We start from the raw sequence: 801919 nt of genomic DNA on the forward strand, positions 1-801919 counted from the left end.
GCCCACCGCGTCGTACTGCCACGCGGTGGTGTCCGCGCTGGATGACGTCAGACGGTGCGTGGTGTCGTACGCGTACGTCGTGGTCCCCGCGGGCAGCCCGGTGTTGGCCGATCGGGTCTGCGACGTGCGGTTGCCGGCCTTGTCATACCCATACCCCCACGCCGCGTTCGTGGTCGAGCCCGTGCGTTCGGTGGCGTTGGTGAGCCGACCGAGCGAGTCGTAGGAGTACGACGTGACCGCGCCGGCCGGGACGCCGACCTCCTTGGTCGAGGTGCGGGTCTGGACCGCGAGGCGGTCAGCGGACGGCCCGGACGCGCCGGCCTTGGTGAAGGAGTAACCGACCTCCGCCACGACGGCACCGGCCGCGTTCGTGGCACGGATCAGGGTGGGCCGCCCGGACCGGTCGTACGTCGTGGCGACCTTCGCCCCGCCGGGGAAGGTCCGGGAGGTCTGGTTCCCGTTGTTGTCGTACCCGAACGCGATGCATCCGCTGGACGGCGCCGGCGTGCCCGAGCCACACGTGCCACCGGGCTCGATGACGTGCGTGAGCTGGTTGGCCGCGTCCCACCGGTACGTCGTGGTGCCGTTCGCGTCGGTGTACGTCTCGACGTTGCCGACCTTGTCGTACGCGTAGCTCTGGTCCGCACCGTACGGCCCGACCTGCTTGATCAGCCGCCCGAGCGTGTCGTACGTGAAGTCCTTCGCGCCACCGGCCAGGTCCAGGATCTTCGTCGGCAGGCCCATCTCGTTGTGCTGGGTGGTGACCGACGCGGCACCGGGGTACGTGGCCTCGATGATGTCGTCACGCACGTTGTACCGGTAGGCGACGGTCTGATTGTTCCCGTCCCTCGCGGTCGCGATCCGCCCCGCGGCGTCGTGGGTGAAGACCGTGGCCCCCAGCGGGGCGGGCGGCGTGATCGACACCAGGTTCCCAGCGACGTCGTAGGCGTACCTGGTGACACCGCCCAGCGCGTTCTTCGTCGAGCAGACCTGCCCGGCGAAGCCACCGCACACCGACCGGCTCGAGTTCTCGTAGGTGCGCTCCTCCGCAGCGGCTCCACCACTGGCGCTCGTGTCGACGACCTTCGTGAGGTTCCCCGCGGCGTCGTAGTCGAATTGCTTGCCGTTGCCCGCGTCGTCCTTCGTGCACTTCGGCAGGTACGGGTTGCCCGATCCGGCACCCGGGCATGCCGTGCCCTGCGCGTACGTCGCCGACGCGGCCGCGCCCGTGGGGTAGGAGATGCCCGTCGCGTTGTAGAGCTGGTCGTAGGAGTACGTCGTGACGTTGCCCGGGGTGGACCCCGAGCCCAGAGCGTCGGTGGTGGTCGCCACGTCGCTGTTAGGCGACCACGTCTGAGAACGGGTGCGCCCCAGAGCGTCCTTCGCCGACGTGACGCGCCCCTGGGAGTCGTACGTGAACGTCGCAGCGTTCCCACGCCCGTCGGTGACCTTGGTCGTGCCGGCCGAGTACGTGTAGGTGCGCTTGGCGATCGCCGTGTCCGGCGACGTCGCCTTGGCCTGCACGATCGACGCCACGCGGCGGGAGGTGTCGTACGTGAACGTCACCCGCTGGCGCGAGGCGGCACCGTCAGGGCCCGGGACCTCGATCGTGGCCAGGCGCCCGACCGAGTCGTAGGTGTAGTTCTCGACCGTGCCGTCGGGGTTCGTGACGGTCGTGAGGTTCCCCGAGCCGTCGCGACCGTAGGTGGTGCGCCGCCCGGCGGAGTCGGTGACGGCTGTGATCGTCGTGGACGTCGGGTTGAGCCACTCGACGTGCAGCGCGCGGCCGCTGACGTTCGCGACGCGGTTCACTTGCCCGCTGTGTACTCGTAGGTGTTCCCGATGCTGTTGCGGTCCACGTGGGAGGTCAGGTAACCGCCGGCGGCGAAGGTCAGCGTCTCGCCGGACTGGTTGTACTTCAGGACGTACCGCTTCTGCTCAGAGGCGCCGTCCTCGGTCAGGGTCGCGTTGAACCCAGCCTGCGGGCTCCACGTCGAGCCGGACTTGGTGAACTTCACCGAGAAGCCGTTCGACCCGCGGTACGTCGCGGTCGCACCCGAGACCTGCAGGCCGGAGTCCACGTGGCTCAGCGACGAGGACCACCCGCCGCCGAGCGAGCCGGTCGCCGTGGACAGCCCGTTGTAGAACCGGTCGCTGCGCAACGCGGGCCCCACACCGTTCATCAGGGAGTCCGACGCGGTCAGCAGCAGGTTGCCGTTCGCGACGTTGACGCGCGCCACGATGTCCAACGAGATCTCGGTCTCGTCGAAGCCGAACCAGGGGAGCGCTCCCAGCCCGGGTGCACCGGCGGCCGTTCCGGCCGGAGCCTTCTGGATGGTCGACGAGCGGTCCTGCTGACGCGGCTTCTGGCCCGCCGCTCTCGGCTCATCGGTAGGGGCGACCCAGCCGCTCGTGGGTGCGCCGGGTTCGCCGGCGGGAGCGTCGTCGGTCGTCTCCGGCGGCGTCCAGACGGTGTTCCAGGGGGCCGCGTCCTCGGATGCGGAAGGTGAGGCGCCCGCGGGCGCTGCAGCGGCGTGGGGAGCCGCCGACAAGATGACAGCGATCGAGGCGATCGAGGCGATCGAGGCGCGCGTGTGCGAAGTTCCCATGTGCTGCCCTTCACTGGGAGGAATGGACGAAGACGCCCGGAATGAGAGTGGCAGTGGGTGATATCTCGCGCACGTCGAGAGCCGGTGACTTCTGGCGGGACGCCGTGCGGCGCGTGCCGGGGGTGGGGCGTACCGCAGCGTTCTGCTGGCCGCGCCCTGGCGCGCCGCGGTGACGGGGCATCGACATCCGGGTCGCTCAGGTCGAGGCGGGGCGCAGCAGCCCGCAGGGGCCCGCTCCGACCACCACCCCGAAGCCCATGTGGCTCGGCAATGGCGCTGCGCCCGCTGCTGGGCGGCTACGTGCGGTAGGCGTCGCGGCGATGAGCGATCGTCAGCACGGTCACGGTGACCACACGCGCGTTGATCGTGTAGATGACGCGGTACTCACCACGTCGTGCCGACCACTTGCCCTCGAGCTCGTTCCGTAGGGGCTTGCCGACGCGGAACGGCGCCTCCGCCAGAGGACCAGAGAGGAACTCGATCACCGCCGCGGCCACCGCCGGAGGCAACCCGCCGGCCAGGGCGCGCCGCGCCGGAGGAGCGAGCTGGACCTCGTACCTCACGCGTTCGCAGCGCGGGCCCGCAAGACGTCTGCCAGCGGGGTGACGTCACCGCGGGCGACTGCGGCGTCAGCCTCTCGGACCTCGGCCATGACTGCGGCGTCCGACAGGACGGCGATCGTCTCCTCAAGGGACGCGAGGTCGTCGGGCGACATCAGGACCGCCGCCGGCTCGCCGTTGCGGGTGATGGTCACGCGCTCGTGCGTGTCGTGGACGGAGTCGACGAAGCGAGACAGGTGTGCCTTGACGTTCGCCAACGATGTCGTCGTCATGACCCGAATCATAGTCATGAGGGTTCCGAGTGGGAAGGGGGCAGGGAGGCGCCGGTCGAAGGCGCCCGCCGAACCGACCCCTCCGAGCGAACCCCCTACGCGGGATCGGCCAGCAGCGCTGGAAGGGTCCCGAGCGCGTCGCGGGCACTCAGTCCGATGCCGCGCAGCCGCGCGTACGCCGTTGCTGTCGCGGTGCCCTGGTCGCCGAGCCACGTGTCGTTGGCGGCCAGCAGGTGAGCGGTGTCGATGGTGGTGTGCGAGCGTCCCAGCGGACCGCTGGCCGGCATCGCGTGAACCTCGTCCGTGCCCGAGGGCACCATGACGATCGCGAACGGCCCCACGTGAACCAGCGGCGCGGCGCATGTCGTCTCGCGGGTCGGCGGCCAGCTCGTCGAGCTCGGCCAGGCAGCGGGTGGCGCGCTCGGGGTCCCATTCGTGGAGCAGGCGCGCGACCAGGGGACGCCCGGCCAGCACGCTGTGGGTGCGCGCACCCTCAGCTCGTCGAGGGGCGAGCACCTCGAGCAACTGACGCGCGATGGGCCCGGCGAGCCGGTCCGGTCCGCCCAGTGCTGCGTCGAGGTAGGACGTCAGTGGCTGACCGGGGTCCGGCGCCGGGACGCACCGCACGGCGCCGCCGACGTGCACCGCCAGTGCGCCGTCGAACGTGGTGTGCATGAACCGGTCCCGCAGCGGATCGTCGTCCGGGGCCGGGCCGTCGTTGGCGGTGGCGACTGCGTCGCGCAAAGCCCGGTCGGCAGCGGCGCGATCGGGGCAATCCACCGACGACTACGCCCGGCACGTCGACATTTTGACGGCATGGGGAGCACCGCACGGGCTGAGCGCGTCCGAGGTCGAGGAGCGCATCTTCGGACTCATCCCGCCACGACGACGCCGGACGCCGCGCCCTCGCACACCGCAGTGACCACGCGGCTCGACGACAGGGGCGACATGGTTGAGATCCGCGAGTGGACGCTCCAGGGTTTGCGCGACGCGGGCCTGGCGGGGTTCGCGCCATTTGCTCGGCTGCCCGATGCGCACGTGCCGACACACCTTGGTGTGTATGTCGTCGTTTGGGACTCGTCGGAGCCCGCCGTGTTCCTCGAGTCGAGCGTGGCGGGATGGTTCAAGGCCAAGAACCCGTCGGTCGAGCTCAACCGCCTGACTGACGCGTGGGTGGCCAGCGCGATCGTGCTCTACATCGGCAAGGCCGGCGGCGGGTCGAAGGGGGCGCGAGGGTTGCGGAAGCGGCTCGACGAGTACCGACGCCATGGCGTGGGGCAACCCGTCGGGCACTGGGGCGGTCGCTACATCTGGCAGCTAGCCGATGCCGACGATCTGCTGGTCGCGTGGTTGCCCACCCCGCAGACGGATCCGGAGGACGTCGAAGCCGCACTGCTGACTCAGTTCGCGGCGCACTACGGACGCCGCCCCTTCGCGAACCGCAAGATGGGCCGTGCGACGCGTCCGTGATCGCGTCCGATCCAGCTCGCGGCAGCGTCCACGCGGGATCGCGCGTTCTTGCAGTTCAGCGCGTTGCGGTGTGAGCGTTGAGACCGAAGTCGTGTGACTGCATGTCCCCGCGGGCTCCCGGACGCGCAGGTCAAGGCAGTTGTGTCACGATCCCGCTCGATCGAAGGGCCCCGACCGCATCGACCTGCGGATCCGGGGCCCTTCGTCGTTCCCTACCCGCCATCTGCTCCCCACCTTCGCTCTCGGCGGCCGCCTCGGAAGCCGTCTGCTGGATCGGCTGATCGATGACGATGCGGGCGTCCGGGGCGACGTGGATCCGCTGCGCGTGAATCGGGTCGACCTGGATGCCGCCGCCCCGATGCTCACGGTGACGGGACCGGTCGTGCGGGCCGACGGCGTGCCGATCCGCCCGTCGAAGCCCGAGTCGGACTCGTCGCGGCGCACGATCACGTCGCCGTACAGCGCTACGCACCCGGATCCGCCCGTCGTGTCACAGGACCGATGCGGCGAGGGGTTGCCGGACACCTGATGAAGGGTGACCCTCGTCACATCGGGCGTCTCGAGCCGGCCTCGCACGGACCAGCGAGGCCCGTCGTCCTCGAGATCACCGCAGCTCCGCGACGCTCCCTCCCCGTACCGGAAGGCACCTCGTTCCACCAGCGAAAGGAACGACCTGTGGACGCGCTCACCGTCCTGCGACCCGGTCATGAAGCGACTCGTCGACAACGCTAGGAACCCGCCGTGCTCACCGTTCACGCAGCGCGGTCCTCACGGCAGCACTCGGGTCGCCGCACCCACCGTCACCCGTTCACGGCCGCCGCTCCCACGATGCTCCTGCGTCGACGGCAGCCGACGCAGCGCTCGACCTGCCTGGCGGTGCCACCCACCGTGGACGGCCCCGATCACCCGGCGCAGCGGCAACACGGTGGGTGGGCGCCTCCACCGAGGATGTCACCGGGGTCGACCTGAGTGCCGCAGGAGCGGTCCGGGCGACCCCACCCCCTGCGTCACCAGCGCCGGCCTCACGCACCTCTCGGGCCTCGCGACGCTCACGATCCCGTGAAGACGGACCGGTGGTCCTTCGGCCACCGCTGGACCCCATGCTTCCCGCTCGATACCGCGCCGTTCCGGGACCGGTCCTCGCCGGTCACGTCGTCGGAGCCGAAAGGGGGTCAGGCTTCACGGCACTCCAGCGCCTGTGGGGTGCCACGTCACGCGGCGACCTCGACGTCGCCAGAAGCACTCACTCATGTGGAGTCTTGATGCACACCAACCTCATCCCCAGCCAGCCGGTCGATGATGCGCGTGTCCCGCTGCGGCGCCGCGTGCTCGCTGCGTTCGCCACCCTGGTCCTGGCCGGAACTGCTGGCACCGTGGCTGCTGCACCGGCGAGTGCGACGGGCGACGCGCCGGCCACCGCCGAGGCCGCCCTGACCCTGGTCACATGCAGCGGCCAGGAGAGCACGACCTACAGCCCCGGCATCACGAACACCGCTGCGCTGGTCACCATCACCACGTCCGCGACGTACGGCCCCTGCTTGCACGTCAACGGCCTGCAGATCGCGACCTGGTCGGGTTCGTCCTACAGCCAGGGCCAGACCGTGGCCGGGTGCACCGAGCTCGAACTGCCCGAGGACGAGACCAGCACGAGCGTCATCCAGTGGTCCAACGGCCAGACCAGCACCTGGGAATACACCGCGATCACGCAGAACGTGGCCGGGAACTTCGTCATCGTCGGCGTCGGCGAGATCACCGACGGCCTGTACGAGGGAGCGATCGCCCAACGCGAACTCGTCCTGCCCGGCCTCGTCGAAGCGCTCCAGGCCTGCGCCACTCCCACAGGACTGACAGGAGTATCCGGACTCTTCACGTTCACCGTCACCGCGATCTAGTGGGTCAGCGCCTGCCGAGCTGACGACGTCCCGTGCCCGCGTGGTCAGAGACAGGATCAACGAGGCAGGCCGCGTCCACGGGCTACGACCCGAGCCCACCGCAACCGCCGGTCGAAGGGCCCCGCATCCGCAGCACCCCGCGGATACGGGGCCCTTCGTCGTCCCCGGCTCCGGGCGGATCCGTCACCCCTTTCGCGAGTTGTCCGACCCACCCGCGAGCGGCTGCTGAAACGGTTCTCTCCCTGTCTGCGCGGCCCGCCGGTCCGTACGTTCGGTCGGACCATCCAGGTCCGATCCGCTCCCGGTCGAGGTGACCCCACCATGAGTTCACACGCTCTTCCCCGTGCCCCCCGATCAGCCGCCGCGCGGCTGCTCCTGGCCGCCCTGACGGTGCTCGGGCTGACCGTCGCGCTGCTCACCGCCCTGCCCGCACCGTCCGCCCAGGCGCACGGGTGGATCTCCGACCCGCCCAGCCGGCAGGACCTCTGCTACACCGGCGCGGTGAAGGACTGCGGTCCGGTCCAGTACGAGCCGTGGAGCGTGGAGGCCCGGAAGGGCTCGATGCTGTGCTCCGGCGGCGGCCGCTTCACCGAGCTCGACAACGAGTCGCGAGCGTGGCCGCGTCAGGCGCTGAAGACCAACCAGACGTTCACCTGGGACATCGTCGCGAACCACTCCACGTCGACGTGGGAGTACTTCGTCGACGGCCGTCTGCACACCACGATCAACGACAACGGCGCGCTGCCGCCCAAGCGGTTCACGCACCAGATCAACAACCTGCCCGAGGGCAACCACAAGATCTTCGTCCGGTGGAACATCGCCGACACGGTGAACGCGTTCTACCAGTGCATCGACGCGTACATCACGCCGGGCGGTAACCCGGCGCCGCAGCCCACCGCGACGACGCCGGCACCGCAGCCGACGTCGACGACCCCGGCACCGCAGCCGGGCACCGGCTCCTGCACCGCCACGGTGCGGGCGGCCAACTCCTGGGGCAACGGCTTCCAGGGTGAGGTCACGGTGAAGGCGGGCAGCGCGGCGATCAAGGGCTGGAAGGTCACCGTGAACGGCGCCACGATCACGCAGGCCTGGAGCTCCACGCTCAGCGGCACCAACACGCTCGCCAACGCGGGCTGGAACGGCAGCCTCGGAGCCGGCGCCTCGACGACCGCGGGCTTCATCGCCAGCGGGAGCGCCAGCGGCCTGAGCGCCACCTGCACGGCCAGCTGACCGGTACCACCCGCGCTGCGGCAGCCCGGACCCGACCAGGGTCCGGGCTGTCGGCGTGCCGGGGGCGCCCGGGACTCAGGGAGCCGGCGCCGTCGACTCCCGGACCGTGAGCGCCGTGACGAGCTGGACCTGGCGGGACGCCGGCTCGACGCCGTCGGCCATGGCGAGCACGGTCTCGACGGCCATCCGTCCCATGCCGGCGAGCGGCTGGTGGACGGACGTCAGGCCGGGGGTGGTCCAGACCGCCTGCGGGGTGTCGTCGAAGCCGACGACGCTGAGGCGCTCCGGCACGGGGACGCCGGCCTCGCGCGCGGCGGCGAGGACGCCGACGGCGATCTCGTCGTCGCCGCACACCACGCCGGTGGGCGGGTCGTCGAGGCGCAGCAGCGAGCGCCCGTGCGCACGCCCGGCCTCGAGGGAGAACGGGCCCTCGCGCACGAGCCGGCGGTCCACGGGCAGGCCCGCGGAGGCCAGGGCGGCGCTGTACCCGTGGAACCGCTCGGTCGACGCGGTGGAGGTCTCCGGTCCGCCGACCCACGCGATGCGCCGGTGGCCGAGGTCGAGCAGGTGCTGGGTGGCGGTGCGGCCGCCCGCCCAGTTGGTGGAGCCGATGCTGACGACGCCGGTGTGGCGGACGTCGACCGGGTCGACCATGACGAACGGCAGGCCCGCCTGGGCGGCGGCCCCGAGCATCGCGTTCGGCTCGCCGAGGGTGAGGCCGATGACGCCGACGACCCCCGCTGCCTGCTGCTCGGCAACCCAGTCCCGGGCCACGGTGGTGGTGCTGCGCACCCGGCGGTCGGGCGCCAGGCGCAGGAGGAGGTCGGTGCCGGCCGCGGTGGCGCCCGCGAGGACGCCCTGCAGCACGCTCGCGATGTAGGGGGAGTCGAGCCCGTCGAAGACGGCGGCGAGCGCGCGCCGGTGCGGCTCCGCGCCGTCGGTGCTGGGGCGGTAGCCGAGCTCCGCGACGGCGTCGAGCACGCGCCGGCGGGTGTCCTCGGCGACGTCGCTGCGGTGGTTGAGCGCCTTCGACACCGTGGCCTTCGAGACGCCCGCGCGCGCGGCGACGTGCGACAGCGTCACGCGCCCCGACGGTCTGCCGACCATGTGCCCTCCTGACCTCGAAACGGTTTCGAGGATAGGAGGTGGCAAACTGCATGGCAATACGCGTCGCGCCGAGGAAGCCTGCGTTGACGCACCACGGCGCGCTGGCTAACGTCGCTCGCGCATCAACGGGATGCGAAACGGTTTCGACGATGAGGTCCGATGCCCGACAGCTCTCCTGCCCCGCAGCCCCTGCGCGTGGACGGTCGCGTGCCCGACGAGCGGCCGCTCCGCCACGTCTGGAACGCCTGCCTCGGCGCCGGGCGCGCCAACGAGGCGCTGCGCGCCGACTGGCAGGCGCACTTCCGCGAGGCCGTGGACGTGCTGGGCGCGCGCACCGTCCGGTTCCACGGCCTCTTCCACGACGACATGTTCGTGTACCGGGCGACGTACGGCGGCGGCTTCGGGCCCGACGAGGTGCTGGCCGAGCCCGTGCTCACGTTCTCCTACGTCGACAAGGTCATGGACTTCGTCCTCGACGCCGGCGCCCGGCCGTTCGTCGAGCTCGGGTTCATGCCGCGCGCGCTCGCGACGCAGACCGAGACGCTCTTCTGGTGGAAGGCGCACTGCAGCCCGCCCACGGACATGGCCGCGTGGGCGGACCTGGTGCGCGGGACCGTGCAGCACTGGGTCGACCGCTACGGCCTCGACGAGGTGCGGCAGTGGCGCTTCGAGGTGTGGAACGAGCCGAACCTCGTGCCGCACTTCTGGACCGGCACGCGCACCCAGTACTTCGAGCTGTACGAGGCGACGGCTCGCGCCGTGAGGTCGGTCGACGAGCGTCTGCTCGTCGGCGGCCCGTCCACCAGCGTCTTCGTCCCCGACGACCGCTACGCCGGCGAGGTCGAGGACCCGACCCGCACCCACGCCACCGCCGCCGCCGAGGACGTCGACGCGCTGGACTGGCGGCCCGTCTGGGTCGAGGAGTTCATCGCCTGGTGCGCGGAGCACGAGGTGCCCGTCGACTTCCTCACCACGCACCTGTACCCGACCGACTTCGCGTTCGGCGCGAACGGCGAGGTGCGGCACATCCGCCGGCACGTCGACGCCACGTCGGACGACCTGATGCGGATGCAGGAGATCATCGCGGCGAGCCCCTACCCGGACGCCGAGCTGCACATCACCGAGTGGTCGACGTCGCCCTCGAGCCGCGACCGCATGCACGACACGCTGTTCGCGGCCACGTACGTCACGCGCGCGTTCCTGCGCTGCGCCGACCTGACCGACTCGCTCGCGTACTGGACGTTCACCGACGTCTTCGAGGAGGGCGGCGCCGGGCTCGGGCCCTTCCACGGCGGGTTCGGCCTGGTCAACGAGCAGGGGCTGCACAAGCCGACGTTCCACGCGTTCGCGATGCTCGCGCGCCTGGGCGACCGGGTCCTGCTCGACACCGGGCACGGTGTGGTCACGCAGGACAGCGCGACCGGCGCGGTGTCCGCGGTGTTCTTCAACTACCCCGCGGACATGGGGCGGCGCCCGGTCGGGTCGGCCGACTCGTACGCCGAGACGCGCGCACTCGCGCAGGTGGGCCCGGCGCGGCGCGTGCGGCACGTCGTCGAGGGCCTGCCGCCCGGCGCGCGCTTCGCGGTCGAGCGGGTCGACTGGGAGCACGGCAACGTCGCGGAGGCGTGGCACGCGATGGGGGAGCCGCTCAACCTCACGCGGGAGCAGACCGCCCGCCTGCGCGAGGTCGCGGACGACCTGTGGCGCACGGAGCTGGTGGTCGACGCGGACGGCGTGCTGGAGATCGACCTGGACCTGCCGCCGTGGGCGGTGGTGTCGGTGGCCCCGGCGGCGTGAGGCGTCGGGCCGCGCGGTCCGCGACAGGGGCGTGCTCATGGTGGTCGCGTTCCACCCGTGAGGCTCGTCCCGCTGTCGCCGTGGCACGCCGGGGCACGCCGGGGCGCGGCGCCGGCGCTGCCGCAGGGCGTCGCGGTCCAGCTCGAGGTGGCCTCGCACGCCCACGCCGACGACGCGGTCACCCCGCGCGTCCGGGCGTGACGGGGCGTCCGCCGGGCTGAGGTCGCCGGGTGCGTCCGCCGGGCGTGGGGCGGGGGAGGATGTCGCGGTGCCGGCCGCCGCGCCGGCGGACCGGTGGGAGGAGACGGCGTGCCGTCGTACCGCGTGACGTCGACGGTCGGGCTGCTGCGCCCGGGGACCGCACCGCAGGACGTGCTGCCTGAGGCGGTCGCCGTGGCGCGGGCGATGACGACGGTCGAGGCGCACGACGTCGGGGTGGTGCGGGGCGCGGCACGCGTCACCGTCCGTTTCGAGGCCGCCGGCGACGGCGAGGCGCGGCGCATCGCGTGGGCCGTGCTCAGCCGCCTCGACGAGCTCGCGGAGACGTCCGACGGCCACCTGACCCGCCGGTACGGCAACCGCTGGCTCCCGCCCCGCCGCCGCCCGGCGGACTGACGGGGCCGGCAGCACGCAGGCGAGACCGGCGCCCCGCCGCCCACCGGGCCCGCCGCCCCGTCGTCCCCCCGGGGCGGTCGAACCCGGAGTTGCCGGTGCCGGCAGGCTCGTCGGCGCGGGGAAGTCCCGGTTCGTCGGGCGGACCTGCGACCCCGGTGGTCCGGTGGACCGGTCTCCGGTGGCCGGAGGGCGGGCCGCGTGGCAGTGCCGGGGTGTCGCGAGGGACCGGGTCCGGCAGGCTGGGGGCCGTGGTCAGCCTGAACGAGGTGGTCGACGACCTGTACGGCGGGTCGCTCGCGGACTTCGTCGCGCGCCGGGACGCCGCCGTCCGCCAGGCGCGCGCCGCGAAGGACCGCGACCTGGCGCGCGAGATCGCGGCGCTGCGCAAGCCGACCCTCGCCGCGTGGGCCGTCAACCTGCTGGTGCGGGACGACCCGGGCCTCGCCGAGCAGATCCGCGCCGTCGGGGAGGGGCTGCAGGAGGCGGAGCGGACGCTCGACGGGCCGGCGCTGCGCGAGCTGACGACGCAGCGGCGCAAGCTCGTCGCCGGACTCGTGCACCGGGCCCGCCGGATCGCGGCGGCCGCCGGGCAGAAGGTGTCCGAGGCGGCGGCCCAGGAGGTCGACCGCACGCTCAACGCCGCCCTGCTCGACCCGCGGGTGGCGGAGGCGGTCACCAGCGGCACGCTCACGCACGGGCAGGAGTACGTCGGTTTCGGCTCGGCGGACGCGGACGACGAGGCCCCGGACGCGCAGGCTCGGGACGCGGAGGCCCCGGACGCGGTCGTGACGCCGTTCCCGGTGGGCGGCCGGGCGGGGCGGGACCGGGCGCGGCGGTCCGCGGGCGGGGGCACGGGCTCGGGCGACGACAGCGGGACGGACGACGGTGCCGGCGGCCGGCGCGGCGCGAGGGGTGACGACGACGGCGCCGGGGGCGACGGCGACGCGGGAGGTGGCGGCTCCCGCCGCGGCTCCCGTGCCGGGGGGACGACCACGCGCGCGAGCGGGGGACGCGCCCGGTCGGCGGCGCACGACGACGGGGGCGCCGGGCGCTCCACCCGCGGACGCGGTGCGTCACGGCGGGCCTCCGGGGACGACGACGAGGCGGCCCGGGCCGCCGAGGCCGAGCGGGCCGCCGAGGAGGAGCGGGCGCGAGCGGAGGCCGCCGAGCGGGAGCGGCGGGCCGCGCAGGAGCGCGCCCGGCGGGAGCGGGAGCGGCTGCGTCGCCGGCACGAGCAGGCCGTGGCGGTGCGCGAGGAGGCGGAGGCGGAGCTCGCGCGCGTGCAGCAGCGCCACGACGACGCGTCCCGGGCGGAGCACGACGCCGCGAGCGCGCTCGAGGAGGCCGAGGAGGCGTCCGCCGAGGCGTACCGGACCGAGGAGGAGCTGGTCCGGCAGCTCGCGGAGGTGCGGCGACGGCTCGCCGAGGCCCGCTCGGCGCTGCCCCGCGCCGACGAGGCGGTCATGGCGGCGCGGACGGCCGCCCACGAGCGCGAGAAGGCCCTGCGGGCGGTGCACCGGGAGCTCGAGCGTGCGCGCGGCGCGGCCGAGCGGGCGCACGCCGTCGAGGAGGACGCCGCCGACGCCCTCGCCTCGGCCCCCGACTGATCTGCCGTCCGACGGGTGGACGTGCGCCGTCGCGACCCGCGCATCCGTCGGGTCGGGGACCCCGGAGGGGCGACGGACGCGCGGGTCGACGCCGGGGCGTCCCGAGGGGTGGGATCCCGCCGGCCGATCGTGCCTGCCGCCGTGCCTACCGCCGCCGTGCCCACTGCCGCCGTGCCCGCCGCCCCCCGGGTCCCTCGTCCCGCCTCGTCGACCCTCGCCCCGCCATGATGGCTCCGTGCCCACCGGACCCGACGACGCCGAGCTCGAGCTCATCCGACGCTCCGGCGCGGTGCTGCGCGTCGGGCGGCTGAGCCTGTCGGCCGGCACCGGCTCGTACCGCGTCAAGGCGTCGATGGCGCGGGTGGCACGGGCGCTCGGCGTCGACCGGCACCAGGCGCACGTGACGCTCACCGAGATCACCACGACGTCGCACCAGGGCCGCTCGTTCCGCACCGAGGTCACCGAGGTGCGCAGCGTCGGCGTGAACACCGACCGCCTGAACGAGCTCGAGCGGCTGGGGCAGCGCCTGGAGGCGCACGCTCCCGTCGCCGTCGAGGAGGTCGAGGCCGAGGTCGAGCGCATCGTCACGAAGCCGCCGCTCTACCCGACCTGGCTGAACGCGCTCTGGGCGGCCGTCGCGTGCGCGGCGTTCGCGTTCCTCAACGACGGCGGACCGGTCGAGGTCGTCGGGGCGTTCCTCGGCGCCGGGCTGGGCCAGGGGCTGCGCCGCACGATGCTGCACCGCGGCTACAAACAGTTCGGCGTCACGATGCTCGCGGCGGCGCTCGCGGCGACGGGCTACCTCGGCTTCGTCGCGCTGCTCGAGGCGGCGGGCGTCGCCGGCGGTGCGCACGAGTCGGGGTACGTGGCGGCCGCGCTGTTCCTCGTGCCGGGGTTCCCGCTCGTCACGGGCGCGCTGGACCTCGCGCGGCTGGACCTGTCCGCGGGGGTGGCGCGGCTGACGTGGGCGTTGATGATCTTCGTGTCCGCCGCGTTCGCGGTGTGGGCCGTGTCGATCGTCGTCGGGCTGAGCCCGGACCCGCCGGACGCCGTCGCGCTCGACCCCGCCGCGCACCAGGGGCTGCGGCTGGTGGCGTCGTTCGTCGGCGTGCTCGGGTTCGCGCTGATGTTCAACAGCCCGTGGTCGATGGCCCTCGTCGCCGCCGGCGTCGCCGCGGTGCCGAACGTGCTGCGGATCGGCGCGGTCGAGCAGCTCGGCTGGCCGCCGCAGGCCGCCGCGGCCGTCGCCGCGTTCCTCGTCGGGCTGCTCGCCGCGTGGGCGGCGCCGCGGCTGAACATCCCGCGGGTCACCGTGTACGTGCCCGCCGTGACGATCATGGTCCCCGGCGTCGGTGCGTACCGGGCGGTGTACCACCTGAGCAACGGCGAGGTGACGCAGGCCCTGGAGCACGGGGTCCCCGCGGCGCTCGTCGTCACGGCGCTCGCGGTGGGCCTCGCCGTCGCGCGCATGGTGACGGACCGCGAGTGGGGCTTCGAGCACTGAGGCGGCGCGGCCCCCGCGGGACGGTCGGCGCGCGGGCGCTTTGGCGCCGGGACGAGCGCCGGGTAGCCTGTGCTCGTCTTGGAGACGTCGCATAGCCAGGTCTAGTGCGCGGCCCTGCTAAGGCCGTGAAGGGGTCAACCCTTCCGTGGGTTCAAATCCCACCGTCTCCGCCGTCCCGGTCCCGCACCGGACGAGAGCCCGGACCGCCACGGTCCGGGCTCTCGTGCTTTCGGGGACGAGCGCGCCCGGGAGGGGGACGGGGCGTGACGTCCGTCGCACCCTGCCCCGAACCGGCGGATCCGGTTTGGGGCCAGCGGCCCGGACCTGTAATGTTCTCTGCGGCCCGCAAGGGCCACGCGCCCGTAGCTCAACGGATAGAGCATCTGACTACGGATCAGAAGGTTGGGGGTTCGAGTCCCTCCGGGCGCGCAGGACGCGAGGCGCGGCACCCACCGGGTGCCGCGCCTCTCGCATGTCCGGCCCCGCGGCGGCGCCCGCGGCGAGCGCACCGCCGGTCCGACGAGCGCGCCCGTCGTGTCCGGTGCGCTCGTCCGGTGTCCGGTGCGCTCGTCCGGTGTCCGCCGCGCTCGCCGGGTGGTGCACGGCGCGCTGCTCCGTTCGGGGCACGTGGGGCCCGTCCGGACCGTCTCCGTTTGCCGTCCGTGCACCGGCGGCCGACGCTGAGGGGGACCGGGCCCCGCCCGGCACGAGGCGCAGCAGGGGGGCAGGTGACGACGACCGAGCCGACCCCGGCGGTCCCGCGGCCCCCGGTGCCGGTCCCCGTACGGGTGGCGTTCGCCGCCGGGGCCGTCGCGCTCGTGCTCGCCGCCGTGACCGTGTCGGTCCGCGGGGACGACGGACGGCCGGTCGTCGTCGCGGTGCACCTGGCGGTCGAGGTGCTCGCGGCGCTGCTCGTGCTGACCCGCGCCGCGACGGTGCGCACCGAGCGACGGGCGTGGGCGCTCATGGCCGCGGCGCTGCTGCTGCACCCGGCGGGGGAGGTCGCCGCGGACCTCGGCGCGGACGCCCCCACCGAGGGGGTCGCCGCGCTGGCCGCGGTCGCGCTGCCCATCGGGTACTACGCGCTCGCGGTCGCCTCCGTGGTCGTGGTGGTCTCGACGCGGCTGGTGGTGCGGCGGCCCGTCGTGTGGCTGGACACGGCGATCGCGGCGTGCGGGCTGTTCGCGGTCGGGGCGCTCGTGCTCGTGCCCAGCGCGGAGGGCAGGGCGACGCCGTGGCTGGCGCTCGTGCACCTGGTGGGGCCGCTGCTCGTGCTGTCCGCGTACGTCGGCGCCCTCATCGCGCTCGCGGCCTGGCCCTCGCGGTCGTGGTGGACGCTCGTCGCCGGGTTCGCGCTCGTCGCGACGTCGTCGATCCTCGGGCCGTCGGAGCAGACCGAGGCGCCGCCGGGCGACCCCGCGGCCCTGCTCGCCGCGGGCGGCCTGCTCGTCGTCGCCGGCGGCGTGTGGCTGTCGTGGCCGCCCGCCGCCGGCACGGTGCGCCGCCTGCCGCGGCTCGGGGTGCCGATGGTCTTCCTCGTCGCCGCCCTCGGCGTCGACGCGCTGACGCTGGTCGTGCCGGTGCCGACGCTCGCCGCGGCGGCCGCGACCGCCACGCTCGCGGCCGGGACCGGGCGGCTCGTCCTGGCGCTGCGTGCGGCCGAGCGGCTGGGCCGCAAGGAGCGGGCGCTGAACCGGGAGCTGGTCCGGGCGCACGAGGCGTCCATGGCGGCGTCCGCGGAGAAGAGCGCGTTCGTGGCGAACATGAGCCACGAGATCCGCACGCCCATGAACGCGGTGATCGGCATGACGGACCTGCTGCTCGCGACCGACCTGGACGCCGAGCAGCGCGAGTACGCGGACACGGTGCGCCGCTCGGGCAACCTGCTGCTCGACCTCATCAACAACGTCCTCGACCTGTCGAAGATCGAGTCGGGCAACCTCGTGCTCGAGGACCACCCGTTCGACCTGACGGCCGCCGTGGACGACTCGGTGAGCCTCCTCGCGCACCAGGCCGAGACGCAGGAGGTCGCGCTCGTCGTCGACGTCGACCCGGCGTGCCCGGCGTGGGTGCGCGGTGACGTGACGCGGCTGCGGCAGGTGCTGGTGAACCTGGTCGGCAACGCGGTGAAGTTCACGCAGGCCGGGGACGTGCTCGTGCGGGTGGCGCCCGACGCCGCGCGGCCCGGTGCCCTGCGGTTCGCGGTCGTGGACGAGGGCATCGGCATCCCCGCCGACCGCATGGACCGGTTGTTCCGCACGTTCAGCCAGGTGGACGCCTCCACGACCCGCCGGTACGGCGGGACGGGGCTGGGGCTGGCGATCAGCCACGCGGTCGTCGCGCGGATGGGCGGGGAGCTGACCGCCGAGTCGCAGGTGGGACGCGGCTCGACGTTCGCGTTCTCGGTCGTGCTGCCCGAGGTGCCCGCGCCGACGCCCGCCGCCCCCGGTGCGGCCGCCCTGCGGGGGCGGCGTGCGCTGGTCGTGGAGGACGACGACACGAACCGGCGGATCCTGGTGGCGCAGCTCGGGCGCTGGGGCGTCACGTGCGACACGTACCGCGCGGCGGAGGACCTGCTGGACGCGCTCGGCACCACGGCGGCGCCCGACCTCGTGGTGCTCGACATGCGGCTGCCCGGTGCGAGCGGCGCCGACGCGGCCGCGCGGCTGCGCGCGCACCCCGGGTGGGCGCAGGTGCCCCTCGTGCTGCTCAGCAGCCTGGGCGAGGTGCTCGCGGCGCGCGAGCGGGCACCGTTCGCCGCGGTGCTCACCAAGCCGGTGCGGGCCGCCGAGCTGCGTCGCGTCGTGACGCGCGCACTCACGGGCGCCCCGACCGCCCCGGTGCCCGCACCGGCGTCGTCCCCGGCCGCCGGGCCCGCGCCGGACTCCCTGCGCCTGCGCGTGCTCGTCGCCGAGGACGACCCGGTGAACCGGCGGATGGCGCAGCGCCTGCTCGCACGGCTGGGGCACGAGGTCGAGACGGCGGCGGACGGTGCGCAGGCGGTGGCCCTGACCGAGCAGGAGCGTTTCGACGCGGTGCTCATGGACATCCACATGCCGGTGCTCGACGGGCTCGACGCGGCCCGCGCGATCCGGGCGCGGGGCGCGGACGCGCACCAGCCGGTCATCCTCGCGCTCACGGCGAGCTCGACGGTGCAGGACCAGCGGGCGAGCGCGGCGGCGGGCATGGACGGGTTCCTCGGCAAGCCGTTCCGCTCGCAGGACCTGCAGGACGCGCTCCTGCGGGCCGTGCGCGGCGGCGGTGCCGGGCCGGACCGCGCGGTCGCGCCGGTGCGGCCCGCGGAGGCGCGTCCCGCGGTCGACGCGCGCCTGCTCGCGCTGGCTCGCGAGGTCGACGCGGGCTCGGACGAGCCGCTGCTGGCGACGTTCCTCGGCGAGTGCGAGCGGGGCGCCGCTGCGCTCGGCGAGGCGGCGCGCGCGGGCGACGCGGCCCAGGTGGCGTCGGTGGCGCACCGCTGGCTCGGCGGCTGCAGCGCGGTGGGCGCCCTGCGCCTCGTGGACCTGCTGCGGTCGGTCGAGCGGGCGGCGCGCGACGGCCGGGTGCCGGACGAGGACGTGCTGGCGGCGGTGGGCACCGAGGCGCGCGCGGTGGTGGCGGCGGTGCGCGCCGGCTGACGGTCGCGCGGCCGGGCCGGGCGGCTCAGCCCGCTGGTTCCGCGTCCGCCCCCGGCCGGGGGACGACCTCCAGCCGGTGCCAGCCCCACCACAGCGCGAGCACGGTCGCCGCGGAGCCGGCGGCGGCGATGCTCTGCAGCGCGAGGAACGCCACCCAGTCGGACTCCGCGGACCGGTCGAGCAGGGCCGGCGCGGCCGCGAGCAGGAAGGCCCCGAGCCCGCCGGACACGACGAGCACCGCCGCGAGCGGCACGGCGACGAGGACGACCCGAGCGCGGCGCGCGGGCCCGTCGACGGTGCGCACGAGGCCGCGCCGGTGCAGCCACAGCGCCGCGAGCGACGCGACCACGAGCGTGACGCCCGCGGCGCCGAGCGTGTCGCTCAGCCGGTGCCACTTCGCGGCCAGCGTGTAGCCGGCGATCCCGACGGCCCACGGCGCGACGACGAGCAGCACGACGCCCCGGGCGCGCCACGTCGCGACGAGCAGGGCCGCCGCGAGGACGGTGAGCGCGATCGTCGTGTGCCCGCTCGGGAAGCTGTTGCCGGTGTAGTCGGCAGACGCCTCGACGAGCGCCGGCCGGGGCAGGACGTACCGCTTGAGGCCCTGGGTGACCACCTGCCCGGCGACGACGGTGCCGACCGCGGCCGCCGCGAGCGGCCACGACCGGCGCAGCAGCCCGACGAGCGCGACCACCGCGCACGCGACGCCGAGGCTCACGAGCGTGATGGTGTGCAGGCCGTCGTCCGCCTCGGCGACGCTGCGGGCGTCGAGCTGGTCGGCCCCGCGCAGCGCGGCGTTCTCGAGCGCCTGCCCGGTCGTCGTGAGCACGAGGCCGGCGTACGACGCGACGAGCACCGCGAGGCCGGCGACCGCGAGGAGGCGCCAGCGCGCGGCCGGGTCGCGGCCGGGCGCGTGCGTGGGCCGGGCGGGCGCGGGGGCGAGGGGCTCGCTCACGCGTCCATCGTGGCCGCGCCCGTCGACGGCGGCACGCCGGCGGTCGTCGTCGCGACCAGGCCGGCCACGCAGCGCGGGGCGTCAGTCCGGGTCGTCGGCGCGGCGGCGCTCGAGCAGCAGCACGTCCCGCCACGTCCCGGCGCGCGGGCCGTGGGACATGCGCCCGAGCCGCTCGCGGCGCCCGACGACACGGAAGCCGGCGCCCGTGTGCAGGGCGAGGCTCGCGGCGTTCTCGGGGAAGACGCCGGCCTGCACGGTCCACACGCCGCCCCGGTCGGTCGAGTCGAGCAGCGCCGCCAGCAGCGACCGCCCGACGCCGCGTCCGTGCGCGTCGGGGTGCACGTACACGGACACCTCCACCACGCCGGCGTACACGGCGCGCTCGGACGTGGGAGCGACGGCCACCCACCCGAGGACGCGTCCGTCGTCGTCGAGCGCGACGAACCGGTGCTCGGGCAGCTTGGCCGCGTCGAACCGGTCCCAGTCCGGCGGCTCGGGCTCGAGCGTGGCCTCGCCGGTCGCGATGCCGAGCGCGTACACCTCGCGCACGCCGGGCCAGTGCTCGGCGGTCAGGGGGACGACGCGGACGTCCGGCGCGGGACGCCCGGGGGTGGGGGCGGTCACCCGCGCCATGCTGCCGCAGGTCCGGCGCGGAGGCCCGGCCTGGCCGTCAGTACACGTTTCGCTGTACCGTCACGCCGTGGAGACCGTGACGCTCACGCACACCGCCGCGCTCGCGCGGCTCGGGCACGCGCTGTCGGACGAGACCCGCGCACGCGTCCTGCTCGTGCTGCGCGAGGCGCCGGCCTACCCGTCGGACCTCGCCGAGGCGCTCGGCGTCTCGCGCCAGGCCATGTCGAACCACCTCGCGTGCCTGCGCGGCTGCGGGCTCGTCGAGGCCGTCCCCGACGGCCGGCGCACCTGGTACCGGCTCGCCGACCCGCTCCTCGCGCCCGCGCTCGGCGACCTGCTGCGCCTCGTCCTGGCCGTCGACCCGGCCTGCTGCTCCGGTGAGGGGTGCACCTGCGCATGACCACGCTGCCCCTGCCGCGCCCGTCCCTGCCCGCCGCCCGGCGCGCCGTCCTCGAGCGGCGCGTGCGCCTCGTCGTGGCGGCGACCATCACCTGGAACGTCGTCGAGGCGGTCGTCGCGATCACCGCGGGCCGCGCCGCGTCGTCGAGCGCGTTGATCGGCTTCGGCCTCGACTCGGTCGTCGAGGTGCTGTCCGCCGCGGCCGTCGCGTGGCAGTTCGCCGCGCCGGACCCCGAGCGGCGCGAGCGGGCCGCCATGCGCCTCATCGCCGTGTCGTTCTGGGGCCTGGCGGTGCTCGTCGGCGTCGACGCGCTGCGGTCGCTGCTCGGCGGCGGCGAGGCCGACGCGTCCCCGGTGGGCATCGTGCTCGCGGCGCTGAGCCTGGCGGTGATGCCGTTCCTGTCGTGGTCCGAGCGGCGCACCGGCCGCGAGCTCGGTTCGGCCTCCGCGGTCGCCGACTCCCGTCAGACGCTGCTGTGCGCGTGGCTGTCCGCGGTCCTGCTGGTCGGCCTGGTGCTCAGCGCCGGCCCGGGGTGGACGTGGGCCGACCCGCTGGCCGCCCTCGTCATCGCCGCCGTCGCCGTCCGGGAGGGCGTCGAGGCGTGGCGCGGGGACGCGTGCTGCGCCCCCGCGGGGCTGCGCCGGGAGGCGGCGGCCGGCCCGGCGCAGGGATGCGCCGACGGCTGCTGCGGCGGCTGATCCCGCCGGACGGACGCACCACGGGCGGCGGCGCGGACCTGCACCGCCGCCCGTCGACGTCCGGGTCCGCGCGTCAGACCCGGACGACGACCTTGCCGCGCACGTGCCCGCCCGCGCTCGCCTCGTGCGCGGCGGCGGCGTCCGCGAGGTCGAACACCTCCGCCACGTCGACGCGCAGCTGCCCGGCGTCCGCGAGCGCGCTCAGCGCGTCCAGGTCGGCGGTGCTGGGCCGGACCCACACGTAGTGCCCGCCCAGCTCGTCCCGCGCCGCGGCGTCGACGATCGACGCGACCGTGCCGCCCTCGGCGAGGACGGCGCGCGTGGTCGGCACCAGGTCGTCGGAGCCGTAGTCGAGGACGACGTCCACGCCCTGCGGGGCGAGCGCACGCACGCGGTCGGCGAGGCCGTCGCCGTAGACGACCGGCTCCGCACCGAGCGAGCGCAGGTGGTCGTGGTTCCGCTCCGACGCGGTCCCGATGACCCGGGCGCCCCGCGCGGCCGCGATCTGGACCGCGAACTGCCCGACCCCGCCGGCCGCCGCGTGCACGAGCACGGTCTGCCCCGCGCGCACGCCCGCGCGCTCGATGCTCTGGTACGCCGTCAGGCCCGCCAGCGGCACCGCGGCCGCCTCCTCGAACGACAGCGACGCCGGCTTGCGGGCCAGCGTGCGCACGGGGGCGGCGACCAGCTCGGCGAACGTGCCGCCCTGCACCCAGTCCTTGCGCACGTACCCGTAGACCTCGTCGCCGACCTGCAGCTCGGGGGTGTCGAGGCCGACCCGCTCGACGACGCCGGCGACGTCCCAGCCGGGCACGACGGGGAACGTCACGTCCATGACCTGGTCGAGGTACCCGGCGCGCAGCTTCCAGTCCACCGGGTTGACCGACGCGGCGCGCACGCGCACGAGCACGCTGTCGGGCCCGACCTTGGGGGTGGGCTGCTCGGTGAGCTCGAGGACGTCGGGGCCGCCGTAGCGGGAGTAGGTGATGGCTCGCATACCGGTGGCAACCGCGGCCCGGCGTACCCTCTTCCCGCCCGCGGGACGGGGGGACGGGCAACCCCGCGGGCGTGCCCCTCAGCCCGTCCTCAGGTCCCGTCCCGCAGCGTGGGACCCCATGAGCGTCACCGACCCGGTGCGCCGGTGGCGCGCCCGCGCCGGCACGGCGCTGTTCCTGCGCGTCGCCGGCCCGCACGGGGAGCGCAGCCGGCACCGCATCCACCACCGTCCCGGCCCGCGGTGGTTCGCGCCCGACGCCGCGATCCGGGAGGTGCACGGCGACGCGTCGATGTTCGTCGGCGGCCTGCGCTCGCTGCTGCTGCAGTCGCTGCACCCCGCCGCGATGGCCGCCGTGGCCGACCACTCCGGCTACCGCGCGGACCCCTGGGGGCGGCTGTCGCGCACCAGCACGTTCCTCGCCGTCACGGTGTTCGGCACGGCCGACGACGCGCAGGCGGCCGTCGACGCGGTCCGGTCGATCCACGCGCGCATCCGCGGCGTCACCGACGACGGCACGCCGTACGCCGCCGACGACCCCGACCTGCTGCGCTGGGTGCACGTCGCCGAGATCGAGTCGTTCCTCGACGCGCACCGCCGCTACGGGGTGCGACCGCTGACGCCCGCGCGCGCCGACGAGTACGTCGCGCAGGCCGCGCGCGTCGGCCGGGCCCTCGGCGCCGTCGACCTGCCCGAGACCGTCGCCGGCCTCGAGGCCGCCCTCGAGGGGTACCGGCCGGTGCTGCGCGCCACGCCGGCCGCGCTCGACGCCGCGCACTTCCTGCTGCGCGAGCCGCCCGTGCCGCCGGTGCTGCGGGTCGGGTACGGCGCGCTCGCCGGCGCCGCCGTCGCGAGCCTGCCGGCGTGGGCGGTCGACGGGCTCGGGCTGCGCCCCGTGCGCGGGGTCCGCGAGGGCGCCGCGCACTGGGCGGGCCGGCAGGCGACGCGCACCGTGCGCTGGCTGCTGGCGGGCCAGCAGACGGCCTCGGGGCAGGCCGCCGGGACCGCCGCCTGACGCTGCCGGGCACCCGTCCAGGGCGGCACGCCGACACCCCCCTGCTCGCCGCGCGCGGACGGCCCGCGCCGCCTAACGTGAGTGCGCGCGTGAGACCACACGCACCACACCCCTGAGGAGTCCCGTGAGCGAGCAGCGCACAGACGGCCCAGCCGACGTGGACGGCGGTCTGCGGACGTCCCGGCCGCCGGAGGGGTTCGAGCCGGTCCGCACGTGGACCCTCGACTCCACCTCGGAGCTGTCCCGCCTGCGGCACGAGGTGTCCCAGGCGACGGGCGGGGTCGCGGACGCGCTCGACCCGGTGGGCGAGCGGATGGTCCTCATCGCGAGCGAGCTGGCGACCAACGCGCTCGTGCACGGCATCCCGCCGACGGTGGTGACGCTGCTGCGGCGCGACCACCAGCTCCTGCTGGACGTGGCCGACCACGGGCTGGGGACGACCCCGGAGATCGCGGAGCAGCGGGGCGTCGGCATGGGCGGGTTCGGCCTGCAGATCGCCCGCCGCCTCTCGCAGGACGTCGGCTGGTACGCGGACGAGGAGACCAAGCACGTGTGGGCTCTGCTCGACGTGCAGGCCCCCTGACACCCGGCGGCGGACACACGACGGCGGCGCGGACCCGGTGGGTCCGCGCCGCCGTCGCGTGCGGGTGCGGTGCGTGGCCGGTCAGGCCACCGCCACCGGCGTGCGTGCCGCCAGCCACCCGGCCAGCCGGTCGGGCCGGTCGGTGATGATCGCGTCGACGCCCAGGGCGACCGCGGCCGCCCAGTGCTCCGGCTCGTCGAGCGTCCAGACCATGACCTGCAGGCCGGCCGCGTGCAGCCGGTCCACCAGGCCCGGGTCGGCCGCCACGAGGCCGCCGTACGGGTTGCACGTCATGACGCCGAGCTCGGCGCACAGGTCGAGCAGGTCGTCGCGGACCTCGAACACCAGCAGGCCGCGGCGCAGGCCCGGCGCCGCGTCGCGCAGCGCCGCGACCGTCTCCGGCCAGAAGCTCTGCACGACCACGCGGTCGGCGAGACCGGCGGCGAGCACCGGCTCGGTGACCGCCCGGACCTCGTCGACGGTCCACGCCCCCTTGACCTCGAGCAGCAGGTCGATGCCGGGCCGGCGCAGCAGCAGGTCGACGACCTCGGCGAACGTCGGCACGCGCTGCCCCGCGTACGCGGGCGCGAACCACGCGCCCGCGTCGAGGGACCGCACGCGGGCCAGCTCGGTCGCGCCCACGGCGCCCGTGCCGTCCGTCGTCGCGTCGAGCGTGTCGTCGTGGATGACGACGACCTGCCCGTCGGCCGTGCGCTGCACGTCGATCTCGATGGACCCGGCACCCGCCCGCCACGCCGCCTCGAACGCCGCGAGGGTGTTCTGCGGCGCGACGGACGAGTTGCCGCGGTGCGCGACGACGAGCGTCACAGGTAGGGCTCCACGTTCTCGCGGTACGCGGTCTCGATCTTCGGGGTGATCGCCTCGAAGGCCTCCGCCGGGTCGGTGCCGCGCAGGACGATCTGCTCGATGCCCTCGGTGAGGATCGCGTCGGCGCCGGGCACGAACACGCGGATCCAGTCCTGCGAGCGTGCCTTGTCGGCGAGCTGGTCCACCGCGGTGCGGAACTGCGGCGCCTGCTCGTAGACGGCCTCCATCGTGTCGGACTCGACCGCGGACGTGCGGACCGGCATGTAGCCGGTGTTCTGCGAGAAGTACGCCGTCTGGTCGGTGCCGGTGAGGAAGTCGAGGAACATCGCGGCCGCGAGCTGCTGCTCGGGCGTCCGCGAGGACGGGATGGCCAGGCCGGTGCCGCCCGTGGGGGTGCCGCCGCCGTCGGGGCCGTCGGGCAGGTACGCCGTGCCGACCTCGAACGTCGCCGCGTCGAGGATGCCCTTGAGCGAGCCCGTCGAGCCGATCGTCGCCGCGACCGTGCCGGAGGAGAAGTCGACCGTCGCGTCCTCGGAGACCGTCGCGAGCGGCGCGTCGCCGTGGAACAGGCCGCGCAGGAACTCGCCCGCCTCGAGCGCCTCCGGCGTGTCGAGCGTCGTCTCCCACTCGTCGGAGTACTGGCCGCCGTGGCCCCAGATCATGTTCTCGAACCACCAGGCGGCCCACGAGGTGCCGAGCGACATGCCGAGCGGCGCCGAGTCGGCGGGCAGCTGCGGCTGGAGCTGACCCGTCCAGGAGGCGAACTCCTCCCACGTCTCCGGGCCGCGGTCGGGCAGGCCGGCGGCCGCCCACATGTCCTTGTTGTAGTAGAAGAGCGGCGTCGAGCGGGCGTACGGCGCGGCCCAGTGCTGCCCGTCGTACTCGTAGTCGCCGTACAGCGCCGGGACGAAGTCGTCGGTGTCGGAGCCCAGGTGCTCGAACACGTCGTCCAGCGGCATGATCTGGTCGTTCAGGTGGTAGCGGAACCACCACACGTCGGAGGCGATGACGAGGTCGGGCAGCTCGTCCGTCTGCGAGGCGGCCTGGAAGCGCTGGGCGACCTCGTCGTAGTTGGCGCCCGCCGTGACGAGGTTGACCGAGATCTCCGGGTGCTCGGCCTCGAAGCGTTCGATGAGCTCCTCCTCGACCGCCTTCGAGGCGCCGGGGTGGTTGCTCCACCAGGTGATCTCGGACGCGGGCTCGACCTGCGACCAGTCGACGTCCGCCGCGGCCTCGCCGGACGCGGACGGGTCGTCACCCGCGACGCTGGGGGCCGTGCAGGCGGTGAGGGCCAGGGCGCCGACGGCGGCGAGCGCGCCGAGGGCGAGGGTGGACGGACGACGGTTCCGCGCGGTGCGGTGGAACACGGGGTCTCCTCGGGGGGGTGTGCAGCAGGGGTGCTGAGCGCGGGCCGGACGGCGCGCGCGGGGGACCGGACCGGGTGGTCCGGTGGCGGGGGGTGGGTGCCGGGCGCGGTGCGCGCGGCGAGCGGGGTCAGCCGGTGACGGCGCCCGTGGTGAGGCCGGCGACGAGCCGGCGCTGCAGGAGCAGGAAGACGAGCAGCACGGGGAGCGTCACGACGACCGTGGCGGCCAGCAGCACGCCCCAGTTCGACATGCCGTCGACGTTCTGCAGGAGCGTGAGGCCCACGGGGAGCGTCATCTTGTCGGGCTTGTCGACGACGAGGAACGGCCACAGGTAGTCGTTCCACTCGGTGACCACGGCGACGAGGCCGACGGCCGCGACGGTGGGCAGCGACATCGGCACGACGAACCGCCACAGCCGCCGCCAGTGCCCGGCGCCGTCGAGCTGCGCCGCCTCGAGCACCGACGCGGGCAGCGTGAGGAAGTGCTGGCGGAACAGGAACGTGCCGAACGCGCTGGCCAGGCCGGGCACGAGGATGCCCTGGTACGTGTTGAGCCAGCCGAGGCTCGCGACGAACGTGTAGTTGGGGATGATCGTGATCTGCGGCGGGATCATCAGCGCCGCGATGACGACGAGGAACACCGTCCGCCGGAACGGCACGTCGAGGAAGACGAGCGCGTACGCGCAGCACAGGCCGAGGACGACCTTGAGCCCGGCGCCCGCGACGGTCAGGCCGACGCTGTTCGCGAACAGGGTGCCGAGGGGGATCGTGTCGGCGGCCTGCGCGTAGTTGGCGAGGTCGAACCGCTCCGGCAGCCACTGCAGCGGCACCTGGTACAGCTCGTCGGGCCGCTTGAGGCTGGCCAGCGCCATCCACAGCAGCGGCATGCCGAGCACGACGGCCGCGACGACCATCGCCAGGACGCCACCGCCGTCGAGCAGCAGGGCCTTCGGTGAGCGGCCGCGGCGGGCGGCGGGAGCGGGCGGTGCGGCCGGCGGCGGGCCGGCCGGCGCCGGGGCGGCCGGGCGAGGGGGCGTCTGGACGCTCATGCGTAGTGGACCTTCTGCTCGACGTAGCGCAGCTGGACCGCGGTGACCGCGAGCAGGAGGAGGAACAGGATCGTCGCGCCGGCGGACGCGTACCCGGCCCGGCCGTTGACGAAGCCCTCCTGGTAGATCTGGTACATCAGCGTCGTCGTGCTGCCGAGGGGCCCGCCCTGCGTCATCGCCTTGATGATGTCGAAGGACTGCAGCGAGGCCAGCAGCATCGTGACGAGCAGGAAGAACGTGGTCGGCGCGAGCAGCGGCAGCACGATCGAGCGCAGCGTGCGGGCGGGCGTGGCGCCGTCGAGCGCGGCCGCGTCCCTGAGGTCCTGCGGCACGGCCTGCAGGCCGGCCAGGTAGATGAGCGCGACGTACCCGAGGTTCTTCCACAGGTAGACGACGACCACCATGACGAGCGGCCACGGCGGGCTCGTGTACCACTGGGGCGACGTCGCGCCGAACCACCCGAGCACGGTCGACATCAGGCCGTAGCGGGGGTCGAAGATGAACAGCCAGAGGATGCCGACCGCGTAGCCGGACAGCACGTACGGCGCGAACGCGACCGTGCGGGCCAGGCCGCGGCCGGGCAGGCGCCGGTTCAGCAGGAGCGCGAGGCCGAGGCCCAGCGCGAGCGCGCCGCCGACCGTCGCGAGCGTGAAGACCGCGGTCGTGGTGAGGACGCGGATCGTGGAGTCGGCGGTGAACCACTCGACGTAGTTGCCGAGGCCGACGAACCGCGCGACCGGGGAGCCGAGGTTCCACTGCATCGTGGACAGGTAGAAGCTCTCGACGAGCGGGCGGTACACGAACAGGACGAGCAGCACCACGTTGGGGCCGGCCAGCAGCGCGAACCACCCGAGCGCGCGGCGGCGACGGGCGGCGCCGGCACGGCGGACGGTCGGTGCGGGCGGGCGGGGTCCGGCGGGGTCCGGTCCGGTGCGGTCGGCCCCGGGCGGGGCGAGCACGGCAGCCATGGGTCTCCAGGCACGAGGGGGCGGTGCGACGCCCGCGCGGCCCGCGGCGGCGCGACGGCCGGCGGTGCCCGCGGGGGCGGCGGGGGGCGGCGTCCCGGGTGGGGCGCCGGGCCCGACCTCGGCCGGACCGCGGACCACGCTAGGCAGCGCGGATACCGCAAAACGGACGCGACCGCGACCGTTGCGGGCGCGTTGGGGGAACGTTCACGCAGGTCAGCGGGCGTTCCATCGTGCGACGCCCGCGCGCGGGCCAGCGTTCACCGCGCGGTCCCGCCTCGTTCCCGCGGCGCGCGGCAGCGCGGCTCATCCGGGAGGAGGACACGCTCCGTCCGCTTCCCGGAGGAGCGTGGGAGCACGGCACAGGGCCGGTGACGGAGGGAGCAGCCATGCTGCACGGAGTCGCGACCATCTCGATCTACGCCGAGGACCACGCGGCGGCGTCCGCCTGGTACACGCAGGTGCTGGGGCTCGAGCCGTACTACCGGGTGCCCGGGTACCACGAGTGGCGCGTCGGCGACCTCGAGCACGAGCTCGGGCTGATCGACGCCGCCTACGCGCCCCCGCACGCGCTGGGCGACCCCGGCGGTGCCGTCGTGCTGTGGCACGTGGACGACCTCGAGGCCGCGCACGAGCGGCTCCTCGCCCTCGGCGCCACGGCGCGCGAGCCGGTCACCGAGCGGGGCGAGGGCTTCCGCACCGCCGTCGTCGTCGACCCCTTCGGCAACCTGCTGGGGATCATGCAGAACCCGCACTACGTCGAGGTCGTGGGACGCCGGCCCGTCGGCGACGGGGCCTGAGGCACCTGCGGCCTCGCCGTGCGGGCCCGCAGGTCCCCGACGAGCATGGGGACGACCCTGGCGGGCGGCGCCGTCGCGCCGCCCGCCCGCACCGAGCGGGAGGAGATGCGCGTGAGCGAGGAACCGGGCAACCAGACGCCGGACACGCCCGACGTCAGCGAGACGGAGCTGCGCGGGAAGAGCGTCGACGAGCTGCGCGAGCTCGCGAAGGAGCACGAGGTCTCCGGCAGCTCCGGCATGAAGAAGGACGAGCTCGTGCAGGCGCTCGCCGAGACGCTGCAGGGCCTGGCCTCGGGTGAGGGCGGCGGTGCCGGCGGCGGGGGCGAGGACGCGGACGACGTCGGCCCCGGCCCGGACGGCGGGCACGTGCGCACGGGTCCGGACACGTCGAGGTCCCTGAAGTACTCGCAGGAGGTCACGTCGCCCGACGACGAGCCCGAGCGCGCCGGCCGCAGCCTCGTGACGACGAGCCACGAGGTCATCAAGCAGTGGGCCGAGGACCGCGGCGGGCGCCCGGCGACGGTCGAGGGCACCGAGCACGACGACCACCTCGGCGTGCTGCGGCTCGACTTCGGCGACCAGGACGACCGGCTCACGCCCGTGACGTGGGACGAGTGGTTCGAGACGTTCGACGCGCGGCGCCTGAACTTCATCTACCAGGAGGAGCGCAAGGACGGGAAGCAGAGCAACTTCTTCCGGCTGGAGAGCCCGGACCGCGAGGACGGCTGACGCCCGCGCGCGCCGGCCGCGACCGTCAGCGGTCGGCGCGCGCCCGGTCGTTCGGTGCGTCCGCGTCCAGCACGACGTCGAACGCGTCGACGTCCCGCTGCTCGACCGTCGTCGGCGCCTCCAGGTGCACGGCACCGCTCGGCAGCAGCCCCGCGCCGCCGAACCGCTCCATGACGCGCCACTGGACGGCGACGTCCTCGCCCGCGTGGTCGGCGGGCAGCCGGTCCCAGAACCCGAACCCGCCCACGTCGAGCAGCGCCGTGCGCCGGTACAGCACGCACGCCCCCACCCACGCGACCTTGTAGGGCAGCCAGCCGCCCTCGGGCACGCCGACCTCGGCGGCGAGGTGCACGAGGTTCGCCGCGTTGTGCAGCGTCCACCGGTCGAAGCCCGGCTCGCCGCGGCGCACCCGCTCGGGGCGCACGCCGTCGCGCCACGGCTCGAACGGGCTGCGCTCGTGCGGGCGGTCGTCGTCGAGGTAGCTCAGGCCCTGCACGGCCGCACCGACGAACCCGCAGCCGAGCGTGGTCAGGGCGTCGTGCAGCCGCGCGAGCATCCCCGGCTCGAGCCAGACGTCGTCGTCGAGGAACAGCACGGCGTCCGCCCGCGCCTGGTCGAGCAGGAACTGCCGGTGCTCCGCGAGGCCGCGCCGCGGCAGGTGACGCAGCACCTCCACCGGGCGGCCCTGCGCGCGCAGCACCCGGACCATCGCCTGCACCGCGGGGTCGTCCGTGCCGGGCTCGCCGGGGGACTGGTCGCTGACGACGACCCGGAAGTCGGGACCGTCCTGCGCCGCGAGCCCGGCGAGCGTGACGGCGAGCACGCTGGCGCGCCCGGACGTGGGGACGAGCACGTCGACCGCCGGGGCGGGCGGCTCGGCCGGCAGCGGCCGCGCCCAGTCCCCGGACCAGCGGCGCGTCACGACGCGCCCGCGCCGCGCTCGGCCGGCTGCGGCGCCTCCCAGCGGATGCGCTCGACCATCGCGGTCGTCGAGTGGTGCGCGACGTAGTCGAGCATCGCCAGCTCGCCGCCGTACGCGCGCACGGCCTCCGCCTCGGCGAGCATCTCGGGCGTGTAGTCCCCGCCCTTGGCGTAGACGTCGGGGCGGATCCGCTCGATGAGCGGGATGGGGGTGTCGGTGCCGAAGACCGTCACGTAGTCGACGCACGCCAGCGCGCCGATGACGGCCGCACGGTCCTCGGCGCCGTTGATCGGCCGCTCGGGGCCCTTGAGCCGGCGGACGCTGTCGTCGTCGTTGAGCGCCACGACGAGCACGTCCCCGAGCTGCTTGGCCTGCTCCAGGTAGGTGGTGTGCCCGCGGTGCAGCACGTCGAAGCAGCCGTTGGTGAACACGATGCGGCGCCCGGCGCGGCGGTCGGCGTCGAGGCGCGCGAGCAGCTCGTCGGGCGGCAGGACGGGCCCCGACCGCGGGCGGCCGGTGCGGGCGGCGAGGCGCTCGACGAGGTCCGCGACCCCGCACACCGACGTGCCGAACTGCTGCACGACGACGTCCGCGGCCGCCTGCGCGACCTCCTGGCACACCGGCAGCGGCAGGCCCGCGGCACGGGCGACCGTGAGCGCGGCGACGAACGTGTCACCCGCGCCCGACGCCTGCTTCTCCGTCGCGGGCTCGGCGACCGTGCGGTGCGGCTCCTCGCCGGGTGCGACGAGCACGGTGCCGGCGGCGTCGAGGGTGACGACCGCCGCCGCCGCGCCGGACGCGGCGAGGACCGCGTCGCGCTGCGCGAGCACGGCTGCCGCCCGGTCGCCGCCGCGGGCGGCCAGGTGCGGCACGTCGAGGAGGGCCGCGACCTCGGCGGCGTTGGGCGTCACGAGGTCGGGCCGCAGGTCCGCCCAGCGCCGCAGGTCGTGCGCGTCGACGACCGTGAGGGCCGGACGTGCCGCGGGGGACAGGACGGCGTCGCGGACCGGGCCCTCGAGCATGCCGACGCCGTAGTCGCAGACGACGAGCGCCCGCCCGTCACCCGGTCCGGGCGTCGCTCGCCGCACCGCCGCCGCGACGTCCTCGAGGACCGGGGCGGGGTACGGCTCGGACTGCTGCTCGTCCACCCGGACGAGCACCTGGTCGGCCGCGAGGATGCGGTTCTTCGCCGTCGTGCGCACCCGCCCGCTGACCACGACGCCGCCGGTGTCGACACCTGCGTCGGCGAGCAGGTCGAGCAGCCGGCGCCCATCCGCGTCGTCGCCGACGAGTCCGACGAGCCGCACCCGCGCGCCGAGCGCCGCGAGGTTCGCGGCCGTGTTCGCGGCACCGCCCGGCACGTAGCACCGCTCGGCGACGTCGACGACGGGCGCCGGGGCCTCCCGCGTGACGCGGTCGACCGTGCCGGTCCACCACCCGTCGAGCACGAGGTCGCCGACGACGGTGACCTCGGGCGCGGCACCGCGCAGGCGCGTCAGCAGGTCAGCGGTCACGACGGACATGCAGGCCCTCCCGGTGGGGTCGACGGTGGTGCCAGAGAAGCACGCGAACCGGGCACCTGCTCGTCGAGCGCTCCTCCGATTGCCGCACCCCGGCCCGGGCACTAGGAAGGCAGCGGACCTCGCAGCGTCGCAGGCCCTCGTCCCCGACCGACCGAAGGAGCCCCGCCCGTGGTCCTGCCGAGCCCGTCCGCCCCGCTGCCCGCCGTCGGCCCCCTCGGCGAGCGGTTCGCCGACGTGCGGCGCATCGCGGTGCTGCGCGGCGGCGGCCTGGGCGACCTGCTCTTCGCGATGCCGGCGGTCGAGGCCCTCGCGCACGCGTACCCGGACGCCGAGATCACGCTGCTCGGCAGCCCGATGCACGCCGCGCTGCTCACCGGGCGGCCCGGGCCGGTGCACGACGTCGAGGTGCTGCCCGTCGCCCCCGGCGTGCGGGAGGCGCGTGGCCAGGAGGAGGACCCCGCCGCGACCGAGGACTTCGTGCGGCGCATGCGGGACCGCCGGTTCGACCTCGCCGTCCAGGTGCACGGGGGCGGGCGCAACTCCAACCCGTTCCTGCTGCGGCTCGGCGCCCGGCACACCGTCGGCACCCGCACCCCGGACGCCGTCCCGCTCGAGCGGTCGCTGCCGTACGTGTACTACCAGCACGAGATGCTGCGGGCCCTGGAGGTCGTCGGCCTGACCGGCGCCCCGGCGGTCGTGCTCGAGCCCCGCCTGGCCGTGACCGACGAGGAGCGCGACCGGGCCCGGCGGCACGTCGGCGGCGGTGACCGGCTCGTCGTCGTCCACCCCGGTGCCACCGACCCGCGCCGGCGCTGGCCCGCCGAGCGCTTCGGGGACGTCGCCGCCGCCGTCGCGGCCGACGGCGCACAGGTGCTCGTCGTCGGGGACGCGACGGACGTGGAGAACGCCGGCGTGGTCGTCGCGCGGGCGCAGGCCGGGCTCCCGCCCGCGGCGCGCGGACGCGTCGCGTCGCTCGCGGACCGTCTCGACCTGGGCGAGCTCGCGGGGCTGCTGAGCCTCGCGGACGTCGTCGTCGCCAACGACTCCGGCCCGCGCCACCTCGCCCGCGCGGTCGGCGCGCCGACGGTCGGCATCTTCTGGTTCGGCAACGCGGTCAACGCCGGCCCGCTGGGGCGCTCGCAGGACCGCATGCAGATGTCCTGGACGTCGCACTGCCCCGAGTGCGGCATCGACTGCACGCAGGTCGGCTGGACCGCGCCGCGGTGCGAGCACGACCCGTCGTTCGTCGCCGGCGTCGAGGTCGCCCCCGTGCTCGAGGACGTCCGCGAGCTGCTGGGCACCGCCGCGCACGAGGCGGTCGCGTGAGCCTCGTCCGCCGCTTCGGCCCCCGCCCCGACGCGCCCGAGCTGCTCGCGCTGCGCGCGCTCAAGCTCGGCGACCTGCTCGTCGCCGTCCCGGCCGTCCGCGCGCTGCGGCGCGCCCACCCGGAGCACGAGCTCGTCCTCGCCGTGCCCGAGTGGCTCGAGCCCGTGGTCGCGCTCGTCGGGGGCGTCGACGTGCTGCTGCCCACGCGCGGTCTCGACGACCCGCTGCCGGTCGAGCCGGGACGCGTCGACGTCGCGGTCAACCTGCACGGCAGCGGTCCCGAGAGCCGCGGGCTGATCGCGCGGCTGGGGGCCCGGCGCGAGATCGTCCACCACGTCGACGGCTGGGAGGGCGGCACGCCGTGGGTGCACGGCATCCTCGAGCGGGAGCGGTGGACGCGGCTGCTCGCCGACCACGCCATCCCCGCCGACCCGGACGACGTCGGGCTGCTCGTGCCCCCGGTCGAGCCCGTCGCGCGGGGCGCCGCCGTCGTGCACGTCGGGGCCTTCTACGGGTCCCGGCAGTGGCCCGTGGACCGGTTCGCGCGGGTCGCGCGGGCGCTCGCCGACGAGGGGCGCGCGGTGCTGCTGACCGGCAGCGCCGCCGAGCGGGCGCGTGCGCTCGAGGTCGCGGCGGGCGCGGGGCTGCCGGAGGCGGCGGTCGTCGCGGGCGAGCTGGGGCTGACGGAGTTCGCGGCGCTCGTCGCCGCGGCGTCGCTCGTCGTCTCCGCGGACACCGGCGCGGCGCACCTGGCGTCGGCGTACGGGATCCCGTCCGTCGTGCTGTTCGGCCCCGCACCGCCGGAGGAGTGGGGCCCGCCCCCCGGCCCGCACGTCGTGCTCACCGACGCCTCCGTCCGCCGCGGCGAGACCTTCGCCGCCGACCCCGACCCGGCGCTGCTGGCCGTCACGGTCGAGGACGTGCTCGCGGCGGTCCGGTCGCTCGACGGCGTCGCGCCGCGTCGGCCGGCGGTGGACCTCGCACCGGCCGCGCCCGCCGCCGTGCCGGCCCCGTGACGCAGCCCGCCGCGGGGGGTGGGCGCGGTCCGGTCCGGCTGCTGGTCGTCCGCCACGGCCCCACCGCCTGGAACCTCGAGTCCCGGTACACGAGCCGCACCGACCTGCCGCTGCACGCGTCGGCGGCCGGCGCGCTCGCACCGGTGCGGGAGCGGCTGCGCGGCGCGGGCGTCGCGCGCGTCCTGGTGAGCCCGCTCCGCCGCGCCCGGGAGACGGTCGACCTGCTGGTGGCCGGCACCGACGCCGCGGCCCTGCCCGTCGAGGTGCGCGACGACCTGCGCGAGGTCGACTTCGGCGACTTCGAGGGCCGCACGAAGGACGACCTGCGCACCGGCGACCTCGCGGGCCCGTTCGCGGCCTGGTTCACGCCCCAGCACGACCTGGTCGCCGCCCCGGGCGGGGAGACGTGGGCGTCGGCGCAGGAACGCGCCCGCCGCGTGCTGGGCGACGTGCTGGCGGACGGCCGCACCGCGCTGGCCGTCTCGCACGGGTACCTGCTCAAGGTCCTCGTCGTCACGGCCGTGCCGGAGGTCCCGCTCACGATGGTCCGCGGCGGGCACCTGCCCAACGGCGGCGTGACCGAGCTCGTGCACGACGGCGAGGCCTGGCACCTGCGCTCGGCGGGCTGGACGGCGGCCGCCTGACCCGTCGTGACCGTCGTCACCGCACGGCGGCGGAACACCTCCCCGGCGCACCCGGTTGAGACGGGTGCCGCCCCGGTTCATGACCCCGGGCTCCAACATCAGCCGCTACGAGCGGCCACGCGCCGTGAGGCGTCTGTCGGGGCGGTCGCGGCGGGCCGGTGGGTGATCCCACCGGCCCGTCGTCGTCCCGGACCCTGTCGTCCCGGGCTCCGTCGTCCCGGCCCTCGTCGTCCCGGGTCCCGCACCGCCGGCGGGCCTAGGGTCGGGAGCATGTGGACGTTCGCGACGGCGGGACGGGTCGTGGCCGGCGCGGGGGCGTCGGAGGGTGTCGCCGACCTGGTCGCCGGGCTCGGGCGGCGCGTGCTGGTCGTGGCCGGCGGGCACGCGGACGTGGACGCGCTCGCGGGCGGCGACGAGGTGACCGTCTGGCGGCACCGCGGCGAGCCGACGGTCGAGGACGTGCGCGCCGGCGTGGCCCGTGCCCGCGAGGTGCGGCCCGACGTCGTGGTGGGCTGGGGCGGCGGGTCCGTCGTCGACACCGCGAAGGCCGTCGCGGCGCTGTGCCGGGGCGACGGCGACGTGCTCGACCACCTCGAGGTCGTCGGCGCCGGGCGCCCCCTGCCCGCGGACGCGCCGCCCGTCGTCGCGGTGCCCACCACGGCGGGGACGGGCGCCGAGGTCACCGCCAACGCACCCGTCCGCGTCCGGGAGCACGGCGTCAAGGCGAGCCTGCGCGGGCGCACGCTGCAGCCGGCCGTCGCGGTCGTCGACCCCGTCCTGACGCTGGGCTGCCCACCGGACGTCACCGCCTCCTCCGGCGCCGACGCGCTGACCCAGTGCCTCGAGGCGTTCACGACGCCGCGCGCGACGCCGCTGACCGACCCGCTCGCGCGCGAGGGCCTGCGCCGGGCCGCGCGGAGCCTCGTGCGGGCGCACTCGCACGGCGACGACCTCGACGCCCGCACGGACATGAGCGTCGCGGCGCTGCTGTCCGGCATGGCGCTGGCCAACGCCGGGCTCGGGGCGGTGCACGGGCTCGCGGCGGCACTCGGCGGGCGGCTGGGCGCGCCGCACGGCGAGGTCTGCGCGGCCGTGCTGGCCGCCACCACGGAGGCCAACGTGCGCGCCCTGCGCCGCACCGACCCCGACGGTGCCGGGCTGCGCCGCTACGCCGAGGCGGCGGCGGTGCTCACCGGCCGGGCGTCGGCGCGGCCCGAGGACGCCGTGGCGTGGCTCCGCGACGCGGCCGCGGCGCTCGGCCTGCGGGGTCTGACCGCGCTGGGCCTCGCCGGGGCCGACGTGCCGGAGGCGGCGCGTGCGGCGCTCGCGGCGTCGAGCACGCGCGCGAACCCGGTCGCCCTGGAGCAGGGCGAGCTGGAGGACGTGCTCCGCGCGTCGGCCTGACGTCTCCCCGGGCCGGTCGGTCCGGGTGTCGGTGGGCGGGTGCAGCATGGGACGGACCGGGACGAACCAGGGCGCCGCGCTCGCCGACCCGACGAGTCGCGGCGACGGCGCGGGTCCGTACCGCCGTGGCGCGCGGGCGGGGTCCGGGCGCGGGGACGGGCGACGAGGCACGGAGGGCACGCATGACGACGGCGACGATCACGGCCCGCGGGCTGGTGAAGCGGTACGGGCAGGTCGAGGCCCTGCGGGGGCTCGACCTGGAGGTGCCGCAGGGCACGGTGCTGGCGCTGCTCGGCCCGAACGGGGCGGGCAAGACGACGGCCGTCCGCATCCTGACGACCCTGCTGCGCCCCGACGGCGGCTCGGCGAGCGTCGCGGGGGCGGACGTCCTGCACGCCCCCGAGGAGGTGCGCCGGCGCATCGGCCTGTCCGGGCAGTCGGCCGCGGTCGACGAGAACCTCACGGGCGCGGAGAACCTCGAGATGATCGGCCGGCTCTACGGCTTCCGGCGCCGCCGGGCGGTCGACCGGGCGCGCGAGCTGCTCGCGGGGTTCGACCTCGCCGACGCCGGGGACCGCCCCGCCAAGACGTACTCGGGCGGCATGCACCGCCGCCTCGACCTCGCGTGCGCGCTGGTCGCGGAGCCGCCCGTCGTGGTGCTCGACGAGCCGACGACCGGGCTCGACCCGCGCAGCCGCCTGCAGATGTGGGAGGTGATCCAGGGGCTCGTCCGCGCGGGCACGACGCTGCTGCTGACGACGCAGTACCTGGAGGAGGCCGACCGCCTCGCGGACGACATCGTCGTCATCGACCACGGCCGCGCCATCGCGCAGGGCACGGCCGACCAGCTCAAGGCGCAGGTCGGCGGCGAGCGCATCGAGCTCGTCATCGCCGACGCCGCCGACCGGCCGGCCGCGCGCGCCGCCCTGGCCGCCGTCGCCGCCGGCGACGAGGTCCACCACGGCAGCACCGAGCGGTCCCTGTCCGTCGCGGTGCGGGAGGGGGCGCGCTCGCTGCGCGTCGTGCTCGACCGGCTGGAGGCGGACGGCGTCGCCGTGCTCGACGTCGGCCTGCGCCGGCCCACGCTCGACGACGTGTTCCTCACGCTGACCGGCCGCACCGCGGAGGAGGAGGCCGAGCCCGCGGGCGGCACCGCCTCCCGCGACGGCCGCGGCCGTCACGCGCAGGAGCGCGACGCCGTCCCCGCCCGTCCCGACGTCACCCCGGAGGTGACCCGATGAGCACCCTGACCCGCACCGTCGCGGACACGCAGGTCGTCGCCAAGCGCAACCTGATCAAGATCGTGCGCGTCCCCGAGATCCTCGTCGCGGTCCTCATCTCGCCGATCATGTTCGTCCTGCTGTTCGCGTACGTGTTCGGCGGGGCGATCGACCCGGGGGAGGGCGTGTCCTACCGGGAGTTCCTCATCCCCGGGATCTTCGCCCAGACGGTCGTGTTCGGGGCGACCTTCACCGGTGCCGGCATCGCTGAGGACATGCAGAAGGGGATCATCGACCGGTTCCGCTCGCTGCCGATGTCGCAGTCGGCCGTGCTGGCGGGTCGCACGCTGTCGGACGTCGTCTACAACGTGCTGTCGCTCGCGATCATGGCGCTGACCGGGCTGGTCGTCGGGTGGCGCGTGCGCGGGTCCCTGCTGGACGCGGCGGCCGCGTTCGCGCTGCTGCTCGTGTTCGCCTACGCGGTCAGCTGGATCATGGCGCTGGTGGGTGTGCTCGTGCCCAGCGTGGAGGTCATCAACAACGCGTCGTTCATCGTCATCATGCCGCTGACGTTCGTCTCGAACGCGTTCGTGCCGCTGGAGTCGTTCCCGTCGGCGCTGCGCGTGTTCGTGGAGTGGAACCCGGTGTCGACGCTGACGCAGGCGTGCCGCGAGCTGTTCGGCAACACGAACCCGGCGGCGGCGGCGTCCGACGCGTGGTCCATGCAGAACCCGGCCCTCTACACGCTGATCTGCGTCGCGCTGATCCTCGTGGTGTTCGCACCGCTCGCGATCGCGCGCTACCGGCAGACCTCGCGCTGACGGATGCCGGTGCGGCGTCGGGCGGGGTCAGTCCTGCACCCCTCCGACGGCGTCCACCACGAGCTGGGCGGCGCGGCGGATCTCGTCCACCTGTGCCGGCGTCACGCCCAGCCGCTCGACCATCGTCGCCGGGATGTGCTCGGCGCGGTCGCGCAGCGCCCGGCCGGCGTCGGTGAGCTCGATCGCAAGCGTGCGCTCGTCACCCGCCGCGCGCGAGCGCACGACGAGGCCCATCGCCGCGAGCCGCTTGACGATGGGGGAGGTCGTGGCCGGCTCGAGGTGCAGCAGGTCGGCGAGGGCCCGCAGGGACAGCGGGCCGTGCTGCCAGAGCGCGAGCATCGCGAGGTACTGCGGGTGCGTCAGCCCGAGCGGCTCGAGCAGCGGCCGGTAGAACGCGACGAGCGAGCGGGCGGCGGCCGACAGCGTCAGGCAGACCTGGGCCTCGACGGCCAGGGGGTCCGTGGTGGGGGTGCTCGTCACGACCCGATCCTAGCGCCCTCGTTCGTGCGCATATGATGAGGGCACTCACGATTCGGGAGGGGGCGGCATGGCGCGGGGACGACGCTTCGACATGACCGACTGGCTCGCGCGCTACCTGCTCGGGCCCGCGTCGGTCGCGCACCCGCGCCGCGCGGGCCGCAGCGCGACGGAGGAGGAGCGCCGCCGTGACAGCGCGCTGCGCGACGAGTTCGTCCGCGTGCGCGACGCGAGCGGCCGCGTCTACCTGGTCGACCGGGCCACCGCGGAGGCGACCGGCGCGACGCCGGTGGACGACGCCGGCCGCGGCTGAGCGCGCTCCTCGTCCCTCGGGGCAGGCACCGGGCTCAGCCGAGGAGGGCGGAGGCGAGCGCGACGCCGACGGCCGCCGCGGCCACGCAGACCACGAGCATCCCGGCCGCGTGCGCGGCCGCGACCCGGAGCCGGCCGTCCTGCGCGAGCCGGACCGTGTCGACCGCGGCCGTCGAGAACGTGGTGAAGCCGCCGCAGAACCCCGTGCCCGCCACCAGGAGCGCGTCCGGCCCGAGCACCCCGGCGGCGTGGGCGCCGACGAGCAGGCCGAGCAGCAGCGACCCGGTCACGTTGACCAGCACCGTCCCCCAGGGGAAGGCGTCCCCGGTGCGCGCACGCACCAGCCCGTCGACGACGAACCGGGCGGCGGCGCCGAGGCCGCCGGCCAGCGCGAGGAGCAGGACCGTCACGGTGCGGCCTCCGGGGCGTCCGCGGCGTCCCGGTCGCGCGGGGACCGCCCCCCGGTGCGCCCGCCGCCGACCACCACCCCAGCCAGTGCCGCGAGCACGCCCGCCACGACGCTCACGACGCCGTACGCGACGCCGAGCAGCGGCTCACCGCCCGCGGCGAGCCGCTGCACCTCCACCGCGAGCGCGCTGTACGTCGTGTAGCCGCCCAGCACGCCGGTGCCGAGCGCGAGCCGCGCGGCCCGCACGCGCGGGGTCTCGGTCCGACGCCCCAGCACGCCGAGCAGCAGGCCGAGCGCCGCGGCCCCGGTGAGGTTCTCGACCGTGGTCGCGAGGGGCCAGGCGGTCCCGGCGCCGACCGCCGCGGTGACGCCGGACCGGGCCAGCGTGCCCAGGGCCCCGCCCGCCGCGACGAGCGCCACGGCTCCCGGCCGCAGGTGCACGGGGCGGGGCGAGGCTCCCCGCTCCGTCCGCGCGCGCACATGACAACCCTCTCATCCGCCTGTCACGAGGGCCCCACGCGCGCCCGGTCGGATGGCTGCCATGACGACGACCGACCGTGTGCTCCTCGGCCCCGCCGCCGGCGACGTGCTGGCCGCGGTGCTCGAGCCCGCGGGCCTGCGCGTGGAGCGGTGGCAGCGCGACACGGTGCACGCCCGTCCCGGTGCCGAGACGAGCGTGGGCTACGCCGTGACGACCCGTGCGGTCGCCGCGCCGGCGGCGCCCCCGGTGCACCACCACCTCGTCGTCACGACGGCCGACGTCGCCGGCCCCGGGGTGGCGCACGTGCGGGTCGGCGACGAACCGCTCGCGGTGTGGGCCCACCCGGACGACCCGGCGCTGCCGGCGCTGCGCACCGCGAGCACGCCGGAGCTGCTCGCGGGCACGCTCGCCGCCGCGGGTGACGCGACACGCGTCACGTCGCTGCGCACGGTCGCGTACCGGCCGCTGCGGCGCGCGGTGCTCGCCGCGCGCACGGACGCCGGGGACCGCTGGGCGAAGGTGGTGCGGGCCGACCGGTCCGCGGGCCTGGTCGAGCGCCTGCGCCTGCTGCGCGCGGCGGACGTGCCGGTGCCGGCCACGGTCGCGCACGCGCCGGGGCTCGTCGTGCTCGGCCCGGCCGCCGGACGTCCGCTCGCCGACCGCCTCCTGGCCGCCGACGCCCCGGACCCCGGCGTCGTGCTCGAGCTCCTCGGCCGCCTCGGCACCGTCCCGGCCGACGCGCTGCCGCCGCGCCCGCCCTGGAGCGCGCGGCTCGACGCGTACGTCGCCGCCCTCGTCGACGACGCGCCGGACCTCGCGGAGGTCGTCCGCTGGACGGCCGCGCGGGTGCACGCGGTGGTGGCCGGCAGCGACCCCGGCCCGGCGACCGTCACCCACGGCGACCTGCACCCCGCCAACCTGTGGTGGGACGACGCGACGGGCGCGGGCCTCGTCGACGTCGACACCGTCGGGCCCGGCCTGCTGGTGGACGACCTCGCGTGCCTGCTCGCGCACACGACCGTCCTGCCGACCCTCGACCCCGGGTACCGCGCGGTGCCCGGCTGGCGCGACGCGCTGCTGCGCGAGGCCGACCGGGTTGTCGACCCGGACGGCCTGCGGGCGCGCGCCGCCGCCGTCCTGCTCTCGCTGGCCGCGAGCCGGCCGGCGGAGCACCTGGTCCGTGCGTGGGCGCTGCTCGCGCGGGACCTCGTCCCCCGCCCCGTCCGGGGCGTCCCGGTGCCGGCCACCGGCACCACCGAGAGGAGAGCATCGTGAACAGGAAGACCGCCGTCTGGCTCGTGTCCGGCGCCATCGGGATCGGCGGCGTGGCCGTCGCGTCCGCCGCCGCGGCCTCCGGGGGCGACGACACGTCGCTGCCCGGTGTGACGATCACGCCGTCGGGTGCTCCGACGGGTGCGGCGGTGGCCGGCTCGGCCGCGACGCCGTCCCCGGCACCCGTGGCGCCCTCGCCGAGCACGCCTGCGCCCGCCGCCCCGGAGCCGGCGCCGCCGGCCCCGGCCGTCGCACCGCCCGCCGACCCGACCAACGTCGTGCCGGGCAGCCAGGTCACCACGGTGACGGCGGTCAGCGCACCGTCGCCGCAGACGCCGCCCACGCCGGACAGCCCCGCGAGCGCGGCCAGCCCCGCGAGCCCGGCCAGCCCGGCCAGCCCCGTCAGCCCGCACACGCCGCCGAGCCCGGCCAGCGCGCCGTCGGCGCCCTCCGCCGGCTGACCGACCCGGACCGCACGCGCGCCGCCCGACCCCCCGCGGGCGGCGCGCGTGCCCGGCGTCAGACCCGGGCGTCCTGGTCGGCGGGCGTCCCGGCGTCCGCGTCGGCCTCCGCCATCGCCCGCCGTCCGGACGGCAGCCCGACGGCCACGGCCACGACCAGCAGCAGCGCCACGCCCGCCGCGACGAGCAGCGACTCGACGCTGTAGCGGTCGGCGAGCGGCCCGAACACCGACATGCCGAGCGGCATCGCGACGGCCATGACGATGCCGACGAAGCCGAACACCCGGCCCTGCCGCTCGGGCTCGACCTTCTCCTGCAGCACGGTCATGGTCGGCGTCGAGAAGAACGGGACGCCGAGGCCGATGAGGAACATGAAGGCGAAGAACACCCAGAGGTTCGTCGAGACGCCGAGGCCGATGTTGAACAGCGCGAACAGCACGGTCACGCCGACGACCATCGCGATGCGGTTACGCAGCCCGCCCCAGGCGGCCACGACGATGCCGCCGAGCATCATGCCGACGCTGAACGCGAGCTCGTTCACGGTCAGCTTCCACACCTCGTCGCCGAACGTGCGCACGACCATGAGCGGGGTGAGGAACGACGGCGCGACGATGAGCACGAACACGACGCCCCACAGCAGCAGGACCCACCGCACGAAGGCGTGCGTCGCGACGTACCGGACGCCGCCGACGAGGTCCGCGACGTAGCCCCGGACGCCCGCGACCTGGTCGGTGCGCACCAGCCGCTGGACGGGCACGAGGGCGAGCAGGGCGATGCCGATCAGCGCGGTCACGACGTCGACGAAGAAGATCGTCTCGATCGACGCGGACGCGTACAGCCCGGCGGCCACGGCCGGGGCGACGAGCATCATGGCGGACTGGATCGTCTGGTTGATGCCGTTGACGCGCATGAGCTTCTCGGTCGGCACCACCTGCGGCAGCAGCGACGACACGGCCGGCGTCTGGATGCCCGCGCCCGCGGACCGGATGGCCGCGACGAGGTAGAGCAGCCACAGCTCGTCGTAGCCCGACAGCATGAGCAGGGCCAGCACGAGGGTGCTCGCGGCGATGGTCGCGTCGGCGCCGATGATGAGCTTCTTGCGGTCGTGCCGGTCGGCCCAGACGCCGCCGAACACCGAGACGACGGCCTGCGGCAGGAACCCGAAGACGGCGTACAGCGCCATGACGGCGCCGGACCGCGTCTCGAGCGTGAGGTGCCACATGATCGCGTACTGCACGAGCATCGAGCCGAACAGCGACGACGTCTGACCGGCGAGGAACACGCTGACGTCGCGGCGCCACCGCGGCCGCTCGGCTTCCGTCAGCGGGGCGTCGGCGAGTGCGACGTCCGGGTCGTGCGGGCCGCTCGGCGCGGCGTCGGGCCCGGGGGAGCCCTGCGTCGACGGGTCCGGCTCGGGCGAGGTGGGGGCAGACATGGCGGGTCCTCCGCGGGGTACGAGGGCTGTCGGTGGTGCAGACCGTCGCCGCGCGCCAACTCATCGGGGTCGCGGGTGTCGGACCCACCCTCGCGGCGCCGGGCGGCCGGTGTCACGGGCATTGCGGTGCGCGGGGCGCGCGGGCGGTGGGCCGATCGGGTGGCCGACTCATGTGCCGGCCGGGGACGACCGACGAGCGCAGCAGGACCCGGAGGAGGGGGACCGTGCCGCGACCACTGCCCGTCGACCGCGCCGCGTACCTGCGGCTGCGCTGGCGCGCGCGCGCCACGAGCGCGCTGGCGGTCCTGCTGGCCCTCCCGCTGGCCGCGAACCTCGTCGTGGCCGCGCGGTCGGACGACGAGCTGCTGCACAAGTCCGGCGCCTGGTGGTTCTTCCAGCTGGGGCTCTACCTCGTGGTGGCGGTGTGGGTGGTCACGCGCGCGTGGCTGCGCAGCCTGGCGGCTCGTCCACGGACGCAGCAGCTCGACGAGCTCGGCCGCGCGCAGGCGACCGGCGCGCAGAGCGGGGTGCCCGAGCTCGACGAGCCCTCCGGCGCGCACGTCGGCCTCGCGGGCGCGGTGGAGCCGCCGCGGCGGTGGTGACCGCGCCCGCTCAGCGCGCGGGCAGCCGGTAGCCCATGCCGCGGACGGTCTCGACGCGGGCGGCGCCGACCTTGCCGCGCAGGTAGCGCACGTACACGTCGACGACGTTGGACGACGGGTCGAAGTCGTAGCCCCACACCTGGGACAGCAGCTGCTCGCGGCTGAGCACCTGTCCGGGGTGGCGCAGGAACGCCTCGAGCAGGCCGAACTCGCGGGCGGACAGGTCCACCTCGCGGTCGCCGACGCCGGCCCGACGCGTCTTCAGGTCGAGCGACAGGTCGCCGGCGCGCAGCACCGTCGGCTCGTCGGCGGGGTCGGTGCGCAGCCGCACGCGGATGCGCGCGAGCAGCTCCTCGAACGTGAACGGCTTGGCCATGTAGTCGTCGGCGCCCTCGTCGAGCCCCGCCACGACGTCCCGGACCGTCGACCGCGCGGTGAGGATGATCACCGGCATGCGGCTGCCGTGCTCGCGCAGGCGGCGCAGCACGGCGAGGCCGTCGCCGCCCTTGAGGCCGAGGTCGAGCACGAGCAGGTCGAACTCGCCGCTCGCCGCGAGGTCGAGTGCCTCGCGTGCGGTCGCGACGGTGGTGCTGCCGTACCCGGCGGCCTTGAGGCCCTTCGCGACGAAGCGGGCGATGCGGGTCTCGTCCTCGGCCACGAGGATCTGGGTCACGACGCGCCTCCTGCGGTGGGTGCGGGGACGGGGGCGGGCTCGGGGGGCGGGCCGGCCAGCGGTACCCGGACCGTGAAGGTCGAGCCGCGGCCGGGTGCGGAGACGACGTCGACGTCGCCGCCGTGGGCGTGCGCGATGGCCGCGACGATGGCGAGGCCGAGGCCGGCGCCGGGTCGTTCGTCGTCCTCGTCGGCGCGGGCGAACCGCTCGAACACGCGGTCCAGGTCCTCAGGAGCGATGCCGACGCCCTCGTCGGTCACCCACAGCTCGAGCCGGTCGCCGACGACGCGGGACCCGAGCAGGACCGTCGAGCCCTCGTCGGAGAACTTCACCGCGTTCGCCGCGAGCTGCAGCCACGCCTGCGTCAGGCGCTGCGCGTCGACCAGCGCGGTGCCCTCGGCGCGCGCCTCCACGCCCCAGCGGCGCGGGCCGAGCGGACGGACGTTGCCGGTGACGGTGTCCGTCAGCGCGCCGACGTCGTGCGGCGCGAACCGCACGAAGTCGGGGCTGCCGACGGTGGCGAGCGTGAGCAGGTCGTCCATGAGCCGGCCCATCCGGTCGAGCTCGTCGAGCACGAGCTCGCGCGTCTCCGCCGCGTCCGCCGGGTCCGCGGTGTCCATGAGCTCGACGTGCCCCCGCACGACCGTGAGCGGGGTGCGCAGCTCGTGGCCGACGTCGTCCAGCAGCGCCCGCTGCGCGCCGACGGCGGTCTGGATGCGGTCGAGCATCGCGTTGAAGGCGCGGGTCAGCTCCGCCACGTCGTCGTTGCCGCGGACGGGCAGGCGGGCCGACAGGTCGGTGTCCGTGATGCTGCGCGCCGTGCGGCCCAGCAGCCGCACGGGCCGCAGCAGCCGCCCGGCCACGACCCAGCCGACGACCGCGACGAGCGCGGCCGCGACGGTGGCGACCGCGGCGTAGGTGCGGAAGATGCCGACGAACGCGTCCCGCTCGGCGGTGCGGTCGTAGGCCAGGACGAGCACGGTCGTGCCGTCGCCGGCCGCGTCGGGCACGTCGGCGGTGCGGACGGGGATCACGGCGGCCCGCCAGTCGGTGACCGCGGTCCGGACGCTGACCAGGCGCGCACCCGTGCGCAGCGCGGGGTCGGCCAGCCGCGCGACGAGCTCGGGGTCCTCCTCGGGGCGCAGCGCGACGGAGTCCGCGGCGACGACCGTCACGGCGCCGTCCTCGAGCGCGAGCATGCCCTCGGTGCGTGCGGGCACCGTGCGCGACATCGCCGTGAGGACGAGCTCGTGGGCGGACGCGAACGGGCCGCCGGTCTGGGGGTCGACGCCGTCGGCCGCGAGCAGGCGCACCTGCTCCGCCCCGCGGCGCAGGTCGTCGTCGATGCGCGTGTCGACCCGCGCGCCGGCGAGCAGCGCCGCGACCCAGCCCGACACCGCGAGGGCCGCGACCGTGGCGGCGAGGACCGCGGCGAGCACCCGCACGCGCACGGTGACGACGCGACGCTCGGGCTCGGCGGGCGGCCGGGGCTCGACGGGTGCGGCGGGGGTGTCGTCGACGGGGGGCGGCGGGACGGCCTGCGGGTCGCGCCGCGGCACCAGGGCGGGCGGCCGCCGCTCGGTCGCGTCAGTCATCGTCGCCGCCGTCGTCGCTGTCGCCGTCCCCGGCGTCGTCGCCGTCGTCGTCCCCGTCGTCGTCCGCGTCGCCGTCGTCGTCCCCGTCGTCGTCCGCGGGCGCCGGCTGCGGGGGAGCGGGGGCGACCGCGGTGGGGGCGGGGGCGGGCGGTGCGGGCGTGGCCTGGTCCGTGGGCGGCGCGGCGGGCTGCGTCGCCGCGGGGCCGGTCGCTGCGGGGCCGGTCGGTGCCGGGTCGGTCGGTGCCGGGCCGGGCGCCGGGGGCGTCCCGGGCACGGGCGTCGCGGTCATGACGACCACGTCGCCGAGGCCGACGTCCCCGCGCGGTGCGGCCGCGGCGCGCGAGACGAGCCATGCCGCGAGCAGGAGCACGACGACGCCGACGAGCGCGCCCGCGCCGCGTCGGCCCATCCCCGTCCCTCCCTCGTCCCCGGCCCGCGCCCGCGGTCCGGCCGGCACGAGGATGCCGGGGCCGGATGAGACGCGGATGAGAGTCTCGTCCACGACCGGGCCCGGGGGGCTCCGTAGGCCGGACGGCCTGGCCCATCCGCCCCACGCCGTCTAGCGTTGCGCAAGTGACTGAGAACCGTGTCAACGGCACCGTGCACGTGACGGCCCCCCAGCACTCCGTGGAGGGGTTCGTGCAGGCGTTCCTGCGCGAGCTCCACTTCGGCCAGGGGGTGACCGTCGCCCGCTCCAACGTCAACGACCAGTACCTCGCGCTCGCGCGGACGGTCCGCCAGTACCTCATGGCGCGCTGGATGGAGACCGTGCGCGGCCAGTTCGAGGCGCAGTCGAAGGCGGTCGCGTACCTGTCGGCGGAGTACCTGCTCGGGCGGCAGCTCGACAACGCGCTCATCTCGACCGACATGGCGGAGATCGTCGACGAGGGTCTCGCCTCGCTCGGCATCGACCTCGCCACGCTGCGCGAGCAGGAGGTCGAGCCCGGCCTCGGCAACGGCGGCCTCGGCCGGCTCGCGGCGTGCTTCGTGGACTCGCTCGCGACGATGAGCGTCCCCTGCATCGGCTACGGCATCCGCTACGAGTACGGCATCTTCCGCCAGACGTTCGTCGACGGCTGGCAGGTGGAGCAGCCCGACACGTGGCTCGAGCTCGGCGCGCCGTGGGAGTTCCCGCACCCGGAGCACGCGGTCACCGTGCACTTCGGCGGGTCGACCGAGACGTACACGGACGAGGACGGCGTCGAGCGCACGCGCTGGAACCCGGCGTGGGACGTGCTGGGCGTGCCGTACAACTACATGGTCCCCGGCTACCAGAACGGCCGGGTCAACACGCTGCGCCTGTGGAGCGCGCGCGCGACCAAGGCGTTCGACCTGCAGATCTTCAACTCCGGCGACTACGCCGAGGCGGTGCGCGCGCAGACGTTCGCCGAGAACATCTCCAAGGTCCTGTACCCCGAGGACTCGACGCCGCAGGGCAAGGAGCTGCGCCTGCAGCAGCAGTACTTCTTCGTCGCCTGCTCGATCCGGGACTTCGTCGACAACGTCCTGCCCGACGGGTTCGACCTGCGCCGGCTGCCCGAGCGCATCGTGTTCCAGCTCAACGACACGCACCCCGTGATCGCCGTGCCGGAGCTCATGCGCATCCTCGTCGACGAGAAGAAGCTCGCGTGGGACGAGGCCTGGGCCATCACGCAGCAGTGCTTCGCGTACACGTGCCACACGCTGCTGCCCGAGGCGCTCGAGGTGTGGTCCGTCGACCTGCTCGGCCGGCTGCTGCCGCGCCACCTCGAGATCATCTACCGGATCAACGAGGAGTTCCTCGCGCAGGTCCGCGAGCGGTTCCCGAACGACGAGCCCCGCCTGCGCCGCATGTCGATCATCGCCGAGCACCCCCAGCGGTCGGTCCGCATGGCGTACCTCGCCACCATCGCCGGCGCGAAGGTCAACGGCGTCGCCGAGCTGCACTCGCAGCTGCTGCGCGACAACGTCCTGCCGGACTTCAACGAGCTCTGGCCCGACAAGTTCACGAACGTGACCAACGGCGTCACGCCGCGCCGCTTCATCCGCCTCGCCAACCCCGCGCTGTCCGACCTCGTCACCGAGGCCATCGGCCCCGGCTGGCTCACGGACCTCGAGCGCCTGCGCGAGATGGAGCCGCTCGCGGACGACCCCGAGTTCCGGGCCCGGTTCCGCGCGGTCAAGGCCGCGAACAAGGAGCGCCTGGCCGACGTGCTCGCCCGCCGCGACGGCATCGAGCTGCGGACCGACGCGATGCTCGACGTCATGGTCAAGCGCCTGCACGAGTACAAGCGCCAGACCCTCAAGCTGCTGCACATCGTGTCCCTCTACGAGCGGATCACGACCGGCGAGCTCGACCCCGCGGCGATGCAGCCGCGCGTCTTCGCGTTCGGCGCCAAGGCCGCGCCGGGCTACACGATGGCGAAGCAGATCATCGGGCTCATCAACCACGTCGGGTCCACCGTCAACGCGGACCCGCGCGTGCAGGGCGCGCTGACGGTCGTCTTCCCGCCGAACTACAACGTGACGCTCGCCGAGAAGCTCATCCCCGCCGCCGACCTGTCCGAGCAGATCTCGCTCGCCGGCAAGGAGGCGTCCGGCACCGGCAACATGAAGTTCGCGCTCAACGGCGCCCTGACGATCGGTACGGACGACGGCGCGAACGTCGAGATCCGCCGGCTCGTGGGCGACGACAACTTCTTCCTCTTCGGGCTCACCGAGCCCCAGGTGGAGGAGGTCCAGGCGGCCGGGTACCAGCCGTCGCGGTACTACGAGGAGAACCCGACGCTGCGCCGCGCGATCGACCTCATCGCGTCGGGCGCGTTCGCGGACGGCGACCCGCAGTGCTTCGCGCCGGTGGTGTCGAACCTGCTGACGGAGGACCGCTTCCTCGTCCTCGCGGACTTCGCGTCGTACCTCGAGGCGCAGGACCGCGTCGACGCCGCCTACCGGGACCCGGAGGCGTGGACGCGCTCGGCGATCCTCAACGTCGCGCGCTCCGGCTTCTTCTCGTCCGACCGCTCGATGTGGGACTACATCGACCGCATCTGGCACACGCAGCCGCTCGTCGCGCGCTGACGGCACACGCACGGGCCCCCGCCGACCTCTCGGTCGGCGGGGGCCCGTCGTCGTCGGGAGCCGTGCCCGTCAGCCGCGCAGCGCCAGCACCGACTCGTGCAGGCGGTCGGCCGTGGTCCGCAGCTCGTCGGCCGCGCCGCGGATCGTGGCGATGCTGCCCAGCGACCGGCGCTGGGCCTCCTCCACGACGCCGACGCCCTGCTCGATGTCGCGCCCCTCGGTGGCCGCCTCGGCGACGGCCGCCGCCATGGACGCCGTCGTCACGGACTGCTCCTCGACCGCGCCCGCGATGGTCGTCTGGTGGTCCTCGACGCGGCGCACGGCGTCCCCGATGCGCGCGATCTCGTCGACCGCCCGCCCCACGGCGTCCTGGATCGCCTCGACCTGGCCCGCGATCTCGCCCGTGGCCCGCGCCGTCTCCTGCGCCAGCTCCTTGACCTCGCCGGCGACGACCGCGAAGCCGCGGCCCGACTCGCCGGCCCGCGCGGCCTCGATCGTCGCGTTGAGCGCCAGCAGGTTCGTCTGCTCGGCGATGCCGCTGATCACCTTCACGACCGAGCCGATGCGCGCCGAGGACGCGCCCAGCTCCTCGACCGTCCGCGCGGTCCGGTCCGCCACCTGCACGGCCTCCCGCACCACGGCCGACACCTCGGTCGCGTTGCGCGAGATCTCCCCGATGGACGCGTCCATCTGGTGCGCCCCCGCCGCGACCGCGTCGATGCGGTCGGCGGCCTGCCGGGCGCTGGACACGACCTGCCGCGTCTGGGCGGCCGAGTCCTGCACGTCCTCCGAGAGCGACTCGCTCGACCCCAGCAGGGTGCTCACGGCCCCGGTGACGGCCTCCGCGGAGGCGCTGACCTCGCTCGTCGCCGCCGCGGTGCGGTCGAGCGTCGCGTTGAGGGCGGCCGCCAGCCGGTCGAGCTCGGTGCGGCCGCTGCCCGTGTCGAGCCGCGCGTGCAGGTCGCCCGACGCGAGCGCGTCCGTCGCGCGGCGCAGCGGACGCGTGATGGACCGGGACACGGCCAGGCCGAGGACGGTGAGCAGCACGAGCGCGGGGAGCGCGACGAGCACGATCGGCACCGTGTCCGCGACCGCCGCCGCGCGCACGTCGTCCACGTAGATGCCGGAGCCGACGACCCAGCCCCACGGCTCGTACCCGGCGACGTACGACACCTTGGGCTGCGGCTCCTCCATCCCGGGCTTCGGCCACTGGTAGCGGACCGTGCCGGCGCCGTCGGCCTCGACCACCTCGACCATCCGCACGAACAGGCGCAGCCCGTCGGGGTCCTCGTGCTCCGTCAGGTCCTGGCCGTCCAGCTCGGGCTTGAACGGGTGCATGAGCATCGTCGGGTGCATGTCGTTGACCCAGAAGTACTCCTCGCCCGCGTACCGCATGCCGCCGAGGGCCTCGAGCGCGTGCGCCTGCGCCTGCTCGGTGGTGAGGTCGCCGCGCGACGCGAGGGTGCCGTAGTGCTCCACGACCCCCAGGGCGGACTCGACGACGTGCTGGGTCGCGGTCGTGCGTTCGGCGGTGATGCGTCTCTCGACGCCGGCCACCGCCACGACGGTCAGGAGCGCGAGCGCCAGCGCGGTCAGCACGACGAGGGCGATCATCCGCAGACGGATGGGTAGGGCCTTGAGGCGCAGCACGGGATCCTCCATTGGGTCGGCGTGCGGGTCCGTGCCCTCCGGTCGGCTGCGGACGCCCGGTCCTGAGAGGTCCGCGGCCGCCGACGGCCGCCGACGGGGCGTCGTCACCCGGTCGGGCGTGCCGGTCGCGTCCGTGCGTGGTGACGGTCAGCGCGCGCGACGTCCACGGCCGCGGGCGGGACGCGCGTCGCGGGCGCCGGGGCGCGGCGTCCGCGGGGACGCGCCCCGGCCGGCGACCGCCGGCGCGGGCGGCGCCGGCGGTGCGGCGACGTCGCCGCGCGAGCTGCCCGCCGTGCGGCCGCGCACGATGCCGACGAGCTCCTGCACGAGCGGGTGCTCGGCGTCCCGGTGCCACACGAGCGCGACACGCGACCCCGGCACCTCCGGCACGTCCCGGACGGCGAACCGCTTGTCGCCGTGCTCGCGCGCGAGCGCGTGGGGGAGGACGACGACGCCCGCGCCGGACGCGACGAGGTCGAGCGCCGTGGGCGTGTCCGGCACCTCCGTGACCTCGTCCGCGGCGACGGCGGCCTCCGCCCCGAGCACGTCGTCGCCCGGGACGAGCAGCGGCTCCGCGCGCAGGTCGTCGAGGTCGACGGCCTCGACGACCGTGAAGAGGTGCTCACGCGGCACGACGACGACCGCGCGGTCCTCCCACAGCGGCACGACCGCCCACCCGTCGCGCGTGCTCGGCGCCGGCGAGGGCAGGCCGGGCGGCGGCAGGTCGGGCGGCGCGCCGGCGGGGGCCGGGTCCGGGGGCAGCCGCAGCACCGCCGCGTCCACCTCCCCGGCGAGCACCGCGGCGGCCGCGCCGGCGGGTGCCGCGCGCACGACGTCGAGCGGCTCGTCGGGCACCCGCTCCGCCCACACGCGCACCCAGCGGTCCGGCGAGACCCCGGGCACGAGGAGCAGCCTCATCGCACGCGCCGCACGACGAGGTCGGTGACCTCGTGGCCGAGGTCGAGGCCGCGCTGCTCGAAGCGCGTGACGGGGCGGTGCGCCGGGCGCGGCACCACGCCGCCCTCGAGCGCCGGGTCGGCGGCGAGGACCTCCGCCGCCTGCGCGGCGTAGTCCGCCCAGTCGGTCGCGACGTGGAACGTGCCGCCGACGCGGAGCCGGTCGCGCACCAGGTCGACGTGCACCGGCTGGACCAGCCGGCGCTTGTGGTGCCGCGCCTTGGGCCACGGGTCGGGGAAGAACGCGTGCACCGCGTCGAGCGAGCCGGGGGCGACGGACGCGCGCAGCAGGCGCAGCGCGTCGCCGTGCGCGACGCGCACGTTCGTCAGCCCCTCCCGCTCCACCAGGACCAGCAGCGCGGCGACGCCCGGCAGGTGCGCCTCGACGGCGAGCCAGTCGCGGTCCGGGTCGGCGGCGGCCATCGCGGCCGTGGCGTCCCCCATGCCGGAGCCGATCTCGAGCACGAGCGGCGCGGTGCGCCCGAACAGCGCGGCGGTGTCGAGCAGGCCGTCGGCGGTCCGCGGCGGCGCCGCCCGCTCGTCGTCGACGGAGAAGCCCCAGCGGGGGAACAGCCGGTCGAGCGCGTCCGTGCGGTCGCGGCCGAGCGCGGCGCGGCGCGGGTGGAACGTGCGCAGGGGCTCGTGCGCCCGCGACGCGCGGTGCGTGAACACGTCCTCCGCCTGGCGCACGGTCACCAGGCTACGCGGCGCCGCGGCGGAGCCCGCCGCCGCGGGTGTCAGGCGACGACCTCCGGCGGCGCCTGCTCGAGCAGCGCGACGACCTCGCCGGCGGGTCCCTGCGCCAGCACGAGCCGGCCGTACGGGGTGTCCTCCGGGCCGCTGACGACGGTGCCGCCGACCTCCGGCACGCGCCGCGCGGCGTCCTCGGCGTCCGTCACCGCGACGTACCAGGTCCACGCCGCCGGCACGTCCGCGCCGACGCCGGCGCCGTAGCCGCCCACGCCGACGGCCGGGGTCCCGCCGACGGCGAGCGAGGTGTACGTGAAGTCCGGGGCGCTCATGTCGGTCGCCTCGTACCCGAACAGGTCGACGTAGAAGCGCCGCGACAGGTCCGGCTGCTGCGACATCTGCTCGGCCCACACGAACGCGCCCGGCACGTCGGTGACGTCCCAGCCCGTGTGCGTGCCGGACTGCCACAGCCCGAACACCGCCCCGGCGGGGTCCGCCAGCACCGCGATGTCGCCGAGGCCGAGCACCGTCATCGGCCCCGCGAGCAGCTGCGCGCCGGCGGCGACCGCGTGCCCCGTCGCGAGCGTGACGTCCTCGACCCCGAGGTAGACGCACCAGGCGGCGGGGGCGTCCGCCGCGGCGCCGTCCGCCGGCAGCAGGCCCGCGACGCGGCGCCCGTCGACCGACGCCGTCACGTACCCGCCCGTCTCCGGGCGTCCCTGCGTGAACTCCCACCCGAGCAGCCCGCCGTAGAACCGCTGCGCCGCGGCGAGGTCGGGCACCGTGATGTCGGCCCACGCCGGCACGCCCTCCGGCCAGGGGCTGTCGTTCACCGTCATGACCAGTGCCGCCTCTCGTCCACGCGCCCGTCCCTCGCCGGGCCGGGCCGCGGGACAGCCAACCATCTCGGACGCCCGTCCGCATCCGGCCCCCCGCCGGGCAGACGTGCCCTCGGCGTCCCCGGGGCGCGCCCTCCGGGCCGCTGTGCTAGTCCGGGACCATGACCGCCACGCCCGAGCCGGGCCCCGCCACCGCGACCGGCGCCGCACCCGCCGCGCGGCTCGGCCCCGACGCGTGGGAGGGGCTGGCCGGCGACGACGGGTCCGGCGGCGGGGAGTCGCTGCTCACCGTCGTCCTCGCCCTCGTCGCGAACGTCCTCATCGCCGTCGCGAAGTCGGTCGCCGCCGTCGTCACGGGCGCGGCGTCCATGCTGGCCGAGGCCGCGCACTCGTGGGCCGACGCGGGCAACGAGGTCCTGCTGCTCGTCGCGCACCGGCGCGGCGAGCGCCCCGCCGACCCGTCCCACCCGCTGGGGTACGGGCGGGAGGTCTACGTGTGGTCGATGTTCGCCGCGATCGGCCTGTTCGGCGTCGGGGCCGGGGTGTCGGTGACGCACGGGATCCAGGAGCTCGTGCACCCCGAGCCGGCGGGGTCGTTCGTCGTCGCGTACGTCGTGCTCGGCATCGCGTTCGTGCTCGAGGGCGTGTCGTTCCTGCAGGCGTGGCGGCAGTCGCGCGGGGACGCCCGCCGCCGGCACCGCGGCCTGGTCGAGCAGGTGCTCGCGACGTCGGACCCGACGGTGCGGGCCGTGTTCTTCGAGGACGCCGCCGCGCTGATCGGCATCCTCATCGCCGCCGGCGGCATCGCGGCGCACGAGGTCACCGGCTCCGCCGTGCCCGACGCCGTCGGCTCGATCCTCGTCGGGCTGCTGCTGGCGGTCGTCGCGGTCGTGCTCATCACGCGCAACCTGCGGTTCCTCGTGGGGGAGGCGGTGGACCCGGGCCTGCGGGACGCCGCCCTGCGCCGTCTGCTGGCGATGCCGGAGGTCGCCCGGGTGACCAGCCTGCGGATCGAGTTCGTCGGGGCGCGGCGGGTGTTCCTCGTGGGTGCCGTGGACCTCGTGGGCAACCCCGACGAGGACGCGGCGTCGCACCGGCTGGCGCTGGTGGAGCGACGGGTGCGCGACATCCCGGGGGTGGTCGGTGCCGTGCTGTCGCTGTCCGAGCCGGAGGAGCAGGAGCTGCTGCCGGCGGACGGCTGACCCCGCTCAGCCGGCCCCGAGGCGCGCGTCGAGGAACCGCAGCACCTCCTCGAGGTACCGCTCGCGGGCCGGCGCCGGCGACAGCGCGAGGTCGTGCGCACCCCCGGGCACCTGGACGAACGTGACGTCGGGGCCGAGCAGCGGCGCCCGGGCGGCGATCTGTGCGGGGTCCAGCACCGAGTCGGTCGTCAGCAGGGCCTCGTGCCAGCGGTCGTCGGGGCCGGCGGCGTCGGAGGCGAGGACGAGCACCGGGCAGTCGACGGCCAGGCCGCGCGCGACGCGCGCGTGCCCGCGGCGCACGGTCCGCGCGAACCCGGCGCGTGCCTCGAACGTGTGCGGCTTCCAGGCCACGTCGTAGTCCCACTCGCCGCCCGTCGCCGCGTGCAGCGCCTCGCCGTAGTGCCGGGCCGTGCGCGACACCACGAGGCGCGGCGCCACCCGGCCGACCACGTCGATCGCCCGCGTCAGCACGGTGCGCTCGAACGCGTTCCCGCGCAGCTCGAGCCACGGGGAGTTGAGGACGAGCGCGTCGACGAGACCACGGCCGCGGCGGGCGTCCGCCCACAGCGCCGCCGTGAGCCCGCCCGTCGAGTGCGCCATCACGACGAGCCGCTCGTGCGAGGCGCGCAGCAGGCGCACCGCCGTGTCGATCTCCTCGTCGTACGTCGCGAGGTCCGTGATCTCGTTGGCGGGGCGGCCGGGCCGGATCGAGCGGCCGTAGTCGCGCAGGTCGAGGGCCCACAGGTCGTAGCCGGCGCGTGCGAGCCCGTCCGCGACGTGCGGGTGGAAGAAGTAGTCGACGAACCCGTGCAGGTACAGCACCGCGGTGCGCGGGCGCGGCGGTGCGAGGTCGGCGGACGGCGGGGTGGCGGGGGCGCCGGCGGGAGCCGCGGCGTCGTCCGGGCGTCGGTGGACGAGCGTCGCGACGGGGTCGGGCGCGCCGCGGCGCGACAGGGCGTCGGGGCGCAGCGGCAGCGTGCGCGCGACCCATCCGGGTCCCAGCACGTCGTCGGTCTCGGCAGGCCCCACGGCGTCGTCCGTCACGGCCGTGATGCTGCCACGCCCGCGTCGTCCCGCCCGCGACCCACCGCCGCCCGCGCCGCGCGACCACCCCCACCCCCGCCGAGTGCGGTGGATGCGCGTCGAGCGCGGTGGACTCGACTACCGCACTCGTGCCGCATCCACCGCGCTCGACGCGGTCGGGCGGGGTGGGGCGGGGCGGGTCAGGCGACCGAGGGGACCGGGGTCGGCTGCGTCATGGGGCGTGCGGCGACGTGACCCTGGCCGGCGACGTCGAGCGCGAGCTGCGTGATGCTGGCGGTGCCGTCGGGCTCGACCTCGACCGTCGACACCGACGCGTTCGGCAGCGGCACGAGGCCCACCGGGTCGACGGTCGCGAGGTACGCGCCGAGCGCGAGCCCGTGGCCGACGACGAGGACGTCCCCCTCGGGGTGCTCGGCGGCGATGCGCGCGAACACGGCGCGCGTGCGGCCCATGAAGTCGGCCGCGTGCTCCCCGCCCGGCAGGCCGGGGTGCGTGCCGGCGAGCACGTCGGTGACGAGGTCGGACCACGCGACGACGCCGTCGAGCGTCGACTCGGGCTTCTGCTCGTAGACGCCGAAGTGGTACTCGCGCAGGTCGGGGTCGGTGCGCAGCGGCACGTCGGGGTGGTGCCGCAGCAGCTCGACGGCCGTCGTCACGGCGCGCCCGGACGGCGACGCCCAGGCGGCGGTGAACGGCACGTCCGCGAGGTGCTGCGCGGTCACGCGCACGCCCTCGCGCCCGGGCCGGGTCAGGGGCGAGTCGCAGCGTCCCTGCAGGATGCGCCGCGCGTTGAAGTGGGTCCGCCCGTGCCGGACGAGCGTCAGCGTGAGGGTCATCGGTGCCCTTCCTCTCCGTGGTGTCACGGCGACGCTAGGCAGGGCGGGTGTCGTCCGGGCGACGCCGGCACGACGGTCCGATGACGGGTGGACGTCGTCGGCCGCGGCACCTCAGGGCGCGGGTGTGCAGAGGCGCAGGCGGTTGCCGAACGGGTCGAGCACCTCCGCGGTCGGGCCGCCGGGCGCGTCGAGGTCGACCGCCGGGCGCTGCCGCCCACCGGTCCGCTCCCGCACCTGCGCGACGAGCGCGGCGACGTCCGCGACGGGGACCCACAGGACCGCGCCGTAGCCGCCGTCGCCGGGGTGCTCGGACAGGTGCAGGCGCAGGTCGCCGCGCGTCACCTGCGCGTACACCGGCAGCCCCGGCTCGAACCGGTGCTCCCAGTCGAGCCGGCAGCCGAGCACGTCGAGGTAGAACGCGTACGCCGTCGGGGCGTCGGCCACGCGGAGGACGGGGACGGCCGGGCCGACGCCCGCGGGCCCCCCGGGCGGCGGCACGGCCCCGGTCGCGGCCACCGGCCCGGCGGCGGCGAGCGCGTTCCAGTCGCGCAGCCCGTACGCGTGCGCGACGAGCTCGAGCGCGCGGGAGTGGGTGACGGCCAGGCCGTCCGCGGCGAGGTCGGCGCGCAGCGCGCGCGCCATGGCCTTGGCCCGGTCGGGCGTGGGGAGCGGGTGCGTGGTCACGGTTGCCTCCGTCGACGGGACGCCCGACCGGTGCTCGCGTTGCCGGTGCCGTCCCGTCGTTCGTCGACGCGCCGTGGCAGGTGCTCCTCGCGGCACGTTCACCGTCCCCGTCGGGGTGCGAGCGGCGGGCCGTGCCCGGCCCTGCACCCAACGCTAGACCGCGCGCCGACGAGAGCCCAGCCCGAGCAGCGCACCGAAGTTGAGCGGAATAGACTCAAGTCTGCGATCCGTTGAGGACGTCAGGAGAATCGACGACGTGCGGGCGGTCCCGCACAGGGAGGTCACGTGGACGCGAAGTTCACCACGCGGTCGCAGGAGGCACTCGGCGACGCGATCCAGCAGGCGAGCGCGGCCGGCAACCCGCAGCTCGAGCCGGCGCACGTCCTCAACGCGCTGCTGCAGCAGGAGGGCGGTGTCGCGAACGGGCTGCTCGACGCCGTCGGCGCCGACCGCACCGCGCTCGGCCGCGCCGTGCGCGGCATCCTCGTCAACCTGCCGTCGTCCAGCGGCTCGACCGTGGCACAGCCGACCGCGTCGCGGCAGACGGCCGCCGCGCTCGAGGCCGCGAACGCGGAGGCGCGCAGCCTGGGCGACGACTACGTCTCGACCGAGCACCTGCTCATCGGCCTGGCCGCCGGGCAGTCCGGCGTCGCCGACGCGCTGCGTGCCGCCGGGGCGTCGCGCGACGCGCTCGTCGCGGCCCTGCCGTCCGTGCGCGGCAGCGCCCGGGTCACCACGCCGAACCCCGAGGGCACGTACAAGGCGCTCGAGCAGTACGGCGTCGACCTGACGCAGCGGGCACGCGAGGGCAGGCTCGACCCGGTCATCGGCCGCGACGCGGAGATCCGCCGCGTCATCCAGGTGCTGTCGCGGCGCACCAAGAACAACCCTGTGCTCATCGGCGAGCCGGGCGTCGGCAAGACGGCCGTCGTCGAGGGGCTCGCGCAGCGGATCGTCGCCGGCGACGTGCCGGAGTCGCTGCGCGACAAGACGCTCGTCTCGCTCGACCTCGCGTCGATGGTCGCGGGCGCCAAGTACCGCGGCGAGTTCGAGGAGCGCCTCAAGGCCGTGCTCGCCGAGATCACGGCGTCCGAGGGGCAGGTCGTCACGTTCATCGACGAGCTGCACACGGTCGTCGGCGCGGGCGCCGGCGGCGAGGGCGCCATGGACGCGGGCAACATGCTCAAGCCCATGCTCGCCCGCGGCGAGCTGCGCCTGGTCGGTGCGACGACGCTCGACGAGTACCGCGAGCGCATCGAGAAGGACCCGGCGCTCGAGCGGCGGTTCCAGCAGGTGTTCGTCGGCGAGCCGTCCGTGGAGGACACCGTCGCGATCCTGCGTGGGCTGCGCGAGCGGTACGCGGCGCACCACCGTGTCGAGATCTCCGACGGCGCGATCGTCGCCGCGGCGACGCTGTCGGACCGGTACATCACCGGCCGCCAGCTGCCCGACAAGGCGATCGACCTGATCGACGAGGCCGCCTCGCGCCTGCGCATGGAGCTCGACTCGTCCCCGGTGGAGATCGACGAGCTGCAGCGCGCCGTCACGCGCCTGGAGATGGAGGAGCAGTTCCTCGCCACGGCCGACGACCCGGCGTCGCAGGACCGCCTCGCACGGCTGCGCGCCGACCTGGCGGACCGCCGCGAGGAGCTCGCCGCGCTCAACGCGCGCTGGGAGAAGGAGAAGGGCGGCCGCAACCGGGTCGGCGACCTGCGGGTGCGCCTCGACCAGCTGCGCGCCGACGCCGACCGCGCCCAGCGCGAGGGCGACCTCGCCACGGCCGGCCGCCTGCTCTACGGCGAGATCCCCACCGTCGAGAAGGAGATCGCCGCGGCGGAGGCGTCGGAGGCGGAGGAGACCGCCGAGGCGCCGATGATCGCGGAGAAGGTCGGCCCGGACGAGGTCGCGGAGGTCGTCGCGGCGTGGACCGGCATCCCCGCCGGCCGGCTGCTCGAGGGGGAGACCCAGAAGCTGCTGCGCATGGAGGAGGTGATCGGCGAGCGCCTGATCGGCCAGCAGGCCGCGGTCGCCGCCGTGTCCGACGCGGTGCGCCGTGCGCGGGCCGGCGTCTCCGACCCGGACCGCCCGACCGGCTCGTTCCTGTTCCTCGGCCCCACCGGCGTCGGCAAGACCGAGCTCGCGAAGGCGCTCGCGGACTTCCTGTTCGACGACGAGCGCGCCATGGTCCGCATCGACATGAGCGAGTACGGCGAGAAGCACTCCGTCGCCCGGCTCGTCGGCGCGCCCCCGGGGTACGTCGGCTACGAGGAGGGCGGCCAGCTCACCGAGGCCGTGCGGCGCCGGCCGTACTCGGTCGTGCTGCTCGACGAGGTCGAGAAGGCGCACCCCGAGGTGTTCGACGTGCTGCTGCAGGTGCTGGACGACGGCCGCCTGACCGACGGGCAGGGCCGCACGGTCGACTTCCGCAACGTCATCCTCGTGCTGACGTCGAACCTGGGGTCGCAGTTCCTGGTCGACCCGCTGCTCGACCAGCCGGCCAAGCGGGACGCCGTCATGGGCGCGGTGCGCGAGGCGTTCAAGCCGGAGTTCCTCAACCGGCTCGACGACGTCGTCATCTTCGACCCGCTGAGCCTGGAGCAGATCGGCTCGATCGTCGACCTGCAGGTCGGGCTGCTGGCCCGCCGCCTGGCCGACCGTCGCCTCACGCTCGACGTCACGCCGGGCGCCCGCGAGTGGCTGGCGATCGAGGGCTACGACCCGGCGTACGGCGCGCGGCCGCTGCGCCGGCTCGTGCAGAAGGAGATCGGCGACCGGCTGGCGCGTGCGCTGCTCGGGGGGGAGATCCACGACGGCGACACGGTCCACGTCGACCTCGGCGACGGCGGCCTGACGCTCAAGGCCACCCGCTGACACCGGGCCGGGCCCCGCTCGCCGCGCGCGCGGGGCCCGGCCTCGGCAGCCTGGGGGCATGGCGACGACGGACGACGTGGAGCGGCCGGGCGCGCAGCACTGGGTGCCCGAGGGCGGCGACGTGGACGCGCTGCGGGACGCCGCACCGGCGTGCCGCGGCTGCGAGCTGTGGGCGCCGGCGACGCAGGTCGTGTTCTCCGAGGGGCCCGCGGACGCGGCCGTGATGCTCGTCGGCGAGCAGCCCGGGGACAAGGAGGACCTGGCGGGGGAGCCGTTCGTCGGACCCGCCGGGCGCGTGCTGCACGAGGCGCTCGCCGCCGCGGGGCTGGACCCCGAGCAGGTGTACGTGACGAACGCGGTCAAGCACTTCCGGTTCGAGCAGCGCGGCAAGCGGCGCCTCCACCGGACGCCGCTGGTCACGCACCTGCGCGCGTGCGTGCCGTGGCTCGAGGCCGAGCTCGCGGCCGTGCGGCCCCGCGTCGTCGTGGCGCTCGGGGCGACGGCCGCGCGCGGTGTCCTCGGCCGCACCGTCGCCGTCGGCAAGGAGCGCGGGCAGGTCCTCGACGCCGGGGGGCGCGCCGTCGTCGTCACCGCCCACCCGTCCTCGGTGCTGCGGCTGCGTGAGCGGATCGAGCGGGAGGCCGCCACGGCGGCGATCGTCGACGACCTGCGCGTCGCGGCGCACGTCGTCGCCACCGGCTGAGCGCGTCCGCGGGGCCACGCCGTCGACAGCGCCCTCCCGATCCGGGGGAGATCCCACGGGCGGACGCCCGGGGCTGCATGGCAGCATCGTCGCGATGTCTCCCCACGCCGCCCTCGCCGCCGTCCCGCCCCCCGTGCTCGCCGCGTCCGGCGGTGCCGAGCTGACCGGCCTGGCCGGCTGGGTGGTGAGCGTGATCGAGTCGATGGGGCCGCTGGGCGTCGGGCTGCTCGTCGCGCTGGAGAACCTGTTCCCGCCGATCCCGTCCGAGGTGATCCTCCCGGTCGCGGGCTACGTCGCGTCCCAGGGCGACATGCCGCTCGGGTGGGCGGTCGCCGCGGCCGTCATCGGTGCGGTCGTCGGTGCCTGGGTGCTCTACGGGCTCGGGTACTGGGTGGGCCGCGACCGCATCCGGCGCTGGATGCAGAAGATCCCGCTCATGGAGGCGTCCGACCTCGACAAGGCGGAGGGCTGGTTCGAGCGGCACGGCGGTGCGGCCGTGCTGATCGGCCGGTGCGTGCCGGTCGTGCGCAGCCTCATCTCGATCCCGGCGGGTGTCGAGCGCATGCCGTTCTGGAAGTTCACGCTGTTCACGCTGCTGGGGTCGACGGTGTGGAACGGTGGCCTCGTGCTCGCGGGCTTCCTGCTCGGCGAGCAGTGGGAGGACGTGGGCCGGTACAGCGACTGGCTCAACTACGCGGTGTACGCGGCGATCGTCCTCGTCGTCGGCAAGTTCGTCTGGGACCGCACCGGCGTCCGCGGCGAGCGCCGCCGGCAGGCCGGTGAGGGGCACCTCTGACGTACCGGGTCCGTCAGCCCTCCGGCGGCACGGCGAGGCACAGACCCTCGCGGTCGCCGTCGCGCCAGCCCTCCTCCGTCGGGGCCCACGTCACGACACGCACCCCGGCGGCCGTCTCCTCGTCGCTGAGCGTGCAGGACCGCGCGACGCGGGCGTGCGCACCCTCCTGACCGGGCCACACCGCGTCCTGCGCGAACGCGTACTGCCCGATGACCTGCGCGGCGTGCTCGTCCGCGCACGGCACCACCCGGACGCGCTCGACCGGCCCGTCCGGCGGCAGCTCGGCCAGGCAGGAGCCGGTGACGAGCTGGACCGCCCAGGCCTCGACCGGCGCGGTCACGTCGGCGGGCAGCGGCTGCTCCCGGGCGGTCCGCACCCGGTCGGCGACGAGCACCCCCCCGCCGGCGACCACGGCCGCGGCGACGACGGCCGCCCCGACGACGAGCGGCACGCGGCTGCGCCGTCGCGGTGCGACGTCCCAGCCGTCCGCGTAGTACGTGGGCGGGTTCGGGTCCTCGATCGGGCCGTCGAGGTCGTCCGGGCGGTCGGCGGCCACGTGCCTCAGTCCGCGATCTCGAGGACCACGGGCACGTGGTCCGACGGCTGCTTGCCCTTGCGCTCGTCCCGCACGAACGTCACGTCGGTGACCCGGGCCGCGAGCGCCGGGGTGGTGATCGCGTGGTCGATCCGCATGCCCTCGTTCCGGGGGAAGCGCAGCTGCTGGTAGTCCCAGTACGTGTACGTGTGCTCGGCGGGCACGTGCGTGCGCGTCACCTCGGTCCACCCGGCCTCGGCGAACGCGCGGAAGGCGTCGCGCTCGGCCGGCGTCACGTGCGTGCGGCCGGCGAAGCGCTCGATGTCCCACACGTCGGTGTCGAGCGGGGCGATGTTCCAGTCGCCCACGAGCGCGGTCTGCGCGGCCGGGTCGTCGACGAGCCACTTCTGCGCCGCGTCGCGCAGGGCCGCGAGCCACTCGAGCTTGTACGTGTAGTGCGGGTCGCCGATCTCGCGGCCGTTCGGCACGTACAGGCTCCACACCCGCACCCCGCCGCAGGTCGCGCCGAGCGCGCGCGCCTCGATGACGGGCGGGTCGCCCCACGCGGGCTGCCCGGGGAACCCGGTCTCGACGTCGGCGATCCCCACGCGGGACACGATGGCCACGCCGTTCCACTGCGAGTACCCGTGCGTGACGACCTCGTACCCGAGGGCCTCGAACGGCTCCCGTGGGAACGCCTCGTCCTTGACCTTCGTCTCCTGCAGCGCGAGCACGTCGACGCCCGACCGCTCGAGGAAGGCCACGGCCCGCTCGCACCGCGCCCGCACCGAGTTGATGTTCCAGGAAGCCACCCGCACGGGACGGAACGCTACCGGCGCCGGGTGACAGCCCCGGCGCCGGCAGCGGTCGCCCGGCCGCTGCCGGCGCGAGCCGTCAGGGACGGCGCCAGTCGTCCGACGTCATGTGCGAGCCCGCCATCGGGCCCATCCGCAGCATCCCGCCGTCGACCGGCCAGGACGCCCCGGTGACGTACCCCGCCTCGGGCCCGCACAGGAAGCGCACGACGGCGGCGATCTCGCGCGCGTCACCCGGACGCGCCACGGGGATGCCGGGCCGGTGCTTGCCCTCCAGGGGCGTCTCGTCCTCCTGGCCGGTCATGGGGGTCGCGATCTCGCCGGGCGCGACGGCGTTGACGGTGATGCCGTGCTCGGCGAGCTCGAGCGCCGCGACCTGCACGAGCAGCCCGAGGCCGCCCTTGGCGGCGCAGTACGCGCCGGACCCGACGCGCGGCGCGTGCTCGTGCACGCTCGTGATCGCGACGACCCGTCCGCCGGTGCCCTGCTCGACCATGTGCCGCGCCGCGGCCTGCAGGCAGACGAACGCGCCGTCGAGGTCGACCGACAGCACGTGCCGCCAGTCCTCGAACGTCGTGTCCAGCAGCAGCGTCGACGTGCCCGTGCCCGCGTTGAGCACCGCCGCGTCGATCCCGCCCATCGCCCGGATCGCCTCGTCCACGACGGGCGCGGCGGCCTGCGGGTCGCCGAGGTCGAGGTGCACCACGTGCGCCTGCGCGCCGGCGGCCTCGACCTCCTGCGCGGTCGCGCGCGCCCCGTCCTCGTCCTCGTGCCACGTGATCGTCACGTGCTCGGCGCCGTCGGCGAGGGCGACCGCGGTGGCCTTGCCGATGCCCGAGTCCGAGCCGGTGACGAGGACGCGCCGCGGGCGCCCGCCCTCGGTCGCGTCGGGCTGCGCGCTCACGCGTCACCGACCGACTGGTCCGGCGCCATCTCGGGGTCGTCGCCCTGCTGGTCGCGCCGGCCGCCGCCCTCGGGCGGGATCGGGGCGCCCGAGCGGTCGAACGTCGTGTCGTCGCCCTTGGGGCCCTGCGGGTCCTCCGCCGCGCCGTCGGTGTCGTCCAGCTCGGCGGCCAGCGTCGAGCCCGGTCCGGCCCCCTCGGTCTCCGCCGGGTCCTGCTCCGTCGCGCCCGTCCCCGTCACGTCCCTGCTCATGCCGCTCCTTCTCGTCCGTGCCGTCCTGGTGCCACCGCGGCCCGGGCGGGGCGGGCGTCGCGCCCGGCCCCGCCCGGCCGGCTCACTGGTCGCCGATCTTCTTGTCCGCGGCCGACTGCGCCTTGTCGAGCTGCTCGTCGTGCTTGCCGCCGGTCGCCGACGACGCGGCGTCGGAGCCCTTCTCGAGCGCGGCGTCGCTCGCCTGCTCGCCCTTCTCGCCCTGCATCGCGTCGGACGCCTTGCCCTTGAGGTCGTCGATGCCCATGCGTGTCACCCCTCGTGGTTCGTCGGTCGGTGCCGTTCCATGCTGCGGCCCTCCCGCCGGGGCCGCACCCGCACCCGGCATCCGCGTCGGCCGTGCCGGTGCGCACGCCTCAGCCCTCGCCCCGGTCGAGCGCCGCGAGCCGGTCGGGGTGCTGCTCGTGGGCGAGGACGAGGGCGGCGAGCCCGGGGTCCTCGGGGAGCCGGGGGTCGCGGACGTACCGCAGGGGTTCCGCGGCGATGGCCGCGGCCTGCACCCGCATCGCCTGGTCCCGCGTCACGACCTCGCGTGCCCGCTCGAGCGCGGGCGCGAGCACGAACGACGTGAGGTCCTGCTCCTGCAGCGCCGCCGCCTTCCGCAGCAGCGCGAGCCCGTCCTCGGTCAGCCGCATGTGCAGCCGCGCCGTGCGCAGCGGGATCACCTCGCCCCAGACCATGGGCGCGCACGCTACGAGCCCCGTGTGGCCACCCGCTCGGGCCCTCCACAGCGGCGCCCGCGAGCCGTCCACAGAGATGCCGCGAGCCGTCCGCAGCGGCGGGTGGGCGAGGGGAGCGCGGAGGTCGCCGCCGCGGCGTGCCGGCGCCCCGGGGGGACGTCGTCTCGCGCAGCGTGCGCACGGTGTGCGTACGGGGTGCGTACGCGTGCGGACGAGGTACCTCCTCTGCTGCGACGACACCAGCGGCGGGTGGGCGAGGGGAGCGCGGAGGTCGTCGCCGCGGCGCGCCGGCGCCCCGAGGGGACGTCCTCTCGAGGTCGTGCGCACGGTGTGCGTACGGGTGCGGGAGAGGTACCTCTCCCGCCGGGACGACCGCGCGTCGCGCCGCGGGCGCACCGGAGGCCCGGCAGGGGGATCGGCGTCCCTGCCGGGCCGGTCCGGTGGCGCACGGGGTCACGGGGCCCGTCGCGGCTCCACGGAGCGGGTGGTGAGCGTGAGGCCGCCGCGCTCGCCGCGGTCGCTGGTGTGCACGGCCGAGACCGCGAGCGGCACGTCCGAGATCACGTCCAGGGTGGCGACCAGCAGCCCGTCGACCCGGCCGACGACCTCCCGCAGGGCGCAGCAGTCGTCCATCGTCGCCTGGTGGGGGCCCAGCTCGATCCGGGCGAAGAGGCGGCCGTCCTGGACGTCGGGCTCGCGCCCGATCACCTCCCCCTCGACCACGAGCAGGGCGAGGTGCTTCTCGATCGTGGCCGTGCAGGTGGTCGGGTTGGTGATCGTCACGGTGGTCGCGTACCGGCCGGGCACGACCGGGTGGCAGTCCTCCCGGTCCTCCTTCTCGACGCCGCACAGCATCTCGACGACGTAGTGGTACCGGCAGGGCGGGACGGTCACGCGGACGCTCTTCGCCGCGACCACGACGCCGTCGGCGACCACGTCGAGCGTGCCGGTGAACACCTGCTCGCGCTCGAGGCACGCCCGCACGCCGAGCCACGTCACCTCGAACTGCAGGACGTGCTCCTCGTCTCCCGGCAGCGGGCCGTACGCCGGCGGCGTGATCGACTCGACGAACACCGCCGCGTCCCCGGTGGGGACGAGCGAGACGGAACCGGTCGACGCGACGGCCGCGGCGACGAGGTCGCCGAGCGTGGTCGCGATCGTGTCGGTGTCGATGCCGCTGGTGTGCGTGCCGCCGGTGGCCGCCGTGATGCGGGTCGCCTGCCCCGGCGTGCCCCCCGCCGCGCAGGTGCCGTAGTCGGAGGACCCGAGCGTCGGGTCGCCGTCGAGCGCGTCCGGGGCGCCGGACATCGTGCTGACGGCGACGACCGTGATGCCGGCAGCCTGCAGCGCGGCCGTGACGGACGCCTCGGTGACCGCCGACGGCAGCCCGGAGAGCTCGGGGCAGATCGGGTCGTGCCCGGGGGCGTCGCCGAACCACACGACGATGCGCCGGCTGTCGGCCCGCCACCCGATGCCCGGGTCGACCGCGAGCCGGTCGAGCGCGAAGAGCTGTCCCTCGGGCAGGTCGAAGCCCTCGTCCGCAGCCCACGCCGCGATCGCGGTGTCCGCGTCGGCGTGCACGGTCGTCGGCGCGAGCTGGTGCGCGAACGCGTAGGAGCTGAACCCCGCGCCCACGGGGAAGTCGCGGTAGTTGCCGATGCCCCACGCGACGTCGAACCCCGCGAGGCCGGGGTGGTTGAGGATGCCGCTCGCGCCGGCCTGCACGGCGGCGAGGATGCCGGCCATGCTGCCCGTGGTGTCGGCGAGCAGGTACACGTCCGCCTTCGGCGTCGCGCCCGTGGGCGGGATCGTGACCGTGACGGTCTCGACGGCGCGCTGACAGCGGTCGAGCCGCCAGTCGTTGGTACGGGGCTCGATGCGCACGGGCTCGCGCCGCACGTCCGGGCGGATGTGCCCGGGCGTCAGGTCCGGCACGAAGAGGCGTCGCCCGGCGAGCCGCTCGACCTCCTCGACGGGCCGGATGTCGCCGGCGTCGGTGAAGGTCAGCCGGCGCACCACGTTCGGTGCGCCGGGGGCGGCTGCGTCGACGACCCGGACGGCCTCCCCGGAGGGCAGGCGCGCCTCGGTCGCGGCGAGGAGGGTGACGTCGGTGCTGCCGAGGTCGGCGGCGAGGCGCGCACGCACCTCGTCGGGGACGCGGTCGGTCGGGAACGGCTGTGGCATGGCGGTGCCCCTGGTGCTCGTGTCGGGAGGTGCCGATCCGCCCGGTCCGTCCAGGTACCTCTGGTGGTGAGGGGCGTGCGCGTCACGCGGTGATACACCGCCGCCCGGGCACGGCGAGGGCCGGGCGCCTCCCCGCACCCGGCCCTCGCCACCCGGTGGTCGCGGCGTCCCCTCTCGACGCCGCGCTCACCCGTCCTCAGCGCACGTCGTCGTCGACCCAGTCGAACGTGCGGGTGACCGCCTTCTTCCAGAGGCGGTACTGGCGGTCGCGCTCGTCGACGTCCATGGACGGCTCCCAGCGCTTGTCCTCGGCCCAGTTGTCCACGACGTCCTGCTCGCCGGACCAGAAGCCCACGGCGATGCCCGCGGCGTACGCGGCGCCGAGCGCGGTCGTCTCGGCGACCTGGGGCCGGATCACCGGCACGCCGAGGATGTCCGCCTGGAACTGCATGAGCGCGTCGTTCGCGACCATGCCGCCGTCGACCTTGAGCTCGGTGAGGTCGACGCCGGAGTCGGCGTTCATGGCGTCCAGCACCTCGCGCGTCTGGAAGGCCGTCGCCTCCAGGGCGGCGCGGGCGATGTGCCCCTTGTTCACGTACCGCGTCAGGCCGACCAGCGCACCGCGTGCGTCGGAGCGCCAGTACGGCGCGAACAGGCCCGAGAACGCCGGCACGAAGTACGCGCCGCCGTTGTCCTCGACCGTCGAGGCGAGCCGCTCGATCTCCGGCGCGGACGAGATGATGCCCAGGTTGTCGCGCAGCCACTGCACGAGCGACCCCGTCACGGCGATCGACCCCTCGAGCGCGTACACCGCGTCCCGGTCGCCGATCTTGTACGCGACGGTGGTCAGCAGGCCGTTCTTGCTCGGCACCGGCTGCGTGCCGGTGTTGATGAGCATGAAGTTGCCGGTGCCGTACGTGTTCTTCGCGTTGCCGACGTCGAAGCACGCCTGGCCGAACGTCGCGGCCTGCTGGTCGCCGAGGATGCCCGCGATCGGCACGCCCGGCACCATGCCGCCCTGGCGACCGGTCCCGTACACCTCGGACGACGAGCGGATCTCCGGCAGCATCGAGACGGGGATCCCCATCTCGGCGGCGATCTCCTCGTTCCAGGTGAGCGAGTCGACGTTCATGAGCATCGTGCGCGACGCGTTCGTCACGTCCGTGACGTGCACGCCGCCGTCGGTGCCGCCCGTCATGTTCCACAGCAGCCACGCGTCGGTGTTGCCGAACGCGAGTCGGCCCGCCTCCGCCTTCTCGCGAGCGCCCTCGACGTTGTCGAGGATCCAGCGGATCTTCGGGCCGGAGAAGTACGTGGCCAGCGGCAGGCCGACGCGGTCCTTGTACCGCTCGGCACCCCCGCCGAGCGCGGCCAGCTCGTCGCAGATCTTCTGCGTGCGGGTGTCCTGCCAGACGATCGCGTTGTGCACCGGCTCGCCGGTCTCGCGGTCCCACACGACCGCGGTCTCGCGCTGGTTCGTGATGCCCACCGCGGCGATGTCGCGGTAGGTGAGGTTCGCGCGGGTGAGCGCGAGGGCGACGACCTCGCGCGTGTTCGTCCAGATCTCCGCCGCGTCGTGCTCGACCCACCCGGCCCTCGGGAAGATCTGCTCGTGCTCCTTCTGGCCGCTCGAGACGATCTGGCCGGAGTGGTCGAAGACGATGGCGCGCGTGCTCGTCGTGCCCTGGTCGATCGCGATGACGTACTGCTCGGACATGCGGGGTCCCTCCTGAGGGGCGTCGTCGGGGAGTCGGTGGGCGGGCTGCGTCAGCCGATGTAGGCCTGCGCGAGCAGGCCGGCGAGGACGCCACCGACCAGGGGGCCGGCGACCGGCACCCACGCGTAGGACCAGTCGCTGCTGCCCTTGCCGCGGATCGGCAGCACGGCGTGCGCGATGCGCGGGCCGAGGTCACGGGCCGGGTTGATGGCGTAGCCCGTGGGGCCGCCGAGGCTGGCGCCGATGCCGACCACGAGGAGCGCCACGGCCAGCGGGCCGAGCTCGGACGGCGTGCTGCCGAACGCCAGGACGATGAACACGAGCACGAACGTGCCGAGGACCTCGGTGACGAAGTTCCACGAGTACGACCGCAGCTCGGGGCCGGTGGAGAACACGCCCAGCTTCACCGCCGGGTCCGCGTCCATGTCGAAGTGCTTCTTGTACGCGAGGAAGGCGAGCGTGGCGCCGAGGAACGCGCCGATCAGCTGCGCCACGACGTACAGCAGGGCGTTCCCGGCGTTCGCCTCGACCCCCGGCGCGAACTCGTCGGCCCCGCTGGTCCACAGGCCGACCGTCACCGCCGGGTTCAGGTGGGCGCCCGACTTGAACGCCGCGAAGACGCCCGCGAACACCGCGAGGCCCCACCCGAAGTTGATCAGCAGCCAGCCCCCGCCGAAGCCCTTCGTGCGCGGCAGGATCACGTTCGCGACCACACCGGCACCGAGCAGGAGGAGCATCCCCGTCCCGATGATCTCGGAGACGAACGCCTCCGCCATCGTGTACTCGACTGTCTCCACTGGCAGACCTCTCTCTGTGACGTCGTTGTCGCGTGCGGGTCACGCCCTGCGGCGTGGCCCGGGCCGTGCGTGCGGCGGTGCCGCGGGTGGTGCTGGTGCCCGCCTGCCGGGGGACGGGCGGTGCCCGCTCCCCGGCAGCGGGACGTCAGGTGCCGTATGGCGCGGCGGTGCCCCGTCCGGACGGGGAGCCCGGCTTCGTGCCCGGGTCGACCTCGCCGCCGACCGGCAGGAGCGGCGTGATGTCCTCCGCGGCGAGCCGCACGCGCTCGGCGGACTCGTCGTCCGCCTCGGCGGCGGCAGCGTCCTCCGCCGCCGCGCGCGCCCGGTACGCCGCGATCTCGCGCTCGCGGGTCGCGTCGTCCCAGCCGAGGACGGGACCGATGAGGTCGGCGATCTCCTCCAGCGCGCCGACACCCTTGTCCGCCTGCTCGTAGTTGAGCCGTGTGCGGTGCATGAGCACGTCGTCGAGGTGCAGCGCGCCCTCGTGCGTGACCGCGTACAGGACCTCCGCACCGATGTACGCCGGGGCGTTGCGCAGCGGCTCCGCCAGCTCGGGACGCTCGTCGATCATGTCGGTGAGCTCGTGCAGCAGGGACCCGTACCGGTGCAGCAGGTGGTCCATGCGCGGGCGGTCCCAGCCGTAGCGGGCGGCGATCGCGCGCGCCTGGCGCTGCACGACGCGCAGCCCCTCCGCGCCGACGAGCGGCACGTCGTCCGTGATCGACGGCAGCGTCGTGGCGCGCGAGCCGATCGCGAAGTCGACGGCGTCCTTCGCCATGACCCGGTAGGTGGTGAGCTTGCCGCCCGCGATGACGGTCAGGCCGGGGGTGGGGGACGCGACGGTGTGCTCGCGCGACACCTTCGCCGACGACGTGCCCTCCTTCGTCCCCGGCTGCAGCAGCGGACGCAGGCCGGCCCACGTGCCGATGACGTCCTCGCGCGAGATCGGCCGCGCGAGCACCTGGTTGGCGTGCTCGATCACGTAGTCGATGTCGGCGCTCGTCGCGACGGGGTGCGTGAGGTCCTGCTCGTACGGGGTGTCCGTCGTGCCGATCACCCAGTAGCGGGACCACGGGATGATGAACAGGACCGACTTCTCGGTCTGCAGGATCAGCCCCGTGTTGCCCTCGATGCGCTTGCGCGGCACCACGATGTGGATGCCCTTCGACGCGAGCACGCGCAGGCCGCCCTCGGTCTCGGCGAGGGCCTCGGTCTTCTCCGTCCACACGCCGGTGGCGTTGATGACGTTGCGCGCCCGGACGTCGAAGTGCTCGCCCGTCTCCAGGTCGACCAGCTCGGCGCCCGTGACCGCGCCGCCGCTGGTGGTGTGCAGGCGCACGAGCTGGGTGCGCGAGGCGGCGTGCGCCCCGTACGAGACGGCCGTGCGCACCAGCGTCTCGACCAGGCGCGCGTCGTCGACGCTCGCGTCCCAGTACCGGACCGCGCCGACCGCGGCGTCGTGCCGCAGGTCGGGGAACAGGCGCTCCATGCCCTTGCGCGTCAGGTGCCGGTGGATCGGCATCGCGCGGCGGCGTCCTCCCGAGACGGACGCGAGGGTGTCGTACAGCGCGACGCCCGCGCCCACGTACGCCCGCTCCCAGACGCGGTTCTCCAGCGGGTACAGGAAGCTCACGGGCTTCACGAGGTGCGGGGCCAGGCGCGTGATGAGCAGGTCGCGCTCGGTCAGCGCCTCGCGCACGAGGTGGAAGTCCAGCATCTGCAGGTAGCGCAGGCCGCCGTGGACGAGCTTGCTCGAGCGGCTCGACGTGCCGCTCGCCCAGTCCTGGGCCTCCACGATGCCCGTGGACAGGCCGCGCGTGACCGCGTCGAGCGCGATGCCCGCACCGGTCACGCCGCCGCCGATCACCAGCACGTCGAGCTCGCCGTCCCGCTCGTCGGTGCGCCGCAGCGCGTCGAGGGCGTCCTGCCGTGCCTGCACCGTCAGGGGTGCGGTTCTCATGTGCGGGTCCTCCCCGGAGCCGTCGCGCGGCGTCGGTCGTTCGTCGGCTCCCAGCGCGAGCGGCCCCCTCGCTCGCCGGTTTCGTCGCGGCTATCGTCATCACGTCCAGAACGGACGCGCAACCGGACTGCACGAACGTGCAGCGGTTGACCCGCACATGACGCACGCAGGGGGCGGTGCTGGATGTACGTGGAGCGGGAGCAGGACGTGCTGCGCGCAGCGTCGATGTACTACCTGCAGGACCTCAAGATGGAGGTCATCGCCCGGCACCTGGGCACGTCCCGGTCGACCGTGTCGCGGCTCATCAAGCGCGCCCGCGAGACCGGGCTGGTGGAGATCACGCTGCGCCCCGCGAGCACCCGTGCACCGGGGCTCGGCCGGTCGATCGCGTCGACGTTCGGCATCGAGACGTACGTCGTCCCCGTGCCGGACTCCGCCGGGACGGTCGAGCGCCTCGACCAGGTCGCGATGACGGCCGCCCGCCTGCTCGCGTCGTGGTTCGACTCGGACATGGTCATGGGCGTCGCCTGGGGCACGACCATCGCGGCCGTGTCCCGCTACCTCGCGCCCAAGCCCACGCGCGGGTCGGCGGTCGTGCAGCTCAACGGCGCGGCGAACATGCGCACGTCCGGCGTCGAGTACGCGAGCGACCTCATCTCCTCCTTCGGGTCCGCGTTCGGCGCGGCCGTCCACCACTTCTCCGTGCCCGCGTTCTTCGACTACCCCGACACCAAGGCCGCCATGTGGCGCGAGCGCTCCGTGCGCCGGGTGCTCGACATGCAACGACGTGCGGACATCGCCGTCTTCTCCGCCGGCGCCGTCGCCGGCGCGGTGCCGTCCCACGTGTACTCCGCCGGGTACCTCGACGACTCCGACGTGCGGCTCCTGCACGACGAGGGCGTCGTCGGCGACGTCTGCACCGTGTTCCTGCGCGCCGACGGGTCCTGGCAGGACGTCTCCCTGAACGAACGTGCGACCGGCCCCAGCCCGGACGAGCTGCAGCGCATCCCGCGGCGCGTGTGCGTCGTCGCGGGGGACAACAAGGTGGCCCCGCTGCTCGCGGCGCTGCGCGCGAGGGTCGTGACCGACCTCGTCGTCGACGAGGTCACCGCCACGGCGCTCGTCGACGCGGTCACGGCCCGGCACGGCGGGCGCGCCCGGCGCGGCTGACCCGCCGCGTGGACGCGCGCGCGGACGGGGCCGCACGCGTGCGTAGGTTGGGTGCGTGAGCACCCCCGAGGTCGTCGTCCGGCCCGCGCTGCCCGCGGACGTGCGGGCCATCCGCGCGCTGGTCGAGCCCTACGCGGCGCAGCGGATCCTCCTCGCCAAGGAGTGGGTCGGCTACTACGAGTCCGTGCAGGAGTTCGTCGTGGCCGAGGCCGGCGACGAGGTCGTCGGCTGCGGTGCGTTGCACGTCATGTGGGAGGACCTCGCGGAGATCCGCACCCTCGCGGTGGACGAGCGCTGGCGCGGCCGCGCGGTCGGCCACGCGCTGCTCGACACGCTCGTGGACCGCGCTCGGGGGCTCGGCCTGCGGCGCGTGTTCTGCCTGACGTTCGAGGTCGACTTCTTCCGCCGGCACGGGTTCCGCGCCATCGACGGGACGCCCGTCGCGCAGGAGGTCTACGCCGAGCTGCTGCGCTCGCACGACGACGGCGTCGCCGAGTTCCTCGACCTCGCGCGCGTGAAGCCGAACACCCTGGGCAACACCCGCATGCTGCTCGACCTGGAGCCGGGCGCCGGGTGAGGCGGCCGCCGCCCCGCCGCGGTCAGTGCGGCAGGCGGTACGTCGGCGGGTCGTCCACCGACGCCGGCTCCACCCGGACCACGAGCCCGTCCGCGACCAGCGCGTCGAGGCAGCGCGCGAGCTGGGGTGCGTCGGGCCACACCGCGTCGACCGCGCTCGCGCGCGCGGGACCGAGCGCCTCGCGCAGCAGCGCCATGACGCGCCCGCGCACCTGGCGGTCGGTGCCCGCGAAACCCTGCGTCCGGCGACGGTGCGCGTGCACGTCGTCCGGCCGCCCGACGGCCACCCACCGGCACACGTCGCGCACGGGGCACGCGTCGCAGCGCGGCGAGCGGGCCGTGCAGACCAGGGCACCGAGCTCCATCGACGCCGCCGCCCAGCGCGCGGCCGTCGCGTCGTCGTCCGGGACGTAGGACGCCGCGATCCGGGTCTCGGCCACCGTCTGCGTGGGCGCCGGCAGCGCCTCACCCGCCACCGTGCGGGCCAGCACCCGACGCACGTTGGTGTCGAGGACGACCGACCGCCGCCCGAACGCGAAGGCCAGCACGGCCGCCGCCGTGTACGCGCCGACCCCCGGCAGCGCGCGCAGCAGCGCCTCGTCCGCGGGCAGCTCCCCGTCGTGGCGCTCGACGACCGCGCGGGCGCACTCCTGCAGCCGCAGCGCCCGCCGGGGGTACCCGAGCCGGTCCCACGCCCGCAGCACGTCGCCCGTCGGTGCCGCCGCCAGCTCGGCGGGGCCGGGCCAGCGCGCCATCCAGGCGCGCCACGCCGGCTCCACGCGCACGACCGGCGTCTGCTGCAGCATCACCTCGCTCACCAGGACGCCCCACGGCGTGCGGTCCGGCGCCCGCCACGGCAGGTCGCGCGCGTGCCGGTCGAACCACGCGAGCACCGGTGCGCGCAGGTCCTCGGGGGCGGGGGCGGGGGCGTGCACGCGGCCATGCTCCGGCACGGCGCCGCGCCGCCCCAAACCGCGCCCGCGGACCGCGCCGCGCGCCGCCCGACGGGGCGCGGGCCGACCCGCCGACACGTCCGGGCGACACGGGCGCGTCGGGCGGGCGTCACCCGTCCGGCCTCGTACCGTGGGGGCGAGGCGCGGCGACCCGCGGCCGGACCGCACGGAGGACCACCCATGACCGACCGGAACGTCCCTCGACGCCTGCCCGCCCGCGTCTACTGGGTGCGCAGGTTCGTCGTCCTGGGGCTGCCGCTGCTGCTGGTCGTGCTGCTCGTGTGGTGGCTCACCGGCCGGGGCGGCGACGACGCCCGCGCCGCCGCGCCGTCCGCGTCGCCGACGGCCGGTCAGGAGGCGCCCGCGGCCGCGCCGACGACCCCCGCGGCGCAGGCGGCCGACGGGCTGCCGCCCGAGTGCGCGCCCGAGCAGCTCGGTCTCGCCGTCTCCCCCGGCGGCGAGACGTTCACCGACGGCGCGGAGCCGACCTTCGAGGTGAGCATCGAGAACACCGGCACCGAGCCGTGCCTGGTCGACGCCGGCGACGCGAGCCGGGAGGTCCTGGTCACGTCCGGCTCCGACCGGGTCTGGTCGAGCCGCGACTGCCTGCCGGCGGAGGTGCCGGAGCGCACGCTGCTGCTGGCCGGCGGCCAGGCGGACGTCACGCAGCTCGCCTGGCCGCGCGTGCGGTCCGCCGAGGGCTGCCCCGACGGTCTGCCGGCGCCCGGGGACGGGACCTACTCCGCGACGGTCACGGTCGGCGGTGCGACGTCCCCGGCGGCCGTGTTCGGCCTCGGCTGAGCGTCAGACGTAGCGCTCGAGGATGCTCGACTCCGCGAGCCGGGACAGGCCCTCGCGGATCGAGCGGGCTCGCTGCTCGCCGACGCCGTCCACGGCCATGAGGTCCTCGATCGTCGCCGCGAGGAGCTTCTGCAGGCCGCCGAAGTGCGCGACGAGCCGGTCGACCACGGGCGCGGGGAGCCGCGGCACCTTCGACAGCAGGCGGTGACCGCGCGGGCCGACGGCGGCGTCGAGCGCCTCGCCGCCGCCGGGCAGGCCGAGCACGCGGCCGATCTGCGCGATGTCGATCAGGTCGGTCGAGCCGAGCTCCGCGAGCTCGTCGAGGACCGACTCCACCGAGCGCCGGCTGGTGTCGACGTAGTCGCGGATGACCAGCTCGCGCTCGGTGCCCACCCCGCCGACCAGCTCGTCGAGCTGGAGCGTCAGCAGGCGGCCGTCGCTGCCGAGCTCGACGACGTACCCGGCGATCTCGTCCGCGATGCGGCGCACCATCTCGAGACGCTGGACGACGGCGGACACGTCGCGGACCGTGACGAGGTCCTCGATCTCGAGGGCCGAGAGGGTGCCGCTCACCTCGTCGAGGCGAGCCTTGTACCGCTCGAGCGTCGCGAGGGCCTGGTTCGCGCGCGACAGGATCGCGGTGGAGTCCTCGAGCACGTGCCGGGAGCTACCCACCCAGAGGGCGATGATGTGCATCGACGCCGACACGGAGATGACCGGCAGGCCGGTCTGCTTCGCGACGCGCTCGGCCGTGCGGTGCCGGGTCCCGGACTCGCTGGTCTCGATGCCCGGGTCGGGCAGCAGCTGGACGGCGGCGCGCACGATGCGCCCGCGCTCGGGGTCGATGACGACGGCGCCGTCCATCTTGGCGAGCTCGCGCAGCCGCGTGGCGGAGAACTCGACGTCGAGCACGAAGCCGCCCGAGCAGAGCTGCTCGACCGTCTGGTCCATGCCGAGGACGATCAGTGCGCCGGTCCGCCCGCGCAGGATGCGCTCGAGACCGTCGCGCAGCTCCGAGCCCGGGGCGACGGCGGCGAGCGTGGACCGGAGCAGGTCCTCCTGCGGGGTCTGGTGGGGCACGGCGGAATCGTATCGGGGGCGCGGCGCGAGGGCTCGGACGGCGCTCACGCGTCGCGTGCCGGGGCGTCGCCGTCGGTCGGCGCGAGACCCGCGAGGACGGCCGCGGCGAGGTCCGCGACCTCGAGGACGCGCAGCCCCTCGGGCACCGCCACCTCGCCCAGCGTGCCGAGCGGCACGACCGCCCGCGCGCAGCCGAGCCGTGCCGCCTCGGCGAGCCGGCGGCCCACGCCCGACACGGGGCGGATCTCGCCCGCGAGCCCGACCTCGCCGACCGCCACCAGTCCGGGGTGCACCGGGACGTTCTCGCGGGCGCTGACGGCGGCCAGCGCGAGCGCCAGGTCGGCGGCGGGCTCGACCACGCGCGCCCCGCCCACCGTCGACAGGTACACGTCCTGGTCCGCGAGCCGCGCGCCGAGCCGGCGCTGCAGGACCGCGAGGACCATCGCGAGCCGGCTGCCGTCGACCCCGCTCGTCGTCCGGCGCGGGTTGGGCACGACGCTCGGGGCGACGAGTGCCTGCACCTCCGCCGCCAGGGGGCGGCGTCCCTCGAGCGTGACGGTCAGGCACGTACCCGGCACGTCGGTCGCCAGCCGGGACGTGAACAGCCCCGACGGGTCGGCGAGGCCGACGATCCCGTGCTCGGACAGGTCGAAGCAGCCGACCTCGTCGGTGGGTCCGAACCGGTTCTTCGTCGCCCGCAGCAGGCGCAGGCGCGCGTGCCGGTCGCCCTCGAACTGGCAGACCACGTCCACCAGGTGCTCCAAGGTGCGCGGACCCGCGACGGAGCCGTCCTTGGTCACGTGGCCGACGAGCACGACGGGCATGCCGCGGGACTTCGCCGCCGCGATGAGCGCGCCCGTCACCTCGCGCACCTGAGCCACCCCGCCCGCGGTGCCCTCGACCTGCGCCGACGCCACCGTCTGCACCGAGTCGAGCACGAGCAGCTCGGGGTCGACCTGCTCGACGTGCCCGAGGACCGTGGCGAGGTCGGTCTCGTCGGCGAGCAGCAGGTGGGGGTCGAGCGCGCGGATGCGGCCCGCACGCAGCCGCACCTGCGCCGCCGACTCCTCACCCGTGACGTACAGGACGCGCCGGCCGCTGCGGGCCGTGCGGGCGGCGACGTCGAGCAGCAGCGTCGACTTGCCCACGCCCGGCTCGCCCGCGAGCAGCACGACGGCCCCCGGCACGAGCCCGCCGCCGAGGACGCGGTCGAGCTCGGCCACGCCGGTCGGCCGGGCCGCGGCCGCCTCGACGTCGATCTCGTGGATCGGGCGCGCGGGGTTGCGGGCGGGCGACACCGCGACGGTGCGGGGAGCGCCGCCGCCCGGGCCCACGTCCTCCGCGACCGTGCCCCAGGCCTGGCACTCGCCGCAGCGGCCCACCCACTTGGACGTGCCCCAGCCGCACTCCGAGCAGCGGAAGGCGGGTCGGGCGTCGGCGGCGCGGTCGGCGCGTCGGGTGGTCGCGGGGCTCACCGGAGGCACGCTACGGCGCGCCACCGACACCCGGTCGCCGGTGACCGGCGCCCCCGGAGCGCCCCGCCGCTCACGGGCCCCTGCCCGGGCGCGGCCGGGTGCGTCGGTAGGCTGCCGGGGGCTCGGCGCGCGCCGGGCAGCGACACGAGGGGGAGCCCGCCCGATGAGCGACACCGGACGTCCCGGACCGACCGGCCCCGGGGACCAGCCGAGCCGGCCGGCCTGGGCGCAGCACGCGCCGTCGTCGCCCGCGGAGCCGCCCGCGGACGGGCCGTCCGACCGCCGCCGCCCCCGGTGGCTCCTGCCCGTGGCGGTCGGCGTGGCGGTGCTCGTCGTGGCGGGTGTCGTGACGGGCGTGCTCCTCTCGCGCGACGGCGAGCGGACCCCGGCGGCCACCGCGTCCACGGTCCTGCTGCCGTCCCCGACGCCCACCGTGGCACCGTCGCCGCGCGCCGCGACGACGGCGTTCGCGTCCGCCCTGCCGGCGTCGGTGCTGCAGTACGCGCTGGCCACCTCCGAGGAGGACGCCGAGGCGGTCGGGGCCGGTGCGCTCGAGGCGTGGACGGAGACCTACACCGACGGCGGCGACGGCACCCTGACGGTGCGCGCCGCACAGTTCGAGACCCCGGAGGAGGCGGCCGCGTACGCCGCGTCCCTCGTCGGTGCGCTGCCCACCGCGGCACCGAGCCCGTCCGCCACGTCGCAGGACGGGCCCGCGCTGCCCGCCACCGGCGAGGTGCAGGCCGACGGCGCCGCCGTCGGGTCCTACACGATCGCGGACGCGGGCGACGGCACCGGTGTCGCGGTGTGGCAGAACGGCACGGCCGTGCTGCGGCTGACGGCACCCGTGGGGGACGTCGCCGACGCGTACGCCGCCTTCCCGCTCTGACGTCCCCCGGGGACGGCACGCCCCGCCGGGGCAGGATGGGCGCGTGCGCCTCCTCCTCGTCCGGCACGGCCAGACGTCCTCGAACGTCGGGCACCACCTCGACACCGCCGAGCCCGGCGCGGACCTGACGCCCCTCGGCCGCCGCCAGGCCGAGGCGCTCGTGCCGGCGCTGGCCGGCCGCGGGGTCGACGCCCTGTACGCCTCGACGCTCGTGCGCACGCAGCAGACCGCGGCGCCGCTGGCCGCCGCGCTGGGCCTCGACGTGCGCGTGCGCGCCGGGCTGCGCGAGGTCGCCGCGGGCGAGCTCGAGATGGCCTCGGACCACGCCTCCGTCATGGCCTACCTCCGGGCGGTCCTGCGGTGGGGGACCGGCGACCTCGCCGCCCGCGTGCCGGGCGGCGAGGACGGCACGCAGGCGCTCGGCCGCTTCGACGAGGTCGTCGAGGAGGTGGCGGCGGCGGGCGAGACCGTCGTGGTCGTCAGCCACGGCGCGATCATCCGCGCGTGGGTCGCCGCCCGCTGCCCGGACGTCGGCCCCGAGGCCGCGGCCACCAACGAGCTGTCCAACACGGGCGCGGTGACGCTCGACGGCGGACCCGGCCGGTGGCGGCTGGAGGAGTGGCACACGGGGGCGCTCGGCGGCGTGGACGACCTCGCGGACGACGGCGCGGCCGCGGACACCGTGCCGCCCGCCGCCGTGCGGGGGCCGCGCGCCCGCTGACCGCCGGGCCGGCACGGCCCGGACGCGAGGACGACGTGCGCGGCCCGGGCGGTCCGTGTGAGGAGTCGGGGCGGTGCGTGCACGTGCACCCGGTCGTCGCCCGGACGGGCGCACGCGTGTCCTACGGTGTGCTCCGTGCACGAGCGCCCGTCCGTCCCGCCCGGCCGGGCTGCGGCGCCCGCCGCGGCCCCCGCCACCCACCGGCCCCGCAGGCGCGCCACCGTCGCCCTCTGGTCCGCCGTCGTGGCGGTCGCGTCCGCGCTCGCGGTGGGGGTGCTGGCGCGCCTCTTCGTCGAGACCTGGGCGGGGCAGCGCGTCGAGGACGCCGCCCTCGACGGGGCACGGTTCGGGCAGGGACGGCTGTGGACCGTCGCCGAGCCGGTGCTCGACGTCGTGTCCGTCGGGTTCGTCGCGGCCGTGCTGCTCGCCGCGGTGCTCATCGCCGTCGTGCGGCGGCGCTGGTCGCTGGCGGTGCAGGTCGCGGTGCTGGTCGGGGGCGCGAACCTCACGACCCAGGCGGTCAAGCGGCTGATGGACCGCCCCGACCTCGGCGTGGGCGCCGACTACGGCAACACGCTGCCGAGCGGGCACACCACCGTGGCGGCGTCGGTCTCGGCCGCGCTGCTGCTCGTCGTCCCGCCGCGGGCCCGCCCGGCGGTGGCCGTGGTCGGCGCCGCGTACACCGCGGCCACGGGCGTCTCGACGCTCGTCGGGCAGTGGCACCGCCCCTCGGACGTGGTGGCGGCGGCGTTCGTCGTGCTCGCGTGGGCCGCGGTCGTGTGCGGTGCGATGGCGCTGGCCCCGGCGCCGTCGACGACGACCGCCGCGCTGGCGCGGGTCGAGGGCGGCGACCGCTGGTGGCGGCGCACCCGCGGGACGGCCGTGACGCTCGTCGTGGTCGCGGTCGGTACGGGCACGTTCGCCGCGGTGCTGCTCGGACGGACCTGGGCGGGGCGCGGCGGCGTGCCCAGCGGGCGTGCCGAGCTCGCCGCGTACGCGGGCGGCGTGACGGCCGTCGTCGCCGCGTCGTGCCTGACCTTCGCGGCGATGCTCGTCCTGCGGCACGCCGCGGGGTCGCGGGACGAGACGGCCGCCGCACGCGCTTGACGCAGGCACGTAGAGTCCCCGGGGTAACCCACCCCCTCCACCCCTCTCGCCCCACCCGTACGGCACGGAAGGCCGGTCAGATGTCAGCAGGGCGCAAGCTCGTCATCGTCGAGTCACCCGCGAAGGCACGCACCATCGCCGGGTACCTCGGCGAGGGCTACGACGTCGAGGCGTCCGTCGGCCACATCCGCGACCTGCCGCAGCCGTCGGAGCTGCCGGCGGAGATGAAGAAGGGCCCGTACGGGAAGTTCGCGGTCGACGTGGAGCACGGGTTCCAGCCGTACTACGTCGTCGACGCGGACAAGAAGAAGAAGGTCGCCGAGCTCAAGAAGCTCCTCAAGGAGTCCGACGAGCTCTACCTCGCCACCGACGAGGACCGCGAGGGGGAGGCCATCGCCTGGCACCTGCTCGCGGAGCTCAAGCCCAAGGTGCCGGTCAAGCGGATGGTCTTCCACGAGATCACGCGCGAGGCGATCACGCGGGCCCTGCAGAACACGCGCGAGCTCGACGAGCGGCTCGTCGACGCGCAGGAGACGCGGCGCATCCTCGACCGGCTGTACGGCTACGAGGTCAGCCCGGTGCTGTGGCGCAAGGTCCGCCAGGGGCTGTCGGCGGGGCGCGTGCAGTCCGTCGCCACCCGGCTCGTCGTCGAGCGCGAGCGCGAGCGCATGGCGTTCGTCGCCGCCGACTACTGGGACGTCGTCGGGACGTTCGCCGTGCAGGACGCCGGGGAGCCCCGGTTCAGCGCCCGCCTCACCGGCGTGGGCGGGCAGCGGGTGGCCAGCGGGCGCGACTTCGACGACCGCGGGCAGCTGCGCACGCGGGACGCCGTCGCGCTCGACGAGGAGCGGGCGCACGCGCTCGTCGCCGGGCTCGCCGACGCGGACTTCACCGTCCGCTCGCTCGAGACCAAGCCGTACACGCGCCGCCCGGCCGCCCCGTTCACCACGTCGACGCTCCAGCAGGAGGCGTCCCGCAAGCTGCGGATGAGCTCGCGGCAGACGATGCGCACGGCGCAGTCGCTGTACGAGAACGGCTACATCACCTACATGCGGACCGACTCGCCGACGCTGTCGACGCAGGCGGTGGACGCCGCGCGCCGGCAGGCCGCCGAGCTGTACGGCGCCGAGTACGTGCCGGACGCGCCGCGCGTGTACGCCTCGAAGGCCAAGGGCGCGCAGGAGGCGCACGAGGCCATCCGCCCCGCCGGCGACCACTTCCGCACGCCGGCGCAGGTCGCGAAGCAGCTCTCGGGCGACCAGTTCCGCCTGTACGAGCTGATCTGGAAGCGCACGGTCGCGTCGCAGATGGCGGACGCGCGCGGACAGACCGCGTCGGTGCGCCTCGCGGCGACCGCCGCGCCGGCCGGCGCCGAGCCGGTCGAGACCCTGTTCTCCGCGTCCGGCACGGTCATCACGTTCCGCGGGTTCCTCGCCGCGTACGAGGAGGGGCGCGACGTCGGCCGCTACGACGACGCCGAGGCGTCCGAGGACGGCGCACGCCCCGAGAAGGACGCCCGCCTGCCGCGCATGGCGGAGGGCGACCCGCTGACCGCGAGCGACCTCGCCGCCGACGGGCACCGCACGTCCCCGCCGCCGCGCTACACCGAGGCGTCGCTGGTCAAGGCGCTCGAGGAGCGCGGGATCGGCCGGCCGTCGACGTACGCCGCGACGATCGGCGTCATCCAGGACCGCGGGTACGTGACGAACCGTGGCCAGGCGCTCGTGCCGTCGTGGCTCGCGTTCGCCGTGACGCGGCTGCTCGAGGAGAACTTCGACCGGCTCGTGGACTACTCGTTCACCGCCGAGATGGAGGAGGACCTCGACGCGATCGCCGCCGGGCAGAAGGACCGCGTCGACTGGTTGACGGAGTTCTACTTCGGCGACCGGTCGGACTCCCCGGAGCGCGGCGGCCTGCGCGGCATCCTGGAGAACCTCGGCGACATCGACGCGCGCGACGTCAACTCGATCGACATCGGCGACGGCGTCGTCCTGCGCGTGGGGCGCTACGGCCCGTACCTCGAGGTGCCCGGTGACGGCCCCGACGACGAGCCGCGCCGCGCGTCCGTCCCCGACGACCTCGCGCCCGACGAGCTCACGCCGGCCAAGGCGCGCGAGCTGCTGGAGACGCAGCCGGACGGCGACCAGGTGCTCGGCACGGACCCGTCCACCGGCACGCAGATCGTGGCGCGCAACGGCCGCTACGGCCCGTACGTCACCGAGGTGCTGCCGGAGCCCGAGCTCGACCCGAACCTGTCCGCGGCCGCCCGCAAGAAGGCGCTCGCCGCGCAGCCGAAGCCGCGGACGGCGTCGCTGTTCAAGTCGATGTCGCTGGCCACGGTGACGCTCGAGGACGCGCTGAGGCTCATGTCGCTGCCGCGCGTGGTCGGCGTCGACCCGGAGTCGGGCGCGGAGATCACCGCCCAGAACGGGCGGTACGGGCCGTACCTGAAGAAGGGCACCGACTCGCGGACCCTCGCGTCGGAGGAGCAGCTCTTCACGGTCACGCTCGAGGAGGCGCTCGCGATCTACGCGCAGCCCAAGCGTGGCCGCGGGCAGACCGCCACGCCGCCCCTGCGCGAGCTGGGCACCGACCCGACGAGCGGCAAGCCGATCGTCGTCAAGGACGGCCGCTTCGGCGCGTACGTCACCGACGGCGAGACGAACCGCACCCTGCCCAAGGACGTGACGCCCGAGTCGATCACGCCCGAGCAGGCCGTCGAGCTGCTCGCGGAGAAGCGGGCGGCCGGCCCCGCGAAGAAGCGCACCACCGCCCGCAAGACCACCACGACGCGCAAGAAGGCGGCGACGAAGGGCTGACGCCGCCCGCTCCGCACCCGCCGACGGGCGGGCACCGCACGCCGGTGCCCGCCCGTCCGCGTCTCCGGGTCGGTCGGGGGGATCTGCCGGACCGGCGCAGGCCCGCCGACCCCGTCCGGTCCCGAGCGGTGGGACGACGCGGGGCCGAGGCGCGTGTCCCGCACGTCCGGGCGCCCGGTGGGCGCACGAACGCGCGGGTGGTCGTGCGTCCGGGCCGGGTCAGCCCTCGTGCGCGACCAGGCCGGGTCAGCCCTCGTACGCGACCGCGACGTCGAGCACCCACGTCACGCCGAAGCGGTCGACGAGCATCCCGTACAGCGGCGCCCAGCCGGCCGGGCCGAGGTTCTGCACGACGGTCGCGCCGTCCGCGAGCGCGTTCCAGTACCGGGTGATCTCCTCCGCGTCGCTGCCGCGGACGGACACGAAGAACGGGTTGGCGCCCCGCTCGTAGGGCAGGCGGCCCGGCACGTCGTACGCCATGACGTGGAAGCCGTCGGGGGAGACGACCTGCCCCCACATGACCTGGTCGGCCTCGGCCGGGTCCTGGGCGGCGTGCGCGTCGGCGTAGGTGACGACGGTGACGTCGCCGCCGAACACGTCGCGGTACAGCGCGAGGGCGGCGCGGGCGTCGCCGCGGAAGTTGAGGTGCGTGGTCGTGGTGACGGACATGGGTCTCTCCTCGGGTCGGACGGCCGTGGCCGTCGGTGTCGCGACGACCGTAGGAAGGATCGGTGCCAGTTCCTGACCGCGATGACGGGCACACTCGGCGCATGGCCGTCACGAGCTCGCGGACCCTGCGCCTGCTGTCGCTGCTCCAGCAGCGCCGGCACTGGTCGGGCACCGACCTCGCCGACCGGCTGGGCGTCTCCCTGCGCACGCTGCGCCGCGACGTCGAGCGGCTGCGCGAGCTCGGCTACCCGGTGGACGCGCAGCCCGGCGTCGCCGGCGGGTACGCGCTCGCCCCGGGCGCCGCGCTGCCGCCGCTCGTCCTCGACGACGAGGAGGCGGTCGCGCTCGCCGTCGGGCTGGGCGCCGCGGCGTCGACCGGGGTGGCGGGCCTCGCCGAGCCGTCGGTGCGGGCGCTCGCCAAGGTGGTGCCTGTCATGCCGGCACGCCTGCGCCGGCGGGTCGACGCGCTCCGGGCCGTGACGGTGCCCGGGACGTGGGGCGCGGGCGGCGGTGGCGCCGGTGCGGCGGCCGACGTGCTCACGGCCGTCGCCCTCGCCTGCCGCGACGGCGAGCGCCTCGCGTTCACCTACACCGCTGCGGACGGCGTCCGCACGGACCGCACCGTGGACCCCTACCGGCTGGTGCCGCTCGGCTCCGCCTGGTACCTCGTCGCCTGGGACCCGGACCGCGCCGACTGGCGCGTGTTCCGCCTCGACCGCGCGGACGCCCCGCGCGGGACCGGACGCCCGTTCGCGCCGCGGCCCCTGCCGGCCGACGACGTCGCCGCGTGGGTGCGCGAGCGCGTCAGCGGCGGGCCGCAGCGGTGGCGCGTCGAGGCCGTCGTCGAGGCGTCCGCCGCCCAGGCGCGCCGGCGCGTCCCGTGGTGGCTGTCGGTCGAGGACGAGCCGGGCGGGCGCTGCCGCGTCCGACTCGACGTCGACGACCTGCTGTGGGCGGCGACCGCGCTCGGCCTGGTCGGCGCGCGGTTCACGGTCGTCTCGCCGCCGGAGCTCGTGGCGACGCTCGAGGAGGTGGCCGGCCGGTTCGCGGCGGCGGGACGCGCCGGTGCGGCGGCGGCGCCCGACCCGGCGTGACGCAGGCGCGGGAGGACGAGACGCGGGGGAGCGCCCGCTGGCGCGGCCGTCAGGGTGCCGCCGGACGCCAGAGCGGCTCACCGCCGCGGTCGCGCCCCATCTCCCAGCGTCGTCCCGGCGTCGCGGCCGGCTCGACGTCCGTCAGCCAGTACGTCCGGTCCGGGTCCCACCCGGCCAGCACGGTCGCGAGGTCGTCGTCCACGGGCACGGCCCGGCCGGCGGTCGTGAGGTACCCCGCCACCGTGACGTGCACCGCGTCCGCCTCCTGCGCGACGCGCGACCAGTCCGGCAGGCACCAGCGCCCGTCGCGGCCGGTCACGCGGAACCAGTCGTGACGGCGCCCGGCCGTGACCTCGAGCGGGTGGCGCCGGCACAGGTCGGCCCACGCGTCGGGGCCGTCGACCTCCAGCACGCGCGCCCCCGTCGGCACCACCACCCGGCGCACGTGCGCCTCCTCCCACCCCGCCCCGTCCTCGACGCACCACAGGCCGAGCGGGCCGTCCGCGCCGAGCGCCCGCGTCGTCGTCGTGAGCCGCGCGAACGCGGGGACCGACCACCACGAGCCGGTGTGCGGGGCGCGGACGTCGGACGGTCGGTCCCCGCGGGCGCGCTCCTCGTCGGCGACCTCGTCCGCACGCCACCGCGCCAGCCAGGCGGCCGCGTCGCCCTCGACCGGCGGCGCCGGCGACGCGTGCGGGAGGTCGACCACCCACTGGTCGTCCCGCGGAGCCGGCGACGACCACCACGCCGTCGCCGGGTCCGTGACCAGCTGCGCCGCGACCCGACGCAGCGCGTCGCGCACCGGCGGCGTCGCCGCGAGGACGTCCTCGCCGTCCGGCTCCTGCCAGTACCGGGCGTGGTCGACCGCGTGGACGAGCGCGAGGAGCAGCGTGCGCGCGTCGAGCCCGGTGAGCGGGACCTCGTCGAGGAGCGCGGCGACCGCGGCGGGCGACGGGTGCGGCAGCTCGGCCTCGTCCACCCGGCCGGCCGACCACATCCGGACGAGCGAGCGGCCGGCGCCTGGGTCGAGGTGGTAGCCGGCGTGGAACAGGGCGTCGCGCAGGGGCTGCGCGTCGTGCCCGGGGTCGAGCTCGGCGGCGGCCCGCGCGACCGCCAGGCACAGCCGACGCCCGCGCGGGCCGGCGAGCAGCGCGTCGGGGTCGAGGTCCATCCCGCCACCCTAGGGATGCCGCCGACGACGGGTGCCGGCCGGGTCCCCCTCGTCCCGGGTGCCGGCGCCTACCCTGGCCGCGTGCCGCTGCCCGCCCCGTACCGTCTGGTCGAGGGGCCGCCCGACGTCGCGTCCTACCTCGACCTGCGCCGCCTCTCGGGCCTGACGCCCCGCACCCCCGAGCAGGCCGCCGCCGCGCTGCCCGGCGGGTGGGCGGCCGTGCACGTGGTGGACGGCGGGGGCCGTCCCGTCGGCATGGGCCGCGTGATCGGCGACGGCGGCTGGTACTTCCACGTCGTCGACATGGCGGTCCTGCCCGAGCACCAGCGCCGCGGCCTGGGCGACGCGGTCCTCACATGGCTGCTCGACCGCATCCGCACGTCGGCCCCGCCGGGGGCGTACATCACGCTCCTCGCCGACGAGCCGGGCCGCCGCCTCTACACCCGCCACGGCTTCGTGGAGACGGCCCCGACGACGATCGGCATGTGGCTCCCGCCTCCGACGCCCTGACGCCGGCCCTCGCCCAAGGCCGCCCCGCCGGCGGCAGGCGCCCGCCCGGTGCCTGGACGACCGACACCTCCGGCCGTCACGTCCCGTACCCCGAGATGCGCACGCGGCGAGCCGCGCGACGGTGCGACCTCACGGCCGGCAGGCCCCACGAAGGCGCGGCGCGTCACCTGGGCGTCCCGCGCTGTGGGACCAGGAGTGGGACCAGGAGATGTTCCCGGAGGTGCCGTGGGTGACGGGGCGGCCAGCGGGTGACGGGGTCGGCCGGCGGGTCGGTCAGCGAGCCGTCCCCGGCCCCGCCGGGCCGCACCTGTGTCCCGAGATCCGGCACGTTCCGGTTCGCGCCGGCACGCCGCCGCGGTGCGATGCGCTCGTGCCCGCTCCCGCTCCGTTGCCCCCGACGCTCCTGCGGCTCGCGCGCACCCAGGAGTGGCTCCTCTCCGCCGGGCAGTGCGACGCGGCGGGCGTGGGTGCCGGTCGACGGGCCGCGCTGCGACGGGCGGGGGCGCTCGCGGTCTCCGTGCGCGGGGTCGACCAGGTGCTCCGGCTCGCCGACGGTGCACCGGTGCCGGTCGCCGGAGGCGACGAGACGGCCGCGCGGCGGCGACGCACGGCCTGGTCCGCCCTGCTCGCGGCCGGTGTCGAGCGCGCTGTCGCGACAGGCTGCTGCGCGCTCGCGCTGCACGGGGTCGACGGCCTGCCGGTCGACGTCGTCAGGGAGGTGGCCACGCTCCCCGGCGCGTCGCACCGGCTGCGCGGGGGCACCCGTGTGCGCACGCTCGCCGCGTCCGAGCGCGCACGGGTCGGGACCGTCGGCGCCGCGCGCGTGGTCGACCCCGTCACCGCACTCGCGCAGGCGGTGCCGGAGCTGACGCGCGAGCACGCCGTGGCGGTCCTCGACTCGGCGCTGCAGCGCGGGCTCGTGCGCGAGGACGAGCTCGCGGACGTCCGGGCGGTGGTGCGTGGACGACGGGGCGCCGCACGCAGCGCGTCGTGGTGGGACCTCGTCGACGGACGCGCCCAGTCGCCGCTGGAGACGTGGGCGCGGCTCCAGTGCCGGGACGCGGGCGTGCCGCCGCACGACCTCCAGGTCGCCGTGCGCGACGCGACCGGACGGACGATCGCGCGGGGCGACCTCGGGTGGTCGCTGCCGGACGGGCGGCTCCTCGTGCTCGAGGTCGACGGCGCCGGACCGCACAGCGCGCCGCGAGCGCTCTTCCGGGACCGGGAGCGGCAGAACGCCGTGGTCGCGACAGGCGCCCTGGTGCTGCGGGTCGCGGCACGCGAGGTGCACGCCGGGGCGGTCCCCTCCCTGGTGGTGCCCCACCTCGGCGCGGCGCCCGCCATGCGGGACGGCGCCGGCACGAGACGCAGGTCCGTGCGGCCCGCGGCGCGTCACCCGCACCGGACGGGCGGTTCGTGAGGCGCCCGTACCGGCATGCGGACGCGCCCCACCGCGCCGTCACCGACGTGCGGCGTCACCCGGACGTGCGTCCGTGCGGGCCGCTAGGTTGGCGCCATGGCTCGTACCGAGGACCCTCGTTCCGCACCGTCGATCCGCTGGGGCATCCTCGGCGCCGGCAACATCGCCTCGACGTTCGTCCACTCCGTCCGGGAGTTCACTCGCGCACAGGTCGTGGCCGTCGGGTCGCGGCACCGCGACCGGGCGGAGCGGTTCGCCACGGCGCACGGCGTGCCGACGACGCACGTCGGCTACCGGGAGCTCGTCGAGGACCGGCAGGTCGACGCGGTGTACGTCGCGACCCCGCACTCCGAGCACCGCGAGCACGCGCTGCTCGCGATCAGGGCCGGCAAGCACGTGCTCGTCGAGAAGTCCTTCACGCGCAACGCCGCCGAGGCGGAGGAGGTCTTCGCCGCGGCGGAGGCCGCCGGGGTGTTCGTCATGGAGGCGATGTGGACGCGCTTCCTCCCGCACGTCGCCGCGCTGCACCAGGTGATCGAGGCCGGCGAGATCGGCGACATCGTCAACATCCGCGCCGACCACGGGCAGTACTTCCCGTTCGACGCGAGCAGCCGGCTGTACGCGCCCGAGCTCGCCGGCGGCGCGCTGCTCGACCTCGGCGTCTACCCGGTGTCGTGGGCGCACGACTTCCTGGGCGTGCCGACGGGGGTGCACGCGTTCGGGCAGCTCACGTCGACCGGCGTCGACGGCCAGATCTCGATGGTGCTCGAGTACGGCGACCAGGTGCAGGCGACGCTGCACACCACGATGTGGTCGAAGACGCCGACGACCTCGTCGATCTCCGGGACGGAGGGGTACATCCGCGTCGCGGGCAGCTTCTACGGGCCGACGCAGTTCCGCGTCGCGCGGCGTGACGGGCGCGAGTGGACGTTCGAGCAGCCGTACGCGCGCGGGCTGCAGTACGAGGCCGCCGAGGTCGCCCGGCGGGTCGCCGCCGGGGACACCGAGAGCCCGCGGATGTCGTGGCAGGGCACGCTCGAGGTGATGCGGACGATGGACGAGGTCCGCCGCCAGATCGGCGTCGTCTACCCGGGCGAGGACACGGCCTGACCCGTCGGCGGCACGTCACCACGCCCCGGCGCCCCCACGGGTGCCGGGGCGTACGTGCGCCCCGGGGCGACGGACGGGAGTGTCCGGGGCGGGCGCTAGCCTGACGCGGTGACCCAGCAGCCCGTCCCCGGCGCACCCGTCGGGGTGTTCGTCTCGTTCGAGGGCGGCGACGGCGCCGGCAAGTCCACGCAGGTCGCGCTGCTCGGGCACCACCTCGCCGAGCTCGGCCGCGAGGTCGTCGTGACGCGCGAGCCGGGCGGCACCCCGCTGGGCCGTGAGCTGCGCCAGGCGATCCTGCACGGCGAGGACCTCGACCCGCGCACCGAGGCACTCCTGTACGCGGCCGACCGCGCGCACCACGTGGCGAGCCTCGTCCGTCCGGCCCTGGAGCGGGGGGCGGTCGTCCTCACCGACCGGTACCTCGACTCGTCGGTGGCGTACCAGGGCACGGGGCGCGGTCTCGGTGCGGCGGAGGTCGAGGAGCTCTCCCTCTGGGCGACGTACGGGCTGCTGCCGCACGTCACGGTGCTGCTGGACCTCGACCCGGCCGTCGGGCTCGCGCGCCTGACGGGCGACCCGGACCGACTCGAGTCCGCCGGCGACGCGTTCCACCGCCGCACGCGGCAGGCCTTCCTCGACCGCGCCGCGGCCGACCCCGGTCGCTGGCTCGTGCTCGACGCGACGCAGCCGGCGGACGTCGTCGCCGCGGCGGTGCGCGAGCGGGTGGTCCCGCTGGTCGAGGGCACGGTCCCGGAGCGCCCGGCGGCGGTGGCGCCGGCCGCCGGGGGAGGGGCGGGCGCGTGAGCGTCTGGGACGACCTGGTCGGGCAGGAGCCCGCGGTCGCAGTGCTGCGCCACGCCGTCGAGGACCCGTCGGCGATGACCCACGCGTGGCTGCTCACCGGCCCGCCGGGGTCGGGGCGGTCCAACGCGGCGCGCGCGTTCGCGGCCGCGCTGCAGTGCGAGGCCGGCGGGTGCGGCACGTGCCACGCGTGCACGACGGTGATGGGGGGCACGCACCCCGACGTGACGCTCGTCGCCACCGAGGGCGTCTTCATCCGCGTCGACACCACCCGGCCCCTCGTGGAGCTCGCGCAGCGGGCGCCGTCGCAGGGCCGCTGGCGCGTGATCGTCGTCGAGGACGCGGACCGGTTCAACGAGCAGAGCGCGAACGTGCTGCTCAAGGCGGTCGAGGAGCCGCCGGAGCGGACGGTGTGGCTGCTGTGCGCACCCGGTCCGGAGGACGTGCTCGTCACGATCCGCAGCCGCAGCCGGTCCGTCGCGCTGCGCGTGCCCCCGGTCGAGGCGGTCGCGGAGCTGCTCGTCCGGCGGGACGGCGTCGACCACCGCACCGCGGTCGTGGCCGCGCGCGCCGCCCAGAGCCACGTCGGGATCGCGCGACGCCTGGCCCGCGACCCGCAGGCGCGCGAGCGGCGAGCCGCCGTGCTCGGCATCGCGACCCGCGTGCGCGGCGTCGGGGACGCGGTGCTGGCCGCCGGCGAGCTCGTCGAGACGGCGCAGGCCGACGCCAAGGCCGCGACCGAGGAGCGGGACGCCGCCGAGAAGAACGCGCTGCTGCGCTCGCTCGGCGCCGAGGGGGCGACGACCGTCCCGCCCGCGCTGCGCGGACAGCTCAAGGCGCTCGAGGAGGAGCAGAAGCGGCGGGCGACGCGCGCGCAGCGTGACGTGCTCGACCGCGCCATGGTGGACCTGCTGTCGCTGTACCGCGACGTGCTCGTGGTGCAGCTCGGCGCGGGGGTCGACCTCGTCAACGTCGAGCAGGAGGACGCCGTCCGCACGCTCGCGGCCGGCTCGACGCCCGAGCAGACGCTGCGGCGCATGGACGCCGTCGGGCAGGCGCGCACGCGCCTGGCGGGCAACGTCGCGCCGCTGCTGGCGGTCGAGGCGATGGCGATCGCGCTGCGCCCGCAGGGCTGACCGCCGCCCCACGGACGGGCGGCGGACGTCCCGTGACGACCGCGCGGGGGGCTCGTGCGGACGGGCGACCGCACGGGCGAGGGCGTCCGTGGTGCGGGATACCGTAGGCGCCATGCCGACGCCCTCCTCGCTGCGCCGGTCCGCCCTCGTCGTCCTGGTCGCCCTCGTGCTGGCCGCGTGCACGCCGGCGCCGCGGCACCAGGCCACCGCCCCCACGTCCGGCGCCGCCTCGGCGAGCGAGGGCGTCGACCCCGCGCTCGCCCCGTTCTACGAGCAGCAGCTCGAGTGGAAGGTGTGCGGGTCGCAGCAGTGCGCGGAGGCGACGGCGCCGCTGGACTGGTCGCAGCCGGAGGGCGAGACGATCACGCTGGCGCTGCGCCGCGTCCCGGCCACGGGTGACCACGTCGGGTCGCTGCTGCTCAACCCGGGCGGGCCGGGCCACTCGGCGATCGACTTCCTGCCGAGCTTCCAGCAGCTCGTGAGCGCGCAGGTGCGGGCCGCGTACGACCTGGTGGCGTTCGACCCGCGCGGCGTGGGCGCGTCGTCCCCCGTCACGTGCGTCGAGCCGGCCGAGCTCGACGCCCTCACCGCGTGGGTGCCCGACTTCGGCACGGACGAGGGCATCGCGGAGGCGGTGCGGCGCAACGCCGAGTTCGGGCGGGCGTGCCTGGAGCGGACGGGGCCGCTGCTCGGTCACGTCGACACCGTGAGCGCGGCCCGCGACATGGACGTCCTGCGCGCGGTGCTGGGCGACGACGCCCTGACGTACCTCGGCTACTCCTACGGCACCGACCTCGGCGCGACGTACGCGGCGCTGTTCCCGCAGCGGGTGGGCCGGCTCGTGCTCGACGGCGCGCTCGACCCGACCCTCGACTCCGGGGAGGTCGCCGCCGGGCAGGCGGCCGGTTTCGAGAGCGCGCTGCGGGCGTACGTCGCGGACTGCCAGGCGGCCTCCGGGTGCCCGTTGCGCGGCGACGTCGACGACGGCCTGGCGCAGATCTCCGAGCTGTTCGACAAGATCCGCGCCAACCCGATGCGCACGCAGACGGACCGCGAGCTGACCGTCTCGCTCGCCTTCAGCGGCGTGGCGACGCCGCTGTACGCGCAGCAGTCGTGGCCGGTGCTGACGCAGGCGCTGACGTCGGCGTTCGCGGGCGACGGCACGGCGCTGCTGCAGCTGGCCGACCAGTACTACAACCGTCAGCCCGACGGCACGTACGCCACCAACCAGAACGAGGCGTTCACCGCGATCCTCTGCCTCGACGACCGCGCACCCGCCGAGCCCGAGGCGATGCGCGCGGAGGCGGAGCAGATCGCCGCGGTGGCGCCGACGGTGGGCGAGTTCTTCTCCTACGGCGGGGCGGCCTGCGCCGACTGGCCGGTCCCCGAGGTCGGCGCGCTCGACTCGTACGCCGCCGAGGGTGCCGCCCCGATCCTCGTCGTGGGGACGACGAACGACCCGGCGACGCCGTACGCGTGGTCGCAGGCGCTGGCGGACCTGCTGTCGTCCGGCGTGCTGCTCACCTACGAGGGCGAGGGGCACACCGCGTACGGCCGGGCGGGGTCGTGCGTGCAGGAGACGGTCGACGCGTACCTGCTCACGGGTGCGGTCCCCGAGGAGGGCGCGCGCTGCTGAGCCGGGCCCGGGCCGGCGACCGTGGTCCGCGCCACCCCGCACGGAGTTGGGAGTCGGGCGGGGGGCCGGGTACAGTGGGCGCGCTCGCCGTTGCGGTGCGGCCCTCGGGCCCGTCGTCACGTCGGCGCCGCCTTAGCTCAGTCGGCAGAGCGTCTCACTCGTAATGAGAAGGTCTGGGGTTCGATTCCCCAAGGCGGCTCGCGCACGAAGGCCCCGCACCGGATCACCGGGCGGGGCCTTCGCCGTCCCGTGGACGACGCGCGCCCGCCGGCGCCGTCAGCCGCCGGTCAGCACCACCAGCTGCCGGGTCGCGCGGGTCATGGCGACGTACCGGTCGACCGCGCCCTGCACCCCGCCGCCCCACGACGCCGGGTCGACGAGGACCACCAGGTCGAACTCGAGCCCCTTGACGAGCTCCGGCGGCAGCGAGCGCACCCGCCCGTCCGGCCCCGCGTACCCCGGCGCGCCGACGACGCACGCCGTCCCCTCGGCGTGCTCGGCGAGCCAGCCGGCGACGACGGCGTCGAGCTCCGCGACCGGCCCGTGGACGACCGGCGGGCCGCTGCGCACCGACGTCGGCACCGTGACGTCGGGCAGCACCGCGCGCACCTCCCGCTCGGCCTCGGCCATCACCGGTGCGGGCGTGCGGTAGCCGACGGTGAGCGTCGCGACGCGGACGCGGTCCAGGCCGACGCGCGCGAGCCGCTCCTGCCAGGTGCCGGTGAACCCGTGCCGCGCCTGCGCGCGGTCGCCGACGACGGTGAGGCTGCGCGACGGGCAGCGGGCCAGCAGCATCAGCCACTCGGCGTCGGTGAGCTCCTGCGCCTCGTCCACGACGACGTGCGCGAAGGGCCCGGCGAGCGGGTCGGGGTCCGCGGCGCTCCCGCGCGCCCCCGTGAGCAGCGCCGACTCGAGGTCCGCGCCGCGCAGCATCGACATGACCTGCATCTCGGTGCCGTCGCTCGCGACGAGGTCCGCGACGACGTCCGCGCGGCGTGCGCGTTCCGCCTCGACGGCCGCCGCCTCCCGGCGCGCACGCCGGGACGCCTCCGGGTCGCCGAGGCGGTGACGGGCCGCGTCGAGCAGCGGCAGGTCCGACACCGTCCAGGCGCGCGGGTCGGGGCGCTGCAGCAGCCGCACCTGCTCGGGCGTCAGCCACGGGGCGCACAGGCGCAGGTACGCGGGGACCGACCAGAGGTCGGCGACGAGGTCGGTGGCGTCGAGGAGGGGCCACGAGGACCCGAGCGTGCGCAGCAGGTCCCGGTCCCGGCCCAGCGCGCGCCGCAGCGGGGCGGCGGGCACGTCGTCGCCGTCGGCGTACCGGTCGACGAGGGCGTCCAGCAGGGCGTCGAGGACCTGGTCGCGCGCCTCGTTGTGCGGCGTCCCGGGCTCGACGGCGTCGAACGCCTCCGCCCAGTCGGCCGCTCCGACGGGGACGTCGGCCCACGGCGTCCCGACGAGGAGCCGCGTCGTCGGGGGACGCTCGGAGAACCGGACGGCCGGCTCGACCGCCCGCACCATCTCCGCCGACGCCTTGAGCGCCGCGACCTGCGGGTCCGGCTCCTCGACCGCCGTCGTGCCCTCCGGCACGAGGTCCCGCAGGGTGCAGGTGCGGACGCCCTCCTCACCGAGGCTCGGCAGCACGTCGGCGACGTACGCGAGGTACGGCTCGTGCGGCCCGACGACGAGCACGCCGCCGCGGCGGTGCCCCAGGCGGGGGTCGGAGTGCAGCAGGTAGGCGGTGCGGTGCAGCGCCACGACGGTCTTGCCGGTGCCCGGTCCGCCGTCCACCACGAGCGCGCCGTCGGACCCGGCCCGGACGATCGCGTCCTGGTCGGCCTGCAGCGTCCCGAGGACGTCGCGCATGCGCGGGGAGCGGGCGGCGGCGAGCTCGGCGAGGAACGCGGACTGGTCGTCCAGCGCGGCGTGCCCCTCGAGCCCCTCGGGCGTGAACACCTCGTCCCAGTAGTCGCGCACGCGCCCGCCCGCCCACCGGTAGCGGCGCCGGCTGACCAGCCCCATGGGTTCGGCGTGCGTCGCCCCGAAGAACGGCTCGGCGGCGGCGGACCGCCAGTCCACGAGCAGCCGCCGGCCCTCGCGGTCCGTCAGCCCGAGCCGACCCACGTACACCGGCGCGGACCCGTCCGCGGGGACCATGCGGCCGAGGCAGAGGTCCGCCCCGAAGCGGCGCAGCGTGCGCAGCCGGGCGCCCAGCCGGCGCACCTCCTGGTCGCGCTCGACCGCCTGCCCACCGGGGCCGGCGGGGGCGCGGCGCGCGGCGGCGAGGCGGTCGGACAGGTCCGCGACCGACTGCGCGACCGCGTCGGCCACGGCGGCGAGGTGCTCCTCGTCCTGCGCGACGAGGGCCGGGCCGGCCTTGGGGGCCAGCCGGTCGGGAAGAGCGAAGACGCTGGTCAGGGGGTGCATGGCGGCGCTCCGATCGGGTCGAGGCCGGCCATCCTCGACCACGGCGGGGGCCTTGCCGCAAGACCCCCGCTGCGCTATACGTTGAGAGTGGCGAGGAGACGTGGTCTCCTCGCCGTCGTCGTCCCCGGGGCCGTGCGCCCGCGAGCGGCGTCACCCCCCGACGTACGCCAGCGACTCCGCGACGAACCCGCGCCAGACCTCCGGGTCGTCCGACGCGATCCGCACCCACTCGCGCATGGGCGGCCGGGCCTCGGGGAAGGACAGCCCCGCACCGGACGCGACGAGCGCCGCCACCCGCTCCCGCGGGAGCTTCACCACGAGGTGGTCGGACGGCGTCATGGCCACGATCCGGCCGTGCACGCGCAGCGTCGCCGTGCCGAAGTGCCGCCGCCCGGCCTCGGGCAGGACGACGCCCGGCACGTCGGCGAACGCGGCCGCCACCGCGTGCAGGCGCGCCTCGGCGGCGGAGCGCTCGCGCTCGGGCACCGCGGGCCCCGCCGGCGTCAGGAGGGGTTGGCGCCGCCCGGCAGGGGCAGGTCGTCCGGGTCCGGCGCGTCCGGGACGGCGGGCGGCGGGTCGTCGCTCGGCAGCGGCTGCTCCTCGCGCGGGTCGTCCGGCTGGGCGTCGTCGCCGGGCACGTCGGTGAACTGCGGCTCGTCGGGCACGGCACCCGGGTCGGGGATGGGGCTGCTCATGGTGCACCTCCACGTCGCGACGGCCGCTCGGGACGGGCGGCGGACGAGGACACGCTAGGGCGCGGCGCGCGCCGGCGCGCGCGGGACCTCGGGCGGGCGGGGGACCGGTGGCGTCAGAGCACCGGTGCGGACTGCCCCACGACCTCCGGCCCGCCGACCTCGCGCCCGCCGTCCGCGTCGTGGGCGAACGCGTGCGCGACGCGCATGCCGGGCACACCGGCGGCGGAGGCGTCCACGACGACCCGCGGGTAGGGCCGAACGTCGTCCGCGGGCGACGTCCACCCGACCGCGGCGGCGGCCAGGCGGCAGCGGCGTGCGTGCTCCCGCGCGTCGGCCACGCCCTCGCTGCCGTGGGCGAAGGACGTCACACGGAACCCGTCGTCGTCCTGCACCAGGACGAACGGCGCCACGCCGCGCGGGTCCGCGAGCGCCTGCTCGAGCGCGTGCTCCAGCGCCCGCAGGGCGAGGTCCTGCACGCGCGGGCTCGGCCGGTGCGGCAGGTCCTCCGGCGTGAGCGTCGAGGCCGGCGGCACCGTCGGGGTGGACGCCGTGACGACGTCCGCCTCGGGCGGGACCGCGTCCGGCCGGTCGGCTGCGGGAGGGGACGCCTCCGACCGGTCGGACGTGGTGAGAGGCGCGTCGGTCGGGGGGACGAGGTCCTCCCAGGGCGCCGACGCGGGCGCGGCGGGGGCGGGCGACCCCGCGTCGGCCGCGGTGCGGCGTCCCCGGCTGGGCAGCGCGGCACCGTGCGCGGTCGGCAGCTGCACGGGCTCCCACCCGGACGGGGTGGCCGCGCGGGCTGCGTGGCGTCCCGGGTGCGGCGTGGCGTCGGGGGCCTGCGACGGGCCGGCGGGCGCGGGCAACGCGGGGGCGGGCGTCGTCAGGTGGGCGGTCGCGCGCCGCACGTAGTCGACCGTCCACACGGGCGTGCGCAGCCGGCACCGGGCGTGCGCGTCCAGCACCGTCAGCACCGGCATGTGCACGCGTCCGCCGGCGACGACGCCGGGCGTCGCGCCGTCGGGGCCGGGGCACATCATCCAGACCGCGCCCGGCACGGCGTGCACCAGCAGGTCGCCGACCGCGATCCCGATCGCCGCCGTGACGCCCGCGGGTGCGGGCGCGTCGGCGGGGTGGGTGCCGAGGAGGCGGGCCCAGCGGGCGTCCAGCGCGCCGGCGTCGTGCACGTCGACGCCGTCGTCCTGCAGCCACAGCCGCAGGCGGTCGAGGTGGGCGGCCTCGGCAGGCAGGAGCGGGCGGGCGAGGACGGGGCCGGCACCCGGAGGGGCAGCCGGTGCGGTCCCCGCCGGGAGGGTCGGCGAGGCGGTCTGCATGCCCGGAGCATCGGCGCGTGCACGCCGCCTCTTGAGCCACGGATGTGTGACGGAGGTGTGACAGGACGGCGGGGGTGGCGGTTACCGTGGTGGGCGCCGACCGCGCTCGGCCCCGCCCCTCGCCCGTCCGCTCCCGGAGGTCGACATCCGCCGCGTCGCCGTCGCCGTCGTGACCGCCGCCTCGCTCGCCCTGGGCACCGCGGCGGGTGGCTGGGCGTGGACCGCCGACCGGCGCGCGGACGCCCGGGCGGAGCGCGCGGCCGCCGAGGAGCGGGTCGCCGCGGTGGTGGACGCCGCCGATACGGACCGGGCGGCCGCGGCCGCCGCGCAGGCCGCGCTCACCGCCGTCGGCACGTCGGCCGTCCTCACCGGCCCCCGTGCGGCGCTCGACGGCGCGCTGGCGCAGGCGCGGGCGACGCTCGCGGAGTCGGCCGAGCGCGTCGCCGACGACGCCGTGCGCCAGGCGCTCGCGGCGACGCTCGAGGCGGCGGAGGCCGAGGCACCGGCCGCGTCCGCGGTGCGCCTGCGGGCGCTGGCCGCCGACGTCGCCGCCGCGGAGCACGGCGTGCGCGAGGCCGTCGCCGCGCGGGACGCCGCCGAGGCCGAGGCCGGCCGGGCAGCCGCCGCAGCGGCAGCGGCAACCGCGCCCCGCCGGCCCTCGACGTCCGCTCCGGCACCGTCCGCGGACCGCTCGTGCGCCACGACGTACTCGGGCCCGGCGTTCTACACCTCCCCGCCGACCGAGGGCGGCGACGGGAGCAACGGGCGGCTGCCCGCCTCGGCGCTGACCGCCGTGTCGTGGGCGCGGGACTCCCGCGGCACCCCGTTCTACCTGCGGCACGACGCGGCCGCGGCCCTGGAGCGGCTCAACGCGGCGTTCCGTGCGGCGCTCGGGCACGACCTCGCGCTCGACCTGACCTACCGGGACTACGACACGCAGGTCGCGATGCGCGCGGCGCTGGGCTCGGTGGCCGCGACGCCGGGCACCTCGTCGCACGGCACCGGCCTCGCCGTCGACGTCCCCGAGCTGCCGTGCGAGTACGGCTGGGACAGCGCCGCCCGGGCGTGGCTCGTCGAGCACGGCCCGTCGTACGGGTGGGTCTCCCCGGCGTGGGCGCGGCAGGACGGGTCGAACCCCGAGTACTGGCACTACGAGTACCGCGGCTGAGCCGTCCAGCGCGGTGGTGCAGGTGGCGATCAGGCGCTCACGGCGGTGAAGCCCTCTCAGCAGGAGGAGAGCTCGTCCTGGAAGTACCGAGAGTGAGTCCGCTTGATCGTCGCCAGCGAATCGCTCACGAGCGAGACCACCTCAACATCCGGATCCGCACTGCCTTCAATACGGAGTCGGCGCTCGAAAGCCTCGCGATATCCACCAGGACCCGCGTACTCCTCCACCTTCCGCTCGCCGGTGCGGCGGTTGTACGCGATCACGAAGGCGGTCATGGTCGAGCACCGTACGCCGCCGAGCGCCAAGAAGCGAGGTCGGACTCGATCTGCCGAAGGTTCTGCAAGACAGTGCCTTCATGCTCCGGGATGGTGGAGAGGTCAGCCTCGACGTCGGCGGAGAGCGCAGAGCGAGGCGCGCCCGCGGCGTCGAGTTGCGAGTTCCGGAGATCCGCCGCGACCTGCTTCGCTGCTTCCAGCTGGGCGATGCTCGTGAGTGACAGCTCCTGCACCGTATGCATGAGTGCACGACCGTCGGCCGTTTGCGGCTCCGCCCCGTACCGGATCTCGCGGCCGAGAACGTCCGCCAGTCGCTCGTAGACGTTGGCCCAAGCGCCTTGTAGATGCGTCCGGACCTGAACTTCAGCTCGGCCCTGCGGCAGTCGGAGCCACACGTGGACCGCCCGGTACCCGGCGTGCTGACCGTCGCGCAGGTCGCGGATGGCCTCGAGACCGTGATCGAAGGCCGCGGCGAGAGCCTGCGCCACCACGTCCTGCTCCTCGAGCGTCATCTCACACTCGAACCGAACACCCGCGATGTCCTGGATGTTGCCCAGCGGCGTGCCCGGGTCCCTGCGGAGCTTGTCTCGCAGAGTCGCCACGGTCTTCGCGCGGCTGGTGATCTCAGGCGCGGAACGGTCGGGCACGAGGCTGGTCCAGTCGAGGCTGCGGATTGACTCCTGCGTTCTCGTGGCGAGCTCGTTGTAGTGGCTCATGACCTCGGCGTAGCTCGGACCACCAGAGGGCGCACTCACTCCCTCGCGGATGGCACGGCCGAGCCGCCGTAGTTGGCCGGCGGTCCATGGCATCGCCCGAAGATGCCCGACCGGTGGTTCGTCCTGAAGGCCCACGTGCCGGACGCTATCGCCCGCCAACGACATCAGCGCAAGGCGCGTGCGGAGGAGACGCGCCGGGCGGCGTCACTAGCGCCGGGGGGAGGGGGGACCAGTGCGGCCGCGTGCGGGCCGGTCGACGACACCACCACCCTCTCTGAGAAGGCGGTGCATGCAGGCGGCGATTGGGTCAGCGCGGGCGGTCGCGGTCCTTGCTCGGCTGCACGCGCTTCGGCTCACCGGGCATCTTCGGGTACTCCGGCGGGTACGGCAGGTCGCCGTGGCCCTCGTCGCGCTCCTGCCGGTCGGCGAGCTCGAGCAGCGAGTCGAGCCGGTACCGCGGGGACGCGTGCGCGACGAGCGGCGCGAACAGGTCGCCCGCCTCCGCGAACCGCTGCGGCATCGTCAGCACGTCGAAGTCGTCGGGGTGCACGTCCCCGATCTCGTCCCAGCGCAGCGGCGCGGACACGGTCGCGCGGACGTTCGAGCGGATCGAGTACGCGGAGGCGATGGTGCGGTCGCGGGCCATCTGGTTGTAGTCGACGAAGATCTTCTGCCCCCGCTCCTCCTTCCACCACTTCATCGTCACCTCGTCGGGCAGGCGCCGTTCGAGCTCGCGGCCGAACGCGATCGTGGCGCGGCGGGCGTCCGTGAACGACCACTCGGGCTCGATCGGCACGAAGACGTGGATGCCGCGGCCGCCCGACGTCTTCGGCACGCCCTCCAGGCCGTGCTCGGCGAGGAGCTCGCGCACGTGCGGCGCGACGCGTGCGGCGTCGTCGAAGTCCGTGCCCGGCTGCGGGTCGAGGTCGATGCGCACCTGGTCGGGCCGGTCGACGTCGTCGCGGACGACCGGCCACGGGTGGAAGGTCAGCGTGCCCATGTTCGCCGCCCACGCGACGACCGCGAGCTCGGTGGGCGCGACCTCGTCGGCCGTGCGCCCGCTGGGGAAGGCGATGCGCGCCGTCTCGACGTAGTCCGGCGCACCCTGCGGCACCCGCTTCTGGTAGAACGCGTCGCCGCTGTTGTCCTGCCGCGTCGACATGCGGGCGCCCTCGAAGACGCCCTTCGGCCACCGCTCCAGCGTCGTCGGGCGGTGCAGCAGCGCGCCGAGGATGCCGTCGCCGACGGCGACGAAGTACTGCACGACGTCGAGCTTCGTCAGCCCGCGCGCCGGGAAGACCACCCGGTCCGGGCTCGTCACGCGGACGGTCCGCCCGTCCACCTCCAGCTCGACCGCGGGTGCCTTCTGTGCCATGGGTCACACCGTAGGGCCGGACGCCGACATCAGCGACGTCGCGGCAGGTCGCAGCCCTGCGGCCGGCCTCACGGCACCGCCGTGAGCAGGCCCCGGCGGTGCGCGACGGCGACCGCCTCGGCGCGGCCGGACGCCCCGAGCTTGGCCAGCAGGTTCGACACGTGCACCGACACGGTCTTGCCCGAGATGAACAGCCGCTCGCCGATCTGCCGGTTCGACAGCCCCTGCGCGACGAGCGCCAGCACCTCCGCCTCCCGTGCGGTCAGCACGTCGGTCGTGGGGGCGCGCACGCCGTCGACGTCGAGCCGGCCGCGGCGCACGAGGTCGCGGACGGCCGAGGCCAGCGGCACCGCCCCCATCCGCTCCGCCTCCGCGAGCGCGACCGACGCCTGCTCCGACGCGCCCGCGCGGTCGCCCGCGGCCAGCAGCGCCTCCGCCCAGCGCCACCGCGACCGCGCCTGCTCGTACACGTGCCCGTACCCGAACTCCTCGACCGCGACCGCCCACGCGTCGGGGTCCGCCCTGCCGTGCGCGCGTGCGTGCTCGGCGCGCACCCGGGCCAGCCACGCCCGCCCCTCGGGCCCGATGCCGCCCGAGCGCGGCCGGCGCCCCTGCGCCGTGCGCTCGGCCCGCTCGAGCCGCGCGTCCGCGTCGGCGAGCAGCGCGGTCACGTCGCCGCCGGTGAGCCGGAGGGTCGCGGCCTCGTCCGCGACGGCGGCGAGTGCGAGCGCCATCATCCGGATCCCGCCCGTGTACATCTCGGGCCACACCGAGCGCATGTGCGCGTCGACGCGGTCGAGCAGCGCCCGCGCCTCGGCCGGCCGGCCCTGCCACGTCAGCGCGTCCACCGCGTTCCCGCCCGCGAGCAGCGCGACGAGCGCGTCGCGGTCCCACCACGGCTCCAGCGCCGCGGCCCACGCCACCGTCCCGTCGTCACCGCGCGCGACCGCCGCCCACAGCTGCGCCGCCCCGACGAGCGCGGCGGCGAGCCCCGGCACGTCGCCGCCGCCCGCCGGGGTGGCCGCCGGCGGTGCGAGGTCCCCGCGCGCGAAGCGCACCGTCGCGTCGAGCGCGTGCAGCTCCATGCCGTGCGGCGCCCACGTCATGCCGAGCGCGCGGGCCCGCGCGACCCCCTCGGCGGACGCCGCCGCGGCGGCCTCCAGGTCGCCCACGTCGTAGTGCGCCGAGGCGAGGTTGTAGCGGATGCGCAGCTCCGTGGCCCGGTCCGCGGCGGCGACGGCCCGTTCCAGCGCCTCCGTCAGCAGACCGGTGGAGTGCGCGTGGTCGAGCCGTTCCGCGACCGCGAGGGTCGCCAGCGCGTCCGACTCGGCGGCCGCGTCGTCCACCGCGCGCGCGACCTCGACCGCGCGGGCGGCGAGCTGCTCCGCCTCGTCCTCCCGGCCGGCGTTCACCGCGGCGCGCGCGTACGTCGCCAGCGCCCACGCCCGCGCCGGCGTGGGCGTGTCCGGCAGCTCCGCCACCGCCCGCGTCGCCTCCGCGAGGGCCGCGGGCACGTCGTCCACCCCGAGCAGGTGCCGGGCCAGCGCGGTGCGCACGACCGGCACCTCGTCCGGCGGCGTGCCCGGGTCGTCCAGCGCGGACCGGGCGAGCTGCACGGCACGGTCCGCCGCGCCCGCCCGGCTCGCCGCGCCGGCGGCCCGCAGCAGCACGCCCACGTGGCGCTCGGGCAGCCGCGCGGCCTCCTCGGGGACCGCCTCCCACAGCCGCAGGACGACCTCGAAGTGGCGCAGCTCCTCCGTCGGGGCGAGCACGCGGTGCGCCTGCACGGCGGCGTCCCACGACGCGCGCAGCGCCACCGGCAGGTCGGGTGCGCGGACCGCGTGCGCGGCCCGCTGCGCCGCCGTCCCCAGCTGCGGGTCGGCGTCGAGCGCCCGCAGGTAGGCGCGGTGCACGCCGCTGAGCTCGCCCGGCAGCAGGTCCGTGTAGACCGCCTCGGCCAGCAGCGCGTGCCGGAACGCGATGCGCCCGTCCTCGACGACGAGCACGTGCTGCGCGACCGCCTCCCGCAGCGCACGGTCCACGGCGCCGGGCTCGCGCAGGACCGGGTCGTCGTCGGCGCGCGCCGCGGCCCGCAGCAGCGGCTCGTCCACCCGCCGCCCGGCCGCCGACGCGAGCTGCACGAGCCGAAGCGGCGCCGCCTCGAGCTGCTCGACGCGGGTGCGCAGCACGTCGCCGAGCGACCACGGCAGCTCGTCGCCGTCCGCGCCCGCCTCCAGCAGCTCCTCCGTGAAGTACGCGTTGCCCTCGGCGCGCTCGCGGACGCGGCGCAGCAGCGGGTCGGGCAGGGGCGCGCCCGCGACCGCCGCGGTGAACAGGCGCAGCTCGTCCTCCGTGAACGGCTCGAGCGGCAGGTGCTCGGTGCGCGGGTGCCGCGCGAGCTCGGCCGCGACCGACCGCCACGGGTGGCGCCGGTGCAGGTCGTCCGTGCGGTACGTCGCGACGACGAGCAGGTGCTGGTTGGTCAGCCGCGAGACGAGGAAGCGCAGCAGGTCACGGCTCGACGCGTCGGCCCAGTGCAGGTCCTCCAGCACGAGCAGCAGCGGGTGCGCGGGCGTCGCGCAGGCGGCGAGCGCCTCCGCGACGCCCTCGAAGAGCTGGAGACGGTCCGCCACGCCGTCGCCGGACGCCCCGCCGGCCCCGGTGCCGGCGAGCCGTCCCAGCGCCGGCCGGGCCGCGACGACCGCCCCCACGGCGTCCGGGTCGAGCGCGTGCAGCGCGCCCAGGGCCTCCGCGAACGGCAGGTACGGCAGCCCGATCTCGCCGAGGTCCACGCAGTGTCCGAGGGCGACCCGGGCGCCGCCGGCCTCGGCCCGCGCCGCGACCTCGCGCACCAGCCGGGTCTTGCCGACGCCGGCGTCCGCTCCCAGCAGCACGAGCGCGGGCGCCCCGGCGCGCGCACGGTCCAGGGCCTCGGTCAGGCGGGCGACCTGGTCCGCGCGCGCGACGAACGGGGTGCTCATCGGGCCACGTGCCATGCCCCCGATCCTGGCAGCACCCACCGACGCCGTGCGGCACGGTCGGCGCCGCGTCGGACGGCGGCGCGCCGGGCACGGCGCACCCCCGTGCCGCCGGCCGGCCGGCCGGAGAACGCCTCGCGCACGCGCTCGCGCCGGTAGGCGAGCTCGGCGTCGAGCGCCGGTCCCCACGTCATGCTGTTCATGTCGCACTCCTTCGTCGTCCCCCGCGGGCCGTGCGGCCACGGCACCGACGGTGCTCGTGAGGCGCACGGCACCGCATCGGGCGGTCGACCGGTCCGCGGGCGCGGGGTGAGGGGCAGGCGGGTCTGAGGCGGCCGGTGCGGCGTCTGAGGTACCTCAGGACCGGGAGGTCGGACGGGACCGGGCCCGTCGGGCGACCCCGACGGGGACGACGGTCGGTTCGGGGTCGGGTCCGGGTCCGTCCCGGAGGCGGCGCGGCGCGCCGCGCGCCAGGCTCGGGTGACGGGTGCGGACGGTCCGCACCGGGACGGAGGACCTCGATGGACGGGATCCGCGGCGCGTTCGCACGCGCCGGGCTGGTGCGGCCCTACGCCGGACGGCTGCTCGCGGGGGTCTGCGCGGGCGTGGCGGCGCGGGCCGGTGTCGACGCCTGGCTGGTGCGCCTCGTGCTCCTGCTGCTGCTCGTGCTGCCCGGCAGCCCGTTCCTCATCTACGCCGTGCTGTGGATCTGCATGCCGGCGCAGGGCTGGGTGCCGCCGGCCCGGACCACGACCTGACCTGCGGCGGCACCGGTGGCGGCGACGGGCTCGGCGCCGGGAACGGTGCCGGACGCGTGTGCCGGACGGGTGTCCGGCACGCGGGCCGACCGGCGCGACGGCCGTCTCTCGGGCACCCTGGGGGGCGTGGGTGACGTCCGGGACCTCCGCAGCGGCCGGCGCCGTGGTGCGCCGCCACCCCTCCTCGACGACGAGCTGGTCGTGATCGCCGAGCGCAGCGCCTCCCGTCAGGCGCGGCACTGGGTGATGCGGTCGGTCGCCGGGGTGGGCGTCGGCGGCGCGGCGAACCAGGTCATCGAGCTGCTCGCGGGCGAGCTCGTCTCGAACGCCGTCGTGCACGGCCCCGCGGGCGAGCCGGTGCACGTCGCCGTGCGCGTCGACGGCCCGCTCGTGCGCGTGGCGGTGACCGACCGCGGCGGCGGCACGCCGCGCGTGCGCCACCCGGAGCCGACGGCCCCGAGCGGTCGCGGCATGGCGCTGGTCGAGGCGCTGTCGACGGCGTGGGGCTCCGCGCGCCAGCCCGACGGCGGCACCACGGTCTGGTTCGAGGTCGACACCGACGCCTGACGTCCCCGGGCCTCCGCCCGGGCCCCCGCGCTGCCCGTTGTGCGCACATGGCGCAGGAGGGATACGTTCGTCCAGGATTTCAGGGCGGACGGACCCCGGCGCGCCACCTGCGGGGCGCCGTGGGCCGGCGGACGGAGGGGACCGATGACGGACAGCGGCGGCGACGTGGCGACGCGCGAGACCACGACGACCGGGGCGCTGCCCCACATCGTCGCCGAGGTGCGCGAGGACGGCACCGGGGAGATCTCGGTCGACGGGGTGCTCGAGCGCATCGCCGCCGCCGACCTCGCGGAGGCGGGCGCGCAGATGACGTCGCGCATCGCGGCCCTCGCGCAGGAGGCGGGACGGGCCCTGCCCGTCGAGGTGCGCGACCCCGACGGGCTGTGGGCGCTGCTCATCCACCCCGACGGGCGCGTCGACGAGGCGCCGGAGAGCGACGCGGACGAGGCGGCGCCGCTCAGCGGTGCGGTGCCCGCCGTCGACGGCGCGCCGGCCGCCCCGGCGCCGGTGCCCGCCCCCGGCACGCCGGCCCCCGTGCCGGCGTCCGCGACGACGGCCGCAACGGACGCCCCGACGACCACCGCGACCGCCGAGCCCGCGGCTCCCGCGACCCGCCGGGGCGGACCGGCGACGGGCGCCACGCCCGCGGTCGGCACGCGCCGCGGCGGCCCGGCGACCGGGTCGACGCCCGCCGTGGGCGGCGCCTCGCTGCCCACGCTGGACGACCTCCTCGCCGCGCGGCACCCCGCGCACAGCGGCCCGGCCGAGCAGGGCTGGCAGCGCACGGTGCGCAGGCTGACGTTCGGTGCGGTCGCGCCCGCGCCGGGACGCGCCGAGCGCCTGCGCCGCTCCCAGGTCGAGGCGGTGCGCCGCACGTTCGACGGCCCTCGCACGGTGGTCGTGGTCAACCCGAAGGGCGGCGCCCACAAGACCACCGCCACGATGCTGCTCGCCGCCACGTTCGGCCTGCACCGCGGCGGGTACACCCTCGCGTGGGACAACAACGAGACGCGCGGCACCCTCGGCTGGCGGTCCTCGCACGCCGACCACACCCGCACGGCCGTCGACCTGCTGCACGCGCTGCCCGACCTGACCGGCCGCGGCACGCTGCGGATCGGCGACCTGGACTCGTACGTGCGCACCCAGCAGGACGAGCAGTTCGACGTGCTCGCGTCCGACGAGAACGCCGCCTCGGTGTCGAGCGTGGACGCGCAGTCGTTCCGCTCGCTGCACTCGGTGCTCGCGCAGTTCTACCGCGTGCTCGTCGTCGACACGGGCAACAACATGCGCGCCTCCAACTGGCGTGCCGCGGTCGACACGGCCGACCAGCTCGTCGTCGTCTCCACGCTCCGTGAGGACACGGCGCAGTCGGCCGCGTGGGCGCTGGACGCGCTGCGGGCGACCGGTCACGAGGAGCTCGTGCGGCAGGCGGTGACGATCCTGTCGTTCCCCGAGCCGAAGGTCGACAAGGACCTGCGCCAGCGCCTGCGGTCCCACTTCGGGGCGCTCACGCGCGCCGTGGTCGAGGTGCCGCACGACCGCGCGCTCGTCGCGGGCGGCCCGATCCGGCACTCGGCGCTGCGTCCCTCGACGCGGGACGCCTGGCTGCGGGCGACCGCCGTGGTGGCCGACGGGCTCTGACGCGCCCGGCCGGCGGGACGTCGGCGGGTCCGTGCAAGATCGGCGGACCCTGCGACACCAGGGGGTGAGGGCGTCGCGCGCACGCGTGCCGTCCGCCGTCCGCGCCGACCAGACCCGCCGGGAGCCGCAGTGCCGTCGCACCCTCCGCACCTCGACGTCGTCGCCGACGGGCCGGGCCGTGGCGCCGGGCCCGCCGCCGGGCCCGCCGCCGGCGTGCCCGCTCCCGCGCACGACGCCGCCTGGTACGAGGCGCTCGTGCGCGAGCACGCCACGGCCGTGCACCGCTACGTGGCGCGGCGCGCCGGTGGCGGCGAGGCGGAGGACCTGACCGCGGACGTCCTGACCGTCGCGTGGCGGCGGCGGGACGACGTGCCGGACGGCGCCGAGCTGCCGTGGCTGTACCGGACGGCGGCGTTCGTCGTGGCGAACCACCGGCGCAAGGGACGTCCCGTGCCCGTCGCGGACGTCCCCGACACCCCCGACGCGGACGACCCGGCCCTGCTCGCGGTCCGCGACGAGACCGTGCGCACCGTGCTCGCCGGGCTGTCGCCGCGGGACCGGGAGGTCCTGCTCCTGCACGCCTGGGAGGGGCTGACCGGCGAGGCGCTCGCGACGGTGCTGGGCACGGGGCGCGGCGGTGCCGACGCCGCCCTGTCCCGCGCCCGCTCGCGGCTGCGCGCCGCCTTCGCCGCCGTCGACGCCTGACGGACCCGCCGCCCGCTGCAAGTCCTGCGGGCACGACGACACAGACGGGGCAGGAGAGCGTCGCCGGCCGGTCGGCCGCGACCGCCGCACCGTCCCGAGGAGGACACCATGGACGACCCCCGCGACCCCCGGCACGACGCGGCCACGGGCGACCCGACCGGCGACCCGCGCCGTGCGGCCGACCCCGCTGCCGACCCCGCTGCCGGCACCGCACCCGACGCCGGCACGCGCGACGACGGCCCCGCCGCGGCGGAGGACGCCGCCGTGGCCCGGGTGCGCGCGGCCGACCCCGCCGCCGATGCCGCGCCCGACCTGCCCCGCCTGACGGCGCGCCTGTCGGACGCGACGGGCGTCCCGCTCGCGGCCGGGTCCGGCACGCCCGCGACCGGGACCGACGAGCTCGCCGCCGCCCGCGACCGGCGCCGCCGCCCGGCGCGCTGGCTGCAGGTCGCGGCCGTCGGGACGGGCGCGCTGCTGCTCGGCGGGGGCGGCTACGCCCTCGGCGCGACGGCGTCGGACGACCCGGCCGCGCCGGCGATCGCGCTGCAGCAGGCGGACGCCCTCACGGAGGCCGGGACGCCGGCGGTCGGGGCCGCGACGGACGCGCGCAGCATGATCGCGCCCGGCTTCGGCGGGCGGACGACGTTCTCCGGCGAGGGGCTGCCGACGGAGGCGGGCGAGGCGCGCGCGTGGGCGTACGACGCGACGGCGGTCGCGACCGCCGACGCAGCCCGCCGCGTCGCGGAGGCGTTCGGGGTGTCCGGCGAGCCGCGCGCGGAGTGGGGGCAGTGGGTGGTCGGCCCCAACGACGGGACGGCCCCGACCGTGACCGTGTCCGGCGACGGCCTGGGGAACGTCTGGTTCCACGACCCGACGCGCGACCCCGGGATGTGCGGCGCAGCCCCGGACGCCGGCACGTCGGACGGCACCACGTCGGACGGCTCCGCGGCCGTCGGCACGCCCGAGCCGGCCGTCGAGCCGGGCCTCGCGCCGTCGGTGCCCGCCCCGGCGGCGCCCGAGGCGGCCGCGCCCGAGCCGGCGGATCCCAGCGTGTGCGACGCCGGGTCGACGCCGACCGGGGACGCGGCCGTCGCGGCGGCCCGGGCGCTCGTCGAGCGGGTCGGTGTGGACGTCTCCGGCTACGAGCTCACGGTCCTGGAGGACTCGGGGCTGCCCGGGCTCGTGCAGGTGCAGGCCGCGCAGGTCGTCGACGGCACGCAGACCGGTGCGGCGTGGTCGGTCGGGCTCGTGGGCGACGGCGTGCAGTCGGCGTCGGGGCCGCTCGCGTCCCTCGTCGAGCTCGGCACGTACGACGTGGTCAGCGCGGCGGAGGCGGTGGACCGGCTCAACGACACGCGGTTCGGCGCGTCCTTCGGCGGCGTGATGCCCCTGGCGCGCGCGGCCGGCGCCGCCGAGAGCGCCGTCGGGATCATGCCCGTCGAGCCCGAGCGCACCGAGCCGACCGTCCCGCCGGTCCCGGCGCCCGGCTCGCCCATCGCCTGGCCGGTGCAGCGCGTGACGCTCGTCGACGCCCGCCTCGGCGTCACGCTGCTGACCGCGCCCGACGGCGCCGCGGTGCTCGTGCCGGCGTGGGAGCTCACCGACGCCGACGACCAGACCTGGAGCGTCGTCGCGGTGGCCGAGGAGCAGCTGGACCTGAGCCCGGTCGGCTGACCGGGCACGGCCGGCCGCCGCAGCCGCGGCGGCCACCCGGGGGCGGGGGAGGGCCCGCACCCGGTCCGGGCCGGCCGGCGTCGGAGGGGCGCCGGCCGGCCCGCTCACACGCCGCGGCGCCCCGCGGGCGGCGCCGTCGGTGGGCCTCGATAGCCTTCGCCCCATGCCCGCCGGACGACTGCTGCTCCTCGACACCGCGTCGCTGTACTTCCGTGCGTACTTCGGCGTGCCCGACTCGGTGAAGGCGCCCGACGGCACCCCGGTCAACGCCGTCCGCGGTCTGCTCGACATGATCGCGCGCCTGGTCACGGACCGGCGGCCCACCCGCCTCGTCGCGTGCTGGGACGACGACTGGCGTCCCGCGTTCCGCGTCGAGGCCATCCCCTCCTACAAGGCGCACCGGGTCGCGCAGGAGGTGCCGGGCACGACCGGCGTCGAGGAGGTGCCGGACACCCTCTCGCCGCAGGTGCCGGTGATCGTCGAGGTGCTCGCCGCGCTCGGCGTCCCGCGGCTCGGCGCGCCGGGGTTCGAGGCGGACGACGTCATCGGCACGCTCGTCGCGCGGGAGACGGCCCGGCCCGCGGGTGAGCGGGACGCCGTGGACGTCGTGACGGGCGACCGCGACCTGTTCCAGCTCGTCGACGACGAGGTCCCGGTCCGCGTGCTGTACACGGTCAAGGGCATCAAGGACCTGCTCGTCGTCGACCAGGCCCAGCTGCGCGAGCGGTACGGCGTGGCCACCGGCCGCGCGTACGCGGACATGGCGACCCTGCGCGGCGACACGAGCGACGGCCTGCCCGGCGTCGCCGGCATCGGGGAGAAGACGGCCGCCGCGCTCGTCCACCGGTACGGCACGCTCGAGGCCGTCCTCGCCGCCCGGGACGCCGGTGACCCCGGGCTGACGGCCACGCAGCGGCGCCGCCTCACCGAGGCGGCCGACTACCTGGCGGTCGCGCCCCGGGTCGTGCGCGTCGCCGCCGACGCGCCTGTCGCCGCCGTCGACGACCGCCTGCCGGCGACGCCCGCCGACCCCGACGCGCTCGTGGAGCTCGCGCAGCGGTGGGGCCTGGCGTCGAGCGTCCGGCGCGTCGTGGACGCGCTCGCGGCCGCGCACTGACGCCCGGCGCCGCCCGGGCCGGGTGCGCCCGGGACGGGGTCAGCCCGCGGCGGGCAGCGCGCTGCGCACCGTCTGGACGAGCCGCTCCACCTGCTCGGCGAACCAGCCGGGCCGGGCGTCCTCCCAGTACTGCGCGACCGACGCCAGCGGGTAGACGAGCACCTCGGGCTGCCCGTGCGCGAGGACGATCTCGGTGCCGAACCGGTCGCTCACGGCGGCCCAGCGCATCGCGGGCGCACGGGCCACGACGAGGTCGCCGAGGGCGACGCCGAACGCGTCGGCGAGCGGGCGGTGGTCCGGGCGCTCGGCGGCCTGCGCCCACTGGGTGCGCACCCGGTCGAACAGCGCCGCGACGGCCGCCCCGTCCGTGGGGTCGTCGCACAGGTCGGCCACGAGGGCGCGCTGCTGCGCGAGCCAGATGCGCTCGGCCGGGTTGAGCTCGTCGACGGTGTGGCCGAGGTCGGCGGGTGCCGGACCGTCGTGCGGCTCCGCAGCGGTGCCCGGCTCCGGGCCGTCGCCCGGCTCCGCAGCGGCGCCCGGCTCCGGCCCGTCGCCCGGCTCCGCCTGCTCGGGGGCGGCGTCCCGGGGGGCGAGGTTGGCCGGGACGAGCGGCACGAGCGGCTCGTCGTCCGCCGCCGCGGACGTGTCCCGCGGGCCACCGGGACGGGCGGGCCACACGGGGGTGAGGACGAGGTCGTCCTCGTCGTCCGGCAGGTCGGCGTCGTCGTGCTCCGGCTCCTCGGCGGCCAGGGGCGTCTCGGCGGGGCCGTGCGGCGTCGGCAGCACGGGGCCCTGCGGCGGCGTCCGTCGGTCGAAGAGGCCCATGACGTCCCATCGGCGCGGGCGGGAGGTCCCTTGACGCACCGGGGGCCGGTGTCGCCCGGACGGACGTCCGTGGCGGCACCGGCCCCCGGTGGGGTCGTGCGGTCCTCAGCGCACGCGGACCACCTGCGCGGCCGCACCCGGCAGGTAGCCGTCGTCGCCGCCGTAGACCACGGTGACGACGTTGGTGTGCCGCAGGGCCGGCAGCGTGACCGTGGCGGTCCCGTCCGTCAGCGGCACGACGCCGAGCAGCCGCAGCCCGAGCAGTACCCGGACCGAGCCGGTGCCGGCGGGGGCGCCCTCCTGCGTGCCGCCGACGGTGACGGTCACCTCCGGCTTGCTGCCGCGCGGCACGTCCCACGTGTCGGCCGAGAGCGTCACGCGGGGTGCCGCGCGCGTCACCCGGAGCTCGGCGCGACCCTGCGACGCGGTGACGTCCGCGCTGCCGGCGTACACCGCGACGAGGCGGTGGCGACCGGCGGCGAGGTCCCGCGGCAGCTCGACCGTGGCCGTGCCGACGAGGCCCTCGACGGCGAGCTCACCGCTGGCGAGCACCTCGTCGCCCTCGCGGATCTCGACCGTGCCGGACGGCGCCCAGCTCCGGCCGGTCACGGTGACCGTCGCGGTGACGGGCGACCCGTACCGCACCGAGGTGGGCGACAGCGTGAGCGTCGTGGCCGAGGCGGACGCCCCGATCTCGACCTCCACGACGTCCGAGGTCGAGCCCTCGTACGCGCCGCCGGCGGGGACGAACTCGGCCCGCAGGGCGTGCGTGCCGGCCGCGAGCGCCGTCGTCGTGAGCGTCGCCGTGCCGTCCACGACCTCGGCCTCGCCGAGCACCGTCTCGCCGTCGAGGAACCGGACGGTGCCGGTCGCCTCGGCGGGCTCGACGGACGCGGTGAGCACCGTCTCCTCGCCGGCCGCCTCCGCGGCCTCGACGTCGAGCGTCGTCGTCGTCGCGACCGGTGCGGGCACCGTCACGTCGACGAGCTGCGCCCGGTCGCCGGGGGCGTTGAGGTGGTGCAGCGCGAGGATCCGGGCGTCGTCGGCGCCGGGGCCCTTGTGCACGTCGACCGTCGCGCCGTCGAACGCCGCGGAGACGAACTCCGCGCCGATGTTCGACTCGAACCACAGCGGCGGGTCGTACGGGTCGACCGTGAACGGACCGACCTGGTCGACCACGCCGTCCGCGGGGAACGCGTACGAGCTGTACATCGCGGCCCACACGCCGACCTGCGTGCCCGGCTCCACCCCGAGGGCCGCGAGCGGCACGGGGACGGTGAGGACGTTGTTGTCGAACGCCCCGGCCTCGACCTCGCCCGCGAACGGGAAGGCGAGCTCCGGCCCGGCGAGCAGGTCGCCGCTGGCGAGGTCGTACGTCTCGACGACCGTGTAGTCCGCGTCGGCGATCTTCGACACGATGCTCACGACGTCGGGCTCGGCGTCGCCGTCGGTGTCGACGAGCACGCGGGGCTGCAGCGCGTGGCCGACCACGGCCCAGTCCGCGTCCGTCGCGATGCCGACGCCGAGGTAGCCGTCGGCGGTCGGGTCGCCCCCGTCGGCCTCGACGGCCGGGGCGGTCGACGCCCAGCCCACGTGCCGGATGTCACCGGCGGCGAGCGTGGACGGCGAGGTCTCCGCGCCCGCGGGCAGCGCCTCCAGGCGGGGGCTGTCCGCGGCGTGCACGAGCGGCGTCACCAGGCCGTACCAGCCGTCGGCGACGACGTCGCGACCGCTGAGCACGAGCTCGGCCGTCTCGGCGCCCGCGTCGGCGAACTGCACCGGCGCGGCCTCGAGGTCCGTCGTGGGCCGCGGCGCGGCCTGGACGGGCAGACGCCACTCCTGGTCGCCCGACGTGAGCACGAGGCGGCCGGACACCTGCGAGACGAACTCGCGCGCGAGGCCCTCGACCTGCTCGACCTCCTGCGTCGGGTCGATCTCCCGCGCCAGCGTCGCGGGGTCGGCGGTGAACGTCAGGGTGACGATCCCCGTGCCGCCCGCGGGCACGCGCAGCGACGCGGGGCTCGCGGTGATGCGCGCCTCGCCCGACGTGGTGCTCTCGGTGACCTGCGTCGCGTACGTGCGGGCCGTGCTGCCCAGGTTCTGCACGGTGACGGCCTTGCGGACCGTCACCGGCTCGGCGGCCAGGTGCACGACGCCGAAGCTCACCGACGTCTGCTGCGGGCGCTCCGCGTTGTACAGGAGCGTGTCGTTGGTGACCGCCGACAGGGCGTCGACCCGGCCGGAGCCGACGCGGGCGGGGCCGTAGGCGAGGTCGCCGCCGGGCTCGACCGTCACGTCGTGCGTCGCGGTGTTCATGATCCCGGCCTTGACCTGCGCGGCCGACCAGCCCGGGCGGGCCTCCTTCACGAGCGCGGCGATGCCGGCCACGTGCGGCGCCGCCATGGACGTGCCGTTGCTCGTCGCGCCGCCGTTGCCGGAGCCGACGCCGGCGGACACGATCTGCTGGCCCGGCGCGGCGACGTCGGGCTTGGCCCAGCCGAGCGAGCCGTGGGCGCCGCGCGAGGACGACGCGCTGAGGGTGTCGGCGCCGACGTCCTGCCGCGCGGACAGGGCCATCGAGGGGCCGATGCGCGCGACGAGGGTGCCCGCCTCGATCTCCGGCAGGAGGGCGTCCGTCGTGGGCGCGGTCATCTGGAAGCCGGGGATCGCGGCGTTGCCGGCGATGCCCGCGGGGAAGATGCGCTCCTCGGTGGGCAGCAGGACGCCGACCGCACCGGCGGCCGCGGCGTTGTTGAAGCGGGCGCCGGAGCCGCACGCGCGGGTGGCGTCGTCGTCGTTCCACCACAGGTACGCGATCTTCCCCGCGACCGCGGCGGCCTGCTCGGGCGTGAACGGCGTGCAGCCCTCGAAGGTGTCGCCGAGGTGCACGACGGGCGCCGTGACGTCCTCACCCGTGTAGTTCACCGAGTTCTGACCGGCGTGCCGGCCGACGAGCGCCGGGTCGGACGCCTCGACGACCTCCATGGCGTCGAACGCGAGGTCCTTGCCGATCGACCAGGCGACCGTCAGGCCGGCGGGGCCGTTGCCGGGGGAGCCGCCGATGTCCTCGACGTCGCCCTCGTTGCCCGCGGACAGCACGACGACCGTGCCGAGCGCCGTCAGCTCGGCGACCTGGAGCGACTCCGGGTCGTCCGCGGGCGCACCCGCGGCACCGAGCGAGAGGTTGAGCACGTCGAGACGGTCGGAGAAGTCGCCGTCGCCGTTCGGGTCGGCCGCGTGGTCGAACGCGAGCGGGGTGAGGTTGGTCGAGCCGGCGACGTCGCCGAAGACCTTGAGCGCGTAGAGCTGCGCGGCGGGCGCGGTGCCGGGGCCGACCGGCCAGTCGGCGACCGACTCGAGGGCGCTGTAGTCGCCGCGGAACGTGGTGCCGTCGGGCGTCACGCCGTAGCCGGCGGCCGTGCCGGCGACGTGCGTGCCGTGCCCGTGCACGTCGATGGGGTTCTCGTCGGGGACCGGCACCAGCTCGGCGCCCTCGCCGCCGGCGTTGTAGATCTCGCCCGCGAAGTCGATGCCGCCGAGGAACTTCTCGGGGTCGTAGGAGCCCTCCGGGATCGGGCCCGAGCCGTCGACGCCGTACGCGGCCTCGTACGCCTCGACCGTGCCGGGGCCGCCGAAGTCGGCGTGGGTGTAGTCGATGCCGGTGTCGACGATGCCGACGGTCACGTCGGTGCCGAGCACGCCCGTGTCCTGCCACGTCGCGAGGGCCCGGGTGAACTCGACCTGCGCGGCGTTGTCCAGCGTGCGCTCGGCGACGAGGCGGACGGACACGACGTCGGGCCGGTCGGCCAGCGTGCGCAGCTGCGCGGCGTCGCCGACGACGAGCGCGCCGGAGACCAGGTTCGTGAGGGTGGCGATGCGGGTCGGCTCGGCGGCGAGCGTGCGGGCCTCGCCCGCCTCGGCCGGCACGACCTCGGACGCCTTGGCCTCGGTCGCCTCGGCGGCGGCGAGGACCTCGGCCGGGGCGCCGCCCTCCTGGGCGACCTCCACGCCGGCGGGGGTGTCGAGCTCGACGAACGCCGTGACGGTGCCCTCCGCGGCGGCGAGCGCGGTGCCGACGCCGTCCTCCACGTCCGAGCCGGAGGGCGGGACGGGGACGGCGGGGTCGGTGACGAGCAGGCCGGACAGCTCGTCCGGCGGTGGGGCGGCGCTGGCCGCCGGGGCGAGCAGCGCGGTGGTGAGGACGACGGACGCGGCAGCGATGCCGGCGAGTGCGCGACGTGGCATGGGCTCATCCCGGGTGTCGGATGGTGCTGGGCACGGCGGACGCGGAGGACGGGCGTCCCCGCGTCATCACCCGGTATGGCCCCTGTCACAGATCCCCCCGGGCACGTGCACGCTACTCACCGGTAGGCGATTCGTCACCCCTCTGTCGGAATCCACGGTGCGTCCGGGTCCGTCGGGTCCGCCGGGTTCCGCAGCGACCTGACCGCGGCGCGCCTCAGCGCAGCGGGACGAACGTGTACGAACCGTGCGTCGACACCTCGGGCGGCCCGTCCGGGCGCCGGCGGACGCGGTGCATGGTGTGCCGCACGGGCACCACGAGGACGCCCCCGGGCGCCAGCTGCTCGACCAGGGCGTCGGGGAGCCGGGACGCGGCGGCCGAGACGAGGACGCGGTCCCAGCCGCCGGGCCGGGGCCGGCCGAGCGTGCCCGGTGCCGCCGGCTCGAGGCGCGCCCACGGCATGCCGGCCGCGGCGACGTTGTCCGCACCCCACACGGCGACCGCCGGCTCGAGCTCGAGCCCGAGCACCTCGCCCGTGGGGCCCACGAGGCGCGCGAGGAGGGCGGTCGTCCACCCGGACCCGGCGCCGACGTCGAGCACGTGCGCGCCGACGGGGACGTCGAGCAGGCGCAGCATCGCGGCCACCGTGCTCGGCTGGGACCCGGTCGAGCCGTGCCCGAGCGGCAGCGCGCGGTCCTCGCGGGCGTGCCGCCGCTGGTCGGGTGGCAGGAAGGCGGCGCGGTCGAGCGAGCGCAGGGCCTCGGTGACGGCGTCCGGCGCGTGCGCCGGCGCGGGCCGGCCGTCGTCGTCCGGCCCCGGGGCGGCACGCGGCGTCCGGTGCGCCATCCCGGCAGCGTACGTCCGCGGTCCGCGGGCGGCGCGCCGGGGGTCGGTCAGGGGGTGGGCGGCGCGTCCGGGTGCGGCCACGTGGCCTTCGGGGACACGACCGGGACCTGGCCGGTGAGCGTCGGGGGACCGGCCGCGTGCCGGCCCCTGCGCACCACGGGGACCTGACCGGTCGCGGAGGCCACCGGGACCACCGGGATCTGCCCGGTCGCCGCGGCGACGGGCGCGACGACCGGGATCTGACCCGTGACGGCCGCGACGGGCGCGACGACGGGGACCTGGCCCGTCACGGCGGCGACCGCGGCGACCGCCGCGGTCCGTGCGGCGGGCTCGACGACGGGGATCTGACCGGTCATGGGGCCGGTGCGGGGCACGTCGGCGGCCGCAGGGGCGGCGCTGAACCGGGGCTTGCGTCCGGGGCGGCGGCGGAACCGGCGCTCCTCGACCCCTTCCAGCGTGGTGGCGCGCCACACGGCGCCGCCGTTGAGGCGGCCGTCGGGCGGGGGCAGCCACGGCACCTTGCGCGAGAGCCACACGCGGATCGTCGCGTGCTCGACGTCGAGGCGCCGCGCGAGCCGGGCGATGTCGTAGAGGTCGTCGAGGCCGCCGCCGTCGCCGTGCGGGGTCGACGACGCGCGGTCCGGGCTCGGGGCCGGGGGAGTCGACGGCGCGTCCAGGTCGGGCACGGGAGGAAGCGTAGTGCCCCGTGCCCGGCGCCCGTGTGACGGTCGCGTAACAGGATGTGCACACGATCTTTTCACCCGATGTGGGCTCAAGGTCCTAGGACAGCCGTCCGACTCACCTAACGTGTTGCGCGTGAGTGACAGATTGCCGAGCCGTCGGCGTCGGTCGGGCGGCAGGCATGTCGCTCCGCGCCGTCAGCCGACCCCCCTCCGCCTCCCGACCCGGTGGAGCACCCCCCTCCCCGCCCGCCTCGCGCAGGGCGCGGTCGCCGTGGGCCTCGTGCTGAGCACGGGCGCCGTCGTGGTGACCGCGACCGCCGAGGAGCCCCCCGCGCGCCAGCTCGCCGGCGCCCAGGACGAGCCCGAGGCCCAGCCCGCCGAGGACCGCGCCGCCCTCGCCCGGACCGAGCAGCTGCGGTCCGAGGCCGTCGAGGTCGCGTCCGACGCGATCGAGCAGGCCTCCGCCGTGCGTGCCGAGGCCGAGCAGGCCGCCGTGGCGCCCGAGGTCCTCGCCGAGCTCGACGCCGCCACGGCCGAGCTGCAGGCCGCGATCACCCAGGTCGACGTCGCGCCGCTGACGCCCACGGACGCGCTGCCCGACCGTGAGCGCGCCGCGTCGCGCTCGTCGGTCGACCGCGAGGAGAGCGCGCTGGCGGACGAGGACGGCGGGAGCGCGGCCACGCCGTCGCCCGGGTCGTCGTCGGCCCCGTCGGCCGACCCGAGCGCGCTGCCGACCGACCCCGAGGCCGCCGACGCGACCCCGACCGCCGAGCCCGAGGGTCCCGAGGCCGCCGAGGCCGCCGAGGCCGCCGACGGCGAGACGACCACCGTCCCCGACTCCGGCGACCCGGCGACCGCACCGCTGCGCGAGGCGCTCGACCGCGTGACCCGCGCCGCCGACGCCGCCCGTGCGTCCGCGGACCAGAAGCGCGCGGAGGCCGCCGCCGCGGCGGCCGCCGCCCAGGCCGCCGCTGACGAGGCCGCACGCGTCGAGGCCGAGAAGGCCGCGCAGCGCGCCGCCTGGAAGGCGTCCCTCCAGGGGTTCGCGAACGGCCGCGTGCCCGACTCCGCGCTGTGCGGCGTCGGCTTCGACTCCTCCGTCCGCCTGCGCTGCGACGCCGCCGAGGCCCTCGAGGCCCTCGACGCCGCGTTCACGGCGCGCTTCGGGCACCACCTCGACGTCACCGACTCGTACCGCTCCTACGCGGCGCAGGTGGCGTGCCGCGCGAACAAGGGCTCGCTGTGCGCCCGGCCCGGCACCTCGAACCACGGCATGGGGATCGCGGTGGACGTCGCCGGCGACGTGCAGTCGTTCGGTACCGCCGAGCACCAGTGGATGCGCGAGAACGCCCCGGCCTACGACTGGACGCTGCCCGAGTGGGCGCGCGCCGGTGGCAGCAAGCCGGAGCCGTGGCACTGGGAGTACGTGGGCTGAGCAGGGAGGTCGTCGCGCGCCGGTCCTACGATCGCACCTATGAGCGCGACCTCCCCGCCCGGCCGGGACGAGCCGCTGGTCGGGCGGGCGGGCGAGCTCGACGACCTCGACGCGCTGCTCGCCGGGGCGACGAGCGGCGAGGGCGTCACCGTCCTGCTCGAGGGGGAGCCGGGCGTGGGTCGCACCCGCCTGGTCGAGGCGCTGCAGCGGACCGCCGACCTGCTCGGCCTGGAGGTCCGCACCGGACGGGCGGTCGGCCCGTCCGCGCCGCCGTACGCGCTGCTCGGTGACGCCCTGCTGGGGCCCGCGCACGGACGCGGCGCCGGCGCCGGCGACGCCCACGGGCCGGTCGTCGCCGAGCTCGCCGACCTGCTCGGGCTGCTCCCGCCCGACCGCGCGGACGCCGCCGCCCGGTACGCCCGCGCCGACGAGCTGTTCGCGGCCCTCGTGCGCCGCAACGGGGAGCACGGACCGTGGGTGCTCGTGCTCGAGGACCTGCACCTCGCGGACGCGTGCTCGCTGCGGCTGCTCGCGGAGCTCGCCGGCGAGGGCACCCTGCCGCACGCGCTCACGGTGATGACCACGCGCGCGGTGCCGCACCGCCCGGAGCTGGGCGCGCTCGTGGCCGCCTGGACCCGCGCCGGCGCCCGCTACCTCGAGCTGCGCCCGCTCGGCAGCGCCGCGACCGTCGAGCTCGCGCAGTCCCTGCTCGGTGCCCGCGTGGGGCCGCGGCTGCGCGGCGTGCTCGCCACGACCGGCGGCAACCCGCGCCTCGTCGTCGAGGTCGTGCGGACCGCGCAGGCGTGCGGCGTGCTCGAGCAGCGCGAGGGCGTGATCGAGGCGGTCGGGACCGGGTGGCTCGACGACCTCGACCAGGTGGGGCGCGCCCACGTGGAGCACCTCGGGCCGGACGTGCTGGCCCTGCTCGGCCGGGCGTCGGTGCTCGGCTCGTCCTTCGTCGTCGGGGACCTGGCCGCGCTCGCGGGCGAGCCCGTCACCGACTGCTGGCGGACGCTGCGCCACGGGCTCGCGGCGGGGGTGGTGCACGCGCGCGGCGACCGGCTCGTCTTCCGCCACGACCTGGTGCGTGCGGCGCTGTACGCGGGCCTGGAGCAGGAGGAGCGCCGCGCCCTGCACGCGCGTGCCGCGTGGGCCCTGCGCGAGGCGGGCGCCCCGTCGCACGTCGTGTCCGCGCACCTCGAACGGGCTCGCTGACCCCTCGCGCGGCCGGCCGCCGGCTCCTAGGTTGGGTGGCGGGGCGCGCGCCGCGCGTCCCGCGGCGCCGGCCGCAGGGCGGGCGCCCCGCACACCCCGGTACACCGAGGAGTCCCATGCCCACGCGCACCGCACGCACCGCCTGGAACGGATCCCTGCAGGAGGGCAGCGGCCAGGTCGAGCTGTCCAGCTCCCGCGTCGGCACGTACGACGTGTCGTTCCCGAAGCGGGCCGCGGACGAGGCCGGCGGCACGACGAGCCCCGAGGAGCTCATCGCCGCGGCGCACTCGTCCTGCTTCGCGATGCAGCTCTCGGCGCTGCTCGGCGAGAAGGGCCACACGCCGGAGTCGCTCGAGGTGACGGCCGACGTCACGCTCGAGCCCGACCCGGCCGGCGGCTTCCACATCTCCGGCATCGCGCTGAAGGTCCGCGGCGAGGTGCCCGGCATCGACGAGGCCGGGTTCCGCGAGGCCGCCGACGGCGCCAAGGTCGGCTGCCCCGTGAGCAAGGCGCTGACCGGCACGACCATCACGCTGGACGCGCAGCTGGAGTCCTGAGGCCCGCCCGCGGTGGGGGCCTGCGCCGGACGCCCGACGCAGGTCCCCACCGCGGGGTGGGACACTGCCCCCCGTGGCTGTGACGACCGAGAGGCCCGGTGCGGACGTCCGGGACGTGGTGCACGCGCTGACGGGCGTCGTCCGCGGGGTGGTGGACGACAGCACGCGCCGGCGCGCCGAGTACTCCACCGACGCGTCGAACTACCGGGTCGTCCCGCGGGTCGTGGTGTTCCCCCGGGACACCGACGACGTGCTCGCGACCCTGCACGTCGCGCGGGAGACCGGCACGCCCGTGACGTCGCGCGGCGGCGGCACGTCCGTGGCCGGGAACGCCGTCGGGACGGGGATCGTCCTCGACTTCTCCCGGCACGTGAACCGCGTGCTGGAGATCGACCCCGAGGCCCGCACGGCGCGCGTCGAGCCGGGCGTCGTCATGTCGGCTCTGCAGCTCGCGGCCGCACCGCACGGCCTGCGCTTCGGCCCCGACCCGTCGACGCAGGCGCGCGCCACGCTCGGCGGGATGATCGGCAACAACGCGTGCGGCCCCCGCGCGGTGGCGTTCGGGCGGACCGCGGACAACGTGGTCGACCTCGACGTCGTCGACGGCACGGGCCGGCGCTTCACCGCGCGCTCCGGCGCCGGCGCCCTGGACGTCGTGCCGGGGCTGGACGGCCTGGTGCGCGGCGGCCTGGACGTCATCCGCACCGAGCTCGGCCGGTTCACGCGGCAGGTGTCGGGGTACTCGCTCGAGCACCTGCTGCCGGAGAACGGCACCGACCTGGCCAAGGCGCTGGTCGGCACCGAGGGCACGCTCGTCACGCTGCTCGGCGCGACCGTGCGGCTCGTGCCGGTGCCGTCCGCGCCCGTGCTCGTCGTGCTCGGCTACCCGGACATGCCGTCGGCCGCCGACGCCGTCCCCGCGCTGCTCGCCCACCGGCCGCTCGCCGTGGAGGGCATGGACGCCCGGCTCGTCGACGTCGTGCGGCGGGTCCGGGGCGCGGCGGCCGTGCCCGACCTGCCGCCGGGTGCCGGCTGGATGATGGTCGAGGTCGGCGGCGAGACCCTCGACGAGGCGATGGCGACCGCCCGCGCGCTCGCGGCCGACGCGGGCACCGACGCGGTCGGCATCTTCCCGCCCGGGCCGCAGGCCGCGGCGATGTGGCGGATCCGCGAGGACGGCGCCGGCCTCGGCGGGCGCACGCCGTCGGGGGAGCAGGCGTGGCCGGGCTTCGAGGACTCCGCGGTGCCGCCGGAGCGGCTCGGGGCGTACCTGCGCGAGCTCGAGGCCCTCATGGCCTCCCACCGGGTGGACGGGCTCGCGTACGGGCACTTCGGCGACGGGTGCGTGCACCTGCGCATCGACATGCCGCTGGTGGAGTCCGGGCAGCCGCTGCGCGCGTTCATGGAGGACGCGGCGGCGCTGGTCGCCGCGCACGGCGGCTCGCTGTCGGGCGAGCACGGCGACGGCCGCGCCCGCTCCGAGCTGCTGCCGGTCATGTACTCCGAGCGCGCGATCGGCCTGTTCGGCGCCGTCAAGGACCTGTTCGACCCGCGCGACCTGCTCAACCCGGGCGTGCTCGTGCGCCCGAACGCCCTCGACGCGGACCTGCGCCGCCCGTCCGCCCGCCCGCTGCTCGCGGGCTCCGGCGGGTTCTCCTTCGCGCACGACGGCGGCGACATGACGACGGCCGTGCACCGCTGCGTCGGCGTCGGCAAGTGCCGCGCGGACAACCGGGCGGCCGGCGGCTTCATGTGCCCGTCGTACCTGGCCACCAAGGACGAGCGGGACTCGACGCGCGGCCGCGCGCGCGTGCTGCAGGAGATGGCGAACGGCACGCTCGTGACGAAGGGCTGGTCGTCGCCCGAGGTGCACGACGTCCTCGACCTGTGCCTGTCCTGCAAGGCGTGCTCGTCCGACTGCCCCGCGGGCGTCGACATGGCGCAGTACAAGTCGGAGGTCCTGCACCGCACGTACCGCGGCAGGCTGCGGCCGGTGAACCACTACGCGCTGGGCTGGCTGCCCCGGTGGACGCGGCTGGTCACCGGGCTGCCGGGGCTCGCGTCGCTCGCGAACGCCGTGCTGCGCGTGCGGCCCCTCGCGAAGGCCGTGCTCGCGGCGGGCGGCATGGACACGCGCCGGAAGATGGTGACGTTCGCGTCCGTGCCGTTCCGCGCGTGGTCGCGGACGGCCGGCGCCCGGTCCGGCGACGTGCGCGTGGTGGGGTCGGCGGCGGCCGAGGGCCTGCCGACGGTGCCCGAGGGTGCGTCGGAGGGCGGGCGGCGTCCGCCCGTCGTGCTGTGGACCGACTCGTTCAGCGACACCCTCGCGCCGTCCGTCCCGCACGCGGCCGTGCGCGTCCTGCGGGACGCCGGCTACGAGGTGCTGGTCCCGGACCACGACGCGTGCTGCGGCCTCACGTGGATCAGCACCGGGCAGCTCGACGGCGCGCGCAAGCGCCTGTCGCACCTGCTGGAGGTGCTGGGCCCGTTCGCCGTCAACGGCGTGCCGATCGTCGGCCTGGAGCCGTCCTGCACGGCGGTCCTGCGCAGCGACCTGCTCGACCTGCTCCCCGACGACCCGCGCGCGAAGGCCGTCGCCCGCGAGACGCGCACGCTCGCGGAGCTGCTCATGGCCCCCGCGCCCGTGGGACCGGGGGACCGCTGGACGCTGCCGGACCTGTCCGACGTCACGGCCGTCGTCCAGCCGCACTGCCACCACCACTCCGTCATGACGTACACCGCGGACCGCCGCCTGCTCACGCAGGCGGGCGCGCAGTTCTCGGCGCTGGCCGGCTGCTGCGGGCTCGCGGGCAACTTCGGCATGGAGAAGGGGCACTACGACGTGTCGGTCGCGGTGGCGGAGGCGTCGCTGCTGCCGGCGCTGCGGGACGCGCAGCCGGGCGACGTGTTCCTCGCCGACGGCTACTCGTGCCGCACGCAGGCCGACCACCTCGCGGGCGTGCAGGGCGTGCACCTCGCCGAGCTGCTGGCGGCGCACCTGCCGGAGCGGTCGGCGACGGCCTGACCGTGCGGCTCAGCCGCCGAGGCCCTGCGCCGCCATCCACGCGGGGTCCGGCTCGACGGGCTGGACGAGCTCGACCACCAGCCCGTCCGGGCCGGCCGCCTGGAACCGGCGCTGCCCCCAGGGCTCGGTGACGAGCTCCTTGAGCACGGTGACGCCCGCGGCGGTCATGCGCGCGTGCTGCCCGTCGACGTCCGTCACGACCAGCGCGAGCATGGCCCCGCCGACCCCGGCGGCCGGTGCCGGCCAGGTCGCGTGGTCGCCGCGGACGAAGTCGACGCGGACCTCCTCGCGGTCCGGGTGCTGCGTGCTGACGTACCAGCCGAGGTCGACCAGCGTGCGGAAGCCGAGGTGCTCGGCCAGCCAGGCGCCGGCGGCGGTCGGGTCCGTGGCGGCGTAGGCGACGCCGATCTGCTGCACGTGCACGTGTCCTCCTGGGGCCGGGGCTGCGGGCGGGGGCGAGTCTGCCGCAACCCGGCGGCTCGGGGCGGCGGACGGGTGCCGCGGGGTCAGTCGCCGCCGGCGACCCGGTCGAGCACCTGGGCGACCACGCGGCCGTCGAGGGCGGCGTCGCCGGAGCCGAGCAGCGCGTGGAGGAACAGCCCGTCGCCGACGAGCTGCACGAGCCGGGAGAGCACCGGGTCGTCGATCGTCCGGCGCAGGCCCGCGGCCCAGCCGTCCAGGTAGGCCGCCATGCGCTCCTGGGCGGGCGGGTACGTGCCGAGCAGCCGCAGCGCCGCGAGCATCGTGCGCTCCTCGGGCCCCTCGGCGGTCTGCGAGCCGTCGAGGAACCAGCGCGCGGCGCGGACGGGGTCCGTCGGGGTGGCGGCGTCGGCGGCGGCGGCCCCCGCGGTGAGGCGGTCGAGCAGCCCGGCGAACAGGTCGTCCTTGGAGCGGAAGTGGTAGAGCAGCCCGCCCTTGGAGACGCCCGCGCGCTGGGCGACGACGTCGAGCGTCGCGCCCGCCGGGCCGCCCTCGAGCAGCACGTCCTGCAGCGCGTCGAGGATGCGGTCGCGCGTCGAGGCCATGCGGGGAGCGTAGTGCGGTCCGTCACGGTGCACCGTCCGGACGGTCGGTGCTACTGTACCGGCTGGACGGTATAGCCACGTGGCGCGCTCAGCGCTGCCGCGTCCGGTACGGGGCAGGGACCCGCACCGCGCGCCCGTCCCCCGGGGCCCCGCCCGGTCACGCGGGAGACCACGACAGGAACCACCGTGCCCACGCACACGACCGCACCCACGCCCCGGGCCGCCGCGACGACACCCCGCGCCGGCGCCCGCGAGTGGCTCGCCCTCGCCGTCCTCATGCTCCCCGTGCTGCTGGTGAGCATCGACACGACGGTGCTCTCGTTCGCGCTGCCGCAGATCTCGCTCGCGCTCACGCCGTCCGCCGACCAGCTCCTGTGGATCGTCGACGTCTACCCGCTCATGCTCGCCGGCCTGCTCGTCACCATGGGTACCCTCGGCGACCGCGTCGGGCGCCGGCGCCTGCTGCTGATCGGCTCCGCCGGCTTCGGGCTCGTCAGCCTGCTCGCCGCCTGGTCGAGCGACGCGACCCACCTCGTCGCCGCCCGCGCGCTGCTCGGCGTCTTCGGCGCGACCCTCATGCCCTCGACCCTGTCGCTGCTGCGCAACGTCTTCCTCGACGACGCCCAGCGGCGCCTGGCCATCGCGATCTGGGCGTCCGGGTTCGCGGGCGGCTCCGTGCTGGGCCCCGTGGTCGGCGGCTGGCTGCTCGAGCACTTCTGGTGGGGCTCGATCTTCCTGCTCAACGTGCCGGTGCTGCTCGTGCTGCTCGTCGTGGCGCCGTTCGTCCTGCCGGAGTCGCGCAACCCCTCCGCGGCCCGCCTCGACGTGCCGAGCGTCGTGCTCGCCACCGTCGGCATGCTGCCGCTCGTCTACGGCATCAAGACCACCGCCGGCCACGGCGTCGGCGCCCTCGGGCTCGGCGCGCTCGCGGTCGGGGCCGCGCTCGTCACCGTGTTCGTGCGCCGGCAGGTGCGCCTGGCGGACCCGCTGCTCGACGTCGCGCTGTTCCGGCGGCCGGTGTTCGCCGCGTCGGTCGGTGCCAACTTCACGGCGTCGTTCGCGCTCGCCGGGCTCGTGCTCGTCGTCTCGCAGGTGCTGCAGCTCGTCGTCGGGCTGTCGCCGCGCGAGGCCGGGACGGCGCTGCTGCCGGGGGCGGTCGCGTCGATCGTGTCGGGGCTCGTCGCCGTGCGGCTCGCGCGCGTGGCGCCGCGCTGGGCGCTCGTGCCCGGCGGGATGCTGCTCGCCGTCGCGGGCTACGCGCTCGGGGCCGTGGTGGCGCAGGACGTCGGCACGGGCGGGATCGTCGCGGTCTTCTGCCTGGTCGGCGCGGGCGTCGGCCTCGCCGAGACGCTGACCAACGACGCGATCCTCGCCTCCGTGCCGCCCGAGCGCGCCGGTGCCGCGTCCGGCATCTCCGAGACGTCGTACGAGCTCGGCGCGTCGCTCGGGGTCGCCGTGCTGGGATCGGTGCTGAACGCCGTGTACCGCGCGGACCTCGTCCTGCCCGCGGCGGTGGCGGGCCCCGACGCGGACGCCGCGCGCCAGACGCTCGGCGGCGCGGTCGCCGTCGCCGACGCCCTGCCCGGACCGGTCGGTGCGCAGGTGCGCACGGTCGCCGAGGCCGCGTTCACGCACGGCGTCGCCGTGACGTCCGCCGTGGCGGCCGTCGCGCTCGCCCTCGTCGGCCTCGCGGTCGGCGCCGTCCTGCGCCGCGCGGGCCTGGGCCGCACCCTCGACACCTGACCCCCACCCCCCGCCCCTTGCCGTCGACCGCGGTAGATACGGCACGAGCGCGGGTGTGACGACTACCGCGCTCGTCGCGCATCTACCGCGCTCGACGGGAGGGGGCGGGCGTGCGCCGGGCGCCGCGGTGGGGGCGGGCCGGCAGGCATGGCGGGGCCGGCTGGGTGGATGTCGGCACGGGGGCGCGTCAGGGTGGGGGCATGCTCGTCGCCTTCTCCGTCGCCCCGCTCGGTGCGGGCGAGTCCGTGTCCGAGGCCGTCGCCGACGCGCTGCGCGTCGTGCGGGCCTCCGGTCTGCCGCACCGCACCGACGCCATGTTCACCACGCTCGAGGGGGAGTGGGACGAGGTGATGGACGTCGTGAAGCGCGCGACCGAGGCGGTCGGGCGCCACGGCGACCGGGTGAGCCTCGTGCTCAAGGCCGACATCCGTCCGGGGCGCACCGGGGAGCTGCAGGCCAAGGTCGACCGCGTCGAGGCCCTGCTCGCGGACGACTGACGGGTCCGCCGCGACACCTGCCCGCCGGGCGACCGACGTCACCTCTCCGAGGGGTCCCGACGGGCTGACGCGGCGTGTCCCGGCATGGGACAGTGGGGGCCCGCGAGGCGCGCGCGGATGACGCGCGCCCACGGCGACGGTGCACGGCCCCGGCGCGGGCGCGTGCCCAGAAGGGGCCCGGACGCGACATGCCGATCTTCGAGCTCGACGAGGGGCGCCCCCGCCTCGTCCAGCCGATGCAGCCGCTCGCCGGGTCGTTCGCGCAGGAGGTCGGCGCGCTCGTCACGCACCACCTCGCCGCGATCGCCGGGGAGCCCCTGTTCGTCGTCCGGTCGCGCGCCGGTGCGGCCGACCGCGGCGACCTGCCCGAGCTGCTCGCGCTCGACGCCGCGGGCCGGCCGGTCGTCGTCGAGGTCGCGCAGGTGCTCGACGACGACGCGATCGTCGCCGCCCTGCGCCGCGGCGGCGCCGCCGGCCGCATGACGACGTCGGACCTCGCCCGCGCCTACCACGCCGACCCCGGCCGGTTCGCCGTGGACTTCGCGGCGTTCCGCGAGCACGTGCCGGTCGGTGCGCAGACGAACCGGCGGGACGGCGTCCGGCTGCTGCTGCTCTGCTCGGAGGTCGCCGCGGAGGCGGCGGACACGCTCGCCTTCCTGCGGGGGCCCGCCCGGCAGGTCGAGGTGCTGCAGGTCGGTGTCGTGCGCGGGGACGAGCGCCGCCTGCTCGACGTCTCCCCGCTCGCGCTGCACGAGGGCTCGCGCCGCTCGGTCGAGCCGACCGCGCTGCGCCTCGTCCGGTCGAGCGAGGGCTACACGTCCGTCGCCTACGAGGACCAGCAGCGCGGGCCCGGCGGCCCCGTGCGCAAGGCCCCGCCGACGGGCGAGCTGCGTGCCGTCACGCCGCCCGTGCGGCCGGAGCCGCCCGCCCCGGTGCCCATCGGACGCCGCGGCTCCGTCACCGAGCCGACGCCGTTGCCGTTCCGCACGGCGGGCCCGACGCCGGAGACCCCGACGCCGCGCAGCGACGAGCCCTACGACGGCCGCGGCCGCCCGGACCGGGAAGGCGGCGACCACGCCACGCGGGCCGACGCCCCGACGCTCACGCCGGTCGCCGGTCTGCGTCGCGCCGTCCCCGCGGGGACCTCGGCCGACGAGGACGCCACCGCCGACACCGCGCCGACACCGGTGGTCCGGGCCGCCGCGACGGGTACGCCGGACCGTCCCGCCCCCGCCCGCGAGGGGTGGCCCTACCCGCAGCTCGCGACGCTCGCCAAGCGCCGGCGCGCCGTGACGACGCTCGTGTGGGTGCGCGAGCGTCGCGGTCAGCGGTTCACGGCGCTGCTCATGCCCGACGGCATGATCGAGCTGCCCGACGGGACGCGCGTGGCGTCCCCGGACGAGGCGGCGACGCTCGCCGCGGGCGTGGAGGCCGTGGACGGGTGGCGCGCGTGGCGGCTCGGTGACGGCGGGCCGACGCTCGCGGAGGCCGCGGGCGCGCTCTGACGGCCCCGGCGGCGAGCGGTGCCGTCAGCCCCACCCGTACGCGGTCAACCAGCGGGTGACCTCGGCGTAGAACCGCTCGCGCGCGGGCCGCGCCGACAGGGTCAGGTCGTGCATGCCGCCGGGGACGCGCACGAGCGTGCTGACGGGGCCGAGGTGGATCGTGCGCCGGGCGATCGCCTCGGTGTCGAGGACGATGTCCGCCGAGCGCATGTCGTCGGTCCAGCGCGGGCTGATGAGGGTGCGCGAGGACAGGGCCGTGAGCACCGGGACGTCGATGCCGAGGCCGCGCGCGACGGTCGCGTGCCCCGCGATGACGGCCCGCAGCCACCCGGCGCGCACGGGGAACGACGGCGTGGGGCGCCACCGCTCGTCGACGGTCCACTCGCCGCCCGTCGCGGCCGCGATCGTGCGCGCGTAGTACCCGGGGTCGATGTTGGGCAGCGGTGCGCGCGGCTGGAAGCGCGCGATCTGGTGGATCGCCGGCGCGCTGACGTGCCGGACGATCGCGGACCCCTGCAGCTCGAGCCACGGGCTGTTGAGCACGAGGCCGCTGACGCGGCCGCGGTGCCGGGCGGCCCACAGCGACAGCGTGAGCCCGCCCGTGGAGTGGCCCATGAGCAGGATCCGCGCGACCGGCCCGAGCTCGGCGCGCAGCCGGTCGAGCGCGAGGCCGATCTCCTCGTCGTACGTGCGCAGGTCGTCCACGTACCCGGGGGTCTGGTGGGGGCGCAGCGAGCGTCCGTACTTGCGCAGGTCGAGGGCGTAGAAGGCGGCACCGAGACCGTGCCAGTACTGCGCGAGGGGCGTCTGGAAGAAGTAGTCCGACCATCCGTGCACGTACAGCACGGCGCGCGCGGGTCGCAGCGCCGGGTCGGGGCGGTAGCGCACGAGCGTCGCGACGCACTCGCCCTCGTCGTCGTCCGCGAGCGGCAGCAGGCGCGCCTCGAAGCCCTCGCCCAGCAGGTCCGGACCCCACGCGTCGGCGCGCAGGCCGTCGGACGTCCACGCGGGTGGTGCGGTCGCGGCGGGGACGTCGGGGGCGGCGGGCGTGACGACCGGCGACGACGGGCCGCCGGGCGTCCCGCTGCCCGTCGTCGGCTGCACGTGCCCTCCTCCCCGCCCGGCGGTGGCGCCGGTCAGACCTCCAGGACGATCTTGCCGAACTGCTCCCCGCGCCACATCCGGCCGAGCGCGTCACCGGCCCGCGCGAGCGGGAACGTGGAGTCGACGAGCGGGCGCACGCCCGTGCGGGCGAGGAACGCGAGCACCTGCGCGAGCTCGTCGCGCGTGCCCATCGTCGCGCCGACCACGCTGATCTCCTGGAAGAAGACCCGCGTGAGCGACGCGGGCGCGGGGTCGCCGGAGGTGAGGCCCGCGACGACGACCCGCCCGCCGGGCTTCACGGAGCGGACCGAGTGCTCCCACGTCGCGCGCCCCACGCTGTCGAGCACCACGTCGACGCGCCCGACCCGCGCCCCCGGCTCGACGGCGGCGGCGGCGCCGAGCGCGAGCGCCCGCTCCCGACGCCCGGGGTCCCGCCCGGTCACGACCATCTCGAGCCCGGCCGCCGCACCGAGCTGGACGGCGGCCACCGCGAGCCCGCCGCCCGCGCCCTGCACGAGCACGCGCTGCCCGGGCACGGCCGCGCCGGAGCGGAACAGCATCCGGTAGGCGGTCAGGTACGCGGTCGGCACGCACGCGGCCTCGACCCAGCCGAGCTCGGCGGGCTTCGGGACGAGGTTCCACGCGGGCACCGCCACCCGCTCCGCGAGCGTGCCCGGGTAGCGCTCCGACAGCAGCGAGCGGGGCTCGTCGGCGGCCACGCCGCGACCGTCGGGCCCGCCGACGACCGCGTGCACGACGACTTCCCGCCCGTCCGGCGTCACGCCCGCCGCGTCGGTGCCGAGCACCATCGGCAGCCGGTCCGCGCCGAGCCCGACGCCCCGCAGCGACCACAGGTCGTGGTGGTTGAGCGACGCGGCGCGCACCTCGACGGTCGTCCACCCGGCCGGCGGGTCGGTCACGACCTCGGGCTCGGGGGCGTCGCCGACCTCGAGCCCCGACAGGGGGTCGTCGGTGGAGAAGGACGTGACGCGCGCGCTCAGCATGCGGCTCACGCTAGCCGGGTGCGGTGCGGGACCGTCCGGTCACAGCAGCGGCAGCATCCGCCCGAGGTCCGGCACCGCGTCGGACGTGTAGCGCGGGTGCAGGGCGTCGGCGAGGACGTCGACGTCGTACGGCACGCGCCCGGCGGCCAGCCGCACCCACGTGCGCGCGTCGGCGACCTCGAGGTCCCAGCCGCCGCGCGCGACGACGATCGCGAGCAGCTCGTCGGCGACGAGGCGCAGGGCGCCGGGGTGCACCGGGTCCGGCACGGTGTCGGTGCCGTGCGCGCGCCGCACGGACAGCAGCAGGTCGTCGGCGTGGACGACGAGCTCGACGACCCGCGAGACGACCATGGTCGAGAGCCGGACGGGTCCGCGGCGGGCCTGCACGACCGGGTCGCCGGGGCCGAGCTCGTCCAGCCGCGCGAACGCGGCCCGCGCGCTGCGGTCGACGGCGCCGACCGGGTCGGCGGCCTGCTCCGCCGCGAGGCGGCGGGTCGTCTCCGCGATCTCGGCCGCGCCCGCGGCGTACGAGCCCAGGTACTCGCGCAGGGACAGGGGGGCCGCGTCCGCCGGCGCCGGCGTGCAGACCGTCAGGGCCTCCAGCGCCCGGCCCAGGTGCGCCCACAGCTCGCCGACCGTCCAGCCGTCCAGCACGGACGGCGCCGCGGCGAGCTCGGCGTCCCCGACCTGGTCGACCCAGCGGCGCAGCGCGTCCCACTGCTCGTGCAGGGCCGCCCGCGCGGCGGTGACGTCGGCTCCGGTGCGCATCGGCCCATCGTGCCGCGTGCGCGCGCCGCCCGGCATCACCCGGGCGTGCGGCTCGTCAGCGCCGCGCGCCCTCGCGCAGGAAGTCCGTGACCAGCGCGCCCACCTGGTCCTCCTCGATGAGGAAGCCGTCGTGCCCGTACGGCGAGCGCACGTACCGCACGGGGCCCGCGCCGGGCACGCCCGCAGCGATGCGCTCGGACTGCGCGGGGGTGAACAGGCGGTCGGAGTCGACCGCGACGACGAGGCCACGCGCCGTGACCTGCGCGAGCGCTGCCTCCACGCCGCCGCGGTCGCGCCCGAGGTCGTGGGTGATCATCGACCGCGTCAGCGTGACGTACGTGTTCGCGTCGAACCGCCGGGCCAGCTTGTCGCCGTGGTGGTCCAGGTACGACTGCACGGCGAAGCGGCCGCCCTCGAGCGGGTCCTCCGCGCCCTGCGGGATGCGACCGAACCGCTCGTCGAGCTCCGCCGCGGACCGGTAGGTCTGGTGCGCGATCTGCCGGGCGATGCCGAGGCCCACGTGGGGCCCGTCGCCGTCGGCGGCGTCGTAGTAGTCGCCGTCGCGGTACCGCGGGTCGGCGAGGATCGCACCGAGCTGGGTGTGGAAGCCCGCGATCTGGTCGCCGCCCGTCTGCGCGCACGTCGCGATGGCCGCGAACGCCTCGACGCGGTCGGGCGCCGACGCCGCCCACTCGAGGACGCGCAGCCCGCCCATGGACGCCCCGATGACGAGCGCCCACTGGTCGATGCCGAGCAGGTCCGCGAGGCGCACCTCCGCGGCGACCTGGTCGCGGACGGTCAGCAGCGGGAAGCGGCTGCCCCAGGGGCGGCCGTCCGGCGCCGTCGACGCGGGACCCGTGGACCCCTGGCACCCGCCGAGCACGTTCGGGGCGACGACGAACCAGCGGTCGGTGTCGATCGGTGCGCCGGGCCCGACCATCGACTGCCACCAGCCGGCGGTCGGGTGCCCGTCGCCGGCGGGGCCGGTCACGTGCGAGTCGCCCGTGAGCGCGTGCAGGACGAGCACCGCGTTGCCGCCGTCCTCGTCGAGCTCGCCCCACGTCTCGTACGCGAGCCGGACGGCGGGCAGCCGCCCGCCCGACTCGAGGGCGAACGGTCCGAGGTCGGCGAACTGCCGGCGCCCGACGGGGTCGCCGTCGCGCCACGCCGCGCTCGCGGGCACCGGGCCGTGGTCGGGCCGCTGGTGGCGCGTGCCGAGGGTCGCGCCGCGGCGGGTGCGCCGCCCGACGGCGGGGACGTCGCCCGCCCCCGCGCCCGGCATCGCGCGTCCCCGCACGACCCGTCCGTCGGACGTGTCGTGGGGCGCGGGGGTGCCGGGGCGGGGGTGGGGCGTCGTCATGCGGCGGGGCTCCTCGGTGGGTGACGGCTCAGGCGCCCTTGGCGGCCCGGAAGCCGGCGTCCAGGTCGGCCAGGATGTCGTCGACGTGCTCGATGCCGACGGCGAGGCGCACGAGGCCCGGCGTCACGCCGGACAGCTCCTGCTCCTGCGGCGTCAGCTGGCTGTGCGTGGTCGACGCCGGGTGGATGACGAGCGAGCGGACGTCGCCGATGTTCGCGACGTTCGAGTGCAGCTCGAGCGCCGAGACGAACGCCTGCCCGGCCTCCGACCCGCCCTCGAGCTCGAACGCGAGCACCGCGCCGGCACCCCGGGGAGCGTACTTCAGCTGGTTCGCGTGCCACGGGCTCGACTCCAGCCCGGCGTAGTGCACGCGCACGACGTCGTCGCGGGCCTCGAGCCACTCGGCGACCTTCTGCGCGTTGGCGACGTGCCGCTCGAGCCGCAGCGACAGCGTCTCGATGCCCTGCGCGATGAGGAACGCGTTGAAGGGGCTGATCGCCGCGCCGAGGTCGCGCAGCAGCTGCACGCGCGCCTTGAGGATGTAGGAGAGGTTCACGCCGAAGGCGCCGCCGACACCGAGGTCCCGCGCGAACACGAGCCCGTGGTACGAGGGGTCGGGCTGGTTGAAGTTCGGGAACCGCTCGGGGTGCTGGGCGTAGTCGAAGGTGCCGCCGTCGACGATCGCGCCGCCGATCGCGGTGCCGTGCCCGCCGAGGTACTTGGTCGCCGAGTGCACGACGACGTCGGCGCCCCACTGCAGCGGGTTGACGAGGTACGGCGTCGCGACCGTGTTGTCGACCACGAGCGGGACCCCGACCTCGTGCGCGACGCCCGCCACCGACTCGATGTCGAGGACGTCGGACTTCGGGTTCGGGATCGTCTCGGCGAAGAACAGCTTCGTGTTCGGGCGGACCGCGTCGCGCCACGCCTGGGGGTCGTGCGGGTCGGAGACGAACGTCGTCTCGATGCCCAGCTTCGGCAGCGTGTAGTGCAGGAGGTTGTACGTGCCGCCGTACAGGGACGGGCTCGCGACGACGTGGTCGCCGGCCTCGGCGACGTTGAGGATCGCCAACGTCTCCGCCGCCTGCCCCGACGCGACGAGCAGCGCGCCGACGCCGCCCTCGAGGTCCGCGATGCGGTTCTCGACGACCTCCTGCGTGGGGTTGCCGATGCGCGTGTAGATCGGGCCGAGCTCGGCGAGCGCGAACCGGTCCGCGGCCTGCTTGGCGGAGTCGAAGACGAAGGACGTCGTCTGGTAGATCGGCAGGGCGCGGGCGCCGGTGGCGGCGTCGGCGGTCTGGCCCGCGTGGATCTGGCGGGTCTCGAAGCTCCAGCTCTCGTTGCTCATGTCGTGCTCCTGGGGGCGGCGCCGGCGGTGCGGCGGGGGGGCGGGGGACACCCGAGGAGCGCGCTGCCGTCGCCCGCCCCGCGGGGGGTGTGGTGCGCACGGGACGAGCCGGGGCTCGGCGGCGGCCGCGAGGGGCGACCGGCCGCGGGTACGGCCGAGCGTGCGCGGTCAGCGACACATTCGGCGGGACATGTGACCGAGAGTACGTGCGCCGTCCCGAGCATCGGTACGCGCGTCTCACCCACCGAGACACGTCGGTCCGTGCGCCCCGTGGGCGGTCGGCGCCGGCGGCGCGCGCCGTCCGGACCTCACCTTCGCCTGCGGGGCTGTCGATGCGGTCGGGAGGCGCGCCGGCGCGCTCGGTGCGCGGCGCCGCGGCGGCAGTGGCGGGAGGAGGAGTCGTGAGCCCGACGGGGTCTCCGAGCCCCGTCACCCGGTCGGCCCAGAAGGTCTGTCCGGGTTCGTCCCGAACGACATCGATGTGACTTCTGGGACCTGTGTGACAGGTGTTCATTCCTGGGAACGACGCAGGTAGCGTCGCCGACGTGCGTGACGAGCAGCAGCGGGCGACGACCCGCGCCGACCGGCCGGCGGGCCCCCGTGACGGTGCCCTCCCGACCTCCGGCGACCCCCGTGCGACGGGGGCGCGGCGACGCACCTCCGCCTGGGTGCGGCACCGCCGCCTGCTCGCCGTGGCGCCGGTCGGCCTGCTGACCCTCGGGCTCGTCGCGCCGCCGGCCGGGGCCGCCCCGAGCGACCGCGACGTGCGCGACGCACGCGCGGCCGTCGGGCAGGCGCAGCGCTCGGTCGCGCAGATGGAGGTGCGGCTCGCCGAGCTCGCCGCCTCCGCCGACGCCGCCGAGGTCGCCGTCCAGGGCGCCGGCGAGGACTACGCCCAGGCGCTCGCGGACGCGGACGCCGCCGAGGCCCGCGCGCAGGAGGCCGCCGCGCGGTCCGAGGAGGCCGGGGCGCAGGCCGAGGAGGCGCGGCAGCGGCTCGTCGCGGTCGCCCGGCAGCTGGCCCGCTCGGGCGGCTCGGTCGAGGCGCTCGAGGCCGTGCTGTCCGCGGACGGCTTCCAGGACGTCGCGCGCCGCTCGACCGCCCTCAACCGCGCGACCGGCAAGGCCGACGAGGCCGTCCAGGAGTTCCGGGCCGCCCTGCTGGTCGCCGAGACGATGCAGAAGCGGTCGACGCAGGCGGCCGCCGAGGCCGAGACCGCGGCGGCCGACGCCGAGGACGCGCTCGCGGCGGCCGAGGACGCGCAGTCGGACGCGGACGCCTCCCTCGCGGCCGGCCAGGCCGAGCGTGAGAGCCTGATCGCCGCCCTCGCGGCCGCCCGCCAGACGAGCGCCGAGGTGGAGCGCGCGCGCCAGGACGCCCTGGACGCCGAGCGCCGTGCCCGTGCCGAGGCGGCCGCTCAGGCCGAGCGGCTGCGCCCGGTGACGGCACCCTCGGCACCGGCGGGCGGCGCCCCGGCCCCGTCGCGCCCGGCGCCCGCGAACCCGGCTCCGGCGAACCCGGCTCCGGCGAACCCGGCACCCGCGAACCCGGCACCGGCGAACCCGGCTCCGGCGAACCCGGCTCCGGCCAACCCGGCGCCCGCCCCCGCCCCCGCCCCCGCGCCGGCGCCCGCCCCGGCACCGGCCCCCGCGCCCGCCCCGGCCCCGGCCCCGGCGCCCGCCCCGAGTGCTCCCTACGGCCTCGGCACCGGCACCTCCCGCGGCTCGGCCGCGGCCGGCGCGGCGGCGGTCGCGTGGGCGCAGAGCAAGATCGGCCTGCCCTACGTCTGGGGCGGCACGGGCCCGAACGGGTACGACTGCTCGGGCCTGACGTCGGGCGCGTGGCGCTCCGCGGGCGTGAACCTCAACCGCACGTCACGGGACCAGTACAAGCAGGTCCTGAAGATCTCGTACGACCAGCTGCGTCCGGGCGACCTGGTGTTCTGGGGCAGGAACCCCAACAACCCCGACTCGATCACCCACGTCGCGATCTACGCCGGCAACGGGCAGATCGTCGAGGCGTCGAAGCCGGGCGTGCCGCTGCGCCAGGTGCCGATGCGCTGGTCGGGCACGATGCCGTTCGCCGGCCGCCCCTGACGGGACGCCGCCCGAGGCTCGTCCCCGCCGGCCTGCCCGGACCCCGGGACGGTGCGTCGACGAGCCGCGCGTCCGTGCCCGCCCGAGCGCCGCAGGGCGCACCGACCCGCGGTCGGTCCGCCCGCACGTCCACCTGCCGGTCGCGCGCACGCGCCCGGACGCGACGACGCCCGGCACCCCTCCTGCGAGGGGGCCGGGCGTCGTGCCGCGACGGGGCGGGGCGTCAGTGGCCGGTGTCGTACCCCGTGTCGATGGCGCGCTGGCGCGACCGCTCGATCTCGGCCTCCGCCTCGGCGCGCCCCACCCAGTGGGCGCCCTCGACGGACTTGCCCGGCTCGAGGTCCTTGTAGACCTCGAAGAAGTGCTGGATCTCCAGACGGTGGAAGTCGGAGACGTCGTCGATGTCCTGCCGCCAGGCGGCGCGCTGGTCGCCCGTCGGGACGCACAGCACCTTGTCGTCACCGCCGGCCTCGTCCCGCATGCGGAACATGCCGAGCGCGCGGCAGCGGATCAGGCAGCCGGGGAACGTGGGCTCCTCCAGCAGGACGAGCGCGTCGAGCGGGTCGCCGTCCTCACCGAGCGTGCCCTCGATGAAGCCGTAGTCGTCGGGGTACCGCGTCGAGGTGAAGAGCATGCGGTCCAGGCGGATGCGCCCGGTCGCGTGGTCCACCTCGTACTTGTTGCGCTGCCCCTTGGGGATCTCGATCGTGACGTCGAACTCCACTGTGCTTCCTCCACGCGTCCCCACCCGCCGGCCCTCGGTGCGGACTCAGGTGACCTTGGGCGCGTCGTCTCCCCGGGCGCCGTTGTCTCGGACAGTAGTGTGGCGCACCGGCGGGGCGGTACCGGAAGCCCGCAGGAGCAGGACGGGTGACGATGACCACAGCGGCGCGCGCGGCGGGCACCGCCGTGCTGGTCCTCGTTCTCGGCGCGGGGGCGTACGCGACCGCCGACGCCTACGACGTCGTCCCCGGCCTCGTGACGCTGGCCCCGCCCGTGCCGGACCCGTCGCCGTTCCCCACCGCGCCCGGCGCGACCGAGCCCACGCCCGTCGCCCGTGCGCTCGCCGACCTCGACCCGCAGGTGCCGCTGCCGTCGTCGGCGGCCGTGCAGGCGCTCGTCGACGGTCTCGTCGCCGACCCGCGGCTGGGCCCCTCGGTGGGCGTCGTCGTCGCGGACCAGCTGACGGGTGACGTCCTGGCGGCCCACCAGCCCGACGCGGGCCGCGTGCCGGCCTCCACGGCGAAGCTGCTCACCGGCGTCGCCGCGCTGTCCCGGCTGGACCCCGAGGCGACGCTGGCGACGCGCGTGGTCGCGCTCGAGGGCGACCGGATCGCGCTGGTCGGCGGCGGGGACGTGCTGCTCGCCGCGGGGGAGGGCGACCCCGACGCGGTGCTCGGGCACGCCGGCATGGCCGACCTCGCGCGGGCCACGGCGAGCGCCCTCACGCTGCGTGGGACGACGACGGTGGAGCTCGTCGTCGACGACTCGCTGTTCAGCGGACCCACCGAGCACCCCGTCTGGGACCCCGACTACGTCGACATGGGCTTCACGGCGCCGATCACCGCGCTCGCGGTGGACCTCGCGAAGCTGCGCCCCGGCGAGTACCCGCCGCGCGCGGCGGACCCGTCGCTCGCCGCGGCGGAGATCTTCGCGCAGCGCCTGGCCGAGGCGGGCGTGACGGTGCAGGGGCGGCCGTCGCGCGCCGGCTCGCCGGTCGAGGGGACCGAGCTCGCGCGCGTCGAGTCGGCCACGGTCGCGGACGTCACGCACTACTTCCTCGACACGTCCGACAACACCGTCACCGAGGTGGTGGCCCGTCTCGTGGCGGTCGACGCCGGCCTGCCCGGCAGCTTCGAGGGTGGGACGCAGGCCGTGCTGCGCGCCGTCGCCTCGCTGGGCGTCGACGTGTCCGGCGCGCGCCTGGTCGACGCGTCGGGCCTGGCGACGACGTCGTCGCTGTCGCCCGCGCTGCTCGTCGACCTCGTCCGCCTCACGACGGACCCCGCCCACCCCGCCCTGCGCGACGTCGCCACCGGCATGCCGGTCGCGGGCCTCACCGGCACGCTGCACGACCGGTTCACCGGCTCGCCGGCGCGCGGCCTGGTCCGGGCGAAGACGGGCAGCCTCCCGGCGGTGACGTCGCTGGCCGGCACGGTCCTCGACGCCCAGGGCCGCCAGCTCGCGTTCGTCGTGATGGCGGACCAGACCCCGCCCGGCGGCCAGTGGGCGCCGCGGCAGGCCGTGGACGGCTTCGTCACCGCGCTCGCCGCCTGCGGCTGCCGCTGACGTCGCCCGGGGCCGGTCCGGACCCCGTCGCCCACCCCGCCGGACCGCCGCGGGGTTACCGTGACCCGATGGACCCCGCCACCGCCGGACCCGTCGACTGGCACGCGGCCGCCCGCGTCGCCGGACGCCTCGCGGCCCCCGGGCCCGTCGCCGGCCGGGACGAGCTCACCGCGCTGGTCGCCGAGCTGCGCACCTCGGCGGCGGTCGCCGCACGGCACGTCGTGGACGCGACGGGGATGGTGCCCGCGGACGGGCGCACCGCCGACGCGCTGGCCCGCGTGCACGTGGTCGACCGGCCACGCTGGGCGCAGGCCAACGCCGAGATGTTCTCGGTCATGGCGGCACCGCTCGCGACGCGCAGCGACGGCACGCCGGTCGAGGTCCCGGACGCCGCGCGCCTGGCCGCGGCCGCGCAGGCGGGCGGCGTGCTCGCGCTGCTGGCGGGCAAGGTCCTGGGGCAGTTCGACCCGTTCACGGCGGACGCCGGGCAGCCCGGGCGGCTGCTGCTGGTGGCCCCGAACGTGCTGCAGGTCGAGCGGGCGCTCGGCGTCGACCCGCACGACTTCCGGCTCTGGGTCTCGCTGCACGAGCAGACGCACGCGCTGCAGTTCGCCGCGGCGCCGTGGCTCGCCGCGCACCTGCGGGAGCGGTCCGCGGAGCTGCTGTCCGACCTCGCCGACCTCGCGCCGCGGCCCGACGGGCGTCGCGACCGCGACGCACGGCCCGCCGGCCCGCGCCTGGAGGACCTGCTGTCCGCGCTCGTGCGGTCCCTCACGGGCCCCGAGGGGTCGGGCGGGGTGCTGCAGGTCCTGACGCCGCGGCAGCGCGTCGTGTTCGACGAGGTCAGCGCCGTCATGGCGCTGCTCGAGGGGCACGCCGACGTCATGATGGACGAGGTCGGGCCGCGGGTCGTGCCGACCGTGCGGGCGATCCGCCGCGCGTTCGAGCGCCGCCGCGACCAGGCGGCGCGCGCCGGCGGCCTCGAGCGGGCCCTGCGCCGGCTGCTGGGCCTCGACCTCAAGCTCGCGCAGTACCGCGACGGTGCGGCGTTCGTGCGCGCGGTGCGCAGCGCGGTGGGCCCGGAGGGGTTCAACGCGGTCTGGTCGGGCGCGGCGGCGCTGCCCACGCCCGCGGAGGTCGCGGACCCGGCCGCCTGGGTCCGCCGCGTGCACGGGTGAGCGGTCCGCACCCCGCCGTCGCCGCGGTGCGGACGGCCGTGCGGCGCGCGCTCGCGGACGTCCCGGCCGGGGCCGTCGTGCTCGTCGCGTGCTCGGGCGGTGCCGACTCCCTCGCGCTCGCCGCGGGCCTCGCGCACGAGGCCGGGCGCCGGGCGCGCACCGGTGCCGGGCTCGCGGCCGGCGCCGTCGTGGTGGACCACGGCCTGCAGGAGGGCTCCGACGCGTTGGCGGCCGCTGCGGCCGGCACCTGCCGGGAGCTCGGCCTCGACCCCGTGCACGTCGTGCGTGCGCACGTGACCGGTCCGGGCGGGCCGGAGGCTGCGGCGCGCGACGCACGGTACGCGGCGCTGCGGGAGGTCGCCGCGGGCACGGGCGCGGCGGCGGTGCTGCTGGGCCACACCCTCGACGACCAGGCCGAGGGCGTCCTGCTGGCGCTCGCGCGCGGGTCGGGGGAGCGCGCGCTCGCGGGCATGCGGCCGGTGCGCGGCGTGCTGCGCCGCCCGCTGCTCGGCCTGCGCCGGACCGACACGGAGGCCGCGTGCGCCGCCCAGGGCCTCACGCCCTGGCACGACCCGACCAACGGGCGGGATCCCGGCGCGACGGCCGCCGCGCCCGACCTGCCCCTGCGCAGCCGCGTGCGCCGCGACGTGCTGCCGCTGCTCGAGGAGGTCCTCGGCCCCGGCGTCGCGGCGTCGCTGGCACGCACGGCGGACGCCCTCGCGGAGTCGGCCGACGCGCTGGACGGGCTCGCGGCGGACCTGCTGGCGGACGCCCTGGTCCCGGACGCCCTGGTCCCGGACGCCCTGCTCCCGGACGGGCACGACGCCGTCGTCCTGGACGTCGCGGTGCTGGCGGGCGCCCCGACGGCGGTCCGCCGCCGCGCCCTGCACGCCGCCGCCGTCCGCGCCGGCGTGCCGGCGGGCTCCCTCGCGCGGACCCACGTGCTGGCCGTCGACGCGCTCGTCACGGACTGGCGCGGGCAGGGCGACGCGCACCTGCCCGGCGGGCGGGTCGGCCGCCGCTCGTGTGGCAGGCTCTACCTCGGCCGGCCGGGTGCCACGGCGCCCGGGGCGGCGGCACGCGCGCGGCCGCGTGACGACGACCAGCACGACGGGTGGGAGTGGGACGTGGACGCGGCGGACATGGGCGACGACCTCGAGCGGGTGCTGCTGAGCGAGGAGCAGCTGCACACGCGGCTGGACGAGATGGCCGCGCAGATCGACGCGGACTACGCGGGCCGCGAGGTGCTGCTCGTCGGCGTCCTCAAGGGCGCGGTCATGGTCATGGCGGACCTCGCGCGGCGCCTGCACGTGCCGATGGCGATGGACTGGATGGCGGTGTCGTCCTACGGCTCGGGCACCAAGTCGTCCGGCGTCGTGCGGATCCTCAAGGACCTCGACACGGACCTGACCGGCCGCCACGTGCTCATCGTCGAGGACATCATCGACTCGGGCCTGACGCTGAGCTGGCTGCTGTCCAACCTGCGCTCGCGCGGGCCGGCCTCGGTCGAGATCGCGACGATGCTGCGCAAGCCCGACGCCGCCAAGGTCGAGGTGCCGGTGCGCTACGTCGGCTTCGACATCGCGAACGAGTTCGTCGTGGGCTACGGCCTGGACTACGCCGAGCGGTACCGGAACCTGCCGTTCGTGGGCACGCTCGCGCCCCACGTCTACGGCGACTGAGAGGGCCGGCCGCGGCCGGCCCGGACGGGGTGTGCCCTGGGCGAACACCCAGGGAACGTCCAGCGCCGCCGTGTAACGTCGGGGCCCGGTGTCCCTGCGAGCGGAGGATGAGGGGCCAGCGCCCCGATCGCCCATGAACCTCAAGCGTCTCGTCCGCGGCCCCCTCCTGTGGGTCGCACTGGCCGTCGTCCTCACGGTGGTCGCCTTCAGCATGCTGCGCGTGCCCACCGTCCAGCAGGTCGACACGTCCACGGGCCTCGAGCTGCTCGAGGACGGCAAGGTCGAGCAGGTCCTCATCACCGAGGGCACGCAGCGGGTCGACCTGACCCTCACCGAGGCGTACCAGCCGGACGAGGAGACGGACCTCGGCACGCAGGTCTTCTTCTTCTACGTCACCCCCCAGGGCGAGCAGGTCGTCGACGCGGTCACCGCGGCCGACCCCGCCGAGGGCTTCACGTCGAAGGTCCCGCAGCCGTCCTGGTGGGGCAGCCTGCTCGGCATCCTCCTGCCGTTCGTCATCATCCTGGGCCTGTTCTGGTTCCTGATGTCGAACATGCAGGGCGGCGGCTCGCGCGTCATGAGCTTCGGCAAGTCCCGCGCCAAGCTCGTGAGCAAGGAGTCGCCCAAGGTGACGTTCGCGGACGTCGCGGGCGTCGACGAGGCGGTCGAGGAGCTCCAGGAGATCAAGGAGTTCCTCGCGGAGCCGGCCAAGTTCCAGGCCGTCGGCGCGAAGATCCCCAAGGGCGTCCTGCTCTACGGCCCGCCCGGGACCGGCAAGACGCTGCTCGCGCGCGCCGTCGCGGGCGAGGCGGGCGTGCCGTTCTACTCGATCTCCGGCTCGGACTTCGTCGAGATGTTCGTCGGCGTCGGCGCGAGCCGCGTGCGCGACCTGTTCCAGCAGGCCAAGGAGAACTCGCCGGCGATCATCTTCGTCGACGAGATCGACGCGGTCGGCCGCCACCGCGGCGCCGGGCTCGGCGGCGGGCACGACGAGCGCGAGCAGACGCTCAACCAGATGCTCGTCGAGATGGACGGCTTCGACGTCAAGACGAACGTCATCCTCATCGCCGCCACGAACCGCCCCGACATCCTCGACCCGGCGCTGCTGCGCCCCGGCCGCTTCGACCGCCAGGTCGCGGTGGAGCCGCCGGACCTCAAGGGCCGCGAGCACATCCTCAAGGTGCACGCGCAGGGCAAGCCGATGGCGCCGGGCGTCGACCTCGCGGTCGTCGCGCGCCGCACGCCCGGCTTCAGCGGCGCCGACCTCGCGAACGTCCTCAACGAGGCCGCGCTGCTCACCGCACGCCGCAGCGCCCAGGTCATCGACGACGCCGCGCTGGACGAGGCGATCGACCGCGTCATCGCCGGCCCGCAGAAGCGGACGCGCGTGATGAACGTCAAGGAGCTCAAGATCACCGCGTACCACGAGGGCGGGCACGCCCTGGTGGCGGCCGCGATGCGGTACACCGACCCGGTGACGAAGGTGACGATCCTGCCGCGCGGGCGCGCCCTCGGCTACACGATGGTCATGCCGATGGAGGACAAGTACTCCACGACCCGCAACGAGCTGCTCGACCAGCTCGCCTACGCCATGGGCGGCCGGGTCGCCGAGGAGCTCGTGTTCCACGACCCCACGACGGGTGCGAGCAACGACATCGAGAAGGCCACGCAGACGGCACGCAAGATGGTCACGCAGTACGGCATGAGCTCGCGCATCGGCGCGATCAAGCTGGGCCAGGAGTCGAGCGAGATGTTCCTCGGCCGCGACGTCGGCCACCAGCGCGACTACTCCGAGGACGTGGCCGCCGCGATCGACCTCGAGGTGCGCCAGCTCATCGAGCGGGCCCACGACGAGGCGCGCGAGGTCCTCGTGGAGTACCGCGACGTGCTCGACCACCTCGTGCTCGAGCTGCTCGAGAAGGAGACGCTCAACGGCGACCAGCTGGCGGAGATCTTCGCGCCCGTCACGAAGCGTCCGCCCCGCGAGGTGTGGATCTCCGGCGACGACCGGTCCGTCAGCGAGCGCGGCCCCGTCATGACGCCGGCCGAGAAGGCGGCGCAGAACGGTCACCCGGTCGTCCCGCAGGACGAGGCCGCCGCGGCGAGCGACGAGCGCCCGCCGACCGCCGTCGTCGAGGTGCCGCCGGGGCAGACGCCGGACACGGGCGGGCAGCACTGACGTGACCGGGCGGACGGAGGCCGACGTGACCGCGCAGGACGTGACCGGGCAGGACGTGACGGGGCAGGACGGGAGCCGGCGCGACGGGTCCGGCCAGGACCCCGACTCGGTGATCGTGCCGATCGGCGCGACGGGTCGTGGCGCCGGACTGGCGGTGGGGACGTTCGACGAGGCGCGCGCGGAGCGCGCCGTGCGCGAGCTGCTGCTCGCCGTCGGCGAGGACCCGGACCGCGAGGGCCTGCGCGAGACGCCGGGGCGCGTCGCGCGCGCCTACCGGGAGATCTTCGCGGGCCTGTACCAGGAGCCGCGGGACGTCCTGACGACGACCTTCGACCTCGGCCACGAGGAGATGGTCCTCGTGCGCGACATCGAGGTGTACTCGACCTGCGAGCACCACCTGGTGCCGTTCCACGGGGTCGCGCACGTCGGCTACATCCCCGGCGAGGACGGCCGCATCACGGGGCTGTCCAAGCTGGCGCGGCTCGTCGACGTGTACGCCCGGCGCCCCCAGGTGCAGGAGCGCCTGACGTCGCAGGTCGCGGACGCCCTGGTCGACGTGCTGCAGCCGCGGGGCGTCCTCGTGGTCGTCGAGTGCGAGCACCTGTGCATGTCGATGCGCGGCGTCCGCAAGCCGGGGTCCCGGACCGTGACGTCCGCCGTGCGGGGGCAGATGCGCGACGTCGCGACGCGCGCCGAGGCGATGAGCCTCGTCGCCGGGCGCTGAGCGCGGGCGGGGTGCCCGTGACGGCGCAGGAGCGGCTGAGCGCGCTGCCGGAGGCGCTGCGGGCCCCCGCGCGCACGCTCGTCATGGGCGTCGTCAACGTCACGCCCGACTCGTTCTCCGACGGCGGCCGCTGGTTCGACCCCGACGCGGCGGTCGCGCACGGCCTCGAGCTCGCCGCCCAGGGGGCGGACCTGCTCGACGTGGGCGGCGAGTCGACCCGGCCCGGCGCCGCCCGCGTCCCCGTCGACGAGGAGCTCGCGCGCGTGCTGCCCGTGGTGCGTCGCCTGGCCGCCGAGGGGGCGGCCGTGAGCGTCGACACCACGCGCGCCTCGGTGGCGCAGGCCGCGGTCGAGGCGGGCGCGGTGCTGGTCAACGACGTCTCCGGCGGCATGGCCGACCCCGAGATGCCGGCGGTCGTCGCAGGCACGGGGGCCGCGTACGTCGCGATGCACTGGCGCGGGCACGCCGACGTCATGGACGCCCACGACCTGTACGACGACGTGGTCGCGGACGTGCGCCGCGAGCTGGCGGAGCGCGTCGACGCGCTGCGCGCGGCCGGGGTGCGCGACGAGCAGGTGGTGCTCGACCCGGGCCTCGGCTTCGCGAAGACCGGCACCAGCAACTGGCCGCTGCTCGCGCACCTGCCGGCGCTCGTGGCCGACGGCTTCCCCGTGCTCGTCGGCGCGAGCCGCAAGCGGTTCCTCGGCCACCTGCTGGCCGACCGCGACGGCCGGCCGGCACCGCCGGCCGCGCGCGACCACGCGACCGCTGCCGTGACCGCCCTCGCGGCGGCCGCCGGCGTGTGGGCGGTCCGCGTGCACGAGGTGGCGGCGTCGGCGGACGCCGTGCGGGTCGCCGCCGCGTGGCGGGCGGCCCGGGGCGTCACGGACGACGGGGCGGACGACAGGGCGGACGACGACGGGGTCGGCACGCGGCGGGAGGGGCGCGCGACGGGGCGCGTCGGGCATGCTGCGGTGCGGACGCCCGGACCGGAGGGAGTGCGGTGAGCGCGCAGGACGACGTGCAGGACGGCGAGGGCCGTCGGCTCGACCAGATCAGGCTCGAGGGGATCCGGGCGACCGGGTACCACGGGGTCTTCGCGCACGAGCGCCGCGAGGGGCAGACGTTCGTCGCCGACGTCGTCGTGCACCTCGACACGCGTCGCGCCGCGGCCACCGACGACCTCGCGCACACGGTGAACTACGGCGTGCTCGCCGAGCACGTCGCGGCGGTGCTCGCCGGCGACCCGGCGGACCTCGTCGAGACGGTGGCCGAGCGCATCGCGGCGACGGTGCTGGCCCAGCCGCACGTGCAGGCGGTCGACGTGGCGGTGCACAAGCCGCAGGCGCCGATCACCGTCCCCTTCGGCGACGTCGTCGTGACGATCCGCCGGGACCGCACGAAGCTGCCCGCGGCGGAGCCGTACCGCCCGGGCTCCGGCGAGGCGCGCCGGCCCGATCCCGCGCCCCGTCCGGTGGCGCGCCCGGAGACCGCCCCGCTGCCCGTGACCCCCGCGCCCGGCGTCGCGGTGACCGCGGAGGCGGCGCACCTGCCCCACGACCCCGCCGAGCTGCCCGCGGAGCTGCCCGCGCCCGACCTCGGGCCGGACGGCAGCGCCCCGCTCGTGGTCGGGCCCGCCCCCACGGGCGCCGTCCCGACGGGCGTGCTCCCGGCCGTGGCGGCCGGCGCCGCGTCCGGCGGCGACGCCCCCTCCGGTGCGCACGCCCTCGGCCCCGGGCCCGACCTGCGCTACCACGCGCCCCGTCACGAGCCCGACCACGCCGGGGCCGGCGAGGGCGGCGTGGCCGGTGACCCGTTCGGCGGCGAGCGGACCCAGCTCATGCCGCCCGTGCGGGACGACGACGTCGTGGAGGGCGAGGTGCTCACCGACGAGCTGGACCGCGCGCCCGACGCGCCCGTCCAGACGGTCCTCGCGCTCGGCGCGAACCTCGGGCCGGCGCAGGAGACCCTGCGCCAGGCGGTCGCGGACCTCGCGGGGGTCGCCGGTCTGGAGGTGCTCGCCGTGTCCCCGCTCGCGCGGACCGCGTCGGTGGGCGGGCCGGAGCAGCCCGACTACCTCAACGCGGTGGTCGTCGCCCGCACGACCCTCGCCCCCCGCGCGCTGCTGCGCGAGGTGCACGCGATCGAGCAGCGCCACGGCCGCGAGCGGCTCGAGCACTGGGGGCCGCGGACCCTCGACATCGACATCGTCGTCCACGGCACCACGCTCGCCGTGACCGACGACCTCGAGCTGCCGCACCCGCGGGCGCACGAGCGCGCGTTCGTGCTGGAGCCGTGGGCGCAGGTGGACCCCGAGGCCGTCCTGCCCGGTCTCGGCGGGGGGCCGGTCGCCCAGCTCGCGGCCACGGCGCCGGACCGGGACGGCGTGCGCTGGATGGCGCTCGACTGGCTCACCGCGCCGGTGCCCGCCGCGAGCCCCGAGCCCGCACCGGCCGAGCCGATGACGCCGGAGCGCGGGTACGGCGACGGGCGCGGGCACGAGGACGCGCACCCGCAGACGCACCGGTCCGGGCCGTTCGACCCGGTCGGCTCCGTGGACCCGTCGGCACCGCCCGAGGGCCCGCGTCCGTTCCTCCCCGTCACGGGCACCACGCCGGCCGCGCCGCCGCCCGCACCCGGTGCGTGGGCGGGCGAGGCGCACGGGGACGCGCAGCGGCCGTGACCGCGACCCGTCGGCGCACCCTCGTCCTGCTCGCGGCCGCGGCCACGGCGGTCACCTGGTCGATCATGCGCGTGACCGTCGGACGCGGCGCCTCGCAGCCCCCGGAGGTGCCGTGGCTCGTCGTCGCGGTCGAGCTCGTCATCGCCGGCGTCGTGCTCGCCCTCGGGTGGGCGGTGCGGCAGTACCAGCAGGGCAAGCGGCCCACGCTGAACCCGCTGCGCGCCGCCCGCACGGCCGTGCTCGCGAAGGCCTCCTGCTACACCGGCGCCCTCCTCGTCGGCTGGTACGGCGGTCAGGCGCTGTCGCTGCTGACCGACAGCGACGTCCCGGGCAACCCGGCGCGCGCCGCCGCGGCGGGGCTGGCGGCGCTCGGCGCGCTCGTGCTCGCCGTCGTGGGGCTCGTGGTGGAGCACTTCTGCCGCATCCCGCCGCCGGACGCCGAGGCGGAGGGCCGGCGCGAGCCGGACGTCGACCCGACCGCGGGCTGAGGGCCGTCGGCCCGGCGAACCGTCCTCGCGACGGAGCCGCGCCGGTGCCGCCGGTGCCAGGATGAGGGCATGACCACCGACAGCCCGGGGCACGCGCCCGCGCCCACCGCCGGTCCGTTCGACCCGGCCGACGTCGCGTGGACGCCCGTCTCGTCGCGCCTGGCCACCGTGCGCCTGCTCATGATCGCGCTCTGGGGCGGCGGGCTCGTCGTCGTCACCGCCGTGGTCGCCGCGCTCGTGGGCTACGCCTGGCTCTGGGGCGTGCCGGCGGTGCTCGCCGCGCTGTTCCTGTGGGGTGCGCTGCTGGTGCGCCGGCAGGTGCGGGCGCTCGCGTACGCCGAGCGCGCCGACGACCTGCTCATCCGCCGCGGCATCCTGTTCCGCGAGCTGGTCGTGGTGCCCTACGGGCGCATGCAGTACGTCGACGTCAGCGCCGGCCCCGTGCAGCGGCGGTTCGGCATCGCGACGGTGCAGCTGCACACCGCCGCCCCGGGCACGGACGCGACGATCCCGGGCCTGCCGCCGCAGGAGGCCGCACGGCTGCGCGACCGCCTGGCCTCGCGCGGCGAGGCACGGCTGGCGGGGCTGTGAGCGATCCGGTCCGTCCCGTGCCCGAGCAGGCGCCGGAGGACGCGTACGACTGGCGGCGCATGCACCCGGTGACGCCGGCGCTGCGCGGCTGGAAGGTGCTCGCGGCGGTCGTCGCGGCCATCGGCTTCCAGCTGAGCGACGACGTCGGCAGCCTCGTGGAGCGGTTCGGGCCGGGCCGCGCGTGGCTGGTGCTGCTGGGCCTGCTCGCGCTGGTCGCGCTGGTCGGGTTCGCGTACTCGGCACTCGCGTGGCGCGTCACGCGGTACGCGGTGACGGACGAGGCGGTGCACCTGCGCCAGGGGCTCCTCTTCCGCCAGCAGCGCCAGGCGCGGCTGGACCGGCTGCAGGCCGTCGACGTCGTGCAGCCGCTGCTCGCGCGGCTGTTCGGCCTGGCCCAGCTGAACCTGGAGGTCGCCGGCGGGACGGGGTCCGCCGTGCAGCTCGCGTTCCTGCGGGAGGCGGACGCGGAGGCGCTGCGCGCGCAGATCCTCGCGCTCGCGGCGGGGCTGCGCCCGGGTGCGCCGTCGCCGGCGACCGGCGAGGACGCGGTCCCCGGCGGGCCGGCGGGCGAGGGTGCGCCGTCGTCCGCCGACGCCGTGGCACCGGGCCTGCCCGCGGACGCGGCCCTCGCCGGTCAGCCCGCCCCGGCAGGTGCCGCCGGCGGCACCCGCCCGGCGGTCCCCGCGTTCGAGGCCGCCCCCGAGCAGGTGGTGTACGAGCTGCCGATGCCGCGGCTCGTGCGCTCGATCGTCCGGTCGACGGCGCCGTGGGTGTTCCTCGCGGCGGTGGTCGGCGCGCTCGTCGCGGTCGTGGTCACCCGCGAGGTCGGGCCGCTGTTCCTCGTCGGGCCCGGCGCCCTCGGCGTCGGCGGGTACGTGTGGGGCCGGCTCAACGGCGCGGCGACGTTCCGTGCGGCGACGTCCCCGGACGGGATCCGGCTGCGGCACGGCCTGACGGAGAAGCGGACGCAGACCGTGCCGCCGGGCCGTGTGCAGGCGGTGCGGCTGACGCAGGGCCCGCTGTGGCGGGGCCCGGACTGGTGGCGCGTGGAGATGAACGTCGCCGGGTACGGCCCCGAGGCGTCGAACGCGTCGGTGCTGCACCCCGTCGCGACGCGTCAGGAGGCGGCGGTCGCGCTGTGGCTCGTGCTGCCCGACCTCGGCACGGACGACCCGCTGGGCGCGCTCGACGCGGCGTGCCGGGGCACGGTCGACGACGGCGGCTTCACACCGGCGCCGCGGCGGGCGCGCTGGCTCGACCCGCTGGGCTGGCGGCGGCACGGCGTCCTCGTGACGCGGACGGCGCTGCTCATGCGCTCCGGGCGGTGGTGGCGCACCGTGGTGGTCGTGCCGCACGAGCGCACCCAGAGCCTCGCGGTGACGCAGGGGCCGGTGCAGCGGCGGCTGGCGCTCGCGACGTTCGTCGCGCACTCCACCCCCGGCCCCGTCTCCCCGCAGGTGGCGCACCTCGACGCCGCCGTGGCCGGCGCCCTGCTGGGCGAGCAGTCGGAGCGGGCGCGGCACGCGCGAGCCGTCGCCGGGCCCGAGCTGTGGATGCGCGCGGCGGAGGCACCGCACGCGCCGGCGTCGATCGGCTCGGCCGCGGGCGCACCGGGCGCCGGCACGCCGACCGCCGGGCCCGAGCTCGGCACGTCGCCCACCGCCGCGGGGACCGGCACGACGTCGCCCTCCGCCCCGGGGGACGCCCCGTGAGCGCCGACCCCGCCGCCCGCCCGGGCCGCCTCGGGGTCGGCGTCGTCGGCGCCGGCCGCGTGGGTGCCGTGCTCGGCAGCGCGCTCGCGGGCGCCGGGCACCCGGTGGTGGCGGTGAGCGCGGTGTCGCAGGAGTCGCGCGAGCGTGCCGCGGCCCTGCTGCCGGGCGTCCCCGTGGTCGACGTGCCCGAGGTGGTGCGCCGCGCCGAGCTCGTGCTGCTGGCCGTCCCGGACGACGCCCTGCCGGGGCTCGTCCGGGGGCTGGCGGAGACCGGCGGCTGGCAGCCCGGCCAGATCGTCGTGCACACGTCGGGACGGTTCGGCGTCGACGTGCTCGCGCCCGCGCGTGCCGCCGGCGTCATCCCGCTCGCGCTGCACCCGGCCATGACGTTCACGGGCACGTCGCTGGACCTGGCGCGCCTCGCAGGCTGTGCCTTCGCGGTGACGGCGCCGGCGCCGGTGCTGCCGATCGGCCAGGCGCTCGTGGTGGAGATCGGCGGGGAGCCCGTGGTGCTGCCCGAGGAGGCGCGCGGCCTGTACCACGCGGGTCTCGCGCACGCCGCGAACCACCTCGTCGTGCTCGTCGCGCAGGCGTCCGAGGCGCTGCGTGCGGCCGGGGTGCCGGAGCCGGGACGGGTCCTGCGGCCGCTGCTGGACGCCGCGCTCGACGGCGCCCTGCGCGCGGAGGACGCGTCGGGCCCGGACGGGCCGGGCGCGATCGCGGCCCTCACCGGGCCCGTGCGGCGCGGCGACGCCGGCACGGTCGGCGAGCACGCTGTGACGCTGGCCGCACTGGGCACCCGCACGGGCGCGGTGGACGTGCCGAACGGGTACGGTGCCCTGGCCCGCGCGGCGACGTCGCGGGCGCTCGCGGCCGGGCTGCTCGGTGCGGCCGACGCCCAGCGCGTCCTCGACGCGCTGACGGGCATCAACCCGGGCACCGGCGCGTTGGACACATCGGACGGCCCGGGGCCGGCCCCGGGGCCCGACGGGCAGGACGACGGCGGCACGGCGCCGCAGGAGGACGCATGACGACCAGTCCCGTGCTGGTGCAGGACCGCGCGGCGCTCGACGCCGCGCTCGACGCGCAGGACGAGGCGGCCCTCGAGTCCGCCGACGCCGCCGACTCCGGGCGGCCGTACCTGCGCGCGGTCGTGATGACGATGGGCGCGCTGCACGAGGGCCACCTCGAGCTGGTCCGCCGTGCGCGCGAGCTCGCCGACGCCGTGGTCGTGACGATCTTCGTCAACCCGCTGCAGTTCGGGCCGGCGGAGGACCTCGACCGCTACCCGCGCGACCTCGAGGGCGACCTGCGCCTGCTGACGGGGCCGGGGCTGCTGGGCGAGGGCGACGTCGTGTTCGCCCCGACGCCCGACGTCGTGTACCCCGACGGGGACCCGGTGGTGCGCGTCTGCGCGGGACGCATCGGGGACGTGCTCGAGGGCGCATCGCGGCCGGGGCACCTCGACGGGGTCCTCACGGTGGTGCTCAAGCTCCTGCACCTGACGCGTCCCGACGCCGCGGTGTTCGGCCAGAAGGACGCCCAGCAGCTCGCGGCCGTGCGCCGCATGGTGCGCGACCTCGACGTCCCGGTCGAGGTCGTCGCGCACCCGACGGTCCGGGAGGACGACGGGCTGGCGCGCTCGAGCCGCAACGCCTACCTGTCGGCCGACGAGCGCGCCCGGGCGCTCGCGCTGTCGGCCGCGCTGCGCGCCGGTGCCGCGGCGGCGGACGCGGGGGAGGGCGCCGAGGCCGTGCGGGCGGCGGCCCGGCGCGTGCTGGACGACGCGCTGACGGACGGGGACGCGGTGGACTACGTCGCCCTCGTCGACCCCGCGACGTTCGCCGACGCCGACACCACCACGACCGACGCGCTGCTGCTGCTCGCCGCGCGCATCGGCGCCACCCGCCTCATCGACAACGCGCCCGTCACCCTGCGGGCCGACGCCACGACCCCCGCCGCGGCCCACGAGGTGCACGGCGACCGCACGGCCGGAGGTGCCGCGTGACCACGCTCCAGCGCACGATGATGACCGGCAAGATCCACCGCGCCACCGTGACCGCGGCGGACCTGCACTACGTCGGCTCGATCACCGTGGACGCCGACCTGCTCGCGGCGGCGGACGTGCTGCCGGGTCAGCAGGTCGACGTCGTCGACGTGACGAACGGGTCGCGGCTGACGACGTACGCGATCGCGGGCGAGCCCGGGTCGGGGCAGGTCTGCGTCAACGGCGCGGCCGCGCACCTGGTGCACCCGGGGGACGTCGTCATCGTCATCGCGTACGGGACGATGTCGGACGCCGAGGCGCGCACCTACGCTCCGCACGTCGTGCTCGTCGACGCCGAGAACCGCATGGTCGCCCTCGACGACGACCCCGGTCAGGTGCCGAGCGAGTGGACCGCCGAGGCGGGCCTGGTGCCGAGCGGGCTGCCGCTGGCCGAGGGACGCGCCGCGGTCGCCGCCGGTCCCCACGCGCCGGCCGCCCTCGGGGCGCCGGCGCAGGTGCCCTCGCCGCACGCGCCCGCGCAGCCGGGCAGCGGCGCCACCACCCCCCGGTGACGCGGCTCGCGACCCGCCTGGCGGCGCCGGCCCCGGGCTGGACCGTCCACGCCGACGCGGTGGTGGTCGGCTCGGGCATCGCGGGGCTGACCGCGGCCCTGGAGCTGCGCGCCCGGGTGGGTCGCGTGCTGCTGGTGACGAAGGACGTGCTCTCGTCGGGGTCGACGGTGTGGGCGCAGGGCGGCATCGCGGCCGCGCTGGACCCCGCGGACTCCCCGGCCGCGCACCTGCAGGACACGCTCGTCGCCGGGGCGGGCCTGTGCGACCCGCGGGCCGTGGAGATGCTGGTGACGGAGGGGCCGGCGCGGGTGCGCGAGCTCGTCGCGCGCGGCGCGGTGTTCGACACGGGCCCCGACGGCACGCTGAGCCTCACCCGCGAGGGCGGGCACCTCGCGGACCGCATCGCGCACGCGGGCGGCGACGCGACGGGCGCGGAGATCTCGCGGGCGCTCGTCGCGCAGATCGAGGCCGTGCGCGACGACCCGGGCATCGAGGTGGTCGAGCACGCGCTCGTGCTCGACGTGCTCACGGGGGAACCCGGCCCCGACGGCGCCCCGGGGCCGGTGCGGGGCGTGACGCTGCACGTGATCGGCGAGGGGTCGCGCGACGGCGTCGGGGCAGCGCTGGCGCCCGCGGTCGTCCTGGCCACCGGGGGCATCGGGCAGGTGTACCGCTCGTCGACGAACCCGGCGCTCGCGACGGGTGACGGCATCGCGGCGGCGCTGCGCGCGGGGGCGCGGCTGGGCGACCTCGAGTTCGTGCAGTTCCACCCGACGGTGCTGTGGCTCGGCTCGGGGGTGAAGGGGCAGCTGACGCTCGTCTCGGAGGCGGTGCGGGGCGAGGGCGCGTACCTGCTGGACACGGACGGCGTGCGGTTCATGCCCGACGTGCACCCGCTCGCCGAGCTCGCGCCGCGCGACGTCGTCGCCCACGCGATCGTGCGGCGCACCGCGGCGACCGGGGCCGACCACGTGTGGCTGGACGCGCGGCACCTGGGGGCGGACTTCCTGCGGCGCCGCTTCCCGACGATCCACGCGCGGCTGCTCGACCACGGCATCGACCTCACGACGGACCTCGTGCCCGTCGCGCCCGCCCAGCACTACCACTCGGGCGGCGTGGTCACGGACCTCGACGGACGGGCGTCGGTGCCCGGGCTGTACGCGGTCGGCGAGGTCGCGTGCACGGGCGTGCACGGGGCGAACCGGCTGGCGTCGAACTCGCTGCTGGAGGGCCTGGTCTTCGCGCACCGGGCGGCGCGCGACGTGGCCGCCCGCCTGGAGGGCGGCTTCCTCACCCCGGGCGACCCCGTGGAGCGGCCGGGGGAGGCCGCCCTCGTGGCGGCGGCCGCGCGCTCGCGCGTGCAGCGGGCGGCGACGGACGGCCCGGGCGTGCTGCGCTCGGGGGAGGGGCTGCGCCGTGCCGCGCAGACCCTGGCGGCGGTACCCACGGACGCGCACCTGCGGCACGACGACGGCCGCGCCCTGGCGGCCCCGCAGACCGCGGAGTGGGAGACGACGAACGTCCACCAGGTGGCGACGGTGCTCACCCGGGCGGCGCTGGCGCGCGAGGAGTCGCGCGGCGGGCACGCACGGACGGACTTCCCCCGCACGAGGGACGCGTGGCGGGGCCGCGTCGAGCTGGCGCTCGACGGGGACGGCTCCGTGCGCGTGTCGGGGCCCTCCGGCGCCTGATCCGACCGAAACTTTCCGGTCTCAGTTTCGCATCGCCGTTCGGGCGAACCTTCCCTCGGACACTGGTCCGACTTCATCATCGTCCCGTAGTTTCCAGCAGCACTGCCATCTTTTCGCGCAAGGGAGCGTCGATGCATCGGATGCGGAGGACCCGTAGGGTCCTCGAAACTATCGAGATGGGAGCGGCGGTGATCGGGCAGCAGCCCCCGTCGCGGAGGAAGAGGACGTACCGACCGGGGACCGCGAGCCGCTGGGCCGCCGTCCGCACGACCCTGGCCAGCCGCGACGGCCGGCGGGGAGCCGTCGCCACGGCCGCCGTGGGCGCGCTCGTCGCGGGCGTCGTCGCGCCCCTCATGGCGACGGCCGCCCCGGGCGACGTCGTCGTGGTGGCGGAGGACTTCCAGTCCGCCACGCCGGCCGCCCCGCAGGGCGTGCTCGTGCAGAGCGGCAACCCGACCCTCGCGCAGGTGACCGAGGGGACGAACCACGTCCTCGGCGTCACCGACCGCGCGAACAGCTACGACTCCGTGTCGACGGCCACCGGCCTGTTCGAGGCCGGCGTGCAGTACACGCTCACCGCCAAGGTCAAGCTCGTGCAGCCGGTCGCGTCCGCGTCCGCGCGGCTCGTCGCCTTCGACGGCGCGAACGCCTACGACTGGGTCGGCAACACCGCGGTGGACGCCGCCGGGTGGACGACGATCACCGGGACGCACACGTTCCCGGCCACGATCGTCCCCTCGGCCGCGAAGGTCACCGTCGAGGTCTCCGCCGGCAGCGCGTTCCCGAGCTTCCTCCTCGACGACCTGAGCATCACGAAGCCGGGCCCGACGGGTCCGCAGGCTGTCCTGAGCAGCGACTTCGAGCAGGGCACGAGCCCGTGGGAGGCGCGCGGCGCCGCGGTCCTCACGCAGTCGGACGACGCGCGCACGGGCTCGTCGAGCCTGTCCGTGACCGGCCGAACCGCCGGCTGGCACGGTCCCGCGGTCGACGTCTCGGGACTCATGGTCTCGGGCGACTACACCGTCTCCGCGTGGGTCAAGCTCCCCGCGGGCGCGACCGGCACCCAGGAGATCAACCTGGGCGTGAACCAGCCGGGCGCCGAGAACGAGTACCCGTGGCTCGGCAGCCGCGTCGCGGTGGGCGCCGACACGTGGGTCGAGCTCACCGGCACGTACACGGTCGACCCGGCGACCCCGCCGGCCCTCCTGTACGTCGAGTCGGCGGACGCGACCACGCCGTTCCTCGTCGACGACGTCGTCGTCACCGGCACGCCGGCCACGGGTGGCCCGACGGACCCGTCCGTCGTGCCCGGTGGCGCGGTGAACCCGACGACCACGCCCGTCACGGCGGCGCGCGGCACCGGTGACGTCGCGGCGCTGACGTTCGACGACGGCCCGAACCCGGGCGAGACCGAGGAGCTCCTCGACTACCTGCAGGAGAACGGCGTCACGGCGACGTTCTGCGTCATCGGCCAGAACGTGCAGGCCGCCGGCGGTGCTGCGCTGGTCCGGCGGATGGTCGCCGAGGGGCACACCCTCTGCAACCACTCGACGAGCTACGAGTCGATGCAGTCCCTCACGGTCGAGCAGGCCGAGGAGCGGATGGCCGAGAACCTGCGGATCATCCGCGAGGCGGCCGGCGACCCGAACCTGCCGGTGCCGTACTTCCGGGCGCCGAACGGCCAGTGGGGCAGCACGCCCGCCGCGGCCGTCAGCCTCGGCATGCAGCCGCTCGGGCTCGGCAACATGATCAACGACTGGGACGAGACGCAGCCCTCGGTCGACACGCTGGTCACCAACCTGCGCAACGCGATCGAGCCGGGCGCGGTCGTGCTCGTGCACGACGGCGGCGGCGACCGCGCCAACGGCGTCGCCGCCGTGAAGCAGGTCGTCACCGAGCACCTCGCGGACGGCTGGAGCTTCACGCTGCCGCAGGGCGGTGCCCCGGAGCAGCCGACCGGAGCCTCGATCGTCGCCGACTTCGAGGACGGGACCACGCAGGGCTGGGGTCCGCGTGACGACGGCCAGGGCCCCCCGACCGTCGAGGTCGTGTCCCCGGGTCGTGACAGCGACCACGCGCTGCGCGTGAGCGACCGCGTCTCGCAGGGCCAGGGTGCCCAGATCCCCGTCGCGGGCGTGCTCGTGCCGGGCAAGGGCTACGACCTGAGCGCGTGGATCAAGTTCGACTCCGCCCCGGGCGACATGACGCTCAGCGTGCACACCCGCACGGGCGAGACGGACGGGTACAGCAACCTCGTCCAGCTCACGGGCCTGTCGACCGGCTGGACGCACGTCACCGGCAAGTTCTCGCTCCCGACGGGGGCGCAGGAGATCTACTTCGAGACCCGGTGGGCGAACGGCGAGGCGGGCAACACCTCGACGTTCCTGCTCGACGACATCGCGATCACGCCGACGCCCGAGGGGACGGTGCAGGACCTGCCGCCGCTCAAGGGCACGGTGGACTTCCCGCTCGGCGTCGCCATCGACAGCCGTGAGACGTCGGGTGCGCCCGGCCGGCTCACCGAGCTGCACTTCGGGCAGGTCTCCGCCGAGAACCACATGAAGCCCGAGGCCTGGTACACGGGGAGGACCTTCACCCCGCACCCCGAGGCGGACGCGATCATGCGGTTCGCGCAGGAGAACGACCTGCGCGTGTACGGGCACGTGCTGACGTGGCACAGCCAGACCCCGGCCTGGTTCTTCCAGGACGAGGAGGGCAAGCCGCTGCCGGCGACGAACGAGGGCAAGCAGGTCCTGCGCGACCGCCTGCGCACGCACATCCACGCCGTCGCGGAGTACCTGCACGACGAGTACGGGGACTTCGGCTCCGACAGCAACCCGCTCGTCGCGTGGGACGTCGTCAACGAGGTCATCTCGGACGGCGCCGAGTTCGAGGACGGCATGCGCCGCTCGGAGTGGTACCGGATCCTCGGGGAGGAGTTCGTCGACCTCTCCTTCCGGTACGCGGACGAGTACTTCAACGGTGAGTTCGCGGCGCCGGGCACCGACCGCCCGGTCACCCTGTTCATCAACGACTACAACACCGAGCAGGCCGGCAAGCAGCAGCGGTACTACGACCTGGTCGAGCGCCTGATCGACCGCGACGTGCCGATCGACGGCGTGGGCCACCAGTTCCACGTCAGCCTCGCGATGCCGGTGTCGGCGCTCGAGGGCGCGATCGTCAAGTTCTCCGACCTCGGCCTCACGCAGGCCGTGACGGAGCTCGACGTGACGACGGGCACGCCGGAGAGCGAGGCCAAGTTCATCGAGCAGGGCTACTACTACCGGGACGCGTTCCGCGCCTTCCGGGAGCACGCCGACCAGCTGTACTCGGTGACGGTCTGGGGTCTGACGGACGGGCGCAGCTGGCGCGACTCGTCCGGCGGTCCGCTCCTGTTCGACGACGACCTGACGGCCAAGCCCGCCTACTACGGCGCCGCCGACGCCGAGCTGCCGGCGCGTCTGCGCACGGCGGACGTGTTCGCGGGTGACGTGCCGCTCGACGAGGACGCCACGTCCTCGCCGCAGTGGGACCGCCTGCCGCTGCACGAGGTGGACGACGTGGCCGCGTTCCAGCTGCGCTGGGCGCCGGACCACCTGACGGCCTACGTGACCGTCGCGGACACCACCGAGCAGGGCACCGACGCGCTGACGTTCGTCGTCGGCGACGAGGAGCACACGTTCGGACGGGACGGCGCGGGCGACGTCGACGGCGTCGTCACCGAGTCGGAGGGCGGCTGGACGGCCGTCGTCCACCTGCCGGTCGCCGGTGCGGAGGAGGGGGACACCCTCGACTTCGACCTGCAGGTGACGGACGGGTCGAGCACGGCGGGCTGGAACACGCCCGGCGCCCTCGGCACCCTCTCGCTCGTCGAGGCGCTGTCGTACGTCGAGGTCGTCGAGGCCGCTGCCACGCCGTCCGTCGACGGCCAGGTGGACGACCTGTGGGAGGCCGCGAACGTCGTGACCACCGAGAAGCAGGTCCAGGGCACGGGCGGCGCCGTCGCCGAGGTGCGCACGCTGTGGCGCGGCAGCGTCCTGTACGTGCTCGCCGAGGTGGCTGACCCGGTCGTGGACGTCTCGGGCTCCGACCCGTGGGTGCAGGACTCGGTGGAGATCTACGTCGACGCCGGGAACTACAAGAACTCGTCCTACCGCTACGACGACACGCAGATCCGCATCAGCGCGGACAACGTGGTGTCGTTCGGCACCGGCGACGTCCCCTTCCAGCAGGCGCGTCTCGTCTCCGCGACGGAGCGCACCGAGGGGGGCTACCGCGTCGAGGCGGCGATCAGCCTGCTCGAGGAGGGCGGCCTGGGGACGTTCCACGGCCTGGACTTCCAGGTCAACGACGCCGCCGACGGCTCGCGCAGCTCGATCCGCAACTGGGCGGACCCGACGGGTGCGGGCTACCAGACGCCGGCCCGCTGGGGTGTCGGGCAGCTGGTGGCGGCGCCGGAGGAGCCGGAGCCGACGCCGACCCCGACGCCGACGCCGACCGTGACGCCCACGCCGGCCGCCGTGACCCTCGAGTGGGGCTGGGGCGCGGAGTGCGTCGCCGGCGAGCCGGTCGGGTTCGTCGCCTGGGAGGAGCCGCTGCCCGAGGGCATCGAGTCCGTCGAGCTGCGCAGCAACGGCGCGGGGGACCTGTACGGCAACGGCGAGGACCTCCCGCTGGGCGAGTACTACCTGGGGATCGTCGTCGCCGAGGGCTACGTCCTCGGCAACGAGGAGGCCGTGGGCGGCACCGGCGGGAGCTACGCCATCGAGGTGACCGTCGAGACGTCGGAGGAGTGCACGGGGGCGACCCCGACGCCGACGCCGACGGGTGAGCCCACGACGTCGCCGAGCCCCACGACGTCGCCGAGCCCGACGGTCCCGTCCGACGGCAAGCCGACCATCACGCTCGGTGCGCAGCAGGTGCGTGCCGGCGGGCAGGTCGACGTCAAGCTCGCCGGGTTCGAGGCGGGCCAGAAGGTGACCGTCTCCCTCGGTGCCGGCGCGACCGCTCGCCAGGGTGCGGCGCTCGCCGCTCCCGCGGGGAGCACCGCGCTCGGCACGGTGACGGTCGCGGCCGACGGCACGGCGACCCTGCGGGTCACGGTGCCGGCGAGCACGACGCCGGGCGTGTACGTCCTGCAGGCCTCGGACGGCGGCACGGTGCTCGCGAGCACCGGGCTGACGGTCCTGGCCGCGCAGGCGGCGGCCGGTGGCGGCCTGGCGGTCACGGGCACGGGCATCGGGATCGGCGTCCTCGCCGTCCTGGTGCTGGCGGCGGGCGTCGCGCTCGTCGTCGCCCGCAAGCGGGGCCTGCTCACGCGGCCCTGACGACGTGACCCGGTCGCGGCGCCTGCCGCGGCCGGGTCCGACGTCACCGACCTCCCCGGAGGTCGATGGCGACGAGCCCCACGGGCCGGTCCCCCCCGGCGGCCCGTGGGGCTTCGTCGTGCCCGGGCGCGGCGCGACGGGCACGGACGGTCGCGGGCCGGCCGTCTCGTCCGCGCTAGCGTGACGCCCCGTGACGACGCCCACGGATCCCCGACTGCCCGGCGACCCGGGCCCCGACGCCGCCGCGGTCGCCCGGGTGGTCGCGGCCGCGCTCGACGAGGACCTCGGCACGGCGCCCGGGCGTGACGTCACGACGCAGGCCACCGTCGGGGCGGGGACGACCGGCACGGCCGACCTCGCGGCACGCGCCGAGGGCGTCGTCGCAGGCCTGGTCGTCGTCCCCGAGGTCCTCGCCCAGGTCGCCGAGCGGCTCGGTCTGCCCACCCCCGCCGCGCGGTGGGTCGTGCCCGACGGCGCGCCGGCTCGCGCGGGGGACGTCGTCGCGCGGCTCGAGGGCCCGGTCCAGGTGCTCCTCGTCGCCGAGCGCACGCTGCTCAACCTCGTCAGCCGCGCGTCCGGCGTCGCGACGCACACCCGCCGCTGGGCCGACGCGCTCGAGGGCACCGGCGCCCAGGTGCTGGACACGCGCAAGACGACGCCCGGGCTGCGCGCGCTCGAGAAGTACGCGGTGCGGTGCGGCGGGGGCACGAACAAGCGCATGGGCCTGCACGACGTCGCGATGGTGAAGGACAACCACGTCGTCGCGGCCGGTTCGGTCGCCGCCGCCGTGGCGGCCGTGCGCGCGGCCTTCCCCGACGTGCCCGTGCAGGTCGAGGTCGACCGCCCGGAGCAGGCCGACGAGGCGCTCGACGCGGGGGCCGACTTCCTGCTGCTCGACAACATGGACGACGCGACCCTGCGTGCCACCGTGACCCGCGTGCGGGCCCGCGAGGGGGAGACGGGGCACGTGGACCTCGAGGCGACCGGCAACCTGACCCTCGACCGTGCGCGGGCCGTCGCACGGACCGGCGTCGACTTCCTCTCCGTCGGGGCGCTCACGCACTCCTCGCCGATCCTCGACCTGGCGCTCGACCTGCACGCCGAGGGCTGAGCCCGCGAGGTGGACGTGGTGGGCGGCACGTCCCCGGCAGCGGGGTGGCCTCCGCGGCGCCCGTAGGATCGGAGGGTGACCGACACGCCCGCGACGACCCCCGCCGCCGACGACGTCCCCGAGCAGATCCAGGTGCGCCGGGCCAAGCGCGAGCGCCTGCTCGCCGCGGGCGTCGCGCCGTACCCGGTGGGCGTGCCGCGCACGACCACGATCGCCGACGTCCGCGCCGCGCACCCCGACCTGGAGCCGGGTGCGGAGACCGACGACGTCGTGGGCGTGGCCGGCCGCGTGGTGTTCCTGCGCGTCACCGGCCGCCTGGCGTTCGCGACCCTGCAGGACGGTGCCGGCAACCGGCTGCAGGCGATGCTGAGCGAGAAGGAGGTCGGCGCCGAGGCGCTCACGTCGTTCAAGTCGGACGTCGACCTCGGCGACCACGTGTTCGTCCACGGGCGCGTGATCGCGTCCCGCCGGGGCGAGCTCAGCGTGATGGCCGACGAGTGGCGCATGGCCGCCAAGGCGATCCGCCCGCTGCCGAACCTCTACGAGGGCGCCGACCTGTCGGAGGAGGCGCGGGTCCGGCAGCGCTACGTCGACCTCATCGTGCGCCCGGGTGCGCGGGACATGGTCCGCCTGCGCGCGGCGGTCGTGCGTTCCCTGCGGGAGAACTTCTGGCGGCGCGGTTATCTCGAGGTGGAGACCCCGATGCTGCAGGTGCGCCCCGAGGGCGCGGCGGCGCGGCAGTTCGAGACGCACATGAACGCCTTCGACATCGACCTGTACCTGCGGATCGCGCCCGAGCTCTTCCTCAAGCGGGCCGCCGTCGGGGGCGTCGAGAAGGTCTTCGAGATCAACCGGAACTTCCGCAACGAGGGCGTCGACGCGACGCATTCCCCCGAGTTCGCGATGCTCGAGGCGTACGAGGCCTACGGCGACTACGACACGATGGCGGCGCTCACGCAGGACCTCGTGCAGACGGCCGCGCGCGACGCGCTCGGCACGACCGTCGTGACCCTCGCCGACGGTTCCGAGTACGACCTCGGCGGCGAGTGGACGTCGCTGACGATGTACGGGTCGCTGTCCGAGGCGCTCGGCGAGGAGATCACCCACGACACCTCCGAGGAGCACCTGCTGGCGCTGCTGGAGAAGGCCGAGATCGAGCTGGCACCGGCGCAGCGCAACCACGGCAAGATGGTCGAGGAGCTGTGGGAGCACCACGTCGGCTCGACACTGTGGGCGCCGACGTTCGTGCGCGACTTCCCCGTGGAGACGTCCCCGCTGACGCGTGACCACCGCACCGAGCGCGGCCTGGTCGAGAAGTGGGACCTGTACGTGCGCGGCATGGAGCTGGCGACGGCGTACTCCGAGCTCGTGGACCCGGTGGTCCAGCGGCAGCGCTTCGAGGCGCAGGCGCTGCTGGCGGCCCGCGGCGACGACGAGGCGATGCGCATCGACGAGGACTTCCTCGCCGCGATGGAGCACGCGATGCCGCCGTCGGGCGGCATGGGGATGGGCGTCGACCGGCTGCTCATCGCCATGACCGGTCAGGGCATCCGTGACACGATCCTTTTCCCGCTCGTGAAGCCGCAGGGCTGACGCTGTCATTGCGCCGGAGGTAGCCGTGGACAACTGGGGTGGCGTTCTCGCCGCATTGCTGCCGTCGGTCGGCGTCGGCGTGATCTTCTGGTTCTCGATCCGCGCGATCGTGAACGCGGACCGGCGCGAACGGCAGGAGCTCGCGCGCCTGGAGGCGCAGGCACCGGGCGCGGCGCCCGAGCGCGCAGGGGATTCCTGAGCCAATTTCTGCGACCGTTTGACGTGCCGGAATGTGCGGTGCGACGCTGTGCCCGTCAGCACGTCGAACAATTGCCTCGGGAGATCTCCATGGCGCAGAAGGTCCAGGTCCTGCTCGTCGACGACGTCGACGGCGGCACCGCCGACGAGACCGTCACGTTCGGTCTCGACGGTGTGACGTACGAGATCGACCTGACGGCCGAGAACGCCGCGAAGCTCCGCGACGCCCTGGCCCCGTGGGTCGGTCACGGCCGCCGCGTCGGCGGTCGCTCCTCCTCCGGCCGCTCCTCCTCGGGGCGCTCCTCCTCGGGCTCGTCGTCGTCGCGCAGCGCGCGCGCCAACGAGGCGCAGGAGATCCGCGAGTGGGCGAAGGAGAACGGCTACCAGGTGTCCGAGCGCGGGCGCATCTCCGCGGAGGTGCGCCAGGCGTACGACGCCGCGCACTGAGCGCGTCGCCACGCACGACGAGGGCCCGGCACCGTACGGTGCCGGGCCCTCGTGCGTCCGCGGGGATCAGGCCGGGCGGTCGACCGTCAGCTCGCGGGCCGCGGCGTACTGCGCGCGCACGTGCGGCTCGGCCGGTGCGCTGACGACCTCGGCGTCCGAGGCGGCCGACCACGCCGGCGGGGTGTCGGAGCCGGACAGCACCCAGGCCGCCTGGCGCGCGGCACCGTCGGCGACGTACTCGCCCGGCGTAGGCACCTGGACGTCCACCCCCATGATCGACGGGATGATCCTCCGCACGGCCTCGGACTGCGCACCGCCCCCGATGAGGAACACACGCTCGACCGGCACGCCCACGGCGCGCATCGCGTCGATGCCGTCGGCGAGCGAGCAGAGCATGCCCTCGACCGCAGCCCGCGCGACGTGTGCCGGTGTGGTGTTGGCCATGCGCATGCCGTGCAGCGCCCCGGTGGACAGCGGCTTGTTGGGGGTGCGCTCGCCCTCCAGGTACGGGATGTGCACGAGGCCGTCGGCGCCCGCGGGAGCCGAGAGCGCGAGCCGCGACAGGCCCGGGTGGTCGACACCGAGCATCCGGCAGGCGGTGTCGAGCACGCGCGACGCGTTGAGCGTCACCGCGAGCGGCAGGTACGAGCCGGTCGCGTCGGCGAAGCCCGTGACCAGGCCGGTGCCGTCGGCGATCGGCGCGGACGAGATCGCCGACACCACGCCCGACGTCCCGAGGGACACCGCGACGTCGCCGGGCAGCAGGCCCAGCGCGAGGGCGGCCGCGGCGTTGTCGCCGGCACCCGGGCCGAGGACGGGCTTCAGCGCGAACCCGGGCGCCACGGGACCGGCCTCGTTCGCCCCGAGCACGCGCGGCAGGCGTGGGACGCTGCCGAGCGCGCGCTCCAGCAGGTCGGTGCGGTAGTCCTCGGTGAACGGCGACCAGTAACCCGTGCCGGACGCGTCCGAGCGGTCCGTGACCAGCCCGTCGAAGCCGACCCCGGCCATGCCGCCGGCGAGCTTCCACGTCAGCCAGTCGTGGGGGAGGGCCACCGCGGCGACGCGCGCGGCGTTCTCCGGCTCGTTGTCGCGCAGCCAGCGCAGCTTGGTGACGGTCAGCGACGCGACGGGCACGGACCCGATCGCGTCGGCCCACGCCTGCGCCCCGGCGGCGGCGTCGCCCTCGCCGAGCTCGGCGATGAGGTCGACCGCTGCCTGCGCGGAGCGCGTGTCGTTCCACAGCAGCGCCTCGCGGATCACCTCGCCGTCGGCGTCGAGCACCACCATGCCGTGCTGCTGCCCGCCGACGCTGATCGCGGCGACGTCGTCGAGCCCGCCCGCGTCCGCGATGGCCTCCTGCAGCGCGTCCCACCAGTGGTGGGGGTGGACCTCGGTGCCGTCCGGGTGCTTGGCGCGGCCCTGCCGCACCAGCTCACCGGTCTCCGCGTCGCGGATCACCACCTTGCACGACTGCGTGGACGAGTCCACACCTGCCACGAGCGTCATCGCCTGTGCTCCCTTGCCGACGTGCCCGGCTCTGCCCGGGCGCTGGGTGTCCGAGGGGTGGGTCCCCGGCCGCTCGGACGTCGGTCCCCGGGGACGGCCGACGCCCGGGGAGCGCGAGGCTCCCCGGGCGTCGGGTGGTGCTGAGGTCAGCCGCGGGCGCCGAGCGCGTGCTCGAGCGCGAGCTGGTTGAGGCGCACGAAGCCGAAGCCGTGCGCGCCCACCTCGTCGGCGTCGAAGTCCTCGAACGCCGAGCGGTCGTTGAGCAGGTCGGCGATGGTCTCGCCCTCGGCGAGCGTCGGCTCGGCGAGCGAGAGGACGCCGGCGGCCTCGAGGGCCTCCTGGACCTCGGGGTCGGCGCGGAACGCCTGCGCGCGCTCCTTGAGCAGGATGTACGTCGACATGTTCGCCGCCGCCGAGTCCCACACGCCCTGGAAGTCCTCGGTGCGCGAGGGCTTGTAGTCGAAGTGGATCGGGCCGGTGTACTTCGGGCCGCCGCTCGGGAAGCCGTTCTCGAGCAGGTCCACCGTGGCGAACGCCGAGAACAGGTCGCCGTGGCCGAAGACGAGGTCCTGGTCGTACTTGATGGACCGCTGGCCGTTGAGGTCGATGTGGAAGAGCTTGCCCTGCCACAGCGCCTGCGCGATGCCGGTGGTGAAGTTCAGGCCGGCCATCTGCTCGTGCCCGACCTCGGGGTTCAGGCCGACGATGTCGCCGTTCTCCAGCGTCGAGATGAGGGCGATCGCGTGGCCGATCGTCGGCAGGAGGATGTCGCCGCGGGGCTCGTTCGGCTTCGGCTCGAGCGCGATGCGCAGGCCGTAGCCCTTCTCCTTGATGTACGCGGCGACGGTGTCGATGCCCTCGGCGTAGCGGTCGTGCGCGGCCTTGAGGTCCTTGGCCGAGTCGTACTCGGCGCCCTCGCGGCCACCCCACATGACGAACGTGTCGGCGCCGAGGTCGGCGGCGAGGTCGACGTTGCGCAGGACCTTGCGCAGGCCGAAGCGGCGCACGCGGCGGTCGTTCGACGTGAACGCGCCGTCCTTGAACACCGGGTGGCTGAACGTGTTGGTCGTGACCATCTCGACCGTGATGCCGGTCTCGGCCAGGGCGCCCTTGAAGCGCTCGAGGATCTTGTCGCGCTCGGAGGCCGAGGAGCCGAAGGGCACCACGTCGTCGTCGTGGAACGTCACGTGCGCGGCGCCGAGCTCGGCGAGCTTGTGCACGGACTCGACCGGGTCGAGCCACGGGCGGGTGTTCGAGCCGAACTGGTCCTGGGCGTTCCAGCCCACGGTCCAGAGGCCGAACGAGAACCTGTCTTCGGGGGTGGGCTTGCGCACCATGGCTAATCTCTCCACGTCGAGGGGTGGGTGCCGGGCGACCGCCCGGCGGATTTGTTCTCGCGATGAATTTATCCACGGATCTCGGCTAGGGTCAACCCATGGCCGAGGCTCCCGAGGACGTGCGCGGCGCGGTGCCGGCGCGTGCGTCCGGCGCGACCGCCGACGACCACGACGCCTCCCCGCGCACCCGCCACGGCCGCGCCGCCGAGCGCGTGCCCGACCCGGTGCGGGCGCGGCGCCAGGAGCACCTGCGCGAGCACAACCTGTCGGTGACCCTGGCCCACGTCGTCGACGCCACCTCCCCACCGTCGCGCGCCCAGATCGCCGCGTCCACCGGGCTGGCCCGCGGCACGGTCACGGGCCTGGTCGACGTGCTCATCGAGGCGGGTCTCGTGCGCGAGCTCGACCCCGTCGCCGCCGCGCGCGCCGGGCGCCCCGCGGTGCCGCTGGCGCCCGCACCCGGGCGGATCGCCGGCGTGGGCATGGAGGTCAACGTCGACTACCTCGGCGTGCGCGCCGTCGACCTCGCCGGCGGCGTCCTCGCCGAGTGCGTCGAGCAGGTCGACCTGCGCGGCGCCGACCCCGGCGACGTCCTCGACCGGCTCGCCGCGCTCGCCGGACCCCTGCTCGCCGGCCTGCAGGCCGACGGCGTCCGCGTGGCGGGCACCGCGCTGGCGCTGCCCGGCCTGGTCGACCGCGTCACCGGGCCGCTGCGCGTCGCGCCGAACCTCGGCTGGCGGGACGTCGACGTCGTCGCCCGGCTCGCCGCCGACCCCGTCCTCGCGGCCTTCCCGCCACGCGTCGCGAACGAGGCCAACCTGGCCGCCCGGGCCGAGGCGCACGCGCGTCGCGGTGCGGAGGCGCCGTCGTTCCTGTACGTGTCGGGCGAGGTCGGCGTCGGTGGCGCGCTCGTGCTCGACGGCGAGATCTTCCTCGGCCGGCACGGCTGGAGCGGCGAGATCGGGCACGTGGTCGTCGACGGCTCCGCGCCCGACGGGCCCGGCACGCTCGAGCGCCTCGCCGGCCAGGACGCGATCGCGGCGGCCGCGGGCCTCCCGGCCGGCAGCCGGTTCGCCGACCTGCTCGCCGCCGTCGAGGCGGACGACGCCGCCGCGGTGGCCGCGGTGCGGGCGGCCGCGCGCTGGCTCGGCCTGGCCGTCGCCACGGTCGCGAACGTCGTGGACGTCGGTGCCGTGGTGCTCGGCGGCACGTTCGGGCAGCTGTACCGGCACGTCGAGGAGCCCGTGCGCGAGGCCCTCGACGCGCACGTCATCTTCGCCCCGTGGTCGACGCTCGACGTCTCGCGCGCCCGCGCGGGGGAGTACCCGGCGATGACGGGCGGCGCCCTGGCCGTCCTGCGCCAGGTCGTGGCGGAGCCCTCCGTCTGGCTCACCCCCACCCCCTGACCCCCGCCGGCCCCGCACGCCCCGCCCCCGCCCCCGCCCCACGTCCCCACCCGCCCCGCCCGCCTCCCCTCGCCGAGTTCGGCAGCTCTGCTCGAGTTCGGCAGTCGCAGGTCACGAGCTCGGCACCGAAGTGCCGAAGTCGGCAGCGGAGTGCCGAGCTCGGCACCGGGGCGGCGGAGTCGGCGGTGGGCGGGACGCGGGGAGCGGGGAGGCGGTCGCGTCCGTAGGGTCGTCGCCGTGGACGACCTGACGACGCAGCCCGCACCCGCCACCGACGCCGAGACGCTCGCCCACGGCCCCGTGCCGCTGTGGGTCGGCACCTACCCGCACGCCGGCATCGGCACCGAGGCCGGTCTCGGGGAGGGGATCTGGCGCGTCGACCTCGACCCCGCGACGGGCGCGCTCGGCGAGCCGCGCCTGGTGGTCGAGACGCCGGCGCCGTCGTTCGTCGTCGCGCACCCGTCCGGTGCGGTGGTCCACGCGGTCGCCGAGGACGCCCCCGGCACGGTCACGGCGTTCGCCGTGCAGGAGGACGGCGGCCTCGCGCCTACGGTCACCGTGCCCGTCGGCGGCACCCACCCGTGCCACCTGCTGCTCGCCGACGACGTCCTGCACGTCGCGTGCTACACCGACGGCGTCCTCGCCGTGCTGCCGCTCGCACCCGACGGCACGTACGCCACCGAGGTGCTCGAGACCGGCACCCCGGCGCAGGTGTTCCGGCACGAGGGGTCCGGGCCGGTGACCGACCGGCAGGAGGGGCCGCACGCGCACTTCGTCGCCGTGACGCCCGACCGCCGGCACGTCCTCGTGGCCGACCTCGGCACCGACGAGCTGCGGCGCTACGCCCGCGCCGCCGACGGCACCCTGACGGCCGACGGCGTCGCCGCGTCCCTCCCGCCCGGCACCGGCCCCCGGCACCTCGCGTTCGCCCCGGACGCGCGGCACCTGTACGTCGTGGGCGAGCTCGACGCGGCCGTGCACGTGCTGGCCTGGGACGCCGCCGCGGCGACCGGCGCTCCCGTCGCCGCGGTCCCCGCGGTCGACGCCGCGCTCGCGGGCGGCGCGGCGCCGTCGCCCTCGCACGTGCTGCTCGAGGGGGACCGCCTCGTGCTCGGCGTGCGTGGCGCCGACGTCCTCACGGCGTACCCCGTGGCGGCGGACGGCTCGCTGGGCGCGGGGGCCTCCGCCCGGCTGCGCGGCAGGACGCCGCGGCACCACGAGGTCGTCGCCGACTGGACGGTCGTCGCGCTGCAGGAGTCGCACGCGGTCGTCGTCGTCGACCACGACGGCACGGAGGTCGGCCGCGCGAGCATCCCGTCGCCCGCGTGCGTGGCGCGCGTGCGCTGAGGCCGCGGCCGACCCGGCCCGGACGGCCCGCGGCGTGCACCCCTGGTGCGCCGGGCGACAATGGAGCACGTGACGGTCGAGCGAGCACCCCGGGTGGCCATGCTCTCGGTGCACACGTCGCCGCTCGACCAGCCCGGGACGGGCGACGCGGGCGGCATGAACGTGTACGTGCTGGAGCTCTCGCGCGCGCTCGCGGCCCGCGGCGCCCGCGTCGAGATCTTCACGCGCGCCACGTCGTCGGACCTGCCCGAGACGGTGGTGCTGGACGGCAGCACGGCGGACGGCCGCACCCTCGCGGGGGCCGAGGCGCGCGACGTCCTGCTCGCGCCGGACGTGCCGGCGGGCGTCGTCCCGCCCGTCCTGGTGCACCACGTGCCCGCGGGCCCGTTCGAGGCGCTGGACAAGAACGACCTGCCCGGCGTGCTGTGCGGCATGGCGGCCGGCGTGCTGCGGTCCGAGGCCGCCCGCCGGCCCGGCTGGTACGACGTGGTCCACTCCCACTACTGGCTGTCCGGGCAGGTCGGGGCGCTCGCGGCGCAGCGGTGGGAGGTGCCGCTCGTGCACACCGCGCACACGCTCGCGCGCGTGAAGAACGCGAGCCTCGGCCCCGGCGACTCCCCGGAGCCGACCGTGCGGGTCGTGGGGGAGGAGCAGGTCGTCGCCGAGGCGGACGCACTCGTGGCGTCCACCGGCGTCGAGGCGCGCGAGCTGGTCGACCTGTACGGCGCGGACCCGCAGCGCGTGCACGTCGTCGAGCCGGGCGTCGACCTGGACCGGTTCGCGCCCGCACCGCCCGGCGGGCGCGAGGCCGCACGGCGAGCCCTCGGCCTGCCGACCGACCGGCAGGTCGTGCTGTTCGCCGGGCGCGTGCAGCCGCTCAAGGCCCCCGACGTGCTCGTCCGTGCGCTCGGCGTCCTCAAGGCGTCGGGCCGGCCCGTCCCGCTGCTCGTCGTGCTCGGCGGGCCCAGCGGGCGGCCGACGGCGGTGCGCGAGCTGCTCGCGCTCGCGGCCACGGTGGGCGTCGCGGACGACGTCGTGGTGCGCCCCCCGGCGCCGCGCGACGAGCTCGCACGCTGGTACCACGCGGCCGACGTCGTCGCGATGCCCTCCCGCTCGGAGTCGTTCGGCCTCGTCGCCGCCGAGGCCCAGGCGAGCGGCGTCCCCGTGCTGGCGGCGGCGGTCGGGGGCCTGCGCACGGTCGTCGACGACGGCGTGTCGGGCCGCCTGGTACGCGGCCACGACCCGGCGCGCTGGGCGGACGTCGTCGCCGACGCGCTCGCGGACGACGCGCGGCGCGCCGCGTGGGCCGGTGCGGCCCGTGGCGTGGCCGAGCGGTTCGGCTGGGACGCCGCGGCGGACCAGCTGCTCAAGGTCTACTCGGTCGCCGCCGAGCAGCGCGGCTGAGCAGCCGGCCCGCCGCGCCCGTCAGGGGGCGCCCGCCCCGACCGCGAGCGCCGCGCGCAGCTCGGCCCGCGCCCGCTGGTAGCGGCTGCGCACGGTCGACGCGGGGACACCGGTCAGCTCGGCGGCCTCCGCCAGGGTGAACCCGTCCCAGTGCACGAGCCGCACCAGCTCCGCCAGGTCGGGGGCGAGCCGGGCGACGGCGTCCCGCACGTCCGCGCCCGCGTCGGCCGCGGGTGCCGTCGCCCCGCCGGCGGCGAGCGCCTCGCGCACCCGGTCCGCGAGCCGGCGCCGGCGCACCTCGCCGCGGTGGTGGTTGAGCAGGGTTCTCCGCGCGACGCCGAACAGCCACATCCGCGCCCGCTCGGGCTCGACCGGCAGGTCGTCGACGCGCCGCCACGCCGCGACCATCGCGTCGCGAGCAGGTCGGCGGCGTCGGCCGGGCCGACGCGCCGCGTCAGGTAGGCGAGCAGGTCGCCGCAGGACGCGTCGAGCGCGACCGTCAACCGCTCGTCCGGCGTGGGGCGGCGCCTCACCACTGCGCGCCCGGGCAGGAGATCTGGCCGCTGCGCTCCATCTGGACCTGCTCGAGGTCGAAACCCTGCCGGACCAGCTCGGCGTCGATCGCCTCGCCGACGGCACGGCCCACGGCCATCGAGTAGTGCAGGTCGGCGTTCCAGTGCGGGGTGCCGTAGTGGCCCGGCACCTCCTGGCCGTCCGCGTCGAGCGCCACGACGTCCAGGTCCGCCTTCATCCGCGCGTACACGCCCTCGACGTCCGCGACCGCCAGCACGTCGACGCTCGCCAGCCACTCCTGCGCGGCCCGCGTCGCGGCCGCGTCCTGCGCGACGAAGTTCCCGATCCGCTCCTCGCAGACCGCGCCGCTGGGCAGCGTGTAGGTGTAGGTCGCGGCCGGGGTGCGCGCCCACGGCGACCAGAGGTCCGACGTGGCGGCGGCCGCGCCGGCGCCCCCGGCGAGCAGCACGGCGGCCGCGGTGACGGCGGCGGCGCGGGGGACCCGGCGCACGGCCACGGAGGGGCGGGCGACGCGTCGGGCGTCCCGCGCCATCGTCGCGAGCTCGCCGCGCAGCCGGTCGGACGACGGCGGGACGGCGGGGGCCGATGCGTCGAGGAGGTCGTCGAGCGCGTCGCGCCCGTGGTCGAGGGACATGTCCACTCCTGGGTCGTGGGGAGCCTGCACCCCGTACGTGTCCGGCAGGTGGCCGGACGTCCACGGTCCGCGACCACCCGACCGCGGGACGGACGTCCCTGCGCCCCGCCTGCGACGCTGCGGCAGGATGGGACGCATGACCTACACCCTCGTGCTGCTCCGCCACGGCGAGAGCGAGTGGAACGCGAAGAACCTCTTCACCGGCTGGGTCGACGTCCCGCTGTCGGAGAAGGGCGTCGAGGAGGCCAAGCGCGGCGGCACGCTGCTGACGGACGCCGGCGTGCTGCCGGACGTCGTGCACACGTCGCTGCTGCGCCGTGCGATCACGACGGCGAACTACGCGCTCGACGCGGCCGACCGCCTGTGGATCCCGGTCAAGCGCTCGTGGCGCCTGAACGAGCGCCACTACGGCGCGCTGCAGGGCAAGAACAAGAAGCAGACGCTGGAGGAGTACGGCGAGGAGCAGTTCATGCTCTGGCGCCGCTCGTACGACGTCCCGCCGCCGGAGATCGAGCTGGGCAGCGAGTTCTCGCAGGACCAGGACCCGCGCTACGCCGGCGAGCCGATCCCGCGCACCGAGGCCCTCGCGCAGGTGCTGGTCCGCGCGCTGCCGTACTGGGAGTCCGAGATCGTGCCGGACCTGAAGGCGCGCAAGACGGTCCTCGTCGCGGCGCACGGCAACTCGATCCGCGCGCTGGTCAAGCACCTGGACGACGTCGACGAGCAGACGATCGCCGGCATCAACATCCCCACCGGCATCCCGCTGCTGTACGAGCTCGACGAGGAGACGCTGAAGCCCACGGTCGCGGGCGGCACGTACCTCGACCCGGAGGCCGCCAAGGCCGCGATCGCCGCGGTCGCGAACCAGGGCCGCTGACCAGGCTCGCACGACGGAGCCGCCGGCACCCCGGGGTGCCGGCGGCTCCGCCACGGCCCCCCCGGGCAGGTGCCCGGCCCCGAGCGCAACGTGGTGCACGTGTGCGGCCGTCCGGGCGAGCGCCACGTTGCGTTCACGAGCTGGACCAGCGGCGACACGACGAGGCGCCCGCCCCCTCCCCGGGACGGGCGCCTCGCGTGCGAGCCGGGGTCGCCGGCTCGGTGGTCGTCGGCGCGCCGGAGGTGTCCGGGCCGACGAGGAAGGGTGCCGGCTCAGGCCGGACGGAGCGCTGCGGGGTCCTGCACGTGCGCGGTGTCCCCGGTGACGAGGTAGACGACGCGACGGGCGACGGAGACGGCGTGGTCGCCGAACCGCTCGTAGTAGCGGCCGAGCAGCGTGACGTCGATCGTCTCCTGCACGTCGTACGACCACGAGCCGGAGAGCATCGCCGTGAAGGTGTCCGTGTGCAGCTGGTCGAGCAGGTCGTCGTCCTGCTCGATGCTCTCGGCGAGCGCCATGTCACGCGTCTCGAGCAGCGTCGTCGTGCGGCGGGCGACGCGCACGGCGGCGTCCTGCATCTGCGTGAACACGGCGGTGCACTCGTCCGGCACGGCGACGCGCGGGTAGCGCGCACGGGCGACCTGGGCGACGTGCCGGGCGAGGTCGCCCATGCGCTCCAGGGACGCGCTCATGCGCAGCGCCGAGACGACGACCCGCAGGTCGGTGGCGACGGGCTGCTGCTGCGCGAGCAGCCGGACGCAGCGGTCGTCCAGGTCCCGCTCGAGCGCGTCGATCGCGAGGTCGTCGGCGATGACGGACTCCGCGAGCCGCAGGTCGGCCGTCAGCAGGGCGACCCCCGCGTTGCTCACGGCCTGCTCGACCCGGCCGCTCATGGCCACCAGGTCCTCGCCGAGCTGCTTGAGCTCGGCCTCGAAGATGTCCCGCATGTGCTCCCTCTCTGCGCGCAGGTGCGCGGTGCGGCCCACACCGTCGCACGGCCCGGTGAACGTCTGCCACCGCAGAGGTGAACAGCCGGAGGCCGTCGGGCGTCCGCGGTCGGGCGTGGCCGGATCGTCCCCGGGCGTCGGCCTACTGTGGGCGCGTGGAGTGGATGGACGGCCTCGCGCCGCTGGTGGCCGGGGCGCTGGGGGTGCTCGTCGGCGCGTTCGCCGTGGGTGCGTTTCGCTGGAGCGAGCGTGTGCAGCACTCCGTGCCGCCGCAACCGGAGCCGGAGCTCGACGACGGCCTGGTCCGCACGCTCGCGGTGCTCCGGTCGGCCGCGATCGTGCTCGACCCGGGGGACCACGTCGTGCGGGCGAGCCCGCCGGCGCACGCCCTGGGGCTGGTGCGGGAGGGGCGCCTGGTGCACGCCGCGATGCGGGACCTCGTCGCGGCGGTGCGCCGCGACGGCGTGATCCGTGACGAGGAGGTCGACGTGCCGCGCGGGCCCGTGGGCCCGGGGCGCCTGCTCGTGCAGGTCCGCGTCGCGCAGGTGACGCCGGAGCACGTGGTGCTGCTCGCGGAGGACCTGACGCAGGCGCGTCGTCTGGAGGCGATCCGCCGGGACTTCGTCGTCAACGTCTCGCACGAGCTGAAGACCCCGATCGGCGCGCTGTCGCTGCTGGCCGAGACGGTGCAGGACGCGGCGGACGACCCCGACGCGGTGCGCCGGTTCGCGGGCCGGATGCAGGCGGAGGCGCAGCGCCTGTCCGCGCTCGTGCACGAGATCATCGAGCTCTCCCGCCTGCAGGCGACCGGTGCGCTCGAGGAGCTCGCGCCGGTGCGCGTCGACGACGTCGTGGCCGAGGCGCTGGACCGGGCCCGCACGGGCGCGGACGCCAAGCACGTGCGGCTGTCCGCCGGCGGTGCGAGCGGGGTCCTGGTCTTCGGCGACCACAACCTGCTCGTCACCGCGGTCCGCAACCTGCTGGACAACGCCGTCGCGTACTCGCCGGAGGGCACGCACGTGGGCGTCGGCGTCGAGCGCCGCGGCGAGCTCGTCGAGATCGCGGTGGTCGACGAGGGGATCGGCATCGACCCCGCCGACCAGGAGCGCGTGTTCGAGCGGTTCTACCGTGTCGACCCCGCGCGCTCGCGCGACACCGGCGGCACCGGCCTCGGCCTGTCGATCGTCAAGCACGTCGCGGCGGACCACGGCGGGGACGTCTCCGTCTGGTCCCAGCCCGGCCGCGGCTCCACGTTCACCCTGCGCCTGCCGGTCGCGGACGACCGCGCCGGCGAGGCGACCCCTGTCCCCACCCCGCCGGCCGTGCCGGCGACCCCGCCGGACGGCACGCCCGCCCGGCCGACGCCCAGGAGCACCCCGTGACCCGCATCCTGCTCGTGGAGGACGAGGAGTCCTACCGCGACCCCCTCGCCTACCAGCTGACCCGCGAGGGCTACGACGTCGTCACCGCCGCCACCGGCCCCGCCGCGCTCGAGCGCTTCGCCGAGGGCGGGGCCGACCTCGTGCTGCTCGACCTCATGCTGCCGGGGCTGCCCGGCACCGAGGTGTGCCGCCGGCTGCGGCTGGAGTCCGACGTGCCGGTGATCATGCTGACCGCGAAGGACGACGAGATCGACAAGGTCGTGGGCCTCGAGCTCGGCGCCGACGACTACGTGACGAAGCCGTACTCGTCGCGCGAGCTGCTCGCCCGCATCCGCGCCGTCCTGCGCCGCCGCGAGACGGCGCGTCCCGCCGTGGACGGGGAGGAGGGCGGCGACGACGGCGTGCTCGAGCTCGCCGGGGTCCGCATGGACGTCGACCGGCACACGGTGCACGTGGACGGGACGCTCGTGCCGTTCCCGCTCAAGGAGTTCGAGCTGCTCGAGCTGCTGCTGCGCAACCCCGGCCGCGTCCTCACGCGCGGTCAGCTCATCGACCGGGTGTGGGGGTCGGACTACGTCGGCGACACCAAGACCCTCGACGTCCACGTCAAGCGCATCCGCGCCAAGATCGAGCCCGACCCGTCCGCGCCGACGCTGCTGACGACCGTGCGCGGCCTGGGCTACAAGCTGTCGGACACGCCGGACGAGTGAGCAGCGCGCCGGCGCCCGCGCCGGCCGGGCCGGGCGCCGGCGTGGCCCGCGTCACGGTGACGCCCGTCCGGTACGTGACCCGCGTCTCGTGCGCATCCTGGACGGTCGTTCGGTCGACCAGCGTTCATCCGGGGTTCACCGAGCACCGCCGTCTCGGTCACCTCGCGTCCCTACCGTCGGCATCGGCCGCGCACCGACCGGTGCGCGCGGATCGACAGGATGGGTCACAGTGAAGCTCTCCCCTCGCAACCGTCTCGGTGCCGTCGCCCTCACCGGCGCTCTGGCGCTGACCCTGGCCGCGTGCAGCTCCGGTGGCAACGCCGAGGAGCCCGCGGGCACCGCGGGTTCCGGTGACGAGGCTCCCGCCGAGCTGAGCGGTTCGCTCGCCGGCGCCGGGGCGTCGTCCCAGGAGAAGGCCGTCGCCGGCTGGATCGCCGGCTTCAACGAGCAGTACCCCGACGTCTCCGTCAGCTACGACGCGGTGGGCTCCGGCGGTGGCCGTGAGCAGTTCCTCGCCGGTGCCGTGCAGTTCGCGGGCTCGGACGCCGCGCTGAAGGAGGAGGAGCTCACGCAGGCCGAGGAGCGCTGCGTCGGCGGCGAGGCCGTCGAGCTCCCGCTCTACATCTCGCCGATCGCCGTCGTCTACAACCTCCCCGACGTCGACGCCGAGAACATCAACATGTCGGCGGCCACGATCGCCAAGGTCTTCAACCGCGAGATCACGACGTGGAACGACCCGGCGATCGCCGCGGAGAACCCCGACGTCGAGCTGCCCGCGATCGACATCATCCCGGTCAACCGCTCGGACGAGTCCGGCACGACCGAGAACTTCACCGAGTACCTCGCCGCCGCGTCCGAGGGCGCGTGGCCGCACGAGCCGAGCGGCGACTGGCCGATCTCGGGCGGGCAGTCCGGCCAGGGCACGCAGGGCGTCATCGACACGGTGACGGGTGCCGAGGGTGCGATCGGCTACGCCGACGCCTCCCGCGCCGGTGACCTCGGCACGGTCGCGCTGAAGGTCGGCGAGGAGTACGTGCCGTTCTCCGCCGAGGCCGCCGCGAAGGTCGTCGACGCGTCGCCGCGCGCCGAGGGCGCCACGGAGAACCGCCTCGTGGTCGAGCTCGACCGCACCACGACCGAGGCCGGCGCCTACCCGCTGGTCCTCATCTCGTACCACATCGCCTGCTCGGTGTACGAGGACCAGGCCGACGCCGACAACGTGAAGGCCTACCTCTCCTACGTCGCCAGCGAGGCGGGCCAGGAGCGCGCCGCCGACCCGAGCGTCGCCGGTGCCGCCCCGATCTCGGAGGACCTGCGCGCCGAGGTCCAGACCGCGATCGACAGCATCACCGCGGGCTGACACGAGCCCCACGCATGACCACGACGGTCGGGAGCCGCCCCGGGACGCACGGTCCCGGGGCGGCTCCCGCCCTGCGTGCCGAGGCGGCCGGCGCCTGACGCCGGAGCCCCTCGCCCCACCCTCCCCACCCTCCCCACCCACCGGAGAACCCGTGGCTCTCACCACCACTCCCCGCCGGTCCGGGACCTCCCCCGACGGCGAGCAGGTCGACGCCGGCGCGGCCGTCCGCGCGGCGTCGACCGGGCGCGTCGGCAGCCGTGTCTTCGCCGGCCTGTCGACCGGCGCCGGCGTCCTGATCCTCCTGACGCTCGCCGCCGTCGCGGTCTTCCTGGTCATCCGGGCCTGGCCGGCGCTCACGGCGTCGTCCGAGGAGCTCGGCGACATCTCGTGGTTCAACGGCGACTCCGTCGCCGAGTACGTCGGGCCCCTGATCTTCGGCACGCTGCTCGCCTCGGTGCTGGCCCTGCTCATAGCCGTGCCGGTCTCGGTCGGCATCGCGCTGTTCATCTCGCACTACGCACCCCGCCGGCTCGCGCAGAGCCTGGGCTACCTGATCGACCTGCTGGCGGCGATCCCGTCGGTGGTCTACGGCCTGTGGGGCGCGCTGTGGCTGCTCGGTGTCGTCGACCCGTTCTTCGAGTGGCTCTCCGGCGCGCTCGGGTTCATCCCGCTGTTCGCGGACTACCAGGCGCCGGCCAAGAACATCCTGTCGGCCTCGATCGTGCTGGCCGTGATGATCCTGCCGATCATCACGGCGGTCTCGCGCGAGGTCTTCCTCCAGACGCCGCGCCTGCACGAGGAGGCCTCGCTGGCCCTCGGCGCCACCCGCTGGGAGATGGTCCGCCAGGCCGTCCTGCCGTTCGGGCGCTCGGGCGTCATCAGCGCCTCGATGCTCGGTCTCGGCCGCGCGCTCGGTGAGACGATGGCGGTGCTCATGGTCATCTCGCCCGGGTTCCTCTACTCGTTCCACCTGCTCCAGCCGGGGCAGCACCAGACCATCGCCGCGAACATCGCCTCGAAGTTCCCCGAGGCGAGCGGGCTGTCGGTGAGCGCGCTCATCGCGACGGGCCTCGCGCTGTTCGTCATCACGTTCGCGGTCAACTTCGTCGCGCGCTGGATCATCGCGCGCCGCGCCGAGTTCTCGGGAGCCAACTGATGGCCGTCGACACCGCTCCGGCCCCCGCCACCTCCCTCGTCGACCCGGCCCAGGGCCGGCTGCCGCGCTGGGCCACGTGGGCGTTCCTCGCGGGCGGCGTGGTCGCCGCGTTCCTCCTGCTGCTGGTCCTCGGCAACCCCACGGTCGCCGGCGTCGTCGGGCTGGGTGCGGTCCTCTACGCGGTCGGGGCCACGGTCGCGTCGTTCGTCGTCGAGGGCCGCCGCCGCGCGGTGGACCGCCTCGCCACGACGCTCGTGACCGGCGCGTTCCTGCTCGCGCTCATCCCGCTGGTCTCGCTCGTGCTGCTCGTCGTCACGCGCGGCATGACGTCGTTCAGCTGGACGTTCCTCACCACGGACATGGTGGGGATCTTCGGCGACATGACCGAGGGCGGCATCGCGCACGCGATCGTCGGGACGCTGCTCATCACGTTCGCGGCGGCGGTCATCTCGGTGCCGATCGGCCTGCTCACGGCGATCTACCTCGTCGAGTACGGGCGCGGCCCGCTGGCGCGCGCGATCACCTTCCTCGTGGACGTCATGACGGGCATCCCGTCGATCGTCGCCGGCCTGTTCGGCTTCGCGGTGTTCACGCTCGCCCTCGGGCCGGCGTTCCGCGCGGGCATCATGGGCGCCGTCGCGCTGTCGCTGCTCATGACGCCCGTCGTCATCCGCTCGGTCGAGGAGATGCTGCGACTCGTCCCGAACGAGCTGCGCGAGGCGTCGTACGCGCTCGGCGTGCCGAAGTGGCTGACGATCGTCAAGGTCGTGCTCCGCACCGCCGCTGCCGGCATCGTCACGGGCGTCATGCTCGCCGTGGCCCGCATCATCGGCGAGACCGCGCCCCTGCTCCTGACCGTCGGCCTCGTCACGCAGATGAACACGAGCCTGTTCGAGGGCCGCATGGCCACGCTGCCGGTCTTCGCGTTCCGCCAGTACGAGCAGGGCGGGACCGGCATCGACCGTGCCTGGGCCGCGGCGCTCACGCTCATCCTCATCGTCATGCTGCTCAACCTGCTCGCGCGGCTGATCAGCCGCTGGTTCGCCCCCAAGGGCGCCCGCTGACCCGCCGGCCCTCCCCGGACCACGAAAGGACCCTCCCCATGTCCAAGCGGATCGACGTCTCGGACCTCGACGTCTACTACGGCGACTTCCTCGCGGTCGAGGGCGTCACGATGGCCATCGAGGCCCGCCAGGCGACCGCGCTCATCGGCCCGTCGGGCTGCGGCAAGTCGACGTTCCTGCGCACGCTCAACCGCATGCACGAGGTCATCCCGGGTGCGCGCGTCACCGGCAAGGCGCTCATGGACGGCCAGGACCTCTACGGGTCGGACGTCGACCCCGTGACGGTCCGCCGCCAGATCGGCATGGTCTTCCAGCGCCCGAACCCGTTCCCGACGATGTCGATCGCCGACAACGTCCTCGCGGGCGTCCGGCTGAACAACCGCCGCATGTCGAAGGGCGAGCAGCAGGATCTCGTCGAGCAGTCGCTGCGCGGCGCGAACCTGTGGAACGAGGTCAAGGACCGCCTCGAGCGCCCCGGGTCGAGCCTGTCGGGCGGTCAGCAGCAGCGCCTCTGCATCGCGCGCGCCATCGCGGTCAAGCCGCAGGTGCTCCTCATGGACGAGCCCTGCTCCGCGCTCGACCCGATCTCCACGCTCGCGATCGAGGACCTCATCGCCGAGCTGAAGAGCGACTACACGATCGTCATCGTCACCCACAACATGCAGCAGGCGGCGCGCGTCTCGGACAGGACGGCGTTCTTCAACATCGCCGGCACCGGCAAGCCCGGCAAGCTCATCGAGATGGACGACACCGCCACCATGTTCTCCTCGCCGCGCGAGCAGGCGACCGAGGACTACATCTCCGGCCGCTTCGGCTGACCGGCGCCGCGCGCCGCCCGCAGGAGGCTCGCGGGCGGCCGCACGGTCCGCAGGACGCACGAGGGGCGCCCGCCGTACGGCGGGCGCCCCTCGTCGTGCGCTCGGTGCGCGGGGGGTCAGCCCTCGTCGCCGGTGCCCTCGGTCTGCTCGGGGCCCTGGGCGCCCTCGCCCTCGGGGTCGGAGTCCTGGCCCTGCTCGGGCTCGGAGGCCTCCTGGGTCTGCCCGGGCGTGGGCAGCCCGGTGGGGGTGGCCGACGGGGTGGGGGTCTGCCCGACCGCCTCGAGCAGCGGCGCGTACTCGGCGAGCGTCCCGTCCATGACGGGCACCTGCACCTCGGCGCTGCCGCCCGCGGGGGTGGAGACGGTGAGCGTGGTCAGCCCGCCGGGGATGGCCGAGACCTGGGCGACCGGGACCTCGACGGTCTGGTAGCGCCCAGGGGCCCCTGCCGCGCCCATGAGCACCGTGCCCGAGCTCGGGACGTCGACGTTCACGGCCTGCGCGCCCTCGACGGCGAGCGTGACGCTCGTGTCCTCGCCGGAGTTGTTGGCGAGCGCGCCGACCAGGATGCCCGGGCCGCCCTCCTCCTCGGCGAGGACGAGCAGGTTGAGCGCGCGCACCTCGTCGACGGTGATCGCGACGCCGTCGGACGGCGGGTAGTCGTCGATCGTCGTGATCTGGTTCGTGGCGGAGCAGCCGGCGAGCGCGGCGGCGGACGCGAGCGCGAGGGCGGCGGCGGCCGTCCGGCGGGCCGTGCGGACGGCACGAGGGCGAGGCGTGGTCACGGTGTCTCCTGCTCGACTGTCGCGCCCGAGGCGTCCGGCGGGTCGCCGGGCTGCCGGCGACCCGCCGCGCACGGGCGCGGGGGACTCGTGGCCAGCCTACCGGGGGTGCAGGAGGCGGCGAGCCCAGCCCGCGCGGACCGCACCGCTGGTCGCCCACGCGACGTCCGCCGGACGCCGGCCGGTCGCCTGCACGCCTCTGACCTGCGGTTTCATGATCCGGACGGGCGCCCGACGCCGGGTTCGGGGGGAAATGGGCGTGATACCATACACGTCTGCGAAAGGGGACACCGGCAGATGACTTTCACTGTTGGGGAGACCGTCGTCTACCCGCACCACGGTGCAGCCAAGATCGAAGAGATCAAGACCCGCACGATCCGCGGCGAGGACAAGATCTACCTCAAGCTCAAGGTCGCGCACGGTGACCTCACCATCGAGGTGCCCGCCGAGAACGTCGACCTGGTCGGCGTCCGCGACGTGGTCGGCCAGGAGGGCCTCGACCGCGTGTTCGAGGTGCTGCGCGCCCCGTACACGGAGGAGCCCACCAACTGGTCCCGCCGGTACAAGGCGAACCTCGAGAAGCTCCAGTCCGGCGACGTCATCAAGGTCGCGGAGGTCGTCCGCGACCTCTCGCGTCGTGACGCCGACCGCGGCCTGTCGGCCGGCGAGAAGCGCATGCTCGCCAAGGCCCGGCAGATCCTCGTCTCGGAGCTCGCGCTCGCCGAGCACACCGAGGAGGAGAAGGCCGAGGCCATCCTGGACGAGGTCCTGGCGTCCTGAGGACGCTGCGGGAGGTCCGGGTGCGCGTGTCGCACCCGGACCTCCTGCTGTCCGCACGACGCACGGACCGCACCGCATGACCGTCGCCGCCGTCCTCACCGCCGCCGGCAGCGGCTCCCGCCTTGGGCACGTGCTGCCCAAGGCGCTCGTCCCGGTCGCGGGCGCGCCCCTGGTCGCGCACGCCGCCCGCGCGCTGCTCGACGCCCGCGCCGCCGACGGCGCCCGCGTCAGGGCACTCGTCGTGACGGCCCCGGCCGAGCACCTCGCGGCCGTCGCCGACGCGCTCGCCCACCTGGCCCCCGCGGACGTGCCCGTCACGGTCGTCCCCGGCGGCGCCACCCGGCAGGCGTCCGTCGCCGCCGGCCTCGCCGCGCTGCCGGCCGACGTGGACGTCGTGCTCGTGCACGACGCGGCCCGTGCGTTCGCGCCGCCGGAGCTCGTCGCCCGCGTGGTCGACGCCGTCCGCGCCGGCCACGACGCGGTCGTGCCCGGGCTGGCCGTGGTCGACACCGTCAAGCGCGTCGCGTCGTGGGACGCGACCGGCGGGCCGGTCCTCGACACCCCGCCGCGCGACGTCCTGCGCGCCGTGCAGACGCCGCAGGGCTTCGCGCGGGACGTGCTCCTGCGCGCCCACGCGGCCGGTGCCGGGCGCGCCGGTGACGAGCGGACCGCGGCCTCGGACGACGCGGGGCTGGTCGAGGCGGACGGCGGCCGGGTCTGGGTGGTGCCGGGCGACGAGCGCGCCGCGAAGATCACCACCGTGCGCGACGTCGTGCTCGCCGAGGCGCTGCACGCGGCGCCCGTCCCCGGAGGTGCCCCGTGAACCTGCGCACCGGCATCGGCGTGGACGTCCACGCCTTCGACCCCGACCCCGCTCCCGACGCGGTCCTGCACCTCGCGGGCCTGGAGTGGCCGGGGGAGACCCCGCTCGCGGGCCACTCCGACGCCGACGTGGCGGCGCACGCGGCGGCCGACGCCCTGCTGTCCGCCGCCGGGCTGGGCGACCTGGGTGCGCAGTTCGGCACGAGCGACCCCCGCTGGGCGGGCGCCTCGGGCGCCGCGATCCTCGCGGAGACCGCCCGCCGGGTCCGCCGCGCGGGGTTCACCATCGGCAACGTCGCGGTCCAGGTGATCGGCAACCGCCCCAAGCTCGGCCCGCGGCGCGTGGAGGCGCAGGCGGTGCTGTCCATGGCCTGCGGGGCGTCCGTCACGGTGACCGCGACGACGACGGACGGGCTGGGGCTCACGGGGCGTGGCGAGGGCGTCGCGGCGATCGCGACCGCGCTGGTCACCGCGCCGGAGGGCTGACCTCCACCCGACCGGGCACCTCGCCGCCGGTGGCGCGTTGCGCCGCCACGCTGCCCAGCAGGACGCCGCCGACCACGAGCGTCCCGAGCAGCAGCTCGACCGGCTCGGTCGGCTCGCCGAGGACGAGCCACGACGACCCGATGCCGACGACGGGCACGAGCATCGAGAACGGCGCCACCACGCTCGACGGGTGGTGCGACATGAGCCAGGTCCACACGCCGGAGCCCACGAGGGTCGCGACCAGGACCGTGAACAGCAGCCCGCCGACCGCGGCGAGCCCGGTCGGCGTCGTCAGGCCGGTGAGCGACGCCCGGATCCGTCCGGGGCCCTCGAGCGCGAACGCCAGGCCCAGCATCGGCAGCGGCGGCACGACGGACATCCACAACATCAGCCGGAACGGCGAGTCCGGCCGCGCCTGCCGGTTGCACAGGTTGCCGAACGCCCAGCCCAGCCCGCCGCACAGCGTCAGCACCACCGGCAGCAGGGTGGCGCCGCCCTCGAGCCCGGCGCGGTGCACCGCGATACCGCCGAGCCCGGCGACCGCGACCGCGACGCCGAGCGCCTGGCGGGCCGTGAGGCGCTCGCGCAGGAGCACGGCCGCGAGCAGGACCGTGAACGGGGCCGAGGACTGGAGCACGAGGGACGCCAGCCCGGTGGGCATGCCGGTGTCCATCGCGAGGTAGAGGAAGACGAACTGCAGGACGCCGAACCCGAGGCCGTAGCCCACGAGCCACCGCCAGGCGACCTGCGGACGCGGCACGAGGACCAGGGTCGGCACGGCGATGAGCGTCCAGCGCAGCGCGACGAGGAAGAACGGCGGGAACTGCTCGAGCGAGAGGTGGATCGCCGGGAAGTTCAGGCCCCACGTGACGGCGACGAGCACGGCGAGCAGACGGTGGCGCAGGGGCACCGGACGAGTGTCCTCCGCCCCGGGCGGTGCCCACCAGCAGGACGGGCCGGGAGCCCGCCCGGCGCGGTCGGGCAGGAGCCGCCAGCCGGACGGACGTCGCGATCCGGGCGAATCGCCGGTACCGTTCCGCGGCGTGACGAGCCCCACCACCGACGAGCGCGACGGCGCGCCGGCTGCGGGCACCCACGCCCCGCCCACGGCCCTGCCGCGTCGCACCCCGGCCCTGCCGGTCCGGCAGCGCAACCGCGTCCCGCTCGAGACGCTCGAGGCGGCCTTCACGGGTCTGCAGCAGGTGGACGAGCGCGCGAAGCCCGCCGCACCCCTGGCGCCACCGCCCGACGTCGTGCTGCCCTGGCTGGAGCGCTGACCGTCCCGGCTCCGACGGCGGGGTGCCGCGTCAGTGCACGGGCTCGTGGTCGCCCGTCGCCTGCGCCGCGTCGGTGACGAGCACGAGCTTGCCGCCGGCGTGCCCGGCGCGGGACCGCTCGTGCGCACGAGCGGCGTCCTCGAGCGCGTAGGCGCCCGTGACGAGCACGTCGAGGGTGCCGTCAGCGGCGAGCGCCGTCAGCTGGCTGCGCGCCGCCTCCCGCACGTCCGTGCCCGGCTCGGCGCCGGGACCGTGCCCCAGCGCGCGGACGCCGAGCCCCGGCGCCCGGTCGAGGGCGACGAGCGTCGCGACCCGCCGCCGGTCGGGGACGAGGCCGACGGACACGTCCAGCGCCTCCGGCGTGCCGACGGCGTCGATCGCGGCGACGACCTTGCCCAGTCCCGCCGCGGCCGCCTCGACGCGCTCGCGCAGCCCGGGGCCGTGGGCGACGGGGACGGCACCCAGGCGTGCGAGGCAGCTGTGCCACGCCGGCGACGCGGTGGCCACGACGTGCGCACCGCGCAGCACCGCGAGCTGGACCGCCATCCGTCCGACCCCGCCGGACGCCCCGTGCACGAGCACGACCTCGTCGGCGTCCACCTCCGTGGCGACGACGGCGTGCAGCGCCGCGGCGCCGGCCGACAGCAGCCCGGCCGCGGCCGTGACGGCGAGCGAGGCGGGTCGGCGCACGAGCACCTCCTGGCGCACGGTGACCAGGTCGGCGTAGCCGCCGCGCACCGGCCACGCCACCACCTCGTCGCCGGGCGAGAACCAGCGCACCCCGGACCCGACGGCCCGGACGACCCCGGCCACCTCGAGCCCGAGCGGGACCGGCGGCCGGGCGCCGGAGCCGGGCGCGTAGCTCTTCCAGTCCCACGGGTTGACGCCCGCGGCGGCGACCTCGACCACGACCTCGCCGGGCCCGGGCGCTGGGATCTGCCGCGCCACCACGCGCAGCACCTCCGGCCCCCCGAGCGACGCGGCCACGACTGCACGACCAGAGAACGTCACGACCGACAGCCTGACGCGCCCGTCCCGCACCACCAAGCGGCGCGTCATCACCCGTTCGTAGGAACGTCATCGATCCGTCACCCGGTCGAGGGGTCCCGGCCACCGCGGCTGTGACTGGTGGCCGGGGAGGGGTCGTCCGTGGGACGGGCCGCGCGACGACGCTCGGGGTGCCCGCAGGTGCGCCCGCGGGTCGCGCGGCGCGGAGGCCGCCGGCACCGGTCCCGGCGAGCCGGGCGGCGCCGGTCGCCCCGTCGTCGTGCCGTTCTGCGCGCAGCGCCGGCCCGCAGGTGGGACCCTCGACCCGGGGGTCACGCCGGCCCCGTCGCGGCCGCAGCACCGGACGGGTGGCGTCCTGACGGGTGGTCCTGACCGGCCGTCCAGGACAAGTGCGTGAAATGCTTGACTATCGTCACGCGGATCGATGAGATGGTCCGCAGGGCGTACAGCGGGGCCGGGGGGGTCGCCGCACGCCGCCGCGAGGAGGAACCATGAACCGACTGCCCGTCGCCGAGCGCCGCGAGCAGCTCATCGAGGCCGCGCTGACCGTCGCGAGCCGCGACGGCGTCGACGGCACGACCGTCCGTGCGGTCGCCGCCGAGGCCGGCGTGTCCCTCGGTGTCGTCCACTACTGCTTCCGTGACAAGGACGAGCTCCTGCGTGCGATGGCGCACGCCATCACGGAGCGCAACACGGCCCGCGCCATGGCGGAGATGCCGGACCAGGCGCCGGTGCTCGACCTCATCCTCGGCGTCCTCGACGGCCTCTGGGCCAACATCCTCGCGACGCGGGGCCCGCAGCTCCTGACGTACGAGCTGACGACGACGTCGCTGCGCCACCCGGAGCTGCGCCAGGTCGGCGTCGACCAGTACGTCAACAGCTGGGCCGCGGCGGAGCACTTCCTCGAGGAGGTCGAGCGCGTCGGCGGCGTCACGTGGCTCGTGCCGCGTCACCTCGTGGCCCGCTCGATCATCGCCGCCATCGACGGCTTCTCGCTGGCCTGGCTCGTCGACGGCGACGCCCAGGCGGGGTACGAGGGGCTGCGCCTGTTCGCCGAGCACCTCGCGCGGCTGGCCTCGCCGACGCCGCGGCTCGAGGCGGTCGTCGACGACCCGAGCGTCGACGAGCCGGCCGACGCGACCGCCGACGGCCTCGAGGGCGCCGGTGACGCGGAGGAGACCCACCACGGCGAGACCGCCTCGGCGGACGTGCACCGGCTGGCGGCCCAGACCGCCCCGAACCTCACCGCCCTGGCCTGAGACGTGCCGGGCGTCGGCGACCCTCAGGGGGCGGGTCGCCGGCGCCCGGCACGGCGGCCGGGGCGCGTCCGCCCCGGTAGCCTGGGCCGGTGACCCTGCGGCTGTTCGACAGCGGCACCCAGACGGTGCGCGACTTCGTCCCCCTCGTCGAGGGTGAGGTCGGCGTCTACCTGTGCGGTGCCACCGTGCAGGCGCCCCCGCACGTCGGTCACGTCCGGTCCGGCGTCGCGTTCGACGTGCTGGTCCGCTGGCTGCGGCGCTCCGGCGCCCGCGTCACGCTGGTCCGCAACGTCACCGACATCGACGACAAGATCCTCGCGAAGGCCGCCGACGCCGGTGAGCCCTGGTGGGCGTGGGCGCTGACGAACGAGCGCGCCTTCACCGCCGCGTACGACGCGCTGGGCGTGCTCCCGCCCGCGTACGAGCCGCGCGCGACCGGGCACGTCCCCGCGATGCTCGAGCTCATGGCGCGCCTCGTGGAGCGCGGCCACGCCTACGTCGCGGGACCGGGGGACGTCTACTTCGACGTGCGCTCCTGGCCCGCCTACGGGGAGCTGACCAACCAGCGCCTCGAGGACATGGTGGACTCCCCGGACGAGGGCCGTGCCGGGGGCAAGCGCGACCCGCACGACTTCGCGCTGTGGAAGGCCGCCAAGGCGGGGGAGCCGGTGACGGCGTCGTGGGACACCCCCTACGGGCGCGGCCGCCCGGGATGGCACCTCGAGTGCTCGGCCATGGCCCACCGGTACCTCGGTGAGACGTTCGACATCCACGGCGGCGGGCTGGACCTGCGGTTCCCGCACCACGAGAACGAGCAGGCGCAGTCGCACGCCGCGGGGTACGGCTTCGCGCGGTACTGGCTGCACAACGGCTGGGTCACCCAGGGCGGCGCCAAGATGAGCAAGTCGCTCGGCAACGGGCTGCTCGTCTCGGCGGTGCTCGAGAAGGTCCGCCCCGTCGTCGTGCGGTACGCGCTGACGGTCGTGCACTACCGCTCCATGCTCGAGTGGACCGACGAGACGCTCCGCGAGGCCGAGGCGACCTGGGACCGGCTCGCCGGCTTCGTCGAGCGCGCGAGCGAGCGGGTCGGGGCGGTGCCGGCGGAGGCCGTCGCGACCGCCGACCTGCCCGAGGAGTTCGTCGCCGCGATGGACGACGACCTGAACGTGCCCCGCGCCATGGCGGTGGTGCACGAGTGGCTGCGCGACGGCAACTCCGCGCTCGCGGCGGGCGACCTCGACGAGGCGACGCGCTCGCTCGTGGGGCTCCGTGCGATGCTGGACGTCCTGGGGCTCGACCCGGGCAGCCCGCAGTGGGCGTCCCACGGGGACGACGACCGCCTCGCGCGCGCGCTCGACGCGCTCGTGACCGCGCAGCTCGAGGCCCGTGCCCAGGCGCGGGCGGCCCGCGACTTCGCGGCCGCCGACGCGATCCGCGACCGCCTCACGGCGGCGGGGGTCGTGGTCGAGGACTCGCCGACCGGCGCCCGCTGGTCGCTGCGTCCGAACGCCTGACCCCGCCCGGCGCGCCCCACGGGGCGCCCCACCCACCCGTTCCCGCCACGACACACCCGGAGGGCTTCCATGGCCGGCAACTCCTCGCGCCGCGGCGCGACCCGCAAGGCGGGATCCAAGAAGGGCGCCACCGTCGGCAGCGGCGGCCAGCGGCGCCGCGCGCTCGAGGGCAAGGGCCCCACGCCCAAGGCCGAGGACCGCGTCTACCACCCGGCGCACAAGCGCAAGGTCGCCGCCGAGAAGCGAACGACCACGTCCGGACGGCCCACCGCCGGTGCGTCCCGCAGCGCGGCCGGCACCCGCGGCGGCCGGACGAGCTCCACGCACGAGATGGTCGCGGGCCGCAACTCCGTCCTCGAGGCCCTGCGCGCCGGCATCCCGGTGACGACGGTCTACCTGGCGTCGCGGCTCGAGGCGGACGACCGCACGCGCGAGATCGTCGCGACCGCCGCCGAGGCGGGCTACCCGCTCCTCGAGGTGGGCCGGGCGGAGCTGGACCGGCTCACCGACGGCGCCGTGCACCAGGGCGTCGCGCTCCAGGTGCCGCCGTACGCGTACGCGGAGCCCGACGACCTGCTGGACGCCGCCGACGTCGCGGGTGCCGCGCCTCTGGTCGTGGCGCTCGACGGCGTGACGGACCCGCGCAACCTCGGCGCGGTGCTGCGCTCGGCCGGGGCGTTCGGCGCGCACGGGGTGCTCGTGCCCGAGCGGCGGTCGGCGGGGGTGACCGCCGCCGCGTGGAAGGTCTCCGCCGGGGCGGCGGCGCGGGTGCCCGTGGCGCGGGCCACCAACCTCACGCGCGCGCTGCAGGCGTACCGGCAGGCGGGGCTGTTCGTCGTCGGGCTCGACGCCGGCGGCGACGTCCCGCTCGGCGAGCTGCCGTACGCGAACGACCCGCTCGTGCTCGTCGTCGGCTCCGAGGGCAAGGGGCTGTCCCGCCTCGTGCGCGAGCAGTGCGACGCGATCGCGTCGATCCCGATCGCGTCCGCCGTGGAGTCGCTCAACGCGGGCGTGGCGGCCGGCATCGCCCTGTACGAGGTGGCGCGGCAGCGCACCGCCTGACGCGTCCGGCGCCGGGCCCGTCCGCGGGCGTCAGCCGATGAGCTGGTCGAGGTCGTCGCCGCCACCGCGCGGCGCGTCCCCCGCGTCGGCGTCGCGCAGGTCCTCCACGCGGGTGCCCAGCACGGCCTGCTCGTCGGGCCGGCTGGGCAGGATGTTCTTGACGTAGCTCTTCACGACCTCGCTCATCGGCACGTCGCGGTGCTGCTGCTGCGACAGGTACCACCGGTGGTCGAGCAGCTCGTGGTACACCTGCGCCGGCTCGAGCTTCGTGCGCAGGTCGCGGGGCACGCTGCGCACGGCGGGCTCGAAGACGTCCGTCAGCCAGTCGTGCGCCACGAAGGACTCGTCCTCGGCCTGCCGGTCCGTCGCGGCCCGGAACTCGTCGAGGTCGTTGAGCAGGCGCCGGGCCTGGTTCTCCTGCACGTCCAGGCCCGTCAGGCGCATGAGGCGGCGCGAGTGGTGGCCCGCGTCGACGACCTTCGGCTGGATCCGCACGGTGGTGCCGTCGACGTCCGTGGTGATGTCGAGCTCGCCCACGTCGAAGCCGAGGTCGTTGAGCCGGTCGATGCGGGCCTGCACGCGCCAGCGCTCGCCGTAGCCGAACGACTCGACCTCCGTGAGCGCCTTCCACAGCTCCTGGTACCGCTCCGCGAGGGCGTCGCCGATGGCGACCGCGTCGGCGTCCTCGTCGAGGAACTCCCCGGCCTGCAGGTCCATGAGCTCGCCGATGATGTTGACCCGCGCGACCTCGAGGTCGTAGCTGCGCTGGCCCACCGACAGCCGGTCGTGCAGGTCGCCCGTCTCGGCGTCGACGAGGTACGCCGCGAACGTCTCGGCGTCGCGGCGGAAGAGGGTGTTCGACAGCGACACGTCGCCCCAGTAGAAGCCCGCGAGGTGCAGGCGGACCATGAGCACCGCGAGCGCGTCGATGAGGCGGGTCGCGGTGTCCGGCCGCAGGGACTGGCTGAACAGCGCGCGGTACGGCAGCGAGAACGACAGGTGCTGCGTGATGAGCACCGCCTCGAGCGGCTCCCCGTCGGGGGCACGGCGGCCGGTGATGACGCCCACCGGCTCGACGCTCGGCACGTCGAGCTTGCGCAGCTGGCGCAGCAGCTCGTACTCGCGGTGCGCGACGGTCTCGCCGATCTCCTTGATCGCGATCACCCGGCCGGACAGCCGCGCGAACCGCACGACGTGCCGCGAGATGCCGCGGGGGAGCGCGGCGAGGTGCTCGGTCGGCCACTCCTCGAGCGGGATGTGCCACGGCAGGTCGAGCAGCGCCGGGTCCGGGCTCGTCGCGGTGATCTGCAGACGCTGGGCCGTACCGGTCATGCGTCGATCCTCTCAGGTCGCGGCAGACACGACGAGGCGGGCCCGGTCAGGGACCGGACCCGCCTCGTCGTGGTGGTGCGTGGTGCGTCAGGCGGAGAGGCGCTCGCCCGAGCCCGCGTGGAACAGGTGCTGCTCGTTCGGGCGGATCCGCACGTAGATCGACTCGCCCTTGGCCGGCACCTGGCGGGGGTCGACGCGCACGATGACCTGCGCGTCGCCGGCGCCCGAGTGGACCTGGCTCGCCTGGCCGAACTCGTCCGTGAGCGAGCCGTAGACGAAGGCGTCCGAGCCGAGCTCCTCGACGATGTTGACGACCACCGGGAACGCGTCCGGCGTGCCGTTCGGCACGACGTCGAGCGACTCGGGGCGGAAGCCGACCGTGATGTGGCCCTTGTCGTCGTCCGCGATGCGGCCGATGACGTCGCGCGGGAGCGCGAGGCGCGACTGGCCGACCGACGCGGCGCCGTCGAGCACCGGGAAGGTCCCGATGTTCATGGCGGGCGAGCCGATGAAGCCGGCGACGAAGACGTTGGCGGGCGTGTCGTACATCTCCCGCGGCGTGCCGACCTGCTGCAGGATGCCGTCCTTGAGGACCGCGATGCGGTCACCCATCGTCAGGGCCTCGGTCTGGTCGTGCGTGACGTAGACCGTCGTGACGCCGAGACGGCGCTGCAGCGACGCGATCTGCGTACGCGTCTGGACGCGGAGCTTGGCGTCGAGGTTCGACAGCGGCTCGTCCATGAGGAAGACCTGCGGCTGGCGCACGATCGCGCGGCCCATGGCGACACGCTGACGCTGACCGCCGGAGAGCGCCTTCGGCTTGCGGTCGAGGTACTGCGTGAGGTCGAGGATCTTGGCGGCCTCCTCGACGCGGGTGCGGATCTCCGCCTTCGGGGTGCCGGCGATCTTGAGCGCGAAGCCCATGTTGTCGGCGACCGTCATGTGCGGGTACAGCGCGTAGTTCTGGAACACCATCGCGATGTCCCGGTCCTTCGGCTGGACGTCGGTGACGTCGCGGTCGCCGATGAGGATGCGGCCGGCGTTGACGTCCTCCAGGCCGGCGAGCATGCGCAGCGAGGTCGACTTGCCGCAGCCCGAGGGGCCGACGAGGACGAGGAACTCGCCGTCCTCGATGTGGAGGTTGAGCGCGTCCACCGCGGGACGCTCGGTGCCCGGGTAGATCCGGGTCGCGTTGTCGAAAGTGACCGTGGCCATGAGCCGTCATTTCCCTTCACCGGCAGGTACGTGCCGGACGATCCGTCGTGAAGAGTGTCAACGCGTGGTCCCAGGTGGCACCCCGCTGAGCTCGGTGTCTCCGCTGACACAGGTCGGGGGTGGTCGGGACGACCCCCCTCGGCCGGCGCCAGTATGGCATACGCCACGTCCGGGCTGTCCGGGTCGTCCGGACCTGGCGGAGGCCGCCCCCCGGACGCACGCCGGCGCCCACCCGTCCGGTGGACGCGCCGCCCGCGCTGGTCAGCGCGTCGCGCGCTCGACCGCGGCGAGCACCGCGACGACGTCCTCCGGGCCCGGGACCCGGTAGCGCGCGGCCGTCGCCCCGGCGCCGACCTTGACCGTGAGGTCGTCCGCGTCGAGCGCGGCGAAGGCGTGCTCGTCGGTCACGTCGTCGCCGCCGTAGAGCACCACGGGTGCGCCGATCTCGTGCCGCAGCGCCTGCAGCGCGCTGCCCTTGTCGGCCGGCAGCACCGTCAGCTCGACGACGTCCTTGCCGTGCAGCGTGCCGGTGCCCAGCTCGGCGCCGAGCGCGAGGGCCTCCTGCTCGGCGGCGGCCGCGACGTCGCGCTCCGCGAGCCGCGTGTGCACCACGACCGCGGTCGGCTTCGTCTCCACCCACACGCCGTCGCGGCCGCGGGCGACGGCCGCGGCCCGCGCCCCGAGCGCCGCCAGCCGGTCCGCCTGCTCGGCGGTGAGCTCCACGACGTCGCGGTCCAGCCCGTGCGGCGTCACGCGGGCGCGCTCCGCGCCGTGGCTGCCCACCAGGTAGGTGCCCGGCGGCACCTCGGCCAGCGCGTGCAGGTCCGCCATCGCCCGGCCGGACACCAGGGCGAGGGCGACGCCCGGCCGGCCGGCCAGCGCGGCGAGCACCTCGACCCCGGCCGGGAGGATCGCCGACGTCATCGGGTCGTCGACGAGCGGGGCGAGCGTGCCGTCGAAGTCGAGCGCGAGCAGCAGCGGGCGCCGCGCCGGGTCGGCGAGGACGGCCCCGAGGCGCCCGGTGAGCGCGTCGGCGTCCTGCGGGCCGGTCGCGGACCCGGTCGTGGTCGTCGGCTCAGGCATCACGGTCCGCCTCGTCGTAGGGGTCGCCGTGGCGCTGCGCGTCCTGGTACTGCGGGGCGGGGCCGGGCGCCGTGGCCCCACCGCCGTCCTGGTCCCGGTCGCGCGGCTCGACGCGTCCGGCGGCGTCGCGGACCGGCACCGCGGTCAGCGCGGAGAGGAACTGCTGGGACCACGCTGCGACGTCGTGGCCGAGCACGCGGCGGCGCAGGCGGCGCATGCGCTTGCGGGACTCGCGGGGCTCCATGTGCACGGCGTACGTGATCGCGTCCTTCATGCCCGCGATGTCGTGCGGGTTCACCAGCACGGCGCCCACCAGCTCGTCCGCCGCACCCGTGAACTCGCTGAGCACGAGGGCGCCCCGGTCGTCGGAGCGTGCGGCCACGTACTCCTTGGCGACGAGGTTCATGCCGTCGCGCAGCGCGGTGACGAGCATGACGTCGGCGGCCAGGTAGAGCGCCGCCATCTCCTCCATCGGGAAGGACTGGTGCAGGTACTGCACCGGCGCGTGGCCCACCGTGCCGTGGTCGCCGTTGATGCGGCCCACGAGCAGCTCGACCTCGTCGCGCAGCTGCTGGTACGCGCCGACGTTCTCCCGGCTCGGGCTGGCGACCTGGACGAGCACGGTGTCGCTCGCCGACAGGCGGCCGTCCTCGAGCAGCTCGCCGTACGCCTTGATGCGGTGCCGGATGCCCTTGGTGTAGTCGAGCCGGTCGACGCCGAGGAGCAGGTGCTGCGGGTCGCCGAGCTCGGCGCGGATCTCCTTCGCGCGCGCCTGCACCTCGGGGGTGCGGGCGAGCGCGTCGAACGCGGCCGAGTCGATCGAGATCGGGAACGCCGCGGCGCGCACGTGCCGCTGCTGCGGCGTCCCCTCGGCGGTGGTCACGACCTGCCCGCGCGTCGTCAGGTCCGTCAGGCGCCGCACGACGCGCACGAAGTTCGACGCGTCGCCCGCGCGCTGGAAGCCGACGAGGTCCGCGCCGAGCAGGCCCTCGACCACCTGCTTGCGCCACGGCAGCTGGGCGAAGATCTCGAGCGGGGGGAACGGGATGTGGTGGAAGTACCCGATCCGCAGGTCCGGCCGCAGCTCGCGCAGGTACGCCGGCACGAGCTGGAGCTGGTAGTCGTGCACCCACACCGTGCCGCCGCGCGCGGCCTGACCGGCCGCCGCCTCCGCGAACCGCCGGTTCACCCGCTGGTAGGCGTCCCACCACTGCCGGTGGAACGTCGGCGGCGCGATGACGTCGTGGTACAGCGGCCACAGCGTGTCGTTCGCGAAGCCCTCGTAGTAGCGCTCGACATCCGTCTCGGACAGCGCGACCGGCACCAGGAGCGTGCCGTCGACGACGAACGGGTCGAGCTCGAGGCCGGGGGAGCCGCCCCAGCCGACCCACGCCCCCTCGTCGCCGGCGCCCGTCATGACGGGCGCGAGCGCCGTCACGAGACCGCCGGGGGACCGCGTCCAGGTGGGCTCGCCGGACTCGTCCAGGGTGACGTCGACCGGCAGGCGGTTGGCCACGACGACCAGGTCGTAGCCGTCCTCGGGCACGTCGGAGGGCACGCGCATCAACTCCTCGGGATCGGTGCCGACCCTAGCCGTGCACGGGGTCCCCCGCCCGGGCTGCGGCGCGCGTGTGGCGTCCCCCACGTGCGGGGACGCTCCCGCTAGCGTGCGGCAGATGGAGCGGATCGGCCTGACGCCGGGGTCGGAGATCGGCGGGTACACCGTCGTCGCCCCCCTCGGGTCCGGGGGCATGGGCACGGTGTACCGGGCGGTCGACGGCGGCGGCACCGCCGTCGCCCTCAAGCTGCTGCACCCGCACGTCGGCGCCGACGCGGCCGTGCGCGCCCGGCTGCTGCGCGAGGTCGCCGCGCTGCAGCGGCTGCGGCACCCGTCGGTGGCCGCGGTGCTCGACGCCGAGGCGGACTCCACCGAGGCGTTCATCGTCACCGAGCTCGTCCCCGGCGCGACCCTGACCGAGCGCGTGCGCGCCGACGGCCCGCTCGACGCCGACGAGCTGCTCGCGCTCGCGGAGGGGCTGCGCTCCGCACTCGCGGCGGTCCACGCGGCGGGCGTCGTGCACCGCGACCTCAAGCCGTCGAACGTGCTGCTCACCGACGACGGACCCGTCCTGATCGACTTCGGGCTCGCGCAGGGCCTGGACGACGACGCCACCCTGACGACCGCTGGCTTCGTGCTCGGCACCCCCGGCTACCTCGCACCCGAGCTGCTCGACGGCGGGGAGCCCGGCCCGGCGACGGACCTGTGGGGCTGGGCGGCGCTGCTCGCGTACGCCGCGACCGGGCGCGACCCCTTCGGCTCCCGGCCGGTCGAGGCGGTGCTCGCACGTGCCCGGTCGGGCGAGGTGGACCTGGCCGGCGTCGGCCCGCTCACGGCGGAGGCGGTCTCCGCCGCGCTGCGGCCCGTGCCCGCCGAGCGGCTCGCGCCCGAGGACGTCGTCGCCGCGCTGCGGGTCGTGGCCGACGAGGGCGAGCTCCCGGCCGGGTCGGACGCGGCGGCGGTGCTGGCGGCGCTCGCGGGCGGTGCGGCCGCCGTCGGCGCGGACAACCGGGACGACGACGGCGAGGACGACGACGGCGAGGGTGACGCGCCGGACGGCGAGGACGCCGACGACGTCGCGACCGCGCTGGTCGGGCGCGACGACGTGGCGACGACGGCGGTGCCCGCGGACGCGCCGGACGTCGTCCCCACGACGGCCCTCGCGGCGGGCGGCGCCGACGCGGCCGCGACGACCGTCCTGCCCGCCGGCCCGGTCACGCAGGACGACGACCTCGACACGGACGGGCCCGACGGCGACGGGCCGGACGACGACGGGCCCGACGCCGACCTCGACGACGGACGCGCCGACGACCCGGACGGGCCGGACGCGGCGGCGACGACGGTCCTGCCCGCCCGCACGGCCGGCACGACCGCCGTCGGCCCGCCCGTGCCGCCCGTGCACGACGGCCGCACCGTCGCCGTGCCGCTCGGCGCGGGCCGCGACGACCGCACCGCGGTCCTCACCGCGGACCGCTCGGGAGACGAGGACGGCGGGCACGACGACGGCGGGCACGACGACGGGTGGGACGACGGCGGGGACGGGTGGTCGGACCGGCCCGACGACGGCGACGGGGTCGGCTGGCTGGAGGACGACCTCGAGCGGTCGGAGGGCCCGGCCGCCGAGGGGTCCGGGTACGTGCGCCCGCCCGCACGCCGGCGGTGGGGGACGCTGCTCGCGCTCGCGCTCCTCGTCGGCCTCGCCGGGGCGCTCCGCCCCGCGGTGACCCTCGCGGTGGTGCTGGTGCTCCTGGTGCTGGTCCGGACCGTCGGGTCGGCCGTGGAGTCGATGCACGGACGGCGGGAGCGCGCCGGGGTGCGCCGCTCGGACGTGCCGCTCGCGCTCGTCGCGTCGCCGTGGCACCTGCTGCGCGCGGTCCTCGGGCTCCTGCCGTCGGTCCTGGTCGCCGCGAGCGTCGCGGTGATCGTCGCCGGGGTGGCGTGGTGGCTGCTCGCGTCCGGCCGGTGGGTGCTCGGCGACGTGGTCGCCGGCGAGCCGCCCGGCGGGCCGGAGGGCGCGGCCGCCGTGGGGACGCTCGTCCTGCTCGTCGTCCTCGTCCTGTGGTTCGGACCGCTCTCCCGCCTGACCCGCACCGGTGCGCGGCGCGTCCTCGCGGGCGTGGCGCCCGGCTGGGTCGGGGCCCTCGTCGTCGTCGTGCTCGCGCTCGTCGCCGCCGCCGTCCTCGCGCACCAGGTCCTGCAGGGCGCCGACATCGGGTGGGCCCCGCTGCCCGTGCCACGCGTCCCCGGGCCCTGAGCGCACCGGCGCACCCCGCCGCCGCAGGAAGGGGCGGAGGGCCCTCGGCACGGGCGCCCGCAGCGCCTACCCTGGGCGCGTGCGAGCGCGTCGTGGACCCGGGCTGCGGCACGCGCGCGCCCGCGCCGTGACGCTCGCCGGCGCCCTGCTGGCCGTCACGCCGCTGCTCGTCGCCGCGCAGGGGCGCGTCCTGGTGCACCGGTGCGTCCCCGCGGACGGGCCGGCCGCCGCCCTCGGCCTGCGCCTCGAGGTGCTCGCCTCGGCCGCCCACTGCCCGCAGGGCGCCTACGCGCTCGGGGACACCGCGCAGGGCGCCGTGCTGCTGCTCACGGTGACCGTGCCCGTGCTCGTGGCCCACGTGCTGCTCGCGGCCGCCGGTCTGGGCCTCGGCGTCGTCCTGCGCCGCGCCGGCAGTGTCGTCCGGGCGCTCGCCGCGGCCGCCGTCGTCCGCCGGCCCACCGCGGCCGTCCAGCCAGCCGTCCCGCAGGTCCGCCTCACCGCCCCCGTCCTGCCCGTGCTCGTGCGGCACGACCGGGGCCTCGTGCTCGTCCGTCCGCGCCGGGGGCCGCCCGTGGCGTGCTGACCGGTCCGCCGGTCGCGCGTCCGCACGTCCCGCCGGCAGCGCCGGCACCCGCAGACCAGGAGCACCCATGCCCACCAACGACCCTCGTCCCACCAAGGCGGCGCGGCGCGAGGACGCCCGCGCCAAGGCGCAGGCCATGCGCCAGGAGCAGGAGCGCCGCGCCAAGCGCAACCGCCTGCTCGCCATCGGCGGCCTGCTCGCCGCCGTCGCGGTCCTCGCCGTCGTGATCGTCGCGATCGTGCGCCAGGGCGCCGAGCGAGCCGAGGCGTACGGCACCGTGCAGTACGGCGGCGGCGAGGAGACGGTCGTCGCGCCGACGCTCGACGACGTCGAGGCCCCGTCCACCGCCGCCGGCGGCGGCATCCCCGTCAGCGCGGCCGGCGTCGGCGAGACCGGCGAGGACGACACCACCGTCGAGGTCTACTTCGACTTCATGTGCCCCTACTGCGGCCAGTTCGACGAGGCCAACGCCGCGGACCTCGAGGCGCTCTCCGCCGAGGAGGGCATCACCGTCGTCTACAAGCCGATCTCGTTCCTCGACGGGACCTCGCAGGGCACGTTCTTCTCGACCCGCGCCGCCAACGCGCTCGCGGTCGTCGCCGACCAGTCGCCGGAGCACGTCGCGGACTTCATCACGGCGATGTACGACAACCAGCCGGAGGAGGGCTCCTCGGGCCTGACCGACGCGGAGATCGGCGAGATCGCCGAGGGCGTCGGCGTCCCGGCGGACGTCGTCGAGCAGTTCACCGCGACCGTCGACGGCACGTACGAGATCGCCACGGACGACGGCAACGAGGAGCGCGACGGCACGTGGCGCACCTTCTCGCCGTGGGTCGTCGCCGCGACCGAGCAGGCGAACACCGACCTCGGCGGCATCAGCACGCCGTCGGTCCGCATCAACGGGCAGAAGTGGCCCGCGAGCCAGAACGAGCAGGGGCTGCTCTACCAGCCGGGCCCGCTGGCCGAGGCCGTGCGCGCCGCGGCCGCCGAGCAGGGCTGACCCGCGCGGCGTCCCGCGGGCGCCCGTCCCCACGGGGGCGGGCGCCCGCGGAGCGCCGGGTGCCGGCCGGTAGGCTGGCGCCACTCGCCTCCTTAGCTCAGCTGGCCAGAGCAGCTGTCTTGTAAACAGCAGGTCGTCGGTTCGAATCCGACAGGGGGCTCCACCACGCGCCGTCCCGGTGGACGGCCCACGGCGGCGGGTGCAGCCCGGTGCGGCGAGACTGGCCCGGATGTCCCACGACGACGCCCGGCCCACCGCGCGCGGCGGGTTCCTGTCCCGCACCGCGGTGCTCGGCGTGTACCTGCCCGCGCTCGTGTTCGAGCTCGGCATCGGCGCGGTCGTGCCGGTCGTGGCGGTGCGCGCCGTCGAGCTCGGTGCGGACCTCGCGACCGCGGGCGTGCTCGCGGCGCTCCTGGGCGTCGGGCAGCTGCTCGCCGACCTGCCCGCCGGCGCCCTCGCCGCCCGCATCGGCGACCGCGCGGCGATGCTCGTGGCGTCGGCCGTGTCCGTCGTCGCGCTCGTCGGGTGCGCGCTGGCCGACCGGGTCGCGCTGCTCGCCGTCGGCGTGCTCGCGCTCGGCGCCGCGAACGCCGTGTTCCTGCTCGCGCGGCAGTCGTACGTCACGGGCATCACGCCCGTCCTCTACCGCGCCCGCGCCCTCTCCACGCTCGGCGGCGTCGGCCGGATCGGCGTGTTCCTCGGCCCGTTCCTCGGCGCCGCGGTCGTGCACCTGACCGCCACGCCCGCGGCGTTCTGGCTCGCGGTGGCGACCACCGCGCTCGCGGTGGTCGTGCTCGTCGCCGTGCCGGACGTCGAGGGCCCGGAGCGCGTGCGCGGGGCGCGGGCCTCGGTGCTCGCCGTCGCGCGCGACCACCGCCACGTGCTGGTGACGCTCGGCGGCGCGGTGCTGCTCGTGGGCGCCGTGCGCGGCGCCCGTCAGCAGGTGGTGCCGCTGTGGGGCGAGCACCTGGGCCTGGCCCCGGCGACGACCAGCCTGCTCTTCGGCGTCGCCGGCGCGCTCGACGTGCTGCTGTTCTACCCCGCCGGCCGGGTCATGGACCGGCGGGGGAGGCTGGCCGTCGCGGTCCCGTCGATGCTGCTCATGGCGGCCGCGATGCTCGTGCTCCCGACCACGACGACGGCCGCCGGCCTCGCGGCGGTCGCCATGCTGCTGGGCGCGGGCAACGGCGTGAGCTCCGGCCTGCTCATGACCCTCGGGTCGGACGTCGCGCCGCCCGACCGGCGGTCGGCGTTCCTCGGCGTGTGGCGCCTGCTGCAGGACTCCGGCGTGGCGGCCGGCCCGCTCGTCGTGTCCGCCGGCGCCGCGCTCGGCAGCCTCGCGGCGGGCGTGCTGGCGACGGGTGCGATCGGCGTCGCGGCGGCCGGCGCGCTCGCGCGCACCGTGCCGCGCTGGTCGGTGCACGCGTCGCGGCGGACGCGCGTGGCGGCCGGGCTGCGCCCGGACGGGCGCCCCGCCGCTCCCGACGGCAGCGCGCCGGGGCCCTGAGCGGCGCGGCGGGCCTCAGAGCGCCGGGCCGGTCTCCTCGAGCAGCCGCAGGGCCGCGCTCACGCGCGGGTTGCGGGCCGGGTCCGTGTCGATGCCCAGCGTCGCGTAGACCGCGTACACGTGGTTCTGCACCGACTTCTCGGTGATGCCGAGCCGTTCGGCGATCCCGGCGTTCGACAGCCCCTGCGCGAGCAGCCGCAGCACCGCGAACTGCCGCTTGGTCAGCCGTGCCACCGACGAGCCGAGGCGCGGCGTCATCTGCTCGAGCAGGGCCGGGTCGAGCACGGTGCGTCCCGCCGCGGCGGCACGCACCGCGTCCAGGAGGCCCGCCTCGTCGGTCATGCTCGTCTTCGACAGGTACCCCCACCCGTGCGCCACGTCCTGCGGCAGGTCCAGGAGCAGGTCCATCGCGTCGTGCGCGGACAGCAGCAGCACGCCGAGGTCGGGCTGCTCGCGCCGCAGCTGCACGCCGAGGGCGATGCCGTTGCCGTCCGGCAGGTCGATGTCCATGACGACGACGTCGACGACCCCGGGCCGCAGGACGCGGCGGGCCTCGCCCGTCGACTCGAGCGTCGCGACGACCTCCAGGTCGTCCGCCACCTCGAGCGTGCGGCGCAGCATGGCGCGGAAGAGCGGCTGGTCCTCCACGACGGCGACGCGGAGCCGGCGGTCGTCGGGTGCTGTCATCGCGGCCAGTATGGTCGTCGCGCGCCCATCGTGCGCGCGGGCACGGCGGGGGTCGGGAGCGGGATGACGGGCGGGACCGGGGGCACGTCCCCCGCGGCGAGGCGCAGCGACGCCGCCGCCGACCGGCGTGTGCTGGTCGGCGTGTCGGCGCTGGTGGCCCTCGGGTACGGGGTCGGAGCCTCCCTGCAGAGCGCGTACATCTACGCCCAGCTCGTGCCCGCGTGGGCGCACGTGGACCTCGTCCAGCGGCTCGCGGCCAACGCGGTGGCCGTCGCGACGCTCGCCCTGGCGCTCGCGGTGCTGCAGGTGCACGCCGCCCGGGGCGCGTGGGGCGTGGGGCGCCGCGTGGTGCTCGCCGCCGCGCTCACCGCGGCCGCCCGCGTGGCCGCGCAGCTCGTCGCCGGCGTGTACGCGCGCGACGACGTCGCCTCCCAGCAGGCCGAGCTGCTGGGCGGGTTCGTCGCCACCCTGGTGTCCGCCGGCATCGGGGCGTGGGCCATGCTCTGGCTGCGCGGCGCGCGCGCCCGCACCCGGGCGGCGGAACGGGCGGCCGTCGCGGTCGAGCTCGCGGTGCGCGCGCTCGAGAACGAGGAGATCCGCGTCCGGCGCCAGGTCGCCGAGGGCCTGCACGGCACGCTCCAGCAGCGCCTGGTCCTCGTCGAGACGCGCGTCGCCGAGCTGCTGCGCCGCCGGCCCGGCTGCGAGGAGGCCGCCGACGACCTCGCGTGGGTGCGCGACCAGCTCGCGGAGGCGCGTGACGCGGACGTGCGCCGCATGAGCCGGCTGCTGTACCCCGACCGGCTGGAGCTGGGCCTGGTCCCCGCGGTCCGTGCCCTGCTGAGCCGCCTGCCCGCGACGATCGCCACCAGCCTGCGGGCGAGCGCCGCGGTGCGCGAGCGCGACGACCCGACGCGGGAGGACCTCGTCGTCTCCGACCGCCTGCTGGCGCTGCGGGTCGTCGAGGAGGCGGTGACGAACGCGCTGAAGAACGGGCCGCCGCGCCGCGTCGACGTCGTGCTCGACCTCGTCGACGACGTGCTCCTCATCGAGGTGGTGAACGACGGGGACCTGTACGCGCCCCGGCGCGTCGACCCCGCCTCCGGCACGTCCCGGCTCGCGGAGCGCCTGGCGGTCGTGGGCGGGCGGCTGGCGGTGGGCCCCGGGCCCACCACGGGTGCGCGTGTGGAGGCCCGGCTGCCCCTGGCACCTGCGGAGGACGGACGGCGGACCGCCCCGACACCCGGGTGACCTGCGTCTCATGGGCCGTCACGGGCGGCTGTCACAAGGAGCCGAGACAGCGTGTCCGGTTCCTCCGGACCAGTCCGGGACGTCTGCTCCCGTTCAGGTGAAAGACACCGCTCGACGTGCAGGGGTGGGTGCGGCCACCTAGACGTACGTCCAGGAAGCACGGGCGGCCGCCTACGGTCACCCGAGCACCCCCTCAGCCCACCCGTCCAGGAGTCGCCATGTCCAGCAGCCGTTCGTCCCGCACCCGCAAGGTCCTCGCCGTCTCGCTCGCCGTCGTCGGCGTGGCCGGCCTGTCCCTCGCCTCCGCGTCGCAGCTCTCCTTCAGCTCGCCCCAGCCGCAGATGCAGGCGGGCGTCCAGGTCGCCGGCGCGTGCCAGACCGCTCCGCTCACCGTCGCGTTCGCCGACCCGACCCTCTCGGAGGGGAAGTTCCGCTCGAGCACGGTCACGGTCAGCGGCTTCGACGCCACGTGCAACGGCGAGTCGGTCAAGGTCGCCCTCCTCGACGCCTCCGGCGCCCAGATCGGCACCACGCACACCGTCGCGACGCTCGCCAACGGCGGGCCCGTCACCGCGCCGATCGCCGGCGACGCGCAGGCCATCGCCTCCGTGGCCGTCACCATCTACTGACGCACCGACCCGATCGGTGACCCCGCAGCAGCACACCGCACCCGACGCCCCTCGCGGGCGTCGGGTGCTGCGTGCTGCCGGGAACGCGGTCGTGTACGCGCTGGCCCTCGTGGCCGGCGTCCTGCTGTGGCCGACCAGCCTCGGCGGCTGCACGAGCCTGACCGTGGTCTCGGGTCACTCGATGGAGCCCACCTACTACACGGGCGACCTCGTGCTCTCCCGCTGCGGCACGCCGCAGGTGGGGGACGTCGTCGTCTACACCCCCGAGGGCTACGGGGACGCGCGCATCATCCACCGCGTCGTCGGGCGCGACGCCGACGGCCTCGTCGTCCAGGGCGACAACAACCCCGAGGTCGACCCGTTCGTGCCGACCGACGAGGACGTCGTGGGGATCGCCCGGGTGCACGTGCCCGCGGTGGGGCGCGTCGGGCTGCTGGTCACGAACCCGTGGGTCTGGGTCAGCCTCGTCGTCGTCGGCCTCGGCATCCTGCTCTGGCCCGGCCGCGCGGAGGAGGACGAGGAGCAGGACAGGGACGCCGACGAGGACGCCGACCCGGACGAGGACGCCGACCCGGACGAGGACCGGGCCGCGGGCCAGGACGCGGAGCAGGACGCCGACCGGGCGGACGCCGGCACCCGCGGCCCCGCCGGCGCGCGGGCGGCGACGAGCGGCGCGGCCGGGTCGCAGCCGTGACCGGCGGGCCCGTGCGTCCCGCCGTGGCGCGTGCCCGTGCGGCCGTGGTCACGGTGCTCGTGGCCGTCACGGCGCTCCTGGCGGGCGTGGGCGGCGCGAGCGCCGCGACGCTGCCGATCGCGCCGGTGACCCGCGTGTGGGCGACCACGTCCACCGGCTGCGCGACCGGCACCGCCGTCGTCACGCCCGCCGCCCGCACGGACGCGAGCAGCGTCGCCGTGAGCGGTCTCGACGTGTCCCGCTGCCCCGGCACCGCACGGCTCGAGGTCTGGGTCGTCACCAGCACCGGCGCCACGCGCACGCTCGTCGGCACCGTCGCCGGACGTGCGAGCGTGCCCGCGAACCCCCCGGTCACGGTCGCACCCGGGACGGCGGTGTCGGTGCGCGTCGCCGGCTGGGTGCGGCCCGCGACCCTCGCCGTCCTCGCCGCGCCCGGTGACGACGCCGTCGTCGAGGCCGCACAGGGCATCGTCATCACCGACCGCCGCTGGACGATCGGCGACGACGACCGGCAGGCGTGCGTGGCGGTGACGGTGCGCGCGACGTCCGCCCAGCCCGTCGAGTGGCGCCTCGAGGTGATGCAGCAGGCGGCGCCCTGGTACGGGGACACCGTCGCCGAGCACTACGTGCTGGAGGGCGACGGCGAGACCGCGCAGATGCTGCGCGACACCCCGACGCGGGGACGGCTGCAGATCGCGGGCCGGCTGCGGGACTGGGGCGACTTCCGGTACCTGTCCACTGCGGCGGGCGACCCGTACCCCACCGAGCGGACCCTGACGCTCTGCAACCGCCAGCTGCCGCTGCAGCCGGACGTCCGCTCCGCGTACTCGGTCACGGTGACGCAGACCCGCTGGGACGCGCCGCCGAGCACGTGGAGCGGCCAGGTGGACGTCTGCTACGCCGTCCTGGTGCGCGGCAACGGGACCAGCCCCTTCAACGTCGGCTGGACCGCGAGCGTCGACCTGGCGGCCGCCCTGGCGCACGTCCGCTCGTACCCCGGGGGCACGGCGCGCGTGAGCGTCTCCCTCTCGGACAGCCAGCGCACCGTCACGACGTCGGGCTCGGTCGTCACGATGCGCAACGGCACGTACGGCGCGCTGAAGGGCACCGAGAGCCTCGAGATGGCGGCCTGCGTCTCGCGCTGGTGAGCGCCCCTGCTGCGCCCGGGTGAACCGCGCGGCGACCTCTCAGGACCGCGGCCGGCCTGCCGACATGGGCCCGCCGGCGCCGCCGTCAGCCCGCTGCTCCGCCCGGGTGGAAGGCGCCGCCCGGGCCCTCGCGGCGTGGCCCCCCGCCCCCGCCGGACGTAGCGTGACGCCATCGCGCAAGGACGCGCGAGCACCCTCCCACGGACGGGAGGGCGCACCCACCCACGGACGGGAGGGGCTGTGGTCGCACGCCACGTCCTCGTACGGCCGACCCCGCGCAGGATGCGCTGGGCGGCAGCCCTCGGCGCGCTCGGCGCCGCCGGGCTCTGGTCCTCCGCGCAGGCGGCGGACCACCTGCCGGCCGCGGACCAGGCGGTGTGCACGGCGGCCGACGTCGTGTGGGGGTACGAGGTCGCCCTCGGCGACGACGGCAGCGGGTTCGGCGTCAGCGGGGTGCGCTTCGAGCAGGTGCCCGCCGACTGCGACGGGGTCCGGGCCGTCGTCACGTACGTCGACGCGCGCGGCGACCTCGTCCACCGGTCCGCCGTCGGGCTGGGCGCCGGCACGGTGCACGTGCTGCCCGACGACGTGCCGGGGCCGGTGGCGGCGGCGCGCTGGGTCCTCGCCCCGGGCTGAGCCGGCGCGGCGGGGCCGCTCAGACGAGCGGCGTCGGGTCCGGCCGCTTCGGCCGCAGCCGGTCGCCCGACGACCGCCCCTGCAGCCGCCGGCGCGCCCACGGGTACGCGTGCTCGCGCAGCCAGCGGGCGTCCGCGAGCACCCGGTCCCGCCGGGGCGCGGGCGGCAGCGGGGCCAGCGGGTCGTCCCAGTCGTCCCGCTCGGGGGGCAGGCCGAGCGCGACGAGCGCCGCCTGCGCCACCCGCGTGTGGCCGTCGGTGGTGAGGTGGATCCGGTCCTCGGCCCACATCCGCCAGTCGGCGAGGCTGCGCATGCCCCACAGGTCGAGCACGTACGCGCCGTGCCGCCGCGCGATCGACCACACGTGGGTGTTGTAGACGGCGACCCGCGCCCGCGTCGCCCGCACGAGCGGGCTGTCCCGCACGTCGAACCCGGTGCCGAGCAGGACGTCGGCACCGGTGGCGCGCACGCGCACGACCGTGCGCTCGAGCTCGTCCGCGAGCCCGTCCACGTCGACCGACGGCCGCAGCATGTCGTTGCCGCCGCCGATCACGCTGACCAGGTCCGGCTCGAGCGCGAGGGCGGCCGGCACCTGGTCCCGCAGGATCGGGCGCAGGAGGCGGCCGCGGACGGCGAGGTTCGCGTACTCCAGCGGCGCGAGGCCCGCGGCCGTGCGCCGCAGCGACAGGTGCGACGCGAGCTGGTCGGCCCAGCCGCGCTGGGGTGCGTCGCGGCCGTCCGGGTCGTCCCACAGCCCCTCGGAGAAGGAGTCGCCGACGGCGACGTAGCGGGTCCAGCGGGGTGCGGTCGTGGTCTCGTCGGGCCGGTCGGTGACGCTCACGCGTCCACTATGCCCGCTCCCGCCGACAGGTCCGCACCGGCCTCAGGGGAGCGTCCAGTCGACCGGCTCGGCCCCCTGCGCGACGAGCAGCTCGTTCACGCGGGAGAACGGGCGCGAGCCGAAGAAGCCGCGGCTCGCGGACAGCGGGCTGGGGTGCGGGCTCGCGACGACCGGCACGTCGCCGAGCGCGGGACGCAGCTGCTGGGCGTCGCGGCCCCAGAGCACGGCGACGAGCGGGCCGCCGCGCTCCACGAGGGCCGCGATGGCCCGGTCGGTCAGCTGCTCCCAGCCCTTGCCGCGGTGCGAGGCGGGCGCGCCGGGCCGCACCGTCAGCACGCGGTTGAGCAGCATGACGCCCTGGTCGGCCCACGGCGTCAGGTCGCCCGTCGACGGGGGCGGGGTGCCGACGTCGGCCACCAGCTCGGTGAAGACGTTGGCGAGCGAGCGGGGGAGCGGGCGCACGTCCGGCTGGACCGAGAACGACAGACCCATCGGGTGGCCCGGGGTCGGGTAGGGGTCCTGGCCGACGACGAGCACGCGCACGTCGGCCAGCGGGCGGCGGAACGCGTGCAGCACGGCGTCGCCGGCCGGCAGGTACCCGCGCCCCGCGGCGACCTCGGCGCGCAGGAACTCGCCCGCTGCGCGCAGCGCGGGCTCCGCGGGCGCGAGCGCGCGCGCCCAGTCGGGTGCGACGAGCCGGTCGAGGGGTGCGGGGACCACGGCGGGGAAGGCTACCGGCGTCCCGCCGGGGGTGGTACGTCGCCGCGCGGCGAATGACACCCGTGTGGTTCGGCCCGTAGCATGGCCGGGCCGTCCGCGAGGGCGGCGCACGTGCCGGCGTCCCCGGCGCGTGGGCGAGGCACCCGACGGACCGGAGGCACCAATGGACGCCACGGCGAGCAGCGCGACCGCGACCCTCGACGAGACCCGTCCGGCCGACCCCCGTCCCGCCGACGGCGCGGCGCTCTCCGAGCGGGACCAGGCGGTGCTGGCGTTCGAGCGCCAGTGGTGGAAGTACGCCGGCGCCAAGGAGCAGGCGATCCGCGAGCTGTTCGACATGTCGGCCACGCGGTACTACCAGCTGCTCAACGCGCTGATCGACGACCCGGCCGCGCTCGCGCACGACCCGATGCTCGTCAAGCGCCTGCGCCGGATGCGGTCCTCGCGCCAGCGCGCCCGCACCGCCCGCCGCCTCGGCGCCGACGGCTGAGCGAGCCCCGGCCCTCGCGGGGCGCGCACGGACACCGGCACGGTGCCCGTGCGGCGGTCCCCGGTGCGCACCGGCGCACCGGTTAGCCTTGCCGCCGTGAGCAAGGCGGACTACCCCTACCCGGACGACGAGTTCGACGTCGTGCCGCCCGACGGCCCCCGCGGCGTGCACCGCGCCCCGCGCTCGGCCTGGAGCCGCTGGTGGCCGTTCCTCGTCGTCCTGCTGGTGGTGCCGGTGCTCGCGTACGGCGTCGTGTCGTACCTGTCCCGGACCGGCGACCTGCCGGTCGTCGGCGGCGGCAGCGCCCCGGCGGCGGAGGAGGAGACCCCCGCGCCCGAGGACCCCGCCGCCTCGGCGCCCCCGGCCGAGGGCGAGGGCGGGGCGGAGCCCGAGGCGAGCGCGCCGGCCCCCGAGGTGCCCGCCCCGTCGCCCGTCCTGTCGACCCCGGTCGAGGTGCTCAACGGCGCCCGCGTCCCCGGGCTCGCGGGGCGCGTCGCCGACGGCCTGCGCGCGGCGGGCTTCACGTCCGTCACGCCCGACAACGCGACGGACGAGCTGCCGGACGAGTCGACCGTCTACATCGCGTCCGAGGACCAGCGCGCCACCGCGGACCTCGTGGCGTCCACGACGGGGGTCCCGACGATCGCGGTCGACCCGGCGAGGGCGGGCGCGGGCATCGTCGTCCTGCTCGTCTCCGACCCCGAGGGCTGACCGCACGACGGCCTCGGCGGCCGGGCGAACCCCCTGGTCGCGCGCACAGGGCGCCACTAGGCTCCACGCACCGGGGCGACGGCGGAGCGTCCCGGCCCACGGAGGGCGAGGAGCACGGCATGGCGCAGGGCACGGTCAAGTGGTTCAACGCGGAGAAGGGGTACGGCTTCATCACGCCGGACGGCGGCGGCCAGGACCTCTTCGTCCACTACAGCGCGATCCAGAGCTCGGGGTACCGCTCCCTCGAGGAGGGGCAGGCGGTGGACTTCGAGGTCGGCCAGGGCACCAAGGGCCCGCAGGCCGAGCAGGTCCGCCCCCTCTGACGCACCGCGGGCCCTGCGCCCGCACCGAGCACCGCGGGTGCCCCGCCCGCACCGAACGGCCCGGTCGCGCACGCGCGCGACCGGGCCGTCGTCGTCCACGGGCGGGGTCGGTGCTGCTTGCACTCGCAGGGGTCGAGTGCTAACCATTGACTTAGCACTCTCCGGTGGAGAGTGACAGCAGCACCACGGCCGTCAGGTGAGGGCGATCGCGCGCGCGACAGGAGCGTGCGCGGTCGTCCGTCCGTCGCGGGCACCGACCGGCCGACCCACGAACCGGAAGAAGGATCACAGCCCCATGGCCAAGATCATCGCCTTCAACGAGGAGGCCCGGCGGAGCATGGAGCGCGGGCTCAACACCCTCGCCGACACCGTCAAGGTCACCCTCGGCCCGAAGGGCCGCAACGTCGTGCTCGACAAGAAGTGGGGCGCGCCGACGATCACCAACGACGGCGTCTCCATCGCCAAGGAGATCGAGCTCGAGGACCCGTACGAGAAGATCGGTGCGGAGCTCGTCAAGGAGGTCGCCAAGAAGACGGACGACGTCGCCGGTGACGGCACCACGACGGCCACCGTCCTCGCCCAGGCGCTCGTCCGGGAGGGTCTGCGCAACGTCGCCGCCGGCGCCAACCCGATCGCCCTGAAGAAGGGCATCGAGAAGGCCGTCGAGGCGGTCACGGCGCAGCTGCTCAACCAGGCCAAGGAGATCGAGACCAAGGAGGAGATCGCCGCCACGGCCGCCATCTCCGCCGCGGACACCCAGATCGGCGAGCTCATCGCCGAGGCCCTCGACAAGGTGGGCAAGGAGGGTGTCATCACCGTCGAGGAGTCCTCGGGCCTCGGCCTCGAGCTCGAGCTCACCGAGGGCATGCGCTTCGACAAGGGCTACCTGTCGGCGTACTTCGTGACGGACCCGGAGCGCCAGGAGGCGGTCCTCGAGGACGCGTACGTCCTGCTCGTCGAGTCGAAGATCTCGAACGTCAAGGACCTGCTGCCGCTGCTGGAGAAGGTCATCCAGGCCGGCAAGCCGCTCTTCATCGTCGCCGAGGACGTCGAGGGCGAGGCCCTGGCCACGCTCGTCGTCAACAAGATCCGCGGCACGTTCAAGTCCGTCGCCGTCAAGGCCCCGGGCTTCGGCGACCGCCGCAAGGCGATGCTGCAGGACATGGCGGTCCTCACGGGCGGTCAGGTCGTCTCCGAGACCGTCGGCCTCAAGCTCGACACCGTGGGCCTCGAGGTCCTCGGCCAGGCGCGCAAGGTCGTCGTCACCAAGGACGAGACCACGATCGTCGAGGGTGCGGGCGACGCGGCGCAGATCCAGGGCCGCGTGAACCAGATCCGCGCCGAGATCGAGAACTCGGACTCGGACTACGACCGCGAGAAGCTGCAGGAGCGCCTCGCCAAGCTCGCGGGCGGCGTCGCCGTCATCAAGGCGGGTGCGGCGACCGAGGTCGAGCTCAAGGAGCGCAAGCACCGCATCGAGGACGCCGTGCGCAACGCGAAGGCGGCCGTCGAGGAGGGCATCGTCGCCGGTGGTGGCGTCGCGCTCATCCAGGCCGGCAAGCTCGCGTTCGAGAAGCTCGAGCTCGAGGGCGACGAGGCGACGGGTGCGCAGATCGTGAAGGTCGCGATCGAGGCCCCGCTCAAGCAGATCGCGATCAACGCCGGTCTCGAGGGCGGCGTCGTGGCGGAGAAGGTGCGCAACCTCCCCTCCGGCCAGGGCCTCAACGCCGCGACCGGCGAGTACGAGGACCTGCTCGCCGCGGGCGTCAACGACCCGGTCAAGGTGACCCGCTCGGCGCTGCAGAACGCCGCGTCGATCGCCGGTCTGTTCCTCACCACCGAGGCCGTCGTGGCCGACAAGCCGGAGAAGGCCCCCGCGGCCCCGGCCGGTGGCGGCGAGGACTTCGGCGGCGGCTTCTGAGCCTGAGCCGGTCCACGACCGACTGAACGGCCCGAGGGCCGGTCACCCCCACGGGGTGGCCGGCCCTCGGCATGTCCCGCGCGCCGGACGTGCGGGTGCGGGACGGGGACGTCGGGTGCGGGTCAGCGCGGTGCGGCCGGCGGGTCCCACGGGTTCGCCGGCGGCTGCGCCTCGGCCGCGCCGGGCGCCGAGGGGATCTCCGGCGACGGGGTGGCGGACTGCTGCTCGCCGGCGGGGGCGCCGTACGCGGGGGCGCCGTAGGCGGGCGCGTCCTGCACGGGGACGCCGTACGCCGGTGCGGCGCCGACGGGCGCGCCGTACGCGGGGGCCGCCGGGGTGGGGGCGCCGTACGCGGGGGCGCCGTAGCCGGTGACGGGAGCGGCCGCGCCGTACCCGGCGGCACCGTACGCGTACGGGTCGCTGCCGCCGGGCGCGAGGCCCGCGCGCGCCTCGAGCTCGCGCACGCGACGCTCGATCGGCCACTCCGTGAAGGCGAACATGATGAGGAAGACGAGGTTCGCGACCGGCACCAGGACGAGCAGGCCGTGCCAGAGCGTCCAGCCGGCCTTCCGGGCGACGCGCATGTAGAGGTACACGCCGAACGCGATCGCGGCGAGGTAGAGCAGGCCCAGGAAGATCATCCCGACGACGGCGCCGGTGGCGGCGCCGGAGTCGTAGGAGTCGTACGAGGCGAGGAGCACAGGGGCCTCCGGAGGCAGAGCGGGGACGGTGCGGCCGCCGCTCAGGCGGCCGCGGCGAGGTTACTGGCCAGCGCGAGTGCGCGCGGCACCGCGTCCAGGTAGGCGTGGGCGACCTCGTACTCGTCGAGACCGGTCGCGCGCACGCCGTCCGCGTCGTTCGCCTCGTGCGCGAGCACTGCGGCGAGCACCGGGCCGTAGCGTCCGGTGCGGTGCAGGAGGGCGTCCGCGACGTCCGACGACACGCCCGTGTCCGCCACGACGTTGGCCGCCGGCACCCGCAGGTAGGACGACACCGCGGACAGCAGGCCGACCGTGTACCCGACGTCGTCGCCGGCGAGCCCGCCGCACGCGGACGCGCGGGTGAGCAGGTACCACAGCGCCTCCATCGAGGCCGGCGTCGCGCCGACGAGGGACGCCGTGGCCAGCGCGCCGAGGTGGCGCGGACCCAGCAGGACGACGGCCTGGCGCACCGAGTCGACCTTGTTGCGCACGCCCATCGCGGAGGAGTTGACCAGGTGCAGCACCCGCACGGTGAGCACCGGGTCGGTCTGGACGACCCGGATCACCTCCCGCTGGTCGACCGCGTCCTCCGACAGCAGCCGGAGCAGCTCGAGGCACTGGATCTCGCTGACGCCCCACGCGCGGTCGGCCGCGGTCGGGCCGTTGTTGAGCACCAGGGGGCCCTGCAGCAGCTCCGCGCCGACGTCGAGGGCGACCTGGACCCGCTCGCGCGTCGTCGCGCGCTCGGCGATGACGACGGTCCCGGACTGCACGGCACGCGCCACGAGGTCGGCGAGCACCGCCGGGTCGGCGGCGGCGTCGACCTTGACGAGCTGGACGTGCGGCAGCAGCGCGTCCTGCTCGGGCGAGGCGGTGTAGTCGGCGAGGGCCACCCGCACGTCGGCCTCGGCGAGGGCGCCGAGGCGCGCGCGCACGTCCGCCTCGGCCACGAGCGTGGGCGGGAGCTCCAGCGTCAGGCCGTGCGGGGCGCCGAGGAACGGCGTCGGGTCGGCGAGGAGGCGGCGGGTCGCGCGCACCACGAGCGGGCGCGTCCCGGCGACGAGGTCGGGGTCGATGAGGGAGTAGGCGGCGTCGACCAGGTGCTCGGCCGACGCCTCGGGCAGCGGCACGCCGTCCGGCCCCAGGACGCGTCCCCGCACGGCGTAGGCGAACACGCTGCGGTCGGGGTGCACGATCGGCTGGCGGTGGATGCTCGCCCCGGCACGCGCGGTCGAGGTCGTCTCCGGCACAAAGTCCTCCCCAGGTGTGGTTCCGCCACCCCATCGGCCGCGGCGCCGCGTACCTGAGTGCTAGCACCCACCCGCGCGCGGACGGGTGCCGGCGCGGACGGTCAGCCGAGCGGTGCGCGCAGGGGGAGGTCGGCGTCGAGGACGACCTGACGGGCCCAGCCGCGGTGCGGCTCGACGACGACCGGCGCCAGCAGGTTCACCGAGTGGTGGGTGCGGTCGTCGTCGGCGGGGTGGACCACGGCGAGGAGCACGGGGTGGGCGCCGTCGGCCTGCGGGTCGAGCGTCCGCACGACGTCGTCGTCCAGCGCCGGGTCGTAGTCCGCGAAGAAGACGTGCGGCGCGACGACGAACAGCCGGACGGGACGCGGGCCCTGCGGCGTGCTGCGCAGCGCGAACAGCACGCCCTCGTCGTCGAGGGCCTCGAGCGCGAACTCCGAGTGGCCCGGCAGGCCGGGGAGCTCGGCGACGAGCCGGAGCGTGGACGGGACGTCGCGCGGCCCGTCGGGGGTGCTGACCGCGACGCGGGAGACGACGGCGGTCATCGCAGGAAGTCCAGGAGCGTGGGCTGCAGGACCTTCGCGGTGGCGGCGAGGGCGCCCTGGTAGGCCACCTCCTGCGCCTGCAGGTCGAGCACGGCCTGCGCGAGGTCCACGTCCTCGATCGCGGAGAGCTGGCTCGCGAGCGTGACCTTCTCGTCCGCGAGGCCGGCGGTCGCGCTCTTCACCTGGTTGTGCCGGGCGCCGACCGACGCGACCTCGCGGAGCATGGCCGACATGCGGGCGTCGATCCCGTCGATGCCGGCGGAGAGGTCGCCGCCGGCCCGGATCGTCGCCGCCAGGTCGTCGAGGAGCGCGAACGCCGAGCCGGCGCCGGTGCCGAACACGGCGGCCCCGTCGGAGTCCACGCGGACGGCCGTCTCGGGCCCGACCTGACGCGTGACCGCCGCGCCGGTCGCACCGCCGTGCGCGTACGCCGGGGCGGGGCCGAAGGCGGGGCCGGACGCCGTCCCGGCGAAGACGGACCGGCCGGCGTACTGCGTGTTCGCCTGCCCGCGCAGCTGCACGCCGAGCGCCTCCATCTCCGCCGCGAGGGCCTCGCGGGACTCGGCGCCCATCGCGCCCGAGCCGGCGCGCACCGCGAGGTCGCGGGCCTTGCGGACGATCGCGAGGGACTCCTGCAGCGCGCTGTCGACCGTGGTGAGCCACGCGTCGCCGTCGGTCGCGTTGCGCTGGTGCTGCACGTTGGCCCGCTGGTCCGCCCGCAGGCGCAGCAGGTCGGCGGCGCCCGCGGGGTCGTCGGAGGGGACCGTGATCTTGGTGCCCGCCGACATGCGGGCCTGGAGCTCCGCGCTGCGCTGGAGGTTCGCCTGCAGGTTCGCGAGGGTCGAGCGCTGGACGGTCTGGTGGGTGACGCGGCCGATGGTCATCGTCGTCACCGCCCCACGACGCCGGTGCGGTTGATCAGGGTGTCGAGCATCTCGTCGATCGCGGTGAGCACGCGGGCCGCGCCCTCGTACGCACGCTGGTACGCGAGCATGTTCACGGTCTCCTCGTCGACGTCGACGCTCGCGTTCGCGAGCTGCTGCTGCTCGGCCGTGGTGAGCGCGACGGCGGCCACCTGGGCCCGGGACGTCGCGCTGGCGGTGCGCACCCCGATGTCGGTGACGGTCCGGCGCCACAGGGCGTCCGGCCCGGCGGCGTCCGCCCCCAGCCGCGCGATCGCCGCGGCCACCGAGCCGTCGTAGGCACCGAGGTCCGGGCCGGCGGCGGCGATCTCGGCGACGTCCGTCACGGCGACGCGCAGCCCGAGCGCGAGGGGCTGCCCCGGCTCGAAGCGGAAGAAATCCCCGCCCGGGTCCCCGTCGCGGGTGCGTCCCGTGCGGTGCAGCTCGTTGACCTGGTCCGCGATCGTGCGGGCCAGCTCGTCGTAGCCGGCCGCGGCCTCGGTGAGCAGGCCGCCGTTGCCGCCGGCGGGCGGGGCCAGGACGGTCAGCAGGCCCGCGACGCGCCCGTCGGCGAGCCCGACGGGCTGGTCCGGCTTGGCGGCCCAGACGACCGACACCGGCTGCCCGCTCGTGGCGGCCGAGAACGCGCTCGCGCCGCGGACCTCGAGCGCGGCGACCTTGTCGCCGCGCACGAGGGCGTTGCCGCCGACGAACAGGTCGACCTGGCCGTCCTCGCGCACGCGGGCCGTGGCGCCGACCAGGCCCGCGAGCTCGGTGACGAGCTGGTCGCGCTGGTCGGCGAGCTCGTGCGCCTGGGCGCCGGAGTTCGTGATGGCGAGGATGCGCTCGTTGAGGTCGGCGACCTGGGCGGCGGCGACGTTGGTGCGCTCGACCTGCGCGGTCACCTCGGTGCGCGCCTGCTCCCACTGCGTGCCGGCGGCGGAGTACAGCGTGTGCAGGCGGTCCGTGACGGCGACGGCCCGCTCGAGCAGCACGGCGCGGGCGGCGTCCTGGTCGCTGGAGTTCGCGACGTCGGACCAGCCGGCCCACAGGTCGGACAGCTGCGCGGCGAGGGCCGTCTTGGCGGGTTCGCCGATGCCCTTCTCCAGCCGTGCGTGCGCGTCCGCGACCACGTCGAGGCGGCCCGCCCCGGCGGCCGCGGTGCGCACGCGGTTGTCGAGGAAGACGTCCCCGAGGCGCTGGACGCCCGACGCGGTGGTGCCCAGGCCGATCCCGTCCGACGTCGAGAACATCGACGGGACCGTGGAGGCGGGCAGCGACGACAGCACGGCGCGCTGGCGTGTGTAGCCGACGGTGTTGGCGTTCGCGACGTTGTTGGCGGAGACGTCGAGGGCGACGCGCTGCGCGATCAGCGAGCTGAGCGCGGTGCCGAGGCCGGAGAAGGTGCTCATGCGTGCGGGGTCCCTCAGATCGACCGGTCGAGGAGCTGGGCGGAACGGGCCTCGCTGGCGCGCTGGCCCTGGCCGTCGTACGTGTCGACGGTGTCCTGCAGGGACAGCAGGGTCTCCTGCGCGGCCCGGTGCGAGACGGCGAGCAGCTCGCGGTTGCCGTCGGCGAGGGCGGAGATCTCGGACGTGAGCCCGGCGAAGGCGTCGCGGTGCGCGCGCATGATCTCGTCCCACGGGGTGGGGGCGCTCTCGGCGAGCATCGCGAGGCTGGCGCCGGGCTCGAGACCGAGCTCCGCGGCGGCGGCGTCCACCTCGACGGCGCGGCCGACCTCGGCCGTGCGGATCTCGTCGAGCACGGACTCCACCTCGCGGGTCGCGTGGCCGAGCCAGCGCGTGCGGCCGGCGGTGAGGACGAGCTGCTCCTCCTCCAGCTTGAAGAGCAGGAGCTCGAGCAGGTGCCGCTCGCGCCAGAGCACCTCCGAGAGGCGCTCGAGGGCGGGGCTGCGCGTCACAGTGTCACCTCCGTGCCGGATCGGTCCGCCGTGTCCGGCGTCCGCACGCCCTATCGGCCGCGGTGCGTCGCACGTGATGCGTCTGGGGGGACTTTTCGTGCGGGGTGCCGGCGTGGGCCTGTGCGCCCTCGCCGGACGGTCCCCGACCGGCCGCTGCGCCTGCGGATCGTCCGTGCACCCGTGGTCCTGAGTGTGATCTGCGTCACAACGCCGCCCGGCGGACGGGGTCCGCTCGTCACCAACCGACGCATCGGTCCGGTTTGCCGCCGCCCGAGGTGTGGCGGTCGGACCGGTTCGAATCGTTTCGGTCCCATTCCGCTGTGGTCGCGTTCCCACTTCAAGGTCGCCGTCCAGGTGACCGACGCGGCCTGTGTGAGCGCGAACACGATCGACGAGCTGGTCCGGGAGCACCTGCCGCTCGTCGGCTACAACGTCAACGAGATGCTGCACCGCGTGCCGCCCAGCGTGTCGCGCGACGAGCTGACCTCGGCGGGGTCGCTCGCACTGGTGCTGGCGGCGAGGGCCTACGACCCGTCGACCAACGTGCCGTTCGCCCGGTACGCGTCCCTGCGCATCAAGGGCGCGCTGATCGACGAGCTGCGGTCCATGGACTGGGCGAGCCGGGGCGCCCGCCGGCGCGGCCGCGAGCTCGCGACCGCCGTCGAGCAGCTGCGCAGCGCGCTCGGCCGCACGCCGACGCGTGAGGAGACGGCCGCCGCCATGGGCGTCGACGTCGCCGCCGTCGACGCGGCCCGGGCCGACGCCGAGCGCCGTGTGCTGTCGCTCGACCTGCCCGAGGGCAACGTCGCCGACACCGTGCGCGACGAGTCCGACGGCCCCGAGGACGCCCTGCTCGCCGCCGAGCGCGTGCACTGGCTGCGCGCCGCGGTCGCCGAGCTGCCGGACCGGCTGCGCGCCGTCGTCGTCGGCCTCTACCTCGAGGACCGCAGCGTCGCCGAGGTCGCCGCCGACCTCGGCGTCACCCAGTCCCGCGTCAGCCAGCTGCGCACCGAGGCGCTCGCGCTCATGCGCGACGGCCTCAACACCGCGTTCGAGCCGGGCCTCGTCGCGGCCGCGGAGCGCCCGCAGGGCGTGGCCGCCCGCCGCCGGCAGGGCTACTTCGCCGCCATCGCCGCGCGGGCCGCCCTCGCGCCGGCCGTCCGCATCGACACCCGCGTCGACGTGGTGCCCACCCAGCGCGAGCCCCTCGGGCAGAAGACCGACCTGGTCGGCTGACGGCACCACCGGCCGCACCACCCGCCGCACCCCCCGCAGCACCACCCGCCAAGTCCGCCGCCTCCGCGCCGAGTCCGCCGCCTGCACGCGTCGGACCCGGCACCGGAGCGGCGGACTCGGCGTCGTTCGTTCGTGCGTGGGCGCGTCCCGGCGGGCGGGGGAGGGGCGGGCCGCGACCGGGAGCAGGGCGGCCGAGGAAAAAGTTCTGCGGAGTCCTCAGGCCGGCCGCCGACGGGTCGATGGGGGTGACGTGCCCACGGATGGGCTGTCCTGACCCGACTCAAGGAGGAAGAGAACCATGGGTCTCTCGATCAACACCAACCTCGCGGCGATGAACTCGTACCGCAACCTCTCGGCGACGCAGGGCGACCTGTCGTCCTCGCTCGAGAAGCTGTCGTCGGGTCTGCGGATCAACCGTGCGGCCGACGACGCGGCCGGTCTGGCCATCTCCGAGGGCCTGCGCGCCCAGATCGGTGGCACCAAGCAGGCCGTCCGCAACGCCCAGGACGGCATCTCCGTCGTCCAGACGGCGGAGGGTGCGCTCACCGAGACGCACTCGATCCTGCAGCGCATGCGCACGCTCGCGGTGCAGGCGTCGAACGACGGCGGTCTGTCCACGGACGCCAAGAGCAACATCCAGGACGAGATGGACCAGCTCAAGACGGAGCTGACCCGTATCGCCGACACCACGCAGTTCAACGGCGCCAAGCTGCTGGACGGCAACTACAACGGCACGTTCCAGGTCGGCGCGAACAACTCGTCCTCGGACCAGATCGCCGTCAACCTGGTGCGGCCCAACGGCATGAGCGCTCAGGGTCTGAACGTCGACGGTGTCGACGTCACCGCCGCAGCGAGCAACGCCACGACTGCGGACCTCACCACGGCCGCCGCCGCCGGCGAGGCGGCCGTGCTGACGGTCGGCACCGGCGACTTCACGGACGCCAACACGACGGACCTCTCCGCGAAGTACGCGGGTCTGAACGGCACGATCTCGATCGGCTCCAAGTCGCTCGACCTCGCGTCCGTGGACTTCTCGGCGGCGACCGACGAGGACAGCAGCGTGGCGGCGATCCAGGCGAAGGCGGACGAGGTGTTCGGCGCCGGCGCGGTGACGGTCGCCGCCTCGACGACGGGCCTCACGTTCACCGGTGCGACGCCGGGTGCGACGGCAAGCGCCACGGAGGCTGCCGCTACGGAGCCCAAGTTCACGCAGGCGTCGGGTGCGAACGAGGCGATCGACCTCATCAACACGGCCATCACGACGGTGTCGTCGGTCCGCTCGGAGCTCGGTGCCGTGCAGAACCGGTTCGACCACACCATCAACAACCTCAACGTCGCGGTGGAGAACCTGTCCGCGTCGGAGAGCCGCATCCGTGACACGGACATGGCCGAGGAGATGGTGTCGTTCACGCGGGCGCAGATCCTGTCGCAGGCGGGCACGGCGATGCTCGCGCAGGCGAAGTCGCTTCCGCAGTCCGTCCTGCAGCTCCTGCAGTGACGTCCCCGGTCACCGTGAGGTGACCGGTACGAAAGCAGCACCGACCGGCGGTGGGCGGCCCCCGCCCACCGCCGGTCGTCGTAGCGGGCCGGGAGCACCGGCCGGCCGGCACGGGACACGGAGGACCACCAGCGATGGCAGCGATCGACGGCCTCGTCAGCGGCATCAAGACCGCCGAGCTGATCGACAGCCTCCTGTACCTCGAGGCGGGCAACCAGCGGCAGCTCGCGACGAAGAAGGCGACCGCGCAGCAGCTCGCGACGGCGCTGCAGTCGCTCACCACGAAGGTCTCCTCGCTGGCCGAGTCGGCGACGACGGCCTCGAAGCCGGAGTCGTGGCGGGCCGTCACGGCGAAGGTGGACCAGCCGGGCGCGGCCACCGGCGCCGCGCCGGCCGCGACCGCCGTCGCGGGGGCGACCGCCACGGCGGGCACCCTGACCTTCCGCGTCGGGGCGGTCGCGCAGTCCCAGGCCTCTCTCGTCACCCTGCCCGCTGGGGACGCCTACGCCGGCGAGAAGCCGACGTTCACGCTGACCCGCGACGGCGAGACCACGACGGTCACCGCCAAGAGCGCCGCGGTCCCGGACCTCGTCGACGCGTTCAACGCGTCCGGCACCGGCGTGCGCGCCACCGCCGTCAAGGTCGCCGTGCTCGACGCGGAGGGCAAGCCGACGGGCGAGAGCACGTACCGGCTGCAGCTGACAGGCACGGAGACGGGCGGGGACAACGCCTTCACCCTGTCCTACCGAGGGGCGGACGGTGACGTCGCCGTCGGTCTGCAGACGATCCGCGCGGCGCAGGACGCGCGCGTCACGCTGTTCCCGGGCTCGGGCGCCGAGCAGGTGCTCACCTCGTCCTCCAACACGTTCGAGGGCGTCATGACGGGCGTGGACCTGACGGTCACCGCCGTCACCGCTGCGGACGCGCAGCCGCTCACCCTCACGGTCGCGCGCGACGAGGCCGCGGTGAAGAAGCTCGCGTCCGGGCTCGTCGCGAACCTCAACACGGTGCTGTCCGAGATCTCGTCGCGCAGCAAGCCGAGCACGACCACCGAGGCGGACGGCCGAACGGTCGTCAGCGGCGGCCTCTTCGCCGGCGACACCCGCATCCGCCTCCTGCAGCAGCAGGTGCTCTCCGAGGCGTCGATGCCGGTGGGCGGCGTCGCCCCGGCTGACGTGGGCATCGTGATCTCCCGTAACGGGGACTTCACGTTCGACGACGCGGTGTTCACCGCCGCGCTCGCCAAGGACCCCGACCAGGTGCAGAAGGTTGTGGCCGGTGTCGCCGAGCGGCTGGCGAAGACCGCGACGCTCGCGTCGCGCAGCGGCGACGGCACCCTCACGCTCGCCGTCGAGGCGCAGCAGTCCACCGTGCGCGACCTCGGCGACCGGATCTCCGACTGGGACGACCGGCTCGCGATGCGGCGCACGTCGCTCGAGCGCACGTACGCCGCGCTGGAGACCACCCTGTCGCGGCTCTCGTCGCAGTCGAGCTACCTCGCCAGCCAGATCGCCGCGCTGAACGCGCAGCCGACGAAGTAAGCAGGAGGCCTCATGTACGACGCCCGCAGCCGCTACGTCGCGGCCTCGGTCGAGACCGCGAGCCCGGCACGCCTGCTGACGATGCTGTGCGACCGGCTGCTGCTCGACGTGCAGCGTGCCGCGCACGCGCTCGGCGCGGGGCAGCGCCCGCAGGCCACGCAGCACCTCGCGCACGCGCAGGAGATCGTCGCCGAGCTCATCGCGAGCCTCGACGTGGACGCGTGGGAGGGCGGGCCGCGCCTGCTGTCGATCTACACGTGGCTGCACGGCGAGCTGCTGTCGGCGGCGGCGTCGGGCGACGCCGAGCGCGTCGACGCGTGCGCGCGCGTGGTCGAGCCGCTCGCGCGGACCTGGCACGAGGCGGCGGACGCCGTCGCGCGCACGGCCGCACCCGCCGTCCCGGCCCCGGTCGCCGCATACGCCGCCACCGCCGCCCCCGGCGCGGGCCTGCTCGGGGTCGGCTGAGATGACCCCGGCACCCCCGGTCGGCGGTGCCGACGAGGCCGGCGCCTGGGACGGGCGCTGGGAGCAGGCGCTGCGCGAGCTCGAGCTCGACGTCGCCGCCGCCGAGCGGCTGCTCGCGGCGGCGCACCTGCCCGACGTCGACGAGGTCACCGCGCGCCGGTGGCGTCCGCCGGCCGGTCTCGGGCCGCTGCCCGCACCCCTGCGCGAGCGCGCGCAGGCACTGCTCGACCACCAGCTCGACCTCGCCCGCCGCGCCGCCGAGGCGATGACGCTCGCGCGGCGCCAGCTCGCCGCGGCGGACGCGCTGCGCACCCGCCCGGCCGCCGTGCCGGTCTTCGTCGACACGCAGGCCTGAGACGCGCTCCGGGACGATCAGGACGTCCTGACCAGCACGTACGGCCGACCGGGTGAAGGTCGGGTCGAACCGCATCGACGTCTCACACGCCCGCCCGCGCGGCCGATGGGGCAGGCGCAAGCACGGATGCTGCACACAGCCAGGCCACGGATAGGCCGACCCCGCACTCGTCGTCGTCGGTGAGGTGGCCCCCGCATGGGCATGTTCGACTCCGTGAGCTCCGTGGCGCTCTCCAGCGCCCTGGACGGGCTCGCGCTGCGCCAGCGCGTCATCGCGGACAACGTCGCGAACCTGCAGACCCCCGGGTACCAGGCGAAGCGCGTCGCGTTCGAGGGGGCGCTCGCCGCCGCGGTGCGCCGCGGCGAGGGCGCGGCCGAGGCGACGGTCTCCCGCTCGCTCGAGCCGACCCGCGAGGACGGCAACAACGTCAACCTCGACGCGGAGACGCTGCTGCACGTCGACACGCAGCTGCGCTACCAGCTCGCCACGCAGGCGATGTCCGGCACGTTCTCGTCCGTCCGCACCGCGATGAGGACGAGCTGATGACGATCTTCGGCGCCATCGGCATCGCGAGCACCGGGCTCACCGTCCACCGCAAGTGGCTCGACGCGGTCAGCGACAACATCGCGAACGTCAGCACCGTGCGCGGCACCGACGAGGAGGCGTTCCGCGCCCGCTACGTCGTCGCGCAGGAGATGGCCGAGGGCGGCGTGCAGGTCGCCGGGGTCGTGCTCGGCGACGCCGAGGGCCGCGTGGTGCACGACCCCGACCACCCCCTCGCCGACGCGCAGGGCTACGTGCGCATGCCCGACGTCGACATGTCCTCCCAGATGACGCAGCTCGTCATGGCGCAGCGTGGCTACCAGGCGAACGCCGCCGTGGTGGACCGCGCGAAGGCGTCGTACGAGGCCGCCCTGCAGATCGGACGCAGCTGATGGTCACCTCCGTCGCCCCCGTCACCGGTGTCGCCGGCGTGCTGCCGGCCGCCGTCCCCGCCGCCCCGACGGCCCCCGACCCGGCCGCCGGCGCCGCGTTCGCGGGCGTGCTCGGCTCCGTCGAGCAGCTCCAGCAGATGCAGTCGACGTCGCAGCAGCTCGCCGTCCGCGCCGTCACCGGCGACCTCGACGACGTGCACGACTACACCGTCGCCTCCGCCCAGGCCTCCCTCGCGCTCGAGCTCACCGCCGCCGTGCGCAACAAGGCCGTCGAGGCGTTCACCGAGATCATGAGGATGCAGGTCTGATGCCCGCCCAGGTGCAGGACGCGTTCGGCCGCCTGGCGGCCGCCGTCAAGCAGTTCTCCCTCGCGCAGCGCACGCTCGCGCTCATCGGCCTCGCCGTGCTCGTGCTCGGCGCGGTCGCGCTGTCGAGCTGGATGTCGCGGCCGACCCTCGCGCCGCTGTTCTCCGGCCTGTCCGGGGCCGACGCGAGCGCGGTCGTCGACCAGCTCGCGTCCGCGGGCGTCGAGTACCAGCTCGCCGACGGGGGCAGCACCGTCATGGTGCCGCGCGACCAGGTGTACGAGCAGCGCGTCGCGATGGCCGCCGCGGGCCTGCCGTCCGACGCGGACGGCGCCGGCTACTCGCTGCTCGACGCGATGCCGATGACCGCGTCGGAGTTCCAGCAGGAGAAGACGTACCAGCGCGCGCTGGAGGGGGAGCTCGCGAAGACCGTCGCGGCGATCGACGGCGTCGAGGCCGCCACGGTGCGCCTGGCCATCCCCGAGGAGACCGTGTTCGTCGCGGAGCGCGCGAACCCGACCGCGTCGGTGTTCGTCCGCAGCCGCACCGGCACGAGCCTCGCCGGCGAGCAGGTGCAGGCGATCGTCCACCTGGTGTCCGCGGGCGTCGACGGCATGGAGCCGACGGACGTCGCGGTCGTCGACGCGGACGGCCGCGTGCTGTCCGCCGTGGGGGAGGGCGCCGCGTCCGGCGGGCTCGCCGACTCGCGCACCGCCGAGCACGAGGCGCGCGTGCAGGCCGCCGTGCAGGCGCTGCTCGACCCGCTCGTCGGCCCGGGCAACGCCACGGTCAGCGTCAACGCCGAGCTCGACCTGTCGCAGACCGAGCGGACGACCGAGGAGTTCTCGGCCACGCCGGAGACGCCGCCGCTGGGCAGCTCCACGAGGACCGAGGAGTACACGGGCACCGGTGGCGCCGCGACGGGCGTGCTCGGCCCCGACAACATCGCCGTCCCGCAGGGCGCCGACGGCGCCGGCACGTACTCGACGACGAGCGAGGACGTGACGAACGCGGTGAACAAGAGCACCGAGGTCGTCCGCCAGTCCCCGGGCTCGCTGCAGCGCCAGTCCGTGTCGGTCATGGTCGACGAGGCCGCCGCCGGCGCCGTGAACATGGCCGACCTGAGCGCGGCCGTCGCCGCGGCCGCCGGCATCGACGAGGAGCGCGGCGACACGCTGTCGGTCCAGCGGATGCCGTTCGACACGACGTCCGCGGAGGCCGCCCAGGAGGCGCTCGCCGCCGCGGACGCGCGCGCCGAGCAGGAGGCGCAGTCGCGGCTGGTCCGGGACCTCGCGATCGCCGGCACCGTGCTGCTCGCCCTCGTCGTCCTCGTCGTCGTCCTCGCCCGCCGCGGGCGCCGGGCCCGGCGCGAGGCGCTCGACCTCGGCCAGATCGACGCCGCGACGACCGCCGTGCTGCCGCCGATCGGCATCGACCCCGACGCGCTGCCCGTGCTGCCGCCGCCGCCGCCCGCCCCGGTGGTGCCGCCGCCGGTCGAGCGCAAGCGCGCCGAGATCGCCGCCCTCGCCGACGAGCAGCCCGACCAGGTCGCCGACCTGCTGCGCGGCTGGCTCGCGACCCCGAGCGGGCGCCGGTGATGCTCACCGGGCGGCAGAAGGCCGCCCTCCTGCTGCTGCAGCTCGGCCGCGAGCGGGCCGCGCGCGTCATGGCGCAGCTCGACGTGCAGGAGATGGAGGACCTGACCGCCGAGATCCTGCGGCTCGAGCGCGTCGACCAGAAGCTGGCCGACGAGGTGCTCGAGGAGTTCTACGACGCCAGCGAGATGGGCCCGGGCCTCGGCGGGGGCGTCGGGTACGCGCAGCACCTGCTCGAGGCGACCCTCGGGCGCGAGCAGGCCGAGACGATGATCGAGCGCCTGCAGACGTCGCTGGCGGGGCACTCCTTCGAGTTCCTGCAGCAGGCCGACGCCCGTCAGGTCGCCTCGCTGCTGGACGGCGAGCACCCGCAGACCGTCGCGCTCGTGCTGGCGCACCTGCGCCCCGAGCACGCCTCCGCGATCCTCGCGGGCCTGCCCACCGACGTGCGCGGCGACGTCGCGCACCGCATCGCCCTCATGGAGCGGGCGTCCCCGGACGTCGTGACGGTCGTCGCGGAGTCGCTGCAGCGCAAGGCGTCGACCGTCCTCGCGCCGCGCGAGCTCGCCGCGATCGGCGGCGTCAAGCCGCTCGTCGAGATCATCAACCGCGCCGACCCCACGACCGAGAAGTCGATCCTCGAGGGGCTGTCCGAGCGGGACGAGTCCCTCGCCGAGGCCGTGCGCGCCCTCATGTTCACGTTCGGCGACGTCGTGCTGCTCGAGGACCGCGCCGTGCAGCTCGTGCTGCGCCAGGTCGAGTCGGCGGCGCTGTCGCAGGCGCTCAAGGGCGCCAGCGCCGAGGTCCGGGACAAGATCCTGCGGAACATGTCCGACCGGGCGCGCGAGAACCTCGTCGAGGAGATGGAGATGCTCGGCCCCGTCCGCCTGTCGCAGGTGGAGGAGGCCCGCGCCGAGATCGTCCAGGTGATCCGCGGCCTCGAGGAGAGCGGGCAGATCGTCGTCCGCCGCGACGGGGAGGACGAGCTCGTTGCCTGACCTCTCCTTCGTGCCGGCACCGCGCCCGGCCCCCGCCACGGTGCCGGCCGCGACGGCCGCGCCCCGGCCCGTCGTCGCGACCGCCGCCCCGGCGCGGGCCGTCACGTTCGTGCCGCTCGGCGGGGCCCGGACGGCCGAGGCCGCCGAGCGCGGCGCCGGGTACGCCGCGGGCTACGCCGCCGGGTACGCCGCGGGCGCACGGCGCGCCGCGGAGGAGGCGGCCCACGAGGCGGACCGGCAGCGGACCCTCGCCGCCGCCGAGCGCGAGGCGCGCGCCGCCGAGCACGAGCGGGCCGCGCAGGTGCTGGAGCGGGCGGCGCAGGCCATGCACGCGGTGCGCGCGCCGGTCCTCGAGAGCGCGCTGGACGCCGTGCGCGCCGGGGCGCTCGAGCTGGCCGTCGCCCTGCTCGGGCACGAGCTCGCGGACCCGAGCGCCGCCGCCCGTGCCGCCCTGACCCGCGTCCTGGGTGCGTCCGACCTGCCCGACGAGGTCGTCGTCCGGCTGCACCCGCGCGACCTGGACGCTCTTGCAACGGACGACCGCGCGACGCTGCCGCCCGGGCTGCGGCTCGTCGCCGACCCCGGCCTCGCGCCGGGCGACGCCGTCGCGGAGCACGCCGACGGCGAGCTCGACGCCCGCGTGACCTCCGCCGTGGAGCGGGTCCGCACGGCGCTGGGGGCGGCGTGACCGCCGCCGTGCTGCACCGCGCCCCCGCGGACGCGCCCTGGGACGCCGCCCTGCGCGCGGCGCGCCCCGAGGCCGTCGGCCGGGTGCGCGCCGTCGTCGGGCTGTCCGTCGAGACGGTCGGCACCGGTTCCGCCGTCGGGGACCTCGTCTCCATCGGCGACGGGCCGGACCCGCTCGTGGCGGAGGTCGTCGCGACCGCCGGCGGCTCCGCGCGCTGCATGCCGCTCGGTGCGACGACCGGCCTGCAGGCCGGGATGCCCGTGCGCGGGCACGGCACCGGGCTGCGCGTGCCCGTGGGCAGGGGCCTGCTCGGCCGCGTCCTGGACGGCCTCGGCCGACCGATCGACGGTAGCGGGCCGCTCGCGGCCGACGCGTGGGTGCCGCTCGACGGCGCCGCGCCGCACCCGCTCGACCGGGCGCGCGTCGACACCCCGCTCGAGCTGGGCGTGCGCGTGCTCGACACGCTCGTCACCGCCGGCCGCGGCCAGCGACTCGGCCTGTTCGCCGGGTCGGGCGTCGGGAAGTCCAGCCTCCTGTCGATGATCGCGCGCGGCACGGAGGCCGAGGTCTCCGTGATCGCCCTCGTCGGGGAGCGCGGGCGCGAGGTGCGCGAGTTCCTCGAGGACGACCTGGGGCCCGAGGGGCTCGCACGGTCCGTCGTGGTCGTCGCGACCTCCGACCAGCCGCCGCTCGTGCGGCTGCGCTCGGCGTTCGTCGCCACCCGCATCGCCGAGCACCTGCGCGACGGCGGTGCGCACGCGGTGCTCATGATGGACTCGCTCACCCGCGTGGCCATGGCGCAGCGCGAGATCGGCCTGTCCGTGGGCGAGCCGCCCGCGACGCGCGGCTACCCGCCCAGCACGTTCGCCCTGCTGGCGCAGCTGCTTGAGCGCGCGGGCACGGGCCCGACCGGGTCGGTGACCGGCCTGTACACCGTCCTCGTCGACGGCGACGACCACAACGAGCCGGTCGCGGACGCGGCACGGTCGATCCTCGACGGGCACGTGGTGCTCGACCGCCGCCTCGCCGTCGCGGGGCACTTCCCGTCGGTCGACGCGCTCGGCTCGGTGAGCCGGGTCGCGTCCCGCGTGACGAGCCTGCAGCAGCGCGCCGACGCGACGCGCCTGCGCGCGGTCATGGCGGCGCGGCGGCAGGCGCAGGACCTGCTGGACGTGGGCGCGTACGTGGCGGGCTCGAACCCGCTCGTCGACACGGCCGTGGCGCACGCCGGGGCGGTCGACGCCTTCCTGCGGCAGGGCATGGACGAGAGCGCGCCGGCCGCGCAGTCGTGGCAGCGGCTGCGCGCGCTCGTCGCATCGATGGGGGAGTCATGAGCCGACGGTTCCCGCTGGGCGGCCTGCTGCGGGTGCGCGGCATGGCCGAGGACCGCGCCGCGGGGGACCTCGCGGCGGCGCGCCGCGAGCAGCTCGCGGCGCAGGAGCGGGCGCGCGCGACGGCGGAGATGCTCGGCACCACCGACCTGCCCGGCGCGCACGACGTCCTCACGTGGCAGGCGACCGTCGCCGGCCGCCTCGCGCTGCAGGCGCTGCTGGTCGAGCGCACCGAGCAGGTGCGCGTGGCGCAGCAGCACGTCGAGGCGCGTCAGGACGAGTGGTCCCGCGCCCGCACGGCGACGCGCACGGTGGAGAAGCTGCGCGACGCGCACGCCGCCCAGGTGCGCACCGAGGACGAGCGCGCCGAGCAGCGCGTGCTGGACGAGGTCGCCGGGCGCCCCCGCGCCGCCGGGACCTCGGCCGGGGGCGTGGCCGGGACCGGGCACGAGGAGGAGAGCCGATGACCACCGCCACGGTGACCGCCGTCGCACCCGCGCCGCGCCCGCCCGCGCCCGCGGCGGGCGCCGGCGCGCGCACGACCGGACGCGCGTTCGAGGACGCGCTCGCCGCGGCCGGGGCGGACCGCCCCGAGCCGGCGACCGCACGGGCCGACCGCTCGCACGCGGACCGCTCGCACGCCGACCGGGCCCGCGCCGACCGGTCTGACCGGCCCCGGACCGACGAGCCCGTGCGCGACGCCCGCACCGGGTCCGCGCCCGGGCAGCCGGGCGACGCGCCGGCCGGTGCGGCCGCGGAGGCCGCGGCCGCACCCGACGGCACGGCCGCACCCGACGCCACGGCGGCGCCGGACGGCACGGCGGTCCCCGGCAGCCCGTCGGACGGCGCGACGCCCGACGGCGTGGTCGGCCCGGGCGCGGCCGTGCCCGCGGAGCTCCTCGCCCTGCTCGTCCCGGCGGCGCCGACGGCACCGGGCGCACCCGGCGAGGCCGCGGCTCCGGTGGCGGCGCCTCCCACGGCCGCCGTCGCCGCCGGCGCTGCCGCACCCGTGGCCGCGACGCCCGCCGTCGCCCCGTCCGTGGCGCCGGTGCCGGCCGCGGCCCCCGGGGGCACGGCCACCGGTCCCGCCCCGGACGCCGCCGCGTCCGCCCCCACGGCCGTGCCGGCGCCCGCACCCGCCGGCGCCGCGGCACCGGCGGCGCCCGCCGGGCCGACCAGGCCCGCGCTCGGCGACGCCCCCGTCGCCACCCCCGCCACGCCGGCGGAGCCCGCCGTGCTCGGCGCCGCCGCCGAGCACGCCGCCGGCCCCACCCGCCCCGAGGCGGGCGGCGCCACAGCCCCGGCCGCGCCCGCCGCGGGCGCGCCGACGGCGTCCGCGCCGCACTCGGCACCGGCAGGCGCGGTGCCCGCGCCGACCGCGCCCGCCGCACCCGCCGCGCCCGCGCCCGCACCGGCCGCGGACCCGCGGCCCGGCGGCGCCCCCGAGCCGCCGACCGTCGCCGAGCAGCTCGGCGCACGCGTGCGCAGCCTCGGGGCCGGCCGGCACGTGCTGTCGGTCGCGCTGGACCCCGAGCACCTCGGCGCCGCGCGCGTCGTCGCCCACATCGCGGGCGACACCGTCCGGGTGGACCTGGCCGGTGCGACCGAGGTGACGCGGGAGGCGCTGCGCGCGAGCCTCGCCGAGCTGCGCCGCGACCTGCAGCAGGCGGGGCTCCAGGTCGACGTCGGCCTGTCCGGCGACGACCGGCAGCAGGCCTCGGGCCGTCCCGACGCGCGCGGCGAGCAGGGCGCCGCCCCGGCCGCCGGTGCGCGCTCCGGCGCCGCCGCCCCCGCCACGTCCCCGTCCGCTCCCGCCGTGCCCACGCACGACGGCACCCTCGACCTCGTCGTCTGACCGGAGGCCCCATGAGCATCGACGTGTCCTACCTGACGGGCCCCCGCACGCCCGACCCGTCGGCCGCCGGCGCCACGGCGTCCAACGGCGAGCTCGACAAGCAGGCGTTCCTCGAGCTGCTCGTCACGCAGCTGCGCTACCAGGACCCGAGCAGCCCCATGGACGCCTCCGCCCTCATGGCGCAGACGACCCAGCTCACCACCATGGAGCGGCTCGTCGAGCTGTCGGACACGCAGCGCGAGGCCTTCGCGCTGCAGATGCGCCAGACGGCGGCGGGGCTCGTCGGCCAGGACGTGACCTGGACGGAGGGCGACGTGACCCGATCCGGCCGCGTCGAGTCCGTGTCCTACGCCGGCACCGTCCCGACCGTCCGCGTCGGGGACGTCGACGTCCCGCTCGACGCGGTCTCCGCCGTCACCGCCCCGACCGCCCCCGCCGCGCCCGGCACCCCCGCCGCACCGCCCGCGGCGCCCACGACCTCCGCCTGACGCGGACCACCCCGAAGGGAACCGACCATGCTCCGCTCGCTCTTCTCCGGCATCAGCGGTCTGCGCAGCCACCAGACCATGCTCGACGTCACGGGCAACAACATCGCGAACGTCAACACGACGGGCTTCAAGTCCTCGCAGATCCAGTTCCAGGACACCCTCAGCCAGGTCGTGCAGAACGCCGGCGGCGCCCAGCCGGGGACCGGTGGCACGAACCCCGCGCAGGTCGGCCTCGGCGTGCGGGTCGCCGGCATCACGACGAGCTTCACGCAGGGCGCGTCGCAGCTCACGGGCCGCAGCACCGACATGATGATCCAGGGCGACGGGTTCTTCGTCGTGCGCAAGGGCGCCGAGCAGTTCTACACGCGCGCCGGCTCGTTCGACTTCGACGCGACGGGCCAGATGGTCCTGCCCGGCGAGGGTGCGCTCGTGCAGGGCTGGGCGGCCGTCAACGGCGTCGTCGACACGAACGGACCGCTCACGGACCTGCGCGTGCCTGCGGGCGCGATCATGGACGCGGTCGCGTCGACCACGGCGACGTACTCCGGCAACCTGGACGCGTCGGCCGCGGACGGCACCGCGCTCACCCGGGCGATCACGGTGTACGACGCCACGGGCGTCGAGCGCGAGCTCGAGCTCACGTTCACGAAGTCGGCGGCGGGCTGGTCCGTCTCGGCGACGGACGGCACGGCGACCGTCGCCGACCAGGCCATGACGTTCGACGCGGCGGGCGCCCTGACCACGCCGACCACGCTCACGGTCGGCGGCGTCGCGGTCGACATCTCGACGATCACGGGCTTCGCCGGCCTGGAGAACGTGACCGCCAAGTCGCAGGACGGGCAGGCCGCGGGCGTGCTGCAGTCGTTCGCGCTGAACCCCGACGGCACGATCGTCGGCTCGTTCTCCAACTCGCTCAAGCAGGTCGTCGGGCGCATCGCGCTCGGGGCGTTCACGAACCCCGCGGGCCTGGAGAAGGCCGGGGGCTCGCTGTTCCGCACGACCGTCAACTCCGGCGAGCCGCAGCTCGGCGCCGCGGGCCAGGGCGGGCGCGGCACGCTCGCCGGCGGCGCGCTCGAGATGTCGAACGTCGACCTGTCGAGCGAGTTCACCAGCCTGATCGTCGCGCAGCGCGGCTTCCAGGCGAACTCGCGCGTCATCACGACGTCGGACGAGCTGCTGCAGGAGCTCGTCAACCTCAAGCGGTGAGTCCCGTGGAGGGCGTCGCCGCGCTCGCCGCGCGGGTCGCCGAGATCCGTCAGGTCGTCGAGGGGCGCGCGGCGTCGCGCCCCTCGACGGCGGACCCCTCGGCCGGGTTCGCCGCGGTGCTCGCGGCCGAGCTCGGCGCGTCGGGCGGGTCCGGCGTCGCCGCCTCCCTGGGTCCGGTGCTGGGCACCCTCGCGTCGTCGTCGTCGGCGTCGGCGGGCGCCGGCGTGCCGGCCGTCGGGGCCGCGGCCGCGGCGGCGCCGGCCGTCGCCGGGCCGGACCTCGCGCCGTCGTCGGTGCGTCGCGTCAACGGCGACCCGCTGCCCGCCGCGCTCGCGTCGTACCAGAACGGCCGCGTGCCCGAGGCCGCGCTCAGCCCCGTCGGGACGGGCGGCCACCGCCTGTTCGCGCCGGCGGCGCAGGCGCTGACCTCGCTGATCGACGCCGCCGCGAGCGACGGCGTGACGATCGGCATCACCGACACGTACCGCACGTACGACACGCAGGTGGACCTCGTGCGGCGCAAGGGCCTGTACTCGCAGGGCGGCCTGGCCGCCACGCCCGGCACGTCGGACCACGGCTGGGGCCTGGCTGCCGACCTGCGGCTCGACGACCGGGCGCTCGCGTGGATGCGCACGAACGCCGGCCGCTTCGGGTTCGCCGAGGACACGCCGCGCGAGCCGTGGCACTGGGCGTACCAGACGTGACGGGGGCTCCGGCGCGCAGGCCGCGCGCCGGAGTCCTCACACCCCACGGCGACCGGCCGATGGGAGGGGCGGTGACGACCCACGGACGGGTCGGCCGACGGCCGCCGCGGCGGCCGCAGCAGCTTGGTGACCAGGGACGGGATGCACCGTGATCGTCGTGACGCGCCTGACCGGAGCGCAGTTCGGGGTGAACCCCGACCTGATCCAGCGGGTCGAGTGCGCCCCCGACACGATCCTCACGCTCGTCGACGGCACCAAGTTCATCGTCCGCGAGTCGCTGGACGAGGTCATCGCCCTGGTCCACGAGCACCGTGCCTCGCTGCTGGCGCGCTCCCGGGAGCTCGAGGCGCGCGGACCGCTCGGCGCGGTCCCCGACCAGCCCGACGAGCCCGACGAGCACGAGGACGAGCGCACCGTGTCCCCGCCCGTGCCCCTGCGTCCGAGGAGGCGCTGATGGACCCCGCCGGCCTCATCGGCCTCGTCGTCGCCTTCGGCGCCATCTTCGGGGCGCTGCTCCTCGAGGGCGCCGACCCGATGTCGATCTTCCTGCCCGCGCCGCTGCTGCTCGTCTGGGTGGGCACGCTCGGCGTCGGGCTCGCCGGGCACACCATGAAGGACGCCCTGGGCGCGTTCGCGGCCGTGCCGCGCGCGCTGCGCAGCAAGGCGCCGGAGCCCGACGCGACGGTCGACGTGGTCGTCCAGCTCGCCGAGCGCGCGCGCCGGGAGGGCCTGCTCGCGCTCGAGGACGCGGCGCGCGAGATCGAGGACCCCTTCCTGCGGGACGGCCTGCGGTCGGCCATCGACGGCACCGACCCCGAGGACCTGCGCCTCATGCTCGAGGACCGGATCGCGAGCAAGCGGGCGACCGAGCGCACGCACGCCAAGTACTTCCAGGACATGGGCGGGTACGCGCCGACGGTCGGCATCATCGGCACCGTCATCAGCCTCGTGCACGTGCTGGAGAACCTGTCGGACCCGGCGAGCCTGGGGCACTCGATCGCCGCGGCGTTCGTCGCGACGCTGTGGGGCATCCTGTCCGCGAACGTCGTGTGGCTGCCGATCGGCAACCGCATCCGCCGCATCTCCGACCTCGAGTGCCAGCAGATGGAGGTCACCCTCGAGGGCCTGCTCGCCGTGCAGGCCGGGGCCAACCCGCGCCTGGTCGGGCAGCGCCTGCGCTCGCTCGTGCCGGAGCAGCAGGGCCGCAAGGGCAAGGAGAAGGACAAGGACAAGGCGGCCGCATGAGCGCGGCGACCCGCGCGCACCGTCCGGGCGGCCGGCGCACCCGGCACGTCGAGGAGGAGCACGTCAACCACGAGCGCTGGCTGGTCTCCTACTCGGACATGATCACCGTGCTCATGGCGCTGTTCATCGTGCTGTTCGCCATCAGCCAGGTCGACCAGGAGAAGTACGTCGCGCTGCGCGCGTCCCTCGCCGCGGGCTTCGGTGAGCAGAGCATGCAGGAGTCGGTGCTCACGGGCAGCGACGGCGTGCTGGACGGGCTGAGCGCCTCGGGCACGCAGCAGGCCGACCCGTCCGGCACCGCGGGGATCGTCGACGCCGACGCGGGCCTCGGCGACCAGGCCGCGCAGCCCGTGCCGGCGCAGCAGGCGTCGGTGGACCCGGAGGTGCTCGCGGCCGCGCAGGCCGAGGCCGAGCACCTGCAGGAGATCGCCGCGCACATCCGCGCGGCCCTCGCCGGGCGGGGCCTGGACCGCGTCGTCCAGATGCGGGTCGACGAGCGCGGGCTCGTGCTCGGCCTCGTCGCCGACGACGTGTTCTTCGCGCCCGCGTCGGCCGAGCTCACGCCCACCGCGCGCAGCGTGCTCGACGCGGCCGGGCCGACGCTCGTGGCGATCCAGGAGGCGGTCCGCGTCGAGGGGCACGCGAACGTGCTGCCCGTCGGCGGCCGGTACGCGACGAACTGGGAGCTGTCCGCGGACCGCGCGACCCAGGTGCTGCGGCACCTGGTCGAGGCCGACGGGATGCCGCCCACGCGCATCGAGGCCGTCGGCTTCGGCGACGCCCGCCCGCTCGTGCAGGGCATGGACGAGGCCGCGCTCGCGGCGAACCGGCGCGTCGACCTGGTCGTGCTGTCCGGCGCGCCGGAGCAGGTCCGCGCGCTGCTGCCGGCGGTGACCGCGCCGTGAGCCACCCGACCGTGAGCCACCCGACCGTGACCGACCCGACCGTGACCGACCCGACCCCGGGGGAGGAGTGACCATGTCACCCGTCGAGCAGCGAGTCGTGTCCTCGCAGAAGATCGGCGCCCGCCCGCAGCGGCCCATCGGCGCGTCCGCGCCGCCGCCGCCCGCGGAGGAGCCGAAGCCGACCGGCAGGCGCAAGCGCCTGCTGCTGGTGCTCGGCGTCGTCGTCGTGCTGCTGGTCGCCGCCGCGGCCGTGTGGTTCCTCGTCCTGCGTCCGCAGGGCGGCGAGGCGGCGCACGCCCCCGAGCCCGCGCCCGAGCGGGGCGAGGTCGTGCAGGTCGAGCCCGTGAGCCTCAACCTCGCCGACGGCCACTACCTGCGCATCGGGCTGGGTCTGCAGCTGACCGCGGACGCGCACGGCGCGCCCGACCCGTCCCGCGCCGTCGACGCCGCGATCGCCCTGTACTCGGGCCGCAGCGTCGCCGAGGTGCAGGACCCCGCGACCCGCGACGCGCTCAAGGCCGAGCTCGCCGCCACCCTCGCCGACGTGTACGAGGGCGAGGTGATGGACGTCTACCTGACGAGCTACGTCACGCAGTGACGTGACCTGCCGGGCGCCACGGACGGCGCCCCCGTCGCTCCCTGCGCCGCCGCCCCGCGTCGGCCGCGCGACCGCACCCAGGACGGGTCGGGGGAGATTCACCCGCGCGGGATGGCTCACATCGCCCGGGCGGCGGTCGATGGGCCGGACGTGACAGCCGCCCCGACGACACCCGCGCGCGCCGTCGTGCCCGCGCGCCGCCGGTCCCGCACGACCGATCCGGTGCCGTACGACTTCCGCCGCCCCCTCACGCTCTCCCGCGAGCACGCGCGCCACCTCGAGATGGCGTTCCAGCGGTTCGCCCGCCTGTGGGGCACGCAGCTCACCGCGCGGCTGCGTGCGCTGTCCCAGGTGACGTTCGAGGACCTCGCCCTCATGCCGTACGACGAGTACGTCGGCGGCCTGCCCACCCCGACCGGGCTGTTCCTGTGCACGGTCGAGGCGCCGCGCGGCACCGCGCTGCTGCAGGTCCCCGTGCCCGGCACGCTCGTGTGGGTCGACTACCTGTTCGGCGGCACCGGCCGCGGCGACGACCGCGAGGACCGCGAGCTCACCGAGATCGAGACGACCGTCGTGCGCGAGGTCCTCGACCACGCGCTCGGCGACCTCGGCTACGCGTTCGCGGCGATCATGCCGCTCGCGCTGTCCGTGCGGTCCGTGCAGTACAACCCCCAGTTCGTGCAGGCGGTCGCCGCCTCCGACGCCGTGCTCGTCGCGACGTTCGGCCTGCGGGTCGGGGACCGCCTCGACACGGCGACGCTCATGCTCCCGGCCGACCCGCTCATGAACGCGCTGCGCGCCCCCGACCAGGGGCCGTCGGGCGACGACGGCGCCGCGGCCGCCGCCCGCACGGCGCGCGCCGACCTCGAGCGGGCGACGCTCGAGGTGCCGGTCGACGTCGTGGTCCGCTGCACGCCCCGCACCGTCCACCCGCGCGACGTCGTCGGCCTCGCCGTCGGCGACGTGCTGCCCCTGTCCCACCCCGCCGGCAGCCCGCTCGAGGTCGTGGTGGAGGACGTCGTCCTCGCGCACGCCGCGGCCGGCAGCCACGGGGCCCGGCTCGCCTGCCAGGTCGTCAGCGTCGAGGAGAACTTCGCATGAACCCCACCGCCACCGCCGGCGCCGCCGCGGCCCGCGCCGCCGCGGCCGCCGCCTCCCTGGTCCCGGCCCCCGTCCCGCTCACCGCGGTGCCGGCGGCCGACGCCCCGCCCGCCGACGCCCCCGCGGTCGTCGCGCCAGTCGTCGGCCAGCGCGGCGGCGAGGTCGTCGTCGTGCTCGGGCCCGCGGTCGTGCAGGCCCTCGCCGAGGGCGCCGTCGCCGGCGCGAGCCTCGACCCCGCCGAGGCGCTGCGGCCCGCGCTCGCCGCGGCCGCGGCCGAGCTCGGCGACGGCGTGCTGGGCGCGGCGCGCTCGGCCACCGCCGGCGACGCCGTCGCGGGCGACGCGCACGTGTTCGCCCTGCAGGGCGACGGCGCCACCCTCGCCTGGTGCGCCGTGCGGGTGCGCGCCGAGGAGCCCGCGCCCCGGGCGGCGGTGCCGACGCAGCGCGGCGCGCACCTGCGCGTCCTCTACGACGTCGAGATGACCCTCACCGCGGAGCTGGGCCGCACGAAGCTGCCGCTCAAGCAGGTCCTCGACCTCACGCCCGGTGCCGTGCTCGAGCTCGACCGCACCGCCGGCAGCCCGGCGGACATCGTCGTGAACGGCCGGCTCATCGCGCGCGGCGAGGTCGTCGTCGTGGACGAGGACTACGGCGTGCGCGTCACGGAGATCGTCGCAGGGTCGGACCCGGCCTGATGGACGAGCTGCTGGTCGCCGGCCGGGTCCTCGTCTCGCTCGCGGTCGTCGCGGGCCTGATCTGGTACCTGGCGCGGCGGTTCGGCGGCGCCGGCCGGCCGGCCGGGGACGACCGCGAGCCGCACGTGCGCGTCGTGGACCGCCAGGCGCTCGGCCGCAACGCCGGCGTCGCGGTCGTCGCCGTGGGCAGCCGCCGCCTGCTCGTCGGGTTCGGCGAGCAGCAGGTCACGATGCTCACCGAGCTCGGCCCGGTGCACGACCAGCCGGCACCGGTGGTGCCGTCCCCGCGCACGGCGTCCGCGCTCGAGCCCGCGGCCGGGACCTCGGCCGCCGGCACGCTCGCGGGGTCCGTCCTCTCGCCGGCCACGTGGCGCGCCACGGTGCGCGCCCTGCAGGACCGCACGGTGCGCCGATGACGACGGCCGTCCCGCACGCGGCGGGCGCGGGTGCCCGCGCGGCACGGCGTGCCATCCTCGTCCTGCTCGTCGCTGCCGTCCTCGCGCTGGTGGCGCTCGCGGGTGCGGGCGGGGCGCACGCGGCCGTCGGCCCGACGCCGCCCGCGCCGCCCGTCGACCCCGCCGCGCCGGCGGCCCCGGGCCTCGGCGACAGCGTGACGGTCGGGATCAACGGCATCAACGGCACCCCGAGCAGCTCGATCGTCGTCCTGCTCGGCATCACGCTGCTGTCGGTCGCCCCGTCGCTGCTGCTGCTCACGACGAGCTTCACGAAGATCCTCGTCGTCCTGTCGCTGACGCGGAACGCGCTCGGCCTGCAGGGCGTGCCGCCCAACCAGGTGCTCGCCGGGCTCGCGCTGTTCCTCTCGCTGTTCGTCATGGCGCCCGTGCTCGCGGGCGTCAACGACGCCGGCGTGCAGCCCTACCTCGACGGGCAGCTCACGTTCACGCAGGCCGTGGACGCCGGGTGGGCGCCGCTGCGGGAGTTCATGCTCGCGCACACGCGCGAGGAGGACATCGCGCTGCTCACCCGCGCCGCCGACGCGCCCAACCCCGGCACGCCGCAGGACGTGTCGTTCCAGGTGCTCGCGCCGGCGTTCCTCCTCTCGGAGCTGCGGGCCGCGTTCATCATGGGCTTCGTCATCTTCGTGCCGTTCCTCGTCATCGACCTCGTGGTGTCCGCGGCGCTGATGTCGATGGGCATGATGATGCTGCCGCCCGTCATGGTGTCGCTGCCGTTCAAGCTCCTGCTGTTCGTCCTCGTCGACGGCTGGGGCCTGGTCGTCACCTCGCTCGTCGGCTCGTACACCGGGGCCGGCTGATGGACACCAACGCCGTCCTCGACATCGCCCTGGACGCCCTCGTCCTGTCGGCCAAGCTCTCCGCGCCCGTCCTGGTCACGGCGCTCGTCGTCGGGTTCGCCGTGTCCCTCGTGCAGTCGGTCACGCAGATCCAGGAGGTCACGCTCTCCTTCGTGCCGAAGGCGCTCGCGGCGGCGGTCGCGCTGCTCGTGTGCGGGCACTGGATGATCACCGAGCTCGTGTCCTTCACCCACGAGCTGTTCGCCCGCATCCCGGGGCTCGTGGGCGGCTGACGTGGACCCCGTGGCCGTGACCCTGCCGATGCCCGCCGTCGTGACGACGCTGCTCGTCGCCGTGCGGATGATCGCGTTCCTCGTGGTCGCGCCGCCGTTCGCGCAGCGCGGCGTGCCGGGTCCGGTCAAGGTGGCGCTCGGCACGGGGCTCGCGCTCGCGGTCGCCCCCGGGCTGGAGCCGGCCGAGCCGGCGAGCACGGCGGCGTTCGTCGGCGCGCTGGTGCTGCAGGCGCTCGTCGGCGCCGGCACGGGCTTCCTGGTCTACCTGCTGTTCTCGGCCGTGCAGGCCGCCGGCGGGCTGGTCGACATGTTCGGCGGGTTCCAGCTCGCCGCGGGCTTCGACCCGATGAGCATGACGAACGGCGCGCAGTTCAGCCGGCTGTACCAGCTGCTCGCGGTCGTGCTGCTGTTCGCCTCGGACGGGTACCAGCTCGTCGTCGGCGGTCTCGTGCGCACGTTCGACGCGCTGCCGCTGGGCGTCGGCGTCGACCTCGCGCGGCTCGGCGACGCCGCCGCGACCGGCCTGACCGACATGTTCGTCGCCGCGCTGCAGATCGCCGGTCCGCTGCTCGTCGTGCTGTTCCTCGCCGACGTGGGTCTGGGCCTGCTCACGCGCGTGTCGCCCGCGCTCAACGCGTTCGCGCTCGGCTTCCCGCTGAAGATCCTGCTCACGCTCGTGCTCGCCGGGTTCGCGCTGCTCGCGCTGCCGGCCATCGTCCGCGCCCTCGCGGGCGAGGTGCCCACGCTCGTGCCGAGGGCGCTGCGGTGAGCGGCGGCGGGGAGCGCACCGAGAAGGCGACGCCGCAGCGGCTCAAGGACGTGCGCCGCAAGGGGCAGCTCGGCCGCTCCCAGGACCTGTCCGCGTGGCTCGCGCTGGCGGTGGCCGCCGCGATGCTGCCCGGTGTGCTCGTGCGCGGCCGGGACGCCGCGCTCGACCAGATGATGCACGTCAGCACCGCCGCACGGACCGCCGACGTGCAGCTCGCCGTGGAGGTCCTGCGCGACGCCCTCGTGAGCATCGGCACGACCCTCGCGCCGCTGCTCGCGACGCTCGTGCTCGTCACCGTGGTCGTCGCGGCCGCCCAGGGCGGCATCCACCCCCGCCGTCTCACGCCGAAGTTCGACCACCTCAAGCCGAAGGCCGCCGTCCAGCGGCTCGTCGGTGCGCAGGCGTGGTGGCAGGGCGCGAAGACGCTGCTCAAGACGCTCGCGGTGGCGGGCGTGCTCGTCCTCGGGGTGCAGCAGCTCGTGCCCACGCTCATGGCGTCGGGCCGGCTGCCGCTGTCCGCACTGCTCGACACCGCGGGCACGGGCACGTCGGCGCTGCTCACGGGCGGCATCGCCGCCGGCGTGGTGCTCGCGCTCGCGGACGTCGCGGTCGTGGTCAGGCGCAACCGCAAGGCGACGCGGATGACGAAGCAGGAGGTCAAGGAGGAGAACAAGCGCACCGAGGGCGACCCGCTCGTCAAGGGCGCCATCCGCGCGCGGCAGGCCCGCATGAGCCGCAACCGGATGATGGCCGAGGTCGGCGGCGCCGACGTCGTGCTCGTCAACCCCACGCACGTGGCCGTCGCGCTGCGCTACGAGCCCGGTGCGGGTGCTCCCCGTGTCGTCGCCAAGGGCGCCGGCGCCGTCGCCGCCCGCATCCGCGAGCTCGCCGGCGAGCACCGCGTCCCCGTCGTCGAGGACGTGCCGCTCGCCCGCGCGCTGCACGCGGCCTGCGACGTCGGCACCGAGATCCCCGAGCAGCTGTTCACCGCCGTCGCGCGCGTGCTCGCGTTCGTCATGGCGCTGCGCCGCCGCGGCGCCGCCGCCGGCCGGCACCGCCTTCCCACCGGGTCGGCCCTGCCGCCCGGGACCCCCGTCCCCACCCGACGCGACCGCGTCCGCTCCGCCCGAGCGAGGAGAGACCCGTGAAGAACCGACCGATCGCGCAGATGGCGGTGCCCGCCGGCGTCGTCGGCATCGTGCTGCTGCTCGTCGTGCCGCTGCCCGCCCCGCTGCTGGACGTCCTCATCGTCGTCAACATCACCGCGTCGCTCGTCATCCTGCTCACGAGCATGTACGTGAGGCGGCCGCTGGACTTCTCCGTCTTCCCCTCGCTCATCCTCGTGTTCACGCTGTTCCGGCTCGGGCTCAACGTCGCCAGCACCCGGCTGGTGCTGAGCGACGGGTTCGCGGGCGACGTCATCGACGCGTTCGGCCACTTCGTCGTGGGCGGCTCGCTCGTCATCGGCCTGGTGATCTTCCTGATCCTCGTGGTCATCCAGTTCGTCGTGATCACGAACGGCGCGGGCCGCGTCGCCGAGGTCGGCGCCCGGTTCACCCTCGACGCGATGCCCGGCAAGCAGATGGCCATCGACGCCGACCTCAACTCGGGGCTGATCGACGAGGACGAGGCACGGCAGCGGCGCGCCGACATCGCGGCCGAGGCCGACTTCTACGGTGCGATGGACGGCGGCTCGAAGTTCGTCAAGGGCGACGCCATCGCGGGCATCATCATCACGGTCATCAACCTGGTCGGCGGGTTCGTGATCGGCATGGTGCAGATGGGCATGAGCGCCGGCGAGTCGATCGAGCGGTTCAGCCTGCTGACCATCGGCGACGGCCTGGTCACGCAGATCCCCGCGCTGCTGCTGGCGGTGTCCACCGGCATCGTCGTCACGCGCGCGACCGCCGAGGGCGACATGGGCACCGTCGCCTCGAAGCAGCTCCTGCAGTCGCGCAACGCCCTGATGATCGCCGGCGCCGCGGCCGTCGCGCTCGCGCTGCTGCCGGGCATGCCGAAGCCGCCGTTCCTGGTGGTCGGCGCCGGTCTGCTGCTGCTCGGCCAGCGCGTCGGCGCGCGGGAGAAGGCGGACGACCTGGCGGCGCGCGTCGAGGCCGACCAGGCGCAGGTCGTCGCGGCGCCGTCGCCCGACAGCCCCGAGCAGCTCATCGAGCAGATGCGGGTGCACACCCTCGAGATCCTGCTGGCACCGGACCTGGTCGACCTCGTCGGCACGGGCCCGGAGCAGGACCTGCTGGCGCGCGTGCGCGGGCTGCGGCGCAAGGTCGCGCTCGACCTGGGCATCGTCGTGCCGCCCGTGCGCACGCGCGACAGCGTCGACCTGCCGCCCGCGACGTACGTCGTGCGGATCGCCGGCGTGGAGGTCGGGCGGGGGCAGGCGCCCGCGGGGCGCGTCCTCGCCCTCGGCGACGACCTCGCCGCGCTGCCCGGCACGGCCGTGCAGGAGCCGGTGTTCGGGCTGCCCGGCAAGTGGGTGCCGGCCGAGCTGCGGCACGCCGCCGAGATGACCGGCGCCACCGTCGTGGACCGCGTCTCGGTCCTCATCACGCACCTCGGGTCCCTCATCTCCTCGCACGCCGCGCGCCTGCTGGGCCGCGAGGACGTGCGCGTGCTCACCGAGGGCGTCAAGCAGGTCAACCCGTCGGTGGTCGAGGAGCTCGTGCCGTCGCTGCTGTCGCTGGGCGAGGTGCAGCGCGTGCTCCAGGGCCTGTTGACCGAGCAGGTGCCGATCCGCGACCTCGGCCGCATCTACGAGGCGCTGACCCTGCGCGCCCGTGTCTCGACCGACCCCGAGGGGCTCGTCGAGGCCGCCCGGGCGGCGCTCGGCCCGGCATTGGCCGCGCCGTACGTGCAGGACGGCGTGCTGCGCGTCGTCACGCTCGACCCCGTGCTCGAGCACCGGCTCGCCGAGAACCTGCGCCCCGGCGACCAGGGCAGCCAGCTGCTCGTCGAGCCGCAGCGCCTCGACGCGATCCTGGGCCAGCTGCGCGTCGCGGTCGGGCGTGCCGAGGCCGACGGGCGCGGCGTCGTGCTCGCGTGCGCACCCGCCATCCGGCCCGCGCTGCGCCGGCTCGTGGCGCTGGGGGACCCGCGCCTGCCCGTGCTGTCGTACACCGAGGTCACGGCCGCCGGTGCCCAGGTCGACACGGCCGGGGTGGTGAGCGGTGACCACGCGATTGCTGCTTGAGGGGGACGACCTCGCCGAGCTCATGACGCACGTGCGCACGCAGTTCGGGCCCGGGGCGCGGATCGTGCAGGCCGAGCGGGTGCGGACCGGCGGCCTCGCGGGCTTCTTCGCCAAGGAGCGCTACGAGCTGACGGTCGACGTGCCGGACGAGCCCGACCAGCCCGTGCGCCGCTTCGCGCACCGGCCGCCGGTCCCCGCGGCCCCCGCCGCCGGGCTGGAGGCGCTGCTCGACGCCGCCGACCGCGCCGAGGCGGGCCCCGAGGCGGAGCCGGCCGCGGCGCAGGCCGAGGGCGCGGTCGCGCGCGCGTCGGAGGAGGGGCGCGTGTCGACGGCGTCCGCCGACTTCGCCAGCGTCCTCGAGCAGGTCCGCGCCGGTGTGGGCATCCCGCCCGCGGACGTCGAGGTGCCGGCCCCCGCCCCGTCGCGGCCCGCTCCCGCACCCGCGGCGCCCGTCGCCACCCCGGCGCCGGGGTCGGCGGTGCTGCGCGGCGAGCTCGCGCGGCTCGGCGTCCCGGCCGCCGTCCTCGACGCCGGCCCGGTGACCCTGACCGCGGTGCTCGGGCGCATCCCCGTCCCGCCGCCCCCGCCGCGCGGTGCCGGGGACGTCCTCGTCGTGGCCGGTGCAGGCGACGACGCCGCGGCCGTCGCCCGCACGCTCGTCGCGCGCTGGCGGCTGGCCGACGACGCGCTCGTCGCGGTGGAGCCGGGGCGCGGCGCGCTGCCGGCGCGGCTGACGGGGCCGCGCCCCGCGGGTGCCGCGTCCCGCGACGGCGGCCCCACGGTCGTGGCGCTGCGCGTCGGGCCCGAGGCGCACGACCGCGCGGTGGCCGCGGGCGTGCTCGCGCGCGTCCGGGCCGACCAGGTCTGGGCCGTCGTCGACGCCCGGACGAAGCCGGCGGACGCCGCCGCCTGGGTCGCCGCGGTCGGCGCCGAGCGGCCCGTGGACGCGCTCGCGGTGCTGGGCCTGCTCGACACGACCGGCCCCGGGACGGTGCTCGAGCTCGAGCGCCCGGTCGCCTGGATCGACGGTCTGCCGGCGTCGCGCCTGGTCTGGGCGGCGGCGCTGGGGCAGGAGCTCGACGCGGCGCTCGGCTGACCGGGCGGGGCGGGGTCGGCGCGCGCGGCGCGGGCGCGGCCGCCGCGGGACGGCGGGGTAGTGTCGCCACATGCTCGTGCTGACCCGCCGCGCCGGTGAGCGCCTCGTCATCGGTGACGACGTCGTCATCACCGTCATCGAGGTGCGCAGCGACGGCGTGCGGCTCGGCATCGAGGCGCCGCGCCACGTGCGCGTGCACCGGGCGGAGGTGCTCGCCGCCGTCGGCGAGGCGAACGCGCGTGCGGCCACGGCGGACGCCGCCACCGAGGAGTCGCTGCGCGGCCTCGTCCCGCCCCGCGGCACCCGCCGTCCCCCGGAGCCGGAGCCCCCGACCGAGCCCGGCGACGTCCCGCCCCCGGCCGACCCCCCGGCCCGCTGACGCCCCCGCCCGCGCCGCGGCACCGTCCGGGGCGCGCCCGCACCGGACGCTGAGCCCGGGCACCACGCCCGGCCGCCCGACGCCCCGGACGCCGCCCGCCGACGCACCCGCTCCGGCCCGCCGGGCCGCCCCGGGCCGCCCCGGCCCCGATCCGGATGCCGAGTTCGCCAGCTCGGTGTCGAGTTCGCCATTCCTACCTGGCGAACTCGACCCGAGCTGGCGAACTCGAGCTGAACCGGCGAACTCGACCCGGACTCGGCGTACTCCAGCCCGACGGGCGAGCTCGAGCGGAACCGGCGAGCTCGAGCGGAACCGGGGAGCTCGGCGAGCCACGTGGGCCGACGGCGCGCCGCCCGCGCGGCACCCCCTCGGCCACCGCCCCGCCCCGGCCGGCTCCGACCCGGATGTCGAGTTCGCCAACTCGGTGTCGAGTTCGCCATTCCTACCTGGCGAACTCGACCCGAACTGGCGAACTCGACCCGAACTGGCGAACTCGACCCGAACTGGCGAACTTGACCCGAACTGGCGAACTCGACGCGAACTGGCGAACTCGACCCGAACTGGCGACTCGACCCGAACTGGCGAACTCGAGCTGAACCGGCGAATTCGAGCCGAACTGGCGGACTCGAGCGGGTGGGAGCGGGCGGGACCGTACCGGGGCGCCGCGCGCTCGGACGCGGGTCGCGCGTGACGACGGTCTCAGTGCCGCCGGCGGGCCACGTACCCCTCAGGTCGGCACGGGCCCGGCCGATGGGCCCTCCGTGCGGGGCGCGGCTGCCCCGCCGCCTGGGAGGGGTGCATGGACGAGTTCGACGAGATCGTCCGCGAGTTCCTGGTCGAGAGCCTCGAGAACCTCGACCAGCTGGACCGCGATCTCGTGGCGCTCGAGGAGCAGCCCGGGTCGCGGCCGCTGCTCAGCAGCGTCTTCCGGACGATCCACACGATCAAGGGCACGAGCGGCTTCCTCGCGTTCGGCAAGCTCGAGCGCCTGACGCACGTGGGGGAGAACCTCCTCGTCGAGCTGCGCGACGGCAAGCGGTCGATGGACCAGCGCACGACCGACGCGCTGCTGGCGATGGTCGATCGCGTCCGGGTCCTGCTGGCCGCCGTCGAGAACGACGGCAGCGAGCAGGACGTGGCGATCGACGACGTGGTCGCGGTCGTCGAGGGGGTGCTCGCCGACGCGCCGGCGCCGGCGGCCGTCGCCGCGGCTGCGCCCGCCGCACCCGCACCCGCCGCGCCCGCCGCGTCCGCGCCCGCTGCGCCCGCCGCACCCGCACCCGCCTCCGAGGCCGCGGTGCCGGCCCCGGCCGCGCCCGCGCCGGCGTCCCCGGCTCCCGCCGTCGACCCCGCCTCCGGCGGCGCCGCGGTGCTGCCCGCACCGCACGAGCCGCCGCAGGCCGAGCGCACCGCGCCGGCCGAGCCGCGCCCCGCACCCGCGGGCGACGAGCCCGCCCACCGGGCCGCCGTCGGCGACTCGGCGATCCGCGTCGACGTGGCCCTGCTCGACGTGCTCGTGCGCCAGGTCGGCGAGCTCGTGCTGGCCCGCAACCGCATCAGCCGGCTCGCCGCCGCGGCCGACGACCCGGACCTCGTGCGCTCGGCGCAGCGTCTCGACGTCATCGCCGGGGAGCTGCAGGAGGGCGTCATGCGCACCCGCATGCAGCCCATCGAGCACCTGTGGTCGAAGATGCCGCGCGTCGTGCGCGACCTGGCCGCGGCGTGCGGGCGCGAGGTCGCGCTCGACCTCTCCGGCGGCGAGACGGAGCTGGACCGCAGCCTCCTGGAGGCCGTGCGCGACCCGCTCACCCACCTCGTGCGCAACGCCGTCGACCACGGCATCGAGCCGCCCGACGTGCGCGTCGCGGCCGGCAAGCCGCCGAAGGGGCGGCTCGCGCTGCGCGCCCTGCACGCCGGCGGGCAGGTCGTCATCGAGGTCAGCGACGACGGACGCGGGATCGACGCGGCCGCGGTCGCGGCCAAGGCCGTCGAGCGCGGGCTACGCACCCCCGAGCAGGTCGCGGCGGCGTCCACCGGCGAGCTGCTCAACCTGCTCTTCCTGCCGGGGTTCTCCACCGCCGCGAGCGTGACCAACGTGTCGGGCCGCGGTGTCGGCATGGACGTCGTGCGGACCAAGATCGAGGCCGTCGGCGGCACGGTGGACGTCGAGACGACCCCGGGTGCCGGCACCGTGTGGCGCCTGCGCATGCCGCTGACCCTCGCGATCATCCCCGCGCTGACGGTCGAGTGCGCCGGGCGCGTGTACGCGCTGCCGCAGACCAACGTCCTCGAGCTCGTGGCCGCCGACGGGCGGTCGGGCACCTCGGCGGTCGAGCACGTGCACGGCGCGCCGGTGCTCCGGCTGCGGGACCGGCTGCTGCCGCTCGTCCTGCTCGGCACCGCGCTCGGCGTGTCCGACGCGACGCAGCCCCCGCCGGGCTCGGTCGTGATCGCGGTGCAGGTCGACCGCTACCACTTCGGTGTCGTCGTCGACCGCGTGCTGACCACCGAGGAGATCGTCGTCGAGTCGCTGTCCGCGCGGCTCAAGGCCGCGGGCGCGTACTCGGGCGCGACGGTGCTGGGCGACGGGACGCTCGCGCTCATCCTCGACCTGCAGTCCCTCGCCCGCCGCAGCATCGTCGGCGAGGCCGAGCAGGTCGTCGAGGACGTGCCGGAGGACGTGGCCGTGGCGGACCCGGACGAGGAGGTGCTCGTCGTCTCCGTCGACGACCGCCGCCTGTGCCTGCCGTCGGCCCTGGTGACGCGGCTGGAGCCCGTGCACCTCGAGCAGGTGGAGCGGGTCGGCGGGCGGGACGTCCTGCGCTACCGCGGCGAGATCCTGCCGCTGACCCGGGTCGACCGGCTCGTCGGCGCCGGCCCCGGCGGGGACGAGCAGATCGTCGTCGTCGTCGCGCGGGGCGCCCGTGCGGTCGGCCTCGTGGTGCACGCGGTCCTCGACTTCGACCGCGACCACGCCGCGGACCACTCGCCGGTCGCGGACGTGGGCCTGCTCGGCTCGACGGTCGTGGGCGGCCGCGTGACCGAGCGCCTCGACTGGGAGGCCGCCGTGCGCGCCGCCGACCCGACGTTCCTCGACGACGAGACCGAGACCTCCGACGAGCTCCTGGGGGCCGTGCGATGAGCAGGCTGGTGACGTTCACCCTCGACGACGCCCGGTATGGCGTGGACGTGCTGCGCGTGCGCGAGGTCCTGCGCACACCCCTCGGCCCCCCGGTGCCGCTCGCACCCGAGGACGTCGTCGGGCTGCTCGGCCTGCGCGGCCGGGTCGTGCCGGTCGTCGACCCGCGGGTGCCGCTCGGCCTGCCCGCGCGCCCGCACGCCGCCGAGGGTCCGGACGCGGCGGACGCGACGCTCGTCGTCGTGCACGTGCACGACGAGGACGTCGCGCTCGTCGTCGACGCCCTCGGGGACGTCGTCGAGGTCGACGAGGACACGTTCGCCCCCGCGCCCGAGACGCTCGACGCCGCCGTGCGCGCGCTCGTGCCGGGCGCCCACGTGCTGCCCGACGGGCTCCTCAACGTGCTCGACCTCGACGCGACGGTGGCGGCCTGACGTGGCCGCGCCGACGACTCAGAACCCGGGGACCCCGGCCGATCGGTCGGAGCAGCCGGGCCCGACCGACCCCACCGACCTCCCGCTGTCCTCCAAGGAGCCCGCGATGAGCAGCACCACCCCTTCAGCGTTGAAGCGGCGTCTGCGCCTTCCCCGGGTGCCGCTGCCCCGGCTGCGCCTGCCCCGGCGCCTGCCGCGGTTCGGCGCCTCGGTGCTGACGAAGATCCTCGGTCTCGTCGCACTCATGGCCGTCCTGACCGGTTCTGCCGGTGCGTACGCGGTGGTCAGCCTCCAGGACGTCGCGGACCGCAGCGCGCAGATCGTCGCGATGCAGGAGGAGACGCTCGCCGGCCTGGAGAACGTGCGCTACCAGCAGCTCCACGCCCAGCTGGTCATCGCCCAGCTCGCCGCCACGCGCTCGCCCGAGATGAAGCAGCGCTGGCTCGACGAGCTGGCCGCGACCGACGCGGCGCTCGCCGAGCAGGTCGACGCGCTCGACTCCTCGGAGATCGGCTCGTGGGCGAGCTGGCAGGCGTTCTGGGGCGGGTTCAACCGGTGGCAGGACCAGCGCGACACCCTCCTCGTCCCCCCGGCGACGTCGGGCGACAGCGCGGCGTACGACCGCATGGTCCGCGACGTCAGCGAGCCGCTGGTGGCGACGTTCACCGAGTACCTGGACACCACCCGCGCGGAGCTCGACCAGCACATGAAGACGACGGCCGGCGAGGCGGCCGCGGCCGCGGACGCGGCCTCCCGGCGGGTGATCATCAGCTTCCTGGTCGCGATCGTCGGCGGCGTCGGTCTGTCCGTCCTCATGGCCCGGCGCATCCGCGCCGGCGTCGTCAAGGTCCGCCGGTCGCTCGAGGCCATGGCGGAGGGCGACTTCACGGTCCCCGCCCAGGTCCGGTCCCGCGACGAGCTCGGCACCATGGCCGCCGCGCTGGGCCAGGCGCAGCAGTCGGTCCGCACCACCCTGACCGGCGTGGCCGAGGCCGCCCAGACGGTCGCGTCGGCCGCCGAGGAGCTCTCGGCCGCCTCGAGCCAGGTCGCATCGGGGTCGGAGGAGACCAGCGCGCAGGCCGGCGTCGTCGCCGCCGCGGCGGAGCAGGTGTCGCGCAACGTGCAGGCCGTCGCGGCCGGCGCCGAGCAGATGGGCGCCTCCATCCGTGAGATCGCCCAGAACGCGTCGGAGGCGGCGCGGGTCGCGCACGCCGCGACGTCCGCCGCGCAGAGCGCGAACGACACGGTGACGCGTCTCGGCTCGTCGAGCGCCGAGATCGGCAACGTCGTCAAGCTCATCACGAGCATCGCGGAGCAGACGAACCTGCTGGCGCTCAACGCGACCATCGAGGCCGCACGCGCCGGGGACGCCGGCCGCGGGTTCGCGGTCGTCGCCGGCGAGGTCAAGGAGCTCGCGCAGGAGACGGCGCGCGCGACGGAGGACATCGCCCGCCGGGTCGAGGCCATCCAGCAGGACACGACCGGCGCCGTCGCGGCGATCGGCGAGATCGGCTCGGTCATCGCCTCGATCAACGACTACCAGCTGACGATCGCCTCCGCGGTCGAGGAGCAGACGGCCACCACGAACGAGATGTCGCGCGGCGTGGTCGAGGCCGCGACCGGCTCGGGCGAGATCGCCGAGAACATCACGGGCGTCGCGACGTCGGCCCAGTCGTCCTCGCAGGTGGTGGGGCAGATGACGAGCTCGGTCTCCGAGCTCGCCCGGATGTCCGACGAGCTGCGCCGGCGCGTCGCCGCCTTCACGTACTGACGCAGGCAGAGGACGGACGGGACAGGGACGTGGCACGGACACGTGTGCTGGTGGTCGACGACTCGGTCGTCGTCCGTCGCCTCGTCACCGAGGTGCTCTCGCGCGACCCGCGCATCGACGTGGTGGGCGTGGCGGCGAACGGCCGGATCGCGCTGACGAAGGTCGAGCAGCTCGCGCCGGACCTCGTGACCATGGACGTCGAGATGCCGGAGATGGACGGCATCTCGGCGGTCCGCGCGATGCGCGCCGCCGGGCACCGCCAGCCGGTGATCATGTTCTCCACGCTCACCGAGCGCGGGGCCGAGGCCACGCTGGACGCGCTGCAGGCCGGCGCCACGGACTACGTGACGAAGCCGGGCAGCACGGCCAGCATGGCCGACGCGCTGGCGGAGGTGGCGGCGCAGCTCATCCCGCGGATCCTGGCGCTCGCGCCGCCGCGCGCGGCCGCGCCGGCCGCCGCGCCCGCTCCCGCTCCCGCCCCCGCGCCGGCGGCCCCGGCGGCGCCCGTCCGTCCCGGTCGCGACGCGGCGCCGACGGCGCGCGCCTCGGCCGTCGAGCTGCGCCCCGCGGGCCCGGCGCTGCCGGTCCGGCTGGTGGCGGTCGGCTCCTCCACGGGCGGGCCCGAGGCGCTGTCGCGGCTCGTCGGAGCGCTGCCCGTGCTGCCGGTGCCGCTCGTCGTGGTGCAGCACATGCCGCCGGTGTTCACGCGCCAGCTCGCCGCACGCCTGGACCGGCTCGGGCCGGTCCGCGTGCACGAGGCCGAGCAGGACCAGCCGCTGGAACCGGGGCACGCGTACATCGCGCCCGGCGACCGGCACCTGACCGTGCGGTACGTCGCGGGTGCGCTGGTGGCGCACCTCGACGACGGGCCGCCCGTCAACTACTGCCGCCCCGCGGTGGACGTGCTGCTGCGCTCGGCGGTGGACGCCGTGCGCGGCGAGCTGCTCGCCGTCGTGCTCACGGGCATGGGCGCCGACGGGCGCGCGGGCGCCGAGGCGGTCGTCCAGGCCGGCGGCACGGTACTCGTCCAGGACGAGCCGACGAGCGTCGTCTGGGGCATGCCCGGCGCGGTCGCCACGGCCGGCTGGGCCCATGCGGTGCTGCCGCTCGGCGATATCGCCGACGTGGTGACCGGCACCGTCACGCAGGCGCGTCGAGCGCCGGTCGGGAGGATCTCGTGAGCATCGCACGGCACACGTTCGCCTACGTGGCGGAGCACGTGCGCCGCACCAGCGCCATCCAGCTGGACGACGGCAAGGAGTACCTCGTCGAGAGCAGGCTGATGCCGCTCGCGCGGGAGGCGGGGCTGCCGGACGTCGACGCGTACGTGGCGCGCCTGCGCGCCGAGCCGGGGTCGGCCGCGCACGACGACGTCGTCGAGGCCCTGACGACGAACGAGACCTCGTGGTTCCGCGACGTCGCGCCGTTCGAGGCGCTGCGCCGGCACATCCTGCCCGAGATCGCCGAGCGGGCCGGGGCCAGGCGCGCACCGCGGATCTGGTCCGCGGCGTGCTCGACCGGCCAGGAGCCCTGGTCGATCGCGATGGTGCTCGAGGAGACGCTGGGGCCGGACGTGCGCGCCGAGGTGCTCGCCACGGACCTGTCGACCCAGGTGCTGGAGCGGGCCCGTACGGGCGAGTACTCGCAGCTCGAGGTCAACCGGGGCCTCCCCGCGGCGATGCTGGTGCGGCACCTGGAGCGGCACGGCATGCACTGGCGCGTCGGCGACGCGCTGCGCCGCACCGTCACGTTCCGCCGGCACAACCTGCTGGACACCCCGCCCTCGGGCGGCTTCGACGTGGTGTTCCTGCGCAACGTGCTCATCTACTTCGACCTGCCCACCCGGCACGCCGTGCTGGAGCACGTGCGCACGGCGCTGCGTCCCGACGGCTGGCTCGTGCTCGGGTCCGCCGAGACGACGAGCGGCGTGCACGACGGGTTCGAGCGCGTGCAGGTGGGCTCGACCGTGGCGTTCCGCGCGACGGCCGCGACCCGCCCCGGTCCGCTCGTGCCGCCGCCCCCCGCGGGCAGGTCGGCGCCGCTGGCCGCCGTCCCGCACCCGGCCGCACCCGCCCTCGCGGAGACGCTCTCGCTGCTCCGCGACGCCGCCCCCACGCCGACCCCGACCCGAGGAGCTGGGCTGACATGAGAGCACTGGTCGTCGACGACTCGCGCACGATGCGCGTCATCGTGGCCCGGGCCCTGCGCACGCTGGGGTTCGAGACGGACGACGCCGAGCACGGCCAGGCCGCCCTGGACAAGCTCGCCGCGACCGGTCCGGTCGACCTCGTGTGCGTGGACTGGAACATGCCCGTCATGGACGGGCTGGAGTTCGTGACCGCGGTCCGCAAGGACCGTTCCCTGCGGGGCATGACGATCATGATGGTCACCACCGAGAGCGAGCAGTCGCAGATCGTGCGGGCCCTGGCAGCGGGCGCGCACGAGTACCTCATCAAGCCGTTCACCGTCGACGCGATCCGCGACAAGCTCGAGCTGCTCGGCCTCGTCGCGGCGGGGGAGCCCGTATGAGCCAGGTCATCGCAGGCGAGGACGTGTACGCCATCGCCCAGGACATCTTCGCGTCCATGGTGGACGGCGACGTCGGCACGATCGTGCCGTGGGAGGGGCCGCCGCCGGGCTGGCAGGAGCCGGTCACGGCGTGGGTCGACCTCCAGGGCGACTGGGCCGGGCGCGCGTCGCTGACCACGGAGACGAGCACCGCGCACGCGCTCGCCCGCGCCCTGCTGGGCTTCGGCGAGGACGAGCCGGTCGAGCGCGCCGACCTGGTCGACGCGTTCGGCGAGGTCGTCAACGTCGTGGGCGGCAACGTGAAGTCGCTGCTCGAGACGACGGGTAGCCTCGGACTGCCGCAGGTCGCGGACGTCGACCCGGGTCTCCCGGGCGGCCTCGTGCTCTCGGAGATGGTCCTGGCCTGGCACGGGCGGGCCCTGGAGCTCGTCGTGCGGGCTGTGCTGTGACGGCGGTGGTACCCGTGAGGACCACCAGGGGAGCGTCAGGGGCGGCTGCGCCGAGCCGCCCGGACAGGAGGAGGGACCGATGATCCGCGTGCTCGTCGCGGACGACAGCCGCGTCATGCGCCAGATCGTCATCCGCACGCTGCGCCAGGCCGGCTACGACTGGGAGGTCCGCGAGGCGGCCGACGGGGCGCAGGCCCTCGAGGCCGTGCGTGCGGACGAGCCCGACGTGGTGCTGTCGGACTGGAACATGCCGGAGATGAACGGGATCGACCTGCTGCGCAGCCTGCGCGCGGAGGGGTTCTCGACACCGTTCGGCTTCGTCACGTCCGAGGGGTCGGACGAGATGCGGGCGCTGGCGGAGCGGGAGGGCGCGCTGTTCCTCATCGTGAAGCCGTTCACCGCGGAGACGTTCCGCGACGCGATCGAGCCGGTCCTGGCATGACCATGACCCCGGAGACGCCCCTGCCGAGCGCGAAGGACGTGCGCGACCTGCTGGAGAACCTCCTGGGCCGCGAGGTCGTCGTCTCCACCGGCGGCGACATGGTCGACCCGTCGGCCCCCGGCGGCGCCCTCGTGGGGCTGTTCGTGGACCGGCTGCTGAACCTGCGGGCGATGATCCTCATGGACCTGTCCCTGGCGGCCTACGTGGGCGCGGCGATCGGCCTCGTGCCGCGTCCCGCGGCCGACGACGCCGCGGCGGGCGGCCTGTCGCCCGTCCTGGAGGAGAACGCGCGCGAGGTGCTCAACGTGGCCTCGTCGCTGCTCAACGGCGCCGACGTGCCGCACGTGCGGCTGGACTCGGTGTACGCACCGGGCGAGCCGCTGCCCGCCGACGTCGTGCCGTGGGTCAAGGCGTACGTGCGCCGCACGGACCTGCGCGTCGAGGTGACGGGGTACGGCCGCGGGGGCTGGTCGCTGCTCGTCCTGTGACGCCGTGACGGTCGAGGGGCCCGCCGCGCACGTGCGCGACGGGCCCCTCGCCGTTCCCGGCGGTCCTCAGACCCGCACGGGCACCTGCTTGTAGGACGCCAGGAAGTTGCCGATCCGCTCGACGGCGACCGCGAGCTCGCGCGCCTCGGGGAGGGTCACGATGCGCAGGTGGTCGGGCGTCGGCCAGTTGAAGCCCGTGCCCTGCACCAGCAGGATCTGCTCGCTGACGAGCAGGTCGTAGACGAGCTGCGCGTCGTCGTGGATCTCGTGCACCTCGGGGTCCAGGCGCGGGAACAGGTACAGCGCGCCGTCGGGGCGCACGCAGTCGACGCCGGGGATCTTGTTCAGCCCCTCCCAGGCGACCTGCCGCTGCTCGTGCAGCCGCCCGCCGGGCGCGATGAGCGCCTCGATGGACTGCACGCCGCCGAGCGCGGCCTGGATGGCGTGCTGCGCGGGCACGTTCGGGCACAGGCGCGTCGACGCGAGCAGCGTCATGCCCTCGAGGAAGCCCTTGGCGTGCGCCTGCGGGCCGGTCACGACGACCCAGCCGGAGCGGAAGCCGGCGACGCGGTACGTCTTCGACAGGCCGTTGAACGTCAGGCACAGCAGGTCGGGCGCGACGGACGCCAGCGGGACGTGCTGCGCGCCGTCGAACAGGATGCGGTCGTAGATCTCGTCGGCGAGCAGCAGCAGGCTGTGCTCGCGCGCCACGTCGGCGATCTGCTCGAGCACCTCGCGGCTGTACACCGCGCCGGTGGGGTTGTTCGGGTTGATGACGACGATGGCCTTCGTGCGCGGGGTGATGCGCGCGCGGATGTCCTCGACGTCCGGCTGCCAGCCGGTCGACTCGTCGCAGCGGTAGTGCACCGGCTTGCCGTCGGACAGGCTCGTCATGGCCGTCCACAGCGGGTAGTCGGGGGAGGGGATGAGCACCTCGTCGCCCTCGTCGAGCAGGGCCTGCAGCGTCATCGTGATGAGCTCGGAGACGCCGTTGCCCAGGTAGACGTCGTCGACGTCGAAGGCCGGGAACCCGGGCACGGTCTCGTAGCGCGTGACGATCGCGCGCCGGGCGGACAGGATGCCCCGGGACTCGCTGTACCCGTGCGCGTGCGGGACCGCGGCGATGACGTCGGCGACGATCTGGTGCGGCGCGGCGAACCCGAACGCCGCCGGGTTGCCGGTGTTGAGCTTGAGGACGCGCCGGCCCTCGGCCTCCATGCGTGCTGCCTCGTCCAGTGCCTTGCCGCGGATCTCGTAGAGGACGTCCTTGAGCTTGGCGGACTGGTCGAGGGGTCGCAGAGACATGGCGCGAGCGTAGTCGGCGACCCCGGCCGGGCCCGCGCCCATTTGCGCGCCGCGCGCCGGGTGAGGCGGCGAAACGGGTTGTTCACACCGCGGGTGGCCCAGGCGAAACACGGCGTCCCTAGCGTCCTCAGCCATGGGCGCAGGGCTGTATACGCCGCGGGACACAACGCGGTGCGACGCGGAGCCCCGCCGACCCGAGCACGTCAGGACCTCCCGCTCGTCCCGTCGAAAGGCACCTGCGTTGACCACTCATCCCCTCCCCGTCCGGGCGTCCCGGGGGCGCGCGCTCGCGCTGTCCGCCGGCGTCCTCGCCACCGCGCTCGCCCTGTCCGCCTGCGGCGCCCGCGCCGGCGCCGAGGCCGGCGCCCCGTCCTCCTCCGGAGGCGAGTCCTGCGTCGACACCTCCGGCGACACGATCAAGATCGGCTTCCTCAACTCGCTGTCCGGCACGATGGCCATCTCCGAGCAGACCGTGCGCGACTCGCTCGACCTCGCCGCGGAGGAGATCAACGCGGCCGGCGGCGTGCTCGGCAAGCAGCTCGAGGTCGTCGGCGAGGACGGCGCGTCCGAGCCCACCGTGTTCGCGGAGAAGGCCGAGAAGCTCATCTCGTCCGACTGCGTCGCCGCCGTCTTCGGCGGCTGGACCTCGTCGTCGCGCAAGGCGATGCTGCCCGTCTTCGAGGGCCACGACGCGCTGCTGTTCTACCCCGTGCAGTACGAGGGCCTCGAGGCGTCGCCGAACGTCTTCTACACGGGCGCGACCACGAACCAGCAGATCATCCCCGGCATGGACTACCTGAAGGAGCAGGGGAAGACGAAGGTCTTCCTCGTCGGCTCCGACTACGTCTTCCCGCGGACGGCGAACAAGATCATCAACGCCTACGCCGAGGCGAACGGCATCGAGGTCGTCGGCGAGGAGTACGCGCCCCTCGGGCACACCGACTTCTCGACGATCGTCAACAAGCTCAAGGCCTCGGGCGCCGACGCGGTGTTCAACACCCTGAACGGCGACTCCAACGTCGCGTTCTTCAAGGAGTACAAGAACGTCGGCCTGACCCCCGAGGCGGCGCCCGTGGTGTCCGTCTCGGTCGCCGAGGAGGAGGTCGGCGGCATCGGCGTCGAGAACGTCGCGGGCCAGCTGACCGCCTGGAACTACTACCAGACCGTCGACTCCCCGGCGAACGCCGAGTTCGTCGCCGCCTTCCAGGCGAAGTACGGCGCCGACCGCCCGACGTCCGACCCGATGGAGGCGGCGTACACGTCCCTCTACCTGTGGAAGGGCATGGTCGAGAAGGCCGAGTCCTTCGACGTCGCGGCGATCCAGGAGGCCGCGGACGGCGTCTCGTTCGACGCCCCCGAGGGCACCGTCACCGTGAACGGCGACAACCACCACATCGCGAAGACCGCGTACGTCGGCGAGATCCGCGAGGACGGCCTCATCTACCCGGTGTGGCAGTCGGACGGCCCGATCGAGCCGGACCCGTTCCTCGAGGGCTACGACTGGGCCGAGGGCCTGTCCTGACCCCACCCGCGCGCGCCGCGCGTCGCTGACGCGGCGGCCCGGCCGGCCCCTCGGTCGGCCGGGCCGCCCCCCCGGCGGCGGCGGCGCGTCCCACCCACGACGGAAGGCGGCCCCGGATGGACGCCCTGCTCCCTCAGCTGTTCGCGGGTCTGAGCCTCGGCTCGGTCCTGCTGCTCGCGGCGCTCGGCCTGGCCCTGACGTTCGGGCAGATGGGCGTCATCAACATGGCGCACGGCGAGTTCATGATGGCCGGCGCGTACACCGCGTTCGTCGTGCAGCAGCTGCTGCCCGACGCGGGCGTCTCGCTGCTCGTCTCGCTGCCGCTCGGCTTCCTCGTGGGCGGGCTGCTCGGCCTGCTGCTCGAGGTCACGCTCATCTCCCGCATGTACCGGCGCCCCCTGGACACCCTGCTCGTGACGTTCGGCGTCTCGCTCGTGCTGCAGCAGGCCGCCCGCGACGTGTTCGGCGCGCCGAACGTCGACGTGCGCGCGCCGGCGTGGTTGTCCGGCGCGGTGCCGCTGCTCGGCATGGACGTGCCGCGGACCCGGCTGTTCATCCTCGCGCTGGCCGTCGCCGCGGTCCTGGCCCTGTCGATGGTGCTCAAGGTGACGCCGCTGGGCCGGCGCATCCGCGCCACCGTGCAGAACCGGGACCTCGCCGAGACGTCCGGGGTGTCCACCCGGGCGACGGACCGGCTCACGTTCTTCGTCGGCTCCGGCATCGCCGGGGTCGCCGGCGTGGCGCTGACGCTGCTCGGGTCGATCGGTCCGACGCTCGGCACCGCGTACGTCGTGGACGCGTTCCTCGTCGTGGTCGTCGGCGGCATCGGCCAGCTCAAGGGCGCCGTGCTCGCGGCGGTCGGCCTCGGCATCCTGCAGGCCGGCTTCGAGTACTCGACGACCGCGAGCCTCGCGAAGGTGCTGCTGTTCGTCGTCATCGTCGCGTTCCTGCAGCTGCGGCCGCAGGGGCTCGTCTCCGTCCGCACGCGGAGCCTCGCATGAGCGCGGCACGGCCGGGGTCGGCGCGGACCGCCGTGGCCCGCCCCGACTGGTGGCGGCGCGAGGGCGTGCGCCTGTGGGGCGGCATCGCGCTCGCGGTGGTGCTGCTCGTCGGCGTCGCGCCCGCGGTGCTCTCAGACTTCCGGCTCAACCTGCTCGCCAAGTTCCTGTGCCTCGCGATGGTGGCGGTCGGCATCGGTCTGGCGTGGGGACGCGGCGGGATGCTCGTGCTCGGGCAGGGCGTGTTCTTCGGCCTCGGCGGCTACCTCATGGCGATGCACATGAAGCTGTCGGACGCCGGGCCCGGCGGCGTGCCGGACTTCATGCTCCTGTACGGCGACGGCGTCGTGCCCGGGTGGTGGGAGCCGCTGCGCTCGCCCGTGGTGACGGTGCTGGCGATCCTGCTGCTGCCCGCCGGCCTGGCCGCCGTGCTCGGGCTCGCCGTGTTCCGCCGGCGCGTGCGCGGGGCGTACTTCGCGATCCTGTCGCAGGCGCTCGCGGCCGCGTTCGCGATCCTGCTCGTCGGGCAGCAGAAGGTCACCGGCGGGACGAACGGGCTCAACGGCTTCCGGTCGTTCTTCGGGTACGACCTCGCCGACCCGGTGAACAAGCGGATGCTCTACTACATCGCCGCCGGCGTGCTCGTCGTCATGGTGGTGGTCGTGCGGCTGCTCATGCGCTCGCGCTACGGCGAGCTGCTGGTCGCGGTGCGCGACCAGGAGAACCGCGTGCGGTTCCTCGGCTACGACCCGGCGGTCGTCAAGGTCGTCGCGTACGCCGTGGCCGCCGCGTTCGCGGCGGTCGGGGGCGCGCTGTTCGCACCCGTCGCCGGGATCATCTCGCCGGCCGACGTCGGCGTGGTGCCGTCGATCGCGCTGCTGGTCGGCGTGGCCATCGGCGGGCGCGCCACCCTGCTGGGGCCCGTGCTCGGGTCCATCGCGGTGTCGTGGGCCGAGACCAGCCTGTCGGAGCAGTTCCCCTCGTTCTGGACCTACTTCCAGGGGGCCCTGTTCATCGGCGTCGTCGCGTTCCTGCCGAACGGGCTCGCGAGCCTCGGCGGGGCGCTGCGCCGGCGCCGGGCGCGCGGGTCCGCGGTCCCCGAGGTGGGGCCGGCGTCCGACGTGCGACCCGCCGCGGGCAGCGCGGGTGGTGTCCCGGCGGACCCGCCGGCCGGCGCACCGGACGTCACGACCGACACCGTCGACACCGCCGGGAGGCACGCATGAGCGACACGACACCGGCGGTCGAGGCCGGGCGGCTCGACACCGAGGCGCTCGAGCAGGTGCTCGCCGCACCGGCCGCCCGGTTCCGGCACGACTACCTCGAGGTGCGCGGCCTGCGGGTGGAGTTCGACGGGTTCGTCGCGGTCGACGGGGTCGACCTCACGGTCACGCAGGGCGACCTGCGGTTCCTCATCGGCCCCAACGGCGCCGGCAAGACCACGGTCGTCGACGCCCTCACCGGGCTCGTCGCGGCCGCCGGGTCGGCGCAGTTCGGGGGCGTCGACCTGCTCGGGCGGCCGTCGCACCGCATCGCCCGGTCCGGGGTGGGGCGCACGTTCCAGACCGCGAGCGTGTTCGACGAGCTGACCGTGCTGCAGAACCTCGACATCGCGGCGGGCGCCCGGCGCGGTCCGCTGACGCTGCTGCGGCGCCGGCGGTCGGTGCCGCCCGAGGTCGAGGCGGCCCTCGAGACCGTGGGCCTGGCGCACGTGCGCGACCTGCCCGCGGGCGTCCTCGCGCACGGGCAGAAGCAGTGGCTGGAGATCGGGATGCTGCTGGTGCAGGACGCGCGCCTGCTGCTGCTCGACGAGCCGGTCGCCGGCATGAGCCAGGCCGAGCGCGAGGAGACCGGCCTGCTGCTGCAGCGCATCGGCGAGCAGCGGACCGTCGTGGTCGTCGAGCACGACATGGAGTTCCTGCGGGCGTTCGCGTCGTCGGTGACCGTGCTGCACCAGGGGAAGGTCCTCGCCGAGGGGACGGTCGCGCAGGTGCAGGCGGACCCGCGGGTCGTCGAGGTGTACCTGGGCACGGGCGCGCACGGGCGCGGGTCGCGGACCGCGGCCACGAGCACGGAGGTGGAGTGATGCTGCAACTGTGCGGGGTGCACGTCGGGTACGGGCGCACCGAGGTCGTGCACGGCGTCGACGTCGAGGTGCCGGCGGGGCAGGTCGTCGCCGTGCTCGGGCACAACGGCGCGGGCAAGACGACGCTGCTGCGCGCCGCAGTCGGGCTGCTGCCCGTGCGGTCGGGCGCCGTGCTGGTCGACGGGGACGACGTCACGCGCGCGCGGCCGCACCAGCGGGTCCGCCGTGGGCTGGCGTACGTGCCGCAGGGGCAGCAGTCGTTCGGGCAGCTGACGGCGCGCGAGAACCTGCAGCTCGTCGCCGACGCCGCCGGGTCGGGTGCGGCGCGCCGCGTCGACGAGGCGCTCGACCTGTTCCCCGCGCTGCGGGAGGTGCTGGGCCGGCGCGCGGGCCTGCTCTCGGGCGGGCAGCGCCAGCAGCTCGCGATCGCCCGGGCGCTGGTCACCGGGCCGCGCGTCATGGTGCTCGACGAGCCGACCGAGGGCATCCAGCCGTCGGTCGTCGCCGAGATCGAGGACGCCGTCGTGCAGCTCGCCGCCGCCGGCCTGGGCGTGCTGCTGGTCGAGCAGCACGTGGGCTTCGCGCTGGCGGCGGCCGCCCGGTACCACGTCCTGGAGTCGGGGCGCGTGACGGCCAGCGGTGCGGGCGGCGCCGAGCAGCAGGACGTCGTCCGCGCGGCGATGGCCCTGTGACGGGCGTGGTGCTGCCGGCACCGGGGGACGTCGGTGCAGGTCTAGGCTCCCCGGGTATGGGGACGGGGACGGGCGGGTCGCTGCGGGAGGCGGTCTACCACCGGCTGCGCGACGAGATCCTCAACGGCCGCGTCTCCCCGCGCGAGCGGCTCACGGAGCCGAAGCTGTCCAAGGCGTTCGAGGTGTCCCGCACCCCGGTGCGCGAGGCGCTGTCGCGGCTGCTGTCCGACGGCCTCGTCGAGCGCACCGACTTCGGGTACGCCGTCGTCGTGCCGTCCCTGGAGACGCTGCGCAACCTCTACGAGCTGCGCATCACCCTCGAGCTCCGCGGCATCGCGCGTGCGGTCGAGAACCCGCAGGTGAAGCACGACGCGGGCATGCTGCGCGCCGAGCTCGCGCGGTGGGAGGAGATGCGCGACGACGTCCCGGAGCCCGACCCGAGCTTCGTCGTCGTCGACGAGGGCTTCCACCAGGTGCTCTCCCGCGCGTCGGGCAACGCCCAGCTCACCGACGCCCTCGTCACCGTGAACCAGAAGATCCGTGCCGTGCGCATGCACGACTTCGTCGAGGACGAGCGCATCACGGCCACGATCGACGAGCACCTGGAGATCCTGCGGCTCGTGCTCGCCGACCGGCTGCCCGAGGCGCTCACGGCGCTGCACAAGCACGTGGGGGAGTCGCTCGAGGTCGTCATGGAGCGGGCGTCGGCGGCGATGGCGCGCATGGCGCTCGCGGGCTGAGGGGCGCCCGCCGCACCTCTCATCCGCGCCCCGGCGGTCAGACCGTCGGATCGGGCGTCGGTGGTGACCAGAACGACGGTCTCGTCGTCATACGGGGGCATGCGGCGGTGCCGCCCCACGGGGACGTCGGCCGTAACGCAGCGTTCACGGCGGGACGCTCGGGGCGAAACACCACCCTCCTACGGTCCCGGATACCGGGGTGTATACAGCCCCGGTCGACCTCCGGCCCCGCGCCGGACCGACCCGAGGGGCCGCCGTGTTCGACACCCTGCTCGTGGCCAACCGCGGCGAGATCGCCGTCCGGATCCTGCGCACCGCGTCCGCGCTGGGCCTGCGCACCGTCGCCGTCTTCTCCGACGCCGACGCCGCCGCCCCGCACGTCCGCCTCGCCGACGAGGCCGTCCGCCTCGGCCCGGCGCCCGCCGCGGAGTCGTACCTGCGCGCCGACGCGGTGCTGGAGGCGGCCCTCGCGACGGGGGCCGGAGCGATCCACCCCGGTTACGGGTTCCTCTCCGAGAACGCGGCGTTCGCGGCGGCCGTCGAGGCGGCCGGGCTCGCCTTCGTCGGTCCGACGCCCGCGCACCTGGAGGTGTTCGGCGACAAGCACCGCGCCCGGGAGGCCGCCCGGGCGGCGGGTGTCCCGCTCATCGCGGGCAGCGGCCTGCTCGACGACGTCGACGCGGCCCTCGCCGCCGCCGAGGCCGTCGGCTACCCGGTCATGCTCAAGGCCGTCGGTGGGGGCGGCGGCATCGGCATGCAGGCGTGCGACGGGCCGGACGAGCTGCGCGAGGCGTACGCGCGCGTGCAGCGGCTCGCGGAGGCGAGCTTCGGGTCCGGCGGGGTGTTCCTCGAGCGGTTCGTGCGGCGCGCCCGCCACCTCGAGGTGCAGGTGTTCGGCGACGGCGCCGGGCGGGTCGTGAGCCTGGGGGACCGGGACTGCTCGTTGCAGCGCCGCAACCAGAAGGTCGTCGAGGAGGCGCCGGCGCCCGGGCTGCCGGACGAGGTCCGCGCCGCGCTCGGGACGTCCGCCCGCGCCCTCACCGCGTCGGTCGCGTACCGGTCGGCCGGCACGGTCGAGTACGTGTACGACGTCGACCGCCAGGAGGTCTCCTTCCTCGAGGTCAACACGCGCCTGCAGGTCGAGCACCCGGTGACGGAGGAGATCACGGGCGTCGACCTCGTCGGCTGGATGCTGCGGCTCGCGCGCGGCGACGCCGACCTGCGCGACGAGCTCGCCGCCCTGCCCGACGACGGCCCCGCCCGCCGCGGCCACGCCGTCGAGGCCCGGGTCTATGCGGAGGACCCGCGCCGCGGCTACCGCCCCAGCGCCGGCCTGCTCACCGACGTCGTCTACCCGGAGGGCGCCCGCGTCGACGCGTGGGCGGAGACCGGCCAGGAGGTGACGAGCCACTACGACCCGATGCTGGCCAAGGTGATCGTGCACGCGGACGACCGCGGCGCGGCGCTCGCGGCGGCCGCGGACGCGCTCGCGGGCACGTCCGTCTCGGGCATCTCCACCAACCTGCCGCTCCTGCGGGCGGCCGTCGCGGACGAGGCGTTCGTCGCCGCCGCCCACACCACGGGCACGCTCGCGCACGTCACCGACGACGAGCCGTGGGTCGAGGTGCTGCGTCCCGGGGTCATGACGACCGTGCAGGACTGGCCCGGCCGGCTCGGGCACTGGGACGTCGGCATCAGCCCGTCCGGCCCGATGGACGACCTGTCGTTCCGGCTCGGCAACGTCGCGCTCGGCAACCCCGAGGGCGCGCCGGGCCTGGAGTGCACGCTGCAGGGGCCGCGGCTGCGGTTCAGCCACGCGGCGGTCGTGTGCGTCACGGGGGCCGACGCGCCCGTGACGGTGGACGGCGTGGGCGTGCCGCAGTGGGAGCCGGTCGAGGTGCCCGCGGGGGCCGTGCTCGACGTCGGCGCCCCGACGGGGACCGGCCTGCGCACGTACGTGCTGCTGCGCGGCGGGCTGGACGTGCCCGAGTACCTGGGCTCGGCGTCGACGTTCTCGCTCGGCGGCTTCGGCGGGTACACCGGGCGGGCGCTCGCCACCGGCGACGTGCTCGTCCCGGCGCCCGTGCCCGCCGACGCCCCCGCCGCCACCGCCGTGCCGGAGGAGGCACGGCCGCAGCTCGTCCACGCGTGGGAGCTCGCCGTCCAGGAGGGGCCCCAGCCGGCGCCGACGTACTTCACGCACGACGACATGCGGATGCTCTACGACGCCACGTGGCAGGTGCAGACGCACGCGAACCGTACGGGGATCCGGCTGAGCGGCCCGAAGCCGCGGTGGGCCCGCCCCGACGGCGGCGAGGCCGGCCTGCACCCGTCCAACCTGCACGACAACCCGTACTCGGTCGGCGCGCTCAACGTCTCCGGCGACACCCCGATCCTGCTCGGTCCCGACGGGCCGTCGCTCGGCGGGTTCGCCTGCCCGGTGACCGTGGTCGCGGGGCACCGCTGGAAGATGGGCCAGATCCGCCCGGGCGACACCGTGCGGCTCGTCCCGGTGCCCGAGGCGACGGCGGACGCCCTGCGCACCTCGACGGTCCGGCGCGCGTCGGCGTCCGTGCCCGCCGACCTGGCGACCGGCCCCGACGGCGACGACGGCGTCCTCGCGCGCGTCGCCGGCGACCCGACCGACCCGCTCGGCCGCCCCGACGTCGTGTACCTGCGCGGCGCCGACGACAACGTGCTCGTCGAGTACGGCCCGATGGTGCTCGACCTCGGCCTGCGGATGCGGGTGCACGCGCTCGGCGAGGCGCTGCGGGCGCGGGCGCTGCCCGGCGTCGTCGACATCACGCCCGGCGTGCGCTCCCTGCACGTGCACGTCGACCCCGCGCTGCTGACCGTCCGCGCCCTCGTCGACGTGCTCGTCGCGCTCGAGGCCGACCTGCCCGCGACCGCCGACCTCGAGGTCCCGTCGCGGCGCATCCACCTGCCGTTCTCGTTCGACGACCCGGTCGTCGCCGAGGCGATCGCGCGCTACACCGTCGGCGTGCGTCCGGAGGCGCCCTGGCTGCCGTCGAACGTCGAGTTCGTGCGGCGCGTCAACGGGCTCGGCTCCGGCGAGGACGTGCTGCGGACCATGACGGAGGCGGAGTACCTCGTCCTCGGGCTCGGCGACGTCTACCTCGGCGCGCCGCTCGCCGTGCCGCTCGACCCGCGGCACCGGCTCATGACGACGAAGTACAACCCGGCGCGGACCTGGACGGCCGCCGACACCGTCGGCCTGGGCGGGCAGTACCTGTGCGTGTACGGGATGGACTCGCCCGGCGGGTACCAGCTGGTCGGGCGGACCGTGCCCATCTGGTCGGGGCACCGCCAGCACGGCGTGTTCGAGCCCGGGACGCCGTGGCTGCTGCGGTTCTTCGACCGGATCGTCTGGCACCCCGTCGGCGCGGAGGAGCTCGCGGAGCAGCGCGTCGCGTTCGCCGCCGGGCGGCTCGAGGTGCAGGTCGAGCACGGCACGTTCTCCTACCGCGAGCACCTCGCGCTGCTCACCGAGCACGCCGACGACATCGCCGCCTTCCGCGCGCACCAGGCCGCCGCGTTCGCCACCGAGCGCGACGCGTGGGCCGCCGCGGGCGAGCTCGACGCGGCTCCCGAGGAGGAGGCGCCGGCCGCCGCGCACGGGTCCGTCGCCGCCGAGGTGGAGCTGCTCGACGGGCACGTGCTCGTCGAGGCGCCGATGGTGGGGTCCGTCTGGCGGGTGGAGGCCGCGGCCGGGGCGGACGTGCGCGCGGGCGACCTGCTCGTCGCGCTGGAGGCCATGAAGCTGGAGCTGGCGGTGCCCTCGCCGTCCGACGGGAGGGTGGTGCGGGTGCTCGTGGAACCGGGGCAGCACGTGGGGCCGGGCGCGCCGCTCGCGGTGCTGGCGGTGGACGCGTGAGCGCCGCGACGTCCGGGACGCGCGTCGTCGAGGCGGGACCCGCGGGCGAGGACCGCGCGCCGGAGGGCCGCGCGCCGGAGGGCCGCGCGCCGGAGGGCCGCGCGCAGGCGCGGGTGCGCGCGGCGTACGCCCGCATGCGGGAGGTCGACCGGCCGGAGGTGTGGATCGCCGTCGTGCCCGAGGCCGACGCGCTCGCGGCGGCCGCCGCCGTCGACGCGCGCGTCGCCGCGGGGGAGGAGCTGCCGCTGGCCGGGCTCGCGCTCGCGGTCAAGGACAACGTGGACGTCGCGGGCCTGCCCACGACCGCCGGGTGCCCGTCCTACGCGACGCACCCCGCCGGGCGCCCCGGACCGGCCGCGCGCACCGCACCGGCCGTGCGGGCGCTGGTCGACGCGGGCGCGGTCGTGCTCGGCAAGACGAACCTCGACCAGTTCGCGACAGGGCTCGTCGGCACCCGCAGCCCGTACGGCGCCGTCCGGCACGCGACCCTGCCCGAGCGCGTGTCCGGCGGGTCGTCCTCCGGGTCGGCGGTGGCCGTCGCGCTCGGCGTCGCCGACATCGGGATCGGCACCGACACGGCCGGGTCCGGACGCGTGCCCGCGGCGTTCCACGGGCTCGTCGGCATCAAGACGAGCGTGGGGCTCGTGCCGACCGGCGGGGTCGTGCCCGCGTGCGCGTCCTACGACGTCGTCACGACCTTCACCCGGGACCTCGCGACGGGCGCGCTCGCGACGCGGCTCATGGTGGAGGCCGGCGCCGGCGCGGCGGCCCGGCGGACGTGGCCCGTCGACGTGCCCGTCGCGCTGCGCGACGAGCCCCTCGTGGCCGTGCCGCGCGCGCAGGACCTGGTGCCGCTCTCGCCGGGCTGGCGGGCTGCCTTCGCCGCCGCCGTCGAGCGGGTGCGGGCCGTCGGCGCACGGACCGTCGAGGTGGACGTCTCCGGCATGCTCGAGGCGGCGCGGCTGCTGTACGACGGGGCGATCGTCGCCGAGCGGTACGCCGCCGTGGGGGAGTTCCTCGCGACGGGCCCGGCGGACGCGGACCCCATCGTCGCGTCGATCGTCCTGGCCGGGGGCGCGGTCCCCGCGGCGGACTACGTGCGCGACCGTCTGCGTCTCGACGCCGCCCGGGCCGACGCCGCCCGCACCCTGGAGGGCGTCGACCTGCTCCTGCTGCCGACGACCACGGAGCACCCGACGATCGCGGACGTGCAGGCGGACCCCGTCGCCATCAACCGGCGGCTCGGCACGTACACGAACTTCGTCAACCTGCTCGACCTCGCGGCCGTCGCGGTCCCGGCGGGCGAGGCGGACGGGGGGCCGTTCGGCGTCACCGTGATCGCCCGCGGCGGCGAGGACCAGCTCGCGCTCGACCTCGCGGCACGCCTGCTCGCGGACGAGGACGGCGCCGCGGACGTGCCGGGGTACGCGCCGCTGGTGGTCGGCGGCACCGTCGAGCTGCTCGTGGTCGGGGCGCACCTGCGCGGGCAGCCGCTGCAGGGGCAGCTCGCCGACCTGGGCGCCCGCTTCGACCGGGCCGTCACGACGTCCGACGCCTACCGGCTGGTCGCGCTGCCCACCGCGCCGCGCAAGCCGGGGCTCGTACGGGTCGGCGCCGGGGGCGGTGCGCCGATCGCGGGCGAGGTGTGGCGGCTGTCGCCCGGGGCGCTCGGGACGTTCCTCGCCGACCTGCCCGCCCCGATGACGCTGGGCCGGGTGGAGCTCGCCGACGGCACGTGGGTCGTCGGGTTCGGGTGCACCGCCGAGGCCGGGGCGTCCGGGGCGGACGTCACCGACACCGGGGGATGGCTCGCGGCCCTCGCCGCCGGCCGCTAGGGGCCGCGCCCGGCACGAGGACCTCGAACCGGGACTTCTCCGCGGGACGGGAAGCGCCGGCGCGGAGAAGTCCGGGTTCGTCGTCCGGAGCGGGCCGGGCGGGGCCGCCGCGGGCTGGGGCGGTCGGAGTCAGGGGCCGTCGGGGGAGGGAGCGTGGGGGGAGGGAGCGTCGGGCCGGCGGTCGCGTCCGGGGACGCGCAGGCCGGAGGCCCGCAGCCGCCGGACGAGCTCGCGCGTGCCGACCGGGACCGCGCCGAGGCCGACGAGCTCGTCCCAGCGCTCGGCGGGCACGTCGTAGTGGTCGCGGTCGAAGGCCCGCCGCGGGATGCCGGCGCGGGCCGCGAACGCGTGCAGCTCGTCGTAGGACGCGTCGCTGACCAGGTGGCCCCAGACCGTGCCGTGCCGGGGCCACAGCGGCGGGTCGAGGAGGACGGTCACCGGGTGAGCGTACGTCCGCGCGGACGCGGCGCCTCCTGCGAGCCGACCACAGCCCGCCGTCCGCGCCCTGTCGTCCTCGGCCGCCCGCCCGGTGCCTCCGGGCGGGCGGGGCCGGCGCCTAGCGTCGGCGCGTCCGTCGTCCACGGGCCGTCCGACGGGCGGCCGCGACGGGCGCGGAGGAGGTCCCATGAGCAGGTACGAGGTCGACGCCGCCCACCTCGACGGGTCGGCGGCGGCGGTGCTCGCCCGTGCGGCGACGATCCAGGCGGAGGTCGCGGGCATGCAGCGGCAGCTCGCCGAGCTGCAGGCGTCGTGGCGGGGCGGCGCGGCGGGAGCGTTCTCGGCGCTCGTCGCCGAGTGGACCGGGACGCAGGCGCGGGTGGAGCAGTCCCTCGCGCAGATCGCGACCGCGATGCAGTCGGCCGCCCGCACCTACGCCGACGCGGAGGCGCACGCCGCCCGCCTGTTCGGGCACTGAGCCCGTGGCCGACAGCCCGGGGTCGCCTGGTCCTGAGCGGCGCCGGGTGCGTCAGCGCGACCCGGTGCCCTCAGGGCGAGGCGGGTGCCTCCTCGCGGTGCCGGGGGAGGGCTCGGTGGGTGCGGTGCGGGGTGCGTCAGAGCGGGCGCGAGGCCGCTCGCGGGGCGTCGACGACGGGCGGGGTCCCCGGACCCCGCCCGGCCGGACCGGTCGGGCCGGCCCCGCCGGAGCCACCGGAGCCGCCGGAGCCGCCGGCGCCACCGCCGTCCGGGGCGCCTGGCGGGGCGTCCCCGCCCGTGGCCTCCTCGAGCCGGCTCAGCTCCTTCTCGAGCCGCTGCAGCTCGGCCGACACGTTCTGCCGGGCCGGCTCCTCCCACGGCTGGGCGAGAGGGCTGACGAACAGCGACGGGCGCGCGAGCAGCTTGCGCAGGATGCGGGCACGCGCCCGCAGGTAGTCCTCGAGCGGCAGGTGCGCGTACTCGGCGCGCACGTCCTTGAGGTACGCCTTGTACCGCTGGGGCTCCGTCGCGAGCATCGCCAGGTCGGCGTCGCACAGCACCGCGCAGTCGATGTCCTGGCGGTCGGGCGCGTGCCGCACCAGCGCCGAGACGAGGTCGGCGATCCGCTGGACGCGCCGCTCGGGGACGCCCAGCGCCGTCAGCTGCTCGCGGGCCAGCCGGGCGCTCGCGGCCTCGTCCTCGCCGCCCTTGTTGGCGTACGCCTTGCGCTCGGCGGAGTCGAACACGGCCCCGTGGTACCAGGCCGCGAGGCGCACCAGGTCGGGCTCGTGCGCCTCCTCGTCGAGCTCGTCCACCCGGGCGAGCACGTCCACGAGGTGCCGCACGTTGTGGAAGTGGCGCTCGGGGCGGGACCAGCGGTCGAGGAGGTCCTCGCCGGTACGCCGGATCTCCTCGGGGGACGCGGTGCCCCCGGCTCCGACGACGCTGCGGGAGAAGGCCGGCAGGAGCCAGCCCGGTGCGTCATGGACGCCCATGGATCATGCCTCACGACGGTGACGTAGGACGGGCCATCGTAGCCACGTCCGGCGCGGGGAGCGCACCCGCGGTCCCGCTGGTCGGACGTCCGACCACGTCCGCGGACGCAGCCGCCGTGCCGCCCGTCGGCCCGTCGACGGGCAGGACGACGCGGACCGTCGTCCCGCCGCCCGGGGTCTGCGTCAGACGGACGCGTCCCTCGTGCGACGTGACGATCGCGGCCACGATCGCCATGCCGAGCCCCGACCCGCCGGACTCGCGCGTCCGCGACGCGTCGACGCGGTAGAAGCGCTCGAAGACCCGCGCGGCGTGCTCCGGGGCGATGCCGGGGCCGTGGTCGCGGACCTCGAGCACCGCCGTCCCCGGCGCCTCGCCGTCCGGCCCGCCGGGCCCGACCCGCACCTCCACGGGGGTGCCCGCCGGCGTGTGCTGCACCGCGTTCCCGACGAGGTTCGCGAGGACCTGCCGCAGGCGTGCCTCGTCACCCTGCACCACGACGGGCCCGGGGCTGCCGCCCGTCTCGAGGCGGGCCGGCCGGTCCGGGTCGAGCGCGCGCAGGTCGCTCACGGCGTCCGCGGCGAGCACGGTCAGGTCGACCGGCCCGAGGCGGCCCGGCCGGCCCTCGTCCAGCCGCGCGAGCGCGAGCAGGTCCTCGACGAGCGAGCCCATGCGCGTCGCGGAGCCCTCGATGCGCCGCATCGTGTCGCCCACCTGCTCCGGGGTCGTCGTCGCGCCCATCCGGTACAGCTCGGCGTAGCCCCGGATGGTCGCGAGCGGGGTCCGCAGCTCGTGGGACGCGTCCGCGACGAACCGGCGCATCCGCGCCTCGGACGCCGTGCGCGCGTCGAACGCCTCCTCGATCTGCGCGAGCATCCCGTTCAGCGCGGCGGCGAGCCGCCCGACCTCGGTCGTCGTCGACGCGGTCGGCACGCGCCGCGACAGCTCGCCGGCGGCGATCGCCGCGGCGGTGTCCTCGATCTCGTCCAGCGGGCGCAGCGAGCGCCGCACCGCCCACGTGCCAGTCACCGCGCCCAGCAGGACGATCGCGATCCCGCTGAGCAGCAGGATGCGCGAGAGCGAGACGACCGCGCGGTCCAGGTCGCGCTGGGGGAGCGCCACCGTGAGGTACCCGCTGCCGTCCTCCAGCGGGAAGGTCACGGCGCGCCACCGCGAGGCCGCGCGGGACGACCCGACGGTGTACGGCTCCCCGGCGCGGGCGGCGGCCTGCCGGACGGTGAGGTCGGGGATGTGCGGGCGCCCGTACTCCGCGAGGGTCGGCGCACGGCCGATGAGCGGCACCTCGACCGCGCCGATCCGGGCCTGCACGTAGTAGTCCGACGGCCCGACGTCCCCGAGGCCGGGCATGCCGGACAGCGCGTCCACCGTCTGCTGCGCCAGCCGGCGGCCCTCGTCCTGGAGCTTCGCGTCGGCCTGCAGCACGAGGGTGCGGCGCAGCAGGGTCGTGCTCGCCGCCCCCGCGAGCACGAGCCCCGCGCCGAGCAGCACGACGATGATCGCGACGAGGCGCCGCACGAGCGGCACGGTCGCCCAGGCCGCCCGCATCCGCGTGAGCACACCCGGCCGGGGTTCCCCGGCCCCGGCCGCGTCCGCCTGCGCCACCGGCACCGGCGTGGTCCCGGGATGCGTCACGCCGGCCCGCGCAGCAGGTACCCCACGCCCCGCCGGGTGTGGATCAGCGGCGGGAGCCGCTCCCCGTCGGGGCCCGTGAGCTGGTCGATCTTGCGGCGCAGGTAGGAGATGTACGACTCGACGATGTTCGCGTCGCCGCCCCAGTCGTACTGCCAGACGTGGTCGAGGATCTGCGTCTTGGACAGCACCCGGTTCGGGTTGAGCATGAGGTAGCGCAGCAGCTTGAACTCGGTGGGGGACAGCTCCACCAGGTGCCCGCCGCGGCGGACCTCGTGCGTGTCCTCGTCGAGCTCGAGGTCGGCGTACCGCAGGACGGAGGAGTCGAGCGCCTCGTCGGGCGTCGTGCGGCGCAGGATCGCCCGGATCCGCGCGACGACCTCCTCGAGGCTGAACGGCTTGGTCACGTAGTCGTCGCCGCCGACCGTCAGGCCCTGCACCTTGTCCGCGGTGTCGTCGCGGGCGGTGAGGAACAGCACGGGCACGTGCTGCCCCTTCTCGCGCAGGCGGCGCGTGACCGTGAACCCGTCCATGTCGGGGAGCATGACGTCGAGCACGACGAGGTCCGGGTCGGTGTCGCGCGCGAGGCGCAGCGCCGATCCGCCGTCGGCCGCCGCGTGCACCTCGAAGCCGGCGAACCGCAGCGAGGTGGCCAGCAGCTCGCGGATGTTCGGCTCGTCGTCGACGACGAGGAGGCGGGCCTCGGTCCCGCCCGTCGGGGTGCTCATGTGACCAGTCTCGCGCCGCGCGCTGGGAGGCGCCTGGGAGCAGGGCCGGTCGGAGGCAACCGAATCTGGGAGTTCGCTGGACGCCGGGACGCGGGGGAAGGGACGAGACGGGAGGATCCGGGCGCCGCCCTGATCGTGATGGACATGTGACCTGCCCTTTCGGTCGTGCGCCGCCACGGGGCTACCGTGGGAGCGTGACCGCATACACCACCGACCGCGTGCTCGCCACCGGCGGTCCCGCGGAGGGCCGTGACCTCGGCCTCAGCGGCGCGCGCCGGCCGCGCGTGACCGTCGTCCAGAGCTCCCCCGACGTGACGCTCGACCGGTTCGCCGACTGGCTGACCGACGTCGACGTCCACCTCGTCCGTGCCGACCTCGGCGAGCCCGTCCCCGGCCCGACGGACGTCGGTGACGGCCTCGTCGTCCTCGGCGGGCACATGACCGCCCACGACGACGACCGTGCCCCGTGGCTGCCGGCGCTGCGCGCGCTGCTCGCCGTCGTGAGCGCGACGGACGTCCCCGCCCTCGGCATCTGCCTCGGCGCGCAGCTGCTCGCCGTCGCACGCGGCGGCCAGGTCCAGGTCGCCGCCCCGCCCGGGCGCGAGGCCGGTGTGGTGGACGTGCGCTGGCGCCCCGAGGCGGAGCAGGACGCGCTCCTGTCTGGCCTCGCGCTCGCCGCCGGTCCCGCCCGCACGACCCCGCAGCCGAGCATGCACGCCGACGCGGTGGTCGACCTGCCCCGCGGCGCCGTCTGGCTCGCCTCGTCGTCGGTCTACCCGTTCCAGGCGTTCCGCATCGGCTCGGCGTGGGGCGTGCAGTTCCACCCCGAGGCGAGCCGCGCGACCCTGCAGGCGTGGGCCGACGCCCACGAGGACGTCGACACCGACGCCGTCCTCGCGCAGGTCGACGCACGTGCGGGCGAGGTCGAGAGCGCCGGCCGTGCGCTGGCCGGCGCCTTCGCCGGCGTCGTCCGCGCCCGCGCGGCGGTGCGCGTCCCCGTCTGACGGGTCCCCCCGTCGGACGACGGGCCCCGGACACGCGACGAGCGTGCGACCCGGCAGGGTCGCACGCTCGTCGGCGTCGGTGGGGTCAGCGCTCGATCTCGGGCGTCACCTGCGTGCCCTCGAGCTGACGCGGCGCCGAGCCCTGCTTGAGGGCCATGAGCCGCGCCTCGATCTCCAGCTGCTCACCGGCCGACTCGAGCTCGGCGAACTGCGAGTCCAGCGACGACGCGGCGATCTCGGCCTGGCCGAGGGCCATCGCCTCCTCGCGGCGCACCTTCTCCTCGAAGCGCGCGAGCTCGCTCGTCGGGTCGAGGACGTTGATCGAGCCGATGGCCTGCTGGACCTGCTGCTGCGCCTGCGCCGACTTCTGCCGGGCGACGAGCGTGTCGCGGCGCTGCTTGAGCTGACCGAGCTTGTCCTTCATCTGCGCGAGGCCGGACTTGAGCTTCTCGACCGTCTCGCGCTGCGAGGCGATGATCGGCTCGGCGTCGCGGACCTCCTGCTCGGCGGTGATCTGCTTGCTGATCGCGACCTTGGCGAGGTTGTCGAAGCGGTCCGCCCTGACGGTGTCGCCCTGGGCGCGGGCCTGGTCGGCGGCCGAGGAGGCGGCGAGCGCCTTCTGGCCCCACTCGCGCGCGGCCCGCACGTCCTCGTTGTAGTCCTGCTCGGCCAGGCGCAGGTTGCCGATCGTCTGCGCGATCGCCTTCTCGGCGTCGGCGATCGAGTTCGTGTAGTCCCGCACCAGCTGGTCGAGCATCTTCTGCGGGTCCTCGGCCTGGTCGATCAGGGCGTTGATGTTCGCCCGCGCCAGCTGCGTGATCCGCCCGAAGATGGACTGCTTCTCCGTCATCGTCCCGTGCCTCTCGTTCGTACCGGAAAACCGTCTGGCCAGACGTCGCAGCGGCATCAGAACCCGCCGTCGAAGCCGCCGTCGCCGAACCCGCCGCCGTCGAAGCCCCCGCCGTCGCCACCCCAGCCGCCACCGCCGCCGAAGCCGCCGCCGCCGCGCAGGATCGAGTCGAGCAGGATGCCGCCGAGGACCATGCCGCCGACGCCGGACACCATGTCGCCGGCCCCGCGGCGGCCGTAGCCGCGACCGCCGTACCCGCCGGGGCCGTAGCCGCCGCCGTACCCGGCCATCTGCTCGGCGTTCTCGACGTCGAGCTGGGCGAGGCGCTGTGCCTCGGCGACGAGCTGCTCGCCCTGCTGGGCCGTGGCGAGCGCGGCCTCGGGGTCGGTCGCGCGCTGGTCGAGCGCGCGCATGCGCAGGCGGTCCGCCTCGGCCAGGCGCGTGCGCGCCTGCGGGCCGACGGCGCCGCGCCGCGTGCTGACGTAGTCCGCCGTCGCGCGGACCGCGGAGTCGAGCCGCCCGAGGACGTCGTCGAGGAGCGCCTGCGCCCGCCGCGCCCGCTCGGCGTGCTCGCGCATCGGCGCGAGCGCCTCGTCGATCGCGGCCTCGGCCGCGGTGATGCGTCGCAGCGCGGCGATCGGGTCGCCCTGCCCCGAGCGGGCCGCCGACGCGACCGCGACGGCCTCGCGGGCCTCGATCGCCCGGGGCTCCACCTGCGGGTTGCCGCGTGCGAGGCGTGCCGCGTCCGACAGGTCGCTCGTGATGGACGCGACCGCCGCGTCGAGGCGGGCGCCGACGGCGGCGAGGTCCTCGCCCGCGCTGTCCACCGCGTCGAGCAGGCGACGGGCCTGGCCGAGCGCCTCCTCGGCGGCGCGCGCGTACCCCACGGCGGTGCTGCGGTCCCCGGCGGAGACGAGGCCGCGGCCCTGCGCGACGGCGTTCGCGACCTCCTCGAGCAGCCGCTCGGCCTGGTCCGGGTTGCCGGACACCGACGCGAGCGCGCTGGCGGGGTAGCGGGCGGACAGCGCCGACAGCGCCGTGCGGGCGGGCTCCACGCGTCCGCGCAGGGTGGCCGCCTCGCGCTCGTGCGCGTCGAGGGCGTCGTCGACGCGCTCCTCGATGGCGCGCATGCGGTCGAACGCCTCCTTCTGCTCGTCCAGGCGCTGCCCGATCTCGCGGCACAGGCGCAGGATCGCGGCCGAGGTCGAGCGGACCTGCTCCTCGGTGTCCGGGACGTCGTCGTCGAGCGTCTGGCGCAGTCGGAACGCCTCGGTGAGCCGCTGCTTGCCCTCGGCGAGCACGGTCTCGAACTCGCGCGTCGCCTCGGGGCCGAACTGCGCCTGCGCGAACCCGAGCTCCTCGTCCGAGGACCGGAGCGCGTCGTCGAGGCGCACGAGGGCCTGGGCGGAGCGGCGGTCCAGCTCGGGCGTGGGCACCTGGTGGAACTCGTCCGCGCTGCCCGCGACCCGGGTGGCACCGGCCGTGTCGGGCAGCGGGGCGCCCGCCGGCTTCCGGTTGCGCCGCGCGAAGGTGGTGAGCAGGAAGATCCCGCCGATGATCACGAGCCCGACGAGCAGTGCGGTCATGAAGCCTCCTCCGCCGCCGCCGGACGAGCCGGCCGGGGCTGCAGTGTCGCCCGTGGCGGCGGCCTGGACGCCCTCGGCGGCACCGATCGCGGCACCGGCCCAGTCGCCGGCACCCAGCTGGTCGCGCACCTGGTCGAACACGCCCTGCAGCTCGGCCTGCGTGAGGTCGCCCGTGGCCTCCGGCGCCAGCGCGACGCGCTGGGTCTCCGTCGCGACGGCCAGCACGAGGTCCTGCGCTCCGAGCGTGCTCTCGCTCGCCGTCGCGCGCGCCCAGTCCTGGCCCTGCTCCGGGCTGGTGAACTCGGGCACGTACACGACGTAGAGCCGGTAGCTCGTCTCCGCCGCCAGCTCGTCGAGCGCGGCCTGGACGCGGCCCTCCTCAGCGGCCGAGAGGACGTCGGAGACGTCGGTGACGTCGCTGGTGAGCGACGGCGGCGGCACGGCCGCGGCAGCACCCGCCCCGGCCACGAGCAGGGTCGCGCCCAGCGCGAACCCCGCCCCCACGGTCACGACCCGACCTCGCAGCGCACGCACCTGTCGATCCTTTCTCACGCCTGCACCCCTCGCAACGGACCGCGCACCCCCGGGGTTCCGTCCGTGCCGCACGGGTGACGTGCGGTGCCGCTCAGGCGCGTGCGCCGTCCAGGCCCGGGGCGCCCAGCCCCGCGCCGCCCAGCCCCGCGCGGTACAGGTCCCGCAGCACGCCGACCTCGCCGCCGTGGTGCATCGTCTCGCGGTGGAGGTGCAGGGCGAGCGCGGCGAGGGGCTGGTCGGCGAAGTCCGCGCCGCGCGGCCCGAGCGGGCGGGCGAGCGCGTCGTCGTCGCAGGCGGCGAGCCCGTCGTGCCACGCCCGGTACGACCGCTCCAGCAGGGCGACCGCCTCGTCCGCGGTCGCGGGCAGCGAGGCGGGGCGCAGTCGGGGGTCGAACATGTCCGCGCCCTCGGGCGGGGAGCCGAAGAACGCGGCGGCGCGCGTGCCGAGGACGTCCACCGCGATGTGCGCGAGCCGCCACGCGAGCGTCGTCACGGGCGGGGGCTCGGGCGGGCGGCGGTCGAGCCCGTCCGCCTGCCATGTGCCGTCGTCCGAGGGACGGACGGACCAGCAGCCGGCGACCGGCTCCCAGAGGTACTCCTCGTCCGTGAGCCCCTGCACGCGGGGCCAGAGGCTCGTCTCCCAGTAGAAGGTGAGCTGGTCGGTCAGCAGCGGTCCCCAGTGCATGCGTCCGTCCCCTCGTCGCGGCGGTGCCGGCGCGACACCCGCGCGCCCGGGCCCTGTCTACCGGGACCCACCGACACGACCTACGGCGCACGCCGGACGGGCGAGCAGCAGGGTCCGCCGGGAGCGCCGGGGCAGGTGCCGCACCGCCCGGCGCCCGGCGTCACCAGCCGCGCAGACGCTCCGGGGTGATGCGCAGGACGACCGAGTAGTCGGCGTGGAAGTCCTCCGCCGTCACGCCGAGCCGCCCGTACCCGCCGGCGTACTTCGCGTCGTAGGCGGCGCGCACGTCCGCGGGCAGGGGCCCGTCCTCGACGACCGCGGTCCCGGTCAGGACCTGCACGTCGTCACCCCCGGCGTCCGTGTCGAAGGCCAGGGCCACGGCGGGGTGCGCGCGCACGTTGCGCAGCTTCGCCTGGCGGGGCCGGCTCACCACGTACGCCTCGGTCCCGGTCCACCAGAACCACACCGGCGTCGGCTGCGGCACGCCCGCCGGGTCGACCGTGGTCAGCCACACCACCTGCTCGTCGGCGAGCCGCTGCGCAGCGCGTCGCCCCAGGTGCGTCGTCGGGTCCAGGAGGGTCATGCCGGCGCAACCCCGGCGTCGGCGCGCGCATTCCGTGCCGGCTGCAGGGTGCGGAGCATGGTGTCGGAGCCGCCGTTGCGCCCGACCACCACGAAGCCGTGCCGCTCGTACAGCGCCCGGGCCGCCGCGTTGCCGTCCTCGACGCTCAGGCTCACGGCCCGCCACCCGGCGTCCCGGGCCCGGTCCAGCAGCCCGGCCAGCAGCGCGGACCCGACGCCGCGTCCTCGCGCCCCGGGCAGCACCGCCAACCCCAGCTCCGGGACGTCGTCCGCCACGTAGCCGTACCCGGGCTCGTCCGCCGGCAGGGCCCGCGCCCAGACCCCGCCCAGCGCCTGCCCGTCCTCGACCGCCACGAGCCCCAGGTCCCCGGGGCGCCCCCAGCCGCCGACGTAGCGGACCGTGTGCGGGTCACGCAGGACGTCGTTCCGCGTGAACCGGGCCTCGCCCGTCCAGTTGAACGCCTCCAGCAGCAGGTCGACGAGGAGGTCGGCGTCGTCGGGGGTCGCGTCACGCAGGTGCACGGCAGGACGGTGCCACGCCGCGCCGGCGGGTGACGAGCCGATTCCGGACGGCCGGCGCCAGGCGTGGACGCGACGAACCCGGACCTCTCCGCTGCACGAGGGGGCGGGGGGCGGAGAAGTCCGGGTTCGTGGGGAGGGGGTGGGCGGCGCTCCGTGCCGGGCGGGTGCGCCGGCGCGCCCCCACCCTCTACTTCGCTACGCCCAGGTCCTCGTTCCTGTGGTCGGACCTGGGCGGCGCTCCGTGCCGGGCGGGTGCGCCGGCGCGCCCCCACCCTCTACTTCGCTACGCCCAGGTCCTCCGCGTCGACGATGGTGTAGGCGTAGCCCTGCTCCGCCAGGAAGCGCTGGCGGTGCGCCGCGAACTCCTGGTCGACCGTGTCGCGCGCGACCACCGTGTAGAAGTGCGCCGTCTTGCCCGACGCCTTCGGGCGCATGATGCGGCCCAGGCGCTGCGCCTCCTCCTGGCGGGAGCCGAACGAGCCGGACACCTGGATCGCCACCGACGCCTCGGGCAGGTCGATGGAGAAGTTCGCGACCTTCGAGACGACGAGCTTGGTGATCTCGCCCGAGCGGAACGCGTCGAACAGGCGCTGCCGCTCCTTCACGGGCGTCTCGCCCGTGATGACGTCGGCGCCGATGTGCTCGGCGATCTCGTGCAGCTGGTCGAGGTACTGGCCGATGACGAGGGTCGGCTCACCGGCGTGCTTCGCGACGACCTGGTCGACGACGCGCTGCTTGCCGTCGGCCGTCGCCGCCAGGCGGTACCGCTCCTCCGGCTCGGCCGTCGCGTAGAGCATCCGCTCGTGGTCGGGCAGCGTCAGGCGCACCTCGACGCACTCGGCGGGCGCGATGTAGCCCTGCGCCTCGATGTCCTTCCACGGCGCGTCGAACCGCTTGGGGCCGATGAGCGAGAAGACCTCGTCCTCGCGGCCGTCCTCACGCACGAGCGTCGCGGTCAGGCCGAGCCGGCGGCGGGCCTGCAGGTCCGCCGTCATGCGGAAGATCGGCGCGGGCAGCAGGTGCACCTCGTCGTAGACGACCAGGCCCCAGTCGCGTGCGTCGAGCAGCTCGAGGTGCGTGTAGACGCCCTTCCGCTTCGTCGTCAGCACCTGGTAGGTCGCGATCGTGACCGGGCGGATCTCCTTGCGCGTGCCGGAGTACTCGCCGATCTCGTCCTCGGTCAGCGACGTGCGCTTCACGAGCTCGTCGCGCCACTGCCGGGCGCTGACGGTGTTGGTGACGAGGATGAGCGTGGTCGTCGAGCTCTTCGCCATCGCCCCGGCACCCACGAGCGTCTTGCCGGCGCCGCAGGGCAGGACGACGACGCCCGAGCCGCCGTGCCAGAAGTTCTCGACCGCCTGGTTCTGGTACGGGCGCAGCGACCACCCGTCCTCGGCGAGCGCGATGGGGTGCGCCTCGCCGTCGACGTACCCCGCGAGGTCCTCCGCGGGCCAGCCCAGCTTGAGCAGCACCTGCTTGAGGTGCCCGCGCTCGGAGGCGTGGACGACGACGTCGGTCTCGTCGATGCGTGCGCCCAGCAGCCCCGCGGTCTTCTTGGACCGCATGACCTCGACGAGCACCGCCGGGTCGAGCGCGTGCAGGACCAGGCCGTGCACCGGGTGCTGCACGAGCTGCAGCCGCCCGTACCGGGCCATCGTCTCCGCGACGTCGACGAGCAGCGCGTGCGGGACCGGGTAGCGGCTGTACTCGAGCAGCGTGTCGACGACCTGCTCGGCGTCGTGCCCGGCGGCGCGCGCGTTCCACAGGCCCAGCGGCGTCAGGCGGTAGGTGTGCACGTGCTCCGGCGCGCGCTCGAGCTCGGCGAACGGGGCGATGGCGCGGCGGCAGGCGTCCGCGAGGTCGTGGTCGACCTCGAGCAGGAGCGTCTTGTCGCTCTGGACGATGAGCGGGCCGTCGGGCACGCGGTTCTCCTCCGTGTCGGGGCGCCGCCCGGGACGGGGCGACGGGTGGTGCGGGTCAGTCGGGCGCGTCGGCGGGGACGACGGACGCGATGCGGTGCACCGCGACGGTCAGCTCGGCCTCGCGCCGCGGGTCGAGCGCGCGCAGACGGCCGCCCTCGACGCGCAGCGGCCGCACGAGCCGCCGCTCCGACCGTCCGTCGGGGCCCACGAGCTCGACCCACACGAGCGTGCGGGCCTGTGCGGCCTCGCGCAGGAGCAGCAACGCGTCCGCGGGGTCGGATGTTCCGCCGTCGCGCGTCGCGGGGGACGGGCCCGGCGTGGTCCGCACGCCCGTCGTGGGGGCGCGGCCCGCACCGGACCGGCCCGCGCGCGCCCGCTCCGCCACGGCGGCGGCGCGAGCGCCGAGGTCCTCGCGCGGGTCGTCGGGCGCGTCGTCCGCCGCCGCGACGGCGACCGCGCTCGCGTCGGCACGCCGCAGCACGTCGACGACCCGGGCGGCGCGCGCCCGCACGTCGGGCTGGTGGACGGGGCCGCCGTCCGCCGCCCGTCGGCGTGCGCGCACGGCGGCGCGCCCCCGGACCCGGCGTGCCGGGGTGAGCGCGTGCACGACGGCGCCGCGCGCGTCCTCCGCGACCGGGGCGAGGCCGCGGGCACGCAGCACCTCGAGCAGCTCGGCGGTGCTCGCGTCGGCGACCAGGACGGTCGGCGCGAGGGCGCGCAGCCCGAGGTCGGCGAGCCGCGGGTCCTCCGCGAGGCCCGCGAGCAGCGCCGGGTCGTCCGAGCGCACGTACGCCGACGCGGCACCGGCCCGCAGCAGCCCGTGCCGGCGGGCGACGTCGCGGACCAGGTACTCCAGCGGCTGCGGGACCCGCCCCCGGGACGCCGCGCCGAGCCGCGCGAGCAGGTCGTCCGCGGACGCACCCGCGTCCAGGGCGCGCCGCACGGTGTCGGCGGTGAACCGCACCGTCATCGCGCCTCCGCGCGACTCCACGCGCGCCGCCGTCTCCAGCAGCTCCTCCAGCTCGGGGCTCGGCCGCCCGGGCACGACCCCGGTGAGGTCGCCCTGGAGCAGCACCTCGTCGACCGCGGGCGGCAGGTCCGCGGCCAGGGCCGCCGCCGGGTCGGGGGCGTGCGCGGCGTCACCGGCGTCGAGCGCGGCGTCCTCGATCAGCAGCGCGCGCCCCGCGGACGACAGGGCGCCGGCACCGAGCACGCCGAGCAGCCCGGCCTCGCGCAGCACCGCGTCGACCGTGGCCCGCGGGGGCACGGACCGGGGCGTGCGCCAGCGCAGCAGGGCGTGCACCGCGTCCGCGTCCGGGGCCGCGCCCGGGTGCAGACCGGCGAGGACGTCCAGCACCGAGCGGCGCAGCCGCGGCACCCACGGACGTGCGAGCTCGGGGTCGAGGGCCGCGCGCAGCGTGCCCCGCTCGTCCCGCTCGCCGACGAGCCACGGCGTGCGCGCCGACAGCAGCCACGAGCGCGCCAGCCGCGCCCACCGGTGCGGCACGTCCTCGCCGTCCCACACGTCCGCCTCGACCGTTGGCACGAACGACGGGCTCTCCTCGCCGTCGTCGGCGAGCAGCCCCGCCGACGCCGCCGTCTCGACGAGCCACGCCGCCTCGGCCTCGTCCACGTCGAGCGCCTGCGCCGTGCGCCGCAGGTCCCGCGACCCCAGGCCGCCGGCACGCAGCACGCCCGGCGGCGTCTGCTCCCACAGGTGCAGGAGCTGGCGGACGAGGCGCACGGTGCGCTCGGCGGCGCCCGTGGACTCGGCGGCGACGAGCGCGTCGGGCCGCACCGGCGCGGACGTCAGGCCCGGCGCCAGCGCGGGGGCGCGGTGCGTGCGTCCCTCCCGCAGGCGCAGGGCGACGTCGCGCGGCAGCACGACGTGCCGGTCGTCGCCGCGCACCAGCAGGCCGTGGCCGACGAGCCAGTCGACGGCCTGCCCCGCCGGGCCGCCGGCGGGCGCGCGTCCCACGGGCGGGCCCCACAGCAGCGCGTCGACCACCTGCGCGGCACCGGCCGGTGCGTCGGCGAGCACCGCACGCGGGTCGGCGGGCGCCTCGACGCGTCGGCGGTCCCCGCCGGACGTGGCCGGTGCGAGGCCCGCGAGCGTCGCGCCCAGGGCGTCGGCCAGACCCGGCGCCGCGTGCAGGCCGTCGTCGTCGGGCCACAGCAGGGCGAGGTCCACGGCGGCGGCGACGGCCGCGCCGACCGCGGCGTCCGCGGCACCCGCCTCCGGGGCGGCGGCGTCCGCGTCCGCGGGGCCGTCCGCGTCTGCGCCGACCGCCCGCACGACGTCCGCGACCGACGGCGCCGGCGCGGCCGGGTCCTCGGTGAGCACGACGACGGCCTCGACGACCTGCAGGACCAGCGCGTCCACGCCGGCGAGCGCGCGGTCCAGGCTGGAGCGGCTCGTCGCCCGCGCCGCCAGCGACGCGAGCGTCGCGGGGGAGGGCGTGGCCAGGTCGGGACGGCGCGTGAGCAGCGCGACGAGGTCGTCGTCGCTGCGTGCGCGCAGGTACCCGGAGAACGAGGCCATCTGCACCACGATACGGCGGACGCGCGCGGCGCCGGCGGCCGGGCCGGTCGGCCGGGCGGGGCGGGCGCCCGGCGGCGCCCGCCCCGCCCGACCACCTCAGCCGACGCGCGCCCGGTCCCTCCGGGGTGCGCCGAGGGTCGACAGCCAGACCTCCTCGATGCGCGGGTACACCGCGTCCGCCCGGTACGTCGACGCGAACCGGGCCCGGGCGTTCACGACGAGCTCCTGCCGCGCGTGCGCGTCCCCGGTGACCCGGCGCAGCGCGGCGGCCAGCGCGCCGACGTCACCGGGCGGGACGACGACGCCGCAGCCGTCGCCCAGCACGGCGGAGACCCCGCCGACGTCGGTCGCCACGACGCACGCGTCGCGCGCCATCGCCTCGAGCACGAACATCGGCATCGCCTCGTCGCGCGACGGCAGCACCGCCACCGACGCCGCCTCGAGCAGCGCCAGGAGGTCCGCGTGGTCGAGGGCGCCGAGGACGCGCGTCGCCGGCGTCGTCGGGTCGACCAGGTGCCCGTCGAGGACGGGCCCCGCGACCAGCAGCTGCCAGCCGGGCGGCGGGCCCGCGCGCCGCCACGCCTCCTGCAGCACGTCGACGCCCTTGCGGTGGGTGACGGCACCCCCGAAGACGACCGTCCGCGTCTTGGCCTCCGGCGTGCCGGCCGGCACGGCGTTCGGCACGAGCGAGACACGCGCGGGCCCCACGTGCCGCACCGCGACGCGCGAGGACTGCGCCGAGAGCGTCACGACGTGGTCCGCGTCGCGCAGCACGGACCCCACCAGCCGCGGGTGCGCCTCGGCGAACGCGACGAAGCCCGACCCGTGCAGGTGCGCCACGACGGGCAGCCCCCGCCGGTGCGCGTACCGCAGCACCGCGCCCTCCCGCACGAAGCTGCCCCGCCCGGACAGGTGCACCACGACGACGTGCGCCCCCGGCGACGCTGCGAGCCGGCGCACGGCCCGCAGCGCCCGCACCAGCCCGCGCGCCGCCGCGACGTGGTCCCCCGGGTCGCCGCGCGAGGTGATGACGGCGACGTCGCAGCGCTCGAACGGCCACGCGAGGTAGGCGTTGACCACCTGCGTCATGCCGCCCGGGACGTCGCCGCTGCGCCCGACGTGGTGGACGACCGGCCGCCTAGCCAACGCTGACCCTGTCGGGCACGAGCGACGGCCGGCCGCCGAGCACGCGGACGACGTCGGCCTGCACGCCGCGCAGGCGCTCGCGTGCGTGCAGCAGCGCGTCGAGGGCGGTGCTGCGCTGCGCGGACACGTGCCGGAGGGCCGCGACGAGCTCGTCCGCGGTCCGGCCGTCGGCGCGCACGGTCACGTCGTGCACCCCGATCGTGTCGAGGTGGCGCGCGGCCTTGTCCGAGGCGTCGAGCTGGAACGGCACGGGCGCGGCCCCCTCCGTGAGCGCGGCGATGAGCACGTGCAGCCGGTCGCTCAGCACGACGCGCGCGCCGCGGTACACCGCGCGCAGCCGCTCCTCCTGCACGTCGTGGCCCACGTCCGCCGGCCAGTCGAGCAGCTCGGCGCCGAGATCGGCCGCGAGCCGCTGCGACCGCTCGCCGTCGACCCGGACCTGCGTGACGACGTGGATGCGCAGGCCCTCGGCCGCGGCGTAGCGCGCGACCGCGTCGAGCGCGGCGGGCGGCGGGTACGGCCGCGGCACCGGGCCGACGTCGGTGCGCAGCGACAGCACGAGCACGTCGCGGTCGGTCCCGTCGTCCCGCGCCGCGCGCAGCGTCGCGTCGTCCGAGCCCTCGGCGACGCCGAGGTCGGGCGCGGCCGGCCCGCCGCCGAGGTAGGCGGCCGTGCGCTCGTCGCGCCAGCGCGTGTAGGTGGTCAGCGCGACCGACGGCCGCACGAGCAGGCGCGGCAGCGGCGCGAAGCCGCGCGCACCCGCGCCGACCCGCACGACGGCGCCCCCGCGTGCCCGCACGAGCGCGACCGCCGGGAGCATCGCCACGTGCTCCTTGGTGCCGACGAGCGTCAGCTGGATCTCGCCCGGCTTGAACACCGACGCGGCACGGCCGGCCGCCGCGGCGCGCAGGAGCGCGGCGTACCAGCGGCCGAACGAGCGGTAGACGACGTCGTCGGGCTGCAGGTCCAGCCCCTCGTCGTACCCGGCGGGCGACGCGCCCACGTAGACGTGCAGGCGGCCCGCCTGACGGGCCCAGCGCAGCAGCGGACGGCGCAGCAGCACGTCGCCGACGTTCTCGTACTGTCCACGCGCGACGGCGAAGACGTCCAGCGGTCGGGTCATACGAGTCCTCCGGAGGTCGGGGTTCGGGGCGGGACGGGGCGGTCGGTGGTGGTGCGGTCCCCGGCCCCGCCGGGCGACCTGCAGCGGCTGGCCGTCGACGGGCTCGTGCCCGGTGGTGCGGGTCGTGCGGTCGCGGACATGCCCATCCCCCTTCGACAGCGGTCGTGCGACGGGCCCGGGTCCCGGGCGGGTCAGGACACCCAGACGAGGCCCCCCACGGACGCCCCGGCGACGTCGAGCGCGTGCAGCGCGGCCTGCAGGTCCTCCCGGCGGGCGCGTCCGCGGCCCACGAGCACCACCACCTCGTCGCAGGCCGCCGCGAGCACCGCCGCGTCGACGCCCGCCGACGCCCGGCCCGCGGCGACCACGACGAGCTCGCCGAGCCGGCGCACGTCCTCGAGGGCCTTCTCGGCCTGCCGCGACGCGACGAGGTCCCCGGGGTCGCCCTCGACGGTCCCGGCGGTGACCACGCGCAGCGACGGGACCGGTCCCGGGCGCGCGGTCTCCGTGACGCTGACCGACCCGGCGAGCGCGTCCGCGAGGCCCGGTCCGCGCACGTCGGCCTCCGCGGCCAGCCGCGGACGCCCCAGCTCGCCCTCGACCAGCACGGTGTCGCGGCCCGCGCCGGCGCACGAGCGCGCGAGCGCCGCGGCGACCAGCAGGACCGGCTCGGGGCCGCACGCGAGCAGCGCGACGGACGTGGCCGGGCGCCCCGCCGCGCGGCTGAGCAGCGCGGTGCGCAGCGCCGCGACGTCCGGGCCGCCGCCGGTGAGCGCGGCGGCGACCCCGCGGCCGCCCCCGTGATCGCGCGCCGGGGCGTGGACGTGCGCGAGGACCGGGGCGGGCGTGACGTCGGCCAGGTCCTCGGCGTCGTCGAGCCGGGTGTCCGAGCGCATCCGGAGGGTGACGAGCAGGCCGGCGAGGAAGAGGCCGGCCACGAACGCCACCGCCAGGTTCAGCAGCAGGTTCGGCGAGCTGGGGCGCTCCGGCACGACGGCCGGCGCGACCTCCGCCACGGCGAGCGTCGCGACGGGCGACTCGGGGTCGGTCGGGTCGGCGGCGATGCTCTCGTCCGCGGCGCGCAGCGCGAGCTGGGCCACCAGCGCCTGCGCCACCTGCGCGGCGACCTGCGGGTCGTCCGCGGCCACCTCGACGTCCAGGAAGGCGGCGGACGCGGTCGCCGTGACCTGCTCGGCCAGGTCCTCGGCGGTGGTGTCGAGGCCCAGCTGGTCGATCACGGGCTGCACGACGACCGGTGCGGTGACCAGCTCGGCGTCCTGCTCGACGCGCGCCGCGGCGAGCGACCCCGCCTGCACGCTGTCCGCCACCGACCCGAGGCCCGTGACGGAGTACAGCGCGCGGACGGTGCTCGTGTAGGTGGGTGGCAGGAGCTGGGTGACGCCCCAGCCGGTGGCGAGGGCCAGCAGCACGACGAGGCCGGCCACCAGGCCGTGGCGCCGCAGGGTCCGGGCGGCGGTGTCCAGGTGCATCGGTTCTCCTTCCCCCGCGCGCCGGGTGGCGGCAGGTGGGTCGGCACGGGTGGGTGGCGCGCGCGTCGGGGCGCGGCTCAGGGCGGGAGCGGTGGTGCGGGGTCTCCGGCACCCCGCTGCCAGGCGAGGCCCTCGACGTGCCGGCCGGTGTCGAGCAGGCGCGCGAGCGGGGAGGCGCACGTGAGGCGGACGTGGTGCTCGGGGACGGCGCGCGCGCCCGCGGGGCCGCGCCAGAGCAGCACCTCGACCGGGGCGCGGGCGACGCCGAGCACCAGCCGGACGGCGCCGCTCGCGGAGGCGCGGGCCGTGCGCCGGGCGGGGGCGGAGACGACGCCGGCGGTGTCGCGGACGGCGACCCAGTACGTGTACGTCGCGCCGCGGCGCAGGCTGCCGCGTCCCGCCGCGCCGTCCGCCGCGCCGGCGTGCTGCAGGTCCGGAGCGGCGGGCGGGTCGCCGCCGCCCTCCTCGCCGGCGGTCGGCTGCAGGTGCCACCCGCCGCTGCGGCGGCTCACGGCGAAGCTCGGCGGGACGACGCCCGCGAGGTCGGCGACGGCGTCGGCCACCTCGCCCCGGGCCGTCATCCGGGGACCGGCGGTCGGCACCCACACGCCGGGGTCGGCGGTGTCGACGGTGACGGCCCGCACGTCGCGTGCGTGGATCTCGGTCATCGGGTTGGCGCCGGCGACGTGCAGCAGCGGCCCGTGCGGGACGTCCGCGTCGCGCCCGTCGTGCAGGTGCACCTCGACGCACGCGTCGAGGTGGACGCGCGAGCCCGCGGGGCCGTCCGGCGGGTCGTCCACCACGATGCTCGGGACGTCCGCGTCGTGCGCCGAGTAGAAGGCCGTCTGCCGGAACGTCACCTGCGACTGCCGGACCACGGCGCTCGTCCGGTCTCCGAGCTGCCCCTCCTGGTGGCCGGCGAGGACGACCACGTTGCTGCACGAGTCCAGCTCGAGCAGGCCCGTGACGTTCGCCTCGACCACGGCGCCGCGGCAGCGGGACAGGCGCGCGGTGTGCAGGCCGGAGTCCGCCTTGCACCCGCTGAGGACGAGCCCGTCACCGGGGCTGACCTGCTCGACGAGCGCGCCCGTCCGTGGTCCGTCGCCGTGGCGCGCGTGGCAGCCCTGCAGCCGGGTGGCGTCGCTGTAGTCGTGCCAGGAGACGAGGGTGCGCGCGCGCACCATCGTCAGGGCGGTCAGCTCCGTGCCCGACCGGTTCGCGAAGACGAGGCCGACCGTGCCGTCGACGCCGTCGAACGTGCCGTCCCGCACCGCGACGGCCTGGAGGGCGCCGACGCGGGCACCGGTCGCGCGGGTCTCCTCCGAGACGGTGACACGCCCGGATGCCGGGTCCCACGCGGTGCGGCGGGTGTTCGACCACAGGACCCACCGCACCTGCGGGTCGCGGTGGAACGCGTCCGTGCCCGGCAGGTGCGGACCGGCCAGGAGGGTGCCGCCCGCGAGGTCGAGCACGACGCGCCCGTGCGGGTCGCCGCCGTCGACGAAGACGGGCGTGTCCACGAGGTACGTGCCCGGCCCGGGGAAGCGGACGTGGCCGCCGGCGTCGACGAGCTGCTGCAGCAGCGGACCGTTGTCGGTGACGCCGTCCCCGACGAGCGGTGCGGCGCCGGGCGGGGGCGTGGTGGCGGGGCCCGCGGACGGGGCCGACGCGCGCGGCGCCGCGCCGGTCGGCCCGGGCGGGCGCAGGCGGTCGGTGCAGCCGGCGACGAGGGTCCCGACGGCCGCGAGCCCGCCGCCGAGCACGGCCCGCCGGCCGACCCCGCCGGCCCGCCGCTCGTCGACGCGGTCCGCGGTCACGGCCGCCCCCTGCGTCCGGCGCCACCGGGAGCCACGGCGGTGCGTGGCGCGTCCGCGTCGTCCCGGGTCCACCGGGAGACCGGTGCGGGTGCGGGCCGACGCGCCGCCCGCGCCGCCCGCATGCTCGCGACGACGCCCGGGGCCAGGAAGACCAGCGCGTACGACGGGGGCGACGTGAACGCCGACGCCCCCACCGAGTCGAGCAGCACCAGGACGAGGCAGCAGACGCCGCTGATGCGCAGCCACCGGGTCAGCGCCGACTCGTCCGGGCCGACCCGCACGAGCAGCACGCGCAGCGCGAGCAGCACCCCGGCCGCGTAGCAGACCGTGCCCAGCCACCCCGTCTCGCCGAGCAGCGCCGGCCACTGCGTGTCGTTGAGGTAGGCGCCCCAGCCCTCGACGCGCCCGAGGCCCCACACGTACTCGAAGCCCAGCGCGAGGTACTCCGGGCTGTAGTACTCGGCCGCGGTCGCGCTCCCGTACCGCCCGAACCCCGCGCCGAGGGGGAAGTCCCGCTCGGCCAGCACGAGCCCGCCGGCCGTCAGCAGCGACCGCGCCGACTGCCCCTCGCCGTAGTACAGGGAGAGGTCAGCGACGACGAACGCGTACGCGACGGGACCGGCCAGCAGCAGCAGGGCCGGCAGCGCGAGCAGGCCGAGACGGACCAGCGGCCGCGGTCCGGTGCGCAGCAGCAGGGCGCTGGTGACGACGACCAGGCCGACGAACGACTTCACGCGGAACGTGAGCAGCGACAGCCCGGACAGCGCCGCCGCCAGCGCGTACCCGCGCAGGGACGCGCGGACCACGAGCTGGTAGGCGAGCACGGACGCCGCGAGGATCACCGCGAGGCGCCCGTAGGCGGCGGGCTGCCGGAACGGGCCGAGCAGTGCCGGGAAGGGCCCGTGCATCTCCGGCGACCCGCCCGCCACCAGGGCCGTCCACGGGCCCGGCACGGCCAGGTTGACCAGGCCCAGCGCGACCAGCACGACCGCACCGACCGCACCCGCGCGCACGAGCACCGCCAGCTCGCGGTCCGACCAGTGCAGCTGCGCCGCCGTGTGCCCGAGCAGGACCGCCTTGAGCAGCAGCAGCATCCCCTGCAGCCACACCGGCCCGGGCACGTCGTGCAGGTACGAGCTCACGACCCCGGCCGCGGCGAACCCCGCGAACCACCACGTGCCCGGGAAGCGGACCAGGGAGCCCTCGCGCACCAGGCGCCGGACGGTCACGACGGCCGCGCCCACGACCACCATCGCCTCGTCCAGCCCGCCCAGGCCGCCGCCCAGCACCTGCAGCTGCGGCGCGAGCACCGCCCCGACGACCGTGGCGAGGATGCCCGTGCGGGGCGCGCGCCAGAACAGCACGACGAGCGCGCCGAGGCCGACCGCCGCCCCCGCCGCGAGCGGCGCGAGCACCGCGCCCGCCGTCACGACGACCACGGCGAGCGCCGTGGCCGGGACGGCGAGCGCCGGGTGCAGGCGCGTGCGGGGGAGCGGCGGCGCGACCGCGGCGGTGCTCATCCCGCCCGCCGCGACGGGTGCGCCTCGATGACGCGCGCCTGGGACAGCGCCGTGTCCAGGCCGCTCGGGGAGGGGTAGCCCGGCCTGCTCGCGACGTACGCGAGCAGGGTCGCCGGACGGCGGTGGGAGCTCGCGGCGAAGTAGGTCACGTCCAGGCCGTACGCGTCCGCCGAGCGGTAGAACTGCTCGAACACGAGGTTCCACCCGCGCCCCGACGCCTCCGACTGCACGCCGCCCCGGCCGCCCGACGGCCACCCCACCTCGCCGACGACGCAGCGCACGCGCCACCGCCGGCACCAGTCGCCGAAGCGCTGCAGGTCCTCCAGCACGGCGTGGTTGCCCGCGAACGGGTCGAACGTGGCGTCGGTCGGGCCGAGGTAGAAGTGCTGGGAGTACATGACCTTGCCGAGGTGGTCCCGCACCCACGGCCCGTCGGGCGCGATGTCCGCGAGGCGTCCCCGCGCGCCCAGCATGCGCTGCACCCACACCGTCTGCTCGGCACCCTGCGCGCGGATCGCCTGCGTCGCGACCTGCGTGTACCGCTTGTACACCTCGACGCCCAGCCGCAGCTCGGTCTCGTTGAACAGGTCGTAGGCCAGCACCCGCTCGTCGCGCGCGAAGCGGCGGGCGATCGTCCCCCAGACCCGGCGGACGTCGTCCTCGGTGATGCCCGACCCGCACGTCAGCGACCCGGGCGTTGCCTGCCAGTCCGGGTAGCTGCACGCGTTGTGCAGGTCGATCACCGTGCGGATCCCCGCGCGCGCGGCCCGCGCCACCTGCGTCTCGACGACGTCCAGGTACTCCTGCGAGACGGGCCGGTCGAGGCCCGCCCGCGGCCCGCCCCGCGACGGGACCGGCTGCAGCTGACCCCACGCCACCGGCAGCCGGACGACGTCCACGCCGCGGCCCGCCAGGAAGTCGTAGCTGCGCTGGCTCTCGCCGACCGCCCCCGGCCCGCGGGACCCGCCGAAGATCAGGCTGTACACGTTGACGCCGCGCAGGTACCGGTGGCCGTCCAGGTAGGACCCGTCGCCCCACCGCTGCTCGCCCGTGGCGCGGCGCTGGGCCGGCACGTTGCCGCTCGACGGGTCGGCCGCGCTCGCGGGCACCGCGAGCGGGCCGACGAGCGCGAGGACCGCCGCGAGCACCACCAGCGCCCGGCGCCCGCGTGCCCGGGCGTCGCGCACGCCCGTCGTCCGCCCGCTCACCGCGCGACCTCCTGCGGCGCCCGGTGGGCGGGAGCGGCACCGGCGGCCGCGTGCAGCGCGTCGGCGAGCCGCTCGAGGCGCTCGCGGGCCGTCACCACCGCGCGCATCACCTGCGGGCGCCGCGCCAGCACGGCGGCCAGGCTGGCGCTCACCTCCTGCGCGCCGGAGAGGTCCCGGGGGACGCACGTGCCGGCGATCCCCGCCCCCTCGAGGGTGCGCGCGACCTTGTCCGGGGTCGCGTCGGGGTGCGGCGCGCCCGTCAGCCCGACGGGCAGCGCCCCCTCCGTCGCGCCGATGACCACGGCGTGCAGCCGGTCCGCCAGCACGAAGCGCGACCGGCGGTACACGGCCCGCAGCCGCTCCTCCTGGGTGGGGTGGTCGTCCCCGGTGAAGGTCACGCACTCGGCGCCCAGGCGAGCGGCGAGCACCTCGGCCCCGTCGTTGTCGCGCGCGACGGGCACGACGACCACCGGCTGCAGCCCGAGGGCGTCCGCGACCGCGCGCAGCCGGCCGGCCCACGCGTCGTCCGGCGGCCGGTGCCCACGCCCGGCGCCGTCGTGCCGCAGCGCGACCGCGAGGAGCGGCCGCTCGTCCACGTCGTCCGTGAGCAGCGCCGCCGAGGGGGCACCGAGCGCGAACGCCCAGTCCGGTGCGACCGTGCCGACGCCCATGAGGTCGCGGCTGTACACGTCCCGCCACGTCACGACGCCGCAGGTGCGCAGGACGGACGCGATCGGCCCGCGCCAGCCCCCGGGTTCGCGCACCCCGACCCCGGTGTGCACCGCGGTGCCGCCGCGCAGGCGGTTCGCCAGCAGCAGCGGCGCGAGCCGCAGGTGGCGGCGCCCGTACGGGCCGGTCAGGCGGGTCTCGCCGCTGTCGAACGCGTACACCGCGCCCCGCAGCAGGGCCGAGGCGACCGTGCGGTGCCACGTGCGGGGGTCGCGGTGCAGCACGTCGTCGTCGTGGGGCGCGAGCCCGCGCACGTACCCGTCGGGCTTGTCCCCGACGAGGACGTGCAGGCGCCCGAGCGGCCTGAGCACGTCCAGGTACGCGCGACGCAGCACCGTGTCGCCGACGTTGTCGTGCTGGCCGGCGAGCGACGCGAGCACCTCCATCGCGGACCCCTCCCTGTCGTCCGTCCGGCGGGGGTCGCCGGTCCGGGGTCGTGCGTCCGTGCGGGTCATCGCTCCGCCAGCGCGAGCAGCGCGCGGTGCGCGGGCAGCGAGCAGCGGGCCGTCAGGGCCAGCGCGAGGCGGCGGGCGTCGCCGCGCGCCGCGAGCAGCCGCAGCTGCCGGGGGCCGAGCTCGCGGCGCAGGGCGCGCAGGCGCGCCTCCTGGCCGTCCGGCTGCGAGCGCACGAGGTCCTTGACGGCGGACAGCGTGATGTAGCGGCACCGGAAGTAGTCGTGGTCGGGATCACCGGGGCCGATGCCGCGGGTCCGCGCGGCCGCCGACACCGCCGCGCCGACCACGTCCAGGGACTCCGCCCGGCTGCGCGGCGTCGTGACGACCGAGCCCGGACGGATCCGGTACTCGTACACGAGCTCGGGGACGCACACGGCGCTGCGGGCGCGGGCGAGGGCGCCGGCGACGAGGGCCAGGTCGGAGTGGACGCGCGCCGGCACGAACGGTCCCGGGGCGAGGACCTCGCGGCGGAACAGCTTGTTCCACAGGTGCCCCGTGATCTCGCCGCGCAGCAGCGCGCGCAGCGGCGCGTCGCCGTCGAGCCGACCCGGCGCGGGTACCGGCACCGGGCGCCGCGTCCCCCCGGTGCGGACGACGTCGGCCCGGCCGACCACCACGTCGGCGCCCGCGGAGCGGGCCGCGGCCAGGAGGGTCGCGGCGGCGTCGGGCGGGACGACGTCGTCGGCGTCGACGAGCCACAGGTGCTCCCCGCGCGCGGCGGCGACGGCCGCCGCGCGGGCCTGCGACACGCCGCGGTTCTCCCCGAGCTCGAGGACGCGCACGCGCGGGTCCCGGGCGGCGACGGCACGGCAGGCGGCGGCGGTGCCGTCGGTCGACCCGTCGTCCACCACGACGACCTCCAGGTCGTCGAGGGTCTGCCCGGTCAGGCGCTCCAGCGTCGCGGTGACGAACGCCTCGGCCTGGTAGACGGGCAGGACCACGGACACGGCGGTCATCCGGCGGCCCCCGCGGTCGGCGCGGCGGGCGTCGCGGCCGTCCCGACCACTGCCAGGTGCGTGTCGAGGAACTCGAGGACGGTCCGCCACACGGCGTCGTCGAGCAGCTCGGCACCGTGGGCCTCGCCCTCGACCGTCACGAGCTCGTGCGGCACCCCCGCCGCGGCGAGGGCGTCGGCCATCGCCTGCGCGTGGCCCACGGGGATCATCTCCGCCGTCCCGTTGACCAGCAGCGCGGGGCTGGCGGCGGGGGCCACCGCGAGGGCCGGCGACGCCGGGGCGCCGGTCGCGCACGTCTCCGGCGCGTCGCAGCCGAGGTAGGCCAGCGCCGACTCGACCTCCGTGGCGGCCGGCGTCCCCAGGGCCAGCCCGTCGGCGGTCAGCAGCGTCGCCGCGGACAGCGCGACGACCGCGCGCACCCCGGTCTCGGTCGCGGGCCGGGCGGCGGCCGTGAGGGCGAGGGTGGCACCGGCCGACGTCCCCAGGAGGGCGACGCGGTCCGGGTCGACGCCCAGCGACTCCTGCTGCTCGGGCGCGCGCAGCCACGCGACCGCCGTCCGCACGTCGTCGACGGGAGCGGGGTAGGTGCTCTCCGGGGCCAGGCGGTAGCTGATCGTCAGCGCCGCCACGCCGTGGTCCTGCAGCCGGCGCGCCATCGCGACCATGCCGCCGGTGTCCTTCGCGCCGCCGACGAACCCGCCCCCGTGCACCAGCACGACCGCGGGCACCGGCTCGCCCCGGCGCATCGGCAGGTACGCGTCGAGGGTGAGCCGCGCGCCGTCGGGCGCGGCGTAGGGCAGGTCGCGGCGGATCGCCGGCGGCTGCACGCTCGACTCGATGGTCCGCGGCGGTGCTGCGGGCTCGTCGGCGCCGCACCCGGCGAGGGTCAGCAGGACGGCCGCCGCGAGGGCGCCCGTGGCGGCGTGCACCGTCCGGTGCGCGGGGCGAGAGGTCATGGCATCTCCCGGAGGGGCCCGGAGGCGGGGCGGGTGCTGACGCGGCCGGCGGCGTCCGGGGGTGCGACGGGGGCCGGATCCGCGGACGCGTCGGGCGGGTCGGACGTGCCGGGCACGGCCGTGGCGGCGGAGACGGTCGTGGCGGCGACCACCGGGGACGCGAGCCGATCGGGCGGCGTCGACCCGGCGGGCGCCGCAGGCAGGGGACCGGCGACGTCGGGCGCGAGCGGGTCGGCGACCGCCGCCCGGGTGCGGACGAGCGCGAGCGGCGGCTGGAACAGCCGCCAGCCCGCGGGGACCACCCGCGCGACGGGCAGCGCCACGGCGAGCGCGGCGGCCGCGACGAGCAGGACCACCGGCAGCCCCCGCGGCGGCACCGCGCGCAGCGCGTCCACCTGGCGCACCGCGATCGTCAGCAGGGCGACGGGGTACAGGTGCAGGAGGTACAGCGGGAGGCTCTGCCGGCCGAGGGCTGCGAGCCAGCGCGTCCCCGGCCGGGGACCCACGACGGCCGCGAGCCGCAGCACCGCCAGCACCACGACCAGCTGCCCGGCGAGCACGGCGCCCGGTACCCGGCGCAGCAGCGGCAGGGCGGCGAGCGCCACCATGACGACCACCGCGAGCGCAGCCCACGCGACGGCACGCCGGGGCGTCGCACGCTCGACCAGCCGCTGCACGAGCGGGCCGGCGTGCACGCCGACCGCGAACGCGAACGCGTACTCCAGCGTCCGGTCGATGCTCTCGGCACCGGTCGAGACGAGGCCCGACGCGACCAGCCCGCTCACCACGCCGGTCCCCACCAGGTACGCGCGGGGCCGGCGGCGGAACAGCCACGTCACGGCCGTGACGACGGCCGTGGCCCAGAGGAACCAGTAGACGCTCGTGGGCACGAGCGGCGCGAGCAGCAGGAGCGTCCAGTCGCGCCCGGAGTCGGGCGGCCCGTCGGTGCGCACGCCCGGCAGCGCCGAGAAGAACGCGAACCGCACGAGCGACCAGACGACGTACAGGTACAGGAACGGCAGGACCCGCCGGCGCCACACGAGCGCCCACGGCGACGTGCGCAGCCGGCGCTGCAGCAGCCCGGCGAGCAGGAAGAACGCGGGCATCGGGTAGAGCTCGAGCGCGGCCCGCGCGCGGCCCAGCGGCTCCGCGACCCCCTCCGCCTCGAGGAACAGCTGTGCGTGGTAGGCGACGACCATGACGATCGCCACCCCCTTGGCGAGGTCGATCCACGCCCGGCGCGTCGTGGTCCGCGGCCCGGTCCGCGCGGTCGGCTCAGCGGAGGCCACGGGCCTTCTCCGACATCCACGCCTCCCACCAGCGGCGGAAGTAGAGGGGCACCTCGTCGGCGACGAACCGGGGGGTCGTGTGGCCGAGGGTGTGGGTGCGGCGCGTCACCTCCGCGGCCGTCGGCCGGGCCCGCTCGTAGAACGGGATGGCGTGCACGGCCGCCGGCGTGACGAGGTCGAGGGTCGTGGTGTGGACGATCCGGATCCGGTCGCCCGCCCACGCGCTGCTCGGGTGCCGCGCCGGGTTGGTGCGGTCGACCGCCGCCGTCGAGTACCCGTAGGCGGGCCCGATCTCGGTGCGCCCGCCCAGCTCGTACGCCCGGCGCACGTCCCAGAGCGCGTTGACGAAGTACAGGCCCACGATGTCGGGCAGCAGCTTCGCGCCGAGGACCTCGGCCGCCAGCGCGCCCCCGCCGGACGTCGCCCGCAGGAAGTTGGCGCCGACCTTGCACAGCGACGAGACGTACTCCCAGCCGTCCGCCTGCACCCGCATGGCGTACGGCCCGGCGTACCCGTTCCCGCCCGCGTCCTGGCAGATGCAGACGACGCCGCGGTCGACGAGCTGGCGCATCTCGTACCCGAACCCGTTGAGCAGGGCCTCGTGGCTCGAGCCGGAGCCGTGGTAGAACCACGCGACCCCGACCGCGGTGCGCGACCCGGGGACGACCGAGCGGGGGACGGCGATCCAGGCGCGGTCGCCGCGGATGTCCACCTCCACGGCGTCGTACACGGTGCCCCGGGCGGTCACCTGCCCCTGCAGGCGGCGGACCTCGCCGGGCAGCCGGGGCAGCGGGGCGCCCGCGGCGGGCGGGGCGGCCGCCAGGCCGGCGGCGCCGAGGGCGACCGTGGCCGAGGCGGCGAGGAACCCGCGCCGGCTCACGCCGGACCGGCTCGGGCGGGACGTGCGGGTGGCGTCGTCCATCGGTGCTCCTGCGGTCGGGCCGGGCAGCGGCGGCACCGGCGGCCTGCTGCATGCGGGGCGGGTGGGGTTCACGGGGCTGCCCTGACGTCGGCGGAGGCGTCGGCGGAGGGGTGGGCGGCACGCGCGGCCGACGGGTCGGCGGGGCGCGCGGGCGGGCGCGCACGCAGGTACCGGGGGAGTCCCGCGACGGTGCGCAGGTCGCGGCGGTAGGCGGGTACGACGAGTGCGGCGACCGCGAGCGCCAGCACGAGCGCGACCGCGCCGAGCAGCAGCGCGTCCCAGGTGGCTCCCGGTCCGAGCCCACGGGTCGCCGCCCAGCTCACGCCCAGCGCCCAGCCGTGCACGAGCACCGTGCGCGCGCCGTTGCGCAGGATCGCGCCGACGGGCGCGTCGCTGACGCGGCGCAGCCACCACAGGTTCGCGGGCCACTGGAGCAGCACGCCCAGCGACCACCCCCAGGCGACGCCGTACAGGCCCCACTGCGATCCCACCAGGACGCACAGCACCTGCACGGGCGCCGTGACGAGCTGGAGCCGCAGGTGCTCACGGGTCAGGCCGAGCGAGAGGTAGACCCAGTAGCAGGCGTAGCCGGCCATGACGAAGAACCCGCCGAGGGTCAGCACCTGGAAGATCCCGGCCGTCTGCGCCCAGCGCGGGCCGAGGGCGACGAGCACGAGGGCGGGCGCCTGCGCGGCGGCGAACGCGAGCAGCGTCGTGACGAGGTCGAGCATCGCGGTCTGCCCGGTGAGCAGGAACTGCCGGTACCGCACGGGCTGGTCCTGCAGGCGGGCGAGCACGGGCAGGGCGACGCGCGTCATCGGGGCGTTCACCTGGTGCAGCGGCAGCACGAGCAGCTGGTAGGCGCGGTTGTACAGGCCGAGCGGGCCGGCGCCGAGCGTCGAGCCGATGACGACGGTGTCGACGTGGTTGCCCACGTAGCCGAGCATCTGCCCGCCCACGAGGTTCGCGCCGAACCGCACGAACGGGCGCACCGACTCCCCGCGCACCCAGCGGCCCGGCAGCCACCGGGCGACGGCGAGCAGCAGCACGAGCTGGGCGACCAGCTGCACGAGCTGCTGCGCGACGAGCGCGGTGTACCCGGCGCCGCCGAGCGCGAGCAGGACCGCCGTGACGAGCCCGGTGACCTGCCCGGCGACCTCGACGCCGGTCAGCGCGGCGAAGCGCAGCGTGCGGTTGAGGTCCGCCTTGTACTGCGCCATGAGCCCGTTGAGGACGAACGTGAGCGAGAGCCACGCCGCGACGCCCTGCAGCCGCGGGTCCCCGTAGAAGCCGCCCACGAGCGGCGACGCGGCGAGCACGAGGACGCCCAGCGCGGCGCCGATGCCGCTGCTGAGCCAGAACAGGTTGGTGCGCTGCCCGGTCGTCAGGTCCGGGGTGCGGACGGCGGCGTTCGTGAGCCCGAAGTCGCGCACCACGTCGGCCACCCCGGTGAACGCCACGACCATCGCCAGGAGGCCGTAGTCCTCCGGCTCGAGCAGCCGCGCGAGGACGACGACGCCCGTGAGCAGGACGACGGCCCGCGTGCCCTGCCCGAGCAGCGTGACGGCGGCGCCGCGGGACGCCGACCTGCCGAGACCCACGGGGGCCGTCACGGGCGTCCTCGTCCGACGAGCGCGAGCGCGGCGCGGTACGCGGCGTCGTGCGCGGCGCCCACCGCGGCGCTGTCGCGGGCGGAGAGGTCCGGCGGGGCGTGCCGCGGGACGGCACGGGCCGCCGCGAGGCCCTCGCGCAGGGCCCGCTCGTCGAACGGGCCCTCGTACTGGAGCACCCAGCCGGGCCCGACCTCGGCGGCGATCGCGGCGTTGGTGGGTGACGCCGGCACCAGGCACGGGCGGTCGAGCGAGAGGGCGGCGAGGAGGATCCCCGAGTTGGTCATCTCCCGGTACGGCAGGACCACCAGCTCGGCCGACGTCACGTGCTGCACGAACGTCGCGTCGGGCACGAACCGCAGGTCGAGCGTGACCCGGTCGTCCTCGGCGGCGGCCGCGACCAGGCGCGGCGCGAGGTCCGCGGTCGGTCGCCCGGCGACCGTCAGGCGCAGGTCGGGGTCGGGCAGCGAACGGAACGCGGTGAGCAGCGCCTCCGCGCCCTTGTAGGGGCGCAGCAGCCCGACGGTGACGAGGTGCCCGCGCCGGGCCGCCGCGCGCCGGTGGTGCGCGAACACGTCGCGGTAGTGCCCGAGGGGCACGGGCACGGCGGGGGCGTCGCCCGGGGCGCGGGTGGCGGGGTTGAGCAGGACGTACAGCGTCGTCGCGGCGTCGACGGCCGCCAGCGCCCGTGCCTCGGCGGACGTGCCGTTCTCGTGGGGTGCGGGGTTGTGCAGCGTGCGCACGACGGGCGTCCGGGTGCGGCGGACGCGGGCGAGCAGGGCGCGCAGCGCGACGTGCCGCGCGGCGCGGCGCCACCGGGACCGGCTGCGCACGAGCTGCTCGGGCCAGTGCACGTGCAGGACGTCGTAGCGCCCGAGCAGCGCCTCGCGCCAGGAGAACGTCGCGACGTCCACGTCGCCGCCCGCGCCCGCGAGCATCTGGTCGACGTACCGCGTCGTCCCGTCCGGCGGCGCCAGGCAGTGCAGGACCCGCAGCCGGCTGCCGTCGCGCGCGCTCGCCGGCGCCGCCGTCGCCGACGCACGTGCTTCCCCCATGCCTGCCCCCCGGGGTCGGACGGCTCCCCTGCGTGTCGTGCCGCGGGGCCCGCGGCGGACGTGCCGCACCGTCGTTGCCTCGTCGAGCATAGGGCCCGGAATGTCCGTTACTGCACCCTTTGCGTGAACAGGATGTTGCGGGCCGTGTGCGAGGGTGGACGTGCGACGAGGGAGGGGACGACGTGGACGAGGCGACGGCACGAGCGCTGCGGGCCCAGGCGCAGGAGCAGCTGGCGGAGGTCGCGCGGCTGCGGCACGCGCTGCACCGCACCCCCGAGACCGGGCTCGACCTGCCGGCCACCCAGCGCCTCGTGCTCGACGCGCTCGACGGCCTGGGCCTCGAGGTGCACGCGGGCCGCGGGCTGTCGTCGGTCACGGCGGTGCTGCGCGGCGCCCGCCCGGGGCCGGCCGTGCTGCTGCGCGGCGACATGGACGCGCTGCCCGTGGCGGAGGAGACCGGCGAGGAGTTCGCGTCGCAGGTCCCCGGGGTCATGCACGCGTGCGGCCACGACATGCACGTCGCCGGCCTGGTCGGCGCCGCCCGGCTGCTGGCCGCGCGCCGGGACGAGATCGCGGGCTCGGTCGTCCTCATGTTCCAGCCGGGCGAGGAGGGCTGGCACGGCGCGCGCCTCATGATCGAGGAGGGCGTGCTGGAGGCCGCCGGCACCCGCGTCGTCGCCGCGTACGGGCTGCACGTGGTGTCGTCCCTGCTGCCGAGCGGCGTGGTGTCCGGGCGTGCGGGCACGATGATGGCCGCGTCCGACAACGTCCGGATCACGGTGCACGGCCGCGGGGGGCACGCGTCCAAGCCGCACCTCGCGCAGGACCCGGTGCCCGTCGCCGCCGAGATCACGCTCGCGCTGAACGCGATGGTCACGCGCCAGTTCGACGTCTTCGACCCCGTCGTCGTCACCGTCGGCCACATCCTCGCCGGCAACCGCAGCAACGTGATCCCCGACGACGCGTACCTCGAGGCGACGGTCCGCACGTTCAGCGCCGCCACGCACGCCGCCGCCCCCGAGCGGATCGCCCGCCTCGCCGAGCACGTCGCCGCCGCCCACGGGCTGTCGGCGACGGTCGACTACGAGCGCGGGTACCCCGTCACGAGCAACGACCCGCTGGAGGTCGCGCGGGTCGAGCGGGTGACCCGCACGGTCCTGGGGGACGCCGCCTGGGAGCCCGCGGCCGAGCCGGTGCCCGGGGCGGAGGACTTCAGCTACGTGCTGCAGGAGGTGCCGGGCGCGTTCGTGTTCCTCGGCGCCACCCCGCCCGGCGACGACCCGCAGACGGCCCCGTACAACCACTCGCCGCGCGCGCGGTACGCCGACGCGGCGCTCGTCGAGGGGTCCGCGCTGCTCGCGGCGCTCGCGCTCGACCGGCTCGCGCAGGGCTGACGCGGGCACCCGCCCCGCCGGTGCCGTGCCGGCCGGTCGTCAGGACGACGCGTGCCGCACGCACGTCGTCGCGGTCGGGCGGGCCGCCAGGCGCGCCGCGGCGAGCGGCTCCCCACCGACCGCGCACGTCCCGTACGTGCCGGCGTCGAGCCGGGCGAGCGCCGCGTCGACGTCCGCGAGGCGGCGCCGGGCGTCCGCGGCGAGCGCCTCGAGCTGGGCGCGCTCGAACGCGATGGTCGCGCCCTCGGGGTCGTGCTCGTCGTCGACGTTGGCACCGCGGGCGGCGTCCACGACGTCCGTGCGGGCGTCGCCCAGCCCGACGAGCCGCTCCGCCGCCTCGGCCCGCAGCGCGTGCAGGCGCGCACGCGTCTCCTCGATGCGGTCGGCCGTCCACGCGCCCGCGCCGTCGTCCCCGCCGTGCCCCGGTACGGCCCCGCGGTCGCTCGTCTCCACGCCCGTCAGTCCAGCACCTGCCACCGACGCCCGTGCGGCGTGGGCGGACGCGGCACGAAAGCGCGTGCGCGGCCCGGTAACCTGGACGTCGCGTCCGCCGTCCGTGGACGCACGCGTCTTTTCCGAGGAGTCCACGGTGCCTACCGGCAAGGTCAAGTGGTTCGACACCGAGCGTGGCTTCGGCTTCATCGCCGGCGACGACGGTGGCGAGGTGTTCCTGCACGCCTCCGCGCTGCCCGCGGGCGTCACCGCGCCCAAGCCGGGCACGCGCGTCGACTACGGCGTGGCCGACGGCCGCCGCGGTCCGCAGGCGCTGTCCGTCACCGTGCTCGACCCGGTGCCGTCGGTGGTGAAGGCCAAGCGCGCGCCCGCCGACGAGATGGCCGTCGTCGTCGAGGACCTCATCAAGGTGCTCGACAAGGTGGGCAACGACCTGCGCCGAGGCCGCTACCCCGAGGGTGCCCGCGCGGCCCAGTACGCCACGATGCTGCGCGCCGTCGCGGACAAGCTCGAGGCCTGACGTGCCTGCTGCCAAGGACGCCGTCCTCGAGCGCGCGGTCGACCTCGCGCGCGCCGTCGCGGTCGAGATCGCGGAGGAGCCCGAGCACGTCGGCGAGCACCTCGGCGTGGTGCACGAGGCGGAGCGGCTCGTCTCGCACCGGTTCGCGTGCACGGCCCGCGGCTACCGCGGCTGGGCGTGGACGGTCACGGTCGCGCGCGTGCCGCGCGGCCGCACCGCGACGGTGTGCGAGGCCGAGCTGCTGCCGGGCGAGGACGCGATCCTCCCGAAGCCGTGGGTGCCGTGGTCGGAGCGGCTGCGCCCGGGGGACATCGGCCCCGGGGACGTCCTGCCGTTCCGCCCGGACGACCCGCGCCTCGAACCGGGCTGGACGCCGACGGGCGACCCGGAGCTCGATGAGGTCGCGATCGACGAGCTCGCGCTCGCGCGCGTGCGGGTGCTGTCCCCGCAGGGCCGCGACGAGGCCGCGGAGCGCTGGTACCGCGGGTCGCACGGGCCGACGAGCGCTGGTGCCCTCGCGGCCAGCGCGGCGTGCGCGTCGTGCGGGTTCCTCGTGCCGCTGCAGGGGTCGCTGGGCACGGTGTTCGGCGTGTGTGCCAACGCGTGGTCGCCCGACGACGGCAAGGTCGTCAGCCTCGACCACGGGTGCGGTGCGCACTCGGAGACCGACGCCGAGCAGGGCCCCACGGAGTGGCCCGCGGCCGACCCGCTGATCGACGAGATGCGGCTGGAGGTCGTCGAGCGTGCGCCGCAGGCGCCGGCCCCGGTGGTCGTCGAGGCGACGGACCCGGAGGCGGCGGAGGCCCCGGAGTTGGCGGAGCCCGCCGTGCCGGCCGTGAGCGCGGACGGCGGCGACGCCGTCACCGGTGAGAACGAGCCCGCCCCGGCGGCCGACGTGCCGGTGACCGAGGACGCGCCGTCGGACGAGGACGCGGCGCTGCCGCTGACGGGCGAGGCGCCGGCGGAGGGCGACGGCGACGCCGGGCAGGACGCGTCGCCGGCGGACGGCGGCGACACCGCCCGGTGACCGCGGACGTCTTCGGCACCGCCGCGCTGCGCGGTGCGGTGCTGGAGGCGTGGCGGGCGTCCCCGGCGCGGCTGCGCGAGGACGCCAACACGGAGGAGGACCACGCCCGCGGCTACTACCGCGACCGCGTCGTGGTGGAGCTCGCGCAGAACGCCGCGGACGCGGCGGTGCGTGCGGGTGTCCCCGGACGGCTGCTGCTGCGGCTCGGCCGTGACGACGCGGGCGCGGGGAGCCTGGTCGCCGCGAACACGGGTGCGCCGCTCGACGCCGCGGGCGTCGCGTCGCTCGCGTCGATGCGGGCGTCGGCCAAGCGCGACGCCGCACCGACGACGGTCGGCCGGTTCGGCGTCGGCTTCGCCGCGGTCCGCGCCGTCGCCGACGAGGTGGTGGTGGCGTCGACGAGCGGTGCCGTGCGGTTCTCGCTGACCGCGACCCGTGCGGTCCTCGACGAGGCCGCGGCGGCCGAGGCGGCGCACGGGCGGCCCGAGCTCGGGGGCGAGGTCGGCCGGCGCGAGGGCTCCCTGCCCGCGCTGCGGCTGCCGTGGGACGCGCCGGACCGCCCGCCGGCGGGCTACGACACGGCGGTCCTGCTCACCCTGCGCGACGACGCCGCGGTGGACGCGGTCCGTGCGCAGCTCGCGGACGTCGGGGACGCGCTGCTGCTCGCGCTGCCGGGGCTCGTCGAGGTCGTCGTCGAGGACGACGACGCCCCGCCGCGGCGCGTCGCGGACGTCGCGTCCCGCTGGCACGTGGGCAGGGCGGAGGGCGAGCTGCCGCTGGCGCTGCTCGCCGACCGTCCGGTCGAGGAGCGGACGGCCCGCCGCTGGCGCGTGACGTGGGCGGTGCCCCGCGACGGCGCCGACGTCCGCCCGCCCGGCGTCGTGCACGCCCCGACGCCGACGGACGAGCCCCTGTCGCTGGCCGCGCTGCTCGTCGCGACCCTCCCGCTCGACCCGTCGCGCCGGCACGTCGCCTCGGGGCCGCTCACGGACGCCGTCCTCGACCACGCCGCCGAGGCCTGGGCCGCGCTGCTCGCCGACCTCGCCGCCGGCGGCCGCGACGTCCTCCCGCTGGTGCCCGCCGGCCTGCCGCACGGCGGCGTCGACGGGGCGCTGCGCGAGCGCGCGACCGCGGCCCTGGCCCGCACGCCCCTGCTGCGGGCGGCCGCGGGCGACGCGCTCGTCGCACCGGCCTGCGCGACCCTCGTCCGCGACCTCGCCGAGCCCGCCGCCGTCGAGGCGCTGGGCGCGGTGCTGACCGGGCTCGTGCACGTCCCGCCGGCGGGACGGGCGGCGGCGCGGGTGCTCGGCGTGGAGGAGCGGACCCTCGCCGAGGTCGTCGACGGCCTGCCGGCCGGCGGCGACCTCGACTGGGCGGCGCTGTACGACGCGCTCGAGCCCGCGGCCGCGGACGCCCGCGTGCGCGAGTCGCTGGCCGCCCTGCCCGTGCCGCTGGCCGACGGGCGCACGGTGCGCGGTGCGCGCGGGACCGTGGTGCTCGGCCCGGACCTCGCGGACGCGCTCGCGCCCGCCACGCTCGCCGTCCTGCGGGCCGGGGGGCTGCGCGTCGTCGACCCGGGTGCTGCCCGTCCGCTGCTCGTGCGCCTGGGCGCCGGTCAGCCGGACGCCGCGGCGCTGCTCGCGCACCCGGCCGTGCGGGCGGCCGTCCTCGCCCAGGCGGACGACGACGACCTCGAGCACGCCCGCGCGGTGACGGAGGCGGTGCTCGACCTCGTCGCGACGCTGCCCGCGGTGCGCGACGCGGACGGTCCCGTCGGTCCGGACGCCGTCGGCCACGCCGCGGCCGCGTGGCTCGGCCTGCTGACGCTCACGGCCGCGGACGGCGAGCCGTCGCCCGCGCACGGCCTCGTGCTGCCGGGCTCGGCGGCAGCCGGGCTCCTGGACGACCGCGTGCTGGTGCCCGTCGCGGTGGCCGAGGTCGACCGGTGGGGGTCAGCGGTGCTGACCGCGGTCGGCGTGCGCGCGGACCTCGTGGTGACGCGCGTGCCGGACGTCGTCACGGGCGTGCTCGGCGACGACGACCCGGACGAGCCCGCCGCGCTGGCCGCGGCGTCCCTCGACGGCTGGACCGAGTACGTCGACCACCTCGCCGACGCCGCCGGGGCCGGCCTCTACGTGGGGGACGTCGACGCGGTGGCCGACCTCGACGCGGTCGCCGAGGACGCCTGGCCCGAGGTCCTCGAGCACGTGGCGTCGCGCCCGCCCCTGCGCGCGGCCCTGCTCACGCCGGTGCGCGCCGAGGGGTCGTCCCTCCCGCTGCCGTCGTACGGCGCGTGGTGGCTGCGCACGCGGGTGGAGCCGGCGCTGCCGCCGGTGTTCGCGCTGCCGGGCTCGCACGCGCCCGCGGGGCTGCTGCCGCCCGTGCCGGCCGCCTACGCGCACCTCGACCGCGACGTGCTGCGGGCCCTCGGCGGCGTCGGCGCGCTCGCCGAGCTGGGCCCGGCCGACTGGGACGAGGTGCTCGACCGGCTCGGCGCCCCCGGCGCGCGCGTGCCGCCGGCGGTCGCGGGGGCGGTGTGGCGCGCATGGGCGTCGGCGGACGTGCCGGGCACGCTCGCACCCGACGTCGTGGTGGCGCTCGCCGGCCCGGCCGACGCGGTGGTCGCGGAGGCGTCCGCGGCGGTCGTGGCCGACTCCCCGGCGTGGTGGCAGCGCCGGGACCTGGGCGGCGTCGTGCCCGTGCCGCCCGGCGCCGTCGACCCCGCGCTCGTCGCCGAGCGGCTCGATCTGCCGCGCGCGTCCGAGCTCGCGGCCGGGACCGTCGACGGCACGGGCGAGAGCGAGCCGGTGCCCGCCGAGGCGGCCGAGCTCCTGCCCGGTGCGCCGGCGACGTGGGAGCGGCACGACGACCTGCGCGTCGACGGCGCGCCCGTGGAGTGGTGGGTCGAGGGGACGGGCACCGAGGCGCGCGTGCACGCCGTGCACCTGGCCGGGCTCGCGGCGGGCCTCGCCGCGGCCGCCGGGGCCTGGTACCTGCGGGCGTCGGTCGAGGCGCTGCTGACGGACCCGGGCCGGGCGGACGCGGCGCTCGACGTGCTGCTGGGCTGACCTCGCGGCCCCGGCGGACCTCCCGCCGTCGGCGGACCTCCCCGCCGAGCGGATCCCCGCACGCTCGTTAGGGTGCGAGACGGTGCGACGGCGCACCGTCGCAGGGGGGAGATCGACATGGCCGGACGTGGGCAGCGCGGTGCGGGAGGCGGCGCCGAGGCGGTGCTGGAGCAGGACCCGGACCTGCCCCCGGTGGCGCTCGACGCGGCGGCCGTCGAGGCCGAGCACCGCCGGTGGACGCCGCTGCGGATCGCGGTGTGGGCGGCGGTCGCGCTGCTCGGGGGCGTCGCGTGGGTCGTCATCGCCGTCGTGCGCGGCGAGACCGTGAACGCGATCTGGTTCGTGTTCGCCGCGGTGTGCACGTACCTCATCGCGTACCGCTTCTACTCGCGGTACATCGAGAAGCACGTGCTGCGCCCGGACGACCGGCGGGCCACGCCGGCCGAGTACGACGCGGACGGCAAGGACTTCGTCACGACCGACCGGCGGGTGCTGTTCGGCCACCACTTCGCGGCCATCGCCGGTGCGGGCCCGCTGGTGGGGCCGGTGCTCGCGGCCCAGATGGGCTACCTGCCCGGGACGATCTGGATCATCGTGGGCGTCGTCCTCGCGGGCGCGGTCCAGGACTACCTGGTGCTGTTCTTCTCCATGCGCCGCGGCGGCCGCTCGCTGGGGCAGATGGCGCGCGACGAGCTCGGCGTGGTCGGCGGCACGGCGGCGCTGCTCGCGACGCTCGTCATCATGGTGATCATCGTCGCGATCCTCGCGCTGGTCGTCGTCAACGCCCTGGCGGAAAGCCCGTGGGGCGTGTTCTCCGTCGCGATGACCATCCCGATCGCGCTGTTCATGGGCGTCTACCTGCGGTTCCTGCGGCCCGGGAAGGTCGCCGAGGTCTCGGTCATCGGCTTCGTGCTGCTGCTGGCGGCCATCGTCGGCGGCGGCGTCATCGCCGAGACGTCGTGGGGCGCCGAGATCTTCACGCTCGACCGGACCACGATCGCGTGGGGCATCGTCGTCTACGGCTTCGTCGCCGCCGTCCTGCCGGTCTGGCTGCTCCTCGCCCCGCGCGACTACCTCTCGACGTTCATGAAGATCGGCACGATCGTCATGCTGGCCGTCGCGATCGTCGTCGTCCGCCCCGTGCTCGAGGTGCCGGCGATCAGCGAGTTCGCGGGCACCGGGACGGGGCCCGTCGTCGCCGGGTCGCTGTTCCCGTTCCTGTTCGTCACGATCGCGTGCGGTGCGCTGTCCGGGTTCCACGCGCTCATCGCGTCCGGCACGACGCCGAAGCTCGTCGAGAAGGAGCGGCAGACCCGCCTCATCGGCTACGGCGGCATGCTCATGGAGTCGTTCGTCGCGATCATGGCGCTCGTCGCCGCGCTGTCGATCGACCGCGGCATCTACTTCGCGATGAACTCCTCGGCGGCCGCGACGGGCGGCACGGTCGAGGGTGCGGTCGCGTTCGTCAACGGGCTCGGGCTCACGGGCGTGGACCTCACGCCGGAGATGCTCACGCAGACCGCGGAGGACGTCGGCGAGGAGACGATCGTGTCCCGCACGGGAGGCGCCCCGACGCTGTCCGTGGGGCTCGCGCACATCATGCAGCAGGTGGTCGGCGGCTCCGGGATGATGGCGTTCTGGTACCACTTCGCGATCATGTTCGAGGCGCTGTTCATCCTCACCGCCGTCGACGCCGGCACCCGTGTCGCGCGGTTCATGCTGCAGGACAGCATCGGCAACGTGGTCCCGCGCTTCCGCGACACCTCGTGGCGCCTGGGGGCGTGGATCGCGACCGGGGTGATGGTCGGCGCGTGGGGCGCCGTCCTGCTCATGGGCGTCACCGACCCCCTCGGCGGCATCAACACGCTGTTCCCGCTGTTCGGCATCGCGAACCAGCTGCTCGCCGCGATCGCGCTCGCGGTCTGCATGGCGATCGTCGCCAAGCAGGGCGCGGCCCGGTACCTGTGGGTGGTGCTGCTGCCGCTCGGGTTCGCCGCGGCGGTGACGATCACGGCGTCGTTCCAGAAGATCTTCTCGCCCGTCCCCGCCGTCGGGTACTTCGCGCAGCACCGTGCGTTCCGCGACGCGCTGGACGCGGGGGAGACGAGCTTCGGCACGGCGACGAGCGTGGAGGCGATGCAGGCGGTCGTGCGCAACACGATGATCCAGGGTGTGCTGTCGGTCGTGTTCGTGACCCTCGCGATCGTCGTGATCCTCACCGCCGCCTGGGCCACGTACCGCTCGCTGCGGTCCGGCGGGGCGCCCAGCGCGGAGCTACCGCCGACGCCGTCCCGGATCTTCGCTCCCGCCGGGTTCCTGCCGACGCCGCCCGAGAAGGAGCTCGAGGCCGCGTGGCGCGCCTACGAGGCCGAGCACCCGCGCCCGCGTCCGCACGTCCGGAGCCACGGATGAGCGGGGCGACGCGGCGGCGCGGGCTCGGCTGGTTCCTGCGGGCCCTGCTGCGCGAGGACGCCTACGAGCGGTACCTCGAGCACGAGGCGGCGCACGGGCGCCGGCCCGGCGACCCGGGCGTGCTGTCCGAGCGCGCGTTCTGGCGCGACCGCACGGACCGTCAGGACCGTGAGCCCCAGGGGCGGTGCTGCTGACGCGGGTGACCGGACGCCCGAACTGCCCCGGTTGACCCCGAAAGGTCACGGTCGGGTAACGTCCTCGCCGTGCCCGAGTCGCCGAAGGTCCGTCGACGCGATGTCCGCCGCTGGCAGCAGCGGCGTCGTCGGCAGGGCCGGTGGGCCCGCCGGCTCGCACCCTTCGGCGTCGTGGCCGTGACGGCCGGGCTGGTCGTCGCCGTCGCGCCGGGGGCGCAGGCCCCCGCCGACGTCGTGACGGCCGCCGTCGACGTCGTCGACCGCGACCGCGGGACCGCGTCCCGCAGCGCGGTGCGCGAGGAGGCGACGCCCACTGCAGCGCCGACCGCGTCCGCGACGGCCGTGCCGACCCCGACCGCGCCCGCGCCGGTGCCCGCGGAGCCGACGGTCACCCCCGAGCCGGCCGCCGCGCCCCCGGCGGCGCCGTCCGCCGCTCCCTCCGCCGCGCCCGCGCCCGCCCCTGCCCCTGCGGCCCAGACGCCACCGCAGCAGGACCTCGCCGCGGCGCCGCAGGCTGCGGCCGCACCGGCACCGGCCGACGCCCTCGCCGCGCGGATCGTCGAGCTCACCAACGCCGAGCGCCGCGCCGCCGGGCTGGGTGACCTCGCCGTGTCGGCGTGCGCCGCCGAGCAGGCGCTGGCCCGCACGGCCGTGCTCGTCGCCGAGGGGCGGTTCGAGCACGACCCGCTGCAGCCGATCCTCGCGGCCTGCCGCGCGGGGACCGTCGGGGAGAACCTGTCGGTCGGCTACCCGACGGCCGAGGCCGCCGTGACCGGGTGGATGAACTCGTCCGGCCACCGGGCCAACATCCTGCGCACGTCCTACCGGCAGATCGGCGTGGGCTGCACGTCCGGCCCGCGCGGGTGGCTGTGCGCGCAGGTGTTCCTGGGCTGACGTGCCGTGCGGGCCGCCGCCGGTGTCAGGCGCGGTCGGTGTCAGGCCCGAGCGTCGCGCCGGACCCGTCGGCGGCGAGCCGCCCGTGACGCCGCGCCCACTCGACGCCGGCGACGCCGACGAGCGCCCCCGCGGCGCAGACCCAGACGGCGTCCGTCGTCGCGACGCCCACCCGCCACAGGCCCGTCGTGACGAGCAGGGCGATCACCCAGGCGGCGGTGCCGGTGGCCATGACCCGACCGAGGTCGACGTCCAGCGGCGGGGGCGGCGTGCGCTGGGGGTGCAGGAGGACGTCGAGGAGGGAGCGCACGGGCCGATGCTAGTGCGCGCCGGTCAGCGCGAGGCGGCGGTCAGGGCGTCGGCGAGTGCGTCCACGGCCGGTGCGAGGGCGCCGAACGACTTCCGGTAGACGGCGTCCGACTGCCCGATCGGGTCGACCACGTCGTCGTCCCCGGGGCCCGCGAGGTGCCGGACGCCCGCCGCGAGCGCGGGCAGCGCGCGCACCCGCTCACCGGGCGTGGCACCAGCGGCGGCGAGCGCGGCGGGGTCGACGTGCCGCAGCAACCGCTGCAGCTCGAGGAGGGTGAAGGTGCGCCGCACCACGGCCGGTGCCTGCTCCACCACGGCCGATCGGTGCGCCCGCGTGAGCGTCAGCACCAGGTCGACGTCCCGCAGCACCGCCGGCGTCAGCTGCCGCGCCGCGAACCCCTCGGCGTCCGCGCCGGCACCCGTGATCAGCGGCACCATCGGCGAGCTCACGGGAGCCCCGACGACGGCTCGCGTACCGGCGGACTCGACCACGACGTCGGTTTCCGCCAGCCGCCGGCGCAGCAGCCGCTCGACCGCGGGGGAGCGGCAGATGTTGCCGGTGCACACCGTCAGGACGCGGGCGGGGTCGGGGGGAGTGGTCACGAGGGTCATCCTGCCGCCGGACACGTCCGGCTTGCCTGTCGCGCGCCGGTGCGGGGCCGCACCCCGGATGCGCCCGCACGTGTGGACATCCGGCGAGGGTCCGCTGCAAGTCGGACATGTCCCGCGGCGACCGGCCCGGGGCGGCCTATCCTCGGCAACCGTGCCCGCCCACGCCTCCGCCTCTCAGCGTTCCCGCTCGCGCCGCGCGCTCGTGATCGTCCTCGTCCTCGTCCTCGCACTCGCCGGTGCCGCCGTTGCCGCGACCTGGGGCGTCCAGCGGTGGCTCGCCGGGCAGGTGGAGCACATCGGCGACCCGTTCGCCTCGATCACCGAGCGTCCGCAGCCGGCCGCGTCCGCCGCCCCCGGTGCGCAGGACGACACGCTCGGCGGGGCGATGAACATCCTCGTGCTCGGCTCGGACTCGCGGATCTCCGCGGGCGACCCGAACCAGTGGGAGCAGGGCGCGCAGCGCACCGACACGATCATGCTCGTCCACCTGCCGGCGGCCCGGGACGCGGCGTACGTCATGTCGTTCCCCCGCGACTCGTGGGTCGACGTCCCGGGGTACGGGGAGCAGAAGATCAACGCCGCGTTCTCCTACGGCGGGCCGGCGCTGCTCATCCAGACCATCGAGCAGCTGACGCAGGTGCGCGTCGACCACTTCGTCGTCACGGACTTCGAGTCGTTCGTGCGGATCACCGACGCCCTCGGCGGGGTGCGCATGACCCTCACGCAGGACCTGGCGGTAGGGGGCACCGTGGTGCCGGCCGGCAAGCAGCAGCTGCTGACCGGCGAGCAGGCCCTGCGGTTCGTCCGCGAGCGCAAGACGCTGGCGCGCGGCGACTTCGACCGCGTGCAGCGGCAGCAGGCGTGGATGCGCGCCATCGTGGCGAAGATGCGCAACGACGGCACGCTGCACAACCCGGTGACGTCGGCCCGCTTCCTCGACGTGGTGAGCCGTTCGGTGGCGACGGACGACGGGCTGGACCAGGCCGTGATGCGGGACCTGCAGGACCGCGCGAAGGACCTGGGGTCCACGGACCTGACGTTCTTCACGGTGCCGTTCGAGGGCACGGGACGCAGCCCGGACGGCGCGCAGAGCATCGTGGTGCTGGACCGCGCGGCGCTCGACCCGCTGATGGCGGCGGTCGCGTCCGACACCCTCGGCCCCTACCTGGAGGCGAACCAGGGCTCGCTCGACGTGCTGCCGCCGGTGGTCGAGTGAGGCTGCGCCGCGTGGCTGCCGCGCTCGTCGCCGTCGCCGCGCTGGTCGGGTGCACGACAGGGCCGGCCCCGGCGCCGACGCCGGGCGTGACCACCGTCGCGTCGTCGGTCGCCGCGGAGAGGACGGCCGCGCCGACCCCGACCCCGAGCCCCACGGCGCAGGACCCGTTCCCCGCGGGACCGGTCAACGTGCTGCTCGTCGGCACGGACTCGCGCGACCCGGCCGACCTGACGGGCAACGCCGACGCGATCCTGCTCGTCCACGTGCCCGCCGACCGTGCCTCGGCGTACCTCGTCTCGTTCACGCGGGACATGTGGGTGCCGATCCCCGAGCTCGGCGAGGGCAAGATCAACGCGGCGTTCGCGCGCGGCGGGACGCAGACGCTCGTCGACACGGTGTCGGGCCTGCTCGGCGGGGCGCCGGTCGACTACGTCGTGCAGTCGAACTTCGCGGGGTTCATCGCGCTGACGCGCGCGCTGGGCGGGTTCGAGGTCGACAACAAGCACCACTCGACCGTGACGGTGCAGAGCACGGGCCGCGTCGTCGACTTCCCCGCGGGGCGGATCACGCTCAGCGGCACGGACGGGCTCATCTACGTGCGCGAGCGCAAGCGGCTGCCGTTGGGCGACCTCGACCGCACGGAGCGCCAGCGCGCGGCGCTCGTCGGGATGATGGACAAGGTGGCGGAGATCTCCGAGGACCCCGTGGCGCTGGCCCAGCTGCTGCCGCACGTCGTGGGCAACGTGAAGATCACGGGTGACCTCGACGCCGCGGACGTCGCCGCGCTCGTGCCGTTGGTGCGCACGCTCGAGCGGGAGGACGTGGTCGGGCTCATGGCGCCGATCACGGGGTTCGGCAGCCGTGGCGGGGCGTCGGTCAACGTGGTCGACGAGGCGCGGATGGCCGAGCTCGGGGCGGCGGTGCGGGCGGACGACCTGGCGGGGTACGTCGCGCGGCACGGCACCGACTACGCACCGTGAGGGATTCCACCCGCACGATTTCGGACAGTTGTCCGGATTTGCCTGTCCATCAGGTCCTCCGGCCCTCATCGCAGCCGATCACGGCCGTTACAGTCCTGGCAGACCTTGCTGATGCGATTCGGCGTCTGCTGCTCCCGGCCCGGGGGTGCGACGCCGGCGAGGGGACAGGACGGCGTGGACGTCGACGCGTGGCGCAGGGCCTTCTGGCACCTGCGACACGGTGGACCCCGCGGACTGCGCCGCCATCTGAGACGCACCCGCGCGCACGGCGGTGCGGCCGCCGGCGTCCGGGCCGCCGCGACGCGTGACGGCCGCCTGACGTTCCCGGCGTGGCCCGTCCCGGAGGCGCCGCTGCGCCGCGCGGGCCTGCGCGTGGCCGTCGTCCTCGACGACTTCTCCCGGCTCGCCCTCGCCTACGAGTGGCAGCAGGTCGAGGTGACCCCGGCGGACTGGCGCCGCCGGCTCGAGGCCGAGCCGGTGGACCTGCTGTTCGTCGAGTCGGCGTGGGCCGGCAACGGCGGGGCGTGGCGGTACCACCTGACGGGCACGAACGGGCCCCGCCGCGAGCTCGTGGACCTCGTCACGTGGTGCCACGAGCACGGCGTCCCGACGGTGTTCTGGAACAAGGAGGACCCCGTCCACCACGCCGACTTCCTCGACACGGCGCGCCTGTTCGACCACGTCTGGACGAGCGACGTCGACATGGTCGACCGGTACCGCGAGGCGCTCGGGCACGACCGCGTCGGTGTCCTGCCGTTCGCGGCGCAGCCCGCGCTGCACAGCCCCGTGCGCCGCGGCCCGGGCACCGCCGAGCGGGACGTCGCGTTCGCCGGCATGTGGTTCTCGCACCGCCACCCGGAGCGCCGCGCGCAGCTCGAGATGCTGCTCGGCGCGGCGCTGCGCGCGTCCGACCGGATGTCGGCGGGCCTGGAGATCTTCTCCCGTCAGCTCGGCGGGGACGAGCGCTACCAGTTCCCGGCGCCGTTCGACGCGCGCGTCGTCGGGTCGCTCGACTACCCCGCGATGCTCAGCGCCTACCGGGCGTACAAGGTGTTCCTCAACGTCAACACCGTCGTCACGTCGCCCAGCATGTGCGCGCGCCGCATCTTCGAGATCACCGCCTCCGGCACGCCCGTGGTGAGCACCCCGAGCCCCGCGATCGACGCGCTGTTCCCCCGCGACGAGGTGGTGCAGGTCGCCGAGCCCGCGGAGGCGGAGGTGACCCTGCGCGCGCTGGTGCGCAACGGCGAGCTGCGCGACCGCATGGTGCACCGCGCGCAGCGGCGCATCTGGGCGGGGCACACGTACGCGCACCGCGTGGACGAGGTGCTGCGCGGCGCCGGGCTGCGGTCATACGCGGTCACGGGGCAGCGGCCGGCCGTCACCGCGCTCGTGTCGTCGAACCGGCCGGGGCAGCTCGACCACGTCCTGGCGACGCTCGGGGCGCAGGAGGGCGTCGACGTGCAGCTCGCGTTCCTGGCGCACGGCTGGGACGCGGACGCCGACGCCCTGCGGGGCGCCGCCGCCGACCTCGGGCTCCGCGACGTCGTCGTGCTCCACGCCGACGCCGACGTCCCGCTGGGGGAGTGCCTCAACCGGCTCGTCACGGCTGCCGATGCCCCCGTGGTGGCCAAGATCGACGACGACGACGTCTACGGCCCGCGCTACCTGGCCGACCAGGTGCACGCCCTCGGGTACAGCGGCGCCGGCGTCGTCGGCAAGCAGGCCCACTACGTGCAGCTGCGCGGCGCCGGTGTGCTGGCGCTGCGGTTCGGCGAGCGCGAGCACCGCTTCACCGACTTCGTCATGGGACCGACGATCGTCGCCCGCCGCGAGGTCGCCCTGGCCGTGCCCTTCCCGGCCGTCGGCCGGGGCGAGGACACGGGCTTCCTGGCCGGCGTGGTCGACGCCGGCACGTCCGTCTACGCGGCGGACCGGTTCAACTTCGTCCAGGTGCGCAGCGGCGACGCTGCCGCGCACACCTGGGCGGTCAGCGACGCCGAGATCCTGGCCGGCGCCGACGTTCAGGTGGTCGGGCACGGGCTCGACCACGCGATGGTGTGAGGACGAGACGCATGACTCCGACGATGAGCGGCCCGAGCCCGGTGGTCGCCGTGATCGGGCTGGGCTACATCGGCCTGCCGACGGCGGCGATCCTGGCGACCCACGGGGCCGAGGTGATCGGCGTGGACGTCAACCCGGGCACGGTCGACGCGGTGAACCGCGGGGAGGTGCCGTTCGTCGAGCCCGACCTCGAGATCTCGGTCGCCGGCGCGGTCTCGCAGGGGCGTCTGCGCGCCGAGACGAAGACGCCGCCGGCGGACGTCTACGTCGTCGCCGTGCCGACGCCGTTCGCCGACGACTACGCCGCGGACCTCTCGTACATCGAGGCGGCCGCGGACGGAATCGCCCCGCAGCTGCGCGGCGGCGAGCTCGTCATCCTCGAGTCGACGTCCCCGCCCGGGGCGACGAAGCACATGGCCGACCGGATACTCGCCGACCGGCCCGACCTGTCGCTCGACGGCTCGGGCGGGCGGCCGGTGGTGCACTTCGCGCACTGCCCCGAGCGGGTGCTGCCGGGGCGGGTCATGGTGGAGCTCGTGACCAACGACCGGATCGTCGGCGGGCTGACCCGGGTGGCGGCCGAGAAGGCGCGGGACCTCTACGCGACCTTCTGCCAGGGCAAGATCATCCTTTCCGACGCCGTCACCGCCGAGCTGGCGAAGCTCGTCGAGAACTCCTACCGCGACGTCAACATCGCCTTCGCGAACGAGCTCTCGGTCATCTGCGAGAAGCTCGGCGTGGACGTGTGGGAGCTCATCGACCTCGCCAACCACCACCCCCGCGTGAACATCCTGCAGCCGGGTCCCGGGGTGGGCGGCCACTGCATCGCGGTGGACCCGTGGTTCATCGTGTCGTCGGCGCCGGAGGAGGCGCGGCTGATCCGGACCGCGCGCGAGGTGAACGACGCGAAGCCGGAGGTCGTCATCGAGCGCGTCGTCCAGAAGGCCGGGCGCTTCCGCTCGCCGCGCATCGCGGCGCTGGGTCTGGCGTTCAAGCCCGACATCGACGACCTGCGGGAGTCGCCGGCACGGCGGATCGTGGCCGAGCTCGCGGATCGGCTGCCCGAGGCGCAGATCGACGTGGTCGAGCCGCACATCGAGGAGCTGCCGCGTGAGCTCGCGGCCCGTGACCGGATCGGGCTGGCGAAGCTGGAGGAGGCGGTGGACGTCGCCGACATCGTCCTGCTGCTCGTGGACCACACCCAGTTCAAGGACGCGGACCAGCAGACGCTCGGCCTGGCCGAGAAGGTGGTGATCGACACGCGTGGCGTCTGGCGTGGCTAGCCGGGCCCCGCGGCCGGCAGGAGACTGGACGCTGCCGTCGCCGCGTCCCCTTTCCTGGCCGGTCGCCCTGGCGCGACTCGCGAGGACGGACGACCGCCGTCCCCGTGTCGTGGGTGCGGACACCTTCACCGAGCACCCCGAGACCTCCGCCGCTGCCGTCATGAGCGAGGGGTGGCGCCATGCGGAGTTCCCGCCGGTCGACCTCGCGCTGCCCATCGACTGGGACACGGCGGCCACGGACAACCGCAGCTGGGGCTTCCACCTGCACACCTGGTCGTTCCTTGACCCGGTGGTCCGCGAGTGGACGGTCCGCGGCCGAGACGACCTGCTGGGGTGGTGTCTCGACCGCGCGGTGTCGTGGCTCGCTGCGCACGTCGACGGACACGCACCCCGGACGGATCGCGCTCCCATGGCGTGGTACGACATGGCGCTGTCCCTCCGAGCGCCACGGCTCGTGTGGCTGCTGCGGGAGACGCTGTCCCGCGACCCCGACGACGAGCGCCTGGAGGTCCTCTACCGCGGGGTGCTCGCGCACCAGAAGGCGCTCGGCGCGGGGGAGGCGTTCAACCCGCGCAACAACCACGGCTTCTACACGGCGGTGGGGCAGATCACCCTCGCCCGCGAGGTGCGGCCGCTTCCCGGCATGGCTGCGCTGGAGCGCCAGGGCCGTCAGCGGCTCGCCGAGGTTGCGGCGACGCAGTTCCTCGACGACGGCGGCCACTCGGAGCACTCCCCGGAGTACCACCGCATGCTGGTCCGCGACTTCCGGCGCGCCGAGCGCTCGGGGTTGGTCACGGACCCGACGCTACGTGCGCGCCTGGCGCGCTCGGACGCGCTCCTCTCGTGGATGGTGCAGCCGAACGGTCATCTCGTGCAGTTCGGAGACACCTCCGCGGTGGAGGTGGACCCGTCCGAGCTGGCCGACGTCGGAGACCGGGTCTCGGCTGCCGGCGGCTCCTCGGACGGGCCGGTGGCAGCCGCCTTCCCCACGAGCGGCTACGCGTTCGCGCGTACGGGCGCGCCCGGACGTGGCGGCGCTTACGTCGCCCTCATGGCGGCCTTCCACTCCCGAGCCCACAAGCACGCGGACGATGCGGTGCTGGTCTGGCACGACCGCGGGCACGAGTGGCTCGTGGACGCCGGCCGCTACGGGTACGCGGACCTGCTGCCGGCCGACTCACCGCTGCGTCTGCACGGGTTCTACTACGGCACACCCGAACGTCAGTACGTCGAGTCCACGCGTGCCCACACGACGGTCGAGTGCGACGGTCAGGATCACGGACGGCGCGACCGCAAGCCGTACGGGGCGGGCGGCGTCGGCTGCCAGGTGGTGGACGGCCATGCGCGGCTCGAGGCCACCGTGGACCACGGCGGCTGGAGGCACCGCCGTGTCGTGGTCACCCGTCCCGGCGAGTGGCTGCTCCTCGTCGACGACGTCGACGCCACGGACGGCGACGAGCACGTGTTCCGGTCCTGGCTCACGATGCCGGGCGAGCTGGTCGTCCGCACGGCTCCGAACTCCGGGACGGTACGGGCCGTGCACCCGGCCACCCAGGAACGTGTGTGGATCCGCTCGTTCGCCGACGACAGCCCGATCACCCCCGTGTCGGCGCAGACCGAGCCGCAGCTGCAGGGATGGCGCTCACGCCGCGATCGTGAACTCACACCGGCGTGGTCGCTCGGCCGCCGGACCCGGCCCACACGTCGGCACACGTTCGTCGTCCTGCTGCAGCTCGGTCCGGAGCCTCCGCGCCTTGTGCCGGACCACCCGTTCCAGGAGACGGGCCGATCGCGCGGCACGTCCCGTCCGAGCAGTCCGGCCCCGTGACGTTCCCCGAGCGCGCCCCGGACAGCGAGGAGAGGCGGGCAGCGGTGCTGTCGCACGCGGTCCGGCACGTCCCGCACTACCGCGACCTCCTCGGCCCGACCTCGTCGCAGGGTCTGCCGCGCTGGGACCTCGTGCCACTCCTCACCCGGGAGGGGGTGGACTCCGAGGGGGCACGTCTCGTCGCTGACGGGGTGGACGAGACGTCGCTCCGGGCCGTCCGCACAGGCGGGACGACGGGCCGGCCGGCGACGTTCCTCCGTGACCCGGACGACGGGCGGAGGGAGCTCGCGCACGTCCGGGACGCGTGGCGGCCGTTCGGGGTGGCCGTCGACGATCCCGTGGCCGTGTTCGTGGCCCGACCGGTGGGCGCGGAGGGTGAGCTCCACGTCGCTCCTTCGACCGGAGACCTGTGGCTGGGCGGCGTGCGGCTGTCGGACGACGTGCTCCGACGGCACCACGAGCGGCTCGTGGCCCACAGGCCGGCACTGCTGCGTGGGTACCCGTCGGCGCTGGCGCTCCTCGCCGATCTCATGCTGCGCGAAGGGCGTCCCGCTCCGCCGGGTCTGCGCGCCACAGGGAGCTCCTCGGAAGTGCTCCTTCCCCACCAGCGCGAGGCTCTCCGCGCGGCGTTCGGCGTGCCGCACGCGAACCTCTACGGTCAGACGGAGCATGTGGCACTCGCGTGCACGTGCCCGGCGGAGGACGGCCTCCACGTGGACGAGACGTACGGCTACGTCGAGCTCGTCGACGACGACGGCGACGTCATCACCGAGCCCGACGTCGTCGGTGAGATCGTCGGCACGGGCCTGGGGAATCTGGCGGCGCCGCTGCTGCGCTACCGCACCGGTGATCGTGGGCGGTGGGCGCCCGGCGCGTGCGCGTGCGGCCGCGCGGGTCCGCGACTCGACCGCGTCGAGGGGCGGGTGCGAGACGTCGTCATCGACGCGGAGGGGACGTCCCGGCTCTTCGGCCCGTGGTTCTACGAGAAGCTGGCCGCCCTGTCGGGCGTGCGGGCCTTCCAGTTCGTCCAGCGACGTCCGGGCGAGCTGGACGTCGACGTCGTGCTCGTGCCGGCGGCGGTGGTCGAGGTGACCGACGTCGAGAGCGCGGTGTCGCACCTCGCCGGGTTCACGACTCGTGTCCGCCGCGTCTCCGACGTCGCCCGCACGTCGGTCGGCAAGGCGCCGATCCTGGTCAGCCGACCTACGGCGGTGTGACCCGGCGCGCCTCGGCGATCGCCTCGGCGGCACGACGGGACTCCTGTGCGAGACGGCGCACGTACTCGTCGAACGCGTAACCGAACAGGACCCGGTGGACGGCCGTCTCCACGGCCTTGCCCGCTGTCCCCTCGTCGACTGCACGGTCGACGTCGTCGACGAGGGCGGGCGTGACGTCGGGCGACTCCTCCGCCGCCTCCGCCAGGCGGGCACGCATGACCGGCCAGTCAGGTTCCTCCCAGGCGCGGGGCCGGGCGAGGCGTTGCTGTCCGGTCGGCTTGTAGAAGGGGATCCCGGCCCAGGACGGCATCGCGGCGGCGATGAACCGGCTGTGGAGGCTGCCGTCGGGTGTGGGGGCTCCGACGGAGTGCGCCCCGCGCGGGAGGAGGGAGGGCGCGAAGAGCGGGCAGATCACCGCCCCGGTGGCGAAGGTGTTCACCCAGTGCGGCATCCGATCCCGGAGGTACACCAGGTCCAGGACGCCGCCTGCTGTGGTGACGCCGGCGCTCGCCGCCTCCTCGGTGACGCCGCTGAGCAGGGCGACCGTGAGCTCCTGCGCGTCCCGAGTGGTCCGGGGCGACGCGGCGACGAGGCTCTGCAGCCGCTCGGCTGCACGGGCCGCCGGGGCGGCGAGCATGCGCTCCCGCCATGCGCCCGTCCAGAGGGCCCCACCGGACAGGACCTCCCCGCCCAGCCCGTTGAACGACGCGCGAGCAGACGGGCGGAAGCCGGTGAACGGCCGCGCACCGTAGGCGGCGCTCGCCAGGTACCGGCCCTCCCAGGCGGCATGCTGCGACACCAGTGCGAGCCACCTGTCGTCCGTCGCCTGCGCCGGCCGCTTCTCGGTGACGACGTGCGTGACCGCGAAGGGCAGCGCCGACACTAGGCGCCGGGCCGTCTCGACCTCGCCGTGGTCGCTGTTGACGGTCCTGACCGTGCGCACCGCGCCGCTGGACACCCCCACGGCCGCGATGAGGCGGGAGTCCTTCCCTCCGCTGAGGTCGGCCCGTGGCGCCTCCGGCCAACGGAGGGCGGAAGCCATGACGGTCCGCATGTCCGCGACCACGGACTCGTCGGGGGGCAAGGGAACGCCGCGGACGTCGTGCAGCCACTCGGTGAAGCGGGCGCGCTCGTCGACCCGGATGCCCGCGTCGTCGACCGTGGCGCGGACGTGCGTCCCGCCTCGCAGGTGCCGGCCGACACCGACCTGGGTGGAGCCCCCGGGTGCCCAGCCGATCGTCGCCATCCCCGCCCACGCCTGAGGGTTCCGGCGAGGTCGCTCTCCCATGAACACGTGGGCGAGCCCCATCCGGGTTGACCACACGTCACCGTCCGGCATCGAGAAGTGGAAGAGCCGCACGAGGCCGAGGAGGTCGTTCCGCAGCTCGACCGAACGCGGGCGCCAGCGCGCGACGGCAAAGGGCGGCGCGACACGCGCCACGTCGAGCCCGCCGTCGAGAACCGCGTCCGCGAGCGCTCCCTCGTCCGCGTAGGTGACGCCGGCCGGCACGCTGGGGACGTGCACCCAGGCCACCGCGTCGGCCGCGCGCTGGACGTCGCTGCGCCACTCGACGGCGGTGCCAGGCGTCCGCCAGGTGACGAGGCCGCTGGTCGTGTCGCCCGCCGTGAGGGCCCGCTCGGACAGCCCGATCCGGGCCATGTGCGCGTCCGCGTGCTCGAGGCGCTGATGCGTGACGTGCGATGGCTCGGGCCGCCGCAGGACGTAGGCCAGCAGGCCTAGGGAGCTCGACACAGGTCGCCTCCCATCACGCCGGTGGCCGCTTCACCGGCTGCTGCCGAGCATGTCGATGCACTCGCGCCAGAGTCGTTCGTACTCGGCCGGCTTCGGCCCGACGTGGCCCGGCCCCGAGTCGATGACCACGGACCGCACCTCCACCGACCCGCGCTGCTCGTGCAGCTCGCGCAGGAACGGGTCACGGTGTCGCTCGACGTGCACGCGATCGCCCGAGTTCTGCACGTAGAAGAGTCGAAACGACGCGCCCGTCGCCCGGACGCGGTCGAGGACGGAGGTCCGCTCGCGGGGAGCCGACCCCGTCCCGAAGACGGCGTCGAGCGCCGGACGTACGAGGCGGGGGAAGTACCCGTCGAGGTCCGTCTGCGGGTTGACGGCGAACACGGTCGAGCCCTCGAGCATGGAGGCGACGTGCATCGCCGCGAACCCGCCCCCGGAACCGCCGGCGACCACGATGTCACGCGCGCCGCAGCCCTCGGCGACTGCGCGCACCCACTCTGCGATGACGACGGGGAGGTCGAGCGGCTTCGTCCCGAGGTACCACCCGAGACGCAGCCCGCGGTCGAGGTCGAGCGTCGGGTCGCCGATCGCAAGCACGGGCCCTCCGAAGGCCGCGTGGGTACGGACCCGTTCGAACCGGGGGAGCGTCGTCTTCGCCCGGTCCAGCGCCCCGTGCAGGAGGACGGTCAGCACCGGGGAAGTCCCCGGGGAGTAGAGGGTCGGCAGCGTGAGAGCACCGAGGTCGAGCGTCACGACCGTGGGCTCCTGCGGGGGCAGGAACGTGCGGGGGACCCCCGCGAACGAGCACAGCGGCACGTCGCGCACACGAGGGGCGTCGTCGCCGGACCAGGCGATCAACGGCACGCGGCCCGACTGCTCGTCCTCCGGGGCCGCCGCCGTGAGGTCGGCGATCGCCGCCCGGAGGCCGAGGTCGCGATCCTGGGTCAAGAACGGGCCGAAGCGACCGCGCAGCTCCTCGGCGGCGTGCAGCCGCACCGAGGGGTCAGCCGTCGCTGACCAGGCTGCAGCCTTGGCGCCGGCCACCGCCGGCCACACCTCGGAGCCCTGCGGCCCGGAGCCGGGGGTGCCGAGCACCTCGTCCCCGGCGGCATGTCCCTCGTCGGTGGCCACCCCGTGCTGCTGTCGTGCGGGCGGCGCCGTCACCACGCCGTTCACGCCCAGGTCGAGGCGGAGGCCCTCCGGTGAGTCGAGCCCGGTCCCGTCGAGGCCGCTGACGGTCGTCGACGAGAGCGCGGGCGGCACGAGGACCGCGGCGAACGTCATGCGTCGACCACGCCGCGACACCGATGCCTGCGTCGCCGGCTCGGCCTTGCCCCACCCGGTGGCCTTCCAGCCCTCGTGCGGCTCCGTCTGGCCTCGCACGAGCCGGACGTCGCCGCCCGCCAGCATGTGCATGCGAGTGGACCCGTGCGGGGACGTCAGCGCGAGGCGGTCCTCGCCCTCCAGCGTCACATCGACGTCGGGGGCAAAGAGCCAGCGCTGCTGAGCTTCGATCTCGCCGTCGGCCTCGACGTGGTCCACGACGACGAGCGCCTCGGTGCGCCGGTCGAAGGTGACACTGCGGCGGAGCACGACCCCCGCGTAGCCGCGGTCCTCGAACACGAAGTGGTCGGTGCCGCTCGTCGTCGCTCGAGCGACCAGCTCCACGACGCAGGACCGGTCGTGACGTCGCCCGGGAACGTGAACGACGTTGTGCGACGCACGCTTCAGCACCAGGTCCCGGACCGGGTGCTCGCCGTAGATGTACTTGCCCGGGTCCACGACCCATGGCCGCCCGCCGGCGAAGTATGTGAGGGAACCACCGTCCGCGTGGCCGTGCACGCGGCGGCCCGACCCGAAGGAGATCGAGTAGAACGTCTCCTCGACCAACCTGCGATCCGTCTCGCCCCAGCCGCTGCGTCCGAAGACGTAGCCGCGGTCGAACACGGCGACGAGGTCGGCCGGCGGCTCGCCGTCCGCGCCGTCGGAGGCGACGTACTTCGTCGCCGGGTGGTCCAGGCTGCGCGGCCTGCCTCCGTCTCCGTCACCGATGCTCTCGTACTCACCGTCGGGGCGCGTGGCGTGCGCGAGCGCCAGCGGCGCAGCCGCCACGCGCTCGGCGTGCGGCAGCGGCGGCTCGCCCTCCAGCTCGAGCCGGCGGAGGGCCCGTGACCACCAGCGGTAGTTGAGGTCGTGGTACGCGGGACTGCCCTCGGCGTTCACGCCCTGCTCGTCGTAGCTCTCGTCGAGCAGCGCCTGCAGCCGGCTACGTCCGAGTGCCACCCACCGGTCCCGCCGCAGCGCCGTCCCGATGACGAACAGGGCTTCGTGCTGGTGCAGGGCGTGGTTGGCGCGACCGAGGTGCTGGTCGTCCTCGAGCCACTCGCCGTGCTGCTCGAGCGCCCGGAGCACCCAGCCCGCGTCGTCCACGATCAGGAGACCGGCGACGAGGACGAACCCGCGGACCGCCTCCACCATGTCCGACCATGCCCAGACGGAGCGCGACGCCCCCGGCGGGTTGTGCTCCACCCAGGACCGTGCGTGCTCGACCCACAGCGCGCGGGCCCCCTCGTCGCCGGCGAGCGCCACCCGTCGCGCCGGCTCGAGCCACCGCAGCATGTGGAGCTGCGCCGCCCAGTTCCGGTTGCTGAACGGGTCCTCCGTCCACGTCATCTCGGTCGGCAGCTGCCACTGCGCGTGAGGATGCAGCTGGATACGGCGATCGGCGAGCAGTTCCACTGCGCGGGCGTCTGTCGCGCGATGCTCGAAGTGCGGCCCGAAGGACTGGCGGGCGGCGACGGCACGGGCGTGCTCCAGCGCCGACGAGGACGTCGAATCAGGCACCGATGCCCTCCAGTCGGCCGTACAGCGCCGCGTAGGCCCGGGCGTTGGCCGCCCACGATCGTTCCCCACGGACCCACGTGGCACCGGCGCGTGACAGCGCGGCACGCCGGTGTGGGTCGTCGACCAACTGCTGCAGCACGTCCGCGAGGGCGTCGGGGTCGCCTGCAGGGAAGAGAGCGGCTGCGCCGCTGTCCTCCGCGATCTCCTGGAGGGCCTCGACGTCGGAGAGGACGACGACGCGGCCGGTCGCGAAGGCTTCGAACGGCTTGAGCGGCGTCACCAGGCGACAGACGTCGGCCGGGCGCCGGGGGACCGCGAAGATGTCGATCACGCTGTAGTACCGGAGGACGTCGGCGTGCGGGACGCGTCCCGTGAAGGACACGTTCTCGAGACCGAGGGCGCCTGCCCGCTCCTGGAGGTGCCCGAGGACGGGGCCGTCGCCCACGACGAGCAGCCACGTGGGCGATCCGTTCCTGGCGAGGCGCGCGAAGGCGTCGAGGAGGACCTCGATGCCTTCGTACTCGACCACGGAGGTGACGCAACCGACGACGACCGCGTTCCCGGGGATGCCGAGCTGTTCGGCCAGTGCGTCGTCACGCTCGGGGACGGCGAAGCGCTCGCCGTCCACGGCGTTGGGCACGATGGTGAGGCGCTCCGGGGGCAGACCGGCGGCGACGATGCGCCGCGACATGACGCGCGCCAGCGTCACGACGTGGTCAGCAGCGGCGCGTGCGTCGGCCTCGCGCTCGCGGCGCCACTCGTACGCCTCAGGAGTGCCGTAGCGCGCGAACAGCGCAGCCGTGTCCGTCCAGCCGTACTTGTCCGCGGTCCGCGACAGCCAGGACTCCTCCCAGAAGCCGCGCGCCTCGTAGACGACCGGGATGCCGGTCACGTCGCCGACGGCGCGAGCGATCAGCGCGTTGAAGAAGTCCGAGTGCGCGTGGAGGACCGTCGGCCGCACCTGCCGGGCGACTTCGAGCAGAGCCTCGGCGTTGGACTGCAGCCACGCGGCGTGCCCCACCTCGAAGATCGAGTCGCCGACCGGGCGGTGGTAGGTCACGCCGTCGGCCTCGTCGACCTGGCCCACGGGTGACGTCGTTGCGGTGATGCCGAGCTGCACGTACACGTGCGGTTCGAGGCCCGCCGCGACCTGCGCCCGGCCCGTGCTGTGCGTGCGGAGCGTGTACCCGGACTGCGTGGTGGGCACCGCGCGCCCGACGACGTGGAGGACGCGACGAGGAACGGGCAGGACCTCGACGGGGACGGCGAGCGACGGGACGAACGTGCCTTCCATCACCGCCTTCTCGCTGTCACGCAGGACGAGCGTGCGCTGGTCGCGGGGATCACCGTGCTCCGCGGCGGCGGCGAAGTAGTCGTGTGCGCGTCGGAGGTAGCCACGGTCTCGGAGTCCGCGGGCGAGGGTGCGCAGATCGCGGAGGGGAAGGTGGACGAGGGCTTCGTGGATCGAGACGAGACGGTCGGCCTCGAGGACGTGACCGTCCGCGAGCAGCCGCTGGACGGCGCTCACCACGTCGGGGCGGGTGAGCACCGCGGGCCTCAGGGTGGACCCGCCCGGGTGCTGGGCACGCAGCTCGGCGTCGAGGAGGGCGACGGTGGTGGCCACCTGCTGCAGCGACCTCCTGTCGACGTCGCTGTCGACCTTCTGCACGACCTCGGCCACGTGGTCGTGCAGCTCCCGCACCTCCGTCGCGAGAGCTGCGAAGCGGCTGTCGGCCTCCCGCCAGCGGCGCTCGCCGACGGCCACGCGGGCGCGGAGGCTGCGCAGTGCCAGCACAGCGCAGGCGAGTGCCACCAGGGCGGCCAGCGTCGCGATCGCAGCGAGGGCGTCGAGTTTCCCTGTGGCCAGGCCGGTGACGGCGGCGGCGAGACCGACGGCGAGGGCGCCGACGCACGCGAGCTGCAAGTTCCTCGAGCTCATGGTGTCCCTACTTCTCGGAGCTGTGGGCCGGCGGCGGTGCGACGTCGTCGAGCAGCGTGGCGATGGCGTCGTAGGTGCGGCCGGTGTAGTGGAATGGAGCAGGGCCCCAGCGGTGCCCCGCGGCGGCGAGGACGTCCTCGTGTGCGGGAGCGGCGACCCGGATGCCGGCGTCCCGAGCGGCCGCGTGGTAGCGCTGGAACGCGGCGTTGCCCTCCGCCGGCCCGACACCGAAGCTGCGCGCCACCGCGGTGCCGTCGTCGGACACCTCCGCCCACGGGACGGCGAGCAGCACGGTCCGACCGAGGAGGTCCAGGTCGCGAAGGGTGTCCCGGAAACGGCCGAGGGCTCGGCACCAGAGGGCGAAGTGCTCGTCGGTACCGAAAGGCACGTGCCGCTGCCCTTCGAGCAGCTTCTCGATCCCCGACGCCACCAGCTCGACGGAGCGCGTGGCGACCCGCCCGTCCGGCCAGATCAGCACACCGAGACGCTCGTCCGTGAGGTCCCAGACGAGCAGGTCGATCTCCGCCGCGTGAGCTTCCAGCAGCGACGGGAGGTCGCCCTCGGCGTCTCCCTCCACCATGCGGCGCTGGAACGGTGAGCTCAGGGCGTCGGTGCACGGGACGACTGCAGCACCTGCGTAGGCGCTGATGAGCGACTGTCGCGCCACGTAGCGGGAGAGCACGTACCGGCCGGACGGCGAGGCGTGCTCGAACGTGTCCCGGGACACGCAGCTGCCGTAGACGAAGACGCGCCTCGGCACGCCGGCGGCGGTCCGCACCCCGTCCGTCATCCCGCGAACTCCTCCGCCCGTGGGCCGCGCCCGAGCAGGTGCCCGATCGCGCGCAGCGCCCGCCGCGCTGCCTGCCCGTCGCCGTACGGGTTCACCGCGTTCGCCATGGCGGCGTACGCCTCACCGTCCTCGAGCAACCTCGCGACCTCCGCCACGATGCGGTCCTCGTCGGTCCCGATCAGCTTCACCGTCCCGGCCTCGACAGCCTCAGGCCGCTCCGTCGTGTCCCGCATGACGAGGACGGGCTTCCCGAGCGACGGCGCCTCCTCCTGCACACCACCGGAGTCGGTGAGCAGCAGCGTGGCCGCGGCCATCAGGCGCGCGAACTCACCGTAGGCGAGCGGCTCGGTGACGAGGACGTTCCCGACACCTTCGAGTGCCGGCAGCACGGCCTCGCGGACGACGGGGTTGCGGTGGATCGGCAGGACGACCGTGACGTCAGGGAAGCGCTGCGCGATCGTCGCGAGCGCCCGCCCGACGCCGACCATCGCGTCGCCCCAGTTCTCGCGGCGGTGCGTCGTCACGAGCAGGATGCGTCGACCGGAGCCGACGAGCTCCTCGAGCGCCGGGTCGCCGAAGGTGACGGCCTTCGCGACGGTCTGGTGCAGCGCGTCGATCACCGTGTTCCCCGTGACGACGACGTCCTCCTCCGGCACCCCCTCGCGCAGGAGGTTTTGCCGGCTCCTCCGGGTCGGCGCCAGGTGCAGCGCCGCGATCTGCGACGTGAGCTTCCGGTTCGCCTCCTCCGGGAACGGGGAGTACAGGTCGCCGGAGCGCAGCCCGGCCTCGAGGTGCACGACCGGGATCTTCCGGTAGAACGCGGCGAGCGCGGCGGCCGTCGAGGTCGTCGTGTCGCCCTGCACCACGACGGCCGCAGGGTTCTCCTTCTCGAGGATCGGATCCAGGCCCTCGAGCACGCGGCTGAAGATCTGCGCGAGCGTCTGCCCGTGGCTCATGATGTCGAGGTCGTGGTCCGGCGTGATCCCGAAGAGCTCGTTGACCTGGTCGAGCATCTCGCGGTGCTGGCCGGTGACCACGACGACGCCGTCCAGCTGGTCGCTGGCCTCGATCGCCTGGATGACCGGGGCGCACTTGATCGCCTCCGGGCGGGTGCCGTAGGCGGTCATGATGCGGGGTCGCACGGGTCTGTCTCCTGGTGTCAGTCGCGGCGGGCGTGCCGCGGCGGTGCGGACGGGTCGTACAGGTCGGTGACGCGGACGGCAGTGTCGTGCCCCTCGCCGAAGGCGTCCTCGAGCAGGCCGGCGGCCTTCTCGGTCTCGCCCTTGGCGACGTTCCACGCCCACCAGCGGTACTTCTGGGCGACGTCGTACGCGCCGCCGTCCATCACGAGGCGGCCCTTGTGGAGCCAGATGGCCCGGGTGCAGGTCTCCTCGATCGTCTTGGCGGCGTGCGAGACGAGGAACGTGCAGCCGGCGTTCTCGCGCAGCTGGCTCATCCGCTCCTCGGACCGCTCGCGGAAGGCGGCGTCACCGGTGGCGAGCGCCTCGTCGATGAGCAGGATTTGCGGGTTCGCCGCAGCAGCGATGGCGAACTTCAGTCGCGCACCCATGCCGGACGAGTACGTCTTCATCGGCTGGTGGATCGCGGGCCCGAGCCCCGAGAGCTCGACGATCTCCTTGTACGACGCGCTCACCTGCTCGGGGGTCATACCCATCGCCAAGCACCCGAGACGCACGTTCTGCTGCCCGGTCAGCTCGGGGAGCATGGCCGCGTTCACGCCGAGCAGCACGGGCGTGGTCCGTGCCAGCACCGTCCCCCGGGCGGGCCGCTCAAGGCCGGCGATGATCCGCAGGAGCGTGCTCTTCCCGGACCCGTTGAGCCCGACCACGCCGACGGCCTCACCGGACCGCGCCACGAGCGAGATGCCGGCGAGTGCGCGGTTCAGCACCGTGGGCTGTCGCCCGATCACGCGGTTGAGGACACGGACCGGCCGCGGCACCTCGGCGTTGGCGGCGGCGTCCGTGGACGGTGTCCGGTACCGCACGTGCACGTCGTCAACCGCCACCTGGACGGACGTCACCGCCGCGTAGCCGGTGACGGCGCGCACGGCCTCCGCGGGGCTAGACGGAGCCATAGCTCTCCTCCCCGCGCCAGAAGAAGACGGTGCCGAGCACGAGCAGGCCGACGGACCACGAGGTGAGGATCGCCCACGACTCCCACGTGGGGGTCTGGCCGTAGAGCATGCAGTCGCGGACCATGTCGAGCACCCGGAACATCGGGTTGAGCTCGACCACCTGCAGCAGCGTCGGGTGGTCGATGAACCGGTCGAACGAGAAGAACACGGCCGACCCGTACAGCCAGAACCGCATGAGCACGCCCACGACCTGTGCGAGGTCGGGTACACGGGCGGTCGCACGGGCGGCGATGAGCGTCAGGCCGAGGTTCAGGGCGAGCTGCAGCGCGAGCACGACCGGGACGAGCAGCCAGCGCCAGCTCAGGAGCTCGGCGGGGGGCGTCCACGTGTCCTCTGCAGCCGGCCGGGTGAGCAGCACGAGCACGACGAGCAGGACGAGCGTGGGGACGAACGCGAGCGTCTGGCGCGCCACCGTCGCGAGCGGGAGGGACGCGCGGGGGAACGAGAACGACCGGACCAAGGAGCGCCCCGCGATGAGAGAGCGGGCCCCAGCGGACACCGTCGAGGAGGTGAGGCGGAAGAGGAAGACACCGATGAGCAGGTACCCGATGAAGTTGTCGATCCCTCTGCTCGACCGCAGCAGCAGCCCGAAGATGACCAGGTAGACCGCAGCGTCCAGCAGCGGCGACAGCACCAGCCACGCCCGGCCGAGCAGCGTGCCGCTGTTGCTCGTCGCCACCCTCGCCCGCGCGTCGGCGACGATGAAGTGGCGGCGGTCCCACAGCAGCCGCAGGTACTCGCGGAGCGGGGGACGGCTCGCGACGGGTCGCAGGACGGTGCCGTCGACGGGCTCGACGTGCAGCGGGCGCCGGCCCTCGCGCACCAGCAGGGGCCGTGTGAACACGGGACGCGGCTCGTCGGCGGGGGTCGGCTGGGCTGCGGCGGGCGTCGTGCCGGTTGGCGTCGTGTCCCCGCTCATGCCGCGAGCCCGTCGTACAGCCGCCGGTACGCAGCCCCGGCCGCGGCCCACGTGCGCGTCGCCGCGAACTCCCGGCCGGCGGCGCCGAGCCGCTCGCCCAGCGCGCGGTCCTCGACCAGCCGCCCGATCGCGTCCGCGAGTGCCTCGGCGTCGTCCGGCGCGGCCAGCAGGCCCGCACCCGGCTCGTCGACGATCTCGGCGAGGGCCGGCAGGTCGCTCGCGACGACGGGGCGGCCCAGCGCCATCGCCTGCATGGGCTTGAGCGGCACGACGGTGCGGGTCACGGCGGTGTCCCGCCGGGGGACGACGAAGGCGTCGAGGGCCAGGTGCCAACCGGTGGCGGCGTCGGGGGACACCCGGCCCGGCAGCACCACGTGAGCCTGGAGACCGAGCTCGGCGACGCGCCGGGCGATCGCAGGACGCGCGGTGCCGTCGCCGACGACGGCGCAGCGCACGTCCGTGCCGCGTCGGCGCAGGTGCGCCACCGCCTCGACCAACGTCTCGATCCCTTCGTAGTCGACCAGGCTGCTCACCGTGCCGACCCAGAAGCCCTCCCCGGGCAGGCCCACCCGTGCTCGGGCCTCGGTCGAGGATACGTGGACGTCGAGCAGCCCCTGCGGGACCGCGTTGGGGACCACTGTGATCCGCGCGGGGTCGACGCCGCGTGCCACGAGCTCGCGGCGCACGGTCTCGCCGAGCGTCACGACGTGGTCCGCGGCAGCGGCGAGCTCGCTCTCGCGGGCCCGCAGCATCGCGTGCCGCCGGCTGGCACGGGCCGCTTCCCGCGCCTGCGGCGTGGGGAAGGACGCGGCCCACGTGTCCTCCAGGACGCCGCGCACCTCGTACACCCAGGGCAGCCCGTGCTCCTCGGCAAGGGTCCGCGTCACCAGGGCGTTCGTCCACGCGGTCGTGGTGTGCAGCACGCTCGGGCGAACCGCGCGCAGCAGGGGTCGTGCGAGGTCGACGTGCTGCTCCAGGCGGGCCAGGGGCGTGCGTGCGGCGGCCCACGGCAGCAGCCGGTGGTAGGGGATGCCGTCGACGACGTCGACGTCGCGGCCCGTCACGCGCCCGACCGTGACGGGGTAGCCGAGGCGCGTCGCGGCCGTGACGCCGATGCCCGCGGCCGCCTGCGCGCGGAGCACCTCGTGGCTGCGCAGCGTGTAGCCGCTGGAGGTGTGCGGCAGGGAGTTCGTCAGCAGGTGCAGGGCGACGGGCCCGTCCCCCGCACCCCGTCCCGGCACGCGGGTGGCGGCCCGCCGCACCGCCAGCGTCGTCCCGGTCGTCATCGCGGCACGCTCGGACACCAGGCGCCGCCCCAGGGAGGTGCCCGCGGCCAGGTGCACGGCGGCGTCGACGTCGCCGGACCGCCACGCCGCGCGGGCGCGGGTCACGGCCGCGGCACCGGGGGGCAGCGGGACGTCGAGCTCGGCCGCGACCTCGCCCAGCAGGCGACGCACAGGGGGAGAGGTCGTGCGGGACGACGCCTCGCGGACCGCCTCACGCGCCTCGTCCCGGTGCCCGCGCAACCATGCGGCGAGCGCCCGCCGAGCGGCACCGCGCGCACCGGTGGCGCCGCGTGCCAGCAGCACGGCCACGGCGAGCGTGACGCGACGTGGTGCGCGCCGGCTCGCCTGCACCAGCAGGAGCGCCGGGTCCTCGACCGCCATCGCCGCCGCCGTCGTGACGCCCAGCGTCAGGTGCCGCAGCAGGACGAGCGGCCGGGCCGCCGTCACGTGCGCACCTGCGCGAGCAGCTCGAGGTACGCGGTCGCGAGCCGGTCGTGGTCGGCGTTCTGCTCCACCCAGAGGCGCCCGGCACGCCCGACGTCGAGGCGGGCCCGCTCGGCGGCGAGAGCGCACCACAGGTCGGCCAGCGCGAGGGGCGACTGCGGCACGACGACGTCCCCCGCGCCCGACTCCTCGACGACGCGGGCGGCCTCGCCGGCGAGCGAGGCCGAGACGTGCCGCCCCACCGCGAACAGCTCGTACATCTTCGACGGGATCGTCCACTCGAACGGCCCCCAGTCGCGCAGGGACACCAGCGTCGTGTCCGCCCACGCGTAGTGCGTCAGGACCTCGTCCGCCGGAACCCGCGCGAGGACGTCCACGGGCGCGTCGAGCTCTCGCGCGAGCGCGCTGAGGTGGTCGACGTCGGCACCCGAGCCGACCAGGCGCAGCCGCATCTGCACACCGCGCCGCCGTACCAGGTCCGCCGCCTGGACCGCCGTCTCCAGCCCCTGGCTGCGCCCCATGGTTCCGAGGTACAGGACCCGCAGCTCGCCCGGGCCGCGTCCGGGAGGCGGGAGCAGGGGGAGGTCGGGCACGTGGGCGCCGTTGCGGACGACGGCGACGCGGGGCACGCCCCGCGCGGACAGCACGTCCGCGAACGAGACGGTCGTCGTGACCACGGCGGCGGCTCGGCGCTGCAGCAAGGTCAGCGACTCGTGGGTGACGGTCGTGGCACGTGCGCGCAGACCGCGGCCCTGACCGGGGCCCCACATGCCGCTGGACGCGATGAGGTCGGGCCACGCGTCACGCATCTCGACCACGGCGGGGCGACGCAGCAGACGCCCGAGCAGCATGCCCGCGGGGATGCTCGGGAGACCGGGGGCGGTCGCGACCACGACGTCGGGACGGTCCTGGCTGCCGCTCAGGAGCGACAGGGCGCGACGCACGGAGTCGGAGGCGGCCACGAGCTGGTCGGACGTGCGGCTCAGCAGCGAGTGGTCGTGCTCCCGGAAGCGCACCCGCACGACGGTCTCCCCGTACGCGCCGCGGGACACGGTGCCCGGCCGGACGCCGTCGTGCGCGGTGTCGAGACGGCCGGCCGGGTAGTGCGGGGGAGGGGTGAGGACGGTGACGCGGTGCCCTGCGTCCATGAACCGCTGCACGAACGCCGACCACCGGCGCTGCGGTGCGCCGGTCTCGGGAACGTAGTGATGGGTCAGCAGAACTATGTGCATGAGCACGCCCTGCTGTCCGGTTTTCGCTGCATTGCGCCGTTCTGGATCGCGTCGTGTGGCGTTCTCCTTTCGACCATAGCCTTTGACCGTCCGCGGGCCGACATCGTGACCGGCCCCCGGACGAGTGATCCTCGAAGGTCTGCGGTATAAGTGCGCCGGCGCCGGGGTGCGTGCCGCCACGGCGGAGGGCCGGGGCGGTGCCTGCGTAGACTCGCGGCGCGGCAAGGGGGCGAGCGCGGGGGCGTGGGGCGAGTGACCGGCATCGAGAGCGCGTTTGTGGGGCAGCGGCCGGCGGGCGACCCGCACGCGAGGAGGCTGCCGTCGCGCAGGCCCCGTCGTCGGCTCGTCGTGATCGCCGTCCTCGCGCTCGTCGTGCTCCTGGCCGTCTGGGCGGCCTGGGTCGCCGCCGACGGACTGCGCGCCCGGTCCCGGCTCCAGACGGCGGCCGACTCGGTCCAGCACCTGCAGGAGCAGGTGCTCGCCGGGGACCGTGCGGCGGCCGACGCCACGCTCACCGCCCTGCAGGAGCACGCCGCTGCCGCCCACGACCTCACGCACGGCCCCCACTGGTCGGCGGCGCGCAGGCTGCCGTGGGCGGGTGCGCACGTGTCGGCGGTGCAGACCGTCTCCGACGTGGTCGACTCCCTTGCGTCGGACGCCCTGCCGGGGCTGATGGACGCCGCCGCCCTCGTCGACCCGGCCCGCCTCGCGCCGGTCGACGGCCGCGTCGACCTCGCGCCGCTGCAGGCCGCCGGTCCGGGCGTCGCGGCCGCCGACCGTGCCGTGCAGGACGCCCTCCGCCGGGTCGACGCGATCGACACCTCCTCGCTGGTGGAGCCCGTCGCGCGCCCCGTCGAGGACCTCACCGGGCAGGTGCGGGACGTCGCGATGACGACGGCGACGGCCGCGCGGGCCGTCGACCTGCTGCCCGCGATGCTCGGCGCGCAGTCCCCACGGCACTACCTGCTCCTCGTCCAGAACAACGCGGAGCCGCGCGCCCTCGGCGGTATCCCGGGCGCCGTGATCCTGCTGCGGGCCGACGCCGGCGCGGTCGAGCTCGTCGAGCTGCGGAACGCGTCGGGCGTCCTGGCGGAGCTGCCCGAACCGGCGCTGCCGCTGACGGATGTCGAGCGCTCCCTGTTCGGCCGGCAGCTCGGCATCTACATGGCGGACGTGACCTTCACGCCCGACTACCCGCGGGCGGCGAGCATCGCGCAGGCGATCTGGGAGCAGCGGGTCGGCGGCGAGATCGACGGCGTCGTGTCCATCGACACCGCGGCGCTCGCCGCCGTGCTCGGCGCGGTCGGGCCGGTGGACCTGCCGCCGGGGACGGTCTCGGACGCGGTCGGCGGGCGCCTCACGGCCGAGAACGCCGTCGAGGTGCTGAACAACACCGTGTACCGGCTCGTGGAGGACACGCGCGAGCAGGACGCGTTCTTCGCCGCGACCGGGGGTGCCGTCTTCGGCGCGGTGATGAGCGGCCAGGGCGACGCCGTCACGGCGATCAGGGCGCTGTCGGACGCTGCGGACGACGGGACGGTGATGGTCTGGTCCGCCCGTCCCGAGGAGCAGGACCGGCTCGCCGGCACGGTGCTGAGCGGAGAGCTGCGGGGGGCGCACGGCGACCGCCCGGTGGTCGGCCTGTACGTCAACGACGGCACCGGCTCGAAGATCGGCTACTACCTGCGCGCCGCCGTGGACGTCACACCGGGCGCGTGCGCAGCGGACGGCACGCGCCTGGTGGAGGTCGCCGTGACCATGACCTCCACAGCGCCCCCGGACGTCGTCGCCATGCCCCGCTACATCAGCGGCGGGCGGGTGCTCGAACCAGGGAGGATGCGGTTCAACCTGCTGGCCTACGCGCCGTGGGAGGGGTACGTGGAGGACGCGGTGGACGGCTCGGGCAGGCGCGGCGGGTCCTCCCAGGTGCACGACGACCTGTTCGTGCTCGCCCGCACGATCGAGCTCGCGCCAGGTGAGTCGACAACGGTCACCTACAGCTTCCGCACCGGTCCCGGCCAGACCGGAGCGCCCCTCGTCCGCGTCACGCCGCTGGTCGATCGTCACGTCGATTTGGGCGAAGGGTGGCGTTGCTCCTGAGCGTGCGTATCCTGTAAAGCGTTCGATCGGTCTAGGGCTGAATGGTCAGCCCGCAGGGGGGCTCTTGTGAACCGTCGATTTCTCGCGTCATTCGCCGCTGCCGCGGCGCTCGTCCTCACACCGGCCGTGGCGCACGCCTACGTCGCGCCGGGGGTCGAGTTCAGTGTCAGTGACCAGACGCCCGCACCCGGGCAGACCTTCCAGGTCGTCTTCGAGGGCGCAACCGTCGGTGAGGCGTACACGCTGACGATCACGTCCGACCCCGCGTCGATCCCGAGCACCGACATCGAGATCGCAGGCACGGCGTCGCTGACGCGGACGGCCACCAGCGACACCGTGGCGTTCGCCGTGACGCTGCGCTCGCCCGGGACGTTCCGGCTCGCCCTGACGGATGCCGACGGCGCACTCGTGGCCGACTCGACCGTGACGGTGCCCACCGGCGCCGGCGGCGGTGCGGGCACGGGCACGTCGGGCTCGGGCGGTGCGCTCGCGGTGACGGGCACGGAGGCCCTCACCATCGGGCTCGGCGCCGCCGGTGTGATCGTGCTCGGGGCGGGCGCGGTGGTCCTGAACAACCGGCGCAGGAAGCACGCGGACGCCTGACGGCGGACCGGCTGGGTGGAGGCCAGGGAGCCAGATTCCCGGCCTCCACCTGCCGCGCGGGCTCGTGCCCGCGCGCCGTGCTGCCCAGGGGTGGGGGACGTTGACGCAGAGCGCGCGCAGGGTGGCCGCCTCCGAGCGGCTCGGTCTCGTCGGTCTCTTCGCCGTGTACATCGCGTTGCTCGCGGGCAGGTTCGACCTCGCCCGCCTGTCCGACGCGCTCCCCAGCTTCGACCTGAGGATCGTCGCCGTCGCGGTGTGCGGGTACCTCTGGTGCCTGTGGTCCGCCGCCGAACGGCGGTACGGGTGGCACGCCCGTGTCGGAGCGGGTCCGCTCGCGGCCGCCTTCGGGGCCTGGACGGTCTGGATGGCGCTCTCCGCGGCGTGGGCGCCACCTGACGCGCGCGCGGACGAGCACCTAGTCGACCTGGTGCTGATGGCGGCGCTCGTGGCGATGGCGTGGTCCTTCTACTCGCGGCTCCCGGCGCGGCACCGCACCACCCCGTGGTGGTGGTTCTACTGGACCGGCCTCGTCTACGTGCTCGCGGCGTTCGCGCAAGGGCCGGACAGCCTCGGCAGGTACTCGGCGCTCGGGGGCGGACCGAACGTGTTCGTCCGCGTGGTGATGCTCGCCGTGATCGCTGCGCTCTTCCTCGCAGCCCACCGGGGAGCGCGCTGGACGCTGGCGGCCGTGCCGGTCCTGGTCGCCGCGGGCGTGCTCTCCGGCTCCCGGGGCGGCCTCCTGGCGTTCGCCGTCGTCATCCTGCTCGCCGCGGTCCCGCTCCTGCGTCGGATGCCTCGACTGGTGCGTCGGCTGACCGTCGTCCTCGCGCTCGGCGTCGCCGCGCTCGTCCTGCGCATGCTCCTGAGCGAGCGCTTCCGCGCCGTCTACGACCGGTTCGTCGTCCAGACCCTCCAGGAGGGGTACTCGTCAGGACGGGACCGGATCGGTGGCGACGCGTACGCGCTGTTCCTCGACAGCCCCGTCATCGGGGTGGGGCTCGACGGGTACTACGGCCTGGCAGGTCGGTTGTACGGAGGGGAGTACCCGCACAACCTGGTGCTGGCGGTCGGAGCCGAGGCGGGGATGATCGGTCTCGTCGCGCTGCTCGCGGCACTGGTGCTGGGGGCCGCGACGGTCGTACGTCGAGGCACCGACCGCGTGGCCCTGTTCCTCGGGCTCGGCGCGGCCTACTTCTTCGTCGCCGGGATGTTCTCGGGGGACTACTACGACTCGCGGTTCTTCTGGGTCCTCCTCGGCTGGGCTGCCGTCGAGGCGCGTCTCTCGCGCCGCGGCTCGCCGGGCCTCGGGTCGCCGGGCCTCGAGTCACCTCGGCCCGACCGCGACGCCCGCGCGGCGGAAGGGCCGCCGGTGCCGCTTCCCACCGGTCACTCCCGGACGGCGGCCTCCACCGCGGCGAGGGCACGCGCGGCGACGACGTCGCGGCTGTAGGTCGTCGCCCCGAGCTTGCGCGCTCGTTCGCCGCAGGCGACGCGCTCCGCCTCGGGCAGGCGCAGCCACTCGTCGAGCATCGCGGCAGCCTGCTCCGCGTCCCGCGCGGGCAGCACCAGCCCGGTGCCCTCGGCCCGGATCACGTCCGCCTGCCACCCGCCGTGGTTGATCGCGATCGGCCGACCGGCGGCCATCGAGTCGAAGAACTTGTTCGCGCTGTTGCTCTCGAGGACGGGCACCGGGATCCAGAACGACGTGCAGAGCGTCGCCGCGCTGAGCACGCTCGGCAGCTCGTTCTTCGGCACGGGGTCGAAGAAGTGGACGACGGTGCCCAGCACGCCGAGGTCGCGGGCGCGGTCCTCGGCCTCGGGGCGCTCGGACCCGGTCCCGTAGACCGCGACGACCGCATCGGAGCCGCGTCGCTGGAGTGCCGCGGCGATCTCCACGAGGTACGTGACGCCGTTGACACGTCCCAGGGTCCCGCAGTAGACGATCAGCGGGCGCGAGCCGACCCACGGGTTCGCCGCCCGGAACTGCTCACCGGCCGAGGTCGGGACGTCGAACCGGGCGACGTCCGACGCGTTCGTGGCGACCACGACCTTCTCGGGCGGCGTGCCGGACGCGACGATCGCCGTGGCCATGTCCGGTGAGAGCGCGATGACCCGTGCCGCGCGACGGTACGCGACACGCTCGAGCAGGAGGGCGGCCCCGCGCAGGACCGGGTTCCTCAGGTAGCCGAGCGCGATCGGCACGGCGGGCCACAGGTCCCGGACCTCGAAGACCATGGGCGTCCGCCGCAGCGCCGTGGCGTAGATGCCGGGGACGGCGGCCGTCAGGGGAGTGCTCGACGCGAGGACGACGTCACCGCGCAGCCGCCGCGCGACGACGCTCGCGCGGGCCGCGTACGTGAGGAAGGCGCGGACCCGCTGCCGGGGGGACATCGTCTGGTGGTACGCCACGGGGATGCGGTGGACGAGGACGCCGTCGAGGTCCTCGGTCTCGACGGCCCGCGAGCCACCGGCGGGGTCGCGCCGGGTCGTCACGACGTGCACCTCGTGCCCGGCCTCGCGCCAGCGCCGGGACGTCTCGTAGGGCCGGTTGCCGCCGGAGGCGTCCGGGGTGTTGAAGTACTGCTGGACGTAGACGATCCTCACGTTCCCGTCTCCACTCTCTTCAGCTCCGGCCCGGCGTGCCGCGTCTGCCGCAGTGCCACCGCACCGGCGGCGAGGCACGCCGAGTACCCGACGAGCGAACCGACGGCCGCGCCCATCGCACCCCACCCGGGGATGAGGACGACGTACAGGACGACCGAGACGGCCATGCCCGCCAGCTCCACGGCCGACACCCTCCCGGCCTCGCCCCGAGCCACCAGCAGGCCCTGCTGGACGCGCGTCGCCGCGTAGACGACCGTCGCGGCCCCCAGCGGCAGCAGGAGCGCGCGCGAGGGGTGGTAGGCCTCCGGCAGGAGGTAGGTGACCGCGGCGTAGGTGACGCCGGCCAGCACGGCCGACAGCCCGAGGGCGAGGGCGGCGGCGGTCGCGACGAGCCGCAGGGTCCCGCGGGTCCGGGCGGGCTGGTCCCGCCAGCGCCGCAGCGACGCGTCGACCCACTGCTTCACGGGCCAGCCGGCGATCTCCGTCGCGGTGGCGACGACGACGTACAGGCCGAGCTCGGACGCCGACGCCAGCGCGGGCAGCAGGAGGCGGTCGGACCGCAGCATCGCGGTGTTGCCGAAGGACGCCGGCACGAGCCGCAGCCCTTGCCGGCGGACGGCCGTGAGAGCGGCCCGGTCCGGCGTGGTGCCGGCGCGGCGCCCGCCGGTGCGCAGGACGACGAGCGCGACCATGCTGAGCAGCGCGTAGACCGCGATCCACACGTTCGGGTCCGCGACCTCGAGGACGAGGAGGACGGCGCCGGCGGCGAGGAGGGCGAGCTGCGAGACGACGGCCGTGGCGGCGAACGGGCGGAACGCGCCGCTCGCGATGTAGGCGGTGCGCACAGCGCGCACGTGCGTGTTGCCGAACGCGTACACGCTCGCGAGCAGGACCGTCGTCGCCAGGCCCGTCCGCCCGCCCAGGTACAACACCACGGCCGCGGCGACGGCCAGTCCCGTGAACCAGTACCCGGGGCGCAGCAGCGACGTCAGCTCGCGCGCGACGACCGGGAACGGCGCGGCACGGCGTGCGACGTACGGCGCCTCGATGCCGAGCAGCGCTGCGGTCGTCGCGATGTACGACACCTGCAGCGCGAGCGCCAGGACGCCGCGTCCGTCGGGGTCCATGACGCGTGCGGCCATGAGGTTGATGCCGAACGCCGCAGCGGCGGCCACGACCTGCGCCACGAGCAGGCCGCTGGTGCGGCTGGTCAGGACGGTGCGGGCGGTGCGGACGGGGCCGCGGTCCGGCGCCGCACCGGGTACCGCGCCCGGCAGGGCGCGCGCGCTGCCCTCGGAGGGTGGGGACGAGGTCACGGGACGCGCTCCTCGACGCGGGCCAGGGTGACCTCCTCGTACTTCGACGCCGTGACGCCGACGCGCCCCTCCAGGTGCGCGGCGGGGTCGCGGGCCCCGGTGACCTCGGCCACGAGGTATGCGGGCACGTCGACGCCGGCGAGATGGCTGAACGGGTAGCCGCCGCCGAAACGAGGGTTGACGTCGATGAGGTGCTGGCGGCCGGAGGCGTCGACGAGCACATCGAGGTCGACGATCCCACGCGGCGAGACCAGCCGGCCGACGGCCGCCGCGACCCCGGCGAACGGGGCCGGGTCGACCGTGACCGCCTGGTCGGTCTCGCCCGAGCGCATCCGCAGCTTGCGCCGCGCGGAGACGCCGCTGGGCGTCCCCGTGGGCGACCCGCGGACGCTGAACACCGCGTCGACGCCGTACTCGGTGCCGTCCACGTGCTGCTGCACCACGACCCAGTCCTCGGCGGGTCCGGGCGCCGCGCCGCCCGGACGTGGTGCGGTCGCGGCGGACCGCTCGACGGCGGCGTGCACGGCCGTGCCCGGCACGACCGCGAGCCCGGACGAGCCGCTGCCGAGGCGGTGCTTGACGACGACCCGCTCGTGCCGTGCGACCAGAGCGGCGACCCCGGCCCGGTCGGACGCGAGGACGGTCGGCGTGCGGTACTCGGGCGGCACGGCGCACGCCAGCGCCCACTTGTCGCCCGCGAGCGCCTGGCCCGCGGCGTCGAGGGACAGCACGGCGGCGCCCGTCCGCCGCAGCCGGTCGGCGAGGCCGCCCGCCAGCATCTCCAGCTCGTAGTCGTTCAGCGACAGCACGAGGTCCGGGCGCAGGTCGGCGACGACGGCGGCGAGCGCGTCGGCATAAGCCGGGTCGGTGAACCGGGGGACGATGCGGAAGTGGTCGGCGAAGCGTCCGGTCGCGCAGGACGGGTCGGCGTCGAGCACCACGACGTCGCCGTCGAGGCCGAGCGTCGCGAACGCCTCCCGGAACCACCGCACCAGGTAGACCCGCCGTCCGGCCGAGCAGAGCATCACCCGCACCCTGCGCTCAGCGCCCATGCGTGACCACACCGTCCCTCTCGTCGACGCCCCGGGTCATGGCGAGCTTGCCGGGCGGGGGGTCGGCGTCCTCGTCGACCTGGAACCCCGCCGACCGGTACAGCCGGAGCGCCGCCTCGTTGTCGGTCCTCACCTCGAGGTCGAGCGCGCGCAGGCCGAGGTCGTGCGCCCGGTCCACGAGCGTGGCGAGGCTGCGGCGGCCGTGACCGCGCCCGTGCACGGCGGGGTTGACGTAGAGGTAGAGCGACGCGCGGCCCGCGCCGTCGAAGGTGAACCCGCACATCGCCACCGGCAGACCCGCCCGGTCGTGGTGCACCCAGTCGAGGCGGCTCCCGTCGTGCCGGACGCGCTCGAACCACGCGACGGTGTCGGGCAGGTTCGCCTCGAACGCGATGCTGACGCCCGCGCGGACGGCGGGGTCGTTCAGCCACGCGACGCGCGTCGGCAGGTCCGACGCCGCGAGCGGGCGCTCGATCACCCCGTGCCGGTTCGCCGGGCCGTGGAAGGCGCCCATGGTGGCGTGGCCCTCGTGCGCGATGCCGTCGCGGCGCAGGACCGCACCGACGGTGCGCAGCAGGATCCGGGCGTCCAGGGCGGCGGACCGCCGGTCGACGTACGCGACGTCGAGGTCGAGGCGCTCGTCCCAGCCGAGGGCGTTGCGCCCGCACACCTGTGCCAGGCCCGTCACCCCAGGGCGGACCTCGTGGCGACGCGCCTGGTGGGGGGAGTACCGCGGCAGGTACTCGCTGCGGAGCGGGCGCGGGCCGACGATGCTCATGTCGCCGCGCAGCACGTTCCACAGCGTCGGCAGCTCGTCGAGGCTCGTGGCGCGGAGCCTGCGCCCGAACGGCGTCATGCGCTGCTCGTTGGTGACGAGCCCCCGCGCGGGGTCGACGTCGAGCATCGTGCGCATCTTCACGAGGGTGAACGGGCGTCCGTGCAGACCCGGTCGCACCTGGCGGAACAGCACGGGCCGCCCCAGGCGGCGGCGGACCGCGACGGCGACCGCGACCTGCACGGGCAGGGTCAGGACCAGGGCGGCGGAGGCGAGGACGACGTCGAGGGCCCGCTTGACGCGGTCGTAGGGACGCGCTGCGGGGGGTGTCGGCGTCAACGGGTTCCCTCCTGCAGCGCGGCGGGCAGCGCGGCGGCCACGCGCGCCACCTCCTCGTCGGTCAGGCCGGAGCCGCTCGGCAGCGCCAGCCCGGTGCGGAAGAGGCGATCGGCGCGGCCGGTGAGCCACCGGCGGCACGACGCGAACACCGGTTGCAGATGCATCGGCTTCCACAGGTGGCGCGCCTCGATCCCCTGCCCGTCCAGGTGGGCGACGACCGCGTCGACATCGAGCGCGTGCGGCGGCGTCGCGGTCACGCACGTCAGCCAGGCGTTGTCCTCCTCGTCGCCGCGGCCGTGGCCGCGGCCCAGCAGCTGCACGTCCGCACGTCCGTCGATCACGGCGGCGTACCGCTCCCGGATCGTGCGCCGGCGGGCGATCATCTCGTCGAGCCGGCTCAGCTGGGCGCGCCCCAGCGCGGCGAGGATGTTCGAGAGGCGGTAGTTGTACCCGATCTCCGTGTGCTCGTAGTGCGCGACGGGCCGACGGGCCTGCGTCGACAGGTACCGGGCCCGCTCCACGAGGGTCGCGTCGTCGCTGAGCAGCATCCCCCCGCCCGACGTCGTCATGATCTTGTTGCCGTTGAAGGACAGCGCGGCGGCGCGGCCGAAGGCGCCCGCGGCCCGGCCGCGGTACGTGGCACCGAGCGCCTCGGCGGCGTCCTCGACCAGGGGGACGGCGCGCTCGGCGAGGGCGTCGACGAGCGCGTCGTACTCCGCGCAGCGGCCGAACAGGTCGACCGTCATCGCCGCGGCGACGTCGACCCCCTCCGCCCGCAGCGCGTCGACGGCCTCGAGCAGCAGCGCCGGCTCCACGTTGCCGTCCGGGCCTGCGTCGACGAACACCGGTTCCGCGCCGGTGTACGTCACCGCGTTGGCGGACGCCGCGAACGTCATGGTGGGGACCACGACGACCCTGCCCGGACCGGCGCCGAGCTCGAGCAGCGCCAGGTGCAGGGCCGCGGTCCCCGAGGACAGCGCGACCGCGTGCGCCACCCCCACGCGCCGCGCCACCTCCTGCTCGAACGCGTCGACGTCGGGCCCCACGGGCGCGACCCACCCGGATCGCAGGGCCTCGAGGACGTACTTCTCCTCGAGCTCGGTCACGTCCGCCTTCGACAGGTGGATGCGCGCCATCAGACCTCCACCGTCGCCGGGGCCTCCGCGTGCTCACGCATCCAGCCCTTCGCCCGCTCGGCGTCGGTGAACTGCTGGGAACGCACCTGCGCGGGGTGGAGTGCCGGGGCGTCGACCGAGGTCACGAGCGGGTTGCGGGTCCTGCGCCGCCCCTCCTGCGGGGAGAACAGCTCCTCGCCGAGCTTCTCCCCGGGGCGCAGCCCGCTGTACCGCAGCTCGACGTCGCGCCGCCCGGAGAGCCGGATGAGCGTGCGCGCCACGTCGGCGATACGCACCTGCTCGCCCATGTCGAGCACCATGACCTCGCCGTCCCCGCCGATGCTCGCGGCCTCGAGCACCAGCTGGCACGCCTCGGGGATGAGCATGAAGTACCGCTTGACCTCGGGGTCGGTCACGGTGATGGGGCCGCCGGCCGCGATCTGCGCGCGGAAGACGTGCAGCACCGACCCCCGCGAGCCGAGCACGTTGCCGAACCGCACCGAGACGTACCGGCCCGGGTGCGTCGCCGCGAAGGAGGCGGTGAGCCGCTCGGTGACCCGCTTGCTGCAGCCGAGCACGGACGTGGGACGCGCGGCCTTGTCCGTCGAGATGTTGACGAAGGTCCGCACCCCCGCCGCGGCGGCCGCCTCGAGCACGTTCAACGTGCCGAGCACGTTGCTCTTCCACGCCTCGAGCGGGAAGGACTCGAGCAGGGGCAGGTGCTTTAGCGCGGCGGCGTGGAACACGATGTCCGGGCGTGCGGCGGCGAACACCTCGGTCAGGGCGGCGGGGTCCCGGATGTCGGCGAGGAGCACGTCGTCGCTGTCGAGCAGCCCCTGGCCGGTCAGGCTGATCTGGGTCTCCTGCAGCGCGGACTCGTCGCGGTCGAGCAGGTACAGCTTGCCCGGCCCGAACCGTGCGATCTGCCGGCACAGCTCCGAGCCGATCGACCCGCCGGCGCCCGTCACCAGCACCCGGCGACCGGCGATCTGAGCCGCGACCGCGGTCGTGTCCATGCTGATCGCCCGCCGCCCGAGCAGGTCCTTCAGGTCCAGGTCGCGCAGGTCGCTCGTGCTGACGCGCCCGTCGATGATGTCCGCGAGCGGCGGCAGGGTCAGCACGTCGAGCCCGGCGTCGGCCGCGGTCTGCGACAGCTCGCGGATGAGCGCCGCGTCCGCACGCGGGATGGCGATGACGAGCGCGGTCGCCCCGGTCTCGCGCGCCACCACGACGATCGCCGACCGGTCGCCCCGCACCCGCAGGCCCTCGACGGGCAGCCGGAGCTTGTGCCTGTCGTCGTCGAGGAGGGCGACCGGGTAGTAGGTGCTCTCCTCGTCCTGCAGCATCTCGTGCACCAGGCGTCGGCCGGCGTCGCCGGCGCCGAACACGACGACCCGTCGCTGCGCGTCCTGCGGCCGGCGCCGGCTGCGCATGCTGCGGACCACGAACCTCGCCGCGAACATCGCTGCGAGTGCCAGCGCGCCGGCGATCGCCGGCACGCTGCGCGGCACGACGAGCGGCTGCGCGAGCAGCGCCCACGCCAGGAGGGACGTCGTCACCAGCGCCACGGTGCGCGCGATGTCCGCGGACTCCTCGAAGGACCCCCGCACGTGCCCGACGGCGTACGGGCCGACGAGCGCGCCGACCACGACGTGCATGACGACCGCGGTCACCGCGAACGCGAGGACGCGCGGGCCGAACCACCCGAGGTCGAAGTCGAAGCGGAGCCAGGTGGCCAGGTGCACCGCGGTGAACCACGTCGCACCGTCCGCGGCGGCCCAGGACCACCGGCTCCTCTGGTATCTGCGATGTGCTGCTGCCTGTTCCATGTCTCCCCCTGCATGGACGGTGCGGCACGACGGCGAGCGTGTCCCCGTCAGCCGCCCGGGTCGGTCGGCCTCACTCCCGGGGCGGCCCCGGCCAGCGTCCGGCCGTCACGGTGCGTTGGACGTCGACACCCTCGTCGCGGTCCTGCGCCGAGCCCGCGGGCGTGGTCTGCGTCCGCCTCGGGCGCTCGGGGCGCCGACGGGCGGCGCGGGCGTGCGCGACGGGCGGCCGCGACGCCTTCCCGGCCGGGCCTGACCGGCTCTGGCGGCTCGGTTCGGCCGTCGTGGACGTGTAGTCGTAGTAGCTGTACGCATCGCCCTGCCGCCGCTCGAGCCGGTTGAGGACGATGCCGAGGATCCGTGCACCGACGGTGCCGAGCGCGCCGAGGGACTCCTGGAGCTGCTGGCGGTGCAGCCGGTCGGCGCCCACGACGACGAGGGCCCCGCTCGTCAGTCGCGCGAGGATCGCGGCGTCGGTCACGGGGAGCAGCGGGGGCGTGTCGATCAGGACCACGTCGTAGGCGGCGGCGAGGTCGGTGAGCAGCCGTGCCATGGCCGGCGACCCGAGCAGCTCGCTCGGGTTGGGGGGGACCTGACCCGAGGGGATCACGTGGAGCGTGCCCTCGCCCCACGGCTGCACGACGTCCTCGAGGGAGGCGCGCCCGATGAGCACGGTGGTGAGGCCGGCGGAGCCCTCGAGCCCCATGTACCGCGCGACGGAGGGGCGGCGCAGGTCGGCGTCGACCAGTGCGACCCGCGAGCCGGCGTCCGCGAGCGTGATCGCCAGGTTGATGGACGTGGTGGACTTGCCCTCCCCGGGCACCGCCGAGGTGACGACGAAGGTCTGCGGACCACCGGACACGTCGAGGAACTGCAGGTTCGTGCGCAACCGGCGGAACGACTCCGCGCGCTGCCCGTGCGGGTTCGACTGCACGATGAGCGGGTGCTCGACGGCGTCGTCGTCGACCGAGATGGTGGCGATGACCGACGCCTCGGTCACGGCGTGGACGTCCTCCTCGGTGCGCACTCGGGTGTCGAGCAGCTCACGCAGGACGGCGACCCCGAAGCCGAGGGCGAGCCCGACGAGGAGGCCGAGCGCCAGGTTCCGCGTCGCGTCCGGCGACGCCGGGGACGTGGGGGGCGCTGCGACGCGGACCGTGCTGATCTGCACGGGCGAGACCCCGCCCTCGGGGCGTTCGAGCTCGCTGACCTGGGTCGCCAGGCTCTCGGCGACCGAGTTCGCGACCGCGCTCGCGACCGTGGGGTCGGGGTCGGTCACCCGGATGTCGAGCAACGAGCTCTCCACGGGCGAGGAGGCGGACACCGACCGGGCGAGCGTGTCGGGCGTCGTGGCGAGCTCGAGGTGCTCGATCACCGGGACGAGGACCCGGGGGGTGGTGGCGAGCTCCGCGTAGGAGCTCACCTGGCGCTGCGTGAAGTTGCTGCCCTGCAGGAGGTCGGTGGTGGTCCCCGCGCTGCGCACCGAGATGTAGACCTGGGCGTGCGCCCGGTACATCGGGGTGGACACCAGCGTGACCGCGACGGCGGCGGCGAGGACGACGGCGGCGACGAGCAGGATGGAGACCCACCGCTTGCGGACGATCGACAGGTAGTCCTGGAACTCCACAGCGCTGTGCCCCCCGGCTAGCCCCCTGGCGGACCGTCGTCGTCCGCCGCGCCGTCATGCTCTCACGCCTCCGGGCGATCCGTCCTTCTGAGACCCTCGAGGGATGGTTCGACCGATCTGCCCGCACGTGCTGCACGCGCTCGCGCTGCTCGCGCTGCTCGTGCTGCTCGCCGCGTGCGGGTCGACGCCGGGGCCACGGACGTCGCCGACGCCGACCACGTCGAGCGCCGCGGCGGCCGACCCGCTCGTCTACGCGGCGGCACTCGTCGCGAGCACGAACGAGGCCCGCGACGTCGAGGGCCTGCCCGCGCTGGCCGTCTCGGAGTGCGCCGAGCGCGCCGCCGCGGACCGGGCGCAAGCCCTGGTGGGGGAGCAGGAGCTCGAGCACGCACCCCTGGACGGCGTCCTCCGCGACTGCGCGCCGTCGGCCAAGGCGGCCGAGAACCTGAGCCGCGCGACGGCTCCCGCCGCGGACGTCGTCGACGCGTGGCTCGGCTCGCCCGGCCACCGGGACAACCTGCTGGACCCGGACCTCAGAGAGGTGGGCGTCGCCTGCGTCGAGGACGCCGGTCGGCTGCTGTGCGCGCAGGTGTTCCTCGGCCCCTGACCCGGTCCCCGCACCCGGGTCGCGGACGCGGCACCCGCCGGAAACACGCCTCTGCCACACTGCGCCCCATGGCGACCACTCCCCCCGAGGAGAAGCCGGTCGAGTCCACCGCAGCCCCCCGCAACGCGGTCGACCGCTTCTTCAAGATCTCCGAGCGCGGCTCGACGATCGGCACCGAGGTCCGCGGCGGCCTCGTCACGTTCTTCACGATGAGCTACATCATCGTGCTCAACCCCCTCATCCTCGGCTTCGTCCCCGACGGCACCGGCCAGTTCCTGGGCGGCGGCACGGGTGACGGCAGCAACCTCCCGCTCATCGCGGCGGCGACCGCGCTCGTCGCGGGCGTGCTGTCGATCCTCATGGGCCTCGTGGCGAACTTCCCGCTGGCGCTGGCCGCGGGGCTCGGCCTGAACGCCGTCGTGGCGTTCACGATCGCGTCGCTGGAGGACGTGTCCTGGGCGGACGCCATGGGCATCGTCGTCCTCGAGGGCCTGATCATCCTCGTGCTGGTGCTCACCGGGTTCCGCACGGCCGTGTTCCGCGCGGTCCCGCGCGAGCTGAAGACCGCGATCGGCGTCGGCATCGGACTGTTCATCGCGCTCATCGGCTTCGTCAACGCGGGCTTCGTGCGCCAGGGCGGCGGCACGCCGCTCGAGCTCGGCATCGGCGGCTCGCTCGCCGGCTGGCCGTCGCTCGTCTTCGTCGTCGGGCTCGTCCTGGCGATCGTGCTCATGGTCCGGCGGGTGCGCGGCGGCCTGCTCATCGCGGTGGTCGCGACGACGGTCGTGGCGGTCGTCGTCGAGGCGATCGCGAGCGTCGGCGGCTCCGGCGAGGAGAACCCGACGGGCTGGCACCAGAACGTCCCGGCGCTGCCGGACGCGGTGGCGTCCGTGCCGGACCTGTCGCTGCTGGGCCAGTTCTCGCTGTTCGGCGCGGTCGGCAAGATCGGCCTGCTGGCGGTCGCGCTGCTCGTCTTCGCGATCCTGCTCGCCGACTTCTTCGACACGATGGGCACGATGGTCGCGGTCGGCTCGGAGGCGGGCCTGCTCGACGAGTCGGGCAACCCGCCGCGCAGCAAGCAGATCCTGATGGTCGACTCGCTCGGCGCCGTCGCCGGTGGCATGGGGTCGGTGTCCTCCAACACCGCCTACGTCGAGTCGACGTCCGGTGTGGCGGAGGGAGCCCGGACGGGCCTCGCGTCGGTGGTCACCGGCGTCGCGTTCCTGCTCTCGACGTTCCTGTCGCCGCTCGTCGCGATGGTCCCGTCCGAGGCGGCGGCGCCCGTCCTGGTCGTCGTCGGGTTCCTCATGGTCACGCAGGTCGCGGGCCTGGACTGGAAGTCGCCGGAGATCGCGATCCCGGCATTCCTCACGCTCGCGCTCATGCCGTTCACCTACTCGATCACGGTGGGCATCGGCGCCGGCTTCATCGCGTTCGTCGTCATCAAGATCGCGGTCGGCAAGGTCCGCCAGGTCCACCCGCTCATGTGGGTGGCCGCGGCTGCCTTCGTCCTGTACTTCGTCCTGGGGCCGATCCAGGACGCGGTGATCCCCGGCGCCGGCGGCTGACCGCCGGCGTCCTCAGCCCGCCGCACGGCCCGGGTCCGCGCTCGCGGGCCCGGGCCGTGCGCGTCGGACCCGGGCGAGCCACCAGGCGAGGGCCGCGAGCCCGACCGCCGCACCGAGGGTGTTCATGACGACGTCCTGCACGGTGGGGTAGCGGTCCGGCAGCACGCGCTGCACCGTCTCGATCGTCACGGTCGTGGCGAGCGCCGGCAGGACGACCGCCCACCACCGCCGCGGGCCGACCAACAGGCCCACCAGGACGCCGAACGGCACGAACATCACGACGTTCGCGACGGCCTCGACGACCTCGAACGACAGCGGCACGCCCCGCTCGGCCAGCCACGCGAGCACGGTCCGCACGACGCCCAGCGACCCGTCGTGCGAGCGCCCCGGTGTCAGGGTCACGGCCGCGACCGCCGCCAGGTAGACGACGAGCGCGAGGACGACGGCGCGGCGCGGCGGGGCCGAGGGTGCGGGGGAGGGCACCGGCCCAGCATGCCGGGTGGGTGCGGGGGTTCCGCGCACGGGACGTGTCGCACCCGGGCAGGTCGCCGCTAGAGTCGCCGCGGACCCCAACCCCGACGGCAGGCGGAGCTCTCGTGCGCATCTCGGTGATCGGCTGCGGCTACCTCGGCGCGGTGCACGCCGCCAGCATGGCGTCGCTCGGCCACGACGTCGTCGGCATCGACGTCGACGCGAACAAGGTGGCGCGCCTCGCGGCCGGCCAGGCGCCCTTCTACGAGCCGGGCCTGCCCGAGCTGCTCACGGAGGTGGGCGCCACCGGCCGCCTGCGGTTCAGCACCGACATGGCGGACGCCGCCGGGGCGCAGGTGCACTTCGTCTGCGTGGGGACGCCCCAGAAGCAGGGGGAGTTCCGCGCCGACCTGTCCTACGTCGACGCGGCCGTGGACGCCCTGCTGCCGCACCTCGCGCCGGGCGACGTCGTGGCCGGCAAGTCGACCGTGCCCGTCGGCACGGCGGAGGAGCTCGCGGCCCGGCTGGAGCCGACGGGCGCGACCCTCGTGTGGAACCCCGAATTCCTGCGCGAGGGGTTCGCGGTGCAGGACACGCTGCACCCGGACCGGCTCGTCTACGGCCTGCCGACCGACGAGGACGGGGTCCCGACGGCCGAGGGGGAGGCCGCCCGCGCACTGCTCGACGAGGTGTACGCGACGCCGCTGGGGGAGGGCACCCCGCTGGTCGCCACGGACTACGCGACGGCCCAGCTCGTGAAGGTCGCGGCCAACTCCTTCCTGGCCACGAAGATCTCGTTCATCAACGCGATGGCCGAGCTGTGCGAGGCCACCGGTGCGGACGTCACGCGCCTCGCCGACGCGATCGGCTACGACGCCCGCATCGGCCGCCGCTTCCTCAACGCGGGCCTGGGCTTCGGCGGCGGCTGCCTGCCGAAGGACATCCGGGCGTTCATGGCCCGCGCGGGCGAGCTCGGCGTGGACCAGGCGCTGTCCTTCCTGCGGGAGGTCGACTCCATCAACATGCGCCGCCGCGTGCGCATGGTCGACCTGGCGCGCGAGGTGTGCGCCGGCTCGATCGTCGGTCGGCGCGTGGCGGTCCTCGGTGCGGCCTTCAAGCCGGACAGCGACGACGTGCGCGACTCGCCGGCGCTCTCGGTCGCGGCGCAGATGCAGCTGCAGGGCGCCCACGTCACTGTGACGGACCCGCAGGCGGTGGAGAACGCACGCGCGAAGTGGCCGGACCTGAAGTTCGCCGCCAGCGCGCTGGAGGCGGCGCAGGGTGCGGACGTCGTGCTGCTCGCCACCGAGTGGGCCGAGTACCGGGAGCTCGACCCGGCCGAGCTCGGCGCGGTGGTCGCGCGGCGGGCGGTCGTCGACGGGCGCAACGTCCTCGACCCGCGCACCTGGCGCGCAGCCGGCTGGACGTACCGGGCCCTCGGCCGCCCCTGACCCCGACCGCTCCCCGGAGCACGTGCAGGAGCGCGCTCCGCCCCGGTCGTGAACGCAGGTAATGAGGTAGAGTAATGACCTGTGACCACGACCTCCGACGCCCCCGCCGTCGCCGCCGACCTCGCGCTGGCCGCTGAGCTGCGTGTCTCGCTCGGCCGCGCGACCCGGCGCATCAAGGGGGAGCGCGGGGACGCGGGCCTGTCGGACCCGCAGTTCAACGTGCTGGCGATCCTGCTGCGCGAGGGCCCCATGTCGCCGGGCGCGCTCGCCGACCTCGAGCGGATCCAGCCGCCGTCGATGACCCGCACCGTCAACTGCCTCGTCGAGCGCGGGCTGGTCCGCAAGGACGAGCACCCGACCGACGGCCGCCAGGTCGTCGTGACCCTCACCGAGGCGGGGGAGGCCGAGGTCGCCGAGACGCGCCGCCGCCGCGACGCGTGGCTGTCCGCCCGGCTCGCCGGCCTCACCGCCGACGAGCGCACCACCCTCGTCCAGGCCGCCGAGCTCCTCCGGAGGATCGCCGCCTCGTGAGCGCCACCTTCTCGTCCCTCACGTTCCGCAACTACCGGCTGTGGTTCGCCGGCGCGCTCGTCGCCAACGTCGGCACGTGGATGCAGCGCGTCGCCCAGGACTGGCTCGTCCTCACGCAGCTGACCGAGGACTCCGGCGTCGCGGTCGGCATCACCACCGCGCTGCAGTTCGCGCCCACCCTGGTGCTGTCGGCGTGGGCGGGGCTGCTCGCCGACCGGTTCGACCGGCGCAAGCTGCTCGTGCTCACGCAGGTCGCGCAGGGTCTGCTCGCCGCAGGCCTGGGCGTGCTGGTGCTCGGCGGGCACGCGGAGCTCTGGCACGTCTACGTCTTCGCGGGCCTGCTCGGGTGCGTCACCGCGATCGACGGGCCCGTGCGGCAGACGTTCGTCGCCGAGCTCGTGCCGGCGGGCCGGCTGTCCAACGCGGTCGGGCTCAACAGCGCGTCGTTCAACGCGGCCCGCCTGATCGGCCCCGGCGTGGCCGGCCTGCTCATCGCCGCCATCGGGACGGGCTGGGTGTTCGTGCTCAACGCCGTCACGTTCGCCGCGACGATCGTGTCCCTGGTGCTCATGCGCCGCGCCGACCTGTACCCGATGCCGCACGCGAAGCGCGCCAAGGGGCAGATCCGCGAGGGCGTCGCCTACGTCCGCAACCGCACCGACATCGTCGTCATCATGGTCGTCGTCGGCGTGGTCTCCACGTTCGGGCTGAACTTCCAGCTCACCAGCGCGCTCATGGCCCGGCTGGAGTTCGGCCGGGGTGCGCAGGAGTACGGCATCCTCGGGTCCGTCCTCGCGATCGGCTCGCTCACGGGCGCCCTGCTCGCGGCCCGCCGCGACCGCCCGCGGGTGCGCCTCGTGATCGGCGCGGCCTTCGCGTTCGGCGTGACGACGGGCGTCATGGCCCTGATGCCGACGTACCTGACGTTCGCGCTCGCCTGCATCCCCGTCGGCCTGGCGTCGCTGACGATGATGACCGCGGCGAACTCCGCGATCCAGATGAGCACCGACCCCGCGATGCGCGGGCGGGTCATGGCGCTCTACATGATGGTCTTCCTCGGCGCGACGCCCGTCGGCTCGCCCATCGTCGGCTGGATCGGGGAGACCTTCGGCGCCCGGTGGTCCATCGGCGTCGGCTCCATCAGCGCGCTGGTCGTGTCGGTGGGTGCTGCCTGGTGGGCCCGCCGGCACTGGAACGTGCGCGTCCGGTACCACGTGACGAGCCGCCCCCACGTCGAGGTCGTGCACCTGGGCCTGCCGGGGGAGCCGGCGACGGCCGCGGGGGAGCGGCGGGCGGGCACGGCGCCCGCGCGCGTCGGTGCGCAGGAGGTCGCCGACCAGCAGCACGCCGCCTGACGCCCCCCGCGGGCGGTGCCTGCCGGGTGACCGCCCGGGTGAACCTGGCGCCGGCGTGCCCGCCCGGATCGTCCGGGATGTCAGCATCGTCCCGTGGAGCACCCGGGTCCGTCGGAGACCGGCACCGGCACCGTCGCGCCGGTCCTGACCGAGCCCGGCGCGAGCGGGCCGGCCGCCCTGCCGGCCGCAGCCGCAGCGCCCCGGCGCCGGCGTCGCACCGTGCTCCGCGTCGTGCTCGCCGTCCTCGTCCTGCTCCTCCTCGCCGCCGGCTGGGTCACGCTCCGTGCGGCGCAGGCGGGCCTGGCCCTGCGGGACGCGGCGGCCGGGCTCGAGGTGGTCGACATCGACCTCGAGGACCCCGGGACCGCTGCGGACGACCTCGCCGCCCTGCGCACGCACACCTCGCGGGCCCGTGCCGCGGCCGCCGACCCGGTGTGGCGGGCGGCCGAGGTGGTCCCCGTGGCGGGGGAGCAGCTCACCGCGGTCCGGGTCGTCGCCACGGTCGCGGACGACGTCGCGCGGGACGCGCTGCCCGCGGTCCGCGACGTGAGCGCCCTCCTCGACGGCGGGCTGCGCCGCGCCGACGGTCGGGTCGACGTCGACGCCGTCGAGCGCGCCGCCGGGTCCCTGGCGACGGCGGCGGCCACGACCTCCACGGCGCACGACCGGCTCGCGGCGCTCGACCCGGACCGCCTCGTCGGACGCCTGGCCGACGCCGTCCGGGACGCGCAGGGCGTCGCCTCGCGCGCCGACGCGTCGCTCGGTCCCGCCGCGCGGGGAGCCGCGCTGCTGCCGGAGCTCCTCGGCGCGGACGGTCCGCGCACGTACCTCGTCCTGGCGCTGAACTCGGCGGAGCTGCGGGCCCCGGGCGGCATCGTCGGGGCGATCACGGCGGTGTGGGCCGAGGACGGCGCGCTGACCGTGGTCGGGCAGCGCAGCACGGTCGAGCTGGGCGTGCTGGACTCGCCGGTCCTGCCGCTGACGGCGGAGGAGCTCGCGACCCACACCGACCGCCTCGGGCGCTGGCTGCAGAACGCCTCGCTCACGCCGCACTTCCCCCGCACCGCCGAGCTCGTCGCCGCCCGCTGGCAGCGCGACGTGGGCGGCCCGGTCGACGGCGTCGTGGCGACCGACCCGCTCGCCATCGCGCGGGTCGTCGACGTCGTCGGCCCGGTGCCGGGCCCTGACGGCGGTGCGCTCACGGGCGGGGCGCTCGTGCACACGCTGCTGCGGGACGTGCCGCTGACGCACCCGGACGAGGAGTCGGACGCGCTGTTCGCCGCGGTGGCGGCGTCCGTCGTGTCCGCGGTCGGCCAGGGCGAGGGCGCGACGCCCGAGCTGGTCCGCGCGCTCGTGCGCGCGGTCGACGAGCGGCGGCTGCGGGTCTGGTCCGCGCACGTGGACGAGCAGGAGGTGGTGGCCGGCTCGGTCGTGGGCGCCGCCTTCCTCGGCCCTGGCGCCGCCGGGGACCCCGGGCTGTTCCTCGACGACGCGAGCCAGAGCAAGCTCGGGCTGGACCTGAGGACCGCCGTCGACTTCCGGGACGCGCGCTGCGACGGGCCCGCGCCGCGCGTGACGGCTGTCCTGACCCTGGACTACCGGCCGCCGGCCGACGTCGCGACGTTCCCGGTCTCGGTGCTCGGGGCCCGGGGCCTCAGCGGGCCGCCGGGCACGTTGGCGACGGTCGTGTCCGCGTGGGCCCGGGTGGGCGACCCGGCGGCCACCGTGCGGCGGGACGGCGCGGTCGTCGGCGGGACGAGCACGACCGTCGCCGGTCGGCAGGTGCAGCAGGTCACGTCCGTCCTCCTCCCGGGCGGCCGGCAGGAGGTCGCGGTCGACCTCCCCTTGCGCGACGGGGCCGTGACGCTCTGGACCACGCCGACGGTGACGTCCCCGGGGGTCGCGTCCTTCCGCTGCCCCTGACCCGTCGGGCGCCGAGCCGGCGGGCGTGGGCACCGAGGACCGGGAGCAGGCCGGGTGAAAAGGGGCAGAACGGGTGGAATCACCCGTCCGACGACTGGTCGCGAAGCCGCCGTAAGACGACGATGAGCCCGAAATGTCCGTATCGATGCGGGGAGCAGCCATGCGCCAGACACTCCGGGCCGTGGGAGCCGCGGCCCTCCTCCTCGCGTCGGTCGGACTCGCCCCCGCCGTCGCGTCCGCCACGCCGGCGCCCACGCCCACCGACGACTGCGAGCGCGAGGTCGACGTCTACGGTGCGCCGCTGCCCTGCGAGCTGGTCGTCGACGTCCTCACCCCGATCTGCGACAACGACGTGCCGCGCCTGCGGTACGCGATCGGCGTCGTCGGCAGCAGCGGCTCGACGGTCGACATCACGTGGGTCGACCCGGCGGGCGACGACGTCGTGTACACCGACCAGCCGCTGAGCGGCACGGTGCCGTGGCCGGGCGCGGTCGTCGGACCCGCGGGGCAGGCCCTCGACTGGCCGGGCTGGCGGCTGGAGGGCGGCCGGTGGGTCGAGGGCGACGAGTTCGACTGGGTGCGGCCGGACGTGACGGTCCGCTTCGACGTGAACCCGTCGGCGACCGTGTCCGTCGCCTACCCGCCCTCGTCCCCGCAGTGCGTGACCTCGCCGCCCCGCTCCGAGGTGCTCGCGGCACCCGCGGAGCCCGGTGGGCGGGCCGAGGTGCTCGCCGTCACGGGTGCGCAGGTGGGCCTGCTGGCCGCGGGGGCGGTCGGTCTCGTCGGCCTCGGTGCGGGCGCCGTCGTGCTGCGCCGGCGCCGCGAGGGCTGACGCCACGACGCCCGCCACGGCACCTCGCCGGGCGGGCGTCGTCGTGCGGGCTCAGCCCAGCTGCTCGACGACGTGGTCGACGCAGGCCGTGAGCGCCCGCACGTCGTCGGGCTCGACCGCGGGGAACATGCCCACCCGCAGCTGGTTGCGGCCGAGCTTGCGGTACGGCTCGACGTCCACGACGCCGTGCCGGCGCAGCACGGACGCGACGGCGCCGGCGTCGACCCCGGCGGCGAGGTCGACCGTGCCGACGACCGGCGAGCGCAGGGCCGGGTCGGCCACGAACGGGGTCGCCCACTCGCGCTCCTGCGCCCACGCGTAGAGGTGCCCCGACGACTCGGCGGTGCGCGCGGCCGCCCAGGCGAGGCCGCCCTGGGCGAGCAGCCACTCGACCTGCTCGGCGAGCAGCACGAGCGTGGCGATCGCCGGGGTGTTCAGCGTCTGGTCGGCGCGGGAGTTCGTGACGGCGGCGGTGAAGGACAGGAACTCCGGCACCCAGCGGCCCGAGCCCTCGACGGCGGCGGCCCGCTCCACCGCGTCCGGCGACGCGAGCGCGAGCCACAGGCCGCCGTCGGCGGCGAAGGACTTCTGCGGGGCGAAGTAGTAGACGTCGGTCTCGGCGACGTCGACCGCGACGCCGCCGGCGGCGGAGGTGCCGTCCACCACGACGAGCGCGCCGGCCTCCCGCGAGCCCGGCACGCGGCGCACGGGGGCGACGACGCCGGTCGACGTCTCGTTGTGCGGCCACGCGTACACGTCGGCGCCCTCGACGAGGTCGGGGACGACCGCGTCCCCGGGCTCGGCCGTGACGACGTGCGGGTCGGCGAGGAACGGTGCGCGCGCCGTCGCCGCGGCGAACTTGGCCCCGAACTCCCCGAACCGCGCGTGCGCGGCGCGCTCGCGCACGAGGCAGAGCGTCGCGACGTCCCAGAACGCGGTGGAGCCGCCGTTGCCGAGGACGACCTCGTACCCCTCGGGGGCGCCGAACAGCTCCGTGAGCCCGGCGCGCACGCGGCCCACGAGCGCACGCACCGGGGCCTGCCGGTGCGACGTGCCGAGCAGGGACCGGCCGGCGGCGGCGAGCGCGTCGACCTGTGCCGGGCGGACCTTGGAGGGGCCGCACCCGAAGCGGCCGTCGCGGGGCAGCAGGTCGGCGGGGATCGTGACGGCGGGGACCGGGGCGTCGGGCACGCGCCGAGGATAACGACGGCGCCGCCACGCCCGTCGGCGCCGTCCGCGACGCGCTCGACCGCGCGGAGGCCGGCGGTCGGGGCCCGCCCGTGGCGTCCGGCCGGACGACTACCCTGGGACCGGCACGCGGCGGGCGGACCTGCCGCGCGGAGCGACGTGGGAGGCCGAGCGGTGAGCGACCTGATCGACACGACGGAGATGTACCTCAAGACGATCTACGAGCTCACCGAGGAAGGCATCACCCCCCTGCGCGCGCGGATCGCGGAGCGCCTGGGCCACTCGGGGCCGACCGTGTCGCAGACCGTCGCGCGCATGGAGCGGGACGGGCTCGTCGTCGTCACGGGGGACCGGCACCTCGAGCTCACCGAGCCCGGCCTGCAGAAGGCCGTCCGCGTGATGCGCAAGCACCGGCTGGCCGAGCGCCTCCTCACCGACGTGATCGGGCTGGACTGGCCGCACGTGCACGAGGAGGCGTGCCGCTGGGAGCACGTCATGAGCGAGCGCGTCGAGAAGCGCCTGGCCGCGCTCCTCGACCACCCGCACTTCGACCCCTACGGCAACCCGATCCCGGGCCTGGACGAGATCGGCGAGGAGCGGGCACCGGTGCGCTTCCTCGACGGCGTCGTGCCGCTCACGGCGGCGAACGGCGCGGCGGCGGACGCCACGGCGGTCGTCGCGCGGATCGCGGAGCCGCTGCAGGTCGACGTCGAGCTGCTCGAGCGGCTCGCGGAGGCGGGCGTGCGCCCGGGCGCCGAGGTCGCCGTGGAGCGCGCCGGCGGCGTCGTGACCGTCGGCGCCCCGGGGTCCGCGACGGTCGTGGACCTGCCGCCGGAGATCGCCCGGCACATCTTCGTCGGCGTCGCCTGACCCCGCCCGGCCGGTGCCGCGGCCGCCCGCGAGGCGGTCACGGACGTCCCCCGCGCGGGTGAACTCGCACACACCCCGCCGCACCCGGAGCGCTCCCACGTCGCGCTCCGCGGTGCGGCGCTGCACGTCAGGGCGGGTGTCCCGGTGCGGCACCCGGGTGACCCCCGGACGGACGTCCATGACCGTTCCGAGATCGTCGTGACCGGAGCGTGACAATCGCCGGAGCGGCATGTACGTTCGTCCTGCTTCTCGGAACCCTCCTCCGTGGAAGCCCTCGCGCGGAACGCCGAACCCTGCCGCCGCTCGAGGTTCCGTACGACTCGCCGGCAGGGGCGGGGGACCCAATCGTGGGTACCGGAGACGGTGCCCTTGGGGTGAAGCCGGGCGGACGGTCCGACGGCTCGCGTGAGCGAGCAGGTCGGGACGGACGACCGGCCGGGTGTTCTCCCACCCGAACCCGACAGCTCACCTCGTAGGCGACAGGAGAGGCACACGTTGTCCGAGAGCACCATCCGGGCGCGCCACCGCGCCGCGCGTCGTCCGTCGACGCCGCTGACCGAGCTCGCGAGCGCCGCCTCCGAGCAGATGGGGACCGTCGGCCGTCGTTCCGCCGTCGTCGCCGCGTCCTCCGGCCTCATGGTCTCCATGCTGGCCCTTCCCTCCAGCGCTGCCCCCGGTGAGTCCGGCGGCGCGCTCGCCGCGGTCGACACCGCGGCCCTGACGGCCTCCGCGCGAGCCGTCCTCAACACGTCGCCGGTCGTCTCGGCCCCGGCCGAGGCCGTCTTCACGGTCGACGCGCCGGCGGTCACCGCCGTCAAGCCGACCCCGCCGCCGCCGCCCGCCCGGGAGCCGGAGCCGACGCGCTCCCGCGCCGCGTCGCGGACCGCGGAGCGTGCCGCCGCCTCGACCGAGGCCGCGGCACCGCAGGCGGCGAACAACCCGGTCCCGCAGAGCGTGTCGGGCAACGCGGTCCTCGAGGTCGCCGCCCGCTACGTCGGCGTCCCGTACGTCTCCGGCGGCAGCACGCCGGACGGCTTCGACTGCTCGGGCTTCACGTCGTACGTGTACGCCCAGCTCGGCATCAACCTGCCGCGCACCTCGTCGGCCCAGCGCAACGCGGGCACGGTCGTCTCGCGGGCGGACGCCCAGCCGGGCGACCTCATCTGGAGCCCCGGCCATATCGGCATCTACGCCGGCGGCGACATGATGATCGACGCCCCTCGCCCGGGCAAGACGGTGCAGTTCCGCTCCATCTGGCAGAGCTCGCCGACGTTCATCCGGATCGGCTGACCGGACACGCCGTGACACGAGGCCCCGACGACCACCGCGGTCGTCGGGGCCTCGTCGCGTCCGGCGCAAAGTGCGTGCGCGTACCCTGGTCCCGCATCGACGCTGTTCCTTCTCGCCGGACCGGCAGCCAGCCGGTCCGACCACCGAGGTCAGGAGTGCACGTGCTGACGACCGTCCCCGCGCAGGGCCCCGCCACCGGCCCTGCTCCCGCTCCCGCGCCGACACGCACGCTGCTGCTCAACGCGAGCGGTGAACCGCTCTGCGTCGTGACGATGCACCGCGCCGTCGTGCTCGTCATGACGGGCAAGGCGACCGTCCTCGAGTCCGAGGGCCGCGTCCTGCACTCGGCCCGCGAGCAGATCCCGCTGCCCGTGGTTCTGGTGCTCACCCGCTACGTGCACGTGCCGTCGCGCCGGCCCGTGCCCCCGACGCGTCGCAGCGTGCTGCAGCGCGACGACCACCGGTGCGCCTACTGCGGTGGCGGGGCCGACACGGTCGACCACGTCCACCCGCGCTCCCGGGGCGGCCGCCACGAGTGGACGAACGTCGTCGCGGCCTGCGCCCGGTGCAACCACCGCAAGGCGGACCGCACGCTCGCGGAGCTCGGGTGGGAGCTGCCGTCCCGGCCGCGGGCCCCGCGGTGGTCCTTCACCGTGGGGGGCGCGGCGGCCCGGACGGAGCCGGCCTGGTCCCGCTACCTCGTCGCCTGACCGGGCGTCGACCGGGACGTTCGTCGCCCCGCCGAGGGTCATGGTTGTGCCACGATAGCTTCAGGAAAGCACCTGAGCAGGGTCGCGACGGCGCGGCGGGCAGCACGCGGAGGACGGTATGACGCGCGAGCACGGGATCCTCGTCGGGGTGGACGGCTCGGTCGCGAGCCTGCACGCCCTCGACTGGGCGACGCACGAGGCCCGCACCCGCGGGTGCGGCCTGCGGCTGGTCGTCGCGTACGCGCTGCCCTCGTTCACCGCCGCGAGCCTGGACGGCGGCTACGCGGCGCTCGACGACGACACGATCCGGGCCGGCGCCCAGTCGGTGCTGGACGAGGCGATGCTCCAGGTCGAGCGCGCGGGCGTGCCGGCCGAGGGGCGTGTCGTGACCGGCGACGCCGCGGCGGTGCTCGTGGACGCGTCGCGGTCCGTCGAGCTCGCCGTGGTCGGCACGCGTGGGCGCGGCGGGTTCGCCGACCGCCTCCTGGGCACGGTGTCGTCGGCGCTGCCGGCGCACTCGTGGTGCCCGACGGTCGTCGTCCCGCTGCGCGACGCCGAGGGCCACCCGGTCGACTCCGACCCGCCGCCCGTGCATCCGGTGCGCCGGATCGTCGTCGGCGTCGACGGGTCGCCGTCGGCGGAGGCGGCCCTGCGGCTCGCGATCCACGAGGCGAAGGTCTGGGAGGCGGAGCTCATCGCGGTGTCGGGCGTCCCCGTGCACGCGATGACGGGCGTGCTCGCGTGGCTGCCGTCCGCGGTGGACCACGAGCAGGTGCTCCGGGACGTCGCCGAGGGGCTGGACGTCGTGGTCGACCGGGCGCTCGGCGGGCGCTCCGACGTCCAGGTGAAGCGGCACGTGCTGGACGGCACGGGCGCGGAGCTGCTGACGGAGTTCTCCGCGGCGACGGACCTCATCGTCGTGGGGTCGCGCGGGCGGGGCGGCTTCGCCGGTCTGCTGCTCGGCTCCACCAGCCAGGCCGTGCTGCACCACACCCGCTGCCCGGTCATGGTCGTGACGGCGCGGGGCGCGGAGGACCTGGGGATCTGACGGGCCTCGCCCGGCCTCTCAGGAGGCGCCGGGTGTCTCCGGCACGTCAGGGCGGCGCACGAGGGCGGAGAGCACGACGGTCGAGCGGGTGCGCGACACGAACGGCTCGGCGGCGAGACGCTCCACGACCTGCTCGAGGTGGCGCATGTCCCGGGCCCGCACCTGCAGCACGAGGTCGACGTCGCCCGTGACCGTGCTCGCCGCCACGACCTCCGGGTAGTCCTCGACGGCGGTGCGCATCGTCGCCGGGCTGGTCGAGCCGTGGCAGAACAGCTCGACGAAGGCCTCGGTGTGCCAGCCGAGGGCCGCCGGGTCGAGCCGCACGGTGAACCCGCGGATCACGCCGCGCTCGCGCAGCCGGTCGACGCGACGCTTCACCGCCGGTGCGGACAGCGCGACCTGCGCGCCGAGCTCCGCGTAGGTGGCGCGGGCGTCCTGCGCGAGCGCCCGCAGGATCGCGGTGTCGAGGTCGTCGAGACGGTCGGCGTGCACCGGCCCATCCTCCCGCGTCCGGACCAGGCGTCCTGCACGCGCGTGCAGGACCAATGACCACATGTTCCACCGATTGCGACACATGGGCTCAGGTCGGACGCTGCCCGTGCCGATGAGGTCGTGACCACGCGACCTCGCCAGGGGGGAACACGCATGAGCGGACGGCAGGACTCCGGCGCACGCCCGGGGGTCGCAGGACCGACGAGCGCCACGACCGGGGCACCGCTGCTGCCCACCCAGCCCGGACCGGTCGTGTCCGCGCCGACGCCGGTGGTGCCGACCCAGGCCGGACGGGCCGCGCCCGCCCCGGCGCCGGTCGCCACCCCACCCGTCGCGCGGCCGCACGTCGCGCCGACCCGCACCGGCGGGCTCGACCACGTCCCGCAGCAGCGCCCCGGGGGCGGGGCGCCGCGGCCCGAGCGGGCACGGCGGGCCACCGCGCTCGTCGCCGCCGCCGCGGTGCTCGCCACCGCCGGCACGGTCTGGGCCGCCGAGCAGGACCATCGCGCCCGCGCCGGCGCCGAGGCGGCCGCGCACGCCCGCGTCGCAGCTGCGGTCGACGCCGCAGCGGTCGACGCCGGGGCACCGCGCGGGGAGACCGCGCTGGCCGGTGCCGCCGTCGCGACGGCCCAGCGGGCGGCCGCGGCCGCCGCGGCACGTGCCGCGGTGGACCGAGGCGCTGCCACGCTCGCCGCCTCGGCGCAGGCGGGCGACGGGCCCCGGGGCGCCCTGCAGCAGGCCGTCCAGGCGACGTCGACGGCGCTGGAGGCGCCCGCCGTCTCCCTCACGACCCTGCGCACGACGGCCGCCGCGGTCGCCGCACCCGAGAAGGCCGTCGTGGACGCGCAGGCCGCGTGGCAGGCCGCCGAGGACGCGCGCATCGCCGCCGAGCGTGCGGCCGCCGAGCAGGCCGCGGCCGCCGCCGCCGCGCGCACGGCCGCGCGGAGCGGTCCGCGTGCCACGGCCCCGCGCTCCGGCGCCGCACGTGCCGTGGCCCCGCGCGGCGCGACGTCGACCAGGGCGCAGGCACCCGCGGCGGCCGCGCCGGCGCCCGCCGGTCTGCCCGTCGCGGGCTCGGAGGCCGGGGCGGGCGACGTCGGCGCGGCGCTCAACGCGCACCGCGCCGCGAACGGCCTCGGCGCGCTGAGCATCGCGCGGTCCGGGTCGCGCGTGGAGCACGCGATGCAGATGGCCGCGTCCGACAGCATCTGGCACTCCGGCACCCGGGCGGGCTCGCCGAAGGCGCGACCCGAGATCGTCGGACGGGTGTCGCCCGCGAGCGCCAGCCGGATGATCGCGGCGTACGCGGCGTCGGGCAGCCACAACGCGCAGATGCTGGGCAGCTACTCGACCGCGTACATCGGCGTGGTGCTGCACGACGGGTGGATGTACACGTCGATCACGTTCGGCTGAGGCGCGGCCGTCAGGCGCCCCTCAGGGCCGCCGCGAGCGCGTCGAGGGCCTGGTCGAGGTCCGCGGCGTCGATCGTCAGCGGCGGCGCCAGGCGCACGGTCGCGCCGTGCGTGTCCTTCGCCAGGACGCCGCGGGCGAGCAGCCGCTCGCACAGCTCGCGTCCCGTGACCGGGCCGCCGGGCACCCCGACGGCGACGTCGAGGCCCGCCCACAGCCCGATCGTGCGCACGCCGTGCAGCAGGCCGTCGTCCATGAGCGCGGCGAGGCGGTCGCCGAGGTGCTCGCCGAGCGTGCGCGCGCGGGCCTGCAGGGTGCCGGGCGTCAGCAGGTCGACGACGGCGAGGCCGACCGCGCACGCCAGCGGGTTGCCGCCGAACGTCGAGCCGTGCGTCCCGGCGGTCAGCACCTCGAGCACGTCCGCGCGGCCGACGACGGCCGACACGGGCACCACGCCGCCGCCGAGCGCCTTCCCGAGCGTGACGAGGTCGGGGCGCACGTCCCACCGCTCGCACGCGAGGGTCGACCCGCAGCGGCCCAGCCCGGACTGGATCTCGTCGGCGACGAGCAGCACGCCGGTCTCGTCGCAGAGCCGGCGCACCGCGGGCAGGTAGTCGTCGGGCGGGACGACGACGCCCTGCTCGCCCTGCACGGGCTCCAGCAGGACGGCGACCGTCGTCTCGTCGACGGCGCGGGCGAGCGCGTCGGCGTCGCCGTACGGCACCGTGACGAAGCCGGGCGTGTAGGGGCCGAAGCCGCGGCGCGCGTCGGGGTCGGTGGAGAACGAGACGATGGTCGTCGTCCGCCCGTGGAAGTTGCCGTCCGCGACGACGATCGTCGCGCGGTCCGCCGGCACCCCGCGCACCTCGTAGCCCCACTTGCGGGACGCCTTGACCGCCGTCTCGACGGCCTCGGCGCCCGTGTTCATCGGCAGCACGAGGTGCGAGCGGCCGGCGAGCAGCGGCCCGACCAGGGCGGCGAGGGCCTGCGCGAACGGCTCGAGCAGCTCGTGGTCGAACGCCCGGGAGGTCAGCGTCAGCCGGTCCAGCTGGGTGTGCGCGGCCGCGACGAGCGCCGGGTGCCGGTGCCCGAAGTTCAGCGCCGAGTACGCCGAGAGCAGGTCGAGGTACCGCCGCCCGGCGGTGTCGGTGACCCACGCCCCCTCACCCGTCGCCAGCGTGACCGGCAGCGGGTGGTAGTTGGGGGCGAGGGCCGACACCGTGCCGGCGGCGGTGCTGCTCATCGCCGCAGCTCGAGGGTGCAGCACTTCGCCCCGCCGCCGCCCTTGAGCAGCTCGGTCGTCTCGACCGGGATCGGGGTGTACCCGCGCTCGCGCAGCGCACCGGCGAGGTGCGTGGCGGCCGGCGCGACGATCACGTTCTCGCCGTCGGAGACGGCGTTGAGGCCGAGGGCGGCTGCGTCCTCGGCGGTCGCCAGGACGGCGTCGGGGAAGAGGTGCTCGAGCACGGCGCGCGAGCCGGGCGAGAACGCCGGCGGGTAGTACGCGATCTGCGGGTCCCGCGGGTCGGACGAGAGCACGGCCAGCGCGGTGTCGAGGTGGTAGTAGTGCGGGTCGACGAGCTCGAGGGAGATCACGGGCCGCCCGACGAGCTCCTGCAGCTCGGCGTGCGCGGCGCGGGAGGTGCGGAAGCCGGTGCCGGCGAGGATGTGGTCGCCGACGACGAGCATGTCGCCCTCGCCCTCGTTGACCTGCTCGGCGGTGTGCGTGACCCAGCCGCGGTCGGCGAACCACTTCTGGTACGCGGGGCCCTCGGGCTGCCGCTCGGCGTACCGGAAGCGCGCCGAGTAGACGACGCCGTCGACGACGGTCGCCCCGTTCGCGGCGTAGACCATGTCGGGCAGGCCGGGCAGCGGGTCGATCGTCTCGACCGTGTGCCCCAGGTCGAGGTAGGTGTCGCGCAGGCGGCGCCACTGGGCGACCGCCAGGTCCGCGTCGGTGTGCCGCGTCTTGTCCATCCACGGGTTGATCTCGTACGAGACCGTGTAGTGGGTGGGCTCGCACATGAGGTAGTGGCGGGCGGTGCGGCCGGGCGCGTGCGCGGTCATCGGGCTCCTCGTGGGTCCTGGCGGAGGCGCGCGCGGGTGGGCGCGCCGGTGCTTCGAGGGTACGAGGGCGCGGACCGTGCCTCGTGCAGCGCCGGTTGCGCGTCAGGGCGCGATCCGTTGCGTCGGACGGCGCGGGAGCAGCGATCTGTTGCGCCGAGACGTGCGCGTGACGTGGGCGACACGCCACCGACACGGTGCCCGTGCCGGTGGTCAGCCCTCGAGCTCGCGGGCGGCCCGCCGCAGCACGACGCGCAGCATGACGTCGAACCCGGGTGCGGTCAGCCGCGAGGTCAGGGCCCCGGGCAGCGGCCCGGCGAGCGTCACGTGCTCGCGGAAGGTGGCGCGGCAGCGGCCCCCGCCGAGGGGCTCGACGACGATCGTCGCGGTGCCCAGCAGCACCGGCCCGTCCTTGCGGAACACCGCGACGCCGGGGGCGGCGTGCGGGTCGTCCCCGGTGGGCGGGTCGTACGCCGTGATCCGCATCCGGTCGACCAGGCCCGGGGCGCCGAAGCGGGCGAGCGGCCCCGAGACCGCCTCGACGCGCGTGCCGACCGTCGGCGCGCCGTCCGTGCGCACCCGCGTCTGCGGCACCCACCGTCCGTGGTTGCGCGCGTCGGTGAGGGCCGCGAAGACCAGGCGCGCGGGGGCGTCGACCGTCCGCGTGACGCTCGCGCCGGCGATCCCGTCGGGCGCGGCGGGGCCGGCGGGTCGGGCCGTGGGCGTCGTCATGCACCGATCCTCCACCGGGGTACGGTCGGGGGCATGCGGACGCGGGTGCTGGGTAGGACGGGACGTGAGGTCGGGGTCGTCGGGCTGGGCTGCTGGCAGCTCGGCGGCGACTGGGGGACGGTCGGCGACGACACGGCGCTGGAGGTGCTGGACGCCGCCGTCGGTGCGGGCGTGACGTTCCTCGACACGGCCGACGTCTACGGCGACGGGCGCTCGGAGAAGGTCATCGGCCGGTTCCTCGCCGAGCGGCCGGAGGTCGCGCAGCGCGTGACGGTCGCGACGAAGATGGGCCGCCGCGCGAACCCGCACGAGGCCGACGCGTACACGGCCGACGCGTTCCGGGCGTGGACCGACCGCAGCCGCGAGAACCTCGGCGTCGACACGCTCGACCTCGTGCAGCTGCACTGCCCGCCGACCGCGGTCTACTCCCGCGACGACGTGTACGACGCGCTCGACGCCCTCGTGGACGAGGGCCGCGTCGCGGCGTACGGCGTCTCGGTCGAGACGGTCGACGAGGCGCTCACCGCGATCGCCCGCCCGAACGTCGCGACGGTGCAGATCATCCTCAACGTGTTCCGCCGCAAGCCGCTCGAGCAGGTGCTGCCCGCGGCCGCCGAGGCGGGCGTCGGCATCATCGCGCGCGTCCCGCTCGCCTCCGGCCTGCTGAGCGGCAAGTACGACGCGAGCACGCAGTTCGCCGCCGACGACCACCGCAGCTACAACCGCCACGGCGAGGCGTTCGACGTCGGCGAGACGTTCTCCGGCGTGCCCTACGAGGTCGGGGTCGAGGCCGCGCGCGAGGTCGCGCGGCACACGCCGCAGGGCGCGACGACGGCCCAGCTCGCGCTGCGCTGGATCGTCGACCAGCCCGGCGTCTCCGTCGTCATCCCCGGTGCGCGGACGCCGGACCAGGCCCGCGCCAACGCCGCGGCCGAGCAGCTCTCCCCGCTGGACGACGCGACGCTCGACGCGCTGCGCGCCGTCTACGACGAGCGCATCCGGGAGCACGTGCACGGCCGCTGGTGACCTCGCAGGTCCCGCGACGACGAACGGGCCCTGGTGCCGGGTGGGGAGACCCGCTCGGCGCCAGGGCCCGTTCGCGTACCCGGCCGGGGTCAGCGGCGCCCGCGGGGCAGGGCCGGCGGGCGGCTGTAGAGGGAGCGCGGCTCGACGTCGCGGGCCGTGCCCTCGACGACCTGCGGGAACCGCTCCGGCGGGGGACCGAACGCGAGGCGGGCGCCCTCGACGACCGTCCGGCCCATCGCGCGGCCGCCGGCGACGCCGATCGCGGCGCCGATGCCGTAGGGGGCCAGGCGCCCCAGGGCGAGGCCCGCGATCCGGGCGGTCTGCTTCTGCAGCAGCTTGCGGGTCAGGGCGCTGTTGACCTTCTTCACCGACGAGCGCGGCATCCGCGTGAGCAGCAGGCGGCCCAGCCGCATGGCGGAGACGTCGGCGGCGCTCTCGACGGCCTTCGCCCCCTCCTCGCCGAGGACGCTCGTCAGCAGCAGCGCCTTGCGGCGGTCGGTGTCCTCGACGTCGATGCCGTGCACGGACGCCACGGCGAGGGAGAACGCGGCCGACGCGGCGAAGAACGTCGCGACGTCGCTGACGGTCAGGGCCGTCGCGACGCCGGTGCCGACGACCGGCGCGGCGGCCGCGGCGCCCACGGCACCGCCCGCGCCGGCCACGACCAGCAGGTACTCCTTCTCCAGCAGCTCGACGATCCGCTCCGGGCTGGCCTGCGGGTTGCGCCGGCGCAGGCTCTCCACGTGCGCGTGGATCGTCGCCGACGGGATCGTGACGGCCTTCTCGAGCGCCGTCTGCACGAGGTTCAGGCCGGGCATCAGCGGGGCCCGACCACGTCGAGGGTCGTCGTCGCGCCGGCGTGCAGCGTGCGCCCGACCGTGCAGTGCTGGTCGACCGCGCGGTGCACCACGGTGAGCAGGCGCTCGCGGGCGGCCGGGTCGAGGGAGGACAGGTCCACCTCGAGCTCCTCCGTCAGGTGCGGGTAGCGGTCCTGGTCGGGGTCCGACGGCCCGCCGACGCGGATCGTCACGCGCACGTCGTCGCCGAGGCGGCGGGCGAGCGCGGCGTCGCTGGACAGGCCGGTGCACGCCCCGAGGGCGATCTTCAGCAGCTCGCCCGGGGTGAACGAGCCCTCGTCGCCGACGGAGCCGACGAGCACCTCGGCGCCGCGGGAGCTGCGCCCGACGTACCGGCGCGTGCCGGTGCGCTCGAGCCACAGCTTCGTGTCGCCCGCGTTGGCCATCGGGTCGGCGGGGTCGGTGGAGGCGGTCGCCGTCGCGGGAGCGCCGAAGGTCGTGCCCTCGGCGGCCGGTGCCGGGTCGCCCGCCAGGTCGCGTGCGTCCTGCTCGGTCGTCATGCGGCCGATCCTCGCACGCGGCGCCCACGGTCGCCCGGGCGTCACGCGCCCGTCAGCCGAGGGCGAAGAAGACGAGGGCGATGCCGAAACCCATGAGGCCGATGAGCGTCTCGAGCACCGTCCACGTCTTGAGGGTCGTACGCACGTCCATACCGAAGAACCGGCCGACGAGCCAGAACCCGGAGTCGTTGACGTGGGAGGTCATCACGGACCCGGCGGCGACGGCGAGGACGATCGCGGCGAGCTGGACGCCGCTGTAGTCGCCCGCGGCCACGGCGGGCTGGATGAGGCCCGCCGTGGTGATGAGCGCGACGGTCGCCGAGCCCTGCGCGATGCGCAGGATCGTGGCGATGAGGAACCCGGCGACGATGACCGGCAGCCCGAGGTCGCCGAGGGCGTCCTCGAGCGCCCCGCCGATGCCCGACGCCCGCAGCACGGCGCCGAACATGCCGCCCGCACCGGTGATGAGGATGACCGAGGCCACCGGGCCGAGGGCCGACTCGAGGAGCCGCTCGATCGCCGTCTTGTCCCGGCCGCGGCGACGGCCCATGACGTAGGCCGCGACGAGGACGGCGATGAGCAGCGCGACGGGGGTCGCTCCGATCGCGCGGGCGACGGCGACCCACGGGGCGTCCTCGACGACGCCGGCCGTGGTCAGCAGGTCGAGGCCGGTGTTGACGAAGATGAGCAGCAGCGGCAGCAGCAGCACGCCGAGCACCGTGCCGAACGACGGCGGGTTCGTGGGCTCGTCCTCGTCGGACGTCCGCCCGAGCAGCTCGGGCACGGGCAGCACCCACCGGCGGCCCGCCCACACGCCGTACAGGTAGGACGTCACGTACCAGGTGGGGATCGCGACCACGAGCCCGAGCAGCACCACGAGGCCGGGGTTCGCCCCGAGCAGCTCCGACGCCGCCACGGGCCCCGGGTGCGGCGGGACGAAGACGTGCATGACCGAGAACGCGCCCGCCGTCGGCAGCCCGTAGGTCAGCACCGACCCGCCGAGCCGCCGCGCGACCGCGAAGACGATCGGCAGCATGACCACGAGGCCCGCGTCGAAGAAGATCGGGAACCCGAACAGCAGCGACGCGACACCCAGCGCGAACGGGGCGCGGTCCTCCCCGAACCGCCGCACCAGCGTGTCCGCCATGACGCGCGCGCCGCCGGACGTCTCGACCATCCGCCCGAGCATCGCGCCGAGCCCGACGAGCAGGGCGACCGACCCGAGCGTCGTGCCGAACCCCGTCGTCAGCACGTCGACCACGGACCCCGCGGGGACGCCGGTCGCGAACGCCGTGAGCAGCGAGACGAGGATCAGCGCGAGGAACGCGTGCAGCCGCAGCCGGATGATCAGGAACAGCAGCAGGGCGATGGCGGCGGCGGCGATGCCGAGCAGCGGCCCGGCCCCGAGCGTCTGCTCCCAGTCCTCCGGTGGCACGGGTCCTCCTGCGGGTCGGGCGGTCGCGGCGGTCCGCGGCCGCGGTCAGTCGACGGTCAGCCGGTCCTCGGTGGTGAGGCCGAGGGCGCGCAGGGTGCGGTCGGCGACCACGGCCGGGGGGACGTCGACGACGACCGTGACGCCCTGCTCCTCCTCGGCGAGGGGCTCGAGCGTCGCGAGCTGCGACGGCAGCAGGGTCGACGGCATGAAGTGCCCGGACCGGTGCGCCATGCGCCGCTCGAGGAGCTCCGGCGGGGCCGTGAGGTGGACGAACCGCACGCGGCCCTCGGCGGAGCGCAGCACGTCCCGGTACACCCGCTTGAGCGCCGAGCAGGTGACGATCGAGCTCTGCTCCGCGTGCGTCTGAGAGGTCAGCCAGTCGCGGATCGCGTCGAGCCACGGCCACCGGTCCTCGTCGGTCAGCGGCGTGCCGGCCGTCATCTTCGCGATGTTGGCGGGCGGGTGGAACTCGTCCGCCTCGGCGTAGGGCCACCCCAGCCGCTGCCGCAGCAGCGTCGCGAGGGTCGTCTTGCCGGAGCCCGCCACGCCCATCACCACGAGGTGCTGCACGGGCCTGCGCCCCGCGTCCCGGACCTCCGCGTCGTCCTCCACGCGGCCCACCCTGCCGGAGGTGTGCCGGTCAGGCGACTGGACGGGCGACCAGGGCGACGCCCCGCGGCCCTCCGGCCTCGGGGTGCTCCTGCCACCGCCAGCCGGCGTCGGCGAGAGCGGCGTGCAGGGCGGGGCGCACGCGTGCGTCCACGGGGTCCGGCGTCTCGAGCACGAGCACGAGCGCGCCCCCGGGACGCAGGTGCCCGCCGACCGCCGCGAGGGCGTCCGCCGTCGCGCCGGTCCAGAACGCGTTGACGTTCACCGCGACCACGACGTCGGCGGGCGGGAGGTCGGCCTGACCGGGCAGGTCGGTGAGGTCGCCCGTGCGGACGCCCCAGGCGCCGTCCGGGTGGTGCTCCGCGAGCCACGTGGTGAGCGCGGCGGTGGCGCGGGGTGAGCGGTCGAGGGCCTCGTAGCGGCGGACGCGCCCGGCGAGCAGCGGGGCGAGGCCGCGCGGGCCGCTGCCGAGCTCGAGCACGGAGCCGTCGGTGAGGCCGGTGACCAGGAGGGCCGCGGCGCTGTGCCGGTCCACGGCACCTCCTCGTGCAGGACCTGACGAACGCCGGACGTGTCCCCGCTCACCATACCGCCCGCGGGGAACATCCCATGACCGGCCGGCGTTGGAACGGTCGTTATGAGGAAGCGATACGAGGATCTCGAGACCGACGACGGCCGGGTCGTCCGCTACTTCCGGCACTCGAACGGCGGCGGCATGGTCGCCAAGGGCGCCCGCGTGGCCGACGACGCGTACGTCGCTGACGGCACGTGGGTGGACCCGGGCGCCCAGGTGGAGCCCGGCGCGCACATCGGCCGGCACTGCTGGGTGGAGCCCGGCGCGGTCGTCGCCGCGCACGCCCACCTCGCGACGTCCGTCCACGTGGGGCGTGACGCGGTCGTGGGCCGCGCCGCCCGCATCGGATCGCGCGCCGCGGTCGGTGCCCGCGCCCGGCTGGAGGACGGCGTCGTCGTCGCCCCGGAGGCGCACGTCGACGAGGGCGCCGAGGTGCACCGCCGCGGCTACCCGCCGCACGTCCTCGCGGCCTGACCCGCAGCCCGTACCCCGCACTCCCGGACGCCCCGGCGGTTCACCCGTCGGGGCGTCCTGCCGTCCCCGGGCGACCGGCAGGATGGCTCCCATGCGCAGCGAGATCTTCGACCAGTCCAACCTCGAGGTGCCGGGCACCAGCCGCTTCGTCCTGCAGAACCGCAAGATGCTCAAGGTGACCCTCGGGGAGCCGGTCATCGCGGCGAAGGGCGTCATGGTCGCGTACCAGGGCGCCGTGCAGTTCCAGCACAAGGGCTCCGACTCCCTCGCGAAGTTCGTCAAGCGGGCCATCAGCAGCGACGACCAGGCGCTCATGACCGTGCACGGGCAGGGTGACGTGTTCTTCGCCCGCTACGCGCACGACGTGTTCATCCTCGAGCTCGAGGGCGACGCGATCAGCATCGGCGGCAGCAACGTCCTCGCGTTCGACGCGAACCTGCAGTGGGACCTGCACCGCACGCGCGGCGCCGGGATGATGACCGGCGGCCTGTTCAGCACGCTCATCCACGGGCACGGGTCCGTCGCGCTGACGTCCGACGGCACGCCCGTCATCCTCGACTGCTCGCAGCAGCCGACGTACGTCGACCCGAACGCGGCCGTGTGCTGGTCGGCGAACCTCTCGCCCGAGATCGTGTCGAGCATGAACGTGTCCTCGCTGCTGCGCGGCGGGACGGGCGAGGCGTTCCAGTACAAGTTCCACGGGCCGGGCTTCGTCATCGTGCAGCCGTCCGAGGGGTTCCCGGTCGTGGCGCAGGGCTGACGTCCGGGCGCGCGTCGTCCGGCGCGGCTTCCCGCGGTGCGGGGGGAGGCGCCACGGCGCGCGCCGTCGGACTTCCCCGTCGGACTTCCCCGTCGGAGGGCGACGACGATGGCTCGGGGTCGGGCGTCCCGCCGCGTCGAGCGCCCGTGACCGACGCCGTCCGCGAGGGAGGGGTACGTCTTCCTGGTGCGTACGCACCGTGTACGCACGGTGTGCGCACGCTGGCGAGAAGGACCTCGTCTCCCTGGCGGCACGCGGACTGCGTCCGTGCGCCGGCCGCCGCGGGAGACGACCCGAGGGGCCCGCGCATGGTGCGCGGGCCCCTCGGTCGTACTGGACGTGCGGGTCGTACCGGACGTTCGGGTCGTACCGGTGTGCGTGTCAGCGGGTGCCGGCCACCGCCTGGCCCGCCAGCGCCAGCGCGGTCGCGAGGTCGACCTCGTCCGCGGCGGACGAGGCCAGCTCGACCGTGCGGGGCAGCAGCGGACGGCCCAGCGCGCGGTAGTCCCAGCCGGCGGAGCGGTACGCGTCGGCGTCGAGGGCGTGCCGGCCGTCGACGACCCGGCGGTGCGACACGAGCCAGCCCATCATCTCGGGGTCGGCGGTGCGGAACTGCGCCCACTCGGTCAGCAGCACGACGACGTCCGCGCGGTGCACGGCCGCGGGCAGGCTCTCCGCGTACGTGAGCTCGGGGTAGGTGCGGCGCGCGTTGTCCATCGCCTCGGGGTCGTACACCTGCACGATCGCACCCTCCTCGTGCAGCATCCGCGCCACGTCGAGCGCCGGGGCGTCGCGGATGTCGTCCGAGTTGGGCTTGAACGCGGCGCCGAGGGCGGCCACGCGGACGCCCGTGAGGGAGCCGCCCGCGAGCTCGCGCACGAGGTCGACCGTGCGCGTGCGCCGGCGCGTGTTGATCGCGTCGACCTCGTGCAGGAACGACACCGCCTGCCCGACGCCGAGCTCAGCCGCCCGGGCGGCGAAGGCGCGGATGTCCTTGGGCAGGCAGCCGCCGCCGAATCCGAGGCCCGGCTTGAGGAACCGGCCGCCGATGCGGTCGTCGAACGACAGCGCCTTCGCGAGCAGGTTCACGTCGGCGCCCGTCGCCTCGCAGACCTCCGCCATCGCGTTGATGTAGGAGATCTTCGTCGCGAGGAACGAGTTGGCGGCGACCTTGACGAGCTCGGCGGTGGCGAGGTCGCACTCGACGAGCGGCGTGCCGCGGTTGAGCACGGGGCGGAAGGCCTCGGCGAGCTGCGCGGACGCCCACGCCGACGACGTGCCGAACACGAGACGGTCCGGCGTCAGCGTGTCCTGCACGGCGTAGCCCTCGCGCAGGAACTCGGGGTTCCACGCGAGGTCGACGTCCGTGCCGGCCGGTGCCGTCGCGTGCAGCCGCTCGGTGAGGGCCTGCGCGGTGCCGATCTGCACCGTCGACTTGCCGACCACGAGCGCGCGGCGGGTCAGGTGCGGGGCGAGCGCGTCGACGGCCGCGTACACGTACGACAGGTCCGCGGCCAGGGAGTCCTTGCGCTGCGGGGTGCCGACGCACACGAAGTGCACGTCGCCGAACGCACCCGCCTCGGCGTAGTCGGTCGTGAACCGCAGCCGGCCGCTCGCGAGCGCCTCGACCAGCAGCTCCTGAAGGCCGGGCTCGAAGAACGGCACCTCGCCGGCGGCCAGGCGCGCGATCTTCGCCGTGTCCACGTCGACGCCCAGGACGTCGAACCCGAGGGCGGCCATGCACACGGCGTGCGTCGCGCCGAGGTAGCCGGTGCCGATGACGGTCATGCGGGGACGCGTCACGACGGGGTGACCGTCGACGTGCGTCGGGGTCTCGTGCGGCGTCTCGTTCATGGGGTCCTCCAGGGTGTGCTCGGCCCGCCCACGGCGGTGCGCGGGCCGGGCGGGTGGGGGTGGGGGAGAGGTGCGGCGGTGAGGTGCGGGGTCAGGAGCAGCCGTCGGGGGCGACGCCGCCGACGTCGGTGAGCAGGGCGTTGGAGCAGTCGACGACGTTGTCGCGGGCGGGACGCGGTGCGACGAGGAAGCCGTCGGGGGCGTCGAGCTCGCCCTGGTTGCGGCGGAACACGTTGTCCGTGCCCCAGCCGTCGAGGATCTCGTGCGTCTGGAAGCCGTCGAGGCTGCTGTGCCGGCCGGCGTTGTCCTCCACCGTCCAGGCGCGGCCCTTGACGTCGACCCAGGAGTCGGCGTCGCCCTCGAGGCCGCTGCCGTCGAACTGGTTGCGTGCGACCAGCCCGTCCTGGGTGCCCTCCTTGACGTCGACCGCCTCGCTGGTCGTCGCCCAGAACGCGTTCCCGACGACACGGTTGCGGTCGCTCGCGTCGGGCTGGCAGTCGGTGATGTCGCAGAAGTTGGACTCGGCGGTGCCCACGTAGACGCCCTCGCCGAACTTCGGCTTGCGCAGCCCGGTGTCGCTGACCGCGTTGCCCGTGACGAGGTTGTCGGTGCTGACGCGGCGCAGGTGGATCGCCTCGTCGCCGATGTGGTGCACGCGCAGGCGGGAGATCGTCGTGCCGACCGTGCCGTCGGCCATCAGGCCCTTCTGCGCGTTGCGGATCGTGAACCCGTCGACGTGCCAGTGCTGCGCGCCGTCGAGGTGCAGGGCGTAGCCGCCCTTGATGCCGTCGCCGTCCAGGACGGCCCCGCGGCCGCCGCACAGCGCGATCGGCTGCTGCGGCGTGCCGGAGGTGCGGGCCACGAACTCGCCGACGTACACGCCGTCGGCCAGGCCGACGACGTCGCCGGGGGCGGCGTCGTCCAGCGCGGACTGCAGCTCGTCGGCGGTCGTGACCGTGACGGTCGGCGCCGGGCACGTGGGCGCCTCGGCTGCCGGCTCGCTCATCCAGTCCGGCCGCGGGGTCGCGCCCGCCGCCGCGCCGTCGTCGTCCTCGTCCTCGTCGTCCTCGTCACCGGAGGCGACGGGCGGCGGGGAGGGGACGACCGGGGGAGGCGTGCGGGTGTTCGTCGGCGTCGGGGCGGGGTCGCCCGGGGACGCCGGCACGCACGCGGCGAGCAGGGCCAGCGCGAGGACGAGCAGTCCGGCGCGGACGCGGTCAGTGCGACGCACCGTGCACCTCCCCGGTCCGGCGCTGGCGCGCCTCGTGCGGCGGCAGCGGCGCGTCGTTCGCCGGCCGGCCGACGATCTCCGCCATGCGGGCCTGCGCCGCGTACGGGTGCCGGCGCTCGCGGGGACGGCCGAGCCCGCGCAGCGCCGTGACCAGCACCAGCAGCCCGAGCAGCACCCACATGACCGTCAGCGGCTGGGCGGCGTTGCGCACCACGGTCCAGAACGGCTTCGTGCTCGTCCAGCCGTCGGTGTCGTTGTCCGCGACCTCGGCGCCGGTCGCGCGCTTGACGTCGACGGCGCTCGGCCCGCGGCCCGCCAGGTCGTTCTCCCGCACGACGGCACCCTCGGTGGCGCCGACCAGCGTGACGCCGTGCAGCGTCATGCCGGACATCGTGTTGCGCCGCACGTCCGCGACGGAGTCACGCAGGTACACGCCGTTCGGGCCGTCCTCCACGACGTTGCCGCTCACCGTGGCCGACAGGACGCCGTCGCGCAGGGCGATCGCGTGCCGAGCGTTGCCGCGCAGGCGGTTGCCGACGATCGCGATCTCGGAGGCGGGATCGCGCACGACGATGCCCATGTCGTTGCCGGAGACGTCGTTCGCCGTCAGGCTCACGTTCCGGCCGCCGACCACCTCGATGCCGTGGCCGCCGTTGTCGGACGCCGTGCTGTTGGCGACCGAGTTGTTGCCGTAGTCGCCGACGGGGGAGCCGGTCGCGCTGGGGCCGTCCGCGAGGGACTCGCCGCGCAGCTCGATGCCGTCGTCGGCGTTCCCGGTCGACTCGACCTCGCTGAGCACGATGCCCGTCGTCGCGCGGGACAGCACGATCCCGTCGCCGCCGTTGTCGCTGACGACCGTCGCGCTGATCGCCGCGTTCGCCACGAAGCGGTGCAGCACGAGGCCGTCGACGAGGCTGCCGCTGACGACGGAGTCGGTGATGTCGACGCCGTTCGCGCTCGACAGGAACAGCCCGAAGGCGTTGCCCTCGAACGTCACGTCGTCGACGCTCGCGGCCACGTAGCTGAACGTCGGGTCGTCGAGGTCGACCTCGGGCAGCGGCAGGTCGCCCGCGGGCAGGACGCCGTCCACGGTGCCACCGGCCGGCGGGGCTGCCGGGTCCGGGACGGTGCCGGCCGCCTGCTGCTGGCCGCGCATCGCGTCCACGTTGTCCCGTAGCTCGCGGCCGAACGACTCGAGCGCCCCGCCGGTGGGCCGGTCCGTGCCGGTCAGCGCGACGCCGCCCGTGCGTCCGCTCCAGAACCCGAGGTCGCGGAACTGCGTGCCGCGCAGGTCGACCTGGCCGCCGATGGACCGCACGTACGCGCGCCCGTCGTCGGTGAGCACGTCCGCGGCGCCGGCCGCGCGGTCCCAGCTCGTCACGACCACCGGGTCGGTGCTGGTGCCGCGGGTGACGAGCTTGCCGCCGTAGTTGACGATCGACACGAACCGCTCGGCGTCGCTCGCGAGCCGCAGCGTCAGGCCGCCCGGTGCGGTGAGGGCGAGCGTGGCGCCCGGCTGCACGACGACGTTCTCGGTGAGCAGGAACGCGCCGTCGGGCTGCCGCACGAACGTCTGCGGTGCGAGCTTCAGCAGGTCCGTCACGGTGTAGTCGGCCTCGCGCTTGGTCAGCACGAGCGTGTACGTCGAGCCGTTCGTGAGCCGGTACGGCGTCGTCATGTCGAGCTGGCGCCAGCGGACCATCGAGCTGACCGTGCGCACCTCGTCCAGCCGGTCGTCCTCGTCCGCCACGAGGACGGCCTCGGTCGTCGGGTCGCCGGGGTAGGGGCGGCCGCCGGCGGAGGCGTCGGCGTCCTCGGCGTCGACGCGCTCACCCGTCTCGGCGTCGTCCTCCGCGGTGCGGGTGGTGGTGTCGGTGCCGGTGCTGGTGCTGGTGCTGGTGGCCGAGGGCGTGGGGGCGGTGGCTGCGGGGGCGGTGGCGGCGGTGGCGTCGGGCGCCGTGCTCCTCGGCGTCGCTCGGGCCGTGGGTTCGGCCCGGACGGAGCCGAGGAGCGTCGCGAGGACCTCCGCGAGCGCGGCCACGGGGTTGTCGGGGGAGTCGGACGAGGTGGTCCCGCCCTGCCCGGCGGCGGACGCGGGCGTCGCGGCGAGGGTCGTCGCGAGGACGACGGCGAGCGTGCAGGCGGCCACGCGGCGGCGCCGGCGGCGGACGAGCGCGCGGCTCACGCGGTCACCTCCGCGGCACGGGCGGTCGCGCCGACGGGCACGAGTGCGGGGGCGGCGGCAGGGGCGCGGACGGGGGCGGGTGCCGCGGCGGCGGTCGTCCGGTCCGTCAGCGTGCCGGCGGTCTGGCCGTCGCCGCCCACCTGGTCGGCGTGCCGGGTCAGCCAGCCCTGCTTGTTCATCGTGACGAACGCGTAGAGCTTGATCGGCAGCGCGATGAAGATGACGACGAGCGTGACCAGCGGCAGCAGCACGATGTCCTTCGGGTGCCGGCGCAGGTACGACAGGCCGCGGATGCCGCGCCCCAGCAGCAGCCACACGACGACGGCGGCGACGCTGCCGGCGTTCGGCTCGAGCCGGGAGAACGCCAGGTACCCGAGGGTGATGCCCATGGTCACCGGCGTCAGCAGGATCTGCAGGACGGTGATCTTGGTGACGAACGGGACCCGCCACAGCCAGCCCTTGTAGGCGGCGGTGAGGTAGCAGCGGTAGGAGTTGCGGCTCCAGCGCACGCGCTGCTTGACGAAGGCCCGGAACGACGCGGGGAACATCGACAGCGCGCGGGCCGACGACTGGTGCACCGTCTTGTAGCCGGACCCCAGGACCAGCCAGGTCAGGCGCCCGTCGTCGCCGGCGATGCACCGCCGGCCGAGGAAGAACTCGTCCTCCAGGTTGGGCAGCACCGGCAGCACGGCGGAGTGCCGGTACGCGGCGGTGCGGCCGGACACGCACGCGACGGCACCGGCCCGGCCCATCGCCGGGACGTAGTCGTAGTAGCGCAGGCTCACGAGCCAGTCGGCGACGCGGCGCCACACGCTCGAGGTGCGGTCGTACACGTTCTGCTGCGTGCTGACCGCGCCGACGTCGGGGTCGGCGAACGGCATCTGCACGGCCTCGAGCAGGCCCGGCTGCCAGGTGGTGTCGGAGTCGGTGAGCACGAGCACCTCGCCGCGGGCGTGCCGGATGCCCTCGCCGAGGGCGGACCGCTTGCCGGCGTGGCGGAAGAGGATCGGCCGGATCACCGGGTCACCGAGCGCCTCGATGCGCTCGTACGCCTCGGTGTCCGCGAGGTCGAGGACGACGATGATCTCCGTCGGGTCCTGCGACCGCCACGACTCCAGGCAGCTCATGAGGATGTCCGGGTCCTCGTGGAACGAGGGCACGACCACCGACGTCGTGGCCCGGAAGTCCGACGTGATCGGCCGGGCCATCCGCGACAGCACCACGCGGTACAGCCACAGCCCCCAGACGACGATGCCGGCCAGCGCGAGGGGGAACAGGTCGCGCAGGTTCTCGAGGGTGAGGGCGCTGGTGTCGAGGGCGGGCAGGAAGGACGCGGCGGCCGAGGGCATCGGGTCTCCTGACGTGATGAGGGGGCGGAGTCTCCGTTGACCTGGCGAGGCCGAAGGTAGGCCGGTGCGGCAGACCGCGTGAATAGCCCGAACGAGGCCGAACCGGACAGGCGTCCGACTCCCGGGTGAACCGTCGCGACCTGCGCGTCGGTGGTCGTCGGGGCTGTGACTGCGTCCGTGCGGGTGAGCGGCGCCCGCGTCGGCGCAGGTGACAGGACCGGGGGTGGCGGTGCCGGGCCGAGCGACGGTGCGCACTCAGGCAGAGCCGGTCATATAGGACATAGCACCCCGCTGCCGCACGGGTGTGTCCAGCATGTGAGCAGCCGGAGGCGGTCGGCGGGGGCCGAACCCCCTCGGGCGCGGGCTGGTCAGCCCAGGGGCCGGACGTGCTCCGCGAGCCGCGTGCGCGCCCTGCCGTCCGCGATCTCCGCCCGCGCCGCCGGGTTCTGCGCGTAGTGCAGGAGCGTGCCGGCCAGGAACCGGACGTCCACGTCGACGGCCGGTGCGGGCACGTCCAGGTGTGGACCGCGCGGAGCGGGGGCGAAGAGGAGGCGCGGCCGGCGTCGCCAGCCCAGCGTGCTGCCGGGCCGGCCGACGAGACGCAGGGACGTCCACGAGCCGGTCTCCACCAGGGTCGCGCCGACGACGTCGTCCCAGGCGAGCACGCCATCGCCGTCCCACCCGTGCAGCTCGACCGCCTGGGGGGTCAGGACGAGCCGGGCGCGGCGGCGCAGGCGCAGCAGGCTGTCCGGCAGCAGCAGCGCCAGCAGCAGTGCGAGACCGCCGGTGAACCAAGCGCCGGCTCCGGCGTCGCCGTCCGCCGCCTGCAGCACGGTGGCGGCGGCGAGCAGGACGACGAGCCCGGCGACGGTGAACGCCGGCACGGCGATGATCGTGCGCGCCCACGCGAGCTCGACGGCGGGGCGGCCGTCGTCCGTGGTCGTCGTCGTGACGCGGGCGCCGTCCAGGCGAGGGCGGCGCAGGTACATGCGGTGGAAGCCGACGGCACCCGCGGCGACCCAGTGGACGCCGGCGGCCGCGGCGACGAGCGAGACGGCCGTCGACCAGGTCCCCGGCTGCGTGAGCATCCCCAGCGACACCACCGTGAGCGCGGAGCCCAGGAGCGCGTTCCCGACGACGACGAACCACAGGAAGCCGCGCCCCATGCCCCGCCTCGGCGCGTCAGAAGAGGGCATCCCACGCGTCCTTCACCGTGCCGCCGACCGCCCCCGCGGCGTCGCCGATCATCTCGCCGGCGTCGCCGACGGTGCTCGTCATCTCGTCCCAGCCGTCCGCGATGGCGTTGCCGACGTCGCCGAGGGAGTCCACGCCGTTCTCCCACATCGAGTCGACGGCGCCCGACGTGATGAGCCCGACCGTCGTCCCGACGACCGTGCCGACGACGGCGCCCGCGACGGTCCCGACGACGGGGACGGGCACGAAGGACCCGACGATCGCGCCGGTCGCCGCGCCGGCACCGGCGCCCGCCAACAGGGATGCGGCGAAGCCCGCCCCGTTCGACACCGCGGCCTGCGCGGGGGACTCGCCGTCCTGGATGTCGTCGTAGATGCCGTACCCCGTGGCCGCGACGCCGAGCACGAGCAGGCCGCGGCCGAGCGCGACCGGGACCTTCGCGTTCGCGGCCGCGCGTGCGGCGTCGTCGGCCAGCGCGGTTTCGGCGCGCATGCGGTCGTAGAGGTCGTACCAGTGCGACGGGGTGGTGACCACGCGGCCGTCGGGGGCGAGCTCGGACACGTGCCGGGCCAGCGAGGCGGCCTCGGCGGCGTGCATCTGCGCACCGGCGGAGGCGAACCGCGACACGGCGGTGATCGCGCCGACCTCGGCGCCGGCGGCGAGCAGGTCGCGGGTCAGCCCGACGAGGTTCCCGGAGTTGCCGGTCCACGTGCGGGACGCGTCGTCGAGGGCGGTGCGCCAGCGGCTGCGCGCGCCCTCGACGATGTCGACGACCTCGTCCCAGGTCCGGATCTTCGCGACGGCGAGGGCGTGCGCCTGCATCGCCCGTCCATGCGCCTGCGCCTGCTCGGGGGTGGCGCCGGCCGGCAGGTCCGCGACGGGCTGCGCCGCCGGGGGCGAGTGCACGACCGTGCCGTCCACCTGCAGTCCGCCGCCGCGGGCGACGCCGAGGGCGCGGTCCATCTCCGCCTGCTCGGCCTCGAGCGCGGCAGCGAGGGTGTCGAGGCTGCGGGCGGTGTCGGAGACCGTCGTGCCGAGCTGCGTGGTGCGCGTCGAGAGCGTCGCGATCCGACCCTGCGCCGCCTCGGAGGCGGTGCCGTCCCAGCCCTCCGCGGCCCGGTCGCGCTGGCTGCGGCTGGTGTCGGCCGCCTGCGTCGCTGCGGGGACGAGCGTCCCCCAGAGCCAGGACGACACCGCGCGGATCGACGCCGGCTCGCCCTCGATGCGGGCGTCGACCGTGCTCATCCGAGCTCCCCGACGATCGCCGCCAGCCGCTCGTCCGCGCCGGAGTCGGTCGCCGCCAGCGTCTGCTCGCACTCCGCGACGCGCTCGCCGAGCAGGTCGGCCTCGTAGGCCAGGTAGGCGACCGTGCCCGAAACGGTGGTGAGGATGCCGGCCAGCAGGGGAGCGGCGTCGCCCGTCCCGGTCGACGCCGGGATGGACCGGCACGCGCCGTCGAGGTCCTCCCCGGCCGCCCGCAGCGCCGACGCGATGCCGTGCAGCGCCGTGAAGTCCGCGCCGATGCTCATGCCGACGCCACCGTCCGGTGCTCCTCCGGCACGAGCATGTCGAGCAGCACCAGGTCGAACGGCCGGACGTCGTAGAGCTTCTGCAGCTCCGACGTGGGCAGCGTGAACCACGGCTGGTCGGGACCGGCGCCCGCGTGCAGGCGGTCGAGCGCCGAGTAGACGAGCAGGGCCGTGCGGCCGTCGCGCGTCGTGCGGTACTCGACCTCGAGGTCGGCAGGGTCGGCGACCTCGCGCACGCAGGGGATGTACAGGATCGGCGGGTAGTCCGCCGGGAGCGGTCGCGTCACGTCTCTCCTCGGGCCGGGCGGGGCTGCGGAGCGGCGGCACGCCGGCGCGATGCGTCGGCGGACCGCGGTGCGATCGGGACATTACCGCCGGGCGGGGACAGGAGAGCGGCGAGCGCCCGCGCCCCGCAGCCGCGGTCTCCGCCGCGCCTCGCGGCAGGCGGTCTTAGCCGCGCCGCGCAGCAGGCGGTCTCAGCCGCGCCGCGACAGGAGGTCCTCGACCTGCCGGTGCGTCGGAGCACGTCCCACACCACGGTGCGCGCGGGGGCGTCCGCCCCGTCGGAACGCAGGCGTACCCAGCCCACGGCGCGACCGCCCTCGTCGACGCCGGTCGCGCCGCTCGCCACGACGTCCGACCAGCCTCCGGGAGCGCCGAGCGCGACGGGAACGCCCAGCACCCACGCGACCGCCTGGGTGCGTCCCGCGCGTCGCTCGGCCCCGACGACGATCCCCAGGTCGTTCACCGCAGCCGCGGCGCTGGGTCCGCCGGAGGTCGTCAGGAGCCGGGTGACGCGGCGCCGGTCGACGGTCGCCGCGTCGGCGGTGAACAGCTCGTCCCCGCGCCACAGGTTGCCGACGGCGAGCCCTTTCTCGTTCAGGTCGGCCAGCCAGCCGGGATTCGCGCCGAGGTGCCGCAGGTCGGTGCCTCCGAACCACACGGCCCCGACGTGCGTGCCGGCGGAGACGTCCGGGATGTGGATCCCGCCGCGCACGTCCCCGCGGTCGTTGACCTGGTCAGCGGTGGTGTCGGCGAACCCGGGCGGCGTGGGGAGGTCGGTGACGACGCCGTTCCGCCAGACCCAGCCCGTGTTGTCGGGACCGCCCGCGCGGTGCGTCAGCCCGACGACGTGACCCCGCTCGTTGACGTCCCACGCCACCGCGTCGAAGCCGCCGGGTGCGAGGTCGTGCACGCGGCCGTCCCGCCACACGACGGCCGTGTAGCCCCCGGACCCCGGTGCCGGCGCCAGCAGCGTGGTCGCGCCGACGGCGGCGCCGCGGTCGTCCAGGGCGGTCACGCTGCCCGACCCCGTCTCGAGGGGCAGCGCCGCGACCGACCCGTCGGCGTTCCACAGCTGGGGGAAGGGGCCGCCGTCGTCGGTCCACGCGTGGACGACGACCTGGCCGGGCCCGTTGACCGCCACCGCCTCCGTGCGGGTCCCGGGGCCGCCGGGGAAGTGCGTCACGACCCTGCCGTCCCACCGGTAGGCGACGAGGCCCGGTCCGGTCCCCGCGACCACCCCCGACCTCGCGATCACCGGGGCGTAGCCGCGCTCGCCGGCGGCGCCGACGTCGGTCGCCCGGACCGCCGGCAGGCGGCGCAGCAGCGCGCGCACCTGGTCGCGGACCTGCACCGGGCCGACGACGGGCAGCGCGCCCGGTGGCAGGTCCGGCACCGGTGCGGCCGCGACCGCCGCCCCCGGGGTCAGGAGCGCCACCGCCAGGGTCGCGACGGCGAGCCCGCGGACCCGTGCGCTGGGCATGGTCGTCTCTCGCACCGTCATCGTCCGCCCCCTGCGTCGACCCGTGAGCCCTGCTGGCTGCGGGTCGCGCGCTACGCCGGAGGGGGAGCGTGCGACCAGGTCCGCCTCCTCCGGGCCGCGTACCGGCCGAGGCCAAGGATGGGCGGGCGGGGCGGTGGGCGCCGGACCGGTAGGCTGGTCGGGCGTCGCCGGGGCAGCCCGGCGCCTCGCGCCTGTAGCTCAGGGGATAGAGCACCGCTCTCCTAAAGCGGGTGTCGGCAGTTCGAATCTGCCCAGGCGCACGCGGCGAGCCCGTCGGGCACCGGTCGACGGGCCGGCCCTGGGGCCGCGCGGCTCGCCCGCATCCGGGACGCGCAACCTCCGTGCCCGGCCCGTCGCGTCACGCGTCCGGCCCGTCGGGACCGGTCGGGCGCCGAACCTCGTGCACGTCCGCGTAGCGGCCCGTTCGACGCACCCGGCGCAGGGAGGCCACGACCCGGCGCGCCGTCGCCGCGACGACGACGGCGTTCACCCCGGCGCGGACCCCGTCCCAGGCGCCGGAGCTGACGAGCGACCACACGGCGAACCGCCGGAGGTTGTCCGCGAGCCCGGCACCCGGGTCGTACGAGAGCGCGGTGCCCTCGCCGACGAGGAACGGCCACGACCACAGGTTCATGACCACGCCGTAGGCGAGGCACGCGACGACGGTGAGCGCGACGAGGGAGGCGACCTCGGCGGCGCTCGGCGGCCCGGTGCTGGACCGGCGACGCCTGCCGAGGACGCCGGCGGCCGTCCCGACCCACCCGGCGGCGAGCGCCTGGAACGGCAGCCACGGGCCGACCCCTCCCGTGAGCAGGGCGGACACGAGGAGCGTCACCACGCCGAGGACGAAGCCCGTCGACGCCCCGAGGGCGTACCCGCCGACGAGGAGCACCGCGAACACGAGCTCGACGCCGCCGATGCCGGGGCTCACGAGCCGGAGCACGCACCCGCTGGCGGCGAGCGTCCCGACGAGCGCGGCAGTCCGTGCGTCCAGCCCGCCGTCGCCGTCGTCGGCCACGGCGAGGACCACGACGACGGCCAGGAGGGCGACGGTCCCGACGGCCCAGGGGGTCGCCGTGCCGCCGCGCCCGCCGGCGGTGAGCAGCGGCCAGCACAGGGCTCCTGCACCGACCGCGGAGGTGCCGGCCAGGACGGCGGCGCGGGTGCGTCCGCCGGGCGCGGGACCGGTCACGACCGCGACCTCGCGGCGTCCGAGAGGCGGAGCCACGTGGGGTCGACGCGCGTCACCTGCGGTGCGGACGCCGGGTTGCCGGTGAGCACCGTGCGAGCCGGACCGTCGGCCACGACCTCCCCGCGGGCCAGGACGACGGTGCGGTCGGCGACCTCGGCGGCGAGGTCGAGGTCGTGCGTCGCCACGAGGACCGTCCGACCGTCGCGCCGGGCCGCGCTGCGGAGGGTCTCGACGAGTGCGTCGCGGGCCGCCGGGTCGAGGCCGTGGCTCGGCTCGTCGAGGAGCAGCACCGGGGGGTCGGGGGCGAGCTGCACGGCGAGCGCGAGCGCGAGGCGTTCGCCCTGCGACAGGTCGTGCGGGTGTGCGCCGCGGTCGACCCCCGGGACGAGCGTGTCGAGCACGTGCGCGGCGCGGCCCGGGTGGGACCCGGGTGCCCGGTCGGCGGCGAGCAGCTCCGCTGCGACGGTGTCCCGCGCGAGGAGGACGTCGACCGCGTGGGGGACGAGCCCGACGAGGCGTCGGACGTCGGCGGCGCGCATGCGGTGCGGGTCGCGCCCCTGCACCGCGACGGTCCCGCGCGCGCGTGCCCGGCCGCCGAGCAGCGTCCACAGCAGGGTCGACTTCCCCGAGCCGTTGCGGCCGATCAGGGCGACGGTCTCGCCGGCCTCGACGTCGAGGTCGACCCCGGCCAGCGCGGTGCGGTGCTCGTAGCGGACGACGAGGCCGCGGGCGTGCAGGGCCGTGCGCCGGGCGGGCGTGGTGGTCGTGCGGCGTGGGGGCGGGGCACCGGGCTGGTTGCGCGGCCCGGCCGGCCGGACGTGCCGTAGCGGGTCGGCGGCGTGCAGGTCGCGGGCCTCGCGGACGGTCAGGGGGGTCGTCCCCCAGCCGCGGACGGCGGCGACCCGCGCGACGGCGGGGGCGTGCGGAGCGCGGCTCAGGGCGGACCGGGGGACGTCCGCTCGCACCCGGCCGTCCTCGACGGTCCAGACGACGTCGGCCGAGGCGGCGATCCGGTCGGTGCGGTGCTCGGCGACGACGACGGTGAGGCCCAGGTCGTGCACGAGTCGCCCGAGGGCTGCGGTCACCGCGTCGGCGCCGACGGGGTCGAGCGCCGACGTCGGCTCGTCGAGGACCAGCAGCCGGGAGCCGACGGCGAGCGCGGCGGCGATCGCGACACGTTGCTGCTGCCCCGCGGAGAGGGTCGTGCAGGCGCGGTCGCGGAGGTCCTCGATCCCCATCAGGTCGAGCGTCTCCTCGACGCGGCGGCGGAGGGCCGCGACGGGCACCGCGCGCTGCTCGAGCCCGAACGCGACCTCGGCCTCGACGGTGCGGGCGACGAACGTGCGGTCGGCGCTCGCGGGCACGTACGCGACCGTGCGGGCGAGCTCCCGCAGCGGCCTGTCCGCGACCGGTTCGCCGTGCACCCGCACGTCGCCGTGCACCACCCACTCGCCCGCCCGGGGCACGAGGCCGTTGAGGAGCCTCAGCAGTGTGCTCTTCCCGGCCCCGGTGCGGCCGACGACGAGCGCGAGGCGGCCGGCGGGCAGGTCGAGCGTGACGTCCGACAGCACGTCCCGGCCGACGTGGGTGGCCGTGACGTCCGTGAGCTGCACGGCGGGCGTGGTCACGGGCGGCCGCCGCCGCGGCCGACGCGTGCGAGCCGCGGCCGGGGGGCGGCGATCCAGGCGGCCGCGGCGGGCAGGGCGGCCACGACCGTCGACGACGCGGACGCGCCACCGAGCGCGACGAGCACCGGGGCCCACCCGGCCACGACGACCGACCAGGAGGCGAGCGCCCACGGTGCGGTCCGCAGCCGGGTCGTGGGCGCGGTGGGCAGGACCCGGGCGGCAGCGACCAGCGCGCCGACCGTGAGCACGACGAGCAGGAGCAGCGGGAGGGGCGGGGCCAGAGGGCCGAGCGGGCCGGGTCGCAGCGCGACGACGAGAGCGGCGCCGAGGGCGACGACGACGCCCAGGAGGAGGACTGCGTGCAGGACGCGGCGTGACGTCGTCGGGGGTCGGTCGCCCCGCGCGCCGTAGCCGCGCAGCTCGAGCGCGTCCGCCAGGTGGGCCGACGCCGCGATCGCCCGCGCGACCACGGGCACCACGGCGAGGGCGAGCGAGCCCTGCGCACGCAGCCGCCGCGCGTCCCGCGCGTCGCGCGCGACGTCGGCCAGCCGGTCGACGGTGGACACCGCCACGCCGAGCACCGTCGCCACCGGGGCGAGGGGCCGCGGGGCGTGGCGCAGCAGGTCGACGGGGTCCGCGAGGGCGGCGGCGGCGCCGGTGAGCAGCACGAGGACCGCGAGCGGCAGCGCGCCGACGAGGGTCGTCCCGATCGCGGTCGCGGAGACCGGGCCGAGCAGCACGAGCGAGCCCAGGTGCCACGTGGGCAGGTGCAGGACGACGGGACCGTCGAGGGGCAGCGGCAGGACGACACGCAGGACGACGCGCAGGGCGACGACGAGCGCGGCGAGCACGAGGTAGGGGCGCAGCCGACGGCCCTCGGGTGCGCGGCAGGCGACCGCGACGAGCACGGCGGCCGCGGCCACGACCAGCCGGGCCGGCGCGGGCACCGCCGAGGCCAACGTCGCGGCGCCGGCCGCCCACGTCCACCACGCGACGGGGTGCACCTCGCGGGTGGGCGCCGCGCGCGTCCGGCGACGGGTGAGCGGGACGAGCGCGGCGGTCGTGAGCAGCAGGCCGGCCGCGACCGCGGCGGCGGGCCACCCGTCCCCGTGGTCGCCGAGGGACGACCCCGCGGGCGGTCCACCAGAAGGATCGGCCGCGCCGCCGGCGGTTGCGGCCGCGCCGCCGGCGGTTGCGGGCGCGCGGCGCGGCGGGACGTCGCCGGCGCCGAAGCGGAGCCCCAGGGCGTCGCCCGCCGCGAGGTGGAGGTCACCCACGCCGTGCGTGGCGTAGGCCCAGCCCGCGCCGGCCGTCGACGTCCACAGGCTCCAGTAGGCGCGGGCGTCGGGCGTGCGGGCGCAGGTCTCCCGGAACATGCGTCCGCCGGGCAGGGGGACGTCCTCGTCGCGCGCCGGCCGTCCGTCGACCCGGCACACGAAGGCGGTGCCCCACGCGGCGGTGCCCTCGACGGCGTGCCCGGCCGCGCGGAGCACGGACAGCGCGTCGCCGGGCGGCACGCACGCGCTCGTCACCGGTCCGCTGGCGAGGACCCCCGTGTCGACGACCACCGTCACCTGGTCGCAGGAGGGGTCGCTGCCGGGCGCGGGCGCGGCCGCCGGCGCGGCGGCCAGCAGCAGCGCGAGCGCCGTGACGATCATGGGTCGGGTGGCTGCTCAGTCGAGCAGCCCGGCGAGCCCCGACCCGGCGAGGGCGAGTGCGGCCTGGGCGGTCGCGCGGGCGTCGGGGACCCCGGCGACCAGCACGGCACCGGCGGGCTGGTCCGTGGCCGTCGAGGAGAGGACCCAGGCGCGCGCGCCGGGGTCGTCCGCGTCGACGTCGGTCAGCGCGGCGGCGGCGACGGCCGTGGCGTTGACGCTCGGTGCGGCCGGCGTGCCGGCGACCCAGTAGGTGCCGTCGTCGTCCGTCTCGCGCGTGTCCCGCAGCCATGCGGTCGCCGCGGAGACGACGTCGGCGTGCTCCTCGGACCCGGCGGCGGAGACGGCCGACAGGGCGAACGCGGTCGCGTCGGGGTCGGACGTGCAGTCGGCCGCGTCGGGGTCGAGGCGGAACCCGCCGTCGTCGCACTGCTGCCCGAGCAGGTAGCGGACGGCCTCCTCGGGTGCCCCGTCGTCCCGTGCGGTCGCGAGTGCCAGCACGCCCCACGACTGCGACACGGTCTGCGAGAAGTCCTCCCCGCCGCGGTCGGAGAACCGGCCGTCGGGAGACTGCGTCGACTCCAGCTCGGCGACCAGGTCGCGGCCGGCGACGGAGCGCGGGTCGATCCCCGCGGCGGACAGGGTGGCGGCGAGCTTGGCGGTCGCGCCGGCGTAGACCGTGCCGACCCCGTCACCGGTGTAGCCGGCGACCGCGTCGGGCTCGGCGAGGCGGGCGGCGACCTCGCCCGCCCGCTCGTCGCCGGTGGCCAGCAGCGCGAGCACGGTGTCGGCCGTGAGGCCGTAGTCGGGGAACGACGTCCCGTCGAACGTGCTCTCCATGACCCCCGACGCAGCCAGCTGCGTGACCAGCCAGGTCGCACCGTCGGCGGCGACCTCCCGGGCCTCTGCCGCGTCGGCGGACGGTGCCGCGAGCACGGCCTGCGCGGTACCCGTGTCGCCGGTTCGGGTGGTGCATCCGGTGACGGCGACGGAGAGGACGGCGAGGCAGGCCAGAGCGGTCGCTCCTGGGCGGAATCGGGGCATAGCGGGGCAGTGTAACGAGCGCCCCCGGTTCATCAACTCCCTGACCTGCACGGATGCCCGAAGGGTGGACGGCGGTGGTCGGCGGCGAGGCCCGTCGCTAGCCTGCCACGCTGTGGACAAAACGGTCATGGATGACAAAGCGACGGTCACGGACGATGTCGACCGTCGCCGCGTCGCCGTGCTCGGGCCGGGCGGGATCGGGGGCCTCGTGGGTGGTCTCCTGGCGCGCGCCGGGCACGACGTCGTCCTCCTCGCCGGCGAGCGCACGGTCGGTGAGCTGCGGGCCGGGGGGCTGCACGTCAGCAGCGCGCTGCACGGCGAGGTGAGGGTCCACGTCGACGCCGACACCGAGCTGCGCACGCCGGTGGACACGTGCTTCGTGACCGTCAAGCAGACGGCGCTCGGCGAGGCGTTGGACCGGGTGCCGCCGGCGGGCGTCGAGGGACTCGTCGTCCCGCTGCTCAACGGCGTCGAGCACCTGGACCTGCTGAGGCGGCGCTTCGGACCGGCGGTGACGGCGGCCGGGGTCGTCCGCGCGGAGTCGACCCGGGTGGCCCCGGGGCGCATCGTCCACGGCAGCCGGTTCGTCGAGATCGACCTCGCGAGCGGGACCGCGGACCGCACCCGCCTCGACGACACCGCGCGGATGCTCGAGGCGGCCGGCATCGCCGCGACGGTCCGCGACGACGAGACGTCGCTCCTGTGGTCGAAGCTCGCCGTCCTCGCCCCGTTCGCACTCTTGACGACGCACCTCGACGTGCCGATCGGCGAGGTCCGCGAGGCCCACCGGGACGCGCTCGTGCAGCTCGTCTCCGAGGCCGCCGCGGTCTCCGTCGCGAGCGGCGGGCCCGACACCTCGTCGTCCGCGCTCCGCTTCTACGACACGTTCCCCGCCACCGCGCGCTCGTCGATGCAGCGCGATGCCGCGGCCGGGCGACCGCTGGAGATCGACGCCATCGGCGGTGCGGTCCTGCGGGCGGCCGACCGGCACGGGGTCGACGTACCCGCCACCCGACGTCTGGTGGCAGCGCTCTCCTGACGCTTTGACGCCGACACCGCCCGCCCCCGAGCACGAGGACACGACGATGCCGACCACCACTGTGCCGACCGACCGCATCCGCTTCCACTGGTGCTCGCCGCTCGACAGCGGCCAGCAGCGCGCGACCGGCGCCTACCCCGTCGGCGGGCTCGACTTCGACGGGATCGTCGACTTCGCGCAGGAGGCGGACCGGCTGGGCGTCGACTCCCTGCTCATGGGCATGAGCTACCACATGCCCGACCCGCTGCCCATGATCGGTGCCCTCGTGCGCGAGACGCGGGACGTCCGGTTCATCCTCGCGTACCGCCCGGGGCTCCTGTCGCCGACGCTGTTCGCCCAGGTCGTCAACACCGTCTCGTGGATGTCGGACGGCCGGATCTCGCTGAACATCGTCGCCGGCATCTCCCCGGTTGAGCAGGCGTACTACGGCGACTTCCTCGCCCACGACGCGCGGTACGCGCGCAGCGACGAGTTCCTGCACGTCCTGCACCGACTGTGGTCACAGGACGGGCCGGTGTCCTTCGAGGGCGAGCACTACCGGATCGAGGACGCCCAGCTCGGCCTCACCTACAAGGGCGGCGGGCGGCCGCGCATCTACATCAGCGGCGCGTCCGGCGTCGCGCAGCGCACCGCCCTCGAGCACGGCGACTGCTGGCTGCGGTACGGGGACACGCCGGAGGGCATCGCCGCCGCGGCCGCCCCGGTGGTCGAGGGCGGCGGAAGCGTCGGCGTCCGCATGCACGTCATGGCGCGCGAGACGCGCGAGGAGGCGCTCACCGCGCTCGCGGAGACGATGCGCGACCCGGACGAGGACCACCGCGAGTTCATCGCACGGTTCGTCGCGTCCTCCGACTCCGAGGCGGTGAGGTCCTCGTTCCGCCTCGCGGAGGGGTCGACCGACGGCTGGCTGTCCCCGCAGCTCTACTCCGGGGCGGTCGCCTACCGCGGTGGGCCGGCGCTGTGCCTCGTCGGCAGCTACGACGAGGTCGCGGAGTACCTGGTCCGCTACCGGGACGCCGGGGTGAGCGAGTTCATCTTCTCGGGCTGGCCGACGCGCGACGAGATGACGCGCTTCTACACGCACGTCCTCCCGCGGGTGCGGGTCCTCGAGCAGGTCGTCGCGTCGTGACCGAGGTCGACGGGCGTGACGCGCGCCGCCCCCTGTTCGCGGGCGGGATCCTGCTCGGTCTCGTGGCCGAGCAGATCGTGCTGTTCGCGGTGCCGCTGCTGATCTTCCAGCACACCGGGCAGGTCGCCATGCTCGGCCTCGCGTTCGCCCTCGAGTGGATCCCGGCCCTCGTCGCCTACCCGTTCGCGGGGCTGGTCGCCGACCGGGACGGCGGCGGGCGGCTGTTCCGCGTGGTCAACGGCGCCCGGGGCGCGGTGCTCGCGCTCGCGGTCGTCGTCTGCGTGGTGCAGCCCGAGTGGACGACCGGCACCCTCATCACCTGCGGCGCGCTGCTGTCCTTCTTCGTGGCGCCCGTGAAGATGTCGATCGAGAAGATGGTGCCGCTGCTGGCGAAGGGCGACCGGGTGGCGCCGACGCAGGCGCTCGTGCAGAACATGGAGCTCCTCGCCATGGCCGTCGGCCCGGCGGTCGCGATCGCCGCGGCGCTGCTGCTGTCGAAGGTCGTGCTGCTGACGATCGCGGCAGCGGCGTTCGCCGCGGCGGCGCTGTGCTGGCTCGGGCTGCCGCGGGGCATGCGGGTCGAGGGGCGGATCAGCGGGAGCGACGTCGTCGCCGACCTCTCCACGGGCTGGCGGCTGCTCGTGGCGAACCGTCCCGTCCTGCTGCTCGGCGCGCTGAACTTCACGATCAACCTCGTCGTCGCGACGCTCATGGCGGCGAACGTCGCGCTCGTGACCGGGGTGTTCGGCGCGCCGGAGGCGGCCTTCGGCCTCCTCAACGTCGTCGTCGGCCTCGTCGGCCTCGTCAACCTGTGGGCGTCGCCGCGCCTGCTGCGCCGGACCGGGGTCGAGACCCTGGGCGTGGGCGGCTTCGCGCTGCTGTGCGTCGCGCTCGTCGTCGCGGGCCTCGCGCCGTCGTACGCGGTCTACGCGCCGGCGTACGTCCTCGCGCTGGTCGGCGTCACGCTCTACAACATCTTCAACCGGACGCGTCGCCTGCAGGTCATCCCCGAGGAGCACCTCGGCAAGGTCATGGGCCCGTTCTACCTCGTCAACCTGCTGTCGTTCCCGCTCGCGGGCGTGCTCGTCGCGGGCCTGGGGGACGTCGGCGGGCCGCGCCGGCTGGTCCTCGGTCTGACCGCGGTCCTGTGCGTCGTCGGCTCGCTGCTCCTCGTGCTGACGATGCGCGCGTTCCGTGCGGCCCTCGCCGCGCGGGCGGACCAGGAGCTCGTGGAGGTGGTCCCGTGAGCGACTTCCGGGCCGTGCTGTGCACGGTCGAGTCGGACTCCCACATGTGGAACCTCGTGTACCTCCAGCTCCTGCTCGAGGAGAACGGCGGCGACGTCGTCAACCTCGGCGCCTGCACGCCGGTCCGCGACGTCGTCGAGAAGGTGCGGTCCGGCCGGCCGGACCTCCTCGTGCTGTCGAGCGTCAACGGGCACGGCGCGCACGGCGCGAGGGTGCTCCGCGCCGCGCTGCAGGCCGCCAGCGGCGCTGCCGTCCCGAGCGTGGCGGGCGGGAAGCTCACCACGGCGGAGTCGGACAACGACCGCGTGCGGCGCGAGCTCCTCGCGGCGGGGTGGACCGACGTCTTCACCGGCGACGACGCCGTCCCGCGCTTCGTCAGGTTCCTCGACGCCGGCAAGGCCCGCGGGTTCGACCGGTGGCACGCCCCCGAGGCGGTCGTCGCGCCCTGGGACGACGTCCCGCTCGTCGGCACGGAGGTGCGCTGATGCACGTCGTCATCGTCAACCGGTGGCCGCGCTTTTCCGACGGGGTGCGCTGGGACAACGAGCTGACCCGGTACGAGGAGTTCGTCGACCACCGGCGCCACACGGTGAGCTACGTCGTCGACGGACCCGGTGCGCAGGGCGTCCTCGCGCCGCCCGAGCTGGTCGCGCACCAGGTCCACGTCGCGGACGTGAACGACGTGGAGGCCCTGCGCGCTGCGGTGGCCGAGATCGTCCGCGCGGTCGGTCCCGTCGACCAGCTCGTCGCGATGTCCGAGTTCACGCTCGAGGTCGCGGCGCGCGTGCGGGAGGACCTCGGCATCCCCGGCCCCACGGTCGCGGACGTCGCCCCGTACCGGGACAAGGTCAGGATGAAGGAGATCCTCGACGAGGCGGGCGTGCGCGTCCCCCGCTTCAGCACGTGCCCCGGCGTCGACACCGTCCTCGCGTTCGCCGCGGACGTCGGGTACCCCGTGATCGTCAAGCCCGTCGACGGCGCGGCGAGCATCGGCGTGCACCGGGTCGACGACGAGAGCGCGCTGCGTGCGCTCCTGCCGGGCGTCGACCTCGGCCGGTACGAGGTCGAGGAGTTCGTGACCGGGACCATCCACCACGTCGACGGCTACGTCGACGTGGCGGGCGACGTGCCGTTCCAGGTGGTGTCCCGGTACGTCAACGACTGCCTGGCGTTCGGCGGCGGGGCACCCCTCGGGTCGGTCGTGGTGCAGCGCTCGGTGCTGCGCGACCGGATCGAGGACTTCACGCGGGACGTGGTCCGCCACCTGGGGATGCACGCGACGCCGTTCCACCTCGAGCTGTTCGTCCGACCCGACAGCGAGCTCGTGTTCCTCGAGATCGGCGGCCGGGTCGGCGGGAGCGAGGTCCCGCACCTCCTCAACCGCCTCTTCGGCGTCAACCTCTTCGAGATCTGGCTCCGGACGCTCACGGGCGAGCCGGTGGACGTCCCCGTTAAGGACCACGACGGGTCGGGCGGCTGGCTCGTGGTGCCTAAGCCCGACGCGACGGTGCGGGTCGAGCGCGTGTCCTCGATGGCGGCACGCGTGCCCATCGTGTGGCGGGAGCTGCTGCCGCAGCCGGGCGACGTGCTCGAGCCCGGCGGCGCCTACGACGCACTGCACAGCGGGAGGTTCATCCTCCTGGACGACGAGGAGGCCACGGTGGAGGCGGGGATCCGTCAGATCGTCGCGGAGTTCGAGCTCGAGGCGAGCCCCGCATGACGCGCGACCAGAGGCTGCTGGACGCGGTCCTCGCGTACCTCACGGACGTCGAGCGAGCCGGCGTCGTCGCGGTCGGCGACACCATCGTCGAGCGCTGCGGAGGGGTCGAGCGGCTGGCCGGACGCACGGTGATGGTGGCGTACGGCGGCGGCAAGGACAGCTCGTACGTCGTGGCGTTCGTCCGCGCCGTCCAGCTCTCCCTCGCGCTCCGGCACGGGCGCACGTTCGTCCTGCGGGTGGCGAACATGCGCCACGCGGGCGTGCCGCACGCGGTCATGGAGAACATCGACCGCGTCTACCGGGCGCTCGACATGCTCGACGACCCGCGCTGCCAGCTGCTGACCGTCGACCACACGCAGGTCCGGCGGTTCCACGTGGACCTCCCGCTGCCGGAGCGGCTGGTCGAGATCAACCGTGTCGACGTGCTCATGAACGGGCACCGGGCGCAGGGCGACGGCCGGCCGACGTTCTGCAACAGCTGCAACCTCGCGGTCGCCGACTTCTACGGCCGCGCGGCCTGGTGGGAGGGTGGGGTCGACGTCGTCATGACGGGCGACTCCCGGCGCGAGCAGATGCTCTACGCGGCGTGGATCTTCCGGCTCGCGCGAGACAGCGGCGTCGACGTGGGGGAGCTGCGGGCGCAGGGGTTCCAGGGCGTCCTCCGGGCGCTGCGCGGCATCGGGGACGTGTACTTCCGCGAGCTCTTCGGCCCCGACGCGGACGCGCTCGCGGAGCGGGAGGTCGCCATCGGGGACCGGACCGCCCAGCCGGAGTTCGTCTCGATCTACGACCTCGTGAGCTACCGCGTCGACGACCACTGGGACCTCGTCGTGGACTTCCTCGGCTTCCGGTTCGACGACCTCGCGTTCAGCTTCACGGAGTCGGACTGCGCGAACCCCACGCTGATGGCGCACCTGCGCGGGCTGCGTGCCGAGCACGTAGAGTCGCGCACCTATGAGGCGGGCGTCGGGGAGTACCTCGAGTTCGCCGAGTCGATGATGCACAAGAAGGAGATGCCGCAGCGGCTCGTCGACCTGGCGCTCGAGCGCTACGGCTCGCCGCAGAGGATCCGCGAGCGGCGGCGGATCGCGGACCGGTACGCCGAGACCGCGTTCGGGCTCGACGAGGACGCGCTCGTCGCGATGGTGTTCTCGCCGTTCACCGACCAGGGTCGGCGCCTCGACGCGTTCCTCCGCGCCCGTCATCCCGAGCGTGTCGCGGACGCGACGACGCTGCGGCAGGTGCTGGCGGGCGAGCGCGACGACCCCGAGCACGTGGCGTGGCTGGAGCGGGTGTCGGGGCTGGGCCTCGACCGGCTGCGCACGCTCTACGGCAGCGCCCTCGCGGACTTCGCGGCCGACGGCTCGATGCTGTCCCGGGTACGGTCCGGCGACCCGCACAAGGGCCGCGTCACGACGGTCGACCCGGCCACGGGCGGACCCGTGCTCGAGCTCATCTCGGGACGCTGATGCCCGGGCACCTCGACACGTTCGTCGCCGCGCAGCGCGACGCGGGACGCCTCGTCGTGCAGCCACGAATGGGCTTCGGGCCGGTCGCGACCATGCGGGACGGTCTCGAGCGCGTCGCCGCGCTCGACGTGCCCGTGGTCGGCACGCTCACGCTCGACAGTTACACGCGCGTCGGCGACCACGTCACGCCCCTGGAGCGGCTCGCCGCCGGCGAGGAGGTCAACGGCTACCCGCTGGTCTCGCACCCCCCGGACGCGACCCGCGAGCTCCTGGCCGGGCTGCTCGGTCCCGAGTTCCCCGTGCAGGTGCGGCACGGCACGGCGTTGCCCCAGGCGGTCATCCGGCGGTCCGTCGCGGTCGGGCTCGACGCGACCGAGGGCGGGCCCGTGTCGTACTGCCTGCCGTACTCGCGGCTGCCCCTCGCGGTCGCGGTCGACGCGTGGGCGGAGAGCTGCCGGGTCCTCGCGGGCGAGTCGGAGCACGGTCACGTCGAGTCGTTCGGCGGCTGCCTCCTCGGCCAGCTCTGCCCGCCGTCGCTGCTCGTGGCCGTCGCGGTCCTCGAGGCGCTCTTCTTCCGCCAGCACGGCGTGCGGCACGTCTCGCTCAGCTACGCCCAGGGCACGCTCGCCGAGCAGGACCGCGGCGCGATCCGGGCGCTGCGCCTGCTCGCCGCGGAGCACCTGGCCGACATGACGTGGCACGTCGTCCTGTACACGTACATGGGGATGTTCCCCCGGACGCCCCGGGGCGCGACGGCCCTCATCGCGGACTCCGCGCGGCTCGCCCGCCACGCGGGGTGCGAGCGGCTCATCGTGAAGACCGTCTCGGAGGCGTGGCAGATCCCGAGCGTGCAGGAGAACGTCGGCGCGCTGCTGCTCGCGTCGGACGCGGCGCAGGGCAGCGACCTGCTCGCGGCAGACGACGACCCCGACGCCCGCGGCTTCCAGGACGAGGTGCTCGCCGAGGCCCGTCTGCTCGTGGACACGGTCCTCGACCTGGACGCGGACGTCGGGCGTGCGCTCGTGCGCGCGTTCGAGCGAGGCCTGCTCGACATCCCGTTCTGCCTGCACGCGGACAACCGCGGCGCCACGCGCTGCGCGATCGACGACCGCGGGGCGCTCGTGTGGTCGCAGCTCGGGATGCTGCCGATCGGCGGGGCGCGATCCCGGTCGGCGGGTCCCGAGCTCCGGTCGGACCAGCTCTTCGCGATGCTCGACCACGTCGCGTCGCGCTACGACTCCCTGCAACCCGCCACACCGAGGAGGGGTGCGCCCCGATGAGCACCACCAGCGACCTGACCCGTCCCGCGACCGTGGTGGTCGACGCGTTCTCGACGGGTGCGACCCTGGCCCGACGCGCGGCGCGCCACCACCGGGTCGTGCACGTGCGCTCGCGCGCGGGCCTGCCGGCGACGTTCGCGGCGAGCCTGCCGACGGAGGTGCTCGCCGAGGACCACGACTACACGGCCGACGCCGAGCAGGTCGTCCGGCGGCTGCGGGACGTCGCGCCCGTCGCCGTGGTGTGCGCGAGCGAGTTCGGCGTGGAGGCCGCCGACGACCTGGCGGACCGGCTGGGGCTGCGCGGCAACGACCCGGCACTCTCCCGGGCCCGCCGCGACAAGGGCGCGATGATGGACGTCCTGGCGGCGGCGGGGGTCCGCACCGCGCGCCAGCTGCGCAGCGACGACCCCGAGCGGGCCGCGGCGTGGCAGGACGCGCAGGGGCTGGGCCGCGTCGTCGTGAAGCCGGTCGACAGCGCGGGCTCGGACGACGTGTACGTCTGCACGACCGCGCAGGAGGTGCGCGCGGCGGTCGCGCGGACGCTCGGCAAGACGAACATCATGCTGCGCGCCAACACCAGCGTGCTGGTGCAGGAGTTCCTCGACGGGCGCGAGCTGGTCGTCAACACGGTGAGCCGCGACGGCCGGCACTGGGTCACGGACGCGTGGGCCAGCACCAAGACCGCTGTGCCGGGCGGGCGCACCGTGTACGCGTACGAGGACCTGCTGCCGGGCGACGACGAGCTGCTGGTCGGGTCGGTCGTCCCGTACGTCGAGTCGGTGCTCGACGGGCTGGGTATCCGCAACGGTCCCGCCCACACCGAGCTCGTCGTGACGTCCGACGGACCCGTCCTCCTGGAGACGGGGGCCAGGATCTCGGGGCTCGCGAACCCTGCCGCGCTCGACCTGTGCACGGGCGCGAACCAGGTCGACCTCACGCTCGACTGCTTCCTCGGCGACGGCGCGGCGCTCCACGGGCGGGCGACCGCGTACCGGGCCGTCCGCGCCGCACGGTGCGTGAACCTCGTGGCGCGCCGGGCGGTGCCGCTGCCGGCGGCCCGGTTCGAGGAGGCGCTGCGAGGGCTGCCCGCGTTCGAGAGCGTGCGCTGGCGCGTCGCGGACGGGTCGACCCTGCGCCCAACGGAGGACCTGAACTCCTCCCCCGGCGTGGTGTTCCTCGTGCACGAGGACCCGCAGGAGGTCCAGCGGTCGTACGACGCGCTGGTCCGGCTCGAGGACGAGCTCCTGTGACGGCACGTGCCGACGCCCACGCCGACTCCCCGGAGGGACGAATGCCGATCAGCGCCGAGCGCTTCCGCGAGATCTTCGGGTCGTTCCCCACGGCCGTCTCGGTCGTCACGACGCTCGACGCGGACGGTCAGCCGCGCGGCCTCACGAGCAACACGGTGTGCGCGGTCTCCGTCGACCCGCCGATGCTGCTGGTCGCGGTCGACAAGTCGTCGAACACCCTGCCCGCGATGCGTGCGTCGGCGGGCTTCGTGGTGAACGTCCTGGCGGGCGGCAACGCGGAGGTGTCGCGGATCTTCGCGCGCAAGAGCGCGGACAAGTTCGCGGACCTGGAGTGGCGCGCGTCGGAGGTCGCGGCGGGTGCGCCGATCCTCGTGGACCACGCGGTCGCCGTGGCGGAGTGCAGCACGGAGCGGGCCGTCGAGGCGGGCGACCACTGGCTGTTCCTGGGACGGGTCGACGAGGGCGCGACGTACCCGCGGCCGCCGCTGCTGCACCGGCGCGGCGTGTACGGGGAGTGGCCGCTGGTGGCGGAGGCCACGTCGTGACGGACGACCAGACGCTCCTGATGGTGGGTGTCGGCCGCATGGGCCGCCCGTACGTCGACGCCGCTCGCCGGCTCGGCGTCCGCGTGCACGCGGTCGAGGCGGCGGAGCGGGCGGCGCTGGTCGAACCGCTCGTCGACGGCGTGACGCTCGTCGAGGGCGGCGCCGACGAGGCGTGGGCGCGTGCGGCGTGGGCCGCGGCCGCGGGGGAGCGGCCGGCGGGGGTCGTCGCGTTCAGCGAGGTCCACGTGCTGGCCGCCGCGCTGCTGCAGGACGCCCTGGCGCTGCCGGGCCCGTCGCTGCACGCCGCGACGCTGTCGCGCAACAAGGCGCTGCAGCGCGGCCGGTTCGCGGCGGTCGGCGTCCCGCAGCCCGACTTCGCGGTCGTCGACGACCCGGCGCGCCTGCGGGACTGGGCGCGCCCCCGTCTTCCCGTCGTGCTCAAGTCGCTGTCGTCCGCGGGCAGCGCGGGGGTCGAGCTCATGGCGACGGTGGACGACCTGGACGACGCGCTCGCGCGGCGCGCCGGGGAGGGGCGGTTCGTCGTCGAGGACCGGCTCGAGGGGCCGGAGCTGAGCTGGGAGGCGGTCGTCGTCGACGGCGCGGTCGTCGTGGAGAACGTGACCGCCAAGGACACCACCGGCGCACCGCACTTCGTGGAGACCGCGCACCGGACCGGGATCGTCCTCGACCCGCCGACCGCGGGGCAGGTGGGCGCCCTCGCGCGCGGCGTGCTGGACGGTCTCGGCATGGTGACGGGACTCGTCCACCTCGAGCTCTGCCTGACGCGGTCGGGCCCGGCGGTCATCGAGGTCGCCGTGCGCACGCCGGGCGACTTCATCATGGACCTCCTGGGGCTGACCTACGGCACCGACTGGTTCGAGCTGGTCGTGCGGGCCGCGCTCGGCCGACCGCTCCCGCCGGTCCCGGTGGCGCCCGCCGCGTACGCCGCGAGCTGGTTCGCGACCCCGGAGGGGCGCGTTATCGCGGTAGACGGGGTCGAGGCCGTCGGCGCGCAGCCGCACGTCGTCGAGGTGGAGATCACCTGCCGGCCCGGGGACGTGGTCGGCCCGGTCAGGTCGTCCGGCGACCGCAGCGGGCACGTCGTGGTGTGCGCGCCGACGCCGCAGGAGCGCGACGCGGCGCTGGCCCTCGTGCGGGACACCCTCGTGATCCGGACCGAGCAGGCGTGACGGCGGGCGAGCGGGGCCTCGTCCGCCTCACCCGCATCCGTACCGGCACGGGGGACGACGGCAGCACGCAGCTCAGCGGGGGTGCGCGCGTGGCGAAGTCGGACGCGCGCGTCGAGCTCCTGGGCGTGCTCGACGAGCTCAACGCCACGACCGGGGTCGCGCGCACGCTCGTGCCGGCGACCGACACGGACCTCGACGCGTGGCTCCTGTCGGTGCAGCACGACCTGTTCGACCTCGGCGCGGACGTCAGCCACCCCGACGTCGTCGGGCCCCGTGGCACGGTCGGCGACCCCCAGCTGGAGTGGCTCGACGACGTGCGGGAGCACGTCAACGCGACGCTCCCGACGCTGACGTCGTTCGTGCTGCCGGGGGGCACGGCGCTGGCGGCCCAGCTCCACGTGTGCCGGACGGTGTGCCGTCGTGCGGAGCGCCGCGTCGCCGCGCTCGTGCCGGGCCCGTCGGCGCCGCTCGCCTACCTGAACCGGCTCTCCGACCTCTTCTTCGTCCTCGCCCGCCGGTCCGCCGCGAGCGAGGAGGTGACGTGGACGCCGACCCGCCGGCGGCCCGCGCCGGCTCCCGGACCGGTCCCCGACGGACCGCCGACCGCCGACCCGACCTGAACCAGCAGGACCGTTCCGCCGAGAGGACCGACCTTGTCGACCGCCACCGCCCCCACGCCGCTGCCGTCCCCGCGGGAGCACCTGACCTCGGACCGCACGCGTGCGGCCCTGCGGCTGCAGGGCCACTTCCTGGCCGCCGCGCGTGAGCACCTCGTCTCCGAGGGGTTCGTCGAGCTGCTGCCGACGACGATCGGCCCGGTGACAGACCCGGGAGCCCGGGGCGCCAAGCAGGTCGACATCGACTACTACGGGCACCGGTACAAGCTCATGACGAGCGGCATCCTCTACAAGCAGGCGTCGCTGCTGACGTTCGACCGGTTGTTCCACGTCGCGCCGAACGTGCGGCTGGAGCCTCCGGAGACGGCGGTCACGCACCGCCACCTCGCCGAGTTCCACCAGCTCGACGTCGAGATCGCGGGCGGCTCGCGCGAGGACGCCCTGGGTGTCGCGGAGCGGCTCACGCAGCACTGCGTCCGCCGCGTGCTCGACGTCGCGGCGGACGACCTCGCGGCCCTCGGGCGGGACGTCGAGGAGCTCCGCTCGGTGCTCGCAGGCCCGTTCGACCGGCGCACGCACGCGGACGTCGTCGCGGACCTGCGCGCGTCCGGGCACGACCACCCGGACTCCACCGAGATCGCCTGGGACGCGGAGGAGCGGATCTCCGCCGCGGCCGCGCGGCCGTTCTTCGTCGTCGACTACCCGAAGGGCTCGCGCGGCTTCTACGACCGGGAGAGCGCGTCGTCACCCGGGGTCCTGCGCAACTTCGACCTGATCTTCCCCGGCGGCTTCGGGGAGATGATGAGCGGCAGCGAGCGGGAGTCGGACTACCGCACGCTCGTCACCCGCATCCGGGAGACCGGAGAGAACCCGGCGAAGTACGACTGGTACCTCCAGCTCGCCCGCGAGGGCCTGCCCGCCAGCGCGGGCTTCGGACTCGGGGTCGAGCGCTTCACGCGCTTCCTCGGCGGCCTGGACGCGGCGTGGCAGGCGGCGTCGTACTTCAAGCTGCCCGGTGAGCCGCGCCCGTGAGCGTCCTCACGGCGCCCGGCTTTCCCGAGGAGCTCGTGCGGGAGCGTGCGCGGAGCGGCGCGGCGGCGGCGTTCCCGGACCCCGCGGGCTACGGCGCGTCGCTGCTCGGGCACCAGGCGGCACCCGACGGGGACCCGCTCGACGCGGCTCGTCTCGTGCCGCCGGTGTTCGTCCCGGACCGTCTCGAGAAGCTGTACGACCTGGGCCGGGAGCCCACGATGGACGACGTCGAGCTCGTGACGGACGTGGGGGGACTGCGGTCTCCCGTGCCGTTCTACGTGTCCGCGTTCGGGTCGACGGCGGCCGCCCGCGACCTCGGCCACCAGGTCGCACGGCAGGCGGGCCGGGGCGGCGTCCCCATGGTCATCGGCGAGAACGTCCTGGCGTCGACCGGGTCGGGCCGGCTGGACTCGGACCGGTTCGGCGCCCTCCTGCACCGCGTCGCCGCGTACGCGGACGTGGTGCCCGACGGCCGGGGCGGGGTCGTGGTGCAGCAGAGCACCGAGGACGCCGACGGCGAGGTCTGGAACCTCGTCTACACCGACCCGTCGGTGCAGCCGCTGCTCGCGACGGGTCGGCTGGCCTTCGAGCTGAAGGTGGGGCAGGGCGCGAAGCCGGGGCTCGGCGGCATGACGCTCGTCTCGCGTGCCGACGCCGGAGCGCTGGCGGACCGGTACCTGCTGGCGGACGTGCACGGACCGTCGTCGGACGTCGTGCTGCGCAGCAGCAGCCCGGGGACCTTCACGGCGGAGATCCTGCGCCAGCAGGTCCGTCTCATGCGGAACAACTACCCGCGCTGCCGCGTCTGGGTGAAGCTCTCGCCCGCGCGGGACGTCGCGTCGGCGGCAGCGGTCGCCTGGGAGGCCGGCGCCGACGCGGTGACGGTGGACGGGGCCGAGGCGGGCACGGGGTGGGCACCGGGCGTCTTCCTCGCCCGCGCGGGTCTGCCGCTGGGGGAGTGTCTCGCGCGCCTGCGCCCCGGTGTCGACGACTGCCTGCTCGCGTCCGGGCGGATCTGGGAGGGGGCTCGGGCCGTGACGTGCCTGGCGCTCGGCGCGCGGGCGCTCGGGCTGGGCCGCGCCGCCCTGCTCGCGGTGGACGAGGACCCGGAGCTCGGGCTGACGCGGCTGCTGGAGTGCCTCGCGCTCGAGGTCCGGATGCTCACGAGCGCGCTCGGTCGCTACCGGGCGTCGGACCTCGCGCCCGAGGACGTCTGGCACCCGGCCGGTCTGCTCGGCAGCGGGTAGGCGGCGGGCGCGGGAGGGCGCACCGGGACCGAGCGCACCAGCCACCGCGGCGGACGCCGGGCGCGACGGGGTCGCCCGACTCCCCGTCGCGCAGGGTGCGTCACCAGCCCTGAGGTGGCGCCCCCCGGCCGGCAGCCGCTCGTCCGCTCGGCCCGCAGACCCGTCTGCGGGAACGCGGGCCCCTTCCCTCCCGTTGCCTCGGAAGGCGCCGCCGTCCTGGTAGGTGCACGATCGAGCCGACGAGGCGCAGCCCGACGCGCGCCGTGAGAGGGGTGGGTGTGAAGGGCAACGCGACGTCGGTTCACCGCAACGCGGCACTGCTGTCCTTGGCGACGACGGTGGCGGAGCGCGTGACGACGTCCGCGGACATCGACCGTCGCCTCGCGCCCGTGCTGGACCGCCTGCGGCTGCCCACCGGCCTGCTCCAGCGGGTCGCCGGTGTGCACGAGCGCCGCAACTGGGCCGAGGGCCAGAGCTTCGACGCCGCCGCGGTCGCGGCGGGGGAGAAGGCGCTCGCCGAGGCGGGCGTCAACCCGGGCGACGTCGGCATGCTGATCAACACCTCGGTCACGCGCAAGCACCTCGAGCCGTCGGTGGCGGTGCGGCTGCACCACGGCATGGGCCTGCCGCCGTCGGCGGTGAACTTCGACCTCGCGAACGCCTGCCTCGGGTTCGTCAACGGGATGACGCTCGCGGCGCAGCTCATCGACGCGGGGCAGATCCGCTACGCCGTCGTCGTCGACGGCGAGGACGCCGACGAGATCCAGGACATCACGATCGACCGGCTCAACCAGCCAGGGGTGACGCGCAGGGACTTCATGCGCGAGTTCCCGAGCCTCACCCTCGGCTCCGGCGCCGTGGCCGCGGTGATCGGGCCGGCCGACGCCCACCCCGAGGGCCACCGGATCCTGGGCGGGGTGACGCGCGCGGCGACGCAGTTCAACGAGCTGTGCGTGGGCAGCGTGAACGGGATGTTCACCGACGCGAAGGCACTGCTCAAGGGCGGGCTCGACCTGGTCATGGCCGCCTGGAAGGAGGCGAGGAAGGACTGGAGCTGGTCGGCGATGGACCGCTACGTCCTCCACCAGGTCTCCGACGTCCACACGGACGCGATCGTGAAGGCCGCGGGCCTCGACCGCAGCCGCGTGCCGCTCACCTACCCGCGGTACGGCAACGTGGGCCCAGCCTCGATCCCCATGACCCTCGCGGAGGAGGCGCGGCACCTCGCGCCCGGCGACCGCGTGCTGCTCATGGGTGTGGGATCCGGCATCAACACGGCGATGACGGAGATCGCCTGGTGATCGGCGCGCTGCCGGCCGCAGCCGGGGCGACCGCACCCGCCTCGCTGCCGCCGCGGGGTCTCGACGGCCTCGACCCGTCCTTCTCGCGCCTCGTCACGGCGGGCCCCGACAGCCGCACGTGGCACCTGCTGGACAACGCCGACCACCTCGCCCGGCTCGGCGTCGAGCCGGTCGGCACCCTGCTGTGCGTGCACGGCAACCCCACGTGGTCCTACCTGTGGCGTCGCCTGCTCTCGGCGGCGACCGACCGGGCCGCGGCCGGGGGGCAGGCGTGGCGCGTCGTGGCCGTCGACCAGCTCGAGATGGGCTTCTCCGAGCGCACCGGGTCGCGGCGCGGGCTGCCGCAGCGGGTCGCGGACCTGGACGACCTCACGACCGCGCTCGGCCTTACCGGCCCCGTCGTCACGGTCGGGCACGACTGGGGCGGCGTCATCAGCCTCGGCTGGGCCGTCGACCACCCGAACCTGCTCGCGGGCGTCGTCCTGCTCAACACCGCCGTGCACCAGCCGGCGCACCTGCGGGTGCCGGCGCCGCTGCGGCTCGCGCTGCGCCCGGAGGTCCTGGGTGCGGCCACCGTCGCGACGCCGGCCTTCCTGGAGACGACGCTCGCGCTCGCCCGCCCGCGCCTGCCCCGGCCGGTCCGCGACGCCTACCGCGCCCCGTACCGGGGGGCCGAGCGCCGCGGGGGGATCGGCGCCTTCGTCGCGGACATCCCCGTGACGTCAGCGCACCCCAGCGCCGCCGAGCTCGACCGCGTCGCCGCGGGGGTGCGCGGGCTGGACGTCCCGGCGCTGCTGCTGTGGGGCCCGAGCGACCCCGTCTTCGGCGACCAGTACCTGGACGACCTCGTCGACCGCCTGCCGCGCGCCGACGTGCACCGGTTCGAGGGGGCCGGGCACCTCATCGCCGAGGACGTCGACTACGCGACCGCCGCGCTCGACTGGCTCGCCGGCGCCACGGCCGGCCCCGGCGCCACGACCGCCTCCGTCACCCAGCCAGCCGACGTCCCGACTGTGGACCCCTCGGCAGTCACGCCCGCGCCGCCCTACGAGCCCCTGTGGCACCACCTCGACGGGCAGCGGGACAGCACGCAGACGGCCCTGGTCGAGATGGCACCGACGGGCGGCGCGGGACCGCGCGTCGTCACCTGGTCGCTGCTCGCCCGGCGCGTCCGCGAGCTGGCCGCCGGTCTGACCGCCGTCGGCGTGCGGCCCGGGGACCGCGTCTCCCTGCTCGTCCCGCCCGGTGCGGACCTGACGGCCGTCCTGTACGCCTGCCTGCGCATCGGCGCCGTCGTCGTGGTGGCCGACGCCGGCCTGGGCGTGAAGGGCCTGACCCGGGCCGTCCGCGGCGCCCGGCCCGACCACGTCGTCGGAGAGCTGCGCGGGCTCACGGCCGCCCGCGCCCTCGGCTGGCCCGGCCAGCGGATCTCCACCGCGCCGCTGCCGCCCGCCGTCGCCCGCGCGCTCCGCGTCGACCACGCCCTCGTCGACCTCGTGGACGCCGGCCGTGGCCTCGACCTCCCCGCCGAGCCGAGCCCCGACGCGACCGCCGCGGTGCTGTTCACCTCCGGCTCCACCGGCCCGGCCAAGGGCGTCGTCTACACCCACCGCCAGCTCGCCGCCGTGGCCAACGCGTTGCGCGGGCAGTACGACCTCGGCCCCGGCACCGGTCTCGTCGCGGGCTTCGCGCCCTTCGCGCTGCTCGCGCCGGCGCTGGGCGCGCGTTCGGTCACGCCGGACATGGACGTCACCTCCCCGCGCACGCTCACCGCCCCGGCCGTGGCGGCCGCGGCCGCGGCGGTGGACGCGACGGTCCTCTTCCTGTCCCCGGCGGCGCTGGCGAACGTCGTCGCGACGGCCGACGACCTGACCCCCGCGGACCACGCCGCGCTCGCCCGCGTCCGGACGTTCCTGTCCGCGGGCGCCCCGGTGCCCGGGCACCTGCTCGCCGCCGCGGGCCGGCTCATGCCGAACGCGGAGCCGCACACGCCGTACGGCATGACGGAGGGGCTGCTCATGACGGACGCCACCCTCGCGAGCATCCGCGAGGCGACCGCCGCCCGGCCTCACGGCGACCCGGGCGGGGTCTGCGTGGGCCGCCCCACCGCGACCACGCAGGTGCGCATCAGCCCGCTCGACGACGACGGCGCCGCGACCGGCGAGCCGACGACCGAACCGGGCCGGACGGGCGAGATCCTCGTCAGCGCCCCGCACCTCAAGGACGGCTACTTCCGCCTGCACCTGACGGACCGCGCGGCGGCCCGGGACGTCCCCGGCGAGCGCTGGCACCGTACGGGCGACGTCGGCCACCTGGACGGCGAGGGCCGGCTGTGGGTCGAGGGGCGCCTCGCGCACGTCGTCACCACGGCCGACGGCGTCGTCACCCCCGTCGGCCTCGAGCAGCGCGTCGAGCGGGTCCCGGCCGTGGAGCGTGCGGGCGTCGTGGGGATCGGGCCCCGGGGGACGCAGCTGCTCGTGGCCGTGGTCGAGACCCGGCCGCGGACCCGTCGTCCCGGTCTGGCGCCGGCGGACCTGACCGACGCCGTCCGGGCCGCGGCGGCCGCGCCGCTCGCCGCGGTCCTCGTCGTGCCCGACCTGCCCACGGACGTGCGGCACAACTCGAAGATCGACCGCACCCGGCTCGCTCGCTGGGCCGAGCACGTGCTGTCCGGCGGACGGGTGCGCCGACCGTGAGGGTCCTGGTCACGGGCGCGAGCGGGCTCCTCGGCCGCGCGGTCGCCGCGCGCGTGCGCGACGCGGGCCACGAGGTGCGCACGTTCCAGCGCCGCCCGAGCGGTGTGCCGGGCGTCGAGGACGTGCGGGGCTCGGTGACGTCGGGGGACGACGTCGCGCGGGCGGTCGCCGGGGTCGACGGCGTCGTCCACCTCGCCGCGAAGGTCTCGCTCGCGGGTGACCCGGCCGACTTCCAGCGGGTCAACGTGCACGGGACCGAGCGGCTCCTGGGTGCCGCCGCGCCTGCGGGTGCGACTCGGTTCGTGCAGGTGTCCTCGCCGTCCGTCGCGCACAGCGGTCGCTCGATCGTCGGTGACGACGCCCGGCCGGCGGATCCTGACCACGCTCGCGGCGACTACGCCCGGACGAAGGCGCGGGCGGAGCTCGCGGCCCTCGCCGCGGACGGCGACGCCATGCGCGTCGTCGCCGTGCGCCCGCACCTGGTGTGGGGCCCGGGCGACACCCAGCTCGTCGCCCGCATCGTCGCGCGGGCCCGGGCGGGCCGCCTGCCGCTGCTCGACGGCGGCCGGGCGCTCATCGACACCACCTACGTCGACAACGCGGCCGCCGCGATCGCCGCGGCCCTCGAGCGGGCCGACGACGACGCGGTGCACGGCAACGCCTACGTCGTGACCAACGGCGAGCCCCGCCCGGTGGCCGAGATGCTCGCGGGGATCTGCGCCGCCGCCGGGGTGCCGGCCCCGCGCTGGAGCGTCCCCGCCGGGCTGGCGCGCGCCGCCGGCGGCGCGGTGGAGGCGGTGTGGCGGGTGCGTCCGGGGCAGGACGAGCCGCCGATGACGCGCTTCCTCGCCGAGCAGCTCTCGACCGCCCACTGGTTCGACCAGCGGCGCACGCGCACCGACCTGCGGTGGCGCCCCGAGGTGACGATCGACGAGGGGCTCGCGCGGCTGCGGGCCGCTGCGGCACGCGGTCGCTGAGGCCCCGCCCGCTCGCGTCGTCGTCGCGTAAGTCGCAGGCGCCGACGTCGCGGGCCTCGTGCGCCCAACTACGGCAGCAGGTCCAGGTACTTCCTGCGGGCGGGCATCGCGTGGATGACGAGCTCGTCACCGTTCTCGAGGACGAGCACGACCGTCTCGAGCAGGCGCGCTCGGGTGTCGAAGCCGAGCCGGAGCTCGCGGAAGGGCGGGCCGTCGTCGTCCAGGGGCTCGATCCACAGGGACCACTCGGCGGCCTGGATCGCGTCCTCCTCCGCCACGCCGTGCTTGAGGGCGCTCCGGTGGACCCTCACGCCGCGAAGTGGGCGAGCGCCGCCCGGATCGCCTCCGAGCGGGTCAGGTCCTGCCTCTGCGCGGCCGCGTCGAGGGCCGCGAGCTCCTCGGCTGTCAGCCGGACCGCCACGACCTGCATGGGCTCCGCGCCGCGGCCGGGCCGTCCGCGCCCCCGGCGCTTCAGGGCGTCGACGTCGTACCCCGCCTCCGCCTCGTCGGCCCACTGCTGGATCTGCTCGTCGCTCACCATGCGAATATCGTAAGACAAAAATGCGGCGCGCGGGTGGGCGGGCGCGTTCGCATGGACACTCCTGCGTTGCGGCAGGGTGGCTCCGCCACCCGCGCGGTGGTGGAGTGGGCAGGGTCGGCACCCGCGCCCACCCAGGAGGACTCCCATGCAGTACCGCACCCTCGGCTGCAGCGGCACCGTCGTCTCCGCGCAGACGCTCGGCACGATGACGTTCGGCGCGGAGGCGGACGAGGAGACCTCGCACGCGATCCTCACGCGGTTCGTCGAGGCGGGCGGCACCCTCGTCGACACCGCCGACGTGTACAGCGCCGGGGTCTCCGAGGAGATCATCGGCCGCTGGCTGGCGCAGCACCCGACGGAGGCGCGTCAGGTCGTCCTCGCGACCAAGGGCCGGTTCCCGATGGGGGAGGGCCCCAACGACCTGGGCCTCTCGCGCCGCCACCTGCGCGACGCCCTCGACGCGTCCTTGCGCCGCCTCGGCGTCGAGCACATCGACCTCTACCAGGTGCACGCATGGGACGCCCTCACCCCGGTCGAGGAGACCCTCCGGTTCCTCGACGACGCCGTCACCGCGGGCAAGATCGGCTACTACGGCTTCTCCAACTACCTCGGCTGGCAGCTGACCAAGGCGGTCCACGTCGCCCGCGCCCACGGGTGGGCCGCGCCCGTCACCCTGCAGCCGCAGTACAACCTGCTCGTCCGCGACATCGAGCACGAGGTCGTGCCCGCCGCGCTCGACGCGGGGATGGGGCTGCTGCCGTGGTCGCCGCTCGCCGGAGGCTGGCTCACCGGCAAGTACCAGCGCGACGTCGACCCCACGGGTGCGACGCGCCTCGGCGAGAACCCGCAGCGCGGTATGGAGGCGTGGGAGGCCCGCAACGCCGACGAGCGGACGTGGCGGGTGATCGACGCCGTCCGCGAGGTCGCCGACGGGCACGACGTCTCGATGTCGCAGGTCGCGCTCGCGTGGTTGGCGCAGCAGCCGGCGGTGACCTCGGTGATCCTCGGCGCGCGCACCGTCGAGCAGCTCGACGACAACCTCGGCGCGGCGGACCTCCGCCTCGACCCCGGGGCGGTCGCACGGCTCACCGACGCCAGCGCGCCGCGCGTCGACGACTACCCGTACGGCACGGCGGGTGTGCAGCAGCGGCACCGGTCGATCACCGGCGGACGCTGAGCGCAGCCGGACCGAGAGTTGCGGCTGCAGCGCCGCAACTCGTCCCCGTCCGGAACACCCCTCCTTCTTGACGTCCCCCCGCCCCCTACCTACGTTGTGACCCACGTCGCAAAGCGGCGTTCACGGCAAACCAGACGCCTCTCCATCGTTGAAGGGGCATCAGCAGGGGTGGGAGTCCGCGCGCCCTCGTCCGCCGGCGTCGGCGGCACGAGCGCCCGGCACGAGCATGCACAGGGACGTCGGCCGCATGGGCGCTCGTCGCCGCCGCGCCGACTTTCGGAGCAGCAGTCGAGAGGAACCGAACATGAGATGGCGTGCCACACGACGAGGTGACGGTGCACCAGGGACGACGCTGCTGGACCGCAGGCGCCGGGTCGCCGGCCGGGTAGCGGCGGGCACGGCGGTCGCGCTCGCGGCGGTCGGCTTCGCGTCGCCGGCCCAGGCGGCCGTCGACGAGACGTACGACGTCGAGATCACCGTCGCCGGCAAGGGGACCGTCACCGGCGAGGGCAGCTACGAGCCCGGGGAGACGGTGCAGCTGACGGCGACGCCGGCGGCGTCCCACGTCTGGGGCGGGTGGACCTCGGACGAGCTCGACTGGATCGGCGCCCGGGTCGGCTCGTTCACGATGCCCGAGAGCGACGTCGTCCTCGAGACGACGTTCCGCAAGCAGATCCCGTCGCTCAAGAGCGTCTACCGCGACTACTTCGACGTCGGGAACATCTGGTCCGGCCCGCAGACGTACGCGCCCGGGTCGCCCAACTCCGCCACGGTCGACCGGCACTACAACGTGATGACGGCCGAGAACGCGATGAAGCCGGACCAGCTGCTGCCGAACGACAACATCGACCCGGTGACGGGCGCGTTCACGTTCAACTTCGCGCAGGCCGACGCCTTCGTCGACGAGACGCTCGCCCGCGGCATGGACGTGCACGGGCACGTGCTGGTCTGGCACGGGCAGTCCCCGCCGCGCATCAACAGCGGGCCGACCGGCGGCACGCGCGAGCAGGCCCGGGCCAACATGGAGCGGTACATCCGCGAGGTGCTGACGCACTTCCAGGGCCGCGCCGTCTCCTGGGACGTCGTGAACGAGGCGTTCGTCGACGGGCTCGGCGAGTTCGACCCCGCGACGCAGGACTGGCGCGACTTCCTGCGCGGCGGCCCGAACGGTGGTGCGTCGAACTGGTACAGCGCCTACGCGAACGGCGCCGACACGGCGGCGGGCGAGCACCCGTCCGACTTCCTCTACGACGCGTTCGTCCTCGCCCGCACCTACGACCCGCAGACGCGGCTGGAGTACAACGACTTCAACGTCTTCCAGTCCGAGGGCAAGGCGCAGGCGATCATCGCGATGGCGACCGACCTCAACGAGCGCTACGCCGCCGAGCACCCGGAGGACCCGCGCCCGCTGGTCGAGGCGATCGGCATGCAGTCGCACAACTACATCAACCAGACGCCGGCCTTCGCCTGCTCCGACCGCACGCGCCTGCGCCAGCTCGTGGACGACGCGGCGGCGGAGTGGCAGCCGGGCGCCTGCTCGAACGAGGCGTCGGTGGAGCGGTCCATCCAGCTCATCATCGAGGCGGGCTTCGACGTCAGCATCAGCGAGCTGGACCTGCAGGTGTGGGAGGCGTGGAACGGTCAGCCCGAGGGTGACGACCGGTCGCAGTACCGCGACCTCACCGACCCGTCGGTCAAGGACCGCATCTCCCGCGGGGAGTTCGACTACTGGGTCGGCAAGATCGAGAACCGGGCGGAGCTGGAGGCGATCCAGGCCCAGCGGTTCGCGGAGTACTTCGCGGTCTACAAGAAGTACTCGACCGACATCACCCGCGTGACGTTCTGGGGTCTGACCGACCAGCTCAGCTGGCGGTCCACGCACAACCCGCTGATCTTCAACAGCGACTTCTCGGAGAAGCTCGGCGCGGTCGCCGTCGCCGACCCGGAGCGCTGGCTCGGGCTGCGCAAGCAGGTGGTCGACACCTCGAAGCTCGAGGCCGCCGTCGCGCAGGTCAAGCAGCTGGACCTGCGGGGCGTCAACTACACCGGCGTCACCCTCGCCAAGGTGAAGGCCGCCCTGGCCCGCGTCACCGCCGTCCTGCGGGCCGGCGGCCCGCAGGCCACCGTGAACGCCGCGACCGCGGCGCTCCTGGACGCGGTCGCCGCGCTCGAGCGGAGGTAGCGGGGGCCGACAGCGACGAGGGGCCGGGGAGATCGAGCGATCTCCCCGGCCCCTGGTCGTCCGCCGCGGCGACCGGCGGCCGCGGAAGGGGTGCGGCCGCCGGTCCGTGTCAGACCTGGTCGCGCGGCGCCGGCGGTGCGGCCGGCACACCGGCGGCCGGCGCAGGAGCGGCCGGGATGGCGGCGGCCGGTGCCGCAGCAGCGGGGATCCCGGCCGCCGGTGCCGCAGCAGCCGGCGCCGCGTCGGCCGGGGCAGGGTCGGCCGGTGCGGCATCCGCCGGCGCGTCGGCGGCCCGGGCCGCGGCGAAGGCGGACCGGAGCACCGCGAACGACCCGAGCGCGCCGAAGCCCAGGGCCCAGCCGAAGTCGGGCAGGTACTCGGGCAGCGCCTCGGGCAGGACCTCCGAGAAGACGGGCCAGAAGTCGGGGTGGGTCAGCGTGCCCCACGCGCCGAGCCCGCTGCCGTCGCTGAAGGCGACGACCGCGTCGTAGACGATCCCGGCGAAGAACGCGAGGGCGAGCGTCACCGCCGTGGTGAGGAGCACCACCGCCGCGCCTGCCCGGCTGATGCGCCCGGCGCCCCACACGTACAGGCGCAGGGCGAGGAACGCGACGAGCGCGGCGACGATCGAGGCGATGAACCCGAAGCCCCAGAGCACGACCCAGGCGACGACGCCGACGGGGAGCGTGAGGAGGGCGGCGAGCGTCCCGCGCGCGACGTTCTCCCGGTCGGGGGATGCGGGCACGGCGAGGCCGGAGGGGGTCTCAGACATGGGGGCTCCTGGCTGGTGGCCCGGGACAGCCCCGGGCGAGACCGGGGGAGCGTAGCGATCAGCGGGGTGCCGGCGAGGGGCTTCTCCCGCGCGACCACGAGGTTCACCCGTCCCGCCGCCGGCCGCGCCCGCCGTGGCCGGCGGGGTCCGCGGGCTACTCAGCGGTAGGCTGCACGTCAGCAGGTGATGGAGCAGGCCGGACCGTGCCCCCCGTGGTGTGCGCCCGACGTCCGGCCGCGTGGCACCACCGGCTCGGCACAGGCCTGCGCGTGACGCAGAGGGCGAGGCTGCGACGGCTTCGCACGTCGGCGCGCGCCTCGGAGCGCGTCCGCCTCCGAGGAGCGGGGCGCGCCCCGGGCGACCGGACCTGGCCGACGTGGGCACGGCGTGCTGCACCCACGCGCGAGGCGCGGGGGTGCGAAGGAGGAGATGTGGCAGGAGCTGGGCAACGGCGGTCCGGTCGTGCGCGCCCGGCCGGAGGCCCACGCGGGGGTCGCGCCGACGAGCGACGCCGCAGCAGGCACCCGGACGAGGAGGGGATCATCCCCGTCCTCGCCGGCATCACCCGCGAGGTCGAGAACGCCGTCGGCCGTGCGCCCACGCGCGCCGCCGTGCGGACGAAGTTCCAGGTCGCCGCGCTGCTCGTGCGCGAGGAGCGGGCACGCGTGATGGCCGACGGCGACCTGAGCCAGGCCAAGCGCTCCGAGCAGCTCAAGCGCCTCGAGGGGTTGGCGACGCTGCTCGCGCGGATCGCCGCGCGCGACACCTCCCTGCTCGCGCTGCTCTCCGAGGACGCCCGCGTCTCCGACGCCGCGCGCGCCTACCGGGCGACCGTGCTGCGCGCCGCCGGGCTGGAGGCGCCGGAGGAGCCCGAGCCGACCCCGCCGCCCGCGCCCGTGCCCGGAGCCGAGAAGCGCGTCGTGCCCCGCTCGGCGATCGCGCGGCAGATGGCCAACCCGTTCCTCGCCCCCGACTTCGAGGCGGCCGCCGAGCGCCTGGCCCGGCCCCGCCGGCTGGCGGGCTGGGAGCTGCTCGAGCCGCTCTTCCGGTCGTTCGAGGACGCGAGCCCTGGCGCACCGGCGTGCATGCCGCTGCCCGAGCCGCGCGCGGTGCCGACCCCCCGCGGCCGCGAGCTCATGCGGCACCAGGCGCAGGTCGTCGCCGCCGCGGCCCGCGGCCACCGCACGTTCCTGCTGGCCGACGAGCCCGGCCTGGGCAAGACGGCCCAGGCGCTGCTCGCCGCCCAGGCCGCCGACGCCTTCCCCCTGCTGGTCGTCGTGCCCAACGTCGTGAAGACGAACTGGGCGCACGAGGTGGGGCTGTGGACGCCGCTGCGCCGGGCCACGGTCGTGCACGGCGACGGCGACCAGGTCGACGCGTTCGCGGACGTCGTCATCGTGAACTACGAGATCCTCGACCGGCACGTGGGCTGGCTGGGCGACCTCGGGTTCCGCGGGATGGTGGTCGACGAGGCGCACTTCATCAAGAACAAGACGTCCCAGCGCTCCCAGCACGTGCTCGCGCTGTCGGAGCGGATCCGCGAGCGCACCGCCCGGCCGCTGCTCATGGCGCTGACGGGCACCCCGCTCATCAACGACATCGAGGACTTCCGGGCGATCTGGCAGTACCTCGGCTGGATCGACGACGAGAAGCCGCTCGGCCGGCTGATGACGGCGCTGGAGGAGACCGGCCTGACGCCGGCCGACCGCGGGTTCTCCGCCGCGGCCCGCGCCGCGGTCGTCGACATGGGGATCGTGCGCCGCCGCAAGGTCGACGTGGTCGCCGACATCCCCGCCCGCCGGGTCGCGGACCTGCCCGTCGAGCTCGACGGCGCGGTCGGCCGCTCCATCCGAGCCGCGGAGGAGGTGCTCGCCCGCCGGCTCGTCGGCCGGTACCGGGCCGCCCTGGAGGCGCGCGGCGACGCCGCCGTCGTGGACGGCGTCGACCTGGAGCTCGCCCGTCGCGTCGCGGCCGCCGAGCTCAAGGACTCCAGCGACAAGGCCGGCGGCGAGAACGTCTTCACGATGGTCCGCCGCATCGGCCAGGCGAAGGCCGGGCTGGCGGCGGACTACGCCGCCCAGCTGGCGCGCAACGTCGGCAAGGTCGTCTTCTTCGCCAAGCACGTCGACGTCATGGACACCGCGGAGCAGACGTTCGCGGACCGCGGGATCGGGTACGCGTCGATCCGCGGCGACCAGACCCCGCGGGTGCGGGAGAAGAACATCACGGCGTTCACCGAGGACCCGGACGTGCAGGTCGTCGTCTGCTCGCTGACCGCCGCCGGCGTGGGCCTGAACCTGCAGGTGGCGTCCAACCTCGTGCTGGCCGAGCTGTCCTGGACCGACGCCGAGCAGACCCAGGCCATCGACCGCATCCACCGCATCGGCCAGTCCGAGCCCGTCACCGCGTGGCGCGTCATCGCGGCGCAGACCATCGACGCGAAGATCGCCGAGCTCATCGACAGCAAGGCGGGGCTCGCGGCGCGGGCGCTGGACGGGGCCGCGGTCGAGGACGGCGAGGCGTCGACGGACGTGCAGCTGGACGCGCTCGTCTCGCTGCTCACCGACGCGCTCGCCGCGGAGCGCACCGCGTGACGGCGGTGCTGCCCCCGGGGCACCCGTTCGTCGTCACGGGCGCGCGCGTGCACGAGACACCCGGGACGGTCGTGGACCGCGAGCTGGTCGTCGCCGACGGGGTCTTCCTGCCGGACCGCCCCGACGGCGACGTCGAGGTGGTCGCCGCGCCGGGTGCGCACGCCGTCCCGCTCGTGGTCGACAGCGCGGTGGCGCAGCGCCCGCCCGCCGAGCGCGGGGTGTACGACCTCGTGCCCGGCAACGTCGCGACCTTCGCGCTGGTGCGTCGCCGGGTGAGCGAGTCGCAGATCCGGACCATGCTCGTCGTCGACCCGGCGGACCTCGTCGCCGTGCACGTCCGCGGGCACGCCGAGGTGCTCGACGGCCGACCGACGCGCCCCGCCGGGGAGGACCTCGCCGAGGCGGCCGCCCGGGACGCGTGGCTGGGCGCGTGGGAGGACCCGGGGCGCGACGTCGTCCAGCACCTGCGGCCGGACGGCCGCTACTCCGAGACCCGCAGCGGGCGCGTCGACGCCTACACCGGTCGCTTCTGGGTCCGGGACGGGCGGATCACCTACCTGGACGACACGGGGTTCTGGGCGTTCGGGGAGCTGCTCGGCCGGACGCTGCACCACGCCGGCATGGTGATGACGAGGACCGGCGCGTAGCCGTCGTCGGCGGAAGAACCGGCGGGCCGACGACGCTGCACCTGTCGTGACCGACCGACCGCACCTGTCCCTGCTCGACCGGTCGCGCACGCGCGTCGGGGAGGACGACGCCGCCGCCCTGCGGGGCACCGTCGCCCGCGCGACCCGTGCGGAGGGGCTCGGCTACGCGCGGTTCTGGGTGGCCGAGCACCACGGGGTGCCGGGCGTCGCCGGGGCGGCGCCGGCCGTGCTGCTGGCCGCCGTGGCCGGGGCGACGACGACGATCCGGCTCGGCTCCGCCGGCGTCATGCTGCCGCACCACCAGCCGCTCGTGGTCGCCGAGCAGTTCACGACGCTGTCCGCCTTCGCCCCCGGGCGGGTCGACCTGGGGCTGGGGCGCTCACCCGGTTTCACCGCGCCGGTGCGACGCGCCCTGCGCCAGGTCGACCGCGACTTCGCCGCCGACCTCGCCGAGCTGCGCGCCTACCTGGAGGGGACGGCGGAGATCACCCTGCGGCCGCAGCCGGTGGCGCGCGTGCCGATGTACGTCCTCGCGACGGGCAGCGGGCTGCAGGTCGCGGCCGAGCTCGGCCTGCCGGTGATCGTCGGCGGACCGGTCCTCGGCGTGGCGGGCGACCCGGAACCGGGGCTGGCGGCGCTCGCCGGGTACCGGCGCTCCTTCCGGCCGTCGGCGCAGCAGGCGGAGCCGTGGGTGGCCATCAGCCTCGACGTCCTGGTCGCCGACACCGACGCCGAGGCGGCCGACCTGCTGCTGCCGGAGGCGTGGGCGATGGCACGGAGCCGGACGACGGGCGAGTTCCCGCCGCTGGAGCCGGTCGCGGCGGTCCGCGCCGCCCGGCGCACCCCGCGTCAGCAGGAGTACCTCGAGCAGACCGCGGCGGCGGCGGTCGCGGGCTCGCCCGCCCGGGTGGGGTCGCGGCTCGCCGAGCTGCTCGAGCGCACCGGGGCCGCCGAGCTCGTGGCCGCGGGCAGCACGTACGACCGGGCGGCCCTCGCCGCCTCGGACGCCGCGCTGGCCGGGCTGTTCCGGTAGCGCCAGGACGACGGCGGGCGGCTGCGCCGGGTCCGTGGTGGGCTGGGGCAGTGCCTCGTGTCGCAGTCGTCGGTGCCGGGATCATCGGCCTGTCCACCGCCTTCGCGCTGCAGCGCCGCGGCGCCGACGTGACCCTCGTGGAGTCGGGGCCGCCGGGCGGCGGGCAGTCCGCCGGTCAGGGGCGGATCTTCCGGCACGCGCACGCCGACCCGCGGCTCGTCGCGCAGGTCGTCCGCAGCCGTGCCCTGTGGCGCGAGTGGGAGGACGAGCTCGGCGTCGAGCTCGTCGCGCCCGACGGCGCCGTGGCGATCGGCGACGGCGTCGAGACCAAGCTGGAGACCCTCGCCGGGTTCCCGGACGCCCCCGCGCGGCCCCTGTCCGCCGCCGAGCTGCACGAGCGGCTGCCCGTCCTGGCCGGCTACGACGGCCCCGCGATGCTCGACGTGCACGGCGGCGCCATCCGCACCCGCGCCGCGGTCGAGGCCCTGACCAGTCGCCTCGCGGACGTGCTGGTCGCCGACCACGTCCTCGCCGTCCGCCGCCGCGACGACGGCGCGGTCGAGGTCCGCACGGGCACCGGCGCGCACGCGTACGACCACGTCGTGCTGGCCGCGGGACGCGGCACGGCCGCCCTCGCCGCCGGCCTCGGCCTCGACCTGCCGGTCGAGCTCGGCGCCCACGTCCGCGTCACGTTCGAGCGTGCCGACGGCGGCACGGGGCCGCTGCCCACGTTCCAGGACGGCAGCGGGCAGTTCGGCGAGACGGGCGTCTACGCGTCCCCGTACCCGGGCTCGCGCCGCTACGGCGTCGGGCTCGCGGGGCACACACCCGCGGCGCCCGGCGGCGCCGTCGAGGACCCCGAGGAGCTCGCGGCCCTGGCCGAGCGCACCGTCGCCTACGTCGCGCGGGCGCTGCCGGGACTCCGCCCCGAGCCCGTCGGCCACGTGCACTGCTGGGTCACCGCGCTGCCCTGGGGCGAGGACGGGGTCGGGATCTGGGGCGAGGACGGCGTGACGGCCGTCGCCGGGCACAACCTGTTCAAGCAGGCCCCGGTGCTGGGCGAGGCCCTGGCGACGGCGGCCCTGTCGGGGTCGGTGCCCGCCGACTGGCACCACGACGCCCGGCTCGGGCGCGAGGGCTGAGCGGGGCGCGACGACGAGCGCACAGGCCCGAGCGGCCGTACCGTCGTCCCGGACGCCGAACAAGGAGGAAGACATGGGATTCCTGGGCAAGGCGATGAAGAGCGGGATCGCGCTGAAGGCCGCGCAGATCGCGAAGCGCGAGATGGCGAAGCCGGAGAACCAGCGCAAGGCCAAGGATCTGCTGAGCCGTGTGACGCACCGCGGTGGCCCCGCCGGGCGGACCGGGCGTCCCTGAGCCGTCCCGCCGACCTGGCCGCTCCGCCACCGCGTGGCGGAGCGGCCGCTGCCACGCACCGATCTGCCAGGGTTGACCCGTGCTGCCCGAGCCCGTCCGACGCCGCGTCGACGCGATGTGGGACCGGATCTGGGCCAGCGGCGTCAGCAACCCCCTGACCGCGGTCGAGTACGTCAGCACCGTCCTGCTGCTGCGCCGGCTCGCCGAGACGCACCCGGCCGCCTCCGAGTGGGCGGAGGTCCGCGAGCACGTCGCCGCCGGATCCGCCGGCGCCGTCGCGCGCACGATGGTGCGGGTGCAGTCGGCCTTCGGGATCGGTGCGAGCCCCGAGGCGTCGGCCGCGTCGACGTGGTCGGACCTGGCCACGCTCGACCACGTGCTGCGCGAGGTCGCGGCGCTGGAGATCGGCGACCGCAACCACGACATCCTCGGGGACGTGTTCGAGCACGTGCTGAACCACCTCAGCACGGCCGGCCGGTTCGGCCAGTTCCGCACGCCCCGCCACGTCATCCAGCTCCTCGTCGCCGCGGTGGACCCGCAGCCGGGCGAGGTCGTGCTCGACCCGGCGGCCGGCACGGCGGGGTTCCTCATCGCCGCGCACGAGCACCGGCGCGGGGCCGCCGGCGCCTACGTCGGCCACGAGGTCGACGCGACGGTCGCCCGCGTCGCCCGCACCAACCTGCTGCTGCACGGGATCGGGTCCGGGCAGGTCCACCACGGCGACAGCCTCGCCGTCACGACCCGCGACGCCGACGTCGTCCTGGCGAACCCGCCGTTCGCGGGCACCGTCGCGCCCGAGCGGGTGCGCGAGTACGAGAGCGGGACGACGCGGACCGAGCTGCTGTTCCTCGAGCTGACGATGCGCCGCCTGGTGCCCGGCGGCCGCGCCGGTGTCGTCGTCCCCACGAACGTCCTCACCGCCACCGGCCACGCCCCGACGTGGATCCGCTCGCGCCTGCTGGAGTCGAACCGCCTGCGGGCCGTCGTCGAGCTGCCCGCGGGCGTGTTCCGGCCCTACACGGACGTGCGGACCGCGCTGCTGCTGTGGAGCAACGACGCCCCGGCTGACGACGTCCTGCTCGTGCGGGTCGACGCGGACGGGTACACGCTCGACGACAAGCGGCGCCCCACGGACCGGGACGACCTGCCCGGCGCCCTCGCGCTCATCCGGGGCGACGGCTCGTCCGTCCCGCACGCGCGCGTCCCCGCGGACGAGCTGCGCCGGTCCGGCTACAACCTCAGCCCCAGCCGCTACATCCCGCTCGACGCCCCGGCGGCCCCGACCGCACCGGGCGGGCCGACCGGGGCCGACCTGCTGCTGCGGGCCCGCGCGGCGACGGCCGCCCTGGAGGCCGAGATCGACGCGTTCGCGAGGCTGCTGCGGTGACGTGGGACCTGCCGGCGGGGTGGCGGTGGACGCCCCTGCGCGAGCTGCTGCTGCCGGTGCGCACCCAGCTGCCGCCCGAGCGCATCGACGCCGACACCCTCTACCTCGGCCTCGAGCACGTCCAGGCCGGGACGGGGGAGTACACCGGGACGCGCGCCGGCGACGCCCACCTGCGCTCGCCCAAGCTCGCGTTCGAGGCCGGTGACGTCCTCTACGGCAAGCTGCGGCCCAACCTGCGCAAGTGCGTCGTCGCCCGCTCGGCCGGCGTCTGCAGCATCGACCTGGTGCCGCTGCGTCCGGTCGAGCCCGACGCGGCCCACCTGCTCGCGCTCCAGATGCGCAGCGACCCGTTCACGGCCGACGTCCTGCGGCTCGTCGGCGGCGTGAACCTGCCGCGCGTCACCGTGCGGGACCTGCTGACCCTCGCGCTGCCCGTCCCGCCCGCCGCGGACCGGGACCGCGTCCACGCCGTCGCGCAGGCGGCCACGACGCTGCGCCGCCGGTACCGCGAGGTCGAGCAGACCGTGCTCGACCTGGAGGGGTACGCCGCGGAGGTCGTCCTCGGGCTGCGGTGAGGGCGGGCAGGCAGAGCCGGGGCTCGCCGCGTTCCCCGCGGGAGGCCGTCAGCGGGCGCCGCCGAGCGGGGCCCGGCGGCGCCGTGACGCGAGGACGAGCAGCGCGCCCGTGGCGGCGACACCCGCCCCGGCCGCGAGCAGCCCGCCGCCCCGCGCGCCGGTGAGCGCGAGGGCCAGGCCCACGACGGCGTCCTGCACGCCCTGCGTACCGGGCGTGCCCGCGGTGCCGCCCGCCGGCGCGACGGGGTCGCTCGCGCCACCGCTCCCGCCCGCGCCGCCACCCGCGCCGGCTCCTGCGCCGCCGCCCTGCCCACCACCGTCGCCCTGCCCACCGCCGTCGCCCTGCCCACCGCCGTCACCGCCGCCATCCCCACCGGGGCCGGCCGGCAACGTCACGACCGCGCTCGCGGTCCCCACGGCGGTGGACGACCGCTGCAGCAGGACGAACAGCTGCTCCTGCGGCGCGCCGGCCGCGCGCGGCGCGAGCGGCACCTCCACCGTGGCGGTCGTCTGCCCGGCCGCGAACGTCACGGTCCCGGACGCGCGCGTGTAGTCCTCGCCCGCGCGCGCCGTGCCGTCGGCGGTCGTCCAGTCGACGGTCGCCGTGCCCGCGTCGCGCGTGCGGGTCACGGTGACGCGGGCCGACGCCGGCGTCAGCACCACGTCGCCGGTGCTGACGGTGCCGGTGTCGACCACCTCGAGCCGCGACGACGTGCTGGACCCGGCGACGCCCGCGTCCGCGGCGGGCGTGTACGTCGCGGTGACGGTACGCGTGCCGGCGACGGCGGCCGGCAGCGTGAGGCGGGCGCGGCCGCTCGCGTCCACGGGGGCCGTGTCCACCACGACGCCGTCCACCGCCACACCGACCGTCCCGGGCGTCGGTGCGGTGAGCACGGGGGTGCGGACCGTGACGGTCACCGGGACGGGGGCGCCCGCCGTGGCCGCCTCCGGCAGCACGAGCGACGTCGTCGACACGGTGCCGCACGCGGGGTGGCTGAACAGGGCGCCGCCGTCGGTGCCGTTGAGCACCCAGTGCCCGACCGGGCTGTCGTACCGCGCCAGCAGGACGGCCTCGTGCCGGCCGGGCAGGAACACGCGCGGCTGGCCGCGGTCCCTCCGCCCCAGGGCGAGGAAGTTGTCGCTCCCGGCGGGGATCGTCACGGGGACGGACAGGCTGTTCTCGTACCCGTACGCGACGATGAGCTCGCCGCCGACCATGGGGTCCTCGGGACCCGGCACCCAGTGCACGCACGTCACGAAGGGGACGACGGTGCCGAACGGGAGGTCGTCGGCGACCGCGGCCGCGGCCGGACCGGTCGGCAGCGCCGCGGCGAGCAGGAGGGCCGCGGCGAGGGAGGCGGGGGTTCGGCGCACGCGCGCACGCTAGCGGCGGGGACGCGGTGGGGGACCCCTGCCGGTGCCCCGGATGCCGGACATGCGGCGGTGCGTCCGGATGGGCGAACGGGTGAACTGCGGGCGCGCGTCAGGCGCCGGCCGACGCGCGCGGCGGCGCGGTGCTGCCCCGGACGACGAGCCGCGTCGGGACGGCCCGTCCGCGCGGCACGTCCCGCCCGGCGACGAGGTCGACGACGAGCTGCCCGGCGGCCTCGCCCTGCTCCCGCACGGGCTGGGCGACGGTCGTCAGGTCGAGCAGTGCGGCCAGGGGGTGGTCGTCGATGCCGATGACGGAGACGTCCTGCGGCACGCGCAGGCCGGCCCGCCGGAGGGTCGCGAGCGCCCCGGCCGCGACCTCGTCCGAGTGCGCGTACACGGCGGTCGGCGGCTCGCGGAGCCCGAGCAGGCGGGACATCGCGTCGGCGCCGTGCTGCTCGCCCCACGGCACCGTGACGACGAGCTCGGGGACCGGTGCGACCCCGGCCTCGGCGAGCGCCTCGTGGTAGCCGGTGGTGCGGCCCATGCCGTCCCGCCACTCCGCCGACTCCGGGTCCACCGCCTCGATCATCGCGATGCGGCGGTGCCCCAGGAACAGCAGGTGGTCCACGGCCTGCCGGGCGGCCGCGTGGTCGTCGATGCAGACGTGGGGGAAGGCCGCCACCTGCCCGCCGGCGGCGACGATGCCGACGCCCATCATGGCCAGCCGGGCCTGCTCGTGCTCCGAGACCGGGAACGCCAGCACGACGACCGCGTCGACCTTGCGCCGGGCGGGCAGCCGCTCGAAGAAGTCGTGCCGGTCGCGGCGCGTGGGCACGTGGTACAGCAGGACGTCGAGGCCGGCGCGACGCAGCCGCGCCTCGAGCCCCTCGAGCAGCGCGCCGAAGAACCAGCGGGACAGGTGCGGCACGACGACGGCGACCCGGCCGGTGGTCCGCGAGGCCAGCCCCGACGCCTCGGGGGACGCCACGTAGTGGTGCTCGCGTGCCACTGCCAGGACCCGGGCGCGGGTCGCCTCGGCCACCTCCGGGCGGGAGTTGAGCGCGCGGGAGGCGGTGGCGGGGGAGACGCCGGCGAGGCGGGCGACGTCGGCGAGGCTCAGGTGCGCGTCGGCCACCGGTCGACTGTAGCCGGAAGCGCTTGCGACCAGCAGGCCCGGACGGGTGCTCCACGGCGTGCGCTTGACAGCGGAGTCGGGCGGCGGGAGGGTGAATCGTCCGGAAACGCTTCCGGCTCGAGGTGGACCGATCCGGGTGACGACGTCGTCATCCGCACAGCGCGCACGTCGCGCGACCCCGACGTCCGGCGCCCGCAGGCGCAGCCGTCGGCCCTGCCGACCACCCGAGGAGACGACGTGCCCTCCCTCCCGCCCCCGGCCGCGCCCGGCCTCACGCGCCGGTCCTTCCTGCAGGGCCTCGGGGTCGCCGGTGCGACGCTCGCCCTCTCGTCCTGCGCCGGCCGGTCCGGGTCCGGCCCCACCGAGATCACGTTCTTCCAGTCGAAGCCCGAGGTCATCGGCTACTTCGACCAGCTCATCGAGCAGTTCCACTCCGAGCAGTCGGCGGTCCGCGTCCGGCACGACGCGACGTCGAACCTCGCGGGCTCCTTCGTGCGGGAGTCGCCGCCGGACCTCGGCTGCCTCAACTACAACTTCGAGATCTCCCGCTACGTCGAGCGGGGCGTCCTCAGCGACCTCGGCGACATGCCGGAGGCCGGTCGCGTCCTCGAGGACCTGCAGCCGCTCATCGACGTGACCGCGACGTACCCGGGCCGGACGAGCGTCATCCCGTACTCCCTCATGGCGGCGGCCGTGCTCTACAACCGGGAGATCTTCGCGCAGCAGGGCGTGCAGCCGCCGACGACGTGGTCGGAGTTCGTCACCCTGTGCGAGACGCTCACCGCGGCCGGCGTCACCCCGATCTACAGCACGTTCCGCGACCCGTGGACCATCGCGCAGGGGCACTTCGACTACTCCGTCGGCGGCCTGCTCGACACCACCGAGTTCTTCACCGAGCTCAAGGAGCAGGGCGACGACGTGGGGCCGGGGTCGCCGGTCGCGTTCCAGAAGCAGTTCGTCGAGCCCGTCGAGCGCATGACGCAGCTCGTCGGCTGGTCGAACCGCGACGCGGCCAGCCGCGGCTACGGGGACGGCAACCTGGCGTTCGCGAACGGCGAGGCCGCCATGTACCTGCAGGGGCCGTGGGCCCTGACGGAGATCGCGAAGACCAACCCGGAGCTGGACGTCGGCGCGTTCCCGCTGCCCATGACCGAGGACCCGGACGACCGCAAGGTGCGGGTCAACATCGACCTCGCCCTGTGGATCCCCGAGGGCTCGCGCAAGAAGGAGGCCGCGCGCGAGTTCCTCGCGTTCCTCATGCGCCCCGACGTCATCGACGCGTACAACGCGCAGGCGCTCGGCTTCGGCGTGACCGAGGAGGCGGCGCCGGTGACGAACTCGACCCTCGTGGAGCTGAAGGAGTACTACGACCGCGCCGCGTTCTACCTCGGCGCGTCCCAGCTCATCCCGCAGTCGATCCCGCTGCAGAACTACGCGCAGTCGATCGCGACCGGCGCCGACCCGCTGCCGGTGCTGCGCACGCTCGACGCGGACTGGTCACGCCTCGCCTTCCGCTCGTCCGTCCCCGAGTGACCGCCGGCAGACCGGAGACCGCACATGGCCACGACCACCGCCCCGTCCACCGGCGCCCGGACGCGCGGCGGCGCCCCGCCCCCGCGCGAGCGGACCGGCCGGCGCCGTGCGGGCGCGACGTTCTACCTGTTCCTCGTCCCGTCGCTCGTGCTGTTCACGCTCGCGATCACCGTCCCGGCGGTCATGGGCATCACCCTGAGCTTCACCGACTCGGTCGGGTTCGGGGAGTTCCGGTTCATCGGGCTGACCAACTACATCGCGATGGTGTCGGACCCGGCGATCCTCAGCTCGTACGGGTTCACGATCGGCTTCGCGCTCGTCACAGTGCTCGTCGTGAATGCAGTGGCGTTCCTGCTGGCCGTGGGCCTGACGTCGCGGATCCGCGCGAAGGTCGCGCTGCGCACCGTGTTCGTCCTGCCGATGGTGATCTCCGGGATCATCATCGCGTACGTCTTCCAGTTCCTGTTCTCCAACTCCCTGCCGCAGCTGGGGGAGTGGACGGGCGTCGGCTGGCTGTCGCAGAGCCTGCTCGCGAACGAGGACCTGGCCTGGCTGACGATCGTCTTCGTCACGGCGTGGCAGGCGATCCCGTCGGCGCTGCTCATCTACATCGCGGGCATCCTGTCGATCCCCGGGGAGGTCTACGAGGCCGCGGCGATGGACGGCGCCTCGTCGTGGCGGCGCCTGGTGTCGATCACGCTGCCGCTCGTCGCGGGCTACGTCGTCATCAACGTGATCATCGGCTTCAAGAACTTCCTCAACGCCTACGACATCATCGTCGGCCTGACCAACGGCGGTCCGGGCACCGCGACGCGCAGCGTCGCCATGACGATCTTCTCCGGCTTCACCGGCGGCGACTACGCCTACCAGATGGCCAACGCGACGGTCTTCTTCCTCATCGCCGTCGTCCTCGCCCTGCTCCAGCTGCGCGTCACGCGCGGGAAGGCGTCGGTCTCATGACCCAGCAGACGTATCTCACCACCGGACCGGCGCAGGTGCCGGTGCGCCGCCGCCGGCGGCTGGTGTGGCAGGGCAAGGAGGAGCACCCGAACCGGCCCGGGACCGTCGTGCTGCTGGTCTGCACGGTCGCGGTGCTGCTGCCGCTGTACGCGACGGTCACGATGGCGTTCAAGACGACCGCGCAGTCGGTGAACGGGCAGGTGTTCTCGCTGCCGTCGCCGCTCAGCGTCGAGGGGTTCGTCGAGGCGTGGCGCCTGACGAACTTCCCGCGCGGCTTCGCGATCTCCGTGTTCGTCACCGCGGTCACCGTCGTGGGCACCGTCGCGCTGGCCTCGATGGCCGCGTACGCGATCGCGCGCAACTGGGACCGGCGGTTCTTCCGCGCGTCGTTCTTCTACCTGCTCGCGGCGATGTTCCTGCCGTTCCCGGTGCTCGCGCTCTCCCAGGTGAAGCTCACGGGGATGGTGAACCTCGACAACCCCGTCGGGGTCGCGCTGCTGCACGTGATGTTCCAGCTGTCGTTCAGCGTGCTGCTGTTCACGGCGTTCGTGCGCGGGCTGCCCGAGGAGCTCGAGGAGAGCGCGAAGCTGGAGGGTGCGTCGACGTGGACGGTGTTCCGGCGCATCGTCTTCCCGATGATGGCGCCCATGGCGGCGACGGTCGCGATCTTCGCGTTCCTGGCCTCGTGGAACGACTTCATGATGCCGTCGCTCATCACCGCCGACTCGACGATGCAGACCCTGCCGGTGCTGCAGAGCGTGTTCCAGACGCAGTTCAGCAGCAACTACAACGTCGCGTTCGCGTCGTACCTCATGGCCATGGCGCCGGCGATCGTGGTGTACCTGTTCACGCAGCGCTGGGTGATGGCGGGCGTGACGCAGGGCGCGATCAAGTAGCCGGCGACGGACCGGCGGGGGGCCGACGTGCGACCGGGGCCGGAGGGCGTCCCGTGGTGGCGGGACGCCGTGATCTACCAGGTGTACCCGAAGTCGTTCGCGGACTCCGACGGCGACGGCGTGGGCGACCTGCCGGGCATCGTCGCGCGCCTGGACCACCTGGCGTGGCTCGGGGTGGACGCGGTGTGGCTGTCGCCGTTCTACCCGTCGCCGCAGGCGGACGGCGGGTACGACGTCGCCGACTACTGCGGCGTCGACCCGGCGCTCGGCACGCTCGCGGACCTCGACGAGCTGCTGACCCGCGCGCACGGGCTCGGGCTGCGGGTCCTCGTCGACCTGGTGCCGAACCACACGAGCGACGAGCACCCGTGGTTCCGGGCGGCGCTCGCGGCGCCGACGGGCAGCGCGGAGCGGGGCCTGTACCTGTTCCGCCCGGGGAGCGGACCGGGCGGGCAGGACCCGCCGAACAACTGGCAGTCGATCTTCGGCGGACCGGCGTGGAGCCGGGTGGACGCGCTGACGGGCCGGGTCGAGGACGGCGGGCAGTGGTACCTGCACACGTTCGACGCGCGCCAGCCCGACCTGGACTGGGAGAGCCCCCTGGTGCGCGAGCGGTTCGAGGACGTGCTGCGGTTCTGGCTGGAGCGCGGAGTCGACGGGTTCCGCGTCGACGTCGCCCACGGCCTCGTCAAGGCGGAGGGCCTGCCGGACTGGGACGGCGGCGCCACCGCCATGGTCATGGGCGGCAGCGCGCACGCGCCGGGCTCGGACGTCGTCGACCTCGGGCCGATGTTCGACCAGGACGGCGTGCACGACATCTACCGCTCGTGGAACCGGCTGCTGGCGACCTACCCCGGCGACCGCGCGATGGTCGGCGAGGCGTGCGTGGAGCCGGCGGAGCGCGCCGCCCGGTACGTGCGCCCGGACGAGATGCAGCAGGCGTTCAACTTCCCGTTCCTGCAGTGCCGCTGGGACGCCGAGGCGCTGCGGCGGGTCGTCACGGTGTCGCTCGAGGCGGACGGGGCGGTCGGCGCGCCCACCACGTGGGTGCTGTCGAACCACGACGTGGTGCGGCACGCGTCCCTGCTCGGCTGGGTCGACACCGGGCGGTCGCCCAACGGCATCGGCGCGGACGACCCGCAGCCGGACGCGGCCCTCGGCCTGCGGCGGGCGCGCGCGGCGGCGCTGCTCCTGCTGGCCCTGCCGGGGTCGGCGTACCTGTACCAGGGGGAGGAGCTCGGCCTGCCCGAGCACACGACCCTCCCGGACGACGTGCGCCAGGACCCGATGTGGTTCCGGTCCGGCGGCACCGAACGGGGGCGGGACGGCTGCCGCGTCCCACTGCCGTGGCAGGCGGACCGCCCGGGGTTCGGCTTCGGGCCGACGGGCCGCACGTGGCTGCCGCAGCCCCCGGAGTGGGCCGCGCTCGCGGCCGACGTGCAGCGCGACGACCCGGGCTCGGTGCTCTGGCTGTACCGGGACGCGATCGGGCGGCGGCGCTCGCGGGGGCTCGGGAGCGGGTGGCTCGAGTGGGTGCGGGTCGACGACGCGGACCCGTCCGGCGTGCTGGCGTTCCGCAACCGCGACGTGCTCGTCGTCGTCAACGTCGGGGACGCGCCGGTCGCCGTGCCGGACGGCCGGCGGGTGCTGCTGCACAGCGACCCGGCGGGCGCCGCCGCGGGCGTCGTCGGCGCGGACAGCGCGGCGTGGGTGGACATGGCCTGAGCCACGGGCTGTGGCCCACGTCACCAGGGGACGAATCGGGGCACGGTCTCCCGGCGCCGGATTCGCCCGGTTACCGTGTGGGCGCGAGTCGACGCTCGGCGGGGGGCAACCCTGGGCGCGACGAGTCGGTGCACGCGCGGACCGCGCCACCGATCCTCCTCACGGAACCCAGGGAAGAACCGCATGTCCATGCCTTCCGGCGTGCGACCGCGCCGTCGCGCCGTCGCCTCCCTCATTGCTCTCGTCGCCGTCGTCGCGACGGCCCTGACCGGTCTCGTCACCGCCTCCGGCGCGCAGGCGGCGGCCGCGTGCCGCGCCTCGTACACCGTCACGGCGCAGTGGCCGGGCGCCTTCGTGGCGAACGTCGCCGTGACGAACACCGGCGACCCCGTCCGCGCGTGGACGCTGGGCTGGACCGCGGCCGCGGGCCAGCGGGTCTCGCGCGCGTTCGTCGGTGTCGTCACCCAGGAGGGCACGCGCGTCACCGTCAGGAACGCTCCCGACAACGGCGCGCTGGGCACCGGCCGCACCGTGCTCGTGCCCGTGAGCGGGACCTGGACCGGCAGCAACCCGCTGCCGACGGCGATCACGCTCAACGGCACGACCTGCGCGACCACGGCGACACCCGCGCCGACGTCGCCCGCCGTCCCGGCACCGTCCCCGGCGCCGACCCGGCCGGCCCCGGCCCCGACCACGCCGGCCCCCACCCGGCCCGCCCCGGCCCCGACCACGCCGGCCCCGGCGCCCACCACGCCGGCCCCGGCGCCCACGACGCCGGCTCCCGGCGCCCTGCCCCCGGCGACGCCGCCGGCCGCACCGGGGTGGGGCACGTCGCTGCCGCCGGCCGGTGCGACGCTCAGCCACGCCTACCGGATGCTGCAGACGGTGTCGGCCTCGGGCTACGACCCGCGCGCGGGGGAGTGCTCGGTGGAGGTGCACGCCCGGTACTGGACCTACGGGCCGGACGGGAAGGTGTACCCGACCTGGCACCCGGCGCGCGACGCGAGCGGCTGCTCGTTCGGGCACGAGCACGGCGACGACCCGCGCACGTCGGTCCTGTTCCGCGAGACCGGCTGGCCCGCCTTCGCCTACACCAGCGAGGTCCTCGCCCAGACGGCGACGTCCTCGCACCGGCACGAGGACCACGTGGGGCACAAGGTCTTCGCCGCCGACGACGTGGCCGTGATCGAGGGCGACACCGGCATCGCGGTCGACGCGCCGTCCGGCGCGACGGTCGGCACGTGCGACGTCCTGATGAAGTTCCACCAGGGCACGCACTCGCCGGACGCCTTCACGAACAACCTGCACGAGCTGCTGCTCGCCGCCGACTGCACGCAGGGCGGGCGGACGTCGCAGGTGCGGTACAGCGCGCTGATCCCGCTGGGTCGTCCCGGCGGTTTCGGCAGCACCGACTGCCCGGGCCCGCTCGGCGGGACGTTCACCCAGGTCGGCACGGCCACGCCCGCCGACTCGCCGTCGGACACGCGCTCGCTGGGCCGGCTCCTCGCGGACGCCTCCTGCGTCGACGCGATCCTGGGCGGCGCGGCGTTCGACGCGTTCGACCTGCACGAGTTCTGGTTCTCCGACGTGCGGCTGACGACGCCGCAGGTGACCTTCCGGCTCGCCCCGCTGTTCTACGTGCTCAACCCGAGCCGGTACCACGACGCGAGCAGGCCGAACCGCCTGGCCCGCACGGTCGACGCCTGCTACCGGGGTGTGCCGGGGGCGTTCTGCGACATGGCACGCCGTACCAGCGAGCGGACGGGCGCGCAGGTGGCGTGGGACGACGTCGCGTCGCCCTTCAAGGGCACCATCCGCCAGATGCGGCCGGGCACGTTCTCGCTGACGACGTCCGGGGCCACGACCGTCTACACGGACGCCCTGGGCGGCAAGGCGTCGACCACCCCGTTCACCGGGTCGATCGCGCAGCGCTTCGCCGGCGGCACGTCCTCGTCGATGTACGTGCGCGGCGCCACCCGTGACCACGGGTCGAACCCGGCCGACGGGGTGCACGCGCCGAACTGACCGGTGCCGGGCCCGTTCGCGCCGGGGCCCCTCACCGGGGCCCTGGCGCCGCCGTCGTCCGCTAGCGTCGGCGCCCGACCGGCCACGACGAGGAGGCACCCGTGCCCGAGGACGACACCGCCGCCGCCCGGCGGGCGCAGGCCCGCCGCCGGTGGGCCGAGCGCTGGTTCTCGCCCGGCGGCCTGGTCACGGCCGTGGGCCTCGGCAACCTCGTCGCGGCGCTGAACTGGAACGCGATCGCGAAGGGCCGCGCGGACGTCGCCGAGGCCTTCGCGCAGGCCTCGGTCGTCTCCGACCGGTACACGATCTGGGGCCTCGCCCTGCTCGTCGTGGGGCAGACGATGGTCACGCGCCGGGCGCTGCGGGACCCGGCGGCCTGAGCGCGATCCGCGGCGTCTGCTGCTCCGGCGCGCCGCCGCGGGGACGGACGTTCTCCTGCGCGCGTACGCACGGTGTACGCACGGGCGTGCGTACGGACAGGAGCCCCTCCCCATCCCTGCGGCCCGCGCTCCGACGCCGTCGACACGAGCAGGCGGGCGCGCCTACCGTCGACGGCGACGACCACCGCGGACGACAGCCGGAGGTGCGCATGGGCGAGCGAGAGACGGGGGTCGACGACCCCGGCCCCTTCTTCCACGGCACGAAGGCGGACCTGCGGGTCGGCGACCTGCTCGAGCCGGGCCGGCGGTCGAACTTCGGCACCGGCCGCACCGCCAACCACGTCTACCTGACCGCGACCCTCGACGCCGCCACGTGGGGCGCCGAGCTGGCAACGGGGGAGGGACGCGGCCGTATCTACGTGGTCGAGCCGACCGGCCCGATCGAGGACGACCCGAACCTCACGAACACGCGCTTCGAGGGCAACCCCACGCGGTCGTACCGGACGCGCGAGCCCGTGCGCGTCGTCGGCGAGGTCGAGGACTGGCAGCCGCACCCGCCCGAGGTGCTGCAGCACATGCGCGACCACCTGGCCGAGCTGGACCGCCAGGGCGTGGAAGCGATCGACGACTGACGCGGGCGCCGTGCCGGCGCTGGCAGACTGCCGCCGTGACGACCACGGTGCGGTCCGCGTACGTCGAGGGGGCCGACGTCGCCGTCGCCCTGGTCACGGGCGACGCCGTCGCGGACGCCTGGGCGACACCGTCCGTCCTCGCGGGGATGAGCGTCGGCGAGCTGGCCGCGCACCTCGCGCGCAGCGTGCTGCAGGTCGAGTGGTACCTCGACGGTCCGCTGACCCCGGACGCACCGCTCGTCAGCGCGACCGGATACTACGGCGACCTCGCCGGCACGACGGAACCGGCGTCCGAGCTCAACACGGGGGTGCGCGAGCGGAGCGCGCAGACGGCCGCGCAGGGGTCCGCCGGCCTGGCGGACGCGGTCACCGAGGCTGCCGGGCGCCTGCGGGAGCGGCTGCCCCGGGAGCCCGCCGACCGGCGCCTGACCGTCGGCCACCGCGGCTACACCCTCCTGCTCGACGAGTACCTGCGCACCCGCTGCGTCGAGCTCGCCGTCCACACCGAGGACCTCGCGCTGAGCGTCGGCAGCGACGTCCGCGCACCGACGTCGACGACGGCCCTCGCGGTGGACGTCCTGGTCGGCGCCGCCCGCCACCGCCACGGTGACGGGGAGGTCCTGCACGCCCTGTCCCGCCGCGAGCGCGACACCACGGACGCCCTCCGCGTCCTCTGACCCCCTCGGCCGCCAGCAGCCCCCGGGGTCGAGACCGGCACCTCGGTGCCGAGTCCGACGGCTACGAGGCACGATGTCGGCGCAGAAGTCGCGAAGTCGGCGCGGCGGTGCCGGGACGGTCAGGCGGGCGGGTCGTCCAGGAGGTCGCGGAGCCAGCCCGCGCCGCGGGTTCCCGCGCCGAGGGCCTCGACGCGGCGGCGCAGCTCGCGGTCGGAGGTGACGACGAGGACGTCGGCGCCCACGGCCGCGACGACGTCCACGATCGTGCTGTCGCCGTCGCGCTCGGCGCGGACCACCTCGACACCCGGCCACGTGCCCTCGACGTCGACGGCCCGGCCCTCCAGCACGACGACGACCCGACGCCCCCGCAGCTCCGCGTGACCGAGGGCGGCGGCGACGCCGTCGAGCAGGCGTCGCGCCGCACCCGCGCGGTCCTTCCACCACCCGTCGGGCCGCGCACCCACGACGTTCGCGGCGTCCACGACGAGCGTGCGCGCCGGGTGGGCGGGGCCCGTCGAGGGGAAGGGGCGGGGGTGCTCGGCGGTCACCGGTCCAGCGAACCACCACGACCGGCCGCCGGACGGCCTGGCACGCCCCGCGCCGAGCGCGCACGATGGACGCGTGCTGACCCGGGTGCGGACATGCGTGGCGGTCGCGGCGGCGGTGTGCGTCGCGGCGCTGCCGACGGCGTGCGCGCAGCCGGCGCCGGAGCCGGAGCCGGTCGTCGTCGAGGAGTCCGTCGCGGTGCCGAAGGCCGTCGCGCCCGCGCCGCCCGGACCTGCGCCCGTCGACCTCGCCGCGCTCCCGACGATCGACCCCGTGACCGTCGTCCCCGGGCTGCCCGGCACGGACGGCCTGGAGCAGCGGCGCAACGACGACCCCGCGCTCGGCACGTGGCAGACCGCCACGGTCGTGCGGGACACCGCGGGCTACGACGCGGTCGACGGCCGCCCGGTCGGGACCGTGCCCGCGGTGACCCTCGACGTGCCGACGGTGCTGCCGGTGCTCGACCAGCGCGGTGGCTGGCTGCGCGTGCTCGTCGCGAGCCGCGGCGCCCTGCCGAGCCAGGACCCGGCGCAGGTCAACGGCCGCACGGCGTGGATCCGCGCGGAGGACACCGCACCGTCCGGCACCGACTGGCGGCTGCACCTCGACCTCGCCGCCCGCACGCTGACCATCGAGCAGGGCGAGGCGGCGCAGACGGTGCCGGTGATCGCGGTCGGTGCCCCGGACAGCCCGACCCCGCCGGTGTCGCAGTTCGTCGTCGGGTCGCAGTGGGAGCAGCCCGGCACGTACACGCCGCGCGTCCTGCTGCTGTCGAGCCAGAGCGAGACGATCGACGCGTACGACCGGAACACGGGCACGTCGGCCACCGCGATCCACACGACGCCGTTCGCCCGGACCGGCGCGATCTCCAACGGCTGCATCCGCGTGAGCGACGAGGTCCTCGACCTGCTCTGGGACAAGGTCCCGGCGGGCACGATGCTCACCGTCTCCTGACCTCCGGAGGCAGCCCCCGCGTCAGTCCCCGGACCCCGTCCGCCCCCGCGCCGCCGCGATGGCGTCCGCCGCGCGGATCAGCCCGAGGTGGCTGAACGCCTGCGGGAAGTTGCCGATGAGACGCCCCGCCTCCGGGTCGTACTCCTCGCTGAGCAGGCCGAGGTCGTTCGCGTAGCCGGTGAGCTGGTCCATGAGCGCCTCGGCCTCCTCGAGCCGGCCGCTCATCGCGTACTGCTCGACGAGCCAGAAGCAGCAGATGAGGAACGGGTGCTCCTCGCCCTCGAGCCCGTCCATGCCCGTGTCGGTGCGGTAGCGGTGCAGCAGGCCGTGGTCGTCGCGCAGGTCCTTCTCGATGCGGGCGACGGTGGAGAGCATGCGCGGGTCGTCGTAGGCGAGGTAGCCGGTGTGCGGCAGCTGCAGCAGGGACGCGTCGACCTCGGTGTTGTCGTAGGCCTGCGTGAAGCTGTCGATCGCGCGGTTGAAGCCGCGGGTGTCGATCTCCTCGCGGAGGCGGTCGCGCAGCTCCCGCCAGCGCTCGACCGGCCCGTCCAGCCCGTGCTCCTCGACGGCCCGCACGCCGCGGTCGAACGCGGCCCACATCATCGCCCGGCCGTGCGTGAAGTAGTGCAGGTCGCCGCGCATCTCCCAGATGCCGTGGTCCTCGCGGTCGAAGTTCACCTCGCAGTACCGCAGCAGGCTCTTCTGCAGGCCCCACGAGTACTGGTCCTCCTCGACGCCGGCGTCGCGCAGCATCGCGAGGGCGATCATCACCTCGCCGACCACGTCGGCCTGGTACTGGTCCGCGGCCCCGTTGCCGATCCGCACGGGCCGGGAGTCCTCGTAGCCCGCGAGGTGGTCGAGCTCCTTCTCGTCGAGCTCCCGCTCCCCGCCGATGCCGTACATGATCTTGATGTCGTCGGCGTCGCCCGCGACGGCCCGCAGCAGCCAGTCCCGCCACAGCCGCGCGCCGCGGGTCAGCCCGTGCGCGATCGCGACCTCGATGGTGAGCGCCGCGTCCCGCAGCCACACGAACCGGTAGTCCCAGTTGCGCTCACCGCCCAGGCCCTCCGGCAGGGACGCCGTGGGCGCGGCGACGATGCCGCCGGTCCGCTCGTGCGTGAGGGCCCGCAGGACGAGCAGCGAGCGCAGCACGATCGGGTCGTGGTCGGTGTGCACGGTGAGCCGCGACGACCACTCGGCCCAGTACTCCAGCGTCTCCGCGAGCGCCCGGTCGGCGTCGATCCGGTCGGGCAGGTCGTCCCAGGACGGGAACCACGCGAGGTCCCAGTCCAGCACGTCGCCCTTCTCGAGCCGGAACGTGCCGGTCAGCCGCGGGGCGCGCGCACCGCCCTCGCCGTCCTGGTCGGCGCGGAACGCCCCCGGCTGCTCGGCGGCGTCGTGCCCCTCGTCCTCCTCGTCGTCGTCCGTCCCCGCCCAGGTCAGCAGGGGCCCGGTGACGAGCACGCCGTCGGGGCCGGCGAGCGAGAGCAGCGCGGGGGCGCCGTCGTGCTCGACCACGCGCACCCAGGGCGTCGCGCGCGCGTAGTCGAACCGCAGACGCAGGTCGTGCTCCACCTCCACCGTGCCGTCGAGGCACTCGACGCGCCGCACGAGGTCGTCGCGCTCACCGCGGGGCGGCAGGAAGTCCGTGACGCGGACCGTGCCGGTCGGGGTGCGCCACGTCGTCTCGAGCACGAACGTCTGCGGCAGGTACCGCCGCTCGACGACCTCACCGTCGACCGCCGACAGCTTCCACCGTCCGTCGTCCGGGTCGCCGAGGATCGCGCAGAACACCGCCGCGGAGTCGAACCGGGGCAGGCACAGCCAGTCGATGCTCCCGTCCCGGGAGACCAGGGGACCGGTGCGCAGGTCGGACAGCAGGGCGTAGTCCTCGAGGTGGGTGCTCACCTCGTCCTTTGTACGTGCTGGACGTGCGGTCCGCAGCCGGGCCTCGGGCCGCTCCGGGCACCCGCCTCACGACGCGGACACGTGAGCGAGGCCACGGGGTGGCGTCCGCCGGCCACGCTGCGGCCGGTGCCGCCAGGTTCCGGTGCAGGTCCGTGGCCTGCGGCCGTCGCGTCACCGCACGACCCGGCGCTCGCCCTGCCATGCCGTCGGCATGCCCCCGCCCGCCTCGACGGGCGGCTCGGCAGACGTCCGGCTAGCCTGGATCGCGGAGTGCCGGGAAGACGGGTCGGCGACGTAGCCGACCGACCCCTGGAGCCACCACCATGCCTCGCCGCCGCTGCGGCGCGCCCTCGGCGCGCCGCCTCCGCCTCCGTCTGCCCGCGATCCCGTCCCCGCGGTCGTGAGCCTGCTGCTCGCGGTCGGGCTGAGCTGGGCGCTGGTCGCCCTCGGCCCGCTGCTGACCCGTGCCCTCGGCCGTCGCGCCGGCTACGCCTGCGCCGCCGTCCTGCTCGGCGTCGCCGGCGTGGTGACGGCCGCGTGGATGACGGGCGGCGAGACCCGGGTCGACGTGCCCTGGATGCCCGCGCTCGACGTCGGGCTGCGGCTGCGCCTCGACGGGCTCGGGTTCCTGTTCGCCCTGGTCGTGCTCGTGGTCGGCGCCCTCGTGATGGTCTACTCCGCGGCGTACGTGCGTGCCCCGCGGCCCACCGCGTTCTACGTCCTCATGACGGCGTTCGCGGCGGCGATGCTCACGCTCGTCCTCGCCGACGACCTGGTCGTGCTGTTCGTCGCCTGGGAGCTGACGACCGTCTGCTCCTACCTGCTGATCCTGCGCTCCGGGCCGGACGCCGGTCCGCCCGCCACCCGCACGTTCCTCGTCACGGCGGCCGGCGGGCTCGCGCTCCTCGGCGCGGTCGTGACCGTCGCGGTGCGCACCGGGACGACCGACCTCACCGCCGCCCTCGCCGACCCGGCGTGGCAGCAGGACCCGGTGTTCGCGGGGGCCGTGGCGTCGCTCGTCGCGTTCGCGGCGATGACGAAGTCGGCGCAGCTCCCCTTCCACGCGTGGCTGCCGGACGCCATGGTCGCGCCCGCGCCCGTCAGCGCGTACCTGCACGCCGCGGCGATGGTGAAGGCGGGCATCTACCTGCTGCTGCTGTTCGCGCCCGCGGCGTCCGCGTCGCCCGTGTGGCCGGCCGTGCTCATCACCGTGGGGCTCGCGACGTGCGTCATGGGGGCCCTGTTCGCGCTGCAGCGCACGGACCTCAAGGAGCTGCTGGCGTACTCGACGGTGAGCCAGCTCGGCCTGCTCGTCGCGGTGATCGGCGTCGGGACGCCCACCGCGATGCTCGCGGCCGTCGTGCACGTCGTCGCGCACGCGCTGTTCAAGTCCGCCGCGTTCATGTCCGTCGGGCTGATCGAGAAGCGCACCGGGACGCGCGACCTGCGCGAGCTGCGCGGGCTCGCCCGCTCGATGCCGTGGGACGCCGCGCTGCTCGCGATCGCGGTGGTCAGCATGGCGGGGGTCGCGCCGACGCTCGGGTTCGTCAGCAAGGAGACGGTGCTCGAGGCGTTCTTCTCCGCCCCCGACGCGGGCCCGCTGGGTCTGCTCGCGGCGGGCGCCGTCGTGCTCGGCGCGGTGCTCACGGCCGCGTACAGCGCGCGGATGGTCGTCGGGACCCTGCCCGGCCCGCGCTGCGACGTGGCCGACCCGCGCCCCACCGCGCCCATGTCGGTCGCGGTCGGTGCCGCCGCACTCGGCGGGCTCGGCGCCGGGCTCGCGGTCGCGTCGGTCGGCGCCCTCACCGCGCCGGCCGTCTCCGTGGCGGCGGGCGTGGACGTCGACGACGTCGGCTACCTGAGCCTGTGGCACGGCGTGAACCCCGCGCTGCTCGCGTCGCTCCTGGCCGTGGCCGCGGGCCTGACGCTCGTGCTGTGGCGGCGCGGCCCCGTCGACTCGCTGCTCGTCGGCCGCCGCCTGCTGCCCGTCGCGGGCACCGAGGTCGTGCAGCGCGCGCACGACGGCGTCATCCGCCTCGGCCGGCGGGTCGGCGACCTCACGCGCAGCGACGCCCCGGCCCGGCACCTCGCCGTGCCGGTCGTGCTGCTCGGCGGGGGCGCGGTGGTGGCCGGCGCGCTGTGGCGCGGGCTGCCCGAGGGCACCGCACCCGGGCCGTTCGACGTCGGGCTGCTCGTGGTCGTCGTCGCGGGGATCGTCGCCGTGGCGCGGGCCAGGTCGCGGCTGACCGCCGTCGTGGCGGTCGGGGTCGTCGGCTTCGGCGTCGTCCTGTGGTTCTTCGTGCTGGGGGCGTCGGACGTGGCGCTCACGCAGCTGCTCGTCGAGATCCTCACCGTCGTGGTGCTGGTGTTCGTGCTGCGCCGGATGTCGCGGCGGCTGCCGCGGGTGCGCCGTCGCCGGGCCGTGGGGACCGCGGCCGCGGCCGTCGCCGCGGGTGTGGCCGCCACGCTCGGGACGCTCGTCTTCACGGGTCACCGGCCGCCGTCGGAGGTCGGCGACTTCTTCCTGCGGGAGGCCGAGGAGCTCACGGGCGGCACCAACGTGGTCAACACGATCCTGGTGGACTTCCGCGCGCTCGACACGCTCGGCGAGCTCGTGGTGCTCGCGGTCGCCGCCGCGGCGATCGCGGCCCTGCTCGACGCCCGGCGGGCCGTCGACGTGCCGCAGGTGCCCGAACCGCGGACCGTCGTCGCCGACCCCGGGCGCAACGCGGTCTTCCTGCAGGCGCTCGACCGGCTGCTGGTCCCGGTGATGCTCGGCGCCTCGCTGTACGCGCTGCTGCGCGGGCACACCGCGCCCGGTGGCGGGTTCATCGCGGCCCTCATTGGCGCGTGCGCGCTCGTGCTCGCCTACCTCGCCGCACCGACCGACGACGTGCCGCGCGTCGAGCGGCCGTACCTGGCGATCGCCGGGGCGGGCGTCGTGGTCGCGGTCGTCACCGGGCTGCTCGGCTTCGTCGACGGGGCGTTCCTGCGGCCCCTGCACGCGTACGTGCTCGGCGTGCACCTGACCAGCGCCCTCGTCTTCGACGTCGGCGTCTACCTCGCGGTGCTCGGTGTCATCCTCGCCGCCGTCAACCGGCTGGGCCTGTCGCCCGCCGGCGACGACCGGCGCGACGCCGACCCGCGCGACCAGAGGGCCGACCTCGACCGGGAGGAGGTGCGCGTCCCGTGACGCTCGCGCTCACCGTCGGCGCCCTCACCGCCGGCGCCGTCCACCTGCTGCTGCAGCGGGACCTGCTGCGCGTCGTGCTCGGCGCCGTGCTGCTCAGCCACGCCGTCAACCTGCTGCTGTTCGCCTCCGGCGGCGTCCTGCGCCGCGACGAGCCGCTCGGCGCCGACCTCGACCCGGCGACCACCGCCGACCCCCTGCCCCAGGCGTTCGTGCTGACGGCCATCGTCATCGCGTTCGCCATCACCATCTACCTGCTCGTGCTCGCGGTCACCGGCCGGCGCCAGGACGTCGACGGGTCCGACGACGACGGGCGCGAGGAGGCCGCATGACCCCCGACGCGCTCCCCCTGCTCGTGGCGGTGCCGCTCGTGGCCGCCGGCGTCGCGCTGCTGCCCGTGCGCGGCGGCACCGGCGCCCGCGCGCTGCTGATGACGCTGCTCACGGCGAACCTCGCGGCGGCCGTCGCGCTGGTCGCCGCCACCCGCGACAGCTCCGTGCTCGTGCACCAGGTCGGCGGCTGGGACGCCGGCATCGCGATCCCGCTCGCCGCGGACGCGCTGTCCGCGCTCGTCATGACCGTCGCCGCCCTGCTGACGCTCGCGTGCTCGGCGTTCGCGCTGGCGTCGGGCACCGGACGGCTGCGGCTCTTCCCGCCGTTCGTGCTCGTGCTCACCGCGGGGGTCAACGGTGCGCTGCTCACCGCGGACCTGTTCAACCTCTTCGTGTTCATCGAGGTCATGCTGCTGCCGTCGTACGGGCTGCTCGTGCTCGCGCGGGAGCGGCGCGGCACGGACGCGTCCGTACGGGGCTCACGCCTGTACGTGGTGTTCAACCTCGTCGTGTCGACCGTCCTCCTGGCCGGCGTCGCGCTCACCTACGGGGTCACCGGCACGGTGAACCTCGCCGCGCTCGCGGGCGCCGCGACGGACGACCCGGTCGTCGCCGCCGCCGTCGGCATGTGCCTGGTCGCGCTCGCGATGAAGGCCGCCGTCGTCCCGGTGCACGGCTGGCTCGCCCGCGCGTACCCGTCGACGTCGCCCGCCGTCACCGCCCTGTTCTCCGGCCTGCACACCAAGGTCGCCATCTACGCGATCTACCGCGTCTACGCCGTCGTCTTCGAGGGCGACCAGCGGTACCTGTGGATCGGGCTCCTCGTGTTCAGCGCGACGATGGTCGTCGGCGTGCTGGGCGCCGCGGGGGAGCAGCGGATGCGCTCCGTGCTCGCGTTCCACATGGTCAGCCAGATCGGCTACATCCTGCTCGGCGTCGCGCTGTTCACCCCGGCCGGGCTGACCGCCGGAATCTTCTACCTGCTGCACCACATGGTCGTGAAGGCGTCGCTGTTCCTGTCGACCGGGGCGATCGAGACCCGGTACGGCACCGACGTCCTCGACGACCTCAGACCGCGCGTCCGCCGGGAGCCGGTGCTCGCCGCGGCGTTCGGGGTGGCGGCGCTGTCGCTCGCCGGGCTGCCGCCGTTCTCCGGGTTCGTCGCGAAGCTCTCGCTCGTCATGGCCGCGCTCGACGCCGGGCAGGTCGCCGTGGTCGTCGCCGCGCTGGCGGTCAGCCTGGTGACGCTGCTGTCGATGCTCAAGCTGGTCAACGCGGTGTTCGCGCCGCCGCTGGTGTCCGGGGCTGCCGCGCCGGTGCCGGTGCGGGCGGACGACCGACCCGCGGGCGACGGGACAGCGGGCGGCGCGGCGCGCGGTACGGCGCGCGGCGACGGCGGGGACGGCAGCGGGGGCGGCGTCGGCGTCGCGACCCGGACCGCCACCGCGCGGACGTCCGAGGTCACGTGGACGCGCCGGTCCCGCGCCGCGCTGGCCGCACCCGCCGTCGCGCTCGCGGCGGTCACGGTCGTGCTGGGCCTCGGTGCGCAGGGTCTGCTGGACCTGGCCGGGGTCGCGGCCGACGGCCTGCTCGACACCACGACGTACGTGACGGCGGTGACGGGCCGATGACCCGCGTCCTGCTCCTGCCGCTGCGCGCCCTGGCCTTCGTGCTGTGGTTCACCGGCGCGATCGTGCGGTCGTCCGGTGCGGTGCTGGCCGACATCGCGACACCGGCGCCGCGGGGTGCGCCGCGCGTCGTGCGCCTGCCCCTCGGCGCCGGCGGGGACGCGCACCTCGTGGCGCTCAGCGTCTGCATCACGCTCACGCCGGGGACGCTCGTGCTCGGCGTCGTCCCCGACGGCGACGAGGGCCGTGCGCTGCTCGTGCACTCGCTCTACCACCCGGACGCCGAGACCGCGCTGGCCGACCTGCGGGACACCTCGCGCCGGCTGCGCGCCGTCGTACGACCGGAGGGACGACCGTGATCGCCGTCGACATCGCCATCGTGGGCTGCGCCGTGGCGCTGCTCGTGTCCGCGTACCAGGTTGCGCGCGGGCCGGAGCCCGCCGACCGCGTCGTCGCCGCCGACCTGCTGACGTTCAGCCTGGTTGCGCTGGTCGCGCTGGTCGGCACGCGCCTCGGCCGGGTCGGCACCTTCGACGTGGTCATCGTCGCCACGCTCGTGGCGTTCCTCGCGGCGGTGTCGCTGAGCCGCGCCCTGACGGGAGGACGCCGATGAGCGCCGTGTGGAGCGTGCTCGGCCAGGTGCTCGTCCTGGCCGGCGCCGCGATCTTCCTGCTGGCGGCCGTGGGCCTGCGCCGCTTCGCCGACGCGTACGGCCGGACCTCGGCCGTCGCCACGGCCGCGGCGCTGGGCGTCGCGTTCGTCACCGTCGGCGCCGGGCTGCTCGACCCGCGGCCCGCCGACGTCGTCAAGGTCGTCCTCGCCGTCGTGCTGCAGCTGCTCACGTCGGCGGTGGGCGCCATCGCCATCGCCCGCGCGGCGGTGAACTCCGGCCACGCGTTCAGCGACGAGACCGACGTCGCCGAGCTCGCCACCCCCCACGAGGAGGACTGACATGTTCATGCGCGCCCCCGCCGCACCCCCCGGTCCCCGCTGGCAGCGGCACGGCGGCACCGTGCTCGCCGCGGCGGCCGCCACCATGGCCCTCGTCGCGTTCGCGATGCGCCAGCTCGTGCACCCGCTCGGCGACGAGGACGTCGCAGGGGCCTCGCTGCCTCTCGACGTCGCCGGACCCGTGACCGTCGTCGTGCGCTGACCCGGCGCCACCGGGTCACCCGTCCGGGCCACGGGTGTCCCCCCGGACGGGTGACGCCGGGGACGCGCCCTCCGCGGTGAGGCCCTGCCCGGCGACCCGCGGGTGAGGGTGGGCGCCGGCGAGGGGAGCGTGGGGTGGGCGAGGGCGGGGAGGTCTCGACCGACGGGCTGCTGCGATGGTTCGAGCAGGTGCTCGGCCCCGGGGGCGGGCGCGTCGGGCGCGAGGAGCTCGCGACCCTGCTCGCCCCGCTCGGCTGGGACGTCGACTTCCCGCAGGAGGCCGCCACGACCGGCGACGTGCGCGTCGTCGGGGGAGAGCGCCTCGTGGTCGTCCGCTACGACGGCTCCCCGTTCGCCGTCCGCCGCCGGCCGCACCACCGGCTGCCGGAGGGGCTCGTCGTGGTCGAGCTCGTGCACCGGGGCGACGGCGTCCTGCGCGGTGCCGGCGTGGTCCGCGAGGTCGGCCCCGGCGACGCGGTGCTGCACGCGTCCGGGGGGCGGCACGCGCTCGAGTGGCGCTCGCCCTCGACGCGGACGTACGTGGTGCTCGTGTCGCGGCTGCTGGCCCGGGGCGACGTCGTCCTGCGCCTCGAGGACCTGCACCGCCGGCGCGACCCCCTGGTGCCGGCGGTCGAGCGGCTGGTCGACGTCCTGCTCGGCGAGCAGCGCCTGCCCTCGGTCACGGCGCTCGCGGTCGCGCAGGCGGTGCACGGCCTGCTGTCGGCGACGGTCGCGCAGGCGGTCGACCGTGAGCCGGCCCCCGCCGACGCCGTGCCGCTCGAGCGCGTCCGCGAGGTGCTGCTGCGCCGGTACACGGACCCGACGCTGGATGCCGGCGCCGTCGCGCGGGAGCTGCGCGTCAGCCGCCGCTACCTGTTCACCCTGTTCGACGGCTCACCCGAGACGTTCGCGTCCATGCTGCGCACCATCCGGCTCGACCACGCGGCGGAGGTGCTCGGTGCGGACGGGGCGGGCGTCACGGTGCGCCGGGTCGCGCGGGAGTCCGGCTTCGCGGGGCCGGCCCAGCTCTCCCGCGCGTTCCGGGAGCGGTTCGGGGTGACGCCCACGGAGTTCCGGCGGGCGACGACGGGGGCGCGCACACCGGCCGCGTCCTGACCGGGACGATCCGGACGACCTGGACGCGCGTCCAGCGATGCGTGACGGTGGGTGCGCGACGACGTGACGCTGCGTGCACCCTCACCCGGGGCCGCGTGGTGCCGAAGGGGACAGTGAGCCGTCCCCACCACCCCACCGGAAGGTGCCCTCGTGCCTGCCGTCCCCGCGCGCGTGCCCGTGCGCCGTCCCGCCCGCCGTCGCGGCGCCCGCCGTGGCTGGTCCGCCGCTCTCGCCGCCGTGCTCGTCGGGGCGCTGGCGCTGCCGCTGGCCACGGCCCCGGCCGCCGCGGCGGAGCCGGAGTTCCTCGCCCTCACCAAGACGGTGAGCCGCTCCGAGCTCGCCCCGGGGGACGAGTACACCTACCGCGTCCAGGTCACCTGCTCGGAGGAGTCCTGCCTCGACGCGGTCCTGGTCGACACGCTGGGCGAGCTCGCGGGGCACACGCTCCGGGACGTCACCTTCCGCACGTCGGACCCCGCCCTCACGTACGAGCCGACGTGGACGTCGGACGGCAGGTCCGGGTCCGACGCGCCGGCGCGCGTCGCCGCCGACACGGCGCTGTCGGTCCGGTTCACCCAGGCCACGACGAGCCCGGCGGGCACGGGGATGCAGTCGGGCCAGACGTTCACGGTCGCGATGACGCTCGTCGTGCCGACCGACCTGCCGCCCGGCACCGACGTCACGCTCGACAACGTCGCCACGGTCGACGCGACCAACTCCGCGCCCGCGGACGGCACGGCGACCGTCCACGTGACGGTGCCGGTGGTGGTGGACGTCGCCCCGACGAAGTCGTGGACGCCGTCGCCGCAGGCGTTCTCGCCGGGCGCGCCCTCGACGATCCGGGTGACCGCCCGCAACACCTCCAACGTGCCGGTGGACCGGCTGGTGCTGCAGGACCCGCAGGACGCCCCCGAGGGCGCCACCGCCCTGGCCGCGGGGAACCCGTTCAGCGTCGTCGACCTCACCGGGCTGTCGGCGGTGTCGGTGCCCGCGCAGTGCACCGACGTGAGCGTCGACGCGTACGTGCGGCGCGACGGCGCGTGGACCTGGGTGCCGGGCACCGGCGGGCTCGCCCTGCCGGCCGGCGTCGACCCGGCGGACGTCGCGGGCGTCCGCGTGACCTGCGCCGGGGACGACGTGCCGGTCGGCGCGGAGCTCGCGCTCGACCTCGCCGTCGCGCAGCGCGCCGAGCACCGCGAGACCGGTGCCGACCTGTCGCTCGCGAGCCGCACGACCGAGAACGTCGTCGCCGCGACGGTGCTCGAGCGCGACGGCGCCGCACCGGTGACCCGCACCGCGCGGGCCGCGCAGCGGGTGGACCCCGCGCGCCTGGGCACCGAGGTGGCGAAGACCTTCACGCCGGCGCGCGTCTCGGCGGGGGAGAGCAGCACCCTGACGCTGACCGCGGCGAACACGTCGGACGTCGCGGTGCGCGAGCTGCGCGTGCGCGACCTCGACTTCTTCGGCACGGACGTCCGCCTGACCGGCTTCGCCGGGGCCCCGGCGTGGCCGACGGGCGCGACGGCCGCGTCGGTCGTCTACCACCTGGCCGGGGGCGGGACGGCCGAGGTCCCGTTCGGCGAGGGCGAGGTGCCCGCGCCGCCGTCGGGCGGCACGGCGACCGGTCTGGAGATCGTCTTCACCGGCGCGATCGAGCCGGGCGGGGACCTCGCGCGGGCCGACCTCGTGGTGCAGACCGACGAGCGCACCGACGGCGCCACGCGGGAGCACGACAACGCGGCGACGGCGGTCGTGACCGCACCCAACGGCGCGACCGCGCAGGACGGGGCGGACGCACGCCTGACCGTCGTGCCCGCGGCCATCGACGTCACGCTCGTCAAGACCGTGCGGCCCGGCTCCGCGGTGCGGCCCGGGGACCGCGTGGTCGCCGAGCTGCACGGCACCATGGCCGTCTCGTCCTCCTACGTCACCGCCGAGCGGCTCGACCTGACCGACGCCTGGGACGGTGCGGCGTCCGGGTTCTGGAACGCGTTCGACCTGACCGGCGTGGCCCCCACGCAGGTGCCGTCCGGCACCGCGGTCGAGGTCCGGGCGCAGACGGCCGTCGGCACGTGGCACACGGTGCGCACGGAGGCGGCGCGCGCCGAGTCGTGGCTGCTCGCGCTCGACGCGTCGGAGCTGGCCGCCGGGCTGCCGGGCGGCGTCGCGCTCACCGACGTCACCGGCATCGCGTTCGACCTGACCAGCGCGGACGGGTTCGCGGCGAACACCGCGGTCACCCCGTACGTCGTCACCCAGGCGCGCGCGACCCTGCGGACCGGCGGGGCGCTCCCCGCGGGCACGACCACGGTGACCAACGCCGCGGTCGCGCAGGCGGCCGGCACCACCGCGGGCGGCACGGCCGTGGACGACGACGCCGACGCCGGCGACGACGCCGCGGTGCAGCCGGCCCCCGACGGCGACGGCAGCGTGCACGCCGGCAAGCGCTGGTCCGCGGTCACGGTCGCGGCGCAGTCCGGCCAGCAGCGGACGACGACGCTCACGTGGCGCACCGCGGCGGGCTTCGCGGAGGTCGCTGTGAGCGACCCGGCCGACGTCGCCCCCGTCGAGGCGACCACGGCCGACGCGTTCGACCTCGTCCGCATCGCGCCGGTCGCCTACGCGTCCGGCCCGTTCACGAACGGCTGGTACCTGCGCTACGACACCGTGACGGACGTGCAGCTGCTGCTGCCCGGCGCCGGCGGCCCCGAGTGGGCCTCCGTGCCGGCGCCGGCGGGCGGCTGGATGTCGGCCTCCGGGTTCGTCGGCCACACGCTGACGGCCGACCAGCGGCGTGACGCCCTGGGCGCGCGCCTGGTGCTCGCGGAGGACACGGCCGCGCGCACCGCGGCCGCGCAGCCGGGCCCGGCGCTCGACCCGTACGCCCCCGCACCCGGCAGCGGCGTCGCGGCGGCGTCCACCGACCGCTCCTTCGGGCTGGTCTGGCAGGTCCGTGAGGTGCGGCGTTCTGCGACCCAGTGGGTGACCGGCCGGGCGACCTACAACACCGCCGACGCGGGCGTGGTCCGCAACACCGTGCGCGTGGACGGGCGGCGCCCGGACGACACCGTCGCCTCCGTGACGGCGCACGACGACATCCGCATCACGGACGCCACGCCGCTCGTGCGGCTGGAGAAGCAGGTGGCCCCGGGGGGCGACGTGCACGTGCCCCGCGCGGGGACGGTCGCGCCGCAGGACATGCCCACCCGGACGTTCACCGTCACGGCGTGGAACGACTCGGTCGCGCGGGCGTCGTACGTGCGGGTGACCGACCCGGCCTGCTCCGACGTCGACGTGCAGGGCAACCCGTGCGCGCTCGACGACCCGACGGCCGACCCGTTCGTCGCCGGCGTGGACTGGCTCGCGCCGGGCGGCACGGCCTCGGTGTTCGACCGGTTCGACCTGGTCGACGTCCGCTTCACCGCGACGCGTCCCGGTGAGGTCGACCTCGCCGCCTCGACCGCGTGGGTGCTGCGACGCGACGGCGGTGCCTACCGCAGCGAGCGCACGACCGCGGCCGCGCTGCTCGCCGCCCCCGCGGCCGAGCTCGCGGACGTCGTGGGCGTGAGCGTGACGTTCCAGGGCACCGACCCGGCGACGACGGGCGGCACGCTCACGCAGGGCAACCGCCTGTCCCTCGTGCTCGACACGCGCCTGCGCACCCACCTGCGCAGCACCGGCGAGCCGCAGACGCTGCGGGCCGGCCAGCGGGTCGAGGCGGAGAACACCGCCTACGCGCAGTCCTACGACCCGGTGCTCGACCCGGACGGCACGGTGCTGGCCGCGGCCACGGCGCGCGCGGTCGCGCCGCTGACCGGCGGCGAGATCAACGTCGCCTCGTCGAAGTCCGTCAGCCCGGCGACGGTCGCGGCGCCCGCGCGCGGTGCACCGGTGACGGTGACGCTCGGTGCGGACCAGGGGACCGCGCCGCGCAGCACCCTGGCACCGGCCGAGGTGCGGCTGCGCGACGACGCGACGACGTCGCCGCAGTTCTGGGACGAGTTCGACCTCCTCGGTCTGCGCTCGGTGACGCTGCCGGCCGGCGCGGACCGCGTCCGGGTCGACGCGTACGGGCCGTTCGGTGCGGACGGCGCCCTGGCGTGGGTCGAGGGGACGGCGACCACCGCCGACGCCCTGGCCCTGCCGGTGCCCGCCGAGCGCACCGGCGACGTGCAGGGGCTGCTGTTCACGTTCCACCGTGCCGACGGCGGGTTCTTCTCCTCCGTCGTGCCCGCGCCGGGCTGGGCCGCCCAGGCGGTCTTCGACGTCCGCCTGCGGGACGCCACGCGCGGCACCGGCGAGCCGATCACGCTCGACGGCGCGGACCGGGCGGTCGAGAACACGGTGGTCGCGCAGAGCGACCGGCTGGACGGCGACGCGTCGGAGCAGCGCGCCAGCGCCGCTCTGGTGCGCCTGTCGGAGGGCACGCACCGGATCGGCGTCACCAAGCTCGCGAACGGCGGCGACCGCGTCGTCGACGTGGGCACCGCCGTGCCGTGGGACCTGTCGTTCGAGAACACGGGCACCGGCTACCTCACCGTGACGGAGCTGCGGGACACCCTGCCGTCGTCGCTCGTCTGGACGGGCGAGACCGCGCCGGTGGTGACGACGACCCCCGGTGGCCTGCTCGGGACCGACGTGCGGGTCGAGCGTGACGGCGCGGACGTGGTCCTCACGTGGCCGCAGGACGCGCGGACGATGGCGCCGGGCGAGCGGGTGACCGTGCGGCTCCTGCTCGAGCTGCAGCCGGGCCTGACGGAGTCCGACCGTGCGGTCAACACCATGACCGTCCGCACGGCCGAGACCCTCGAGGCGTGCAGCCCGCTAGACGCCGCCCGCCCGGTCACGGGCGCGTGGGCCGCCGACGCGACGACCTGCGGAGCGCAGGACCACGTGTCCCCGCGCGGCGGCCCGAACCTGTTCACCGTCAAGGGCGTGCGGGGTGCCGGCGACGGCGCCGCGACGGCCGGCGGTGCCGAGTGCGAGCCGCTGCTCGACGCGACCGGCGGCGCCTACTACCGCACCCCGTGCATCGCGCGGTCGGTGGCCGGCGGCGTCGACGACTGGGTCCTGCGCGTGGTCAACGGCGGGACGACGAGCGTCGACGAGCTGACGGTGTTCGACCAGCTGTCGGCGCCGGACGACACGATGATCGTGTCCGGCAGCCGCCGCGGGTCGACGCACCGCCCGCAGGTCGTCGCGGGTTCCCTGCGCGTGTCGGCGCCGTCCGGTGCGACGGTCGTCACCGAGGTCACGACGACCGCGCAGCCGTGCGTCGCGACCTGGGGCGGGCTGACGACGCTGGCCGTCTGCGAGCAGAACGGCGAGGAGTGGCAGGCGGCGTCCGACGCGACCGACTGGTCGGCCGTGACGGGCCTGCGCGTGCGCGTCGACCTGCGCACGTCCGCCGCCGGTGCGCTGCGCAGCGGCGAGCACGTCGACGTCACGTTCTCGACCCGCAACGTCCTCGCGACGGCCGACGCCCCCGACGGGGTGCCGGTGACCGGGGCGGACGAGGTCGTGGCGGTCAACCAGTTCGGCGTGAAGTACCGGGACACGGGTGCGAGCACGTGGAAGAAGATCGCCCCGGCGACGGTGGGCGTGCGCGTGCCGACGGGCCCGCTCGAGGTCCGCAAGGTCGTCGACGGCCCCGCCGCCGGCTACGCGCCCGACGCGTTCACGGCGACCCTCGCGTGCACCTTCGACGGCGCCCCGCTCGACCTGGGCGCGGCCGCGGCCGTGACGCTCGACGCCGCCGGCGGGTTCGCGGCACGCGTCGACGGCGTCCCGGTCGGCGCGGAGTGCCAGGTGACGGAGGACGGTGCGCCCGGCTCCTTCGGCGAGACGGAGCGGGACGGCGTCGCGCGCGTCGTCGTCGCCGCCCCGGCCGCCGCGGACGGCACCGTGCCGGCGGGTCAGGTCGCGACGCTGACGAACACCTACCGGTACAGCGGCCTGAGCGTCAGCAAGGTCGTGGACACGGAGGCCACCGCCGGCGACCTCGGCCCGTTCACGTTCGCCCTGACCTGCACGGCCGCCGGCACCGGCGCGCCGGTCGCGCTCGACGGCGCCGCGGAGGAGCTGACGTTCGCGCTGCGCGGCGGCGAGACGTTCACGACGCCCGACGGCGTGGTCCCGGCCGGTGCGACGTGCGTGCTGCGGGAGACCGACGGCGGCGGCGCCGACCGTGTCGTCCTCGTCGGCGACGGCGTGCGGCCCACGGGCGACGGCGAGGCCGAGGTGCTCGTCGGCGCCGACCCCGCCGCGGTGGTGGTGACCAACGGCTTCGACGCCGGCGTGCTCGAGGTCCGCAAGGACGTCGACGGCGCCGGGGCGGGCACGTGGGGCACCGGACCGTTCGGGTTCACCGCGGTGTGCACGTACGCCGGGGGCACGGTGCTGGACGAGGAGTTCACGCTCGCCGCGGGCGGGGTGCGGACCTTCGGCACCTTCCCGGTCGGCACGACCTGCCGGGTCGAGGAGGCGGCGACCGCGGGGGCGACGAGCACGACGCTGGCACCCGCCGACGGCGCCGTGGCGATCGCCGCGCCGCAGGCCGGCGAGGTCGTGTCGACGGCCGTGGTGACGGCGACGAACACGTTCGACCTCACGTCCGTCGCGGTGACGAAGCGGGTCGACGGCGACGCGGCGGCCGCGGCCCTCGCGGGACCGTTCACCGTGGAGCTCGCGTGCACCTGGCCCCGCGACGGCGAGGACGTCGAGCTCGAGGTGCCGGGTGGTGCCGTGCGCGAGCTGCGCGCCGGGGCGACGACCACGTACGCCGGGCTGCCCGTCGGCGCGGACTGCGTGCTCGCCGAGACCGCCACCGGCGGCGCGGCCCGCACGGCGATGACGGTCCGCGTCGGCGACGCGGACGACGTCGTGACGAGCGGGGTGCGGGCACCGGTCGTCGGGCTGTCCTCGACGACCGAGCCGGGCGAGGCCGCGGTCGAGGTGGTCAACACCTTCGACCCGCTGCCGGCGGTCGCCGTCGACGGCGCGGGTGCCGGGACCGGGACCGGCGCCGCGCTCGCGGTCACCGGCGCCGACGTCGCCCGGGCCGCCGGGCTCGTCGCGCTGCTGCTCGCCGTGGGCGCCGGCCTCGTGCTGGCGGTCCGGAGGCGCCGGGCCTGACGCCGCCCGACCCACGCGGGGCCCTGCCGGGGACGGCGGGGCCCCGCTGGCGTGCGGGGGTGATCGCGAGTGCTCGCGGCCTCCGCGGCTGCCGTGACGCGCGCGGCGCCCGGCACGGCCGTACCGTCGCGTCGGAACAGCCGCCCAGCCGACGAGGGAGCCGCCATGACCACCCTCGACGCGGGCGAGGCCCGGCGCCGGCTGCGCGCCGTCGAGGACGGGACGACGCCCGACGCGGCGCTCGCGCTGTTCGACGCCCTGCCCCCGGTCGCCGTCGAGGACCTGCTCGGCCGGTGGCGGGGGACCGGCGTGCCGACGGGCCACCCGTTCGACGGCCTGCTGGAGGCGCTCGGCTGGTACGGCAAGCGCATGGTGACGCCTGACGTCGTGCACCCGCTGGTGTTCCGCGGCGCGGCCGGGCGGCTCGTCGCGATCACGCCGACGTGGCTGCCGCTGCGGGCGGCGCTGCGCGTCGCGCCGGTCGTCCCGCGCGCGCTCGCGGGCCCGGCCTTCGCGCTGGTCCGGCCCCTCGTCGCGACGTCGCGGCCGCAGGCGCGGCTGCGCCAGGTGACGTACCGCGGGGTGCCGTCCGCGGCGATGGTCTACGACCGGCTGCCGATCGTCGACGCCTTCCGGCGCGTGGACGACGACACCGTGCTCGGCGTCATGGACATGCGGTGGCAGCCGCAGCCGTACGTGTTCGTGCTGCGGCGGAACCGGTCCGCCACGGCTGCCCCACTCGATGGTGCGCTAAGCGACGCCGCGGGGCCAAGGAGCGGTAATCCGCCGTCAGAACGTCCGTAGCCGGTGCAGGTCGCTGTCTACTTGCACACACGTAGACACTCGCCATGCTGACAGCGGCATCATTCAGCCGGATCGTATCGCGAGGCGGAGAGCCGCCGACGAAGGTACAGTTCCTCGTCGAGCCGAAGAATGACGTCGATTAGAGGTTGTTCCAGGAGTAGGTGCTCGTCGAGCGCCGCTTCCAACGCGGAGTCGTCAGCCAGTTCAGTGAGGATCGCCAGGGCGCCAGCTCTCACGCGCGCGTCTGGCGACGGCAACTGTGACTTAGCAAAGGAGATGGCGTCACATGGCTGCGCCAAGACGAGGGACGCGGCGAATGACCCGGACGTCTTCGTGAGAATGGGCAGACCGAGTATGCGCGCCGCTATGGCGGAGATCGCCGTTTCGCCCCGTACCGTCCTTGCTCGATCGTCTTCCACCAGGTTGCGCATCTCGTCAACGCCGCCAACTCGTGCAAGTATGTCGAATGCGAGGCTTGTTGCCTTCGAGTAGGGATGGGAGTCGGCCACGATCCGGAGCGCGAGGGCTGCGTCGGCACTTTCCGCGTCTGGGAGGAGGGTCGACAGAGCCGCTTCTCGGAAGCGCTCGCGGTACAGATCAATTATCCCGCGATCTTCAGCATCCTCGCGGGTCGCATATCGACTTCGCGCGACGCTTTCCTCAACGAGCGTCTCGAAGTTCTCGGCGAGGTCGCTCCGGGCGCGATCAACTCCGCCCTCAAGGCGGAGTAGTGCCATGTATGCAGCGAGACCACCGTCATGGTCAAATAGGTCAACCATCGCGTCAAGGACTGCCGCCCCGTGTCGTAGGGACAGCTGGGTCGACGTGATTTGGTCCTCCTCGTCAGGGTCCAATTCTCCAACGCGGCGAAATGCGGATCGCAACGCGGCTTCATCGATCACGTGTTGGCGGCGATGAAGCGCAGCCACGGCCCGCTTCTTAACGAGGGCGTTCTCGTCCTGCAACAATGCAAGCAACGTGGTGGTAGTCGGAGCGTCGGCTTTGGCCTTCCGCCCCAGCGCCGCTGCGGCCACAGCGCGAACTTCGGGAAGGGGGCTCGCCATCAATGTAGCCACGAGATCATCGTCTATAGCAGGACCAGGCCGCTCGAGGGCGGCGATTAGGGGCGCCGAAGGGAGGGATGAATCGTCAATGAACAGACGTATGGCCACTTCTAGGTCGCCGGCAACGTGACGTCGCATGATCTCTGCGGCAACCGAGCGGCCCGCTCTGCGCCCAAGTGCCGATCCCTGCGCGTGCAGCTTTTCGAGTTGGTTAATGTTGGCTCGCTCGAGTGCGCCAACGACTTCGGCCGGCAGGCGCCCGGGATCATCAACGCCAGCAAGCGCTGTCTTCAGTGCCTCGTCGTCGATCTCTTCGCCAGTCAATTGCGACAGCTTCAAAATCATACGCGCGCCGTTGGCTCGAAGCCGAACTTCGGCGCTCGACGACGTGCCAGCTGCGAACGCCCGCTGCAGTTCGGCGGCATCGAACGAGCGCAACCAGTACCATGCCGGTGCCCGCACGCCGTAAAGAACTGAGCGTAGAAGCATCCGCATCTCTGGATGCGTCGGGCTTATGGCTCGTCGCATTTTGTACATCATTACCGCTTGGGGTGCCGATATACTTGGTGCCATGCCGTACTCTGCCAATAGTGCGCTTTGGAACAGCGCCAAACGAGCTATGGAGGTGCGTCCCTGTTCGGGTGGCGAGTACGTCGAGCTGAGGTTGCGCGCCTGGGCGGCCCAGAACTGCAGGGCACTGGCCAACTCGGCGGTGGCTGCGCCTGAAATGACATGAGGTGGAATGTCGAGCGCCGTCGTCAGACTAGTCTCGTCGCCGACGTGTGCATATGCGGCGTCTCGGACGCCCGCGTCCGCCTGTCGGAATGCGAACCGCATGAGGTATTCCGTGAGTAGCGCCTGCAGTTGTTCAGCGTCGTCGAATTCCTTGTATAGCAGTTCGCGCTGTGCTGTGACGGACTTCCGAAAGTCCAGGACGCGCTGTAGTTGCGGCCCTGCGTCCACCGCTTCGTCTCGGGGTAGCTTCTTGAACAAGAGCCAGATCTCGGGGTTGCCGCTGGTGGTGCGATTGCGAGCCGAGGCGCGAGCAAACTCCTCCTCAAACCCTGATGAGTATTCTCCCGTCTCGGTGCCCCATCGCTTATAGAGCATGCCAATGAATAGGCTGCACCGATCTACGTCATCATTGATGAGCGCCTGGGGTCGAGCTGCGCCGGGAAGGGTGTCCTCCCATCCCAACAGCTCGAATTGAATCCGGAGAGCTTGGCTCATTGCACGGTTTACCGCCGCGATGATGTCGCGCAGCGCCTTCCGCTCGGCCGGCAGGTCGCTTGGCGAGGCCATGAATACGTATAGGATTCGTCGGCTTTCGCCAAGCTCACTCGTATGCACGGATTGCCCCGAATCGCGGTCGTCGTCTGACTGTCGATGGAGGCTAGCGCACGCGATCCGCCATGGTGGATCTTCTGACGAGAGTTTCAACCGCAGTGCCCTATGCGGCCCGGAGGTATGCGGGACGCCTGCAAGGGCGCTGAGAGCACGCGGACAGTAGCCGACGGGTGGCGTACTGATCGTTCCGAATCGGTATCAGCTGGCCCCGCACTACGGAGCACAGGGCATCGGGCGAGTGCGGGCCGTCGCTGCTACGGTCGCCTCAGGCGACCGATGTCCCGGATGTCGGTCTTCGTGACGACGCGAGGGGGCCGACGTGTCGACGTCGGAACGCAGAGCACACGGCGCCGGAGCCGGCCGAACCAACGCGAGCGTGCCCACGGGCGCGACGGCGGCGACGCCACCCACCACGACGACGACGGCCCCGCCGGGCGCCACCCGCATGCTCGTCCTCGCGACGGTCGGGTTCCTCGTCAACTTCTGGGCGTGGGCGCTCATCAGCCCGCTGGGCTCTGCCTACCGTGACCGGCTCGACCTGACGGGGTTCCAGCAGTCGGTGCTCGTGGCCGTGCCGGTCATCGTCGGCTCGCTCGGTCGCATCCCGGTCGGTGCCCTGACGGACCGCATCGGCGCCCGCGTCATGTTCCCCGTCGTCAGCCTGCTCACGGTGCTGCCCGTGCTGTTCATCGGGCTCGTCGCGGAGTCGTTCGCGTCCCTCATCGTCGGCGGGTTCTTCCTCGGCCTCGGCGGCACGACGTTCGCGATCGGCGTGCCGCTGGTCAACGCCTGGTACCCGCCGGCCCGGCGCGGCACCGCGCTGGGGCTGTTCGGCATCGGCATGGGCGGCACGGCGATCTCGGCGTTCACGACCGTGCGCCTCACCGACAACCTGGGCGCGGAGGCGCCGTTCCTCATCGTCGCCGGGGTCCTCGTCCTCTACGCGGCCGTCGCGGCGGCTCTGCTCCGGGACGCCCCGGACCGCACCCTCCCGCAGGGCTCCTTCCTCGCCCGCACCTGGGCGACGGCGAAGCTGCCCGCGACGGGCCAGCTCTCGTTCCTCTACGCGGTCGGCTTCGGCGGGTTCGTCGCGTTCAGCGTCTACCTGCCGACCTACCTGGGCAACGCGTTCGACCTCAGCCCCGAGGACGCGGCCTTCCGCACCGCCGGCTTCGTGGTCCTCGCGGTCGCGATGCGGCCCGTCGGTGGCGCGCTGTCCGACCGCATCGGGCCGATCCCGGTGCTGGTCGCCTCGTTCGTCGGCATCGCGGTCCTGGCCGCGCTCGCGGCGCTCGAGCTGCCGCTCATGCCGATCGGCACGATCGCGTTCCTCGGGCTCGCGGCCCTGCTCGGTGCGTCGTCCGGCGCCACGTTCGCCGTGGTCGGTCGGTTGGCACCGCCCGAGAAGGTCGGCGCCGTCACCGGGCTCGTCGGCGCCGCCGGCGGGCTCGGCGGGTTCGTCCCGCCCCTCGTCATGGGCGCGTTCTACGACCGGCTCGGCGACTACTCGCTCGGCCTCGCGCTGCTCGCCGTCGTCTCGCTCGGCGCGGCGCTGTTCACCCGCGGGCCCGTCGCCCGTTCCGCCCGGGCCGACGCCCAGGGCGAGCCCCACCGCACCTGAACGGCACCGCCGGCCCGAACGCAGCGCCCCCACGCGACGAGAGGCAGCCCCCGTGACGACCCAGGACTCCCGCCCCGGCCTCGACGGCCCCGCCTCCGACGCGATCCTCCGGCTGGGCCGCCACCTGCGCCGCGGCGAGGTCAGCGAGGACCTGCGCACGCTGCACCAGAGCGGCGGCCGCGACGCCGACACCTTCTACCGGGACCGCTGGAGCCACGACAAGGTCGTCCGCTCGACGCACGGCGTGAACTGCACGGGCTCCTGCTCGTGGAAGGTGTACGTCAAGGACGGCATCATCACGTGGGAGGCGCAGCAGACCGACTACCCGTCGGTCGGCCCGGACCGCCCCGAGTACGAGCCGCGCGGCTGCCCCCGCGGCGCCGCGTTCAGCTGGTACACGTACTCGCCGACCCGCGTCCGCTACCCCTACGTGCGCGGCGTGCTGCTGGAGATGTTCCGCGCCGCGAAGGCCCGGCACGGCGGCGACCCGGTCGCGGCGTGGGCGAGCCTCGTCGACGACCCGGAGGTCGCGCGCCGCTACAAGAGCGTGCGCGGCAAGGGCGGGCTGGTGCGGGCGACGTGGGACGAGGCGGTCGAGATCGTCGCGGCCGCGCAGGTCCACACGATCCGGACGTACGGGCCCGACCGCATCGCCGGCTTCTCACCGATCCCCGCGATGTCGATCGTGTCGCACGGCGTCGGCGCCCGGTACCACGCCCTGATCGGCGCCCCGATGCTGTCGTTCTACGACTGGTACGCGGACCTGCCCGTCGCGAGCCCGCAAGTGTTCGGGGACCAGACGGACGTGCCGGAGTCCGGCGACTGGTGGGACGCCGCCTACCTGATCATGTGGGGCTCGAACCTCCCCGTGACGCGCACGCCGGACGCGCACTGGATGGCCGAGGCGCGCTACCGCGGGCAGAAGGTCGTCGCCGTCGCGCCGGACTACGCGGACAACGTGAAGTTCGCCGACGAGTGGCTCGCGGTCGCACCCGGCACGGACGGGGCGCTCGCGATGGCGATGGGGCACGTCCTGCTGAAGGAGTTCTACGTCGACCGGCGGCCGAAGTACTTCGGCGAGTACGCCGCCCGCTACACCGACCTGCCGTTCCTCGTCCGCCTCGACCCGACGGACGACGGCGCGTACGCGCCCGGCAAGTTCCTCACCGCCGAGGACCTGCCCGGCGCGGAGGCGCGCAGCGAGAACGCCGCCTTCAAGACGGTGCTCGTCGACGCGGAGACCGGCGCGCCTACCGTGCCGAACGGCTCCCTCGGCTTCCGCTACGGCGACGCCGGCGAGGGCCGCTGGAACCTCGACCTCGGCAGCGTGCGCCCCGCCCTGAGCCTGGCGGACGAGGGCGGCGGCGCGACCGAGGCGGTCGAGGTCGCCCTGCCGCGCTTCGACTCCCCGGACGGTGCGGCCGGCACCGTGGTCCGCGGCGTCCCCGCCCGCCGGGTCGGCGGCCACCTCGTCACCACGGTCCTCGACCTCATGCTCGCCCAGTACGGCGTCGCCCGCCCCGGGCTGCCGGGCACCTGGCCCACCGGCTACGACGACGCCTCCCAGCCGTGCACGCCGGCGTGGCAGGAGCAGTTCACGGGCGTCCCGGCCGCCAAGGCCGAGCGCATCGGCCGCGAGCTCGCGCAGACCGCGGAGGAGTCCCGCGGCCGCGTCATGATCCTCATGGGCGCCGGGACCAACCACTGGTTCCACTCCGACACGATCTACCGCGCGTTCCTCGCCCTCACGACGCTCACCGGCTGCCAGGGCGTCAACGGCGGCGGCTGGGCGCACTACGTGGGCCAGGAGAAGGTGCGCCCGGTGACGGGTCAGCAGATGTACGCGACGGCCAGCGACTGGGCGCGGCCCGCGCGCACGATGATCCAGACCGCCTACTGGTACCTGCACACCGACCAGTTCCGGTATGACCCGTTCTCCGCGGACACCCTCTCGGCCGGCCGCACCGGCAGCGGCCAGCTCACCGGCAAGTCCACCGCGGACGTCGTCGCGCAGTCCGCGCGCTCGGGCTGGATGCCGTCGTACCCGACGTTCGACCGCAACCCCCTGGACCTGGCCGACGACGCCGCGGCCGCCGGCGAGGCCCCGGGAGAGCACGTCGTCCGCCGGCTGCAGGACGGCACCCTGCGCTTCGCCGCCGAGGACCCCGACGCCCCCGAGAGCTTCCCGCGCGTGCTCACGGTCTGGCGGGCCAACCTGCTCGGCTCGTCCGGGAAGGGCAACGAGTACTTCCTGCACCACCTGCTCGGTGCGGACTCCAACCTGCGCGCCACCGAGGCGCCGCCCGAGCACCGGCCGCGGGACGTCGTCTGGCGGGACGAGGCACCGACGGGGAAGCTCGACCTGCTCGTCAGCCTCGACTTCCGCATGACGAGCACGACCGTCTACTCGGACGTCGTCCTGCCGGCCGCCACCTGGTACGAGAAGCACGACCTCAACACGACGGACATGCACCCGTTCGTCAACTCGTTCAGCCCGGCGATCGCGCCGCCGTGGCAGACCCGCACCGACTTCGACATCTTCCACACGCTCGCCCGCACGTTCAGCCGGCTCGCGGAGACGCACCTCGGCAGGCGCACGGACGTCGTCGCGGTGCCGCTCCTGCACGACACCCCCGACGAGCTCGCGATCCCGCACGGGAGGGTCCGGGACTGGAAGGCGGGGGAGTGCGACCCCGTCCCCGGGAAGACCATGCCGAAGATCGTCACGGTCGAGCGCGACTACCCGGCGGTGGCGGCCCAGCTCGCGACGCTCGGGCCCGTCCCGGACACGGCCGGCCTGACGACCAAGGGCGTGACGTTCGACGTCGGCCCCGAGATCGAGTTCCTGCGCCGACGCAACGGCGTCGCGCGCGTCCCCGCCGGCCGGCCCGGCGCCGCCGCCGACGGGCGCCCGCGCCTCGACCGCGACGTGCACGTGTGCGAGGCGATCCTCACGCTGTCCGGCACGACGAACGGGCGCCTCGCGGTGCAGGGGTTCCGGAAGGCCGAGCGGCGCACCGGCACGCGCATGGCCGACCTCGCGGCGGAGCACGAGGGCAAGCGCGTCACGTTCGCGGACACGCAGGCGGCGCCCGTGCCCGTCCTGACCTCGCCCGAGTGGTCCGGCACGGAGGCGCACGGGCGCCGGTACTCGCCGTTCACCGTCAACGTGGAGCGGCTCAAGCCCTGGCACACGCTCAGCGGTCGCCAGCAGTTCTACCTGGACCACGACTGGATGACGGAGATCGGCGAAGGGCTGCCGGTCTTCCGCCCACCGCTGGACATGCAGTCCCTGTTCGGCGAGAACGCGCTCGGCACGACCGACGAGGACGGCGTCGGCCTCGGCGTCACGGTCCGGTACCTGACGCCGCACAACAAGTGGTCGATCCACTCCGAGTACCAGGACAACCTGTTCATGCTGTCGCTGTCCCGCGGCGGGCCCGTCATCTGGATGAGCGACCGCGACGCGGAGCGCATCGGCGTCGCCGACAACGACTGGGTCGAGGCGGTCAACCGCAACGGCGTCGTCGTGGCCCGCGCGATCGTCTCGCACCGCATGCCCGCCGGGACGGTCTACATGCACCACGCGCAGGACCGGCTCATCGACGTGCCGCGCACCCGCACCACCGGCCGGCGCGGCGGCATCCACAACTCGCTGACGCGGCTGCTCATGAAGCCCACCCACCTCGTCGGCGGGTACGCCCAGCTCACCTACGCCTTCAACTACCTCGGCCCCACGGGCAACCAGCGGGACGAGGTCACGGTCGTGCGGCGCCGGACGCAGGAGGTCGAGTACTGATGCGGGTCACGACGCACCGGACGACGACGGGCGGAGGGGGAGCGCGATGAAGGTCATGGCCCAGATGGCGATGGTCATGAACCTCGACAAGTGCATCGGGTGCCACACCTGCTCGGTGACGTGCAAGCAGGCGTGGACGAACCGCACGGGCACCGAGTACGTCTGGTTCAACAACGTCGAGACCCGGCCCGGGCAGGGCTACCCGCGCACGTACGAGGACCAGTCGCGCTGGGAGGGCGGCTGGACGCTCAACAAGCGCGGGCGCCTGCAGCTCAAGGCCGGCGGGCGGCTGAAGAACCTCTTGACGATCTTCGCGAGCCCGAAGCAGCCGTCGATCGACCAGTACTACGAGCCGTGGACGTACGACTACGAGAACCTCACGGACGCCCCGCTGCAGGAGCACACCCCGGTCGTCCGGCCGAAGTCGCTGCTCACCGGGCAGGACATGAAGGTCTCGTGGAGCGCGAACTGGGACGACGACCTCGGGGGCGGCCCGCAGCTCCTGCGCGACGACCCGGTGCTCGCGCAGGTGTCGGACAAGGTGAAGCTCGAGTTCGAGCAGACCTTCATGTTCTACCTGCCGCGCATCTGCGAGCACTGCCTCAACCCGTCGTGCGCGGCGTCCTGCCCGTCGGGGGCCATCTACAAGCGGTCGGAGGACGGCATCGTCCTCGTCGACCAGGACGCGTGCCGCGGCTGGCGCAAGTGCGTCACGGGCTGCCCGTACAAGAAGGTCTACTTCAACCACCGCACGGGCAAGGCCGAGAAGTGCACGTTCTGCTTCCCGCGGGTCGAGGTCGGCCTGCCGACGGTCTGCTCGGAGACGTGCGTCGGCCGGCTGCGGTACATCGGCCTCGTCCTCTACGACGCCGACCGGGTCCTCGAGGCGGCCAGCGAGCCGGACGAGACGAAGCTGCTGGCCGCGCAGCGCAGCGTCCTGCTCGACCCGCACGACCCTGCCGTGCAGCGCGAGGCCGAGCGTGCCGGCATCCCGCGCGACTGGGTCGAGGCCGCGCAGCGCTCGCCGGTGTGGCACCTCATCAGCCGGTACGAGATCGCGCTGCCGCTGCACCCGGAGTACCGGACGATGCCGATGGTCTGGTACATCCCGCCGCTGTCGCCCGTGGTCGACGTGGTCGCGGAGACGGGGGAGGACGCGGAGCGCGCGGACAACCTGTTCGCGGCGATCGAGCACCTGCGCATCCCCGTCGAGTACCTGGCGGGCCTGTTCACGGCCGGCGACACGGCACCCGTCACCGGCGTGCTGAAGCGGCTCGCGGCGATGCGCTCCTACATGCGGGACATCAACCTGGGCCGCGACGCGGACGCGTCGATCCCCGAGTCGGTGGGCATGGACCCCGACGAGATGTACGCGATGTACCGGCTGCTGGCGCTGGCCAAGTACGACGAGCGGTACGTCATCCCGTCCGCGCACGCCGAGCAGGCGCACGCCCTGGAGGAGCTGGCCACGGAGTGCGCGCTGGACTACGACGGCGGACCGGGGATGGGCGGGTCGGGCCCGTTCGGCGAGGGGTCGGGGGGTGCGTACCTCAACGACCCGATCGCGGTCGAGAACTTCCACATGCTCAAGCAGCGCCAGACGACCGACACCGTCGCCGACCCGGCGAGCCGCAAGGCGCGCGTGAACCTCCTGAACTGGGACGGCAAGTCGACGCCCGACGGCCTGTTCCCGCCGCGGCCCGGCCCCGACGGGGCGGACCTGCGCGAGCCGGCGTCCGACGACTCCGCCGCGGTCGTGCAGCCCCGACCGGCCGGCGGGCAGCCCGGGGGACCGGCGGGGGCCGGGACCGCCGGGGGGCCGCTCGAGCCGGGCGTCGTGCCGGGGGAGCCCGGCTCGCGTTCCCCCGGCGACCCGTCCCGCGGCGGCGACGAGGGCCCCGCGGACGGCTCCGGCACCGGGGGAGGTGCACGGTGAGGCTGTTCGCGCGCTCCCGGCCGCCGAGCACTGCCACCGGCCGCGAGACCGCGGTCGTGCACCGGATCGCGTCCCTGCTGCTGGAGTACCCGTCCGACGACCTCGTCGCGATGCTGCCCGTGCTGCGGGCCGCCGCGGGCGAGGTCGCGGGTCCGCCGCGCGAGCCGCTGGACCGCCTGCTCGACCACGTCGCGGCCACCCCGCTGCCCGCGTTGCAGGCCGACTACGTCGCCACGTTCGACCTGCGCCGCCGCTGCTCGCCGTACCTGACGTACTACGCGCACGGCGACACGCGGAAGCGCGGCGCCGCCCTGGTCGAGTTCAAGGAGGCCTACCGGGCCGCCGGCATGGAGCACGTCGGCGAGGAGCTGCCCGACCACGTGGCCGTCGTCCTGGAGTTCGCGTCCACCGAGGGGCTGGCGCAGGAGGCGGGCCTGCGCCTGCTGCTGGACCACCGCGCCGGGCTCGAGCTGTTGCGCATGGCGCTGCGCGACGGCGGCTCCCCGTGGGCCGACGCGCTCGCGGCCGTCTGCGCGACCCTGCCGCCGCTCGGCGACGACGAGGCCACCGCGGTCGCGCGCCTCGCCGCCGCGGGCCCGCCCGGCGAGGACGTCGGCCTCGAGCCGTTCGGCCCGCCCACCACCATGGAGGCCGCCCAGCCGGCCGGACCCGTCTTCCTGCCGACCCCGGGAGTCCGCCGATGACCAGCACCCTCGACGTCGTGCTGTGGGTGGTCGTGCCGTACGTGTGCCTGGCGGTCTTCGTGCTCGGGCACGTGTGGCGGTACCGGTACGACAAGTTCGGCTGGACCACCCGCTCGTCGCAGCTCTACGAGTCCCGCCTGCTGCGCTGGGCCAGCCCGATGTTCCACTTCGGGATCCTGTTCGTGTTCCTCGGCCACGTCATGGGACTCGGCATCCCCAAGTCGTGGACGCGGGCCGTCGGCATGAGCGACGAGCTCTACCACTTCCTCGCGATCTCGATCGGGACGGTCGCCGGGGTGTGCACCGTGGTCGGCATGGCGCTGCTGATCTGGCGGCGGCGGACCGTCGGGCCCGTGTTCAGCGCGACGACCCGCATGGACAAGGTGATGTACCTGGTCCTCGCGGTCGTGATCGCCCTCGGCATGTGGAACACCATCGCCGGGTCGATCCTCAACCTCGGCGGCCACTACGACTACCGCGACGGCGTCTCGGTCTGGTTCCGCGGCATCTTCCGGTTCGACCTGCACCCCGAGCTCATGGCCGAGGCACCGATCGGGTTCCAGCTGCACGGCATGTCGGCGATGCTGCTGTTCGCGCTGTGGCCGTTCACGCGGCTCGTCCACGTGTTCAGCGCGCCCGTCGGGTACCTGTGGCGCCCGTACGTCGTCTACCGCTCCCAGGGCCCGAACCGCCTGGGCACCCGCGCCGACCGCCGCGGCTGGGAGCGCGTGGGCGCGGGCGACCGCCCGGGCGACCGCTGACGGTCCGAACGCCCGCCCGCGGGCGACCGTCGCGCCGCCCTCGCGCACCCGCCCCTCGCCGAGTTCGCCACCCCGGTGCGAGTTCGCCAGGCCGCCCTGACGAACTCGCGCCGGACTGGCGAACTCGTGACGCGGGGAGGGCGGGGACGAGGGTGGTCCGTCAGATGTCGCCCGTCAGGAGGCCTTCGACGAAGGCGGACTTGCGGGCCTCGTAGTCGGCGTCGGCGCCGGTCGTCTTCATCGCGTTGTACGCCGCCAGGAGGCGGGGGTCGGCGCGCAGGAGCTCCCACGTGCGCGTGAAGCGGACGTCGTGCTCGGAGCCCACGGGGGTGACCGCCAGGCCGGCCGGCAGGGGCGCGTCGACGGCGAACGTCGCGAGCGTGTCGCAACAGATCTCCGGGTGGACGACCGCGTGGTCCTCGCGGAGCAGGGCGACGGTCGCCGCGAACTCGTCCGGCGGGACGCGCAGGTGCAGGTCGACGTCGCCGCGCGTCAGCGCGCCGGGCACGCTCGACCCGCCGGTCCAGACGAGCTCGCCCGGGACGCCGCGGGCGCGCAGGGCGGCACGCTCGGCCTCGACCACCGCGACCGCGGCGTCGCGGATCTCCTCGGCCGGCCGCAGCGGCGGTGGTGACCCGGCGGACGGGTCCGCCGGGTCACCACCGAGGTCCTGCGGGGTCACCCCGCGTCGAACCGCCCCTCCTCGTCGGGGTCCTCGGCCGCGGTGCCGACGCCCTCCTGGTTCACGTCGGCCTCGTTCGGGCCGGTGCCGGTGGCGACCGGCGTCGCGTCGTCCTCGGGGCCGTGGGGCGTGCTCTCGTCGTCCGGGCGGGGGCCGGGGCTCTGGCTCATGACGCTCCCTCCGTCGGGCCGCGCCGGTGGACGCGGGTGCGCCGGCACCGGTCGTCGGCGTCGTGTCGAGCCTTCCCCCGGCCAGGACCGGCCGCAACCGGACCCTGCCCCACGCGCCGCGGCGTCAGGGCGCGGTCAGGCGACGGTCGCGGCCACGCGCCCGGACGGCGCGGCCACCGGCTCCGGCGCCTGCGCCGGCGACCGGAAGCCGCGCAGCAGCAGGTACCCGGCCAGGCTCATCTCCCACACGAACACGGGCAGCGCCCCGAGCCCCGCGACCGGCGAGACCTGCGAGTACGCGCCGAACAGCACGGCGGTCGAGGACGCGAGCACCAGCGGGCCGCCCACCAGCCCGACGACGGGGATCCAGCCGGCGACGAGCCCGGACCGGCGCACGAGCCAGGCGAGCAGCGTGGTGTTGACGCCGATGATGAGGCCCGGACCGACGAGGAACGTCGCGTCGTGGACGGCGACGAGCCCACGCGCGACGGTGACGAGCGCGTCCGGGTCGCCGCCGCTCGTCGCGTGCACCTGCCGCAGGGTCACGACGGCGAGCACCGCGACGACGCCGACGAGGATGACGAGCGCCTCGGCCAGCCGCCCGAGCGCGTAGCCGAGCGCGGTCGCGCGGCCGTACCGCGACATCACGGGGTAGAGGGCGACTCCCGTGCCGACGACGCTCGCCGCGAGCAGGACCTCGAGAGCCACGCCGGTGAGCACGGCTGCGTCGGCGCCCGCACCGAGGACGTACTCCGGGTCGGCGAGGGCGGGCTGGTAGAGCGCGAGGGCGACGACAGCGGTCACCGCGGCGACGACGAAGAACACGCCGACGAGGGCGGCGGTCCGACGGGTGGGGTGCATGAGGGTCCTCCCAGACGTGGTGTACGGCGTACACCTCCTGTCGTCGAACGCTAGGTGTACGGTGTACACCTGTCAAGATCGTCACCCGATGGACGCGGAGGTGGCATGGCCCGGCAGGTCGACGAGCGGCGGCGCGAGCCCCTGACCGCAGCGCGCGTGCTGCAGGCCGCCGTCGCGCTGGCGGACGCGCAGGGCCTCGCGGCCGTGAGCATGCGCAACGTCGCGAAGGAGCTCGGCGTCGTCCCCATGGCCCTCTACAAGCACGTCGCCGACAAGGAGCGGCTCGTCGACGGCATGGTCGACCTCGTCATCGGGGAGTTCGAGGAGCCCGCGCCCGGCCTCGACTGGCAGGAGGCCGTCCGCCGCCGCGTGCTCTCGGCCCGGCGGGCCGTCCTGCGCCACCCGTGGGCGCGGCAGGCCGTCGAGACCCGCACCCGGCGGACCCCCGCGGTGCTCGGCTACATGGACGCGCTCGCGGGCACCTTCCTCGCCGGCGGCCTCTCGCCCGACCTCGTGCACCACGTCATGCACGCGCTGGGCAACCGCATCTGGGGCTTCAGCCCGGAGATGTTCGACGAGACGCCCCCGGCCGACGCGCCCGCACCGACGCCGGAGGAGCAGGCCGCGCTCGGCGCCGAGTTCGCCCGCCGCTTCCCGCACGTCCTGCAGATCGCGACCGCCGCCACGCGCGGCGACCTGTCGGGCGTCGGCCAGGGCTGCGACGAGGACTTCGAGTTCGTGTTCGCGCTCGACCTGCTGCTCGACGGCGCCGCGCGCCTGCACCGCGCCGGGTGGGTGTCGGTCGGTCGTCCGACCGGGGACGGACAGGACGTACCGGACGTCGCGGACGCGGGGTAGCGTCGAGGAGTCGACCGGGTGGGGGTCGTGGTCGACGTCCGTGGGGAGGTCCGCAATGTCCAGCGACGGACGCGTCAGCATCGAGGCGACGCGTGCGGTGGTCGAGGAGTACCTGGCGAGCGAGCGCCGCGGCGAGACGGCGGCGGTGGCCCCGGACGTGGTCTTCCGGTTCATGGCGACGGGCGAGGAGCACCGCGGCCCGGAGGCGGTGCAGGTGATGCTCCGGTACTTCTACCGGGAGGCATTCGAGGCCCGGACCGACCGCCGGCGCCTCGTCGTGGGCGAGGGCACCGCCGTGTTCGAGGGCGTGTTCGTCGGCCGGCACACGGGGGAGTTCGCGGGCGTGCCGGCGACGGGCCGGGACGTGCGGGTGCCGCTGGCGGTCGTGTACGACGTCGACGACGGTGCGATCGTGGAGGCGCGCCTCTACTTCGAGGTCCCGGCGTTCCTGACGCAGGTGGGGACCGCGGCATGACTGCCGGCCCGCACGGTGCGACGACGAGGAGGGGCATGGACGCCGACGACGTCATGACGTGGGTGCGGGAGTACGAGCGGGCGTGGCGCGAGCAGGACGTCGCGGCCGTCGAGCGCCTCTTCACCGAGGACGCCCTGTACCTGCGCGGCGCCTACGACGACGGCCTGCGCGGGCGCGGGGCGATCGAGGACTTCTGGCTGGACCCGACCCCGTTCACCATGACGGCCGAGCCGGTCGCGGTCGACCCGCCCACCGCGGTGCTGCGCGCCGAGGTCCACTACCTCGGCGAGGAGCCCCACGAGTTCCGGGACCTGTGGGTCGTGCGCTTCGCGCCGGACGGGCGGGCCGAGCACTTCGAGGAGTGGGCGCACTGGCCCGGCCTGGAGTACGCGGGCCCGGGCGGCGACTGAGCCGTCTGGCTGCGACGGCCCGCACGGTCGTGCCGCCGGGGCCGGCCGGCCCGGCCGCCGGGCGTGCCTACCCTGAGGGACCGCGCCCCGCCCGGACGCGGGCGGGAGGGAGAGGCCGTGGCGATCGCCGACACCGTCCGGCGCGTCGCCGGCGCCGACCGGCCGTGGCGGTCCCTCGACGTCGAGACGGCGCTGCGCGTCGTCGTCGCCAACGCCGTGCCCCTCGCGGTGGTCGTGGCGAGCGGGTGGACGCGCTTCGCCGCGTTCGCGATGTTCGCCGCGCTCACCGCGATCTACGGCCGCGCGGAGCCCTACCGCAGCCGCGTCGTCACGGTGAGCGTCGTGGCCGCGCTCATGGCCGGTGCGATGGCCGCCGGCACGGCGCTGCACGTCGCCGACGCGTCCGTGCCGGTCGCCGCCGCCGGGCTGGTGGTCGTCCTCGTCGCCGGGACGTGCGCCGTCACGTGGCTGCAGGGCATCCCGCCGCAGCCGGTCTTCCCCGTCTTCGCCTACCTCACGTGCGTGCAGGTGCCCGTCGCGCCGGGCGAGCTGCCGGTCGTCGCGGCCGTCGCGCTGGGCAGCCTCGCGTGGGCGTGGTCGGTCAGCGTCGTCGGGTACCCCGTCCGCGCGGCCCTGGGCGGACGGGCGCCGTGGCTGTTCGCGGAGCTGCGCCGCCGTCCCGAGCGCGACGCGGCCGTGCTGCGTGGCCCGGCGCTGTGGCGGCTCGTCCTGCTCGTCGTCGGCGGGGCGCTGACCGCCGGTGCCCTGGCCCTCGCGCTCGGGCTGCCGCACCCGGCCTGGGCCGTCGTCGCCGTGGTGGCGACCCTGCCCGCGTACGGGCGCCCGCACGACCCGGGGCGCGCCGTGCGGCGCGTCGTCGGCACGGTGGCGGGCGCCCTCCTCACCGGCCTGCTGCTCGCGGCCGACCCGCCGGTCGGCGTCGTCGTCGCCGTGGTCGTGGTGTGCGCCGCCGCGGCCGAGATCGCCATGCCCCGGGACTACGCGCTCGGCCTGACGTTCGTCACGCCCGTCGCGCTGCTCGCCGTGCACCTGAGCACCCCGTCCGACCCGGCGGCGCTCGCGGTCGACCGGGTCGTCGAGACCCTGCTCGGCGCGGCTGTCACGCTCGCGCTGCTCGCGGCCCTGCGCCGGCGCCGTCGGCGCGCTGCCGCCGACCGGTCCTGACAGCGCGCCGCCGCACCCGGGTCCCGCGGTCAGGCCCCGTCGGCGGGGATCGGCGTCGCGCCGCCGGTCACGGCGATCCCGCCCTCCTCCGGCACGTCGACGACGAGCACGCTCGGCCGCCCGACGTGCCGGCCCTGGAGGACGCGCACGCGCGCCGGCGGTGCGACGAGCCCGAGCGCGCGCAGGTACGCGCCCGTCGCGGCCGCCGCCGACCCGGTCGCCGGGTCCTCGGTGACGCTGCCCACCGGGAACAGGTTCCGCGCCTCGTACTCGTCGCCGCCGCGCCGGTGCAGCACGGTGACCGTGCCCGCCCAGCCCTCCCGGTCCATGAGCGCGCGCACCGCGGCGGGGTCGAAGCCGAACGCGTCGAACGTCGCGGCGTCCCGCAGCACCACGACGGGGTGCACGTTGCCCGCGTAGGCGGCGCGCGGCGGGTGGGTCGGGTCCAGGTGGTCGCCGGTCAGCCCCAGGAGGTCGAGGAGCTCGTCCAGCACGTCCGGGGCGAGGTCGTCCACGCGCGGCTCGACGCTGCGGAACGTCGCCGTGAGCGCCCCGTCCACGTCCCGCGTCGTGAGGTGCACGGGGCCGACCGCGGTGCGCAGCACCAGGTCGCCCGGGCCCCGCCGGGCCGCGAGGGCCACGGCCGTCGCGACGGTCGCGTGGCCGCAGAACGGCACCTCCGCGACGGGGGAGAAGTACCGCACGGTCAGCGTGGCCGGGTCGGTGACGAACGCCGTCTCCGAGTACCCGACCTCCGCGGCCACGGCGCGCATGCGCCCGTCGGACCAGCCGCGCGCGTCGAGCACGACGCCCGCGGGGTTGCCGCCGCCGGGCTCCGCGGCGAACGCCGCCCACCGCTGCACGTCGTCCGTGGTCATGACGGCACCCTACGGACGGGCGGCGCCGACGTGCCCCGCGGGCCCCGATCAGCCGAGGGAGCCGCCCTCGAGGACGGACGCGTCGCCCGCGTACGGTCGCAGCGTGGCGGGTGCCGGGAAGGGCAGCGTCCACGTGCGCAGCTCCGCCGTGACGTCGCCGAAGTCGTCGCGCTTGACCACGACCCGCTCGGGGCTGACCTCGACGAGGCGGACGCGGGTCGTCCGGCCGTCCTCGAGCTCGAGCTCCCACAGGTCGGCGAGCCAGTGCAGCCCCCGCTCCTCGAGCGCGGCCTCGGCGACGTCCCAGTCGACGGCGCCGGTCACCGGCCGGCCCAGGCGGTCGATCGCGACGAAGCCGTCGCCCTCGGGGCGCAGCCAGCCGACGAGCTCGCGGTCGCCGGCGCGACGGTGGTCGATCCAGTCCTCGGGGCGCATGCGGCCGAGGGTAGGCAGCGCGGTCGGCGTGCGGCACGCTCTTTGCCGACGGGTGCCGGGGGGTGCCGGCGCAGCGCCCGCGTCGTGGGACGGCGCGTCCCACCCGCGCGATCAGGTCGGACGTCCAGTCATGGGACGACGGGCGGGGGTGCTGGCACCTCCGCGGATGTCGCACCTGGCCCGAATGCCCGGTCTGTCTGCGGGGTCGTGACTCACAGTGCTCCCGGTCCCCCTTCCGTGTCGCCGGTCGCGTGCCTATCGTGAGAGCCGTGCACCCTGTCAGTGAGAGGCTCCGTGACGCGCGCGAGCGGTCCGGGCTGAGCCAGGCCGACCTCGCGCGGGCCGCCATGATGCACCCCAGCTACGTGTCGCACCTCGAGCGCGGCATCCGGGGGCCCGGTCCGGCTGCGCTCGAGCGGCTCGCCGCCGCGCTCGGCATCACCGTGACCTACCTCGAGCAGGGGGAGCGGTCGCCGGCGTACCAGGCGTCGGAGGGTGCGGTCGTCCGTGCACGCCAGCTGGTGCGCTCGGGGCGTCCCGCCGCGGCCGCCGCCGAGCTGGCCGCCGTGGACCTCGACGCGCTCGACGTCGACCAGGCCGGTCGCGTGCTGCTCGCGCACGCCGAGGCGCTCGACCGCGCCGGCGAGCTGGAGGAGGCCTGCCGGCTGCTCGCGGACGCGGCGCGGCGCTTCACCGAGGGGCACCGGCCGCTGCGCGCCGCGCACGCGGCCGCGCGTCTCGTCATGGCGCTCACCGAGGCCGGCGACGTGGTGGAGGCGGTGCGCGCGGGTGAGCACCACCTCGCGGCGCTCGCGGCGGCGGCGGGCGGCAGCGACCAGCTCCTGCGCCTGGAGTCGACGCTGGTCTGGGCCTACGTCGCGCGCGGCGACATCACCTACGCGCTCGTGCGGGGCAAGGACCTGCTCGCCCGTGCCCTGCGCGAGGGGTCGGCGCGGGCCGTGTCGGGCGTGCACTGGAACCTCGCGTTCGTCGAGGACGCGCACGGCAACGGCGAGGCGGCCCTCGCGCACCTGCGGTCGGCGCTGGCGGTGGTCGGCGGCGAGGAGGCCGACAACGACGTGCCGCTGCTGCGCCTCGACCTCGCGCAGCTGCTGATCGAGGTGACGCCCCCGCGGCCGAAGGAGGCGCTGGCCGAGCTCGACGCCGCGCGTCTCGCGCTGGAGATCAGCGAGTCGCAGGTCGACCTCGCACGTGCCGCGACCGTGCGGTCGCGGGCCCAGCTGCTCCTCGGGCAGCCGCGCTCCGCGCTGACGTCCGGGCTCAAGGCCGTCGAGCTCATCGGCCCGCGTCGGCGCCGTGACGGCGCCGCCGCCCACGAGGCGCTCGGTGACGCGCTCCTCGCGCTGGGCGAGCGTGCCGCGGCGCTCAAGGCGTACCGCGAGGCGGCGTCCCGGCTGGAGACCATGCCGGCCGGACGGCCCGCCGCCGCCGCGTGGCGGCGCCTGGCCGACCGCCTGCGCGCCGCCGGCGACAGCACGGAGGCGGTCGTGGAGACCTACGGCCGCGCGCTGGCCGTGCTGGGTGTGCGCACGACGCTGCGGCGGCCCTCCGCGCACTGACCGGGGGAGGTCCGACGGACGGCGGTCCCGGCTGACGGTCGCGCACGACGGTCTGCGACACGCCCGGGTGACGGCTTTTCACGGCGTGTCTACCCCGATGTTCGGGGAGTCATTGCCTTCACGACACGGGGCCGGGAACATCGGCGCTGTGCCGGACGGGCCGGCACGTTGACCGGAGGTGTCCCACCATGAAGAAGAAGATCATCGTCGCCGCCGTCGTCGCGCTCACGACCGTCACGGGCATCACGGGCGCCGCGATCGTGCAGGCCGACCCCGCGTCCGCGTCGCCCTGCTGCAAGTACTGACGGTCCTCGCCCGCCGCGCCCGGGCGTCGCCCGCACCTCTCCCGGCCGGAGCACCGGCCGGGTCGGGGCGTCGCCGGCCCCCGCCGGGCGCGGCCGGGGATCACCCGTGCGGATCGGCCGCCCCCCGGGCCGCCTCCTCGATCCGCGCCCGGTACGCGGCCCACTCCTCGGAGGAGCGGCCCGGCAGGTTCGGGTCACCCACGCGCTGACCGGCCAGCCCGTCCAGCCCCTCGCGCAGCACGTCCGCGTGGCCGGCGTGCCGCGCCACCTCGGCGAGCAGGTGCACGAGCACCTGGTGCAGCGTCACGTCCTGGTCGCCCGGGCCCCACCAGGGCACGACGCCGGCCGCGTCGAGCGGCAGCGCGGCGACCGTCGCGTCGGCGTGCTCCGCCGAGTGCGCCCACAGGTCCAGGACGTCGGCACGCGTCTCACCCGGGCCCACCCACAGGTCGGCGTCCGGCTCGGCGCCGGGCGCGTCCCAGGGCAGCGGCTCGCGCGGGCTCGGGCGGCCGAACACCGCGCCCAGGTACCCGAGCTGCACCGACGCCACGTGCTTGACCAGGCCGAGCAGATTCGTGCCGGTCGGCGTCAGCGGACGCCGCACGTCGTGGTCGCCCAGGCCGTCGAGCTTGCCCACCAGGTCCTCGCGGCTGCGTCGCAGGTACCGGTGCAGCGTCTCCTTGTCGTCCACGGCACCGAGTCTGCTCCCGACCACCGACGGGCGCCCCGGCGTGTGCACGTGGCACCGCGGTGGTAAGCAGACAGGGGTCGAGGGCAGGCACGGGTGCGCGGGGCGTGACCCGACGGGACGACCGGCAGGGGGTGGCATGGGGAAGGACGAGGACGCACAGGTCTCCGGCCCGGAGGCCGCCGTCGACTACCGGGCCGTGTTCGCCTCGCTCAGCTCCCCGAAGCTCGTCCTGTCGCCCGACCTCGTCGTCCTCGACGCGAACGACGCCTTCCTCGCGTCCGTGCGGCGGCCCGCGTCCGCCGTCCTGGGACGCCACGTGCTCGAGGCGTTCCCGGCGCGCCCCGACCGCGAGGAGGGCAGCGCCGCGGAGATCGAGTCGCTGCAGCGCGTGGCACGCACCGGGCGTCTCGAGGTCCTGGGTCCCCACCGCTACGACGTCCTCGAGCACGGGGGCGGCGACCGGTGGGAGGAGCGCTGGTGGATCGTCACGAACGTCCCCGTGCTGGACTCCGCCGGCCACGTGACGCACCTGGTGCAGCGCGCCGAGGACGTCACCGACATCGTCGCCGTCGCCCAGGGGCCGGCCCCCTGCCCGGCGGTGCCGGTCGTCGAGGAGGTGCCGGCGGTCGTCGAGCACGCCATGGCGGTGAGCTCGTCGCTCGAGCGGTTCGGCGCGGCCTTCGAGCGTGAGCGCGCCGCCGCCATCGAGCTGCAGGACTCGCTCCTCACCCCGCCGCCGCAGGTGCCGGGCCTGACCATCGGCGTGCGCTACCGCCCCGCGGCCCGCGAGGTCCGGGTGGGGGGCGACTGGTACGACGCCTTCCGCACGCCGGACGGTGCCACCGTGGTCGTCGTCGGTGACGTCACGGGGCACGACATCAGCGCGGCCGCGCACATGGGACAGCTGCGGGGGACGCTGCGCGCGGTCGCCTACGCGCAGGACGCGGGCCCGGGCCCCGCGCTCGACCTCGCCGACCGCACGGCGCTCGGCCTGCACCTCGACGCGACGGGCACCGTCCTGGTCGCCCGCCTCGGCGAGCCCGACGGCACGGGCGCCCGCGCCGTGACGTGGTCCTCCGCGGGGCACCCGCCCCCGCTCCTGCGCCGGGCGGACGGCACGACGGCCCTGCTCGAGGGGCGCACCGGCGCGCTGCTCGGCTTCGGGTTCGGCGCACCGCGCCCGGAGCACACGACGACGCTGCATCCCGGCGACGTGCTGCTGCTCTACACCGACGGTCTCGTCGAGCGGCGCGGCGTCCGGCTGCGCGAGAGCCTGACGGCGCTCGCGGCGACGGTCGCGCAGCTGCCGGCCGGCGGCGCCGACGAGCTGCTCGACGGCGTGCTGTCGGCGCTCGTGCCGCACGGCGCCGACGACGACGTCGCGATCCTCGCCGTGTGCGTGCAGGACCCGGCGGGCCGCTGAGGCGGCGCCGGTGGGGCAGGCGCGGCGGGCGGGGAGCCCCGCTGCGCGGGCCGGTGCGCCGGGTCAGGTGCCGAGCGTGCCCCGCACCACCGAGTCGCCCGAGTGCGCCGGGTCGCCGTCGAGCGGCTCGGCGGACACGTCCACCACGGGGAACTCGTCGACGTCGAGGTCGTCGGGCAGCGGGAACCGGCCCGAGGTGCCCGTCAGCGGGCCGAGGCTGACCAGCCCGGACACGTCCGGCCGCAGCAGCCACACCTCGCGGTACCCGTCCGTGCGGGCCTCGGCCTCCTCGACGTCGACGACGAGCACGCGCGTGCCGTCCGCGGTCGTCTCCAGCGCGGCGGAACCCTCCGCGTCCCAGCCCGGCAGCGCGTCCAGCGTCGCGCGCGCGACGACGGTCGCGTCCGGCGTGCGCCCGGTGACCCACCAGGTGCCCAGGCCGCCGACGAGCAGACCGGCCGCGGCGGCGCCCGCCACCCACGCCCAGCGGCGGCGCGGCCGCAGCGGGACGACGGGGGCGACACGGGCGTCGGTGGAGACAGTGGCGTCGGGCCGGGCGGCGGCCGGCGCGGTGGGCGCGGCGTCCGCGGGGCCGTCGGCGAGGGCGACCGGGGCCGGGTCGAGCCCGAGCTCGTCCGCCACCCGATCCCACACGTGCGCCGCCGGTGCCACGAGAGGGCCGTCGGCCTGCGCGGCGCGCGCCACCGCGACCAGCTCGCGCAGGTGGGTCAGCTCGTGCGCGCAGCGGTCGCACGAGGCGACGTGGGCGCGCTCGTCGGCGGAGCCGGCCTCCTCGCCCAGGGCGAGGAGGGCCAGCACGTCGTCGTCCACGTGCGCGTCACTCGGCGGTACCGACACCCTCCACCTCCCATCGGGTCCGCAGCCGGGCGAGGCTGCGCCGGACGTGACTCTTCACGGTGCCCAGCGGCAGGTCCAGGCGCCGCGCGATCTGCTCGTGGGTGAGGTCGTCGTAGAACGCGAGGCGCAGGATGGTGCGCTGCGGGTCGCCGAGGCGGTCGAGCTCGTCGCGCACGACCACCCGGTCGACGACGCGCTCGTCGTGACCGGGTGCGGCGGTCGCGCCCGCGGCCACCGCCGACGTCTCCGCGGCCACCTCGAGCCGGCCGTCGCGCGCGCGCCGCGCGTGCGCGTCCGCCACCGCGTGCTTCGTGATGCCGAGCAGCCAGGCGGGGAGCCGCGAGCGGGACGGGTCGAACCGGTGCCGGCTGCGCCACGCGTCGACGAACACCTGCTGCGTGACGTCCTCCGCCTCCGCGACCGTGCCGAGCGAGCGGAGCGCCACGGTGTGGACGAGGGTGGCCCAGCGGCGGTACGCCTCACGGACGGCGGTCTCGTCGCCCGCGGCGAAGGCCTGCCCGAGGGCTGCGACCCCGTCGTCGTCGACCGCGTCCGGGCCGGCCGGCTGCGCCGACCGACCGGACGGGGGTGGGACCACCACCACGGACGACTCCTCACCCGCCGCCCGGTCCCGCACGCGCTGCAGCACGGTCAGCCGCCCAGGGGCAGGGCGGTCACGACGACGTTGTCCGCATAGTGTCCGACCTCCCGGTCGAACGCACCTCCGCAGGTCACGAGGACCAGCCGGGGAGCGCCTGCGCGGTCGAACCACTCCCCGACGGGCGCGGTGTCCTTGGGGACGCGGACGACGTCCCGCACGCGGTACTCGTGGGTGGTGCCGTCGGCGGTGGTGACGACGACGGCGGCGCCCGGCGCGAGGTCCCGCAGCCGGGCGAAGGGCCCGACGCCGGTGGTCCGCGAGTCGACGTGGGCGGCGATCAGGGTGGAGCCGGCCGGTGCGGCCGGTGCCGGCCCGAACTCGTACCAGGCGGCGACGTCCGCACCGTCGGGCAGCTCCATGTCGCCGGCGGGGGCGACACCGGCGGGTTCGACCGGCATGTCGACGGCCAGGTCGGGCACCTGCACGCGGACCGGCGGGAGGACCGGGGCGGCGGTGCGGGCGCCGAGCGAGGCGTCCTGGACGGGGACGTCGACCACCGCGCCGGTCGAGGACGGAGCCGGGGCGGCTGCCGTCGCCGGCGCGGCTGCCGTCCCGGGAGCGGTGGCGGCGTCGGTCGGCGTGGGGACCTGCGGCGCGTCGCTGCTGCACGCCGTCAGGCCGACGAGGACCGCGGCGACCGCCACCGCGCGGGCCGCGGCACGGGGTGCTCCCGGGCGCGGGCCGGCCGGCCGCCGGGGACCGGCCGCGGCCCGGGGACGGGCGGCTCGTGCCGCCGTCCCGCCCCGGGCCGCGGTGCCCTGCGCCCGGGACCGCCCGGTCAGCGGTCGCCCTTCGCGCTCGCGACGGCGGTGCGGCGCGTCAGCGCGAGAGCACCGGCGCCGAGCAGCGCGAGCGCACCGGCGCCGAGCAGCGCGAGCGCACCGGCGGCGAGCAGCCACGGCTGCGTGGCGTCGTCCGCGACGAGACCGGCCTGGCCGGCCTGGACGCCGGACGGGGAGCTGTGCAGGCCCTCGACGACCTGCGTCGCGAGCGCGAGCGTCGCCGGCTGAGCGGTCGCGCTGCCCCAGGCGTAGACGATCGTGTGGGCGCCCTCGGCGACCGTGACGTCGGCGGGGCCGAGCAGCGCCGGCTCGGTCGTCCCGGTGGCGACGACGCTGGCGGAGACGGTCCCGGCGGGCAGGTCGAGCGTCTGCTCGGCAGGGTTCGTCAGGTTCGACACGACGGCCTGGCCGCCGGCGAGGACGTCGACGCCGGGCGCGGCGGCGACGTGCCGGACGGTGAGCCGGCCCTGGCCCGCGGCGGTGGGCGTCGTGTCGTTGGTGAACAGCGTGGCCGTCGGGTTGCCGGACGCGTCGAGGTGCGCGACGGCCGTGTAGTTGCCGCCGGCCTCGAGCGCCAGGTCGACGGGGCCGACCGCGGTCGCGCTCGCGTCGGCGGCGTCAGCGGCGGTGATGGCGACCGTGTACGTGCCGGCGGGCAGGTCGAGCGGACCGGCGAGGGTGCTCGGGGCGAAGTCGTCGAGCGTGCGCTCGCCGTTCACCCACACGTCGACGGTGAGGTCCGGGACGCCGTGCAGCACCGAGAGCTGCGCGCCGTCGGCGCCGGCGGCGTGGGCCGGTACGGCGGCGAGGGTCAGTGCGGCGGCGGCGAACGATCCGGCTGCCACGGCGAGGGGTCGAGCGCGCATGGTGTCCTCCAGGGTCGGCCCGCGGGGTGCGGGCGGTGTCGTGCTGACACCCCTACTTCCGACCGGGGGGACCTCCTGGATGCATGCAGACGCATCGATTTCTCGGGGGTCAGCGACGGCGGCGCCGGAGCACCTCGCGCACGGGCGGCACGACCGTCCCTGCCGCCGCCATGTCGGCGCGCGCTCGCCGCCGGTTGCGCAGCACGCCGACGACCCCGACCACCCACGGCAGGGCCAGCACCGCGAACGCGAGGCGGTACGCGTCCAGGGTGTACGTGACGGCACCGGGCGGGGACGCGAGCTGCAGCACCACGCCCACCGCGAGGATGCCGACGATCGACGAGGTGAAGCCGCCCGTGTTCACGAAGCCGGTCGCGGTCCCCAGCCGGTCCGCGGCCGTGAACGTGCGCGCGAAGTCGATCCCGACCAGGGACACGGGCCCGCCGGCGCCGATCACGACGACGAACACGACCAGCTGCCAGAACGGGCGCGGGGTGTCGGGCACGAGCAGCCACACCCAGGCGACGAGGGTCGTGACGGCGGACGCGAGCACCGACCAGCTGCGGCGCAGCGGGTGCCGTGCGGTCCACCGGCCCACGAGCGGCCCCGCGACCATCGCCGAGACGGTGAGCGCGCTCAGCAGCGCGCTCGCCTCCGCGGGGGAGCGGCCCTGCGCGGTGACGAAGAACGGGACGCCCCACAGCAGTGCGACGACGTTGGCGCTGAACGGCGTGACGAAGTGCGACCAGAAGCCGAGCCGGGTACCCGCCGGGCGTGCGGCGTCCCGGACGGCGTGCACGAAGCGCGTCCGCACGGCCCGGGCGACCACGGTGGCGTGCGTCGGCGCCGGCGAGCGCACCCCCGCCCACGCGAGCACCGCGACGACCGCACCCGCCGCCGCGAGCGCCCCGAACGTCGCGCCCCAGCCGGTCGTGTGCAGGACGAACGCGACGGCGACGGCGGACACGATCTGGCCGGCCTGCCCGATCATCCCGGTGATCTGCACGAGGACCGGCACGCGCCGCGGCGGGAACCACTCGGCGACCAGGCGGCAGGCGCTGATGAAGATCCCCGCGTCCCCGGCGCCGACGAGCACGCGGGCGACGATGGCGGTCGGCACGTCGTCCGCCCAGGCCAGCAGCCCCTGGCCGACCGCCATGACCAGCGAGCCGCCGGCGATCAGCGTGCGCGCGCCGAAGCGGTCGAGCAGCTGCCCGGCGGGGATCTGCAGCGCGGCGTACACGCCGAGCTGGACGACGGAGAACGAGGCGAGGCCCGTGGCCGACAGGCCGAACCGCTCGATGGCGTCGACGCCTGCGACGCCGAGGGCGGTGCGGTGCACGACGGCCGCGAGGTAGGCCAGGACCGCCGCCGCCCACACGAGGGCCGCCCCGCGCCTGCCCGTCATCACGTCCGCCCTCCCCGGGCCCGCGGTACGCCGGCCCGGTCCAGGGTAGGCGCACGGGGACGGCGGGACCGTCCCCGGCCACCGCCGGCCCGCTCCTGGACGGTCGCCCGGTTTTCACCCGCACGGACGGCCTGGACGTTTGACCAACGTCCGCGGATGAGCAACACTCGTACTCGACGGTGCGCATCGCCTGCCCCCTGCGCGGTGCGCACCGTCTCTCAATCTCCCGCCACCGGCGGTCACGAGAGCGGGACGGGTCACCCGTCCCGCTCTCGTCGTGTCGGGGCCGTGTCGGGGCAGGTCAGAGGGCGTTCGGGGGTCGTCCTCGGGGCCGTCGGGTCGTCGCGGGGCCGATGATCACGCGGCACATCGCCTCCGCGCCGCTCGGCGTGGCCGCCCGGGGGATCGCCGTCGCCCGGTCTACCGTTCCAGGGTGACCGTCCCCGCCCGCACCCCCGCCCAGGGACCGACCCCGGCCGGTCCGCCCGAGCCGGCCGCCCCGGCCGGCGCCCCGGGTCAGGACCCCGCGACCGCCGACGCCGAGCGCCCCGACGCGGCGCCGGTGGCCCTCGTCGAGCCGCCGTCGCCCGCCGAGGTGCTCGAGGGCGCCGTCGCCACCTGGCGCGGCGCGCTCGTGGAGGCCGCGGGCGCGTCGACGCTCGCGGACGTCGACCAGCTCGGCGAGGCCGCGCTCGACCTGTCCGCGGCGCACCCGTCGGGCATGGCACAGCTCTTCGCCGGCCGGGCGACCCGCCTGTCGAACCTCGTGCGCGAGGCCGGTGCGCTGTCCGCCGCCCGCCGGCGTGCCCGCGCCGTCAGCGCCCGGGCCGCGACCTACACGCAGCGGTACGGCATCGCGCCGACGTCGCTCGCGATCGGCGTCGCGACGTGGACGGACCGGTCCTCGGCGGACCTCGCCTCCGACGACGTCGGTGCGCTGGCGCACGTCACGCGGCGCAACCCCGAGGCACGGGCCGGGCGTGCCGACAGCGCAGGCGAGGCGGTGCGCACCGTGCGCGCCCCCGTGCTGCTGCGGCCGGTCACGCTGCACGCGCGCGGCTCGGGGGAGGGCGACTACGAGCTCGCGCTCGAGCCGTCCCTCGACGTCAACCCGGTCCTGGCGCGTGCGCTGCGCCGGCACGGCGCGCTGCTCGACCCGGCGGCGGTCGCCCGGGGCACGTTCACCGCCGCCGGCTTCGACCCGCGCGGTGCCCTGCAGCGGCTGGCGTCGCTCGGCGAGGCCGTCCTCGAGGACTTCTCCCTGGTCGACAAGGTCGTGGTCGGCACGTTCGTCCACCCCGGGCAGGTGCTCGTGGACGACCTCGACCAGCTCGCCGGCACGCTCGACCGGCACGAGGTCGTCCGCGCCCTGGCCGGCCTCGACGACGCGCGGGACGCGCTCGCCGTCACCCTGCCCGAGCCCGTGCGCGGCGACCGCGACCCGGCGGTCGAGCGCGGCGTCGGCGACCTGGACCCCGCGCAGCAGCACGTCCTCGACGTCGTCGCCTCGGGCGTGCACGTGTTCGTCGACGCCCCGACGGGCGCCGACGTCACCGGCACGCTCGCGGCGCTCGTCGCCGACGCCGCGGCCGAGGGCCGGACGGTGCTCTACGTCCCCGGCCACCGCCGTGCCGCGACCGCGCTCGTCGCCCGGCTCGAGGACCTCGGCCTCGGGGAGCTCGTGCTCGACGTCGAGCCGCACGCCGGGTGGCGCACCGCCGTGGGCCGCCGCCTGCTCGGCGCGATGACGACCGAGCCGCCCACCGTCGACACGACCGCCGTGCAGACGCTGCGGACGCGGCTGCTCGAGCACCGCGAGCGCCTGCGCGCCTACGTCGACGCGCTGCACGCCCCGCGCGAGCCGTGGGCCGTGTCCGCCTACGACGCCCTGCAGGAGCTCGCGCGCCTGACGTCCGCGCGCCCGACGCCGCGCACGACCGTCCGCCTCGCGCCGGACGTCGCCCGCGCCCTCGACGCCGAGCGGCGGCCCCGCCTCGCGCGGGACCTCGTGCGCGCCGGCGAGCTCGGCGCGTTCACGCTGCGTCCCCAGGACACGCCCTGGTTCGGCGCGGACCTGCGCACGTCCGCCGACGCGCAGGTCGTGCGGCGCCGGCTCGACCGCCTGCTGGACGTGTCACTGCCGGTCCTCGTCGACCGGGTCGCCCAGGTCGCGGCCGAGACGGGCCTGACGCCCGCGACGACCCTCGACGGCTGGAGCGAGCAGCTGCGCATGCTCGACGGCGTGCGCGCGTCCCTCGACGTGTTCCAGCCGCTGGTCTTCGAGCGCACCGCGGCGGACCTCGTCGCGGCGACGGCGACGAAGGAGTGGCGCGAGCAGCACGACGTGCCCATGGGCTTCTGGCTGCGCCGGCGGCTGCGCAAGCAGGCGAAGGACATGCTGCGCCCGGGGCGTCCGGTCGCGGACCTGCACGCCGCGCTGCTCGAGGTGCAGGCACGCCGCGAGGTGTGGCAGGCGCACTGCCCGGCCGGCGGGTGGCCGCGCCTGCCCGACGCGCTCGAGGTCATCGAGGACGAGCACCGCGCCGTGCGCGAGGACGTCGAGGCGCTCGCGGCCGTGCTCGCGGGCACGCCCGGCGGTGGCGCGCTCGCGTCCACCCCGTTCACCGAGCTGCGGGAGCGCCTCGGCCGGCTGCGGGACACCGCGGACGCGCTGGACACCCTGCCGGAGCGCACGCAGCTGCTGCACGCGCTGCGTGCGGCCGGGCTCGGCGCGCTCGTCGACGACCTCACCGAGCGCCGTGCCGACCCCGCGCTGGCGCCCGCCGAGCTGGACCTGGCCTGGTGGAGCACCGTGTTCGAGCAGGTGCTCGCCGCCGACCCGGCGCTCGCCGGGTACGACGGCACCGCCCTCGGAGCCCTGTCCGCGACGTACGCCGACCTCGACCGCGCGCACGTGGCCAGCCGGACGGCGCCGGTGCTCGCGTCCGCGCTCGCCCGCGTCGCGGCCGCCCTGCGCCAGCACCGGGACCAGGCCGAGGGCCTGTTCGCCGAGCTCGTCGAGGAGCGGCTCACGTCCGTGCGCGAGACGGTGGCGCGCTACCCCGACGTCGCGCGCCGGCTGCGTCCGGTCGTCGTCGCCGGTCCGATGCTCGTCTCGCAGGTCCTGCCGGCGTCGCGCACCGTGGACCTCGTGGTCGTCGACGCCGCGGCCCACCTGCCCGTCGAGGCCGCGCTCCCGGCGATCGCGCGCGGCCGGCAGGTCGTCGTCGTCGGCGACGCGCGCTGCGCCTCGGGCTCGGCGGTCCGCGAGCTGGCCGACGTCCTGCCGTCCGTCGCCCTGCACGCGGACGCGTCCCGCCGCGACCCGTACCTCACGGCGTTCCTCGCCGGGCACGGGTACGCCGACGTCCTGGTCCCGACGCCGCTGCCCACCTCGCAGCCGCTCGTGCACCTCGACGTCGTGGACGGCACGGGCATGCCCGACCCGACCAGCGGCACGGTCGACTCGACGCGCGCCGAGGTGGACCGGGTCCTCGAGCTCGTCGTCGAGCACGTGCTGCGGCACCCGGACGAGTCGCTCGCCGTCGTCACGGTCACGCCCCGCCACGCGGACGCGGTGCGCGAGGTCGTGCTCGCCGAGGTGCGGGACAACCCGGCGCTGGCGTCGTTCTTCGACGCGGGCCGGCCCGAGCCGTTCGTCGTCGTCGACGTCGCGAACGTCGCCGGCCTGCGCCGCGAGGCGGTGATCCTGTCGCTCGGCCTCGGGCGCACGCCGCACCGGCGGGTGCTGCACTCGTTCGGCCCGGTGAGCCGCACCGGCGGCGACGCCCTCCTGCTCGACGCCCTCGGCTCGACCCGGCACCGGCTGACGGTGGTCTCGTGCTTCGGCGTGGACGACCTCGACCCGGAGCGGCTGCGCGGCGCGGGGCCCCAGCTGCTGGCCGACCTGCTGCGGTTCGCCGCCGAGCGCGGCGCCGCCGACGGCACCGGAGCCGACCCGCAGCGCGAGCGCCCGACCGGCGGGTCCGACCCGGACCGGCTCGTGCTCGACCTCGCCGAGCGGCTGTGGCAGCACGGGCTCCTGGTGGACGTCGACCACGGCGTGCCCGGCGGCGCGCGGATCCCGCTCGTCGTCGGCCACCCGGACCTGCCCGACGAGATGCTCGTCGCGGTCCTCACCGACGACGACGACTACGTGCGCGAGCCCAGCGTGCGGGTGCGCGACCGCCTCGTGGCGGACCGGCTCGCCCGGCTCGGGTGGTCTGTGGTGCGCGTGTGGTCGGCCGCCGCGTTCCTCGACCCGCAGGCCGAGGTCGACCGGATCCGGCGGGCCGTGCACGCGCGGCTCGTCCAGCGGCGGCCCGAGGCCGCCACGCCGCCGTCCCGTCCGGTGCCGGTGGTCGTCCCGGACGCGCCCGAGGAGGACGACGTCGAGGCGCCCGTGCGTCCGTACGTCACCGCTCGTCCCGCGACCGGCGCGACGCCGGCGGTGCGTCCCGCGACGGGTGCGGTGCCGGTGGTGCGTCCCGCGACGGGTGCGGTGCCGGTGGTGCGTCCCGCGACGGGTGCGACGCCGGTGGTGCGTCCCGCGACGGGTGCGACCGCGGCCGTGCGGCCCGTCACCGGCGCGACGCCGGTCGTGCGGACGCCCACGGGCGTCCAGCCGGCCGTCGCGCCCCGCGCGGAGGCCGCACGGACGGCGACGGGGGCGACGCCCCGCGTGGCGCCCGCGGTGCCGCCCACCGAGGGCCCGGTGACGACGACCGGCGAGCAGCTCGTGCTCGCGGTGCGCACGCAGCCGCGTCCCGACGTGCGGCCCGGCCTGCCGATCGGCGCGTACAGCGACGACCAGCTCGACGACCTGGTCCGCTGGCTCCGCTCCGACGGTCAGGAGCGGACGCGGGACGCGCTGGCCGACGCGCTCCGCGCGGAGCTCGGCATCACCCGGCGCAGCCACCGCGTCGACACCGTCGTGCGGGCGGCCGTCGCGCGCGCGTTCGCCTGAGGGCGGGTCCGCGCGCGACGATCACGGGATGAGCACCGAGGGGGAGCCGACCGCGCGAGCGCGGCGGCCGAGGCGTGCCGTGCGGCCGTCGGGCACGGTGGGCACCGACGAGTCCGTGCTCCGCTCGGCGTTCCCCGCGGCGCCGAAGTCGGGCGACGCCGCCCGGCCCGGCCCGGCGACCGGAACGCAGGACGAGGCCTCGCCGGCGTCGTCCACGAGCGGTGCACCGCGGCCGGCCCCGGCCGGTACCGAGCCGCCGGACCCGTGGAGCGCGACCCGGTCCGCCGACGACAGCGACCGCGGCTGGGGCCGGGAGGAGCCGTCGTCCGACGACGAGCGCCTGCGGCGGGAGCGCCCGCCGCACTGGTGACGGGCGGGCAGGCCGGCGTCAGGCCGGGCCGCTGCCGGGCGGGAAGCGCGGCGGCATGCCGGGACCGGTGCCGCCGTCGGGAAGCGGGCCGGAGGGCGCCCCGGGCTCACCCGGTGCGGCCGGTCCGCCCCCACCACCGGTGCCCGCCGTGCCGGGCGTCGCGTCGTTCGCCACCGCGGGCGTGAGGCGCTGCGCGAGCAGGTCGCGGATCTCCTGCAGCAGCAGGACGTCCTCGCTCGGCGCCTGCGGCTCCTCCTCCTGCCCGCGCTTGCGCCGGGCGGCGAGCGCGTTGAGGGGCAGGACGATGAGGAAGTAGATCGCCGCCGCCGTGAGCAGGAACTGCAGGAGCGCCTCGAGGATCACCCCGACCTGGATCGGTTCCGCACCGCGGCGCCAGGAGTAGGGGCCGACGTCCCACACGTTCGCGAGGTTCGGCTTGCCGAAGATCCACCCGATGAGCGGGCTGATGAGTGCCGCCTGGAGTGCGCCGACGACCGAGGTGAACGCGGCGCCGACGACCACGCCGACCGCCAGCTCGACCGCGTTGCCGCGCGAGACGAAGTCCTTGAAGCCCTGGAGGACCTTCGCCATGCCCTTCACCTGGCTGCTGCTGCCCACCGTGCGCAGCCGCTCCCCGGCGCCGCGCAGCCCGTCCCGCATGTTCTCCGTCATCCGTGCCCCCGCTCGTCCACGCGCTGGTGCTCCCGACGCCGCGATCATGGCACTACCACCGCGACGAGCCGCGCGGAGGCCGACGCCTCCGCGATCCGGACGGCCTCGTCCGGCGCCACCGCGACGAGCACCGGGAGGGGGTCCTCCGCGCCGGACCCGCCGAGCAGACCGCCGTCGCGCCCGGCGGGAGCCGGCGCGGGCAGGACGAGCGCGCGCCGGGCCACCGTCTGGCCGGGCCCTCCCTCGGGACGCGCCGCGACGAGGTCGACGTGCGCGCCGGGGGCGAGCAGGGCGGCGACGCCCGGGTCGTCGAGGCGCACCGCGGCCACGACCGTGCCGTCCGGGCCCGTCGGCGTCCCGGTGCCGAGCAGCGACGGCGTCAGCACCTGGCGGGCCGGCAGGTCCACCACCGGTGCGGCCCCGGCGACCTCGTCGGACGCGGTGAGCGCGTCGGCGGGCACGGCGTCGGGGTGCAGGCGCGCGACGACGACGTCGTCGACGGCGAGCGGGGCGCCGGCGGCGGCGTCCGCGGCGAGCACCAGCACGGGCACGGTCGGCGGGGGCGCAGGCCGGAGGGCGTGCACGACGGCGCCCGCCGCGAGCCCGAGGCACGCCGCGGCCAGCGCGAACCGCCACCGCCACAGCGCGCCCCGCAGCCGCAGCGCCGCGGGGGCGCGCACCGGGGTCAGCGGAGCGGGCCGCGGGTCCGTGCCGGGCACGTCGAGGGGGAGCACCCGAGGGACGCTAGGAGTCTTCGTGCCCCCGTCCCCGGCCGGGGGAGGAGACCGTGGACGACCCGGGCGCCTCGCGGCCCTGGGGTCGGCTCGCGGCGGACGAGCCGGGACGTCAGGCGGAGGCGGCCTTCGTCGTGGAGGACGAGCCGCCCGACGCGCTCGAGGACGACGTCGACGACGACGAGGAGCCCGACGACGAGGAGCCCGACGAGGAGGAGCCCGACGAGGACGACGTGGACCCCGACGACTTCGCGCCCGTGGTCGACGACGTCGAGCCGCCGGAGCGCGCGTCGGTCCGGTAGAAGCCGGAGCCCTTGAACACGACCCCGACCGCCGAGAACACCTTGCGCAGGCGGCCCTCGCACTCGGGGCACACGGTCAGGGCGTCGTCGGAGAAGGACTGCTGGACCTCGAAGGCGTGCTCGCAGGCGGTGCACCGGTAGGCGTAGGTGGGCACTGGCCGACTCCCGTGGAACTCGTGCGCCGGGCGTCGCCCGGCGGGTGGCGTGGTGGACCCGGGCGGGCCGCCCGCGTGCCGGCGCGGACGCGGGGGCGACGCGCGGCCCGTGGGCGCCGAGCGTCGCGCGCTGGCACTCTCGGGGTCCGAGTGCCAACTGTACCGCCCGCGTCAAGCGACCGCGGCGTACTACCGTGCGGACCGTGCCCCGCCCCCACCGCCTGCGTACCGCCCTCGTCGTCGTCGCCTCCGTCGTGGTGGTGGCGCTCCTGGCCACGGTGCTCGCGGGCGTCGTCGTCCTGCGCCGTCCGCTGCCGGAGGTGTCGGGGACCCAGACGGTCCCGGGCCTGGCGGACGAGGTGCGCGTCACGCGCGACGCGCGGGGCGTCCCGACGATCGTCGCCGGCACGGCCGCCGACCTGTTCGCCGCCCAGGGGTACGTGTCCGCGCAGGACCGGTTCTTCGAGATGGACTACCGCCGGCACGTCGCGTCGGGCCGGCTGTCCGAGCTCGTCGGCGAGGAGGAGGACGCGCTCGCCGCGGACAAGGTCGTGCGCACCCTCGGCTGGCGCCGCGTCGCGGAGCAGGAGTGGCAGCAGCTGCCGGCGCAGGCGCGCGACTGGCTCGAGGCGTACGCCGGCGGCGTCAACGCGTGGCTAGAGGGACGCGACACCGCGGAGATGGCCATGGAGTACACGGTGCTGGGCCGGCGCGTGCCCGTGGAGCGGCCCGAGCCGTGGGACCCGGTCGACTCGCTCGTCTGGCTGAAGGCCATGGCCTGGGACCTGCGCGCGAACTACGACGCGGAGCTGAACCGCGCGCTCACGTACGCCTCGGTGGGCGACGTGGCGCGCGTCGAGCAGCTCTTCCCGGCCTACCCGCAGGACCGCAACCTGCCGGTCCTCGACGCCGCCGCGGTCGCGCCCCGCGCCGCCGCACCCGTGGCGGCGGACGTGGACCTCACGGCGGTGCTCGCCGAGCCCGACCTCCAGGTGGCCCTCGCCGCGGCCGACCGGGCGCTGGCCGCCGTGCCCCACCTGGTGGGGGAGGGCGACGGCGTGGGCTCCAACTCCTGGGTCGTCTCCGGTCAGCACACCGCCTCCGGCAAGCCGCTGCTCGCGAACGACCCGCACCTCGGCATCTCCGCGCCCGGCATCTGGTCCCAGGTCGGCCTGCGCTGCGCGGACGTCGACGACGACTGCCCCTTCGACGTCACCGGCTTCGCGCTCGCCGGCGTGCCGGGCGTCGTGATCGGCCACAACGACCGCCTCGCGTGGGGCCTGACGAACCTCGGCGCCGACGTCACGGACTTCTTCCTGGAGCGGGTCCAGGGCGACCAGGTGCTCGTCGACGGGGAGCGGGTGCCGCTCGAGGTGCGGACCGAGACGATCGAGGTCGCCGGCGGCGACGACGTCGAGATCGAGGTGCGCACCACGCGGCACGGCCCGATCGTCTCCGACGTCCTCGACGTGGCGGCCGCGTCCCGGACGCCCGTGCCCGAGGGCGCGCCGGGCGTCCGGTTCGAGGTGGCGCTCGCGTGGACCGCGCTGCAGCCCGGCCGCACGGTGGAGGCGATCCTGGCCATGATGACGGCCGAGGACGCGGACGACGTGGCCGGCGCCGCCGCCCTGTTCGACGTGCCGTCGCAGAACATCGTGTTCGCGACCACGGACGGGCACATCGGCTACCAGGCGCCCGGCCGGATCCCCGTGCGCGCGGCGGTGCCCGCCGGGCCGGTGCCCGCCGACGGCACCTGGCCGCGACCGGGCTGGGACTCGCGCTACGACTGGCAGGGCTGGGTCGACCCGGCCCAGATGCCACGCGTCCTCGACCCGGCGGCGGGCTTCGTCGTGGCGGCCAACCAGGCCGTGGCACCGGCGGGCCTGGGGCCGTTCCTCGCGGTGGACACCGACTACGGGTACCGGGCCCAGCGCATCCGCGACCTGCTCGCCGGCGAGATCGAGGCCGGCCGGCCGGTCGACGCGGCCACGACCGCGCGGATGCAGACCGACCAGCGCAACCCCTACGCCGACGTGCTGGTGCCGGCGCTGCTCGAGGTCGACGTCGACGAGCCGTTCGTCGCCGAGGGGCAGGACCTGCTGCGCCGGTGGGACCACGACCAGTCCGCCGACTCGGCGGCCGCCGCCTACCTCGCGGCCGTGTGGTCCGACCTGCTGCGGCTCACGTTCGCCGACGACCTGCCCGAGGGGCACGGGCCGTCGGGCGACTCGCGGTGGCTCGAGGTCGTCCGCACGATCCTGGCCGACCCCACGTCGCCCTGGTGGGACGACCGCTCGACGCCCGGCGTCGTCGAGGGCCGCGACGAGATCCTGTCGCGCGCGCTCAGCGAGGCCCGGTACGGGCTCACCGCCCAGCTCGGCAGCCGCACCGAGGACTGGGCGTGGGGGCGTCTGCACGTCGCCGCACCCCGGCACCCCGTGCTGGGCGGCGAGGGCGTGCCGGCCGTCGTGCGCGGCCTCGTCAACCCGTCCCCGCGGGCCGTGGGCGGCGGGTCCGCGATCGTGGACGCGACGAGCTGGGACGCGTCGTCCGGGTCGTTCGCGGTGCGCAACGCGCCGTCCATGCGCATGGTCGTCGACCTCGGGGACCTGGACTCCTCCACGTGGGTGAACCTCACGGGCACGTCCGGTCACCCGGGCAGCGTCCACTACGACGACCAGCTCGACGCGTGGGCCCGCGGGGACCAGTTCCCGTGGCCGTTCTCGGCGGCCGCGGTCGAGGCCGACGCGGTCGACCGGCTCACGCTGGTCCCCGGCGAGGACTGACGCGGGGGACCGGTCAGCCGGCGTCGGGCTCCACGCGCCACCAGCGCTCGGGCGTGGCGACCGCCGTGACCGGGCGGTCGTGCGGCTCGCGCGGCAGCGGCTCGGTCATCACCTCGTCCGCGTGCACGAGCGCGACGACGGGCACGCCCGGCCGCACGTGCGCGAGCACCCGGTCGTACCAGCCGCCGCCCTGCCCCAGCCGGGTGCCGGTCGCGTCCACCGCGAGCGCGGGCACCAGCACGACGTCCGCCGCGGCGAGCGCGTCGCCGCCGAGACCGGGGCCGCCCGGCTCGGGGGGACGTCCGGGCGCGCGCTCCCGCAGGTCCTCCCGGCCCGCGTACTCCGCCCAGTCCCGCTGCAGGCCGGCGCCGAGCACCGGCAGCAGGAGACGCACCCCGCGCGCCGCGAGGGCCTCGACCACCGGGCCCGTGCCCGGCTCGGTCGGCCGGGACGCGTAGACGCTGACGCAGCGGGCGTCGGCGACCTCGGGGATGGTCAGCACGACCTCCGCGAGACGGGCGGCGGCCTCCTCGCACAGCCGCGGCGAGCGCCGGCCGCGTTGTGCCCTCATCCGGCGCCGCAGCGCGTCCTTGGTCTCGGCCGCCGACGGGCGGCGCACCGCTGGCCGGTCCTCGGCGCGGCGGCCGCTGCCGGCCCTGCCGTCGTGACCCGGGCCCGGTGCAGGGCTGTGCCAGGACGGCTGGGCGACGGCGCTCATGCCCCCAGTGTGGCGCAGCGAGGGCCGTCCGCGCCGCTGCCCGCCGGTGTGGCGTCGCCCCGGTGCCGCGTCGGCGTGCCGGCGACGGGTCCCCGCCGCCGGTCGGCGGACCACCCGCCAGCAGGCAGAATGCCCGCATGAGATCGGTGCAGGACCACCTCGCGGCCGTCCTCGCGGCGGTCGGTCCGGTCGCCCCGCTGGACGTCCTGCTGCACGACGCGACGGGCTGCGTCCTCGCCGCCGACGTCGTGGCGCCCGTGGACGTGCCGGCGGTGCCCGTGGCCGCACGCGACGGGTACGCGGTGGCCGCCCACGACACGCTGGACGGTGCGGGCCACGTGCGCGACCTGCCCGTCGTCGACGACGTGCACGCGGGGTCGCCCGCCGGGCTGCGGCACGTGACCGGGACGGCCGTGCGGGTGGCGTCGGGCGGGCCGCTGCCGATCGGCGCGGACGCGGTCGTGCCGGTCGAGGAGACGGACCGGGGCACCGCGCGCGTCGCGCTGCAGCGCCCGGCCGTCCCCGGTCAGCACCTGCGACCGGCGGGGGCCGACGTCCGGGCCGGCGAGGTCGTCCTCACGGCGGGGACGCGGCTGGGGGCGCGGCAGGTGGCGCTCGCGGCGGCGATGGGCCGGGGGCGCCTGCCCGTGCACCCGACGCCCCGCGTCGTGCTGCTGTCCGTCGGTGACGAGCTGATCGAGCCGACCGCGCAGGCGCGTCCCGGCACCGTGTTCGAGGCCGACGGGCACGCGCTCGAGGCGGCGGTGCGGGACGCGGGCGCGTCGGCGGTGCGCGTCGGCGTGGTGCCGGACGAGCGGGCGGCCCTGCGCGAGGCGCTCGAGGACCAGCTGGTGCGCGCGGACCTGGTGGTGCTGACGGGCGGGCTGTCGGAGCTGGCGCACGACACCGTCAAGGACGTCCTGGCGCCGCTGGGCACGGTCCGCCTCGACCAGGTCGCCATGACCCCCGGCCTGCGGCACGGCTTCGGCACGGTCGGTCGGGGGCTCGGCTCGCACGACGACGAGCGCGGCGTGCCCGTGTTCGCGCTGCAGGGGCACCCGGTCGCGGCGCAGGTGTCGTTCGAGGTGTTCGTCCGCCCGGCGCTGCGCGCGATGGCGGGCCACCCCGAGCTGTTCCGGCCGTCGGTGGCGGCCGCCGCGACGCAGGGCTGGGCGTCCCCGCCCGGCCTGCGGCAGTTCGTGCCGGCGTCGGTGCTCGGGTCCCCCGAGGAGGGCTACCGGGTGACGCCGCTGGGCGACCCGGCGGCGCCGTCCACGACCGCGCTGGCGCAGGCGAACGCGCTGGCCGTGGTGGGGGAGACGGACATGGCCGTGCGGGCCGGGCAGGTCGTCCACTGCCTGGTGCTGGAGGGGTGAGGTGGAGCGCAGCGGACGGTGCGGGACCGCGGAGCGTCGCGTGCCGGGAGCGGAGCGGAACCTCGCCCGGACCGACGGACTGGAGGGGTGATGGCGCTCGGGTGGCCCGTCGAGCTGGTCGACGGTGACGTGCGGCTGCGCCCCTTGCGCCGCCGCGACGCGGACGCGTGGATGGCGCTGCGCGCGGCGAACGCGGGGTGGCTGGAGCCGTGGGACGCCACGAGCCCGGAGCCGGTGCGGGGGCCGCGGCCGACGTTCGGCCAGTTCGTCCGGGCCCTGGCCGCGCAGGCGCGGGACGGGTCGGCGCTGCCGTTCGCGGTCGACCTGGGCGACGAGCTCGTGGGGCAGCTGACGGTGTCGTCGATCCAGTACGGGTCGCTGCGCTCGGCGTCGATCGGGTACTGGGTGTCGCAGCACGTGGCGGGCCGGGGGGTGATCCCGACGGGGGTGGCGCTCGCCACCGACCACTGCTTCGGCGTGCTGGGGCTGCACCGCGTGGAGATCAACATCCGCCCGGAGAACCGTCCGTCCCTGCGGGTCGTGGAGAAGCTCGGCTTCCGGGACGAGGGGGTGCGCGAGCGCTACCTGCACATCCAGGGGAAGTGGTGCGACCACCGCTCGTTCGCGCTGACGGTCGAGGACGTGCCGGAGGGGCTGGTCGCGCGCTGGCACGCGCGTCGGGGGCGCGTCTGACCGGGTCCCGGGACGTGAGGGCGGGCGACCGGCACGGCCTACCACGCCCGTGACCACCGGTTCGGGCGTGTCGTCGCGCGACACGCCGCTCCCCTCCGGCGGTGAGGGGGGCTGCGCCCCTACCGTCGATCCGTGAACGGACTCGCAGGCCTCGTGGCGCTCGCGCTCGTCGGCCTGTGGGTGGCGTATCTGGTGCCGCACCACCTGCGGCACCGTCAGCGGTTGCTGGAGGCGCGTGCGGACGACCGGTTCTCGGCCGGGCTGCGCGTGGTCGCGGTGGCGCGGGGTGCGGGCCGGACGGTGCGTCCGGCGGCTCCCGCGGCGTCGGGGCCGAGCACGACGGCGCTGCTGACGCCGGGGACGGGTGTGCCGGCGGTCGGCGCCGGCACGGCGACAGGAGGCACGACCGTGGACCGACCGCACGCCACACCCGAGCGCATCTCGGCCGAGGCGGCGCGCCGCCTCGCGCAGGCCCGTGCCGCGCGCGCCGCGGCGACGGCTCGCCGTGGTGCCGCCGCGCGCCGCCGTGGTGTGCTGGCGGCGGTGCTGCTGGTCGCGTCGGTCGTGGGCTGGGGCCTCGCCGCCGCGGCCCCGGCCGTGACCTGGGTCGCCGGAGCGGTCCCGACGGCGCTGCTCGTCACGGTGACGGTGCTGGGGCGTCGCGCCGTGGTCGCGGGCCACCGCGCGGACGAGGACTGGGCGGCGACCATCGAGCGGGAGGAGCGGCTGGCGGCGCGTCCGCGGACCGGTGCCACCCACGTGGTCCGTCCGTCGTCCGCCCCCGTGCCGGTGGTGCGCCCCGCCGCGGCTCCTGCGGACGTCCCGGTGCCGCTGGTGACGGGGCACGCCGTGCGCCCGTCGGACGCGCACACGGAGGTCTTCGAGCGCATCGTCGCGGACGCGGGCGAGACGGCGGGCCCGGCCCGGCACGCCACGGGGGCGACCCCTGTGGTGCGGCGGTCGGCCCTGACCGCACCGACGGCGGCGGTGCCCGACGCCGTGGGCACCACCCCGGCGGACGAGGACGGCGAGGCGTGGTCGCCGGTGCCGGTGCCCCGCCCGACCTACACGATGAAGGCCCCGGCGCCGCGTCGCAGCCCGGCTCCGCTGTCCCAGGAGGACGTCGAGGCGTCGACGGCCCGCCGCCCCGCGGACCGTCCCGCGGAGGAGGCGCCCGACGCCGCGGAGGACGCCCCTGCCGTGCAGGAGCCTGCGGCGACGCTCGAGCCGGCGCCGGAGACGACGGGCAGCATCGACCTCAACGCGGTCCTGGCCCGCCGGCGCGCAGCCGGGCAGTGACCGTCGCGCCCGGGGCGTCCCGGGCGCTCGTGGCGGCATCAGCGCCGGTCAGCGCGTCGCGAGGGTCGTGAGCGCCGCCACACGAGGCCGGTTTCCACGTGGGGCCGCAGGGGTGCTAACGTGTTCCTCGCTCGCGGGGCTGTGGCGCAGTTGGTAGCGCGTCTCGTTCGCAATGAGAAGGTCAGGGGTTCGAATCCCCTCAGCTCCACCGCACGACGAAGGGCCCCTCCGACGGAGGGGCCCTTCGTCGTTCCCGGCCGTCGTCCTCGCCCGGCCGTCGTCCTCGCCCGGCCGCCGTCTCGCCCTGGCGCCGTCCTCGCCCTGGCCGCCGTCGTCCCTGCCCTCGTGTCGTCGCCCCGCCCGGGTGGCCCGGTGCACGGACGACGACGGGCCCCTCCCGCAGGAGGGGCCCGTCGTACGGCGCGGCCGGCAGGTGCCGGCGCAGCGGGTCAGCGGCGGTTCTTGCCGGCCCAGCCCGCGTACAGGCTCACGAAGATGGCGGCGAGGCCGATCTGGAACACGAGCTCGATCCAGTCGATGCCGTCCGTCGTCTCGACACCGACCATCTGCGCGATCCACGTGCCGAGGAGCGCGGCGATGATGCCGATGACGATCGTGGCGAGGATCGAGATGCGCTGCTTGCCCCGGACGACGAGGCGACCGAGCGCCCCGATGATCGCGCCGATGACGATCGCGGTGATGATGCCGCTGATACCCATGCACACTCCTCGGGTTGAGTCAAGGGTCTGTTTCCGTGACGTGAGAAAACTAGGGCAGTTCTCGCCGCGGCGCGCGTCGAGCGATCCGGGGCCCGTGCCGGGCCGGTCCTCGGGACCCGTTCCCGGCGCCGCCGGCACCGGTTCCCGCCGGGCGGGAGCGGTCGGGCGGTAGGTTGCCCGTGCCGTGACCGAACCCGCGAAGGAGCGCCCCGTGTCCGACGTCATCGCCGTGGTGCCGCAGCCCCTCGTGGTCGAGCCGGCCGACCTCGCCCCGTACGTGGTCGGCCCCGCCACCGTGGTGGTCGTGCCCGGCGCCGACGCCGACGACCCGGCGCTGCCGGCCGCCGTGCTCGTCGCCGACCTCCTGGGGCGTGCGGCGGGGCACGCGGTGCAGGTGCGGTTCGAGGACCCGGGCGTGCCCGGGGCCGTGCGCGTGCGGCTGGCCGACGGCGAGCAGGCGGGACTGCCCGCGGGGGACGAGGCCTACCGCGTGCTCGTCGGCCCCGACGAGGTCCTCCTCGAGGCGCGCTGCGCCGAGGGGCTCGTCCACGCGGTCGTCACGCTGCGCCAGCTGCTGCGCGAGCTCCCCGACGGGCGCTTCGAGGTCCCCGCCGTGCGGATCGAGGACGCCCCCCGCTACGCCTGGCGCGGCCTGACCCTGGACGTGGCGCGGCACTTCGTGTCCGTGCCCGACCTCAAGGTCGTGATCGGGCTGCTCGCGCACTACAAGCTCAACGTGCTGCACCTGCACCTCACGGACGACCAGGCGTGGCGCCTGGACGTGCCCTCCCGGCCGGAGCTCGTGCGCCGGTCGAGCGCCCGGTCCGTCGACGGCGACCCGGGCGGGCACTACTCGGCGGCGGACTGGGAGGACCTGCTGGCGTTCGCGCACGCGCGGGGCATCCGGGTCGTGCCGGAGATCGACGTGCCGGGCCACGTGAACGCCGCGCAGCACGCCTACGGGGAGCTCACGCCCACCGGGGAGCCCGCCGAGGAGTACCTGGGCATCGGCGTGGGGTTCTCCCGGCTGCACGCCGACCTGCCGGCCACGCGTCCCTTCCTCGAGGACGTGTTCGCCGACGTGGCGCGGATGACGCCGGGCGAGCACGTGCACGTCGGCGGGGACGAGGTCCTCACGATGGAGCCGGAGGAGTACGCACGCCTCGTCCGCACGGCCCTGGAGGCCGTCACGGCCCACGGCAAGACCCCCGTGGGGTGGCAGGAGCTGGCGCACGTGCCGGACCTGCCCCCGGGCACCGTCGTGCAGTTCTGGGACGACCGGGTGGAGCCGGAGCCGTTCGTCGCCGCCGCGCGGGCCGGCGCCCGGTTCGTGCTGTCGCCGGCGTCGCGCGTGTACCTCGACATGAAGTACGACGCGGACTCGCCGCTCGGGCTCGAGTGGGCGGGGCACGTCGACCTCGCGGACGCGTACTGCTGGGAGCCGGAGGACGTGCTGCCCGGCCTGCCGCCCGGTGCGGTCCTCGGCGTCGAGGCGGCGCTGTGGACGGAGACGCTGCGCACGCTGGACGACCTGACGACGATGCTGCTGCCGCGTCTGGCCGCCGTCGCGGAGGTCGCGTGGAGCGCACCCGGGCCCCGGGACCTGGACGACCTGACGCGCCGCCTGACCGCGCACGGAGACTTCTGGGACCGCCTCGGGCTGGCCTGGTACCGCTCGCCGCAGGGACGCTGGGGCGAGCGGGTCGGCTGACCCCGGGCGGACCCGCTCAGATCCAGGTGGGCAGCCACATCCTGATGTGCCACTGCTGCCAGGGGACCACCCAGCCGGCCCACACCGGGTAGAAGAACACCCCGGCCGCCACGACGAGCCCGACGAACACGCCGACCCCGACGATCGTGCGGCGGCGGCCCCGGCGGTCGCGCTCGGTGTCGTCGGGGCTCACGGGCCCCACGAGCAGCCCCAGGACGTACACGAGCGTGAGCACGACCCACGGCACGAACGCGACGGAGTAGAACGCGAAGATCGTGCGGTGCGCGTACGCGAACCACGGCACCCAGCCGGCGACGATGCCGGACAGGACGGCGCCGGCGCGCCAGTCGCGGTAGCGCACGAGCCAGAACAGCGCGACGAGGACCGCGGCCGCGCCGGCCCACCAGATGATCGGGTTGCCGACCGCGAGGATGGCCTGCGAGCACGAGTCGGCCCCGCACGCCGCCTGCGCCTGCTCGCCCGTGAGCCCCGAGATCTCCGTCGGGTAGTAGTACGACGTGGGCCGCCACTGCACGATCCAGCCGATGGGGTGCGCGGCGTACGAGTGCGGCGTCTCCAGGCCGTTGTGGAACCGCCACATGTCCTCGTGGTACTGCCACCAGGACCGCAGCGCCGGCGGCAGCCACGCGACGCCCTGGCCGGGGTTCTGCTCGGCCCAGTGCCGGTTCCAGGCGCTGTCGGAGGCGAACCACGACGCCCACGACGCGACGTAGGTGAGCGCGGCCGAGCCGACGAGCACGACGAACGCGAGCAGGCCGTCCTTCACCGCGCCGGCGAGGTGCCACGCGCGCACGCCGACGCCGCGGCGCGCGGCCATGTCCCACAGGACGGTCATCACGCCGAACACGGCGAGGAAGTACATGCCCGACCACTTGGTGCCGATCGCCAGGCCGAGCAGCACGCCCGCGGCCAGCCGCCACCAGCGGAAGCCCAGCCCGGGGCCCCAGCGCAGCGTACCGCCGGCGTCCAGCACGGCGGCGGCGCGGTCGGCGAGGCGGCGGCGCGCCTGCTCGCGGTCCAGCACGAGCGCGCCGAACGCCGCGAGCGCGAAGAACATGAGGAACGGGTCGAGCAGGCTGATCCGCGAGTGCACGATCGCCTGCCCGTCGAAGGCCAGGAACAGGCCCGCGACCGTGCCGAGCGCCGTGGACGCGAAGATCCGCCGGCCGATGCGCGCGACCATGAGCACGGCGAGCGTGCCGACGACCGCCGCGGCCAGCCGCCACGCGAACGAGCTCTCGACCCCGCCGCCCAGCTGCATGCCGAGCGCGATCATCCACTTGCCGACGAGCGGGTGGACGACGTACTCCGGGTCGGTGCCGAGCAGGCTCGTGTCCCCGGCCTCGAACGCCGGGTTCGCGTTCTCGCCCCACGCGGCCTCGTAGCCGCGGGCGAGCAGCGAGTACCCCTGCTTGACGTAGTAGGTCTCGTCGAAGACGAGCGCGTGCGGGCGCGCCAGGTCCCAGAACCGCAGGAAGCCGGCGAGGACGGTGACGGCGAGCGCCCACAGCCACCCGTGCAGCCGGGCGCGCGGGGTCGCGTCGAGCGCGAGCGCCTCGTCGCCCAGCAGGCGCCGCAGGAGCACCGTGCGGCGCGGCTCGGCCGGCTCGTCGTCGGGGCCCGCCTCGTCGTCGGGGCCGTACGGGGAGCGCCCGTCGCCGGGGTCCTCGCCCGCGTCGTCGTCCGGGTAGCGCGGACCCGGCTCGTCGTCGACGACCGTCGCCGCGCGCGGGGCGGTCTCGTCCGGGGGGAGCGGTCCCGCGCCGCCGGGCACGGGCGTGCCCGGCGCGTCGTCGCGCTCGGCGTCGTCTCCGGTGGGCGGCACGCGGTCATCGTAGAGGTCTGCCGCCGATCGTGTGACGCCCGTCACCGGCACGTGGTCACGCGGCCCGGGTGCGAGGCTGGGGCCGTGAGCACCGACCACACCACGGGCCTGCTGGTCCTCGCCGCGACCCCCATCGGCGACGCGGAGGACGCGTCCGCGCGGCTGCGGCGCCTGCTGGCGGAGGCCGACGTCGTGGCGGCCGAGGACACCCGCCGCACGCGCGCGCTGGCCGCCCGGCTCGACGTGACGATCGGCGGCCGGCTCGTCAGCCACCACGAGCACAACGAGGGCGAGCGCGTCGCCGAGCTGCTCGACGTCGTCGCGGGCGGGGGCACCGTGCTCGTCGTCAGCGACGCCGGGATGCCCGCGGTGTCCGACCCCGGGTTCCGCGCGGTGCAGGCCGCCGTCGCGGCCGGCCTGCCCGTGACGGTCGCGCCGGGGCCGAGCGCGGTGCTCACGGCGCTCGCGCTGTCGGGGCTGCCGACCGACCGGTTCTGCTTCGAGGGCTTCCTGCCGCGGCGACCGGGGGAGCGCGCCCGGGCCCTGGCCGCGCTCGCGGCCGAGCGGCGCACCCTCGTGCTGTTCGAGGCGCCGCACCGGGTGCCCGAGACGCTCGACGCGATGGTCGAGGCGTTCGGCGCCGACCGCCCCGGCGCCGTCTGCCGGGAGCTCACGAAGACGTACGAGGAGGTGCGCCGAGGGCCGCTCGCCGACCTCGCGGCGTGGGCGCACGCGGGCGACGTGCGCGGCGAGGTCGTCCTCGTGGTCGGCGGTGCACCCGCGACCGGGCCGGCCGACGTCGCGGACCTCGTGCCCGAGGTGCTCGCACGCGTCGACTCCGGCGAGCGGCTCAAGCAGGCCGTCGCCGAGGTGGCGGAGGCGACCGGCGTGGTGAAGCGCGACCTCTACGCGGCGGCGCTGGCGGCGCGCACGCGCTGACCCCGGGCGCGCACGCGCTGACCCCGAGCGCGCACGCGCCCGCGGCTCAGAGCGCGGAGGACGCCACCAGCTCCGCGCCCGCCTCGCGCATCGCGGCACGTGCGGCCTCGCCCTGCTCGGGCGTCACCGGCACCGTGAGGTCCGTCAGCACGCGCGCCCCGAGCCCGAACCCGAGGGCGTCGAGGGTCGTGGCGCACACGCAGTGCGACTCGGCGATGCCGACGACGTCGACGTCCGTGACGCCGGCGTCCCGCAGGATCGCGCCGAGCGCGCGGCCGTCGTGGTCGTGACCCTCGAAGCCGGAGTACGCGGCGGCGTACTCGCCCTTCTTGACGCTGACGTCCGGGCGCAGGTCGGCCAGCGCGGGGTGCAGCTCGGCCTCGGGCGTGCCCACCACGGCGTGCGGGGGCCACGTGTCGACGTAGTCCGGGGTGGCGGAGAAGTGCTCGCCCGGGTCGACGTGCCAGTCCTGCGTGGTGACGACGAGGTCGTACCGGTCGCGGTGCGCGGCCGCGTACGCGGCGATCCGCTCGGCCACGGCGTCGCCGCCCTCGACGGCGAGCGCGCCGCCCTCGCAGAAGGTCGGCTGCACGTCCACCACCAGCAGGGCGCGCCGGCCCTGCGTCCGCTGCTCGGTCATGCGTCCATTCTCGGCACCCGGGGCCGCCGCGTCCCGCGCTCACCGCGTGTGCCCGGACACACCGGCGTTGCGCGGGCGTCGCGGTGCGCGGACGCTGGGACGGGCCGCGGCGGCACGGGACGAGGAGGTCGCGATGAGCGCAGGGACGGCAGGGACGCGGCCGGGGGGCGGCCGCGCGCGGGCCACGGGCGTGCTGGTGGCGGCCGCGGTCCTGCTCGCCGGCTGCACCCCCGACGACGCGGCGCCGACCGCCGCGGCGACGTCCACCACCGCCCCGAGCCCGTCGGCCACGGCGTCGGCGAGCCCGGGACCGACCGCGGCGCCGACCCCGACCTCGCCCGTGCGGGACGTCCCGAGCGTCGCCGTGACCTCGGTCGAGGAGGTGGCGACGGGGCTCGACGCGCCCTGGGGGCTGGCGTTCCTGCCGGACGCGCGCGCGGTCGTGACGCTGCGCGACCGCGCCCGCCTCGTGGTGCTCGGCACGGACGGCACGGCCACCGAGGTCACGGGCCCCGGGGCGGACGAGGTCGCCGCGACGACCGTGCCGCGCGGCGAGGGCGGCCTGCTCGGGGTGGCCGTCGTGCCCGGTGCCGTGCCCGGCGGCCCGGCCGACCTCGTCCTGTACCTCACCGCGGCGCGGGACAACCGCGTGCTGCGCGCGACGCTCGACGGCACGACGCTCGGGCCCACGCGGGTGGTCCTCGAGGGCATCCCCAAGGGGAGCAACCACAACGGCGGCCGTCTCGCCTTCGGCCCGGACGGCGCGCTGTACGTCACCACCGGCGACACGTACGAGACCGGCCTCGCGCCCGACCCCGCGAGCCTCGGCGGCAAGGTCCTGCGCGTCACCGCCGACGGGGCGCCGGCGCCGGGGAACCCCGACCCCTCCTCGCCCGTGTGGACGCGGGGGCACCGCAACGTGCAGGGCGTCGGCTGGGCCCCGGACGGGCGGGCGTTCGCCGCCGAGTTCGGGCAGGACACGTGGGACGAGCTGAACGTCCTGCACGCCGGTGCGGACTACGGGTGGCCCGCCGTCGAGGGCACCGGCGGCGCCCGGTCCGGGTTCGTGGACCCCGTCGCGCAGTGGTCGACCGACGAGGCGTCGCCCAGCGGGCTGGCCGTCACCGACGAGGGCGTGTACCTCGCCGGCCTGCGCGGGCGGACGCTGTGGCGAGTCCCGCTGCGGCCGGTCCCGCCCGGGGCGATGGACGACCCGGCGCAGGACGCGGCGGGCGTCGGCACCCCGCAGCCGCTGCTCGCAGGCGAGCACGGACGCCTGCGGGCGGTCGAGGTCGCCCCCGACGGCTCCCTCTGGGTCGTCACGAACAACACCGACGGGCGCGGGGACCCGCGTCCCGGCGACGACCGGGTGCTGCGCGTGCGGGTCCGCTGACCGGCGTGCCGGCGGTGCGCCGACCACGCCCCGCGTGTCCGTGGCGTCCGGTTCGCCCCGTATCGGTACTGTGTGCGCCGATCACGCGGACGTCAGAGGGAGCGGTCATGCCGGCGAGGGCCAAGAGCATCCTCATGTGGGTCGTCGTCATCTTCCTCGTGTACGCGGTGGTGACGAACCCGGACCGGGCGGCGGACGTCGTCCGGTCGGTCTGGGACTTCCTCTGGGGCGCGGTCCAGGGCTTCGGGGAGTTCTTCAGCAACCTCGCGGAGTAGCGACGCGTGACGGCACGGCTGCGGGGGAGGTGACGGCGTGGGTGCGGACCGCGCGACGCGGATCGTCCTGTCGCACCGGCTGCTGCGCCGGTACGTCCTGCCCGGCGAGCGGGTGGTGCTCGCGACGCGCCGGCACTGGGCGAAGCTCCTCGAGCCGGCCCTCACCGCGCTCGCGGTCCTCGTGGCCGTCGCCTGGCTGACGGCACGGCTGGAGCCGGCGCTGGGCGAGGCCGCGCTGTGGCTGTGGTGGCTGTGGCTCGCGGCGCTCGCGCGGCTGGGCTGGCTCGTGCTGGTGTGGCGGGTCGAGTGGTTCGTCGCCACGGACAAGCGGATGCTCCTGCTCACCGGCCTGGTGACGCACCAGATCGGGATGATGCCGCTGATGAAGGTCACGGACATGCGCTACTCGCGGTCCGTGCTGGGGCAGCTGCTCGGCTACGGGCAGTTCCTGCTCGAGTCGGCGGGGCAGGACCAGGCCCTGCGCAGCATCGACTGGGTCGCGCGTCCCGACGCGACGTACCGCGACCTGTGCGCGCTCATCTTCACGCCGGTCGACGGGTCCGGGGACGTCGACGACGCGCCCGCCCGCGGGCTGCCCCGGCCGCGCCCGCCCGCCGTCCCGCCGTCCCGGTGGCCGGCGCGCACCCCGGCGGGCGGCACCCGCGCGGGGGAGGTGGACACGCAGCCGATCGGCCTGACGGCGCCGCCGTCGCCGGTGGTGCACGCGCCCGCACCCGACCCCCGCCCGGGCGCGGCCGTCCTGCCGCCCACGCTCGCCGAGGCGGCCGCGTCGCCGCTCGCGGTCGAGGCGGAGGCGATCGCCGGCGAGGACGCGCTCCGGCGCGCGGAGGAGGACGCGCAGGACCGCTCGTGGGACGTCTCCGAGCCGACCGCGACGTTCGTGCGGCTCGAGCCGGGAACCCGGACGGCGCCGTCCCCGCCCGCCCGGCCGGCACGTCCGGCCGCCGGAAAGGGCGCGGGGGAGGACGACGGCCCCGCCTAGGATCGGCGCATGTCCCGCATCCTGTCGGCCGTCGCGTGGCCCTACGCCAACGGCCCCCGTCACATCGGTCATGTCGCCGGGTTCGGCGTCCCCTCGGACGTGTTCAGCCGGTACATGCGCATGGCGGGGCACGACGTGCTCATGGTGTCGGGCACGGACGAGCACGGGACGCCGATCCTCGTGCAGGCCGACAAGGAGGGCGTGAGCGCGCAGGAGCTCGCCGACCGCTACAACCGCGTCATCGTCGAGGACCTCACGCAGCTCGGCCTGTCGTACGACCTGTTCACGCGCACCACGACGCGCAACCACTACGCCGTCGTGCAGGAGATGTTCCGCACGGTCCACAAGAACGGCTACATGGTCGAGCAGCGGACGATGGGCGCGGTCAGCCCGTCGACGGGCCGCACCCTGCCCGACCGGTACATCGAGGGCACGTGCCCGATCTGCGGGTACGACGGCGCGCGCGGCGACCAGTGCGACAACTGCGGCAACCAGCTCGACGCGATCGAGCTGAAGAACCCGCGCAGCCGCATCAACGGCGAGACGCCGAAGTTCGTCGAGTCGGAGCACTTCTTCCTCGACCTGCCGGCGTTCGTCGACGCGCTCGGCGACTGGCTGCGCACGCGCACCAACTGGCGGCCGAACGTCCTGAAGTTCTCGCTCAACCTGCTCGACGACGTGCGTCCGCGCGCCATGACGCGCGACATCGACTGGGGCATCCCGGTGCCGCTGCCGGGCTGGGAGGAGAACAACGCCAAGCGCCTGTACGTGTGGTTCGACGCGGTCATCGGCTACCTGTCGGCGTCGATCGAGTGGGCCCGCCGCAGCGGGGACCCGGACGCGTGGCGGCAGTGGTGGAACGACCCGTCGGCCCTGTCGTACTACTTCATGGGCAAGGACAACATCACGTTCCACAGCCAGATCTGGCCGGCGGAGCTGCTCGGCTACGACGGCAAGGGCGCGCGCGGCGGCGAGCCGGGCGCGTACGGCTCGCTCAACCTGCCCACCGAGGTGGTCTCGAGCGAGTTCCTCAACGTCGAGGGCAAGCAGTTCTCGTCGTCGCGCGGCGTCGTCATCTACGTGCGCGACATGCTCGCCCGCTACCAGCCGGACGCGCTGCGCTACTACATCTCCGTCGCCGGCCCGGAGACCCAGGACGTCGACTTCACGTGGCAGGAGTTCAAGCGCCGCACGAACGACGAGCTCGTCGCGGGCTGGGGCAACCTGGTCAACCGCACGGCGAGCATGGTGCACAAGAACTTCGGCGCGATCCCGACGCCCGGCCCGCGGCAGCCGGTCGACGAGGCGCTGCTCGCCGAGGTCACGACCGCGTTCGGCCGCGTGGGCGAGCTCGTCGGGACGCACCGCCAGCGGGCGGCGCTCGGCGAGGCGATGCGCGTCGTCGGCGAGGCCAACCGGTACGTCTCCGAGACCGAGCCGTGGAAGCTCAAGGAGGACCCGGAGCGTCTCGCGACCGTGCTGCACACGACGACGCAGGCCGTGAGCGACCTCAACACGCTGCTCGCGCCGTTCCTGCCGTTCGCCGCGCAGCAGGTGCACGAGACGCTCGGCGGCACGGGCACGTTCTCGCCGTCGCCGCGCATCGACGAGGTCACGGACCTGGACGACGAGTCCCGGCACTACCCGGTCATCACGGGCGACTACCGCCTGGGCGAGACCGTCGCCGCCTGGGAGCCGCGCGCGGTCGTGCCCGGCACGCCGATCGGGAAGCCGACGCCGGTGTTCACCAAGCTCGACGACGCGATCGTCGAGGAGGAGCTCGACCGCCTGCGCCAGGGCTGATGGGCCGCAAGCAGCGGGAGCGCGGCTGGCCGCCCGTTCCCGAGGCCCTGCCGCTGCCGGTCGTCGACGACCACACCCACCTGGAGTCCGTCGTCGACTGGCGGGCCGACGGCTGGGACCCCGCGGACCCCGACGTGCACCCCGACCTGGCCGCGCACCTGCAGCGCGCGGCGCAGGTCGGGGTGACGCGGATGGTGCAGGTCGGCTGCGACCTGGACGCGCTCGCCTGGACGGACGCGGTGGTGCGCGCGCACGGCGCCCTGCTCGGCGCCGTCGCGATCCACCCCAACGAGGCCGTCCTGCACGCGGGCGTCCGCGAGGTGGCGCCCGACGGGCTCGACCCGGACCCGCAGCCGCGCCACGACGTCCCGCTGGACGACGCGCTCGCCCGGGTGGCGGAGGTGGCCCGGGGCAACCCGCGCGTGCGGGCGGTCGGCGAGACGGGTCTCGACTTCTTCCGGGCCGGGGACGCCGGGCGCGCGGTGCAGCGGGAGGCGTTCCGCGCGCACGTGGCCCTCGCCAAGGAGCTCGGCCTCGCGCTGCAGATCCACGACCGCGACGCGCACGAGGACGTCGTCGACGTGCTGCTGCGCGACGGCGCACCGGAGCGCACCGTCTTCCACTGCTTCTCCGGCGACGCCGCCCTGGCGGAGCTCGCCGCACGGCACGGCTGGTTCTGCTCGTTCGCCGGCCCCGTCTCCTTCCCTGCCAACGAGGACCTGCGCGCCGCGCTGCGCGTGCTGCCGCCGGGTCTCGTGCTCGTCGAGACGGACGCGCCGTACCTCACCGTCCACCCGTACCGGGGCCGCCCGAACGCCCCGTACCTGCTGCCCGGCACGGTCCGGACGGTGGCCGAGGTGACCGGGCGGACGCTCGCGGACGTGTGCGCGCAGGTGTCGGCGACGGCGGAGCAGGTGTACGGGACCTGGTGACGCCCGGCCCCGCCCGCGCCCGTGCGCGAGCGGTGCCACCCGTCCGGCGGGGGACCGGCCGGTGGTCCTCGGGTCACGGATCGGTTACGGTCGTGCGCGGCGTCGTGACGGACGGCCGTCAAGGTGCCCGGCGGTGCTGTCGATGACACGGCACCACCGACCGCGCAGGACCCGCACCTCGCACCGCCCGACGAGCACGACCCGACCACGCACGACCCAGGGCACGCGACCCTCCCGCCGACCCCGAAGGACACCGTGACCGGTCCCGACCGCTCCCGCCGCCGCGGCACGACGTCGCGCCGGCTGCCGCGCCTCGCCGCGCAGGCGGGCGTGCTCGCGCTCGTCGTCGGCGGGACGACGGCGTTCGCCGCGCTGCACAAGGACGTGACGGTCGACGTCGACGGGCAGGAGGTCTCCGTCCAGGCGTTCGGCCGGACGGTCGGCGACGTGCTCGCCGCCGCGGAGATCGAGGTGGGCGACGGCGACCTCGTCGCGCCCTCGCTGGACGCCCCGGTCGGGCGCAGCGGGCAGGTCGTGGTGCGGCACGGGCGTGAGATCGACGTCGAGGTCGACGGCGAGCAGCGCAGCGTGTGGACGACCGCGCTGACGGTCGGCGAGGCCGTGGACAACCTCGGGCTGCGCGACGGCGTGCGGCTGTCCGCGTCCCGGTCCGCGGAGGTGGGCCGCGACGTGCTGCGCGTGTCGACCCAGAAGACCGTCCACCTCGTGGTCGACGGCCAGGTCATCGACGGTGTGAGCAGCGGCGCCACCGTGCGCGACGCGCTGCGCGACATCGGGCTGGTCCTCGAGGAGGGCGACCACGTCTCGGTGCCGCTCGACGCCGCCGCCGTCGACGGTCTCGTCGTCCTCGTGACGCGTGCGGCGAGCTCGGACGAGACCGTGACCGAGACGGTGCCGTTCGCCGTGCGGGAGGTCGAGGACCCGTCGCTCGTCACGGGGACGCGGAAGGTCGAGACCGCCGGCCGCGCGGGCCAGCGCGTGACCACGTACGCGCTGGACGTGGTGGGCGGGGCCGTGGTCGGCCGGACGCCGGTCGCGTCCGTCGTGACGGTGCCGCCCGTCGACCAGGTGATCCGCATCGGCACGGCGCCGCTCCCCGACCCCTCCGAGGTCGCGGTCGAGCCCGGCACCGCGCAGGCGATCGCGAAGGAGATGGTCGCGCAGCGCGGCTGGGGCGACGACCAGTTCGCGTGCCTGCTCAAGCTGTGGCAGAAGGAGAGCGGTTGGCGCGTGGACGCGGACAACCCGACGTCGAGCGCGTACGGCATCCCGCAGGCGCTGCCCGGCTCCAAGATGGCCAGCGCGGGTGCCGACTGGCGCACCAACCCGGCCACGCAGATCACCTGGGGCCTGGGCTACATCGCCGGCCGCTACGGGACCCCGTGCTCGGCGTGGGCGCACTCGCAGGCGAAGAACTGGTACTGAGCCTTTGCGTCACGCGAGCGTGACGTCCGCCTCAGAGGGTTGGCACCGGGGTCACGATTCCGTTACGGTCGCGTGTCGCGTTTGACCGGCGGGGCCCTCGCGGGCCGGGCCGCCGGCGCGACGAGCGGCCGCACCTGCGGTCGCTGACGGCCGGATCGGGGATCCGGGCCGGTGGGGCCGTGGCCCGCCCGTGCAGCACGAGACGCACGGGCGCGCGCGCCCACCGGGCGCCGAGGCGCACCGCTCCCCGTGCCCGGGCACCACGACGGCTGGAGCACCGTGCAGTTCTCGACCCGCTTCCTCGGTCCGAACCCCCGTACCGCGGGCGACCCCGCAGCCCCCGCGGACGCCCCCACCACCGACCCCGGACCGGAGCAGGGTCCGACGGCACGCGCCGCGGCGACCGCGCCGACGCCCGCCGTCACCGACGGGCCGGAGCCCGTCCTGCCCGACGCCGCGGCACCGGCCCCGCGCCGCCGCCGCTGGCTCGCCGTCACGGGCGCCGCCGCCGCGCTGGTCCTCGGCGCCGGCACCGCCGGCTACGCCCACGCGCACAAGAGCGTCGTGCTCGACGTCGACGGCGAGACCCGCGAGGTCTCCACGTTCGCCGGCTCGGTCGAGGGCCTGCTCGAGGACGAGGGCGTCGCCGTCGGCACGCGCGACACCGTCTCCGCCTCGGGCGCGCTGACCGACGGCCTCGAGGTCGTCGTGCGGCACGCGACCGCCGTCACCGTCACGCTCGACGGCGAGCAGCAGGTCGTGTGGACGACCGCGCTCTCGGCCGAGGAGGCGCTCGAGACCCTCGCCACCCGCGCCGGCACGGTCGCGCTCGTCGCGTCCCGCTCGTCGGCGGCCGGCCGTCCCGAGCTGCCGCTCGACCTCGCCCTGCGCGGCCCGGCCGAGGTGCACGTCGACGGCACCGTGCTCACCGTGCCGGACGCCGACGCCTCCGTCGCCGACGTGCTCGGCGAGCTCGGGGTGACGCTCCAGCCGCTCGACCGCGTGCAGGTGGTGCGCGGCCAGGACGGCCGCGTGGACGTGCTCGTCCAGCGCGTCGTCGTGCAGGACGTCGCCACGACGCACGAGGTGCCCTTCACCTCCCGCACGCAGGAGGACGCGTCGCTCTACACCGGCGAGCGCACCGTCGCCCAGGCCGGTGCGCCGGGCGTGCGCACGGTCGTCGACCGGGTCACCACGGTGGACGGCGTCGAGGAGACCCGCGTCCCCGTCTCCGACGAGGTCACGCAGGCCCCGGTCGAGGAGGTCGTCTCCGTCGGGACGAAGGCGCGCCCCGCGCCCAAGCCCGCCGCGCGCCCCGCGTCCCCCGCCGCCCCGGCGGCCGGCGGCACGCCCGGGCCGATCGCGGCCGGCGGCAGCGCGGACTCGCTGAACTGGGCCGCGCTGGCCCGCTGCGAGTCGGGCGGCCGTGTCGACGCCGTGTCGTCGACGGGCAAGTACCACGGCCTGTACCAGTTCTCGGTCGCCACCTGGCAGTCCGTGGGCGGCGCCGGTCTGCCCTCGCAGGCCTCGGCGGACGAGCAGACCGCGCGCGCCAAGATGCTCTACAACCGCTCGGGTGCCGGGCAGTGGCCGCACTGCGGCAAGAACCTGTTCAGCTGACCCCGCAGCGCCTCACGGCCCCGTCCCCTTCCCGGGGGGCGGGGCCGTGGTGCGTCCGACCGGGCCCGCCGTGGCGGCTCCGCGCCGCCGCCGCGGACGGCGGCGCCCACCGCGGTCGTTAGGCTCGGTCCCGTGCCAGCCGACGTCGCGCTCCTCGGGCCCGCCGAGATCCGGGCCCTCGCCGAGCGCGCCGGCGTGCGCCCGACGAAGACCCTCGGGCAGAACTTCGTGCTCGACGCCGGCACGGTGCGCAAGATCGTGCGGCAGGCCGACGTGCGCCCGGGGGAGCGGGTCGTCGAGGTCGGGCCCGGGCTCGGCTCGCTGACGCTGGGGCTGCTCGAGGCGGGCGCGGACGTCGTCGCGGTCGAGATCGACCCCGTGCTGGCGGCCCTGCTGCCGTCCACCGTCGCGGCCCACGTGCCGGGGCTGACGGTCGGGCCCGTGCGCGACGACGGCACGGTCCGGGAGGTCCGGCTGACCGACGCCGACGGCCGGGACCGGCTCACCGTGCTCACGGCGGACGCCCTGGACGTCACGTCCCTGCCGGCCCCCGCGCCGACGGCGCTGGTCGCGAACCTGCCCTACAACGTCTCGGTCCCGGTGCTGCTCACGTTCCTCGAGCGGTTCGACGCCCTCGAGCGCGGCCTCGTGATGGTCCAGGCCGAGGTCGCGGACCGGCTGGCGGCACCGCCCGGCAGCCGCACCTACGGCGTGCCGTCGGTCAAGGCGGCCTGGTACGCGGCGGCGCGACGCACGGCGACGGTGGGCCGTGCGGTGTTCTGGCCCGTGCCCAACGTCGACTCGGCGCTCGTCCGCCTCGACCGGCGCGAGCCGCCGACGACGACGGTCGAGCGCGCCGAGGTCTTCGCCGTCGTCGACGCCGCCTTCGCCCAGCGGCGCAAGATGCTGCGTTCCGCGCTGGCCGGGATCGCGGGGTCCTCCGCGGCCGCCGAGCAGGTGCTGCGCGCCGCCGGCGTGGACCCCCAGGCGCGCGGCGAGCAGCTGGACGTCGCGGCGTTCGCCCGGGTGGCCGAGGCCCTGTCCGCCGAGCGGCCGGTCGCGGGGCGACCTGGCACAGTGGGACCGTGACGGTGAGCGGCGTGGACGACCTGCCCGAGCGTGCCGTGCGGGTCCGCGCGCCCGGGAAGGTGAACCTCTCGCTGCGCGTCGGACCCGTCGGCCCCGACGGCTACCACCCCGTCTCGACGGTGTTCCAGGCGGTGTCCCTGTACGAGGAGGTCGTCGCCCGGCCCGCCGAGGAGTTCCGCGTGAGCGCGGAGGGGGCGCAGGCGGGTGCCGTCCCGACGGACGAGTCGAACCTCGCCCTGCGGGCGGCGCGGGCCGTGGCCGCGCACGCGGGCGTCGAGGACGCGGCGCACCTGCACCTCGTCAAGGGCGTCCCCGTCGCGGGGGGCATGGCCGGCGGCTCCGCGGACGCCGCCGCCGCGCTGCTCGCGTGCGACCAGCTCTGGGGCACGGGCCTGTCCCGGGACGAGCTCGTCGCGATCGCGGCGGAGCTCGGCTCCGACGTGCCGTTCGCGCTGGTGGGGCACACCGCCGTCGGCACGGGGCGCGGGCACCTGCTCACGCCGGCGCTGAGCCGCGGCGAGTTCCACTGGGCCTTCGCGGTGCAGGACCGCGGGCTGCCGACCGCCCAGGTGTACCGGGAGTTCGACGAGCTGCGGGGGCCGGACGTCGCGCCGCTGACCGACGCGGAGGACGTGCCGCTCATGCAGGCGCTGCTCGCGGGCGACGCGGTCGCTCTGGGCGCCGCGCTGCACAACGACCTCGAGCCGGCCGCCCTGGAGATCGACCCGGGCCTCGCGGAGCCGCTGGCCGTGGCGACGGACGCCGGCGCGCTCGGTGTCGTCGTCTCCGGCTCCGGCCCGACCGTGGCGGCGCTGGCCCGCAGCCGCCAGCACGCACTGGCGATCGCCGCGGCGCTCACCGCGTCGGGTGTCGCGGACCGCGTGCTCACGGCGTCCGGCCCGGTGCCGGGCGCGCGCGTCGTCGGGGCGGGTGACTGACGGGTGGCCCTGGTCCCCTCCGGCGCGCGGGTGCCGGGCACGCCGACGCACGCCGTCGCGACCGCCCAGGACCCGGACGCCCCCGGCTGGCACCGCCGCCCGCCGACGGACGACGAGCTGCGCTGGGACGTCCTGCTGGGCGTGGCGCTGTTCGTCGGCGCCATCCTCAGCTCGGTCATGTGGCGCGTCACGGGTCTCGTGCCCGACCCCGCCGCCGGCTGGCTGTCGGTGCTGCTGCTCGCGCTGCAGACGCTGCCCCTGACGGTCCGCCGCCGCTGGCCCAGCGCGGTCGCGGTCGCGGTGGGCGCGGCGTTCATCGTCGGGCAGTACCTCCTGGTCCCGGAGCAGCTGTTCAGCAACATCGCCCTGTTCATGGCGCTGTACACGGTCGGGGCCTGGGAGGCGTCGCGCGCGCGGGCCTTCTGGGTGCGTGCGGTCGTGGTGGTCGCGATGTTCACGTGGCTGCTCGTGTCGATCTTCCTGGCCGCGACGGACCCCGAGGAGGACCTGGGGCTCGACCGGGCCGGCGCCTTCTCCCCGTTCGTCGCGTACATGCTCATCCAGCTGCTGACGAACGTCCTGTACTTCGCCGGGTCGTGGTGGTTCGGCGAGCACGCCTGGGTCTCGGCGCGGGAGCGTGAGCGCACCGCGTGGCGCACGCGGCTGCTGCAGGCCGAGCGGGTGCGTGCGGAGGCCCAGGCGGTCGCCCTGGAGCGGCTGCGCATCGCGCGGGAGCTGCACGACGCCGTCGCCCACCACGTGTCCCTCATGGGCGTGCAGGCCGCGGCGGCCCGCACGGTGCTCGGCACGGACCCGGCGCGCGCGGCCGCGGCCCTCGGGCACGTCGAGGAGTCCGCGCGCGAGGCCGTCGTCGAGCTGCAGGGCCTGCTCGGCACCCTCCGCGAGGGGGCGGCGGCGGCGCCGGGCTCCCTGCCCGCCGGCGAGCGCGAGGAGGCGCTCGCGTCCCTCGACGTCGCGCGCCTGCCGCAGCTCGTCGAGGCGGCCCGGCAGGGCGGTCTCGACGTGGGGTACCAGGAGGTCGGCGAGCCGGCGCGGCTGGCGCCGCTGACGTCGCTGAACCTCTACCGGATCGCGCAGGAGGCGCTGACGAACGCGCGCAAGCACGCGGGGCCCGGGGCGCGCGTCGACGTGCGGCTGCGCTGGCTGCCGGGCGAGGTCGAGCTCGAGGTGTCCGACGACGGCGGCGCGGGCCGGCGCGCGGGCGTGGTGCCCTCGACCGGCATGGGCCTGGTGGGCATGCGCGAGCGGGTCGCGTCGGACGGCGGGACGTTCGAGGCCGGGCGTCTGCGCCGCGGCGGGTTCCTCGTGCGGGCGCGCGTGCCGGTGCCGGCGGGCCGCACGGGCGGCCCCGAGGACGGCGGCGCCGCGCGGGCCGTGACCGGGGCGAGCGAGGGCACGACGACCGGCACGACGACCGGCACGACGACCGGCACGACGACCGGCACGACGACCGGCACGAGGACCGGCACGACGACGACGGGAGCGGTGACGGCGGATGGGTGAGCGGGTGCGGGTCGTGCTCGTGGACGACCAGGCGCTGCTGCGCGCGGGCATCGGGACGATCCTGTCGGCGCACCCCGACCTCGAGGTGGTCGGCGAGGCCAGCACCGGCACCGAGGCGCTGGAGGTGGTGCGCGCGACCCGTCCGGACGTCGTCTGCATGGACGTGCAGATGCCGGACATGGACGGGCTCGAGGCGACGCGGCGGATCGTCGCCGACCCGGACGTGCACGCGGCCGTCGTGGTCCTCACGACGTTCAACCGCGAGGACTACCTGCTCGAGGCGCTGCAGGCCGGGGCCGTGGGCTACCTGCTGAAGACGTCCCGGCCCGAGCAGCTGCACGAGGCCGTGCTCAGCGCGGCCGCGGGGGAGGGGCTGCTCGCGCCGGAGGTCACCCGCGCCGTCATCGCCCGCGCGGTCGAGACGCGCCGCGCCGCGCCCGCCGCCACGTCCGCCCCGCGCGTGCCGCTCACGGAGCGCGAGGCGGAGGTGCTCGTCCTCGTCGCGCGCGGCCTGAACAACGACGAGATCGCCGCCGAGCTCGTGGTCAGCCGCGCGACGGTGAAGACCCACGTGTCCAACGTGCTCGCCAAGCTGGGCCTGCGCGACCGCGTGCAGGCGGTCGTGTACGCGCACGAGCACGGCCTCATGGGCTGACGCGGTCGCGAGCGCCGGGCGCCGGCGTCTCGGTCGCGCGGCCGACCGCCCCGCCCCGGGCCGCGCCGCCTCCGTCCCGGGGACGAGCCGCAGGATCGGCCGCCCGCCCGAGGTGGCGGCACCCCCCGCCCGCCTAGGTTCGTCACCAGGTGGTCCGGCACGGCGCCGGACCGGGCGAGGAGGGACGACCATGCTCGAGCTGCAGGGCGTCAGCAGGTCCTTCGGGGACCGGCGCGTGCTCGACGACGTGAGCTTCACGGTCGGTCAGGGCCGGCTCACGGGGTTCGTGGGCGGCAACGGCGCAGGCAAGACGACGACGATGCGCATCATCCTCGGCGTCCTGGCGCCGCACGCGGGGACCGTCACGCTGGACGGGCGGCCGCTGGACGGCGCCCGCCGCGCCCGCTTCGGCTACATGCCGGAGGAGCGCGGTCTGTACCCGAAGATGAAGCTCGCCGAGCAGCTGACGTACCTGGCGCGGCTGCACGGCTTCGACAAGGGCGCCGCGGCGGACCGCGCCCACGACCTCATCGACCGCCTCGGGCTGACCGAGCGGGCGGGCGACCCGGTCGAGAGCCTGTCGCTGGGCAACCAGCAGCGCGCCCAGGTGGCGGCGGCGCTCGTGCACCAGCCGGAGGTGCTCGTGCTGGACGAGCCGTTCAGCGGGCTCGACCCGATGGCGGTCGAGGTCGTGCAGAGCGTGCTCGCCGAGCGGGCCGCGCAGGGCGTGCCGGTGCTGTTCTCCTCGCACCAGCTCGACGTCGTCGAGCGGCTGTGCGACGACCTCGTCATCATCGCGGGCGGCCGGATCCGCGCCGCGGGGTCCCGCGAGGAGCTGCGCCGGGCGCACGCGACCGAGCGGCACGAGATCGTCGTCGCCGGCGACATGGGCTGGCTGCGGGACGAGCCGGGCGCGCGCGTCGACGAGCTCGCCGCCGGCTCGGCGGTGTTCGAGGCCGACGAGGCGACCGCGCAGCGCGTGCTGCGCGAGGCCCTGGCCCGGGGGCCGGTGCAGTCGTTCGCGCCGCTGCGCCCCTCCCTCGCGGAGATCTTCCGCGAGGTCATCACGGACGAGGAGCCGGCCGACGCCGCCGGCCGCACGCAGGAGCTGGAGGCAGCCCGATGAGCACCACCACGTCGCACCGCGCCCCGCAGGCGCCGTCCCTCGGGCGCGCGACCCTGCTGGTCGCCGAGCGCGAGATCACCTCGCAGGTGCGCTCGAAGTCGTTCCTCATCTCCACCGCCGTGCTGCTGGTCGCGATCCTCGCGGGGATCGTCATCAGCGGCCTCATGAGCCAGCGCGAGCCGGGCACCACGCCGGTCGCCGTGGTCGCGTCGGTCGCGGACAGCGTCTCCGGGTCCGACCTGCTCGAGGTCACCGAGGTGGCCGACCGCGAGGCCGCGGAGGAGGCCGTGCGGTCCGGCGACGTGGACGCCGCCGTCGTGCCCGGCGGCGAGCCGCTCGGGGTGCAGGTGCTCGCGATGGACGCCGCGCCGGACGCGGTCGTGGGCGCACTCACGGTCGCACCCGAGGTCGAGCTGCTCGACCCGGCCCCGGCCGACGGCGGGCTGCGCTACCTGATCACGTTCGCGTTCGGCCTGGTGTTCATGACGTCCGTGATCGGGTCGGGGTCGATGATCGCCCAGAACACGGTCACCGAGAAGCAGTCCCGCATCGTCGAGATCCTGCTGTCGGCCGTGCCGGCGCGGGCGCTGCTCGGGGGCAAGATCCTCGGCAACTCGGCGGTCGCGCTGGGGCAGACGGCCGCGATCGCGGCGGTCGCCGTGCTGGGGCTCGTCGTCACCGGCCAGGACGACGTGCTCACGCTGATCGGGATGCCGCTGGCGTGGTTCGTGGTGTTCTTCGCGATCGGCTTCGTGCTGCTGGCGGGCATCTTCGCCGCGAGCGCCTCGCTCGTCTCCCGGGTCGAGGACACGGGCTCGGTCCTGCAGCCGGCGATCTGGCTGACGATGGTGCCGTACTTCCTCGTCGTCTTCTTCAACGACAACGAGCTGGTGCTGCGGATCATGTCGTACGTGCCGTTCACGGCCCCGGTGGGCATGCCGGTGCGCCTGTTCCTCAACGAGGCGTCCTGGTGGGAGCCGCTGGTGGCGCTCGTGGTCCTCGTCGCGGCGACGCTGGCGATCACGGCGCTCGCGGCACGGGTCTACGAGCGGTCGGTGCTGCGGATGGGCGGCCGCGTCGCGGTGCGCGAGGCCCTGGCGCGGTCGGCGGACGCCTGACCTCTTGACGTCCCGGTCCGGCCGGACCAATACTTAAGCAATCGCCTAAGTATTGGTCCGGCCGGTCGTCGTCCGGGCCCCGACCCGGAGGAACCCCCATGACCGGTACGACCCCGACCCAGGCCCGCTCCGTCGCCCACTCGACGTTCGTCATCGAGCGCACGTTCGACGCGCCCGTCGCGCGCGTGTGGCAGGCGTTCGCCGACCCGGAGCAGAAGCACGCGTGGTTCGGCACGAGCGACGACTGGACGACCACCGAGGACACCGACGACTTCCGCGTGGGCGGCACGGCCGTGAGCGAGGGGGAGTTCCACGGCGGGCCCGTCAGCCGCTACGTCGCCACCTACACCGACGTCGTCGAGCACGAGCGGTTCGTCCTCACCTACGACATGTGGCTCGACGGTGCGCACATCTCCACCTCGGTGGCGACCTACGAGCTCGCGGCCGACGGGGACCGCACCCACCTGCGCTACACCGAGCAGGGCGTCCACCTCGACGGGCACGACAGCGCCGAGCAGCGCGAGGAGGGGACGCGGGGCATCTTCGACGCCCTGGCGGTGCACCTGGGAGGATGAGCCCGACATGGCTCACCTGCTCGGCGCGGACAGCGTCCACCTCACCCTCGGCACCCGCACCCTCCTCGACGGCGTCAGCCTCGGCGTCGACGACGGCCAGCGCATCGGCGTCGTCGGCCCCAACGGCGCCGGCAAGTCGACGCTGCTGCGCGTCCTCGCCGGCCGGCAGTCGCCGGACGACGGGCGCGTCACCCGTGCGGGCGGGACGCGCGTCGCCCTGCTCGACCAGCGCGACGACCTCGGCTCGGGCACGGTCCTCGAGGCCGTGCACGGCACCGCGGACGCGCACGAGTGGGCGTCGGACGCGCGCATCCGCTCGGTGCACGCCGGTTTGCTGGCCGACGTCGACCTGGGCGCCGACCTGGCGACGCTGTCCGGCGGGCAGCGTCGCCGGGTGGCGCTCGCCGCGCTGCTCGTCCGCGACGACGAGGTGCTGGTCCTCGACGAGCCGACCAACCACCTCGACGTCGAGGGCGTCGCGTGGCTCGCCCGGCACCTGAGCGAGCGGTACGCCGGGAGCTCGGGCGCGCTGGTCGTCGTCACGCACGACCGCTGGTTCCTCGACGCGGTCTGCACCCGCACGTGGGAGGTCCACGACGGCGTGGTCGACCAGTACGAGGGCGGGTACGCCGCCTACGTCCTGGCCCGTGCCGAGCGGGCGCAGCAGGCCGCGACGGCGGAGACGAAGCGGCAGAACCTGCTGCGCAAGGAGCTGGCGTGGCTGCGCCGCGGCGCACCCGCCCGTACGTCCAAGCCGCGGTTCCGGCTCGACGCGGCCGCCGCGCTCATCGCCGACGAGCCGCCGCCGCGCGACTCGCTCGAGCTGGCCCGCACCGCGACCGCACGGCTCGGCAAGGACGTGCTCGACCTCGAGGACGTCACGTACGCGCTCCCCGACGGCCGCGTCCTGCTCGACCGCGTGACGTGGCGCCTCGGGCCGGGGGACCGGTACGGCGTCGTCGGCGTCAACGGCGCCGGCAAGTCGACGCTCCTGCGCCTGCTCACGGGACGCGCCGAGCCGACGTCGGGGCGCGTGAAGCGCGGCAAGACCGTGAAGGTCGCCGAGCTGCGGCAGGACGTCGAGGACCTCGACGAGGTCGCCGACCTGCGCGTGACCGAGGCGGTCGAGCGTGAGCGGCGCACCACCGTGGTCGGCGGCAAGGAGCTCACCGCGGCCCAGCTGGTCGAGCGGCTCGGGTTCACGCGCGAGCGGGCCCGCACGCCCGTGCGCGACCTGTCCGGCGGCGAGCGGCGGCGGCTGCAGCTGCTGCGCCTGCTGGTCGGCGAGCCGAACGTGCTCCTGCTCGACGAGCCGACGAACGACCTCGACACCGACACGCTCGCCGCCGTCGAGGACCTGCTCGACGGGTGGCCCGGCACGCTCGTCGTCGTCTCGCACGACCGGTACCTGCTCGAGCGTGTCTGCGACCGGCAGGTGGCGCTGCTCGGGGACGGCCAGGTGCGCGACCTGCCCGGCGGCGTCGAGGAGTACCTGGAGCGGCGCGCGGCGGCGCTCGCGGGTGCCGGCGCGCCGTCGCTCGGGGCACCGGCGGCTGCTCCGGCGCCGGACGGCGCGTCCGCGGCGGGACCGTCCGCGGCCGACGTGCGCGCGGCCCGCAAGGAGGTCACCCGCATCGAGCGACGGCTCGAGCGCATCGCCGCGCTCGAGGCCGACCTGCACGACCGCATGGCCGCGCAGGCGACCGACCACCAGGCCGTCCTGGCGCTGGACGCCGAGCTGCGGGCGCTCGCCGCCGAGCGCGAGGAGCTCGAGGCGGCGTGGCTGGAGGCCGCCGAGGTCGTGGGGTGAGCCCCGTGGGCACGGGGCGCGAGGACGAGGGTGGGCCGGGGGCCGACCTGGACCGCGTCTTCCAGGCGCTGTCCGACGGTACGCGCCGGGCCCTCGTCGAGCGGCTCGCCCAGGGCCCGGCGTCGGTGAGCACCCTCGCCGAGCCGCTGCCCATGTCGCTGCCGGCGGTCACGCAGCACCTCGGGGTGCTCGAGCAGGCGGGGATCGTCACCTCGGCCAAGCTCGGGCGGGTGCGCACCTACCAGCTCGTGCCGGACGCCGTGCGCCCCGCGCTGACCTGGCTCGACCGGCACCGGCTGCCCGCGGAGCAGCGGCTCGACCGGCTCGCGGCACTGGTCCGGCAGCCACCGGCCTGACGCGCCGGCCGGTCAGGCCCGCCGCAGGGCGCCGACCGCGACGGTGTGCGCGACCGCCATCGTCGACAGCAGCGCCGCGACGACGAGCAGCGGGCCGGTCCAGCCGCCCGTCGCGTCGTGCACGGCACCGAGGGCGCTCGGGGTCACGGCGGCCACGGAGTAGCCCACGGTCTGCACCGTCGCCGACATGCGCCGCGCGGCCGCCGGCGACCCGGCCACGGTCGCCACGACCGTGAACACCACGACGAAGTTCGCCGCCTGCGCGAGGCCCGCCAGCGTCGACCACACGGCCCAGCCGCCCGGCGCGAGCAGCAGGCCGAGCGGCAGGGCCAGCCAGCACGCCGCGATCGTCACGACGACCGCACGGGGCGCGAGCCGCTCCCGGGCCAGCAGCGGCGGGACGACGACGCTGCCCACCACGCCGAGCACCTGGAACACCGCGGCACCGGCGCCCGCACCGGCGCGGGTCAGCCCCGCCTCGTCGTGCAGCACGGACGGCAGCCAGGCGGTGGTCCCCATGTACGCGGCCGACTGCCCGGCGAACGCGACGACGAGCAGCCACGTCACGGGCCGGCGCAGCACCGACGGCACGGCGGGGGCGACGGGCGGGCCCGGCACCGGGGCCGACGCGTCCGGCACGGCCTCGTCCGCGACGGGGACCGGCCGCGCCGCGACCCCACCGGACGCGCGCGCGTGCACCCGCGCCCACACGGCGAGCGCCACCACCACGAGCAGTCCCCACGACGTGAGGGCCCAGCGCCAGCCGACGAGGTCCGCGAGCGGCGCGGTGCCGAGGGTCGTCAGCGCAGCGCCGCCGTTCATCACGGCCGAGTACAGGCCCATCACCCGCGGCACGCGGGTCGGGAAGTCACGTCCGATGACGAGCGGCACGCCGACGTTGCAGACCGTGATCGCGGCGCCCAGCACGGCGGTGCCGACGAACGCGCCGGGCGTCCCGCCGAACGAGCGCAGGAGCGTCCCGGCGAGGATCGCGAGCAGCGCCGCGGCGAGCATCCGGGTCGTGCCGGCGCGGGCCAGCGCGACCGCGGCCAGCGGCGTCACGGCCGCGAAGCACAGCACCGGCACGCCGGTGAGCAACCCGGCCGCCGCCGGGGTCAGCGCCAGGTCGGCGCTGATCCGGTCGACCACGGGCGCGAGCGCGGTGATGGGCCCGCGCATGTTGAGCGCGACCAGCAGCAGCGCGGCGAGCACCGCCCCGCCGGCGGCGTGGCGCGCGCGGGAGGTCACGAGCGGTCGAAGAGCGTGAGCACGTCCCGCAGCAGGTCCGCCAGCCGGTCCCGGTCGGCCTCGGGGAGGTCGCCGATGAGGGCGCGCTCGACGTCGAGCAGGTCGGCGAACGCCTCGTCGACGCGGCGCAGCCCCGCCGGCGTGAGCTGCACCAGCACCCCGCGGCGGTCGTCGGGGGAGGGCTGGCGCTCGACGAGGCCCTGCTCGGCCAGCCGGTCGATGCGGTTCGTCATGGTCCCGCTCGTCACGAGCGTCTGCGTGAGCAGCGCGCCGGGGGACAGGCGGTAGGGGGCGCCGGCGCGGCGCAGCGCCGCGAGCACGTCGAACTCCCACGTCTCGAGGCCGTGCCGCGCGAACGCGCCGCGGCGGGCCAGGTCGAGGTGGCGCGCGAGCCGGCTGACGCGCGAGAGCACCGTGAGGGGTCGCACGTCGAGGTCGGGCCGCTCCCGCTCCCACGCGAGCACGATGCGGTCGACCTCGTCCTGGGGCGCGCGGCCAAGGTCGGTCTCGGCCATGGTCGAAGGGTAGTCGCCGCCGCGACGTCCCCGTGCCGTCCGACGGGTGACCGCGCCGGGCGCGTCAGGGACGCGCCGCCCCCTGGCCCTCGGGGGCCTTCGTGAGGGACGGCCGCCGCTCCAGCCCGGACAGCCCGTTCCAGGCGAGGTTGACCAGGTGCGCCGCGACCTCCGCCTTCTTGGGGCTGCGGGCGTCGAGCCACCACTGACCCGTCAGGGCGACCATGCCGACGAGCATCTGGGCGTAGATCGGTGCGGTGCGCCGGTCGAGCCCCTGCTTGGTGAACTGGTCGGCGAGCAGGTGCTCGACCTGCGTGGCCACGTCGCCGATGAGGCTCGAGAACGTGCCCGTCGCCTGCGCCACGGGGGAGTCGCGCACGAGGATGCGGAACCCGTCCTCCGACGTCTCGATGTACGACAGCAGCGCGAGGGTGGTCCGCTCCACGAGGACCTTCGGGTGCCCGCCGCCCTCCAGGGCGCCGGTGAGCGCGCTGGTCAGCGCCTGGATCTCCCGGTCGACGACGACCGCGTAGACGCCCTCCTTGCCCCCGAAGTGCTCGTACACGACCGGCTTGGACACCGCCGCACGCGCCGCGATCTCCTCGACGCTCGTGTTGTCGAAGCCCTTCTCGGCGAACAGCCGGCGGGAGACGTCGAGCAGCTGGGCCCGGCGCTGCACCCCCGTCATCCGCGAGCGGGGGGCGCGCTTGCTCTCCGAGGCCATGGCGCCATTGTGCCGTGCGGCCCTGGCAGACTGGGCGGCTGGTCCGCCCTGGTGTAACGGCAGCACGCAGGCCTTTGGAGCCTTGCGGTCCAGGTTCGAATCCTGGGGGCGGAGCCCGCGCCAGCGCGCTCCGCGGGCCGCCGGGCCGCCGGACCGACGGGGGTGCGGGAGGGACGATGACGTTCTGGATCTGCGCGACGTGCGGCGTGGAGCACGCGGACCGGCCCGACGTGTGCGCGATCTGCGCGGACGAGCGGCAGTGGGTGCCGGCCGACGGCCAGCGCTGGACGACGCTCGACGAGCTCGCCGCGCCGGGGACGCGGGTCGACGTGCACGAGCTGGAGCCCGGCCTGCTCGGCCTGACCACGGCGCCCGCCGTGGGCATCGGCCAGGAGGCGAAGGCGCTGCGCACCCCGGACGGGGTCGTGCTGTGGGACCCGCCCGCGTTCCTCGACGACGCGGCGGTCGCGGCGGTGCGGGCGCTCGGGCCCGCCGTGGCGGTGGTCGCGAGCCACCCGCACATGTACGGCGTGCAGGTGGAGTGGAGCCGCGCGCTCGGGGACGCTCCCGTGCTCGTCGCCGAGAAGGACGCGCACTGGGTCGCGCGCCCCGACCCGGCCGTGACGACGTGGGCGGGCGAGCGCGCGCTGCTGCCCGGGGTGGTGGTGAGCCAGCCGGGCGGGCACTTCCCCGGCAGCGCGGTGCTGCACTGGGCGGCGGGCGCCGGCGGGCGCGGCGTGCTGCTCAGCGGCGACACGGTCTTCGCCAACCCCGACCGGACGAGCGTGAGCTTCATGCGCAGCTACCCCAACCGGATCCCGCTGTCGGGCGCGGTCGCGCAGCGCGTCGCCGAGCACGTCGCCCGGCGCCCCTTCGACCGGCTCTACGACAACTTCGCGGGCGGCGTCGTGCCCCGCGACGCGCTCGACGCCGTGCGCCGCTCGGCCGCGCGGCACGCCGCCTGGACCCGCGGCGACCACGACGACCTGACCTGACGGGGAGCCACCCCCCGGTGCGACCGCCCACGGGTCCGGCCGCGCCCGCCGTCAGGCGTCCCCGGGGCAGCCGCACACCTCGTCGCCGCGGCAGGCCGGTGCGTGGCGGCGCGGCCCGGGCGGCCCGGCCGCGGCCCGCGCCGCCGCCACGGCGAGCGCGACCGCGAGGGCGGCGGCCGTGACCGCGGCGGCGAGGGCGAGGAGCGTGAGCATGACCACAGGCTCGGGCTGCCGACCGTCACCGCGGGAGTGGCAGAGGTGCCAACGCGCGTACGGATCCTGCCGTCGTCCCCGGTGTCGTCGCAGCGTGCGGGCACGCGCGGGTGCGCCCGCCCGGCCGTGCGGGTGCCGGCAGGAGGGCCGGCCGGCACGCGACCGTCCCGCCGGAGCGTCCCGTGCGCGGCGGTAGAGTCCCAGTGACGCACGACGACCCGGCCCGTTCCCGGGCACGACGCGAGGAGCACCCACTGGTGGACGTCCCCCGCCCCGCAGCCGTCATCGTCCTCGCAGCGGGTGAGGGCACACGGATGCGCTCGGCAACACCGAAGGTCCTGCACACGCTCGCCGGCCGGTCGATGGTGGGCCACGCGCTCGCCACCGCCCGGGCCCTGCAGCCCGAGCGGGTCGCCGTGGTGGTCCGGCACGAGCGCGAGCGGGTCGCCGCGCACGTGCTCGAGCTCGACCCCGACGCGCTGCTCGTCGACCAGGACGACGTGCCGGGCACCGGCCGCGCCGTGCAGGTCGCGATGACAGCGCTCGACGCCGCCGCGCAGGCGGCCGTGGCGCAGGTCGCGGGGGAGTCGGTCGACGCCGACGGCGGCTCGGCCGCGCACTCGGTGCTCGACGGCGCGGTCGTCGTCGTCGCCGGCGACGTGCCCCTGCTCGACGCGGGCACGCTGACCGAGCTGCTCGCCGCGCACACCGCGGACGGCAACGCGGTCACGGTGCTCACCACGGAGGTCGCCGAGCCCACCGGCTACGGGCGCATCCTGCGCCAGCCCGGCACGGGCGACGTGCTCGGGATCGTCGAGGAGAAGGACGCCGACGACGAGCAGCGCGCGATCACCGAGATCAACACCTCGGTGTACGTGTTCGACGCGGCGGTCCTGCGCGCCGCGCTCGCCCGCCTGGGCCGCGACAACGCCCAGGGGGAGGTGTACCTGACCGACGTGCTCGCGATCGCGCGCGGCGACGGCGGGCACGTCCGCGCGCTGCGCACCGACGACGCCATGAGCGTCGAGGGCGTGAACGACCGCGTGCAGCTCGCGGTGCTGCGCGCCGAGCTCAACCGCCGCCTGCTGGACGACTGGATGCGCGCGGGCGTCACCGTGGTGGACCCCGCGACGACGTGGGTCGACGTCGACGTCGAGCTCGAGCGGGACGTCACCCTGCTGCCGAACACGCAGCTGCACGGCGCGACCCGCGTCGGCGAGGGCGCGACGGTCGGCCCCGACACCACGCTCACCGACGTCGAGGTCGGCGCGGGCGCGACGGTCGTGCGCACGCACGGCTCGCTCTCCGTCATCGGCGAGGGCGCGACGGTCGGCCCGTTCGCCTACCTGCGCCCCGGCACCGACCTCGGCGCCCAGGGCAAGATCGGGACGTTCGTCGAGACGAAGAACGCCCAGATCGGCACCGGCTCGAAGATCCCGCACCTGTCCTACGTGGGCGACGCGACGATCGGGGAGCACTCCAACATCGGCGCCGCGTCCGTCACCGTGAACTACGACGGCGTGAACAAGCACCGCACGGTCATCGGCTCCCACGCGCGCACCGGGTCCGACAACATGTTCGTCGCCCCGGTCGTCGTCGGTGACGGCGCCTACACCGGTGCGGGGACCGTCGTGCGTCGGGACGTGCCGCCGGGTGCGCTGGCGGTCAGCGCGGGGTCGCAGCGCAACATCGAGGGGTGGGTCGTGCGCTCGCGCGCGGGCACCCCGGCCGCCGAGGCGGCCGCGCGCGCCCGCGGCACGCAGGACATCGGCGGGCTCTCGCCGCAGGCCCGCGCCGAGCGCGAGCGCGCCGCCGCGGCGGGCGTGCGGCTGACCCCGCCGCCGGACCTGCCGGGGCAGCCCGCCCGGCTGGCGGACCCCGACGACGAGGGCACCACGACGACCGAGGGAACCACGCGATGACCGGCATCACCTCCAGCGACGGCGAGAAGCGCCTGGTCCTCGCCTCGGGGCGCGCGCACCCCGAGCTCGCGCAGGACGTCGCCGAGCACCTCGGCGTCGAGCTCCTGCCGACCACGGCGTACGACTTCGCCAACGGCGAGATCTACGTGCGGTTCGGGGAGTCCGTGCGCGGCGCGGACGCGTTCGTCCTGCAGTCGCACTGCTCGCCGATCAACCAGTGGGTCATGGAGCAGCTGCTCATGGTCGACGCCCTCAAGCGGGCCTCGGCCAAGACGATCACGGTCATCGCGCCGTTCTACGGCTACTCCCGCCAGGACAAGAAGCACCGCGGACGCGAGCCGATCTCGGCCCGCCTCATGGCCGACCTGTTCCTCACCGCGGGTGCCGACCGGATCATGAGCGTCGACCTGCACGCCGCGCAGACGCAGGGCTTCTTCGACGGCCCCGTCGACCACCTGTGGGCGCAGCCGATCCTGGTGGAGTACGTCCGCACGCGCGTCGACACCTCCAACGTCACCGTGGTCTCGCCCGACGCCGGCCGCATCCGGGTCGCGGAGCAGTGGGCCGCGAAGCTCGGCGGCGGCCCGCTCGCGTTCGTGCACAAGACCCGCGACGTGCGCAGCCCGAACAAGGCTGTGTCCAACCGCGTCGTCGGCGACGTCGAGGGTCGTTCGTGCGTCATCGTCGACGACCTCATCGACACCGCCGGCACGATCGCCGGTGCGGTGCGCGTGGTGCTCGAGGCCGGTGCGAAGGACGTCATCGTCGCGGCCACGCACGGCGTGCTGTCCGACCCGGCCGTCACGCGCCTGCAGGAGTGCGGTGCGCGCGAGGTCGTCATCACGGACACGCTGCCCATCGCGGAGGAGAGCCGCTTCCCGCAGCTGACGGTCCTGTCGATCGCACCGCTGCTCGCGCGGGCGATCCGCGAGGTCTTCGACGACGGCTCGGTGACCTCGCTGTTCGACGGCAACGCCTGACGCCCGCTCGTCCGGACGCCCCGGCACCGGCGGTCCCCGCGACCGTCCGGTGCCGGGGCGTCCTGCGTCCGGCCGGTCCGGGCGTCCGGGTGGTCCCGGGCGCCCCTGTCCCGCGCACCCGGTGCGGCCGGGTAGACTCCTCAGGTTGCCTCGGCGAGGGACGACGGACGGTCGACCGGAAGCACCACCTCCGGCACGGCCCCCGGCTCCGTGATCGACTGGGTGGACCCGCCTCCGCGTGCCCGTCCTGCGTCCCGCGTCGAGGCCACCGGGCCCCGTGCCCGATCCCGGTCGGCCCCGCCGGCCCCAGTCCGTCCGCCCGCACACATCGCGCGCCCGCCCTCCCCGGTGTGGTGCGCCCCGCCACGCAACGAGGAGTCGCAGTGTCCGACGTCAAGCTCGCCGCCACCGCCCGCACGGAGTTCGGCAAGGGCGCCGCCCGCCGCCTGCGCCGCGCGCACCAGATCCCCGCCGTCCTGTACGGGCACGGCACGCAGCCGGTGCACGTCGCCCTGCCGGGCCACGAGACCATGCTCGCGCTCAAGCACACGAACGCCCTGTTCGAGATCGACCTCGACGGCGAGACGACGCTCGCGATCGTCAAGGACGTCCAGCGCGACGTCGTCCGCCAGGTCATCGAGCACGTCGACCTGCTGGTCGTCCGCCGCGGCGAGATGGTCTCGGTCGACGTCCCGGTCGTGGTGACCGGTGAGTCCGCCCCGGGCACCATCCACGTCGTGGAGACCCAGACGCTGTCGCTCGAGGCCGACGCCACGAAGCTGCCGTCGTCCGTCGAGGTCACGATCGACGGTCTCGCCGCCGGCTCGTCCGTCACGGCCGGGCAGGTCGTCCTGCCCGAGGGCTCCACGCTGATGAGCGACGCCGAGCAGGTCGTCGTCGCGATCTCCTCGCCGCAGGCCACGGCCGACGACCTGGCCGCCGACGCCGCCGCCGCGGACCTCGCCGCGGTGCAGTCCGCCGCGTCGGCCTCCGAGGGCTGAGACCCCCGCACCGTCCGCCCGACGCCCGGTACCGTCCGACGGTGCCGGGCGTCGGCGCGTCCGCACCCCGCCGCACCCCACGGAGGACACCCCCATGACCGACGGACCCTGGCTCGTCGTCGGCCTCGGCAACCCCGGTGACCGGTACGCCGGCAACCGTCACAACGTCGGCCAGATGGTGCTCGACGAGCTCGCGCGGCGCGTCGGTGCGTCGTTCGGGGCGGGGAGGTCGGGCGGCCTGCTGTCGCGGCGGCCGCAGGCCGCCGTCGCGGAGGCGCGCCTCGGCGTGCTGCCGGGCGGCGCCCCGGGTCCGCGCGTCGTGCTCGCCAAGCCGACGACGTACATGAACACGTCGGGCGGCCCGGTGTCGGCGCTCGTCAGGTACTACGACGTGCCGCTCGAGCGCGTCGTCCTGGTGCACGACGAGCTCGACATCCCGTTCGCCGACGTACGCCTCAAGCGCGGCGGCGGCGAGGGCGGGCACAACGGCCTGCGGGACACCACGAAGGCGCTGGGCACGAAGGACTACCTCCGGGTGCGCGTCGGCGTCGGGCGCCCGCCGGGCCGCATGGACCCGGCCGACTTCGTGCTGCGCGACTTCGCGAAGACGGAGCTGAAGGACCTGCCGTGGCTCGTGGACCGCGCGGCGGACGCGGTCGAGGCCGTCGTGCTCGAGGGGCTGGAGCCCGCGCAGCAACGTTTTCACACCAAGGGCTGACAGCCGGGTGACCGTCAGCCGAAGCCTGCCCGCGGACCGGGTGAAAACGGACATCTAGGACTATCGACCCACCAGAACCGGCACATAACCTCCGAACCGGACGATTCGTACGTTTCGGTGGTGGGGGCCATGTCGATCCTGGAAGACCCGTCGGGGGATGCCGCAGTCTTCGTCGACCGGCGGAGGCCGTCCGGCGGCCCCCGGATCTCCTGGGCGTCGGCCACCCCGTACGTCGAGCACCCGCGCGAGCCGCTCGCGGCGCTCGACGCGGACAACTGGGCCACGGCGAGCGCCGGCTACGCGCGACGGGTCGCGCTGGGGGACCTGCTCGTCGCCGCCGTGGTGGTGCCGGTGCTCGTGGTGGTGTGCGCCCCCTACGTGCGCGGGGAGCCCTGGTGGGCCCTGGTGGCCGTCGCGGCGTTCCTCGCCCTGGTCGCGCTGTTCCGCGGGTACGACCGGCGCTCGCTGGGCTCCGGCGCCGTGGAGTACCAGGCCGTGCTCCGGGCCGGCGTCGGCTCGGCCGCGGCCGTGGCCATCGGCGGCGTGGCGCTGGGCGAGCTCCTGCCGCGCGGGCTCGTCGCGGCGACCGTCCTGACCCTGACCGCCGGGTCCCTCGTCGCACGGCACGTGCAGCGGCGCCGGCTGCACCGTCGCCGGACGTACGGGGCCGCGATGGCGCGCACGGTCGTGGTCGGCGACGCCGCGTCGGTGCACCACGTCATCGCGGACCTGCGCGGTGCGCCCCACCACGGCTACCGCGTCGTGGGGGTGTGCCTGCCCTCGATCCAGGACGTGCCTCCGCAGGACGGCGCACCGACCCTGGGGGCGCTCGCCGACATTCCGCAGGTCGCCTTCGACCACCGGGTCGACGTCGTCATCGTCACGGGCTCCGAGCTGTCGGGCGAGGCGCTGCGCCGCCTCTCGTGGGCGCTCGGTCGGATGGGCGTGGACCTCGTCGTGGCCCCCGGTCTGGTCGAGGTCCTCGGCCCGCGCATCCAGCTGCGGCCGACCGCGGGCCTGTCGCTGCTCTCGGTGGAGACGCAGGCGCCCCGCCGTCGCATGCTCGCGAAGTCCGCGCTGGACCGGGCTCTCGGTGCGCTGCTCCTGCTCGGCGCCCTGCCGGTCGTCCTGGCCGCCGCGCTCGCCGTGCGGCTCAGCAGCCCCGGCCCCGCGTTCTTCCGCCAGGAGCGGATCGGGGTCGACGGCCGCGCCTTCACGCTGTGGAAGCTGCGCAGCATGTACGTCGACGCGGAGGCGCGGCGGGCCGCGCTGCTGGGCAGCAGCGACCGCGACGGGCTGATGTTCAAGATGCACCGCGACCCGCGCATCACCCCGGTGGGCCGGCTGCTGCGCCGCTACTCGGTGGACGAGCTCCCGCAGCTGTGGAACGTGGTGCGCGGTGACATGTCGCTCGTGGGGCCGCGGCCGCCGCTGCCCTCGGAGGTCGCCGAGTACGAGGACGCGGTCTTCCGCCGCCTGCGGGTGCGGCCCGGGCTGACCGGCCTGTGGCAGGTCAGCGGCCGCGCGGACCTGTCGTGGGAGGAGTCGGTGCGGCTCGACCTGCGCTACGTCGACAACTGGTCCGTCGCCATGGACCTGCTCATCCTGTGGAAGACGGGGCGGGCCGTGTTCGGCGGGTCCGGGGCGTACTAGCGCCGGTCCCGGCCGCGCGGCCTCAGCCCTCGTCGCGGGGCCGCAGGGTGCCGTCCGTCTCCACGTACTCCGCCCCGGTGGCCGGGCACCGCCACACCCCCTCGGTGCCGGTGGCCTCGAGCGGCTCGCCCGCGTGCCCGACCCAGCGGATGCGACGGGCCGGCACGCCGGCGACGAGCGCGAAGTCCGGCACGTCCGCGATGACGACCGACCCGGCCGCGACGAGCGCCCAGCGGCCGACCGTCACGGGCGCGACGCAGACGGCGCGCGCGCCCACGGACGCCCCGGTGCGGACCGTGACGCCGACGGCGTGCCAGTCGTCGGCCGACTTCAGGGCGCCCTCGGGGGTCACCGCCCGCGGGTAGTGGTCGTTGGTGAACACGACGGCCGGGCCCACGAAGACGCCGTCCTCGAGCACCGCGGGCTCGTAGACGAGCGCGTGGTTCTGGATCTTGCAGCGGTCGCCCACGACGGTGCCGGGGCCGATGTACGCGCCGCGCCCGACGATGCAGTCGCGCCCCACGACGGCGTCCTCGCGCACCTGCGCGAGGTGCCACACGCGGGTGCCCGCGCCGAGGGTCGCGCGCGCGTCGACGTCGGCCGTCGGGGCGACCGTGGCGGGTGTGGTGGGCACGTCCGTCTCCTTCTGCCGGGGAACGATCGTGCCAGACGCGACCCGCCGGCGTCCCCGGTGTCACGAGGGGTGAAGCCGCCCGGTCAGCAGGGTGATATCTGCATGCATCTGCATCGAACGTCCAAGTTGCCCCATATCGTCCCGTATCAGCACGCCCCCCGCACAACCTTCCCTGACGACCGCGCACGGAGCGCGGGACCAGGAGCTCGACGGCTGGAGCAGCCCCCATGTCCCTGCGCCCCTTCCCCCGGCGGGTCGCCGCACTGCTCGCGACGGCGCTGGTCGGCTCGTCCCTCGCGGTCGCGGGCGCCGCCTCGCCCGCGTCCGCCGCGGACCCCTGCGGCACGGGCGGCAACCCGGTCGCGTGCGAGAACGCCAAGCCGGGCACCCCGCCGACGGTGTGGGACATCCAGGGCGCGGGGTCGGACGCCATCCAGGGTTTCGCGACGGACATGTCCGTGAACGTCGGCGGTCGGATCGACTTCAAGATCGACACCGAGGCGGCCGCGTACACCGTGGACGTCTACCGCACCGGCTGGTACGGCGGCCTCGGCGCCCGCAAGGTCGCGTCCGTCGAGCCCTCGGCGCCCCTGCCCCAGCACCAGCCCGAGTGCATGCCCGACGCGACGACGGGGCTCTACGACTGCGGCGCCTGGGCGGTCTCCGCGAGCTGGACGGTCCCCACGACCGCCGTCTCGGGGGTGTACGTCGCGCGGCTCACCATCCCCGCGACGGGGCAGGCGAGCCACATCACCTTCGTGGTGCGGGACGACGCGAGCCGCTCGGAGGTCCTGTTCCAGACCTCGGACACCACCTGGCAGGCGTACAACTCCTACGGGGGCTCGAGCTTCTACCGCGGCGTCCCCGCCGGGCGCGCGTACAAGCTCAGCTACAACCGTCCGTTCGCCACCCGCGCCGGGATCACCGCGCGGGACTTCTACTTCGGCGCCGAGTACCCGATGGTGCGCTTCCTCGAGCGCAACGGGTACGACGTGTCCTACATCGCCGGCGTGGACGCCGACCGGCGGGGCGACCTCATCCGCAACCACGAGGTCTTCCTGTCGGTGGGGCACGACGAGTACTGGTCGGGGGCGCAGCGCGCGAACGTGCTCGCGGCCCGCGACGCCGGCGTCCACCTCGCGTTCTTCAGCGGCAACGAGATGTACTGGCGCACCCGCTGGGAGCCGAGCGCCGCCGGCCCGCCGACGGACCACCGGACGCTCGTCAGCTACAAGGAGACGTGGGCGAACGCCAAGATCGACCCGGCCGCGGAGTGGACGGGCACGTGGCGCGACCCGCGCCTCGCGAGCACCGCCGCGGGAGCCGGGATCCCGGAGAACGCCCTGACCGGCACGATGTACATGTCCAACTTCTCGGACCTGCCCGTCACGGTCTCCGCCGCGGAGGGCCGCTACCGGCTCTGGCGTCACACCTCGCTCGCGTCCCTGGCGAGCGGCACGTCGGCGGAGCTGGCGCCGCACACCGTCGGCTACGAGTCCAACGAGGACGTCGACAACGGGTTCCGGCCGGCCGGGCTCGTGCGGCTCTCGACCACGACCGGGGCGGTGCCCGAGTACCTGCGGGACTTCGGCAACGTCGTGAGCCCGGGCACGACCACGCACCACGTGACGCTGTACCGCGCGGCGAGCGGCGCACTCGTGTTCTCGGCGGGGTCGGTCCAGTGGTCGTGGGGCCTGGACCAGGAGCACGACGGCGACGGCGCCCCCGCCGACCCGCGCATGCAGCAGGCGACGGTGAACCTCCTCGCCGACATGGGCGTGCAGCCCGCGACGCTCATGCCGGGGCTCGTCGCCGCGACCGCCTCGACGGACCGGACGGCGCCGACCGTGAGCATCACGTCGCCGACCGCGGGCGCCGCCCTGGCGAACGGCACGACCCTCGCGGTGTCCGGCACGGCGTCCGACGTGGGCGGCCGCGTCGCGGGCGTCGAGGTCTCGCTGGACGGCGGCGCGACGTGGCACCCGGCGACGGGCACGACGTCCTGGTCGTACTCGGGCGTGCTGCCGGGCTCCGGGGCGAGCCGGGTCCTGGCCCGCGCGACCGACGACTCCGCGAACACCGGTGCGCCGGCGGCGCGCTCGGTGACGGTCTCCTGCCCCTGCACGGTCTTCGGGACGCGGGTGCCCGCGACGCCGGCGGCGACGGACGGGGGCGCGTACGAGCTCGGCCTGCGCTTCACGCCGACCGTCTCCGGGTACGTCACCGGTGTGCGGTTCTACAAGGGCGCGGGCAACACCGGCACCCACACGGGCACCCTGTGGTCCGCGACGGGCACGCCGCTGGCCTCGGCCGTGTTCGGGTCGGAGACGGCGAGCGGCTGGCAGACCACGACGTTCACGTCCGCCGTGCCCGTCACGGCCGGGACGACGTACGTCGTGTCGTACACGGCGCCGAACGGCCACTACGCGACGGAGGCCGACGCGTTCTGGTACCGCGGCGTCACGGCACCGCCGCTGTCGGTGCCCGGCGGGTACGGCACCCCTCCGCCGGGCGTGCACGGCGCCCCCGGACGCTTCCCCACGTCGTCGTGGAAGTCGTCGCACTACTTCGTGGACCCGGTGTTCTCCCTCACGGACACCACGCCGCTCACCGCCGCGCCCGTCTCCCCGGTCGCGGGCGCGTCCAGCGTCCCGGTGGGGGCGACCGTGCGGGCGGTGCTGTCGAAGGCGGCGTCGAACGTGTCCCTGTCGCTCGCGACGGACACGGGTGCGGCGGTCGCCGGCACGTCCTCGTACGACGCCGCCACGCGGACCGTGACGTTCACCCCCGGCCAGCCCCTGGCGCCGTCCGCCACGTACCGCGCCCGCGTCACGGCCACCGCGCTGACCGGCACGACGTCCTGGACCTTCCGCACCGCCGCACCCGCCCAGGTGCCCGGCGCGCGGACGGTGTCGCTGTACGACGACGCGGACCAGCCGACGCTGCTGCAGGACGCCGACACGGTGCCCGTCACGCTCGGCGTCCGCTTCGCGAGCAGCGTCGCGGGCACGGTCACGGGCGTGCGGTTCTACAAGGGGCCGAACAACACCGGTCCGCACGTCGGGGCCCTGTGGGCGGTCGGCGGGACCAGCCCGCTCGCGCAGGGGACGTTCGTCGACGAGTCGGCCACCGGGTGGCAGACGCTGACGTTCGCGTCGCCGGTGCGCATCGCGAAGGACACCGAGTACGTCGCGTCGTACCGCACGACCGTCGGGCGCTACTCGGCCCGCGTGAACGAGTTCGCCGGCGCGGGCGTGCAGCGCACGCCGCTGCGGACGGCGGCGAACAGCGGCCAGTTCTCGTACGCGGACGGGTACCCGTCGTCGCGGAGCTCGACGAGCTACATGGTCGACGTCGTGCTCGTGCGGGACCCGATGCCGCTCACGGTCGTGTCCACGACGCCCGCCGCGAACGACCCCGGCTCGTCGGCCGTCGCGCCGGTGACGCTCACCGCGAGCACCCCGCTCGCCGAGGGGTCCCTGGCGCTGGCCGCCGGCGCGACCGCCACGCCGGGGACGAGCGCCGTGTCGCCCGACGGGCGGACCCTCACCTTCACCCCGTCCGCACCCCTGGACCCGCAGACGGCGTACACGGCGACCGCCTCGGGGCTGCGGTCCACCGAGGGGTCGACCCTCGCCACCACCACGTGGTCGTTCACGACGGCGGGCCCCAGCGGCTGCCCGTGCACCCTCTTCGGCGGCAGGACCCCCGCGACCGCGGCGTCGGCCGACGCCGACCCGGTGGAGGTCGGCGTGTCGTTCACGCCGACCGAGCCGGGGCTCGTCACGGGCGTGCGGTTCTACAAGGGGTCCGGGAACGGCGGCACGCACACCGGCACGCTCTGGAGCGCGACAGGTGCCGTGCTGCGCACGGTGACGTTCGACCAGGAGTCCGCGAGCGGCTGGCAGACGGCGCTGTTCGCGCGGCCCGTCGAGGTCGTGCCGGGCACGACGTACGTCGTCTCCTACCTCGCGCCGCAGGGGCACTACTCCGTGACGACGGGCGACTTCACGGCCGACCGGACCGTCGGACCCCTCATGACGCCCGCCGCGGGCAACGGCCGCTTCCGCTACGGCGGCGGCTTCCCCACCAGCACGTGGGGCCAGGCGAACTACTTCGTCGACGTCGTGTTCACCCCCGCCCCGCCGAGCCCGCCGGTCGTCACGGCGCAGACGCCGGACGGCAGCGTCCGGGACGCGTCCCTGTCGTCCACGGTGCGCGCCACGCTGTCGAAGGCGCCCGCGGCGGGCACGCCGACGATCGCGGTGACGAGCCCGAACGGGCCCGTCGCCGGGACGAGCACGTGGGACCCGGCCTCGCTGACCGTGACGTTCGCGCCGACCGGCCCGCTGCCGCCGGGGCTCGACCTCACCGCGACGACCACCGTGGACGGCACGGCGGTCGAGTCCGGGACCTGGACGTTCCGCACGACGTCGGCCGCGCAGCTGTGGTCGGACCGCGAGACGCCGGCGCACCCGGCGTGGAACGACACGGCGGACGTGCAGGTGGGCGTGCGGTTCACCCCGGACCGGCCGGGGACCGTCACTGCGGTGCGGTTCTACAAGGGAGCTGCGAACACGGGCGCCCACACGGTCATGCTGTGGGACCAGGACCGGGCGCTGCTCGCGCAGGCGCCGTCGACGGCGGAGACGGCGGGCGGCTGGCAGACGGTGCCGCTGCCGGCGCCCGTGCCGGTGGTCGCCGGACGCACCTACACGGCGTCGTACCGCTCGACGACGGGCCGGTACGCCATGACCTCGGGCGCGCTCGCGGGCGCCCGGTCGAACGGCCCGCTGACCACCGCGGTGCCCGGCGGGGCGTACGTGTACGGGACGGGGTTCCCGGCCGGGTCGTCGACGACGTCCTACGGCGTCGACCTGGTGTTCGAGCCGGCCGGGTAGCGGCCGCGCCCCTTGCGCCCAGCACCCGCTGTTCACCCGGCCGCGGGGGTGAAAATGTCCGGAATCGGCGGACATGCACCGTCTGACCGGAAACACTGGCAGCCGACCGAGGAGGGCGGGGCATGAGCGAACAGCTGCGGGCGGCCGTGATCGGGGCCGGGTACTGGGGGCCGAACCTGGCGCGGAACTTCCGCACCAGCCCGGACTGGGACCTGGTGGCAGTGTGCGACCTGGACGAGGACCGGGCGCGGAAGGTGGTCGGTCCGCGCTCGACGGTGGACGTGACGACGGACGTGCACGCGCTGCTGGCGCGCGACGACGTCGACGCGGTCGCGATCGCGACGCCGGCCCGCACGCACGCGCCGCTCGTGCTCGCGGCGCTCGAGGCCGGCAAGCACGTGGTCGTCGAGAAGCCGATCGCCGACCGGGGCACCGCGGCCCGCGAGATGGTGCGCCGGGCGGCCGAGCTCGACCGCGTCCTCATGGTCGACCACACCTTCTGCTACACCGCGCCGGTGCTGAAGATGCGCGAGCTCGTCGCGGACGGCGCGCTGGGCGACGTGCACTTCGTCGACTCGGTGCGCATCAACCTGGGCCTCGTCCAGCCGGACGTCGACGTGTTCTGGGACCTCGCGCCGCACGACCTGTCGATCCTCGACTTCGTGCTCCCGGGCGGTCTGGTGCCCACCGCGGTCGCCGCGCAGGGGGCCGACCCGCTCGGGGCCGGGCAGGCCTGCGTCGGGTACCTCACGCTGCCGCTGCCGGACGGCGCGATCGCCCACGTGCACGTCAACTGGCTCAGCCCGACGAAGATCCGCCGGATGGTCATCGGCGGCAGCAAGCGGACGCTCGTGTGGGACGACCTGTCCCCGCAGCAGCGGCTCACCGTGTACGACCGGGGCGTCGACCTGGGCCAGTCGCTGTCCGACAAGACGCAGGCCAACGTCTCCTACCGGCTCGGCGACGCGTGGGCGCCCGCCCTGCCCGAGCGCGAGGCGCTCGGCGTCATGGTCGCCGAGCTCGCCGCCGCGATCCGCGAGGGCCGCGCCCCGCGCACCGACGGACACGCGGGGCTGCGCGTGCTCGACGTGCTGGAGTCCGCCTCGCTCAGCCTCGCCGACGGCGGCCGGCTGACGCCGGTGCGCACCGACGCCGCCACCCCCGCCGAGACCCCGCTGGAGACCGTCGCATGACCACGCTCACCGGAGCCCGCGCCCTCGTCACCGGCGGCGCCGGCACCATCGGCTCCACGATCGTCGACCAGCTCCTCGACGCGGGCGCGGCGCACGTGGTGGTCCTCGACAACCTCGTGCGGGGGCGGCGCGAGAACCTCGCCGGCGCGCTCGCCACCGGCCGGGTCGAGCTCGTCGAGGGCGACCTGCGCGACCGCGACCTCGTGCACGACGTGACCCGGGGGCAGGACCTGGTCTTCCACCAGGCCGCCATCCGCATCACGCAGTGCGCGGAGGAGCCGCGGCTCGCCCTCGAGGTGCTCGTCGACGGCACGTTCACGGTCCTCGAGGCCGCGGCCGAGCACAAGGTGGACAAGGTCGTCGCGGCGTCGAGCGCGTCCGTGTACGGCCTCGCGGAGCAGTTCCCGACGGGGGAGCGGCACCACCACCACAACAACGACACGTTCTACGGCGCGGCCAAGTCGTTCAACGAGGGCATGGCCCGCAGCTTCCGCGCCATGTACGGCCTGGACTACGTGCTGCTGCGCTACTTCAACGTGTACGGGCCGCGGATGGACGTGCACGGGCTGTACACCGAGGTGCTCGTGCGCTGGATGGAGCGCATCGCGGACGGGCTGCCGCCGCTGATCTTCGGCGACGGCCGCCAGACCATGGACTTCGTCGTGACCCGTGACATCGCGCGCGCCAACCTGCTCGCCGCGAGCAGCGACGTCGTCGACGGGGTCTACAACATCGCCAGCGGCACCGAGACGAGCCTGCTGGAGCTCGCGCACGCGCTGCTGCGGGCCATGGACTCCGACCTCGAGGTCGAGCACGGCCCCGAGCGCGCGGTCAACGGCGTCTCCCGCCGGCTCGCCGACACCACGGCGGCGCGCGTCGACCTGGGATTCGAGGCCGAGGTGCCGCTCGAGGACGGGCTGCGCGAGCTGGTGGCCTGGTGGCGTCCGCTGCGCGAGGAGATCGCCGCCGGACGCGCCCTGAGCCGGGCGGGGGCCGCGTCGTGAGCCGCATCAACGTCATGCAGCCCTGGTTCGGCCCGGAGGAGGTCGCGGCGGTCACGGCCGTGATCGAGTCGGGCTGGGTCGCGCAGGGTCCGCGGGTCGCCGAGTTCGAGGACGCGTTCGCCGCGGCGATGCAGGTCGACCACGCGGTCGCGACCTCGTCGTGCACCACGGCGCTGCACCTCGCGCTCGTCGTCGCGGGCGTGCAGGCCGGCGACGACGTCGTCGTCCCGTCGTTCTCGTTCGTCGCCACCGCCAACGCACCGACGTACGTCGGTGCCCGGCCGGTGTTCGCGGACGTCGACGCGGTCACCGGCAACCTCACGGCGGAGACCGTCGAGGCGGCGCTCACCGAGCGCACGCGGGCCGTCGTGCTCGTCGACCAGGGCGGGGTGCCGGCCGACCTCGACGCGATCCGGGCCGTCACCGACCCCCGCGGGGTCGTGGTGGTCGAGGACGCCGCGTGCGGCGCCGGCTCGACCTACCGCGGCCGGCCCGTCGGCGTGGGCGCGGACGTCGCCGCGTGGTCGTTCCACCCGCGCAAGGTCCTCACGACCGGCGAGGGCGGCATGCTCACCACGCCGCACGCGGCGTGGGCGGACCGGGCCCGCCGGCTGCGCGAGCACGCCATGAGCGTGTCCGCAGCCGCACGGCACGCGAGCGTCCTGGCGCCCGCCGAGGAGTACCTCGAGGTCGGGTTCAACTACCGGATGACGGACCTGCAGGCCGCCGTCGGGCTCGTGCAGCTCGGGCGGCTGCCGGCGGTCGTCGCGCGCAGGCGGGAGATCGCCGCCGCCTACTCCAAGCAGGTCGAGGAGATCCCCGGCCTGCGGGCGGTCGCCGACCCGGCGTGGGGGACGACGAACGTCCAGTCGTACTGGGTCGAGGTGGACGAGGAGTACCCGCTCGACCGGGACGGGCTGCTCGCGCACCTCGCGGCCGCGGACGTCTCCGCGCGGCGGGGCATCATGGCGGCGCACCGCCAGCCCGCCCACCGCGCGGTGCCGCACGTCCCGCTGCCCGTGACCGAGAGGCTCACGGACCGCACGCTGATCCTGCCCGTGTTCCACGCGCTGTCCGACTCGGAGCAGGCGCGCGTGGTCGACGCGCTGAGGTCGGCCGGACGATGAGCGCGCCCGCCCCGCTGCTCCTCCTCGCCGCGAGCGGGCTCGCGCGCGAGGTCCTCGCGCTGCTGCGCACGCACCCCACCCACGACGTCGTGGGCCTCCTCGACGACGACCCGGCGCTGCACGGCACCCGCATCGACGGCGTCCCCGTCCTCGGGCCGACCGACGCCGTCGTGGACCACCCGCGCCCCGACGTGCTCGTCTGCGCGGGTCGCGGCGCGGCGCGCGAGCGGATCGTCGAGAAGCTCGACGCGGCGGGCGTCTCCCCGCTGCGGCACGCGACCGTCGTGCACCCGTCCGTCGAGGTCCCGGAGCGGTGCGAGGTCGGCCAGGGGTCGGTCGTGCTCGCCGGCACCGTGCTGACCGCCGACGTGACGGTCGGCGCGCACGTCGTCGTCATGCCGCACGTCACGCTCACGCACGACTGCGTCGTGCAGGACTTCGCCACGCTCTGCGCCGGCGTCACGCTCGGCGGCTCCGTCGTCGTGGGACGCGGCGCGTACGTGGGCATGAGCGCGTCCGTGCGCGAGCACGTGCGCGTCGGCGCGGCCGCGACGCTCGGCATGGGCGCCGTGCTGCTGCGCGACCAGCCGGACGGCAGCACGTGGGCCGGCGTCCCGGCCCGGCCCCTCGACGTCCCGGCGTCCGCCGTACCGGCCGGGGAGCACCCGGTCACCACCGACCGAGGAGCAGCCGCACGATGACGATCCCGTTCGTGGACCTCGCCTCCCAGCAGGCCGAGATCGCCGACGAGGTGCGCACGGGCCTCGACGAGGTGTTCGCCACCACGGCCTTCGTCGGCGGACCCGCCGTCGCGCGGTTCGAGGCCGCCTACGCCGCCTACAGCCAGGTCACGCACTGCGTCGGCGTCGCCAACGGCACCGACGCGCTCGAGCTCGCGCTGCGCGCGGCCGGCGTCGGCCCGGGCGGTGACGTGGTGCTGCCCGCCAACACCTTCGTCGCGACCGCCGAGGCGGTCTCGCGCATCGGTGCCGTCCCCGTGCCGGTGGACGTCGACCCCGTGCACCTGCTCGTCGACCCGGACGCGGTGCGCGCCGCCGTCGGGCCGCGCACCGAGGCGATCGTGCCGGTGCACCTGTTCGGTCAGGTCGCACCCGTCGAGGACGTCGCCAAGACCGCCGCCGACGCCGGGGTCCCCATGGTGGAGGACGCGGCGCAGGCGCAGGGCGCGCGCCGGTTCGGCCGCGTCGCGGGTTCGTTCGGGCTCGCCGCCGGCACGAGCTTCTACCCGGGCAAGAACCTCGGCGCGGCCGGCGACGCGGGCGCCGTCACGACGTCCGACGCGGACGTCGCCCGGACCGTCCGGCTGCTGGCCGCGCACGGGTCGGAGCGCAAGTACGTGCACGAGGTCGTCGGCATGAACTCGCGCCTCGACACGGTCCAGGCGGTCGTCCTCGAGGCGAAGCTGCGTCGGCTGGAGCGGTGGAACGACGCCCGCCGGGCCGCCGCCGCGCGGTACTCGGAGCTGCTGGCCGACGTCGAGGGCGTCGTCGCCCCGAGGACCCGCGAGGGCAACGAGGACGTGTGGCACCTGTACGTGGTCCAGGTCGACGAGCGCGACCGGGTGCTGGCCGGGCTCACCGCGGCCGGGATCGGCACCGGCATCCACTACCCGACACCGGTGCACCTCACCGAGGCCTACGCGGACCTCGGTCTGGGCCGGGGCGCGTTCCCGGTCGCCGAGGCGGCCGCCGACCGCATCCTGTCCCTGCCCATGCACCCGCACCTGTCCGCCGCGCAGCAGGAGCGGGTGGTGGAGGTCCTCCGGCGGGCGGTGCGATGACCCGGCGCCGCCGCGCCCTCGTCCAGCTCAACAGCCTCGGCCTGGGCGGGACGCAGCTCAACGCGGTGCAGCTCGCCGAGGCGCTGGTCCCGCGCGGCTGGGACAGCCTGCTCGTCGGCCCCCGCGACACGCTCGGCGAGGGACCCACGATCCTCGACGTCGCGGCCGAGCGCGGCGTGCCCGTCGAGGTCCACGACCGCCCCGAGACGGTGGTCTCCGGTGCGCGCGCCCTCGGCCGCACCGCGCGCCGCTGGGGTGCCGACCTCGTGCACGTCTACGGCTCGTGGGCCGAGCGCCCGGCCTACTGGGGACCCTGCCTGCTGGGCCGGCGCCCGCTCGTGCTCACCGTGTACGAGATGGAGGTGGACCCGCGCACGCACCGCTGGTGCCCGCTCGTGGTGGGCACCGGCTACCTCCGGGACGACCTGCGCGACCGGCCCGGCGGGGCGGTGCTGCTCAGCCCGCCGGTCGACCTCGTGCGCGACGACCGCGCGGCGGTGGACGCCGCGCCGTTCCTCGCGTCGGCGGGGCTGACGGGGGACGAGCTGCGCGTCGTCGTCGTCTCGCGGCTGGACGAGGACATGAAGGCCCTCAGCGTCGAGACCGCGATCCGCGGCGTCGCCCGGCTGGACCGCGACGACGTCGTGCTCGTCGTCGTGGGGGGCGGTGACGCCGAGCCGCGGCTGCGTGCGCTCGCGGACGCGACGAACGACGCGCTCGGCCGGCGGGCCGTCGTCCTCACCGGCGCCCTCGCCGACCCGCGGCCGGCGTACGCGTGCGCCGACGTCGTGCTCGGCATGGGCGGGTCCGCCGCGCGCGGCCTCGCGTTCGGCGCGCCCCTCGTGGTGCTCGGCGAGTTCGGCTGGAGCCGCACGTTCGACCTGCCGGACGCCGACCTGCTGTTCCGCAACAGCTTCTGGAGCGACGAGCGGGTCGACGACGGGGCAGGCCTGCTCGCCACGCAGCTGGCACCGCTGCTCGACGACGCCGACCGCCGCGCCCGGCTGGGCCGGTTCGGTCGCGAGTTCGCCGAGCGCGGCTACGGCCTGGAGGCCGTCGCGGACCGGCTCGCCGACCTGTACGCCGGGGCGGCCGGCCGGTACGGCGCGCGCCGGTGGGCCGGCGACCTGCCGCTGGAGTGGGCGGCGCTGCGCAAGCGCCCGCCGTTCGACTCCGCGCCCCGGCACCCGTCCACGGGCGACGGCAGGCGGGCGATCTCCGCGCCCGCCCCGGTCCCGGCCGGGGCCGCCGCCGAGCCGGTCGGCCCGAGGAGCACGGGATGACCGACGCCACCGCCGGCCTCGGCAGCCGCGTGCGCCGCGGTGCGCTGTGGTCCGCGGGCAGCACGATCCTCATGCGCCTGGCCAACGTCGCCCTCATGGCGGTCGTGGCCCGCATCGTCGTCCCCGAGCACGTCGGCGTGTTCGCGCTCGCGATGGCCGCCCACGCGTTCGTGGCGAGCGCGGCCGAGCTGGGCGTCGCGTCCGCGGTGGCCCGGTCCGACCTCGACCCGGAGCGCATCGCCCCCACGGTCGCGACGATCTCGATCGTCGCGAGCACCGCCCTCGCCGGCCTCATGGCGCTGTTCGCCGAGCCGCTCGCGGTCGCGCTCGGCTCGCCGGACGTGGCGGGGCCCCTGCGCATCCTGTCGCTGGCCGTCGCACTCGTCGGGCCCTTCGCCGTGCCCGGCGCACAGCTGCAGCGCGAGTTCCGCCAGTCGCGCGTGTTCCTCGCGAACGTCGTGTCGTTCGTCCCGAGCAGCGCCGTGCTGGTCGTCCTGGCACTGCACGGCGACGGGGCCGAGGCGTTCGCGTGGTCGCGCGTCGTCGGGCAGCTCGCGGCCGGGCTCGTCGTGGTCGCGAGCGTCTCGCGGCTCTACCGGCCCGGCTTCGCGCTCCGCGAGGTCCGCGGGCTGCTCGTGTTCGGTCTGCCGCTCGCCGCCGCGAACCTGCTCAGCCAGGTCGTCGTCAACGTCGACTACGTGCTGCTGGGGCGGACCCTGGACGTCGCCGCGGTCGGCGTCTACATGCTCGCCTTCAACGTCGCGAGCTGGGCGACCGCCGCGATCGGCTCGATGCTCAACGGCGTCGTGCTGCCCGCGTTCTCCCGCGCGCGGCAGGACCCGGAGCGCCTGCCCGGTGCGGTGGCCCGGGCGACCCGCGCCGTCACGACCGTCGCGCTCCTCGTGTGCGCGATGACGTCGGCGCTGGCCGGCCCGCTCGTCCAGGTGCTGTACGGCGGGCAGTGGTCGCAGGCCGCCCCCGTGCTCGCCGTCCTGTCGCTCTACGGGGCCGTCTCGGTGGTCTGCCTGCTGTTCGCGAACGTCACCATCGCCATGGGCCGCACGGGCTCGCTCCTCGGCGTCCAGGCGGCCGCCCTCGTGGCGCTCGTGCCCGCGATGGTCGCCGGCATCGCGTGGGCCGGGATCGTGGGTGCGGGGCTCGCGCACGTGGTGGTCGCCGCCGTCGTCACGCTGCCCGTGTACCTGCGCACCGTGCGCCGGACGACCGGCACGAGCCTGCGCCGGCTGGGCGGCGCCGTCCTGCCGCCGGTGGTCGCGGCGGTGCTCGCGTGGGGTGCCGCGCACCTGGCGGCGGGCGTCCCGGCGCACGACGTCGTCCGCCTGCTCCTCGGCGGGTGCGCCGGTGCGGCGGTCTACGGGGTCCTCATGGCGCGGGACCTGCTCGACGCGGTCGGCGCGCACCGGCTGCCCGCCACGCTCGGCACCGCGCTGGACCGGACGGAGCCGCTGCGCCGCTGGCTCGTCGGGCGACCGGCGGCGGCACCGGCCGTGCCGGACCCCGCCCCGACGGTCCCCGACCTCGCCGCGACCGCTCCCGCCCCGACCGTGCCCGACCCCGCCCCGACCGTGCCCGACCCCGCTCCGCGCCCGCAGGAGACACCCCTCGCGGCCGCGGCCGTCCACCCGGAGGTGAGCCGGTGACCGGCGCCCGCCCGCGCGTCGGCGTGCTGTACCCCGCCGCCGACCCGCTGTCCCGCGACAACTGGTCCGGCAGCCCCGCCGGCATCGCCTCGGGCCTGGAGTCGCAGGGCGTCGACGTGGTCCCGGTCGGCACCCGCACCGCCGGCGCGGTGCCGCGGGCACGTGCCGCGTGGGCGCGCGTCCGGTCGGGCACCGACGTCGTCGGCGCACGCTCGGCCGCCCGCGTGGCCGCCCGCACCGCGCTGCTGCGGGACGCGCTCCGCCGGGCCGGGCGGCTCGACGGCCTGGTCGCGATGGGCACCGAGCTCTACGCGCTGTCCGCCGTCCGCCACGGAGCCCCCACCGTCACCTACGACGACGCGACGCTCCAGCAGCAGTGGCGCAACGCCGACTCGGACGTCCGCGGGCTGGGCCTGCCCGCCGATGTCGTCACGGACTGGTTCGGGGTGCAGGCGGCGTCGAGCCGCGCGGCGGACGCCTGCTGCGTGAGCACCGGCTGGGCGGCGCGCTCGTTCGTCGACGACCTGGGGGTCGCCACCGAGCGGGTCCGCGTGGTCGGCATGGGCCACCGCCCGCGGGCCGCCGTCGCCATCGGCCGGGACTGGGCCGCGCCCCGCTTCCTCTTCGTCGGCGTCGACTGGCGACGCAAGAACGGGGCCGCGGTCGTCCGGGCCTTCCGCGAGGTGCGTGCGGCGCACCCCGCGGCGCGGCTCGACGTCGTGGGGGAGCACGGCCCCCTCGACGAGCCGGGGGTGGTGGGCCACGGCCTGCTGCCCCGCAGCGACGCGTCCGCGCAGGCCCGGCTGGACGGGCTGTTCGCGCGCGCCACGGCGTTCGTCCTCCCGAGCCGCTACGACCCCTCGCCGATCGCGTACCTCGAGGCCGCGTCGGTGCGGCTGCCCGTGGTCGCCACCACCGAGGGCGGGGCCGGCGAGCTCCTGGGCCCCGCCGCCCTGACGGTGCACCCGGACGACGACCGTGCGCTGGTCGCGGCGATGCTGCGCCTCACCGACCCCGCGACCGCGCGGCGGCTCGGTGCCGAGGCCGCACGCCGCGCCGCCGACGCCTCGTGGCACGCGGTGGCGGGGCGTCTGCTCGCGGCGCTCGAGGAGTCGGGCCGCCGCCCGCTCGCAGGGACGGGGTCGGCGCCCCGCGCCTGAGCAGGCGGTCAGCCCACGCGGGCGAGCAGCGGGTCGAACGCCGCCTGCAGGTCCTCGCGCAGCCCGGCCTCGTGGTAGCGGCCGAGCACCCGCTCCGAGGCCGCGGCGCCGCGGCGGCGACGTTCGGCCTCCGGCCACGCGACCGCCTCCAGCACGCCCGCGGCGAACTCGCGCAGCGAGCGCACCGGCGTGGACGACGCGGGGTCGAAGAACTCGTCGCCTCCCCCGCCGGTGTAGCCGACGACGTAGCACCCGCTCGCCATCGCCTCGGCCGGGGGCAGCCCGAACCCGTCGCGCTCGGAGAAGCTGAGGAACAGGTCCGAGCCGCGCATGATCTCCGCGACCTCCTGCTCGCTGCGGCCCGCGATCGGCAGGATCTCCCGGTCGACGCCGCGGGCCCGCAGGATGTGCAGGAGCTGGTGCCGCTCCGCCACGCGGTTGCGGTCGACGAACGCGATGCGCCGCGCCCTCGGCCCGTCGCCCGGGTGGAAGACGGCGGCGTCGACCACGGGCCGGCACCGCCGCACGGGCAGGTCCGGGAAGGCCAGGTGCAGCAGGTCGACGCTGTCCTGCGACACGGCCATGAGCATCTCGAGCCGGCCCAGCGCGGCGTACGGCGCACCCGGCTCGGCGTCCAGCGGGATGCCGTCGAACGTGTGGTACGCGCCCTGGTTGAACACGACCGTGCGCAGGTCCGCGGGGAGCGTGTGCAGCCCGGGGCCGTAGTACTCGGGGACGACGAGCACGTCGTCGGGGCCGAGCACGACCTCGTCCGGGTAGGTCACGGGTGTGTCGTTCTCGAACCACGTGCAGCGGAACCCGGGCCGGGCGTGCAGCACCGACGCGTCGACGCCGAGCGCGCGCAGCACGTCGACGTGCCGGTACAGCACGCGGACGCCGCCGCTCGGTGCGCCGAGGTGCGGTGCGAGGTACAGGACGCGCGGCTCGTGCCGCCCGGGCCCCGTGCGCAGCGCCGGCGGCTGCCGGTCGCGCCTGTCGACCTCCTCCGACCGTCGCCGCAGGCTGCGGCGCACGCTCGTGCCGATCCGCTCGGTCAGTGCCGTCATGGGCGGTGCACCTCCGCGAGGACGGGCGGCGGTGCGCCCGTGGGTGGGGAGCCGTCGTCGCGACGGGCGTGCCGGCGCAGGGCTGCGATGCAGCCGACGGCGAAGAACAGGACTCCCGCGACCTGCGGGAACCCGAAGGCGTCGAACGTCGCGCACGCCACCGCGGCCGACGCGACGGCCGCCATGAGGGCGCGCGCGCCGCTGCGGTCGTAGGGGTCGGGCAACCTGCGGCTGAGCCGGCCCGACTGGACGAGCGAGGTGACGACGACGACGAGGAAGGCGAGCGCGCCCACGACCCCGGTCTCGATCAGCAGGCCCAGCCACTGGTTGTCGATGATCCGGTACGTGGGCAGGAACGTGGAGAAGCCACGGCCGAACACCGGCCGCTGCTCGATGAACTCCACCGCCAGGTCGTAGCTGTCCGTGCGGGACAGGGCGCTGTTGTCCGCCGTGATCCCGGTGAACAGCCGGAGCATCGTGCCGAGCATCCCGGGGACGGCGACGTACACGGCGCACAGCCCCACGGCGACGACCACCAGGCTCCACACCCGCTGCCGGGCCGTCCACACCGGGAACAGCACGGCGAGCACGACGGCCAGCCCGAGGAACGCGGAGCGGGACATCGTCAGCGGCAGCGCCGCCGCGATCGCCAGCACCGGGAACCACCGGACCACGCGCGAGCGGCGGACGTCGTGGAACGCGAAGTGCAGGGCGAGCGGGAGGACCATCGTGAGCAGCACGCCGTACTCGATCGGGTGCGCCGAGGTGCCGGGCGCGCGCGCGAAGCCGTTGCGGGCCTGGACCCCCGACAGGTCGGTGCGGGACGTGAGGCCCGGGATGGAGATCTGGTCGACGAACGAGATGTGCGTGGCGAACTGCACGACGCCGAGCACGCCCGCCGCCGCGGTGCACACCACGAGGAACCGGAGGAGGCCGTACAGGTTCTTGCGGGACACGAGCCCGTCGCCCGTGAGCAGGACGAGGCCCCACCAGGACACCACGAGGATCAGCCCGCGGTCGGCACCGCTGACCTCCACGCCCTCGATGGGCCGTCGCACCGCGGCGAGGTAGCTGCACAGCATCGCGAGGACGAAGACCGACATCGCGGTGCGCGTCGGCTGGGCGGGGGTCAGCGTGGCGTGGGTCCGGTCGAGCTGGGCCGCGAACCACCACACCGCCGCGAGCACGCCGAGCACCTGGGCGGGTGTCCCGGCTGCGCCGAGGGGCGCGAACTGGAGCGTCGACGGGATGAGGACGAGTGCGCCGACCCACACGTACAGCAGCACGCCGGCGTGCAGGGGGCGGTGCTCGACGACGGTCCCGGCGACCTGCGTCATGGCTCGCGGTGGCGGGGCGGGACGAGCACGAGGTCGGGCTCCGTCGCGGACGCGGGCGTCGGCACGTGCGGCTCGGCGGGGGCGGTCCCTGCCTCACGCCGTGCCCGCGGGGCGGGCGTCACGACGGGCTCCGGCGGTGCGTCCCCGGCCTGGTCCTCCACCCGGTCCGCGGAGGCGTCCTGCTCGTGCGCCTCGACCTCGGCCTGCTCCTGCGCCTGGTGGTCCGCGGGTGCGTCCTGCCCGGGGGCCCCGGCCTGCGCCCGGGCCCGGACCTGCTCGCTCTCCTGCGCGGCCCGCCGGCGCTCCCGGCGCCGCACGAGCACGCCGTCGAGCGCCTTGGTGCCGAAGAGCGTCACGCCCAGGCCGGCCACCAGGGCCACGACCACCGCCCGCAGCTGGGACTTGGCGGAGACCTGCGCCGTGGCGTCCTGCGTCACGACGGACAGCGTCAGCCGCGCGTCGGCCGGCACGTCGACGCGCGTCTGCATGTCGGCGAACGTCCGGGGCATGGTGTCGAGGACCGTGCCGAGCAGGGCGATCGCCGCGTCGGGGTCGGGGTCGCTGGCCTCGACGAGCAGCAGGGGGCCGCTCGAGTCGAAGTCACGGGAGACGACGAAGGTCGACGTGCCGCCGGGGGGAGCGAGCGACTCGTGGACGGAGCCGTTGTTCATGGCCGTCGCCAGCACGTCCGCGGCCGGCGAGAGCCCACCCAGCGCGAGGTACGGGTTGCCGCCGGTGTCGACCGTGTTCGGCGGCGGGAGCACCAGGACGGACGCGTTCGCGAGCCGCTCGGCGGGCACCATCGTGAACGCCGTCCAGGCCAGTGCGGCCGTGCTGACGAGGCCCAGCAGGACGGCCCACCACCGACGCCGCAGGCCGTGCAGCAGGTCAGGCAGGTACACGTCTCACCCCGTCCCGTTTCGCCCGATGGGCACCTGGATGTCCCTATTGCCCCGAGCATAGGCTGCGGTCCGCGGGCCGGACTTCGGCGCGTTGGGTGAATGTGGGGGTGGAGTCGTGACGGTGTGGGACGTGCTCGTCACGGTGCGCCGGCACTGGTTCGTGTCCGGCCTGTGCCTCGTCCTCGCGGCCGGAGGCGTGCTCCTGGCGGGGGAGCGCCAGGAGTCGTGGAACGGCAACGTCACCGTGCTCCTGCTCGCCCCCGAGGGCACCCGGGGCAACGTCCTGGCCGGCTCGACGTCCTCGCTCGTCGCGACCACGGGCGTCGTGGTGCGCGCGGTGACCGGCCCGCACGACGAGCCGCAGACGGTCTCGGGCGACCTGACGCTCACGAGCATCGGCCACGTGGCGGCGTGGCGGGTGCAGCAGCCGAGCTCGGGGTCGCAGTGGGAGCGGTCGTACGACACCGCGGAGGTGGATGTGCGCTCGTCGGGCCCCACCCTGGCGGAGGCGCAGGCGCAGATGGTCGCGGCGCTGGACCGGGTGCACGCCGAGCTGACGCGGATCCAGGACCTCGAGCAGGTGGACCCGTCCCAGCGGATCCGCACCGAGCTGAGCCCGTCCGAGCCCGTCTACCTCCTGCAGTCCGGGTCGCGGCCGCGGGCGATGGCGGCGGCCGCGGTGCTCGGGGTGCTGGGCGTCGTGGGCGCGGCGTTCATGGCCGAGGCGTTCGCCGCGCGCCGCAGGGCGCGGCTCGACCGGCGGGCGCTCGCGCTCGTCGCCTGAGCCGTGACGGGCGGCGTCCGCCGGACGCCGCCCGCGGTCAGCGGAACCAGGCCGTGCGCACCGCGCCGGCGCGGGTCAGCTCGTCCACCCGCACGGCGCGCAGGCCGGCCGCGTGGAGCCCGGTGAGCACGTCGCGGGTCATCGCCGCCCGGTCGAACGAGGTCACGACCGCGGTGCCGTCGGGTCCGGGCTCCAGCCGCTCGTGCAGCAGGAGGATCCCGCCGTCGGCCAGCCGCGCGAGGCCGAGGGACGCCACGTCCGCGCTCGGGCGCTCCTCCCAGTCGGCGGCGTCCGCGGACCACACGACGACGTCGAGGCCCGCGCGTCGCGCGGCGAGCAGGCTCGACGGCGACTGGGCGCCGTAGGGCGGGCGGTAGAGGCGGACGGGGGTGCCGGCGACCGCCTCGAGGCGGTGCCGCGCCTCGCGGAGCGTGCGCACCGCGGTCGCGTGCGGCAGGCGCGGCAGCGGGGTGTGGTCGAGGCCGTGCAGCGCGATCTCGTGGCCGGCGTCCCGGATCCGCGCGACGAGGTCCGGGTGCTGCTCGGCCTGGGGCACGAGCAGGAAGTAGGTGCAGCGCGCACCCGCCTCCTCCAGGACCTGCAGGATCGCCGGCGTGGTGACGGGGTCGGGGCCGTCGTCGAACGTCACGGCGACCTGCCCGGACGGGCGCCCGCCGCGCACCGAGCCGAACGCCGGGGCCAGCAGGGCGTCCGCCGTGCGACGCAGCGCGCGGCGGGTCCGGGGGCCGGCGGAGCGGCGCAGGCGGGTCGCCGGGGACGCGGTCACCGGTCTCCCCGGCCGCGCGGAGCGGCGGTCTTCTCGGGCATCGGGGAGAAACTAGTACCTGAGCATCCGCCCGATCTGCCCTAGCATGACCGGCGATCGGGTGAATTCGGCCGCACGGTCGAGACGCCGTACCGCTGAGGTGCCGAGGACCCCCCGGGGGCCGTGCGGCGCCCCGAGCAGGGGGTTGGCTCACATGGTCCGAACGTCCTCGCGTGCCCGACGCGCGCTGCGGTTGCTGGGGCTGACGACGCTCGTCGTCGCCGTCGTGGGGGTGGACGCCGGCGCGGCGCACGAGCGCGGCGTCCCCACCGTGTCGTCGCACGCGGTCCGCACGTACGACACCCCCGTCGACCGGCTGGCGGCCGGTGCCGTGCGGGTCGGGGCGGGGTCGACCGTCCTGCTGCTCGTCGCGGCGGACGGGCCGTCCGGTGCCCGCCAGACCGTCCGCGCCGTGGAGGGCTGCGGCAGCGGCTGGCGGCTCGTGCGCCGCGCGAACGCCAGCAGCGGGACGTCCGAGGTCTGGGCCGCCGAGGGCGGCGCCCGGCGCTCCTGCACGCCCGTCGCGGTGCTGGGGCACGGCCCCCACGTGGGGCTGGCCGCGGCGTACGTCGTGCCGGACGGTCGCGTCCGGTCGGCGGCCGACGCGTCGGGGCGCCGGGGTGCGCCCGCGGTGGCGGTCCCGGTCGGCGCGCGCTCGCTCGTCCTGGGCGTGGGCAACGACTGGGCGCGCGCCGAGTCGCGGCGGCTGCTCGCCGGGCAGCGCAAGCTCGCCGAGCTCGAGGCGTCCACCGACGACACGCTGTGGGTCCAGGGCGCGCGCGCCGCGCGGGCCGGCACGCTCCGGTTCGGCACGTCGTCCCCCCGCGGAGGGCTGTGGAACCTGGTCGCGGTCGAGGTGGTGGGCCCCGGTGCGGGTGTCGCTCCCACGCCGACGCCGAGCGTCGGCACGCCCACGTCGCGCCCGTCGGCGACGCGCACGGCGCGGCCCGTCGTCACGGCGACGCCCACCGTGACGGCCACCCCGACGCCGGCGGCCACGCCCACCGCGACGCCGACGGCGACGCCCTCCCCGAGCGCGACCGCGGCGCCCCCGCCGCCCGCCCCGGTCCCGCCGGCGGGCGGGGGCGGGACGACCCCGCCGGTGCCGGCCCCCGCAGGGCGGCCCGGCCCGGCGACGACCGGCGTCCCCGACGGCGTGGTCCTGCAGCCCTCCGGCCCGATCGTCGCGAGCACGCCCGGCCAGGTGATCAGCGGCCTCGACATCGCCGGACCGGTCGTCGTGCGCGCACCCGACGTCGTCATCACGAACTGCCGGATCCGCGGCGACGGCACCGGCACGGGCGTGATGACGTCGGGCGGCAGCGTGACGATCAGCGACAGCGAGATCTCCGGGTTCGAGAACGGCATCGGGTTCGACCGGTGGACCGCGCGCCGCGTCGACGTCCACTCGATGACCGGGGACGGCGTGAAGCTCGGCTCGGACGTGCTGCTCGAGGACAGCTGGATCCACGACCTGACGCCCGGGAAGGACGCGCACGCCGACGGCGGGCAGATGCAGGACGGCGTGCGCGACCTGGTGGTGCGCGACAACGTCATCGACGTGTCGGGCGCCCGGACCAACGCCGCGCTGTTCCTCGCGCCGGACTTCGGGCCGAGCACCGAGGGGCCCGTCACGGTGCAGGGCAACCTGCTCGACGGCGGCGGCTACACGCTGTTCGCCGTCGACGGCGGCGACGGCCGCTACGTCGTCGGGAACATCACGGTCACGGATAACGTCTTCGGCCGCCGCGCGGAGTACGGCGCCGCCCGGGTGAACGTGCCCGTCACGTGGCAGCGCAACGTCTGGGAGGGGACGTCCTCGCCCGTCACCCCCTGAGCAGGATTTCGCCCGCTCGGACGCGTCCGGGGCGCGGAACCCGCCCCTAAGGTGACAGACGTGGCAGAACGGGGCGGAACGGACACCCTGCGTGCCGTGGTACCCGCGAGCAGGTCCGCGACGCTGCGGCTGGGGTTCGCGTGCCACTGGACCAGCCCGCGCGAGTCGACCTGGTCGGGCACGCCGTGGCAGCTGCGCCGGCACCTGGACCCGCTGGCGGACGTCGTCGACGTCGGCAGCGAGCTCCCGGCCGCGCTGCGGACCCCGCTGCGCCTGGCGTACGCACGGCGGGGGGCGGGCCGCTGGACGTCGGTGTGGCGGCACGGCACGCTCACGCGCGCCGCCGTCGCCCGCGACGTGGACCGCCGCACGCGCCGCGCGGCGCCCGACGTCGTGCTGCAGATCCAGGACCTGGGCGGCACCGCCGCGCCGGCGATGGTCCTGCAGGACCTCAGCTACGCGCTGCTGCTCGACCGCTACGGACGCGACGGGGTCCCGCACTTCCGCGCCCTCGGCCGGCGCCGCATCGAGTCGCTGCGGCGCGCGCAGGACCGCGTCTACGCCCGGGCCGCGGTGCTGCTGCCCATGAGCCGGTGGCTCGCGGACGACCTCGTCGCGCACGGCGTGCCGGCGCACCGGGTGCGGGTGGTGCACCCGGGCGTGAACGCCGCCGTGCCGGCGGGCACGCCGGTGCCGCCGCGTCGTCGCGGGCGCGTGCGACGGCTGCTGCTGCTCGGGCGGGACTTCGACACGAAGGGCGGCGACCAGGTGGTCCGTGCCCTGGCCGTGCTGCGTCGCGAGCTCGGTGCCACGGTCACCCTGACCGTGGCGGGCCCCGAGCGCTGGCCGATGCGCGGGGACGTGCCGGACGGCGTGGAGTTTCTCGGGCCGGTGAGCCGTGCGCGGGCGGGCGAGCTCATGGACACGCACGACCTGTTCGTCATGCCGTCGCGCCTGGAGGGCTTCGGGATCGTGTTCGCCGAGGCGCTGAGCCGCGGGCTGCCGTGCATCGGCCGGGACGCGTGCGCCATGCCGGAGATCCTCGACCGCGCCTCCGGCGGGCTGCTCGTGCGCTCCGAGGCGCCCGACGAGCTCGCGGCCCTGGTCGTCGAGGCGCTCGCGGACGACGCCCTGTACGAGGCCTGCGCCGCCCGGGCCGACGCGCGCCGTGCGCACTTCTCGTGGGACAGGGCCGCGCGCGACGTGCTCGCGGCCGCCGGGACCGTCGTGGACGGAGGACGACCGTGAGCGCACCTCGGGTGCTCGTCATCGTGCAGAACCTGCCGGTGCCGCTGGACCGGCGCGTGTGGCTGGAGTGCCGCGCGCTCGTGGCCGCCGGGTACCGCGTCAGCGTCATCTGCCCCCGCGGCCCGGGCGACCCGGCGCGGGAGGTCGTGGAGGACGTCGCGCTGTACAAGTACCGGCCGGCGCCGGAGGCGCGCGGCCTGCTGGGGTTCGTCGTCGAGTTCGTGTACTCGTGGGTGCGCACCGCGCTGCTGTCCCTGGTGGTGCGCCGCGAGCGCGGGTTCGACGTCATCCAGGCCTGCAACCCGCCGGACACGTACTGGGCGCTGGCGCTGCTGTGGCGGCTGCGGGGCGTCCGCTTCGTCTTCGACCACCACGACCTCAACCCCGAGCTGTACCTGTCCCGGTTCGGCGAGCCGTCCGGGCCGGGCGGCCGGGCGCAGCTCGGCGGGCTGCGGTGGCTCGAGCGGCGCACGTTCCGCGCCGCGCACCGCGTCATCTCCACGAACGAGTCGTACCGGAGCGTCGCGCTGACCCGCGGCGGGGTGCCGCGCGAGCGCACGAGCGTCGTCCGCTCCGGACCGGACACGCGCGTCATGCGCCCGGTGGCCGGTACCGGCGACCTGGCGCGCGGCGGGCACCTGCTCGTCTACCTGGGGATCATGGGCCCGCAGGACGACGTCGACGTCGTGCTGCACGTCGTCGACGAGCTCGTGCACCGGCGCGGCCGCGACGACGTGCGTGCGGCGCTGCTCGGCTTCGGCGACTGCCTCGAGGAGCTGCGCGCGCTGTCGACCCGCCTGGGTCTCGACGACGTCGTGGAGTTCACCGGCCGCGCGGGCAAGGAGACGATCGCCGACTACCTGTCGGCCGCGAGCGCCGGCCTCTCCCCGGACCGCAAGACGCCGCTCAACGACCGGTCGACCATGAACAAGACCATGGAGTACATGGCGTACGCGCTGCCCACGGTCACGTTCGACCTCGACGAGACGCGGGTGAGCGCGGGGGACTGCGCGCTGTACGTGCCCTCGGGCGACGTCGGGGCGTTCGCGGACGCGGTCGAGCGGCTGCTCGACGACCCGGAGCTGCGCACGGACATGTCCCTGCGTGCCCGGCGGCGCGTGGTGCGCGAGCTCGACTGGCAGCCCCAGGCGCGGACGTACGTCGCGACGTTCGACGACCTGCTCGGCCGCGACTCGGGGCCCGGGCCGTTCGTCGACGCCGCCGCGGCGCTGCCCGGCGGGCGGGTCGCGGTGGGCGACGACGAGCTCGAGGACCTGGTCCGGGCACGGGGCACGCTCGCCGCGGTGGTGGAGCCGTGAGCGCGCGGACGGCCCCGCGGGGGACGGTGCTGGTCCCCGCGCACGACGAGGAGGCGGTGATCGGCCGGTGCCTGCGGGTGCTGCTGGCCGACGCCGAGCGCGGCGAGCTCGCGGTGCTGGTCGTCTCGAACGGCTCCACGGACGCGACGGCGGCGCGCGCGCGGGCCGCGGGACCCGACGTGCGGGTGCTCGAGCTGGACGTCGCCTCGAAGCCCGCGGCCCTGCGGGCGGGCCTGGCGGCCGCCGCACCGGGCCCGGTGGTCGTCATCGACGCCGACATCGAGGTGCCGACCGCGACGGTGCGCGCGCTGCTCGACGCGCTCGCCGACGACGCGCCCGACGGACGCGACGACGACGCGCCCGCGGGTGCGGACGTGCTGATCGCCGCGGCCCGGCCCCGGTTCGAGACCGCGCGCTCCTCGTGGGCCGTGCGCCGCTACTACGCGGTCTGGACCGCGCTGCCCTACGCGCGCGGGTTCACGGTCGGCGGCTCGGGCGTGTTCGCGCTGAGCGCCCGCGGGCGGGCCGTGCTGGGCGAGATCCCCGACGTGACGAACGACGACGGCTGGGTGCGCCGGGCGGTCCCCGCGTCGGGGCGGCGCGTCGTGGAGGCGGACTTCACCGTCCACCCCACGCGGACGGTGGGCGCGCTCGTCGCGCGCCGCGCCCGGGTCGTGAACGGGAACCGGGAGCTCGACGCCGACCTGGGCCCCGACACCGAGAGCACGGGCCTCGCCGCGGTCCTCGCGGGTGTGCGGCGGCGTGACTACGGGACGCTCGACGTGCTGGTGTTCCTCGCGGTCACGGCGCGCGCCCGGGCCGTCGCCTGGTGGCGGCGGCGCCGGGGCGACACGCGCTGGTCCACCGACCACGGCTCGCGGGCCGTGACGGCATGAGGACGCACGTGGGGCCGCGCCGCTCGGCGGGTGCGCCGTGACGGTGCCGCAGGTGGCGGTCGTCGTCGTCACGTACAACGCGGCCGAGTGGGTCGACCGGTGCCTGCGGGCGCTGCTCGAGGACGCCCGCCCGCGCACGCCGTTCGAGGTCGTGGTGCTGGACAACGCGTCCGACGCGCCGACGCGCGAGGTCCTCGCGCGGTGGGCGGACCGCGTCCGGCTCCATCTGGGCAGCGAGAACATCGGCTTCGGACGGGGCTGCAACGCCGCGGTCGCGATGACGGACGCCGAGCGCGTGGTGCTGCTCAACCCGGACGCGGTGGTCCGGGAGGGGTGCATCGACGCCCTGGTCGAGGCGCTCGACGCGTACCCGCAGGCCGGGCTGGTCGGCGGCCGCACGCTGCGTCCCGACGGCTCGGTCGACCCCAGCAGCTGCTGGGGCCGGCCGACGCTGTGGAGCTGGTTCTGCTTCGCGACCGGCCTGTCGACGGCGTTCCGGCGCTCGCGGGTGCTGGACCCCGAGTCGCTGGGCCGCTGGGACCGGGGGACGGCGCAGGAGGTCGACATCGTCACGGGGTGCCTGCTGGCGTTCGAGCGCACGACCTGGGACAAGCTCGGCGGGTTCGACGAGCGCTTCTTCATGTACGCCGAGGACGCCGACCTGTCGCTGCGCGCGGCCGAGCTCGGGCTGCGGCCTCGGATCACACCCGACGCCGTCGCGGTGCACGCGGTGGGCGCGTCGTCCGCGCGGGCGCACAAGCTGCGGCTGCTCATGACGGGCAAGGCGACGTTGGCGCGGCTGCACTGGGCGCCGTGGCGGGCCCGCACGGGCGTCGCGATGCTCCTCGCCGGTGCGGCGGTGCGCGGCCTGGGGGAGCGGGCACTGGGCCGGACCCCGAGCTGGGGCACGCTCGTGTCGGACCGCTCGTGGACGCGGGGCTGGCCCGCCTGACGACGGGTGCCGGCGTGCGTGGGATCGCTCACTCCCGCGCAGCCGACCCGGTGTCGACACGGCGTCGCCGCCGTGAAGGTCCTGTGCTGTGACGAAGGACGCCCGGTCGTGGGAGCGCACCCGCTGACCTGAGTCAACACTCCGTCCGTCCGCTTTTGCCCCCGCGCGGCCCGCGTGACGACGCCGGATTTCGTGCCTAGCGTCGTAAACGACCGAAGTGATGCCCCAGGCATCCATCTCCGGGCGGTCGCCCGGTGGGCGGCGCCGACGTGCGCTGCGTCCCGCCGCGGCGGGCAGCGGGTCGTCCCGCGCCGGGAACCGCACGGACCGGCGACCAGGGACGGTCGTCCGGCGGGTCGCCACAGGGGAACACATCGCAGGGCAACCCCGGGACCCGGGGTGCGACGGGCGAGGGCCACCACCCTCCTCGAGGTGCACGACGCCTCATCAGCCGGTCGCTCCGCCCGAACGGACAGGCACCAAGGCGCGCGATCCCGCACGCCTGCTACAGGCGCGCGACCGCGCGCCGGAACGACGGAGAACCACGTGAGCACCACCACCACCACCATGCGCCGCCGCGGCCTCGCGGCCCTGGCGCTCGGTGTCAGCGCGAGTGTCGCCCTCGGCTTCACCGCCGGGCCGGCCGCCGCCGCCAGCACCGAGACGATCTTCGGAACCGGCACGCCCAGCGGCGTGAAGGCCGCGACGAACGACACGGCCGCCGTCGAGCTCGGCACCGCGTTCACCGCGAAGGCGACCGGCGACGTCACCGGCGTCCGGTTCTGGAAGACCGCGGGCAACACCGGCACGCACACCGCCTCGCTGTGGACGGCCGACGGCAAGCGCCTCGCGCGGGCCACCTTCACCAACGAGACCGCGACCGGCTGGCAGACCGTGAAGTTCGCGACGCCGGTCGACGTGACCTCGGGCAGCAGCTACGTCGTCTCGTACCACGCGCCGCAGGGCCGGTACGCGTACACGGAGAACTACACCGGCAAGTCCCTGTCGTCCTCGATGCTCCTGCCGACGAGCAACGCCGGCCGGTTCGTCTACGGCTCCGGCGGGTTCCCCAAGCAGAGCTTCAAGTCGACGAACTACTGGGTCGACGCCGTCTTCACGGCGGACGCCCCCGCCGCCGTCGCCCCCACCCAGCCGGCCCCGCCGGCCCCCGCGCCGAGCACGGCGCGTCCGGGTGCGAGCAACACCGGTGTCCCCGCCGGCACGACGCTCAAGGCGTCCGGCGCCCTGACGATCACCACGCCGAACACCGTGATCGACGGCTACGACATCTCGGGCAAGGTCGTCGTCGCGGCGTCGAACGTCACGATCAAGAACTCCCGCATCCACGGCAACGGCACGGGTGACGGCATCAGCGTCCGGTCGGGCAACGTCGTGATCCAGGACAGCGAGATCTACAACTTCGAGAACGCCATCGGCTACTCGAACTACGCCGCGTACCGCGTGAACGTGCACTCCACCACGGGTGACGGCGTCAAGCTCGGGTCCAACACCACGCTGCAGGACAGCTGGATCCACGACCTCACGCCCGGCCCGGGCGCGCACGCCGACGGCGGCCAGGTGCAGGACGGCATCCGCAACCTCGTGGTGCGCAACAACACGATCGACGTCTCCTCGACCACGAAGGCCAACGCGGCGCTGTTCATCGCGCCGGACTTCGGCCCCACCACGGACGGGCCCGTCCTCGTCGAGGGCAACTACCTCAACGGCGGCGGCTTCACGGTGTTCGTCGTCGACGGCAACAACGGCCAGTACGTCATCCGGAACATCACCTTCCGGAACAACACGTTCGGCCGCACCGCGCAGTACGGCCAGGCCCGGGTCAACGTCCCGGTGACCTGGACGGGCAACGTCTTCGCGGACAACGGGGCTGCCGTCCGCTACTGACGCCACCCCGCGCTCACGCGCCCACCCCCGCGACCCCGGCTGCCACGAGCGGCCGGGGTCGCGGCCGTCGCGGCGCGGCGCGGGTCAGCGCACGACCGACGGCGACCACGCGCCGGGCACCAGCAGCCGGGGCACGGCGTCGGGGGTCGTGCCCGTGGCCCACACGTCGGTGACGCCGGGCTCGCCCGCCCGGGCGAGCCCGTACAGGAGGGTGGCGTCGTCGAGCCACTCGGCCTGGTCGTCGACGCCCCGCGTGCCGGGCAGCAGCGTCTCGGTGCCCGAGGCCAGGTCGCGCACGGCGAGCGCCCAGACGGACTGCCCCTGCGCGGTGCCCACGACCTTCTTGTAGGCGACCCGGGTGCCGTCGGGCGAGAGCGCGGGGCACTCGGCGTCCTCCTGCACCGACTCCATCGCGCGTGCCGCGAGGGAGCCCCGCACGAGCCACGTCCTGCCGGCGGACTGCGACGCCGCGGTCGCGTAGAACACGTCGTCGTCGACGAACGTCACGCCCCACAGGTTGCGGTCCACCGCCGTGAACGGCTGCCCGTCGACCTCGAGCGCGAAGCCCTCGATGTTGCCGACGGCGGTCCCGTCGGCGTGGTGCACGTCGGTCTGGGTGGAGAAGCCCACGGCCGTGTACGAGTGGCCGGTCACGAACGCGGTGGTCGCGACGAGGCGCCCGTCGTCCGACAGCCGGGTGCGGCTCGGGATGCCCGGCAGCGGCCACGTCCGCTCGACCTGCCAGGTGCGGGCGTCCAGCAGCAGGGTCTCGAAGGACGTGACGACGCCGCGCACGGTGCGCAGGCAGGACGCGGTGCCGGCGGCCACGTCCACGCGGTCGCACGCGACGTCCGTGAACGCGCGGGGCCCGTCGGGGGCGTCGAGCGGGACGGCGGCGACGAGGCCGTACGTGCTGCCGGGCAGCGTGCTGCGGAACACCAGGTGCGGGGCGTCGAGCACGTCGCCGAGCGCGGTCGCGGGCACCGACGGCGCCGCGGCGACGGCGGCCTCCCGGCTCCGCCACGCGGTCACGGCGTAGGCACTCACGCCGACGGCCACGACGAGGGCCACGACGGCGAGCGCGACGACCCGGGGTGCCGGCCGCCTCACGCGTCCGCTCCCGCCGTCGCGTCCTCGGACGCGGGAGCGGCGTCGAGGGACCGGACGAGCACCCAGCAGACCGGCAGCGCGGCCGCGAGCAGCGCGGCGACGACCAGGATCGCGGGGCCGCGACCCGCGGTGTACCAGAGGACCCCGAACGCCGCCGACGCGACCATCCGCGCGACGGCCTGCACCGTCTGCGCCGTGCCGATCGCGGCGCCGCGCACGTCCGCGGACGCGATGCGCCCGACGACCGCGGCGAGCACGCCGTCGGTGGCGGCGTAGAACGCGCCGAGCAGGAGCAGCGCGGCGACGGTCGTCGCGGTCGACGCCCACGCCAGGCCGGCGCACACGTAGGCCGCGACCAGGGCGAGGTGGCCCCACACGAACACGCGGGCCCTGCCCCACCGGTCGGCGAGCCGTCCCACCGGGACCGCGAGCGACATGTACGCGACGTTCGTGCCGACGTAGAGCAGCGGGAACCACTGGGCGGCGAACCCGTCGCGCGCCTGCAGGGACAGGTAGACGAACCCGTCGCCGACCGTCAGCAGCGCGAGCACGCCGGCCGCCAGCAGCACGCGCCGCATCCGGGGCGCCACCACCAGGGACCAGCGGAAGGGGCGCCCGGCGGGCTGGAGGCCGGTGACGTCGCACGTGCAGCCCTTGCACTTCGGCAGCGCGCGCTCGCCCCGGCTGCGGTGGCGCGCCAGCCAGGCGGCGCGGCGGGGACGCAGGTCCGGCACGAGCAGGACGAGCGTGGCCAGGCCGAGCACCGCGGCGCCGAACGACACGACGAACACGGTCGAGTACCCGTCGGGGATCGCCCACAGGACGACGAACGCGAGCAGGGGACCCAGGGCGGCGCCCACGGTGTCGAGCGCGCGGTGCACCCCGAAGGACCGCCCGAGCGTCCGCGGGTCGGACGCCGCGGCGATCATCGCGTCCCGCGGCGCCGTGCGGATGCCCTTGCCCACGCGGTCGACGGCCACCGCCGCCGTCACGCCCGCGAACCCGCCCGCGGCGAGGAGCCCCGCGCGGCTGAGCGCGGACAGGCCGTACCCGGTGGTCGCGACCCACTTCGGGTGGTCCCCGCGGTCGGCGGCCCACCCGCCGAGCACCCGCACGAGCGCGGTCGCGCCCTGCATGAGCCCGTCGAGGACCCCGTACGCGAGGGTCGACAGCCCCAGCGCCGTCGTCACGTACAGCGGCAGGATCGCCGCCACCGACTCCGACGAGATGTCGGTGAGCATGCTGACGACGCCGAGCGTGACGACGACCGACGAGACCTTGGCCGGCCGCGCCGGGCGCCGGCCGGCGCCGGACGACGCACCGGGCGCGGGCCTCGATGCCGCCGGGCGGTCCCGCAGGGAGAGGTACACGCGCGTCACCCGGCCGTCGTCAGCGTGCCGGCGAGGGTGAGCTCGGTGCCGCCGCCGGTCCGGGGGCGGACGGTCAGCACGAGACCGTCCGGTCCGCGGGTGAACGCGGTCGCGGTGCTGCCGGGCGTCGCGGGCGCCGGGGACACGGCGAAGCCGGCGGCGGCGAGCTCCTGGACGTACGCGTCCTGGACCGCGGCCGGCTCGGCGTCGCCGCTGGCCTCGAGGCCGACCTGCAGGCGCTGCCCGTCGGGGGAGACCGAGCTGGACACGACGCGCACGCCGTCGGGCACCGGGACGACCTGGACGGGGAACCCGCCCACGAGCCGCTCGCCGCGCGCCGCGTCGGCCGGCGGCAGGGCGCCGGTCAGGGAGGGGCCGGGGACGACGGCCGCCGGGTGCGCCGTCTCGTCCGGCGGCGCGACGGGTGCGAGCTCGCTCGGGGTGTCCCCGCTGGAGCCGGTGACGTCGCCCGCGCCGGCGTCGTCCGGCCCCGCGCCGCCGTCGCCACCGCCGCCGGCCGTGCCCGTCCCGGTCCCGGCGCCGCCGCCGTCCGCGGACCCGGTCGCGCCGGCCGTCCCCGCCGGGGTGGGCGAGGTCGTGGTCGCGCCCGTCGTGTCGGTGGCGTCGCCCCCCGTGCAGCCCGCGAGTCCGAGGAGCACGGCGAGCCCGAGGGCCGGCAGCGCGGAGCGGGCTCGGGGGCGGGCGGGGCGGGGGCGGTCCATGGAGCACCTTCGGGGCGTGCGGTCCGGGCGAGCCGCCGCAAAAGGGACATCTCGACCGCGCAGACGTTACCCAGCGCGGTCGGCCGCGCGGTCGCCCCCGTCGGCTTTTCACCCCGCGCAGGCGGGTGGAATCCCCCGGTCAGGGGAGCGCGAGCGCGTCGACCACGTGCGCGGCGATCTCGAGCGAGGCGGTCGCCGCGGGGGACGGCGCGTTGAGCACGTGCACCTGCCGGGCCGTGCGCTGCACGAGGAAGTCGTCGACGAGGCGGCCGTCGCGCTCGACCGCCTGGGCGCGCACGCCCGCGGGGGACGGCCGCAGGTCGCCCTCCTGGATCTGCGGCACGAGCTGCGCGAGGCTGCGCGCGAACGCGCGGCGGGACAGCGAGCGCACGACCTCCTGGAACCCGGGCGCGACGTTGCGCGCGCCCATCCGCCACAGCCCGGGCCAGGCGAGCGCGTCGACCACGTCGCGCGGCGAGACGTCCCGCCGGCGGTACCCCTCGCGGGCGAGCGCGAGGACGGCGTTGGGGCCCGCGTGGACGCCGCCCGTGAGCATGCGCGTCAGGTGCACGCCCAGGAACGGGAACCGCGGGTCCGGCACCGGGTAGACGAGGCCGCGCACGAGCGCCGCGGCGCGCGGGCCGAGCTCGTGGTACTCCCCGCGGAACGGCACGATCCTCGCCCGGGGGACGACCCCGCACGCGCGGGCGACCCGGTCGGCGTGCAGCCCGGCGCACGCGACGAGCCGGTCGGCGCGCAGCTCGCGCTCGCCGCCGGGCCCCGCGAGCCGCACGTGCACCGCCTCGGGCGACTCGCTCGCCCCGACCACCTGCGTGCCCAGGGCGAGCTCGCCCCCGTGCTCCCGGACGTCGCCGGCCAGGGCGCGGCACACCCCCACGTAGTCGACGATCCCGGTCGTCCGGACCCAGAGCGCGTCCACCGCGGCGACGTGGGGCTCGTGCTCGCGCGCGCCGGCGGCGCCGACGAGGTCGGCCGGCACGCCGTTGGCGGCGGCCCGCTCCGCGAGCCGGTGCAGCCCCGGCACCTGGTCCGGCGAGGTCGCCACGACGAGCTTGCCGGTGACCTCCACCGCGACGCCGCGCTCCCGCGCGAACGCCGTCATGCTGCGGGCGCCCGCGACCGCCATGCGCGCCTTGAGGCTGCCGGGCGCGTAGTAGAGGCCCGAGTGCACGACGCCGGAGTTGCGGCCGGTCTGGTGCCGCGCCGGCTCGTCCTCCTTCTCCAGCACCGTGACCCGGTGCCCCTGGGCCCCGAGACGGGCGGCCACGGCCAGCCCGACGATGCCGGCTCCCACCACGACGACGTGCGGCACCCGCGGCCTCCCCGCTCGCCCCGCCGTCGCCGGCGGGCGTCCCGACGCCCCGGACCAGGGGGTCGAGGCGTCACGGTAGCGCCCCTGCACCCGCCCGGTGCCCGGCGGTTCGGGCGAATTCGTCCCGTGGCGGACGCGGCGTCCCGCGGACGCCGCCCCGCCGGGCCGTGTCGGTGGCGGCTCGTAGACTGGTGGGGCACCCCGGGTCCCAGTGGATCCGGGGCGTTCGTGCTGTCCCCGGCCCCGTGCTGTCCCCGGCCTCGTGCCGTCCCGGCCTCGCGCCGGCCGGCCGACGACCGCCTGCCCCGCCACCCCCGTCACCGCACCTGCGAAGGACCCATGGACCTGACCGGACTGCTCCCCGCCCTGCTCGCCGACCCCGCCGCCGCCGAGGCCGTCGCGTCCGTGCGCGCCCGCGGCGAGCTCGACGTCGTCGGCCCCGCGGGCGTCCGCCCGCCGCTGCTCGCCGCGCTCGCCGGTGCGCGCGCCACGGGGGCCGCGGGGGAGGGGCCCGCCGGCCGGCCGCTCGTCGTCGTCACCGCGACGGGCCGCGACGCCGACGAGCTCGCGGCCGCGCTGCGCTGCTACCTCCCCGACGACGACGTGGCGGTGCTGCCGAGCTGGGAGACGCTGCCGCACGAGCGGCTGAGCCCGCGCTCGGACACCGTGGCCCGCCGCCTCGCCGTGTTCCGCCGCCTCGCGCACCCGGACCCCGAGCCCGGGCCGACGGGACCGGTGCGGGTGCTCGTCATGCCCGTGCGCGCACTGCTGCAGCCCGTGGTCGACGGGCTCGGCGAGCTCGTGCCGGTGGAGATCCGCCCCGGCCAGCAGGTGGACCTCGACGACGTCGCACGCCGCCTGGTCGACGCGGCCTACACCCGCGTCGACATGGTCGAGCGGCGCGGCGAGTTCGCGGTGCGCGGCGGCATCCTCGACGTGTTCCCGCCGACGGAGGACCACCCCCTGCGCGTGGAGCTGTGGGGCGAGGACGTCGAGGAGATCCGCTGGTTCTCCGTGGCCGACCAGCGGAGCCTCGAGATCGCGGACCACGGCGTGTGGGCGCCGCCGTGCCGCGAGATCCTGCTGACCGACGCGGTCCGCGAGCGGGCCGCGGCGCTCGCCGAGCGGCTGCCCGGCGCGGTCGACATGCTCGACCGGCTCGCGCAGGGCATCGCCGTCGAGGGCATGGAGTCCCTCGCCCCCGTCCTGGTCGACCGCATGGTCCCCGTGGTCGACCTCGTGCCTGACGAGTCCCTGCTGGTCGTCGTCGACCCCGAGCGCGTGCGCCGGCGCGCGCACGACCTGGTCGCCACCACCGAGGAGTTCCTCGCGGCGGCGTGGACCTCCGCCGCCGCTGGGGCGCAGGTGCCCCTCGACCTGTCGGCGGCCTCGTTCGCGTCCTTCGCGGACGTGCGCGCCCGCAGCCAGGTGCGCGGGCTCGGCTGGTGGACGCTCAGCGGCTTCACCCTCGACGCGGGCGCCGCGGACGCCGGCACCGTGCCGGACGACGGGCTCGGGCACGCGGACGGCGTGCGCACGCTCGTCGTCGCGGCGCGCGACGTCGAGCGGTACCGCGGCGAGGTCGAGCGCGCCGTCGCGGACGTGCGCCGCCTGCAGCAGCAGGGGTGGCGGCTGCTGCTCGCCACCGAGGGCCACGGGCCGGCGCAGCGCATGGTCGAGCAGCTGCGCGCCTCGGAGGTGCCGGCGCGCCTCGTCGGCACGGTCGACGACGAGCCCGAGGGCGGGGTCGTGCTCGTCACCCCGGCGCCGGTCGGCCCGGGGTTCGTGCACGAGGACCTGCACCTGGCCGTCTTCAGCGAGGCCGACCTCACCGGGCGGGCCGGGTCGAGCACGCGGGACATGCGGCGCATGCCGAGCCGGCGCCGCAACGTCGTCGACCCGCTGCAGCTGCGCCCGGGCGACTTCGTCGTGCACGAGCAGCACGGCGTCGGGCGGTTCGTCGAGCTCGTGCAGCGCACGGTCGGCACGGGCGCGAACGCAGCGACCCGCGAGTACATGGTGGTCGAGTACGCGTCCAGCAAGCGCGGGCAGCCGGGCGACCGCCTGTTCGTCCCGACGGACCAGCTGGACCAGGTGACGAAGTACGTGGGCGGCGAGGCGCCGACGCTCAACCGCATGGGCGGGGGCGACTGGGCCAAGACGAAGAGCCGCGCCCGCAAGGCGGTCAAGGAGATCGCGGCGGAGCTCATCCGCCTGTACTCGGCGCGCATGGCGACGCCCGGGCACGCGTTCGGCCCGGACACCCCCTGGCAGCGCGAGCTCGAGGACGCGTTCGCCTACGTCGAGACGCCGGACCAGCTCGCCACGATCGACGAGGTCAAGCAGGACATGGAGAAGCCGATCCCCATGGACCGGCTGGTCTGCGGCGACGTCGGCTACGGCAAGACGGAGATCGCGGTGCGTGCCGCGTTCAAGGCCGTGCAGGACGGCAAGCAGGTGGCCGTCCTGGTGCCGACGACGCTGCTCGTGCAGCAGCACCTCGACACGTTCGCCGAGCGGTACTCGGCGTTCCCCGTGACCGTGAAGGCGCTCTCCCGGTTCCAGACGCCGAAGGAGAGCAAGGAGATCCTGGAGGGGCTGGCCGACGGGTCGGTCGACGTGGTCATCGGCACCCACCGCCTCATCACGGGCGGCGTGCGGTTCAAGGACCTCGGCCTGGTCATCATCGACGAGGAGCAGCGGTTCGGCGTCGAGCACAAGGAGACGCTCAAGGCGCTGCGCACCAACGTCGACGTGCTCGCGATGAGCGCGACGCCCATCCCGCGCACGCTCGAGATGGCCGTCACGGGCATCCGCGAGATGTCGACGCTCGCCACGCCGCCGGAGGAGCGCCACCCGGTGCTCACGTTCGTCGGGCCGTACGAGGAGAAGCAGATCGGCGCCGCGATCCGCCGTGAGCTGCTGCGCGAGGGCCAGGTCTTCTACGTGCACAACAAGGTGGAGACGATCGAGCGCACGGCGCAGCGGCTCAGCGAGCTGGTGCCGGAGGCGCGGGTCGGGGTGGCGCACGGCAAGATGAACGAGCACCAGCTCGAGCGCGTGATCATGGACTTCTGGGAGAAGAAGTTCGACGTCCTCGTCTGCACGACGATCGTGGAGACGGGCCTGGACATCTCCAACGCCAACACGCTGATCCTCGAGCGGGCCGACCGGCTGGGGCTCTCGCAGCTGCACCAGCTGCGCGGGCGCGTCGGGCGTGGCCGCGAGCGCGCGTACGCGTACTTCCTGTACCCGCCGGAGGTGCCGCTCACCGAGACGGCGCACGACCGCCTCCAGACGATCGCCGCGCACACCGACCTCGGGGCCGGCATGGCCGTGGCCATGAAGGACCTGGAGATCCGCGGTGCGGGCAACCTGCTCGGCGGCGAGCAGTCCGGGCACATCGAGGGCGTCGGCTTCGACCTGTACGTGCGGATGGTCGGCGAGGCGGTCGCGAGCTACCGCGGCGACCAGCCGGAGGAGCTGCCGGACGTCACCATCGAGCTGCCGGTCGACGCGCACATCCCGCACGACTACGTGGCCCACGAGCGGCTGCGCCTCGAGGCGTACCGCAAGATCGCGACGGCGGCGGACGAGTCGGCGCTCGCCGAGGTCCACGCCGAGCTCGCGGACCGGTACGGCGCCGTCCCCGCGGCCGTGGAGAACCTGTTCGACGTCGCGCGGTTCCGTCTGCACGCGCGCGGCTCCGGCCTGTCGGACATCACGGCCCAGGGCCGGTTCGTGCGCTTCGCGCCCGTGGAGCTGCCGGAGTCGGCGCAGCTGCGGCTCAAGCGGCTGTACCCGGGGGCGGTGCTCAAGCCGGCCGTGCGGACCGTGCTGGTGCCGTTCCCGACGACCGCGCGGATCGGCGGCAAGCCGCTGCACGGCAAGGAGCTGCTCGCCTGGGCACGGCAGTTCGTGGACGCGGTCGTGCGCGGCGACGTCTCGGTCGCCGCGCAGGTCGGCACGCGCTGAGAGGCTGTGCCGCGGAGGCGACCCGGGGCGGGCCGATGAGTTCGGAGGCCCGCCCGGGTCCGACTCCCTGACCACGCACCGCCGGCGCTGCACCGCGCCGCCGCCGACCTCGGGAGCAACCCCATGGCCTCTGTCGTCTCCACCCTCTTCGTCTCCCTCGACGGCGTCGCGGAGATCGACCCCGACTGGCACTTCCCGTACTTCGACGAGCACATGGGTGCCGCGGTGGACGAGGACTACGAGGGCGCCGACGTGCTGCTGCTCGGGCGCACCACGTACGAGAGCTTCGCGGGGGCGTGGCCGCAGCGGGAGGCCGAGGGCGGCGAGGACGCGCCCTTCGCGGCGCGCCTCGGCGACACCCGCAAGCTCGTCGCCACGCACGGCGACCAGGACCTGGGCTGGCGCAACGTGGAGCGTGTCGAGGGCGACCTCGTCGAGGCCGTCCGCGCGCTGCGCGCCGACGACGGCGTGCACAAGGTGCTCGTGCCCGGCTCGCTGTCGGTGGTCCGCCAGCTCCTGGCGGGCGGGGTCCTCGACGAGCTGCGCCTGCTCGTCCACCCGGTGCTGGCGCAGAAGGGCGAGAAGCTCTTCACGGACGAGGGACCGGTCGTCCCGCTGACGCTGCTCCGCTCGGACGCGTACCCCACCGGCGTGGTCCGGCTCGTGTACGCCGCCGCCGACCGCGCCCCGGCGGCCGCGGGCGATGACGACGTGACGGCGCACGTGCCCGGCGCGTGACGGGCGGGCGCACCCGCCCGGAGGACGGCGGCCCCGTCCGCGCCCCCTACGATGGCCGCGGTCGAGGGACGACTTCCGACGACGGGAGGCTCTGGTGACGGTGCGACGAGGCACGCGGACGGGACGACGGGCGCACGCCCGCACGACGGCGGCGCTGGCCGCGGCCCTGACGGTCACGGGTGTGCTGGGGGCGTGCTCGGCGCAGCCCGGCGCGGCGGCGGTCGTGGACGGGGAGGCGATCGCCACGGACGTGCTGGCCTCCGCGCAGGAGGACCTGCGGCCCCTGTTCCCGGGCGCGACGACGCAGGACGTCCTGACGATCCTGGTCACCGAGCCGATCCTCACGCAGGTCGCGGCCGAGCGGGGTCTGGGCGTCAGCGACGAGCAGGCCCGCGCCTTCCTGGATCGCGCCGCGGAGCAGCAGCTCGGCGAGGGGGCCGCCGACCTGCGGTTCGGCGACGGTGCCGTCGCGGTGGCGCGGTACTCGCTCGCGGTCGAGGCGCTGCAGGGCGCGCCGGACGCGCAGGCCGCGGCGGACGAGTACCGGCAGCGCGTGGCCGAGGCCGACGTCGAGGTCAACCCCCGCTTCGGCACGTTCGAGGAGGCCGTGGTGACGCCCCCGGCACGGCCGTCCTGGGTGGTGCCCGAGGGCGGCCGCGCCGCAGGCGGCGGTCAGGACGGGCCGGGCGAGGGCTCCACCCCCGCGCCGACGCCGACCGCGCGATGAGCCCGTCCGGGCGGCGGGCGGCGGGCACGCCCACGGCACCCGAGCACGTCGCCCCGGAGGAGCGCGCCGCTGCGGCGTTCGGGCGGCTCGTCGCGGTGATGGACCGGCTCCGCTCACCGGGCGGGTGCCGGTGGGACGCCGAGCAGACGCACGCGAGCCTCGTGCCGTACGCGCTGGAGGAGGTCCACGAGCTCGCGGAGGCCGTGGACGCAGGCGACCGGGAGGGGCTGCGCGAGGAGCTCGGCGACGTGCTGCTCCAGGTCGTGTTCCACGCCCGCGTGGCGCAGGACGACGCGCAGGACCCGTTCGACGTCGCGGAGGTCGCGGACCGGCTCGTCGCGAAGCTCGTCCGGCGCCACCCGCACGTGTTCCGAGAGGACGGGCCCGGCACGGACGGGTCCGGCGAGGACGGGCCGCGCACGGACGGGCCCGGTGGCGACGCGCCGGGGGCCGACGGACCCGGCGCCGCCGACCTGCACCGGCGCTGGGACGACGCGAAGCGCGCCGAGAAGCCGGCCCGGGCGTCGGCGCTCGACGGGGTGCCGGCGTCGCTCGGGTCGCTCGCGCGGACGCAGAAGGTGGCCGGCAAGGCGGTGCGGGCGGGTCTGCTCGACCTCGAGGCCCCGGCGCCGGACGACCGGGCGGACCTGACCGCGCCGGCGCCGGCGTCGGCGGAGGACCTCGCGTCCGCACCCCGGGCCGCCGCCGTGGACGGGATCGGTGACGACGCCGTCGCAGCCACCGGGCGACCCGCGGACGACGAGCCCCTGGACCCCGCCGACACCCCCGACGTCGAGGCGGCCGTCAGCGCCGTGACCGGCGGCGTGCCTGACGTCGAGGCCGCCGTCGGCGCCGTGGTCGGCGCGGCCCCCGACCCGGACGAGCGCGACTCGGCCCTGGGTGCGCGGCTGCTCGCGCTCGTGCTGGAGGCCGAGCGCGAGGGCGTGGACGCGGAGGGCGCACTGCGCCGTGCCGCCGCCGCGTGGGAGGTCGGCCTCCGTGCGGCAGAGCGCGGCGACACCGGCGCGGGCCCGACGCCCTGGAGGTAGGCCGGCCGGGACCGAGGTCCGGGGTCACGGCACGCGCCCGCGGCCACGATGAGCACGCCGGGCGGCCGCCCGGACGACGCGAGCACGAGGAGCTGGCATGAGGATCGGCGTCCCCCGCGAGCACCGGCCGGGGGAGCGGCTCGTCGCCGCGACGCCCCGCACCGTCGGCGCGCTGCGCGACCTGGGGTACGACGTGGTCGTCGAGCGCGGCGCCGGGGAGGGGGCCACGTTCGGCGACGACGCCTACGCCGCCGCCGGCGCCCGGGTCGCCGACGCGCGCGAGGTCTGGGCCGCCGACGTCGTCACGGCCGTGCACGCGCCGCGCGAGCAGGACCTCGAGGCCATGCGGCCCGGCGGGACGCTCGTCGCGATGATGCAGCCGTACCAGGACCCCGGCGTCGCGGACCGCCTCGCGTCCCGCGGGCTGACGGGCCTCGCGCTGGACGCCGTGCCGCGCATCTCGCGCGCCCAGGCGCTCGACGTGCTCTCGACGCTGTCCAACGTCGCCGGGTACCGGGCCGTGATCGAGGCCGCCGAGGCGTACGGCGGCATGTTCGCCGGGCAGGTCACCGCGGCGGGCAAGACGCCCCCGGCCCGCGTGTTCGTCATCGGCGCCGGTGTCGCCGGGCTCGCGGCCGTCGGCACGGCCGTCAGCCTGGGAGCCGAGGTCCGCGCGTTCGACGTCCGGCCCGAGGCGGCCGAGCAGATCGAGTCGATGGGCGCGCGGGTGGTGCGGGCCGACGGCGCCGCGCAGGAGGTCTCGGCCGACGGGTACGCGCGCGAGCTCACCGCCGACCAGGAGCGGCTGACCGCGGCGATGTACGCCGAGCAGACGGCCTGGGCGGACGTCGTCGTGACCACCGCGCTCGTGCGGGGCCGCGCGCCGCGGACGGTCACGGCGCAGATGGTCGCCGCGATGCGCCCCGGGTCGGTGGTCGTGGACCTCGCCGCGTCCGGCGGGGGCAACTGCGAGCTGACCGTGCCCGGCGAGCGCGTCGTCACCCCCGGCGGCGTCGTCGTGCTCGGCTGGACCGACCTGCCGAGCCGCATGCCGCAGCACACGTCGCAGCTGTTCGGCACGAACGTCGTCCACCTGATGGCGCTGCTCACCCCCGGCCGGGACGGCGTGCCCGTGCTCGACCTGGAGGACCCGGTGCAGCGCGGCCTCACCGTCGCGCACGACGGGGCGGTGCTGTGGCCGCCGCCGCCCGTCGCGGTGTCCGCGCCGGCGCCGGCCCCGGCCGCGGCGCCCGTCGGGACGCCCGAGCAGGCGGCCGCCCGCGCCGCCGCGGTGGCGTCCGACGCGCGGCGCCGGTCGCAGCGGCGCAGCGTCCTGTACGCGCTCGGCGCGGTGCTCGCTACGCTCGCGCTCACCCTCGCGCCCGCGTCGTTCGTCGGGCACGCCACCGTGTTCGCGCTCGCGGTCGTCGTCGGCTACTACGTCATCTCGCACGTCAGCCACGCGCTGCACACGCCGCTCATGGCCACCACGAACGCGATCAGCGGGATCATCCTCGTCGGCGCGCTGCTGCAGATCGGCGACGACTCGTGGGTCGTGACGGGCCTGGCGTTCGTGGCGGCGACGGTGGCGGCGATCAACATCTTCGGCGGCTTCCTGGTGGCGAACCGCATGATCACCATGTTCCGCAAGGAGGCCTGACGCCGTGCTGACGTCCCTGGCGCAGGCCGTGTACCTGGTCGCCGCGCTCCTGTTCGTCCTGTCCCTCGCCGGGCTGAGCACCCAGGAGACGGCCCGCCGCGGCAACCTGGCGGGCATGGCCGGCATGGGCCTGGCCCTGCTCGCGACCGTGCTGCTGGCCGCCGACGTGTCCGAGCGCCCCGTCCCGGTCACTCTCCTGCTCATCGCGATGGCGCTCGCGATCGGCGCGGTCGTCGGCACGTGGCGCGCGCGGCACGTCGAGATGACGCAGATGCCGGAGATGATCGCGATCCTGCACTCGTTCGTCGGGCTCGCGGCGGTGCTCGTCGGCTACAACTCCTTCCTGACCGGGGAGCCGGACGCCGTGCACCTGGTCGAGGTGTTCCTCGGCGTGCTCATCGGCGCGGTGACGTTCACGGGCTCGGTCGTCGCGTACCTCAAGCTCTCCGGCCGGATCCGGTCGGCGCCGCTGGCACTGCCCGGGCGCAACCTGCTCAACCTCGCGGCCCTCGTGGTCTGCGCGGGTCTCCTCGCGTGGTTCCTCGCCGCGCCGTCCGTGCTGCCGCTCGCCCTCATGACCGTGGTGGCCCTCGCGCTCGGCTGGCACCTCGTCGCGGCGATCGGCGGCGGCGACATGCCCGTCGTCGTCTCGATGTTGAACTCGTACTCGGGCTGGGCGGCCGCCGCAGCCGGCTTCATGCTCGGCAACGACCTGCTCATCGTCGTCGGCGCCCTCGTGGGCTCGTCCGGCGCGATCCTGTCCTACCTCATGTGCCGCGCGATGAACCGGTCGTTCGTCTCCGTGATCCTCGGCGGGTACGGCACCGAGGGCGGGACGACGCCGGCGGCCGGTGCGGGCGAGCAGGGCGAGCACCGCGAGACGACCGCCGCCGAGGTCGCCGAGATGCTGCGCACCGCCCGGTCGGTCGTCATCACCCCGGGCTACGGCATGGCCGTGGCCAAGGCCCAGTACCCCGTCGCGGAGCTGACGTCCCGCCTGCGGGCGCAGGGCGTCGACGTGCGGTTCGCGGTGCACCCGGTCGCGGGGCGCCTGCCGGGCCACATGAACGTCCTGCTCGCCGAGGCCAAGGTGCCGTACGACATCGTCCTCGAGATGGACGAGATCGACGACGACCTGGCCGCCACCGACGTGGTCCTCGTCATCGGCGCCAACGACACGGTCAACCCCGCCGCGCTCGACGACCCGTCCTCGCCGATCGCCGGCATGCCGGTCCTCGAGGTCTGGAAGGCGAAGCAGGTCGTCGTGTTCAAGCGGTCGATGGCCACCGGGTACGCGGGCGTGCAGAACCCGCTGTTCTTCGGGGAGAACACGGTGATGCTCTTCGGCGACGCGAAGGACCAGGTGGAGCGCATCCTGGCGGCGGTCCCGGTCGGCTGAGCCGGGAGGCCCGCGAGGGCGGAAACGGTTCACCCCTGGGCGCACCCCTGCGCGCGCGCCTAGCGTCCGCGGCATGCCGCACGTCACCGCCGCCGCACGCGCCCGCACCCTCGTCGCCGCCGTGCTCGCCGTCGCGGGCGTCGCGGCGCTCGTCCTCGTCGCGCCGCTCGCGCAGCCGTCCGGCGCGCTGTCTCCGGCGGTCGTGCTGAGCAGCGACTTCGAGTCGGGCCTCGACGGGTGGGGGGCGCGCGGTGCGGCGAGCGTGACGCGCACCGCCGAGCACGGACCCCGCGGCACGCACAGCCTGCTCGTCACCGGGCGCACGGACCCCTGGGACGGCGCCGCCGTCGACGTGACCGACGCGTTCGAGCCCGGCACCTCGTACACGATCGGCCTCTGGCTGCGCCTGCCGGCCGGGGCGCCGGCGGCGGACCTGCGGGTGTCCGTCCAGCGCGACACCGGCGGCACGTCGTCGTACGACACGGTCACCACCGTCGCCGGGGTGACGGGCGACGCGTGGACGCAGGTGCTCGGCACCTACGTGCCGGGGGAGTTCGACACCGCGTCCCTGTACGTCGAGTCGACGTCCTCGCCGACCGACCTGCTGGTCGACGACGTCCTCGTCAGCGGGGTCCGCCACACGCCCGACCTGTCGCTGCCGTCGGTCGCGGACGCGCTCGCGGACGACTTCCCGTTCGGCATCGCGGTCGAGCCGGTCGACCTGCTGGGCGGCCGCGGGGACCTGCTCGCGCACCACGCGGCCCAGATCACCCCGGGCAACCAGCTCAAGCCCGACGCGGTGCAGCCCACCGAGGGCACCTTCACGTTCGACGCCGCCGACCGGCTGCTCGACTGGGCCGTGGCGCACGACGTGCGCGTGCACGGCCACACCCTGCTGTGGCACCAGCAGACGCCCGCGTGGTTCTTCCAGGGGCCCGACGGCACGCCCCTGACCACCTCCGCGGACGCCCAGGCCCTGCTCCGGGAGCGGCTGCGCACCCACGTCGAGGCCGTCGCCGACCACCTGCGGGACCGCTACGGCGAGTTCGGCACCCCCGGCAACCCGGTGCTCGCGTTCGACGTGGTCAACGAGGTGGTCGACGAGACGCAGCCCGACGGGATGCGGCGCAGCGAGTGGTACCGCGTGCTCGGGCCGTCGTACGTGGCCGACGCCTTCCGGTACGCGCGGGACGCGTTCGGGCCGGAGGTGCAGCTCTTCGTCAACGACTACAACACCGAGTACCCCGACAAGCGGGCGCCGTACCTGCGGCTCGTCACCGACCTGCTCGCGCAGGGCGTGCCCGTCGACGGGGTCGGTCACCAGCTGCACGTCGAGGTCGGACGGTCGATCGCCATGGCGGAGGCGACGATCACCGCGTTCGAGCCGCTGGGCGTGCGCCAGGCCGTCACGGAGCTCGACGTCTCGACGTACCGGCACGCCGGCGAGTCGTGGGCGACGCCGCCCGCGGACCGCCTGCTCGAGCAGGGGTACTACTACCGCGACCTGCTGGCGATGCTGCGCCGGCACGCGGCGGCGCTGGAGTCGGTCACGGTGTGGGGGCTCGAGGACAGCCGGACGTGGCTGCGGGCGGGGGCGGCCCCGCTGCTGTTCGACGGCGCGCTCCAGGCCAAGCCGGCGTACTGGGGGCTCGTCGACCCGTCGCGGATCGGGTCGACGCCGACCCCCACGCCGACCGCGCCGACCCCGACGCCCACCTCCACGACCCCGATCCCGCCGCCGCCCAGCCCGACCGTGACGACACCGCCGCCGCTGCCGCAGTTCGCCGCGTGCCGGGTCGCCTGGCGGACGCACAGCTGGCCGACCGGGTACACGGCCCTGCTCCGGGTCACCGTGACCGGCGGCTCGGTGGACGGCTGGACGCTGCGCTTCGCGACGCCGCGCAGCGACCAGCGGCTCGTGCAGGGGTGGAGCGCCACCTGGTGGCAGACGGGCATGGAGATCTCCGCGCAGGACGCCGGCTGGAACGCGCGCATCCCGTCCGGCGGCTCCGTCGACATCGGCTTCAACGGCAGCCACCAGGGCGAGGTGGGCCGCCCGACGGCCTTCGTGCTCAACGGCAGGGTGTGCGAGCAGGCCTGACGGGTCCGGACGCCGGGAACGCGGGTCCCGCGCAGGCCGTCAGGCGGGGCGGGACCCGACGACGACGGTCGCGTCGAGGTCCTCGTCGCGCAGCACGCGGACGTCCCAGCCGCGCGGGAAGGCCCCGGCCGTCACCGGTGCCTGGTGCTCGCCGGTCTCCACGGCGACGTGCCCGCCGGGTCGCACCCACGCGTCGGCGCCCGCGAGGAGCCGGCGCTGGACGTCGACGCCGTCGGCCCCGCCGTCGACCGCGGCCCGCGGCTCGTGCGCACGCGACTCGACGGGCATCGTCGCGACCGCGCGGGTCGGCACGTACGGCGCGTTCGCGACCAGCACGTCGACCCCGCCGCGCAGGTCCGCCGGCAGGGCGTCGAACAGGTCGCCGGCGGTGGCCGTCCCACGCCCCGTCAGGTTCACGGCCGCCCAGCGCACGGCGGCGGGGTCGACGTCCGCGGCGTGCACGCGCGCCCCGGGGACGTCCTGCGCGACGACCGCCGCGACCGCGGCGACGCCGCAGCACAGCTCGACCACCACGGGGGCCGGGCCCGACGCGCGTGCGAGCCCCACCGCCGTGCGGGCCAGCAGCTCGGTGCGCCGGCGCGGGACGAACACGCCCGGGCCCACGGCCACCCGGCGCCCGGAGAACGCGACCCAGCCGAGCACGGTCTCCAGCGGCTCGCCGGCGACGCGGCGGGCGGTGAGCACGTCGAGGTCCCCGCCCTCGGCGGCCGCCGCGCGCAGCAGGTCCGCCTCCTCCTCGGCGAACACGCAGCCCGCCGCCCGCAGGCGCGCGACGAGCGGGTCCGGACCGGGTGCCGTGCCGCGGCCGGCGGAGGAGGTCATCCCCGGATCGTCCCACCGCGCGTCCGCGCTGGTCACGGGGGCGCCGTCCGCCAGCCGAAGGTCCCCCGGGCACGGCCGCGGGTGCCCACTAGGCTGAGGTCGCATACCCACCCGTCTGTCGAAGGAGCACCCATGGCCAGCATCGAGGCCGTCGGCGCCCGCGAGATCCTGGACTCGCGCGGCAACCCCACTGTCGAGGTCGAGGTCGCCCTCGACGACGGCACCCTCGCCCGTGCGGCCGTCCCCTCGGGCGCCTCCACCGGCGCGTTCGAGGCCGTCGAGCGCCGCGACTCCGACAACCCCCGCTACGGCGGCAAGGGTGTCGAGGGCGCGGTCAACGCGGTGATCGACGACATCGCCCCGGAGCTCATCGGCTTCGAGGCCTCCGAGCAGCGCCTGGTCGACCAGGCCCTCATCGACCTCGACGGCACGCCCAACAAGGGCAAGCTCGGCGCGAACGCGATCCTCGGCGTCTCGCTCGCCGTGGCGAAGGCCGCGGCCGACTCGGCCGAGCTGCCGCTGTTCCGCTACGTCGGCGGCCCCAACGCGCACGTGCTGCCCGTGCCGATGATGAACATCCTCAACGGCGGGTCGCACGCGGACTCGAACGTCGACATCCAGGAGTTCATGGTCGCCCCGATCGGCGCCACGACGTTCCGCGAGGCGCTGCGCACCGGCACCGAGGTGTACCACTCCCTCAAGTCCGTGCTGAAGGGCAAGGGCCTGGCGACGGGCCTCGGCGACGAGGGCGGCTTCGCCCCCAACCTGGGCTCGAACCGCGAGGCGCTCGACCTCATCCTCGTCGCGATCGAGAAGGCCGGCTTCGTGCCCGGCCAGGACGTCGCGCTCGCGCTCGACGTCGCGTCGACCGAGTTCTTCAAGGACGGCGCGTACCAGTTCGAGGGCGCCGCGAAGACGCCCGCCGAGATGATCGCGTTCTACGAGCAGCTCGTCGCGGACTACCCGCTGGTCTCGATCGAGGACCCGCTGTCCGAGGACGAGTGGGACTCGTGGGCCGAGCTCGTCGGCAAGGTCGGCGACAAGGTGCAGATCGTCGGCGACGACCTGTTCGTCACCAACCCGGAGCGCCTCGCCAAGGGCATCGCGCTCAAGGCCGCGAACTCGCTGCTCGTCAAGCTCAACCAGATCGGCACGCTCACCGAGACGCTCGACGCGGTGACGCTGGCGCAGCGCTCCGGCTTCACCACGATGACCTCGCACCGCTCCGGCGAGACCGAGGACACGACGATCGCGGACCTGTCCGTCGCGACGAACGCCGGCCAGATCAAGACCGGTGCGCCCGCCCGCGGCGAGCGCATCAACAAGTACAACCAGCTCCTGCGCATCGAGGAGGAGCTGGACGACGCCGGTGTCTACGCCGGTCGCAGCGCCTTCCCGCGCTTCCAGGCCTGACGTCCCGCGACGCAGCCCGCACCGACGCCCGGTCCGCCCTCGTGGCGGGCCGGGCGTCGGCGTCCGCGGACCGTCCCGGACGTAAAGGTTCCGTGCACAGGCGCCGGCGCCGGGCGCGGCGTCCGCGCGGAAGCCGGGCCCCGGCGGCACAATCGGGCCCATGCCCGCGCCCCGTCGTCCCGTCGTGCCCGGTGGGCCCGGTGGGCCCGGACGCCGGCCCGCGCGCGAGCAGACGCCGTCCGGCCCGGTCCCGCACACCGGCCGCGGCACCGGTGCGGCGCGCCCCGCGTCGCCCGGGCGCACCGGCGCACCGCGCACCGGCCGGCCGGCCGCACCGCGGTCCGGTCCCGTGCCGAAGGTCGCCCCCCTCCCGGGCGCGTCGAGCCGCCCCGGCGGCAACCGTCCCGCGGGCCGCCCCGCAGGCGGGCCCGGTCCGGGCTCCCGACCGGGGACGCCGCCGCGCGGCACCCCGCGGGCGGCGCGCTCCCAGGTGCCGGTCCCGCGCATGTTCACCGTGCGGACCATGGTGTTCTCCCTGGTCGTGCTGCTCGCGTTCGTGCTCGTGTACCCGACGCTCAGCTCGTTCCTGCACCAGCGCGCGGAGGTGGAGGCGCTGCGCGAGGAGCACGCCGCCGCGCTCGAGCACAACGAGGACCTCGAGGCCGAGCTGCGGCGCTGGGACGACGACGCGTACGTGATGGCGCAGGCGCGCGAGCGGCTGTCGTTCGTCATGCCGGGGGAGACGGCGTACCGCGTCGTCGACCCCGAGGCGGCGCCGGCGGCGCCCGACCCCGAGCCCGGGTCGCCGGCCACGGTCGAGGGCTCGACCCGGCCCTGGTACAGCACCGTGTGGGAGTCCGTGCAGCAGGCCGGCGGCACGCAGGTGCCGGCCGCGCGGGACGAGGCCGACCCGGCGCCGACGTCCACCGCGCCGCCCGCGCCCACGACCCCCGCGCCCTGAGGCGCGCGCCGCGCACCACGGACGCTCGGTGCCGTCGCGGCATCGGCGACAATGGACGGTCCCCGCACCACCGCGACGACAGGAACGCCCCGTGCCCGCTGACTCGCCGATCCCGGACCCCACCGCGCACCGCGACACGCCCGGCCCGTCCGCCGGTCCCGCGGGCGGCGCCTCCGCGCGGGTGGCCGCGGACGTCACGGACCGGGACGTCCAGGTCCTCACCGAGCAGCTCGGCCGTCCGCCGCGGGGCGTCGTCGGCATCGCCGCGCGGTGCGTGTGCGGACGCCCCCTCGTGGTGCGGACCGCGCCCCGCCTGGACGACGGCACGCCGTTCCCGACCACCTACTACCTGACCAGCCCGCAGGCCGTCGCGGCGGTGAGCACGGTCGAGGCCGGCGGGTACATGAAGGAGCTGACGGCGCGTTTGGCGGAGGACGAGGAGCTCGCGGCGGGCCACCGCCGCGCGCACGAGGCGTACCTCGCGGACCGGGAGGCCATCGCGCACGTCCCGGAGATCGCGGGCATCTCCGCGGGCGGCATGCCGCACCGGGTGAAGTGCCTGCACGTGCTCGTCGCGCACGCGCTCGCCGCCGGGCCGGGCGTGAACCCGGTGGGCGACGAGGTGCTCGCGCTCGTCGCCGACCGGTGGCGTCCGGACCGCTGCACCTGCTGAGCCGGCGTCGTCGCGGGCGCGCACCGGCCGCCGCGCCCGGCACGACCGCGCCCGGACGGGATGACACGATGTGCCGGTGACGCGTGTGGCTGCCATCGACTGCGGGACCAACTCCATCCGTCTGCTCGTCGCGGACGTCGACCCCGGGGCCGGCACGCTGGTCGACCTGGAGCGCAGCAACGAGGTCGTGCGCCTGGGCCAGGGCGTCGACCGCACGGGGCGGCTCGCGCCCGAGGCCCTGGCCCGCACGCTCGACGCGGCACGTCGGTACCACGACGTGTGCACCGACCTCGGGGTGGAGGCGATCCGGTTCGTCGCGACGTCTGCCACGCGCGACGCCGAGAACCGCGCGGACTTCGTCACCGGGGTGCGCGACGCCCTGGGCGTCGAGCCCGAGGTCGTCGGCGGCGACGAGGAGGCGCGGCTGTCGTTCCGCGGGGCGACGGGCGTGCTCGCGAGCCGGTTCGACGGCCCGTTCCTGGTCGTCGACCTGGGCGGCGGCTCCACCGAGCTCGTGCTCGGCACGGACGCGCCCGAGGCGGCCCTGTCCATGGACGTCGGGTCGGTGCGCATGACCGAGCGCCACCTGCACACCGACCCGCCGACGCAGGACGAGGTCGCCGCCGCCACGGCGGACGTGCGCGCCGCGCTCGACGCGGCGGCCGCGGTCGTGCCGCTGGGCCGCACCGTGACGCTCGTGGGGCTGGCCGGCTCGATCACGACGATCACCGCGCACGCGCTGCGCCTGCCGGCGTACCAGCGCGAGCACATCGACGGCTCGCGGCTGCCGGTCGACGACGTCCTGGCCGCGTGCGAGGACCTGCTGCACCGCACCCGCGCGCAGCGCTCGGAGCTCCCGTACCTGCACCCGGGACGCGTCGACGTGATCGGCGCGGGCGCCCTGGTGTGGCGCGAGGTCGTCCGGCGCGTCCGGGACGAGGTCGAGGCGGCCGGCGGTGCCCTCAGGCACGTCGTGACGTCGGAGCACGACATCCTCGACGGCATCGCCTGGAGCGTCGCCGAGCGCTGACCGCCCGACCGGGCGCGCCACCCCGGCTCGGCCTCCCGCCCGGGCCGGACGCCCCGAGCGGCGCGTCACCCGCGCCGAGTTCGCCACTCGGGCTCGAGTTCGCCACGCGCGCCTGGCGATCTCGAGGCGGACTGGCGAACTCGGCGGGTGGTCCTGCGAGGGGCCGCGGGCGGCCGGCGCGGGAGCGGACGGGTGCTGCCTGCTGGACGGTAGTGTGGATCACGCAGTAGTGTGCGGTGCGCGGGCGCTGGAGGGGCGCCCGCACCACACGTCCCGCGCGAGCGGGGGAGCGGAGGTCGCGTGGACACCACGCAGCTGCTCAAGGGCGTCCTCGACGTGGCCGTGCTGGCCGTCGTCGCCGAGGAGGACGGGTACGGCTACGACGTCGTGCGCCGGCTCCGCGCCGCCGGCATCGAGGAGGTCGGCGACGCGTCGGTCTACGGGACGCTCCGGCGCCTCTACGCGTCGGGCGCCCTGACGTCGTACGTCGTGCCGAGCGACGAGGGGCCGCACCGCAAGTACTACGGCATCAACGCGCAGGGGCGGGCGCTGCTCGACGCGCAGCGCAAGGACTGGGACGAGTTCGCGGGCACGATGTCGCGCCTGCTGGGGACGGAGGCAGGACGATGAGCGTGCTGGACGCCGGTGTCGCGCGGGACGTCGCCGACTACGCCGCCCGGGTGCGGGCCGCCCTCGCGGACCTCGAGCCGGACCAGGTGGACGACCTGACCGACGGGCTCGAGGCCAACCTCGCGGACGCCCTCGCCGACGACGGGCGGGCGCACCACGGCGGGCTCGTCGAGGAGTTCGGCACGCCGGAGGCCTACGCGGCCGAGCTCCGTGCCGCCGGCGGCATCGCCCCCGCGCGTCCCCGGCACCCGCTCCGGGACGCGCTCGCCGGCCGCTGGCGCGAGGCGCTCGCGATCGACGACGCCGTGCTGGCGGCGCTGCGCGCCAAGCGTGGGTGGCGGCCCGTCGAGGACCTGCTCGTCTCCGTGCGCCCGGCGTGGTGGGTGCTGCGCGGGTGGGCGGTCGCGCAGGTCCTCCTGCGGGTCACGGACCTCGAGCCCGCGACACCGTGGTGGCTGCCCCGGTCGCTGCCGGGCTGGCTGCTGCTGGGTGCCGCCGTCGTGGCCAGCGTCCAGTGGGGACGTGGCCGGTGGGTCGCGCGCGGCGCGTGGCACGGCGTGGTGTCGCTGCTGAGCGCCGGGGCCGCCCTGGCCGCGGTCGTGCTCCTGGTGTGGCTGCCCACCCAGCAGCGGGAGCGCGACGGGTGGATGCAGGACCTCCGCGCGGCGAGCCCGGCGGACGGCGTCGTCGTGGACGGCGAGTACGCGACCAACCTGTTCGTGTACGACGCGGACGGCCGCCCGCTCGAGGGCGCGCAGGTCGTCGACCAGGACGGACGGCCCGTCGTGACGGAGCCGTTCGCCGGCGACCTGGCGTCCCAGGGCACCGTGTGGCTCGACGAGGTCCCGGCCGACGCCTACCGCGTCGGCAGCCCGGGCGTCGACGGGAAGCCCCGGTGGAACGCCTACCCGCTGTGGACGGTCCCGATCGGCGCCGTGCAGGACGACCTGGGGCACGGGACGCTGCGCGTGCGTCCGGGGAGCGAGGACGAGCTCCTGCCCGCGGCCTGGCCGTTCGAGCAGGTGCCGGCCGTGCAGCCGTGGGGCGCGGAGGCGAGCGGACCGGGGGGCGCCACCCCGACCCCGACGGCCGCGCCGGACGCGACCCCCGGGGCCACGTCGACGCCACCCGCCGCCGGTTCGCCGGACGCGACGCCGCCGGACGCGACGCCGCCGGACACGACGCAGCCGGACGCGACGCAGCCCGGCGACGACGCACCGGGCGGCGCGGCGGGCTGACCCGCGCCGCCGGTCCGGCCGCGCGCGGCACCGGCGGGTGGCTCCGCGTCCGGGGGCGGGAGCGCGGGAACCGGATGCGGGACGCCGTCGTTTGCCTAGCCTGGAAGTCCCCGTCCCCCCATGACCCGGAAAGGCCATGACCGCCGACACCTGGGCCGACATCGGCCTCGTCCTGCTGTTCATCCTCGTCGGCGGCGTGTTCGCCGGCACCGAGCTCGCCCTGGTCTCGCTGCGGGAGTCGCAGCTCGTCCAGCTCGAGAAGCAGTCGGCGCGCGGGGCGCGCGTCGCCTCCGTGGCGCGCAACCCGAACCGCTTCCTCGCGGCCGTGCAGATCGGCGTCACCGTGGCCGGGTTCTTCTCGGCCGCGTTCGGCGCCTCGACGCTCGCGCCGTCGGCCGCGCCCCTGTTCGAGGCCCTCGGCCTGAACCGGGGGACCGCCGAGGGCGTCGCGCTCGTCGTCCTCACGCTCGTCATCGCGTACCTGTCGCTCGTGCTCGGCGAGCTGGTGCCCAAGCGCATCGCGATGCAGCAGAGCCAGCGCGTCGCGCTCGCGGTGGCGCCGCCCCTCGACAAGTTCGCCGTGGCGATGACCCCGGTGATCTGGCTGCTGTCGAAGAGCACCGACGGCGTCGTGCGCCTGTTCGGCCTCGACCCGAAGGCGACCGGTGAGCAGATCACCGACGAGGAGCTGCGCGACCTGGTCCGCAGCCACCCCGACCTGCCGGAGGACGAGCGCCGGCTCATCGACGACGTCTTCTCCGCCGGTGACCGCTCGCTCGTCGAGGCCATGCGCCCGCGCGGCGACGTGCAGTTCCTCGCCGCGGACGCACCGATCGCGCAGGCCGCGCGCACGGTCGGCGACCTGCCGTACTCGCGCTACCCGGTGACGGGCGAGGACTTCGACGACATCGTCGGCTTCGTGCACGTGCGCGACCTGCTGGCGCCCGTGGCGCGCGCGGTGCGCGAGGCGGACGAGGACCCGGACGCCCACGGGCGCGCCGGTGTCGTCGAGGCGATCGTCGAGGTGGCGGCGACGACCGTGCGGGACGTCACCCGCCCGATCCTGTCGCTGCCCGGCACGAACGCGGTGCTGCCGACCCTGTCGCTCATGCGCCGCACGGGCTCGCACATCGCCGTCGTCGTCGACGAGTACGGCGGCACCGACGGCATCGTCACGCTCGAGGACCTGCTCGAGGAGCTGGTCGGCGAGATCGTCGACGAGTACGACCTGGTGCCCGCCACCGTGGTGGGCAGCGAGGCCGTCGACGCGGGCCTGACGCTCGAGGAGTTCGCCTCCCGGACGGGCGTCACGCTGCCCGAGGGGCCCTACGAGACCGTCGCCGGGTTCGTGCTGGCCGCGCTCGGGCGCATCCCCGACGCCGGTGCCGCCGTGGACGTCCCCGCGGTCGACGTCGGCGAGCACCGCGAGGACGCCGCCCCGTCCGCGCCGGTCCGGCTCGTCGTCGTCGAGGTGGACCGCCGGCGCATCACGCAGGTGCGCGTCGAGCGGCTGGCCGAGGCGCAGGACGCGCCGGACCGCGGGGGGGACGACGACGCGCCGGCCGCGGCCGACGAGGCCGGCGGGAGGGCAGAGCAGGTCCTGCCCGAGGCCGCGGTCGCCCGCTCCGAGGCGGACGGACGCGGCGCGGCCGGCTGACGACCTCACGCCCGGGGCCCGGCCGGTGTGCGCACCGTCACCGGGCTCCGGGCACGCGCGTGCCCGTGACCGGCCCTACCGTTAGCCCTATGGCTCAGACGTCCACTCCTGCGGTCGGCGCGGCGTCCGCGTCCGGCAAGCTGATGCCGGCGCCCGAGGGCAAGCCGCGCAAGGTCCCGCGCGTCGTCGTCCTCGGTGGCGGCACGGTCGGCCTGTACTCCGCCCGCCGGCTGCGCAAGCGCCTGGGCAAGCGGGACGCGGCGATCGTCGTCGTCGACCCGCGCCCGTACATGACGTACGCGCCGTTCCTCCCCGAGGCGGCCGCCGGCTCGATCGACCCGCGCAACGTCGTCGCCCCGCACCGCCGGGCCCTCAAGGGCATCGACGTGCTGCAGGGTCACGTCACGCAGATCGAGCACGCCAACCGCCGGGTGCAGATCACCCCGGTCGAGGGCGAGCCGTACTGGGTCACCTACGACCACCTCGTCGTCGGCCTCGGGTCGGTCGCCCGCACGCTGCCCATCCCGGGCCTGGCGGAGCAGGGCATCGGCTTCAAGAACGTCGAGGAGGCCATCGCGCTGCGCAACCACGTGCTGGGCCGCATCGACGTCGCCTCGAGCACGTGGGACCCCGAGCTGCGCAAGAAGATGCTGACGTTCGTCTTCGTCGGCGGCGGCTTCGCGGGCATCGAGGCGCTGGCCGAGATCGAGGACATGGCCCGCTACGCGGTCCAGCACTACCGGCAGATCGAGCAGGAGGAGCTGCGCTTCGTCCTGGTCGAGGGCAGCCCGCGCATCCTCCCCGAGGTGAGCGAGGAGCTCGGCGGCTACACCCTCGAGCAGCTGCGCAAGCGCAACATCGAGATCTTCCTGTCGACGTTCCTCAACTCCTGCGTCGACGGGCACATCGTGCTGTCGAACGGCACCGAGTTCGACGCCGAGACGGTCGTGTGGACCGCGGGCGTCAAGGCGAACCCGGTGCTCAAGGACTCGGACCTGCCGCTGGACAGGATGGGCCGCGTCATCGCGAACGAGTACCTGCAGGTCACGGACGAGAACGGCACGGTCGTCGCCGACGCGTACGCCGCGGGTGACTGCGCCGCCGTCCCGGACCTGTTCAACCCGGGCAAGACCTGCCCGCCGAACGCCCAGCACGCGCTGCGCCAGGGCAACCACATCGGCGACAACCTCGCCGTCGTGCTCCGCTCGGGCCAGCCGACGCCGTACAAGCACAAGAACGTGGGCGCGGTCGCCTCGCTCGGCATGTACAAGGGCGTGGCGCAGATGTTCGGCCGGATCAAGGTCCGCGGCTTCCTCGCGTGGGTCCTGCACCGCACGTACCACGTGTTCGCGATGCCGACCGTGAACCGCAAGATCCGCATCATGGCGGGCTGGACCGGCGCCCTGCTGCTGCGTCGCGAGGTCGTCGCGCTCGGCTCGCTGCACGACCCGCGCGCGGAGTTCCGCGCCGCGGCGGTGCCGCCGAAGCCGAAGGTCGAGCAGACGTCGCAGGAGACGGCGCCGACGGACGGCGCGAAGCCCACCGAGTCGCTGCCGCCCTACAAGGCGGAGGAGGGCTCGCCGGCCGCGAAGGCCGACGCGCACGCCGAGAAGAAGTGACGCCGGCGCCCCGCCGGGCGTGACGACGGCCCCGTGACCCGCTGCGGTCACGGGGCCGTCGTGCGTCAGCGTCCCGGCGGGGCGCCGACGTCGCCTGGCACGATGGCGTCCGCGCCCCCGTAGCCCAACCGGCAGAGGCAACCGGCTTAAACCCGGTCCAGTCCGGGTTCGAACCCCGGCGGGGGCACCGCTACATGTCGCAGTCGCAGACGAGGTTGTACTCGACCACCTGCTCGCCGTCCTCCGGGCGCGCCCACGCCTCGGCTTCGGTGCGGGAGGCGAAGCGCCGCCCGGCCAGGCGACCGGTGGGCAGCAGCACCCCGACCTCGACGTGCTCGCGCGGGTCGTCGGCGTCCGCGGCGGGTGCCGCGGCGCCTGCGGTGGGCGTCATGGGGACCTCCGGTGCGGCGGCGCGTGCTCCCTCGACGCTACGCCGCGGCGCCGGATCCGTCAGGCCGGGTCGCGCGGCTGCGGCGTGCCCTCGGGCGACTCGGTCGCCTGCTCGCGCGCCCGCAGCTGGGCCTCCCAGTCCCGGAGCATCTGCTCGTGCAGCGCGTCGGAGCGTCGCTCCTCGGCGCGGCGGCGCTCCTCCTCGGCGGCGTCCTCGCCGAATCGGCGGGGGCGCTCGTGCTCGGGGAAGCCTGCCGTCGCGGTGGACGGCCACGGCACGGCCCGCCGCGGGGTCTGCGGACGGCCGGCGACCAGCCACGCGACCCCGCCGGCGATCGGCAGGAAGACGATGAGGACGATCCACCAGCCCTTGGACAGGTTCCGCACGCGGTCCCCGTCGGACTGGACGCAGTCGATCAGGCAGTAGACGAGCAGGGCGAGCTCGACGACGAACGGCAGGAAGCGCAGCACGAGGTCCCCTCCGACGGGCACGGGTGCGGGCGTGGCGACGGGGGGACGGTAGCGCCGAGCGGGTGGTCCCCGTGGGCGTTCCGCACGGCCGTCCCGCCCTGCGTCACCCGGACGGCCCCGCCCGGCCGCTGCGGCCGGGGTGGTGCGCATCACGGTGGACGAGGTTATGAGGTTAGGCGTGCCTTTGTTAGGTTCGCCTCTGTGGCCGGGGCGCGCACCGGGCACGGCCTCGTCCCACCCACCCCAGGAGACCCACGTGTCCACCCGCCTGCGCGGCGCGGCCCTCGCCGCCGCCGCCGCCCTCGCCCTCGGCGCGTGCGCCGGGACGGCCGGCGCCAGCGACGACGCCGACGCCACCCCCGCGACGGACGCCCCCACGACCGTCACGGTCAGCCACGCCCAGGGCGAGACGGAGGTGCCGTTCCAGCCGGAGACCGTCGTGACGTTCGACCTCGCGTCGCTCTCGACGCTCGACGCCCTCGGCGTCGAGGTGGCCGGCCTGCCCAAGCAGAACCTGCCGGGCGACCTCGCCTCCTACGCGAGCGACGAGTACACCGACGTCGGAACCCTGTTCGAGCCCGACTACGAGGTCGTCAACGGGCTCGAGCCGGACCTCATCATCGTCGCCGGCCGCTCGTCCGAGGCGCTGCCGGAGCTCGACAAGATCGCGCCGACGATCGACCTGTCCAACGACTGGGCCGACTTCCACGGGTCCGTCGTCGCCAACAGCGAGGTGCTCGGCGAGATCTTCGGCCTCGAGGACGAGGTCGCGCAGATGGCCGCCGACCTCGACGCGTCGATCGAGGAGGTGCGCGCCGCCGCGGCGGACGCCGGCACGGGCCTCATCCTGCTCACGGCGGGGGGCAAGGCCACCGCGTACGGACCGGGGTCGCGCTTCGGCTTCCTGCACGACACGCTGGGCGTCGTGCCCGCCGTCGAGGACGTCGAGGCCGCCACGCACGGCGAGGCCGTCTCGTTCGAGTTCGTCGCCGAGGCCGCTCCCGAGTGGCTGTTCGTCCTCGACCGCGACGCGGCGGTCGGCGAGGAGTCGCAGGCCGCGGAGCAGGTGCTCGACAACCCGCTCGTGCACGGCACCCCCGCGTGGCAGCAGGACCACGTCGTCCACCTCGACGGCGCGGCCTGGTACGTCGTCAACGGCGGCCTGCCGACGCTGCAGGGCATGACCGACGAGATCGCGGCCGCCCTCGGCGTGCAGTGACCGCGACCACCCCCGCGACGCGGCCCGTCCCCGGTGCACCCGCCGGGGGCGGGCCGCGGCGTGCCGTCGCCCCGGCACCGGTCGCGGCGCCGGCACCCCGTCGGGGGCGGTGGGTGCTCGTCGCGGCCGCGTGGCTGCTGCCGGCGCTCGCGGTCGTGAGCCTCTTCGTCGGGGTCGCGGACGTCCGGCCCGTCGACCTGCTGCGCCTCGACCCCGACGCGTGGGGACTCGTGGCCGTGAGCCGCGGGCCACGCACGGCGGCGCTGCTGCTGGCGGGTGCGTCGACGGCCGTCGTCGGGACGATCATGCAGATGCTCGCGCGCAACCGGTTCGCCGAGCCCTCGACGACCGGCACCGTGGAGTTCGCCCTCCTGGGCCTGCTCGTCGTCACGATCGCCGCCCCCGCGCTGCCCGTGGCGGCGAAGATCGTCGCCGCGACCGCCTTCGCGCTGGCCGGCACGGCGCTGTTCCTCGCGGTGCTGCGCCGCGTGCCGCTGCGCTCCCCGCTCGTGGTGCCGCTCGTCGGCATCGTGCTGGGCGGGGTCGTCTCCGCCGTCGCCACCTTCATCGCCTACCGCACCGACCTGCTGCAGGCGCTCGGCGCGTGGTCGACGGGCGACTTCTCGGGCGTCCTCGCCGGCCGCTACGAGACGCTGTGGGTCGCCGGTGCGCTGGCCGTCGTCGCGTACGTCGCCGCCGACCGGTTCACGGTCGCGGGCCTCGGCGAGGCCTTCACGACCAACCTCGGCCTGGACCACCGCCGCACCATGGTGCTCGGGCTGGTGCTCGTCTCGGTCGTGTCCGCCGTCGTGGTCGTCACCGTCGGCGTCGTGCCGTTCCTCGGGCTCGTCGTGCCGAACGTCGTGAGCCTGCTGCGCGGCGACGACGTGCGCCGCACGCTGCCGTGGGTCGCGACGCTCGGCGCCGCGCTCGTGCTCGCGTGCGACCTGCTCGGGCGCCTCGTGCGGTACCCGTACGAGGTGCCGGTGGGCGTCGTCGTCGGCGTCGTCGGGTCGGTGCTGTTCCTCTGGCTGCTGCTGCGGCGCGACACCGGGGCCGGTCGTGTCGGCTGACCTCGCCGCGCGCGCCGGCACCGCGCTCCCCGCGGCCGACCGCCGCCGGGCGCGCCCGGGCCTCGCCCTGACCGTCCTCGCCGCGCTCGTCGTCGTCGCGGCCGCCGCGTTCCTCACGGTCGGCGCCACCGGGTCGTGGTCGTTCGTCCTGCCGTTCCGGGCGACGAAGCTCGCGGGCCTGGCCGTGGTCGGGACCGCGGTCGCGGTCGCGACCGTGCTCTTCCAGACCGTCACCGCGAACCGGATCCTCACGCCGTCGCTGCTGGGCATGGACGCGATGTTCACCCTCGTGCAGACGGTGCTCGTGTTCGTGCTCGGCGGCGCGGCGCTGGCCGCGCTGCCGGCGACCGGCATGTTCCTCGGCCAGGTCGTCGTCATGGTCGGGTGCGCCGTCGTTCTGTTCGGGTGGCTGTTCGGGGGGCAGCGGCGCTCGCTGCACCTGCTGCTGCTCGTCGGCGTCGTGCTCGGCACGCTGCTGCGCAGCGCGTCCGGGATGCTGCAGCGGATCATGGACCCGAACGAGTTCGCGGTCCTCACCAACCGGCTGTTCGCGTCGTTCAACGCGATCGACGACACGCTGCTCGGCATCACGGCCGCGCTCGTCGCCGCGGGGTGCGCGTTCGCGTGGCACCGCCGGCACGTGCTCGACGTGCTCGCCCTCGGGCGCGAGTGCGCGACGGGCCTCGGCGTGCCGTACCGGCGCGCGGTGCTGGAGGTGCTCGTGGTCGTGGCCGTCCTCGTCTCCGCGTCGACCGCGCTCGTGGGGCCCGTGACGTTCCTCGGCCTGCTCGTCGCGAACGTCGCGTACGTCGTGCTCGGCACGCACCAGCACCGCTGGGTGCTGCCGGGCGCGGCGCTGGTCTCGACGCTCTTCCTCGTCGCCGGGCAGGTCGTGCTCGAGCACGCGCTCGGCTTCGACACGAGCCTCGGCGTCGTCATCGAGCTCGTCGGCGGGGTGCTGTTCCTCGTCCTGCTCGTCCGCGGGGCCGCGCGGTGACCGCGTCCGTCCCCCCGTCCGTCCGTCCGAAGGAGCACCCGTGATCGAGGTCCGCGGCGTCACGAAGCGCTACGGCGCCACCACGGTCGTCGACGACGTCTCGCTCGACGTGCCGGACGGCGGGCTGGTCGCCCTCATCGGCCCGAACGGCGCCGGCAAGTCCACGCTGCTGTCGATCATGTCCCGGCTGCTGCCCGCCGACGCCGGCACGGTCCTCGTCGACGGCATGGACGTGACGACGACGCGCAGCGACGTGCTCGCCCGGCGGCTGGCGATCCTGCGGCAGGACGCGCACGTCGGCTCGCGGCTGACGGTCCGGGACCTCGTGACGTTCGGGCGCTACCCCCACAGCAAGGGCCGGTACACCGTCGAGGACCGTGCGCACGTCGAGCGGGCGCTCGACTTCCTCGACCTGCAGCCGTTCGCGGACCGGTTCCTCGACGAGCTGTCGGGCGGGCAGCGCCAGCGCGCGTTCGTCGCGATGGTGCTGTGCCAGGACACCGACCACGTGCTGCTCGACGAGCCGCTGAACAACCTCGACCTGCGGCACGCGGTGGGCATGATGCGCCTGCTGCGCCGCGCGACCGACGAGCTCGGCAAGACGGTCGTCGTCGTGCTGCACGACATCAACGTCGCGTCGTGCTGGTCCGACCGGATCGTCGCGATGAAGGACGGGCGGGTCGCGCACGACGGGCCGCCGGCCGAGGTCGTGCGGCCCGAGGTGCTGTCCGACGTCTACGACCTCGACGTCGCGGTGCACGAGCTGGACGGGCAGCTCATCGGCACGTACTACCGCTGACCGGGGTCAGTCGAGACCCGCCGCGGCCTCCGCGGCCTCGATCTGGGCGGCCCACTCGCGCTTGGCCGCGCGCCAGCCCTCGTCGTCCGCCCCGAGGCGCCAGTAGCCCGAGATGGACAGGTCGCCGCGCGCGACCCGGCGCTCGGCGCGCAGGTAGGCCCGCAGCTCCTTCACCGCACCGGCCTCGCCGTGCACGAACGCGCACACCCGCTCGGTCGGCCAGGTCCACGCGCGCACGGCGTCGACCAGGGCCACGCCGGGCACGCCCGTGCCCGTGTGCACCCAGCGCACCTCGACCCCGGCGGGGGCGTCGAGCGTGATCTCCTCGTCCGCGTCGTGCACCTCGAGGACCGCGAGCCCGACGGCGTCGCGCGGCAGCCGCTCGAGCGCGACGGCGACCGCCGGCAGCGCGCTCGCGTCGCCCACGAGCAGGTGGGACGCCGCGGTCGGGTCGGGCGACCACGCGCCACCGGGGCCGAGCACGAGCACCTCGTCGCCGGGCTGCGCAGCCACCGCCCAGGGACCGGCGAGGCCCTCGTCGCCGTGCACGACGAAGTCCAGGGTCAGCTCGTGCGTCGCGGGGTCGTAGGCGCGCACGGTGTAGGCACGCAGGCGCACCTCCTCGCCGGGCGGGAGGGACGCCTTCAGCGCCTCGCCGTCGATGCGGCCGTCGGGCCCGAGGGGACGCGGTCCGGGCGGGGCGAAGCCGAGCTTGACGTACGAGTCGGCGTGCTCCGGGGTGTCGAACGGCGCCATGCCGGGACCGCCGAGGACGACCCGCGCCAGGCGGGGCGTGAGCCGCTCGGTGCGCACCACCTGCGCCAGCACGGGTGCGGGGCGCCGGCGGGGCGCCGTGGGGGAGGTCTGGGGCGTGGTGGTCGGGGCACTGGAGGACGTCACATAGGTGAGCCTAACCTCCGTCGTGAGGGGAACCCACGGCTGTCCGTCGCTCCCGGCAGCGCCCGTGCGACGATGGCGACGCAGGTCACACCCGCAGTCCGGGAACCTGTTGCCGCAGGCACACGTTCCGCGATCGACCACCCCGTCCCAGCCCGGACCGGCGCGCGTGCCGGCCGCCCACGGAGGACCCATGTCCCGGCTCGCCCGGCTGTCGCTCGCCAACCGGTCCGTCGTCGCGCTGATCACCGTGGCGATCGCGGTGTTCGGCTGGATCAGCCTCGGCTCCCTGAAGTCCGAGCTCATCCCGTCGCTGCAGATCCCCACGGCCGTCGTCGTCGCGGTCGACCCCGGCTCGTCGCCGCAGCTCGTCGAGCAGCAGCTCACCGAGCCGATCGAGCAGGCGATCTCGGCCGTCGACGACGTGGAGTCGGTGACGTCGACGTCCGCGACCTCGGTGTCGACGACGACCGTCGAGCTCACCTACGGCATCGACGTCGAGGGTGCGGCGGGCGACGTCCAGCGGGCCGTCGACCGCATCCGCTCGCAGCTGCCCGAGGGTGTCGAGCCGACCGTCATCACCGGCTCGATCGAGGACCTCCCGGTCGTCCAGCTCGCCGTCGCCGGCACGCCCGACGACGTGGCCGACGGTGAGGACCCGCAGGCCGCGCTCGCCCGCGTGGTCGAGGAGACCGTCGTGCCCCGCCTCGAGCAGGTCGAGGGCGTGCGCGACGTGACCCTCTCGGGCGTCGCCGACGAGGCCGTCACCGTCACGCTCGACCTGCCCGCGCTCACCGCCGCCGGCCTGTCGCCCACCGCGGTGCAGTCCGTGCTGGAGGACAACGGGGTGGTCCTGCCCACCGGCACCGTCGAGGACGGGGACCTGACGCTGTCGGTGCAGGCGGGCTCCGAGATCACGTCGGTGGAGGACCTCGAGGGGCTGCCCCTGCTCGGCTCGGCCACCGGTGCGCCGGTCGCGCTCGGCGACGTCGCCGACGTCGTCGTCGCCCCCGTCCCGGCCACGTCCTTCTCGCGCCTGGACGGCGAGCCGGCGCTCGCCGTCGCCCTGACGAAGACGCCCGCGGGCAACACCGTCGACGTGTCGCACGGCGCGCAGGAGGCGGTCGACGAGCTGCGCGCGCAGCTCGGCGACGGCGTCGACGTCGAGGTCGTGTTCGACCAGGCCCCGTTCATCGAGGAGTCGATCGAGGGCCTCGCCACCGAGGGCGGCCTGGGCCTCGTGTTCGCGGTCGTCGTGATCCTGCTGTTCCTGCGCTCGCTGCGCTCGACGCTCGTCTCGGCGATCTCGATCCCGCTGTCCCTGCTCGTCACGTTCATCGGGCTGCGGGTCGGCGGGTACTCCCTCAACATCCTCACGCTGGGCGCGATGACCATCGCGATCGGGCGCGTCGTGGACGACTCGATCGTCGTCATCGAGAACATCAAGCGGCACCTGTCGTACGGCGAACCCAAGCGCGAGGCGATCACGACGGCCGTGCGGGAGGTGGCGGCCGCCATCACCGCAGCCACCGTGGCGACCGCGGCGGTGTTCCTGCCGATCGCGCTGGTCGGCGGCATGGTCGGCGAGCTGTTCCGGCCGTTCGCCGTGACGACCGCGGTGGCGCTCGCGGCGTCGCTGCTCGTGTCGCTGACGATCGTCCCCGTCCTGGCCTACTGGTTCGTGCGCGCCGACGGCGCGGACGCCGCGCAGGCGGAGCAGCAGCGCCACGCGGCCGAGGAGAAGGAGCGGCGCGGCCTGCTGCAGCGCGGCTACCTCGCGACGCTGCGCGGCTCGCTCGCGCACCCGGTGCTGACGGTCCTCGCCGCGGTCGCGGTGCTCGCCGGCACGGTCGGCCTGTCGACCCGCCTGGAGACGAACTTCCTCGGGGACGCCGGCCAGGACACGCTCACCGTGACGGAGACGTTCCCCGCGGGCACGTCGCTGGACGCGCAGGACGCCGCGGCCCGCGAGACCGAGGACGCGCTGCTCGGCGTCGACGGCGTCGAGACCGTGCAGACCACGGTCGGGTCCGCGGGCGGGCTGGAGTCGGCGTTCGGCGGCGGGTCCACCCCGCGCGCCACGTACGCGCTCACGCTCGCGCCCGACGGCGACAACGCCGCCGTCGAGGCGGACGTGCGCGACGCGGTCGGCGGCCTGACGGACGGCACCCACGGGGACGTCGTCGTGGCGGGCGCCGACGCGGCCTTCGGCTCCTCCACGGTGGACGTCGTCGTGCAGGCGGACGACACCGACGAGCTCGCGGACCTGGCGTCGCGCGTCCAGGAGGCCGTCGAGGGGGTCGAGGGCACGACCGACGTGACGAACAACCTCTCCGCGGCCCAGCCGACGGTGCAGGTGACGGTGGACCGCGAGGCGGCCGCCGCGGCGGGCCTCACCGAGACGGCGGTCGTCGGCACGGTGGCCGGGCTGCTCAGCCCGCAGCCCGTGGGCACGGTCGACCTCGGCAACGGCCCGCTCGACGTGACGGTCGTCGCGACCGCCGCCCCCGGCACCGTGGACGAGCTCGAGCAGCTCGTGCTGCCGACGCCCGCGGGCGTCGTCCCGCTCACCGCGGTCGCGAGCGTCGAGACGGTCGAGGTGCCGGTGTCCGTCACCCGCATCGACGGGCGTCGTGCGGCGACCGTCTCCGCGACGCCCGAGGGGCAGGACCTGGGCGCCCTCACCGAGCGCCTGCGCACCGCGCTCGAGGACGTCGACGTGCCTGCCGGCGCGAGCGTGGAGGTCGGCGGCGTCGCGGCCGACCAGGAGGAGGCGTTCGCCGACCTCGGGCTCGCGCTGCTCGTGGCGATCGCGATCGTCTACGTCGTCATGGTCGCGACGTTCCGGTCGCTGCTGCAGCCGGTGATCCTCATGGTGTCGGTGCCGTTCGCGGCGACGGGCGCGCTGATCGGCCTGCTGCTCACGGGCACGCCGCTCGGCGTCCCGGCGCTCATCGGCGTGCTCATGCTGGTCGGCATCGTCGTGACGAACGCGATCGTCCTCATCGACCTCGTGAACCAGTACCGGGAGCGGGGCCGGGACCTCGACGACGCGGTCATGGAGGGCTCGCGCAAGCGTCTGCGGCCGATCGTCATGACCGCGGCGGCGACGATCTTCGCGCTGCTGCCGATGTCGCTCGGGCTCACCGGTGGCGGCGTGTTCATCTCGCGCCCGCTGGCGATCGTCGTCATCGGCGGCCTGTTCACCTCGACGCTGCTCACGCTCGTGCTCGTGCCGGTGCTCTACACGCTCGTGGTCCGGGCGCAGGACCGGGGGCGCGACCGCCGGCAGGAGCGGGCGCGCCGGCGCGCGGCGGCGAAGGGTGCGCCGCACCCGGCGAAGCACGCGGCCTGACCCGGCACGACGACGGCGCGCCGCCACCCCCCTCCGGGGTGACGGCGCGCCGTCGTGCTGCACCGGGTGCCGGCCCCTCCGGCCGGCACCGCGGGGTCAGGCGTCGCGCGTGCGCAGCCGCACGGCCGCGGCGACGAGGAGGACGGCGACCCAGCCGAGCAGGATGCCGTAGCCGCCCCAGGGGCCGGGCTGGAACGCGACGGGCATGAACTCGCCCATCTGCTCGAGCTGCTCCGGCGTGGAGGCGATCGCCGCACCCGCGGTCGCGGGCAGCAGCGGGCGGACGTACTCCAGCGGCTCCCACGGGATGAGGTTGAGCGCGTTCTCGATGACGAGGACGAGCCCGATGACGAGCGAGACCGTCGCCGCGGTGTTGCGCAGCAGCGCGCCCACGGCGAGGGCGAACAGCGCCAGCGCCGTGACGTAGAGCGGGCCGCCGAGGACGATGCGGGGCACGTCCGGCGCGTTCCAGTCCGGTGCGAGCGCCGGCACGATCGCGCCGCCGAGCAGCAGCGACAGCCCCGTGGCCACCGTCGTGACGACGAACGTGACCGCGGCGACCACGACCACCTTCGCCGCGAGGACGGGCAGCCGCGTCGGCACCGCCGTGAGCGTCGAGCGCAGCGAGCCGGTCGCGTACTCGCCGGTGACGGTCAGGGCCGCGAGGACGACGAACGCGAGCGGGCCGATGATCAGGCCGGGCTGCAGCAGCGACGACACGAGCGCGGCGGACCCGTCGGCCTGGCCCTCGAGCTGCTCGGGGAACTCCTTCACCGAGATCGCGCCGATCGCCGCGAAGCCGACGAGGAGCACCACCGCCAGCCCGAGCGTCCAGTACGTCGAGCGCAGGCTCCAGAGCTTGATCCACTCGGCGCGCACGACGCGGGGGAACGTGACGCGGGCGCCGTCGAGGGTGCTGCGCGGGCGGCGGGCGCCGTCGGCGGGTGCCGGGGCGGTCGTCGTGGCGGTCATCGGGCCACCTCCGTGGCGGTCAGGTCGGTCGGGCTGCCCTGGCCGTCGCCGCCGGAGCGGTACTCGACGACGTCGGCGGTCAGGCTCATGTACGCCTCCTCGAGCGACCCCGACACCGGGGTCAGCTCGTGCAGGACGAGGCGCGCCGCGGCGGCGATCTCGCCGACGGCGGCGGCGTTGGGGCCGTGGACCTCCAGCAGGCCCGGCTCGGGCGCCTCGACGACGACGTCCGGACCGGCCAGGAGGGCCGCCAGCTCCGTGGCGTGCGGCGACCGCACGCGCACCGTGGTGCGGGTCGCGCGGCCGATGACGTCCTGCACGGGGCCCTGCTCGACGATGCGGCCGCGGCCGATCACGAGCAGGTGGTCGGCGGTGACGGCCATCTCGCTCATGAGGTGGGAGGACAGGAAGACGGTGCGGCCCTCGCCGGCCAGGTGCTTCACCAGCGTGCGGACCCACGCGACGCCCTCGGGGTCGAGCCCGTTGACCGGCTCGTCGAGGATCAGGGTGTGCGGGTCGCCGAGCAGCGCGGCGGCGATGCCGAGGCGCTGGCCCATGCCGAGCGAGAAGCCCTTGACGCGCTTGTTCGCGACGGACCCGAGGCCGGCGAGCTCGATGACCTCGTTCACGCGCTTGGTGCCGATGCCGTGCGTCGCGGCGAGCGTGCGCAGGTGCTGGCGCGCGGTGCGGCCCGGGTGGACGGCCTTGGCGTCGAGGAGCGCCCCGACCTCCGTCAGCGGGGCGTGCATGCGGTCGTACCGCGTGCCGGAGACGGTGACGGAGCCGTGGCTGGGGCGGTCCAGGCCGACGACCATGCGCATCGTCGTGGACTTGCCGGCGCCGTTGGGCCCGAGGAAGCCGGTGACGGCGCCCGGACGGACGGTGAAGGAGATGTCGTCGACGGCGGTGGTGCGGCCGTAGCGCTTCGTGAGTGACTGCGCCTCGATCATGGCGCGTGGCTCCCGGGGTAGGCGGTGTGCGGACACCACGACGCTAGGGGCGCACCGGTGGCCGCCGGCACCGTCCGGGGGACCATCCCCGGCCCCGCCGTCTCATCCCCGAGGACGAGCGTCCGTCAGGGTGGGACCAGGGCGGGAACGCGCGGCGGCCCGGCCGCGTTGAGTACGTTGTCGACAAGCATCCCCCGGCCGGTCACGACCAGGAGCACCCATGGCGAACCCCGTCTTCAACAACAGTCCCGTCTTCACGGACCCGCGCCAGCAGCGCCGCGGCGGCCGTCCCGCCCCGCAGGCGCCGACGTTCGGCGCCCCCGTCGCCGACGCCGCCTCGCTCGAGGCGATGTACGACGCACCGGCCGCGACCACGCGCGACACGGGCCGTCTCACCTACGACGACGTCATCGTCAAGACCGGCGGGCTCCTCGCGCTCCTCGTGGCGGTCGCGGCCGTCACGTGGTTCGTCGCCCCCGGCCTGTACATCGTCGGCGCGATCGTCGGCCTCGTCCTCGGTCTGGTCAACGCCTTCAAGCGCAACCCCAGCCCGGCCCTGATCATCGCCTACACGGTCGCCGAGGGCGTCTTCCTGGGTGGCATCAGCTACGTCTTCCAGAACATGCTCGTCCCGGCGGGCAACGGCGAGCTCGTCTCGGCCCAGCCGATCGTGCTGCAGGCCGTCCTCGCGACCGTCGCCACGTTCGCGGCATCGCTGTGGCTGTACCGCTCGGGCCGCGTGCGCGTGACCGCGAAGTCGATGCGCTTCCTGCTCATCGCGATGATCGGCTACGCGCTGTTCTCGCTCGTGAACGTCGTCCTGATGTTCGTGATGCCGAGCAGCGAGATGTTCGGGCCGCTGCGGGGTGGCTGGATCGGCGTCCTCGTCGGCCTCTTCGCCGTCGGCCTCGCGGCGTTCAGCCTCATCGTCGACTTCGACGCCATCAAGCGCGGTGTCGAGCAGGGCGCCCCGCGCAGCTTCGCGTGGACCGCGGCGTTCGGCCTCATCGTCACGCTGGTCTGGCTGTACCTGGAGTTCCTGCGGCTGTTCGCGATCTTCAGCAGCAACGACTGACGCGGCGGCTCCGCGCCGCCCCACCTCACGACGCCCCGTCGGCCGCCCGGCCGGCGGGGCGTCGCCGTGCCGGGGGACGGCACGGGTGCACGGCCGGCGGGTGGGACCATGGTGGGGTGAAGTACGCGCAGCACATCTCCGAGCTCGTCGGCGGCACCCCGCTCGTGCGCCTGGCGTCCGTGACCGAGGGCCTGGCCGCCACCGTCCTGGCGAAGGTGGAGTACCTCAACCCCGGCGGGTCCGTGAAGGACCGCATCGCCCTGCGCATGGTCGAGGCCGCCGAGGAGGCCGGGCTGCTGCAGCCCGGCGGGACGATCGTCGAGCCGACGTCCGGCAACACCGGTGTGGGGCTCGCCCTGGTCGCGCAGCGCAAGGGCTACCGCTGCGTGTTCGTCTGCCCGGACAAGGTCAGCCAGGACAAGCGCGACGTGCTGCGCGCGTACGGCGCCGAGGTCGTGGTCACGCCGACCGCGGTGCCGCCGGAGCACCCGGACTCGTACTACTCCGTGTCCGACCGCATCGCGCGCGAGACGCCCGGTGCCTGGAAGCCGGACCAGTACTCCAACCCGAACGGGCCCGCCAGCCACTACGCCACGACGGGCCCGGAGATCTGGGCCGACACCGAGGGTCGCATCACCCACTTCGTCACGGGTGTCGGCACGGGCGGCACGATCACGGGCACCGGCCGCTACCTGCACGACGTGTCGGCGGACCGCCCCGAGGCGGACGGCGGCCGGGTCGTCGTGGTCGGGGCCGACCCGGCCGGGTCCGTGTACTCCGGCGGCGACGGGCGGCCCTACCTGGTGGAGGGTGTCGGCGAGGACTTCTGGCCCCGCGCGTACGACCCGTCCGTGCCGGACGAGATCGTGCCCGTCTCCGACGCCGACTCGTTCGCGATGACGCGGCGGCTGGCGCGCGAGGAGGGGCTTCTGGTCGGCGGCTCGTGCGGCATGGCGGTCGAGGCGACGCTGCGCCACGCCCGCGCGCTGCAGGAGCGCGACCCCGAGGCCGCGGCGCGCGCCGTCTACGTCGTGCTGCTGCCGGACGGCGGACGCGGCTACCTGTCGAAGATCTTCAACGACTCGTGGATGCGCTCGTACGGGTTCCTCGCCTCCGAGGAGGGGGCCACCGTGGCGGACGTGCTGCGGACGAAGGACGGCGGGCTGCCGGCGCTCGTGCACACCCACCCGAACGAGACCGTGCGCGACGCGATCGAGATCCTGCGGGAGTACGGGGTGTCGCAGATGCCCGTCGTCGGCGCCGAGCCGCCCGTGATGATCGGCGAGGTGCAGGGCGCGGTGAGCGAGCGCGCGCTGCTCGACGCGGTGTTCTCGGGCGCCGCGTCGCTCGCGGACCGCGTCGACCGGCACATGGAGGCCGCACTGCCCATCGTCGGGTCGGGGGAGTCCGTCGACGCTGCCCGTGCCTCGCTCGAGAAGGCGGACGCGCTCATGGTGGTCGACGACGGCAAGCCGGTCGGCGTGCTCACGCGGCACGACCTGCTGGGGTTCCTGGCGCGCTGACGCCCTGCGCGGCGTGCCGCGGCGGGACCCGGGGGGCTCCTCGCGGTCGTCCGCACGGCGTGCGTACGCCGTGCGTACGGTCGCGGGGGACGTCCCGGCCGTGCGCCGACACGCGGCGCGGCCGGCCACCGGCAGGTCGGCGATCGGCGGTTACGATCGCGCGCGGCCGGCCGTTCCCGCCGGCCGACCCCTCCGCCGGGCCGCGCGCGTGCGCCGTGCCCGGCGGCCGTGCGTGGAGGACCGACGATGGCGTTGTTCGACCTGCCCCTGCCCGAGCTCGAGCGGTACGCGCCCGAGCTCGACGTGCCCGCCGACCTCGACGAGTTCTGGGCGACGACGCTCGCGGAGGCGCGCACGCACGACCTCGACGTGCGGCGCACGGCCGTCGACGCGGGGCTGCGGCTCGTGGACGTCGAGGACCTGGAGTTCTCGGGGTTCGGCGGCCACCGGGTGCGGGCGTGGGTGACGCGGCCGGCGGGGTCGGCGGCCGGCGGGTCCGCGCTGCCCGCCGTCGTGGAGTTCCTCGGCTACGGCGGCGGACGGGGCCGGCCGCAGGAGCGCCTGGCGTGGGCGGCCGCCGGCTACGTGCACGTGCTCATGGACACGCGCGGCCAGGGGGCGTCGTGGGGGACCGGCGGGCAGACCGCCGACCCCGTCGGCAGCGGCGCCGCCGTCCCCGGGTTCATGACGCGGGGCATCCTCGACCCGGCCGAGCACTACTACCGGCGGCTGATCACGGACGGCGTGCGGGCCGTCGAGGCCACGCGCGCGCTGCCCGGGGTGGACGCCGCGCGCGTCGCCGTGGCGGGCATCAGCCAGGGCGGCGGGCTCGCGCTCGCGGTCGGCGGGCTGGTCGAGGGCCTGGCCGCGGTGATGCCCGACGTACCGTTTCTGTGCCACTTCCCGCGCGCCCTCGCGATCACCGACCGCGACCCCTACGGCGAGGTCGTGCGGTACCTGGCGGTGCACCGGGACCACGAGGAGCAGGTGCTGCGCACGCTGTCGTACGTGGACGCGGTGCACCTCGCGCGCCGGGCGACCGCGCCGACGTTCTTCTCCGTCGCGCTCCGGGACATGACGTGCCCGCCGTCCACGGTGTACGCCGCGTACCACCACTACGGCACCCTCGGTGGGGCCGAGCCGGCCAAGCACATCGAGGTGTACGCGTACAACGACCACGAGGGCGGGCAGGCCGTGCAGGTGGAGAAGCAGCTGCACTGGCTGGCGGACCTGCTGGGCTGAGCCGGGTCCCATCCGGCGGTGCCCGGCCCGCGCCGGTCCCGCGGGCAGGGCAGGATGGACGGGCACTGTCACCCCACGAAGGAGAGCACGACATGGCCGCAGCACTGCCCGAGGTCTCGGGCTCCTACGGCACCAAGCCCACGCTCACGTTCCCGGACGCGGCCGCGCCGGCGGAGCTCGAGGTCGTGGTGCTCAGCCGCGGCGACGGCGAGCTCGTCGAGGCCGGTCAGGACATCGAGGTGCACTACCTCGGCCAGTCGTGGCAGGGCGGTGTCTTCGACAACTCCTACGACCGCGGCTCGTCGATCAGCTTCCCGATCGGCGTCGGCGCCGTCATCGCCGGCTGGGACGAGGGTCTCGTCGGCCAGCAGGTCGGCTCGCGCGTCCTGCTGTCGATCCCGTCGCACCTCGGCTACGGCGACCGCGGCGTCCCGCAGGCCGGTATCAAGGGCGGCGACACCCTGGTGTTCGTCGTCGACATCGTCGGGGTCTCCTGACCCGATGAGTCCGCGCCGCGCCGCCGGTCGACCCGAGGAGGGCGCCGGCGGCGCGGTCGCGAGGACCGCGGGACGACGGCGTCCCGGGACGGAGGAGCAGATGGGCGGCACGGACGTCGTGGACCCGGCCTGGTGGGCGCAGCACTCGCCGTACAGCGACCCGCGGGAGCACGCGGACCTGCTCGCGGGGCTGTGCACCCGGCCGCAGGACGTGCACGCGGCGGCGACCGGCCTCATCGCGCACTACCGCGCGGACGCCGAGACGCTCGACCCGGCGCGCCTGCCGACGATCGACCTGCGCTGGCTCGACCGCATCCTCACGGCCGGCCTGGAGGCGTCGCCGGCGCCGCTGCCGGGACGGCCGCACGCGGACCGCATCGCCGGCTGCTGCCGCGACCACACGCTGTTCGCGGTCGGGCTGCTGCGGGAGCACGCCGTGCCGGCGCGGTCCCGCATCGGCTTCGCGCGCTACTTCGAGCCCGGCTTCGGCGTCGACCACGTCGTCGTCGAGCGCTGGGACGGGCAGCGCTGGGTGCGCAGCGACCCGGAGCTCGGCGCGGACTTCGGCGCCGCCCCCGCGGCGGGGGAGCCCTTCGACCCGTTCGACATGCCGACCGGCCTCGACAGCCCGTTCCCGACGGCGGCCGAGCTGTGGGCCGCGCACCGCCGCGACGGCCTCGACCTGGCCGACTACGGCGTCCTCGGCGTGCCGGAGCTGCGCGGTCGCGACCTCGTGCGGCACTACGTGCTCCTCGAGGTCGCGCACCGCCGCCGCGACGAGGTGCTGCTGTGGGACCTCTGGGGCGTCGCGCTCGACGGGACGACGGGCGAGGAGGCCGACCGTCTCGCCGACGAGGTCGCCGACCTGCTGCTGCGCGCCGACGCCGGCGAGCCCGGCGCCGAGGAGGCGCTCGCCCGCCGCTACGCCGAGGACCCGCGGCTGCACCCCGGCACGCGCGTGCGCACCCTCTCGCCGCTCGGCCGGGAGGGCTGGACGGACCTGGCGGCGCGCAGCACGACCTGGGACGGCTGACCGGCGTCGACGGCGCCGGGCCGTGGCAGGCTGGCCGCGTGCGACCGTTCCGTCACCGCCCGCCCGTGCCGGCGTACGTGGGCGAGGGGTTCGTCGCCGCCGAGGCGCCCGCGCTGCAGCGGTCGTTCCGGGCGGCGCTGCACGCCGCCGAGCGTGCGGCCCGGGAGCCCGTGCCCGCCGAGGTCGAGGTGTCCCGGGGAGCCGGTGACCGGGTCGTGCTGGCGTGGCGCAACGTGCTGGTCGGGTTCGTCCCGGAGTCGCACCGGGCGCTGCTCGCCGCGCAGGTGGACGCCGCCCGGCCGGCCGCACTCATGGCCGAGGGGGTCGTGCACCGCTCGGACGATCTGTGGCGGCTGTGGGTGGGGCCGGCTCCGGAGGACGGCTTCCCGCCGCCGGAGCCGGGGCTGGACACCCTGCCGGCGCCGGAGAACACGATCCTCGGCATCCGTCTGCCCCGCCCCGACGGCCCCTGACGCGACGGGCTGCCGGGCGGGGCCGGGGACCTGCCCCGCCCGCCGCGGCGAACCCGGAGCTCGTCAGGAGTCGGCGCCTCCCGTGCTGACGAGGTCCGGGGTGGCCGGAGCAGGGGTGGCGCCGGCGAGTGCGTGCTCCGCCGCCGCGAGCGCGTGGACCCGCGCCGAGTCGATGAGCGGCACCGCACCGCCCGCGGCCGGCAGCGCCAGCTCGAGCTCGGTGCAGGCGAGCACGACCGCGTCCGCACCGGCCGCCCGGAGCCCCTCGACGACGGCCAGCAGCCGGGCGCGGGACTCCTCGCGCACCTCGCCCTGGGTGAGCTCGTCGAAGATGATCCGGTCCACCTCCTCCTGCTCGGCGGCGGAGGGGACGAGCGCACCGATGCCGTGCCGCGCGAGGCGGTCGGCGTAGAAGGTCTCGGCCATGACCCAGCGGGTGCCCATCACGCCGAGCGTGCGGTGGCCGGCGGCCGTCGCGACGTCCGCCACCGCGTCGGCGATGTGCAGCAGCGGGACGCCGATCGCGGCCTCCACGGCGGGCGCGACCTTGTGCATGAGGTTGGTCGCGATGAGGACGGCGTCCGCGCCGGCCGCCTCCAGGCGCCGCCCGGCGGCCGCGAGCAGCTCGCCGGCGCCGTCCCAGTCGTCGGCGAGCTGCAGCTCGCGGACCGCGGCGAAGTCGAGGGACTCCAGCAGCACGTGCGCGCTGTGGTGCCCGCCGAGCCGCTCCTGCACGGTGGTGTTGAGCACGCGGTAGTACTCCGCGGTCGAGTACCAGCTCATGCCGCCGATGATCCCGAGAGTGCGCATGTCGGGACACTACGGGCGCAACCTGGACGACGGCTGGACGGCGTGCGGACGGTCAGCGGCGGACGTTCAGCGCAGGCCCACCCGCCGCAGGAAGTCGTTCGCGAACCGCCCCTCGGGGTCGCGCCGCTCGAGCAGCGCGCGGGCGTCGTCCCACCGCGGGTACAGGTCCTGCCACGTGCGGCCCGCGCCCGGCCCGGAGAAGAGCTTGCCCCAGTGCGGGCGGGCGCCGAACGGCGCGAGCGCCTCCTCGATGACGGGCAGCGCGGCGTCGACCTGCTCGCGCAGCGGCTTCCACGTGAAGTGCAGGCCGACCCGGTCGCCGCCGTGCGCGGTGGACAGCCACAGGTCGTCCCCGGCGATGGACCGGACCTCGCTGATGAGCAGCAGCGGCGAGACGAGGTCATGCAGACCGCGCAGGGCCTCGACCGCCGCGACGGCGTGCTCTCGTGGGACGAGCCACTCGGACTGCAGCTCGGCGCCGGCGCTGGGCGTGAACTCCAGGCGGAAGTGGGGCAGGCGCTCGTGCCAGGGGCCCGGGACGCCGCCCTGCTGCGTGCACGCGGCCGGGTCCTGCCCGGGGACGGGGTGCATCGGGCCGGGGGCCGGCCGTGCACCGGCGATTTCCGGGCCGAGCGTGCCCGCGTCGACGCGGTGCTTGCGCCACACCTGGCCGACGGCGTCCCCCGTCCAGTCGGTGAAGAGGCTGACCGACCACGCCGAGCCCATGATCTCGTCGAACCGGTCGAGCGCCTGCGACCACGGCAGGTCGGTCCACACCTCCTGCGCGACCTCGAACGTCGGCTCGACCGCGAGCGTCACCCGCGTGACGACGCCGAGCCCGCCGAGCGCGACGACGGACCCGGGCAGCTCCGGGTCGTCGGGCCCGAGCGTGCGGACCGTGCCGTCCGCGCCGACGAGCTCGAGCCCGCGCACGGCCGCCGAGAGGTTCGGCGCGTGGTCCCCGGACCCGTGCGTCGCGGTCGCGACCGTGCCGGCGACCGCGATGTGCGGCAGCGAGGCCATGGTGTGCAGGGCCCAGCCGTGGGCGTGGAGGTGCCGGGCCAGCTCGCCGTAGCGGACGCCGGCACCGACGGTGACGGTGCGCGCGTCGGCGTCCACCGTCGTGGGGACGTCGAGGCGGTCCAGGACGACGAGCGTGCCGGGGGAGTCCGCGAGGTCGTGGAACGAGTGCCGCGAGCCCAGGGCGCGCACGTGCCGCGCGCCCGCGACGACCGCGGCCACCTCCTCGACCGTCGTCGGGCGCACGACGGGCCCGCCGCGGAACGTGTGGCTGCCGGCCCAGGTGGTCAGGGTGTCGGTCATGCTCGAGCCTCCTCGCTCGTCGGGTGGTCGGTGGGCGCGCGGCGAGGGGTCAGCCGGCGCGCGCAGGGGCGGTGACGAAGATGTCGAACAGCTCGGGCGTGTGGGCGTGCACGAGCACCATGAACACCACGGCGTCGAACAGCAGGTGGACGACCAGGACGTACGTCAGCGACTTCGTCAGCGAGAACGTGAACCCCTGGATGAGGGCGAACGGGATCGTCAGCAGCGGGCCCCACTCGCGGTAGCCGAGCTCCCAGAGGAACGAGACGAACACGACCGCCTGGAGCACGTTCGCCGCCCACAGCGGGAAGTGCCGCCGCAGCAGCGCGAACACGGTGCAGACGAAGAACAGCTCGTCCCACGTGCCGACCGCGTTCACGCCGACGAACAGGCGTGCGACCTCCTGCCCCTCTACGACCGTGGGCCAGTTGCGGTACGCGCCGGAGGACAGGAAGTAGTACGGAAGCAGCAGGTAGCCCGCCGCCTGCACCCCGATGAGGTACGCCCACTGCGTGCGCGTCCAGCGCCGTCCCGTCCGCCACGGGAAGCGGATGACGTCGTCGCCGAGCACGTGCCGCGAGAGCACGTAGGGGATGACGACGGCCAGCCCCAGCGCGATCGTGAACCGCAGCATGCTCGCGTCGGACAGGTCCGCGCCGAGCGGGATCGTGCTGACGATGCCCATGCCCGTGCCGATGAGGAGCAGGTCGCGGCCGAGCACGCGGTCGGCCGCCCAGGCGACGACGATCCCGACGACGAGCGGCAGGTACGCCAGCGGGCGCACGTGCAGCGCGAACAGCAGCACGGCCGACCCGCACACGAGCGCGGCGCCCACCCAGCGCCACACGGCCGGGAGGGACGCGTCGGGGCGCGCGGGCAGGACGTCGGCGGTGGCGGTCACGGGCACACGATGCCAGGCGCGGACGGGTGACGCCCTCGGGCACGCGCCGCGACCGGTGTCCGTCCGGTCGCCTACGCTGACCGACGTGTCCGAGCCCGACGACGCCCTCGCGGCCGCACCGCACCTGCGCCGGTTCCACGAGCTGCACCCGGAGGTCCCGCTCGTGGTGCTGCCGCCGGAGCCGACCGGTCCCCCCGGGCCGCCCGTGCCCGACCACGTGCTGGCGGACGAGCGCGACGCCACCGACGAGACGCTGGCGTCGCTGCTGACGGCCGTGGGTCCGGCGGCCGCGGCGGCCCACGTGCGGACGCTGTGGCGCTCGGGCCGGGTCGACGACACCGTCGTCCCCGTCGCGGAGGCGAGCGTCCCCCTGGGGACGGGCACGGCCGGGGCGGTGGCCGGGCCGCTGACCGAGGCGCTCGAGCGCGGGGGGTGGCGGCTGCGGTCCGGGCGCTCCGGTGCCGCACGGTTCCTCGACGCGGAGCGCGCCGAGCGGCACGTGCGGGTGGTCACGGTGGAGGGCCGGGTGGTCGTCACGGCACGCGGGCGTGAGCTGCCCGTGGCGACGGCGACGCAGCACCGGCTCATGGGCGTGCAGGCGGAGGGAGAGGCGTGAGCGACCGGTACGAGGTGCAGCCGTACGTGCTGTCGCGCTCCGCGCAGGAGTGGCGCGACCAGGCCGCGCGGGTGCGCACCGCCGCCGACCGCCTCGCGGACGCTCCCACCGGGGGCTTCGGGCCGCGCGTCGCGTCCGCGGCGGCGTCGTGGACGGCCACCTGGGGCGGCACGGTCCGCTCGGTGGCGACGACGGGCGACACGATCGCCGAGGAGCTCCTCGCGGCCGCCATGTCCTACGGCGCCGCCGACCTCGACGCGCAGCAGCGGTTCGACACGTGGCTGGACGGTGCGCCGTGACGACGATCATGGTGCCGCCGACGTGCGACGCGATCCCGCCCGTCGAGGGCGACCCGGCGGGCGTGCGGACGTTCGTCGACGACCTGCTCGCCTCCGCGGTCAACGTCGACGACCTCGACACCTTCGCGCGCGACTCCGCCCGGCTCGACGGCTGGTCCGGCGCCGCCGCCGACGCGTACGGGCGGTACGTGCGGGACACGGCCGCCGACGCCGACGCGATCTCCGCGGCCGTGCGACGCGTGGCGCGGGCGGGCGAGGACCACGCGGAGGCGCTCACGGAGCTGCGCCGGCGCCGGGACCTGCTCGACGAGGACCGTACGGGTTACCACGCGGCCCGGTCCGACCTGCTGGCGGACATCCGCGCCACCACCGACGCGGACCCCGCCGCCGTGCGCGAGCTCGAGGACCGTGCCGCCGCGCTGACCTCCCGGCTGCAGACGCTCGTGGAGGACGTCGACCGGCTGGTCCGGGACGTCACGGCCGCGGAGCAGGCGATGCTCGACGCGCTCACCTCCTTCTCAACGCTCGGGCAGGCGCGCGCCGCCGTGACCGGGGGCACCGACCTGGCCGACGCGGCGCTCGCGAGGCCCGGGTCGCCGTCGTCGGGCGGCTCCCCGGCGGAGGTGGCCGCGTGGTGGGACGGGCTCAGCGAGGACGAACAGCTCGCCGTGCTGGCTGCCCACCCCGAGGTCGTGGGCAACGCCGACGGCATCCCGGCGGTCATCCGGGACCGGGCGAACCGGCTGCTGCTCGAGACCGACCTGTCCGCGCTGGAGCTGCGCGAGGAGCGGGGCGAGATCCTGCCCGCGGAGGACCGGGAGGCGCTGGAGAACGGCCGCGCCGCCCGTGCCGCGCTCGCGCAGGGCGCCCAGGAGGTCGACCCCGTCACGCGCGAGCCCCTCGTGCCGCTGCTGCACCTGTACGACCCGCGCGCGTTCGGCGGCGACGGCCGCGTGGCGATCGCGTTCGGCGACCCGGACACGGCCGACCACGTGTCGGTCATGGTCCCCGGCCTGACGAGCCGGGGGACGGCCGCGGAGACCAACGCGGAGGCGGCGTTCCACATCTACGAGTCGGCCCGGTACTCGGACCCGCACTCGTCCGTGGCGTCGATCATGTGGATCGGCTACGACGCGCCGAGCGACTGGGACTCGCTGACGGTCGCCCGGGAGGACCGCGCGATCGCCGGCGGCGAGCGGCTGGCGCAGTACGTCGAGGGCCTGCGCGCGTCCCGCGAGGGCAGCCCGGCGCACCTGACGGTCGTCGGCCACTCCTACGGCTCGACGACCACGGCGCACGCGGCGAGCGACCACGGCCTGGCCGCGGACGACATCGTCCTCGTCGGCAGCCCGGGCGCGGGCGGCGAGGTCGACCACGCGTCCGACCTCGGCGTCGGCGCCGACCACGTGTGGGCCGGCAACAACAGCCGCGACCCCGTCGCGATGCTCGCCGACAACGGCTGGGTGGGTGGCGGGACCCTGTTCGGCGCGGGCATGGGCAACGACGTCGGCGAGGACGACTTCGGCGCGAACCGGTTCCAGGCGGAGTCGACCAGCCGTGGCGAGGGGCTGGACCCGTTCGCCGACCACACCAAGTACTTCGACCGGAACACCGAGTCGCTGTTCAACATCGGGCAGATCGTGGTGGGGGACTACGACGAGGTGCTGCGGGCCGAGCACACCTACGACCCGTGGTGGTGGGACCCGGTGGACCCGGAGCGTCACCGCACGCCCACCGAGATCCGGCGCCGGGAGGAGTGGTGAGGCGCGCGCTCACCGTTCTGCTCCTCGCCGCGGGCGTTCTCGCGGTCACCGGGTGCGGGGGCCGCGGTGCCTCCGGTCAGGACGTCGAGCGGACGCGCGCCGAGGTGCGCGACGCGGCGGAGCAGGAGCTGCCGGCGCTCGTCGAGGAGCTGGGCGGTGGCGTCGTGCGCGCCGACGGCCGGTACGACCTCGAGGGCCTCAAGGACGACGTCCGGCTGGTGTACCGCGTGGAGGCGCAGCTGCTCGTCGACCGGGGCAGGTCCGCCGACGTCACCGGCGCCCTCGAGGGGCTGGGCTACACGATCACGCAGGACGCCGCCGGCACGGTGGTGGGCGAGCGCGACGACCTGCGCTACCTCGTGGCGACGTCGGACGACGGCGACCTGCGCGTGACGCTCGAGGGGCCGCAGCTGCGAATCCCGGAGGAGGACCGCCCGGCGAGCCGCCCGCACGAGCAGCTCGACCTGCCCGCGTCGGTCATGGTCCCGGCACCCGAGCGCCCGCGGCAGGGCCGGTCGGACGGCACGGGCGACGGCTGACGCGCCGCGTCAGCCGGCCAGCGAGCGCACGGTGTCGATGGTGTCCGCCTCGGACGCCGGCTTGTCGTCGCGGTAGCGCAGCACGCGCGCGAACCGCAGCGCGAGCCCGCCGGGGTAGCGGGTCGAGCGCTGCAGGCCGTCGAACGCGATCTCGACCACCTGCTCGGGCCGCACGACGACGCCCCAGGGCTCGCGCCGCTCGGTGAGCGCGGTGAAGCGCTCGGTCTGCCACGCGAGCATCTCGTCGGTCATGCCCTTGAACGTCTTGCCGAGCATGACGAACCCGCCGTCCGGGTCGCGCGCGCCGAGGTGGATGTTCGACAGGGTCCCCTGCCGCCGTCCTGACCCCCACTCGACGGCGAGCACCACGAGGTCGAGGGTGTGCCGCGGCTTCACCTTGACCCACGCGGCCCCGCGCCGGCCCGCCTCGTAGGGCGCGTCGGACGCCTTGACGACCACGCCCTCCTGCCCGTCCGCGACGACCGCCCGGAAGTGCTCGGTCGCGACGGCGGGGTCGCTCGTGACGACCCGGCGCACGACGTGCGGGGCGGCGACCTGGTCGAGCACGGCGAGCCGCTCGCGCAGGGGTGCGTCGAGCAGGTCGCGGCCGTCGACGTGCAGCAGGTCGAAGAAGAACGGGGCGAGGGCGGCCGACGACGCGAGCTCGGCGTCGCGGGTGGCGCTGCGGGACGCGGTCTCCTGGAACGGGCGCGGCCGGCCCCGCTCGTCCAGGGTGAGCGCCTCGCCGTCGAGGACGAGCCGCTGCGCGGGGAGCAGGCGCACGGCGTCGACGATCTCCGGCACCCGGCTGGTGATGTCGTCGAGCGAGCGCGTGTACACGCGGACCTCGTCGCCGTCCCGGTGCACCTGGATGCGGATGCCGTCGAGCTTGGTGTCGACGACGACCTCCCCGGCGGGCCCGTCGGCGTCGCCGGTCCGCTCCGCGAGGCCCGCCAGGGCGGCCGGGACGTCCGGAGCGGACTGCGCGAGCATCGGCCGTACGGGCCGGCCCACCGTCAGCGCGAACGCGTCGAGCGCGGCCACGGCGTCCTCCGGCGTCGCGGCGCCCAGCGCGGCCACCGCGACGGCCTCGGTCTCGCCCGCCAGCATGGCGGCCCGCCGCACACTCGCCGCCGGCACCCCCGCGGCCTCGGCGACCGCGTCGAGCAGCAGCGCGTCCAGCGCGCCCTGCCGCAGCTCGCCGGTGACGAGCCCGCGCAGCAGCCGCTGCTCGTCCGCGGTGGCGGCGGCGAACAGGTCGGTGGCCGCGGCGGTCCGGCGCCCGGCCGAACCGGTCCCGGACATCTCCGCCATCGCGGCGAACGCGGCGTCCACGTCGGTGACGGTCAGCGACGGCTCGTCCGCGGGCGCCGGCAGGGACCCGAGCGAGCGCCATCCCAGCCCCGTCCGCCGCTGCCGCAGCTCCCCGCCGAGGTACCGCGACACGATCGCCACGTCCTCCGGCCCGTCGGCGGCCGCCCGCCGCAGCACGTCCACGAGCAGCGCCCGCTTGGCCAGGCGCGAGCGCGTCGCGGCGACGGCGGTGGACGCGGCGGCGACGTCGACGAGCAGCATGCGCCTCATCCTGTCCGCGCCCACCGACACCCGCACGGGGACGGCCTCCACGCACGAGACCGGGGGATCAGGGCACTGTGCGCCCCCGTCCGACGGTCTCGTGGGCGCGGACGGCCTCAGGCCGACGGCACCGGGCAGGCGACGCCCGTCGAGTGCACGGGGCAGTAGCCGTTCGGGTTCTTCTGCAGGTACTGCTGGTGGTACGCCTCGGCGTAGTAGAACGGGCCGGCCTCCTCGACGGGGCGGATCTCCGTCGTGATGTCGCCGTAGCCGTTCGCCTTCAGGCGCGGGCCGTACTCGGCGGCGGTGGCGCGGGCGGCCTCGCCCTGCTCGGGCGTCGTGAAGAAGACGGCGGACCGGTACTGGGTGCCGACGTCGTTGCCCTGGCGGAAGCCCTGGGTGGGGTCGTGCTCCTCCCAGAAGTGCCGCAGCAGGTCGACGTCGGACAGGACCGTGGGGTCGTACGCGACCATCACCGTCTCGGTGTGCCCGGTGCGCGCGGTACAGGTCTCCTCGTACGTCGGGTAGGGGGTGTACCCGCCCATGTAGCCGACGGCGGTGGTGACGACGCCCGGCAGCTGCCACGCCTCCTTCTCCGCGCCCCAGAAGCACCCGGACGCCAGGTACAGCACGCGGGTGCCCTCGGGCCAGGGGCCCTGCAGCGGCGTGCCGAGCACGGTGTGCGTCTCGGGGATCGCGTACGCGTACCCGTCGCGGCCCTTCAGCGCCTTGTCCGGCTCGACCATCTGCGTGCGCAGGGACGAGCCGAGCAGCGTCTCGAACAACGAGGCCATGACCTGATCTCCTTCTTCCGGGGTACGCCTGCCACAACCGGTCCGTGCTGCCGCGTGTTCCCCGCCGGGACCCCGGCACGGCCTAGCCTGGGACCGTGACGAGCCACCCCTTCGCCGAGCCCCACGACTGGTCCACCACCGGCTTCTCGACCCGCGCCATCCACGCGGGGCAGGACCCGGAGGCACGCACGGGCGCCGTCGTGCCGCCCATCCACCAGGTGTCGACGTACAAGCAGGACGGCGTCGGGGGCCTGCGCGAGGGCTACGAGTACTCACGCTCCGGCAACCCGACGCGGCACGCGCTCGAGGAGGCCCTCGCGGCCGCCGAGGGCGGCGCCGCCGCGTTCGCGTTCGCGTCGGGCCTCGCCGCCGAGGACGCTCTCCTGCGCTCCGTCCTGCGGCCCGGCGACCACCTCGTGATCGGCAACGACGCGTACGGCGGCACGTACCGGCTGATCGCCCGCGTGCTCGGGCCCTGGGGGATCGACCACACGCCCGTCGACATGCTCGACCCGGACGCGGTGCTCGCGGCGATCCAGCCGGGCCGGACGAAGGCGATCTGGGCGGAGACGCCGACGAACCCGCTGCTCGGCATCGCCGACGTCGAGGCGATCGCGGTGCACGCGCGCTCCGCCGGCGCCGTGCTGGTCGTCGACAACACCTTCGCGACGCCCTACCTGCAGAACCCGATCGCTCTGGGCGCGGACGCCGTCGTCCACTCGACGACCAAGTACATCGGCGGGCACTCCGACGTGGTCGGCGGCGCGGTCGTCGTCGCGGACGGCGCGCAGCTGCCCGCCGGCATGGAGGGGCCGACCGGTACGACCGCCCTGCGCGACGCGGTGGGCTTCCTGCAGAACGCGTCCGGGGCCGTCGCCGGGCCGTTCGACGCGTGGCTCACGCTGCGCGGCCTCAAGACGCTCGGGGTGCGGATGGACCGCCACCAGGCCAACGCCGAGCGCGTCGCGCGCTTCCTGCTCGACCACCCGGGCGTCACGCACGTGCTGTACCCGGGCCTGCCCGACCACGCCGGCCACGAGGTCGCGGCGCGGCAGATGAGCGGCTTCGGCGGCATGGTCGCGTTCCGCACCGGCGACGCCGAGAAGGCGGTCGCGGTGTGCGCGCACACGCGTGTGTTCACGCTCGCGGAGTCGCTCGGCGGCGTGGAGTCGCTCATCGAGCACCCGGCACGCATGACGCACGCCTCGGTGGCGGCCACGGCGCTGGAGGTCCCGGACGACCTCGTGCGCCTGTCGGTCGGCATCGAGGACGTCGAGGACCTGCTCGCCGATCTCGCGCAGGCGCTGGAGGCGGCCGGCCTGGGCCGGGGCCCGGCGTGACGGACGAGCACGCGCCGGCCGCGCCGACGACCGTCGTCGTCGAGGACCGCCCGGCGCACCCGGTGCCCCCGTCGGTTCAGGCCGCGGCGGCGTGGTCGTGGCGGCTGCTGCTCATCGCGGCGGCCGTGGCCGTCGGCGTCTGGCTGCTCGGGGTCAGCAAGGTCATCGTCGTGCCCGTCGCGGTGGCACTGCTGCTCACGGTGCTGCTGGCGCCGTTCGTGACGTTCCTGCAGCGCCGGGTCCGCCTGCCGCGGGCGCTCGCGGCGACGGTGGCGCTCGCGCTGATGCTCGGCGTCGTCGGCGGCCTGCTCACGCTCGCCGGGCGCTCGATCGTCAGCGGCATCGCCGCGCTCGCGGACCAGGCGGCGGAGGGCGTCGACACGCTGCTCGTGTGGCTGTCGGACGGACCCCTCGGCCTGGACCAGGCGCAGCTCGACGGCTACGTCGACCAGGTCCAGGAGACGGTCGTCGGCAGCGGCCAGCAGATCGCCACCGGGGCGCTCTCGGTCACGGTGACCGTCGGGCACGTCCTCGCCGGGACGCTCGTCGCCCTGTTCTGCACCCTGTTCTTCCTCATCGACGGCCGGCGCATCTGGGCCTGGGTCGTCGGCCTGCTGCCGCGCGGGTCGCGCGAGCGCGTGCACCAGGCCGGGCGTCGGGGCTGGGTGACGCTCGGCGCGTACACGCGCACCCAGATCCTCGTGGCCGCGGTCGACGCGGTCGGCATCGGTCTGGGCGCGGTGCTGCTGCAGCTGCCGCTCGCCGTGCCGCTCGCGGTGCTCGTCTTCTTCGGCTCGTTCATCCCGTTCGTGGGGGCGATCCTCACGGGCACGATCGCGGTGCTCGTCGCGCTCGTGTCGCAGGGCTGGGTGTCCGCGCTGATCATGCTCGTGATCGTGCTGGCCGTGCAGCAGCTCGAGGGGCACGTGCTGCAGCCGTTCCTCATGGGGCACGCGGTGTCGCTGCACCCGGTCGCGGTGCTGCTCGTCGTCGCGACGGGGTCGTTCGCCGCCGGGATCGTCGGGGCGCTGTTCGCGGTGCCCGTCGCGGCCGTGCTCAACACGGTCGTGCTGTACCTGCACGGGCACGACAAGTTCCCCCAGCTCGGCACGGGCGACCACGTGACCATCCGGCCACGGGCGCACCCCGTGCTCGACCGCGTCCTCGCGGCGGCGGCCGAGGCGGAGTCCGCCGCGCGCGCCGAGCGGGCCGGCGACACGGGCACCACCCCGGCCGACCCGCGGACCGCTGCGACGACCGGCCGGGACGCGCCGTGATCGGTGCGGCCGACGTCCGGGCGGCCGCCGCGCTGCTCGCCGACGTGGCCGAGCGCACCCCCGTCCAGCGCAGCCGCGCCCTGTCCGACCTGGTCGGGGTGGACGTCTGGCTGAAGTGCGAGAACCTGCAGCGCGCCGGCTCGTTCAAGATCCGCGGGGCCTACGTGCGGATGGCGCGCCTCTCCGACGCCGAGAAGGCCCGCGGTGTCGTGGCGGCGAGCGCCGGCAACCACGCCCAGGGCGTGGCGCTGGCGGCACGCCTGCTCGGCCTGCACGCGGTCGTCTTCATGCCCGTCGACGCGGCGCTGCCGAAGGTCGCCGCGACCCGGGGCTACGGCGCGGACGTCGAGCTCGTCGGCACCTCCGTCGACGAGGCGCTCGTCGCCGCGAAGGAGCACGCGGACCGCACCGGCGCGGTGCTCATCCACCCGTTCGACCACCCGGACGTCGACGCGGGGCAGGGCACCGTCGCGCTCGAGGTGCTCGAGCAGGTGCCGGACGCCGGCACCCTGGTCGTGCCGGTGGGCGGCGGGGGGCTGGCGGCGGGCATGGCGGCGGCGCTGGAGGACCGGCCCGACGTGACCGTGCTCGGCGTGCAGGCCGCCGGTGCCGCGGCGTACCCGGCGTCGCTCGCCGCGGGCCGGCCGGTGCGCGCGCCGGAGCTGCGCACCATGGCGGACGGCATCGCCGTCGGCACGCCCGGCGCGGTGCCGTTCGAGGTCCTCGCGCACCACCGGGTGCCCGTGCGCACGGTCTCCGAGGAGGACCTGTCGCGCGCGCTGCTGCTCGTCGCGGAGCGCGCGAAGCTCGTGGTCGAGCCGTCCGGTGCGGCGGCGGTCGCGGCGCTCATGGCCGACCCGGCCGGGATCGACCACCGGGGGCGGCCGGTCGTGTGCGTCCTGTCCGGCGGCAACATCGACCCGCTGGTGCTGCTGCGCGTGGTGCGGCACGGGCTCGCGTCCGCGGGCCGGTACCTGCACGTGCACGCGCGCGTGGAGGACACGCCGGGCGCGCTCGCCGGCCTGCTGCACGACGTGGCGGCGCGCGGCGGCAACGTCATGCACGTCGCGCACACGCGCACCGGCGGGGACCTCGCGCTGAGCGAGGTCGCCGTCGACCTGCAGATCGAGACGAAGGGCCCCGAGCACTGCGGCGAGCTGCTCGCCGGCCTGCGCGGGGCCGGCTACCGCCTCGGCGACGGCTGACGGCCGCGGTCCCGGGACGCCGACGGCGCCGCACCCCGCGGGGTGGCGGCGCCGTCGTGCGTGCGCGCGGTGGGCGTCAGCCCGTGAACGGGCGCGCGGCCGTGATCTCGACCGGGATCTGCCGGCCGTTGGGCGCCTCGTACGTCGTCGCGTCCCCGACCTTGCGGCCGTAGATGGCCGCGCCGAGCGGCGAGGTGGGGGAGAAGACGTCGATGTCGGCCGTGCCCGCGATCTCGCGCGAGCCGAGCAGGAACGTCATCTCGTCCCCGGCGACGACGGCCGTCACGACCATGCCGGCCTCGACGACGCCGTCGTCCGGCGGCGTGCCGATCTGCACGTTGCGGAGCTTCTCCTTGAGCTCGCGGATGCGGGCCTCCTGCTTGGCCTGCTCCTCGCGCGCGGCGTGGTAGCCGCCGTTCTCCTTGAGGTCGCCCTCGTCACGGGCCGCGGCGATGCGGTCCGCGATCTCCTTGCGCCCCACCGTCTCGAGCTGCTCCAGCTCGGCCTTGAGACGGTCGTAGGCCTCCTGCGTCAGCCACGTGGCCGCAGTCGTGTCGGTCACGATCGCTCCTTCCCTTGCCTCGGGTCCACCGCCTCGCGGCGGCGGGTCGTGCCCACCCCCCGGCGCGCACGGGTGCGGCGCGGTGCGTGCGGGACGGGGGTTGTCGCCGTCTCAGCGCGGTCGCGTCGACCTGTCGTACGACGCCGGACCGGGGCGGCGTAAACGACGATTGTAGCCCGGAGCACCCGGGGAGGGTGGACGCGCAACCGGGTTCCACCCGCACGCGCCGGACGCGCAGGTCAGGGCAGCGGGCTGCAGGAGTCGACGACCCCGCTGACGCCCTCCTCGACCGTGGACACCGTCACCGTCACCCGTCGCGTGCGCTCGTCGGCGGGCGGGACCTCGACGTCGAGGACCCCCACCTGCGCGTACGACTGCGAGAGCACCTCCACGCGGCACGTCGCCCCGGCGCCGGGGTCGGTCGTCACGTCGAACGTCACGTCGGTCGACGCCGGCCCGTCGACGCGGAAGCCGATCGTCTTCCACTGGACCGGGTCGCGCAGCACGCCGCTGCCGATCCACCCGAGCACGAGCATCGCCACGACGACGAGCGCCGCCAGGCCCCACCGCTGCAACCGGCGGGCGGCGTCGGTGGGCTCCGGTCCGTAGCGCCCGACGGGCGTGCGGGGGGCCGGTGCGACCACGGGACCTCCTGGGGCGTGGGTTCGTCGTGCGGGGCGGCGGGCGTGCGTAGGGGATCATTGTCCCTCGTCCGACGACCTGTGACGGGAGGCCCTGGGTGAGCACGGAGCGGCTTCGGCTCATGGCGGTGCACGCGCACCCCGACGACGAGTCCAGCAAGGGTGCCGCGACGACCGCGCGGTACGCGGCCGAGGGGGTCGACGTCCTCGTCGTGACCTGCACCGGCGGCGAGCGCGGCGACGTGCTCAACCCGCACTACGGGCCGGCGCCCGCGGGGCTCGAGGAGATGCGCGCGGTGCGGCGCGAGGAGATGGCGACCGCCGCGGCGGCGCTCGGGGTGCGCCAGCACTGGCTCGGCTTCGTCGACTCCGGGCTGCCCGAGGGCGACCCGCTGCCCCCGCTGCCCGACGGGTGCTTCGCGCTCACGCCGCTCGAGGAGGCGTCCGCGCCGCTCGTCGAGCTGGTCCGCGAGTTCCGCCCGCACGTCATGACGACGTACGACCCGACGGGCGGGTACCCGCACCCCGACCACATCATGTGCCACCGGGTCTCCGCGGAGGCGTTCGCCGCCGCGGGCGACCCCGAGCGGTACCGGGGCCGCGGCGAGCCCTGGGCGCCGCTGAAGCTCTACTACAACCACGGCTTCTCGCTGGAGCGGATGCGCACGATGCACGACGCGATCGTCGCCGCGGGCGGGGAGTCGCCGTTCAGCGACTGGATCGACTCCCGGCAGGCCCGCGAGGTGCCCGAGCGGCCGGTGACGACGCGCGTCGAGTGCGCGGACTGGTTCCCGCAGCGGGACGCGGCCCTGCGCGCGCACGCCACGCAGATCGACCCGGAGGGCTGGTTCTTCGCGGTCCCGCGCGAGGTCGAGCTCGCGCACTGGCGCACCGAGGAGTTCGAGCTCGCGGAGTCGCGCGTGCCGACGACCCTGCCCGAGGACGACCTGTTCGCGGGGATCCGCGGGACGGAGGCGGCGCGGTGAGCGCGGTGCACGGGGTGCTGCTGGCCGCGGTCGTGCACGCCGAGCGGCTGCCCGGCCCGACCATCGAGTCGCCCGAGGAGGGCTCGCCCGGCTTCCTCGGCTTCGTCGTCACGTTCCTGCTGGCCGCGGCGGTGATCGCGCTCGCGGTCTCGTTCAGCCGGCGGATGCGCCGCGCCGACCACCGGGCGCGGCTGCGCGCCCAGGAGGAGGGCGGCCCGGCCGCCGACCCCGGTCCCGCACCGGTCACGGCCGAGGAGGCGGTGGCGCAGGCCGAGCTCGACGCGCGCACGGAGGCGGGCCGTCCGGCGGGGACCCCCGACGCCAGCGGGACCGACGCGAGCGGGACCGGCGCGAGCGGGACCGCAGGTGCCGGGGCCGAGGGCACCCGCCCCGGCGGCTCGACGCCCGGGACCGACCCGCACGGCGACGTCCCGCCCGCCGACGGCCGCCGTCCGTGACGGACGCCCCCGCCGCGCCCGTGCGCCCCGCGGTGCGCGTGACCGTCGCGCAGCTGCAGGTCGGCACGGACCGTGCGGCCAACGTCGAGGTCGCCCGCGACGCGGTGCGCGAGGCGGCGCGCGTGCGCGCGGACGTCGTGGTGCTGCCCGAGTACGCGTCCGCCTTCGACCCGCGCGGCGTCGGCCCCGACCTCGCCGAGCCGCTCGACGGGCCGTTCGTGACCGCGGTGCGGGAGGAGGCCGCGCGGGCCGGCGTCGCCGTGCTCGCGGGCACCACGCTGCCGGGGGAGGAGGACGACGCCGCGCGCCGGGTGGTGAACGCGGTCGTCGGCGTCGGCGCGGACGGCTCGCTGGTGGGCGTGTACCGCAAGGTGCACCTGTACGACGCGTTCGGGCAGCGCGAGTCCGACCGCTTCGTCGCCGGGCCCGCCGACGCCCCGCCGCTCGTCCTCGACGTGGCCGGGCTGCGGCTCGGCGTGATGACCTGCTACGACCTGCGGTTCCCCGAGTCGGCCCGACGCCTGGTCGACGCGGGGGCCGACGTGCTCGTCGTGCCCGCGGCGTGGGCGCCGGGGCCGCTGAAGGCGATGCACTGGCGGACGCTCGCGGTGGCGCGGGCGATCGAGAACACCGCCGCGGTGGTCGCGGTCGGGCAGGCCGGCCGGGGCGTCGTGGGGCGCTCGCTGGTCGTCGGCCCGGACGGCGTGGTCGGGCTCGAGCTCGACGAGACGCCGCAGGTGCGCACGGTGGACCTGGACGCGGCGGCCCTGACGGCCGTCCGCGAGCGCAACCCGTCGCTGGCGAACCGCCGCTACACGGTGGTCCCGCGCCCCTGACGGGCACCCTCACCGCCGACCGCGCCGGTCGTCGGGCGAGCGCGCCCCTCGTCCCCGGTGCGCTCGCCCGGTACGAGGCGCGCTCGGTGCCGGACGAGCGGGCGGGGTCAGGCGGCCGCGTGGGCGGCGATCCACACCGCGGCGTAGTGGCAGCCGTACCCGACGACGGTGAGGGCGTGGAAGATCTCGTGGAACCCGAACCAGCGGGGGCTGGGGTTCGGGCGCTTGAGGCCGTAGACGACCGCGCCGAGCGTGTACGCCAGGCCGCCGCCGGCGACGAGCCACACGATCGTGGGTCCGCCGGACTGCCAGAACTGGGGCAGGAAGCCGACGGCCACCCACCCGAGCGCCACGTAGATCGGCACGTAGAGCCAGCGCGGGGCGTTGAGCCAGAAGACCCGGGCCAGCAGGCCCAGCAGCGCGCCGACCCAGACCACGGTGAGCAGCACGCGGGCGGTCGACGCCGGCAGCAGCAGCACCGCGAGCGGCGTGTACGTGCCGGCGATGATGAGGAAGATGTTCGTGTGGTCGAGGCGCCGCAGCACGCCGGCCACCCGCGGCGACCACCGGCCGCGGTGGTAGACGGCGCTGGTGCCGAACAGCAGGACGGCGGAGACGCCGAAGACCGCGGTGGACCACCGGGCGGCGGTCGTGGGGGACACGACGACCAGCACGGCCGAGGCCACGAGCACGAGCGGCGCGACGCCGGCGTGGATCCAGCCCCGCAGCCGCGGCTTGACCTGCTCGACGACGGAGCCGACGGCCTCGCCGACGCTGTCCACCGCGTCGCCGACCGCGTCCCCGACGGCGTCCGCCGCGCGCTCGATACCGCCGCCCGTGCCGGGACGCGGCGCCTCGTCGCGTCGTGCGGGGGTGCTGCTCATGCGTCCGTTCCGCCTTCGTCCGTCGGTAACCTACGAGGCCGTAGGTTACGTGCCCGTAAGGAGGGTGTCGACGCGACGGAGGTCCCGGTACGGCCCGCGGCGCGCCGCCCGGCGAGTACCGTGAGCGCGTCCACCCCCTCGTCCCTCGGAGGATCCGCGTGCGCCTGCCGCACCCGCTCTACGGACTCTACGAGCGTCGTCTCGCCGCGTCCCTGCCGGCCGCGCAGATGCCGCGGCACATCGGGGTCATCCTCGACGGCAACCGCCGCTGGGCGCGCAGCAGCGGGGTCTCCTCGGCTCACGGGCACCGGCGCGGTGCGGACAAGATCAGCGACCTGCTGAGCTGGAGCGAGGACGTCGGGGTCGAGGTCGTGACCCTGTGGCTGCTCTCCACCGACAACCTCGCGCGGGACCCGCAGGAGCTCGACCCGCTGCTCGCGGTCATCGAGGACGTGGTGGGTGAGCTCGCGGCGGAGCGGCGCTGGCGCATCCAGCCCGTCGGCGCGCTCGAGATGCTGCCGGAGCGCACGGCCGCGGCGCTGCGCGCGGCCCAGGGCGCGACGGCCGACGTCGAGGGGCTGCACGTCAACGCGGCCGTCGGGTACGGGGGGCGTCGCGAGATCGCCGACGCGGTCCGCTCGTTCCTGCGCGAGCACGCCCGCGCCGGCACCGACATGGAGGAGCTCGCGGAGGCGTTCGACGTCGACCACATCGCCGAGCACCTGTACACCAAGGGGCAGCCGGACCCGGACCTCGTCATCCGCACGTCGGGGGAGCAGCGTCTCGGCGGCTTCCTGCTGTGGCAGAGCGCGCACTCGGAGTTCTACTTCTGCGAGGCCTACTGGCCGGACTTCCGGCGGGTCGACTTCCTGCGCGCCCTGCGGTCCTACGCGCAGCGCGAGCGCCGCCTCGGCCGCTGACGCCGGTGCCCGTCGGCCGCACGGCGACCGGCGGATGAACATCGCGTGACGGCACGTGCGTGTCGCGCGTCACATGCGCGGGGGGCCTCCTGCGCGGGGTTACGTTCCTGCCCGAGGACGACGCCCGTCGTCCCGGGAGGCCAGCCCATGGAGCCAGTGCTCCGGGAGGAGGGCCGGACCCGGCCCTCGGCCGGCCGACCCCGTCCCGTCGCCGACTGCCGGACGCGGTACGCCCCGCGCTCGCGCACGAGGCGCCCGGCCAGGCGCTGACGCGCCGGAGGGAGCCTGCCGTGGACCACACCTCGCAGCACGACCTGGGGCACGACCGCACACCGCGGCCGGACACGCTCCCCGACGGCACCGCTCCCGCCGACGGCCGCCTCACGTACGTCCTCGACACGTCCGTGCTGCTCTCGGACCCCCGCGCGATCCGCCGGTTCGCCGAGCACGACGTCGTCCTGCCCGTCGTCGTCATCACCGAGCTCGAGGCCAAGCGGCACCACGCCGAGCTCGGCTACTTCGCGCGGACCGCCCTGCGCCTGCTCGACGACCTGCGCGTGCGGCACGGGCGCCTCGACGCGCCGGTGCCGGTCAGCGACGAGGGCGGGACGCTGCGCGTCGAGCTCAACCACGTCGACGACCGGGTGCTGCCGGCGGGCTTCCGGCTCGGCGACAACGACACGCGGATCCTGTCGGTGGCGGCGAACCTCGCCAAGGAGGGCCACGACGTCACGGTCGTCTCGAAGGACCTGCCGATGCGCATCAAGGCGTCGTCCGTCGGGCTGCGCGCCGAGGAGTACCGCGCGCAGCTGGCCGTCGACTCCGGCTGGACGGGCATGGACACCCTGGACCTGACCGAGCAGCAGATGGCGGCGCTGTGGGAGCACGAGTCGCTGCCGCTCGCCGACGTCGCCGCCCCGGCATCCGCGCTCGCGGGCTCCCCGCAGGACCTGCCGTGCCACACCGGCCTGGTGCTGCACAGCCCGCGCGGCTCGGCGCTCGGGCGCGTGACCGCGGACAAGCACGTGCAGGTCGTGCGCGGCGACCAGGACGTGTTCGGCGTCCACGGTCGCTCCGCCGAGCAGCGGATCGCGATCGACCTGCTGCTCGACGAGTCGGTCGGGATCGTGTCGCTCGGCGGGCGCGCGGGGACCGGCAAGTCGGCGCTCGCGCTGTGCGCCGGGCTCGAGGCGGTGCTCGAGCGGCGTCAGCACCGCAAGGTGATGGTCTTCCGGCCGCTGTACGCGGTGGGCGGGCAGGACCTCGGCTACCTGCCGGGCAGCGAGGCCGAGAAGATGAACCCGTGGGCGCAGGCGGTGTTCGACACCCTCGGCGCGCTCGTGAGCAAGGAGGTCGTGGAGGAGGTCCTCGACCGCGACCTGCTCGAGGTCCTGCCGCTCACGCACATCCGCGGCCGGTCGCTGCACGACGCGTTCGTCATCGTCGACGAGGCCCAGTCGCTCGAGCGGAACGTGCTGCTCACGGTGCTGTCCCGGATCGGGCAGTCCTCGCGGGTGGTGCTCACGCACGACGTCGCGCAGCGCGACAACCTCCGCGTGGGCCGGCACGACGGCGTCGCGGCGGTCATCGAGGCGCTCAAGGGGCACCCGCTGTTCGCCCACGTGACGCTCACCCGGTCGGAGCGCTCGCCCGTCGCGGCCCTCGTCACCGAGCTGTTCGAGGGCATCGAGGCCTGACGCGGCGCCGGCGAGAGGCACGAGGGCCGTCCACCCGACGGGGTGGGCGGCCCTCGCCGCGCGTCCCGCCGCCGGCACCGGCACGATGCGGGTCAGCGGGGAGGGGACGGCCCCCTGGCCTCGCCCTCCCCGGACGGTCGAACTATGGTTTTCGGTATGCCGAACTTCCGTCGCCGGGCGGCTGCCGCACCCGCCCTGGTCGCCGTCCTCGCGGTCCTCGCCGCGTGCGTGCCGGCGCGCGCGGGCGGCGAGGACGACGGGCGCCCGCTGGTCCTCACGACGTTCACCGTCCTCGCCGACATCGCGCGCAACGTCGGGGGCGAGCACGTGCGCGTGGAGTCCCTCACCAAGCCCGGCGTCGAGGTGCACGGCTACGAGCCGACCCCCGGCGACCTGCGCCGCGCCGCCGGCGCCGACCTCGTCCTCGACAACGGCCTGAACCTCGAGGCGTGGTTCGCGCAGTTCGTGCAGGACGCCGACGTGCCGCACGTCGTCGCGACCGAGGGCGTCGAGGTCGTCGACATCGCCGACGACGCCTACGCCGGCAAGCCGAACCCGCACGCGTGGATGAGCCCCGCCAACGTCGAGCTCTACGTCGACAACATCGTCGACGCCTTCGTCGACCTCGTGCCCGAGCACGCGGACGACGTGCGGGCGAACGCGCAGGCGTACCGCGCGCAGCTGCGTGCGGTGCAGGCCGAGCTCGTCGACGGGCTGGCCGCCGTGCCGCAGCGGCAGCGCGCGCTGGTCACGTGCGAGGGGGCCTTCTCCTACCTCGCCCGCGACGCCGGCCTGACGGAGCGGTACGTGTGGCCGGTCAACGCCGAGCAGCAGGCCACGCCGCAGCGGATCGCGTCCGTCGTCGAGTTCGTCCGCGAGCGCGACGTGCCCGCGGTCTTCTGCGAGTCGACCGTCTCGGACGACGCCATGCAGCAGGTCGTCGACGCCACCGGGGCCCGCTTCGGAGGGGTGCTCTACGTGGACTCGCTGTCCGAGGAGGACGGTCCCGTGCCGACGTACCTCGACCTGATCCGGCACGACGTGCGCACGATCGTGGACGGCCTGACCGGCGGTGCGTCGTGACGCCCGCGCTGGAGGTCGAGCACGTCACGGTCCGCTACGGCGACGTGCTCGCGCTCGACGACGTCTCGCTGCGCCTCGCGCCGGGGCGCGTGTGCGGCCTCGTCGGCGTCAACGGTGCCGGCAAGTCGACGCTGCTCCAGGCGGTGACCGGCACGGTCCGGCCCGGCGCCGGGCGCGTCCGCGTGCTGGGGGACGACCCGGCCCGGGCGCGGCGGCGCGGCGCGATCGCGTACGTGCCGCAGCAGGAGGCCGTGGACGTCACGTTCCCGGTCAGCGTGCGCGACGTCGTCGCGATGGGCCGGTACGGGCGCCTCGGACCGACGCGCCGGCTGCGCGCCGCGGACCACGCCGCGGTCGACGCCGCACTCGAGCGGGTCGGGCTCACCGCGCTCGCCGACCGCCAGGTGGGGAGGTTGTCCGGCGGGCAGCGGCGCCGCGCGTTCGTCGCGCGCGGGATCGCGCAGGAGGCGGACCTGCTGCTGCTCGACGAGCCGTTCGCGGGCGTCGACAAGGGGTCCGAGGCGACGGTCGTGCGGCTGCTGCGCGAGCTCGCCGCCGACGGGCGGACCGTCCTGGTCTCCACGCACGACCTGCACGCGCTGCCGGACCTCGCGGACGAGGCGGTGCTGCTGCGCCGGTCCGTCGTCTTCCACGGGCCGGTCCCCGAGGCGCTGCGGCCCGAGACGCTCGCGGGGGCCCTCGGGCTCGCGACGGGGACCGTCGCGAGCCGGACGGGCGCGGCGGGGGAGGGAGCGGCCGCATGAGCCCGCTCGACCTGCTGCTGGAGCCGCTCGGCTACGAGTTCATGGTCCGCGCGCTGGCGACGACGGTCCTCGCGGCCGTCGTGTGCGCGCTGCTGTCCTGCTGGCTCGTCCTCGTCGGCTGGTCACTCATGGGCGACGCGGTCTCCCACGCCGTGCTGCCCGGGGTCGTGCTGGCCTACGTCGTCGGGGCGCCGTTCGCGGTGGGGGCGCTCGTGTTCGGGCTGCTCGCCGTGGTCCTCGTCGGGGCCGTGCGCGGGGGCGGTCGGGTCAAGGAGGACGCCGCCATCGGCATCGTGTTCACGACCCTGTTCGCCCTCGGGCTCGTCCTCGTGTCGGTGACGCCGAGCGACACGGACCTGAACCACATCGTCTTCGGCAACGTGCTCGGCGTCTCCACCTCCGACCTCGTCCAGGTCGCGGTGCTCGCCGCCGTCGCGGCCGCCACCCTGCTGCTCAAGCGGCGCGACCTCGTGCTGTTCGCGTTCGACCCCACGCACGCGCACGCGATCGGCCTGTCGCCCCGGCGGCTCGGCGCGCTGCTGCTGGGCGTGCTCGCGGTGACGGCGGTCGTCGCGCTGCAGGTGGTCGGCGTCGTGCTCGTCGTGGCGATGCTCGTCATCCCGGGTGCCACCGCGTGCCTGCTCACCGACCGGTTCGGGCGGATGCTCGTGCTCGCGCCCGTGCTGTCCGCGACGTCCGCGGTCGTCGGCCTGTACCTCAGCTACTGGTACGACCTGGCCTCCGGGGGCATGGTCGTGCTGGTGCAGGGCGTCGTGTTCGGCGTCGTCCACCTGCTCGCGCCGCACGGCGTGCTCGGGCGCCGGCGGGCGGGCCGGGCGGCGGCGGTGGCGGACGAGGCGACCACCGCGCGCCCGGAGGCCGCCCCGGTCGTCTGAGCGCCCCCGGTCACCCGTCGACCGGCCGGCCGCCGTCAGCCCTCGACCGGCCGGCGCCGTCAGCCGTCGACCAGCCGCCCGTCCGCCAGCCGCACCACCCGGTCGGCGAGCGCGACCATCACCGGGTCGTGCGTCGAGACGATCGCCGTCATGCCCTCCGCCTCCACGACGGCGCGGATCAGCGCCATGACGGCCCGGCCCGTCTCGGAGTCGAGCTGGCCGGTGGGCTCGTCGGCGATGAGCAGGCGGGGGGAGTTCGCGAGCGCCCGGGCCAGCGCGACCCGCTGCTGCTGACCGCCCGACAGCTGCCCCGGACGCTGCCGCGCGTGCGGGCCGAGGCCGACGAGGTCGAGCAGCAGCGCGACGCGGGCCTCCCGCTCGGCGACGGGCGTGCGCCGCATCCGCAGCGGCACGCCCACGTTCTCGGCCGCCGTGAGGACGGGCACGAGCCCGAACGTCTGGAAGACGAACGAGACGACGTCGCGGCGCAGCGCGACGAGGCAGCGCTCGTCGAGGGACGACACCTCGCGTCCCGCGACGACCACGCGGCCCTCGTCGGGGCGGTCCAGCCCGCCGATCGCGTTGAGCAGGGTCGTCTTGCCCGACCCGGACCGTCCCACGACCGCGACGAGCTCGCCGGGCCGCACCTCGAGGGACACGTCCTGCAGTGCGTGCACGCGGGCCCGGCCCGTCCCGTAGCTGCGGTGCACGTGCTCGACGCGCACGAGCGGCTCGGCGGCCTGGGGGCGCCCCGGCGTGGCGGCGGCGGTGGTGGCGGTCATCGGACGTCCTCCGGTCCCGCGTCGCGCGGACGGTCGGGGTGGATCTCGACGTGCGCGCGCTCGAGCGCCAGGCGCACGCGCCCCACGAGCTCGAGCGTCTCGCGGTACTCGCGCGGCAGCTGCACGCGCCCGGCGCGGTCCAGCACCGCGAACTCCTCGGCGACCGTGTGCTCGCTGCCGTCGTCGCGCGTGGCGGTGCGGCGCAGCACCTCGGTGCTCGTGCGGCCGTCGCGGATCTCGACCGTGCGCTGCACGTGCTCGCTGACGCCCGGGTCGTGCGTCACCACGACCACCGTCGTGCCGAGCTCCCGGTTGACCGAGCGCAGCGCGCCGAGCACGTCGGCCGACGTCGCCGTGTCGAGCTCGCCCGTCGGTTCGTCGGCGAACAGCACCTGCGGGGAGTTCGCGAGGGCCGTGGCGATCGCCACCCGCTGCTGCTCCCCGCCGGACATCTGCGTCGGCCGGCGGTCCGCGCAGTAGCCGACACCCAGCACGTCGAGCAGGCCGGCCGCGTCCGCGCGGCGCGCGCGCCCGGGCCGCCCCGCGAGTGCCATCGGCAGCGCGACGTTCTCGGCGGCCGTCAGGTACGGCACGAGGTTGCGGGCCGTCTGCTGCCACACGAACCCGACCATCGAGCGGCGGTACTGCACGCGCTCGCGGGCGGTCATGGTCATGAGGTCCCACGGGCCGACGCGTACGCGCCCGGCCGTCGGCACGTCCAGCCCGGACAGCACCGACAGCAGCGTCGACTTCCCGGAGCCGGACGCGCCGACCACCGCGACGAGCTCGCCGGCCTCGACGAGCAGGTCCAGGCCCTGCAGCGCCTGCACCTCGATGCCCTCGGCCTGGTAGATGCGCACGAGCGACTCGCACACGATGAGCGCGGTGCGGCCGAACTCCTCCGGGCGGGCGCGGGCCCGCTCCTCGAGCGCCGACAGGGTCGCCGTCGCCGTCGTGCCGTCCTGCACGCTCAGCTCGTCCACCGGGTCCATGCCGGCTCCCTCCTCGTGGTCCGCGTCATCGTCGTCCCTGCCTCACCGCTCGCCCACCCGCAGCACCTCGCCCAGCCGGTCGCGCCGACGCACCGCCTGCTCGACGGCGACCGCGACGACCAGGGCCACGAGCAGGGCACCGCCCGCCACGGCGACCGACCACAGGGCGGGAACCGTGCGCGCGGCCGGACCGCCCGTCAGCGACTCCAGCCCGAGGGTGTCGGTGACGAGCAACGGCACCACCAGGCCGATCGCGGTACCGCCCAGGAACCCGCCGAGCACCAGGGGTGCGAGCTCGCCCAGCGTCGCGGCGCGGGCCGCGCCGGCGTCGAGGCCCAGGGTGCGCAGGGTCGAGAGCGTGCGCCCCCGCTCGCGCGCCGTGGCCACGACGACGAGCACCAGCGCGAGCACCAGGAGAGCGACGAGCACGACGATGCCGAGCGCCTGCAGCCCCAGCAGGGCCCCCGTCAGGGGCTCGGCGGACCAGGCCCGCCACCACCCGTCGCGCGTGGTGACCGTGACGCCCGACCACGTCGGTGCCGCGAGGCCCAGCGCGGCGACGGCCTCCGCCGCTCCCGGCCCGGCCACCCACGCGCGGTCCGTGGCGGGCAGCTCCACGCCGGTGGCCGCGAGCGTGCTGCGGTCGAGCACGACGACGCCGTCGTCGGTCTCGCCGACGGGGACGGCCGCGCGCGCGTCGAGCGGCGGCGCGCCCGCGTCGGCCGACAACGTGGTCGTCCCGCGCACGTCGAGGACGACCCTCTCGCGCAGGTACGACACGTCCGGAGGTCCCGTGACGCCGTTCTCCGCGAGACGGTCGAGCAGCTGCGCGCTCACCAGGGCCGGCACCTGCCCGTCGGCCGCCTCCTCCTGCGCGAGGCCCGCAAGCCCCGCGTCGACCGGCAGCCCCCGTGCGGTGCGCGCGGCGGCGAGCTCGGCGGTGTCCACGACCAGCAGCGTGACCGACAGGCCCGTGCCCTCGCCGAAGCGGCGGTCGGTGAGCTGGCTGCCCGCCGCCACGGCGGCGACCCCGTCGGCCCCGCGCAGCGCGGCGAGCGCCTCGCGCCCGACCGGACGGTCGAGCGCGCCGTCGAGCCGGGCGTCGGCACCGACCAGCCGGTCGGCCGCCTCCACCTGCCCCGTGCGCACCGACTGCGCGAGCGTCCCGGAGAGCACCACGAGCGCGACGGCGACGGTGACCGTGAGCAGCGGGACGACGGCCGTCGCGGCCCCCTGCGCGCGCGCCGCGGCGAGCGGAGCCGCGATCCCGCGCGAGCGCGCCGCCAGCCGGCCGGCGACCCGCACGAGCGCGGGCGCGACCCGGACCACCACGAGGGACGCGGCGGCGGCGACGAGCACCGGCGCGGCCGCGAGCAGCGGGTCGACCTCGCCCGCGGCGACGGGGACCAGCCCCCGCGTGCGCACCGACGTGAGCGCCGCGACGGCGAGGACGACCACGAGGGCCTCGCCGGCGAGCCGCCGGGCGCCGCGCTGCGCGGCGAGGCGTGCGCGCTCGCGGCGGTCGGCGGGCACCCGGCGTCCCGCCCACGCCGCGCTCGCGGCGCGCGCGGCGAGCACGGGCGGCGCCAGCGCGGCGGCGACCGCCACCGCGACGGCGACGGCCGTCGTGCCGCGGTACGCCCCGAGCGCCCAGTCCACCGCGCCGTACGCGACGCCACCGACGGCGAGCGCGACGGGGACGGTCTCGACGAGCGCGCGCAGGACGACCGACGCGAGCGACGCGCCGCGTGCCCGCTCCGCGGCGAGGAAGGCGCGCCGCCGCTCGACCAGCAGCCCGGCGGCCAGCACGAGGCAGAGCGCGCCGGTGGCGGCGACGCCCACGACGACCAGCGACGCCTGCGCCCGCGCGGCCACGAGGCGCGTCTCGAACGCGTCGACCACGGCCGGCAGGTCGCTCGCGAGCCCGCCGCTCGTGGCGGCGAGCGCGACGACGTCCCGGCGCATCGCCCGCGCGTCCTGGAGCGTCAGGTCGGCGGTCCGCACCTGCGCGCGGACCGCCGCCTGCAGCACGGCGGTCGGGATGACGCGCTGCAGGTCGGGGGCGTTGTCCGGCGGCACGAACAGGCCGTGGACCTCGCCCCGGTCGACGCGCGTACCGCTGGCGGCGACCGGGGAGACGAGCCAGGGCGCCTCGCGCCACAGGACCGAGCCCGGGTCGACCGGCTCGTACAGCCCGGTCACCACGTACTGCGCCTCGCCGCCGACGTCGTTGGTGCCGCGGCTGATGACGAGCGGGCCGGCGTCGAGCGTCACGCCCAGCCGCTGCGCTGACTCCGCCGCCATGCCCACCTCGACGCGGGGCACGAGGTCCGGCTGCGTGGGCCCGGCCTGCTCGGTGTCGGGGACGGGCCGGGGCTCCTGCCCCGCGACCCACCGCACGGCGTCCTGCGGCCGGTCGCCGTCGCCGACGGTGGCGACGACGCCCACGCGGGCGGCGAACGTGCCGGAGGGGAGGCGCGCGGTGAAGGCGCTCGACCGCACGGTGAGCACGGGCACGCCGATGCGGTCGCCGAAGGAGTCCATGAGGAACTCCGCGGACTCCTGCACCACCGATCCCGCGCCCAGGCTCATGCCGGTGGTGGGCAGGGTCGGGACGGCCACCACGTCCGCCGTGGTGCCCGCGTTCTCGACGGCACCGCGCACGCCGAGGTCGCCCGCGCGCTCGACGAGCCGGGGGAGCGCGAGCGCGAGCACGAGCGTGCCGAGCAGCAGCACGGCGGACCCCACGAGCAGGGCGCGGTCCTGCGCGGCGCGGCGCCGGGTGACCAGGGAGGCACCGGCGGTCGTCGCGCGCGCGGAGGTGCGCAGGGCGGTCGATGCGGTCACCGGTCGTCCCCCAGTCGCAGGAGGGCCCCGGACGCGCGCCGGACGAGGAGCCCGGCGACGACGCCCACGGCGAGGCAGGCGCCCACCGCGAGGGCCGCGGTGAGCAGGAGCTGGCCGCCCCAGGGCCAGGCGACCCCCGGTGCGGGCACGGGGCGCAGCCCCTCGCCCGAGACGGTGAGCACGGGGGCGACGGCGTGCGCGAGCCCGAGTCCGATCGCGACGCCGGCGAGGGCGCCGACGGCCACGAGGAGCGCGTGCTCGCCGAGCAGCCCGCGCACGAGCGAGCCGCGGTCCGACCCGAGCGCCTGGAGGCGGGCCAGCTCGAGGCGGCGCGAGCGCACCGCGACGCTGGCGCTCGCGCCCAGGCCGACGACGACGAGCAGCCCGGCGCCCAGGCCCACGAGCGAGAGCGCGACGGGCACGCTGACCCGCAGCGGCCCGCGCGTCGCGGTGACGCGCTCGTCCGCCCGCACCGTGACGTCCCCCAGGGCCTCGGTGCGCAGGTCGGCGGCGAGCGCGCGTGCCGTCGCGTCGTCGGGCGGCGCGAACCACCAGCCGTCGAGCAGCGTCTGCGGCGAGCCGGCGTCGACCAGCAGACGGGTGAGCGCGTCGGAGTCGACGAGCATGCCCGGCCCGCGCGGGGTGCCCGGCAGGTAGGGGACGACCGCCTGCACGCGGGCGACGGCGTCCAGGCCGCCGACGGTGACCAGCACGCGGTCGTCGGGCCCGACGAGGGCCTCCTCGGCGAGGTCCGCCGTGAGCACGGCGCGCAGCTCGTCCTCGCCCTCCCACGCCGCGATCGTCGTGTGCCCGCCGATCGTCGGCTCCGACAGCGCGATCGGGTCCATGTCCGCCGACACGGTGACGTCGGTGCCGGACACGGCGACGTCGGCCGGGTACGGGACCGCCCCGCTGAACGCCGCGCCCGGCCACGCGGCGAGCTCGGCCAGCGCCAGCGGCGTCGAGGGGGCGCTGTCGTCGAAGGAGAGCGCGTTCGCGGAGCGGTCGACGGCGCGTGCCGACGCGAGGGTGATCGACGTGCGGCTCGTCCCCTCGCCGCGTTCCTCCGCCGCCGCCCAGTCGGCCGGCAGCTCGGCGAGCCGCAGGCGCGCGGACACGCCCACCACCGTCACCGGGAGCGCGAGCTCGGGGACGCGGAACCACGCGCTGCCGGGCTCGGCGAGCGAGGGCACGTGCGAGCTGATCCACGTGCGGACGCCCTGGGCGTCCTGGACCACGAGGGACAGGCCGACCTCACCCGGCGCCGGGTACTGCTGCTCGACGCGCACCTCGGCGGCGACCCACTCGGTGTCGCCCGGGAGCGTGACACCCGGCCGCGCCTCGGAGGGGGCGAGCGGCGCCACCACCTGCGACCACGGCACGTCCGCGCGCCCGCGCAGGACGTCGGGGCGGGTCGTGTCGACCGCGAGCAGGCGCGTGTCCTGCACGGAGGAGCGCGTGAAGTCGTCGATGGCCAGGCCGATGCTCGCGGTGCGGTCGACGACGGGCACCGCGAGCACGTCGGGGTGCGCCGCCAGCACCGCGTCGGTCCGCCGTGCTCCGGGCAGGCCGTCGCCCTCGAGCCCGTCCAGGCGGACGTCGGTGCCGACCGCGAGGTCGGCCTGCTCCTGCTGGGACGCACGCCAGGTGGCGAGGAAGGACTGGGAGAACGTCGCGGAGGCGACGGCCAGGACGAGCACGAGGACCGCGCCGGTCGCCGCGGCCGGCCGCCGCGCCACCTGCCACGCCGCGAGCGGCGCCACGAGGGACCGGCTGCGTCCGGCCAGCGCGTCGGCCGCGCGACCCACCACGGGCACCAGGCGCAGGGCGAGGACGGCGGCGCCGAGCGCGACGAGCGCCGGGGCCCCCGCCAGGACGGGGTCGACGGTCGCGGCGGCCGACGGCACCGCGAACGGCGCGCCGTACGTGAGCAGCTGCCAGAGCGCGACGCCGGCCAGGGCGACGAGCGCGAGGTCGGCGCCGGCCCGCACGAGGCCGGCGTGCGCGGAGGGCGCGGACGAGCCGGCCGCATGCCACTGCGGGACGACGAGGGAGACGGCGAGGACGGCCCCGACGAGCGCGCACGTGGCCACGAGCAGGACGGGGGCGCCCTCGGGCGCGTCGAAGCCCGCCGATCCGAGCAGCTCGCCGCCGACGAGGAGCCCGTACAGCGCCCGGGACGCCCAGGGGGCGACGAGCGTCACCGCCACGAGCAGCCCCACGGCCTCGAGGACCGCCAGCGAGCGCAGCTGCCGAGGGGCCGCGCCGCGGGCGGCGAGCAGCTCGCCCTCGGCGGCGCGCCGCTCACCGAGCAGGCGGGCGGCCAGGAGCATGACCGTCGTCGCGAGGACCGTGAGCAGCAGGCCGACGACGACGACGCCGGCGCGCGTGACCGCGAGCTCGCGCCACGCGGCGTCGATCGTCCGGTCGACGCGTGTGCGCACGGCGCCGCGGGCCTCGGTCGGGCGCAGGTCGGCGGCGAGCGCGACCTGCATGTCGGGTACGGCGGCGCGCAGCGCGGTCACGGCGCCCCGGGGCGCGTCGACCAGCCGGGGCACGACGACGAGCTCCATGGACTCCACCGAGCCGCGCGCCGCGAGCGCCGCCGGGTCGACCAGGACCGGCCCCCACGCGTCGGTGGTGGACATGCCGGCGGACCCGGGCACCGGGAACGCGGGGTCGTGCCCACGGCCGTCGAGCCGGTCCCGGTCCCACGTGCCGCGCGGGCCCTCGAGCTCGTGGACGCCGACGACGACCCACTCGTCGCGGCTCTCGCCGCGCTCCAGGCCGACCGGTACGACGGTGCCCACCTGCCACCCGTACTCCTGCGCGGCGAGGGCGGGGACGGCGACGAGCAGGCGCCCGTCGCCGTCGCGGACGGCGTCGGGCCAGGCCCCGGCCACGAGCCGCGCGTTCTCGTCGAGGCCGGGGTACGCCGCGGTGTAGGCGAGCGGGACAGCACCGGTCGGGGTGCGGCCGGGGAGCCGCACGAGCGGTCCGCTGCGCCACACCTCCTCGTCGCCGGGGATCCCGCTCAGCGTCTCCTCGACGACGTCGCGCGCGATCCCGAGCGCGACCTCGGGGTCCTCGTCGTTCGGACGCACGGTGGCCAGGAAGCGGACGGACTCGTCGTCGGCGCGGTGCAGCGCCTCGTCGAGCGCGTCGTTCTGCGTGCCGTCGAGCAGCAGGGCGAACGTGCCGAGCAGCGTCGTGGCGGTGAGCGCGACGACCGCGACGGTCGCGAGGACCGCGCCCTGGTCGCGGACGCGTCGCGTGAGGACCCGCCACCGCCAGCCCATCGGCACCTCCCCGTCCCGCCCCGCGACGTCGCGGGTGCCTGCCGAGACGCCAGGCTAGGGAAGCGGCCCTAGCGCTGGGACCGCTTCCACGTCACGGAACGGAAACGTTTCGTACCCGGCGGTAACGGGCAGCCCGGGGGTGGTGAGGCGTCCGAGCCGTCGCCGTCCTCCTCAGTCCCGCCCGGTCCGGGCCGATGGGCCGTCGACGCCACCGACGGCCGGGGGCGTCCCCGGACGTCGACGCCACCGACCCGGGAGCTCTCGTGACCTCGCCCGCCGCCACCGGCGCCCCTCGCACGTCCACCGCCGCAGCGGTCCCCACCCCGCGGCCGCCCGCCGACGCGCCCGCCCCGCGCGGCACCCGTCCCGCGGCCGGCGCACCCGCGCACCGGGGGCGCGTCCCCGGGCTGCGCGCCCGTCTCGTGGTCGCCGGCGGCGGTGCCGTCGTGGCGACCGCGCTCGTCCTGTCCGTCGTCGGCGGGGCCCTCACGTCGGACCTCGCCGACCGCGCCGCCGACGAGGTCGCCGGGCTCGTCGGCACCTCCCTCACGGAGTCGGCCGACCACGCGGTCACCCTGGTCGGCACGCAGGTCGACACGGTGGGCGCGCACGTGCTGGCCCAGCTGCGCGTCGCCGAGCAGCTCGTCGAGCAGCGCGGGGGCGTGGGGTTCGGCGAGCCCGTCGCGTGGACGGCGACGGACCAGGTCACCTCCGACCGCCGGGACGTCGTGCTGCCGGCGCTCCAGGTCGGCGGGGAGTGGCTCGGCCAGAACCGCGACACGGCCGTGCCCACACCCGTGGTGGACGAGGTCGCGGCCCTGCTCGGCGGTGCCGTGACCGTCTTCCAGCGCGTCGACGAGGAGGGCGACATGCTGCGTGTCGCCACCACCGTCCCCACCGCCGACGGGAGCAGGGCCGTGGGCACCTCCATCCCCGCGGTCGGCGCGGACGGCGTCCCGACGCCCGTCGTCGAGGCCCTGCTCGCCGGCGAGACCTACAGCGGCGTCGCGACCGTCGTCGGCGTCCCGTACGTGTCGGCCTACTCGCCGCTCGTCGTGGACGGCCGCGTCGTCGGTGCGCTGTTCGTCGGGGTCCCGCAGGCCGACGTCGACGCACCCCTGCGGGCGTCGCTCGCCGAGGCGCGGGTGGGGGAGGGCGGCGGGCTGACCGTGCTCGCGGCGGACGGCTCCACCGTGGTGCCCGCCGCACCCGTCCTGGGCGACGCCGACGCGGCGGAGGTGGTCGCGCAGGGCGCCGAGCTCGCGGAGGGCGACCACGCGGTGCGGACCCTGCAGGTCGGCGGCGCGCCCGCCCGGGCGGTCGTGACCCGGGCGCCGGCCTGGGGCTGGACGGTCGTGGCGTGGGCGCCGGAGTCGGAGGTCGGCGCGGTGGCCGCGGAGCTGCGCGCGGGGTCCCGCACGCTCGTGACGACGCTGCTGCTCGTCGGGCTCGGCGTGGCGGTGCTCGCGGTGGCCGCGGTCGCCCTCTACACCAGCCGTCTCGTGGGACGGGTCCTGCGCCTGACCCGCGCGCTCGAGCGGGTCGCCGCCCGCGACCTGGGCGTGCAGGTGCGGGCCGAGGGCCGGGACGAGATCGGCGCCATGGGCGCCGCCCTCGCCGTGGCGGTCGAGGGCATGCGGGGCGCCGTGGCACGCATGCGCGACGGCGCCGCCGACGTGCGCGGCACCGCGGACCGGCTGACGGGGTCCAGCGCGGCGCTCGCCGCGGCCGCCCGCGAGTCCGCCACCGGCGCCGCCGGCGTCTCCGAGAGCGCCGGCGCGGTGTCGGCCGAGGTCACCGCCGTGACCGCGGCGACGACGGAGATGCAGGCGACGATCGCGTCGGTGGCGCGCGACGTCTCCTCCGTCCGGCAGCAGACCGGCGACACCGTCGCCCTCACGGGCGAGGCCGCGCTCGCGGCGCAGCGCCTCGCGGCGTCCTCGTCGCAGATCAAGGACGTGGTGGCCGCGGTGTCGGCGATCGCGGGGCAGACGCACCTGCTGGCGCTCAACGCGACGATCGAGGCCGCGCGCGCCGGGGAGGCGGGGCGCGGCTTCGCCGTCGTCGCCGGCGAGGTGAAGGGCCTGGCGGAGCAGACCTCCACCGCGCTCGGCACGATCGCGCCCGTGCTGACGGCCGTCGAGCGGGACGCCGGGGACGTGGGCGGCGCCGTCGGGCGCATCGCCGAGGCGATCCGGGCCGTCGACGACCACCAGTCCTCGATCGCCGCGGCGGTCGAGGAGCAGGCGGTGACGACGGCCGAGATCGAGCGCAACATGGTCGGCGCCGCCGGGGGGACGCAGGACATCGCCGCCGCGATGCAGCAGGTGGCCGACGAGGCGGCGCGCTCGCGGACCGAGGCCGACGAGGTGCACGACGCGGTCGGCGGCCTCACGCGCGTCGCGGCCGTCCTGCGCGAGGAGGTCGAGCGCTTCCGGCTCGACGGGACGACGGCGGCCTGAGCCCGGCCCGCGACGACGAGGGCGGCCCGCCCGGTCGGACCGGGCGGGCCGCCGTGGCGGGTGGGGTCAGGCCTGCGGCGGACGCGTCATCGACAGCACGTCGAGCGCCGAGTCGAGCTGCTCGAGGGTGATCTCCTCGCGCTCGACGTGACCCAGGTCGATCGTCGCCTGCCGGATCGTGACGCCGTTCTTCACGGCGTGCTTGGCGATCGCGGCGGCCGCCTCGTAGCCGATCACGCGGTTGAGCGGGGTGACGATCGACGGGGACGACTCCGCCAGCGCGCGGGCGCGCTCGACGTTGGCCGTCAGCCCGGCGACGGTGCGGTCCGCGAGCACGCGCGAGGCGTTCGCGAGCAGGCGCACGGACTCCAGCACGGCCGACGCGATGACCGGGATCTGCACGTTCAGCTCGAACGAGCCGCTGGCGCCGGCCCACGCGACCGTCGCGTCGTTGCCGACGACGCGCGAGCACACCATGAGCACCGCCTCGGGCACGACCGGGTTCACCTTGCCCGGCATGATCGAGGAGCCCGGCTGCAGGTCGGGGATCGCGAGCTCGCCGAGGCCGGTGTTCGGGCCCGAGCCCATCCAGCGCAGGTCGTTGCAGATCTTCGTCAGGCTCACCGCGATGGTGCGCAGCGCGCCCGACAGCTCGACGAGGCCGTCGCGCGAGCTCTGCGCCTCGAAGTGGTCCCGCGCCTCGGTGAGCGGCAGGTCCGTGTCCTCGACGAGCAGCGCGATGACCCGCTGCGGGAAGCCGGCGGGCGTGTTGATGCCCGTGCCGACGGCCGTGCCGCCGAGCGGGACCTCGGCGGCCCGGGGGAGCGCGGCCTGCAGCCGCTCGACCCCGTAGCGCACCGCCGCCGCGTACCCGCCGAACTCCTGGCCGAGCGTCACCGGGGTCGCGTCCATGAGGTGCGTGCGCCCGGCCTTGACGACCTCGGCCCACGCCGTCGCCTTCTCCTCCAGCGCGCGGGCGAGGTGCTCCAGCGCCGGCACCAGGTCGCGCACGACGCCCGCGGTGGCGGCCACGTGCACCGACGTCGGGAACACGTCGTTGGACGACTGCGAGGCGTTCACGTGGTCGTTGGGGTGCACGTCGCTGCCGAGGCGCCGCGTCGCGAGCGTCGCGATGACCTCGTTCGTGTTCATGTTCGAGCTCGTGCCCGAGCCCGTCTGGTAGACGTCCACGGGGAAGTGCGCGTCGTGGACGCCGCTCGCGACCTCGTCGGCGGCCGCCACGATCGCGTCGGCGACGTCCCTCGGCAGGACGCCCAGCTCGGCGTTCGCGCGGGCCGCGGCCTTCTTGATGCGCGCGAGCGCCTCGATGTGGCCGCGCTCCAGCGTGCTGCCGGAGATGGGGAAGTTCTCGACCGCGCGCTGCGTCTGCGCCCGGTAGAGCGCCTGGGCGGGCACGCGCACCTCGCCCATCGTGTCGTGCTCGATGCGGAACTCCGGCTGGGCGGAGGGAGGGGTCGCGGCAGCGGGGGAGGCGGTGGCGGCGGCCGACCCCTCCGGGCCGGCCGCGACGTCGGGTCCGGTGCTGGAAGTCATGGCCCGCATCCTCCCACTGGTGGACACGGACGCGCTCCGGTGGCGGGACCGCCGCGGTGGTAGTCGGATGGGGTCCGACCCACCCCCGCGGAAGGGAGGCAGCGACGGTGCGACGACGAGCAGCGCTGCTCGCCACGGTCGCCCTCGTGGCGCCGCTGGCGGCGTGCGCGAGCGCCGAGGCGGGACCGCCGACGCTCACCTGGTACATCAACCCGGACTCCGGCGGGCAGGCGCGCATCGCGCAGCAGTGCACCGAGGAGTCGGGCGGCGACTACCGCATCGAGACGGCCCTGCTCCCGCGCGACGCCCCCGGGCAGCGCGAGCAGCTCGTGCGCCGCCTCGCCGCCAACGACGCGTCGATCGACATCATGAGCCTCGACCCGCCGTACATCCCGGAGTTCGCGAACGCCGGCTTCCTCGCGCCGATCCCGCAGGACGTGCAGCAGGCCGTGACGCAGGACGTGGCCGAGGGTGCGATCGCCGGCGCGACGTTCCGCGACGAGCTCGTGACGGTGCCGTTCTGGGCGAACACGCAGCTGCTCTGGTACCGCAAGTCGGTCGCGGAGGCCGCGGGCCTCGACATGACGCAGCCCGTCACCTGGGACCAGCTCGTCGAGGCGGCGGCCGGCCAGGGCAAGACCGTCGCGGTGCAGGGCGTGCGCGCCGAGTCGCTCATGGTGTGGGTGAACGCGCTGGTCGAGTCCGCGGGCGGCCACGTCCTCGAGGACTCCGAGGCCGACGAGGGCGAGGACGTCACGCCCGACCTCGACTCCGACGCCGGCAGGCGCGCGGCGGAGGTCGTCCGCACCCTCGCCGACGCGGACGTGGGCGGCCCGCAGCTCGCGAACGCGAACGAGGACATCAACGCGAGCATGTTCGAGAACGACGACTCCGCGGGGTTCATGGTCAACTGGCCGTTCGTCTGGCCGCGCGCGAACGCCGCGGTCGAGGCCGGCACGCTCGACCCGTCCGTCGTCGAGGACTACGGCTGGGCCCTGTACCCGCAGGTGGACGAGGGCCAGGAGTCGCGGCCCCCGTACGGCGGGATCAACCTCGGCGTCGGGGCGTTCAGCGAGCACGTCGACCTCGCCTTCGAGGCCGTGCAGTGCATCGTCGACCCCGCCAGGCAGGCGGAGTACTTCGTGACGGACGGCAACCCGCCGTCCAGCCTGGTCGCGTTCGACGACCCGGAGGTCCAGGAGGCCTTCCCCATGGCGGACGTCATCCGCGAGTCGCTGCAGAACGCGGCGCCCCGCCCGCAGACGCAGTTCTACAACGAGGTCTCCTCCAGCGTGCAGCGCACGTGGCACCCGCCGCGCGGCGTCGGCCCGGACACGAGCCCGCGTGAGGCGGACGAGCTCATCGCGGCCGTCCTGAGCGGGGAGGCCCTGCTGTGAGCAGCGTCGCCGGGGCACCCCCGGCCCTCGCCGAGGACGACCGCCCGCGCGGCCGGTCCGCCCGCAGCGGCGCGCCGCGGCGCTCCGACCGGGCCCGGCAGGAGGCGCGCCTGGGCATGCTGCTGTGCGCGCCGGCCGTGCTCGTGCTCGTCGCGGTCGTCGGGTACCCGATCCTGCAGGCCGTGTGGGACTCGCTGTTCAGCTACCGCCTGACGAACCCCGACGCGCGCGAGTTCAACGGCCTCGCCAACTACGCGCTGATCCTCACGGACCCGATCTGGTGGCAGGCGCTCGGCGTGACCGTGCTCATCACGGCGATCACCGTCGCGATCGAGCTCGTCCTCGGGTTCGGGCTCGCGCTGGTCATGAACCACGCGCTGAAGACCCTCCGGCCCGCGCTGCGCACGGCGATCCTCATCCCGTACGCGATCATCACGGTCGTCTCGGCGTTCGCGTTCCTCTACATGTTCGACCTGACGAGCGGGTTCGTGAACAGCTGGCTGCCGTTCGTCGCCGACGGCAAGGACTGGTTCGCGACGTTCGGCTCCGCGGTGAGCGTCATCATCCTGTCGGAGATCTGGAAGACGACGCCGTTCATCTCGCTGCTGCTGCTGTCGGGCCTGGCGCAGGTGCCGGGCGACCTGGCGGAGGCGGCGAAGGTCGACGGCGCGACCGCGTGGCAGCGGCTGTGGCGCGTGACGATCCCGAACATGAAGGCCGCGATCATGGTCGCGCTGCTGTTCCGCACGCTCGACGCGTTCCGCATCTTCGACAACATCTTCATCATGACGAACGGTGCGGCGGGCACCGAGTCGGTCGCGTTCCTCGCGTACCGGCAGACGATCCAGCGGCTCGAGATCGGCGTCGGGTCGGCGGTGTCCGTGCTGCTGACGATCCTCGTCGCCCTCATCGCCCTGCTGTTCGTCAAGGGGTTCAAGGTCAATCTCGCCGCGTCGACGAGGGGTGGGCGATGAGCACCGCGCGCACGAAGGTCTGGTGGTGGGTCGGGGGCCTGCTCATCATCCTGTACTGCCTGTTCCCGGTGGCCTGGATCCTCTCGCTGAGCCTCAAGGCCCCGTCCGACCTGGACAACGGCTCGTTCCTGCCGACGCAGGTCACGTGGCAGAACTACCAGCTCATCCTCACCGGGCAGGCGTCGGACCTGTTCCTGCCGGCGCTGCGCAACTCCGTGGGCATCTGCCTGATCGCGACGCTGATCGCGGTGGTGCTCGCGGCGCTGACGGCGTACGCGATCGCGCGGCTCGACTTCCCCGGCAAGGCGTTCGTGCTCGGCCTGTCGCTCGCGGTGTCGATGTTCCCGGTGATCTCGATCGTCACGCCGCTGTTCAACATCTGGCGCTCGATCGGGCTGTACGACACGTGGGCCGGACTGGTCATCCCGTACCTGTCGATCACGCTGCCGCTGTCGATCTGGACGCTGACCGCGTTCTTCCGGGAGATCCCGTGGGAGATGGAGCAGGCCGCGCAGGTCGACGGCGCGACGACGTGGCAGGCGTTCCGCAAGGTCATCGTGCCGCTGGCCGGGCCGGGCGTGGCGACGACCGCGATCATCGCGTTCTTCCTCGCGTGGAACGACTTCGTCTACGGCATCTCGCTCACGTCGACCGAGGCTGCGCGGCCCGTGCCCGCGGCCCTGGCGTTCTTCACCGGTGCCTCGCAGTTCGAGGAGCCGACCGGCGCGACGTCCGCCGCCGCCGTCATCGTCACCATCCCCGTCGTCGTCCTCGTGCTGCTGTTCCAGCGCCAGATCGTCGCCGGGCTGACCCAGGGCGCGGTCAAGGGCTGACGCCCGCCGCCCGTCACGCGTAAGGAGTGCGCAGATGGCCGCGATCACGCTGAGCCACGTGGTGAAGAGGTACGGCGACGGGTACCCCGCCGTCAACGACGTCAGCCTGGACATCAAGGACGGGGAGTTCGTCATCCTCGTCGGCCCGTCCGGGTGCGGGAAGTCGACGCTGCTGCGGATGGTGGTGGGCCTGGAGGACATCTCCGACGGGGAGATCGTCATCGACGGGGACGTGGTGAACGACAAGGCGCCGCGCGACCGGCGCCTGGCGATGGTGTTCCAGAACTACGCGCTGTACCCGCACCTGACGGTGTTCGAGAACATCGCGTTCCCGCTGCGGCTGGAGAAGGGCAAGTTCTCCGACGAGGAGATCCGCACCCGCGTGGAGAAGGCCGCGGACACCCTGGAGCTGCGCGAGCACCTCGACCGCAAGCCGGCGAACCTGTCCGGCGGGCAGCGCCAGCGCGTCGCGATGGGCCGCGCGATCGTGCGCGACGCGCGCGCGTTCCTGTTCGACGAGCCGCTGTCGAACCTCGACGCGAAGCTGCGCGGGCAGATGCGCACGGAGATCTCGCGCATGCAGCGCCGCCTCGGCACCACGACGATCTACGTGACGCACGACCAGACCGAGGCGCTCACCCTCGGCGACCGGGTCGCGGTGCTGAAGAAGGGCGTGCTGCAGCAGGCCGCGAGCCCGCGCGCGCTGTACGAGCAGCCCGTCAACCTGTTCGTCGCGGGCTTCATCGGCTCCCCGCCGATGAACTTCCTGCCCGGCGAGGTCACGGGCGACGTGCTGCGGCTGCCGCTGGCGGACGTGCCGCTGTCCGCCGACCTGCGGGCCCGCATCGGCGACCGGTCGCTCGTCATCGTCGGCCTGCGCCCGGAGCACCTCGAGGACGCCGACACCCTCGACGACGACACCCGCGCGAGGGGCGTCACGTTCGAGGCCGACGTCGACGTCGTCGAGTGGCTCGGCGCGGAGCTGTACGCGTACGTGCCGTTCGAGACCCGGGCCGAGGTGGCCGGCACGCTCGACGAGCTCGACCGCGACCTGGACGGCGAGGGCATGCGCACGCAGCTCGTCGCGGCGCTCGGCGCCGAGAGCCACGTGCGCGACGGCGACGTCGCGGAGCTGTGGTTCGACCCGGGCCGGCTCATGGTCTTCGACCCGGAGACGGGGGAGAACCTCACCTACGACGCGGACGCGGCGCGCGCCGCCGACGAGGAGAGCGAGACGGAGCGGCGGCGGGCCGTCGAGCGGGCGCACGCCCGCGAGACCCGGCGCGCGCAGCGGAGCACCCCGGCGGCCTGACGGGCGTAGCGGGCGGACCGGCCCTGCCGACCGCCGCGCGGACGCGTCACGGGGCCTCGCCGGCGGTCGGGCGGGGGGTGGGCCCTCCTGGGGGCTGTACGCACGCCGTGCGCACGCCTGTACGTGCGGCTGTACGCAGGGCTCTGTACGCACGCCGTGCGTACCGCCGCGGACGAGGTGCCCCGCCGCCCTGTCCGGCGCGCGGCGCACGGGCGGGCCGGCGACGGGCCGTGCGGGGCCCGTCGGGCGCCACCCGCGTCGGGCGCCACCCGCGCGATCACCTGGCCGCGCGGGTGCGCGTTGCGGACCATGGGGGCATGCACCCGTCCACCCCTGAACCGGTCTGCGACGCCGCGCGCTTCCTCGTCCGCGGGCGCTTCGTCACCACGCCGCGGCGCTCGCGCGACCGCGACGCGCTGGTCGAGCACGTCGCGGCGACGCTCGTGGCGCCGGGCGAGGAGCTCGACGAGGCCGAGCTCATGGCCCGCCTCGTGCCCGTCGCCGACGACCCCGTGCGCCTGCGGCGCGAGCTCGTCGAGGCGGGCCTCGTCGGCCGGCGCGCCGACGGCTCCCGCTACTGGCGGGAGCGGCTGACCGCGCACGACGACGAGCCGGGCGTGCGGAGGCGACCGACGACCTGACGCGCCGAGGGCGCCGCACCGGTCGCGGTGCGGCGCCCTCGGGCGGGGAGGTCAGGCGTCGACGGCCCGCGCCGGCTCGACGCCGATGTCGCCGATGACGTGCGCGAGCTTCGCCCGCCCGTCCGCCAGCGTGTACTCGACCGCGACGATGGCGCACCGGCCCTCCGCCACCGCGTCGGCGAGCGAGACCGAGTAGCCGTGCAGCTGCTTCGCGGTGTGCAGCACGTGCTCGTGCCCGAGCTCCGCAGCGTCGAACGTCCCGCCCGCCCGGCCGTGCTGCGACAGCCCGATGATCGACGGGATGACGCGGTCGACGACGGCCTGCACGAAGCCGGCCGGCACCTTCCCGCCGTTCAGCGCCTCCGACGCCGCCGCGACCGCACCGCAGCGGTCGTGCGCCAGCACCACGACGAGCGGCGCGCCGAGCACCTCGACGCCGTACTCGATCGACCCGATGACCGTCGTGTCGAGCACGTGACCCGCGGTGCGCACGACGAACAGGTCGCCGAGGCCCTGGTCGAAGATGATCTCGGCGGCCACGCGGCTGTCCGAGCAGCCGAAGACCACCGCGAACGGGTGCTGCTCCGCGCTGATCTCCGCGCGCCGGTCGATGCCCTGCGAGGGGTGCTCCATGCGGTCCTCGACGAAGCGCGTGTTGCCCGTGGCGAGGGCGGACCACGCCTCGGCGGGCGTCAGCGGCTGGGTGGTGGTGCTCATGCGGGACCTCCGTCGGGGGCGTCGGCGAGGACCGCGGCGAGCACCGACGGGTCGTCGAGCTCGGCCGCGGTGGGCGGGTTCGCGCCGTGGCGCGAGACGGTGAGGGCGGCGATGCGCACGCACCGCGCGAGGACGTGCTCGGCGGTCGCGGCGTCGATCTCGTGCAGCGCGTCGCGCCGGTCGGCGCCCAGCAGGCCCGCGGACCACAGGCCGTCGACGAGGCCCGCCATGAACGAGTCGCCGGCACCGACCGTGTCGGCCACGCGCACGCGCGGGGCGGGCACGTGCAGGCGTGCACCGGCGTCGGTGCACGCGAACGCGCCCTCGCCGCCGTGCGTCACGACGACGAGCGCGGGACCGCTGCGGGCCCAGTCCTCCGCGACCTCGGCGGGCGCCACCCCGGGCAGCAGCCAGGCGAGGTCCTCGTCGCTGACCTTCACCACGTCCGCGGTGCGCACGAGCCGCTCGACGAGGGGCCGCACGTCCTCGGGGCGCCCCATGAGCGCCGGGCGCAGGTTCGGGTCGTACGTGAGCGTCGAGGTGGTGCGGCGACGCTCGAGCAGGTCGGCGACCCGCGGCCCGCCGGGCTGCAGCACCGCGGCGATCGAGCCCGTGTGGACCACGAGCGGCGCGCCGGCGCCCTCGTCCCAGGACGCCGGCAGGTCCCACTCCAGGTCGAAGTCGTACGTCGCGACGCCCTGGGGGTCGAGCCGCGCGGTCGCCACCGACGTGCGGGCCGGTGCGCGGTCGCCCGTGAGCACGCGGACGCCGGAGGCCTCCAGGTGGGTGCGCACGAGGTCGCCGTGGGCGTCGGGCCCCAGCCACGTCAGCAGGTCCGCCCCCCGCCCGAGCCGCGCGAGGCCCACCGCGACGTTCGCCGGGCTGCCGCCCGCGATCTCCTCGCGGCTGCCGTCGGGCCGCTCGACGACGTCGACCAGCGCCTCGCCGACGACGAGCGCCCGCGCGGGGCCCGCGCCGCCGCCGCCGCCCGTCACGACGCGTCCCCGTCCTCGGCGGAGTCCCGTCCCTGGCCGCGGGCGGCCGCGAGGCGCTCGCGCGCCCCGTCGAGCCACTCCTGGCAGCGCGCCGCGAGCGCCTCGCCGCGCTCCCACAGCGCGAGCGACTCCTCGAGCGTCGCCGCGCCCGTCTCGAGCCGGTCGACGACGGTCACGAGCTCGTCGCGCGCCTGCTCGTAGGTCAGCGTCGCGGGGTCGGGAGCGGCCGCGGGGGAGCCCCCGCCGGCGGCCGCAGGGTCGGTCGGGCGTGCCACGGGGCACAGTCAACCAGCAGGGCCCGACGGGGGCGCGGGGGCGTCCGGAGGGCGGGAGCCCGTCCGCCCCCGGACGGCGGTCGGAGGACGTGGGCCTCGTCAGGCCGGCGCGGTCGCCGAGCCGCCGTCGTCGGCCGTCGCGCCGATCTCGCCCTCGGCGAGCCGCACGCGCAGCGCGTCCCCCGGCGCGACGTCGTCGGGCCGGCGCACCACCGCGCCGTCGGCGCGCTGCACGACGGCGTACCCGCGCTCGAGCGTGGCGGCCGGGGACAGGGCCCGCACCTGCGCGGCCAGGCGCCCGACCTCCCCGCCCGCCCGGGCGAGCGAGGCGTCGAGGAGGGTGCGGCCCCGGTCGACCGCGCGGTGCAGCCGCACCTCGTGCGGCTCGACGAGCGTCCACGGCTGCGCGAGCACCGGACGGGACCGCAGCTGCGCGAGGTGGTGCTCCTCGCGCGCCAGCCGGTGCTGCAGGGCGGCGTGGGCCCGCGCCCGCGCCTGGACGAGCCGGGCCCGCTCCTCGGTGACGTCGGGCACGACCCGCTTCGCGGCGTCCGTGGGCGTGGACGCGCGCAGGTCCGCGACGAGGTCGAGCAGCGGGGAGTCCATGTGGTGGCCGATCGCGCTGACGAGCGGCGTCCGGCAGGCGGCGGCCGCCCGCACGAGCGTCTCGTTGCTGAACGGCAGCAGGTCCTCGAACGAGCCGCCCCCGCGCGCGACCACGACGACGTCCACGCGCGGGTCGGCGTCGAGCTCCGCGATGGCCGCGGTCACCTCGGGCACGGCCGACGGGCCCTGCACGGTGACGCGCCGGACCTCGAACTGCACGGCGGGCCAGCGGGCGCGGGCGTTCGAGACCACGTCGTGCTCGGCGTCGCCCTGCTGCGCGCAGACGAGCCCGATCACCCCGGGCAGGAACGGCAGGGGCCGCTTGCGCGACGCGTCGAACAGGCCCTCGGCTGCCAGCACGCCCTTGAGGTGCTCGATGCGCGCGAGCAGCTCGCCCAGCCCGACGAGGCGCACCCGGTCGGCCGAGAACCCGAGCGAGCCCTTCTTCGGCTGGAACTGCGGCTTGGCGTGCACGACGACGTGGGCGCCGTCGTGGAACCGGTCGCCCAGCGACATCGCGGCGACGGCGGGCAGCGTGACGGACAGGGACATGTCGAGGTCGGTGTCGCGCAGCGTGAGGAACAGCAGCGAGTTCCAGCGGCGCAGGTTGAGCACCTGCCCCTCGACCCAGACGGCCGGCATGCGCGCGACGTACTCGGCGACCTTGGGTGCGAGGTGGCGGACCGGCCACGGCCGCTCGGGCGTCGTCTCGGCCGCCTTCAGCGGCAGCGGCAGCCGCTCGGGGACGGGCACCCCGTCGCCGGTCGCGGGCCCGTCGCCCACGGCGCTGCCCCGCATGCTCTCCACGTCCACCCCACCAGCCTGCCGCACGGCACCGACGCGCCCGCGCACGGCCGCCCCCGGCCCGCACAGGATCACCACGTGGCGCTTACCACGCGCCCGGGGGTGCGCCTCCCGCGCCACCTAGACTGGACACGTGACCTCTCCCGCGACCGACCGGACCGACGTGCGCCGGCGCGTGCTCCTCGCCGCGCCCCGTGGCTACTGCGCCGGTGTCGACCGCGCGGTCGTCGCCGTCGAGAAGGCCCTCGACCACTACGGCGCCCCCGTGTACGTCCGCAAGGAGATCGTGCACAACAAGCACGTCGTCGAGACGCTCGCCGCGCGCGGTGCCGTCTTCGTCGACGAGACGGACCAGGTGCCCGAGGGCGCCCGCGTCGTCTTCTCCGCGCACGGCGTCTCGCCGGCGGTCCGCGAGTCCGCCGCCGCCCGCAACCTGCTGACCATCGACGCCACCTGCCCCCTCGTGACGAAGGTGCACAAGGAGGCCGTGCGGTTCGCGGCCGACGACTACGACATCCTGCTCATCGGCCACGACGGCCACGAGGAGGTCGAGGGCACGCAGGGCGAGGCGCCCGAGCACATCCAGGTCGTCAACTCCCCGGACGCGGTCGACGACGTCGTGGTGCGCGACCCCGAGCGGGTCGTCTGGATCTCGCAGACCACGCTGTCCGTCGACGAGACGATGGAGACGGTCCGCCGCCTGCGCGAGCGCTTCCCGCACCTGCAGGACCCGCCGAGCGACGACATCTGCTACGCCACGCAGAACCGCCAGGTCGCGGTGAAGAAGCTCGCGCCGGACTGCGACGTCGTGCTCACGGTCGGGTCGGCCAACTCCTCGAACTCGGTCCGCCTCGTCGAGGTCGCGCTCGACGCCGGTGCGCGCTCGTCGTACCGGATCGACGGCGCCGCCGAGATCGACCCGGCCTGGTTCGAGGGTGCCGCGACCGTCGGCGTCACGTCCGGTGCCTCGGTGCCCGAGGTCCTGGTCGACCAGGTCCTCGCCCGCCTCGCGGAGCTGGGCTACGGCGAGGTGGAGGAGGTCCGCACCGCGACCGAGGACCTCATGTTCTCGCTGCCGCGCGAGCTGCGCGCCGACCTCAAGGCCGCCGGCAACGGCGACCCGCGCCCGCGTCGCGAGGGCCGGCGCGCGCTCGACGTCCAGCCCGTCTGACCGCGGGCCGCCGCCGGGGGCACGCCGTCACCGGGTGCCGCTGCGCGCCCCGTCGTCGGCCGGGGCCACCGCCACGCCGTGCGCCCCGTGCTCCTCGAGCACGACCGCCTGCGCCGTCGAGAACGCCACGAGCTCCGGCGCGCTGACCGTCGCCAGCCGCGGGTCGGCCGGCGGCGGCGTCGGCAGGTCGCCGTCCACCACGTGCAGGTCGGCGAACCGGCGGGCGCTGACCAGCACCCGGGTCTCCAGCGACGCGACGGTCTGGTTGTAGGCGCCGGCCGCCGAGTCGATCGCGCGGCCCAGCCGGGTCAGGTGGCCGCCGAGCGTCGCGAGCCGCCCGTGCAGCTCCTTGCCGAGCGTGAGCACCTGCTGCGCGTTCGCGGCCAGCGCGTCCTGCTTCCACGCGTACGCGACGGTGCGCAGCAGCGCGAGCAGCGTGGTCGGCGTCGCCAGCACCACGTTGCTCTCGAACGCGTACTCGACCAGGCCGGGGTCCTGCTCGACGGCCGCGTGCAGGAACGACTCCGCCGGCACGAACATCACGACGAACTCGGGCGCCGGGGCGAACTGGTCCCAGTACCGCTTCGCTGCGAGGGCGTCGACGTGCGCCCGCACGTGCCGGGCGTGCGCCGCCATGCGCTCCGCCCGCACGCGCTCGTCCGTGGCCTCGGCCGCCTCGAGGAACCCGAGGAACGCGACCTTCGCGTCGACGACGACGTTCTTGCCGCCCGCGAGCCGCACCACCATGTCCGGGCGCAGCACGCCGTCGTCGGTGCGCACCGAGGCCTGCTCGACGAAGTCGACGTGCGCGAGCATCCCGGCCGCCTCGACCACCCGCCGCAGCTGCACCTCGCCCCAGCGCCCGCGCACGTGCGACGACCGCAGCGCCGTCACGAGCTGGGCGGTCTGCCCGCGCAGCTGCTCCGACGCCTCCCGCATCGCGCGGACCTGCTCACCCAGCGCGGCGTCGCCCGCGGCACGGGCACGCTGCGCCGTCGCGAGCTCCGCACGCACCTGCTCGAGCGTGCGCGCGATCGGCTCGACCATCGTCCGCACGGACTCCTCGCGGCGCGCGAGCTCGGACGCGCTCGTCTGGTGCTCCGCCGCCATCCGCTGGTGGGCGAGGGCGAGGAACTGCTCGCTCGTGGCGCCGAGCGCGTCGGCCGCGAGCGCGCGGAACCGCTCGTCGTCGCCCTCGCCGCGGGCCTCGAGCACCGACCGTGCGCGCGCCGCGTCCAGCTCCGCCGCCCGCACGCGCCGCTCGGCCGCCCGCGCGGCCCGCGCGCCCCCGGCGACCCACGCGGCGGCCCCGCCGAGCAGCGCGCCGAGGAGGACGCCGCCGAGCAGCGTGAGGACGAGCGTCGCGACCGACATCTGCACCATGGCACGCAGCGTGCCAGGGCCCACCGACACCGCCGGGCGACCCCCGCGGGACCGCCCGGCCGCGGCGGGCGGTCCCGCCCGGCGTCACCACCTGCACCTATGCTGGCGCGATGGTCTCCGAGCACCCGCCGAGCCCGTCCCCCCACCCGTCGTCCGGCCCGCCCGCCGCGGCCGGCGTCCCGGGCCGGGTCCCCGCCGCGTCCCCGGCGCCGGCCGCCGGGCCCGCGCCGGCGCTCGAGCTGCGCGGCCTGTGGCGGCGCTTCGGCGACAAGATCGCGGTCGCCGGCGTCGACCTGACGATCCCCGCCGGCTCGTTCTACGGGCTCGTCGGCCCCAACGGCGCGGGCAAGACCACGACCCTCTCGATGGCGACCGGGCTCCTGCGCCCCGACCACGGCACGGTGCTCGTGCAGGGCGTCGACCTGTGGGCCCACCCCGACGTCGTCAAGCGCGGCCTGGGCGTGCTGCCCGACGGCGTGCGCCTGTTCGACCGCCTCACGGGTGCGCAGCTCATCACGTACGCCGGGCTGCTGCAGGGCCTGGACCGGCCCACGGTCGAGGCGCGCACGCGCGACCTGCTCGCCGCCATGGACCTCACCGCCGACGCGAGCACGCTCGTCGTCGACTACTCCGCGGGCATGACGAAGAAGGTGGCGCTCGCGTGCGCGCTCGTCCACGCGCCGCGCCTGCTCGTGCTGGACGAGCCGTTCGAGGCGGTCGACCCGGTCTCCGCCGCGAACATCCGTGAGATCCTCGCGCGCTACGTCGCCGGCGGGGGCACGGTCGTCGTCTCCTCGCACGTCATGGACCTGGTCCAGCGCATGTGCGACCACGTCGCGGTCATCGCGGGCGGGCACGTCCTGGCCGCGGGCACGGTGGACGAGGTCCGTGCCGGCCGGTCCCTGGAGGAGAGGTTCGTCGAGCTCGTCGGCGGTCGCGTGACGGGGGAGGGGCTGGAGTGGTTGGGCACCTCGTCCGTCTGAAGCTCACGCTGCTGCGCAACGGCCTGCGGCGCAGCGTCTGGCAGGTGCTCGGCCTCGTCGTCGCGGCGCTGTACGGCCTGGGCGTGCTCGTGCTCGCCGGGGCGGGTCTGGTCGCGCTGTCCCTGCAGGACGCCGCGCTGCGGGAGACGGTCCTGGTGCTGCTCGGCTCGGCCCTCGTGCTCGGCTGGTGGGTCGTCCCGCTGGTCGCGTTCGGCGTGGACGCGACCCTCGACCCCCGCCGCTTCGTCACGTTCGGGGTGCCGCGCCGCGACCTGCTCGTCGGGCTGACGCTGGCGGGGCTGGTCGGCGTGCCGGGCGTCGTCACGGCGCTGCTGGCCGTCGGCACCGCCGCGGTGTGGTGGCGCGAGCCGCTCGCCGCCCTCGCCGGCCTGGTGGGCGGGCTGCTGGCGCTCGCGGCCTGCGTCGTCGGTGCGCGCGCGAGCACCGCGGCCCTCGCGGGCGTGATCGGTCGACGCCGGGTGCGGGAGGTCGTCGCGGTCCTCGCGGTGCTGCTGCTGGCGATGACCGGCCCGATCATCAGCGGGCTGACCGACGGGGTCGCCGCGCTCGGCACCGGCGGGCTCGGCCGCGTCGTGGACGCGCTCGCGTGGACGCCGCTCGGCGCGGGCTGGGCGGTCGCGCCGGCGGTCGTGGCGGGCGACGCCGGCGCGGCCGTGCTGCGCCTGCTGGTCGCCCTCGCGACGGTCGCGCTCGCCTACCTCGTGTGGGACCGCGCGCTGACGCGCACGCTCGTGCAGCCCGCGTCCGCGTCGCACGAGGTCAAGGCGCGCGGGCTGGGCTGGTTCGCCCGCTTCCCCGCCACGCAGTCCGGCGCGATCGCGGCCCGTGCGGCGACGTACTGGGTGCGCGACCCGCGGTACGCCATGGCGGTCGCCATCGTGCCGGTGCTCCCGCTCGTCATGGTCGTGTCGGGCGCCGGCGACCTCGTCCTGGTCGCCGGCCCGCTGACCGGCATGCTCGTCGGCTGGAGCGTCTCGGCCGACGTGGCCTACGACGGGACCGCGTTCTGGACGCACGTCGCGGCGCCCCTGCGCGGCGTCGTGGACCGCTGCGGCCGCGTGGTCGTCGCGGGGGCGCTGGGCGCCCTCGCGACGGTCGTCGTCACGGTCGCGACGGCCGCGTGGGCGGACGCCCTCGCGCACCTGCCCGCCCTGCTCGGCGCGGGCCTCGGCCTGCTGCTCACGGCGCTCGGTGCGGCGTCGGTCGTCTCGGCCATGGTCGTGTACCCGGTGCAGCAGCCGGGGGACAACCCGTTCTCGACCAAGCAGGGCACGAGCGCCGTCGCGTTCACCTCGCAGCTCGTCGGCGGCACGGCGGTGTTCGTGCTGACCCTGCCCGCGACCGTGCTCGCGGTGCTCGCGGTCGTGCAGGGGTCGGCGGCGTTCGGCTGGGCCGCGCTCGTGGTCGGCGTGCTGCTCGGCGCCGCGCTGCTCGTCGCCGGCGTCGTGCTGGGCGGGCGCCTGCTCGACCGTGGTGCGCCGGAGCTGCTGGCGCGGATGCGCTCGTTCCCCTGACCGCGCCCCTCGGCGCCCGTGGGGGCCGCTGCACGCGGTCGTGACGGTCGGTCACGGCCCGTGCCGTGCAATTCATGGACGATCGTCCAGACGCCCGGCTGCACATTGCCCGGGTGATGTTCCGGCGCGCGAGTCACAGAAGAATGAGAAGGCCATTGACTCCACGTCACCGGCCCCCCTACGCTCTGGAATTGTCCGAAAAAGGACATAGGTGCTGTCGCCGTGCAGCGGCGGTCCCGCTCTTCTCCACCAGACCGTGATCTGACGCGCGTCCCGTCCGGGACGCGCGCCGACGACGAGGGGGTACTGGCGTGCAGCAGGTGTGGGACCTGGAGGCCTAGGCCCGTCCGGAGACATCGCCCGCTCCCCGGGCCGCCGCTGCGGCCGCGGGGCGCGGTGGGGGCCGTGCGACGACGTCGTCGTCCGATCGGCGCGAGCCGTCCGCCGCATGACATTCACGTGGACGTCAGGAATTGCGGTCACGCCGCCCTGAAATGACCCACGAGCCCGGCGTCGACGTGCTATTGGCACGACGGTGCCGTCCCTTCCGTGCCGACGTGCGGCGCCTGGCGTCGTCATGTCCGGCCGAGCCGTGCGAGGAGGTGAGACCGATGGAGAAGACCCACGACGAGGAGCTGCGCTCGGGCGCGACGCTCGCCTGCAACGACCACTGCATGTGCACGTGACCTGACCGCGTGCGACGCGGTCGCCGGGACCTCGCACAGGCGCGGGGACCGGTGGGGACGGCCGAGAGGGGGTGACGACGGTGGAGAAGACGAACGAGGAGGAGCTGCGCTCGGGCGCGACGCTCGCCTGCGAGAACAACTGCATGTGCACCTGACCGGCCCGGTCCCGGCGCCGGCAGGGCGCGGCGCCGGGACCGGTCCCGACCGCACGCCGTGCGCCCGTCCACGCCCCACGACGACCGTCGCCCCGGGCCCCCCAGGACCCGCCTGCCGAGAGGCCGCCATGTCGCAGCTACCCCTGTTCACGATCTTCGACCTGCCCCCGCGGCTCGACCTGTACGCGGCGCTGCGCCGGTGCGGCCCGCAGCGCGCCTGGGAGCTGATGCAGGAGCTGGCGGAGCACGACCGGCCCCGCTACGAGGCCGGGCTGGGCCCCGGCCAGGACGTCGAGTCCCTCGCGGCCCGTGCGCGGTCCGGCATGCGGTCGACGCCCGCCCTCGCGGGGCGCGACCTCGAGCAGGACGCGACGGCGTTCGCGCGCTACGGCCCCCGGCTGCAGCTGGAGTGCACCTACCTCGCGCTGTGGCTGGGCCGCCGCGAGGACCTCGACACCGTCGTCGAGGTCGTCGGGGCCGAGCACCTGCGGGACGCGCTCGCGGTCGGACGCGGCGTGCTCGCGCTGCCGTTCCACGTCGGGCCCTCGTACGCGGTGTCCCCGGTCCTGGCCCACCACGTGGCGACGACGGCGCTCTACAACCGCATGAACTTCGACGAGCTGGCGGCCGCCTTCTTCCCCGACCTGCCCATCGAGGCCCACCGCCTCGGCGACGGCGCCGCGTTCCGGCGCGCCGTCACGGCGCTGCGCGCGGGCCGGGCGTTCTCGATGTTCCCCGAGCTGGACCCGCGCGGGGTCGACCGGCACCACGAGCGCGTGCCGTTCCTCGGCACCACGGTCCTCGCGCCCCTGGGGCCCGCACTCCTGAGCCGGTCGACGGGGGCGCCGATGCTCCCGCTGGACCTGCGGCGCACGGGGGACGGCACGTTCCGGCTGACCTTCCACCCGCCGGTCGAGGCGCCGCGCGACGCGCAGGAGGACCTGCCGGCCGTGCGCGCGGTCTGGTCCGCGCTCGAGGACGTGCTGCTGGCCGGCGTCGTCGGCGAGTGGGAGATCTGGTTCGAGTTCGACGCGCTGCTGCCCGCCGCGCCGGTGCCCGCGTGAGCGGCACGGCGCCCGTCGTCGCCACGCAGCTGCGGCGGGAGTACCGGGACGGGGGAGGGGCCACCGTCGAGGCGCTGCGGGGCGTCGACCTGGAGGTCGCCGCCGGCGAGTCGCTCGCCGTGATGGGGCCGTCCGGTTCGGGCAAGTCGACGCTGCTGCACCTGCTCGGCGCTCTCGACACGCCGACGAGCGGGTCCGTGCGGCTGGCGGGCGAGGACGTCGCCGCGCTCTCGGCCGAGCAGCGCGCGGCCCTGCGGCGCCGGTACGTCGGCCTCGTCTTCCAGACGTTCGAGCTGGTCCCGTCGATGACGGTGCTGGAGAACGTCGCGCTGCGGGACGTCGTGGGCGGGCGCCCCGCCCGCGGGTGGCAGCCGGACGCCGTGGAGCTCCTCGAGCTGCTCGACCTCGGCGCCCTGGCGGAGCGGCGGCCGCACGAGCTCTCGGGCGGTCAGCAGCAGCGGGTCGCGGTCGCGCGTGCCGTGTACGGGAAGCCGCCCGTCGTGCTCGCGGACGAGCCGACGGGCAACCTCGACCAGGAGAACGGCGCGACCGTGCTGGACCTCCTGCTGTCCGCCGTCGAGGAGATCGCCGGGGCCTGCCTGGTGGTCGTCACGCACGACGCCGCGGTGGCGGCGCGCTGCGGGCGGGTGGTGGCGCTGCGCGACGGCCGGGTCGTCGACGAGCTGCGCACGCACGGTGCCCGTGCGGACATGGCGGCGGAGGGCGGTGACCCCGGTGCGGAGCGAGTTCGTCGATGGCTGGCGGCGCGTCCGTGACGACCGGCGGCGGCACCTCGCCGCCGCGGTCGCCCTGACGCTCGGCGTCGCGCTGCTCTTCGGCACCCTCGTGGCCGCCCGCTCGATCGGTGCGCAGCTGGCGGCCCAGGCGCAGTCCCTCGGCGGGCTGGGCGACGTGGGCGTCGTGCCCGAGCTCGCCGGGACCACGATGGACGAGGGCGCCGCGACCGGGCTCGCGGTGCTCGACGACGTCCGGCTGGCGGTGCCGACGTTCAGCTCGCGCACGTCCGTCCGGGGTGCCGGGCAGGACGAGGCCGAGCGGCTCGTCGTCACCGGCTACCCCGTCGAGCTGGGCGGGCAGCTCCCGCGCCTGCGCGTGGACGGCCGGCTGCCGGGGGACGGCGGCGCGGAGGTCGCCGTCCCGGACGACGTCGCGCAGCGGCTCGGCGTGACCACGGGCGACACCGTCGAGCTCGCGGGGGCACGGGGGGTCCACACCTTCACGGTCGTCGGCGTGCTCGCCGGCGGCGAGCTGGGTGCGCTCGCGGTCGACAACGTGTTCGTCGACCTGCCCCGCGCCCAGGAGCTGTTCGCCGAGCCGGGCCGGCTGACCCGCGTCGACCTGCTGCTGAGCGGGGGCACCGACCCCGGGCGCTGGGCGGTGCGGCACGCGGAGCACCTGCCCGAGGGCACGCAGGTGCAGGACACCGCCGCCCTGGCCACCGCGGCCGCGCCCCTGCTCGCGACCCTCACCGCCGTCCTGGTGGGTGTGTCGGTCGCGACGCTCGTGGTCGCGTCCCTGCTGGCCTCGTCCGCCTTCGGCACCGTCCTGCTGGCGCGGCGGCCCGCGTTCGCGGTGCTGCGCGCGACGGGCGCCCCGCGGGGGTGGCTCGCCCGCTCGGTCGTGGCCGAGGTGCTCGTCGTCGCGGTGCCCTGCGTCGTGCTCGGCCTCGCGCTGGGGCTCCTCACCGGCCGGGCGCTGGAGGGGTTCCTGGCGTCCGCGGGCAACCTGCCCGCCGGGCCCGGCGGCGTGCCGGCGTGGGCGGTGCCGCTGACCGCGGCGGTCGGGGTCGTCGCCGCCCTGCTCGGCGCCGTCCGGCCCGCCCGCAGCGCCGTGGCGGTGGACCCGGTCCGGACGCTGCGCGGGGAGCCGGGGACGTCGGCGCGCCGCGCGCCGGGGCGGGTGCGGCGGGTCGCCGGTGCGGCCCTGGTCCTGGCCGCGCTCGCGCTCGCGGTGCTGCCCGTCCGGCCCGCCGGCCTCGCGCTCGTGGGGGCGCTCGGGGCCGTCACGGCGGCGCACCTGCTCGCGCCGGACGCGCTGCGCCTCCTCGCCGGCCGGGTCGCCGGCTCGTGGGCCACCCGCCTCGCGCGGGGACGCGCGCTCGACGGGGCCCTCGGCGGGGTGGCCGCGACGTGCGCCGCCGTGGTGGCCCTCGGGGTCGCGTGCACGGTGGCCGTGGGCTCGGTGGGCGCCGCGACGGTGCGGCAGATCGGCGTGCAGTTCGGGGCCGACGTGCAGGTCGTGCTCCCCGTCCCGGTGACGGACGACGAGCTGACGCGGCGGGTCGCCGCGGTGCCCGGCGCGGGGACGGTCGCCGGGACGGCCACCGCCGACGCACTGGTCCGGGCGGGGACCGGCGAGGCCCGGGTGACGGTGCTCGCGGTCGAGCCGGAGCAGTACTTCCAGGTCGCGGACCTGCCCTGGTCCGAGGGGGAGCCGGACCGGGCGCGCGCGGCGCTGGCCGCGGGAGGCGCGGTCGTGCTCCCCGTCGCCCTCGCGCGGGAGCTCGGCGCCCGGGTCGGCGAGCCGGTCACGGTGGAGCGCGAGGGCGCCCGCGTGCAGCTCGTCACGGCGGGGACCTACGCGTCGCTGTCGACGGGTCTGCAGGTCGTCGTCGACCGCCGGGCCGCCGCGGCGCTCGGCGTGGAGGGGACCCGCCAGTGGTTCGTGCGCGCGTCGCCGGGCTCGGACGTGCGCGCGCTGCGGGACGCGGTGGCGTCCGAGGTCGCCGACGTGCCGGGCGCGGTGGTCCTCACCGCCGCCGACATGCGCGCCCGCGCCCAGCGCGAGCTCGCGACCTACTCCGCCGCGGTCCTGGCGGTGGTCGTGCTCATGCTCGTGCTCGGTGCCGTCGGCTCCGCGGGCGTGCTGAACGTGGCGGTGCTGGCCCGCTCCCGCGAGCTGGCGGTGCTGCGGGCCACCGGTGCCGGCGCACGGGACCTGCGGTCGTCGGTGCTGCGGGAGGCGGTCCTCGTCGCCGGGTCCGCGGTCGTCCTCGCCGTCCCCGTCGGGCTGCTCGCCGGCGTGCTGCTCACCGACGCCGTCGGCGCGATGCTGCGCACGTCCGTGACCCCGCGGCCGACGGTGTGGCCGCTCGTCGTGGTCGTCGCGCTGACGTTCGTGGCGATGGCGGCCGCGGCCGTCGGCCCCGCGCGACGGGCCGCGCGGGTCGACCCCGTCGTCGCGATGAGGGCCTCGTGACGGCCGTCGCGGGGCCTGGGGCGCGCCCGCAGGTCCGCGACTCCGTCGTCGTGCTCACCGACGGCCGGCGCGTGCAGTTCCGCTGCCTCATGGAGCTGCGGGTCAAGGAGTTCACCGTGCCGCCGTTCGTGGTCGACCTCATCCCGCGGCTGGACGGCACGCGCACCGTGCCGGAGCTCGCCGCGGAGCTCGCGGGCTCGGACGGGTTCACGCCCGGGCGGCTCGACGACGTCCTGCGCACGCTCCGCGACGAGGGCCTGCTGCGGCGCGCCGAGGTCGGCGCGGGCGACGACCGCCACGAGCGGCAGCGGCGCTTCCTCGCCGAGCTCATCGACGTGCACGACGAGCTGCCGACCTCGGCGGCGCAGCTGCAGGCCCGTCTGACCGGGGGCACGGTCGCCGTCGTGGGCGTCGGCGGCGCCGGCTCCTGGCTGCTGCACTCGCTGGCGCTCGCGGGCGTCGGCCGCCTCGTGCTCGTCGACCCGGACCGGGTGGAGGTGACGAACCTCAACCGGCAGATGCTCTACGGGGACGGCGACGTCGGCGCCGCGAAGGTGGACGCCGCGGCGGCCGCGCTGCGCCGGGTCGCACCGGGCGTCGAGGTCGTGGGGCACCCGGTGCACGTGGAGCGGCCGGGCGACCTGGCACCGCTCGTCGAGGGCGCCGACCTCCTGGTCTGCTGCGCGGACCGGCCCAGCGTCAGCCTCGCGTCCGACCTCGTCGCGACCGTCGCCCACGCCACCGGCACGCCGCACGTCGTGGGCGGCGCGTACGGGGCCAACCTGGGCGTGCCGGGCACGAGCGTCATCCCCGGCCGGACGGTGTGCTGGGCGTGCGTGCGCCAGGCGACGGCGGACGACCACGGCACGCGCGCGCTGCGTCCGCTCAAGGGCCGCGGCGCGGGGTCGGGCAGCATCGGCGCCGTCACCGCCTTCGTCGCCGCGGTCATGGCGTGGGAGTCCTTGCGCCTGCTCCTGGGCGTGCCGCCGGCGCTCGCCGACCAGGTGCGCGAGCTCGACGTCATGACGCTGGAGTGGCGCGTCCGCCCCGTGCAGGGGCGTCCGGGGTGCGCGACGTGCGCCGGCCCCGGCCGGCTGCGGGAGCCGTCGTGAGCGCCGGGCCGGGGGCGCGGCGCGACCTGCTGCGCCGGCTGCGGGCGCCCCGGGCGGCGCTGGGCCTGGCGGCGCTCGCCGGGCTCGGTGCGGCCGCGGCGACCCTCACGCAGCCGGTCCTCGTGCGGCACGTCGTCTCGGGCGTCGAGGCGGGGGAGCCCGTCGGCACCTGGGTGGGTGCGCTGGTGGCCGCGCTGCTGGCGGCCGGCCTGCTGGCCGGTGCGCAGCTGTGGGGGGTGCACCGCGCCGTCGAGCAGGTCGTGCTCGGGCTGCGGCGCGAGCTCGCGGCCGGGGTCCTGCACGCCCGCGTGGACGCCCTCGCGTCGACCCGGACCGGCGACGTCGTCTCCCGGATGACCGCGGACACCGCGGCCGTCCGGACCTCGCTCGCGCAGTGCGCGTCGGCGGTGCTCGGCGCGGCGCCGCTGCTGGTCGGGGCACTGGCCGCGATGTTCGTCGTCGACGTGCCGCTGGCGCTGGTCACGGTGGCGGTCGTCGCGCTGGCGGCCGTGGCCGTGCTGCTGCTGGTGGGCAGGGTCGAGCGGGCGAGCGCCGAGCTGAGGACGGCCTCGGGCCGCCTGTCGGAGGCGTTCGAGCGCAGCGTGCGCGGGCTGCGCACGATCCGCGTCAGCAACGCGACCGACCGGGAGACGGCGGCCGTCGGGCGGAGGGCGGAGGAGGCGGCCTCGGCCGGGCTGGCGCTCGCCCGGGCCGTGGTGGTCATCTCCCCGGTGTCGACCGTGACGGTGCACCTGGCCGTCCTCACGGTCCTGGGCGTCGGGGGCGTACGGGTCGCGGTGGGCGGGCTGCCGGTCGGTCGCCTCGTGGAGTTCGCGCTCTTCGCCTTCCTCATGGTCGTGCCGCTCAACCAGTGCTTCGCCGCCGCCGGGGCGTTCGCGGAGGCCGCCGGCGCGGTCGGCCGGGTCCGGTCGGCGGCCGCGCTGCCGGCCGAGCCGCGGCTGCCCGTGGGGCGGGAGGGGACGCCGCCGGTGGTGGCCCCCGGTCCGGGACCGGTCGGCGTGGAGCTCGAGGGCGTGTCGTACGCGTACCCGGTCGAGGACGGCCCGCCGCGCGCCGCGCTCGACGGGCTGGGCCTCGCGGTGGCCGCCGGCACCCGCCTGGCGGTGGTCGGCCCCAGCGGTGCGGGCAAGTCGACGCTGCTCGGCCTGCTCGCCCGGCTGCACGAGCCGACGGCCGGCCGCATCCTGCTCGACGGCCACGACGTGCGCGACCTGCCCGTCGACCGGCTGCGGGGCCTGCTCGGCTACGTCGAGCAGGACGCACCGGTCCTGAGCGGCACGCTGCGCGAGAACCTCACGCTCGCCGCGCCGGGCGCCGACGACGAGCGCTGCCGGCGGGTGCTCGACGCGGTCGGCCTGGCGGACGTCGTGGAGCGCGCGGGCGGGCTCGACGCCGACGCGGGCGAGGCCGGCCGCGCCCTGTCCGGCGGGGAGCGGCAGCGGCTCGCCCTGGCCCGGTCGCTCGTCGCGCAGCCGCGGCTGCTGCTCCTGGACGAGGCGACGTCCAGCCTGGACGGCGAGAGCGAGCGGCGGGTCCTGGACGCCGTGCGCGCGGTGGCGCGCACCTGCACGGTCGTCGTGGTGGCGCACCGGCTGTCGACCGTCCTCGACTGCGACGAGATCGTCCTCGTCGACCGCGGCCGGGTCGTGGACCGCGGCACGCACGACGAGCTGGTCGCACGTCAGCCGCTGTACCGCCGCATGGTCGCGGGCCAGCTCGTCGCGGAGCCGGTGCCGTGACGCGCCGGACGGTGCTGCTCGCACCCGAGACGTTCAACCTCGCGGAGACGACGCGCGCGATCCAGGTCGCCCGTGCCCTGGGCGACCGGCACCGGTGCGTGGTGGCCGGGTACAGCGAGCGCTACGCCGGCCTCGTGCGCGACGCCGGGCTGGAGTACCGCGCCCTGCAGCCGCGGCTGACGGACCGCCAGGCCGACCAGCTGCTGCGGGTCGACCAGATGCGCGGCGTCCGGCACCCGTTCGACGTGCCGACGGTGCGCGCCCGCGTCGCGTCCGAGGTCGCGCTGATCCGGGAGCTCGACGCCGCGGCCGTCGTCATCGGGATGACGCTCACGCAGCTCGTGTCCGCCCGTGCGGCCGGGGTGCCGCTCGTGCACGTCAAGCCCTGGGCGTTCAGCGTCCCGCACCTCGCGCGCCTGCGGCACGTGCCGCTGTCCGGCGGGACGACGCCGGCGGGCCGGGCGCTGGACCGGGCGGCCGCGCGCGTCACCCGTGCCGTCGCGCCGCACGTCACGGCGAGGCCGCGCGCCTTCGACGTGGTCGCACGGGAGCACGGCGTGCGCCTGCCACGGCCGACGGTGCACGCGCTCGAGGCCGACCTGAACCTCCTGACGTCGATGACCGGGTTCGTCGAGGACGTCCCGCTGCCCCCGGGGTACGCGCACGTCGGCCCGGTGTTCGCGCGGCTGGGCGGCGCGCTGCCGGACGCGGTGCGGTCCGCGGTCGAGGCCTCGACGCGGCCCGTCGTCTACCTCGGGCTCGGCAGCTCCGCCGACCGGCGCCTCGTCGTGCGTGCCGTGCGCGCCCTCGCCGCGATGCCGGTGACCGTCGTCGCGCCGGTCGGGCACTACCTGGACGCGCCGACCCGTGCGCGGCTCGCGGCCGAGCTGGGGCCGCACGTGCTGCTGACCGACCTGCTGCCCACGCACGAGGTGCTGCCGCTCGTCGACGCCGCCGTGCTGCACGGCGGCGAGGGCACGGTCCAGGCGGCGGTCGTGCAGGGCGTGCCGTTCGTCGGCATCGGGCTGCAGATGGAGCAGCGCTGGAACGTCGACGAGTGCGTGCGGCACGGTGCGGCGCTGGCCGCCCGGCCCCGCGACGTCGGCACGCCCCGCCTGCGGGCGCGCGTGGCCGCCGTGGTGCGCGACCCGGCCCTGCGGGCGGGCGCGCGACGGCTGCAGGGCCTGCTGCACGGCGTCGACGGCGCGACCCGCGCCGCCGACGAGATCCATCGCCTCGTCACCTCGGGGCGACCACGAGGAGAGGAGAGCACGTGCACGCCTTGAGCACGGACATCCGCCGGACCGTCGCCCAGATCGCGTCCTACGACCTCGACGAGATCGAGGACGGGCACCGTCTCGCCGACGACCTCGGCTTCGACTCGATCATGCTGATGGACCTGTTCGCGACCCTCGCGCGCACCTACCCGGGCGTGCGCGCGATCGACCCGTCGTGGGCGACGCGCCGCGACCTGACGTTCGGGCTGCTCGAGCTCGAGCTGCGCACCCTGCTCGGCGCCCTGCCGGCGCCGCCGGCCCCCCGCCTCCGCCTGGACGGCACCCCCGAGGTCACGCAGTTCCACGACATGCTCGCCGAGCAGCCCGCGCTGCCCTACTTCGCGCCGCGCGACGCCGTCGCCGCGCGCGTGCTGCGCCGGGACGGCACCGAGCTGGTGACGTTCTCGCTCTACAACTACCTCGCGACGAACGGGCACCCGCGCGTCACGGCGGCCGTCCGCGCGGCGGTCGAGCGGTACGGCACGTCCGTCTCCGCGAGCCGGCTCATCGGCGGGGAGGTGCCGCTGCACGCCGAGCTCGAGCGGGCCGTGGCGCGGTTCGTCGGCGCCGAGGACGCCCTCGTCCTCGTCGGCGGCCACGCGACCAACGTCAGCGTGCTGGGGCACGTGGCCGGGGCCGACGACCTCGTCCTGCACGACGCGCTGGCCCACAACAGCCTCGTCCAGGGCGCGCTGCTCTCGGGCGCACGGCGCAAGCCGTTCCCGCACAACGACGCCGCCGCGCTGGACCGGGAGCTGCAGCGGGTGCGGGGCCGGTTCCGCCACGTCGTCGTCGCGGTCGAGGGCGCGTACAGCATGGACGGGGACCTGTGCCCGCTGCCCGAGCTGCTCGACGTGGTCGAGCGGCACGACGCCTTCCTCCTCGTCGACGAGGCCCACTCCGTGGGCACCGTCGGACCGGGCGGGCGGGGCGTGTGCGCGCACTTCGGTGTCGACCCGGCCCGGGTCGACCTCCTCATGGGGACGCTGAGCAAGGCGTTCAACAGCTGCGGCGGCTACCTGGCGGGCAGCCGGCGGCTCGTGGAGTACCTGCGCTACACCCTGCCGGGCTTCGTGTTCAGCGTCGGCATGACCCCGCAGAACGCCGCCGCCGCGCTGGAGTCGATCCGGCTGCTGGAGGAACGACCGGAGATGGTCGACGAGCTGACGGCCGTGGCCGACCGGCTGCGCGCGGGGGTGCGTGCGCTCGGGCTGGACGCGGGGCGCAGCGACGCCACGCCGATCGTGCCGGTGATCGCGGGCGACTCCGCGACCGCCCTCGCGTGGTCCGTCGCTCTCGCCGACCGCGGCGTCGACGTCGCGCCGATCCTGTACCCCGCGGTGCCGGACGAGCTGGCACGGCTGCGGTTCTTCGTGTCCCGCGCGCACACCGACCACGACGTGGCGCACGCGCTGGCCGCGCTCGCCGAGGTGGCGGTGCCGCGATGAGGTACGCGCAGATCCAGCGGCGCCGCGCGCAGGCGGCGCCGCCGTCCGGCCGGCCCGCGTCGGTACGCCTGCTCGTGCGGGCCGCGCACGCGCTCGGCACCCGCAGCACGCCGCTGCTCGCGCTGTCGGTGCTCGACGCCCTGCCGGGGTACGTGCGCCACGTCGTGCTCGGGCTGGTCGACCGGCACTTCCCCGACGGCGACCTGTCCCCGCGGCCGGGCGCCGACCTGCCGACGCACCACGACTTCGTGTCCCTGGCCCGTGCCGTCGACGTGGTGAGGGACGGGCCCGCGGGGCCGGCGCTGGACGCCGCCTACCGGCGCGGGGCCGGCGGCACGTCGCCCCTGCGCCGCCGTGCGGCGGCCGACCACGCGCGCGTCCGCGACCTGGTGGAGCGCGCGCGGACGGGGGCCGGCGGGCGGGGCCTGCGCCGCGACGACGTCCGCTACCTGCTGGTCCTGGCCGGGTACGTCGCCGAGCTCGAGCGGATGTCCTTCACCGGCCGCGTGGCCCCGTCGTTCCCGGCGGACTTCTACTCGGACCTCGGCGCGCTGGCGTTCGACCTGTACACGCGGCGCCCGTTCGAGCGGCTCCTGCGCCGCCTGCAGCCGCGCACCCTCCTCGACGTGGGCTGCGGCGAGGGCCGGCACCTGGGTGCGGCTGCCCGCGCCCTGCCCGGGCTGCGCCGGGCGGTGGGCGTCGAGCGGCAGCCGCACGTCGCGGAGTCGGCGCGGCGGCGCGTGGCCGCCCACCCCGGGGTCGAGGTCGTGGAGGGGACCTTCGGGGACGAGCCCGTCGTCGAGACCTTCGACGTCGCGCTGTCCAGCTTCATGGTCTTCTACCTGACGGCCGAGCAGCGGGCGCGCCTGTACGCGCGGGTGCGCGACTCCCTCAACCCCGGCGGCACGTTCGTCCTCGGGCAGTACTTCCCGGACGTCGAGCACATGCAGGAGGTCCTCGTGCGGGACCGGTCGCCGCTGCCGGGGCTCCAGCTCGCCCTGTGCGCGGTCGGCAACGTCCTCGTCCGCGCGGAGGCGCTCCTCAACCGGACGCTGTCGGACTTCGCCTCGGTCGCCTACTGGCAGGAGACGGTGGACGAGCTCGCGGCGGCGGGTCTCGTGGTCGACGAGGTCCTGCCCGCCGACTCGATGTACTACTCCTGGTTCGTCCTGGCCCGCCGCGCCGAGGACGTGCGCGGCACTGCGGCCCCCGTGCTCGAGGAGGTGACCGCGTGATCGTCGCGCAGGACCTGGTGAAGACGTACGCGACCGGCGGTGCGGGCGGCACGCCCGTCCTGCACGGCGTGGACCTGCACGTCCGGCAGGGGTCGTTCTGCACGATCCTCGGCCCGTCGGGCTCCGGGAAGTCCACGCTGCTGTCGTGCCTGTCGGGGCTCGAGCCCGTGGACGCCGGCTCGGTGCGGGTCGGCGGCCGCGACGTGCACGGCATGTCGCGCCGCGAGCGGGACGCGTTCCGCCGCGACGGCATCGGGTTCGTCTTCCAGGACCACAACCTCATCGGCGACCTGACGCTGCTGGAGAACATCGGCCTGGACCGCGCGGTCCGCACCGAGGTCGAGCAGACGGCGCACGCGTGGGGGATCGGGCACGTGCTGCACCACTTCCCCGCGCACTGCTCCGGCGGGCAGCGGCAGAAGGCCGCGATCCTGCGCGCGCTCAACAAGCGGTCCGACGTCCTGTTCTGCGACGAGCCCACGGGCGCGCTCGACGCCGCGTCCGGGCGGGACGTGCTCACGGTGCTGCAGGACCTGAGCCGGACCGCGGGCGTGACGGTCGTGATGATCACGCACAACGAGAAGGTGACCGCGATCAGCGACCACGTCGTGCGCCTGCGCGACGGGCGGGTCACGCACGAGACGCGCCCGGTCCCGGCCGACGCGCGCGAGGTCGACTGGTGAGCGCCCCGCTGCGCCGGCACCTCGCACGCCGGGTGCTGCGCCGGGCCCGCCGGTCCTGGGCGGACCTGCTCACCATCGGGCTCGTCGTCGTGGCCGGCTTCGGCCTGGCCAACACGTTCGTGGTGGCGTCCTCGAGCGTCCTGGCGGGTCTGCACGCCTTCGCGGAGGACCACCGGCAGGAGGCGGGGCAGTTCCAGCTCGGTCCCCGTGCCGACGGACGGGACGGGCTGCTCGCGCAGGACGGCGTCGAGCTCGTCCGCAGCGTGGACCTGGGCGGGGTCGCGGAGGCGTCGGTCCGGGTCTTCCCGCCGCGGGCGGAGGTGAACACCTACCAGGTCGTCGCGGGCCGCGACCTGCGCGACGGTGACGACCTGCTGCTCGACGCCCGGTTCGCCGACCACCACGGGCTGGTGCCGGGGGAGCGGGTCCGGCTCGGCGACGACGAGTACCACCTGGCCGGTCTCGCCACGGCGCCCGACTACATGACGACCAAGAGCAGCGAGCTGGAGCTGCAGCCGAACCCCGACCGGTTCGGCATCGGCTTCGTCCCGGCGCCGACGTTCGACGACCGGTACGCGGCCCGGGCGTCGGAGTACGTGGCGGTGCACGACGCGGCGACGTTCGACCGCCTCGTCACCGACCTCGACCCCGTGATGGTGCGCGACGCCGCGAACAACTCGCGCATCCAGCAGGTGCTGGGGGACTCGGAGGCGCCGCGCGACCTGGCGGTGCTGATCTTCGCCGTGTTCACCGCGGTCGTCGTCGCGCTGCTCGCGGTCTACCACTTCGAGACGCGGCGGTCGGAGGCGGCGGCGCGGGCGACCTTCGACCGCCTGGGGCTCGGGAGCGCGACCGCGCCGCACTACCGCGTGGAGACCGCCGTGACGCTGGTCCTGGCGTGGGCCGTCGCGACCGCCGTCTGCGCGGTGGCGGCCCGTCCGGTCATGGGGATCAACGGTGCGCTCTACAACTACCCGCGGATCGAGCTGGACGGCGCCGTGCTCTGGTCCCTCAGCCTCGGCACCCTCGTGCTGCTCCTGCTGGCGGACCTGGTGGTGCAGCGTCTCGTGGCCCGCCCGCCCGTCCGGTCGGCGCGGCGCCGGGCCCTCGTCCGCGCGCCGCGCCCGTCGACCCTGGGGCTGCGGGCCGTGCGCGACGTCGGCCTGCGGCTGCGTGTGGTCACGGCCGCGCGCGCCCCGCGCGAGCCCCTCTCCCTCCTCGTGCTCGTCGCCGTCGTCGCGCTGTTCGTCAACTTCGCGCTGCTCCTGAAGACGTCGGTCGACGAGTGGGTGGCGTCCCTCGCGGACGACACGCCCTACTCCCGCATGTACCTGGCGGCCGCCGGGCCACCGGCCCGCGACCGGCCCGACGACGAGCCCGCGCTCATGTCGACGCTGTACGACGCCGAGGGGGTCGCGCAGGTCGTGCTGACCGTCGCACCCGGGTCGCGCATGTTCCCGGTGGGGGAGGACGGGGCCACCGTCACACGCGCGTTCGCGGAGAAGTACGACGTCGCCGCGGGCGACACCGTGCGGCTCGCGGACGCCACCGGCACCCGGGCCTTCCGCTTCGAGGTCGCGGCCGTCGCCGGCAGCCGGACGTCCGCGATGGTGTACGACGTCGACCCCGACCTCGCCCCGCCGACGACCGCCGACGGCGGCGCGGCGGCGGCGCTGCCGGTCCTGTTCACGGCCGGCGCGCACCCCGACCTGGAGGACGTGGTGCCGACCGTGAGCCGGGAGGCCGTCGTGTCGTCGGGGGCGCAGATCGTGCGCATCATCGACGCCCAGGTCTCGCTCCTCGTGGGGATCGCGCTCGCGATGCTCGTGCTGCTGCTGTGGTCGGTGTACCGCTTCACGCACGCGACGCGCGCGGACATGGTGCGCGTCCTGCGCCAGAACGGCATCGGCGCGGCGGGCGTCAACCGGGCGCTGTTCGGCTTCACGGTGCCCGCCGTGGTGCTCCTCGTCGCCCTGGCCTACCTGGGTGCGCGGGTCATGGTGCGGGAGTTCTTCGACCGGATCATGGCGACGTTCACGTCGTACGTGCCGGCCAGCGCCGCCCCGGTGCCGCTGCTGGTGACGACCGCGGTGGTGCTCGCGACGTTCGCCGTCGTGGCCTGGCGCTCGCGCACCCGGGTGGCCCGCGCATGAGCCGGCGACGGGTCGTCGTCACGGGCATGGGCGTCGTGAGCCCGCTCGCGGTCGGTGCGGACGCGTTCTGGGCGGCCCTGCTCGCCGGCCGGACGTCGTTCACGCCGTCGGCGGTCGAGGGCGTCAGCCTCGTCTCGGTCGTGCCGCCGGGGTGGGACGACGGGTGGCCCCCACGGGTGCGCCGCTACACGGACCGGTGCACGCGAATGGCCCTGCGCGCCGCCCAGGAGGCGCTGGCGCAGGCGGACGTGGACCCGGGCCGGCTCGCGGACGCGGGCGTGTACGTCGGGAGCTCGATCGCGGGCGTCGGGACGCTGTCGGAGGAGTTCAGCGAGTCGGCCGTGCACGGCCTGCGCCGGATGACCCCGCTCGTGGTGCCCAAGGCCCTGATGAACATGATCGCGGCGAACCTCTCGATCCACGTCGGCGCCCGCGGGGAGGCGCTCACGTACGCCTCCGCGTGCGCCTCCGGCACGGTCGCGATCGGCGAGGCGTACCGGCGCGTGCGGGACGGGGACGTCGACGTCGCGCTCGCGGGCGGGGCGGAGGCGTGCGTCGTCGACCAGGTGCTGGAGCCGTTCCGGCAGCTGGGGGCCATGACGTCGTCGGACGACCCGGGTGCGGCGTCCGTCCCGTTCTCGCGGCACCGGTCCGGCTTCGTCATGGCCGAGGGCGCCGCGATGTGCGTGCTGGAGGACCGCGACGCGGCACTCGCCCGGGGTGCGCGGGTGCTGGGCGAGGTGCGGGGCTACCACGGCACGTCCGACGCCCGCTCGCTGCTGGCGCCCGACGTGGACGGCATGCGGCGGGCGATGCAGGGTCTGCTCGCGCGGGCGGACCTCGACCCGCAGGACGTCGGGTACGTGAACGCGCACGGCACGTCCACCCCGCTCAACGACGCGCTCGAGGGGCAGGCCATCGGCAGCGTGCTGCCGCACCGGCCGCTCGTGTCGTCGACGAAGTCGGCGTACGGCCACCCGTTCGGTGCGGCGGGCGCGTTCGAGGTGGTCGCGTGCCTGCTGGCGCTGCGCGACCGGGTGGCGCCCGCGACCGTGAACGTCCTGCCCGAGCACGTCGACCCCGAGATCGACCTCAACCTCGTGCTCGAGGGGCCGGCGCCGTTCACGGCACCGTTCGCGGTGTCGAACTCGTTCGCGTTCGGGGGGCACAACGCCTCCATCGCGCTGGCACGCTGACGCAGGAGGCGGTGCCCGTGCGGTGCCTGCCGCGGAGCGCGTCGTCGCGGGGCGCGCGGGGCCGCCGTCGACGTGCGCCGGCCCCGCGTAGAGTGGAACCCCGTGGCGCTCACCATCGGCATCGTCGGACTGCCCAACGTCGGCAAGTCCACCCTCTTCAACGCGCTGACGCGCGCGCAGGTCCTCGCGGCGAACTACCCGTTCGCGACGATCGAGCCGAACGTGGGCGTCGTCCCGCTGCCGGACCCGCGCCTGGACCGGCTCGCGGAGATCTTCGGCTCGGAGCGGGTCCTGCCCGCGACCGTGTCCTTCGTCGACATCGCCGGCATCGTGCGCGGCGCGAGCGAGGGCGAGGGCCTGGGCAACAAGTTCCTCGCCAACATCCGGGAGGCGGACGCGATCTGCGTCGTGACGCGCGCGTTCGCCGACCCGGACGTCGTGCACGTCGACGGCCGCGTCTCGCCGAAGGACGACATCGAGACGATCCACACCGAGCTCGTCCTCGCGGACCTGCAGACGCTCGAGAAGGCCGTGCCGCGCCTGGAGAAGGAGGTGCGGGCGAAGAAGGCCGACGCCGCCGAGCTCGCCGCGGCGCAGAAGGCGCTCGCCCTCCTCGAGCAGGGCACGACCCTGTTCCAGGGCGCGGCGGCCGCAGGCCTCGACCTGGCGGACCTCGCGTCCTTCCAGCTGATGACGACGAAGCCCTTCATCTACGTCTTCAACACCGACGACGAGGGCCTGGCGGACACCGCGATGCAGGCGGACCTGCGCGCGCACGTCGCCCCCGCCGACGCCGTGTTCCTCGACGCGAAGTTCGAGTCCGAGCTCGTCGAGCTCGAGCCCGACGAGGCGCGCGAGATGCTCGAGGCGAACGGCCAGGAGGAGGCGGGCCTCGACCAGCTCGCCCGGGTCGGCTTCCACACCCTCGGCCTGCAGACGTACCTGACCGCGGGGCCGAAGGAGTCGCGCGCCTGGACGATCCGCCGGGGCTGGACGGCCCCGCAGGCCGCGGGCGTGATCCACACCGACTTCCAGAAGGGCTTCATCAAGGCGGAGGTCGTCTCGTTCGACGACCTCGTCGAGGCGGGCTCGGTCGCGGCGGCGCGCGCGGCGGGCAAGGCCCGCATCGAGGGCAAGGACTACGTCATGGCCGATGGCGACGTCGTGGAGTTCCGTTTCAACGTCTGACGTCACCCTGCGTTACCGCAGCGTTGCGTCTCAGTTTCTGAGACGTACTGCCCAGTATCGAATCCGTAACGATCGATTCACCTCGGGTGGCCTGTCCCATATGTCGGGATTTGCCGATGTACTCTCGCCTGCATCCATCGTGGATGTCCGGTCATGAGTGTGCCTCTCGGCAGCGCCCGGACGCCATGCCCGTCAGGAGGAACATTGAGGACGACACGCAGGTCAACGACCGTCGTGGCGCTCGCCGCGACGGCACTCGTGCTCGCCGCGTGCACGAGCCCCGAGGCGGACGGTCCGGCCGCCAGCCCTTCGGAGTCGCAGGGCGGCGAGGCCAGCACGACCGCCAAGGAGGACCTCGGGATCACCGAGACCGCCGAGGGTGAGATCTTCTACTCGATCGGCCAGGACGAGTGGACCGGGTACAACGCGTTCACCGCGGACACCTACTCGACGTACAACTCGGCCGTGAGCGACCGCCTGAACCCGGGCGGCTTCTTCTACTTCGGCACCGACGGCACGATCTACCCGAACGAGGAGTTCGGCACCGCCGAGGTCGTCTCCGGGCTCGAGGGTGACGACCCGCTCGTCATCGAGTACACGGTGAACGACGGCGTCGAGTGGTCGGACGGCAACCCGATCGACTACGCCGACTTCCTCTTCGAGTGGGTGTCGCAGAACCCGGCGTGGCTCTCCCCGGACCCCGAGAACCCGGTGTTCAACCACGTCTCGGGCACGGACTACACGCAGACCAACGTCCCCACCGGCCCGCAGGGCGAGAGCGGCGACCTCTCCTTCACGGTCGAGTACGCCGAGAAGTACCCGGACTGGAAGCTCATCACCGGCGCCTACCTGCTGCCCGCGCACGTCGTCGCGGAGCAGATCGGCATCACCGAGGAGGAGCTCGTCGAGGCGATCAAGAACGAGGACGTCGCGACGATCACCCGCGCCGCCGAGTTCTGGAACAACTGGCTCTCCCCGACGCCGGGCGAGCTCCCCGACCCGGCCATCGCGCCGTCGGGCGGCCCGTACCAGCTCATGGAGGGCGGCTGGACCGCCGGCCAGTCGATCACGCTCGAGGCGAACCCGAACTACTGGGGCACGCCGCCCGCGACCGACCGGATCACGATCCGCTTCCTCGCGGCCGACGCGCACCTGCAGGCGCTCGCCAACGGTGACCTCAACGTCATCGAGCCGCAGGCGACGGTCGACACGATCAGCCAGCTCGAGGGCCTGGGCGACCAGGTCGAGGTCCAGACGGGCCAGTCGCTGACGTGGGAGCACCTCGACTACAACTTCAACAACGGGGTCTTCTCCGACGCGGAGGGCGGCCTGGCCGCTCGCGAGGCGTTCGCGCTCTGCGTCCCGCGCCAGCAGATCGTCGACACGCTGATCAAGCCGGTCAACGAGACGGCGACCGTCATGAACGCGCGTGAGGTCTTCCCCTTCCAGGACGACTACGACGAGGTCGTCGAGGCCTCGTACGACGGCCGCTACGACGAGGTCGACATCGACGCCGCCAAGGCGAAGCTCGAGGAGGCCGGCGTGACCGCGCCCGTCACGGTCCGCATCGGCTACTCGGCGCCCAACCCCCGTCGTACGGAGGAGGTCGCCCTGATCAAGGCCAGCTGCGACCAGGCCGGCTTCGACATCCAGGACGTGGGCTCGGCGGACTTCTTCTCCAACGCGCTCCCGAACGGTGACTACGAGGTCGCGCTCTACGCCTGGGCCGGCTCGGGCCAGATCGCCTCGGGTCAGAACATCTACTCGACGAACTACCCGCAGAACTACGGCGGGTACTCGAACCCGGCGGTCGACGAGGCGTGGAGCACGCTCGCCGCGTCGCTCGACCCCGAGGTGCACCTCGAGCAGACGAAGATCATCGAGAAGGAGCTGTGGGACACGCTGTACGGCATCCCGCTCTTCGCTCACCCCGGTGTCGTCGCTCACACGACGGACGTCCAGAACGTCCGCTTCACCGCGACGCAGAACGGCGCTCTCTGGAACGCCGAGCAGTGGCAGCTCGCCGAGTGAGCTGACCCGCCGCTGACGACGCCGCCGGCCTGAGCCCGGCGTGCGCGGCACGCACGGTGGGGCAGGGGTCCGCCCCCTGCCCCACCGTGCTCGCGTGGGCGCGTACAGTGCGTCATCGATCCGTGGGCCCGGGTCCGCCGGGGCGCCGCTCGGCGCCCGGCGGACGACCCCCGAACCGGGCGATATGAAGGGTTCGAAGCGTTGACCAGATTCATACTGCGCCGCCTGGGCATCTCCGCCCTGGTGCTGCTCGGCGGCTCGGTGCTCATGTTCGTGCTCACGATCAACTCGGGCGACCCGCTCCAGGACCTGCGTGAGTCGAACGACCCCAACCGCGACAACCTGATCGCCCAGCGGATCACGACCATGGGTCTCGACCTGCCGTGGTACCAGCGGTACTGGCAGTGGCTCAGCGGGGCCGCGGGCTGCCTGGTCGGGCGCTGCGACCTCGGCACCAACCGCGCGGGCGTCGACGTGATGAGCATGCTCGAGAACGCCGCCAGCGCGACGCTGCGCCTGGTGGTCCTGGCGACGCTGCTCGCGATCGTCGCGGGTGTCGCCTTCGGCATCCTCACCGCGATCCGGCAGTACTCCGGCTTCGACTACGTCATCACCTTCTTCGCCTTCCTCTTCTTCTCGCTCCCCGTGTTCTGGGCGGCCGTGCTGCTCAAGGAGTACGGCGCCATCCGGTTCAACGACTGGATCGCGGACCCCTCGGTGAGCCTGCTGACGACGCTGCTCATCGCGCTCGTCGTGGGAGTCGTGCTCCAGGGCGCGCTCGGCGGGGACACGCGTCGCCGGCTCATGACCGCCGGCGGAGGCGCCGTCTTCGTCTTCGCGGCCATCACCTACTTCGACGCCGTGGACTGGTGGCGCCGCCCGGCGCTCGGCCTGCCGGTCGTCGCGCTCGTCAGCATCGGCGCGGGCGCGCTGATGGTGGCGCTCACCAGCGGGTTCGGGAACCGTCGCGTCGTGAACGCCGTCGGGGCGACGGTGGGCCTCGGCCTCGTGGCCTACGTCGCGCTCGGCGGCGTCCTGGCGGACCCGTCCTGGCCGATCCTGCTCGGGCTCTACGCCGCGTCCGTCGCGGTCGCCCTCGCGTGCGGGTGGTTCCTCGGCGGCTTCTCGCGGCGCACCGCGATGTGGGCCTCGTTCGTGACCGCCACCGTCATGGCGGGCGCGGTCGTCCTGGACAAGGCGCTCAGCGCGTGGTCCGGCTACCTCGGGCTCCAGCCGCGCCCGATCTCCACGATCGGCTCGCAGACGCCCAACTTCGTCGGCACGTTCTGGCAGGACTTCCTCGACAAGGGGACGCAGCTCATCCTGCCGACCGTCGTCCTCACGCTGATCTCCCTCGCGTCGTACACCCGCTACACGCGCGCGTCGATGCTCGAGGTGCTCGAGCAGGACTACGTGCGCACGGCGCGGGCCAAGGGCCTGAGCGAGCGCGAGGTCATCACGCGCCACGCGTTCCGCAACGCGCTCATCCCGCTGACCACGATCGTCGCGTTCGACTTCGCCGGCCTCATCGGCGGTGCGGTCATCACCGAGGCGGTCTTCGGCTGGAAGGGCATGGGGGAGCTGTTCCGGACCGGTCTGAACCAGGTCGACCCGGGCCCCGTCATGGCGTTCTTCCTCGTCACCGGCGTCGCGGCCGTGGTCATGAACATGCTGGCCGACATCAGCTACGCCTTCCTCGACCCGCGGATCCGGCGGTGAGCCCCGTGACCAGCGCGGCCCACCCCGTCCCCACCGCGACCGGAGCGCACCATGAGTGAGCGGAACACACCCGAGGCCATCGTCCCCCTCCCGACCGGCCAGCAGGCCGACCCCGGCAACCAGCAGCCGACGAGCCGGGTGGAGGACGACCTCCAGGGCGCCACCACCGACAAGTCGTACTCGCAGGGCCAGCTCGCGCTGCGCCGGTTCCTCCGGCACCGCGCGGCGATGATCTCCCTCGGGATCCTGCTGTTCATCACGGTGCTCGCGTTCACGTCCATCGGGGTCGGTCCGATCCCCGGCTGGTGGAAGTTCAGCTACACGCAGCCGGTCGAGGTCATCAACGGCGGACGGCCCACGCTCTCGCTGTGGCCGTTCCGCATCGGCGAGCACCCCTTCGGACAGGACACGATCGGGCGCGACTGGTTCGCCCTCGTCATGCGCGGGACGCAGCGCTCGCTCATCATCGCGTTCGTCGTCGGGATCGTCTCCACGCTCATCGGCACGGCGGTCGGCGCGCTCGCCGGCTACTACCGCGGCTGGGTCGAGGCGCTCCTCATGCGCATGACCGACCTGCTCATCGTCATCCCGCTGCTCGCACTCGCCGCCGCGCTGGGCCAGATCTCCGGCGGCCGCAACATCGTGGTGCTGGCGCTCGTCCTGGGGCTGGTGACCTGGACCGGGCTGGCGCGCCTCGTGCGCGGCGAGATCCTCTCGCTGCGCGAGCGTGAGTTCGTCGCCGCGGCCCGCGCCGTCGGCACCTCGCCCGCGCGCATCATCGTCAAGCACATCCTGCCGAACACGCTCGGCACGATCATCGTCGCGGCGACGCTCTCGATCGCCTCGGCGATCCTGCTCGAGACCTCGCTGTCCTACCTGGGCTTCGGCGTGAAGCCGCCGGACACCTCGCTGGGCCTCCTGATCTCGGACTACCAGAACGCCTTCACGTCGCGGCCGTGGCTGTTCTGGTGGCCCGGCCTCTTCATCCTCGGCATCGCCCTCACCGTGAACTTCATCGGCGACGGCCTCCGCGACGCGTTCGACCCGCGCCAGAACAGGAAGAAGGACTGATGACGGTCACCCCCAGCGTCGGCAGCACGCCGATCGACGGCCGCGTCCTGAGCTTCGACGACCTCGACGTGCGGTTCACCACCGAGTTCGGGTCGGTCCACGCGGTCAAGGGCATCTCGCTCGAGGTGCGCCCCGGCGAGGTCGTCGCCCTCGTCGGCGAGTCGGGCTCCGGCAAGTCGGTCACGTCGATGACGGCGCTCGGCCTCCTGCCGAAGAACGCCCGCGTGGGCGGGTCGGTGGAGGTCGCCGGCAAGTCGGTCGGGTCGCTCGACCGCCGCGAGCTGCGGCGGCTGCGCGGCAACGACGTCGCGATGGTCTTCCAGGAGCCGATGACCGCGCTCAACCCGGTGCTGACGATCGGGCTCCAGATGAGCGAGGCGCTCGAGCTGCACGGCATCGCGTACGGGCAGGCCGCGCTGGAGCGCGCGGTCGAGCTGCTGCGGATGGTGGGCATCCCCGAGCCGGAGCGACGGGTCAAGCAGTACCCGCACGAGCTCTCGGGCGGTCAGCGGCAGCGCGTCGTCATCGCGCTCGCCATCAGCTGCAACCCGAAGGTGATCATCGCCGACGAGCCGACGACGGCCCTCGACGTCACCGTGCAGGCGGAGATCCTCGACCTCCTGCGGTCGCTCAAGGACCAGCTCGACACCGGCATCCTGCTCATCACCCACAACATGGGCGTCGTGGCGGACATGGCCGACCGCGTGGCCGTCATGTACAAGGGCGAGATCGTCGAGCGGGGCACCGTCGACGACGTGCTCAACCGGCCGCAGCACGCGTACACGCGGCGGCTCCTCGGAGCCGTGCCCCACCTCGGTCGCGGCCCGGGCCAGTTCGGCACGGCGCGCGGTGCCGCGGAGTCCGTCGACCTCACGGGCGTGCCCGCGCTCGAGGTCAAGAACGTCGTCATCGAGTACCACCGCATCGGCAAGCCGCCGTTCCGGGCCGTCGACGACGTGACGTTCGACGTCAAGCAGGGCGAGGTCGTCGGGCTCGTCGGGGAGTCGGGCTCGGGCAAGTCGACCCTCGGCCGGGCGGCGCTCGGCCTCATCCCGGCGACGAGCGGCGAGGTCACGCTGTTCGGCGAGCGCTTCACGGGGATGAAGGCGAAGGACGCGAAGCGCCTGCGCCGCCGCATCGGCGTCATCTTCCAGGACCCGGCCGCGTCCCTGAACCCGCGCCTGCCGATCGGCGACGTCATCAGCGAGCCGATGATCGTGCACGGCGTGGGCGACCGCCGCTCGCGGCAGAAGACGGTGTACGAGCTGCTCGACGCGGTGCACCTGCCGCGCAGCGTCTTCAACCGCTACCCGCACGAGCTCTCGGGCGGTCAGCGGCAGCGCGTCTCCGTGGCCCGGGCGCTGACGCTCGAGCCGGAGCTGCTCGTGGCCGACGAGCCGACGTCGGCGCTGGACGTGTCCGTCCAGGCCAGCGTGCTCGCGATGTTCACCGAGCTGCAGGAGCGGTACCGGTTCGCGTGCCTGTTCGTCTCGCACGACCTCGCGGTCGTCGACCTGCTGGCGCACCGCGTGGTCGTGCTCCGGGACGGCCGGATCGTCGAGCAGGGTGAGCGCGAGGAGGTGCTCCAGCGCCCGCGCGAGGAGTACACGCAGCGTCTGCTCGCCGCGGCGCCCGTGCCCGAGCCGGGGGAGCAGCGCCGTCGGCGCGAGGAGCGGCACCGCCTGCTCCAGAGCTTCGGCGACGAGGTCACGGCGCTGCAGGTGGACCCGGAGCGCCAGCACGGCGCGCTCGACGACAGCACCCGCGAGTAACCGGCCCACGGAGGTAGGGCGTGCGTCCGGTCGGCCTGCTCCGGGCCCGGGCGCGGTCGCGCGCCGGCGTCCTCGGTGTGCTCGCGCTGCTCGTCGCGACCGTCGCCGGGGTCGGGGGCGTCGTCGTGGTCGCCGCGGGGACGTCCGCGGTGGCCACGGCGCGGGAGCTGCTCGCGTCCGCGCCGGACGGCGACGCCGCTCTCGTCGTGCGCACCCGTCTCGGCGCCGACCCCGAGCACCAGCAGGCGGCGCTCGAGCGGGCGCTCCGGGACCGCTTCGGCGCCGTGCCGCTCGCGGTCGGCCGCTCGCTGGCGAGCCCTCCGCTCCGCGGCGCGGACGACGCGGCCGGCCGGGTGGTCCTGCGCACGGCCGCGGCGGACGCCGGTGACGCCCTCCCGGTCGTGCCCGGCCCGGGCGAGGCGGTCGTCGCCGACGACGTCGCGGCCGCGCTCGGCGTCGCCGCGGGTGACGTGCTCGCGCTGGAGGACGGTGACCTCACGGTCGTGACGACGCCGGGGGACGCGGTCGACGCCGCGGCGCCGGCCGGCACGGGAGCGCCCGGGGCCGGGTCGGACGTGCGGGGCCCGCTGGTCGTGGCCGAGGAGACGCTGCTCGACCTCGTCGACGCCCCGTTCGTCGAGTGGACGGTCCGTCCGGTCGTCGCCGCGGCCGGGGTCGACGACCTCCGCCGGCTGGCCGACGCGGGTGCGGCGCTGGAGCCGGTGCTGGCACGGGCGGACGGTCTCGCCGTCCGCGGCCTCACCGTGGAAGGCGACCTGCCGGCGACGGCCGCGCGCGCGGCGCAGGCCGCGACGACCGTCCGGACCGCCGGCCTCGTGCCCGTGCTGCTCCTCGCCGTCGTCGCGGCGGTCGCGGTCGGGCAGGTCGTGCGGCTCGTCGTCCGGGTCCGCGGCGGCGAGGTCGGCGTCCTCCTCGGACGCGGCGCCGACCCGGCGCGTCTCGTGCGGTGGGCGGCGGCGGAGGCGGCGGCCGTCGCGGGGGCGGGAGCGGTGGTCGGCGGCGTCTCCGCGGTCCTCGTGGCCGGGGGAGGGCGTCCCGACCCGGCCCACGTGCCCGCGGTCGCCGCGACCGCACTCGTGACGGCGGCGCTCGCCGTCGCGGTGACCGGCGCGACGACGGCGCGCCAGGTCCTGTCCTCCGCCCGTGTCGACGGTGACGCCCGCCGGGCGCGGCTGCGGGGCGTGGCCACCGTCGCGTCGGTCCTCGGTGCGCCGCTCGTCGCGGCCCTGACGTCGTGGCGGCTGCTGCGTGCCGACGGCGTGCGCGGGGACGCGTCCTCCGCGGACCTGCTCGCCGTGGCGGCGCCGGCGGCGGTGCTCGTCGCGCTCGCCCTCGTCGGCCTCGTCCTGCTCGTGCCGCTGTCCCGGGCCGGCGAGCTCGTGACGGCCCGCCGCCCTCCGCTCGTGCCCGCCTACGTGGCGCGGCAGGTCGCCCGCCGTCAGGGCCAGCACGCGGCGGCGGCCGTCCTCCTCGTGCTCGCCGTCGGCACGGTGTCCGTCGCGGCGGCGTACGCGGCGTCGGTCGCCCGGCACCGGGGCGACCTCGCCGCCCTCGAGGCCGGCTCGGACGTGCGCGTCGCCCTGGGGAGCGAGGCCGGCGCGCGCGGCCGGGACGCGGCCGCGGTGCCGTCGGCGCCGTACGCCGGGGTGGCGGACGTCGCCGCCGCCGCGTCCGTGCTCCGCGACCGCGCGACGATCGCGGACGGGCAGGTCGCCGTGACCGCGCTGCCCGTGTCCCGGGCGGACGCCGTCGTCCGCGCACCCGTCGACCTCGGGCCGCACGTCGAGGCCCTCACCGGAGCCGTCGACGGTGCGGGCTCCGGCACGCGTCCGGCGCTGCCCGCAGGTGCGACCGCGCTCGAGGTCGAGGTGCGGGTCGCCCTCGATGCCGGACCCGGCGCAGCGGTCGGCCCCTCCGCCGTCCCTGTCGACGTCGCCGCCTGGCTCGCCGACCCGGACGGCGGCCTCACCCGCCTCGACCTCGGCGCGGTGGCGCCCGGGGGGTCCGGCACGGCGCCCGCCGTCCTGCGCGCCGACCTGCCGGGTGCGGGGCCCTACCGGCTCGCGGCCCTCGACGTCGGCGCCCGCGCCGCGGGCGGGACGCTCGAGGCGGAGGCGGTGCGGCTCGCCGCCGCCGCGCCGGGGGGTGCCGTCGACGTGCCGCTCCCCACGACGGCGTGGCAGGTCGCCCCGGCCGCGGGCACGGGGGTCGAGGACGCCGAGGGCGTGGGCGCGGTGGGCGTGCGCGCCGTGCTGGGCGCAGCGCCCGACGGCGGCCCGGCGCCGGCGTCCGTCCGGCTCCTCCCGCCCGCGTCCGACGGCGTGCCGGCCGTCGTGACCCCCGCCCTCGCCGAGCGTGCCGACCTCGCGCCGGGCGACCGGGTGCGCGCGGCGCTCGCCGGACCGGAGGTGGTGCTCCGGGTGGTCGGGGTCGTCGACGCGGTGCCCGGCGTCCTCGACGCCGAGGCCGTGCTGGTCGACCTCGACGCCCTCGGCCAGGGCCTGCTGCACGACCGGAGCACCCCGGTGCTGCCGGACGAGGTGTGGCTCGCCGTCGACGAGGGCGCACCGGCGACCGCGGTCGCGGAGGCCGCGGCGGCGCTCGCCGGGCCGGGCGCCGCGGCCACGACGGCGACGACGACCGGGGCCGACGCCGGTGCGCCCGTCGTCGACGCGTTCTGGACGACCGCGGGTGCGGCCGTCGCGCTCGCGCTCACCGGTGTCGCCGCGGTCGCGGTGGCGCTCGTGCGGGCGCGCCGCCGCGAGGTCGTCGTGCTCCGGGCGGTCGGGCAGACCCCGGCGGCGCAGGCGCGGGCACGGGCCGCGGAGCACCTGGCGGTCGCGCTGCCGGCGGTCGCGGTGGGGGCGCTGGCGGGCGCAGCGACCTCGCTGGCCCTGGTGCCACCGCTCGTGCGGTCGACCGTGCTCGCCCCGGGCCCCCTGCCGGTGCGGCTCGCCGCCGACACGTCGGGGGCCGCGGTGCTGGTCCTCGTGCTCCTGCTCGGCCTCACGGCGGTCGCCGTGGGGGCCGCGCTGCGGGTCCGGGGGCAGGCGCTCGACCACGAGCACCGCGAGGAGGTCGCGTGAACGCCGTGCAGCTCGTGCGCCGCACCGCCGCCGCGCACGCGTCCGTGCCGCTCGCGCTCGCGGTGCTCGTCGTCCTCGTCAGCCTCGCCGCGACCGCGGCGCCCAGGCTGCTCGGGGACGTCGGGGACCGGCAGGTCAGCCACGAGGTCGCCCGGGCGGGTCCGCTCGACCGGGACGTCGTCGCCGTCGTGCCGGGGCGCTGGCCCCGCCTGCCCGCGCCCGCCGACGACGCGCCGGGGGCCGCCGGGCTCCCGGCCGACGCCGTCGCGGTGCACGGCGGCAACCTCGCGTTCCTCGAGCGCGTGCGTGCCGAGCAGCCCGAGCCGCTGCGCTCGGTCCTCGGCGACCCGCACCTCACCGTCGAGACGGGGGCGGTCCGCATCGCCGCGGTCCCGGGCGGTGCGGTCGGCTCGCCGGAGGTCACGCTCAAGGTCGACCCGCTGCTCGGCGAGCACGTCGAGCTCGTCGCGGGGGAGTGGCCCGCCGCGCCCACGGTCGTCCAGCCGTTCGACGACCTCACGGACGAGCAGTACCGCGACCTCACCGTCGAGGAGGTCGCGGAGCGTCGTGCCCGCGCCGACGCCGCGACGGGGGCGTTCGAGGTGGCGCTCGCCGAGGCGGCGGCGGAGGCGCTCGAGTGGCCGGTCGGCACCGAGCGCGCCGTGCCGGGGACGGGTGTGCCGCTGCGGCTCACGGGGACGTTCCGGCCGCGGGACCCCGACGAGTCCTTCTGGGCCCACAACCCGCACAGCGCGAGCGCGCACGTCGTCGACGACCTCAACCTCGGCACCTCGGCGGTCGCCTCCGCCTACCTCAGCCCGGCGTGGGACGGCACGTTCCCCGTCGGCTTCCCGGTCGGCACGGTGAGCACGCGCGCCTGGTTCCCCGTCGCGCCCGACGCCGTCGCCGGTGACCAGGTCCACACCGTGCTCGCCCAGACCCGCGGCCTCGTCGCGGCCGACGTGCCGTGGGGCGAGGGCACCGGCGCGACGCTCGCCCCGTCCACCGGGCTCCCGGACGTGCTCGAGCAGGTGCGCGCGCAGCAGCGGACCACCGCGACCGTCCTCGCCATCGTCGCGGCGGGGCCGGTGGGCGTCGTGGTCGCGGTCTTCTGGCTCGGCGCCCGGCTCGTGGCGTCCCGGCGGCGCGCGGCGCTCGGCCTCGTGGCGAGCCGCGGCGGCGCCGCGGGGCAGCTGCGCGCCGCGCTCGCGCTCGAGGGGCTGGTGCTCGGCCTGCCGGCGGCCGCGGTGGGCGCGCTCCTCGCGGTGCGGCTCGTTCCCGGCGGCCCGCTCGCACCGGCGGACCTCGTCGTGCCGGTGCTCGTCGGGCTCGTGCCCGCCGCGGCCCTCGCGGCCGCCCCGCTGCCCGGGGGCCTGCTCGAGCGGCGCGCCGACGTCGGCCGCAGCCGCGGGCGGGGGCGTCTGCTGGCCGAGTGCGGGGTCCTGGCCCTCACCGTCGTCGGGGTCGCGCTGCTCGCGCGGCGGGACCCGGCCGCCGGCACGTCCGCGGGCGTCGACCCCCTCGTCGCCGCGGTGCCGCTGCTCCTCGCCCTCTCGGCCTGCGTGCTCGTCCTGCGGGTCTACCCGTGGCCGCTGCGGGCCGTGGAGCGGGTGCTGCGCCGGCGCCGGGACCTCCCGCTCTTCCTCGGGGCCGCCCGCGCCGTGCGGGAGCCGGCCGGCGGCCTGGTGCCCGCCGCCGCCCTCGTCGTGGGCGTGGGCGTCGCGGTCTTCTCGGCCGTGCTCACGAGCACCCTCGCGCACGCCGTCGAGTCCACCGCGTGGCGGTCCCTGGGCGCCGACATCCGGATCAGCGGGCCGCTCGTCGGGCCCGACCTCGTCGAGCGGGTCGCGGCCGCCGACGGCGTCGCGGGCGTGGCGCGGATGGCCGACGCCGGCCGCGTGCACCTCACCGGTGCCGGCGACGCGCAGCGCGTGGCGCTCGTCGCGGTGGACGCGCTCGCGATGCAGGAGGTGCAGTCCGCCGCGGTCGGGGTGACGCCGGTGCCCACCACGTTGACGCGCGACGACGGCGGCCGGCTGCCCGTGCTCGCCGGTGCCGCGGTGGGTGTGGCGCCGGGGCAGGACGGGCTGCGGCTCGCGCTGGGCGGCGGTGTCGAGGTGGCGGTCGTCGGCGTCGCCGACGCGGTGGGCGGTGCCCGGGTGGACGCCGGCGCCGTCGTCGTGGACGCGGCGAGGCTCGAGGAGCTCACGGGCACCGAGCTGCGTCCGCGGGTCCTGCTCGTCGACGTCGCCGACGGCGCCGACCCGGAGGCCGTCCTCGAGCGGGTGCGTGCGGCCGCACCCGGGGCCCGCGTCGAGTCGCTCGCGAGCGCCACCGCGACGTACCTCGACGCCCCGATGACGGCCGGGACGGCGCAGGCGCTGCGGGTCGCCGTCGGCCTGTCCGCGGTGCTGGTCGTCGTCGCACTCGTCCTCACGCAGATGCTCGCCGCACCGCGGCGCGCGAGCGTCCTCGCCGTGCTGCGCGCCCTCGGCCTCGCCCGGCGCGGGTCGCGGCACGTCGTCGCGTGGGAGCTCGCCCCGCTCGCGCTGGCCGCACTCGTCGCCGGCGCGGTGCTCGGTGTCGCGGTGCCGGCCGTGGTGCTCGGCGCGCTCGACGTCGCCGTGCTCACGGGCGGGCCGACGCCGCCGCGCCCCGTCCTGGACCCGCTCGTGCTCGGCGGCGTCGTCGCCGGGCTGCTCGCGGTGACGGCGGCCGCCGTCGCCGTCTCGACCTCGATCAGCAGCCGTGCGGACGTCGCCGCGCGCCTGCGCCTCGGTGAGGATGGCTGACATGACCACGACGAGCGCACGGCCGGGGACGGCACGGCGGGACGGACCGGACGCGTCGGAGCCGGACATCCTCTGCGAGGGGCTCGTGCGGATCTACTCGACCGAGGGGATCGAGGTGCAGGCCCTCCAGGGCCTCGACCTGCGGGTCGCGCGGGGCGACGTCGTCGCGCTCGTCGGCGCGTCGGGCTCGGGCAAGTCGACGCTGCTGAACATCCTCTCCGGCCTCGACCGGCCGACCGGCGGCCGCGCCGTGGTGGCGGGCACCGACCTCGGGTCGCTCGGCCGGCGGGAGAAGGTGCGCTACCAGCGGCACACCGTCGGCTTCGTGTGGCAGCAGACCTCCCGCAACCTCCTGCCGTACCTCACCGCCGCGCAGAACGTCGCCGTCCCGCTCGTGCTCAGCCGTGCGCGAGACCGGTCGCGCCGCGTGGGCGAGCTCCTCGACCTGCTCGAGGTGGGCCACTGCCGGGACCGGCGGCCCGCCGAGATGAGCGGCGGCGAGCAGCAACGCGTCGCGATCGCGGTCGCGCTCGCGAACGGTCCGCGCGTCCTGCTCGCCGACGAGCCGACGGGCGAGCTCGACCACGCGATGAGCGCGGACGTCCTCGAGGCGCTGCGCGGGGCGTCGGAGGCGCTGGGGCTGACGGTGCTCGTGGTGACGCACGACCCGACGGTGTCCGAGCACGTGCGCCGGACGGTGCAGATCCGCGACGGCCGGACCTCCACGGAGGTGCTGCGCCGCGTCGAGGTGGACGAGCACGGCGCCGAGCAGCACGTGGCCGAGGAGTTCGCGGTGCTCGACCGGGCCGGGCGGCTGCAGATCCCGGAGGAGTTCGTGACGGCGCTGGACCTGCGCGACCGGGTGCGGCTGGCGCTGGAGGCCGACCACGTGGGCGTGTGGCCCGACGGCGCGGGGCGGGAGGACGCATGACGGCGACGACGACGGCCCAGGCGCTGCGGGCGCAGGAGGTGACCCGCGTCTTCCGGACCGGCTCGGTCGAGGTGCACGCGCTGCGCGGGGTGAGCCTCGCGGTCGCCCCCGGTGAGCTGCTCGTGGTGCGCGGCCCGTCCGGCTCGGGCAAGACGACGCTGCTCAACGTGCTCGGCGGCCTCGACCGGCCGACCACCGGGCGCGTCCTGCTGGGCGACCGCGAGCTGTCGGCGCTGCCGGAGGACGAGGTGCTGGCGCTGCGACGCACGCGGCTGGGCTACGTCTTCCAGTCGTTCGGCCTCATCCCCGTGCTGTCCGCGGCGGAGAACGTCGAGGTGCCGCTGCGGCTGCTCGAGCTGCCCGCGGCCGAGCGCGACGAGCGGGTCCGGCGCGCCCTCGAGACCGTCGGCCTCGCGGGGCACGCCCACCAGCGGCCCGCGGAGCTCTCGGGCGGTCAGCAGCAGCGGGTGGGGATCGCGCGGGCGCTGGTCGCCGAGCCCGACGTGCTGCTCGCGGACGAGCCGACCGGGCAGCTCGACTCGCGGACCGCCGCGGTCGTGTCCGACCTCATCCGCGACCTCACGCACCGCCGGGGCGTGGCCGCCGTCGTCACGACGCACGACCAGGTGCTCATGGAGCGGGCCGACCGCGTCGTCGAGCTCGTGGACGGCGAGCTGCAGGGCTGACCGGCCGCGGCCGGCCACCGACGAGGGGTCGCGCGCACGCCCTCGGCCGCCGCCCGACCTGCCCCGCTCGACGCCGTCTGCGCGGTTCTGCGACGAGCCGCACGATTCGTGCCGCTCCAGGGGTTCAGCCCGCGGGTCCGCGCGCCGATGACCCGTCTGGCATGGGATGGTCCGGACGGGTGACGGCGGCAGGGGCCGCCGCGGGCTGGGAGGACGCGTGGGCGACCGGGCGGGACGGCGGACGACGACGGCTGCGGCACGACCGCGGGTGGTGACGGCCACGGCGCTGACGGCGGCGCTGCTGGGCGTGGCGGCGTGCACCGCGCAGGAGGCCGATCCGGACCGGGCGGGGAGCGTCGTCGTCGCCGTCGACGCGCCGTTCCGGTCCCTCAACGCCGCGACGGTCGAGGGACGGGCGCCCGGGAGCGTGCTCGTCCGCGGGCTCGTGCAGTCGGGGTTCGTCGCCCTCGAGCCGGACGGGTCCGTGACCGAGGACCGCTCGTTCGGGACCGTGGAGAAGGTCGCCGACGACCCGCTCACCGTCCGGTACACGATCGCCCCCACCGCCACCTGGTCGGACGGCGTCCCGGTGACCCCCGCCGACCTGCTCCTCGAGTGGGCCGCGCGCAGCGGGCAGCTCGACGAGGTCGTCCCCGAGCTGGGCCCCGACGGACTGCCCGCGGACCCGGCCGCGCTCGACGACGTCGTCGCGTTCGCCGCCACGTCGCCCGCGCTGGCGCACGCGACCGCGCTGCCGGTCGTCGACGGGGCGACGGTCACCGTCGTCTACGACCGGCCGGTCGCCGACTGGCGGCTGGCGCTCGACGTCAACCTCCCGGCGCACGTGGTCGGGCGTCTCGCGCTCGACCCCACCGCCCGGTCGGCCACCGCGACCCCGTCGGCCACGGCGACCCCGTCGGCCACGGCGAGCCCGTCGGCCACCGCGACCCCGTCGGACGACGGGGCGGGCGAGGCCGCGCGGTGGGCGGACGCCGTGGTCGACGCCGTGCAGCAGCAGGACCGCGAGGCGCTGGTCCCCCTCTCCCGCGCGTGGCGCACGGCGGCCGCGGCGGGGGACGTCGCGGGCGACCCGACCCTCACCACGACGACGGGCCCGTACGTGCTCGACCGCGTGGGTGCCGACGGCGTCGAGGCGGTGCGCAACGAGGCGTACCGCGGCGACCGTCCCGCCCGCTACGACCGGGTCCTCATCCGCACGGACCTGGACCCGTTGGCCCAGCTCGACGCCGTCGAGGACGAGCGCGTCGACGTGGCCGCGCCCCTCGTGACCCCGGACGTGCTCGACGCCGCGCAGGACCTCGAGGACGCGGTGTCGGCCCCGGGGGGCGACGCCGTGCTGCAGCTGCTCGTGCAGCAGGGCGGCGGCGGCGCCTTCGACCCGGCGGCGCACCCCGAGGCGGCGGACCCGGCGGCGGCCGCCGCCGCGCTGCGGACCGCGTTCCTCGCGGCCGTCCCGCGCGACGACGTGGCCGACGCGGTGGCCGAGCCGTTCGGCGGGGCGGCGCAGCACCCGGACCTGGTGCCCGGCAGCGACGTGGTGGCCGCCGAGGCGGGACCCGAGGCGCCGCCGGCCCCCGTCGCCGACGCGGCGTCCGACGCCGGCGCCGCACCGGCGGGGGACGAGGCGGTGACGGTGCGGGTGCTCGCCAACACCGACGACCCGCTGCGGGCGCGGGCGGTCGAGGCGCTGGCCGCGGCCGCGCAGGGGGCCGGCTTCGCCGTGGTGCCGGCGGACGTCGACGACCCGGTGCGGGCCCTGCGCGCCGACGCGGGAGCGTGGGACGTCGCGCTGGTGCCCGTGCCGCAGGCCGACCTGCCCGTCGCGACGTTCGCGTCCCGCTGGCGCACCGGCGGGGCGACGAACGTGACGGCGCACGCCGACGCCGCCCTCGACGCCCGCCTCGACGCGCTCGAGGCCACCGCCGACCCGGCCGCGGCCCGCGAGCTGCTGACCGGGACGTCGGAGTCGTTGCTGCGCTCCGGCGCCGTGCTGCCCCTGGTGCGCACGCCGGCGCTGACGGTCGTCGCCGACCGCGACGGCGAGGAGGACGACGGCCTGCCGGTGCTCGAGGGCGTCGGCACGCTGGCGCCCTCCCGCGCCGACCAGACCTCCTGGTGGGGCTGGGCGCGCACCGACGGCTGACCCCGCGGGCGGGGCCCGGGAGACGGGCGTCACCGGCCACGGGCTGGGGGCGACCGGTAGGATGGGTGCGCGCCGCCGTCGGCGCCTCCCCCTCTTCCTCGTGAGATGAGCACCCGCATGCCCGCAACCGGCCAGGCCGCCGCCGTGCGTTCCGACCTGCGCAACGTCGCGATCGTCGCCCACGTCGACCACGGCAAGACCACCCTCGTCGACGCCATGCTGTGGCAGTCGGGCGCGTTCGGCGCGCACGACCACGTCGACGAGCGCGCGATGGACTCGGGCGACCTCGAGCGCGAGAAGGGCATCACGATCCTCGCGAAGAACACCGCGATCCGGTACGCCGGACCCGCGGCCGCGGCCGCCGGGCAGCCCGACGGGATCACGATCAACGTCATCGACACCCCGGGGCACGCGGACTTCGGCGGCGAGGTCGAGCGCGGCCTGTCGATGGTCGACGGCGTCGTCCTGCTCGTCGACGCCTCCGAGGGCCCGCTGCCGCAGACGCGGTTCGTGCTGCGCAAGGCGCTCGCCGCGAAGCTGCCGGTGATCCTCGTCGTGAACAAGGTCGACCGCCCCGACGCGCGCATCGACGAGGTCGTGCACGAGGCGACCGACCTGCTCCTCGGCCTGGCGTCGGACCTGCACGAGGACGTCCCGGACCTCGACCTCGACGCGATCCTCGACGTGCCGGTCGTCTACGCCGCCGCGAAGGTCGGCCGCGCGTCCCTCGAGCAGCCCGCCGACGGCGGCCTGCCGGACAGCCCGGACCTCGAGCCGCTGTTCGCGACGATCCTCGAGAAGATCCCGGCGCCGACGTACGACCCCGGGGCCCCGCTGCAGGCGCACGTGACCAACCTCGACGCGTCGCCGTTCCTCGGCCGCCTCGCGCTCCTGCGCATCCACAACGGCACGCTGCGCAAGGGCCAGACCGTCGCGTGGGCCCGTCAGGACGGCACGCTGCAGAACGTCCGCATCACCGAGCTGCTGGAGACGAAGGCCCTCGAGCGCGTCCCCACGGACTCCGCGGGCCCCGGCGACATCGTCGCGGTCGCCGGCATCGAGGAGATCACGATCGGCGAGACGCTGACCGACCCGGAGGACCCGCGGCCGCTGCCGCTCATCACGGTCGACGACCCGGCCATCTCGATGACGATCGGCATCAACACGAGCCCGCTCGCCGGCAAGGGCGGCAAGGGCCACAAGGTCACCGCCCGCCAGGTCAAGGACCGCCTCGACCGGGAGCTCATCGGCAACGTCTCGCTGCGCGTGCTGCCCACCGAGCGTCCCGACGCGTGGGAGGTGCAGGGCCGCGGCGAGCTCGCGCTGGCGATCCTCGTCGAGCAGATGCGCCGCGAGGGCTTCGAGCTGACCGTCGGCAAGCCGCAGGTCGTCACGAAGAAGGTCGACGGCCAGGTCCTCGAGCCGACCGAGCGCATGACCATCGACGTCCCCGAGGAGTACCTCGGTGCGGTCACGCAGCTGCTCGCGCAGCGCAAGGGCCGCATGGAGACCATGAGCAACCACGGCACCGGCTGGGTGCGCATGGAGTTCGTCGTCCCGGCGCGCGGGCTCATCGGCTTCCGCACGCGCTTCCTCACCGACACCCGCGGCACGGGTATCGCGTCCTCCATCGCCGAGGGCTTCGAGCCGTGGGCCGGGCCGATCGAGACGCGCACCAACGGCTCGCTCGTCGCGGACCGCGCGGGCGTCGCGACGCCGTTCGCCATGCTCAACCTGCAGGAGCGCGGCACGTTCTTCGTCGACCCGACCTCCGAGGTGTACGAGGGCATGGTCGTCGGCGAGAACGCGCGCAACGAGGACATGGACGTCAACATCACCAAGGAGAAGAAGCTCAACAACATCCGCTCGTCGACGGCGGAGTCGTTCGAGAACCTGGTGCCGCCGCGCAAGCTCACGCTCGAGGAGTCCCTCGAGTTCGCGCGCGAGGACGAGTGCGTCGAGGTCACGCCCGAGGTCGTCCGCATCCGCAAGGTGATCCTCGACCAGACCGAGCGGGCCCGGCAGACGGCGCGCAACAAGCGCGCGTGACCCCCGGCGGCCTGCTCGCCGTCCACGCCCACCCGGACGACGAGTCGCTCGCGACCGGCGCCCTGCTGGCGGCGTGGGCGGCGGCGGGCCGTCCGGTCACGGTCGTCACCGCCACCCGGGGGGAGCGCGGCGAGGTCATCGGCGACCGGTGGGCGCACCTCGAGGGCGACGGGCCGGCGCTGGCCGCGCACCGGGTGGGCGAGCTCGCCGGCGCGCTCGCGGCGCTCGGCGTGCGGGACCACGTGTTCCTCGACGAGGCCGCCGGCGGCGGCCGCCGGTTCGAGGACTCCGGCATGGCGTGGGTCGGCACGGCCCGGGCCGGTGCCGCCGACGACGTGCCCCCCGCCGCCTTCGTGCGCGTCCCCGTGCCCGAGGCCGCCGCGGCGCTCGCCCGCGTGCTGCGCCGCCGCCGGCCCGACGTGGTCGCCACGTACGAGCCGGGCGGCGGGTACGGCCACCCGGACCACGTCCGGGTGCACGAGGTCACGGCGCTCGCGGTGGACCTCGCCGCCCGGGAGCCGGACGAGTCGGAGCCCGCGCACGCCGTGCCGGTCGTGCTGTGGTCCGCCCAGGGCCGTGACGCGCTGCGGCGGGCGCAGGCGGCGCTGCGCGGGGACGCCGTCCGTGCGGCGCTCGGGCCGGACGCCGAGGGGCTGGTCCTGCCCGACCCGGAGGGGGAACCGGCGTCCGTCGCGGTGCCCGACGACGCCGTGGACGTCGTCGTGGACGTCCCCGGCGTACGCGACCGCCTGCTCGCCGCCCTGCGCGCGCACGCCACCCAGGTCCAGGCCGTCCGGGCGGTCGACGGCGAGCCCGGCCTCGTCGGCTGCTACGCCCTGAGCAACCGCCTGCTCGCGCCCGTCCTGCCCGTCGAGGCCTACCGGTACGCGCCCCGCGGCACGGCGCGGGACGGCGGCGTCGCCTGGCCGCCCGGTGTGCGGCCGGTAGCCTGACGCCGTGCAGCCGCCCACCACCGCGCTCCTCGGGCGCGCCGCCGCGACGTTCGTGCTCGGGGTCGTCGTCGGGGTCCTGGGCACGGTCATGCACCGCGCCGTCCGCCCGTGGGGCCTGGTCCTGTGCGTGGTGCTCGTGCTCGTGGCGCTGCTCACCGCGCGCGCCTGGCACGGGTGGGCCACGTACGTCGGCGCGGTCGGCGGGCTGTTCCTCGCCACGACGCTGCTGGCCGGGGAGGGGCCCGGGGGCGACGTGCTCGTCCCCGGCACCGACCTGTGGGGCTGGGGGTGGATCCTCGGCGCGGCCGTCGCCGTGGTGGCCGTGGCGCTCGTCCCGCGGCGGTGGGTCCAGGACGACCCGGCCCGCACGGGCGCGGTCGCGCCACCGCCCGCCGGTCCGCTGCCGTGACCGGCGCCGCCCCCGTCGCCGGACCCGTCGACGAGGACGCGTTCCGGGCGGCCGTCGGGCGCCTGCCCGCGGGGGTGGCGGTGGTCACGGTGGTGCGCCGCGGGATCGCGCACGCGACCACGGTCAACTCGGTCGTGTCGGTGTCCCTCGACCCGCCGCTCCTGCTCTTCTGCGTGCACACGGACTCGCGGCTGCGGGACGTCCTCGACGAGGCCGACGCCTGGGCGGTGAGCGTCCTCGCCGACGACCAGGGCGACGTCGCCGACTGGCTCGCGTCGCCCGGGCGGCCGGCGGTCGGCCAGCTCGACCGCGTCCCGCACACGCCGGCCACCGTCTCGGGTGCGCCCTGGATCGACGGCGCCGCGGCCTGGTTCGACTGCCGGACCGCCGCCGTGCACCCGGCCGGCGACCACGACGTCGTCGTCGGCACCGTGGTCGCGGCGGTGCAGGGGCCGGCCGCCGCCGGCGGGCTCGTCCACCTGCGCGGACGCGTGCGCGGGGTCCGCTGAGCGACGGGCCGCGGGCCCGTCCGGCGCCGCCGCGGTCCCGCCCGGCGCGCCGACGGGTGATCCTCGTCGCGCGCGCGCACCGCCGCCCCGGCGAGGCGGTCCCGCATCGTAGACTCGCCCGGGCGCGGTCTGCGCGCTGCAGAGCACGACGGGGGATCGATGACGCACGGGACCGACCGCGGCACCACGGCCGACGGCACGACGCACGACCCGGCGGCGCCGCAGGCGCAGCCCGGTGCCGGCACCTCCGCGCCCGAGGAGGCACCGGCGGGTGCGGCCGCACCGGGGGCCGGTGAGGCGAGCGGCGTCCCGGCACCGCGCGTCCCGGCCGAGCGGCCCGCGGCGGCGGCGCCGTCCGACCCGTCGACGGACGAGCCGACCACGGCGGACGCCGCCGGGTCCGCCGGGCCGGACGCCACCGGGCCGACCCCCGAGCCGGACGCCGAGGTCGCGCCCGACGCGGACGCCGGCGACGACGCACGAGCGGCCGTGCGGCCCGCGGTCGTGGAGCGGCCGCGCCCCCTGAGCCCGGGGCCGGCGCTGACCGCGTGGCCGTCATGGTCGGACGTCGCGGTGACCGCGCCCTCCGCCTCCGGCACGGACGGGACCGCCGCGGACCTGGTCGACCCGCCCCGCGACGGCCAGGACGCGACGCGAGACGACCGGCCGGCCGCCCCGGTGGCCGACGGCGACACCGCCGGTGCCCCCGGTGACCGCTCCGAGCCCGGACCGGGGGACGGCGAGGACGAGCCCCGCTCGACCTCGGGCCGCACCGACGACACGGAGCCCGCGACGACGCCCGCGCCGGTCGAGGAGTCCCTCGACCAGGCGGCGCGGCGACCGGCGCCGCTCGACCTCGGCGGCCTGTCCGCCCTCGCGATGACGGCCCTCAACGCCGCGGCCGTCGGCGTCCCGGCGCACGCGCTCACCCGGCCGGAGGGCGCGGCGGCGGCCGACGCCGCCGCAGCCGAGCCGGGGCGGACCGACGCGGAGCCGACGGAGGCCGACGCCGCCGCCGGGGGCCCGCCGGTCCCCGCCTCCCCGGAGCCGGTGGACGAGGCCGGGTCGTCCTCCGACGCCCGGGACGACGCCGAGCCCTCCGAGGCCGCCGGGTCGCGGCCGGACCCCGAGGGCGCCGGCGCGCGCGCCGACGCCACCGGGCGCCCCGAGGACGCGGATGCCCCCGCCCGCGACGCCGCGGGCGCCCCCGCCCGCGAGGACGCGAACGCCCCCGCCCGCGAGGACGCGAACGCCCCCGCCTCCGCCCCCGCCCCCGACGCCGCGGACGCGCCCGCCCGCGAGGACGGCGCCGACCCGGCGGCCACGGCGGCGGTGCCCGTCGTCGCGGAGACGCGCGAGCCGTCCCGGCCCACCCCGGCGGACCCGGCGGCCACGCAGGTCGTCCCGCCCGTCCGCGCGACGCGCGGGTGGCCCACGACGGACGCCGGCGCGGGCGACGGGCGCCCCGTGCCGGGAGGGCCGGTGCCGCACACCCCCGAGGCGGAGCGGGAGCCCTCGCCGCTGGACGTGTTCGAGCCGCAGGACCACCGCCGCCGGTGGCCCCGCACGCTCGCCGTCGTGGGCGGTGCGGCCGTGCTCCTCGGCGGGGCGTACGTCGGTGCCTCCTACGCGCTCGCGGACCGCGTCCCGCGCGGGGCGACGGTCGCGGGCGTCGAGATCGGCGGCATGACGGCCGACGAGGCGCGTGCCGCGCTGACGTCGGGGCTCGAGGAGCGCACCGGCGCGCCGCTGCCCGTCGTGGCGCAGGACGCGCAGGCCGAGCTGGACCCCGCGACCGCCGGCCTGGCGTTCGACGCGGACGCGACCGTGGCGCGCCTGACGGGCGTGGACCTCGCCGAGCCGGTGCGGCTGTGGCGGCAGCTCGTCGGCGTCGACGCGCAGCCGCCGGTCACGCAGGTGGACGACGACGCGCTGGAGACCGCGCTCGGCTCGCTGTCGGAGTCGGTGCGCCTCGCGCCGGTCGACGGGACCGTCGTCTTCGCCGACGGCGCGGCGCACGCGACGGACGCGGTGGACGGCTGGGAGCTGGACCTGCCGGCGGCGGCGACGGCGATCGAGGAGGGCTGGCTGGTGGGGGAGCGTCCGCTGCCCCTGCCCACCACCGCGGTCGAGCCGGACATCACGCAGGAGGAGACCGAGCAGGCCCTCACGGAGGTGGCCCAGCGGCTGGCGTCGGCACCCGTGACGGTGCAGATCGGGGACCGGCAGGCGACGCTGGACGTCCCGACGCTGACGGCGAGCGCGAGCATGGTGCCGGTCGAGGGGCGGCTCGAGCTGCAGCTCGACGGGCAGGCGCTCACCGACGCGGTGCTCGCCCAGGTCCCGGACGTCGTCACGGCGGCGGCGGACGCGCGCTTCGAGTTCCAGGGCGACGCCCCGGTGATCGTCGGCGGCGAGCCCGGCACGACCCTCGACCCGGCGGCGCTCGCGTCGTCCGTGGCGGGCGCCGTGACGGCCGACCAGCGGGTCGCCCCGGTCGAGCTGGTGCAGTCCGACCCGGCGCAGACGCGCGCCGCGCTCGAGGCCCTCGGCGTCAAGGAGGTCGTGTCGGAGTTCTCGACCCCGCTGACGAGCGAGCCGCGCCGCACCCGGAACATCGCGACGGGCCTGGCGAACATCACGGGCACGCTCGTGCGGCCGGGGGAGACGTTCAGCCTCACGGAGGCGCTCGGCCCGGTCGACGGCGCCCACGGTTTCGTCCAGGCCGGTGCGATCGTCAACGGCGAGCACAAGGACGCGTGGGGCGGCGGGCTGTCGCAGGTGTCGACCACGGTGTTCAACGCCGCGTACTTCGCGGGCTTCGAGGACGTCGAGCACACCCCGCACAGCGAGTGGTTCCAGCGCTACCCCGAGGGGCGCGAGGCGACGATCTTCACCGGTGTGCTCGACATGAAGTGGAAGAACAACACGCCGTACGGCGCCCTGGTCCAGGGCTTCGTGGCCGACGGACGGGCGCACGTGCGCATCTGGGGGACGAAGCACTTCACCGTCGAGACCGAGAAGAGCGGCCGGTCGGGCGTCGTGGCGCCGACCACGGTCTACTCCCAGTCGCCCACGTGCGAGCCGCAGAGCGCCGGCAACCCCGGGTTCACGGTGACGAACACCCGCCGGGTCTACCTGAACGGCGAGCTCGTCGACACCGAGTCCGACACGTGGCGGTACAAGCCGCAGAACCGCGTCATCTGCGGCTCGCCGCCCGCGCCGACGCCCACGCCCTGACCGGCGCGCGCCGCCCGTCGGGTCAGTCCTCGACGGGCGGGCGCGGCCGGCGCACGGGTGCGGGCGGCACGACCTTGCCGAGCAGCACGTCGGCCGCCGGCACGCGCACGTCGCCGCGCCGCGTGCGGACGGTCAGGCCGGCGTCGTCGACCGCGAGCAGGTCGCCGAGCACGTCGGTGTAGGGCGGTTCGTCGCCGCCCGCCGGCGCGCCCGCGGGCAGGTCGTCGCGACGGCGGCGGACGACGACCCGCACCCCCGGTGCCCAGGCGCGCCAGGGCGGGCCGGCCGGGCCGGTCACGCCGCCCACGCGTCCCGTCCTCGGTCGCGGACCGTGTCGCACGGTGGACGTCGGGTCGTCGTGGGCGCCACGTGAGGGATACTAGGTCGACCGCTGCACCTGTGGAGGACGACCCGTGACCTATGTGATCGCCGAGCCCTGCGTGGACGTCAAGGACAAGGCGTGCATCGAGGAGTGTCCGGTCGACTGCATCTACGAGGGCAAGCGCTCGCTGTACATCCACCCGGACGAGTGCGTGGACTGCGGCGCATGCGAGCCCGTCTGCCCCGTCGAGGCCATCTACTACGAGGACGACGTCCCGGAGCAGTGGGGCCAGTACTACGAGGCGAACGTCCACTTCTTCGACGAGATCGGGTCGCCGGGCGGCGCCGCGAAGATGGGTGAGATCGCGCACGACCACCCGATCATCGCCACCCTGCCGCTGCGCGTCCACGGCGAGTGAGCCCCGCGCGCCCGCCCGCGCGGGTCGCGGGCTGACCGGCGTGGGCCTGCGCACCGGCGCGCTGCCGGACTTCCCGTGGGACACGCTGCGGCCGTACGGCGAGCAGGCGCGCCGGCACCGCGGCGGCATCGTCGACCTGTCCGTCGGCACGCCCGTCGACCCGACGCCCCCGCTCGTGCGCGAGGCGCTCGCGGCGGCGGCGGACGCACCGGGCTACCCGGCGACCCACGGGACGCCGGCGCTGCGCCAGGCCGTCGTCGAGTGGTTCGCCCGCCGGCGCGGGGTCCCGGGGCTGGACCCGGCGGCCGTGCTGCCGACGGTCGGCTCGAAGGAGCTCGTCGCGCTGCTGCCCGCCCTGCTGGGCGTCGGCTCCGGCGACGCGGTCCTGCACCCCGCGACGGCGTACCCGACGTACGACGTCGGGGCCCGGCTGGCCGGCGCGGCGCCCGTGCCGACCGACGACCCGGCCGCGGAGCTGGCGCGCCGCGACGACGTGCGGCTGGTCTGGCTGAACTCCCCGGCCAACCCGCACGGCGCCGTCCTGGGCGTCGAGGACCTGCGCGCGCTGGTCGAGGCCGCCCGGGCGGCGTCCGCGCGCACCGGCCGCCCCGTCGTCGTCGCGTCGGACGAGTGCTACGCCGAGCTGGCGTGGGACGAGCCCTGGGCGTCCTCGGGCGTGCCCAGCGTGCTCGACCCGCGCGTGTCCGGGGGCGACCTCACGGGGCTGCTCGCGGCGTACTCGCTGTCGAAGCAGTCGAACCTCGCCGGGTACCGGGCCGCGTTCCTGGCGGGCGACCCCGCGCTCGTCGCGGGCCTGCTCGAGACGCGCAAGCACGCGGGCATGATCGTGCCGGCGCCGGTGCAGGCCGCGATGGCGGTCGCGCTCGGCGACGACGCGCACGTGTCCGAGCAGCGCGAGCGGTACCGGCGTCGCCGGTCCGTGCTGCGCGCGGGGTTCGAGGGCGCCGGGTACGTCGTGGACCACTCCCACGCCGGGCTGTACCTGTGGGTGCGCCCGGAGGGGCCGCGGCAGGACGCCTGGCGGACGGTCGCGGACCTCGCGGGCCTCGGGATCCTCGTGGCTCCGGGGTCCTTCTACGGCGCCGCCGCGGCGGGGCACGTGCGGGTCGCCCTCACCGCCTCGGACGACGCCGTGGCGGAGGCGGCGGCGCGGCTGCAGGGGGCGTAGTCGCCCGTCGGCGACCGCCGTACAGTGGTCACCCCGTCGTGTGAGGCGCCTCACACGCGGGCCAAGGGACGGTCACCCATTCGTCACGAGCGGCGTGGCGCGGGTACCGTCGCCACGGACCGACGGAGGTCACCCCTCGCGCCGGTCGTCGAGCAACCCGGCGACCGCCGGGGCCGACGCTCCCCGTCGGTCGACGCAGGAAGGAACACCATGTCGGACGTCGTCACCGCCCCGGTCCAGGCCCCCGTGCAGCTCGTGGTGGGGGGGCAGGCGCGCGACCTGCCGGTCGTCCCCGCCACCGAGGGCAACGACGGGATCGTGGTGTCCTCGCTGCTGCGGGACACCGGCATGGTCACCGTGGACCCCGGCTTCATGAACACCGCGGCGTGCGAGTCGCGCATCACCTACATCGACGGCGAGCAGGGCATCCTGCGCTACCGCGGGTACCCGATCGAGCAGCTGGCGGAGCGGTCCTCGTTCCTCGAGGTCGCGTACCTGCTCATCCACGGCGAGCTGCCGGATGCCGCGACGCTCGCGGCGTTCGAGGAGCGGGTCAACCGCCACACGCTGGTGCACGAGGACTTCCGCACGTTCCTCGGCTCGTTCCCGCGCCAGGCCCACCCGATGGCCGTGATGGCCTCGGCGCTCAACGCGCTCTCCACGTTCTACCCGGAGTCGCTCGACCCGTTCGACCCGGAGACGGTCGAGCTGGCCACGGTGCTCATCCTCGCCAAGACGCGGACGATCACCTCGTACGTGCACCGCACGTCGAAGGGCGAGCCGCTGCTCTACCCGGACTACTCGCGCGGGTACGTCGAGGACTTCCTGCGCATGACGTTCGCCGTGCCCTACCAGCAGTGGGACCCGGACCCGGTCGTCGTCAACGCGCTCGACAAGCTGCTCATCCTGCACGCCGACCACGAGCAGAACTGCTCGACGTCGACGGTGCGGATCGTGGGCTCGAGCCACGCGAACATCTACGCGTCGGTCGCCGCCGGCATCAACGCCCTCTCCGGGCCGCTGCACGGCGGCGCGAACGAGGCCGTCCTGACGATGCTCGACGAGATCAAGGCGAACGGCGGCGACGCCACGGACTTCATGCGCCGCGTGAAGGACAAGGAGGACGGCGTCCGCCTCATGGGCTTCGGCCACCGGGTCTACAAGAACTACGACCCGCGCGCGGCGATCGTGAAGCAGAGCGCGCACGAGGTGCTCCAGGCGCTGGGCAGCAACGACGAGCTGCTCGACATCGCGATGCGCCTCGAGGAGATCGCGCTGCACGACGACTACTTCGTCTCGCGCAAGCTGTACCCGAACGTCGACTTCTACACGGGCCTGATCTACAAGGCGATGGGCTTCTCGGAGCGCATGTTCACGCCGCTGTTCGCGCTGGGCCGCATGCCCGGCTGGATCGCGCAGTGGCGCGAGATGATGAACGACCCGCAGACGAAGATCGGCCGGCCGCGCCAGGTCTACACCGGCGCCACCGAGCGCGACTACGTCGCCGTCGAGGACCGCTGACCCCACGCCGTCGGCCGCGCGAGCCGGTGCCGCCCCGCGGGTGGCACCGGCTCGCTGCGTCCCGGGCCGTCGTCAGCCGGCGAGCGTGACCCGGACCTGACCGGGCGGCAGGGGAGCGCTGCCGGGCTCCCACGTGGGGCTCTCGCGCGTCCAGACGCGGTCGGCGACCGCGACGCCGTCGACGCCCACCTCAGCCGCGACGGCGACGGCCCAGTGGGCCGCGACCCAGGACGCCCGGGCCGGGTCGCCCGGCACCAGGGAGTCGGACGTGAGGTCGACCGTGGCGCCCTGCCCCGCCGCGGCGTCGGCCGTCGCGACCACCAGGGGCACCTCGCCGAGGTCGCGCGCGACCCGGCCGAGCAGCGCGTCGGGGCCGACGGGCCCCTCGGCCGGGCGGAGCACGCACGTGACCGTCGCGGGGGAGTGGCCGGTCAGGCCCGAGGCCCACGCACGCGCCCGCACCTCGTGCTGCGCGTACGCGTCGGGGAAGCCCGAGCGCTGCACGGCCTGGGCGGCCACGGTGACCTCGAGCTGCTCGTAGCCCGGGACCTGCACCAGGCCGTCGTAGAACCGGCCCGTCGAGTACACGGGGTCCATGATCTGCTCGACCGTCCCCCAGCCCTGGGACGGCCGCTGCTGGAACAGCCCGACCGAGTCCCGGTCGCCGTAGTCGATGTTCACGAGCCGCGACTCCTGCAGCGCGGTCGCGAGCCCGATGGTCACGGCCCGCGCCGGCAGGCCGCGGCGGACGGCCGTCGCGGAGATCAGGGCCGCGTTCTGCGCCTGGTCCGGGCTGAGCCGCCAGTCCGTGCCGTCGAGGTGGGCCGTGCACCGCTCGGTCAGGGGAGCGCCGGGGTGCGTGCGGTCCAGCAGCGTGACGACGCCCGCCACGGCGGCCGCGAGCACGCCGACGGCGGCGACCGACGTGACGGCCGCCGCCGCGGCGCGGGACCGCCGGCGACGGGACGGGCGGCGCCCGCCCACGGTCAGTTGCTGTGCAGCGCGGCGTTCAGGTGCACGCCCGCGCCGGAGCGGGCGACGGCCTCGACCGCGCCGGTCTGGGAGTTGCGGCGGAACAGCACGTTGTCGGCGCCCGCGAGCTCGCGCGCCTTGACGACACGGCTGCCGTCCTCGGCCGTCGTCGCGGTGGGCACGTCGAAGCCGACGAGCCGCACCTTCGTGCCGGCCGTGACGTACAGGCCCGCCTCGACGACGCAGTCGTCCCCGAGCGGGATGCCGAGGCCCGCGTTGGCACCGAGCAGGCTGCGGCGCCCGACCGAGACGACCTCGCGGCCGCCACCGGAGAGCGTCCCCATGATCGAGGCGCCGCCGCCGACGTCCGAGCCGTCGCCGACGACCACGCCGGCGGAGATGCGGCCCTCGACCATCGAGGTCCCGAGCGTGCCGGCGTTGAAGTTGACGAAGCCCTCGTGCATGACGGTCGTGCCGGCGGCCAGGTGCGCGCCGAGGCGCACGCGGTCGGCGTCCGCGACGCGCACACCGGTGGGGACGACGTAGTCGACCATGCGCGGGAACTTGTCGACGCCCAGGACGGTGACGGGCGCGCCCGTGGCGGCGCGCAGCCGCAGGCGGGTCGCCTCGAAGCCCTCCACGGCGCAGGGCCCGTGGCTCGTCCACACGACGTTCGGCAGCACCGCGAAGATGCCGTCGAGGTTCTGCCCGTGGGGCGCGACGAGCCGGTGCGAGAGCAGGTGGAGGCGCAGGTACGCGTCGGCGGTGTCCGCCGGCGGCGCGTCGAGGTCCACGACGGTCGTCACGACACGGACCTGGACGCCGCGGGCGTCGTCGTCGCGCTCGGCGGCGCGCAGGTCCTCGGGGACGGCCGCGTCGGCGGGCGGGGCGCCCAGCGCGGGAGCGGGGTACCAGACGTCGAGGGTCGTGCCCTCGGGGGTGCGGGTGGCCAGGCCGTGGCCCCAGGCCGTGCGGTCGGTCATGGTCGTCAAGCCTACGGTCTGCGGGCGGACGCCCGTCCGGGTGCCCGCCCGTGCGCCCGGCGTAGGGTCGGGCGCGTGGCCGTCGACACCCTGGACCTGTCCGCCGACGTCGTGACGCTCGCGCGCGAGCTGTGCGACATCCCCTCGGTCTCCGGTGACGAGACCCGCCTGGCCGACGCGGTCGAGGCCGCGCTGCGCGCGCAGCCGCACCTGGAGGTGCTGCGGGACGGCGACGCGGTGGTCGCGCGGACGCGGCTGAACCGCGCACGACGCGTCGTCGTCGCCGGGCACCTCGACACCGTGCCGGTGACGGGCAACCTGCCCACGCGGCTCGAGGACGGCGTCCTGCACGGCCGCGGCACGGTCGACATGAAGGCCGGCGTCGCGGTCCAGCTCTCGCTCGCGGCGGCGCTCGCCGCACCGGTGCACGACGTCACCTGGGTCTTCTACGACCACGAGGAGGTCGACGCGGCGCTGAACGGGCTCGGGCGCGTCGCCCGGAACCACCCCGACTGGCTGGCCGGCGACTTCGCGGTGCTGTGCGAGCCGACGGCCGGCGGCATCGAGGGCGGCTGCAACGGGACCCTGCGGGCGCAGGTGCGGCTGCAGGGGGTCGCGGCGCACTCGGCGCGCGCGTGGACGGGGGTGAACGCCGTCCACGCCGCGGGCGAGGTGCTGCAGCGGCTCGCCGCGTACCACCCGGCGACCGTCGAGGTGGACGGGCTGACCTACCGCGAGGGTCTCAACGCGGTCCTCATCTCCGGCGGGCGGGCGACGAACGTCATCCCGGACGAGTGCGTCGTCACCGTCAACTACCGGTTCGCACCGTCCCGCTCCGTCGAGGAGGCGTCCGCGCACGTGGCGGAGGTCCTCGCGGGGTACGACGTCGAGGTCGTCGACGCCGCCCCGGGCGCGCGCCCCGGCCTGGACGACCCGCTCGCGCAGGACTTCGCCGCCGCGGTGCTCGCCGTGACCGGCGGCCGCCCCGCCGCGAAGCAGGGGTGGACGGACGTCGCGCGGTTCACCGCCCTCGGGGTCCCGGCCGTGAACTTCGGCCCGGGTGACCCGCTGCTCGCGCACACCCAGGACGAGCACTGCCCCGTGGAGCAGGTCGTGCGCAGCCGCGAGGCCCTGGGTGCGTGGCTCACCGGGGCGCGTCCGGAGGACCTGCCGCTCGGGCTCTCCTGACCCGCCCCCGGGGCGCGCGGGGCGGCCCGCAGCGGTCCGTGTCCTCGCCCTGAGACGCCGCCGAGGACGGTCTAGGGTCGGGCGCATGACCCACGACGACACGACGGCACCCGCGCCGGAGTACCGCCGCGGCCCGGTGCTCCTGCGCGGCGACCAGATCCCGGCGACCACCTCCGACCAGGGGCTGCTGCGACGCGGCGAGGGTGCCGCGTGGGCGCACCAGGACCCGTGGCGCGTCATGCGGATCCAGAGCGAGTTCGTCGAGGGCTTCGGCGCCCTCTCCGAGATCGGTCCTGCCGTGAGCGTGTTCGGCTCGGCGCGGGTGAAGCCCGACGACCCGTACTACGCGCTCGCGCGCGACGTCGCGAAGGGCCTCGTCGCTGCCGGCTACGGCGTCATCACGGGCGGCGGCCCCGGCATCATGGAGGCCGCGAACCGCGGCGCCGCGGAGAGCGGCGGTCTGTCGGTCGGCCTCGGCATCGAGCTGCCCTTCGAGCAGGGCATGAACCGCTGGGTCGACCTCGGCGTCAACTTCCGCTACTTCTTCGCCCGCAAGACGATGTTCGTGAAGTACTCCGAGGGCTTCGTCGTGCTGCCCGGCGGCTTCGGCACGTTCGACGAGCTGTTCGAGGCGCTCACGCTCGTGCAGACGCACAAGGTGACCGGTTTCCCGATCGTCCTGCTGGGTGGCGAGTACTGGACGGGCCTGCTGACGTGGCTGCGGGACAGCGTCCTGGCGCACGGCATGATCGCCGAGGCGGACCTCGACCTGCTGCAGGTCGCCGACAGCGCGCAGGAGGCCGTCGACGTCGTCGTGCGCCGCGGCGCCGAGCTGCGGGCCGAGGAGCAGGCGGCGATGCGCGCGGCGCAGCGCGCGCAGGCGTCCGCGGCGCGCGCGTCCGACGGCACCCCCGCGCCGGGGCCGGTCGACGGCCCGGACCGGGCCACGGACGAGGGGTGGTGACCGGGTCCGACCCGGGCGACGCCGGCCCCGTCGGGGCGCTGCCGGCGGCACCGCTGCCGGGCGTGCCCGTGGGGGCGGCACCCCTGCGCCTGCGCGGGCGCACGTTCGGGCCGGAGCACCCCGTGGTCATGGCCGTGGTCAACCGCACGCCGGACTCGTTCTACGCCGCGGCGCGGTTCGACGAGCGCGGCATCGACGCGGGCGTGGACCGCGCGGTGGAGGAGGGGGCCGACCTGCTCGACGTCGGGGGCGTGCGGGCCGGCCGGGGGCCCCGCGTCGACGTGGACGAGGAGATCGCGCGCGTGGTGCCCGTGGTCGAGCGCGTGCGGGCCCGCCACCCCGACCTCCTCGTCAGCGTCGACACGTGGCGTGCCCCGGTCGCGCGGGCGGCCGCCGACGCCGGCGCCGACCTCGTCAACGACACGTGGGCGGGGCACGACCCGGCTCTGGTCGAGGTCGCGGCCGAGCGCGGCCTCGGCGTCGTCTGCTCGCACACGGGCGGCGCCGCCCCGCGGACGGACCCGTGGCGCGTGGCCTACGCGCCCCGCCCGGGAGCCGACCCGGACGCCGACCCGCTCGACGCCGTCGTGGACGACGTGGTCGCGACCGTCACGGCCGCGGCGGCGCGTGCCGTCGCGCTCGGGGTCGACCCCGCCTCGGTGCTGGTGGACGCCACCCTCGACTTCGGCAAGACGACGTGGCACTCGCTGCACCTGCTCCGACGGACCCCACGGATCGTGCAGATCGGGCACCCTGTGCTCATGGCAGTGTCGCGCAAGGACCTCGTCGGGGAGACCCTGGGGCTGCCGCCCGAGGAGCGTCTCGAGGGCACGCTCGCCGCGACCGCGGTGGCCGCGTGGCTGGGGGCGCGGGTGTTCCGCGTGCACGACGTCGCGGCGACGCGGCGCACGGTCGACATGGTGGCCGCCCTGCGCGCCGAGCGGGCACCGGTGCACGCCGTCCGGGGCATGGTGTGAGCGAGTCCGACGGGCCCGTGCGCGCGCGGGACGCGGACGCGGTGTCCGCCCCGCCGCCCGCGGAAGCCACGCCGTCCGCGGGGGCCGCGCCGGCAGCGGACGCCGCGCACGCCGGCCCTACCGCGGACGAGACGCCCGCCACGGGCCCGGCCTCACCCTGGCAGGGCGTGCGCGCGTGGCCCTGGTGGGCTCACGTCCTGCTCGTCTACGCCGCGGCCAAGGTGTTCGCCGCCGCCGTGTTCGTCTGGACCGCGCAGGTGCAGGAGGCGAACCTGTGGACCTCCGCGCGCCCCGACTACCTCTCCTTCGTCGCGCTCATGTACGACGGGTCCTGGTACCGCCAGGTGGCCGAGGACGGCTACCCCGCGGAGCTGCCCCGCGGGGCGGACGGGCTCGTGCAGCAGAACGCGTGGGCGTTCTTCCCCCTCTTCCCGATGCTCGTGCGCGGGCTCATGACCGTCACGGGCGGGACGTGGGTCGTGCTCGCGCCGACGCTCGCCCTGCTGCTCGGCGCGGGCGCCGCGCTCGTCGTGCACCAGGCCGTCGTGCACGGCGCACCCCGCGCGGTCGCCGCGCGCCCCGGCCTGCCGCTCGCCACCGTCGCGCTGGTCTGCGCGTTCCCGACCGCCGCGGTGCTCCAGGTCGCGTACACCGAGTCGCTGGCGCTGCTGCTCGTCGCGTCGGCGCTGCTGCTGCTCGTCCGGCGGCGGTACGCGTGGACGGCCCTCGTCGTCCTCGCGCTGGGGTTCACGCGGGCCGTCGCCCTGCCGATGGCCGCGGTCGTGGTGGTGCACCTGGCGGTCCGCTGGTGGCGCACCCGCCGCGGCGAGGACGACCTGCGCCCGGCCGGCACGCTCGGCCTGGTCGCGCTCGCGGGCTTCTCGGGCGTCTCCGGCTTCGCCTGGCCCGCGATCTGCGGCTGGGCGACCGGGGTGCCCGACGGGTACCTGCAGACGCAGGAGGCGTGGCGCGGCGTGCGGGAGGTCGTGCCGTTCTCCGGCTGGACCTACGTGCCGCAGTTCTGGTTCGGCGCGTGGGGCACGTGGCTGACCGTCGCCGGCTTCGTGCTCGTCGCGGTCGTGCTCCTCGTGCCGGCCGCGTGGCGCCTCGGGCCCGAGCTGCACGCGTGGGGGGCCGCCTACGTCGTCTACATCCTCGCGGTGATCGAGCCGGGCAGCAGCCTCGCCCGGTTCCTGCTCCTCGCCTTCCCGCTCGGAGCGGTCACGGCCGGTGCCGTCACGCGCCCGGCCCGGGCCCGGCGTGCCTGGTTCGTCGGCGTGCTGGTCCTCATGCTGGGCCTGCAGGCGCTCTGGATCCGGCAGATGTGGGAGTTCAACCCGGGCGGCGACTGGCCGCCGTGACGCCCCGGGCGGCGCTCGCGCGCGGGGCCGGACGGGTGGGGGCGGCACCCGGTGCGGGTGCCCGCGCGCCGGGCGCCGCCCGGCGCCGTGCCCGGGTGAACTAGGATGGTCGGCGGACAACCGGCTGATCAGGGACTGATCGACCGTTGATCGGGCACGCCCCGGGACCCGTCGGGGCGGCACCGCACGAGGCGAAGGAGAGGCCGCATGGCCGCGATGAAGCCGAGGACCGGCGACGGACCGCTCGAGGTGACCAAGGAGGGGCGCGGCATCGTCATGCGCGTGCCGCTCGAGGGGGGCGGACGGCTGGTGGTCGAGCTCAACGCGACCGAGGCCGCCGAGCTGGGCGAGGCGCTGACCTCCGTCGTCAGCTGACGACCGCATGACACCCCGCACCACCGCGCGACGCACCGGGGTGGCCCGCACGTCCGGTGCGGGCTCCTCGCGCGCGTCGTCGCCCGCCCCGGGCACGCGCCCGCTGCCGGCGGTCGTCCTGCACGGCGCCACGGTCGTCGACTCGCCCCTCCTCGAGGACGGGTCGGTCGACGCCGTGGCCGTGCAGGTCGCGCCCGCCCGGCCCGGTGACGACGAGCTCCAGCCGCGCACCGGCACCCCGCAGGCCGCCGCCCGGTACGGCATCGACCTCGCCGAGCTGGCCGAGCGTGCCGGGCTGACGGGCGCCGCCGGGGAGGCCTTCACGGTGCACCTGCCGCAGCCCGTGGGCTCGTCGGTCGTGCTGCCGTGGGCGGGGATGCCGCCGCGCATCGTCCTGGTGGGCGTCGGTGACGAGGGCGGGACGTCGCTGCGTCGCGCCGGCGCCGCCCTCGCGCGCGCCACCCGCGGGCTGCGCCGGGTCGCCACGAGCGTGGGCGCGCAGACCCACCACGACGCCCCCGCCGCCGCGCAGGCCGCGCGGGCCGTCGTCGAGGGCTACCTGCTGGCGTCCTACACGATCCCGCGCATCGCGTCGTCGTCGGACGAGAAGGCCCCGGCCGAGCTCGTGCTGCTCGGGCGCGACGGGCCCGAGGTCACGGCGGCCGTCGACGCGGCGCGCACCGCGGCCGCCGCCACGTGGCTCGTCCGCGACCTGGCGAACACGCCCTCGAACGTCAAGGACCCGGCCTGGATGGCGGACCGTGCGCGCCGGCTCGCCGGGCGGGCCGGGCTCGAGGTCGAGGTGCTCGGACCCCGCGAGCTCGCCGCCGGCGGGTTCGGCGGCATCCTCGCGGTGGGCGGCGGGTCGGCCTCCTCGCCGCGCCTCGTGCGCGTCACGTACACCCCCGAGGGCCGCGCCGGCCGGCACGTCGTCGTCGTCGGCAAGGGCATCACGTACGACACGGGCGGGCTGTCCATCAAGCCGCGCGAGGCGATGGTCCCGATGAAGACGGACATGGCCGGCGCCGCCGTCGCGCTCGCGACGGTGCTCGCGGCCGCCGAGGCCCGCGTCCCGCACCGGGTCACCGCCGTCCTGCCGCTCGCCGAGAACCACGTAGGGGCGGCGTCGTACCGCCCCGGGGACGTGCTGCGCCTGTTCGGCGGCACCACGGTCGAGGTGGCGAACACCGACGCGGAGGGCCGGCTCGTGCTGGGCGACGCGCTCGCCTGGGCCGACGCGACCCTCGAGCCGGACGTCCTCGTCGACGTCGCGACCCTCACCGGTGCGGCGACGCTCGGCCTCGGCAAGCAGCACGCCGCGCTGTACGGCACGGACGACGCGCTCGTCGCCGGCCTGGTCGCGGCGGGCGAGCGGACGGGCGAGCTCGCGTGGCACATGCCGCTCGTCGAGGAGTACGACGAGGCGGTCCGCTCGAGCGTGGCCGACCTGCGGCACGTGCCCGTCGACCGGCACATCGGCGGCGGGTCCATCACTGCCGCGCTGTTCCTGCGCCGGTTCGTCGGGACGCGCCCGTGGGCGCACCTCGACATCGCCGGCCCCGGCCGGGCCCCGGCGGACAAGCACGAGGTCACCGAGGGTGCGACCGGCTACGGCGCGCGCCTGCTCCTCGACTGGCTGAGCCGCCTCGACTGAGCGCCGCCCGCCCGCGCGGGCGGGCCCGGGCGCGCCGGCTCAGCGGCGGACCGCGACCAGCAGGCCGTCGCCGACGGGCAGCAGGGCCGGCACGAGCCGCTCGTCGCCGCGCACCTGGCGCCCGACGTCGCGCATCGTCGTCGTCGCCTCGTCCCGCCGCGCCGGGTCGCCCACCCGGTCGTGCCACAGCGCGTCGTCGACGACGAGCACGCCGCCGCGGCGCAGCAGGCGCACGGCCTGCTCGACGTAGCCGGGGGTGCCCTCGACGTCGGCGTCCACGACGACCATGTCGTAGCCGCCGTCGGTCAGCCGGGGGAGCACGTCCGACGCGCGCCCGGAGATCGTGCGCGTCCGGGTGCTGCGCACGCCGTCCTCGGCGAAGGCCTGCTTCGCGGCCCGCTGGTGCTCGAGCTCGATGTCGATCGTCGTGAGGACGCCGTCCGCGGGCATGCCCCGCAGCAGGTACAGCGACCCCACGCCGGCACCCGTGCCCACCTCCACGACGGCCCGCGCCTGCGCGGTCGCCGCCAGGACGCGCAGCGCCGCCCCCGCGCCGGGCAGCACCGGCGTGCACCCGAGGTGGGACGCCCGCTCGCGCGCGCGCAGCAGCACGTCGTCCTCGGCGAGGAACTCCTCGCAGTAGACCCAGCTCTGGGCCTTGTCGGTGGAGATGGGGTCCTCCTGCGCGGTGGGTGGGGCCGGGGTGGAAAGGCGCGGGACCCGCGCCGCCGTCAGCGTAGTGCCGGACCCGTGCCCGGTCCGGGAACCCCTCGGCCGCGCCGGTCGTTCCGCCCAGGACGAACACGGGTCGAGCCCGGGGCGCCGACCTGGGAGACTGGCCGCGCACGTCCCGGCGGGACCCTCCCGCCGGCACGCGAGGAGACGATCACCGACCGATGAGCACCCCGCCGGCCGACTGGCAGGTCCCGTCGTGGGAGGAGATCGTCCGCACGCACTCCGGACGCGTCTACCGGCTCGCCTACCGCCTCACCGGCAACCGCCACGACGCGGAGGACCTGACGCAGGAGACGTTCGTCCGCGTGTTCCGGTCGCTGCACACCTACAGCCCCGGGACCTTCGAGGGCTGGCTGCACCGCATCACGACCAACCTCTTCCTCGACATGGCGCGTCGCAGGCAGCGCGTGCGGATCGAGTCGATCGGCGACGACACCGAGCGCTGGTCGTCGCCGGACGTGCTGAGCACCCCCGAGCGGGCGTTCGAGAACGCGAACCTGGACCACGACGTCCAGCGGGCGCTCGACGCCCTGCCGCCGGAGTACCGCGCCGCCGTCGTGCTGTGCGACATCGAGGGCCTGTCCTACGAGGAGATCGCGGTCACCCTCGGCATCAAGCTGGGGACCGTCCGCTCGCGCATCCACCGGGCCCGGGCGCGGCTGCGGGACGCGCTGGAGCACCGGCGCCCCGGCACCCAGCACGCGACGGACGAGGAGTCCGCGCCGTCCGCCGTGGAGGTCGGGTGACGCACCTCGGCTCCTGGGTCAGCGCCCTCGTCGACGGCCAGCTGGACGCGGCCGCGACCGAGCGTGCGCTCGCGCACGTCGCCGTCTGCCGGCTGTGCGCGCAGGACCTCGCGGCCGCCCGTGCGGCCCGCCGCGCCCTCGCCGCGGCCGAGGAGGTGCGCCCGCCGGAGGACCTGACCGCGCGCCTGCTGTCGCTGTCGCAGCAGGTGCCGCCCGCGCCGCCCGTGCCGGTGGCGCGCGACCCGTTCGCCGTGCCCGGCGCGGGGCCCGGCGCCGGACGTGCCCTCCCGCAGGACGCGACCCGCACGCTGCGCGGCGACGTGGTGGCTCGTCGCTCGTCCCGGCGCGTGCTCGCCGGGTCCCTCGCCGGGGTCGGCGCGGTGGCGGCGATGCTCTTCGCGCTCGGCGAGCGCCCGGTGGTGGCCCCGTCGGCCCACCCCGCGGCGGTGCTCGGCCTCCTCGCGCACGACGACACGGCGGCACCCGCCCGGACCGTCCCGGTGTCGGACGACACCGTCGCGTGGCTGCGCGCGCACGGCTGGACGTTCCCGCGTGAGCTGCCCGCGGGGTGGACGGTCCGGTCGATCCGGTGGTCCGGCGACGACCGCCGCGCGCTCGAGGTCGAGCTCGCGGCCCCGTCGGGGACCGTGGTGGTGAGCGAGCAGCAGGGCCGGCTGGACACCGACGCCCTGGCCGGGGCCCCCGTGCGCACGGTCGGCGGACGCGAGGTGCACGTGCTGTCCACGGAGCCGTGGCTGGTGGTGTGGCAGTCGGAGTCGACCGTGGTGCAGGTGGTCGGCACGGAGGGCGAGGAGGACGTGGACGCGATCGTCGCGGCGTTCCCGTCGGGCGGGTACGACGACACGGTCGCGGGGCGGATCGGCCGGGGGTGGCAGACGGTGTCGGACGCGGTGGACGGCCGGTGACGGACGACCCGCAGCGCGTCGAGCAGTCCGAGCCGCCGACGCCGTCGTCCGCGCCGGAGCCGACGCCCGCCACCGAGCCGACGCCCGCCACCGGACCGACGCCGGAGCCGACGCCGGCCACCGAGCCGGCCCCTGCCCCGGAGCCGACTCCTGCCCCGGACCTGTTCGCACGTCCCTCGACGTACCGGCGGGTCGAGCCGGCCCGCCCGGTCGGCGCCGCTGCCCCTCCCGGCGCGGCCACCTCGGGTCCCGTCGCTCCCGCTGCCGGTCCCGCCGCGGGCGCCGGTGGTCCTGTCGCGCCCGCCGCCCCGGCGCCCCGGCCGCCCGCGGCCCAGCCGCCTGCAGCGGCACCCGCCTCACCCGCGTCACCGCCGCAGGCCTCGGCGCCGGCGCCGTGGCGCCCCGAGAACACGACGCCCGGCCCCGCGCACGCCCCGGTGTGGCCGACGGCCGCCCCTCCCGCGCCCGTCCGCCGGCGGGTGCGGCGTTCCCGCTCGCTGTCGGTGGCATGGGTCGTGCCGCTGCTCGTCCTCGCGCTCGTCGCGGGCCTCGTGGGGGGCGTCGTCGGCGCCCGCACGTGGGGCGACGACCGACGGCCGACCAGCGCGGACCTGCCGTCCCCGCCGGCCCAGGAGCCGGGAGGGCAGGCGGCGGCTGTGGAGCGCGACCCCGCCTCGGTCGCGGGGATCGCCGCGGGCGTGCTGCCGAGCGTGGTCTCCATCGAGGTGGAGGGCGCGGGGGGGTCCGGGTCGGGCTCGGGGTTCGTCCTGCGGGAGGACGGCTACGTCCTGACGAACAACCACGTGGTGGCCGGAGCCCGCGAGGGCGGGCTGGTCGTGGTGTTCGCGGACGGCACCCAGCTGCCCGGGTCGGTCGTGGGCGCGACCACCGAGTACGACCTCGCGGTCGTCAAGGTCGAGGCGACCGGGCTCACGCCGCTGACGCTGGGGGACTCCGACGCGGTCGTCGTCGGGGACCCGGTGGTCGCGATCGGTGCGCCCCTCGGTCTGGTCGGCACGGTGACGACCGGCATCGTCAGCGCACGGAACCGGCCGGTGGTGGCCGGGGAGGGCTCGGACCAGGCGTTCATCAACGCCCTCCAGACGGACGCGGCCATCAACCCCGGCAACTCCGGCGGCCCGCTCGTCGACGCCGCGGGCCGCGTCGTGGGGATCAACTCGGCGATCGCGCAGCTGCCGGGCGGCCTGGGCGCGGCAGGCGGCAGCATCGGGCTCGGGTTCGCGATCCCCTCGAACCAGGCGCGGCGCACGGCGGAGCAGCTCATCACGACCGGGCGCGCCACCTACCCGGTGATCGGCGTCCTGCTCGACGAGGGGTGGACCGGCGAGGGCGTGCGCGTGCGCGAGGAGGACGTCGACGGACGTCCCGCGGTCACCCCGGACGGCCCCGCCGACCGGGCGGGCATCCGCCGGGGCGACGTCATCCTCACGATCGACGGCCGGCCCGTCACCGCCTCGGAGGAGCTGATCGTCGCGATCCGCGCCCGCGAGCCCGGCGACGCCGTCGAGCTGCGCGTGCGCACCGGCGAGCGCGAGCGCGACGTGCGGGTGCGCCTCGACGAGATCGCGTCCGACTGACCGCCGCCCACGGCCCGGCCGACGTCCCCGGCACCCGTGGGCGGGTGCGTGCAGGGGTACCCTGTCCGGGTGCTGGGCATCAACGGTGGCGAGCTGCTCGTGCTGCTGCTCGTCGCCGCCCTCGTGATCGGGCCGGAGCGGCTGCCGTCGTACGCCGAGCAGTTCGCCGGCTGGGTCCGCCGGCTGCGCGACGTGGTCCGCGACACGCGCCGACGGGTCGACGACGAGCTCGGCGACGCCGCGCGCGACGTGGACTGGGCCGCGCTCGACCCTCGCCGGTACGACCCCCGCCGCATCGTGCGCGAGGCGCTGATGGAGGACGTGGGCACGTCCGCACCTCCCCGGGCGGCGGCGCGCGCCGCCGCCGCGACGGGCGGGGCCGCCGCCCGGCCGGCCGGTGCGTGGACCGGTCCCGCACCGTTCGACGACGAGGCGACCTGAGCCGTCCCCGCTCGCGCAGCCACCGCGTCACCCGTACCGCCCGCACGTCACCCGCACCAGCCGCTGCCCGTCGGTCCGCCGGCGCGGCTCCGGTCCGCACGACGCCCGTCCCGTCCCAGGAGGCCCTCGCATGACCCAGGTGCTGCCCTCGCCGTCGCCGCAGAGCACGACGCCGGCCGCGAGCCGGATCTTCTCCGGCATGCAGCCGACGTCCGACTCGCTGCAGCTGGGCAACTACCTCGGCGCGCTCACGCAGTGGGTGGCCCTGCAGGACACGCACGACGCGATCTACTGCGTCGTCGACCTGCACGCCCTCACCGTCGCCCCGGACCCGCGCGTGCTGCGGGAGCGCACGCGCCGCACGGCCGCGCAGTACCTTGCCGCCGGCGTGGACCCGGCGCGTTCGGTGCTGTTCGTGCAGTCGCACGTCCCCGAGCACGCCGAGCTCGCGTGGATCCTGTCGTGCCTCACCGGCTTCGGCGAGGCGTCGCGCATGACGCAGTTCAAGGACAAGTCCGCGAAGCAGGGCACGGAGGGCACCACGGTCGGGCTCTTCACGTACCCGGTCCTCATGGCGGCCGACATCCTGCTGTACGACACGGCCCTCGTGCCGGTCGGCGAGGACCAGCGCCAGCACCTCGAGCTGACGCGGGACCTCGCGCAGCGGCTCAACTCGCGCTTCGGCGCCGGGACGGCCGTCGTGCCCGAGCCGTACATCGTGTCCGCGACGGCGAAGATCTACGACCTGCAGGACCCGACGGCGAAGATGAGCAAGTCCGCCGAGAGCCCCAACGGCCTCATCGAGCTGCTCGACGACCCGAAGGTCGTGGCCAAGCGCATCCGCTCGGCGGTGACGGACACCGAGCGGGCGATCCGGTTCGACCCGGTGTCCAAGCCGGGGATCTCCAACCTGCTGACGATCTTCTCGGCGCTGTCGGGCCGGACGGTCCCGTCCCTCGAGGCGGACTACGCGGGGAAGGGGTACGGCGACCTGAAGAAGGACCTCGCGGACGTCGTGGTCGACTTCCTCACGCCGTTCCAGGAGCGGGTGCACCACTACCTCTCGGACCCGTCGGCGCTGGACGACGTGCTGGCGGCCGGCGCCGAGCGGGCGCGCGAGCTGGCGGTGCCGACGCTGGAGCGGATGTACGACCGCACGGGTCTGCTCCCGCGGCGGCGGACGCGTCCGTGAGGCTGCCGGAGTGCGGCCCCGGCGAGCGCCTCGTCGGCGTCGCCGTGGCCCTCCCGGAGCCGTACCGGGGTGAGCTCGCGGCGGCGCGGGCCCGCTCGGGCGACCCGGACGCGGCGCACGTCCACCCGCACGTGACGCTCGTCGGCCCGACGCCGGTCCCCGCGTCGGCCTCCGCGGTGGTCGACGACCACCTGCGCGCCGTCGCGGCCGAGCACCCGCCGTTCGAGGTGCACCTGCGCGGGGCGGACACGTTCCGGCCGGTCACGCCGGTCGTGTTCGTGCCGCTCGTGCGGGGCGCGGCCGAGTGCACCGCGCTCGAGCGGGCGCTGCGCGCGGGCCCGCTCGCGCACGAGTCGCGCTACCCGTACCACCCGCACGTCACCGTCGCGCACGAGCTCGACGACGCCGCGCTCGACGCGGCGCAGACGGCGATGGACGCGTACGAGGCGACCTTCCTCGTCACGCACCTGCACCGGTACGTGCACGACGGGCGGGCCTGGCGGCAGGAGCGCGCGTTCGCCCTGCGCGGCGGGGCTGCGGCCGGCGGCACGACCGCGCAGGGCCGTCCGGATGCCGCGGCGGTGCGGCCGACCTAGATTCGGCCCATGACGCGCCCCCGCACCCCGACCGAGCGCACCGTGGTGCGCCCGGCGGCCGGGGCGGGTGAGGCGCACCGGAACGCCGCGGCGGCCGCGCCGGACCCGCGGCCCGAGCGGCGGTGGGCACCGGGCCTCGCGGGGCTCGTCGCCCGCGGGCAGGCCCTCCTCGCGTGGTGGAACCACACGCGCCCCGCGCGCGCCAACGCCCGCTTCGGCCGGGCGGGCGGCGGGGTCCTCACGGGTGGGATCGCGTACGCGGCGCTGTTCTCGATCTTCGCCGGCCTGACGATCGGCTGGACGGTCTTCACGGCCGTCCTCGGCCGCAACGACTCGCTGCGGTCGACGGTGCTCTCGACGGTCGACGCCTCCCTGCCCGGTCTGGTGGACACGGGCGGGGGCGGCCTGCTGAAGCCCTCCCAGCTGCAGCTGTCGACGGGGCTGTCCTGGGCCGGGCTCGTCGCGACCGGTGTGCTCGTGTTCACCGGCATCCGCGCCATCGCGGCGCTGCGGACGGCCGTGCGGGCGATGTTCGGCGTGCACCCGGCCGAGAACGTGGTGCTGGGCAAGCTGCGCGAGCTCGGCGGGTTCGTCGGCATCGGGCTCGCGGTGCTGCTGTCCGCGGTGGTCACGCTCGGCGTCACCACCGCCGCGGACTGGCTGCTGGACGTCGTGGGCTGGGACGAGGGCTCCGGCTTCGTCGTGCGCGCGCTGGGCATCGCCGTGGCGTTCCTCGTCGACGCCGCGCTCTTCGTCATGCTCGTGCGCGTGCTCGCCGGCCAGGCGCCGCCGCGGCGCGACCTGCTCGGCGGTGCGGCGATCGCCGCGACGGGCCTCGGGGTGGTGCGCGTCCTGGGCACCTCCATCGTGTCGGGGTCGGTGCAGGAGGACCCCGTGCTGGCGTCGTTCGCCGCGATCGTCGTGCTGCTGCTGTGGGTCAACCTCATCGCGCGCATCGTGCTGCTCGCGGCGGCGTGGACCGCCGACCCGCCGTACGTCGCGCCGGGCGAGGGTCAGGACGAGGACGACGCCGCGGCGTCGGCGGCCGCCGCGTCGGCGAGAGCGGCGAGCAGCTCGGGCAGCCGGGCGACGTAGGCCGCCAGTGCCGCGCGGGTGCGTGCGGGCTCACCGCTGCGGGCGAGGTTGAGCATGCCGGGGTCGCCGGCCTCCTGCCCCGCGGCGATGGCGTCGCTCGCGCCGGTCATGCGGACGACGACGTGCCGTGCGACGACCGCGGCGTCGTGGCGGGGCAGGTGGCGGCGTGACGCCTCCTCGCCGTAGGCGTCGACGAGCAGCCGCAACCGGCGCGCGCCCTCCGGGGCGCCGGCGTCGGTGTAGAACGGCACCCCGCTCCACGCGAGCATCGCCAGCTCGTCGAGCGGCACACCGGGGCCGGCGACGTCCCAGTCGACGACGCCCACGACGTCGTCCCCGCCGGGCGCCGCCACGAGCATGTTGTAGAGCGTCGCGTCGTGGTGGCACACGATCTCGCCGGGGCGCAGGTCGCCCTCCTCGAACCGCCACCGGACGCGGCCGGGCCGGAAGTCGGCGACGGCGGCGTGGTAGCGGGCGAGCCAGGCCGCCGCGGAGGCGAGGCGCTGGTCCGTCACCTCCGCCAGGTCGACCGGCACACCGGGCAGGTAGGTCAGGACCTCCCGTCCGCCGTCGTCGACGCCCAGCGGCTCGGGCACGCCGTCGAGGCCGCGGGCGCGCACGTGCCGCAGCAGCGCGTGCACGGCGGGCGTCCAGGGGCCGGCCGGACGTCGGACGGTGTCGCCGACGCGGACCGCGCCCCCGACGTTGCCCCCCGGCAGGCGGGTGCCGGCGGGTGCCGGGTCGGGGTCCCGGTACCGCGGCGGAGGGGGTGGGAACACGTCGGCGGGCACGCGCGATGCTCTCGCGCGTGCCCGCCGACGTGCGAGCGGAAAAGCGGTGCCTCAGAAGGCGCGCGTGATCATCGCGCGCTTGACCTCCTGGATCGCCTTCGTCACCTCGATGCCGCGGGGGCACGCCTCGGTGCAGTTGAAGGTCGTGCGGCAGCGCCACACGCCCTCCTTGTCGTTGAGGATCTCCAGGCGCTGCGCGCCGCCCTCGTCGCGGCTGTCGAAGATGAACCGGTGCGCGTTGACGATCGCGGCGGGGCCGAAGTACTGCCCGTCGGTCCAGAAGACCGGGCAGGACGACGTGCAGGCGGCGCACAGGATGCACTTCGTCGTGTCGTCGAAGCGCTCGCGCTGCTGCGGCGACTGCAGGCGCTCCTTGGTCGGCTCGGTCCCCGTGGTGATGAGGAACGGCATGATCTCGCGGTAGGACGCGAAGAACGGCTCCATGTCGACCACGAGGTCCTTGACGACCGGCAGGCCCTTGATGGGCTCGACGACGATCGGCTTGCTCGGGTCGAGGTCCTTGAGCAGCGTCTTGCACGCGAGGCGGTTGCGGCCGTTGATCCGCATGGCGTCCGACCCGCAGATGCCGTGCGCGCACGAGCGGCGGAACGTCAGGGAGCCGTCGTGCTCCCACTTGATCTTGTGCAGGGCGTCGAGGACGCGGTCCGTGCCGTGCACGGTGACGCGGAACTCGTCCCAGCGCGGCTCGGCCTCGAACGGCTCGCCGAAGGTCGGGATCGCGTCGTCCGACGGCAGGAAGCGCCGGATCTTCAGCGTGACCTCGAACGACGGGACGGCACCGACCTCCGGTGCGGGTGCTTCTGCGGTGGCGGTCATCAGTACTTGCGCTCCATCGGCTGGTAGCGGGTCATGATCACGGGCTTCGACCCGAGCACCACCTGGTACCCGTCGAACGGCTCCGTGTGGGCGAACGTCCCCTCGGCGTCCCCGCCCTCGGCGGAGGCGCCGTCGAGTCCGGCCGGACGGCGGTAGGCCATGGTGTGCCGCATGTAGCCGGCGTCGTCGCGGTCCGGGAAGTCCTCCCGGAAGTGCCCGCCGCGGGACTCCTTGCGGTTGAGCGCGCCGACCACGACGGTCTCGGCGATGTCGAGCAGGAAGCCCAGCTCGACGGCCTCGAGGAGGTCGGTGTTGAACGTGCGGCTCTTGTCCTGGACGCTCACGGCCGTGTACCGCTTGCGCAGCGCACGGATGTCGTCGAGCGCGGTGCGCAGCGACTCCTCCGTGCGGAACACCTGCGCGTTCGCGTCCATCGTCTCCTGCAGCGCCCGGCGGATGTCCGCGACGCGCTCGCCGTCCGGACGGGTCCGGATGCCCTCGAGCTCGGCCGTGACGACCGCGGCCGGGTCCTCCGGGAGCTCGACGAACGAGGCCGTGGCCGCGTACGCGGCCGCCGTGCGGCCGGCCCGCTTGCCGAAGACGTTGATGTCGAGCAGCGAGTTCGTGCCCAGGCGGTTCGAGCCGTGCACCGACACGCAGGCGACCTCGCCCGCGGCGTACAGGCCGCGGATGACGTCGGTGCTGTTGCGCAGCACCTCACCCTCGATGTTGGTGGGGATGCCGCCCATCGCGTAGTGCGCGGTGGGGTACACCGGCACCGGCTCGGTGTAGGGCTCGATGCCGAGGTACGTGCGGGCGAACTCGGTGATGTCCGGGAGCTTCGCGTCGATGTGCGCGGGCTCGAGGTGCGTCAGGTCGAGCAGGACGTAGTCCTTGTTCGGCCCGGCGCCGCGTCCCTCGCGCACCTCGTTCGCCATGGACCGCGCGACGATGTCGCGCGGCGCGAGGTCCTTGATGGTCGGTGCGTAGCGCTCCATGAAGCGCTCGCCCTCGGCGTTGCGCAGGATGCCGCCCTCGCCGCGGGCCGCCTCCGAGAGCAGGATGCCCAGACCCGCGAGGCCCGTCGGGTGGAACTGGAAGAACTCCATGTCCTCCAGCGGGATGCCGCGGCGGTAGGCGAGCGCCATGCCGTCACCGGTGAGGGTGTGCGCGTTCGACGTCGTCTTGTAGATCTTGCCGGCGCCACCCGTCGCGAGGACGACCGACTTGGCCTGGAAGACGTGGATCTCGCCCGTCGCCAGCTCGTACGCGACGACGCCGGAGACGTGCACCTCCTCGCCCTCGGGCACCGAGGACGCGGCGAGGTCGTGGTCCACCAGCAGGTCGAGCACGTAGAACTCGTTGAAGAACTCGACCTCGTTCTTCACGCACTGCTGGTAGAGCGTCTGCAGGATCATGTGACCCGTGCGGTCGGCGGCGTAGCACGAGCGGCGCACCGCGGCCTCGCCGTGGTTGCGGGTGTGCCCGCCGAACCGGCGCTGGTCGATGCGGCCCTCGGGCGTGCGGTTGAACGGCAGGCCCATCTTCTCCAGGTCGAGGACCGCGTCGATGGCCTCCTTGGCCATGACCTCGGCCGCGTCCTGGTCGACGAGGTAGTCGCCGCCCTTGACGGTGTCGAACGTGTGCCACTCCCAGTTGTCCTCCTCGACGTTGGCGAGGGCGGCGCACATGCCGCCCTGGGCCGCGCCGGTGTGGGAGCGGGTGGGGTAGAGCTTGGAGATGACGGCCGTGCGCACGCGGGTCGACGACTCGAGCGCCGCGCGCATGCCGGCGCCGCCCGCGCCGACGATGACGACGTCGTACTGGTGGGTCTGCATCGAGGGCGATGCCTTCCTTGAGGAGTGGGCGACGGTGCCGGGCGCGTCAGCGCTCGCAGAACGACGGCAGCAGGTCCGTCGGGCTGTTCGGGGGGCACGGGTCGAACGTGAAGATGACGAGCGTGCCGAGCACGATCACCACGACGGTGGCGACGTACAGCAGGCTCTTGAGGACGATGCGCGTCGAGTCCTTCTCGGCGTAGTCGCTGATGATCGTGCGGACGCCGTTGGCGCCGTGGATCATCGCGAGCCAGAGCATGAGCAGGTCCCAGACCTGCCAGAACGGCGACGCCCACTTGCCGGCGACGAAGCCGAAGTCGATGGCGTTGATGCCCTCGCCCTGCACGAGGTTGACGAACAGGTGCCCGAAGATCAGCACGACCAGGATCACGCCGGACACGCGCATGAACAGCCACGCGACCATCTCGGTGTTGCCGTGCGTGGAGCGCCGGGTGGGGCCGGGCCGCGAGGGGCGCGGGGCCTTGGGGTCCGCGATCGTCGTCATGGTCAGTGGCCTCCGAACACGTTCATGAGGTGACGGGGCAGGAAGCCGGCCATCGTCACGACGACCAGGCCCATGACGACCCAGAGCATCACGCGCTGGTACCGGGTCCCCTGCCACCAGAAGTCGACGAGGATGATCCGCAGGCCGTTGAACGCGTGGAACACGATCGCCAGCACCAGGCCGGCCTCGCCGAGCCCCATGATCGGGTTCTTGTACGTGCCGATGACGTCGTTGTACGCCTCGGGGGAGACGCGCACGAGCGACGTGTCGAGCACGTGCACGAGCAGGAAGAAGAAGATCGCGAAGCCGGTGACCCGGTGCGCGACCCACGACCACATGCCTTCGCGCCCGCGGTAGAGCGTTCCGGCCGGCCGCGCGGGCGCGGTGGGCGCAGTGGACACGGTGGTGCCTCCTGGGGCGAGTCGGCGTGGACGGCGATGTCCGGGGGTGAGCCTCACTGTAATGACCCGACCGCCCGCACACGCCGCCGTCACGGGACACCCGACCCCGCGCACGGGACTTTGTGACCAAGTCCACACACTGAGACGGTGGTAGCGGAGGCAGCCCGCGGAGGTCCGCCGCAGGGCGACCGCGCCCGGCGGCGGCGGCCGTCTCGGTACCGTTCGGGCATGCCCAGCGCCGAGGCCACGTCGCCGATCCCCGACCTCCACGCCGTCGTTCCCGCGGGCGGCGCGGGCACCCGGCTGTGGCCGCTGAGCCGCGCGGGGCGGCCCAAGTTCCTGCTCGACCTCACGGGGAGCGGTCGCAGCCTCCTGCAGTCGACGGTCGACCGGCTGCTCCCGCTCGCGGGCCCCGGCCACGTGCTCGTCGTGACGGGGCAGCGGCACGCGGCGGCCGTCGCGGAGCAGCTGCCCGAGCTGGGGCCGGACGACGTGCTCGCCGAGCCGAGCCCGCGCGACTCGATGGCGGCCATCGGCCTGGCCGCCGCCGTGCTGCTCGAGCGGCACGGCCCCGACGTCGTCCTCGGCTCGTTCGCCGCCGACCACGTCATCTCCGGCACGGACGTGTTCGGGGCGACCGTGCGCGAGGCCGTCGAGGCGGCGCGCGCGGGCTACGTGGTGACCGTCGGCATCGAGGCGAGCGGGCCGTCGACCGCCTTCGGGTACGTGCGGGCGGGCGACCCGCTCGGCGTGCCGGGGGCCCCCGGGGCGCGGCACGTGGACGGCTTCACGGAGAAGCCCGACGCCGCGACCGCGGCGGAGTACCTCGCGACGGGCCGGTACAGCTGGAACGCCGGCATGTTCGTCGTGCGCGCGGCCGTCCTGCTGGACCACCTCGCCGCGCAGCTGCCCGCGCTGCACGACGGGCTGCGCCGCATCGCGTCCGCCTGGGACGGGCCCGAGCGCGACGCGCGCCTGGCCGACACCTGGCCGACGCTGACGCGGATCGCCATCGACCACGCCATCGCCGAGCCCGTCGCCGCGGCCGGGGGCGTGGCCGTGGTGCCCGGCGGGTTCGGGTGGGACGACGTCGGCGACTTCGCCTCCCTCGGGGCCCTGCTCGCCGACGGCACGGGCGACGCGACGCTCGGCGACCCGGCGGCGGTGCTGCGGCTGGACGCGCCCGGCAGCGTCGTCGTGGGCGGCGGACGCACCGTGAGCGTCGTCGGCGTCCCGGACGCCGTCGTGGTGGACACGCCGGACGCGGTGCTCGTCACCACCCGCGCGCACGCGCAGCAGGTCAAGGGGGCGGTGGACGCCTGGCGCGAGCGGGGCCGCGAGGACCTGCTCTGAGGCGGGCGGTTACAGTCGAGGACGTGCCCACCGCTCCCTCCGACCGTCCCCTGACGTCCGACGCGCCCGCCACCGGGGAGCTCCGTCCGCCGGTGCCGGTGCCCGACGGCGACGGAGCGTCCCGGGCGCCGCGGGACGCGGTCGCGCCGCTGCGCTCGCTCGCGCCGGCCCCCGCCGACGGGGAGGCGGCCCGGCTCGCGGAGGTGGTCGCCGGCCTGCGGGACGAGCTCGTGCAGATCCGGCGCGACCTGCACGCGCACCCGGAGCTGGCGCGGACGGAGGAGCGGACGACGCGGGTCGTCGCCGACCGGCTGCGCGCCGCGGGCCTCCACCCGCACCTGCTGCCCGGGTCCGGGCTGTGGTGCGACATCGGCCCGACGGTCAGCGCCCGCGGTGCCCGGCGGGTGGCGCTGCGCGCGGACCTCGACGCGCTGCCGGTGGCGGACACGTGCCACCTGCCGTGGGCCTCCGGCGTGCGCGGTGTGGCGCACGCGTGCGGACACGACGTGCACACCACCGCGGTGCTCGGTGCCGGGCTCGCGCTCGCGCAGGTCGCCGACGGGCTCGCGGCGGGCGTGCGCCTGCTGTTCCAGCCCGCGGAGGAGGTGCAGCCGGGCGGGTCGCTCGACGTCATGGCGGCCGGGGGCCTGGACGGCGTGGAGCGCATCTTCGCGGTGCACTGCGACCCGAAGCTCGACGTGGGCCAGGTCGGGACGCGCATCGGCCCGATCACGTCCGCGTCCGACGAGGTGACGGTGACGCTCACCGGCGACGGCGGGCACACGTCGCGCCCGCACCTGACCGGTGACGTCGTGTTCGCGCTCGGCCAGGTGATCACGCAGGTCCCCGCCGTGCTCGGCCGGCGTCTCGACCCGCGCTCCGGGGTCAACCTCACGTGGGGCGCGGTGCGCGCGGGCAGCGCCCACAACGCGATCCCGTCGAGCGGGACCGTCATGGGCACCCTGCGCTGCCTCGACGTGCGGGCGTGGGAGCACGCGTCCCGCGTGCTGGAGGCGGCCGTGCACGACGTGGTCCGCCCCTTCGGGGTCGAGGTCGAGGTGAAGCACGCGCGCGGCGTGCCGCCCGTCGAGAACCGGGAGGGGGCGACCGCGGTGCTCGAGGCCGCGGCGCGCGACGTCCTGGGGCCGGAGTCGGTGCGCCTGACCGAGCAGTCGCTCGGCGGCGAGGACTTCGCGTGGTACCTGCAGAAGGTGCCGGGCGCGATGGCGCGGCTGGGCACGCGGACGCCGGGCGGCCACACGTACGACATCCACCAGGGCGACCTGCGGGTGGACGAGCGGGCCGTCGAGGCGGGGGCGCTGCTGCTCGCGCGCACCGCGCAGCTCGCCGGACGCAGCACGCCGACCCGGCCGAGCGCCGCAGGGAGTGACGCGTGCCGCGGCGGCGGGCCTGGTCATACGTCCAGTCCTGCCGCATTCGGCACCGCCCGACGGGTGTCCGCAGGTTGCGAATTCATCACGGAACCTGCGCGGATACCCATCGGTAACAGGTCCGTGACCTCGCGGTGCCTAGGGTCGTCGGTGAACTCCGTCGACAGCCGCACGCCGCGGCGGCGCCTCCCTGCCGCCCGCTCCGGCCCCTGCGACGGGACGTCACGACGACAACAGGAGATAACCGGCGTGAAGAAGATGATGCGAGCGGCCGCGCTCGGCGGTGCGGTCGTCCTGGCGCTGACCGCGTGCGGCAGCGCCCCCGAGGACACGCAGGAGACCGCGGGCGGCGACGAGACGGCGGCCGGCTCCGACTTCAAGGCCTGCATCGTCTCCGACGAGGGCGGCTTCGACGACAAGAGCTTCAACCAGCTGAGCTACGAGGGCGCCCGCAAGGCCGCCGACGAGCTGAGCGCCGAGTTCGCCGAGGTCCAGTCGGAGTCCGCCGCGGACTACCCCGCCAACCTCGAGAGCCTCGTCTCGGCGAGCTGCAACACGATCGTGTCCGTCGGCTTCGCGCTGTCCGCCGACACGGTCGAGTCCGCCAACGCGAACCCCGACCTGCACTACATCCTGGTCGACGACGCCGCGGACAACGACTTCGACGGCGAGAAGGACGCGGAGAACATCAAGCCGCTCCTCTACAACACGGCCGAGGCCGCGTTCCTCGCCGGCTACCTCGCCGCGGGCTACTCGGAGGTCGGCAAGGTCGGCACGTTCGGCGGCCAGCCGTACCCGACCGTCACCATCTTCATGGACGGCTTCAAGCAGGGCGTCGACCACTACAACGCCGAGAACGGCACGTCCGTGCAGGTCGTCGGGTACCAGGGCGGCGACCAGGGCTCGTTCACGGGCGGCTTCGCGGCCAACGACACCGCCAAGGAGGTCGCGGCCGGCATCATCGACCAGGGCGTCGACGTCCTGCTGCCCGTCGGCGGCCCGATCTACCAGTCCGCGCTCGACGCGATCGCCGACTCCGGGCGCGACATCGCGCTCATCGGCGCCGACGCCGACGTCTACGAGACGGACCCGGCCACGCAGCCGTACGTCCTCACCTCCATCCTGAAGAAGATGGACGTCTCGACCTACGAGGCCGTGCTCGCGTCGGCGGGCGACGACTGGGACGCCGAGGCGTACGTCGGCACGCTCGAGAACGGCGGCGTCGGCCTGGCCGAGCTGCACGACTTCGAGGACAAGGTCGACCCGGAGCTCTGGGCGGCCGTGCAGGAGCTGCAGACGCAGATCATCGACGGTGACGTCACCGTCACCTCCTACCTGGCCGAGTGACCCCGCTCGCACGGTGACCGCCCCGGGGAGGCCGCAGCCGCGGCCTCCCCGCGGCGCGTCGGCGTGCGGCCCTCCCACCCACCCGTCGAGGATCGGTACATGAAGCTCGAGCTGCGCGGCATCACCAAGCGCTTCGGCGCGCTGGTCGCGAACGACCACATCGACCTCACGGTCGAACCCGGGCAGATCCACTGCCTGCTCGGCGAGAACGGTGCGGGCAAGTCGACGCTCATGAACGTCCTGTACGGCCTCTACCAGGCCGACGAGGGCGAGATCCTGCTCGACGGCCGCGAGCAGCACTTCGCCGGGCCGGGCGACGCGATGGCCGCCGGGATCGGCATGGTGCACCAGCACTTCATGCTCATCCCCGTCTTCACCGTCGCGGAGAACGTCATGCTCGGCCACGAGCAGACGCGGGCCGGCGGCCGGCTCGACCTCGACGCCGCGCGCTCGCGCGTGCGCGAGATCGCCGACCGCTTCGGCTTCCACGTCGACCCCGACGCGCTCGTCGAGGACCTGCCCGTCGGCGTGCAGCAGCGCGTCGAGATCATCAAGGCGCTCTCGCGCGACGCCCGCGTCCTCGTCTTCGACGAGCCGACCGCGGTGCTGACGCCGCAGGAGACCGACGAGCTCATGGCGATCATGCGCCAGCTCAAGGAGTCCGGCGCCGCCATCGTCTTCATCACCCACAAGCTGCGCGAGGTCCGCGAGGTCGCGGACCGGATCACCGTCGTGCGCCGTGGCGCGGTGGTGGGGGAGGCCAGCCCGACCGCGTCCGACGCGGAGCTGGCCTCGCTCATGGTCGGCCGCGCCGTCGAGCTCACCGTGCAGAAGGACGACGCCGTCCCCGCCGGGCGGGGCCTGGAGGTCCGGAACCTCGAGGTGACGGACGCGCGCGGCACGGTCCTCGTCGACGACGTCTCGTTCGAGGTGCGCGGCGGGGAGATCCTCGTGGTCGCCGGCGTCCAGGGCAACGGCCAGACCGAGCTCGCGGAGGCCCTCGCCGGGCTCGCGGAGCACGTGCGCGGCTCGGTGCGGCTCGACGGCGATGAGCTGGTCGGCCGCAACGTGCGCCAGGTGCTCGACGCGGGCGTCGGGTTCGTGCCCGAGGACCGCAACGAGGACGGCCTCGTGGGCACCTTCAGCGTCGCGGACAACCTCGTGCTCAACCGCACCGACGGGCCGCCGTTCGTCCGGTCCGGCGCCCTGCAGCTGCGGGCGCGCGACGCGTTCGCGCGCGAGAAGGTCGAGGAGTTCGACATCCGCACGCAGGGCATCGACACGCCGGTCGGCCGCCTGTCCGGGGGCAACCAGCAGAAGGTCGTGCTGGCCCGCGAGCTCTCGCGCGAGCTGCGCCTGCTCGTCGCGGCCCAGCCGACGCGCGGCGTCGACGTCGGGTCGATCGAGTTCATCCACAAGCGGATCGTCGAGACGCGCGACGCGGGCGTGCCCGTGGTCGTCGTCTCCACCGAGCTCGACGAGGCCGTCGCGCTCGGCGACCGCATCCTCGTCATGTACCGCGGACGCGTCGTCGGGATCGTCCCGGCGACCACCCCGCGCGACCAGCTCGGCCTCATGATGGCCGGCATCGCGCCCGGGACGGAGGGAGAGGCCGCGTGAGCGAGCCGACACGCGCTGCGGCGCCGGCGGGGGCCGCACCGGCTCCTGCCACGGACACCGGCGGCACCGACGGGGGCGCCGCGACGCCACCCGGCGACCGGCGCTGGCACGAGGCCTTCGCCCGCATCGTCTCGGGCGGCTGGGCCGTCTCCCTCGGTGCGGTGGTGCTCGCGATCCTCGCGGGCTCCGTGATGATCGCGTTCACCGACGAGGCGGTGCAGGAGTCGGCGGGCTACTTCTTCGCCCGCCCCGCCGACACGTTCGCCGCGATCGGCCAGGCCGTCGGCGGCGCGTACGCCGCGCTCTTCCGGGGCGCCGTGTGGAACTACGAGGCGGACTCGTTCGCGGCGGCCGTGCGTCCGCTGACGCAGTCGCTCACGTACGCGACGCCGCTGATCGCGGCGGGCCTCGGCGTGGCCGTGGCGTTCCGCGCCGGCATGTTCAACATCGGCGGCCAGGGGCAGCTGCTCGTCTCGGCCGCGGCCGCGGGCTGGGTCGGCTTCGCGTTCGACCTCCCCGTCGGCCTGCACCTCGTCGTGGCCGTGGTGGTCGGCATCCTCGCCGGGGCGCTGTGGGCGGGGATCGCGGGCCTGCTCAAGGCCGCGACGGGCGCCCACGAGGTGATCGTCACGATCATGCTCAACTACATCGCGTTCTACCTGCTGTCCTACCTGCTCGCGACCCCCGGCCTGCTGCAGGCGCCGGGGTCCGCGAACCCGAAGACGCCGGCCATGGCGGAGACGGCGGTGATGCCGGGCCTGCTCGGGGACCGCTACAACCTGCACGTCGGCTTCCTGCTCGTGCTCGGGGCGGTCGTCCTCGTGTGGTGGCTGCTCAACCGCTCGAGCCTCGGCTTCGGCTTCCGGGCCCTCGGCGAGAACGCGCACGCCGCCCGCGTCGCCGGCATCGACGTCCGCCGGACCACGGTCCTCGCGATGGGCGTCGCCGGCGCCCTCGTCGGCCTGGCGGGCACCACGCAGGTGCTCGGGCTCATCACGACCGGCTTCGGCGCCGACATCGACGCCGGTGTGGGCTTCGACGCGATCACCGTGGCGCTGCTGGGCGGGTCGAGCCCCGTGGGCGTGCTCCTGGCCGGCATCCTCTTCGGCGCCTTCAAGGCGGGCGGGTCGTCGATGCAGGCGCTGGAGGGCGTGCCGATCGAGATCGTCCTCGTCGTGCAGTCCCTCATCGTGCTGTTCATCGCCGCACCGCCGCTCGTGCGGGCCGTGTTCCGGCTCCCGCAGCCCGGCGGGCGCGCGCGCCGACGGCCCGGCCGCGGTGCCACCGGCACCCCGACGTCGCAGGAGGTGGCGGCATGACCGCGACGCTCGCGCCCACGCCCGAGGACGTCGTGCAGCACCGCACCGTCACGGTCGTCAGCCGCAAGGCCCCGATCGCCCTCGGCGTCGTCACGGCCCTGTTCGCGCTCCTGCTGCTGCTCGCGGCCCGCGCCGGCGACGCCACGTTCCGCCTCGCCTCGGAGGGGGACCTCGTCGCGCTGCCCGACGTGACGGTGCCCGGCACCGCCACCGCGTGGGTGTGCGTCGCGCTGGGTGCCGCCGGCACGGCCGTCGCGGCGCTGCTCGTCGCGCGCGGCCGGCGGGTGCCGCTGTGGCTCTCGCTCGTGCTCGCCGTCGTCCTGCTGTTCGGCTTCCTCGCGTGGGCCGCCGCCGGCTCGGCGGGCGACATCCCCGTCACGCGCCTCGTCGGCGGGTCCGTGCTGCTGGCGGTGCCGATCGTCTTCGGCGCGCTCGGCGGCGTCGTGGGCGAGCGCGCGGGCGTCGTCAACATCGCCATCGAGGGGCAGCTGCTCGCCGGCGCGTTCTGCGCGGCCGTGGCCGGCACGGTCACGGGCAGCCCGTGGGCGGGCCTGCTCGCCGCGGTCGTCGCGGGCGTGCTCGTCTCGCTCGTGCTCGGCGTCTTCGCCATCACCTACCGCGTCAACCAGGTGATCGTCGGTGTCGTGCTCAACGTCCTCGTCATCGGCCTGACGAGCTTCCTGTACTCGCAGGTGCTCGTGCCGAACGCCGAGACGCTCAACGCCACGACCCGGTTCAGCCGCATCGCGATCCCGCTGCTCGCGGACATCCCGGTCGTCGGCCCGGCGCTGTTCAACCAGAGCGTCGTCGTCTACCTCATGTACCTCGCCGTGCCCGCGATCTGGTTCGCCCTCGCACGCACCCGGTGGGGCCTGCGCCTGCGGGCCGTCGGCGAGCACCCCAAGGCCGCCGACACGGTCGGGATCAAGGTCGGCCGCACGCGCTACCTGGCGCTCGTGGTGGCCGGCGCGATCGCCGGCGTGGGCGGCGCGTTCTACACCGTCGTGTCGGTGTCGAGCTTCGGCAAGGAGATGACGGCCGGCGCCGGCTTCATCGCGCTCGCCGCCGTCATCTTCGGCAAGTGGGACCCGGTGCGCGCGGCGCTCGCGGCCCTGCTGTTCGGCTTCGCGTCGAACCTCGAGGGGGCCCTGAGCATCGTCGGGGCGCCCGTGCCGAGCCAGTTCATGCTGATGCTGCCGTACGTGGTGACGATCTTCGCGGTCGCGGGGCTCGTGGGGCGCTCGCGTGCGCCCGCCGCGTCCGGCCAGCCCTACGTCAAGGAGTGACCGTGACCCACCCCCAGGTCGACTGGGACGCGCTGCGCGCCGCCGCGCGCGACATGCTGCCGCGGGCGTACGTGCCCTACTCGCGGTTCCCGGTGGGCGTCGCGGCGCTCGTCGACGACGGCCGCGTCGTCACCGGCTGCAACGTCGAGAACGCGTCGTACGGCGTCACGCTGTGCGCCGAGTGCAGCCTCGTGTCGATGCTGCACGTGACGGGCGGCGGCCGGCTGGTCGCGTTCACCTGCGTGGACGGCCACGGCAACGTGCTGGCGCCGTGCGGGCGCTGCCGGCAGCTGCTGTTCGAGCACGGCGGCCCGGACCTGCTCGTCGAGACCGTGCGGGGCGTGCGCCCGATGAGCGAGGTGCTGCCCGACGCGTTCGGTCCGGTGGACCTGGTCGAGCGGGGCGCGGGGGAGGAGCAGGCGTGAGCGAGCCGTTCGACGCCGTCGACGTCATCGTCACCAAGCGCGACGGGGGCCGGCTGTCCGAGGCCCAGATCGACTGGGTGCTCGACGCCTACACCCGCGGCGTGGTCGCGGACGAGCAGATGTCCGCCCTGGCGATGGCGATCCTGCTCAACGGCATGGACCGCGCCGAGATCGCGCGGTGGACCGCCGCGATGATCGCCAGCGGCGAGCGCATGGACTTCTCGGGCCTGTCGCGCCCCACCGCCGACAAGCACTCGACCGGCGGCGTCGGCGACAAGATCACGCTGCCGCTGGCACCGCTCGTCGCGGTGTTCGGCGTCGCGGTGCCGCAGCTGTCCGGGCGCGGCCTCGGCCACACGGGCGGGACGCTCGACAAGCTCGAGTCGGTCCCCGGCTGGCGGGCCGCGCTGAGCAACGACGAGATGATGCGCCAGCTCGAGGACGTCGGCGCGGTCATCTGCGCCGCCGGCTCGGGCCTGGCGCCGGCGGACCGCAAGCTCTACGCGCTGCGCGACGTCACCGGCACGGTCGAGGCCATCCCGCTCATCGCCAGCTCGATCATGAGCAAGAAGATCGCCGAGGGCACGGGCTCGCTCGTCCTGGACGTCAAGGTCGGGTCGGGTGCGTTCATGAAGGACGCCGAGCGGGCCGGCGAGCTCGCCCGGACCATGGTCGAGCTCGGCACGGACGCCGGCGTGCGGACCGTCGCGCTGCTCACCGACATGTCGACGCCGCTCGGCCTGACGGCCGGCAACGCGCTCGAGGTGCGCGAGTCCGTCGAGGTGCTCGCAGGCGGTGGCCCCGCCGACGTCGTCGAGCTCACGGTCGCGCTCGCGCGGGAGATGCTCGACGCCGCCGGCCGCCCCGACGCCGACCCCGCCGCGGCGCTGGCCGACGGCCGCGCGATGGACGTGTGGCGTCGCATGATCGCGGCGCAGGGCGGGGACCCGGACGCCCCGCTGCCGGTCGCGCGCGAGACCGAGCAGGTCGTCGCGGAGGCGGACGGCGTGCTGACCACGCTCGACGCGTACGCCGTCGGCGTCGCGGCCTGGCGCCTGGGTGCCGGGCGGGCGCGCAAGGAGGACCCGGTGCAGGCCGGTGCGGGCGTCGAGCTGCACGCCCGTCCCGGCGACCGGGTGCGCGCGGGGCAGCCGCTGCTCACCCTGCACACGGACACCCCGGAGCGGTTCGCCCGTGCGCGCGAGGCGCTCGCCGGCGGCGTCGTCGTGGCGCCCGAGGCACCGGCCGCCGCGCCGCGGCCGCTCGTGCTGGACCGCGTCGCCGCCGGCTGACCCGGCGGGCGCTGCCCGTCGCCTCCCATGGCAGGCGGGCGGGGCGCCCTGCACGATGGGGACGTCCCACCCACCTGTCCGAGGAGGAGCCATGAACTCACCCCACCCGATAGTTCGCTGCGCTCACGATCGCGCGGGGGCCCCGGCATGAGCACCGTGCCCGGGAACGACGCCTGGCGCGACGCGGGGCTGGTCCCCGTCGACCCCGACGCACCTGCGCGGCTGACCGACCCGGCGGACGAGCCGGAGCGGGACGCGCTGCCCGAGCGCGCCGACCCGGAGGAGTACACGCCCGCGGTCCCGCGGCCGGACCTCGCCGACGCCGCGAACGAGGCGGACGTCGCCGAGCAGGCCGCCGAGGTGCCGATCGACGAGGAGGACGAGGTCCAGGGGGAGTGAGCCGTCCCGCTACGGTGGACGCATGACCGCGCACCTCCCGGCGTCGGGCACGCCCGACGCCGATCCCGGCGCGGCCGTCCGCGCACTGCCCAAGGTCCTGCTGCACGACCACCTGGACGGCGGCCTGCGACCGGCGACCGTCGTCGAGCTCGCCGCGCAGGCCGGCCACACGCTGCCCACCACGGACCCCGACGCGCTCGGGCGCTGGTTCGTCGAGGCGGCGTCGTCCGGCTCGCTCGAGCGCTACCTCGAGACGTTCGACCACACGGTGGGCGTCCTGCAGACGGCCGACGCCCTGCACCGGGTCGCGCGCGAGACCGTGCTCGACCTCGCGGCGGACGGCGTCGTGCACGCCGAGGAGCGGTACGCGCCCGAGCAGCACCAGCGCGGCGGGCTGTCGCTGCAGGCCGTCGTCGACGCCGTCCGGGCCGGTCTCGAGGACGGCATGGCGGAGGCCCGCGACGCGGGTCACGAGATCCGGGTGACGCAGGTCCTCTCGGCGATGCGCCAGGCGGACCGCGCCGAGGAGGTCGCCGCGCTCGCGCTGGCGAACCGGGACGCGGGCGTCGTCGCGTTCGACGTCGCCGGGCCCGAGGCCGGCTTCCCGGCGTCGCGGCACGCCGCGGCGTTCCGGACGCTGCGGCAGGAGAGCTTCCCGGTCACCGTGCACGCCGGCGAGGGCGCGGGCCTCGACTCGATCGCCGACGCCCTGCACGGTGCCCTCGCGCTGCGCCTCGGGCACGGCGTGCGCATCGCCGACGACGTGCAGGTCGGCGCCGACGGCGCGCCCCGGCTCGGGCGGCTCGCGCACTGGGTCCGGGACCGCCGCGTGCCGCTCGAGGTCTGCCCGTCGTCGAACCTGCAGACCGGCGCGGCCGCGTCCGTCGCCGAGCACCCCGTCACGCTGCTGCTGCGTCTCGGCTTCGAGGTCACCGTCAGCACCGACAACCGCCTGCAGTCCGGCACGTCGCTCTCGCGCGAGCTCGAGCTGCTCGTCCGCGAGGCCGGGTGGACCCACGACGACGTCGTCGCGGTCCAGGTGGCCGCCGCACGCCACGCGTTCCTGCACGAGGACGAGCGCCGCGCGCTCGTCGACCGCATCGTCCGCCCGGCCGGCACGCCGGGCACCGCACGGCCCGGGAGGCACCGCGCATGACCACCGACCCCACCACCCCGACCGACGCCGTCGCGCTCGCCCGGTACGTCGACCACACGCTGCTCAAGCCGGAGGCCACCCGCGCCGACGTCGAGGCCCTCGTGGCCGAGGGCGTGCGGCTCGGCGTGTACGCCGTGTGCGTGTCGCCGTCGTTCCTGCCGCTGGAGGTGCCGGTCGGCCTGGACGGCGAGCCGGACCTGCTGGTCGCGACCGTCTGCGGGTTCCCGTCCGGCAAGCACCACAGCGACGTCAAGGCCGCGGAGGCCGCGCGGGCGGTGCGCGACGGCGCCGCCGAGGTCGACATGGTGATCGACGTCGGGGCGGCGAAGGCCGGGCGGTTCGCCGACGTCGCGGCGGACGTCGCGGCGGTGCGGGCCGCCGTGCCCGCGCCGACCGTGCTCAAGGTCATCATCGAGTCGGCCGCCCTGACCGACGAGGAGATCGTCGCCGTGTGCGAGGCCGCGGAGGCGTCGGGCGCCGACTACGTCAAGACGTCCACCGGCTTCCACCCCGCCGGCGGCGCGAGCGTGCACGCCGTGCGGCTCATGGCGCAGACGGTCGGGGGGCGCCTCGGGGTCAAGGCCTCCGGCGGCATCCGCACCGCCGAGGACGCGCTCGCGATGATCGACGCCGGGGCGACCCGGCTCGGCCTGTCCGGGACCGCCGCCGTGCTCGGCGGCCTCACCGCCGACGCGGGCTACTGACCGGCCGACCCTCCCGCTGCGTGAGAGCACGGTGAGAATCCGGTCCACGGCCGGGTGAAACACCGCGAGCCGGGACGTCCCGGGCGTTGACTCGGGGGACGACGCGCGACGATGGTGGACACCTGTCCGACCCGTCGTCCCCGGGACGGACCACGCAGCACGGCAGGGCACGGTCCGGCGGACCTCGGCGCGTGCGCACCGGGCGGGAGGAGACGCACGCGGTGATGGCGAGGATCGGCCGGAGCACGCTCGCCGCCGTGCTCGCCGTGCCGTTCGTCCTCGGCGCCGTGCTCGCGGGGGCGCTCGCCAGCAGCGACGGCGGTGCCCCCGGCCTCGTCGTGCCCACGACGTGGAGGGCGGTGTGGGACGCCGCCCACGTGCGGGTCGGGGAGCACGTCGCGCTCGCCTGGGGCGACCGCGCCGGCGAGGACCCACGGGCCGCCGCGGACGACCTCGCGTTCGACCCCGCCGCCGCCGTGGCGCGCCTCGAGGCCCTGCACGCGCTGCACGCCGACCTGGGCCTGGGCCCCGCAGAGGGCCCGGCGGCCGGGCGCAAGGTCCTCGTCGTCGTCGACGGCACCTGGTCGGGCGGGCCCGGGGTCCGTGCCGCACCCCCGGGCGAGCCGGTGCGGGGCGACGCGAGCCGCGCCGAGGTCCTCGACGACGTCGGGATCGTGCGCGTGACGCCCGCCGTGCTCGCGCCGGACGGCGAGGGCGCGACGGACGCGACGCAGGCGCCCGCCCCGCCGGGGGGCGTGGAGGCCGGCACCTCGTGGGAGCTGGCGCGTGCCGCCGCCGAGGTGGCGCTGCGCCTGACCGAGGGCGGCCCGGACGGCGGTCCGCCCGGGGCCGCCGCCGAGCACTTCCGCTCCACGAGCGCCGCGTACCTGGCGACCCTCGCCGTCCCGGACGGCCACGCGGGCGTCGGCGAGCTCCTGCGCGCGTCGCACCTCGCCTGGGGCAGCGCCCGGCACGGGGCAGCCGGGTGGCTCCTGCTCGACTCGCTCGTCGCCCGCGCCGACCCCGGCGTCGTGGCCGACCTGTGGACCCGGTCCCGGGACGACGAGACGGTCCTCGCGGCCTACGCGCGCCTGACGTCCACCAGCCCCGAGGTCCTCAACCGCCGCGTCGCCCAGCACGCCCTGCGCGTCGCGGCGGGGGACGCCGGCGCCCGACCGGGTGCCGCCCCCGTCGAGGCGGTCGACCCCGTGCTGCTCGCCGACCTCAGCACGCCCACCGAACCCGTCCCGGGCGACCCCGCCCACCACCGGGTGGTCGGGGCGTTCGCGCCGGGCGCCTACGGCTTCACCATCGTCCGCCTCGTCCCGGACGGGTCGGGCGGGGACGTGCGGGTCCGGCTCCGCGGGCACGCCGAGGCGCTCGAGCCCGGCACGGCGGGGTGGAGCGTCGGCATGGTGGCGCTCGGCCCCGCGGGCCCGCGGTACGGCCCCGTGACCGAGACGGCCGACGGCGAGGTCACGCTGACGCCCCGTGCCGGCGAGGAGACCGTGCTGCTCGTCGTGACCGCGACGCCGCCCGCGGTGCCCACGGCGGCCCCCGGGGCGTTCCCCACGACGACGCGGTACCCGTACGAGTTCCGGGTCGGTGGCGCCGTGGTGGCCGACCCGGTCGCGACCGAACCGGCCGCCGGGGGGCACCGGCACCCGAACGGAGGGGGCTGGGTCGACGACCGGGCCTCCGTCGACGCGACCGCGTGGGTCGGTCCGCACGCCGTCGTCCGCGGTGCCGCGCAGGTGCGCGACCAGGCCCGCCTGGAGGGGCGGGCGTGGGTCGAGGACGGCGCGGTGGTGGAGGACCGCGCGGTCGTCCGCGACGTGGCCCGCGTGGCCGGCGGTGCGCACCTGTCGGGCGAGGTCGTGGTCGGCGGCGACGCCGTGGTCACCACCGCATGCTCGTCCGGCGAGCACACGGCGTACCGGGCCGACGGCGGCTGCCGCGACGAGGACGCCCCCGCCGACGTGAACCCGCCCGTGACGCCCTTCACGGCGGAGGAGACGGCGCTGAGCGCGCCCGCCGTGCCGCCCGCGCCGCAGTCCCCGCCCGGGCCCGTCGACCCCGCCCCGGCGTCGCCCCCGGCACCGGCGGAGGGCGGCACGCCGGCCCCGCCCGTCGGCGGACCGGGTGGCGACGGGAGCGGCGACGGCGGGGCGACCGGGGGCGCCGGCGCGGGCACGCCGCCCCCGGCCGCCCCGGTACCGCCGTCGCCGGGGGTCGTCGCGCCGCCGCCCGCCGTGCCGGCCGGCGCCTGCACCGCGCGCTACGAGGTGCTGACGTCCTGGCCCGGCGGCTACCAGGTGCAGGTCACCGTCACGGCCTCGGCGCCGGGCGTGCAGGGGTGGCTGGTCCAGTGGGACGCCGTGCCGGGCGGCGGCATCACCGACTCCTGGGGTGCGGAGATCGGCACGGGCGGCGGCACCGTGAGCGCCGAGAACCTGTCGTGGAACGGCTCCGTGGCGAACGGGCAGTCCGTCGTGTTCGGCTTCACGGGGCCGGCGGAGGGCGACGCCGCGCAGGTGGTCCCCCAGGTGCGCTGCACGCAGACCCGCTGACCCCCGCGGCCCCGCACGCCGACGCCCCCGCCGCCCGCAGGGGCGACGGGGGCGTCGGCGCGGTGGGCCGTCAGCCGGTCAGGCCGAGCGCGTCGCGGACGTCGTCGGCGAGCACGCGCAGGCGCTCCCGGGCCTGGCGGTGGGCCGCGTCGAGCTCGTGCCGGTCGGCGTCGGGTCCGACGGGGACGACGACCTCCAGGTACGACTTCACCTTCGGCTCCGTGCCCGACGGCCGGACGACGACGCGCGTGCCGTCCGCGGTGAGCAGGCGCAGGCCGTCGGTCGGCGGCAGGCCGTCGCGGTCGGCGTCGGTGCCCGCCGCGAGGTCGACGACCTCGACGACGTCCGCGCCGGCGAGTGCGGCCGGCGGCTGCGCGCGCAGTCGGTCCATCGTCGCGCCGATCCGGGACAGGTCCGCGAAGCGGGCGCTGACCTGCCCGCTCACGTGCAGGCCGTGCGCGCGGGCCAGGTCGTCGAGCGCGTCGACGAGCGTGCGTCCCTCGGCGGCCAGGCGCGCGGCCAGGTCGAGCACCCGCACCGCGGCGGAGATGCCGTCCTTGTCCCGCACGTGCGCGGGGTCGACGCAGTAGCCGAGGGCCTCCTCGTAGCCGTACACGAGGCCGTCCACGCGGGACAGCCACTTGAACCCGGTAAGCGTCGGCGCGAAGCGCAGGCCCGCGGCGGCGGCCACCGACGCGAGCAGGCGGGAGGACACGATCGAGCACGCGAGCGTGGGGGGCGGCGTGCCGTCGGTGACCGCGGCCGTGCCGCCGGCGGTGACGCGGGCGGCGGCGTCGGCGCCCAGCAGCGCCCCGACCTCGTCGCCGTGCAGCATGCGCCACCCGTCGGCCTGCGGCGTCTGCGGGGCGCCCGCCACGCGCGAGCGGACGTCGACGACCGCGACCGCGCACCGGTCGGCGTCGGGGTCGAGCGCGATGACGACGTCGGCCCGCTGCGCGCCCGCGTGGGCGAGGGCGAGGTCGATGGCGCCCGGCTCCTCGGGGTTCGGGAACGCGACCGTGGGGAACTCGGGGTCCGGGTCCGCCTGCTCCGGGACGACGGTGACGTCGGTGAAGCCGGCGCGCGCGAGCACCCCGCGCGCCACGGCGCCGCCGACACCGTGCAGGGGCGTGAGCACGACCCGCAGGTTCGCCCGGGACCGGGCCACGGCGGGGTCGTCCGCCGCGGGCACGACGGCGGCCGCGTCCCGGCTGTACGCCTCGACGACCTCCTCGCCGAGCACCGTCCAGCCCGCCTCGGCGCGGGGGACCGACGCGACGGACGGCACGCGGGCGATCTCGGCCGCGATGGCGGCGTCGGCCGGTGGCACGATCTGGGCGCCCTGGCCGGCGTCGGTCACGACGCGCCCGCCCAGGTAGACCTTGTAGCCGTTGTCCCGCGGCGGGTTGTGGGACGCCGTCACCATGACGCCGGCGTCGGCGTCGTAGCGGCGCACCGCGGACGCGAGCACGGGCGTCGGCAGCGGACGGGGCAGCAGCAGCACCTCGATGCCGACCGCCGTCATGACCCCGGCGGTGTCGAGCGCGAACCGCTCCGAGTTGCGTCGCGCGTCGTACCCGACGACGACCCGCGGGGGACGCGCGTCCCCCTCGAGCTCGCCGAGCAGGTGCGCCGCGAGGCCGGCGGCCGCCCGGATCACCACGGCGCGGTTCATGCGGTGCGGTCCGCCCGCGAGCTCGCCGCGCAGCCCGGCGGTGCCGAACTGCAGCAGGCCCGAGAACCGCTCGGCGAGGTCCTCGCGCGCCCGGGCGGAGGCCTCGCGCGCCTGGTGCTCCTCGGGTGCGACGGGCTCGTCCTCGCGGGGCGGCCACGAGTCGACCGGGTGCTCGCGGGCCGTGCGCAGCAGGTCCGTCAGCTCCTGCGCCGTCTCCGGGTCGGGGTCGTCGGCGACCCACGCCTCGACCCGGTGCTGCAGGTCCGCCCAGCGGTCCCCGCGGTCCGCGTCCGCGGCCGGGTGCGCCGCGCCCCGCGGCGCGTGCTCGGGCGCGCCACCGGCGCGGACGTCCTCACGCTCGTTCTCGGCACTCACCCGTCCAACGTACTGGCCCGTACGGGCCCGAGACGCGGGACGCGGCGTTCGGGCCCGCGGTCAGAGGCGCCGGACGACGTCCGCCAGCAGCGCGCTGATGCGCGGGCCCGCCGCACGGCCCGCCTCGAGGACCTCCTCGTGCGCGAGCGGCTCCGGGCTGATGCCCGCTGCGAGGTTCGTCACCAGGGAGATCCCCAGCACCTCGAGGCCCGCGTGCCGCGCGGCGATCGCCTCGAGCGTCGTCGACATCCCGACCAGGTCGCCACCCAGCCGCCCGGCCATCGTCACCTCCGCGGGCGTCTCGTAGTGCGGCCCGGGGAACTGCACGTACACGCCCTCGTCCAGGGTCGGGTCGACCTCGCGCGCCACGGCCCGCAGGCGCGCGGAGTACAGGTCGGTGAGGTCGACGAACGTCGCGCCCTCCAGCGGGGACGTCGCGGTCAGGTTGATGTGGTCGCTGATGAGGACGGGCGTGCCCGGCCCCCACGCGAGGTTCAGCCCGCCGCAGCCGTTGGTCAGCACGACCGTGGACGCGCCGGCCGCCGCGGCCGTCCGCACGCCGTGCACGACGCGCCGCACGCCCCGGCCCTCGTACAGGTGGGTGCGCGAGCCGAGCACGAGCGCGTACCGGTCCCCGCGGCCGTCCGCGCCGGCGATGCGCACCGAGCGGAGCGTGCCGACGTGGCCGACGACCGCCGGGGCGGAGAACCCCGGCACCTCGTGGCTCGGCAGCTCCGCCACCGTCTCGCCCAGCAGGTCCGCGGCGCCGCCCCAGCCCGAGCCGAGCACGAGCGCCACGTCGTGGCGGCCGATGCCCGTGCGCTCGGCGATCACCGCGGCGGCGCGACGCGCGACCTCGAACGGGTCGGTGGCGGGGTCGTCGAGGTCCGGCACGGCGACGCCGTCGGCGGGGTACGGGTCGGTCAGGTCGCGGGCGGCGTCGGTCATGGCCCCAGGCTAGCCGCGGCCGCGCAGGTCCCGTCCGGTCGGCGGGCGCCGCGCGGTCGGGCAGGATGGGGGCGTGATCCTCCCGCACACGACCGCTCACCGCGCTCACGACCGCGCGGGGGCCCCGGAATGAGCAGCCAGGACCCCGCCGCGTCCGCCACCCCCGCCCAGCCCGCCGTGCCCGCCACGGTCGCCGCGTCGACCGTCCGGCCTGCTGCGGACGCCCCGCCCGCCGGCCGCGTCGTCGTCGTCGGCGGCGGCCCCGGCGGCTACGAGGCGGCCCTCGTCGCCCGGCGCCTCGGCGCGCACGTGACGGTCGTCGAGCGCAACGGGCTGGGCGGCTCGGCCGTGCTCACGGACGTCGTGCCGTCGAAGACGCTGATCGCCACGGCCGAGTGGATGACCATCGCCGACCGCGCACCCGAGCTGGGCATCCGCCTCGACACGCTCGCCGCCGGCCTCGCGCCGGCGGAGGGCGGCACCGGCTCCGCCGTCCGCGACGTGCTGCACCACCGCATCGACCTCGACGCGGTGAACCTGCGCGTCAAGGCCCTCGCCGCGGCGCAGTCCGCCGACATCCGCACCCGGCTCGAGCGCGAGGGCGTCGACGTGATCGCCGGCACGGCGCGCCTGCTCGACCCCGAGCGCGTCGCCGTCCGCACCCACGAGGGGCGCGAGCACACGCTCGACGCCGACGTCGTCCTCGTCGCCACGGGCGCCACGCCGCGCGTGCTGCCCGACGCGCGCCCCGACGGCGAGCGCATCCTCACGTGGACGCAGATGTACAACCTGACGTCGCTGCCGGAGCGGCTGATCGTCGTCGGCTCCGGCGTCACGGGCGCCGAGTTCGCCGGCGCGTACACGTCGCTCGGCGCGGACGTCGTCCTCGTCTCCAGCCGCGACCGCGTGCTCCCGGGCGAGGACCAGGACGCCGCCGAGCTCATCGAGCGGGTCTTCACGCAGCGCGGCATGACGGTCATGTCCCGCTCGCGCGCGTCCTCCGCGCGCCGCACCGCCGACGGCGTCGTCGTGACGCTCGAGGACGGGCGCGAGGTGGAGGGGTCGCACGTGCTGTTCGCGGTCGGCGCGGTGCCGACGACGCGTGACCTCGGCCTCGAGGAGGCGGGGGTGCGCCTGACGCCCTCCGGGCACGTCGAGGTGGACAAGGTCTCGCGGACGAACGTGCGCGGCGTCTACGCCGCCGGCGACTGCACCGGGGTGCTGCCGCTCGCCTCCGTCGCGGCGACGCAGGGGCGCATCGCGATGTCGCACGCGCTCGGCGACGCCGTGCGGCCGCTGTCGCTGCGGGGCATCTCCGCGAACATCTTCACCGCCCCGGAGATCGCGACCGTGGGGCTGTCCGAGAGCCGCCTGCGCGAGCGCGGCGTGCAGTACCAGGTGAGCATGCTGCCGCTCGCGCGCAACCCGCGCGCCAAGATGCTCGGCGTCCGGGACGGGTTCGTGAAGATCTTCGCGCACGCCGGGACGGGCACCGTGCTGGGGGCGGTCGTGGTCGGGCCGCGCGCGAGCGAGTCGATCTTCCCGCTGACCCTCGCGGTCACCCACCGGCTGACGGCGGACCAGATCGCCGACGCGTCGACCGTCTACCCGTCGATGTCGGGGACGATCGGCGAGGTCGCGCGGATCATGCACCACCGCACGGAGGACTGAGCGGCTCTCAGGCCTCGTCCGTGGCCGGGTGCTCGACGCGTGCGCGCAGCCCCGGCCACGCGTCCGCGAACGCCGGGAGCAGCGGGCGCTCGGTGACGTCGTCGAGCGCGACCCACGCGACCTCGAGGCTCTCCGCGTCGGTCACGGCCGGCTCGAACGGCACGAGGGTCTCCGCGAGGACGGTCGTGTAGGACCAGTCGGGGTGCTCGAGCACGTGCGTCCCGAGCACGCGCAGGCCGGCGGCGTCCACGCCCGCCTCCTCGTGGGCCTCGCGCAGGGCGGCCTGCTCCGGCGTCTCGTCGGCGCCGCGGGCACCGCCGGGCAGGGCCCACGTGCCGCCGGCGTCGCTCCAGGGCGCGCGGTGCTGCAGGACGACGTCGGTGGCCCGGCCGTCGCGGTCGCGGCGCACCAGCAGCAGGCCGGCGGCGCCGTGCAGCCCCCAGTGCCGGCGGCCGCACCCGCACTCGACCCAGCCGTCGCCCTCGACGCGGTGCCGGCGCGCGCCCGCCGCGGCGCCCTGGTGCCCGGTCAGCCGACGATCTCGCAGATCGCGGTCCCGGCGCTCACGCTCGCGCCGACACCTGCCACGAGCTGCTGCACGGTGCCGGCCCGGTGCGCCACGAGGGGCTGCTCCATCTTCATCGCCTCGAGCACCACGACGAGGTCGCCCTCGGCGACCTGCGCGCCCTCGGCGACCGCGACCTTGACGATCGTGCCCTGCATGGGCGACGCGAGCGTGGTCCCGTTGCCGGCGGAGCGCGTCGCGCGGGCACGTGCCGTGCGGCGCGGTGCGGCGCCCGGACGGGCCCCGCCGGCGCGACCCGGGCCGGTGCCCGCGCCCCGGCCGAGCCCCAGCGCGGCCGGCAGCACGACCTCCAGGCGCTTGCCCCCGACCTCGACGACCACGCGCTCGAGCGCGGCCTCGGCGGGCTCGTCCTCGGCGGGGGCCGCGGCGGGGGAGCCGCCCAGGCCCGCGACCGTCTCGGCGAACTCGGTCTCGATCCAGCGGGTGTGCACCCGGAACGGCTCCGCCGGGTCGGCCGGGACGAACGCGTCGGCCTCGAGCACCGCGCGGTGGAACGGCACCACCGTCGGGATGCCGGCGACCTCGAGCTCGGCCAGCGCGCGCCGCGCCCGCTCGACGGCCTGCCGCCGGTCGGCGCCGGTGACGATGAGCTTGGCGATCATCGAGTCGAACATCCCCGACACCGTGTCGCCCTCGACCACGCCGGAGTCGACGCGCACACCGGGACCGGCGGGGAAGCGCAGGCGCGTGATGCGGCCCGGCGCGGGCAGGAAGCCGGCCGCCGGGTCCTCGCCGTTGAGGCGGAACTCGATCGAGTGCCCGCGCGTGGCGACCTCGGTGTACCCGAGGGGCTCGCCGGCCGCGATGCGCAGCTGCTCGCGCACCAGGTCGATGCCGGAGATCTCCTCGGTGACCGGGTGCTCGACCTGCAGGCGGGTGTTCACCTCGAGGAACGAGACGGTGCCGTCCGCGCCGACGAGGAACTCGCAGGTGCCCGCACCGACGTAGCCGGCCTCGCGCAGGATCGCCTGGGACGCGCTGACGAGCGTCGCGCGCTGCTCGTCGGTGAGGAACGGTGCCGGCGCCTCCTCGACGAGCTTCTGGTGCCGGCGCTGCAGCGAGCAGTCGCGCGTCGAGACGACGACGACCGTGCCGTACGCGTCGGCGAGGCACTGCGTCTCCACGTGCCGCGGCCGGTCCAGGTACCGCTCGACGAAGCACTCGCCCCGGCCGAACGCCGCGACCGCCTCGCGCACCGCGGACTCGTACATCTCGTCGATCTCGTCGACCGTGCGCGCGACCTTCAGGCCGCGTCCGCCGCCACCGAACGCCGCCTTGATCGCGATCGGCAGGCCGTGCTCGGCCGCGAACGCGTGGATCTCCGCGACGTCCTCGACGGGGTCCGGGGTGCCGGCGACGAGCGGCGCACCGGCGCGCTGCGCGATGTGGCGCGCGCTGACCTTGTCGCCGAGCTGCTCGATGGCCGACGGCGGCGGGCCCACCCAGACCAGGCCGGCGGCGGCGACGGCGCGGGCGAAGTCGGCGTTCTCGGAGAGGAACCCGTAGCCGGGGTGCACGGCGTCGGCGCCGGACCGGCGGGCCACGTCCAGGAGCTTCGCGATGTCAAGGTACGTCTCGGCGGCGCGGGCGCCGTCGAGCGCGTACGCCTCGTCGGCGACGCGCACGTGCAGCGCCTCCCGGTCCGTGTCGGAGTACACGGCCACGGACGCGAGGCCGGCGTCCCGGCACGCGCGGGCGACGCGGACCGCGATCTCGCCACGGTTGGCGATGAGCACCTTGCGCAGGGGGGTCGAGTCGGGCACGGCTCACCGTAGCGCGGCGCTCCCGCGACGCCGGGGCCGGGTCCGCCGGGTGCCGCGAAGATTGGGGAAGGGACCAAGGGCCTTCGGGTGCACCTTGTAGGAACTCACCAGGGCGCCGCGACGTCGCGCGGGTCCTGCGCGGGTCGTCGTTGTCCGGGTCGGACAACGGCGCCGGTCAGCGCCGCCAGAGGTCGGTGACGCGCAGGCCGATCTCGCCGAGCAGCTCGCGCAGCAGCGGCAGGCTGACGCCCACCACCGCGTGGTGGTCGCCCTCGATGCGCTCGACGAACGGGCCGCCGAGGCCGTCGACCGTGAACGCGCCCGCGACGGCCAGCGGCTCGCCCGTCGCGACGTACGCCGCGACCTCCTCGTCGGACACGTCGGCGAAGTGCACGACCGTCGACGCCGTCGCGCCGAGCGTCCCGCCGGTGCCGGGGCCGTCGCTGCCCGAGGGCCGGTCGTCGACGAGCCAGTGGCCGGTGTGCAGCACGCCCGACCGGCCGCGCATGGCCCGCCACCGGGCGACGGCGTCGTCCGCGTCGGCCGGCTTGCCGAGGATCTCGCCGTCGAGCTCGAGCATCGAGTCGCAGCCGAGGAGCACGAGGTCGTCCTCGCCGTCCCAGCCGGCGACGTCGAACGTCTCGTCGGAGGCCAGCCGCCGCGCGACGTCCTCGACCTTCGCCTGCGCGAGGACGAGCACCGCGTCCGCCGGGTCGAGGTCGCCGAAGCGCTCGCGGGCGGCGGCGAGCGTCGCGTCCTCGTCGACGCCGGAGACCGCCACGAGCGGGTCGAACCCGGCGGCGGTGAGGGTGGCCCGGCGGGCGGGGGAGGCGGAGGCGAGCAGCAGACGAGTCACGTCGCCGACCCTAACGGCCGCCCCGGTCCCCTCCCCGCCGAGCGCGCCACTCGTCGGGCGAGCGCACCGGACACGAGCGGCGCGCTCGGGCGAGGAGTGGCGCGCTCGGCGGAGGGGGTGGGCGGGAGGGGTGGGCGGGAGGGGAGGGGTGGGTGGACGGGGGGAGGGTGGCGCGGTCAGGCTCGCGCCATGACGCTCACCCGGTCCCTCGTCCTGTTCGCCGTCGCCGCGCTGTGCGAGATCGGCGGCGCCTGGCTCGTGTGGCAGGGCGTGCGCGAGCACCGCGGGTGGGTGTGGATCGGCGCCGGCGTGCTGGCGCTCGGGCTGTACGGGTTCGTCGCGACGCTGCAGCCGGACGCGCACTTCGGGCGGATCCTGGCCGCGTACGGCGGCGTGTTCGTCGCCGGCTCGCTGGCCTGGGGCATGGTCGTCGACGGGTACCGGCCGGACCGGTGGGACGTCGCGGGGGCCCTCGTGTGCCTCGTCGGCGTCGGGCTGATCATGTACGCGCCGCGCCCGGCGTGATCGGCGGCGCCGCCGATCAGCGCCGGCACCGTCCGACCGGGACGATGGTCTGCCGCACGCCCAGGTCCGCGTGGCACCATGCAGGTCCCGACCACGTCCGCCGGTGAGCCGCGCAGGAGGACTCCCGTGAACCAACCCAGCGCCCCGACGGGCCGGACGGCGACGACGCCGCCCGCCCCGGACGCGGACGACACCCACGACGACGACCTCGACGACCTCGACGTCGACGACGGCGCACCCGCCGACCCGCTCGACTCCGGTCCGGCACCGCTCGCGTGGCGCCGGCGCACCGCGATCGAGATGGTCGTGTCCGGCCTCATCGGCCTGTACGCGTCGTTCGTGCTCTCGGTCGAGGCCGTGACGCTGGCCGCGAACCCGAGCGCGACGCTGGGGTGCGACCTCAACGCCGTCATCAGCTGCGGCAAGGTCGCGCAGACGTGGCAGGCGAACCTCCTGGGCGAGCACTTCCCCAACGCGTTCCTCGGCATCGCGGCCGAGGCGGTCGTGCTGACCGTCGCGGTCGCGATGATCGGCGGCGTGCGGTTCCCGCGCTGGTTCATGCTCACCGCGCAGGTCGTCTACACGCTCGGCCTGGTCTTCGCGCTGTGGCTGTTCCAGCAGGCCTACACCGAGATCGGCGCGCTGTGCCCGTGGTGCCTGCTCGTCACGGTGACGACGACGCTCGTCTGGGCGGGCCTCACCCGCGTCAACGTGCGCGACGGGCACCTGAACCTGCCGGGCGCCGCCGGCCCGTGGGCGCGCCGGTTCGTCGCGAGCGGCAACGACTGGTTCGTCACCGTGGCGTTCCTCGTGCTGCTCGCCGCGGTCGTCATGCTCAGGTACGGCTGGGCGATCATCGGCTGAGCCCCCGAGGGGACCGTGCACCGGAGCCCGGCGGCCGCGTGGCCGCCGGGCTCCGTGCTGCCCGGGCCCCGGTCGTCGAGGGCTCAGGCGCCCAGCGACGACGGCAGGATCTCCAGCGGGACCGACCCGAGCCGCAGCGCGCGGGCGTGGAAGTCGCGCAGGTCGAACGCCTGCCCCCGCTCGGCGGCGGCGCGGCGCGCGGCGTCGCGGGTCTGCTCCCACAGCCGCTGGCCGACCTTGTACGACGGGGCCTGGCCCGGCCAGCCGAGGTAGCGCGTGTACTCGAAGCGGACGAACGCGTCCGACATGTTCACGTTCTCGTCGAGGAACCGGTACGCGCTGTCGGGCGTCCACACCCCGCCGTACTCGGCCGGCGCCGGCAGGCCCAGGTGCACGCCGAGGTCGAAGACGACGCGCGCCGCCCGCAGGCGCTGCCCGTCCAGCATGCCGAGCCGGTCGCCCGGGTCGTCGAGGAAGCCGAGGTCGGCCATGAGCCGCTCCGCGTACAGGGCCCAGCCCTCGCCGTGGCCGGACGTCCACGACGCGAGGCGGCGCCACTGGTTGAGCGTCGCGCGCTCGTGCACCGCCTGCGCGATCTGCAGGTGGTGGCCCGGGACGCCCTCGTGGTAGACGGTCGTGAGCTCGCGCCAGGTGTGGAACGTCGTCTCGCCGGCGGGCACGGACCACCACATGCGCCCGGGGCGGCTGAAGTCGTCGCTCGGCCCGGTGTAGTAGATGGCGCCGGTCGCCGACGGGGCGATGCGGCACTCGAGGACGCGCACGGGCGCCGGGATGTCGAAGTGCGTGCCGTCCAGCGCCTCGATCGCGGCGTCGGACGTGCGCTGCATCCACGTGCGCAGGGCGTCGACGTCGGTCAGCGTGCGGGCCGGGTCGGCGTCGAGGACGGCGACGGCCTCCTCGACGGTCGCGCCCGGGCCGGCGATCTCGGCGGCCAGCGCGGTCTGCTCCGCCTGCACGCGCGCGAGCTCCTCGAGCCCCCACGCGTACGTCTCCTCGAGGTCGAGCGTCGCCCCGACCCAGTGCCGCGACCACAGGGCGTACCGGTCGCGCCCCACCGGGTCGGCCTCGGGCGCGCGCGGCGCCAGCTCCTCGGCGAGGAACGTGGCGAGGTCGGCGTAGGCGGCGCGCGCGTCGGCGGACGCGCGCTCCAGGTCCGCGCGCAGCGGGTGCTCGGCCCCGAGCACGGCCTCCGCCTCCGGGCTGCGCACGAGCCGGGCCAGGGCGGACTCCTCCGCGTCGGCGAGGCGCCGGGCCTGCTCCACGACGGCGCGCACCTGCCGGACCGCCGCCACGTGACCGCGCTCGGCGGCGTGCCGCAGCGACGCGGTGTACCCGGCGAGCGCACCGCGCACACCGCGCAGCCGCGCGGCGACGTCGTCCCAGGCCTGCTCGCTGTCGGTCGCCATGAGGTCGAACACCTCGGCGACGCGCTGCGCGGGCGACGCGATGTTGTTGAGCTTGCGCTCGTCCTCGCCGGCCTCGTGCAGGTCCAGGTCGTCGCGCAGCGCGAACCGCATCGCGGCGAGCGTCACGGTGTCGGCGTCGTCGGCCGGGGCGAGGGCCTCGAGCGCGAGGAGGGTCGAGCGGCGCTCCTCGGCGCGGGCGGCGTGCCCGTCGGGGGAGAGGTCGGGCATCTCCCGCTCGTGGCCGGGCACGCCGAGCGCGGTGGCGTCGAGGGGGTCGAGCCGGGTCAGGGAGGCGACGTGCGCGTCGGCGACGGCGTCGACGGGCGTGGGGGTGCGGGTGGGGCCGGACGGGTGCAACGTGCTCACCGAGGGAACCCTACTGGCCGGTACGCACGGGCCCACGGGACGGTCACGCGACGGTCAGGGGTGCAGGCTCCAGCGCCACGCGTCGGGCCCGGGCTGCGGGCGCACCGCGCCGCGCAGGCGCCCGGGGGCCGTCCAGCGTGCCCGGGCGGCGCGGGCCGCGTCCTCGCGCCCGGCGCCGTGCGCGTCCCCGTGGTCGTCCTGCCCGGAGGCGGCCGCGACCAGCCCGGCGACGAGCGCGGCGAGCTCGACGTCGTCCGGGGTGCCGCGCACCACCTGCACGTGCGGGTCCACGGGCACCGGGCCGGTCTGCGGTGCGCTCACTCGTCGTCCTCCTCGTCGTCCTCGTCGAGCAGGACCGGCGCCCCGCGCCCGGCACCCCACTCGCCGACGACGTAGCCGCGGTCGAGCAGCGTCTGCGCGATCTGCGCGCCGCCGTCGTCGACGACGTCGAGGACCGCGTCGAGCGTCAGGTCGGTGACGCCGCCGGGCAGCTCGACGACGAAGCCGAGGTGGAACGTGTCGTGGTCCCCGGGGCCCGCCGCGTCGTCGGTCCGGTCGTCCCACGTCATGCCGGTGAGGTCCGCGTGCAGGCCCAGGCGGGCGTGCAGCAGGTCGTACAGCCCGGCGTTGAGACCGCCGACGCGCGCCTCGAGCGCGAGGACGCGCGGGTCCTCGTCCGCCTCGCGTGCCCCGAACTCGGCCCGCACGCCGACCGCCGTCTCGACGTACGCGTGCAGGGCCTCGGCGATCGCGTCGACCGCCGCGTGCAGGTCGGTCGCGTCCACGCCCTCGAGCGGCTCGCGGCCGTGCGAGGCGGGGTCGTGCTCGTCGGGGTCGCCCACGGGTCCCGGCTCCGCGCTCACAGGGGGATGTTCCCGTGCTTCTTCGGCGGCAGGCTCGCGCGCTTGGTGCGCAGCAGGCGCAGCGCCTTGACGATCTCGCTGCGGGTCTGCGACGGCGCGATGACGGCGTCCACGTAGCCGCGGTCGGCGGCCTCCCAGGGGTGCACGATCGCGTCCTCGTACTCCGCGGTGAGGCGCCGGCGCTCGGCGTCGACGTCGCCGCCGGCGTCCTGGACCGCCTTGAGGGCACCGCGCTGCAGGATGTTCACGGCGCCGCCGGCGCCCATGACCGCGATCTGCGCGGTCGGCCACGCGAGGTTCACGTCGGCGCCGAGCTGCTTGGAGCCCATGACGATGTACGCGCCGCCGTACGCCTTGCGCGTGATGACCGTGACGAGCGGGACCGTCGCCTCCGCGTACGCGTAGATGAGCTTCGCACCGCGGCGGATGATGCCGTTCCACTCCTGGTCGGTGCCCGGCAGGAAGCCCGGGACGTCGACGAACGTGAGGACCGGGATGCCGAACGCGTCGCACGTGCGCACGAAACGCGCGGCCTTCTCGGCGGCGTTGATGTCGAGCGTGCCCGCCATCTGCTGCGGCTGGTTCGCCACGATCCCGACGGGCTGCCCCTCGACGTGCCCGAACCCGACGATCACGTTCTGCGCGTAGAGCGCCTGCACCTCCAGCAGCGCGCCGTCGTCCAGCACGTGCTCGAGCACCGTGTGCATGTCGTACGGCTGGTTGTCCGAGTCCGGCACCAGCGTGTCGAGCGCGAGGTCGTCCTCGGTGACCTCGGTCGAGGACTCGTGCGGGTAGGCCGGCGGGTCGGACAGGTTGTTCTGCGGCAGGTATGACAGCAGCGAGCGCACCCAGTCGATCGCGTCGTCCTCGTCCGAGGCCATGTAGTGCGCGACGCCGGAGCGCGTCGAGTGCGTCGTCGCGCCGCCCAGCTCCTCGAAGCCCACGTCCTCGCCCGTGACGGCGCGGATGACGTCCGGCCCGGTGATGAACATGTTCGACGTGCCGTCGGCCATGACGATGAAGTCGGTGAGCGCGGGGGAGTAGACCGCGCCGCCCGCCGACGGGCCGAGGATCAGGCTGATCTGCGGGATCACGCCCGACGCGGCGACGTTGCGGCGGAAGATCTCCGCGAACTGCGTCAGCGCCGCGACGCCCTCCTGGATGCGGGCGCCGCCGCCGTCGCTGATCCCGACGAGCGGCACACCCGTGCGCAGCGCCAGGTCCATGACCTTCGCGATCTTCTGCCCGTGCACCTCGCCGAGGCTCCCGCCGAAGACGGTGAAGTCCTGCGAGTACACCGCGACCGGGCGCCCGTCGACCGTGCCGTGCCCGACGACCACGCCGTCGCCGGGCACCCGCTTGCGGTCCAGGCCGAAGTTGGTCGAGCGGTGCCGCGCGAACGCGTCGATCTCGGTGAACGAGCCGGGGTCGAGCAGCTGGTCGATGCGCTCGCGCGCCGTCTTCTTGCCGCGGGCGTGCTGCTTGGCGGCGGCGGCCTCCTCGGGCGCGTCCACCGCGGCGGCGCGGCGGGCCTCCAGGTCGGCGAGCAGCGCCGCGGTCGTGCGGACGGGAGCTGCGGGGTCGGTCGAGGTCACCCGAGGAAGGCTAGTTGTCGGTGTCCACCACCCGCCTGCACAGCAGGGACCGTGTTGCCGCCGGTGGCCTGTCGGTTCCCCACAACGCCGGTGCGGCGGTCCGCCGCTCGCCGGTCGCGGCCTGCCCGGCGCGCGCCCCTGCGCCATGATGAGCCGGTGACGCCCGCCCGCCCACCGCTCGAGGCCTCCGCGCTGCGCGCGCTCCTGCTCGCCCCCGCCGGACCGCTCGCGCGGCTCGACGTCGTGGCGGCGACCGCGTCGACGAACGCCGACGTCGTCGCCGGCCTGCGGTCCGAGCCCGGGGCGTGGCCGCACGCCAGCCTGCTGGTCGCGGACCACCAGACGCAGGGGCGCGGGCGCACCGGGCGCATCTGGGAGACGCCCGCGCGCGCCGCGCTCACCTGCACGTTCGTCGCCCGCCCCCGCTCGGGTCCGGGGACGTTCGGGTGGCTGCCCCTGCTGGCGGGCCTCGGCACGGTGCACGCCCTGCGCGCGACGACCGGCGTGCGGGCCGTGCTCAAGTGGCCCAACGACGTGCTCGTCGAGCTCGGGCCCGACGCGGACGTCGTCGAGGGCTGGGGGACCGCGCGCAAGGTCGCCGGCATCCTGGCCGAGGTCGTCCCGGACGCCGGCCCCGGCCCGGCCGTCGCGGTCGGCATCGGCGTCAACGTGCACCAGGGCGCCGACGAGCTGCCCGTGCCGTGGGCCACGTCGCTCGCGCTCGCGGGGGCGCGCGACACCGAGCGCGCGACGGTGCTCGTCGCGCTCGTCGACGCCCTGCACGACCTGGCGTCCCGGTGGGCGGACGGCGGCGGCGACGCCGTGGGCACCGGCCTCGCGGACGAGGTGGCGGCCGTGTGCACGACGCTCGGCGGCGAGGTGTCCGTCGCCCTGCCCGACGGCAGCACCCTGCGCGGGACCGCCCGTCGCCTCGCCGCCGACGGCGCGCTCGTCGTCGCGGACGACGCCGGCGCCGAGCACGTCGTGCACGCGGGGGACGTGCGCAACGTCCGGGCCTGACGCCGCCGACCCGCGCGGGCGCCCGCACCCGTCCTGAGCGCGGGCCCACCGCCCCGGCGACCGCGCCCGTGCGTGATCTACGCTCGTGACGTGCACGACGGCGTCGGCGGTGCGCCCGGAGCCCGGGCGGCGGAGCCCCAGGAGGCGACGGTCCCGGTCGACCCCGCGCACCCCCGAGAGGCGGTCCCGCCCGCGCCGGAGCCCCCGGCCGTCGCCGGCTCCCGCACCGGGACCACCGGCGAGCTCGACGACCTGCTGCTCGGCGGCCCCCGCACGCTGTCGGCCCGTGACCTGGCCGAGCGGTACGACATCGACCTCGACCTCGTGCGCACGTTCTGGCGCACGCTCGGCCTGCCCGCGGCGGGCGACGACGACCCGCTCTACACGGAGCGCGACGCCGACGCGGTCCGCCTGGCGGGCGCGCTGCTGCGCCGGCACGGCCTGGCGCTGCCCACGGTCGTGACGGTCGTGCGGTCCCTCGGCCACACCTCCGACCGCCTCGCGCTGTGGCAGGTGGAGGCGCTTGTCGAGGACATGGCGGCGCGCTACGGCCTCGACGACACGAGCGCCCGGCTCCTGGTGCTCGACCGCCTCAAGGACCTCGCCCCCGTGCTCGAGCAGCAGCTCCTGCACTCCTACCGGCGCCAGCTCGCGGCGGTGGCGGACCGCTACGCCGCCGAGTTCGGCGAGGTGCGCGACCAGGTGGGGGACGCGGGGCAGCTGCCGCTCGCCCGCGCGGTCGGGTTCGCCGACATGGTGTCCTTCACGCGCCGGACCGCCGGCCTGGGGTCCACCGACCTCTCGCAGTTCGTCCAGCGGTTCGAGGCGGCGGCGCGCGACGTCGTCGTGGGCGCCGGCGGACGCGTGGTGAAGACGATCGGCGACGCCGTGCTGTTCATCGCGGACACCCCCGGGGTGGGTGCCCGCGTCGCGCTCGGCCTGGCGGACGCGTTCGGGGAGTCGCTCGACGTGGACGCCGAGCGCGGTGCCGGCGGGCTGGCCGAGGGCGCGCGGGGCGTGACGCCCGTGCGGGTGGGGATGGTCTGGGGCCGCGTCCTGTCGCGGTTCGGCGACGTGTTCGGTCCCGTCGTCAACCTGGCCGCCCGGCTCACCGACGCGGCGGAGCCCAGCAGCGTCCTCGTGGACGCGAGCACGGCCGCCGTGCTCGGCGGCGACCCCCGCTTCGTGCTCGAGCGTCAGCCGGTGCGGGCGCTCGCGGGCGTCGGCGAGATCACGCCGTACCGGCTCTCGTCGGCGCCGTCGCAGCGCTGACCCGGCGCCGGCCGGGCGCGCCGCGCGGCCCGCTCAGCGCGGGTGGACGTCCTCGCCGACGGGCTCGAGGAGGTCCGCGCCGTCGTTCGCGACGGCGTTGACCCGGGTCGAGACGGGCGTCGCGACGAGGTCCGGCGGGGCGGTCGCGAGCAGCTCGCGGGCCTCGTCCGCGCCCACGGCCGGGTCGAGCCAGGCCGACCACAGGTCCCGCGGGAGCATGAGCGGCTGGCGGTCGTGGATCGCGGCCAGCGCCTCGGTGGCCGCGGGACGGGTGACGACGGTGGCGGAGACCACCCAGCGCTCGGGGTCGTCGTCGTCCTTCGTCGGGTCGCGCCAGAACTCGTACAGCCCGGCCAGCGCGGCGACGTCGCCGTCCGCCGGGTGGATCCAGTACGGCTGCTTGGCGGTCCGCCGGCTGCGGGGCGCGCCCTCGGGCGCCTCGAGCCGCTGCCACTCGTAGTAGCCGTCCGCGGGCAGGAGCGCCCGCCGCACGGCGAAGGGCTTGGCGAACGCCGGCTTGTCCGCGACGGTCTCGACCCGCGCGTTGATCATGCGTGCCCCGACCGACGGGTCCTTCGCCCAGGACGGCACCAGGCCCCAGCGTGCGACCCGCAGCTGGCGGGTGACCTCCCCGGTCTCGCGGTCGGCCCGCTCCACGACCATGCGCACGCCGTCGGTGGGCGCGACGTTCCACGACGGGGGGAGGAGCCGGACGTCGTCCGCGATCGTCGCGACCGCGAACTCGTCGGCGATCTGCTGGTCCTCGCGGAAGGACGCGTACCGGCCGCACATGCCGCCCACCCTCTCACCGGGCACCGACAGCCCGCCTCCGGCACGAGGCGCGGGGGTGCGGCGAGCCCGCGGACGGCGGGCGGGACCGAAATGTCGAATCGATTCGCGCGGCGTCGCGCGGCGGTGCGACCATGAAGGGGATGTCACCCCTGAACGACCCCGCCGGACGGGCCCCCGCGGACGCCCCCTCCGCCGGCCTGCCCACGCCGCACCGCGCCCCCGCCCCGTCCTCCGACGCACCCGCGCGCCCCGACGCGCAGGTCGCCGCGCCGCCCGAGGCGCGCGCGTCGACGCCGCCCGACCCCCGCGCGGCGGACGCCGGCCGCACGACGACCGACGGCGCGACGCCCGCCCCGCCGGCGTACCGCCCCGACTGGCGGTACGTGCTGCTGCTCGGCTCGATGACGGCGCTGCCCGCCGTCTCGACCGACATCTACCTGCCGTCGCTGCCGGACGTCGCCCGCGACCTCGGCACTTCGGCGGCCGCCGCCCAGCTGACGATGACCGGCATGCTCCTCGGCGGCGCCGTCGGGCAGCTCGTCATCGGGCCGCTGTCCGACCGCTTCGGCCGCCGCGCGCCCGTGCTCGTCGGCATCGCGCTGCACATCGTCACGTCGCTGCTGTGCGCGATCGCGCCGGCGATCCTCCCGCTGATCGCGCTGCGGATGCTCCAGGGCTTCTTCAACGCGTCCGCGTCGGTCGTCGCGATGGCGCTCATCCGCGACCGCTTCGTCGGGTCCGACGCCTCCCGCCTGATGTCCCGGCTCATGCTCGTCATCGGCGTCGCGCCGCTGTTCGCGCCGTCCGTCGGAGGGCTGATCGCCGGGCAGTGGGGCTGGCGCGCGGTGTTCCTCGCGCTCGCGCTGTTCGGCGCCGGCCTGTGGGTCGTCGTGCTCACGAAGATGCCGGAGACGCTGCCCGCCGAGCGGCGCCGCGCCGGCGGGTTCCGGACCGCACTGTCGGGGTACCGCTCGCTGCTGCGCGACCGGCACTTCGTCGCGCTCGCGGTCCTGCCCGGGCTCAACATGGCCGTGCTCATGAGCTACGTCGTCGCGTCGCCGTTCGTGCTGCGTGAGGGGTACGGGCTGTCGGAGCACGAGTTCTCGCTCGTCTTCGCGGTCAACGGCATCGGCCTGGTGCTCGGCGCGCAGGTCAACGCCGCGATCGTGCGGCGGGTCGCACCCATCCGGATCCTGCGGGCCGCCCAGGTCGGCGTGGTCGCGCTGTCCGGCGTGCTGCTCGCGCTCGGCATCACGGGCGCCGGCGGCCTGTGGGCGCTGCTGGTCGTCCTGTGGTTCGTCCTCGCGCTGGTGAACTTCGCGCCGCCGAACGCCTCGAGCATCGCCCTCGGGCGGCACGGGGAGATCGCCGGCACGGCCGCCGCGTTCATCGGTGCGTGCCAGGCCGGCGTGTCCGGCCTCGTCTCCCCGGTCTCGGGGCTGCTGGGCGGGGACGCGCTCGCGATGACGGCGGTGATGGCGGGTGCGAGCGTGCTGGCGCTCGCCGTCCTGGCCCTCGCCACCCCGGCGTTCCGGCGTGGCGGGGCGTGGAGGTCGCTGGGCTGACGCCGGTGGCCGGTCAGGCGCCGCGCAGCCGCCGCAACCGGTGCACGGCCTCCTCGAGCACCTCGCGACGCTTGACGAACGTGAAGCGGACGTAGGAGCGCAGCGCCGCGTCGGCCGCCGACCCGGGCCGAGTGAACGCGCGCACGGGCACGCCGACCACACCCGCGAGCCCGGGCAGGTCCCGGCAGAGCGCCACCCCGTCGTCGTACCCGAGCGGCGCGGCGTCGGCGAGCACGAAGTACGTCCCGTCGGGCGGGACGACGTCGAAGCCAGCGTCCCGCAGCCCGCCCGCGAGCAGGTCGCGCCGCTCGGCGAGGGACGCGACGAGCGCGTCGACCCACGCGAGCGCGTCCGGGTCCGTGAGCGCGGCCGCGACCGCGGGCTGGAACGGGGCGCCGGAGACGTACGTGAGGAACTGCTTGACCGTGCGCACGGCCGTGACGAGCTCCTCCGGGCCGGTCACCCAGCCGATCTTCCAGCCGGTGAAGGAGAACGTCTTGCCGGAGGACGACACGGTCAGCGTGCGCCCGGCCATGCCGGGCAGCGTCGCGACGGGCACGTGCTCGACCCCGAAGACCAGGTGCTCGTACACCTCGTCGGTCACGACGAGCAGGTCGTGCGCGACCGCCACGCGCGCGACCGCCTCGAGCTCGGCGCGGCGCAGCACCGCCCCGGTCGGGTTGTGCGGGGAGTTGAGCAGCAGCAGCCGGGTGCGCGGCGTGACGGCGGCGGCGAGGGCGGTGGCGTCGAGCCGGAAGCCGTCGGCGGACGCCTCGAGGGGCACGGTCGTGTGCCGCGCCCCGGCCAGGGCGACGACGGCCGCGTAGGAGTCGTAGTACGGCTCCAGCGTGAGCACCTCGTCGCCCGGTCCGGCGAGCGCGAGCACCGCCGCGGTGAGGCCCTCGGTCGCGCCGGTCGTGACGAGCACCTCCCGGTCGGGGTCGAGGTCGATCCCGTACCGCGCGGCCTGGTGCGCCGCGACCGCCGCCCGCAGCGCGGGCACGCCGGGGCCGGGCGGGTACTGGTTGTGCCCGGCGAGGATCGCCTCGGCGGCCGCGCGGGCGACGGCGGCCGGCCCGTCGACGTCCGGGAACCCCTGGCCGAGGTTCAGCGCGCCCGTGCGCGCGGCGAGGGCGGACATCTCGGCGAAGACGGTGGCGCGCACGGCGCCGTCCGCGTCGAGCAGCCCCGAGGCGGCGGCGACCTGCCGCCAGCGCGGGGCGGACGTGCCCGGGTCGGTGCTCACGGACGCCGAGCCTAGGCCCGCGGCCGCGCCCCGGCCGTGGACCGGGCGGCGCTCAGACGAGACCCGCGGCGGCGAGCAGCCCGCTCACGACGAGCAGGGCGAGCGACGCCCACGCCGCCACCACCCACCACTCGACGCGGTGGTGGGGGACGTCCCGCACCGGCTGCCGTGCTGCCATGCCTCCACCATCGGCACGTGGCGCACGGGGACGAGGACGCCGGGCCGCGCGGCGCACGAAATCACCCGCCCGGTCGTGCCCGCGTCAGCCGGCGGTGGCGTTCTCGAGGTCCTGCCCGAGCGTGGCGAGCTCCTCGGCCAGGGACCGGAGCGCGTCACCACCCTCGGCGCCGGCGCTCGCGGTCGCCGCGTCGAGCTCGGCGCGTGCGGCGTCGACCCGCGCGCGGGCGTCGGCGACCGCCTCCGCGGAGGCGGCCTCGCCCTGGTCGCGGACCTGGGCGAGCGCGGCCTCGGCCTCGTCGACGGCCGTCTGCGCCGACGTCACCGCCGAGTCGGCCTGGGCGCGCGCCTGCTCGTCGAGCCCGTCGAGCGCGGCGCGCGCCTCGTCGACCCGGGCCCGCGCCGAGTCGGCGTGCGCTTGCGCGTCGGCGAGGGCCTGCTGGAGGGAGTCGCCCGCGCTCGTGATGTCGTCCGCGGCGCCCTGCGCCGCCTCGGCGACCTCGTCGGCGGCCCGGTCCACGTCCGCGTCGGTGCAGGCGGTCAGGCCGAGGGCGAGCAGCCCGGCCGCGGCCAGGCGGAGCGTGCGGGGGACGGACGTGCGGTGCGCTGCCACTGGGGACCTCCCGGGTCGTGGACGTGCGGCTCGCGCCGGCCCCGAGGGGGAGGGGCGGCGGCGTCACAGTCTGCCGCCCGGGCGGGTGGGACGCCCGTCCAGCTCATCGAGCTCTCATCCGGGCTGGTGCGGCGCTCGTGCGGGGCTGGTGCCGGGGCGCTGCCGCACCCGCAGCGGGGACGGCGGCGCCCCCCGCCGGGGGGACGACGGGGGGCGCCGGGCGAGCGTTGACGGAGGCGGCCCTGGGGAGGGGCGCCGGGACCGTCGGGGAGTCGGTCAGTCCTCCGCGCGCTCGCGGCGGCCCCGCACGTCCTCCAGCGACGTGCCGTAGTAGGCCGCGGTCATCAGGTCCTTCATGTCGTCGATCATCGGCATGCGCGGGTTGGCGGGGGCGCACTGGTCCTCGTAGGCACCCATGGCCACCTCGTCGAGCCGGCGCAGGAACTCCTGCTCGTCGACGCCCTGCGCCTGGAACGACGCCGGGATGCCGACCTTCGCCCGCAGCGACTCGACGGCCCGCGCGTAGGACTCGACGCCCTCCTCCGGGGTGCTCGCCGGCAGGCCGAGCATCTGCGCGACCTGCTGGAACCGCTCCGGGGCGACGTACCGCTCGTACTTCGGCCAGCTCGTGAGCTTGGTCGGGACCGTGCCGTTGTAGCGGACCACGTGCGGCAGCAGGGTGGCGTTCGTGCGGCCGTGCACCAGGTGGTACGTCGAGCCGACGACGTGCGCCATCGCGTGCACGATGCCGAGGAACGCGTTCCCGAACGCCATGCCGGCGATCGTGCCGGCGTTGTGCATCTTCTCCCGGGCCTCGTGCGTCGCCGGGTCCGCCGGGTCGCCGTTCACCGACTGCGCGAGGTTGTCGAAGATCAGGCGGATCGCCTGCAGCGCCATGCCGTCGGTGAAGTCGTTGGCGTAGACGGACACGAACGCCTCGGTGGCGTGCGTGAGGGCGTCGAAGCCGGAGTCGGCCGCGAGGCTGCGCGGCATCCGGGACGTCAGCACCGGGTCGACGATCGCGACCGTCGGCGTCAGGGCGTAGTCCGCGAGCGGGTACTTCTTGCCCGCCTCGGGGTCGGAGATGACGGCGAACGGCGTGACCTCGGCGCCCGTGCCGGACGTCGTCGGGATGCACACGAGCTTGGCGAGCTCGCCCAGCACCGGGAACTTGAACGCGCGCTTGCGCACGTCGAAGAACTTCTGCTTCAGGTCCGAGAAGACGATCTCCGGGTGCTCGTAGAGCAGCCACATGACCTTGGCGGCGTCCATGGGCGACCCGCCGCCGAGGGCGATGATCGTGTCGGGCCGGAAGTGGCGCATCTGCGCGGCGCCGGCCTGCACGGTCCGCACGGACGGCTCGGGCTCGACCTGGTCGATGATCTGCAGCGCGACCCTGTTGCCGCGTCGGTTGAGCACGTCGATGACCTTGTCGACGAAGCCCAGGGTGGTCATGGTCGCGTCGGTGACGATCGTGACGCGCTCGACGTCCGCCATGTCCGCGAGGTAGCGGATCGCGTTCGGCTCGAAGTACGTCTTGGCCGGCACCTTGAACCACTGCAGGTTGTTGTTGCGGCGCCCGACGCGCTTGATGTTCACGAGGTTGACCGCCGACACGTTGTTCGAGACGGAGTTGCGGCCGTAGGAGCCGCAGCCCAGCGTCAGGGACGGGATGAACGCGTTGTAGATGTCGCCGATCCCGCCGAGGGACGACGGCGCGTTGCAGATGACGCGGATCGCCTTGACCCGGGTGCCGAACTCGACCGTGAGCGCGTCGTCCTGCGTGTGGATCGCGGCGGAGTGGCCCAGGCCGTCGAACTCGACCATCTGCTCGGCGAGGCTGATGCCGTGCTCGGTGCTCGTCGCGCGCAGCACCGCGAGGACGGGGCAGAGCTTCTCCCGCGTGAGCGGCTCGGCCGGACCGACGCCGGACACCTCGGCGAGGATGACCGAGGTGTCCGCCGGCACCGTGAAGCCGGCCTGCTCGGCGATCCACACGGGGCTCCTGCCGACCACCGCGGGGTTCAGCCTCGCCCCGGCGCAGTTCTCGCCGCCGGCCTCGACGCCGAAGACGAACCGCTCGAGCATCGCCTTCTCGGCGGGGGTCGCGCGGTACGCGTGCAGCCGGGCGAACTCGGCCATCGCCGCGTCGTAGATCTCGTCGTCCAGGATCGCGGCCTGCTCCGACGCGCAGATCACGCCGTTGTCGAACGCCTTCGACAGGACGATGTCGTTGATCGCACGGCCCAGCTTCGCCGTCCTCTCCACGTAGGCGGGCACGTTGCCCGCGCCGACGCCGAGCGCCGGCTTCCCGCACGAGTAGGCGGCCTTGACCATCGCGTTGCCGCCGGTGGCGAGGATCGTCGCGACGCCGGGGTGGTTCATGAGGGCGCTGGTCGCCTGCAGCGACGGCGTCTCGATCCACTGGATGCAGTGCTCGGGCGCGCCCGCGGCGACGGCGGCGTCGCGCACCACGCGGGCCGCGGCGACCGAGCACCGCTGCGCGCTGGGGTGGAACGCGAAGACGATCGGGTTGCGCGTCTTGAGCGAGATGAGCGCCTTGAAGATCGCGGTGGACGTCGGGTTCGTCACGGGCGTGATGCCCGCGACCACGCCCACCGGCTCGGCGATCTCGGTGATGCCGTTCAGCTCGTCGACGGCGATGACACCGACCGTCCGGAGGTTCGCCATCGAGTTCGTGACGTGCTCGCACGCGAAGATGTTCTTCACGGCCTTGTCCTCGAAGACGCCCCGGCCGGTCTCCTCGACCGCCATCTTCGCGAGCACCCCGTGCTGGTCGAGCGCGGCGACGGCGCCCTTCTTCACGAAGCGGTCGACGTCCTCCTGCGTCATCCGCTCGAACTCGGCGAGCGCCTTGGTCGCGTTCGCCACGAGCTGGTCGACCGCGGCGGCCACGCCGGCGTCGTCGCCGACGCCGAGGGCGGCGCCGGGAGCGGCGGGTGCGGTGGCGACGGCGACCGCGGCCGGCGCCGCGGACTTCTTCCTGCTGGTCTCGGACACCGAGGTCCTCCTGGTCGGTGGGGCGGTGGGCGGACGCTGGAGTCGTCCGTCCGCTGCCTTCGACGCTAGGGACCCGACGGCGGCAAATGATGGGATGAAAGTCCCCGGAGGCGTGACCGCGATCCCGGGCCGGGACCCCGTCCCCCGCACCCCGGGACCTCGGTCCCGACCGGCCGCGGCGGCGGCGAGCCAGGGCCGGACGGCTCGGGAAAGGACGCGACGCACCGCGCGGCCCGCACGTAGCGTGCCCGCGTGAGCACCACCGGGACCGCCCTGCGCCAGGTTGTCGAGGACGCCGTGCGCACCGCCGCGTCGGACGAGGACGACGACGTCGGCCTCGTCGCCCGTGCCGTGCGGGGCGAGGAGGTGCTGCTCGACGCGGCCTGGGGGCTGGCCGACCGCCGGCACGCGCTGCCGATGACGCCGCGGCACCGGTTCGCGACGGCGAGCGGGTGCAAGGGCTTCACCGCGCTCGCGGTCCTCTCGCTCGTCGCCGACGGCACGCTCACGCTCGGCACGACCGCCCGGTCGCTGCTCGGCGACGACCTGCCGCTCGTCGCCGACGACGTCACGGTCGAGCACCTGCTCGCGCACCGGTCCGGCATCGGGGAGTACCTCGACGACGACGCGGACCTCGCCGAGTACCTCATGCCGGTGCCCGTGCACCGGCTCGTCTCGCCCGAGGACTACCTCCCGCTGCTCGACGGGCACCCGACGGAGTTCGGCGCGGGGGAGCGGTTCGCGTACTCCAACGCCGGCTTCGTGCTGCTGTCGGTGCTCGCGCAGCGCGCGTCCGGCGTGCCGTTCCACGACCTCGTGCGCGAGCGCGTCCTCGGGCCCGCCGGGATGACGTCCACGGGCTACCCACGGTCCGACGCGCTGCCCGGCGACGCCGCCGTCGGCTACGTCCGGGTGGACGGCGCCTGGCGGACGAACGTGCACCACCTGCCCGTCGTCGGCGGCGGGGACGGCGGGGCGTACACGACGACCGCCGACATGGAGGGGTTCTGGAGCGCGCTGCTCGCGGGGCGGCTGGTGCCGGACGACCTCGTCGCGGCGATGCGCGAGCCGCGTCCGACGGGCGACGACGAGGCGTACGGCCTCGGGCTCTGGCTGTTCGACGACGGCACGGTGGGGCTCGCCGGCGAGGACACCGGCGTCTCCTTCGCCTCCCGGCACGACCCCGCGACGGGGACGACGTGGACCGTCGCCGGGACGACCGCCGAGGCGGCGTGGCCGGTGGCGCGGGCCGTGCGCGAGGCGCTCGCCGGCTGACGGCCAGGTGCCCGCGCGGCGGCCCGGGGACGTTCCGCCGCGGGGGTGGATCGGGCGCCGTGGGCGTGGGACACCCTCCCGCGGCACCGCCCCGGACCTCTAGGGTGCGAGGACCGCCACCTCCGCCCGGCTCGTCCGGGTCCCGTGGCGCACGCCCCCGCGGCCGGGCCAGCGGCCCGCGCCGCACCCGTCGGCCTCCCGCGCGGAGGTCCTGGCACGAGGAGTCCCATGGAGGCCGTCAGCACCGTCGCGACCGTCGTGGTGATCGTCGTGGTCCTGATCGTGCTCGCCGTCGTCGGCGCCGTGTACGCGAAGGTCCGCTTCAAGATCGCCACACCGGACGAGGCGCTCATCATCACCGGCCGCAAGAGCGGCACCCCCGTCATCAACCCGGAGACGGGCGACGAGACGACGGACCTGTCGGGCCAGCGTGTCGTCATCGGCGGCGGTACGTTCGTCAAGCCGATCTTCGAGCAGGTCGTGCGCCTGTCGCTCGCGTCGCAGAGCTTCCCCGTCGCCGCGGAGGACGCGACCACCAAGAGCGGCGTCGGCGTGACGCTGCGCAGCATCGCGGTCGTCAAGGTCGGCGGCACCGAGCGCATGGTGCGCGCCGCCGCACAGCGGTTCGCCGGGCGCAGCCAGGAGCAGGTCATCGAGCAGCAGACCAGCGAGGTCCTCGTCGGCGTGCTGCGCACGATCGCCGGCACGCTGACCGTCGAGTCGATCCTCTACGAGCGCCAGGAGTTCTCGAAGGAGGTCAAGGACATCGCCGTGCCCATGCTCGCCGAGCGCGGGCTGGTGCTGGAGAACTTCGAGATCCAGACCGTCGAGGACTCCGGCGACTACATCCGCAACCTCGGCCGCCCGCGCGCCGCCGCGGTCGCGCGCGACGCCGAGATCGCGGAGGCCCAGGCCCGCCAGGAGAGCACGCAGCGCTCCAACGAGGCCGCGGTCCAGATCGCCGAGTCGAACAAGGCGGTCGCGCTGCGCGAGGCGCACATCGCACAGGAGACGGCCACGGCCCGGGCCGAGGCGGAGGCCGCGCAGGAGCGGGCCGAGGCCGAGGCGCAGCAGGCCGTCCTCATCCAGCAGGAGCAGGTCGCCCTGCGGCGCGCCGCCCTGCGCGAGCAGGAGCTGCAGACCGAGGTCCGCAAGCCGGCCGAGGCGCGCAAGTACGAGGCGTCGCAGGAGGCCGAGGCCCGCCGGTACGCCGCCGAGCAGGAGGCCGAGGCCGCCCGCACCGCCGCCATCCGCGCGGCCGAGGCGGACGCCCAGCGCATCACCGCGCAGGCCGACGCCGAGGCGGCCGCCGCGCGCGCCCGCGCCGACGCCGCCCTGGTGGAGCAGCAGCGCCGCGCCGAGGGTGCCCTCGCGCTGGCCCGTGCCGAGGCCGACGGCGCCCGTGCGCGCGGCGAGGCCGAGGCCGCCGCGGAGCGCGCGAAGGGCGAGGCCCGGGCCGCCGCCATCAAGGCGGAGGCCGACGCGTACCAGACGTTCCCCGAGTCGGCGCGTCTGCAGATGGTCCTCGACGCGCTGCCGAAGGTCGCGCAGCCGTACGCCGACGCGCTCGGCGCGATCGACGGCATCACCGTCATCGACAAGGGTGGGGCGTCGAACGTCACCGGGAACGTCGCGACGGGCGTGCAGGAGCTGACCGCGCTGCTCAAGGCGCAGACCGGCATCGACCTCATGGAGATGGTGCGGGGGCGCGGCGACGCCCGCCGCTCCGACGACGCCGACCGGCGTCCGGTGGCCGCCGCGGTGGCTCCCGCCGAGGCGCCGGGCCCGGACGGGCCGGACGGCACGACGGCGTGACGGCCGGCGCCCGGCGGCGGTCCACGCCGCCGGGCGCCGCCGTGTCGGTGCGGGCGTCGGTGGTCCCTGGCACGGTGGTGCCATGACGAAGGCCACGGACGTCCTGCCGCACTCCACCGTCTCCGACGCCGTCGACGCCCGGCACTGGCGCGTGCTGCTCGGCACGCTGCGCGCGACCTTCCGCACGCCCGACTGGGCCACCGGCGCCGCGTTCGTCGCGCGCGTCGCACAGGCCGCGGACGCCGCCGACCACCACCCGGACGTCCTGCTCCGGTACGGGCAGGTCACCGTCACGACGTCGAGCCACGACGTGCACGGGCTCACGCAGCGGGACGTCGACCTCGCGGCGACGGTCACCGCGCTCGCGGACGAGCTGGGCCTGGAGCCGGCGGTGGCGGCGAGCGAGGTGCTCGAGGTGGCGGTCGACGCCCTCGACATCCCGGCCGTCCGCCCGTTCTGGCAGGCCGTCCTCGGCTACGTCGACGTCCCCGGTGACCCCGACGCCCTGGTGGACCCGGCCGGCACCGGGCCGGCGTTCTGGTTCCAGCAGATGGATGCGCCGCGCCCGCAGCGCAACCGCATCCACCTCGACGTCACGGTGCCGCACGACCTCGCCGAGGAGCGCGTCGCGGCCGCGATCGCCGCGGGCGGCCGGCTCGTGAGCGACCACGCCGTCCCGGCGTTCTGGGTGCTCGCCGACCCCGAGGGCAACGAGGCGTGCGTGTGCACGTGGCAGGCGCGCCCCACGGCCTGACGGGCGCGGGCCCGCGTCGTGCGACGGCGCGAGTCGTCCGGTCGGTGTCAGGTGCTCTCGCGGACGATGAGGCGCGTCGCGAGCATGCGGGAGACGGCCTCGCGCCCCTCGACCAGGTCGAGGACGAGGTCGACCATGACGCGCGAGATCTCGTCGAACGGCTGGCGCATGGTCGTCAGCGGCGGCTCGAGGGACTCGGCGAGGCCGGAGTCGTCGAAGCCGCCGACCGCGACGTCGCCGGGGACCGTGCGCCCGGCCCGTCGCAGCGTCGCCATCGCGCCGGACGCCATCCTGTCGGAGGCGGCGAAGACCGCGTCGATGTCGGGGGCCCGCTCGAGGAGCACCGCCATCGCCGCGGCACCGGACTCCGTCGAGTAGTCGCCCTCCTCCACGAGGAGCGGGTCGAAGGCGTCGCCGAGCTCCTCGCGGTAGCCGACGAACCGGTACCGCCCGCCACCGGTGTCGGAGGGGCCGGTGATCATCGCGATGCGCCGGCGGCCGCGCTCCTTGAGGTGGCGCGTCATCGTGCGTGCCGAGCCGACCTCGTCGACCGACACGACCGTGAGGTCGTCGCTGTGGCCGAGGGGGATGCCGCACGCCACGGTGGGGATGCGCGCCTCGAGCAGCATGTCGACCATCGGCTCGCTCTCGTGCGAGGAGATGAGCAGGACCCCGTCGACGTGGCCCGCCGTGACGAACTGCGTGACGTTGCGGCGCTCGGCCTCGGAGCCCGCGACGAGCAGGACCGGGGTGAGCTGCCGCTGCGACAGCGCCTGGGCGGCCCCGCGCAGCAGGATCGAGAAGGTCGGGTCGGTGAACAGCTGGTGCTGCGGCTCGGTGAGCAGGAACGCGAGGGAGTTGGCCCGTCCGGTGGCGAGCGAGCGCGCGTGCTGGTTGGCCTGGTAGCCCGTGTCGCGGATGGCGTGCTCGACCGCCTCGCGCGCGGCGGGGGACACCCAGTGCCCGCCGTTCATGACGCGCGAGACCGTTCCGCGCGAGACGCCGGCGGCGGCCGCGACGTCCCGGATCGTCGGACGCCGACGTCCCGCCACGTGCGCCGTGACGGGCGGTCCTGCGGGCGTGGCGCTCTCCACGAGGGTCGAGGGTAACGCCGTCGACGTCCGCGCCGGGACGCGCGGGTCCCGCCCGGACGCGGCGGGGCGCGGCACGTGGGGGTCACGAACGGCACGTGCGGTCACGCCCGCCGCGACCGGATCACCCGGACGTGCTGTGACCGGTCACAGTTGGATCACGAAACGGTTCTGGGATCGTTCCCACCGTCTGACTGCGTCGGGACCGTGACCGGTCACAGGTACTGTCGTCCGCCTCAGCACCACCCGGCGCCGCCGCGGCGCCCGACCCGACGGAGTGTCATGACGGCCCACCCCTGGCCCCTGCTCGACGGCATCGCCTACGGCGGTGACTACAACCCGGAGCAGTGGTCCCGCGACGTCTGGGACGAGGACGTCGCGCTCATGCGCAAGGCGGGCGTCAACCTCGTCAGCGTCGGCATCTTCTCGTGGGCGATGCTCGAGCCCCGCGAGGGCGAGTTCGACTTCTCCTGGCTCGACGAGCTGCTCGACCTGCTGCACGCGAACGGCGTCGCGGTCGACCTCGGCACGCCCACGGCGGCGCCGCCCGCGTGGTTCTACGCGACGTACCCCGACGCGCGCGTGGTGACCGCCGACGGCACGGTGCTCGGGTTCGGGTCCCGCGGCATGGTGTCCCACTCCGCGCCGGAGTACCGCACGGCCATCGCGCGGGTCGCCGGCGAGCTCGCCCGCCGGTACGCGGAGCACCCCGCCGTCGTCCTGTGGCACGTGCACAACGAGTACGGCGCCCCGGTGTCGGACGACTTCTCGCCGCGCGCGGTCGCCGCGTGGCGGGAGTGGCTGCGCGAGCGGTACGGCTCGCTCGACGCGCTGAACGCCGCGTGGGGCACCGCGTTCTGGGGCCAGGTCGTCCGCGAGTGGGACCACGTCGTGGCACCGGCGGCGACGGCGTCGATCGCGAACCCGTCGACCAAGCTCGACTGGGCGCGGTTCACCGACGAGCAGCTGCGGGCGTGCTTCCGCATCGAGCGCGACGCGATCCGCGCGCACGCCACGCAGCCGGTGACGACCAACTTCATGGCGCACCAGAACTACAACACCGACCTGTGGCGCTGGGCGCAGGAGGTGGACGTCGTCTCGGACGACCACTACCTGTGGTCGCCGGACCCCGACGCGCACGTCGGGCTCGCGCTGTCGGCCGACCTCACGCGCTCGGTCGCGGGCGGGCGCCCGTGGATGCTCATGGAGCACTCGACCTCGGCCGTGAACTGGCAGGGGCGCAACATCGCCAAGCGCCCGGGCGAGATGCACCGCAACGCGTTCACGCACCTCGGGCGCGGTGCCGACGCGATCATGTTCTTCCAGTGGCGGGCCTCGCGGTCCGGCGCCGAGAAGTTCCACTCCGCGATGCTGCCGCACGCCGGCGCGTCGTCCCGCGTGTTCCGCGAGGTGGTCGACCTCGGCGCCCGCCTCGCCGCGGTCGAGGAGCTGCGCGGCACGCAGGTCCGGGCCGACGTCGCCGTGCTCTACGACTGGGAGTCGCTCTGGGCCCAGGACCTCGAGTGGCGCCCCTCGGACGCGCTCGGGTTCCGCGAGCGCGTGCGGGCGTACTACGAGCGGCTGTGGCGCGACGGCGTGACGGTCGACCTCGCCCACCCCGAGCACGACCTGTCCCGCTACCGCCTCGTCGTGGCGCCCGCGTCCTACCTGCTCACGCAGGCGGCGGCGGCCAACCTCACCGCGTACGTCGAGGCCGGCGGGACGCTGCTCGTCTCCTGCTTCTCCGGCGTCGTCGACGAGCACGACGCCGTGCACGTCGGGGGCTTCGGCGCCCCGCTGCGCACGGCGCTCGGCGTCGCCGTCGAGGAGTTCCTGCCGATGCGCGAGGGTGAGACCTGCGCGGTCGACCTCGACGGCACCGAGGTCACCGCCGACGTCTGGACCGAGGACGTCGTGCTGCACGGTGCCGAGGTGCGCGGCACCTACCGCGGCGGCCCGGCCGACGGCATGCCCGCGGTCACGCGGCACCGGCACGGGCAGGGGACCGGCTGGTACGTCAGCACCGCGCTCGGCGTCGACGCGCTCGCGCCCGTGCTGCGGGGCGTCTACGCCGACGCCGGCGTCGTGCCGCCCGGCCACCCCGAGGGCCTCGAGGTCGTGACGCGGCAGGGCGGGACGGCGGACTTCCACGTCGTCGTCAACCACCGCGCCGAGCCCGCCGAGCTCGCCGCGAGCGGCACCGAGCTGCTCTCCGGCGCACCCGTCGACGGCACGTTCCGGGTGGGTCCCGGCGACGTGGCCGTGATCCGCACGCCCCGCGCGCAGGGGGGTGGTCGCTGACCGCGCACCGCCCCGGGTGCCGGCCGCCCCTCCCGTCGAACCCGACGGGTCGGCCGCGCACCTCGCACCCCCACCAGGTCGCAGCGTCGCGATCCCGTACGAGACGCGCGCGGCGGCCCAACCCGGAAGGAAGACAGATGCGCAAGCACATCGCGCTCGGCGTCGCCGTGGTGACGTCGGCCGCCCTCCTGGCCGCGTGCAGCGGCGGCGACCCCGCACCGGCGACGACCGAGGGCTCGTCCGCGGGCGCCGGCGACGGCGCGGGCACCGAGCTCGTGGTCTGGTCCGACGCGGAGCGCGCGGAGGCCATCAAGAACGCCGCGGCCGACTTCGAGGAGGACACCGGGGCGACCGTCACGGTCGTGCAGAAGAACTTCGAGGACCTGCGCGCCGACTTCCTCGCGCAGGTGCCGACGGGCGAGGGCCCGGACATCACCGTCGGCGCGCACGACTGGCTCGGCGAGTTCGTCGAGTCGGGCGTCGTCGACACGATCGACATCGGCGACCGCGCGGGCGACTTCGAGCAGGTCACGCTCGACGCGCTGACCTACGACGGCCAGCTGTACGCGCTGCCGTACGCGCAGGAGTCCGTGGCGCTGATCCAGAACGTGGGTCTCGTCGGCTCCGAGCCGCCCGCCACCTGGGACGAGATGATCCAGATGGCGACGGACGCGGGCTTCGCGGAGCGCCCGTTCGTCCTCTACACCAACGGTGCCGAGGGCGACATGTACACGTCCTACGCGTTCCAGACGTCGTTCGGCGCCCCCGTCTTCGTGCAGGACGAGAGCGGCTCGTACACGAGCGAGGTCGGCCTCGGCGGCGACGCCGGGCTCGCCTACGCGCAGTGGATCCACGCCAACGGCTCGGCCGGCACGGGGTACTTCACCGACACCGTGGACTACGACATCGGCAACGAGCTCTTCGCGACCGGCCAGTCGCCGTTCATCGTGCAGGGCCCGTGGACGATCCCGACCTACCAGGACGCGGGCATCGAGGTCGCGGTCAGCCCGGTGCCGTCGGCCGGCGGTCAGACGGCGTCCCCGTTCGTCGGCGTGCAGGGCTTCTACCTGTCCGCGCAGTCGTCGAACGCGCTGCTCGCGAACGAGTTCCTCGTCAACTACATGGCGACGGACGAGGCGCAGCAGGCCCTGTACGACGCCGACCCCCGCATCCCGGCGCTCACGAGCGTCGCGGAGCAGGTGTCGGACGACCCGGTCATCGCCGGCTTCCTCGCCTCGGCGCAGAACGGCGTCCCGATGCCGAACATCCCCGAGATGGGCGCCGTCTGGGAGTTCTGGAACCCGGCGCAGATCGCGCTGATCAACGGTGAGGACCCGACGTCCGTCTGGACGAGCATGGTCACCAACATCGAGGGCGCCATCGGCGGCTGACGCCCGCCGCCGCACCCGGGGTGGGGCGCGCACCGCGCCCCACCCCACCCCCCTCCGCCACCCAGACGAGGAGTCCTGATGTCCGTCGGCCTGCAGCGCGTCGAGCCCGCGCCGAGCCCCGCGCCGCCCGAGTCCCACGCCCGGGGCTGGACCGCGCCCGGCTGGGGCTTCGTCGTCAAGCTCCTGCTGATGATGGTCGTCAACGCCGCGGGCGTCCTGGCGATCCTGTCCGCGTGGAACGCGGGCGCGTGGGTGATCCTCGGCGTGCTCGTCGCGCTGCTCGTGGCGGCCGACTGGGTCTACTTCTCCCGGCGCGCGCTGCCGCTGAAGTACCTGTTCCCGGGCCTCGTCTTCCTCGCGGCGTTCCAGATGTTCACGCTCGTGTACACGGGCTACGTCGCGTTCACGAACTACGGCACCGGCCACCTCGGCTCGATGCAGCAGGCCGTCGACGCGGCCCTCATCCAGGACGAGCAGCGCGCGGAGGGCTCCCCGACGTACCCGCTCGCGGTGCTGCGCGAGGGCGACACGCTCGGCTTCGCGATCAACGACGAGGGCGTCGTGCGGGTCGGCACGGCCGAGGAGCCGCTCGAGGCGGTCGGCGGCGCGGTCGTCGACGCCGACGGCGCCGTGACGCAGGTGCCGGGCTGGGAGGTCGTCCCGCGCGCGCAGCTGTTCAGCGACGCGGCGCTGCAGGAGCGCGTCGTCGCGCTGCGCGTGCCCGTCTCCGACGACGCGACCGAGGGGTCGATCCGCACGCGCGAGGGCGCGACCGGAGCGGTGTACACCTCGACGCTCGAGTGGGACCCGGCCGCCCGGACGATCACCGACACCGAGACGGGGGCCGTGTACTCGCCGGACGACCGCGGCAGCTTCGTCAGCGCGGACGGCGACCGCCTCGCGGCCGGCTGGTACGTCAACGTCGGCTTCGAGAACTTCGCCCGCGCGTTCACCGACGACCGCTACGCGGGGCCGCTGCTGCGGGTCGCGGCGTGGACGTTCGCGTTCGCGATCCTCACCGTGCTCACGAGCTTCGGGCTCGGCCTGCTGTTCGCGCTCGTCTACAACGACCCGCGCGTGCGCGGCCGCAAGGTGCTGCGGACCATCTTCATCCTCCCGTACGCCTTCCCGGCGTTCATGTCCGCGCTGCTGTGGCGCGGCATGCTCAACGCCGAGTTCGGGGTCGTCAACGACTGGTTCTTCCTCGGCGCGAACATCAGCTGGCTGACCGACCCGTGGCTCGCCAAGCTCGCGATCCTCTGGGTCAACCTGTGGCTCAGCTACCCGTACTGGTTCCTCGTCACCACCGGCGCGCTCCAGGGCCTGCCCGGCGACGTCATGGAGGCCGCCCGCGTCGACGGCGCCGGCCGCTGGCGCCAGTTCCGATCGATCACCCTGCCGCTGCTGCTGGTGGCGACGGCACCGCTGGCGATCGCGTCCTTCGCCTTCAACTTCAACAACTTCACGATCATCTACATGCTCACGGACGGCGGGCCCGCCTTCCCCGGCGCGAGCGTGCCCCTCGGGGCGACCGACATCCTCATCTCCGCGATCTACCAGATCTCCGGGGTGTCGGGCGGCCGCGCCGACTACGGCCTGGCCTCCGCGCTGTCGATCATCGTCTTCGTCGTGATCGGCATCGTGTCGGCCGTCGCCTTCCGCCGGACCCGCAAGCTCGAGGAGATCTGATGGCCGTCACGCAGACCCCGGCGCGCCCGCAGGCACCGGCCCGCCCGTCGAACCCCGCACGCCGTGGGCGGTGGTGGGCCGAGGTGGGGTGGAAGTACCCCGTCGCGGTCGTCATCGTCTTCTACGCCGCCTTCCCCCTGGTGTACGCCGTGTCGGCGTCGCTCGACCCGCGCGGTTCGCTGGCCGGCTCGAGCAACCTCTTCCGCACCGTCAGCGGCGCGAACTACGCGGCGCTGGGCAGCACGAGCTACTGGACGTGGGCGGTCAACACCCTCGTCATCTGCGCCGCCGCGGCGTTCGGCGCGGTGCTCATGGGCGCGGCGGCGGCGTACGCGTTCTCGCGCTTCCGCTTCCGGGGGCGGCGCGCGTCGCTGACGACGCTGCTCATCATCCAGATGTTCCCGCAGACCGTCGCCTTCGTGGCCGTGTTCCTGCTGCTCATCGCGCTCGGCAACGTCGTGCCGGCGCTGGGCGTGAACTCGAAGATCGCGCTGATCTGCGTGTACCTGGGCGGCGCGCTCGGGGCGAACACGTTCCTCATGTACGGGTTCTTCAACACGATCCCGATCGAGATCGACGAGGCCGCCAAGATCGACGGCGCGACGCACGCGCAGGTGTTCTGGCGGCTGATCATGCCGCTCGTCCCGCCGATCCTGGCGGTGGTCGGCCTGCTCGCGTTCATCTCGGCGTTCGGCGACTTCATCCTCGCCCGGATCGTCCTGACCAGCGAGGACAACTGGACGCTCGCGGTGGGCATGTACCAGTGGGTCTCGAACCAGCTCACGTCGCGCTGGGGGCTGTTCGCGGCCGGCGCGACGATCGGCTCGCTGCCCGTCCTGGTGCTGTTCCTCTCGCTCCAGCGGTACATCGTCGGCGGCCTGTCCGCCGGCTCGGTCAAGGGCTGACGCCCGGGCGGGACGGCCCCGCCCACCTGCACCTGCATCACGACACGACCCCGCGCGCGCCCGCGCACGGGCAGATCGACGACGATCGGAAGGACGTGCCATGGGAGTGCGAGGACGACTGGGAGCGGTCACAGCCGCGACCCTCGTCGCGGCGATGGCGGCCGGCGGGGCCGCCGCGCAGGCGGCGCCTGCGGAGCCGGTGGAGGCCGGGATCACGGTCCCGCGGGTCGAGGGGATGGGTGCCGACTGGATCAACGGCGCCGACTTCTCCACCGTCCTGTCGCTCGAGGAGAGCGGCGTGACGTTCAAGGACCGCCAGGGCCAGGAGGCCGACCTGTTCGAGGTGCTCGCGGACGCGGGCGTGAACTGGGCCCGGGTGCGGGTGTGGAACGAGCCGTTCCTCAGCACCGACCCGACGAAGGGCTACGGCGCGGGGAACGTGGACGCCGAGCGGGCCACCGAGATCGGCCGGCGCGCCACCGAGGCCGGCATGCGGGTGCTCGTGGACTTCCACTACTCCGACTTCTGGGCCCACCCGGGGCAGCAGTACGCGCCCCGGGCGTGGCGCGACATGGACCTGACGCAGCGCACGCAGGCGCTGTACGACTACACGGCCGAGACGCTGCAGACGATGGAGGACGCGGGCGTCGACGTCGGCATGGTGCAGATCGGCAACGAGACGACGGGCGGCGAGATCGCCGGCACGCGCGGCTGGGACAGCACGGCGCAGCTCTTCCAGGCCGGCTCGCGGGCCGTGCGCGACACGCTGGGGCCCGACGTGAAGGTCGCCGTGCACTTCACGAACCCCGAGCGCGCCGGGCAGTACGCGTCCGTCGCGAAGGCGCTCGACGACCGCGGCGTGGACTACGACGTCTTCCTCAGCTCGTACTACGCCTTCTGGCACGGGTCGCCCGAGAACCTCACCTCCGTCCTGACGCACGTCGCGCAGACGTACGACAAGGAGGTCGCGGTCGCCGAGACGTCGTACACGTACACGCTCGCCGACGGCGACGGGTACCCGAACGCGGTCCGCACGGCCGCCGGGCCCTACCCGGCGTCGGTGCAGGGCCAGGCGCTCGCGATCCGCGACGTCATGCAGGCCGTCGCCGACGTGCCGGACGGCAAGGGCCTCGGCACCTTCTACTGGGAGCCCGCGTGGCTGCCGGTCGGCCCGCCCGACCAGGCGGAGGCGAACTGGGAGCTGTGGCAGCGCGACGGCTCGGGCTGGGCCACCACCTACTCGCAGGAGTTCTACGACCCGACGGGCGCGCTCGGCGACGAGTGGGCCGACGACTTCGGCGGCTCGGGCTGGGACAACCAGGCGCTGTTCGCGTTCGACGGGACGCCGCTGGAGTCGCTGCGCGTGTACGAGTACGCCCGCACCGGGTCGGTCGGCCCGCGTGAGCTCGACGCCGTGCAGGAGGCGCAGGTCACCGTCGCCGACGGCGACCCGGTCACGCTGCCCAGCACCGTCGACGTGTCCTACACGGACGGCACGACCGAGGCCCAGGAGGTGACCTGGCACGGGTCGACCGGCTGGATCGTGGGGCCGGGCGTCTACACCGTCACCGGCACCACGTCCGCGGGCCACGACGCCGTCGCGACGGTGACCGTCCTGGGCGACGCCTCGCAGGCCGCGAACCTCGTCGTGAACCCCGGGTTCGAGGCCGGCGTCGCGCCGTGGACGGGTACGGGCACGGGCTACACGATCAGCTCGCCGAACGACCCGTTCGCCGGGTCGCGCTCGCTGCACTTCTGGTCGGGCAGCGCGTACGCGTTCTCGGTCGAGCAGACGATCCGGGACGTCCCCCCGGGCCGCTACCGCCTGTCGGCCAAGGTCCAGGGCGGCGACGCCGGCGCGGCCGACACGGTGCGCATCAGCGCGAGCTCGGGCATCTCGTCGGTCACCGCCGACGCGCGGCTGCAGGGCTTCGTCAACTGGCAGACGCCGCAGACGGAGCCGATCGACGTCGCCGCCGACGGCGTGGTGGTCGTCTCCGCGAACCTCAGCCTGTCGGGAGGCGCGTGGGGCTCGATGGACGAGTTCTCCCTCGTCGCGGTGCCGGACGAGGCTGCGGCCGACACGGCGGCGCTCGCGGCGCTCGTGCAGGACGCCGAGGGTCTCGACCGCGACGCGTGGACGCCGGCCTCGCTCGAGGCGCTCGACGCCGCGCTCGCACGGGCGGCGTTCGTGCTGGCCTCCCCGCGCCCCGGCCAGGCGTCGGTCGACGCCGCGGCCGAGCAGCTGAGCGCGGCGCTCGGCGGCCTGGTCGCCGTCGTCCCCACGCCGCAGCCGACCACCTCGCCGCAGCCGACCAGCTCGCCGCAGCCGACCACGAGCCCGGCCCCGACGCCGTCGGCCCCGGCGGTCCAGGGCACGTCGATCGCGGTCTCGGCGACGACCGTGCGCCCGGGCGACCGGCTGACGGTGACGGTCACCGACGCACCCGGCACGCAGGTCGAGGTCGGCGTGGCGTCCGCGTACCGCGCGCTCGCGACGGCGACGCTGGTCGACGGCGCCGCGACCGTCACGGTCACGGTGCCCGGCGACCTCGCGCCCGGCGTGCACCACGTCCAGGCGCGCGGTGCCGACGGCACGGTGCTCGCCCAGGTCGAGATCCGGGTCCTCGGTGACGGCACGCTCGCGGTGACGGGGACGAGCGTGCTGGTCCTGCTCGGCGCGGCGCTCGCGCTGCTCGCGGGCGGTGCCGTCCTCGTGGTGCACCGCCGGCGCCGGACGGCGTGAGGACCGGCCGCGCGGCGCCCTGCGGGGGGTCGCGCGGCCCACGCCCCGCGGTGGCACTCGCCCGGGTGCCGCCGGCATGGGCGCGAGCACACCGTCAACCGGTTGACACCCGCCTGTGTCAACCGGTTGACTTTTCCCATGGCCCAGCATCTCGTGCCCACGCTGCACCACCTCGTCGACGCCCTCGACGCGTACGCGGACCGGCTCCTCGCCGCGCACCGGTACGAGCTGACGTTCAACCAGGTCGTGTTCCTCGCCGTGCTGCAGGACGTGCAGCCGCAGGACGTGACCCGCCTCGCGGAGTGCCTGCGCGTGTCCAAGGCCGCGGTCAGCAAGCGGGTGCCCGGGCTCGTGGCCCGGGGCCTCGTCCGGTCCGGCACCGACCCGCACAACGCCCGCCGCGTCGTCCTGAGCCTCACCGACGACGGTGCGCGCGTGGTGCAGGAGGCGAGCGCGCTGCTCGACCGTGAGCTCGGCCGCCTGCTCGCGGGGCGCGACGGCCTCGACCTCGACCGGACCCAGGCCGACCTCATCGCGATGCTCGACGCGGTCCGCGCGCAGGACGCCGACCGGTGACGGCGCTCGTCGCCGCGCCGCCGCGGGCCGCGGTGCGCGCGCCGCGCATCCTCGTCGTCCTCGGGCACCCCCGCACCGACAGCCTCTGCGGGGCGATCGCGTCGGCGTACGCCGACGCGGCACGGGCCGCCGGCGCCGAGGTGGAGCTGCTCGCGCTCGGCGGCACGGCGTTCGACGTCGCGTCCCGGGACCCCGCGGCCCTGCGCTGGCAGGGCCCGGACCAGGACCTCGAGCCCGACGTCCACGCCGCGGTGGCGTCCCTGCGCCGCGCCGACCACGTCGTGCTCGTGTTCCCCCAGTGGTGGGGCACGTACCCGGCCGTGCTCAAGGGGTTCGTCGACCGCGTGTTCCTCTCGCAGCTCGCCTTCCGCCACCGCGGCGCGGACCTGGGCTGGGAGCGCCTGCTGACCGGGCGCACCGCCCGGCTCGTCATGACGATGGACAGCCCCGTGTGGTGGGACCGCCTGCGGTACCGCAGCGCCGCCGTGAGCTCCCTCGTCCACGCGACCCTGGGCTTCTGCGGCATCCGCACGGTGGGCGTCACGCGGTTCGCACGGGTCCGCACGTCGAGCGAGGCGACGCGCCGCCGGTGGCTCGTGCGGGCCGGGCGTCTCGGGCGGGCCGACGCCGGCCGGCGCGTGCGCCCGCCCCGCTGAGCGGCGCCGGGGCCCGGACGACGAGAGCCGCACCGTCGTGACGGTGCGGCTCTCGCGCTGGTGCGCCCGAAAGGATTCGAACCTTCGACCTTCTGCTCCGGAGGCAGACGCTCTATCCGCTGAGCTACGGGCGCGCGGCGTGCGAGCGGCACGAGGCCGTCGACGCGATCCCCGAGACTACCAGCAGGTCGACGTGGCGCGGCACCGCGATGCCGCCGCCGTCCCCCTGCCCCTGCCTCAGCGGTCGCCGGCGAGCGCCGAGAGGTACCCGGAGGTCTCGGCCACGGCCCGGGCCTCGTCCCCCGCGACGATCGCCTCGACCAGCCCGTCGTGCGAGTCGTGCCCGTGGGCGTCGGTGACGAAGTTGAAGCGGATGTTCTCGCCGATCGCGTCGAGCAGGTTGTCGTACAGGGAGCGCAGCACCGGGTTGCCGGCGGTGCGCACGATCGAGCGGTGCAGCGCGAGGTCGGTCGCGACCATCCGGTCGAGGTCGCCGGCCTGGTAGGCGTCGGCGCGCGCGTCGCGGTGCCGCAGCAGCTCGGCGACGTCGGTCGCGGTGCGCCGGTGCGCCGCGAGCCGCGCGGCCTCGATCTCCAGGGCGCGACGCACCTCGACGACGTCGCGCTGGCGGGCGTCCGCGATCTGCCGGCTCATCGTCACCGCGAGCTCCGAGGCGGACAGGACGTACGTGCCCGAGCCCTGCCGCCGCTCCAGCAGCCCGGCGTGGACGAGCGACTGCACGGCCTCCCGCACGGTGTTGCGGCCGACCCCGAGCAGCTCGACGAGCGCGGGCTCGGGCGGGATCCGGGACCCGACGGGCCACTCGCCGGCGGTGATCCGCGACCGGAGCGCGTCGACGGCGCTGTCGATGAGTCCGGTACGACGCGCCATCGGCGGCGGCCTCCTCGGGGGGTGCGGTGCGGTGCGGGCCGGCGGGCAGGGCCCGCCACGGCGGCCGCGACGTGTGGGGTTGCAGTCAACACGGCCGCTGGGCGCCAGGCCAGACCCTCGTCCGGGGGGTGCGTGCGCGTGCTCGGCGTCACCGTCCGCCCTGGGTGGAACGACGGGGGAGCGTGCGGCGGCCCTCGGTAGGATCCGGGGGTGACTCCCGACCAGCTCGCCGACGCCCTGCGGGGCGCCCTCGTGCACGCCGTCGACGACGGCACGTTCGCCCTCGACCCGGCCGCCGTCCCGGCCAAGGTGCACCTGGAGCGGCCGCGGCAGCGCGAGCACGGCGACTGGGCCACGAACGTCGCGCTCCAGCTGGCGAAGAAGGCGGGGACGAACCCGCGCGCCTTCGCCGAGGAGCTCGCGCGGCGCCTCGCCGACGTGCCGGGCATCGCCGCGGTCGAGATCGCCGGGCCCGGGTTCCTCAACATCCGCCTGGACGCGGCGGCCGCCGGCGAGCTGGCCCGCTCGGTCGTCGAGCAGGGCGAGGCGTACGGGCGCAACGCGACGTTCGCGGGCGTCCGCGTGAACCTCGAGTTCGTCTCCGCCAACCCCACGGGCCCGATCCACATCGGCGGGGTGCGCTGGGCCGCCGTCGGCGACAGCCTCGCCCGCGTGCTCGAGGCCTCCGGCGCGGACGTCACGCGCGAGTACTACTTCAACGACCACGGGGCGCAGATCGACCGGTTCGCGCGCTCCCTGCTCGCCCGTGCGCGCGGCGAGGAGGCCCCCGAGGACGGCTACGGCGGCCAGTACATCGCCGACATCGCCGAGCGGATCCTGGCCGACGCCGCCGCGGCGGGCGAGCCGGACCCCCGCACGCTCGACGACGCGGCGGCGGTCGAGGCGTTCCGCGTGCGCGGCGTCGACCTCATGTTCGACGAGATCAAGGCGTCCCTGCGCGACTTCGGCGTCGAGTTCGACGTCTACTTCCACGAGGACTCGCTGCACGAGTCCGGCGCGGTGGACCGGGCGATCGCGCGGCTGCGCGAGTCGGGCCACATGTACGAGGCGGACGGCGCCACGTGGCTGCGCACGACCGAGTTCGGCGACGACAAGGACCGCGTCGTCCTCAAGTCCGACGGCCAGGCCGCCTACATCGCCGGCGACATCGCCTACTACCTCGACAAGCGCGAGCGCGGTTTCGACCGCGTCGTCATCATGCTCGGCTCGGACCACCACGGGTACGTGGGCCGGATGATGGCCGTGTGCGCCGCGTTCGGCGACACGCCCCACGTCAACCTCGAGCTGCTGATCGGCCAGCTGGTCAACCTCGTCAAGGACGGGCAGCCGGTGCGGATGAGCAAGCGCGCGGGCACGGTCGTGACGATCGACGACCTCGTGGACGCGGTCGGCGTCGACGCCGCGCGGTACTCGCTGTCCCGCTCGTCCAGCGACCAGCCGATCGACCTGGACCTCGACCTGCTCACGCGGGCGAGCAACGAGAACCCCGTCTACTACGTGCAGTACGCGCACGCCCGGACCGCCGCGGTGGCGCGCAACGCCGCCGAGGCCGGGGTCCGGCGCGAGGACGGCTTCGACGCGTCCCTGCTCGACCACGAGTCGGAGTCGGTGCTGCTCGGCCTGCTCGCGGACTTCCCGCGCGTGGTCGCGCAGGCGGGCGAGCTGCGCGAGCCCCACCGGGTGGCGCGCTACGCGGAGGACGTCGCCGGCGCGTACCACAAGTGGTACGACCAGAAGCGCCGCGTCGTCCCGTTCGGGGACGAGGCCGTCACGGACGCGCACCGCACGCGCCTGTGGCTCAACGACGCGACGCGTCAGGTGCTCGCCAACGCGCTCGCGCTGCTGGGCGTGAGCGCGCCGGAGCGGATGTGAGCGCCGCGGCCGGGGCGCCCTGGTCGACGGGCGTCGCGCGCGGGGACGACGGCGCGCTGCGCGTCGCCGGCGTGGACGTGCGCGCGCTCGCGGCCGAGCACGGGACGCCGGCGTACGTCCTGGACGAGGCCGACCTGCGGGCCCGCGCCCGGGCGTACCGCGAGGCGTTCGAGGCGGCCGCGGCGCGCGCCGGCACCCGCGTCGACGTCTACTACGCCGGCAAGGCGTTCCTGTCCCGGGCCGTGGCCCGGTGGGTCCACGCCGAGGGCCTCGGCGTCGACACGGCCAGCGGGGGAGAGCTCGCGGTCACGCTCGCCGCGGGCGTCCCGGGTGCGCACGTCGGGCTGCACGGCAACAACAAGTCGGACGGCGAGCTGCACGCGGCGCTCGACGCCGGTGTCGGCCGGATCATCGTCGACTCCCTCGTCGAGGTCGACCACCTCGCCGACCTCGTCGCCGCGCGCCGTGCCGAGGGCCGGGACACCCCGGCCGCACCCGTGATGGTGCGCGTCACGACCGGCGTGCACGCCGGGGGGCACGAGTTCATCTCCACCGCCCACGAGGACCAGAAGTTCGGCCTGTCCGTGGCCGCGGGCCCGGACGGCGGCGACAGCCCCGCGCTGACGGCCCTGCTGCGCGTGCTCGCCCGGCCCGAGCTGCACCTGCTCGGCCTGCACTCGCACATCGGCTCGCAGATCCTCGACTCCTCCGGCTTCGCCGCGGCCGCGCACAAGGTGCTCGCGCTGCGCGCCGAGCTGGCAGCCCGCTCCGGCGTGCTCGTGGAGGAGGTCGACCTCGGCGGCGGCTACGGCATCGCGTACCTGCCCGGGGACGAGGCGATCGACCCGGTGCGCGTCGCCGACGAGGTCGTCGGGGCCGTCGCCGCGGCGGTCCGCGCGCTCGGCACCGACGTGCCGCGGCTGTCCATCGAGCCGGGTCGCGCGATCGTCGGCCCGGCCGGCCTCACGCTCTACCGCGTGGGGACGGTCAAGCCCGTGCGGCTCGACGACGGCCGCGTCCGCACGTACGTCTCGGTCGACGGCGGCATGAGCGACAACATCCGCCCCGCCCTGTACGGCGCCGCGTACCACGCGGAGGTCGTCAGCCGGACGTCGGACGCCGAGCCCGTGCTGGCGCGGGTCGTCGGCAAGCACTGCGAGAGCGGCGACATCGTGGTCCACGAGGTCCGGCTGCCGGCGGACGTGCGTGCCGGCGACCTGCTGGCCGTCCCGGCGACCGGTGCGTACGGGCGCTCGATGGCGTCGAACTACAACCTGCTGACGCGGCCGCCCGTGGTGGCCGTGCGGGACGGGGCGGCGCGCATCCTGGTCCGCCGCGAGACGGTCCAGGACCTGCTCGCGCTCGACGTCTGCGGCGACTGAGCCGGCCGGGGCGCCGCACCGGCACCCCGGCTGGACACGGCCGCGGTCGCCGACGGCGCACCCCTATCCTGGGCAGCGCCCGGCCGGGCCCGCCCCGGTCCCGTCCCGCACCACCGAGAGGCAGCTGACGTGCCCCACCCGTCGTCGTCCGCCCACCCGCCCCTGCGCGTCGCCGTCCTCGGCTGCGGCGTCGTCGGGACGGAGGTCGTGCGCCGCCTGGTGACGGAGGCGGACGAGCTCGCCGCGCGCGTCGGTGCGCCGCTCGAGATCGTCGGCATCGCGGTGCGCGACGCCGACGCGCCGCGCGACCCCGTCGTCGACCGCGGCCTGCTGACCACGGACGCCACGGCGCTCGTCGAGAAGGCGGACGTGGTCGTCGAGCTCATGGGCGGCGTCGAGCGCGCGCGCACGCTGCTGCTGCACGCCGTGGAGCACGGCGCGTCCGTGGTGACGGCGAACAAGGCCCTGCTCGCGCAGGACGGCCCGACCCTCTACGCCGCCGCCGACGCCGCGGGCGTCGACCTCTACTTCGAGGCGGCCGTCGCCGGTGCGATCCCGATCGTGCGGCCGGTGCGCGAGTCCCTCGCGGGCGACACCGTGCAGCGCGTCCTCGGGATCGTCAACGGCACGACGAACTACGTGCTGGACCGCATGGCGACCGAGGGGCTCGACCTCGACGCCGCGGTGCGCGAGGCACAGGCGCTCGGGTACGCCGAGGCCGACCCGACGGCCGACGTGGAGGGGTACGACGCCGCGGCGAAGGCCGCGATCCTCGCCTCGCTCGCCTTCCACACCCGCGTGGGCCTGGACGACGTGGACCGCACGGGCATCACCGGCGTCACCGCGGAGGACGTCGCGTGGGCGGCGCGCACGGGGCACGTCGTCAAGCTCCTCGCGGTCGCCGAGCGCGCCGACGACGGCGCGGGCGTGCTCGTGCGCGTGCACCCGGCGCTGGTTCCCTCGGGGCATCCGCTCGCGGGCGTCCGCGGCGCGTTCAACGCCGTGTTCGTCGAGGCGGAGGCCGCCGGCGAGCTCATGTTCTACGGCCGCGGCGCCGGCGGGGCGCCGACGTCGTCGGCGGTGCTCGGCGACCTGGTGCAGGTGGCCCGGCACCGCGTGCTCGGGGGCAAGGGCCCGGTCGAGTCGTCCTACGCCGACCTGCCCGTGCTCGACGCCGGCGACGCGCGCACCCGCTGCCAGCTGCGCCTCGAGGTCGCCGACCGTCCCGGTGTGCTCGCGCGCGTCGCCGCCGAGCTCGCGGCGCAGGACGTGTCGATCGAGGCCGTGCGCCAGACGCCCCCCGCCGACCCGTCTTCCCCGGACGGCGAGGGCGTCGCCACGCTCGTCATCACGACGCACACCGCCGCCGAGCGCGCGCTGCGCAGCACGGTCGAGTCGGTCGCCGCGCTCGACGTCGTGCACCGCGTCGTCTCCGTGCTGCCCGTCCTCTGACCCTCCCCACCCGCACGACCGCCCCGACGCCCGGCCGGGGCCCGCACCCGAACGAGGAACCCATGGCACACCAGTGGCGCGGCGTCATCGCCGAGTACGCCGACCGCCTGCCCGCGCACGTCCAGGAGCGGGTCGTCACGCTGGGCGAGGGCGGCACGCCGCTCGTGCCCGCGCCGGTCCTGTCGCAGCGCACGGGCGCCGAGGTGTTCCTCAAGGTCGAGGGCATGAACCCGACCGGGTCGTTCAAGGACCGCGGCATGACGACGGCGATGTCGGCCGCCGCCGCCCGCGGCGCGCAGGCGGTCGTGTGCGCGTCCACCGGCAACACGTCGGCCTCGGCGGCGGCGTACGCGACGCGCGCCGGCATGCTCTGCGCGGTGCTGGTGCCGGACGGCAAGATCGCGATGGGCAAGCTCTCGCAGGCCATCGCGCACGGTGCGCGGCTGCTGCAGGTCGACGGCAACTTCGACGACTGCCTGGTCGCCGCCCGCAAGCTCGCCGACGCGTACCCGGTCGAGCTCGTGAACTCCGTGAACCCCGACCGCATCGAGGGGCAGAAGACCGCCGCGTTCGAGGTCGTCGACGCGCTCGGCGACGCCCCCGACGTGCACGTCCTGCCCGTCGGCAACGCGGGCAACATCACCGCGTACTGGAAGGGCTACCGCGAGTACGCGGGCCTGGACGCGGGCGGCACTCTGCCGGCCGTGGCGACGCGCACCCCGGTCATGTGGGGCTTCCAGGCGGCGGGCGCGGCACCGATCGTCGCCGGCCACCCGATCGACCACCCCGAGACGATCGCGACCGCGATCCGTATCGGCAACCCCGCCTCCTGGCAGCAGGCCGAGGAGGCGCGGGACGTGTCGGGCGGCGTCATCGCCGCGGTCACCGACGAGCAGATCCTGGCCGCGCACCGCGTGCTGTCGGCCGAGGCGGGCGTGTTCGTCGAGCCCGCGTCGGCGGCGGGCGTCGCGGGCCTGCTCGCGCGTGCCGAGGCCGGGGAGGTCCCCGCCGGCGCACGCATCGTCGTCACGGTCACCGGCCACGGGCTCAAGGACCCCCAGTGGGCGCTGCGCAGGGCCGACGGGGGCGAGGTCGTGCCCGTGCGGGTGCAGGCCGACGTCGTGTCGATCGCCGACGCGCTCGGCCTGGGCTGAGCCGTGCGGCTGCGCGCGGCGCACGTGCGGGTGCGCGTCCCCGCCACCTCCGCGAACCTCGGACCGGGTTTCGACGCGCTCGGCCTCGCCCTCGGGCTGCACGACGAGCTCGACGTGCGCGCCGTCGCGTCGCCCGGGGTCCGGGTCGAGGTGGAGGGGGAGGGCGCCGGGCAGGTGCCCGACGACGAGCGCCACCTCGTGGTGCGTGCGCTGCGCGCCGCGCTCGACCGCGTCGGTGCGCCGCAGACGGGGCTGCACCTCGTGTGCCGCAACCGCATCCCGCACGGGCGCGGCCTCGGGTCGTCCGCGGCGGCGGTCGTCGCGGGCGTCCTCGCCGCGCGCGGCCTGGTCGGCGACCCGGACGTGCTCGGGGGCGACGACGCGCTCGCGCTCGCGACCGAGCTGGAGGGGCACCCGGACAACGCGGCGCCCGCGCTGCTCGGGGGGCTGACGCTCGCGTGGACGGCCGACGGCGAGGGCGGCGGCACCGCCGGCGTGCGCGCCGTCCGCCTGCCCGTGCACGACGACGTGGCCCCGCTGGCCGTCGTCCCGCCGCAGCACCTGTCGACCCACGCCGCACGCGGGGTGCTCCCGGCGCAGGTGCCGCACGCCGACGCGGCGTGGCAGGCCGGCCGGGCGGGGCTGCTGGTCGAGGCGCTCGGCCGCCGCCCGGACCTGCTGCTCGACGCCACGGGGGACCGCCTGCACCAGGGGTACCGGCGCTCGGTCATGCCCGAGTCCCTCGCCCTGGTCGACGCGCTGCGCGCGCGCGGGGTCGCGGCGGTGGTGTCCGGGGCGGGTCCGACCGTGCTGGCGCTCGCGCGCGGTGGCGACGCGACCGCTGGCAGGGCCGGTGACGACGTGCCCGACGGCCGCGCGACGGACGCCGACGCGGCCGTCGCCGACGCGTTCGGCGGGGTCATGGCGGGCTGGCGGGTCCTGCGGCTACCGGTCGACGACGCCGGAGCCACGGTCCGCGCGCTGCTCGACTGAGCTGCCCCTCCGCACCGGTCCGCGGGCGCGCCGCGTGCCGGGCCTGACCCCGGCGGAGGGCCGCGGTGGTAGCATCGACGCGTTCCCCGGACCTCGTCCTCCGGCCCCCTGTGGATCGACTGCGGAAACCGGACTCCCGGAACCCCGACCTCACGGAACACGCCGCCGCTGCGGTGCCGACGGTCGCCGGACGTCCCCGCGATCGGCGCCAGACGGTCCCACGAGTCGACGACGAGGGGGACGCCCCGCCCGCGTGAGCAGACCCCGTCGTACGCGGCGCGCGTGGCACACCGCCGTCCGACCGCACCGGCCGGACGCAGACCCCCGCCCGGGTGGACCGGGAGGGGCCCCGCCGAGGGGGAAGGATCCTTCGTGACAGACACCATCGACGCCGCGGCGACCACCGGTGCCATCTCCGCGATGCGCCTGCCGGAGCTGCAGGCGCTCGCCTCGCAGCTCGGCGTCAAGGGCACGAGCAAGATGCGCAAGGGCGACCTCGTGCAGGCGATCTCCGCCGCACGGTCCGGCGACCGCCCCGCCGAGCGCGTCCAGGCCACCGCGCCCGCGACCGAGACGCGCGCGACCACGCGCCGCGCCGGGACGGCGCCGGCCGAGGCCGGCACCGACACCGACACCACCGACACCACCGTCGCCGACGCGCCCGCGACGGCCCGCGCCCCGCGGCGCGAGCGCGCCACCCGCGCCGAGCGCGTGCGCGCCGAGCGTCCCGAGGCCGCGGCCACGGCCGGCGACGAGGCGGGCCCGCAGGCGGACGCCCCGCAGACCCGGGCGCCCCGCACGCCGGCCCCGCAGAACGACGACGCCGCCGTCGAGCGCAGCGACCGGGACGCGCTGGCGGGCCTCGAGGCCGCGCTGGACGCCCGGATGGGCGCCGGCTCCGACGAGCGCGACGACCGCGGCGCGCGCGGTGCCGAGAACGGCGGGCGCCGGTCGCGCCGCGCCGCGCGGGACGCGGGTGCGCCGGTCGAGGTCGCCCCGCGCGAGGAGCAGGGCGACCGTGCCGCCGACGGCCGCCGCGGCGACCGCCAGCAGCCCGTGCGCGACGCGCAGCCCGCGCAGCAGGACCGCGGCGAGCGGCCCGGCCGCGACGCGCGCGAGGACCGCCAGGACGAGGGCGACGAGCGCGGCGGCCGCCGCCGCCGCTCGCGGGACCGCTACCGCGACCGTGACCGCAAGCGCGGCCGCGGCCGCGGCCAGGGCGAGCTCGGCGGCATCGACGAGGTCGAGCTCGACGAGGACGACGTCCTGCTGCCCGTCGCGGGCGTGCTCGACGTGCTGGAGTCGTACGCGTTCGTCCGCACGTCCGGCTACCTGCCGGGCGCCGGTGACGTCTACGTGTCGCTGAACCAGGTGAAGAAGTACGGCCTGCGCCGCGGCGACGCGGTCACCGGGGCCGTGCGCCAGCCGCGTGAGGGCGACCCGCAGCCGCAGGGCAACCGCCCGAACAAGTTCAACGCGCTCGTCCGCCTCGACACCGTCAACGGCATGAGCCCGGAGGAGGCGCGCCAGCGCCCCGAGTTCACCAAGCTCACGCCGCTCTACCCGCAGGAGCGCCTGCGGCTGGAGACCGAGCCGGGCCGTCTGACGCCGCGCGTCATCGACATCGTCGCCCCGATCGGCAAGGGCCAGCGCGGCCTCATCGTCGCGCCGCCGAAGGCCGGCAAGACGATCGTCATGCAGCAGATCGCGAACGCGATCACCGCGAACAACCCCGAGGTCCACCTCATGGTCGTGCTCGTCGACGAGCGCCCCGAGGAGGTCACGGACATGCAGCGGACGGTCAAGGGCGAGGTCATCGCCTCGACGTTCGACCGCCCCGCGTCGGACCACACGATCGTGGCCGAGCTCGCCATCGAGCGCGCGAAGCGCCTGGTCGAGCTGGGCCAGGACGTCGTCGTGCTGCTCGACTCCCTGACCCGGCTGTCGCGCGCCTACAACCTGGCCGCGCCGGCGTCGGGCCGCATCCTGTCGGGCGGCGTCGACGCCTCCGCCCTGTACCCGCCGAAGCGGTTCTTCGGTGCCGCCCGCAACATCGAGAACGGCGGTTCCCTGACGATCCTCGCCTCGGCCCTGGTGGAGACCGGGTCGAAGATGGACGAGGTCATCTTCGAGGAGTTCAAGGGCACCGGGAACATGGAGCTGCGCCTGTCGCGCCAGCTCGCCGACAAGCGCATCTTCCCGGCGGTCGACGTCAACGCCTCGGGCACCCGCCGCGAGGAGGTGCTCATGAGCAGCGACGAGCTGAAGATCGTCTACAAGCTCCGTCGTGTGCTCGGCGCGCTCGACCAGCAGCAGGCCATCGAGCTCCTGCTCGGCAAGCTGCGGGAGACGAAGTCGAACGTCGAGTTCCTGCTCCAGGTGCAGAAGACGACGCCGGGCACCAACGGCCACGCGCTCGAGGAGGGCGTCGGCAAGGTCGTCTGACCCCTCGCGCACGGCCCCGACGGGAAGATTCCGGGGCCGTGCCGCGTTCTGGCACAATGGTCCGCTGGTCTGCGGTTCACCGGCGCGAACGGCGCGTCCGGACCCGGAGACACCCCCCGCTAGGAGAGAACCGTGAAGTCTGGCATCCACCCGGAGTACGTCGTCACCGAGGTCACCTGCACCTGCGGCAACACGTTCACCACCAAGTCGACCGTCGCCGACGGCAAGATCCACGCCGACGTCTGCAGCGCCTGCCACCCGTTCTACACGGGCAAGCAGAAGATCCTGGACACCGGCGGCCGCGTGGCCCGCTTCGAGGCCCGCTACGGCAAGAAGTCCGGCAAGTAGCTCCTCCGCCCAGCGCCGGTGCACGGCGCGGACGACGGCCCTCCATGGTCGTGCCCGCGCCGATGCACCGGCGCTGCGTCGTTCCCGGCCGTCCGCGGCCGGCCGCCACCGCACGCCACCCAGGAGACCCGTGACCCACGACGGCACCCCGCCGGCCCTCGCCCCGCTGCTCGCGGAGCACGCGGACATCGAGGCGCAGCTCGCCGACCCCGCGGTGCACGCCGACGCCGGGCGGGCCCGCCGCCTCGGCCGCCGGTACGCCGAGCTGGGGCCGGTCGTCCAGGCGTACCGGACGTGGCGGAGCGCGCAGGACGACGCGCAGGCGGCCGCCGAGCTGGCGGCCGAGGACGCGTCGTTCGCCGCCGAGGTGCCCGCCCTGCGCACGGCGGCGGACGAGGCCGCGGAGCGGCTGCGCCGCGTGCTCGTGCCGCGCGACCCGGACGACGGGCGCGACGTCATCCTCGAGATCAAGGCGGGGGAGGGCGGCGAGGAGTCCGCGCTGTTCGCGGGCGACCTGCTGCGGATGTACTCGCGCTACGCCGAGCGCATGGGCTGGAGCGTCCAGGTGCTCGAGGCCACCGAGTCCGACCTCGGCGGGTACAAGGACGTGCAGGTGGCCGTGAAGGCCCGCACGGCCGGTGCCCCGGAGGACGGGGTGTGGGCGCACCTGAAGTACGAGGGCGGCGTGCACCGCGTGCAGCGGGTGCCCGTCACGGAGTCGCAGGGCCGGATCCACACGTCCGCCGCCGGCGTCATGGTCTTCCCGGAGGCCGACGACGAGGGCGAGGTGGCGATCGACCAGAACGACCTGCGCATCGACGTCTACCGCTCGTCCGGTCCCGGCGGGCAGTCCGTGAACACGACGGACTCCGCCGTGCGGATCACGCACCTGCCCACGGGCATCGTCGTGTCGATGCAGAACGAGAAGTCCCAGCTTCAGAACCGCGAGCAGGCGATGCGCGTGCTGCGGGCGCGCCTGCTGGCGGCCCGCCAGGAGGAGGCGGCGGCCGCCGCGAGCGAGGCCCGCCGCTCGCAGGTGCGCACGGTCGACCGCTCCGAGCGCATCCGGACGTACAACTTCCCGGAGAACCGCATCGCCGACCACCGGACCGGGTACAAGGCGTACAACCTCGACCAGGTGCTCGACGGCGACCTCGGGCCCGTCGTCGCGTCCGCCGTGCAGGCGGACGAGGCGGCGCGCCTGGCGGCGGCGGGCGCGTGAGCGCGGCCGGGGCGCCGGGCGGCGCGACGGACGGCGTGACGCTGCGCGCCTACGTCGACGGGGCGGCGCGGGTCCTGGCGGAGGCCGGTGTCGGCTCGCCCCGGCACGACGCGCTCGCGCTGGCCGCCCACGCGCTCGGCCGCGAGCGGGTCGACCTCGTGCTGCCGCCGGCGCTGCCCCACGGGTTCGGCGCCGCGTTCGCGGCCCTCGTGGAGCGGCGGCGCCGGCGCGAGCCGCTCCAGCACATCACCGGGCGCACGACGTTCCGCTGGCTGACGCTGCACGTGGAGCCCGGGGTGTTCGTCCCCCGGCCGGAGACGGAGACGGTCGCCCAGCCCGCGGTGGACGAGGCGCGTCGCGTGCTCGCCGCCGGCCGCACCCCGGTCGTCGTCGACCTGTGCACGGGCACGGGGGCGATCGCGCTGGCGGTGGCGACGGAGGTACCGGGTGCCCGCGTCGTGGCGGTCGACCTCTCGCCCGCGGCGGTGGCGCTGACGCGGCGCAACGCCGCGGCCGTCGGCGCCGACGACGTCCGCGTGGAGCAGGCGGACGTGCAGGACCCCGCCCTGCTCGCCGACCTCGCGGGCGCCGTGGACGTGGTCGTGTCGAACCCTCCCTACATCCCCCCGGACGCGGTGCCGACGGACCCCGAGGTCCGCGACCACGACCCGGACCTCGCGCTGTACGGCGGCGGCGCCGACGGCCTCGACGTGCCGCGCGCGGTGCTCGCCGCGGCCGCCCGCCTGCTGGCCCCGGGCGGTCTGCTCGTCATGGAGCACGCGGAGGTGCAGGACGCACTCGCGCGGGCCGCCGCCGCCGCGACCGGCGCCTTCACGGAGGTCGGCACCGCCGCCGACCTCACCGGCCGCCCCCGGACCCTCGTGGCCCGGCGAGTCGTCCGGGCGGGCGTGGGAGACTCGCCCGCGTGAGTCTCATCCGCATCAAGGACGCGACCGACCCGGGCACCTGGGGCCCCGCCCTCGACGAGGCGGTGAACGCGATCGGCCGCGGCCAGCTCGTCGTCCTGCCCACCGACACGGTCTACGGCATCGCGGCGGACGCGTTCACGCCCCGCGCCGTCCAGTCGCTGCTCGAGGCCAAGGGGCGCGGGCGGCAGATGCCCCCGCCCGTCCTCATGCCCGACGTGCGCACGCTCGACGGCCTCGCCACCGACGTGCCGGACGGCGTGCGTGCGCTCGCTGACGCGTTCTGGCCCGGCGGGCTCACCGTGATCGTGCGCGCGCAGCCGTCGCTCGCCTGGGACCTGGGGGAGACGCACGGCACGGTCGCGCTGCGCGTGCCCGACCACCGTGTCGCCCTCGCGCTGCTGCGCCGCACGGGGCCGCTCGCGGTCTCGAGCGCGAACCGCACGGGGCGGCCGGCGGCCACGACCGCGCAGGAGGCGTACCGCCAGCTCGGGGCGCACGTGCCCGTGTTCCTCGACGGCGGCCAGGCGCCCGGCGGCGTGGCGTCCACGATCGTCGACGCCACCGGCGACGTGCTGCGGGTCGTGCGCCTGGGCGCGATCGACCTGGCCGCGCTGGCCGCGGTCGCCCCCGTGATGGCACCGCCCCCGGCCCCGCCGGCGGGCGGCGACGCGCCCGCCCCCACGGACGCACCGGAGGGCCGGGACGAGTCGGCTCCCGAGGGCGGGACCGGCGACGCCACCGACGGCACCCCGGAGGCCCCGGCCCCGTGAGGGTGTACCTGCTCGTCCTGCTGATCGCGGCGGTCGTCACGTACCTGCTGACGCCGCTGGCCCGCTGGTGCGCCCTGCGCTGGGGTGCGATCACGGCGGTGCGCGACCGGGACGTGCACGCGATCCCGACGCCGCGCCTGGGCGGCATGGCGATGTTCGGGGGGCTGCTCGTCGCGGTGCTCATCGCGAGCCGGCTGCCGTTCCTGTCGGGCCTGTTCGACAACCCCCGGCCGGTCATCGGCATCGTCGGCGGGGCCGCGCTCGTGTGCGCGCTGGGCGTGGCCGACGACATCTGGGACCTCGACTGGCTCACCAAGCTCATGGGGCAGGTGCTCGCCGCCGGCTTCATGGCCTGGCAGGGCGTGCTGCTCTACCAGCTGCCGATCGCTGGGGTGCTCGTCGGCTCGACGCGCACGTGGGTGTTCGTCACGGTGGTCTCGGTCGTGGTCGCCATGAACGCCGTGAACTTCGTCGACGGGCTCGACGGCCTCGCGGCCGGCGTGCTCGCGATCGGCGGCGCCGCGTTCTTCCTCTACGCCTACCTCCTCACGCGCGGCACGAGCCAGGGCGACTACTCGAGCCTCGCCGCGCTCGTGCTCGCCGTGCTCGTGGGGGTGTGCGTGGGCTTCCTGCCGCACAACGCCTACCCCGCGCGCATCTTCATGGGCGACTCCGGGTCGATGCTGCTCGGCTTCGTCATGGCCGCGGCCGCGATCGTCGTGACCGGGCAGATCGACCCGAAGGCAGTGGTCGACCGCGTGCAGTTCCCCGCCTACGTGCCGATCCTGCTGCCCGTCGCCGTGCTCGTCCTGCCCCTGCTCGACATGGGGCTGGCCATCGTGCGGCGCCTGCTCAAGGGCAAGAGCCCCTTCCACCCCGACCGTCTGCACCTGCACCACCGGCTGCTGGCCCTCGGGCACAGCCACCGCCGCGCGGTCCTCATCATGTACGTCTGGACGGCCGTGCTGGCGTTCGGCGTCGCCTCCCTGGCGGTGTGGTCGACGACGACCGTGCTCGTCGCGACCGGCGCCGGCGTGCTCGTCGCCACCCTGCTCACACTCGGCCCGCTGCGCGGGCGCACCCCGACCCCCGTGGAGGCATCCCCGTGACGACCGACCCGACCGGACCCGTCGAGCCGGCCGACCAGCCCGTCCGCCCCGCCCAGGAGGCCGCGCGGGCCGTGTTCCGCCGCGCCCTGCGCGACACCGTCGTGCTCCTCGTCGCCCTGGCCGTGCTGGGCGTCGGCGTCGGCGCCCTCGTCGCCGGCCTGCCCGGTGTCTGGGGCGCGCTCATCGGCGTCGCGCTGGCGCTCGTGTTCTCGGGCACGACGGTCGTGGCGATGATCCGCACGATCGACTCCTCGCCGAACACGATGGCCGCGGTCGTCATGGGCACCTGGCTCGCGAAGGTGCTCGTCGTCATCGTCGTGCTCGCGCTGATCCGGGACATGGACTTCTACCACCGCGGCGTGCTCGCGGCGGTGCTCGCGCTGGGCGTCGTCGGCTCCGCGGTGCTCGACTTCCGGGCCGTGAACGGGGGCCGCGTGCCCTACGTCGAGCCCGGCGCGACGGGGCGATGAGCGTCACCCGGGCGGGTGGGACAGGGCGTCCTGAACCCCTCGGGTGATGGGTTAGGCTTCACTCCATCCACGACGGCCAGGTGTCACCGGTGTGCCCGCGACGAGGCGGCACCGTGCATCACGACCACAGGAGACCGCTCTGTCCAGCATCGCGACGACCATGCCGCTCGCCGCGGAAGAGGGCGGGTTCCACGCCCCGACCATCGCGGACTTCTTCCCTCACCCGGTCCTGTTCGAGGGCACCTTCGCCGAGTTCAACCGCATGCAGCTCGTCCGCATCATCGCGGCGGTCGTGCTCGTGGTCCTCATGGTGGTGGCGGCCCGCCGGGCGAAGCTGGTGCCGAGCCGCGGGCAGAACGTCGCCGAGCTGCTGCTCGACTTCGTGCGGGTCAACGTCGCCGAGGACATCATCGGCAAGGAGAAGGCGCACAAGTACGTCGCCCTCCTGACCACCATCTTCTTCGCGATCCTCGCGTTCAACATCACGGGCATCATCCCGGGCCTCAACATCGCCGGGACCTCGCTGATCGGCCTGCCGGTCATGCTCGCGCTGTGGGTGTACGTCATGTACCTCGGCGCCGGCATCCGCCACCACGGGCTGGGCGGGTTCCTGAAGACGAGCCTGTTCCCCCCGGGCGTCCCGCCGTTCCTCTACGTGCTGCTGACGCCGGTCGAGTTCCTCACCGTCTTCATCCTGCGGCCGGCGACGCTGGCCATCCGACTCATGGCGAACATGGTCGCCGGGCACCTCATGCTGGTGCTCTGCTTCTCCGCCACGGACTTCTTCGTCCGCTCGATGTCCGGCATGACCGTGTTCGCGGTCCCCAGCCTGCTCGGCGGGTTCGCCATCACGCTCTTCGAGGTCTTCGTCGCCGCGCTGCAGGCGTACATCTTCGTGGTCCTCACCGCCGTCTACATCAGCCTGTCCATCGCGGACGAGCACTGACACCACCACCGACCACCGCCCGGCTCGCGCCCGGCGGTCCCACGAGCCCTCGGCCGACCGGCCGGGGACCCAACGGAAGGAACGAGCCACCGTGGCAGACACCAGCATGATCCTCGCCGCCGCCGACGCCGTCTCCGGGAACATCGCGACCGTCGGCTACGGCCTCGCGGTGCTCGGCCCGGGTATCGGTCTGGGCATCCTCATCGGCAAGACCGTCGAGGGCATCGCGCGCCAGCCCGAGGTCGCCGGCCAGCTGCGCACCACCATGTTCATCGGTATCGGCTTCGTCGAGGTCCTCGGCCTCCTCGGCCTCATCACGGGCTTCCTCTTCACGTGAGCACGGCCGCGTACGCGGCCGTCGTGACGGCCGCCGAGGGAGAGGCCCCGAGCGGGATCCAGCTGCTGATCCCGGCCGGGTACGACATCTTCTGGTCGATCGTCGTCCTCGTCGGCATCGCCGTGCCGTTCTACCGGTACGTCCTGCCGAAGTTCCAGGCCGTGCTGGACGAGCGCACGCGCCGCATCGAGGGCGGCATCGCCCAGGCGGAGACGGCGCAGGCCGAGGCCGCCGCGGCCCTGGCGGAGAACCAGCAGCTGCTGGCGGACGCCCGCGCCGAGGCCGCACGCATCCGCGAGGAGGCGCGCGCCGAGGGCGGTCAGATCAAGGCCGAGGCACGCACCGCCGCGCAGGAGGAGGCCGCGCGCATCCTCGAGAACGCGCAGCGGCAGATCGAGGCCGAGCGTCAGCAGGCGGCGGTCTCGCTGCGCAGCGACGTGGGCACGCTCGCCACCGAGCTCGCGTCGAAGATCGTCGGCGAGTCGCTCGAGGACGAGGCGCGCCGGTCGCGCGTCGTCGACCGGTTCCTCGACGAGCTCGAGGCCAGCACGGCGACGAGCGCAGGCAAGGGGAGCTGATGCGCGGGACGAGCAGGGCCGCGCTGCAGGCGGCCGAGGACCGGTTCGTGCCGGTCCTGCAGGCCGCCGGCACGCAGGCCCGCACCCTCGGCGGCGAGCTGTTCCAGCTCGTCGACGCCCTCGACTCGTCGGGGTCGCTGCGCCGGACCCTCGCGGACCCGTCGCTCGAGGCCGACGCCAAGGCGGCGCTCGCCGCGCGGCTGCTCGGCGGGGCCGACGCCCGGACGGTCGAGGTGGTCCAGGTGCTCGTCCGGGCGCGCTGGTCGGCCGACGACGACCTGACCGACGCGGTCGAGCGGCTCGCCTTCCTGGCGGTGCTGCACGCGGCGCAGTCCGAGGGCGTGCTCGGCACGGTCGAGGAGGAGCTGTTCACGGTCGTGCGGTCCCTCGCGGGGCAGCGCGAGCTGCGCCGGGGCCTGATCGACCCGGCGTACCCGGCGCAGGCGCGGGGGAAGCTCGCGGAGGACCTGCTCGGCGGTGCCGGCACCGCGGTGACGCATGCGCTCGTCCGTCGGGCCGCCGTGGCGCCCCGGGGCCGGCAGTTCGTCACGACGCTGCAGCACGTCGGCGACCTCGTCGCCGAGATGCGCAGCCGCGAGGTCGCCACGGTGACCACGGCCGCGCCCCTGTCGGCCGTGCAGCGGGAGCGGCTGACCGACCTCGTGGGACGTGCCCTGGGCCGTGCGGTCCAGCTCAACGTCGTCGTCGACCGCGACGTGGTCGGCGGCCTGCGCGTGCAGGCCGGGCCCGACGTCATCGACGCGACCGTCCTCGCCCGACTCGCCGACGCCCGCCGGCAGCTGGTCGGCTGACATCCACGCCGGAGCACCGGCCCACGACACACCGCACGCGCGCCGCGTGCGTCAGATGAGGAGAACGTCATGGCAGAGCTGACGATCCGGCCGGAGGACATCCGCGCCGCGCTGGACAGCTTCGTGAAGTCGTACGAGCCGACGGGTGCTGCGGCCGAGGAGGTCGGACGCGTCTCGTTCGCCGCCGACGGCATCGCCCGCGTCGAGGGCCTGCCCGGTGCGATGGCCAACGAGCTGCTGAAGTTCGAGGACGGCACGCTCGGCCTGGCGCTCAACCTCGACGTCCGGGAGATCGGCGTCGTCGTGCTCGGTGAGTTCACGGGGATCGAGGAGGGCCAGGAGGTCCGCCGCACGGGTGAGGTCCTGTCAGTCGCCGTCGGCGACGGCTACCTCGGCCGGGTCGTCGACCCGCTGGGTGCCCCGATCGACGGCCTCGGCGCCATCGAGACCGAGGGCCGCCGCGCCCTCGAGCTCCAGGCCCCCGGCGTCATGGCCCGCAAGTCGGTCCACGAGCCGCTGCAGACCGGCATCAAGGCCATCGACTCGATGATCCCGATCGGCCGTGGCCAGCGTCAGCTGATCATCGGCGACCGCCAGACCGGCAAGACGGCGATCGCGATCGACACGATCATCAACCAGAAGGCGAACTGGGAGTCGGGCGACCCGACCAAGCAGGTGCGCTGCATCTACGTCGCCATCGGCCAGAAGGGCTCGACGATCGCCTCGGTGCGCAGCGCGCTCGAGGAGGCCGGCGCCCTGGAGTACACGACGATCGTCGCGGCTCCCGCGTCCGACCCGGCCGGCTTCAAGTACCTCGCGCCGTACACCGGCTCGGCCATCGGCCAGCACTGGATGTACAACGGCAAGCACGTCCTCATCGTGTTCGACGACCTGTCGAAGCAGGCCGAGGCCTACCGCGCCGTGTCGCTCCTGCTGCGCCGCCCGCCGGGCCGCGAGGCGTACCCCGGCGACGTCTTCTACCTGCACTCCCGCCTGCTCGAGCGCTGCGCCAAGCTCTCGGACGAGCTGGGCGGCGGCTCGATGACCGGTCTGCCGTTCATCGAGACGAAGGCGAACGACGTCTCGGCGTACATCCCGACGAACGTCATCTCCATCACCGACGGGCAGATCTTCCTGCAGTCCGACCTGTTCAACGCCGACCAGCGCCCCGCGGTCGACGTCGGCATCTCGGTCTCCCGCGTCGGCGGTGCCGCGCAGGTCAAGGCCATGAAGTCGGTCTCCGGCACGCTGAAGCTGGACCTCGCGCAGTACCGCTCGCTCGAGGCGTTCGCGATGTTCGCGTCCGACCTCGACGCGGCCTCGCGGGCTCAGCTGACGCGTGGCGCCCGCCTCATGGAGCTGCTCAAGCAGGGCCAGTACCAGCCGTTCCCGGTCGAGGACCAGGTGGCGTCGATCTGGGCCGGCACCAAGGGCAAGCTCGACGACGTGCCGGTGGAGGACGTGCGCCGGTTCGAGTCCGAGATGCTGGAGCACCTGCGCCGCAACACCGACGTGCTGACCACGATCGCCTCGAGCGGCAAGCTCGAGGACGCGACCGTCGAGGCCCTCGAGAAGGCGATCGACGAGTTCCGGCTCGGCTTCCTCACCGCGGACGGCTCGCCGCTCGTCGGCGAGGCCGAGGACGACGCGGACGTGGACGTCGAGCAGGAGCAGATCGTCCGCCAGAAGCGAGGCTGAGCGTGGCGGGTACGCAGCGGGTCTACAAGGCGCGCATCCGGAGCACGCAGTCGCTCAAGAAGATGTTCCGCGCCCAGGAGCTCATCGCGGCCTCGCGCATCGGCAAGGCGCGCGACCGGGTGGCCATGGCGACGCCGTACTCCCGCGCCATCACGCGCGCGGTGTCGGCGGTCGCCACCCACTCGGACGTGTCGCACCCGTTCCTCGTCCAGCGCGAGGACACCCAGCGCGTCGCGGTGCTGCTCATCGCGTCGGACCGCGGCATGGCGGGCGCCTACTCGGCGAGCGTCATCCGCGAGACGGAGCGTCTCGTGCAGCGTCTGGAGTCGGAGGGCAAGCAGGTCGCGCTCTACGTCTCCGGCCGTCGTGCGATCGCCTACTACACGTTCCGCCAGCGTGAGCTGGCGGGGCAGTGGGCGGGCTTCTCCGACGCGCCGACCCCCGAGGTCGCGGACGAGATCGCGGACGCCCTGCTCGCCGCGTTCCAGGCGGAGCCGCAGGACGGCGGCGTGGGCGAGGTCCACCTCGTCTTCACGCGGTTCGTCAACATGGTGACGCAGCGCCCGACCGTCGTCCGGATGCTGCCGCTCGAGGTCGTCGAGGGCGTCGCACCGGCCGGTGAGAACGACGCGCTGCCGCTGTACGAGTTCGAGCCCAGCCCGGAGGAGGTGCTGGACGCGCTGCTGCCGCGCTACGTGCGCACGCGCATCTACGCCAACCTGCTCCAGGCGGCGGCGTCCGAGCTCGCGGCACGGCAGCGTGCCATGCACACCGCGACGGACAACGCCGAGGACCTCATCCGCACCTACACGCGCCTCGCCAACCAGGCGCGCCAGGGCGAGATCACGCAGGAGATCAGCGAGATCGTCTCCGGCGCCGACGCGCTCGCGTCGGCCTGAGCGACCGCCGACCCCACCCGACCGCACACCGATTCCATCCGGGCGACGGACCCGTCCGGACGAGCGAAGCGAGGCAGACATGACCGCCACCACCGTCGACGCGACGGCCGCGAACGCCGGCACGCCCGGCGTCGGCCGGGTCGCGCGGGTCATCGGGCCCGTCGTGGACATCGAGTTCCCGCCGGACCAGATCCCCGACATCTACAACGCGCTGCAGGTCGACATCGACCTGTCGGCGCAGGGTGAGGGCGAGGGCGCCTTCACGATGACCCTCGAGGTCGAGCAGCACCTGGGCGACTCGCTCGTGCGCGCCATCGCCCTCAAGCCGACCGACGGCCTCGTGCGCGGCGCCACGGTGCGCGACACCGGTGCGCCGATCTCGGTGCCCGTCGGCGACGTCACCAAGGGCAAGGTCTTCAACGTCATCGGCGAGGTGCTCAACCTCCCCGAGGGCGAGAAGCTCGAGATCACCGAGCGCTGGCCGATCCACCGCAAGCCCCCGGCCTTCGACCAGCTCGAGTCGAAGACGCAGATGTTCGAGACGGGCATCAAGGTCATCGACCTGCTGACCCCGTACGTCCAGGGCGGCAAGATCGGTCTCTTCGGCGGTGCGGGCGTCGGCAAGACCGTCCTCATCCAGGAGATGATCCAGCGCGTCGCGCAGAACCACGGCGGTGTGTCGGTGTTCGCCGGCGTCGGCGAGCGCACGCGTGAGGGCAACGACCTCATCGTCGAGATGGAGGAGGCGGGCGTCTTCGACAAGACCGCCCTCGTCTTCGGCCAGATGGACGAGCCGCCGGGCACGCGTCTGCGCGTCGCCCTGTCCGCGCTGACGATGGCGGAGTACTTCCGCGACGTGCAGAAGCAGGACGTGCTGCTCTTCATCGACAACATCTTCCGGTTCACGCAGGCCGGGTCCGAGGTGTCGACGCTGCTCGGCCGCATGCCCTCCGCGGTGGGCTACCAGCCGAACCTCGCCGACGAGATGGGCCTCCTCCAGGAGCGCATCACCTCGACGCGCGGCCACTCGATCACCTCGCTGCAGGCGATCTACGTGCCCGCGGACGACTACACCGACCCCGCGCCGGCGACGACGTTCGCCCACCTCGACGCGACGACGGAGCTCTCCCGCGAGATCGCGTCGCGCGGTCTGTACCCCGCGGTGGACCCGCTCGCCTCGTCCTCGCGCATCCTCGACCCCCGCTACGTGGGCCAGGAGCACTACGACGTCGCCACGCGCGTGAAGTCGATCCTGCAGCGCAACAAGGAGCTGCAGGACATCATCGCGATCCTCGGCGTCGACGAGCTCTCCGAGGAGGACAAGACGGTGGTGGCGCGTGCGCGCCGCATCCAGCAGTTCCTCTCGCAGAACACGTACATGGCCGAGAAGTTCACGGGCGTCGTCGGTTCGACGGTGCCGGTGGCCGAGACGGTCGAGGCGTTCAAGAAGATCGCGGACGGCGAGTTCGACCACATCGCCGAGCAGGCGTTCTTCAACATCGGTGGCCTCGAGGACCTCGAGCGCAACTGGGCCCGCATCCAGAAGGAGTACGGCGTCTGACGCCTGACGGCGCACGACGACGGACTCACGAGAAGGAGGCACGGTGGCACAGCTCGAGGTGGACCTCGTGGCGGCGGACGGCAAGATCTGGTCCGGCGCCGCACGGCAGGTGTCCGCACCCGCGGCCGACGGCGACATCGGCATCCTCGCCGGGCACACGCCGATCCTGTCGGTGCTGCGGCCCGGTCCGGTGCGCGTGACGCCGGCCGACGGCGGTGCGGCGCTGCAGTGGTACGTCGACGGCGGGTTCCTGTCCGTCGACTCCGACCAGGTGACGGTGGTCGTCGACGCGGTGACCGAGGGGTCGGCCGCGCCGACGGGCCACTGACGCAGGCGACGGACGGGAGGGCGGCGTGAGCGGTGCGGCATGGGCCGTGGTCGTGGGCGCCGCCCTCCTGCTCGTCCTCGTGGCGGTGCTGTGGGCCTCGCGGACGGCGGCCCTCGGGCGTCGCGTCGGCTCGTTCGGCTGCCTCGTGGGCGACGGGCCGGACGGCCCGTGGGCCCGCGGGGTCGCCCAGTACGGGGCGACGTGCCTGTACTGGTGGCGGCGTGCCTCGCTGCTGCCGCGGCCGGCGCAGGTCTGGACGCGCGCCGGCATCACCGTGCTCGAGCGGCACGTGCTCGAGGGCGAGGGCGCGTCCGCCGGCGTCGTCGTGCGCTGCCGGGTGACGCCCGAGCGGCAGGGGACCGCGCGCGAGGTGCACCTGCGGATGTCCCCCGAGGCCTACGCCGGCTTCACGTCGTGGATCGAGGCGACGCCGTCCCGGGTCGGCACGGTCATCTGACCGGCCGGTGACCGGCACGGGTCCACGCGCCGGTCCGCACCATCTCCCGCCCCACCCGAAGGACGAGTGACACCGCCATGCGTCTGGTCGTCGCCGACTGCGCCGCCCGCTACACCGGCCGCCTCTCGGCCCATCTGCCGCGTGCGACGCGGCTCCTGGTCGTCAAGGCGGACGGCTCGGTGCTGCTGCACTCCGACGGCGGCTCGTACAAGCCGCTCAACTGGATGAGCCCGCCGTGCGCGATGGCGGTGGGGGAGCCGGACGCCGACCAGGCGGCCGCGGGTGTCACGCAGGTGTGGACCGTGCAGCACACCAAGTCCGACGACCGGCTCGTCGTCGAGCTGTACGACGTCCACCACGACTCGTCGCACGAGCTGGGCGTCGACCCGGGCCTGGTGAAGGACGGGGTGGAGGCGCACCTGCAGGAGCTGCTGGCCGCGCAGATCGCGCTGCTCGGGTCGGGGCACGTGCTGGTCCGCCGCGAGTACCCGACGGCGATCGGACCGGTCGACATCCTGGCGAAGGCGCCGGACGGCGGCACGGTCGCGGTCGAGATCAAGCGCCGCGGGGACATCGACGGGGTGGAGCAGCTCACGCGGTACCTCGAGCTGCTCAACCGGGACCCCCTGCTGGCGCCCGTGCGCGGCGTGTTCGCCGCGCAGGAGATCAAGCCGCAGGCGCGCGTGCTGGCGACGGACCGGGGCATCGCGTGCCTCGTGCTCGACTACGACGCGATGCGCGGGGTCGACGACGTCGACTCGCGGCTGTTCTGACCCGGTCGCGCTCGGGGTTCCCCACGACGTCGGCGTGCTCGTCGTCGTCGTTCACTTGAACATGTTCAACTGAACGTGTTCAATCGCCGCATGACCCGCCGCACCGCGCTGGAGACCCGCGAGCTCATCCGCACCACGGCGCTGCGGCTGTTCGCCGAGCGCGGCTACGACGCCACCACCATGCGGCTCGTGGCGCAGGAGGCGGGCGTCGCCGTCGGCAACGCCTACCACCACGCGGCGTCCAAGGACGCGCTGGTGCAGGAGCTCTACCTCGAGGTGAACCGGGCCCACGTCGAGCTCGCACGCACGCGGCTCCGCCCGGGCGACCTGGGGGAGCGGCTGCGCACGACGTGGCACGCGGCGCTCGACGTGTTCGGCCCGTACCACCGGTTCGGGGCGGAGTCGATCGGTGCCGCGGTGCGCCCCGGGTCGCCGGCCAGCCCGTTCTCGCCGGCGTCCGCCCCCAGCGCGGACCTCGCGCGCGATCTGCTCCGGGAGGTCGTGACGGGGGCGACCCCCGCCGTGCCGGCCGACCTGCGCGACGACCTCGTCCAGGCGCTGTGGCTCGCCCACCTCGGCGTCACGGCTGCGTGGGTGCACGACGACTCGCCCGACGCCCGCCGCACGCGCGAGCTCGTCGACGCGGCCGCGCCGCTCGTCGCGCGGCTCGTGCGCCTCGCGCGGCTGCCGGTGGCCCGCGGGCTGGTGCAGGACCTCCTCGCGCTCGTGCGGCGGATCGGTCCCGCGACGCCCGTCGCGGGGGAGCCGAGGTGAGCGCCCCGCTCACGCCGGCCGCCGTCGCCGGCGTGCAGGCCGCGGTGGCGCTCGGCGCGGTCGTCGTCCTGCCGCTGGGGCTGCGGCTGCTCGCCGACGCGCGGCTCGTCCCGGTGCCCGTGCCCCGGTCACCGCTGTGGCCGGTGGCGGGCGCGTCGGCCGCCGTCGCGCTGCTGCTGCCCCGCGGCGCGGTCGCCGTCGTGGTGGCCCTCCCGTTCGCGGTCGCGGGCGCGGTGCTCCTGGCGGCGTCGGCCCGTGCGCTCGTCGCGCTGCTGCGGTCGCGTGCCGCCGGCGGCTCGCTGCCGGCGGCGCTCTGCGCGGCCGTCGCACCGGGGACGGTGGCGGTGGGTGCGCTCGCGCTCGTGGCCGACCGTGCGGGGTGGTCGGTGCTCGGCTTCGAGGGGGACATCCTGCTGCTGACGGTGCCGCACATGCTCTTCGCCGGGTTCGGGGCGTGCCTCGTCGCCGGCCTCTGCGCCGCGGCGGAGGGCGCGGCGCCGTCGCGGCTCGCCCGGGTCGGGGCGCTCGGCGTGGCCGGCGGCGTGCTGGCGGTGCTCGGCGGGTACCTGGTCTCGGACGAGGCGGAGCTGGTGGGCACGGTCGTGCTGACCGCGGGGCTGTGGTGCGCGACGGCCGCGGCCTGGCGTGCGGCGCGGCGGACGTCCGCGCCCGCGGCCGCGCGCTGGTCGGCCCTGGCGGCCGCCGGTGCCGTCGTCGCGATGCTGCTCGCGCTGTGGTGGGCCGTCGGCGAGGTGACCGACCTGCCGCACCCCGACCTGTCGTGGATGGTCGCGACCCACGGCGCCCTCAACGCGCTGACGGTGGTCCTCGCCTCGGTCGTGGCCCTGCGCCTGCGCGCCGGCGGCGGGGGGACGAGGGTGGCACCGGGGCAGGAGGCCGGGGCGGGGTCCGCCCGCCGGCGGACGAGGGACGGGGAGGCGGGGACGTGGACGACGACGCGCTGACGTACGAGCCGGTGGGGGTGACGCGTGCACGCGCGCGCGACGGCGACACCTGGCGGCGCGCGGGGGTGGACGAGCGCTACCGCGTGATGGTGGCGCGGCACCGGGTCGCCCGGCGTGCCCGCGAGGAGGACCGCGCCGCGCTCGCCGAGGACGTGGTGACGTGGCGGCTGCACCGCGCGGCCGGGGTCCGCATCGAGGCCGACGGACCGGCGGTCGAGGGGGCGCACGTCGTCTCCCTGCTCGGCGCAGGCCCGCTCGTCCTGCGGGGCCCGTGCCGGGTGCTCTGGGCGGACCACGAGGGCTTCGGCTACGGCTCGCTGCGGGGGCACCCCGTGGCGGGCGAGGAGTCGTTCCGGGTGACGCGCGACGACACGGGCGACGTCTGGCTCGAGGTCGAGGCGTACAGCCGCCCGGCGATCGCGCTCACGCGGGTCGCCGGTCCCCTCGTGCCCGTGGCCCAGCGCCTGTACGTCGCGAACCTGGCCCGCGCGGCCCGCCTGCTGCACGCCCGGCGCGCCCGTGCGGGCGCCGCCGACGGCGGCTCTGCCACCATGACCGGGTGACCGGTCCCGCACCCACCCGTCCGCACCGTCCCGCCGACGCCGCCGGCCCCGAACGGCGCCGGGACGTCGGGGGCGGGGAACCGGACGGCGGGCCGGTGCCGGCCGTCCTGCGGGGGCGCGTCGTCACCCCGGCCGGCGTCGTCGAGGACGGCGCGGTGGTCGTCGAGGGGGACCGGATCGCGTGGGTCGGCCCCGCGGACGAGGTGCCGGGCGGGCACGGTGCGGCGGCGGCCGCCACGGGTCGCACGATCCTGCCGGGGCTCGTCGACCTGCACTGCCACGGCGGCGGCGGGGCCGGCTTCCCCGACGCCCAGGACCTGGACGACGTGCGGCGCGCCGCCGACGAGCACCTGCGGCACGGCACCACGACGCTCGTGGCCTCGCTCGTCACGGCGCCGCCCGAGGTCCTCCTGGCGCGCACGGCCCTGCTCGCGGACGCGGCCGACGCCGGCGTCGTCGCCGGTGTCCACCTCGAGGGACCGTTCCTGTCGGCCGCCCGCTGCGGCGCGCAGAACCCGGGCGACATGCTGCCGGGCGACCCGGACCTGGTCCGCGCGGTGGCCGCCGCCGCACGCGGCCACCTGGTGACGATGACGGTGGCCCCCGAGGTCCCGGGCGTCGCCGACGCCGACCCCGACGGGGAGGACGTCGTGCGTGCCCTCGTCGCCGCCGGGGCCGTGCCGTCCGTCGGTCACACGGACGCGTCCGCGGAGGCGACCGAGGCCGCGCTGGACCGCGTCTTCGACCTGCTCGCGACCGCCCCCGGTGCGCGCGCGACCCGTCCCACCGCGACGCACCTGTTCAACGGCATGCGCCCGCTGCACCACCGTGACCCCGGCCCGGTCGCGGCGTGCCTGGCCGCCGCGGCCGCGGGCCGGCTCGTCGTCGAGCTCGTCGCGGACGGCACGCACCTGGCACCCGCGACCGTGCGGACCGTCACGGAGCTCGTCGGCGCGGACGCGGTCGCGCTCGTCACGGACGCGATGGCGGCGGCGGGCATGCCCGACGGCGACTACCGCCTCGGGCCGCTCGCGGTGTCCGTGGTCGACGGCGTCGCGCGGACCGTCGGCGACGACGGCGAGCCGGGGGCGATCGCCGGCGGCGTCGCGCACCTGCTGGACGTCGTGCGGCACGTCGTCGGCGCCGGCGTGCCGCTCGCGGCGGCCGTGCGGGCCGCGGCGACGACGCCCGCGACCGTGCTCGGGCGCGCCGACGTCGGCGCCCTCGTCCCGGGGCGCCGCGCCGATCTCGTCGTGACGACGGACGACCTGCGTCCCGTGGCGGTGGCCCGGGCGGGGCGCTGGGTGGCGGGCGCGCCCGACGCGGCCTGAGCGCCGGTCAGTCGAGGCGCACGGCGGCGAGCCGCCCGGGGCCGTCGAGGACGACGCGGAGGTCGAGCACGTCCGGCAGCGGACCGGGGACGGGCACCGTGACGCGCCGCCAGTCGTAGCGGCCGCCACCCTCGGGCACGTCGGCCCGCGCCAGCTCCCGCCCGGAGGTGTCGTCCAGCAGCGTCACGGCGGCCGGGCCGGGCCGGGTGCGGGCCACCTCCGCGGTCAGCGTGGTGGCACCGGCGACGTCGCACGCGCGCAGGACGAGGGCGCCCGCGGCGCTGCCCCGCCGCGGCTGCACGGCGTCCCCGGCGTCCCGCGTGCGGTCCGTGAGCGCGAGGCCGTGGCGGGCGTCGGCGTCGGCGGCGCGGACGTCCCGGCCCACGACCCGGCGCGGGGGCACCGCCGGTCCGGTCACGTCGACCGCCACGCGCAGCGGCAGCTCGGCCGACGAGGGTCCGACGCCCAGCACGTACGTGCCCGGCTCGACGACCCACCGGTCCCGGGTGACGTCCCACACCGCGAGCTCGCGGACCGGCACCCGCAGCGTCACGTCGGCGGACTCGCCCGGACGCAGCGCGACGCGCTCGTGCGCGACCAGCCGGTGCGGGAAGGGCAGCCGGTGCGCGGGGGCGTCGGCGTGCACCTGGACGAGCTCGTGCGCCGTGCGGCGGCCGTCGTTCGCGACGGTGACGCGCACCTCGACGACGGGCTCCCCGTCCCGGACCGGTCCGCCCGGCCCCCGACCGAGGTCGAGCCCCGTCACGTCGTGGCTCGCCGGGCCCGCGGTCGCGGTCACGTACCGCACGTCGCCGTACGTGAGCCCGTGCCCCAGCGCGTACCGGGGCGGGCGGGGGGAGTACCAGTCGGTGGTCCGCGCGCCGACGACGTCGTAGTCGAGCAGGTCACCGGGCTGCTCGGCGTCGGCGGGCCACGACTGCGCCAGGCGTCCCGTGGGCTCGACGTCGCCCACGAGCACGTCGGTCAGGCCCGGGCCGAGCTCCTGGCCGCCGTGGGAGGACCAGACGACGGCGGAGGCGGCGTCCACCTCGGGCGGCAGGACGTACGGGTAGGACGATACGACGAGCAGCACCGCGCGGGGGTTGGCGTCGGCGGCCGCCCGCCACAGGGCGCGCTGGCTCGCGGGCAGGCCGAGGTGCGGGCGGTCCTCGGTCTCGCGGCCGTGCAGGTGCGGGTCGTTCCCGGCGGTGACGACGACGACGTCGGCGTCGGCGGCGACGCGCGCGACCTCGACCTCGCCGGACCGGACGAGCCGGACCGCGAAGCGCTCCGCCGTGCCCGGGCCCTGCGCCTCCGCGACGAGGGTGCCCGCCTCGTCGTGCTGCACGCGCACCCAGCGGCCCGAGCCGACGTGCTGCAGCGACCACGTGCCGTCGTCGTGCCGGTGCGCCCGGAACGACTCCTGCGCGACCCACCCGCCGACGCGGGTGGCGTCGGCGCGGAGCACCCAGCCGCCGCCGCTCCACAGCCGGTCGCGGCCGACGTCACGCAGCGTGAGCAGTCCCTCGCCCCAGTCCACGACGTCGACGAGCGCGTCGTCGGCCGCGCCGCCGTCCGCCACCAGGGTGCCGTCGGGGAGCGGCCGCACCCAGCCGCCGGTGCTCGTGCTCGTGAGCGCCACGCGCGTGGCGCCGTCGGCGACCGCGACCCGGTCGGCGCCGAGACGGTCGGCGAGGGCGGTGCCGAGGCCGGTGAGGTAGGGCGGCGTCCCCGAGTACCAGTCGTGCAGGACGCGGTCGGCGTGCGGGCCGACGACCGCGACCGAGGCCCCGGGCACCAGGGGCAGCACGCCGTCGTTCTCGAGCACGACGACCGAGCGCGCGACCGCCTCCCGCGCGAGCGCCCGGTGCGCGGGCAGGTCGATCGCGTCCGGGCCGACCACCCACGGGTCGCGGTCCGGGTCGAGCTCTCCCGTGCGGATGCGCAGCTCGAGCTGCCGGAGCACGGCGCGGTCCACCTCGGCCTGCGTGAGCAGGCCGGCGTCGAGCGCGGCGGTGAGCCGCTCGACCGTCGGCCGCGCGTCGGCGTCGTTGTCGGTGAACGAGTCCACCCCGGCGCGGACCATGGCCGCGTGCGAGGCGACGTGGTCGTCGAAGTACCGCTCGAACGTCACGAGGTTGCCCGGCGCCGCGGCGTCGGACACGACGAGCAGCGGCAGGTCGGTCCACGAGCGCAGCTCGTCGAGCAGCTCGCGCGCGACGTGGTTCGGCCGGCCGTTGACGAGGTTGTACGACGGCATGACGGCGCCGACGACGCCGGCCTCGACCGGGCCGCGGAACGCGGGCAGCTCGTACTCGCGCAGGACGCGCGGCGGGACGTCCATGCTGACGACGGCGCGGTCGGTCTCGGCGTTGTACGCGAGGAAGTGCTTGAGGGTGGGGACGGTGCGCCAGTAGACGGGGTGGTCGCCGCGCAGCCCGCGCGCGTACGCCGTCGCGAGCCACGCGGTGACGTGCGGGTCGCTCGAGAAGCCCTCCTCGTTGCGGCCCCACGCGGGGTGCCGCAGCGGGTCGACGACCGGGGCCCAGACGTTGAGCGACACGCTCGGGTCGGCGGCGTGCTTCGCCCGCAGCTCGGTGCCGACGACGGCGCCGACGCGCTCGACGAGGTCGGCGTCCCAGGTGGCCGCGAGCCCGACCGGCTGGGGGAACGCGGTGGCGTTCCCGAGCCAGGCGACGCCGTGCAGCACCTCCGCGCCGGTGTGGAACGCGGCGAGCCCGAGGCGCTCGACGGCCGGTGCGTGCTGGTGCAGGAGGGCGACCTTCTCCTCCCGGGTCAGCCGCGCGAGCAGCGCGCGTGCGCGCTCGGCCACCGGGCGGTCGGCGTCGAGCCACGGCCGGTCCGCGGTGCGGTCCTCGGTGCGCTGCTCCGTGCGGTCCTCGGTGCGGTCTGCCGTGCGGACGTCGTCGGCCACGTCGCTCCCAGCGTCGTCGGTGGGGTGCCGTCGGCGGGTCGCCGCCGGCCAGGGGCGCGAAGCGCGCCCGTTGATCGAACCGGTTCGACTACGTGAGCGCGCACGTGCGCCACGAAACCCGAACCACGACCGGCCATCGTGGTGCATCTGCCCGGTGCTGACAAGTTCCCGCCGTGTCTTGCCTCACAGCGATCCGGTGTCCTAGATTGCCGGACGTCGAACCGCTTCGACTGTCCTTCCGCCCGCTGCGCGGCGCCGGGAGGGCGGAGCGGGACGCCGGCGGGTCACCGAGGACCCCGGGCGTCCGGGCGGGTCGGGCGAGAGCAGGACCGCGCGCCGGTCGGGCCGGCGCGGCGAGGCACACCGAGCACGTCCACATCCACGAGGGAGTGAAGGACGCTGATGAACACCACCACGACCACCCGGCGCGTCGGCGACGTGCCGGTCCGCCGCCGCTCGTTCCTCGGCATGGTCGCCGCCGGCGCCGCCGTGGCCGGCGTCCCGTCCCTGCTGACCGCGTGCGGGTCCGGCGGTGCGGGCACCGCCACCACGCCGGGCGCGACCGCGTCGGCCGACGTCCTGCCGACGTACGTCCCCGTGGACTACGTGGAGCCCGACTACCCGAGCGTGAACGGCTCGACGCCGGGCTACGAGACGATCCCGACCGAGCTCGTGCAGTCCGTGCCGGAGGCCCCGGGCAGCGGCACCACGTTCACGGCGATGACGCCGCTGTGGGGCACCATCCCGCCGACCAAGGGCAACCAGTACTACGAGGCCGTCAACGGGCTGCTCGGCTCGACCATCGAGTTCCAGATCACCGACGGCAACACCTACGGCGACAAGCTCGCCACCGTGCTCGCGTCCGCGCGCGACGTCCCCGACTGGGTGACCGTGCCGACGTGGAACATCCCGCCGCGCTTCGGCTCCGAGATCGTGCCCAACCTCTTCCAGGACCTCTCCGACCACCTCGGCGGGGACAAGGCGAAGGACTATCCCAACCTCGCGAACATCCCGACGGACGTGTGGCGGTTCTGCACGTTCAACGGCCGCCTCTACGGCCTGCCGTTCCCCGGCGAGGTCATCACCGACGCGATCTTCTACCGCAAGGACGTCCTCGACGAGCTCGGCATCACGCCCGACGTGCAGGACGGCCAGGACCTGCTGGACCTCGCCAAGGAGCTCACGGGCGGCAACCGCTGGGGCGCCGAGGACCTGTGGAACACCGCGGCGATCATCCACGCGGTCCCGCCGCGGTGGAAGCTCGACGGCGACAAGCTCGTGCACCGCGTCGAGACCGAGGAGTACCGCGCGGCGCTGGAGTGGAACGCGGCCCTGTTCGCGAGCGGCGCGGTGCACCCCGACGCGGTCGCCGACCAGGCGGGCGACGCGAAGACCCGCTTCCAGTCCGGCCAGTCGCTCATCATGAACGACGGCGTCGGCGCGTGGCACGAGGCCCTGCGCGACAACCTCGGCAGCAACCCGGCGTACTGGCAGCAGCCGTTCGCGCCGTTCGCCGCCGACGGCGGCACCCCGGTGCTGTGGAAGGGCCAGCCGGCGAACATCTTCTCGTTCCTCAAGAAGACGGACGACGAGGACCGCATCCGCGAGCTCCTCGCGCTCGCGAACGTGCTGGCAGCGCCCTTCGGCACCACCGAGTTCGACGTGGTCAACAACGGCGTCGAGGGCGTGCACTACACGCGAGGCGCCGACGGCCTGCCGGTCCCCACGCCGCTGGCGGCGACCGAGCTCCAGCCCACGTACGTGTTCCTCGTCAGCCCGCCGCTGGCGAACACCCGGGTGCAGTACCCGGGCTACGTCCAGACGTCCTCGGAGTGGCAGCAGCAGGCGGCGGAGTACCTCACCGAGCCCCTGTTCTACGCGCAGCAGATCGTGGAGCCCGCGCAGTACGCGGCGATCGGCCAGCCGTTCGTGGACCTGGAGAAGGACATCTCGCGCGGCCGCAAGTCGATGAAGGACCTCGACCAGGCCGTCGAGACCTGGCGGGCGTCGGGGGGTGAGGAGCTGCGCTCCTTCTACCAGGAGATCCTGGACGCGCAGTGATGAGCCTCGGCCAGACCCTGCGCAACCGCCGGGACGCGACGCCGTCGCCGGACCCCGTCGCCGAGGGGGCGGGCGCGCCCGCCCCCTCGCGGCGGGGCCGCCCCCCGGTGCGCAAGCTCTCCCTCCGCACGCGGCTGCGCCGCGACGGCGCGCTGCTCCTCATGGTGCTGCCCGCCGTCGCCCTGCTCGTGGTGTTCGCCTACGTCCCGATGCTCGGCAACGTCATCGCGTGGCAGAGCTACTCGCCCTACACGGGCTTCGTCGACAGCCCGTTCGTGGGCTGGGCGAACTTCGTGCGGGTGTTCTCCAACCCGCTGTTCCTCGACGCGGTGCAGAACACGCTGGTCATCACGGCGTTCCAGCTGGTGTTCTTCTTCCCCGTCCCGATCGTGCTCGCGCTGCTGCTCAACAGCATCGTGACGCCGCGGGTCCGCACGACGATCCAGTCCATCGTCTACCTGCCCCACTTCTTCTCGTGGGTGCTGGTCGTCACGGTGTTCCAGCAGATCTTCGGCGGCGCGGGGCTGATCAACCAGACGCTGCGCGAGGCGGGGCTCGGGTCGGGCTTCGACCTCATGACGAACCCCGACACGTTCCTCGTGCTCCTCACGATGCAGTCGGTCTGGAAGGACGCGGGCTGGGGGATCATCATCTTCCTCGCCGCGCTGTCGACCGTGCCGCCCGAGCAGTACGAGGCCGCGGCCGTCGACGGCGCCAACCGGTGGCGGCGCATGTGGCACGTGACGCTGCCCGCGCTGCGGCCGGTCATCATCCTGCTGCTCATCCTGCGCCTGGGCGACGCCCTGACGGTCGGGTTCGAGCAGCTGATCCTGCAGCGCGGGGCCGTCGGCGCGGACGTCGCCGAGGTCATCGACACCTACGTCTACTACCAGGGCGTCATCTACGGGGACTGGAGCTTCGCGGCCGCCGCGGGCCTGGTCAAGGGCGTCGTCAGCCTGCTGCTGGTGCTCGGCGCCAACAAGCTGGCCCACGTGTTCGGCGAGTCGGGGGTGTACCGGAAGTCATGAGCGAGCAGACCGGACAGGGCGGTCCCCACATCGGCACGACGGTGGTCGCGGTGCCCACCGACGTCGCGTCGGCGCGCACCCCGCGCCGGCGCCGGTCCAAGCACCGGGCGGCCTGGGAGGAGCCGCCGAGCGTCGCCGGGCAGACCGTCAAGGTCGTCGTCCTGGCGGCGGTCGTCCTGGCGATCGTGTTCCCGCTGTGGACGGTCGTCATCACGAGCCTGTCGACGCAGGCGGAGACGATCCGCGCCGGCGGCCTCGTCGTCGTGCCGGGCGAGCTGACCCTCGGCGCCTACACGCAGATCCTCTCGGGCGGCATCGTCACCCGGGCGGCGCTGGTGAGCACCGGCATCACGGCGGTCGGCACGGTCATCTCGACCGTCGTGTCGGTGCTCGCGGCGTTCGGCCTCTCACGGCCGTCGTCGCTGTGGCACCGCCCGATCCTCTTCGTCTTCCTCATCACGATGTTCTTCGGCGCGGGCATGATCCCGACGTACCTGCTGGTGAGCTCGCTGGGGCTCATCGACTCGTACTGGGCGCTGATCCTGCCCGGCGCCGTCTCGGCCTTCAACGTGCTGATCCTGCGCAACTTCTTCATGGGCATCGACCAGGGGATCCTCGACGCGGCGCGCATCGACGGCGCCGGCGACTGGCGCATCCTCGGCCGCATCGTGCTGCCGATGTCGAAGGCCGTGACGGCGGTCGTGGCGCTGTTCTACGGGGTCGGGTACTGGAACGCGTTCTTCAACGCGATCCTCTACATCAACGACAACGCGAAGTGGCCGCTGCAGCTGGTGCTGCGCTCGTACGTGCTGCAGGGCGTCACCCTGCCCGGCAGCGGCGTCGGCCAGGTCGACGTGGCGTCGGGGCAGGTGACCGGCCTGCCCGTGCAGATGGCGGTGGTCGTGCTCGCGATCGTGCCGATCCTGCTGGTCTACCCGTTCGTGCAGCGCCACTTCACCAAGGGCGTCATCACGGGCGCGATCAAGGGCTGACGCCGTGCTCGACGGCAGGGGGCGAGCCCGGCGGGCGACGGACGCGGGGGAGCGGGACGCGGGGGAGCGGCGGTCAGCGCACGGCGGCGGCGGTGCTCGCCCGCTCGACGAGCACGGGGGCGAGCAGGCGGGTCTCCGCCGGCTCGTCGCGGTCGACGCGGGCCATGGCCATCTCGACGGCGACCTTCCCGATGGTGTGCGCGGGGATGTCGACGCTCGTCAGCGGGAGGGGCTGGTTGGTGGCGACGTCCGGCGGGCACACGGCGACGACCGAGACGTCGTCCGGCACGTGCCGCCCGCGGTCCCGCAGGGTCGCGACGACCCACGGGAGCGCGACCTCGTTGTGCACGACGACGCCGGTGACGTCGGGCAGGCGCTCGAGCACGCGGTCGACGGCCTCGACCGCGCCGGCCATGGACGACTCGCACGGCTCGACGACGCCCTCGAGGCCGGACCCGGCGACCTCCTGGTCGAAGCCGCGCAGCATGCGGTCGGCGTAGGAGGTGTGCCGCTCGAGCACCGCGCGCGGCGAGCCGAGCAGGGCGACGCGCCGGTGCCCGCGGCGGGCGAGGTGACGGACCGCGAGCCGGCCCGCCGCCTCGAAGTCCAGGTCGACGCACGACAGCCCCTCGGGGTCGCGCGGCAGGCCGATGAGCACGGCCGGCTGGCGGAGCCCGACGAGGACGGGGATGCGCGGGTCGTCGGCCTCGATGTCCATCATGACGAGGGCGTCGACCATCGAGCCGGACGCGACCCGCTCCATGCCCGCCACCTCGTCGGCGGTCAGCAGGAGCACGTCGTGGTCGAACGCGCGCGCGGCGGTGACCACGCCGGTGACGAACTGCATGATCACGGAGACGTTGACGTCGACGCGCAGCGGCGCCATGAGCGCGAGGACGTTGGTACGGCTCGACGCGAGGGCGCGGGCGCCGGCGTGCGGGCGGTACCCGAGGTCGCGGATGGCGCGCTCGACGCGCTGGCGCGTCGGCGCCGAGATGGGTCGCTTGCCGGACAGGACGTAGGACACGGTGGAGGTCGAGACCCCCGCCGCGCGCGCCACGTCGTCGATCGTCGTCGCCACGGTGCTCCGTTCGTCACGTGCTGCGCGCCCGGCGGCACACGCCCGCACCTCGTGATGGCGGACACCCTAGCGCGCGGGCGGGTGCCGGCGGACCGCGTCGGCACGGTGAGGTCCGCCGGGAAGCGCTTCGCCTCCTGCTGCCGTCAGGGTGCCCTGGCGTCGCCGCCGGAGCATGGCCGACCTGCTCGTATCCTGGACGGCGCGGTGTCGAACCGCTTCGACGTCGCGTCGCCAGGTCCGGCCCGTCCCACCCGAGTCACCACCCCAGGAGCCCTGCCGTGACCGCCACCGACCCGGCCACCCACCCGGCCGCCGCGCCGGCGCCGCCCGCGGCGGCCCCCGCCCGCCCCGGCCTCGCCGCGCTCACCGCGGACGCCGGGCTGCTGTACGGGGCCGACTGGAACCCGGAGCAGTGGGACCCCGAGGTCTGGCGCGAGGACGTCGCGCTGATGCGCGCCGCCGGGGTCAACCTGGTGACCGTGGGCGTCTTCTCGTGGGCGCAGCTGGAGCCGAGGCCCGGCCGGTACGACCTCGGCTGGCTGGACCGCGTCCTGGAGCTGGCGCACGAGCACGACGTGCTCGTCGACCTCGCCACGCCGACCGCGTCGCCGCCGCCGTGGCTCGGCGTCCTGTGGCCGGGCACGCGGCCGGTCACACCCGACGGCGTACGGCTGTCGCACGGGTCGCGCAACCACTTCTGCCCCTCGTCCCCCCAGTACCGCGAGCGGGCACTGACCGTCGCGCGCGTGCTGGCCGACCGGTACGCCGAGCACCCCGCGGTGCGCATGTGGCACGTGGGCAACGAGTACGGCCAGGTGTGCTGGTGCGAGCACTGCGCGCAGGCGTTCCGCGCCTGGCTGCGTGCCCGGTACGGCAGCCTCGACGAGCTCAACCGGGCCTGGGGCACGACGTTCTGGAGCCAGCGGTACGACGAGTGGGGGCAGGTCGTGCCGCCGCGCGCGGCGCCGTACCTGGTGAACCCCACCCAGAACCTCGACCACCGGCGGTTCGCCTCCGACCTCCTGCTCGACCTGTACCGCGAGCAGGCGGCCGTGCTGCGGGCGGCCGCGCCCGCCACGCCGGTGACGACGAACCTCATGGGCTTCCACGTCCTGACCGACTACTGGCGGTGGGCGCCCGAGGTCGACGTCGTCGCGGACGACGTCTACGGCGACCCGGCCGACCCCGCGTCGCCCGTGCGTCTCGCCCTCACGCACGACCTGGCGCGCGGGCTGGCGGGCGGCGAGCCGTGGATGGTCATGGAGCAGGCCGCGGGCGCCGTGAACTGGCGGCCGCACAACGTGCCGAAGACGACCGCGCAGATGCGCCTGGACTCGCTGCGCGCCGTCGCGCGCGGCGCCGACGGGTCGTGCTTCTTCCAGTGGCGCGCGTCGGTCTTCGGGGCCGAGCGGTTCCACTCGGGTCTGGTCCCGCACGCGGGGCCCGACACGGCGCTGCACCGTGCCGTCGTCGCGCACGGCGCCGAGCTGCGCCGGCTGCGGCGGGTGGTCGGCACGCGCGTGCCCGCCCGGACCGCGCTGGTCGTGGACTGGTCGAGCTGGTGGGCCGCGGAGGAGCCCGCGCAGCCGTCGGACCGCCTGCGCGTGCTGCCGCAGCTGCTCGCGTACTACGAGCCCCTGTGGCGTGCGGGCGTCGCCGTCGACGTGGTCCCGCCGGGTGCCGACCTGACCGGCTACGACCTCGTGGTCGCCCCGCAGCTCTACCTCGTCGAGGACGACCACGTGGACGGCCTGCGCGCGGTGGTCGAGCGCGGCGGGGTGCTCCTGCTCGGCCCGTTCTCGGGCGTCGCCGACCGCGACGGGCACGTGCGCACCGGCCGGTTCCCCGTGCCGTTCGCCGACCTGGTCGGCGGCTCCGGCGAGGAGTACGTGCCGCTGCCCGACGCGGGCGTGCGGGTGGCGTCCGACCTGCTCGGCGACCACGTCGCGCACGACTGGGCGGAGCGGGTGCGGGTCGACGACGGCGAGGCGGTCGCCACCGTGGTCGGCGGCGACCTCGACGGCTGCGCCACCGTCGTGCGGCGGCGGCACGCCGGCGGCGGCGAGGGCTGGTACGTGGCCTCGACCCCGCCGGCCGACGTGCTCGCCCGCGTCGTCGACGCGTGCGTCGCGGCCGCGGGCGTCCCCGGCCCCGTCGGCGTCACCGCCGACCACGACGTCGAGACCGTGCGCCGCGGCGACGTCACCTTCTGCCTCAACGCCGCCGACGCGGACCGTGCCGTGACCCTCGAGGGCGCGTGGCACGACCTGCTGACCGGCACCGACGTCGCCGGGCGGGTGCCGCTGGCCCCGCACGGCGCCCTGGCCCTGATCGAGAGGACCCCATGAAGTTCACCGACGGTTACTGGCAGCTGCTCCCCGGGGTCACCGAGCTGCGTCCGCGGCACGTCGACGACGTCGTCGCGGGGGACGACACCCTCACGGTGTACGCGTCGACCGCACCCATCACGACGCGCGGCGACACGCTCAACCGTCCGCTCGTCACGGTCACGTTCCACAGCCCGATGGACGGCGTCGTGGGCGTGACGATCGAGCACTTCCAGGGCGGCCTCGACCGGAGCCCGGCGTTCGCGCTGCACCGCGAGGTGGGCGACGTGAAGATCGCGACGCCGCAGCTGACCGGCGCGCCGCTCGCGACGTTCCGGTCCGGCGGCCTCGAGGCGCGCGTCGCGACCGAGGGCGACTGGAACGTCGAGTTCGTCGCGGACGGGCGCACGCTCACGTCCTCGGTCGCGCGCAGCGTCGGGGTGCTGACCGACGCGGCGGGCCGGCACTTCGTGCGCGAGCAGCTCACGCTCGGCGTGGGCGAGCACCTGTACGGGCTGGGGGAGCGGTTCGGTGCCCTGGTGAAGAACGGCCAGACGGTCGACATCTGGAACGCCGACGGCGGCACCGCCAGCGACCAGGCGTACAAGAACGTGCCGCTGTACGTGAGCGACGCCGGCTACGGCGTGTTCGTCGACCAGCCCGAGCGCGTCTCGTTCGAGATCGGCACCGAGGTCGTCTCGCGCGCGCAGTTCTCCGTCGAGGGGCAGTCGCTCACGTACTACGTCATCGCGGGCCCGACGCCGAAGGACGTGCTGCGCCGCTACACCGCCCTGACGGGCCGGCCGGCGCGCGTGCCGGACTGGTCGTACGGGCTGTGGCTGTCGACGTCGTTCACGACGAGCTACGACGAGGCGACCGTGACGCACTTCGTCGACGGCATGGCCGAGCGCGACCTGCCGCTGTCGGTCTTCCACTTCGACTGCTTCTGGATGCGGCAGTTCCACTGGAGCGACTTCATCTGGGACCCCGCGACGTTCCCGGACCCCGAGGGCATGCTGCGCCGCCTCAAGGACAAGGGCCTGCGCATCTGCGTGTGGATCAACCCGTACATCGCGCAGCGCTCGGTGCTGTTCGCGGAGGGCAAGCGGCTGGGCTACCTGGTGAAGAACCCGGACGGCTCGGTCTGGCAGTGGAACATGTGGCAGGCGGGCATGGCGCTGGTCGACTTCACGAACCCCGAGGCCGTGGCCTGGTACCAGGGGAAGCTGCGCACGCTGCTCGACCAGGGCGTCGACTGCTTCAAGACCGACTTCGGGGAGCGGATCCCCACCGACGTCGTCTGGCACGACGGGTCGGACCCGCAGCGCATGCACAACTACTACACGCACCTGTACAACGCCGCGGTGTTCGAGCTGCTCGTCGCGGAGCGCGGCGAGGGCGAGGCGGTGCTGTTCGCGCGCTCGGCGACGGCCGGCGGGCAGCAGTTCCCGGTGCACTGGGGCGGCGACTGCGAGTCGACGTTCGTCTCGATGGCGGAGTCGCTGCGCGGCGGGCTGTCGCTGGCGATGTCCGGGTTCGGGTTCTGGAGCCACGACATCGGCGGGTTCGAGGGCACGCCCGACGCGGCGGTGTTCAAGCGGTGGCTGCCGTTCGGGCTGCTGTCGTCGCACAGCCGGCTGCACGGGTCGGACTCCTACCGCGTGCCGTGGGCCTTCGACGACGAGGCCGTCGAGGTGACGCGGGCCTTCACCCGCCTCAAGCTCTCGCTCATGCCGTACCTCGCGCAGGCCGGGCTCGAGGCGCACACGGACGGCGTGCCCGTCATGCGCCCGATGGTCCTGGAGTTCCCGCACGACCGCGGGGCCGCCACGGTGGACACGCAGTACATGCTCGGGTCGTCGCTGCTGGTCGCGCCCGTGTTCTCCGCGGAGGGCGACGTGGACGTGTACGTGCCGGAGGGCACCTGGACGTCGCTCCTGACGGGGGAGCAGGTGACGGGGCCGCGGTGGGTGCGCGAGCGCCACGGCTTCGACTCCCTGCCGCTGTACGTGCGCCCGGGCACGGTCCTGCCGGTCGGCGCGCGGACCGACCGGCCCGACTACGACTTCGCCGACGGCGTGACGCTGCACCTGTACGGGCTGCCGGACGGGCACCGCTCGACGACGCACGTGCCGGGAGCGGGAGGCGCACCCGGTGCCGCCTTCACCGTCACGCGCACGGGCGACCGGGTGCGGGTCGAGGCGTCCGGGGCGACGCGCCCGTGGGCGGTGCAGGTGCACGGCGGCGCACGCGCGGACGCCACCGCGGGCGAGGACGTGCTCGAGCTCGCGCTCTGAGCGGACATGGGCCCGCGGGGGGTGCACGCCCTCCCGCGGGCCCGCGCCCCGCACGCGTGGGACCCTCGTCCCGGACGGTCCTGCACACCCGTGCACGGGGGTGCGGGAGCGATCCCACGGCGTGTATCGTATCGATTCGACCCACGCGGCACCGAGGCCGCGTCGCACCGGGCCCCGCCCGGACCGAGCTCGAAGGGCCACCATGATCGAGACCACCCGGCCGTCCGGCCGTCCGTTCCCCACGGACTTCCTCTGGGGCTCCGCCACCGCCTCCTACCAGGTCGAGGGCGCGGCGCACGAGGGCGGGCGCGGCCCGTCCATCTGGGACACGTTCTCCCGCACGCCCGGCAAGGTCCTCAACGGGGACACGGGCGACGTCGCCGTCGACCACTACCACCGACTCGAGCAGGACGTCGCGATCATGGCCGACCTCGGCCTGCAGGCGTACCGCTTCTCCGTCGCCTGGCCGCGGATCCAGCCCACCGGCGCCTCCGGCGAGGCGAACGCCGAGGGCCTGGCGTTCTACACCGAGCTCGTCGACCGCCTCCTCGCGGCCGGCATCAAGCCCGTGGTCACGCTCTACCACTGGGACCTCCCGCAGGCGCTCGAGGACGCGGGCGGCTGGACGAACCGCGAGACCGCCTACCGCTTCGAGGAGTACGCGCGCGTCGTCGCACGCGCCCTCGGCGACAAGGTCCACCTCTGGACGACGCTCAACGAGCCGTGGTGCTCGTCGTTCCTCGGCTACGGCTCCGGCGTGCACGCCCCCGGCGTCCAGGACGCCGCCGCCGCGCTCGCCGCGGTGCACCACCTCAACCTCGCCCACGGCCTGGCCGTGCGCGCCCTGCGCGAGGAGCTCGGCGAGGACACGCCCGTCTCGGTGACGCTCAACCTGCACGTGACGCGCGCCGCCTCGGACGACCCCGAGGACGTCGACGCCAAGGAGCAGATCGACACGATCGCCAACGAGGTGTTCGTCGGCCCGATGCTGCAGGGCGCGTACCCCGAGCGCGTGTTCGCGGACACCGCCTCGATCAGCGACTGGTCGTTCGTGCAGGACGGCGACCTCGAGATCATCCACCAGCCCCTCACGGTGCTCGGCGTCAACTACTACTCGACCGGCCGCGTGCAGCGCGGCACCCCGCCGAAGGGCGACGGCTCGCCGGGGCCCGACGGGCACCGCTCCTCCGAGGTGAGCGCGTGGGTCGGCGCGGACCGCGTCGAGTGGCTGCCGCAGCCCGGCCCGCACACCGCGATGGGCTGGAACATCGAGCCGCAGGGTCTCGTCGACCTGCTCCTCGAGCTGCACGAGCGCTTCCCGGGGCTGCCGCTGGCCGTGACCGAGAACGGCGCCGCGTTCTACGACACCGTGTCGGAGGACGGCCGCGTGCACGACCCGGACCGCGTCGCCTACCTGCACGACCACATCGACGCCGTGGGCGAGGCCCGCGACAAGGGCGTGGACGTGCGCGGCTACTTCGTCTGGTCCCTGTTCGACAACTTCGAGTGGGCCTACGGCTACGACCGCCGCTTCGGCGTCGTGCACGTCGACTACGACACGCAGGTGCGCACGGTGAAGGACTCGGGCCGCTGGTACCGCGAGCTCGTCCGCACGGGCGTCATCCCGACGCCGGGCTCCGCCGCGACGCTCTGACGTCCGGAGCCGGGCCCGCACGACGGCCGGGCACCGTGGTGAGCGCCACGGTGCCCGGCCGTCGTCGCCCCCGGCGCGCGCCCGCGCCGACGCGCGAGGATGGGACCGTGCCCCGCAGCCGCCGCTCCGCCCGCCGCCCGTACGGCGCCGAGCACGTCCCCCTGGACGTCGAGCGCGCCAGCGGGGGGCGCCGCGCCGAGTCGGGGCCGGACGGGGAGTGGGTCGTGCAGTCCGTGCGCGGCTCCGACCGCGAGTACCGCTGCCCCGGCTGCGACCAGGTCGTGCCGCCGCGCACCCCGCACGTCGTCGCCTGGCGGACCGACACGTGGCGCGACGGCCTCGAGGACCGGCGGCACTGGCACGCCGCGTGCTGGCAGGCGCGCGGACGGCGCGGGCCGACGCGCCGGTGACGGGCCCGGACCCCCGGAGGGCGCCGGGGTCGCAGGTGGCGCCGCGCATCGTGGCCAGCGACCTCGACGGCACGCTGCTCGCTCCCGACGGCTCGGTCTCGCCGCGCACGGTCGACGCGCTCGCGGCCTGCGAGGACGCCGGCGTCGTCGTCGTCTTCGTGACCGCACGGCCGCACCGCTGGCTCGGTGAGCTCGCGGCCCACGTGGCCGGCCACGGCGTCGCGATCTGCGCCAACGGCGGGTCGGTCGTGGACGTCGGCGCCCAGCGCGTGCTCGAGGAGGACGGCATGGACCGCGACCGGGTCGCCGCCGTCGCCGCGCGCCTGCGGGACGTCTGGGGACCGCACGTGCACCTGGCCGCCGAGAGCGCCCGGGGCTTCTCGGCCGAGCACGGCTTCACGTCCGGGCACGAGCAGCCGGAGGGCAGCCCCCGCGCTGCGAGGATCGAGGAGGTCGCCGACGCGACGACCCTCAAGCTGCTCGTCCGCGTCGACGCCCGCGTGCCCGCCGGCGGTCCCGACGGGTTCGTCGCCGCCCTGCAGGACGCCGTCGGCGACCTCGCGCACGTCTCGACGTCCGTGAGCGGCGCGGGCGCCGACCTGCTCGGGGAGGTCGCCGCGCCGGGCGTCACGAAGGCCGCCACCCTGGCCCGCTGGTCGGCCCGGCAGGGCGTCGCCGCGCGCGACGTGTGGGCCGTGGGCGACGCGCCGAACGACCTGCCCATGCTCCGCTGGGCGGGCCGGTCGTTCGCCGTCGCCAACGCCCACCCGCAGGTGCGCGCGGCCGTGGACGAGGTCGTCCCGTCCCACGCCGAGGACGGCGTCGCGCACGTGCTCGAGCGGGCGGCCGCGCTCGCCCGGCGGGTGGCCGGCGGTGGCCCCCGCTAGGGTCGGAGGCGCACGTGAGGACGACGTCGTCGCACGTCAGCCCGCCCGCGCACCGTCCGGCGCGAGCGGTCCCGCGCCACCGAGGAGCAGCATGACCGCCACCCCCGTCGTCCTCCTGCACGGATTCCCCCTCGACCACCGCATGTGGGACGACGTCGCGGCGCAGCTCGGCCGCGACCGCACGGTCCTGGCCCCCGACCTCCCGGGCCCGGCCGACGCGCTCGACGCGGTGGGGCCCACCCTCGACGACGCCGCCGACCGCGTCGCCGAGGCCGTGCGCGCCGCCGGCGTGGAGCGTGCGGTCGTCGCGGGCCTGTCGATGGGCGGCTACGTGGCCCTCGCCCTGCTCGAGCGGCACCCCGAGCTGGTCGCCGGGCTCGCGCTCGTGGACACGAGGTCCACCGCCGACGCCCCCGAGGCGCGTGCGAAGCGTCTCGACGTCGCGGCCCGGGTCGAGGAGTCGGGCACGGTCGACGCCGTGCGCGGCATGGTCGACACCGTGCTGGGGGAGACCACGCGCACCGCGCACCCCGAGGTCGTGCAGCGGGTGGCCGCCTGGATCGACGAGCAGCCGCCCGCGCGGGTCGCGTGGAGCCAGCGGGCGATGGCCGCCCGCACCGACCGCACCGAGGTGCTGCGGCGGTTCACCGGTCCCGTGGTGGTCGTCGTCGGCGACGAGGACGAGGTCACGCGCGTCGACGCGGCGGAGGACCTCGCCAAGGTCGCGGGCGGCGCACCGCTCGTGGTCGTGCCGCGCGCCGGTCACCTCACCGCGGTGGAGGACCCGGCCGCGGTCGCGACCGCGCTCGTCGAGCTCGCGCAGCGCGTGGACGCCGGACGCTGACCCGCCGGGCCGCTCCGGCGACGGGGCCCCGGCTCAGACCTGCCCGTCGCGCACGCGCCGCAGCGCGTCCGCCATGTCGACCGACTCGCCGTCCTTGCCGCCCGCGCCGATGACCAGCGGCGGGTCCTGCGGCGTGGGCCGGACCCCGCGGAACCGCGCGGCGAGGCTGCTCGGCGCCGTGAGCACGTAGAACGCGCCGTCCGTGCCGATGCCGACCGTCCCGTCGCGGCGCAGGTACCAGCCCTCGACCGGCGTCCGGTAGTGCGCGCGGCCGTCGTAGCTGCGCACGTGCAGCGGCACCGGGGCCGGTCCGTCCCTGCGGACGGCGACGAGGAACTCCTCGATCAGCGCCCGCGCGCGCGCCGACTCGGCACGCTGCCGGGCGGCCAGCGCCTCGGCGTGGGCACCGGCCGCCTCACGCCGGCGTGCGCGCCAGCTCGCCGCGTCGTCGGCGGCGGGCTCGGACGTCCCGGTCACGGCGGTGCGTCAGCGTGCGGCGGCGTCGTCGCGGGCGTCGGCCGTACCAGCCGTCGCCGTGCCCGCGGCGTCGGCCGGCTCCGCGGACGCGGCAGGTGCGTCACCGGCCGGTGCGCTCTGCTCGCCGCCCGTGTCCGCGGCCTTGCCCGCGGCGGAGGCCGCCGGGGACGGCACGACGGGCACGGCGGCGGAGACGGGCGCCGGCCGCGCCTTGGACGCGCGCGCCGGCCGGGCCGGGCGGGAGGGCGCCGGACGCGCGGGGGACGGTGCGGCGGCCTCCGGCGCAGCGGGGCGGGAGGTCCGCTCCGGCTCCTGGCCGTCCCGGCCCTGGGGCCGTGCCTGCTGCTCCTGCTCCTTGCGGAACGCCGCCTCGATCCGGTCCGCCTGCTCCAGCGCCGCGCGGTCCGGGTTCGTGCCCAGCAGGTTGCGCAGCTCGTCCAGGTAGGACGTGATCGACTCGCGCTGGCGGTGCAGGTCCTCCACCTGGCGGGCCGCCGTGGTGCGCTCGCGCTCCGCCTCCGTGAGGGCGTCGGTGAGCTGCTTCTCCGCGTGCTCGCGCGCCTCCGCCACGACCCGGTCGGCGTTGCGCCGGGCCTGCGACAGCAGCTCGGCCGCCTGCCGCTCGGCGTCGACGCGGACCTTCTCGGCGTGCGCGAGCGCCTTCGCGACCCGCTCCTCGGCCTCGGCGGCGTGCGCCTCGGCGTCCGCGACCAGCCGCTCGGTCTCGCGGCGCGCCGCCTCGTGCCGCTCGGCGTCCTGGCGCTCGGCGAGCTCGTGCTGGGAGGCGATGGCGAGCTCGGCGTCGGAGAGCTGCTGCTCGGCCGCACGGACCAGCTCGTCCGCCCGCGCCCGGGCGTGCGCGACGGCCTCGCCGATCGCGCGCCGGGACTCCGTCTGCAGCCGCTCGACCTCCAGGCGCGTGCGCTCGCGCAGCTCGCGGGTCTCGCGGTCGGCGGCCGCCCGCAGCTCGGCCGCCTCGCGCTCGACGGTGGCCCGCAGGTCGGCCGTCTCGCGCTGCGTCGTCTCGCGCAGGTGCGCCGTCTCGTGCTGCGTGCGCTCCCGCAGCTCGGTCGTCTCGCGGTCCGCGAGGGCGCGCAGCTGGGCGGCGTACTGCTCGGACTCGGTCCGCAGCGTCGCGACGGCGTCCTCGGCCTCGGCGCGCATGCGGGCCACCTCGTCGGACGCGGTGGCGCGCAGCTCGGCGGCCTCGCGCTCCGCGGTGGCGCGCACGTACGCCGCGTACTGCTCGGCCTCCGTGCGCAGCGCGGTCACCTCGGCCGTGACGCGCTGCTGCAGCGCGGTCGCGTCCCGCTCCGCCGCCGCGCGGGTCGCGTCCGCGTACTCCGCCGCGGCCGCGCGCAGGGCCGTGGTCTCCTCGGCCGCGCGCTGCCGCCACGCCGAGACCTCGGCGTTCGTCTCCGAGCGCACGCGCGCCGCGTACCGCTCGGCGTCGCCGCGCAGCTGGGCCGCCTCGGCCTCGGTGCGCTGCCGCAGCTCGGTGGTGTCGCGGTCCGCGTCCTGGCGCAGGTCCTGCGCGTAGCGCTCGGCCTCGGCGCGCTGCTCGGCGGTCTCCGCCTCGGTGCGGCTGCGCAGCTCCGTGGCCGTGCGCTCGGTGGCGACGCGCAGCTGGGTGGCCTCGTTCTCGACCCGAGCCCGCAGGGTCCCGAGCTCGCGCTCGAGCGACGACCGCCGCTCGCTCTCCTCGGTCGTGATCGCGCTCTGGATGCGCGCGGCCTCCCGCTCGGCGGACCCGACGAGCTCCTCGGCCCGGCGCTGGGCGGCCAGCAGCTGGCTCTCGGCCTCCGCGGCGGCCGTCGTGCGCACCTCCTCCGCCTCGCGGCGCGCCGTCGCGAGCAGCTCGGCGACCTCGTTCTCCGCGCGGGCGCGCAGCTGGCCGGCGGCGAGCTTCGCCCGGGCGAGCGCGTCGGCGGCCTGGGCGTTCGCCTGCTGGACGACGTCCGAGGACTGCTCCTCCGCCGAGCGCAGCAGCTGCTCGATCCGCGACCCGAGCCCCGAGTAGGTGGGGCGCTCGGCCTCCCGCAGCTGGCGGTGCGCCTCCGACAGCTCGCCGGCGACCCGCAGCTTCTCGGCGTCCAACGCCTCGACGCGGGCGCGCGCCTCGGCGAGCGCCTGCTCGAGCGACGAGACGGCCTGGTCCACGGCCTCGCGGTCGTACCCGCGGAAGCCGACGACGGGGAACGGGGTGCGGGCATCGGGCACGGGGGCATCCTCCAGGGGTGGGGGCCCGGCGTTCGCGGAAGGGGCCGAGGACGTCCTCGGCGGGCCGGTGCTCCGCCGCCCAGGATACGCGTGGACCGCGCGCGGGCCAGGGCCGGACGGGGCTGCGCGACCGGCGGTCGAGGTGGCCGCCGCGCCGGTCCCCGGGGGCCGCGGTCCCCGCCGGCCCGTCCCGGTTCGCCCGGTCCGGGGGGCTGCGGCCTATCCTGGAGCGTCCGTCGGCGGAGAGGATCCTGCGTGCTCAAGCGACTGCTGGTCGCCCTGGTCGGCGTCGTCGGCGTCGTCGTCATCGCCCTCGGCGTCGCCTCCGCGACGATCTGGCGGGCCGACGACGTCCTCGTCGCCACGCTCGACCCGGACAGCCACGTCCTGGTGACCGACCCGGGGGTGCTCGAGCTCGCGGCGAGCGAGGTGACCGTCCGGGCCGAGGTGGACGACGACCAGCCGGTCGTGCTCGCCGTGGGCCGTGACACCGACGTGGCCGGCTGGGTCGGCACCGATCCGCACCAGCGGGTGACGGGCCTCGAGGGCTGGCACGAGCTCGCGGTGGCCGACGGCCCGGCGCCGACGGCGTCCCCCGCGGCGACGGCGCCCGACGGCACGGCCTCGCCGACCGCGGAGGAGTCCGCCGACGGCGAGGAGGCCGCGGCGGAGGGCGAGGAGACCGCGGCGGACGCCGAGGTGCCGGACCCGCGCGGCTCCGACCTGTGGGTCGCCGAGGAGTCGGGGACGGGAGAGGTCGAGCTCACCTGGACGGCGCAGCCGGGCCGGTGGAGCGTCCTGGCGGTCGGCCCGGGGGAGTCGGCCCCGCGGCTGTCCCTCGCCTGGCCGCAGGAGGTGACGACCCCGTGGCTCGTGCCGTGCGTCGTCGTCGGCTCGCTCCTGCTGCTCGCGGCGCTGGCACTGCTGGCGCGCGACCTCCTGCGTTCCCGCCGCCGCCGCCCGGACGCGGAGTGGACCCCGGTCCTCACCGGCCCGCTGCCGGTGCTCGACGCCGAGGGCGCACCCGTGCAGCTCACCCGGCGGCAGCTGCGCGAGCTGCGCGAGCGCGGGGCCGCCGTGGACGCGGGCGTGCGTGCCGCGCGCGACGAGTCGACGCCGGCGCAGGAGGCGACGGCAGCGCCCCCCGCGGGGCCGGTCGCGGCCGCGCGCCCGGCGGCGGGGGCGCGCGACGCCGACGCCACCGCGACGACGGCCCTGCCCGCCGCGGGCGCGCAGGAGGGACGTCGCCGGCCGCAGGGCGCCGGCGACGAGGAGCCGACCACGGGTGGCGCCGCTGGCACGCGCCGCGGGCTGCGCGGCCTGGTCTCGCGGGGGACGGCGGACGACCGGCCCTCGGGCGCGTCCGCCGCTCCCCGGGACGAGCCCGTCCGGCCGCAGCGCCCGACCGGACGGCCGGACGCCGCAGGCGACGCCGGCGGCCCGGCGCCGTCGGGCGCCGCGCCCGGCACCGGGCCTCGCGGCGGCTGGTCCCCCGAGCCGGGGCGCCCGTCCGACGCCGCACCGGGCGGTTCCCGTCCGCCGGCGTCCGGTGCGCCGCGCCCGGCGTGGCTGCAGGGCTCGTCGGGGGCTCCCGCCGCCGGCCCGACCGGTGGCCCGGCGGCCGGGGCGCCCCCCGCGGGCGGGCCGGGCGCACCGCCAGCCGGTCCCGGCACGGGCTCCCGGGGCTGGGTCCCCGTGCCACCGCCGCCGGGACCCGTCGCCTCCACCCGTGGGTCCTCGCACCCCGACCACCCGACCCGTCCGGCCGGCCCGGCGCCGACGAGCCGCCCCGCGTGGGTGCGCGACGCGGGGCAGCAGGGGACGGGGCAGCAGGGGACCGGGCAGCAGGGGACCGGGCACCCGGGGACCGGGCAGCGCGCCCCCGGGCAGGGCGGCGTGCCCGGCGCGGGCACGCCCCTGCCGCCACCCGGCCCCGCCGCGGCCGAGGGGCCGCGGGCGCCCGGCGCCGCCGGGACGCCGGACGCCAGCTCGCGCGCCGACGCCTGGCGCCGCGCCTGGGGGCTGCCGCCCCTGCCGCCCGAGGCCGACGACCGCACCGACCGGGAGGAGGGCCGATGAGCCGCGACCACCGCCGCACCACCCGCCCACGTCTCGCGACGACGGGCGTCGCGCTGCTGTCCACGCTCGCGCTCGCGGGGTGCGCGGCACCGCTGCCGGAGCCGGCTCCCGAGCCCGTCCCCGCCGTGCCGCCGCCGGCCGTGAGCCTCGACCAGTCGCAGCGCGTGCTCGCCTCCGTCGGCGAGGTGCTCGCCGAGGCCGACGCGGCCGCCGACCCGGCGGGCCTGCCGGCGCGGCTCGACGGGCCCGCGCTGGCCACGCGCACCGCGGAGTACGTCTGGGCGCAGGCGACCGCCGGTGCGCGTCCGCCGACCGCGCTCCCCGTCGACGAGCAGGTCCTCGTCGTGCCCGAGACGGACACCTGGCCGCGCACGCAGCTCGTCGTGTCCGAGCAGCCGGACGACCTCCAGGCGCCCCGGGTGCTCGTGCTCCGCCAGGAGTCGGCCCGGGAGCCCTACAAGCTCTGGGGGTGGGCGCGGCTGCTGCAGAACGTGCAGATGCCGCCCACCGCCGCACCCGAGGAGGGCAGCCCCGAGCTGCCGCCGGACGCCGAGGGTCTGCTCGTCCCGCCGGGCGAGGTCGGTGCCCGGTACGCGGACGTGCTCACCCACGGGGACGGGTCCGAGCACGCGGCGTCGTTCGCGCCCGACAGCTTCCGCTCGACGGTCCAGGAGACCAGGAGCGCGCTGGCCGGCAGCCTCCAGGGCGCCGGCGCGGGTGCGTTGACGGAGACGTACGTCCCCGCGGCCGAGCCGGTCGTGACCCTGGGGACGGCCGACGGCGGCGCGCTCGTCGTCACGGAGATGACCACGACGTCGACGGTGACGCTGGCGGGCGGCGCGACCATCCCGGTCGAGCCGTTCTACGCCGCGCTCGCGGGCGGGGCGACCACGGCGGGGACGAGCTTCAGCCGCGTCTTCACCGGGGTCCTGGTGGTCTACGTGCCGCCCGCCGACGCCGGTGCGCCCGCCCAGGTGCTCGCGGCCGAGCACGTCGTCACGTCCGCCGCGGCCCAGTGACCCCGTCCGCACCCGGCCGCGCACCGGCCGGGTGGCCGCGCCGGTCCACCAGACTGGTACCCCTGACCTTCCGCCGACCCGACCCGAGGAGCTCCTGATGTCGCACCAGTCGCCCCAGCCGCACCCGCGGCTGGACGTGCGTGGCGCCGTCGACCTGTCCGCCCTGGCCCGTCCGGCGACGCCGCCGCCCGGGACCCCCGGTGGTCTGCCCGCCGCGACGTCGTGGGTGCGGGACGTCGACCAGTCGACGTTCGGCGACGTCGTGCAGGCCTCGACGCAGCACCCCGTCGTGGTCGCGCTGTGGGCGCCCTGGAGCGAGGTGAGCCAGCAGGTGGTGGCCGACCTCGCCGCGCTCGCGGACGAGGACGGCGGCCGCTGGCTGCTCGCGCGGATCGACGCCGAGGCGAACCCGCAGGTGGCGGCGGCCTTCCAGGCGCAGTCGGTGCCGACGGTGGTCGCCGTGCTCGGTGGTCAGCCGCTCCCGCTGTTCCAGGGGGCGTACCCGCGCGACCAGGTGCGCGCCGTGCTCGACCAGCTGCTGGCCGCCGCGGAGGCCAACGGGATCACCGGGCGCGTGACGCCCGCGGAGGCGACCGCCGCTCCGGCGGCGGAGCCGGAGCCGGCCCTGCCGCCACTGCACCAGGCCGCGTACGACGCGATCGAGCGGGACGACCTGCCGGCTGCCCGGCAGGCGTACGAGCAGGCGCTGCGCGAGAACCCGCGGGACGCGATGGCGCGCGCGGGTCTGGCGCAGGTGGGTCTGATGGAGCGGACCGCGGGGGCGGACCTGCGTGCCGTGCGCGACACCGCGGCGGCGGACCCCTCGGACGTGGACGCGCAGCTCGCGGTCGCCGACCTCGACGTCTACGGCGGGGCGGTCGAGGACGCGTTCGCGCGTCTCGTCGACGTCGTCCGCCGGACGCACGGCGACGAGCGCGAGCGCGTGCGGAAGCGGCTCGTCGACCTGTTCGAGGTCGTCGGCCCGGACGACCCGAGGGTCGCCGCGGCACGCCGGGCGCTCGCGTCCGCGCTCTACTGAGCGGGCGGTGACCGCACCAGGACGGCTGTGACGCACGCCGCCCGGCACGGGCTTGCGCCGGTGCGGGCGGCTGCGTAACTTACTCGAGGCCGCCCGGCAGGGAGGAACGGACACCGGATCGACGAGAACCGGTGGTCGGTCCCGCGGGACGGCCCCCCGGACCTCTCCCGCCGGCCTCGCGCCGGGCACTGGTGAGCGCCCGGGTGCGGGACGGATGTCCGGCTCGACCGACGCACCGCGGTCGCCCTTCGAGGGCCGGCACGGAGCGGGGGTTGACCGGGCAGGACGGAACCGCTAAGTTGTAACGGTTGCCTCCGGGCAGGTGCGAGCAGGGATCCATGTCACATCGATGACGGGGAACAGTTCGCGAGACCTGCCGGTCGAGGTGGACGTCAGCGGAGATCCGAAGCGGCCACGCTGTGGTCGAAGAGGAAGAAAAGCTCCGCTAAAGTGGATGAGCCTCCTGCGGGAAGCCCGAGAGGGTGGATCGAGGATGAGCGTCTGTTCCTTGAGAACTCAAC

The 801919-nt window shown here is 75.8% G+C and carries 693 protein-coding genes, 9 tRNA genes, 5 pseudogenes and 1 riboswitch; of the genes and pseudogenes, 460 read left to right on the forward strand and 247 right to left on the reverse strand.

The annotated features are described in order from the left end of the window. From FB586_RS05330 to FB586_RS05350, 5 genes and pseudogenes are all read right to left on the reverse strand, one after another. Positions 1–1812 (reverse strand): annotated as a pseudogene (locus FB586_RS05330) (RHS repeat-associated core domain-containing protein); the annotation flags it as partial. Then, positions 1809–2609, reverse strand: coding sequence for a DUF6531 domain-containing protein (locus tag FB586_RS05335; protein WP_136518326.1), 801 nt, complete (start codon positions 2607–2609; stop codon positions 1809–1811). The gene FB586_RS05335 and the pseudogene FB586_RS05330, both read right to left, overlap by 4 nt. A gap of 296 nt (positions 2610–2905) precedes the next feature. Further along, positions 2906–3172: a type II toxin-antitoxin system RelE family toxin gene (locus FB586_RS05340; RefSeq protein ID WP_089800253.1), complete on the reverse strand. Its 267-nt coding sequence runs from the start codon at positions 3170–3172 to the stop codon at positions 2906–2908. Continuing rightward, a complete protein-coding gene (locus FB586_RS05345) occupies positions 3169–3441 on the reverse strand; it encodes a type II toxin-antitoxin system Phd/YefM family antitoxin (protein WP_089801006.1) in 273 nt (90 codons plus the stop codon). The genes FB586_RS05340 and FB586_RS05345 overlap by 4 nt, the downstream gene beginning before the upstream one ends. Before the next feature lie 95 nt (positions 3442–3536). Continuing rightward, positions 3537–3782, reverse strand: coding sequence for a hypothetical protein (locus FB586_RS05350; RefSeq protein WP_136518327.1), 246 nt, complete (start codon positions 3780–3782; stop codon positions 3537–3539). A gap of 94 nt (positions 3783–3876) precedes the next feature. Between FB586_RS05350 and FB586_RS19965 the strand changes: the two genes are divergently transcribed. From FB586_RS19965 to FB586_RS19970, 4 genes are all read left to right on the forward strand, one after another. Next, on the forward strand, positions 3877–4911 hold the full coding sequence (locus FB586_RS19965; protein WP_246036528.1) for a hypothetical protein: 1035 nt from the start codon (positions 3877–3879) through the stop codon (positions 4909–4911). Positions 4912–5050: 139 nt separating this feature from the next. Further along, positions 5051–5440, forward strand: coding sequence for a hypothetical protein (locus FB586_RS05360; protein ID WP_136518328.1), 390 nt, complete (start codon positions 5051–5053; stop codon positions 5438–5440). A 733-nt stretch (positions 5441–6173) separates the two neighbouring features. Then, positions 6174–6803 (forward strand): hypothetical protein, encoded by a 630-nt coding sequence (locus FB586_RS05365; RefSeq protein ID WP_136518329.1) that lies wholly within the window; start codon positions 6174–6176, stop codon positions 6801–6803. A 321-nt stretch (positions 6804–7124) separates the two neighbouring features. Beyond that, complete coding sequence (locus tag FB586_RS19970; protein WP_136518330.1) at positions 7125–8033, forward strand: lytic polysaccharide monooxygenase; 909 nt, start codon at positions 7125–7127, stop codon at positions 8031–8033. A gap of 75 nt (positions 8034–8108) precedes the next feature. On the opposite strand, the gene FB586_RS05375 is transcribed toward FB586_RS19970, so the two are convergent. Continuing rightward, complete coding sequence (locus FB586_RS05375) at positions 8109–9116, reverse strand: LacI family DNA-binding transcriptional regulator (RefSeq protein WP_246036530.1); 1008 nt, start codon at positions 9114–9116, stop codon at positions 8109–8111. Between the two features lie 183 nt (positions 9117–9299). Between FB586_RS05375 and FB586_RS05380 the strand changes: the two genes are divergently transcribed. From FB586_RS05380 to FB586_RS05410, 8 genes are all read left to right on the forward strand, one after another. Beyond that, positions 9300–10937 carry a GH39 family glycosyl hydrolase gene (locus FB586_RS05380; RefSeq protein WP_136518332.1) on the forward strand — a complete coding sequence of 546 codons (1638 nt, stop codon included), beginning with the start codon at positions 9300–9302 and terminating at the stop codon, positions 10935–10937. Between the two features lie 57 nt (positions 10938–10994). After that, positions 10995–11138: a hypothetical protein gene (locus tag FB586_RS19320; RefSeq protein WP_168800465.1), complete on the forward strand. Its 144-nt coding sequence runs from the start codon at positions 10995–10997 to the stop codon at positions 11136–11138. A 108-nt stretch (positions 11139–11246) separates the two neighbouring features. Then, the gene (locus tag FB586_RS05385; RefSeq protein WP_136518333.1) at positions 11247–11552 is read left to right on the forward strand and encodes a hypothetical protein; all 306 of its coding nucleotides are present in this window, start codon (positions 11247–11249) and stop codon (positions 11550–11552) included. Between the two features lie 248 nt (positions 11553–11800). Further along, entirely contained in the window at positions 11801–13159 is a 1359-nt protein-coding gene (locus FB586_RS05390; RefSeq protein ID WP_136518334.1) for a hypothetical protein, read from the forward strand. 235 nt (positions 13160–13394) lie between these two features. Then, complete coding sequence (locus tag FB586_RS05395; protein ID WP_136518335.1) at positions 13395–14663, forward strand: threonine/serine exporter family protein; 1269 nt, start codon at positions 13395–13397, stop codon at positions 14661–14663. Between the two features lie 80 nt (positions 14664–14743). Beyond that, a tRNA-Ser gene (locus FB586_RS05400) sits at positions 14744–14833 on the forward strand. Between the two features lie 186 nt (positions 14834–15019). Further along, a tRNA-Arg gene (locus tag FB586_RS05405) sits at positions 15020–15092 on the forward strand. A gap of 299 nt (positions 15093–15391) precedes the next feature. Continuing rightward, positions 15392–18298, forward strand: a complete 2907-nt coding sequence (locus tag FB586_RS05410) for a hybrid sensor histidine kinase/response regulator (protein ID WP_136518336.1) — start codon at positions 15392–15394, stop codon at positions 18296–18298. Between the two features lie 25 nt (positions 18299–18323). Here FB586_RS05410 and FB586_RS05415 read toward each other — a convergent pair whose 3' ends face one another. Next, entirely contained in the window at positions 18324–19253 is a 930-nt protein-coding gene (locus tag FB586_RS05415) for a phosphatase PAP2 family protein (protein ID WP_136518337.1), read from the reverse strand. Between the two features lie 81 nt (positions 19254–19334). Further along, positions 19335–19877: a GNAT family N-acetyltransferase gene (locus FB586_RS05420; protein WP_246036532.1), complete on the reverse strand. Its 543-nt coding sequence runs from the start codon at positions 19875–19877 to the stop codon at positions 19335–19337. 76 nt (positions 19878–19953) lie between these two features. On the opposite strand from FB586_RS05420, the gene FB586_RS05425 reads away from it, so the two are divergent. Beyond that, positions 19954–20286, forward strand: coding sequence for an ArsR/SmtB family transcription factor (locus FB586_RS05425; RefSeq protein ID WP_246036534.1), 333 nt, complete (start codon positions 19954–19956; stop codon positions 20284–20286). Further along, entirely contained in the window at positions 20283–20984 is a 702-nt protein-coding gene (locus tag FB586_RS05430; RefSeq protein ID WP_136518340.1) for a cation efflux transmembrane domain-containing protein, read from the forward strand. Before FB586_RS05425 ends, FB586_RS05430 begins: the two co-directional genes overlap by 4 nt. 73 nt (positions 20985–21057) lie before the next feature. Here the strand turns inward: FB586_RS05430 and FB586_RS05435 are convergent, their stop codons facing one another. Further along, positions 21058–21981, reverse strand: coding sequence for an NADP-dependent oxidoreductase (locus FB586_RS05435; protein ID WP_136518341.1), 924 nt, complete (start codon positions 21979–21981; stop codon positions 21058–21060). 118 nt (positions 21982–22099) lie between these two features. Here FB586_RS05435 and FB586_RS05440 point away from each other — a divergent pair, with 118 nt between their 5' ends. Further along, positions 22100–22993, forward strand: coding sequence for an oxygenase MpaB family protein (locus FB586_RS05440; protein WP_136518342.1), 894 nt, complete (start codon positions 22100–22102; stop codon positions 22991–22993). 124 nt (positions 22994–23117) lie between these two features. Continuing rightward, positions 23118–23576 carry an ATP-binding protein gene (locus FB586_RS05445; RefSeq protein WP_222928299.1) on the forward strand — a complete coding sequence of 153 codons (459 nt, stop codon included), beginning with the start codon at positions 23118–23120 and terminating at the stop codon, positions 23574–23576. A gap of 81 nt (positions 23577–23657) precedes the next feature. On the opposite strand, the gene FB586_RS05450 is transcribed toward FB586_RS05445, so the two are convergent. The 4 genes from FB586_RS05450 to FB586_RS05465 form a co-directional block, all read right to left on the reverse strand. Continuing rightward, positions 23658–24404: a glycerophosphodiester phosphodiesterase gene (locus FB586_RS05450; protein ID WP_136518343.1), complete on the reverse strand. Its 747-nt coding sequence runs from the start codon at positions 24402–24404 to the stop codon at positions 23658–23660. Next, a complete protein-coding gene (locus tag FB586_RS05455; RefSeq protein ID WP_136518344.1) occupies positions 24401–25771 on the reverse strand; it encodes an ABC transporter substrate-binding protein in 1371 nt (456 codons plus the stop codon). Before FB586_RS05455 ends, FB586_RS05450 begins: the two co-directional genes overlap by 4 nt. A 127-nt stretch (positions 25772–25898) precedes the next feature. After that, positions 25899–26819 carry a carbohydrate ABC transporter permease gene (locus tag FB586_RS05460; RefSeq protein WP_136518345.1) on the reverse strand — a complete coding sequence of 307 codons (921 nt, stop codon included), beginning with the start codon at positions 26817–26819 and terminating at the stop codon, positions 25899–25901. Further along, positions 26816–27787, reverse strand: coding sequence for a carbohydrate ABC transporter permease (locus tag FB586_RS05465; RefSeq protein WP_136518346.1), 972 nt, complete (start codon positions 27785–27787; stop codon positions 26816–26818). Before FB586_RS05465 ends, FB586_RS05460 begins: the two co-directional genes overlap by 4 nt. Before the next feature lie 386 nt (positions 27788–28173). On the opposite strand from FB586_RS05465, the gene FB586_RS05470 reads away from it, so the two are divergent. Further along, positions 28174–28584: a VOC family protein gene (locus tag FB586_RS05470; protein WP_136518347.1), complete on the forward strand. Its 411-nt coding sequence runs from the start codon at positions 28174–28176 to the stop codon at positions 28582–28584. A 45-nt stretch (positions 28585–28629) separates the two neighbouring features. Further along, positions 28630–29313 carry a Rho termination factor N-terminal domain-containing protein gene (locus tag FB586_RS05475; protein ID WP_246036536.1) on the forward strand — a complete coding sequence of 228 codons (684 nt, stop codon included), beginning with the start codon at positions 28630–28632 and terminating at the stop codon, positions 29311–29313. Positions 29314–29338: 25 nt separating this feature from the next. On the opposite strand, the gene FB586_RS05480 is transcribed toward FB586_RS05475, so the two are convergent. Beyond that, the gene (locus FB586_RS05480; protein WP_136518348.1) at positions 29339–30235 is read right to left on the reverse strand and encodes a glycosyltransferase; all 897 of its coding nucleotides are present in this window, start codon (positions 30233–30235) and stop codon (positions 29339–29341) included. Beyond that, on the reverse strand, positions 30232–31758 hold the full coding sequence (gene rfaE2, locus FB586_RS05485; RefSeq protein ID WP_136518349.1) for a D-glycero-beta-D-manno-heptose 1-phosphate adenylyltransferase: 1527 nt from the start codon (positions 31756–31758) through the stop codon (positions 30232–30234). The genes FB586_RS05480 and rfaE2 overlap by 4 nt, the downstream gene beginning before the upstream one ends. 168 nt (positions 31759–31926) lie before the next feature. Between rfaE2 and FB586_RS05490 the strand changes: the two genes are divergently transcribed. From FB586_RS05490 to FB586_RS05515, 6 genes are all read left to right on the forward strand, one after another. Then, positions 31927–33084 (forward strand): glycosyltransferase family 9 protein, encoded by a 1158-nt coding sequence (locus FB586_RS05490; RefSeq protein WP_246036538.1) that lies wholly within the window; start codon positions 31927–31929, stop codon positions 33082–33084. Then, a complete protein-coding gene (locus FB586_RS05495; RefSeq protein WP_222928300.1) occupies positions 33081–34100 on the forward strand; it encodes a glycosyltransferase family 9 protein in 1020 nt (339 codons plus the stop codon). Before FB586_RS05490 ends, FB586_RS05495 begins: the two co-directional genes overlap by 4 nt. After that, complete coding sequence (locus tag FB586_RS05500) at positions 34097–34744, forward strand: histidine phosphatase family protein (protein WP_136518350.1); 648 nt, start codon at positions 34097–34099, stop codon at positions 34742–34744. Before FB586_RS05495 ends, FB586_RS05500 begins: the two co-directional genes overlap by 4 nt. A 270-nt stretch (positions 34745–35014) precedes the next feature. After that, a complete protein-coding gene (locus FB586_RS05505; protein ID WP_136518351.1) occupies positions 35015–36148 on the forward strand; it encodes an iron-containing alcohol dehydrogenase in 1134 nt (377 codons plus the stop codon). A gap of 182 nt (positions 36149–36330) precedes the next feature. Then, on the forward strand, positions 36331–37389 hold the full coding sequence (locus FB586_RS05510) for an ATP-binding cassette domain-containing protein (RefSeq protein ID WP_136518352.1): 1059 nt from the start codon (positions 36331–36333) through the stop codon (positions 37387–37389). Further along, entirely contained in the window at positions 37386–38189 is an 804-nt protein-coding gene (locus FB586_RS05515) for an ABC transporter permease (protein WP_136518353.1), read from the forward strand. Before FB586_RS05510 ends, FB586_RS05515 begins: the two co-directional genes overlap by 4 nt. A gap of 27 nt (positions 38190–38216) precedes the next feature. On the opposite strand, the gene FB586_RS05520 is transcribed toward FB586_RS05515, so the two are convergent. Beyond that, positions 38217–38669, reverse strand: a complete 453-nt coding sequence (locus FB586_RS05520) for a MarR family winged helix-turn-helix transcriptional regulator (RefSeq protein ID WP_136518354.1) — start codon at positions 38667–38669, stop codon at positions 38217–38219. A 67-nt stretch (positions 38670–38736) separates the two neighbouring features. Between FB586_RS05520 and FB586_RS05525 the strand changes: the two genes are divergently transcribed. Continuing rightward, positions 38737–38979 (forward strand): hypothetical protein, encoded by a 243-nt coding sequence (locus tag FB586_RS05525; protein WP_136518355.1) that lies wholly within the window; start codon positions 38737–38739, stop codon positions 38977–38979. Between the two features lie 34 nt (positions 38980–39013). Here FB586_RS05525 and crcB read toward each other — a convergent pair whose 3' ends face one another. Continuing rightward, positions 39014–39388, reverse strand: coding sequence for a fluoride efflux transporter CrcB (gene crcB, locus FB586_RS05530; RefSeq protein WP_136518356.1), 375 nt, complete (start codon positions 39386–39388; stop codon positions 39014–39016). Then, positions 39385–39867 (reverse strand): FluC/FEX family fluoride channel, encoded by a 483-nt coding sequence (locus FB586_RS05535; protein WP_246036540.1) that lies wholly within the window; start codon positions 39865–39867, stop codon positions 39385–39387. Before FB586_RS05535 ends, crcB begins: the two co-directional genes overlap by 4 nt. Before the next feature lie 61 nt (positions 39868–39928). On the opposite strand from FB586_RS05535, the gene FB586_RS05540 reads away from it, so the two are divergent. Together FB586_RS05540 and FB586_RS19325 are read left to right on the forward strand one after the other, a co-directional pair. After that, a complete protein-coding gene (locus FB586_RS05540) occupies positions 39929–41143 on the forward strand; it encodes an aminoglycoside phosphotransferase/kinase family protein (protein ID WP_168800466.1) in 1215 nt (404 codons plus the stop codon). Then, a complete protein-coding gene (locus FB586_RS19325) occupies positions 41140–41601 on the forward strand; it encodes a hypothetical protein (protein ID WP_168800467.1) in 462 nt (153 codons plus the stop codon). Before FB586_RS05540 ends, FB586_RS19325 begins: the two co-directional genes overlap by 4 nt. 58 nt (positions 41602–41659) lie before the next feature. On the opposite strand, the gene FB586_RS05550 is transcribed toward FB586_RS19325, so the two are convergent. Beyond that, positions 41660–43036, reverse strand: coding sequence for an MFS transporter (locus FB586_RS05550; protein WP_136518358.1), 1377 nt, complete (start codon positions 43034–43036; stop codon positions 41660–41662). Positions 43037–43260: 224 nt separating this feature from the next. Between FB586_RS05550 and FB586_RS05555 the strand changes: the two genes are divergently transcribed. Continuing rightward, positions 43261–43638 (forward strand): hypothetical protein, encoded by a 378-nt coding sequence (locus tag FB586_RS05555; RefSeq protein WP_136518359.1) that lies wholly within the window; start codon positions 43261–43263, stop codon positions 43636–43638. A 10-nt stretch (positions 43639–43648) separates the two neighbouring features. Here FB586_RS05555 and FB586_RS05560 read toward each other — a convergent pair whose 3' ends face one another. The 3 genes from FB586_RS05560 to FB586_RS05570 are packed head-to-tail and all read right to left on the reverse strand — an operon-like array spanning position 43649 to position 46315. Then, on the reverse strand, positions 43649–44311 hold the full coding sequence (locus FB586_RS05560; protein ID WP_136518360.1) for a response regulator transcription factor: 663 nt from the start codon (positions 44309–44311) through the stop codon (positions 43649–43651). Then, positions 44308–45906 carry a sensor histidine kinase gene (locus tag FB586_RS05565; RefSeq protein WP_136518361.1) on the reverse strand — a complete coding sequence of 533 codons (1599 nt, stop codon included), beginning with the start codon at positions 45904–45906 and terminating at the stop codon, positions 44308–44310. Before FB586_RS05565 ends, FB586_RS05560 begins: the two co-directional genes overlap by 4 nt. After that, entirely contained in the window at positions 45899–46315 is a 417-nt protein-coding gene (locus FB586_RS05570) for a hypothetical protein (RefSeq protein WP_136518362.1), read from the reverse strand. The genes FB586_RS05565 and FB586_RS05570 overlap by 8 nt, the downstream gene beginning before the upstream one ends. Positions 46316–46479: 164 nt before the next feature. On the opposite strand from FB586_RS05570, the gene FB586_RS05575 reads away from it, so the two are divergent. Next, positions 46480–48963 (forward strand): glycogen/starch/alpha-glucan phosphorylase, encoded by a 2484-nt coding sequence (locus FB586_RS05575; RefSeq protein ID WP_136518363.1) that lies wholly within the window; start codon positions 46480–46482, stop codon positions 48961–48963. A 69-nt stretch (positions 48964–49032) separates the two neighbouring features. On the opposite strand, the gene FB586_RS05580 is transcribed toward FB586_RS05575, so the two are convergent. The 4 genes from FB586_RS05580 to FB586_RS05595 all read right to left on the reverse strand — a co-directional run bounded on the left by FB586_RS05580 (position 49033) and on the right by FB586_RS05595 (position 53098). Then, entirely contained in the window at positions 49033–50613 is a 1581-nt protein-coding gene (locus tag FB586_RS05580) for a methyl-accepting chemotaxis protein (RefSeq protein ID WP_136518364.1), read from the reverse strand. Positions 50614–50760: 147 nt separating this feature from the next. Continuing rightward, positions 50761–51531 (reverse strand): LysR family transcriptional regulator substrate-binding protein, encoded by a 771-nt coding sequence (locus FB586_RS05585; RefSeq protein WP_136518365.1) that lies wholly within the window; start codon positions 51529–51531, stop codon positions 50761–50763. Further along, complete coding sequence (trmB, locus tag FB586_RS05590) at positions 51528–52259, reverse strand: tRNA (guanosine(46)-N7)-methyltransferase TrmB (RefSeq protein WP_136518366.1); 732 nt, start codon at positions 52257–52259, stop codon at positions 51528–51530. The genes FB586_RS05585 and trmB overlap by 4 nt, the downstream gene beginning before the upstream one ends. A gap of 47 nt (positions 52260–52306) precedes the next feature. Beyond that, positions 52307–53098: a VOC family protein gene (locus tag FB586_RS05595; RefSeq protein WP_136518367.1), complete on the reverse strand. Its 792-nt coding sequence runs from the start codon at positions 53096–53098 to the stop codon at positions 52307–52309. Positions 53099–53259: 161 nt separating this feature from the next. Between FB586_RS05595 and FB586_RS05600 the strand changes: the two genes are divergently transcribed. After that, positions 53260–54300: a cation diffusion facilitator family transporter gene (locus tag FB586_RS05600; protein WP_136518368.1), complete on the forward strand. Its 1041-nt coding sequence runs from the start codon at positions 53260–53262 to the stop codon at positions 54298–54300. A 6-nt stretch (positions 54301–54306) separates the two neighbouring features. On the opposite strand, the gene FB586_RS05605 is transcribed toward FB586_RS05600, so the two are convergent. From FB586_RS05605 to FB586_RS05615, 3 genes are all read right to left on the reverse strand, one after another. Next, positions 54307–55344 (reverse strand): alpha/beta hydrolase, encoded by a 1038-nt coding sequence (locus tag FB586_RS05605; RefSeq protein ID WP_246036542.1) that lies wholly within the window; start codon positions 55342–55344, stop codon positions 54307–54309. A gap of 179 nt (positions 55345–55523) precedes the next feature. Further along, on the reverse strand, positions 55524–56180 hold the full coding sequence (locus FB586_RS05610; protein WP_136518369.1) for a histidine phosphatase family protein: 657 nt from the start codon (positions 56178–56180) through the stop codon (positions 55524–55526). 111 nt (positions 56181–56291) lie between these two features. Further along, the gene (locus FB586_RS05615; RefSeq protein WP_136518370.1) at positions 56292–56864 is read right to left on the reverse strand and encodes a glyoxalase superfamily protein; all 573 of its coding nucleotides are present in this window, start codon (positions 56862–56864) and stop codon (positions 56292–56294) included. Between the two features lie 285 nt (positions 56865–57149). On the opposite strand from FB586_RS05615, the gene clpB reads away from it, so the two are divergent. The 3 genes from clpB (at position 57150) to FB586_RS05630 (ending at position 61234) form a co-directional block, all read left to right on the forward strand. Then, positions 57150–59735: an ATP-dependent chaperone ClpB gene (gene clpB / locus FB586_RS05620; protein ID WP_136518371.1), complete on the forward strand. Its 2586-nt coding sequence runs from the start codon at positions 57150–57152 to the stop codon at positions 59733–59735. A 58-nt stretch (positions 59736–59793) separates the two neighbouring features. Next, entirely contained in the window at positions 59794–60438 is a 645-nt protein-coding gene (locus tag FB586_RS05625; RefSeq protein ID WP_136518372.1) for a UdgX family uracil-DNA binding protein, read from the forward strand. A gap of 94 nt (positions 60439–60532) precedes the next feature. Next, positions 60533–61234, forward strand: coding sequence for a DedA family protein (locus tag FB586_RS05630; RefSeq protein WP_136518373.1), 702 nt, complete (start codon positions 60533–60535; stop codon positions 61232–61234). A gap of 13 nt (positions 61235–61247) precedes the next feature. Here the strand turns inward: FB586_RS05630 and FB586_RS05635 are convergent, their stop codons facing one another. From FB586_RS05635 to FB586_RS05680, 10 genes are all read right to left on the reverse strand, one after another. After that, positions 61248–61790 (reverse strand): hypothetical protein, encoded by a 543-nt coding sequence (locus tag FB586_RS05635; protein WP_187697846.1) that lies wholly within the window; start codon positions 61788–61790, stop codon positions 61248–61250. A gap of 5 nt (positions 61791–61795) precedes the next feature. Then, positions 61796–62587, reverse strand: coding sequence for an exodeoxyribonuclease III (locus tag FB586_RS05640; protein ID WP_136518374.1), 792 nt, complete (start codon positions 62585–62587; stop codon positions 61796–61798). A gap of 76 nt (positions 62588–62663) precedes the next feature. Then, positions 62664–63488: an SDR family oxidoreductase gene (locus FB586_RS05645; RefSeq protein WP_136518375.1), complete on the reverse strand. Its 825-nt coding sequence runs from the start codon at positions 63486–63488 to the stop codon at positions 62664–62666. Next, positions 63485–63739 carry a hypothetical protein gene (locus FB586_RS05650; RefSeq protein ID WP_136518376.1) on the reverse strand — a complete coding sequence of 85 codons (255 nt, stop codon included), beginning with the start codon at positions 63737–63739 and terminating at the stop codon, positions 63485–63487. Before FB586_RS05650 ends, FB586_RS05645 begins: the two co-directional genes overlap by 4 nt. An 82-nt stretch (positions 63740–63821) precedes the next feature. Beyond that, a complete protein-coding gene (locus tag FB586_RS05655; protein WP_136518377.1) occupies positions 63822–64004 on the reverse strand; it encodes an Rv0909 family putative TA system antitoxin in 183 nt (60 codons plus the stop codon). Between the two features lie 109 nt (positions 64005–64113). Then, positions 64114–64437, reverse strand: coding sequence for a type II toxin -antitoxin system TacA 1-like antitoxin (locus FB586_RS05660; protein WP_136518378.1), 324 nt, complete (start codon positions 64435–64437; stop codon positions 64114–64116). A gap of 453 nt (positions 64438–64890) precedes the next feature. Beyond that, entirely contained in the window at positions 64891–66621 is a 1731-nt protein-coding gene (locus FB586_RS05665) for a hypothetical protein (RefSeq protein WP_136518379.1), read from the reverse strand. 196 nt (positions 66622–66817) lie between these two features. Continuing rightward, on the reverse strand, positions 66818–68338 hold the full coding sequence (gene glpK, locus FB586_RS05670; protein WP_136518380.1) for a glycerol kinase GlpK: 1521 nt from the start codon (positions 68336–68338) through the stop codon (positions 66818–66820). A 50-nt stretch (positions 68339–68388) separates the two neighbouring features. Beyond that, positions 68389–69114, reverse strand: coding sequence for an MIP/aquaporin family protein (locus tag FB586_RS05675; protein WP_136518905.1), 726 nt, complete (start codon positions 69112–69114; stop codon positions 68389–68391). Between the two features lie 166 nt (positions 69115–69280). Then, positions 69281–71095, reverse strand: coding sequence for a glycerol-3-phosphate dehydrogenase/oxidase (locus FB586_RS05680; RefSeq protein WP_136518381.1), 1815 nt, complete (start codon positions 71093–71095; stop codon positions 69281–69283). A 183-nt stretch (positions 71096–71278) separates the two neighbouring features. Between FB586_RS05680 and FB586_RS05685 the strand changes: the two genes are divergently transcribed. Both FB586_RS05685 and FB586_RS05690 read left to right on the forward strand, forming a co-directional pair. After that, positions 71279–72265 carry a sugar-binding transcriptional regulator gene (locus FB586_RS05685; protein ID WP_136518382.1) on the forward strand — a complete coding sequence of 329 codons (987 nt, stop codon included), beginning with the start codon at positions 71279–71281 and terminating at the stop codon, positions 72263–72265. Between the two features lie 55 nt (positions 72266–72320). After that, entirely contained in the window at positions 72321–72842 is a 522-nt protein-coding gene (locus FB586_RS05690; RefSeq protein WP_136518383.1) for an amino-acid N-acetyltransferase, read from the forward strand. Positions 72843–72864: 22 nt separating this feature from the next. On the opposite strand, the gene FB586_RS05695 is transcribed toward FB586_RS05690, so the two are convergent. Further along, positions 72865–73776 (reverse strand): iron-sulfur binding domain-containing protein, encoded by a 912-nt coding sequence (locus tag FB586_RS05695; RefSeq protein WP_246036544.1) that lies wholly within the window; start codon positions 73774–73776, stop codon positions 72865–72867. 198 nt (positions 73777–73974) lie between these two features. Here FB586_RS05695 and FB586_RS05700 point away from each other — a divergent pair, with 198 nt between their 5' ends. Next, positions 73975–74595: a hypothetical protein gene (locus FB586_RS05700; RefSeq protein WP_136518384.1), complete on the forward strand. Its 621-nt coding sequence runs from the start codon at positions 73975–73977 to the stop codon at positions 74593–74595. A gap of 3 nt (positions 74596–74598) precedes the next feature. Here the strand turns inward: FB586_RS05700 and disA are convergent, their stop codons facing one another. Both disA and radA read right to left on the reverse strand, forming a co-directional pair. Beyond that, a complete protein-coding gene (disA, locus tag FB586_RS05705) occupies positions 74599–75675 on the reverse strand; it encodes a DNA integrity scanning diadenylate cyclase DisA (RefSeq protein WP_136518385.1) in 1077 nt (358 codons plus the stop codon). Positions 75676–75719: 44 nt separating this feature from the next. After that, entirely contained in the window at positions 75720–77150 is a 1431-nt protein-coding gene (radA, locus tag FB586_RS05710) for a DNA repair protein RadA (protein WP_168800469.1), read from the reverse strand. A 163-nt stretch (positions 77151–77313) separates the two neighbouring features. Here radA and FB586_RS05715 point away from each other — a divergent pair, with 163 nt between their 5' ends. The 4 genes from FB586_RS05715 (at position 77314) to topA (ending at position 82686) form a co-directional block, all read left to right on the forward strand. Further along, positions 77314–78039 carry a hypothetical protein gene (locus tag FB586_RS05715; RefSeq protein ID WP_136518387.1) on the forward strand — a complete coding sequence of 242 codons (726 nt, stop codon included), beginning with the start codon at positions 77314–77316 and terminating at the stop codon, positions 78037–78039. Positions 78040–78082: 43 nt separating this feature from the next. Then, positions 78083–78760 (forward strand): histidine phosphatase family protein, encoded by a 678-nt coding sequence (locus tag FB586_RS05720; protein WP_136518388.1) that lies wholly within the window; start codon positions 78083–78085, stop codon positions 78758–78760. A gap of 135 nt (positions 78761–78895) precedes the next feature. Then, positions 78896–79867, forward strand: a complete 972-nt coding sequence (locus FB586_RS05725; RefSeq protein WP_136518389.1) for a phosphatase PAP2 family protein — start codon at positions 78896–78898, stop codon at positions 79865–79867. An 80-nt stretch (positions 79868–79947) separates the two neighbouring features. Beyond that, entirely contained in the window at positions 79948–82686 is a 2739-nt protein-coding gene (topA, locus tag FB586_RS05730) for a type I DNA topoisomerase (protein ID WP_136518390.1), read from the forward strand. A gap of 246 nt (positions 82687–82932) precedes the next feature. Here topA and FB586_RS05735 read toward each other — a convergent pair whose 3' ends face one another. Beyond that, a complete protein-coding gene (locus FB586_RS05735) occupies positions 82933–83355 on the reverse strand; it encodes a VOC family protein (RefSeq protein ID WP_136518391.1) in 423 nt (140 codons plus the stop codon). A 101-nt stretch (positions 83356–83456) separates the two neighbouring features. On the opposite strand from FB586_RS05735, the gene FB586_RS05740 reads away from it, so the two are divergent. Then, positions 83457–84449, forward strand: coding sequence for a helix-turn-helix transcriptional regulator (locus FB586_RS05740; RefSeq protein ID WP_136518392.1), 993 nt, complete (start codon positions 83457–83459; stop codon positions 84447–84449). A gap of 49 nt (positions 84450–84498) precedes the next feature. Here the strand turns inward: FB586_RS05740 and FB586_RS05745 are convergent, their stop codons facing one another. Next, complete coding sequence (locus FB586_RS05745) at positions 84499–85620, reverse strand: hypothetical protein (RefSeq protein ID WP_136518393.1); 1122 nt, start codon at positions 85618–85620, stop codon at positions 84499–84501. A gap of 81 nt (positions 85621–85701) precedes the next feature. Here FB586_RS05745 and FB586_RS05750 point away from each other — a divergent pair, with 81 nt between their 5' ends. The 7 genes from FB586_RS05750 to FB586_RS05780 all read left to right on the forward strand — a co-directional run bounded on the left by FB586_RS05750 (position 85702) and on the right by FB586_RS05780 (position 92432). Beyond that, positions 85702–86130, forward strand: a complete 429-nt coding sequence (locus FB586_RS05750) for a GNAT family N-acetyltransferase (RefSeq protein ID WP_246036546.1) — start codon at positions 85702–85704, stop codon at positions 86128–86130. A gap of 370 nt (positions 86131–86500) precedes the next feature. Next, positions 86501–87550 (forward strand): putative endonuclease domain-containing protein, encoded by a 1050-nt coding sequence (locus FB586_RS05755; RefSeq protein ID WP_136518395.1) that lies wholly within the window; start codon positions 86501–86503, stop codon positions 87548–87550. 96 nt (positions 87551–87646) lie between these two features. Then, the gene (locus FB586_RS05760; protein ID WP_136518396.1) at positions 87647–88660 is read left to right on the forward strand and encodes a Gfo/Idh/MocA family protein; all 1014 of its coding nucleotides are present in this window, start codon (positions 87647–87649) and stop codon (positions 88658–88660) included. 108 nt (positions 88661–88768) lie between these two features. Then, positions 88769–89464: a dTMP kinase gene (gene tmk, locus FB586_RS05765; RefSeq protein WP_136518397.1), complete on the forward strand. Its 696-nt coding sequence runs from the start codon at positions 88769–88771 to the stop codon at positions 89462–89464. Continuing rightward, positions 89461–90597 (forward strand): DNA polymerase III subunit delta', encoded by a 1137-nt coding sequence (locus tag FB586_RS05770; RefSeq protein WP_136518398.1) that lies wholly within the window; start codon positions 89461–89463, stop codon positions 90595–90597. The genes tmk and FB586_RS05770 overlap by 4 nt, the downstream gene beginning before the upstream one ends. A 112-nt stretch (positions 90598–90709) precedes the next feature. Further along, positions 90710–92233 carry an alpha/beta hydrolase gene (locus tag FB586_RS05775; RefSeq protein WP_136518399.1) on the forward strand — a complete coding sequence of 508 codons (1524 nt, stop codon included), beginning with the start codon at positions 90710–90712 and terminating at the stop codon, positions 92231–92233. Between the two features lie 126 nt (positions 92234–92359). Next, a tRNA-Thr gene (locus FB586_RS05780) sits at positions 92360–92432 on the forward strand. 77 nt (positions 92433–92509) lie between these two features. Here FB586_RS05780 and helR read toward each other — a convergent pair. The 4 genes from helR to FB586_RS05800 form a co-directional block, all read right to left on the reverse strand. After that, positions 92510–94660 carry an RNA polymerase recycling motor ATPase HelR gene (helR, locus tag FB586_RS05785; protein WP_136518400.1) on the reverse strand — a complete coding sequence of 717 codons (2151 nt, stop codon included), beginning with the start codon at positions 94658–94660 and terminating at the stop codon, positions 92510–92512. A 150-nt stretch (positions 94661–94810) separates the two neighbouring features. Continuing rightward, the gene (locus FB586_RS19330) at positions 94811–95146 is read right to left on the reverse strand and encodes a hypothetical protein (RefSeq protein ID WP_168800470.1); all 336 of its coding nucleotides are present in this window, start codon (positions 95144–95146) and stop codon (positions 94811–94813) included. A gap of 17 nt (positions 95147–95163) precedes the next feature. Beyond that, entirely contained in the window at positions 95164–95355 is a 192-nt protein-coding gene (locus FB586_RS19335; RefSeq protein WP_155378452.1) for a hypothetical protein, read from the reverse strand. A 113-nt stretch (positions 95356–95468) separates the two neighbouring features. Then, positions 95469–96686: a hypothetical protein gene (locus FB586_RS05800; protein ID WP_136518403.1), complete on the reverse strand. Its 1218-nt coding sequence runs from the start codon at positions 96684–96686 to the stop codon at positions 95469–95471. 169 nt (positions 96687–96855) lie between these two features. Here FB586_RS05800 and FB586_RS05805 point away from each other — a divergent pair, with 169 nt between their 5' ends. Then, positions 96856–97854 carry a M15 family metallopeptidase gene (locus FB586_RS05805; protein ID WP_246036548.1) on the forward strand — a complete coding sequence of 333 codons (999 nt, stop codon included), beginning with the start codon at positions 96856–96858 and terminating at the stop codon, positions 97852–97854. A gap of 56 nt (positions 97855–97910) precedes the next feature. Here FB586_RS05805 and FB586_RS05810 read toward each other — a convergent pair whose 3' ends face one another. From FB586_RS05810 to FB586_RS05830, 5 genes are all read right to left on the reverse strand, one after another. Then, the gene (locus FB586_RS05810) at positions 97911–98129 is read right to left on the reverse strand and encodes a hypothetical protein (protein WP_136518405.1); all 219 of its coding nucleotides are present in this window, start codon (positions 98127–98129) and stop codon (positions 97911–97913) included. Then, on the reverse strand, positions 98126–98845 hold the full coding sequence (locus FB586_RS05815) for a RelA/SpoT-related domain-containing protein (protein ID WP_168800471.1): 720 nt from the start codon (positions 98843–98845) through the stop codon (positions 98126–98128). The genes FB586_RS05810 and FB586_RS05815 overlap by 4 nt, the downstream gene beginning before the upstream one ends. Positions 98846–99152: 307 nt before the next feature. Next, positions 99153–100220, reverse strand: a complete 1068-nt coding sequence (ligD, locus tag FB586_RS05820; protein ID WP_136518407.1) for a non-homologous end-joining DNA ligase — start codon at positions 100218–100220, stop codon at positions 99153–99155. A gap of 68 nt (positions 100221–100288) precedes the next feature. Next, entirely contained in the window at positions 100289–103201 is a 2913-nt protein-coding gene (locus FB586_RS05825) for a helix-turn-helix transcriptional regulator (protein ID WP_136518408.1), read from the reverse strand. Further along, positions 103198–103401: a hypothetical protein gene (locus tag FB586_RS05830; protein WP_136518409.1), complete on the reverse strand. Its 204-nt coding sequence runs from the start codon at positions 103399–103401 to the stop codon at positions 103198–103200. Before FB586_RS05830 ends, FB586_RS05825 begins: the two co-directional genes overlap by 4 nt. 318 nt (positions 103402–103719) lie before the next feature. On the opposite strand from FB586_RS05830, the gene FB586_RS05835 reads away from it, so the two are divergent. The 6 genes from FB586_RS05835 to FB586_RS05860 all read left to right on the forward strand — a co-directional run bounded on the left by FB586_RS05835 (position 103720) and on the right by FB586_RS05860 (position 109660). After that, positions 103720–103956 (forward strand): PspC domain-containing protein, encoded by a 237-nt coding sequence (locus tag FB586_RS05835; protein ID WP_136518410.1) that lies wholly within the window; start codon positions 103720–103722, stop codon positions 103954–103956. Positions 103957–104082: 126 nt separating this feature from the next. Then, positions 104083–104523: an ATP-binding protein gene (locus FB586_RS05840; protein ID WP_246036550.1), complete on the forward strand. Its 441-nt coding sequence runs from the start codon at positions 104083–104085 to the stop codon at positions 104521–104523. Positions 104524–104667: 144 nt separating this feature from the next. Further along, positions 104668–106164 carry a MinD/ParA family ATP-binding protein gene (locus tag FB586_RS05845; RefSeq protein WP_136518411.1) on the forward strand — a complete coding sequence of 499 codons (1497 nt, stop codon included), beginning with the start codon at positions 104668–104670 and terminating at the stop codon, positions 106162–106164. 129 nt (positions 106165–106293) lie between these two features. After that, positions 106294–106869 carry an RNA polymerase sigma factor gene (locus tag FB586_RS05850; protein WP_222928301.1) on the forward strand — a complete coding sequence of 192 codons (576 nt, stop codon included), beginning with the start codon at positions 106294–106296 and terminating at the stop codon, positions 106867–106869. 108 nt (positions 106870–106977) lie between these two features. Continuing rightward, positions 106978–108543 carry a hypothetical protein gene (locus tag FB586_RS05855; protein WP_136518412.1) on the forward strand — a complete coding sequence of 522 codons (1566 nt, stop codon included), beginning with the start codon at positions 106978–106980 and terminating at the stop codon, positions 108541–108543. Between the two features lie 163 nt (positions 108544–108706). Beyond that, on the forward strand, positions 108707–109660 hold the full coding sequence (locus FB586_RS05860) for a 5'-3' exonuclease (RefSeq protein ID WP_136518413.1): 954 nt from the start codon (positions 108707–108709) through the stop codon (positions 109658–109660). Positions 109661–109699: 39 nt separating this feature from the next. On the opposite strand, the gene FB586_RS05865 is transcribed toward FB586_RS05860, so the two are convergent. The 4 genes from FB586_RS05865 to FB586_RS05880 form a co-directional block, all read right to left on the reverse strand. Continuing rightward, on the reverse strand, positions 109700–110485 hold the full coding sequence (locus tag FB586_RS05865; protein WP_136518414.1) for a DUF3806 domain-containing protein: 786 nt from the start codon (positions 110483–110485) through the stop codon (positions 109700–109702). Between the two features lie 105 nt (positions 110486–110590). Continuing rightward, positions 110591–114730 (reverse strand): S8 family serine peptidase, encoded by a 4140-nt coding sequence (locus tag FB586_RS05870; RefSeq protein ID WP_136518415.1) that lies wholly within the window; start codon positions 114728–114730, stop codon positions 110591–110593. Between the two features lie 214 nt (positions 114731–114944). Next, complete coding sequence (locus FB586_RS05875) at positions 114945–115574, reverse strand: protein-L-isoaspartate O-methyltransferase family protein (protein ID WP_136518416.1); 630 nt, start codon at positions 115572–115574, stop codon at positions 114945–114947. A 47-nt stretch (positions 115575–115621) separates the two neighbouring features. Further along, complete coding sequence (locus FB586_RS05880; protein WP_136518417.1) at positions 115622–116260, reverse strand: hypothetical protein; 639 nt, start codon at positions 116258–116260, stop codon at positions 115622–115624. 277 nt (positions 116261–116537) lie between these two features. Between FB586_RS05880 and FB586_RS05885 the strand changes: the two genes are divergently transcribed. The 4 genes from FB586_RS05885 to FB586_RS05900 all read left to right on the forward strand — a co-directional run bounded on the left by FB586_RS05885 (position 116538) and on the right by FB586_RS05900 (position 122489). After that, positions 116538–117692 (forward strand): M15 family metallopeptidase, encoded by a 1155-nt coding sequence (locus FB586_RS05885; RefSeq protein WP_136518418.1) that lies wholly within the window; start codon positions 116538–116540, stop codon positions 117690–117692. A 39-nt stretch (positions 117693–117731) separates the two neighbouring features. Next, complete coding sequence (locus FB586_RS05890; protein ID WP_136518419.1) at positions 117732–118907, forward strand: ATP-binding protein; 1176 nt, start codon at positions 117732–117734, stop codon at positions 118905–118907. A 116-nt stretch (positions 118908–119023) separates the two neighbouring features. Further along, positions 119024–119464, forward strand: coding sequence for an OsmC family protein (locus FB586_RS05895; RefSeq protein WP_136518420.1), 441 nt, complete (start codon positions 119024–119026; stop codon positions 119462–119464). A gap of 73 nt (positions 119465–119537) precedes the next feature. Continuing rightward, a complete protein-coding gene (locus FB586_RS05900; protein WP_136518421.1) occupies positions 119538–122489 on the forward strand; it encodes an FAD-binding and (Fe-S)-binding domain-containing protein in 2952 nt (983 codons plus the stop codon). Between the two features lie 9 nt (positions 122490–122498). Here FB586_RS05900 and FB586_RS05905 read toward each other — a convergent pair whose 3' ends face one another. Together FB586_RS05905 and FB586_RS05910 are read right to left on the reverse strand one after the other, a co-directional pair. Beyond that, positions 122499–122912 (reverse strand): VOC family protein, encoded by a 414-nt coding sequence (locus tag FB586_RS05905; RefSeq protein WP_168800472.1) that lies wholly within the window; start codon positions 122910–122912, stop codon positions 122499–122501. An 83-nt stretch (positions 122913–122995) separates the two neighbouring features. Continuing rightward, positions 122996–123514: a TetR/AcrR family transcriptional regulator gene (locus FB586_RS05910; RefSeq protein WP_136518423.1), complete on the reverse strand. Its 519-nt coding sequence runs from the start codon at positions 123512–123514 to the stop codon at positions 122996–122998. A 186-nt stretch (positions 123515–123700) separates the two neighbouring features. Between FB586_RS05910 and FB586_RS05915 the strand changes: the two genes are divergently transcribed. The 3 genes from FB586_RS05915 to FB586_RS05925 all read left to right on the forward strand — a co-directional run bounded on the left by FB586_RS05915 (position 123701) and on the right by FB586_RS05925 (position 127259). Further along, positions 123701–125257, forward strand: coding sequence for an MFS transporter (locus tag FB586_RS05915; protein ID WP_246036552.1), 1557 nt, complete (start codon positions 123701–123703; stop codon positions 125255–125257). A gap of 200 nt (positions 125258–125457) precedes the next feature. Then, complete coding sequence (locus tag FB586_RS05920; RefSeq protein WP_136518424.1) at positions 125458–125754, forward strand: MTH1187 family thiamine-binding protein; 297 nt, start codon at positions 125458–125460, stop codon at positions 125752–125754. 188 nt (positions 125755–125942) lie between these two features. Beyond that, complete coding sequence (locus FB586_RS05925) at positions 125943–127259, forward strand: restriction system modified-DNA reader domain-containing protein (protein ID WP_136518425.1); 1317 nt, start codon at positions 125943–125945, stop codon at positions 127257–127259. A 24-nt stretch (positions 127260–127283) separates the two neighbouring features. Here the strand turns inward: FB586_RS05925 and FB586_RS05930 are convergent, their stop codons facing one another. The 5 genes from FB586_RS05930 to FB586_RS05950 form a co-directional block, all read right to left on the reverse strand. Beyond that, on the reverse strand, positions 127284–128249 hold the full coding sequence (locus FB586_RS05930; RefSeq protein WP_136518910.1) for an alpha/beta hydrolase: 966 nt from the start codon (positions 128247–128249) through the stop codon (positions 127284–127286). Positions 128250–128395: 146 nt separating this feature from the next. Next, complete coding sequence (locus FB586_RS05935) at positions 128396–129367, reverse strand: zinc-binding dehydrogenase (RefSeq protein ID WP_136518426.1); 972 nt, start codon at positions 129365–129367, stop codon at positions 128396–128398. 39 nt (positions 129368–129406) lie between these two features. Next, entirely contained in the window at positions 129407–130135 is a 729-nt protein-coding gene (locus tag FB586_RS05940) for a maleylpyruvate isomerase N-terminal domain-containing protein (RefSeq protein WP_136518427.1), read from the reverse strand. A 55-nt stretch (positions 130136–130190) separates the two neighbouring features. Next, on the reverse strand, positions 130191–131495 hold the full coding sequence (metX, locus tag FB586_RS05945) for a homoserine O-acetyltransferase MetX (RefSeq protein ID WP_136518428.1): 1305 nt from the start codon (positions 131493–131495) through the stop codon (positions 130191–130193). Positions 131496–131523: 28 nt separating this feature from the next. Beyond that, on the reverse strand, positions 131524–132843 hold the full coding sequence (locus FB586_RS05950) for a bifunctional o-acetylhomoserine/o-acetylserine sulfhydrylase (protein ID WP_136518429.1): 1320 nt from the start codon (positions 132841–132843) through the stop codon (positions 131524–131526). 545 nt (positions 132844–133388) lie between these two features. Here FB586_RS05950 and FB586_RS05955 point away from each other — a divergent pair. Then, positions 133389–134939 carry a C40 family peptidase gene (locus FB586_RS05955; protein WP_246036554.1) on the forward strand — a complete coding sequence of 517 codons (1551 nt, stop codon included), beginning with the start codon at positions 133389–133391 and terminating at the stop codon, positions 134937–134939. Between the two features lie 223 nt (positions 134940–135162). Here FB586_RS05955 and FB586_RS05960 read toward each other — a convergent pair whose 3' ends face one another. Then, entirely contained in the window at positions 135163–135663 is a 501-nt protein-coding gene (locus FB586_RS05960; RefSeq protein WP_135975607.1) for an inorganic diphosphatase, read from the reverse strand. 152 nt (positions 135664–135815) lie between these two features. Here FB586_RS05960 and dacB point away from each other — a divergent pair, with 152 nt between their 5' ends. The 20 genes and pseudogenes from dacB to FB586_RS06050 all read left to right on the forward strand — a co-directional run bounded on the left by dacB (position 135816) and on the right by FB586_RS06050 (position 161391). Further along, entirely contained in the window at positions 135816–137228 is a 1413-nt protein-coding gene (dacB, locus tag FB586_RS05965; protein WP_136518912.1) for a D-alanyl-D-alanine carboxypeptidase/D-alanyl-D-alanine endopeptidase, read from the forward strand. 68 nt (positions 137229–137296) lie between these two features. After that, positions 137297–138406 carry an Rv3626c family coenzyme F420 biosynthesis-associated protein gene (locus FB586_RS05970; protein ID WP_136518430.1) on the forward strand — a complete coding sequence of 370 codons (1110 nt, stop codon included), beginning with the start codon at positions 137297–137299 and terminating at the stop codon, positions 138404–138406. A 77-nt stretch (positions 138407–138483) separates the two neighbouring features. Further along, positions 138484–139434: pseudogene (tilS, locus tag FB586_RS20375) on the forward strand (tRNA lysidine(34) synthetase TilS); the annotation flags it as partial. Positions 139435–139533: 99 nt separating this feature from the next. After that, positions 139534–140088 (forward strand): hypoxanthine phosphoribosyltransferase, encoded by a 555-nt coding sequence (gene hpt / locus FB586_RS19785; protein ID WP_222928325.1) that lies wholly within the window; start codon positions 139534–139536, stop codon positions 140086–140088. Positions 140089–140221: 133 nt separating this feature from the next. Beyond that, the gene (gene ftsH, locus FB586_RS05980) at positions 140222–142267 is read left to right on the forward strand and encodes an ATP-dependent zinc metalloprotease FtsH (RefSeq protein WP_136518432.1); all 2046 of its coding nucleotides are present in this window, start codon (positions 140222–140224) and stop codon (positions 142265–142267) included. A gap of 109 nt (positions 142268–142376) precedes the next feature. Continuing rightward, positions 142377–142991, forward strand: coding sequence for a GTP cyclohydrolase I FolE (gene folE, locus FB586_RS05985; protein WP_442319894.1), 615 nt, complete (start codon positions 142377–142379; stop codon positions 142989–142991). Positions 142992–143074: 83 nt separating this feature from the next. Continuing rightward, complete coding sequence (gene folP / locus FB586_RS05990; RefSeq protein WP_136518914.1) at positions 143075–143998, forward strand: dihydropteroate synthase; 924 nt, start codon at positions 143075–143077, stop codon at positions 143996–143998. Continuing rightward, positions 143995–145674, forward strand: coding sequence for a 2-amino-4-hydroxy-6-hydroxymethyldihydropteridine diphosphokinase (gene folK, locus FB586_RS05995; protein WP_136518433.1), 1680 nt, complete (start codon positions 143995–143997; stop codon positions 145672–145674). Before folP (FB586_RS05990) ends, folK begins: the two co-directional genes overlap by 4 nt. Further along, positions 145671–146162 carry a DUF3180 domain-containing protein gene (locus FB586_RS06000; protein ID WP_136518434.1) on the forward strand — a complete coding sequence of 164 codons (492 nt, stop codon included), beginning with the start codon at positions 145671–145673 and terminating at the stop codon, positions 146160–146162. Before folK ends, FB586_RS06000 begins: the two co-directional genes overlap by 4 nt. A 69-nt stretch (positions 146163–146231) precedes the next feature. Beyond that, entirely contained in the window at positions 146232–146753 is a 522-nt protein-coding gene (locus FB586_RS06005; RefSeq protein ID WP_136518435.1) for a PH domain-containing protein, read from the forward strand. Positions 146754–146770: 17 nt separating this feature from the next. Then, positions 146771–148465: a PH domain-containing protein gene (locus tag FB586_RS06010; protein WP_246036556.1), complete on the forward strand. Its 1695-nt coding sequence runs from the start codon at positions 146771–146773 to the stop codon at positions 148463–148465. Continuing rightward, positions 148462–149496: a Rossmann-like and DUF2520 domain-containing protein gene (locus tag FB586_RS06015; RefSeq protein ID WP_136518436.1), complete on the forward strand. Its 1035-nt coding sequence runs from the start codon at positions 148462–148464 to the stop codon at positions 149494–149496. Before FB586_RS06010 ends, FB586_RS06015 begins: the two co-directional genes overlap by 4 nt. Beyond that, positions 149493–150473 (forward strand): pantoate--beta-alanine ligase, encoded by a 981-nt coding sequence (panC, locus tag FB586_RS06020; RefSeq protein WP_136518437.1) that lies wholly within the window; start codon positions 149493–149495, stop codon positions 150471–150473. Before FB586_RS06015 ends, panC begins: the two co-directional genes overlap by 4 nt. Next, on the forward strand, positions 150470–151024 hold the full coding sequence (panD, locus tag FB586_RS06025) for an aspartate 1-decarboxylase (protein ID WP_136518438.1): 555 nt from the start codon (positions 150470–150472) through the stop codon (positions 151022–151024). The genes panC and panD overlap by 4 nt, the downstream gene beginning before the upstream one ends. Further along, a complete protein-coding gene (locus tag FB586_RS06030) occupies positions 151021–152715 on the forward strand; it encodes an L-aspartate oxidase (protein WP_136518439.1) in 1695 nt (564 codons plus the stop codon). Before panD ends, FB586_RS06030 begins: the two co-directional genes overlap by 4 nt. A 176-nt stretch (positions 152716–152891) precedes the next feature. Continuing rightward, positions 152892–158042, forward strand: a complete 5151-nt coding sequence (locus tag FB586_RS06035; RefSeq protein WP_136518440.1) for an endo-1,4-beta-xylanase — start codon at positions 152892–152894, stop codon at positions 158040–158042. A gap of 190 nt (positions 158043–158232) precedes the next feature. After that, positions 158233–159153, forward strand: coding sequence for a carboxylating nicotinate-nucleotide diphosphorylase (gene nadC, locus FB586_RS06040; protein WP_136518441.1), 921 nt, complete (start codon positions 158233–158235; stop codon positions 159151–159153). Between the two features lie 75 nt (positions 159154–159228). Beyond that, on the forward strand, positions 159229–160746 hold the full coding sequence (lysS, locus tag FB586_RS06045; RefSeq protein ID WP_136518443.1) for a lysine--tRNA ligase: 1518 nt from the start codon (positions 159229–159231) through the stop codon (positions 160744–160746). Positions 160747–160771: 25 nt separating this feature from the next. Continuing rightward, a complete protein-coding gene (locus tag FB586_RS19340) occupies positions 160772–160945 on the forward strand; it encodes a hypothetical protein (protein WP_168800473.1) in 174 nt (57 codons plus the stop codon). Between the two features lie 89 nt (positions 160946–161034). Next, on the forward strand, positions 161035–161391 hold the full coding sequence (locus tag FB586_RS06050) for a histone-like nucleoid-structuring protein Lsr2 (protein WP_136518444.1): 357 nt from the start codon (positions 161035–161037) through the stop codon (positions 161389–161391). Between the two features lie 66 nt (positions 161392–161457). Here FB586_RS06050 and xylB read toward each other — a convergent pair whose 3' ends face one another. Continuing rightward, positions 161458–162897, reverse strand: a complete 1440-nt coding sequence (xylB, locus tag FB586_RS06055) for a xylulokinase (RefSeq protein WP_136518445.1) — start codon at positions 162895–162897, stop codon at positions 161458–161460. Between the two features lie 146 nt (positions 162898–163043). Then, positions 163044–164234 (reverse strand): xylose isomerase, encoded by a 1191-nt coding sequence (xylA, locus tag FB586_RS06060; RefSeq protein WP_136518446.1) that lies wholly within the window; start codon positions 164232–164234, stop codon positions 163044–163046. Between the two features lie 98 nt (positions 164235–164332). On the opposite strand from xylA, the gene FB586_RS06065 reads away from it, so the two are divergent. From FB586_RS06065 to FB586_RS06075, 3 genes are all read left to right on the forward strand, one after another. Then, positions 164333–165640 (forward strand): ROK family transcriptional regulator, encoded by a 1308-nt coding sequence (locus tag FB586_RS06065; RefSeq protein ID WP_168800474.1) that lies wholly within the window; start codon positions 164333–164335, stop codon positions 165638–165640. Positions 165641–165877: 237 nt separating this feature from the next. Continuing rightward, the gene (locus FB586_RS06070) at positions 165878–166987 is read left to right on the forward strand and encodes a lactonase family protein (RefSeq protein ID WP_246036558.1); all 1110 of its coding nucleotides are present in this window, start codon (positions 165878–165880) and stop codon (positions 166985–166987) included. Between the two features lie 69 nt (positions 166988–167056). Beyond that, positions 167057–168391, forward strand: a complete 1335-nt coding sequence (locus FB586_RS06075) for a glycosyltransferase (protein ID WP_222928302.1) — start codon at positions 167057–167059, stop codon at positions 168389–168391. A gap of 21 nt (positions 168392–168412) precedes the next feature. On the opposite strand, the gene FB586_RS06080 is transcribed toward FB586_RS06075, so the two are convergent. Further along, complete coding sequence (locus FB586_RS06080; protein WP_168800475.1) at positions 168413–168799, reverse strand: RNA polymerase sigma factor; 387 nt, start codon at positions 168797–168799, stop codon at positions 168413–168415. A 121-nt stretch (positions 168800–168920) separates the two neighbouring features. After that, positions 168921–169559, reverse strand: a complete 639-nt coding sequence (locus FB586_RS06085; RefSeq protein ID WP_136518448.1) for a hypothetical protein — start codon at positions 169557–169559, stop codon at positions 168921–168923. 136 nt (positions 169560–169695) lie between these two features. Here FB586_RS06085 and FB586_RS06090 point away from each other — a divergent pair, with 136 nt between their 5' ends. Beyond that, complete coding sequence (locus FB586_RS06090; protein ID WP_136518449.1) at positions 169696–170436, forward strand: phosphoglyceromutase; 741 nt, start codon at positions 169696–169698, stop codon at positions 170434–170436. Between the two features lie 272 nt (positions 170437–170708). Here FB586_RS06090 and phoU read toward each other — a convergent pair whose 3' ends face one another. After that, complete coding sequence (gene phoU / locus FB586_RS06095; RefSeq protein WP_136518450.1) at positions 170709–171383, reverse strand: phosphate signaling complex protein PhoU; 675 nt, start codon at positions 171381–171383, stop codon at positions 170709–170711. Between the two features lie 164 nt (positions 171384–171547). Between phoU and FB586_RS06100 the strand changes: the two genes are divergently transcribed. The 6 genes from FB586_RS06100 (at position 171548) to pstB (ending at position 177873) form a co-directional block, all read left to right on the forward strand. After that, complete coding sequence (locus FB586_RS06100; protein ID WP_136518919.1) at positions 171548–172765, forward strand: sensor histidine kinase; 1218 nt, start codon at positions 171548–171550, stop codon at positions 172763–172765. Next, positions 172762–173475 carry a response regulator gene (locus FB586_RS06105; protein WP_136518451.1) on the forward strand — a complete coding sequence of 238 codons (714 nt, stop codon included), beginning with the start codon at positions 172762–172764 and terminating at the stop codon, positions 173473–173475. The genes FB586_RS06100 and FB586_RS06105 overlap by 4 nt, the downstream gene beginning before the upstream one ends. A 229-nt stretch (positions 173476–173704) precedes the next feature. Continuing rightward, a complete protein-coding gene (gene pstS, locus FB586_RS06110; protein WP_136518452.1) occupies positions 173705–174835 on the forward strand; it encodes a phosphate ABC transporter substrate-binding protein PstS in 1131 nt (376 codons plus the stop codon). A gap of 151 nt (positions 174836–174986) precedes the next feature. Then, on the forward strand, positions 174987–175991 hold the full coding sequence (gene pstC, locus FB586_RS06115; RefSeq protein ID WP_136518453.1) for a phosphate ABC transporter permease subunit PstC: 1005 nt from the start codon (positions 174987–174989) through the stop codon (positions 175989–175991). Then, a complete protein-coding gene (gene pstA / locus FB586_RS06120) occupies positions 175991–177055 on the forward strand; it encodes a phosphate ABC transporter permease PstA (RefSeq protein ID WP_136518455.1) in 1065 nt (354 codons plus the stop codon). The genes pstC and pstA overlap by 1 nt, the downstream gene beginning before the upstream one ends. Before the next feature lie 38 nt (positions 177056–177093). Continuing rightward, positions 177094–177873, forward strand: a complete 780-nt coding sequence (gene pstB / locus FB586_RS06125) for a phosphate ABC transporter ATP-binding protein PstB (RefSeq protein ID WP_136518456.1) — start codon at positions 177094–177096, stop codon at positions 177871–177873. Between the two features lie 116 nt (positions 177874–177989). Here the strand turns inward: pstB and FB586_RS06130 are convergent, their stop codons facing one another. After that, the gene (locus tag FB586_RS06130) at positions 177990–178655 is read right to left on the reverse strand and encodes a hypothetical protein (RefSeq protein WP_136518457.1); all 666 of its coding nucleotides are present in this window, start codon (positions 178653–178655) and stop codon (positions 177990–177992) included. A 294-nt stretch (positions 178656–178949) separates the two neighbouring features. Between FB586_RS06130 and FB586_RS06135 the strand changes: the two genes are divergently transcribed. The 3 genes from FB586_RS06135 (at position 178950) to ispF (ending at position 180740) form a co-directional block, all read left to right on the forward strand. Then, entirely contained in the window at positions 178950–179432 is a 483-nt protein-coding gene (locus FB586_RS06135; protein ID WP_136518458.1) for a CarD family transcriptional regulator, read from the forward strand. 76 nt (positions 179433–179508) lie between these two features. Further along, positions 179509–180255 carry a 2-C-methyl-D-erythritol 4-phosphate cytidylyltransferase gene (ispD, locus tag FB586_RS06140; RefSeq protein ID WP_136518459.1) on the forward strand — a complete coding sequence of 249 codons (747 nt, stop codon included), beginning with the start codon at positions 179509–179511 and terminating at the stop codon, positions 180253–180255. Further along, on the forward strand, positions 180252–180740 hold the full coding sequence (gene ispF, locus FB586_RS06145; RefSeq protein ID WP_136518460.1) for a 2-C-methyl-D-erythritol 2,4-cyclodiphosphate synthase: 489 nt from the start codon (positions 180252–180254) through the stop codon (positions 180738–180740). Before ispD ends, ispF begins: the two co-directional genes overlap by 4 nt. Here the strand turns inward: ispF and FB586_RS06150 are convergent. After that, complete coding sequence (locus tag FB586_RS06150) at positions 180721–181650, reverse strand: EamA family transporter (RefSeq protein WP_136518461.1); 930 nt, start codon at positions 181648–181650, stop codon at positions 180721–180723. The genes ispF and FB586_RS06150 overlap by 20 nt on opposite strands. A gap of 133 nt (positions 181651–181783) precedes the next feature. Between FB586_RS06150 and FB586_RS06155 the strand changes: the two genes are divergently transcribed. Beyond that, on the forward strand, positions 181784–182017 hold the full coding sequence (locus FB586_RS06155; protein ID WP_136518462.1) for a hypothetical protein: 234 nt from the start codon (positions 181784–181786) through the stop codon (positions 182015–182017). A 30-nt stretch (positions 182018–182047) separates the two neighbouring features. On the opposite strand, the gene FB586_RS06160 is transcribed toward FB586_RS06155, so the two are convergent. Further along, entirely contained in the window at positions 182048–183076 is a 1029-nt protein-coding gene (locus FB586_RS06160; RefSeq protein ID WP_187697847.1) for an alcohol dehydrogenase catalytic domain-containing protein, read from the reverse strand. A gap of 440 nt (positions 183077–183516) precedes the next feature. On the opposite strand from FB586_RS06160, the gene FB586_RS06165 reads away from it, so the two are divergent. From FB586_RS06165 to rlmB, 3 genes are all read left to right on the forward strand, one after another. Beyond that, complete coding sequence (locus FB586_RS06165) at positions 183517–184284, forward strand: TetR/AcrR family transcriptional regulator (RefSeq protein ID WP_136518464.1); 768 nt, start codon at positions 183517–183519, stop codon at positions 184282–184284. Between the two features lie 89 nt (positions 184285–184373). Further along, positions 184374–185798, forward strand: coding sequence for a cysteine--tRNA ligase (gene cysS / locus FB586_RS06170; RefSeq protein WP_136518465.1), 1425 nt, complete (start codon positions 184374–184376; stop codon positions 185796–185798). A 69-nt stretch (positions 185799–185867) separates the two neighbouring features. Continuing rightward, positions 185868–186860 (forward strand): 23S rRNA (guanosine(2251)-2'-O)-methyltransferase RlmB, encoded by a 993-nt coding sequence (rlmB, locus tag FB586_RS06175; protein WP_136518466.1) that lies wholly within the window; start codon positions 185868–185870, stop codon positions 186858–186860. Between the two features lie 30 nt (positions 186861–186890). Here rlmB and FB586_RS06180 read toward each other — a convergent pair whose 3' ends face one another. The 4 genes from FB586_RS06180 to FB586_RS06195 all read right to left on the reverse strand — a co-directional run bounded on the left by FB586_RS06180 (position 186891) and on the right by FB586_RS06195 (position 192054). Further along, a complete protein-coding gene (locus FB586_RS06180) occupies positions 186891–188192 on the reverse strand; it encodes a DUF4032 domain-containing protein (protein WP_136518467.1) in 1302 nt (433 codons plus the stop codon). 87 nt (positions 188193–188279) lie between these two features. Continuing rightward, complete coding sequence (locus FB586_RS06185; RefSeq protein ID WP_136518468.1) at positions 188280–189407, reverse strand: ABC transporter ATP-binding protein; 1128 nt, start codon at positions 189405–189407, stop codon at positions 188280–188282. 261 nt (positions 189408–189668) lie between these two features. Next, entirely contained in the window at positions 189669–190490 is an 822-nt protein-coding gene (gene otsB / locus FB586_RS06190) for a trehalose-phosphatase (protein WP_136518469.1), read from the reverse strand. Next, positions 190483–192054 (reverse strand): alpha,alpha-trehalose-phosphate synthase (UDP-forming), encoded by a 1572-nt coding sequence (locus tag FB586_RS06195; protein ID WP_136518470.1) that lies wholly within the window; start codon positions 192052–192054, stop codon positions 190483–190485. Before FB586_RS06195 ends, otsB begins: the two co-directional genes overlap by 8 nt. A 112-nt stretch (positions 192055–192166) precedes the next feature. Here FB586_RS06195 and FB586_RS19705 point away from each other — a divergent pair, with 112 nt between their 5' ends. The 5 genes from FB586_RS19705 (at position 192167) to FB586_RS06220 (ending at position 197392) form a co-directional block, all read left to right on the forward strand. After that, the gene (locus FB586_RS19705) at positions 192167–194302 is read left to right on the forward strand and encodes a serine/threonine-protein kinase (protein WP_187697848.1); all 2136 of its coding nucleotides are present in this window, start codon (positions 192167–192169) and stop codon (positions 194300–194302) included. 79 nt (positions 194303–194381) lie between these two features. Next, the gene (locus FB586_RS06205; RefSeq protein WP_136518471.1) at positions 194382–194885 is read left to right on the forward strand and encodes a hypothetical protein; all 504 of its coding nucleotides are present in this window, start codon (positions 194382–194384) and stop codon (positions 194883–194885) included. A 67-nt stretch (positions 194886–194952) separates the two neighbouring features. Beyond that, on the forward strand, positions 194953–195885 hold the full coding sequence (locus tag FB586_RS06210; protein WP_136518472.1) for a DsbA family protein: 933 nt from the start codon (positions 194953–194955) through the stop codon (positions 195883–195885). Between the two features lie 86 nt (positions 195886–195971). Further along, a tRNA-Thr gene (locus FB586_RS06215) sits at positions 195972–196048 on the forward strand. Between the two features lie 66 nt (positions 196049–196114). Further along, positions 196115–197392: an MFS transporter gene (locus FB586_RS06220; RefSeq protein ID WP_136518473.1), complete on the forward strand. Its 1278-nt coding sequence runs from the start codon at positions 196115–196117 to the stop codon at positions 197390–197392. 15 nt (positions 197393–197407) lie between these two features. Here the strand turns inward: FB586_RS06220 and FB586_RS06225 are convergent, their stop codons facing one another. Further along, the gene (locus tag FB586_RS06225; RefSeq protein WP_136518474.1) at positions 197408–198079 is read right to left on the reverse strand and encodes a response regulator; all 672 of its coding nucleotides are present in this window, start codon (positions 198077–198079) and stop codon (positions 197408–197410) included. Positions 198080–198142: 63 nt separating this feature from the next. Between FB586_RS06225 and FB586_RS06230 the strand changes: the two genes are divergently transcribed. From FB586_RS06230 to FB586_RS06245, 5 genes are all read left to right on the forward strand, one after another. Continuing rightward, on the forward strand, positions 198143–199327 hold the full coding sequence (locus FB586_RS06230; RefSeq protein WP_246036562.1) for a sensor histidine kinase: 1185 nt from the start codon (positions 198143–198145) through the stop codon (positions 199325–199327). A 218-nt stretch (positions 199328–199545) separates the two neighbouring features. After that, positions 199546–199956 carry a hypothetical protein gene (locus FB586_RS19345; RefSeq protein ID WP_168800476.1) on the forward strand — a complete coding sequence of 137 codons (411 nt, stop codon included), beginning with the start codon at positions 199546–199548 and terminating at the stop codon, positions 199954–199956. Between the two features lie 16 nt (positions 199957–199972). Continuing rightward, positions 199973–200650: a signal peptidase I gene (locus FB586_RS19350; protein WP_168800477.1), complete on the forward strand. Its 678-nt coding sequence runs from the start codon at positions 199973–199975 to the stop codon at positions 200648–200650. Further along, positions 200647–201798 carry a DUF4175 domain-containing protein gene (locus tag FB586_RS06240; protein WP_136518475.1) on the forward strand — a complete coding sequence of 384 codons (1152 nt, stop codon included), beginning with the start codon at positions 200647–200649 and terminating at the stop codon, positions 201796–201798. The genes FB586_RS19350 and FB586_RS06240 overlap by 4 nt, the downstream gene beginning before the upstream one ends. 240 nt (positions 201799–202038) lie before the next feature. Further along, positions 202039–202434: a hypothetical protein gene (locus FB586_RS06245; RefSeq protein ID WP_136518476.1), complete on the forward strand. Its 396-nt coding sequence runs from the start codon at positions 202039–202041 to the stop codon at positions 202432–202434. 19 nt (positions 202435–202453) lie between these two features. Here FB586_RS06245 and FB586_RS06250 read toward each other — a convergent pair whose 3' ends face one another. Beyond that, positions 202454–203275 carry an SGNH/GDSL hydrolase family protein gene (locus FB586_RS06250; protein WP_136518477.1) on the reverse strand — a complete coding sequence of 274 codons (822 nt, stop codon included), beginning with the start codon at positions 203273–203275 and terminating at the stop codon, positions 202454–202456. A 42-nt stretch (positions 203276–203317) separates the two neighbouring features. Next, positions 203318–203995 (reverse strand): uracil-DNA glycosylase, encoded by a 678-nt coding sequence (locus FB586_RS06255; RefSeq protein ID WP_136518478.1) that lies wholly within the window; start codon positions 203993–203995, stop codon positions 203318–203320. 163 nt (positions 203996–204158) lie between these two features. Between FB586_RS06255 and FB586_RS06260 the strand changes: the two genes are divergently transcribed. The 4 genes from FB586_RS06260 to groL all read left to right on the forward strand — a co-directional run bounded on the left by FB586_RS06260 (position 204159) and on the right by groL (position 207440). After that, entirely contained in the window at positions 204159–204485 is a 327-nt protein-coding gene (locus tag FB586_RS06260) for a DUF3263 domain-containing protein (protein ID WP_187697849.1), read from the forward strand. Between the two features lie 96 nt (positions 204486–204581). Then, entirely contained in the window at positions 204582–205196 is a 615-nt protein-coding gene (locus FB586_RS06265) for a LytR C-terminal domain-containing protein (RefSeq protein WP_168800478.1), read from the forward strand. Between the two features lie 119 nt (positions 205197–205315). After that, a complete protein-coding gene (locus tag FB586_RS06270; protein ID WP_136518481.1) occupies positions 205316–205519 on the forward strand; it encodes a cold-shock protein in 204 nt (67 codons plus the stop codon). 295 nt (positions 205520–205814) lie between these two features. Continuing rightward, positions 205815–207440 (forward strand): chaperonin GroEL, encoded by a 1626-nt coding sequence (gene groL / locus FB586_RS06275; RefSeq protein WP_136518482.1) that lies wholly within the window; start codon positions 205815–205817, stop codon positions 207438–207440. 122 nt (positions 207441–207562) lie between these two features. Here the strand turns inward: groL and FB586_RS06280 are convergent, their stop codons facing one another. The 6 genes from FB586_RS06280 to flgN all read right to left on the reverse strand — a co-directional run bounded on the left by FB586_RS06280 (position 207563) and on the right by flgN (position 212756). After that, positions 207563–208141 carry a hypothetical protein gene (locus tag FB586_RS06280; RefSeq protein ID WP_136518483.1) on the reverse strand — a complete coding sequence of 193 codons (579 nt, stop codon included), beginning with the start codon at positions 208139–208141 and terminating at the stop codon, positions 207563–207565. Positions 208142–208182: 41 nt separating this feature from the next. Further along, entirely contained in the window at positions 208183–209391 is a 1209-nt protein-coding gene (locus FB586_RS06285; RefSeq protein WP_136518484.1) for an EAL and HDOD domain-containing protein, read from the reverse strand. Positions 209392–209492: 101 nt separating this feature from the next. Continuing rightward, positions 209493–209933, reverse strand: coding sequence for a flagellar assembly protein FliW (fliW, locus tag FB586_RS06290; protein WP_136518485.1), 441 nt, complete (start codon positions 209931–209933; stop codon positions 209493–209495). After that, complete coding sequence (locus FB586_RS06295) at positions 209930–210817, reverse strand: flagellin N-terminal helical domain-containing protein (protein ID WP_136518922.1); 888 nt, start codon at positions 210815–210817, stop codon at positions 209930–209932. The genes fliW and FB586_RS06295 overlap by 4 nt, the downstream gene beginning before the upstream one ends. A gap of 5 nt (positions 210818–210822) precedes the next feature. Further along, on the reverse strand, positions 210823–212247 hold the full coding sequence (flgK, locus tag FB586_RS06300; protein WP_136518486.1) for a flagellar hook-associated protein FlgK: 1425 nt from the start codon (positions 212245–212247) through the stop codon (positions 210823–210825). 14 nt (positions 212248–212261) lie between these two features. After that, positions 212262–212756, reverse strand: a complete 495-nt coding sequence (gene flgN, locus FB586_RS06305; protein WP_136518487.1) for a flagellar export chaperone FlgN — start codon at positions 212754–212756, stop codon at positions 212262–212264. Positions 212757–213128: 372 nt separating this feature from the next. Between flgN and FB586_RS06310 the strand changes: the two genes are divergently transcribed. From FB586_RS06310 to FB586_RS06505, 40 genes are all read left to right on the forward strand, one after another. Further along, positions 213129–213992 (forward strand): sigma-70 family RNA polymerase sigma factor, encoded by an 864-nt coding sequence (locus FB586_RS06310; protein WP_136518488.1) that lies wholly within the window; start codon positions 213129–213131, stop codon positions 213990–213992. 298 nt (positions 213993–214290) lie between these two features. Next, positions 214291–215490 (forward strand): flagellin N-terminal helical domain-containing protein, encoded by a 1200-nt coding sequence (locus FB586_RS06315; protein WP_136518489.1) that lies wholly within the window; start codon positions 214291–214293, stop codon positions 215488–215490. A 134-nt stretch (positions 215491–215624) separates the two neighbouring features. After that, positions 215625–217031, forward strand: a complete 1407-nt coding sequence (fliD, locus tag FB586_RS06320; protein ID WP_136518490.1) for a flagellar filament capping protein FliD — start codon at positions 215625–215627, stop codon at positions 217029–217031. Positions 217032–217043: 12 nt separating this feature from the next. Next, the gene (locus tag FB586_RS06325; RefSeq protein WP_136518491.1) at positions 217044–217496 is read left to right on the forward strand and encodes a flagellar export chaperone FliS; all 453 of its coding nucleotides are present in this window, start codon (positions 217044–217046) and stop codon (positions 217494–217496) included. 1 nt (position 217497) lies between these two features. Beyond that, the gene (locus tag FB586_RS06330) at positions 217498–217851 is read left to right on the forward strand and encodes a hypothetical protein (protein WP_136518492.1); all 354 of its coding nucleotides are present in this window, start codon (positions 217498–217500) and stop codon (positions 217849–217851) included. Positions 217852–218052: 201 nt separating this feature from the next. Beyond that, complete coding sequence (locus FB586_RS06335) at positions 218053–218394, forward strand: flagellar basal body rod protein FlgB (protein ID WP_136518923.1); 342 nt, start codon at positions 218053–218055, stop codon at positions 218392–218394. After that, positions 218394–218786 (forward strand): flagellar basal body rod protein FlgC, encoded by a 393-nt coding sequence (gene flgC, locus FB586_RS06340; RefSeq protein ID WP_136518493.1) that lies wholly within the window; start codon positions 218394–218396, stop codon positions 218784–218786. Before FB586_RS06335 ends, flgC begins: the two co-directional genes overlap by 1 nt. Next, positions 218786–219094: a flagellar hook-basal body complex protein FliE gene (gene fliE, locus FB586_RS06345; protein ID WP_136518494.1), complete on the forward strand. Its 309-nt coding sequence runs from the start codon at positions 218786–218788 to the stop codon at positions 219092–219094. The genes flgC and fliE overlap by 1 nt, the downstream gene beginning before the upstream one ends. Then, on the forward strand, positions 219094–220689 hold the full coding sequence (gene fliF / locus FB586_RS06350; protein ID WP_136518495.1) for a flagellar basal-body MS-ring/collar protein FliF: 1596 nt from the start codon (positions 219094–219096) through the stop codon (positions 220687–220689). Before fliE ends, fliF begins: the two co-directional genes overlap by 1 nt. Continuing rightward, positions 220689–221684: a flagellar motor switch protein FliG gene (gene fliG / locus FB586_RS06355; RefSeq protein WP_136518924.1), complete on the forward strand. Its 996-nt coding sequence runs from the start codon at positions 220689–220691 to the stop codon at positions 221682–221684. Before fliF ends, fliG begins: the two co-directional genes overlap by 1 nt. Further along, a complete protein-coding gene (locus FB586_RS06360; protein ID WP_136518496.1) occupies positions 221677–222372 on the forward strand; it encodes a FliH/SctL family protein in 696 nt (231 codons plus the stop codon). The genes fliG and FB586_RS06360 overlap by 8 nt, the downstream gene beginning before the upstream one ends. Continuing rightward, positions 222369–223706 (forward strand): FliI/YscN family ATPase, encoded by a 1338-nt coding sequence (locus FB586_RS06365; protein ID WP_281276650.1) that lies wholly within the window; start codon positions 222369–222371, stop codon positions 223704–223706. The genes FB586_RS06360 and FB586_RS06365 overlap by 4 nt, the downstream gene beginning before the upstream one ends. Then, entirely contained in the window at positions 223703–224170 is a 468-nt protein-coding gene (locus tag FB586_RS06370; RefSeq protein WP_136518497.1) for a flagellar export protein FliJ, read from the forward strand. The genes FB586_RS06365 and FB586_RS06370 overlap by 4 nt, the downstream gene beginning before the upstream one ends. Next, positions 224167–225558 carry a flagellar hook-length control protein FliK gene (locus FB586_RS06375; protein ID WP_136518498.1) on the forward strand — a complete coding sequence of 464 codons (1392 nt, stop codon included), beginning with the start codon at positions 224167–224169 and terminating at the stop codon, positions 225556–225558. Before FB586_RS06370 ends, FB586_RS06375 begins: the two co-directional genes overlap by 4 nt. Positions 225559–225569: 11 nt before the next feature. Beyond that, the gene (locus FB586_RS06380; RefSeq protein WP_136518499.1) at positions 225570–226046 is read left to right on the forward strand and encodes a flagellar hook assembly protein FlgD; all 477 of its coding nucleotides are present in this window, start codon (positions 225570–225572) and stop codon (positions 226044–226046) included. Between the two features lie 27 nt (positions 226047–226073). Next, positions 226074–227252: a flagellar hook protein FlgE gene (locus FB586_RS06385; protein WP_136518500.1), complete on the forward strand. Its 1179-nt coding sequence runs from the start codon at positions 226074–226076 to the stop codon at positions 227250–227252. Beyond that, the gene (locus FB586_RS06390) at positions 227249–227956 is read left to right on the forward strand and encodes a M15 family metallopeptidase (protein ID WP_246036569.1); all 708 of its coding nucleotides are present in this window, start codon (positions 227249–227251) and stop codon (positions 227954–227956) included. The genes FB586_RS06385 and FB586_RS06390 overlap by 4 nt, the downstream gene beginning before the upstream one ends. A gap of 157 nt (positions 227957–228113) precedes the next feature. Further along, positions 228114–228410, forward strand: coding sequence for a flagellar FlbD family protein (locus tag FB586_RS06395; RefSeq protein ID WP_246036571.1), 297 nt, complete (start codon positions 228114–228116; stop codon positions 228408–228410). Next, positions 228410–229201 (forward strand): motility protein A, encoded by a 792-nt coding sequence (locus tag FB586_RS06400; protein ID WP_136518502.1) that lies wholly within the window; start codon positions 228410–228412, stop codon positions 229199–229201. Before FB586_RS06395 ends, FB586_RS06400 begins: the two co-directional genes overlap by 1 nt. Beyond that, the gene (locus FB586_RS06405) at positions 229198–230106 is read left to right on the forward strand and encodes an OmpA/MotB family protein (RefSeq protein WP_136518503.1); all 909 of its coding nucleotides are present in this window, start codon (positions 229198–229200) and stop codon (positions 230104–230106) included. Before FB586_RS06400 ends, FB586_RS06405 begins: the two co-directional genes overlap by 4 nt. 73 nt (positions 230107–230179) lie before the next feature. Next, a complete protein-coding gene (locus FB586_RS06410) occupies positions 230180–230704 on the forward strand; it encodes a flagellar basal body-associated FliL family protein (RefSeq protein ID WP_136518504.1) in 525 nt (174 codons plus the stop codon). 150 nt (positions 230705–230854) lie between these two features. After that, the gene (locus FB586_RS06415; protein WP_246036573.1) at positions 230855–231805 is read left to right on the forward strand and encodes a flagellar motor switch protein FliM; all 951 of its coding nucleotides are present in this window, start codon (positions 230855–230857) and stop codon (positions 231803–231805) included. Then, positions 231802–232500: a flagellar motor switch protein FliN gene (gene fliN, locus FB586_RS06420; RefSeq protein ID WP_136518506.1), complete on the forward strand. Its 699-nt coding sequence runs from the start codon at positions 231802–231804 to the stop codon at positions 232498–232500. Before FB586_RS06415 ends, fliN begins: the two co-directional genes overlap by 4 nt. Next, on the forward strand, positions 232500–232916 hold the full coding sequence (locus tag FB586_RS06425; protein WP_136518507.1) for a FliO/MopB family protein: 417 nt from the start codon (positions 232500–232502) through the stop codon (positions 232914–232916). Before fliN ends, FB586_RS06425 begins: the two co-directional genes overlap by 1 nt. Then, entirely contained in the window at positions 232913–233776 is an 864-nt protein-coding gene (fliP, locus tag FB586_RS06430) for a flagellar type III secretion system pore protein FliP (RefSeq protein WP_136518508.1), read from the forward strand. Before FB586_RS06425 ends, fliP begins: the two co-directional genes overlap by 4 nt. Further along, entirely contained in the window at positions 233776–234048 is a 273-nt protein-coding gene (gene fliQ, locus FB586_RS06435; protein WP_136518509.1) for a flagellar biosynthesis protein FliQ, read from the forward strand. The genes fliP and fliQ overlap by 1 nt, the downstream gene beginning before the upstream one ends. A gap of 10 nt (positions 234049–234058) precedes the next feature. Continuing rightward, the gene (locus FB586_RS06440; protein WP_306419148.1) at positions 234059–234817 is read left to right on the forward strand and encodes a flagellar biosynthetic protein FliR; all 759 of its coding nucleotides are present in this window, start codon (positions 234059–234061) and stop codon (positions 234815–234817) included. After that, the gene (locus tag FB586_RS06445; RefSeq protein ID WP_136518511.1) at positions 234814–235965 is read left to right on the forward strand and encodes an EscU/YscU/HrcU family type III secretion system export apparatus switch protein; all 1152 of its coding nucleotides are present in this window, start codon (positions 234814–234816) and stop codon (positions 235963–235965) included. Before FB586_RS06440 ends, FB586_RS06445 begins: the two co-directional genes overlap by 4 nt. Next, positions 235962–238025 (forward strand): flagellar biosynthesis protein FlhA, encoded by a 2064-nt coding sequence (locus FB586_RS06450; protein WP_136518512.1) that lies wholly within the window; start codon positions 235962–235964, stop codon positions 238023–238025. The genes FB586_RS06445 and FB586_RS06450 overlap by 4 nt, the downstream gene beginning before the upstream one ends. Next, entirely contained in the window at positions 238003–239121 is a 1119-nt protein-coding gene (locus FB586_RS06455) for a hypothetical protein (RefSeq protein ID WP_136518513.1), read from the forward strand. Before FB586_RS06450 ends, FB586_RS06455 begins: the two co-directional genes overlap by 23 nt. Before the next feature lie 70 nt (positions 239122–239191). Continuing rightward, entirely contained in the window at positions 239192–239500 is a 309-nt protein-coding gene (gene csrA, locus FB586_RS06460) for a carbon storage regulator CsrA (RefSeq protein ID WP_136518514.1), read from the forward strand. 799 nt (positions 239501–240299) lie between these two features. After that, positions 240300–242642 (forward strand): chemotaxis protein CheA, encoded by a 2343-nt coding sequence (locus FB586_RS06465; protein WP_136518515.1) that lies wholly within the window; start codon positions 240300–240302, stop codon positions 242640–242642. Beyond that, the gene (locus tag FB586_RS06470) at positions 242639–243073 is read left to right on the forward strand and encodes a chemotaxis protein CheW (protein ID WP_136518516.1); all 435 of its coding nucleotides are present in this window, start codon (positions 242639–242641) and stop codon (positions 243071–243073) included. Before FB586_RS06465 ends, FB586_RS06470 begins: the two co-directional genes overlap by 4 nt. A 106-nt stretch (positions 243074–243179) precedes the next feature. Then, positions 243180–244844, forward strand: coding sequence for a methyl-accepting chemotaxis protein (locus tag FB586_RS06475; protein ID WP_246036579.1), 1665 nt, complete (start codon positions 243180–243182; stop codon positions 244842–244844). Between the two features lie 29 nt (positions 244845–244873). Next, positions 244874–246025 (forward strand): chemotaxis-specific protein-glutamate methyltransferase CheB, encoded by a 1152-nt coding sequence (gene cheB, locus FB586_RS06480; protein ID WP_136518517.1) that lies wholly within the window; start codon positions 244874–244876, stop codon positions 246023–246025. After that, on the forward strand, positions 246022–246993 hold the full coding sequence (locus FB586_RS06485; protein WP_222928303.1) for a CheR family methyltransferase: 972 nt from the start codon (positions 246022–246024) through the stop codon (positions 246991–246993). The genes cheB and FB586_RS06485 overlap by 4 nt, the downstream gene beginning before the upstream one ends. Beyond that, positions 246990–247373 (forward strand): response regulator, encoded by a 384-nt coding sequence (locus FB586_RS06490; protein ID WP_136518518.1) that lies wholly within the window; start codon positions 246990–246992, stop codon positions 247371–247373. Before FB586_RS06485 ends, FB586_RS06490 begins: the two co-directional genes overlap by 4 nt. Further along, on the forward strand, positions 247370–247822 hold the full coding sequence (locus FB586_RS06495; RefSeq protein ID WP_136518519.1) for a chemotaxis protein CheX: 453 nt from the start codon (positions 247370–247372) through the stop codon (positions 247820–247822). Before FB586_RS06490 ends, FB586_RS06495 begins: the two co-directional genes overlap by 4 nt. Before the next feature lie 79 nt (positions 247823–247901). Further along, positions 247902–248264, forward strand: a complete 363-nt coding sequence (locus FB586_RS06500; protein WP_222928304.1) for a response regulator — start codon at positions 247902–247904, stop codon at positions 248262–248264. After that, positions 248261–248752: a hypothetical protein gene (locus FB586_RS06505; RefSeq protein ID WP_246036580.1), complete on the forward strand. Its 492-nt coding sequence runs from the start codon at positions 248261–248263 to the stop codon at positions 248750–248752. The genes FB586_RS06500 and FB586_RS06505 overlap by 4 nt, the downstream gene beginning before the upstream one ends. Positions 248753–248818: 66 nt before the next feature. Here the strand turns inward: FB586_RS06505 and FB586_RS06510 are convergent, their stop codons facing one another. After that, positions 248819–250057, reverse strand: a complete 1239-nt coding sequence (locus FB586_RS06510) for a pyridoxal phosphate-dependent aminotransferase (protein WP_136518520.1) — start codon at positions 250055–250057, stop codon at positions 248819–248821. A gap of 241 nt (positions 250058–250298) precedes the next feature. On the opposite strand from FB586_RS06510, the gene urtA reads away from it, so the two are divergent. From urtA to atzF, 8 genes are all read left to right on the forward strand, one after another. Then, the gene (gene urtA / locus FB586_RS06515) at positions 250299–251579 is read left to right on the forward strand and encodes an urea ABC transporter substrate-binding protein (protein WP_281276652.1); all 1281 of its coding nucleotides are present in this window, start codon (positions 250299–250301) and stop codon (positions 251577–251579) included. Between the two features lie 116 nt (positions 251580–251695). Continuing rightward, positions 251696–252580: an urea ABC transporter permease subunit UrtB gene (urtB, locus tag FB586_RS06520; RefSeq protein WP_136518522.1), complete on the forward strand. Its 885-nt coding sequence runs from the start codon at positions 251696–251698 to the stop codon at positions 252578–252580. After that, positions 252577–253803, forward strand: coding sequence for an urea ABC transporter permease subunit UrtC (gene urtC, locus FB586_RS06525; RefSeq protein WP_136518523.1), 1227 nt, complete (start codon positions 252577–252579; stop codon positions 253801–253803). Before urtB ends, urtC begins: the two co-directional genes overlap by 4 nt. Next, positions 253800–254663: an urea ABC transporter ATP-binding protein UrtD gene (gene urtD / locus FB586_RS06530; protein WP_136518524.1), complete on the forward strand. Its 864-nt coding sequence runs from the start codon at positions 253800–253802 to the stop codon at positions 254661–254663. Before urtC ends, urtD begins: the two co-directional genes overlap by 4 nt. Beyond that, positions 254663–255355, forward strand: coding sequence for an urea ABC transporter ATP-binding subunit UrtE (gene urtE / locus FB586_RS06535; protein WP_136518525.1), 693 nt, complete (start codon positions 254663–254665; stop codon positions 255353–255355). The genes urtD and urtE overlap by 1 nt, the downstream gene beginning before the upstream one ends. Positions 255356–255411: 56 nt before the next feature. Continuing rightward, a complete protein-coding gene (locus FB586_RS06540; RefSeq protein ID WP_136518526.1) occupies positions 255412–256095 on the forward strand; it encodes a GntR family transcriptional regulator in 684 nt (227 codons plus the stop codon). A 256-nt stretch (positions 256096–256351) separates the two neighbouring features. Beyond that, entirely contained in the window at positions 256352–259990 is a 3639-nt protein-coding gene (uca, locus tag FB586_RS06545) for an urea carboxylase (RefSeq protein ID WP_136518527.1), read from the forward strand. After that, on the forward strand, positions 259987–261825 hold the full coding sequence (atzF, locus tag FB586_RS06550; RefSeq protein ID WP_246036582.1) for an allophanate hydrolase: 1839 nt from the start codon (positions 259987–259989) through the stop codon (positions 261823–261825). The genes uca and atzF overlap by 4 nt, the downstream gene beginning before the upstream one ends. 129 nt (positions 261826–261954) lie before the next feature. On the opposite strand, the gene FB586_RS06555 is transcribed toward atzF, so the two are convergent. Further along, positions 261955–262263, reverse strand: coding sequence for a DUF4031 domain-containing protein (locus tag FB586_RS06555; protein WP_136518528.1), 309 nt, complete (start codon positions 262261–262263; stop codon positions 261955–261957). A gap of 187 nt (positions 262264–262450) precedes the next feature. On the opposite strand from FB586_RS06555, the gene FB586_RS06560 reads away from it, so the two are divergent. Next, positions 262451–262741 (forward strand): WXG100 family type VII secretion target, encoded by a 291-nt coding sequence (locus tag FB586_RS06560; protein WP_136518529.1) that lies wholly within the window; start codon positions 262451–262453, stop codon positions 262739–262741. Between the two features lie 136 nt (positions 262742–262877). Here the strand turns inward: FB586_RS06560 and FB586_RS06565 are convergent, their stop codons facing one another. The 3 genes from FB586_RS06565 to FB586_RS06575 are packed head-to-tail and all read right to left on the reverse strand — an operon-like array spanning position 262878 to position 266111. Continuing rightward, the gene (locus FB586_RS06565) at positions 262878–263735 is read right to left on the reverse strand and encodes an HD domain-containing protein (RefSeq protein WP_306419149.1); all 858 of its coding nucleotides are present in this window, start codon (positions 263733–263735) and stop codon (positions 262878–262880) included. Between the two features lie 10 nt (positions 263736–263745). Continuing rightward, positions 263746–265386: a sensor histidine kinase gene (locus FB586_RS06570; RefSeq protein WP_246036590.1), complete on the reverse strand. Its 1641-nt coding sequence runs from the start codon at positions 265384–265386 to the stop codon at positions 263746–263748. Next, a complete protein-coding gene (locus tag FB586_RS06575) occupies positions 265383–266111 on the reverse strand; it encodes a response regulator transcription factor (RefSeq protein ID WP_136518530.1) in 729 nt (242 codons plus the stop codon). Before FB586_RS06575 ends, FB586_RS06570 begins: the two co-directional genes overlap by 4 nt. Before the next feature lie 194 nt (positions 266112–266305). Between FB586_RS06575 and FB586_RS06580 the strand changes: the two genes are divergently transcribed. Next, complete coding sequence (locus FB586_RS06580) at positions 266306–267115, forward strand: type 1 glutamine amidotransferase (RefSeq protein ID WP_306419150.1); 810 nt, start codon at positions 266306–266308, stop codon at positions 267113–267115. Positions 267116–267200: 85 nt separating this feature from the next. On the opposite strand, the gene FB586_RS06585 is transcribed toward FB586_RS06580, so the two are convergent. The 20 genes from FB586_RS06585 to FB586_RS19360 all read right to left on the reverse strand — a co-directional run bounded on the left by FB586_RS06585 (position 267201) and on the right by FB586_RS19360 (position 292614). Next, a complete protein-coding gene (locus FB586_RS06585) occupies positions 267201–267965 on the reverse strand; it encodes a PspA/IM30 family protein (protein WP_136518531.1) in 765 nt (254 codons plus the stop codon). 56 nt (positions 267966–268021) lie between these two features. Then, positions 268022–270061, reverse strand: a complete 2040-nt coding sequence (locus FB586_RS06590) for a TPM domain-containing protein (RefSeq protein ID WP_246036591.1) — start codon at positions 270059–270061, stop codon at positions 268022–268024. A 115-nt stretch (positions 270062–270176) separates the two neighbouring features. Beyond that, entirely contained in the window at positions 270177–270770 is a 594-nt protein-coding gene (locus FB586_RS06595) for a DinB family protein (protein WP_136518533.1), read from the reverse strand. Positions 270771–270930: 160 nt separating this feature from the next. Beyond that, positions 270931–271353, reverse strand: a complete 423-nt coding sequence (locus FB586_RS06600) for a TIGR03667 family PPOX class F420-dependent oxidoreductase (protein WP_136518534.1) — start codon at positions 271351–271353, stop codon at positions 270931–270933. Beyond that, positions 271350–271874 (reverse strand): GNAT family N-acetyltransferase, encoded by a 525-nt coding sequence (locus FB586_RS06605; protein WP_136518535.1) that lies wholly within the window; start codon positions 271872–271874, stop codon positions 271350–271352. Before FB586_RS06605 ends, FB586_RS06600 begins: the two co-directional genes overlap by 4 nt. A 275-nt stretch (positions 271875–272149) precedes the next feature. After that, positions 272150–273796 carry a DNA repair helicase XPB gene (locus FB586_RS06610; RefSeq protein WP_136518536.1) on the reverse strand — a complete coding sequence of 549 codons (1647 nt, stop codon included), beginning with the start codon at positions 273794–273796 and terminating at the stop codon, positions 272150–272152. A 55-nt stretch (positions 273797–273851) separates the two neighbouring features. Beyond that, complete coding sequence (locus FB586_RS06615) at positions 273852–276338, reverse strand: helicase-associated domain-containing protein (RefSeq protein ID WP_136518537.1); 2487 nt, start codon at positions 276336–276338, stop codon at positions 273852–273854. Positions 276339–276434: 96 nt separating this feature from the next. Continuing rightward, positions 276435–277484 (reverse strand): glycosyltransferase family 4 protein, encoded by a 1050-nt coding sequence (locus FB586_RS06620; RefSeq protein WP_136518538.1) that lies wholly within the window; start codon positions 277482–277484, stop codon positions 276435–276437. Next, the gene (locus FB586_RS06625) at positions 277477–278607 is read right to left on the reverse strand and encodes a polysaccharide pyruvyl transferase family protein (protein ID WP_136518539.1); all 1131 of its coding nucleotides are present in this window, start codon (positions 278605–278607) and stop codon (positions 277477–277479) included. The genes FB586_RS06620 and FB586_RS06625 overlap by 8 nt, the downstream gene beginning before the upstream one ends. A gap of 191 nt (positions 278608–278798) precedes the next feature. Then, positions 278799–280097 carry a hypothetical protein gene (locus FB586_RS06630; protein ID WP_136518540.1) on the reverse strand — a complete coding sequence of 433 codons (1299 nt, stop codon included), beginning with the start codon at positions 280095–280097 and terminating at the stop codon, positions 278799–278801. A gap of 77 nt (positions 280098–280174) precedes the next feature. Then, positions 280175–281914: a pectate lyase family protein gene (locus FB586_RS06635; RefSeq protein ID WP_136518541.1), complete on the reverse strand. Its 1740-nt coding sequence runs from the start codon at positions 281912–281914 to the stop codon at positions 280175–280177. Beyond that, positions 281911–283434, reverse strand: a complete 1524-nt coding sequence (locus FB586_RS06640) for a hypothetical protein (protein ID WP_136518542.1) — start codon at positions 283432–283434, stop codon at positions 281911–281913. The genes FB586_RS06635 and FB586_RS06640 overlap by 4 nt, the downstream gene beginning before the upstream one ends. Beyond that, a complete protein-coding gene (locus FB586_RS06645; RefSeq protein WP_168800479.1) occupies positions 283431–284642 on the reverse strand; it encodes a glycoside hydrolase family 5 protein in 1212 nt (403 codons plus the stop codon). The genes FB586_RS06640 and FB586_RS06645 overlap by 4 nt, the downstream gene beginning before the upstream one ends. Continuing rightward, on the reverse strand, positions 284639–285757 hold the full coding sequence (locus FB586_RS06650) for a polysaccharide pyruvyl transferase family protein (protein ID WP_187697850.1): 1119 nt from the start codon (positions 285755–285757) through the stop codon (positions 284639–284641). Before FB586_RS06650 ends, FB586_RS06645 begins: the two co-directional genes overlap by 4 nt. Before the next feature lie 65 nt (positions 285758–285822). After that, on the reverse strand, positions 285823–286782 hold the full coding sequence (locus FB586_RS19710; RefSeq protein WP_136518545.1) for a glycosyltransferase family 2 protein: 960 nt from the start codon (positions 286780–286782) through the stop codon (positions 285823–285825). Next, the gene (locus tag FB586_RS06660; protein ID WP_136518546.1) at positions 286779–287738 is read right to left on the reverse strand and encodes an alpha/beta hydrolase; all 960 of its coding nucleotides are present in this window, start codon (positions 287736–287738) and stop codon (positions 286779–286781) included. The genes FB586_RS19710 and FB586_RS06660 overlap by 4 nt, the downstream gene beginning before the upstream one ends. Next, positions 287735–289027: an acyltransferase family protein gene (locus FB586_RS06665; RefSeq protein ID WP_136518547.1), complete on the reverse strand. Its 1293-nt coding sequence runs from the start codon at positions 289025–289027 to the stop codon at positions 287735–287737. The genes FB586_RS06660 and FB586_RS06665 overlap by 4 nt, the downstream gene beginning before the upstream one ends. Next, complete coding sequence (locus tag FB586_RS06670; RefSeq protein WP_136518548.1) at positions 289014–289949, reverse strand: twin-arginine translocation signal domain-containing protein; 936 nt, start codon at positions 289947–289949, stop codon at positions 289014–289016. Before FB586_RS06670 ends, FB586_RS06665 begins: the two co-directional genes overlap by 14 nt. Positions 289950–290017: 68 nt before the next feature. After that, positions 290018–291562 (reverse strand): lipopolysaccharide biosynthesis protein, encoded by a 1545-nt coding sequence (locus FB586_RS19355; protein WP_168800480.1) that lies wholly within the window; start codon positions 291560–291562, stop codon positions 290018–290020. Continuing rightward, positions 291559–292614, reverse strand: coding sequence for a glycosyltransferase (locus tag FB586_RS19360; protein ID WP_168800481.1), 1056 nt, complete (start codon positions 292612–292614; stop codon positions 291559–291561). Before FB586_RS19360 ends, FB586_RS19355 begins: the two co-directional genes overlap by 4 nt. Positions 292615–292796: 182 nt before the next feature. Here FB586_RS19360 and FB586_RS06680 point away from each other — a divergent pair, with 182 nt between their 5' ends. Continuing rightward, positions 292797–294008 carry a M20 metallopeptidase family protein gene (locus FB586_RS06680; RefSeq protein ID WP_187697851.1) on the forward strand — a complete coding sequence of 404 codons (1212 nt, stop codon included), beginning with the start codon at positions 292797–292799 and terminating at the stop codon, positions 294006–294008. A gap of 39 nt (positions 294009–294047) precedes the next feature. On the opposite strand, the gene FB586_RS06685 is transcribed toward FB586_RS06680, so the two are convergent. Then, on the reverse strand, positions 294048–294386 hold the full coding sequence (locus FB586_RS06685; RefSeq protein ID WP_136518934.1) for a TraR/DksA family transcriptional regulator: 339 nt from the start codon (positions 294384–294386) through the stop codon (positions 294048–294050). A 211-nt stretch (positions 294387–294597) separates the two neighbouring features. Here FB586_RS06685 and FB586_RS06690 point away from each other — a divergent pair, with 211 nt between their 5' ends. From FB586_RS06690 to FB586_RS06715, 6 genes are all read left to right on the forward strand, one after another. Continuing rightward, the gene (locus tag FB586_RS06690; RefSeq protein WP_136518549.1) at positions 294598–294981 is read left to right on the forward strand and encodes a cold-shock protein; all 384 of its coding nucleotides are present in this window, start codon (positions 294598–294600) and stop codon (positions 294979–294981) included. A gap of 1 nt (position 294982) precedes the next feature. After that, complete coding sequence (locus tag FB586_RS06695) at positions 294983–296008, forward strand: DUF3027 domain-containing protein (protein ID WP_136518550.1); 1026 nt, start codon at positions 294983–294985, stop codon at positions 296006–296008. Beyond that, positions 296005–299076: a sacsin N-terminal ATP-binding-like domain-containing protein gene (locus FB586_RS06700; RefSeq protein ID WP_136518551.1), complete on the forward strand. Its 3072-nt coding sequence runs from the start codon at positions 296005–296007 to the stop codon at positions 299074–299076. The genes FB586_RS06695 and FB586_RS06700 overlap by 4 nt, the downstream gene beginning before the upstream one ends. Positions 299077–299193: 117 nt before the next feature. Beyond that, positions 299194–301488, forward strand: a complete 2295-nt coding sequence (locus FB586_RS06705) for a carbon starvation CstA family protein (protein WP_136518552.1) — start codon at positions 299194–299196, stop codon at positions 301486–301488. Next, the gene (locus tag FB586_RS06710; RefSeq protein WP_136518553.1) at positions 301485–301682 is read left to right on the forward strand and encodes a CstA-like transporter-associated (seleno)protein; all 198 of its coding nucleotides are present in this window, start codon (positions 301485–301487) and stop codon (positions 301680–301682) included. The genes FB586_RS06705 and FB586_RS06710 overlap by 4 nt, the downstream gene beginning before the upstream one ends. A 69-nt stretch (positions 301683–301751) precedes the next feature. Next, positions 301752–302576 carry a CAP domain-containing protein gene (locus FB586_RS06715; RefSeq protein WP_136518554.1) on the forward strand — a complete coding sequence of 275 codons (825 nt, stop codon included), beginning with the start codon at positions 301752–301754 and terminating at the stop codon, positions 302574–302576. Between the two features lie 25 nt (positions 302577–302601). Here FB586_RS06715 and FB586_RS06720 read toward each other — a convergent pair whose 3' ends face one another. Continuing rightward, positions 302602–302886, reverse strand: a complete 285-nt coding sequence (locus FB586_RS06720) for a DUF2530 domain-containing protein (protein WP_136518555.1) — start codon at positions 302884–302886, stop codon at positions 302602–302604. Positions 302887–302909: 23 nt separating this feature from the next. Beyond that, positions 302910–303488 carry an arsenate reductase/protein-tyrosine-phosphatase family protein gene (locus tag FB586_RS06725; protein ID WP_370741050.1) on the reverse strand — a complete coding sequence of 193 codons (579 nt, stop codon included), beginning with the start codon at positions 303486–303488 and terminating at the stop codon, positions 302910–302912. A 160-nt stretch (positions 303489–303648) separates the two neighbouring features. Here FB586_RS06725 and FB586_RS06730 point away from each other — a divergent pair, with 160 nt between their 5' ends. The 6 genes from FB586_RS06730 to FB586_RS06755 all read left to right on the forward strand — a co-directional run bounded on the left by FB586_RS06730 (position 303649) and on the right by FB586_RS06755 (position 312085). Beyond that, complete coding sequence (locus FB586_RS06730) at positions 303649–304713, forward strand: LCP family protein (RefSeq protein ID WP_246036594.1); 1065 nt, start codon at positions 303649–303651, stop codon at positions 304711–304713. Between the two features lie 11 nt (positions 304714–304724). Next, positions 304725–305693: an LCP family protein gene (locus FB586_RS06735; protein WP_168800482.1), complete on the forward strand. Its 969-nt coding sequence runs from the start codon at positions 304725–304727 to the stop codon at positions 305691–305693. A 174-nt stretch (positions 305694–305867) separates the two neighbouring features. Further along, complete coding sequence (locus FB586_RS06740; RefSeq protein ID WP_246036596.1) at positions 305868–307757, forward strand: glycosyltransferase family protein; 1890 nt, start codon at positions 305868–305870, stop codon at positions 307755–307757. A gap of 11 nt (positions 307758–307768) precedes the next feature. Next, entirely contained in the window at positions 307769–309040 is a 1272-nt protein-coding gene (wecC, locus tag FB586_RS06745; protein ID WP_136518560.1) for a UDP-N-acetyl-D-mannosamine dehydrogenase, read from the forward strand. A 109-nt stretch (positions 309041–309149) separates the two neighbouring features. Next, positions 309150–310868: a heparinase II/III domain-containing protein gene (locus FB586_RS06750; protein ID WP_136518561.1), complete on the forward strand. Its 1719-nt coding sequence runs from the start codon at positions 309150–309152 to the stop codon at positions 310866–310868. Further along, the gene (locus tag FB586_RS06755; protein WP_136518562.1) at positions 310865–312085 is read left to right on the forward strand and encodes an AMP-binding protein; all 1221 of its coding nucleotides are present in this window, start codon (positions 310865–310867) and stop codon (positions 312083–312085) included. Before FB586_RS06750 ends, FB586_RS06755 begins: the two co-directional genes overlap by 4 nt. Here the strand turns inward: FB586_RS06755 and FB586_RS06760 are convergent. From FB586_RS06760 to FB586_RS06800, 9 genes are all read right to left on the reverse strand, one after another. Beyond that, positions 312072–313745 (reverse strand): hypothetical protein, encoded by a 1674-nt coding sequence (locus tag FB586_RS06760; RefSeq protein ID WP_136518563.1) that lies wholly within the window; start codon positions 313743–313745, stop codon positions 312072–312074. The two genes, FB586_RS06755 and FB586_RS06760, sit on opposite strands and share 14 nt — an antisense overlap. Before the next feature lie 123 nt (positions 313746–313868). Then, a complete protein-coding gene (locus tag FB586_RS06765; RefSeq protein WP_306419151.1) occupies positions 313869–316787 on the reverse strand; it encodes a heparinase II/III domain-containing protein in 2919 nt (972 codons plus the stop codon). Continuing rightward, positions 316675–318621 carry a glycosyltransferase gene (locus tag FB586_RS06770; protein ID WP_136518565.1) on the reverse strand — a complete coding sequence of 649 codons (1947 nt, stop codon included), beginning with the start codon at positions 318619–318621 and terminating at the stop codon, positions 316675–316677. Before FB586_RS06770 ends, FB586_RS06765 begins: the two co-directional genes overlap by 113 nt. 7 nt (positions 318622–318628) lie before the next feature. Continuing rightward, positions 318629–319411 carry a DUF6270 domain-containing protein gene (locus tag FB586_RS06775; RefSeq protein ID WP_136518566.1) on the reverse strand — a complete coding sequence of 261 codons (783 nt, stop codon included), beginning with the start codon at positions 319409–319411 and terminating at the stop codon, positions 318629–318631. Then, a complete protein-coding gene (wecB, locus tag FB586_RS06780; RefSeq protein WP_136518935.1) occupies positions 319408–320538 on the reverse strand; it encodes a non-hydrolyzing UDP-N-acetylglucosamine 2-epimerase in 1131 nt (376 codons plus the stop codon). Before wecB ends, FB586_RS06775 begins: the two co-directional genes overlap by 4 nt. Before the next feature lie 32 nt (positions 320539–320570). Further along, on the reverse strand, positions 320571–321506 hold the full coding sequence (locus FB586_RS06785) for an ABC transporter ATP-binding protein (protein ID WP_136518567.1): 936 nt from the start codon (positions 321504–321506) through the stop codon (positions 320571–320573). After that, a complete protein-coding gene (locus FB586_RS06790; protein ID WP_136518568.1) occupies positions 321493–322485 on the reverse strand; it encodes an ABC transporter permease in 993 nt (330 codons plus the stop codon). Before FB586_RS06790 ends, FB586_RS06785 begins: the two co-directional genes overlap by 14 nt. After that, entirely contained in the window at positions 322482–324218 is a 1737-nt protein-coding gene (locus FB586_RS06795) for a glycosyltransferase family 4 protein (protein ID WP_136518569.1), read from the reverse strand. Before FB586_RS06795 ends, FB586_RS06790 begins: the two co-directional genes overlap by 4 nt. Beyond that, on the reverse strand, positions 324215–325363 hold the full coding sequence (locus FB586_RS06800; RefSeq protein ID WP_246036598.1) for a glycosyltransferase family 4 protein: 1149 nt from the start codon (positions 325361–325363) through the stop codon (positions 324215–324217). Before FB586_RS06800 ends, FB586_RS06795 begins: the two co-directional genes overlap by 4 nt. Before the next feature lie 432 nt (positions 325364–325795). On the opposite strand from FB586_RS06800, the gene FB586_RS06805 reads away from it, so the two are divergent. The 3 genes from FB586_RS06805 to FB586_RS06815 all read left to right on the forward strand — a co-directional run bounded on the left by FB586_RS06805 (position 325796) and on the right by FB586_RS06815 (position 329600). Continuing rightward, positions 325796–327547 carry a DUF4012 domain-containing protein gene (locus FB586_RS06805; RefSeq protein ID WP_136518571.1) on the forward strand — a complete coding sequence of 584 codons (1752 nt, stop codon included), beginning with the start codon at positions 325796–325798 and terminating at the stop codon, positions 327545–327547. Between the two features lie 126 nt (positions 327548–327673). Continuing rightward, positions 327674–328150 (forward strand): peptidase, encoded by a 477-nt coding sequence (locus tag FB586_RS06810; RefSeq protein WP_136518572.1) that lies wholly within the window; start codon positions 327674–327676, stop codon positions 328148–328150. 100 nt (positions 328151–328250) lie between these two features. Further along, the gene (locus FB586_RS06815; protein ID WP_136518573.1) at positions 328251–329600 is read left to right on the forward strand and encodes an O-antigen ligase family protein; all 1350 of its coding nucleotides are present in this window, start codon (positions 328251–328253) and stop codon (positions 329598–329600) included. Here FB586_RS06815 and FB586_RS06820 read toward each other — a convergent pair. The 7 genes from FB586_RS06820 to FB586_RS06850 all read right to left on the reverse strand — a co-directional run bounded on the left by FB586_RS06820 (position 329537) and on the right by FB586_RS06850 (position 338804). Further along, entirely contained in the window at positions 329537–330754 is a 1218-nt protein-coding gene (locus FB586_RS06820; RefSeq protein ID WP_168800483.1) for a glycosyltransferase family 4 protein, read from the reverse strand. The two genes, FB586_RS06815 and FB586_RS06820, sit on opposite strands and share 64 nt — an antisense overlap. Continuing rightward, positions 330751–332070, reverse strand: a complete 1320-nt coding sequence (locus FB586_RS06825; protein WP_136518575.1) for a lipopolysaccharide biosynthesis protein — start codon at positions 332068–332070, stop codon at positions 330751–330753. The genes FB586_RS06820 and FB586_RS06825 overlap by 4 nt, the downstream gene beginning before the upstream one ends. Beyond that, the gene (locus FB586_RS06830; protein WP_136518576.1) at positions 332067–333122 is read right to left on the reverse strand and encodes an ATP-grasp domain-containing protein; all 1056 of its coding nucleotides are present in this window, start codon (positions 333120–333122) and stop codon (positions 332067–332069) included. Before FB586_RS06830 ends, FB586_RS06825 begins: the two co-directional genes overlap by 4 nt. Then, positions 333112–334236 (reverse strand): GNAT family N-acetyltransferase, encoded by a 1125-nt coding sequence (locus tag FB586_RS20245; protein WP_136518577.1) that lies wholly within the window; start codon positions 334234–334236, stop codon positions 333112–333114. The genes FB586_RS06830 and FB586_RS20245 overlap by 11 nt, the downstream gene beginning before the upstream one ends. Next, positions 334233–335372: a DegT/DnrJ/EryC1/StrS family aminotransferase gene (locus FB586_RS06840; protein ID WP_136518578.1), complete on the reverse strand. Its 1140-nt coding sequence runs from the start codon at positions 335370–335372 to the stop codon at positions 334233–334235. The genes FB586_RS20245 and FB586_RS06840 overlap by 4 nt, the downstream gene beginning before the upstream one ends. After that, positions 335372–337096: a polysaccharide biosynthesis protein gene (locus tag FB586_RS06845; RefSeq protein ID WP_246036600.1), complete on the reverse strand. Its 1725-nt coding sequence runs from the start codon at positions 337094–337096 to the stop codon at positions 335372–335374. The genes FB586_RS06840 and FB586_RS06845 overlap by 1 nt, the downstream gene beginning before the upstream one ends. Before the next feature lie 154 nt (positions 337097–337250). Next, positions 337251–338804: a tyrosine-protein kinase domain-containing protein gene (locus tag FB586_RS06850; protein ID WP_222928305.1), complete on the reverse strand. Its 1554-nt coding sequence runs from the start codon at positions 338802–338804 to the stop codon at positions 337251–337253. A 103-nt stretch (positions 338805–338907) separates the two neighbouring features. Between FB586_RS06850 and FB586_RS06855 the strand changes: the two genes are divergently transcribed. Both FB586_RS06855 and FB586_RS06860 read left to right on the forward strand, forming a co-directional pair. Further along, positions 338908–339411 carry a CAP domain-containing protein gene (locus FB586_RS06855; RefSeq protein ID WP_136518580.1) on the forward strand — a complete coding sequence of 168 codons (504 nt, stop codon included), beginning with the start codon at positions 338908–338910 and terminating at the stop codon, positions 339409–339411. A gap of 68 nt (positions 339412–339479) precedes the next feature. After that, the gene (locus tag FB586_RS06860) at positions 339480–340979 is read left to right on the forward strand and encodes an NCS2 family permease (protein ID WP_136518581.1); all 1500 of its coding nucleotides are present in this window, start codon (positions 339480–339482) and stop codon (positions 340977–340979) included. A 12-nt stretch (positions 340980–340991) separates the two neighbouring features. Here the strand turns inward: FB586_RS06860 and FB586_RS06865 are convergent, their stop codons facing one another. Next, entirely contained in the window at positions 340992–341462 is a 471-nt protein-coding gene (locus FB586_RS06865; RefSeq protein WP_136518582.1) for a VanZ family protein, read from the reverse strand. Between the two features lie 113 nt (positions 341463–341575). Between FB586_RS06865 and FB586_RS06870 the strand changes: the two genes are divergently transcribed. From FB586_RS06870 to FB586_RS06890, 5 genes are all read left to right on the forward strand, one after another. After that, the gene (locus FB586_RS06870; RefSeq protein ID WP_136518583.1) at positions 341576–342901 is read left to right on the forward strand and encodes a UDP-glucose dehydrogenase family protein; all 1326 of its coding nucleotides are present in this window, start codon (positions 341576–341578) and stop codon (positions 342899–342901) included. A gap of 81 nt (positions 342902–342982) precedes the next feature. Beyond that, entirely contained in the window at positions 342983–343432 is a 450-nt protein-coding gene (locus tag FB586_RS06875) for a MarR family winged helix-turn-helix transcriptional regulator (protein WP_136518584.1), read from the forward strand. Continuing rightward, on the forward strand, positions 343429–344787 hold the full coding sequence (locus tag FB586_RS06880) for an MFS transporter (RefSeq protein WP_136518585.1): 1359 nt from the start codon (positions 343429–343431) through the stop codon (positions 344785–344787). The genes FB586_RS06875 and FB586_RS06880 overlap by 4 nt, the downstream gene beginning before the upstream one ends. A gap of 93 nt (positions 344788–344880) precedes the next feature. Beyond that, the gene (locus tag FB586_RS06885; RefSeq protein ID WP_246036602.1) at positions 344881–346710 is read left to right on the forward strand and encodes a DUF4012 domain-containing protein; all 1830 of its coding nucleotides are present in this window, start codon (positions 344881–344883) and stop codon (positions 346708–346710) included. A 160-nt stretch (positions 346711–346870) separates the two neighbouring features. After that, on the forward strand, positions 346871–347542 hold the full coding sequence (locus FB586_RS06890) for a peptidase (RefSeq protein ID WP_136518586.1): 672 nt from the start codon (positions 346871–346873) through the stop codon (positions 347540–347542). Positions 347543–347593: 51 nt separating this feature from the next. Here the strand turns inward: FB586_RS06890 and serC are convergent, their stop codons facing one another. Further along, positions 347594–348733, reverse strand: coding sequence for a phosphoserine transaminase (serC, locus tag FB586_RS06895; protein WP_136518587.1), 1140 nt, complete (start codon positions 348731–348733; stop codon positions 347594–347596). A gap of 171 nt (positions 348734–348904) precedes the next feature. Between serC and FB586_RS06900 the strand changes: the two genes are divergently transcribed. From FB586_RS06900 to FB586_RS06915, 4 genes are all read left to right on the forward strand, one after another. Then, entirely contained in the window at positions 348905–349600 is a 696-nt protein-coding gene (locus tag FB586_RS06900; protein WP_136518588.1) for an iron-dependent transcriptional repressor DtxR, read from the forward strand. A gap of 274 nt (positions 349601–349874) precedes the next feature. Then, positions 349875–350093: riboswitch (cyclic di-AMP (ydaO/yuaA leader) on the forward strand. A gap of 2 nt (positions 350094–350095) precedes the next feature. Next, positions 350096–350890: a C40 family peptidase gene (locus FB586_RS06905; protein ID WP_136518589.1), complete on the forward strand. Its 795-nt coding sequence runs from the start codon at positions 350096–350098 to the stop codon at positions 350888–350890. A gap of 164 nt (positions 350891–351054) precedes the next feature. Beyond that, positions 351055–351600: an HNH endonuclease gene (locus tag FB586_RS06910; RefSeq protein WP_503102586.1), complete on the forward strand. Its 546-nt coding sequence runs from the start codon at positions 351055–351057 to the stop codon at positions 351598–351600. A gap of 118 nt (positions 351601–351718) precedes the next feature. Next, the gene (locus FB586_RS06915; RefSeq protein WP_136518590.1) at positions 351719–352648 is read left to right on the forward strand and encodes a universal stress protein; all 930 of its coding nucleotides are present in this window, start codon (positions 351719–351721) and stop codon (positions 352646–352648) included. An 18-nt stretch (positions 352649–352666) separates the two neighbouring features. Here the strand turns inward: FB586_RS06915 and FB586_RS06920 are convergent, their stop codons facing one another. Next, complete coding sequence (locus FB586_RS06920; protein WP_136518591.1) at positions 352667–353140, reverse strand: Lrp/AsnC family transcriptional regulator; 474 nt, start codon at positions 353138–353140, stop codon at positions 352667–352669. Positions 353141–353293: 153 nt separating this feature from the next. Here FB586_RS06920 and FB586_RS06925 point away from each other — a divergent pair, with 153 nt between their 5' ends. Continuing rightward, positions 353294–354553: a CAP domain-containing protein gene (locus FB586_RS06925; RefSeq protein WP_136518592.1), complete on the forward strand. Its 1260-nt coding sequence runs from the start codon at positions 353294–353296 to the stop codon at positions 354551–354553. A gap of 10 nt (positions 354554–354563) precedes the next feature. On the opposite strand, the gene rocD is transcribed toward FB586_RS06925, so the two are convergent. The 3 genes from rocD to FB586_RS06940 all read right to left on the reverse strand — a co-directional run bounded on the left by rocD (position 354564) and on the right by FB586_RS06940 (position 357346). After that, a complete protein-coding gene (gene rocD / locus FB586_RS06930; protein ID WP_136518593.1) occupies positions 354564–355793 on the reverse strand; it encodes an ornithine--oxo-acid transaminase in 1230 nt (409 codons plus the stop codon). Then, complete coding sequence (gene ddaH, locus FB586_RS06935; RefSeq protein ID WP_136518594.1) at positions 355790–356617, reverse strand: dimethylargininase; 828 nt, start codon at positions 356615–356617, stop codon at positions 355790–355792. Before ddaH ends, rocD begins: the two co-directional genes overlap by 4 nt. A 210-nt stretch (positions 356618–356827) precedes the next feature. Continuing rightward, complete coding sequence (locus FB586_RS06940; protein WP_136518595.1) at positions 356828–357346, reverse strand: SRPBCC family protein; 519 nt, start codon at positions 357344–357346, stop codon at positions 356828–356830. A 33-nt stretch (positions 357347–357379) separates the two neighbouring features. On the opposite strand from FB586_RS06940, the gene FB586_RS06945 reads away from it, so the two are divergent. Further along, positions 357380–358372 (forward strand): aldo/keto reductase, encoded by a 993-nt coding sequence (locus tag FB586_RS06945; protein ID WP_136518596.1) that lies wholly within the window; start codon positions 357380–357382, stop codon positions 358370–358372. 89 nt (positions 358373–358461) lie between these two features. Here the strand turns inward: FB586_RS06945 and FB586_RS06950 are convergent, their stop codons facing one another. The 5 genes from FB586_RS06950 to FB586_RS06970 all read right to left on the reverse strand — a co-directional run bounded on the left by FB586_RS06950 (position 358462) and on the right by FB586_RS06970 (position 362308). Next, positions 358462–359190, reverse strand: coding sequence for a hypothetical protein (locus FB586_RS06950; protein ID WP_168800484.1), 729 nt, complete (start codon positions 359188–359190; stop codon positions 358462–358464). Then, a complete protein-coding gene (locus FB586_RS06955) occupies positions 359190–359729 on the reverse strand; it encodes an OsmC family protein (RefSeq protein ID WP_370741051.1) in 540 nt (179 codons plus the stop codon). Before FB586_RS06955 ends, FB586_RS06950 begins: the two co-directional genes overlap by 1 nt. 52 nt (positions 359730–359781) lie before the next feature. Beyond that, positions 359782–361164 carry a GntP family permease gene (locus FB586_RS06960; protein ID WP_136518597.1) on the reverse strand — a complete coding sequence of 461 codons (1383 nt, stop codon included), beginning with the start codon at positions 361162–361164 and terminating at the stop codon, positions 359782–359784. A 45-nt stretch (positions 361165–361209) separates the two neighbouring features. Next, positions 361210–361716, reverse strand: coding sequence for a gluconokinase (locus tag FB586_RS06965; protein ID WP_136518939.1), 507 nt, complete (start codon positions 361714–361716; stop codon positions 361210–361212). Between the two features lie 88 nt (positions 361717–361804). Beyond that, positions 361805–362308, reverse strand: a complete 504-nt coding sequence (locus FB586_RS06970; RefSeq protein WP_136518598.1) for a methyltransferase domain-containing protein — start codon at positions 362306–362308, stop codon at positions 361805–361807. Positions 362309–362410: 102 nt separating this feature from the next. Between FB586_RS06970 and FB586_RS06975 the strand changes: the two genes are divergently transcribed. Beyond that, positions 362411–362821, forward strand: coding sequence for a transferase (locus FB586_RS06975; protein ID WP_136518599.1), 411 nt, complete (start codon positions 362411–362413; stop codon positions 362819–362821). A gap of 91 nt (positions 362822–362912) precedes the next feature. After that, positions 362913–363581 (forward strand): AIM24 family protein, encoded by a 669-nt coding sequence (locus FB586_RS06980; protein WP_136518600.1) that lies wholly within the window; start codon positions 362913–362915, stop codon positions 363579–363581. Between the two features lie 381 nt (positions 363582–363962). Here FB586_RS06980 and FB586_RS06985 read toward each other — a convergent pair whose 3' ends face one another. The 9 genes from FB586_RS06985 to FB586_RS07025 all read right to left on the reverse strand — a co-directional run bounded on the left by FB586_RS06985 (position 363963) and on the right by FB586_RS07025 (position 374688). After that, positions 363963–365369, reverse strand: coding sequence for a UDP-glucose dehydrogenase family protein (locus tag FB586_RS06985; RefSeq protein ID WP_246036653.1), 1407 nt, complete (start codon positions 365367–365369; stop codon positions 363963–363965). A 157-nt stretch (positions 365370–365526) separates the two neighbouring features. Further along, positions 365527–366666: a right-handed parallel beta-helix repeat-containing protein gene (locus tag FB586_RS06990; protein ID WP_136518602.1), complete on the reverse strand. Its 1140-nt coding sequence runs from the start codon at positions 366664–366666 to the stop codon at positions 365527–365529. Continuing rightward, positions 366653–368851 carry a right-handed parallel beta-helix repeat-containing protein gene (locus tag FB586_RS06995; RefSeq protein ID WP_136518603.1) on the reverse strand — a complete coding sequence of 733 codons (2199 nt, stop codon included), beginning with the start codon at positions 368849–368851 and terminating at the stop codon, positions 366653–366655. The genes FB586_RS06990 and FB586_RS06995 overlap by 14 nt, the downstream gene beginning before the upstream one ends. After that, positions 368848–370200 (reverse strand): glycosyltransferase, encoded by a 1353-nt coding sequence (locus FB586_RS07000; RefSeq protein ID WP_136518604.1) that lies wholly within the window; start codon positions 370198–370200, stop codon positions 368848–368850. The genes FB586_RS06995 and FB586_RS07000 overlap by 4 nt, the downstream gene beginning before the upstream one ends. Before the next feature lie 368 nt (positions 370201–370568). Continuing rightward, positions 370569–371396 carry a hypothetical protein gene (locus FB586_RS07005; protein ID WP_136518605.1) on the reverse strand — a complete coding sequence of 276 codons (828 nt, stop codon included), beginning with the start codon at positions 371394–371396 and terminating at the stop codon, positions 370569–370571. Continuing rightward, complete coding sequence (locus FB586_RS07010) at positions 371383–372639, reverse strand: hypothetical protein (protein WP_136518606.1); 1257 nt, start codon at positions 372637–372639, stop codon at positions 371383–371385. The genes FB586_RS07005 and FB586_RS07010 overlap by 14 nt, the downstream gene beginning before the upstream one ends. Continuing rightward, on the reverse strand, positions 372636–372923 hold the full coding sequence (locus FB586_RS07015) for a hypothetical protein (RefSeq protein ID WP_136518607.1): 288 nt from the start codon (positions 372921–372923) through the stop codon (positions 372636–372638). The genes FB586_RS07010 and FB586_RS07015 overlap by 4 nt, the downstream gene beginning before the upstream one ends. Then, the gene (locus FB586_RS07020) at positions 372920–373210 is read right to left on the reverse strand and encodes an SAV_915 family protein (protein ID WP_222928306.1); all 291 of its coding nucleotides are present in this window, start codon (positions 373208–373210) and stop codon (positions 372920–372922) included. Before FB586_RS07020 ends, FB586_RS07015 begins: the two co-directional genes overlap by 4 nt. Further along, positions 373207–374688 carry a hypothetical protein gene (locus FB586_RS07025; protein WP_136518608.1) on the reverse strand — a complete coding sequence of 494 codons (1482 nt, stop codon included), beginning with the start codon at positions 374686–374688 and terminating at the stop codon, positions 373207–373209. The genes FB586_RS07020 and FB586_RS07025 overlap by 4 nt, the downstream gene beginning before the upstream one ends. 208 nt (positions 374689–374896) lie before the next feature. On the opposite strand from FB586_RS07025, the gene FB586_RS07030 reads away from it, so the two are divergent. Beyond that, positions 374897–374969: transfer RNA gene (locus FB586_RS07030), tRNA-Arg, on the forward strand. Positions 374970–375067: 98 nt separating this feature from the next. On the opposite strand, the gene FB586_RS07035 is transcribed toward FB586_RS07030, so the two are convergent. The 4 genes from FB586_RS07035 to FB586_RS07050 are packed head-to-tail and all read right to left on the reverse strand — an operon-like array spanning position 375068 to position 380120. After that, the gene (locus tag FB586_RS07035; protein ID WP_168800485.1) at positions 375068–375901 is read right to left on the reverse strand and encodes an ECF transporter S component; all 834 of its coding nucleotides are present in this window, start codon (positions 375899–375901) and stop codon (positions 375068–375070) included. After that, entirely contained in the window at positions 375898–377529 is a 1632-nt protein-coding gene (locus tag FB586_RS07040; RefSeq protein ID WP_246036604.1) for an ABC transporter ATP-binding protein, read from the reverse strand. Before FB586_RS07040 ends, FB586_RS07035 begins: the two co-directional genes overlap by 4 nt. Beyond that, on the reverse strand, positions 377526–379187 hold the full coding sequence (locus tag FB586_RS07045) for a hypothetical protein (RefSeq protein ID WP_136518610.1): 1662 nt from the start codon (positions 379185–379187) through the stop codon (positions 377526–377528). Before FB586_RS07045 ends, FB586_RS07040 begins: the two co-directional genes overlap by 4 nt. Before the next feature lie 15 nt (positions 379188–379202). Further along, complete coding sequence (locus FB586_RS07050) at positions 379203–380120, reverse strand: prenyltransferase/squalene oxidase repeat-containing protein (protein ID WP_168800486.1); 918 nt, start codon at positions 380118–380120, stop codon at positions 379203–379205. Between the two features lie 235 nt (positions 380121–380355). On the opposite strand from FB586_RS07050, the gene FB586_RS07055 reads away from it, so the two are divergent. From FB586_RS07055 to FB586_RS07130, 16 genes are all read left to right on the forward strand, one after another. Then, on the forward strand, positions 380356–381267 hold the full coding sequence (locus FB586_RS07055) for a ketopantoate reductase family protein (RefSeq protein ID WP_136518612.1): 912 nt from the start codon (positions 380356–380358) through the stop codon (positions 381265–381267). A gap of 46 nt (positions 381268–381313) precedes the next feature. Beyond that, positions 381314–382396 (forward strand): LLM class flavin-dependent oxidoreductase, encoded by a 1083-nt coding sequence (locus FB586_RS07060; RefSeq protein WP_136518613.1) that lies wholly within the window; start codon positions 381314–381316, stop codon positions 382394–382396. Further along, complete coding sequence (locus FB586_RS07065; protein ID WP_222928307.1) at positions 382393–383643, forward strand: MFS transporter; 1251 nt, start codon at positions 382393–382395, stop codon at positions 383641–383643. Before FB586_RS07060 ends, FB586_RS07065 begins: the two co-directional genes overlap by 4 nt. Then, entirely contained in the window at positions 383640–384128 is a 489-nt protein-coding gene (locus FB586_RS07070) for a cobalamin B12-binding domain-containing protein (protein WP_222928308.1), read from the forward strand. Before FB586_RS07065 ends, FB586_RS07070 begins: the two co-directional genes overlap by 4 nt. Beyond that, complete coding sequence (locus tag FB586_RS07075) at positions 384128–385363, forward strand: ATP-grasp domain-containing protein (RefSeq protein WP_136518614.1); 1236 nt, start codon at positions 384128–384130, stop codon at positions 385361–385363. The genes FB586_RS07070 and FB586_RS07075 overlap by 1 nt, the downstream gene beginning before the upstream one ends. Beyond that, entirely contained in the window at positions 385360–386832 is a 1473-nt protein-coding gene (locus FB586_RS07080) for a hypothetical protein (protein WP_136518615.1), read from the forward strand. The genes FB586_RS07075 and FB586_RS07080 overlap by 4 nt, the downstream gene beginning before the upstream one ends. After that, positions 386832–388112: a methylaspartate mutase gene (locus FB586_RS07085; protein ID WP_136518616.1), complete on the forward strand. Its 1281-nt coding sequence runs from the start codon at positions 386832–386834 to the stop codon at positions 388110–388112. The genes FB586_RS07080 and FB586_RS07085 overlap by 1 nt, the downstream gene beginning before the upstream one ends. Further along, the gene (locus FB586_RS07090) at positions 388109–389362 is read left to right on the forward strand and encodes an ATP-grasp domain-containing protein (protein WP_136518617.1); all 1254 of its coding nucleotides are present in this window, start codon (positions 388109–388111) and stop codon (positions 389360–389362) included. The genes FB586_RS07085 and FB586_RS07090 overlap by 4 nt, the downstream gene beginning before the upstream one ends. Before the next feature lie 41 nt (positions 389363–389403). Next, entirely contained in the window at positions 389404–389907 is a 504-nt protein-coding gene (locus FB586_RS07095; protein ID WP_136518618.1) for a flavin reductase family protein, read from the forward strand. Continuing rightward, a complete protein-coding gene (locus tag FB586_RS07100; RefSeq protein ID WP_222928309.1) occupies positions 389904–391097 on the forward strand; it encodes an ATP-grasp domain-containing protein in 1194 nt (397 codons plus the stop codon). Before FB586_RS07095 ends, FB586_RS07100 begins: the two co-directional genes overlap by 4 nt. Continuing rightward, entirely contained in the window at positions 391094–391717 is a 624-nt protein-coding gene (locus FB586_RS07105) for a cob(I)yrinic acid a,c-diamide adenosyltransferase (RefSeq protein WP_136518619.1), read from the forward strand. The genes FB586_RS07100 and FB586_RS07105 overlap by 4 nt, the downstream gene beginning before the upstream one ends. 33 nt (positions 391718–391750) lie before the next feature. After that, complete coding sequence (locus FB586_RS07110) at positions 391751–392746, forward strand: asparagine synthetase A (RefSeq protein ID WP_136518620.1); 996 nt, start codon at positions 391751–391753, stop codon at positions 392744–392746. After that, positions 392743–393993, forward strand: a complete 1251-nt coding sequence (locus tag FB586_RS07115) for a glutamate synthase-related protein (protein WP_136518621.1) — start codon at positions 392743–392745, stop codon at positions 393991–393993. Before FB586_RS07110 ends, FB586_RS07115 begins: the two co-directional genes overlap by 4 nt. Before the next feature lie 272 nt (positions 393994–394265). Further along, positions 394266–395294 carry a 3-oxoacyl-ACP synthase III gene (locus FB586_RS07120; protein WP_136518622.1) on the forward strand — a complete coding sequence of 343 codons (1029 nt, stop codon included), beginning with the start codon at positions 394266–394268 and terminating at the stop codon, positions 395292–395294. Next, positions 395291–397990: an alpha/beta fold hydrolase gene (locus tag FB586_RS07125; RefSeq protein WP_136518623.1), complete on the forward strand. Its 2700-nt coding sequence runs from the start codon at positions 395291–395293 to the stop codon at positions 397988–397990. Before FB586_RS07120 ends, FB586_RS07125 begins: the two co-directional genes overlap by 4 nt. Next, entirely contained in the window at positions 397987–398967 is a 981-nt protein-coding gene (locus tag FB586_RS07130; RefSeq protein ID WP_136518624.1) for an NAD-dependent epimerase/dehydratase family protein, read from the forward strand. Before FB586_RS07125 ends, FB586_RS07130 begins: the two co-directional genes overlap by 4 nt. 68 nt (positions 398968–399035) lie before the next feature. On the opposite strand, the gene FB586_RS07135 is transcribed toward FB586_RS07130, so the two are convergent. Then, entirely contained in the window at positions 399036–399278 is a 243-nt protein-coding gene (locus FB586_RS07135; protein ID WP_136518625.1) for a toxin, read from the reverse strand. Continuing rightward, the gene (locus tag FB586_RS07140) at positions 399275–399508 is read right to left on the reverse strand and encodes a ribbon-helix-helix protein, CopG family (RefSeq protein ID WP_136518626.1); all 234 of its coding nucleotides are present in this window, start codon (positions 399506–399508) and stop codon (positions 399275–399277) included. Before FB586_RS07140 ends, FB586_RS07135 begins: the two co-directional genes overlap by 4 nt. Before the next feature lie 145 nt (positions 399509–399653). Between FB586_RS07140 and FB586_RS07145 the strand changes: the two genes are divergently transcribed. Further along, complete coding sequence (locus FB586_RS07145) at positions 399654–400685, forward strand: aldo/keto reductase (RefSeq protein ID WP_136518627.1); 1032 nt, start codon at positions 399654–399656, stop codon at positions 400683–400685. A 304-nt stretch (positions 400686–400989) separates the two neighbouring features. Continuing rightward, on the forward strand, positions 400990–402867 hold the full coding sequence (locus FB586_RS07150) for an endo-1,4-beta-xylanase (protein ID WP_136518628.1): 1878 nt from the start codon (positions 400990–400992) through the stop codon (positions 402865–402867). Positions 402868–402976: 109 nt separating this feature from the next. Here the strand turns inward: FB586_RS07150 and FB586_RS19715 are convergent, their stop codons facing one another. Then, positions 402977–403639, reverse strand: coding sequence for a hypothetical protein (locus FB586_RS19715; protein ID WP_187697852.1), 663 nt, complete (start codon positions 403637–403639; stop codon positions 402977–402979). Positions 403640–404070: 431 nt separating this feature from the next. Here FB586_RS19715 and FB586_RS07160 point away from each other — a divergent pair, with 431 nt between their 5' ends. The 7 genes from FB586_RS07160 to FB586_RS07185 all read left to right on the forward strand — a co-directional run bounded on the left by FB586_RS07160 (position 404071) and on the right by FB586_RS07185 (position 411252). Further along, a complete protein-coding gene (locus FB586_RS07160; RefSeq protein ID WP_136518629.1) occupies positions 404071–406233 on the forward strand; it encodes a DEAD/DEAH box helicase in 2163 nt (720 codons plus the stop codon). Continuing rightward, positions 406230–406880, forward strand: a complete 651-nt coding sequence (locus FB586_RS19790) for an Atu4866 domain-containing protein (RefSeq protein WP_222928310.1) — start codon at positions 406230–406232, stop codon at positions 406878–406880. The genes FB586_RS07160 and FB586_RS19790 overlap by 4 nt, the downstream gene beginning before the upstream one ends. A gap of 46 nt (positions 406881–406926) precedes the next feature. Continuing rightward, positions 406927–407913 carry an MsnO8 family LLM class oxidoreductase gene (locus FB586_RS07170; RefSeq protein ID WP_222928311.1) on the forward strand — a complete coding sequence of 329 codons (987 nt, stop codon included), beginning with the start codon at positions 406927–406929 and terminating at the stop codon, positions 407911–407913. A gap of 50 nt (positions 407914–407963) precedes the next feature. Further along, positions 407964–409055: an NAD(P)/FAD-dependent oxidoreductase gene (locus tag FB586_RS07175; RefSeq protein ID WP_136518630.1), complete on the forward strand. Its 1092-nt coding sequence runs from the start codon at positions 407964–407966 to the stop codon at positions 409053–409055. Positions 409056–409128: 73 nt separating this feature from the next. Further along, entirely contained in the window at positions 409129–409290 is a 162-nt protein-coding gene (locus FB586_RS19365; protein WP_168800487.1) for a hypothetical protein, read from the forward strand. A gap of 79 nt (positions 409291–409369) precedes the next feature. Continuing rightward, positions 409370–410677, forward strand: coding sequence for an HsdM family class I SAM-dependent methyltransferase (locus FB586_RS07180; RefSeq protein ID WP_136518631.1), 1308 nt, complete (start codon positions 409370–409372; stop codon positions 410675–410677). Further along, a complete protein-coding gene (locus FB586_RS07185; protein ID WP_136518632.1) occupies positions 410674–411252 on the forward strand; it encodes a hypothetical protein in 579 nt (192 codons plus the stop codon). The genes FB586_RS07180 and FB586_RS07185 overlap by 4 nt, the downstream gene beginning before the upstream one ends. A 48-nt stretch (positions 411253–411300) precedes the next feature. Here the strand turns inward: FB586_RS07185 and FB586_RS07190 are convergent, their stop codons facing one another. After that, positions 411301–412626 carry a Calx-beta domain-containing protein gene (locus FB586_RS07190; RefSeq protein ID WP_136518633.1) on the reverse strand — a complete coding sequence of 442 codons (1326 nt, stop codon included), beginning with the start codon at positions 412624–412626 and terminating at the stop codon, positions 411301–411303. Between the two features lie 109 nt (positions 412627–412735). Beyond that, positions 412736–413761 (reverse strand): LacI family DNA-binding transcriptional regulator, encoded by a 1026-nt coding sequence (locus tag FB586_RS07195; protein WP_222928312.1) that lies wholly within the window; start codon positions 413759–413761, stop codon positions 412736–412738. 237 nt (positions 413762–413998) lie between these two features. On the opposite strand from FB586_RS07195, the gene FB586_RS07200 reads away from it, so the two are divergent. The 8 genes from FB586_RS07200 (at position 413999) to FB586_RS07235 (ending at position 422589) form a co-directional block, all read left to right on the forward strand. Beyond that, positions 413999–415294 (forward strand): ABC transporter substrate-binding protein, encoded by a 1296-nt coding sequence (locus FB586_RS07200; RefSeq protein ID WP_168800488.1) that lies wholly within the window; start codon positions 413999–414001, stop codon positions 415292–415294. A 24-nt stretch (positions 415295–415318) separates the two neighbouring features. After that, the gene (locus FB586_RS07205; RefSeq protein WP_136518634.1) at positions 415319–416254 is read left to right on the forward strand and encodes a carbohydrate ABC transporter permease; all 936 of its coding nucleotides are present in this window, start codon (positions 415319–415321) and stop codon (positions 416252–416254) included. Continuing rightward, positions 416251–417150 (forward strand): carbohydrate ABC transporter permease, encoded by a 900-nt coding sequence (locus FB586_RS07210; RefSeq protein ID WP_136518635.1) that lies wholly within the window; start codon positions 416251–416253, stop codon positions 417148–417150. The genes FB586_RS07205 and FB586_RS07210 overlap by 4 nt, the downstream gene beginning before the upstream one ends. A gap of 27 nt (positions 417151–417177) precedes the next feature. Further along, complete coding sequence (locus FB586_RS07215) at positions 417178–418875, forward strand: glycoside hydrolase family 13 protein (RefSeq protein WP_136518636.1); 1698 nt, start codon at positions 417178–417180, stop codon at positions 418873–418875. 183 nt (positions 418876–419058) lie between these two features. After that, the gene (locus FB586_RS19720; RefSeq protein WP_136518637.1) at positions 419059–420900 is read left to right on the forward strand and encodes a cellulose binding domain-containing protein; all 1842 of its coding nucleotides are present in this window, start codon (positions 419059–419061) and stop codon (positions 420898–420900) included. A gap of 101 nt (positions 420901–421001) precedes the next feature. Beyond that, positions 421002–421280: a hypothetical protein gene (locus FB586_RS07225; RefSeq protein ID WP_136518638.1), complete on the forward strand. Its 279-nt coding sequence runs from the start codon at positions 421002–421004 to the stop codon at positions 421278–421280. Between the two features lie 209 nt (positions 421281–421489). Beyond that, positions 421490–421912 carry an NAD(+)--rifampin ADP-ribosyltransferase gene (gene arr / locus FB586_RS07230; protein ID WP_136518639.1) on the forward strand — a complete coding sequence of 141 codons (423 nt, stop codon included), beginning with the start codon at positions 421490–421492 and terminating at the stop codon, positions 421910–421912. 35 nt (positions 421913–421947) lie between these two features. Continuing rightward, on the forward strand, positions 421948–422589 hold the full coding sequence (locus tag FB586_RS07235) for a maleylpyruvate isomerase N-terminal domain-containing protein (RefSeq protein ID WP_136518640.1): 642 nt from the start codon (positions 421948–421950) through the stop codon (positions 422587–422589). 119 nt (positions 422590–422708) lie between these two features. On the opposite strand, the gene FB586_RS07240 is transcribed toward FB586_RS07235, so the two are convergent. Further along, the gene (locus FB586_RS07240) at positions 422709–423137 is read right to left on the reverse strand and encodes an NYN domain-containing protein (protein ID WP_136518641.1); all 429 of its coding nucleotides are present in this window, start codon (positions 423135–423137) and stop codon (positions 422709–422711) included. 73 nt (positions 423138–423210) lie between these two features. Between FB586_RS07240 and FB586_RS07245 the strand changes: the two genes are divergently transcribed. Beyond that, positions 423211–424089: a L,D-transpeptidase gene (locus tag FB586_RS07245; RefSeq protein WP_246036606.1), complete on the forward strand. Its 879-nt coding sequence runs from the start codon at positions 423211–423213 to the stop codon at positions 424087–424089. A gap of 21 nt (positions 424090–424110) precedes the next feature. On the opposite strand, the gene FB586_RS07250 is transcribed toward FB586_RS07245, so the two are convergent. Beyond that, positions 424111–425997, reverse strand: a complete 1887-nt coding sequence (locus tag FB586_RS07250; RefSeq protein WP_136518642.1) for a glycoside hydrolase family 15 protein — start codon at positions 425995–425997, stop codon at positions 424111–424113. A gap of 400 nt (positions 425998–426397) precedes the next feature. Here FB586_RS07250 and FB586_RS07255 point away from each other — a divergent pair, with 400 nt between their 5' ends. The 10 genes from FB586_RS07255 to FB586_RS07300 all read left to right on the forward strand — a co-directional run bounded on the left by FB586_RS07255 (position 426398) and on the right by FB586_RS07300 (position 441353). Next, entirely contained in the window at positions 426398–429190 is a 2793-nt protein-coding gene (locus tag FB586_RS07255; protein ID WP_136518643.1) for a DUF4040 family protein, read from the forward strand. Beyond that, a complete protein-coding gene (locus tag FB586_RS07260; protein WP_136518644.1) occupies positions 429187–429519 on the forward strand; it encodes a sodium:proton antiporter in 333 nt (110 codons plus the stop codon). The genes FB586_RS07255 and FB586_RS07260 overlap by 4 nt, the downstream gene beginning before the upstream one ends. Next, positions 429516–431150, forward strand: a complete 1635-nt coding sequence (locus tag FB586_RS07265; RefSeq protein WP_136518645.1) for a monovalent cation/H+ antiporter subunit D family protein — start codon at positions 429516–429518, stop codon at positions 431148–431150. Before FB586_RS07260 ends, FB586_RS07265 begins: the two co-directional genes overlap by 4 nt. Beyond that, positions 431147–431506 carry a Na+/H+ antiporter subunit E gene (locus FB586_RS07270; protein WP_136518646.1) on the forward strand — a complete coding sequence of 120 codons (360 nt, stop codon included), beginning with the start codon at positions 431147–431149 and terminating at the stop codon, positions 431504–431506. The genes FB586_RS07265 and FB586_RS07270 overlap by 4 nt, the downstream gene beginning before the upstream one ends. Beyond that, positions 431503–431760, forward strand: coding sequence for an MrpF/PhaF family protein (locus FB586_RS07275; RefSeq protein WP_136518647.1), 258 nt, complete (start codon positions 431503–431505; stop codon positions 431758–431760). Before FB586_RS07270 ends, FB586_RS07275 begins: the two co-directional genes overlap by 4 nt. Next, positions 431757–432098 (forward strand): cation:proton antiporter, encoded by a 342-nt coding sequence (locus tag FB586_RS07280; protein ID WP_136518648.1) that lies wholly within the window; start codon positions 431757–431759, stop codon positions 432096–432098. Before FB586_RS07275 ends, FB586_RS07280 begins: the two co-directional genes overlap by 4 nt. Before the next feature lies 1 nt (position 432099). Further along, a complete protein-coding gene (locus FB586_RS07285) occupies positions 432100–432300 on the forward strand; it encodes a hypothetical protein (protein WP_136518649.1) in 201 nt (66 codons plus the stop codon). A gap of 134 nt (positions 432301–432434) precedes the next feature. Then, positions 432435–433415 carry an AraC family transcriptional regulator gene (locus FB586_RS07290; RefSeq protein WP_136518650.1) on the forward strand — a complete coding sequence of 327 codons (981 nt, stop codon included), beginning with the start codon at positions 432435–432437 and terminating at the stop codon, positions 433413–433415. Between the two features lie 150 nt (positions 433416–433565). Next, positions 433566–440549, forward strand: a complete 6984-nt coding sequence (locus FB586_RS07295) for a DUF5979 domain-containing protein (protein WP_136518651.1) — start codon at positions 433566–433568, stop codon at positions 440547–440549. A gap of 165 nt (positions 440550–440714) precedes the next feature. Further along, positions 440715–441353, forward strand: coding sequence for a DUF4334 domain-containing protein (locus FB586_RS07300; protein ID WP_136518652.1), 639 nt, complete (start codon positions 440715–440717; stop codon positions 441351–441353). Positions 441354–441412: 59 nt separating this feature from the next. Here FB586_RS07300 and FB586_RS07305 read toward each other — a convergent pair whose 3' ends face one another. After that, positions 441413–443767 (reverse strand): DUF4062 domain-containing protein, encoded by a 2355-nt coding sequence (locus tag FB586_RS07305; protein WP_136518653.1) that lies wholly within the window; start codon positions 443765–443767, stop codon positions 441413–441415. A 373-nt stretch (positions 443768–444140) separates the two neighbouring features. Here FB586_RS07305 and FB586_RS07310 point away from each other — a divergent pair, with 373 nt between their 5' ends. Genes FB586_RS07310 through narI form a run of 5 tightly spaced genes read left to right on the forward strand, consistent with a single transcriptional unit; the run spans position 444141 to position 452585 of the window. Further along, the gene (locus tag FB586_RS07310) at positions 444141–445385 is read left to right on the forward strand and encodes an MFS transporter (protein WP_246036607.1); all 1245 of its coding nucleotides are present in this window, start codon (positions 444141–444143) and stop codon (positions 445383–445385) included. 52 nt (positions 445386–445437) lie between these two features. Next, positions 445438–449184: a nitrate reductase subunit alpha gene (locus tag FB586_RS07315; RefSeq protein ID WP_136518654.1), complete on the forward strand. Its 3747-nt coding sequence runs from the start codon at positions 445438–445440 to the stop codon at positions 449182–449184. 46 nt (positions 449185–449230) lie between these two features. Next, the gene (gene narH / locus FB586_RS07320) at positions 449231–451120 is read left to right on the forward strand and encodes a nitrate reductase subunit beta (RefSeq protein WP_222928313.1); all 1890 of its coding nucleotides are present in this window, start codon (positions 449231–449233) and stop codon (positions 451118–451120) included. Further along, complete coding sequence (narJ, locus tag FB586_RS07325; RefSeq protein ID WP_246036609.1) at positions 451117–451824, forward strand: nitrate reductase molybdenum cofactor assembly chaperone; 708 nt, start codon at positions 451117–451119, stop codon at positions 451822–451824. The genes narH and narJ overlap by 4 nt, the downstream gene beginning before the upstream one ends. Next, positions 451821–452585, forward strand: coding sequence for a respiratory nitrate reductase subunit gamma (gene narI / locus FB586_RS07330; RefSeq protein ID WP_136518655.1), 765 nt, complete (start codon positions 451821–451823; stop codon positions 452583–452585). Before narJ ends, narI begins: the two co-directional genes overlap by 4 nt. A 160-nt stretch (positions 452586–452745) precedes the next feature. On the opposite strand, the gene FB586_RS07335 is transcribed toward narI, so the two are convergent. From FB586_RS07335 to FB586_RS07340, 3 genes are all read right to left on the reverse strand, one after another. Then, entirely contained in the window at positions 452746–453267 is a 522-nt protein-coding gene (locus FB586_RS07335) for a hypothetical protein (protein WP_246036611.1), read from the reverse strand. After that, positions 453264–453437, reverse strand: coding sequence for a hypothetical protein (locus FB586_RS19375; RefSeq protein ID WP_168800489.1), 174 nt, complete (start codon positions 453435–453437; stop codon positions 453264–453266). Before FB586_RS19375 ends, FB586_RS07335 begins: the two co-directional genes overlap by 4 nt. Before the next feature lie 135 nt (positions 453438–453572). After that, the gene (locus tag FB586_RS07340) at positions 453573–454298 is read right to left on the reverse strand and encodes a DUF4386 domain-containing protein (protein ID WP_136518656.1); all 726 of its coding nucleotides are present in this window, start codon (positions 454296–454298) and stop codon (positions 453573–453575) included. Positions 454299–454403: 105 nt separating this feature from the next. Here FB586_RS07340 and FB586_RS07345 point away from each other — a divergent pair, with 105 nt between their 5' ends. The 4 genes from FB586_RS07345 (at position 454404) to FB586_RS07360 (ending at position 457226) form a co-directional block, all read left to right on the forward strand. Then, positions 454404–455156: a TetR/AcrR family transcriptional regulator gene (locus FB586_RS07345; RefSeq protein WP_136518657.1), complete on the forward strand. Its 753-nt coding sequence runs from the start codon at positions 454404–454406 to the stop codon at positions 455154–455156. A 55-nt stretch (positions 455157–455211) separates the two neighbouring features. Beyond that, complete coding sequence (locus FB586_RS07350) at positions 455212–455631, forward strand: ester cyclase (RefSeq protein ID WP_136518658.1); 420 nt, start codon at positions 455212–455214, stop codon at positions 455629–455631. 35 nt (positions 455632–455666) lie between these two features. After that, a complete protein-coding gene (locus tag FB586_RS07355) occupies positions 455667–456041 on the forward strand; it encodes a nuclear transport factor 2 family protein (protein WP_136518659.1) in 375 nt (124 codons plus the stop codon). 117 nt (positions 456042–456158) lie between these two features. Then, positions 456159–457226 (forward strand): FUSC family protein, encoded by a 1068-nt coding sequence (locus FB586_RS07360; RefSeq protein WP_136518660.1) that lies wholly within the window; start codon positions 456159–456161, stop codon positions 457224–457226. Positions 457227–457255: 29 nt separating this feature from the next. Here FB586_RS07360 and FB586_RS07365 read toward each other — a convergent pair whose 3' ends face one another. After that, positions 457256–458104: a PhzF family phenazine biosynthesis protein gene (locus tag FB586_RS07365; protein WP_136518661.1), complete on the reverse strand. Its 849-nt coding sequence runs from the start codon at positions 458102–458104 to the stop codon at positions 457256–457258. 48 nt (positions 458105–458152) lie between these two features. Then, positions 458153–458539, reverse strand: coding sequence for a hypothetical protein (locus FB586_RS07370; RefSeq protein ID WP_136518662.1), 387 nt, complete (start codon positions 458537–458539; stop codon positions 458153–458155). 269 nt (positions 458540–458808) lie between these two features. Between FB586_RS07370 and FB586_RS07375 the strand changes: the two genes are divergently transcribed. Then, entirely contained in the window at positions 458809–460119 is a 1311-nt protein-coding gene (locus tag FB586_RS07375) for a helix-turn-helix domain-containing protein (protein WP_136518663.1), read from the forward strand. A gap of 405 nt (positions 460120–460524) precedes the next feature. On the opposite strand, the gene FB586_RS07380 is transcribed toward FB586_RS07375, so the two are convergent. Further along, positions 460525–461115: a DinB family protein gene (locus FB586_RS07380; RefSeq protein WP_136518664.1), complete on the reverse strand. Its 591-nt coding sequence runs from the start codon at positions 461113–461115 to the stop codon at positions 460525–460527. Positions 461116–461251: 136 nt separating this feature from the next. On the opposite strand from FB586_RS07380, the gene FB586_RS07385 reads away from it, so the two are divergent. After that, complete coding sequence (locus FB586_RS07385) at positions 461252–462538, forward strand: SpoIIE family protein phosphatase (protein WP_136518665.1); 1287 nt, start codon at positions 461252–461254, stop codon at positions 462536–462538. Between the two features lie 63 nt (positions 462539–462601). On the opposite strand, the gene FB586_RS07390 is transcribed toward FB586_RS07385, so the two are convergent. From FB586_RS07390 to FB586_RS07410, 5 genes are all read right to left on the reverse strand, one after another. Next, on the reverse strand, positions 462602–463369 hold the full coding sequence (locus tag FB586_RS07390) for an anti-sigma factor (protein WP_246036613.1): 768 nt from the start codon (positions 463367–463369) through the stop codon (positions 462602–462604). Between the two features lie 7 nt (positions 463370–463376). Beyond that, complete coding sequence (locus FB586_RS07395) at positions 463377–463994, reverse strand: RNA polymerase sigma factor (protein ID WP_246036654.1); 618 nt, start codon at positions 463992–463994, stop codon at positions 463377–463379. Positions 463995–464047: 53 nt separating this feature from the next. Next, positions 464048–464701, reverse strand: a complete 654-nt coding sequence (locus FB586_RS07400) for a class F sortase (protein WP_246036615.1) — start codon at positions 464699–464701, stop codon at positions 464048–464050. A gap of 134 nt (positions 464702–464835) precedes the next feature. Continuing rightward, positions 464836–465705, reverse strand: coding sequence for a DUF4397 domain-containing protein (locus FB586_RS07405; protein ID WP_136518668.1), 870 nt, complete (start codon positions 465703–465705; stop codon positions 464836–464838). A 109-nt stretch (positions 465706–465814) separates the two neighbouring features. Then, on the reverse strand, positions 465815–467113 hold the full coding sequence (locus FB586_RS07410) for an MFS transporter (RefSeq protein ID WP_136518669.1): 1299 nt from the start codon (positions 467111–467113) through the stop codon (positions 465815–465817). A 433-nt stretch (positions 467114–467546) separates the two neighbouring features. Here FB586_RS07410 and FB586_RS07415 point away from each other — a divergent pair, with 433 nt between their 5' ends. Next, positions 467547–472079 (forward strand): PDDEXK-like endonuclease domain-containing protein, encoded by a 4533-nt coding sequence (locus FB586_RS07415; protein ID WP_136518670.1) that lies wholly within the window; start codon positions 467547–467549, stop codon positions 472077–472079. Positions 472080–472107: 28 nt separating this feature from the next. Next, positions 472108–472449, forward strand: a complete 342-nt coding sequence (locus FB586_RS07420) for a hypothetical protein (RefSeq protein ID WP_136518671.1) — start codon at positions 472108–472110, stop codon at positions 472447–472449. Positions 472450–472467: 18 nt separating this feature from the next. Here the strand turns inward: FB586_RS07420 and mscL are convergent, their stop codons facing one another. Both mscL and FB586_RS07430 read right to left on the reverse strand, forming a co-directional pair. Continuing rightward, positions 472468–473121 carry a large conductance mechanosensitive channel protein MscL gene (gene mscL / locus FB586_RS07425; RefSeq protein ID WP_136518672.1) on the reverse strand — a complete coding sequence of 218 codons (654 nt, stop codon included), beginning with the start codon at positions 473119–473121 and terminating at the stop codon, positions 472468–472470. 44 nt (positions 473122–473165) lie between these two features. Further along, positions 473166–473855: a CpaB family protein gene (locus FB586_RS07430; RefSeq protein ID WP_136518673.1), complete on the reverse strand. Its 690-nt coding sequence runs from the start codon at positions 473853–473855 to the stop codon at positions 473166–473168. A 53-nt stretch (positions 473856–473908) separates the two neighbouring features. Between FB586_RS07430 and FB586_RS20250 the strand changes: the two genes are divergently transcribed. Continuing rightward, on the forward strand, positions 473909–474157 hold the full coding sequence (locus FB586_RS20250) for a hypothetical protein (protein ID WP_306419157.1): 249 nt from the start codon (positions 473909–473911) through the stop codon (positions 474155–474157). A gap of 14 nt (positions 474158–474171) precedes the next feature. Here FB586_RS20250 and FB586_RS20255 read toward each other — a convergent pair. Beyond that, positions 474172–474312: pseudogene (locus FB586_RS20255) on the reverse strand (FmdB family zinc ribbon protein); the annotation flags it as partial. 203 nt (positions 474313–474515) lie between these two features. On the opposite strand from FB586_RS20255, the gene FB586_RS07440 reads away from it, so the two are divergent. Beyond that, positions 474516–477098 (forward strand): penicillin acylase family protein, encoded by a 2583-nt coding sequence (locus FB586_RS07440; protein WP_136518675.1) that lies wholly within the window; start codon positions 474516–474518, stop codon positions 477096–477098. A gap of 13 nt (positions 477099–477111) precedes the next feature. Here FB586_RS07440 and FB586_RS07445 read toward each other — a convergent pair whose 3' ends face one another. Then, positions 477112–477816, reverse strand: a complete 705-nt coding sequence (locus FB586_RS07445) for a 5-formyltetrahydrofolate cyclo-ligase (RefSeq protein WP_136518676.1) — start codon at positions 477814–477816, stop codon at positions 477112–477114. A gap of 137 nt (positions 477817–477953) precedes the next feature. On the opposite strand from FB586_RS07445, the gene FB586_RS07450 reads away from it, so the two are divergent. From FB586_RS07450 to FB586_RS07465, 4 genes are all read left to right on the forward strand, one after another. Further along, positions 477954–479192, forward strand: coding sequence for a molybdopterin molybdotransferase MoeA (locus FB586_RS07450; RefSeq protein ID WP_136518677.1), 1239 nt, complete (start codon positions 477954–477956; stop codon positions 479190–479192). A gap of 90 nt (positions 479193–479282) precedes the next feature. Next, positions 479283–479885 (forward strand): GNAT family N-acetyltransferase, encoded by a 603-nt coding sequence (locus tag FB586_RS07455; RefSeq protein ID WP_136518678.1) that lies wholly within the window; start codon positions 479283–479285, stop codon positions 479883–479885. Positions 479886–480017: 132 nt separating this feature from the next. Then, positions 480018–481184, forward strand: a complete 1167-nt coding sequence (locus FB586_RS07460; protein WP_136518679.1) for a SepX/GlpR family protein — start codon at positions 480018–480020, stop codon at positions 481182–481184. Positions 481185–481319: 135 nt separating this feature from the next. After that, positions 481320–481392: transfer RNA gene (locus tag FB586_RS07465), tRNA-Ala, on the forward strand. A 241-nt stretch (positions 481393–481633) separates the two neighbouring features. On the opposite strand, the gene FB586_RS07470 is transcribed toward FB586_RS07465, so the two are convergent. After that, a complete protein-coding gene (locus FB586_RS07470; protein ID WP_136518680.1) occupies positions 481634–481903 on the reverse strand; it encodes a GlsB/YeaQ/YmgE family stress response membrane protein in 270 nt (89 codons plus the stop codon). Between the two features lie 211 nt (positions 481904–482114). On the opposite strand from FB586_RS07470, the gene FB586_RS07475 reads away from it, so the two are divergent. Next, positions 482115–483614 carry a beta-N-acetylhexosaminidase gene (locus tag FB586_RS07475; RefSeq protein ID WP_136518681.1) on the forward strand — a complete coding sequence of 500 codons (1500 nt, stop codon included), beginning with the start codon at positions 482115–482117 and terminating at the stop codon, positions 483612–483614. 16 nt (positions 483615–483630) lie between these two features. On the opposite strand, the gene FB586_RS07480 is transcribed toward FB586_RS07475, so the two are convergent. Further along, positions 483631–485460 carry a dolichyl-phosphate-mannose--protein mannosyltransferase gene (locus FB586_RS07480; RefSeq protein WP_246036621.1) on the reverse strand — a complete coding sequence of 610 codons (1830 nt, stop codon included), beginning with the start codon at positions 485458–485460 and terminating at the stop codon, positions 483631–483633. Between the two features lie 84 nt (positions 485461–485544). Here FB586_RS07480 and rsmI point away from each other — a divergent pair, with 84 nt between their 5' ends. Beyond that, entirely contained in the window at positions 485545–486399 is an 855-nt protein-coding gene (gene rsmI / locus FB586_RS07485; RefSeq protein ID WP_246036622.1) for a 16S rRNA (cytidine(1402)-2'-O)-methyltransferase, read from the forward strand. Between the two features lie 46 nt (positions 486400–486445). Here the strand turns inward: rsmI and FB586_RS07490 are convergent, their stop codons facing one another. After that, entirely contained in the window at positions 486446–487039 is a 594-nt protein-coding gene (locus FB586_RS07490) for an isochorismatase family protein (protein ID WP_136518683.1), read from the reverse strand. A gap of 133 nt (positions 487040–487172) precedes the next feature. On the opposite strand from FB586_RS07490, the gene FB586_RS07495 reads away from it, so the two are divergent. The 17 genes and pseudogenes from FB586_RS07495 (at position 487173) to FB586_RS07565 (ending at position 504702) form a co-directional block, all read left to right on the forward strand. After that, positions 487173–488432: a PQQ-dependent sugar dehydrogenase gene (locus FB586_RS07495; protein WP_168800491.1), complete on the forward strand. Its 1260-nt coding sequence runs from the start codon at positions 487173–487175 to the stop codon at positions 488430–488432. Between the two features lie 107 nt (positions 488433–488539). Continuing rightward, a complete protein-coding gene (locus FB586_RS19380; RefSeq protein WP_168800492.1) occupies positions 488540–488707 on the forward strand; it encodes a hypothetical protein in 168 nt (55 codons plus the stop codon). 37 nt (positions 488708–488744) lie between these two features. Further along, positions 488745–489710 (forward strand): PH domain-containing protein, encoded by a 966-nt coding sequence (locus FB586_RS19795; protein WP_222928314.1) that lies wholly within the window; start codon positions 488745–488747, stop codon positions 489708–489710. Positions 489711–489719: 9 nt separating this feature from the next. Then, positions 489720–491513, forward strand: a complete 1794-nt coding sequence (gene metG, locus FB586_RS07505; protein ID WP_136518684.1) for a methionine--tRNA ligase — start codon at positions 489720–489722, stop codon at positions 491511–491513. Next, a complete protein-coding gene (locus FB586_RS07510; RefSeq protein ID WP_136518685.1) occupies positions 491513–492445 on the forward strand; it encodes a TatD family hydrolase in 933 nt (310 codons plus the stop codon). Before metG ends, FB586_RS07510 begins: the two co-directional genes overlap by 1 nt. Positions 492446–492700: 255 nt before the next feature. Further along, positions 492701–493891: a resuscitation-promoting factor gene (locus FB586_RS07515; RefSeq protein ID WP_136518686.1), complete on the forward strand. Its 1191-nt coding sequence runs from the start codon at positions 492701–492703 to the stop codon at positions 493889–493891. A gap of 249 nt (positions 493892–494140) precedes the next feature. Further along, on the forward strand, positions 494141–495511 hold the full coding sequence (locus tag FB586_RS07520; protein ID WP_246036623.1) for a resuscitation-promoting factor: 1371 nt from the start codon (positions 494141–494143) through the stop codon (positions 495509–495511). A 132-nt stretch (positions 495512–495643) separates the two neighbouring features. Further along, on the forward strand, positions 495644–496600 hold the full coding sequence (rsmA, locus tag FB586_RS07525) for a 16S rRNA (adenine(1518)-N(6)/adenine(1519)-N(6))-dimethyltransferase RsmA (RefSeq protein ID WP_136518688.1): 957 nt from the start codon (positions 495644–495646) through the stop codon (positions 496598–496600). Continuing rightward, positions 496597–497538, forward strand: coding sequence for a 4-(cytidine 5'-diphospho)-2-C-methyl-D-erythritol kinase (locus FB586_RS07530; RefSeq protein ID WP_136518689.1), 942 nt, complete (start codon positions 496597–496599; stop codon positions 497536–497538). The genes rsmA and FB586_RS07530 overlap by 4 nt, the downstream gene beginning before the upstream one ends. Positions 497539–497541: 3 nt before the next feature. Then, the gene (locus tag FB586_RS07535) at positions 497542–499062 is read left to right on the forward strand and encodes a sensor histidine kinase (protein ID WP_136518690.1); all 1521 of its coding nucleotides are present in this window, start codon (positions 497542–497544) and stop codon (positions 499060–499062) included. Then, positions 499055–499717, forward strand: a complete 663-nt coding sequence (locus tag FB586_RS07540) for a response regulator (protein WP_136518691.1) — start codon at positions 499055–499057, stop codon at positions 499715–499717. Before FB586_RS07535 ends, FB586_RS07540 begins: the two co-directional genes overlap by 8 nt. Before the next feature lie 190 nt (positions 499718–499907). Further along, positions 499908–500843 carry an ABC transporter ATP-binding protein gene (locus FB586_RS07545; RefSeq protein WP_136518692.1) on the forward strand — a complete coding sequence of 312 codons (936 nt, stop codon included), beginning with the start codon at positions 499908–499910 and terminating at the stop codon, positions 500841–500843. Next, positions 500840–501961, forward strand: coding sequence for an ABC transporter permease (locus FB586_RS07550; protein WP_136518693.1), 1122 nt, complete (start codon positions 500840–500842; stop codon positions 501959–501961). Before FB586_RS07545 ends, FB586_RS07550 begins: the two co-directional genes overlap by 4 nt. 98 nt (positions 501962–502059) lie before the next feature. Further along, a complete protein-coding gene (locus FB586_RS07555) occupies positions 502060–502536 on the forward strand; it encodes an SRPBCC domain-containing protein (RefSeq protein WP_136518694.1) in 477 nt (158 codons plus the stop codon). Positions 502537–502543: 7 nt separating this feature from the next. After that, a pseudogene (locus FB586_RS20310) lies at positions 502544–503009 on the forward strand (ATP-binding cassette domain-containing protein); the annotation flags it as partial. A gap of 23 nt (positions 503010–503032) precedes the next feature. Then, on the forward strand, positions 503033–504346 hold the full coding sequence (locus FB586_RS07560; RefSeq protein WP_370741057.1) for an ABC-F family ATP-binding cassette domain-containing protein: 1314 nt from the start codon (positions 503033–503035) through the stop codon (positions 504344–504346). Next, positions 504343–504702, forward strand: coding sequence for an ArsR/SmtB family transcription factor (locus tag FB586_RS07565; RefSeq protein ID WP_246036624.1), 360 nt, complete (start codon positions 504343–504345; stop codon positions 504700–504702). The genes FB586_RS07560 and FB586_RS07565 overlap by 4 nt, the downstream gene beginning before the upstream one ends. Before the next feature lie 12 nt (positions 504703–504714). On the opposite strand, the gene FB586_RS07570 is transcribed toward FB586_RS07565, so the two are convergent. The 3 genes from FB586_RS07570 to FB586_RS07580 form a co-directional block, all read right to left on the reverse strand. Further along, positions 504715–505950, reverse strand: coding sequence for an MFS transporter (locus FB586_RS07570; RefSeq protein ID WP_246036625.1), 1236 nt, complete (start codon positions 505948–505950; stop codon positions 504715–504717). Beyond that, positions 505947–506465 carry a MarR family winged helix-turn-helix transcriptional regulator gene (locus FB586_RS07575; protein ID WP_136518696.1) on the reverse strand — a complete coding sequence of 173 codons (519 nt, stop codon included), beginning with the start codon at positions 506463–506465 and terminating at the stop codon, positions 505947–505949. Before FB586_RS07575 ends, FB586_RS07570 begins: the two co-directional genes overlap by 4 nt. 64 nt (positions 506466–506529) lie before the next feature. After that, positions 506530–507153, reverse strand: coding sequence for a TetR/AcrR family transcriptional regulator (locus tag FB586_RS07580; RefSeq protein WP_136518959.1), 624 nt, complete (start codon positions 507151–507153; stop codon positions 506530–506532). Positions 507154–507231: 78 nt separating this feature from the next. On the opposite strand from FB586_RS07580, the gene FB586_RS07585 reads away from it, so the two are divergent. Together FB586_RS07585 and FB586_RS07590 are read left to right on the forward strand one after the other, a co-directional pair. Then, positions 507232–507303 (forward strand) — tRNA-Gln (locus tag FB586_RS07585). A 62-nt stretch (positions 507304–507365) separates the two neighbouring features. Continuing rightward, positions 507366–508184 (forward strand): MBL fold metallo-hydrolase, encoded by an 819-nt coding sequence (locus FB586_RS07590; protein ID WP_136518697.1) that lies wholly within the window; start codon positions 507366–507368, stop codon positions 508182–508184. 51 nt (positions 508185–508235) lie between these two features. Here the strand turns inward: FB586_RS07590 and FB586_RS19385 are convergent, their stop codons facing one another. Beyond that, entirely contained in the window at positions 508236–508397 is a 162-nt protein-coding gene (locus FB586_RS19385) for a hypothetical protein (protein WP_168800493.1), read from the reverse strand. Between the two features lie 257 nt (positions 508398–508654). Here FB586_RS19385 and glmU point away from each other — a divergent pair, with 257 nt between their 5' ends. From glmU to FB586_RS07615, 5 genes are all read left to right on the forward strand, one after another. Further along, on the forward strand, positions 508655–510319 hold the full coding sequence (gene glmU / locus FB586_RS07595; protein ID WP_136518698.1) for a bifunctional UDP-N-acetylglucosamine diphosphorylase/glucosamine-1-phosphate N-acetyltransferase GlmU: 1665 nt from the start codon (positions 508655–508657) through the stop codon (positions 510317–510319). Further along, complete coding sequence (locus FB586_RS07600) at positions 510316–511299, forward strand: ribose-phosphate diphosphokinase (RefSeq protein ID WP_136518699.1); 984 nt, start codon at positions 510316–510318, stop codon at positions 511297–511299. Before glmU ends, FB586_RS07600 begins: the two co-directional genes overlap by 4 nt. A 383-nt stretch (positions 511300–511682) precedes the next feature. Beyond that, the gene (locus FB586_RS07605; RefSeq protein ID WP_136518700.1) at positions 511683–512300 is read left to right on the forward strand and encodes a 50S ribosomal protein L25/general stress protein Ctc; all 618 of its coding nucleotides are present in this window, start codon (positions 511683–511685) and stop codon (positions 512298–512300) included. A 94-nt stretch (positions 512301–512394) separates the two neighbouring features. After that, a complete protein-coding gene (pth, locus tag FB586_RS07610; protein ID WP_136518701.1) occupies positions 512395–513018 on the forward strand; it encodes an aminoacyl-tRNA hydrolase in 624 nt (207 codons plus the stop codon). A 129-nt stretch (positions 513019–513147) separates the two neighbouring features. Then, on the forward strand, positions 513148–514671 hold the full coding sequence (locus tag FB586_RS07615) for a sugar transferase (RefSeq protein ID WP_136518702.1): 1524 nt from the start codon (positions 513148–513150) through the stop codon (positions 514669–514671). Between the two features lie 22 nt (positions 514672–514693). Here the strand turns inward: FB586_RS07615 and FB586_RS07620 are convergent, their stop codons facing one another. Further along, positions 514694–515305 carry an acyltransferase gene (locus FB586_RS07620; RefSeq protein WP_136518703.1) on the reverse strand — a complete coding sequence of 204 codons (612 nt, stop codon included), beginning with the start codon at positions 515303–515305 and terminating at the stop codon, positions 514694–514696. A 227-nt stretch (positions 515306–515532) separates the two neighbouring features. Between FB586_RS07620 and FB586_RS07625 the strand changes: the two genes are divergently transcribed. From FB586_RS07625 to FB586_RS07665, 9 genes are all read left to right on the forward strand, one after another. Continuing rightward, positions 515533–520206 (forward strand): DUF4082 domain-containing protein, encoded by a 4674-nt coding sequence (locus FB586_RS07625; RefSeq protein ID WP_136518704.1) that lies wholly within the window; start codon positions 515533–515535, stop codon positions 520204–520206. A gap of 122 nt (positions 520207–520328) precedes the next feature. Next, complete coding sequence (locus tag FB586_RS07630) at positions 520329–521399, forward strand: Gfo/Idh/MocA family protein (RefSeq protein ID WP_136518705.1); 1071 nt, start codon at positions 520329–520331, stop codon at positions 521397–521399. Continuing rightward, positions 521396–522403 carry an NAD-dependent epimerase/dehydratase family protein gene (locus FB586_RS07635; protein WP_136518706.1) on the forward strand — a complete coding sequence of 336 codons (1008 nt, stop codon included), beginning with the start codon at positions 521396–521398 and terminating at the stop codon, positions 522401–522403. Before FB586_RS07630 ends, FB586_RS07635 begins: the two co-directional genes overlap by 4 nt. A 14-nt stretch (positions 522404–522417) precedes the next feature. Continuing rightward, positions 522418–523530, forward strand: a complete 1113-nt coding sequence (locus FB586_RS07640; RefSeq protein ID WP_136518960.1) for a DegT/DnrJ/EryC1/StrS family aminotransferase — start codon at positions 522418–522420, stop codon at positions 523528–523530. Then, positions 523527–524231 carry a NeuD/PglB/VioB family sugar acetyltransferase gene (locus FB586_RS07645; protein WP_136518707.1) on the forward strand — a complete coding sequence of 235 codons (705 nt, stop codon included), beginning with the start codon at positions 523527–523529 and terminating at the stop codon, positions 524229–524231. Before FB586_RS07640 ends, FB586_RS07645 begins: the two co-directional genes overlap by 4 nt. Continuing rightward, positions 524228–525331, forward strand: coding sequence for a DegT/DnrJ/EryC1/StrS family aminotransferase (locus FB586_RS07650; protein ID WP_136518708.1), 1104 nt, complete (start codon positions 524228–524230; stop codon positions 525329–525331). The genes FB586_RS07645 and FB586_RS07650 overlap by 4 nt, the downstream gene beginning before the upstream one ends. Beyond that, positions 525328–526614, forward strand: a complete 1287-nt coding sequence (locus FB586_RS07655; RefSeq protein ID WP_136518709.1) for a glycosyltransferase — start codon at positions 525328–525330, stop codon at positions 526612–526614. The genes FB586_RS07650 and FB586_RS07655 overlap by 4 nt, the downstream gene beginning before the upstream one ends. Then, a complete protein-coding gene (locus tag FB586_RS07660; RefSeq protein ID WP_136518710.1) occupies positions 526611–528275 on the forward strand; it encodes an oligosaccharide flippase family protein in 1665 nt (554 codons plus the stop codon). Before FB586_RS07655 ends, FB586_RS07660 begins: the two co-directional genes overlap by 4 nt. Then, entirely contained in the window at positions 528272–529435 is a 1164-nt protein-coding gene (locus FB586_RS07665) for a glycosyltransferase family 4 protein (protein WP_136518711.1), read from the forward strand. The genes FB586_RS07660 and FB586_RS07665 overlap by 4 nt, the downstream gene beginning before the upstream one ends. 8 nt (positions 529436–529443) lie before the next feature. On the opposite strand, the gene FB586_RS07670 is transcribed toward FB586_RS07665, so the two are convergent. From FB586_RS07670 to FB586_RS07680, 3 genes are read right to left on the reverse strand one after another with little or no spacing between them, the layout of a single operon-like run. Continuing rightward, entirely contained in the window at positions 529444–530502 is a 1059-nt protein-coding gene (locus FB586_RS07670; protein ID WP_136518712.1) for a glycosyltransferase, read from the reverse strand. After that, positions 530499–531839: an O-antigen ligase family protein gene (locus tag FB586_RS07675; protein ID WP_136518713.1), complete on the reverse strand. Its 1341-nt coding sequence runs from the start codon at positions 531837–531839 to the stop codon at positions 530499–530501. Before FB586_RS07675 ends, FB586_RS07670 begins: the two co-directional genes overlap by 4 nt. Further along, a complete protein-coding gene (locus FB586_RS07680) occupies positions 531836–532741 on the reverse strand; it encodes a hypothetical protein (protein ID WP_136518714.1) in 906 nt (301 codons plus the stop codon). Before FB586_RS07680 ends, FB586_RS07675 begins: the two co-directional genes overlap by 4 nt. Before the next feature lie 115 nt (positions 532742–532856). Between FB586_RS07680 and FB586_RS07685 the strand changes: the two genes are divergently transcribed. Next, complete coding sequence (locus FB586_RS07685; RefSeq protein WP_136518715.1) at positions 532857–533525, forward strand: hypothetical protein; 669 nt, start codon at positions 532857–532859, stop codon at positions 533523–533525. 37 nt (positions 533526–533562) lie between these two features. On the opposite strand, the gene FB586_RS07690 is transcribed toward FB586_RS07685, so the two are convergent. Then, positions 533563–534312 (reverse strand): polysaccharide deacetylase family protein, encoded by a 750-nt coding sequence (locus FB586_RS07690; protein WP_136518716.1) that lies wholly within the window; start codon positions 534310–534312, stop codon positions 533563–533565. A gap of 193 nt (positions 534313–534505) precedes the next feature. Here FB586_RS07690 and FB586_RS07695 point away from each other — a divergent pair, with 193 nt between their 5' ends. From FB586_RS07695 to FB586_RS07720, 6 genes are all read left to right on the forward strand, one after another. Then, the gene (locus FB586_RS07695; protein WP_136518717.1) at positions 534506–536188 is read left to right on the forward strand and encodes a right-handed parallel beta-helix repeat-containing protein; all 1683 of its coding nucleotides are present in this window, start codon (positions 534506–534508) and stop codon (positions 536186–536188) included. A 96-nt stretch (positions 536189–536284) separates the two neighbouring features. Continuing rightward, a complete protein-coding gene (locus tag FB586_RS07700) occupies positions 536285–537436 on the forward strand; it encodes a glycosyltransferase family 4 protein (RefSeq protein ID WP_136518718.1) in 1152 nt (383 codons plus the stop codon). Next, entirely contained in the window at positions 537433–538755 is a 1323-nt protein-coding gene (locus FB586_RS07705; RefSeq protein WP_136518719.1) for a glycosyltransferase family 4 protein, read from the forward strand. The genes FB586_RS07700 and FB586_RS07705 overlap by 4 nt, the downstream gene beginning before the upstream one ends. Beyond that, positions 538752–539651 carry a glycosyltransferase gene (locus FB586_RS07710; protein ID WP_136518720.1) on the forward strand — a complete coding sequence of 300 codons (900 nt, stop codon included), beginning with the start codon at positions 538752–538754 and terminating at the stop codon, positions 539649–539651. Before FB586_RS07705 ends, FB586_RS07710 begins: the two co-directional genes overlap by 4 nt. Before the next feature lie 37 nt (positions 539652–539688). Further along, positions 539689–540603 (forward strand): glycosyltransferase family 2 protein, encoded by a 915-nt coding sequence (locus FB586_RS07715; protein ID WP_136518721.1) that lies wholly within the window; start codon positions 539689–539691, stop codon positions 540601–540603. Positions 540604–541149: 546 nt separating this feature from the next. Further along, positions 541150–542508 (forward strand): DUF4082 domain-containing protein, encoded by a 1359-nt coding sequence (locus FB586_RS07720; protein WP_136518722.1) that lies wholly within the window; start codon positions 541150–541152, stop codon positions 542506–542508. A gap of 84 nt (positions 542509–542592) precedes the next feature. Here the strand turns inward: FB586_RS07720 and FB586_RS07725 are convergent, their stop codons facing one another. The 4 genes from FB586_RS07725 to lhgD all read right to left on the reverse strand — a co-directional run bounded on the left by FB586_RS07725 (position 542593) and on the right by lhgD (position 547043). Then, the gene (locus tag FB586_RS07725; protein WP_136518723.1) at positions 542593–543618 is read right to left on the reverse strand and encodes a TolB-like translocation protein; all 1026 of its coding nucleotides are present in this window, start codon (positions 543616–543618) and stop codon (positions 542593–542595) included. After that, the gene (locus FB586_RS07730; protein ID WP_246036626.1) at positions 543615–544997 is read right to left on the reverse strand and encodes an MFS transporter; all 1383 of its coding nucleotides are present in this window, start codon (positions 544995–544997) and stop codon (positions 543615–543617) included. Before FB586_RS07730 ends, FB586_RS07725 begins: the two co-directional genes overlap by 4 nt. After that, the gene (locus FB586_RS07735) at positions 544994–545710 is read right to left on the reverse strand and encodes a hypothetical protein (protein WP_136518724.1); all 717 of its coding nucleotides are present in this window, start codon (positions 545708–545710) and stop codon (positions 544994–544996) included. Before FB586_RS07735 ends, FB586_RS07730 begins: the two co-directional genes overlap by 4 nt. Positions 545711–545849: 139 nt before the next feature. Beyond that, a complete protein-coding gene (lhgD, locus tag FB586_RS07740; RefSeq protein ID WP_136518725.1) occupies positions 545850–547043 on the reverse strand; it encodes an L-2-hydroxyglutarate dehydrogenase in 1194 nt (397 codons plus the stop codon). 339 nt (positions 547044–547382) lie between these two features. On the opposite strand from lhgD, the gene mfd reads away from it, so the two are divergent. From mfd to FB586_RS07780, 7 genes are all read left to right on the forward strand, one after another. Continuing rightward, complete coding sequence (mfd, locus tag FB586_RS07745) at positions 547383–551018, forward strand: transcription-repair coupling factor (RefSeq protein WP_136518726.1); 3636 nt, start codon at positions 547383–547385, stop codon at positions 551016–551018. Positions 551019–551141: 123 nt separating this feature from the next. Next, entirely contained in the window at positions 551142–551756 is a 615-nt protein-coding gene (locus FB586_RS07750; protein WP_136518727.1) for a dihydrofolate reductase family protein, read from the forward strand. A gap of 94 nt (positions 551757–551850) precedes the next feature. Then, positions 551851–552483 carry a SurA N-terminal domain-containing protein gene (locus FB586_RS07755; protein WP_136518728.1) on the forward strand — a complete coding sequence of 211 codons (633 nt, stop codon included), beginning with the start codon at positions 551851–551853 and terminating at the stop codon, positions 552481–552483. Further along, positions 552480–553532, forward strand: coding sequence for a MazG nucleotide pyrophosphohydrolase domain-containing protein (locus FB586_RS19985; protein ID WP_246036627.1), 1053 nt, complete (start codon positions 552480–552482; stop codon positions 553530–553532). The genes FB586_RS07755 and FB586_RS19985 overlap by 4 nt, the downstream gene beginning before the upstream one ends. A 97-nt stretch (positions 553533–553629) precedes the next feature. Then, entirely contained in the window at positions 553630–555192 is a 1563-nt protein-coding gene (locus FB586_RS07770; protein ID WP_136518729.1) for a Re/Si-specific NAD(P)(+) transhydrogenase subunit alpha, read from the forward strand. Between the two features lie 4 nt (positions 555193–555196). Then, positions 555197–556591 carry a Re/Si-specific NAD(P)(+) transhydrogenase subunit beta gene (gene pntB, locus FB586_RS07775; RefSeq protein WP_136518730.1) on the forward strand — a complete coding sequence of 465 codons (1395 nt, stop codon included), beginning with the start codon at positions 555197–555199 and terminating at the stop codon, positions 556589–556591. A gap of 73 nt (positions 556592–556664) precedes the next feature. Continuing rightward, on the forward strand, positions 556665–558692 hold the full coding sequence (locus FB586_RS07780) for an endo-1,4-beta-xylanase (RefSeq protein WP_136518731.1): 2028 nt from the start codon (positions 556665–556667) through the stop codon (positions 558690–558692). 39 nt (positions 558693–558731) lie between these two features. Here FB586_RS07780 and FB586_RS07785 read toward each other — a convergent pair whose 3' ends face one another. Beyond that, positions 558732–559535 (reverse strand): putative protein N(5)-glutamine methyltransferase, encoded by an 804-nt coding sequence (locus FB586_RS07785; RefSeq protein ID WP_136518732.1) that lies wholly within the window; start codon positions 559533–559535, stop codon positions 558732–558734. Between the two features lie 132 nt (positions 559536–559667). On the opposite strand from FB586_RS07785, the gene eno reads away from it, so the two are divergent. From eno to FB586_RS07830, 9 genes are all read left to right on the forward strand, one after another. Next, positions 559668–560948, forward strand: coding sequence for a phosphopyruvate hydratase (gene eno / locus FB586_RS07790; protein ID WP_136518733.1), 1281 nt, complete (start codon positions 559668–559670; stop codon positions 560946–560948). A gap of 523 nt (positions 560949–561471) precedes the next feature. Then, the gene (locus FB586_RS07795) at positions 561472–561909 is read left to right on the forward strand and encodes an FtsB family cell division protein (protein WP_246036628.1); all 438 of its coding nucleotides are present in this window, start codon (positions 561472–561474) and stop codon (positions 561907–561909) included. Positions 561910–562090: 181 nt separating this feature from the next. Beyond that, a complete protein-coding gene (locus tag FB586_RS07800) occupies positions 562091–562582 on the forward strand; it encodes a DUF501 domain-containing protein (RefSeq protein WP_246036655.1) in 492 nt (163 codons plus the stop codon). Positions 562583–562658: 76 nt separating this feature from the next. Next, entirely contained in the window at positions 562659–563612 is a 954-nt protein-coding gene (locus FB586_RS07805) for a Ppx/GppA phosphatase family protein (protein ID WP_136518735.1), read from the forward strand. A gap of 300 nt (positions 563613–563912) precedes the next feature. Further along, on the forward strand, positions 563913–564242 hold the full coding sequence (locus tag FB586_RS07810) for a PadR family transcriptional regulator (protein ID WP_136518736.1): 330 nt from the start codon (positions 563913–563915) through the stop codon (positions 564240–564242). Next, positions 564239–565480 carry a hypothetical protein gene (locus tag FB586_RS07815; RefSeq protein WP_136518737.1) on the forward strand — a complete coding sequence of 414 codons (1242 nt, stop codon included), beginning with the start codon at positions 564239–564241 and terminating at the stop codon, positions 565478–565480. The genes FB586_RS07810 and FB586_RS07815 overlap by 4 nt, the downstream gene beginning before the upstream one ends. A 136-nt stretch (positions 565481–565616) precedes the next feature. Further along, positions 565617–567137 (forward strand): hemolysin family protein, encoded by a 1521-nt coding sequence (locus FB586_RS07820; RefSeq protein ID WP_136518738.1) that lies wholly within the window; start codon positions 565617–565619, stop codon positions 567135–567137. An 89-nt stretch (positions 567138–567226) separates the two neighbouring features. Then, complete coding sequence (locus FB586_RS07825; RefSeq protein WP_370741054.1) at positions 567227–568756, forward strand: NAD(P)/FAD-dependent oxidoreductase; 1530 nt, start codon at positions 567227–567229, stop codon at positions 568754–568756. Between the two features lie 113 nt (positions 568757–568869). Next, positions 568870–568943, forward strand: a tRNA-Leu gene (locus FB586_RS07830). Between the two features lie 3 nt (positions 568944–568946). Here the strand turns inward: FB586_RS07830 and FB586_RS07835 are convergent. Together FB586_RS07835 and FB586_RS07840 are read right to left on the reverse strand one after the other, a co-directional pair. Beyond that, entirely contained in the window at positions 568947–569147 is a 201-nt protein-coding gene (locus tag FB586_RS07835; RefSeq protein WP_136518739.1) for a hypothetical protein, read from the reverse strand. Positions 569148–569206: 59 nt separating this feature from the next. Continuing rightward, complete coding sequence (locus FB586_RS07840; protein ID WP_246036629.1) at positions 569207–569638, reverse strand: PLD nuclease N-terminal domain-containing protein; 432 nt, start codon at positions 569636–569638, stop codon at positions 569207–569209. A gap of 235 nt (positions 569639–569873) precedes the next feature. On the opposite strand from FB586_RS07840, the gene FB586_RS07845 reads away from it, so the two are divergent. From FB586_RS07845 to FB586_RS07860, 4 genes are read left to right on the forward strand one after another with little or no spacing between them, the layout of a single operon-like run. Further along, on the forward strand, positions 569874–570836 hold the full coding sequence (locus tag FB586_RS07845; protein WP_246036630.1) for a siderophore ABC transporter substrate-binding protein: 963 nt from the start codon (positions 569874–569876) through the stop codon (positions 570834–570836). After that, positions 570833–571909 (forward strand): ABC transporter permease, encoded by a 1077-nt coding sequence (locus tag FB586_RS07850; protein WP_246036631.1) that lies wholly within the window; start codon positions 570833–570835, stop codon positions 571907–571909. The genes FB586_RS07845 and FB586_RS07850 overlap by 4 nt, the downstream gene beginning before the upstream one ends. Further along, positions 571899–572906: an iron chelate uptake ABC transporter family permease subunit gene (locus tag FB586_RS07855; RefSeq protein WP_136518741.1), complete on the forward strand. Its 1008-nt coding sequence runs from the start codon at positions 571899–571901 to the stop codon at positions 572904–572906. The genes FB586_RS07850 and FB586_RS07855 overlap by 11 nt, the downstream gene beginning before the upstream one ends. A gap of 40 nt (positions 572907–572946) precedes the next feature. Next, entirely contained in the window at positions 572947–573705 is a 759-nt protein-coding gene (locus tag FB586_RS07860) for an iron ABC transporter ATP-binding protein (RefSeq protein ID WP_136518742.1), read from the forward strand. A gap of 6 nt (positions 573706–573711) precedes the next feature. Here FB586_RS07860 and FB586_RS07865 read toward each other — a convergent pair whose 3' ends face one another. Next, positions 573712–574605, reverse strand: a complete 894-nt coding sequence (locus tag FB586_RS07865; protein ID WP_306419153.1) for a siderophore-interacting protein — start codon at positions 574603–574605, stop codon at positions 573712–573714. Positions 574606–574795: 190 nt separating this feature from the next. Between FB586_RS07865 and FB586_RS07870 the strand changes: the two genes are divergently transcribed. Continuing rightward, the gene (locus tag FB586_RS07870) at positions 574796–577957 is read left to right on the forward strand and encodes an efflux RND transporter permease subunit (protein WP_136518743.1); all 3162 of its coding nucleotides are present in this window, start codon (positions 574796–574798) and stop codon (positions 577955–577957) included. Positions 577958–578053: 96 nt separating this feature from the next. On the opposite strand, the gene FB586_RS07875 is transcribed toward FB586_RS07870, so the two are convergent. Both FB586_RS07875 and FB586_RS07880 read right to left on the reverse strand, forming a co-directional pair. Continuing rightward, positions 578054–578929, reverse strand: a complete 876-nt coding sequence (locus tag FB586_RS07875) for an ABC transporter permease subunit (protein WP_136518744.1) — start codon at positions 578927–578929, stop codon at positions 578054–578056. Next, positions 578926–579879, reverse strand: coding sequence for an ATP-binding cassette domain-containing protein (locus FB586_RS07880; protein WP_136518745.1), 954 nt, complete (start codon positions 579877–579879; stop codon positions 578926–578928). The genes FB586_RS07875 and FB586_RS07880 overlap by 4 nt, the downstream gene beginning before the upstream one ends. A 220-nt stretch (positions 579880–580099) precedes the next feature. Between FB586_RS07880 and FB586_RS07885 the strand changes: the two genes are divergently transcribed. The 6 genes from FB586_RS07885 (at position 580100) to FB586_RS07910 (ending at position 585722) form a co-directional block, all read left to right on the forward strand. Then, complete coding sequence (locus FB586_RS07885) at positions 580100–580954, forward strand: Bax inhibitor-1/YccA family protein (protein WP_136518746.1); 855 nt, start codon at positions 580100–580102, stop codon at positions 580952–580954. A gap of 116 nt (positions 580955–581070) precedes the next feature. Beyond that, positions 581071–582477 (forward strand): cystathionine beta-synthase, encoded by a 1407-nt coding sequence (locus tag FB586_RS07890; RefSeq protein ID WP_136518747.1) that lies wholly within the window; start codon positions 581071–581073, stop codon positions 582475–582477. A 246-nt stretch (positions 582478–582723) separates the two neighbouring features. Next, on the forward strand, positions 582724–583719 hold the full coding sequence (locus tag FB586_RS07895) for an acetylxylan esterase (RefSeq protein ID WP_136518748.1): 996 nt from the start codon (positions 582724–582726) through the stop codon (positions 583717–583719). A gap of 92 nt (positions 583720–583811) precedes the next feature. After that, entirely contained in the window at positions 583812–584216 is a 405-nt protein-coding gene (locus tag FB586_RS07900; RefSeq protein ID WP_136518749.1) for an FKBP-type peptidyl-prolyl cis-trans isomerase, read from the forward strand. 100 nt (positions 584217–584316) lie between these two features. After that, positions 584317–585249 (forward strand): transglutaminase domain-containing protein, encoded by a 933-nt coding sequence (locus FB586_RS07905; RefSeq protein WP_136518750.1) that lies wholly within the window; start codon positions 584317–584319, stop codon positions 585247–585249. 38 nt (positions 585250–585287) lie between these two features. Then, complete coding sequence (locus FB586_RS07910; protein WP_246036632.1) at positions 585288–585722, forward strand: hypothetical protein; 435 nt, start codon at positions 585288–585290, stop codon at positions 585720–585722. Positions 585723–585785: 63 nt separating this feature from the next. Here the strand turns inward: FB586_RS07910 and FB586_RS07915 are convergent, their stop codons facing one another. From FB586_RS07915 to FB586_RS07925, 3 genes are all read right to left on the reverse strand, one after another. Further along, entirely contained in the window at positions 585786–586532 is a 747-nt protein-coding gene (locus FB586_RS07915; RefSeq protein ID WP_136518751.1) for an aspartate/glutamate racemase family protein, read from the reverse strand. Positions 586533–586598: 66 nt separating this feature from the next. Beyond that, on the reverse strand, positions 586599–587855 hold the full coding sequence (locus FB586_RS07920) for an FAD-binding protein (RefSeq protein ID WP_136518752.1): 1257 nt from the start codon (positions 587853–587855) through the stop codon (positions 586599–586601). 49 nt (positions 587856–587904) lie between these two features. Further along, positions 587905–588756, reverse strand: coding sequence for a CPBP family glutamic-type intramembrane protease (locus FB586_RS07925; protein ID WP_246036633.1), 852 nt, complete (start codon positions 588754–588756; stop codon positions 587905–587907). 85 nt (positions 588757–588841) lie between these two features. Here FB586_RS07925 and FB586_RS07930 point away from each other — a divergent pair, with 85 nt between their 5' ends. The 4 genes from FB586_RS07930 to FB586_RS07945 are packed head-to-tail and all read left to right on the forward strand — an operon-like array spanning position 588842 to position 591973. Continuing rightward, the gene (locus tag FB586_RS07930) at positions 588842–589372 is read left to right on the forward strand and encodes a hypothetical protein (protein ID WP_136518753.1); all 531 of its coding nucleotides are present in this window, start codon (positions 588842–588844) and stop codon (positions 589370–589372) included. Continuing rightward, positions 589369–589671, forward strand: coding sequence for a type VII secretion target (locus FB586_RS07935; RefSeq protein WP_136518754.1), 303 nt, complete (start codon positions 589369–589371; stop codon positions 589669–589671). The genes FB586_RS07930 and FB586_RS07935 overlap by 4 nt, the downstream gene beginning before the upstream one ends. Beyond that, the gene (locus FB586_RS07940) at positions 589668–591434 is read left to right on the forward strand and encodes an alpha/beta hydrolase (protein ID WP_136518755.1); all 1767 of its coding nucleotides are present in this window, start codon (positions 589668–589670) and stop codon (positions 591432–591434) included. Before FB586_RS07935 ends, FB586_RS07940 begins: the two co-directional genes overlap by 4 nt. Continuing rightward, positions 591431–591973, forward strand: coding sequence for a hypothetical protein (locus FB586_RS07945; RefSeq protein ID WP_136518756.1), 543 nt, complete (start codon positions 591431–591433; stop codon positions 591971–591973). Before FB586_RS07940 ends, FB586_RS07945 begins: the two co-directional genes overlap by 4 nt. A 9-nt stretch (positions 591974–591982) precedes the next feature. On the opposite strand, the gene FB586_RS07950 is transcribed toward FB586_RS07945, so the two are convergent. Both FB586_RS07950 and msrA read right to left on the reverse strand, forming a co-directional pair. Beyond that, positions 591983–593548 (reverse strand): ATP-dependent DNA ligase, encoded by a 1566-nt coding sequence (locus FB586_RS07950; protein WP_136518757.1) that lies wholly within the window; start codon positions 593546–593548, stop codon positions 591983–591985. Between the two features lie 116 nt (positions 593549–593664). After that, the gene (gene msrA, locus FB586_RS07955) at positions 593665–594342 is read right to left on the reverse strand and encodes a peptide-methionine (S)-S-oxide reductase MsrA (protein WP_136518758.1); all 678 of its coding nucleotides are present in this window, start codon (positions 594340–594342) and stop codon (positions 593665–593667) included. A 95-nt stretch (positions 594343–594437) separates the two neighbouring features. Between msrA and FB586_RS07960 the strand changes: the two genes are divergently transcribed. The 3 genes from FB586_RS07960 to ilvA are packed head-to-tail and all read left to right on the forward strand — an operon-like array spanning position 594438 to position 598164. Continuing rightward, positions 594438–595682, forward strand: coding sequence for a cystathionine gamma-synthase (locus FB586_RS07960; RefSeq protein WP_136518759.1), 1245 nt, complete (start codon positions 594438–594440; stop codon positions 595680–595682). Next, positions 595679–596959 carry an AI-2E family transporter gene (locus tag FB586_RS07965; RefSeq protein WP_136518760.1) on the forward strand — a complete coding sequence of 427 codons (1281 nt, stop codon included), beginning with the start codon at positions 595679–595681 and terminating at the stop codon, positions 596957–596959. The genes FB586_RS07960 and FB586_RS07965 overlap by 4 nt, the downstream gene beginning before the upstream one ends. Next, the gene (gene ilvA, locus FB586_RS07970) at positions 596956–598164 is read left to right on the forward strand and encodes a threonine ammonia-lyase (protein WP_136518761.1); all 1209 of its coding nucleotides are present in this window, start codon (positions 596956–596958) and stop codon (positions 598162–598164) included. The genes FB586_RS07965 and ilvA overlap by 4 nt, the downstream gene beginning before the upstream one ends. Positions 598165–598240: 76 nt before the next feature. On the opposite strand, the gene greA is transcribed toward ilvA, so the two are convergent. Both greA and FB586_RS07980 read right to left on the reverse strand, forming a co-directional pair. Beyond that, complete coding sequence (gene greA, locus FB586_RS07975) at positions 598241–598726, reverse strand: transcription elongation factor GreA (protein WP_136518762.1); 486 nt, start codon at positions 598724–598726, stop codon at positions 598241–598243. Between the two features lie 239 nt (positions 598727–598965). Further along, the gene (locus FB586_RS07980; RefSeq protein ID WP_136518763.1) at positions 598966–599370 is read right to left on the reverse strand and encodes a DUF4307 domain-containing protein; all 405 of its coding nucleotides are present in this window, start codon (positions 599368–599370) and stop codon (positions 598966–598968) included. A 95-nt stretch (positions 599371–599465) separates the two neighbouring features. Between FB586_RS07980 and mca the strand changes: the two genes are divergently transcribed. The 3 genes from mca to FB586_RS07995 are packed head-to-tail and all read left to right on the forward strand — an operon-like array spanning position 599466 to position 601647. Next, a complete protein-coding gene (gene mca, locus FB586_RS07985; protein ID WP_136518764.1) occupies positions 599466–600353 on the forward strand; it encodes a mycothiol conjugate amidase Mca in 888 nt (295 codons plus the stop codon). After that, positions 600350–600811, forward strand: a complete 462-nt coding sequence (locus FB586_RS07990) for a hypothetical protein (protein ID WP_136518765.1) — start codon at positions 600350–600352, stop codon at positions 600809–600811. Before mca ends, FB586_RS07990 begins: the two co-directional genes overlap by 4 nt. Beyond that, on the forward strand, positions 600808–601647 hold the full coding sequence (locus FB586_RS07995; RefSeq protein ID WP_246036634.1) for a carbon-nitrogen hydrolase family protein: 840 nt from the start codon (positions 600808–600810) through the stop codon (positions 601645–601647). The genes FB586_RS07990 and FB586_RS07995 overlap by 4 nt, the downstream gene beginning before the upstream one ends. 107 nt (positions 601648–601754) lie before the next feature. Here FB586_RS07995 and trhA read toward each other — a convergent pair whose 3' ends face one another. Continuing rightward, positions 601755–602531, reverse strand: coding sequence for a PAQR family membrane homeostasis protein TrhA (trhA, locus tag FB586_RS08000; protein WP_136518766.1), 777 nt, complete (start codon positions 602529–602531; stop codon positions 601755–601757). Positions 602532–602689: 158 nt separating this feature from the next. Here trhA and FB586_RS08005 point away from each other — a divergent pair, with 158 nt between their 5' ends. From FB586_RS08005 to FB586_RS08025, 5 genes are all read left to right on the forward strand, one after another. Then, entirely contained in the window at positions 602690–603451 is a 762-nt protein-coding gene (locus FB586_RS08005) for an isoprenyl transferase (RefSeq protein ID WP_136518767.1), read from the forward strand. 404 nt (positions 603452–603855) lie between these two features. Continuing rightward, positions 603856–605148 (forward strand): RNA 5'-3' helicase PhoH2, encoded by a 1293-nt coding sequence (gene phoH2 / locus FB586_RS08010; protein WP_246036657.1) that lies wholly within the window; start codon positions 603856–603858, stop codon positions 605146–605148. 156 nt (positions 605149–605304) lie between these two features. Continuing rightward, positions 605305–606231 (forward strand): metal ABC transporter substrate-binding protein, encoded by a 927-nt coding sequence (locus FB586_RS08015; protein ID WP_136518768.1) that lies wholly within the window; start codon positions 605305–605307, stop codon positions 606229–606231. After that, entirely contained in the window at positions 606228–606995 is a 768-nt protein-coding gene (locus FB586_RS08020) for a metal ABC transporter ATP-binding protein (RefSeq protein ID WP_136518769.1), read from the forward strand. Before FB586_RS08015 ends, FB586_RS08020 begins: the two co-directional genes overlap by 4 nt. Then, on the forward strand, positions 606992–607891 hold the full coding sequence (locus tag FB586_RS08025; RefSeq protein ID WP_136518770.1) for a metal ABC transporter permease: 900 nt from the start codon (positions 606992–606994) through the stop codon (positions 607889–607891). Before FB586_RS08020 ends, FB586_RS08025 begins: the two co-directional genes overlap by 4 nt. A gap of 59 nt (positions 607892–607950) precedes the next feature. On the opposite strand, the gene FB586_RS08030 is transcribed toward FB586_RS08025, so the two are convergent. From FB586_RS08030 to FB586_RS08045, 4 genes are read right to left on the reverse strand one after another with little or no spacing between them, the layout of a single operon-like run. After that, on the reverse strand, positions 607951–608673 hold the full coding sequence (locus FB586_RS08030) for an ABC transporter ATP-binding protein (protein WP_136518771.1): 723 nt from the start codon (positions 608671–608673) through the stop codon (positions 607951–607953). After that, on the reverse strand, positions 608670–609665 hold the full coding sequence (locus FB586_RS08035) for an ABC transporter ATP-binding protein (protein WP_136518772.1): 996 nt from the start codon (positions 609663–609665) through the stop codon (positions 608670–608672). The genes FB586_RS08030 and FB586_RS08035 overlap by 4 nt, the downstream gene beginning before the upstream one ends. Positions 609666–609707: 42 nt before the next feature. Then, positions 609708–612512 carry an FtsX-like permease family protein gene (locus FB586_RS08040; RefSeq protein WP_136518773.1) on the reverse strand — a complete coding sequence of 935 codons (2805 nt, stop codon included), beginning with the start codon at positions 612510–612512 and terminating at the stop codon, positions 609708–609710. Next, positions 612509–615811, reverse strand: coding sequence for an FtsX-like permease family protein (locus FB586_RS08045; RefSeq protein WP_136518774.1), 3303 nt, complete (start codon positions 615809–615811; stop codon positions 612509–612511). Before FB586_RS08045 ends, FB586_RS08040 begins: the two co-directional genes overlap by 4 nt. 263 nt (positions 615812–616074) lie before the next feature. Between FB586_RS08045 and FB586_RS08050 the strand changes: the two genes are divergently transcribed. Further along, positions 616075–618273 carry a methyl-accepting chemotaxis protein gene (locus tag FB586_RS08050; protein ID WP_136518775.1) on the forward strand — a complete coding sequence of 733 codons (2199 nt, stop codon included), beginning with the start codon at positions 616075–616077 and terminating at the stop codon, positions 618271–618273. 66 nt (positions 618274–618339) lie between these two features. Here FB586_RS08050 and FB586_RS08055 read toward each other — a convergent pair whose 3' ends face one another. Then, complete coding sequence (locus tag FB586_RS08055; protein WP_281276657.1) at positions 618340–619827, reverse strand: class II fumarate hydratase; 1488 nt, start codon at positions 619825–619827, stop codon at positions 618340–618342. A 107-nt stretch (positions 619828–619934) separates the two neighbouring features. Here FB586_RS08055 and FB586_RS08060 point away from each other — a divergent pair, with 107 nt between their 5' ends. The 5 genes from FB586_RS08060 to FB586_RS08080 all read left to right on the forward strand — a co-directional run bounded on the left by FB586_RS08060 (position 619935) and on the right by FB586_RS08080 (position 624984). Beyond that, complete coding sequence (locus FB586_RS08060; RefSeq protein WP_136518776.1) at positions 619935–621224, forward strand: extracellular solute-binding protein; 1290 nt, start codon at positions 619935–619937, stop codon at positions 621222–621224. Then, positions 621221–622198 carry a carbohydrate ABC transporter permease gene (locus tag FB586_RS08065; RefSeq protein ID WP_246036635.1) on the forward strand — a complete coding sequence of 326 codons (978 nt, stop codon included), beginning with the start codon at positions 621221–621223 and terminating at the stop codon, positions 622196–622198. Before FB586_RS08060 ends, FB586_RS08065 begins: the two co-directional genes overlap by 4 nt. Then, a complete protein-coding gene (locus tag FB586_RS08070) occupies positions 622195–623031 on the forward strand; it encodes a carbohydrate ABC transporter permease (protein ID WP_136518777.1) in 837 nt (278 codons plus the stop codon). The genes FB586_RS08065 and FB586_RS08070 overlap by 4 nt, the downstream gene beginning before the upstream one ends. 34 nt (positions 623032–623065) lie before the next feature. Further along, positions 623066–624343, forward strand: coding sequence for an ABC transporter ATP-binding protein (locus FB586_RS08075; RefSeq protein WP_136518778.1), 1278 nt, complete (start codon positions 623066–623068; stop codon positions 624341–624343). A 317-nt stretch (positions 624344–624660) separates the two neighbouring features. Then, positions 624661–624984 (forward strand): DUF2087 domain-containing protein, encoded by a 324-nt coding sequence (locus FB586_RS08080; protein WP_136518779.1) that lies wholly within the window; start codon positions 624661–624663, stop codon positions 624982–624984. A 51-nt stretch (positions 624985–625035) separates the two neighbouring features. On the opposite strand, the gene FB586_RS08085 is transcribed toward FB586_RS08080, so the two are convergent. The 4 genes from FB586_RS08085 to xseA form a co-directional block, all read right to left on the reverse strand. Further along, positions 625036–625701: a carbonic anhydrase gene (locus tag FB586_RS08085; RefSeq protein ID WP_136518780.1), complete on the reverse strand. Its 666-nt coding sequence runs from the start codon at positions 625699–625701 to the stop codon at positions 625036–625038. After that, the gene (locus tag FB586_RS08090; protein WP_136518781.1) at positions 625698–626696 is read right to left on the reverse strand and encodes a carbohydrate kinase family protein; all 999 of its coding nucleotides are present in this window, start codon (positions 626694–626696) and stop codon (positions 625698–625700) included. The genes FB586_RS08085 and FB586_RS08090 overlap by 4 nt, the downstream gene beginning before the upstream one ends. After that, positions 626693–626971: an exodeoxyribonuclease VII small subunit gene (locus FB586_RS08095; RefSeq protein ID WP_136518782.1), complete on the reverse strand. Its 279-nt coding sequence runs from the start codon at positions 626969–626971 to the stop codon at positions 626693–626695. The genes FB586_RS08090 and FB586_RS08095 overlap by 4 nt, the downstream gene beginning before the upstream one ends. Before the next feature lie 99 nt (positions 626972–627070). After that, positions 627071–628375: an exodeoxyribonuclease VII large subunit gene (gene xseA / locus FB586_RS08100; protein WP_136518973.1), complete on the reverse strand. Its 1305-nt coding sequence runs from the start codon at positions 628373–628375 to the stop codon at positions 627071–627073. A gap of 139 nt (positions 628376–628514) precedes the next feature. On the opposite strand from xseA, the gene FB586_RS08105 reads away from it, so the two are divergent. Further along, complete coding sequence (locus FB586_RS08105; protein WP_136518783.1) at positions 628515–629552, forward strand: 4-hydroxy-3-methylbut-2-enyl diphosphate reductase; 1038 nt, start codon at positions 628515–628517, stop codon at positions 629550–629552. Between the two features lie 27 nt (positions 629553–629579). On the opposite strand, the gene FB586_RS08110 is transcribed toward FB586_RS08105, so the two are convergent. After that, positions 629580–630935 (reverse strand): DNA recombination protein RmuC, encoded by a 1356-nt coding sequence (locus tag FB586_RS08110; protein WP_246036636.1) that lies wholly within the window; start codon positions 630933–630935, stop codon positions 629580–629582. A 110-nt stretch (positions 630936–631045) separates the two neighbouring features. Between FB586_RS08110 and FB586_RS08115 the strand changes: the two genes are divergently transcribed. The 28 genes from FB586_RS08115 (at position 631046) to FB586_RS08250 (ending at position 674062) form a co-directional block, all read left to right on the forward strand. Then, on the forward strand, positions 631046–631918 hold the full coding sequence (locus FB586_RS08115) for an ABC transporter ATP-binding protein (protein WP_136518784.1): 873 nt from the start codon (positions 631046–631048) through the stop codon (positions 631916–631918). Next, positions 631894–633453, forward strand: coding sequence for a hypothetical protein (locus FB586_RS08120; protein WP_136518785.1), 1560 nt, complete (start codon positions 631894–631896; stop codon positions 633451–633453). The genes FB586_RS08115 and FB586_RS08120 overlap by 25 nt, the downstream gene beginning before the upstream one ends. A 969-nt stretch (positions 633454–634422) precedes the next feature. Beyond that, complete coding sequence (locus tag FB586_RS08125) at positions 634423–635358, forward strand: lysophospholipid acyltransferase family protein (protein ID WP_136518786.1); 936 nt, start codon at positions 634423–634425, stop codon at positions 635356–635358. Beyond that, the gene (locus tag FB586_RS08130; RefSeq protein WP_136518787.1) at positions 635355–636134 is read left to right on the forward strand and encodes an ABC transporter ATP-binding protein; all 780 of its coding nucleotides are present in this window, start codon (positions 635355–635357) and stop codon (positions 636132–636134) included. The genes FB586_RS08125 and FB586_RS08130 overlap by 4 nt, the downstream gene beginning before the upstream one ends. Then, positions 636085–638577 (forward strand): ABC transporter permease, encoded by a 2493-nt coding sequence (locus FB586_RS08135; protein WP_168800495.1) that lies wholly within the window; start codon positions 636085–636087, stop codon positions 638575–638577. The genes FB586_RS08130 and FB586_RS08135 overlap by 50 nt, the downstream gene beginning before the upstream one ends. After that, a complete protein-coding gene (locus FB586_RS08140) occupies positions 638574–639689 on the forward strand; it encodes a HesA/MoeB/ThiF family protein (protein WP_136518789.1) in 1116 nt (371 codons plus the stop codon). Before FB586_RS08135 ends, FB586_RS08140 begins: the two co-directional genes overlap by 4 nt. After that, a complete protein-coding gene (locus FB586_RS08145) occupies positions 639686–641449 on the forward strand; it encodes an ABC transporter ATP-binding protein (RefSeq protein WP_168800496.1) in 1764 nt (587 codons plus the stop codon). Before FB586_RS08140 ends, FB586_RS08145 begins: the two co-directional genes overlap by 4 nt. Continuing rightward, complete coding sequence (locus FB586_RS08150; RefSeq protein WP_136518791.1) at positions 641446–642735, forward strand: glycosyltransferase; 1290 nt, start codon at positions 641446–641448, stop codon at positions 642733–642735. The genes FB586_RS08145 and FB586_RS08150 overlap by 4 nt, the downstream gene beginning before the upstream one ends. Then, positions 642723–644174 carry an aminotransferase class I/II-fold pyridoxal phosphate-dependent enzyme gene (locus tag FB586_RS08155; RefSeq protein ID WP_136518792.1) on the forward strand — a complete coding sequence of 484 codons (1452 nt, stop codon included), beginning with the start codon at positions 642723–642725 and terminating at the stop codon, positions 644172–644174. Before FB586_RS08150 ends, FB586_RS08155 begins: the two co-directional genes overlap by 13 nt. Then, entirely contained in the window at positions 644171–645409 is a 1239-nt protein-coding gene (locus tag FB586_RS08160; protein WP_136518793.1) for a class I SAM-dependent methyltransferase, read from the forward strand. The genes FB586_RS08155 and FB586_RS08160 overlap by 4 nt, the downstream gene beginning before the upstream one ends. After that, positions 645406–646092, forward strand: a complete 687-nt coding sequence (locus FB586_RS08165) for an ABC transporter ATP-binding protein (protein WP_136518794.1) — start codon at positions 645406–645408, stop codon at positions 646090–646092. The genes FB586_RS08160 and FB586_RS08165 overlap by 4 nt, the downstream gene beginning before the upstream one ends. Next, a complete protein-coding gene (locus FB586_RS08170; protein WP_222928316.1) occupies positions 646089–648245 on the forward strand; it encodes an ABC transporter permease family protein in 2157 nt (718 codons plus the stop codon). Before FB586_RS08165 ends, FB586_RS08170 begins: the two co-directional genes overlap by 4 nt. After that, positions 648242–649441 carry a beta-ketoacyl-[acyl-carrier-protein] synthase family protein gene (locus tag FB586_RS08175; protein WP_136518795.1) on the forward strand — a complete coding sequence of 400 codons (1200 nt, stop codon included), beginning with the start codon at positions 648242–648244 and terminating at the stop codon, positions 649439–649441. Before FB586_RS08170 ends, FB586_RS08175 begins: the two co-directional genes overlap by 4 nt. Before the next feature lie 102 nt (positions 649442–649543). Continuing rightward, positions 649544–650629, forward strand: coding sequence for a redox-regulated ATPase YchF (ychF, locus tag FB586_RS08180; protein ID WP_136518796.1), 1086 nt, complete (start codon positions 649544–649546; stop codon positions 650627–650629). Between the two features lie 204 nt (positions 650630–650833). After that, a complete protein-coding gene (locus FB586_RS08185) occupies positions 650834–652660 on the forward strand; it encodes an ABC transporter family substrate-binding protein (protein WP_370741055.1) in 1827 nt (608 codons plus the stop codon). A gap of 201 nt (positions 652661–652861) precedes the next feature. Beyond that, positions 652862–654379, forward strand: a complete 1518-nt coding sequence (locus tag FB586_RS08190; protein WP_136518798.1) for an ABC transporter permease — start codon at positions 652862–652864, stop codon at positions 654377–654379. Between the two features lie 51 nt (positions 654380–654430). Then, positions 654431–655450: an ABC transporter permease gene (locus FB586_RS08195; RefSeq protein ID WP_136518799.1), complete on the forward strand. Its 1020-nt coding sequence runs from the start codon at positions 654431–654433 to the stop codon at positions 655448–655450. Beyond that, positions 655450–657222 carry an ABC transporter ATP-binding protein gene (locus tag FB586_RS08200; RefSeq protein WP_136518800.1) on the forward strand — a complete coding sequence of 591 codons (1773 nt, stop codon included), beginning with the start codon at positions 655450–655452 and terminating at the stop codon, positions 657220–657222. The genes FB586_RS08195 and FB586_RS08200 overlap by 1 nt, the downstream gene beginning before the upstream one ends. A gap of 20 nt (positions 657223–657242) precedes the next feature. Then, entirely contained in the window at positions 657243–660329 is a 3087-nt protein-coding gene (locus tag FB586_RS08205; RefSeq protein ID WP_136518801.1) for an FtsX-like permease family protein, read from the forward strand. Then, positions 660326–663121: an FtsX-like permease family protein gene (locus tag FB586_RS08210; protein ID WP_136518802.1), complete on the forward strand. Its 2796-nt coding sequence runs from the start codon at positions 660326–660328 to the stop codon at positions 663119–663121. The genes FB586_RS08205 and FB586_RS08210 overlap by 4 nt, the downstream gene beginning before the upstream one ends. A 1-nt stretch (position 663122) precedes the next feature. Next, entirely contained in the window at positions 663123–664052 is a 930-nt protein-coding gene (locus tag FB586_RS08215; protein WP_136518803.1) for an ABC transporter ATP-binding protein, read from the forward strand. After that, complete coding sequence (locus FB586_RS08220) at positions 664049–664738, forward strand: ABC transporter ATP-binding protein (RefSeq protein ID WP_136518804.1); 690 nt, start codon at positions 664049–664051, stop codon at positions 664736–664738. Before FB586_RS08215 ends, FB586_RS08220 begins: the two co-directional genes overlap by 4 nt. A 268-nt stretch (positions 664739–665006) precedes the next feature. Continuing rightward, positions 665007–666902, forward strand: a complete 1896-nt coding sequence (locus tag FB586_RS08225) for an ABC transporter substrate-binding protein (protein WP_168800497.1) — start codon at positions 665007–665009, stop codon at positions 666900–666902. A gap of 117 nt (positions 666903–667019) precedes the next feature. Next, positions 667020–668951: a translational GTPase TypA gene (gene typA, locus FB586_RS08230; protein ID WP_136518806.1), complete on the forward strand. Its 1932-nt coding sequence runs from the start codon at positions 667020–667022 to the stop codon at positions 668949–668951. Then, positions 668948–669904, forward strand: a complete 957-nt coding sequence (locus FB586_RS08235; protein WP_136518807.1) for a PIG-L family deacetylase — start codon at positions 668948–668950, stop codon at positions 669902–669904. The genes typA and FB586_RS08235 overlap by 4 nt, the downstream gene beginning before the upstream one ends. A gap of 4 nt (positions 669905–669908) precedes the next feature. Then, positions 669909–670313, forward strand: coding sequence for a hypothetical protein (locus FB586_RS08240; RefSeq protein ID WP_136518808.1), 405 nt, complete (start codon positions 669909–669911; stop codon positions 670311–670313). Further along, a complete protein-coding gene (locus FB586_RS08245) occupies positions 670310–670822 on the forward strand; it encodes a flavin reductase family protein (protein WP_136518809.1) in 513 nt (170 codons plus the stop codon). The genes FB586_RS08240 and FB586_RS08245 overlap by 4 nt, the downstream gene beginning before the upstream one ends. 159 nt (positions 670823–670981) lie before the next feature. Beyond that, on the forward strand, positions 670982–674062 hold the full coding sequence (locus tag FB586_RS08250) for a VanW family protein (protein ID WP_136518810.1): 3081 nt from the start codon (positions 670982–670984) through the stop codon (positions 674060–674062). A gap of 22 nt (positions 674063–674084) precedes the next feature. On the opposite strand, the gene FB586_RS08255 is transcribed toward FB586_RS08250, so the two are convergent. After that, positions 674085–674369: a putative acetyltransferase gene (locus FB586_RS08255; RefSeq protein WP_246036638.1), complete on the reverse strand. Its 285-nt coding sequence runs from the start codon at positions 674367–674369 to the stop codon at positions 674085–674087. A 106-nt stretch (positions 674370–674475) separates the two neighbouring features. Here FB586_RS08255 and fdxA point away from each other — a divergent pair, with 106 nt between their 5' ends. The 3 genes from fdxA to FB586_RS08270 all read left to right on the forward strand — a co-directional run bounded on the left by fdxA (position 674476) and on the right by FB586_RS08270 (position 677512). Beyond that, on the forward strand, positions 674476–674802 hold the full coding sequence (gene fdxA, locus FB586_RS08260; protein WP_136518811.1) for a ferredoxin: 327 nt from the start codon (positions 674476–674478) through the stop codon (positions 674800–674802). Positions 674803–674842: 40 nt separating this feature from the next. Beyond that, the gene (gene dapC, locus FB586_RS08265) at positions 674843–675991 is read left to right on the forward strand and encodes a succinyldiaminopimelate transaminase (RefSeq protein ID WP_136518812.1); all 1149 of its coding nucleotides are present in this window, start codon (positions 674843–674845) and stop codon (positions 675989–675991) included. Between the two features lie 210 nt (positions 675992–676201). Continuing rightward, positions 676202–677512, forward strand: a complete 1311-nt coding sequence (locus tag FB586_RS08270; protein ID WP_136518813.1) for a citrate synthase — start codon at positions 676202–676204, stop codon at positions 677510–677512. 72 nt (positions 677513–677584) lie between these two features. Here the strand turns inward: FB586_RS08270 and FB586_RS08275 are convergent, their stop codons facing one another. Together FB586_RS08275 and dapD are read right to left on the reverse strand one after the other, a co-directional pair. Next, positions 677585–678496 (reverse strand): hypothetical protein, encoded by a 912-nt coding sequence (locus FB586_RS08275; RefSeq protein WP_136518814.1) that lies wholly within the window; start codon positions 678494–678496, stop codon positions 677585–677587. A 2-nt stretch (positions 678497–678498) separates the two neighbouring features. After that, positions 678499–679467: a 2,3,4,5-tetrahydropyridine-2,6-dicarboxylate N-succinyltransferase gene (gene dapD, locus FB586_RS08280; protein WP_136518815.1), complete on the reverse strand. Its 969-nt coding sequence runs from the start codon at positions 679465–679467 to the stop codon at positions 678499–678501. A 75-nt stretch (positions 679468–679542) separates the two neighbouring features. On the opposite strand from dapD, the gene dapE reads away from it, so the two are divergent. From dapE to FB586_RS08310, 6 genes are all read left to right on the forward strand, one after another. Beyond that, positions 679543–680655 (forward strand): succinyl-diaminopimelate desuccinylase, encoded by a 1113-nt coding sequence (gene dapE / locus FB586_RS08285; RefSeq protein WP_136518816.1) that lies wholly within the window; start codon positions 679543–679545, stop codon positions 680653–680655. Positions 680656–680740: 85 nt separating this feature from the next. Next, positions 680741–681619, forward strand: coding sequence for an LOG family protein (locus tag FB586_RS08290; protein ID WP_136518817.1), 879 nt, complete (start codon positions 680741–680743; stop codon positions 681617–681619). 38 nt (positions 681620–681657) lie between these two features. After that, entirely contained in the window at positions 681658–682596 is a 939-nt protein-coding gene (gene folP / locus FB586_RS08295; protein ID WP_187697860.1) for a dihydropteroate synthase, read from the forward strand. 167 nt (positions 682597–682763) lie between these two features. After that, a complete protein-coding gene (locus tag FB586_RS08300) occupies positions 682764–683957 on the forward strand; it encodes a hypothetical protein (RefSeq protein WP_187697854.1) in 1194 nt (397 codons plus the stop codon). A gap of 207 nt (positions 683958–684164) precedes the next feature. After that, positions 684165–684332 carry a DUF3117 domain-containing protein gene (locus FB586_RS08305; protein WP_013772033.1) on the forward strand — a complete coding sequence of 56 codons (168 nt, stop codon included), beginning with the start codon at positions 684165–684167 and terminating at the stop codon, positions 684330–684332. Positions 684333–684339: 7 nt separating this feature from the next. After that, complete coding sequence (locus tag FB586_RS08310) at positions 684340–685986, forward strand: leucyl aminopeptidase family protein (RefSeq protein ID WP_136518818.1); 1647 nt, start codon at positions 684340–684342, stop codon at positions 685984–685986. Positions 685987–686025: 39 nt separating this feature from the next. On the opposite strand, the gene FB586_RS08315 is transcribed toward FB586_RS08310, so the two are convergent. Then, positions 686026–686658, reverse strand: a complete 633-nt coding sequence (locus tag FB586_RS08315; protein ID WP_136518819.1) for an O-methyltransferase — start codon at positions 686656–686658, stop codon at positions 686026–686028. 224 nt (positions 686659–686882) lie between these two features. Here FB586_RS08315 and sigE point away from each other — a divergent pair, with 224 nt between their 5' ends. The 7 genes from sigE to FB586_RS08350 all read left to right on the forward strand — a co-directional run bounded on the left by sigE (position 686883) and on the right by FB586_RS08350 (position 693315). Next, complete coding sequence (gene sigE / locus FB586_RS08320) at positions 686883–687467, forward strand: RNA polymerase sigma factor SigE (protein ID WP_136518820.1); 585 nt, start codon at positions 686883–686885, stop codon at positions 687465–687467. After that, positions 687464–688393, forward strand: a complete 930-nt coding sequence (locus FB586_RS08325; protein ID WP_136518821.1) for a zf-HC2 domain-containing protein — start codon at positions 687464–687466, stop codon at positions 688391–688393. Before sigE ends, FB586_RS08325 begins: the two co-directional genes overlap by 4 nt. Continuing rightward, positions 688390–689991 (forward strand): S1C family serine protease, encoded by a 1602-nt coding sequence (locus tag FB586_RS08330; RefSeq protein ID WP_136518822.1) that lies wholly within the window; start codon positions 688390–688392, stop codon positions 689989–689991. The genes FB586_RS08325 and FB586_RS08330 overlap by 4 nt, the downstream gene beginning before the upstream one ends. 69 nt (positions 689992–690060) lie before the next feature. Continuing rightward, the gene (locus FB586_RS08335; protein ID WP_136518823.1) at positions 690061–690432 is read left to right on the forward strand and encodes a twin-arginine translocase TatA/TatE family subunit; all 372 of its coding nucleotides are present in this window, start codon (positions 690061–690063) and stop codon (positions 690430–690432) included. A 130-nt stretch (positions 690433–690562) separates the two neighbouring features. After that, positions 690563–691624, forward strand: coding sequence for a tryptophan--tRNA ligase (gene trpS, locus FB586_RS08340; RefSeq protein WP_136518824.1), 1062 nt, complete (start codon positions 690563–690565; stop codon positions 691622–691624). Continuing rightward, positions 691621–692220 carry a 2'-5' RNA ligase family protein gene (locus FB586_RS08345; RefSeq protein WP_136518825.1) on the forward strand — a complete coding sequence of 200 codons (600 nt, stop codon included), beginning with the start codon at positions 691621–691623 and terminating at the stop codon, positions 692218–692220. The genes trpS and FB586_RS08345 overlap by 4 nt, the downstream gene beginning before the upstream one ends. Positions 692221–692229: 9 nt before the next feature. Further along, entirely contained in the window at positions 692230–693315 is a 1086-nt protein-coding gene (locus tag FB586_RS08350) for a YihY/virulence factor BrkB family protein (protein ID WP_136518826.1), read from the forward strand. Here the strand turns inward: FB586_RS08350 and FB586_RS08355 are convergent. The 5 genes from FB586_RS08355 to sdhC are packed head-to-tail and all read right to left on the reverse strand — an operon-like array spanning position 693234 to position 697687. After that, on the reverse strand, positions 693234–694106 hold the full coding sequence (locus FB586_RS08355) for a phosphotransferase (RefSeq protein ID WP_136518827.1): 873 nt from the start codon (positions 694104–694106) through the stop codon (positions 693234–693236). The two genes, FB586_RS08350 and FB586_RS08355, sit on opposite strands and share 82 nt — an antisense overlap. 51 nt (positions 694107–694157) lie before the next feature. Then, complete coding sequence (locus FB586_RS08360; protein WP_136518828.1) at positions 694158–694943, reverse strand: succinate dehydrogenase iron-sulfur subunit; 786 nt, start codon at positions 694941–694943, stop codon at positions 694158–694160. Next, positions 694943–696781, reverse strand: a complete 1839-nt coding sequence (sdhA, locus tag FB586_RS08365) for a succinate dehydrogenase flavoprotein subunit (RefSeq protein WP_136518829.1) — start codon at positions 696779–696781, stop codon at positions 694943–694945. Before sdhA ends, FB586_RS08360 begins: the two co-directional genes overlap by 1 nt. Before the next feature lie 46 nt (positions 696782–696827). Further along, positions 696828–697286 carry a succinate dehydrogenase, hydrophobic membrane anchor protein gene (sdhD, locus tag FB586_RS08370; RefSeq protein ID WP_136518830.1) on the reverse strand — a complete coding sequence of 153 codons (459 nt, stop codon included), beginning with the start codon at positions 697284–697286 and terminating at the stop codon, positions 696828–696830. 2 nt (positions 697287–697288) lie between these two features. After that, positions 697289–697687 carry a succinate dehydrogenase, cytochrome b556 subunit gene (sdhC, locus tag FB586_RS08375; protein ID WP_136518831.1) on the reverse strand — a complete coding sequence of 133 codons (399 nt, stop codon included), beginning with the start codon at positions 697685–697687 and terminating at the stop codon, positions 697289–697291. Positions 697688–697915: 228 nt separating this feature from the next. On the opposite strand from sdhC, the gene FB586_RS08380 reads away from it, so the two are divergent. The 12 genes and pseudogenes from FB586_RS08380 to FB586_RS20170 all read left to right on the forward strand — a co-directional run bounded on the left by FB586_RS08380 (position 697916) and on the right by FB586_RS20170 (position 712549). Then, positions 697916–699040 carry a mannose-1-phosphate guanylyltransferase gene (locus FB586_RS08380; RefSeq protein WP_136518832.1) on the forward strand — a complete coding sequence of 375 codons (1125 nt, stop codon included), beginning with the start codon at positions 697916–697918 and terminating at the stop codon, positions 699038–699040. 149 nt (positions 699041–699189) lie between these two features. After that, positions 699190–700395 (forward strand): annotated as a pseudogene (locus FB586_RS08385) (amidohydrolase); the annotation flags it as partial. Between the two features lie 297 nt (positions 700396–700692). Continuing rightward, the gene (locus FB586_RS08390; RefSeq protein WP_246036660.1) at positions 700693–701778 is read left to right on the forward strand and encodes a BMP family lipoprotein; all 1086 of its coding nucleotides are present in this window, start codon (positions 700693–700695) and stop codon (positions 701776–701778) included. Positions 701779–701877: 99 nt separating this feature from the next. After that, a complete protein-coding gene (locus FB586_RS08395) occupies positions 701878–703398 on the forward strand; it encodes an ABC transporter ATP-binding protein (protein ID WP_136518833.1) in 1521 nt (506 codons plus the stop codon). After that, positions 703395–704717 carry an ABC transporter permease gene (locus FB586_RS08400; protein WP_136518834.1) on the forward strand — a complete coding sequence of 441 codons (1323 nt, stop codon included), beginning with the start codon at positions 703395–703397 and terminating at the stop codon, positions 704715–704717. The genes FB586_RS08395 and FB586_RS08400 overlap by 4 nt, the downstream gene beginning before the upstream one ends. Next, entirely contained in the window at positions 704714–706003 is a 1290-nt protein-coding gene (locus FB586_RS08405; RefSeq protein WP_136518835.1) for an ABC transporter permease, read from the forward strand. Before FB586_RS08400 ends, FB586_RS08405 begins: the two co-directional genes overlap by 4 nt. A gap of 2 nt (positions 706004–706005) precedes the next feature. Further along, a complete protein-coding gene (locus FB586_RS08410) occupies positions 706006–706428 on the forward strand; it encodes a cytidine deaminase (protein ID WP_281276658.1) in 423 nt (140 codons plus the stop codon). Beyond that, entirely contained in the window at positions 706425–707720 is a 1296-nt protein-coding gene (locus FB586_RS08415; protein ID WP_136518837.1) for a thymidine phosphorylase, read from the forward strand. Before FB586_RS08410 ends, FB586_RS08415 begins: the two co-directional genes overlap by 4 nt. Before the next feature lie 147 nt (positions 707721–707867). Then, positions 707868–708119, forward strand: coding sequence for a hypothetical protein (locus tag FB586_RS08420; protein WP_136518838.1), 252 nt, complete (start codon positions 707868–707870; stop codon positions 708117–708119). 22 nt (positions 708120–708141) lie between these two features. Next, on the forward strand, positions 708142–709275 hold the full coding sequence (locus tag FB586_RS08425) for an adenosine deaminase (protein ID WP_136518839.1): 1134 nt from the start codon (positions 708142–708144) through the stop codon (positions 709273–709275). Continuing rightward, the gene (gene deoC / locus FB586_RS08430; RefSeq protein ID WP_136518840.1) at positions 709272–709979 is read left to right on the forward strand and encodes a deoxyribose-phosphate aldolase; all 708 of its coding nucleotides are present in this window, start codon (positions 709272–709274) and stop codon (positions 709977–709979) included. Before FB586_RS08425 ends, deoC begins: the two co-directional genes overlap by 4 nt. A 191-nt stretch (positions 709980–710170) precedes the next feature. Next, positions 710171–712549, forward strand: coding sequence for a DUF6055 domain-containing protein (locus tag FB586_RS20170; RefSeq protein WP_136518841.1), 2379 nt, complete (start codon positions 710171–710173; stop codon positions 712547–712549). A gap of 70 nt (positions 712550–712619) precedes the next feature. On the opposite strand, the gene FB586_RS08440 is transcribed toward FB586_RS20170, so the two are convergent. Together FB586_RS08440 and FB586_RS08445 are read right to left on the reverse strand one after the other, a co-directional pair. Next, positions 712620–714485, reverse strand: coding sequence for a phospho-sugar mutase (locus tag FB586_RS08440; protein WP_187697861.1), 1866 nt, complete (start codon positions 714483–714485; stop codon positions 712620–712622). A 174-nt stretch (positions 714486–714659) separates the two neighbouring features. Continuing rightward, positions 714660–715547, reverse strand: a complete 888-nt coding sequence (locus FB586_RS08445) for a purine-nucleoside phosphorylase (protein WP_136518842.1) — start codon at positions 715545–715547, stop codon at positions 714660–714662. A 129-nt stretch (positions 715548–715676) separates the two neighbouring features. Here FB586_RS08445 and FB586_RS08450 point away from each other — a divergent pair, with 129 nt between their 5' ends. Then, complete coding sequence (locus FB586_RS08450; protein WP_136518843.1) at positions 715677–717218, forward strand: NAD(P)H-quinone dehydrogenase; 1542 nt, start codon at positions 715677–715679, stop codon at positions 717216–717218. Positions 717219–717225: 7 nt separating this feature from the next. On the opposite strand, the gene FB586_RS08455 is transcribed toward FB586_RS08450, so the two are convergent. From FB586_RS08455 to FB586_RS08465, 3 genes are all read right to left on the reverse strand, one after another. Then, positions 717226–717765, reverse strand: a complete 540-nt coding sequence (locus FB586_RS08455; RefSeq protein ID WP_306419156.1) for an NUDIX hydrolase — start codon at positions 717763–717765, stop codon at positions 717226–717228. After that, positions 717747–719567, reverse strand: coding sequence for an acetyl/propionyl/methylcrotonyl-CoA carboxylase subunit alpha (locus FB586_RS08460; protein ID WP_246036639.1), 1821 nt, complete (start codon positions 719565–719567; stop codon positions 717747–717749). The genes FB586_RS08455 and FB586_RS08460 overlap by 19 nt, the downstream gene beginning before the upstream one ends. Before the next feature lie 175 nt (positions 719568–719742). After that, the gene (locus FB586_RS08465) at positions 719743–720423 is read right to left on the reverse strand and encodes a Maf family protein (RefSeq protein WP_136518844.1); all 681 of its coding nucleotides are present in this window, start codon (positions 720421–720423) and stop codon (positions 719743–719745) included. 189 nt (positions 720424–720612) lie between these two features. On the opposite strand from FB586_RS08465, the gene FB586_RS08470 reads away from it, so the two are divergent. Both FB586_RS08470 and FB586_RS08475 read left to right on the forward strand, forming a co-directional pair. Continuing rightward, positions 720613–720948, forward strand: a complete 336-nt coding sequence (locus FB586_RS08470) for a YnfA family protein (RefSeq protein ID WP_136518845.1) — start codon at positions 720613–720615, stop codon at positions 720946–720948. A 126-nt stretch (positions 720949–721074) separates the two neighbouring features. Further along, positions 721075–721812, forward strand: a complete 738-nt coding sequence (locus FB586_RS08475; RefSeq protein WP_246036640.1) for a vitamin K epoxide reductase family protein — start codon at positions 721075–721077, stop codon at positions 721810–721812. An 83-nt stretch (positions 721813–721895) separates the two neighbouring features. Here the strand turns inward: FB586_RS08475 and FB586_RS08480 are convergent, their stop codons facing one another. The 4 genes from FB586_RS08480 to FB586_RS08495 are packed head-to-tail and all read right to left on the reverse strand — an operon-like array spanning position 721896 to position 726063. Continuing rightward, entirely contained in the window at positions 721896–723605 is a 1710-nt protein-coding gene (locus tag FB586_RS08480; protein ID WP_168800498.1) for a DUF885 domain-containing protein, read from the reverse strand. A 54-nt stretch (positions 723606–723659) separates the two neighbouring features. Next, positions 723660–723926 carry an acyl-CoA carboxylase epsilon subunit gene (locus FB586_RS08485; protein WP_168800499.1) on the reverse strand — a complete coding sequence of 89 codons (267 nt, stop codon included), beginning with the start codon at positions 723924–723926 and terminating at the stop codon, positions 723660–723662. Further along, positions 723923–724468, reverse strand: coding sequence for a hypothetical protein (locus tag FB586_RS08490; RefSeq protein WP_136518848.1), 546 nt, complete (start codon positions 724466–724468; stop codon positions 723923–723925). Before FB586_RS08490 ends, FB586_RS08485 begins: the two co-directional genes overlap by 4 nt. Further along, entirely contained in the window at positions 724465–726063 is a 1599-nt protein-coding gene (locus tag FB586_RS08495) for an acyl-CoA carboxylase subunit beta (RefSeq protein ID WP_136518849.1), read from the reverse strand. Before FB586_RS08495 ends, FB586_RS08490 begins: the two co-directional genes overlap by 4 nt. Positions 726064–726219: 156 nt before the next feature. On the opposite strand from FB586_RS08495, the gene FB586_RS08500 reads away from it, so the two are divergent. Next, positions 726220–727083 carry a biotin--[acetyl-CoA-carboxylase] ligase gene (locus FB586_RS08500; protein WP_136518850.1) on the forward strand — a complete coding sequence of 288 codons (864 nt, stop codon included), beginning with the start codon at positions 726220–726222 and terminating at the stop codon, positions 727081–727083. 90 nt (positions 727084–727173) lie between these two features. Beyond that, positions 727174–728355 (forward strand): adenylate/guanylate cyclase domain-containing protein, encoded by a 1182-nt coding sequence (locus FB586_RS08505; RefSeq protein ID WP_246036641.1) that lies wholly within the window; start codon positions 727174–727176, stop codon positions 728353–728355. Positions 728356–728388: 33 nt separating this feature from the next. Here FB586_RS08505 and FB586_RS08510 read toward each other — a convergent pair whose 3' ends face one another. Beyond that, entirely contained in the window at positions 728389–729147 is a 759-nt protein-coding gene (locus FB586_RS08510; protein WP_136518852.1) for an SOS response-associated peptidase, read from the reverse strand. A gap of 140 nt (positions 729148–729287) precedes the next feature. Here FB586_RS08510 and FB586_RS08515 point away from each other — a divergent pair, with 140 nt between their 5' ends. After that, positions 729288–730712: a Bcr/CflA family efflux MFS transporter gene (locus FB586_RS08515; protein ID WP_136518853.1), complete on the forward strand. Its 1425-nt coding sequence runs from the start codon at positions 729288–729290 to the stop codon at positions 730710–730712. A gap of 13 nt (positions 730713–730725) precedes the next feature. On the opposite strand, the gene FB586_RS08520 is transcribed toward FB586_RS08515, so the two are convergent. From FB586_RS08520 to adhE, 4 genes are all read right to left on the reverse strand, one after another. Continuing rightward, positions 730726–731958, reverse strand: coding sequence for a pyridoxal phosphate-dependent aminotransferase (locus tag FB586_RS08520; RefSeq protein WP_136518854.1), 1233 nt, complete (start codon positions 731956–731958; stop codon positions 730726–730728). A 52-nt stretch (positions 731959–732010) separates the two neighbouring features. Beyond that, positions 732011–732136 carry a molybdopterin oxidoreductase gene (locus FB586_RS08525; protein WP_136518855.1) on the reverse strand — a complete coding sequence of 42 codons (126 nt, stop codon included), beginning with the start codon at positions 732134–732136 and terminating at the stop codon, positions 732011–732013. Positions 732137–732220: 84 nt separating this feature from the next. Beyond that, positions 732221–732748 (reverse strand): hypothetical protein, encoded by a 528-nt coding sequence (locus FB586_RS08530; protein ID WP_136518856.1) that lies wholly within the window; start codon positions 732746–732748, stop codon positions 732221–732223. 276 nt (positions 732749–733024) lie between these two features. Further along, positions 733025–735769 (reverse strand): bifunctional acetaldehyde-CoA/alcohol dehydrogenase, encoded by a 2745-nt coding sequence (gene adhE, locus FB586_RS08535; RefSeq protein ID WP_222928317.1) that lies wholly within the window; start codon positions 735767–735769, stop codon positions 733025–733027. 252 nt (positions 735770–736021) lie between these two features. On the opposite strand from adhE, the gene FB586_RS08540 reads away from it, so the two are divergent. From FB586_RS08540 to FB586_RS08550, 3 genes are all read left to right on the forward strand, one after another. Continuing rightward, entirely contained in the window at positions 736022–737044 is a 1023-nt protein-coding gene (locus FB586_RS08540; RefSeq protein WP_222928318.1) for a serine hydrolase domain-containing protein, read from the forward strand. Positions 737045–737272: 228 nt separating this feature from the next. Next, complete coding sequence (locus FB586_RS08545; RefSeq protein ID WP_136518857.1) at positions 737273–738859, forward strand: SPFH domain-containing protein; 1587 nt, start codon at positions 737273–737275, stop codon at positions 738857–738859. Between the two features lie 82 nt (positions 738860–738941). Next, positions 738942–739613 (forward strand): 4a-hydroxytetrahydrobiopterin dehydratase, encoded by a 672-nt coding sequence (locus tag FB586_RS08550; protein WP_136518858.1) that lies wholly within the window; start codon positions 738942–738944, stop codon positions 739611–739613. A 47-nt stretch (positions 739614–739660) separates the two neighbouring features. Here the strand turns inward: FB586_RS08550 and FB586_RS08555 are convergent, their stop codons facing one another. Continuing rightward, a complete protein-coding gene (locus FB586_RS08555; RefSeq protein ID WP_246036642.1) occupies positions 739661–740707 on the reverse strand; it encodes a LacI family DNA-binding transcriptional regulator in 1047 nt (348 codons plus the stop codon). Positions 740708–740986: 279 nt separating this feature from the next. Here FB586_RS08555 and FB586_RS08560 point away from each other — a divergent pair, with 279 nt between their 5' ends. From FB586_RS08560 to FB586_RS08590, 7 genes are all read left to right on the forward strand, one after another. Continuing rightward, positions 740987–743005: a beta-galactosidase gene (locus FB586_RS08560; protein ID WP_136518859.1), complete on the forward strand. Its 2019-nt coding sequence runs from the start codon at positions 740987–740989 to the stop codon at positions 743003–743005. Between the two features lie 137 nt (positions 743006–743142). After that, positions 743143–744396 (forward strand): sugar ABC transporter substrate-binding protein, encoded by a 1254-nt coding sequence (locus FB586_RS08565; protein ID WP_136518860.1) that lies wholly within the window; start codon positions 743143–743145, stop codon positions 744394–744396. A gap of 78 nt (positions 744397–744474) precedes the next feature. Further along, on the forward strand, positions 744475–746085 hold the full coding sequence (locus tag FB586_RS08570; RefSeq protein ID WP_136518861.1) for an ABC transporter permease subunit: 1611 nt from the start codon (positions 744475–744477) through the stop codon (positions 746083–746085). Continuing rightward, a complete protein-coding gene (locus tag FB586_RS08575; protein ID WP_136518862.1) occupies positions 746085–746990 on the forward strand; it encodes a sugar ABC transporter permease in 906 nt (301 codons plus the stop codon). The genes FB586_RS08570 and FB586_RS08575 overlap by 1 nt, the downstream gene beginning before the upstream one ends. 100 nt (positions 746991–747090) lie before the next feature. Further along, entirely contained in the window at positions 747091–749736 is a 2646-nt protein-coding gene (locus FB586_RS19390) for a glycosyl hydrolase 53 family protein (RefSeq protein WP_168800500.1), read from the forward strand. A gap of 138 nt (positions 749737–749874) precedes the next feature. Then, positions 749875–750312 (forward strand): MarR family winged helix-turn-helix transcriptional regulator, encoded by a 438-nt coding sequence (locus tag FB586_RS08585; protein WP_136518863.1) that lies wholly within the window; start codon positions 749875–749877, stop codon positions 750310–750312. Further along, on the forward strand, positions 750309–750968 hold the full coding sequence (locus FB586_RS08590) for an NAD(P)H-dependent oxidoreductase (protein ID WP_246036643.1): 660 nt from the start codon (positions 750309–750311) through the stop codon (positions 750966–750968). The genes FB586_RS08585 and FB586_RS08590 overlap by 4 nt, the downstream gene beginning before the upstream one ends. Before the next feature lie 58 nt (positions 750969–751026). On the opposite strand, the gene FB586_RS08595 is transcribed toward FB586_RS08590, so the two are convergent. Together FB586_RS08595 and FB586_RS08600 are read right to left on the reverse strand one after the other, a co-directional pair. After that, a tRNA-Arg gene (locus FB586_RS08595) sits at positions 751027–751102 on the reverse strand. Positions 751103–751205: 103 nt separating this feature from the next. After that, a complete protein-coding gene (locus tag FB586_RS08600) occupies positions 751206–751859 on the reverse strand; it encodes a FadR/GntR family transcriptional regulator (RefSeq protein ID WP_136518864.1) in 654 nt (217 codons plus the stop codon). A 210-nt stretch (positions 751860–752069) separates the two neighbouring features. On the opposite strand from FB586_RS08600, the gene argS reads away from it, so the two are divergent. The 26 genes from argS to FB586_RS08730 all read left to right on the forward strand — a co-directional run bounded on the left by argS (position 752070) and on the right by FB586_RS08730 (position 778048). Then, on the forward strand, positions 752070–753752 hold the full coding sequence (gene argS, locus FB586_RS08605) for an arginine--tRNA ligase (protein WP_136518865.1): 1683 nt from the start codon (positions 752070–752072) through the stop codon (positions 753750–753752). Then, the gene (gene lysA / locus FB586_RS08610) at positions 753749–755134 is read left to right on the forward strand and encodes a diaminopimelate decarboxylase (protein WP_136518866.1); all 1386 of its coding nucleotides are present in this window, start codon (positions 753749–753751) and stop codon (positions 755132–755134) included. Before argS ends, lysA begins: the two co-directional genes overlap by 4 nt. Positions 755135–755263: 129 nt before the next feature. Then, positions 755264–756586, forward strand: coding sequence for a homoserine dehydrogenase (locus FB586_RS08615; RefSeq protein WP_136518867.1), 1323 nt, complete (start codon positions 755264–755266; stop codon positions 756584–756586). 62 nt (positions 756587–756648) lie between these two features. Further along, positions 756649–757740 carry a threonine synthase gene (gene thrC, locus FB586_RS08620; RefSeq protein ID WP_136518868.1) on the forward strand — a complete coding sequence of 364 codons (1092 nt, stop codon included), beginning with the start codon at positions 756649–756651 and terminating at the stop codon, positions 757738–757740. 3 nt (positions 757741–757743) lie between these two features. Further along, entirely contained in the window at positions 757744–758733 is a 990-nt protein-coding gene (thrB, locus tag FB586_RS08625) for a homoserine kinase (protein WP_136518869.1), read from the forward strand. A 372-nt stretch (positions 758734–759105) separates the two neighbouring features. Continuing rightward, positions 759106–761178: a transcription termination factor Rho gene (rho, locus tag FB586_RS08630; protein WP_136518870.1), complete on the forward strand. Its 2073-nt coding sequence runs from the start codon at positions 759106–759108 to the stop codon at positions 761176–761178. 132 nt (positions 761179–761310) lie between these two features. After that, positions 761311–761526, forward strand: a complete 216-nt coding sequence (gene rpmE, locus FB586_RS08635) for a 50S ribosomal protein L31 (RefSeq protein WP_136518871.1) — start codon at positions 761311–761313, stop codon at positions 761524–761526. 130 nt (positions 761527–761656) lie between these two features. Then, positions 761657–762748 (forward strand): peptide chain release factor 1, encoded by a 1092-nt coding sequence (prfA, locus tag FB586_RS08640; protein WP_246036644.1) that lies wholly within the window; start codon positions 761657–761659, stop codon positions 762746–762748. After that, a complete protein-coding gene (gene prmC, locus FB586_RS08645) occupies positions 762745–763677 on the forward strand; it encodes a peptide chain release factor N(5)-glutamine methyltransferase (protein WP_136518873.1) in 933 nt (310 codons plus the stop codon). Before prfA ends, prmC begins: the two co-directional genes overlap by 4 nt. Further along, entirely contained in the window at positions 763674–764447 is a 774-nt protein-coding gene (locus FB586_RS08650) for an L-threonylcarbamoyladenylate synthase (protein ID WP_136518874.1), read from the forward strand. The genes prmC and FB586_RS08650 overlap by 4 nt, the downstream gene beginning before the upstream one ends. Continuing rightward, entirely contained in the window at positions 764444–765556 is a 1113-nt protein-coding gene (locus FB586_RS08655; protein ID WP_136518875.1) for an MraY family glycosyltransferase, read from the forward strand. Before FB586_RS08650 ends, FB586_RS08655 begins: the two co-directional genes overlap by 4 nt. After that, complete coding sequence (locus FB586_RS08660) at positions 765553–766026, forward strand: Cg1360 family ATP-synthase-associated protein (protein WP_306419154.1); 474 nt, start codon at positions 765553–765555, stop codon at positions 766024–766026. The genes FB586_RS08655 and FB586_RS08660 overlap by 4 nt, the downstream gene beginning before the upstream one ends. A 160-nt stretch (positions 766027–766186) precedes the next feature. Then, positions 766187–766972, forward strand: a complete 786-nt coding sequence (atpB, locus tag FB586_RS08665; RefSeq protein ID WP_136518876.1) for a F0F1 ATP synthase subunit A — start codon at positions 766187–766189, stop codon at positions 766970–766972. A gap of 106 nt (positions 766973–767078) precedes the next feature. Beyond that, complete coding sequence (gene atpE, locus FB586_RS08670) at positions 767079–767309, forward strand: ATP synthase F0 subunit C (RefSeq protein ID WP_089803054.1); 231 nt, start codon at positions 767079–767081, stop codon at positions 767307–767309. Next, complete coding sequence (locus FB586_RS08675; RefSeq protein WP_136518877.1) at positions 767306–767887, forward strand: F0F1 ATP synthase subunit B; 582 nt, start codon at positions 767306–767308, stop codon at positions 767885–767887. Before atpE ends, FB586_RS08675 begins: the two co-directional genes overlap by 4 nt. Continuing rightward, entirely contained in the window at positions 767887–768699 is an 813-nt protein-coding gene (locus tag FB586_RS08680; protein ID WP_136518878.1) for a F0F1 ATP synthase subunit delta, read from the forward strand. The genes FB586_RS08675 and FB586_RS08680 overlap by 1 nt, the downstream gene beginning before the upstream one ends. Positions 768700–768768: 69 nt before the next feature. Further along, complete coding sequence (gene atpA / locus FB586_RS08685; protein ID WP_136518879.1) at positions 768769–770397, forward strand: F0F1 ATP synthase subunit alpha; 1629 nt, start codon at positions 768769–768771, stop codon at positions 770395–770397. A gap of 2 nt (positions 770398–770399) precedes the next feature. Then, positions 770400–771296 carry a F0F1 ATP synthase subunit gamma gene (locus FB586_RS08690; RefSeq protein ID WP_136518880.1) on the forward strand — a complete coding sequence of 299 codons (897 nt, stop codon included), beginning with the start codon at positions 770400–770402 and terminating at the stop codon, positions 771294–771296. 79 nt (positions 771297–771375) lie between these two features. Then, positions 771376–772857, forward strand: coding sequence for a F0F1 ATP synthase subunit beta (gene atpD / locus FB586_RS08695; protein ID WP_136518881.1), 1482 nt, complete (start codon positions 771376–771378; stop codon positions 772855–772857). Positions 772858–772900: 43 nt separating this feature from the next. Further along, a complete protein-coding gene (locus FB586_RS08700; protein ID WP_136518882.1) occupies positions 772901–773185 on the forward strand; it encodes a F0F1 ATP synthase subunit epsilon in 285 nt (94 codons plus the stop codon). A gap of 25 nt (positions 773186–773210) precedes the next feature. Then, positions 773211–773642 (forward strand): DUF2550 family protein, encoded by a 432-nt coding sequence (locus FB586_RS08705; protein WP_136518883.1) that lies wholly within the window; start codon positions 773211–773213, stop codon positions 773640–773642. A gap of 77 nt (positions 773643–773719) precedes the next feature. Continuing rightward, positions 773720–774415 carry an endonuclease NucS gene (gene nucS / locus FB586_RS08710; RefSeq protein WP_136518884.1) on the forward strand — a complete coding sequence of 232 codons (696 nt, stop codon included), beginning with the start codon at positions 773720–773722 and terminating at the stop codon, positions 774413–774415. A gap of 90 nt (positions 774416–774505) precedes the next feature. Then, a complete protein-coding gene (locus tag FB586_RS08715; protein WP_136518885.1) occupies positions 774506–775189 on the forward strand; it encodes a TetR/AcrR family transcriptional regulator in 684 nt (227 codons plus the stop codon). Continuing rightward, entirely contained in the window at positions 775186–776154 is a 969-nt protein-coding gene (locus FB586_RS08720) for a YndJ family protein (RefSeq protein ID WP_222928319.1), read from the forward strand. Before FB586_RS08715 ends, FB586_RS08720 begins: the two co-directional genes overlap by 4 nt. Continuing rightward, entirely contained in the window at positions 776136–776717 is a 582-nt protein-coding gene (locus tag FB586_RS08725; RefSeq protein WP_222928320.1) for a DUF1990 domain-containing protein, read from the forward strand. Before FB586_RS08720 ends, FB586_RS08725 begins: the two co-directional genes overlap by 19 nt. A 95-nt stretch (positions 776718–776812) precedes the next feature. Continuing rightward, positions 776813–778048, forward strand: a complete 1236-nt coding sequence (locus FB586_RS08730; RefSeq protein ID WP_136518989.1) for an N-acetylglucosamine-6-phosphate deacetylase — start codon at positions 776813–776815, stop codon at positions 778046–778048. Between the two features lie 7 nt (positions 778049–778055). Here the strand turns inward: FB586_RS08730 and FB586_RS08735 are convergent, their stop codons facing one another. Then, the gene (locus FB586_RS08735; RefSeq protein WP_306419155.1) at positions 778056–780983 is read right to left on the reverse strand and encodes a beta-glucosidase family protein; all 2928 of its coding nucleotides are present in this window, start codon (positions 780981–780983) and stop codon (positions 778056–778058) included. Positions 780984–781385: 402 nt separating this feature from the next. Between FB586_RS08735 and FB586_RS08740 the strand changes: the two genes are divergently transcribed. From FB586_RS08740 to FB586_RS08750, 3 genes are read left to right on the forward strand one after another with little or no spacing between them, the layout of a single operon-like run. After that, positions 781386–783044: an extracellular solute-binding protein gene (locus tag FB586_RS08740; protein WP_136518887.1), complete on the forward strand. Its 1659-nt coding sequence runs from the start codon at positions 781386–781388 to the stop codon at positions 783042–783044. After that, entirely contained in the window at positions 783044–784072 is a 1029-nt protein-coding gene (locus FB586_RS08745; RefSeq protein ID WP_136518888.1) for an ABC transporter permease, read from the forward strand. The genes FB586_RS08740 and FB586_RS08745 overlap by 1 nt, the downstream gene beginning before the upstream one ends. Then, positions 784069–785064, forward strand: coding sequence for a carbohydrate ABC transporter permease (locus FB586_RS08750; protein WP_136518889.1), 996 nt, complete (start codon positions 784069–784071; stop codon positions 785062–785064). The genes FB586_RS08745 and FB586_RS08750 overlap by 4 nt, the downstream gene beginning before the upstream one ends. A gap of 73 nt (positions 785065–785137) precedes the next feature. Here the strand turns inward: FB586_RS08750 and FB586_RS08755 are convergent, their stop codons facing one another. Then, on the reverse strand, positions 785138–786145 hold the full coding sequence (locus FB586_RS08755; RefSeq protein WP_136518890.1) for a LacI family DNA-binding transcriptional regulator: 1008 nt from the start codon (positions 786143–786145) through the stop codon (positions 785138–785140). A 278-nt stretch (positions 786146–786423) separates the two neighbouring features. Between FB586_RS08755 and FB586_RS08760 the strand changes: the two genes are divergently transcribed. The 6 genes from FB586_RS08760 to FB586_RS08785 all read left to right on the forward strand — a co-directional run bounded on the left by FB586_RS08760 (position 786424) and on the right by FB586_RS08785 (position 794564). Beyond that, positions 786424–788493 carry a beta-galactosidase gene (locus tag FB586_RS08760; RefSeq protein ID WP_136518891.1) on the forward strand — a complete coding sequence of 690 codons (2070 nt, stop codon included), beginning with the start codon at positions 786424–786426 and terminating at the stop codon, positions 788491–788493. Continuing rightward, positions 788490–790769 (forward strand): alpha-xylosidase, encoded by a 2280-nt coding sequence (yicI, locus tag FB586_RS08765; RefSeq protein ID WP_136518892.1) that lies wholly within the window; start codon positions 788490–788492, stop codon positions 790767–790769. Before FB586_RS08760 ends, yicI begins: the two co-directional genes overlap by 4 nt. A 202-nt stretch (positions 790770–790971) precedes the next feature. Further along, positions 790972–792423, forward strand: coding sequence for a GH1 family beta-glucosidase (locus tag FB586_RS08770; protein WP_136518893.1), 1452 nt, complete (start codon positions 790972–790974; stop codon positions 792421–792423). A gap of 107 nt (positions 792424–792530) precedes the next feature. Continuing rightward, on the forward strand, positions 792531–792833 hold the full coding sequence (locus FB586_RS08775) for an Rv1322 family protein (protein ID WP_136518894.1): 303 nt from the start codon (positions 792531–792533) through the stop codon (positions 792831–792833). A 35-nt stretch (positions 792834–792868) separates the two neighbouring features. Then, on the forward strand, positions 792869–793720 hold the full coding sequence (locus FB586_RS08780) for an HAD family hydrolase (protein WP_246036645.1): 852 nt from the start codon (positions 792869–792871) through the stop codon (positions 793718–793720). A 91-nt stretch (positions 793721–793811) separates the two neighbouring features. After that, positions 793812–794564, forward strand: coding sequence for an alpha/beta fold hydrolase (locus FB586_RS08785; protein WP_136518895.1), 753 nt, complete (start codon positions 793812–793814; stop codon positions 794562–794564). A gap of 33 nt (positions 794565–794597) precedes the next feature. Here FB586_RS08785 and FB586_RS08790 read toward each other — a convergent pair whose 3' ends face one another. Continuing rightward, on the reverse strand, positions 794598–795041 hold the full coding sequence (locus FB586_RS08790; protein ID WP_136518896.1) for a hypothetical protein: 444 nt from the start codon (positions 795039–795041) through the stop codon (positions 794598–794600). A 9-nt stretch (positions 795042–795050) separates the two neighbouring features. Next, positions 795051–797261, reverse strand: a complete 2211-nt coding sequence (locus FB586_RS08795) for a coiled-coil domain-containing protein (protein ID WP_246036646.1) — start codon at positions 797259–797261, stop codon at positions 795051–795053. Between the two features lie 255 nt (positions 797262–797516). Here FB586_RS08795 and FB586_RS19395 point away from each other — a divergent pair, with 255 nt between their 5' ends. From FB586_RS19395 to FB586_RS08810, 3 genes are all read left to right on the forward strand, one after another. Next, the gene (locus FB586_RS19395; protein WP_168800501.1) at positions 797517–799340 is read left to right on the forward strand and encodes a hypothetical protein; all 1824 of its coding nucleotides are present in this window, start codon (positions 797517–797519) and stop codon (positions 799338–799340) included. Next, the gene (locus FB586_RS08805) at positions 799337–800359 is read left to right on the forward strand and encodes a DUF8094 domain-containing protein (protein WP_246036647.1); all 1023 of its coding nucleotides are present in this window, start codon (positions 799337–799339) and stop codon (positions 800357–800359) included. Before FB586_RS19395 ends, FB586_RS08805 begins: the two co-directional genes overlap by 4 nt. 97 nt (positions 800360–800456) lie before the next feature. Further along, on the forward strand, positions 800457–801398 hold the full coding sequence (locus FB586_RS08810; RefSeq protein ID WP_136518897.1) for a tetratricopeptide repeat protein: 942 nt from the start codon (positions 800457–800459) through the stop codon (positions 801396–801398). The last annotated feature ends 521 nt before the right edge of the window (positions 801399–801919 follow it).

This window comes from Cellulomonas telluris (assembly GCF_004886325.1).
In the GTDB taxonomy this organism is placed as follows: domain Bacteria; phylum Actinomycetota; class Actinomycetes; order Actinomycetales; family Cellulomonadaceae; genus Cellulomonas; species Cellulomonas telluris.

What these genes read in the sequence shown, in the direction of transcription:
- FB586_RS05335 (WP_136518326.1), bottom strand. Translation starts at nt 2,609, where the DNA reads ATGGGAACTTCGCACACGCGCGCCTCGATCGCCTCGATCGCCTCGATC.
- FB586_RS05345 (WP_089801006.1), bottom strand. Translation starts at nt 3,441, where the DNA reads ATGACGACGACATCGTTGGCGAACGTCAAGGCACACCTGTCTCGCTTC.
- FB586_RS05365 (WP_136518329.1), top strand. Translation starts at nt 6,174, where the DNA reads ATGCACACCAACCTCATCCCCAGCCAGCCGGTCGATGATGCGCGTGTC.
- FB586_RS19970 (WP_136518330.1), top strand. Translation starts at nt 7,125, where the DNA reads ATGAGTTCACACGCTCTTCCCCGTGCCCCCCGATCAGCCGCCGCGCGG.
- FB586_RS05380 (WP_136518332.1), top strand. Translation starts at nt 9,300, where the DNA reads ATGCCCGACAGCTCTCCTGCCCCGCAGCCCCTGCGCGTGGACGGTCGC.
- FB586_RS05430 (WP_136518340.1), top strand. Translation starts at nt 20,283, where the DNA reads ATGACCACGCTGCCCCTGCCGCGCCCGTCCCTGCCCGCCGCCCGGCGC.
- FB586_RS05435 (WP_136518341.1), bottom strand. Translation starts at nt 21,981, where the DNA reads ATGCGAGCCATCACCTACTCCCGCTACGGCGGCCCCGACGTCCTCGAG.
- FB586_RS05440 (WP_136518342.1), top strand. Translation starts at nt 22,100, where the DNA reads ATGAGCGTCACCGACCCGGTGCGCCGGTGGCGCGCCCGCGCCGGCACG.
- FB586_RS05460 (WP_136518345.1), bottom strand. Translation starts at nt 26,819, where the DNA reads ATGAGCGTCCAGACGCCCCCTCGCCCGGCCGCCCCGGCGCCGGCCGGC.
- FB586_RS05465 (WP_136518346.1), bottom strand. Translation starts at nt 27,787, where the DNA reads ATGGCTGCCGTGCTCGCCCCGCCCGGGGCCGACCGCACCGGACCGGAC.
- FB586_RS05470 (WP_136518347.1), top strand. Translation starts at nt 28,174, where the DNA reads ATGCTGCACGGAGTCGCGACCATCTCGATCTACGCCGAGGACCACGCG.
- FB586_RS05475 (WP_246036536.1), top strand. Translation starts at nt 28,630, where the DNA reads ATGGGGACGACCCTGGCGGGCGGCGCCGTCGCGCCGCCCGCCCGCACC.
- rfaE2 (WP_136518349.1), bottom strand. Translation starts at nt 31,758, where the DNA reads ATGTCCGTCGTGACCGCTGACCTGCTGACGCGCCTGCGCGGTGCCGCG.
- FB586_RS05505 (WP_136518351.1), top strand. Translation starts at nt 35,015, where the DNA reads ATGTGGACGTTCGCGACGGCGGGACGGGTCGTGGCCGGCGCGGGGGCG.
- FB586_RS05510 (WP_136518352.1), top strand. Translation starts at nt 36,331, where the DNA reads ATGACGACGGCGACGATCACGGCCCGCGGGCTGGTGAAGCGGTACGGG.
- FB586_RS05515 (WP_136518353.1), top strand. Translation starts at nt 37,386, where the DNA reads ATGAGCACCCTGACCCGCACCGTCGCGGACACGCAGGTCGTCGCCAAG.
- FB586_RS05525 (WP_136518355.1), top strand. Translation starts at nt 38,737, where the DNA reads ATGGCGCGGGGACGACGCTTCGACATGACCGACTGGCTCGCGCGCTAC.
- FB586_RS05540 (WP_168800466.1), top strand. Translation starts at nt 39,929, where the DNA reads ATGACGACGACCGACCGTGTGCTCCTCGGCCCCGCCGCCGGCGACGTG.
- FB586_RS05550 (WP_136518358.1), bottom strand. Translation starts at nt 43,036, where the DNA reads ATGTCTGCCCCCACCTCGCCCGAGCCGGACCCGTCGACGCAGGGCTCC.
- FB586_RS05565 (WP_136518361.1), bottom strand. Translation starts at nt 45,906, where the DNA reads ATGACTGACGCGACCGAGCGGCGGCCGCCCGCCCTGGTGCCGCGGCGC.
- FB586_RS05570 (WP_136518362.1), bottom strand. Translation starts at nt 46,315, where the DNA reads ATGGGCCGACGCGGCGCGGGCGCGCTCGTCGGCGTCGTCGTGCTCCTG.
- FB586_RS05585 (WP_136518365.1), bottom strand. Translation starts at nt 51,531, where the DNA reads ATGAGGCTGCTCCTCGTGCCCGGGGTCTCGCCGGACCGCTGGGTGCGC.
- FB586_RS05595 (WP_136518367.1), bottom strand. Translation starts at nt 53,098, where the DNA reads ATGACGGTGAACGACAGCCCCTGGCCGGAGGGCGTGCCGGCGTGGGCC.
- FB586_RS05600 (WP_136518368.1), top strand. Translation starts at nt 53,260, where the DNA reads ATGACCGCCACGCCCGAGCCGGGCCCCGCCACCGCGACCGGCGCCGCA.
- FB586_RS05610 (WP_136518369.1), bottom strand. Translation starts at nt 56,180, where the DNA reads ATGACCCTCACGCTGACGCTCGTCCGGCACGGGCGGACCCACTTCAAC.
- FB586_RS05625 (WP_136518372.1), top strand. Translation starts at nt 59,794, where the DNA reads ATGGCGACGACGGACGACGTGGAGCGGCCGGGCGCGCAGCACTGGGTG.
- FB586_RS05630 (WP_136518373.1), top strand. Translation starts at nt 60,533, where the DNA reads ATGTCTCCCCACGCCGCCCTCGCCGCCGTCCCGCCCCCCGTGCTCGCC.
- FB586_RS05650 (WP_136518376.1), bottom strand. Translation starts at nt 63,739, where the DNA reads ATGAGCAGGGACGTGACGGGGACGGGCGCGACGGAGCAGGACCCGGCG.
- FB586_RS05655 (WP_136518377.1), bottom strand. Translation starts at nt 64,004, where the DNA reads ATGGGCATCGACGACCTCAAGGGCAAGGCGTCCGACGCGATGCAGGGC.
- FB586_RS05660 (WP_136518378.1), bottom strand. Translation starts at nt 64,437, where the DNA reads ATGGTCTGGGGCGAGGTGATCCCGCTGCGCACGGCGCGGCTGCACATG.
- FB586_RS05665 (WP_136518379.1), bottom strand. Translation starts at nt 66,621, where the DNA reads ATGCCACAGCCGTTCCCGACCGACCGCGTCCCCGACGAGGTGCGTGCG.
- glpK (WP_136518380.1), bottom strand. Translation starts at nt 68,338, where the DNA reads ATGTCCGAGCAGTACGTCATCGCGATCGACCAGGGCACGACGAGCACG.
- FB586_RS05675 (WP_136518905.1), bottom strand. Translation starts at nt 69,114, where the DNA reads ATGGCGGAGGCGTTCGTCTCCGAGATCATCGGGACGGGGATGCTCCTC.
- FB586_RS05680 (WP_136518381.1), bottom strand. Translation starts at nt 71,095, where the DNA reads ATGAGAACCGCACCCCTGACGGTGCAGGCACGGCAGGACGCCCTCGAC.
- FB586_RS05685 (WP_136518382.1), top strand. Translation starts at nt 71,279, where the DNA reads ATGTACGTGGAGCGGGAGCAGGACGTGCTGCGCGCAGCGTCGATGTAC.
- FB586_RS05700 (WP_136518384.1), top strand. Translation starts at nt 73,975, where the DNA reads ATGACCGACCGGAACGTCCCTCGACGCCTGCCCGCCCGCGTCTACTGG.
- FB586_RS05715 (WP_136518387.1), top strand. Translation starts at nt 77,314, where the DNA reads ATGAGCGACACCGGACGTCCCGGACCGACCGGCCCCGGGGACCAGCCG.
- topA (WP_136518390.1), top strand. Translation starts at nt 79,948, where the DNA reads ATGTCAGCAGGGCGCAAGCTCGTCATCGTCGAGTCACCCGCGAAGGCA.
- FB586_RS05735 (WP_136518391.1), bottom strand. Translation starts at nt 83,355, where the DNA reads ATGTCCGTCACCACGACCACGCACCTCAACTTCCGCGGCGACGCCCGC.
- FB586_RS05740 (WP_136518392.1), top strand. Translation starts at nt 83,457, where the DNA reads ATGGCCGTCACGAGCTCGCGGACCCTGCGCCTGCTGTCGCTGCTCCAG.
- FB586_RS05745 (WP_136518393.1), bottom strand. Translation starts at nt 85,620, where the DNA reads ATGGACCTCGACCCCGACGCGCTGCTCGCCGGCCCGCGCGGGCGTCGG.
- FB586_RS05760 (WP_136518396.1), top strand. Translation starts at nt 87,647, where the DNA reads ATGGCTCGTACCGAGGACCCTCGTTCCGCACCGTCGATCCGCTGGGGC.
- FB586_RS05775 (WP_136518399.1), top strand. Translation starts at nt 90,710, where the DNA reads ATGCCGACGCCCTCCTCGCTGCGCCGGTCCGCCCTCGTCGTCCTGGTC.
- helR (WP_136518400.1), bottom strand. Translation starts at nt 94,660, where the DNA reads ATGCACCCCCTGACCAGCGTCTTCGCTCTTCCCGACCGGCTGGCCCCC.
- FB586_RS19335 (WP_155378452.1), bottom strand. Translation starts at nt 95,355, where the DNA reads ATGAGCAGCCCCATCCCCGACCCGGGTGCCGTGCCCGACGAGCCGCAG.
- FB586_RS05800 (WP_136518403.1), bottom strand. Translation starts at nt 96,686, where the DNA reads ATGCAGACCGCCTCGCCGACCCTCCCGGCGGGGACCGCACCGGCTGCC.
- FB586_RS05810 (WP_136518405.1), bottom strand. Translation starts at nt 98,129, where the DNA reads ATGACCGCCTTCGTGATCGCGTACAACCGCCGCACCGGCGAGCGGAAG.
- FB586_RS05815 (WP_168800471.1), bottom strand. Translation starts at nt 98,845, where the DNA reads ATGAGCCACTACAACGAGCTCGCCACGAGAACGCAGGAGTCAATCCGC.
- ligD (WP_136518407.1), bottom strand. Translation starts at nt 100,220, where the DNA reads ATGGCACAGAAGGCACCCGCGGTCGAGCTGGAGGTGGACGGGCGGACC.
- FB586_RS05825 (WP_136518408.1), bottom strand. Translation starts at nt 103,201, where the DNA reads ATGAGCACCCCGTTCGTCGCGCGCGCGGACCAGGTCGCCCGCCTGACC.
- FB586_RS05830 (WP_136518409.1), bottom strand. Translation starts at nt 103,401, where the DNA reads ATGAACAGCATGACGTGGGGACCGGCGCTCGACGCCGAGCTCGCCTAC.
- FB586_RS05835 (WP_136518410.1), top strand. Translation starts at nt 103,720, where the DNA reads ATGGACGGGATCCGCGGCGCGTTCGCACGCGCCGGGCTGGTGCGGCCC.
- FB586_RS05845 (WP_136518411.1), top strand. Translation starts at nt 104,668, where the DNA reads ATGACGGACAGCGGCGGCGACGTGGCGACGCGCGAGACCACGACGACC.
- FB586_RS05855 (WP_136518412.1), top strand. Translation starts at nt 106,978, where the DNA reads ATGGACGACCCCCGCGACCCCCGGCACGACGCGGCCACGGGCGACCCG.
- FB586_RS05860 (WP_136518413.1), top strand. Translation starts at nt 108,707, where the DNA reads ATGCCCGCCGGACGACTGCTGCTCCTCGACACCGCGTCGCTGTACTTC.
- FB586_RS05865 (WP_136518414.1), bottom strand. Translation starts at nt 110,485, where the DNA reads ATGGGCCTCTTCGACCGACGGACGCCGCCGCAGGGCCCCGTGCTGCCG.
- FB586_RS05870 (WP_136518415.1), bottom strand. Translation starts at nt 114,730, where the DNA reads ATGCCACGTCGCGCACTCGCCGGCATCGCTGCCGCGTCCGTCGTCCTC.
- FB586_RS05875 (WP_136518416.1), bottom strand. Translation starts at nt 115,574, where the DNA reads ATGGCGCACCGGACGCCGCGTGCCGCCCCGGGGCCGGACGACGACGGC.
- FB586_RS05890 (WP_136518419.1), top strand. Translation starts at nt 117,732, where the DNA reads ATGAGCGCGACCTCCCCGCCCGGCCGGGACGAGCCGCTGGTCGGGCGG.
- FB586_RS05895 (WP_136518420.1), top strand. Translation starts at nt 119,024, where the DNA reads ATGCCCACGCGCACCGCACGCACCGCCTGGAACGGATCCCTGCAGGAG.
- FB586_RS05910 (WP_136518423.1), bottom strand. Translation starts at nt 123,514, where the DNA reads ATGGCCTCGACGCGCGACCGCATCCTCGACGCGCTGCAGGACGTGCTG.
- FB586_RS05920 (WP_136518424.1), top strand. Translation starts at nt 125,458, where the DNA reads ATGCTCGTCGCCTTCTCCGTCGCCCCGCTCGGTGCGGGCGAGTCCGTG.
- FB586_RS05925 (WP_136518425.1), top strand. Translation starts at nt 125,943, where the DNA reads ATGCCGATCTTCGAGCTCGACGAGGGGCGCCCCCGCCTCGTCCAGCCG.
- FB586_RS05935 (WP_136518426.1), bottom strand. Translation starts at nt 129,367, where the DNA reads ATGCTGAGCGCGCGCGTCACGTCCTTCTCCACCGACGACCCCCTGTCG.
- FB586_RS05940 (WP_136518427.1), bottom strand. Translation starts at nt 130,135, where the DNA reads ATGCGCACCGGAGCCGACGTCACCGCCGCGCGGGCGGCCCTGCACGAG.
- metX (WP_136518428.1), bottom strand. Translation starts at nt 131,495, where the DNA reads ATGACGACGCCCCACCCCCGCCCCGGCACCCCCGCGCCCCACGACACG.
- FB586_RS05950 (WP_136518429.1), bottom strand. Translation starts at nt 132,843, where the DNA reads ATGAGCAACGAGAGCTGGAGCTTCGAGACCCGCCAGATCCACGCGGGC.
- dacB (WP_136518912.1), top strand. Translation starts at nt 135,816, where the DNA reads ATGACCACAGCGGCGCGCGCGGCGGGCACCGCCGTGCTGGTCCTCGTT.
- FB586_RS05970 (WP_136518430.1), top strand. Translation starts at nt 137,297, where the DNA reads ATGGACCCCGCCACCGCCGGACCCGTCGACTGGCACGCGGCCGCCCGC.
- ftsH (WP_136518432.1), top strand. Translation starts at nt 140,222, where the DNA reads ATGAACCTCAAGCGTCTCGTCCGCGGCCCCCTCCTGTGGGTCGCACTG.
- folP (WP_136518914.1), top strand. Translation starts at nt 143,075, where the DNA reads ATGGGCGTCGTCAACGTCACGCCCGACTCGTTCTCCGACGGCGGCCGC.
- FB586_RS06005 (WP_136518435.1), top strand. Translation starts at nt 146,232, where the DNA reads ATGACCACCGACAGCCCGGGGCACGCGCCCGCGCCCACCGCCGGTCCG.
- panC (WP_136518437.1), top strand. Translation starts at nt 149,493, where the DNA reads ATGACGACCAGTCCCGTGCTGGTGCAGGACCGCGCGGCGCTCGACGCC.
- FB586_RS06035 (WP_136518440.1), top strand. Translation starts at nt 152,892, where the DNA reads ATGGGAGCGGCGGTGATCGGGCAGCAGCCCCCGTCGCGGAGGAAGAGG.
- FB586_RS06050 (WP_136518444.1), top strand. Translation starts at nt 161,035, where the DNA reads ATGGCGCAGAAGGTCCAGGTCCTGCTCGTCGACGACGTCGACGGCGGC.
- xylB (WP_136518445.1), bottom strand. Translation starts at nt 162,897, where the DNA reads ATGACGCTCGTGGCAGGTGTGGACTCGTCCACGCAGTCGTGCAAGGTG.
- xylA (WP_136518446.1), bottom strand. Translation starts at nt 164,234, where the DNA reads ATGGTGCGCAAGCCCACCCCCGAAGACAGGTTCTCGTTCGGCCTCTGG.
- FB586_RS06065 (WP_168800474.1), top strand. Translation starts at nt 164,333, where the DNA reads ATGGCCGAGGCTCCCGAGGACGTGCGCGGCGCGGTGCCGGCGCGTGCG.
- FB586_RS06080 (WP_168800475.1), bottom strand. Translation starts at nt 168,799, where the DNA reads ATGGTCGCGGCGTGGCGGCGCGTCGACGACCTGCCGGTCGAGCCCGAG.
- FB586_RS06085 (WP_136518448.1), bottom strand. Translation starts at nt 169,559, where the DNA reads ATGTCCCTCGACCACGGGCGCGACGCGCTCGACGACCTCCTCGACGCA.
- FB586_RS06090 (WP_136518449.1), top strand. Translation starts at nt 169,696, where the DNA reads ATGACCTACACCCTCGTGCTGCTCCGCCACGGCGAGAGCGAGTGGAAC.
- phoU (WP_136518450.1), bottom strand. Translation starts at nt 171,383, where the DNA reads ATGCGGGACATCTTCGAGGCCGAGCTCAAGCAGCTCGGCGAGGACCTG.
- FB586_RS06100 (WP_136518919.1), top strand. Translation starts at nt 171,548, where the DNA reads ATGGACGGCCTCGCGCCGCTGGTGGCCGGGGCGCTGGGGGTGCTCGTC.
- pstA (WP_136518455.1), top strand. Translation starts at nt 175,991, where the DNA reads ATGGCCGTCGACACCGCTCCGGCCCCCGCCACCTCCCTCGTCGACCCG.
- pstB (WP_136518456.1), top strand. Translation starts at nt 177,094, where the DNA reads ATGTCCAAGCGGATCGACGTCTCGGACCTCGACGTCTACTACGGCGAC.
- FB586_RS06135 (WP_136518458.1), top strand. Translation starts at nt 178,950, where the DNA reads ATGACTTTCACTGTTGGGGAGACCGTCGTCTACCCGCACCACGGTGCA.
- ispD (WP_136518459.1), top strand. Translation starts at nt 179,509, where the DNA reads ATGACCGTCGCCGCCGTCCTCACCGCCGCCGGCAGCGGCTCCCGCCTT.
- FB586_RS06160 (WP_187697847.1), bottom strand. Translation starts at nt 183,076, where the DNA reads ATGACGCGCCGCTTGGTGGTGCGGGACGGGCGCGTCAGGCTGTCGGTC.
- FB586_RS06165 (WP_136518464.1), top strand. Translation starts at nt 183,517, where the DNA reads ATGAACCGACTGCCCGTCGCCGAGCGCCGCGAGCAGCTCATCGAGGCC.
- rlmB (WP_136518466.1), top strand. Translation starts at nt 185,868, where the DNA reads ATGGCCGGCAACTCCTCGCGCCGCGGCGCGACCCGCAAGGCGGGATCC.
- FB586_RS06180 (WP_136518467.1), bottom strand. Translation starts at nt 188,192, where the DNA reads ATGACCGGTACGGCCCAGCGTCTGCAGATCACCGCGACGAGCCCGGAC.
- FB586_RS06185 (WP_136518468.1), bottom strand. Translation starts at nt 189,407, where the DNA reads ATGGCCACGGTCACTTTCGACAACGCGACCCGGATCTACCCGGGCACC.
- otsB (WP_136518469.1), bottom strand. Translation starts at nt 190,490, where the DNA reads ATGCCTGAGCCGACGACCACGACCGGGTCCGCGACCGGCCCGCAGGAC.
- FB586_RS06195 (WP_136518470.1), bottom strand. Translation starts at nt 192,054, where the DNA reads ATGCGCGTGCCCTCCGACGTGCCCGAGGACGGCTACGACCTGGTCGTC.
- FB586_RS19705 (WP_187697848.1), top strand. Translation starts at nt 192,167, where the DNA reads ATGGAGCGGATCGGCCTGACGCCGGGGTCGGAGATCGGCGGGTACACC.
- FB586_RS06210 (WP_136518472.1), top strand. Translation starts at nt 194,953, where the DNA reads ATGCCCACCAACGACCCTCGTCCCACCAAGGCGGCGCGGCGCGAGGAC.
- FB586_RS06220 (WP_136518473.1), top strand. Translation starts at nt 196,115, where the DNA reads ATGTCCCACGACGACGCCCGGCCCACCGCGCGCGGCGGGTTCCTGTCC.
- FB586_RS06225 (WP_136518474.1), bottom strand. Translation starts at nt 198,079, where the DNA reads ATGACAGCACCCGACGACCGCCGGCTCCGCGTCGCCGTCGTGGAGGAC.
- FB586_RS06230 (WP_246036562.1), top strand. Translation starts at nt 198,143, where the DNA reads ATGACGGGCGGGACCGGGGGCACGTCCCCCGCGGCGAGGCGCAGCGAC.
- FB586_RS19345 (WP_168800476.1), top strand. Translation starts at nt 199,546, where the DNA reads ATGTCCAGCAGCCGTTCGTCCCGCACCCGCAAGGTCCTCGCCGTCTCG.
- FB586_RS06260 (WP_187697849.1), top strand. Translation starts at nt 204,159, where the DNA reads ATGGACGCCACGGCGAGCAGCGCGACCGCGACCCTCGACGAGACCCGT.
- FB586_RS06270 (WP_136518481.1), top strand. Translation starts at nt 205,316, where the DNA reads ATGGCGCAGGGCACGGTCAAGTGGTTCAACGCGGAGAAGGGGTACGGC.
- groL (WP_136518482.1), top strand. Translation starts at nt 205,815, where the DNA reads ATGGCCAAGATCATCGCCTTCAACGAGGAGGCCCGGCGGAGCATGGAG.
- fliW (WP_136518485.1), bottom strand. Translation starts at nt 209,933, where the DNA reads ATGACCGCCGTCGTCTCCCGCGTCGCGGTCAGCACCCCCGACGGGCCG.
- FB586_RS06295 (WP_136518922.1), bottom strand. Translation starts at nt 210,817, where the DNA reads ATGACCATCGGCCGCGTCACCCACCAGACCGTCCAGCGCTCGACCCTC.
- flgK (WP_136518486.1), bottom strand. Translation starts at nt 212,247, where the DNA reads ATGAGCACCTTCTCCGGCCTCGGCACCGCGCTCAGCTCGCTGATCGCG.
- FB586_RS06315 (WP_136518489.1), top strand. Translation starts at nt 214,291, where the DNA reads ATGGGTCTCTCGATCAACACCAACCTCGCGGCGATGAACTCGTACCGC.
- fliD (WP_136518490.1), top strand. Translation starts at nt 215,625, where the DNA reads ATGGCAGCGATCGACGGCCTCGTCAGCGGCATCAAGACCGCCGAGCTG.
- FB586_RS06325 (WP_136518491.1), top strand. Translation starts at nt 217,044, where the DNA reads ATGTACGACGCCCGCAGCCGCTACGTCGCGGCCTCGGTCGAGACCGCG.
- FB586_RS06330 (WP_136518492.1), top strand. Translation starts at nt 217,498, where the DNA reads ATGACCCCGGCACCCCCGGTCGGCGGTGCCGACGAGGCCGGCGCCTGG.
- FB586_RS06335 (WP_136518923.1), top strand. Translation starts at nt 218,053, where the DNA reads ATGTTCGACTCCGTGAGCTCCGTGGCGCTCTCCAGCGCCCTGGACGGG.
- flgC (WP_136518493.1), top strand. Translation starts at nt 218,394, where the DNA reads ATGACGATCTTCGGCGCCATCGGCATCGCGAGCACCGGGCTCACCGTC.
- fliE (WP_136518494.1), top strand. Translation starts at nt 218,786, where the DNA reads ATGGTCACCTCCGTCGCCCCCGTCACCGGTGTCGCCGGCGTGCTGCCG.
- fliF (WP_136518495.1), top strand. Translation starts at nt 219,094, where the DNA reads ATGCCCGCCCAGGTGCAGGACGCGTTCGGCCGCCTGGCGGCCGCCGTC.
- fliG (WP_136518924.1), top strand. Translation starts at nt 220,689, where the DNA reads ATGCTCACCGGGCGGCAGAAGGCCGCCCTCCTGCTGCTGCAGCTCGGC.
- FB586_RS06370 (WP_136518497.1), top strand. Translation starts at nt 223,703, where the DNA reads ATGAGCCGACGGTTCCCGCTGGGCGGCCTGCTGCGGGTGCGCGGCATG.
- FB586_RS06375 (WP_136518498.1), top strand. Translation starts at nt 224,167, where the DNA reads ATGACCACCGCCACGGTGACCGCCGTCGCACCCGCGCCGCGCCCGCCC.
- FB586_RS06380 (WP_136518499.1), top strand. Translation starts at nt 225,570, where the DNA reads ATGAGCATCGACGTGTCCTACCTGACGGGCCCCCGCACGCCCGACCCG.
- FB586_RS06385 (WP_136518500.1), top strand. Translation starts at nt 226,074, where the DNA reads ATGCTCCGCTCGCTCTTCTCCGGCATCAGCGGTCTGCGCAGCCACCAG.
- FB586_RS06400 (WP_136518502.1), top strand. Translation starts at nt 228,410, where the DNA reads ATGGACCCCGCCGGCCTCATCGGCCTCGTCGTCGCCTTCGGCGCCATC.
- FB586_RS06405 (WP_136518503.1), top strand. Translation starts at nt 229,198, where the DNA reads ATGAGCGCGGCGACCCGCGCGCACCGTCCGGGCGGCCGGCGCACCCGG.
- FB586_RS06410 (WP_136518504.1), top strand. Translation starts at nt 230,180, where the DNA reads ATGTCACCCGTCGAGCAGCGAGTCGTGTCCTCGCAGAAGATCGGCGCC.
- fliN (WP_136518506.1), top strand. Translation starts at nt 231,802, where the DNA reads ATGAACCCCACCGCCACCGCCGGCGCCGCCGCGGCCCGCGCCGCCGCG.
- FB586_RS06425 (WP_136518507.1), top strand. Translation starts at nt 232,500, where the DNA reads ATGGACGAGCTGCTGGTCGCCGGCCGGGTCCTCGTCTCGCTCGCGGTC.
- fliP (WP_136518508.1), top strand. Translation starts at nt 232,913, where the DNA reads ATGACGACGGCCGTCCCGCACGCGGCGGGCGCGGGTGCCCGCGCGGCA.
- fliQ (WP_136518509.1), top strand. Translation starts at nt 233,776, where the DNA reads ATGGACACCAACGCCGTCCTCGACATCGCCCTGGACGCCCTCGTCCTG.
- csrA (WP_136518514.1), top strand. Translation starts at nt 239,192, where the DNA reads ATGCTCGTGCTGACCCGCCGCGCCGGTGAGCGCCTCGTCATCGGTGAC.
- FB586_RS06465 (WP_136518515.1), top strand. Translation starts at nt 240,300, where the DNA reads ATGGACGAGTTCGACGAGATCGTCCGCGAGTTCCTGGTCGAGAGCCTC.
- FB586_RS06470 (WP_136518516.1), top strand. Translation starts at nt 242,639, where the DNA reads ATGAGCAGGCTGGTGACGTTCACCCTCGACGACGCCCGGTATGGCGTG.
- FB586_RS06475 (WP_246036579.1), top strand. Translation starts at nt 243,180, where the DNA reads ATGAGCAGCACCACCCCTTCAGCGTTGAAGCGGCGTCTGCGCCTTCCC.
- FB586_RS06490 (WP_136518518.1), top strand. Translation starts at nt 246,990, where the DNA reads ATGAGAGCACTGGTCGTCGACGACTCGCGCACGATGCGCGTCATCGTG.
- FB586_RS06495 (WP_136518519.1), top strand. Translation starts at nt 247,370, where the DNA reads ATGAGCCAGGTCATCGCAGGCGAGGACGTGTACGCCATCGCCCAGGAC.
- FB586_RS06500 (WP_222928304.1), top strand. Translation starts at nt 247,902, where the DNA reads ATGATCCGCGTGCTCGTCGCGGACGACAGCCGCGTCATGCGCCAGATC.
- FB586_RS06505 (WP_246036580.1), top strand. Translation starts at nt 248,261, where the DNA reads ATGACCATGACCCCGGAGACGCCCCTGCCGAGCGCGAAGGACGTGCGC.
- FB586_RS06510 (WP_136518520.1), bottom strand. Translation starts at nt 250,057, where the DNA reads ATGTCTCTGCGACCCCTCGACCAGTCCGCCAAGCTCAAGGACGTCCTC.
- urtB (WP_136518522.1), top strand. Translation starts at nt 251,696, where the DNA reads ATGGACGCCCTGCTCCCTCAGCTGTTCGCGGGTCTGAGCCTCGGCTCG.
- urtC (WP_136518523.1), top strand. Translation starts at nt 252,577, where the DNA reads ATGAGCGCGGCACGGCCGGGGTCGGCGCGGACCGCCGTGGCCCGCCCC.
- urtD (WP_136518524.1), top strand. Translation starts at nt 253,800, where the DNA reads ATGAGCGACACGACACCGGCGGTCGAGGCCGGGCGGCTCGACACCGAG.
- urtE (WP_136518525.1), top strand. Translation starts at nt 254,663, where the DNA reads ATGCTGCAACTGTGCGGGGTGCACGTCGGGTACGGGCGCACCGAGGTC.
- FB586_RS06540 (WP_136518526.1), top strand. Translation starts at nt 255,412, where the DNA reads ATGGGGACGGGGACGGGCGGGTCGCTGCGGGAGGCGGTCTACCACCGG.
- FB586_RS06560 (WP_136518529.1), top strand. Translation starts at nt 262,451, where the DNA reads ATGAGCAGGTACGAGGTCGACGCCGCCCACCTCGACGGGTCGGCGGCG.
- FB586_RS06565 (WP_306419149.1), bottom strand. Translation starts at nt 263,735, where the DNA reads ATGGGCGTCCATGACGCACCGGGCTGGCTCCTGCCGGCCTTCTCCCGC.
- FB586_RS06575 (WP_136518530.1), bottom strand. Translation starts at nt 266,111, where the DNA reads ATGAGCACCCCGACGGGCGGGACCGAGGCCCGCCTCCTCGTCGTCGAC.
- FB586_RS06585 (WP_136518531.1), bottom strand. Translation starts at nt 267,965, where the DNA reads ATGACGGAGAAGCAGTCCATCTTCGGGCGGATCACGCAGCTGGCGCGG.
- FB586_RS06595 (WP_136518533.1), bottom strand. Translation starts at nt 270,770, where the DNA reads ATGCACTGGGGACCGCTGCTGACCGACCAGCTCACCTTCTACTGGGAG.
- FB586_RS06600 (WP_136518534.1), bottom strand. Translation starts at nt 271,353, where the DNA reads ATGACCCTCCTGGACCCGACGACGCACCTGGGGCGACGCGCTGCGCAG.
- FB586_RS06615 (WP_136518537.1), bottom strand. Translation starts at nt 276,338, where the DNA reads ATGGCCTCGTTCTCCGGGTACCTGCGCGCACGCAGCGACGACGACCTC.
- FB586_RS06625 (WP_136518539.1), bottom strand. Translation starts at nt 278,607, where the DNA reads ATGACCCGACCGCTGGACGTCTTCGCCGTCGCGCGTGGACAGTACGAG.
- FB586_RS06630 (WP_136518540.1), bottom strand. Translation starts at nt 280,097, where the DNA reads ATGCACCTGGACACCGCCGCCCGGACCCTGCGGCGCCACGGCCTGGTG.
- FB586_RS06640 (WP_136518542.1), bottom strand. Translation starts at nt 283,434, where the DNA reads ATGAGCACCGCCGCGGTCGCGCCGCCGCTCCCCCGCACGCGCCTGCAC.
- FB586_RS06650 (WP_187697850.1), bottom strand. Translation starts at nt 285,757, where the DNA reads ATGGAGGTGCTCGCGTCGCTCGCCGGCCAGCACGACAACGTCGGCGAC.
- FB586_RS19710 (WP_136518545.1), bottom strand. Translation starts at nt 286,782, where the DNA reads ATGACCGCCGTGTCCGTGGTCCTGCCCGTCTACCAGGCCGAGGCGTTC.
- FB586_RS06660 (WP_136518546.1), bottom strand. Translation starts at nt 287,738, where the DNA reads ATGACCTCTCGCCCCGCGCACCGGACGGTGCACGCCGCCACGGGCGCC.
- FB586_RS06670 (WP_136518548.1), bottom strand. Translation starts at nt 289,949, where the DNA reads ATGGACGACGCCACCCGCACGTCCCGCCCGAGCCGGTCCGGCGTGAGC.
- FB586_RS19360 (WP_168800481.1), bottom strand. Translation starts at nt 292,614, where the DNA reads ATGGGGGAAGCACGTGCGTCGGCGACGGCGGCGCCGGCGAGCGCGCGC.
- FB586_RS06705 (WP_136518552.1), top strand. Translation starts at nt 299,194, where the DNA reads ATGGCCGGACGTGGGCAGCGCGGTGCGGGAGGCGGCGCCGAGGCGGTG.
- FB586_RS06710 (WP_136518553.1), top strand. Translation starts at nt 301,485, where the DNA reads ATGAGCGGGGCGACGCGGCGGCGCGGGCTCGGCTGGTTCCTGCGGGCC.
- wecC (WP_136518560.1), top strand. Translation starts at nt 307,769, where the DNA reads ATGACTCCGACGATGAGCGGCCCGAGCCCGGTGGTCGCCGTGATCGGG.
- FB586_RS06760 (WP_136518563.1), bottom strand. Translation starts at nt 313,745, where the DNA reads ATGGCCCGGATCGGGCTGTCCGAGCGGGCCCTCACGGCGGGCGACACG.
- FB586_RS06770 (WP_136518565.1), bottom strand. Translation starts at nt 318,621, where the DNA reads ATGAGCTCGAGGAACTTGCAGCTCGCGTGCGTCGGCGCCCTCGCCGTC.
- FB586_RS06775 (WP_136518566.1), bottom strand. Translation starts at nt 319,411, where the DNA reads ATGACGGACGGGGTGCGGACCGCCGCCGGCGTGCCGAGGCGCGTCTTC.
- wecB (WP_136518935.1), bottom strand. Translation starts at nt 320,538, where the DNA reads ATGACCGCCTACGGCACCCGCCCGGAGGCGATCAAGTGCGCCCCGGTC.
- FB586_RS06785 (WP_136518567.1), bottom strand. Translation starts at nt 321,506, where the DNA reads ATGGCTCCGTCTAGCCCCGCGGAGGCCGTGCGCGCCGTCACCGGCTAC.
- FB586_RS06790 (WP_136518568.1), bottom strand. Translation starts at nt 322,485, where the DNA reads ATGAGCGGGGACACGACGCCAACCGGCACGACGCCCGCCGCAGCCCAG.
- FB586_RS06800 (WP_246036598.1), bottom strand. Translation starts at nt 325,363, where the DNA reads ATGGACGCAGGGCACCGCGTCACCGTCCTCACCCCTCCCCCGCACTAC.
- FB586_RS06830 (WP_136518576.1), bottom strand. Translation starts at nt 333,122, where the DNA reads ATGGGCGCTGAGCGCAGGGTGCGGGTGATGCTCTGCTCGGCCGGACGG.
- FB586_RS06840 (WP_136518578.1), bottom strand. Translation starts at nt 335,372, where the DNA reads ATGGCGCGCATCCACCTGTCGAAGGCGGACGTGACCGAGCTCGAGGAG.
- FB586_RS06855 (WP_136518580.1), top strand. Translation starts at nt 338,908, where the DNA reads ATGGTTCGACCGATCTGCCCGCACGTGCTGCACGCGCTCGCGCTGCTC.
- FB586_RS06860 (WP_136518581.1), top strand. Translation starts at nt 339,480, where the DNA reads ATGGCGACCACTCCCCCCGAGGAGAAGCCGGTCGAGTCCACCGCAGCC.
- FB586_RS06890 (WP_136518586.1), top strand. Translation starts at nt 346,871, where the DNA reads ATGCGCCAGACACTCCGGGCCGTGGGAGCCGCGGCCCTCCTCCTCGCG.
- FB586_RS06915 (WP_136518590.1), top strand. Translation starts at nt 351,719, where the DNA reads ATGACGCGCGAGCACGGGATCCTCGTCGGGGTGGACGGCTCGGTCGCG.
- FB586_RS06925 (WP_136518592.1), top strand. Translation starts at nt 353,294, where the DNA reads ATGAGCGGACGGCAGGACTCCGGCGCACGCCCGGGGGTCGCAGGACCG.
- rocD (WP_136518593.1), bottom strand. Translation starts at nt 355,793, where the DNA reads ATGAGCAGCACCGCCGCCGGCACGGTGTCGGCCCTCGCCCCCAACTAC.
- ddaH (WP_136518594.1), bottom strand. Translation starts at nt 356,617, where the DNA reads ATGACCGCGCACGCGCCCGGCCGCACCGCCCGCCACTACCTCATGTGC.
- FB586_RS06940 (WP_136518595.1), bottom strand. Translation starts at nt 357,346, where the DNA reads ATGACGACGCCCACGGCCCGACCCGCCGGCCCCGCCGCGCCCGACGGG.
- FB586_RS06945 (WP_136518596.1), top strand. Translation starts at nt 357,380, where the DNA reads ATGCGGACGCGGGTGCTGGGTAGGACGGGACGTGAGGTCGGGGTCGTC.
- FB586_RS06950 (WP_168800484.1), bottom strand. Translation starts at nt 359,190, where the DNA reads ATGCCCGGCCTGAACCTCGTGCAGACGGCGCTCGAGAAGGCCGTCACG.
- FB586_RS06955 (WP_370741051.1), bottom strand. Translation starts at nt 359,729, where the DNA reads ATGACGACCGAGCAGGACGCACGCGACCTGGCGGGCGACCCGGCACCG.
- FB586_RS06965 (WP_136518939.1), bottom strand. Translation starts at nt 361,716, where the DNA reads ATGGGCGTGGCGGGCTCCGGCAAGACGACCCTCGCGACGCTGCTGCGG.
- FB586_RS06975 (WP_136518599.1), top strand. Translation starts at nt 362,411, where the DNA reads ATGAGGAAGCGATACGAGGATCTCGAGACCGACGACGGCCGGGTCGTC.
- FB586_RS06980 (WP_136518600.1), top strand. Translation starts at nt 362,913, where the DNA reads ATGCGCAGCGAGATCTTCGACCAGTCCAACCTCGAGGTGCCGGGCACC.
- FB586_RS06985 (WP_246036653.1), bottom strand. Translation starts at nt 365,369, where the DNA reads ATGACCGTCATCGGCACCGGCTACCTCGGCGCGACGCACGCCGTGTGC.
- FB586_RS07000 (WP_136518604.1), bottom strand. Translation starts at nt 370,200, where the DNA reads ATGCCCTCGGCCGCCGCGTCCTTCCTGCCCGCCCTCGACACCAGCGCC.
- FB586_RS07005 (WP_136518605.1), bottom strand. Translation starts at nt 371,396, where the DNA reads ATGCCCTCTTCTGACGCGCCGAGGCGGGGCATGGGGCGCGGCTTCCTG.
- FB586_RS07010 (WP_136518606.1), bottom strand. Translation starts at nt 372,639, where the DNA reads ATGAGCACGGTCGACGCCCGCATCGAGGGCGAGCCGGCGTCGATCCGC.
- FB586_RS07015 (WP_136518607.1), bottom strand. Translation starts at nt 372,923, where the DNA reads ATGAGCATCGGCGCGGACTTCACGGCGCTGCACGGCATCGCGTCGGCG.
- FB586_RS07025 (WP_136518608.1), bottom strand. Translation starts at nt 374,688, where the DNA reads ATGCCCAGCGCACGGGTCCGCGGGCTCGCCGTCGCGACCCTGGCGGTG.
- FB586_RS07045 (WP_136518610.1), bottom strand. Translation starts at nt 379,187, where the DNA reads ATGATCGTCACGGCGCTCGCGCTGCTGCTGGCCGCCGCGCCGGCGGCC.
- FB586_RS07055 (WP_136518612.1), top strand. Translation starts at nt 380,356, where the DNA reads ATGGATGACAAAGCGACGGTCACGGACGATGTCGACCGTCGCCGCGTC.
- FB586_RS07060 (WP_136518613.1), top strand. Translation starts at nt 381,314, where the DNA reads ATGCCGACCACCACTGTGCCGACCGACCGCATCCGCTTCCACTGGTGC.
- FB586_RS07075 (WP_136518614.1), top strand. Translation starts at nt 384,128, where the DNA reads ATGCACGTCGTCATCGTCAACCGGTGGCCGCGCTTTTCCGACGGGGTG.
- FB586_RS07080 (WP_136518615.1), top strand. Translation starts at nt 385,360, where the DNA reads ATGACGCGCGACCAGAGGCTGCTGGACGCGGTCCTCGCGTACCTCACG.
- FB586_RS07085 (WP_136518616.1), top strand. Translation starts at nt 386,832, where the DNA reads ATGCCCGGGCACCTCGACACGTTCGTCGCCGCGCAGCGCGACGCGGGA.
- FB586_RS07090 (WP_136518617.1), top strand. Translation starts at nt 388,109, where the DNA reads ATGAGCACCACCAGCGACCTGACCCGTCCCGCGACCGTGGTGGTCGAC.
- FB586_RS07095 (WP_136518618.1), top strand. Translation starts at nt 389,404, where the DNA reads ATGCCGATCAGCGCCGAGCGCTTCCGCGAGATCTTCGGGTCGTTCCCC.
- FB586_RS07140 (WP_136518626.1), bottom strand. Translation starts at nt 399,508, where the DNA reads ATGGTGAGCGACGAGCAGATCCAGCAGTGGGCCGACGAGGCGGAGGCG.
- FB586_RS07145 (WP_136518627.1), top strand. Translation starts at nt 399,654, where the DNA reads ATGCAGTACCGCACCCTCGGCTGCAGCGGCACCGTCGTCTCCGCGCAG.
- FB586_RS07150 (WP_136518628.1), top strand. Translation starts at nt 400,990, where the DNA reads ATGAGATGGCGTGCCACACGACGAGGTGACGGTGCACCAGGGACGACG.
- FB586_RS19715 (WP_187697852.1), bottom strand. Translation starts at nt 403,639, where the DNA reads ATGTCTGAGACCCCCTCCGGCCTCGCCGTGCCCGCATCCCCCGACCGG.
- FB586_RS19365 (WP_168800487.1), top strand. Translation starts at nt 409,129, where the DNA reads ATGGGATTCCTGGGCAAGGCGATGAAGAGCGGGATCGCGCTGAAGGCC.
- FB586_RS07205 (WP_136518634.1), top strand. Translation starts at nt 415,319, where the DNA reads ATGGCCACGACCACCGCCCCGTCCACCGGCGCCCGGACGCGCGGCGGC.
- FB586_RS07210 (WP_136518635.1), top strand. Translation starts at nt 416,251, where the DNA reads ATGACCCAGCAGACGTATCTCACCACCGGACCGGCGCAGGTGCCGGTG.
- FB586_RS19720 (WP_136518637.1), top strand. Translation starts at nt 419,059, where the DNA reads ATGTCCATGCCTTCCGGCGTGCGACCGCGCCGTCGCGCCGTCGCCTCC.
- arr (WP_136518639.1), top strand. Translation starts at nt 421,490, where the DNA reads ATGGGCGAGCGAGAGACGGGGGTCGACGACCCCGGCCCCTTCTTCCAC.
- FB586_RS07265 (WP_136518645.1), top strand. Translation starts at nt 429,516, where the DNA reads ATGACCCCCGACGCGCTCCCCCTGCTCGTGGCGGTGCCGCTCGTGGCC.
- FB586_RS07270 (WP_136518646.1), top strand. Translation starts at nt 431,147, where the DNA reads ATGACCCGCGTCCTGCTCCTGCCGCTGCGCGCCCTGGCCTTCGTGCTG.
- FB586_RS07280 (WP_136518648.1), top strand. Translation starts at nt 431,757, where the DNA reads ATGAGCGCCGTGTGGAGCGTGCTCGGCCAGGTGCTCGTCCTGGCCGGC.
- FB586_RS07285 (WP_136518649.1), top strand. Translation starts at nt 432,100, where the DNA reads ATGTTCATGCGCGCCCCCGCCGCACCCCCCGGTCCCCGCTGGCAGCGG.
- FB586_RS07300 (WP_136518652.1), top strand. Translation starts at nt 440,715, where the DNA reads ATGACCACCCTCGACGCGGGCGAGGCCCGGCGCCGGCTGCGCGCCGTC.
- narH (WP_222928313.1), top strand. Translation starts at nt 449,231, where the DNA reads ATGAAGGTCATGGCCCAGATGGCGATGGTCATGAACCTCGACAAGTGC.
- narI (WP_136518655.1), top strand. Translation starts at nt 451,821, where the DNA reads ATGACCAGCACCCTCGACGTCGTGCTGTGGGTGGTCGTGCCGTACGTG.
- FB586_RS19375 (WP_168800489.1), bottom strand. Translation starts at nt 453,437, where the DNA reads ATGAGCCAGAGCCCCGGCCCCCGCCCGGACGACGAGAGCACGCCCCAC.
- FB586_RS07340 (WP_136518656.1), bottom strand. Translation starts at nt 454,298, where the DNA reads ATGCACCCCACCCGTCGGACCGCCGCCCTCGTCGGCGTGTTCTTCGTC.
- FB586_RS07345 (WP_136518657.1), top strand. Translation starts at nt 454,404, where the DNA reads ATGGCCCGGCAGGTCGACGAGCGGCGGCGCGAGCCCCTGACCGCAGCG.
- FB586_RS07350 (WP_136518658.1), top strand. Translation starts at nt 455,212, where the DNA reads ATGTCCAGCGACGGACGCGTCAGCATCGAGGCGACGCGTGCGGTGGTC.
- FB586_RS07355 (WP_136518659.1), top strand. Translation starts at nt 455,667, where the DNA reads ATGGACGCCGACGACGTCATGACGTGGGTGCGGGAGTACGAGCGGGCG.
- FB586_RS07365 (WP_136518661.1), bottom strand. Translation starts at nt 458,104, where the DNA reads ATGACCACGGACGACGTGCAGCGGTGGGCGGCGTTCGCCGCGGAGCCC.
- FB586_RS07370 (WP_136518662.1), bottom strand. Translation starts at nt 458,539, where the DNA reads ATGCGCCCCGAGGACTGGATCGACCACCGTCGCGCCGGCGACCGCGAG.
- FB586_RS07385 (WP_136518665.1), top strand. Translation starts at nt 461,252, where the DNA reads ATGGGGAAGGACGAGGACGCACAGGTCTCCGGCCCGGAGGCCGCCGTC.
- FB586_RS07405 (WP_136518668.1), bottom strand. Translation starts at nt 465,705, where the DNA reads ATGCGCGCTCGACCCCTCGCCGTGGCAGCCGGATCGTTCGCCGCCGCC.
- FB586_RS07410 (WP_136518669.1), bottom strand. Translation starts at nt 467,113, where the DNA reads ATGACGGGCAGGCGCGGGGCGGCCCTCGTGTGGGCGGCGGCGGTCCTG.
- FB586_RS07420 (WP_136518671.1), top strand. Translation starts at nt 472,108, where the DNA reads ATGAGCACCGAGGGGGAGCCGACCGCGCGAGCGCGGCGGCCGAGGCGT.
- mscL (WP_136518672.1), bottom strand. Translation starts at nt 473,121, where the DNA reads ATGACGGAGAACATGCGGGACGGGCTGCGCGGCGCCGGGGAGCGGCTG.
- FB586_RS07445 (WP_136518676.1), bottom strand. Translation starts at nt 477,816, where the DNA reads ATGAGCGCCGTCGCCCAGCCGTCCTGGCACAGCCCTGCACCGGGCCCG.
- FB586_RS07450 (WP_136518677.1), top strand. Translation starts at nt 477,954, where the DNA reads ATGAGATCGGTGCAGGACCACCTCGCGGCCGTCCTCGCGGCGGTCGGT.
- FB586_RS07455 (WP_136518678.1), top strand. Translation starts at nt 479,283, where the DNA reads ATGGCGCTCGGGTGGCCCGTCGAGCTGGTCGACGGTGACGTGCGGCTG.
- FB586_RS07470 (WP_136518680.1), bottom strand. Translation starts at nt 481,903, where the DNA reads ATGGGTATCAGCGGCATCATCACCGCGATCGTCATCGGCGCGATCATC.
- FB586_RS07490 (WP_136518683.1), bottom strand. Translation starts at nt 487,039, where the DNA reads ATGACCGAGCAGCGGACGCAGGGCCGGCGCGCCCTGCTGGTGGTGGAC.
- FB586_RS07495 (WP_168800491.1), top strand. Translation starts at nt 487,173, where the DNA reads ATGAGCGCAGGGACGGCAGGGACGCGGCCGGGGGGCGGCCGCGCGCGG.
- FB586_RS19380 (WP_168800492.1), top strand. Translation starts at nt 488,540, where the DNA reads ATGCCGGCGAGGGCCAAGAGCATCCTCATGTGGGTCGTCGTCATCTTC.
- metG (WP_136518684.1), top strand. Translation starts at nt 489,720, where the DNA reads ATGTCCCGCATCCTGTCGGCCGTCGCGTGGCCCTACGCCAACGGCCCC.
- FB586_RS07510 (WP_136518685.1), top strand. Translation starts at nt 491,513, where the DNA reads ATGGGCCGCAAGCAGCGGGAGCGCGGCTGGCCGCCCGTTCCCGAGGCC.
- FB586_RS07540 (WP_136518691.1), top strand. Translation starts at nt 499,055, where the DNA reads ATGGGTGAGCGGGTGCGGGTCGTGCTCGTGGACGACCAGGCGCTGCTG.
- FB586_RS07545 (WP_136518692.1), top strand. Translation starts at nt 499,908, where the DNA reads ATGCTCGAGCTGCAGGGCGTCAGCAGGTCCTTCGGGGACCGGCGCGTG.
- FB586_RS07550 (WP_136518693.1), top strand. Translation starts at nt 500,840, where the DNA reads ATGAGCACCACCACGTCGCACCGCGCCCCGCAGGCGCCGTCCCTCGGG.
- FB586_RS07555 (WP_136518694.1), top strand. Translation starts at nt 502,060, where the DNA reads ATGACCGGTACGACCCCGACCCAGGCCCGCTCCGTCGCCCACTCGACG.
- FB586_RS07575 (WP_136518696.1), bottom strand. Translation starts at nt 506,465, where the DNA reads ATGGCCGAGACCGACCTTGGCCGCGCGCCCCAGGACGAGGTCGACCGC.
- FB586_RS07580 (WP_136518959.1), bottom strand. Translation starts at nt 507,153, where the DNA reads ATGACGGGGGTGCAGCGCCGGGCCCAGCTGCTCGACGTCTCCCGCCGG.
- FB586_RS07590 (WP_136518697.1), top strand. Translation starts at nt 507,366, where the DNA reads ATGACGTTCTGGATCTGCGCGACGTGCGGCGTGGAGCACGCGGACCGG.
- FB586_RS19385 (WP_168800493.1), bottom strand. Translation starts at nt 508,397, where the DNA reads ATGCTCACGCTCCTCGCCCTCGCCGCCGCGGTCACGGCCGCCGCCCTC.
- FB586_RS07600 (WP_136518699.1), top strand. Translation starts at nt 510,316, where the DNA reads ATGACCGGCATCACCTCCAGCGACGGCGAGAAGCGCCTGGTCCTCGCC.
- pth (WP_136518701.1), top strand. Translation starts at nt 512,395, where the DNA reads ATGACCGACGGACCCTGGCTCGTCGTCGGCCTCGGCAACCCCGGTGAC.
- FB586_RS07615 (WP_136518702.1), top strand. Translation starts at nt 513,148, where the DNA reads ATGTCGATCCTGGAAGACCCGTCGGGGGATGCCGCAGTCTTCGTCGAC.
- FB586_RS07625 (WP_136518704.1), top strand. Translation starts at nt 515,533, where the DNA reads ATGTCCCTGCGCCCCTTCCCCCGGCGGGTCGCCGCACTGCTCGCGACG.
- FB586_RS07630 (WP_136518705.1), top strand. Translation starts at nt 520,329, where the DNA reads ATGAGCGAACAGCTGCGGGCGGCCGTGATCGGGGCCGGGTACTGGGGG.
- FB586_RS07635 (WP_136518706.1), top strand. Translation starts at nt 521,396, where the DNA reads ATGACCACGCTCACCGGAGCCCGCGCCCTCGTCACCGGCGGCGCCGGC.
- FB586_RS07640 (WP_136518960.1), top strand. Translation starts at nt 522,418, where the DNA reads ATGCAGCCCTGGTTCGGCCCGGAGGAGGTCGCGGCGGTCACGGCCGTG.
- FB586_RS07645 (WP_136518707.1), top strand. Translation starts at nt 523,527, where the DNA reads ATGAGCGCGCCCGCCCCGCTGCTCCTCCTCGCCGCGAGCGGGCTCGCG.
- FB586_RS07650 (WP_136518708.1), top strand. Translation starts at nt 524,228, where the DNA reads ATGACGATCCCGTTCGTGGACCTCGCCTCCCAGCAGGCCGAGATCGCC.
- FB586_RS07655 (WP_136518709.1), top strand. Translation starts at nt 525,328, where the DNA reads ATGACCCGGCGCCGCCGCGCCCTCGTCCAGCTCAACAGCCTCGGCCTG.
- FB586_RS07660 (WP_136518710.1), top strand. Translation starts at nt 526,611, where the DNA reads ATGACCGACGCCACCGCCGGCCTCGGCAGCCGCGTGCGCCGCGGTGCG.
- FB586_RS07670 (WP_136518712.1), bottom strand. Translation starts at nt 530,502, where the DNA reads ATGACGGCACTGACCGAGCGGATCGGCACGAGCGTGCGCCGCAGCCTG.
- FB586_RS07675 (WP_136518713.1), bottom strand. Translation starts at nt 531,839, where the DNA reads ATGACGCAGGTCGCCGGGACCGTCGTCGAGCACCGCCCCCTGCACGCC.
- FB586_RS07695 (WP_136518717.1), top strand. Translation starts at nt 534,506, where the DNA reads ATGGTCCGAACGTCCTCGCGTGCCCGACGCGCGCTGCGGTTGCTGGGG.
- FB586_RS07735 (WP_136518724.1), bottom strand. Translation starts at nt 545,710, where the DNA reads ATGGACCGCCCCCGCCCCGCCCGCCCCCGAGCCCGCTCCGCGCTGCCG.
- mfd (WP_136518726.1), top strand. Translation starts at nt 547,383, where the DNA reads ATGGACCTGACCGGACTGCTCCCCGCCCTGCTCGCCGACCCCGCCGCC.
- FB586_RS07750 (WP_136518727.1), top strand. Translation starts at nt 551,142, where the DNA reads ATGGCCTCTGTCGTCTCCACCCTCTTCGTCTCCCTCGACGGCGTCGCG.
- FB586_RS19985 (WP_246036627.1), top strand. Translation starts at nt 552,480, where the DNA reads ATGAGCCCGTCCGGGCGGCGGGCGGCGGGCACGCCCACGGCACCCGAG.
- FB586_RS07770 (WP_136518729.1), top strand. Translation starts at nt 553,630, where the DNA reads ATGAGGATCGGCGTCCCCCGCGAGCACCGGCCGGGGGAGCGGCTCGTC.
- FB586_RS07780 (WP_136518731.1), top strand. Translation starts at nt 556,665, where the DNA reads ATGCCGCACGTCACCGCCGCCGCACGCGCCCGCACCCTCGTCGCCGCC.
- FB586_RS07785 (WP_136518732.1), bottom strand. Translation starts at nt 559,535, where the DNA reads ATGACCTCCTCCGCCGGCCGCGGCACGGCACCCGGTCCGGACCCGCTC.
- eno (WP_136518733.1), top strand. Translation starts at nt 559,668, where the DNA reads ATGGCCAGCATCGAGGCCGTCGGCGCCCGCGAGATCCTGGACTCGCGC.
- FB586_RS07795 (WP_246036628.1), top strand. Translation starts at nt 561,472, where the DNA reads ATGGTGTTCTCCCTGGTCGTGCTGCTCGCGTTCGTGCTCGTGTACCCG.
- FB586_RS07815 (WP_136518737.1), top strand. Translation starts at nt 564,239, where the DNA reads ATGAGCGTGCTGGACGCCGGTGTCGCGCGGGACGTCGCCGACTACGCC.
- FB586_RS07820 (WP_136518738.1), top strand. Translation starts at nt 565,617, where the DNA reads ATGACCGCCGACACCTGGGCCGACATCGGCCTCGTCCTGCTGTTCATC.
- FB586_RS07825 (WP_370741054.1), top strand. Translation starts at nt 567,227, where the DNA reads ATGGCTCAGACGTCCACTCCTGCGGTCGGCGCGGCGTCCGCGTCCGGC.
- FB586_RS07835 (WP_136518739.1), bottom strand. Translation starts at nt 569,147, where the DNA reads ATGACGCCCACCGCAGGCGCCGCGGCACCCGCCGCGGACGCCGACGAC.
- FB586_RS07870 (WP_136518743.1), top strand. Translation starts at nt 574,796, where the DNA reads ATGTCCCGGCTCGCCCGGCTGTCGCTCGCCAACCGGTCCGTCGTCGCG.
- FB586_RS07875 (WP_136518744.1), bottom strand. Translation starts at nt 578,929, where the DNA reads ATGACCGCCACGACGACCGCCCCGGCACCCGCCGACGGCGCCCGCCGC.
- FB586_RS07880 (WP_136518745.1), bottom strand. Translation starts at nt 579,879, where the DNA reads ATGATCGAGGCGCAGTCACTCACGAAGCGCTACGGCCGCACCACCGCC.
- FB586_RS07885 (WP_136518746.1), top strand. Translation starts at nt 580,100, where the DNA reads ATGGCGAACCCCGTCTTCAACAACAGTCCCGTCTTCACGGACCCGCGC.
- FB586_RS07895 (WP_136518748.1), top strand. Translation starts at nt 582,724, where the DNA reads ATGGCGTTGTTCGACCTGCCCCTGCCCGAGCTCGAGCGGTACGCGCCC.
- FB586_RS07900 (WP_136518749.1), top strand. Translation starts at nt 583,812, where the DNA reads ATGGCCGCAGCACTGCCCGAGGTCTCGGGCTCCTACGGCACCAAGCCC.
- FB586_RS07905 (WP_136518750.1), top strand. Translation starts at nt 584,317, where the DNA reads ATGGGCGGCACGGACGTCGTGGACCCGGCCTGGTGGGCGCAGCACTCG.
- FB586_RS07915 (WP_136518751.1), bottom strand. Translation starts at nt 586,532, where the DNA reads ATGCGCACTCTCGGGATCATCGGCGGCATGAGCTGGTACTCGACCGCG.
- FB586_RS07920 (WP_136518752.1), bottom strand. Translation starts at nt 587,855, where the DNA reads ATGACCGACACCCTGACCACCTGGGCCGGCAGCCACACGTTCCGCGGC.
- FB586_RS07950 (WP_136518757.1), bottom strand. Translation starts at nt 593,548, where the DNA reads ATGCTGCTCGTCGACGTCGCCGCCGCGTCCACCGCCGTCGCCGCGACG.
- msrA (WP_136518758.1), bottom strand. Translation starts at nt 594,342, where the DNA reads ATGGCCTCGTTGTTCGAGACGCTGCTCGGCTCGTCCCTGCGCACGCAG.
- trhA (WP_136518766.1), bottom strand. Translation starts at nt 602,531, where the DNA reads ATGAGCAGCACCCCCGCACGACGCGACGAGGCGCCGCGTCCCGGCACG.
- FB586_RS08015 (WP_136518768.1), top strand. Translation starts at nt 605,305, where the DNA reads ATGCCGAACTTCCGTCGCCGGGCGGCTGCCGCACCCGCCCTGGTCGCC.
- FB586_RS08025 (WP_136518770.1), top strand. Translation starts at nt 606,992, where the DNA reads ATGAGCCCGCTCGACCTGCTGCTGGAGCCGCTCGGCTACGAGTTCATG.
- FB586_RS08030 (WP_136518771.1), bottom strand. Translation starts at nt 608,673, where the DNA reads ATGACCGCCACCACCGCCGCCGCCACGCCGGGGCGCCCCCAGGCCGCC.
- FB586_RS08035 (WP_136518772.1), bottom strand. Translation starts at nt 609,665, where the DNA reads ATGGACCCGGTGGACGAGCTGAGCGTGCAGGACGGCACGACGGCGACG.
- FB586_RS08045 (WP_136518774.1), bottom strand. Translation starts at nt 615,811, where the DNA reads ATGGGCTGGCGGTGGCGGGTCCTCACGCGACGCGTCCGCGACCAGGGC.
- FB586_RS08055 (WP_281276657.1), bottom strand. Translation starts at nt 619,827, where the DNA reads ATGACTTCCAGCACCGGACCCGACGTCGCGGCCGGCCCGGAGGGGTCG.
- FB586_RS08070 (WP_136518777.1), top strand. Translation starts at nt 622,195, where the DNA reads ATGAGCACCGCGCGCACGAAGGTCTGGTGGTGGGTCGGGGGCCTGCTC.
- FB586_RS08075 (WP_136518778.1), top strand. Translation starts at nt 623,066, where the DNA reads ATGGCCGCGATCACGCTGAGCCACGTGGTGAAGAGGTACGGCGACGGG.
- FB586_RS08080 (WP_136518779.1), top strand. Translation starts at nt 624,661, where the DNA reads ATGCACCCGTCCACCCCTGAACCGGTCTGCGACGCCGCGCGCTTCCTC.
- FB586_RS08085 (WP_136518780.1), bottom strand. Translation starts at nt 625,701, where the DNA reads ATGAGCACCACCACCCAGCCGCTGACGCCCGCCGAGGCGTGGTCCGCC.
- xseA (WP_136518973.1), bottom strand. Translation starts at nt 628,375, where the DNA reads ATGCGGGGCAGCGCCGTGGGCGACGGGCCCGCGACCGGCGACGGGGTG.
- FB586_RS08110 (WP_246036636.1), bottom strand. Translation starts at nt 630,935, where the DNA reads ATGGTGCAGATGTCGGTCGCGACGCTCGTCCTCACGCTGCTCGGCGGC.
- FB586_RS08115 (WP_136518784.1), top strand. Translation starts at nt 631,046, where the DNA reads ATGGTCTCCGAGCACCCGCCGAGCCCGTCCCCCCACCCGTCGTCCGGC.
- FB586_RS08125 (WP_136518786.1), top strand. Translation starts at nt 634,423, where the DNA reads ATGTCGCAGCTACCCCTGTTCACGATCTTCGACCTGCCCCCGCGGCTC.
- FB586_RS08160 (WP_136518793.1), top strand. Translation starts at nt 644,171, where the DNA reads ATGAGGTACGCGCAGATCCAGCGGCGCCGCGCGCAGGCGGCGCCGCCG.
- FB586_RS08175 (WP_136518795.1), top strand. Translation starts at nt 648,242, where the DNA reads ATGAGCCGGCGACGGGTCGTCGTCACGGGCATGGGCGTCGTGAGCCCG.
- FB586_RS08195 (WP_136518799.1), top strand. Translation starts at nt 654,431, where the DNA reads ATGAGTGAGCGGAACACACCCGAGGCCATCGTCCCCCTCCCGACCGGC.
- FB586_RS08200 (WP_136518800.1), top strand. Translation starts at nt 655,450, where the DNA reads ATGACGGTCACCCCCAGCGTCGGCAGCACGCCGATCGACGGCCGCGTC.
- FB586_RS08215 (WP_136518803.1), top strand. Translation starts at nt 663,123, where the DNA reads ATGACCACGACGAGCGCACGGCCGGGGACGGCACGGCGGGACGGACCG.
- FB586_RS08220 (WP_136518804.1), top strand. Translation starts at nt 664,049, where the DNA reads ATGACGGCGACGACGACGGCCCAGGCGCTGCGGGCGCAGGAGGTGACC.
- typA (WP_136518806.1), top strand. Translation starts at nt 667,020, where the DNA reads ATGCCCGCAACCGGCCAGGCCGCCGCCGTGCGTTCCGACCTGCGCAAC.
- FB586_RS08250 (WP_136518810.1), top strand. Translation starts at nt 670,982, where the DNA reads ATGACGCACGGGACCGACCGCGGCACCACGGCCGACGGCACGACGCAC.
- FB586_RS08270 (WP_136518813.1), top strand. Translation starts at nt 676,202, where the DNA reads ATGTCGGACGTCGTCACCGCCCCGGTCCAGGCCCCCGTGCAGCTCGTG.
- dapD (WP_136518815.1), bottom strand. Translation starts at nt 679,467, where the DNA reads ATGACCGACCGCACGGCCTGGGGCCACGGCCTGGCCACCCGCACCCCC.
- FB586_RS08290 (WP_136518817.1), top strand. Translation starts at nt 680,741, where the DNA reads ATGACCCACGACGACACGACGGCACCCGCGCCGGAGTACCGCCGCGGC.
- FB586_RS08305 (WP_013772033.1), top strand. Translation starts at nt 684,165, where the DNA reads ATGGCCGCGATGAAGCCGAGGACCGGCGACGGACCGCTCGAGGTGACC.
- FB586_RS08310 (WP_136518818.1), top strand. Translation starts at nt 684,340, where the DNA reads ATGACACCCCGCACCACCGCGCGACGCACCGGGGTGGCCCGCACGTCC.
- sigE (WP_136518820.1), top strand. Translation starts at nt 686,883, where the DNA reads ATGAGCACCCCGCCGGCCGACTGGCAGGTCCCGTCGTGGGAGGAGATC.
- trpS (WP_136518824.1), top strand. Translation starts at nt 690,563, where the DNA reads ATGACCCAGGTGCTGCCCTCGCCGTCGCCGCAGAGCACGACGCCGGCC.
- FB586_RS08350 (WP_136518826.1), top strand. Translation starts at nt 692,230, where the DNA reads ATGACGCGCCCCCGCACCCCGACCGAGCGCACCGTGGTGCGCCCGGCG.
- FB586_RS08360 (WP_136518828.1), bottom strand. Translation starts at nt 694,943, where the DNA reads ATGACCGCCACCGCAGAAGCACCCGCACCGGAGGTCGGTGCCGTCCCG.
- sdhA (WP_136518829.1), bottom strand. Translation starts at nt 696,781, where the DNA reads ATGCAGACCCACCAGTACGACGTCGTCATCGTCGGCGCGGGCGGCGCC.
- sdhD (WP_136518830.1), bottom strand. Translation starts at nt 697,286, where the DNA reads ATGACGACGATCGCGGACCCCAAGGCCCCGCGCCCCTCGCGGCCCGGC.
- FB586_RS08380 (WP_136518832.1), top strand. Translation starts at nt 697,916, where the DNA reads ATGCCCAGCGCCGAGGCCACGTCGCCGATCCCCGACCTCCACGCCGTC.
- FB586_RS08390 (WP_246036660.1), top strand. Translation starts at nt 700,693, where the DNA reads ATGCGAGCGGCCGCGCTCGGCGGTGCGGTCGTCCTGGCGCTGACCGCG.
- FB586_RS08395 (WP_136518833.1), top strand. Translation starts at nt 701,878, where the DNA reads ATGAAGCTCGAGCTGCGCGGCATCACCAAGCGCTTCGGCGCGCTGGTC.
- FB586_RS08405 (WP_136518835.1), top strand. Translation starts at nt 704,714, where the DNA reads ATGACCGCGACGCTCGCGCCCACGCCCGAGGACGTCGTGCAGCACCGC.
- FB586_RS08420 (WP_136518838.1), top strand. Translation starts at nt 707,868, where the DNA reads ATGAGCACCGTGCCCGGGAACGACGCCTGGCGCGACGCGGGGCTGGTC.
- FB586_RS08425 (WP_136518839.1), top strand. Translation starts at nt 708,142, where the DNA reads ATGACCGCGCACCTCCCGGCGTCGGGCACGCCCGACGCCGATCCCGGC.
- deoC (WP_136518840.1), top strand. Translation starts at nt 709,272, where the DNA reads ATGACCACCGACCCCACCACCCCGACCGACGCCGTCGCGCTCGCCCGG.
- FB586_RS08445 (WP_136518842.1), bottom strand. Translation starts at nt 715,547, where the DNA reads ATGACCGACGCCGCCCGCGACCTGACCGACCCGTACCCCGCCGACGGC.
- FB586_RS08450 (WP_136518843.1), top strand. Translation starts at nt 715,677, where the DNA reads ATGAGCAGCCAGGACCCCGCCGCGTCCGCCACCCCCGCCCAGCCCGCC.
- FB586_RS08470 (WP_136518845.1), top strand. Translation starts at nt 720,613, where the DNA reads ATGACGCTCACCCGGTCCCTCGTCCTGTTCGCCGTCGCCGCGCTGTGC.
- FB586_RS08510 (WP_136518852.1), bottom strand. Translation starts at nt 729,147, where the DNA reads ATGTGCGGCCGGTACGCGTCCTTCCGCGAGGACCAGCAGATCGCCGAC.
- FB586_RS08515 (WP_136518853.1), top strand. Translation starts at nt 729,288, where the DNA reads ATGTCACCCCTGAACGACCCCGCCGGACGGGCCCCCGCGGACGCCCCC.
- FB586_RS08525 (WP_136518855.1), bottom strand. Translation starts at nt 732,136, where the DNA reads ATGGCAGCACGGCAGCCGGTGCGGGACGTCCCCCACCACCGCGTCGAG.
- FB586_RS08545 (WP_136518857.1), top strand. Translation starts at nt 737,273, where the DNA reads ATGGAGGCCGTCAGCACCGTCGCGACCGTCGTGGTGATCGTCGTGGTC.
- FB586_RS08550 (WP_136518858.1), top strand. Translation starts at nt 738,942, where the DNA reads ATGACGAAGGCCACGGACGTCCTGCCGCACTCCACCGTCTCCGACGCC.
- FB586_RS08560 (WP_136518859.1), top strand. Translation starts at nt 740,987, where the DNA reads ATGACGGCCCACCCCTGGCCCCTGCTCGACGGCATCGCCTACGGCGGT.
- FB586_RS08565 (WP_136518860.1), top strand. Translation starts at nt 743,143, where the DNA reads ATGCGCAAGCACATCGCGCTCGGCGTCGCCGTGGTGACGTCGGCCGCC.
- FB586_RS08570 (WP_136518861.1), top strand. Translation starts at nt 744,475, where the DNA reads ATGTCCGTCGGCCTGCAGCGCGTCGAGCCCGCGCCGAGCCCCGCGCCG.
- FB586_RS08575 (WP_136518862.1), top strand. Translation starts at nt 746,085, where the DNA reads ATGGCCGTCACGCAGACCCCGGCGCGCCCGCAGGCACCGGCCCGCCCG.
- FB586_RS19390 (WP_168800500.1), top strand. Translation starts at nt 747,091, where the DNA reads ATGGGAGTGCGAGGACGACTGGGAGCGGTCACAGCCGCGACCCTCGTC.
- FB586_RS08585 (WP_136518863.1), top strand. Translation starts at nt 749,875, where the DNA reads ATGGCCCAGCATCTCGTGCCCACGCTGCACCACCTCGTCGACGCCCTC.
- FB586_RS08600 (WP_136518864.1), bottom strand. Translation starts at nt 751,859, where the DNA reads ATGGCGCGTCGTACCGGACTCATCGACAGCGCCGTCGACGCGCTCCGG.
- thrC (WP_136518868.1), top strand. Translation starts at nt 756,649, where the DNA reads ATGGCACACCAGTGGCGCGGCGTCATCGCCGAGTACGCCGACCGCCTG.
- atpB (WP_136518876.1), top strand. Translation starts at nt 766,187, where the DNA reads ATGCCGCTCGCCGCGGAAGAGGGCGGGTTCCACGCCCCGACCATCGCG.
- atpE (WP_089803054.1), top strand. Translation starts at nt 767,079, where the DNA reads ATGATCCTCGCCGCCGCCGACGCCGTCTCCGGGAACATCGCGACCGTC.
- FB586_RS08680 (WP_136518878.1), top strand. Translation starts at nt 767,887, where the DNA reads ATGCGCGGGACGAGCAGGGCCGCGCTGCAGGCGGCCGAGGACCGGTTC.
- atpA (WP_136518879.1), top strand. Translation starts at nt 768,769, where the DNA reads ATGGCAGAGCTGACGATCCGGCCGGAGGACATCCGCGCCGCGCTGGAC.
- atpD (WP_136518881.1), top strand. Translation starts at nt 771,376, where the DNA reads ATGACCGCCACCACCGTCGACGCGACGGCCGCGAACGCCGGCACGCCC.
- nucS (WP_136518884.1), top strand. Translation starts at nt 773,720, where the DNA reads ATGCGTCTGGTCGTCGCCGACTGCGCCGCCCGCTACACCGGCCGCCTC.
- FB586_RS08715 (WP_136518885.1), top strand. Translation starts at nt 774,506, where the DNA reads ATGACCCGCCGCACCGCGCTGGAGACCCGCGAGCTCATCCGCACCACG.
- FB586_RS08740 (WP_136518887.1), top strand. Translation starts at nt 781,386, where the DNA reads ATGAACACCACCACGACCACCCGGCGCGTCGGCGACGTGCCGGTCCGC.
- FB586_RS08745 (WP_136518888.1), top strand. Translation starts at nt 783,044, where the DNA reads ATGAGCCTCGGCCAGACCCTGCGCAACCGCCGGGACGCGACGCCGTCG.
- FB586_RS08750 (WP_136518889.1), top strand. Translation starts at nt 784,069, where the DNA reads ATGAGCGAGCAGACCGGACAGGGCGGTCCCCACATCGGCACGACGGTG.
- yicI (WP_136518892.1), top strand. Translation starts at nt 788,490, where the DNA reads ATGAAGTTCACCGACGGTTACTGGCAGCTGCTCCCCGGGGTCACCGAG.
- FB586_RS08770 (WP_136518893.1), top strand. Translation starts at nt 790,972, where the DNA reads ATGATCGAGACCACCCGGCCGTCCGGCCGTCCGTTCCCCACGGACTTC.
- FB586_RS08785 (WP_136518895.1), top strand. Translation starts at nt 793,812, where the DNA reads ATGACCGCCACCCCCGTCGTCCTCCTGCACGGATTCCCCCTCGACCAC.
- FB586_RS08805 (WP_246036647.1), top strand. Translation starts at nt 799,337, where the DNA reads ATGAGCCGCGACCACCGCCGCACCACCCGCCCACGTCTCGCGACGACG.
- FB586_RS08810 (WP_136518897.1), top strand. Translation starts at nt 800,457, where the DNA reads ATGTCGCACCAGTCGCCCCAGCCGCACCCGCGGCTGGACGTGCGTGGC.